This window comes from Bacillus sp. SORGH_AS_0510, assembly GCF_030818775.1.
Classification (GTDB): domain Bacteria; phylum Bacillota; class Bacilli; order Bacillales; family Cytobacillaceae; genus Neobacillus.
The window spans coordinates 3310150-4232895 of the sequence record NZ_JAUTAU010000001.1 but is presented as its reverse complement, the minus strand read 5'-3'; the positions used below and the strand labels follow the sequence as shown (position 1 = coordinate 4232895).

Below are 922746 nucleotides of genomic sequence, written 5' to 3'. Positions count from 1 at the left end.
TGGCTTCTTCCGGTGAAGTAGAACATATTTATTTCAGTTGTGAACCAAGAGACAAGATCAAGCTTCTTGAAAAAAATTGTTCGCTTGGAGAAAAGTAAATCTCTTGCATTTATTAATGATATTGGTGAAATACAAGTATTTAAAGAGAAGTTACTTTTTAAAGAGCTTTCCATCGGAATTCTCCACAGTGATATGAAGAAGCTGGAGCGTCAAGCGGCTTTAAAATCGTTCCGTGATGGGAAATTGAAGATGCTGATTGCGACAGATGTGGCGGCAAGAGGGCTTGATATTCAGGGAGTAACCCATGTCGTTCAAATTGATTCACCAAAGGATATAACTCAATATGTCCATAGAGCAGGAAGGACAGGAAGAATGGGTGCGAATGGAACGGTCATTTCATTGGTAACTGAAAGAGAAGAAAGAGAGCTTAAGCGTTATTGCCGTGAGCTAAACACTTCACTTCATAAGAGAGTATTTTATCAAGGCCAAATCGTTGATGAGAAGCAACGAGCTCAAAAACTAAAAAGATAGGGGGGACAGTCCCCCACTGCGCTAAAGCGCTGGGGGACTGTCCCCAAAAAAGCAGTGGATTCGATCCACTGTTTTTTTGTCTTAATTAAAGGATTTATACCGTTTTGTCTTGAATTGTAGAAGAAATGGAGGGAAGAACAATGGAAAATGGAGTATTAAAAAAGTGGCATGATGAGTGGCTTGAGGAAGTAACGATCAGTGAGATCCAGGTGAAACTAGATAGCGGGGAGATTACATCCAAAGAACTGGTACTTATGTATTTACATAGGATCTCACTTTACGACCAAGGAGTGAATTCCATCCTTGAAATCAACCCAGATGCCTTGCAGATTGCGGAGGCGCTTGATGCTGAAAGAAGAGAAAAGGGTCCTCGAAGTCAATTGCATGGAATCCCTATTTTAATAAAAGATAATATCGATACTCATGACAAAATGCATACAAGTGCAGGATCGCTTGCTTTAAAGGATTCCATCGCCGTAAAGGATTCGTTTGTCGCAGAGCAATTACGAAAAGCTGGTGCGGTGATTCTTGGAAAAACAAATATGACGGAATGGGCCAACTTCATGGCTTATGGAATGAAAAGCGGATATAGTTCGAGAGGTGGCCAGGCTTTAAACCCCTATGGGCCTGGCACATTTGATGTAGGCGGTTCTAGTTCTGGGTCAGGAGCTGCCGTTGCGGCCAACTTTGCAGCTGCTGCAGTAGGAACGGAAACATCTGGTTCTATATTAAATCCTGCTTGTCAGAACTCTCTTGTGGGAATTAAACCGACCGTGGGATTGATTAGCCGAAGAGGAATAATCCCAATTGCTCATACGCAGGATACCGCAGGGCCAATGGCTCGGACGGTGGAAGATGCAGCCATCCTACTTCATGCCTTATGTGGTAAGGATGAGCAAGATCCAATTACCAAAACAAACCCGTTTAATCACTTTGACTTTACAGAGTTTCTTTTAAAAGACGGTTTGAAAGGTAAAAGAGTTGGAATTGCTCTGGATGGATTCATGGAGATTTTAAGTGAAGAAAAGCAGGTGGTGGCGGCAAAAGCGCTAGAAGTATTGAAAACGTCGGGTGCTGAGATTGTCGAGAATATTGATATTCCATGTGCTAAAGTGGATTGGAAATATGATGTGTTAACATACGAGTTTAAACCAGATTTAAATGCATATTTGAATCAGCTGCATCCTTCTGTTGGGATTAGAACGTTGGCTGATTTGATTGAGTTTAATCGAAAAAACGAAGAAAAAATGCTTAAGTATGGACAAAAAGTTTTGACGGATTCAGAAGCAACGAGTGGCAGATTGACAGAGGCTGCCTATTTTGAGGCATTAGAATTTGATCTTTACCATTCGACGAAGCAGGGAATTGACTACGCATTAGAAAAATATGACCTGGATGTCATCATCTTTCCTGGCGATGAAGGGTCACATATCAGTGCGAAAGCGGGATATCCATCCATTGCTGTTCCTGCTGGGTTTACGGCTGATGGGGAGCCAGTTGGAATTACTTTTGCGGGAACGGCGTATAGTGAACCGCTGTTAATTGAAGTTTCGTACGCGTATGAACAGATGACAAAATTTAGAAAGCCACCAGTCCTTAAAAAAGAATAAGCTGATGTGGTTTCACCCATACTATCATTGTATTTCTATTTCTCGAAAAGGAGCTGGTACGAATGGGTAGACAGAAACTGGGAAATCAGAATGCACAACGAAATAACAACCGTAAGAAGCCAATGGTCATGAGCGAAGAACTGGTTGAATTTACAACCGGAGAAGCGATCAAACACAACCGACCAAATAGTAAATAAATGAAAGGGCTGACTCTTTTAAAACTTGAGTCAGCCTTTATTTTTTATTATCCCTTTTCAAGTATATCCAATGGTTTTCTTGCTGGGCCTTCGATTACATCACCAGCATATGAGAAACGGGATCCATGGCATGGGCAATCCCATGATTTTTCCGCATGATTCCATTCACATTCACACCCTAAATGGGTACAAGTTGTATCTACTACATAAAGCTTACCGTTTCTATCCTTATAAGCGCCTGCTCTTTTTCCGCGATACATAACAACCGCGCCTTCACCGTCTTGTAAATCTTCCACAATCTTTTCGACAATTTCAAGCTTGCCCTTCAAGAGATGTTTGGCAACATCAGCATTCGCTGTAATAGCATTCGTTAAATCAGGGTCAGCCTGGAAACGGGAAGGGGAATACAATTCTTTGTAAGGATTACTACGCCCCAAAACATAATCGGTAAGCAGATGTCCTGCAAGAATTCCGGTCGTCATTCCCCATTTTTTATAACCTGTAGCTACTAAAATATGCTCTCTTCCTGAGGTGATCTCACCGATATAGGGAAGCTTGTCTATTGTTACTAAATCCTGAGCAGACCAACGGTATTCGTATCCCTTAATCCCAAATACCTCTTCAGCAAAAGCCTCGAGGGCTTCGTAATGCTTTAATGTATCCATCCCCTGGCCCGTTTTGTGATTCTCACCACCGATAATCAGTAATTTCTCCCCGTTATAAGGTGTATAACGAATAGATCTAGTAGGACTATCCGCACTAATATACATCCCTCCTGGAAACTCTTTGTCGGTTTTTACCCCAATGGCATATGAGCGGTCGGCATACATCCTGGCAAAATAAAGCCCTGGCTTATCGTAAAAAGGAAAATGGGAAGCGATGATGACCTGTTTGCAGGTTACTCTCTGACCATCTTTCGTGACCACCTTAGGTTGGGAGTGATCATCCTCGATATCTTCAGCCGTTGTATTTTCATATACAGAGCAACCTGCGCTAACTGCTTCTTCTAGCAAAGCTTTCAGGTATTTTAGCGGGTGATACTGCGCTTGGTTTTTCATTACAAGTGCCGCTTTTGTTTGAATATTAAAGGGAATGGAATCATTTAGAGACCCTTCAATACCAAGGTTTTTATAGGCTTCCCATTCGGTTTGCAGTTTTTCGGCATATTCGTCCGTCACTGCATACATAAAGGCATCTTCCTTACTGAAATCACACTCAATCCCATTTTCCTGAATCGTGCTCTCCACAAACTTTATCGCATCCATTTGTGACTCGAAATAAAGTCGGGCTTTTTCTTTACCAAAATGATTAATCAATTCATCGTATATTAATCCATGCTGTGCAGTTAATTTTGCTGTTGTGTGTCCTGTTGTTCCGTTCAAAACACTACCGGCTTCAATAAGAGCAACCTTTATGCCTTCCTTTGATAATAAATAGGCTGCCGTAATCCCGGTTATTCCAGCTCCTACAATCGCTACATCAACTGATAGGTCCTCAGTTAACTTTGGATAAGAAGGAAATTCAATTTCACGCCAAAAGGTTTTAGGAAACTTAGGTGCATTTTCAAATGAACTCATATGTAATCCTCCAGCTTAAAATAGTCACATGTATAATTTTTCCTAAAAAGAAAAAAACATGTGGGAAACTGTAAATATATTTCTTAAATAAAAAAGAACCTATGCTAGCACAGGTTCAGAAAGTTTTTGTATGAGTCCAAAAGATGACTAATTAGAAGGTGAATCTAGGACACACCTGTTTAGAGGGGCTCCTCATCGGAGTTAATTTTATCGACTCGAGTAGCATCCTCTGAGTCAAGAGCACCACGTAGGAAGTGAACGAGTGTACCTCCTACAAAACCAAGACAAAGGACAAAACCGATGGTTGTGACCCACCAAACAGCCATATAAAATCCCCCTTTTTATGTTGGCTGCCTCAATCGCCAAAGGCCGAAAACTCTGCCTGAGCCAGCCGCATTTATAAAATATATGCGTAAGGGGGAATTTTTTTACCAATGATTCAAGCTTTTGTTTTTAGTCCTTTTTCTTTAAATCCGCATAATAATCAACCTTCTTAATATTAACACCGACAAAGGTTTCGATGATGGACTGGCCGCCAGCAATGGAAAAAATTAAGATAACAACAAAGGCTACCCTAGGAAACAGCAAATAGGCACCGCCAAGTAAAATGGCACTCCAGACACCCGCACACCAATAGCATTTCAATAGATAACCAAACATGGAAGTAGGAACTTCCTTTGTTTCTGTACCATTCTGCGTTTCTACCTTCACTTTTTTGACAAATGGCTTGCGAATAAATTCGGTAATCTTATCGAACACAATTAAATGAGTTAACCGGTAGCTCGCTAAAATTAACATAATATAGGTCATCCATGAAATGTCCGTCACTTCTCAATCCTCCAAAAATCAGTAGATTTAACAAACCAAAGTAGATCAAAATATTATTTTTAGTTCCTTGTATATTTTGAGCCTCAAATCAAAATTATATATTCGGAGGAGGCGAAAAAATGAAAAAATCTTTTTGGGTTAGTTTTTTGTTCTTACTATCACTTTTCTGTATTCCTAGCGTTTCTTTTGCGCAGCAATATTACACGGTTCAGCCGGGTGACTCACTTTGGAAAATCGCGGTTCGGTATCAAGTTGGAATCTCAGAGTTAATTGCAGCAAACCCGCAGTTTAAAAATCCCAACTTGATTTACCCTGGTCAAAAAGTAACTATTCCAAACTTTGATGCCATTAAAAGTGTGGAAAATCAGGTCATTCAATTAACCAATCAAGAACGTGCGAAAAATGGCTTGCCGGCAATGACGGCTGATTGGGAACTTTCGAGGGTGGCACGTTATAAGGCAAATGATATGCGTGATAAAAACTATTTCAGCCATACAAGCCCAACTTATGGAAGTCCATTTGATATGATCAAGAATTTTGGGATTTCCTACCGTTCGGCTGCTGAAAACATTGCTGCTGGTCAAACCACACCTGCATCAGTGGTTCAATCATGGATGAACAGTTCAGGTCATCGAGCCAACATCTTAAGCTCTAATACACGAATTGGCGTTGGTTACGCTAAAGGTGGTTCCTACGGGTACTATTGGGTCCAAATGTTTATCTCTAAATAAGAAGAAGTCTCAAAAAGGGTCAGTTTCTTAAGCCATTTGCTTAAGGGGCTGACCCTTTCTACGTCTTGAGACCGATATAAAAATCAAGCTCAAGCGCAATTATGAGAACGAATGAAAAAAGGTAAGATGAAATCAAGATAAGAAAAGGAGTGAAAAACAAAATGAAAAAATTTGGTTTACTGTTAGCTGGAGGAATCGCAGCGATCATCTTACTGTCAACCATTGGTCCAATGGTGGGGTTACTAGTTAGCCTTGTGCTACTCTACTTCATTTTTAAACAATTTTTAAAGGCAGAATCCACGGGAGGAAAAATTGGGCTTGGAATTATCGGTCTTATCGTCCTAGTGGCTTCCCTTCATAATGCACCAGCCATCATTGGAGTTGTTGCAGCCTATGTGCTTTACCTCGTTTATAAAAAATGGAACGAGAACAAGCACAGCATGAAAAAAGAAGAAACAGACCCATTCGCCAACTTCGAAAAACAGTGGAATGAATTAAAAAATTACTAATCTTGTTAAAGAGGACATTGGTGATTTTTTCACCCTGTTGATTGGAGCGGAAATCAACAGGCAAGTTTAACTAAGCTAAACATTAAAAGGAGAGAATGAAAATGACAAACTTATTCACAAGAATAAAAAACACAATTACTGCTGATTTACATGAGGCCCTAGACAAAAAAGAAAAACATAATCCAATTGCCTTACTAAATCAATACCTTCGCCAATCTGAGCAAGAAACAGAAAAAGTAAGAAAGCTGTTAGAACGCCAGAATACACTAAAGGATGAGTTCACAAGAGAGTACCATCAAGCAGTTGAATTAGCGGATAAGAGAAAGTACCAAGCAGAAGTAGCGTCAAAAGCGGGTGAAACGGAGCTATATCAATTCGCTACTGCAGAACATCAACAATATGCTGAACGTGCCAGCCGTCTAAGTGCATCACTCGAACAGGTAAATGGACAGCTTGGGGAATTAGAAAGAAAATATGAAGAAATGAAGCACAAGCTTAAAGATATGCACCTTCGCCGAATGGAGTTAATGGGGCGTGAAAACGTCACTCGCGCCAACCTTCGTATCAACAAAGTACTTGATTCAAATACTTATTCCGATGCGGCTTTTTCAAAATTCAAAGACATCGAGAACTATTTGGATCGCTTAGAGGATCAAGTTAACAGTTCTTACTATCGTAATACGATTGATTCAAGAATTGCCCAATTAGAAAAAGAAATGAAATTAGAAGAAAGCAAGTCCATTTAATAACAAATATGGTATTCTAAAGAAAGGCGTAGGGTTCTACGCCTTTTACCCCATGAGAAAACAATTTGTACATATGGTAAAAAGGGAGGGTGAGCCGATGATTAAAAATACAAAAAATGATTACTTAGGATGGCTTGTGGTCATCGGAGTAGTCATTTTGCTATTGGAGATTTTATTTTTCAATAAAGGGCTTATTTTCTCCCTTATTATCGCGGGTGGAATGATTTATATTGGCAGGAAAAAGACCGGACGAAAGCTTGGTAAAGTCCTATTTATCGGCGGGATTATTATCTTTGTCATTAGTATTTTCAATATGATGACCTTTCGCTTCTTATTATTAGCGATATTACTGCACTTTTTTATCCAATACTTACAATCAAAAAAGAATCCGAAGAAAATATCATTAGATATTCAGGCTCAAGAAACAACTACTCAAGAAGAAACGGTTATAAAAGTAGAGCCGTTGTTTGAAAATGTATTGTTGGGTCAACAAAAGACACCAATGGGCGTGTACGAATGGAAGGATGTAAATATCCAGACGGGAATAGGGGACACAATTATTGACCTCAGTTTCACCATGCTGCCAAAAGGTGAAACCGTGATTATTATTCGAAACGTAATTGGTAATATTCACATTCATGTTCCATATGAAATTGATGTTAGCATCAATCATTCATGTGTGGTTGGTTCCACAACGGTGTTTGGGAACCACGAATCTAAAATATTTAATCAAGTATTCCAATTAAAAACACCAGGCTATGAAACATCAGAGCAAAAGGTGAAAATCTTTACCTCGCTTATTGTTGGGAATTTAGAGGTGAGCCGGATATGAGTACAACTCAGCGCCAGATTGTCTGGAGTGTCGTCTGCTCGTTCCTCATTGCCATTATTGTCGCAGCCATTTTTACGATTGTTTTTCCATTAAACAGCTGGTCCGAATTGTGGAAAAGGCATTTCATGGATATACCCTTTGTTATTTTTATTCCAGCCTTTAGCATTGTGATGGGTATTCTCACAGGTGGTGTTTCCGGTTTTTTTTGGCGGAAGCAGTTTCTAGCTATTGATCATTCACTCCATCAATTGGAACAAGGGCGAGCACCAGAGGAAAAGGGGAAGCCCCCTATTGTAGAGATGCAAACCATTGCGGAACGGATTGATAAAATTGGCAAACAAATGTCGGAGCAAGTCAAATTATCCCAACGGTTAGCTACTGAAAAAGTAGAAGACCAGGAAGCAAGAATTCAGGAAATGATTGAGCAGGAGCGAAATCGTCTGGCTCGCGAATTACACGACTCTGTCAGCCAGCAATTATTTGCGGCATCGATGATGATGTCTGCCATTAATGAAACAAAACAGGAATCTGAAAACGAACGTGAAGCAAAACAATTGAAACTAGTGGAAGAGATGATCCACCAATCCCAGCTCGAAATGAGGGCACTCCTTCTTCATTTGCGTCCAGTTGCCTTAAAGAATAAAACACTCCAAGAAGGAATTGAGGAACTGTTAATCGAATTATCTCAAAAGGTAACAATGGAAATTCATTGGAAAGTGGAAGAATTCCCTCTAGATAAAGGTGTTGAGGACCACTTGTTCCGAATCCTTCAAGAATCAATCTCGAATACGCTGAGACACTCGAAAGCGAACGGTTTAGAGGTGTTGCTGGTCAAACGAGATGATTTTGCTATTCTGAGGATTGTGGATGACGGTATTGGGTTTGAAGTAAATGAAATGAAGGCTGGATCATACGGAATGCAAAATATGCATGAACGGGCGCTTGAAGTGGGCGGTACCTTAAAAGTAATCAGTGTGAAAAATAAAGGAACAAGGCTGGAAGTGAAAATTCCAGTGATGATTAATGGGGATGGTGCGAATGATTAGAGTATTGTTTGTTGATGATCATGAAATGGTGAGAATCGGGGTTTCGTCCTATTTATCTGCTCAGTCTGACATTGAAGTGGTAGGAGAAGCAGATGATGGAAAAAAAGGAGTCGAACTAGCTCTCGAACTACGACCAGATATCATTTTAATGGACTTAGTTATGAAAGAAATGGACGGGATTGAGGCAACGAGGCAAATCATTGAACAATGGCCGGAAGCAAAGGTTATTATTGTAACAAGCTTCTTAGATGATGAAAAGGTGTATCCAGCCCTTGAAGCAGGGGCAACCAGCTATATGCTGAAGACCTCTAAAGCAAGTGAAATTGCCAATGCCGTTCGTGCTACATACCATGGCCAATCTGTTCTAGAACCAGAAGTAACTGGAAAAATGATGGTGAAAATGCGCCAAAAACATACTCATTTGCCCCATGAAGATCTCACTAGCCGTGAATTAGAAATCCTTTTGCTGATGGCAGAGGGGAAATCCAACCAGGAAATTGCTGATGTATTATTCATCGCACTGAAGACCGTTAAAACCCATGTCAGCAATATCCTAAGTAAGTTGAATGTACAAGACCGAACCCAAGCTGTGATCTATGCGTTTAAGCATTCCTTAATATCATAATACGTGAAACTACCCATCCTTTTGGGTAGTTTTTTTATTTTTTAGGCATTTAAGGCGTTTGTCGAGGTGACCAGTGCCTGTTGAAGCAACTTTTCACGGTCGAGGGGAACTAGTCGAATCCACTAATTATCACTTTTCCTTTTTAACCAATCACATACAAAGCTCCTAGACAAATTTCATGAGTTTAATGTTAGTAGAGTTTTTTTTAAAAAGTAATTGAAAATCCTTCTCAATTACTGTTATTATATTAATAATGAAAATCATTATCATTTAAAAGGAGATTTTTTACATATGAAACTACTAAAATTATCAGGAACGTTATTATTGTCTAGCAGTCTTCTATTCGGATGTTCAAATACAGAGAAAACTTCAACAAAAGAAACCACGAAAGAAACAAAAACGGAAGTCTCACCTGCCCTTGACGGAGTATCAAAGGAATATCGCGAGTACGCAATCGGTGAAATTGAGGAATTTGTGAAGGCAACGGAAGCCTTTACAACGGCTGTTAAAAATGGTGACGTGGAGAAAGCGAAACAACTTTATGCACCAGCGCGCATGCACTATGAACGCGCAGAACCAATCGCAGAGGTATTTGGAGATCTTGATCCTAAAATCGATGCTCGTGAAGGGGACGTACCTGAAGCAGAATGGGGCGGCTACCATAAACTTGAAAAAGGGCTATGGATCGACAACACAACAAAAGGGTATGAGCAAATCGCTGACCAACTAATGAAAGATGTCAACCTGTTGCGTGCGAAGGTAGATACCGTAGAGGTGACACCAGACCTGTTAATTACAGGTGCAGTAGATCTACTAAATGAGGTTTCCACTTCAAAAGTAACTGGGGAGGAAGACCGTTACTCTCATACAGATTTATATGATTTTGCTGCTAACGTAGAAGGAGCAGAAAAAATCTATCAGCTACTTCAACCAGCATTAAAGGAAAAAAATGAGGAAGTATCTAAAGAAATTCAAGCCCGTTTTGATGATGTGTATGCATTATTGAACCAGCATAAAAGTGGTGAAGGATATAAACTTTACACGGATTTAACAGAAGCACAAGTGAAGGAACTAAGCCAAGCCATCGATGCGCTTGCAGAACCGCTATCTCAAATTGGAATGGTAACGGAGGCGTCTTAATTGACAACGAATACGACTAACAGCTTAGAGACATTGAATGAAAAAAAGGTTTCGAGACGTGATATCCTTAAAACGGCTGGAATCGGTGGGGTAGGAGTGATTCTCGGTGCATCCGGTCTGGGCGGAATCCTTTCCATCCAAGAAAGCAAAGCATCAAATACGGGTACAAATAAAGACGTTGTACCGTTTTATGGGAAGCACCAGAGTGGAATCACAACAAAGACACAAAATCATGTGTATTTTGTTTCCTTAGATGTGACCACTTCGAAAAAAGAAGAGTTAGTGAAACTGTTTAAAGATTGGACAAAAGCAGCCGCGTTGATGACAGAAGGGAAGGCTATCGGCGAGCTAACAGGAAACGAATTCCTGCCACCGCAAGATACGGGGGAGGCAGCTGGGCTATCCGCTTCAAACCTGACGATTACGTTTGGAGTAGGTCCATCTCTTTTTCTAAAAGAAAATCAAGACCGGTTTGGATTAAAACACAAGCAGCCAAAGGAATTGGTGGACCTTCCGAAGTTTCCACTTGATGCTTTGGAAGAGGAATGGACTGGCGGGGATTTATGTATCCAAGCCTGCGCGGATGATTTGCAGGTAGCTTTTCATGCTGTAAGAAACCTCATTCGGATTGCGAGAGGGAAAGCAACATTGCGTTGGGCGCAAACGGGCTTCCAGCGTACCAAACAAGCAGACACAAAAAATGAAACACCAAGGAATTTGTTTGGCTTTAAAGACGGCACCATTAATCCAGATGTAAATAATGAAAAGGTAATGAACGAGCAGGTATGGGTTCAACCTGGGGACGGTCCTGATTGGCTAGTGGATGGCAGTTACCTTGTTGTCAGACGAATTCAAATGTTTATCGAAGTTTGGGATCGAACCAATTTAAAGGAACAAGAAAATACCTTTGGTAGACATCGTGTAAGTGGCGCTCCGTTTGGCAAAAAGAATGAATTTGATAAAGTGGATCTAAAATCCATCCCGGCAGATTCGCATGTTCGATTATCTCATGGCGACGGGTCACAGCAGATTCTACGCAGAGCCTATTCGTATTCTGATGGGATGGATAAGAAAACAGGAAGTTTTGATGCAGGACTGTTGTTCCTAGCTTTTCAGCGAAAGCCAAGTAAGCAATTTATCCCTATTCAACAGAGACTAGCTAATATGGATAAATTAAACGAATATACCTCCCATCGTGGAAGTGCGATTTTTGCTTGTTTGCCAGGGGTTAAAAAGGGAAGTTTTATTGGAGAGACACTATTTAACTAGTGTTTTCTTTTTAAGGAGAGAATCTTATGCACCGATATACAGTTAAGCCCTTATTATTATTAACGGTACTATTTATTTTTTTTCAAACGATTCAGCCAGTCGCAGCAGCTGAGGAGCATGATGAGCTTTTTGTGCTAATCGGAGACAGCTTAATGAAGGCGAAGGATGGAGAGGCTTCTGTAGTTTCTAGTAATATGGAGCAATTTGCAGCCGACTGGAAGGCAATAAAGAAAGCAGATAGTAAACAGGCTAAAAAGGTTGACCAAGAACTTAAAGAGGTTCAAAGTCTATTGGCAAAAGGGAATGTGGATAAAGAGACACTTGCCAAAAGCCTTTCGTCTCTTTCTAGTGCGGTGGTTTTGTATGACGAGGAACAAAATCCACAAGACAAAGAAAAAGCAAAAGAACAGGTTAAACAATTACTACCACTTATTAGCACTATGGAGAGTTCTATTGAAAAAGGAGAGACTGCTAGTTTAAAAGGTCAATACCAAAAAATATTGAACCAATGGACTGCTTCTGAAAAACTAGTTCATGATGAAAGCATTGCGGCATATGGAAATATTGAGAAATATATGGCTCTTGTTCGAATCGCTATCACACAAGAGCCTGCTGACAGGCAGAAGGCAATGGAAAACTTAGAACAATTAACTGCCGAAGTCGACAACTTTTTAGCCGGGAAGACTTCAAACCAACTCCAGGGTGACGCTTCGCTTTCAGATGTAGCGGCTTTGTTAGATCAAGCGGAAAAGCAGATTGCAAAAAAGGACTATATAACTGCCAGCGACCAGCTAAATGAAATCCTTTCTGTTTGGTCAATGGTAGAAGGCGACGTTCAGACGAGGGACAGTGGATTATATAGTGATATAGAAACGAAAATCCCTACGGCAATCAGTCTGTTAAACTCAGAAAAGGTGAAGGCGCAGAAAGCTGCTGATATTTTAAAGGAAATCAGTGATCGCCTTGCTCCCTTATTAAGTAAAACCAATTACACGTTATGGGACGCAGCTCTTATTCTTCTGCGTGAAGGATTAGAGGGGTTACTAGTTGTCGCTACGTTAATTGCTTTCTTGAAAAAAATGGGCCAATCATCAAAACAGAAATGGATTTGGTCCGGGGTTATTGCTGGAATTTTAGCTAGTGCGGTATTAGCGATTATTATCAATATTGTCTTTTCTCAGATCGTTGCAGCATCAAGCCGGGAATATATTGAAGGATTAACAGGTGTGGTAGCTGTGGTGATGATGCTAACAGTAGGTGCATGGCTCCACAATAAATCAAGTATTGGAAATTGGAACAAGTACATCAATCAACAAATGCAGCAGGCAATTGCGAAAGGCAGTCTTCTCTCCTTTGCCTTCATTAGTTTTCTATCCGTTTTCCGTGAAGGAGCAGAGACAATTATCTTCTATACAGGAATTACTCCATATATAAGTTTAATGCAGCTGATCAGCGGTGTCTTGTTAGCGATTGTCATTTTAGTCATTGTCGGCTTTGTGATTATTAAGTACAGTGTAAAGATTCCTATTCGTCTTTTCTTTAAAACTGCTACCTTCCTGATCTACTTTTTGGCGTTTAAAATCCTGGGAATTAGCATCCATGCATTGCAGATCTCGAACATGATACCAACCAGCACGGTGGAAGAATTGCCATTTATCGATTGGTTAGGACTGTATCCAACTTGGGAAACAACTATTTCTCAATTACTATTACTTGCCGTCATCTTAAGTATGATGTTTTTTATGAAAAAAAGAGAAGGAAAACAGATGGTTTCCGCAGAAGTTTAAAAGGGCGCTCATACGCCCTTTTTTTCGTTAGCCTAAAAAATTCCCCTACTAATCTTACAACTTGTCTCATAGGTTATTAAAGTAAGATTGGGTCAAAGGGGAGTCGATGTATGGCTATTTACTATAAAGGGATTATCTTTTTAGCAGCGTCCGCATTTTTAGGGGAAGGGATTGAAGTTCTAGTGAATATGATTCTGGCACGAGAGCTGGGATCACATGGGTTAGGACTTTATATGTCCATTCTGCCTTCTATCTTTTTAATTGTTTTACTGTCGAGCTTTGAACTGCAAGTATCCATTTCTAAGTTTATTGCTGAAAGAGAAGAGCGCTATCACAGGAATATCCTGCATCATGCCATCACGATTACGGTAGTGTTTACAAGTATTCTCTTTTTATTAACAGCAGCCGCTCTTCCGTTTGTTCCTATCTTTGATGGCTACCATCCTTATATTCGTTGGCTTGTTATGATTCTAATACCGGTTATTGCATTTACTTCTGTTGCCAGAGGGTATTTTATGGGAAAACAAGATATGGGAAGAATTGCGATCTCTAACTTTCTAAGAAAAGTCATTCAACTAGCCGGATTGTTTATCCTTTTCCGTTTGTTTGAGTTTAATGCACAGTCAGCATTGATGATCGCCATTGGTACGTTAATTGGAAGTGAAATTGTTGTCTTTCTTTATTTAATCTACTTGTTTATTATTCAATTTCAGCAATTGAAACGGCAGCCTTTTTCTAATATTAATCGGAAGGTTGTTCGGAAGAATTTAATGGCAGTTTCTGTTCCAACCACAGGCCTGCGGTTGTTTTCTGCTTTTACTAGTGCCATTCAGCCCTTTATTATTAAGGCTGCATTGGAACGGTCAGGTATGTCAGATGTCCTTGCAACAGAGCAATTTGGAATGTTGATGGGTGTTGCGGTTTCGATTGGTTTCTTCCCAGCTTTTATTGCCCATTCGTTGATGATTGTTTTGATACCTGCCGTGTCAAAAACACATGCACAAGGTGATTACCCTACATTACAAAAAATGTTGCAACAGGTGATGAAACTTACTTTTTTATATGGAGTCACGGCAGTAACTATTTTTTACTTTTATGCCCCCGAATTAACGTCATTATTTTTTAAATCAGATACATCAGCCATCTATTTGCAGTTGCTCTGGCCATTTTTTCTATTTCACTTTTTCATTATGCCAATGCAAGCTTTCATGATCGGACTAGATATGATTAAAGATGCCTTTGTCCACATCGTCTGGTCCATTGTGATTTCCTATGCACTAGTCTTATGGCTAGGGTCTTCGCCAGACTGGAGAATGAATGGAGTCATCATTGGGATGAATACCGGCTCAGTTTTATTAGCCTTGATGCACTATTTAACAATCTGTAAAAAAATTGGGGTATCTGTTTTAATGAAAAGCGGGGTCAGTCCCCCGTTGCGCTAAAGCGCCGGGGGACTGACCCCCAAAAAAGAAGTGTAGGGGTTTGATGTGTCCATTCCGTCTAATAGTTAGAAGAGTTTTTAGTTTGGAGGAATGGAAGCAATGAAAGAGCAATTGACTATTCCGTTTGAGGAATTAGTAAATGAATATGGTAAAGCCATCTTTAAATATATTTTCTCGTTAGTAAAGCATAAGGAGCTTGCGGAGGATCTTTACCAGGAAGTGTTACTCTCTGCTTATTTAGCATATTCTTCAATTAAGGAGCAGGGGAAATACAAAAGCTGGTTATATACGATTGCCATTAATAAATGCCGCGATTATTGGCGGAAGGAAAATAAATCGAAGCAATTTTGGAAAGAAGAGGTATATTCCTATTCTGTCTCGTTCGAATCACCCTTCATTCCTGAAGAGGAAGTTCTACATAATTTTTCGGCTCAGCAAATGGCTGAAAAGGTAAACTTATTACCCGAGATTTATCGTAATCCTATTTATCTTTATTACTATCACGATATGTCTCTCGTAGAAATTGCACAGACCAATAATCTGCCCATGTCTACCGTCAAAACAAGAATGAAGAGGGCCAAGGAACGGTTAAGACCCAAAATGCTATCACTAGCTTAAAAAGCTCCATTCTTAATTATTTATTAAAAAGGGGAAGGTTTATCATGACTTTAAATGGAACGAAGAAGATTCCTGCAAATTTACAGCCGTATATTTCAAAACAATACTACCACCGCTATACGCCCATTGAGCATGCTGTTTGGCGGTTTGTTATGAAGCAGAACCATTACTTTTTAAAGGAAATTGCCCATCCTGCCTACGTGAATGGATTAAGAGATTCAGGGATTAAGACAGAATCCATTCCAAAAGTCGATGATATGAATACCAGCCTTTCGAAAGTCGGATGGGGTGCGGTGACTATTGACGGACTGATTCCAGGCTCTGCTTTTTATGGTTTTTTAGCAAATCGACTTTTACCGATTGCAACAGAGATTCGAAATGTACAAAACATTGCTTATACGCCAGCACCGGATATGCTTCATGAAGCAGCAGGCCATGCTCCAATTCTTTTAGATGAAGCCTACCGCGAATTTGTTAGGAAAATCGGCGAAATGGGAGCGAAGGCACTATCAAGTAAAGAAAAGGCCCAGGTGTTTATGGCTGTTCGTCATTTAACGATTGTGGCAGAAGACCCCAATTCGACTCCAGAGCAAGTAAAAGAAGCTGAGTTGAAGGTAACGGAGGCTCGCAGTAAATTGCAAGGTTTAACTGAGGCAGATAAAGTTTCACGGCTGTTTTGGTGGACTGTCGAATATGGGTTAATAGGTGAACTCGATAACCCTAAGATTTATGGGGCTGGACTTCTATCATCAGTTGGTGAGAGCCAAAGCTGTTTAAAGGATGACGTCCGAAAAATTCCTTTTTCTGTTGAAGCTTGTATCAATACACCATATGATGTGACGAAGCCACAGCCGCAATTATTTGTTTGTCAAAGCTTTGATGACTTAGTTTCAGCGATCGATGACTTTGCTTCGACGATGGCCTTTAGAAAAGGTGGAACAGAGAGTCTTGTTCAAGCACTCCAAACAGATAATACGGCAACGATTTGTTTCTCTTCAGGTCTGCAGGTTACAGGAACCTTGGCTGATATCATTATTAATGAAAAAAGAGAAGCCGTTTATTTCAAGACGAAAGGACCAACAGCGTTGGCCAACAATAACCAACAACTAGATGGTCATGGGAAGGAAACTCATCGGAAGGGTTTTGGTACACCAATTGGCCGATTAGAGGAAAATATCGTCTTGGAGCATTGCACTTTCGAGCAGCTAAAGGAATTAGGTATCTCTCAGGACCATAAGGTTCAATTAAAATTTGAGAGTGGAGTAATAGTTGACGGAACGGTAAAGGACATCCTATTATCAGAGTCAAAACCAATCATCATCTCTTTTAAAGATTGTCAGGTGAGCTATAAGGATCAAGTCCTTTTTGAACCTGCATGGGGGACATTTGATATGGCGGTTGGCGCAAGCATTGATTCAGTATTTGCCGGTGCTGCCGATCCTGATGCTTATTTTGAATGGACGGAAATAGAAGAAGCAGAGGAAGAATTAGAGTTACCGAAATGGAATGAACTAGAGAATTTATATGAAGAGATTCGCAATATTCGTGAAGGCTCGATTTGGAATGATCAAAGTGCATTCCATGTAGGGGAAGTGTTAGCCATCTTAGATGACCGATATCCAAAAGAGTGGCTACTGCGCTTAGAGATCCTTGAACTTTATAAAATACATGATGACGGTCACAGTAATGTAACCGCTATCACAAGTAAACTGCAAAATTCTGACTGGGACCTATCTGTTAAACAAATGATTAACAGGGGATTAACTTTATTAAATTCCGTTGAAAAATAACATGGTTTAAATAAAGAAAAATCCGTGTTTTTTTGTAGGGGGTGTTGTTCTACGTGCCCGAAATGGGTGTGGAAACGGGAACAGGAACAGGGTAACGTAGAAGTGGTCTACGTTTCCGAAATGGGTGTGGAAAAGGGAACAGGGAAACGTAGAAGTGGTCTACGTTTCCGAAATGGGTGTGGAAAAGGGAACGGGGTAACGTAGAAGTGGTCTACGTTTCCGAAATGAGTGTGGAGAAGGGAAGTGGGTAATGTAGAAGCAGTCTACGTGCCCGAAATGGGTACGGAAAAGGGAAGTGGGTAACGTAGAAGCGGTCTACGTGCCCAAAATGGGTACGGAAAAGGGAAGTGGGTAACGTAGAAGCGGTCTACGTGCCCAAAATGGGTACGGAGAAGGGAAGTGGGTAACGTAGAAGCAATCTACGTGCCCGAAATGGATCCAGAAAAGAGAACCGGGTAACATAAAACAGTCTACGAGATAAACTAATAAAGTAAAAGGAGCTTGGGATTAAACCCAAGCTCCTTTTACTATTAGTCTTTACTTGAGAGGATTCCCAAGATACGAAGAATGCTGATAAATAGGTTAATAAAATCAAGGTATAAGTTTAAGGCCATTAACGGAACCTCTTCTGCTCTTACACCATAATGCTTCATGCGGCTGATATCAAACAATACATAGCCACTGAAAACAACTACACCAATAAAGGAGTAGGCGAGCATGCCTGTTGAGCTTAATGGAAAGAAAATGTTAAAGATAGAAATAGCAACTAACGCAAGTAGGGCAGCCAGTAGGAATCCACCTAAAAACGAGAAATTACGCTTAGACTTAGCCGCATAAATAGAGATACCTGTAAAAACTACGGTTGTACTTGCAAAGGCCATAACTACTACATTTGCTCCTGAAGTCGCAAGGTAATGAGAGACAATTGGATATAACGTAATACCCGAAATAAAGGTAAAAACATAAAGGAATGAGTACGAGATGGCTTTTTTTCGTCTAAAAAAGAATGCAGCCATAAGCATCACAAATTCTACAATCATTAATGGGATAAAGAGTCCCGGTGGTACTACAAACGCACCAGCCATCGTACCTAAGAAAGCGATAGCAAGTGATAGAGCAAATGTCCGTAAAACAGATGGCATAAACTCAGTGGATGTTTGAGTATACAAGTTTTTCACCTCTAAAATTATTTATTACTAGAATATACGTACAAGAGGTCAAGATGTTTCATTTTTTCTTAAAATATCTCGATCTTCTTTTAGTAAGTCACGAATTTCGGCCAAAAGTTCCTCTTGGCGATCGATTTTTTCTACGACCGGAGCGGGTTCCTCTTTCTTTTTGAAGCGATTGATGAATTTTACAAAAAGGAAAATAGAAAAAGAAATAATAAAGAAATCAACAACAGTTTGAATAAACTGTCCGTATTTTAAATCATGATAAGCAAGTTTGGAAAACGAGTCTGTTTTTCCAATTAATAATCCAATTAATGGCATAATGATATCTGAGACTAAAGACGAAACAATTTTTCCAAATGCTCCCCCAATAATAACCCCGACAGCCAAATCAATGACATTGCCCTTCATGGCAAACTTTTTAAATTCGTTCCACATAGACATGCTTCCTCCTTATTTATTCTAATTTATATTGTACCGTGAACCAGTCTCCTTCTCAACAGGTCCAGGTTTTCCAGTAAAATGTTGATTGACAGTGAACGCAAAATTCTCTATAGTTACTATGAAATTAATTACATGGATACCCGAATATTGGGGAGAGGTTCATAGCGAATACCCTCTATAAAAAACTATGGAAATGGAGCATTCAACCATATCCTTAGGATATGGTTTTTTATTTCTTTCTTATAGTTATAACCGGGATATATAAGGAGGATTAACAATGGCAGAAGGAAGAACAGAAGCTGAATTAGAAGGTGTAACATTATTAGGAAACCAAGGAACAAAGTATTTGTTCGAATATACGCCAGAGGTGTTAGAGGCGTTTGATAATAAACATCCAAACCGCGATTACTTTGTTAAATTCAATTTCCCTGAGTTTACAAGTCTTTGTCCAAAAACAGGACAACCCGACTTTGCCACAATTTATATCAGCTATATTCCGGATCAAAAGATGGTTGAAAGCAAATCGCTTAAGCTGTATCTTTTCAGCTTCCGTAATCATGGTGATTTTCACGAAGACTGCATGAATATTATCATGAATGATTTAATCAAGTTAATGGACCCTCGTTATATTGAAGTATGGGGCAAATTCACACCAAGAGGCGGAATCTCCATTGACCCTTACTGCAACTATGGCAGACCAGGTACGAAATACGAGCAAATGGCCGATTACCGTATGATGAACCATGACCTATACCCAGAAAAAATCGACAACCGCTAAAATGGGGACAGTCCCCCGATATGATAACGTATTAAAGCAGCGGGGGACTGTCCCCCGGCGCGTTAGTGCGTTAAAAAAGCAGCTTCTTGAAGCTGCTTTTTTTATGATATTAATTTCATTTTTAAGGCTTTAACTGCGGCATCTGTCCGATTTTTGGCTTCTAATTTTTGAATGATAACAGATACATAATCGCGTACTGTGTAGCTGCTCAGATGAAGTTTTTCCGCTGCTTCATTGATGGATGCACCGCTGGCAATCAATTGTAAGACTTCTTTCTCACGCACGGTTAAGACCGATTGTGTGCCGCCAAATTGCTGCAGGGCTTCGTCCCAAATGGAATATAATAGTTCCCCGGCATAATGTCCGAATTTAATGAGGGTCGATAAAGTTTGCATTGAGATTTCAAATTGTGAGTCCTCACCTTGGTCTAATAGTGCAATCCCAAGCAGTTTACTTTTTGTGGGAACGAAAATAGGCAACACCACTAATGAGCGAAGCTGAAATTCTTTAACATACTTTTTCGGCAACACCTCAGTGGCATTCAAAAAATAAAGCGGCTGTGAATGGGTTAAAGAGCTTAAATAGTTTTCTATTAGAGACAGTCCTAGGATTTCTTCTTGAATTTGCTGAACAGAAGGAATGTTGACATTATAACCGGACACGCCTATCCCTTTATCTTCATAATGATTGTATAAAAATAGAGCGCAACGGTTAAACGGCATATAATCGACTAACCCCTTGGTGATCGCCTTTACCGCGTCATCAACACTTCGCGCACGTAACAGGTGTTGTAAGAAAAGAAGAGAACCGTCCTTCCATTCCATTCTGCTTTCCAGCTGCTGTAGTTTTAATTGGCGAAGATACATGCCTCTAATAAAATCATATTGTTGTTCGGTAACGGTCATTCCAGGCTCCCGCAAACAAACTAATAGAACATCATTTAGACAGGAAACTTGAACGATATCTGTCTCTTTCTCTCCAGTGCCTATTAGTTTTTTTATCGCCAATGATATATGGCAAATTTGACTGGCTTTAAGATTTGAGCACATGTCAATTAAGTGGCTGTCCACAGCGTATTCATCTGCACATACTACACTTTCAATCTGATATAACTCCTGTTCTTTTTTTACCACTGCCACCCATTTCATAGGAATGATATTCGTAGCAATTATATTTTTTAACCACTTTTTATTTTGTTCTTCCCAACTTTGGGTTAATAATGCCTGATCCATCATTCGTGAAAAAAAAGATTGGATGGCCTGGTGGTCAAGAAATGTAGTTGTTGGTTTATCAGCCAGCAACTTATGAAATATATTTTCAATCGATGAAACAAGAGAAAGAGACTCAGATTCGTTGTACTGGGTGGAGTATCGACTTTGCCACTCAGTAAGAATCGAATGGATGAAGGTGTCTACATTGGAAGCTTTAGAGGTTGTTACTTTCTCGGAAGCAATTTGGATCATCGTCTCTATTTCTTCGACTAAATGATCATTTTGATATTTTAAGGTGGTTTGCATGTCCCGCCACTCCATCATGAAAGGTTCCTTCAACTCAAGCAGGAGGGACAGACCCTTTTGCAGAAGTTGCTCGATTTTATGCTTCATTTTCTCCACCTCCGTAAAAGTGCTTTCGTTTTTCTAAATATTACGATGAAAAATTTTCCATTATGTCCGTAGTGATACATTGCACACGACATTTGTCGGGGGTGGAATTTTTTTACGATATTTTCCGTGATTGTAGGGAGGATACCTTAGATAGTATTGTAAAGGAAAGGTTGTTTATTGAAAATTGGGAAAATTGGAGGGGTTTTATGGAAAGCACAATGGAACTTGTTGAGGGTACTACTAGTAAAAAGGTTTTTTGGTCCGCCTTAGGAACAGGAATCATAGCACTAGCTCTACTATTAGTGTCATTCGGAATATCTGGGGTTGCCTATGCAGTACCCATTGCAGGTGTGGGGGACTTTTATGTCGAGTTTGATAAGTTAGAAGGAAATGGCTATGTTTTCTATCCGAAAATGGGAGAAACAAGCAGTTCCGATTCGGCACCACAAGGAACAAATTTAATAGATACGCTTACCATTGATAATCTCCAGTTGTACAAGGATTTCCAGGTAGGAGGAGAATGGATTCGCGTGAAAATCACAGCCTCCAAGCCGGTTCAAATAACAGGGCTGCAGCATGATGCCGGTCTCATTGAAGCAAACGCAAAGTTTCAAAACCTAGTACTCCAAGAAAAGCATAGTGATGACTGGCAAAAACAATTTCAACAAACCTCTTCCAAAATTATTCTAGAGCACGCGAAATTAAAAACACACTACCTATTTCAAAAGACTATTAATATGAACGGTATGAGATTAACAGTTGAAAAGATTAATAAGAAATAAGAAATAAGGAGGGACTGTGATGGCATTTAAAAAGTGGAGGAAACAACGGCCGCTATGGGGAGCATTGATTACTCTTCTTAGTGGTCTTTTGATCTCCTGGGTTCCATTAAACCTTTATCTAAGTACATTTCTCCCCGGTTCGATTGCTATAATCGGATTACTATTTGGCGGGGTCATCACTATCATTGGAGTCGTTGCCTTATTTTTTCCGAATGCCTCAAAAATTCTAGGAATCTTTACTATTTTTCTATCTATTCTCTCCGTAATTGGGGCATTGGGGGGCTTCTTGTTTGGAACTATTTTTGGCATCATCGGCGGTGCGTTATTAATGGCATGGCGTCTGGCACCTGTCCAAGTGAAGGCTGCACCTCCAAATAGAGTTGAAGAGACGGTACACACTGTCTAAAGGGGAGCAAATTATGTGGTGGAAAAGGAAGTATATTTTCTTAACAGTATGTATCCAGCTATTATTTCTGACATTCTTTTCTTATGGCACAGCTGCAAAGGCCAAAAATGCAGTTAATGAAGGATTTATCATTGAAGCAGAACGAGTGGTAGGTTCTGGTATGACTGCTTCCATTGTAAGGCAGGAAACCTCTGCGAGTGATCAGAAGCCCATGCTTCGCTTCCACTATAAATCCGCCGTCATTTATGGAATGAAATTAACGAAGCAATTAGAATCTTCTAAAGGCCCGGTTACGATTACCTTAAAAGCAAAAGGTCCCGTCACGGTTAAAGGTATGACAGTAGATACAACGGCCATTTCATTTAAAGGAGCATGTGTGAAGGCCTCAGAAATCGTCCCAGAGCTTGGGATGGAAAATGTGGTCATGAATGCACATTTTATGGAGTCCGAAAACAGTATTATTGAACAATTAGTTATGGGGACTGTGGCTGGTAAGCAGGGTCCTCCACATCCAGATCAGAGTAAACTTTTGCAAGATTTAAGTACCTTGCCAATGAATCAATTAAACAAAGAAATTGAAAAAATATCAAAAGGGCATTTGCCCCTAACATGTGAGGATGGTACAACAGGAGCGGAGCCTTCAGGTAACATCGGAGAAGTTACTGGAACGCTTCCAGATGTGGTAGGTGAAGTGACAAAGCCGTTGGATCCAGTTTTGGAACCACTTAAACCTGTTTTAGATCAACTAGATCCAGTTTTAAAGCCACTTGAACCTGTGCTAAAACCACTGGAGCCGGTGTTAAAACCGTTAGACCCTGTGACGAAGCCACTGGAACCGGTGTTAAAGCCAGTGGAACCAGTTGTAACGGAGACAACGGAAAAGGTTGACCAAGTAGTCCACAATGTTTGTGTCGAGTTGGAGAATGCCAAGGGAGTCATTACAAAGGATTTGGCATTGAGTCTGATTGACGAAGCCATCTCGAAAAAATCTCCTCTGTCTACTATTTGTCAAAAAGACACAACATTTACAAAAGAACTTCAAAACTGGGAAAAAAGTTTACTTTCCTCATTAGGACTTTTAAACTTGCTCGGTAAAGTCATAACAGAGGATCCCGTTCAACAGTTGAATAAAATGCGTGAAAAAATAGCGAAAGAAAAAGACGAGACGATCATTTTTAAGCCATAGGAAAAGAGCAGGTGATCATGGCACCTGCTCTTTTGTATGCTTGATAGCGCACTGAACTTATGGGGTACTTTTTTCTCCCTTTTATTGAGGGTGGTGTCAGCCTCCTGGTACTACCTCCATTTTGCGTGAATGGACTTTTTCTCCTTGTACCCACACTTCCCGAATATTTTCTGGTCGAACATTATACATGATTTTCTGGAAAGTGTTGTATAAATCTTCATTTGGATCGAAGATAGGAAGTTTGGCTGTAGATACTCTTGTATCAATAATTTGTACATCCCATGTATAGTTTTCTTGGATTCTCCCGATTGGAAGGTTCAAACTTTCCCCTCCGCCAGCCGTCGCTAGATAGAAGGCCTCGTTAATGGTGATACGCGAATGTGGTACACCTCGTTTATCAGCTGGAAGGCTAGCGTTAACACCGTCTTCTAGCATTCTAGAAGAGACAACAGCCTGTTTGGCGTTATCATATAGACTTGGGGTTGCACCAGCGGAAATATCGGATCCTAAACCAATATCAATTCCCTTTGCCTTTAAACTAGCGATAGGAAGCACGCTATTTGCAAAGTAAGCATTTGATAAGGGGCAATGTGCAATGGCTGTACCTGTTTTAGCAAATAATGCTGCATCCTCATTATCTAAGAAATTACAATGCGCCATGACTGATTTATCAGTTAATAATTGGAAATTATTTAAGGCAAAAGCGTCATGTGTAAAAAATCTCTCTTGTACATAATTGTGTGCCCAATCACTTTCACTACAATGAGATTGAATATGTGTATCGTACTTCGCGGCAAGTTTCCCTAAGCCTTTTAATGCCTCATCTGTGCAGCTTGGAATAAAGCGTGGTGTAACGACGGGATACACTCCTTGTTTCACCGTTTTTGCCAACTCTTTCACTGCTAAAATGAATTCTTCTGTATCGGCCAGTGCTGTTTCCGTATCCTTGTCTCTATAATAGGAGGGGTTTTGTTCAGGATCATCCATCACGACCTTCCCCACTAATCCACGCTGCCCTTTTTTAGCACAAATTTCTGCCAATAATATACTTGCCTCTTTATGCACCGTTGCAAAATAAAGAGCTGTTGTTGTTCCGTTTGCAAGTAATGTATTTACTAAATCTTCATAGACATTTTTTGCAAAAACTAAATCCGAATATTTCGCTTCCAGGGGAAAGGTGTAAGTATTCAACCACTCGTACAGAGGAAGGTCTAGTGCAGTTCCCGATTGGGCCCATTGCGGGGCGTGAACATGTAAATCGACAAAACCGGGTAAGAGATAATGACCATCAGCCAAACGATGGAAATTTTCTCTCCCTTCATAGGCAGCAAGTAGTGGTTTATAATCGGCATGATCGGGTGCAACTATTTTTTCTAGCATACCTTTTGTATCCACACAGTATAGATAGTCGTTTAATATGTTTAATTTTGTAGGAGTATCACTAGTAAAAGCAGTACCTCGAAAAATTTGCGTATATTTCATTAAATACACCTTCCTAATGTTCGTGTTTTCTGTTAATATAATCATTGTAGTTGATTGATAATACATAGTCTAGGGTGAAACACGAATTTTTTCAATTAGACTATTTATTGCCGATCATAAAATTAAATATGGTTTTTCATATATTCGTAGGGATATGGCCTACAAGTTTCTACCCGTTTACCGTAAATAAACCGACTATGAAAAGCAGGGACAGGATTGGACGCTCATTTATGAGAGAATATCTTTTCTTTCGTATTTCGTTTTTTAAGGCTCGAAGTACATTGCTTTTCTATGTTGTAGAAGGCATGTGCTTTGGGTCTTTTTTATTTAAGTAAACACAACCACAGGAGGATTGACCATGGAGAGTATTGCTAGACTACTAAGAACAGAGAAAAAAAGAGAGGAAGTCATTGAAACAAAGAAGGATGTTTCTGTTTTACAATCCATATTTTTAGGTTTCCAGCAAGTATTAGCAATGGACCTTTTTATCCCACCGATCATTTTAGCTGGAATGTTATCCTTTTCTGTTACAGATAGTACGATGTTAATTCAAATGACCTTTATTGCATGTGGAATCGCCACCATTATTCAAGCAGGATTTGCGATGAAGCTTCCTGTTATGCAGGGGCCTTCCTTTGTACCGCTAAGTGCACTCGCTGCCATTGGGACCACATCAGGCATTAGCACCATGATTGGAAGCTTGATACCGGGTGCTTTGTTAATCGCGTTATTAGGTTATCCGCTCAAGGTTTTTAGTAAAGTAGTACGGAAATTCATTCCCCCTATTGTTGCAGGAACAGTTATTGTTGTTGTGGGTATTTCCTTAATGCCTAGTGCCATTAACTCTATTTATAGGGCCCAGGGAAGCTTTGGGAAAAATATGTTGGTTGCCTTTGTAACAGTGGCTGTACTTATCTTTTGTATGTATGTCGGTGAAAAATCAATAACGAAACTAAAATATATTAAAGTAGTATCGGTTATTTTAGCGCTGGGAGCTGGAACGATTGTTGCTTCAATCTTTGGTTTAGTAGATTTTTCAACCGTTGAGAAGTCGGCATGGTTTATGATGCCTAGTATTTTTGCTTTTGGAACACCCCAATTTGACTTAGATGCCATTCTTATTATGCTGGCGATTTATTTTATTGTCACAATTGAAACAACAGGTACATGGTTTACTGTTAGCAATGTAACAGGAGAAGAGCTAAATGATAAACGGTTAAACGGCGGTGCATTCGGTGAAGGATTAGGATGTTTTATTGGTTCTTTCTTTGGAGGTACGCCTGTGACAGGTTATTCATCCAACGCAGGTATTATTGCGATTACGGGCGTGAAAAGCCGAAAGCCGATTATCATGGGTGGAGTTATTTTACTTGTTTTAGGAATGATGCCAAAACTAATGAGTATCATCGCATGTGTTCCCGGTGTTGTCATTAATAGTGTGTTTGCGATTTTATGTGTGGTTATTTTGATGAATGGATTTAAAGTTATTAAGGAAGTCCCGTTTACAGAAAGAAATATGCTTGTGATCGGGATGCCGATTATGCTTGCATTGTTTGCTGTGTTGATGCCAAGTGAGGTCTTACAAGGACTACCAAATATCGTAACCTATTTTGTTTCATCCGGAACAGCAATCGGGGCGATTACGGCACTAATCCTTAATTTAGTCCTTCCGCAAAAGCTTGAAGACAGCGGGCTATCAAGGAATGGTAATGTAACGGTAAACTAATATTGAGTAGAGGAGTCTTCCGTCATGAAGCATGATAGATTATGGAATGAGTGGCATCCAGTATGTAGGGCAAAAGAATTGTTGGATGATCCAAAACAGGTATTTGTGCTTGGAGAACGTGTTGTTATTTTTCGTAATGAGAAAGGTGTACATGCCTTTAAGGACCTATGTATTCACCGTGGAGCAGCCCTTTCACTTGGAAAGGTAAAGAACGGTAACTTAGCTTGTGCGTATCATGCCTGGGAATATGATTGCGTAGGATCTTGTGTGAAAATTCCTGCTTTACCAACCGGCCGTCCAATACCAAGTAAAGCACGGGCAACAGTTTATCATTGTCAGGAATATCTGGGATTAATCTGGGTTAATTTGGGTGATGATCCAGCACAGCTTGTTTCATTTCCTGAGTACAGTGAGGAAGGATATCGCACAGCTATTTGCGGGCCATATGAGGTAAGGGCTAATGCGCCGAGAATTATTGAGAATTTCCTTGATGTTTCTCACCTTATGTTCGTTCATGAAGGATTGCTTGGGGACGAGGATCATGCTGAAGTAGCTGATTATGATGTAGCGTTAAATGATAATCGTATTATTACAAGTAAAATTCCTGTTTATCAGCCGAACCCTGATGGACGCTCAAAGGGCGGATATGCAAATTATGTATATGAAATCTTAAATCCAACAACAGTCCGATTTACCAAAACAACGGAAGGTTCAGATGAGGAGTTTACGATATTACTTACTGTCAATCAGGAGGATAGCGAAAGATCAAAAGCATTTATGTTACTAACAAGGAATTATGATTTAAATCAGCCTGATGAACCTTTTATTGAATTTCAGGATATTATTTTTAATCAAGATTTAGATATAGTAGAAAGTCAGAAACCCGAGCTTCTTCCACTGGACTTACAAGCAGAAATGCATCTTAAGTCAGATGCACTTACCATAGCATACCGTAGATGGTTACATGAGCTGGGTGTGGAAAACGGTACAATGATGATTAGTGAAACGAAAAAATGATATCTTGTTAAACTAAAAAGCAGAGCGAATTCATATCGCTCTGCTTTTTAGTCTTTATCTAAGTACTCCAAAAGTGTTTCTGATTAGAATGCCCAGTTTCCAGCTCTAAAAATTGGTTCTGTTTTTCCATCTGCTGTGATTCCATCGATGTCCATTTCAGGAGATCCAATCATGAAATCCACGTGCGTTAAACTTTCATTAAGGCCATTTTCTGCTAATTCTTCAGATGACATTTTCTTACCACCCTCGATACAGAAAGCATAGGCGCTTCCAATAGCTAAATGGTTTGAAGCATTTTCATCAAATAAGGTATTAAAGAATAGAACATTTGATTGCGAGATTGGTGAATTGTAAGGAACAAGCGCAATTTCACCTAGATAATGCGAGCCTTCATCTGTTTCCACAAGACGCTTTAAAATCTCTTCGCCTTCTTCTGCTTTATAGCCTACAATTCGGCCGTTTTCAAATGTAATAGAGAAACGGTCAATAATGTTTCCGGCATAGCTTAATGGCTTCGTGCTTGCAACCGTACCATTCACACCTGTTTTTAATGGAACCGTGAAGACTTCTTCAGTCGGCATATTGGCCATGAACTCGAAGCCCTTTTCATTGATGCTGCCTGCACCAACCCAAATATGCTTTCCAGGAAGCTCAACGGTTAAATCTGTTCCTGGAGCTGTATAGTGTAGCTTTTGGTAGCGCTTTTCATTTAAGTATTTTACTTTTTCGTGAAGCGTTTCATCGTGCTTTTTCCAGGCATCGACTGGATTTTCCACATCTACGCGAGTTGCTTTAAAGATCGCATCCCAAAGCTTGTTGACTTGATTTTCAACAGGCTCATCAGGGAATACCTTTGCTGCCCATGCAGGAGAAGGAGCAGCAATAACTGTCCAGCTCACCTTGTCGGATTGAGCAGCTTTACGGTAGTTTGCCAAAGCTTTCCCAGCTGCTTTGTTAAAGTTAGAAATACGCTCTGGGTCTACTCCACTTAACAAATCTGGGCTTTGTGACACAACAGACATGAAGGCTGCACCTTTTTCTGCAAGGTCATCCATTTCTTTCGCGCGCCAAACTGGATACTCCTGAAAAGCTTCATCTGGAGCTAAATCATATTTTGTTCTCGTAACTGTGTCATCGTTCCAGTTGACAATGACATTATGGGCGCCTGTTTCATAGGCCTTTTTTACAACTAGACGGATAAATTCTGCGGCATCAAGAGTTGCGTTCACAACCAACGTTTGGCCTTTTTGAATGTTTACACCGACTTTAACAGCCAGCTCAGCATATTTTTCAAGATTTTTTTGAAAATCACTCATATGTATGTCTCCTTTTTCAGAATCTTCCTATATTGTATCGTTTTTCATTGGAAAAAGAAACCGATAACAAAAGGTAACATAGATTGCTACTTTAAACAAAAAAACAGTAGAGATATCTTATCTCTACTGCAACTTGCTACCGTATACTTTTATATTAAAATAAACACCTGCTGAAAATAAAACGAGAAAAGTAATAATACCTGATACTGAGGTTGGAGACATGAATTGTGATAATTCCATACATTCCACCGTCCTTATGAATTAAACCATATACAAGTTAATTATAATATTAAAAGAGAAAGATGTGAACATTTTAGTACAATTTTTCGAAACATATTTGAACGTTTAATAGAAAAAGGGACCGTGATTACGACGATCCCAATGAAGCTGATTTTTTTTCAAAATGAACAAACATAACCCAATATAAGGCCGCACTTAGAAGCGCAAGAAAACCAAGAACGAAAAACGTCCAGCTATATCCAATCCAAACGGTCATTGGAATGGATAGAGGAGCGATCGTCCGACTGATCGTAAAGCGTAAACTTGCGGCAGCGAAATATTGACCTCTCATATGTTCAGGAGCCAGTTTTGAAACGAAACTTTGCTGCAATCCAGCCCCCATTAATTCTGCAAAAGTGAAGACAGCCATAGCCATGATTAATCCCCAAATCCAGTGTGTTTGACTGAAAATAACGATGGAAATAGCGTAAACAATAGAAGAGAGGACAAATACATTTCTTTCATAATATTTATCCATCCACTTGGTTACAAAGACAGTTAATAAGGCAACAAGGAAGCCATTTTCCGCTAAAACGATTCCAAATACCTGTTCCCCTTTGATGGTAAAGGACCAATCACCGATAGCAAAGAGGGTTTGATTTTCTACAAAATCCTTTATATAAACGGGAATTAACAGGTCTAGTTGCATAAATGTCTGGCCGGCTAAGACTCCTGCAAGGATAAATAACAAGAAGGTTTTATCCTTAATTATAAGGGCATAATCTTTTAGTTGATTTTGTAAAAAGTAATACCACTTTCTATCAGCAGAAAGATCGGTGTTTTTATGAAGCGGAGCTGTTTCTCTCGTCATTTTAGCAAGAATCAACCCAAACAAGATGCAAACGAATCCAGCAACAAGTAACAGCTGAAAACGGTAGTGGACATAAAAAATGGCACCTAGTATAGGACCGACTACCACTGCAATATTAATCGATGTATAAAAAATGGCAAAAACACTACTTCTGTGTTTTTCTTCAACGACATCTGCAATCATCGCCTGGCTCGCTGGCCAGTAAAACGAACCAAAAATCCCAGCGACCGCGAACGATATAAATCCAATCCATGGAGAATGAAGCCATGGAGAGCTGGCCGCAGCAAATACTAAGAAGGAAAGACCTTGACCAATTGCAGAAAGAACCATCATCCGTTTTCGACCAAATCGGTCTGCACAATATCCGCCCATCAGGTTCGCACCCACAGAGAAAACTTGAGAAAATACTAATAATAATCCGGCTTTATTTTTGCCGAACTCATCTGCAAAGTAGATGGTTAAAAACGGGAAAAACATCCAAAATGTAATGTTCATCATAGCTTCGCTATATAAGCGAACCTTTAAATTTGGGTCCCAATCTCTAATTCTCATGTTGAATCCCCATTTCTTATAATCATGTCAATTCATCATACTATTCACAGGGAAGAAGATTCAAGAAAAAATGGTGTGTACAAATAAGTATCTACAAAGAATCTCAAAAAAACATAAGCAGGAGGAGTGGAGAGAGACTGTTAGCCACACTAAAAAAGCTTAAATGTCACTGTGAAGGGCGCACAACTCCGGTGTCTCCGCTAAAAAGGGTTGTATGGGAATTGTGAAGAGCGCACAACTCCGGTGTCTCCGTCAAAAAGGGTTGTATGGGAATTGTGAAGAGTTCACAACTCCGGTGTCTCCAGCAAAAAGAGTTGTATGGGAATTGTGAAAAGTTCACAACTCCCGTGACCTCGCCAAAAAGGGTTGCAAGGGAATTGTGAAGAGTTCACAACTCCCGTGACCTCGCCAAAAAGGGTTGTATGGGAATTGTGAAGAGTTCACAACTCCGGTGTCTCCACCAAAAAGAGTTGTATGGGAATTGTGAAAAGTTCACAACTCCCGTGACCTCGCCAAAAAGGGTTGCAAGGAATTGTGAAGAGTTCACAACTCCCGTGTCTCCGCCAAAAAGGGTTGCAAGGAATTGTGAAGAGTTCACAACTCCCGTGACCTCGCCAAAAAGGGTTGCATGGGAATTGTGAAGAGTTCACAACTCCCGTGACCTCGCCAAAAAGGGTTGCAAGGGAATTGTGAAGAGTTCACAACTCCCGTGTCTCCGCCAAAAAGGGTTGTATGGGAATTGTGAAGAGTTCACAACTCCCGTGACCTTGCCAAGAAGGGTTGCAAGGGAATTGTGAAGAGTTCACAACTCCCGTGTCTCCGCCAAAAAGGGTTGTATAGGAATTGTGAAGAGTTCACAACTCCGGTGTCTCCGCCAAAAAGAGTTGTATGGGAATTGTGAAGAGCGCACAATTCCAGTAGATCCTAAAAAAGCGCTTTAGTGGGAACTATGAGACTATCAACATTATTATATAGGTGGAATTACTGAATCCATTTGGTACGTATGCTATAGTTAACATACGATATCTTGAAAGGATGTTTTAAATTTGGTAAAAAGTGTTGTAATTGCTGAAAAACCTTCTGTCGCACGGGATATTGCCCGTGTGCTTAATTGTCATAAAAAAGGAAATGGCTTTCTTGAAGGAGATAAATATATCGTTACATGGGCACTTGGACATTTAGTCACACTTGCTGACCCGGAAAGTTATGATGTGAAATATAAATCATGGAAATTAGAAGATCTTCCTATGCTGCCTGAACGGTTGAAGTTGACAGTCATAAAGCAGACGGGAAAACAGTTTAATGCTGTCAAAAGTCAACTGATTAGAAGTGATGTTAATGAAATTATCGTGGCTACCGACGCAGGGAGAGAAGGAGAATTAGTTGCCCGGTGGATTATTGATAAAGTAAAAGTCAATAAACCGATTAAACGTCTATGGATCTCATCTGTTACGGATAAAGCGATTAAAGACGGATTTGCAAACTTGAAGCCAGGCAAAGCCTATGACAATTTATATGCTTCAGCGGTCGCGCGTTCAGAAGCAGACTGGTACATCGGATTGAACGCAACACGGGCATTAACCACCAGGTTCAATGCCCAACTGAACTGTGGTCGTGTTCAAACACCAACTGTTGCTATCATTGCAGCACGTGAGGAAGAAATCAAAAATTTCAAAGCACAAACCTATTACGGCATTGAAGCCCAAACAACAGATCAATTAAAGCTGACTTGGCAAGATGCAAAAGGTAATAGCCGCAGTTTTAATAAGGAAAGCATTGATACGATTGTTAAAAAACTGGGTAACCAAAATGCTAAAGTAACCGAAATTGAGAAAAAGCCGAAGAAGTCATTCTCTCCTGGCCTTTATGATCTAACAGAATTACAACGTGATGCCAATAAAATATTCGGCTACTCTGCGAAAGAGACACTAAATATTATGCAAAAGCTGTACGAGCAGCATAAAGTTTTAACGTATCCACGTACAGATTCACGCTTTATTTCGTCAGATATTGTTCCAACGATTCCGGAACGTCTGAAAGCGTGTGGAATAGGTGAATATCGTTCACTAACAAGCAAGATTTTAAAAAAGCCAATCAAGTCATCTAAATCGTTTGTAGATGATAGCAAGGTATCCGATCACCATGCAATTATTCCAACTGAAGGATACGTGAACTTTTCGGCATTTACAGATAAAGAACGTAAAATATATGACCTCGTGGTTAAACGCTTTTTAGCAGTATTATTCCCAGCACATGAATACGAGCAATTAACGCTTCGCGCGAAAATCGGTGAGGAAAACTTCGTTGCAAGAGGAAAAACCATCTTATCAATGGGTTGGAAAGAAGTTTACAATAATCGACTTGAAGACGACGATAATACAGATGATCTGAAAGAGCAAATATTACCTCGTATCGAAAAAGGGGATACATTAAACGTAAAATTAATCGCACAAACTTCGGGTCAGACTAAGCCACCGGCAAGATTTACTGAGGCGACATTACTTTCAGCGATGGAAAATCCTACGAAGTATATGGATACCCAAAATAAACAACTTGCAGACACCTTGAAATCGACTGGGGGTTTAGGGACTGTTGCGACACGTGCTGATATTATTGACAAGCTATTCAATTCATTCTTAATTGAAAAGCGTGGTAATGACATTCATATTACTTCAAAAGGTCGTCAATTGTTGGATTTAGTTCCAGAAGAGCTTAAATCACCTGCGTTGACAGCTGAGTGGGAACAGAAGCTTGACAAAGTCGCTCAAGGCAAGTTGAAAAAAGAAGTATTTATCAGTGAAATGAAAAACTACACAAAAGAAATTGTTTCTGAAATAAAAGCTAGTGATAAAAAATATAAGCACGATAATATCTCCACAAAGAATTGTCCAGATTGCGGAAAACCAATGCTTGAAGTGAACGGCAAAAAAGGTAAAATGCTCGTGTGTCAGGATCGTGAATGTGGACATCGCAAAAATGTGTCACGCGTTACCAATGCACGCTGCCCACAATGCCATAAAAAGCTAGAGCTACGAGGCGAAGGTGAGGGCCAAATCTTTGCATGTAAATGTGGATATCGTGAAAAACTTTCTGCTTTCGAAGCACGCCGCAAAAAAGAATCTGGTGGTAAAGTTGATAAACGTACGGTACAAAAATATTTGAAAAACCAGCAAAAAGAGGAAGAACCAATTAATAATGCGTTGGCAGAAGCATTAAAAGGTTTGAAGTTTGATTAACCCATATATAATAAGGCGCTATCCTGTAAAAAGGATCAGCGCTTTTTTGCACTTAATAATAACCAGGTATCCTTTCATTCACTATTCTGCTAAAGTGATATTGTACTAAAATTCAGAAAATTCAATTGACAGATAAACATTTCATCCCATACAATAGTTATTAATACAATAATAAATTTGAATGGAATGATTTTCATGAACCATCGTCAAAAAACAATTCCATATTTAAATCCAATTATAAAAGAGGCTGGACTCCAATTCTAAAGTGAAAAGGAATCCAACCTCTTTCTTTATTATACTAAAGTGGTAGAGGAGCGAGAAAGATGATTACATTAACAGGAGCAAGTTTAACGTTAGAACAAATGAAGGAAGTTTTGTACCGCGGCCAAAAGGTTCGTGCTTCAGAGCAAAGTATGGAAGCAGTAAAGAAAAGTAGAGAAGCGGTTGATCGAATTGTTTCAGAATCCAAAGTAGTCTATGGCATTACCACCGGATTTGGAAAATTTAGCGATGTGTTAATTGATAAATCACACGTTCAGGATTTGCAGCTTAATTTAATCCGTTCCCATGCATGCGGGGTGGGTGAACCGTTCCCTGAAATCGTGTCTAAAGCGATGGTTCTTCTCCGTGCAAATGCCCTTCTTAAAGGCTTTTCTGGAGTTAGACCCATCATTATTGAGAAACTTCTGGAGCTTGTTAACCTTGAAATTATTCCTGTTATTCCCCAGCAAGGATCTTTAGGGGCGAGTGGTGATTTGGCGCCACTATCCCATCTTGCTTTAGTATTAATTGGGGAAGGGGAAGTTTTTTATAAAGGAAACCGAATGGAGGCCATGAGTGCTCTTCAACAAGAGGGAATCCTTCCGGTTACATTAGAGGCAAAAGAAGGCTTGGCACTAATTAATGGGACACAAGCAATGACAGCCATGGGTGTAGTGGGTTATCTAGAAGCAGAGCAATTGGCATATGAAGCCGAATTGATTGCTTCCATGACAATTGAAGGGCTTAACGGTATTATTGATGCCTTTGCGGAAGAAGTGCATGTGGCAAGGGGCTATAAACAGCAAATTGATACGGCGCGCAGGATCCGTAGCTATTTAAGTGATAGTTTATTAACGACTCAGCAAGGAGAGTTGAGAGTACAGGACGCTTACTCCTTACGTTGTATTCCACAAGTCCACGGCGCATCATGGCAGGCCTTGGATTACGTAAAAGAAAAATTAGAAATTGAAATGAATGCGGCAACGGATAATCCATTAATTTTTGATGATGGTGAAAAGGTCATTTCAGGAGGAAACTTCCACGGACAGCCTATTGCTTTTGCCATGGATTTTATGAAAATTGCCGTTGCAGAATTGGCTAATATTTCGGAGCGAAGAATTGAGCGTCTAGTCAATCCGCAGTTGAATGATTTACCGGCTTTCTTAAGCCCACAGCCTGGTCTTCAATCAGGTGCAATGATTATGCAATATGCGGCGGCAGCACTTGTATCAGAAAATAAAACATTAGCACATCCAGCAAGTGTGGACTCTATTCCATCTTCAGCGAATCAAGAGGATCATGTAAGCATGGGGACCATTGCTTCTAGACATGCTTATCAAATCATTCAAAACGTAAGAAGAGTATTAGCTGTGGAACTCATTTGTGCGATGCAAGCGGTAGAAATTCGCGGGGTAGAAAAAATGGCCGCTCAAACGAAGAGATTTTATGAAAAAGGCCGTGAGCAAGTAGCCTCGATTACCCAAGACCGCGTCTTCTCAAAGGATATAGAAAAAGCGGCAACATGGCTAAAAGAAATAGAGATTTCTCATTTTATAAAAGAATTCAGTGTGGAAAAAGAACAACATTAATGGGCAATGGAAAAGGCGTGAAAAACTCACGCCTTTTACTCTGTTTGATCGGATAATAAACGAGCCGTATCACCGCGATACTCTTCTTCATTTTCTACTCTATTTTTAAATGCTTCGCGAACCACTAGGAACTCTTCATCTCCAACTGCTTCTTTTCCCTTTTTTTCCGTTAAAGTATCCTCTGGGAAATTACCGGGATGATTCTTGTTCTTATGGTTAAAATGTTCTCCACGTGCCAATGTTACCACTCCTTTCATCTTCGCAAGTAGCATTCCCGAATTTGAGTAAAATAATTTACTTATTGATCTGGTTTCTAATTTTATCTATAAGGTTCAGGTTGATATAATGAATATAGTGATTATGGTAAAAATAAGGAGGTCGAAAGAATGGATATGTTTCATATTATCTCGGAAGACCGCATAAAGAAGGCATACAAAGACGGAGAATTCGATAATCTTCCAGGGTTAGGAAAGCCTCTCCAATTAGAGGATATGTCAGGAATCCCCGAGGAGCTACGTATGGCCTACAAATTGCTGAAAAATGCAGGATACACCCAAGAGGAAGGTCAGCTGCGACAAGAAATGATGACAATTGAAAATTTAATTAAGAAATGTGATGACTCCGGTGAGAAAGAAAACCTCCAAAAGAATTTGAATGAAAAACTTATCCGCTTCAATCAGTTGATGTCCAAACGAGGCGTAAAAACCAATTCAGCCATTTTCAAAAACTATGAGCAAAAGGTGCAAAAGAAGATAAAATACTAACATATGAAATCTTTACGTGCCTAGGGTAGGTGCTATAGAGAGGTACTGGTCACGTAGAAGGTGTCTACGAGCCCGAAGGGATTGTGAAAAAGGCAAATCTGTCACGTAGGAGCGGTCCGACGTATCACAAGAAGGTAGGGAAAAGACAGACCGGTCACATAGGTTCGTATTTGGTTAAATAAATCAAAAAAAGCTGGTGAAAGTGGGCCTCATACACTTTTCACCAGCTTTATTTTATTTCTCCACTTGGAGACTCCCCAGTCGAGGCATCTTCTTGTTTTGCCGGTTTGCACAAACGATCTAGAAAAAAGCCAGCAAACACCATAAACGCTATAGGAATCGAATAATTCAGCACGTGAATCCACGTCATAGAAATAGCACCTCTCCTAATTTTTGGAATATTAAAATTATTTGTATATTGTTAACATTATATGTCTTCTGTCACATTTTAGACAAATTTAATTATCATAATTCCTTTTGCTTAGATTTTCAAAATTTTTAACAGGATTTTCTAAATTTATATCGTAATAGTTATATAAGTAGGGAATAGTTGAAATTCTGACTTGCTAAACAAAGGATCTTAAGGAGTGGGTGCTACTATGAACAAACAAGAGGCAATCAATTTTGATATTCTCTGTATTGGCGGTGCAAATGTAGACCGGAAAATTCAAGCACTAAATCAATTGAAATATGGAACATCAAACCCGGCTATAAGTTCTATGTCACGGGGCGGTGTTGCAAGAAATATTGCAGAAAACTCTGGACGAATAGGACTTAAGACATCTCTGTTTGCATACGTGGGCTCTGATCCTGAAGGGGAATGGCTGTTAGATAATACGAAGCCTTTTGTAGATGTAAGCCCCACACAAGTCATACAAGGAAAATCCACGGGCACATATACTGCGGTTCTTGACCAATTGGGTGAAATGGAAATCGCCTTAGCTGATATGGCTATTTATAATGAAGTGAACGATTCTATTTTTGAACATATTCTATTACAAATTGAACAAGCAAAAATGATTTTATTAGATACAAATTTCCCAAAAGAAGTCATTAACCAAGTAATTAATGACAGTAAGAACTTCATGAAACCGTTATGTATTGCTACTGTCTCTGCTCCTAAGACGGAAAAGCTGCCCTCATCTCTTGAAGGTGTAACCTGGTTGATCGCGAACCATAAAGAGGCAGAGGCTTTATCGCAATTAGAAATTAAATCTGAGGGTGATTTCTACCAAGCTGCAGAGGTCATTATGAAAAAAGGTGCTGAAAAGGTTGTTATCACTCGTGGTGAGAAGGGGTTAATTTTTTACACAAAAAATGGAGAAGCGGGTGCGCTAATGCCCCCGATTGTGCCTATTGTGGATGTAACCGGAGCGGGTGATTCCCTCATTGCTGGAATATTATTCGGATACTTAAAGGGACTTAGCACAGAGGATGCTTGTAAGATTGGACTTTCCTGTTCATTGATCACTATTAACTCTAATGAAACCGTAAGTCCGGAGTTAAACCAAAAAACATTACTTGAAACATATCAGAAATACTTCAGCAAAGGGGTAACCAAGCGATGAACCAAGAATACTTGTCTTTTTCAGAAGAAGTGCTTGAAGCGAAAAGATTGGGGAAACCAATTGTAGCACTTGAATCGACTATTATTTCTCATGGGATGCCGTACCCTCAAAATGTACAGACTGCTAAGGAAGTGGAAGAAATTATACGGCAGAATGGAGCCGTACCAGCTACCATCGCTGTCATTAATGGGAAAATAAAAATCGGTTTATCTGATGAAGAATTGGAGTTTTTAGCGACTAGTAAAGAAATTATGAAGGCCAGCAGGCGCGACCTTCCATATCTCATAGCTTCTAAAAAGCATGGGGCAACAACAGTAGCAGCAACGATGATTTGTGCTCATCTGGGCGGTATACAAGTGTTTGTAACAGGCGGCATTGGCGGGGTTCATCGCGGTGCGGGAGTGACGATGGATGTCTCTGCAGACCTTCAGGAATTAGCCAAGACCAATGTAGCCGTTGTTTGTGCTGGAGCTAAATCTATACTAGATATAGGCTTGACATTGGAATATTTAGAAACAAACGGTGTCCCGGTTATTGGATATCAAACAGACATCCTACCCGCTTTTTATACAAGAACAAGCCCACATCATGTAAACTTCCGTGTGGATTCACCAGAGGAAGCTGCGGCATTAATGAAGGCGAAATGGAATTTGGGGTTAGACGGTGGGATTGTTATTGCCAATCCAATTCCCGAAGCCTTTGCAATGGACGAATCAGTCATTAACGATGTAATCGAAGTAGCCTTAAAGGAGGCCGATAGTAAAGGCATTCAAGGCAAAGAGGTCACACCTTTCCTTCTAAGCAGGGTTAAAGAGTTAACAGAGGGGTCGAGTTTAGAAGCGAATATTGCACTAGTGAAACATAATGCTAAAGTAGGAGCACTTATTGCAGCAACAAAAGCAAACTAAACATAGTCATATTCAAGGGGGGATTTGATTTGGAATCCTTCCTTTTTTGCATTTCAATTAAATTGGGAGAAATCGGGATTTTTTGTAGAAAAATAGGATAATTTGTGTGAAAAAATAATTAGAAAATTATAAATTAAAGACAAAATCCAACAACCTATTATAAAAGGACTAGATATAATGTACATATCATTTGATATTAAGTAATTATACCTAAATAAATAGTAGGAGCTGGAAAACTGTAATATTAAAGTATTAGAACTAACAGAAAAAGGCAAACCTGTTGAAAAGTAGGGACGCAAAACCGAGGATCTAAGGCACGCAATACGCTTGCTATGATGGCCGGGTTACCTGGAATACAATTTGTATTTTAGGGGTGAGAAAAATGATAATTACAGAGAGAACCGTGGAAGTAATTGATCAGGAATGGATGGCACTAATACTGGAAGCAAGAGAACTTGGATTATCTATAGCAGATGTTCGTGAATTCCTTTACCAAGATGATCAGAGATAACTCTTGGTATAATTAAAAAAGCATTCTACAAGAGAGATCTTCTAATGTAGAATGCTTTTCTTCTTTATAATAACTACTATTCATTAGTATTATTTTGATTTATTCTCCACTTATTAAACTCGAGGAAATCACGAAATTGTTCTTTAGAAACACCAGAACCCATTGCTTCTTTCACTAGGTTCATCCATTCGCTATCTAACTCATCTTTATTAATTTGCTCATGTATCAAATGCTCGACTGGTAGATTTAATACAGCAGCAATTTTCTCAAGAAATTGAATCGATGGGTTTTTTTGCAGGTTTCTTTCAAGAGAACTTAAATAAGACTTAGCGACGCCAGCTTGTTCTGCAAGTTCGGAAAGAGACATTTTCTTTTCTAGGCGAAATTTTTTTACGCGATCACCAATCATTAAATTCACACACCTATTATACATATTTATAAGTTAATTCTACCAAAAAGAATGAAAAAGTACCATATTAAGAACGAAGGAATATAAAAAATAGTGAAAATTATTAATTTTAGACTAGCGAATGCTATTTTTGAAAAAATTACGGTTTAGCGTTAATATTAGTAGTGTTGCCATAAAGTTTAACGAGTAAAAATCTTATATTAACATACATAAAAATAAATTAAAAAGGCAGGTAAACAAATGATTGTCTTGAAATCACAACGTGAAATTGATGCGATGAAAAAGGCGGGGGAAATCCTAGCGGCTTGTCATAAGGAAATAGCAAAATTAATTAAACCTGGCGTGACTACTTGGGAAATAGACCAGTTTGTCGACCAGTTCTTAACTGAACATAATGCAACACCAGAGCAAAAGGGATATAAAGGCTATGAATATGCGACATGTGCCAGTATCAATGATGAAATTTGTCACGGATTTCCAAGAAAACAAGCTTTAAAAGAAGGAGATATTGTCACCATTGATATGGTAGTCAATTACAATGGGGCATTAGCAGATTCAGCATGGTCATATGCTGTTGGGAATATCTCTAATGAGGCAGATCATTTGTTAAAAGTGACGAAGGAAGCCTTATACAAAGGAATTGAGCAGGCTGTTGTAGGAAACCGAATAGGTGACATTGGTCATGCTATCCAAACTTATGTAGAAGGTGAAGGCCTATCTGTTGTGAGAGACTTTATTGGGCATGGAATAGGTGCAGTGATTCATGAGAAACCGGATGTTCCACATTATGGACTGCCGGGAAAAGGGGCAAGAATCAAAGAGGGAATGGTCTTTACGATTGAACCAATGGTAAATATCGGTCAATATCAAACAAAGATGGACTCTAATGGTTGGACAGCACGAACTGTTGATGGTAAACTTTCCGCACAATATGAGCATACTATCGCCATTACAAAAGATGGCCCGATGATCTTAACAGAGCAAAGATAAAAGGAAACCCGTTATTTCGCAAAAATAACGGGTTTTGTTTGTCTTATTTTTTACGTAAACTCCCTAGTTCTTCAACTAGTGCCTGCATTTCATTTGGGCTAAATGAGTTCTTTTTAAGGACCATTTCATAGATTTCTTTTAATTCCTCGTACATTTCTTCATCAAAATGCGAAGGTTTAATCGCTCCGAGGTTTAACACCTTTAATTTTTCCTTTATTTGTTCAATCATATATTCTACATTTTCAATTGATTTTTCTGATAGATTCATTTCGGTCATCCTTTCCGAATTCATATACCCATCTTTTCATGTTAAAAATGATCTGTCAATATATTCTTCTCTTAAGTTCATACGATTAAACTCGTAAAAGAATGGGTATAAAAGAGAACGCAGACTTGCATAGGAAACGGAGATAAAGCAAAATAAACGTAGGGAATTGATGACATTATTTTTTTTAAAAAGATGAATGATAATAACTAGGATTAAGGAGAGTTTAAGATGACAAAAAAGAATCAATTTTGGAGAGGGATGTTAATTGGTGCTCTTGCTGGCGGAGCCATCAGTTTATTAGATAAACCAACCCGCCAGGCCATGAAGGAAAATGTTATTAAAGTGTCCGGCAAGGTGACCTATATTGCTAAAAATCCTGGTGAAATTACCGAAAAGGTAAAAGGAACGGCAGCCAGAATTAAGGATACATTTGAGCAGGTGAGTGAGGATATTGCTTACATAACAGATAAAGTGGACGAGTTACGTGAACTAACCCCACAAGTTACTGAAATCATTAAAGAAACGAAAGAAACGTTTGTTAAGAATGATGAACTTGAAGATTTATTAGAAGAGGTAAAAGGAGAAGAAAAACTTTAAAAAAAGGAGGAAGGAAATGGACAATTCAGAGAATGTACGTTCTTCATTGCTAAAATTACTTTGGCACAGGATTGAAGAAGATGATCTCCCTGGATTAAGTGCACAATTGGCCTATTTTTTACTACTTTCTTTGTTTCCACTCCTCATTGTCATGTTTACATTATTGCCTTATATTCCTTTTCCACATGAGGATATACTCGGAATGATTAAAGATTTTGCCCCAGCAGAGGCCATAAATTTAATCGAAAAAAATGTGGATGAAATTATGACCCATCGGAATGGTGGACTGCTTTCATTTGGGATTATCGGAACAATTTGGTCTGCATCCAATGGAATTAATGCCATTGTAAGATCTTTTAACAAAGCGTATAACGTGAAAGAAAGCCGGTCATTTATCGTTGCAAGAGGGATGGCTATTCTCTTAACATTTGGTATGATCTTTGTATTTATCTTGGCTCTTATCATACCTGTATTCGGTAGAGCAATTGGTGTCTTTCTTTTTTCACAATTAGGTTATACTACAGAATTTATTAAGCTTTGGAACGCATTAAGCTGGCTGGTGAGTGCCATCATTTTGTTCCTTATTTTCACAGGACTTTACTGGATTGCCCCAAATGTAAAATTAAAGTGCCGCAGTGCTTTTCCAGGAGCAGCCTTTGCCACAGTCGGATGGATTATTTCTTCCATTGGATTATCTTTTTACGTTGGAAATATCACTAATTATTCCCTTACTTACGGCAGTATTGGGGCGATTATTGTACTAATGATTTGGTTATATATATCTGCCTTCGTCATTATTCTTGGTGGAGAAATTAATGCCTTTTACAGTGAAAAAAATAAGTCAAATTGCTAATACTTTCCCATTATGAAAAAGGACCTTCTGTTCAAACTATGATGGAGGGGATACACATAAGTAAGGGAGGGTAAAAGCGATGACCAAACATACGAAAAAAGATGGCAGCACAAAGCAAAAAGGAAAAGGCAGTAAAGGCAATAAAACATCTGGTTCAGCCAATGGTTCAAATGGCTACCACTAAATAACGAAAGGAGGCTGACTCGTGTCAACCTCCTTTTTCTACAAAATAAGAAGTAAAAAATTCGACTTTGAGAATTGTCCAGCTCCAGCGCCTAGCCCTCGGGTCAAATAACCTTCGGCAAGTAAAGTCAAAGAGCGACTTTTCTTGCCGAAGAACATTTGCCTGTCGGGGCTGACCAAGGCGCTTGCGCTTTTCTTATCGTTAGGATTTCAATAACCTTAAACTGTTTAATATGACAAGAATGGTACTTCCTTCGTGACCGATGACGCCAAATGGTAAATCGAGCACTTGAAAGAAATTGGACGAGATGAGTAGCATGATAACTGTGATAGAAAATACCACGTTTTGCTTAATGATTCTGTTCATCCGTTGTGAAAGATTAATGGCCTCAGCTATTCTTGGGAGGTCATTCTTCATTAACACAATATCCGCGGTTTCAAGGGCAACGTCTGTTCCCTCTCCCATGGCAATTCCTACGTTGGCAATGGCCAATGCAGGTGCATCGTTGATTCCGTCTCCTACCATTGCAACAGTATTATATTTTGTTTTTAGCTTTTTAAGGTGTTCCACTTTTTCTTCTGGAAGGCATTCTGCAAATACTTCATCCACATGACTTTCTGCCGCGATTGCACGGGCGGTTTTTTCACTATCACCTGTCAGCATGACCGTACGAATTCCTTGTTTTTTAAGATGGTCGATAGCGAGTTTCGTTTCTTCTCGGACGACATCCTTTAAGGCAATTAGTCCACTAAGTTCATTGTTAATAGCGATAAACACAAGCGTATTTCCTTGGCTTGCGAGCTGTTTTGCTTTTCCATCTGCAAAGCGTTCTACCGCTTCTTTTCCAACAAAAGCAGCCTTACCAATTTTCCATTGTTCCCCGTTTATCTCTGCCTTTACGCCCCATCCTGGAACATCTTCAAGGCTGTCTGGATGGAATAGGTCTGTTTTGCTGTGCTTTTTGACGTGCTTTACGATTGCCTGTGCAAGAGGATGATTAGAATGACTTTCAATGGATGCAGCCTTCCAAATTAGATTTTCTTTATTTAATCCTTCTTTTACGATTACCTCTGTGACCTCTGGTTTCCCTTTTGTCAGTGTCCCAGTTTTATCAAACGCAATGGCACCAAGGTGGCCAAGGTTCTCAAGGTGGACACCACCTTTAACTAAGATTCCATGTTTGGCACCATTAGAAATAGCCGATAAGGTAGCAGGCATGATGGAGGCAACCAATGCACAAGGTGATGCGACAACTAATAAAATCATGGCACGGTAGAAGGATTCATGCCAGCTCCAATCTAGTACAAAGTGCGGGATAAAAAACATGGCAAATACGACAAGCAGGACTACCTTTACATAGGTTCCTTCAAAGCGCTCGATGAAAAGCTGTGAAGGGGATTTTTCACTTTGAGCTGATTGAACAAGCTGAATGATTTTTTGAAACAAGGTATCATTGCTTGATTTGGTTACTTCAACGGTAATGGAGCCAGTCATATTCACCGTGCCGGCAAATACTTCCGTTTGTTCCCCTTTAGATACTGGCATCGACTCACCAGTAATCGCCGCTTCATCTATATTGGTTTGACCTTTTATAATGATTCCATCAGAAGGAACACGCTCTCCAGGCTTAATCAGGATGTGATCGCCCACGATTAGCTCGGAAACAGGTACTCGTTTTTCATGGCCATTGGAAATCAACAAGGCTTCTTCAGGCTGCAACTCCATTAATGAGGAAATTTCTTTATGGCTTTTGTTCATGGTATATGTTTCAAGGGCGCCGCTGACTGCAAAAATAAAGATTAGGATGGCGCCTTCAGTCCAATAGCCGATAATGGCAGAGCCGACGGCAGCAAAAATCATTAACATTTCCACATTTAATTCTTTGTTCTCAAAGGTTTCCTCTATACCTTCCTTTGCTTTGGCAAAACCGCCTATGATAAAAGCTAACAAGTAGGCAACGATGGAATCTGCTCCTTGCCCATTTTTATCAAGAAGCCAGCCGGCCGCAATCAATACTCCACTTAGACCAGCTGCAATTAATTCAGCATGTGGTTTTATCTTTTCAAAAAAGCTTGGTTCCTGCATCCCCTTTGTAAGAGACTTTGCTTCTGAACTCATTTGTTTGTCCCTCCAATACATTTTTATGAAATTAAATAACTGTCTAGCTCCAGCGCCTAGCCCCTCGGGTCAAAAAACTCCGGCAATAAAAGTCAAAAGCGGACTTTGTTGCCGAAGAACATTTGCCAGTAGGGGCTGAACAGGGCGCTTCCGCATTTCATTGCTAATTGAGAGCAATAATCAAATTCACTACCCCTAAAAAACACGAAAGCTGTCATCAAAGGATGACAGCGGAAATTCTTTCTTCTATTTACTTTTATCTTACCACATATTTTATTCAGTGAACACGTTCTTGCTTCTTTCTTTTTCATTTGGCTCTGTTAAACTTGCCTGTTGATTTCCGCTCCAGGCACGAGCGGTTCGTGGGTGTTTCGGCGAGCCTCCTCGACGCAAGCGTCTGCGGGGTCTCTCCTGAACCATACTCCCACAGGAGTCTTCGTGCCTTCCGCTCCAATTAACAGGATGTATTAATCAACACTGTTCTTTAACACAGCCTTTCTCATTTAAATGAAAGTCGAAGTAGCCGGCGCCTACGTCTACATTTCACTTGAAGGAAGGCGTAAAAATCGAAGTAGCCGGCGCCTACGTCTACATTTCACTTGAGGGAAGGCGTAAAAGTCGAAGTAGCTGTCGCCTACGTCTACATTTCACTTGAAGGAAGGTGTAAAAGTCGAAGTAGCTGTCGCCTACGTCTACATTTCACTTGAGGGAAGGCGTAAAAGTCGAAGTAGCCGGCGCCTACGTCTACATTTCACTTAAAAGAAGGGGTAAAAGTCGAAGTAGCCGGCTCCTCCGTCTACTTTTCACATAAAGGAAGGCGTGAAAATCGAAGTAGTCGGTTCCTACGTTTACTTTTCGCTTAAAAGAAGGCGTGAAAATCGAAGTAGCCGGTTCCTACGTTTACTTTCACTTGAAATAAGGCGTAAAAGTCGAAGTAGCCAGCTCCTCCGTCTATAATTACTTATGAATTCTGCTGATTAAGCAGTGGATAAGATTTTTTTCCAAATGCGAAGATGATGACTGATAATATTAAAAGCATTGTACTAATAATATAAAAGAAGCTTACGTCCTGCAGGTATTTAATAAATAGTCCTCCGATTATTGGACCCATTAGGCTTCCTAGACTGAAGAAAATACCACATAATAAGTTTCCAGTTGGCAGTAACTCTTTCGGCACAAGGTCGGTCATATAGCTAATCCCAAGTGAGAAAGTGGAACCAACGACCATCCCTGAAATAAGGAAGGTTACAAACAGTCCAATAGTGGAATGCTCCATGAAACTGGCTGCGGTAAAACTAAAAAAGCCAAGAAAAAGGACCGTCATTAAAATATTTCTCCGCCCGTACTGATCGCTTAACATACCCAATGGAAGCTGGGTAATAATACTTCCGATAGCGAAGGCAGATAAAACAATGGAAACACTTGAAACATCAATATTTGATCGTAAAGCATAAACGGGAAAACTACCGTTTAGGGATGACTCTAAGAACCCATAAGAAAATGGTGGAAGGAAGGCAACCCAACCATACTTTAAGGCCCGTCTAAATTGTTTAATGGTACCTAAAAAGGAATTAATGCCAACCTCTTGTTCAGGCAGTTCATTTTTTAAAAGAAAGACAAATCCCCATCCAATTAAACAAAGAATGGAAGACGCAATAAATGGTAAGGATTCGTTCACATTAACTAATGGTGTCATTAATGGACCAGTTGCGAAGCCAATCCCAAAAAACAAGCCGTATAATGAGATATTCCTGCCACGTCTTTCTGGAGGTGAGAACGAGGTAATCCACGTCTGGGTCGCAAAATGTAGGGAGTGATCGCCTATGCCAATCAACAATCGTAAGAAAAACCAAAACCAAAAGGTTTTCCATAACGGAAATAAAGCTAAAGATAAAAAGACAAGTGCACCGCCAAAGATAATAACCGGCTTGTATCCATATTTTCTAAGCGGCCATTCCATGAAAGGAGAGACAAGTAGAATTCCAATATATAGTGCTGTAGCATTTAATCCGTTTAGTGAAGGAGAAACCCCACTTTTTTCAAAAATAACGGCAATTAGGGGCAAAAGCATCCCTTGGGAAAAGCCAGAGATGGCCACAATACTGACCAAAATCCAAAACCGCAGATACATTTTATTCATTTAACTTTTCTCCACTTTTAGAATTTATGATAGTTTTAATTGTTTTCTAAATGATGGTAACGAGAAAATGAAATATTTGCAAGAGAAATACCATTTGAAATTTTTTATGTTTTAGAGGAAAATTTAGGGGAAAATAGAAAAAACATATATAATAAAGTGAAAAAAATTTACGGAGGTAATTTTGTGACGAACAAGATCTTTATGATGATGACTTTCATCGGAGTCCCTCTCTCTATTATCGGAACTCTGATGCATTGGTCGTATATTGTCTTATTTATTATATACTGCCTAACCATTATTGCGTTAGCCAGCTATATGGGAAGAGCAACAGAAAGTCTGGCCATCGTGGCAGGACCGCGGATTGGCGGGTTATTAAATGCCACTTTTGGTAACGCTGTTGAGCTAATCATTTCCATCTTTGCTTTGAAGGCGGGATTAGTTGGAGTGGTTCTTGCTTCTTTGACTGGTTCTGTATTAGGAAATTTACTACTTGTTGCAGGGCTTTCCTTTTTTATTGGCGGTTTAAAGTTCAAACGTCAGCAGTTTAATGTCTATGATGCCCGTCATAACTCAGGTCTGCTTATGTTTGCGGTGATTATTGCCTTTGTTATTCCAGAGGTTTTCGCCATGAACATGAATGAGACTAAAACTCTTTCATTAAGTATTGGAATTTCCGTAATTTTGATTCTCCTTTATCTGGCAGCCTTATTCTTTAAACTTGTTACACATCGTGGTGTGTATCAATCAAGTAATGAGACTACAGCACATGAAGAAGAGGAACCAGAATGGAGCAAAGGGAAAGCAATTGCTATTTTAGCAATTGCAACGGTTGCTGTTGGATATATATCTGAACATCTTGTACATACCTTTGAATATGTAGGCGATACGTTCGGCTGGTCCGAGTTGTTTATCGGGGTGATTATCGTAGCAATTGTCGGGAATGCGGCAGAGCATGCTTCTGCAATTGTTATGGCTTATAAAAATAAGATGGACATTGCAGTGGAAATCGCCATTGGTTCTACCCTGCAAGTGGCTATGTTTGTATTACCGGTACTCGTTTTGGTTTCTCTATTGTTCGAATCTTCTATGCCGCTTCTATTTAGCTGGCAAGAACTAATCGCTATGGTTGCCTCTGTTCTTCTCATGGTGGTAATCTCGAATGACGGGGAATCTAACTGGTTTGAAGGATTAACATTATTAGCTGCTTATGTGATTATGGGAATCGGATTTTATCTACTATAGTAAAACTGAAAGAGACTCTAAGCCCGATGGCCTAGAGTCTCTTTTTTTCCAATTTTTTAAAATGTACGAAGTAAAGGTTACTCTTGCTATGCTATAATAAATCAGCATGATTTTTAGGGTTCAAAAATCAATCGTTTTTCTCTGGGACCATCAACCACCAACCTTCATGTTTAGTTATAGTTAATAAAACACGAGTGTTGAATATCATATAAGACGGGAATCCCAACCTCCTTAGTGAAGTGAATATAAGTACCGATTGATTACTGCCCTCCTTTTTTAAAGGTTAAGTTTATTATAAATCTTAGTAAGAATTTTGTAAATAATCAGATTATTACATTTACATTACTTTTTACACTATTTTTAAGGAGAAACCAATGAAATTTTTTATTCGGCTATTATTTTTTACTTTAGGTTTAGTGGTCATGACTTTTGGCGTATGTATGACCATAAAGGTAGCAGATATTGGGGTAGGCGCCTGGGACGCGTTAAATGTTGCCTTAACCAAAAAAGTAGGTTTATCAGTAGGGAAGTGGGTCATGATTGATGGGGCGATATTAGTTGTTGTGAATTCCCTTCTAGTAAAAAGAAGACCTGCCATTCTTTCGCTTTTTACAATTATAGTAATTGGCTCTTTAGTTGATTTTTGGTTGATGACGTTCTTTCAATTATTTGAAGTTCATGGTCTAGTTGCAAAAATAGCGATGCTATTGGTCGGGATATTAATTATCGGGTTTGGTGCAGCGATTTATATTCAGGCTAAATTCCCGCAGAGTCCAATAGATAACTTTATGTTAGCTATTAAAGAACGATTCCGTGTGAATTTAATGATGGCAAAGACAATAGGGGAAATTACTGCCTTAATTCCAGCGTTCCTTTTACATGGACCCATTTCATATGGGACAATCATTATCACTTTTACCGTTGGACCTGCCATTCAACTTTTCTTTCCAACATTTGAAAAACTAATGCAAAGGCTGCAAGAGAAATATTAAATTCATTTGCTTGATGGATAATATTGATGAACTCCGAAAAAACTACTAGCAGACCGTTGAAATGCTATTAGTGAAAGGAGTATCACTCGTGAAGAGAAATGTATCGATTCTGTTGACATTGCTATTAATGCTAACCTTTATTCCATCTGCTTTCGCTCAAAAAGCACAAGAGAAAAAAGACCAGGTAAAATATCAAGTCCCTGCCTCGGTCAGAAATATCACGAAAGAAAATACCTATCCAAACTCAACGCAGGATCTTCCATTGCTGCAACCAAGTGATTTAACGAAGAAACTAATTAATTCTTCTAAAGTGAAGATTCAGAATCCTGATTTGATTCGTATGTTAAATGAATCAAGTATTAACAGCACTCCGTTTGCCATTGGATATCGTGCCATTATTTATCTGGGACAATGGCCATTAAACTACGAGTCATCGGAAACTTCACCGAATTGGGAGTATCAAAAGATTAACACGAACTATTTTGATAATCGTGGCGGAAAAGTCCCTTATCAAATTAAGTATGTTCAAGAAACTCAAAAAATTATCAGAGGCGGACTGACTGCTAAAATTGCAAATGCTGAAGATGTGAAAAAGATGATGCTTTTAAAAGCAATGGAAAAGACTCGTCTTCCACTGGCGTTTGAAACCATTATTGGCGCAGGAACAAAAAATGATCATATTTACAATATCCCTGCAAACCGGTTAGGCTACCTGTATGCCTATGCGCCTGGTGTCAATGAAAAGGGGAAGGTAACTTACGGTGAAGTATACTTAATGCTAAAAGGCAGTAAAAAGTTTATTGTCATTAAAAACGTGACTTCTCAAGGGATTGGTGCCTGGATACCTGTTCAAGATTATGTGTCATTTGGCTTTCTTGCCTCAGAGCGACCGCGATGATTTTTAAAATAATGACTCCTGCTGATTCGTGTGCAGGGGTCTTTTTTTACAAGTGGCATGTGATTTTCTTTTGTAAAACTTGGGTAAAATAATGATATCTATTGCCAACAGCCTTCTTTTTACGATAGGATGAAGACGGAATAGGAAAGGAGCGAAGCAGCATGGGCAGCCCAGTACAAGATAAAAACCAACAAGTTACTTTTTTAAAACAACGTTTAAATATGTTTATTGATGTGCTTGATGCAATTGATCCGGAGGATACGGATCTTGAGGATATTGACCGTCTGATCTCAATGTTGGATGATATGGAATCGAAATGTAAGGAATTCAATAATCGTGATGTTTCAGAGTCTGTTTAAAAAGCAGGCTCTTTTTATTTGGGTAGATTTCCTCAATATGGAATGAATTCGTTTGCAACCTTATTCTTTTATTAACTTGAGTATAGGAGTATAATGGTAACGTAAAAAAATTATAAAATTGAAAATAGATAATTTGGGGAACAAAGGGAAAGGGGTACTCGAATTGAATATTGAAAAATTTCAAGAAAGCATGTACAAGCTAATCGTTGAAACATCTACAAAGCTTCCAAAGGACGTGCGTAGAGCTGTTAAGAAAGCGAAGGAATTAGAAAACGCAGGTACAAGCGCAGCAATGAGTCTTGCTACCATTACGAACAACATCAAAATGGCAGACGATCAAGTATCACCTATTTGCCAGGATACCGGCTTACCTACATTCAAGATTAAAACGCCAGTAGGTGTAAACCAGTTGGTTATGAAAGAAGCCATTAAGAATGCGATTGTTCAAGCGACAAAAGAAGGAAAGCTGCGTCCAAACTCTGTTGACTCCCTAACAGGTGAAAACAGTGGGGATAACCTTGGTGCAGGCCTTCCAGTCATGAAATTTGACCAATGGGAAAAGGATTATATCGATGTCCGCCTGATTTTAAAAGGTGGCGGCTGTGAAAATAAAAATATTCAATATAGCCTTCCATGTGAATTAGATGGCCTTGGCCGCGCTGGTCGTGACCTTGATGGTATCCGTAAATGTGTCATGCATTCTGTTTACCAAGCACAAGGACAAGGCTGCAGCGCTGGTTTTATCGGCGTAGGTATCGGTGGTGACCGTTCTTCAGGCTATGATTTAGCAAAAGAACAGTTATTCCGTTCTGTGGACGACGTAAATCCAAACGAAGATCTTCGTAAACTTGAAGAGTATGTAATGGAAAATGCAAATAAATTAGGAATCGGTACGATGGGCTTTGGCGGTGAAGCTACGTTGTTGGGCTGTAAAGTTGGCATGATGAACCGTATTCCAGCTAGCTTCTATGTTTCTGTTGCTTACAACTGTTGGGCATTCCGCCGTCTAGGTGTAAGTGTGGATCCAGACTCTGGTGAAATCACTGAATGGGCATATCAAGATGGTGAGTTTATTGATTTTGCAGAGAGTGAAGAAGCGGCGAAGGAAACGGCAGCTGCTAGCGAATCTGAGGGTGTAATCACTTTGCAGGCACCAATTACCGAAGAGCAAATCCGTGAGTTGAAAGTCGGAGATGTCGTTCAAATTAACGGATTGATGTACACAGGTCGTGACGCGATTCATAAATATTTAAGCGATCATGACGCGCCAGTTGATTTAAATGGTCAAGTTATTTACCACTGTGGTCCGGTTATGTTGAAGGATGAAGAAGGTCAGTGGCACGTAAAGGCGGCAGGTCCAACGACAAGTATTCGTGAGGAGCCATACCAAGGTGACATCATGAAGAAGTTTGGTATCCGTGCGGTTATCGGTAAAGGTGGTATGGGACCTAAGACGTTGGCTGCGTTGAAGGAGCACGGCGGAGTGTACTTGAACGCAATCGGCGGTGCGGCACAGTATTATGCGGACTGCATCAAGGGCGTTGAAGGCGTAGACTTAATGCAATTTGGTATTCCAGAAGCTATGTGGCACCTTCGCGTAGAAGGCTTCACAGCAGTAGTAACAATGGATTCCCACGGCAACAGCTTGCATGCTGACGTGGATAAGTCTTCATTGGAGAAGTTGGCGCAGTTTAAGGAGCCGGTTTTTAAATAGGATTGTTAAGGAGGGCTGGGCACTTTGTGTGCTTGGCCTTTTTTTCTGTTGTTTTGGGGGTGGGGGTAAGTTAGGGACGATCGTATCTTGAGTGTTATCCTGTGTTTTTTCATCTTATCGGACAATTGGGAAATGTTTTCCATGTTTTGTAGAATACAACCTCGATTTTGTAGAATAACTTAAATTTTTGTAGAATTCCTCGCTCCATTTGTAGAATTATTCTCGTTCTTGATCAATATCCTTAATAACTGGAAATAAATTACCAATATTTGTAGAATTCACCCGTAACTTTGTAGAATAACTTAATATTTTGTAGAATTAGTCCTTCAATTTGTAGAATTACTAATCAAACTACAAAAATTTAGCTAGAAATAACTCTAAAAATAAAATCGTCACAAAAAGTCCACACAAGAAACAAAGGAAAATCTGGTTCATCAGCCGAAATTCTATCTAAAATACAAAGGAGGTATCATAAATTGTTTGATAAAGACCTTAAAATACCCATTAATTTACTAAAAGCAGAAGCATTAGAGAGAAGAACGGACGAAAACCATCCATGTAGGGCTGATTTAAAGACATACATAAAAAATTTACGCTCCGGATATAACGGGGAAAGGACAATTAGCTATTTTTTAAGTCAAATTCCCCCTCAAAGGTTTCGTATTTTCCACGATTTACGTCTCCCGTATGGTGATACTTTCTTTCAAATAGATACTCTCATATTATCTACAAAGTTTATTCTCATGCTTGATGGGAAAAATCATTCTGGAAAACTTCATATTGATAAAGAACAAATGGTTCAAGAGTATATGGATAATCGTAACGTATATGAAAACCCAATTATACAAGCTAACCGGCATAACATTTTACTACAGTATTTTTTAGAAAAACACAAATTACCCCAGATACCTATCGAATCATTAGTGGTTATATGTAAATCATCAACGGAAGTGACTATTGACGCAGGTTATACCGAGGCATATAGAAAGATATGTCGGGCAAGTGATTTAGTTAGAAAAATGGAGGAAAGATATCAATATTACAGAAAGGAATACATTGATAATAAAACGGTTGAAAAGATTAAAAAACTGTTATTAAAAAAACATACGCCGCTAGATTCCGATCTGTTGGAGAAGTTTTCAACGTTTCGAAACGGGAGATTAAAACTGGCGTCCAATGTCCCAAATGTTTCTTTATACCAATGAATTACAAGAGGAAAAATTGGATTTGTCCGACGTGTAAATTCCTTTCACCTGATGCTTTTTTACAAGCGATGATTGATTATTTTCTCCTCATTAATCCCTCATTTACTAACAAGGAATTACGAAAATTTCTCCATCTTCCAAACTCAAGGTCAGCAACCTACTTCATATACTTACTAAATTTCCCGTCGACTGGCACCACAAAAGGCCGCATCTACCACCAACCAAAGGATTTCCTATAAATGCTAATCATCTTTTCCCAAGTAAAACAAACACTAAGAAAAACAAAATAGGGGGAACATGGATGAAAAGATTAGTTGTTCTGCTACTTGCGGGATTATTAACAATACCGCAATTGACTTATGCAGCGGTCTCCAATCAACCCATTCATTGGGGCTTTAAAAGATCTGTCAATGAACAGCCGCCAGAAGCGGGGGCGGCCTACGATCAAATTTTGGCGAAATACGGGGCATTTTACAAAGGAAATCCGAACTCCAAAATCTTGTATCTTACTTTTGACAGTGGGTATGAAAATGGGCAAACGCCGAAAATTCTTGATGTGTTAAAAAAGGAAAAAGTCCCTGCCACATTTTTTGTAACAGGGCACTTTTTAGAATCACAGCAGGAACTCTCCAAACGAATTGTAAAAGAGGGCCATATCATTGGCAATCATTCTTGGCATCATCCTGATTTTACAGCCGTTAGTGATGAACGAATTCGTGAAGAACTGGCAAAGGTAAAGAAACGTACAACCGAAATAACCGGCCAAAAAAAGATGAAATACCTCCGTCCGCCGCGTGGTGTTTTCAGTGAAAGAACATTGCAAATTGCGAAAGAAGAAGGGTACACCCATGTCTTTTGGTCGCTCGCGTTCGTTGATTGGAATGTCAATCAACAAAAGGGCTGGCAATATGCTTACGACAACATTATGAGACAGGCCCACCCTGGCTGTGTAATGCTTCTACACTCCATCTCACAGGACAACGCCGATGCACTAGAAAAAGCGATAAAGGATTTAAAAAAGAGAGGCTATACATTCAAAAGCCTGGATGAATTTAAAGAATAACTAACAAGAACCTTAACCGAATTTCACAGAGAAATTCGGTTTTTCCCTTTTTAAGATTTTTCGTGCTATAATACGGGGAAAATATTATCTACCTAAAGGGAACATGTAAAAACTTATCTAAGCTACGCTTCTTTTTCCTTATGAAGAAGATTTAAATAATGGAGTGAACTTATGAAAACCGAGCAAAGTATTAAAATTCAACCGAAGCAGACCTTTCCGTTAACGATAAAAAGACTAGGGATTAACGGGGAAGGCGTCGGCTATTTCAAAAAGCAAGTAGTGTTTGTACCTGGAGCACTGCCGGGTGAAGAGGTTGTTGTTGAGGCGACGAAAATCAATCCTAAATTCGCTGAGGCAAAAATTAAGAAGATTCGTATCCAATCACCGCATCGTGTACAAGCGCCATGTCCGGTTTATGAGCAATGTGGCGGCTGTCAGCTGCAGCATTTACAGTATGGTCAACAGTTAAAAGAAAAACGCGACATCATCATTCAATCACTTGAACGGCATACGAAACTAGCTGTCAACAAGCTGGATATCCGTGAAACGATCGGAATGGAAAATCCGTGGGGCTACCGGAATAAGAGCAGTTTCCAAGTTGCTCAAAAAAATGGCAAGGTGTTAGCAGGATTATATGGAATGAATTCGCACCAGCTCATCGATATCGAACATTGTGCGGTGCAGCATTCGCAAACAAACGAAGCGGTCACAAAAGTAAAGTCGATCCTAGAGGATCTGCAGATCCCTATTTATAATGAAAAAACGCAAAAAGGAATCGTTCGAACGATTGTTGGTCGAGTTGGAGTAGAGACTGGTGAGCTTCAAGTAGTACTTATCACCACACAAAAAGAACTGCCAAAGAGGGAGCTTATTATTGAGGAAATTCAAAAAAGGCTAACAAAGGTAAAATCGATTGTACAAAACATTAACGGTGAAAAAACTTCGCTGATTTTTGGAGCAGAGACTCTCGCGCTTGCAGGGGAAGAGTTTATCCAAGAGACACTTGGTGACCTGCAGTTTGAACTGTCTGCTAGAACGTTCTTTCAATTAAATCCGATACAAACCGTCAAGCTCTACGACGAGGTGAAAAAAGCAGCGGCCCTGACTGGAAAAGAAAGAATCGTTGATGCTTATTGTGGAGTGGGAACGATTGGACTGTGGCTGGCGGATCAAGCGGCAGAAGTGCGCGGCATGGACGTGATTCCAGAATCAATCGATGACGCAAAGAAAAATGCCAAGCGTCACGGATTCACCAATACGAAATATGTCCCAGGTAAAGCGGAAGAAGTTCTGCCAAAGTGGGTCAAAAAAGGCTGGAAGCCGGATGTCATTGTTGTCGACCCACCAAGAACCGGCCTGGACAACCAGCTGCTTCAAACCATCTTACAAGTGAAGCCGGAAAAGTTGATTTATGTTTCTTGCAACCCATCAACGTTGGCGAAAGATATTCAAACGTTAAGCTCGAAGTATGAGGTTAAATATATTCAGCCTGTGGATATGTTTCCGCATACGGCGCACGTCGAGTGCGTGGCTCTACTTGTTCATAAATAATAAAAAATTACCGATTGGTCCAGTTTTAAGACTGGGCCATTTTGTATGTAACCCTTGGGTTAACTTTTTATTTCAATTACGAACATTCGACATACATCGGGTTGTGCCAGGCACCGAAATTCATCTATACTCCTTAGAAGTTCAAAGCAAAAAATTAGCCCTCAATCGAGGGCCCAAGAATATATTATTAAGGGGGTCTATGAAAGGTCTTGTCCTTTCATACCTGTATCTTAACTCATTAAGCTTAACTAATTATTAATAATATAACTATTCTTTCGTTTGATCCAGCCACCCTAGAAGGGGATTTTATCCCTATCAAAGACGGCCTCTATATCTCCAAAGTGAAAAAATTCTTCTTGATCGTGGTTCATCATCTATGACAGCTCAAAAACCTACTCTTTCGTCCTCTAATTGTATGGCCATGATAATAAATATCTTCTTCGTCCTCTTTAACTGTCCAAAAGGAAGAACAATCGTTACATAGCCATCTTAATTCACAACATACCGCAAAGTGAATCCTCCGAATCTTTAGGTTTTCGCAAACCATCCAGACAGATTATTTGATTTTATTTAAATATCTATAAATAGTGGCTTCGGATACGTCTAAATATTTGGCTACCTCGCTTACGCCGCCTTTAAGTAAAAAAGCTCCCTTTTCATTCAGTTTTTTGACTACTTCTATTTTTTCTTTCGGTGACATCCGTTCTGGCGGAATGTCATACTCTGCTAAAACCCCATTAATAAGAGATAAGAGAAGTTCCTCAATATTTTCTTCAAAATTCTCAAAAAGATGTGTATCAAAGATAGGCTTTGATGACTCGACAGGATCATTTGTGGGTTTGTCAATCATGATGAATTGATCCAAAATGTTGCGAGCGTTTATAACATCTGAAATATCCATGTTAACACAAATCATACCAATGATTTTGTTCGTTTCATCTTTAATAAAATAGCTCGAAGAACGGAGTGTCTTATTCTTTTTTGAGTTACTTTTATAATTGCAGATATAGTCTCGATCTTTATAACTTTCATCTTTTATTATTTTCAAGGCAAGATCCGTAATGGGGCTATTAACCTTTCTTCCGCTAACATGTCCATTCACTATTTCAATAATAGAATGATCAGGGTTCGTTACATCGTGTAAAACAACTTCACAATTCCCCCCCATTATGTCAGCAATAAAATGCACCATGGGAATATACTGTTTCAGTTTTTCGACATTTGTCAATACCATCATTCATCGCACCTTCAATTTCCATTTGTCATTTTTAGTTTAGCAAAGATTTTTTAAATTTTAAACAGATAATTTTCTGAAATTTTAGTTGATGTGATAATAATTATGCATTACAATAAAAATAAATCATAATAATAATTTTTTATCATGCGGAGGAATTGCGATGCAAAACACTATTTCAACTAACAGTGCACCAAGTGCTATTGGACCTTATTCTCAAGCCATAAAAATGGGTGACTTTCTTTTTGTATCTGGACAACTTCCGATTCACCCAGCTACAAATGAAATGCCGCAATCCGTTGGAGAACAAACGAAGCAATCATTAGAAAATGTAAAAGCCATTCTAGAAGCTGCTGGGAGCGATTTACAACATGTCGTGAAAACAACTGTATTTATAAAAGATATGAATACGTTTACGCAAATCAATGAAGTATATCAATCGTACTTTACTGAAAATTATCCAGCTAGAAGTGCAGTTGAGGTTGCACGTTTGCCAAAGGACGCATTAGTTGAAATCGAAGTCATCGCTTCTATACCAAGGAGTAATCAGTAGCCTCGGTTCATTCTCTTATAAAAGGAAATTTTGGAGGGGATAGTTATGTCCGATTTAGTAAGTTCATATTTTGAAAAATCGGTTTCACGAAACGTCTTACCTACAGATGCGAAACCACCGGAGTTTACGGCAGATTTAGCAAAAAAATTGCTAGATCGTATCCGCAAAATTAAAATCCATGCCCACGCTTATGCATTGCTGACAAACTTGACTCATTATAAGTGGAAAATAGAGGACATGCTCTATTTTGCATACCACAATGAGCTTAATGGATTAAATATTCATTTGGCGGATGGCGAGTCTGGTAGTCTCGGGAATATAAGTGATGATGAAAGAAAAAAGTTTGCGGAACTAGCAAAAAAACTAGACCTTGAAATTGTCTTAGAGGTTAGCAGCACAGATAAAGCTACTGTCGATAAACTTTTTCATATTGCAAACGTGATGGATGTGCATAATTTGCGTGTGTACGGTCGCTATGAAGGTCCTCTTGATGTGGTGATGGACAAAATAACGGATGACTTGCATTACATCACAAGCTTGGCAGAAAAACATGATTGTTATGTGGATTTTGAGCAGCACGAAGAATTAAAAAGCCAAGAAATTGCTACCATTCTAAAAAAAGTAAACAGCAAGCGTATTCATGCTTTATTTGACTTTGGAAATATGATTAATGCCTACGAAGCGCCGATGGAAGCCTTTTTTAACTTAGCTCCATTTATCAGAACAGTACATATGAAAGGAGTAAAAGTTGTAGATTACGGTGGAAGTACAGGACATTATGGCGTTCTTCAAGGTAGTGATCAAGATGAAATGCCCAGCGAACGGTTTATATATGAATTACTCATGCTAGGCGACGACAAACCGCAAGTAAAAACCTACTGTTTGGAGCAAGAAAATCATTATGTTGCTCCGCCATTTCGATCAAAGGATGAGGGGAAAAATCCGTTTATCAAGTTTAGGAACATGAGTGAAACTTCAGTCCCCGAGGGAATGACACTGGAGAAAATGCTGAATTTGGAACCTGTATGGGCATATAATCAGCTAAAGTATTTTAGAAAGATTTTAAACAAATTTGAAGTATTATGCGAACTAAAAATTATGGAGGGCACTCATGAATAACTCTGTTAAAAACAATTCGTTTTGGACAAAAACGAATATTATTAGACTCTGTGCATTTTTGTTGGTTTCAGGTACGATTTATAAAATTGCATTTATGGCAGACGTATTCTATGAACAAATGCAAGAGTTTATGGGACTAAGTAATACGCAAATTGGTCTACTAGATACAGTTAACTCATTCGTTGCAATGTTTGGGTTCCTGATTGGCGGCGTTTTAGCGGATAAAGTAAAGATTCGCGTACTTGTTCCTCTTGGTTTATTCTTAAATGCAGTCATGGGAATCTGGCTTGCTATGAACCCACCATTCTGGGGAATGATTGTAATATTTAGTGCTTTGGCAATTGGAGCGGACTGTTTAGTGTGGTCTGCACTTTTGAAAGCGGTGGGTAAGCTAGGTGGGAGTCAAGATCAAGGAAAAGCTTTTGGTTTCTTTGAAGGTGGAAGAGGTGTCGTAGATACTGTTGTTGCATTTGGTGCTCTAGGTATTTATGTGGCAGTTGGAGAGAGCATGAAGGGTTTAAGTTATTCAATCTTATTCTATTCGATGATAGATTTAGTACTTGCTGTTGCAATGATTTTTATTCTTAAAGATGTTTCAGTCTCAAAGACAGATGAGTCTGACAATAGTTATAGCTGGAGTAATATTAAAAATGTTTTACGTAAAAAAGAAGTTTGGCTCGTTGCGTTTAACGTATTTATGGTGTACTTTGTATACAAAGGATTAAAATATTTTAATCCATTCCTAGCAAATGAGTTTGATGTACCCGCGGTAATTGCAAGCGCATACGGTATAATCAATGCTTATTTTTTGAAATTTGTTGGCGGACCTAGCGGTGGTTTAATCGTTGATAAATTGAAAAACCCTGCAAAATACATTAAGTTGTGCTTTTCGATTTTGATTGCGCTTTTGGGAGTAATTGTTTGGTTCACATTTGTAATGCCGCCTGTCATGGTAATGGTTGTATTACTGTTAGTATTTTCAATCGTTATATACTCTATGAGAGGTACATTCTGGTCGCCAATGGGTATGATTGGACTGAAAGACAATGAAATAGGTACGGCATTTGGTATAGGTTCTTTTATTGGATATGCTCCGGGTGTATTTGCTTCAATCCTTTTTGGAGCTATCTTAGACAACTTTGAGGGTATGGTTGGGTTCCGTATTATTTTTATTTCCTTGGCAGTACTATCAGTTGTTGGATTCGGGGTAGCACTTACGCTTCAAAAAAGTATTAGCAAAATTAATAATATTTAACTACGAAAAACAGCAATATCACCCCGTTCTCCTGTAAAGAGGATGGGGTTTTTTCATGGAATGAGCGAAGTGGAAAAATGGAGACCCCATTTATAGAAAATTTGCCTTGGATGGTCCACATCAAGTTAAAATAGGAATATGCGAGTAGAAGAAAGGAGTGTTTTCATGGAAAGCATCATCATCGACTATACCATTCCCATGCAATCGGCAGAACGAGTCAACGAAATCAACCAATCATTCGGTACTGAATTCAATGACACCAGTCGGCATATCGAAAACCTCATCGAACAATTGATGCCATCGAGACTTGACCTTCTTTTTGATCTTGTTTTTGAACAGACGCGTTTGTTATTGTAGAACTTGTTGTGTGATTGGAAATGGCAGTACCAAAAGCCGGTACTAATAAGTGCATTCCTTTCTTGATTACAGAGACTTTATAATATATTATATATGTCTTCTTTGTTCTCTTGTTTGTCCTCTTTTCAGTTCTATATTATTAGAAAGTATTAAACGTGAAATGGGGAAAACCGCTATAAAAAGCAACAATTTTAAAGTATTTTTTCATATTTAAAGTCAGAATGAATGGGCGGCATGATGTAAACTTGACCGTATTTTGTCAACCTAACATGCCCGGATTTATGTGGATAAAAAACACATGGTTAACAGTAGAAGCCCTTCTATAAGAAGGACTTCTGTATGTAAAAACCATATCAACAATAAGGATAATGCTTTTTTTAAAAGCTTCTCTTTTTAGGATTGAGGCTTACGTCGAATATAAGGCCGTACCGGAACCATTTCAAATCGATATAAAAGTTCACGAATCTTGTCTTCCATGATTAAGTACTTTTCATTCGGCTTTTTGTCCCATTTGACTCGAATCTTATCTAACAAAGCAATCGATCGTGATTCAAGCCCATCATAATATTCCACATAATCCTTTTCCTGAACAAAAATCCAACATCCATTGGTGTAATCTTCAATTAATTCCTCTACTTTTTGAAACAAAGACATGGAATCCCCCCCTTCATTTGTATATAGGATGACCAAGATGAAGGAAACTATGATATAAAAGGCAGTTCACAATTCATTTTTGGAGTTCGCGAAGGGATAGTTAGTATCACATTCCTCCGAAATAATCTCCTTACATTTTGGACAACTAATGTACACATCATTTAGATGCATACCTACGTAACCATGAGTAACTTCTTGTATATCAAAGATTGTCACCCATTCCATCTCAAATTCATAATCACATTTCTTGCAATATAATACACAAGCTCCTAAATGTTCTGATTCTTTAGTAGTTTTATTCTTCCTTTTTTTTTTCATGAAAATTACACTCATTTCTTATACTACTTATATGACATACCTGGGATGAGGGGCATATCTTTGAGAAACATCTACTTCCACAACACTTTTTGTGCTTATTTCCGCTTCATCACGGGCAGGGATCATTCCGACCGACAAATTCATAGATACCATAGGGTTATCATTATTTTTCTTAATATGATAGAAGCTACATTGCTTTTTGACCAATTAGAGATTAAAACATTTTGAAAGTGTAATAATAATATATATAAGGTTAAAGATGCAAAAAAGGGTGATTGGTGTTGGTTAATTATAAATTGAAATCTCAAATATTAGAAGTAGTAGAAAATCAATTAAAAATGAACAGTCCTAGGTGTACGAAGCAGACGTTCAATCGGTTAGTAGATTTAGGCTTTGAAGCCAGTAAGTCGAAAGAATTGATTGCTAGTGTACTAGTAGAAGAAATGTATTATGTTATGAATAATAATAATCCATTTAATGAAGAACGCTATGCCCAAAAGCTATCATTACTTCCAAACAATGAAGAGGATGTTGATAACAAACAAGAATCTAAAGATACATCAATACCAGAAAAAGCTAGATCTGCAATAGGCAGAAATGAATCATGTACATGTGGCAGTGGGAAAAAGTATAAAAGGTGCTGTGGGAAATAGCTTGAATCCTCTTGGGGAAATAAGGAATGCGGAATTAAAGGTAATTGGCTTATTAAAATAGATAGAAAAGGGGTACCCCAGTAAAGATTTTAATGGGGTACCTTTATACTTTATTTAAAACACCTTCGTAGTCCAATCCTCACAGTTCCAAATATCAGTCGCAATTTCACGATAGAAATCTGGTTCGTGGGATACCATCAAGATACTTCCGCGATATGCTTTTAAAGCACGCTTCAATTCTTCCTTTGCATCCACATCCAAGTGATTGGTAGGCTCGTCTAATATTAATAAATTTGTTTCAGTGTTTAAAATTTTACATAAACGAACTTTGGCTTTTTCGCCACCAGAAAGGACTTCGATTTTACTTTCAATATGTTTCGTCGTTAATCCACATTTCGCAAGAGCAGCACGGACTTCAGCCTGATTCATACTTGGGAACTCGCTCCAAATCTCTTCAATACAAGTGTTGTAGTTGGACTGTTTAACTTCCTGCTCGAAGTACCCGATGTGTTGATACTCACCACGTTCCACTTTACCCTCCAGCGGATTAATTAGCCCAAGAATGCTCTTTAAAAGAGTAGACTTACCAATACCGTTTGCACCCACGAATGCAATTTTTTGTCCGCGTTCCATTTTCAAATTCAAAGGGCGTGAAAGTGGTTCATTGTAACCAATAACAAGATCTTCAGCCGTGAAAATATAACGACTAGCTGCACGAGCTTCTTTGAAATTAAACTCTGGTTTTGGCTTCTCTTTCCCCAATTCAATAATTTCCATTTTGTCAAGCTTCTTTTGACGAGACATCGCCATATTACGAGTCGCAACACTTGCCTTGTTACGAGCTACGAAATCCTTCAGATCAGCAATTTCTTGTTGTTGACGCTTGTAAGCAGACTCAAGCTGTTGCTTCTTCATTTCATAAATATTTAAGAAGTTATCATAGTCACCCACATAGCGATTCAACTCTTGGTTTTCCATGTGATAGATTAAGTTAACAACATTGTTCAAGAATGGAATATCATGTGAAATCAAGATAAATGCATTTTCATATTCCTGTAAATAGCGCTTCAACCATTCGATATGCTGTTCATCCAAATAGTTCGTAGGCTCGTCTAGTAAAAGGATTTCAGGTTTTTCTAGCAAAAGCTTAGCTAACAAAACTTTCGTCCGTTGCCCACCGCTAAGATCATCTACATCACGATCGAGTCCTACATCATCTAAACCTAGGCCACGAGCAACTTCCTCAACTTTTGAATTAATTTGATAGAAATCATTACTATCTAACGTTTCTTGTAGCTCTCCAACTTCTGCAAGTAGTGCATCGATATCAGCACCTTCATCACCCATTTTTGCATAAAGTTCATTGATTTCTGCTTCAGCATCAAATAGATATTGAAAAGCAGTACTCAAAGCGTCACGCATCGTAGAACCTTTTTGAAGTACAGCATGCTGATCTAAATAACCAACACGAACTTTTCGTGACCACTCCACTTTCCCCTCGTCGGGTTGCAACTTCCCAGTAACAATATTCATGAAAGTAGACTTACCCTCACCATTTGCCCCAACTAGTCCAACGTGCTCTCCTTTTAAAAGACGGAAAGACACATCATTAAAAATCGCACGATCACCGAAACCGTGGCTTAAATTTTTTACATTTAATACGCTCATTTTTTTAACCCCTTATCTAAAGTCACATGTGAATATCTTACTAGAATTTGGCTTCTTTTTCTATCTTGAAGTTATTTTTTGTGAAGGCTCTGTTAAACTTACATGTTGATTTCCGCTCCAGGTGCTTCGCTTTCCGTGGGTGTTTCGGCGAGCCTCCTCGGAGAAACGCGCCTGCGGGGTCTCCCCTGAACCATACTCCCACAGGAGTCTTCGCACCTTCCGCTCCAATCAACAGCGTATAAAAATCAACACTGTTCTTTAACACTGCCTTTGTGAAAAATGAAGTCTACCCCATCTTAAAAAAATGGGATATGTAAAACAATCGGGTAAAAGTCTATTATACAACCGAACTAGGATGTATGAAATGAGGTTTTCCTATGTGGGAATAGTTCAACAAAAAATGAAAGAATTGGTTGTGGTCTAATTGTTCATCACGGTAACAAAGGAAGCCCTGCCTGTGATTTCCTAAAAGTAGTGGCTATCGTTAAATTAATCATTAAAGGCATATGGAAAATCATTTAGGAATAGAATGAGTGATGGTAAACTTAATAAAAAGGAGGTTTTCCCCACCATGAACCAAAACTATAAAAATCACAGAAAAGTTGACCCGCTTTATCATTTTGGGACAGCTTTGCTTGGACTTATTATGCTCATTTTATCGATTGTGTTTTTCTTTCAACATGTAAGAAGTCAGCTGTTGCTAAGTGGAATTGTGTTAGGCTTCGCGTTGTTGTTTTTCTTTGTGACAGTTAAACTAAGAGGGTATGCTTTGCAGCTACAGGATCGAATCATTCGTACGGAGGAAAATTTTCGCTACTATCGTTTAACTGGTAAGCTAATAGACTCGAAGCTATCGTTGAAGCAAGTGATTGCCCTAAGATTTACGGCTGACGAAGAATTCGTAGATTTAGTTGAGCGAACAGTTCAAGAGAACCTTTCACCAGATGACATTAAAAAGGCTGTTCGAAATTGGCGTGCAGACCATCATCGCGTATAATGGATAAAGAAACAGCTTCAAATGGCTGTTTCTTTTTTTGAATTCTAAAATTCCAATATAAGGATTACATAAATTTCCTAAGGAGGCTTGCTATGCTTAAAAACATAATGGTAGATGTAAAAAGTCTATTAAAACGATACGGCTCTCACACAGCGGTTAACGGGGTATCCTTTCAGGTGGAAAAAGGAGAGGTTTTTGGTCTCCTTGGACCAAATGGTGCTGGAAAAACAACCACGATTGAAATGTTAGTAGGTCTTAGAAAGCCAGATGAAGGAACCGCGGCACTCGCAGGCTTTGATGTGAAAAAGGAAGTGAACAAAGTCAAAGAGGTCATCGGAGTTCAACTTCAGTCCACTTCTTTATTTGAATTATTGAAAGTAAATGAAATTCTGCAATTGTACGGAAGTTTCTATCCGTTCCACGTAAACATCGATGTATTAATTGATGAAATGCTTTTAACAGAGAAGAAAAATGCCCGTATTAAAGGACTTTCCGGCGGACAAAAGCAGCGTCTTGCTATTGCCTTAGCTCTTATACATGACCCGCAAATTGTTTTTCTGGATGAACCAACGACTGGACTCGATCCACAAGCAAGAAGAACCTTGTGGGACATTGTACTACGTTTAAAGGATCGCGGAAAAACAGTTATCCTTTCCACACATTATATGGATGAAGCTCATGTGCTCTGTGACCGCATCGGGATTATGGATCAAGGAGAATTGATTGCTCTTGATACGCCAGACAATTTAGTGAAGAAACTTCAATCAACAAGCACCATAGAGTTTCATTTAAGCAATTCGCCAGAAAAAGAGTTACTTTTGAATTTAAATGGTGTGAAAGAAGTGTCTATAAAAGATACCTTTATCCAGTTATATACAGATGATTTACAAACAGCTTTAACCTCCTTAATTCAGGCCTCTACGGAACATCTATTTAAAATTGAGGATTTACAAACACGTTTAGCAACATTAGAGGATGTTTTTATTCATATGACCGGAAGGAGTATCAGAGAGTCATGAGAGCATACTGGCAGTTAACTCTTGCACAATTAAGAATCTTTGCTCGCAATAAACAGGTTTTATTCTTTACGTTACTCTTTCCGATTATCTTAATGCTAGCGCTTGGTTCCTTTGCAGGTAAGGAGGATAATCTATCGTTAACCGTAGGGGTAATCGACTTGGAACAAACAAGTTCTTCGGAGGATCTAAAGAAACTGTTTGACAAGTACGAGGGACTAAAAACCATAAGTTATGAAAAAGTTAAAAATGGAAAACAAGCCTTGAAAAATGGAGAAATCCAGCTTCTTATTGAAATTCCAAAAGGGTATGAAGCAAACTTGAAGGACAAGGAACACCCCTTTTCTCTTCCAGTTTATTATAATGAGAAAAATCTCACCACCTCGGAACTCGGCCTGACCGTTGTAAAGGGCATCATTGATCAATATAGTAAAGCACTTGTTGGCTACAAACCTTTAGTGACGGTTGAAAAAATAGGCATAGAAGCCAGAAATATTCGTTATGTCGATTTCCTCGTCCCAGGAATCGTTGCTATGATGATTATGAGCAATAACATGAATGGTGTTGCTGGACAAATTGCTGCCTGGCGGGAAAGGGGGATCTTGCGGAGAATGCAAGGAACGAGACTTAAAGCCTCCACCTTCATCGCTGCTCAAATCACAGCTCGTTTATTACTGAATGGAACTCAAGCTCTGTTGGTCGTCTTAATTGCTAATTTAGTATTCGGTATTAGTGTCGTAGGTTCTTGGCTTTCTTTGATCTTCTTCATTGTCCTTGGTACCCTTGCATTTATGTCACTTGGTTTTATTATTGCAGGGATTGCGAAAAATCCTGAAAGTGCTGGGCCAATCGCAGGATTTGTTACGTTTCCCATGCTGTTTCTTGGAGGTGTGTTCTTTCCGATAAATAATATGCCAGATATTATTCAACCCATTGTTAAAGTACTGCCAATTGCTCATTTAAGTTCTGCCTTGAGGGAGACGATGAATCTTGGAACCCCTTTTCTTCAATTGGGAACGGACACTCTTGTATTAGGATGTTGGTTATTAGTAGGGTTTGTGCTAGCCAGTTTAGTGTTTAAATGGGAATAGGAAAAAGGCTAATAATACGGATGTAAAACCGAGAAAACATGATATTACAATACATGAAAAGTCTAATCTCTTGGGGATTAGGCTTTTTTTATTCCATTGGCAGTGGCATCAATTGTCGAAAAATCTGGTTTCAACCAACTATGAAGGGGGTATTAAAAAAGAAAACCTCAGGTGGGACTGCTCTGCTGATTCAAAGCAGCAAGCAGTCCTTTTCATCAATGCTGGAAATAGAGGTTTAGCTTGAACGAGAGGAGAAAATCAAGCATGGAAAAACGATACATAATTATTCTATCGTGCTTATTTCTAATGGGGATGCTGACTGGCTGTATCCAAAAGGACCGGTTGGCAGATGGAACAAAGCTGATAGATAAGCAGCAATTTATTTTTGCAGCTTCAGGAGAATTTAAGCCCTTTAGCTATGTTAGGAATGAAGATTTATCGATGACTGGTTTCGATATTGAGGTAGGAAACGCAGTAGGAAAAGAGCTGGGCCTTAAACCAGTTCAGAAGAGGATGAAATTCAAAGGACTCATTGAGGGTATTAAAACGGGACGGGCAGACGCAGCCGTTGCCAGCCACACCATTAACCCAGAGCGTGCCAAACAAGTTAATTTTTCCACACCCTACTATTACTCAGGTCCACAGATCTTCACAAGACCTGACAGCAAGATTAAAACAGTAGATGACTTAAAAGGTAAAGAAGTTGCCGTAGCAAAGGGCTCTACCTATGCGGATACAGCCAAAAAGTTTACCAGCAATATTAAAATGTATGACAGTGATATTACGGCATTAAAAGCGCTAAGTATTGGCCGGCATGACGCCGTTATTACTGATTTTGTCACTGGTAAAAGTGCAAAAAAGGAAGGCTTTAAAATTCAGGGGCAGCAATTAATTGAGCGAAGCGAGCAGGCGATTGTTGTTCCGAAAGATAATCCAATCCTGCTCAAGAGGATTAATGAAGCACTTCAAAAACTTCGTAACGATGGAACACTATCCCGAATCAGTCAAAAATATTTTGGTGAGGATATTACGAAAAAACCAGAGTAATAGATTGATCATTAGAAAGAAAGGATGTTGTTATTTTGCCTAGTTTTTCACACTTTTTACATACGTTAATCAATAGTAAAAACCTTTTCATAGATGCGGCGCTGTTGACGTTAAAGCTTACGGTTGTTTCCATTTTAATTGGGATTTTATTTGGATTATTTTTTGCTCTTTTAAAAATATCAAGGATTAAAGTATTGGGCTATATTTCAAATGCGTATGTATTCCTTGTAAGGGGAACTCCACTCATTGTTCAGATTTTCATTCTATATTTTGGCTTCAGTGGAATTTTCCTCATTCCTGACTTTTGGGCAGCGGCTCTTGCACTCGCCTTCCATAATGGTGCCTATATTGCTGAAATTTTTCGGGGGACGATTCAATCCATTGATAAAGGGCAAATGGAAGCGGCACGCTCTCTCGGCATGACCAGAATACTAGCCATGCGCCGGATCATTCTTCCACAGGCTTTCAAGAGGGCACTGCCTCCCCTTGGAAACCAATTTATTATTGGACTTAAAGATTCATCTTTGGCAGCCTTTATTTCCATGAATGAACTGTTCAATGTTTCGACGACACTGGGTTCCAATAATTTCGATGAAATGACCTACTTGTTAATCGTAGCCGTTTATTATCTAATACTTGTTGCTGTATTAACAATGCTGGTGAGCCTGTTCGAAAAGAGATTAGCAGTTAGTGATCGATAGGAGGACAATAAAGTGAATGAACGAGAAATGATAAAAATAGAAAACTTACATAAATCTTATGGTAGTTTACATGTATTAAAAGATATAAACATGTCCGTGTATGAAAGTGAAGTTGTCTGCTTGGTCGGATCATCCGGCTCTGGTAAAAGTACTCTACTAAGATGCCTTAACTTTTTAGAAAAAAGGGATGGTGGGAAAATTTCAATTCGCGGTGAAAAGATTAGCCCGGAAACCCACAATATTAATAATGTCCGCCAAACAGTGGGAATGGTTTTCCAGCACTTTAATCTATTCCCACATAAAACCGTCCTTGAAAATGTCATTGAAGCACCCATCATGGTAAAGAAAATTCCAAAAGACCAGGCCATTGCTGAAGCAAACGAGTTGCTACAAAAGGTGGGTCTTGAGGATAAGGCCAATGTTTATCCTAGCAAATTGTCAGGCGGTCAAAAGCAACGTGTGGCAATTGCCAGGGCGCTGGCCATGAAGCCGGATATTATGCTTTTTGATGAACCGACATCTGCCCTTGATCCGCAGTTGGTTGGTGAGGTATTGACAACCATGAAGGAGTTAGCCGATGAAGGAATGACCATGGTAGTGGTAACCCATGAAATGGGCTTTGCTCGTGAGGTTGCTGATTGGATTGTCCTCATGGACGATGGTAGAATTATCGAAAGAAATCGGCCAAATGAATTCTTTGATCATCCAAAGGAGCAACGTACAAAAGAATTCCTGCAAGCAACCATGTTAAAATAATTTGAAATACCGGAATGGCCCAGTCATAAAACTGGGCTATTTTGTCTGTAATCTAGGTAGACTAAATAAATACTTTGTAAAAATGCAGTTGGTGGGAGTACCAAGACGGCAATTTGGAGAAAATAAACAGTTCCGATCCGTTTGATAAAAAGTACTTAATCATGGTATAAGTGTAAAGGAAGCAGGGACATTCTGCTCTTTAATTTTGGGACAAGGATTTGGACTGGTATCCCATAATGAGAGGATTTGAATTTAATTATGAAAGATAATTTTTGGCGTGACTTACCGCGACCTTTTTTTATACTGGCACCCATGGAAGAAGTGACGGATGTGGTTTTTCGTCATGTAGTGAGTCAGGCAGCCAGACCTGATGTGTTTTTTACAGAGTTTACAAACAGTGAAAGTTATTGTCACCCAGATGGGATCAAAAGTGTGCGCGGGCGTTTGACTTTTACAGAGGATGAACAGCCAATTGTCGCTCATATATGGGGGGACAAGCCTGAAAACTTCCGGCAAATGAGTATTGGTATGGCGGAACTGGGCTTTAAGGGTTTGGATATCAATATGGGGTGTCCCGTACCCAATGTGGTACAGAACGGAAAGGGGAGTGGCCTGATCCTCCGCCCGGAAGTTGCAGCAGAATTAATACAAGCAGCAAAAGCGGGAGGATTGCCAGTAAGTGTTAAGACAAGGCTTGGTTATTCGGATGTAGACGAATGGAAGGTCTGGCTAAAACACATATTGGAACAAGACATTGTCAATCTTTCCATTCATCTGCGTACAAGGGATGAAATGAGCAAAGTCGATGCTCATTGGGAGCTGATCCCGGAGATTAAGAAGCTTCGTGACGAGGTGGCACCAGATACCCTTTTGACGATCAATGGGGATATTCCTGATCGTCAAACTGGATTGAAGCTCGCCCATCAATATGGTGTCGATGGGGTTATGATTGGCCGTGGTATTTTCCATAATCCATTTGCCTTTGAAAAGGAGCCGAAAGATCATAACAGTCAGGAATTACTTGACCTTTTAAGACTGCATATGGATCTTCATGATAAATATTCGCATTTAGAGTTGAGACGGTTCACGGCTCTTCATCGCTTTTTTAAGATTTATGTCAAAGGATTCCCTGGGGCTGGTGAATTAAGAAATCAATTGATGAACACGAAATCAACAGATGAAGTGCGTGCATTGCTCGATAATTTTGGGGTCAAAGAATCTTGATGGAATCGGGGAAATGTAAAATGATGTACCTCTTGTATAAAATCGGAGGATTTTATTCTTGCCTACAAAAATAAGCAGAAACCAATTTTGGTTTCTGCTTATTTTTTTGAACTTAGGATTTTATTCCATGGTATGCTTTTCCTTAGCAAAATTAAAACTTAAACTTTTTGAAACTTTTCTTGATTATAAAGTCCACTAATTAGTAAAGGGGGTCAAATAAGATGGAAATAGAAAGCCACAGGCTAGTTAAAAAAGCAATCAAAGGTAATAAAAGTGCCTTTGAAAAGTTAGTTCAACAACATTATGAACGAATCTACCGTACTGCTTATCTTTATGTACATAACGAAGAAGATGCGTTGGATGTTGTCCAAGAAGCAACCTATCAGGCCTTTACCTCTATCCATTCGTTAAAAAATCCGGAGTATTTTATGACCTGGCTCACCAGGATTGTCATACGATGTGCGGGACAGGTCCTAAAGAGAAAAAGCAATGTGGTTCCTATGAGTGATGAGATCTTGTCAAACCTGCCGGGGCAGGTGAATCCAAACATGGAAGAATCATTACAGCTGCTTCAAGCCATTCAGCAGCTGAGAGAAAATTATCGTACGGTGATTATCTTATTTTACTATTACGATTACTCAATTAAGACGATTAGCAGTGTCATGGACATTCCAGAGAGTACGGTAAAGACTTATTTAAGTAGAGGCAAAGCGGAGTTAAAAAAATTCTACAAAAATGAGGAGGACAAATGCCATGGATAACAAAGAATTCCAGACAGCCATAGAGCAAATACCTGTGCCAAAAGAAAAAGTTTTTAACGCCATTTCAAAGGGGATTAACAAGGAAGGCAATAGAGGAAAGGCAATGAATAGGAAGGTTCTTGTAAGTGTGGCGACTGCTGCAGCTCTTCTTGGAATCACTGTTGCCTCAGGATTTGTTAATCCTACAATGAATAGAGTATTAGCTAAAACTCCTTTCATAGGCGGGATTTTTCAAGAATTTAATGATGCAACAGGCATGCTATTAGCTAACCAGGATGCAGTTACAGAATTAAACCAATCACTTACCAAAAATGGGGTAACGGTAAAACTGACCAGCGCTTACTTTGATGGCAATGTGGTATCTATTACAGGATTTGTAAATGAGGATGTTGAAAAGGGTGGGAACGAAAAAGGGGAAGTAAGTTTTGATGTAAACTTTGAACACAATAAAGGGGATCATGACCCTTGGCTGGGTGGAATGTCAAATAACATTAAGAAAGTGGAAAATGGCTATAACTTTCAATGGAAAATGCAATATCCATATCAATCATTTAAAGAGAATTCTACTCTACCTATAACAATTCATAATATCAACGGGATAAAAGGTGAATGGAATTTTGATATCCCCATTCAACAGGAAAAGAACAGTTCACTTGCTATTAATAAGGAGCAAGGATATCCGGAAGACGGGGTGAAAATCAGCATAAAAGAGATTCTTACTGCAAAAGCGTCCTCTTCTCTTATTTATGAGACCGTCGAGAAATACAAGGGTGATGACATTTATATAGAAAAAGCAGTTGATAATAAAGGAAAAGTGTATAGGTTTGAGAACCCAACCTCTCTCGAGGAATCGAAACAAGCAGATGGATATCATAGCACCATGAGGAGAGAAATGACCAAGCTCGATTCAGATATTACGTCACTTACCTTTTATCCTCATTTATCTGCAGCAGATCCGAAAGTACAACAGCTTTTAAGTAGTAAATCTTTCACCTTAAAAAGCACACGGTTCAATTTAGGTCTGCAGGTAAATGATGTGACTCAAAAAGGTGGCGAATTGGTCATAGATTATCAACTTACAGGGCTTCCGAAGAATATGAGTAAAGAAAAACTTGAAACGATTAACCATAATTTGAAATACCTTTTCTGGTTAGTTGATAAGGACTACTTATCGAAGATCGACCCGGAAAATGCATGGCCACCTAAAAACCACGGTATTCCTTTTAATAAAGTAAAAATGATGGATAAGAAAACAGCACACTTCCAATCTACTTTTGATTTAAACGGAGAAGAAAGAATTGAGAATTTTAAGCTGGAAAATACCATGTTGCTATTTGATTTTTCAAGCTTTGTCCCATCTAAGGACTTAAAACCATTTACAGTTGAACTTCCTAGGGAAGAAGAATAGACTCTTGGTCGAAGTAGTTCCGCAGATAGTTTTAAATTAAGAAGCAGGATTCCTAATTAGGTATCACCTGCTTCTTTTATATTATACAGATATTGTAAAAAACGTACTCAACTTATATCATTAGGTATAAAGAGAAGATAAAAGGGGGGAACACATAGATGGTCCCAGCAAAAATAGATACTATTTCGATCACAAATGTAAGTGTAAAAGGCATGGAATCCATCGTAGATTGGTTCGAGCAACATTTACACTCGTTCTTTGCACTTGGTTGGTCCTATCTTAAAAGTCAACAGCAAATGGAAGAGCTATTTTTCAGGACTATAATAAAAGCCCATAAGGAAATGCGACAAATGAAAAATGAAACATCATTCGAAATGTGGGTTACATCCATTTTCATACATACTTGCCAGGAGCTTTCTGATAATAGTAGTTTACAAGATTCAGGAGATAGTGAACCACGTCAGGATTTATTTAAAGCACTAGATCAATTGAATGGGTACGAAAAAGATGTGATGGTACTTACATATATAAAAGGAATCCCTAATGAGGAAGTGGCACAGCTTCTCCAAATTTCAGTAGAGAAGCTGAAAGAGCATTTGGTTTCCGGAATCCAGTCACTAAGAAATGTAATGGGGTACGGGTCATCCTTTAATGGCTGTGAAGAATATCATATGAGTTACTTGGATTACCTAGAAAGAACGATGGATCGACCGAAAAAGATTGATTTAGAGAAACATATTTTTCATTGCCAAAATTGTCAGGAGGATTTGGCTGCCTTTCAGGATGTCATGTTAACCATGTTAAATCTTACGGAAAGGTTGGAGGGTTTCCATGTGCCTTCTGGTTTCATGGAGAACGTCGTAAATAGGTTGGCTGAAGTGGAAAAGCACAGACAACAAAAGAATAAGAAACGTAAAAGAATGGGACTTGTTTTTGCAAGTATTTTTGCATTGTTAATGGGGATTGAATATTTTACAGGAGCGTTTGCCAGCCTCTACTATTCATGGACGGAAAAAGATCCAGAATTGAGTAGGTATCTTCAACAAGGCCTGGGTGAGAGGATGAATTTGGAAGCGGAAAGCAATGGGGTAAAAATTAAGATCAAGGGTGCGATTGCTGATGATGTTCAAACGATTGTTTTTTATGAAATAGAAGATACAGATGGAGATAATCAATATGTGATGAATAGTCAGGATGGGGTTTTAGTAGAGAATGCCTATGAAATCATGAGCCGAGAAGCAAATCTAAGGGAATATCCTCTTAACCATGAATCCGCTGTAAATAACGAAAAAAAGAACGTGTATCACGGGAAGATGAGTCTGCTGCCACTCTCCAAGAAAAACGGGACTATCAAATTGAAAATCACAAAGGTTCAGAAATTGATTCGTGATTCCTCTGATCTGAATAGTATTAGGGCTTACGAGAACATGGAATATGAAACAGGGGAGTGGAACTTCAAGATCCCTGTAATAAAACAACCTTCCGCCGAATATGCATTGGATGAAAAAACAGAAGTCGAGGGTATTCCCATTAGATTTGATAAACTGACCATTGCTCCAACAGCGACAATTCTGCAATATAGTATTCCCAATGACGAGTCTGAAAAATGGATAGATAATCTCAATTTTGACTATCTAGAAGTGAACAATAAGAAAGCGAAAGCGGATTTGTATGGACGCTCTTATTTAGATACAAAACAAGAAATGAATTGGAGTACTTTTCAAACAAACTTTGACCCTCTTTTTGGAGAAAAGCCAAAAGCGGTTAGCGTTAAATTCGGCGCTATTCATTTAACTATTCAAGACCCAAAAACTATCGAACTGAATGCTACCCAGGAATATCCTCAAACCTTTGAATATGCAGGAAGTACAATCTCGATCGACAGGGTGGAAATTGGACAGCCAACCAAAATTGTCATAAGCAATTATGAAGTAGAGAATCGAGCATATGAGTCGCTTCAATACAATATTATCGGTGAGGATGAAAATGAACCAAGTTCTATGGAGATGAGTTCTGAAGGAGTGCTCGTTGACAAAAACGGAGAAGAATACAAAGAAGATATGGCTGCCTCTTATGAAGACATCGAGCAGCCCCGTTATTTCGTTACAGTTGAAAGTATGAAGGTAGAAGGTAACAACACTGGAGAAAAAATAATCCCCAAAAGACTAGAGATTTATGGATATAATATAACGAAATATTTGGATGATATTGTGAAGATTTCGTTGAAATAACCTAAACCCCGGACATGTGGAATGCGTGGCGCAACTCATTTTGTAAAAAAGGGACGTTCCTGAAAAAGCCAAGAGAACCGTCCCCATGGCACCCATGGCATCTTAAATATAAAGCCCTCTTGTGTAAATAGATGTAATCGTCTTAGCCACCTCTTCAACAGAGCGATGATGTTCGTTGCGAACAATTTCCCATAAGTACATTTCATTCGTAAAAAACCAGCCTCGGGCGACAATCTCATGATCTAAATCCGTTCTAGCTAGTCCGTTTTGTTGGGCATAGGAAACGTCCTTTGAGATTCGCTGAATAAATTTTTCACGAATCACTTTCCATTTATCAGAAATGAGAGAAGAAACCCCAATAGCCTGTTCAAAGACCTGCATCAAATCCCGTTCTCTTTCAGCCATTAATAAAAATGCTTTAGCTTGATTATAAATGATATCCTCGGCTTCTTGTTTTGATTTTGGGAGGAAAGAGATTTCAGCAATGTCATAAAATCGTTCCATGACATCCTCCATCAATACAATTAAAAGGTCTTCTTTTCCTTCAAAATGAACATAGGCAGTTCCATATCCGATGTTTGCTTTTTTTATCATTTGTGAGATTGTCGCTTTTTGAAAGCCTTCCTCGAGAAAAACTTCCCTAGCAGCCTCTAATAACTTTTGCCTTGTCATCATCGAGCGTAAATGTCGTTTATCCTCAATATTACTTTGATTCATTTTTTACTCCTCCACTACTCATTATCTTTAGGATATATGGATTTTCAAAAAAAGGAAAGAGATGTAAGAAGAAACATATAGTAATAATTATCAGAAAAAATAATATTGACATCATGTCATGTTCAATAGATAATGAAGTTGACATGATGTCATATTTATTTATGAAAGCGCTTTTAAAACTAAATTATTCATTCAAAAGGGGAGATTCATGATGCTAGTAAATAACTTTAAAGCAGATTTAGATTACGCGAAAGAACTGGATAAGGAAGATTCTCTTAGACGTTTTCGAGAAGAATTTTATTTAAAACCTGGAACCATTTATATGGATGGGAACTCATTAGGGCTTCTTTCGAAAAGGGCGGAAAAGACGCTTTTAGAATCCTTAGCGGATTGGAAAGAATATGGAATCGATGGCTGGACGCAAGGAAACCATCCATGGTTCTTTATGGCAGAAGAACTAGGAAAGAGTCTTGCTCCGTTAGTAGGTGGCTCACCAGAAGAAGTGATTGTAACTGGTTCTACAACTGTTAATTTACACCAACTTGTTTCAACATTTTATAAGCCAGAAGGAATACGCACAAAAATTTTAGCAGATGAACTAACCTTTCCATCCGATATTTATGCTCTTCAAAGCCAGTTAAGGAACCATGGATATGATCCAGATACACATCTCATCCGTGTGAAAAGCAGAGATGGCCGTTTTTTAGAAGAGGACGATATAATCGAAGCGATGGATGAAACAATCCATTTAATCGTTTTACCCACTGTACTTTATCGGAGTGGTCAAATATTAGATATAAAACGATTAACTGAAGAAGCACATAAAAGAGGTATCTTAATTGCTTTTGATGGATGCCATTCAGTAGGCTCGATGCCACATTCTTTTAGTGAATGGGGTGTTGATTTTGCATTTTGGTGTAATTATAAACATTTAAATGGCGGACCTGGTGGAGTAGGAGGGTTATTTGTAAATCGTAAGCATTTTGGAAAGATGCCTGGACTAGCAGGATGGTTTAGCTCTAACAAAGAGAAACAATTTGATATGGAGCATACATTAACCCCGGCAAATTCAGCAGGTGCTTTCCAAATTGGAACTCCTCATGTACTAAGTGTTGCTCCATTAATTGGATCCTTAGAGATTTTTACAGAAGCAGGTATTGAAAATATTCGCCAAAAATCTCTTAAAATCAATCAATATTTAATGAATTTAATTGACAATGAATTAATAGATTTTGGATTTTATATTGGAACTCCAAGAGAAGATGTCCGACGTGGTGGGCATGTGAGTCTTGAGCATGCGGAAGCAGCTAGAATCTGTAAGTCTTTGAAGGAAAATGGGATCATTCCAGATTTTCGAGCACCGAATATTATTCGACTAGCCCCTGTTGCCTTATATACGTCCTACGAGGAAGTCTGGAAAGTGGTTCAAATGCTCAAAAAGATTATGGTGGAAAAACAGTATGAGAAATTTAAGAATGAACGAGAAGTAGTTGCTTAATAAACTCTATATCCCTTCAATGGTAGTAGTTACAAATAGGCAGCATAGGTCGGACAAATCATTATAGTTAATGAAGGGGATGAAATAGATGGGGATTAAAAATAGTGGTGACGAATTAAAGCGGGAATTAACAACAAAACAACTTTCCATGATCTCTATGGGGATGGCGATTGGGACAGGTTTATTTCTGGGCAGCGGGCTAGCTATTGGTACTGCAGGACCAAGTGTCTTACTCAGTTATTCCATCGGTGCGTTTATCGTATTATTATTAATGGGATGTTTGGCAGAAATGACTGTTGCACATCCCACATCGGGTTCTTTTGGAACGATTGCGGATAAATATCTACATCCGATGGTAGGCTTTCTTGTTCGATACTCCTATTGGATCGCTCAAGTTCTTGCAATTGGGGTGGAAATAAGTGCGGTCAATGTATATATGAAATACTGGTTTCCAGGTGTCCCTGGGATCATTTGGATCGTCGTATTTGCAGCAGTCCTCATTTATGTAAATGCTACCAGCGTAAATGCATTTGGTACATTTGAGTATTGGTTCTCTGTAATAAAGGTTAGTGCCATCATAGCGTTTATTCTTCTTGGAGCTTATGTTCTTTTTGGAACTTCGAGTCATGAAAATATAGGTGCTAAGAACCTAGTAGATCACGGTGGTTTTCTACCATTTGGTTTTAAAGGTATGTGGATTGCGGTATTTATATCTCTATTTAGCTTTTTAGGTACTGAATTAGTATCGGTTACTGCAGGTGAAGCAAAAGATCCGGATGTAGCTGTACCGAAAGCATTGAAAGCAACAGTATTCCGATTGTCTACGTTCTATGTGTTGACTTTGGCGGTCATGTTGATGATTGTACCGTGGCAATCAGCAGGAATTGAAGTAAGTCCGTTTGTAAAGGTAATGGAAATTTTAAATATACCTGGTGCATCCAGTATCATGAATTTTATCGTATTAACAGCTGCTTTATCATCTTTGAACGGAATGCTATATGCATCATCACGAACCATGTTTTCACTATCAAAGGAGAATTATGCACCTGCTATATTTGGTCGCTTGAATAAAAAGGGAGTGCCCATAACGGCACTGTGGGTTTCAACAATGGGAATAGTTGTTGCTGCAGTTGTAAACGCAATGTTCCCAAGTTCGTCCTATGCCTTTATGATGGGAATTTCTATGTTTGGATCACTCTTTACCTGGCTAATTATTTTCATCTCCCATCTATCATTCCGAAAAAAATGGGAGGAAATGGGTGGGCGGAAATTGCCTGTAAGAATGATTGGCTTTCCATATTTAACGATATTGGGTGGACTTCTACTGCTGAGTTTAATGATCACATCATGGTTTACACAGTTTAAAATGATGCTACAATTCGGTATTCCATGGTTGCTTTTCTTATCTGTCGCTTATTTTTTAATGAAAGGTAAGCGCTCTAATAGGAAACAGAATTATAATTCGGGGCAGAATAAAAAGGTTATATAATTTGAAGGCAACTAACCCAACCTGGGCAGTTGCCTTTTTTGATTTTTGGTAAAACTAATGGTGCCGGGGGGGGACGGTTCTGCTGGCTCTTTGCTAATAAGAGAGGCCTTGCAAAGGCAGAAGAGCCACCCCCGTGGCATGCCCTTATTAAACGCCGAAATTTGTCGAATCATAGGTTATTGACAAGCTTAACGGTTCATGAAATTATTATATTGAAAACTTCACTTTGCCTCTGGCACTTACCCCATGTTAAACCCCTATGTACACATAAAACCCTTAATGAAAACAACAATTGTAATATGCCAACGTTTCTAAACAACCTCAAAATTGTATCTTCATAGTTTTCTACTATAACAAACTTATTTATTCGAAACGGTTTTAAGAAAAATTGTAGAATACAAAAACTGAAAGGAGTGATATACCAAGTAAACTACTTATTACAGTTTTTCAAGACCATAAAATGATTAAAAAATTAGTAGGAGGAATTATTATGGGTCACGATATTTATGGAGTCAATAAAGCAGGAAAGGAAATTGCTTATGCACGTTTTAGCATGGGGAATTATAATGCTACGATCCTGTACAGCTTGCTGGAAGCGCATAAATACTATGCAGGAGTTAGTGGGTCAGGAGATTGGAATACTTACTCCATTCCACAAATTGAAAAGGCTTTGAATAAATACAAGCAACTATATAATAACGGTGATTCTCAGAATTGGGATTTAAAACAAATCCTGGAGTTTATACAAAACTGTTTAGAAACAGCAAAAAAAGAAGAGAGTGTAAGAGTGTATTTTGGCTAAGTTAATTTAACTGTTTCTGAATTTTTTTATCTCTATTAAACCTGCAATCTTCCCCTTTTATTTTCACCATTTTAATCCCACGACCATGCCCTCATATACTAACTTTCTATTAAAGTGATGAATCGAGTATACATTAATAAGAAAAATAAACGGGAAAGTTGCCCTTATTTCGTAGTATAAAAAAGGAGAGGTAGTATGAATGCAGTTCTGAGAAAAATTGCTCAAGGCGTGACAGTTTGTTATTCAGAGATTTTCCCCAATAATGACACAGATTATTTCCCCTTAGATTATTTAGGAAAGCTATTTTTGATCGTTGATTCCTATTGTATGAATCCTGATTGTACATGCCAAGAGGCGGTTCTTCATTTTCTACAAGTTTATCCGAGAGAAGAAAAAAAGGCTGAAAGTTTTATGGTCAGGTATAAACTTAACGGCAGGGGATTTAAAATTCATGAACGTGGCAAATTCAACAAACGTGAAATACAGTCCATTGTCATGCACTTTACCGCCGATGACACGATCCTAAAACTCTTAAATAATCGATTCAACGAAATGAAGGAAAAAGCACAAGAAATAATTTTACGGTAAGCCATATTACCGATTAAAGGGGGACCGTTCTTGAAAAACCAAGAGAACCGTCCCCCTGGCACCTTTTAATTGACAAATAGGCTAGTAAATTTTACGATAGATAGCACACGATGTATCTTATAGGATGTATCGTGTGCTATTTTTTTGAAAGGGGTTAATAATGGAAGAAAAAGCTGTTTATATTCGTGAATCTCTTGATCTATTACAAAGTTATATAATGAAAAGTCTTCAGAAACATTCTGAAGAACATGGTGTAACTATTCCCCAAGCAAGAGTCATTGGGGAAGTATTTGCTCATAAAAAAATTAGTATCAAACATCTTTCTCAAAACCTTAAAATGACTCAAAGTACGGTTTCAGATATCGTTGAACGACTTACTTCAAAAGGGCTTCTTGTGAAAACGCCAAACCCTAAAGATAAACGGTCAGTGTATATTTCACTATCCAACGAATTAAATGAAGGAATAAATGAGGACATTTCGGAAATCGCAAATAAGTCATTATTGGAAGTATTAAATCACCTAAATCCAGAGGAACAAGAGATTGTTGAGAAGGGCATGAGGTTACTGGTTTCTGCTGTTAAGGAAAAAATGGCAGCAGAAGGAATGGATAATCGTGAATTCTTTGATGTTTTATACTTTCAAGAAAAAACAAAATAAATTTCTAAAATAACGGAGGATTCAAGGTGAGAAGCATTATTAAAGGCCGCTGGGCCATTTTTTCCATTTGGCTGATTGCAACGATTGTACTTACAGTCATACAGCCAGACATTAATGCCATACTAAGGCAAAAAGGCCAGCAAGGAACGAGTAGTGACAGTCCTTCAGTGATGGCAGATCGTATCTTGAAAAAGATGGATACAACGAAAGGGATCAACAACCTTATCGTTTTTTACGATAAAAATAAAATATCAAATGATGAAATGGAGAAAATTGGTGATGCTGTAGAAACCATTCGTGAGAGCGGTTCAGAGCTTGGTATTGCTAACATCATGGATCCTTTTAGTTTCCCCGAAGCCAAGAGCTCTCTAGTATCTAAAGATGGTACGACGCTTATGGTGAGCTATAAGCTGGACAAAAGAGGGCGAGAAATAGATGAAATCCAAAAACAAATGGAAAGCAAATTGGACCATGTACCTGTTGACTACTATCTCAGTGGTGAAGACTTTATCAATAATGATTATCTGAAGGCGTCTCAGGCAGGTGTTGAAAAGAGTGCGGCATTAACGGTAATTTTTATTTTGGTTGTCCTTATTATTGCATTTAGGTCAGTCGTGACACCGTTGATTTCCTTAGTGGCTGTGGCTTTTTCCTATCTTGTTTCCATGGGTATTGCTGCTCAATTAATTGATAAAGCGGGATTTCCAATAACGAGTCTTACCCAAATGCTGCTGGTCCTTATCCTTTTTGGGATTGGTACGGATTATAACATTCTTCTGTTTAATCGATTTAAGGAAGAACTATCCCATGGCCATTCTATTGACGAATCAATCTTTAATACTTATAAAACAGCTGGTAAAACCATCGCTTACAGTATTCTCACTGTATTTATTGCTTTCCTCGCGCTTATTTTCGCCGAATCACCAATCTATCGATCTGGTGTTGTAGTTGTAATCGGGGTAACGATCTTATTGCTTGAAATTGTGACCCTTACTCCATTTATTATGAAGGTGTTAGGCAAAAAACTTTTCTGGCCTTCTAAGAGTGTTACCGGTCATAAGGAAAATAAGTTTTGGGGCAGTACGTCCTCTTTTGCTGTTAAGCATCCAATTATATCAACGGTCATCATTCTTTTGATTATTGGTCCAATGATGTATTTGCATCAGGAAAAGTTAAACTTTGATACCATTGGAGAACTTGGAAATAAATATCCTTCGTCTAAGGCTATTAATTTAGTAGCGGATCACTTTGGTAAGGGTCAGGCAATGCCGGCGACTGTTGTCATCGAAACTAGTAAACCACTAGATAATAATGAATCTCTCGCAGTCATTGACAACATAACTGAAAGAGTGAAGGGGATTAAAGGGGTGAAACAGGTCTCATCCATCACACAACCCCAGGGTAAGCCCATCGACGGTTTTTATGTCGATAAACAAATGGGGTCTGTGACAGATGGATTGTCCCAAACACAAGGCGGCGTGAATCAAATCTATGATGGATTGAAGGAAGCACAAGAAGGATTTGGGTTCAGCAGATTTTTCTAAAGTCAGTCAAATGGTGGACGGCACGGCAAAGCTCGAAAACGGTATGGTGGCGTTAACCAATGGTTTGAAGCAAATTCAAAACGGTATCAATGACGGGTCTAGTCATTCCAAAACGATTACTAACGGTTTAGCTGACTTTAAAACGAATCTTTCCCAAATAAGCAGTGGTGTTAATGGGTTAGCTGAAAATTTTGAGAAAATCCAGAATGACTATGTTGAATTGGGAACTAGTTATCAAAATGCCAATCAGGAACTTCTTAAGGTAAAAAGCGGTTTTTTGGAAATGCAATCCCTGGTAACAAAGTTAGGAAGCAGTTATGCAAATTCTCAAAGTGACGAAAATTATGTGGCTTTAAAGGAAAAAATTGATGAAGAATCAGCTTCATTAAATCAACTTATAGAATTAATAAGCGAATTAAATAATAATTATAATGAAACAACTGCTAATTTTGGAAAGGCAAATAAAAGCCTGAAAACCATGGGCAGTGGCTTATCACAATTGGCAGCCGGTTTGAAAGAGCTTGAATCTGGACTTGGTCGAGCATCTTCAGGAATCGGCACCATCGTAACCAATATGAACAATGTCACGAATGGCCTGAACCAGATGAAATCAGGTCAGCAGCAGCTTGCAGACGGCCTCAATGGCTTTAGTGTGTTCGGTGAAAAGCTATCAGATGTAAACAACGGATTAAAGCAAATCTCTGATGGACTAGGACAAACCAATGGTTACCTAACGCAGCTTAATACGAATAAAAGCTTCTTTATTCCAAAAGAAGCTTTAACAAATAAGGACTTTAAAAAGTCATTTGACACGTTCATGTCCGAAAATCGAAAAATCACCAAATTCATGGTTGTCTTGAAGGATGATCCATATTCTGAGAATGCTTTAAAGACTGTAGAAAAAATCAACCAAACGGTTTCTGACGGTCTTAAGGGCACGGTTTTATCAGATGCAAAGAGTGGGACATCCGGTCCAAGTGCAACAACGAACGATATGAATAATGTACTGACCAGGGATCTGAATAAAACAACGACAATCGTCATCATCGGAGTATTGCTAGTACTGTTCTTTGTTATACGATCTTTCTGGACACCGGTTTTCATTACCGCATCCCTTGTAGGGGCATATTATGCGGCCATGTTCATCATCAATTACATTTTCATAGATTTGAAAGGGCTAGCAGGTATTTCTTCTTTCGTACCATTCTTCTCCTTTATTATCATTGTCGCCTTGGGAGTAGACTATAGTATTTTCTTAATGATGCGTTTTAAGGAATATCCGGATATTCCGGCTATAGAAGCGATGGTATTAGCATCCAGACAAATAGGTGGAGTAATTATCGCAGCAGTGATTATCCTTGGAGGTACCTTTGCCACACTGATGCCTGCTGGGATCGTGCTATTATCAGAACTCGCCATAGCTGTTATTTCCGGCTTGGTGATCCTTTGTTTTATCCTTCTTCCTATCTTTGTACCGGCATTAATAGCTCTTCCAGAAGCTCTAGCAAATATTTTTTCTAGAAAAAAAATAGAAAATGGAAATTTGGAGAAAAAAATAGTATAAAACGTAAAAGGCAGTCCCTATTCAAATAAGGTGACTGCCTTTTTTATTGTTGACGGAATTTATTCCCATAAAATATCCTATAATAGAAAAGTGTGAAAGAATTCTACTAACAGTTGAAAAGCAACTTAGAAATAGTTCAATCTAGTGAAAAATAGGAGGTAATGATGGGGAGATTAGTACATTTCGAAATTCATGTGGATAACATGGACCGGGCAAAGAATTTTTATGGTGAAGTATTCGGATGGTCGTTTCAGGATTGGAGTGAGTATGCGGGTATGCCTTATTTTGGAGCAGTGACTGGGGATGAAATTGAACCAGGAATCAATGGTGCTCTGATGCAGCGCCAAAGTGCACCTCCGGAAACAAACCAAGCTTTAAACGGATATGCTTGTACAATGGGAGTAGAAAATTACGATCAAACAGAAGCTAAGATTCTTGAACATGGCGGTAAGGTGGCGATGCCAAAGTATGCCCTTCCTGGTATGGCATGGCAAGGATACTTTATTGATACCGAAGGCAATATTTTTGGAATTCATCAACCCGATGTGAATGCAAAATAGGTAAAAAAATGAAAGGCAATTTACCTCTTTATAGGTGTTGCCTTTTTTCGTTTTGGAGGAAGTATAACTTTTTCTATATTAGAAAATTTTACTATCAATCTATGTGTATAGTTCTAATTACCCATTGGTAAAATCTCCTCTTATAAGTAGTCAATTATCATAATGATAGAATTCCGCATATTTCTCATATCCTCCAATATTTTTCAACAAATAGACATTTTCAGTCGACAATTTTGTCAGATTATTCTACATAAAATTACAATTATATTACATTCCTCCCGATTCCATTGTTTTTAGTCCATTTGGAATATAAACTAGTAATATCTTAGTAGTCTGAAAAAATGATAGGATACAAGAGGAGATAATATAATGTTTAAAAAACTATTTAAATATACAGTAACAGCTGCCATTCTTGCCACTACCATTCAAGCGTCACCTACTTTTGCAAGTCCAGAAACATCAGCAATTCAAGGTCAAATCAGTGCAACGGAAGATCAAATCGATAACTTTGAAACCAAAATTCAACAATTAGACGATCGTATAAGCCAATCAATGGAAAAAAGTGAAAAACTTAATAGTCAAATCAAGACGCAACAAGGGAAAATTGAACAAACCCAAGCGAATATTGAAGAAGCTAAAGCGTCCTTAGAAGCACACAAAGAAATTTACTCTGAACGTTTAAAGAGCATCCAAGCTGAAGGAAAACAGTCAATTGTTACATATGCAGAACTATTACTTTCATCTAATAACATTTCTGAGTTTCTAACTCGTTTTACTGCGATCTCTAGTATTATGGAAAGTGATACAGCGTTATTAAACGGCTTAAATGAAAAAGAACAGGCGTTAAAAGATGCAGAGGAAAAATTACACGATGAGTATAATCAATTAAAAAAGAGCCAAAATGAATTGGCTTCTGAACAAAAACTGATCCAAGTAGCTAAGGCTGAGATCCAAACTGAATTAGCCACTGCACAAAGCGCTTTACAAAGTCAAAAAGACCAATTAGCTCAAAAGCAGGCACAAGAAGAGGCTCAAAAACGTGCGCAGGAAGAGGCACGCCGTCAAGCTCAATTAGCGCAGCAGGCTACTCAAAGACAATCCGGAGGAAGCCATTCTTCTAAATCAACTCCATCTCCATCGGTAAATGTATCTAATGAAACGACTTCTGCAACAGCAAGTAATGTCATTGCTATTGCAAAAAATTATCTAGGCGTTCCTTATGTATGGGGTGGAACAACACCGAGCGGCTTTGATTGTTCAGGATTCACAAGCTATGTGTTCCGTCAAGTCGGTATCAGTCTTCCAAGGGTGTCACGTGATCAGCAAAGAGTTGGAATGAGAATTTCTCCAAGTCAAGTACAACCAGGAGACTTAGTATTCAGAGGTTCACCTGCATACCATGTCGGTATTTATATCGGAAACGGACAATATATTCATGCACCACAAACAGGTGATGTAGTAAAGATCGCAACTTATAATCCAGCAAAATTCACTAGTGCTGCTAGAGTTCTACCTTAAATCTTGAAAAATTTAAAGCAGTAATCTAATATAGCTTATAAATGCAGTGCCTGTTCCTTTAGGGGGACAGGCATTATTTATTAAAGAAATGTAAAATAGGTGAAGTTATGATACACACATACTCTGGAGAAACCATCTTTTTTGAAATCAAGTACAAAAACCGAACTTCCATCGCTGTTACAATAGACGGCTATGGGAATATTGAAGTACAGGCACCGAAAGGAACACCAGATGAAAAGGTTATTCAATTATTAGAAACCCATTGGGAGCAGCTTCAGCTTAAAGTAAAAGAAATGAAAGAGAGGCTGCAAGGACCATTGGAAAAAGTATATGAGCATGGTGAGAGTTTTCTTTTTTTAGGAAACACTCTACCCATACAGATATTTCAAGACAATACCATTGAACAAGATTACGTTAAATTTGAGGGAAAACAATTAGTTATATATGTGAAATACCCTGAGGATGAGAAAATTAAACATGCATTAAAACGATTTTATTATCAACAGTGTAAGGCATTAGTTGAGAAGAGTATTTCCTCGTATCAAAGTTACTTTAAAACAAAGCCACGTTCTATTCGGATTACAGATAATCAAAAAACATGGGGAACCTGTGATTCAAAGCATCATTTAACCTTTAATTGGAGGCTGGCTATGGCCCCTCAAAGTGTAATTGATTATGTTGTCGTTCATGAAATGTGTCACATGGTCCATTTAAATCATGACCGCTCCTTTTGGCGGCTAGTTGGAAAAATAATGCCTGATTATAAGGAAAAAGAAAACTGGTTAGCCTTATCGAACTGGAAAATGACTGTATAGTAATTTGTTTTAGCAAATCTAAATATGAGGGATCATGGGGAACTGTCGGTAAAGTTCTTTCGGTCAGATTTATTAATGAGGAAAGGAACCACCAAACTTTTGGAGGTTCCTTTCTTTTTCAAATAAAATTCTAAGAATGATAAGATAAACTGTTGTGGAATGAGGATTGAGATGTTGCAGGAGGGATTCTTTATGAAAAAAATAGACAAAAAATGGATCGTTCTTTGTTCCACGGCAGTTGCAGCTGTTTATTCTGCTGGTTATTTAACTACGGAAAAGCAAGTAAGCAATGAACAGCCTATTCATCAAGTGGCGAAAAACATACAAACGAATAATAAAGCAACAAATGGTGTTTCGGTTAGCGATACTCAAAAAAATAAACTATATAAAGATGGTACGTTTACAGGTACAGGGATGAATAGGCGGGGTTCTATTGCTGTTACTGTATCCATTCAAAACGATAAGATTACTGATGTTAAAATAAGCGATTTTGCTATGCATTACTCGGAAGATGATGTTGTGGGGCTACCTGATGAAGTCTTGAAGAGTCAGAGTGCACAGGTAATAAATGTTTCAGGTGCAACCTATAGTACGCAAGCATTTGAGGATGCCGTTCAAGATGCCCTTAATCAAGCATTAAATACAGTGGGGTAAGCTATGAGAATATCAAAATTATATATGGATACCGTGGTAGATATACAGGTTGTGACGCGGAAAGAAGAAAAAGAAGCAGAAGCGATAATAAATCGTGCGTTTCTTGCATTTCAACGAGTGGAAGAAGCATGTAGCCGATTTAGTCCTTCAAGTGAATTAATGAAAGCTTGTCAAAATGTCGGCAGGCCGGTTGAAATTAGTCCGTATCTGTTCGAACCGCTTAACTTTGCTCTTCAAATAGCTAATATGACGAATGGAATATTTGATCCTTCAGTAGGAAAGGTGATGGAGGAATACGGATTTAATCGTCATTATTTAACAGGTGCGATGATCCATAGTCCTTCTGCTGAAACAGTTACTTATCAGGATATTTTATTAAGCCAAGCAACAAGGACTTTAACAATAATGAAACCTTTAGTGATCGATTTAGGCGCAGTAGCAAAGGGATTTGCGATCGACTTAGCCGCTCGAGAACTAATAGATTTCGAAGGATTTGTCATCAACGCTGGCGGTGATATATTTGCTGGTGGACTGAATGAAAAGGGAAACACGTGGGAGATAGGAATCCAGCATCCGTATCGAAGGGAACTCCTGGTTGAAACAATTAACCTTTCCAATGAGGCAATCTGTACATCTGGAAGTTATGAGCGAAAAAATCAAACAATTTCAAGTCTACATCACATTGTGAATCCAAACACGAAATCTTCACCCAATCATTTGGTAAGCAGTAGCATTGTTGCTCCTTTTGCGATGATGGCTGATGCTTTTTCAACTGTAGCATTCCTACTAGGTGAAGAAAAGGGGAAAGAGATTATGGACGAACTAAATCTTAAGGGCATGCTGATCACACCTGAGTTAAAGATAATCAGGTTTGGAGGAATGTAAATGGGAACTGTTAAATGGATGAAAACACCAAAAGGATATGTCACAATAAGTTTGATAACATATTTACTTATCGCATCAATCGGATACAAAACAATCATGGGGATTCAAAATGCTCTTATTGCCGTTGTTTCAGCATTTATTATAGAGTTCTTCTATGTCAAAATAACTAATCGAAAAAGTAGCAATGATGGAGCCATTATTACTGGTTTAATTATTTCGTTGGTTTTGAGTATAACAACTCCATGGCTGTATGTGGTAGGAACGGCTGCTACCGCCATCCTGTCTAAACATCTTTTGATATTTAAAAAGAAACCGATATTTAACCCAGCAGCTCTAGGATTATTAGTATCAGTTTTTATTTTTCATGCAGGCCAGAGTTGGTGGGGAGCGTTTGGGGATTTACCATCATGGCTAATGGTGGTTCTGCTGATTGGCGGTTATATTGTTACCGATCGTGTGAATAAATTCCCTCAAGTTTTTGCTTTCTTGGGGACCTTTTTTGTGCTGTTATTTTTCATGGGATATTTTCAAGTTGGTTATGCAGTCGATGCACTTCGCCCACCCTTTATCAATGCCACAGTGTTTTTTGGATTTTTTATGCTTACCGATCCTCCAACTTCACCTGCTAAATATAAGAACCAGATCTTGTTTGGTGTTATTTCAGCCATTTCAGGTATTGTTGTTTATGGAATGTTTGGAGGTTTAACTTATTTATTTTTCGGCCTATTTATGGGGAATTTATATAATTATTGGAATAAACGGTCAGTAATGAAGGTTGCTGAACTTAAACAACGGCGAATAAAAAATTCTCAAAGAGCGCTATATAAATAAAAATCTTCATATTAAATTGAGGCTTGGAGTTCGAGAATAGTATACTCAATTAAAAAGGAAGTTGGCGAAAAAAATGCGTGTGTTGGTCGTCGAAGATGATTTACCGTTAAGAAGGATCATTACTACCATACTAGAAGAAGAACATTACGAGGTGGATCAAGCGGAAGATGGGGAGGAAGGTTACTTAATGGCTTCATCCTATGAATATGATTTGCTCACACTTGATATTATGCTACCGAAAATGGATGGTTTTACATTAATCAAGAAGTTAAAACATGAAGGATGTCAAATCCCCACTTTATTCCTGACGGCAAAAGATCGGGTTGAGGATCGAGTAAAGGGGTTAGACTTTGGAGCGGATGACTATATTGTAAAACCTTTTGCTACGGAGGAGTTTTTAGCAAGGATCAGGTCGCTACTCCGCAGGTCAGGGAAAATAGGAGTTGAAGGGAAAATTTCCTATGGTCCGATTTTACTTGATACCAACCAACATGAAGGTTTTATAAAAGAGGAAAGTCTAAAATTAACCATTAAAGAATATGAATTGCTCTATTATTTAATTCAAAATAAAGAACATATTTTAACAAGAGACCAGATTTTCGAAAGAGTATGGGGGATAGAATCAGAAACAACAGATGCCATTGTCGATCTTTACATTCATTATTTGCGAAAAAAGTTAGCTCCATTTGGTTATGAAAAGCTAATTCGGACTATTCGTGGTGTAGGCTATATGGCAAGGGAGTAATCAGACATGTTTACCACAACAAAACGCCGTCTTGTCATTACAAACTCACTAGTTTTCTTTATTCTCCAGAATTCCCTTGGTGCCATGATTTATTTATATACGCATTATAGTTTGTACCATCAAGTAGATAACAATCTTTTAGAAAAGAAAAATCATTTACTTCAAGAGAGGGAAAAATTGGGGACGGAATTGAACCAAGAGCGTGAGGAAAATCATCGTCTTGTCTATTTATTATGGGAGAAAGGTCAAATACTCAATAAAGAGATCCCTGCCAACACTTTTACAAAGCAAGACACTGAAGGATTTGCTGAATTCTTAAATGCTAAAGAGCTGCAATCTACGTTCATTGGGGCGAATTCTTATAGGCTAATTACAATACCTATTTCAAAAAATAAAAACTATGCACCTGTTCAAAAAATTCAAGTGATCTATAACCTCAAACGGGAAAAAGAAATGTTATCTCACTTGCTTATGGTCATTGGTTTTGGATCTATATTAAGTGTTTTTATTGCTATCCTTGCAGGAATCTATTTAGCTAATAAAGCTTTAATACCAATTAAACTATCTTGGGAAAAGCAGCAACAATTTGTTGCAGATGCTTCACATGAATTACGTACCCCGCTTTCTGTTATGAAACTAAATCTTGAACGCTTATTTCGCCATCCAGACAATACAATTGAACAGGAAAGTGAGACGATTCATCAGGCAATACAAGAAATTAACTACTTATCCAAAATGTCTTCAGATTTACTCACACTGGCTAGATCTGATTCCAATCAACTTCAGTTGATTCATGAAACCATTCAACTAGAAGATATAATTCATCAAGTCACTAAAGGGTTTAATGCCTTAGCGATTTTAAAAGGGGTACACCTAGAAGCTGATATTGCTCCGATTCAGATGATCGGCGATAAAGAGAGACTAAAACAACTGTTTGTTATTATAATTGATAATGCCATTAAATACACAAAGGAAAACGGCTCTGTATCTATTAAAGGAAGTATTAAGAACGCACGTGCAGTAATCGAAATACTTGATAATGGGATTGGAATATCGAAGGATGATTTACCGTATATTTTTAACCGATATTATCGTGGTGATAAATCACGGAACCGTCATTTAGAGGGCTCAGGTCTTGGGCTCTCGATAGCAGAATGGATTGTTCAATCCCATTTAGGCAAAATTAGGGTTAAGAGTAATAGTGGGGAAGGGACACATGTTTTTGTCACACTGCCTCTAAAATAATTAAAGAATTAAAGGAGACCCAATGATAAAAGAACCAGGATGGAACTTTGACAATAGTTATTCACGTCTGCCGGAAGCTTTTTATAAAAGCACCAATCCAACTCCAGTAAAATCACCGCAGTTGGTCATTCTAAATGGCTCCCTAGCTAAATCTCTAGGATTGAATGTCCAGGCCTTGCAAAGTGAGGATGGAATTGACGTTTTTGCAGGTAATAAGATTCCCGAAGGAGCTTCACCTCTTGCCCAAGCTTATGCAGGACATCAATTTGGTCATTTTACAATGCTAGGTGATGGCCGGGCTGTGTTGCTTGGTGAACAGATTACTCCTGAAAATGAAAGAATGGATATTCAGCTTAAAGGGCCTGGAAGAACGCCATTTTCTCGAGGTGGTGATGGCCGAGCAGCACTCGGACCGATGTTGCGTGAATATATCATTAGCGAAGCGATGCATGCACTTGGTATTCCTACAACCAGAAGTCTTGCTGTCGTCACAACTGGTGAACCTGTATACCGTGAAACGGTCCTACCAGGTGCTATTCTAACCCGTGTAGCTGCCAGTCATATTCGTGTTGGTACGTTTCAATATGCTGCAAGATTTGGTACAGTGGAGGATTTAAAAGCTTTAGCTGATTATACTATTAATCGTCATTATCCTGACATTGAAGATGATGAGAATAAATACCTTTCGTTTTTAAAAGAGGTAATGAATCGTCAGGCCGCTCTAATTGCTAAATGGCAGCTGGTAGGCTTCATTCATGGAGTGATGAACACCGATAACATGGCCATTAGCGGAGAAACGATTGACTATGGTCCATGCGCTTTTATGGATGAATATAGTCCTGCAACCGTATTTAGTTCGATTGATCGTGAAGGTCGTTATGCCTATGGGAATCAGCCGTATATTGCTGTGTGGAATCTAGCGCGATTTGCTGAGTCACTATTGGCGCTTTTGCATGAAAATCAAGATGAGGCTGTGAAGATGGCTGAAAATGCCCTATCAGGATATGGTGCGTTATTTGAGGGAGCATGGCTCTTAGGAATGAGGGCGAAGCTGGGAATCTTTAACGAAGAAGAACAAGATGAGGCTTTAGTGAAAGAACTACTTCAGTTGATGGAAAAGCATCGTGCAGACTTTACAAATACCTTCAGTGCTTTAACCTTTGATAAACAGAAAGATAATGCCCTGTTTGTAGATCCAGAATTTAATCAATGGCATGTAAAGTGGCAGGCGAGACTAGATAGACAACAGGAATCGAAAGAATCTTCACATGAGTTAATGATGAAAAGCAATCCAGGAGTTATCCCGCGAAATCACCGCGTAGAAGAGGCTTTAGAAGCTGCGGTAGAACAGGGTGATTTTAGTGTCCTGGATAAACTTCTTCATGTGATAGCAAAACCCTACGCTCACTCTCCTGAGCAGGTTGAATACTGCACACTGCCTACACCATCAGGACGTCCATATCAGACGTTTTGTGGCACCTGATTTAGAAAAAAAAATGCTACTTCGTTTATGAAGTAGCATTTTTCACTAACATTTATAGTTGAACCCTTTGTCCAAGCTCCGCATATAATAGCAAAAAGGAGTTTGAAGCATGACGATTGCAACTTTTATTTTATCTGTTATTGTTGCCTTGGTAATTGGTATTGTGGCGGATAAGCTTTCCCCATTTGATATGCCTGGGGATTGGGCTGGAGCGATTGTGGCTGGTTTCATTGGGGCTTGGATCGGACCATCTTTATTCGGTGTATGGGGGCCTATGGTTCTGGGATTCTCGTTAGTCCCATCTATAATTGGGGCAATAATTGTAGTCATTGTAGCTGGTATTATAGTTAAACTGTTTGATTAACTGCTCAAATCTTAAGACGTGCAAATTAGGAAATTCAAGTTTGAAAGTTTTAGTCAGATGGATATCTGGGTATAGATTAGAGAAGGATAAGGGTAAAAAAGGAGGTCTTCTCGTGGTTCTAGACTCAAATAACCAAAGGGATAAGCAAGAGAAGGACAAACTTGAACAGGTCCTTGAACATAGCATCGAGGTGGAAGAAGAGTTGATGCGAACGTACCTTATTACAGCAGAGAGGATTCACGATGATGCTGAACTAAAGGAACGCCTCGAGAACTTTGCTGAGGGGAATGCCAAAAGGACAAAACAATTAATAGATGAACTAAATGAAACAAGAGAAAAGTAAACTTGTGATTTAAAAAAATGAACCCGCGGAGAAATCTACATAGTTCTCCGCGGGTTTTGTAATTTAGGCTACCCGAAAGCTAATCAGGAAAAGAAGAAAAGTTCGAACAACGGTCAGGCTGTAATTGTACTGAATTTGTAATTTTTCTTCAGTCAGTTTGATGAATCATATGTTATCGTGAAAGTAAGATAGCTGCTTTAGTAAATCTAGAAAAGGGAGGTTTACTATCATGATGGCAAAAATAATTGAGCCAAATAATGGTCCAAATATTCAAAAGGAAAAAGAGATTGTCAAGGAGATGATTAATCTCTACTGCAGAAAAAAGCACCATCGGGATGTTTTATGTAAGGATTGTGAGGCACTAAAGAACTATGCTTTATTACGACTATCATTCTGTCGGTTTGGTGAAGATAAATCAGCTTGCTCAAATTGTACAGTCCACTGCTACAAATTAAGGTATCGGGAAAAGATGAAGGCCGTCATGAGGTATTCAGGCAAATGGATGCTGTTACACCATCCCGTATACTCTGTAAAGCACTTGTTGAATAAATAAAAAGGCGGCTGATAGATCAGCCGCTTTTGTTATTATTTTACGCCCTTCATGTATCCCTGAATTTTCGGAGATAACACTAAAAGGATGATACCAAGTACGATGGATGCACCACCGATGATTCCGAAATAAGCCATTTCAGTATCTTCTGAGTAGAATTTAACCACTTGTGCATTTAGTGCTTGTGCAGCTGCACTAGATAAGAACCATAAGCTCATTGTTTGTGCAGAGAAAGCAGCAGGAGCTAATTTAGTTGTAGCAGATAGTCCTACTGGTGAAAGCAATAATTCACCGATTACACAGATTAAATAACTAAGAACAAGCCATAATGGGTTTACTAAAGAATCTGTGCCGCCAAGATATGAAGGCAATAGAATTACTAGGAATGAAACCCCAGAGAAAAGTAATGATAATGAGAATTTTTGCGGAATCGTTGGCTGACGGTCTCCCATTTTAACCCAAATCCAAGCGAAAACTGGCGCTAATGTGATAATAAATAATGGGTTTAGAGATTGGAACCAGGCTGGTTGAATTTTAATTCCTGCAAAATTTAATTGTGTACGTGTATCAGCATAGCTTGCAAGGATCGTTGAACCTTGTTCTTGAATCGCCCAGAACATAACAGATGCAATGAATAATGGAATGTATGCAATAACACGTGAACGTTCAACAGCAGTTGTTTTCGGGCTACGATACATAACAATGAAATACATTGTTGGAATTAACACACCAAGAATAGTAACTAAATTGATAAATCCTTCAAATGTTAAGATGCCTTTTGGAATTAAAATAGCAAAAATAACTGCAAGAACAACGACACCTAAACCGATATAAGTAAAGACTTTTTTCTTTTCAGATGGTGACAATGGATTTGAAACCATTGTTCCAGCAAGGCCAAGATTTTTTTTCTTAGTAATAGTAAACATGATAAGTCCTAAGAACATACCAATTGCAGCAATACTAAAACCTAAGTGGAAGTTGCCAACAGAACCAACGATTAACGGAGATAAGAAAGCTCCCATGTTGATTCCCATGTAGAAAATGGTGAAACCAGCGTCACGACGTTCGTCTTTCTCACTGTATAATTCACCAACAACAGTTGAAACGTTTGGCTTTAATAGTCCTGTACCAAGTACGATTAATACCATGGATACAAAGAACATAGAGATATTACCAGGAATCGCTAAGGCGATATGACCAAACATGATCAAAATTCCACCGTAGAATACTGCTTTTGAAGTACCAAATACACGGTCAGCTAGCCATCCGCCAATAACACCTGACATGTAAACTAATGATCCATAAATGGACATGATGGAAAGTGCAAGTGTTTTATCAATGCCTAATCCACCTTTTGATACTGAGTAGTACATATAGAAAACGAGGATCGCTCTCATACCATAGTAAGAAAATCTCTCCCAGAATTCCGTAAAGAAAAGAGTGAATAATCCTTTAGGATGTCCAACGAATCCCTTCTGAGGTACACTATCCACAATTTTCTGCCTATTTAAGTTTGACATGTTTTTACCTCCTTTATTATTATTTTATAATACTTTTTAGGGTTTTGAATTGTCAAAAACTTTTTTTGGAAATTAAAATGTATGCGTTTAAAAAGCTTGATAATACTGTGTTTATACATTTTTTGATTTTAAAAGAAAGTTTTTTTGAAATAGTATATAAATTTTGATTAAATTTATTTTTCTAACTAATAGTTTTATAGTAGTGTCCAATTTAGGAGGGATTTGGAATTTTAAAGGTGGCATAACTAAAAAAGACCCCGGTTTAGAAACCGAGGAAATAGATGAAATTAATTCAATTTAGCAGTGTATTTATTAGAGAAGAATCTATATTTTTTTGGTGTTTGAATTCTAACCATTGATCATCAATAATCACATATTTGCACGAACTGCTGTTTAAATAGCTATAAATAATTTGTGCTTCATCAATATCATCTTTACTAACTTCAATGGATGATTGTTCGCGAAAACTCTTAAAATGCTTTAATATATTCGCTTTAATCTTCCCGACCAACTGCACCGAATTTGTTTCCTTTATTTTATATTTTTCACTAAAAAGAATATGATTCCCCTTGATTAGAAAAAGTTTCAAGGTGACATCTTCTATATATTCGATAAGAGCAATATTTTTATTCGCTTCTGTAAATTCGATTACCTTTTCTTTATAGAAGAGCGATTGAACCGCATCCAGTGTATCTCGGCATTTAACTGCTGTCTCAAAGTCAAAGTTATTTGAGGCATCTATCATTTTTTGTTTCAAATTTTGAAGGATTTCGGTATCCGTCCCTTGAAAAAAATCCATCATTTTCTTCATCCGTTCATTGTATTGTTTACGTGAATCTTCATTGAAACATATACCGATACATAAGCCTAGGGAGTAGTTCAAACAAGGCGTGCTCCTGTTCGTATTACCACAGTCTATTTTTAGAAATTCTTTCATTCCTTGAAGTGCTTTTTCAACTACATGTTTACTTGGGTAGGGACCGAAATAAAGGCTGCCATCCTTTTCAATAGTGTTTGACAAATCAATAATCCAATGGTTGTTTCTTTGGTGGAACTTGATATAAATGTAGGAAGTGGGATTTTTCATTTTTCTATTAAAAATTGGCTTGATTTCTTTAATTAATTTACATTCCAACATGAATGCTTCGAATTCAGTATCGGTCAATATTAATTGAAAATCATTAATGTTTGCCTTAAGCTTTTTTATTTTCTGAGAATGTGCCTTAGTGTTTTGAAAGTATGATCGCACTCGGTTCTTAAGGTTTTTGGCTTTCCCCACATAAATGACCCTGTCAGAGGAATCCTTCATAAGATAAACCCCTGGTGTTGAGGGCAGATCTTTCACCTTTTTTCTAAGCTCCACAGGAATCGCCTCTTTGAAAACTTTTCCTCTATTCTACCATACAAATATGTGGGGAGCAGTAACCAGTCGGGCGACTAGTGCCCGTGAAAGAACAAAAGGCTTGAATGGTATCTAGTCCGGAAGACTAGTGTCATGAAGAAACAAAAATGGGTGTCATAGTTAATGGGGATATCGTTTATAAAGAAATATCAGCAGGACAAGCATCACAATGTCTAACCGTGCTTGAAATGCAAATGTTAAAAAGCTAGTGTGCAAGAGTGGAAATTTAGTTAAAAGTAGTGCAGCAATCATAATTGCAATTAAGGGGATTACGGCATGGTTAACCGCCTTATTTATCAACAGTAATACCCCGCACACAATCTCAAGTAGGATAACGACTTTTAATAGGATGTGGGAATAGGGTAAACCTAAGCTTAGAAATCCATTGCTGAGTTCAGTGTTAACTAATTTCATAACTCCAGAGATTATAAATACATATGCAACAGAATAGCGGATTAGTTTCATGGTCGATAAAGAAGTGTACATGTCCATCCCCCTTTACTAAAACTGTATGACTAAAGGAGGACAAACATCACAAAAAGAAACAAATAGGACGCAAAAAAAGTCCCTTTAAGGGACCTTATTGCGGGGAATTAATCTACTATTGAAATTACCGGTGGTTTATCCAAGAATCTCATCAAGTTTAAAACATCACCTTGAACTTCCTGTCCTTCAGGGGATGATAATGCTTGACTCAATTCAGTAGGATTATCAAAATGAAGCTCGGCAAAGAGGTATAAAGGTTCATTTGTGTTTTGAGCTTGTAAGACACGATGAACTTCAGCCCCTTTAAGATAGGGAAGTTTTTGCACTAACGGAATATGTACATTGTAATAATATTGTTCAAATCCCTCCTGATCCTTAGGTTGATTATATAGAACGTAAAGTTTAGCCATGAACTTGCCCCTCTCCTGTTTTTGTTCTGTGAGAATTATTTCCTAATTTTATTATAATAGGAGAAAAAATCTATTATTATTAAATCAAATCGACAACTTTTTTGGTGACACATTAACCAAGGTGGTTGATTGAAAGAGAACCGGGTAACGCAGAAGCAGTCTACGTGCCCTAGATGATACAGGAAAAGAGCAACGGGTAACCCAACCTAAAGGGAACTTGATTAGAGTAGAACTCATGAAAACAAATACTTATAAATAGTTGTAAAAAAATAGGCAAACTAGTGATTGACATTTACGTTGCGTAAAGGTGTATCGTTGGGTTATAGGAGGTGAGCGAATGGAGTATACAGTGCAGAAACTGGCCGAGTTAGCCGGGGTAAGTACACGGACCCTTCGGTATTATGATGAGATTGGAATTCTTAAGCCGGCAAGAATCAATTCATCTGGATACCGAATCTATGGGCAAGTAGAAGTAGATCGCCTGCAGCAAATCATGTTTTATCGAGAGCTAGATATCAGCTTAGAAAACATAAAAGAAATCATATCTGCCCCTGATTTTGATAGTGCAACTGCGCTTAGAGATCATCGTAAAAAACTCCTTGAGAGAAAAGAACAATTAGACAAATTAATTGCCAATGTAGATAAAACAATCGCATTAGCAGAAGGGAGAAATGAAATGTCTAATAAAGAAAAATTCGAAGGCTTCAAGAAAAAGATGATTGATGAAAACGAGAAAAAGTATGGGAAAGAAATCCGTGGAAAATATGGAAATGAAACCGTGGACCAATCCAATGCGAAACTTCAGAACATGACCCAGGAACAATACGATCATGCTGCGAAATTAGCGGAACAGGTGACTGTGACCTTAGCAGAGGCGTTTAAAATAGGGAATCCTGCGGGAGAACTAGCGCAAAAAGCGGCTGACCTTCACAAGCAGTGGTTGTGTCACTATTGGAATGAGTATAGTAAAGAGGCACATGCCGGTCTTGCACAAATGTATGTAGACGATGAGAGATTCACTGCCTATTATGATAAAGAACAGCCTGGTACGGCTGAATTTTTAAGAGATGCCATTCATATTTACACAGGTAAGAAAAAATAAATTCATGATTGATAAAACCTGTGGGGGTGTTGGCAATAGATCGGGTGGAACGCTCGTAGACCCCTTTTTTGAGTTTGAGATGATGTCGATGGCGGAGTATAAATAACGGAAATAAAGGGTGCTAGTTTTCAGCACCCTTTGGATTTTTGTTTGAGTTTGAATTGGAAGTTTATTTCTAATTATTGTAGAATCGGGCATCGATTTTGTAGAATAAATTGAAATTTTGTAGAATTTTCCTTCAGTTTTGTAGAATTCATCTATAGATTTGTAGAATTAATCTATAGATTTGTAGAATTAATCTTCGTGAACCCTCAATTTGTAGAAAAAATCGAAATCTGTGTAGAATATACCTGATTTCGTGTAGAAATAATTCAAATCTGTGGAGAAATAATCTAATTCTGTGTAGAAATAATTCAAAATGGTATTCTGTACCAATGTCATTGTCCTTTTTATGAAAGAACCGTTATAATTAAATTGAATTTTTAGAATAATTCAATACAAAGGAGTGACATTCTATGAACATCGCTTCCCAAGGCACAGACATCAGTGGAAAAAATACCTATTCGTTTGATGAATTTGTTGATAAGCGTGACAGCCTAGATTGGTATCGGGATGAACCGTTTTTGCAAAAAGCCGTAAAACATTTTACCGCCTCTCGTTATGAACAGATTCATCAGAAAATCTTAGCTTTTTCGCCAATCGTTTCAAATGAATGGAATCGATTAGCGGAACGGACGGCTAGACCAGAAGTACGCCCATACATGCTTCATTATGATGCGTTTAATCACCGAATTGACCGGGTTGTCCGGCCTATGGAGGTTCATAAACTCGAACAGGGTATTTTTGGTGAAGGTCTGTTTTCTAGTCAAATGGAACCATGGGAAAGCTTTGTGAAGAGAATGTTAATACACCAATTAGGTGAAGCTGGTGTAACTTGTCCAATGACCTGTACACATGGTCTCATTGCCCTTCTTGATCAATTTCCAAATGAAGATTATCCTGAACTGCAAGAAATTTTGCGGCATTCAAAGGAAGGAATAAACGGCGAATTTGCGATTGGGGCACAATTTATGTCAGAGATTCAAGGCGGCTCTGATTTGCCGGCTAATGTGCTTGAAGCCGTTCCGGATGGACCGAACTATCGCTTGTATGGAAATAAATTTTTCTGTTCTGTTGCACATGCAGATTATTCGGTTGTAACAGCCAAAATATCAGGGTCTAACAAGGTTTCAACATTTATCGTTCCTTCCTGGCTGCCAGGTGACAAGGAAAAGGAAAAGAGAAACGGCTATCAAATTAACCGGATTAAATGGAAAATGGGCACTGCTGAGGTCCCAACTGGTGAAATTCAATATCATGGTGCACTTGCTTATCCAATCGGCCCACAAGATAAAGGTATAGCAGTAGCGGTAGGGATTGTGCTTACTCTGTCACGATTGGAAATTGGAATTGCTTGTGCAGGGTTTATGCTTCGGGCGTCAAGAGAAGCCAGGCTGTACAGTGATTTTAGGACAGTTTTCGGTAAAAAAGTGAAGGAATATCCCCTCGCAGCTAGTAAATTAAAAAGGATTGAAAAGGCGGCGGAGCGAACAACGGCAGGTGCGTTTAAAATCTATGATTTATTTTTAAAATTAGAGCAGCCGCTTAATCCGGGAATTAAATCGAACTATCCAATAGAAGTTCAAAAACAACTTTTCAATTTACGTGAATTAATCTTATTGCAAAAAATGTGCGTAACAAATGAGGGGGCAGAGGTATTACGTGAGGCGATTTCGGTCTTTGCCGGACATGGAGTAATGGAGGAGTTTTCCTCACTACCACGAATATTCCGGGATGTAGTAGTTAATGAACAGTGGGAAGGGCCACGTAACTTATTATTATCACAGGTATACCGTGATTTACAAAGAGTTTCAGATTGGTATACTCCTGCAGAGTTTGTTGGTAGTGTCCTAAAAGGTGCATCTATGGAAACGATTAAACAATTTTCCGAGCAACTAGAAGAGTTACTTCAAAGACCTGTTCTAGGAGAGGTATGTGAGGCATCCTTGGAAGCTGCTGAAGAATGGGACCGATTCTGTGATGAATTCTTTAAAATGTTTCAAGAAATAGCTTTAGCAGAAATACACTAATCATTAGAGGATGGCGTTTATTCGCCATCCTTTTTGCATACTAATACACCGCTTTATAAATACTTAGAAGAGGTCTTAATAGAGGGGTGTAGAATGTGAAAAAAATAACGCCAGTTTTCTGGGTAGCAGTAGTTATTTGTCTATTATTTATTATCTGGGGGACAATCCCAAAATCATATCTTCCAAACGGAAATCTTCAACATGTAACGAGTGTCATTCAAGGCTCTATAATTGAAAAATTCGGATGGTTTTATCTACTCTCCGCTAGTGGTTTCCTAGTTTTTGCACTAGCATTAATTTTTACGAGATATGGGAACGTAAAGCTTGGAAAAGATACCGATGAACCTGAATTCAGCAGTCTAACCTGGTTTGCTATGTTATTTAGTGCCGGAATGGGGATTGGTTTAGTCTTTTGGGGTGTGGCAGAGCCTTTATCACACTATTATGAACCGCCTGCGGGAAAAGGACAAACGGCAGAATCGGCCAGAATGGCGCTTAGATATTCCTTCTTTCATTGGGGATTACACCCATGGGCTATTTATGCTGTGATTGGTTTAATTCTTGCTTATTTCAATTTCCGAAAGGACACTCCAGGTGTAGTTAGTAAAATCTTATCTCCACTTTTCGGAGAGCGAGTGAACGGTCCTTTAGGGATATTATTCGACTTTATTGCTATTTTTGCTACGATTTTTGGAGTGGCGACATCACTGGGGTTTGGTGCTACACAAATAAGCGGTGGAGCATCCTATATGATTCCTGCTATTCAAAATAATTTTACAACCCAGTTGATTATTATCGTAGTGGTAACAGTCCTCTATATGCTATCAGCGACAACCGGATTGGATAAAGGGATTGCACTGTTGAGTAACGCGAATATCTTTTTGGCGATTGCACTTATGATTTTTCTCTTATTTTCAGGTCCAACCAACTTTATTATGGACTTATTTACAACTTCAATCGGAAGTTATCTGCAAAATCTAACAGCGATGAGTTTTAGATTGAGCCCATTTGAACAAAATACATGGGTGCAAGACTGGACTATTTTCTATTGGGCCTGGTGGATTGCGTGGGCGCCATTTGTTGGCACTTTTATCGCGCGAGTCTCGAAAGGCAGAACCATAAGAGAGTTTATTATTGGTGTCTTACTAGTTCCCACAGTATTCGGAGCCTTATGGTTTTCTGTATTTGGCGGTTCTGCAGTCTATTTGGAGTATTTCCAAAATCAACATATCATGGACATTATCAATGAAAAGGGACAGGAAATTGCGTTATTTTCGGTCTTGTTACATTTTCCGTTCGGACATGTTATGTCATATATAGCTATCTTACTTATTAGCACATTTTTCATCACATCAGCAGATTCGGCTACATTTGGTTTTAGGCATGCAATCTACAGGAGGAGACCTTAATCCGCCCAATGGAGTGAAAGTAGTGTGGGGAATTATTCAATCGGCTTCAGCCGCAGTATTGTTATGGGCTGGGGGATTGGGTGCTTTACAAACCGCTTCCATTATAGCGGCCTTTCCTTTTACTATAATAATGATTTTAATGATATTCTCCTTTATAAAATCAATTAAAAAAGAAAAAATCCAAGGGATCCAATATAGAGAGTAACCCCAATTGTGGTGCCTGACCCCCGGCGCGTTAATACGTTAACGTGCCGTGGTGTCAGGCTTTTTTAAAATTTTTTTATTGATTGACAAATTTCGATGGTCACACTAAAGTAATATATGTCATAATAGTCTTAAAATTTTATAAATTTTAATATTTCAGAAGAATATTTAGGTTTACGAAATTAATAGTCAAAGTAGGTGTAAATATGGATAAAGATCCTATTCTCCACATAAATGATTTAAAGATATCGTTTCAAACAGGAAAAAAGTTTGTACCAGCTGTGGATGGTATTAGTTTTGAATTAAGGGATGGAGAAATTCTGGGCATTGTAGGGGAATCCGGAAGTGGTAAAAGTGTAACGTCCTTAGCTACGATGGGACTAATCCCTTCTCCGCCAGGGAAAATCGAGAATGGGGAAATTGTTTTTGAAGGAAGAGACCTGAAAAATATTTCTGAAAAAGAGTGGCGGAAAATCCGAGGTAACCAAATATCAATGATCTTCCAGGAACCAATGACCTCATTAAATCCTCTATTTACAGTCGGGAATCAGTTAATGGAGGCCATCAAATTACATACAGACCTAACAAAGATCCAAATCAAGCAACGTTGTATCGAGCTTTTAAAGTTAGTCGGAATTCCTAGAGCAGAAGGAATTCTTAAAGAATACCCTCACCAATTATCAGGAGGGATGCGGCAAAGGGTTATGATTGCAATGGCGATGGCCTGTAATCCAAGGGTGCTGATTGCGGACGAGCCCACAACAGCTCTTGACGTGACGATTCAAGCACAAATTCTTGCATTAATGAAGGACTTAAATCAAAAGACGAACACTTCCATCATTTTGATTACCCATGATTTAGGTGTGGTAGCAGAAATTTGTGAGCGAGTCATTGTAATGTATTCCGGTCAAATCGTTGAACAAGGGGATGTTAGGACAATCCTTAAAAACCCGCAGCACCCATACACAATTGGGCTCCTAAAATCGGTTCCAGACCTTAGAGGGAAGAAGGAGCGGCTCTATAGTATTCCTGGAACAGTTCCAACACCCGGGTCTGTTCATAAAGGCTGTCGCTTTGCCGCAAGATGCTCAGAGGTGTTCGCTCAATGTCACGAAGAATCACCACAATTATATAAAACGGAAAAAGACGGACATGAAGTGCGCTGTTTCCTACATACACTGAAGGGGAGTGATAAACATGTCGGAGTTACTTCTTGAGGTTAATGGTCTAAAAAAATACTTTCCGATCACAGGTGGACTTTTTGGAAGAAAACAAGGCGAAGTAAAAGCAGTTGATGATGTTTCTTTTTATGTAAAAAAAGGCGAAACCTTAGGTATTGTTGGGGAAAGTGGCTGTGGTAAATCAACCACTGGTCGATTACTCATGCGATTAATAGAAGCAAGTGATGGGAAGATTGTGTTTGAAGATAAAGAGATTACTAGCTTGTCAAAGGCTGAGTTACGAAGAACACGAAGAGATATCCAAATGGTGTTCCAGGACCCATATGCGTCCTTAAACCCTAGACACTCGATTGAACAGATTCTAGAGGAGCCTCTGATTGTCCACGGAATTGGGACAAAAGAAGAACGCAAGAAGCAGGTTAGAGATATGCTCGAGGTGGTAGGTTTAAGCAGCTACCACGCCAAAAGATACCCACACCAATTTAGCGGCGGGCAGCGTCAGCGTATTGGTATTGCCAAGGCATTGATGACGAAACCGAAATTAATTATTGCGGATGAACCGGTGTCAGCATTAGACGTATCCATTCAGGCACAAGTTCTTAACCTGATGAAGGAAATTCAAAAGGAATTTCAACTTACCTACATATTTATCGCCCATGATCTTGGCGTCGTTCGTCATATTAGTGATCGTGTGGGTGTCATGTATTTAGGAAGATTAATAGAGTTAGCAGAAAGTGAGGAGCTTTACGAGAATCCCAAGCATCCATACACAAAAGCACTTCTTTCTGCCGTACCGATACCAGATCCAGATATTAAGAAGAAAACGATATTAATAGAAGGGGAGCTGCCTAGTCCAGCCAATCCTCCTTCAGGGTGTGCATTCCATACAAGATGTAAAGAGTGTATGGACATTTGTAAGACGACTAGACCGCAGGAAAGTAATCTCAATGGTCATTTTGTAGCCTGTCACTTATATAACCAGTGATTTGCTGCATTTATGATATAAAAACAAAGTAAATAGGGGGTAAAAAAGCTTATGAAGAAAAAATCTTTTAAGCTGCTGTTAGTGGCTCTATTAGCCATCAGCATGTTCTTAGTTGGCTGCAGCAGCAAAAGCAATAGCGATTCAAAAGATGGCAAAGAAACGGGCAAGAATACAGCTTCTGGTAAGGACACATTAATCTATGCCCGCGGTGTTGACTCAGTATCACTTGACCCAATCACAACAACTGAGGGTGATACCTTCAAAGTAACAGAGAACATCTATGATACATTGCTAGATTATGGTGATACAGATACTACCCTTAAGCCTAAGCTTGCAAAAAGCTGGGAAGTAACTCCAGATGGTTTGACTTATACATTCAAGCTTCAAGAAGGTGTAAAGTTCCATGACGGTACTGATTTTAATGCGGAAGCAGTCGTGTATAACTTTAACCGCTGGATGAATGGGGATGAAGATAAATTTCCTTATTACACAATGTTTGGCGGCTATGCAAAAGATGAAGGCCATGTAATTAAGGAAGTGAAAGCAGTTGATGCCAATACGGTTCAATTTGTACTAAAACGTCCTATGGCTCCATTCTCTTAAAGAACTTAGCGATGTCACCATTTGCAATTGCGAGCCCAGCGGCAATTGAGAAATACGGTGATGATTACAGAAGTCATCCAGTTGGAACAGGTCCATTCAAATTTGTTGAGTGGAAGCAGAATGACCGGATCACTCTGGAAAAGAATCCTGATTACTGGGTTAAGGGTCTTCCAAAGCTAAACAAAGTAATCTTCCGTGTTATTCCTGAAAACACAGCACGCCTTAACGCACTTGTTAACGGTGAGGTTGATATTATGGATGGTTTAAATGATTCTGATGCTAAAGCCGTAACTAGCAACGATAAGTTAAAAATCTATGAGCGTCCATCAATGAATATTGCTTACCTAAGCTTTACACTAAATCGTAAGCCATTTGACAATAAGTTAGTACGTCAAGCGATCAACCATGCGATCGATAAAAAAGCGATCATTGATGCATTCTATGGTGGTAATGCAAGTCCAGCTAAGAATCCAATGCCTCCTTCCATCGAAGGTTACAATGATGCAATTGAAGAATATGACTATAATCCAGAAAAAGCAAAAGAAATGTTGAAAGAAGCAGGCTATCCAAACGGATTTGAAATGGAATTATGGGCAATGAACATCCCACGTCTTTACATGTCTGAACCACCTAAAGTAGCTGAAGTTATTCAAGATAATTTAAGCAAAATTGGTATTAAAGTTAAGCTTAATACTTTAGAGTGGGCTACTTATTTAGATAAGGCAGCTAAAGGCGACTTCGATGCATTCTTAATGGGATGGACAGGCGACAATGGTGACCCTGATAACTTCTTATACACTTTGTTAGATAAGGATGCTATTGGTGCAAACAACTATTCTAGATATAGCAGTGATCCGTTGCATGATCTTTTAATCCAAGCTCAACAAGGAACAGATCAAGAAAAACGTAACGAGCTATACAAGAAAGCTCAAGAGATTATCCATGAGGATGCTCCATGGGTACCATTACTTCACTCTAAGCCATTGTCTGCTGCAAGTAAGGACGTAGTTGGTTATATTCCACATCCAACTGGTTCTGAAGCCCTAGACAAGGTTGAATTTAAGAAATAAGCAGAAATCATGAGGGGGAGGGAGTGATCCCTCCCCTTTTGTTAAAATTTTTTGTCTTTAGTTCATCTTTATGAAAGAAGGTGAGAGCTTGTTTACTTACACAGTTCGCCGTATTTTTTCCTTAATCCCTGTCTTATTTGGGATGACATTGATTGTTTTTGCTATTATTCACGCTATTCCTGGTGACCCTGCACGAATCATTTTAGGTCAAAGAGCAACTCCAGAAGCCCTTGCGGCTCTTACAGAACAACTTGGGTTAAACCGTCCATGGTACATACAATATTTTGAATATCTTAACACTCTGATTCATGGAGATTTGGGCATTTCCCTTCGGTCTAGAGGACCTATTAATGCCGAGATTTGGCCTTATTTAGCAGCGACAGTTGAGCTTACAATTGTAGCAATGTTGATTGCAGTTGTTATTGGAGTAAATGCCGGAATTATTAGCGCCTGGTTCTCTAAATCTTGGTTTGATTATGGTGCGATGGTCCTTGCGTTAATTGGGGTATCCATGCCGATATTTTGGCTTGGTTTAATGTTGCAATGGGCTTTTGCTATCGATTTGGGCTGGCTGCCAACGACAGGAAGAGAGGATGCGAGGGACCCTATTTCGGCAATTACCAACATATATTTACTCGATACCCTATTACAAGGAAGATTTGATCAGTTTGTAGTCGTTCTTAAGCATATTATCTTGCCGGCATCCGCTCTTGCTACGATCCCAATGGCGATTATTGCGAGGATGACCCGTGCAACCATGCTTGAAGTAATGCAATCAGATTATATCCGGACTGCAAGGGCAAAGGGATTAAGTATGTTTTGGGTGGTTTATAAGCACTCCTTAAAAAATGCGGTTATTCCGGTTCTTACAATTATCGGTTTGCAAACAGGGCTTCTTTTAGGTGGGGCTATTTTAACTGAAACCATCTTTGGGTGGCCTGGAATAGGCAGGTATTTATATGACGCTATTGCCTATCGTGATTATCCGGTCATTCAGTCAGGCATTTTAGTAATTGCAGCCATCTTTGTACTGATCAATTTAATCGTGGATCTCTTGTATGTCTTTGTAGACCCAAGAATCAAATACACGAAATAGAGGAGGGATGAAAAGTGGCAGAACTTGCAAAAACCGCAGCGGATCTATCTGTGAAAGCTGTTGAGGAAAAGCTGACACCTCCCTGGAAGGAAGCCTTACAATCTTTTACTAAAAATAAATTAGCGCTTGCCGGCTTAGGAATAGTTGTCTTCTTTATTATTCTAGCTATTTTAGCACCTGTCATTGCGCCATTTAGTTATAAGGAGCAAGTGTTATCCGATCGAATGCTGGCACCTTCTAGTGAACATTGGTTTGGTACGGATGATTTTGGACGAGACATTTTTTCCCGGATTGTGTATGGAGCTAGAATATCCTTGTGGGTAGGAACTTTTTCAGTCATAGGATCTGTTGTCTTTGGAACGATCCTAGGAATCGTTGCAGGCTATTATGGCCGGTGGGTAGATTCCATTATCTCCCGTATTTTTGATATCATGCTTGCATTTCCTAGTATTTTATTAGCTATTGCAGTAGTAGCCATTCTAGGTCCATCTTTGAGGAATGCTTTAATCGCAATAGCAGTTATTAATATTCCTAACTTTGGCCGTCTGGTCCGCTCAAAAGTACTAAGTGTGAAACAGGAAGAATATATTATGGCAGCCCGTGCTGTGGGTATGAGGGATACACGAATTCTATTCCGTCATATTCTACCTAATAGTATTTCCCCTGTTATTGTACAAGCGACACTTGCTATTGCAACAGCCATTATTGAAGCTGCCGCTCTAGGGTTTCTTGGTATGGGGGCACAAGCACCAACTCCTGAGTGGGGGAAAATGCTGGCTGATTCAAAAAATTATATTACCCAGGCGCCATGGACATTATTCTTTCCAGGTGTCGCCATTATGCTTACCGTCCTAGGATTTAATCTAATGGGCGATGGCCTCCGAGATATCCTTGATCCGAAGATGAAAAACTAAGTGGTGCCTTGTGCACCACTTTTTCTATTGGCGGACAATTAGTTTATTATTTGTCGAATAAGCCTTATAATTAGCTAAATAGTTTGTTCATTATGGGAGATGGAAGGTTTTGAAAAACAGCGACAGAAGTATTGTATTTATTGGGTTTATGGGTGTTGGAAAGACGACAGTTGGAAAGCTTGTGGCAAAGAAGCTTAACCGTCCATTTATTGACGTAGATGAAGAAATTGAAAAGGAATATCATATGCCTGTTTCTAAAATTTTTCACCAACTGGGTGAAAAGGCATTTAGAGCAAGAGAAAAAGAATTAATTACAAGTCTGGCAGAACAGGACCAGAAGATTATTTCTGTTGGCGGCGGGGCTTTTTTACAGGAAGAAATACGTGAGGTATGTTTAACTTCTTGCATTGTTATTTACATAGAATTGTCTTTAGGATGCTGGAAAAAACGATTAGATTTAATCATTAACACCCGACCTATATTGCAAGGCAAATCAACAAAAGAAATGGAAGAGTTGTATTATGCAAGACAAGAAATCTATTCCAAGCATCATTTAAAAATTAATACTGACAACAAGGACGCTGAAACGATAGCAGATGAGATTGTCAGCACACTAATCAAGTACTTTGATGTTCAGTAGAGGTGAAGATGAGTATGAAGAAACCAATTACTGTTAAGGGAGTCACAATTGGTGAAGGAGTCCCGAAGATTTGCGTTCCAATGGTAGGGAAATCTTTAGAACAATTACTTGAAGAAGCATCGTACATTCAAGCACTTGATTGTGATGTTGTTGAATGGCGTGTCGACTGCTTTGAGGGTGTGGATCAAATCGGATCAATAAAAGATACGCTAAAACAAATCCGCGCAGTGATTCCAGAGAAACCGCTTCTGTTCACTTTCCGAAGCGCAAAAGAAGGTGGAGAAAAGGAAATCAGTAAAGCTTCCTATTTTGAGTTAAACAAAACCATACTGGAAACCGGATTGGTAGATATAATCGATATCGAATTATTTAATGAAGAAGAAGATATCAAAACCTTCATTGGAATAGCGCATGCAAGTAAGGTCTTTGTTATTCTCTCAAACCATGATTTTCATAGCACTCCGCCAAAAGAAGAAATTGTTTCTCGGTTATGTAAAGCGCAGGAATTGGGTGGCGATGTTTCAAAAATTGCAGTGATGCCAACGAGTTCAGCAGATGTACTTACGCTGTTAGAAGCAACTAATACAATGAAAGAACAATTTGCTGATAGACCCTTTATTACGATGTCCATGGCAGGTAAAGGAGTCATTAGCCGGTTGTCCGGCGAAGTATTTGGCTCAGCAATGACTTTTGGTTCAGCCAAAAAGGCGTCTGCACCTGGCCAGGTGCCCGTAAAGGAATTGCGAAGCGTTTTAAACTTGCTGCATTCTAATCTGAATGAATAAAATGAAATGGAGCATCAAATCAGAAAGATTTGTATGCTCTTTTTTCTGCAGATAAGGCTCTCACTAATTACAATTTGTAGTTTTGAACAGTATAATCAAGAATAGGAGTTGAGACCAAATGAATAAAAAAGATATCGCTAATATTCGCAAGCAATTTAAACTAGACAATTACAATCTGCAAATTCGAGAAATCTTTAATGTGTATGTCCAAAAGGAATCAGGTGAGATCTATCATCAAGTCAGTCAGCCGTTTCAAATGTTAGAACAGGAAGCGCAGGAATTATTTTTAGCCAACTTTAAAAAAGTATTAACAGGTCAACTTGATGCTAAACTGTTTGAACTGAAATTCATGCGGGATGTGGAAGATAGCACCCAAATGTTCCTTTACGAAGGATTACAACAAGAAACAACGGAAGACTGGAAAGAATATATGTTGGAAATCGTCGTGAAAATGTTTGCCAACACGGTTTATGAATTTGATACCGTGGTAACGTTTATCCGTGGAGAATATCGAAAACCGACCCGAAAGCGTAACGCGGAATCTGAAGAAGGCGGGGATGACCAGGTCTATTCCAACGGATTTATTCTATGTAGTCTCAATAAAACGGATGTGCCGAAAAAAGCCTTAATGTTTGATTATATTGAAAAGGAATACAAATCCTACAACGTATTTGATCCCATTATTAATTTAGATTCTCCTTTATCAGGCTTCCTTTTCCCTGCTCTAAACGATAATGCAGCAGATGTGAACCGTATCCTTTACTGTGCAGGAAAAGCAAATCAACCGGACTTTAGATTTATGGAAGAAGTGCTTAATTGTGAAGAGATTATAACTGCTCAGGAAGATAAGGACTGTTTCGATTTCATTTTAAAAGAAGTGATAGGAGACGAAGTAGATTCGCGCGTGATTTCCAATGTGTATGAGGAAATCGATAGGCTGGTTCAGGAGAATCAAGAGAATGAAGAAAGTGAAATCCCTACGTTGGATTCTCGGGATATCGAACGTATTTTAACGGTAAGCGGCGTTGAAAATGTAGAGACGGCAAAAGTGGAACATGCCCTTAAAGCAATCGTGGATGATGAAAAACACGAATTTAAGGCCAGCAGTTTAATTCCGAAAACTATCAAAATTGAGACCAAGGTGGCCAATGTTTCGATCAACCCGAAAGACTTGAAATATGTAAAATATATTACGTTCCAAGGAAAAAGGTGCTTATTGTTGGAAATAGATGAAGACGTGGTTGTAGAGGGTTTCCGACTTGAAGAATCAGAGACATACTAATCTGTTCCAGATTTTGCAGGGAATGATCAGTGGGCCTAATGTACCCTGAATACTATAAAGGAGTACATGGCATAGAGTACAAACTTTCGGATGTATTCTAAACAAAAAAGGACCGGGCGGTTTTTGCCCGGTTTTTCTTATTGGATATTTTTGAAAGATGTTGTAATTGAGACAGTTTTTATATTAAAGATATTATTGAGAATTTCCTCGATTCTGATAGAGTATCAATAAACCAGAAACATTGTCAGAAGTCAGGGCAACTTCTGACAGAGTCGGTGGAAAAACTAGAAATATTGTCAGAAGTCGGGGCAACTTGGTCTTCTGTCAAGAAAGTAGACACTAAAATTTGAGATTTTAAAAGCCATTACCACTACCGCACTTCGCTTGGTCAGGTATTAGAAATAGTCAATCGATAACCTTGATTGACTATTTCTAATACCAAATGGCTATCCTATGAGATATTTTCTACTTTATCTTGGTGGTGATATCTCTCAAATTGATTTGGTGAATAATGCCCTAAAGTCGAGTGTTTTCGTTTTTCATTATAAAAACCACTAATATAGGAATTAATTGCTTTTATAGCTTCGGCCCTGGTCCTAAAACGCCTTCTGTAAATCAAATCTTTCTTAATTGTGGCATGGAAGGATTCTATACAAGCATTATCGTAAGGGTCACCTTTTTTGCTCATACTTATATTCATTTTTTGCTCTTTCAAAATATCAATATACTCTTTAGAACAATACTGGGAACCCCGGTCAGAATGATGAACTATTCCTGTACCGGGCTGTCTTGAAATGATCGCCATCTTTAATGCTTGTATACATAACTCTTTCCTCATGTGTGAGGCAAGACTCCACCCCACAATTTTTCTGGAGTAAAGGTCCATTACAGAAGATAAATATATCCAGCCTTCTAAAGTCCAAATGTACGTAATATCAGATACCCAAACTAGATTAGGTTCTTCTACGTCAAATTGTCGGTTAAGCAGATTAGGATAAATATATAGGTCATGATTGGAATCTGTTGTGACTACAAACTTCTCTTTCGACGTTGCCTTTAATCCCATTTCTTTCATCATACGAGCCACGGTTTTTTGTGAAATGATATAACCCCATTCCACAAGGTCAGCGTGAACTCTAGGACTTCCATAAGTCCCAAAACTTTCATGAAAGGACTTACTTATTTTCTGTTTGATCTCCGAACGATAGACTTCTTTCTCAGATTGCGGTTGGTTCTGCTTCTTCAGCCATTTATAATAGCCACTCTTTGAAACGTTTAGAACTTCACACATCTTCTCCACAGCGTGCTCATCAGAGTGGGCTTGAATAAAGGTATATATTACGCTTGGTTTTTCGTGAAGATGTGCATCGCCTTTTTTAAAATTTCGTTTTCCTCTCTTAACTGTTGTAATTCTTTCTCATGTTGCTTTTTTAATTTTTCAAGCTCTTTAGGTGTAATGTATTCCTTACCTTCCTGGCTAACATTTACTTTCTCCTTATACGCTGCCACCCAACGACTAACAGTCTTATAAGAGATCTCTAATTCCTTAGAAACATCTGTGGCTTTTTTCCCTTCTTCAACAACTAACTTTGAAACATAATCTCTGTACTCTTGAGTATGATGTTTCTTCATATGAACACGTCCTTTTAAATGATGATTGTATTATAAACTAAATCTCATTTATACGTGTCCACTTTTTAGACTAACCTCAAACTTCTGACAGAGTCGGTGGAAAAACTAGAAACATTGTCAGAAGTCGGGGCAACTTCTGACAGAGTCGGTGGAAAAACTAAGAACAATGTCAGAAGTCGGGGCAACTTCTGACAGAGTCCGTGTAAACACTAGAAACATTGTCAGAAGTCGGGGCAACTTCTGACAGAGTCCGTGTAAAAACTAGAAACATTGTCAGAAGTCGGGGCAACTTCTGACAGAGTCCGTGTAAAAACTAAGAACATTGTCAGAAGTCAGGGCAACTTTTGACAAAGTCCGTGGAAAACCCAGAAACATTGTCAGAAGTCGGGGCAACTTCTGACGGAGTCCGTGGAAAAACTAGAAACATTGTCAGAAGTCAGGGCAACTTCTGACAGTGCTTCTCATAGATAAGCGAAGGTAGTCAGATTACTCTTTATTGTTAAAAGTTTTTAAAAGGGCAATTTAAAAATGGTATAGATCTTGCAGAAAGCAACAATGTTTACGAAATGAGCTTTTTTTATTTGGGCTCTGATACAGGTTATTTTGAGATTTATTTACTATACAAAGAGGACTTATCGAGTTAAAATAACAATAAGCATATAATTCCAATAAGAAAGGTTGGTATTAAAGTGTCAGAAGTTATTCGTTCGATTCCTCGTCCTCTTGTCAAAACAAATCAAGCGGTGATTGTTATAAGTGTTCTGTTAACATGGTTCTCGGGTATGGAATGGTTTTTATTGATTCCCTTACTCTCAGGATTAAGTGGTCTTTTTTTAGGATTTAATCCGATTATGCAGCTAGGAAAACTATTTTTAAGGAAAGATCCAAAGGCGTATATTCCTGAAGATTGGGGACAGCAGCAATTTAATCAAACGATTGCCGTTATATGTCTGGGTATTGGATTTATTAGCTTTTTACTAGGATGGAATGTTGTAGGATATATTTTCACCATCATGGTTGCACTAGCAGCATTTGTTGCCATTCTCGGTTTTTGCATAGGCTGTTTTATCCATTTCCAATGGAATCAATATAAATATAGACGTTCACTTCAATAAAACGAAGTAATTCTAAACAAAGCTCTTGCTAATATGCAAGGGCTTTTTTGTGAATCTATGCATAGAATTTGTATAATCTTCCAAACAAATATGTAAGCGTTTTCAATATTAGAGATGTTAATTTTCAGTAAAAACGGAAAATTAGGCAATTTTTATATTGAATAATTATATATGTGTATGTATAATAATTCATTATGTAAGCAACGTGGGAGTTGAAGAAATGAAAGCAGCAATCATTGGTGGAACAGGATATGGGTCTGTAGAACTTATTCGTTTGATTCAGAAGCACCCTTACTTGGAGGTTGGTTCAGTAGTATCCAATTCTAAAGCGGGCTATAGCTTTAGTGAAACATATCCACATCTTTCTGAAATAATGGATCAACCATTAGAGACATTTGATGCAAAAAGATTATCTGAAACGAACGATATAACTTTCCTAGCTACTCCATCTGGTGTCAGCAGTAAACTTGTTCCGCAGCTGCTAGAGCACGGTATGAAATGTATTGATCTATCAGGCGACTTCCGATTAAGGTCTGGTGCAGAATATGAAACCTGGTATCATCACACCCCTGCAGATGAGCAGTATTTAGAAAAAGCAATTTACGGTTTAAGTGAGATTTATAGCGAAAAAATTAAGAATGCCAATTTAATAGCCAATCCAGGTTGTTATCCTACTGCATCCAGTTTGGGACTACTTCCAATCTTAAAAGCGCAGCTAGCTGATAAAAACTCAATCATCATTGACGCGAAATCAGGCGTCTCTGGTGCAGGAAGAGGACTTTCATTAACCGCACACTACGCCGAAATCAATGAAAACTTTAAAGCTTATAAACTAGGAAAACATCAACACATTCCAGAAATTGAGCAAGTCCTTACAGATGAGAGTGGAGATCTCATCACTGTATCCTTTACTACCCATCTTGTCCCAATGACACGAGGAATCATGTGTACGATGTATGTGAATCTAAAACAAAAAATTTCAACAAAAAAGGTTATCGATTTATATAAACAATTTTATCAAGATTCTCGTTTTATAAGGGTCCGGCCTGAGGGAACTATTCCTTCAACAAAAGAAGTATCCGGGTCAAACTATTGTGATATTGGGCTACATGTCGATGAACGAACCAACCGCTTAACGATTATCTCTGTTATCGATAATTTAGTTAAGGGAGCGGCTGGGCAGGCAATCCAAAATGTGAACTTGATGAATGGCTGGGATGAACAAACGGGGCTTAACGATATACCAATGTATCCATAATAAAAATCAAACAATAGGGAATTTGAAGGGGGAAATTAAATTGACACAAGCAACATCAACGAGTGAAATCGTGGTACTAGAAGAAGGAAGTGTCACCTTGCCAAAAGGGTATAAAGCAGGTGGCATGCACTGTGGAATTAAAAGAAAACGACTCGATTTAGGCTACATTGTATCGGAAGTGCCAGCAACTGCAGCAGGCGTATATACCACAAATATTTTTCAAGCGGCACCTTTATTAGTTACTCAAGAGAGTGTAGCAAAAGAAAATAAAATTCAAGCTATTATCGTTAACTCTGGTAACGCAAATGCATGTACAGGGGAACAAGGATTACTTGATGCCTATACCATGCAAAAGGATTTTGCAAATGAACTAGGAATTGAAGCGCATCTAGTTGCAGTGACATCCACAGGGGTCATCGGAGAATTGATGCCGATGGATAAAGTGAAAACAGGAGTTACACAAATCCTTAATAAAGAATACGAAAATGAGAGTTTATTTAAAGAAGCAATCCTAACAACTGATACTTGTGTTAAGCATATTGCTGTGCAAATGATTATCGATGGGAAAACGGTAAGTATCGGCGGCGCATCAAAGGGTTCTGGAATGATCCACCCAAACATGGCTACTATGCTTGGATTCGTAACTACAGATGCAAACATTGCACAGGAAGACCTGTTAGTAGCGCTTCGAGACGTCACTAATCAAACATTTAACATGATCACGGTTGATGGGGATACAAGTACGAATGACATGGTTCTCGTCTTGGCCAATGGGTTAGCAGGAAACAGTCAACTAACAAAGGATCATCCAGATTGGGAAGTGTTTAAACAAGGCTTGAAAATGGTTTGCGAATCACTTGCAAAAAAAATTGCTCGCGATGGCGAGGGAGCTACCAAGCTAGTAGAAGTTCAAGTGACTGGCTCCTACAGTCGAAATGCAGCAAGTGCTGTTGGTAAGTCCATAATTTCTTCAAACCTAGTAAAAACAGCTATTTATGGAACGGATCCAAATTGGGGAAGAATTGTGACGGCAATTGGCTACAGTGGTGTCCCTGTTGAACCGAATGCCATTAAGGTATCAATCGGACCTTATACGGTATTCGAAAACGGGTTGCCAAGCATGTTTGTAGAAGAAGAGGTTAAAGAATACTTACAACTTGATGTTATCAAAATACATGTTGAATTAAACCAAGGTGAATATAATGCAACTGCTTGGGGATGCGACCTTACCTACGATTATGTAAAAATAAATGCATCCTACCGCACGTAAGGGAGGACGAAAATGAAATACCTAGTCATTAAGTGTGGCGGAAGTGTGTTAGAAAATCTGCCAAGATCCTTCTATGAAGATGTCGTTCAGATGCATCAATCAGGTGAATGGACACCTATCATTGTTCATGGCGGAGGTCCCCTCATTACGTCCTTATTAAAAAATTTAAATGTGGAAACTACTTTTGTAAATGGTTTACGGGTAACCAACCATGATGTGCTAGATATCGTTGAAATGGTTCTGAGTGGTTCGGTTAATAAGCTAGTTGTTAGAAACCTAGTCGAAGTAGGCGGAAATGCTTTTGGCATAAGTGGAGTAGACGGCGGATTATTGAAAGCAGTTCCGACATCAGAATCCAAAACGTTAGGTTTTGTAGGTGAAGTAGTTGGTGTGAATCAAAGTGTCATCGAAGGAATCGTCAATCAAGGGTATATACCAGTCATTTCTCCCATCGGGATTGATGCCAGCGGGCAACGCTATAACATTAATGGAGATATAGCAGCAAGTGCAATCGCAAAAGCGTTGGAAGCTAATCTTTGCTTCATTAGTGATATCCCTGGAATCCTAATTGAAAAAAATGGCGTGAAAACAAAGCTTGATAAAGCAACCAAATCAACCATTGAAGAACTAATTGATAATCAAACCATTTACGGTGGCATGATTCCAAAGGTAAAGGCTGCCATAGACGGACTAGTTCACAACATACCTGAAGTAGGAATCATCAACGGTTTTGAGAAAAATAGCCTGATAGATTACACAGCTGGCAAAGAGATTGGTACAAAAATTGTGTTAGAAGAGGAGATTGCGTAAATGGTTAATGATACTTCCGTCTCTCTATCCTCCCCATTAATGGACACGTACAGCCGTTTCCCTGTCACTTTAGTTAAGGGAAAAGGAAGTTATGTGTGGGACGATCAAGGGAAGCAATATTTAGATTTCACTTCTGGGATTGCAACCTGTAATTTAGGTCATGTTCCAGAAGCTGTAAAAGAAAAACTTGAGGAACAACTGCAAAATCTATGGCACTGTACAAATCTCTATCATATTCCAAATCAGGAAAAGCTCGCAGCACTACTTGTTGCTAATAGTTGTGGGGATCAGGTTTTCTTCTGTAATAGTGGTGCCGAAGCAAATGAAGCGGCGATTAAGCTGGCAAGAAGATATGCGAACAAAGTAAAGGGAAGTGGATCTTCTGAAGTGGTGACCTTTCAGCAATCCTTCCACGGTAGAACACTTGCAACCCTAACCGCTACAGGTCAAGAAAAAATCCAACAGGGTTTTTCACCACTTATGCCAGGTTTTAGTTATCTTCCGTTTAATGATGAAGAAGCGCTTGAAGAGCTTATTACACGTAAACCAGCAGCAGTTCTGCTAGAACTTGTCCAAGGTGAAGGTGGAGTCATTCCAGCAGATCCTGAATGGGTAAAAAAATTAGCTGAACTTTGTAAGCAAAACGGTTTCCTGCTGATGGTCGATGAAATCCAAACAGGGATTGGCAGAACGGGTACATTATTTGCTTATGAGCAGTACGGAATTGAACCAGATGTTATTAGTCTTGCAAAGGGGCTTGGATCAGGGTTCCCAATTGGAGCCATCATCGCAAAAGAAGAAGCAGCCAAGGGATTTGAACCGGGCAGCCATGGAAGTACTTTTGGTGGGAATCCATTAGCCACGGCAGCAGGACTGGCTACCATTACACATATAATTGAAACCGACTTACTAATACATGCGAAAGAAGTCGTAACATACCTTGATAGTCAGCTGGAAATGTTGAAGGGAAAATACGCGTTTATTAAAAATATACGTGGTAAAGGACTGCTAAAGGGACTGCTTATTGAAACGAATGCACTAGATATCGTACAAAAAGCGATTGCAAACAACCTTCTTATTTTAACAGCTGGACCGAATGTCGTTCGGATCTTACCACCGTTAACAGTAACAAAAGAAGAGATAAATGAATTTATAGAAGCATTGGATAAAACATTCCAAGGTATAGAGAAAGGCGAGTGAGTGTTTTGGAACAGGGATACCTTACTTTGGAAACGGGAGAAGTGTTTGAAGGTATATTAATTGGTGCAGAAAAGGATTCTCTCGGAGAGGTAGTATTTAATACAAGTATGACTGGTTACCAGGAGATCATTACCGATCCTTCCTATGCGGGACAAATCATTACGTTCTGTTATCCGATTATCGGAAGCTATGGTATCAATGCATTGGATGATGAAAGCATCACGCCCGCACTATCTGGAGTCGTCATCAGTGATCTTTGTGAAACGCCAAGTCATTATCAATCTATTTATAAATTTTCAGAGAGACTTAAGCAGGCAGGAGTTCCTGGTATTGCAGGCGTAGATACACGACTTCTTGTCAAGACCATTCGAAGCCGTGGAACTGTTAAAGGATATTTAAGCAAAACCATGCAGGGGAATTTTTCAGTAAATGAAAAATCAACTCTGTGGGTTGAGAAAGTATCCACTAAGAAGACGCAATATTATAAAAACAGAGGGCCGCACGTAGTATTAATGGACTATGGCTTTAAAAAGTCAATTTTAAGTGCACTTTTAGAAGAAAATTGTGCAGTTACAGTTGTCCCTTACACTACTTCTTTTGATAAGGTAAAAGCCCTGAATCCAGACGGTGTTCTATTTAGCAATGGACCAGGAGATCCAATGGATTTAAAGAAATGGTTTCCGGAAATCAAAAAAATCAGCCAGCATTATCCGACACTTGGAATTTGTCTAGGTCACCAGCTAATCGCTTTAGCTTACGGGGCAAAAACAGCAAAGCTGACGTATGGTCATCGAGGTGGCAATCACCCAGTGAAAGAAATTATGACTGGAAAAGTGAAAATTACAGCCCAAAACCATGGGTATGTTGTCGTGGACGAAAGCATCGACCAAAATGTCTTTGATGTCACCTATCGAAATGTCAATGATCAATCCATTGAAGGGCTAAAACATCAAAGTTATCCAATTCAAACGGTACAATTTCATCCGGAGGCACATCCCGGACCAAGCGATACCGCACATATCATTCAAGAATTCGTAAGCCAGATAGCTTCATTGGGAGAGACCGTATATGCCATTAAATAAAAACTTAAATAAAGTACTTGTCATCGGGTCTGGCCCAATTGTCATTGGTCAGGCAGCAGAATTTGATTATGCCGGAACACAGGCATGTATTGCCTTGAAAGAGGAAGGAATTGAAGTTGTTTTAATTAACAATAACCCGGCAACCATTATGACGGACGAAGCCATTGCAGATAAAGTTTATATCGAACCACTGAATGTGGAGACAATCGAAAAGATTATTCAAAAAGAAAAACCGGACGGAGTGATTGGTACCCTAGGTGGCCAAACCGGATTAAATTTAACAGTTCAACTATATGAACAAAAGATATTAGAAAAATATAATGTAGAACTACTAGGAACTTCGGTTGAATCGATCAAAAATGGAGAGGACCGAGAAAGATTCCGTAATCTGATGCTTACAATCGGTGAACCGATTCCTGAATCTTCGATCATTCACAGCTACGAAGAAGGAGTACAGTTCGTTAAGCAAATTGGATTTCCAGTGATTATTCGTCCTGCCTATACATTAGGTGGTGAGGGCGGCGGATTCGCTCATAACGATGACGAACTTGAAATCGTCTTGAAAAAAGGGCTTGCTGCCAGTCCAATTGGGCAGGTACTAGTTGAAAAAAGCATTAAAGGGTGGAAGGAAATTGAGTACGAAGTCATGCGCGATGCAAATGACACGTGCATCATAGTGTGTAATATGGAAAACATGGACCCTGTCGGCGTTCATACAGGAGATTCCATTGTAGTTGCTCCATCTCAGACATTGACAGACGTTCAATATCAAATGCTTCGTGACGTTTCCATTAAAGTTATTAGAGAACTAGGAATCATTGGAGGATGCAACATTCAGTTTGCTCTCCACACAGAATCCAATCAGTACTATATTATCGAAGTAAATCCAAGGGTAAGCCGCTCGTCCGCGCTTGCTTCCAAAGCAACAGGATATCCAATAGCAAGAATGGCGGCAAAGTGTGCAATTGGGTACCATTTGGATGAGATTGTGAATCCAATAACAGGTAACACGTTTGCTTCATTTGAGCCAGCGATTGATTATATTGTGGTGAAACTGCCTCGCTTCCCATTTGATAAGTTTCCAGAAGCAGACCGTACACTGGGGACACAAATGAAAGCAACAGGTGAAGTAATGGCGATTGACCGGACATTTGAAGGGGCTTTAAACAAAGCGATTCGGTCAATGGAGATGAATGTATATGGTCTCTGTCTTGAGGCGAATAAATCAGCAGAAGATGATGCTCTTTATGACCTTCTTGCAACAGCAAATGACAGACGGCTATTTATCATTGCCGAATGCTTTAGAAGAGGGATTACTCTTGAAAAAATACAGCAGTTAACAGAGGTTGATCCATGGTTTTTACACAAAATTAGTTCAATCGTTGAGATTGAAAAGGAATTGGCGTCCTATCAATGGGGTCAGGTTCCTGTCCTTCTGCTTAAACAAGCTAAACGAAATAATGTTTCTGATAAACTTTTATCACAAATATTCAATATTCCTGAAAAGGAAATGAGAAAAAAGTGGAAAGAGCTAAACCTAAAACCGGGCTATAAAATGGTTGATACCTGTTCTGCTGAATTTGATGCCGTTACACCTTATTACTACTCAACTTGGCATGGGTTTGACGAGGTTGAAGTTACAAATAAAAAGAAAATCCTCGTAATTGGTTCTGGTCCGATTCGTATTGGCCAAGGGATTGAATTTGATTATTGTTCTGTCCACGCGGCAAAAGCAATTAAGAAAAACGGATACGAAGCGGTTGTTATCAACAACAATCCAGAGACAGTGAGCACAGATTATTCTGTTGCCGACCGTCTATATTTCGAACCTCTAGCGGCAGAGGATGTTCTCCACGTGATTGAAAAGGAACAAGTGGAAGGAGTTCTCATTCAGTTTGGCGGACAAACGGCGATTAATTTGGCGCATGCACTTGAAGAAGAAGGAGTAAACATTTTAGGAACCTCTGTTCAGAATGTTGATCGTTTAGAAGATAGAAAGGAATTCTATCAACTGCTTGAAGACTTAAATATTCCCCATATTGAGGGTCAAACAGTCTCACACCCAGATGAATTGAAAGAGGCCGCAGAAAAATTAGGCTACCCAGTTCTTGTTCGCCCATCGTATGTAATAGGCGGACAATCGATGTTTACTATTTTTTCAGAAGAAGAGCTTAACCAATATATTGTCCAGCTTGAGGGGAACTCGCAGGCATCCATGTGGCCATTATTAGTAGATAAATATTTACCTGGATTAGAGTGTGAGATTGATGTTATTAGTGATGGAGAAACAATCGTCGTTCCAGGTATTTTTGAGCATATAGAAAAAGCAGGTGTTCATTCAGGGGATAGCATTACGGTTTTCCCGCCGATCTCTTTAACAGAAACTATCAAGCAAACTTTAATTGATTATGCTAGTAAGTTAGCAAAATCTACTTCAGTCATTGGTATGATGAACATTCAATTTGTTATTTATGAAAGTGAAGTTTATGTATTAGAAGTAAACCCGCGCTCTTCGAGAACAGTGCCAATCATCAGCAAGGTAACCGGCGTTCCGATGATCGAATGGGCAACCAGTGTTCAACTTGGTCAATCCTTACAACAGTTATCACCAACCCAAGGCCTACTAGCGGAGCCGAACTATTATGCTGTAAAAACGCCAGTATTTTCATCAAGTAAGCTAAAGGGCGTTGATCATGTACTTGGGCCGGAAATGAAATCAACAGGCGAAGCACTAGGCATGGGTGTAACGTTCCAAGCAGCGCTCGAAAAATCGATTCTTTCACTTAGTGATGATCCAGAGAAAAATTATCTATTTTTCTCCATCTCGGACCGTGAAAAGCCTGCAAGTCTCCCGATTATTGCGGAATTGGTCGGCCAAAATTATAGCATCGCCGCAACTGAAGGAACCGCTCTTTTCCTTCAACAAAATGGCATTCCTGTTGAGGTAGTGATTAAGGATGATGCGGATGTAAGCAGCTTTTTTCGTAAACAGTTAATTAAAGCAGTAATCAACATTCCAAATCAAGGTCGAAATAAAATGAAGTTTGGTTTTCAAATTCGCGAGCATGCTGTTCGTTACAAAATACCTGTGTTCACTCATTTAGATACGATTGAGGCAACATTTGGCCTGCAAAAAGGAGCACAACAGGAATCACAAGTACGGACGGTAAGTGAGTATTATAATATTGAAAAAGAAGGTGCCGTTCATGTTAGAAGCCATTAAATTGAACGAAATTAATAACCCGCAACTGAAAGGAAAAGATTTTTTACAGCTATCGGATTTCACTACTGATGAAATCCTTTACCTGTTAAATGATGCGCTAGAACTAAAGCAAATGCAAAACCAAGGGACGCCCCAGCCTTTCTTAAATGGTAAGGTGTTAGGAATGATTTTTGAAAAATCATCTACTCGTACTAGGGTTTCGTTTGAAGTGGGGATGCTGCAGCTTGGAGGGCATGCCATCTTCCTAAGCTCAAAAGATATTCAGCTCGGACGTGGGGAAAGTATTTCCGATACAGCCAAAGTATTATCCCGCTATGTGGATGGAATCATGATTCGAACGTTTTCACATGATTCTGTGAAGGAATTAGCAGAACATGCAACTGTTCCAGTCATCAATGGGTTAACTGATCTACAACATCCAACACAGGTATTAGCTGATTTATTAACAATCCTGGAGCATAAAGGGAAACTGGCTGGGTTAAAGCTTTGCTATATCGGAGACGGCAATAATAATATGGCCCATTCATTAATGGAAGGGGCAGTAAAAGTAGGAATGGATGTTAGCATCGCCAGCCCCCCGGGATATTTACCTGATGGAAAAATTACTGAAGCAGCAATCAAAGCGGGCAGTCAAACAGGATGTTCGGTTGTCATTACAAATGATCCATTTGAAGCAATCAAGGAAGCGGATGTTGTGGTAACAGATGTCTGGACCAGCATGGGGCAGGAAGAAGAAACGGAAAAAAGATTGAAGGCGTTTGAAGGCTATCAGGTAAATGATGAACTTTGCAAACTAGCAAAATCAGACTATATCTTCTTACATTGCTTACCTGCACATCGTGAGGAAGAGGTTACTGGAGATATTATTGATGGTACTCATTCTGTTGTGTTTGATGAAGCAGAGAACCGCCTGCATGCGCAAAAAGCAATTTTAAAACTTTTATTAGCATAATAGTTTCACTTTTTGCGAGAGTTGTTGTATAATAATTCTATTGATTGAATAAAAATTCAATAAAAGCAAGAGGAGAATATACAGATGGCAAAGGAAAAAATTGTTTTAGCATACTCAGGTGGTTTAGATACATCCGTTTCAGTGAAATGGATCCAAGAAAAATATGGCTATGATGTCATTGCACTAGGTCTTGATGTAGGTGAAGGAAAAGACTTAGAAGCTATTAAAAATAAGGCTTTAAATGTGGGAGCAGTTAAAGCTTATATGATCGATGCAAAAGAATTGCTAGCAAAGGAATATATTTTACCAGCATTAAAGGCTAATTGTTTGTATGAAGGAAAGTATCCATTATCTTCAGCTCTTTCCCGTCCGCTAATTTCAAAGCTATTAGTAGAAGTTGCAGAAAAAGAAGGGGCTACAGCAGTCGCTCACGGCTGTACAGGAAAAGGAAACGACCAAGTCCGTTTCGAAGTGTCCATTCAAGCATTAAATCCAAGCCTAAAAGTGGTTGCTCCGGTTCGTGAATGGGGAATGACACGTGATGAAGAAATTAAATATGCTGAAGAAAACGGTATTCCAATTCCAGTAGATTTAGATAATCCCTTCTCAATTGATGCGAACATTTGGGGACGTGCATGTGAGGCAGGAGTGCTTGAAGACCCATGGGCAGAAGCGCCTGAAGCAGCCTTCGATTGGACGAATCCGATTGAACTAACTCCTGACGCAGCTGAATACGTAGAAATTGAATTCGAACAAGGGGTTCCTGTTGCCCTTAATGGTGAGAAGCTTCCACTTGTTCAATTAATTGAAACATTAAACGCACTTGGCGGTAAGCATGGTGTGGGACGTATTGACCACATTGAAAATCGCTTAGTAGGAATTAAATCAAGAGAAGTGTATGAAAATCCGGGTGCATTAATTTTAATCAATGCGCATAAGGAATTAGAATTCTTAACATTAACTCGTGAGGTTACTCAATTTAAGACGCAGGTGGAGCAGCAGATGGCAAAGATCATTTATGAAGGTCTTTGGTATTCTCCTATTAAACCAGCTCTTGATGCATTTATTGATGAAACACAAAAGACTGTGACTGGAACCATTCGTGTGAAGCTTCATAAAGGAAATCACACAGTTGTTGGCCGTAAATCACCATATAGCTTATACAACGAGGAGCTTGCTACCTACTCAAAAGGTGATGCATTCGATCACAATGCGGCTGTTGGCTTTATTAAGATTTGGGGCTTACCAACAAAGGTATATTCAGAGGTTACTAAAAAAGAAACGATTGTAAAATAATTCGGATTGCCCTCGAATCCTATTTCGGGGGCTATCTTCTTTCATTTTAAGGAGGAGCAGGAAATGTCTAAGTTATGGGGCGGACGATTTACAAAAGAAACCAACAAGCTCGTAGAGGAATTTACAGCATCCATATCTTTTGATCAAAAGTTAGCAAAAGAGGATATCGCCGGAAGCCTGGCACATGTGCAGATGTTGGGTGAATGTGGAATTATTCCGATGGAGGATGCTGGAAAAATTAAAGAGGGCCTTCAAGCGATTCAAAAAATGGTCAATGCGAACCAAGTGGAGTTTTTAGTAGAAGATGAAGACATTCATATGAATATTGAAAAGCTACTGATTGAAAAAATCGGACAGGTGGGCGGTAAACTCCATACGGGCCGAAGCCGGAATGATCAAGTAGCTACTGATATGCATCTTTATTTAAGAACAAAAACAACGGAACTGATTAAATTGATCGAAGATGTTCAGGGAGCTTTAATCGAGCAGGCAAAAGAACATGTCCAAACCTTAATTCCAGGCTATACTCATCTCCAGCGTGCGCAGCCAGTATCGTTTGCTCACCATTTAATGGCTTATTTCTGGATGTTTGAACGTGATAAGGAAAGACTGATTGATAGTCTAAAACGTGTTAACTGGCTTCCACTTGGTTCTGGTGCGTTAGCAGGGACTACTTTTCCTATCAACCGTGAACGTGTAGCAGATCTGTTAGGATTCGAAACCGTGTATCCAAACAGTATGGATGCCGTGAGTGACCGTGACTTTATTCTCGAATTTTTATCGATTGGTTCTATAATCATGACACATATTTCTAGATTCTCCGAGGAACTAGTAATTTGGTCCAGCCAAGAATTCCAGTTTGTTGAGTTAGATGATTCATTCTGCACGGGCTCAAGCATTATGCCGCAAAAGAAGAATCCGGATGTACCAGAACTGCTTCGTGGAAAAACAGGTCGTACCTATGGCAACCTTATTGGGCTTTTGACAGTGCTAAAAGGATTGCCGCTTGCCTACAATAAGGACTTACAAGAAGATAAAGAAGGCATGTTTGACACCGTGGAAACATTGGAAGGATCTTTAAAACTATTGGCACCAATGATTGAAACGATGACGGTTAATAAAGATGTGATGCGTAAAGCAATTAACAATGATTTCTCGAATGCTACGGATATTGCGGATTATCTGGTTACAAAGGGGTTACCATTCCGTGAGGCCCATGAGGTCATTGGAAAAATTGTTCTATATGCGATCCAGTCCAATAAGTTTTTACTAGATTTGAGCTTTAAAGAATATCAAGAGTTTAGTCCTTTATTTGAAGAGGATATTTACGAGGTTTTAGCTCCAGAACACGTAGTTGCCGTTCGAAACAGCTTTGGAGGTACGGCTCCGGAGCAGGTGGAGAAGCAAATTGAGCTTGCTGAGGGGAAATTGAAGCGATAAAATGTGAGAAACCTGCCAAACGGTGGGTTTCTTTTTGCTGTGAAAAGGGGGATGTAGGAGATTTCTACACGCTTTTGAGAAATATCTACACATTTTTGCCTTTTTTCTACACGTTTCTTCGATATATCTACACACTTTTACATTTTTTCTACACAGTTTTATAATATATCTACACAAATTGATAATTTATCTACAATCTATCATTTTTCTAAGGAGTGGTTTTCCATTAGCGGTTTTATCATTGATTTACTTGTTGATATCGCAGGAGAAGTCATTGAATTTCTCATACCTGATCGGTTCTCTAAATCGAAATTTGAAAAGAACTTAATTAGACTAAGGGAAGAAGACTGGTTCACTTCACTCGAAAAGGATGTTAGATATGCTTATATCATTCACCAAAACAGAAAGGTGAGGCGGTTCTTAAGCAGTGAGCAAAATATCAAAATGATTACCAGTATGGATTTTGAAAAGGAAAATTTTATTAAATTAGTAAAAGAAGAACATGCCAAATTTACAAGTGGTGTCCGTTAGTTACAATTGAAAGAATATATTGACATTTAACACTGCATCAACTACAATTCTCTTTATAACTTGGAAATTAAATGAAAAATCAAATAAAAACTCTTATCCAGAGTGGTGGAGGGACTAGGCCCGATGAAACCCGGCAACCTTCAAGGTATTCCTTGAAAAGGTGCTAATTCCTGCAGGTTATTTTTTAACCTGATAGATAAGAGGAGGAATCCAACCCTCTTCTTATTGAAGAGGGTTTTTCTTTGTAAAAATTAAACAGCCGCATGTTAAAAATCGTGTAGGGAAGGGATGGATGATTGTGTCTGTAATAAAAGTGGCAATCCTGGGTTTTGGAACAGTTGGTGAAGGTGTCTATCGAACAATACATTCACACAGTGAGGAGCTTGCAGCCGCATTAGGAAAGAAGGTTGAAGTTACAGCAATTTTAATCAGGAACAGGGAAAAGGAAAGAAACATTAGTGAGCATGTGTTAGTTACTACAGACTTTGAAGAAATCCTGAAGCTCAAACAACTGGATATAGTTATTGAGGCCATCGTCGATAAAGAGCCAACCTTTACCTTTTTGAAATCAGCGATTGAGCGTGGATGTCACATCATTACGGCGAATAAAGAAATGTTCGCCCATCACGGGAAAGAACTGCTTGAGCTGGCAGATGAGAAGAAAGTTTCGGTTGGTTTTGAAGCTACTGTTGCCGGAGGAATTCCCGTTATACAAACACTTAGACAGTTATTAAACATTAATCGTGTGAAGCAAATTCGAGGAATTCTCAATGGTACCTCCAATTTTATCCTCACAGAAATGAGGGAGAAAAAGCAGACATTTGCTCAGGCGTTAGTATTAGCACAAGAGAATGGCTTTGCTGAAGCTGACCCGACAAATGACGTGGAGGGCTTTGATGCTTTTTATAAAACCATGATTTTAAGCAGACTGGCTTTTGGAAAAGAACCCAACTGGCAGGATGTTAATCGTGAAGGGATTACTTCAATAACAAGTGACTTGATTGATGCGGCAGAAAATGCAGGGCTAAGGTTTAAGCATATTGCGAGTATTACAAGGTTGGGTGATCAAATTAATGCAACTGTCAAACTAGCCCTAGTGGGTAAAGAACATCCTTTTTACCATGTTGAAGGCGTCCAGAATGCAGTAAATGTCCAATCTGATATAGTTGGAGAGATTACTCTTCAGGGACCAGGAGCTGGAATGTTTCCTACAGCGAGTGCGGTAATTGAGGATTTAGTTCATGTGTGTAAAAATTCCCCAGAAAAACAGAATAATGCGTGTTCTCAAGAAGCGGTAACGGGGTTTAGTAAGAGTGACAAGAAGGAAACGTGGCTTGTGCATGGAGTGAAGCATAAACAGGGGACTCCTTCCATTACTTGGATTGAAGAAGTGGCGGATGAAACGTTTGTAATCAAAGCGACAGATAGAGAAATTGCCCTGCTGGCCAAACAAAATAATCTTATCTATTATCCGATTATAGGAGAATACGAGAAGGTGAAACAGATAAAAGCGCTTAAGGCTTTATAAGAATCTACAAACAATGAAAGAGCTATATGGCTCTTTTTTTCATTTTACGAAAGCCATGCTCTAGATCTACTTTTTTCAGAGATAAGAAGGAAAAAGTAGAAGTAGCCAGGCTCTAGATCTACTTTTTTAAAGAGAAAAAAGAAAAAGTAGAAGTAGAGAGGTTCTAGATCTACTTTTTTCAGAGATAAGAAGAAAAAAGTAGAAGTAGAGAGGTTCTAGATCTACTTTTTTCAGAGATAAGAAGGAAAAAATAGAAGTAGAGAGGTTCTAGATCTACTTTTTTCAGAGATAAGAAGGAAAAAATAGAAGTAGAGAGGTTCTAGATCTACTTTTTTCAGAGATAAGAAGGAAAAAGTAGAAGTAGCCAGGCTCTAGATCTACTTTTTATAGAGAAAAAGAAGTAAAAAGTAAAAGTAGCAAATCCCAAGACTTTTTCATTTGAACATGATGCATAAATCTAATTCAATAGTCACGTATATTCCGTATTTATCCACTATATTATCCACATCTAAAGTCCTGATTTATAGGTATTCCACAGACTTATTCACAATATCCACAAAAGTCAGAATATTTATCCACAATTACGTAGAAGCACAATTCTAATACAAGCAACTTAGTAAGTTCACATTCTATTCAATTTTCTAACATTAATATGTTAAGAAACTGTGAAAACCATTGTCGTTTAAGGAGTAGGAGTGTATATTATAAGTGTAGAGAAGATAGTGAAACAATTCACAAACTGAAGTGAAAGAAAGCAAACTACTTCACCACCTTCCCTACAATCACAGCTAGCTGAACGCCCCTCATCGAAAGGGGAAGTAATTATCGTTACATTATTTTGTGAAAATATTCACAAATATTAATAGGAGATGATTGTGATGAGATGGTACAAAACCCCTCAAGCAGCAGTGGTATGGACAGTGTTGAGAGTTTGGCTTGGATTACAGTGGATTGAAGCAGGCTATCATAAATTAACTGGTGGATTTGATGCTGGTGGTTTCCTAAAAGGAGCCCTAGCAAATGCAACAGGAGATCATCCCGCAGTTCAAGCTTGGTACGCTGATTTCTTACAACAATTTGCGATTCCAAATGTACAAATCTTTAACGTATTAATTCCTTGGGGAGAGCTACTTGTTGGTATCGGATTAATCGTCGGTTTAGCAACTATACCTGCATTACTTGCCGGTGCATTTATGAACTTAAACTTTATGCTTGCAGGAACAACTAGCACTAACCCAATTCTTTATACAGCAGCAATGATTCTTCTCTTTGTAGGAACTGGAGCGTATTACTTCGGCCTTGACCGTTATGCAGTTCCATTTATTAAAGGTTATTTCAAAAAGGCACCTGCAAGGAAAGTGAACAACAACTAACAGTATGTATACCGAGTTCTAACCAGCTAAATACACTGTAGCCTCTCAATGGAACTCGCTGAAGTATCATTTATTCCCCCTTAAATATATTTTAAGAAGCAGGGCAAAGCCTGCTTCTCTTTTTTTATGCTTATCTTTTCCTATTCTTCACACGTTGGTTAGCTGCATTAGCGCGTGCTTGTGCTTCAAGATCAGCGTGATCAGCAAATTCCTGTGAGTATTCTACATCCATGCCATCTGATTTTAAATTTTTTGGTGTTTGTGGAAGTGAGCTTTTATTATTCTTGTGAGAACCTCCATTATGCATACGACCCATTACTAAAACCCCTTTCAATTTAAGCTAGAGGGAGAAAGTAATCTCTCACTCCTTAATAGCTTTTACAAATAGAAAGGGGCTCATTAATGGAAAAACTTTAAATTATATTAAGGTATATCTATGGTATAGTCCGTCACTTACAGCTTAGTTTTACTGTCATGATAACCGCCTGCACGGTCAGCCATCTTAAAGTCCCTCTGATATAAAACCTCTTGTGTACTTGTTAAGGTATATTTACCTCTACCCATATCTTTTTTCTTTTTTCCCGCCATTCTGCTCATTCCTTTCAACATTTTTTTGTTAATTGTCATCAAGCTAAGTGGTAAAAATAAAAGCACTAAGTATGTACTTATTTCCATTTTTACCTTTTAAGAAAGGAATGATACTTTTTTTAGGAAAATATATTTTTTAATGCCATTTTTAAATTAGGGTATTGGAATTGGAATCCATGATCTAATAGTTTTTTTGGTAAAACCTTTTGTCCATCAACCACTAAGGTACTCATTTCACCGAGAAGTAAACGAAGGGCGAAGCTAGGTACTGGAAGCCAGTGTGGTCGGTGTAATACTTGAGCAAGTGTTTTGCCAAAATCGTTCATAATTACGGGCTGTGGAGCAGTGAAATTGATAGGACCTTGAATTTGTTCATTTTCGATGGCGAAAATTATACCTTTCACTACATCCCTAAGATGAATCCATGACATCCATTGTTTACCACTTCCAATGTTACCTCCTATACACAACTTATACGGTAGCAGCATTTTAGGAAGAGCTCCTGCATCCTTTTCAATAATGATACCAAATCTGCATAAGACTGTTCGAATTTGTAAGGAAGAAGCTTTGCTCGCTTCTTGTTCCCACTTTATCACAGTGTCTGCTAAAAAATCTGAGCCAAGCCTTTCCGTATTTTCAGTAAAAACTTCGTTATCGGAAGTTCCATAAATTCCTATTGCACTGGCGTTAATAAGCGCCTGCGGTTTCCGGTCTAATTGGTTTATTATGTCCAGCACTGCATCGACTGCTTCAATCCGACTGGACAAAATTTTACTTTTCCTCTCTTCGGTCCAGCGTCCACTGTTAATCGGTTCACCTGCGAGGTTAATAAAAATATCCGTATTTTGGAGGTCCCTAACAGGGTTTGCATTATCCGTTAACCACTGAGAATATCGAATATTTGCCTTCTCGCTGGTCTTCATTGCCCTGCGAGTTAAGATAACAATTTCATATTCATACGTGCTCAATTCATCGACAAGTGCCCTTCCAACAAAGCCTGTTCCACCTGCAATTGCAATTTTCATGTAGAAGACCTCCTTTTGCTTTATTTTACCTTATTTTTATAAAAAAGTATGGTAAAGTGAGAGTGAGGTGAAGGAAATGGCTATTATTACGAAAATCACCACACAACAAAAAAATGTAGACCGATTTAATGTTTTCATGGATTATGGCAAGGGCAAGGGTGAAGAATTTGCTTTTAGTGTCGACAGCGATGTGTTAATTAAATTCAATTTAAAAAAAGGGATGGAGCTTGATGATTTTTCTTTCTTGGAAATTCAGTATCAAGACGATATCCGTAAAGCATACAACTTAGCAATCAATTATCTTGCAAGGAGAATGAGATCGGAAAAAGAAATCAAGGATTACCTTATTAAAAAAGAAGTTGATGAACCCGTCATAAATGAGGTTCTTCATAGGTTAATTTCACAAAAATACATTAATGATCAGGAATATGCTTTAGCCTATGTCCGAACACAAGCAAATACCACTGATAAGGGTCCTGACTTAATTAAAATGGAATTAAAGGAAAAGGGTATAAAGGATGATATCCTAATCGATGCTTTAGAAGAATATCCAAGAGAACAGCAGATTGAAAAAGCAACGAAAATGACCGAGAAGATTTTTCAAAAAAATTCAAATGAGTCTTTAAAGATTCAAAAGCAGAAATTAGAACATTTACTGCTTAGAAAAGGATACCCTTTTGAAGTCATACAAATAGCAGTTGACGAAACAGAAGTGGAAAAAGAAGAAGATGAGGAAATGAAAGCAGTTCATTTCCAAGGTGAAAAAGCCCATCGAAAGTATGCGCATTTAAGTGGGTATGAATATCAGCAAAAAATGAAACAAGCCCTATATAGAAAAGGATTTTCAATGGATTATATTGAAAGGTTTCTTTCTGAAAGCGAAAAATCATGACACGAGTCATGATTTTTTACTTTCAATAATAATTGAATCCTGATCAATTTGGTCCATGATAATCTCTGCTACTTCCTTTGGTGACCTAAACCGTGATTTGTCTGAAACGTGGTCGCTTTCGTCCCAGAACGGAGTATCCATCCCCCCCATATATACGGCATTAAATTTAATACCAGTACCCTCATATTCTTTTTGCAGACTCTCAGTAAAGCCTCTTACAGCGAATTTACTTGCAACATAGACCGCTTCATTTACCTTTCCACGGAGACCAGCTGTAGAAATAATATTCATGACTCGTCCCTCACCATTTTGAAGTAAATATGGAAGGATGGCTTTCGTCATTAAAATAGTTCCTATCACATTGGTTTCGAGCATTTCTTTCATTTCAGTTTGGTCCATTTCAATAAAAGGCCCGAAATGACCTACTCCTGCATTGTTGATCAACCCTGCAATATGATAGCGCTCGTTTAGTTCATTTAATTTTGAATCTACCTCTTCATTATTGGATATATCCAGTGATAAAAGGTCAGCTTTTCCACCTAATACTTCAATTTCCTGTTTAACTTGTGCTAACTTTTCGACTGTTCTGCCCACCAGTAGAAGATGGAATCCTTTTTTCGAAAATAAAAAAGCTAGTTCTTTACCTAAGCCTGAACCTGCTCCAGTCACAATGATTGTTTTCATAGTGAAATCTCCTTTTTATGTGAGTTTTAACCTTTATTAATCCTCTAAAAATTACTATACTAAAAAAAGAAGATTAAGGGGAGTGAATTGAATGCCACAGGAAAAACGATACAGTGTTATGACCGAGCATGAATTAAAACAAGAGATCGCTTCGCTTAAAGAAAAGGCAAGAAAAGCGGAACAAATGGGAATGGTTAGTGAGTTTGCTGTCCTTGAAAGAAAGGTGCAAATGGCTAAGGCCTATTTAATGGATCCAGAATCGTTTAAACCAGGAGAAATATATGAAGTGGAAGGAGATCCTGGGCAGTATTTTAAAATAGACTATATGAACGGCGTCTTCGCTTGGGGATATCGATTAAAAGGTGATGGACAAGAAGAGGCGTTACCAATCTCTATGTTAAAAGAGTTGAAATAAGAGGACAAACCAGAGAGTAAATCTCTGGCTTGTTTGTTTTAGCAGAATTTTTGTACTTTAGTTATGAAAACTGAGGGGATTCGTCATCGCGTTCCCCAGAAGCACGCATCCGCTCTTGTGGATGGGTATTGATTGTGCCGTTGGCTCTTTTAGAAGCATATTCTGCTTTTGCTCGTGGCTCTCCCTCAAACTTGTTATTATTTTGATTAGGAAAATTCGTTGCTTTATTTCTCATGCTGTACCTCCATTTTGGGAATGAGAAAAACGTGAAAAGCAAAGGCGGCATCTCAATGCTTACCACGTAATGATAGTATTTACGCATTTAATAAAGGTTATGTTATAAGAAAATGGCAATGAGGTGTGAATATGAACGTGTACCAAGATGAATTAACAAAGCTGCTTTTAGAAAAAAATCATGACTTATCCTATGTTCAAGCAAGAACTTGGGTAGAGCTCTTATGGGAAGATTTCGAATCTACATATGCTAAAGCTGGTTGGGAATATAAGGGTAGTGAAATGACAGAAAGAATTGTTAAACAATGGATTGAGAATTATGGAGATAAGCTCCATGAGTTTATAGCAACCAATCCGAAATATAAACATTTTTTAAATCAGGAAAAAGGTCAAACACATTAAAAAGAAAACTCGCTATCGCGAGTTTTCTTTTGTTTTAACTGGGTATGATGCTGAGCTTTTTTCTTAACTTTTTCTCACTAAATACCCAGCCTGTATAGGAGCTAATTGGATTTAAATCATGATCTAACTGAACAACAGCAACGAACGGGTAGTGTCCATTACTTCGATAACGTAAATCAATAAAACGAACTTCATAAAAATCATCATATTCATCTACTTCCCACCGGTATACAGGTGAGAAAGAGAGGAATGCTGAAAGATTTTTATCTTTTTTGGCTGCCTCAATCACAGGTGTATTTGGTACAGGGATGCGTTTAAAATAATCGAGAATTTCAACCTTGCCATCGATTGAACGACCTACAAAAAATTGTTCTTCATTCATCGCGGCAATCCGCCACTGATGGAACTTCATTGTCGGAGCAATAATAATTTCAATTGCATCTGGAACCAGAGCTCTTACTCCAACCAAGACTCTCTTTTTGGCCTGATATCGCTTTAAATAATAACCAAAGATCACTATATACATTAATAAAAATGTAACTCCTGGATTGGCACCAAATATCCAAATAAGAATGCCGACCACATGAATTCCAAAGATAAAAGGGTCAAACGTATTAATGACGCCTAAGGCCACCCATTTAGACGAAAAAGGTCGTAAAGCTTGTGTACCGTAGGCATTAAAAATATCAACAAATACATGAATAAAAACTGCCGCAAAAGTCCATGCCCATAAATGCAGAAGATTAGCGTTAGGAAAAAAAGGGTAGACCACAGCTAAAATGACAAGCGGCCATAGCATAACAGCTGGTATAGAGTGAGTGACTCCACGATGATTTCTAATATAGATGGCATTATTCCTAAGTTTCAATACAGTATCGATGTCAGGTATTTGTGATCCGGCTATTACTGCGATTAACACACTAGTAGCAGTCGCATGGCTGTTAGCTACTACAGGGTCAAGTGTCGCAAGACCGCCAAGTGCTATCCCCATTACAACATGAGTTCCAGTATCCAAAAGGAATCCTCCTTTTATAATTAGGTTCTTGTCAAAATTGACAAATTAGCTTATTGTAAAACGAAATGCATATTATTATATTCCCTTTTTTCGTTGTGTTTAACAATCTGGAGGATAAAAGTTATGATAATTGAACAAGAAAATTCAGAAAAAATCAATATAAGTGCTTTTCAAAATGATCTTATTTCCTGGTTTAAAGCAGAACAACGTGACCTCCCGTGGAGAAAGGATCAGGACCCTTATAAGGTGTGGGTATCTGAAATTATGCTGCAACAAACTAGAGTTGATACGGTGATTCCATATTTTAACCGGTTTATAGACTGGTTCCCAACGATTGAACACTTAGCGGAAGCAGAGGAGGAGAAAGTACTTAAAGCATGGGAAGGTCTTGGTTATTACTCCAGAGTTAGAAACCTTCAATCAGCAGTTAAGGAAGTAAAAGAGAAATATAATAGCAAGGTACCCAACACTCCAGAAGAAATTTCATCCCTTAAGGGAGTTGGTCCGTACACTGCAGGTGCCATATTGAGCATTGCTTATGGAATTCCAGAACCAGCCGTCGATGGTAATGTTATGAGAGTCTTATCAAGAATACTGTTAATTCGGGAGGATATTGCAAAGGCTTCCTCAAGAAAAATATTTGAAAAAGCAGTTCGAGATTTGATTTCCCATGAAGATCCATCTTCTTTTAACCAAGCAATGATGGAATTAGGTGCTTTAATTTGTACTCCTACTTCCCCGTCATGTCTATTATGTCCAGTTCGAGAACATTGCATCGCTTTTCATGAAGGAGTACAACAAGAGCTTCCTGTCAAAACAAGAAAGGTGAAAACAAAGAATGTACAGCTTGCAGCAGCAGTTGTGGAAGATGAACATGGCAACATATTAATTCATAAACGGCCATCGAATGGTCTATTAGCTAATTTATGGGAGTTTCCAACTGTTGAAATACATCATCCATTACAATCTGACCGACAACAGGTTGTTGATTTGTTTAGGGAATTCTTGAATTTAGATCTAGGTCTTGGACAAATTATAGGGCAAATTGAACATGTTTTTTCTCATTTATTATGGAATATTAAGGTGTATACAGGTGCGGTGAAAAATTTCATACCAGAGAGTGAAGACTGGAAGTTCGTGTCATTAGAAGAAATGAAAGAATATGCTTTCCCTGTTCCGTATCAAAAAGTGTTCAAACTGTCTCAAAAACAAAATGACTCTGAATGAACGCCGCAAATGCGGCGTTCATTTTTAATCATACGTAATTTTTGTACCATGAGTGTAATCCGCTTCTTGTCTGTGCATACCACCGCGGCTTTCAATTTCTTCAATAATTTCGCGATGAATGGTTTGTCCCTCACTGTTTAAATATGGAGCTATTTGTTGCAAGGAATGGTGGAAAAAAGCAAGTTCACTGTTCTTCCAATCAGTTTTCGGCATTAAGGAAAGCTCAGTCATATCTCTTCCTACGTACATGTTTTACCCTCTCCTTTTACATCAATTTGCCTATAGTTTTCTATATTAATTGTCATCTATTCATGGAAAAGCTAAAATGAAAGGAAAAGCAATGAGGAAGGGAATAAAAGAATGACGCAAAAAGTAGCATTAATTACAGGAAGCAGCAGAGGAATTGGAAAAGCGACTGCCTTAAGATTGGCTGAGGCAGGCTATGATATCGTTATTAACTATGCAAGAAGTAAAAAAGGAGCCCTTGAAACAGCTGAACAAGTAGAGGCATTAGGGAGGAAAGCCTTCATTGTAAAAGCGAACGTTGGTGACGTCGCAAAGATTAAGGATATGTTTGCTCAAATTGAGCAGGAGTTCGGCCGTTTAGATGTATTCGTTAATAACGCAGCTTCAGGCGTACAGCGTCCAGTTATGGAGCTGGAAGAGTCTCATTGGGATTGGACATTAAACATTAATAGTAAAGCCTTATTATTTTGTGCACAAGAAGCGGCAAAATTAATGGAGCGAAATGGAGGCGGCAAAATTGTCAGCATCAGTTCGCTTGGATCTATTCGTTATTTAGAAAATTACACAGTTGTAGGAGTTTCTAAAGCAGCACTTGAGGCGTTAACAAGATATTTAGCTGTCGAACTGGCTCCAAAAAACATTATTGTTAATGCTGTTTCAGGTGGTGCAGTAGATACCGAAGCACTGAAACATTTTCCTAATCGAGAAGAATTACTGCAAGAAGCGAGAGAAAAAACGCCTGCAGGTAAAATGGTGGAAATTGAAGATATGGTCAATTGTGTGATGTTCCTCCTATCAGAGGATTCAAGCATGATTAGAGGACAAACGATCATTGTTGATGGAGGAATCTCTCTACTGGTTTAAATTATTTTTCGATAATTTTTTGGATAATCTTCACGTGTACGGGATACATTAATCTCGTGGAGGTGATTACAATGGCAAACTTCAATCAACAGCCAAACAAAACTTCTGCTGGAACTAACATCCAGGAAGTTAGACAACAAAACGCTCAATCTGCTCAAGGTTCAGCAGGTGCAGCTGGTCAATTCGGAACTGAATTTGCTAGCGAAACAAACGCTGCTGAAGTAAGAAAGCAAAACGCTCAATCTGCTAAAGGTGCATCTGGTGCAGCTGGTCAATTCGGAACTGAATTCGCTAGCGAAACTAATGCTGCTGAAGTAAGACAACAAAACCAACAAGCTGAAGCTCGTAAAGGCCAAAACTCTGGTCAATACGGACAAAGCTAATAAGCTTCAAGCGAAGGCACTCTTCCATGCGAAAGAGTGCCTTCTTCCTTTGTTTAATGGTCAAGGCGCCTCCGCTTTTCGAATTGTCTAGCTGCAGCGCCTAGCCCCTCGGGTCAAATAACCTTCGAAAATAAAAGTCAAAGAGCAGACTTTTCTTTCCGAAGAACATTTGCCTGTCGGAGCTGGTCAAGGCGCCTCCGCTTTTCGAATTGTCTAGCTGCAGCGCCTAGCCCCTCGGGTCAAATAACCTTCGAAAATAAAAGTCAAAGAGCGGACTTTTCTTTCCGAAGAACATTTGCCTGTCGGGGCTGGTCAAGGCGCCTCCACTTTTCGATTTTTCGACAAATCTTCTTATTACTCTACAGAAGTAGTCAAAGGAAAATAGGGGTTACTAAAGAATACATATTAGGTAGGAAGATAGTTAAAGAATAGGCGGTGAGGGAAATGAATCAATTCAACCGATTAGTTTCCGAGCAGATGGTGACTATGGAAAAATTACTCTATCTTCAAGCCGAGCTTGAACGTTGCCAACAAATAGAAGAAGAACTTCAGTCATTGCAGCATGCAACAGATCTTGAAAGTATCCAAACAGATATTCAATTGATGAAAAAAGAATTAAAAGAGATTCAGCTAATTTTTGAAAAACAAACAGAAGAGGTCATAAATTCATACCGAGAAACGAATTTGACCCCAACTTTGTAGAAAAACAATAAAGAAATTGAAAAAAATACGCAAAATTTTACAAAGAGCCATCGAATTATGGCTCTTTTGTTTTAAATTCTGGGTTCAACCGTTATAATAATAATAAATAGGAATTGGACTTTGTTACCTTTTGTCGTTATTTATTTTATTTACGGTTGGAATAGGTTACAAAGCGTTCAGGAATGAAGGTAGGGGAGAATATGGGCGTACCCATCGAAGGTGAACCAATGCAAATACATAGCTATAAGCACAATGGGCACATCCATCGCGTCTGGGAAGAAACAACCGTATTAAAAGGATCTCAGAATTTGGTGATTGGTGGGAATGATCGGACACTTGTAACAGAATCAGATGGAAGAACGTGGATTACCAGAGAACCAGCTATTTGCTATTTCCACTCTCAATACTGGTTTAATGTAATTGGGATGATTCGTGAGGACGGCATTTATTATTACTGTAATATCAGTTCGCCATTCATCTTTGATGGTGAAGCACTTAAGTATATTGATTATGACCTTGATATTAAAGTATATCCTGATATGACCTTTAACTTACTTGACGAGGATGAATATGAGAGGCATCGACGTGAGATGAATTACCCAGATGTGATTGATCAAATCCTTAAAAGAAATGTTGAAAAATTGATTCAATGGATAAGACAGCGTCAGGGACCCTTTGCACCAGATTTTATTGATATTTGGTACGAACGTTATTTAACATATAGACGTTGATCGTGACCTTAAGGCTGACTCAAAAGCAAAGGAGTTAGCCTCTTTTGTTTGTGCTTTAATTTTTATATGAAAGAGGGACATCCTGTTGAGTAGTATTCGCCGATACCTTCAATTTGTTAAACCCTATCGGTTGCAAATTATAGGAACTATAATTATAGGTGTAATAAAATTTTCTATACCTCTGATTATTCCCATGCTGATTAAATATGTTGTCGATGATATAGTAGGGAATCATGCACTGACCCATGATGAAAAGATTCATAAACTAATGCTAATAATGGGTGTAATGATTGTTGTATTTGTTGTACTTCGACCGCCTATAGAATATTACCGCCAATATTTCGCCCAATGGACATCAAGTAAAATCCTTTATGACATTCGTGATACCATGTATACACATATCCAAAAATTAAGCTTCCGATATTTCTCTAATACAAGGGCTGGAGAAATTATCTCAAGAGTAATTAACGATGTGGAGCAGACTAAAACATTTGTTATATCAGGATTAATGAACTTATGGCTGGATATTGCTACTATTGTTATAGCAATTATTTTAATGTTTTATATGAATGTTTCTCTGACTGTTGTGTCGGTATTGTTATTTCCTCTCTACGCTTTTTCTGTCAGATACTTTTTCGGTAATTTACGCACGCTTACAAGAACACGTTCTCAAGCATTGGCTGAGGTCCAAAGTTATCTCCATGAGCGGGTCCAAGGCATGCCTGTAATCAAAAGTTTTGCTATTGAAGAGCACGAACAAAAACAATTTGATAAACAAAATAAGAACTTTTTAGAAAAAGCCCTGCAGCATACAAGTTGGAATGCAAAGTCTTTTTCCGCGGTCAATACGATTACGGATATTGCTCCTTTAATCGTAATTGGGTATTCCGCTTACTTAGTCATCCAAGGGGATTTATCTCTCGGAACCATGGTTGCGTTTTTTGCTTATATTGACAAGCTTTACAGTCCATTAAGAAGATTAGTAAACTCCTCAACCACAATTACCCAGTCATTTGCCTCAATGGATCGGGTATTTGAATTCTTAGATGAAAAATATGATATTATAGACGCTCCCAACGCCAAAGAATGTAAGGATGTAAAAGGCGATATTTCATTTGAAAATGTTTCTTTTTCTTACGAACAAAATAATGAGATGGTTCTAAAAGATATAAACCTACATGTCAAAAAGGGTGAAACCATTGCGTTTGTAGGAATGAGCGGTGGCGGAAAATCAACTCTTGTCAGTTTGATTCCACGATTTTATGACATAACAAAAGGGCGAATTACGCTTGACGGAATGGATATTCGCCAATTAAAAGTGCAATCATTACGGGATAAGATAGGAGTTGTGTTTCAAGATAATATTCTATTCAGTGAATCAGTAAAAGAGAATATTTTATTAGGAAAGCCTGGTGCTTCAGATGAAGAGGTATATCGGGCAGCTAAGGCAGCTAATGCCCATGAATTTATCTTAAATCTAACTGATGGGTATGACACCAGGGTTGGTGAACGAGGGGTTAAGTTATCCGGTGGTCAAAAGCAGCGGGTTGCCATTGCTCGAGTATTTTTGAAAAATCCTCCTATATTGATACTGGATGAGGCGACATCGGCGTTGGATCTGGAAAGTGAGCACTCTATCCAAGAATCGCTAGAGGAGTTAGCTAAAGACCGAACCACCTTTATTGTAGCTCACAGATTATCAACAATTACTCATGCCAATCGAATTGTACTCATCGAGCATGGGCAAATAGTTGAAGTAGGAACACATGATGAACTTATGGCCAAGCAGGGGAATTACTATAAATTATTTCAGGTCCAACAACTTGAACATAAAGAAACCGAAGCAGATGGATAATCTGCTTCGGTTTCTTTCATTACAAGGAAGTATAAAAAAATTCGATTCCGAGAATTGTCCAGCTCCAGCGCCTAGCCCCTCGGGTCAAATAATCTTCGGCAATAAAAGTCAAAAAGCGGACTTTTATTGCCGAAGAACATTTGCCTGTCGGGGCTGACCAAGGCGCTTGCGCTTTTCTTATTCGCTTTCTTCTTCAATTGATAATTCATTATCATGATAAGAATGAAAGCTTGTAATTAAGGTGTTAAGGTGCTCTACCTGCTCACTATAATCTATAATTGAGGCAATAATTTGCATAGTATGGTAAAGATGCGGTGAATCTTGTTCTTCGGTTTCTTTCTGATAGACTAAAAACATTTCAAAAAGTTCCTTTTTGTCCAAACAAACACTGCCTTCTGAAATAGAGGGGGAGGTAGGAATTTTGCCTATGAATCTTAACATTAATTGTTCATGGTGATAAATAAGACAATCTAACTGTTCCTGTATTGCTTGTTGAAATTTTTCAGGCAGGTGTAAAAGTTCATTTTCAAATCTATGCAGTCGCTTTAATGTATCTAATGCCTTTTTCGCTGTTAATAACATTTGGCGGTATATGACAAGCTTGCGGGACTTTTCTAATGAATTCTTCTTGAAATAGCTTCTTTCTTCTTTATACATCGAATAAAATTGGCCCATTTGAATTAAGCTATCTTTTAGTTTATCGATGTCGGTCTTTAGAAGTTGATGATCAAAGTCATGTCGAGTGCTTAAGCGAATCCACTTAATGATTTCCTCGGTTGTTGTACTAATTTTAAAATATAATTTGTTTTCGTATTTTGGTGGCATAAATACTAAATTGACTACGAAAGCCGAAAATACACCGATCATAATGGTGGAGAAACGGATTCCTGCAAACTGAATAAAACTACCACTATGTGTTTCCATAATGGAAATTAACGTAACAAGTGAAAGACCAATAGTGTTTTCCAGTTTAAGCTTAAGGTTTAAAAGAATAACAATAATAGCAGCCAATCCAATAACAATAAAATGATTCCCAAGGACAAGAACAAAAATTACAGCGAGTAATGCGCCGATGATATTTCCTTGTACTTGTTCAATAATTGTTAAATAAGAGCGGTATATGGTCGGTTGAATTGCAAAGATCGCGGCAATTCCAGCAAAGACTGGAGAAGGCGAATGCAATAATTGACTTAGATATAGGGATAATACAATTGCAATTCCCGTTTTTAAGATGCGGGCACCTAACTTCATCCAAATAAATTCCTTTCAAGAATAAGATTTATACTAGTCTGTTCAAACACATTTTAGTACTATACATGGATTACTGAATATAATCAAGAGATATTATATGAAATAACTATTCAAATTGTGACAAAAAAATGCAAAAATAAAACGTCCGCTGCTGTGAGCGGACGTTTTCGCATATAATCTTCAAATCATTCTGTTGAAACAGATGGGTCAGCTTGTTCTTTAACAGGGAGGATTTGCACGAAATTGTTATCCAAATCTGTTAACAGTTTTCGAAGTTGATTTGCTTCGTTTTCCTGGCCATTCTGTTCTAGCAAGTCTGTGTATTTACCTAAAAGTTCATTAATATCCTGTTTGCCTTTTTCATCTAAGTTAGCAATGGAAACCTTTGCGCCTTTAGCAATACGTCTTTGAAGGGCTTCTTTTGTTAACCCTAATTCAGGCTGGTGACGGATATAGACGACGCCACCGGTCATTCCGGCACAAATCCACGGACCAGGATCACCTAAAACTAATCCACGGCCATTGGTCATGTATTCAAAGGCAAAACCTTTGATATTTGCATTTGACCCAATATTTCCAGCCTCTTTAGGAGGAATTGGTTTTTTCACCGAACCACCAATGATTAAGTCTGCACCAGAAAGACGAATTCCTGCACGGGCATCAGCATTTCCTTGAGCAACGAGTAACCCTTTTTGCGCACCGTATCCAAAGCCTTTTCCAACGGATCCATTATAATATTGGCCATCCTTGCCCTTTGATTTTAGGACGTGGATATTTCCACCAAAGGATGTCTTACCAACACCGTCTTGACCACCGCCATTAACAGTAATCTCGATACCGGCACTATTATAGGCACCTAAACCGTTTCCTGGAATTGATCCATCCTTATACTTAAGCTGCACCGGCGGAAGCTGCTTGTAGGAACCATCGAGTCTGCCACGAACTCGGTGACAAGAAACACGGCTTCCAAGAACACGCTGTTCAGAAGTCACACTTTCGAATTCTCTCGAAGAATGTAATTGATCTACACTTCCATCGAGATACTCTGCGCCTACAGCGACTTGCATTTGTACTTCTTCGATAGATTTTGAAGCTGCTGTTTTTGCAAATTGACTGATTTCAAGCGGCTTCAATAGGTAGGATAGGCTTAGTTGACCTTCACCCTTTACCTGCTCTAATAATTCAGAATGACCAACAGCATCCTGTAGGTTTTTAATTCCTAATGAAGCAGCGAGTACTTTTACTTCTGTTCCAAAGGCTGTAAAGAGATTCATGATTCCTTGGACAGCTAAATCAAATTGTCGTGGTACAAAGCGTCTTAAACCGTGTTCTTTCGCTTGTGCTTCTGATTCAATTTGAGTTGCGATTCCAACATGGCAAGTATCTAAATGACAACCACGGCAGGTCGTACAACCAATAGAAAGCATTGCCAAGGTTCCAAATCCAACTCGGTTTGCTCCAAGAAGCATAATTTTTATTACGTCCATCGCACTCTTCATACCACCATCAGCCCAAATTTCTACTTTATGGCGGAGTCCGCTTTCAAGTAGGGCATTATGTGCTGCTTTGACGCCAATTTCTACAGGTAAACCTACATGTTGAAGAGCATGAATTCTTGCTGCACCTGTACCGCCATCAAAACCGCTTAGTGTAATAATATCTGCACCTGCTTTTGCGATACCTACAGCAATGGTTCCGATATTTGGTACAACAGGAACTTTGACGGCAATTTTTGCTTGGTCATTTGCAGTCTTTAATTCAAGAATCATTTGTGCTAAATCTTCAATTGAATAAATATCATGGTTATTTGATGGCGAAATTAAGTCGGAACCCAGTGTTGCATTACGTGCCTCAGCAACCTTTGCGGTAACTTTTGAACCAGGTAAGTGGCCGCCTTCGCCAGGCTTAGCACCTTGCCCAATTTTTATTTCTAGAAGATTAGAAGAGTTGAGAAGCTCTGCATTCACACCGAATCTTCCTGAAGCAATTTGCTGTCCTCTTGTCTTTGGATATTTACCAAGCATATCCTTGATTTCTCCGCCTTCTCCATTTAGGCTGACCATATTTAAGCGGTCTGCACCTTCAGCATAGGCTCTAAAAGCTATTTCGTTTTGTGAACCAAACGACATGGAAGAAATGATAAACGGTAAGTCATGTTCACCTACACGAAGATCCACTTCCGAAGGGGAAACTGTTTTTGTGCTTTTCTTCAGCTGAACCAAGTGTCGAATAGTTGTTGGATTTTGTGTTTCCTGCTCGGAAATTTTGTCTCTATAAGCGCTATAATCACCCGTTGATGCAACTTCCCCAATAGCTTTCCAAATACGTGGGAAGAGGTGGAAGGTCTTTCCGACTCTTTCTTTCTCATTTCGGTAATCCTCAGCTCTTGAAAAAGCTTCTAGCTTCATTGCTTCAAAATCAGTTTCAATTTCTTTAGATCCAAAGAAGTTAACGATATTTAATACATTTGCAATGGTTTCATGTAACCCAATACTTGAGAATAGTCTTCCATACCCGCGAAGCTCGTGAATGCCGATCGTCGAAATCACTTTTTCTAAGCCTTTAGTTAATGCGCTGTAAAGGTTAACCAGTGGTTTTGTCGACTCATCAAGAATCGTTAAGAACATATAATATGGGCTAACTAAATCTGCTCCTAATCCAAATACAGTAATAATGTCATGCAGGGAGCGAATAGCTGCCGAGCGAACCAATAAAGAACAGTTTCTTCTTAATTCAGCCTTTACCAATGCCTGATCGATAGCGGACGTCACTAGATGCGGATCAATCCAATAGGAGTCCTCTTGATGTGCTTTTGCATCGTCCAGGACGAGAAGCGTTTTTCCAGCTTCAACAGCCTTTACTGCTTCGTCAGCTAGTCTATTTAGTGCTTGATCAACTGTTTCCTCTTTCTTAAAGGTAGTTGAGATATAGGCAGCTAATTTTTGTTCGTGAAAATGCTGAACTAATTGGTCAAAGCTTGGCTGTCCTAAAGTTTCTGCACAGCTGAATCCTGCTTTTCCTTCTACTAGAAGGGGAGAAGTCAATTCAACAACAGTAGCAGGGTTTTCCCGTGTAAATAAGGTAGGGCGTTGGCCGATAATTACACGAGTTGAAAAATGCTCAGTTTCCCGGTCACGGTCAATAGCTGGGTTCGTAACAACTGCCACACTTTCCTTAATATAATCAGCGATATTTACTCGTTCCGGATTAAGGGCAGCAAGTGGAGCATCATGACCTAAAGAACGAATGGGTTCAACACCTTTTTCTGCCATTTGTTCAATTAATTGAATGTGATCACGTTCCCAGCCAAAAGCCTTATATTGGCCGTTATGAATTTTATCTGGATAACTCATTGTCACGGTTTTAGTTAAAACAGGCGGATGTAGGCGTAGTCTTGACTCGTTCAGGTTTAACTTCGTAGAAAATCGGTTATATACTTCTTTTTGGAAGCGGTCCTGTTCATATACATCTAGAGTGTCGCCATTCCATTTAAAACCAACCTTTTCACCAGGTGCTAGAGGCTTTGGCTCATTAACGTACTCACTTGAAGGAATGATTCCAGGTTCAGAAGAGAATAGGTAAGAGCTTTCTGTTTCAAGCATCCAAAGTGGACGAAGCCCTAGGGCATCTACGCTAAATACTGCTTCATCCCCATAACGAGAGATGATTCCTGCTGGACCTTGTGCAAAGTGTCCCCAGGCTTCTCTTAAATAAGTATATAAATCTTGTAATTCGCTAGAGTAAGCTTTTATTTCATTAATAATTGGTGGGAACAATAGATCCATGGCTTCAAATAAGGAATATCCATCACGACAGATTAATGTTTCCATTGTACGGCTTAAGTCTTGTGAGTCACTTCCATCTTTGACAAGTGGAACGCCAATCATTTTCGCCTCATCACGAAGCTTGGCAATGGTGTTAATTTCTCCATTATGCCCGAGTACACTGAAAGGCTGTACTCGGAAAAAGCTTGATAAGGTATTAGTAGAATAACGATTATGCCCAAGTGTCATAGTGGAAGCTACAAGTGGGCTTGCTAAATCATAATAATAACGAGGTAGGATATCACCAGCACCCATTACTTTATATACGACATGATTTTGGCTTAAAGATGCAACGTGTACTTCTTCATTCGTTTCAAAGTCAATAAGAGTCTCAAAAAGAGCCTTCGTTAATTCCCGCTCTTTTTTATGAGATAGACAGGCGAATTGCCAGAAAACAGGGTTTTCCTGAACAGCAATTGGACCAAGGGCAGAAGGGTCTGTTACTTCATTAGACTCATAAACTACCTCAAACTCATATTTAGCCAGCTTATCAAGTAATTCCAGCTTAGTAGATTCCCAGTTGACCTTCTGACTAACGAAAACATGGCCAACTGCAAAGCCTTCTTTTTCAACAAGCAGCGGGTCTAGGCCTGCTTGAGATAGTTTTTCTTTCCAAAGCTTAATAGGAATATCCGTATGGATCCCCACTCCATCACCTTCACCATTAATAAAGCCAGCACGGTGATTCATCGTTACAAGTGCGTCAATACAATCGAATATATTCTTTCTAGTTGGTTGTTTTGATTTTTCAAGACACGCAACTATACCACAGGCATCATGTTCTTGTTTATGGAATTCTTTAAAAAGGGAAGGGCTCCATTTTTGTGTCATTTTGTAGGGCTTAACGGATTTACCGCCGAAGCCTAGTCACCTCCTATGAAACTTATAATTAGAGAATTACTTATTGTAGTAAGTTTTGAAACGATTTGATACTTTAACGGGGTGTTTGGTTAAAGGATTAAAAATAATAATAATCTTATAGTATCATATGAATTTTCAGAAATCAAATAAATATACAAAACTTTGGATAAGAAATGGATAGGAATTTTGAGGTGGATAAAAGAGGAATATACATTAGTGTAAACGTTTTCATTTAAATACAAAAAACAAAAGGGAGTTATTCCCACTCCCTTTTGTGCATAAAAAATGTATATTTATTCGTTGTTAAGTTGAGAAAATGCATTTCTTACTGCATGTAATGTCGCCTCTACGTCTTCTTCTGTATGTGCAATAGTTAGGAACCATGCCTCATATTTGGATGGTGCAAGGTTGATTCCCTGATGTAGCATGAGTTTGAAAAACTTAGCGAACATTTCTCCATCCGTGTTTTCTGCCTGTTCATAATTCACTATGGTTTCATTTGTAAAATAAACGGTAAACGCACCTTTAAGTCTATTGATGGTGATTTGAATGTTGAACTCTTTAGCAGCTGCTAAAATTCCTTCCTCAAGCATGGCACCAAGGCGGTCTAAATATTCGTATACGCCTTCTTGTTTTAGTACTTCAAGGCAGGCGATTCCTGAAAGAATGGAGGCTGGGTTTCCGGCCATTGTCCCAGCTTGATATGCCGGACCTAATGGAGCAACCTTTTCCATGATTTCCTTTCTACCGCCATAAGCGCCGATTGGGAGACCTCCACCAATAATCTTTCCTAGTGCTGTTAAATCAGGTTTAATTCCTAATAAATCCTGTGCACCGCCGTACATAAAACGAAAAGCTGTAATAACTTCATCGTAAATAACAAGTGCCCCTGCAGCATGTGTTAGGTCGTTTACTTGTTGAAGGAAGCCAGGCTTAGGTTCAACAATGCCGAAGTTCCCGACAATAGGTTCTACTAATACAGCAGCAATTTGATCTCCCCATTTTTCTAATGCTTCTTTAAATGGTTCAATGTCATTAAATGGTACAGTAATGACTTCTTGAGCGATACTTTTCGGTACTCCTGCTGAATCTGGGGTTCCGAGGGTAGACGGACCTGACCCGGCTGCAACAAGTACAAGATCAGAATGACCGTGGTAACAACCGGCAAACTTGATTATTTTATCACGTCCTGTGTAGGCACGTGCAACACGAATGGTGGTCATTACCGCTTCAGTTCCAGAGTTAACAAAACGAACTTTATCCAAAGCTGGCATTGCTTCTTTAATCATTTTGGCAAATTTGACTTCATGTGGAGTAGGTGTTCCGTAAAGAACGCCGCTTTCTGCTGCACGTGTAATGGCTTTTGTGATATGTGGATGAGCATGGCCAGTAATGATGGGACCATATGCAGCGAGGTAATCAATGTATTGATTGCCGTCAACATCCCAAAAGTAGGCACCCTGGGCACGTTCCATTACAACCGGGGCGCCGCCGCCTACCGCTTTGTAGGAACGAGACGGGCTGTTTACTCCTCCAACAATGTGTTTAAGAGCTTCATTATGTATAGTTTCGGAATTCGTAAATTGCACTATTTTTCCTCCTTAGAATATTTCTATCCTTCTATTCTAACACTTTTTTATTCGTCTATTATCTATTTCAACTTTTAGAAAATTCCGCCTCAGTGCAGTGTAGTTGTTTTAACCCCTTGATTTGGCTAAACTAATGATTTAGGTATTACAATGCTTCGGGAGGTACTAGATGAAGAATGTTATAGAAGTACAAAATCTAAGGAAAGAATTTAAATCCTATTCGAGTAGAAGTGGCTTAAAAGGTGCCTTTAGGGATTTATTCACTAGAAATTATAAAGTGGTTCCGGCTGTAAATGATATAAATTTTTCAGTAAGGCAAGGAGAGATGGTTGGTTACATTGGTGAAAATGGCGCTGGAAAATCAACAACCATTAAGATGCTCACTGGCATTTTAACACCTACGTCAGGGGAAATCCTGGTTAATGGTATGAATCCCCATAAAGAAAGAGAAAAATTTGTACAAACCATTGGAGTTGTTTTTGGCCAGCGTTCACAATTATGGTGGGATATTGCTGTGCAAGAATCGTTTCGTCTATTAAAAAAGGTATATAAAGTAACAGATGAACATTACGACGATCATATGAACCATGTCATAAAAACCTTGGATATTGAGCCGCTTTTAGATAAACCGGTTCGTAAATTATCTCTCGGACAAAGGATGCGTTGTGAACTTGCTGCTGCACTAATTCATAATCCCCCATTATTATTCTTAGATGAACCCACAATTGGGTTAGATGTTCTCGTGAAATTGAAAATTCGTGAATTCTTAAAAGAAATTAACGAGAAATATAACACAACTATTCTTTTAACTACACATGATCTTTCCGACATCGAAGCGCTATGTGAGCGGGTAATTATGCTTGATGAAGGAAAAGTCATCTATGATGGTGCTTTAAAAAATCTTCAAGAAAAATGGGGAGAAGGAAAAGAACTTCGTTTTCAATTCCTAGAAAAAGTAGACCTTGCTGCTGTTAGAAATCTAACAAGTGGCCTGCCTGTTAAATGGGAACTAGATGAAAAGGATCAGGTTTTTATTGCTGTTTTAGATGACAATGATGAGCTCATCTCTCAGGTAATAGCCAAAGTGGTTGCTGGATTTAAAATTAAGGATATTAAAATTAATGAGACATCCACGGAAGAGATTATAAGAAATATTTATGAGAAGGGTGCTGTGTAAGTGGATAAATACTTAGAAATGATTAGAATCCGCTTTTTAATGATGCTAGCATACCGGACAAATTACTATACGGGGATTCTAATCTATAGCATTAATATAGGGGCTTATTATTTTTTATGGAATGCGATCTATGGATCGAAAGAACAGATTGTTGGACTGTCTGTTATTCAAATGACCACTTATGTTGCCGTTTCTTGGATGGCACGAGCGTTTTATTTTAATAATCTTGACCGTGAGATGGCGTTGGAAATAATGGAAGGGAAAGTGGCAATCGAATTAATCAGACCTTACAATTATCTATCCATGAAGACGATGCAAGGGCTAGGAGAAGGAATTTTTAGGCTGTTCTTTTTTTCAGCACCTGGGATGATTATTGTTTATTTTATTTTTCCTATTCACTTTACGTGGGAACCAAGTGTATGGGGGTTATTCGCTCTCTCCATTTTGTTAAGCTTTTTTATCAACACGGAATTAAATCTATTAACAGGAATTACAACTTTCTTCTTATATAATAATGCGGGTTTGATACGTGCGAAACGAGTGGTGATAGACTTATTCTCAGGACTTCTTTTGCCAATTAGTTTCTTTCCCGGATGGGCACAAGAGATTATGAAATTCCTTCCATTTCAAGGGATCAGCTACTTTCCAAGTATGATTTTGACAAAGGGCTTCACACACCAGCAGGCATTAGAAGCGATTACGCAACAATTTGTTTGGGTCATTGTTTTAATTATTCCTATTCAAATTTTGTGGTACTTGGCGAGGAAACAGTTGATTATTCAAGGAGGATAAACATTGTTTTACTTAACTATGTTTTTTCAATATACAGCGCAATACATGAAAACTAGATTCCAATACCGGGCAGATCTATTTGTAGAGTTTTTTTCCGATTTACTGTCACAAGCGATTAATCTCGTTTTTATTTTAGTAGTTTTCGGTCATACGAGTTTCCTTAATGGCTGGAGCAGAGATGAAATTATCTTTATTTATGGCTTTTTTCTTGTACCTTCAGCTGTTTTTTCTGCTTTCTTTAATATTTGGGATTTCAATGAAAGGTATATTGTGAAGGGGGAACTTGATCGCATCCTTACAAGACCTATTCATAGCCTCTTCCAGATTATTCTTGAGAGAATTGAATTGGAGTCTTTATTGGGAGCTATAACCGGACTTGCGGTTATGTTCTATGCAGGTAGTCATTTACATCTTGAAATCCATTGGTACGATCCATTTTTCTTTCTTGTTTTTGTCATAGGTGGTGCACTTGTCTATGGAGGAATCTTCATCATGATTGCCTGCATCAGTTTTTGGGCAGATGCACGAACGTCTCTTATGCCAATGATGTACAATATTAGCAGTTACGGAAGATATCCTGTAAATATTTATAATAAATTAATCCGTTTTGTTTTAACTTGGATTTTACCTTTTGCCTTTGTTGGCGTATACCCTGCGGCTTTCTTCCTTGGAAAAAAAGAATGGCTATGGTATTCATTTTTAACCCCAGTAATAGGTGTAGTCTTTTTTACACTATCAATCCTCATTTGGAACCAAGGGGTAAAGAAGTATAGAGGAGCAGGAAATTAATCATTTTATTAACTTTTGAAAAAAACCAGGTTTTTGCCTGGTTTTTTGCTATTTTATGGGCCAAGCCTGCATAGGATAGAGTAACTCTCATTACCATGCAGGGGTGGTCAGCTATGTTCTATTTCTTGCTTCCAATTGTGATTTTTTGTATATTCATGAGCTTACGAACATTATTTATTCCGAATACAATAAGGGGTAAATTTGCGTCAGTCGAAAATTTTCTCTATTTAGGAACAGTATATTTAACCATCATTATTGGCTTTGGACTTATTTATCTATTGTTTTATTTAATTGGCATGCCACTTCTAAGGGAAGTTAATCCGGATCCGAAAGATAACATTTTTGAAACAAGCTTTTATTTTAGTGCAATGACCCTTTTTTCTGTAGGAAATGGTGATGTCTTGCCAAATGGATTAGGAAGAATTATTGCTGTGATTGAAGCGTTGATTGGATATACCTTACCCGCAGCCTTTGTTGCAAAAGTAATGTTGGAAAGAGAAAAGTAAGGCGATAATAACGATATATTTGTGTTATCAAGAAAGATTCGTTACCCTATAAATAATGAATCTTTTCATATGGAGTGATTATTATGACAGTTGAAATTGGGAAACAAGCGCCTGATTTTAAGTTGGAAGCGAGCAATGGTGAGGTTGTTGCACTTTCAGATTTTCGTGGTACGAACGTGGTCTTATATTTTTATCCTAAAGATATGACCCCTGGGTGCACTACAGAAGCCTGTGATTTTCGTGATCAGATTGAAAAGTTTAATGAACTTGATGCAGTCATTTTAGGAGTGAGTCCCGACCCGACAGCTCGTCATCAAAAGTTTATTGAAAAATATGGGTTGCCATTCCTGCTTTTAGCGGATATAGATCAACAAGTAGCTGAAGCCTACGGTGTATGGAAACTAAAGAAAAACTTTGGCAAAGAATATATGGGTATCGAAAGATCTACCTTTATTATTAATAAAGAAGGCGAGCTAGTTAAAGAATGGAGAAAGGTTCAAGTAAAGGGACATGTAGAAGAAGCGTTAATTTACATACGCGAAAATTTAAACTAACAAGTTCCAGCCTATTTTCTCTAGAAAAGGCATTTGTCCAATGCAAGAAAAGGTATTTTGAATATCATTTTATTAGGGCATACCTCCTCAGATAAACTTTTGGGTCCATAGTGACCCATTTTTTTTTGCTTAAAAAGAGTCGATTATATTCCGTTTTCTTAAGTTAATAATGGTGTTATGATGAAGAAAACGCATACTTTTCTCATAAAGTCTGTTATTAATTGAATATATGTGTATAAAACTGTAGCTAATAAATTACATAGGGAGGATTAATGTATGAAGATTTATACAAAAACAGGGGATAAAGGAACAACATCTCTTATTTACGGTCAGAGAGTGTCAAAGAATGATGCGCGGGTTGAAGCGTATGGAACCTGTGATGAAGCAAATTCTATGATTGGTCTTGCCCTTAGTCATTTAAGGAATGAAAATTTCCAAGAGAAAGAAATACTAGAAAATGCATATCATAAAATACAAACAAATCTTTTTCATGTTGGGGCAGAATTGGCAACTCCGAAAGGAAAGGTAGTAAAGTGGTCACTCGCTTCTTCTGATATAGAGGAAATGGAAAAGCAAATTGATGATTGGAATGTTATGCTTTCTGAATTAACAAATTTTATTTTGCCTGGAGGTCATCCTGCAGCTGCTGCGTTTCATGTAGCTCGTACGATCGCTAGAAGAGCTGAAAGGTGTGCAGTTTCATTAGGTGAGGATGTAAATCCTCTTGTTTTATCTTACTTAAATCGTTTATCAGATTTCTTGTTTATCACTGCTCGCTACGTAAATAACCGATTAGGGATAAATGAACAAACCTTACATGAAAAAAAGTAGTGAATCAAGGGGTTTGTTAGGTTGCAATATTGACAAAAGTATAAATATGTTAGTAAAATTAATTATAACAATTATAATCTAAGAATATTTTTTAGAAAAGAGGTGCATGGCGATGACTCAGTTAAAAGAAGCGTTGGATACCTTAAAGGAAACTGGAGTTCGGATTACTCCACAACGTCATGCGATACTTGAATATTTAATAAACTCAATGTCACATCCTACAGCTGATGATATTTATAAAGCGTTAGAAGGAAAATTCCCTAATATGAGTGTGGCGACAGTTTACAATAATTTACGAGTATTTCGTGAAGTCGGTCTAGTTAAGGAATTAACCTATGGTGATGCATCAAGCCGTTTTGATTTTGTTACATCCCACCATTATCATGTTATTTGTGAGGAATGCGGAAAGATTGTTGATTTCCATTATCCAGGACTTGATGAAGTGGAGCATCTAGCTTCACATGTTACAGGATTTAAAGTGGAAAATCACCGCATGGAGATTTATGGAACTTGCCCTGATTGTGCAAGTAAAGATGTCCATTAATTTTTTGTGAGTGGTCTTCTTTTACAATAAAAAGAGGGTGACTGTACTGTACGTTGCAAAAGCGTACGGTAAGTCATCCTCTTTTTATTTTTTACTATTATAGGATTCGTTGAACTCTTTACCTTCAAGTGCCTGATCAAGTGTTAGTGGTTCTCGACAATACATACACATATCAACTTTACCAAGCATTTTAGTTGCCCTACCACAGCTCGGACACTTTACTTGAATAGATTTTGTCGATAACATCCCAATCCAGAAATATACGACTGTACTTGCGATAATAAAAATTAGACCTAAAAGCATAAATATGGTCATAATAACTGGTGAGGTACGAAAATAGATTCCACCATACATAACAATAAAGCCAATAAAAATCAATGAAAGTGCAAAGGTACGAATTTTATTTATTTTACTCGAATATTTTGCCATGTTACTCCCTCCTAGAGAAACTATATCATATTTATCTATGGAGAAAAAAGGTTACATAGAAGAATGTCGAAGTTTGTCTTTGATGAAAGAAGGAAATCTGTTTTTACTGTCGAACCTATATATACCCGAAAAAATTGGAGGAATGATGAATGGAAGACATCCTTCGGCCTATTTATCAAGAGAGGGCGAGCCAGTCAAATACCCTTGGAGTTTTGTTAATTGAAAAAAAACAAAAATTAAGTCATATTACTGATTCCTTTGATGTTATTTTACTAGTTATTGTCAAAGAGGCGGAAAGGCAAGTATTTATTAAACATTACACCTATGATAATAAAAAAGCAGCCATGCATATAATTGCTGAAGATCAGTTGAAAGAATGGATCCTACTTGGTACAAATCGTAAAATTTTCGAATGGCTCCATGAGGCAAAAATTCTTTTTGATCGAAATGAATATGTAGCTAATTTAAAGACAGAATTACGTGAATTTCCATTTAACGGACGAAAAGTCAAGATGGGTTTAGAGTTTGCTAAGTTAATCCGTCGGTATGTAGATGGAAAAGCCCTATTTGAAAGCAAACAGTTTTTGGATGCTTATAATCATGTGGTTCACTCCCTACACCATCTAGCGAGATTAGCTGTAATAGAAAATGGCCTTCATCCAGAGTTGACTGTTTGGCACCAAGTGAAACAGATTGAACCGGAAATATACAAGTTGTATGAAGAACTTGTAAATAGTGAAGAAACACTAGAGAAACGACTGGAACTATTATTTTTGGCGAGTGAATTTATGATTCATTCCAGAACATCAATCTGTAGTGTTCATTTATTAGAGGTGCTTAGCAGTAAGGAACATTGGTTATTTAATGAAATCATGAATGAAAAAGAATTAATACCATACTCTGTAGATTTAGCGGTCTTAATAGAGTATCTGATTGAAAAACATTTGATAGATATTGTTAATGTTGAAACAAAGGGGCATGGTGTTTTTCATCGTTGTTACAAGGCGGCAAAAAAATTATCGTAAAAAAACAATAAACCCTATTGACCTTTTGTTTATTCCTTGGTATATTAATAACCGTCGCTGCGGAACAAATATTTAAAGCTTTCGCGGGTGACGGTTTTTCTTAAAAAAGAGGTTGACATCGTTAATAACTTTATGATAAATTAATAAAGTCGCTTACGAGTGATACTGAAATTGTTCTTTGAAAACTAAACAAACAAAAACGTCAACAAACAATAATATTTAACTTCTTAATTGAAGTTAGCCAACGTAACTATTCAGAGCTAATCAACTTTCTTGGAGAGTTTGATCCTGGCTCAGGACGAACGCTGGCGGCGTGCCTAATACATGCAAGTCGAGCGGACCACTTCGGTGGTTAGCGGCGGACGGGTGAGTAACACGTGGGCAACCTGCCTGTAAGACTGGGATAACACCGGGAAACCGGTGCTAATACCGGATAATCCTTTTCCTCACATGAGGGAAAGCTGAAAGTCGGTTTCGGCTGACACTTACAGATGGGCCCGCGGCGCATTAGCTAGTTGGTGAGGTAACGGCTCACCAAGGCGACGATGCGTAGCCGACCTGAGAGGGTGATCGGCCACACTGGGACTGAGACACGGCCCAGACTCCTACGGGAGGCAGCAGTAGGGAATCTTCCACAATGGACGAAAGTCTGATGGAGCAACGCCGCGTGAGCGATGAAGGCCTTCGGGTCGTAAAGCTCTGTTGTTAGGGAAGAACAAGTACCGGAGTAACTGCCGGTACCTTGACGGTACCTAACCAGAAAGCCACGGCTAACTACGTGCCAGCAGCCGCGGTAATACGTAGGTGGCAAGCGTTGTCCGGAATTATTGGGCGTAAAGCGCGCGCAGGCGGTCCTTTAAGTCTGATGTGAAAGCCCACGGCTCAACCGTGGAGGGTCATTGGAAACTGGGGGACTTGAGTGCAGAAGAGGAAAGCGGAATTCCACGTGTAGCGGTGAAATGCGTAGAGATGTGGAGGAACACCAGTGGCGAAGGCGGCTTTCTGGTCTGTAACTGACGCTGAGGCGCGAAAGCGTGGGGAGCAAACAGGATTAGATACCCTGGTAGTCCACGCCGTAAACGATGAGTGCTAAGTGTTAGGGGGTTTCCGCCCCTTAGTGCTGCAGCTAACGCATTAAGCACTCCGCCTGGGGAGTACGGCCGCAAGGCTGAAACTCAAAGGAATTGACGGGGGCCCGCACAAGCGGTGGAGCATGTGGTTTAATTCGAAGCAACGCGAAGAACCTTACCAGGTCTTGACATCCTCTGACACTCCTAGAGATAGGACTTTCCCCTTCGGGGGACAGAGTGACAGGTGGTGCATGGTTGTCGTCAGCTCGTGTCGTGAGATGTTGGGTTAAGTCCCGCAACGAGCGCAACCCTTGATCTTAGTTGCCAGCATTCAGTTGGGCACTCTAAGGTGACTGCCGGTGACAAACCGGAGGAAGGTGGGGATGACGTCAAATCATCATGCCCCTTATGACCTGGGCTACACACGTGCTACAATGGATGGTACAAAGGGCTGCAAGACCGCGAGGTTTAGCCAATCCCATAAAACCATTCTCAGTTCGGATTGTAGGCTGCAACTCGCCTACATGAAGCCGGAATCGCTAGTAATCGCGGATCAGCATGCCGCGGTGAATACGTTCCCGGGCCTTGTACACACCGCCCGTCACACCACGAGAGTTTGTAACACCCGAAGTCGGTGGGGTAACCGTAAGGAGCCAGCCGCCTAAGGTGGGACAGATGATTGGGGTGAAGTCGTAACAAGGTAGCCGTATCGGAAGGTGCGGCTGGATCACCTCCTTTCTAAGGATATAAGCTGGACCTATGAGCCAGACAAAACATGTTTGTTTGATTGTTTTCTGTTTGTTTAGTTTTGAGAGTGCAATTTCTCTCTGCCTAGTTGGTCTTTTACAACTAGATTTAAACGTTCTTAATAATTGCTTTGCTCCTGCGCTATAGCATATTCGAAGAGGTAACTCTTCAGCTCGTCGCAAGGCAGCATGATGTAAAGCTCTGAAGTTTAATCACGTTGTGATTGAAATCAGTAGCCTCGTTCTTTGAAAACTAGATAATCGTAAAGAAGAAAGTCAAGAGACATCGAGTAATCGCCATTTTAGTTTTCTCTCTATTATATATAGAGTAATAAACCTTTTAGGTTAAGTTAGAAAGGGCGCACGGTGAATGCCTTGGCACTAGGAGCCGATGAAGGACGGGACTAACACCGATATGCTTTGGGGAGCTGTAAGTAAGCTTTGATCCAGAGATTTCCGAATGGGGAAACCCACTGTTCGTAATGGAACAGTATCTTTACCTGAATACATAGGGTATTGAAGGCATACCCGGGGAACTGAAACATCTAAGTACCCGGAGGAAGAGAAAGCAAACGCGATTCCCTGAGTAGCGGCGAGCGAAACGGGACATAGCCCAAACCAAGAGGCTTGCCTCTTGGGGTTGTAGGACACTCTACATGGAGTTACAAAGGAACGGGGTAGATGAAGCGGCCTGGAAAGGCCCGTCAGAGAAGGTGAAAACCCTGTAGTCGAAACTTCGTTCCCTCCTGAGTGGATCCTGAGTACGGCCGGACACGTGAAATCCGGTCGGAAGCAGGGAGGACCATCTCCCAAGGCTAAATACTCCCTAGTGACCGATAGTGAACCAGTACCGTGAGGGAAAGGTGAAAAGCACCCCGGAAGGGGAGTGAAATAGTTCCTGAAACCGTGTGCCTACAAGTAGTTAGAGCCCGTTAATGGGTGATAGCGTGCCTTTTGTAGAATGAACCGGCGAGTTACGATCCCATGCAAGGTTAAGTTGAAGAGACGGAGCCGCAGCGAAAGCGAGTCTGAATAGGGCGAATGAGTATGTGGTCGTAGACCCGAAACCAGGTGATCTACCCATGTCCAGGGTGAAGTCCAGGTAACACTGGATGGAGGCCCGAACCCACGCACGTTGAAAAGTGCGGGGATGAGGTGTGGGTAGCGGAGAAATTCCAATCGAACTTGGAGATAGCTGGTTCTCTCCGAAATAGCTTTAGGGCTAGCCTCACGTTGTTAGAGTCTTGGAGGTAGAGCACTGTTTGGACTAGGGGCCCTCATCGGGTTACCGAATTCAGACAAACTCCGAATGCCAAAGACTTATCCGTGGGAGTCAGACTGCGAGTGATAAGATCCGTAGTCAAAAGGGAAACAGCCCAGACCACCAGCTAAGGTCCCAAAGTTTACGTTAAGTGGAAAAGGATGTGGAGTTGCTTAGACAACCAGGATGTTGGCTTAGAAGCAGCCACCATTTAAAGAGTGCGTAATAGCTCACTGGTCGAGTGACTCTGCGCCGAAAATGTACCGGGGCTAAACGTAACACCGAAGCTGTGGATTGACATCGTAGATGTCAGTGGTAGGAGAGCGTTCTAAGGGCGTTGAAGCTAGACCGTAAGGACTGGTGGAGCGCTTAGAAGTGAGAATGCCGGTATGAGTAGCGAAAGATGAGTGAGAATCTCATCCACCGTATGCCTAAGGTTTCCTGAGGAAGGCTCGTCCGCTCAGGGTTAGTCGGGACCTAAGCCGAGGCCGAAAGGCGTAGGCGATGGACAACAGGTTGATATTCCTGTACCACCTCTTTATCGTTTGAGTGATGGGGGGACGCAGGAGGATAGGGTAAGCGCGCTGTTGGATATGCGCGTCTAAGCAGTTAGGCTGGAAAGTAGGAAAATCCGCTTTCCGTAAAGGCTGAGCTGTGATAGCGAGGGAAATTTAGTACCGAAGTTCCTGATTCCACACTGCCAAGAAAAGCCTCTAGCGAGATAAAAGGTGCCCGTACCGCAAACCGACACAGGTAGGCGAGGAGAGAATCCTAAGGTGAGCGAGAGAACTCTCGTTAAGGAACTCGGCAAAATGACCCCGTAACTTCGGGAGAAGGGGTGCTTTTTGAGGTGAATAGCCTCGAAGAGCCGCAGTGAATAGGCCCAGGCGACTGTTTAGCAAAAACACAGGTCTCTGCGAAGCCGCAAGGCGAAGTATAGGGGCTGACGCCTGCCCGGTGCTGGAAGGTTAAGAGGAGGGGTTAGCGCAAGCGAAGCTCTGAATCGAAGCCCCAGTAAACGGCGGCCGTAACTATAACGGTCCTAAGGTAGCGAAATTCCTTGTCGGGTAAGTTCCGACCCGCACGAAAGGCGTAACGATCTGGGCACTGTCTCAACGAGAGACTCGGTGAAATTATAGTACCTGTGAAGATGCAGGTTACCCGCGACAGGACGGAAAGACCCCGTGGAGCTTTACTGTAGCCTGATATTGAATTTTGGTACAGCTTGTACAGGATAGGTAGGAGCCGTAGAAGCCGGAGCGCTAGCTTCGGTGGAGGCGTCGGTGGGATACTACCCTGGCTGTATTGAAATTCTAACCCGCACCCCTTATCGGGGTGGGAGACAGTGTCAGGTGGGCAGTTTGACTGGGGCGGTCGCCTCCTAAAGAGTAACGGAGGCGCCCAAAGGTTCCCTCAGAATGGTTGGAAATCATTCGTAGAGTGTAAAGGCACAAGGGAGCTTGACTGCGAGACCTACAAGTCGAGCAGGGACGAAAGTCGGGCTTAGTGATCCGGTGGTTCCGCATGGAAGGGCCATCGCTCAACGGATAAAAGCTACCCCGGGGATAACAGGCTTATCTCCCCCAAGAGTCCACATCGACGGGGAGGTTTGGCACCTCGATGTCGGCTCATCGCATCCTGGGGCTGTAGTCGGTCCCAAGGGTTGGGCTGTTCGCCCATTAAAGCGGTACGCGAGCTGGGTTCAGAACGTCGTGAGACAGTTCGGTCCCTATCCGTCGTGGGCGTAGGAAATTTGAGAGGAGCTGTCCTTAGTACGAGAGGACCGGGATGGACGCACCGCTGGTGTACCAGTTGTCTTGCCAAAGGCATCGCTGGGTAGCTATGTGCGGACGGGATAAGTGCTGAAAGCATCTAAGCATGAAGCCCCCCTCAAGATGAGATTTCCCATAGCGTCAAGCTAGTAAGAACCCTGAAAGATGATCAGGTTGATAGGTCAGAGGTGGAAGCATGGTAACATGTGGAGCTGACTGATACTAATCGTTCGAGGACTTAACCAAGTTTTTAGCGAACTCACATGTTTATTGAATTTTCTTCTTCATTATCTAGTTTTGAGGGAATGAATTTTTTTAAAAAATTCTCTTGCAAAATATGAAAAAGACATTATAATAAAATAGTGTCGAATAAATGGTCTGGTAATTATGGCGAGAAGGTCACACCCGTTCCCATACCGAACACGGAAGTTAAGCTTCTCAGCGCCGATGGTAGTTGGGACGAAAGTCCCTGTGAGAGTAGGACGTTGCCAGGCTGTTTTAAAATATTCCGCAGTAGCTCAGTGGTAGAGCTATCGGCTGTTAACCGATCGGTCGTAGGTTCGAGTCCTACCTGCGGAGCCATTTCTTTTGGAGAGCTGTCCGAGTGGCCGAAGGAGCACGATTGGAAATCGTGTAGGCGGGTAACCCTGTCTCAAGGGTTCAAATCCCTTGCTCTCCGCCATTAAATTTATTGCGATATGGCCCCTTGGTCAAGCGGTTAAGACACCGCCCTTTCACGGCGGTAACACGGGTTCGAATCCCGTAGGGGTCACCATTATGGAGGATTAGCTCAGCTGGGAGAGCATCTGCCTTACAAGCAGAGGGTCGGCGGTTCGATCCCGTCATCCTCCACCATCAATATTATTGTCGCGGGGTGGAGCAACGAGCGTTGCATCCGTGAATAATCTGCGAGTTGTATCAATCGAGTTACTACTTGAATATACTAACTGAGATTGATACAGTCCATACAAACTATGGGCATTAACATTAGTAATATTTTTTACCGTCGCGGGGTGGAGCAGTCTGGTAGCTCGTCGGGCTCATAACCCGAAGGTCGCAGGTTCAAATCCTGTCCCCGCAATATGGTCTGGTAGTTCAGTTGGTTAGAATGCCTGCCTGTCACGCAGGAGGTCGCGGGTTCGAGTCCCGTCCAGACCGCCATATGTTGGCTCAGTAGCTCAGTCGGTAGAGCAAAGGACTGAAAATCCTTGTGTCGGCGGTTCGATTCCGTCCTGAGCCACCATTAATTTTTATGAAACATTTTATATGTGGAGGGGTAGCGAAGTGGCTAAACGCGGCGGACTGTAAATCCGCTCCCTCCGGGTTCGGCGGTTCGAATCCGTCCCCCTCCACCATATATAGGGGTATAGTTTAAAGGTAGAACGAAGGTCTCCAAAACCTTTGGTGTGGGTTCGATTCCTACTACCCCTGCCAATAATATTGTGGCGATTGTGGCGAAGTGGTTAACGCACCTGATTGTGGTTCAGGCATTCGTGGGTTCGATTCCCATCAGTCGCCCCATAATATTTTTTAATTAATTGAGCATTGGGCTATAGCCAAGCGGTAAGGCATCGCACTTTGACTGCGACATGCGTTGGTTCAAATCCAGCTAGCCCAGCCATTTTGCGGAAGTAGTTCAGTGGTAGAACACCACCTTGCCAAGGTGGGGGTCGCGGGTTCGAATCCCGTCTTCCGCTCCATAATTTACGGCGGCATAGCCAAGTGGTAAGGCAGAGGTCTGCAAAACCTTTACCACCGGTTCGAATCCGGTTGCCGCCTCCATAAAAATTTATACAGTGCATAATCTACTTTTTATATACGCCGGGGTGGCGGAACTGGCAGACGCACAGGACTTAAAATCCTGCGGTAGGTGACTACCGTACCGGTTCGATTCCGGTCCTCGGCACTGATTTACAAAATATTTTAATATGCCGGTGTGGCGGAATTGGCAGACGCGCACGACTCAAAATCGTGTTCCTCTGGAGTGTCGGTTCGACCCCGACCACCGGTATCAATGCAAAACACTTCCTATTTGATTATAGGAAGTGTTTTTTGTGTAAAAGGAATTTAATTAAATGTGTACGTACCCGAGATAGGTAAAAATAAGCGAGTACGGTAACGTAGAAGGGATCTACGTGTCCCAAATAGGTAAATGAAAGCGAGACGGTAACGTAGAAGCAGCCAATGTTACCAGTAGAGGTAAGAGTAAGCGATATTGGTCACCATTCTATGTTGTTACCTGAAAACATCCGAAGTTTTTTAGGGGCCATTCGACATAATTCGCAAAAACCACTTGACGATTAATAAAAAAGTGTGTAACATTGTAAGGGTCAAATCGTTCAAAAAGTTGTCAAAAAATTATGCGGGTGTAGTTTAATGGTAAAACCTCAGCCTTCCAAGCTGATGTCGTGAGTTCGATTCTCATCACCCGCTCCATACATATTAACTAACGCAGTGTATCGTTACCTAGAGAACGATGCATTGCGTTTTTTCTTTATATATAGGCTTTGTAAACTTGTCTGTTGATTTGCACTCCAGGCACGAGCGGTTCGTGGGCGTTTCGGCGAGCCTCCTCGGCGCTTGCGCCTGCGGGGTCTCCCCTGACCCGCACTCCCACAGGCTTCTTCGTGCCTTCCGCTCCAATCAACAGGGTATAAAAGTCAACTATGTCCTTTAACACATTCTTTAACACAGCCTATATATATATAATTATGCCTGTATGGCATCATTTAAGGATATGATAGGATGCTTCTCCACCATGTACTTGTGTAAACATGTTCATGAGCGACTCAGTTAGCCTTTCTGCATTTTGAATGTCAGTAGAAGGTCTTAAATAGATCAGTTGTAGGGCTTCTTTAGTATCAAAAGTCACTGGTGTACGATCTGAGTCTACAAAAGGACTTCCGAAAGCACCTTCTTCATCAGATGAGACAATAAGGTTATGTAAGGAATTTAAACGTCCATTTAAGCCCATATACTCCTCACCAACACCCCCAAAGCGAATAGTAACGGGGCCATTCAAACATTTCTGGTCATAGATTCCAATAGGCACTTGATATTGTAGGGAGAAAAAATTATTAATATCAATGGCACTTTGTACGGACGAGAGGTAGTTCTGTTTCTGTATTCTCCTATATAAGGCTTCTACAGATGGACGATACCGGTTAGGATCCTTATCATTCTGTTTAAAAATAGAGCGCCATTCCTGTAATCCAGGCAACTCTGTCACAGGTTTATTTTCTAAATCAAAATAAATAGACTCCTGGAATAGCTGGAGTCTCCCCCTTAGCATTTGGGGTGAATCACTGACAATTATGTTATTATATTCAATTACACCCAGTTTAAAGTCAGGTATTCGTTCTATTATTTCTTGTGAGAGTTGAATTTCCAACCATTCCACCTCCAAAATTCATTTAAATTAGTTTATCATATATAGATGTGCAACCAAAAATTAAAACAATTAATATAAACAACTTTAGGGAAAGGAGGAATTAAACTATGGACGTCAAACAACTAAAGAAAGAACTTGTTGCCTATAGTAAGGAAATTGGGATTGATAAGATCGGTTTTACAACTGCAGATGTGTTCGGTGAATTGAAAAATCGATTAATTAGACAAAAAGAACTTGGGTTTCAATCGGGTTTTGAAGAGCCAGACATAGATAAACGGGTGACCCCATCTCTATTAATGGAGGAGCCGCGTTCCATTATAGCCATTGCTCTTGCCTATCCATCCAAGATGAACGAGCGTGTTGAAGGCAGAAAAGGTGAACGAAGAGGCTTTTTCAGCAGGGCATCTTGGGGCCTTGATTACCATCATATTCTACGAGACAGGCTAAAGAAGCTTGAAGAATTTATTTTGACAAAAGTTCCAGAAGCAAGGTTAAAATCAATGGTAGATACGGGAGAACTTTCTGATCGGGCCGTTGCAGAACGGGCAGGAATTGGCTGGAGTGGGAAGAACTGTTCTATTATTACACCAGAATATGGGTCATATGTTTATTTAGGTGAAATGATTACAAGTATCCCCTTTGAACCCGATGAACCAATAGAAGACCTTTGCGGCACTTGTACAAAATGTTTAGAGGCATGTCCAACAGGTGCATTAGTCCAAGGAGGACAAATTAATGCACAACACTGTATCTCCTTTTTAACACAAACCAAAGAGCTTATTCCGGATGAATTTAGGGACAAGATTGGAAACCGCATTTATGGCTGTGATTCCTGCCAAACTGCTTGTCCAGTAAATAAAGGGTTAAACTTTCATTTTCACGAAGAAATGGAGGCCAATCCAGAGGTGGCCAAGCCTTTGCTAAAGCCGATCTTAAAGTTAAGCAATAGGGAGTTTAAAAAGCAGTTTGGTTCTGTTTCGGGCTCATGGCGAGGAAAAAAGCCAATCCAGCGAAATGCGGTTATTGCGCTGGCTCATTTTAAAGATGATACAGCCGTACCTGACTTAATCGAGGTTATAGAAAATGAAGCAAGTCCTGTGACAAGAGGTACAGCAGCATGGGCACTCGGAAAAATAGGTGGAGAGACGGCATACACCGCCCTTTTACAGGCAAAAGACAGAGAAACAGATCGTGATGTTCTAAAAGAAATCGACAAAGCATTAAATTTCTTTAAGTAATGGAGAGCGGAACCTTAATGGTTTCGCTCTTTTCTTAATGAAATCCAACTTTCGTTCATATGTATGAATGAAAGGGGGGAAGCACGGATGATTGAATTGCTCCAAGATCTGTTTGAAAAAAGAGTTAATCAATTTGTTACTGATAAAAGAAGTCACCGGGTATTTTTTCCGAAAGCGGAGAAAAAACAGGAAACATTAGCTAAAAGGTCTGCAGAAATTGTAAAGGTAAAAGCCACAGGTAAAATTATGGAGGAGTTTACAGATGAAGAATTCCAAACGGTAAAGTACCTTGCCCACTATCAATATTTAATAAAGCAAAAAGGAATACTTTATATGGAAGAAGAAATAGAAGACCGACTGGCTAAATTCTACAAAGGTGCTTTAGTCATGGATGAAGAAAGAATACCAAAAGAAGATGTTCACTCTCTTCATGATTCAATGGAAACACACATGGAAGAGAAGGAAGAAAGGGTAAGTTATCAATACAATCGCTTAAAAGCTGTGCAATATGCCGAGCGCTGGTGGAATAGCTATAATCCCGCTTATAAAAAATTTGAAGTTGATTGTACAAACTTCATTTCACAGTGCCTTCATACAGGTGGAGCTCCAATGAGAGGGTATCCTAATCGGGGGAACGGTTGGTGGCTACAGAATAGTAATTGGAGCTATAGCTGGGCTGTAGCGAATTCCTTAAGGCTATATTTAGGGAATTCAAAGGCTGGCCTAAGAGCAAGAGAAGTAAGCAGTCCTGATCAATTGCTATTGGGAGACGTAATTTGCTATGACTTTGAAGGAGATGGGCGATACAATCATAATACTATTGTTACAGGAAAGGATGCCAATGGTATGCCCTTAGTGAATGCTCATACCTATAATAGTCGTATGCGATATTGGGCATACGAGGATTCTTCTGCTTACACACCAAATATAAAATATAGGTTCTTTAGCATTGTCGATTCATAAATGAACATTCTTTGCATACATCCATAGGGTTTCTTGCAGTAGTTTTCTTTAAAGGAAGAAATGAGAGTGGTATAATTGCTCTTATAGTTTTTTCAACCTGGGGTGAGTTTTTTTGGCAATACATGTCGTACTATTTCAACCACAAATTCCTTCTAATACTGGGAACATTGCTAGGACCTGTGCGGGGACTGGTACCCATTTACATTTAATTCGTCCGTTAGGCTTTTCCACGGATGATAAGATGTTAAAAAGGGCAGGTCTGGATTATTGGGAAAATGTAAATATTACGTATTATGACTCATTAGATGAATTTTACGAAAAAAGTGCTGGCGGTGAATTCTTTTATTTAACGGAATTTGGGCAAAAGTCTCATAGCAGCTTTGATTACAGTAACCCTGAAAAGGAGTACTATTTTATCTTTGGTAGAGAAACAACGGGTTTACCAAAAGACGTTATTGAAAATAATAAAGAGGTAAGCTTGAGAATTCCGATGACCAATAATATTCGTTCATTAAATCTTTCTAATACTGCCGCTATACTTATTTATGAAGCACTTCGTCAGCAAGATTATCGAGACCTGAAATAAAATGTTTGGAGGCCCGGAAATTTTTGGGCCTCTTTTTGCAAAAAGGAAGGGAAAATACTATGAATGATATGATTACAACGATTCTCAATCACCGTTCAATCAGGCAATTTGAGGATACGCCTTTAACAGAGGAACAAATTAAAACTATTGTACTAAGTGCTCAAGCAGCTTCGACTTCGAGTTATATTCAAGCATACTCTATCATAGGAGTGAAGGATCGAGAAAAAAAGAAAAGGTTGGCCGAATTAGCGGGTAATCAGGAATACGTTGAAAAAAACGGTCATTTTTTCGTATTTTGTGCTGATCTTTATCGCCATACCATTATTGGTAAAGAGGAGCAGAAAGACGTCATCCCATCGATAGAGGGCACAGAAAAATTCATGGTTGGTCTCATAGATGCCTCATTAGCTGCTCAAAATGCTGCTATAGCCGCAGAATCACTTGGATTAGGTATTTGTTACATAGGTGGAATTCGAAACAATCTAGAAGAGGTTAAGAGGCTTTTAAAAACACCAGAGAGAGTCATCCCATTGTTTGGACTAGCCGTAGGCTATCCTGCAAAAATGAACGATCAAAAGCCAAGGTTACCGCTTGAACACGTTTATCATGAGGATGAATACGAACAGGATATGGGTGTTTATTTGGAACAGCTTCAAGAATATGACCAGATTATCTCCACTTATTATGAACAGAGAACTGGCGGGAAAAGGAGAGACCGCTGGACTGAACAGATGGCACTTATGCTGGAAAAACAAAATAGAATGTATATGAAAGAATTCATCCAACAAAATAAATTGGATTTACGATAAAAGGCTGCCTTAAATGGCAGCCTTTTTACATAAATAAATTATTTTGTTGAACCGGGCTTATCATTGTAACCTGCAGTGAAGATTGCTGCCAAAAATGTGACCATTACTAAAACAACGATGAATGTGTTCATGTTATGTATTGCCCCCTTCGTCTTACGTATTTTTCATTTTTACCCATATGATTTTATTATATCCTAACTTTAAAAAATGAAAAGTGTAAGATTTCCTGTAACGAATAAAAAAGTTAAAGAGTCACTCACATACGCATGTTCAAGTTCATTGGTGCATAGAGTATATTAATCGTCTCTGATTAAGCTACAGGGGGAGGGCCTTATGGATATCTTAAAAAAAATCGAGATGTATCGAGAAGAAGAGGAAAAACTGCGTTGGGAAGGAACATTCGCTGATTATTTACTGATGCTGAAGGAAAAGCCATGGGTAGCACAATCTGCACATTCTCGAGTTTATAATATGATTAAGGATGCAGGGATCGAAGAGGTAAAAGGGACGAAGAAGTACAACTTTTTCAGCAATCAATTATTTGGCTTAGAAGAGTCATTGGAGCGTTTAGTCGAAGAATATTTCCATCCTGCAGCTAAAAGGCTGGATGTAAGAAAACGTATTTTACTGCTGATGGGCCCAGTAAGTGGGGGGAAATCTACTTTAGTTACCATGTTAAAAAGAGGGTTAGAAAGTTATTCGCATACCGACAGAGGTTCTGTTTTTGCCATTAAGGGCTGTCCAATGCATGAAGATCCGCTGCACTTAATCCCACATCATTTACGGGGAGACTTCTTTGAAGAGTATGGTATTCGAATTGAGGGAAATCTCTCACCGCTTAATATGATGAGACTTGAGCAGGAGTATGGCGGTAGGATTGAAGATGTTCAAGTAGAAAGAATTTTTTTCTCAGAGGATAAGCGAACTGGAATTGGTACATTTAGTCCTTCGGATCCTAAATCGCAAGATATTGCAGACTTAACAGGAAGTATTGATTTTTCAACCATTGCGGAATTTGGTTCTGAATCTGATCCTAGAGCTTACCGTTTTGATGGTGAATTAAATAAGGCTAACCGAGGAATGATGGAATTCCAAGAGATGCTAAAATGTGATGAGAAATTCCTCTGGCATTTGCTTTCATTAACACAAGAGGGGAACTTTAAGGCAGGAAGATTTGCTTTAATTTCTGCTGACGAGTTAATTGTGGCTCACACGAACGAGACGGAATACCGCTCCTTTATCTCTAATAAAAAGAATGAAGCGCTCCATTCACGGATTATTGTAATGCCAATTCCTTACAACCTTAAGGTTTCTCAAGAAGAGAGAATCTATGAAAAGATGATAAATGAAAGTGATGTATCCGATGTGCATATTGCTCCACATACGTTAAAGGTAGCAGCGATGTTTACAATTCTAACTCGTTTGAAAGAGCCTAAGAAAGGCGATATTGATTTACTGAAGAAAATGCGCCTATATGATGGGGAGAGTGTGGAAGGCTTTAATGCAGCGGATATAGCTGAACTGAAAAAAGAATATCAAGATGAAGGTATGAGCGGCATTGACCCACGTTATGTCATTAACCGTATTTCATCTACAATTATTCGTAAGGAAGTACCATCTATTAATGCCTTAGATGTTCTGCGTTCATTAAAAGACGGACTTGATCAACATCCATCTATTACTGCAGAGCTTCGAGAGCGTTATATGAATTATATTTCAATTGCCCGAAAAGAATATGATAATATTGCCAAGAAAGAAGTACAAAAGGCATTTGTGTACTCTTATGAAGAATCTGCCAAAACGTTGATGGACAATTATTTAGACAATGTGGAGGCATATTGTAATAAATCAAAGCTTCGTGATCCATTAACAGGTGAGGAAATAAATCCGGATGAAAAATTAATGCGTTCTATTGAGGAGCAAATCGGGATATCTGAAAATGCCAAAAAAGCATTTAGGGAAGAGATCCTCATTCGAATTTCTGCCTATGCAAGGAAAGGGAAGCGATTTGATTACAACTCCCATGATAGACTGCGAGAAGCCATTCAGAAAAAGCTGTTTGCTGATCTAAAGGATGTTGTCAAGATTACTACGTCTACAAAAACACCAGATGAGCAGCAACTTAAGAAAATTAATAACGTCGTTGCACGCTTAGTGGATGAACATGGCTATAATACGACATCTGCGAATGAGTTATTACGTTATGTTGGCAGCTTATTAAACCGATAACTAGGATTAAAATAGGAAGGACTGGCAGAAACATCTGTCAGTCTCTTTTTTTCAATATAAGAATGTATTAATTCGACTTCGAGAATTGTCCAGCCCCAGCGCCTAGCCAGTTTTCATCCTGAATACTCTCCTTTGAGTATCTTGTAACAATCATGGCTTGATAAAGCGATGATTGTTACAGCTAGGGTCAAATAACCTTCGGCAAGTAAAGTCAAAGAGTGACTTTTCTTGCCGAAGAACATTTGCCTGTCGGGGCTGACCAAGGCGCTTGCGCTTTTCTTGTAACTCGTCCAATTTAATAGGCGAAACCCCAATTGTCGAAATTATTAGTAAATTATTCTTTGCTCTTGCATAGGATAAAGTAATCCATATTTTAATTGAACTTTTTAATCGGATTATCTTATGTATTGATAAGAAAAAGTGTGCAACAAGGATTTAATTAATTTCATAAGGAGGGGTTTACATTGTCTGTTAACAATCATCAATTTGTCATTTCAAGAGAAGATTGGTCCCTCCACCGTAAAGGCCACGATGACCAGCAGCGGCATCAGGAAAAAGTCCAGGAGGCAATTCGAAACAATCTTCCAGATCTCATTACTGAAGAGAGTATCATTATGTCTAATGGTCGAGATGTGGTAAAGATTCCTATTCGTTCTTTGGACGAATATAAAATTCGCTATAATTATGACAAAAACAAACACGTGGGCCAAGGTGACGGTGAGAGTCAAGTCGGTGATGTTGTGGCACGTGACGGTTCAAGTGGGCAAAAAGGTCCTGGGAAAGGCCAAGGGGCAGGGGACCAAGCCGGTGAAGATTACTTTGAAGCAGAAGTGTCATTAATGGAGCTTGAGGAAGCACTATTCAAGCAATTAGAGCTTCCGAATTTAAAACGAAAAGAGGAACAGGAGCATCTCGTAGAAAATATTGAGTTCAACGATATCCGGAAAACAGGGTTAATGGGCAATATTGATAAGAAACGAACCATGATGTCTGCATTCAAACGAAATGCTATGAGCGGTAAACCAGCATTCCATCCCATTTACAAAGATGATTTAAAGTTTAAAACTTGGAATGAAGTCGTAAAACCAGATTCAAAAGCGGTTGTTATTGCAATGATGGATACTAGTGGTTCGATGGGAATTTGGGAAAAGTATATGGCCAGAAGCTTTTTCTTCTGGATGACACGCTTTTTAAGAACCAAATATGAAACAGTTGAAATTGAGTTTATTGCTCACCATACAGAAGCAAAGATTGTCACGGAGGAAGATTTCTTCTCAAAAGGAGAAAGCGGTGGAACGATTTGTTCTTCAGCCTACCGAAAAGCGCTTGAAATTATTGATAGTAAGTATAATCCACGAAAGTTTAACATCTATCCATTCCATTTCTCAGACGGTGATAATCTCACATCCGATAACGCTCGCTGTGTGAAGCTTGTCGAAGAGTTAATGAAGGTATCTAATATGTTTGGATACGGAGAGGTTAATCAGTATAATCGTCATTCAACGCTTATGTCCGCATATAAAAATATCAAGGATGAACATTTCCGCTATTATATCCTCAAGCAAAAAGCAGATGTCTTCCATGCCATGAAAAGCTTCTTCCATCAGGAAGAATCAAAACAATATGCATAAAAGTTAAACGACAGGTGAAGCACCTGTCGTTTGTTTTTGATTAAATCCGTAATCTAAAACGAAAAATGGTAAATAATAATTTTAGGTAGGTAGCAAACGAGTCTGATTTACAGCCTGGTATCCGAAATCGCTGATCGGATTTTTCCAAGAGAAGCTTTTGCATGTTCTTTATTTAGGATCATGATGTTCACGTACAGGGCATCAATAAGGCTTAATTGGGCAATACGTGATGCTAATGCCTCGGACCGGTATTCAGTTTCCTCAGAGCTGGTAAGAAGAGCTACATCGACCTTTTGGCTAATTGGTGATTTTGGGAAGCTGGTGATCCCAATTGATTTTGCTCCATTCCCTTTAGCTACATTCAAAATATCAATGGTATCTTTATTTGAGCCCGAATGAGAGATTACAACAGCCAAATCCTTCTCTGTTAATTGAGAGGCAGACATGAGCTGAAAGTGGGAATCGATAAACGCAAATGCTTTAATACCGGTTCGAATGAACTTATGAAATGCATCCATTGCAATAACAGCCGAACCCCCAGTTCCATAAAAATGCACTCTTTCAGCTGTATGGATCATTTTGACAGCCCTTTGAATGGATTCACTATCTTGAAGCTGCAACGTATTCTCAAGGGTTCTAATATTTGATTTAAATACTTTTTCTGTGACAGCCTTTTCATTATCCTCTTCAGTAATTTCCTCATGAATTTGCTGGATAGGAGTAATGATTTCTGAGGCTAGCGCAATTTTCATTGCCTGGTATCCTTTAAATCCTATTCGTTTACAAAATCGGAAAACAGTTGCATCGGCCATTCCAAGGTCTTCAGCAACTTCGTTTATTGTACTGTGAATGATTTTTTCAGGATTATCTAATATAAAATCGGCAATCTGTTTTTCCTTTTCACTCAATCTGGCATAGTAAGAGCGTATTTTGCTTATGCAGCTCATCTGCAACCCTCATTTTTTATTTGATTTAAATAAATTATAGCATAGAAGGAATGTGTGAAAAAAAATTTCTTCAAATCAATTGCAGAAAGAAATTTTTTTGATTATAGTATTAGAAGACGAAAAAATATTTCAAGAAGGGAACATAAAAATGAAAATTGGATTAGTTGGTTTAGGTAAAATGGGATTTAGTTTAGCATTAAATTTATTAGATCATAAACATGAGGTTGTAGCTACTGATGTAAATACAACAGCAGTCGAAGAAATATCTAAAAAAGGCGGACATGGTGTTAGTTCATTAGCAGAACTAGTAGCTGCACTACCATCACCAAGAGCCGTGTGGGTAATGGTACCAGCTGGTGAAATTACCAATAACGTACTTAAAGATCTTAAGGAATTACTAACTGCTGATGATATTGTCATCGAAGGTGGAAATTCTCATTATAAACAGTCAGTAGAACGTGGAAAAGAGTTTGCTGAAAAAGGAATCCATTTCTTAGATGTTGGTACTAGTGGAGGCGTGGACGGTGCTAGAAATGGTGCATGTACCATGATCGGTGGAAATAAAGAAGCATTCCAACATGTAGAGGAAATCTTTAAAGATATTTGTGTAGAAAACGGTTATCTTTATGCGGGTGAAAGTGGAAGCGGCCATTTCTTAAAGATGATACATAATGGGATCGAATACGGAATGATGCAGGCAATTGCTGAAGGATTTGATTTGCTGGAAAAAAGCCCGTTTGATTATGACTATGAGCAGGTTGCAAGGGTTTGGAGCAATGGGTCTGTTATCCGCTCTTGGCTAATGGATCTAACACAAAATGCCTTTTCAAAAGATGCGAAGCTTGAAGGAATCAAAGGAATTATGCATTCATCTGGTGAAGGAAAATGGACAGTAGAAACAGCATTAGACCTTCAGACGGCTTCTCCAGTTATCGCATTATCTCTCATGATGAGATATCGCTCATTAGAGGATGATACATTTACTGGAAAAGTGGTAGCTGCATTAAGAAATGAATTTGGCGGACATGGTGTAGTAAGTAAATAAAGTATCTATTAATACAATCAGAAAACAACAGATGCGTATGTATCTGTTGTTTTTATTTACCCCAAAAACCTTTTTCTTTTCATTCAGACGTTTATTACCATTCATAGTTCCTTACAAATAATAAAAAATAAGAAAGTAAGAAAACATTTTAGAAAAAGGGGGTTTTTCGATTGATAAAGAAATCAGCAAGTATTATTTTAACTGCCGCCCTTACCATGGGGTTAGCAGCCTGTAATAATGATCGAAATAATATAAATGATCGCGATCAGGTGGGAATGAACATTGACCGAAATGACAACAGGCTTGATGTTCGTAACGGTCGGGATGATGGTATTGATCACAATGGTCCACTTACGGAGGACTATACAAATACAAACAATAGCCAAAGTGATACGGACAGAAATTGGTTCAATGACAAACGCAAAATAAAAAGAAATAATGATGATATGATTTCTGCCTACCAAACAAATATGGACAGTAATCAATATCCACATACAAGAGCAGTATTAGTACGCGATGCAAAGTATCAATTCGTTCAAGTTGATCCAAAACAGGGCTGGGCAGGAATTATTAATCAAATCCAGCCATATATCCAACAGCAAATGCCAGGTGGCCAAGCACCAGCGGGTCAGCCAGCACCAGAACAAACACAACCTGCTCCTAAGCAGACAACGCCGATGGCACCGAAGCCTGCACAGCCGGCACCAGCAGCTCCTGCGCCAACACCGGCACCAAAACAAGCTCAGCCTGCTGCACCAGCACCAAAACAGCCGACAACAACTAAGGCACCTGCTACTGGTGCAGTAAGTCAATATGTACAACAGGTAATTGACTTAACAAATGCACAGAGAAGTAAAAATGGGCTCCCTGCTTTGAAAGCAGATACACAGTTAAACGGAGTAGCCCAAAAGAAAGCAGAGGATATGCAACAAAACCATTATTTTTCACATACAAGTCCAACTTATGGATCACCGTTTGACATGATGAGAGACTTTGGTGTGACGTATAAATCAGCGGGTGAAAATATAGCACAAGGGCAACCAACGCCACAAGAAGTGGTTACTGCTTGGATGAATAGCGAAGGCCACCGCAAAAACATTCTAAGCCCTAACTTCACTCATATCGGGGTTGGTTATGAAGGAGCAGGCAAAAATTGGTCACAAATGTTTATTGGTAAATAAAACAGGTATAAAAATTAAGGCTGACTCCATGTCTCATGAGTCAGCCTTAATTAGCTTTCGAATCATTTAATTTCATGAAGGAGGTTAAGGCAGGAAATTCGAACTGAAAGATGGTACCCTTCTCGACTTCGCTCTCGACCCATATGGCTCCATCCATCGCACGTACAATACTATACACTACCATCATACCAAGGCCAGTCCCGTTTTTACCTTTAGTCGAATAAAAAGGTTCTCCCAAGCGGTCGAGTTGTTCCTTTGTCATTCCAACTCCAGTATCAAGTACATTAATTTTGATACTGTCTTGGTTATACTCCGTTGATATGGTTAAATAACCACCATTTGGCATGGATTCAATGGCGTTTTTAAGTACATTGATAAAGCATTGTCGGAATTTCTGTCTATCTCCTTGTATAAACCCAATCACTGAAAAATCTGTAATAATCTCTACTGAATTCTGGTGAGCTAAAGGCTTTAGGATATTAATGATTTGCCTTAGTTCACTTTTTACATTCAACTCTTCAAAAGTTTCAAGAGCAGGTTTAGCAAAGGTAAGATAATCTTGGATCACTCTTTCGGCGGAAAGTAATTCTTCTTTTACAATCGATAAGTATTCCTTCCGCTTTTGTCTAGATAAGTAATCATCCTGTAGCAGCTGAACAAAGCCGCTGGCAGCTGTCAGTGGATTCCGAATTTCATGTGATATGGCTGCTCCCATTTGCTCTACTGCTTTTAATTTTTCTGCTTTGATTAACTGTTGTCGCATTTCGGTATTTTTTTTAACGAATTCAATGGAGTAGGAGATGATGCCGGTTCCGAGTGACGGTATTACTAAATAGGCGAACCAAGCATCAAACCAGTAAGTGTGAGTATTGTTAAAGCTCATTCCAAAGACAGTAATGATTCCAAGAACCATGCTCATACATACAGTAACGAATATTCGGCGTGAAGGAACCTGCTTCCAAAACCAAGGATACATTCGCCAAAAAATAATGATAAGTGGTGCAAATAGGATAGATGTTTGAAGAAGACCTAAATTGAAGCCGTAGAAGCTTCTTAAAATGATAAGTGATAAGACAAGTATAGGCCCGATTCCTACATAAAGACCACCAAGGACTAAAGGGATAATCCTTAAATCATACCTAGAGTCTGGAACCGGATTATAGGAGAATTGAATACATAGCCATAGCATGGCAATAAATAGCAGTATTAATGAGGGTTTAGATAGGAATTTTTTTCTATTTTTTTCGAACATGAGAACAGAGAAAAATAAAAGTATGATTAAAAGGGAGAGATTTAAGAAAAGGTGTTTCGTAATTTCCATACACATCACCGTCCAAAAAGGCTCATAGGAAAATTTTACAGGTTTTCCCCAAATTATACAACAAAATTCGCTAAATTTTTAGAAAGTTAAACAAAAAACCTTTTTCTATCTAAGGTAACGAGCAGACAACTGTCACTTTTTATAAAGGCTGCAAATAATACGGAAAAATTCCGTTTAAATTGGAAAATACCCATATTTTCTTAAAAATAAGCGAAATTTTTCCGCTTATAAGATCCAAATCTTTGAATTTTGGCTTATTTAGAGCAGTTAACCGGAATATCTCCGCTTATCTCTGCTTCTAAAGCTACATTAGCCGGAAATTCTCCGCTTATTAATTGTCATACCTATACGAAAATCAATAAATAATTTCAGAGCCAATGCCAAACGTAGTTTTGTAAAAAAACACAGCATTTGCTGTCCAATTTGCGAGGTAACAGAAATATCTGTAACCTTACATTTTGATTTAAAAATTGGACTACAGTTTGGACACAAATTTTTAAAAGATTCGATTTATATCAATAAAAAATGACCATCAATTCACATATAAATTGATGGTCATTTTACAGAAACCGTTACTCCTAGGGAAGCCTTTTTATTTATACTGTGAGGGGGTCTTTACTAAATTCTTTTGCAGCAAGTCTTGCATCTTCTTTTGCTTTTTTCAATATTTCAGGTACTTTCTGTGGGTATAGATCGAAGCCTTCAGCGATGACTGAATCCATCACTTCGATACCAAGGAAACTAAGGGCAATTCTTAAATAACGGTCGCCTGATTCCATTTCTTGCAGTGGAGTCCCTGTATATTGACCACCTCTTGTCTGAATATGAATGGCTTTTTTATTAGTTAAAAGACCTTTTGGTCCGTTTGCTGTATGTGCAAAGGTTTTTCCAGCAATAAATAGGTTGTCTAAAAAGGCCTTTAATACTGCGGGAGAGTTTAAATTCCACATGGGCGACACAAAGACATAATAGTCATGAGAGATAAATTCATCAGCAAGCCTATGCATTTTTAAAATTTTTTCTCTTTCCACCTCGGACAATTGATCTAATGTATACCCGTACCCAGCTAATTTTCCTCTGGCAAAAACCAAGTCTGCATCCATTTGAGCAAAATCTAACGAAAACAAATCCATTCTTGTGAGTGCTACTTCAGGGCGTTCCTGTTGGTAAGTTTCAAGGAAGGCTTCACCAATTTGAAGCCCCTTTGATTTTTCAAGACCTTTGGGGTTTGCTGTTACATATAGTAATTTTTTCACCCATAACACACCTTTTAAAAGTATTTTAACTTCTTAATCACATTATAGAGAAGATTGGTTTGTTCAATATTGAACAAAAGGTGACGTTCTTGAACATTACGTGTCTGTTTTAGAGGTGAAAAGCAGCCTAAGAAGTCTTTCTTTTATATATAAAATTTAATAAGTGTTATACTTTTAAAAAGAGCCAAACTATAGAAGATTGAATTATGATGAGGAAATAAAACAAATGAATGGAAAGGGGAATTACAATGACAAAACAACAAATCGGTGTAATTGGTTTAGCAGTAATGGGAAAAAACCTTGCTTTAAATATTGAAAGCCGAGGTTATTCTGTTGCTGTTTATAACCGCTCCTATGATAAAACTGAAGCGTTTCTAAAGAATGAAGCAGAAGGAAAAAACTTTGCCGGAGCAGAGACGGTTGAAGAGTTTGTAAACTTGTTAGAGAAGCCAAGAAAAATATTATTGATGGTGAAGGCAGGTACTGCTACGGATGCAACAATTGACTCCTTAAAGCCTTATTTAGAAGAAGGAGATATTCTAATTGATGGCGGGAATACCTTTTTCCAAGATACCATCCGTCGGAATAAGGAACTGGAAACAGCTGGTTTTCATTTCATAGGGACAGGTGTTTCTGGAGGAGAAGAAGGTGCATTAAAAGGTCCTGCTATCATGCCAGGTGGAAAAAAAGAGGCTTATGAACTGGTGCAGCCAATCTTTGAAGCTATTTCAGCTAAAGTGGAAGGCGACCCTTGCTGTACATATATTGGCCCAAATGGAGCCGGCCATTATGTGAAAATGGTACATAATGGGATTGAATATGGTGATATGCAATTAATATCTGAGGCCTACTTTATTTTAAAAAATGTCCTTGGGTTAAGTGCGGAAGAACTTCACCAGGTTTTTGCTGATTGGAACAAAGGAGAATTAGATAGTTATTTAATAGAAATAACAGCAGACATTTTTACAAAGGTGGATGAGGAGACGGGTAAACCGCTAGTGGATGTCATTCTTGATACTGCTGGTCAAAAGGGAACAGGCAAATGGACAAGCCAAAATGCCTTAGATTTAGGAGTACCGCTACCCATCATTACAGAATCTGTATTTGCTCGATTTATCTCGGCAATGAAGGATGAGCGTGTGAAAGCAAGTAAAATCCTAAATGGACCAGGCGTTCGTCCATTTGAAGGAAACAAGGAAGAACTTATTGAAGCGATTCGCAAGGCTTTGTATATGAGTAAAATTTGTTCCTATGCACAGGGATTTGCGCAAATGCGTGTCGCATCAGAAGAATATGATTGGAATCTTCGCTATGGAGATATTGCTATGATTTTTAGAGGCGGATGCATTATACGTGCGCAGTTCCTCCAAAAAATCAAGGATGCCTACGACAATAATCCTGAACTAGCCAATCTTTTATTAGACCCTTATTTTAAAGAAATTGTTGAAAACTATCAGGGCTCATTACGACAAGTGGTAGGCATGGCAATTGAGCGTGGAATTCCGGTGCCATCCTTTGCAAGTGCGATCGCTTACTATGATAGCTATCGTACAGAGACACTTCCAGCCAATCTGTTGCAAGCTCAACGAGACTATTTTGGCGCACACACTTATCAACGGGTGGATAAAGAGGGAGTGTTCCACACAAATTGGATGGAGTAATAATTGTATGAAAGATAAATTGATGAGCTATTGAAATTTCAAGAACTCAAAAAATCCCCAGGGCTAAAAGATTCCTCTGGGGATTTTTCATTTACAAGAAGTTGTGAAATGTTAATTCCTATCAGTGAAATATAGTATAATTACCTAGGTGTGTATTGTTATAAAGAGTGATATTTATTTAAATTGTCAGTGTTTTTTTTTTATGCAACATTATCAAGGTATATAATTCACTAACCCCATTGCCATATCATCATTGTTATCATTCCAATTTAGCCAGATTGTACCACCATTACTTCCATCAGGATCCTTAATTGCAAATTCGGCTACACTCCCATGGTTAAAACCAATACCTGCTACAAAATGATAATTTTCATAGGCACCTTCTTTTATCCATAAGTCGAAACGAAGTCCAACTGGTTTGTTGTTAAGAATATTATCTTTATAATGAGTATAATTTCCATAGGCTCTATAAGACCATGTATCCCATTTATCGGTGGAATAATTATGTTGAACATGTTTATATAAGCCGTAAGTATAATCAGAAATAGAGGAACCAGCTATGGTAGTACCTAGTTCATTGTACATATGATTGATAAAAGCACCTGTACTACTATAGTCAGATAATCCTCTAACATTGTAACCTTGTGATTTAAGATAATTTGCTACCATTGCTGCAGTTGTAGGCCCACAAGCTGAATTAGGATTATTTACTCCTGAGCTTCTTTGAGATAATCGGGTGACGCTTAGCACTTTATATGTTGTAGCAGTAGTAGTCAATTGATTGGGATCATAAGATAGTAAAGTTTCCCACTCATCCTTATGCTTTGATTTTTTCTTAACTCTTGGAATCTCTGTTTTTCTAAGTTTTTCATACTCTTTTGTATCTTTCTTATTTTGTTTTTCCAAATCTTTTAGCCACTCATCCTTTTTTTTATTAAACTTTTCATTTACCTCATCCTTATTATTACCGTAAAGAAACTGTAGTGGTCCTAAATAATAAATTTTTTTTCCTTTTTCAAGAAGATATTCATATTCATCATCGAGTGGGCCTTCTCCGTGTTGTAAGACAGGGGCAAGATTGGTGGACGCAGAAATTAAAATATGATTAATGCTCCCCTCTCTAGTAGTGTAGGTTAGGTAATAACCCAATAGAGTTTCATCTATGTCATAAAGATTTGTTTTAAAATGTAAATCATCAACGCTATCAATTTCATCAGCATAAATAGATTGTTCTAAATGATTTAAAGCTGCTTGCTTTGCTATATCCAGCGGAATCACTTCTTCGGCTTTTGCATTTTTAATTGGACCAAAACCAAATGAAAGTAATAGCACTGAAATGCATAGAGATACAAAAATATTTTTCATCTAAACTCCCCCTAATTATTAATACATACTTAAGTTATTACTATTTCTTCCTAATTTTACATATACCTTCCAATTTTGCTGTTTAGAATTTTTCCCAATAGGAAACAGCTGTATTTACCAAGTTTCAAATATGTTTGATACCTAGACTCAAAATCTTTAGTACTTGAAGGTATATCAATTTGAAATATCAATAGATTTATAATATGTATCTTGCTCCTGCAAATAAATTATTTTCCCAATTAATTTAAAGGTGAAAAAGAAGTAAAATTAAGGGATAAGGATTTAAGCGTGGTATTCATATTGTTTTTTTGTGTTAATATATGGGAATCGGTAAGAGAAAGGATTAAAATAGCATAAAATAGCAAATAGAATAGGGAGGAATTAAAGGGGGGACTGACACTGCATCCAATAACAGTAGTAGAAATTATCACTTCAATTTTTTTTATAATATTATTATTTGTTGTAGTCTTTTTATTTCCACCAAGGATTAGAAAGAAAGGCTTAAGCCTTGCAATTTTATTTGCTACCTTACTAGTATTATTTTTTACTGTTCGACCATATTTAAATTATTATCAGGTATCCCAAAAGAAAGAGTATTTAAATGAATACCTAGAGGGAAAATACCCAAATCAAAAATGGAAAATAATCAAGCCAGTAGGCAGGCAAAACAATCCTAATTTTTTTGAAGTGCAATTTAAAAATGAAACTGACTGGAAATATATATATTCAGTCTCCAATGATAAGAAGATTTGCCAAAGAGCTTGGATACCTCCTGATGAAGAATTTCCTAAAAATGGAATTCATTATGAAGATAGTAAATGTGAATAAAAATAGGAGCATTAATCCAGAAAGGATTAATGCTCCTTTACTATACCCACTTAATCTCTTGCAATAATTCCTGTCTAAACAATTGGATTAAAAATTCATTATAAAAATCAGATCTTACAATGATTTGATAGTTGTTATTAGGATGGATGTAATAATGGATATCTGTTAACACCTTATTATCTTCAAAGTATTCTCGTACTTTTTTAAGGTCTTTTTTTAGGCTGGTATCCGTTAATGTAATCGTAAATTCAATATCCTCGCCGTTAGCGGTTTCCGTTATATCGAGAAGCTGGTGGTTATACTTATATTCTACTTTCATCATACTCCTCCTACATTAGATATCTTAAGTACACGTATGCCGTAGCAATTAAAATTGATAGAATCATGAGTGGGAAAGCAATTAATAGGAATTTACCAAATGTAATGTGGTGTCCTTCTTTAGCTGCCAAGCCGGCTACAATGACATTGGCGCTTGCACCAATCAATGTTCCATTCCCACCTAGACATGCTCCTAGTGATAAACTCCACCATAGTGGTTCTAAATTATTGACACCTAGTTCACCCATATCTTTAATCATTGGAATCATGGTTGCGACAAACGGAATATTATCGATAAACGCTGATGCAATCGCACTAACCCATAGAATTAAAATCGATGTGGATGCAACATTTCCTCCTGTAAGATGAACCGAGTAATCTGCAAGCAATGATATTACTCCTGTTTCAATCAATCCTGAAACGAGTACAAACAATCCAATGAAGAAGAAAATGGTTGTCCATTCGACTTTCGCAAAGGACTTGTCTAAATATTTCTCACCAGTAATGAGAAGTAGTAGAAAGGCTCCTGCTAATGCCACTGTTGCTGATTCGATATGAAATAACTGATGCAGGAAAAATCCTAAAATAGTTAAGGAAAGTGCAACTAACGACTTAATAAGAAGTTTGCTGTCTGTTATTTCTTCCTTTTCATCCAGGTCCATTAAACTTGCCTTCAATTCGGCTGATGTACGAAGTTGCTTTCTATAAATGAATGCTAATATTGCAATATTAACAATCAAGATAAAAAATGATATCGCTGTAAGATTGTTAATAAAGGCCATAAAAGTTAACTCTTTTACAGCGCTTCCAAGCATGATATTTGGCGGGTCACCGATAAGAGTAGATGTTCCTCCAATATTTGAAGCGATGATCTCTGTTATTAAAAAGGGTATTGGGTTTACTCGTAATTGTCTAGTGATACTAAAGGTTACAGGCACCATTAATAGGACGGTAGTTACGTTATCTAGAAAGGCTGAACCTAAAGCAGTGATGATGCCAAGGGCAAGTAATATTTTTAATGGGTCTCCTTTCACTTTTTTCGCTGCCCAAATCGCTATGTATTTGAATAGACCTGTCTCGGAGGTAATGGCGACAATAATCATCATTCCTGTCAGTAATCCGAGAGTATTAAAATCAATATGGTGGAGGGCCTTCTCCTGACCGATAATACCCAGTAAAACCATCATGATTCCGCCGGCCATGGCAATAATAGTACGATGGATTTTTTCTGTAACGATAAAGGCGTATGTGATAAGAAATACGCCAATTGCGATGATAGCTTGTGTTGACATGATCGACCTCTTCTCCCATTTTTTTACTGATGAAAAATAGAAAAGGAGCCCGTTTTGACAGACTCCACCTAAAATTCACCGAATATATTATTACCTTTATTTTATAAAAGTATACAAGGAAAGTAAAGGGGGGATTAATCTAAAAATTTTGTAAACTCTCCGATAATTATTCTAGAGTCCCAATTTTTTTATAAAGTCTACGGTTTCCTGATGTTCTGGTTTTAATAATTGATATAGGCCCTTATCAGTTGGAACAAGTGATTTACCTGAATCATCAGCAATAGGAAGAGTTTGGGCCTCACCATCAATCACTTTCCATTTTCCTGCAGATTTCTTTAATTTTAGGTCAATGATTCCCAGTCGGCTACCAAAAGCGCCAGCCATAACAACAGGCTTTCCGTGAATTTTTCCTTTCTCCATGTTAGTATGGGGAAGATGCTTATAAACAGGCCCTGGGAACACACTATGGGAATGCCCAGACAAAACCGCATCAATTCCCGGTATTTTGGTTAAGTAGTAAACGGCATCTTCAGATTCTGGGTTATAGGGTTCACTGCTAATTCCAGTATGTGCAAGAGCAATAATGATATCGGCACCCTTAGCTTTCATAATTGGAACAAACTCCTTGGCAGAATCCATAATTGGTTTAGCAAATACCTTTCCTTCCAGATTCGCCCTGTCCCACTTCATGATCTGTGTAGGCATAAACGAAATGACTCCAACCTTTAACTCATGCTTTAGGCCATTTTGATCCACTACAGTCCTTTTCAGAATGACGTATGGAGTAAAATAGGGGGTATTACTTTTTACTGAATATACATTTGCATTTAAAATAGGCATCTTTGCTCCTTTTAGAGCAGCGTGTAAAAATTTTAAGCCATAATTAAATTCATGGTTACCGACGGCTATCGCATCATACTTAAGGTAATTGAAGGCCCTGTATACAGGGTGAATCTTTCCTTTATGGATTCCTCTTATTCTTGCCAGATATTCTCCAAGAGGATTCCCTTTTAGATGATCACCGTTATCAAACAGTAAGGAATTATCAGCTTCTTTCCTTGCTTTACGGATAAGGGTGGCAGTTTTGACAAGTCCAATTCGATTGTCCACTTTTGTCTGATAATAGTCATAGTTAAGAAGTGAGGCATGCAAGTCAGTTGTTTCGAGGATTCTCAAACGGACAATTTCTTGCTTATTTGGGGTTGCTTCCTCTGCGTAAGCCAGTGAGGAACCAGTGGCTATAAAAAGAGAAAAAGATATAAGAAAAAGCGTGAGCCCTTTCATCTTCACTAAGAAAACCTCCCTCAAGATTTAGTTGGAATTTGGTAAACTTAGTATTTGTTTTCTTTTAAGAAATATGAGGGGAAAGCATTGAAAGAAGTTCTTCTCTTCTGAACTTCTTTTTGCTTTTTTGACAATCATGTGAAGTGTGACTTTAGTAAAAGCCATGTTGAATAATGATTGCTGATAATATGAAAAGAAAAAGTCGGGGATGCCATAATTGAGTATTAAAGAAGCTCCTTTCATCAGATAAACATCATTTACTAGAAGTAAATGAGCAGGCTTAGAAAAAGGGAGCATCCCTAATGGGGCCAGAGTATCTTAATGCGAAAGCCAGGCGTGTATGCGCCTGGCTTTTTTTGTAATGGACTAGGAAGAGGTACTAGTTGAAGAGAGCAGAGCCCGTGAAGAAGAAAATCGAGGTTACTTGGGCACTAGTCGTAGGGACTAGTGCCCGTGAAAGAAGCAAAAGAGAGAGGAACGTAACTAGTCGCACTAACTAGTGCTCGTGGAGGAAGCAAAAGAGAGAGGAACGTAACTAGTCGCACTAACTAGTGCCCGTGGAGGAAAAGAATTTCAAGTGAAAATTATGCTAAGAATATATAAAAAATCGCCAGCCTAAATAAACTAGGCTGGCTTTTTCTTTTGTTTAAGTTGTATTTTATTTTTCAAGCCAAAAAACCACCAATTCCAATCACCTAATAACTTCATCAAGGCTGGAACTAGAACCATTCTAACGATAGTGGCATCAATAAAAATGGCAATTGCAATCCCTACGCCCAATTGCTTAACTGGCATGACACCGGTAAAAGCAAATGCTCCTGTTACAACGATCATAATCGCTGCTGCTGAAGTAATAATTTTACTCGTGTAGGTTAAGCCCGAAATGGTGGCTACATTGTTGTCACCAGTTTTTAAATAAAACTCCTGAATCCGTGAAATTAAAAATACTTCATAATCCATGGACAGCCCAAAGACGAGGCTGAAAACAAAGACCGGTAAAATTAAGGCAATATCTGCAGGAGTAACTCCAAAATGACCTTGCTGAAAAATCCATACCAATATGCCAAAGGTACAACCAAGGCTTAAAATGTTCATTAGGATTGCCTTAATCGGGATAAGGATTGAACGGAAAGCCGCCATTAATATAAAGAAAGTAGAGATGACAATTAAAAGTAATCCGAAGGGAGCTTTATGAAATATTTCTGAAAATATTTCCTCCTCGAATTTGATCTGACCACCTAAATATGTTGTGAAGCCCAAATCTTTTTTGGACCAGTTATTTACCCATTGTCGTGCTTTTGCAGAATGCTCACTCGTTTTTAGATATACTTCCAAAAGCATTTTATTATCTCTAATAAAATAGTTCATGACTGGACCGACTTTGGTTTGGCCCCCATTGGTAAGAAGTTGCTTAAGTTGAACAGGATCTTTAACACCGGTTACGGAATAGGGTGAGTCCACCGAATATACAAGGTGATCCTTTTCTAATTTATGTATCACTCGGCTTACTTTATCTAAATTATTCGATGCAAGAATATTTCCTTTGGACTCAAGAACAATAGTAACTTTTTTCTCATCCCGCTTTTCTGCTGCTATAAAATGTTCTTTAAAGGTTTCTAATGCCACCCTTGAAGGATATTTAGGCGGGAGGGATTCTGTCCCGGGGATTGCTAATACCATTTGTTTTACTGGGATGAGTCCAACTAATAGGATAACAAGAGCTGAGCTAGTCATTAGTATAGGGTATCTCATTACAAACTTTGCAAAGCTGTGCCAAATACTTTTCTTGTGATTTGTGACTCGAAGGATACTGAATTTATTTACATTCTTTCCTAAGATAGCCAGTAAGGCAGGCAGAAAGGTTAACGCACAGAATGCAGAGAGAAATACTACAGTCATGCCGCCGAGTGCTACATTTTGAAAAATATCAATTTTTATAAACCAAAGCCCTGATAATCCAATAAAAACACATAATCCTGAAAAGATTATGGAGCGTCCCGCGGTAATAACCGTAATTTTAATAGCCTCTTGGACCGATTGCGTTTCTAATTCTTCTTTGTATCGGTTGATAAACAAAAGGGCGAAATCAATACTTAAAGCAAGGCCAATCATTGGAACAATATTTAAAATAAAGATAGACAAATCTATTTTATAACTAAAAAAATAAACAGTCCCCATTGTGGTTAATATTGAGACAATACCGATTACAATGGGTAATGATGCAGCAACAAGGCCACCAAAAGAAAGGATTAACACCATTAGTGCAATTGGAAGTCCGATCATTTCCGCTTTTGCCAAATCCTCTTGACTAGCTACATTCAGGTCTTGAACAATTATTGGTTCACCAGTCATTGTGACCTTTAGTCCCTTTTTATTGTGAAGGATATCCTTTAGTTGATTAATTTCATTCTCGAGATTTTCAGCTTTTTTGTTAAAGGTTAAAAGTCCATAAGCCACATTTTCTTTGAGCATTCCTTCTCTTTCTAATGGAGATAGTATCTGCTTTGCAGTTTTAAAAGGATGTAAATTGTTATAAGTATCTTGAATAAAATCATGAAACCTCTCGTCACTAATTGATTGATCCTTTTCAAAAACAAGGATAATCGATGACTTAGCCTGTCCAAAATCATTTTCAAGGAGCTTTCTTGTTTCACTATACTCTCCTTTATATTCAAATCCATTCCCACTTAACACTGTAGGTAATTTTGATGCGAAAAATCCAAAAAAGGCGATGGCAGTAATCCAAACTAACAGTACCCATTTTCTATAGGTGTATAGAAACTTTCCGAATTTATCCATAGGATATCCTCCTTTAGTTTTACTATTTCCTTCTTTCGTCAGTATCATATTACGATAAAATGTTCATTAGTTGTTTTACAAATGTAAAGTAATTATGGACTCCCTCCTATTTTTTGTTACAATAAAGAAAATATTTAACTTTTAGGTGATAAAGGTGGATAAAGAAAAGATTAGTAAAGTTATTGAAGCAGCTAAATTATATTATTTATTGGACTATAATCAAAATGAAATAGCAAAGATTCTGGGGGTGTCTCGTCCAACCGTCTCAAGGTTGTTGCAACAAGCGAAAAGTGATGGAATTGTTCAAATTACGATCATGGATCCTACTGAAGATGTTGAAAATTTAAGTGCGCAACTACAAAAGAGGTTCAATTTAAAGAAAGCAATCGTGACCTCTATTCCTCAATATGATGATCATATCATTAAAAACTATCTCGGTGAAAAGGCAGCTTCATTTCTTGATGAAATAGTTAAGGATGATGACATTATTGGGGTAACTTGGGGAACAACCCTTTATCATGTTGCCACGGAACTGAAGCAGAAGTTTGTAAAAAACGTAAAAGTAGTTCAATTAAAAGGTGGAGTAAGTTACGCAGAAACAAATACGTATGCCTCTGAAATTTTATATCTGTTTGGGAAGGCCTACAATACTGCCCCGCACAATCTTCCATTACCCGCCATTGTTGATCATGTGGTTGTTAAACAGGCAATGGAGGCTGACCGGCATATCCGGAAAATACTTGAACTAGGAAAGCAAGCTAATATTGCCATGTTCACAATGGGGCCAGTTAAAACAGATTCTTTATTATTTCAATTAGGGTATTTTACAGAAAGTGATTTAGAATCACTTTATGGAAGTGCGGTAGGGGATATTTGCTCACGATTCTTTGATAAGGATGGAGAAATTTGTAATAAGAGCTTGAATGAAAGAACACTTGGGATAAACCTTAATGAATTAAGAACGAAAGAATATTCTATCTTGGTAGCTGGCGGTCCTAATAAGATTGATGGGATTTACGGTGCATTAAAAGGAAAATATGCAAATGTTCTTATTACGGATCAATTCACTGCAAAATTTTTACTTGATAAATAAATATAGACAAAAAGACTGTCCTAAAAAGCATAGTGGGCAGTCTTTTTGTCTATTCCATGAACATTACTTTACATTTGTTCACAAAAGTATTTACAAATGTTCATGCTCTTGGTATAGTTACATTGTGATAAAAAAACTATTAATCTTTTATATAAATTATTGAAAAAGAACTTGGAGGAATTCAAAATGACTCAAAACGTCGTGAGAATGATTGATCATACATTATTAAAGGCAGACGCTACAAAAGCAGAGATTGTTAAATTAGTAGAGGAAGCAAAGGAATATTTATTTGCATCCGTTTGTGTAAACCCTACTTGGGTTAAAACTGCAGCTGAAATGCTAGCATCCACTCCAGAAGTAAAAGTTTGTACCGTTATTGGCTTCCCTCTTGGAGCATCCACTCCTGAGACTAAAGCATTTGAAACTACAAATGCGATTGAAAACGGAGCAAATGAAATTGATATGGTAATCAACATCGCAGCACTTAAGGATAAGGAAGATGAGTTAGTTGAAAGAGATATTCGTGCGGTTGTTGAGGCAGCAAAAGGGAAAGCTATTGTAAAGGTTATTATTGAGACTTGCCTGTTAACGAAAGAAGAAAAGGTAAGAGCTTGTGAACTTTCTGTAAAAGCAGGAGCAGATTTTGTGAAAACATCAACAGGATTTTCAACAGGCGGTGCAACAGTTGAAGATATCCGTCTAATGAGAGAAACAGTTGGACCTGAAATTGGTGTTAAAGCATCTGGTGGTGTACGTAGCCGCGAAGACGCATTAGCAATGGTTGAAGCAGGAGCTTCAAGAATTGGTGCAAGTTCTGGTGTGTCAATCAGTAAAGGTGAGCTAGCAACAAGTAATTATTAATATATATAATGTGAGGGTACCGAGATGAAAGAAGTCTTTATGGCATTAATTGCTGGGTTAATTGTTGGTATGCTATTTAAGTTTTTAAAACTACCTTTACCTGCACCTCCTGTGTTTTCAGCTGTAGTTGGGGTATTCGGTGTTTACTTTGGTGGTATTGTTCTTGACTGGATTACAAAGTTAATTCAACAATAAAATTCCCTGGCGGAGAGTGAATAGGATGGAAAAATTAGAATTGATCCAAGAAGCACAAAAAGCAAGAGAGTTTGCCTATGTTCCATATTCAAATTTCAAAGTAGGAGCAGCCTTAGTGACAAAGGATGGTCAAATTTTCCATGGATGCAATATTGAGAATGCTGCTTATAGTATGACAAACTGTGCTGAGCGTACGGCATTATTTAAAGCGTACTCAGAGGGTGTTACTCAATTTGAATCACTTGTAGTTGTTGCAGATACAGAGGGACCTGTTTCTCCTTGTGGGGCTTGCCGTCAGGTGATTTCTGAGCTATGTGACCCTGAAATGGAAGTTGTTCTTACGAATTTAAAGGGCGATGTTCAAAAAATTCAAGTAAAAGACTTACTACCAGGGGCATTTTCTCCAAAAGACTTACAAAAGTAAAATGGAAAAGAGAAGCTAATCATATTAGATTAGCTTCTCTTTTCTTGTTGTAGAATGTTTATCAATAAATTAAACCATAATATTAGTAGTATATATTAAGGGATGATATGATGATTTATATTTATAATGATTATGGTGGGACACATACAACTTCATTGGCTGCTGCCTACCATTTAAAGAAGTTACCACAATCCGAGCGAAAATTAACAAGAGATGAAATATTAAATGTACAATACTTTAATAAGTTAACAAAAGAGGATTTTGGGAAACTTATTTTTCATGGAAAAGATGTGGAGGGCAATCCGGTTTACACAATTGGACGGAAAAGGAATAAATATGTAGTACCCGCTTTAAAGGAATTGAGTTTATTATTACAGGGGATGTTTCATTTTGACGAAAAAATTGTTTTTTCTAATACATCACCCACTGTTCCCTTTGCGATGTCGATGGGAGGATTTTTTTCAAGAGGGTTAAAAATTGATTTCATTGGTGTTCCGTTACTAGTGATAGGTGCCAAGCAATGCTGCGATAATATATACCGGCTAGTAGAAAATACAAAAGAAATAGGTAGAACGAATTTTTCAGAGAAGGTAATTATTTTAGAAAATGAGATGTATAAGTAGAAGATAAGGTGTTGAGTAGGGTGAATAAAAAGATCGGATTTATCGGAGCGGGGAAGATGGCTCAAGCGATGATAGAAGGAATGGTAACTTCAAAGCTAATTCCAGAAGAAAACATTATGGCAAGCGCTGTTTCCAAGAAAACGATTAATCAAGTAGTTGAAAAATACAGAATTTCTGTATCTTTACATAACAAAGAAGTAGCCAGATTTGCAGATATACTTATCTTGGCAGTTAAACCTGACCTACATGATTTCGTTATTTCGCAAATTAAGGGAGAAATAAAGAAAGAAGCGATTATAGTATCTATTGCTGCTGGTATTACGCTAGCTGATATCGAAAATTGGTTCGGGTTTCGGGTCAAAGCTGTTCGAACCATGCCAAATACTCCATCCTTAGTGGGTGAAGGAATGAGTGCTCTCTGTCCAAATGAAGTCCTAAGTGAAGACGAGATTTTGGAAGTAGAGCAATTATTTCATTGTTTTGGTAAAACGGAACGTCTTGATGAAAAGCTAATGGATGCGATTCCTTCTATTAGTGGGTCATCCCCAGCATATGTATATATGTTCATTGAAGCTATGGCTGATGGGGGCGTAAGACAGGGAATACCGAGAGAAAAAGCCTATCGTTTAGCTGCCCAGGCAGTGCTTGGCGCAGCTAAAATGGTCCTTCAAACTGGAAAACATCCTGGTGAATTAAAAGATAATGTTTGTACCCCAGGAGGGGCAACGATAGAAGCAGTCGCTACTTTGGAACGAGAACAATTCCGAGGAGCAGTCCTTTCTGCAATGGAAAGTTGCACAAATAAAATCAAAAATTTAAAATAGTCATCATAAAATTTGCCCTTATTAAATTAGGGGCTTTTTTTTGTGAAAAATTCGACATAATTCTATTTTTTTCTAGTTATTCCGTTGTATCCATGGTCAAAAAATAATACACTCAATTTTAACGAGGTGTTTGGGAATAATAGGTGAACAGATTATTTCCGTTTAGTCATTAGGAGTGTAGATGAGTTATGGACTTAAATAAATATAAGAATTTGCTTTTTCAAAAAATTAAGAGTCAAATTTCCATGTGGTTTGAAGCAAAAGAAGAATTACAAATCTCCAACTCGGAGGTATATCGATTTCTACACTCCGTCCACGGGAGTTCTGGGACCCTTCAATTGGGTGGGTTGCACCAACTATCTGGAAAGCTACTCCATCAAATAGAAGAATCGGATCAGAAACTTTGGGAAAAAGGGGAGTTAATGAATTTTCTTGGTGATTTAATCAATCTTTCCTATGAGTATGAAAACTTTTATGAAGAAGAAGAAACCAAAGAAATTCGCCATGATGAGCATGTTCCTCTTATCCAAGTTATTGATGACGATGTTTCCATGCTTATATTATTAAAAGATATATTTGAGGGAAAAGGGTGGATCGTAGTAGCAAATACCACGCCAGATATGGCCATTACTCATTACTATGATTTAAATCCTGACTGCGTAATTATTGATTTTAACTTGGCTGGTACAAATGGGTTTCAAGTACTAAATGATTTAAATGAACATAACAACCAAAAATTTGTACCTAAAATTATGATCAGCGTATTAAATGACAGGGAAAAAAGAATCAAGGCCTATCAGCTCGGTGCAGATGATTTTATTGAAAAACCAATCGATTTAGAAGAACTAACCGTTCGAGTGGAATGGCTTCTAAGGAGAAAAAAATTATATGACCAATCGGTACTTCTAGATCAGCTCACGAAACTTTACAATCGAAAATTTTTACATGATGTTTTTAATCGGAATATCAAGGATCTTATCCGAAATAAGCAGATTTTTAGTATGGCTATTTTAGACTTGGACCATTTTAAACATATTAATGATACATATGGTCATCTCACTGGAGATCATGTTCTTTCTACATTTGCCAGTTTTTTAAAAGAGTACACAAGAAGTTCAGACATCGTTTTTAGATATGGTGGAGAAGAATTCGTTATTATTTTTCAAAATACAAGCCAAAGAGATGCTGCCTCGATTGTTTCTCGGCTTTTAAGAGAGTTTAGCCTAATCAATTTTGAAAAAAATAACTCTATGTTTCATGTATCCTTTTCCTCAGGAGTTTTCACAATTACTAACCCGGAAATCAAGCTGGAAGATGCAATAAAAATAGCCGACCAAGCCTTATACGAAGCTAAGAAAAATGGCAGGGCTCGTGTAGAAGTATTGAGTCAATCTCCAATAGAGATTTCGAAAAGGACTTTATTTGTATCCATTATTGATGATGATGCCATTATTCGTACCATGTTGTTACGGATTCTTAATGTAATGGATTTTGAGCATTTTGAGTTGGACTTGGAGACATTTGAGGATGGAATTCAATTTTTTGAATCCAAACGTCTGGAAGAATCAGGTGAACACTTTTTAATTTTGGATGGAGTTATGCCTGTTATGGATGGAATCGAGATTCTTCAAAAGGTAAAACGATTGAAAAAGGATAGAAGTTTGCATGTACTCATGTTAACGGGAAGAAAGAGTGAATCTGATATTGAGAGAGCACTAAAGCTCGGTGCAGATGATTATGTTACCAAGCCATTTAGTATTAAAGAACTGCAAGCCAGAATAGTGCGGCTAATTAAAAGGATGAGATAAGATGCAAAATTTCGAATTGTTTTTCCTTTCAATATTAACACTCTCCATTTTTGGAATGTTATTCATTCTGTTGGGCTACTTAACGATTCGAAAAGCAGTTGATATAAAGAGACGGGAAAGGATTAATAGCTATAAAGAGCAATTTAACCCTCTCTTATTTTCCATGTTAACTGAAGGAATGTATTCTAGGGTAGTGACTTCAGAAACAATTATACAGCGAAAAGCAATAGAGGAACTGCTAAGCAGGTATACCGCTATATTAGAGGGCGAAGAGGAAAAAACACGCTTGATAGAACTTGCTTCTATCTATTTAACCGCATACTATCAAAAACAATTAAAAAGCAAGAGATGGAGTACACGGATGAATACGCTATACCATATCGAGGATTTCCATATGAGCCATCTTTTAGAGGATGTCTCAAGGTTACTAAAAAGAAGGCGAATTTCTCGGGAGGAACTAATCCATGTATTGAGGATCCTTGCAAAATTTAACTATCAGGAAATGTTCGAATTACTTACAAATCAGTATGACCATTTATCGGAATATGATTATCGCAATATTTTAATTCGTATGGAACCAAATCAATTTGATCAGTTTATTCTTCATTTTCATAAGAGTAATATATCATTAAAAAAAGCGCTTCTAGACATAATTTCACTTAAAAGAAATATTACTTATCTATCCTTTTTAGAGAAAATGTTTGAAAGTTATAAAGGTGAAATTAGACTTAGGGCAATGAAAGCATTGGCAGAGATTGGTTATGTAAAAAATATCGATCCATATTTAGAACTTTTATATTCAGAAAAGTGGGAGGAAAGAATGGTTGCAGCTAAATTAATTGGGTCTTTGAAGGAAGAAAGAGGAATTCATAGGCTTATAGAACTGTTGCATGATTCTTCCTGGTGGGTCCGTTCCCAAGCTGGACAAGCAATTGATCAATTTACAAATGGAAAAGAAATTTTTCGGTCAGTCTTAGAAACATCGAATGATGCGTTTGCGAAGGATATGGCCTGGGAATGGCTTCATAAAGGAGTATAAAAAATGATTGTTCAATGGGGAGATATAGTAGAGTTTTTTGCCTGGTTTATTGCAGTGTACATGGTAATTGTAATTGTCTTTTATACAGCCATTTTGGTGATTTCTTTATTCCAACTAAGAAAAGAATACCTGTTGGATAGAGTACAGGCTTATGAAGATTACATGGATGAATTTTATACGAAGCCAGTCTCTATTATTGTGCCTGCTTACAATGAAGAAGCAGGAGTAGTTCAAAGCGTAAGGTCCTTATTAAGTGTTAATTATCCTATTTATGAAGTAATAGTTGTTAATGATGGGTCGACTGACAGGACACTAGAAAAAATGATAGAGCATTATGAGATGAAGGAAATAAAAAAAGTCGTTAGAAAACAAGTGGATTCGAAACCAATAAAAAAAATATACCAATCTGCCATCCTTTCGAATCTTTTTCTAGTTGATAAGGAAAATGGAGGTAAGGCGGATGCCTTAAACGTAGGTCTTAATTTCTCTCATTATCCCTATTTTTGTTCATTAGATGGAGATTCTGTTTTGGAACAAGATGCCTTCTTAAAGGTAATGAAGCCTATTATTGATTCAAATGAGGAAGTCATTGCCTCAGGGGGGAGTGTCAGAATAGCAAATGGCTGTCAAATTCATAATGGAAATATACATAAAATTGGCTTATCAGATAAGCCATTAGTAGTGATGCAAATTATTGAATACTTGCGTGCTTTTCTAATGGGCCGAATCGGATTAAGCCGGCACAATCTTCTTCTCATTATTTCAGGTGCATTTGGAGTATTTTCAAAACATTGGGTAATCGCAGCTGGTGGATACCGTGTGGATACCGTTGGCGAAGATATGGAATTAGTAGTTAGAATGCACCGTCTATTAAAGGAAAAAGGGGAAAGAAAGAAGATCGTGTATGTTCCTGATCCTGTTTGTTGGACCGAGGTGCCTGAGGACCTTACGTATTTACGTAGACAGAGAAGACGGTGGCATAGAGGGCTATTTGAGAGTTTATGGGTGCATAGGAAATTAACGCTTAATCCTAAGTACGGTTCAATCGGGTTCCTAGCTTTTCCGTACTTTTGGATCGTTGAGTTTTTGGGACCAATTGTTGAATTATCCGGTTATATTTTTATGGTGTTATGTTTATTCCTCGGAGGAATCTATATTGAATATTCTATATTACTATTCCTTCTATCTTGTTTGTATGGCTCAATTTTTTCAATGGCTGCCGTTTTATTAGAAGAGTGGAGCTTAACTAAATATCCAAAGGTATCAGATATCGTGAAGCTTTTTTTATATTCTCTTACAGAGACGCTTTGGTATCGTCCCTTAACAGTGTTGTGGAGATGTGAAGGAATATGGCAGATGATAATTGGTGATAAAAGCTGGGGAGAAATGAAGAGAAAAGGTGTTTCTGAATGAAAAAACAATCGTATCTTATCATCTATACCATATTATTTATCATTGTTTTAACTAGTCCTTTTTGGCTTTGGAAACTCCAACCTGCCAAAAAGTTAAACGTGTTAATCTTAGACAAGACTGTTCCTGACCAGACGTATAGAGAGCATAAAGGATTAGTTTGGATATTAAATAATACAAAGTACTTTAAAAATGGTACCCAACCCTATTCAAAAGTTTCTGATTATAAAGGATTTGAACCAAAGTCTGATCAGCAATATTCTGTATCGTCTATACCGAAAGACTTAAATCCATACGATGTTTTTTATTTAACGGATCAGTATGGTGTGTATGAGAAAGAGTTTTTCGGACAGAATACGACGGGTCAAAGGTCGAAAAAAATTTATGGCGGATTAACATCAAAGGAAATCGATCATATTGAACAGGCACTTATTCACACGAAAGGAAAAACATTAATAGCGGAGTTTAATACCTTTGCAAGCCCAACTGAAGAGCTAGCTAAGGATAAAATATCCAATCTTCTAAATGTAGAATGGTCTGGCTGGATAGGAAGGTATTTTTCTAATCTTGGTGGAACAGAGGTGCCTGAATGGGTGATAACACATTATAAAAGCCAAGGTAAGAAATGGACATTCTCTGGGGAAGGATTTGTTTTTATTAATAAGGATAATTTTATTGTTGTCATTAGTAAGGAGGATATGAAGGATAGTGGACTCACTTTTAAGTTAACAAGGGAAGGTCAAAAACGTTTCACCAGTAATTTGCAAGGGACCTATCAATATTGGTTTGATGTAATCAGCCCCCAAAATAAAGCAGAAGTATTAGCAAATTACAGTCTACCTGTAACAAAAGAAGCAAAAGAGGAATTACAGAGCTACGGTATCCCAACTACGTTTCCTGCTGTTATCTATCACCAGAATGCAAGATATTCAGCTTATTATTTTTCAGGTGATTATGCTGATGAAGCAGAAGTTCCAGAAATTTATCAAACCAAGGGGTTTGATACTTGGATAAGAACCATTGGGGCAAGGGATTCTTTTTACTGGAGAACCTATGTACCAATGATGAAGGATATTCTTAACCAAGGATTACATAAGCTGGATTCTCAAGAAAAAGTGGATTTAGTTAAACAAGATGGAATAAACCTAAATTCGAAAACCGGAAAAACATATATACAAATCCAAAAGGATGGCAAATGGAACGATTTTTTAATCAAAGGTGTCAACATGGGGATTGGAAAACCTGGATATTTCCCTGGAGAAACAGCAATTTCAAAACAGGAATATCTCCGCTGGTTTAAAGAAATTGGTGCAATGAATGCAAATGCAATCAGGGTGTATACTCTTCATCCACCACAGTTCTATGAGGCTTTCTATGAATATAACCAAATGGCTAAAAAACCTTTATATCTTATGCATGGTACATGGGTAAATGAAGAAAATCTTATACATACCCAAGATGCATATGCGCAAGTAAATACAGACGATGCTAGACTAGAAATCAAAAATATGATTGATATAATTCATGGTAATGCGAATCTAGCAGCCCGCCCAGGACATGCATCAGGTGAGTATAAATATGATATTTCTAAATATGTGCTCGGAATGGTATTAGGAACTGAGTGGGACCCAAATATGGTAGCTAATACAAATGCAAAGAATGCGGCCGTCGGACAGTATAATGGAAAATATTTTAAAACTGAGAATAGTAATCCATTTGAAGCATGGCTTGCAGGATTGTTAGATTATGCCACTGATTACGAAACAAATAAGTATAAATGGCAGCATTCGCTTAGTTTTACGAACTGGGTAACGACGGACTTGTTGGAACACCCTGCAGAGCCGCTTGAAAATGAAGATATGGTTTCCATCGATCCTAATCATATTGTTGCAACCAATCAATTTCATGCAGGATTGTTTGCATCCTACCATATCTATCCTTACTACCCTGATTTTCTAAACTATGAGCCTAATTATCTTCATTATGTCGATTTAAATGGTAAGAAAAGCAATTATGCTGGCTATTTACATGAATTACGAGCTGCGCATAATATGCCTGTTTTAGTTGCTGAGTTTGGTGTACCTTCTTCAAGGGGGTTGACCCATAAGAATGTCTATGGAATGAATCAAGGCTTTCATTCAGAAAAGGAACAAGGCGAGATTGATCGTCAATTGTATCAATCCATCGTAAGTGAGGGGTATGCTGGCGGTCTGGTATTTACATGGCAGGATGAGTGGTTTAAACGTACGTGGAACACAATGGATTTCGATAATCCAGATCGAAGACCATACTGGAATAACCAGCAAACGAATGAGCAGCACTTTGGTTTACTTGGATTTGAACCAGGTAAAAAGGAGACCGCTATCACGGTTGATGGTGTGAGCAGTGATTGGAATCTAGCAGGTGTAGAACGGATTTATCAATCAACCGATAAAGAGGATTTACTGAAAGAAGTACGTATGACTTCAGATAGTGGCTACCTTTACTTTCAACTAAAATATAACAAACCTGTGGACTTTAAACAGGAAGGCACTTATTTACTATTAGATACCATAGACAACCAGGGGCAAACGAATATTTCCCTTTCAAAAGAGAGTAAGGTACGAACAGATTTCGGAATTGATTTCTTAGTGAAACTTACTGGACCGAAAGATTCAAGGGTTATGGTGGATAGTTATTATGATACATTCTATTTTCAATATGCCAAGCTCTTACACCTGATTAAGGAAGAGCCCTATCCAGAAAAGAAAGATAACGGTATCTTCCATCCGATTCGTCTAGCGTTAAACAAGAAATTAACGATACCTTCCTCTAACACAGTTGTCCCTTTTCAGGATTATGAAACAGGGGTACTGCGGTTCGGAAATGCCAATCCTACTAACAAGAGCTTTGATTCATTAACTGATATTAGTATCAGCAGTGACAACAAAACTATTGAAGGACGTATCCCTTGGCAGTTATTGAACTTTAAGGACCCGAGTCTAAGAGAAGTAATGGGGGATTTCTGGATACATGGACTATCTGAAAGTGTGGAATCAAAAGGTATTAGGATAGCAGTTGTAACAACTAAATTAGGGATAGCCCGACAATCATTTCCAAAACGATCCAATAATCAAATTAACCAAAAAGATAGCTATTTGTATAGTTGGAAGCCTTGGGATTCTCCAGTTTATTACGAGAGGTTGAAAGACTCATATCGTATCATGTCAGACACGTTCCTTAAGACAGATATAAAGGATGGTGTAAAGTGAAAAGAATTTTATTAGCAGAGGACGAAGAGATTTTAAGAATGTTAATCGTTGATACCTTTGAAGAAATGAATTATGTAGTGGATGAGGCTGAGGATGGTCAGGAGGCTTTAGATTATATTGAGAAGCATACATATGATTTGATTATAATTGATTATATGATGCCGTATTTAACTGGCCTTGAGGTCATTCAAATAGCCAAACCAATGATTGAACAATCTAAAACAAAGATATTGATGTTATCTGCTAAAAGTCAAGAATATGAACAAAACAGAGTTCTTGGAGCCGGAGCAGATTTTTACATGACGAAGCCGTTTATCCCAAGTCAATTATTGCAAATGGTAGAGGGAATCTTTAATGGCAAGTAGGTTGAATATTAAAGACAGTTTGGTGACAAGATTTGCAACCTTAATTTGGGTGTTTCTTATTTGTTTTATTATCGGATCAACCTTATTGTTGGTCACTCAAAATTACCTTAATAATTCCTATATAACCAAGCGCAATGAGCTTACCACCAAACAGAAAATTGCAGTTCAAATAAATGAGGTCTTTACCCAAGCTCTTTTCGACATCAGAGGGTATATTGCCTATGGTAATCCATCATTGAGAGAAAATGCGCTAGCTCAAGAGCCTAAAATTAAGAATTATGTTACTGAGTTAACTAAACATGCGAAAACAAAAGAAGACCGTCAACTGCTTGCTAACATTCATGACTTTTCTCGATACTATTTTGATGAGACACTTCCCAAAGTCATAAAAGAATACGAAGCAGGAAATAAGCAGGAAGTGGCAAATATAGCAAACAACCAAGGTACGGCAAGAGTGATACAATTTAGGACATCCATGAATACTTATTTACAAAATATTGAAGATGAAAGTGAAACACTTTACCAAAAACTAATTAGAATTAAAACATATATTCAAATTGGTTTTGTAGTATTTATCTTTTTCATACTATTATTGTTGATAAGAATCATTCGAATTATGTTAAAGCAAGTTGGCCAGCCTTTAACCCAGTTAACTATTGTCGCTAATGAAATTGCTGAAGGGAAACAAGTGGATATACCTACATGTATCAATTGTGACAATGAAATTGGTGCATTATCATTCGCCTTTCAAACAATGGTCGAAAAGATTCAAGAGAAGGAGCAGGCGTTAATTGCTCGAAATAAGGAGTTAGACTCACTTGTACAAATAAAATCAGAATTAGTTAATACAGTTAGCCATGAATTACGTACACCACTGGCAAGCATTCTTGGATTTACTGAATTACTCTTGCACCGTGAGTTAAAACCAGAGAGACAAGAAAAGTATCTGACAACCATTTTTAATGAGGCGAAACGGCTTACAGGATTAATCAATGATTTTCTAGATTTACAGCGACTAGAATCAGGGAACCAATGCTATGAGAAAAGGGATATCGAATTGGTTCCGCTGCTTAAGAAAGTTATTGAGGGACAGCAAATTACCACAAAGCAACACGAAATTATTCTTGAAGTCTTTGCGAATTATCCGGTCATTCTAGGTGATACGACCAAACTAATTCAGGTCTTTACAAACCTAATAAATAATGCAGTAAAATATTCTCCCCAGGGTGGAAAGATAAAGGTCAGTGTATTTCAAGGTGAGAAACGACTGAAGATCGCCATAAGTGATAATGGTTTGGGCATACCTAAAGACTCTATTGAAAAACTGTTTTCAAAATTTTATCGTGTAGATAATTCTGATCGTAGAACAATCGGTGGGACTGGTTTAGGCTTAGCCATTTCACAAGAGATTGTTTACGCACATGGAGGAGAAATAACAGTTCAATCGGAACAGGGTAAAGGTAGTACTTTTACTGTTATTTTACCAGCTGCTAGCCCAACAGGGAGAAAGTAATTAAAAAGGAGGTTGACTCTGCAGAGATCAACCTCCTTTTTGCGTTGGTTGCTAATATAAAAACTCGTTAATGTGTTTCTGGCCTTCGCGAAACGGTAACAGTTGTCATTAAGCCAACACAAATGATGGTTAGCAGGGAGTAGAAAAATTTTTCTAAACCAACAACCTGAATGCCACTAGTGATAATTAGACCATCTATCAAGAAAATGATGATACCTATATTAATTGTAGTGAATTTGGTTAAAATTTGAGCTAATAAATCTGTTCCTCCTGTACTTGTTTCATAGCGAAGCATAAGTCCAATGCCGACTCCTACTAGGATGCCTCCTATAATCGTACTAGGGAGAATATCTAGATGTATTTTTCCATTGATGAATGAGAATAGATCAATGCAAAAAGAAGAGATAATTAATCCATGGAGGCTATAAAAGAAATAACGCCGTTCGAAAAACCAAGCCAAAATATATAGAGGTAAGCTTAATAATATGATACTTAGCCCTGTAGGCCATCCATAAAAGTAATGAATAATTAATCCTAATCCGATTACACCACCATCAAGCAGGTGGTAGGGTACTAAAAATCCATTAACTCCCAAACTCAAAAGCATACTTCCTAGCAGCATGGCAGCAATTTTTTGTTTCATCTATCTATCAACCCCAAACTTGTCCTTATACATTAAAATATGTAAGTGGCCACTGTTTAGAAGTACGAGCATTAAAAAAACGGCCGAAATTTCAGCCGTCTTAAAATACTAGAAGAATAAATTTAGAATGAAATAACTAATTCCTGCAATAAGTGCAGTAATTGGAAGGGTAATCACCCAAGTGATGAACATACGTTGTGCTGTATCCCACTTAACACCTTTTAGGCGGTGAGCAGAACCAACCCCTAAAATACCTGAAGAAATAACATGTGTCGTACTTACCGGTAAGTGGGCAAAAGTAGCGCCAAAAATAACTGCAGCTCCAGTTAAATCTGCAGCAACACCATTAATTGGACGGATTTTCATAATCTTACCGCCAACCGTTTTAATAATTTTCCAACCACCAATTGAAGTACCAAGTCCCATGGCGATCGCACAGGATAATTGTACCCAAAATGGAATACCCGCATCTGGATGGAGATAATTGTTTGCAATTAGAGCTAAAGTGATAATACCCATAGATTTCTGGGCGTCGTTTGTTCCGTGAGAATAAGACTGTAATGCAGCGGTTGCAATTTGTATATAACGGAAATTTCGGTTCGTTTTTGTTAAATTAAAGTTTTTAAATGCTACTTTGAAAATACTGTATATGATATATCCAACCACAAAAGCTAATATTGGAGAAAGGATTAGTGCTTCTAAAATTTTCAAAAATCCGCCATAGTTTAAGACATTAAAGCCTTCTGCAGCGATTGCAGCACCAGCTATAGATCCAATAATGGCGTGTGATGAACTACTTGGGATTCCATAGTACCAAGTAAGTAAATTCCAAAAAATTGCTGAAATTAATGCGGCAAGAATAACGACTGATCCATTGTGAAGCATAAAGGGATCAACAATATCCTTGGATACTGTTTTTGCAACACCAGTAAATGTCAGTGCACCAACAAAGTTCATAACGGCAGCCAATAAAATCGCTTGACGTGGTTTTAATGCTTTTGTTGAAACAGAGGTAGCAATCGCATTTGCTGTATCATGGAAACCATTAATGAAGTCAAATGCAAGAGCGCCGATAACAATTAATATGGTTAAAATTAAAACAAGGCTCATATTTTTGCTCCTTATGCATTTTTCATGATGATGGTTTCAAGAGTGTTGGCAACTGCTTGGCAGTAGTCAGCAATATCCTCAAGTTCTTCATAAATTTCTTTGTATTGGATAATACGAATAGGATCCTTTTCAACAGTGAATAAGTTCTTAATAGATTGACGTAGGATATTATCACATTTTGATTCGAAATCCTTGATTTTAATTGCGTGTTCACGAATTTGAGTTAATTTTTTATTTGATAGTAACTCAACAGCCTTATCAATTTCATGGACGCTACCTTGAATGGCATCTACAAACTGAATCATGAAGTTATCAGCATTCGTAATAGAATACATTTCAAATAGTGCCGCACACCCCTCAAGACCGTCTAGAACATCATCCATACTCATCGCAAGGTGAAGAATGTCTTCGCGCTCGATTGGAGTAATAAAGGCATCATTCAACTCTTTAATTACTTCGTGAACAAAAGAATCTCCTTTTGTTTCTAATTCTTTCATTTTTTCAGAGAAGATTTTTAAATCACTTACATTTTTTAATTTGTATTCGGTAAAGAAATTGGTACTTTCTTTTAGGTTAGTTGAAATATTGCGAAGCAATACTGAGAATTTATCAGTTTTCTTTAATGCCATGTGGATGACCCCCATTTAATTTAAAATATGTACAACCCTAAGATATTTTATATGAATATTGTCGAAAAAGGATACAATCTTAACGAAATTTACAAAAACTTAACATTAGAATATTCTGATAAATAACTACATCTAATTCATCAATTTGTTTTCTATATTAATCTTACCTTTATTGTACAATTTATGTATTGACAAGTAGTTTTTATTGTTTTAACTCTGCAAGGAGTATAAAAAAGAAATCTGGGTACTTTATAAGTACAGGCAGCAAGAATTAACTTTCCACTACTGCCTGAAAAGTGGTAGATGCTAATAAATAAGTGAAATGATGAATACTAAAAAGGAGTGTTCTAAAGTGAGCTTTATTTGGGCATTAATTGTAGGCGGTGTGATTGGTTGGTTAGCTGGGCTGATTGTTGGAAGAAATATTCCTGGTGGAATTATAGGTAACATTATTGCTGGTTTTGTTGGTGCATGGATAGGGACAGCAATTTTAGGAAATTGGGGTCCGCATGTAGCTGACTTTGCTATAATTCCCGCAATAATTGGGGCTGCAGTGTTAGTTCTACTGTTAAGCTTTGTCATGAGAGCTTTCAGAAGAGCAGATTAACAATATGGTGGAAAAAAAGGCTGACTCCCTGGAGTCAGCCTTTTTATTATTATAGAGTATAAACATCAATTTGTTTAAATAGTTCTTGTAAATCTAGTACAGGTGCATGGCACGTAATTTTTTCTTGAGTGATTGGATGGTGAAACTCAAGCTTGGCTGCATGTAAGGCCTGTCTATTTATCTTTTTTTCACCGCCATAAAGTATGTCTCCTATGATCGGATGACCCGTATGACTTAAATGAACCCTTATTTGATGGGTTCTACCTGTCTCAAGCCAGCATTTTACGATGGAAATCTGCTTATGTTTATCTTCGAATAGCACGTGATAATTAGTTATTGCCTCCTGTCCAGTATTGGACACTCTTCTTCTCGTTGCATGATGCCGATCCTTGCCGATAGGGGCATTGATTCGTCCTTTTTTTTGGTTGAATACACCATTAACGGCGGCTATGTACGTTCTTTTGATTTCTCGTTTTTCTAACATTTTGTCTAAAATTGCACCTGCCAACGCATGTTTGGCAAATAAAATTGCTCCTGAAGTATCTCGGTCTAATCGGTGGACTTGACGAATATTTCTATTTTCACCCTTTGCTTGTAAATAGAAAGCAAGAGCATTTGTAAGTGTGGTATGATCTTCGTTCGTATCATTTGGGTGAGTGTTCATGAAAGGTGGTTTGTTGATTACGATTACATGGTCATCCTCATAAAGAACGTCAATATCATGAAAATGAGGGATCACTGATAAGGGTTCTTCAGTAAACAATCTCATTTGTAACACTTCACCAGAATGTAATGGTAAGGTCCAATTCACACGAACACCATCTAAAAGGATTCTATTTTCCATTCTAAAGGTATGGGTCAATTTCTTCGGAGCTTCCCAAATTTGGCGGAAAACCTCCTCTAATGTTTTGCCATTCCATTCCATGGGAATTATGAGATGAATCCATTCGCCTTTTCGTACAGTTTTAAGCATAATTTTCTCCTTTATAATAAGTTAAAACAGCGCGCAGCTACTAAATATGTGGTTACAATTACCACCGAATTCTCTAATAAAATTATGTTATTCTTATGTTATATTAGACGACAGAAAATAGCGATGGCAAAGGTGGGTTTTAAGTGAAAATTGTATTTGCCTCGACACCAAGTCAAGAAGAAGAAATAAATGAACTGGTGAGGTACATTTACTCGAATATTTTTCCACTCTATTTTAGTGATGAAGAGATTTATCAATTTGAGCAATTAGGAATATTACGTCCTACTGAAGATTTTAGCACATTAAAAGATGCTTTTCAGGTCATGACTTGTATACGTACATTAATATCCATACTCGAATCCACTCAGTTGGACCGTCACTATGCTGGATTATACAAAAAAAATGTGGATACCCTTGAGTACTATGGGTTATCCTTCCCTTTTGATTTTGAGCAATTTGTCAGTGTGGGGAGCATAAAACATTCAATGCTTAGTATTTATACAAGAGCAGATAATGAATTACTTATATAGAGTTTTAAGCCTGGATTTTCCGGGCTTTTTTTTATGCCTGCTTTTAATCCTGCAAAAATTGTCGGTTTCTTTCTAGTAGTTTTTAAAGGAGTATCATGTAACAACTTAGAAACAATATAAATTAGACTGAAGAGGAGGAAGAAACATAATGAATTGGAAAGCAGTTGCAAAAAGTTGGATGGAGTTTGACGGATTAGATTCAGAGTTAAAAGCTCAGTTAGAAGAGTGGAAAACTGACGATAAACAAATGGAAGAGGCTTTTTATAAGAATTTAGAATTCGGCACTGGCGGGATGCGCGGAGAGATTGGTGCAGGGACTAATCGTATGAATATCTATACCGTTCGCAAGGCATCTGCTGGTCTGGCTGCATACATAGAAGAACAAGGGATAGATGCGAAAAATAGAGGGGTAGTTATTGCATATGATTCACGTCATAAATCGCCAGAATTCGCTCTAGAAGCTGCAAAAACACTTGCAACAAAAGGAATACAAACCTATCTATTTGATGATTTAAGACCGACCCCCGAACTATCCTATGCATTAAGATATTTACATGCTTTTTCTGGTATTGTCATTACGGCCAGCCATAATCCACCAGAATATAATGGCTACAAGGTATATGGAGATGATGGTGGTCAACTCCCCCCAAATAGTGCGGACGAAGTGATCGCAAAGGTAAATGAAATTCAAAACGAATTATTAATTGAAGTCGATAGTGAAGAGAAATTGAGGGTTTCTGGATTGATAAAAACAATTGGTTCAGAGATAGACAAAGCCTATATTGAAAAGCTCTTATCAATCTCAGAAAATCCCCACTTATCTGGTGAAACGGATGTATCAGTTGTTTTTACTCCATTACATGGAACAGCTAATAAACCAGTACGTTCAGCACTCTCTGCATTGGGATATAAGAATGTAACAGTTGTAAAGGAACAGGAGCTACCGGATCCCGAGTTTTCAACTGTAAAAAGTCCAAATCCTGAAGAACATGCTGCATTCCAATTAGCTATTCGTGACGGTTTAAACGTTGAAGCAGATTTATTAATTGCAACAGATCCGGATGCCGACCGTCTCGGGATTGCGGTGCGTAATGATGAAGGAGAGTACGTAGTGCTTACAGGTAATCAAACAGGTGCTTTATTGCTAGAATATCTCCTCTCACAGAAAAAGGAGAAAGGCACATTACCTTCAAACGGTGTAGTTTTGAAAACGATTGTTACATCGGAATTAGGTAGAAAGATCGCTTCTGCATACGGTCTAGAAACGATTGATGTTTTAACCGGCTTCAAGTTTATTGCTGAAAAAATAAAGGAATATGAAGAAACAGGGAAATATACCTACCTATTTGGCTATGAAGAGTCATACGGCTATTTAATAGGCGATTTCGCCAGGGACAAAGATGCCGTTCAGGCTGCACTGCTTGCAACAGAAGTTTGTGCGTTTTATAAAAAGCAAGGGTTATCCCTATTCGATGGAATGATGAAGGTCTTTGAAAAATACGGATTTTATCAAGAAGGGCTCCGTTCCTTAACACTAAAGGGCAAGGCGGGAGCAGAAGTTATTCAGAACTTATTGGCATCTTTCCGTAAGGAATCGATTACAACTCTTGGCAGCTTAAGGGTAGTTTCAATTGAGGATTATTTAACAGGCATTAGGCTAACAAAATAATCATGAAGAAAAAATCCTATTGCCAAAGTCAAATGTGCTAAAATATACATTTGAAGATGGTACATGGATCTGCTTAAGACCTTCTGGAACTGAACCAAAGGTTAAATTTTACTTTGGAGTAAACAGTATAAGCCTCGCTGATAGTAAAGGAAAGCTACACAAGGTAGAAAAAGAATTCATGGATCTAGTGGAAAAAAAGCTAAAGGTGCTTCAAGAAGGATAGAAATGAAACAATGGCTATTCAACATGAAAGGAAGAACAACTATGCTTAAAGATCAAATTGCAATTATTACTGGGGCATCACGTGGTATTGGTAGAGAGATTGCTGTTAAACTTGCAGAACAAGGTATGAAACTTACGATTGTAGGTAGTTCCTCACAAATTTTTGAAACTGCAGACGAATTAAAGAAGAGTGGCTTAGCTAGTATTACTCCAATTCAGGCAGACGTTTCAAAAGAAGAGGATATGGTGAATGTAGTTAAGAAGACAATTGAAGTATACGGAGCAGTCGACCTCCTAGTTAATAACGCAGGAGTAGGCTTCTTTAAATTAACAGAGGAAATAACGTTAGAAGAATGGAAACAGGTATTTGAAGTCAATGTACAGGGTGTTTTTTTAGCAACTAAAGCCGTTCTTCCACATATGAAAGAAAGAAAATCAGGAACGATTATAACTATCTCTTCGGATGTTGCACGCTATACTATTCCTAATGGTGCAGCATATACAGCTACAAAGTATGCAGTACAAGGTTTCTCCGGCTCTGTTGCACAAGAAGTTCGGGAGTACGGTATAAGAGTGGGAACGATTAACCCTGGTATGGTTGATACATACTTTGCTGAATCTACCCAAGGTCTCCCTGAGAAGAAAGACTGGCTAAAAGTAGAAGATATCGCAAACGCAGTTGTGTACATGGCTTCCGCTCCGAAGCATATGTTAATTGATGAAATTGTCATACACCCATTCGCACAGCAATATCCTATTGCATAATAAAAAGAGGTTAACTCCTAGTTAGCCTCTTTTTTTTTCAGTCTTTAGTCGTAGATGGAACCCTTCTTTTTTCTAAGGTTTTCAAACGAGAAAAGCGTTATAATAATTTCAAGAGTTTGAATTTTCAGGGGGATTTATTGATGAGTACATGTCACCATTCTGATTTACAAATTTTAAAAGATATTGCTGAACTTCTAAATCAAGGAACAGACATAAACAATGTACTTTCAGAGGTATTAAGAAAGCTTTTGCACGTAACCGGTTTACAAACAGGATGGATTTTCCTTATTGATGCTGATGGATCATTCACATTAGCAGCTAAAGAAAATCTTCCCCCTGCATTATCGGATAATAATTTTTCTCCCATGTGTAAAGGTGATTGCTGGTGTATTGACCGCTATAATAAGGGCCGAATAGATAAAGCAACCAATATTATTGAATGTATGCGTCTGGAGGATGCAATTGAACAGGAGTTAGGGGATACATGGGGATTAACCCATCATGCAACGGTGCCACTTAAAGCGGGTAAAGAAAAGTTCGGATTATTAAATGTCGGTTCCCCCAATAAAACAAGGTTTAATGAAGAAGAGTTAGCATTATTGGAGTCAGTAGCTTTGCAAATCGGCTCAGCTTTAAAAAGAATCCATTTAACCCAAAGAGAGCAAGAAATAGCTTTAACGGCTGAAAGAAATAGATTAGCTAGAGATTTGCATGATTCTGTCAATCAGCTACTTTTCTCCTTAAGCTTAACTGCCCGTGGTGGGAAAGAAATGACAAAAGAGGTAGAAGTCAAAGAGACCTTTGGTTATATTCAAGATTTAGCACAGGAAGCATTAAATGAAATGAGGGCGCTTATCTGGCAACTCCGCCCAAAAGGATTAGAGAAAGGGATCGTCAGCGCATTAGCTAGCTACGGTGAGATGCTGGGATTAAAAACGAATATAAAAATAAACGGAGTCATTCATCTGCCAAGTAGAATAGAAGAAGCTGTTTTTCGCATTAGCCAAGAGGCATTAGCTAACTGCAAGAAACATTCACAACAATCGGATATCCACTTGGTTGTGACTGGCAGTGATAATAGGATAACGATTGAAATAAAAGACAGTGGATGCGGCTTCACTTATCACGAAGGAAAAGAGCTTCCTTCGTTAGGACTCAAGAGCATGAGAAACAGAGCCGAGTCATTAGGCGGAACCTTTTATTTAAATAGTGAACTAAATCAAGGGACACATATACAAGTAAGTATTCCGTTTTAGGGAGGAATCATTTTGAACATTCGAATATTAATCGCTGATGACCATCATGTGGTACGGCGAGGTTTAGTGTTTTTTCTTAAAACACAGGAGAATATTGAGATTGTTGGAGAAGCAAAAAATGGGGAAGAAGCGGTTGAATTAGTTGATCAATTAATGCCGGATCTTGTATTAATGGATTTAGTTATGCCGGTAATGGATGGGATTGAAGCAACACGAATCATTAAAGGAAAACATCCACAGATGAAGATTATGATATTAACAAGCTTTTCTGATCAAAATCATGTTATCCCTGCTATAGAAGCTGGGGCCTCTGGCTATCAATTAAAGGACATTGAGCCGGATGAGTTAGTTAGAGCAATTAAAATGTTAATGAGCGGTGAAAACCAATTACACCCAAAAGCCACAACACATTTATTAACACATTTAACTGCAAAGCGAAATGCCGTAAATCCTTTAGATGATTTGACCAAAAGAGAGTTGGAAGTTCTGAAAGAAATAGCAAGCGGAAAAAGCAATAAAGAAATTGCCTCTTCGCTTTTCATAACTGAAAAGACAGTTAAGACACATGTTTCTAATGTTTTAGCAAAGTTGGAACTTGCTGATCGGACGCAGGCTGCGCTTTTTGCCGTTCGAAATGGTGTAACCAAAAATGATAAAATAGGATAATTTAAACCGGCTCCTTTTTAGGGAGCCGGTTTTTTGGTGGTGGAATTCTTTAGTCCGGTTGTAAAAAATTCTCACATATAACTCTGTATCCACTTGGTTTTTCAGGAAAGACTATACATCGGTATCTCATTTGGATCTGCCTCTATAGTTTCGTTTGCATGGTCGATGTAACGAAGCAGATTATAAAGTTTTGTTTCAATCACAGTGTAGTCACGTTCAAAGTTGTAAGCATGAAGGAACTGTTCAATTCTCTTGGACAAAAACTGATCTTTTGTCCGCACCATTAATATAAGCAAATTATCCCATTCGGACCGGTGTGTATAATATAACGCCCGGTCATAATCCAGTTTATTCATTTACTTTCTCTCCTCCTTACTAGGAGTTGAGATTATTGTATGACATTCTGAAGATAACTTTCGCAGAAAATGTTGGACACCCAATGTTCATAAGGTTTTCAAGTTTTACCTGTTTATTTATTCATTCAATTGGTTACGAGGAGGTCACATGAATAAATTCTTTTGTGCTTTTATAATTATCCTTTTTTATTCCATAACTCCTACAGCAGCTAAGGTGGTTCATACGAATAAAGCCTATTCCTATGAACAGTTAGAAAATGACATCACTCAATTGAAAAAACAGCATAATGGTCAATTAGAGGTTAAATCTATTGGAACGACTCATTTTGGAAGAGAAATTTGGGCAATAAAGGTAGGGAAGGGAAAACGAAATATCGTTTTAATTGGCGCTCACCATGGACGTGAGTGGTTAACCAGTATGCTTTTGATGAAAATGCTTGAAACCTATGCAGCTACTTATGAAAAAACGGGAAGGTTCCCTTTGACTTCCACTTCTATTCTTAATGAGGTTTCCATCTGGTTTGTTCCAATGTTAAATCCAGATGGAGTAACAATTCAACAAAATCATTTCGAAGGAATCCCCGCAAAACAATTCAATCGTTTACAAATCATGAATAACAATTCGAGTAATTTTTCAAGGTGGAAAGCAAATGGAACGGGGATTGACCTTAATAGGCAGTATCCTGCAGGGTGGACTGAACTTCCTATGCAGCCGACATCACCACATTATCAATTTTACAAAGGAAAGAGACCGCTTGAAGCAAAGGAAGTGATTGCACTAACGAACTTTATTAAGGAGGTTAATCCATCACTTGCGGTAGCTTATCATTCTGCGGGAAGAGAAATTTTTTGGAATTATAAAAATGGAAAACATCTAAAAAGGGATAGGAAGCTTGCGAAAAAAATAGCTAAAATTACGGGATACAAATTAGCAAAGCCACCAAAAAAGGCAACAGGAGGCGGATTTACAGATTGGTTCATTACTACTTACCACCGTCCTGCAATGACGATTGAAATAAGTTACCTAGTTGGAGAAACGAACCCTCCATTATCCGTTTTTAAAACAGAATGGAAACGGAATCGATTGGTAGGGCTTAAACTTGCTAAAGAAGCGGAAAAAATCCCTAATTAATTCATAACGACATACAGCTTGGGGAAAATAGAAGTAGCCTAATAAAATGGAGGGGAATTTCTTGAAAAAAACACTTATTTCTATACTAATGGCGGCGTTTATTTTGGTCAGTTTTACCAATCAGAGCCATGCACAGAAACCTGACTATGAAAAATACGGCAGGATTGCAATGTCGGTGGTACAAGCAGACTTTCCTGGTAGCCCAATTCGAGATTATGAATATCTAGGCCGTAAAAAGATGGATTCTTCAAAGGTGGAGGATGGTTTTCGTTTTAAAGTTCAAGAAAACAATCAAAACTTCTTTGTCATTATCAGAGTAAATCATGACTTAACTAATAAAAAACTTCTTAATTTAACCGTTGAAACTCAAAAACAATAAGCGATCTTGCTTATTGTTTTTTTAATATTATAAGAAAGCAAAATCGACTTCGAAAATTGTTCAGCTTCAGCGCCTAGCCAGTTTTCATCCTGATTATTCTTCCTTGAGTATCTTGTAACAATCATGGCTTGATAAAGCGATGATTGTTACAGCTCGGGTCAAATGTTCTTCTGCCAAAGTCAAAGAGCGACTTTTCTTGCAGAAGAACATTTGCCTGTCGGGGCTGACCAAGGCGCTTACGCTTTTCTTTTCATCATTCCCAGCTTTTGTTCATACATTGTGATAAGAGGAAAAGGGGGGAATGGCAATGAATTCGGATGAGCGTAAATCACTAGAATATGCAATCAGTGAAATTACCGAAATTGCAAGTGGTTTTGGATTGGACTTTTATCCCATGCGTTATGAAATCTGTCCCGCAGAAATTATTTATACATTTGGAGCCTATGGAATGCCCACTAGATTCTCGCATTGGAGTTTTGGAAAGCAATTTCACAAAATGAAGCTTCATTATGACCTAGGGTTGAGTAAGATTTATGAACTTGTCATTAACTCTAATCCATGTTACGCATTTTTATTAGACTCGAATACACTAATCCAAAATAAGTTGATTGTTGCTCACGTGTTAGCTCATTGTGATTTCTTTAAAAACAATGTCCGTTTCCAAAATACGAAGCGCGATATGGTAGAGAGTATGGCAGCAACTGCAGAAAGAATTCACCAATATGAGATTCAATATGGAAAGAAAGAGGTAGAAACCTTCCTTGATGCGGTGTTAGCAATTGACGAGCATATTGACCCTTCTCTCATGAGGCCAAAGCTGTCATGGTCAATCGGGGATGATGAGGAAGATGAGGGAAATCCTATTGCTGCTACACCCTATGATGACCTATGGAATTTGGATGAAAGAAATAAAAAAGAATCCCTTCAACCAAGGAAAAAGAAGTTTCCGCCACGCCCCGAAAAGGATATATTGTTATTTATTGAAACTTACAGTAGAGAGCTAGAAGATTGGCAACGAGATATCTTAACAATGATGCGGGAGGAAATGCTCTACTTCTGGCCACAGCTTGAGACAAAAATCATGAATGAGGGCTGGGCTTCTTATTGGCACCAGCGGATTTTAAGGGAAATGGATTTAACCAGCGGAGAAGCCATTGAATTTGCGAAGTTAAATGCGGGAGTTGTACAGCCATCCAAGACAGGAATAAATCCATATTACCTTGGAATAAAAATTTTCGAGGATATTGAAGAACGGTATAATAATCCAACGGAAGAAATGAAGCGAAGAGGAGTTAAACCTGGTTCTGGAAGAGAAAAAATGTTTGAGGTACGGGAAGTAGAATCCGATATCTCCTTCCTTCGCAATTACTTAAATAAGGATTTAGTTATGAGAGAGGATATGTATCTGTTCCAAAAGCAGGGGCGCGATTATAAAATTGTTGATAAAGAGTGGGAACATATTCGTGATCAGCTCGTAAATATGCGGGTAAATGGAGGATTTCCTTACATTACGGTAAACGACGGAGATTATATGAAGAATGGAGAGCTTTATTTAAAGCATTGGTACGAAGGTGTTGAATTAGACGTAAAGTATCTTGAAAAAGTTCTCCCATATATTCAACAGCTTTGGGGCAGACCTGTTCACATGGAAACGATGATTGAAGAAAGACGGATGTTATTTTCTTATGATGGTAAAGGAGTTCATCGTAAGTACCTATAAAAAACGGGGGGACAGCTAGTTTAGCTGTCCCTTTAGTAGTGACCTATTTTTTGTTTAGTTTTTGGAATTAAAGGGATTTGATTATAAATAAAGATTATTGTTTTAGGGATGGGATTTAACAAAGAGCTTAATTTGTAAATAAGTATACTTACAAATACACTTACAAAAATGCTGCCAATTACATCCAATGGATAGTGATGTCCAACATAAATACGAGAAATCCCTGTTACTATTGCAAACAACAGCATACTTAACCCAATTTTTCGATGGCGCAACAATATCGCAAGAGCTAGGGAAAACGCCCCTGTTGTATGGTCGCTTGGAAACGAAGCATCTTTTGCATGCTGAATTAGTAGATGAACTTTATGAGTTACAAATGGACGTGGTTCATAATAAATATGACCTATCACAAAGTTTATTAGCAAGCCTAAACCACCAGTTATTGCTGCATAAACAACTGTATATTTAGAGTGGTCTTTACCTAAAAACCACATAAGAAGTAAAACGATGGCGTAAACAATCAATGCATATTGCGTTGTTAATATCATTACCGTGTCAATAAAAGGATGATGACCAGCAAGCTGGTTGATCGCTTGAAATATATGATAATTCATTCTATCTCCTCATTTCTAGTTTTCTCGCTGCATTGCTACTCAATGAAGCGAGATTCAAAACTTCAATAAAATATCCTAGTTTGTAGTTCTTGCATTTGTTGTAATAGTTTTTGATACAGACTTTTTATGCAACCACTCATAAATAATCGGGATGATGATAAAACTGTTGATTGTTGAAGTTACCATCCCACCAATTACGACAATACCGAGCGTTTGAGAAATGACAGTATCGACACTGTGTGAAAATGCAAGTGGTAGTAATGTAAGAACGGTTGCCGCTGCTGTCATTAATATCGGCCTAATCCGTGAAAGACTTCCGTAAAGTACAGCTTCTTTAACCGGCATTCCATCTTTTCTATTTCTTTCAATTTTATCAATCAACACAATTCCATTCGTCACTACAATACCGGTAAGCATTAGGATACCGATTAAAGCTGCTAAGTTCCATTCTCCATGGAATAAAATTAAAGCGATAACGACACCACTTAATGCTAGTGGAATGCTTAAAAGTACCGATATAGGTGCTCTCCATCCTTTGAAGATAGAGGAGGTAATGAGCAATACTAAAAGAATAGAGAAAGCTACTGCAACTGACATATCGAAAATCATATCTTTTACTTGTTGAGTAATACCACCCAATGAATACGTTACATCTTTAGGTAGTTTCATGGTGCTTAATGCTTTTTCCGCTTGGCTAGACACTTTACTAATATCATTTGATGTTATCTGTGCTGTAACAAGGGAGAACGGCTGTCCATCTCGTTCACTAATGGTTGAAGGAGTGGTATCATTTGAAATTTTAGCGATTTGGTCTAATCGTATTATTTCACCATTAGCTCCAGGTAATGTCTCAGCAGAAAGAGAGGCTAAAACATCATTGGCAGTTGCATGCAACGAAATGCTTGAGTTCGTTCCAGTTTCAATTTGATCCAAATATTGATCCACAGGTAGTGCTTTATGATCAATTGTAATGGTGGCATCTTTCGATGAAGACATATAACGATTAATGACCGTAAGAATATCAGCCACTTTTACGCCATTCTCTTCTATCGCTTTTTTGTCAAAAGTAATCTTATACTTAGGCGAACCATTTGTTAAATCCACTTTTCCATCTACGCTTAAGTTACCAATTTTCGATAACTCTGTTCTTGCTTCTTGAGCAACCTGGTCCAGAGAAGCTTGATCTGCACCTGTAAACAGAATACGCATTTGTGAATCATCACCAGAGATGTTCTGGCTTGTGACTGTATAAGTAACATCTTTAGATAAAGAAGGAAGCTGCTCTTGTAATTGTTTAATGACAGAATCAGCATCTTTGTCGTTTTTTAATACAACGGAAAGGTTAGCGACATTTGGATAGGTAATAAAGCCACCACCCTGGTCGAACACATCATCACTTTGTGGAGTCATGGTTGAACCGAAATTGGCTGAGTATGCCGTAATCTTGTGATTTTCTTTCAATGCTTTTTCGATCTTTTGCACTTCAGAATCCACTTGAATTAATGTGCTTCCCTTCGGCAATTCTGCTTTAATAGCAATTTGTCCGATTTTTCCACTAGGTAATAAACTTACAGGAAGGAAAGCGGAATAAATACCAGCAGCCAAGAACACTAAGATTGAAACAATAATCATTGCTTTCTTATGTTTAAAAGCCGATTGCAAGATTGGCTTCATTTTAGAATCGAGTTTGACCGTTTGTTTTTCTCCGTTTCCTCCTTTCCATCCCATAAAAGCAAGTGCAGGGATGACAAGCATTGCGACAAAGAATGAAATGATGAGAGCAATAACGACTGACCATGCAAATCCGCTATATGAAGCACTGATTACCCCTCCGACAAAAGCAATCGGAATATAAACAGCAATGGTCGTTAATGTAGAACCTAAAATCGCTGGAATCATTTCAATGACAGATGAAGCAAGAATAGAAAGCAATGGTTTATCCTGCTGTTCTTCGCGTTTTCTATACATATTGTCTAAGATTACAATCGAGTCATCGACAATACGGCCCATCGCTACAATAAAACCTGAAACGGTTAAAATGTTTAAGGTTATACCCATTGATTTTAAGAAAGCTGTCGTTGCCAGTAATGAAATTGGCAATGAAATAGCAATTAATAGTGTACTTCTTACATTTCGGAAGAAGAAAAACACACAAATCATAGAGAATAAAGAGCCAAGTAACCCTTCTCGAACTAGTCCGAAAAGAGAACTGTTTAATTCTTTTTCTCGGTCAAGTAGAACTTTGAAAGAAACATCTTTTGGATTTACGGTATCCAATTGAAGATGTGATACACGGTCTTTGACTTGCTTAGCTACATCCGTAATATTGGCTGATGGTGTTTTGATGACATTTAATGTGACACTTGGTGCTCCATTTGTTCTAGAAACCGTTTTTAAGTCATTTAATGAATGTGTAATGGTCCCGAACGCTGATACAGGAATTACTTTTCCTTCTTTATTCTTAATTGTTGCGTTTTCCATTTGCTGGACTGTTAACGGTAAACCATCAAACGAAACCGGTATAGATAATTGGTTGTTAATGATATTCCCTTGTGGCATAGAAGGAACTGCTAATGCAAACGATTTGTTCACATCATCTAATGTTAAACCGTTTTTCACAAGGTCTTTCATACGAACTGTTAATACATATCCATCTTTTGCTCCCCCAATGACGGATACATCCGATACACCAGGAACAGATTTTAATTGTTTCACAATTTCCTGAGTGGCAGTGGAACGTAAAGTTTGTTCATCCAATTTTGAACTTGTAACGCTGTATGTCAAAATTGGAAAGGAGCTAGTAGTTAATCGTGTTACCGAAGGTGTGCTCGTTATGGTCGATGGAAGATCGGCATTTGCCAAGGCTTTATTTACTTGATCCTCTGCTACCTTCATGTCTGTATTCATAGGAAAATACAAACTCATAAATAATCCGCCGTCATAAGATGTACTTTCCACATTGGACAAACCATCCACTATTTTCACGGCGCTTGCCAGATTATCGGTTACTTGCTGTTTGACCTGAGCAGCTTGATACCCAGGAACTCTCATACTTACTGAAAGGGTAGTATTGTTAATCCCAGGCAAATAATCTCTTTGCATTTGGTAAGCTGAAATACCTCCCCAAGCCAAAATGATAACCACACATACAATCATTAGAATGGCTCTTTGCATGGTCGCCTCTACTAGTCTTTTCAATGGTTTTCCTCCCCATAGTTTTATATCAACTTAACCCAAATAACTTTTTCGTGTTTGTAATGAATTTGAGAATGGTACTTTAACAAAATTGGGCAAGTTAATGATATAAAAGAAACCTGTATATTCCCCTAACAAATCATTAAAATTTTATTAAAATGTAGGCTATGTTAAAGAACAGTGTTGATTTATATACCTATTTATTGGAGAGGAAGGCACGAAGACTCCTGTGGGAGTATGGTTCAGGGGAGACCCCGCAGGCGCATGAGCCGAGGAGGCTCGCCGAAACACCCACGGAAAGCGAAGTGCCTGGAGCGGAAATCAATAGGCAAGTTTAACAGAGCCAAAATGTAAAATGTGGTTTAAAGAATAAGCGGAAGGATATATATAGAAAATCTTAAATATATTAATGAAACTATTAGAGTCAGGAGGAACTACCTTGTTTAGTCAAGTAGCAAAAGTGGTACCGAATTTATTTACAATGGGAAACTTATTGTGTGGTGTTCTTTCAATTACCTGTAATATGAGTGGCTTTTTAGAAGTAGCCTCTATTTTAATTTTCTTTTCAGCTATTTTTGATCTACTTGACGGGAGGATTGCAAGAGGATTAAAAGTTAATAGTGAAGTAGGTGTTCAATTGGATTCCTTAGCGGATATTGTTAGTTTTGGTGTTGCTCCTGCGCTGATATTTCATACCATTGCATCACCGTCCCTTTTCACTTCTTTGGCATTTATCCTTTTCCCTATAATGGGTGCGCTAAGATTAGCTAGGTTTAATGTGAAACCTACAATTGGCTACTTTAGCGGATTGCCAATTCCAGCCGCTGGTTTGCCGCTAGCTGCAATGGGGTTCTTTTCATATAGCAATGCATGGATTACCTTAATTCTCGCTCTGTTAATGGTGAGTCCCATCAGGATAAAAAAACTTTAATCTATAATTCAAAAAAAGCTAATAACCTTTTCGAAGGGATTTAGCTTTTTTATTTTATGTATTAACCTTTTTGTACTCTTAATAAAACATTAAAAATCCATTAAAAAATAAAATTCACTTTATAATGGTGGTACATTGTAAATAAAGCTAACGATGATCGTTCGCTTATAGGTTGTTTTCCTTTTCAGAAACAATGGAGGCATTAATATGTCATATTTAATAACATTATTTGAACAACACAGTTATCTGATATTATTCATTGGTATTTTTCTAGAGCTTTTAGCTCTGCCAATATCAGGTGAATTTTTAATGAGCTATGCTGGCTATTTCGTATTTCAGGGGAAAATGAATTACATTTTGGCACTCTTAACAGTCTTTATTTCAGGTGGTGTTGGTATTACCGTAACGTACTGGATTGGCAATGCTGGAGGTTATAAATTAATTGAAAAATATGGTAAATTCATCCACCTTGGACCTGAAAAATTTAATAAAACGGCTGCTTGGTTTGATCGGTCAGGCAGTAAACTGTTGGTCTTTGCCTATTTTATTCCAGGTATAAGACATTTTACAGGTTATATTTCGGGGATTTCCAGAATGCCTTTTAGAAAATTTTTCATTCCTGCATACACTGGAATATTTCTATGGGGCATTTGTTTTATTACTTTAGGTAAAGTTTTGGGACCTCGTTGGCATGCTTTCCATCAATCAGCAAGTAAATATCTTATAATTTTTATTATTGTATTTTCAATAGTGTTACTAGCGTATTTAGCTTATCGATATTATAAAGTTGAAATTAAAGAATTTCTTATTCATTTGTTAGAGCAATTGATTGTACGATTGAAAACAATAAGAACTACAGAGATATTTCTAATTTTCCTTACTTTAGTTTTAATTGGTCTGGTTACGTTAATGCTTGGACTAGCTCAAGATTATTTATATAATGAGTTCACTCAATTCAATCAAATTGTTGAATACATGGTACATTCTGTAGTTTATATGAAATGGATGAAGATATTTTTAGTATTCGAAACTCAATATGCCTTAGGTGTATTAATTGGGGTAACAATAATAAAGATTTGGAGAAAGGGAAAGAACAAACTCTTAGAATATCTTTTACTCATCGTTTCAATATTAGGAGCAAGGCTGTTTCATGAAACAATCATACAAATTTTTAGCTATCTTGAATCGATTGGGTTCACAGGAAAGTATCATTCTGATAAATTTCCTGATTTAAACGCTACTATTACGATCATTATTTATGGAGCATGTTTATTTTTACTTAACCGACATTCGCAAAAGAATTATAAGCTTATTTTGGGAAGTTTCTTTGGATTTATCTTATTAATAGGTATAGCAATTGAAACTATTGCATCGAATAATGCACTGCCAAGTGATATTGTTGGTGGTTATGTATATGGCTGTGTCTGGATCGTTTTTAATATCTTATTGTTTGAAATGTTACGGCTTGTAATGGAAAAGTATTAAGCGGAAATGAAGGTAACAAAGGGGTTTATTGACTATTGGTTAGAAGGGATGAGTGTAGATGAGTACACATATTCTTGTCATTGAAGATGAAGTTCAGATTGCGCGCGTGTTAAAAGTGGAATTAGAGTATGAGGGTTATCAAGTAACAGTGGAACATGATGGGAAGGCAGGATTGGAAACCGCCTTGCAATCGAAAGTGGACTTGATTTTGTTGGATGTAATGTTGCCTGGGTTAAGTGGGATAGATGTTTTAAGAAGATTAAGGAAGGAAAACTGTAATACGCCCGTCATTCTTCTAACAGCAAGAAATACTACTTTTGATAAAGTAGCGGGATTGGATCAGGGAGCGAATGACTATGTCACAAAACCGTTTGAAATAGAAGAATTACTAGCGCGAATACGTGCATGCCTTCGAAATACTCCTAAAAATGGAGAATCCAACGATGAGAATTCCATTTTGACAGTGGACGATCTAGTCATAAACACAGAAACTAGAGAAGTAAAAAGAGGAAGAAAATCTATTACATTAACACCAAAGGAATATGATTTCTTAGTGTATCTAGTAATCAATAAAAATAAAGTGGTTACACGAGATAACATTATTCTTAAGGTTTGGGGATATGAATATGAGGGTGAAACGAATGTAATTGATGTTTTTATTAGACATCTTAGAAAAAAAATTGATGAAGACTTCCCTACTCAATTAATTACTACTATAAGAGGAATTGGTTTTACCATAAGGGAGATTAATGATGAAGATCACAACAAAAATTAATTTATTAACGACGACTTGGATGCTGTGTATATTAATTCTTATAAATTTCGTTGTGTTTTTATTATTTATGAAAACAACAGTAAATATGGAAAAAGATATCCTTTTTCAAAAAGCAGGGGATATCCTAAAAGAAATTAATACAACCCAACCATCAAATCTGTTGAAAGGTGAATTAGAAGACTATTTAACAGAACATTCCTATATTCGAATTATCGATCAACAGAATAAGTTGATTTATGAGGTGACAAATGACAAGTTCCTTTCAAAAAAAATGAAAGGAAATCATACCTTAATAAAACAAGCAAATACCCGTTTGATTTCTACTGAACATGGGGAAGAGGAAGTGTTAATTGTTCGTGTACCATTTAATAATGGAACTAAAACTTTGGAAATGGGTGAACGTTTACGAGGGCTAGAAGCCAGAAAAGAAATGCTTAGGGCAATCCTAATTATTGGTACGGTATTAGCTGCTTTATTATCTTTGTTGGGAGGAAGATGGCTAGCTAATATGATTATGAGACCGATTTCTAATATGATTAAAACGATGGAGGAAATAGAAAAAAGCGGTGTTCCTAAGACCATTACCGTTCAAAATAAGACAAAAGATGAACTCCAAACGTTGGCGAGAACATTTAATCGTATGATTAATAGGCTTCTAATAAATATGGAAAGACAAAAACAGTTTGTTTCGGATGCATCACATGAATTAAAGACACCATTAACAGTCATTAAGAGCTATGCTAATCTTCTAAGGAGACACGGATTAGATAATAAAGAAATGGCGGAAGAAGCTATTATAGCCATTCATTCAGAGGCAACCAGGATACAAAAAATGACTGAAACTTTTTTAGAATTAGCCACATTGGAGAAAGAAAATGTATTAGAAATAAACGAAGTTAATTTGATTAATTTATGCAAAGATATTTTAAAACAACTAAAAGATGTTTATAAGCGGGAAATAACATTAGATTATGAGGAAATTCCAATCATCATTCGTGCAGATGAATTAAAGATTAAGCAGGTCATCATCATTTTGCTTGATAATGCAATTAAATATAGCAATGACAGAATTGAAGTCTTCATTAAAAAGAATCAGCAATATGCAATTATCGATATAAAAGATTATGGAATTGGAATACCAAAGGATGAGATAGAAAATATTTTTGAACGATTTTATCGAGTAGATAAAGCAAGAAGCCGGGAAACTGGAGGTTCTGGATTAGGTCTCAATATTGCTAAAAGTATTATAAACTTACACAAAGGTGACATTAAAATAAAAAGTGAAGAAGGATCAGGAACCAATGTAGAGTTACTTTTACCAATTAATAATGGAAATTTAAATAAGTTATAGTGAAAAAGGAATAGCCAAATATGTAAGGGCTATTCCTTAAACTTTTACAATTATTACTTAGCTGAAAGTTCGCCTTCTGTTACCCATTTATGATTTGTCACTTTGTCTCCACCAGTTGTCGGTGTGTAATCAACCATATAAACTGTTGTTTCTTGGGCTGAATCAATTACAGCAGTCGCACCCTTCATCCCCTTCATATGATCTGCCTCTACTGTAATTTCATCCCCTGGATTGTAGGGCTTGTCACCAGCGTCTTTAATTTCTTCATGTATAATCCATTTATGATTTGTCACTTTGTCTCCACCAGTTGTCGGTGTATAAGAAATTGTATAAACAGTAGTATCATAAGCCCCTACAATGGTTGCTTCTGCACCATCCATTCCTTCCATATGGTCTGCGTGAATTATTGCATGACTTCCAACCTTAAAGGTTGGATTGTCGGCTTCTTTTAAATCTTTTGGTACTTCACCAGTACTTGAATGATTCATGCCTTCCATACCTTCATGGTTCATATTACTTGAATTCTTTTCTTGTTCTGTTTTTTTCTCACCTTGATTCATATTTGTTTTCCCAGTGTCATTGGTACACGCCGCTAAAAGGATAGCTGAAATCACGGTAAAAAGAAATAGTACAGTACGTTTTTTCACTATCATTACCTCCTTAAACATTATTACATAATCATCTTATTACTAAAATGTGCAGAATTTATGCAGAACAGATCATAGCTGGGTTTTCTAAAATTGTTATTCCCTTTAATAAAAAAATTACACATATATTGAAATAACCCCTCTTGTGTTAGAAGAGGGGTTATTTTTTAGTTTACAAGACATCTAATTTCTTCTAGTTCTAAATTTAGTGTATCTGTTAACAAATACACTCTTGGTACACGTTTCCCAATTAAACAAACGACTTCATAATTAATAGTGCCCATCCAATCTGCCAGGTGATCTACAGATTGAAAGGAGGAATGATTAGCCCCAAAAATGGTAACTTCATCACCGACTAAACAATTATCTACACCCGATACATCAATCATAGTTTGGTCCATACACACTCGCCCTGTAATTTGAGCAAAATGTTCGCCAATTAGAACTTTTCCCTTATTAGACAGGAGTCGGGATAGGCCATCAGCATAACCAACTGGGAGAGTGGCAATCTTGCTATCTTTATCCGGTTTAAAAGTACATCCATAGCTAATGGGCTGAGAGGTTTCAACATTTTTGATTGCAGCAATTCTTGTTTTAAAACTCATTGCTTGCTTAAGGTGAATTGAATGATTTTTTAATGATTTGTCTGGGGATAATCCGTACATGGCTATCCCGATTCTAACCATATCCAGATGCATTTCTGGAAAATTCATTGTAGCTGCGCTGTTGCAACAATGCTTAATTGGCACATGTATATTTTTACTAACCAGATATTCCACAATAGATTGAAACTTGCTGAATTGTTCATACGTGTATGATGGATCTTCACTGTCCGCATGAGCAAAATGGGTAAATATCCCTTCAAGATAGATGGATTTAGCAGCAAGTGCTTTTTTGGCAAGTCTCACTACTTCGATAGGGGAGCTTACGCCAATTCTGGACATACCGGTATCAACTTTTACATGAACAGTAGCAGTTTTACATAATTGAGACGATTGGACAATAACTTCGTCCAAAACATCATGGTCAAATACGGTTAAGGTAATATTGGCCAAAATGGCCTCTCTGACAGAGCGTGGAGGTGTATAACCGAGAATGAGAATAGGTGTGGATATCCCAGCCTTTCTCAGCTGGATGGCTTCATCTAATAAGGCAACCCCTAAATAGTCCGCACCTGCTAAAATGGATGCCTTTGCGACTTCTATTGCCCCATGACCATATCCATCTGCTTTCACGACTGCCATTAATTTAGAATGCTGTTGTACAAATTGTCTAAACTGGGTCATATTTTCTTGAATATGGTCAAGTGAAATTTCGGCCCAAGTATCACGGTAACTATGTTGCTGCATCTAGACCATCCCCTTAAAGAAAAATCCCCTCAAGAAACTTCTTGAGGGGATGAGTACTATTAGTTAGCTGCTAGTTCTTTTTCTAAAGCTTTTTCTACTGGTACATAGTTATAGCCAAGATCTTTTGCTACTGCTTCGTAAGTGATTTCACCATTAGCCACGTTCACACCAAGCAATAATGCAGCATTTTCAGAAATAGCTTTGAATACCCCTTTGTTAGCAATCTGTAATGCATATGGTACTGTAACGTTTGTTAGAGCAATTGTAGAAGTTCTTGGAACTGCTCCAGGCATGTTAGCAACAGAATAATGTACTACACCGTGCTTAACAAATGTTGGGTTATCATGTGTTGTTACATGATCGATTGATTCGACGATTCCACCTTGGTCGATAGCTACATCGACAATTACGGAACCAGGCTTCATAGCCATAACCATTTCCTCAGTTACAAGCTTAGGCGCTTTTGCTCCAGGAATTAAAACCGCACCAATTAAAAGGTCAGCTTCAGCAACAGCCTCAGCGATATTGAAAGGATTTGACATTAATGTTTTGATTTGATTTCCAAAGATATCATCAAGTTGACGGAGACGGTCCGCACTTAAATCGATGATAGTTACATCAGCACCTAGACCGATTGCCATTTTAGCTGCGTTTGTACCAACGATACCACCACCAACAATGGTAACTTTACCACGATTAACTCCTGGCACACCTGCAAGAAGAATTCCTTGTCCGCCATTATTTTTTTGTAAGAACTGTGCACCAATTTGAGCAGCCATACGTCCTGCTACTTCACTCATAGGAGTTAGAAGTGGAAGAGTTCTGTTAACTGATACTGTTTCATAAGCAATTGCAATAACGCCAGATTGCTTTAATGCTTCAGCTAATGCAGGCTCTGCTGCAAGGTGTAAATAAGTAAATAAGACTAATCCTTGACGGAAGTACTTGTATTCGCTTGATAAAGGCTCTTTAACCTTCATGATCATGTCTGAAGTTGTCCAAACTTGTTCAGCTGTTTCGATAATTTCAGCACCAGCTTTGGCATAATCTTCATTAGTGAAACCGCTTCCAATTCCAGCATCTTTTTCAATTAAAACTTTATGACCAGCATTTAAAAATGAAACAACCCCAGCTGGAGTAAGCGCTACACGATTTTCATTATTTTTAATTTCCTTAGGAACCCCAATAAACATAATTTTATTTCCTCCCCTAAAAAACTATTGTTTGACTTGCTATGGCTAAAGTATAAAACGTTTACAAAAGAATTTCTTTGTTTAGAAAGGAGAAAGATTTTCATTCTTTTTGGGGATTTTCACAAAATGTTCAAATCCCCTGGTATTTTGCCAACTTTAAATCAATATAAAGAATCATTTTTTGATTAGGGTCCTTGAAATTAACTTCACCAATTTCGGTAATGCGCTTGAGCCGGTAATTTAGCGTGTTTGCATGGACATTTAATTCTTTGGCTGCATCATTAATGTTAGAGTCCTTATTTAAAAAGACTTCTAACGTTTCAATAAGATTACTTTTATGTTTAAGGTCATATTCTTGGAGCCTCTTTAAAGCGTAGTTTTCATAATCTTCATCTTTTCTTTTCATTTGGATCATCTCAAACAGTTGATAAATACCTAGTCTTTGATAACTGAAGATATCATTTGTTTCACTTGGGAATTTTTCTTTAATGGATATAACATGCAATGCTTCTTTATATGCTTTACCAATTTTTTGATAGTCGGAGTAGATACTACTGTAGACAGGATTGATGTTCTTCATTCCAAAACGATCTTTCATTTTTAAAACAATGTTTTTTGCAAAGTTGTCAAGCTCTTCAAATGGATTCTCAATATAAGATGCTTGTACCAACAAGATTAGATGATTGCAGTCAATCGTATTTAATACGATTTGCATTTGCTGAGCTGTTTTTAATAGATAGGAGATATCATGTTCTTCTTTATTAGTGATGTTTTGTTGGAACTGAAAAACAAACACAGCAAAGCTGGATGGAGGAGTAATTTGCAATGCTTGGAAGTGTTGGATTATTTCTTCTTTATTTGTTAAGTGACCAGTTAATAGTTTCCAGAAAAATTCCTGTGAGCGTTCTTCTTTTTTATTTTTTCTGGTTTGAAGCTGAAGAAGTTTGTTCTTTACAGCATCTGCAGCTTTTTTTAATAATGTAAAGTCCTCATCTGTTAAGGTTTTATCAATCTCAATGGCCCAAATAAATCCTAATACTTCATTCTGTTTCCAAATGGAAATAGCCACTCGGTCCCCAAGACCAATATCGTTCATGCTTTTAACACGGATTGGTTCATCCGTTTTTAGTAGGGCGGGAATGGTCCCTTCCTTCCATAATTGATTAATTACTTTCTCAGGTACCCTACGGCCAATAATGGTAGATATTCTAGCAGGATCTGTCCGTTCGTCATGTGTACTATAGGCAAGAAGACGGTGATTTGCATCTTCAATGGTGATTGGACACTGAAGAACTTGACTAATGATATCAGCAAATTCATCGAGGGTTTCAAAGGCTATTTTAAATGGATCATGATGTCTTGTGTTCAAACTCTTTTCCTCCAAGATATATGAAAAATGGTCAGCTGTTTACGCAAATATTTTTTCCTTTGTTTAATTTTACAAAAAAAATGTAGAAATTTCTCGTTTTTCTACAAAAAACTTTGTTCACAAAAATGTTAAGATAATTTCAAGTATTTTTCACAATAGTTTTTATCTTCGTGAAAACTAATTTGTAAGCGCTAACACATTCTCAAAAGGAGGTTTAGAGCTAAATAAATAATGATTTTTCTACGAAATAATAGTATTATTTTTATTTTAAGAAAGTTTATTAGTAATTGGTTGTGTGTTTTAACAAAGTGGATAATGGGAGATTAGAGGTTTGATCATCAAGGGGAGGTTATGGTATGAGTAATAACACTCATGGGAAAGAACTTCATCGCGGATTAGAAGAAAGACATATAACGTTAATGTCTTTAGGGGCAGCTATTGGGGTTGGTTTATTTCTTGGGTCTGCGACAGCGATTAAAATGGCTGGACCAGGGATACTGCTTGGTTATGCATTTAGTGGTTTAATCATGTTTTTTATTATGAGAGCACTTGGGGAAATGGCTATTCAAAAGCCAGTAGCCGGTTCCTTTAGTAAATATGCTCGCGATTATTTAGGACCTCTTGCTGGCTACATTACAGGGTGGAATTATTGGTTCTTATGGATAGTCACTTGTATGGCAGAAATCACAGCTGTTGGAATTTATATGGAATACTGGTATCCAGATGTTCCACGCTGGATATGGGCGTTAGCAGCACTTGTCATCATGGCTACGGTTAATTTCTTAGCAGTAAAAGCCTATGGAGAACTTGAATTTTGGTTTGCTCTCATAAAAATTGTTACGATACTTGCCATGATTGTTGTCGGAGCAGGGATGATCTTCTTCGGATTAGGAAATGGCGGAATTGCTACTGGTATTCATAATTTATGGCAGCATGGCGGTTTGTTCCCAAATGGAATTAAAGGTGTATTGCTTTCATTACAAATGGTTATGTTTGCGTATCTTGGAATAGAAATGATCGGTGTTACTGCAGGTGAAGTAAAAAACCCAGAAAAATCTCTTGCAAGAGCAATTGATTCTGTGTTCTGGCGTATTCTTATTTTTTACGTAGGTGCTTTGTTTGTTATCATGTCTATCTACCCTTGGGAAGAGATTGGCACAAAAGGAAGTCCGTTCGTTCTTACATTTGAGAAGATTGGAATTCCAGGTGCGGCTGGAATTATTAACTTCGTTGTACTTACAGCTGCTCTTTCGTCTTGTAATAGTGGCATTTTCAGTACAGCAAGAATGTTGTTTAACCTTGCTGAACATGGTGAAGCGCCAAAGAACTTTGGTAAAATTACAAAAACTGGCGTTCCTGGCACTGCTGTCCTAGCATCTGCTGGTGCTTTGCTAATCGGAGTTGTTTTAAATTATATCGTTCCAGCTAAGGTCTTTACTTGGGTAACAAGCATTGCAACGTTCGGAGCTATTTGGACTTGGGCGATTATCCTTCTATCACAACTTCGTTACCGTAAAACGTTAAAACAAAGTGAGGTAAAATCATTAAAATATAAGGTGCCTTTCTTCCCTTATACCTCTTATATTGCCTTAGCGTTTTTAGCATTTGTTATAGGGCTGATGGCATATAATCCTGATACTCGAATTGCGCTTGTAATCGGACCTTTGTTTTTAATTCTATTAGTTGCTGTGTATTATTTGAAAGGATTCCATAAAAAAGAATCCCTTCAACCTTCATCGAAAAAACGTGTTGGCTAGTTGTAGAATGAAAAAGCAGTGGATTTTTCTCCACTGCTTTTTTGCTTTGTTATTCTTCACCGTTTCGTTCTACCGCTAATAAGTTTCGTTTAGAAGGCCAGAATGCCCATTTTCCGAGTAAGACAGTAATCGCTGGAACGAGCAGTGGCCGAACAATAAATGTATCTAACAAAACGCCTATTGCAGTAATAGTACCAAAATGTACGAGTACTTGAATTGGTAAAGTGGTTAAAATTGCAAAGGTTCCCGCAAGGATTAGACCTGCAGAAGTAATAACAGCTCCTGATTCAGCCACCCCTTCTTTAATGGCTTGGAGTAGGGGCATCTCTTTGCTCTTTTTCCAGATGCTAGAAATCATAAAGATGTTGTAATCTTCCCCTAATGCGACAATAAATACAAAAGAATAGAGCGGAATAAATCCTTGAATGGCATCTACATCAAACAAATAATGTAGAATAGCCCAACCTAGGCCAAGCGCACTAAAATATGATAAGAGAACTGTTAGAATTAAATAAAGCATGCTTGTCACTGACCGAAGGTAGACTAATAAAAGTAATGCGATGATTCCAATAACAATTGGAATAATGACTTTTGCATCGTCTGTTGTTGTTAATCTTGTATCATACTGTTCGGCAGTTTGGCCGCCAATCCATACTTTTTTTGTAGGATCAGCCACCCCGTCTTTTTTCATTATGTGTTCAACTTTTTTACGGAGATCTGGGATATAATCCATTGCTTTATTTGAATATGGATTTACGTTAAATTCCACATTGTAGCTAATTATATTTTCATCCATCGTACCTTGTTTTGCCTCAGATATATGTGCCACATAAGACAACTTTTCTAATTCACTTTTTACAGAACTTTCTTTTCCATCAGTTTGCAGAATTACTTGAACAGGTGCGAGTTCGCCGGGATTAAAGTGTTCAGAGATTAAGTTGAACCCTTCTCTTGATGGCATATCTTTTGGGAAAGATGATAAAGTATCATAGGTATATTGAATCTTAGTAGAGAACAAAGCAAATACTCCAAGGAAAAGAATGGTTGCCGTCATTATCAGCTTTGGTCTTTTAATAATAAAGTTCCCAAGCTTTAAGCCGAACCCCTCTTTCTTGACCTTCAATTTTAATGTTTTGCCTTTTTTTCGAGCACGATCTTCCTGCATTTCCCTTGTACGTGGAATCAGCGGGAAGAAGGAGACTCTCCCAAAAATACTTAATAAAGCAGGGATAAGTGTCAGACTTGCCACCATCATAATTAAGATGGATACACTAAAAGGAATAGCAAACCGGTGGATGGAACCGTATCTGGATAACAATAACACTAACAGTGAAAATACAACTGTAAGACCGCTCATGGCAATGGCACCGGAAGACCCTTTCAATGAGCGAATCATAGCAACTCGCTTATCATTTTCTACTTCCAAATAACTTCTAAATCTAGAAATAAGGAATAAACAATAGTCAGTGCCGGCTCCAAAAAGAAGAACGGTCATAATGGAAAGTGCCTGTGAGTCGAAGACGGCCCAACCTGCTTTTCCAATTCCCCCAAGAATGGGGCTAATTACACCGTATGCAATTCCCACGCCAAGTAAAGGTATTAGAGCTAAAATAGGGGAGCGGTAAATCAAGAGTAAGAGTACAAGAACGATAGCAACTGTCCCAAACAGTAATGAAAGGTCCCCTTGACTAAACAATTCAGTTGCATCTTGCGCGATACCTGCTGGTCCTGTAACACGTAGTACTAAGTTGTTTGCGTCATTTATTTTGGTTTTAGTTGGGTCTGTTGTAAAAATAGAGCTGGATTTTTCTTTAAGCTGCTCTAATCCTTCCGCTATTTTTTCCTTGTCGGCCCCTTTTTTAAAGGTTACGGGCAAAATTAGGGTTGTGCCGTCTTTTGATAGCTGTTCCTTTAAAACGGGAAGTGGGAATTGATAAAACGGAACCACAGTGTCCTGTGAAACGACTGGGTTCTCGGTTATATCCTTTGTATATTTTTGTATAGATGATATATCATTGTCGGTTAATCCTGAAGAACGGTACCAGGTTAAAAGTGCAGGAGTCCCTGAACTGGAAGGAAATTCTCGTTCAGCTACTGAATTTGCCTGTTCAGACCAAGTGTCTTTAGCCAAATTTGGCGCCATTTCATTCTTTTGTGAATTTGCTTGAGGAAGAGTGACATTCAAAACAGTTGCAAGGATAAGCCATGCAAAAAGGACAATCCATCTTCCTTTTTTTCCGCTAATTGTATTTCCGAATTTTTCTATCCATTTCTTCTCCAAAGTTAATCACTCCAATCAATTATATTTTTCCTTATCAAGTGATAAGCTACACGCAAAGAGAAAAGGCTTTATTCAGCCTCGTATTTAACGACTAATCCCGTTTAAAAATATATCAACAATAAGTTTGGCTTTGTGCTGTACCATCATGGATTGCTCATTGTTAGACTGACGCCCGATCTTGGAGGGCTCAAGGAGGGATTTAATCATATTGAGTATCAAAAAAGCCATCTCTGTTGAAGTGGAATGAAGCTCTTCCGGTTTTTTTATTTCTGCGTTAGAAACACCATCATTAATCATTGTAACTATAGGTAGAAGAAACCCCTTAACCCATAATTGGTGAACTCGCGTCTGATCTTCAGCGCTTATTTCATGTTGCATATCATGGAACATTTGGGACATATCCATTTCAAATTGCACCATCATATAGGTGGTAATTTGAGTGAGCCTATCCTGAAAAGTTATGAAATTAGTTAGAATCCGATTTAAATCTTTTTCAGTATGATGGAGTGCATGCTCAATTACTGCTACATATAGTGTTTGTTTGTTTTTAAAGTGATGGTAAAGCGCAGGCTGAGTAATGCCGCATTGGTCAGCAATTTGTCGAGTAGATACAGCACGATACCCATATTCCATGAATAAACGTTCAGCAGTTTTGATAATGATTTGATATGTTTCTTTAGGGTTTACTTCATTTGCTTTGTTAATATCTTTACCCATTTTAATTAAGGGTCCTTTCAAAATTTATTGCTTATCAATTGATAAGTAAAATATATAGCAGAAATAGGAAAATGTAAAGCGATTTAAAACAGAACTTTTTTCTCCATACTAACAACATAAAAGAGGGGGGAGCAAGGTGATAAAATGGATATGTATACCAATTGCAATGTTATTATGTTTCACTATTGATGCCAAGGCACAAACGGTTACGGGACCATCCTCAAAACTGCATGAACAGAATACGATGTCAGTACTGTGGTTTCAAAAAGCTGGTGAAGCCAAAGCATTATACTATCAAGGCTATAATCTTGGAAAATGCAGATTAGATGAATACTTAAATAAAAAGAAAAAGGATAAAAGTATAAAACCCGCAATTGTCCTTGATATTGATGAAACGATATTGGATAACAGCCCATATTTTGCGTGGTATATTGTTTCTGGTAATGGAATTCCCTTTGAGTGGAGTAATTGGTTTAACCGCGCAGAAGCTAAACCGTTACCAGGAGCATTAGAATTCTTGAAATATGCAGATTCAAAGGGAGTGGAGATTTTTTATATATCTAACCGTTTTGAAGCTCAAAAAGATGCAACGATCAAAAACCTTCAAATGGTTGGTGCACCACAAGCTGATAAAGAGCATGTCCTTTTAATGCAGCACGGTGAAAGAGGGAAAGAGACACGCCGACAAAATGTAGCCAAGAATCATGAAATTGTTTTATTATTTGGTGATAATTTGGGTGACTTTAGTCAAGTGGATGAGTTATCTGTCTCTGGAAGATTACAGGCTGCTGACAAATACAAAGATGAATGGGGAAAAAAATTCATCATCCTGCCCAATCCAATGTATGGAGATTGGGAAGAAGCCATCTATGACTATAATAATAAAATGAAGGAAGCAGAGAAGGAAAAATTGAGGAAAGAAGGCTTAATGCCAAAATAGTGAACAAGAACCAACATCAAAATAGGTGTTGGTTTTGTTTTGGGAATTTTTATAGTTTAACTCCATAATTTTCGTTGGACTGACCAATAAAAAAAGAGTATAGTAGACTCCATGATTATGGGTAATAGGAGGACGATGATGTTTGGAATAACATTACCGCAATCATTTTATCAAATGAATACAATTTTTATCTCTATCCTTATTGAAGCCCTGCCGTTTGTCACATTGGGAGTTTTAATTTCTGGTATCATACAAATATTTGTTACTGAAGAAATGATAGCAAAGATCATGCCTAAAAATAAGATTCTTGCTGTTATTTTTGCGTGTTTTCTAGGAATCTTATTTCCATCATGTGAATGTGGGATTGTTCCAATCGTAAGTCGGTTAGTTTCTAAAGGGGTACCTATTTCAGCCGGGGTTGCCTTTATGTTATCAGCACCCATTATAAATCCAGTTGTGCTTTTTGCGACGTTTATCGCATTTGGAAGTGATTGGAAAATTGCGCTTTATCGTGCAATTGGAGCCATCGTTGTATCCATTTTAGTGGGAACATTTATTGCCTACCGCTATAAGGGGTCACCATTTAAAGAACAATTTCATCACCATCACGTTCATCGAGAGAAAAGCTGGTTAAAGAAGATTTGGCAAACGCTAGAACATGCAGTAGAAGAGTTTTTCTCAATGGGGAAATACTTGATTATCGGCTCATTAATAGCTGCAGCCGTACAAACCTATGTTAAAACTTCTACACTTGTATCTATCGGACAAGGCCCTGTATCTTCTTCTTTCGTAATGATGGCACTTTCTTTCATTCTATCTCTATGTTCAGAAGCTGATGCGTTTATCGCATCATCCTTTAGAACAACTTTTTCTACTGGTTCTTTATTGGCCTTTTTAGTATTTGGACCAATGATTGATATAAAAAATTTAATGATGATGTTAGCAACCTTTAAAAAACGATTAGTATTCATGATTGTGACCGGTGTAACAATTACTGTTTTTCTATACTCTTTATTGTTTTAAGGAGTGATTTATATGATAAGAAGTTTAATACTCATTGGATTTACCTATTTTCTATTTCATTTGCATATCACGGGAGATATTAATAAGTATATTAATATGAAATACTCCTATCTATCTGCAACTGCGGGCTATGCCTTGTTGGTGTTAACTATCGTGCAAATTTTTATGCTGAACAAAGATAAAACAGAGGATCACGGATGCAGCCATGAACATTGTGGACATAACCATGCTTCAGAGGATAAATGGTACAAAAAGCTTTTCATTTACCCAATATTTTTGTTCCCTATTATTTCGGGTTTATTTTTCCCGATCGCAACGCTCGATAGTAATATTGTAAAGGCGAAAGGTTTCCACTTTCCTATTTATGATGAAGAGGAAAGGGGATTCGTTTATGCAGCAGCAATTCCTGCGTCCGGATACCAGCGTGTATTATGGAAAAGATGATTACGATGCATTAATGAAAAAAGAAAAAAAGAAGTACATTAATCAAGATTCGATTGTCATTAATGATCAAAATTATTTAAGAGCAATGGAAACCATTTATAATTATTCAGGTGACTTCCTAGGGAAGGAAATTGAGTTTAAAGGTTTTGTGTTTAATGATAGTGAAACGATTGATAAAAATCAGCTATTTGTTTTTCGCTTTGGTGTCATTCACTGTATCGCGGACTCAGGAGTGTTTGGGATGCTTGTAGACATGCCGAAGGGAACCAAATTAAAAGATGATGAGTGGATCAGTGTAAAAGGTGAAGTATCTACAATCTATTACCAACCCTTTAAAATGAACATTCCTTATCTAAAGGTGAAAGAGTGGTCAAAAACCACTGCTCCAAAAGAACAATATGTTTTCAGAGGATATTAAGAGAGGTTGACTCATACTAGAGTCAACCTCTTGTTCATTTTATAGGAAGAAGTATAAGAAAAATATTAGTTCTTCACGTTTTTAAGGACGTTAATGGCGAAAATAATGACACCTAAAACCATTAAGGTTCCACCGGTAGCAACAGCTGGCCCTGCGGCATCCACACCAGAAATTAAGAAAGCTAAACCGATCATCATGATGGGGAGTGCAATGTTATGAAGCCAAAAATGAACCTTTGCTAAAGTTGTTTCTGCAGCACCTGGAAAAGCTACATAAATAAGACCAGCAAGAGTCATGGCCGTCCATCCTAACAAGTTAATATGGACGTGTACAGGAGTGAAATCAAAATTCTCAGTCATTGACATATACATACCTAAACAAACACCAATGACAAAATAGCAGACAGAAATTTTTATTAACTTTATGCCCATTTTCCTACCCCCTTTTACCTAAAAATAATGCTTACAGTAGTAAATATGTGTTAAAAATGTGAACTAGAACATTGATTTATAGGGACAAAGAAGGTTTTAGAGGGAAAATAAAAAGCAACCGTTTAAGGTTGCTTTTGTTTAAAAGAAAGCTTTAATTCCTACTAATACCAGTCCAATTAGAAACCCGCATACAGCTCCGTTTACTCGAATCCATTGAAGGTCCTTTCCGACATTAGTTTCCACCATCTTAGTAATGGTTTTATCATCGAGTTTTTCTAAATTTTCTTCCACCAGCTTGCCAATCTTCGCATGATTATTATCTACAAAAGTAGAAATTTGTGTCTTGATCCAACCTTCAAGCTGATCAATTTTTTCAGGATTTTCCTCAATTTGGTCAAGACCATTCTTTATAAGAGGGAGTAGGTAGTCATCGAAGAAAGTGGGATCGGCAACAAAATCTAGGGCCCTTTTCTTTAATTGATTTAATAAATCAGTAATCTGATCTTGTGGTTCCCACTTATCAATTAAATGGGTTTTAAGGTTATTTAATTCTCCATACAACTTTTCATCATCTTTTATTGATTGCAGTTTGATGTGAATATGGCTGAGTAAACCTTGTCTATTTTGATTAAAAGGATCACGATAGCTATCTACGCCTTTTAAAATTAGGTTTTGAATAATATTTCCTAACTTTTCTTCGTTTACAAGACTGCTAAAGGATTTTAAAGCAAACTGCATAAATCCATCTGCTTTAATGTTTTCTACTGCGTCTACTGCCATCCCGCCGAGCTTATATTTCGTGCTATCCTTTTGGGCCCATTCATCTATTTCTTTTAAAATATAATCAAGTGTTTTTTCATCATACTTCCTGACCATTACTTGATCGATCAATAGGGGAAGATAATCTTTACTATCTAATTTGTTTAGATAGCCTTTAATCTCGTTTTCAATCAATGGAGCAATTTTTTTACTATCTACTTTCTGAATGAGATGTTGAATAAGCTTTAAGAGATTTTCCTTTACACCTTGAGAAGTGATTTCCTTATGAATAAGTCCAAATAGTTTTTCTGTAAAGGGAATCGTTTCAATTTTGTTGCGAATGCTCTCTTTCGTTAACCAGTCATTTTCTAACATAGAGATAATCCCTGCGATGATTCTTTTTCGATTTTTCGGCAATAAAGCTGTATGTGGAATGGGAAGACCTAATGGATGTCTAAATAAAGCAGTAACAGCGAACCAGTCAGCTAAACCACCTACTAGTCCAGCTTCGAATCCTCCCTGTAGAATCATACCCCATATAGAATGCTGTAATGGCAGGGTAGCTATAAAACCCACTCCCATCACAGCAAGAGAAATAGTAGCTAAATGCTGAGATTTATTTTTCTGTTTTGGCATTTCTGTACCCCTTTATAAATTGTATTCTAATGCTATTATCTCAATTTAGCAGAAAAAAAGGCAAAAAAAAACTTCCGATTCATACAGGATTGTATAAATTGGAAGTGAAAACACCTATTTTTAAGAAAATATTCTCTCTATAAACCAAAATGCGCCTAACAGTGTAATGATTATAGAGCCTATTTGGACTACTTTTCCATGTAGTTTCTTCTTCTGAATAAACATTAGAAGAGGTAATAGCAATAATACAATTAAAAGTTGAACGAACTCTATCCCTAAGTTGAAATTGAGTAAGGCAACGGCTAGGTGGCTTTTGGGAATCGCCATTTCTTTTAACAAAGTCGCAAATCCTAGTCCATGAATTAAACCGAATAGGAAGGTGATGCTCCAGCGATGGCGGATTTCTTTTCTAAAAATATTCTCGATGGCCACATAGCAAATACTAAAGGCGATGGTGGCTTCGACAAACTTGGATGGCACGGTCACCCAGCCTAACGTTGCCAAACTAAGTGTAATACTATGGGCAATCGTGAAGGCGGTTACAATTCCTGCATATTGTTTGAAGGTTTGTTTTCTTAACAGCAAGGCAAGCAAGAATAATAGATGATCATAACCCGTTAGAATATGCAGAGCTCCGAGCTTTAAAAAAGATACCCAAGAAGTAGTCGATGTTTCTTTAGCAGGTGCTGTCGACTGCGGCTGATCCTGGCTAGTATTCGGCTGTACGGTTTGCTCTTGTCCTTGTTCTTGCTGAACCTCATTGACTAGAATCGTCCATGTGCGCTCTTTTCCCTGTAAAACAGCTTCACTGGTTTCTCCCATGATTGAGGCTGAAATGAGATCTACATAGTTGGTCGCCGTGTCATTAAAATAAAATCCATCGTTAAAAACGATTGTTTCCCCAGGAGAAACAGTAGGGAAGCTTATATAAGTAGAAAGAAATTCCTTGTTTTCTTTTTTGACGATTTTCATTTTTTCGATCGTGGGTGTTTGTTCTTTATTGCCTTTATCGAGCGTAAGACCTTCGGTAAGTAGTTCTTCGAGCTGATGCTTATTTGTCTTGATTTCGGATTTTTCAAGGACGAAATTTTTATTTTTGTCAATCTTTGGAGCTAGTTCGAGTATGGATAAAGTATCAATTGAGAAGACTATTTCAGTTTTTTGTTTATCGATTGTTATTTGTGTATAACTTGCACTATAGGCATGTGCTGACGATGTCGAAGGGAATGAGAGACAGGTAATAAGTGAGAAAATAAGTACTATCAAGGTTAGATGTCTGACATTCAACCTTCGTTGCAATTTGTCGGTATTTGGCAACAGGGCTCACGCTCCTTATTAAAGTTATTTTGAAATAATTTCCCGAATTTTCCAATTAGAAAAATGAAATGCATTTACCCTTAATATAATCACATTTTCCCCGATTTTGTATAGATTTTATGAAAAGATTTATTAAATATTTATATAGTAAATTTACAAAAAATTTATATCTTTCAGATTGAAAATTTTGTAGAATGAAAGAGTAGTATATGAAAGAAGACCTATAATATGTGATGGCCTTCATACATATATTTCAAAAATTCACAAAAAAGGTGGTAAGTGAATGAAGGCAAGGAAGATGAAGTTTAAGCGTTGGACAAGCACGTTCATGGCAGCGCTTCTATTGATCAGCACCTTTTTGCCAAGTGGTTTAATTGGCAAAGCTCATGCTGAGCAGGCTGATCATGTCGTTATTTCTCAGTATTTTGGCGGTGGAGGTAATGGCACGGGAACGAATGCCGCTCCATATAATAAGGACTTTATTGAGTTATACAATCCAACAGATCAAGATGTTTCACTTGAAGGCTGGTCCGTCCAGTATGCCTCCAAAGCAGGCACTAGTTGGACACCTACGGTTTTAAAGGGAACCATTAAGGCACACGGCTACTACCTAATTTCTCAAGCAGGTGGCGCAAGCGGTGTGGATCTTCCTACTCCGGATGCCTCAGGTTCTATTGCGATGTCTGGATCAGATGCAAAGATTGCTTTATTTAAGGATAAAACAACAGCAGCATCTGGTGCGAAACCTGCAGGAACGGTTGATTTTGTAGGAGTTGGCGGCGCTGATTCTTATGAAGGATTAGGAGCAGCAAAAGCGACTTCTAATACAAATAGTGCACAGCGTAGACCATACGCAAACGTAGACCCTTCTCCTGGAAAAGGAAATGCGTGGGACACGGACGATAACGCAGCAGATTTTTATACAGGACCTGTTGCAGCACCTCGTAACACAGCAAGCCCGACCGAAGATCCAATGGTTCCGGTAACAAGCTTGCAACCAAAAGGTCTTAACATTCAATTAGATAAAAATGACACTTCAGCAAAATTAGTAGGTAACGCTGATGCAGCGGAAGCGGGTTCTACAATTAAGGTATATGAAAGCGTATCCAAAGGAACAGCAATCGGTTCAGGCACAGCGGGAACGGATGGCTCTTTTAGCATTAATCTTGATAAAAACGTAGCACCTGTCTATGTAGCTGCAACACAATCAGGATTAGCGGAAAGTGCGCCAATCCAAATCGATGCAGCTATTGCAAGTGCATCTGTTCAACAAGCAAAACTAAGCTATGTAGTCACAAACGGTGTGGGAACGCTAATCGGTAACGCTGGCGCAGCGGCAACAAATGCTGTGATCAATGTATATCCAAACAACACAGCCACACCAGCTGAAAGATTAAATACACAAGAAGTAAAAGCAAGCACAGGAGGAGATTTCTCCGTTACAATCAACAATGCTCCGGATACAGTGTATGTAACACAAATTACAAACTCTGCAAAAGGAATCATGCTTGAAAGTGCCGCTGTTTCTGTTACAAAAGCGGACACTTCTGTAGTTTCGAAAATTGCAGACGTTCGTGTATCTGATTCAAAAGGACAACCTGTCAACCTAAGCAAATCCTTTACAATTGAAGGGGTAGCAACGGTTGATAATCAAATCCTTGGAACACAAAAACAAAACTTCTACCTTCAAGACGATACAGCAGGAATCAACATCTTTAGTTCTTCTTTAGACACTGCTTTTAAAGTGGCTAAAGGTGACAAGCTAAAAATGACAGGTAAAGTACTTTACTATAACGGTTTAACTGAATTTGAACCGACTTCAATTATGAAAGTTAGTGAAGGAAATGCGATTCCTGTTCCAAAAAGCTTAACAATTCTTGATTTAAATACGTACGCAGTGGCAGAACCACTAGAAGGCAGCCTTGTAACGGTTACTGGGAAAGTATCTGCTACAGCAAGCACGCCTCCAAACTACAACGTAACATTTGTAGATGAAAACAATAAAACAACGACGCTAAGGGTTATGAGCCCAACTGGTATTAAACCTGACACAGACCTTGAAACAGGTAAGAGCTACACCGTAACAGGTGTCTTAGGTCAGTATACAACCAATGCGTCAGCGACAAATGGATACCAACTATATCCACGTGACGTGAAGGATATTGCACCAGTTTTAGCAGTAACACATACACCGATAACACAAGTATACAAAGGTGCAAGTGTAGAATTTGCAGCTAATGCTGACGGCGCAGAATCAGTCGTTGTCTACTATCGTGCAAAAGGCACAAGCCAATACACTGCACTTCAAATGGTAAAAGGCAGTCAAGGACGTTACACAGTGACATTAGAGGCGGCGAATGTGCCTCAAGATGGATTTGACTATTACATTGAAGCAACAGCAGCTGGTCAAATCAAAACAGCTGGCTCTAGCACAGAACCATTTGCTGTCACATTAGTTGAAGACACTTTTGGTCCTGAAATTACAGGTATGACACCACAGGACACAACAAAGGTTGAAAGTCCGACACCTGAAATCTCAGCATTAATCAACGATCCAAGCGGTGTGGATGAAACAACTGTTCAGTTCTCCTTAGACGGAACACCGTTAACAGCACCGGCAGCAACAATCAGCAAATCACAAGTAAAATATACACCTGAAACGGATCTTGAACTTGGCGTGCACACAGTGAAGGTTTCTGCAAAGGATGTAAAAGGCAACCTGACTGAGAAACAATGGACATTCGAAGTAGTCCCACGTTTTACAGGTGGTAATCACTACCGTGGTACAACACACAACCATACGAATATTTCTCACGACGGTGCTGGAACACCTGAAGATGCTTTAAAAGCAGGTAAAGCGCATCATTACGATTGGTTTGCATTCTCAGACCACTCACATGATATTGACCCTGAAAAATTAGGCACAGATACAGTTGAACGTAAAACAGCATCAGGTGCTTCTGTACCAGAACGTTCTGGTGGCGCACAATGGCAGCTGACAAAAGATCTTGCTAAGGAATATACAAAAAGTGATTATGTTGTATTCCCAGCATTCGAAATGACTTCTACTACATGGGGTCATTCTAATATCTTTGGTTCAGATAATTTTATCGACAGAAATATCAACGGTAAGCAATACCAAGACTTAAATCAGTACTATGCATGGGTTATGACATATGACGATATCGTAGGTCAATTCAACCATCCTGATATGTCTACAAACGCATTTAATAACTTCAAGCCTTACAATAAAGACGTAGATAAGTTATTTACGATGTTAGAAGTGGGTAATGGTTCTGGACACTATGGCTATGCCAATGCAGAAGGTAAATTCTACTCTGCATTAGATTTAGGCTGGCACGTGGCTCCTACCTATGGAGAAGATAACCACGAAGGAACTTGGGGACAAATCAATGCACGTACCGTTATCGTTGCAGATAACCTAACGCAGGAATCTTTATTACATTCTATGCGTAATATGCGTGTGTACATGGAAGAAGATCCAAACTTCACGCTAGATGTATTAGCAAATGGTTACTACATGGGTTCAACAGTAGATAGCAAAAAATTAAACTTTAATGTTTCTGGTAGTGACTTAGTGGCTGAAGCACATAACGATAGTGACTATAACTATCTTCCAACTTCATATAAGTCTGATGACAGAATTGCTAAGGTAGAATTAATCACAAATGGTGGGAAGGTAGTCGATTCCATTACACCAATGACAAAAGATTTCACATGGTCTCCATCTTACACAGTTACAGGCGGCCAGCAATGGTTCGTGATAAAAGTAACCCAAATGGATGGCGAAAGAATCTACTCTTCTCCAATTTGGTCTAAAGAAGAGACAGTTGATGTAAAGGTAAACAGCATTGACGTAGATGGCGGTGTCATCGTTGGCGGCAACCCAGCTAAATTAGTAGCAACAGTGGCTAACAATGGTACACAAACAATCTCAAATCTTAAAGTTGACTTCTATTATGATGAAGTAAAAGAAGCGAACTTTATTGGAACAAACAATATCTCATCAATTCTATCCAAAGGCTCAGCGACAGCAACGGCAACTTGGAATAGCCCGTTAGTTGGCGATCACAAATTGATTGCGGTTGTTACTTCGTTAGATGGTCTAGATATTGGTACGGTGAAATTTGAATATGCGGTAAAGATTAAAGAACCGCTTGGCATTAAAGTAGTAATCGACGCGGCCCACGGTAACGAAAACACAACGGGTGATAGCGGAACATACAAGGATAACTTAAAAGCCTTCACATTAATGCTTCAAAAAGAAGGATATACTGTTACAGAAAATAAAGTAGCAATAACCGATGCAGTATTAAGCGGTGTGAAAGTATTAGTATTTACACATGGCTCAGCATTGACGGCGGATGAAAGAGCAGCAGTAACAACGTTTGTAAATAATGGTGGTTCTCTATTAATGGCTGGTAAGGCCAACAAGAGTGTCGACTCAACCATCAATAACGCCCTACTTTCAGATTTAGGCTCTGGCATTCGTATGAACAACGATGGTGTCTTTGATGATAGTAAAGCAGGAAACTTCTGGTCCGATCCAGCAGTAAGCCCTTGGGCGGTACGGGTTCATCTAGGTTTAGTCTCTAACTATGTTACAGATAGAGCTTCCATTGTAGAATATTTCAGCGGTGCTAGCTTATCGGGTCCTAATAATCAACCATTAGTACCAAATGATAAATTAGTCATTCTAGGAAAAGGTAACGAAACCACCTATCAGGGTAATATCAAGGGTGGATACACATATGACGCTGTATCTGATGAAACAGGCGGTTCAGCCATTCCATTAATTGCCTCAGAAGAAATCGGCGATAAGGGACGTATCATCGTTACGGGTATGAACTTCTTTAATGACAAACAAATGGATGAAGCATTTGCGCCAAAAGGCAATGATGAATTAGCGCTAAACTCCATCAACTGGTTAGCGAACCGTGAAACCAAAGTGACGAAGATCGCTGATGCTCGCAAATTAGCAGAAGACACGGATGTAGTAGTGGAAGGAACAGTTACAACTGGATCCGGCGTATTCTTCGACGCATTCAACCTCCAAGATGAAACAGGCGGTATCATGGCATATCTAGAAATTCCAGATGGTGCACTAAAACCAGGCGATAAAGTCCGTGTATATGGCCATATTAAGAAGTTTGATAACAACATTGAGTTAGAGTTTACAAGTTTTGAAAAAGATGTCATTAAAACTGGCACAGGTGTTCCGTTACAACCAAAACTAGTCCCTACAGGTGAAGCGACTTCAGCTGCTAACCAAGGTTTCCTAGTAAAGGTGAAAGGTACCGTGGTTTCTAAGTTTGACGAGAACTCTTACGTGATCAACGACGGTTCTGGTGATGTACTAGTATTTACAGATGGTTACATTGTGAATCAATCGAATGTCCCAGTACCAGCTCTTGAAAAAGGTGACACTTTAGAAGCGGTAGGATTATCTGGTGCATTTGCACAGGGTACTCGTATCCGTGTAAGAGATACAAGAGAGCTAGTAGGAACGAGGGCTCCTGATACAACAGCCCCAGAAGCTCCAGTAGTAAATGGAGTAACAGATAAAGATGTAGAAGTTAAGGGTACAACTGAAGCAGGAGCAAAAGTAGTAGCAAAAGTAAGTGGCCAAGAAATCGGAACAGCAACAGCTGATGCAGAAGGCAAATTTACAATCACAATTGAAAAGCAAGCAGCAGGAACGAAGATTTCTGTAACAGCAGAAGATGCTGCAGGCAACGTAAGTGCAGCAACAGAAGTAACAGTAACAGCAACAGTAGTACCTGATACAACAGCCCCAGAAGCTCCAGTAGTAAATGGAGTAACAGATAAAGATGTAGAAGTTAAGGGTACAACTGAAGCAGGAGCAACAGTTGTAGCAAAAGTAAATGGCCAAGAAATCGGTACAGCAACAGCTGATGCAGAGGGCAAATTTACAATTGCTATTGCAAAACAATTAGCAGGAACAAAGATTTCTGTTACAGCGACAGATGCTGCAGGAAACGTAAGTACAGCAACAGAAGTAACAGTAACAGCAACAGTAGTACCTGATACAACAGCCCCAGAAGCTCCAGTGGTAAATGGAGTAACAGATCAAGATGTAGAAGTTAAGGGTACAACTGAAGCAGGAGCAACAGTTGTAGCAAAAGTAAATGGCCAAGAAATCGGTACAGCAACAGCTGATGCAGAGGGCAAATTTACAATTGCTATTGCAAAACAATTAGCAGGAACAAAGATTTCTGTTACAGCAGAAGATGCTGCAGGCAACGTAAGTGCAGCAACAGAAGTAACAGTAACAGCAACAGTAGTACCTGATACAACAGCCCCAGAAGCTCCAGTGGTAAATGGAGTAACAGATCAAGATGTAGAAGTTAAGGGTACAACTGAAGCAGGAGCAAAAGTAGTAGCAAAAGTAAATGGCCAAGAAATCGGTACAGCAACAGCTGATGCAGAAGGCAAATTTACAATCACAATTGAAAAGCAAGTAGCAGGAACGAAGATTTCTGTAACAGCAGAAGATGCTGCAGGCAACGTAAGTGCAGCAACAGAAGTAACAGTTAGCAAAACAGTTGAAAAACCTGAAGTAAAGACTGGATGGGTATTTGAAAATGGTCACTGGTATTTCTACAATGACAAAGGTGCTATTACAAAGAATACTTGGGTTCAAACATCTGGAAAATGGTACTATGTTGGAAAAGATGGAGTAATGTTAACCAATGCATGGGTACTAACTAGCGGTAAGTGGTACTACGTGGGAGCAAATGGTGAAATGTTAACCAACGCATGGGTATTAACTAACGGTAAGTGGTACTATGTTGGTGGCAATGGAGCAATGTTAACCAATGCATGGGTACTAACTAGCGGTAAGTGGTATTTTGTCGATGCCAATGGTGTAATGAAATCAAATGCATGGGTTCTTTCAAACAGCAAATGGTATTACATGAATGGTAAAGGTGAAATGCAAACTGGATGGGTCCTTGTAAATAACAAGTGGTACTACCTGTACAGTGATGGACATATGGCTTCCAATACAACAATTGGAAAGTACAAAGTTGGAAAAGATGGAGCTTGGATTCAATAATTACAAGACCATTCCAACAGAAGAACTCCTCTCATGAATGAGAGGAGTTCTTTTTTTGTGGCTGTTTATTTGTGATTAATCCATCAAGATCTGTGATATAAAATTGAGTCTCAGGGGCTTTCTTTATATAGTGATCTTGTAATAACTGATAATAATTTACTCTGTGATGAGGATCAAAAGGCAGCATAGGATATTCTTTATGGTCCTTTACATATTGGTCCACGGCTTTTTGGACGATATCCATTTCAATTGGAATATGCTTTTCGTTTTCTTCGAATAAATCATATGTCTCCTTTGACATATAAAACTTCTTTGATGGAATGCCCCCTAGGATGGAAGTCAGTTGGGTAAAGTCAATACTGTTATCCTCTTGTACAAGAATGGTGCGGTAAACACCCTTAGGTAAATGATTCGAAAATGACCTCACTGCTTTACGAACCTCATCAATACTAACCTCAATGACAGGATAGGTTTGTTTCTTTTCTTCGGTCTTTTTTGGTACCACACTTTTAGGTAAGTGTGGCTGAAAATATCTACGAACCAATGAATAAACAGTAAATCCTCCGATACCTAGTCCGAAACTTGTGCCAAGAATAGTAAACACAGGGGCAACATTATAACGAAAGTCTAATAAATCCCCTAACCGATAACCGACATAACCTGCAATTGAAAGAGCAATAATAAAAATCATGATTTTGGATAGATATTTCTGTCGCATTCAGAAACCTCCTCATTATAAATTAGCCTCGTCCCTGAAATACAATGATTTATAATGTCAAGTTTATTATATACAATTATAGATATTATAGTAAGAAAGTTAACAATTAATTGCTAATTTTCTGAAAAGAAAAACCTGCATTAAAAGATTAAAATATCATTAATTTAGGCTCTGTTAAACGTGCCTGTTGATATCCGCTCCAGGCACGAGCGGTTCGTGGGTGTTTCGGCGAGCCTCCTCGACGCAAGCGTCTGCGGGTCTCCCTTGAACCATACTCCCACAGGACATTGAACTGCATCTTGAATTCTCCCACGCACGAAGGAAATGCGATAGCATTTTCGAGGAGTCTTCGTGCCTTCCGCTCCAATCAACAGGATGTATAAATCAACACTGTTCTTTAACAAAGCCTTAATTTTAAAAAAAACAAATTTTTTTTGTAACCTTTTAAATCTTTCTTCGTCTGATAAATTGTTGTAGAATCAACAATAGAAAAAAAGAAGTTGGGGGAATAACACATGAAGAAAAAGTTTTTATTACTAGTATCAGCAGTAACAATGGCGATCGGGCTTGCTGCTTGTTCAAGCTCTGATGAAACAAAAACTACTGAAAAGAAAGAAGTAACTAAAGAAACAGAAGCACCTAAAGTAGATGTGAAAAAAGAATTAGTTAAATTCTATATGGATCTTGGAAAGAGAATTAATGCTAAAGATGGAGATTTAAATGCCTATGTGGCTAAAGCAGCAAAGGCAGCGGCACCTGACGCTAAGCCTGAGGATGCACCAACTCCTGAGGAGAAAGCAAAAGCAAGTGAAGCGGCAGCGGCTGTTGCGGCTGATTTAACTAGTGTTCAAATCCCAGAGACATTGAAGGATCAAAAAGCTGATCTTGAGGCAGCTGTTAAGGATTATGCGGCATCTTACCAAGCAAAAGCAGATGAACTGAAAAAGGATGCACCATCCTTAGATGCAGCAGATGCAACGTTTGCACAAGGGGAAGAGAAGCTGAAAACGGTATTTGAAGGTGCAAAATTAATGGCACCAAGCTTAGACAAACAAGTTAACTAAAATATAATACAAGGAAAAGGTATCCACTTTTTTAATGTGGATACCTTTTTTATAATCAATTAATAGCGGCTTTATTTTCTTCAGTGAATGTAATGTGAATTTCATTCATTCCATCATCAACTGATAGAAAGGTTTTTGTATCTTCAAAAAACCAAACATCGTTCCCCTCAACAAAAAAGGTAATCCCATTTAGTTCTTGTACATAACCTGCGTTTGCCGGTTTCTCAGCAGCAAAAGCAAGACTATAGCCTTTATTCTTCTCACCAAATCCAGCATATTGAGGAAACATCCGAATGCTGAATGGTTTATTAAAGTCGAATTCCTTGCTAAACCATGAAGTAGCTTTTTCATCGATTGAAATGAACATAACTAACACCAACCTTTTCCTAGTTGATTTCACTCTTAACTTGGAGAACAGGGCTATTATTGCCTTTCTCCTATATTGAAAGAGTATAACTTTTCTTGAATTTTGCATGTGATAAAATTCACGATAACTGAGTAACTGAATATGTATTTAATAAAATGTTCACTCTTTTGATTCAAATTGTTCACATGTGATTCCTCTCTTCATTTGTTACCGTTTTTGTAACATGTTGATAATGGAAAGGGTGTTAAAATAAAAGAAAAGAAAATTAAAAAGAAAAGGAGTTTTGAAGATGGAGAAGGAACTTGAGAAATTAACTGAAAGTATCATGGATATCAAAAGTTTAATATATACATTTAATTCAACCTTAGATAATATTGAAAAAAGACTTTCTAGACTAGAAAAGATGGATAGCATTGAACATAGGGTAGAGGTCAATCAAATTGACCTTTCAGATATTAAAGATTCACTGCAACGTATTGAAGAAATACAGAGTAAAGAAATTCAACATATTAACCGCAGGCTTGATTCGCATTTAGTTAAAATAGCCAGAGCGGAAGAGGACTTAATTATTCTAAAAGATAGATAATTTTATATGAAAGGCTGGGTTAAAGTATTGTGTTGATATTACACCCTGTTGATTGGAGCGAAAGGCACGAAGACTCCTGTGGTAGTATGGTTCAGGGGAGACCCCACAGGCGCGTTTCTCCGAGAAGGCTCCCCGAAACACCCACGGAAAGCGAAGTGCCTGGAGAGGAAATCAACAGGCAAGTTTAACGCAGCCATATAAAAAAGAAGAAAAAGATCAGATATCCTGCCATCTGATCTTTTTTTATTGTATTTTTGAAGCGTTTACAATTTAGTTAGCGATTTAAGACCTTGGTAAATGATTGCAAGAGCAAAAACTAAAACTACTAGTGCACCAACAATAACAATGAATGATGACAGGCTTGATAAAAATGCTGCTGTTGTAGCCACTTTAATTAGGGCAAATCCAGCCAGAATACAAGCTAAAAATAAAACAGATACATGGTTCATTTTTCATCCCTCCTTCTTACCATTACTATATGTAAGGGAAGGTAAATTGCTTGGTTATATGTCCAAGGTATAATAAAAAAAGACCGATTATTTCGGTCTTTACATTAATTAAGATAATACTTGAGAGTTAGGTAGTGCCATGTTCTGAACAACAGTTTCGTCCTCATTGGCGCTTTTGGTTACTTCAATATATTTGATATGGTGTTCCTCCATATCTAGTATTTTAAAGATAAAACCATCATGAATTATGGTGTCTCCTTCTTTTGCTTCATAATTCTCGGTTAGAATCCAGCCGCCAATTGTATCTACATCTTCATCATTAATTTCTATACCTAACAAATCATTAACCTCAGATACTAATACCTTAGAGTCAATAATATAATGATTTTCTTTTATTTTACGAATCTCTGGAATTTCATCCATATCAAACTCGTCGCGGATTTCGCCAACGATTTCTTCAAGAATATCCTCAACTGTTACAAGACCTGAAGTACCGCCATATTCATCCATTAAAATGGCCATATGAACACGATCTTTTTGCATTTTGACAAGCAAGTCATGGATAGGAATGGTTTCTATAACTCTAATAATTGGGCGTGTATAGTTTTCTAAAGTTTGAGATGATAGGTTTTCATTTCCGATTAAATCTGTCATTACTTCTTTTATATTGACGAGACCAATAATATGATCTTTATCACCATCAATAATAGGATACCTGGTGAATTTTTCTTCACGGAGAACCTGAAGGAAGGTCTCTAATGAGTCATCCTTAGATAAAGAAACCATTTCTGTTCTTGGAACCATGATTTCTTTAGCAATTCGATTATCAAACTCAAATATTTTATTTACATACTTAAACTCGGATTGGTTAATTTCACCACTTTTATAGCTTTCAGATAGGATAATCCGAAGTTCTTCCTCTGTATGGGCAATCTCGTTCTCAGAGACAGGTTTCAGACCAAACATGCTGGAAACAACCCGTGCTGACCCATTTAATACCCAAATAAAAGGGTACATGATTTTATAAAAAAGGATAAGCGGACGTGACACAATCAAGGTAATTAATTCAGCCTTTTGTATGGCTAATGTTTTAGGTGCGAGTTCTCCGACCACTACATGCAAAAATGTAATGGCAGCAAACGCAATTCCAACAGATAACACTTGCGTTGCACTCTCAGGAATGTTTATTTTCTGAAAAAGGGGACTCAGCAAGTGTTCAATGGTTGATTCCCCAATCCAACCTAAACCTAAGGCAGTTATCGTAATTCCTAACTGACAGGCAGAAAGATATTCATCCAAGTTCGAAATTACCTTTTTGGCAGAAACAGCCTTCGAACTTCCTTCCTCGATTAACTGGTCAATCCTCGAACTTCTAATTTTTACTATGGCAAATTCTGAAGTTACAAAAAAAGCAGTTAAAGCAATTAAAATGGCTATAATAACCAAGTTAAATATGTCCAAATAAGTTCCCTTATCCCGTTGTTACACGAGTAAGGAGTCACCTCCCAGTTTTTTGAAAAAATTAGCTCGTTACTTTCATAAGGGATGTTTTAAGTGCGTTTCTTAGCAGACTCAAATTGCTCACCAATGATTCTTTTTGATGTTCATCCAAATTATCAAGGACTGGAATGAGATCAAATAAATCACTGTGTAGCTGCTTCATCTGCTGTGTAACAGCACTAACATGTTGATCCACTTCTGTTTCACGAATATTTTTTGCTTTTCTCATTTCTAGCTTTCTTCTAATCTCATCTAATGGATAGTGCAGATTCTTGCATTCTTCTATAAATTTTAAATCCTCTAATGATTCATCCGAATAAATACGGTAATTTGACTTTGATCGTTCTGCTTTTAATAAGCCAATAGACGTGTAATAGTCAATTGTTCTTTTTGACACATGAGCTATTTCAGCTATTTCACCAATACGATAGACAGCCCCATCATACCACCTCAACATAATTAAAATTATAATAATTATAAAGAATTTAAACTATACAGTCAAACGTTCTGGTTAGTAAGCAGTTATTATCAACATTTTATGGTAATGCAATATAATTATGAATAAATAAATCAAGGTAAATAAAAATAATTAAAATGAAAACGCCTCCTATGATGAAGGAGACGTTGGTGTCTTTTTTACTTCTATATATAGTATATGATGACCTTCAATTTCTTTAATTCGAAAAACAAAATCATCAACTTCAATGGTATCTCCTTCATGTACATCGAACTTTTGAGTTAAGAACCAGCCTCCTATCGTATCAACCTCTTCTTCTTCTAAGGTGGTTCCTAAAAGGTCATTTACCTCACTAATCAATACTTTACCGTCGAGAATAAAGTCATCTTCGCCTTTTTTCTGAATAAGTGGAAGCTCGTCCAAATCAAATTCATCTCTAATTTCTCCCACGATTTCTTCAAGAATATCTTCTACTGTAACAATTCCGGCAGTTCCACCATACTCATCTGATAATATCGCCATATGACTTCTGTTTTTTTGCAGTTTCACTAATAGTTCTTGGATTGGAATCGTTTCAATCACATGTATGACTGGTTTTAAATAGGGAAGTAGAGGTTCCTTGCCATTACATTTTTGCTGAATGCAATCGGTTAAAACTTCTTTGATATTTACAACCCCTAAAATATTGTCCTTATCTCCATCTATTAAGGGGTATCTTGTATATTTTTCCTCCTTAACGATATTGATAATTTCCTCCATACATGCATCTTTAGACAGTGTTACTACTTCTGTCCTTGGTACCATAATTTCTTTAGCAATACGATTATCAAATTCAAAAATTCGGTTCATATAGCGGTATTCGGATTGATTAATTTCACCGCTTTCATAGCTTTGGGAAAGAATCATCCTAAGTTCCTCTTCAGATAAGACCATGTCTTGATCAGAAATGGGTTCAATTCCAAATAGACCTGTTACAAAGCGGGCGGATCGATTGAGTGCCCAGATAAAAGGATACATTAGTTTATAAAACAGAATAAGAGCAGGTGCAAACAGTATGATGATTTGTTCCGCTTTTTGAATCGCAAATGTTTTGGGGGCGAGTTCGCCTACCACAACATTAAAAAAAGTGATGACAGCAAAGGCAATGATAAATGAGATAATTTGCTTTATTGAAAAGGGCAATTGTATCAAATGAAAGATGGGTCTTAATATTACTCTCACGGTTGGTTCACCCAGCCAGCCAAGTATTAATGAAGTGATGGTAATTCCTACTTGGGTAGCTGATAAATATCCATCTAAGTTAGACAGGATTTTTTTTGCTTTCTCCGCTTTTTTATTGCCTTCTGCAACTAGTTGATCAATTCTTGTTGTACGTACCTTTACCATTGCAAATTCAGAAGAAACGAAAAATGCGGTAAAAGCAACTAGGATAACAATTATTCCAACGTTGATCCCAATCATATCTAACCTTACAAGTGTAAGGGGTGCCACCTCACTTACAAATTCTTTTCTATCATTATAACCTCAAGTCCTTATTTCTAATTGAGTATAAGCTTAAATTATTGTTTCACTAATCTTGAAAGAATAAAAAACACCAGTAAATTTGGTGTTTGAGTATATTTTTTACAGTGTGGAATAATAAAAAAAACTTTTCATGTCTAGAGAGGGCTAAATGATTATATTTCTTTCAGGAATTTTAACATTAATTTTAGCAGCGATTTATACATACCAACCCAAAAAAATCTCTTTAGTAAATCAGTTATCAATGTTCTTTATAATTTCAATGCTGTTAATTAATTCAATGACCATTTTATCATTAGATAAAAACTTAATCGAATATACCCATGAAAAAGAAGGATTTTTCGCATTTATTCTTTATCGTGATTTGGTATATCCGCTTCTCTTCTTAATCTATCTTAATTTGTATAAACAAATAAAAAAAGATTCAATAAGAGTGCTCCTTATTATAGGAATGTTAGCTACCTTTTTTCTAATAGAGTTAACAGCCTTAAAAACGAAGCTTTTGTACTATATAAATTGGAACTTATCCTTATCTGTGTTTCTTTACTTAGGTTTTTTTGTGATTTTGGTTAATGTTCTAAAGTTTCTGGAAAAATATGAAAGGGAGGAACAATTATGACAATATATGATCATTCCTTCAATCAAAATGAATGGTTTGTTGTAATAATGAACATAATTGGTTTCGGGGCCATTTTTATTTTTAAAAAACAGTTTTCATTTAATATAAATGTTTTTTTAGTTTTATTTGGCATTTTTGTTGGTTTCTTTTTCGATCACACCATTAGTATAGAACCATTCAATTTTTATAATGTAAATGATAACTCATCCTTTCAATTGATTGATTTTTTTTCCTACACTATGTTCGGCCCTTCCTCATATTTTTTTATTTATATTTGGGTTAGATTTAACATTCACTTTAGGTATTTCTTTACCTATGTTCTCTTTTGGTCGATTATAGGGATTTCTCTCGAATGGTTTGCACATATTCTTGGTGTTTATCATTATAGGGCAGGGTATATGATTTTTTATTCCTTGCCTTTTTATCCAATTTCCCAAATTGTTTTGTTCAGTCTTTTTTTAAAAGTAAATCAATCTACAAAAGAAGCTACTTAATAAAGGAAATTCCATTCCAGTCACGTGCAAGCATGCCGTAACAGATAAGATCATGATAACGGCCGTATAATTGTTCACCGTCTCTAATCGTACCTTCCTTTTTAAAACCAAGCCTTTCGGGAATCGCACGACTTTTTTTATTATTCACCCCACAGCGAATCTCAACACGGTTAAGGCCTAAATCAAAGAATGCATAGTTTAATAAGGCTTGAACAGAGCGTGTCATAATTCCATGCCCTTCTGCTGTTCTGGCAAGATAATAACCAATACTAACGGTTTTGTTATGCCAATCTATTTGATGAAGACCAATGGAGCCAACAAGTTCTCCCTTATAAAGGATACCTACATTGAATCCGATATTTTCTGCAAATTGATTAAGCCAAATTGGGATGATAGTCTCAAATTGATAAGGAGAATTCATCGTGTCCACCCAAGGCATCCACTCTCGTAAATGCTCGCGATTTTTTTCAACTAAATGATAAAGATTTAATGCGTGATGGTGTTGAAACAATTGAAGTTCAATTTCATTATCAACCTTTAATGTAAACATATCCCGAGTCTCCCCCAATTTTTAGTACATCATATGCAAAATGGTTTTATTTCGGAAGATGTATATAGTTGGGGAAATAAAAAAATCCCTGGCTTTTGGAAAGTGGGATTTAAATGGATACACGATGTTTTATCTTTTAAGAAAGTACAGGTAGGCATATTGAAAAAGTAGTCTTATCAAAAGAAGAATCACATGTTAATTCTCCTTTATGTTTTTCAATAATTTCCTTACAAACAAATAAACCAAGCCCCGTACCTAATTTTTTTGTTGTAAAGAAGGGTTCAAAAATGGTTTTACTTAATTCTGCCGGTATGGCAGGCCCATTATTTGAAATATTGATTTTTATCTGCTCGTTATTTTCAACCCAGCTGCTGATCTCTATTGTCGGTGTATCAACTTCATGGTGGTTTAATACATCGATGGCATTAAAAATGATATTAATAAAGACTTGCCTGATTTCATCGGCATACCCGTTCAATGTAAAATCTTTACTTAGATCTCTTTTTATCTTCACTTTACCATCTAAAATACTTGGATATAGGAAATTTAATACCTCATCAATCAGTTGATTTAATTTGAAGTCAATTTTTTCCTTTCCGATGAGCTCCTTTTTTGAAAGTAAAAGGAACTGGGAAATTCTAAAGTTTAGTTGGTCTAACTCACTTGAAATGATATCTAGATATCTCATGTTTGGATAATCAGCTTTAAGTAACTGAATAAATCCTTGAACAGAGGTAAGTGGATTTCTAAATTCGTGGATAAAGCTTGATGTCATTTGACCAAGAAGTGTTAACCGATCTTGATGTGTTGAATCAATAAACATCGTCTTTTCTTCAATAATTTTATTTTTTGCTTCCGAGTAGTGGGAAACGGCATAATATAAAAATTTATCAAAACAAAAATTTATCTTATTTATGGATTCCTGTAAATCCGACCAGGAGATACCTGTCTTACTCAAATAACCATAAAGAATGGTACGACCAAGATTTACATTATAGACAAAATCACCAATATTAATATGAGCTAGTACCCGTTCTTCTGACACTTCTATTGCAATCTTTTTAATGATTTCTAAAAGTTCATCATTAGAGACTTTATGCATTGTAAGGATTACGTTAAGAAGGGCTTCCCCATTTTCCCTGATTTTCATCTTAAAGGGGTCCTTGTGATTGATTACAATGGAATTTTCCCATTCTTGTACCAGCTTCTCTTTATTTTGTTGAAAAAAAGCAACTAATTCCGTTTGTTCTCCGGTAAACATCTTTTTTCCCCCTATAGTATTTACAAAACTGCTTAACAAGTTAATTCGAGGGTAATAGGGAAAATCCTCTAAAAAATTGAATAAAAAATATTTACCAATAATTTCTATTACTATTTAGGTGTTTCGCCCAATGGTCTACAAGGAGATTGTTCTTGTAAAAATAGGAGAACAGTAGTATATTTTAATGGAAACAATAGAATATTTCCACAAGGGGAGCTGCCTCGGGCGGCTGAGAGTGAACGGTAGAGTTCTGACCCTATGAACCTGTTAGTTAACACTAGCGTAGGGATGTGGTTTGCCGATAGCAAAGCAATGCAGACATTCCTTAGTTTGCATTGCTTTTTTTTGTGGATTTTTTTTATTGATAGAGAAAACAAAGGGGGATTTTTAAAAAATGAGCAAGAACAGTAGCAATACGCTTTTTATTACAGAAGTAGCGGTATTTACCGCGCTAGCCTATTTATTGGATTATGTAGGTAATATCCTTTCATTTAAAATTTGGCCGCAAGGTGGTTCAATTTCCATTGCTATGGTACCCGTTTTTCTAATGGCATATCGCTGGGGGGGTAAAGGTGGAGTTTTAACTGGATTCTTGCTGGGATTATTACAGTTTATCCTTGGCTATTCACAAATTTATACAATCCTTCAAGGAATTATTGATTACTTTATTGCTTTTACTGTTGTTAGGCTTTGCGGGTGTTTTTGCAGCACAAATAAAAAATGGCCTGAATGCGAGTAACAAAGGGAAGTGGATGACCTTTGTGGTACTGGGAGCATTCATAGGAAGTCTCCTTCGTTACTTCTGCCATGTAGTTTCGGGCATTGTGTTTTTTGGAGAATATGCTCCAAAAGGGCAACCAGTCGCTGTGTACTCCCTTTTATACAATGGAACGTACATGCTTCCAAGCTTTATCATTAGTGCCATTATTATTATCCTTGTAATTAGTGCATTACCAAAGAGATTATTTAAATAAGCTTATTAAAAAAGGAAAAGACCAGTAGCTTTTCCTTTTTTTAATTAATTTTTTTCGAAACTTTGTCAAATTTAATATGCTTATTACCCTAAAAAAGTGTTAAAATGACAATATAGAAAGATAATCATTCTCAATTAACATAGATAGGGTGATATACATGTTCGGTTCGTTAAAAGCAGGAGATAAAGGTAAAATATTAGATCTTTCTCATGTTGGTCACCTAGTTCAAAGAAGGCTATTGGATTTAGGTATCACTGAAGGTTCTGAAGTATGCGTAAAATGCGTAATGCCATTTGGAGGACCGATTATGATTGAGTCCTGCGGACAATGTGTTGGCATTCGCCGCAAGGAAGCCGTTCAGATTGAGGTGGAAAGAATCTAATGGAAATTGCTCTAATAGGTAACCCAAATACAGGGAAAACATCATTGTTTAATAACTTAACAGGCTCCTATGAATATGTTGGGAACTGGAGCGGTGTAACGGTTGAAAAGAAGGTTGGAGTATTTAAGAAAAATATAGGTCATTTAATTGATCTACCTGGAGTATATACGCTTAATCCGTTGTCAAAAGATGAAGGGGTTGTCACATCCTTCTTTTTAAATGAATCAGTGGATCGTTTACTGAATATATTAGATGCCTCTCAATTGGAGCGAAATCTTCACCTTACACTCCAATTGCTTGAATTTGAAAAGCCTGCGCTTATTGGCCTTAATATGATAGACGTAGCTAATAAGAGGGGAATTCAAATTGATTACATGAAGCTGTCAGATATTCTTGGTGTGCCCGTGGTACCAGTTGTGGCAAGAAGCGGAAAAGGTTGCGATCAGCTAGTCGATGTCATATCGACAAAATCCATTCAACCGATGAAAAAAAATCTAACGTATTACGGTAAAGAGATAGAGGAAGCTATTACAGCATTTTCTGGAGAATTAACGGGGAAAACAACTCACTCTATACGCTTCCTGGCTATTCAATACTTAGAAGGTAACGAGTATGTAAAAAACTATGTTAATAGTTTAGCCAATACACAAAAGCTCGAAGCAATTTTATATAAATTGGAGTCGGAGTTACAAAAACAAACGGATTTTAAATCGGTAACAAACTATATATATTTAAAAAGAAAAGAAGTTATTGAAAAAATTGTTGGTGAAGTTGCTAGGAAAAGTGACACAGTTATCCCTTTGACTGAAAAAATTGATAGTATTGTTACCAATCGATTTTTAGGTATGCCGATCTTTTTACTTTTAATGTATTTTATGTTTATGTTAACGTTTGATTGGTTGGGAACCCCATTATCGGATGCTTTAGATGGTTTATTGACAGGCCCAGTAACAGCCGGATTTGAGAAAGTGTTAGAGGCCATTCATGCATCGGCTTTTATCCATGCATTGATTATTGAAGGCTTAGTAGCAGGTGTGGGCGGCGTTCTTGTGTTTGTTCCACAAATTTTTATTCTCTTCTTTTTCATTTCGTTATTAGAGGATTCTGGATACATGGCTCGTGTAGCATTAGTAATGGACCGAATTATGGAATCGGTTGGACTTAACGGAAAAGCTTTCATACCGATGATGATTGGTTTTGGTTGTAATGTACCTGGGATTATGGCCGCACGAACAATTGAAACACCACGTGAGCGTTTGTTAACGATCCTGCTCACACCCTTAATGTCTTGTTCCGCGCGATTACCAGTGTACGCTTTATTTGTTGGGGCATTTTTTGCAGCACATAAAGCATTTGTTGTATTAAGTCTATATGTTCTTGGAATCGTTGTTGCTTTAGTTTTAGCAAAAATATTCTCTACTACCCTATTAAAATCTGAAACGTCATTGTTTGTCATTGAACTGCCACCGTATAGGCTGCCACAATTCCAATCGCTTTGGAGAAGTACATGGGATAAGGGAAAAGGATTTGTCAGAAAAGCTGGAACATTTATCTTTGCAGGCTCAGTATTTATTTGGCTCTTATCTTATGTGGGTCCTAAAGGATTAAATGTAGATATGGATCATAGTTTTCTAGCTGCAATCGGAAATATCATCGCTCCAATATTTGATCCTATTGGTTTTGGAACATGGCAGGCTTCAGCTTCCTTAATTACTGGATTTCTAGCAAAAGAAGCCATCATCTCAACGATGAATATCATTTATTTTGTTCCGAATGATGCTGGATTGCAAGCATTACTGGCGAATTATTATACACCGCTTGCTGCCTATAGTTTCATGGTTTTCATTTTGCTTTATATTCCATGCTTAGCAACAGTAGCTACTATTTACAAAGAAACTAGCTCCAAAAAATGGACAGCTTTCTCTATGATCTATGCTTTTGTGATTGCCTATGTATTGTCATTAATCATTTACCAAGGTGGAAAGCTGTTGGGGATTGGTTAAATCTAAAAAGAGGTGAAAGCTATGATAGCCAATATTATTATTGGTGCAGCGATTTTTGGATACGCAACATGGGCTTTAGTCAAGTTCATAAATAAGTCCAAAAAAGGGAAATGCGCAGCATGTGAACTTAAAAATTCTTGCTCAAGTCAGTGTGGACTTCCTCCCCAAATAAATAAATAGTACCTTTTAATGAAAAAACTGCTATCAAATAAGGATAGCAGTTTTTTCATATAATTTGAATGATTGGCAGAAGTTGTGTAAAATTACACTAGATGCTATTGAAGGAAGGGCTTTAATGTGACCAGGGATGAAATTTTAATGCAAGTTTCTGAAAAGCTTCGTCTTATTCGGACGGAAGCAGGCTATACTCAGGATAAAATGGCAGAAATTATAGGTGTTTCAAAGAAAACACTTGTACAAATTGAGAAGGGAAGAGTTCTTGCCAACTGGTCTACGGCTGTTTCAATTTGTGCACTTTTCCGTGAAACTGAAACAGTCCAATTCTTATTTGGAAACGAGCCTTTAGAAGTATTAGAAACAGTGGCACGTGAGGGAATAGATTTTCGTAGAACAAAGACATTAGGCGGCCGGGTATGGTGGAAAATCGTGACAAAGAAGAACGGTTTTGTCCTCCAACAAAATATCCTTAGTAAACATTTTCGAATCCTGGATGAAAAAAACTATCGGATTTTTAGTAGTTTTGACGAAAAACATAGCAAACAGCGCTTTAAAGAAATCACAAAAAGCTAATATTATAGAAGAAAAATAAAAGATGGGACCTGCCCATCTTTTATTTTTTGGGCTGTGATAAAGGAGAATGTTGAGTATTACACCCTGTTGATTGTAGCGAAAGGCACGAAGACTCCTCGAAAATGCTATCGCATTTCCTTCGTGCGTGGGCGGATTCAAGATGCAATTCAATGTCCTGTGGGAGTATGGTTCAGGGGAGACCCCGCAGGCGCGTTTCGCAGAGGAGGCTCGCCGAAACACCCACGAACCGCTCGTGCCTGGAGCGGAAATAACAGGCAAGAAAACAGAGCCATTTTTTATACAGTCATAAAAATCAACAAATCTTCAAAAATTATACTTGCCATAATTTACAGAGAAGGAAGTCATCTAATGATACTTAAGGATATTTTTAAGAACTGGAAAAAGAGGCATCTGCTTCAATTCATTATTTTATTTATATTACTCATCATCCTAGGTTTTTTTGGGGTTATTTCCTATTTTGCAAACAGTGCTGATATATCTAAATTAAAAAATGAGCTGCCTCAGCCTACTGTGTTTTATGATGTGAATGGGAAAGTAGCAAGTAAGGTTTCAGCAAATAAGAATGAAGGAGTTCCTATTAAGGAAGTTCCCGAGTCAATGAAAAATGCGGTCGTTGCCATTGAGGACCATCGATTTTATCAACATAAAGGTGTCGACCTAATCGGTACTTCAAGGGCGCTCTTCCGTGACCTTAAAGCAGGTGGGATGGTTGAAGGCGGCAGTACAATTACACAACAATTAACCAAAAATACCCTGCTTACATCTGAAAAGACACTGAACAGAAAAATACAGGAAGTTTTCTTATCCCTTGCGGTCGAAAGAAAATATTCAAAAAAGGAAATCCTCCAGATGTATTTAAATCAGATATATTTTGGAAATGGAGCGTATGGAATTAAACAAGCAGCGAGTAAATATTTTGCCAAAGAGGTAAAAGATCTTACTGTAAGTGAATCAGCTTTACTTGCAGGTTTGATAAAAGCTCCCTCTGCTTTAAATCCGTATGGTCATATGAAAAGTGCAACCGAACGTCGTAATATCGTGTTATTACAAATGAAAAATCAACGATACATTTCGAGTAAACAATACGAACAAGCACTACATGAGGAAGTAGTTTTAAACGATAAGGGTGGGGACCCATTTCGTGGGAAATTTCCTTATTATGTGGATCAAGTCTTAGAGGAAGCAATTAAAAAATATGGTCTTTCACAGGATGATTTATTAACCGGAGGATACCAAATCTATACAGAACTTGATCCAACTGTGCAAGCGGCAATGGAGAAGACCTATCAAAATGATTCTCTTTTCCCAAAAGGAAATGATCGACTTGTTCAAAGTGGCGGGGTAATCGTTGATCCAAAAACTGGCGGTGTGAGGGGGCTTGTCGGTGGAAGAGGAAAACACGCCTTTAGAGGCTATAATCGTGCTACACAATTGGAAGCACAACCAGGGTCTTCTTTTAAGCCTTTAGCCGTATATACTCCTGCCCTTGAAGAAGGTTGGAAAATTACTGATATGTTAAAGGATGAGCCAATGAAGTTCGGAAGTTATCAGCCAAGCAATTATGACCACCAATATGAGGGTGAAGTACCCATGTATGAGGCAGTAAAAGAATCAAAAAATGTCTCTGCTGTCTGGCTACTTGATCAACTTGGGATACAAAAAGGGCTGGATTCAATCAAAAAGTTTGGCATTTCATTAGAAAAAGCAGATCGTAATTTATCACTTGCTCTTGGAGGATTGCATAAGGGAGTTTCCCCTATTAACATGGCAGAAGCCTTTTCTGTGTTTCCTAATAATGGAGTTCGTATTGAATCACATGTAATCAAGAAGATTGTTGATGCAGATGGTCAAGTTGTCGCTGAGTGGAAAGAAAAGAAAGTGAAAGTGACATCAAAATCAGTGACGGATAATATGACAACCATGCTCCTCGGTGTAGTGGAACAGGGAACTGGAAAAGCAGCGCAAATACCTGGGAGAGAAACAGCAGGGAAAACGGGTTCTACGCAAGTGCCAATAAAAGGAATCAATGGTTTGAAAGATCAATGGTTCGTTGGTTATACTCCGCAGTTAGTTGGAGCATTTTGGGTTGGCTTTGATAAAACAGATGCAAACCATTATATTACTCCAACTACCGGTACAGGTTCAGCGGTGTTATTCCGAGAAGTAATGACAGATGCGCTTAGAAACCAGCCTAATCAAAGTTTTAAAGTGACTCACATTTCTACTCTGATTGAGAAGAAAAAGAAAGAAGAAGAGAGCAAATGGGGACTACAAGAGAAGTTTAATAACGAATTACAAAAATGGGAAGATAAATGGAATAAACAAAAAGATAAATGGGATAAAAAGCACAAGAATAAAGGAAAAGACAAGGGCCATTAAAAAGAAGTAAGAATAGTTCAGAAAAATGGGAATTGACTTTAAAATTAACAAGTGATAATCTAACAATGGAAGAAAAAAAAGGAAATGGAGGGTTACAAAATGAGAAAGAGCAAATTAAATTCAGCAACTGAATATTTGAATGTAACCGTACCATCAAAAAATATTTATTGATTATTTTTTGTTTGACGTAATTAAACCAAACACAGGTTGCTTTCACATAATCCGGCAACCTGTGTTTTTTTGTCCCATTTTAGAAGGAGGCATACTGCACTTTTTGCAGTATGCCTTTTTTTATAAATTAAAAATTTTAGGAGGAATGAGCAATGTTTATTATTTCTGAAGTAAGACTAACACACACCTTACAAGAGACAGAGGGCGGATAGTTTAACAAAGGGGGAGTAAGGAAATGTTTTCGGTATTAAAAAAATTAGGATGGTTCTTTAAAGAAAACTGGAAGAGATATGTGGTAGCAATTTCACTTTTGATATTAGTAGGACTCTTAGATGTTATACCACCAAAAATAATTGGTATGGCAATTGATGATATTCATATGAGTGTTATGAATAAAGAAAAAATATGGCGTTACCTTAGTATTCTTTTATTGATAATGGTCGGTTCTTATGCAATTACCTATGTATGGATGTATCGATTGTTTGGAGGAGCATTTTTAATAGAGAGAAAACTCAGATCCCGATTTATGAAACACTTATTGAAGATGACCCCAGCATTTTATGAGCAGAATCGAACAGGTGACTTAATGGCTCGTGCTACCAATGACTTAAAGGCCATTTCGATTACTGCGGGATTTGGAATTTTAACGTTGGTTGATTCTAGTGTCTGGATGCTCACGTTACTCATTACGATGGGAGTGATGATTAGCTGGAAGCTAACACTTGCAGCCATTATTCCACTCCCGATTATGGCACTTTTAATGCAAATGTTTGGGAAAAGGCTTCATACTCGATTTATGGAAGCCCAAGATTCTTTCGGGGAGTTAAATGACAGAGTTCTAGAATCGATTGCTGGTGTAAGAGTGATTAGGGCATATGTTCAAGAAAATGCTGATTGTGATCGATTTCATCAATTAACAGAAGATGTCTATGAAAAAAATATCCGTGTAGCAAAAATTGATTCTTTGTTCGATCCAACGATTAAGGTACTTGTTGGAATTAGCTATCTAATAGGAATTGGATACGGAGCCTATCTTGTTTTCCACCAATCGATTACCTTGGGTAACCTTGTTTCTTTTAATGTGTATTTAGGAATGTTGATTTGGCCCATGTTTGCAATCGGGGAATTAATTAATATTATGCAACGTGGTAATGCCTCACTTGATCGAGTAAATGAGACACTTAGCTATAAAGAAGAAGTAAGGGATCCAGTTCAACCGGTTAAAGTGGCAGCAGCTAGGCAGATTGATTATAAAAAAGTTACTTTCCGATATCCATCTTCTAGTGTTGATAATCTTAAAAATGTTAATGTTCAACTGTATCAGGGACAGACACTCGGAATTGTCGGTAAGACAGGAAGCGGAAAGACTACGTTTATAAAACAATTACTACGCCAGTATCCTTTAGGTTCAGGTGAATTGTCTATATCAGAGGTTTCAATTGAGAAACAAACCCTTAACCAAGTACGGGATTGGATTGGCTATGTTCCACAGGATCATGTCCTTTTTTTCAAGAAGTGTAAAAGAAAACATTCTTTTTGGAAGTAAAGATGCAAACGAGGAAGACTTAGAAAATGCTATTGATTTAGCCGCATTTCGAAAAGACCTAGAAATGCTTCCTGAAGGTTTAGGGACACTTGTTGGTGAAAAAGGTGTGGCATTATCCGGAGGGCAAAAACAAAGGATATCCATTGCACGAGCACTGATAAAAAATCCGGAAATTCTAATTCTGGATGATTCTTTATCCGCGGTTGACGCAAAAACTGAAAAGAAGATAATTGATAATATCCGTAAGGTTCGGGAAGAAAAAACAACCATTATTACTACACATCGAATGTCGGCCGTACAGCATGCAAATCACATAATTGTCTTGGATGACGGAAGAATCATTGAAGAAGGAACACATGAACAGCTGATAGATAGAGACGGGTGGTATAAGGAGCAATTTTTACGCCAACAAATTGAAAGCCAAGTAGAAAGTGGGGTGACAGCATGACAACAGGACGCCGTTTAATTAACTACGCCATGGGATATAAAAAAATTATCTTAGCTGCTTTGTTCATGCTCACCATCTCGGTTGTAACAGACTTGGCGGGACCGTTTATAGCCAAAAATATTATTGACCAGCATATTATAGGGATTGAGTCTGACTGGTATGAAACCCAGAAGGGGAACAAGGCAGTCCATTATAACGGAAAGTATTATATTAGAGAAAAGTATCTCACTCGTGATAATGAAAAACGAAAATCAATTCGGATTTTGCAGGTTGATTCAAAATTTGTTTTCGTAGACCAAAAGCTTGAGTTCGATGGGAAAAGAAGCTTAGAGGATGAAAAGTTAACGATTCAAAAAGGGAACAAAAAGGCCGAATATCAGGTGAAAATTCTAAAGGGTTCAGAGCTATTAAGCTTTTACCAGCCTGAAATTCCTAGTATCTTTACACTCTTAGGTCTATATTTTGGACTTTTGGTGGTGTCAGCTATTTTTCAGTACGGGGAACGGTTTTTCTTGAAGAAGTCTGCTAATCGAATCATTCAGAAGATGCGTGAAGATGTTTTTGGGCAGATTCAACGATTACCTATTCACTATTTTGATAACCTTCCTGCGGGAAAAGTTGTGGCTCGTATTACCAATGATACTGAGGCAATACGGGAACTTTATGTCACAGTATTAGCTACGTTTTTTACAAGTGTCATATATATTACCGGTATTTATGCAGCATTGTTTATTCTGAATGTGAAGCTTGCTGCCATCTGTTTAGTTTTATTACCTATTTTGTATGTATGGACGCTTCTTTACAGAAAGTATGCTTCAAAATATAACCGGGTTATTCGTTCACGTAACAGTGATATAAATGCCATGATCAATGAATCCATTCAAGGGATGAGTATTATTCAAGCATTTAGTCGTGAAAAGGATACAAAAGAAGAGTTTGAAAAGCTTAATAATGAACATTTTCAATATCAAAATAAGCTGCTAAGTTTAAACAGTTTAACTTCTCATAACTTGGTTGGAATTTTAAGGAATCTCGTATTTGTTGCCTTTATATGGTATTTTGGTGCACAAGCACTCTTACCAGCCAATGTCATATCCTTGGGTGTGCTGTATGCCTTTGTTGATTATATTAACCGCTTATTCCAGCCGGTTCAAGGTATCGTAAATCAGCTTGCCAACTTGGAACAGGCGTTAGTTGCTGGTGAGCGGGTATTTAAATTATTGGATGAATCAGGAGAAAATGTTAGTAATCAGAGGACTGAACGCTTTAATGGAAGTGTGAAGTTTAATCATGTTTCTTTCGGTTACAAAGAAGGGGAATATGTCTTAAAGGACATTGATTTTGAGGCTAAACAAGGTGAAACAATAGCTTTAGTAGGGCATACGGGGTCTGGGAAGAGCTCTATTATGAACTTACTTTTCCGCTTCTATGATGTTCAAAAAGGGAAAATAAGCATTGACGGAAAAGACATTGAAAGTATTCCCCGTCAAACCATTCGCAATCATATGGGTATTGTATTACAGGATCCTTATTTGTTTACCGGGACAATTGCCTCGAATGTAAGTCTAAATGACCCTTCCATTTCAAGGGAAAAGGTGGAACAGGCACTAAAAGATGTTGGGGCGGATAGGGTTTTTAAAAATCTAGAAAATGGTTATGATGAACCTGTGATTGAGAAAGGGAGCACGCTTTCAAGCGGACAGCGACAATTAATATCCTTTGCTCGAGCCTTGGCATTTAATCCAGCTATTCTTATCCTTGATGAGGCTACTTCAAGTATTGATACGGAAACGGAAGCGCTTATTCAGAAAGCAATGGATGTCCTTAAAAAAGGAAGAACCACCTTTATTATTGCTCATCGCCTATCAACCATCAGAAACGCGGATCAGATTCTTGTATTAGATCGAGGGGCTATTGTGGAAAAAGGCAGTCATGAAGAGTTGATGGCAAATAAGGGGAAGTATTATCAGATGTACCAGCTTCAACAGGGGACTTCTAACTTGGCTGGTTAATTTGAAAGGGGAGTAACCATTATGGTTATTCCCCTTTCACTTAATAGGTAAGTCCTACTCGTGCTCCTATAAATTCTTTGGTAAAAAGCTGTTTGTAAGTGAAGTCTCCGGTGTCATAAATCGAAATCGAGGATGGATTCTCCGGAAGGAAGTCCTTTTCATATCTATATTGTCCTACCCTTTCTCCAATGGGCAAATAAGTAGGGCAAACAATGGTCCAATCAAGACCAGATTCCTTTAGTAATAAATATGCTTTTAGATGTTCTTCTGCATCCCGGGTGCTCTTTCGCTTGGACTCCGAGGATTGAAAGCGGTAGAGATGGGGAGCAGAACGTGCCTGAAGAATTCCGGCAGTACCAACTGTAATTATACGTTTTATTCCATGGTGTTGCATTTGTTTAATAATTAGTGGCATCGAATCGGAAAGTGTTGTACTTTTATCTGTATTCAGTGCACTTATAACCACGTCACTTCCCTTGATGGTTAAGGCAAGATCCTTCTCATTTAAAACATTTCCTTCTCTCACAGTAAGGCCCTCAGATGCTACTTGTAATTTAGATTGATCTCTAACGAGTACTTTTACAGATAACTGGTTCTTCAATGCATTTTCCAGAATAACAGTTCCAACTCTACCTGTTGCTCCTAAAAGGCAAATGTTCACAAAAAATTCACTCCTTAGTCACTAAAGTGTAACTTTTATCACTTGTTCATCCGACTCCCTATGATAACTTAAAAATGTTTAGGTATGTAAATTATATGGTGAGGTGGGATGAATATGGGTGAGTATTCAGTTGTATTATTAATCGGTAGTTTTCTAATTCTTTCTTATTATATCGGATATACGATTTATAAAGCATAGACTGCGGACTAAATGTTCGCAGTTTTTTTAATAACTTGGATAAATTTGGGTATATATATAGGATGGAGTAATTATAGCGGGGTGAAAATAATGGATGATTTCCGGATAGAAAAGGATACGCTTGGTGAAGTTAGGGTACCAGTTGATATGTTTTGGGGTGCACAAACACAAAGGAGTAAAGAGAACTTTAAAATTGGTATCGAGAGAATGCCTCTCGAGCTAATCTACGGGCTCACTTTTATAAAAAAGACAGCGGCAATAGTCAACTATAAGCTAGGTAAGCTCAGCGAAGCAAAACAGAAAGCGATAGCTCAGGTATGTGATGAAATCCATAAAGGTACATACGATAACCATTTTCCATTAGTTGTTTGGCAAACAGGTAGCGGAACTCAATCCAACATGAATGTCAATGAAGTAATTGCACATCTTGGGAACAAATGGTTAGCAAAGCAAGGATCATTGGAGAAGATACACCCAAACGATGATGTTAACATGTCACAAAGTTCGAACGATACTTTCCCGGCAGCCATGCATATTGCGGCATATATGATGATTACTGAGAAACTTTTACCTACTATTATAGAACTAAAAAATACGTTAAAAGAGAAAGAACAGGCTTTTTCAAAAATCGTTAAGATTGGAAGAACTCATTTACAAGACGCTACTCCATTGACATTAGGGCAAGAGATAAGTGGTTGGAGATTCATGCTTGAGAAAAACGAAAAGATGGTTAATGAAGCAAATCAATATCTACTTAATTTGGCCATCGGAGGTACTGCAGTAGGAACTGGCATTAACGCCGATCCTAAGTTTGGTCAGATGGTGGCTGAAGAGTTAACCCAACTTACAGGGTATTCATTCCAATCCTCAGAGAATAAATTTCACGCATTAACGAGCCATGATGAAATTGTATTTGTTCATGGTGCCCTAAAAGCGTTAGCAGCTGATTTAATGAAAATTGCTAATGATGTTCGATGGCTGGCCAGTGGGCCTCGTAGTGGGATTGGAGAGATTAGTATTCCAGCCAATGAACCTGGTAGTTCCATTATGCCAGGAAAAGTAAATCCCACACAGAGCGAAGCCCTAACGATGATCGCCTGCCAAGTTTTTGGGAATGATGCGACAATTGGCTTTGCAGCAAGCCAAGGAAATTTTGAGTTAAATGTATTCAAGCCGGTAATTATATATAATTTTATTCAATCCATCAGACTGTTGACAGATGGAATACAATCCTTTAACAAGAACTGTGTTGTTGGACTAGAGGCGAATGAGAAGGCAATCAAGGAGCATGTGGAAAAGTCTCTTATGTTGGTTACAGCTTTAAACCCACATATTGGTTATGAAAAGGCAGCAGAAATTGCCAAGCTTGCTTTTAAAGAGAGTAGTTCCTTAAGGGAAGCAGCAATTAAAACAGGGTATGTAACACCAGAACAGTTTGAAAAATGGATAAAACCTGGAAATATGATTTAAACGTGAAAGCCCTCTCCAGAAAGGAGAGGGCTTAGCCATATTATTAATTTGTTTTGGTTTTACTAAAAATTAGCGTTGGAATCCGCCAAGTTGAGATTCAGCCATTGCTACTAGACGCTTAGTGATTTCTCCACCTACAGATCCATTTGCACGTGAAGTAGTATCTGCACCAAGGTTTACACCAAATTCAGATGCGATTTCATACTTCATTTGACTTAATGCTTGTTCTACACCTGGTACTAAAAGTTGATTAGAGTTGTTGTTACTTGCCATAGTTGAATAACACTCCTCTTAATAATTTTGGGGTCAGTATGGAATTGAACCATAATATTGCCACCTTAGGCCTAACCCATAATGGAAAGGGTTGTTTGTTTCATCCACCGCTGTGTTTGTGTTGCTTTGTAATGTTTATTATGAATCTTTTTTGAAGACTTATTCGATATATAAATTAGTAATTTATTCCACTACATAGGGCAGTTAATCTAACACAAACTAAGAATAATCTTAATAAAAAGGATGAAGTATATGTCAATCTGTCCAGTGTGTAATGGCTTTAGGGAAGTACATTTACTATGCTCAAATTGTGGAAATCCAATGATGGAAAGTGGAAGGGTTAGTGATTACTATGATGATTATAGCCCCTATATGGAGATAGACTTAATGAAAATGGAAGATGGGTACCCAGATACCCATTCTGGACATAAATGTCCCCATCTATACAGGTGTCTAGCCTGTAATCATGATGATGTTATTTTTATAAAAGAATAAAGAGGCTAACGATTAAAGTCAGCCTCTTGACATGAATATTAAGGACGAATTCTAACTTCTGATTCTGCATCAAAGAAATGAGCTTTGTTTAAATCAAAAGCAAGGTCTACAGTATCGCCAGGGTGAACATCTGCACGTGAATCAAGACGAGCTACGAAATCTTGGTCAGCAAGAGAAGAATAAACCATTAGTTCAGCTCCAGTTAACTCAGCTACATCAATCGTTGCAGAGATTTTTGTACCAGCAGATGCATCAATGAATACTGGTTCATCATGAATGTCTTCTGGACGCACTCCAAGGATAATTGATTTTCCAACGTACCCTTGTTCGCGAAGGAATTTCATTTTTCCTTCAGGAACAGCGATAGAAGTTTTACCGATTACAAACTTACCTTCTTCTAGCTTACCATTAAAGAAGTTCATAGCAGGTGAACCAATAAATCCGCCTACGAAAACATTCTCAGGTTTTTCATATACTTCTTTTGGTGAACCAACTTGCTGAATGATACCGTCTTTCATAACGACTAATCTAGTTGCCATTGTCATTGCTTCTGTTTGGTCATGCGTAACATAGATTGTTGTAGTATCTAAACGGCGGTGAAGCTTGGCAATTTCAGCACGCATTTGTACACGAAGTTTTGCGTCAAGGTTTGATAATGGTTCGTCCATCAAGAATACTTTCGCATCACGTACAATCGCACGTCCTAAAGCAACACGTTGACGCTGACCACCTGAAAGAGCCTTTGGCTTACGTGTTAAGTAAGCTTCTAATCCTAGGATTTTTGCAGCTTCTTTTACTCGACGATCGATTTCATCTTTAGGAAATTTACGAAGCTTTAAACCGAAAGCCATGTTATCGTATACACTCATGTGTGGATAAAGAGCATAGTTTTGGAAAACCATCGCAATGTCACGATCCTTTGGAGCGACATCGTTTACTCTTTTTCCGTCAATGTAAAAATCACCTTTTGAAATATCTTCGAGTCCAGCGATCATTCGAAGGGTAGTAGATTTACCGCATCCAGATGGTCCAACGAATACGATAAATTCCTTATCTTCAATGTGTAGGTTAAAGTCTTTAACTGCTGTTACCTTGTTATCATAAATTTTATAAATATGGTCTAATTTAAGTTCTGCCACTAGTTATTCCTCCTAGTACTGTTGATAAGGCTAGTTTACAGGTAAACTGTAAAAAGCAGAATAGACAGGTTGCACAAATATGAAAACGCTTTTTTTGGGCATGTTGTTATTTTCTATGATTTTGCTCAAAAAGTAGACATGCAAAGAATACTGTAAAGGCTCCATAAAAGTCTTTTAATCCAATGCCCGTTTTCTCCGTAAACTTATCAATCCGGTATTGAAGAGTATTCCTATGAATGTATAATTTTTTAGCTGTCAAACTGGCATTTAAATTGTTTTCAAGAAAAACCTTTATTGTCGAGAATAGGTCTGAGTCCTCCATAAAAACTTCAGAAATTCCTTTCATAGCTTGATCTTTTAACTCGATTGGCAATTGTGAAGACAAATATGATGGAAAAACATGCTCAAAGGTATATATATCATGGGTATCTAAATAGGACATTCCAAAAGAGAAATATTCTTTCTCCTGATGAAATTGTAAAGGAAGCTGATCAGAGATTGGATAGAATTTGCCAATAAAGAAAGAAATCTTGACATAAAAATCACTTTCCAATGTCTCTGACATGGATATTAATTCTTCTTCTGTTAAAGAAATTTGCTTTTTCTCTTCAATAACAATTCCACGCCTTGGACTTTCCCAAATGATACTGACTTCTTCTGTGAAGAACCCTTTTAATGCGGATTCCATTTCAATTTGACTTGTAACATTCTTGTTAAGATGGAATTGAATCAAACGAAAATGAGAATCAGATGGGTATCGTGGGGGTGGTCCGTCTAACAATAAAAAATCATACCAGCCATTGGCAGTTGATGTGCTAATGGAAGGTTGATCATCCATTAATGTATAGAGGGTTTTTAATAAGGTCAATTCTTTTTCACTAACCTCCGTCTTAGGAATCCCAATCCATTCATTCTCAACGTCATGATAAAGTACATATAAATGTTCAGGAGGTGTCTCTGGTTTCTCAGTATACAGAATAGAATTTTCATAAAGTAACAATAATTTTTTCAACATAGTATAAATCCCTTTATTTAAATTTTTTCACTAATGATTCCTTCTATTATATCAAAGGGAGCTGGACAATAAAAAAAGCTGAACCTAATTATGTTAAGGTTCAACTTTTACTTGATTTTTTTACTCACACTCATATGGAGGTTGCTCTTCAGGAAGGTCACGTGCTTCTTCGATATTTGTTGAATTATAGCGAGAATGAACGGAACCGCCAGATAGGCCTTCATTTATCATTCGGTCCACATCAATAAAGGCCTGATCACGCCCTTCATATGCTGAGCCAGAATCTGCAGGTTTACTATTTCTATCTTTCATTGCCACCCATCCTTTCCTTGTTTTAATTATAGTTTGTGGAAAGGATCACTTTTCATACAGTTATTCGTACACATGATAAAGCATCAACTCATGTACCTGACTAGTTAACGCTTCAATATCTTCTTGTTCAGGGACTGCTGTTGTCCATTCTATTTTTCCATTTTGATGATAAATTCCCGAGTATCTTTTCTTTTTAAAGTAGAAAGAAAAAGTCCAACCAGGGATATTCTTGTTTTCAAATAATGGTTTGAATTGAAAATGCATAATCATGTAATTGCCTCCATCCATTCATGAACCTATACCTATAGATTACCGTGAATAAAGACGGATTTAAATAAAATTTTCAGCTAGCTTTTTTGATGGGAAACCTGAAGGAATAATCGGCAAAGCTCTTCAATCTTTTTTTCTTCAATATCTGATTCATCAAAACTCATTGGTTTAGAGTTAACTTCGTAAATATAATACTCCCCATTTTCACTAATACATGCATCAATTGAAAACTCACCGAAATAGCCGAACTTGCTTGATAATGCTTTTCCTATATGAGGAATAATCAATTCGAAAAATTGATCATGCTCAATTGTTTGCAGAAGCTTGTATGGCAGGAGTTTCCCACCGGATGGTATATGTGTGGTAATCACTTGTTTTTCTGACTGCCTAATCCCTACTCCTGTAAGACTATAGGTATCATAGTTACCATGAGCTAAAATGCGAAAGTCATATCGAGCACCTTCAAATTGTGCAGATCTAATTTCTTCTTGGGCCAAATAGTTTCTTTCTAGCAGATCCTTTTTCCATTCCTCCCAAAAATCATCATAGGAACAAAAGTGTTGGCACCTATTCACACCATCAACTTGAATTTCTTCAGAGTCCAACCGCTCTAAGCGGAAAATCCCTTTACCCTTTGCTGATTGTGAAGGTTTTAAATAAATTCTATTGTACTTCATTAAAAAGGAAGACAAGTCCTCTTTGCGGTGAACTCGAATTGTTTTTGGCAGGAAGCGCATCAGGATGTCATGGATCCTCATCAATTCGTATAGCTCATATTTATCAATAAAACATGGATTAAAAAAAGGAATCTTTTTTTCGATTAATTTAGAAAAGAAAATTTGACTTTGACCATCTTGTTCTGTTTTTCGAAAGGGAATACGGTTGTAAACAAGATCTGGATATGGAAAATAGTCTTTTATCCAGCGGTCTTTTTCGGGAGAGTAACAATATCCTATGATTGAATCTTCTTCAACATCCTCTGGAGTAAAAACAAAGCTTATTCCGTTTAATGAAATAAGCCTTTTTTGCAATTCTATAAAAAGAGGACCGTTTCCGGCTAGCGAACCATTTGACTTTTTTGCAGTTACAATCCCAATTAATGGGCGAGCGTTCTTGTTTTTCATTTGAAAAGTTCCTCAGGATGTAATAAGGATTGCTCGGTTAGAAATACTGCAAATGCAATTGAGAGCTTACGTGTAAGTAAATCAAACTCCATTAATGCAGGATGACTGAAAATGGAGCGGCCAGGCTTTGAATTTGCTTCAAAAAGCCAAACTTCCCCATTACGATCAATCCCTAAATCAAATCCAATTTCGCCTATTATTCCTTCCACCGATTGATCAAGAACATTACTTAGCAGCAGTGCAGCATTAGTTAACTTTCCTATATAAAAATCACATTCATCCTTAGGGAAAATCTCTTCAACCGTTTTGATTTCACCACCACTGCGAGTATGCGTTGTTACACTTCCCAGGCCAGCAATTTTCGCTGCAATGGCAGTAATATGCCATTTTCCAACGTCATCTTTATTGGTATGGATGCGAAAATCTACAGAACGTTGATCATATCGAATCAAGTGAATGCCCTGTTGTACAAGCATGTTTTCCAGTGATTGATTGGCAAAGACAGTGTTTATTAATTTCTCTAAACTGGTAAATTTACGTAATCGGTTGATTCCTTCTTTGTCTTGATAGCGGCAATAATAATCGTCAGAAAGTTTATCATAGATGACTTGATGAACCCCTAACCCTAGACTACCATTTTGGGGTTTAATAAAAATGTGGCCATATTTAGATAGCATGGTTTCAATTATTGAGAATGATGTAAAGGGATGGGTTTCGGGCAGATAGCGGGTAACCGATGTGTCCTGTTGAAGTCGTTCATAAATTTCAAGTTTGTTAAAGAATCCTGGATTATACCAGGGAATAAGATATTCCTTCTGTAGTCTCTCTTTCACCTTGATTAACTTGGGGTTATTTTCACTTCTCCGATTGGGGAGACGGTCATAAATGACGTTTGGAAATGGCACTTCTACTGTTTTCCATGAAAGTTGATGATAAAAATATCCTTCAATCGTTCCTTGCTCCCAATTAATATGCTGTTCTCCAAAAACGAATGGGAGGGCACCTACCGTTTTATTAACAGATAGAAGTTTAGAAAAAAAGGTGGTTCTGTCACCTACCGGAAATTCTGCATCATGTGTAAAACCTGCAGTAAAAATACCCACAAGCGGTCCAATAGAGAGGGTTTGATGATCTATAAATGCATGGAGAGTTACTTTCATTGATGGAAGTTGAATGGCTTTTTGTATTCTCCTGCTCATAACAATGGTATCTTCTTTATCTGGATGGGGAAGGAAGTCCACTTCCACTGATTTCGAACCAAAAGAGAGGCAGTTTAATTGTTTATCCCGGATAATAGCTGGTGGACAAAAAACAACCATTTGTTCATTTTCAACTACTTCAATGAGATAGCGTTGTCTCATAACTGTTCTTCCTTTCTGTATGTTCCAACTGAGAAAGGTGTTTTCCGTAAAGAAGAGGAGCTCGATAGAGGATCTCCTGTATATCAGGCTTTGTTTGTAAGAGGACCTTTCTTCCAGGCTTTGAATTAATATCTAGGATCCATAGGCTTCCATTTTTAGCTACACCAATATCCACTCCGATTTCAAATAATGGCATAAATTTTCCTTCTAAGATGGGGGGCAGATGAGTGAGAATGTAATTACATTCTTGGCGGATAAATTCTCCTTTGATTTTAGGTAAAGTTGCTAGCCACTCATTAAAGGAAGACACGGTCCCGCCTGCACTTAAGTTTGACAAGATTCCTCCTGTACTACCTAAACGAACTCCTCTACCTCTCTCACCCCACACACCATCCGCGTCTTTTTGAAGTAAGACACGTATATCAAATGGCTTTAATTCGTCGTTAGATAACTCTAAATAGGGTTGAAGAAGATATTCGTGCATTTTAATTAGGGAATGCAACCATTGAAGGAGCTTCGCTTCATTGGGGAAAATTCGAGTGATTATTTTTTTGTTCTTTTCTGTTTTTACTTGATAGCTCTTTTCATTTCTTTTTAAGTAATAAATACCGTATCCTTGTGAACCATTAATTGGCTTTAATATAACTCTTTTAATGGATGTTAATGTTTCTACAACCATACTTGGCTGGGTTACTGCCTGTGTAACAGGGAGATAGGATGAGAGGTTGGTATCTCTTAAATAATGAAATATTTCGAGCTTATTAGGTAACCCATATCCTAAAAAGGTTATATCTTCTCTACTCTTCAGCCAGGATACAATGGGAAGACATTGCTTGGAATGAGCATCGTCTCCATAAAAACAACGATCGTAAATAATCGTCGGAATTGGGAGCTGAGATTCTACCCAGGATTTTTCTTTGGTGTCATACTTTTTACCGGTGACCATAAGAGTATGAGGGTTAATGAGAGAGGGGATGAATCGGAATACCTCCATCTGACATGACTCAGCATGACTCGCAATTTCCGTAATATAAGAATGCTCACTATCTATGGTTAATGTCATAATACCAAGTGTAATCAATTAAGGCTCCTCCTTTATATCTGTAAAGTCAAAAGCAAGTTTCGTGCAAAATTGAATAATCGCCTTGGTTGAGGGTCTGATCTTTCCTAACCCATCCTCGAAGTTCTTTGAAGGCTTCGAGTTTACTTCAATAAGCCAAGGCTTCCCTTTTTGATCTATTCCAATATCAATTCCAAGTTCCCCAAACAACCCGGAAGAATGGCCGCTAATAATTGAAGCTGTTTGGATTGCTAGTTCTCTCATTAGGCCAATGGCCGTTACCGCCTGTTGATGATTCATACAATTCCGTAGAGCATCTAGAGGTTTTGTAATGGTTCCACCGCGTGCAATATTGGATACAAATTCGTTCTCAGCTGCAATACGTGCCACTGTCGAAGTAACCTTCCATTGGTCCTGAAAGTTTTTATGACAAAGTACTCTAAAATCTACTGCACAGGAGTTGTGGGTAATCAATTCAATGCCCTGCTGGATAATATATATACGATTATTAAGTATGGGTTTTAAAAGCTGGTAAATGTCCTCGATGGTAAATATCTTTACTAAATCATTGATTTGTGTAGATAAGGAGGTTTGGAGTGTATAGTGATTTCCTGCTACACTTTTAATTATTTTGATAATGTTTCTTCCCTGACTCCCATGAATAGGCTTTAGAAAAATAGACTTATATTTTTGAGCGAATTCTTTTAAATGCTCCTTAGAAAAAATCTTTGTCTCTGGAATAAAAGATGAAAGCGGATTTGCTTCTTTAACATGCTCATAGATTTCCCACTTAGATAAAAAGCGGTCATTAAATAATGGGATCATTAAATGCTCAAGTCTTTGTCGGAATTGGAGAAATGGTGTCTGCAACTCAAGTTTTCTAGAATGTACGCGGTTATAAATCACATTAGGTAAAGGCAGCTTAGCAGCAATCCAATTGCCATTGTCAAAGTAAAACCCCTGTTCCATAAACCGATCATATGAAAAAACATAAAAGAAACCACCACGTTCGGTTACTTCTTGATGCAGCTCTTCACAAAATCTATGGATGGAGCGGAAGTGTATTTCACTAGGGTTAGTTGAAGGTAAATCAGTTAACAGACCGATAATCGGTCCGAGACAGAGTTCTTGATTTTCTGGAAAATACACGGCTTGAAAATGAAAAGGTTGTATGGGGAGAAAAAAGTCTTTATAGATAGCTTCTGATACATGTAAATCGTAATCTGTTCCCTTAATAGGCTGTACCACCATGTCTATTGTTTCTTGTCCGATTGTAATGTTAATACGCTGCCCCTTTTTTAATTGTAAGTGAGCAAATAATGGATCTGACATTTCTAGGTAAAAATCTTTTTCATTTACTGGTTTCCTAGGATGAATGGTAACTGTATTTAAAGAAAATGACATACTCACTCCTCATTTACTTCGAATCTGGGTATTTGCTGATATAGTATGGTATGTAAAATCTCTAGTAAGGTGATTTGAACATTCTCGCCTTTATCCGAATAGTTTGTTATAGTTGTTAGGAATTGTTTTTCAAAAAAGGCTGTGTAAAAGAACACTGTTGAATTTTTTACCCTGTTGATTGGAGCGGAAAGCACGAAGACTCCTGTGGGAGTATGGTTCAGGGGAGACCCCGCAGGCGCGTTTCTCCGAGGAGCCTCGCCGAAACACCCACGAACCGCTCGTGCCTGGAGCGGAGATCAACAGGCAAGTTCAACAGAGCCTTCAAAAAAAGGAGTGAACAAAAATGGCAGTTAATTTGTATGATACCGCCTATGCATTAGAAACAGCGATCCGTCAAAGCCCTGAGTATACACAATTACAAAATGCTTATAAGGAAGTAAACGCTGACCCGCAATCAAAGCAGATGTTTGACCAATTCCGTCAAATTCAAATGAACCTTTCACAAAAACAAATGATGGGCCAAGAGATTTCTGAGCAAGAAGTTCAACAGGCACAATCTACAGTAGCACTTGTTCAACAAAATCCAAAAATAGCAAACCTTATGCAAGCAGAACAACGCATGAGTATGATTATTGGTGAATTAAATCAGATCATCATGAAACCATTAGAAGATTTATACGGAAAAATGTAATTTTCCCATTTTGGGCCATCGGTTTAGAAACCGATGGTCTTTTTTTATGCCCTCATGAACTCTCTTTTTTTGCACTGTTCTATTCGAGAGTGAAAAGTCATAAAAGTGTAATAAGGCAATTTCACCAAGGACAGGGGGCAAATTAATGATTTACCGCTTACTCGCGTTAAATATTGATGGCACGCTTCTTCAAACGAATGGAAAAATTCATAAATCAACAAAAGAGGCTATTGAGTATGTACAACAAAAAGGCATTTATGTCACACTAGTAACTTCACGTAGTTTTCCTTCAGCCAAAAAGGTGGCTAAGGCGTTAAAAATAAAATCACCACTCATTACCCATCAAGGTGCTTTCATTGCAAGTTCTATCGAAAAACCGGTATATGTGAAAAGGATTAATGAGGACATTACCTATGACACTGTTCGATTTTTAGAGGGGTTACCATGCCAAATTCGTTTGGTGCATGAACAATTTTCTATCGCCAATAAATTTAAATTAAATAATCAGCTAATAGCAAAAACAATATTTACTTCGGGGGATCCAGTTTTCTATTCTCAGCAGTTTGTATCCTCATTAAGTGAATATTTACATGACCAGCCCGTTACACCACCGAAGATGGAGGTTTATTTTGAAGACAAAAATGACCTGCTAGATGCAAAGCAGGCTTTAAGTAAGATGTATACTGAAATCAATATCATTGAGCTTGATTCACTAAGATTAGACATTGTCCCGGCAGGTGTCTCCAAGTTAGATGGGTTAAGTTACCTAGGAAGTCAACTAGGTATCCGTAAAGCTGAAATGGTTTATATTGGTGATGGAATAGACGATATTCCGCTGATAGAGGCAGTAGGTCTTGGGGTTTCCATGTGGAATGCAGATTTTGAAGTGAAAAAAGCTTCAGATTGGGTAACCCGATCGGAAAATGAACAAGGTGTAGCCTATATGGTAAAAGAACATTTTCGAAAACAACAGCCAATAGAGTTTTTAAGAAAGATGAAAATTATTAAAAACTAACCCTAAAAATATCATTGGCTATTAGCCTTTGATATTTTTTTTGCTAGATAGTGAATAATTTCCACCATATTGACCTTATTTTCTTGTTTTTGTACACTAAAGGGAGAATAAGAATGATTAGCTAGAGCGCCCGTTATGGCGCTCCTGCTTTTTCCTAGAGGTGATTTTTTGCGAATTTCTATAATAGGGTTAGAGGATGAAAGATTTAATCGTCCACTTCAATTAATTGCTAATTTGTTTTTTGAAGAATCCGAAATCATAAAAGCAATGAATGAAGAAGCGGATATTACAATAGATTTCAAATTGGATGTTCAGAAGACGATCTCAGTTTCTGCTGAATTAAAAGACCGTAATGGAGGATTCTTTGTTTCTGAATATCAGAAAGAGTTGCTACCAGTAAACACAGAAAAGGAATATTTTAAACAAATTAAAAATGCTGTCGCGCATGTATACTTATCTGTTTTGCAGGACTGGACTGGCATGATTCAAAAATGGGGTATTCTAACGGGCGTTAGGCCGACAAAACTGCTCCATAAAAAAGTTCAAGAAGGGGTTCCAATAAAAGAGGCTCATCACCAATTAAAGGAAGATTATTTAATTACTGATGAGAAAATTGAACTAATGCAGCAAATTGTTGATCGCCAGCTTACTGTAATCCCAGATCTCTACTCTCTTCAAAATGAAGTGAGTATTTATATTGGTATTCCATTTTGCCCTACTAAGTGTGCCTACTGTACTTTTCCAGCTTATGCGATTAATGGCCGCCAAGGGTCTGTCGATTCCTTTTTAGGCGGGCTCCACTATGAAATGAGAAATGTCGGATTATGGTTGAAAGAAAAAGGAATCCATATTACTACTGTTTACTACGGAGGGGGTACACCAACAAGTATCTCGGCTGAAGAAATGGATATGCTTTACGAAGAAATGTATATGTCCTTTCCAGATGTGGAAAGCATTCGTGAAATTACGGTTGAAGCAGGCCGTCCTGATACCATTACCCCTGAAAAATTAGATGTCTTAAAGAAATGGAATATTGACCGGATTAGTATTAATCCACAGTCGTATACCCAAGAGACACTAAAAGCGATTGGTAGACACCACACTGTAACAGAAACGATTGACAAATATCATTTGGCTCGTGAGATGGGTATGAATAATATTAATATGGACCTAATTATTGGATTGCCTGGGGAAGGGACTCCTGAATTTATTCACTCTTTAGACGAAACGGAAAAGTTAATGCCTGAATCCGTAACTGTTCATACGTTGTCTTTCAAGCGTGCCTCGGAAATGACAAAGAACAAAGAGAAGTATAAGGTGGCAGACCGTGAAGAGGTTGAAAAGATGATGGGACTTGCTCAAGATTGGACAAAAACTCATGGATATGTGCCATATTATCTTTATAGACAGAAGAACATCCTTGGTAATCTAGAGAATGTTGGCTATTCTCTCCCTAGTCAAGAAAGTATCTATAATATTATCATCATGGAGGAACTGCAGACCATCATCGGTCTAGGATGCGGCGCAGCCAGTAAATTTGTGGATCCCGTATCAGGAAAGATTACTCACTTTGCTAATCCAAAGGATCCTAAAACCTATAATGATAGCTTTGAAAAGTATACAGAGGACAAAATAAAAATTTTAGAAGAGCTATTCTCCGAAAAAGGTTCTCCTGCTTAATTAAGGCAGGGAACCTTTTTTTGCAGAAAATGAAAGTAGAAGTAGGTAGGGTCTAGATCTACTTTCTGAGCAAGAAGAGGTAAAAAAGTAGAAGTAGCCAGGGTCTAGATCTACTTTCTGAGCAAGAAGAGGTAAAAAAGTAGAAGTAGCCAGGGTCTAGATCTACTTTTTTGAGCAAGAAGGAGTAAAAAGTAGAAGTAGCCAGGGGCTAGATCTACTTTTTTGAGCAAGAAGAAGGAAAAAGTAGAAGTAGCCAGGGTCTAGATCTACTTTTTTGAGCAAGAAGAAGGAAAAAGTAGAAGTAGCGAGGGTCTAGATCTACTTTTTTGTTAACGTCTTGTTCTTAATAAAGGAAATTGCTATCTGAATGAAGAATAATTCATAGGATGAACATCATAGAATACTATGATGAATAAGAAGCTTTCATTAATGGAGGGGATATAGCTATGATGCAAACACCTTTAACGATGACGCAAATGATTGAAAGAGCAGAGAAGTATTTTCCAAAGAAACAGGTCGTTTCAAGAACAGCCAGCGGGATCCAGCGACTAACCTACAAGCAAATAGCCGAGAGAACGAGACGACTCGCGGATAGCTTAAAAAATTTAGGAATCCAAAAAGGTGATAGGGTAGGGACAATGGCATGGAATCATCATCGCCACCTAGAAGCTTACTTTGCTATACCTTGTATGGGTGCTGTTCTCCACACCATCAACATTAGACTCTCCCCTCAGCATATTTCCTACATTATTAATCATGCAGAAGATAAAGTTCTCCTAGTAGATTCAGACATATTGCCATTACTTGAAAAGTGTGCTCCAGATATTAAGAATGTAAAAGCCTTTATCGTTATGACGGATGAAGATGAGCTTCCAGAAACTTCACTATCTCCAGTCTACCATTATGAAAAACTGTTATCTCAAGCAAATCCTGAATTTCAATTTCCAAATGATATCGATGAAAATGATTCAGCAGGTATGTGCTATACATCTGCTACAACCGGGAATCCAAAGGGCGTCATTTATTCCCATAGAGGAATAGTTCTTCACAGCATGGCACTAGGACTAGCTGATAGTGCTGCCATGAGTGAAAAGGATATTGCTCTTCCGGTTGTTCCTATGTTTCATGCAAACGCATGGGGAATGCCTTTTGCTGCGGTATGGTTTGGGACATCTCTAGTATTACCGGGACCTTACTTTACTCCAAAGCTTCTTGCTGAGCTGATTGAGAAGGAAAGAGTGACAATAACAGCAGGTGTTCCAACCATTTGGCTGGGACTATTAAAGGAGCTCGATGAAGGTTCTTACGATATGAGTAGCTTAAGAGGGATTTTATGCGGTGGATCGGCCGCACCAAAAGGGATGATTAAAGCATTTGAACAAAGACACAAAGTGCCGTTTATGCATGCTTATGGAATGACAGAAACTAGTCCTCTAGTTGTCATTTCCACATTAAAAAGCTACCAGGAAGAACTGGATCCAGAAGAAAGGCTAGAGTTAAGAGCGAAGCAAGGAACACTTGTACCGGGACTTGAAATCAAGATCGTCGGGAAGGACGGAGAAGTCGCTTGGGATGGGAAGGAAATGGGAGAATTGTGTATTCGAGGCCCATGGATTGCATCTGAATATTATAAAGATGAACGAACGGCAGAAGCCTTCCGTGACGGTTGGCTTCATACAGGCGACGTCGTCACAATTGATGAAGAAGGTTTTGTAAAGATTGTGGATCGAACAAAAGACTTAATTAAGAGTGGTGGAGAATGGATTTCCTCAGTGGATTTGGAAAATGCCTTGATGGCTCATGAAGCTGTTTTTGAAGCAGCAGTTGTAGCCGTACCACATGAGCAGTGGCAGGAACGACCAATTGCTTGTGTGGTGTTAAAGGATTCCTATAAAGATAAAGTGGCTAAGGAAGAGTTATTTGACTTTTTGAAGATCCAATTTGCGAAATGGTGGATCCCAGATGATATTCTTTTCCTTACTGAAATTCCAAAGACTTCAGTTGGTAAATTTCTAAAAATGACATTACGAGAACAGGTCCAAAAAGAAGTACTAAGAGAAATCTAATGATTCTGAGGCTAACTCAAAGTAAAAAAGAGTTAGTCTCTTTTTGTGAAGAAAATTCGAAATATAAAGAAATATTATTTTTATTCCGATTCATTCCATATATAATGGTATTGGACATGAAGAATATGGGAGGAGTGTGCAAACAATGAATTTTGTTACTGACAAAGTGAGTCTACAGGTAAACGGTCGTGTGGCAACATTAGAAATGAACAGGCCTGAATCTTTAAACTCAATGGATGCAGATGTAATTAAGGGGTTAGTCTGTAAACTGAAAGAGATAAGTGATTCGGATGATATTGATATTGTTGTGTTAAGAGGGAAAGGGAGAGCCTTTTCGGCAGGCGGTGACATTAAGACCATGCTTTCTAATATGAATGAGAGCGATTTCTTTCCGGTCATGGATTGCATTAGTGAATTAATTATCACCCTATATAGCATCCCAAAATTGACAATTAGTGCGATTACAGGTGCAGCTGCAGGATTAGGTTTTAGCTTAGCATTAGCAACAGACTATATTATTGCAGATCAAACGAGCAAGCTTGCAATGAACTTTATTGGAATTGGTTTAATACCTGATGGTGGAGCCCATTTCTTTTTAGAAAAACGATTAGGTGAAACTCGTGCTAAACAGGTCATTTGGGATGGGAAAATGATGAATGCGGAAGAGGCTTTAAGGTGGGGACTAATTCAAGAAGTAGCTGAAGGAGATCTTCAGTCAGCTTTAGAAGCTCGGGTTTCCGATTGGTTAAATCGTCCTGTACAGGCCATGGTTAAAACAAAGAAAATACTAGCTGAAAAAAACCGACCACAGCTTTTAAAAGTTCTGGAATTAGAAAAATACGGTCAGCAAAAAATGCGTGAAACCATTGACCATCAAGAGGGAATCAAGGCATTTATTGAAAAAAGAAAACCTGTTTTTATAGGAAAATAAAATCGAGACTGACTCCAAATATAGGAGTCAGTCTCGTCAATTTTTTATGAGTGGAAAAGTAGGAGCTTGCCACTTGGTGACGTACATCTGTGTGTTTTCGCTAATAAGTTTTTCTCTGATAATAGTTTTTCCCCTTGCTCTTTTGCAGCTGTATCATTTTCTGCTTGAAAGGACTCATCTAAAATCTTCTCACCATTTGCTTCGAACGCGGTTAATTTATAGGTCTTCATCAAAATCACCCTTTATTTAAAAATTCTTACTATTATTTTTGCATAATTTACTAAATTGTGCAAAAGAAAAATGAAACCAAAAAGTGGATGATTCGTATAAAAAACGGAGAGGAGTGTGTGAAATGGTTCTTAAACTAGAGCATGTCACCAAGCGGTTCGGACGATTTACGGCTGTTGATGACCTGTCATTAACGATTCCTGAAAGGGAGATGTTTGGTTTTTTAGGAGCAAATGGTGCAGGGAAGACCACTACATTTCGAATGATTTTGGGATTGCTGGATAGCAGTGAAGGGAAAATTACATGGGACGGAAAACCAATCGACTACTCTACCAGTCATATAGTAGGCTATCTTCCTGAGGAGAGAGGCTTGTATCCTAAACTAAAGGTTCGCGATCAAATAGTTTACTTAGCCAGATTAAGGGGAATGGCTAAGGTTGAAGCACTGTCAGAGTTAAGGGTCTGGCTAGATCAATTTAAAATAAAAGAATATGAGAATAAAAAAGTAGAAGAACTCTCCAAGGGTAACCAGCAAAAGATCCAATTTATTGCAGCAGTTGTACATAAACCCAAACTACTTATATTAGATGAACCCTTTAGCGGCCTTGATCCTGTGAATGTCGAAATGTTAAAGGAGGCAGTTTTATCTTTAAAGAAAAATGGTACTACCATCGTTTTTTCAAGTCATCGAATGGAACATGTAGAAGAAATGTGTGAGCATTTGTGTATTTTACATAGAGGAAGGCCGGTTGTTCATGGTTCGTTAAAAGAAATAAAGAGAGCATTCGGAAAAAAGAACCTCGTCATTCATGCAGATTTTCCGTTAGAGATCTTAAAAAACTATCCTGGTGTCGTTAAGTCAAAAGGAACAACAGAAGGAATCCATTTACAAATAGCGGGAGAGGAAGTTGCTGAAAAAATCCTCAAAGAGATTGTGAGTCTTGGCTTTATTAGAAAATTTACGCTTGAAGAACCTTCTTTAAATGATATTTTCATTGAGAAAGTGGGTGATTCTTATGAATAACTTTTGGGTGATCCTTTTTCATACTTATTTAAATAAGTTGAAAAGCAAATCCTTTATCGTGACGACCATTTTGACAGTGGTGATTGTATTGGCACTGACAAATATCAATAATATTATTGCTATATTTGATAAGAATGGAGGAAAAGATGAAGTTGCAGTTCTGGATGAAACTGGGCTGCTTTACGAGCCGTTTAAGCAACAGCTTCAAACTATTAATAAAGATATACAACTTACTCAATATAAAGGCGATGAAAGTAAGGTAGAAAAAGTTGTAGAAAATGGCGATTTTAAAGGGGTCTTATACTTACGTTTAAATGACGAGAAACTTCCGGAAGCCACCTTTAAAGCAATGAGTATTGCAGATTCTTCACTGTACACTGACCTGCAAACTAGTTTACAGCAAGTAAAAACGACACTTGCCGCTTCACAAATTAACTTAACTCCAGAACAGCTTCAAAAATTATATGAACCAGTTCATTTTGAGAAATTTGCACTTGAGAAAAATGCGAAGACAGAAGAGGAATTAAATCAGGCTCGGGGACTTGTATATGTTCTATTATTTATTATTTATTTTTCTGTAATCATGTATGCGAATATGATTGCAATGGAGGTAGCGACTGAAAAGTCATCAAGGGTCATGGAAATTTTAATTTCGAGCGTTTCTCCAATTAAGCAGATGTTTGCAAAAATAATTGGTATTGGCTTAGTTAGTTTAACACAATTAGCTGTTTTCCTTATAGTGGGTTACTATTCTCTTACAAGGAATATGGAATCATTAAAAGAAGGGTTTTTCGGTGTCTATGGCTTCGGTGATATCCCATTAGATACCATTATTTACGCGGTAGTTTTCTTTATCCTGGGTTATTTTCTTTATGCTACACTTGCTGCATTTTTAGGGTCACTTGTGAGTCGTATAGAAGATGTTCAACAAATGATCACCCCTATGACGTTACTGGTTGTTGGAGGATTTATGATTGCCATGTTTGGTCTGGGTAAGCCAGATGCAACATTCATTACAATCACATCCTACATTCCATTTTTCACACCAATGATCATGTTTCTTCGCGTTGGGATGCTGAACATACCTCTTTGGGAAGCACTCGTAGGTATTACAATCCTACTTGCTACCATTATTGTATTGGCAATTTTTGGTGCTAGGGTCTACCGCGGAGGGGTCCTCATGTATGGTAAATCCAACTCTTATAAAGATATTAAAAAAGCACTACAAATAACCAAAAACGAATAGCTAGTTTAAGATCACTATCAAATTGGTAGTGATCTTTTTTGGTAGAACGTGCATTCGTATTTTGAAGGTGTTACAATAAAGAAAAGACGTTGAAAGGATTATCCTATGAAAAAGATATCGTTTATACATGCTGCTGATCTGCATTTAGACAGCCCTATGGTCGGACTAAAGTATTTGCCAGAAACTATTTTTTCGAGGGTGAAAGAAAGTACTTTTTCAGCGCTAAAGAAAATAACGAATGACGCCATTCAAAAGCAGGTAGACTTTGTTATTCTAGCGGGAGATTTATTTGATGGAGAGGATCGAAGTTTACGGGCCCAGGCGCGATTTCGCACTGAAATGCTAAAGCTAGAAGAGAGGGGAATTCCTGTTTATGTGGTCCACGGCAACCATGACCACTTAAACGGTACATGGGTAAAGCTAAACATGCCTGCAAATGTCCATGTATTTGCTAGTGAAACAGAAACTAAGGTGCTGCAAACGGAGAGTGGAGAAATCGTCCATCTTTACGGATTTAGCTATCCGACTAGGCATGTCTTTGCTAGAAGAATAGATGAGTATACGAAGATTAATAATATTGGTTACCATATTGGTATTCTTCATGGAAATGAAAGTTCGGGTTCAGAGCATGATAATTATGCCCCGTTCTCTGTTAAGGATTTATTAGAAAAAGACTTTGATTATTGGGCGTTAGGCCATATTCATAAAAGGGCTATTTTGTCAGAGGATCCTCCCATTATTTATCCAGGAAATATACAAGGAAGAAATAAGAAGGAACAGGGACCAAAAGGCTATTATCATGTTGAGCTTTTTGATACTGAGGCAAAAATGAACTTCAATGAAACATCAGATATTGTATGGGAGGAGGCAGAAGTGGATGTTTCATCTGCGACTAGCTTTTACGACGTCCTTCAACTATGTCAGACTGCAATTAACCGTGTCCGAAAAGATAAACAGGGAACATTATTATCTCTATCCTTAAAAAATATTCAATTAAATGATGAGCGGGAAAAAAGAAACTTAGATGGTGAACTCTTAGAACTCTTGTTAGAAGATGAAAAGGATGAAGAAGCATTTGTTTGGATTGTTGACTTACAGTTGAAAGATACAATGCTATTTGATAAGGAGCAATTAAAAAAGGAAGCTACTTTTTATGCAGAGCTTTTTGAAACAATAGAAGAATATGGTGATTTGGACCTGGCTTTAGCCCCATTATACGAGCACCAATTGGGTAGAAGGTATATATCACATTTGTCCGAGGTCGAATATCAAAAGCTAATTGAGCGTGCAGAGACACTACTAATTGAATTACTTAGTAAATCTTAGAAGTAAGGAGTAGATGCAATGAAGATTCTCGAGTTACATATATACGGTTATGGTCAATTAGAGAATGTAGTCATTAAAGACTTAGCTGATTTTCAAGTTTTTTATGGTGAAAATGAGGCCGGTAAGTCAACTATTATGGCATTTATTCATGGTATTCTTTTTGGTTTTCCTACAAAACAACAAAACGACCTGAGGTACGAACCAAAGCATAGCAGCAAATATGGAGGAAAAATCAGAATTTATCATGAAGAATTTGGATATGCCATCATTGAGCGTGTAAAGGGAAAAGCAACGGGCGATGTGAAGGTAGTTTTGGATAATGGTACGATGGGCGAGGAAGACCTTCTAAAACTACTTGTAGCTAACTTTGATAAAAGTCTATTCCAAGCAGTCTTCTCATTTAATATTCATGGGCTTCAGAACATTCATCAAATGAAGGGTGAAGAAATTGGGAAGTTTTTGTTTTCTGCTGGAACATTAGGAACTGAACGATTGGCCCAAGCAGAGTCATTGCTGCAGAAAGAAATGGATCAAAGGTTTAAACCGTCTGGAAAGAAGCCTATTGTAAATGAAAAATTGCAAGCAATTAATGAAGTCAATGTAGAATTGAAAAAGGCAGCCTCAAAAAATAAAGAATATGAAAGCCTTTTAGGAAAAAAAGAAATGCTGCTAAAGGAAATGGAAGAGATTAATATTCGCCTCAAGGAGCTAGGGGAGAACATTGAACAACTGAATGAGTGGAAAAGAATAGAGCCTTTTGTCAGGGAAGAAAAATGGCTTGAAAAAGAGGTAATTGATATAGGAGAGATTTCATTTCCCGCCCGGGGAATGGATCGTTTAGAGAAACTAACAGAGTTAATCCATCCATACAATGCTGAAATCAATAGTCTCACCGAACGCATAGCAAATATAAAAAAAGAGCTTTCCGGCATTCAGCCAGATCGAGCCTTACTAGAAAACGAATCTATGCTTCTAACTATTCTTGACCAGGTCCCACTTTTCGAACAAATGACATTGGAGAAACAGCAATATGAATTGAAAATTGCGGAATGTGATGAAAAGCTTTCCGTTATTAAAGAGAAACTTCACATACCTTTGGAAGAAGCCGATGTCTTTGCCATTAATACGAATATATATATGAAAAATCAAGTAGAAATAGCTTCAAGAAAAAGACAAAGACTACTAGAAGTGAAGGAAGAGTTAGAGGATCGGTATCAAGAAGAAACAAGATTACTTCAGGAGATAGAAAAGGAAGTACGGTTAGCTGAAAGCCATATTCTATCTAAACAAGAACGGGAGCAATTGGAGAAGCAGGTAAGTGGCGGAAATGATAAAAAGAGTTTAGAAATTGAATTGAAGGTATTACGGGATAAAATTGAATTTTACCAGCTAGCACAGGATCGAGACAAAAAAGAATGGGCTGACAGTAGAAAACTAAAAAGAATCCAATTGATGCTATTTGTTGGGATAGTAGTAGGACTATGTTTGTATGGACTTTTAACAAAGCAGTGGTTCCTTTTAATAATTGGATTGATTGGTAGTATTCTATTTACGTTTTTCATGAGAAAAGGCACAAAGCTGTCAAATGAAATGGAATTGAATCAAACTCTAGCTGAATTAAGAGAACAAGAAAAACAGCTGATTCAACAGATTCAATCCGCTAAGAATATGGATTTGACAAAACTCGAAGAGGAATTAAAAAGGGATAGTAATCAGAGAGAAGAACTTCAAGTACTACAGATAAAGCTAAAACAACAACAAACTCAATACGAGAAGGTCATTGCTAAGTTTGAAGAATGGGAATTGGAATTTGTTCAGAATAAGGAAAAGCTTATTGCCCTAAGTAAAGAATTAAAGATACCAGAGTATATTGCCATACCGTTTTTGTACGAGTCATTTGAATATATTGAACAATATAAAACTAACTCCCGCGAAAAAAATCAATTCCAATCTAGAGTAGAACAAATCAATCACCAACAAACCCAAATGTACCAAGCAATAAATAGATTTGCAGACCTTTTTCTATCTGAAAAAGGATCTTCTATACAAGAAACAGCTTACCGGTTAAGAAGTCGATTAAAAGAGGAACATGAGAAGCAAATAAAATGTCAGGAACGAGAAAAAAAGCTTACAGAGTTAGAAGCGGATATAGAGCAAAAAGAAAATGAAGTGGAGCACTTAAAAGCTGAATATAACAAACTCCTCATGGATGCAGGGGTGGAAAATGAGAAGGATTTCTATGAACTTGGTAAGAAGGCAGAAAGGCATAGTAAACTCTTAGAAAGACGGGAAGCACTTAAAAGCCAGTTGGCATACTCTATTCTTCCCAACAAGGTTTGGGAAGAATTATTACACATTCACAATTGTGATGAAAGACTGGCAGAATATAGTGATGAGGCCATCGGAATACAAACCAAGATGAAAAAAATGCAGGAAGAGTTTGCAGCAATTAAGTATGAAATTCAGATCTTAGAAGAGGGCGGAATATACTCTACGATTCTCCATAATTACAAGCAGAAAAAGTTTGAATTAGACGAGGCAGCGAAGGAATGGGCAGTGTATAGTATCGCTCAGGAAATTCTTTCAAATACTGTAGAGAAGTATAAGAGGATCCACGTTCCAAGAATGATTTCTAAAGCAGAAGAATACTTAACATTTCTTACAGAAGGCAGCTATCAAAAAATTCATCTGCAAAAGTCAGGAACAGGCTTCTTAGTGGAAAGAATTGACCGCACTGTATTTGAGGCAAATGAACTAAGCCAAGCAACAACGGAACAATTATATGTTTCCATACGACTTGCCCTTGCAACAACTCTCTATGAAAAATATCGGTTTCCAATTATTATCGATGACAGTTTTGTGAATTTTGATGCAAAAAGAACGCAAAAGGTGATTGAGTTGCTGCAAAAATTTAAAAATAATCAAGTACTATTTTTTACTTGTCATGAACATTTACTTACTCATTTCCCTAAGGAAAGTATCCTTAATATTACAAAAGGTGCGGTCCAGATAATTTCCTAGAGTAATAGGTGGATATGTTATAATTTAGATAGTAGGAGGAGCGTGAATAGCTTGGGAAAAGGAATTTTAAACTATGATGTTGGTGAACAGGTCGAGTTATTTCTATTGATAAAGAGTTCAACAAAAGGGATAGCAAGTAATGGTAAGCCATTTTTAACTTTAATACTTCAGGATCAAAGCGGTGAAATTGAAGCGAAGCTTTGGGACGCCAACGATGAAGATGAAAAGAACTATGCGGCACAGAATATCGTAAAAATCATGGGAGATGTACAAAATTATCGCGGGAAAAGTCAGCTGAAAATTAGGCAGATTCGTAAGACAGGCCCTGCAGATGGAGTGAAGTTAGACGATTTTCTTGAAACTGCACCATTGAGTCAGGAAGAAATGGTCAGCAAGCTGACACAGTATATCTTTGAAATGAAAAATCCTAACATTCAACGCATTACCCGGCATTTAATAAAGAAGCATCAAAAGTCATTTTTAGAGTATCCTGCAGCAACGAAAAACCATCATGAATTTGTTTCTGGTCTAGCTTTTCACGTGGTAAGCATGCTTGATTTGGCCAAAGCAATTGCATCACTGTATCCTAGCCTTGATAAGGACTTGCTATACGCTGGTGTAATTCTGCACGACATGGGCAAGGTTATGGAGCTGTCAGGACCTATATCAACTGTCTATACGATTGAAGGGAATTTATTAGGTCATATTACCATAATGATAAATGAAATTGGGAAGGCTGCCGAAGAATTAGGCATTTCGGGAGAAGAAGTACTTATTTTACAACATCTTGTTTTAAGTCATCATGGGAAAGCTGAATGGGGGAGTCCTAAACCACCATTAATCAAGGAAGCAGAAATTCTACATTATATTGATAACTTGGATGCGAAAATGAATATGTTGGATCGTGCTTTAGAAAGGGTAAAACCCGGGGAGTATACAGAGCGGATCTTTGCATTAGATAATCGATCCTTTTATAAGCCAGTATTTCATAAATAACCCGTAAAGGGTTATTTTTTTTGTAAGTTGAGTGATATTTCTTCCGTTGAGCGAATATGTTGTAGTAAAAAGTGGACAACCACTAAGAAGGGAGTAATAAATTTGACTATACCTATTTGGATTTATGCAGTCGTGGTTGGGATTGTTGTTAGTGCATTAATGGCGATAAAAACTGGCCGAGAAGAACGGAAAATGGAGCAGGAAAGCATCGAACAAGAAGGTGAGATCTATATTAAGCGCTTGGAAAGAGAGAAGGAACGAAGAGAAGAACTGAACGCAACAGGTGAGTAAAAAAAAGAGGATGTACCATAACAAAGTGTCAGACCTCTCAACCTACAATATACAGCCAAACTTAGCGTAATAACTGGCTATTTTATTGAGTTTGAAACGAGGGGTCAGACCCTTTTGGTACATCCTCTTTTGTCTAATTACTGTTGTGGAGCTGCAGATGTTTGTGGTTTAAGTGCGTCTTTTAAATCTTTATCACTAACCTTTACATTGGCAGCTTTTAGTTCACGTTGCATTGCTTTATTGATGGAGTCGCTTGTTAATTTAGATGATTTTACTTGGTATTCAATTTCTTTTTTCATATCTTCAAATGATTTTTTCTCTTTTTTATCGGTTAATTGGATGATATGATAACCGAATTGAGTTTTTACTGGTGCACTGATTTCGTTAACCTTAAGTGCATATGCAGCTTTTTCAAAGTCAGGATCCATTTTTCCTGTACCGAACCAGCCTAAATCACCGCCATTTTGTGCTGAAGCTGTATCTGTTGAATATTCTTTAGCAACATCCTCAAATTTTGCACCGCCATCAAGCTTTTTCTTTACTTCATTAGCAGTTTTTTCGTCCGCAACAAGAATATGGCGAGCTTTAATTTCAGGCTGGTAGTTGTCGTAGTAATCCTTTAATTCTTTGTCGGTTACCTTAACATCTTTCATAGCCGCTTTTTCTTGCATCATCCCTAGCTTCATTGTTTTCTTTAAATCAGCTTCACTTTTATAGCCATATTGTGCAAGGGTAGTTTCAAAATTTGCACCAAGGTCGGCCTTTAACTGGTCGATTTTTTCGTTTAGTTCTTTATCTGTCACTTTGTACTTTTTAGAAAGCACTTTTTCATATACAAGCTGCTGAAGGGCTTGATTACCATATTTATCCTTCATTGTGTTATACAGCTCTTCCTGTGTAACATTTCCAACCTTACTCTCTGCCACAGTTTCCGAACCGCCTTGATTACAAGCACTTAGTGCAAGTACCCCGCCTGCTATTGAAAGGGCTAAAATCCATTTTTTCATGTTGAAATCTCTCCTAAATTGTAAATTCTTGTCCACAATCTCTACTATAACATAAATGGTAAGTACTGCAAAAATTAACTTGTGTTTGTTTTTAGAAAATTTACATATAAAAACTTTTCCAAAAAAAAAATGGTAAGTGCCTAAACGAAATCAAACCCGTCTGAATAGTATATCTTAGAAAATGAAAAAGGAGGTATTACGATGAGCGCAGGATACGGAGCTGGATTTGCTCTAATTGTAGTCCTTTTCATCCTATTGATTATTGTGGGAGCTTCATGGGTTTATTAATAAAACCAGAATCAAATGTAGTGGAGAGGGGTGAAAGTTTATGTCAGGAGGAGCATACGGGGGAGGATTTGCTTTAGTTGTAGTCCTTTTCATTCTATTGATCATTATTGGTGCATCTTGGATCTATTAATGATTAATAAAAAAATTAAAAGCGATGAGACATTCCTCATCGCTTCGATTTTTTTATTCTCGTTACTGGTAATCCAAAGGAAGCCGGATTATGTATATAAAATTTCCAAGTAGGAAGAGATCAGTAAAATCGTAATTAGAACATTAATAATACGAAAAACTTTATGCTGGTTTTCTTCCGGTATTTCTTTTTGGATGCAAAGAGAATTGGTCATTTTATTTACAAAAAACAAGATGAAAATGGCAAAGACAATAAAAACGGAGATCATCAATGATTCCCTCCCAGATGTTCATATTATGCTTTATACAATATCAAAAAACATAAAAAAAAGATAGTCATAAAGAATAGAAGCTTATAAGACTTTCTAATCAATTAGAAAAAAACGGCATAAATAGGTTTACCTATGTCCGTAAAAGGTGAATAATGTACATAAAGTATTGTTTATGTTTGAAGAGAGGGCCAGTAAATGAAAGAATTTGATGCACTTTTGGAAAGAATAAAGCTTTTAGAATATCACCAAAAACTGTTACTTCAATTGCTAACGAATCCGCAACTCGATTTTTACAAGCTCATTATTGAAAAAGGAATATCAGAGCAGGAAGTACATGACTTTTTCCAATTATGTGACGGAATGAGCATAAAATTAGAAGAGCAAAAAGCGGAAGGGTATGTATATTTTCATCCGCTTTTCAATGAATTTGCTGCCTCAATCCCGGCAAATCTGTCTGTAAAGGAAGTAATAAAGGCCTGTTTAGTACAGAATCTGTTTGAAGTACTTTTCCAAGAATTGAGAAAGTATATTTAGTTAAACCAGTTCTTGTTGAGTCTTATCTGATTTCAGAAGCTTTCCATTTTCTTCTACAAATTCACTTTCGATATTATGGAAAGAGCGTTCGAAAATTTCCATAAAGTCATCTCCATAAATATTTCGAACAATTGCCATCATTTCAATGATGTCTGGGAACTTTCCATATAATTCACGAAGAGGTAAAGCACCTGAAAATACCGCATTACCATCTGGATTATACGACTCCATAAGTTGCAGCAGAATGTCCTCACCTTCTGCAGTCAACTGAATATACGTATTCCGCTTATCATTTTCTTTTTTAGAAAATTTCAATAAGCCTCTTTCCTCTAACTTTTTCGAAAAGTTAAATGCTGTTGAGACATGCATAACCCCAAATTTAGCCACATCCGAAATAGATGCACCATTTAAATGGTAGGCAATCCACAAAATATGGTGTTCATTAATATTCAGGTCAAAAGGCTTAATCCATTGCTGCCAGTCTTTCTCAATTGATTTCCATAAGGCTTTACTTAATTGCGCAATTCTTTGACTAAAAAGCATCGCTTCCTTCATTGAATATTGTTTCTCAGTCATCCCCATTTTCACCTACTTTTATATTTCTCTACTATCATTATGCCAATAAAATAAAAATTAATAAAGATATAAATTCACAAAATTTTTAGAAATTATATAAAATTTATATTGAAATTTTTAATTTTGAATAATATAAAATTATATTTTCATTTTTATTTTAATCTGTGAAACTAAAAAATGGCAACTTTTAGAATATTTAATACAAAAATTAGTTTTCCTTATATAGTTTATTAACATATCCCGAAAGCATAAACGATACCTTGTTCATAGGAATGGACGATAAAACATATAAATAGTTACAACAAATTGTTTCGAAACTTTTGAAATGCTCGTAGGAGGATCTGAAATATGAAGACTGTTGTAGTAACGTTTTTTATCATAAGTGCCATACTTTTACTAGGAACAATCAAATATTTATTAGATGTTACAAAACCAGGTGTATATCCCCCAAAACAAGTATTAAAAAAAAGAGCAGCCGTATTAGCTGGTGGTGGAGTGGTTTGTTTGTTATTTGCTATTTTGTTGTCATTTTTATCATGAAAAAATGGGTATTTAAGAAAAAGAACCCCAAGGGGTTCTTTTTTCTAAATAGGATTCCGTGTTATTTTTGCACCACGGAAGCTGATGATATTTTTTTTGTTCTTTTAAAAATTGACTGAGCAATTGGATACAAAATAACCATTATTACAGTGTTAAGTGCAATTGCTGGTAAAACACCTGCAACGAATAGGGCTGTGAAAGGTCCTGGTAAACCAACAATGAAATATGCTGATGATAAAAAGACGGATCCAGAAATCAATGTCCCCACTGCCGTTAGAATCCCTACACTAATAAGGGAACTCTGGTACTTTTTAAGGGCTAAGAATAAACCGAAAAATACTAAGGCAGTGATAGGCTTATCAATGATATTAGGAATCTGTCCACCTGGAAACCCAGTAGTTAATGCAGATAATACACCAGTCACAATTGAAAGCAGCATGACACTCTTAATTTCTGGAATAAGGATAATCCCTAAAAACATCATGGCAAGCATCATATCTGGCTTGATGGTTAGGAAGGCTGGCATGATTGCATGCAAGACTACCCCAATCCCTGCTAGTAGCGCTAAAATAACAATGTTCTTCGTATTCATTTCTCTTCTCTCCTCTGCTATTCTCATCTATTTGTTTCTCCTGTGGTGCACTCGTTGCCCACAGCGAAAAACTTGTTTTCATTATAACATAATAATGTCATGATATTAAAGAATTAATTTTCAGATAATTTAAATTTACAATAGGGTATTAGGTAAGTCTTTTGCTAATTCCTGTTGCCATTTCCTGCAACAATTGCGGTGTGTACTCACTTTGGTTGTTTTTCCAAACGGCTCCAAATCCATCTCCTTTGCCATATCGAGGAATCAGATGCATATGGTAATGAAAAACAGATTGGCCTGCATGTTCTCCGTTATTATTGATTGTATTTAAACCAATTGGATCAAATTCCTGTTTTAAAGCATTAGCAATTTCAGGTACAACCTCAAAGAGATTCCTAGCAATTTCCGGAGTTAATTCAAATATGTTTTCTTTATGTATTTTTGGGATGACAAGGGTATGACCTTTGGTTACTTGACTGATATCTAAAAAGGCCAACACATGTTCATTTTCAAACACTTTTGCAGCTGGAATTTCTCCATTCACAATTTTACAAAAAATACAATCGCTCATCATAACAGCTCCTTGTCCATAGTTTGTATTATTTTACCATACAAATAAGAAAAGCGTAAGCGCCTTGGTCAGCCCCGACAGGCAAATGTTCTTCGGCAAGAAAAGTCGCTCTTTGACTTTACTTGCAGAAGGTTATTTGACTCGAGCTGTAACAATCATCACTTTATCAAGCCATGATTGTTACAAGATACTCAAGGGAGAATATTCAAGATGAAAACTGGCTAGGTGCTGAGCTGGACAATTCTCAAAGTAGAATTAATATTATCCGTTCTTATAATATGAAAAAGGCAGGATCCGCATGGAATCCTGCCCTCTCGAAGGGGAATTGCTTCAAAAGGTACGTTCATTCAGGAGTGTTCTTTGATAAACACCTCATTTTTCGTAGAGTGTTTTTTTATAAAGAAACAATATTGTTCAAGCTGACCATCCCCTATTTGTTTTTATATGTTTTCCCAACTTATAAAAACGGGTAGCGATCTGCGGTAAACACCTCATTTTTAGTTTATTTGTGAATAAACCTTAAGCTTGGTGTTACTTGAACTCAAAATGGTTACCATGCACTTTGTACAAAACAACCATCCCCTTATCTGAAACGAATTGGAAGCTCTACTTGTTTGAAAGGAAATTGTCTTTAACAGACACCTCATTTCAATTTTTGATGAATTTCTTCATCGAAGTAAGTTATTTCCCCTTCGAATATTATGATGTCCGATTGTAAAAGAAATATACAAAAAAAAATCAAAAAATTGTATTCCTGTTTTTATCTAGTTGGATTTGATAAAATGAAAAACATAATCTGCTACGGAGGGACGTATGCAAATGTCTTTATTATCAATTGAAAATCTTGTCGGAGGATATACACGAAATCCGGTGCTAAAGGATATATCTTTTAACGTTAAAGAAAAAGAAATGGTTGGATTGATTGGGTTAAATGGTGCGGGGAAAAGTACGACAATCAAGCATATTATCGGATTAATGGAGCCGCATAAAGGCACGATTAAACTAAACAATCAATCCTTTACGGAAAACAAAGAAGCGTACCGGCGTTTATTTACCTTTGTTCCTGAAACACCTGTTTTATATGAAGAGTTAACACTGGAAGAACATTTGAAATTAACTGCAATGGCTTATGGGTTGACGGAAGCGGAATATAAAGAAAGAGTGGGGCCATTATTATCTGAATTCCGGATGGAAAAACGATTAAACTGGTTTCCTGCGCATTTTTCCAAGGGAATGAAGCAAAAGGTAATGATTATGTGTGCTTTTTTGGTACAGCCCTCGCTTTATATTGTTGATGAACCATTTGTTGGTCTTGACCCGTTAGGTATCCAATCGTTGCTTGACTTAATGAAAAAAATGAAAGAGAACGGGGCAGGTATTTTAATGTCCACACATATACTTGCGACAGCTGAAAAATACTGTGACCGCTTTGTCATCCTTCATGAAGGAAAAGTCCGTGCGAAGGGGACACTTGAAGAGTTAAGAGAACAATTCTCAATGCCATCAGCGTCTCTAGATGACCTATATATTCAATTGACGAAGGAAGAAAACTATGTTTGATGATAAAAAGCTGTGGAAGGACCGTGCGGGAGGTCGTGTTAAGGATTTAGGGAGATACCTGCGTTATATATTCAACGGGCATCTGGTGATTGTCTTGTTGTTCCTGATTGGAACGGCTGCTTATTACTATCAACAATGGATTGAGGCACTATCTTCCGATTTCCCTGCAGAAATTATAATCGCTATTTTGATCGGGTTATTTTTAACTTACAGTCCAGTTTACAATTTTTTACTTGAAGCAGATAAGGTGTATATTTTACCTCTAGAAGAGAAATTAAAAGGGTATTTTTTCCGTTCGGGAGTAGCAAGTTTTGTTTTCCAGGGGTACATTCTTTTAATGGTACTAGCTGTACTCATACCAATGTATGCCCATGTGAACAGTAGTGGATTCCGCTTATTTATACCTTTTTTCGTTGTCCTATTAGGATTGAAGGTTTGGAACTTAGCCGCTAGCTGGAGAATTCATTATTTTGTTCAGACTTCCGTACATAGATGGGATATGGTGGTTCGATATTTAATTAATACAGTATGTACCTTTCTGTTATTCAAACAAGCAAATATCTTTATTTTGCTTATTCTTGTAGTAGTAATGGCGTTTTATTATCGTACCTTTTATGTCCGAACGAAAAAAATGGGTCTTAAATGGGATTTGTTAATTGAACAGGAAGAAAAAAGAATGGCCTCCTTCTATCGATTGGCGAACCTGTTTACAGATGTACCAAAGCTAAAGGATACAGTTAAAAGAAGAAAGTGGCTTGATTGGTTAATCAGCAGCATTCCTTTTTCACAAGAAAAAACCTATTTGTATTTGTATTCAAGGGCATTTTTACGTTCATCAGATTACTTGGGACTATTTATCCGGTTAACAGTCATTGGGGCCATAGCGATTTATTTCATTTCATTTGGTTTAGGGCAAATCCTTTTGGGTATTTTATTCTTATATTTAACAGGTTTCCAACTGCTGCCGTTATGGAATCATCATCAAAACAAGCTCTGGGTTGATTTATATCCTGTTCCAGAAAATAATAAAACGGAAGCGTTTCATTTTCTTTTGATGAGGGTATTATCAGCAGAAGCAGTTATTTTTTCCTTGTTTATTGCTCTTAAGGGTGAATTCCTAAACAGTTTGGTGGCCTTAATTGCAGGTTTGATATTTAGTTATGTTTTTGTTTACCTATACAGTAAGAATCGTATAAAGGCATAAGATAAAATCCCCTTTTTTGATAAAGGGGATTTTTTTGAAACCATAGGACGGTTTCTATCGTAGGTAAACATAAAATGTTAGTGGAGGGAGTGAGTCTTTGTTGAATGAATATGAGCTGAAGGTATATGAAGAAGTGGAAGAATGGAAAAGAAAATTAAATAGACGGTCTGGAATGATGAATCGGATCTCAAAGAAAGCACAAATGAAATTTAATGAATGGATACCGGAAAAGGTTCATGAGGTAATGACCGAGAGTATTAAAGGAATGGTAAAAGCTACGTTATTTGGTTCAAAGGTTACAACAAAAAAAGGCCAGGCAAAAGGGTTATCACTCCTAGAGAGAGATGAATTGGTTCGAAGAAAAATATCCACATATCAGAAAACAGCCATTGTTGAAGGGGCTGGAACCGGTGCGGGTGGAATCCTCCTCGGGCTTGCTGATTTCCCATTGCTTCTAACAATCAAAATGAAGTTTTTGTTTGAAGCAGCTGAAGTGTATGGCTTTAACACCAATCAATATGAAGAGAGACTTTTTGTCCTTCACATTTTCCAACTGGCTTTTTCTAGTGATGAAATCCGCAGAAGTACACTTTATGAAATTGAAAATTGGGAAGAACGAAAACAGGTACTGGTAGAAATGGATTGGCGGAAATTTCAACAGGAGTATCGTGATTATATTGACTTAGCAAAAATGCTGCAGCTTGTTCCAGGGATTGGGGCTTTTGTTGGAGCCTATGCCAATAATAATTTAATGAAACACTTAGGTGAAACGGCCATGAATGTCTATCGTTTAAGATTGCTGCAAAAAGCCCCTGAACTTTGAGAATTCAGGGGTTTTTTCTTACTCATTTTCGTGTATCTTTAATGCAGCGGTCCCAAGGGTTTTGGCGGCAATTAACATCGCATTTTCATCGATATCAAATTTTGGATGATGATGTGGATAGGTTGGTTGCTCACCTAGTGGTTTGGCTCCTGTGTAGAAGAAGGTGCCAGGGACTTTTTGTAAATAATAGGCGAAATCTTCGCCACCCATTTGTGGTTCTGTTTCTTCGATTGTTTTTACCTCTGGAACCAATTGGGCACAGGTTTGGAGAAATTCTGTTTCAGTTGCATGATTAACGACAGCAGGATAGCCTCTGAAAAAATTATATTTATAGGTGCAGTCAGAGGTATAGCATGTTCCATAAATCACACGTTCCATTTCTTTTTCAATAAATTCTCTTATTTCTTCATTAAAGGTTCGGACGGTTCCGACGAGTTTCGCTTTATCTGCAATCACATTAAAAGCATTCTGAGCGGCAAATGACGCAACGGTCACAACTGCTGCATCCACTGGATTCACCTTTCGACTAACAATTTGTTGTAGGTTTAGAACAAGCTGGGAAGCAGTGACAATAGCATCCTTTGTTTTATGTGGCTGTGCACCATGTCCTCCTTGGCCTTGAATTTCAATTTCAAAACGGTCAGCTGCTGCCATAATTGGTCCTGTTCTGTATTGTATGGTACCAGTAGGTTCACTTGCCCATAAATGAGTTCCGAAGATGACGTCTACACCATCTAAACAGCCATCCTCAATCATGGAAGCAGCTCCACCTGGGGCATATTCTTCAGCGTGTTGATGAATGAAAACATAGGTTCCTTTAAGATCATCTTTGCACTCATTTATTGCTTTAGCCAGAACTAGAAGTGTGGCTGTATGTCCATCATGGCCGCAGGCGTGCATGACGCCAGGAACTAATGACTTGTATGGTACATCCTTTTCGTCTTGGATAGGGAGTGCGTCAAAATCTGCCCGAAGTGCAACTGTTTTTCCAGGTAGTTTTCCATACACTTTTGCAACGACGCCATTTCCACCTACGTTACTTTTTACTTCAATATTTAGCTTTTTATAATAGTTTTGAATAAATTCTGCTGTTTGATATTCCTTAAAGGATAGTTCTGGATGCTGGTGCAGATAACGTCGGATAGTGACCATTTCGTCGTAGGATCCATCTAATTTTCCATATAGTCGGTTTAACAAAGGTAATCCCCCCAATAGTAAGATAAAAGATTTTATATTCAAACTATTTTAACGCTTTTCCACTATTATATAGATTTTTATGTATATTTTCTTTATACTTTTTAAAGTATTTTAAAAAGAAAGTGAAAGGGTTAGGGGAATGAAGACCAAAAGCAAAGTGAACTTTTCTTTTATTTTTATGGGGCTCGTGGTGTTATTCGCATTATTTACGACCATTAAAGTAGCAACACACAGTATTTTTTGGATGGATGATAAGATAGCTGGACTATTTTCACATGTACCAAATCCCTTGATTCCATTTTTTATAAACCTGACTGAAATGGGTGATAAAAAAGGAATTGGGGTAGTCGCCATACTAATGTTAGTCTGGTTATTATTGAAAAATAGAAATTATCTCGGAGCGGCTGTTTTTGCCTTATCGGTTGCAATAGGTAATGAAATTAGTAAAATACTCAAGGATTATTTTGCACGCCCAAGACCAGATCTAGAGCATCTTGTTGAGGTGAAAAGCTACAGCTTCCCAAGTGGTCATGCTATGGTTGGGATGACTGTGTACTTTCTCATTGCCTATTTATTAATTGAGGCAACAGCTTCAAAAACGGCAAAAATCATTATCGGGGCCTGTGCTGCCATATTACTTCTTTTAATTGGTGCAAGTCGAGTGATTTTACATGTCCATTATCCATCAGATGTCTTGGGGGGCTACGCATTAGGATACATATGGGTGTCATTCTCGATTATGATTTATTCTTACTTTAAAAAAAGGACCAAATAGGAAAGAGGCTGGTTTCAGCCTCTTTTTCCATTTATATTAGAAATATCGCAGCAATGGTTGTTACTACAAGCCCAATAATAACTGGAACGAGGTTTCTTCGTGCAAGTTCAAATGGGTCCACTTTACAAATGGCGGCTGCCGGGATTAACGCCCATGGGACGAGAACTCCGCCACCTACCCAAATGGCTGCGATTTGACCAAGTGCTGTAAGAGTGGCAGCGCCTTTTCCTATAGCTGTGGCGAACAAGGCCGCAACGGAACCGGCTAGAGATATCCCTGAAAAACCTGAACCATCTAATCCTGTTATCGCTCCAACAGTCGTTAAAGTGATTGCCCCAACTGTCTTACTTAATGGAACAATGCTTGCAAGTGCAACACCTAAGTCATTTACGATTCCATGTGAGGCCTTCGGTAAATATTCGCCGATGATCTTTGTGAAACCGCTGTCACCTAAATAGAAGAAGGCAGCAATAGGAATAACTGGACCAAATACTTTAAAGCCAAATTGGAAGCCTTCAATTAAATATTGGGTGGTTTGCTCTAATCCCTTATTTTTATGACTGGTTAAGGTGATTAATAGAAGAATAAGGATAGAGGTTCCACCAATTAATGCAGTAGCGTCTCCCCCTGTTAAATCTAACAGGGTCATACCTGCTACATCGGCAGCGAATAATAAAGGTACTAAAATGGCAAAGAATCGCTTTTGACCCAACGATAAAAGCACAGCTTGCTGAGATGACTCCTCGGATGGGTCAGGTAACACGGATGAATTGACTTGTAGAACACCGCGCTTCATATCCCTTTTTAAAAAATAAAAGGCAGTAACCGTTGTGACAAGGCCCATTATAAATACTAAAGGAATGCTGGCATTTATAACATCCTGTATGGGAAGTCCGGCGGCATCGGCCGTAAGTTTGGGTGCAGCTTGAATGACAAAGTCACCAGACAAGGCAATACCATGACCGAATAAGTTCATTGCCATTGCTACGCCAAGTGCTGGCAAACCTGCTCTAATGGCAACTGGAAGAAGGACGGCACCAAGAAGGGCAACAGCTGGAGATGGCCAAAAGAACCAAGAGATTACCATCATTAATATACCAATGGTCCAATAGGCTAATGTAGAGTTACGGATTAGCTTCCTAAAGGGTGAGATCATCACATCATTAATACCTGTGTTTGTTAAGGTGTGGCTCATGGCCACAATAATGGAAATTACGAGGATGGTAGACAATAATTCAGTTATTGCATAACTAAAACTGTTAAATATACTGCTGACTGAATGAGTTAAACTGCCTGTTGCAACTAAGGCAATTAAAAATATCCCGGCAATACAAATGATGGTCGTGTCTCTTCTCATCACCATAAACCCAATAATAAGAACAATAAAAGTCACATATATCCAATGAAGAGCCGTCAGTTCGACTATCATTTTAGTTCCCCCCTTCCTATTGATCCAGCAGGGCTATAGCCCTGTTGGATGTAATACAGAATATGAAGATAGCAAGAAGTGGTGAAGAGGGAATGAAAATATTTTATGAAAACAAAAAAGAATGGAGTTTTCACTCCATCCTTTCATTTTACTCCTTATTCCGTTATCATATATTTGCTTGAATATGGTGCGCTCGAAAAGAGCTTGGCTTGGGAGTCTGTTCCTGTCATCTTATTAACGTCGAAAAATGACTCAGAGGATTGCCAGCCTTGATAATTGGCTTCGCTTTTCCACACGTTTAGGATGACATAAGTATTAGCGGTTAAGGGACGGAGGACTCTTAGGGCTAAAAATCCTTGTTGATTTTTTACTTGCATGAATTGATTTTTTACTTGATGCTCAAATAAGGGACGACCTTCGTCTGTCACTGGTACGTTGTTCATCACAACAAAACCTTCTTTGTTGATCTCTCCGATTGATAGTAATTCTTCAAATTCACGAGGCTCATTAAAAACAGTTTCACCAGGTGTTTCATGAAACAATAAAGCATTGTTTTGATTAACCATTGTCACCATTGTTTCATTAGGATACTTGGCCTCAATTTTTTTTAAGAAATCGATGGTTCCTGCAGTTATATATGCATTCAAGTGAATTCCTCCTCTTCGTTATTCCTTTTATTAGTGTATACCCATGTTTTTGCTAGTATTCTCATTTGAATTTTTACAATTCTAGTAACCTAAAAACGACTTTTTTTTGACAGTTATTAGTGTTACCTATACACAAATAGGATTAATAGATATAGTGGAGACAGTCTGAATATATCAATCGTAATAAGAAAGTTTTTAAATTTAAGCCAACTATATTAAAATGGAAGACAGACATGTGTTTGAAAGGTGGACAATATAAAATGACAAGACCGATTAATGAGACATTTTTAAAAGCTGCTAGAGGTGAGAAAACAGACTATGTACCTGTTTGGTATATGCGTCAAGCGGGACGTTCTCAGCCGGAGTACAGAGCGATTAAAGAAAAATATTCTTTATTTGAAATTACTCACCAGCCTGAGCTTTGTGCGTATGTCACCCGGTTGCCAGTAGAGCAATACAACGTAGATGCGGCTATTCTATATAAAGATATCATGACTCCACTTCCAGCCATCGGAATGGAAGTAGAGATAAAGGGTGGAATTGGCCCTGTCATTGATAACCCAATTCGTTCATTAGCGGATGTTGAAAAATTAGGGGAAATCAACCCAGAGGAAGATGTTCCGTACGTACTTGATACAATAAAATTATTAACGACTGAGCAGTTGTCTGTGCCGCTTATTGGTTTTTCTGGAGCACCATTTACCTTAGCGAGCTATATGATTGAAGGTGGCCCTTCAAAAAACTATAATAAGACGAAAGCGTTCATGTATACAGAACCAAAAGCCTGGTTTGCTTTAATGGAAAAGCTTGGCGATATGATTATTACTTATGTAAAATCACAAATTAAGGCAGGGGCAAAGGCAATCCAAATTTTTGATTCTTGGGTTGGCGCTTTAAATGTTGAGGATTACCGATATTTTATAAAGCCTGTAATGAATCGAATCTTTACTTCATTGAAAGAGGAAAATGTGCCGTTAATTATGTTTGGAGTTGGTGCAAGCCATCTTGCCTTAGAGTGGAATGAATTGCCCCTAGATGTAGTGGGTCTCGATTGGAGATTACCTATTAGCCAAGCAAGAGAAATGGGTGTTCATAAGACTGTCCAAGGAAATCTTGACCCTGCTATTTTATTAGCACCTTGGGAGGTTATCGAGGAAAGAGCAAAAGCGATTCTCGATCAGGGAATGGCACAGAACGGGTATATTTTTAATTTAGGTCATGGCGTGTTCCCATCTGTTAATCCAGATACACTAAAGAGATTAGCATCCTTTATTCATGAGTATTCTGCATCAAAATTAAGTCGATAAGACTACATACTTAAATATGAGGTGTAACTATGACAAAAAAGAAAATGGGTTTGCTAGTTATGGCATACGGTACCCCATATACATTAGATGATTTAGAAGGATATTATACTCATATTCGTCATGGACGGAAACCATCACCTGAAATGATTGAAGACCTTCGCAATCGCTATGAAGCAATTGGAGGAATTTCCCCACTTGCAAAAATTACTCTAGACCAGGCAGAAAAGCTGAAAGAACATTTAAATAAAATCCAAGATGAAATTGAATTTAAGATGTACCTAGGGTTAAAGCATATTCAGCCATTTATTGAAGATGCAGTGAAACAAATGCACGATGACGGTATTAAAGAAGCAGTAAGTATTGTTCTTGCACCACATTTTTCTACGTTCAGTGTAAAATCCTATAACGGACGAGCTGTAGAGGAAGCTGAAAAATTAGGCGGACTAAAAATTACTAGTATCGAAAGCTGGTACGAAGAACCCAAGTTTATTGATTACTGGGCTGACAAAGTAAAACAAACTTTCGAACAAATGCCTCCAGAAGAAAAGGAGCATGCGGTCCTAATTGTTTCGGCACACAGTCTCCCGGAGAAAATTTTACAATTTGGAGATCCCTACCCACAGCAGCTTAAGGAAACAGCTGACCTAATTGCTAGTCAAGCGGGAATCAAAAACTATACAGTAGGATGGCAAAGCGCAGGAAATACCCCTGAGCCTTGGATTGGTCCAGATGTACAGGATTTAACTAGGGAACTATTTCAGCAACATCACTATAGAGCATTTGTATTCGCACCAGTTGGGTTTGTATGTGACCACCTAGAAGTTCTTTATGATAACGACATCGAGTGTAAAGTAGTTACGGATGAATTAGGTGTAAGCTATTATCGTCCGGAAATGCCAAATGCCAAAGAAGAATTTATAGATTGCCTTTCTACCGTCATCCTAAAGAAATTAACTCATTAAAACCATCTGAGAATAAAAGGGGAAGAAGGTGAGGTCCGTGGCGGAAGATAAACATAAAGTTGTTATTATTGGAGGAGGAATCGCTGGTTTAACAGCAGCCTTCTACCTTCAAAAACAGATACGAGAAGACAAGCTTCCTATTGAAATCAAACTTATAGAAGCATCCCACCGTCTCGGAGGAAAGATGCAAACCGTTATTAGAGACGGTTTTACGATTGAACGTGGCCCTGATTCCTTTCTAGCAAGGAAGACAAGTATGATTCGCCTTGCTAAAGAAGTAGGGATGGACAATCAATTAGTTCATAATTCCACTGGTAAATCATATGTACTAGTGAATGAGGAGCTACACCCCATGCCGGGTGGTTCCATTATGGGTATTCCAACACAAATAGGACCATTTTTAACAACAGGCTTATTTTCGATTCCTGGGAAATTAAGGGCTGCGGCTGATTTTATTTTACCTCGTTCTGAAAGCGGTAAAGACCAATCTTTAGGAGAGTTTTTTAGACGAAGATTAGGTGATGAAGTTGTTGAAAACTTAATTGAGCCATTGTTATCTGGGATCTATGCTGGTGACATTGATCAATTAAGCTTAATGTCTACTTTCCCGCAATTCTATGAGGTAGAGCAGAAATACCGTAGCTTGATCGTCGGTATGAAAAAAGCAACTCCTTCCCAACCGAAGAAGACGGAGAATAATGAAAAAACAAAAGGTGCCTTTTTAACTTTTAAAACGGGGCTTCAATCATTTGCAGAAGCGATTGAAAGTAAATTGGACCCAGAATTAATTTTAAAAGGTCATCGTGTTGACAAGATCACAAAGCACAATGAAAGCTATGAGATTTATCTTAATAATGGGGAGACCATCCATGCAGATAGTATTATTGCTGCTACTCCTCATCAAATCACACAATCTATGTTTTCGGATTATCGCTTTTTTGATCCATTTAAATCTGTTCCATCAACGTCAGTGGCCACTGTAGCCTTGGCATTTCCTGAGGAAGCAATCAAGCGGGACATTGACGGCACGGGATTTGTAGTTTCAAGAAATAATGATTATTCCATTACAGCATGTACTTGGACTCATAAAAAATGGGCTCATTCGACTCCCAAGGGAAAAGTACTTCTCCGTTGTTATGTAGGAAGAGCGGGCGATGAAACGATCGTCGACCTTTCAGATGACCAAATTATAAAAATTGTATTGGATGATTTAAAGAAGACAATGGATATTACATTAAGTCCAGATTTTGCCATTGTTTCCCGCTGGAAGAAAGCAATGCCACAATATACGGTTGGCCATAAGCAAAGACTGGCTACCATTCTGGAACATGTAAAAAATGAATTACCAGGAGTATTCTTGGCGGGTGCTTCCTATGGTGGAGTAGGGGTCCCGGATTGCATTGATCAAGGCGAAGAAGCGGTGAAAAATGTTCTTGAGTACTTTCAATATGCAAATCATTCTAAAGAAGCTGTTCAATAACGGACAGCTTCTTTTTCCTTTTTATTAATCCTATTAGAGAAAAAACTTTCCTCTTTCTACTTGCCAACCTAAAAAAATGGAGGTATACTCTTTAAGTATTAAATGACTAAAATGTTCATTTAGTCAAAACAAGTAATATTAACCATATTATTTTTGAAGGGATTGTCTATCAAGATAGTCCTAATTTTACAATGTAAAATGACTAATTGAACGAAATAGTCAAAGATGAAAAGGAGGTATCAGGGATGTTTAAGGGAGAACTTTTATCCATTATAAAAAATAGAAAAATTCTTATTCCTATCATTGCTGTTATGTTTGTCCCTGTGTTGTATGCCGGGATGTTTTTATGGGCTTTTTGGGATCCATATGACAAGCTTGATGATCTGCCAGTCGCAGTAGTTAATAATGATGCAGGTACAACAATGGATGGGAAACAGTTGCATTTAGGCGATGACTTGGCAGAAAAACTAAAGAAGAGTAAGCAATTTGATTTTCACCTAGTTTCCAAAAAGGAAGCATACAAGGAGCTGAAAGATCAGAAATACTACATGGTCATTGAAATTCCAAAAAGCTTCTCAGCAAATGCGACTACCTTATTGGATAAGCAACCAGAAAAACTAGAGCTGATTTACACTCCGAATGAAAGTTATAATTTCCTTTCTGCACAAATCGGTGGTACAGCAGCTGAAAGAATTAAAACCGCTGTATCAGAGCAGGTAACGAAAACCTATGCTGAAACTATGTTTAGCAAGATCAGTGAACTTGCCGATGGAGTTGAAAAAGCTAGTGATGGTGCAGGACAATTAAGTGACGGGTCCGTTGACTTAAATACGGGATCGAAGGAATTAAGTGATGGACTTAATACATTAGCAGAGAAATCAGGGGAATTTAATAATGGAATGAAAGCGGCAAATGATGGAAGTAATAAGCTTGCTGTGGGTTCTTCTGATTTAAATACCGGACTTAAAAAATTATCTGAAAAATCTACTGAGTTCAACCAAGGTGTAAAAGATGCATCTGTTGGTTCACAAAAATTAAATGCCGGTACTACGGAAATAAAGAATGGATTGGCAAAAGCTGATTCTAATCTCCCTCTCCTTATTAATGGGACAGAGGAAGTGAAATCTGGTGCTGAACAACTTAAAAATCAGCTTCCAGCCGGAATTGCTGATGCTTTGGAAAAACAGTTATCAAGCAGTGCTGGGGATCTTGCATCACAGATAGCAGATCAAACAATTGCAACCCAAACGAGCAAAATGCAAGAGTTGGCCAAAGTACTAATAGATAACGGTGTGTCTCCACAACTTGTAAATGCAATTATGTCGGAGGAGCAAAAAAATGCTCCAACCAAAGAGGAGCTTCAAAAACAAATTTTATCCGAGCTTAGTCCTAAATTAGAAGCGGCAACACAAGGACTTGATTCAAAGATTGGAGAGCAAATTGACCCATACTTTAATCAATTAATCGGCGGAATTGGGACCATTAATGAGAACCAGAAATTATTGCAGCAAGGTATTCATCAGCTGTATACCGGTTCAGTAGAATTATCTAAAGGAACTAGCCAACTTTCAAACGGTATGAGTCAACTATCTGCCGGTTCCGATAAGCTCACAAATGGAACAGGTCAATTGTCTGCGGGGTCAGGTGAGTTGAAGCAGGGAGCTTTTGATTTATATAAAGGTATGAATCAATTATCTGCAGGTTCAACAGCCCTTAGTTCGGGTGCTGGACAGTTAGCAGATGGCTCTAACCAATTAAAAGATGGTACCACAAAATTATCAGATGGTGCCAAAGAGCTTGCGGATAAGCTTGCAGATGGTGCACAAGAGGCTTCTAAAGTTCATGCCGACGATAAGACCTATAATATGATGGCGAAACCTGTAAAATTAGATACGGAAAGTGTAAATCATGTTCCTAACTATGGAACTGGATTTGCTCCATACTTCCTATCATTAGGTTTATTTGTAGGAGCATTACTTATTTCAATCGTTTTCCCACTTAGGGATACAGCGATTGCTCCAACAAGTGGATTTAACTGGTTTGCCGGCAAGTTTGCCATTATGGCTGGTGTCGGAGTGATTCAGGCATTATTAGCAGATGTGATCCTGTTGCTTGGATTAGGCCTTGACGTACAAAGTGTACCGAAGTTTGTCTTATTCTCTATTATTACAAGTTTAACTTTTATTGCATTAATTCAACTGCTTGTCTCAGTATTTGCAGATGCAGGGCGTTTTCTTGCGATTATTATTCTCATTTTCCAATTAACGACAAGTGCTGGAACTTTCCCACTTGAGTTAATTCCTAACTTCCTACAGCATTTTAACGCCTTCCTGCCAATGACTTATTCCGTTTCTGGCTTTAAGGCAGTCATTTCTAGTGGTGATTTTAGTTACATGTGGGAGAATACCATGATCCTATTAAGTTTCTTACTTGTTTTCGCTTTAGGAACCATTGCATATTTTACATTGAGAGTAAGACATCACTACAGACATGCAATAAATGAATAAATAGCTAGTAGAAGACCAGTCGACAATTTCGGCTGGTTTTTTCATTTTGATAATAGACTGAATTTGAGTATATTAAAAATAGTACTATAAACGGAGGGGTTAATTATGAAGTTAACAATAATCGGTTTTTGGGGCGGGTATCCTAAACAGAATGGAGCGAGTGCAGGCTACCTACTTGAACATGAAGGCTTTCGACTATTAATAGATTGTGGAAGCGGCGTGCTTTCTAAAATGCAGAATGAAATTCAACCAGAAGAATTGGATGCTGTGATCATCTCACACTACCATCCAGACCACATTGCAGATATCGGTGTCCTGCAGCATGCAAGATTGATTTTAGGATTCTTAGGGAAGGCATGCCCAACTCTCCCTGTGTATGGCCATCACTATAATGAACATGAATTTACGAAATTAACTTACAAAGAGATTACAAAAGGAATTGCCTACGATCCTGCAGCCACGATGGAAATTGGCCCATTCACTGTATCTTTTTTAAAGACAGACCATCCGGTCCCATGCTATGCGATGAAATTTGAAGTGGAAGGAAAGTCATTGGTATACACGGCAGATACTTCATATAAAGAACAATTGATTGAGTTTAGTAAAAATGCAGATGTCTTGTTATGTGAATGTAATTTTTACGGAAATCAAAACGGTAAGCCGGCTGGTCATATGAATAGTTTTGATGCAGGTAGATTAGCGCAACAAGCATCAGTTAAGCAATTGATTCTTACTCATTTGCCTCAATACGGTACATTATCTGATTTAATTGAGGAGGCATCTACTCAATTTACTGGTATAATTAAGCTTGCAGAAGAATTCCAATCTATATCAATAGAAGGAGAAGTATAGTATGTTATTTATCGATAATAAAGGCATCACGGATCCTCGTATTAATCTAGCTATAGAAGAATATGCACTGAAAAATTTAGATATTGATGAAACCTATTTATTATTTTACATAAATGAGCCATCCATCATTATTGGGAAGAATCAAAATACAATTGAAGAAATTAATACAGAGTACGTTGAGAGTAATGGCATCCATGTTGTTCGGCGATTATCTGGTGGAGGAGCCGTCTACCACGACCTAGGTAATCTAAATTTTAGTTTTATTACAAAGGACGACGGAGAGAGCTTTCATAACTTCCGGAAATTTACTGAACCAGTGGTAGCAGCTTTAAAAAGCTTAGGGGTAAATGCGGAGCTAAGTGGCAGGAATGATCTACTAGCAGAAGGACGAAAGGTTTCTGGAAATGCACAATTTTCAACTAGAGGCAGAATGTTCAGTCATGGTACATTGTTGTTCAATTCAGAAATGGATCATGTTGTTTCAGCTTTAAAGGTGAAAAAAGATAAGATTGAATCAAAGGGAATTAAATCTATTCGCAGCCGTGTGGCTAATATTTCTGAATTTCTTCCTGAAGAAATGGATATCCAAGAATTTCGTTCAATCATCCTTAAACATATTTTTGAAGGAAAAGAAGAAATTCCTGAATATGTACTGACGGAAGCGGATTGGGAAAAAATTGATCAACTTTCGAAAGAACGCTATCAAAATTGGGAATGGAACTATGGGAAGTCCCCAAAATTCAACCTACAGCACTCCCATCGGTTTCCGGTTGGGTCCATTGATGTGCGCTTAGAAGTGAATAAAGGGGTAGTAGAGAATTGCAAAATATATGGTGACTTCTTTGGTGTAGGAGATGTAAGTGACATTGAAAACAAACTAACAGGCATCCGCTATGAAAAAGGAGAAATAGATAAGGCACTTGCAGACTTGGAGATGTCCCGCTACTTTGGAAACATCTCTAAGGAGGAATTCGTTAATTTAATCTATTAAACAGTGCTGAAATGTAGATTCATAAGTAGAAAAGCAGGCTACGCGCTTGAAAAGCATATAGAATTGAGGCCCTTGTAACGTAGAGGCGTTCTACGTGCCCGAAGAGCATAAAGAATCGAGGCTTCGGTAACGTAGAGGCGTTCTACGTGCCCGAAGAGCATAAAGAAGCGGGGCCCCGGTAACGTAGAGACGTTCTACGTCCCCGAAGAGCATGCATGTATTAGAAAACGGGCACGTAAAAGGTAGCGATATATAATAGATTATATATATTCAAAATAGGGAAGCTAACTCCAAATGGTGCCTGACACCTGGTGAGTTGGCTTTTTTTATCAGATTTTAAGGGATTATACTTGAATACTCAAATTTCTAGCAATATAATATATTTAGAAAATTTTTATAATTAAATGAATGAGTATTCATTCATAAGGGGAGGGAAACTATGAATTTATCAACCAGGCTTCATGAGACTGCAAGGGCCTATGCTGATAAACCAGCGTATTATTTTATGGGCCAATCAAGTACCTATGCAGAATTAGATGTTGCGATTACAAGATTTGCTTCAGGTCTTAGAAAATTAGGGATCAAACAAGGGGACCATATTGCATTATTATTAGGAAACTCACCGCATTTTGTCATCAGCTTATATGGCGCCTTACGCTTAGGAGTAACCGTCATTCCAATCAATCCGATTTATACCGCAGATGAAATTGGATATATTTTAAATAATGGTGATGTAAAAGCGGTCGTTGCCCTTGACCTAGCAATTCCCTTAGCAGATCAATTGCACACATTCTTACCTAAAATTGAGCATTATGTATTTTGCGAAACTAAACCAAATAGTTGGAATACATCTGAGCTCGAAAAACTTTCTGTCTATCCAAAAATGAAATCGTTTACAGAGATAGTTGGTGTGGGCGATACTTCCTTTCAAGGTCCTGAGTTGAATGATGAGGATGTGGCTATTATTCTTTACACCTCAGGAACAACCGGCAAGCCTAAAGGAGCCATGTTGACACACAAGAATCTCTATAGCAATGCTAGTGATGTAGGGGATTATTTAAAGATGAATCAGGACGACAGAGTTGTAACTGTTCTTCCTATGTTTCATGTATTCTGCTTAACTGTTGCCTTAAATGCTCCGTTATTACATGGAGCTACATTGTTAATTGCACCGAAATTTAGTCCGAAAGAAACATTCTCGTTGATAAAAGACTATGGGGCTACTGTTTTTGCTGGTGTACCGACCATGTATAATTTCCTTTATCAATATCCAGAGGGAAATCCAATTGATTTACATTCCTTGCGCTTATGTATTTCTGGAGGAGCATCTCTTCCAGTTGCCTTGTTAAAGAATTTTGAACAAAAATTTAATGTGGTTATTTCCGAAGGGTATGGTTTATCAGAGGCTTCTCCTGTAACATGCTTTAACCCTCTTGACCGCCCACGTAAGCCTGGTTCAATTGGCCGCTCCATCCTTCATGTGGAAAACAAAGTGGTGAATGAACTCGGAGAGGATGTCCCTGTTGGGGAAGCTGGTGAATTAATCGTTCGAGGTCCAAATGTGATGAAGGGATATTATAAAATGCCAGAGGAATCTGCAGCAGCTATCCGGGATGGATGGCTTTATACTGGTGATATCGCAAAAATGGATGAAGATGGTTATTTCTATATTGTTGATAGGAAGAAGGATTTAATTATTGTTGGCGGCTATAACGTCTATCCACGTGAAGTAGAGGAGGTCATCTATAGTCATCCAGATGTTGTAGAAGTGGCTGTCCTTGGTGTTCCTGATCCGAACCAAGGAGAAGCTGTGAGTGCTTATGTGGTAAGTAAAAATCCCGAATTGACCGTTGATCAGGTACTTACGTATTGCAAAGAACATCTTGCAAAATATAAGGTTCCATCATTCATAGAATTTTTAGAAGAACTCCCTAAAAATACAACTGGGAAAATATTAAGACGAGCTCTAAGAAAACAGATAACCGAATCCGTTGCAAAATAAGTAAAAAATTTCTACTTAAGAGGCAGGCATTTAGCCTGTCTTTTTCGAATTCATTTATATAAAGGAGGAGTAGGAGATGGAACAAATAGTACTAGAAATATCTAATCATATCGCTACGGTTACCATTAACCGTGCCGAGTCATTAAATGCATTTAATTATGAGACACTATTGGAATTACAGGGAAAAGTGGAAGCAATTCGTATTCACCCGGAAGTTCGTGCTGTCATCTTTACAGGTGCAGGTGAAAAGTCTTTTAGCGTTGGGGCAGATTTAAAAGAAAGAAAAACCTTAACAGATGAACAAGTAAAACGAAACTTATTTAAAATCAATGAAGTGTTTAATGCAATCGACCAACTTCCGCAGCCTACCATTGCCGCGATTAATGGTTTTGCCTTTGGCGGGGGGATGGAGCTCGCACTGGCTTGTGATTTCCGTGTAGCTGCAAAAGATGCCTTAATGGGCCTAACTGAAACTGGCTTAGCAATCATACCTGGCGCAGGTGGGACACAGAGGCTCCCTCGTTTAATCGGGCAGGCAAGAGCGTTAGAGCTCATCTTAACGGCGAAAAGAATGACCGCTGATGAGGCGATGAATGTTGGTTTGTTAACACGGGTTGTTGAACGGAATGACCTATTGGATGAGTGCTTTTCTTTTAGTTCACTATTGCTTGCAAACGGTCCTGTTGCTTTACAGCAGGCGAAGTACGCAATCAAAAATGGCATGAATACGGATTTACATACTGGTCTTCAAATAGAAAGAAAGGCATACGAAGTAACACTCCCGACAGAGGACCGGGTGGAAGCATTACAGGCTTTTGCAGAGAAAAGAAAACCAGTTTTTAAAGGAAAATAGACATGGCCTCATAAGCCATGTTTTTTTATTGTAATTTTCACTGAAAATTTGCTAAAATTTATTTTTATCAGAGAGTAAGTGACATGGGGGGAACAAAGTTGGCAGATATGGCAATAGGGAGAGAAGCTTCTGAGTTAAAAAAGGGACTCCAAGCAGGCATAAGCATCGGGATTGGTTATTTTCCCATTGCATTAACTTTTGGACTCCTAGCGAAAACCTCAGGGCTTTCCATTTATGAAACGGTTTTAATGAGTCTCATAGTGTTTGCAGGTGCATCCCAATACATCTCATTAAGTTTAATAGCTGTCGGGACGGGAATCTTTGAAATCATATTAACTACATTCATTGTTAATATCCGTCATTTTTTAATGAGCACCTCCTTAACTGAAAAATGTGAGGAAGACCATTTACTAAATAAACTTTTATATTCTTTTGGTATTACGGATGAAACGTTTTCTGTGGTTGCCACGAAGGAAGGCACCGCTTCAACCGGCTTTATGTTTGGCGTTATATCTATATCCTATTCAAGCTGGGTTGTCTTTTCCGGAGTAGGCCATCTCATAGGTGCAAGCCTGCCTCAAACCCTACAGGATAGCATGAGTGTTGCACTCTATGCTATGTTTATAGGTTTACTCGTCCCATCGATGAAAAAAAGTGTAAAAGTGGTTTTCCTCGCAGTGCTTGGTGCGATTTTTAATTCCATTTTTACACTCAATCACTTAATGGCCCAAGGGTGGGCTATAGTTACGGCAACTCTTTTATCTGCAGTTATCATCGAATTGGCTGAAGGATTGAAAAACAAGCATCGGGGTGTACAACATGAAAAGTGAAATCATTTGGATGATTATTGGTATGGGTGTCGTCACTTATATTCCTCGGATGCTTCCTTTTGTTTTATTTAAAGGGAAAGAACTTCCGTCGTTTGTGCAAGGGGTATTAAAAAATGTTCCGTATGCTACTTTGGGTGCGTTAATTTTTCCCGCTATCCTTCTTATACAGGAGGGAGATATTTGGTACGGCATATGGGGAGCTGCAGCAGCATTCTTAGCTGCATTTTTAGGAGCGAACGTCATTGTTGTTGTAATTAGTTCTATTGCCGTCCTTGCTCTATATTCTTATTTGCTGTAAGCCGGTCTTGTACTGGCTTTTTTTATTGGTTCTAAAAAGGATAGTTTGTACTAAACTAATTATAGAGAGGCTGTACACAAAGGAGGACAAATCGATGGTAAGGAAAATGGGGGTCTATGCGGTATTGGCCTTTTGTCTTTACGGGTTGTTTTTTTATTGGTACTTATTTTACTTTGCGGATACGAAGCTACCCTTTGAATATGAAGGATCAAAAGCGGACCCTTCTACATTTTTAAATGGACGAGAGCTCATGCTAAGTGAAGAGTATTCAAAAATTAGAAATCTATTGTTTTTTTTATCAACACCACTTGAATGGTTGTTTTATTTCTTAATTTTACTATTTGGCTTTTCTAAGGCCTTTAAACGCTGGGCTGAAAGCTCTTCTAAGTACAAATTTCTGCAAACGGCAATCTATTTAATTTGGTTATCTTTTTTTGCCTTTTTAGCCACGTTTCCTTTAAGCTATATTAGCTATAATTTATCCAAAACATACAATATTTCTACTCAATCCTTCCCGTCCTGGATGAAGGATGAGCTTATTGATTTTTGGCTTAATTATGGGACTTGGTTGATTATTGTCCCTGTTCTATATTGGCTCATGAAAAAAAGCAAAAAACGCTGGTGGCTATATGGCTGGCTGTTATCAGTCCCTTTTACTTTATTTATGATGTTTCTACAACCAGTCGTCATTGACCCGCTATACAATGATTTTTATCCCTTGCAAAATAAGCAATTGGAAACGAAGATTTTGACTCTAGCTGAGAAGGCTGACATTCCTGCACGACATGTTTTTGAAGTGAATATGGCGGAAAAAACAAATTCATTAAATGCCTATGTTACTGGGATTGGTTCTAATGCTAGGATTGTCCTTTGGGATACTACGTTAAATCGATTAAATGATAATCAAATCCTTTTTATCATGGCGCATGAAATGTGTCATTATGTCGAAAAGCATATTTACTTTGGCATCGGTGGTTACTTGCTTCTATCCCTGCTGGGACTATATTTGACGTACAGGTTAATGAACTGGGCAACTGTGCGCTGGGGAAAGGAACTAAAAATAACGGATGTGGCAGATATACGGTCCCTTCCTTTATTTCTTATGATTTTGTCTATGCTTTTGTTTGCGGCGAGTCCGTTTACCAATTTTGCATCCCGTTATCAGGAAACACGTGCAGACAAATATGCGATTGAGATGACAAAAAATCCAGAGGCTGCGATTACTTCGTTTCAGGAATTAAGCCGTTCCGGATTAAGTCAAGTAAACCCTCCGTTATTAGTAAAGCTTTTCCGTTATACTCATCCTTCCATGCTCGATCGGATTTCGATGTTGGAGGAATACGAAATTAAGCAGAAAAATCAATAACAAGTATGGGGCTGAAGACTATGTCGTCAGCCTCATTTTTATAAAACAAAGGCTCTGTTGAAATTGTCTGTTGATTTCCGCTCCAGGCACTTCGCTTTCCGTGGGTGTTTCGGCGAGCCTCCTCGGAGAAACGCGCCTGCGGGGTCTCCCCTGAACCATACTCCCACAGGAGTCTTCGTGCCTTCCGCTCCAATCAACAGGTGGTATAAACCAACACTGTTCTTTAACACAGCCAAAACAAAAAACCGTCATATTTTGACGGTTTATTAAGCGTTATTTAGGTTCCAAATCGTTTGTTAATTTCCTTGAGCTGTCCGGTTAGAAGGAGAAAGGATCGTCTGTCTCGCCTGTCAATGGCCCCGTCAATTTTTCTCAACAATTTTTCCTTTTCCATTGTTAGCTGGATTTCAGATAAGAGCATGTCGATGTATAAATCCTGAACAAAGCCCTCTTTCATCTTACTGCGTTTCATGGCACCAAGTTTCATTAAATCTGTGTAAGATTTTTCATCCATGAAAATCACCTCTGATGCTTTTTTCTATTATATGGAGTTTTTTTATTATTATCAATACTTTTTTAATTTTCTGAAAAAATATTATATAATTGACAAAATGTGAACAATTTAGCAATAATTTCAATAATCTAAGGAATTATTTGTCGAAAGTGGTAAGATATGGTCAATGCTAATGTAGGAGTTGGATGGATTGAAGAAAAAAAAGTTTAGCGAAGCATATGAGTTTAACGTATTCACCATGTATATACGACCCGTGGAATATGGTAGTAAATTATATTCACAGATCGGTGAGACTGATGATAAATACTTGTTTCCTTTTAAACCACAAGACATTATCAAACATAGCTGCATTTATTTTGGTTCTAATTACAATGCTAGAAGAGAAGCAGCTAAAGAAATGATGGGCTTTACGCGTAAAGCGCCCATTGCTATTGAACCGAGTTTAGACATCTTCGTTTTCCCTACATCCTCACCCGAAAATCCTGAGTGTATTTGGATTTCATTATTACATGTTGAAGATTATTCAAAAATATCAAGTCAGCAAATTGAAGTTTTATTCTCGAATAAACAAACCGTTGTATTCAATATCCCTTTTACTACATTTCGCAATCAGATGCAAAGAACCGCTCTATTTAGAGCCAAACTATTACAAAGAATTGAGCGAAAAGGGAAAAAGAAGACATTATATTTAATTAACAGACCCAAAAAAATGAAGGCGTCAGAAACCTCTAGAGAATATATAGAGCGTGAAAAAGACCATAACCCGAAATAAGTATTGCCATCATTATTTATTAACGGGACAGATGTTTTTTTTGTAAGTAGGATTCCATTAATTCTTGTACCTTATTTCGAATTCTAGGGTTAAAGTAATTATGATTTTCCTCATAGCCTTTATAAATAAACATGTACATCGTAAAAGCGTCGTCCCGTTTGGTTTCAATGACTTGGAGTTTATTCTTCTTCATATATTGTTTTACCTCAGCCAATTCCCTTTGAATTTCCTTCATTGTTTCTTCAATTAAGTCCAAATAAGGTTTCTTTAACTTAAAGGGACTTTTCTCTACAACTGATAAATCACGATTTAGAATAATAAGAACCATTGGTAAGTAGATAGCTTTTTCCATTATGTCACGATCATCCTCTGGAATTCGAGTCATTCGATGCTCCACACCTTTCAACAAAATGAGAACAAACGTTCTAATTCATTTTACGAAAAAGCACTAATAAATGCAACATAACTTTATTTCTTTACAAGCTCGTCATTTGGCGAGCTTTCTTTGTTGCAAATTTCGCCGGTTTTATGAGAAAGTTTTTATTAATAGAAGGATATCTGATAGGGGAAAATGAATTAAATGAAGTAACCTAAAAATAGAAATATGAGTCAAATATAAGGATGAAGATAAAACATGGACGAATGGGTGGTAAATGTATGAGAGCAGATAAACATCAACATAAGAAAAAGAGAAGATGGACGTCCATATTGCTTGTATTGTTACTTTTAGTTGGAGCAGGAGTGGGTTATGCATATTTTCAATACAAACAGGGTATGAATCAATCATTAAAGAAAATAAATAAAGACAAGCAAGAACCTGAAGAAGTGTATACATTTGAAGGACAGAAGGATCAGTATGGGGATACGAATATTTTATTGCTCGGTAGCGATGCCAGAGGGAAAGAAAAGTCTCGGGCAGATACGATTATGATTGTACACTACAATGAGGATAAGGGAACGTTTAAACTAACTTCCATTATGAGAGATAGTTACGTTGAAATTCCAGGCCATGGTAAACATAAAATAAATTCGGCTTTCTCACGCGGTGGTCCAGAGTTAATGAGGCAAACCATAAAACAAAACTTTGATATTGACCTGCAATATTACGCTATTGTTGATTTTCAAGGCTTTGTCCAGTTGATTGATGAAGCTTTTCCAAATGGAGTAGAAATCGATGTAGAGAAGAAGATGTCTGCGAATATTGATGTAACGTTAGAACCAGGGTTACAAAGATTAAATGGTACACAACTTCTTGGATATGTTCGGTTTCGTCATGATGCAATCGGAGATTTTGGACGTGTGGAACGTCAACAAAAGGTTGTTAATGCAATTGGAAATCAATTAAGTGGATTTCAAACTATTACGAAGCTGCCAAAACTGATTGGTGTTGTCACACCATATGTGAAGACGAATATGGACACATCTGACATGTTATTTATGGCAAAAGACTTCTTCTCTGATAAAAGAGGAAATGTAACTACGTTACGAATACCAATAGAAAATAGCTTTACTGAACCGCGAATTAAGGGTGAGGGAGCTGTTTTGGATATTGATGTAGAAAAGAATAAAGAGGCACTTCATCAATTCATAACTCACTAAAAGGACAAAAGATAAAGGAGAGAACGGATGGACTTTGATGCATTGAAAGCTTGGTTTACGCTTGAAAATATTATGAGTCTAATACAGGAGTATCGAGCCCTCGGTCCATTGCCAGGTATTGGTCTGACGATAATCGAAGCCTTTCTTCCGTTTCTCCCTTTATTTCTATTTGTTATGGCTAATGCCAGTGCTTTTGGGCTTTGGTTAGGGTTTTTATATTCATGGATTGGCACTTGTATTGGAGCACTATTGGTATTTTTACTAATCAGAAAGTACGGGCAAAAACGATTGTTATCTTTTTTACCAAGACATCCAAAGGTGCGTAAACTTATGGATTGGGTGGATCAGCATGGATTTGGTCCCCTTTTTCTACTCCTTTGTTTTCCATTTACTCCATCGGCAGTCGTAAATATTGTTGCTGGTCTTTCAAAAATTAGCACAGCTCAATATATGCTTGCGGTTTGCATTGGGAAGATGGTAATGATTTTTACGATTAGTTATATTGGATATGATATTCATTCGTTAATAACTAAACCTTTTCGCACGGTCACCGTTTTACTTGTTATTTTCATTCTATGGTATGTAGGAAAAAGAATTGAAGGTAGATTGAATAAGAGTACAGAAACTGACCATAATGAAGAATTATATAGAGATAAGAAGTTGGAGAAAAGGAGGAGTTATAATGAAAATTGAATGGAAAAAGGAAGGAATGGAATGGGTTAAAGCCTTTGCAATTGGTATTATTATCTTTGCATTTATTCGTACATTTTTCTTCTCAAATTATATTGTTGAAGGTGAATCCATGATGCCCACACTCCAAGATGGAAACAAACTTGTGGTGAATAAACTCGGGTATCAAGTAGGGGAATTAAATCGTTTTGATGTCATTGTTTTTCATGCCAATGCCAAAGAAGATTTTGTTAAAAGAATCATAGGACTTCCAGGTGATAAAATAGAGTATCGTAATGACCAATTATATGTTAATGGGCATAAATACGAAGAACCTTTTTTAAATGTCTATAAACAAAAGTCGCCTGGTTTAAAAATAACAGGGGATTTTAGCTTAAAAGAAATTACGGGTGAAAATACAGTACCTGAAGGTAAATTATTTGTACTTGGTGATAACCGGTTGGGGAGCTGGGATAGTCGTCAATTCGGTTTTATTTCCACCAACCAGGTGGTAGGAAAAGTCGATTTACGCTACTGGCCATTAAATGAAATGGATGTTCATTTTTAATAATTTTAAACGGACACAGGCACGATTGAAAAAATCGTGTTCTTTTTTATGAGAAGATAATACCATTTATGGTTTTAATCGAGGAAACTCATACAAACATTTGTACTTATTTTTATGATAAAATGAGAGATAGAATTATTGACAGTTTATAGGAAATGAGGTTAGCGTATGTCATTAAGAATGGTAATTGGACGATCAGGAAGTGGCAAAACGGCTATGTTTCTTGATGAAATCCGAACTCGGCTAATCAACCAACCAGAGGGAAAACCCATTATATATATTGTACCTGATCAAATGACATTCCTGTCTGAATACCGCTTGGCAACTGACCCAATGCTAGGAGGGATGATCCGGGCACAGGTATTTAGTTTTTCCCGTTTAGCTTGGAGAATACTTCAGGAAACGGGTGGAATAAGCCGTGTGCATTTAAGCAATGTCGGGATTAATATGTTAATCCGAAAAATAATTGATGAACAAAAAGAGCAATTGAAGCTCTTCCAACGGGCTGCAGATAAGACAGGCTTTGTTCAGCAGCTAGAGCAGATGATTATTGAATTTAAGCGTTATTGCATAAGTCCTGAGGAATTATTACAAGGACCAGCACAGTTCGAATCTGGCGAAACGACTGCTTCTAAAGCCTTGCACGATAAATTAATGGATTTGGAAATCATTTATCAAAAATTTGAAGAAGAAATATTTGGGAAATATATAGATTCAGAGGATTATTTTCGTCTTCTTTCAGAGAAAATTTCTGCTTCTAGCTACTTGAGAGATGCAGAAATCTATATTGATGGATTCTATAGCTTTTCTCCGCAGGAATATCGAGTGCTCACAGAATTGATGAAACATTGCCAAAAGGTTTCCATCGCACTAACAACAGATCACTTGTCATTAAATTCTGCACCAGATGAGCTTGATTTATTTCGCTTATCAGGTGAGACCTGTTATTCCATTTATGATTTAGCGAGGTCTCAAGGGATAGAAATGGACGAACCAGTAGTCATTCATGAACAAAAGAAGTGGGAGCATCCGTCCTTATGTCATTTAGAAGAGCATTTTGATGCCCGTCCTGCAATTCCCTATTCTGGGAAGGCAGCTATCAATATTTGCCAAGCGGTCAATCGCCGAGCTGAAATTGAAGGGATTGCAAGAGAAATTCGCCGTTTAGTAATGGAAAAGAAATACCGTTATAAGGAAATAGCTTTATTAATTCGAAATGGCAGTGAGTATCACGAAATAGTTGAACCGGTTTTTGAAGATTATCAAATTCCTTATTTTATTGACCAAAAAAGGACAATGTTAAATCATCCATTAATTGAACTCATTCGCTCCACGATAGAAGTCATTAACAGTTACTGGCGCTATGAATCTATTTTCAGGGTCATTAAAACGGAATTAATCTATCCCTTACAGGAAGACCCAATAAAAATGCGTGAGAAGATGGATAGACTTGAAAATTATGTACTAGCCTATGGTATTAATGGAAGTAAGTGGACCAAAAAGGATCGCTGGAGTTTTCGGAGAATTAGAGGGCTAGAGTCGTCAGAAAATGGACAAACAGATGCAGAACGGAAAGTAGAGCAGGAGTTAAATGAACTAAAGATAATGGTAACCGCACCCCTGCTACGCCTTTCTAGACGATTGAAGAAAGCAGATACAGGGCGCAAACTTTGCGAAGCTATTTATTTGTTTTTAGAAGAATTAGATATTCCTGAGAAACTTGAAAAGTGGAAAAGGGAAGCAGAGGAAAAAGGGAATCTGGTAAAAATGCGGGAACACGAACAGGTGTGGAACGCGGTTATTGATTTATTAGATCAATATGATGAGATTTTGGGTGAGGAGCCAGTAGCACTAAAGTCCTTTGCGGCAATATTAGAATCTGGTTTTGAATCTTTACATTTTTCTCTGATTCCACCAGCACTGGACCAAGTGCTAATTGGAGACTTAGAGAAATCAAGATTAACGGATATCAAAGTCTGTTTTGTGGTTGGTGTGAATGAGGGTGTGTTACCAGCAAAAATTTCAGACGAGGGCATCCTATCGGATGAAGATCGGGAAATGCTTCTAACATCGGGAATTCAGGTAGCACCTAGCAGCAGAACACGCTTGTTAGATGAGAATTTTTTAGCCTATAAAGCTTTTACGGCACCATCTGAGGAGCTTTATGTGACCTATCCATTAGCAAATGATGAGGGAAAAGCCCTCATTGCCTCCTCATATATTAAGAGGATAAAAGATATGTTTCCAGAAGCGTACGAACATTACTATGTTACTGATCCAGCGGAATTATCTGAAGAGGGGCAGTTAAGCTTTGTAGCAAACTTTACTACAACGTTATCGTACCTAACAGCCCAACTTCAGTTGAGTAAGCGTAATTATCCCGTTTCAGCGCTATGGTGGGATGTGTATAACTACTATCTAGAGAGCAACGGGAAAGAAAAGGCAAAAAAAGTGTTCTCAAGCCTCTTTTATACAAACCAAACCGTCCAGCTTTCTAAACAAGTGGCAGATGAATTATATGGTGATACTATTCAGGCAAGTGTTTCGAGAATGGAATTGTTTAATAGTTGTGCCTTTACTCATTTTGCTCAGCATGGTCTGAAGCTTCGAGAAAGACAAATTTTCCGCTTAGAAGCGCCTGATATTGGAGAACTGTTTCATGCCGCTATTAAGTATATTTCTGATACTGTCAATACACGAAACATCTCATGGGCGCAGTTAACGAAAGAGCAATGTGAGGTATTGTCCAAAGAAGCGGTTAACACGATTGCTCCCAAATTACAAAACGAGATTTTGTTGAGTTCGGAGCGACATCACTATATAAAGCGAAAGTTAGAGCAAATTATTACGCGTGCTTCACTTGTGTTAAGTGAGCATGCAAAAGTGAGTGGCTTCTCCCCAATTGGATTAGAATTAGGATTTGGAGCAAACGCAGAGCTGCCACCATTAAGCTTTCCGTTGAAAAATGGGAAAAGAATGGAGTTAGCAGGGCGAATTGATAGGGTGGACCAGGCAAAGAGCGAAGACAATAACGTGTTCTTAAGGGTAATTGATTATAAATCGAGCGAAAAGGATGTTCATTTGAGTGATGTATATTACGGTCTCTCCCTTCAAATGATTACTTATTTGGATATAGTTATGACTTACTCGAAAGAATTAGTGGAGATGGAGGCAAGTCCAGCAGGTGTCCTTTATTTTCATGTTCATAATCCACTTATTAATGCAACGAAGTTATTAACAATGGATGAAATTGAAGCAGAAATCATGAAGAAGTTTAAGATGAATGGTCTATTGTTAAGTGATCAAACAGCCATTAAACTGATGGACCAAACACTGGAGACAGGTGATTCTCACATTATCTCTGCAGGAATTAAGAAGGATGGAAACCTAACAAAGCGTTCGAAAGTAGCCAGCATGGAGCATTTTAATGATTTAAGAAATTATGTACGGACATTGTATCAGAAATCAGGGAATGCCATTATTGATGGCCATGTAGAGATTTCTCCGTATAAACAGAAGGATAAAAAGGCGTGTACTTTCTGTCCTTTCAAATCAGTCTGTCAGTTAGATGAAGTCATCGAAAGTAATCCTTACCGAGTGATTACACCGCTATCGAATGATAAGGTTCTTGAACGAATCAGAGAGGAGTTGAGTGAAAATGAGTAATGCTTTTATCCCGCCAAAACCAGCAGATGTGACGTGGACAGATGAACAGTGGAAAGCTATCATGGCTAAGGATAAAGATATTCTCGTTGCAGCTGCTGCCGGATCAGGAAAAACAGCCGTTCTTGTTGAAAGAATCATTCAAAAGATTCTTTCAACAGATGACCCTATAAATGTGGATGAATTACTAGTGGTGACGTTTACGAATGCTTCTGCGGCGGAAATGCGGCACCGGATTGGCGAGGCTCTAGAAAAAGCGATCGATGCGGATCCAAGTTCTCGACATTTAAGAAAGCAGCTAAGCTTGTTAAATAAAGCCTCTATTTCAACGCTCCATTCTTTTTGTATGGAGGTAATCCGTAAGTATTATTACTTAATCGACGTGGACCCAGGTTTTAGAATTGCAGATGAAACAGAGGCACAGTTAATTCGGGACGAAGTCATGGATGAGCTTTTTGAAGTAGAATACGGCAAACAAGAGAACGAAACCTTCTTTAACCTTGTTGATTCGTTTACCAGTGATCGGAGTGACGATGCCTTACAAGATATTGTCCGGTCTATTTATGATTTTGCTCGTTCGAATCCTCTGCCAGAGAAATACCTGCAGTCAATTGTGGACATGTATGATGTCGACAAGACTACAGATATAGAAGATCTTCCTTTTATCCAGGCACTTTTATTTGATATTGAATTGCAATTAGAAGCTGCAAAGGAAATGAGCAAGCGGGGATTGGAAATTACCAAACTCCCAAATGGACCAGCACCTAGAGCGGAGAACTTTATAGATGATCTACAAGTAATTGATATGTTAATAAAAGCTAAAAATGATTCATGGTCGACGCTTTATCAGGCTATGCAAACTTGGGCGTTTTCACGTGCAAAACCTGTAAGAGGGGATCAATACGATAAGGATTTAGCAGATAAGGCACAAAAACTGCGAGAAAAATCCAAGAAAAAAATCCAAGATATTGGTGAAGAACTCTTTTCACGTAAACCAGAAAGCTTTTTGCGTGATATGGAAGAAATGAAGCCATTAATTGAAACTCTGATCTACCTTGTAAAAGAATTTGCATTCCACTTTGAAAAAGCTAAGAAAGAAAAAGGCCTGGTAGATTACGCAGATCTTGAGCATTATTGTCTAGAGATATTGACTGGAGAAATTTCTGCTAAAGGTGAGTTTATACCTTCAGAGGCTGCACTTGCCTATAGAAGGCATTTTAAAGAGGTTTTCTGTGATGAGTACCAGGACACAAATATGGTGCAGGAAACGATTCTAAAACTTGTGACCAAGGACGATGAGCAATATGGGAATCTGTTTATGGTCGGAGACGTAAAACAGTCGATATATCGGTTTCGATTAGCGGAGCCGAACCTATTTTTGGGCAAGTATAATCGATTTACCATGGATGGTGAATCATCTGGATTAAGAATTGATTTGGCACGGAATTTTAGAAGTCGGAAAGAAGTCCTTGAGGCGACAAATTATTTGTTTAAACAAATCATGGGTGTAAGAGTGGGGGAAATCGAGTACGATGAAGCGGCAGAACTTAGGAATGGAGCGCCGTATCCTGACGATGAGACATTCCCTGTTGAGCTGATCCTTATTGATCAAAAGTCAGACTCATTAGAAACTACAGAAGAAATAGAGTCTGTTGCTGAGATGGAACCAGTTGGTTTTGATGCAGCAGAACTAGAACAATCCCAGCTCGAAGCCAGAGTCATTGCGGCAAAAATAAAAGAATTAGTCTCACAAGGATCGCCTGTTTACAACACGAAAACAAAATCGAAAAGGCCGGTAATGTATCGAGATATTGTGATTTTGTTAAGGTCTATGACATGGGCACCGCAAATCATGGAGGAATTTAAGCAGCAAGGTATCCCTATTTATGCTAACTTATCCACTGGATATTTTGAAGCAACGGAAGTAGCCATTATGATGTCATTGCTTCGTGTCATTGATAATCCTTCCCAGGATATCCCTATTGCATCGGTGTTACGTTCACCGATAGTAGGACTTACCGAGGAAGAACTCGCCAAAATACGGATCCATCAGAAAAAAGGGTCCTTTTGGGACGCTGTTTCTGCATTTTGTCAAAGTAAGCCTGATGAGTCAACAGAAGGTTTTTACGAGAAAGTGCGGGGGTTTTATGATGCGCTGACTGAATGGCGTTCATTGGCAAGGCAAGGCTCATTGTCAGAACTCATCTGGCAGCTATACCGTGACACCCAGTTTTATGATTTTGTCGGAGGCCTGCCTGGTGGAAAGCAGCGCCAAGCGAATTTGAGAGCCCTGTACGACAGAGCACGTCAATATGAACAAACCTCATTCCGAGGATTATTCCGCTTTTTACGGTTTATTGAACGTATGATTGAAAGAGGGGATGACTTAGGAGCTGCTAGAGCATTAGGTGAGCAGGAAGATGTTGTTCGAATTATGACCATCCACAGCAGTAAAGGACTTGAATTTCCAGTAGTATTTATGGCTGGAATGGCAAGACAATTTAATCTGTCCGATATTCGTAAACCATATATGTTGGATAAGGAATACGGATTTGCAGCTAAGTATGTCAATATTAAGAAACGAATCTCATACCCATCTCTACCGCAGATTGCATTTAAACGGAAAAAGAAAATGGAAATGCTTGCTGAGGAGATGCGAGTGTTGTATGTAGCAATGACAAGGGCGAAAGAAAAGCTATATGCAACGGCTACATTAAAGGATGCATTAAAAAAGATGGATCAATGGATTGATGTCTCCTCTAATACAGCGTGGCTGTTAAAAGATTATGAAAGAGCAGCTGCTGCTAGTTATATCGATTGGATTGGTCCGGCACTCATTCGCCATCAGGACTGTAGAGAACTAAGAATGAATGGAGAAACCTCTGTTCTTATCCCTACGGAAATTACCAACCATCCGTCTTCTTGGAACATTTCATTGATAAATGCAGAAGAAATCAAGAACCAGGAACTAGCATTAGAAATGGAACAGGACTACTATATGGAGAAAGTTCAAAAATCTGAATCAGTACCTGCAGGTTCACCATATACAGAGGAAATTAGAGACCGTTTAACCTGGGAATATGCTTACCCTAACGCAGCGGTACATCGCTCAAAACAATCTGTATCAGAGATCAAGCGGAGTAGGGAAGTAGCAGATGAACATAGTGGCACAGAACTCGTCCGTCATTTTAAGAAAACCATTTCAAAGCGTCCAAAGTTCATGCAGGAGAAACAATTAAGTCCTGCTGAGCGTGGTACAGCCATGCATATGGTCATGCAACATGTGGACATATCTAAACCAGTTAGTGAGGAATCCATTAGGGAGCAGCTAGACTGGATGATTCATAATGAGCTGCTCACCCGAGAGCAAGCAGAGGTAATTGATAGCCCATTAATTGTTCAGTTTTTTCATTCTGAGTTGGGTCAGAGATATTTTCATTCAAAAGCCATCCATCGGGAAATCCCATTTACACTCTCATTGCCTGCAAAAGAAGTATATCCAGATTGGAAGGGTGCAGATGAAAGTGTTTTTGTCCAAGGAATCATTGACTGTATCCTAGAAGATGAAGAGGGCCTGGTTCTTATTGATTATAAATCAGATGGAATTACGGACAGATATAAAGGCGGCTTTGCACAAGCAATATCAATCCTAGAAGACCGATATAAACTGCAAATTAATTTATATACAAAGGCGATTGAACAAATATGGAGAAGAAAAGTTACTGAACGATATTTGTTCTTCTTTGATGGAGCGCATGTTTTGAAGGTAAATGAATAAAGAAAAAAAATGAGGCTGACTCAATAGTCAGACTCATTTTTTAATTGTTACCTGCTATAGGTTGGTCGATTAGGTTGGTATCAAGGACATTTGTTCCGCTTAATCCATTATTATTTACAATGAATCCACCAGTATTAAATGCTCCTGACCCAGCATTTGTTTTGGAGCCGCTCTTTGGTGAAATATATAATGCGTCCCCAAATTGCACAATTCCCCCACCCACGTTAACGATTTGTACCGGACCGATAATCGCTGGCATATAAAACATCCTTTATTAGTAACTGATACAATATAATATATAAACTATGCTTTCATCATTGTCCTTGTTCATCATGTGGAACAGGAAGAAGTTGTCTAATATGCTTAACCCGGACTTCCATCGAAACATGCTGGGTGTTGCCGACATGTAGTAGGGAGGAGGATGATATAGCGATAAAATCAATGTTATGAACTTTAATAATTGGATTTACATGATGCTGAACCATTGATATGTCCTCAGTAACTGGTTCCAAAGGGATGGGTTCGTAATAGACGGGATACGCTCCGTAATTTCCTTCATATCCATAAAACTCCTCTGCTTCCCGTTGTACTGCGAGTGCTCTGGATAGACCATTAATAATACATGAATCCCCTAGTTGCAGGATAGAAGAAAACGATACAATGTCTATATTAATAGCATCTACACAAGAGGTTCTATTAAGCATGAATCAAGTCACTTCCGATTGGAGCGGTACAAATGGGCCAATTATTAATGATTCTGCCGGTGTATCAAAGGTGGATGCCAATTGAATGGTTTCCGCGTCGCCAACCAAGACTAGTGATGAACTGGCAACGCCAATAACTTTTATATTTTGGACGATAAGCTCTCGGTTATAGACTTCAAAGTTCATTCCGCTTTCATCCCTTTCACGTGTGCTGGCAGGTTAGTAAAAAATACGGTTACGCCATTTTTTATCTCCTGCTTAATTGCGTCAATGATACTGTCATCTACATTTGTATTTTCTGATGACCGATGGGTATTTGCGTTAACCCTTATGTGATGTTCAATTCGGTTAGGAAGCTGCTTGGTTATATCCTGTTTGATAAAGGATAAATAGGCTTCATTTGCTGGAACATTTAATTCTCTTTGAGTGGACTCTACAATTGAGGGTAAATCAGTTTCAAGATATCTGTAGATCGCCTCTTCAATTTTCATCGAACGTTGCATTTGATTTTTAGGGGCTGTCGGTGGGACGTTTAATTGCTGATTTTGGACTGCAAAATCTTCGATTTCAGATAATTCAGAAGGATTAAGACCGATATTTAATGTCCCTTCAAGAGTTTCTACCTTCAATTGATCAAATTTATATTCAATTTTATCGACATGTATGGGCTGTTTCTCTTTTAGTTGCTTCATCTCTTCTTGCATTTTTTGAAGGGTAGTCTCCAATGCAACGATTCTCTTTTCCTGTGCTTGAATATACATTTGCAGCCATTGAAGGTATTGGGAATAATCTTGATACATGAAATCACCTCACAGTAGGTAGTCTCGTTAAACCCAAAAGATGGATGAGAATTATTTGTCTACATTTTCTTTTTTTCTAACAGCTGCCTGTAATGGCACGGCGGGGGTACCCACTAAGCTTCCAAGGGCTTTAATTGGCTTGGGGGCGGGTTCTGTAAAACCACCAGTATTATAAAGATAGGCAGATGGTTTTATCATTCCAGCACTGCCAATTTGCATGACAGAGGAATTGGAAATACTCCCAATTCTTATGCAATTTACTTGAATGGATTGTTGTATATAGTAATTCATGTTAGACCACCCAATTGTTAAGCATTTAGGGCAATTCCTTGATCAATAACATCTGCATCCGATGTGTTAGTAGAACTTGAATTGTTGTTTAGACGCAAATTTTCCCCTGTATTAAATGACCCGGCTCCTGAGAATGTTTTGGCATTAGAAAATGGCATAATTTTATATACGTCGCCAATATGGAATACTGAACTGCTTCCTAAGGTAATTACCTGTGCAACTCCAACGATGGCTGGCATGATCAACATCCTTTTTAATTGTTATCTATAAATTATATGTATGGGCGAATGTATGGTGAATGGTTAGCCTAAATAAATTGGCAGTATAGGTAATTTGAGGATATATACGCATTTATTGTTGATTTTATAAGGGTTTTAGTCGGAAATGGGTAAATATACCTAACTCCTTTGAAATAAAATAGTATTTTAGTAGGATGCTCTTTGAGGGGAAAAAGTTCTATTATGTGAATAAGAGATCAGTCGGACAAACAAACACTGATTCTCGATAAAGGCAAAACTGATGAAAATCAGCGACGCAAAGCTAAAGGGGCTAAGGTGCTTTTGCACTACGCCAGCCAGTTACCGAAAGAACAGGGTGTTTCATAGTAGTGATACTATTTATCCATAGTTTATCTATGTATATTTAGGTGCGCTTATTTTTAACCCCCCTTTCGGTAAAGGCGGGGTTATTTTTATTATCGGAGGTGAAATGAGTGAAAGTCGTGAATCTGTCAAACGGAGCGGAACTGGCAAACCATCTATCAACAGCTGATACCTTTTTTAAAAGATTAAAAGGACTGATGTTTTCGAAAAGTTTACCAGCAGGACACGGCTTATTAATCCAACCCTGCCAATCCATTCATACTTTCTTCATGAATTATTCCATCGATGTCATTTACTTAAGTGAAGATCTTGAAATTGTCGGCCTGGACGAAACGGTAAAGCCCGCAACAGTAGGGAAGTATCACAAAAGAGCAAAGTCAGTATTAGAGGTGCCAGCAGGCACGATTCAGCAAACGGAAACAAAAATTGGAAACTATTTAACTATAAAATGAAAAGGGGTTTTTACAAATGATGAAAAAAATGAAAGCTTTATTTACTGAAGAACAAGGACAAGGTATGACTGAGTATGGGTTAGTTTTAGGACTAATTGCGGTTGGCGCTGTAGCAGTATTACTAGTAATGAAAGATCAAGTTGTTAAGTTATTTACGGATGCAAAGGACGCATTAACAAGTGCTGGTGCAGGCGGCGGGACTCAATAATATTTATTTATCTTGATTTAACTTAGCTATTTCCTTATAGCCTTGCGTTCAATATAAACGTGAGGCTATTTTTCTTTCAAGAAAATAGTTATAAACCATACCTACGAATAGGAAAGGAGAGATATATAAGTGTGGAGTAACTTACTACTAATGATCCTCCTGATTATATGTGTGATTACCGACTTAAAGGAACGGAAAATTTATAATAAGGTTTTATTTCCCTTTTTATTTATAGCATGGATTTTTCACTCCATTACCGCTGGATGGAGCGGATTAACAGGGGCACTCCTTGGTACGGCTGTAGGGTTAGGAATCCTATTAATTCCTTATCTCCTTGGAGGAATGGGTGCTGGTGATGTAAAACTCCTTGCTGTAATTGGCGGATTAAAGGGAATCAGTTTTGTATTAATGGCGTCGATCTATATGGCTCTGGCTGGAGGTTTTATGGCTATCCTATTTATTCTTTACCGTAAAGGATTTTTAAAGAGATTATTATACCTAATGCATGGTCTGCGGCATGGAATGAGGCTTTCTCTTCTCGAGGAAAATGAGTCGGTCAAAACCACGCTTCCTTATGGCGTCGCTATTGCGGCAGGAGCCATCTTTCAAGTATATTTCCCTGGAGCCCTTTTCCAATGAAAAAAGATGAACGTGGCCAATCGTTGGTAGAAACAGCGCTAATTATTCCTATTTTTCTATTGATTTTAGTAGGAATCCTTGATTTTGGTCGAGTGATATATTCCTATGCGCATTTGCAAATGGCGGCTCAGGAAACAGTTAGACTAGGTGGTCTGGGAAAGAAGGATGCTGACATTTCAACTTTCGCCCACCAATATGTCCATTTAGGGGATACGACAAAATTACAGGTAACAATCACTCCAGCGGATACGGTTAGGCGTTCGGGAGACTATGTAACAGTCAAGCTGAAGTATCCAATGACATTTTTAACTCCTATGATTTCCAAGTTCTTCCCCTCCGATTTTGCCATTGAAACAAATTCAACGATTCGCGTAGAGTGAGGGATAAATATGCGAAAATTTTTTACTAGTTTATTTAAGGGTGAGCAAGGGAATGCCCTCATTCTTGGTGCAATCTCGCTAATGACCATCCTCTGTATGGCAGGATTAGCCATAGATGGAGGCTTAATTTATATGGAAAAAGCAAAGCTGCAAAAGGTAGCAAATGCAGCCGTCCTTTCAGGGGCTCAAGAGCTGCCAAATACAGAACAAAAAGTGACTGATACCGTGCAATATATCTTAGATTCTCATAAAGCAGCGAACACGTTAACCAATCTTGGTATTAACATGGGAAGTAAAGTTACCATCCACCTAACGAAATCAGTAAACATGACGTTTATGAAAATTTTTGGTTTTGAAAAAACGGACGTCACAGCTAGAGCTGCAGCAGGATTAGGTGTGATAGGAAAAGCAGTAGGTGCCGCTCCATTAGGAATCGACGAGAGTGTGATTCTGGAATATAACAAAACTTACTTATTAAAAGTTGATTCTTCAGGAGTGTCATCAGGGAATTTTGGCATTTTGGCACTTAGTGGACCAGGAGCAAAAACCTATGAACAAAATTTAAGATATGGATATTCGGAACTTCTAAAAATTGGCGATGTTGTGGATACACAAACAGGGAATATAGCAGGAAGTACACGGTCAGCAATAAACGAGCGAGTAAATGGCTGTACACAGCCGCCAGGTGATTACAGTTTACGAAGTTGTTCCAGAATTCTACTTATACCGGTTTATAAGCCTTACAACTTTACAAGTAATCAATTAAAGCAAGTAAAGGTTACTGGTTTTGCCTATTTTTATATTACTGACCCAATGAGTTCGACAGATACCTCTATAAAAGGAGTTTTTATAAAAAGGGCCGGAGCAGGGACTTTTGATGAAGGTGCGAAGGACAGAGGAGCATACAGCATACGATTAACGGAGTAGGTGAAGCAAATTGAAGCCGAAAATAGTATTAATTCTCTCACTTGTGATGGGAATTATCACAACATTTTTGTTTTTTCAATATACAAAGCAAATGGGAACACAAAAGGTTTCTACCGTGGCAACGGTTGGAGTAGTGGTGGCGAAAGAAAAAATTGATAAAAATGAAAAAATAACGGCCGATAAATTAGAGGTTGTACAAAAGACGGCAAAAGATGTACTTCCACAAACAATAAAGACAGTTGAGGATGCAGAAGGAAAACTTGCATTAGCGATGATTGAAAAAGGGGAGCCGATTTTAACTCATCGAATTGGATCGGAGAAAGAAGAAGGGGTTTACGTTTCAAGGAAAGTCAGGGAAGGGTATCGAGCTGTAACCATAGGGGTAAATATTAATCAATCCGTCTCGAATTTAATTGAACCTGAGGATGAAGTGGATGTTGTTTTCACAAAAGTAGTTAAAGATGCTACAAATAAGGATGTTACCCAATCGGAAATATTGCTGGAAAAAGCAAGGGTTTTAGCTGTGGGGAGAAAAATGCAAACGCCAGAACAGACGAAGGAGCCTTATACGGAATATAGCTCGGTAACGGTAGAATTAAAACCAGAAGATGCACTTAAGCTTGTGAATGCTTCAGAAGAAGGAAAAATCCACTTGATTCTAAATAAGCGTCCAATAATGGATGAAGGTACTATTACAAGAAATCAATAAATAATGGAAGGTGACGATTCATGACAAGCCAGGATAATATGCAAACAGCACAACAAAATATGGGTCCACAACGTGGAAAGATGCTTGCTGTCTGCAGTGCAAAAGGCGGGATTGGTCGTACCACACTAACCGTAAATTTAGCTGTAGCATTAAAAAAGAAAAATGCCTCGGTCGCTATTTTAGATGGGGATTTTCAATTCGGTGATGTAAATCTAGCTATGGATTTAAAATTCTCACTCACGATTAAGGAAGTTTTAGAAGGAATAGCCTCAATCGATGAGCATAGCCTGACTAATTATTTGGCCGTTCATGACAGCGGAGTGAACGTTTTGACTGCTCCAGAAAGGCCGGAATTTGCAGACTTAGTGACTAACGAAGCTGCCAATAAAATAGTAGACCTTCTTTTGGCTAGTCATGATTATCTTGTCGTTGATACGCCTGTGGGTTTAAACGAACCATCAATTCGTTTCATTGAGAGGGCGGATCAAATCCTAGTGGTGACAAATTTAGAGATGGCTTCTTTAAAAAATACTAAGCTATTTTTGGAAACACTCGATATTCTTGGACTGAAAGAAAGGGTACGAATCATTATTAATAGAGCGAATATGGAAAGTGTCATTAATGCAACAGATGCTGCGAAAATATTAGCAGCAGAGAATCCAATAAATATTCCTAATGATTTTCAGATTTGTTCGCAATCTATTAATCTCGGTGTTCCTTTTGTCATCAAACATGCGAAATCAGATGTGGCAAAAGGCATATTTAAGATGGCTGAGTCATTAACAAGCATGAATAGCATAATTTCTCCGAAAACGAAAAAAAATCATTCAATATCCAAATGGTTTTCCAAGAAACGATCGTAAGGGGGTTGATTGGATAATGGGTCTATTAAATCGAATCCAAGAAAAGAACAATCAATTCGTTAGAGAACCAAAATTAATAGATATCACGCATGAAGTTCCGATTCCTTCACAAGTGTTGGAAGTTAGACAAGTCTTTAGGGAACAAAAGCCCAAAGAGACAAAGAAAGAAAGTAAAAGAGAGACCGTAAAGGTTCGTCAGGTTGACAAAAACCAGGAACTGAAGAATGTTCTCCATAAAAAAATATTACATGAGCTAAAGGAACAGGAAATTGACGAAATCATCCCTCAATTAGATGGAATGGCTGTAGAAATTATTAAAGAGGATGAGGATTTCCGTGGACAAATCGATAGAAAAAAAGTCGTAAATGAACTAATTAATGATTTAACAGGCTTTGGTCCAATTAATCCTCTTCTTTTGGATGAGGACGTATCCGAGGTTATGGTAAATGGACCTAATCAAGTGTATTGTGAGCGGAAAGGAAAGCTAGTATTAACATCAGTACAATTTCGTGATAATGAACATGTTATGAGCGTTATTGAAAAGATTGTTGCTCCACTCGGTCGAAGGATTGATGAAAGCTCACCGATGGTAGATGCCAGGCTTCCGGATGGATCTCGTGTGAACGCGATCATTCCTCCTTTGGCATTAAATGGACCAACCATTACCATACGTAAATTTTCTAAGGACCCGTATCAGATCGAGGATTTAATTAATTTTGGAACTGTTACAGAGGAGATGGCTATTTTCCTTGATGCATGCGTAAAAGCAAGATTAAATATGTTTGTAAGTGGTGGAACAGGTTCAGGAAAAACAACCACTCTTAATGTCTTGTCCAATTTTATCCCTGAAGATGAGAGAATTGTCACTATTGAGGATGCTGCCGAAATTCAGTTAGGACAAGAGCATGTGGTATCGCTAGAATCGCGTCCGCCTAATATTGAAGGGAAAGGTGCGATTTCCATTCGTGACCTTGTTAGGAACTCATTAAGGATGAGACCAGACAGAGTCATAATTGGTGAGGTCCGTGGAGGAGAGGCCCTCGATATGCTTCAAGCCATGAATACGGGACATGACGGTTCGCTTGCTACAGGACACTCAAATAGTCCAAGAGATATGATTGCCAGGCTTGAAACGATGGTTTTATTAGCAGGAGTCGACCTGCCAATTAAAGCGATTAGGGAACAGATAGCTGGTGCAATTGACGTCATCATTCAACAATCACGATTAAAAGATGGTTCTAGAAAAATTACTAATATTACTGAAGTACAGGGGATGGAAGGCGATATCATTGTTCTTCAAGATATTTTTGCCTATCAACAGGAAGGCTTGAGCCCTGAAGGTAAAATTATTGGCAGGCTGGTCCCAACAGGTGTAAGGCCGAAATTTTATGAGAAGCTGGAGGCCTCTGGTATTCATATTCCAGCATCTGTGTTTATTGATCAACAAGAGGAGTGGAGAAAATGATGCCCCTGCTAGTACTTTTCTTTTTACTCACTTCCACTTTATTTTTTCTATTTATTTTAAGGTTATTTTTTCGCTCGGAAAATAGGTTGCAAAGTCGAATGCAACACTATCTGTCCATTGAGGAAGAAAAGGTAAGCAGAGAAAAAGTGGAAGGCAAACAAATCTCTTTTCTAAAAGTGATGAAAGAAAAAATTCAGAAGAAAGTTTTAACGAAGGAAAAAAACAATCGACTGGAATTAAAAATTGCTCAAGCAGGTTTGCCGTTAAAACCAGAAGAATACATTCTTTTTCAATGGATCTCAACGGCATTTATGGGTGGGGTATTCTATCTATTGACTGATAAATGGATATTCCTTCCTTTTGGTGGTGTTATTGGTTTCTTCCTGCCAAAATGGTATCTGGGAAAGAAACAACGGGAACGAATTACAAAATTCAATGAAGGTCTTGCAGACATGATCACTACCATTGTTGGCAGTTTGAGAGCAGGTTTTAGCTTTCCACAGGCATTGAAGTCGGTGGCAGAGGAAGCGGCATCTCCAATAAAGGAAGAAATTGATTATGTAATCAAGGAAATGCAATTTGGTAAAGGAATTGAAGATGCTCTCAAAGACTTATACGAACGAATGCCCAGTGAGGATTTAGATTTGATGATTCAGGCAATCTTGATTCAAAGACAGGTTGGCGGTAATCTTGCTACAGTACTCGACAAGATTACTGAAACCATTCGTGACCGAACTAAAATTCAGCGGCAAATTACAACTCTTACAGCTCAGGGGCGTTTGTCGGGCTATGTCATTGCCTTATTACCAGTAATTCTCGGTTTTCTTCTTTACTTAATCCAGCCGGACTATATTGGTGGACTTTTTCGTAATCCCATTGGATTAGCAATGGTAGGAGCTGGGGTTATTTCGGGTATTATTGGGTTTGTACTAATTAAAAAAATCACTACTATTGAGGTGTAGAAGATGATTTATCTTTCATTCTTTTTAACTGTCACCTTAAGTATCTATGGTATTTTCAATTTAAGAACCGAGAAAAAAGGTTCGATTCAAGAACGGTTAAATTTCTTTTTATTAAATACTGAACAAGAAAACAAACCTGGTTTACTGGTAGAAACGCATCTGTCCTTTTATAAACGATTCATTTTACCGTTGTTTGTGGAGTTTAAAAAGAGCTTTAAAAAGAGGATGCCAGGGGAAAAGGAAGCAAAAATTGATAAAAAGGTTCAAATGGCTGGAAGTCCTTTTGGTATGACTGCGGTTGACTTCCGAATCGTTCAAGTGATATCCATTATTGTTCTCCCACTGATTTTCTTTGGATATGGTGCTCTATTAGAGGCTGGGAAAGGAATCGTGGTGATATTCGTTTTATTTGGAATCCTAATTGGTTTTTTTACCCCTCATTTTTATTTAAAACAGAAAATGAAGACAAGGAACCATTTGGCATTAAGAGAATTCCCGGATATTTTAGACCTTTTGACTGTTAGTCTTGAAGCAGGACTCGGGTTTGATGCTGCGATAAGTAAAGTGGTCGCAAAGAAAGAGGGTCCTCTCGCAATGGAATTGCACCGATGTTTAGAGGAAATTCGCTTGGGAAAAACGCGGAGAGAGGCTTTGTCGGGAATAAAAGAAAGACTTGATGTGGATGAAATAAAATCATTTATTGGTAGTGTTTTGCAGGCGGAAAAGCTTGGAATTGGGATGGTTCAAATGTTAAGAGTTATATCGAATGAAGTAAGAGAACAGCGAAAACAACGTGCAGAAGAAGAAGCAATGAAAGCACCAATTAAGATGCTATTCCCTTTAGTACTTTTCATTTTTCCTAGTTTATTTATCGTATTATTGGGTCCTGCAGTCATTCAAGTTATTGAAACTTTTAAAAATGGATAACCCCTTTGTTGTCGATGCAAAGGGGTTTTTGTGCTTTTGATTTGTTAGATTCTTCTGTTTATTCTATTATTAAAGTAGTAATGAATTCATTTAGAGGTGATAACCATGAGATTTGTAACTGTTCAGCAAAATAATGAAAATTTTGTTGGGGTGGTAGATGCTGAGAATACAAAGGTCTTATTATTAAATCCAACAGAAGAAGCAAGGACTGGTAATAAAGTATTTCCTTCTACAATGCAGGAATGTATTGCACTAGGTGACACTTTCATCAACCAAGTTCAAAGTTTGCTAGATTGGGTAGAAACAACTGGAAAAGTTGAAGCGTATTATCTTCCTATTGAAGAAGTTACCTTCCTCGCTCCTATTCCAAGGCCAAACAAGAATATTTTTTGTGTAGGCAAGAATTACGTGGAACATGCACTTGAATTGGGAAGTGTTGATGATATTCCAGAACATGTAATGGTCTTTACGAAAGCCCCTACATCTGTTACCGGACCAAGTACTGCTGTTTTAAATCATAAGTCTATTACAAATCAATTGGATTATGAAGGGGAACTGGCTGTAATTATTGGTAAAAAGGGCAGAGGAATCGAAAAGGATGAGGCACTTGATTATGTTTTTTGGATATACGATTATTAATGATGTGACGGCTAGAGACCTTCAATCTAAGCATAAGCAATTTTTCATTGGAAAGAGTTTAGATACCACCTGTCCAATGGGACCCTGGATTGTGCATAAAAGCTTAGTTGAAAACCCAAACCGCTTACATATTGAAACAAGAGTCAATGGGGAAGTAAGACAAAGTTCAAATACAGACAAGTTTATTTTTCCTGTTGAAGAAATTATTGCTGTTCTATCAGCGGGTATGACGCTAGAGCCTGGAGACATTATCGCGACTGGCACCCCAGCGGGAGTAGGAAAAGGGTTTAAACCGCCAAAATTTTTAATGCCAGGAGACCAAGTGGAAATCTATGTAGAAAATATAGGAACATTAATAAATACAATTGAAGAATAAAGGTATTCGTGTTTGTTACTATTTTGACATACTAATCTTCGTAATTTTGTATCGCCTATGGTATGATAGTCTCTAATAATACTCTTAAGGAGGCCACTAAATGATTCACGGTCATATTACAGCATGGGTTTTAGCTCTAATTTTATTTTTTGTTGCACTTTCCCTACATAAAAGTGGAAAAGAAAAAGGCGCAAAAATTGTACAAATGATTTTACGCGTATTATACATTCTTATTATTGCATCAGGTTTAGGACTTCTTTTCATGGTGAATAAGATTGATGTCTGGTATATTTTGAAAGCGGTAGCCGGACTTTGGGTAATTGGATTATTAGAAATGATCCTTGGCCGAGTTAGAAATAACAGAAATACATCCGTTTTTTGGATTCAGTTTATTGTTGCTTTCCTACTTGTTTTATACCTAGGCTTCGTAAAACTGCCTATGTCATTTTTACATCCGTAAAAAAATGGGGACAGTCCCCCAGCGCTTTAGCGCAGTGGGGGACTGTCCCCCCTTTAATAGAGAGAGGAGAGAGATGTATGATTGTAAAGGTTTTTGCTAATCTCCGGCAAATATGTGGTGGGGTAACTGTTGAAGTGCTGCCTGACGGTGACCGGGTCATTGATGTTCTTGATAAAATGGTTGAGATGTTCCCAGATATACAAGCCGAGATATTTACACCTGAAAAAACCTTATTACCATTTGTTCATGTGTATGTAAATGGACAAAATATCATCCATCTTGCCGATCTGGAGACAAAAGTGGATGAAAAGGATCAATTTGCACTCTTTCCCCCTGTTGCAGGTGGATGATATGGTAACAAAAGATTTAGAGTTTCGTGGAATTAACCGCAAACATCTTGGGATGTATTTTGAAGAACTTGGTGCAATGTTAGTAACTGACACCTTTCCATATATTTATCTTGCTGAGGGGTGGGGAGGGGAAATAGTAGCTGAAAAAGAAATTGCTTTTACCCAGGTCTTTAAAGTGAATTCAGTCTACATTCGTTTTTCTGCCCCAAGCGAAAGAGAGCTAGAAGAACTCATTAAAAATTACCGCTATAAGACTACTAGAATTGGTGGTTAGAAAAAGAGGAAGAATCCCATTTTGGATTCTTCCTCTTTTGGTGTTAGATTGTCTGTGTGAGTTCAGGCCCAATTATCCCTAGTTCACGAAGTTTTTCTTCTGTTGCAATGCCATCTTTCCAACCACGGACTTGGTAATATTCTTCAAGCATGATATCCATACGGCTTACATGTCCGGCACTATTGCCGGTTGCTGGTTCTTCAGTAAAGCGTTTTGGCAGGAAGTCATCTTCCGCCTTATTGAATCCTGCTAAGTTATTATAATAGCGTTCAAGATTATAAATTCTTTCTCCTGCCTTCATGACATCTTCTGCTGTCATTGAGATGCCAGTCATAGCACTATATTGCTCGGCATAATGCTCTGCATTTTCAGAGAAAGAAGAGAATTTACAGATGTTCATAGAATCAGAGAATGCAAGCATATCTTGGAAAATCTTAAGTAGTTCACCTTTTCCTTCTGGTTTTAGACGGTCGGTTGGCTCCGGAATACCGGCAATTTCGCTGGCTACGGTATAACCGCGCAGGTGACATGCACCGCGGTTACTAGTTGCATAGCCTAAGCCAATTCCTTGGATCCCACGTGGGTCATATGCTGGAATAGATTGGCCTTTAACAGACATCGAAAGCTCAGGTACTTCCCATGCTGCAGTAGCACGGGCAGGACCTTCGGCTAGGATACCGCCAAAGCCTTCACGGTAAGCAATTTTCTTCGTTAAATCAATCATAGAATCGGCATCTCCCCAGACTAACTCTTCGGAAATGATACCTTTCTCGTAAGCTTCCATTGTAACAGAGAAGCAATGGCCAAGTTCAATCGTATCAAGACCGTATTCATTACAACGATCGATTAAATATGAAATCGCTTCTGCATCACTTAATAGACAGTTAGAGCCAAGTGACCATGCAGACTCAAATTCAACGCTTTCTACACGTGTCTTATACTTACCATCTTTCACTTCAACCTCAATTTTACAACCAACTGGGCAGGCATGGCAGGTATTGTTGGCTACACGTAAATGTGTGTTAACGTATTCACCACTGTGCTTTTCTGCTTCATCCCAGTGTGTTAATTGAGAGTTCTTCGTAGGAAGTGCTCCTACCTCATTAATAAGGTTTGTTAAAACGTTAGTTCCATAAACAGATAGTCCACCCTTATTAGGTGCAGTTAAACCACCATCTAAGATTGCTTTTACAGCTTTTTTGTTCGCTTCTTTGTACTCACTGTCTAATTTAGGTTGAGGCATATTTCCTTTTTGTGCAGCTTTGATAACAATAGCCTTCAATTTTTTATAACCAGCAACTGCAGCTGTTCCACCGCGTCCTGCTGCACGGTCGTGTTCATTAATAAATGATGCAAAGCGAACGGTGTTTTCCCCGGCTTGACCAATGGCCATCACACTAAGGTCTGTTTCACCAAACTGATCCTTCATTGCTTTAATAAATTCTCTAGTACTTGTTCCCCAAAGGTTTGATGCATCGCGAAGCTCGGCTTTTCCTTCTTCGATGTAAAGATAAACAGGCTTATCACTTTTTCCAGAGAAGATGATATTATCAACACCTGCCCATTTAAGACGTGCAGCAGTCCAACCGCCAATGTGAGAATCAGTTACCGTTCCTGTAAGCGGAGATTTAGTAACGACACAAAGGCGTCCGCTCATGGAAGAGCGTGAACCAGTCACAGGGCCTGTCATAAAACATAAGATGTTTTCTTCTGAAAGCGGTTCCACTTCTGGTCCGTTATCAAGTACATATTTTACACCAAGGCCACGGCCCCCTATGTACTTAATCGCATCCTCTTCGTTGATAGGTCTGTAATCAACAGTTCCACTTGTTAAGTCAACTAACACTTCTTTGTTCTTAAAACCACCTAAATTCAAAGCTTTTCCCCCTCTTTCAATTTAATTGAATTAATTATTAATCTCTTATAAATCCAAAATTTAGATATATATCCAATTTTATTATAACGCTTAATGAATTTTTTTAAAATTAAAAATTTTTAAGAGGCAGTGAAAATAATTTGATAAGATAATAGTATAAAAATGACCGTATCAATAGGGACAAGGTATCTAGAAAAGGGGTATAGAATGAGTAGTTTAGATCGTTATTCCAGACAAATTCTTTTTAAAGCAATTGGGGAAGAAGGGCAAATGAAGCTGTTAAAAAGCCGTGTGGCTGTTGTTGGAGTAGGTGCACTAGGGAGTGTCATTGCCAATCATCTCGTCCGCTCAGGTGTGGGGTACATAAGGCTCATAGATCGGGATGTTGTTGAATTATCTAATTTACAGAGACAGACTCTATTTGATGAAGAGGATGCTAGACAACATTTTCCGAAGGCAGCCGCAGCTAAAAGAAGATTAAATATGGTTAATTCAAGTGTCTCAGTCGACGCGGTTATTACCGATTTAAATTTGGATAATGCAGAGGAGTTGTTAAATAGCTTTGATGTTATTGTAGATGGTACAGATAATTTTAGGACTCGCTTCTTAATCAATGATGTAGCTGTGAAATACTCTATTCCTTGGGGTTCATGGGGGGGCTGTAAGTTCGAGGGGGATGTTTGCGGTCATTAAACCGGGAGAAACCCCTTGTTATCGTTGTCTTTTCCCACATGTTCCTACCACAACAGGTGAAACTTGTGATACGGTAGGAGTGTTATCACCTTTAACAGATATCATAGGTTCCTTTCAGGCCATGGAAACAATCAAACTATTAGTGGGGGCAAAAACCACTCCAAATTTAGAACAAATCGACATTTGGGATCTTTCTTCCATGCAAATGGATATATCCAATGGAAGGAATCCTTCTTGCCCTTGTTGTGTAAAAGGACAATTTGATTTTCTTGATCGATCTTCTGAGCATCAGCTGGCATACACGACACTCTGTGGTCGTGAGACTGTTCAAATTAATCCAAGGGATAAGCACGAACTGGATTTGAAAAAGGTAGCAGATCATCTTAAGAGTACCGGGAAAGTGGCAGGTAATAGTTTTTTACTGCGCTATTCACCGGGGGAAGAGATAACTATGGCTATTTTTAAAGATGGTCGTGTTCTTATCCATGGGACAAATGATATCATACGAGCAAAACAGTTGTACGCAAAATATATTGGCAGCTAACTAATGAAAAAAAAGAAAAGGCCTGGAATTCTCCATGCCTTTTTTACATATTAGAAAGTATAAAATTCGAATTCGAGAATTATCCAGCTCCAGCGCCTAGCCCCTCGGGTCTGACCAAGGCGCTTTCGCTTTTCTTTATGAAATAATTTTTTCAATAATTAATCGTTTGCCGGTGTTGATTGTGAACTCGAACCGGTCATTTACTTTTTCGTAGTAACAAAAATGATGCTGTACATTACAAATCTGTTCTTGATTGTCAAATACCATAAAGTTAACCCCATCTTTTCGATGTTCGTCAGATAAGAAGGATAAATGGTTATAACAATAGATGCAATCGTAAATGGAAAAATTCAATGAGTTTAGCGTGGTGATAAACTGAAAAAAGGCATCATCATTTACCCCATCTAAAAGTCGCTCAAGAGAATATACTAAATGCTTTCTTATTCTTATTAAATCGTGGTCACGGAACAAAATAATTTCCTTTCCACATTGGATCTTACCAGGTTCATTTAAAATACCTTTCCTCCAGCGATTAAGGCGGAAGATTTCGACTTCTTGATGAATAAAATCATCTAACATAGTTGCTTCATCTGTTTCCTCATCGAAAAATATCCATTGATTATTGATTTGCTCTACTGTTCCTTCGTTAAAGGCCCTATGTTGAATATCATATAGTTTGAGTCGTTGTTGTCGATTCATCATTAACCTCCATGCCATTTACGTTCATTCTACTTTGTAGACATCTTTGAGTCTTTTTATAACCGTTTATAGTAAAAAGGAAAAAATTAAAATTTTTTTACTTTGTTAATTAATCTCACATGAATAAGCCCAGGGAGTAATCCTCTCCTATTCCCAAAATGAGTGAGTTTTTACGAAGCGTGCTTTCGATTTTATAGGACAATTAACCAATGAACATGGGCTGAATACAATGAAGCATGTAATCAAGGTTCACAATTCGAAAGCAGGGAAGTGAAAGAAATGTGCGGAATCTCGGGTTGGATTGATTTTAATAAAGCAATTAAAAAAGAAACTGAAACCCTTAAGAAAATGGTTCATACATTAGAAAAAAGAGGACCTGATGAAACGAATATCTGGTACGATACGCATGTCGGATTTGGGCATAAACGATTGGTCGTGGTCGACCCTGAAGGGGGAAGACAACCAATGACCAAACAAAAAGACGGTAATAATTACACCATTTGCTACAATGGGGAATTATACAATACTGAGGATATCCGCAAAATACTCCTTACTAAAGGATATTCGTTTAAGGGGCATTCTGATACAGAAGTACTGTTAACAGCCTATATAGAATGGGCGGAAGAGTGCGTAAATTATTTAAATGGGATATACGCCTTTGCCGTTTGGGATTCCAAAAGAGAATTACTCTTTATTGGACGAGACCGTTTAGGGGTAAAGCCCTTATTCTATAAAGAACATAAACAAGGAATTATCTTTGCATCAGAAATTAAGGCACTACTTGCACATCCTGAGGTAAAATCAGAAATTACCTATGAGGGGCTTGCCGAGGTTCTTGGTGCGGGGCCGTCTAAATCACCCGGATCAGGAATTTTTAAAGGTATCAAAGAATTGAGACCTGCCCATGCTCTTACTTTTTCAAAGAATGGATTGAAAATGTGGCGGTATTGGAATGTAAAGAGTGAGGAACATAAGGAAAACGCTGATGAAACGGCTGAGAGAGTCCGCTATTTGGTAACAGATGCAGTAACAAGACAGCTAGTGTCAGATGTGCCGCTTTGTACTTTTTTATCAGGTGGTCTGGATTCAAGTATTATTACAGCCATCGCTGCAAAGGGGTTTGAAGAGCAAGGGAAAGGGAAGCTTCATACTTATTCAATTGATTATGAGGGCAATGATCATCATTTCTCTTCGAATGAATTCCAGCCAGAAGCAGATGGGAAATTCATCCAAATGATGACTGATCATTTTGGTACCACACATACTAATAAGACTATTTCACAAGCACAATTAGTTAACGATTTATTGGAAGCAACCCATGTGAAAGACCTTCCTGGTATGGCGGATGTAGACTCCTCGTTGCTTTGGTTTTGTAAGGAAATTAAGAAAGATTTTGTCGTTAGTTTATCAGGAGAATGTGCAGACGAGATCTTTGGCGGTTACCCATGGTTCCATCGGAAGCAGGATTTGGAGAGGGAAGGATTCCCTTGGATGCGTTCTGTTCATGAACGGCAAGCGTTGTTACAGCCTAAATGGCAGAAAAGGTTAAGATTAGATGAATATTGCTTGGAGAAATATAAACAGGCAATTGCTGAAACACCTAAACTAGAAGGGGAAAGCTTAGAAGAGGCTAAAAGAAGAGAATTATTTTATATTAATATGACATGGTTTATGACAACACTACTTGATCGAAAAGATCGGATGAGTATGGGTGCTAGTCTGGAGGTCCGTGTTCCTTTTGCCGATCATCGCCTTGTTGAATATGTTTGGAATATCCCTTGGGAAATAAAGATGTATCGTGGCAGAGAAAAAGGCATCCTTCGGAAAGCATTTGAAGGAATTCTTCCTGAGGAGGTGCTTTACCGAAAGAAAAGCCCATATCCAAAGACACATAATCCGGAATATACGATGGCCATTCAAAAATGGATGGAACAAATTCTTCAAGATAAATCTTCTGTTCTACATGAATTCTTCCAAAAAGACCAGCTAGAAGGGATTGTTAGCTCCGGCGGTAAATCCTTTCAAGAGCCTTGGTTTGGTCAGTTGATGACAGGACCACAATTATTAGCCTATCTAGTGCAACTTCATACATGGTTTAAGGATTACAATATCAATATAGTAAATTAATAGAAAAAACGTAGTTAGGTGCTTATTCCATTTGGAATTAACCCTATATTAGATTAAAATGATTGTAGGGAAGGGGAAATCCTCTTCCCTTTTTATAGGGAGGATAGGTAATAGTATATGAAAAAAACGATACTTATTTTAATGGCGTTCTTGTTACTTTCTTCGGTTCCTGCAGAGGCAGCGGTAAAAAAGGAAAATCGCCTATGGCAGGATGAAACGGTTTATTCCATTATGATTGATCGCTTCAATAATGGGGATATTGCAAATGATGTGGATGTAAATGCTAAAGATCCTTTAGCCTATCATGGCGGTGATTTTCAAGGAATTATTGATCGGCTTGACTACATACACGATATGGGATTCACAGCAATACGCTTAACTCCCATTTTTGATAATACTGCTCAAGGATACGATGGCTTCTCGGTAAAAGATTATTATAAAACAGATGAGCATTTTGGCAGCATAAAGAAGTTTCAGGAGCTTGTTAAAGAAGCGCATGACCGGAAAATGAAAGTATTAATTGATTTTGTTACAAGTAATAAAGCTTCTGTAAACCAAATGGATGAAGGAAACTTAATTGATGCAGCAAAATGGTGGGTTAAGAAAACGGATATTGATGGCTATAGTCTACCTGATGTGGATAAGACAAAGTTAAGTTTCTGGAAGAATTTTTCAAAAGAAATGAAAAATACAAATAGGAACTTGTTCTTACTTGGGATTTTTTCAAAAGGTACTTCATCAGATATAAAGCAATATAAACAAGCGGGAATTGACAGTCTATTAGATTATTCTAATCTTGCAAGTGTAAGAAAAATCTTTGCCACTACAGATGAATCATTCGGACCTCTATCTATAGATTATGAAAAAGGAGAAGATTCATTTTTAAAAGCATCATTAATGGATAACGAGTATACCACTAGATTCACTACTGACATTGTTGAAAAGAGACAGTTTCCTGGTTCACGCTGGAAAACAGCATTAACTTATATGTACACTACTCCAGGGATTCCCTTCGTTTATTATGGGACAGAGATAGCCTTAATTGGCGGAGATATTCCTGATAACAGAAGGCAAATGAATTTTCGAGCGGATAAGGAACTGATTGACTATATTACAAAAATAGGTGAATTAAGAAATCAGCTGCCATCCTTAACAAGAGGAAGCATGGAAATGCTGTATGAGAAAAAGGGAATGGTTGTTTATAAACGTACCTATAAAGGCGAAACATCCATCGTCGCTATTAATAATACGAGTAAATCACAAAAGGTAATTTTAACGAAAGAGCAACTAGAGGGCGGAAAAGAACTTCGTGGGTTACTTGCAGGGGATATTGTTCGTAGCCATGACAACCAATATATTCTAATACTCGATCGTGATAACTCTGAAATCTATGTCTTAACTGAAAAGAGTGGAGCTAATATTCCGCTTATCTCATCCATGGTTATTGTATATATTTTGGTTTCTATCTTTCTTTTCATCATAATAAAAAGAAGAAAAAGTAAAAAGACTGAATAAACGCATTGGGGTTACCCCTAAAGGGTTCACGGTGGGGTGGTCGAAGACAAATTGACAGATGAAATGGCATGTAAATTGACGCATGCCATTTTTTTGTTATATAGGTTTAATGTCAATTTATATGTCATTTAGAATGCCAAAATAAGTGCGAATTAGAGGTTAATGAGAGAAGGGGAAGGAAAATTAGAGCTTCGGTCGTTGAGACGAGTTCATAACGACCGAAGCGTTAAGAAAATCAGGGCTTCGGTCGTTTAAAAGGGTTATTAACGACCGAAGGGGTAAAAAAATCAGGGCTTCGGTCGTTTAGAAGGGTTCATAACGACCGAAGGGGTAAAAAAATCAGGGCTTGGGTCGTTTAAAAGGGTTCATAACTATAAATGCTAATTTTAATATGTACAGAAATGATTGTATAAGAATGTACAGTTTTGGGTAGTACATGGCATACTCTTATCGAGGTGGAGAGTATGTATGTTCAACTAGATATTACAACAAATTTTGAAATCAACAGTCTTACAGACTTACCAAAACTTAAACTTCTTATGGAGAATTTAAATATGAAAATTAACAAGAGTAAATTAGCTAGAGAATTAAATGTAGATCGGAGGACAGTTGATAAATATATTAATGGATATGTGCCTCAAAAGAAACGAGATAGAGAATCTAAGATAGATGATTATTACGGAGTAATAAAGCTACTGCTTTCCCGAGAGTCTAAGCAGAGATTTTTTTATAAACGTGTTCTATGGCAGTATTTAAAAGATAATCATGGACTGGAATGTTCCCAGTCAACATTTCGAGCTTATATAGCTCGTAAACCAGAGTTTCAAGCATACTTTAGTGAGGGGAAACGTACAGAAACTGTTCACTCCGTAATTCGTTATGAAACCCTTCCGGGTGAACAAGCTCAAATAGATTGGAAGGAGAATATCCGGTATATAACGAAAGATGGAGAAATTCTTTATGTAAATGTGGCTGTTTTTCTTTTGTCCCATTCCCGTTTTAGAACCTTTCATTTAACAATATCAAAGTCACAAAGCGTATTGATGTCCTTTCTGACAGAAAGCTTTGAAGCCATTGGGGGAGTGCCTAAAAACCTTGTGACGGATAATATGAAAACAGTAATGGATGAACCACGAACCGAGTATTCAAAGGGAGTAGTGAATGAACGCTTTGGTCAATTTGAAAAGGATTTTGGGTTTAAAGTAAGGCCTTGTATTGCAGGACGACCAAGGACGAAGGGGAAAGTTGAAAGTCCTATGAAATTGATAGACGAGATTCATGCCTATCAGGGAAAATTTGATTATGAGGAGCTTCATGCGTTTGTGCAGAGCCTTTGTGAACGGATTAACCACAGTTACCATCAGGGTACAGGGAAAATACCTATTTTGGCCATTGAACAAGAAAAAAATCTCTTATTGCCCCTACCAAGAAAGCAAATAAGAGATTCTTATAAGATCCACCATAAACTTGTACAGGTCAATTCCGCTTGCATGATTACTTATAAATCAAACCAGTATTCAGTTCCAGCTGAATACAAAGGGAAAACCGTTGGTTTACAAGTATATGATAATCAAATCCATATTTATTATAACACGGAGTTAATCGCGAAACACGAGGTCAGTGAAATCAAACTCAACTATAAAAAAGAACACTACGTTGAGGCACTCTCAAGAGGGCTTCCGCACTTTCCGGATATTGATGAGCTGGCTAAAAATAACTTACGAGCGATTGATGAGGTGTATAAAAATGAATAGTAGTTATCAACAATTAATGCAAAACCTTGAGTATTTAAAATTAAAACAGATGATTGGTCATCTTGGTGAAACGATTGATTTTGGTATGAGTAATCAATTATCTTTTGTAGACACACTCTTAAAACTAACAAATTATGAAATCGATATGCGTGAAAAAACCATGGTTAATTCAATGGTCAAGGTGGGGGCCTTCCCCCACCGTAAAGAGATAAAGGATTTTGATTTTAATTTCCAACCATCAGTAAACAAGCAGCAAATACTTGATTTTACAACATTACGATTTCTCGAAGAGAAAGAGAATATCGTATTCTTGGGACCTAGTGGAGTCGGAAAGACACATTTAGCAACAGCCATAGGGATAGCAGCAGCCAAGAAACGAACCAGTACCTATTTTATAAAATGTAATGAATTAATCCTGCAATTAAAAAGAGCAAAATTAGAAAATCGCTTAGAAAGTCGATTAAAGCATTATGGAAAGTATAAGTTATTAATTATTGATGAAATTGGATATCTACCAATTGATCGTGAGGATGCCAAATTGTTCTTCCAGCTAATTGATTTAAGATATGAGAAAAAAAGCACCATATTAACCACAAATGTAAGCTTTAAGCAGTGGGATGAGGTCTTCCAGGATACAAAAATAGCAAATGCCATATTGGATCGTGTATTACACCACGCAACAGTTGTGAACATAATTGGTGATTCGTATCGTATTAAAAATCATTTGGAAAAGGAAAACGAGTAATTTTTGTACATTCTTAAACAATCAAAAATGTACATACTTAGCTTGACATTTACATCATAACGACCGAAGGGGTAAAAAAATCAGGTCTTCGGTCGGTTAGAAGGGTTCATAACGACCGAAGCGTTAAAAAAATCAGGGCTTCGGTCGTTTAAAGGGGTTCATAACGACCGAAGGGGTAAAAAAATCAGGACTTCGGTCGATTAGAAGGGTTCATAACGACCGAAGGGGTAAAAAAATCAGGGCTCCGGTCGATTAGAAGGGTTCATAATGACCGAAGGGGTAAAAAAATCAGGGCTTGGGTCGTTTAAAAGGGTTCATAACGACCGAAGGGGTAAAAAAATCAGGACTTCGGTCGATTAGAAGGGTTCATAACGACCGAAGCGGTAAGAAAATCAGGACTTCGGTCGTTTAAAAGGGTTCATAACGAACGAAGGGGTAAAAAAATCAGGTCTTTGGTCGATTAGAAGGGTTCATAACGACCGAAGGGGTAAAAAAATCAGGACTTCGGTCGATTAGAAGGGTTCATAACGACCGAAGGGGTAAAAAAATCAGGACTTCGGTCGTTTAGAAGGGTTCATAACGACCGAAGGGGTAAAAAAATCAGGACTTCGGTCGTTTTAAAGGGTTCATAACGACCGAAGGGGTAAAAAAATCAGGGCTCCGGTCGTTTAGAAGAGTTCATAACGACCGAAGGGGTAAAAAAATCAGGTCTTCGGTCGATTAGAAGGGTTCATAACGACCGAAGGGGTAAAAAAATCAGGGCTCCGGTCGTTTAGAAGGGTTCATAACGACCGAAGGGGTAAAAAAATCAGGACTTCGGTCGATTAGAAGGGTTCATAACGACCGAAGCGTAAAAAAAAATCAGGACTTCGGTCGTTTAGAGCAAAAGAGCGCATATACAATTTATTCAGTGACTCTCCTTAATGTTGATTTCTTAGTAAAATAGACTGTCATTTACGCTGCCGAAAAGCGGTCAGGCACCTCTTAAGTAAATCCATTAGGTTACCCCAATGCGGTTGTTTTTATCCATTCACAACTTTTCCACCGTTGACATGAATCATTTGACCGCTAACAAACGAAGAGTCGTCAGAAGCTAGGAATACATAACTTGGTGCCAGCTCATAGGGCTGCCCCGCTCTTTCCATCGGGGTATTGGAACCAAAGGTAGCCACTTGATCAGCTGAAAAGGTAGATGGAATGAGTGGGGTCCATATCGGTCCAGGAGCAACCCCGTTTACACGGATTCCCTGGGTTGCAAGAGACTTGGCTAAAGAACGAGTAAATGAAACGATAGCTCCTTTTGTAGCTGAATAATCTAATAGCTGTTCGTTCCCTTCATAAGCGGTAATAGATGCAGTATTAATAATGGAAGCTCCTTTTTTTAAAAATGGAAGGGCCATTTTTGTCATATGAAAATAGGAAAAAATATTGGTTCGAAATGTTTTTTCAAGCTGAGCTGCTGTGATATTTAATAAACTTTGTTGCGGGTGCTGCTCGGCTGCATTATTCACAAGGATATCCAGCTTTCCAAAATGATCAATGGTTTGTTTGACAATCTCTTTACAATGGTCTTCTTCCCCCACATCACCTGAGAAAAGGAGACACTGACGGCCTTCTGACTCAATTAATTGCTTTGTTTCTTCTGCATCCTGCTGTTCATTTAAATACGCTATGGAAACATCTGCCCCTTCCTTAGCAAAATAAATAGCCACGGCTCTTCCAATGCCACTGTCACCTCCAGTGATAATCGCTGTTTTTCCAGATAATTTACCTCCTGCTTTATAATTCGGATCGACGAAAATAGGACGAGGATTCATCTCACTTTCTATACCGGGCTGATGGTTCTGATGCTGTGGGGGAAATGTCTGCTTTTGGTTATTTTGATTATTACTCATTTATCAAACCTCCTAAGATTATTATCATGTTATTTTTTGATCAAACAGCGAATTTATGAAACAAAAATAAAAAAAGACGAGAAGGACTAGAATCCTTTTCGTCTTGTATACACGATTCAGTGATAAATAAAACCTGTCACGATTATTGAACTTTTATCTATAGTTAATAAATTGTACATCTACCGTTAAGTCCGCGTCCCGTACCAAGGATATAATTTTTTGTAAATCATCCCGATTTTTGCCACTTACTCTTACTTGGTCATCTTGAACCTGACTTTTTACTTTTACCCCACTGTTTTTAATAATGGTATTGATTTTTTTCGCATTCTCCTTATCAATCCCTTGAATAAGCTTCGCTCTTTGACGAACAGTCCCACCTGATGCTTTTTCAATTTTTCCATAATCAAGGTTTCTAATAGGAATTCCCCTTTTAATCATCTTTCCTAGTAAAACATCCTTTAATTGGTCCAACTTATATTCGTCATCAGAAATGAGAACAAGCTCTTCTTTATCTAAAGAAACTTCACTTTTACTCCCTTTGAAGTCATAGCGTGTACTAATTTCCTTCATTGTTTGCGTAATAGCATTGGTGACTTCGGAAAAATCAACTTTAGATACAATATCAAATGAACTATCTTTAGACATAATACAAACCTCCGAGTTAATAATTGGTTTTTAGAAACAATACCTGCTAAAGTTTCCCTTTATGGGTACATTATAGTAAAATAAATCAGTTCAAACAACTTTATTAAAAACGGCTATATTATCCAAAATAGTAGATGAGTTATAAAACGCTTCAAAGGAAAGGAACGTTATGATGTCAATAAATGAATTAATCGGGCAAACAGCCACACTAACTGTAGCAAGAAAAGCAGCATTTGGCTATTTTTTAACAGATGGCAATGATGATGTGTTGTTGCACTTTAATCAAGCAAAACAAGAATTAGAGGAAGGCGATGAAGTGGAAGTCTTTTTATTTGTTGATTCAGAAGGACGTGTCTCCGCTTCAACTAACATTCCAGAAATAGCAGTCGGCCGTTATGGTTGGGTTAAGGTAACAGATACAAACCCTAGAATTGGTGTTTTTCTAAATATTGGACTTCCTAAGGACATTTTATTAGGGATCGATGATTTGCCAGTACACAAGTCTGTTTGGCCTAAAATCGGAGATTTAGTTTATATTACATTAAAACTTAGCAGCAATAATCTTTTATATGCCAAACTTGCGACTGACCCCATTATTGAATCCATTTCAGTAAAAGCTACTAGACAACATTTTAATAAAAACGTTCAAGGACATATTTATAGAACAGCTAAGGTAGGTAGTTGGATTTATACAATTGAAGGCTTTAAAGGCTTCATTCATGAATCGCAGAGAGGACAAGAGCCTCGGTTAGGAGAAAAAGTAGAGGGCCGGATCATCGATGTGAAGGAAGATGGCACGGTAAATGTTTCCCTGCTGGCAAGAAAAGCAGAATCTCAAGATATCGACTCAGAGCGTATTTATGAATATCTACTCAGTAGAAATGGGGCGATGCCTTATTCTGATAAAAGTATGCCTGAGGATATTCAAGAACGCTTCAATCTAAGCAAGGGTGCGTTTAAGCGGGCACTTGGAAAGCTAATGAAGGAAGGAAAGGCCTATCAAGAGGGAAGCTGGACCTATGTAAAAAAAGATTAACAAATTTACATACTCTTTTTCGTTATGACAGACAATAATGATTGAAAAGGAATGACGAAAGGGGTAACAATATGCCGCACACTTCTGATAATGATAAAAAAGCACAAGATAATAATGCATTAAGACATGAAAAAAATATGATGCGCGAAAAAAATCGCCAAGCAGGTAAAAATCAATATTCTAAAAAAACAGATCATAAATAAGAACAAAAAAACAGAGCGGGAATCCCCGCTCTGTTTTTTTGTTTTTGAATATAAGAATTTAAAAAAATCCTTGAGAATTGTCCAGCTCCAGCTCCTAGCCAGTTTTCATCCTGAATAAGCTACCTTGAGTATCTTGTAACAATCATGGCTTGATAAAGCGATGATTGTTAGAGCTCGGGTCAAATGTGCAAGTAAAGTCAAAGAGCGACTTTTCTTGCCGAAGTACATTTGCCTGTCGGGGCTGACCAAGGCGCTTGCGCTTTTCTTATGGAAGTTGATTTAAGAAGAAGATGGAAATAGTTCCTGCACCGGTATGAGCCCCAATGGCTGACCCAATGCTTGAGATATACACGTCTTTAGGATGAAACTCCTCTACGATCATTGCTTTCATCTCTTGTGCGGTTTCCTCATTATCTGCATGGCTAATACCTATGATTTGGTCACTCAGATGGGCTCCGCGCTCATTTATAATTTCAATGATTCGACGAAGTACCTTCTTTTTCCCTCTTATTTTTTCAATTGGAACTAGTTTTCCATCTTCAACATTGAGAATGGGCTTAATATTTAGCAGTCCACCCAGGAAGGCAGAAGCTTTGGAGACACGGCCGCCTCTTGCCAAATAATCTAAATCCTCAACCGTGAACAGATGCTCCATATGCTCACTTCTGAAGAGAACATCCTTTAAGATTTCCTCTTTGCTAGCATTATTATGAGCAAGCTTTGCTGCTTCTTGAACAATTAGCCCAATTCCAAGGGAGGCACATTTGGTATCGACAATCGTTAAATTAAAGTTTGGATATTTTTCCTTCACTTGGTCAAGAATCATAACAGCGGTTGAATAAGTTCCTGATAATTCAGAAGAGAAGGCTATGTAAATTCCATCTTCATTTCTCTCTGCCATTTGTGTGAAGACCTCTTCGAACAAAAGAGGAGAGGTTTGTGAAGTTTTAGGTGTTGAACCATTTCTAATGGCGTCATAGACCGCTTTTGGATCGATATTTTTAACATCTTCATATTCTTCTCCATTGAGATGGACTTTTAAGGGGAGAAGTGTGACATTGTTTTCCTCATAAAAACTTTTAGGTAAATCGCACGCGCTATCTGCTAGTATTTTTACCTGCATAAAGCTCACCTGCTTTCAAGCGTTATTTTAGTTTCAGTTTATCGGTTTAGCATAGAAATTACAATTATGTAATTTAATTAAAGGGGGAATCATCATTGCTTTGGCAAGAAACAAAAAAGATTACTATTGTTGTGGCGGGTGCCTTATTAAATGCACTGGCGATGAATTTATTTCTAATACCGGCCAATGTATATTCAAGCGGTTTTACAGGTATAGCCCAATTACTTTCTAAGGTGCTTAGTGATTATACACCAATTCATGTCTCAATGGGGTTTTTATTGCTTTTATTAAATATTCCAGTTGCTATTCTTGGCTGGAAGAAAGTAGGCAAGTCCTTTACCGTGTACAGTTTCTTAAGTGTATTAATGTCCTCCTTTTTTTTAACCATCGTCCCAATCAAACAGGTTTCTCAAGATATACTACTGAATGCCGTATTTGGTGGAGTAATTTTAGCTATTGGTGTCGGGATAACATTAAAATGGGGAGCTTCGACAGGTGGTGTGGATATCATTGCCATGGTTTTATCGAGAATGAAAGATAAACCGGTAGGGCCTTATATGTTTGTGTTAAATGGTGTAATCATTATTACAGCAGGTTTCCTTTTTGGTTGGGAAAAAGCACTCTACACGCTGGTAACTTTATATACGTCAACAAGAGTAATAGATGCTATTCATACAAGGCATGCGAAACTCACCGCGATGATTATTACCAAAAAGGCTGAGGAACTGAAGCAGGCAATCCACGGATCATTGGTCAGAGGGATTACGATGATTCCAGCTAAAGGTGCATTTTCGAATGAAACAAGGGACATGCTCATGATTGTCATTACCCGTTATGAGCTTTACGATTTGGAACGAATAATAAAGGAAGTAGATCCTAATGCATTCACCAATATTATCCAGACTGCAGGAGTATACGGTTTTTTTCGGAGAGAATAAAGGAAAAAGGAGATCAGCATGCGAATACTATTTTGTATCATAATGTTACTCGTTCCATCAATGACAAAAACAGTGACAAATGGGGTGAACGAACTGGATTATCGTTTTTATGTTGTCCCTACTGTGGAACCTGAAATGGTGAGATTAGAAATTGTCCTTGAAAACACCGGGGACGTCCCGCTTCATTTTGAATTCCCGACATCCCAATTAATAGAAATGACCATTACAGATGATTCAGGCAAGGAAGTATATGACTATTCAAAAGGACGATATTTTTTACAGGCTTTTCAAACAGTTAGTATAGAACCACATCAAACCTTTAGACGGATTGAAAAATGGAATTATCAATTTAAGGGTAGACGGATTCCACCCGGAGAATACACCGTTCATACTACTTTCCGTCCCATTAGGTTGAATGAACAACCAATCACTAATCGAGTCAAGCTAAGGAATGTTCAAAAATTTACCGTTCCAGAAGTGAACCAGGTTTTTCGTAATGTTAAGGTGTCAGGTACCAAAGGAGAGTATGTAGTAACCGGTGAAACAAAAGCAGCAAATGGTAATGGTTATTATACAGTTGAGGACGGCCATAAGCAGTACATTAATGAAACAAGGATTGAGGTACCTAAGGAAGAGGCAGAATGGAGAACATTTCAGCTTAAGGTTCATCTTCCTAAAGAAAATCTTCCACCGAACGGTTCATTAATAATGAATTTATATGAACGAGGCAAGGAAGGGGCAATCCTTCATCCTTATCCGGTAGTCCTAGAACAATTTAGGTAATAAAAAAGCAGAAGCACCCGTAATGGGTGCTTCCGCTTTTCGTGCAGCTATCTGATCTGTTCAAGCTCTTGTTGCATTTGTTGGAGCTGTGCCTGTTCTGCTGCTGTCGAGTTGGCAAAGGCAGAACTAAGTGCATTCTTCGCCTTTGCTACAGAAGAATCAAGTTCAGCTGGGTTGGCAGACTTCGCCATTTCAACAAATCTCCGTGCTTCCTGGAACAATTGGTTTCCCATGTTATATTCCTCCAAGCGAGGATTCATGCACATTGGCCATTTTCTGAGCTTCCGCTTCAGCGTAGGTCATGTGATAGGGGATACGTTCGTCATGCTTGCTGACTGTATCCACTCCTTGCTGGACAAAGCGTTTTGATTTGTTTCGTTTACCCATTCGAATCCCTCCAATATGCTCAAGCTTTGATTGAAACAGCACCGCTGCCTCAGGTAATAGTATGCTCAAAGAGAAGGATGTTCATTTAGGAAAACAATGGGGAATTGGCTTATATTTTTAGATTTAACAAATCTGCTAAATATTCTCCTACACCATCTTGTTCATTGCTTAAAGTTACATCATTTGCAATGTTTTTTACTTGGTCTATGGCATTCCCCATAGCGATTCCGTGGCCAGCATATTCAAGCATTTCAAGATCATTATCCTCGTCCCCAAAAGCAATGATTCTTTCTGCCGGAATACCAAAATAATCCGATGCCTTCTTTAAACCAACAGCTTTATTTAATCCAATCTTAATAATTTCAATCACATGCCAAGGTGCAGCCCAGCTGCGGTGATCAATTACTTCTGCATGGACATCTGATAAGTGCTGACGGATCGTTTGCAATTGATCTTCTTCTGTGTGAATTAACATACTCGTTGGAGAATCTTGTAAGAATTCAGCAAGGTCACCAGTCGTAATCTTTGGATTTCCAAAGCTGAATATATCTAAAAGCTTCTCATCATGATAATGAAAATACACATCATCTATTACTTCTGCAATGATGTTATGAAAATGAAAGCTTCTGCAGGCTTCCACGATGTCCTTTGCCACTTTAACATCCAGTGGTTCATGATAAAATCCCCAGTTAGGGTCCAGAGGATGGTGCATAAATGCTCCGTTAAAATTAACAATAGGCGTGTCCAAATTTAACTCACGATAATACATTTCACTTGAACGATATGGACGCCCGGTTGCAATCATCACAATATGACCTTCTGCTCTCGCCTTGTTAATAATTTGTTTGGTTTTTAAAGAGATGGTTTTATCATCTTTGAGCAATGTCCCATCTAAATCTAATGCGATTAAATGTCTCTCTGCCATGTGAACTCCTTTTATCCTAATGAATTTCTCGATTAAATGCATACTTTTAGTAAAATATTGGACTGCATGATACACTACATTTAATGAGTTTCAAAAACAATGGACTTTTATTTCTATATTTACTATGTTAACAATTATATATCCAACCTGTAAAAAATTTCACACCAAGATGGGGTGAAAACCGATATACTTTTTATATAAAAGTAAATACTGTTATAAATCGTACCATTTAAAGGAGCGGAAATGAAATGAATGAGGATTTAAGAGAAAATATTATGGGTGCCCTTGAATTAGTTATTGACCCAGAACTAGGTGTAGATATAGTTAATTTAGGTTTAGTATATAAGACCGAAATGGACGATGAAGGAAATCTTACTATTGATATGACATTAACATCAATGGGCTGTCCGTTAGCTGGAACAATTGTAGACCAGGTTAAGAGAGCCCTGGCAGATATTCCTGAAGTTAAGGACGTAGAAGTAAATATCGTATGGAATCCGCCTTGGAATAAGGAAATGATGTCCCGCTATGCAAAAATTGCTTTAGGGATTCGATAAGATATTGAACTTTTAGAAAGCAGTGGAATCTTTCCACTGTTTTTTTATTTGGCTCTGTTAAACATGCCTGTTAATTTCCGCTCCAGGCACGAGCGGTCCGTAGGTGTTTCGGTGAGCCTCCTGGACGCAAGCGTCTGTGGGGTCTCCCCTGAACCATACTCCCACAGGACATTGAATAAGCTCCATCGAATTATCACCGCACGAAGGAAATGCGGTAGCATTTTCGAGGTTCTTCGTGCCTTCCGCTCCAATCAACAGGCTGTATAAATCAACAGTCTTCTTTTACACAGCCTTTTATTTAATGCCATTCACAAAACGTCCATATATCTCTTCCAGTCTGTGAGGTAGTTCACTTTTTTTAACTATAAACACCTTTATAATACAGAGTATTAAGGCTGTTTGAGAGTTGAAATGGCCGTTTTAGGAGGCGTTTCATATGGCTTTTAGCCGAGATTTCAATAAAGACCCATTTATCGTTATTTGGGAACTAACCCGTGCTTGCCAGTTAAAGTGTTTACATTGTCGGGCTGAAGCACAATATAGAAGAGATCCCCGTGAACTTTCCTATGAGGAAGGAAAGCAATTAATTGATCAAATATATGAAATGAACAATCCGATGCTAGTCTTTACCGGAGGAGATCCTTTAATGCGGGAGGATGTATTTGATATAGCGAAATATGCTGTTAAAAAAGGTGTTCGAGTATCTATGACTCCGAGTGCCACGCCAAATGTAAAGAAAGAAGCGATTGAAAAGGCAAAAGAGGTGGGGCTTTCTCGTTGGGCGTTTAGTATCGATGGACCTACAGCAGAAGTACATGACCATTTCCGGGGTACGGCAGGATCATTCGATCTAACGATGGAACGAATAAAATATTTACATGAGCTGGAAATTCCTATCCAAATTAATACTGTTATTTCAAGATATAATATCAATTATCTCGATGAAATGGCAAAAATGGTTGAGGATTTAAACTGTGTATTGTGGAGTGTCTTTTTTCTTGTACCGACCGGCAGAGGACAAGAATCTGATATGATTTCCCCAGTTGAACACGAAAAGGTGTTTAGATGGCTTTATGATTTAAGCAAACGGGTTTCCTTTGATATAAAAACAACAGCAGCCCAGCATTATCGCCGTGTAGTCATCCAGCAAAAAATGCGCGAAGCTAGGGAACATACAGCCGAGATAGATTATTTAAGCGCATTAACTGAACAGGGATTAACAGGGTCCATCGATGGTTTGGGACGAGCTCCGAAAGGCGTTAATGATGGTAATGGTTTTGTCTTTATCTCACATATTGGAGATGTGTATCCTAGCGGACTTTTACCGGTAAAAGCAGGGAATGTAAGAGATCAGCCATTGGCTGAAATTTACCGGGAGTCACCAATTTTTAAATCATTACGGAATCCTGACCTTTATAAAGGAAAATGTGGTGTTTGTGAATTCCGTCATGTTTGTGGTGGATCTAGATCAAGAGCATATGCTATGACGGGTGACTATTTGGAAAGCGAACCATTCTGTGTCTATATTCCGAAAGCACAACGTGAGAAACAGGATCAAAAGTAAAAGATAAAGAGGCTGACTCGTTGTCAGCCTCTTCATGAATCTATAGGGTAACTATTCGATGCTACAGTACACAGCAGGACAATTTTCGCAGCCTATTTCATCTTTTAAATATTGAAGGTCTAATATCGTAATCTTTCCACGTTTGACAGAAATAATATGATCTTTTTTTAAATCACTAAGAATTCGATTAGTACTTTCTCTTGAGGTCCCACAGAAGTTTGCTAGTTCTTGATTCGTTAGTGGTAAGTCAATAAGAATCGCGTTATCTTTTTGAATGCCATAGCTGTTTGACATCCGAATAAGAGTGGAGAAAAGAGCTCCGCGTTTCCCGTTTAGAACAAGGTCACGGAATTTAGTCTGTGTTTTTCTAAAATGGTCACTCATCCATTTCATAAATTCAAAAGCAAGCTTACTATTTTGGAAAATTTCACTTTCAATCACATCTTTTTTAATTGCAACAATATCTCCCTCTTCTACAACCTTGGCACTCAATAAATACCTTGGGTTATCCGTAAAGAGAGTTAGTTCACCACAAATATCGTTTGCACCGCAAATTCTTAATGAGAGTTCACGTCCATCTGAAGTGATTTTGCTGATTTGTACTTTTCCAGAAATGATAATGTAGAGTTCCTCCGCTTGCATGCCTTCCTGAAATAAGAAACTCCCTCTCTCACTTCTAAATCTCCGATCTGCAAATCGAAGTAATTCTTTTATCTCAATGGAATGAGTTGGTTTAATAGTTGTATTCATTCGGTTCACCTCTAGGATCAATTTTATACCTGACATTTTTACTTTTCGGATTCGTTAGTATCATTCTATCCCAATATTAAGCAATAGGTAGGGGTAAACAATGACAATATAGTGAAAACTCAAACGTTTTTTCCAAAAACAATCATTTCTTCATGAATGAACATCTGTTAAGATAAGAATTAATTAAAAGTATAGTTATAGTGAATAAAGTAACAGTCTATTTTTCAAAAGACTGTTACACTTAGTTTAAATTGCTTCCTTAAATGGAGTTGATAGGAATGGAAAAAAACATTATTAAAGATAAATTAAATAGACCATTACGCGATCTAAGAATTTCTGTCATTGACCGCTGTAATTTTCGCTGTCAATACTGTATGCCAGCAGAGCAATTCGGGCCTGATTTTGAATTTCTTCCCAAGAGCGCGTTGCTAACGTATGAAGAAATCGAGCGGCTGGCTAAAATTTTTGTCAGCTTAGGTGTTGAGAAAATTCGCTTAACTGGTGGTGAGCCGCTGTTAAGAAAGGATATCCCTATTCTTGTTGAAAAATTATCTGCTATTGAAGGACTAAGTGATATCGGATTAACGACCAATGGTGTATTGCTCCCAAAACTTGCAGAGGACTTAAAAACTGCAGGACTCAAAAGAGTAAATGTTAGTCTAGATACCTTGAATGATGAATTATTTGGCAAGATAAATGGACGAGGTGTAGGAACAGTACCAGTCTTAGAAGGGATAGAGGCTGCGAAACAAGCTGGTTTGGGTGTTAAAGTTAATATGGTAGTAAAAAAAGGTTTAAATGATACAGAGATAGTTCCAATGGCGGAATATTGTAAAAAGAACGGATTGGAATTGCGTTATATTGAATTTATGGACGTTGGCTCAACAAATGGCTGGAAAATGGACGATGTAGTGACCAAAAAGGAAATGTACCATATGCTTAAAGAGCATTTTGAACTTGAACCGGTCGATCCTGCTTATTTTGGAGAAGTTGCAAAGTTATATCGTTATAAGGGTGCAAATGTAAATGTTGGCTTCATTACATCTGTTTCTGAGTCATTCTGCTCAAGCTGTACAAGGTCACGACTTTCAGCAAATGGCCAACTCTTTACGTGCTTGTTTAATGGAAATGGCCATGATATACGTAATTTTATGCGCAATGGTGCGACAGATGAAGAAATCCGGAATCGAATTATTGCTATTTGGAATGGTAGGGATGATCGATATTCTGATGAAAGAACGGCAGAAACAAATAAAAATCGTAAAAAAATTGAAATGTCTTATATTGGCGGATAACTCTCTTCACATGCAAGAGAGTTTTTCTTTTTTATATTATAGGAAAGTATAAAATTCGACTTCGAGAATTGTCCAGCTCCAGCGCCTAGCCCCTCGGGTCAAATAACCTTCGGCAATAAAAGTCAAAAGGCGGACTTTTCTTGCCGAAGAACATTTGCCTGTCGGGGCTGACCAAGGCGCGTGCGCTTTTCTTATAAAAAAGAGACTGCCTCGTGTGATTGAGGCAGTCTTCTGATTATGATAGGTACCGTGGAAACAGGATATTATTTTCAAGATGTACATGCATGAAGGTCAACCCTTCAAGTGCTTCTAACCGCGCATAGACTAAGCGGTATGTGCCGCAAGCATCTAATGGAAGGGCATAATCGGATGTGACGGCTCTAATCTCCCGTAAAATTTCACCTGCATGGTCATGCTCTTTCTCAAGTTCAACAATCATATTGATTGCTTCTTCACGGTTTTCTACTGTTCCGTCAGCAAGCTGTTTAATTAATGGAAAGACAACAACCTCTTCTTTTTCCATATGCTCCATCAGTTCTTTCTTAAATTCATAAAATAGCTCATAGACCTTTAATAACTCTGGGTGATTATCGCCGTGTACACGGGATACCTTTGTTACATATGGACTAAGCATGGATAATTCTTCTGCAGAAGCACGGTGGTAATTGGTAATGATATGATTGATAATGGTATTTGAATCAGAATCAGTCCAAACCTCTACATTCTTTTCAGCATTTTCAAACTTCTGAAAGACTTCTTCTAATTCTGCTAATAAATGGTCAATATTTAGTCCATTTTGACCCGCTGCATCTGAAAGTGTAATATTACCACCACAACAAAAATCAATGCGGTTTTTCTTGAATACGTCACTTGTTTTTGGTAATTCGTTTACAATATCTTTAACTAATGAATTAGTATTAAATGGGAAAGTCATATATAGTCCTCCTTAGAATGTTAAGCTGTTTCTTTCTTGAGATAAGCATAACGGAAAAAAAAGAGAAACTAGGTGACCTATATCACACATTTAATATGATTTTTTATTTATTTAGACAAAGAATGATGAATATGTGACATTTGATATGTTACCACGTTTTCTATAGGCTTATAATGAATAATAGTTGTTTTATATATATACAGTAAAAACTACCCGTTTTAGGCAGGAGTGAATAGAATGTTTGAAAGAAGAAACCCTATCCCGATAGGAGAAGCAGTTAAAAAAGTGATGGAATCCCAGATATTGGGTGCGACTGAATACATATCGATAAATGAGAGCTATGGTCGTTTTTTATCCAAGGATTTGATTGCAACAAGTGATGTTCCCCATTTTGATCGAGCTCCGTATGATGGTTTCGCAGTAAGGTCTATCGATACTAGTGAGGCTTCTCAATCAAATCCGATTGAATTTGAAGTGGTTGATCACATTGGTGCTGGAATGGTATCAAGTAAATTAATTGGTCAAAATCAGGCTGTCAGAATCATGACAGGAGCCATGATGCCAGAAGGAACCGATGCAGTGGTTATGTTTGAGGTGGCAAAGGATTATGAAAAGAATGGCATTCCTTATATGTCGATTAAGCGGTCATTTCAAAAAGGAGAAAATGTATCTTTCACTGGTGAAGATGCAAAGGCAGGAGAAATCCTAGTTAAAAAAGGAACTCTGATTAATCCAGGTATCCAGGCCATGCTTGCTACTTTCGGTTATCATGAAGTCCCAGTAGCAAAAAAACCGCTTGTGGGTCTATTTGCTACAGGTACAGAGCTTTTAGAGGTGGATGAAGAATTAGTTCCAGGGAAAATCCGAAATAGTAATTCACATATGATCGCTGCACAGATAGAGCGGGCAGGAGGCATTGTCCATTACTTTGGGAAGCTGCCAGATGAGTTTGATACTTGTTTTGAAGCGGTTAAGGAAGCATTAGAGAAAGTAGATGTTTTAATTACAACTGGTGGAGTATCCGTTGGAGATTATGATTATCTTCCTGCTATATATGAAAAGCTAGGCGCTGAAGTTTTATTTAATAAAGTAGCGATGCGTCCTGGCAGTGTGACCACAGTTTCTCGATTTAAGGAAAAAATATTATTTGGCCTTTCAGGTAATCCATCTGCATGTTATGTTGGTTTTGAACTGTTTGTCCGTCCAATTCTACGAAGAATGTTATTTTCAGAAAGACCGCATTTGCGTAAAGAACTGGCTGAGCTTGATGTAGACTTTCCAAAAGCAAATCCTTTTACTAGGTTTGTTCGAAGTTCAACCTTTATTGAAGGAGGTAGGCTAAAATCTACACCGAGTGGTCTGGATAAATCGAACATTATAATGAGCTTAGCTGGTGCAAACTCATTGATCATCCTTCCAGGAGGGACCCGGGGTTTTACAGCAGGTAGTGAAGTTGACGTTCTTTTATTGGAGGACCAAACCGGTAGTGAATGGCCTTGGTAAAGCCGGTTGTTTTTCAGGTAGTTGGGTACCAAAATAGCGGAAAAACTACTTTTTCTTCTAAGGTAGTACACCAATTGAAGGCACATCAGTTCCGCACAGTAACAATCAAACACCATGGTCATGGTGGAAAGCCGGATACTTGGATGTCAAAGGACACAGGCAAACATCTACGTTCTGGTGCCATTGCAGCAATTGTTGAAGGGGATGGAAGATTGCTACTACAAGCAGAAGATTATGATTGCAATCTCGGAGACCAAATAGAGCTTTTAACGTTTTTTAAGCCCGATGTTATACTTATCGAGGGCTATAAACAAGAGCACTATCCTAAGTTATTATTGGTAAGAGAACCTACTGACATCCCCTTACTCGGAAAATTAAATAATGTAATTGCAACAATCTGTTGGAGTGAGGAAATAAAAAATCTTATTCCAAAGAAGTGGACAGGACCATCATTTTTAATCACTGACGAAACATCGATAAATTGGACAATCCACTTTGTCAAAAATCAATTTAACCAAAATTAGATAAAAAGGCTTTGTTAAAGACCAGTGTTGATTTATAAACCCTGTTGATTGGAGCGGAAATCAACAGGCAATTTTAACAGAGACAAGAAAAAAGCCGGTCAGCATGACCGGCTTTTCTTCTTCTTAGTCTACTTTACATATTTCAATTGGACAATCCTCACAATCGATTTCTCTTTTTAAGAAATCTAATTCATGAATAGTAATAACACCTTTATCAATAGAAATAATATTTGTTTTTCTTAAGTCACTAAGAAGTCGATTGACCACTTCCCGAGAAGTGCCGCAAAAATTCGCTAATTCTTGATTGGTTAATGGCAGTTCAACCAAAATGCCTTTATTAGTTTTAATCCCATAGCTATTACTTATGCGAATTAAAGTGGAATACAATGCGCCCTTTTTTCCATGAAGTACTAGGTCTCGAAACTTCGTTTGATTCTTTCGATATTGTTGACTCATCCATTGAATGAATTCAATGGAAAGCGGAAGATTTTGTGAGAGTTTCTCCTCAAGAACATCCTTTTTTATTACAGCCACTTCTCCGCTTTCAATGACACGTGCACTTAATGAAAATTTAGAAGCAGGGGAAAATAAATTTAATTCACCCACAAGGTCCCCCTTCGTGCACATTCTAAGGGTGAGCTCTCTTCCATCAGGGATAATTTTACTGATTTGCAGAATCCCACTCTGAATGATAAATAATTCATGAGCTGTTGATCCTTCTTGAAAAAGAAAGCTTCCTTTTTCAATCTTTCGCAAATGGTGAACAGTATCAAAGAGATGGGAAAGGGTTATGGGTATTTCTTTTACTGACTGCATAATTCTAACCACCTTTAAAGGTCAAATTAACCGTCTGAATGAACCATCACAGTCAAATTTACAGGTATATTTTTACTATAATTATATTGTCAACAAAGAATATTTAGCAATAATTGTGGAATAAGTTCATACAATCGTCATATTTTCATGTTCCATGATATTTCTTAGGAAATAATGTCGAACCCTGTGAGAACTTGAAGGAACTTCCTTTAATGGTCTTTAGAGAAAAGGAAATAATATAAATGTAGACGATAAGGAGGGAAAATCATGGGCCAAAACCACCAGTTTAAATCAGGGAAAAAAGCACCGAATAATGGTATATATATTGAAGTGGGGGAGACGGGAGATAATGTGAAAAATCCCAAAAAAATAAAGCTTAAAGCAGGAGACCCGTTTCCAGAAACGTCCAACGATGAACGTGTTTGGACTTACCAAAGAAAACCTTAATGCATAGAGAGAAAGTCATCCATATGGGTGGCTTTTCTTCTGTAAAAAAATTTACTTTTTTGAAAGGATTGTTTTATAATTAACTTAAGGTCAAAAATGGTCAAATAGGAGTGGGATGTATGGACTTAAACCGAATGACAGAACGATTTCAACAAGGATTGATGAATGCTCAGTCACTCGCTGTGAAAAATAATCATCAAGAAGTGGATGAACCACATTTATTCTTGTCGTTATTAGATCAAGAGGATAGTCTTGTTGCTTCAATCCTTGAAAGGACCGGTATATCGACTAATAAAGTTCAAGGAAAATTAATTGAATCAATGGCAAGAATACCTCAGGTTACTGGGAGTGGGGTTGAACAAGGAAAATTATATATAACAGCTAAGCTTCAACAATTACTCGTTAGTGCAGAGGAATTTGCGGGTAAATTTAATGATGAATATATTTCTGTAGAACATATATTGTTAGCTGCATGCTATGCTCCCGATTCTCAAATGAAAAAGATTTTACAATCTTTTGGTTATACGCCAGAAAACGTCTTAAAAGCAATAAAAGATATAAGGGGGAACCAGCGAGTGACTTCACAAAATCCAGAAGCAGGATATGATGCGCTAAAGAAATACGGAAGAGATCTGGTTGCTGAAGTTAAAGCCGGTAAACTGGATCCTGTAATTGGTAGAGACACAGAAATTCGTAATGTCATTAGAATTTTATCGAGGAAAACAAAAAATAATCCTGTTTTAATTGGCGAACCAGGAGTTGGTAAAACGGCCATTGTAGAAGGGTTAGCCCAGCGGATTGTCAGAAAAGACGTACCGGAAGGTCTCAAGGATAAGACCATCTTTTCATTAGACATGAGCGCTTTAATTGCTGGGGCAAAATTTAGAGGCGAATTTGAAGAAAGATTAAAATCTGTATTAAATGAGATTAAAAAAAGCGAAGGGCGAATCCTGCTTTTTATAGACGAGATCCATACAATTGTAGGAGCAGGTAAAACGGAGGGAGCAATGGATGCAGGAAATATGCTTAAACCAATGCTTGCTCGTGGAGAGTTGCACTGTATCGGTGCTACCACTCTTGATGAACACCGAAAATATATTGAAAAAGATCCTGCACTTGAACGGAGATTCCAACAGGTCCTTGTCCAGGAACCCGATGTAGAAGACACTATCTCCATATTAAGAGGTTTAAAAGAAAGATTTGAAGTTCACCATGGGGTAAAAATTCATGACCACGCTCTAGTAGCTGCGGCAACCCTTTCAGACCGCTATATTACCGATCGCTTTTTGCCAGATAAGGCAATCGACCTTGTTGACGAAGCTTGCGCCTTGATACGGACAGAAATTGATTCTATGCCAACTGAACTAGATGAAGTGACAAGAAGGGTTATGCAACTTGAAATTGAAGAGGCAGCATTAAAAAAGGAAAGTGACGAGGGAAGCAAAGTTAGACTAGATTCACTACAAAAGGAATTGGCAGATTTAAAAGAACAAGCAAATATGATGAAAGCAAAATGGCTCCAAGAAAAACAGGGAATCCAGAAATTACAAGAGAAAAGGGAACAACTTGAAAAACTTAGGAGAGAGCTTCAACAGGCTGAGGATAAATATGATTTAAACCGAGCGGCGGAGCTTCGCCATGGACAAATTCCATTAACAGAAAAAGAACTGAAAGAGTTAGAACAGGATATAGTAGGGGATGACCGTTTACTCCGTGAAGAAGTAACAGGCGAAGAGATATCCAATATTGTATCAAGATGGACAGGTATTCCACTCTCAAAGTTGGTTGAAGGGGAAAGAGAAAAGCTGTTGAAGCTAGAATCTATTTTGCATGAAAGAGTAATTGGTCAGGATGAAGCAGTCAACTTAGTGGCAGATGCAGTGCTAAGAGCACGGGCCGGAATTAAGGATCCCAACCGTCCTATAGGTTCATTTTTATTCTTAGGTCCTACAGGTGTGGGGAAAACGGAGCTTGCAAAGGCACTAGCAGAGTCATTATTTGATAGTGAGGAACATATTGTTCGGATCGATATGTCAGAATATATGGAGAAGCATGCTGTTTCACGTTTAATTGGAGCACCACCTGGCTATATAGGATATGAAGAGGGAGGGCAACTGACAGAAGCGGTTAGACGTCGGCCTTATTCAGTCATATTAATGGATGAAATAGAAAAGGCACATCCTGAAGTGTTTAATATTCTTTTACAGGCTCTTGATGATGGAAGAATAACGGATTCACAAGGCAGAGTGGTGGACTTTAAAAATACAGTGATTATCATGACCTCTAACATCGGATCACAATTCTTATTAGAACGACGTGATAATGAATCGGGAATTTCGGATGGAACGAGAGAAATGGTGATAAGCCAATTAAGAACACATTTCCGTCCAGAATTTTTAAACAGAATTGATGAAACCATTCTTTTCAAACCTCTTACTCAAGGAGAGATTAAAAATATTGTCGTAAAAATGATGAGGGAATTACAAAATAGATTGAGACAGCAACATATCGACATTACTATAAGAGAAGATGCTCAAGCATTTATTGCCGAAAATGGATTTGACCCTATTTATGGTGCAAGGCCTTTAAAGCGTTATATTCAAAGAAATATTGAAACAAAATTAGCACGTGAAATAATAAGTGGGCGCGTCCATGAACATTCAACTGTGGAAGTCATTATTGAAAATGGTGAAGTAAGTTTAAAGATTTCATGACATCAATGTGTAAAGAAAAAGAGACTGACTTTTAACGATCAAAAAGTCAGCCTCTTTTTTTACATTCCTAAACTGTAGGGATGTTAATTAGTGTTTTTCAGCAACAGGTTCGTTTGGAATAATTGAAGAAACAACGAAAACTAAAATTGTCACTACAACTGCAGCAATTGTACCCGATACAAAATCGTAACTAACTCCTGACATAGAGCTAATTACATATGTAAGCATGTGTACTAAAAGAAATGACCAGAAAAAAGTCCAAAAGTATTGCATGATTATTCACCTCATACCTATTTTACATCAATTTTTATATTACCATACCCTATCAAAAAAATATAGAAAAATCAGCTTTTTGTTTTTCAACATTAAATGGGCAAACTCCCTTTCATCTTTTGTGAAATGGCATACAATACCTTGAGGAAATATGTAAAAGGAGATTTATCAATGGAACATCGAAATTTTCTTATGGATACCCAATGGAACATCATTCATTACCCTGAAAAGCCCACAGGATTTGGGATCTTGATTATTGGAGATGAAAGGCATTTTGTGGATGAAAGTAAATCCTTTTGGACACAGAATGAAGGAAAGCTAGCTATTATTAATGAACTAAAAGAAAAAGGGTACACCATTTTTTCCTCAAATCTTTATGGGCGAAACTGGGGGAGCGATCATGCTGTCGAGCTTGCTCAACGGTTATACCAGTATGTGATACGAAATGAAATAATGAATAATAAAATCCATATCTTAGCAGAAGGTATGGGTGCACTTGTTGCTCTAAGATTAATGGAAAAAATGAAGGGCAGCATTCGGTCGGTTATTCTCCTTAATCCCATCCTATCTTTAAAACATCATCTTGAATTGGAGAAGGAGCATAAGTTTTTTTATAAAAAGTTGTTGAAGGAGTTATCTACTGCCTATCATGAGGATCAAAGAGTAATTGAAGAAAAGATTTTTAACATGGAAGATTCAATTTATATAAATGAAAACTGCCCACTAAAGGTAATCCATGTACTTGCCAACGGGAAATCCTACTCAAAGACAAAAATGTATCAACAAATTATCAGCACTTCAGATATTCATCCTACTTTTATTCTTCCCGAAAAAAAGCCACAGTTAGGCAAGATATTTATCAAATTTATGAGCAGTCATGAATCTATCCTTTAATTCACACAACTCCCCAAAAGAAATATTTCCTTATTAATTGGCATAGGATTCAATAAGGAAAAACGGGGAGGAAAAGTGAATGGACAAGGCTATTATTTTTGGTGTATTTGATTTTGTAAACTTTCATATTTGCCAAACCCTCTTAAATCAAGGGATTGAGGTTATTGGTATTTCCTTCGAGGAAAAAGAAGAGATACCAAATTATGAAGAGAAAAGGCTAGAGGTAGGTAGGAATGCAAACTTTATTGAACAGTCCTTCTCTAATTGGCATACTGCTAGAGAAGAGGAACAATCCAAAACTGTACTTGTATTTTCCATTTATGACTGGTACATTCTTCAAAAAGAAACTCACATTTTGAAGAAGAGCGTTATGAAACCAATTCAGGACTATATTGAGAAAAATCCTGCCAATGTGGAAATTGTAATTCTCCTTCCGGTCCAAGAACTCGAAGCAAACACTGATAGACAGGTAGAAGGGTTTTTGGAACAGCTGAACCAAATTGTGCAGGGTATCCATGTTTTTTATTTACCTTCTATATACGGTCCTTGGCAGCCTGAATCTTTTTTGTTTCAACAAGCCATCCTTTCGACCATTCGAGAAGCCAATATCCAAAAAGGCGATAGAGAGTGGACAGTGGATACTCTATTTGTTAATGATGCGTTGGAAACTATGTTTGAGTTAATTAAATCAGAAAAATCTGGCCGATATATGCTTCAAAGTGGCAAACAAAACTATTGGTCAGAATGCGCTACTTATCTTCAATTAGATGACAGGATAACAAAAACTGCCATTAAAGGAACTGTAAAAATCAAAGAGCAAGTGGTGACAGTACCTGTACAAAAGATCACTTCAATCGCTGATTCTTTAGCTCAGCAAGTCGACCATGTACGCCGTTTATATCAGACTAGTTTGTAAAAAGGAAAAATGTGTCTTTTCATTTTTGTATTCAAAGAGTAGAATTAAGGGAAAAACGGTCCTTACACATAGCTGAATTTTTTGCTATTTGTAAATGAGAAAATCGTTGAAGAAATGACCGGTGTATTAAGGAGTTGCATGGAATGCTAAAGCGGTTCAAAACCATTCTTTTATGTCTACTCTTACTTGGACTTGGAGCTTGTACAGAACAAAAGTCCTCAGGAAAATTACAAAAAGTAGGCTTGCTAGTTCCTGAAACTGTAAATGATCAAGTATGGGGAACCAAGGGGTTCAAAGGGATGTTAAAGATCCAATCAAAATTTAACGTTGAAGTATTTTATAAAGAAGACATGAATTCAGAAGCTGTAGTCAGACGCGCGATTGAAGAATTTGACCAAAAAGGGGTAAACCTTATTTTTGGTCATGGAGCGGAATATGCAGAGTATTTTAATAAAATCTCTAAAGATTTCCCTAAAATACATTTTGTCAGCTTTAATGGAGATGCAAAGAATACAAATACAACAAGTCTTAATTTTAAAGCACATGCGATGGGGTTTTTTGGAGGGATGGTTGCTGCTCATATGTCAAATAATCATAAGGTTGGCGTATTAGCTGCTTATGAGTGGCAACCTGAAATTGAAGGGTTTTATCAAGGTGCACTAGCAGAAAATAAGGATACCAATGTTAGCATAGAATATGTCGGAAATTGGGATGACGAAACAAAGGCATTACAATTGGTAGATCATATGTTGCAAAATGGGGTTGATGTGGTGTATCCTGCTGGTGATGGCTACAATGTTCCTGTAATTGAAAGAGTGAAGGAAAAAGGCCTATTTGTTATCGGCTATGTCTCAGAACAGTCTGACTTAGGAGAATCAACAGTTTTAACCAGCACAATCCAACAGGTTGATAAATTGTATGAGAAAGTAGCTGACCAATATAACAAAGGGGAATTGAAATCCGGGAATTTGTCCTTTGATTTTAAAGATAACGTGATTTCACTTGGAAAGTACAGTCCATTAGTTAAGAAAGATTTCATTGAGAAAATGAACAAACACATTGAGGAATATAAGGAATCTGGCAAATTGCCTAAATAATATTGAAGGAGTACATAATGAATAATCAAGATCATACATTACAATTTATGCAAATCGCGATGAAGTATTTACCAGAGGCAAAAGAACAATTGGATCAGGCAGGTATTGAATTATCGATGGAGTTAATCCAGCCATTCATGAATTTATTTACAAAAGTTATGGAAGAAGCATATGAACTTGGCAGAGAAAGTGCTTTAAGTGAATTGAAACACTCATAAATAATAGTTGGAAAGGCTGACTTTTTAGTCAGCCTTTATTTTTTTCCATAATTGATCGATAAATGGAGATACTTTTTTAAATAGGGGTTTAAATCCCTTTACTGATTCCATTAATGTATCTATATTTTCCATAAGTTCTACATAATCAATAGTTGCTTGGTGTTGAGGAGGATTTTGCTGCTGATCATGGCCAGGATGTTGTCTATCATGACCGAGCATTAAGCTCGTAAAACGATCGGTTTTCCTTTCCTCAGTCTGCTTCCGTTCTTCCATAATTGGAACCTCCTTTCGATGTCCTCTTTATTTCATAATAAGAATGTATACAATTCGAATTCAGGAATTGTCCAGCTCCATCGCCTAGCCCCTCGGGTCAAATAACCTTCGGCAAGTAAAGTCAAAGAGCGACTTTTCTTGGCGAAGAACATTTGCCTGTCGGGGCTGACCAAGGCGCTTGCGCTTTTCTTATAGAATATGACTAAACGAATAAAAGGAATGTACTTTAGCGGAGAAGTTGAAGAAGAAACAGTTGCTAAAAATGGGGTCTTTTTGATAATATTAGTACCAAGTCATAATAATTGATATTAATCCTTGGATAAAGAGATCGTTAAATAAAAAGGAGATGGAATGTGTGAGAGCTGGTATTGTCGGAATTGGTAGGTATTTACCAGAGAAGATAGTCACTAATCAAGATTTAGAGAAAATGATGGATACCTCTGATGAGTGGATTCGTACCAGAACAGGAATTGAAGAGCGGAGAATTGCTACAGATGATATTGATACATCAGACATGGCGTTAGCGGCGGCGGAAGAGGCCATAAAGCATGCTGGTATTACTGCTGAGGAGATCGATTTAATCTTAGTAGCTACGGTTACACCGGATACACCATTCCCTTCTGTTGCTTGTAGGATTCAAGAGAAATTAGGTGCTACAAAGGCAGCGGCAATGGATATAAGTGCTGCTTGCGCAGGATTCATGTATGGAATGGTTACGGCCAAACAATTTATTGAAACCTCTGTTTATAAATACGTACTTGTAGTGGGGGTGGAAAAACTTTCTAAAATAACTGATTGGAATGATCGAAATACTGCTGTCCTCTTCGGGGACGGAGCAGGAGCTGCGATTATGGGTCCAGTGTCAGAAAATCGTGGAATCTTGTCTTTCGAGCTAGGTGCAGATGGTACAGGTGCCAAACATTTATATCAAGACGAATATATCATTATGAATGGTAGAGAAGTCTTTAAATTTGCTGTTAGACAGATGGGAGAGAGTAGTCTAAACGTACTTGAAAAGGCTGGTTTGACGAAGGAGGATGTCGATTTCCTAATTCCGCATCAAGCGAATATTCGAATCATGGAAGCTTCTCGTCAAAGATTGGAACTGCCTGTTGAAAAAATGTCTAAAACTGTTCATAAATATGGAAATACATCAGCTGCATCCATTCCTATCTCCATTGTTGAGGAGTTGGAAGCAGGAAAAATAAAAGATGATGACGTAATTGTAATGGTCGGTTTTGGCGGCGGCCTAACATGGGGAGCTATTGCGATCCGTTGGGGTAAATAATAATAGAGTTGAAATTGTCTGCCATCGTAAAAGTTGAATTAGTTTAAAATAACAATTACTATTACAAAAAATGGGATAAGTTAGTTGAAAAGGAGATGTACTAATGGAAAAACGCAGGGTTGTAGTAACAGGCGTTGGAGCGGTGACTCCGCTTGGTAACGATGTTGAAACAACATGGAAGGGGATTATTGAGGGGAAATCAGGTATTGGTCCATTGACAAGAGTCAATGCAGACGAATACCCAGCGAAGGTAGCTGCCGAGTTGAAAGACTTTAATCCAGAAGTATTTATGGATAAAAAAGATGCTCGTAAAATGGACCGATTTACGCAATATGCTGTTGCGAGTGCTCTTATGGCTGTAAAGGACGCCAACCTAACCATTAATGAAGAGAATTCAGAAAGAGTGGGAGTGTGGATTGGTTCCGGTATTGGTGGAATGGAGACGTTTGAACAACAGTATGAAACCTTTCAGAAAAGAGGGTACAAGCGCGTTAGTCCATTCTTTGTTCCAATGCTAATTCCTGATATGGCCACTGGCCAAGTATCCATTACCCTTGGAGCAAGAGGCTTTAACTCATGTACAGTAACAGCGTGTGCCACTGGAACAAATTCCATTGGTGATGCTTTTAAAGTCATTCAACGCGGAGACGCAGATGTAATGGTAACTGGTGGTGCAGAAGCGCCAATTACAAAAATGTCAGTGGCTGGTTTTTGTGCAAATACTGCACTATCTACAAATCCAGATCCAAATACAGCAAGCAGACCGTTTGATAAAAACCGTGATGGATTCGTCATTGGTGAAGGTGCGGGAATTATCATTCTTGAAGAGTTAGAACATGCTCTTGCACGTGGAGCTAACATTTATGCAGAAATCGTCGGATATGGAGCGACAGGTGATGCTTATCATATCACGGCACCAGCACCAGGCGGTGAGGGCGGTGCTCGTGCAATGAAGATGGCGATTAATGATGGCGGATTACAACCTCAGGATATTGATTATATCAATGCTCATGGTACAAGTACCGAATATAATGATAAATTTGAAACATTAGCAGTAAAGGAAGTATTCGGAGATTATGCCTATAAGCTCGCGATGAGTTCTACTAAATCAATGACAGGCCATCTACTAGGTGCCGCAGGTGGAGTAGAAGCAATTTTCACTTTGTTAGCTATGAGAGATAGTATCCTACCGCCAACTATTAATTATGAAACACCAGATCCGGAATGTGATTTGGATTATGTAGTAAATAAAGCACGACCAAAAGAAATTAAAGCAGCAATGAGTAATTCACTTGGTTTCGGTGGACATAACGCAACCATCGTATTTAAAAAATATGAGTAATAATTATAAAACCGACCAGACAAATGTCTGGTCGGTTTTTTTGTATTCATCCCTCTCTAAAGAGTAAGAACAACTAAAACCATTGCAACATAAAATGGATAATAGTGAAATCAGACCTTCGGAGGTGAGGGTATGGGAGTTATTCGAACAGATGAATGGTTAGTGGAAAATTTCGATAACCCATTAAAAATTTGTGAAAAACTACGACCACATTTTCATAAAAAAACATCAAGGCAAATTTATCATCAATTGTTGGAATTTGGGATGTATCAGCCATCTCGCTCTTCAAAGGATTCTTTTGACAAAATCACTCAACAAAAGGTTTGGGATCAGGTAGAGCGACTGCATAAACAGTATAAGAGTAAGTGGAACGGCCCGGATATCCCCATTTTTGTTTTTCCAATCGCTCAATCAAGAGGTATTTTTAATAGAAGTTCCAGGAGAAAGGGAGGAGTTTCTTTTCCTGATAAAATGTTTTTATTCCTTTCTTTCTACGAAGATCATAAAGAAATTGAAGCATTGTTTGTTCATGAGTATCATCATGTGTGCAGACTAAGTGCAATGGGGAAACAGATAGAAGATTATACACTATTAGATTCCTTAGTTATTGAAGGGTTGGCTGAATATGCAGTATTAAAACACTGTGGAAAGGAATATTTAGCAGAATGGTGTAGTATGTATACAGAAAAGGAGTTAATGTATTTTTGGAATAAATTTCTAAAAAAACAATTGGATGTAAAAAAGAATGAAAGAGTTCACGATGAACTATTATTTGGAGGGGGAAGAGCTCCGAAGTTATTAGGCTATGCCGTAGGATATAACATTATTGAGAAATATTACAAAAACCATAATTATTCTACAAAACTTTCTTTTGAAATACCAGCGGATCATTATGTAGAGTGAAAAATTTGTATAACTTGAAAAAGCCTGTGAAATCAGGTTTTTTTTGTTATTATTATTCTGAAAATTATTAATATGGTAAAAAAGTCTTGCAATTGTAACAATTCAGTAATAGAATTTTATTAGAATATATAGAATTAACAGAATAATTTTAAAAGTAAGAAGGTGTACTATGAGCATAAAAAAATCGTTACTCAAAGAGGCACCATTGCTCGAAGTAAAGAATTTAGAGACAGCCTTTGACATTGAAGGAACTGATTATAATGCGGTTGACAATGTTTCTTTCACTGTAAAGCCTCGACAAATTGTTGGAGTGGTTGGTGAATCCGGTTGTGGTAAATCTGTAATGAGTCTATCAATTATGCAGCTACTTCCAAAAGGGATTGGAAAAGTAAAATCAGGCGAAATCATTTTTGATGGTGTGAATCTAGAGAAAATGAATGAATCCCAAATAAATAAAATTCGTGGAAAAGATGTGTCAATGATTTTCCAAGAGCCAATGACATCATTAAATCCAGTGTTCACAATTGGGTATCAACTACAAGAAGTTCTATTCAATCATATGAAGATCTCAAAACAGGAGGCAAGGCAAAAGGCCATTGCGCTATTAAAAAGTGTTGGAATCTCAAGGCCGGAAAAAATTGTGGACGAATATCCCCATCAATTATCCGGTGGGATGAGACAAAGGGTTATGATTGCCATCGCCATCGCTTGTCAGCCTAAATTATTAATAGCTGATGAACCAACTACTGCACTTGACGTGACAGTACAGGCACAAATCTTGGAATTGTTAAAAGATATTCAATCTGTTAATGACATGTCGGTAATTTTAATTACACATGATTTAGGTGTAGTTGCAGAAATGTGTGATGAAGTTATTGTCATGTATGCAGGAAAAATTGTAGAGCGGACAGATGTCGATACTCTCTTTCATAATCCAAAACACCCGTACACAACTTTGCTGTTAGGGGCTATCCCAAAAATGGATGAAACGGAAGAAAGGCTAAGCTCAATTAAAGGGATTGTTCCTTCCCTTACCAATATGCCAAAAGAGGGATGCCGATTTGCCAATCGATGTCCAAAAGCAATGCCTGAATGTTTTACTTTAACCCCAGAGCTAGCTGAAGCAGATGATAATCATGAAGTCGCCTGTTTACTCTATGAAACAAGTAAACCAAGACAAGGGGTGAGTAAATGAGTACCGTTACTGTACATAAGAACAAGGAAGACTCTCAAACTGAGAATCTATTAGAGATTCTTAACCTAAAAACCTATTATCCTGTAAAAGGCGGTTTTTTCAAAAGAACTGTTGGAAATGTAAAAGCGGTTGATAATATCTCTTTTGAAATAAAAAGAGGAGAAACTCTTGGACTAGTTGGTGAATCCGGCTGTGGTAAGTCCACTGCGGGAAGAACCATTTTGCGATTATTAAAACCGACAGAAGGAAGAATTCTCTTTGACGGGAAGGATATTACGAACATATCAGGGAAGTCTCTTCGAGAAATTAGGAAAGATATGCAAATGGTGTTTCAGGATCCATATGCATCTCTAAATCCAATGCAAATGGTCGGTGATATTATTGCCGAGCCGATTTATAACTTTTCTAGAAAGAGTAAGAATGAATTAAAACAAGAAGTAATGGAGTTATTAACAAAAGTAGGATTGCCTCAGGATGCCTATTATAAATACGCTCATGAGTTTTCAGGTGGTCAGCGCCAAAGAATTGGAATAGCCCGTGCTCTTGCATTAAGGCCGAAACTAATTATTGCCGATGAACCGGTCTCTGCTCTTGATGTTTCGGTTCAATCCCAAGTATTAAATCTATTAAAAGATCTACAAAACGAATTTGAACTAACCTTTCTTTTTATTGCTCATGACCTAAGTGTTGTTAAGCATATGAGTGATAGGATCGGTGTCATGTATTTAGGAAATATGGTAGAGATTGCAGATAAGGACAGCCTTTACGCTGAACCTTTACATCCATATACACAGGCGTTAATATCGGCTATACCATCTCCTGACCCAAGGGTGAAGAAGGAAAGAATTATATTAAAAGGGGATGTACCTAGTCCAATCAATCCACCAACAGGATGTCCATTCCATCCGCGTTGCCCAATGGCTATGGAGGAATGTTCTAAGACAAAACCAGCATTAAAGGAGGTGAAGCCTTCTCATCGAGTAGCTTGCCACCTTTACTAGGAAAGCGGAAGCTAAACAGTAATTGATTATTTACTTAACAAATCTTTAGGGGGGAAAATTATGAAGAAGAAAAGTATGCTTATGCTTGCTGCACTAATGCTTGTCCTATCAGCTTTCTTGGCAGCATGTAGCAGTGACAAAGCAGGAACAAAGAAAAACGATAATGAAGGTAAGTCAGGTGAAACAGCAGAAAAACCACAGGATGGCGGTACGTTAGTATACGCACTTGATTCTGCGCCAGAAGGAAAGTTTAACTATTCATTCTACGGAACAGCAACAGACCAATATGTAATTGATTTCTTTGACGAAAACTTAATTGATTATGATGAGCATTTAAAGGCACAACCGCATATTGCTTCTTGGAAAACAGAAGACAATAAAGTATTTGATTTTGAAATTAAAAAAGGTGTTAAATGGCACAATGGTGACGAATTATCAGTAAAAGACTGGGAATTCGCATTATACACTGTTGCTGACAAAGACTATGAAGGTCCACGTTTTGATAACGTTCGAAATATTGTAGGTGCACAAGATTTCCATGATGGAAAAACAGATAAAATTGAAGGTATTAAAGTTATTGATGATTACCATATCCAAATCACTTTTGATAAAGCGCGTGTAAATAACTTGGATAACCTATGGACGTATCCAATGAACCGTACTGCATTTAAAGGTATTGCAGTAAAAGATATGATGAGCTCTGAGCAAGTACGTACAAAGCCAGTAGGCTTAGGACCTTTCAAGGTAACGAAGATTGTTCCTGGTGAATCAGTTGAAATGGAACGTTTTGATGACTACTTTGGTGGTAAACCACACATTGAAAAAGTTGTTGTAAAAGTAATTGATCCATCACTTTCTGTTGGTGAACTTAAGAACGGTACACTTGATATGACATCGTTCCACCCAAGCATCATTGATCAAGTAAAAGCGTTAGACAATGTAAATACAATCACATATCCAGGTGTGAGTTACTATTATGTTGGTTTCAGATTAGGTACTTGGGATGGCGAGAAAAATGTTATGAATGAGCCTAAATACCAAGAGAAGAAACTTCGTGAAGCAATGTACTATGCAATCAATCGTGAAGAATGGGTTAAAGCGTTCTTCTTCGGTGTTGGTAAACCGGTTAACCGTCCAATTCCAACAAATCACTGGATCGCTGCTGACAATAAAGACTTAGAGCAATACAAGTATGATCCTGAAAAAGCGAAAAAATTGTTAGACGAAGCTGGCTATAAAGATGTGGATGGCGACGGATTCCGTGAAGATCCTAACGGTAAGAAATTTGTTGTGAACTTCAGTCACTATCAAACATCAAATCCTACATTTGAATCTCGTGCAAAAGCATTGACTCAATATTGGGAAGAAGTTGGCTTAAAATCTAAGTTAACTATGACAGATGCAAACCTTTACTATGACATGCTTGAAAAAGCAGACAAATCAATGGAAGTATTCTTCGGTGGCTGGTCAACTGGTTCTGACCCAGATCCAACACCACTTTGGGGCTCTAAGTCACTTTGGAACTACGCTCGTTGGGTAAATGCTGATAGTGATAAGTTATTAGACCAGGCATTAGATATTAGTGTAGTTGGCACAGATAACGACAAGCGTAAAGATTTATATGTACAATGGCAAAAATTATTCATGAAAGAACTTCCAGTGTTACCGATTGCTGAGCTTGAAGAAACAATGGCAGTAAACAAGCGTGTGCAGGGTGTTAAATTCGACGTTTCTGGTAACAATCGTCCAAATGAATGGTGGATTAAACAATAATTACAGTTGATTAACATGCAATAAACTATGTTAATGGAATAATAGACTTAAAAAGTCTAAGGCGTTCAATGGGACGAGGAGGGAAGCAAATTGCTTCAAATTTTCCTCTCCCATTTGAACACTTTAGCTACAATTCAGACAACACGTATATAACATAGTTTAAAGACAAGGAGAATGCACATGTTAAAATATGCATTTCGTAGAATTCTAGGCATGATACCGATGTTATTCCTCATTTCAATCGTTGTTTTTTCATTGGCAAAATTGATGCCTGGGGATTCTTTAAGTGGGGAAATTGATCCTAGGAATACAAACCCACAGTATATTGCAGAAATGCGGGAAAAACTGGGTTATAATGACCCGTTACCACAGCAGTATGCACGTTGGATCGGTAACTTTGTTCAAGGGGACTTTGGAAAATCAACCCGTTTTAAAATAGAAGCAGCAGAAGTTATTGGAGAAAGGATTCCTAATACATTGCTTCTAGGTTTTACTTCAATATTAATTACTTACCTTCTTGCCTTTTTTATGGGCTCTTACGCGGGTAGAAAACCCTATACATTGGCAGATAATCTAATTGGTGGGTTAAATTATCTAGGTCTTTCCATACCATCTTTTATCGCAGGTGTATTTGCTATTTTTCTTTTTTCTTTTACGCTTGGATGGTTTCCATCAAACGGGTCAGTAGATATTGGAGTTACAGAGGGGACCTTGGAATTTTGGCTAAGTCGTCTCCACCACGTATTCCTTCCTGCAGTAGTTCTAGGATTATTAAGTACTGCGAGTTATACACAATTTTTACGTAACGACATTATCGAAAATAGTCGGAAAGACTTTGTTCGAACTGCACGTGCAAAGGGGACAAAGGAAAGAAAGATTTACAATGTTCATATCTTAAGAAACTCAATAATTCCACTTATTACATTTTTAGGTTTTGATTTAGTTGCCATTATCAGTGGAGCAATAATCACTGAAACGATTTTTACTTATCCAGGTCTAGGACAACTGTTTTTACAGTCGGTTGGGACTAGGGATTATCCGGTTTTAATGACATTGACAATGTTGTTCTCGTTCCTAACACTAGTTGGCAACCTTGTAGCTGACATATTATATGGTGTTGTAGATCCGAGAATTAGGTTAGATTAAGGGGGAGATAAGATGGAAATTGTTACGCAGAAAAATTCTAATTTAAATACAGCACCCCCGAAAAAGAGTTTATCACCATGGGCTATTGCTCGGAAAAAATTTGTTAAGAACAAATTGGCTATGGTTAGCTTTATTTTCCTTGTCATTGTGGCAATAATATCTTTCCTAGCCCCTTACATAACAACAGCTGATGTTGCTAGGATTAATATTGGACAGATGTCATTAGAACCATCTAGTAAGCATTGGCTGGGAACTGACAAGGCAGGACGGGATGTTTTCACTAGGTTGCTATATGGCGGACGTATCTCTTTACTTGTGGGACTTAGTTGTACACTTTTTGTTATTTTACTTGGGACTATTATTGGATCCATTTCAGGCTATTTTGGTGGGGCAGTAGATAGTATATTAATGAGATTTACAGACTTTATCTTAAACTTTCCATTCTTGGTATTTGTAATTGTGTTAAATGCTATTCTATTTGGAAAAGTAAGTGGTCTATGGGTATTAATAGGAACAATAAGTATTTTAAGCTGGGGAGGTATTGCGAGGATTGTTCGCAGTAAGATTCTCGCTGAAAAAGAGAATGAATATATTACAGCTGCCATTTCTATAGGCTGTTCGCCAGCAAAGGTTATTGTAAAACATCTATTACCTAACATTTTATCGACCATTATCGTCCAAGCAACCATTACATTTGCTACTATGATCGTTGCTGAGACAGGGTTAAGCTTCTTAGGTTTTGGGGTACCTCAGGAAATTCCAAGTTGGGGTAACATGTTGAACTCAGCAAATGAACCAGACGTTCTCCAATTTAAATTATGGATCTGGGTGCCACCTGCATTAATCATTACAGCAACAATTTTATCAATAAACTTTATAGGTGAAGGTCTAAAAGACGCCTTTAACCCTAAATCCAGAAGATAAAAATCTACCATTACCACATGGTAGATTTTTTTACGTTATTAAAGGATTTTTATCATAAATTTTGCATTTCTTTCATATAGATAAAATAAATTAATAGGACGAGCATAAGTGTTTCATCAATACAAGTTGGTGCAAAATATATATAAAGGAATAATTTAACTAAGGTCTGCCCATACTGATTGACAAACAGTTTTGAAGTGAGGGGTTGTACAATGTTGTATCTTCATGATGTTTGGGTAAATTGGTTTGAAGGGGAAGAAAACGGCTACAATGTATGCCACTTTCATGAATGGCGCAAGGATGATGGAGTGGAATTACTGGACCAAGTACCACTTTTAAAAATCGAGCCGATTCTATTTAACTATATTGAGAATGATCTTTCCGAATTACCACAACAGCTCCTAGATGATATTTTTCAAAAAGCGTATTTAAGGAAAAATCATGAGAGAGTTCAGCTGGATTATTGTTTCGTTGTAACAGACGGGACCGGGATTTTAGCCGTTGATACAATAGGGTATAACATCCCTATTCGTAAAAGCAGGTTAATCCCAAGACAAGAACAGCTTGTTTACGAGATGATCAGTCAGCATGAAGCTAAAAAATATCATTTTTATGGGCAATCCAAAGGGAAGGATTTTCATATTCTTTCACCAGAACCAGAATTAATGAGAGGTTTGACGAGAAAAGAAAGACAGTTAAAACAGTTATTGTTTATGGCTCTAGACCAATTGCTATCATCTAATAATGAAGCAGAGGTTCGGTATTGGTTCACTGAATGGTGTCCTGAAAAGTATGCTTCTATTCAAGAGTTAAATTTTGAAGATGCATGGGAGCAACTTTTTGAAGAAACAAAGTATGGCTGGTCAAAACAACATGAAAATTTTTGTGAGAATTTAATAAAAGGGCAGCCATTTTTTGAAAAGCTATGGGAAATGGAACATGGCCCTAAAGTAAACTAAAAGCCTGATCCAAAAGGTATATCCTTTATATCTTTTGGAATCAGGCTTTTCTCATTATCTTCTTTTTTTTCTACCAAGACCCATTGCATTTTCCATCTTTTTAAGGGTCCTGCTTGCTACCAAGTTTGCTTTTTCAGCACCGCGATCTAAAATATCATCAAGCTCGCTTGATTCCATTAAATTGTAGTATTTTTCTTGAATTGGTTTAAAGACATTAACAACCACTTCGGCTAAGTCGCCTTTAAAATCTCCATAACCTTTTCCTACATACATTTCTTCAATTTCAGAAATAGGCTTCTTAGTCAATATCGAGTAAATGGAAAGGAGATTGGAAATTCCTGGTTTGTTTTCTTTGTCGTATTTAACAATTCCTTCTGAATCAGTAACTGCACTTTTAATTTTTTTAATGATCTGATTCGGCTCATCCAAAGGTGTAATAAAGGACTTTGGATTTGGGTCTGATTTACTCATCTTTTTGGTTGGTTCTTGAAGTGACATGATTCTTGCACCAACCTTAGGTATACTAATCTCCGGCACAGTAAGGATGTTGTTATACTTCTTGTTAAACCTTTCTGCTAAGTCACGTGTTAATTCCATATGTTGTTTTTGGTCCTCACCAACAGGAACAAGGTCCGTGTTATACAATAAAATATCTGCAGCCATGAGTGGTGGGTAGGTCAATAAGCTTGCAGAAACAGCTTCTTTTCCTGTTGATTTGTCCTTAAATTGGGTCATTCTTTCTAGCTCTCCAATATATGAGACACATTGCATCATCCACCCGGCCTGAGCGTGTGCTGGAACCTCTGATTGAATAAATAACGATGCCTTGTTTGGGTCAATCCCTACAGCAATATAAAGTGCTGCTAAGCTTCTAATATTTTTGCGAAGAGCTAATGGATCTTGGGGAACAGTAATCGCATGCTGGTCAACGATGCAAAAATAGCAATTATATTCATGTTGCAATTCAACAAACTGCATCATTGCTCCTATATAGTTCCCTAGTGTAATCGTACCACTTGGTTGAATACCTGAAAAAATTGTTTTCATGAAAATTTCCTCCTAAAAATTATATAAAAAAAACCATTCATCCCTATTATTTATAGGGACGAATGGTTCGCGGTACCACCCTAAATTACTCATTTCGAGTCACTCAGTTCTAAACAGTTATAAGCCGTTTTAGAGTCCTAATAACGTAAGGAACACGTCTATTCCTACTACTCCTATTTTCTTAAATAAAAGGTTCAGATAGAAGCTCAAAAGTCCATTCAGTACTCCTTCGTGTTTGTTCTCACCAACCACAAACTCTCTACAATCGAATGAAAATACCTACTACTCTTTATCAACGCTCTAATTCATTTATTGGATTATGCTTTATTATAAATGAAGAACATAACTGGTTTCAAGTCTACAAATAATAAAGGCAAAGAGCACAAAGCATGAACAGTCCATTTATGATTCCGTAAAAAAGGAGGGGTTTCTGATCGAATGTAATCAATTCAGATAATGCTGGGATATCATCGAATCTCCTCTTATTTTCTCCTCTAGTAAAAGCAAGATTAAAGGACTTGCCGATGACATCGTAGAAACCAGAATGGATCGTATATAGCAGTAACGATGTTAAAAGGAGAATAGCGGAAATATAAAAAGATATATTGATATAGCTGAGTAAGGAGATTTCTTTATTGGAAATGAAGGAAATAATTACAATTAACAATTGTGTTAAGGCAAGTATTAGAAATTTCTTCTTTAAACTATGTTTCATAAGATAACCTCCAAATCATTGATTTAATAAGAGAAACTACCGTTTATTATACATAAAAATCAGTATAAGTTTAAATTATATCATAGCAATTTGTAATGCTTACGTAAAAATTGTTTCTAACTTGTAAATTAAATTATAAAAAATAATGTACAATTAATTCAAAATATGTATAATAGAGAATGTAGTAATTTTTCAGAATAATAGAAAAGGGAGGTCTACATAGTGAAGAAATCAAAACTTTCACTACTTCTAGTTTTATCACTAGTACTTAGCATGTTCCTAGCAGCTTGTTCAGGCGGCGGTAGTAAGGAAACAGGCAAAGGTAAAACTGAAGGCAATAAAAATGCTGGTAAAGAAGAGCAATTAGCGGATGAGCAAGTTCTTAACGTTTTAGAATCTGCTGAAATCCCAACAATGGACAGCGTAATGGCCGAAGACGTAATGGGCTTTACAATGTTAAACGCTACTAACGAAGGTTTATATCGTTTAGATGCAGACCAAAAGGTTATTCCTGGAGTAGCTGATGGTATGCCAACATACAACGACGATAAAACAGTTTTAACAATCAAATTAAGAAAAGATGCAAAATGGTCAAATGGTGACCCTGTAACTGCACATGACTTTGTATATTCATGGCAACGTGCAATCAATCCAGATACTGCTTCACCTTATGGTCCATACTTCATGATGGGCAAGATCAAAAACGCAACTGAAATTTCTGAAGGTAAAGCGAAGCTTGAAGACCTAGGTATTAAAGCTTTAGACGATTATACTTTAGAAATTACTCTAGTGAGAGCATTACCTTACATCGAGTCTTATATCACTTTCCAATTGTTCTATCCACAAAACCAAAAGTTTGTTGAAGCACAAGGCGCTGACTATGCAAAGGATGCTGCTCACCTACTTTATAACGGTCCTTTCAAAATGACTAAGTGGGATGGCCCAACTGCTACTGAGTGGGTATTAGAAAAGAACGAAACTTATACAAATGCTAAAGACGTTACTTTAACAAAAATTAACTTCAACGTGTCAAAAGATCCACAAGCATCTGCTAACGCATTTACTGCTGGTGAAACTGACATTACACCAAAGCTTGCACAAGCTGCAATCCTTTCACAATACGAAGGATCTGATGAATTATTACGTTACCAAGAGCCATCAATCTGGTGGTTAAAAATGAACGAAAAGAACCCTGCATTGAAAAATAAAAACATCCGTAAAGCTATTGCATTGTCTGTAGACAAAAAAGCATTAGTTGATGATGTTTTAGCAAACGGTTCAATCGAAGCTGATTTCTTAGTACCAAAAGGTTTTGCTTTCTTAGATGGAAAAGATTTCCGTGACACTGCTGGTCAATGGTCTAAGACAAACAAAGAAGAAGCTAAGAAATATTGGGATAAAGGTTTAGCTGAACTAGGTGTTAAAGAAGTGAAGTTTACTTATGTTGGTCAAGACACTGAAACAGCAAAAACTACTGATGCATTCATTAAAGACCAGTTAGAGAAAAATCTTCCTGGATTAAAGCTTACTATTGAAAGCGTACCGTTCAAAATCCGTATCGCTCGTGAAAATAAATTCGAATATGATATCTTAATGGGTGGTTGGGGACCAGACTATGCTGACCCAATGACTTATATGGATCTTTGGATCACTGGCGGAGAGCAACAACACATGGATTACTCAAATCCAGAATTTGATAAGTTAATCAAAGCTGCTAGTGAAGATTTAGTTGATAAGCCACAAGAGCGCTGGAAAGCATTACAAGATGCTGAAAAAATCTTATTAGAAGATGATGCAGCAATTGCACCTCTTTACCAACGTTCTGTAAACTTATTGATCAACCCTAAAGTTAAAGGCTTCGCTCACCATGCATTTGGTGCTGACTATAGTTACCAGTGGATTAAAATCACAAAATAGTAACTATACTAATCAAATAGGAAGAGAGTATATTTCATCAATATACTCTCTTTTTACCTGTATGAGAATTGTCGAAAAATGTTGAAGATTTCATCAATTAGGAGGTGTAGGCATGGCAAAATATCTCTTGCAACGTGTGATTTATATGTTAATTACACTTTTCATTGTAGTATCAGTTACTTTTTTCCTCATGAAACTTATTCCAGGAAGCCCATTTAATAACTTTGAAAAACTCTCACAATTCCAGCAAGCCCTTTTGCTAGAAAAATATGGGTTAAATGACCCCGTGCCTGTTCAGTATTTAAGTTATTTAGGTGCTATGGTAAAAGGTGATCTGGGAATTTCCTTTCAATTCGATAATACCCCTGTAACAGAACTTCTCGCTAATCGTATTGGACCATCAGCCACATTGGGCTTAGAAGCTATGCTATTTGGTGCATTCTTTGGAATTCTGCTAGGTGTTCTTTCTGCACTGAAGCAAAATACCTGGGTAGATTACGGTTCAACTTTTATTGCAGTAGTAGGTAAGTCGGTTCCATCATTTATTTTTGCTGGTTTACTTCAGTATTACATTGCAGTTAAACTAGGGTGGCTTCCAGTAATGTTTTGGAGAGGGCCGGAATATACCATCCTGCCAACCATTGCATTAGCCATGTTCCCTATTTCAATTGCTGCGCGTTTTATGCGTACAGAAATGATTGAAGTACTGGGATCGGATTATATTACACTTGCTAAGGCAAAAGGTGCGAGCTACTGGCAAATTAGTGTCAAGCATGCTCTTAGAAATGCCTTAATCCCGGTTGTTACTGTGTTAGGACCATTGGCTGTTGGATTAATGACTGGATCACTTGTTATTGAGAGAATATTTGGTATTCCTGGCTTAGGTGAACAGTTTGTAAAATCTATCAGCGTAAACGATTATCCGGTAATTATGGGTACAAATATTTTATTTGCAGTACTATTCGTAGTAATTATTCTAGTTGTTGATATTCTTTACGGAATTATCGACCCACGTATTCGTATTTCGGGGGGGAAAACTAAATGAGCAATAAAGAAGTGATTATCTCGAAAGATCTGTTTACACCTGCTCATGTAGACCCATCAAAAAGTGAAAAAATTGCCAAGCCAAGTTTGAGTTTCTGGCAGGATGCTTGGTTGCGTGTTCGTAAAAATAAAGGTGCAGTTGTAAGTTTAGTTGTTCTGGTTATTTTACTTTTACTGGCTTTTGTTGGCCCTCTTATTACACCTTATTCTTTTGACACACAAACAACTAAACATAATAACCTACCACCAAGGATTCAAGGTTTAGAAAATGTTCACTGGCTTCCTTTTGATGGAACTTTAACACGAAGAGACGGTACAGAATATAACGCATATGAAGTCCGTAAAGTTGATGCTTACTATTGGTTTGGTACAGACAATTTAGGCCGTGACCTATTTGCACGTGTATGGAAAGGTACACAAGTTTCCCTTTTCATTGCTTTTATGGCTGCCTTAATTGATATGTTGATTGGTGTTACGTATGGGGCGGTTTCAGGATACTTAGGTGGAAAAATAGATGGATTCATGCAACGGGTTATTGAGGTTATCGTTGGTATCCCTAACTTGATTGTCGTTGTATTAATGATTCTTGTTCTTAAGCCTGGTATTATTCCAATTATCATTGCCTTAACAATTACTGGCTGGACTAGTATGGCCCGTGTAGTTCGTGCACAGGTATTAAAGTTTAAGGGTCAGGAATTTGTTTTGGCTGCAAAAACACTAGGAGCTACTGATAGCTCAATTATTTTCAAACACATGATTCCAAATATGTTTGGTGTCATTATCATTAACACCATGTTCTCTATTCCAAATGCAATATTCTTTGAAGCGTTCTTAAGCTTCATTGGATTAGGTCTTCAAGAACCAAATGCATCTTTAGGAACCTTGGTAAACGAAGGATATAAATCAATGATTGCATTCCCATATCAAATGATTATACCTTCCATTATGATTGCATTAATTATGGTATGTTTTAACTTAGTAGCTGATGGATTACGTGATGCTCTTGATCCAAAAATGCGTGATTAAAAGGCGGGTGAACTGAATGGAGAAAATTTTACAAGTTAAAGATTTAAATATCTCATTCCATACTTTTTCTGGTGAAGTTCAAGCGATTCGTGGAGTTAGCTTTGATTTATTAAAAGGTGAAACACTTGCAATCGTTGGTGAATCAGGTTCTGGAAAATCAGTAACAACTAAGTCAATTATGCGTCTACTTCCTGAACACAACTCAGAGATAAAAAATGGTGAAATTCTTTTTGACGGAAAAGATTTAACAAAGTTAAAAGATAAAGACATGCAAAAAATCCGTGGGAAAGATATTTCAATGATTTTCCAGGATCCAATGACTTCTTTAAATCCAACTATGAAGATTGGCAACCAAATAATGGAGCCGCTTATTAAGCATCAAAACATGAGCAAGCATGCTGCAAAAGAAAGAGCGATTGACCTATTAAAACTAGTGGGTATTCCAAAACCTGAAATTCGGGTGAATCAATATCCACACCAATTCTCAGGTGGTATGAGACAGAGGGTAGTTATTGCAATTGCCTTAGCGTGTAACCCTAAGGTTCTAATTGCAGACGAACCAACAACTGCATTGGATGTTACCATCCAAGCACAAATCTTAGAATTAATGAAAGATCTACAAAAGAAGATTGATACATCAATCATTTTCATTACACATGATCTTGGTGTTGTTGCAAACGTAGCAGACCGAGTAGCAGTTATGTACGGTGGGAAAATCGTAGAAATTGGTACAGCTGATGAAATTTTCTACAATCCACAGCATCCATACACGTGGGGATTAATTAGTTCTATGCCGGACATGGATACACATGATGAGGAGTTATTCTCTATTCCGGGAACACCTCCTGATTTATTGGATCCACCAAAGGGAGATGCCTTTGCACCTCGTAACCCTTATGTAATGAAAATTGATTTAGAGCAAGAACCGCCATTCTTTAAAGTTTCAGATACACACTATGCTGCTACGTGGTTGTTACACCCGGATGCACCAAAGGTTGAACCACCTGAGGCTGTTAAGAGGCGGCAGAACCAATATGTAGGTAACGCAGGTGTTGCTACATTAGAAAAAGTAACCACTGGGCAATTCCCTGGAAAAAAGGAGGGAAAGTAAATGGCTCAAGAAAAATTACTTGAAATTAAAAATTTAAAACAATATTTTAATGAAGGTAAAGCGAACGAAGTAAAGGCCGTTGATAATGTTTCTTTTGATATATATAAAGGTGAAGTTATGGGACTAGTAGGTGAGTCTGGTTGTGGTAAGTCTACAACTGGACGCACCATTATCCGCCTGTACGATGCAACTGGTGGAGAAGTTTTATATGACGGTGTGAACGTTCATGGGAAAAAGTCTAGAAAGCAACTAAAAGATTTTAACCGAAAAATGCAAATGATCTTCCAAGATCCTTATGCCTCTTTAAATCCTAGATTAAAAATCGTAGATGTTATTGCCGAGGGAATTGATATTCATGGGTTGGCAAAGTCAAGGGAAGATCGTTTGGAACAGGTTTATAAGCTGTTAGAAACAGTTGGTTTGAATAGAGAGCACGCTAACCGCTATCCGCATGAATTTAGTGTGTGGACAACGACAAAGAATTGGTATTGCTCGTGCATTAGCAGTTCAACCAGAATTCATCATTGCCGATGAGCCTATTTCAGCATTGGATGTATCCATCCAAGCACAGGTCGTAAACCTTATGAAAAAATTGCAAAAAGAAAAAGGGTTAACTTATCTCTTTATTGCACACGACCTTTCAATGGTTAAATACATTAGTGATCGTATTGGTGTTATGTACTTTGGTAAAATGGTTGAGCTAGCACCGGCAGAAGAGTTGTACAAAAATCCTCTTCATCCGTATACTCAGTCATTATTATCTGCTATTCCAGTTCCAGATCCGATTAGTGAGAGAACGAGAAAACGTAAGTCATATGATCCTGCTTCTCACAATTATGACGATAATGAGCCAGTTGAGTTCAGAGAAGTTACACCAGGTCATTTTGTTCTTTGCTCAGAAAAAGAATTTAAACAATATCAAGCACAATCAAAACATTAAGAGAAAAAAAGAACGATCTCACAAGTTGAGATCGTTTTTCTTTTCTAATCTTATAGGAAAGTATAAACTTGGACTTCGCGAATTGTCCAGCTCCAACGCCTAGCCCCTCGGGTCAAATAACCTTCTGCAAGTAAAGTCAAAGAGCGACTTTTCTTGCAGAAGAACATTTGCCTGTCGGGGCTGAACAAGGCGCTTCCGCTTTTCTTCATTATTTTTTCTTCCCACCAACAGCTTTCCAGCCTGTCTGGTATTTCGCACTTTCGTCAACATATTCACTACGGCGTTTTCCACCGAAAACCTTTTCACCAAAACTGTTTGTAATAACCCCCATCAGGGCAGTGATCCCAACAATTAATAAAGCAACAATGGTTAAATCTGTTATGTAAGCTCCCATGAATTAAATCCCTCCATTTTGCACAATTCTTATTATCGTAAATTCTTGAAAATATCCCCTATAATTTATTTTAAAAGAACTTAAGCTTTATTGAAAGAGTAAAATGGTTAAATCAACTCAAACTTTTTTTAAAAAATGTATGCGTTTTCATTTCTAATTTGTAATTGAGAATATAAATTTAAAAAAATGTATTTTAACCTTAAAAAAATGTTTAGAAGAAAGTAAATTGCGGTATTAATTTATTATACCCACAAAGTTCTTAAACGAAGAAACGAACAATATAACAAAGACGGATTTTATTTGTAGAAGATTTTTATTAAAATCGTAAATTTTTTGAAACTTTTCTTCTTATCATTCGTCTAATATAGTATGACTGATAGTTTTTATGGCTATCTGTAATTTTCGGAAAAAGGGATACCTTTTTTAGTTTTAGTGGTGTATAATAAATGATATAAATTCCTTATTTATAATAATTTTAATTACAAATGTATTACAATAATAAAAATCTTGTTAAAAATAGTTTTTATATACAGTAGTAGCTTTAGATCTGTAAATAATAGAGGAGTGTGAAGATAGAATGGTTACGCTATACACTTCACCAAGTTGTACATCATGTCGGAAAGCAAAATCATGGTTAGAAGAGCATGAGATTCCATACACTGAAAGAAATATTTTCTCTGAGCCATTATCCATGGAAGAAATTAAAGAAATTCTTCGAATGACAGAAGATGGAACAGACGAAATTATTTCGACGAGATCAAAGACATTCCAGAAATTAAATGTGAATTTAGATTCAATGCCCCTTCAAGATTTATTTGGATTAATTAAAGAAAATCCTGGTCTGTTACGACGTCCCATTATCATTGATGAAAAGCGTCTTCAGGTGGGCTATAACGAAGATGAAATTAGACGTTTTTTACCAAGAAAAGTGCGTACCTTCCAACTTAGGGAAGCACAAAGGATGGTAAACTAATTCAAAGGACCTTCATATTTGAGGGTCTTTTTTGTATTTAAATCAAAAAATTTGTGGTTTTAGAGGCATTTTGCTACAATAAATAAACTATCATAAAAATAACCGATAGGCATTATAATGGTTTTTTAGTTTTTCACCTTTTTTATTTCCCATATTAGTGCTTTTGTCATAAAATGAAAGTACAAGAATATTTTCCTTTTTTAAGGTAAATATGATGGATTATCTGCTTGGGGGTATTATGTCCCTTCAATATGGTAAACGGAAGGGAGAGGTTATGGTGGAGATTGAACGTATTAATGAGAATACAGTCAAATTTTACATTTCCTACGGAGATATTGAGGAAAGAGGTTTTGATCGCGAAGAAATTTGGTACAATCGTGAACGAAGCGAAGAACTCTTTTGGGAAATGATGGATGAAGTGCATGGTGAAGAGGAGTTTGTCGTAGAAGGTCCGCTTTGGATACAAGTTCAGGCTCTTGAAAAGGGGTTAGAAGTTCTTGTGACAAAAGCACAGCTTTCAAAGGATGGTCAAAAGTTCGAGCTCCCGCTTCCTAGTGATAAAATTAAGGATATTCCAGTTGATGAAAAAATTGAAGAGCTGTTAGACCAGCATTTCAATCCAACTCATCTTGAGGAAGAAGAAATCCTCATAGAGGAAGATGTCTTGGAATTTCTTATTGTATTTAAAGATTTTGAAGATATTATCATGCTATCAGGTCGTCCTGGATTAGATGACTTATTAACAAAGCTTTATCATTTTGAAGGAAAGTATTATCTGTATACGGAATTTCCTGAGGATGTATTTGAAGAGGATGAAATTGATGATATCCTAAGTATTCTACTTGAGTATGGCTATGAAACACAGATTACGATTCATCGTGTTCAAGAATATGGGAATGAAATAATATCCCAAAATGTTTTTTCAGAGTTAAGAAAACATTTTGGCTAATGTGGATACCGATTTCAAAACTGAAATCGGTTTTTTTATCATGACTAATTAGGGAATTTTGGCAGGTGAGCAATCTGAAAAACACAGTAAGGGTTATAGTGTTTGTAGCGGTTTTATCCGTACTATGGTTTTTCTTCCGTGATCAATTGCAGGGAGGAATATTTGGATTTCTAAGTATCTTCATAACCTTTTCCGTCATTTTTATAGGTGTTTGTTATCTTCTTGGAAAACCGCCATCCTACACAAACCATTACATGGTTAGTGGTGTTAGGAAGCTTTCCTCTTATTGGATTTATTTTTTACCTTTTATTTGGCCGTAATTATCGAAAAGAGAGAATGTTTAGGAAAAAATATTTTCTTGATAAGCAGGCTTTTCTTACAGTTGAAGGGGATGATGATCCAAGGAGTGAAGAAAAGCGCCGATTGTTGGGAGAACATCAAGGCAGATTATTTACACTTGCCCAAAAACTTGGCAATAGTCCGATCTCTTTTGATACAGCTACAAAAGTATTGACTAATGGGGAAGAGACTTTCGATCATATTATTGAGGAATTAAGAAGAGCCAGACATCACATTCATTTAGAATATTATATTGTTCGACATGACCGTATTGGTCAGGAAATTAAAGAAATCTTGATTGATAAAGCCAATCAAGGTGTAAAGGTTAGGTTTCTGTTTGACGCTGTTGGATCTTGGAAGTTATCTAAGGCATATATTAATGAGCTGCGAGGAGCAGGAATTGAAACGGTACCCTTTGGACCAGTAAGATTACCATTTTTAAATAATAAATTTAATTTTCGTAATCACAGAAAAATTATTGTTATTGATGGAAATATTGGATTTGTTGGTGGGCTAAATATTGGGGATGAATACTTAGGGAGAGATAAAGATATTGGATACTGGCGTGATACGCATCTAATGTTAAGAGGGGAAGCTGTTCGTACTCTCCAACTTATTTTTTTACAAGACTGGTATTACATGACCAATCACAGCTTTTTAACTGCAGAATATCTATCCCCGCAAATTGACCATGTTAGTCACGGTGGGGTTCAACTGATTGCTGGGGGTCCAGATAACGAATGGAGTGTCATAAAAAACATATTTTTCTCTATGATTACCTCCGCAAAGAAAAATGTTTGGATTGCTTCTCCATATTTTATACCAGATGAAGATATTTTTTCAGCAATCAAAGTAGCCGCACTGAGTGGTGTAGATGTCCGATTGCTTGTGCCTAATCGTCCTGATAAACGAATCGTTTTTCATGCTTCAAGGTCCTATTTCCCTGAGCTGTTAGAAGCAGGGGTAAAGGTGTATGAATACGAACGAGGGTTTATGCATAGTAAAATTGTCATTGTAGACGATGAACTTGCCTCTATCGGAACCTCTAACATGGATATGCGGAGTTTTCATTTGAATTTTGAAGTAAATGCCTTTTTATTTAGGACGAATAGTACGGAAAAACTCGTTAAGGAATACTTAAATGATTTGAATTATGCGAAAATGCTAGAACTAGATACCTTCCAAAAGAGACATTTTGGATTGCGTATACTTGAATCAACAGCAAGACTATTGTCTCCTCTATTATAAATAAAGTAGGCTCCCTATTTGTTACAAATATAGAAAACTCGTCAACAATTGTCGAGTTTTCTTTTATTTTACACAGGATTTCCCGAGAAATTTGCCGAAATAAATAATAGAAAGGAGAGATGTTCATGTGTTAACCGCTATAACAAAGACGGGAAAAAAACTTTGTCTTGGCTATGACTTTAAGAAGGAGGCACTATTGGTATTAAGGAGCAAGGAAGAATTTTTTTGTCCCATATGCGGAGAAAGTGTTCAATTAAAATTAGGAGATCAGAGAATATTTCACTTTGCACATAAAAGGGGAGGAACCTGTCAGGAATTTTATGATCATGAATCCTACTATCACTTAGAAGGAAAAAAACAATTATATCAGTGGCTGATTAAACAAAACATTCCTGCAGTTTTAGAATACTTTGATAAAGAAATTCAGCAGCGTCCAGACATTATGTTTGAATTCAACGGTCATAAATACGCGATAGAGTTTCAATGCTCGCCAATACCTGAAGAAATTTTTAGTAAGAGAACAAGAACCTATACTGCTAATCATTACATTCCTATATGGATTATGGCTAGCAGTCACTTAGATGAACAAAAAAGGAAAGATATTGTTTCATTATCAAATTTTCATTATATGTTTTTACGCTCTTCTTTGCCAGGAGGAACCTATTATATTCCATCTTACTGCCCCGAAAAACAACAATTTCATTTCCTTGAATCAATTACACCCTATTCAATAAAAAATGCTTTTACTCGCCATAGCATCTACCAATCTGAAAAGATGGATTTTAGTAAATTACTCTTACCCAATACTTCCAATACTATGTTACTGCCAAATTGGAAAAGGGAAGTAGATAAGTTCATGCTTAATATGACAAGATATCCGGATCAGATGAAGAAGAAATTTCTTCTTGAAATCTACAATAAGTGCCTCAATCCATTTTTATTACCGCCTGAGATAGGCCTTCCTGTACCTCATTCGATACTCATTCAGACACCCTCTGTTATATGGCAAACGTTTATCTATCTTGATGTACTAGCCAATAAATCCCCTAACGAATTCATTCCCTTTCATCAAGTAAAGAACTATTTCAATAAGAGAATAGGTAGACATGAAGTGGTACTAAGACATTTGCCGCAGCTGGCGGACGCGAATCCATTACAAGCGGTATTCGAATATTTTCAGTACTTATGTAAGCTTGGTATTTTATCTAATAGAGGAGACAAGTGTTTTCAAATGAATGAAAAAATATGGATTCCTCATTCCAATAGGGAGAAAGAAGAAAGCTTGGTACGGTTTAACCAAAAACATGGATTGCTTTTTAAAATCATAAATGAAAACTAGTAGATGGGCATAATATAGTGAGTGTAATTCTTCTTTTCTTACGAATAGAAAGGAAATTAAAAGGATTAGGAGAATATTAATAAAGAGTGAATCTTATCGCAATTCTACATTTGAATGGAGGAAGGAAAAATGTCAAATGAAACTGCAGTAAAGTCACTACCAACTAGAAGTGAAATACCTGTAGAGGATACTTGGAAATTAGAAGATATTTTTACAAGCGATCAGGAGTGGGAAAAAGAGTTTCAGGACGTGAAGAATCAAATTTCTGGAATTAAGGAATACGAAGGAAAATTAGGTGAAAGTGCTGATACACTATATAATGCTTTACAATTCCAGGATAAGCTGCTAGAACGGATTGGAAAGCTTTATACATATTCACATATGCGCTATGATCAAGATACAACGAATTCTTTTTACCAAGGTTTGGATGACCGTATGAAAAATCTTTATTCTCAAGCAGGAAGTCAGCTTGCATTTATTGTTCCTGAAATTCTATCTATTGAGGAAGAGAAGGTAGCTAACTTTTTGCAGGAAAAACCGGAGCTTAAGCTTTATGAACATGCGATTGCTGAGATTAACTTGCAGCGCCCACATGTATTATCAGCTGAGCAGGAAGCGTTACTAGCAGAAGCTAGCGAAGTAATGAATGCATCTAGTAATACATTTGGAATGCTTAATAATGCAGACATAGAATTCCCTTCTATTAAAGATGAGAGTGGGGAAGAGGTAGAAATTACCCATGGCCGTTATATACGTTTCTTAGAAAGCGAAGACCAACGCGTACGGCGTGATGCATTTAAAGCCGTTTATAAAACTTATGGAAGCTTTAAAAATACATTTTCCAGCACATTAAGTGGGAATGTGAAAAAGGATAATTTTAATGCACGGATTAGAAAGTATGATTCGGCAAGACATGCTGCACTAGCGGCTAATAATATCCCTGAAAGTGTGTATGATAATCTGGTTAATACCATTAATGAGAATCTACACCTTTTACACCGATATGTGAAACTTAGAAAAAGGGTTTTGGGTCTTAATGAACTGCATATGTATGACCTATATACACCACTTGTGAAAGATGTAAAAATGGAGATTAAGTATGAGGAAGCAAAGGATTTAATTCTAAATGGACTATCTCCGTTAGGTCAGGAGTATGGAGAAATACTGAAGTCAGGCTTCGAAAGCCGCTGGGTTGATGTTCATGAGAATAAGGGGAAACGAAGTGGTGCGTATTCGTCGGGTGCTTACGGAACACATCCATATATTTTAATGAACTGGCAGGACAACGTAAACAACCTATTCACTCTCGCACATGAATTTGGTCATTCTGTACACAGCTATTATACAAGAAAATCACAGCCTTATCCGTACGGAAACTACTCTATTTTTGTTGCTGAAGTTGCTTCTACATGTAATGAAGCCTTGCTAAATGATTATTTACTAAAGACTATTGATGATGAGCAGAAGCGAATTTATCTTCTTAATCATTATTTAGAAGGTTTCAGGGGGACAGTATTCCGTCAAACCATGTTTGCTGAATTTGAGCATTTGATTCATCAGAAGGCACAGAATAATGAAGCATTAACAGCGGACGCTTTAACAGAAAGCTATTTTGCTCTGAACAAAAAGTATTTTGGTGAAGAAGATATCATTATTGATGAAGAAATTGGTTTAGAGTGGGCGAGAATCCCTCATTTCTACTACAATTATTATGTGTATCAATATGCAACAGGTTTCAGTGCTGCAACTGCCCTAAGTAAGCAGATCTTAGAAGAAGGGGAGCCAGCTGTTAAGCGTTATATCGATTTCCTAAGTGCGGGAAGCTCAGACTATCCAATTGAGGTGTTAAAGAAAGCGGGAGTCGATATGACAAGTGCAGACCCTATTAAGAATGCATGCAAAGTATTCGAAGAAAAACTAAATGAATTAGAGAAATTATTATCATAGTAAAAGGCTGTGTTAAGGAATATGGTTGGTTTATATAACCTGTTGATTGGAGCGGAAGGCACGAAGATCCTCGAAAATGCTAACGCATTTCCTTCGTGCGGTGTTAACTCGATGAAGCTTATTCAATGTCCTGTGGGAGTATGGTTCAGGGGAGACCCCGCAGGCGCGCGTTTCTCCGAGGAGGCTCGCCGAAACACCCACGAACCGCTCGTGCCTGGAGCGGAAATCAACAGACATGTTTAACATAGGCTAGTAAAAAGAAAGGATGTTGCTTGAAAGCAGCATCCTTTTTAAAATCCCCTGAAGCGTTTACGGTTGTTAATGTTGTGAACGATAATTAATAATGCGAGGAATAAAATTGGCGTACTAATAAGGAGTGGGAATATTTTCATTAATGCTAACAAATGGAGGAAAAAGGCAACAAAGACAAAAAGGATCATAGCAATAACAGGTAATTTAGACATAGAATTTGCCCACCTTTATCGTTTCTTAATATATTTCTATTGTCCATTACTTGGAATTATGATTTATTGACAATTATGTGAAATAACACACAAACTTATTGTCACTCACTTTACCCACATGGTATATTTAATGCGTGAAGTTGATCACTACAAACATATACCCCTTTGTTTGACCGTGAAAAATTTCTCCCATCCCCTTTGTTCGTATTATAGGAAAATACCTTGCGGTTAATAGCCGCAAGGTATTTTTTATTATTTTATTAGTAAAAACAAATTAAAGGCTGTGAAAAGGAACGGAACTCAACAGGCAACTTTAACAGAGCTGAATAAAAAATACAGGTACTGGCTCAATTGAACCTGGACCTGTATTAGTCTTCAATATATCTCCAAAACGTGCCGTATTTCGCAGGAATTTGTTCAACTACTTGTTTGAGAAGCAATTTTTTCATTTCCTTCTCAATTTGTGAAACAGACATATTATACACAACGGCAATTTCCTTGGAAGCCACAAATTTAAAAAACTTCATAAACGTTTCTAATGGAGGTGGAGGGGACGAAACAGGCTTCTCAGCAAGCATTTCCTCTAAGATCTGTACATAAACCTCATATGGATAAGTTCCTGCAATCTTTATACCCTCATCCTCAGCATTTTCATTAAAAAACACTAAAGTAGGGATTTCTGTAACATCCATTTCTGAAGTGATTTTAAGATCACATTGAAATGCTTTCGCAGCACTCTCCGAGTGAATATCATTGATAAACTCATCAACATCTAATCCTGACGTTCTTGCACAATCCTTTAATACTTCTATGTTAGAAATATTTTGTTTTTCTAAGAACAACATCTCCTGTATTCTTCGGAGAAAACGTAATCCCGCACGTCTTCCCTGTAACTCTGCTGCTTTGATCGCAATGGATACGACAAATGGTGCCTCAACAGGATTTTCTAACCACAGACTGCCATCGCATGACATTCCAGAACGGCTTGCAGTCTTCTCCCATAAATCGGCTATGGTTACATAATTCCTCTTTTTACTTAAATTTAAATCAACCAGGCGTCCACTTAATACATGTTTGATTGAAAAATAGCTGCCGTACTCAATTTTTAGTTTTTTTAATATAGGTTCAATTGCCCAACATTCAGGACATAACGGATTAATAAACATATAGATTTCAATTGGTTTTTTTTCATTTCCACCGCAACGCGGCTTGGGACCGTTCGACTTTGAATTATTCACGATTTTCACCTGAAATCTCATCGCCGTCTGGCGTGTTTACCATATGTTGAGCCGTAAGATATAGCCTAGCGTAAAAATCATCTCTTATTGGACCTTGTAACCCAACTTCATCCATAGCTTTTGCCATACAGGATAACCATGCATTAGCACGCTTTGGAGTGACGGGAAATGGCAAATGTCGTGCACGCATCATTGGATGACCATGTTCTTCCGTATACAGGGATGGCCCACCCAAATATTGAGTTAGAAATTGCTTTTGCTTTCTTGCAATTTCTGTGAATTCATTTGGGAAGATTGGTGCTAGATCAGGATGTTGTGCAACAAGGCCATAAAATGTATCGACTAAACGGTGCAATGAAGCTTCACCAATGGCCTCATATGGTGTTAGCTTTTTCTCAATCATGTTGACAACTCCTTTTAACCTTTTTGTATTTTTAATTTTATCAATGGCGTTATCATATCTCAAATTTATTGCTTTAAAATAGAGATTAAACACAATATTAATGTTTACCATTCGCTCATTTTATATTTTTGTTGATAAAAACGGCGAATTTTATTTTCCGTTTTGCGCTCAGGAATCTGAAAGCGAGCAAGAAATTCTTTAAAAACAAGCTGACCTTCATTAAAATCTACCACTTCAAATTCTAATTCATAATCATCTTTGTTTAGATATGTGCTATGGTCCAGAACAAGTAATCCTTTTTCGTAGGGCATTTCTACTCTATGTGTTAAAAGATAACCGAAATATTTAATTTCCGAAAAAGGTACCCCATTAGCTTCTATTAATTGTTGAATAGCTCCTGATGGGAGTTTACCGTGTTGAAGAGCGGTGGTTACCTCCTCTTCTGTTAGGATCTGGTTAGTCTCTAGGAGTCCAACAGTTGCTGGCTGCTTTAAAGTCATCTCATAATATAGTTCCTTTTTTCGGATCCTAAGAGCAGAATTAGCTTCCTTTAATGCAAAATCTGGTGTATCAAAGTAGTGATTTTCCTGTGAGAAAATTTGTTTTTGATCTACTTGGAGCTCAACTAAAAGTCTTTTATATTCACATTCAGTGAGCATGTTCTTAAATTCTATTTCAATATTTTGTGACATAAGTGATTTCCTTTCGATTATGAATCATATTTTTCACACATCTCTAATCTGAACTGCAATCCTTGGGAGAAATGAATGAATTGTGCTAAAATAGGAAGGTGAAAGATGGAGGTCGAACAATGAAAAAACGAATTACTATACTAAATGCAATCATAACAGAAGAAAAGCTTTTATTAGAAACAAATGAACCAATTAATGGATTGATCCCAAGTGAACAAATTCTGGTGGACTCTGATCAGTACTCCTTTATTTATTTAATGGAGAATCAAGAAGATTATACATACATTGTTTTACCAGAACAAATCTGGCCTTCTTTAAAGGAAGTACTTGAAAAGAACCTGCCGGTATGGATTCACTCAAATGGGGATCATATTGAATTGAGTAGTTTTCATGATGAATTTGATTATGTCATTAATAATATTAAAGGAAACAGTAATTATGGGACGGAAATGGTTACTAAAGTAGAGAGTTTATTCTAGTTGATTGAGGTGGAATCATGAAGCATTGGGACCTATTTTTAGCCCCGTATAAACAAGCTGTGGCAGAGCTGAAAATTAAATTAAAGGGAATGAGAGGTCAATTCGATTTGGATTCTACTCATTCACCTATTGAGTTTGTTACAGGAAGAGTAAAACCAATTGCGAGTATATTAGATAAGGCCAATCAAAAAGGGATTCCGCTCGAACGAATAGAAGAGGAAATGCAGGACATTGCTGGGATGCGGATTATGTGCCAGTTTGTCGATGATATACATACAGTAGTCGATTTGTTGAGAAATAGGAATGACTTTGAAATTGTGGAAGAAAGGGATTATATTTCACATAAAAAAACTAGTGGGTATCGATCCTACCATGTAGTGATTTGTTATCCTGTGCAAACGATTCATGGAGAAAAGAAGATCTTAGCAGAAATACAAATTAGAACCTTGGCAATGAACTTCTGGGCAACCATAGAACATTCATTGAACTACAAATATAAAGGAGTTTTTCCAAGTGATATCAAGATGAGACTTCAACGTGCCGCAGAGGCTGCCTTCCGATTGGATGAAGAGATGTCTTTGATTCGGGGAGAAATTCAAGAAGCACAAGCTTTTTTTACAATGAAAAAAGAAGTGAAGCAAGAAGAAAAAAGCTAAACCTCTAGACCACCTTTTGAAATCCATTCAATACAAGGAGCAAACAAATATGAAATTTGCCATTACATCAAAAGGAGATCAAAAATCAAATATCTTGATGCACAAAATGAGGACCTATTTACTTGATTTTGATCTTACGTATGATGAAGACCAACCGGATATTGTTGTCTCTATTGGAGGGGATGGAACGCTGCTTTATGCTTTCCATCGCTATAGTAAGCGACTCGATAAAACTGCATTTGTCGGAATTCATACGGGACACCTGGGATTTTACGCAGATTGGATACCTGATGAAATTGAAAAACTTGTGATCGCTATTGCCAAAACTCCTTATCAGGTAGTGGAATATCCACTCCTTGAAGTCATTATTCGCTATACACACGCTGGGAAAGAATCAAGATATTTAGCATTGAACGAATCAACAGTAAAAAGTGTAGAAGGAACACTTGTTATGGACGTGGAAATTCGTGGGCAGCATTTTGAACGTTTCCGTGGCGATGGATTATGTGTTTCTACTCCATCAGGTAGTACAGCTTATAATAAAGCACTTGGCGGGGCAATTATCCATCCATCGATTTCTGCTATTCAAGTAGCAGAGATGGCTTCTATAAATAACAAGGTTTTTAGAACGGTAGGCTCTCCGCTTATTCTTCCAGCCCATCATACATGTATGTTAAAACCTGTGAATCGGTCAGATTTTCAAATAACCATTGATCACTTAACGCTTTTACACAAGGATGTTAAATCCATCCAATTTAGGGTTCCAGAAGAAAAAATCCGTTTTGCCCGGTTTAGGCCGTTTCCTTTCTGGAAAAGAGTGCATGACTCATTTATTTCAGATTAATCCGGAGGGAAGTTCATGGGGTCTCAGTTTCAATTGAAATGGGTAATTGATTCACACCATTCAGATATGCTAATTAAGGATTTTTTAAAGGAAGAAGAGATTTCACGAACTGCTTTAACTGATATTAAGTTTAATGGTGGGAGTATTAAAGTCAATGGAAAAGAGGTAAATGTCCGCTATAAATTAATAACAGGGGATCATTTAAGCATCCTTTTTCCACTTGAGAGTCCAAGTGAAGGGATGATGGTAGAATGTATCCCTTTGGACATTCTCTTCGAAGACGAGTACATGCTTGTTGTTAATAAGCCGGCAGTGATGAATACAATCCCATCTAGGGAACATCCTTCGGGCAGCCTTGCGAATGCATTGGTGGGTTATTATCAGCGAAAGGGGCTTATTGCAACATCGCATATCGTGACTCGTCTAGATCGGGATACATCTGGGATTGTGTTGGTCGCGAAACATCGCCATGTTCATCATCTTTTTAGCTTGATGCAGCGGAAGGGGTTAGTGAAGCGGACGTATGAAGCTCTTGCAGGTGGTTTAATCGGAGCTGATGATGGAATCATTAAGCAACCGATCGGACGAAAAGAGGACAGCATAATTGAAAGAGAGGTTCGTGACGACGGACAATATGCATGTACACATTTTCATGTCATCAAAAGGTATCAGACCTTTACACATGTTGAATTGCAGCTAGAAACAGGCCGGACGCATCAAATTAGGGTACATATGTCCTTTATGGGCCATCCCTTGCTAGGTGATGATCTATATGGTGGAGATATTTCTCTGATTAATAGGCAAGCACTTCATTGTAAAAAAATTACGTTCACGCATCCCTTCTTGAGAACGGAAATGTCATTTACAGCACCATTACCTGTGGATTTACGTGCAATAATAGAGGAGGCTGACATATAGAGGTCAGCCTCCTTTTACCCGTGTTCTAATCAAATTGTTTAAACTTTTCCTCGATATATGGCATAGTAGAAGGAACAGAAACGAGTTCCATTTCAGGGTACCTTAGTCCAGTTAGTTTTCCGCCAAATACCGCCCCGGTATCAATGTTATATGTATTGTTGATAATACGCGGCTCTTTAACCGGCGTATGTCCGTAAACAATACAAGCATCGCCATGATACTTTTTCGCCCAATCCCTTCTAACTGGGGAGCCATCAGGATGCTTTTCACCCGTAATATCACCATAAAGGACGAATGTTTTCACGTTTGAATGGGTTTGTCCGATAAATTCCTGTTTAATTCCTGCATGTGCGATAACAAGCTTTTGTTTGTCTAATACTAAATAAAGAGGAGCTTTTTCGTACAATTCGATAAACTTTTTACGCATGGACTCTTGCTCTTTTTTATATAATGATTCATATTCTGCAACAGTGGTTTCGAGACCGTGTGTAACCTGTACTTTATTACCAAGAAAAAATCGGTACAATTTATTGCAATGGTTTCCGGGCGTATAAAATGCTTTTTTTTTCTTTATGACGAGCTTCCAAACAATATCTATTACTTGAAGGGATTCCGGTCCGCGGTCGGTTAAGTCACCTACGAAACCAAGAATCCTGCCTTGTGGATGGATAGGAACTCCACTATCCCAGTTGTACCCAAGCTCAAGGGTAAGATTCTTAAATTCATGCAAACATCCATGAATATCTCCGATGATATCAATTTTCATTATAAATTCCCCCTTTGGCACTTATTTTTTGTGAAAAAATCTATTTTTATAAAAAAGAATCCTCATACTAAGAAGGATTCGAGAGGAGGAACAAAAAATGGAACAGCATGTTTCCGTTATTTCTTTGCTTATTGTTGTAACCATGGCATTTTTAACGCCGATTTTCCTGCATCGCTTTAAAATGAATTTCATACCAGTTGTCGTAGCTGAGATTATTGTAGGATTGATTATTGGAAAAAGCGGTTTTAATGTCGTACATGAGGACATGTGGCTTTCAACACTGTCTACTCTCGGATTTATTTTTCTTATGTTTTTAAGTGGTCTTGAGATCGATTTTTCTTCTTTTTCGGGAAGTAAAAAACGTGACCAACTGCCAAATGGAAAAAGAGAACCTAATACCTTCATAGTTGCCTCAGTCATTTTCGCAGGTATTTTCATTTTTTCACTTGGGTTATCTTATTTATTTGTTATGATGGGCTTTATTGACAATGCCTTCTTAATGACCCTAATTATTTCGACTATTTCTTTAGGTGTGGTGGTTCCCACCCTTAAAGAAGCCCATTTAATGAAAACAGTCATCGGTCAAATAATTTTATTAATTGCCGTGATTGCAGACCTCGCGACCATGATTTTGCTGGCTGTTTTTGTTTCACTTTATGAAGCTGGACATGGGAACACCTGGCTTTTACTAATACTATTTGCTGCGGGGGTCCTTTTATATTTTGTTGGGAAACGATTTAAAAACAGGTCAATTATTGAAAACCTTTCAACAGGTACCGTTCAAATCGGTACAAGAGCAGTCTTTACACTCATCATTGTGTTAGTAGGATTATCAGAAACCGTTGGGGCAGAAAATATTCTTGGTGCTTTCCTTGCAGGTGTTCTTGTTTCGTTATTATCTCCTAATCAGGATTTAGTACATAAACTGGATTCCTTTGGCTATGGCTTTTTGATTCCCATCTTTTTTGTTATGGTAGGTGTCAATTTAGATGTATGGTCCCTGTTTAGTGAAAAAAAGCTCTTATTATTAATTCCACTTCTTCTGATTGGCCTCTTGTTATCGAAGCTTGTTCCAGTATATCTACTTAAGATTTGGTATGACTTGAAGACAGTCATCTCCTCTGGTTTTTTACTTACGTCAACCCTATCACTGGTTATTGCTGCTGCAACGATTGGGGAGAGAATTGAAGTTATTACAGAGCAGATGAAGGGGACATTCATTCTAGTTGCTGTAATTACGTCAATATTTACACCGATTGTTTTTAAAAAGCTGTTCCCTAAAGAAGTCGCAGGTGGGAAGAAAGTTAGTGTATCTTTCTTAGGGGCGAATCAGGTTACATTGCCGGTATCAAGGGAATTAAAGTCAGGATTATATGATCCTGTGCTATATCATACTAAAATGGAGAAATCTGATAAGCAAATTGCGGATTCACTGTTTGAAATTGTGGAACTCACCGATTATTCAATTGAGACGATTGAGAAAACAAACGTTTTTCAATCCGAAATTGTTGTGGTTTCAACAGGAGATGAGGAACTTAATTCTACTCTATCTATTGCTGCTAAAGAGAAGGGTGTTCCTAGGGTTATTGCTCGAATCGAAAGCCCTGATTTAGAGCAAAACTTAAGAGAACATGCTGTTGAGGTATTCTCTGCCTTTATGTCGTCAAAAGCTTTACTACGAGCTATGATTGAGTCGCCAACTTTAATAAACATTCTAACGAATCAAGAGGCAGGATTATATGAAATTGTGATGATGAATGCTCAGTTCGATGGTATGCATCTCAGGAGATTCCCTTTTACTGGAGATATTATATTTGTCCGGATTTTTAGAGGGAAAGATTCTATCGTTCCGCACGGCGACACGGAGTTACAGATGCATGATCGCTTAATTGTCACTGGAACAAAGGAATATGTGGATGAGTTGAAAAGGGAACTAGAATTCTGTGAGATATGTTAAAAAATATGTATACTTTTCATTTGTGACAAATTAGTGTAAAATTAGTACCAAGTACTAATAACTCGTAGTTATTTTGGGAGGAATTTTTCGTTATGAATTTTTCATTAGCTGGAAAAACATATGTAGTAATGGGTGTTGCAAATAAACGGAGTATTGCATGGGGAATTGCCCGCTCTCTTCATAATGCCGGAGCAAGATTAATTTTTACGTATGCAGGAGAAAGATTAGAAAGCAGTGTTCGTGAATTAGCGAACTCATTAGAAGCAGAAGGTACACTTGTACTTCCTTGTGACGTAACACGAGATGAAGATGTGGCAAAATGTTTTGCTGAAATCAAAGAAGCAGTTGGTTCTATTAATGGTGTGGCCCACTGTATCGCTTTTGCTAATAAAGAAGAGCTTCAAGGTGAATATATGAATACAACTAGAGAAGGCTTCTTACTTGCCCACAATATCAGTTCATATTCGTTAACTGCTGTTGCTAAAGAGGCGAGAGGTCTAATGACTGAAGGTGGAAGCATCGTAACATTGACTTACCTTGGTGGCGAAAGAGCGATTCAAAACTACAACGTAATGGGTGTTGCTAAGGCCTCATTGGATGCAAGTGTTCGTTACTTAGCAGCTGACCTTGGAAAAGACAATATTCGAGTGAATTCCATTTCTGCTGGCCCAATTCGTACACTTTCTGCAAAGGGAGTCAGTGATTTCAACTCGATCTTAAAAGAGATTGAAGAAAAAGCACCATTACGCAGAACGACTACTCCAGAAGAAGTTGGAGATACAGCCTTATTCCTATTTAGTGACCTTGCTAGAGGAATAACAGGCGAAAACATTCATGTTGATTCTGGATTCCATATCTTATAGTTAAAAGAAGCTCGCTGCTGAAGCGGGCTTTTTTTATGTGTAATTACCTATTTAGCGTGAACGCGTTTAGGCTTTTCGCATACATATAAAGTGTAGAATTTCGCGCTGAGGAGGTACTGTGCATGTCAACAAAGAAAAATCAAGGGCCGCTTCTATACGTTTATCAACCATTTTCAAGGACACCAACTAACACGAACATGCAAGAAATTTATATTAGTAAAGGGGTAAAAGAGGAGTTAGAGGAAGACAAACCCTTAGAGAATGAAAGTAAGAAGAAGGTCTCGCTTTTAAAAAAAGAAATCGAGCAACAACCTGAAAGCAAGGTACAAACAGCTTCTGAAACCGTGGAAAACGAAGAGGAGGATAAACCCAAAGCAACATTCAAAAGAGTAAAGCCCTTCAAAGAGATGAATATTAAGGAACGATTGGACTATTTAATTAACTTTCCTAAAGTATTACCACCCGTTCCATGTGTATTTTTTACGACGGAAAAGAATTATCAAGGCTACCTTACTGCATATGCTGATAACCAAATTACCATTCAATTCCATGACCAAACATCTAAAGATATCCCACTTGACGAGTTAACGGACATTATTATGATTGGAATAAAAAGATAACCAATAAAAAAGCCAGCCGATGGACGACTGGCTAATTTCATTCATACTTTTTTAGTCACAGATACCTAGGTTAACATCAGCGATACATTGAATGGCACAGAAGCAGCTTAAATCTACTGTGATACAGTCGTTGCTTGCACGGAAGCGTTCAACTTGACAAACTTTTGTAAGGTCAATGCAGCATTTGTCTCCACCAGAAACTAAATTTACTGGACAGAAGGTACCGCCATCGCGCTTGCCTGGTACTAACACACGAAGTGTCGCACAGCAGTTATCGAAAACATCTTCAACTCGGAAGTAGATGGATACACATGCATTTGTTTCATTGCTAAAGAATGCGTGGAATGGTGATCCATCTGCAGTACTTAACACAAATACGCGAGTATCAACAGGCTCCCTTCTTGCTGGAGATACCAGCGTACCTAGTGGCTCTGAGAAGCAACTGGTACATTCTGCACACTCTTGTTCTACTGCATTATCTTGGATGTCCTTAATGGCGCGAACTACTTGGCAAACACAGTTTTCACTGTGAAAGTCATTGTTTTTTCCACAACCCATTTGTTTTTTCCTCCTTATTTCTTGATATATCTTACATTACTAACATATTTAAGAGGGCGCATTTCAGTTACGGACAATAGCCTGTTTTATCGAAATTAGGCGGATAATGATATACTTGCTCAATTAAGTTGAAAGGGTGAACACCTATGAAAATTACGCTCTTAAGCTTTTTACTGCTCTCCTTGGCAAGTTTTCGGCTAACACGATTACTTGTGTTTGATAAAATCACTGAATTTATTCGTGCTCCCTTTTATGATGAAATTAGCGAGAAAAATGAACAGGGTGAAATAGAGGTCTATTATATTACGAAGAGTAAGGGGATAAAAAAATTTCTTGGTGAACTCCTTAGTTGTTATTGGTGTACAGGAATATGGGCAGCCGCCCTCATTATAGGTATACAATATTTTTTTCCTACCCTATCAGAACCCATTATTCTCATATTAGCTATAGCAGGTATTGCCTCAATTTTAGAGTTAATTGTACAACAATTTATTCACAACTAATGGATTCGCTGAGACAAGACTTGTACCTGATTCATATTCTATTTTAGAAGAATCTAACAAATAGCAAGGAGAGGAATGACATGGATTTGAATAATAAGAAAAATACACAAACAACACAGGCGGCACAAACAATACAATCTTATAAACCATCCCAAAAGATTAAGAAAAAGGGTTGCGGCTGTGGTAAAAAAACTTCAAAATGACAGAAAAACTGCTAGTTTAAACTGGCAGTTTTTTTATTTTGGCTCTGTGATTTAGTCATAATTTTAGTCAATGTCGAAAAAACTATCTGTGAGTAAATAAAAAATGAACAAGGAAAGGGAATCAAATGATCACTAGTTATCGATGGATACTATTCATTAGTCTAATTATGCTAACCTCTTGCAGTAGTAATCAGCAGGCTAAGGATAGCCAATTAGCACTAATGAAAACAACTAATCCTAATCCCGTCATTATTACAAATAAAAAGCATACAGACCATATGAATGAAGTTAAAAAGGATGTGAGTTCTCTACCTGAGCTTTACGATGTTGCAGTAGTCAAAGGTAAAAAAGATACATTAGTGGTTTATAAGGTGAAGCATTTGCATCGTTTCCGAATGAAAGCCATAGAAAAAAATGTAAATAAAATGTTGGAGAAAAAATATCCGAAAGAAAATTTTACAGTTTCAAGTGATTATAAGGTGTTCTTAGAGGCGGTAAGACTAAAGGAACATATTAAATCGTCTGATCTTTCTAAGAAGGAAGCAGAAAAACGTCTAAATGAAATCGTAAAAATGACAGAAGATATAAAGTAAGAAAGGGAGAAGACGAATGCCAAGTAATAAACAAAAAAATACGACACTACAGCAACGAAATTATCAACAACTACAGCAAAAGCATGAAATTAAAAGACCAGTATTAAAGAATTGTATTAAAGCTTTCTTTGTGGGTGGACTTATTTGTGTGGTGGGTCAAGCTGTTAGTTATTTTTATATCTACTTTTTTAATTTCACTGAGCAGAGCGTTGGGAACCCAACTGTCGCAACCATGGTCTTTTTTTCCATGCTATTAACGGGGTTTGGTGTATATGATCGGTTAGGTCAATTTGCAGGAGCTGGCAGTGCTGTACCCGTAACTGGTTTTGGTAACGCAGTTATTTCTGCTGCAATAGAACACAGGACCGAAGGCTTTGTACTTGGTGTAGGTGGGAATATGTTTAAGCTGGCTGGATCAGTCATCCTTTTTGGGGTTTTTTCAGCTTTCGTAGTAGCATTAATTAAAACATTACTCGTGATGTGGGGGGTATTGTAATTGTTAAAAGGGCATCAATCATGGGTCTTCGCAAACCGTCCAATGATTACCGCAACTGGTGTAACAGGTGGACCATTTGAAGCAAATGGAAAATTAGCAAATGATTTTGATCTATTATACGAAGACTTATGGATGGGTAAAGAGTCCTATGAAAAGGCACATCGACTATTACTTGAGGAAGCTATAAAGGTTGCCTTGAAAAAAGGAAACATCCAAAAGGAACAGGTGCAGTTTTTATTTGCTGGCGATTTAATCAATCAAATTACACCGACAAGCTTTGCAGCCAGAACCATGCAGATTCCTTATTTCGGTCTTTTTGGCGCATGCTCCACTTCCATGGAAGGGTTAGCACTCTCCTCCTTTGTGGTGAATTACCAAGGAGCAAAATACGTCTTAACGGGAGCCTCCAGCCATAATGCTGCTGTAGAAAAGCAGTTTCGTTACCCGACTGAATATGGTGGCCAAAAGCCACCCACGGCACAATGGACAATCACCGGTGCTGGAGTAGCACTTGTGCAGCCGAATGAACCTGAACGTAACGAGCCGGTAACTACATCTGCTACTATTGGGAAGGTTATTGATATGGGCTTAACTGACCCATTTAATATGGGTGGTGCAATGGCACCAGCCGCAGCTGATACGATTATGGCTCATTTCCGAGACTTACAATTGGACCCATCCTATTATGACTTAATCGTAACAGGGGATCTGGGAAGAATTGGACATGACACGGCATTTGAATTATTAAACAAAAGCGGTTTAAAGTTGGAGAGAAAACAATTCCAGGACTGTGGGTTGTTGATTTATAAGGAAGATCAGCCGGCACAAGCAGGGGGGAGCGGTGCAGGTTGCTCAGCTACTGTTTTATATGGGCACTTACTGAACCAAATGAAAAAGGGAATGTATCGAAGAATTTTAGTCGTGGCAACAGGTGCATTATTGTCACCTCTAAGCTTCCAGCAGAATGAATCAATTCCGTGTATTGCACATGCTGTATCAATCGAAATGAATGGAGAAATGGGGTGATCCTGTGTTAGCAATGTTTTTCTGGGCATTCGTGGTTGGGGGTATCATTTGTGTCATTGGTCAACTGCTCTTTGATGTAGCAAAACTGACTCCTGGTCATACATTAAGCTTGCTTGTTGTAATAGGGGCAGTTTTAGATGGTTTTGGCTTGTATGAGCCGTTGGTTGACTTTGCTGGTGCAGGAGCAACCATTCCAATAACAAGCTTTGGTAATTCACTTGTACATGGGGCATTACAGGATGCAAAAGCCCACGGTATTATTGGAGTACTAACTGGTATGTTCCAGGTAACAAGCTCAGGAATTTCAGCTGCCATCATATTTGGTTTTATCGGAGCACTCATTTTTAAACCTAAAGGGTAAAAATACAAATTTTTATCCAGTTTGTTGATTAGGCTGTCATGCCTATACACTTTTTTATCTAATTTCATATGTTATAAGTGAGATAACAAAAGTGAGGTGACAGTCTATGTGGTGTGGATATGGAGGAGGCTACGGCTACGGTTACGGCGGTGGTTCAACTTTTGTTTTAATCGTCGTATTGTTCATCCTTTTAATCATTGTTGGTGCAAGCTTCTATTAAGAAATAGTGAGCTTGAACTGAGGGAAGGGGTTGGCCCAATAGGTGGTCGGCCCTTTCTTACCCTTGCTTTTTGGAATAGCTTTTCCTATTTTAATCACCATTTAAACACTTCTTCATACAATAAAGTAGTTTATGAAGGAGTGTGAAAATTCCATGGATAATGGTTTCTTTAAAAATATCGAGAAGAAAACAGGCGTGAATATGAAAGATATTTTCGACCTCGCTAATTCATTGCAAAATGCTAACTTTAAAGATGAGCATACTGTCCGTAGTGTGATTCGAAGAGTTTCTCAAATTGCCAATAAACCGGTAAATAAAGATATGGAAGATCAAATTGTAAAATCAATTATTAATGATGGTAAGCAACTTGACTTCAATACCATTTCAAAAATGATGAATAAGAAATAAAAAGCGAAGATCAATTCCTACTTGTAGGAATCGATCTTCTTCTTTTTATGAAGAGGAACTAAGAACCGCGAACGATATGCTTTTTTTCCTCTTCTGTTTAGGGGGACAGAAATAAACAACCGCTCATGCGCTCGAGTCATAGCAACATAAAATAATCTTCGCTCTTCTTCTAAAGCGGAAAAATCGCCATTTCTGTACGTTTCTAGTGCATAGTCATGTGGGAGACTGCCATCAACAGCGCCCAAAATGTAGACGGTATGATATTCAAGTCCTTTCGACCGGTGAATGGTACTTAGGCTGATGGCGTTTGTAAAATGTTTACTTAAGTTTTTAATTTCTTTATTCATGGCAGACATATGCTCAGCATGAACCAGTAAAGCCTCAATCGCTTCAAAGCTTCGTGCAGCTACTTTAAGGTCTTTTAGATCGTCTGAACCTTTTTCAATCTTACTCGATTCATTTCCACGTTTCTTGAGAAATTCAAGAAAGCCAAGATCTTTTTCAATTTGTTCAAGAGCCTTAAGAGGGGATAAATGTTTTAACCCGCGAATCAGCGTAACAGCTTTTTTTAATTTTTTCTCTTGAAAGGCATGCGTTGTTTTCAAGTGCGACAATGACTCAAGAAAACTACAATCCATTAATATGCTTTGTGCCTTGATTTCCTTTAGTACAGACTGTTTTAAAAACAGCAAGGGCAGAATTTCTGACATGGCTTGTGGATCATCTTCATTTAAACTCACTCTTAGAAAGGCTAAGGCACTTCTTACAATATATCTATCGTAGAAAGAGTCAGCATCCGAATCAATTTTGAATGGAAGATTTGAGTTTGCTAATCGTTCAAACACAGCTCTTGAACTCGCATTGGTTCGATAAAGAATGGCAAAGTCCGAAGGGTTCGCACCCGCAGCAATCTTTTCTTGGATGTCTGTTACAATCATAGTTGCTTCTTCCTCTTCATCGTAAGGAAAAAAGATCTGTGGTCGGAAACTAGAAGAAAACTGTGCCTTCATCTTCTTTGTTCGTCGCATTTTATTAGCGGATATCATTTGATTCGCCGCAGAAACAATTTCATGAGAAGAACGATAATTTTGGTCAAGAGTCACCAATTTTGCAAATGGAAAGTCTTTCTCAAACTCTAGTAAATAGCTGGGGTCGCTGCCTCTGAAGGAATAAATTGCCTGGTCATCATCACCAACAGCGCAAACGTTTTTGTTCTTTTCGGATAAAAGTTTTATCAGTTCATATTGAACTTTATTGATGTCTTGAAACTCATCGATTAAAAAGTAGTGAAAACGATTTTGATATTGTTGTAGTAGCGCAGGTGTAGATTTTAGCAGTTGATAACAGCCAATCAGCATGTCATCAAAATCAAATAAACCTTGTCTTTTTTTGTACTCTTCATATCGTGAGTATAAAAAAACAACAGTTTCTTCCCATTCTGTTGTGGGCTTTACTTGGTCAGGCATAAGTAGAGAGTTTTTCCAAAATCCGATTTGCTGAAGAGCCAAATCGAAAGCAAATTCCTTTTCAGAAATATCAAGCTCTTTTCCGGCATCTTTTAGAATCTTGTCCCGCTGCCATTCTTTTTTGAGTAACTTATGTGATGACCAATTTTCTGCATCATGAAACATAAGGATGCGATAAAAAATGCTGTGAAAGGTTCCTGTAACAAGCAAGTTAACCTTCTCACGATGAATATATGGATAAGACAGTAAACGCTGTTTCATTTCTGCCGCTGCTTTTGCTGTAAAAGTAACAAGCATTATGGAACGAGGTTCAATCTGCTTCACTTCCATCATATAGGCAGTTCGAGCAGTTAACACACGTGTTTTCCCACTGCCGGCACCAGCTAAAACAAGTAAGGAGCCATCCGTTTCCATTACAGCTGCTGCCTGGCTATCATCTAGGACTACTCCCTGGTTTTCAAGCTGTTGTAAATATGGTGGTCGCTCCGTTTTAGGTTTTCCATTGGCAGGATGAAATGGAACAGAATACTCAATATTCATCGCGGACTTAAACAGTTCTATGGTTTTTGGGGCATCTGTTATGGTTCTGCCTTGAGGTATTTTAAAGCCATTTCGTTCAATATAGTGGGGTGCATCATCCAGTTTGACTACACTTTCACTAGGTGCTAGTTCTATGCAATCTTTTAGAGAAGCTTGAGCATGAAAGAAATGTGGAGCTTCTTGAATCCCAAGAAACAACAATACCTTTTCCTTACAAACTGGGCAAAAAAGCTCACCATTTTTCCCTGCAAGAAATATTTTTTGGTATTGATCTCTAGCCAGTTGCTCAAGTACAATCCGTTGATTTTGGTAGATAGCTGTTTTCATTTGTTAAAACCTCTATTTCAATAAATAAGACATGTTCTATCATAACAAAACCAGTTCATGACGGAAAGTGTTTGATAATTTATCCAATAAATTAAAAACCCACTTACCCCAAAAGGGAGAAGTGGGTTAATCATTACATTTCTTTTACCATTGTTTTATGAGGAATCCCAGCATCGAGGTATTCTTCAGAGACTACCTTATATCCAAGACCTTCGTAAAAAGGAATGGCATGTGTTTGAGCACTGAGTTTCAATTTATGAAGTCCTTGGTCACGAGCATGGGTTTCAATCCCATTCATAATGGATTTTCCAGCACCCGTCTTTCTTGCTTCTTTTAATACACAAATTCGTTCTACTTTTCCATAACCATCTACTACACGGAATCGACCGGCACCAATGGCAGATCCATCATGATGCAAGACAAAGTGAACAGCTTCATCTTCGAATTGGTCAATTTCTTCTTCAAGCGGAACATTCTGTTCTTCTACAAATACAGTCTTTCTAATAGAGAATGCATCGTCGAGTTCTTGTTGATTTTCAACTACTTTAAGCTTCACGTTACCTATTCCTTTCCAAGACGAAATGTTTCATAAACGGTCCAAGAACCGTTTTCTAATTGATAGAGGAGGTGGAATCGGTCAATGGTTTCTTCGTGATCAATTTTGGTCATTCTTAGGGAGCCAAAGACGTCAGAATGTTCGTCATTAGAGAGCTTCTGTCCAATTGTAATATGAGGGACGAAGGCATACTCTAATGGCTGATCACTAAAGGTTTGATTGATTTCAGAATGAAGATGTGTAAGTTCTTCTGTAGGTTCAACCTTAAAATAAATAACATTGTTTACAGGTTGAAAAGAGCTGATCTTTGATGCTTTTAAAGAGAATGGATGGGTGTTTCTAGCAATTTGTTGCAGCGTGTTTGCAACATCTTTTGCATCCTCTTCTGTAGCTTCAAAAGAATTTTTAAGTGTTAGATGTGGAGGAATAAGTGAATAATGTGGATCATAACGTTTACGATAAGAATTCACCAAGTCTTGAAGCTTTTTTGATGGGAAAATGACAACTCCAAATTTCATACGTATATACCTCCGTTTAAAAATAATTTATTTTAATAGAAGGCTCTGTTAACTTGCCTATTGATTTCCGCTTCAGGCACGAGCGGTTCGTGGGTGTTTCGGCGAGCCTCCTCGGCGCTTGCGCCTGCGAGGTCTCCCCTGAACCATACTCCCACAGGAGTCTTCGTGTCTTCCGCTTCAATCAATAGGTTGTAAAAATCAACACTGTTCTTTAACATAGCCTAATAGTAAATAATACTCAAAACAGCCTTCTAACTATTATAACAAATTTTCAAACTATATTAAATAATAGGAAATGCTTAAACTTTTGCTAAAATATGCTAGAAAAACATTTTTAGAGCGCGTCTTAAGTCTGGCTGCCAATAAGTCCATGTATGATTCCCTTGGAACTCCTCATAAAAATAGGCAGGTGTTTTGACTGAAATAATACTTGAAAGTTCTCTGTTAGGAATTAAAAAGTTTTTAACTTGTCCATCTGTTGTTTTTACCTCAGTTTCCTGATTTCCAATTACATGATAAATCTCGACCAATTGAGGATTTAAATGTTCCTCAACCCATTCTAATACCTTTTGATTCACAAAAGGAGATTGTAACAGCACTTTGCCAAACGTGTGTGGGTATTGAAGCGCCGTCACCAATGAGACAGTGGCACCCAATGAATCTCCAATAAGTGCTCTTGTAGATCCCATTTGATAGGTAGGAAATTCCTTATCGAGGAAAGGGACTAATTCATGGGCAAGAAAACGAATATACTGTTGGTTTTGATCACCGTCTGGATGGTATTTCCTGCGGCGGTCAGCTACATCTTTATAAGGTACCCCAACAATAATTAAATTTTCAATTTCTTTATTAAAAAGAAACTCATCTGCTAATCGACCAATTCTTCCGAGTTGAAAGTAATCACGGCCATCCTGGGCAATGAGCAGAGAGTATTTATATAACGGTGAAAAATTTGCTGGCAGGTAGACAAGGAGTAGTATATCTTCTCCAAGTTCCTTGCTTTGAAAGGTAAGTTCTTTGATTGAGCCTTTTGGAAATTCCATGCGATAAAACCCCCATATTCTAGATACATTAGAATTTTACCATAACTAGAATGGAAATGCTTTCAACAACGGGGAATAAGGGGAGGCTGGTAGTCTAAACGGTAGTGGAATTAGTGAAGATATCGCTTTTCTGATCGTGATTTGGGCATTAACGACAAAATATTTTCTTTTTTAAAGGTTCGCATCTGTTTCCGAAGCAAACAATAGCCGCGGATATATTCATCAGTGATTTCCTTTACAATTAGCTTACGCTGTGAAATTTTCTGGTTGTCTGCAAGATAAATCATCTCTAATGGCATGTTTTCCTCTATCGAACGAATAAAAAGCCCATCCATCATATAAAAATCGCTCCTTTCTTTAATATATATTATAACCGAACATTAGTTCTTTATTCAATAAAAAAACAAACAAACGTTCTTGTTTTTTGTGAATGGGAACACTAAATTACTTATTGACATTTGCAAGAATATTACTATAATTAGATATGTAGCTTAATAAACGATCTGTTAGCTCAGTTGGGAGAGCGCAACCTTGACAGGGTTGAGGTCGGGGGTTCGAACCCCTCACAGGTCATACTTAAAGTCCTTGATTTGAAGGGCTTTTTTATTTTATCCTCTTTCCCTGTCATTCGAATACCTGTCAACTGGTCACATATTGGTCACGTACTTCTTTTCAGGCTCCTTAATTTTATTTTGGTCAATTGGAGGTACAATGTCTTGTCGCCCATACAGGAGTTCACCAAACTTTTGTGCGGTCTCATTCTGCATATTCGGCAGGAGGTGACTGTAACGATCCAGTGTCATTCTTGTATCAGCGTGCCCGAGTCGCTCCGACACTATCTTTGGATGGACCCCCTGTTTTAACAAAAGAGTAGCGTGGGTATGTCTTAGGTCGTGAAAACGAATCCTTTCAAGATTGGCTTTTTTTATTAAGTTGTTAAAATTTCTTCTGAGGTTGCTTGGGTTAATGGGGGTACCAACCTCTGAAGCAACAACCAAGTTCAAGTCAGTGTAAAAAGTACCCATCTTTAATCGTTGTTTCTTTTGTTCAAGCTTATGATGTCTTAGTTCTTTTGCAAGCTCCGTTGGCATGGCAATTGATCGCATACCTGCAGCTGTTTTTGTTGTAGATTTAAGCGTTTTGCCGTCATGACCTAGTGTTTGTTTTACAGAGAGAATATTATCCTCCAAATTTACGCTTTCCCAAGTAAGACCGAGTATTTCACCTTGTCTCATTCCTGTGTTAATAGCTATAAGATAGACCATAGAGAAGGGGGAGTCTTTGGCTGCTTTTAAGAAGGAGCGAACTTCTCCAACATCCCAAACCTTCATTTCAGCATTTGACTCTTTTGGAGGTTCCACTAGCTTAGCAGCATTTTTAGCAACCATATCGAACTTTACAGCACGATCCAATGCATTTACCAGCATCGTGTGGATTTTTCTTACAGTATTATGATGTAATTTTTTCTCATTTAACAGCTTTGAGTAAAACTGCTGAATATGCAATGGTTTTAAGTTGGATAAAGGCATATTGTTAAGTTCGGGGAGTATATGTGTTTTTAAATTGATATAGTAGGTTGAGTATGTGCTTTCTGCCACCATCGCCTTCTTGTAATTCAGCCAATCCACTAAAAATTCTCCCAACTTCTGAGTAGATGGTTCGATATATGTCCCTGAATTTAACTCATGAAGTGCTTTTGTAAGGGATGCTTGTGCATCCTTTTTTGTTTGGAATCCACGCTTCTTTTTTTGTTTTCGTTTACCATTGTTGTCTTTCCCCATTTCAATAACGTAATACCATTTGCTTCCTTCTTTTCGAACAGAACCAGTATAAGTCATTGTTTCTACCTCCCAGTAATAGTAAAGTTATATAAAAAAGGAGAGAGTACTAATCCTCTCTGCCTTTTAACCAATTATTAAATGTATCACGTGAAATCTTAATCCGTCGACCGATGCGTACAGTATGAAATTGACCTGAATTCACAAGTTCGTATGCCTGGCGACGGCCAATTCCAAGTATATTTTGTATATCAGAGACATCTAATATTTCTTTATATTCTCCTTGTGTACTCAATTTGTACTCCCCCTAAATATCAGTGAAAATGCAATTAAGGTATCAGTTCTTTAGTTTCCATCTAAATGTTCCTTTTTTGCTAAACGCTTTGTTTTCGTTTTATTACTTTATACAAGGCTCTTTATGTGGTCCCCAACTTCATAGACTTCCTTATATACCTCTGGATGATTGGCTGCTAGCATTTGTAATGTATGGTGGTGCATTCCCAATACTAACAAAGTATGAGCATGAAGTTCATCAATATCCTTTAGAAGGGACTTCCTTTCAGAAGTTTCAGTATATTCATTTTCTGCCTTTTCGACCATGGAGCATAACAAAGCAATCAATGAGTCAATACTCTTGTCTTTATATTTATAATAAGTTTCAAAAACAGGGTTTATCTTTTTCATAAATAATCCTCCTCGTTAAATTCTTATATCGACAGTGAAGTAGAACAGCTAACCATCTTTCTCCTTAATAGCCTTTGAATGTTTCCATTCACAGAGTGCTTTTGTCATTGATGGTATTCTTCGACTTAAATGTACTTCCTTTTCCCGTGTTGAGCTTGCAGGAATGTCTCCAGCATCGCAAAAAGTCCCTTTAATTGTGTTAACTGCATTCATCACCTTACCTCCTATTCCTTTGTTAGATTTTCAAGGGCTGTCAGTTTTGAAGTCCATCTTTCCTTTCTGGCCCTATATTTGTAAAGAAGATAATCAAGTTCCTCTTGAAATTCTTCAATTTCCAATGGTGTTAAATAAAACCGTCCTTCAATGGTATCTGTATGCTGACTGTTTAAAGAAGAAACAGTACAACAAAAATCGGCTTCGTATGCTTCCCTAAACAGTGGTCCTACATCTAATCCTGAGTGACGTGGCCCGAATATGGTAAATGGATAGGGAGATTCATAGTATTCATCAAAGAAAGCAATAATAGGGACACAAAAATAACTGCTTAGGCTCTGAAGTAAATCAAGGTTGGGATTTTTGGTAAACCCAGACTCCAATTTGGTTATGACAGAAGGGCTAACCTTAATGTCATTTGCTACTTTTGAAACGGTGTACAATCCTTCGTTAACTTCTGAAGCTTTCTTTCGAATCCACTCAATACGTTCATTCACATTCTTTTTGTTCTTTAATTCATTCAGATCCTGCTCTGTTGTTTGGTATGACTTGCGTTTGGACATTTTTAATAACCTCCTTGTTATGAATTAAATATAACACAATTGTTCTAAAAAGAAAAATAATCCGACTTACTTTTTTCTAAATGGAAAAATAATTGTTGCAATCGACTATCAGATAGCTTATAAATATATTAGATGAATAGAGAGAGCTGGAATGCCTGGCACCAGCGTATTCAAAAAAACTGGCAAGGTAGGGCGGGCCGATGCAATAAACCACTCGGAGCAGCTAGATATTCGTGCGTCTGTCTGTTTCGTCAGTAGGATAAATGCAATGAAGCCTATGTACCAAGCGTACAAAAAATAAGTTGCGGGGGTTCAGTTCTTTCAGTAATGAAAGAATTAAACGGTTAGAGGATCGCATAGAACTTGGTAATAACCAAGTAAAGCAGGTGGGGCGTTGGAAGTACCTGTAAAAAGCGGTTTGCTTTTGGAATCAAGTAGTCGAAGAAAGTAGAGGAACGATTCAATGAAAGCTAGTTAGTACGAACATGAAGATACGGATACCCAATCAAAAAGGAACGGGGAATTTAACTTCAAGAACTACTCTTTGTGCAGAAATTGCTAGTAATATGCACTTTTGCACAGGGAGTAGTATGCATTCAGAGCCGTATTCCCATGAAACAGGAAATTTAACAACAGTGATAATCAGTAAAGTAAAAGAGTTAGTTGATACCCACCGCCCTCCCATTGCAGCCCTCAATTGGCTCTAGATGAACATTGTTAATTTAGGAATAACCAATGTCTGGAGTAACCACAAGTGAAGCCAGTTGCTAAATAAGGATTATCACATATAAGCAGGATTAATTTTACACAAGAAGGAAATAGGTTAACTTTGCATAGTTGATGAGGTAGGTATAGGGGATCTGGCTTTTTTATGGAGATATGGTACAAGAGTTTCTTTTTAACAAGGGTTCCGTTCTACGGGTGTTAATTCAAGTTTAGTTACAATTTTGAATTTGCGCACTGGATATTGCAATTAGAAACGGAACCCGTTAGTTAAAAGGTTTTGCTGTTATCAATCAAATATTTTAATGTTATGTCCTTCATCTGTCATTTGTTCTTTATAAGCCACTTTAAAATCTTTCAAAGTTTTGACCACATATTCTCCTACTTCTTCTGCTCCAGGTCCTACAACAACCACTTCCATATGTTGATACAATTGTTGAATAACATTAGCCACATCTTGTACTGTTCCAATAACTTCAATTTCTCTCATAATATCTTCCCTCTTTCAAATTATTTACAATTTTTAAATGATGATTCTTCATATATATTATCAACGAATAGTAATAGCTATCAAGGAATTGTGTGTTTGGTTATTTATCACATCATACCTCAGCCATTATCGGGGACTATGATTATTTTGGGTGTAACCCCCACACATAACTACAATTAAATTGTATCTCACAATAAAGTGTATGTTTTGAAGAAATCCTTAAATAGCAAGGTTTAACCAGCACTTTAAAAATTTTTTAGACATGCAGGTGTAGATGAAGAAAATAATAGGATATTTGATATACAGCATAGGGGAATAGCTAAAGGTGCCAGCCCCCCGTTACTGCTTATAAATATCCTTTTTCTTTTAAACTAATAAATTGTTCTTGTCCAACAATAATATGATCAAGGATGTCTATGCCAACCACTTTTCCAACTTCAGCTAGCCTTTTAGTCACATCTATGTCTTCTCTCGAAGGAGTGGGGTTCCCGCTGGGATGGTTATGGGCTACTATTGCACTGGCGCAACTGCGACGAATAAGATACTTAAAAGTCTCACGTGGATGCACAATTGATGCATTCAACGAACCTTTGAACACAGACTCACGAAACATAACTTCATTTTTAGTGTTAAGCCCCAGGACAACAAATTCTTCTCGGGTAAGGTATTGCATATCCTTGAGGTAATTATAAGCATCTTCAGGTGATCGGATTGTAAACCGCTTTTCAACAGGTGAGGGATTCATTCGTGCCAAACTTAATGCAGCAATTATTTGTGCAGCTTTTCCTTTGCCAATCCCTTTGATGCAAAGCAATTCTTCTTCAGTTACCTCCAATAAATCCTGTATAGAAGGAAAGCGATTGAAAATTTCACTGACAATATAACTGTCATCTTTTTCACGGATGGTTGTGGCTAAAAGTTGTTTAAAGGTTAATTTATCTAATAATTTGGACATATTGATTCCTCCAATATTTAATAATAGAAAAGGAGAGACCAAGGCCTCTCCAGTTTGATTGAAAATGTTATTTTTTGTATAATATAAATAAAGTGGTATTTTTGATGAGTTCGTGGATGAACTCGTCTTTTTTTGTCCATAAAAATAGCCCTGGCACTCTTACCAGGAGTCTCAATAGATAAAACATTTTTTGCTTTCCTGCCTTTATGGAACTTGTTTAAGCAGCTCAAGGTCCTGAATGAAGGAAGAGGCCTGCTTTTTGGTGAGCTGGGTACTACGTTCAACTAGGTAATTCATTTTCATTATTTCTTTTGCAGTTTCAGGATTTATTTTTAGATTTGTTATAGTTCTGAAAATTCTCTGTAGCTGCCTGGCCGTTACAAGATCATCACCTTCTTTATATTTTTTTAGTTTTGGAAAATCCTCAATATCCTGTGTGAATATACCGCTGGCTCTGGTTGCTGAAAGAACGGCATCGACTAAAGCTCTTTTCTCAGCCATTTTTAATAGGGTATTAACTATGCTGAATGGGTCTTGATTAATAAAGGACTTTTCTTTACTGTTACAGTTTCCGATTCCTTCTGCCTCCGTAAAACCATTTCTTTTGCTTTTCAATGTTACCTTAACGTCATAAGCAAAAAGACCTGCGTCCCAGTTCTCGATACGATTAATGATGCTTATATACTTGGAAAAACCGAAGACGTCACAGAGTTTTTCAGCTCCAGGCTTCAATAGAGATGGTTTTTGATAGCCCTCAAAAACTCCATAATCAATTCCTTCGATCATCATTTCCTTCACGAATTCTTGTAACGAATTTATCCTTTCTTTGGACTCCGTAAGGGAGATGGCCAGACTTGGTAGGATGTTGGCTTTACCGTTCCCATCCTTAAGCGGGATTACAATACCTTGTTCCTGTTCAATATTCATCGATTAATTCTCTCCTCATTTATCAATTTTCATAGAAGAAAATGCTGTTGCCTACTTCATCATTACTGTTGGCGTAAGTAAATCTGACAAGGGCTCTTTCAAGATCATCCAAGTTGGTTATTGAAACCTTGAATCCAATAGACCAGCACCCGCTGATTTGAAATGGATTCAATTTACTTGTTACAAGAAATCCAGTCCATAGACCATTTTTATTAATGCTTGATTTAACAGCACTTTTGCTTAGTTTTTTCATAGTTATCACCTCCTTTTAATTGAGCTGTTAAGAGTTTGCTGGTTGCCATCACCTCCTTTCAATTGTTTTGTAGGAACCCCGTGGGCTCGGAACGTTTTGCGGCTGCTCTGTATCTTGCATAATTTGAGGGTAAAAAAATTACTATTTTTTGCCAACATATAGGTTTCCATTAAATACCAATTTGGTTAATTGTTATTTTTTTTGTGCAGCCTATTGACGACACAAATTTAAATGGTTGAGATAATAATAGAAACCAATGTTGGGTAGGGGGATTAATAATGAAAGATAAATTTTGTAGCGGTTTTTGTTATGATAGTGAAGAAGAATTAAAGCAATTGTTAGGTATTGAAGAATATCTCGATATGATATATCAAAAGCCCGATAGCAGGTGGATCCATGAGGATACTCTGTCGGATGATAGAATTGAACCATTCGCCTTTACTATGGGAATGTCTCTATTCATAAAAAGAAAGGGAGAGGGTCTTACTCAAACGGAACTGTCAAAGAAATTGGGGGTTGCAGTAGATACCGTGTCAAAGATAGAAAACGGACATGAACATCTTTCGAAGAAGGTTAAAGCTAAAATAGATGATTATCTTAAAGAAGATGACTATTAGTGATTATTGTTATTCTTGGTGCCTTCCAGAATGATATCTTCTTTAAGTAAGCATATAATAAAAAAAGACTATTGAAGCCTTTTTAAGTTAACACTAAAAAGGTATATGGAAGGTGTAAAAATGAGAGAACTCCAGGATTTTGCAAAGGTGTATCAAAAGGAAATGAATTGGGAAATAAATGCTGAAAGTTATAAGGAAAGTAAAAGCTCTCTTCTGAATAATTACATGCTTTTAACAACTGAAGTTGCTGAGGTGGCCGAGGAGCTGCGAAAAGCTTTCAATTTAACAAAGAAGCATTCTAACAATGGTATGAGTGAAGCAGATGCATTCGAATTGGCAAAAGAAACAATTAAGCAGGACTTGGGGAAAGAGTTTGCTGATTGTCTTGCTTACATCTGTAAAATAGCAAACTTTTTTGATATAGATCTAGAACAAGGCTTTTATTCCAAGATGGAAGAAGTAAAAAACAGGGTTAATAAAGATATTTAACTATATTAATCTTTGGTATAGAGATATCCTCAATGATTATAACGGGTGTTATTGACACTCGTTTTTTATTTCCTAATTTTTGTATTCTGGTATAATGATAGTAAAAAAGTCATATTTCTTAAGTGTGTAACCCTATCATGTGTTTACAGCACACGCTTTATTTTATGGTGAATATAGGAATAAAGTAATCTGAATAGTAATAGATTAGGATTATTGAGGGGGGAAGTTAATGAATTTAGGAGAAAGACATGAATACTGGTTAAAATTTATGCTTATCGAACTAAGGGATGGAAGGGTTAAAATACCATGTCCAATTCGAGTAGAAAGTGTTGGCTTTGGTAATATTGAGTATCCTAGTTTACCGCGAGGATTAGATATAAAAACAATAGTAGGATACTCTGATGAACAATTGATTAATACAGCCGAAGGGCTTGGTATTACTAAAGCCCCTTCACTTTCAAAGAGTGATGTCCAGATAAATGGAATTGGATATTCAGTAAAATCACAGGGCTCTAACCCTCCAGCATTACTTAATCATACACGTAGACCTGGTGTTGAATTTGCTTGCAATTATGCAGGGGTTAATATTAAGGAACTAGACCCACTTGTTGAAAAGTATTGGTGGTTAAGGGAGAATGGTATAATAGGTGAGGATGTAAGAAACAGTTCGAATGAATCTCCGTTTAGGGATCATAGAGATACATTAGGGGAAGTATTGAAGTATTTTATTTTTACAGGAACAGGTGCCAGGGGGCTTTCCAAACATCCTGCAGAGTTTATTTTGGAGTTTGCAAATCCTTTAAATCCAGAAACATGGACAATAATAAACAAAGATGATGCAATAGACAAGCTGTGGGATAAACTTATTATAAGTATAAGGTCCAAACAGATGCCAAATAATTACCCCTACAATAAGGATCAAAATGAAAATGAGAGCATTGCAATGTGGACTAGATTTATTGATGGCCAATACAGAGGTTCATTACATATTAGAAACTCCTAGATTAATACTTAATCGCCAAACAAGCCCTTCTTATTTAAAGAGGGGCTTGTTTATTTAACAATCTTTCCTTTGCCTTTTCAGCCGCTTGGTATGCTGTTTCACCAAATTGGATGACAGTTTTGTTTCCTTGACGGGCGTAAAGCTTAATCCTTTTATTTTTATGATAAACGCGAAATTGGATTCCGTCCTCTTCATATGAAAAATCTGCACCTAAAGGAACTTTCATTTTTGTCACTTCCTTTCTCCCAATCCTACTGATAATATTCCATAATAAATTACAAAACCCTTGTGAATATTTTTTAACATTAAAAAAGCCCTTCTAACCTAGAAGGGCACAAGTTCGGCTTTTGATTTAATGTTGTCCGTAAGTCTTTTACTAAATTTAAATTTTAAATACAGACTACGATTGGTCCTCAAATATGCTTGATCCAACATATCTGAAACATGTGAGGTCAACGTGGGAAAGTGCGACAGGGACATTAAATACATAAAATAGGCCGTGATACAGTAATTGAAAAAGACCCGATAAGAATCGAGTCTTTATTTTATACCTGGCTTTTTTCTCTTATATTAGAATACTTAATTTGAGTCAGTTCGTAATCAAGATAGTCCAAAATCGTTACCATTGTCTCGGCAAGCACTTCAATAACAGGGATTGTAACAGAATTTCCAAACTGTTTGTATTGTTGGATTTTGCTCATTTTTTCAGGGAAAGAAAATTTATCGATACCATCTTCAACGAAGGCGTAACCTATGAAACCTTGAAGTTTGCCCCACTCCCTTGGGGTCATTAATCGGATTCCTTCATTATTAAGAGGAGTTTGTTTCCCTTTTACTACCATACCGCCTATATGTTCCTGAGGATCGTAGACCAAGTTTCTCTCCTTTCCAGAACCACCTGTTGCCAATAATGCATTTGATATTGGATTTTCTATACCGAGTTCATTTACAACAATATATCCAAAGCCGTTTCCTTTTCCTTTATGTTTGTCCCTATGTTTCTTTAAACTGGAAAGGTAACCCTCAGCAAGATAAAAATCCGCTTCATTGCCATAATCTAAAAGGTCATGTAAATCATTAAAAATAGGCTCTTTTTGCCTGCTTTTAGGCAATTCCTTTATCGGAAGGTCATTTAATAAATCACCATAATAATTCCGATCAAATCCCATAAAGTAAACCCGTGGCCTGTTTTGGGGTAGTCCGAAATTTTTTGAATTTAATAGGAAGTCGTTAGGAGTGAACATAACTTCTCCAGAAACAGGGCTTTGCTCAACACCAATTACATGGTAATTAAGACCTCTCACAAGTGTATCAAGTATTACCTGTATTGTTTGACCGCCTTTATGTCTAAGCAGGCCTTCAACATTCTCCAAAAGAAATGCTTTAGGTCTTGTTCTGTTTAAAATATCTGCTATATCAAAAAATAGAGTACCACGTGTTTGATCCAAGAATCCTTCTTTTTTGCCTGCAATTGAAAAGGCCTGGCAGGGGAATCCACCCAATAGAACATCATATGTTGTATTCTCTACTTTTGTTTTAAACTCCTCACTTGTAACATCGTTAAAAGGATCTTCATCATAAAGATGCATGTAAGTTTTGCAGGCATATTTATCTATTTCTGCCGATAATTTATTTTCAAAACGGCCAGTCATTTCAAATCCTCTTCTAATTCCGCCAATTCCTGCAAACAAATCTATAGTTTTATATTTCATTGCAATCTCTCCTGCAAACATATTAAAAAGCTTATTTTTTACTAATAGCTATTATTATCATATTTAAGTTCTCATTAGTCTTTAATTATACCATAATATCATTTCCTTTCTTTATGGAAAAATAAAAATGAACAACATCACCTCCTTAAAAAATAAAAGCCTCCCATTTTGGGAGGTAATACCATTTAATAGAAATATATGGTAGAATAATAGTGCGAATTCAGTAGTGAAAGAGGGCGAACCAACTTGGGTAATTATGAATCGATTCGTAATCTAATGATTAACATGAATCCTGCAGCCTATATTGATTTGGCGAATTTGGCTACACAGCAAATAGAAGTAGAATTCGCACGTACTACCTTGGATGTTACGGGGAAAAAACGACACTATTTTGTTGAAAACAATTTAAATCCACCTTCCTTCATAGTGATTTTTTATTACTATATCTATTACCATCAACGTATACCTTCCCAGCAAGAGTTTTTAACTTTTTATTTCCTAATAAATAAAGATTGGATATATCAGAACGTGAAACCAGAGCTAATGGATGCCTTTGAAGGCCGTTTAAGCAGAACATTTCCTTCTTTGGTTAGGGATGTTCATTGCCATAGTCTATTGAAAGAAAAAACTACCTTTAAAAGGGTTATATACAACATGAAATATGATTTAAGCGGAAAGGTTGATTTGTTTGTTGAGAGTAAAAACAACAATTGGTATGGGCTCCAATTAAGAGTGGCTACAAAAAATTCAAACACTTTCTATCAAAAAAAACCATTCCGTAATGCCATCGAGATCCCTGGACTAAAGAAAATAATCGACATGCCGCTTAATTTAGATGGTGCCAAATCTATTTTTACCCAAAAGAATGATCTAAAAGTTTATAGTGACAGAGAAGTTGCTTGGTTATGTCGATTAATTAATGAAATAGAAACAGTAAACTTTTCTTACTAAAATTTTTCAAGGAGGAATTATATTGGCAATCACTTATACCGACAGCCAGCAGCTGGCCATTAATCACAGAGCTGGTAATTTACAGATAATAGCTTGTGCTGGAAGTGGAAAAACCGAAGTAATTTCTAAAAGGACAGCTTTGATAATCGATGAAGGGGTACCAAGAGAATCCATTATTTGTTTTACTTTTACTGAGAAAGCCGCAAGAGAAATGAAAACAAGAATAAGGAAGCACTTAGAGGAAATAAGTCCTGAAAATCCTTCGATAGGTGACATGTATATAGGGACAATCCACAGTTTTTGTTTGCAACTGTTAAAAGAGATTGATCCCAAATATCGAACCTTTGAAATCCTTGATGAAACCAAGCAAGTAGCCTTTATCTCCAGTAATTTTTATAACATTGGTTTACATAGACTACAACCATTAACAAGTACAGGTGGATATTGGGCAACCGTAAGAGAATTCATTTCAACATTGAACATACTGCATGTAGAAGATATCGACATTGATGAATTGCAGAATGATGATTTGAAAAACTCAGTGAAGCAATACAAGGAATTATTAAGCAGTAAGCCTAATTACTTTATTGATTTTAATGATATTGTAGATCATTTAACCAACACACTAAAAAATAATTCCGCAAAGTTGGCGGATGTAAGGGAGAGATTTAAATACCTCATTGTTGATGAGTACCAAGATATTGATCCTAAACAAGAAGAACTGATAATGCTTTTGTCTGATAGCGGAAAACAAATGTATGTAACCGTTGTAGGAGACGATGACCAATCAATATACGGTTGGCGCGGTGCGGACATAAGTAATATTTTAAATTTTAAAAATAAATATCCAGATGTTAAGCAAATAAAGCTGACTGAGAATTTTCGCAGCACACATGCCGTCATTGAAATTGCAAACTCTGCAATCAGGCGTCTACCGCAGGGCAGAAGACTACCCAAGTCCATGATTGCTTCGGAATGGGTTGATGGAGAGGATGGAACAGTTTTAAAGGAAAAAATGGCGGAGCTGGGTGATGTTCAAAAAAGAATTTTCGAGACCCCTGAGGAAGAGGCTGAATGGACAGCAAGAAGGATTTCATCTCTAAGAGGAGTCATAATAACAGAAAAAAATGGAGAAAAAAGAGCCATTGATTATTCCGATATTGCTATTCTAATAAGAAGTGTCAGGTCCAATGGAAGGATATTTGTAGAAACTTTAAGGAGAGCGGGAATACCAGTAATTGTAACTGGAACAAGGGGATTATTCAGTAACGATGAGGTACTGTTAATTCAAGCAGCTTTTTGTCAATTGGCAGAAATGGAATTTTTATATACCGATATTGACGGTAATAATAGAAATTTTAATGTAGATGAGACGAGGATGTTTATCCGTGAAACAATTAACAGTCTTATTGAACAAAATGTAATGCCGTACTCCGATCCTAATAGGTTCTTAGAGTGGATTGCTTCAAAAAGGACAACAATTCAAAGACAGAATTTGCCGAAGGAAGAGCGTGGCCGTCTCTCAAGAAGGATTTATATTCAAGAAATTTTCCATGAAATGCTCTCTATTCTTGGTAGTGGGAATGAGCAACGGCAGTGGGGAGAAGATGTCCTGTATAATTTAGGTAAAGTCAGCAGCTTAATAACCCAATACGAAGCGGTACATCAATGGATAAAACCCAGCGATATAAGGTCGTTTTGTATATTCCTGGGAGGATGGGCTGCGAAAAATATGGATGAAGGCGGACCAAATGAATTCCTTTCCCCAAATGCTGTGCAAATTATGACAATTCACGGGGCTAAGGGATTAGAATGGCCAGTAGTATTTATACCACGTGTAACTAGTTATCATTTTCCAAGTAGCATGAGAAATAGAGGACCGTCCACTCTACTTAGTGAACAAGAATTTGATCCAGCAAGGTATGCTGGTGGTGATGATGGGGAACGAAGGTTGTGGTATGTAGCACTTACACGGTGCAGGAAATTCCTGAATATATCAAGTTTAGATGCAAACCGAAAAAGGCCAACACCGTTCTTTAATGAAATAAGTCACGACTTTGCAGTTACGAATGGTGTTGATCCAACTGAGCGTGAATATGGGGTACCAAGGCCTTCAGAAGAAACTACCTTACTACCCACATCGTTTTCTGAGTTAAATTATTATTGGAAGTGTCCATATGAATATAAATTAAGATGTTTAATGTTATTCGACCCTGGAATTTCATCATCATCTATTGGTTATGGAGATCAGATCCATAATATTTTGGCTGAGGTACATGACAGTGCAAAAGGCGGCGTACAGGTTCAGGAGGAACTAATAAAAGAACTGGTGTTGGAGAGATTCACTTTAAGGTATACATCAGGGAAACCCTTTGAAAGACTACGAGAAGCGGCTGGACAAACATTAATTAGATATTTTAATACATATGGTATAGACGGGGGGTTAATACTTTACGCTGAAAAGCCTTTTGAGTTTATTGATAAAGAATCAGGGGTTCTTATAAGCGGTACTATTGACTTGCTTGAAAAAGTGACCAAGGATAATTATGGAATGGAAGTTCGTGAACCAGTTAGTCTCATAGATTTTAAAAATCATAAATGGGACAATGTTAATATGTACTTTGAAAGACTTCATGATGTGGAAAGGCAATTGTTACTTTATTCGAATGCTGCTCGCCATGCGCTTAATCTGGAACCTTTTAAAGCAGTTGCGCACTTTTTAAGCCCGAAACCGCCAATTGAGAGTCTTCCCGATGGGGAATTTTCAGATCGTATTAAAGAAAGAGTTGAAGTAGATGTAACTGAAGAGAACCTTCAAACAGTAAGAAATGAGGTTGCTTCTGCCGTAAAGGGAATAAAGTCGAAGGATTTCCCAATGGTAGGTTGTACAACTGGCAGATGTAAAAAGTGTGATTTTAGAATGATTTGTCCTGGGCATACTAAATGGACAAAACAGCAAGTAAGTAATACTTCCCTCACCTTTACGGAGGCACGCGAAAATGAGGAACAAGATATCATTAGTTAAAGATATCGGAATCTGTTTATCCAAAAAGGGTGAATCCATGTGGGTTCACTCTTATTTCATAGACTATGTATCCCACATCTTGATTTGCTTCAGCAAGGAGAAATGAATGGATAAATTAACAAACGAACAAAGAACCCGTAATATGAAGGCAGTAAAATCTAAGGGAACAAAATTAGAAGAGATGGTTAATAAAGAGTTATGGACTAGGGGGATTAGGTACCGTAAAAACAATAAAAACCTATTAGGCAAACCCGATATTTCTATTCAAAAATATAAAGTTGTAATTTTTATTGATTCATGTTATTGGCACGGTTGTGAACAACATGGTTCAATACCTGCAACAAACAGGGAGTTTTGGGTTAACAAAATAAAAAGAAATAAGGAAAGGGATAACGAAGTGACTGAATACTATCAGAACAAAGGGTGGAACTTGTTACGCATTTGGGAACATGATCTTAAAAGGACTTTAAAGGTACATTAGGTGCAATCGAAAACTTTATTCGTAATTCAATGAACAAATGATACACTAATAGCCAGCAAAAGAATTCATGAAGAAAAAATCTGTATTATAATGTAGAAAAGTATAAAGGAGAGAAATTTTATGTCAGCTGCTAAAAGAATGTTAAAGCTATTAACTGAAAATGTAGGGGTAGTGGTAAGCCGTGACGATCTTTCAAATGTCGCCGATGTACATGACTGGCAACGGTCTATCAGATCACTTCGTCAACAGGGATGGGAAATTGAGTCTGTAAAAGACGGTTATATCTTGCATTCATTGACTCAAAAGAAAACCGATAAAAACAGAGAGCCCATTAACCAAAAATTACGATACCAAGTGTTTCAAAGGGACCAGTCTAAGTGTAGAAGATGCGGCTATGGAATAGAGGATGGCGTAAAGTTAATGGTTGATCATAAGATACCAGTTGAATGGGGAGGTAAAACCGATATCGAAAACCTTTGGACACTATGTGTACCTTGTAATCTAGGAAAGAAACACTGGTTCAGTGATGAAGATAATGATCAGATGAAGGTGATTATGTCTGAGGAATCAGGGTACAAAAGAGTGAAAAAACTTTTTGAAGAAAATGAAAACGTTTTTGTACCTTCAATAAAGATATCAGTAATAGCAGAAATACAAGATTGGCCTCGCACAGTTAGACTCATCAGAGCTAAAGAGAATATGAATATTCAGCCTGCTAAAGGGGAGGATGGTCAGCAAGGATACATTTATGTTAAGTAGCCTTTCACTATATAAATACTAATATGAAGCTAATAGTGTTGTTTTTTCAGTGCTTTTACTAAGTAAACCAACTGGAAATAAGGAGGATTTATGGGCTATTGGATTTTTAAAGTAAGTGACCAAACCAAATACTCGGATATATTTGGAGAAAAATATCTATATGATAATACCCATTCAATAAAAGTAAAAAAAGGTGATCATTTCCTTTATCTTAGTACCAAGAAAAATAAATATGAATTCTTGGGATATGGAATAGTAGGCAAGTTGGATACCCGTGATCCTGCGGTTAATGAAAAAAGGAATGATCGCGTACACACTATTTATTTAGCTCATTTAAAAAATATTAAATGGTTTAATGAACCACTCGATTTTTCATCTGGAAGCGGAAAGGTAAATAGGGATGCAGTCGGAGTAGAGAACACATTAGGGTGGGGTAATTCAATACCAAAGCTTAGTGAAGAATTATTTAACAAAATTATTAAAATTGCTCAGCCTGGAACATCAAAAAAAGGTGCACGAATTTCTTTACTAACAAATAAAGATAATACCCAGGATTCTTGGAATAATCCAAGGGCAAAATCCAAAAGCAGTATTGGTAAAATCGAGAAAAATGTTACAAAGAAAAGTGAGTTTAGTCCCGAAAGTCTTTCTGACGCAAGAGAAAAAACATTGAGTTCATTGGTAGTCAGAAGAGGACAGCCTAAGTTTAGAAAAGATTTAATAGAGGCATACGGTGGAAAATGTGCAGTAACTGGATTTGATATAGTGGAAGCATTACAAGCCGCACATATTGTCCCTTATCGAGGGGATGACACAAATACAGTTGATAACGGACTATTATTGCGTTCTGATATCCATGATCTTTTTGACTTGGGCCTGATCACAATAGATGAGTCATATAAGATACTTCTACATGAATCATTATTGCAAAGCAGTTATACACAGTATCACAACCAAACCATTAATTTACCAGAGAAGAAAGAATGGTACCCAAACATACTCTACTTAAATTGGCATCGATCTTGGTGGAACACTAAAAGGTAAATTAAAATGAAAGAATACGATTTTAAGTGATTATATGGATAGTAAAATAAAGTAATGCGAATTTAGTATTGTTATATTGATAGCCATTTACCGTTAAAAAAGGAAAATGGCTATCAATTACTCGTGGTAATTAATTCAAAGCAGGTACGTTTGCCAATGTGTGCGCTTGTTGGACCAGTGCTACTCCTCTTTCTACAAGATCAAGATCTGATAAAGTTTTATCATACTTTGATAAGGCATCACAAATTTTAGGGTCTCCTTCATATGTCCAGTATCCCTTAGTAATGCAAAACTTAATTCCGCATTGAGTTACAAGATAACTTGGATCACTTAGTCGCACCGTCGATTTCCATTGCTTACAAATATCATCATCATCAATTATCTGAATTACTGCATCATAAAATGGATTAATATGCTCTGCCTGTAGATTGGACCCTGACAAACGTTCGATTTCGAAATTTTGTCCAAATACATAGAGTAAGTTGCTCCCAGTAAGCATTTCCGAATAATTAACAAAATAATATTCCCAGCTGCTCTGATCCCATTCATTATTATTGCTAATAATGTACTCTAGTTTATCTTTTACACTTTCTTGTGGTGCAGCAATGAGTAATTCAATCAATTGAGAGAAAAGCTCGGTCATATCTTTATTAGTTGTCCAAACCAATTCACGATAACGGGTGCCGCCGAATACGTATCGTGCCCCTAAATTACTCCAACCAATTTGTATTGAGTAATCATCAATGACTAACATAGCACGAGCAACTAAAGTATCAGGCAGTTGTAAAAGCGCCTTTGCATAACTTAGCGTTTCTTTTGGATAGCGCATGAATATCGGAAGCAATTGATGTACAGAGCCTTTTAGAGTTGGCTCATCTTCCAATTCATGTAAAGCTTCTTTTAAATCTGGCCTTTCTTTTAAAAGTTTTGCTTTTTCCTGCTCCTGTTTCCAGCTGGTTGAGGCAAATCCTTCTACAGAGTCAAATCGTAAAATTACATCATATATTGGTTCATTAGTCTTGATAAGCTGATCAATAGTTCGGAAAATTGAACCCACTGAATCAAAACGTAAATTACTGTTAAATTGACCATTGTTCATTTGTCGAATACGTTGTAATAGATTACGAATCACTCGAACCGTGTCAGCAATATCTTCCTCTTGTTTGTAAAGTTTCTTCATTACAATCGCATATAATAATATTCGTTCTGTTAAGTTAAAACCAGAACCCAGTACACAACTGTCGAAAAGCTGAGAATGTGGCGTGAAGAAAGGCACAGCTTTTGCAAGTTGTTTAAACTCCGCACGAATGGTTTTACTGTCTTTCCATAGGGAAAGGACATTGAATAAGAACTCTACATGCTCTTGTGTATTGTATACATCTTTTAGGTCTGCTTGTTTTACGTAGGGATCCGAGAAGATAAGAGGGTTACGAACCCCTTTTTTCTTAACAACTAATGCAGTAGTGATAAAGCTAAATAATTCAACAAATGGTTCATCTATCGTGTAATCTTTACTCTTATATTCCCATAATAAATCGGTCCATTCCCGTTCAAGCATAATGGAAAAGTCCTTGCTCTCTTGTACAAAGCCAGCCGCTTCTAAAATTTGTTCAAATTGTGCTTTGAAATTTTCAAAGATTGAGAGCGGTTTCCCTCTGGCATTCATCTTGATATAAAGTTCATCGCTTAATCCAAATTCCTTAAGCTCTAAAAAGCTAAATGTAATTGGACATGTGTCGTCTATCAAAAGTGGGATTACCTCAATATCAAACAAACCAAATTGGGTATGCATATCATCAAGCATTACCAGCATTGCATTTACAGTGGGATCCTGGAGCCATTGATGATGGAACCATTTTTCTGTTTTTAAAACCTCTGAAATCCTTTTCCCCGTTACCTTCTCAAAAGTAGGTGGATTCACTACCAGTGCCCTGCAAAAATCACGTGCACTTATACGTGTTTCATAGGAGAAGCGTCTTAAAGAATCTTGTAAATCTACTCCTTCTTTTACACCAAAATACCAGTGTAAGAGAAAAAGAGTTGTTAAACGCTGCTGGCCATCAATTGGGCTTAATGTATGATTTTCAACTGAACCATAGACAAAGTCAAAATCAACATGACGTTTCTTTTCAAGGGCTTCTTTAATATGTTCGAGTAAAACCGCTCGGATATCTTTTGTACGTTCATCCGTTCGGCCTTGAGCATAATCACGTTGTATCAGTGGAATGGTAATTATATATTGATTTATCAGTTTCCAAAATGTAATGGGTGTCTCCATCTTCTTTCTCCTTTACTGAAACATCTTCAATGTTTGCTGGACCGCCTCTAAATAATCTTCACGATCCTGCTCTGCCCAGAGTTGAAAATTATCTACTTTTTTACTGTAATACTTCATAAATGCATTACGAGTGCAAATCGGAATAAAGCTTCCTTGCTTGTCATACTCAATTAGTCTTTGATATTTTATTGGATAAAAGTGATTACTAAGTGCACTGTTAGTAGCTTGGTCCAATAACACCAGATTGTCGATATCATGAATACTTGACCCGAATTCCTCTTCTGTTTCCACAAGCACTTGATTAAACAGCTGCTCAAAAATGTCGCTGGTTATGTCCTTATCATTTTTATGTTCAAGAAGTTTTTGAATAAGCTGTTGGTATTTCTCTGGTTCGTTGACTGCGTCGAGTTGTTCCAGCATATAAATAGCATCTTGAATCCAAGCAAGCCACTGTTCTTTAGTATTTAGTCCATCTGTATGTTGAGCATGAATATGCTCTATACTCCAGCGCTCATTAGAATATCGATCGAATGGAAACCGAGCCTCATTATTTTTCTGGTTTAATGTGGTAACAATATTGAAGAGCAGCAAAATTTTTTTTATTTGTGCACTATCCTGCCCGTATGTGAGGTCTTCAATTTTAATTCCGTTAATATCACGTTTGATTTCATTTAACAATTCCGTACGAAAATGTCGCTTATCTTTTATATTGTCATCATCATAAAGGTCAATATATTTGGTAATGGATTTTTGTTGGGTTAGATAGCCCAAATAATGATACAGCTTGCGGTCATCATACCATTCCTCAAAGCGTGCTAAATATGCTTTAATTTGAAGCCATAAATGTTCGAAATCAGTTTCCTCTTGTATCTTATAAAAAGTATAAAATGGGTCATGATGTTTCGGTGCTACATTACCTGTATAAATATCAAACAATAATTCTATTCGATTAGTATATGTACTTTTCGGTTGGATAAAGTACCATAGTCGATCGTGACGGAGACGCCGCTCTATCTGGTCCCATTCATTCGCTATTTCAAGTTGCTTGTTCTGTGGAGTTTTCGATAAAATTAGCGCTTTTATCAGTTCTGCATTGGTAAGAGGTATTTTGCCGATATTCAAACGGCTGAAGACTTCCCGTACTTCTACGCCAGTTGATACTTCATACCAGATTACCTTTACACTTTCCCCAAGCGCGATAAGAAATTTTTGCCGTAGTGTACGACGATTTTCTCGAGGCTGCTCGAACCATTCCTGAATGGTCACAAACGCCTTTTTGAAGAAATGAAAATCAATGTTCTTCGCTTCTGTGCCATTTTCAATTTCTTCTCTTATTGCTTTTAAATACTCAAAGCTATTAGGACGTGTTTCGTACGTAAGTGAATATGGTACTTCATTCAAATAGGTAAGAATTAGTGAAATTGTTGTTAGCCGTTGTTGTCCGTCAATTACTTCATATATTGGTAGTCCATTTTCGTATTTTGAAGTCTTTCGAACAACAATTGGCTGCAAACAATAAAAAGTAGAAGAACCTTCTTTCATGAATTGTAAGATGTCATTTAACAGGTTTTTTACCTGCGTTTCATCCCAACGATAACCTCGCTGATATGAAGGAATAAAAAAAGCAGCTGTCTCCAGAAGATCATTAATAGTCTTCATCGTAATTGTATTTGTCATAGTAATAGTCCTTTCATGACAGAAATATAAATTTAAAGTTATCCATGTAATATGAAACGGCTTAATGAAAAGTCTCTTCCTACATAATAAGTATTCTGTAAATAGGCATAATTTACCTTTTAATAATCTTAATATATAATTCAAAAAAAAGTAACGACTTAATGTCGTTACCTGTTCACCAATGACTGTTTCTCTATTTTATCTAATATATTGTTAATTATATCTACTATTAATTCCTTATCCTTACTTTCTCGCTTTATCCATTTACTTATTAAAAGCCCTTCCAGGGAATCCACTGGGTTATCAGAACTGGAGAAAAGCTCCTGAGCAGCAAGTTTAATTTTTTGTTTAAGGTTATTCTCTTGTCTTATTTTATCTATTACTTCCTTATCATCGATTAAACTGAACACAATCCCTTCATCCCAAATAATTTCCTCAGGAATGTTGGTTGGGAGGTAAAATACATTTTCCCTATAAAACCTAATAAATTTTTCTTGAGCCGTAAGTAATTGGTCATCACGCCCACCTTCAACACTATTGCCATCCCGATCAAAAGAAATACCAGCATTCATTGTAATGGTATCTATATGCATTTTAAAATAATTTGTATTGTAATCGTTTTGGAGTACCTTTCCTAAATCAAGAACCTCGGATTTTGGATCTTGGTCACCGTCAAATATAAAAAATTTATTATTGTCTTCTACTATTGCATAATGTTTTACAAAACTTTTCTTTAATGTCTGTGCCCCGCCAGGGAAAAACTCTACGTTAAGTAACGCAGCTTTTTCTTCCCCAAGACTATGTGTTACTTTTTTTATGATATTATAGGCCAATTTGTCCTCAACAATAAGGCTGACTTGGTTAGTCAATGTTTGCCCTAAAGTATAAAATGCTTCATCTGGTAAGCAATTATTTAGTATCTTAACTTTTTCTGTTTCTGGATTAAATGTAAATAATTTAATAGCTTTCCGTGGAAGGTTCTCCACTAAATTAGGGGAATGTGTTGAAACAATTATTTGATGCTTCTTTTCTTTAATAAGCTCGAGAAGAAAAATTTTTAGTCTTCTTTGTGCACCTGGGTGAAGTGAAACTTCTGGCTCATCCAACAGTACTAAACTTTGATTAGGTGAATTTAGTAAAGTGTGAACTAACTTTACTATTGCAATTTCTCCACTTCCAGCATGTGCCTCCGAATATTTAAAAGAATCTTTTTCTAAAAATATTGAAGTTCCCCAACTTCCAAATAATTTATGTTTAATGATTTTCCCAGAAACAAATGTTTTTCCCAGAATGAATGAAATAATTTTTAATTCTTCATTAGAAAGGGCTGCAACAATTTCATTTTGTGGTACTCCACCAGAGTTGTATATGGTTGCATTTTCAAAGAGGTTTTTTAATTTTGTAGTCTGTAGTCTAATATAGTCTTGTTTTGTACTTGAAACTAGGCTTTTGTTCAGAGTTCCAAAGTAAAAATATTGATCAAAAGCACTTAGTTCAGATCTAAAATCCAAATATACAACGTTCTTATTGATTGGGTTGTCACGATGAGTACTTGTTGTTAATCCATACTTGCTTTTTCTTCTTTTTGAAATGATTCGGGTTTCCCAATAATCTAGATTCTCTTTATGCTTCACTCCTTTGCTTCTTCTTGTACGTGCCTTGTGTGCAGCCTGCAATTTCCCTTTGTCAGTAAATTCATAAATATAACTATTAATAATACCGCCAGCTTCTACAATAGGGTCGAGATGGGTGGAAAACCAAAAGTCGGCTGTTGAATTATCTTTGGGACACCCGTAAAGGGCATGTAACGCTGAACTTTTTCCACAGCCATTTTTACCAACCAAAACTGTAAAAGGGTAATTAAAGTGAATTTCGGAATCTAATTCAAAATTTTTGTAAAATGGGAAAATAATTCTATTTATGAAATTATTAAATACACTTGGTCTTTCGAACATTTGATCAATAGTTTTTATTAGATTATGATAGTTGTCTTCAGTGTGTTTTATTTCCATAACATACCTCGTATAGTAATTTTAGGTTTAATAATGTTAATATACCAAAATATTAATCAAGTTGAAAATATGAAGGAGTAAATAAAAGTCGTTGTTCCGAGATATGCTTTATAATTTTAAACAAAAATAAGTATAACCCTGCATTTATGGTTCTATTTTGTTCGTGACAAGGGAATTTGTCGACAGTCGGAGAATGAATTAATATTGAAGAGGCGGATCGAAATAAAAAGATTAGGAGTGAAGAGGTAAATGGTTGAAGATTTTAATATGGATGCTGATTGTGAAATTGGAGAAGATGAGTATGAAGAATATCTTGATGGGATGTATTGGGTTAATAGTGTTGTACTTCCATACGAAGAATTAATTGAAAAAGAGAAAGATTTCGCTATGAGTTTATATAAAGGCTTTGTAGCAGAATACCATCTTATTGCTGAATTGTTTAGAATAGGATTTGAAGGTATTAAGCTTCCTGGAGATTTTGGCTTTGATGTTATGTCTACTCACCAAAGAAAAACTCTATATGAGAGTACTGTAGTAAATACAGTTAGGTTTTTCCAAGTAAAATCACGTTGGTTAAATGAAACTGATTATAGGTATGAACTAGACACTAGAAAAACAAGAAAAAAGTTCTATGTGTCGACAAGAAACATGATGAAACTGGTGAATGAGAAAGAGGCATTTTTAGTACTTTATTTCTTGGATATAAATAATGGTGGAATTGTTAGTAATTTTTGGCTGTCAAGTTACCATTTAAGACAACTATTGGCTGAGAATTATATAACAATTGAAAAAATAAAAGGGAAAAATTACTTTGCAATCGATGCTGAATATGTACTTATAGGGCAAAAGACCAAAGAAATAAGGGGAAAGTTATTAGAGTTATCACTCCAATTGAAGCAGCCACAACAGAATGAATTATCCGAGGTAATAAAATTATTGAATAAAGTTAACGGGTATGATACAGGATTGATTAAAATACATAAAAATATTTCAACATCCATTGACTTATTGGATATACATAATGATATCAGTAAAATTAACGAAGCTAATAGAAAAACTAAAATTATCGATGACATTAGATTATTACCAGAAGAAACTGGTTTTAAGTATCCATTTGAATGGAAAGAAATATTAGATTAAAGAATGATTACCTATTAAATGGCAACGGTAACTAGGTAATTTTCCATTCTTAAAACATTTCCAACTTTATAGGTGATCAGGTCCATAGATACTATCCTTAAGTGGTCACCAAATTGGTCACACACTTAAGGATACAACGGTTATCCAGAGGACATTTACATCTTAAAAAATCGCTGTACTGTTGCTATAAAGGAACCTTAGGAATTACGAGGAAACACACGGATGGACCTAACTGTGAATTGACAGGGTTGAGGTCGGGGGTTCGAACCCCTCACAGGTCATCTGTTAAAGAAGTCTAAAACCTAGATAAATAGGGTTTTAGGCTTTTTTTCATATTTGATGTTTTAGCTATGAATGAATTCTCATCTTTTTATAAAAAATAAACAATAAATAATACTTAAAGATGAGGACTTAACGTGAAGTATAAATATCTTTTAATCTATTTACTAACCCTCGTACTTTCCAGCAATCATATTCAAGCAACCCTTAAGCCTTTACATAATGTTTCTGCTCAAGATAATAATTCAATAAAACCAACATCAAAGGAAATTCAAATCCAGCAAAAGATTAGTGACTATTTGAAATCCAACCATATAAGTGGGAGTATTGCGGTAGTAAAAAACAAAAAGAATATCTTTACTGGAGGAATTGGATATTCAGACGTTTCTAACCATATTTTAAATAGTCCATCCACTACGTATCCGATAGGTTCAATAACGAAAACTTTGGTTGCGGTTTGTATTCTTCAGCTTCAAGAAAAGGGAAGGTTGAGCATCCAAGATTCAGCATCTACATATGTTTCGGACCTTCCAAAAAACGTGAAAATTGTCCATTTGTTAAATCATACTTCGGGAATCCGCTCACCGATTTTGCTTGGAGGTGACAAGAGCCCTAAAGATATTATTAAAAGAGCAGGTAATAGAAGTAGTAAATTTCCTCCAGGTACAAGATGGGATTATAACGATATTAACTATATCATCCTTGGTCATATTGTTGAGCAAGTGTCAGAGCTACCGTTGCATGAATATATCAAGAAAAATATTTTTAATAAGGCTTCCATGGTCAACGCGGGGTTTATCACCTCTGAAAAAACTGCTTCACTTTCCTCTAAAGGATATATCAAAATGGCAGGACACTATATCCCTGCAAGTAAACTGAATCCAACATTACTTTTTGGATGTGGTGATATTTATGCAACCGCACTTGATGTAAGTAGATTTGATGAAGCATTGATGAGCCGGAAGCTTATTTCAAAAAAAAGTTTAAAGGAAATGGTCTCTAGGAGAACAATATCAAGTTATGGCCTTGGCCTTTACCATAAAGACGACCGGGTTTATAGCAGAGGTGTTGTGGGGGGCTGGGAGTCCTTTCATGTGTATTATGATGATAAAACCTCAATTGTAATCCTTCTGAATGTGAGAGATAAACAGTGTGATATCAAAAACGTTGCTGTCGATATTTACAGCATAATGAAAGAAAAGCATTAAGAAACTCATACATCTTAGCTGATATTACCAAGTGGAATCAATAACAGTTTTGTTACTTTGTCCCTTCTGGACATACTATTACTGGTTTAAAGAATAGGAGGGTATATATGATAGATCGTATATGTACTATCGGGCCAGCTAGTAATAGTAGGGAGGTTATCTCTGAACTGATCGATCACGGCATGACAATGATCCGTTTAAATCTTTCTCATGGAAATCACCAAACCCACCATGAGGTAATCCAACTTGTACGTTCAATAAGTGAAGAAAAAGGTAAGGAAATAAAAATTCTAGGTGATCTTCAAGGTCCAAAAATAAGGTTAGGTAAGTTTTCTGATGACAGCATCCATCTTCAAGAAGGAGACCAATTTATATTAACAACAGATGATGTTGTTGGTAATAATGAAGTAGGGAGTATTGACTACAAGGGATTAATTCATGACGTTAAAATCGGGAGTAAAATTCTAATCAATGATGGTGAGGTCGAATTAACGGTATCTGAGCTAGGTGATAATTCTATTAAATCAGTCGTAAAAGTAGGTGGAACGATATCATCTAGAAAAGGAGTTAATGTTCCCGGCACAGCAATCTCATTGCCGGCCATTACAGAAAAGGACAAGCAAGATATACAGTTTCTTATTAATAATCAAGTAGACTTTATTGCCTGTTCGTTTATTAGGAAACCGACTCACATTGACAATGTTCGCGAATTTGTGAAACTGAGTACTCCGAATCCTCCTAAGCTAATGGCAAAGATTGAAACCCTTGAAGCCTTACAAAACTTTAAAGAAATATGCGAAAGATCAGATGCTATCATGATTGCAAGAGGTGACTTAGGAGTCGAATTGCCTTTCCAATGGATTCCTCTTATACAAAAAGCAATAGTAGATGAATGTAACAAAATAGGGAAATATGTGGTTACGGCAACCCAAATGTTGCAATCTATGACTGAACATGCTTTGCCAACAAGAGCAGAGGTAACCGATATCTTTCAAGCTGTGTTAGATGGAACGAATGCTGTAATGCTCTCCGCAGAGAGTGCATCTGGTTCGCACCCTATTGAAAGTATTGATACATTAAGAAGAATATCTCATTTTTCTGAGATTGTTAAAAAGTATCATCCTTTTGATATGAATGATCTGTTAAAGCTAATCAATAACGAGATATAATAATAACTAGAAAAAGGTCATTGAGGATTTTTACCTCAACGACCTTTTTCTTTGTATGTTGTTAGGAGTTAACTTCAACACCCTCTTGGTCCGCAGGGAAAATCCGATGGGCTTCGAAAAATTTAGTTAAATCGCGTTTACTTGTTTCCTGCATAATTCGAATAAAATCAGCCGTAGTGGAAACACCAAACTTCATTGCTTTGAAATAGGCTTGCATGGACGCATAGAATTGATTGTCACCTAGCTCCTTTCGAAGGTCATCCACCGTTTGGGCTCCGTACGCATATATTGTGTAATAATAGTTTCTTTTACTTTCTGTACCATTTTCAAAAAAATTATCAATGGAATGAGTTAGGTGACCGTCTGCTAATCTAGTTTCATCCACAGGTGGATCAGTATCTAAGGTTTGGTCGAATAATGCAGCAGCATAACTAGCAAAGGATTCATCTAACCATGGTTCATCAAATTCATTATTCCCAATAATTCCATAAAACCATTGATGACCAATCTCATGTGCAGTAGTAGAATCAATTCTAGCTGCTTTCCCATCGGATGGTATGGATATCATGACAAGCTGAGGATACTCCATCCCACCAAACCAGCCTTCCATTGCACAAATATCCAGTTCCGGCCATGGATAGGCTCCAAACTTTTCACTGAATATTTGAAGACTCTTACTACCGTATTCCATTAAATCTACATATTCTGCATGTTCATCTTTATAGTAAACATTCACATTTACATTTCCGACCTTCGTTTGTTTTATCTTATAGGTAGGATCCATTTCCATAGCAAAGTCTCGGACATTTACTGCTTTATATTGATGAGTGGCTAATGCTCCGTTAATTTTTGGAGTGCCAACCTCCGTTCCTGTTGTAGCGATAACTTGTTCCTTTTCCGTAGTTAAAGTTATGTCAAAGTTCCCAGTTAACGAATAGAAAGACTCACCACCGTTGAAGTAAGGATCTACGTTCCAACCTTCATTATCATAAACAGCAAGGATCGGAAACCAGTTACCTAAAGAGGTGGTTGTTTTATTCCAACCAAAACGGTCCAATGCTTCTGGAACTGTCACTGAAAAGGTCATTTCCACCTTAGCCTTTTCGTTCTTTTTAATGCTCACCTCAGGTATATGTAAAGCGGTTCCCTCAAGGGAATAGGTTGCAGGCTGCCCATTTACCTTAATTTGGTCAAACGTTACATTCACATCTTTTTTAGACTTCAATAGATAGGTATTAGCATTTGCCCAGACGTTGAAATACAAATTCGTCAAATCTACATCTAAATTATTCAGAAAATCAACACTCATATTGCCTTTTATTTCGTGATTTTTAGAATCATAGGTTACATTCATCATATATTTTGGATCGGCAGGTCCTCGTACTTTACTTCCTGTTCCATGATCAATGGCTACTCTTTTATCAACAGGCTCTTCTTTTGGTTGGTCCTCTGTTGGTTTCTGTTCTTCTTTTGGTTTTTCTTCAGGTTTTTGTTCTTCTGTTTTCGGTGGGGCGACTGTCTTTACTTCCTTTGGAGCTGATATTTCTTTCGTTGAACCATTCTGATAAAAGAAAAGAGCACCAAAGATTAATAGAAGAAATACACCTACACCAATTATTTGGACTTGGATTTTCCCTGACTGTTTCTTTGCTAAAAATGTCCATCCAAGAAAAATCAGAAGACCAACAAACGATAAAATTACAAGCACCAATTTCATTAAAATCCCCCTTATTCTGAAAATTCATATTTTCTATATCTTGATAGACGTGTTTTTTATTAAGAACGTTACAGTGGAATGATTGAAATAGATTATTCATTGCATTAGAATATAAGCACATGCTTATTTGTTAATATTGTGTTTATATGGAGGTGCAATTAGTGTTGAAATCGAAAGTTGATTTGGAACGTGCTGCGAACGTATTAAAATTACTTGGTGATAAAACTCGTTTATCCATCGTTGCTATCTTACAACATAGGGAATGCTGTGTTTGTGAATTTCTTGAAGTGTTTGATATGAGTCAGCCCTCAATCAGTCAGCATCTTCGTAAACTAAAGGATGCTGGAATGGTGAAGGAAGAACGAAGAGGTCAATGGATATATTATTCCTTGAATCAGCAAAGTGATCTATACGGACTTATTGAAGATATTTTGGAACATGTACCGGTTCAGGCAGATAAATTAAAACTGATTGAAAAAAGCAACCCTACACTTAGGTGTGGTTGTTAATAATAGGGAGTGAAAAAATGAGTAATTTAGAGAAAAAGCGCTTATCATTCCTTGATAGGTACCTAACACTATGGATTTTTCTAGCTATGGCCATTGGGATAGGGTTGGGTTTTGTCTTTCCGGGCTTTGTAGATAGTATGAACAGCCTGCAAGTAGGAACGACATCCATTCCACTTGCCATTGGCTTAATTTTAATGATGTACCCTCCGTTAGCAAAGGTTCGATACGAGGAAATTGGGCGAGTGTTTAAAGATGTAAAGGTTCTACTTTTATCACTAGTTCAAAACTGGATTATTGGACCAATCCTTATGTTTTTATTAGCAATCATCTTTCTTCCTGATAAACCAGAGTATATGGTGGGTCTCATTATGATTGGATTGGCTCGTTGTATTGCCATGGTTATTGTTTGGAATGATCTTGCAAAAGGAGATACCGAGTATGCTGCTGGATTAGTTGCATTCAATTCTATTTTTCAAATGCTATTCTTCTCTGTTTATGCCTACGTTTTTGTAACCATTATCCCAGAATGGATGGGAATCCAAGGGGCGGTTGTAAATATTACGATGATTGAAGTAGCTAAATCCGTGTTCATCTATCTAGGAATTCCTTTTATTGCGGGAATGATTACACGTTTTACATTGGTGAAAGCAAAAGGAAGAGTATGGTATGAAAACGTGTTTATCCCTAAGATTAGTCCGATGACACTAATTGCTCTTCTTTTTACTATTATTATCATGTTCTCTTTAAAAGGAGACGCTATTGTGAGCTTGCCATTAGACGTAGTTCGTATTGCCATTCCATTGTTAATTTACTTTGTTGTGATGTTTTTTGTTTCTTTCTTCTTAGGAAGGAAAATTGGCGCAAACTATCCAGTAACAACAACCCTTGCATTTACAGCAGGAAGTAATAACTTTGAGCTAGCGATTGCTGTAGCTGTTGGCGTATTTGGCATTCATTCGGGTGCAGCCTTTGCAGCTGTTATCGGCCCACTAGTAGAAGTACCTGTCATGATTGCATTAGTTAACGTAGCCTTATGGTTTAAAAGAAAATACTTTAAAGAATATGCAGCTTAAAACTAATAATAAAAGGTGGATTTCAACATGGAGAACAAAAAGACTATTTACTTCTTATGTACAGGAAACTCTTGCCGCAGCCAAATGGCTGAGGGATGGGCAAAGAAACATTTGAGTGACGATGAATGGGAAGTCAAAAGTGCGGGGTTAGAGGCGCATGGACTAAATCCAAATGCAGTTAAGGCAATGGAGGAAGCAGGCATTAATATCTCTAATCAAACATCGGATGTAATTGACCCTACTATTTTAAATAATGCTGACTTAGTTGTTACACTATGTGGTCATGCAGCAGATCATTGCCCTGTCACTCCACCACATGTAAAACGTGTTCACTGGGGCTTTGATGACCCAGCTAAAGCAGAGGGGACAGAAGAAGAAAAATGGGCATTCTTCCAACGTGTCCGTGATGAAATCGGTAATCGAATTAAGAGATTTGCTGAATCAGGAGAGTAAAAGCATTACTCGTATTTCATAAATAAAAGAAAACTAGTAAAACAAGAAAGTGAATTTTTTGAAAGGTGAGGAAAATATGATAATCACAGATCAAGCTCGTGATGTGTTGAAGCAACTGTTCGAAGATCAAGATGCCGATAACATCCGTGTCTATTTTGCAGGCTTTGGCTGAGGTGGGCCGCAAGTAGGACTGGCTCTGGATGAGCCAGAAAAAAATGATAACGTTGTAACAATTAATCAAATTACAGTAGCAATTGAACCTGAAATTGAGCCTTATACTAATGATTTGAAACTTGATTTTAATCATGAAGCAAATGCTATTGTATTGTTAGGGAATGAAAGTGACTGTTAATAGGGGATTCAAATGGGAGCTAGTCATTAGTTCTAGCTTCCCATATTTTTTCATTTTTAGATTAGGTAGAAAATAAAACCTGAAATAGTAGACATCATAACCACGGATAATACGAATGTAACAACTAGCTGTTTCTTAAAGATTGATTTTAAAAGAATCACTTCTGGCAAACTGGCACCTGCTGAGCTAATTATCATGGCCATGACTGGTCCTAGCGCCATTCCTTTAGCGATAAGCATTTGGGAAATGGGAATCATACTGGACAGACGAATATATAAAGGTATTCCTATTATGGATGCGATAGGTATCAGCCACCAATGATTACGGCCAAACACACTTGAAATCCATTCTGTTGGAACCAAACCATGAATCACAGCTCCGATCGCTGCACCGATTAATAAATATGGATATACACTCTTCATCAAATCAAGGGTTTCTCCCAGTGCTAGTTTAATATTAAATTTTTTGTGTTGTTCTTCGTACCCTGTCATTACCACATTTTTCACCGCTTTTTCGAAACCGAGCATCTCAAGAGTAAAGCCAATGATGATGGAGAAGATTGTGGTTAACACCGTGTAGATTGCAGTCACTTTCCATCCAAGAGCTACACCCATAATGGTCAAAATAGTAGGGTCAAGGACAGGGGAAGCAAACAAAAAAATCATCACAATCCCAAAAGGCATTTTCTTTTTTAACATATTAACAACTACTGGAATCGTTGAACAGGAGCAAAAGGGTGTTATAAAAGCAAACACTATGGCTGCAGATGCAGCGATTAATTTGTTTTTTCCAGCTAACTTCTTTTCAATCTTCTCGTAAGGAATATATCCCTGGAGTAGACTAATAGAGAAGGATATAATCATAAACAAAACCGTTAACTCTAAAGCAATAGACAGAAAACTTTTAAGCGTATCTAACCACATCTTCTATTCCCCCTAGCATTCGCTGCGAACGCAATAATTTGTTCGATTTACTTCATTTTTTTGTTTATTAGTAAAAAACTTCCTAGCTAGCTTTTGAAAAAGGGATTCCTTTTTTAAGCCAACAGACTTCCAAGTATCAATTGATTTCTTCTCAATTTCTATTTGTTTTTCCTTAACTAATACTCCGTAGTTATAATGATACATAATAATTCCTCCAGTTATAAATTGTTAATCAAAAAAAATTGATATTACAATCGAAGAAAAGGCTACCTTTTAAGCACAGGTACATTGGCAGCATTGGTTAACCGGTGGTACTACTTGAAAGGTTCTTACTTTAGCTATGTTCTCCTCGTTCATTTCAACATAATTCTTCCATGTATGTCTTGCATTTCTTTCCGTTTCCTCCTGGCGTAATTTCATCATTTGATATTCTGTATACTCATTAAACATGTGAATCCCTCCTGTTAATCAAATTATATTGATATATTAATCAAAAAAAAATTGATGAATTGAGTAAAAAAATTAGCAGCAGGTCGGTTTGAATAAACAACAAAGTTCATGGGATAACAAATGATTGAGTTCTTCTTGGTTCAGCTCGTAGTAACTCCATGTTCCTCGTGTTTCTTTTGTTATTATGTTGGCATCTAATAAAATCTTTAAATGATAAGACAATTTTGACTGAGCCATATCAACCATTGGAGCAAGATCGCACACACACATAGCCCCTTTTTGAGTTAAAATATTCATGATCTGAAGTCTCTTTTTATCAGCAATTGCTTTAAACTTTAACTCATATTGTTCAAATACTTTTTCTAATGATATGTCTTGTAATTGGAATTCTTCTGTCATTTTCTTCACCTTCTTCTTAAATCAAATATTCTTGATATCATTATATTATATCCAATATTTTCTTGTGTCAATTATATTTATCAAAAGAATTTGATAAAGTGGTTGCAATTGGAAATTACAGCTAATATACTAAAAATATAAATCAAAAAAAGTTGATATAGCAACTATAAATCAAATATATTTGATTTAAATAAAATTAAATATTAAGGAGATGGGTGAAATGAATTTTATTAAAAAGTTAATTGGTGTGGGTTCTTCAAAATCTTCAGATTGCTGTGGGGTTGAAATTAAAGAGGTGGAAAACACTAAAGAGGATTCTTGTAGTGGAACAACCAATGAACAACAATCTTCTTGCTGCTAAGTTGAATAATAAAAATAAATGAGAGATATGGAGAGCTACTGATGAAAATGCATGTTGGAATAAACGTAACGAATTTAAATAGTTCGATTGGATTTTATAATAAAGTGTTTAATGCTGAACCGGTTAAAGTAAAGCCAGACTATGCGAAGTTTTTACTGGAAGACCCGGGCCTCAATTTCACATTAAATCTAAAAGCTGAAGTTTCAGGAAATCAAGTTGGACATTTTGGTTTTCAAGTAGAGAATCAGGAAGAAGTCTTGAAACATAAAGAACGATTAGAAGGATTAGGCTTTTTTGCAAGGGAAGAGATGGATGTTACCTGTTGTTATGCAACCCAAGATAAATTTTGGGTAACAGATCCAGACGGAAACGAATGGGAGTTCTTCTATACAAAAGGTGATGTTGAATCAATGGTTTCTGAGTCCTCCTGTTGTGCACCTCAACCTACCACAGTAGAAATAAAAAAGTCTTCATCATGTTGTTAACTTTCTATCTTATAGATATCTTTTATCCTAACATTATATTTAGGAATTTTTGTTCTTATAAGTAGTCCTGCAAGCCTATAATTACAATATATGCCTGTTTTTATTGTAGAGGAGTTGAAACAGTTATGAAGGTGAGCTTATTTGCAACATGCCTTGTAGATATGTTCCAAAGCTATGTAGGGAAAGCGAATGTTATTACTATGAAGAACAAAGTTCACTTTGGGAACCGACAAATTGTCCTTCATCCACTTTATGAAGGACAAAATCCTCTTCGGGTATCACCAAGTTGTCCTTCATTCGCTTCATGAAGGACAAAATCTCTTGATTACCACTAAATTGTCTTTCATCATTACACATAAATAGGTTTTCTTCTAATAGTTTCTAAAAAAACTGCTTTATTTATATTACGGTTCACCGTAATGCATCAAAATGAGGTTCTCATGGATTTTTGAGTTATATTCATACACTTTCTTTTAATATCTTGTCCTTAATCGAGGAACAAGCAAGTAAAATAAGCGGAGATTTTCCGCTTAGCATAAGAAAAATCTCCTGATTTTTAATTTTTAGAGTAAATAGGCGGAATTTCTCCGAATATTTTTCAGTTCGGATGGTTTACCTAATCTCCCAATAAAACAAATCAATTGTCCTTCCAATCAAAATTCTCGATAAATTGAACGAACGCTTTTACCACATTCCATTCCAGCGATTCCTTATGATAATACATCCAAGTTCTGCGTAAAATGGGCTTTCCTTCTTGATCTTTTATGTGGATTTTGTATAAGTCCTCTATCCCAGTTAGTACCCTGCTGGATAATATTCCATAACCTAAACCGTTTTTAACCATTTCCTTACAAGGATCAACTTGGTCCACTTCTATACTAATAAAAGGGGCTTGCGCAAAATTCTCAGCCCACCAATGATCAATGACAGATCTTAATAAGTAATCCCCTTTATATTCGATTCTAGGAAGACGAGGGAGATCATCCATATCAAACTCTTTTTTTGAAGCAATGCAGATGGTTTCCTCAAATAACTGATGTTTCGATAAACCCCGCCAGCCATAATCTCCACGGACAAAGCTGATATGTACATCTTTATTGTGTATAAGTTGAGTAACATCTCTGCTCCATCCGGTTGTGACTTTGAATTCCACATGAGGATATTGCTTTTTAAATAATTTTAAAACATATGGAAGTTCATAATTTGCAAAAAAATTAGATACCCCCAATTTCAACGTACCTACTACTTCGTCACTTTCATTATTACTCATATTTTGAACATTTTCTTTTATCTTTTCATAATGAGCAAGGGCCTCTTCAGCACAATGGACAAGATATTCTCCTTGTGGGGTAAAATGCACTCCCCTGCTTTCACGATTTACGATTTTAACACCTAATTCTTCCTGCATATGCTTTAAGCGAGTCGTTAATGCAGGCTGAGTAAGAAATAAGAGGCGAGCTGTTTTTGTAAGATTCTTTTGTTGATATAGTACCTTTAGTATTTCCCAGTCACGGTAATCCATTGTTCCACCTAATCTGATATAAATATTTTTTATAGATTAATATAATAAATTAGCATTTTATTTATTTCAATTATTACATTATCCTTAACCATATGCAATTAATTATAAGTTCACTAAATAATCCGAAACGAGACATATAAAGTAATACAACAATGGGGGAATTGTGAATGGAAGTACAGAAGAACCAAAAAAATCCATGGAGAAAATTCAATGGTCCAAACCTTGGCTATGTAATCGAACAATATGAACGATATACGAACGGAGAAGACTCAATTGATCCAAAATTAAAAGAACTATTCATTAAATGGGGCTCACCTGTGTCTTATGAGTTAAGAGACAATGAACAGACCCTAAATAAAGAATGTATCGAATCTACTCAATCCGTAAATATACAAAAAGTACTAAAAGTGGTAAAACTCTTTGATGAAATTCGGTCCAATGGTCATTTAGCAGCGAACATGAACCCATTAAAGGAAAATCTACAACATCAAGAATTGTTTACTCCTGAAAAATATGGTGTAAGTGAACAAGATTTGAAAGCGATACCAGTTAAACTTGTTTGGGAAGAATCACCGGAAGGCATTCAAACCGCATGGGAAGCTATGAACCATTTAAAAGGTGTTTATACCTCCACACTAGCCTATGAATTTAACCATGTGCAACAAATGGATGAACGAGCATGGCTCACTCAAATGGTGGAGACCGGCTCTTTGCATCGATCCTTATCTAAAGAAGAACAAACGAACTTGTTACAGTCTTTGACTGAGGTTGAAGGTTTCGAACAATTTTTGCATAAAACATTTGTCGGTCAAAAGAGATTTTCCATTGAAGGCGTTGACATGCTTGTACCTATGCTGAATGAAGCGGTACACGAAGGGGTCGGAGATGGAGCACGTAATGTTGTGATTGGAATGGCGCATCGTGGCCGTTTAAGTGTCCTTGCGCATGTATTGAACAAACCATACAGCAAGATGTTCTCAGAATTTCAACATTCATCTGCTAAACAACAGGGTCCGTCAGAAGATTTAGTTGACATTAGTGAGGGCTGGACTGGTGATGTGAAATACCATTTAGGACGTAATCGATTCATGGAAGGTCCAGGAAAGGTCCGTGCACGTATTACCTTAGCCAATAATCCGAGTCATCTTGAGTTTGTCGATCCCGTCGTCGAAGGTTTTGCAAGAGCAGCCCAAGAAGAACGAAAAAATGCTGGTTACCCTATGCAGGATGTTAAAAAAGCGTTTGCAATTTTAGTCCATGGCGATGCAGCCTTTCCCGGCCAGGGAATTGTAGCAGAGACCTTAAATTTAAGTGGGTTAAGAGGGTATCGAACTGGTGGAACCATTCATATCATTGCCAACAACATGGTCGGCTTTACGACAGATAGCCATGATTCTCGTTCGACGAGATATTCAAGCGACTTGGCAAAAGGATTTGAGATTCCGATTGTCCATGTAAATGCAGATGATCCAGAAGCCTGTCTGGCAGCTGTTCGTCTTGCCTATCAATACCGTGCTCGGTTCCAAAAGGACTTTTTGATTGATCTAGTGGGATACCGCCGATTTGGCCACAATGAAATGGACGATCCAGCGGTTACACAGCCACAGATTTACAGAAAAATTGTAAAGCATCCTACTGTAAGAGCATTGTACTCAAATCAGTTACAAAATAAAGGCATTCTCAAACAAGAAGAAGTAGAACAAATCAATAGCAGTGTACAAGAAATGTTGCAGGCTGAGTATGAAAAAGTGGAAGAGAAGAAGCAGAGTGAACCTGTTGCAGAAATTGAGGTTCCTAGGGTGATTTCCAAAGGAATTCCACCGTTAGAAACGAACGTCCCACTCGATACGCTTCGTGAATTAAACCATGATTTGCTGAAATGGCCGGAAGGTTTCCATGTCTATCCAAAACTAAAGCGGATCTTGGAGCGACGTGAAAACGCACTAGAAGAGGACGGTAAGGTAGAATGGGCAGTAGCAGAAGTGCTGGCATTTGCTTCCATGTTAAAAGATGGTACACCGATTCGTCTCACCGGCCAAGATTCTGAGCGTGGAACATTTGCGCAGCGGCACATTGTGCTTCACGACTCGGAAACAAACGAAACTTATTCACCACTGCACCATCTTCCGCAAGCACAAGCATCGTTTGCGGTTCATAATAGTCCGCTTTCGGAAGCAGCTGTTGTAGGATATGAATATGGGTATAATGTATTTGCGCCTGAGACCCTTGTCATGTGGGAAGCGCAATATGGCGACTTTGCCAATACAGCACAGCCACTTTATGATCAATTTGTTTCATCGGCAAGAGCAAAATGGGGACAAAAATCAGGGATGATTCTCCTGTTGCCTCACGGCTATGAAGGGCAAGGTCCGGAGCATTCCAGTGCCCGTCCTGAACGTTTTTTACAGTTAGCAGCTGAAAATAACTGGACGGTTGCCAATCTGACAAGTGCTGCACAATATTTTCATATTTTACGTCGTCAAGCTTCTATTTTAGGAACAGAATTTGTTCGGCCATTAGTGATTATGACGCCTAAGAGCCTTCTGCGTCACCCGTTAGTCGCTTCTTCTGGGACTGATCTAAGTGAAGGCCATTTCCAAACAGTAGTGGAACAGCCTAGGCTCGGAAAAGAGACAGATAAGGTAAAGCGGTTAGTGTTAACAACCGGTAAGATGGCGATTGATCTGGCTGTAGAAATAGAATCAAGAAAAGAAAATGAAACCCTAGCAGAGACACACATCGTTCGAATTGAACAATTGTATCCATTTCCATTAGAGAAAGTAAAAGAGATCTTAAACCGTTACCCGAATCTGAAGGAAATCGTGTGGGTACAGGAAGAACCGAAAAATATGGGAGCGTGGCATTATATCGCCCCTACTCTTTTTGAACTTGCTTCTTCTGGTAGCCTGACAGTTGGTTACATCGGTCGTCAGGATCGTTCAAGTACGGCAGGTGGCGACCCAACCGTTCATAAGTTGGAACAAGAACGGATTATCCAACAGGCTTTGAATTATAAGAGTCTAGTAGATACCAAAGAAACAAGCCAGAGAGTTAGCTACTAACAATCTATCATCACCAGCAAAATACTAGAGTGGAATAGACTAACATAATCGGAGATATAACATCATTTCTAGGAGGATACGACACATGATTGAAATCAAAGTACCAGAACTGGCAGAATCTATTACAGAAGGAACAATTGCACAATGGCTTATTAATATTGGTGATAAAGTGACTAAAGGTGATAGCGTTGTTGAACTTGAAACGGACAAAGTTAATATTGAATTAAATGCCGAATACTCAGGTGTAGTCACAAAGGTTTTAAAAGAACCTGGTGATATCGTCGAGGTAGGCGATGTAATTGCTATTATCGAAGAGAATACTACTGCAGGAGCAACTCCATCTGCTCCAACTTCTACACCGGAAAAATCAGCAGAAGTAGAAACTTTAAACCAACAGAGTATACAAACTGAGCCTGAACTATCAAAAGTCGCAAATCCAATCGCCTCACCAGCGGCAAGAAAATTGGCAAGAGAAATGGGAATCGATTTATCCCAAGTAAGCAGCCGTGATCCACTTGGCAGAATTAGACCTGAGGATGTAAAAGCACATACACAGGCACCTCCTGTGGTAAAAGAAGAGGCAAAAGTGGAAAAATCAAGCCCAAAACCAGCGGTACAACAAATAGATGAAGAGTTTGACAAACCAGTGGAACGTGTGAAAATGTCCCGTCGTCGTCAAACAATTGCTAAACGCCTAGTTGAAGTCCAACAAACAGCGGCGATGTTGACCACATTTAATGAAGTCGACATGTCAGCTATTATGGATTTACGTAATCAACGCAAAGATGCCTTTTATGAAAAACATGGTGTTCGTCTTGGCTTCATGTCATTCTTTACAAAAGCCGTAGTCTCAGCTTTAAAACAATTTCCTTTGTTAAATGCCGAAATTCAAGGCGAAGAATTGATTCTCAAGAAGTTTTATGACATTGGAATTGCTGTTGCAGCACCTGAAGGATTGGTCGTACCGGTTGTACGCGGTGCGAACCAGAAGAGTTTTGCGGAAATCGAGCAAGATATTAGTAATCTAGGTAAAAAAGCTCGAGATAATGCCCTAACTCTGAATGATTTGCAAGGCGGAACATTTACGATTACAAACGGTGGAGTTTTCGGTTCGTTAATGTCAACACCAATCCTGAATGGCCCGCAGGTGGGGATTCTTGGTATGCATAAAATCCAAACAAGACCAATAGCCATTGATCGTGAAAGAATGGAAAACCGCCCAATGATGTATATTGCCCTTTCTTACGACCATCGAATCGTGGACGGAAAAGAAGCTGTTAGCTTCCTGGCTACAGTAAAAGAATTGTTAGAAGATCCACACTCATTATTATTAGAAGGATAAAAGATTCATAGGATTTCAATAATCTCTATCTATACAAACAGTCCTTTTAAGGACTGTTTGTTTTTTTCGTATGGCTATTGTTATAACCGCAGTCCTTAATGCCCGAGCAAAGTGAAAAAGTGCTCGACCGGTAAATAGGGGGAGTTTCTAATGGCCTTGGTAAGAGAAAAAGTGCTCGACTGGTAAATAGGGGGAGTTTCTAATGCCCGAGCAAAGAGAAAAAGGGCTCGATTGGTAAATAGAGTAAGTTTCTAATGCCAATTCCAAGGTTGCCTGGCTACTTATGTACTCTTAAGTATGACTAGTTCTTTCTGCGCTCTCTAAATCGACATGTCTTCTTGATGGGGGATGACCAATACCCATGCTTTTTCTTATTTCCTTATTTGTTTGTCAAAGCTCGCTTTTGGGATTATTGAGAAAGTTAGAGTATAATGTGAATGATTAGGAAAAAGGAGGGCTTTTACATGAAATACATAAACATTGCCAATACAGATTTAAAAGCATCCAACATCATAATGGGAAATATGCGCTTACCCCAACTGTCATTGTCAGAGGCTGAAAAGTTAATTCGTACCGCTATGGAGGAAGGGATTAATTTCTTTGACCATGCAGATATTTATGGAAAAGGGAAAAGTGAAGAGATTTTTTCGAAAGCTATTCAGATGAATGCAAGCGTCCGTGAAAAGATGATTATCCAAAGTAAGTGTGGAATTCGTTCTGGCTTTTTTGACTTCTCAAAAGAGTATATCATTTCGTCTGTGGACGGTATTTTAAACAGATTAAATACGGAATACCTGGATATTCTTCTTCTTCACCGTCCAGATCCATTAATGGATCCAGCCGAAGTAGCGGAAGCCTTTGAAGAGCTATATACGAATGGAAAGGTAAAGTACTTTGGTGTGTCAAACCATAATCCAGCTCAAATGGAACTTCTGCAGAAGTATATTCCATATAAGTTGGTGGTGAACCAACTGCAATTTAGTATTGCGCACACACCAATGATTGATTCTGGAATTGCCTTAAACATGAATATTGATCAATCAATCAATCGTGATAGCAGTGTGTTAGAATATTGCCGTCTTCACGACATTACCATGCAGGCTTGGTCCCCATACCAACACGGGTTCTTCGAAGGTTCGTTTTTGGGTGATGTTGACAAATATCCTGAATTGAATCAAGTAATTGATACGATTGCTGAAAAATATGGAGTGACCAATACAGCCATCGCAACAGCGTGGATTACACGTCATCCAGCTAATATCCAAGTCGTACTTGGAACAACAAAAATTGAACGGATGAAGGATGCATGTAAAGGTTCTGATATCCAACTAACAAGAGAAGAATGGTACTCCATCTACAAAGCAGCAGGGAATATTGTACCTTAAGAATATACTGAAACATAGGGCGAAGGGCGAAGAAATCTTCGCCCTTTTTTTTTTGCTCTCAAAATAGTTGGAAAAAGTGAAACTTTTTAACTAGGCTGTCGTATACTTACTAGGAATATTTTACATAAGTGGAAATAGGGGTGTTGAAAATGGAATTACAAAATGAAGTTATTGTAAAGAAAGAGAAACCGAGATTGTTCGGCATGTTTACGAATCCAGGGCAACAATTTGAGAGAATAAGAGAGAATCCTAAAATATGGGTTCCGTTACTTATCGTCAGCATCATCTATGCAATTGGCACCATCTTTATGGCGCTTAGCATGGATGCGTCCACGTTAATTGACCAGGGGGTTCCAGAAGATCAGATTGAGCTTATTTTAACTTTCACGAAGGTCTCAGTTGCCATTACAGGTATCCTTTCTCCGATATTCGTCGTATTGATCACGAGCGCTATCCATTTGATTATAGCTAAAATTGCTAGTTCGCCTGTAACGTTTAAACAATTGTTGTCGATGAACACGTTTATTATGATCATTGGTGCTACAGGACTTGTTTTAAATATGGTCATTAGATATGCCATAGGCGGAAACTTTGAAGTCTACATTACTAGTCTTGCAGGATTACTTAACCAAAATAAAGCCGGGGTCTTAGGTTCGGTTGAAGTTTTCGGGATTTGGACATTAATTTTAACTGCTTTGGGGCTTCATAAAACAGGACAATTCTCAAAAGGACTTGCATGGACCATTGCCATTATTTTCTTCATAATCGGAATTGGTCTTAGTCTAGCTGGAACCTTGTTACAAGGGGCACCAAAACTATAAATTTCTGAAATTGTAACTAGAAATCAATTGCTGATTGAAAGGAGAACAGGATAGGGAGGTGTCCCCTCTAGAAGAGCGGGAACCTCCTTTTGTCCGCATAAAATGAAAAAGAAAATATGGATTACCATTGGTGTTGTTAGCCTAATCCTTTTGATGATTGGTGTCAGCGTCTATCGTCAGGTTTTTGCCAAAGGGCCTTCTGTAAAAGTGGCACAAATCTCACAGGAGGAAGTATCTTCCTTATTAATGATTCCTGGTACAGTCAAACTTGAAGAAGAGCAAGTGGTCTATTCTTCACCAGAAAAAGGAGAACTGAAGGAGATCTTAGTGAAAGAGGGGCAGACGGTAAAGAAAGGGTCTGTCTTAGCCAAACTTCAAAATCCACAGCTTGACCTTGAAAGGGAGCAAAATAAATTAGCCATTGAATCGGCCAATCTAAAAATTACCCAGCTTGAGAACAAAATAAAGCAGCTCAAGGACAAAGAGTCAACGCTGGCTAAACAGGTAGGAAAAGGGGAGGCAAAAAAACAACTTGCTCCAGAACTTGAGCAGGCAGAAATGGAAAAAAAGCTAGCCAATATTGAGTTAAAGCAAGCTTCCCTTCAAAAAGATTTACTCAGCAAGCGCGAAAGTGAATTAGAGATTAAGAGTAGCTTAGATGGAGTGGTTTTATCAGTGCAAGACCCAAACACGTCTAACAGGGAAGCAGCTAATCTTGAGCCCCTTATACATATTGGAAAGCTTGAAGGTTTAACCGCAGCAGGCCTATTATCTGAATACGATTCATTAAAAGTAAGCAATGGACAGAAAGTTACTTTACGATCGGACGCCGTACCAGAACAAGAATGGCAGGGCCAAATCACCATGATTAGCGTCCTTCCACAACAACAGAATCAATCGGGGCTACAAAGCGGCAGTCAGGCTGTACAGTATCCGGTAACGGTAAAAATCTCGGGCGACACAAAAGCATTAAAACCCGGTTTCCAGCTTATTATGGAAATTGAAACAGACAAGAAAATGGCCATGGTTCTCCCAGTGAACGCCTTACATGATGACGGTGATCAGCCATATGTTTATCTTGTAAGGGATGGAAAAGCACGTAAACAAAAGGTGAAAACAGGTATCACTTCTGGGGAGAAAATTGAAATCCTTGATGGGGTTTCGAAAAGTGACAAAGTCATCGTTCAAGGACCCGAGCTATTGAAGGATGGGATGGAAGTGAAGGTTAAATGATACACCTTGACAACATCAAACGTTCTTTTATGTTAGGAAAAGAAAGTGTACATGTATTAAATGGAATTAGTCTTACGATTGAACCAGGTGAATTTGTTGCCATCATGGGCCCTTCAGGTTCGGGCAAATCAACGCTAATGAATATTATCGGTTGTCTGGATAAGCCAACAGAGGGCGAGTACTATCTTGCTGGTGAAAATGTATCCCACTACAACGATAAGGAATTAGCAAGGGTAAGAAATCAGTCAATCGGATTTGTATTTCAGCAATTTCATCTTTTACCAAGATTGTCTGCACTGAAAAATGTGGAGCTTCCAATGATTTATGCAGGTATTTCCAAAAAAGAACGGCAAGCACGTGCGGAAGAAGCATTGGTCAAGGTAGGGCTATCTGACCGAATGAACCACCTGCCAAATGCGCTTTCAGGTGGACAAAAGCAACGTGTGGCCATTGCAAGAGCGATTGTAAACCGACCGAAGCTTATTTTAGCAGATGAACCAACAGGGGCGCTTGATTCAAAAACAAGTGTAGACATCTTGGATCAATTTAATAAGCTGAATGAAGAAGGCGTAACAATTGTTGTAGTAACCCATGAATCCGAGGTCGCTCAATATGCGAACAGGACGATCATGGTAAGAGACGGTTTACTACAAACCCCCTCACCATTTGATAGGGGGCTGATGCAATGAGTTTTATGGAAAATCTAATCATGGCATTAAGCTCCTTAAAGGCTCATAAAATGCGAAGTATTCTTACCATGCTTGGTATTATTATCGGTGTTGCTGCCGTCATCATTGTTGTGGCGATTGGGCAAGGCGGTGAAGCCATGCTGAAGACACAGATCACTGGTTCCGGGAACACGATTGAAATGTTCTATCAACCATCAGATGAAGAAATGAAGGCAAATCCGAATGTGTTTTTGCAGGCTCCATTTAAGCAGGAGGATATCCGTGCACTGGAGCAAATTCCTGAGATTAAAAGAGTGGTAGCTTCGAGCACGAAGTTATCTACTGCAAGATTTCAAAAGAATAACGTGGATGTTTCCACAACGGGGATCAATCAGGCATTCTTGAAATTAAACAAATTAAAAGTAACCAAGGGGAGAAACTTCTCAGCATCTGATTTTCTCGGTGGAAGAAGAGCCGGGGTCATCAGTTCCAAAATGCAAGAGGAACTATTTAAGGAAGAGAATCCTATAGGTAAAATCATTATGGTTGCTAACCAGCCGATTGAAATTATCGGTGTATTAGAAAAGCCGACAGGTCTGCTATCTTTTGGTTCAATGGAGGTCTATCTTCCATTTCAAACATGGAGAAACATCTATGGTAGCAGTGATTATACACAGGTCACACTACAGGCTGCTTCAGCTGAAAAACTGCAAGTAGCTGGTAAAAAGGCGGCAAGGCTGTTAAACAAGATGCATAATACCGAAAAATCATATCAAGTCATTAATATGGAAGAAATCGCCCAAGGAATTGGGCAAGTGACAAAAATCATGACCCTAATTATCGGTAGTATTGCCGGTATCTCCTTATTTGTCGGTGGAATTGGGGTTATGAATATTATGCTCGTATCTGTAACGGAAAGAACAAGAGAAATTGGAATTCGAATGGCACTTGGGGCAACAAGAGGTCAGGTATTGACTCAATTTCTCATCGAATCCATGACACTCACCTTTATAGGGGGAATACTAGGAATAATACTAGGATGGGGCACGGCAACTATTGTAAGTTTCTTTGCAGGCTGGCCATCCTTAGTGTCATGGCAGGTAGTATTAGGTGGTGTCCTGTTTTCGATGGTGATTGGTATCATCTTTGGACTACTCCCTGCAAACAAGGCTTCCAAGCTTGATCCAATTGAATCGTTAAGATATGAATAGTTCATAGTTATCTAAAAAAGTCTGCACATTTGTGTGCAGGCTTATTTTTAAAAGTTAAAGTTTTGCAGAATAAATGGGATATGCTAAAATTATTTTATGGAATATTCAGTAAATATTTCAGCGTTCTTTCCAAAATTAATAGTTTAGAAGGAGTCGAGTTGAGTATGAAGAGTGCGAGCGTAGAAAACAAAGGGTATTTTGGAGGATTTGGTGGAAGCTTTATTCCAGAGGATTTACAGCAGGTAATGAACGAATTAGAAGAGAATTTTTTACAGTATAAGGATGATTCTGAATTTATTCAGGAATTCAAATACTACTTAAAAGAGTATATCGGCAGAGAGAATCCGTTAACCTTTGCGGAGAATTTAACAAAACAAATTGGTGGGGCAAAAATTTATCTCAAACGAGAAGATTTAAATCACACAGGTGCACACAAGATTAATAATGCGATTGGACAAATTCTACTTGCCAAACGGATGGGAGCGAAACGGATCATTGCGGAAACAGGAGCGGGGCAACATGGGGTAGCAACAGCCACTGCTTGTGCGATGTTCGATATGGAATGTGTGATTTACATGGGAAAACTAGACACGGAACGGCAAGCGCTAAATGTATTCCGGATGGAATTATTAGGAGCAAAAGTAGTTCCGGTTGAAAAAGGTCAGGGCCGCTTAAAGGATGCGGTTGATGAAGCCTTAGGTGACTTGGTACAAAACTATAAAAATACGTTTTATTTATTAGGCTCTGCAGTAGGGCCACACCCATATCCAACCATGGTGAAACACTTTCAATCTATTATTAGTGAAGAATCCAAACGCCAGATTCTAGAAAAAGAAGGAAAGCTACCAACTGCAGTACTTGCTTGTGCAGGAGGAGGCAGTAATGCAATTGGTGCGTTCGCCCATTATATCGAGGAACCAGCTGTTCGGTTAATTGGAGTGGAGCCAGCGGAAGCTCCGACCTTAACGGAAGGAGTCCCAGCCGTCATCCATGGTTTTAAATGCTTAACACTGTTAGATGAAAAAGGTGAGCCGAAACCGACGTTTTCAATTGCTGCTGGTTTGGATTATCCTGGGGTTGGTCCAGAGCATAGCCATTTAAAAACAAGTGGAAGAGGAGAATATGTAACGGTTACAGGTCAGGAGGCACTAGAGGCGTTTCAAATTCTGAGCAAAACAGAGGGAATTATCCCAGCATTAGAGAGCTCTCATGCAGTTGCATATGCGATGAAACTGGCAAAGAATTTAACTCCTGAAGACGTGTTAATCGTGAATTTATCCGGTCGCGGTGATAAAGATGTGGAACAGGTTTTTAATATGTTAAAAAATAAATAAACTTGAAAAGGCGAGTTAATTATAATACTCGTCTTTTTCTTCTGGGGGATCAGGATGGAAACATTAGTATTGGAGAAAGGTTACAAAGATAATGTTGCGTTAAGAAACAGTTTCAATGAGCTTGCCCTGCAGACCTTTGGAATAGAATTCGAAACGTGGTATCAACATGGATTTTGGACAGAAAAGTATCAGCCATACTCTTATATTGACCAAGGTAAAGTGGTAGCGAATGTCTCCGTTAATCTCTTGAATATGGTGATTGATGGGGAGAGTAAGAAAGCTATTCAAATCGGAACAGTGATGACTCATCCGGATTATCGTAATAAAGGGTTATCGAGAAAACTCATGGAGTTTGTGTTAGAAGACTTTAACCATGTGGACTTTATCTACTTGTTTGCAAATCAAACAGTGTTGGATTTCTATCCTAAGTTTGGATTTAAAGCGGTAAACGAAGTTCAGTATTCAATGAACTATGATCTTAAGCCCATGGGCCAATCGGGGATAAGAAAATTAGATGGAACCAATGCAGAAGACTTATCTTTTATTTATTCCTTTGCTTCAAATAGAAAATCAGTTTCTCAGGTTTTTGGAACTACAGACAGTGAGGAATTATTAATGTTTTATTGTATTATGGTGTTTAGTCAGGACCTTTATTTTATTGAAGAGGAAAAGGCGCTCGTCATTTTTCAGCAGGAAGATGATATGCTACATCTATATGATATCGTATCTTCTGAGGAAGTAAATCTTCAAAGTATAATTAGCCAAACAGCTTCTAAAGAGACTAGAAAAATTGTTTTCCATTTTCATGTGGAAAACCAAGAGTTACTTCTTTGGGATGAGAAATATCAATCTAGTAATGTTCTTTTTGTAAAAAATCTAACAAACGTAAGCTTGCCTGAAAAATTCAAGCATCCGATGACTTCTCAGGCGTAAACTCTTGATAGGAGGTGCAGTGAGATGGAAGCTAAAAAAATTATCATCACAGGAGCAAATAGTGGAATTGGCTATGAAGCAGCGAAAGCTTTAAGTAAGAGCGGTGCCGAAGTAGTTTTAGCTGTTAGAAATGAAGAAAAAGGGAAAGTGGCAGTAGAATCTATTTTAAAGGAAATTCCCCATGCAAAAGTTGTTGTTATGCGACTAGATTTAGCAGATTTAACGAGTGTAAGAGATTTTGTGGAAGAGTTTAAGAAGAGATATGATTCTTTACATATTTTGATTAACAATGCTGGAGTAATGGTACCTCCATATGGATTAACTAAAGATGGATTCGAACGGCAATTTGGAAGTAATCATTTAGGGCACTTTGCATTAACAGGTCTATTACTACCGTTACTGAAGAATACCCCTCAATCACGTGTTATCTCACTCAGCAGTATTGCACATAGAGGTGCTTCTATCGATTTTGATAACCTTGATGGTTCAAAAGGCTATAAAGGAATGAAGTTTTATGGACAGAGTAAGCTTGCCAATTTATTATTTGCTAAGGAATTAGATAATAGGATGAAAGAGTATGGGCTTCTAACCATTAGTCTTGCTTGTCATCCGGGGATTTCCTCAACCAATTTATTTAAAATAGGAAAAAGAGAAGCGCCGGGGTACCTCAAAGCTTTAATGAAGGTATTTTTTCAACCGGCGGAAATAGGTGCTCTGCCAACGATCTATGCAGCAACAGAACCGAGCTTGAAAGGTGGCGAATACATAGGTCCTGATGGCAGAGGAAATAGAAAGGGAAAACCCACGATTGAAACACCAGCTACTGGGGTGTACAATTCAGAAACCATGAAGAAGCTTTGGGAAGTGTCAGAAAGATTAACAGGTGTTGTTTATGATTTTTCTAAATAAATCTTTTTAGTAACATGAAGTCACCTTTTACTCTTAAAGGGGGACTTTTTTTATTGAACAAAGAATTGAATTCCATTGAGAAGAATATATTTAACCAAGCATGTACTCTATTCTGTTTAAAAGGGGAGCACGATGTTCAAGACAAGGGTTAAATATTATAAAGATAACAACAGATCGAATTACATTTCATTCTATAAACGTGGCTGTTCAATTTTTTGCGGGGCCATGCTTGTTGCTATTTCTTTACAATTATTTTTAGTAGAAAATTATGTAATAGATGGTGGGGTTATTGGCATCAGCATGATCCTTTCGCATATTACCCGCCAAGAAGTGGGATTGTACCTCCTATTATTAAATACTCCCTTTTTTATCATTGGTTATTCCTATTTGGGTAGAAGATTTCTAACGTTAAGTCTTTTTGCCATCCTTGTTTTATCAGTGGGGACATACGTTTTAGAGCCGTTTCCCGCTATCACCCATAATCCTCTCTTAGTAATCATACTAGGTGGTATGATACTTGGGTTAGGGGTAGGGATTACGATCCGTTACGGGGGTTGTTTGGATGGAACAGAAGTAATTGCCATTCTATTTAGCAAACGTTCTCCTTTTTCAATTGGACAGTACATCCTGTTTTTAAATTTCTTTATCTTTAGTAGTTCAGTGTTTATCTTTGGTCTAAAAGAAGCAATATACTCCTTGGCTACCTTTTTTGTCGCCTATAAAACGATAGATTTTTCCATTCAGGATCACTAAATAACAGTTATATAGGAACTCAGGATCTACATTAAAGGTAATAATTTCTTTCCTATATCATACCTACTGTTAAAAATATCAAACAAGGACTGTTTCCAGTTCTTGAATTCGTTACCTTATGTTTCATACATAGTCAGAAGATTCCGTGACTCCTTCTGACAGAGTCCCAGCTTTTTCTGCTAACATAGTCCAAATATGGTGTGACTTCTGACAGAGTTGCAGCTTTATTGGCTAACATAGTCCGAAGATACCGTGACTTCTGACAGAGTTGCATCATTTTCCGCTAACATAGTCCGAAGATACCGTAACTTCTGACAGAGTTGCATCATTTTCCGCTAAGATAGTCCGAAGATGCCGTAACTTCTGACAGAGTTGCATCTTTTCCCGCTAAGATAGTCCGAAGGTGCCCCTGACTTCTGGACAGTGATCCATCCTATACCCCTAACATTGTCGAAAATAATACTGACTTTTGACAGTATTCCAGATTTACTGCTACCCCAGGCCGAAGTTACCCTGACTACTAAAAGCGTTTTACTTTTTCCGCCAAAGACGACACAAGGAATATATGTTTTACAGAGGAATGAGGAGTTGTATTATTACAACATTTATGTCGCTCTTTATATGCCCTATTTCAAACATCAGTAACGTCCGAATATGGTCCAAGCACAAATGGTAGTATTGATATACCACTGTAAAGGACGGTAGTGAGAATTGTACGAGCATCGGAAGCCGGTGACCTAATAAAATGCCCGATCTCGTTTAGTAGATCGGGCACTTTTATTAATGTTTGTTTAAAAACTCTAGTACTCTATCATTCACAAAATCATTCGCTTCAGTGACATAGATGTGGCCGGCACCTTGGATGGTTAAAAACTCTGCATTAGGAATTTTTTCAGCTAATGTGACCCCATTTTCATAGGGAACTAATTTATCTTCATCACCATGAATGACTAATGTAGGCACTTTAATTTGGTCGATATCATTATAAGTGTCATGTTGGAGGCATGCTTGAAGCTGTAACATATAGGCAAAAGGTTGGATAGGGATTTCAATGCGTCTTTGGATATCTTCGGCCACCAACTCACGATTTTCTTCCAAGAAAGATTGACTATAAAGAATCGGAGCTGTTGCCCAGGCCATTTCCTCTGGGGTAGCAATAGAAGAGGCTCTTGAGAGCATGAGCATATTAACATCTGAGCTGGGTTGTACATGGTTAACACCACCCGATGTAGTACAACCAAGAATCAATGAACGGATACGCTCAGGATACTTAATGGCTAATTTTTGAGCAATCATCCCTCCCATAGAAATGCCATATATGTGAGCTGATTTTTCTCCAGCAGCATCCAAGACAGCTCTAGCATCTTCAGCCATCAATTCAATTGAATAAGGAGTATTTGGTTTATCACTTAATCCTACCCCGCGATTATCAAAAATAATCACTTTGTAATGTTCACTTAGAGCCGGCAATGTCCTGAACCATGACTTAGAATTGAGTGACAACCCCATTATTAGTAGTAATGGTTCACCTTTTCCATGTATCTCATAGTAAAGATTAATTCCATTTGCTTTCGTGACTGGCATCGTATACAACTCCTTTTTATTAGATAATGATAAATTATATGAAAGAATATGCTTGTCAAGAACAAATAGTTAAAAAGAGGGAAATTTCCACAGTCTTATAGGAGAATATTATTTTTTAAAATCGGGAATCAATGAGTGAACGGTAGGTCTTTTAATTAAAAGGAAGATTGTTGTCTTGTTTGACAGGGGTATGGCATAAATCGAGAAATATTACGACATTTTTCGCTATAAATTTCTTCCGCTTCAAATAACTTGATGAAGGAGAAAGTATGTATAAAGAGGAGTGTAGAAATTAAGTAAAGAACCGCAGTACCATACCAATGATCAATTGCAGAAAAATGTCGAGAAGGAAGGGTTTACAAAACTTAATTTTACTACAATAATCATAATTATATTAATATTCTAATTAATAGATTAGGAAAATCATGTTCGAGAAAAATGCACCGTATTTAATAGGGATATTGATAAGAAAATTCCTGAGGAGGCATCTGATTTTATGGTTTATCAGCAAAAGCCATGGTTGAACATTTACGACCACAGAATGGATGAACATGTCAGTATTAATCACCAGTCACTTTATGATTTTTTAAAAGAAGCAGTTAACCGTTATAACACCAAACCGGCATTCACCTTTTTAGGAAAAGAATGGAGTTATAATGAAACAAAATCACTATCCGATCAACTAGCATCAGCCCTTCACAAAGACGGCTTTCAAAAGGGCGACCGTATAGCCATTATGCTTCCTAATTCCCCGCACTACATAATCACTTTATTCGGTACGTTTCGATTAGGTGGAATCGCTGTTCAAGTGAATCCCATGTATGTTGAAAGAGAGATTGAATATGTATTACACGATTCTGGCTCCGAATACATAGTTGTACTTGATACACTTTATCCAAAAGTAAAAAAAGCTCAATCTAATACATCCATTAAAAAGGTTCTTGTTGTTAGTTTTGGAGGCACGAAAATAGAGCTTGCCAAAGGAGACTACTATTTTGATGATTTCCTTGAAAGCGAGGGAACGCTCCCTGTCATTGAAATTGATAGGAATGAAGATGTAGCCTTGCTTCAATATACAGGAGGTACAACAGGTTTCTCCAAGGGAGTTATGCTCACCCATATGAATCTACTTGCAAACTTCAATCAGGTTTGTGATTTTTCCTATAAAGCGTGTCCTAACAGGCCAGAGAATTTTAAGATGATCACGGTTTTACCCATGTTTCATGTGTACGGACTATCCAGCGTTGCCCTATGTGGAATAAGAGAGGGTGCGAATCAAATCCTGCTGCCACGATTTGATCCAAGAGAAGTAATGGAAATTGTCAAACGTGAAAAGCCGTTTCAAATGTCTGGTGTTCCGACGATGTTCATTGCACTGAACAGTCAACCAGACCTCGAAGATTATGGATTTAATGAACTTTATTATATTAGCTGTGGCGGGGCTCCGCTTCCAGTAGAGACGGCGAAAACCTTCGAAATCAGAACAGGAGCCAAGCTTTTAGATGGATATGGACTTTCTGAAGCAGCACCAACCGTTATTTTTAACCCCCCATTTGTACCAAGGAAATATGGAAGTATTGGCATTCCTGTTCAAAGTACAATCGCTAGAATCGTTCAAGAAACTGATGATGGTTATGTTGATGCACCAGTCGGAGAAGACGGGGAGTTAATCATCCAAGGGCCACAGGTTATGAAAGGCTATTGGAATCTACCAAAAGAAACGTCGACTGTAATCAAAGATGGATGGTTATTTACAGGGGACCTTGCCAAAATGGATGAAGAAGGTTATTTCTATATCCTTGACCGTAAAAAGGACATGATAATTGCCAGCGGCTACAATGTGTATCCACGTGAAATTGAAGAGGTATTGTATCAGTTGGATGCAGTAGAAGAAGCGCTCGTCGTGGGGGTACCTGATCCATACCGAGGGGAAACGGTAAAGGCATACGTCAAATTGAAAGCGGATGCATATATTACCGAAGAAGAAATCAAGCAGTTTGGTAAGGAAAACCTTGCACCATACAAAGCTCCAAAAGCGGTAGAAATCCTATCTGAACTACCAAAATCAACTGTCGGTAAATTACTACGAAGGGTTTTAAGAGATCAAGAGAAAATAAAAGTACAAGCTTAATATACGAGGTGGAGAAAATGAATATCCAAGAATTATTCAGTTTAAAAGGAAAAACAGCAATCGTTACAGGTGGAGGAAGAGGATTAGGTCAACAAATTGCTATTGCGTACGCAGAGGCAGGTGCAAATGTGGTGGTTTGTTCTAGAAATGTCGAGGCATGCCAGCAGTTTGTGGATGCTCTAAAAGAAAAAGGTGTTCATGCGCTGGCTTTTAAGTGTGATGTTTCTAATTCAGACGATATTCAACATGTTGTTGATGAAACTGTAAAGGAATTTGGCCGGATTGATATTTTAGTCAACAATAGTGGGACCAGCTGGGGAGCACCTGCATTAGAAATGCCAGCCGATAAATGGGATAAGGTAATGGATATTAACTTGAAAGCTGTTTTCTTATTTTCTCAAGCTGTTGGGAAAATTATGGTTGAACAGCGTTCTGGAAAAATCATAAATATTGCTTCAATTGCTGGCATGGGTGGACAAGACCCATTGGTAATGGATGCAATTGGCTATTCTGCAAGTAAGGGCGCGGTCATTACCTTCACGAAAGACCTAGCTGTAAAACTAGCTCCATACAATGTACATGTGAACGCAATTGCACCAGGTTTCTTCCCAACTAAAATGGCTAAGGCGATTTTGGATTATTCAGGTGAAAAAATTCTGGAGCGAACACCGGCAGGAAGATTTGGGTCAGACGACGATATGAAGGGGCCTGCACTATTTTTAGCTTCCGATGCTTCTGACTATGTATTTGGACATGTACTGGTCGTGGATGGAGGAACAACTGCAGGAGTTCAATAAGCGTTACTCTAGCATTATTTAAAAATTTTGTGAATTTAGTATGATACATCTTGAAGACTTGTAAATTATATGTTTTATTTAACATACCAACCGGTTAGTTAGAGGGAATGAGATGGATTCTATGCATCGTGACTTTGAGGCGTATTATAAAAACTTAGAAGCAGAACTAAATAAAGGAATCCATACTAGTACTAATAACCGTGAATTTATACGAGCATCGGGCAGAGTATTAGAGGCACACCTAAGATGGGTGAAGCTTCACAGAAGATTAACTACCAGGTGGCTAAATCGTTTGGGCCTTGTGAATAAAGATGAATTAGCAGATATATCTCTCCGGGTGGTTGAACATGAAGGGAAGTTAGATGCCCTTGATGATCAGTTGTATACCGTTAATAAAACGCAACAGGAGAATCAACGCCGGTTAAAAAATATTCATATGTCACTGGAAGAATGGTTAACCATTTTAAGAAAAGAAGTTACAGAATTACATTGTGATAATATATCCAGTCTAGAAAAGGAATTACTAGCATTAAAGCTATTATTTAATGAGGAATCCGAAGTGGAGGAGAATGAAAATGACAGAAAAAAATGTGAATGAAGTAAATCAGGAAACGGTAGAGGAAAATGACTTAACTAGTTTAGATATGCTATGGAAGCTTGGTTTTGATGAATTGGATTCATGGAAAGATCGTTTTAACAAAAGGGATGATCGTTTCCTTGAGTCTGTTAAAGGGTATGTGGATCAGGTTAAACAAGGGCAAGAAAATGTTATTTCCATTGCTGCTCAATTTAGTATGGAACTAAAGGACTGGGAGAAAGCTGCCCGAGAAGAATTACTTGCAACGACCACTCCATTACAGTATTTTTTCCCAGTGAAATCTTATGAAGAGATTAACCGAGTTGTAGATGATATTCAAAATAAAACGGCTCATTTACTATTAACTCCTGCACAAGCTATTACCACAGGTCAATTACAAGCACTTGATAAGTACGTAGAAACGGTTGAACAGTATGTTTCCTTTAGAAAAAATGCGAGAGAAAAATATATTGATAGTGTAAAGAGAACATCTAACGTTTTATATGAAAATCAAAAGATGTTTGTAAACTTATTTGCAAAACAAGTTAAGTCAACCATATTACCCTTTCAAAAATATATGAAAAATGCAACAGAGTTAACGAAATCATAAACGAGGTGAATCACAGTGGCGGGGCAAAAACCATATGATCCTTACGAATATCTGCATAAGTTCAGCTTAATGTGGGAAAAGCAAATCAATGATTTTATCTATCAGTGGACAGATAATAAGGAATTTGTGAAAATATCGCATTTGGGAACAGAAATCCATTCCCGATACTTGGAAGCTTTTAAAAAAAATCAAGAGGCATTGGCTAGTGTATTGAATTTACCTACCAAGAACGATGTGACCAATGTAGCAACTTTAACACTACAAACGGAAGAAAAAATAGAAGCGTTAGAAGAACAAATTTGGGGCATTCAAGATAGTATTAAATCTCAAAGTAAGGAAATTGAAAGTGTTGTTGATGTTTCCAAGGAGATTATTAAACTAACAAAGCAACTAAAAACAGAATTGGTTAAAACGAAGAAAGAACTTGCGGATACAAAGGATTTACATGTTGAACTTCAGGAAATGAAATTCGAACTGATGAAATTAAATAGCTTGAAGGAAGAATTTGAAGCATTAAAACACCTTATTGAAAAAGAGAAAAAAGCAGAGCCTATGTTAACTGGAGCTGGAACGAATATTTAATAGGAGGGAGGCAATATAATGGCGACTGAGGCACCATTCAAAGGGATACTCCCTACTTTTGATGTTGATAAAGAAATGAAGCGGTGGGAGCACTTATTCAAGGTATTTAGTCAACCGGAACCAGAAGTCGGTCATACTCCAAGGGACGAAGTATGGAGAAAGAATAAATCGGTACTATGGTATTATCCAGCGAAACAGAAAAAATATGAAACTCCCTTGTTTTTTGTCTATTCGCTGTTTAATAAACCATATATTTTAGACATTGCCCCAAAGACAAGTGTGATAGAAGGATTAATTAACATGGGTTATGATGTTTACCTTTTAGACTGGGGAACACCTGGATATGAAGATAAAAAGATGGGGCTTGATACGTATATTGAAAAATATTTAAGGACAGCTGTAAGACGTGCACTTCGCCATTCTGAGGCAGATGAGATTACACTGATTGGTTACTGTTTGGGTGGTACCATTGCCTCCATGTATGCAGCAATCGCAGAAGAACCGATTAAAAATTTGATTGTGGCCACTGTACCAATAGACTTCAAACCATTTATTGGACCTGAAAAATGGGCAGAAGGCATGAGAAACGGTGATATTAACATCGACCGCTTTATCGATGTGTACGGGCTCATTTCACCTGACTTAGTCACGGGTATGTTTAGAGCAATAGGAGCACCTGTTTATTTTACCAATTATACCATGCTGTTAAGTCGAGCCTACGACAGCCGTTATGTAGAAAAGTGGCGCCGCATGAACAAATGGACACTGGACCAGGTTCCGTTTGCTGGTGAGGCCTATAGACAATTAGCCAATGATCTCTTTAAAGAGAACAAACTGGTCAAAGGTGAATTGATGCTTGGGAATAAAAAAGTGGACCTTAAGAATATCAAGGCAAACCTATTTGTCATATCAGGTTCAAGAGATAATTTAATTTTAGAAGAACAAAGTAAACCGATTATGGAATTAGTTTCGAGTGAGGATAAAACCTATGTTTGTGTGGAGGCAGGTCATGTTAGCCTTGCATTGTCAGGCTTATTTGCGGGAATTGTGGATCAATGGGCATCCCACCGTTCAAATGCTATCCCCAACAGCCAGTCATAAAATCGGGTACAAGAACATATAAACTTTCTATAGGCTAGTGGGAAAGGAAGTCTCCTTCCCCCTAGCTTGCCTTTTTATGTTTAATTAAAAAGGTTCGAAGCACTTGGTTAAATGCATCCTTAGCCTCTAGTTTGGCGATATGTCCAGTATTCCTGAAGATAACGAACTCAGAATGAGGAATTTGTTTATGCATTAATAATTGGACCCAAACCGGAATTACGGAATCATATTGTCCACCAATGATTAAGGTCGGGACCTTGATTTTTGGCAGTAAGCTTAAGTTATTCACTTTAAGACAGGCTTCCATGGATTTGAAGTAGAATTCTTTGTTCGGTTGATAAAATTGATAAAAGGTGTCAAAGTTTTCTTTCGTCCATGAATAGAGGCAAACCTTTGCGGCTGTTTCTCTTAGCACATCTGGCGATTTATTTTCTACACGAGCTTGACGGAACTTTAAAAAAAGCTTTCCTAATCGTTTGGGAGCATAATGAAAAGTACTTACAAGCATTAAGGAGCGGCACATATCGGGGGCTTGCCGATACATTTCCTGAGCGACCATTCCGCCCATTGATAAACCACAAATGTGCGCGCTTTCAATTCCGAGCTCTTTTAACAAAAGGATAATATCTTGAGCAAAGTTATAAATGGAAATCTCTCCTGGTGATTGATACTCACCGTGTCCACGAAGATCTGGAATAATTAGTTCATACTGATCGGCAAATTCAAATTGGTTTGACCAACCCTCCTTTACCTCTCCTAGACCATGAATAAATACTAATGGTTCACCCACACCAAACCGCAAATAAGGAATTTTGGAACAATGGTGTAATACTTCGCCCAATTTTGATTCCTCCTAATGTTTTTATAAACATATGTTGCCAAGATTTGTTAGGTGTAAACATTTATAATATTCCGACTAATTATATATATATAATTAGTTGTTATATTATTACCTGTATATGTAAAATACATAGAATATACAAGCTATTGAGTTTCGTGCTTTTGAGTTATAATGAATAAAAAGTAATAATGAAATTGAGGTCTTATTTATGATTAAAAGGTATATGACATTTGAAAAAAATAATGGAATTGCTCCATACCTATGGACTGTTCTTGGCATATTACCTTTTTATTTTATTTTTCAATCTCCATCCACCATTGAAATTGTGGTGGGGATCTTATTAACCCTGGTATTTTTTATTCTCTACCGGATTGCTTTTATTTCAAAGGGCTGGCCGGTTTATCTTTGGACTTTAATCTTAATTGGTATTTCAATTACTGCGACTAATCTATTCAGCTACGTGTACTTTGCATTTTTCCTTGCTTATTTTATAGGAAACATTAAAGACCGGGTTGCCTTTTTGACACTATATTTTATTCATTTGATTAGTACCTCGGCATCCATTAACTACAGCATTGTCATGCAAGAGAAATTATTTCTTCAGCAATTACCGTTTGTTATCATTATTTGGATAAGTGTCATTCTTCTTCCATTTAGTCTTTATAATAAGAAGGAAAGAGGTCAGCTCGAAGAAAAGCTGGAGGATGCCAATAAACGAATTTCAGAATTGGTTAAATTGGAGGAACGTCAACGGATTGCCAGAGACCTTCATGACACACTTGGACAAAAACTGTCTTTAATTGGTTTGAAAACGGATCTAGCCCGAAAATTAATTTCTAAGGATCCGGAACAGGCTAGGGTGGAATTGAAGGACGTTCAGCAAACAGCGCGTACGGCATTAAGTGAAGTAAGGAAGATGGTATCTTCCATGCGTGGTATTCGCATAAAAGACGAGATCCTTCGGGTCAAACAAATACTTAAGGCAGCTGAAATCAACTTTATCGCAAATGGAGAATTCTCTTTATCGAATGTCTCGCTGTTAACTGAAAACATCTTAAGTATGTGTTTAAAAGAGGCTGTAAATAATGTGGTCAAACACAGTGGGGCTAAGAATTGTATAATTTCGATTGATCAATCGTGGAAGGAAACGGTACTAAAAATTTGCGATGATGGTACTTTTAAAAGTGATACTGAAAAATTAGCAGAAGGTCATGGTTTAATTGGAATGAAAGAACGTTTGGAATTTATTAATGGCAATCTGGACCTTTTAACAAAAGAAGGAACTACATTAATTATTAGAGTACCAAATGATGTGAAGCAAGCCGTTGAGAAGGAGGAGCGCAAATGATTAAAATTGTAATCGCCGAAGATCAACAAATGCTGTTAGGTGCATTTGGTTCACTGCTTAATTTAGAAGAGGATATGGAAGTAGTCGGAAAGGCTTCGAATGGGGAAGAAGCTGTCACGCTTGTAAAAAAACTAAAGCCGGATGTCTGTATTATGGACATTGAAATGCCTGGGAAAACCGGTTTAGAAGCAGCGGAAGAGTTAAAAGGTGTTGGCTGTAAAGTAATCATATTAACGACCTTTGCCAGAACTGGGTATTTTCAACGCGCACTAAAGGCTGGGGTGAGTGGCTACTTGTTGAAGGATAGTCCGAGTGAGGAATTGGCTAGTTCCATCCGTAGTGTTATGGCTGGCAGACGTATTTACGCTCCTGAATTAATGGATGATGTGTACGGGGAGGAAAATCCATTAACGGACAGAGAAAGGGAAGTGTTAGAGCTCGTTGCGGATGGAAAAAATACGAAAGAAATTGCAGAAGAGCTCAGTATTAAAACAGGAACAGTTCGAAACTATATCTCCATTATCTTAGATAAATTAGAAGTAAAGAATCGCATTGAAGCAATTACTCAGTCCAAAGAAAAGGGCTGGTTTAAATAAGGAACATGGCCAGTGTAGAAACCGTGCATCTGGCTTTTTTTCTATTGTTTTGGCTGTTTTCTTAAACAATGTTGTTATGGAAGAAAAGCGGAAGTTTATTCATTTAGAGACATAGCTACACTACGAAAAAGCTGGCTAATTGAATTGCCATCTTAGAAGAGTAACCAATAAACGGAGAATTTCCGGTTATTTTGCAAAAGTGAGCTTATTTTGATATAGATTAGCGGAGTTTTTCCGGTTATTCAAAGAAAAGTGACCAATTTTTGCGTTTTAAAATCAAATAAGCGGAATTCCTCCGTCTATTTTTAGAATGATCTTTAAAAAAGTATCGGAAAGCAATAATGTTTTAAAAAAGAGCCTTTGTTCTTTTACTGGCAGCTAGCCGTTTCAATGGTCAGCTGCCGGTTGGAATTTTTCTAAAAATCCTTTGATATATTCAAATACTTCAAATGGCCGCTCCTCTGGCAGCGCATGACCCGTTTCTTTTAATACGACTAACTCAGAGTTCACTAAATCCTTGTTTAATTTTTCTCCGACTTTTAGCGGCATGGAGTTATCGTGGTCACCCCAAAGCAGTAAGCATGGAGTTTTTATTTGTTTAAGAGCCTCAGGTGGCAAGTCTCCTTCACGGTCACGAATCATCCTTGTCAGTGCGATGAAGATTTCATCTTGTAAAAATGGTTGAAGATAACCATTGATCATCTCATCATTGATGATGGAGTGGTTATAGAGTGCCTCCTGCAGGTTTTTCTTCACACCCGTTCTTGCGAACCAATACTTTACAAAAAGGTGGAAGTAGGGAATGTAGCTTGTCAGAACTAAAGGCAACTTTGAACGTTTAAGATAGGCTGAGCTGCAAAGAAGTATAGCTTTGTCAGCGAGATCAGGCATCATATGAAGGATATTCAGCACAATCTGCCCCCCCATTGAATGGCCAATAAAGGTCATCTTTTTTAATCCTAATGATTCCGTTAAATTAATTACAGTTTGTGCAAGGTTTTTATAGGAATACACATAACGGTTACACTTTGCACTTTTTCCAAATGGGGGAAGATCAATCGATAACACTTGATATTCCTTTTTTAGTAACGAAATGAGGTGGCGAAACGTAAAGGTGGAAGAAAGAAAACCATGCAATAAAACAAAAGTACGCTCGGATTTTGGATTCGGATAAAACTCATAATAAACATCGATGTTATTGACCGGATGATAGCCAGTTAAGGCGGTTTGTTCCATACATATTTTCCTCCTATTCCTTCAAAAGTTAGTTGAAGTTACTATTCCCTAATTTTTTTCCGTTCACACCAAAAAATCCTAACAAATATAATGAACCTAAAATTTTTTAAATTTTCCAAAATAAAGTGTTTGAATTTTTAGAAAACTCCTTGTATAATGAAAAAAAGCTCAAGGAGTTGATTTCCATGGAAAAGAAATTACTAAATTCACCACAACATTCGGATGAGAACGCAGATGCTGTAGTTGCTGAGATGTTTCTAAACAATGTCCTGCTTGAATTCAAAAAGGAGAAAATCCGAAAGGAAATCGACCAAACGTTAATAGAAGGAAACAAGGAACTATTCATGAAACTTACTGAAGAATTAAAGAAGATTTCTTAGAACACTTACTAATGAATCTAATCAGTTAAAGAAAGCCCTATCCAAAATGGATGGGGCTTCTTGTCCGTTTGATCTGGATGAAAAATTTAGGTGTCAGGTACCACTCTTTGTGTGGTGCCTGACACCCTTTTCAAGTATGATGAAAAAAGAGAAAAGTATAGGAGTGAATTGGTTGAAGAAGCTTCATTTATATAGTAAAAAAATTCCTTACACCTATTCAAGGTTTTTTAAACAGTACCGTGCACTTGCTGAAAATTATACACATCATGTGCTTCTCGAGAGTGGTCGCGGCGGAAGATACAGCATTGCTGCATTTCAACCTGAGACCATTTTCAAAGGGAAAAATCATGAGCTCGAAATTCAAAATGAAAGCGGTCACCAAAAGTTGGAAGGGAACCCCCTTCACTTACTCAAGGAATGGATGAACCAGTATCAGGTTGATAAAATAGAAGGGCTCCCTAGCTTCCTTGGAGGAGCAATTGGGTACATCAGCTACGATTATGCTCGTTATATAGAACAACTTCCTAGTATAGCAAAAGACGACCTTGGCATTCCGGAAATCTACTTTTTCATTGTTAAGGAGTGGTTTGTGTTTGACCATCAGGAAAACCTGCTGTGGACTTTCCTCTTGGCAGAAAATGATGAAGGAACAGATCAACGATTAGGATACTGGGAAAAACGCTGGCTTGAGGAAATACCTTCTGTACCAAATGCTCGAGAAACTGTAAAGGATTTAAATCAGTTGCAGGTTTCGATGACCGAAGAGGAGTTTCAACAGGCAGTTAGGAAAGTTCAACACTATATTTCACAAGGGGATGTATTCCAGGTTAATCTGGCGGTGCGTCAATCAAAACCGATGGGAGTACAAGCGATTGACGTGTATGAACAATTAAGGACCTTGAATCCATCACCGTATATGGGGTATATGCATACACCAAAATTTCAGCTTGTCAGTGGATCACCAGAACTTCTTGTGAAAAAAGATGGATTAGAAGTAAGTACAAGGCCCATCGCAGGGACGCGTTCAAGAGGGAAGGACCATGAAGAAGATATTGCACTCGCTAACGAATTAATTGAAAACGAAAAAGAGCGAGCAGAGCACGTTATGCTTGTGGATTTAGAACGAAATGACCTTGGCAGAGTTTGCAGATACGGAACGGTTGAGGTCAATGAATTTATGACTATAGAAAAATACTCTCATGTGATGCATATTGTTTCCAATGTGAGAGGGGAATTGGCTGAAGAAAAGTCGTGCTTTGATATTATTGACGCGGTCTTCCCTGGCGGAACGATAACTGGTGCTCCGAAAGTGCGAACGATGGAGATCATCGAAGAGTTGGAGCCCGTTCAACGGGGTGTATATACTGGATCACTTGGCTGGATTGATTTTAGTGGCGACTTAGAATTAAATATTATTATCCGAACCATGCTTGTGAAGGATGGGATGGCACATGTGCAAGCAGGTGCAGGCATTGTCATCGATTCGAATCCTAAACATGAATATAAAGAATCTATGAAAAAAGCAGCGGCTTTATGGAAAGCAAAAGAAATGGCGGAGGAGTAAGCAACGATGATTTTTATGATTGATAATTATGATTCCTTTACCTTTAACTTAGTTCAGTACCTGGGTGAACTTGGGGAAGAATTAGTTGTAAAACGCAACAATCAAACCTCAATCGATGAGATCGAGAAGCTGCACCCTGAATTTTTAATGGTTTCTCCAGGGCCGTGTAGTCCGAATGAAGCGGGAATCAGTTTGGAGGCAATCAGATTTTTCGCTGGTAAAATTCCGATTTTTGGCGTTTGTCTAGGTCAACAAGCAATTGCTCAAGCTTTTGGTGGACAAGTAGTCCAGGCAGAGAGGCTTATGCATGGAAAAACATCTGAGATGTACCACGATGGGAAGACGATGTTTCAAGGGTTGCCGAATCCTTTTCCAGCCACACGCTATCACTCGTTAATTGTAAAAAGAGAAACGTTGCCGGATTGCTTTGAAATCTCCGCTTGGACGAAAGAAGGGGAAATCATGGCGATTCGCCATAAGGACCTTCCGATTGAGGGCGTACAGTTCCATCCAGAATCCATCATGACGACCTGTGGGAAAGAGTTGTTGCAAAACTTCGTTGATCACTACAAACATACTGCTATTCTTAAGGAAAACTAACATGTTGATCTACTTAAACGGCCATTTTATCAATAAAGAAGATGCGAAGATTTCTCCATTTGATCATGGTTTTTTATATGGCATCGGTTTATTTGAAACGTTCCGGGTGTATGACGGGCATCCATTTTTACTAGATGACCATCTAGAGCGGCTGAATCAGGGATTAGCAGAAATTTTGATACAGCAGCAATATACACGGAAAGAAATCAATAATATTTTGCAGGAATTATTAGAAAAAAACCAGCTGACAAATGCTTACATTCGCCTAAATGTCTCTGCCGGATTAGGCGAAGTGGGATTACAGGTAGAACCTTACCTCCAGCCGAATATGATTATTTTTCCTAAGCCATTACCACCTTCAGGGGGATTAATTGAAAAAAAGGCAGTACTGTTGAAAGTAAAGCGGAACAGCCCTGAAGGGAATCAACGTTTAAAGTCCCATCATTATTTAAATAATGTATTGGCAAAAAGAGAAATTGGCGATTTTCCAGATGTAGAAGGAATTTTTCTAAGTGAGCAAGGATATTTAGCTGAAGGCATTGTTTCTAATCTTTTTTGGATTAAAGGAAATGTCTTATATTCACCTTCTTTACATACCGGCATCTTAAATGGAATTACCCGCCAGTTTGTCATTAAATTAGGCTGGAAAAATAATTTGCAGATTCGAGAGGGGCATTATTCAGTTGAGGAAGCACTAGAAGCTGATGAAATGTTTGTCACTAATTCCATTCAAGAAATCGTCCCAATTACATCTTTTGAAGGACGCAACTATCCTGGTAAAGAGGGTTCGTGGGTTCAGCAGTTCCATCAGGATTATCGCCAATATAGTAAGAATCTTTGGTCCAGACACTCAGTAGGGAGGGTGTAGTTTGAAGGAACGAATACTTGAAGAAATTAAAAGACTGGAAGAGCAGCATGATATAAAAATCTGCTATGTAGTAGAATCAGGCAGCAGGGCATGGGGATTTCCATCCAAGGATAGTGATTATGATGTCCGGTTTATTTATGTGCATAGACAAGAGTGGTATTTAAGTATTGATGAAAAGCGTGATGTGATCGAATTGCCCATCAATGACCTCCTCGATATGAACGGCTGGGAATTACGAAAAGCTCTCAAGCTTTTTAGAAAATCCAATCCGCCATTAATGGAGTGGCTGCATTCTGGTATTGTCTACTATCAAGCGTTTTCCCTTGTAGATAAAATGAAGGTAATCCAAGAGAAGGTTTTCCTGCCGCAGTCTGCACTTTATCATTATTTAAACATGGCGAAGGGCAATTATCGTGATTACCTACAAGGAGAGCAAGTAAAAATTAAGAAATATTTTTATGTCCTACGACCAATACTGGCTTGCATGTGGATTGAAAAATATAACTCTGTGCCGCCTATCCTGTTCCTGAATTTGGTCGAAGATTTAATTGAAGAAGGGGAGCTTAAACACCAAGTCCTCATATTATTAAATAGAAAAATGAGTGGGGAGGAGTTGAGCCTCGAACAAAAGCTTCCAGTAATTAACGATTTTATTGAGAAAGAAATTTTTCGGTTGGAAGAATATACTAAATCATTAAAAGGTTCGAAAGATAATATAACCCCATTATTAGACGAGTTATTCAGAGAAGTGCTAGAGGAAGTATGGAAATGAACTAGGTAGAAACCGCTTGGACATCAAGCGGTTTTTTTGTGCATGGAAAATTTCCCGGGACAAAAAAACAGGAAATGTGACAATTTTTTTACATTTTCTGTTTACATATGAGGAAACCCTTGGTAAGATAAAAACGTATTCAAAAATTGAATGTATAAAATATAAATGAATTCATAAATTGAAGAAAGGGGTGATCGTGTGAGTACACCAGTTGCAAAACTAAACCAGAGTAAGAGTTTAATAGAAAAAAAGGAAAGAAGGAAAACCTTCTCTTTTGCTCCCTTCCTGTTTATACTACCAGCCATTGTTCCATTGATAATCTTCTGGGTTTACCCAATGGGAAAATCCTTGCTTATAAGTTTTACAAATTGGGACTATGTAAGCCCCGATTATGAATTTGTTGGCATTAGTAATTATACAGACCTATTAACCGATCCAACCTTTTACTCCGTTCTCTTAAATACATTTGTGTTTTCAATGGGAGTTGTCATTCCCTGTGTTGCAGGAGGCTTATTGCTGGCTTTGTTAGTAAGTGGAAAGAGTAAGGGCATGGGGATTTATCGAACATTAATATTTTCACCATGGGTAACTCCCACTGTCGCCGTTTCCATTGTATGGTCATGGATTTATGAACCGAAAGTAGGATTTGCCAATTGGGTCCTTAACATACTTCACCTTCCAGGTCTAGATTGGACTTCCAGCTCAACTTGGGCTATGCCAGCTGTAATCATCGTTAGCATTTGGAAAGGGATAGGTTGGACAATGATTTTTTACTTAAATGCATTGAAAAAGGTTCCTGTTAGTCTTTATGAAGCGGCTTCATTAGATGGAGCAAGTAAATGGCGTCGATTTGTACATATTACGGTTCCAATCATTTCACCAACAACCCTATTCCTAGTAGTCATTACCTCAATTGACGCACTCCAGGCTTATGACCAAATTCAAGTGCTAACTCAAGGAGGTCCAGCTGGAAGTACTCGAACCATGCTTTATTTCTATTACCAAACAGCGTTTGAGGAATTTAACATGGGTAAGGCAACCGCAACGGCCATTCTTTTAGTGTTGATTACTGCGGTATTTTCGTTCATACAGTTTCTATTATCCAAACGTTGGGTGCATTACCAATAAAAGAAAGGGGGGCTAGTGAGTTGAAAAAAGTACCTATTTTACTAGCAAGGCATGTAGTTTTGATCTTCATTAGCATCATGATGGTATTTCCTTTCTTATGGATGGTGGTAAGTGCGCTAAAAACGAAGGATGAAATTTGGCAGTTTCCACCCACTTTATGGCCGGAGAAGCCAATGTGGAATCACTTTGCTGAAGCATGGTCCATGGCACCATTTAATCAATATATTTTCAATAGTGTCTTTACCGCAACGATGATTATCCTTATCCAAATCGTTAATTCAGCAATGATTGCCTATGCATTTACACAATTGCGTTTTAAAGGAAGAAATCTATTGTTTTCCATTATTTTGATTACCTATATGCTGCCGGTAGCGGCTACATATGTACCAAGTTACGTCATTTTAGCTGATTTTAATTTACTAGATACGTATAAAGGACTTATTTTATCGAATGCGTGTAGTGTTTTTGGGATTTTTCTGTTCAGGCAGGCATTCCTCCAGGTTCCAAAGGAACTAATTGAGGCGGCAAGGGTAGATGGAGCAACACACTGGACTATTATTTGGAAGATTATATTTCCAACGACGAAAGCAACGTTCATTACCTTTGCGCTAATCAGTTTTGTCCAAAACTATAATAATTATCTATGGCCAACATTAATTACAACAAGTGAAAGCAAGATGTTAATTACTACAGGGCTAAGGCAATTTTTTATTCAAGAAGGTGCATATGGAATTCAATGGCCACTGATCATGGCTGCAAGTACCTTTGCTGTCTTGCCGCTGCTGATTTTATTTATATTCGTTCAAAAGTGGATTATCTCTGGCATTAGCGATCAGGGGTTAAAAGGATAAAAAGGGGAGAAAAAGATGTTTACAAGAAAGATTGGAATATTTAGTTTGATTGTCTTATTACTAGTCTCGATGATTTCTGGCTGTTCTTCAGAGAAGTCATCTGCTAATGGACCAGTAGAAATTGAGTTTTGGTATGGATTAGGTGGTAAGCTTGGTGAGAATGTTGAAAAAAGAATTAAAGCATTTAATGCCAGCCAAAACGAAGTAAAGGTTAAGGGTGTAGCACAAGGTTCATATGATGAAACCCTACAAAAGCTACAAGCAGCTATTGCAGCTAAAAAGGTTCCAGCTGCCATTCTTTTGAAAAACGATCCAATGAATGCGTTTGCGAAAAAAGGGACACTAGCGCCTCTAACAAAATACATAAAAGAGGATGCTGACTTCCATCCAGAAGATTTTGTAGATGCTTTTTATCAACAAGGAACAATTAATGGAGAGCAGTATGCATTACCACTTTATGGAACAACACAAGTTCTTTATTATCGTAAGGACATGTTTGAAAAGGCTGGTATTGCTCCTGAACAATTAAAGACATGGGAATCATTTGCAGAAGTAACAAAACAATTAACAAAGAAAAGTGGAGATAAGACAGAGGTCTATGGTTGGGCACCAATGTGGGGACCAGATAACATGATCGATGCAGCACTTAGTAATGGTGCAAAATATTTAAGTGAAGATGGTAAAAAGGTGTTAGTCGATTCTCCAGAATGGGTAAAAGCATGGGAGTTTTTCAGAAAAGGAATCCAAGAGGATAAGACGATGACAATCCATCATGATGGTCAGGGCTGGGAATATTGGTATAAGACAATCGATGATGCAATGCAAGGGCGTGCTGCAGGTTACACGGGTTCAAGTGGTGACCAGGGAGATTTAGATTTCTCTATTTTAGCAGCATATCCACAGCCGGGATGGGAAGGTCATGAAGCAGCTCCACATGCAGGTGCACAGATGGGTGCCATTCCTGCTCTAGCATCTGAGAAAGAAAAGAAAGCAGCATTTAAATGGTTAAAATTCTTCACAAATGCTGAAAACACTGCAGATTGGTCAATTAATTCTGGGTATATTCCAGTGAGAAAATCAGCACAGGATGTTCCCGCATACAAAGAGTTTGCTGAGAAGAATCCACAAATCAATGTTCCTTTACAACAGGCACAAATCGCTACTCCACCATTTGTTGATCCAACTGGCGGTAAAATTTACGATGCATTAGTAAAGGCAGCAGATAAAGTGGAAATTGAAGGTGTTTCTGCAGAAGAAGCATTAAAGGATGCTCAAAAAGAGGCACAAAGAGCATTAGATAAAGTATTGAAAAAATAAAGAGGAGGATTGACGTTGACTGCTTCGTACTCAACAAAGATTGACGGTGTGTTACAGGCACCGTCTTTCTCTTTACCGCTTGAACTAGAGTTTGATTATGACTGGCTTGAATTAACTATTTCTTTTTCCGTTAAAGGGTGGTATTCAATTTTACTATGGGATCCTGAGCAAAAGTTGAGGGCCCAATTGCTTGTGATGAATGAACCTAAGACTATATTAATCTCTCAATCTTCTAAGTATACAAGCTTTGGAGCGGTATCTGGTAAACTTGGCACCGGAACTTGGACGCTAGAAATTCTTAGTCCTCCGTCTTCTGAAAATCGCCAATATACGGTTGATTATGTAGGCGGTTTTGGTCAAAAGGATGGAAATAATGTGGAAGGTTCTACTTGGTCGAAGGACGGAATGGCTAAGGGTTTTCTCTTAACCGATTATCAAATAGATCAGGTGTTCAATACAGAAACACGATGGTATAAAGGGGATTTTCATACACATACAACGGAATCAGATGGAAAGATGACACCTAAAAATGGGATGGTGCAAGCTAGAAAAATGAATTTAGATTTCTTTGTAGCTACCGACCATAATATTCTGCCGACAAAATGGCTTGATGATGAAATCATGGTGATTCCAGGTGTGGAAATTACTTCTTCGAAAGGACACTTTAATGCCCTCGGTCTAACCAAATGGGTTGATTGGCGTCCGTCTTGTGCAGATGGCGGTATGGAGACAGAAGAAGGCATGAACCGAATTATCCATGAGGTCAAGGCAACTGAGGCCATTGTCAGCATAAATCATCCGATGCTTAAGCCTTGGGAGTGGCAGTATCGTCAGACTTTGTTAGCTGATATAGATGTAATCGAAATCTGGAATGACCCAACCTACAAGGATAACCCGGAAGCGACAGAACAGGCACTCTTATTGTGGAATACATTATGGAATGATGGGTATCGGATGTATGGGATAGGTGGTTCCGATTCTCATTTACTGCCTACTGAGTCGTATGAAGAAGGGGGACCTCCATCTGTCATTGGGGACCCTGCAACTTTCGTTTATTGTGAAGGCCTGACAGCCAGGTCTGTATTAAATGGAGTAAAAAGGGGCAGAGCTTATGTATCAAGAGGCCCAGAATTTATAATTAATATTATTGTAGATGGAATCTCTTATCTGCCGGGGAGTAATTTATCAGATTGCTTTGGTGACAAGGAAGAGGTCGAGGTTTGGTACGAGATTTTGCTCATGAAAACCCCAGTAAATGCGAGCCTTCATTGGATTAAAGATGGTCAATCGGTAAAAGATATCAAGATTGCTGAAGGAAAAATTATTCAAAACCAATTTACTCTAAAGAAATCAGAAGTAAACTGGATTCGCTTTGAAATTCGCTCTGAGGATGGGGAATTACTCAGTTTGGTAAATCCGATCTTCAACGGTGAAAAAACACCAACACTATCCACATGGGGAGACCTACTAGATACAGTGGATTTTTCATAGTACATTACAAACTTTAAGAGATATTGACTGATGAAAGACAAAATTGAGTTGATTGAGCAGGAAAATGTCCTTCATCAGGTGGATGAAAGACAAAATTGCATTGATTGAACAAGAAAATGTCCTTCATCATTATTTTAATGGTTTTCATTTGAAAATGTAAATGAAATCAACGCGGCCGTTTATCCTTATGGATAGCGGCTTTTACTTTTTTGGAATGTGTCCAAGGTTAAAACAAGGCTAATAAGTTTTTCTTAAGTTAAGTAATAAAAATTCCGTAATTTTCCTTATAGACATTCATACGTACAATAAGAACGGGCAAAGGGGAAGGGGGAATACCAAATGAAAAACAACAAATTATCTTATTTACTAGGTTCGATGATTAGTAACTTTGGAGACGGCATCCAGCAAATTGCTATAATGTGGTATATCTATCATTTAACAGGTGAAGCACTTTCAATAGGTGTGATGATTGCCATTTATTATTTACCAAGTATTTTGCTAACACCACTTGTATCCGTTTATGTTGATCATCATCATTCAAAAATCATTGTCGTCATGACAGACATCTTTCGTTTCATTATTGTACTAACCATGTCAATATTCATCCTATTACATTTTGAATCAACGCTTTTGATCTATTTTTTACAGTTTCTATTAGCTGTCTGCTACACCATTTACAAACCTGCCGAGCAGTCTTTCATAAAAGAATCATTTCAAGATAGAGATATTCCCTTTGTTATCTCCAAATCTTCATCACTCAATGAAGGTGCACTAATTGCAGGCTCAGCAGTTTCAGGAGTTCTGCTGATAAAATTGTCTTTATCTCTTAGCTTCCTAATTAATTCGCTTACATTTTTACTAGCTGCCATTCTCTATTATTTGGTGAAGCAGATTAATACCAAACAAAAGAAACAGAGTAAAATTCAATACTACTCAGAGCTGATTTCCGGATGGGATTTTATCAAGAATCGGGAGGGAATGAGATACCTCCTTTTTTTATCCATATTAAATAGCATTAGTATCCAAATGACTACAACCATTCTTTTACCGTTAGCAAAGGTATTTAAGGGAGGCAGCGGATTATATTCGGTGTTTGATATTTCTTTTGCAGTAGGGGGAATACTCGCAGGAATCGTTGTTACATATTTTTTGAAAAAATATAAACAATGGTCGATTGTTATTACCATGATGGGGATGGCAACAACAGCGGGTTTAATATATTTTAATAGTTATAAAATGACAGCTGTTATTTTCATATTTGTTCTTGGATTATTTACGATGTCCCACTTAATTATTACTCAAACACTAATCCAATTGAATTCAACAAAAGAGTATATTGGGAGAGTCGTTGGACTAAGAACGATTTTAGCCTCCATCGTAAAAATTACATCTGCCCTAACAACAGGGTTTTTAATATCGAAAATTGGAGTAAGTCATATATTCCTTTTATTTTCGCTTATTATTATTGCTAGCTGTTTTACTTTAAAGGGTTTAAAAAAAGTAAATGTTTCTAATATAACGGAGTACTAGCCATTTGAAAGGACCTCCCTCTTGTTGAGTGGAGATCCTTTTGTGGTTAAAGAATAATGCTTTCTGGTTGATGCTCTTTTCGTTTTTTTAGCGTTTCAACCAGGGAACGGAACAGCTTTAATGAGCGTTGAAAAACCGGACTTTGAATGAATGTGTAAACAAAAGTGGCAATAAACACCGGGCCGCTTAATAAAAAGCCCACAATTAAAACCATACTTTCTACGATGATCCTTGCTTGGCTTACAGACAGTCTTGTTTTATCAGAAATGGAAAGCATAAATCCATCACGAGGGCCAGCGCCAATTCCTGCGGCCACATACATCCCGCCACCAATCCCGGTAGTAACTATAGCAACCAATAAAATAATGTAATCCATCCAAGTGTGTGTTGCCTTCGGAAGAATATCCAGCCAAAGGAAAAAATCCATTATGGGTCCTATGCACAAAGCATTTAAGATCGTCCCAATATTAATATAGCTTCTAGCCACAAAGAACGAAACGAGGATTAGAATTAAACCACAGACAACACCCCATGTACCAATGGTCAAACCAAAATGCTCATAAAGAGCAACATTTAGGACTTCCCACGGATGTAGACCAAGATATTTGACTTTAACCGCAATCGCGTTGCCTAAGCCAAAAAAGGTTAACCCTAAGAAGAACAAACAATACTGAAAGAATTTCAATTCAGTTACCTCCAAAATCATAAAGACTATTCTGAATTTTCTCCTATCTACAAATCTTAATTTATGAATAGATATTAATCAATGGTTAATTAGAAATATAGAATACATATTCTTCGACTGTTATAATCTGAATTATGTTAATATAAACAATATTATTGCAGAAAAGATTGAGGGGGGAATGATTTTGAATTTTTTTGCATCAGAAAAACTACAAAAAATGTCAGCAAGTATTTTTCAAGAAGTAGCTAATCGTAAAAAAGAAGCTATCAAAAGAGGAAAAGATGTCATTGATTTAAGTGTAGGATCACCTGATTTTCCGCCGCCATCGTTTGTTGTGGAAACATTGATTGAGGCCGCTCAGGACACAAGTCGCTATGGGTACACTCTGACAGGGATTCCAGAATTTCATGAAGCAGTTAGTTATTTTTATCAACAAAGGTATGCCGTTGATCTTAACCCTGAAAAGGAAGTCCTGCAGTTAATGGGGTCACAGGATGGGTTGGCACATTTGGCTACAGCATTTATTAATCCAGGAGATTATGTTTTGGTTCCGGATCCTGGATACCCGATATATGAGGCAAGTGTAAATATTGCAGGTGGAATAATTTATCCTATGCCGTTGGTAGCTGAAAATAAGTTCCTGCCCCCAGCTGGAGGAAATTCCGCTAGAAGTTTTACATAAAACCAAAATGATGATCATCAGCTATCCTGGGAACCCTGTAACTGCATTAGCAGATAGAGAATTTTTTGAAAAGGTAGTGGATTTCGCTAAGCAGCATGGGATATTAGTTGTTCATGATTTTGCCTATTCAGAATTAATATTTGATGATCATCCCCAGCTTAGTTTCATGTCGGTTCCAGGAGCAAAACAGGTCGGAATTGAATTTAATTCACTGTCAAAAACATTTAATATGGCTGGCTGTCGAATTGGTTATGTGGTTGGCAATGCGCAAGCAATAGCGATTCTTGCTTCATTAAAGTCACATATCGATTATGGAATTTTTTATCCAATCCAAAAGGCAGCGGTTACTGCACTGACCTCTGACTTTCAATATCTTCGTGAACAGGTAAAAGAATATGAAATCCGTCGGGATACATTAATTTCTGGGCTAAGGAAAAGTGGCTGGCAGGTGGAAAAGTCACCTGCAACGATGTTCGTTTGGGCTAAAATTCCCTCAGGCTGGACCTCTCGAGAATTTACCTTTGAATTAATTGACCAGGCGGGTGTGGCAGTGATTCCAGGTGATGCATTCGGAAAATTAGGGGAAGGGTATGTTCGTATTGCCATGGTACAGCCGCCCGAACGGTTATCGACCGCTGCAGAAAGAATCCAGCAATTTCTTTTAAAACAGGCAATAACAAATTAACCATAGGAGAGAATGGATCTTTATGAATAAGGATCCAGTCTCTTTTTTAACAGATTATGTATAAAATTGTCACAGCCACAGTCCTTGATACTGTGGTAATTTATGTCCCGATTCAATGGAAGGAAGCAGACCGGTAAATAGGAGAAGGGTCTATTGCCCGTGGGAAGAGCAAAAGGGAGCGTCTGGTAAATAGAAGAAATGTCTAATGCCCATGGTAAGAGGAAAAGAGAGCGACTAGTAAATAGGGGAAGGTTTGATTGCCAGGCAAGGTTATCTGCTATTACAGATAAAGGACTTTTGTTATCTTAATTGCGACTATGTCTCTGTCTAGGCTCCTCTAGCCAATCGACCCGCTTGATCTGAAATAATAGCCAGGCGCTTTCATAACTTTTATCCAAAATTATACAATTTATTGACATATGAACGAACGTTAACTAATATATTATTAGTGGTAAAAATATCCAAACCGTTTTAAAGAAAGGATGATTCTCGTGAATAAATTTGTGTGCACAACTTGTGGAACACAATATCCAAACTCCCCACTGCCTCCTAGCTCTTGCATGATTTGTGAGGAGGAAAGACAATATGTAAACCCGAATGGGCAAGACTGGACAACATTAGAGAAGTTAATTGAGTCACAAAAATATAAAAATAATATTCTATTAGAAGAGGAAAACTTGTACAGTATCACCACGTCACCTTCTTTTGGAATCGGTCAAACTGCTTACCTCATCAAAGGAAATGACTTTAATGTATTATGGGATTGTATAACCTATATTGATGAAAGAACGATTGAGGAGATTCAGCAAATGGGAGGCATTAACGCGATTGCTCTTTCCCACCCTCATTATTATTCAGCACAGATTGAGTGGGCAAAAGCATTTGATGTCCCTATATACATCCATGAGGATGACAAGGAGTGGATTGTGAATCCAAGTGATCATATTATTCTATGGTCTGGAGAAAAGCTGGTCTTACATGAGGGAATGACTATTCACAGATTAGGCGGACATTTTAAAGGTGGAGCAGTTTTACATTGGGAGGATGGAAACGAAGGGAAGGGCGTCCTTTTAACAGGAGATATCATCCAAGTAGTGGCAGATAGAAGGTGGGTAAGCTTTATGTATAGTTATCCTAACTTGATTCCATTACCTGCTAAAACAGTTAGAGAAATAGCAGAGAAGGTTAAGCCTTTATCATTTAATCGAATTTATAATGCCTTTCATAAGACTGTAAAGGAAGATGCAAATCAATCTGTTCAATTATCAGCAGATCGATATATTAGGGCAGTTCAAGGAGAATTGTTCCAAACCTAATTTTTTTGCCAACCTTGTGAACGAACGTTAATTCATTGGAGGTATGAAAATTATTCCAAGAGGTGCATCATGAAAAAGGAATTATTGAGTTCGAATAGCATCCAGGTGAAGACAGTAATTAATGAGAAAACCATAGTTGGAAGAATTGTCATCTCATTAGTAATGAGAACGATTTTATTTATCATATTTGGTGCCCTTTAAGTTGGAATCTTTGCCCTAGCAGGAAAAAGTTCTCCCCTACATGAAGCGGAGAAATGGTGGCCATTTCAAGCTATATTCGCCAATTTCGTTACCTTTCTCATTTTAAGGAGTTTCTTGAAAAAGGAAGGCTATTCGTATCTTTCCATTTTTAACTTAAAAAAAAGGCAGGGCCAAAAAAGATACACTTGAAACGTTAAGGCTCATTGTTGTCGGTTTTCTTGCAGGGGCTATTCCCTTGTTTCTATTCTCTTATATATTATTAGGATCCTTTACACCACCAGAAGTGATGTTTCAAAAACTTCCATTGTGGGCCGCATCAATAGCCCTAGTTTTGTTTCCCATATCGAATGGTCTTGTGGAAACACCCACATATATTGGCTACGCACTTCCAAGGATAAAGGAAAGGTCAGGAAAACTGTGGTTAGCCATTCTACTATCGGGATTGTTCTTAGCTTTCCAACATGTTGCCTTACCATTAGTTTTTGATGGACCTTACGTGATGTGGCGGTTTTTATCCTTTTTACCATTAGCTCTGATTTTAGGGTTAATTTACTCTAGAACTAATCGCTTATTGCCCATTGCGATTGCTCATTTTCTTATGGACCTTCAGCTTGTGGTACAGCTTTTGTTAATGACAATGAAATAATAGGGAGTTTTTCCAGATGAATCATTCAGTAACAAACCTTGATGTAAACAGTACAAAATATAAAATCCTTGAGGCTTCAATTGAACTATTTTCTCATAAAGGTTTTTCTGCCGTATCCGTTCGGGAGCTTACCAAAGTCGTTGGGATTAAAGAAAGTGCTTTATATAATCACTTTAAGTCAAAGGATGAAATATTAGAATGGATTTATGCGTTATTTCGTAAACATCATACTAAAACAAGACCTAATCTGGAAACACTAGAGGCAATTAGTAAAAGTGTGACAATCAACCAATTTTTAACTCGGGGGATCATTCATTTTAAACTGGCTGTTGAAGAACCCTTGCACGAAAAAATGTGGAGAATACTAAATATTGAGCAATTCCGTGACCAAAGGGCAAGAGAGATCATCATGAATGATGTATACAATGGAACCATTGATTTCTTGGAAACGGCGTTTGAGTACTTCATCAAGGAAGGAAAGCTTAGTCAGCAAAATGCAAGAATTTTGGCCATAGAGTATCAGTATCCGTTATTTACTATGATGACAGAATATCTGCTTCTGAAGTATGACAACATAGACACTAGAGAAGTAGAATCCAAGATGGAGAACCATCTCAACTTTTTTCTTGCATCCATTTGTTAGTTTTAATTATTTCTTCTATAAACTGTTTATTAAACATATATATTTTTAAGGCTGTGTTAAACCCTGTTGATTGGAGCGGAAGGCACGAAGACTCCTGTGGGATTATGGTTCAGGGGAGACCCCGCAGGCGCGTTTCTCCGAGGAGGCTCGCCGAAACACCCACGAACCGCTCGTGCCTGGAGCGGAGATCAACAGGCACGTTTAACAGAGCCAATTTTAAAAGGGCCTTCACATACTTGAAGGTCTTTTACTTTGATTATGAAAGAGGGATACAAATGCCAAGTGAATTACAACATGTAGAATTAGATATCCCAATTGATGTAATCTGGAGATTTATTCGGGATCCAAGTAACTGGGCACCATTGGTTCCGGGTTATATTCAACATGCAGAAGTAAACGACAACCAAATCTTCTGGGAGTTCAAAAGTGACTTCCTAGGCATTATGAAGAAAAAGGTTAGTTTAATTATTGACAATATTGAGTGGAATGAGCCGGCAAGGGTAAGCTTTGAATTAAAACGTTCTAATGATAAATATTTAGGTGAAGGTTATTTCGAAGCAAAAGCAATAAATAGAAATAAAACACGAGTGACAGGGTTCCTTGAAATTAATGCCACCGGTCCTATGGGAACGCTTGCTAATACACTCTTTAAAAAAGCCATTCAAAAATCCGATGAAGAAGTGGCAGTAGCTATTTCTACTAAATTAGAAGAATTTAATAGAAGGTAGGAAGAAAGCATGACTTGTTCAAGGCGAATGAGTCGTGTTTTTTTTGCTATGGGTAAAAAGTTAAGGTTTTCTTAAGCCTCCAATGATAATGTAAGTCTAAATTATTGTTGCAGGAGGAAAAAGTATGTTTCCGAAGAAATCAAAAAAACGAATAACCATGTTCATGATTGCTTCTATAGTTGGAATTGGGAATTATTCTTACATACCTACAGCTTTTGCTGAAAGTACAGTTGTTGTACAGGAGAATGAATCTTGGAATACACTTTCAAACTTGCAAATTGAAGGGGTTAAACTCGATCGTGATTTTACAACAAGTGTGAATGAATACTCCGCCAATGTTGACAACCAGACAAAGGTAATGACTCTACTCGTTGAAAGTGAAAATCCAGATTCTGTTATTACAATTAATGACACGCCGATAAATAGCAGTATAGCTGGCACATTTTCACTTCAAACAGGAGTAAATAAATTCCTCATTACAGTTACTGACGGTACCCATCCAGCGAACACCTACACCCTTACCGTCACTAGAAAACAAAACGGTAATAATCTCTTGAAAAATATTGAATTATCAAATGGAAAGCTATCACCAATCTTTTCATCTGACATGTCGGCGTATGATGTGGAAGTAGCAAACGACGTACCTTTTCTTACGATCACACCTACTGCAGCTGAATCCACATCAAGCATTCAGGTAAATGGGTCTAGCTTAAAAGGAGATAGTACCACCGAAGAATTACCAGTCGGAAAAACGGTCATACTTATTGTGGTTACCGCAGAAAATGGTGAAACAAGGACCTATACATTAAATGTGATCAGAGATGGATCGTCTATCTCGAAATCAGCCAACGCATCCCAAAATAATAGAACCAATTCTTTTCTACCAACCATGAACCAACAAAGTAATAACACCGTTAGCACCGTAGCAGCTAAAGTCAGTAAAGCAACTCTTTCTTCATTAACAGTTAATGAAGGTACATGGGACAGTGAATTTTCTGCTAATGAATTTACGTATCATGTGGCTGTTGACAGTAATGTTGATTCGATCACAATAGCCCCAAAAGCAAACTACAGCAGTACCACCATTTTAATTGAAGGTAGCACAAGCAAAACCATTATGTTAGATGACGATAACAAAACGGTTATTTCTGTTGTGGTATCTTACAGTGATGATGATCGGAAAACCTATGTACTAGTCATTGATAGAAAAGCATAATTACTATTCTCAAGAGCCTGCATGGTGCAGGTTTTTTTCTTTTTTTTAAAAAGTAAGTTATTTCTTTCACATGATGGGTAAATTTATGTTATATTTATATATAAAAATTTAGCGAATTTTTTGACTAAAGGAAGGTGAATGGTATGGCAACAGAATTAAAAGTAAATGACAGCAGTCTTCCGTTGCGTCGCGATGTGAAATTACTTGGAAAAATGCTTGGTGAAATTCTTGTCAATCATGGTGGATCTGAATTATTCGAAAAAGTAGAGAAAATTAGATTGATGTCAAAGACTTTAAGAACTCACTTTGATCAAGAAATTTATACTAATTTAAAAGATGAAATCGCTAATCTAAGCTCTCCGATGAGAAAGCAAATTATCCGTGCTTTTTCTATGTATTTCCATTTGATAAACGCAGCTGAACAAAACCATCGTATCAGAAGACGGAGGGAATATCAGCTTCAAGATGATAATATTGTACAGCCTGCATCCATTGAGAGTGCGATTCTTTCACTAAAAGAGAATGATATTAATGAAGATGTGATTCAAAAAGTTTTACATACGCTATCCTTAGAATTAGTAATCACGGCTCATCCAACTGAGGCGACTAAGCGCTCCATTCTTGAAATTCAACAGCGAATTGCGGACATCTTAAAAAGTCTAGATCATCCTTTGTTAACTAGCAGGGAAAGAAAAAAGCTTGAAGAAAGCTTGTTTAATGAAGTGACGATTCTATGGCAAACCGATGAACTACGTCAGCATAAGCCTACTGTGTTGGATGAAGTAAGAAATGGATTGTATTATTTTGATCAAACACTTTTTGAGGTGCTTCCGGAGATACACCAGGAAGTTGCCGACAATTTAGGTAAGTATTATCCTCATGCTGCATGGGAAGTTCCTAATTTCCTTCGTTTCGGTTCATGGATCGGCGGAGACCGTGACGGCAACCCGAATGTTACCCATGAGGTCACATGGGAAACCTTAAATAGACAAAGAAGATTGGTACTAAAGAAGTACAAGAATGTATTAGTCGATCTAATGAAGAGGTACAGCCAGGCTACTACACGTGTAGAGGTTAGTGAAGAATTACTTACTTTTATCGAAGAAAAAGAAGATATTTACTTAAAAGAAGACAAAAAGTGGCCAAATAAAGCGGAAGTGTATCGTCGGGCCTTCGCACTGATTATTGAACGAGTTAAGCATGTGGGATCCTCAGAATTAGGATATAAGTCTGCAGAGGAATTATTAGAAGACTTATATCTTATTAAAAGAAGTTTAAAGATGCATCACCCTGCAGCGCATGAATTAAAAATTATTCAGAAGCTGATTCGTCAAGTTCAGTTATTTGGATTCCATTTAGCAACATTGGATATCCGTAACCATAGTGGAGAACACGAAGCGGCTATCACAGAGATTCTTCGTAAAGTAAGAATCACTGAAAACTATGCGGAACTATCCGAAGAAGAAAAAATAAAGATTTTACAAAATATCTTAATGGATCCACGCCCTGTACTACTTTTGAATGAAGATTATTCTGCGGATACGCAAGAAATGATTAAAGTATTCCAAATGATTAAAGAGGCACATGAAGAGTTTGGGAAACGTTCCATTTCTGTCTACCTTGTTAGTATGACTAAATCACCAAGTGACTTGCTTGAAGTTTTAGTCCTAGCTAAAGAGGCGGGAATTTATCGACTTCACGCAGACGGCACTTTAGAAAGTCATTTAAATGTAGCTCCATTGCTGGAGACAATTGATGACCTTGTTGCTGGTCCTAAGATTATGGAAACCCTCTTTGAAATGCCATTGTACCGCAATCATTTGAAGATTTTAGGGGATCAACAGGAAATCATGCTAGGATACTCTGATGGTAGCAAGGATGGTGGAACACTTACTGCCAACTGGAAGCTATATAGAGCCCAAATTGAAATTCATAAAATGGCTAAGCAGTATAATATTGGCCTTAAATTCTTCCACGGACGCGGTGGTTCGCTTGGTCGTGGCGGCGGTCCATTAAACAAGAGCATCTTATCTCAACCGGCTGAAACCATTGGAGATGGTGTAAAAATTACCGAACAGGGGGAAGTATTATCGTCAAGGTATTTACTTGAGGATATTGCTTACCGTAGTTTAGAGCAGGCGACTTCTACCTTACTGCTTGCAGCAACACATGTATCAAAAGAGTCAGGATATCACCGCGATCCTATTTGGGAAGAAACCATTGAAGAAATTGCGGGTATTTCTTTAGGGAAATATCAATCATTGGTGTTTGGAGATCCAGACTTCTTAACATACTTTAATGAAGCAACACCATTAAGGGAATTAGGTGACCTAAATATTGGATCAAGACCAATGAGTAGAAAAAATAGAGGTCGTTTTGAGGATTTAAGGGCAATCCCGTGGGTGTTTGCGTGGACTCAAAGCAGGCAATTGCTTCCTGCATGGTATGCTGCTGGAACTGGACTAGACACTTTTGCTTCAAAAAGTGCTGAAAATCTCCAGCTCTTACAACAAATGTATGAGAAGTGGCCATTTTTCCGATCAACGATTGATAATTTACACATGGCGTTAATGAAAGCTGATATTACCACTGCAAAGGAATATTTAACTCTTGTTCAAGATAAAGCAATAGCAGATAGAATTTTTACAAATATTTTAGAAGAATATGAAAGAACGAAAGCTATCTTATTGAAAATAACAGGGGATAATGAATTGCTGGATCATACTCCAAATATTCAAGAATCGGTTCATCGACGAAATCCTTATGTTGACCCATTAAACCACCTTCAAGTTGAGTTAATTAAAGAATTAAGGAAGCAAGAAGGAGAGAATGATGAATTACTCACACAAGTTCTTCTAACTATAAGTGGTATATCTGCTGGATTAAGGAATACTGGCTGATACCCAACTGAATCGGAGGCTGACTCATTTAGTCAGCCACTTTTTATTTTGGAAAGAGTTCAAATTTTTGAACATTCTATGAAATGAATGAGTACTCATTCGTTTTCTTGCACGATTCGACAATTTTCGGAATTTCTAAATGATATATTTTAGCCAATAGGAGTATATGTGTTTGGAGGGAATGAAGATGTCAGTAGAAGAAAGAGTGGTACTTGAAACTCAAACGGTTGCTGCGATGATTGAATCGTTAGCAAATAACGCAGTAAATGCACTTGAAGCTTTTCGCTGTTTTACCCAAGAAATGGTTGATGAAATTATTAAGCAAATCGCTGTTACTGCACTTGAAAATCATAGGCATTTAGCAAAGCTTGCTGTAAATGAAACAAGAAGGGGAGTTTACGAAGATAAAGTTTTTAAAAATATGTTTGCTACAGAATTTATCTACAACAATATTAGGGATATGAAAACAGTAGGTGTGATTAGCGAAAACGAAAATGAAGGAATGGTAGAGATGGCTGAACCAGTAGGTGTCATCGCAGGTGTCATTCCAATTACCAATCCAACATCAACTGTAATCTTCAAATCTCTTATTTCACTTAAAACAAGAAACCCTATCATTTTTGCCTTTCCTAAATATGCTCAAAAATGCTGCACAGAGACTGCCTCATTATTAAAGAATGCCGCCATACTGGCAGGCGCTCCTGAGAATTGTATTCAATGGATTGAGTTACCTTCTCACGAAGCCTTCCAAGCCTTAATGATACATCCAAAGATTTCCCTCATCTTAGCAACAGGTGGACCTAACTTGGTAAAAGCTGCTTATAGTTCTGGTAAACCAGCAATTGGTGTTGGAGCAGGAAATGTTCCTTGTTATATTGAGAAAACTGCAAATATAAAACGAGCAATCAATGATGTAATATTATCTAAAACCTTCGATAATGGAATGATTTGTGCTTCAGAACAAGCACTAATCATTGATCAAGAAATTTACAATGAAGTTAAACAGGAAATGATAGAAAATCAGTGCTATTTCCTAAATGAAGAAGAACGAAAACTCATAGAAAAAGTAGCCATCTTCGAGAAAACGAATTCTATTAATCAATTAATCGTTGGTTTACCAGCTTACATGATCGCAAAAATGGCAGGAGTGAATGTTCCTGTAAATACGAAGATTCTAATTGCTGAATTAGAGGGGGTAGGTCCAAAATTTCCACTTTCTTGTGAAAAACTCAGTCCAATCTTAGCCTGCTATAAGGTTAATAGTTTTGCAGAAGGATTATTGATTGCGGAGGAAACGCTGGAGTATGGGGGACTTGGACATTCAGCAGCCATACATACAGCTGAGCAAACTCTAGTTGATAGATTCGCAATGCGCATGAAGGCTGGCCGTATTATTGTCAATACACCTTCTACCCATGGAGCCATCGGTGATATCTATAACACTTCACTCCCGTCCTTAACGATAGGATGTGGAACCTATGGAGGAAATTCAGTGTCACAAAATGTTGGAGCAGCTAATCTCATCAATATTAAAAAGGTAGCTAAAAGACGAACATTTACACAATGGTTTAAGGTCCCATCCCAGATATTTTTTGAGAAAAATTCAATTCAGACGCTTGCCTCAATCCCGAAAATTTCGAAAGCATTTATTGTTACAAGCGGAAGCTCTTTGGGAAATGGTTTTGTAGACAAAGTTATTTATTATCTGGATAAGAATCCAAATAAGGTTCAATATGAGGTGTTTTCTGAAATTGAACCAGAACCTAGTATTGAGACGGTTATGCGTGGCGCAGATAGAATGAGAGGTTTTCAACCTGATGTCATTATTGCCCTCGGTGGCGGGTCGGTCATGGATGCCGCAAAAGCAATGTGGTTGTTTTACGAACATCCAGAGACAGATTTCCATAGTTTGACTAAAAAATTCTTTGATCCGAATAAGCGAGTGGTTAAATTCCCAGTTCTACGTGGGAGGGCAAAATTTGTTGCCATTCCAACGACTTCAGGTACAGGTTCAGAAGTAACAGCATTTTCTGTTATTACGGATAAAAAAGTAAACATAAAATACCCGCTTGCAGATTTCCAACTAACACCGGATGTGGCAATTATTGACCCGCAGTTTGTAATGTCTGTTCCTAAGCATGTGACTGCGGATACAGGGATAGATGTATTGACCCATGCTATTGAAGCATATGTTTCTGTTTTAGCAAATGATTATACGGACGGCTTGGCCTTAAAAGCCATTCAGCTGGTCTTTGAGTATTTGCCAAGAGCATATCGAGATGGAAGTGACGAATTAGCTCGAGAAAAAATGCATAATGCATCAACAATAGCTGGAATGGCATTCGCTAATTCATTTTTAGGAATTAACCATAGCTTAGCACACGTAATTGGTGCGGAATTTACTATTCCACATGGGCGTGCCAATGCAATTCTTTTACCACATGTGATACGGTACAATTCAGCCAAACCAAATAAATTTATGACGTACCCTAAATATGAATACTTTATTGCTGATAAACGCTATTGTGAAATTGCCAAAATACTAGGATTGCCTGCTAGTACAACGGAAGAAGGAATCGACAGCTTAATTCATGCGATTTTGCAACTCGCAAAAGAATTAGATATTCAAATGAGTATAGAGGGAAATGGTGTTTCTAAAACCGTATTCGAAAGCAAGGTTCTTGAAATGGCAGAACGAGCATTTGATGATCAAGATACCATCGCCAATCCAAAACAGCCATTTGTAAGTGAACTAGCAGAAATATATCGACGAGCTTTTAAAGGAGTATAGAGCTTAAACCTGAAAGAATAATGAGGAGGGGAATAAGTTGGAATATCAAAAAAAACCATGGTTAAAATTTTACGACCCAAGGATTAGTGAAACGGTTTCGGTTGAGTACGATTCATTGTTTGATCTATTAAAGCAGGCAGCCAATATTCACAATGAAAGACCTGCCCTTACTTTTTATGGAAGGTCTTGGAGCTATAAGGAAACCAAAATGATCTCTGAATGGTTTGCTGCCTCTTTATATCGGATTGGTCTAAAAAAGGGAGAACGTCTCGCCATAATGCTGCCAAACTGCCCTCATTATATATTTAGTCTTTTTGCAGGGTTTAGGCTAGGTGCAATTTCTGTTCAAGTTAATCCGATGTACGTCGAAAGAGAAATAGAATATGTGTTAAATGATTCTGAAGCAAAATATATGGTTGTATTTGAGGATTTGTATTCAAGAGTAAAGAGGGTGCAACCAAAGACTTCTTTAGAGAGGATTATTGTTGTTGGTTTTGGTGCTAATAGAATTCAACTGGCTGATGGAGATGTTTACTTTGAGGATTTCCTTACACATGATAATGTCATTCCTGAAATTCCGATTGATATAGCTGAGGATGTCGCCATATTACAATACACTGGTGGGACAACTGGAGTGTCTAAAGGGGTTATGCTTACCCATCACAACCTGTTAGCAAATATCATTCAGGTATGTGATTTTACCTACAATGCGGTGGATGAGAAGCCTGAAAATTTTTAAAATTGTGAGTGTGCTTCCGATGTTCCATGTGTATGGACTTTCGTGTAATGCACTTTCTGCCATTAGGATTGGCTGTAACCAGCTAATTTTACCTAGGTTTGATGTGAATGAAGTATTAGAACTGGTTAAAAGGGAAAAACCATTTCAACTGACAGCAGTCCCAACAATGATTTTCGCTTTTAATAGTCACCCAGATTTAGAGGCAAGTAATCTAGGAGATATCTATTATTTAAGCAGCGGAGGAGCACCTCTTCCGGTTGAGCAGGTAAGGTCCTTTGAGAAAAGAGTTGGAGTAAGATTGGCAGACGGGTATGGATTATCAGAAACGGCTCCATCGGCAATCTCTACACCACCATTCTTACCAAGAAAATTAGGAAGCGTTGGTATTCCTTTGCCAGGCACTGAAGCTAGAATTGTAACACAAACTGCTCATGGTATTGAAGATGTCCCAATTGGGGAAGCAGGAGAATTAATCCTACGTGGACCGCAGGTAATGAAGGGCTACTGGAAACGGCCTGGTGATACGGAAATGGTCTTAAGAGACGGTTGGCTTTTCACTGGAGACATTGCAAAAATGGATGAAGATGGGTACTTCTACATTTTGGATCGTAAGAAAGATATTATTATTGCCAGCGGCTATAATGTTTATCCACGTGAAATCGAAGAAGTGCTCTACCAGCACGTGGCAGTGGAGGAAGCCATTGTGATCGGTGCACCAGATAGTTACAGAGGGGAGACGGTTAAAGCTTTTGTAAAATTAAAGACAGGCATTCTTGTTACGCCCGAAACATTAATTGAATTTGCTAAAGTTAACTTAGCCCCCTATAAGGTTCCAAAAGAAATCGAAATCCTTGATGAACTGCCAAAATCATCCGTAGGTAAATTCTTGAGACGGATGTTACGAAAAGAAGAAGAACAACTACATGTTTAACCACAATATCAAACTCCCACATGAACTACTTCAAAGTTTTCTATTAATAATCCATCTTAGAAAAATTCAATATTCAAAAATTAAAATTTAATAATATAGGACGTGATTAATTTGGCAAATAAAGAAACAGAATCACAAGAAACCAATGAGGATTTGGAACAAAAGGAAGAGATACAACTAGAATATGACGAACTAGAACAGCTTTCCAGTTTGGATTTACTATGGCGGCATGCATTTGGAGAACTAGATGAATGGGCAAAACGGGCTGATTTTCGCGATGAAGTATTGTTAAAAGAAGCAAAGTTATTCTCTGAGAGTATAAAAAGAAATCAGGGAAACGTAAAGGAGATAATAGAAAAATTTAATAAAGAATTTGCTGAATGGGAGAGAATGGCACGAGAGGAATTCCTAATGTCTACGACTAGTCTTCAGCATTTTTTTCCGATTCGATCTTATGAGGAAATAAATGCTCAGATTGATAAAATCCAAAAGAAAACAATGTCAATTCTTGATGCACCGTGTCATACGGTTAATAGCTATTTTACAATGGATAAAGATATAGAAATGATCGACCAATACATCTCATTGAGGAAAAAAGGTAGGATGCGATATATTCATGCTGTTAAACAAGTAGGGAATTTAATTTATGAAAGTCAGAGGGGCTTTGTCAACCTTTTTGCGAGACAAATAAAAACGATTATGTTTCCACTTAATAAATATTTAGAAAAAACCGAAGAACTTTAACGATAGCTTAAAGGGGAGATGCAATATGACTAAAGATAAAACGTATGACCCATTTGAGGGCGTTAAGCGGATTAGTGAAATGTGGGAGAAGCAATTAAATGGTCTTTTGTATATGATGACGGACAACAATGAGTTTGTCCGCCTCATGAAAACCGGTACCGAAAGCCATGCGCGATATATGGAGCTATTAAGAAAAAACCAAGAGGTAATGGCTGGCATAATGAATATACCGACGAAAAAAGATGTGGCAGATGTAGCGAAGATTTCTATTCAAGCCGAAGAGAAAATAGATAAATTAGAGGAACAAATCTGGAATTTACAGGATAGCATGAGTTCACTTAATAATGAGTACTTAGAAGTTCTTAAAGCCGTTAATCAAGAGTTGTCACAAATAAAGGATATTAGAGCAGAACTTGCATCCATAAAAACTATTCTTGCAAAAGGAAAAGGAAAAGAAAAAGATAAAGTAAAAGAGCTAGAGCTCTCAGGTGTTGGCGCATCTAAATAAACTTGAAAGGTGAGAATGAGGATGAGAGTAAAAGCACCGGGTCCTAATTTTATTCCCCAGCTCGATATAGAGAAAGAAACTGCAAGATGGAATCAAGTATATAAGGTTCTTACAGAGCCTAAACCAGATATTACTCCGACACCAAGAGAGATTATTTGGAAAAAGAATAAATCCACCTTATATTATCATCCTGCTAAAAATAAAAAATATGAAATTCCTATATTCTTAGTCTATTCCCTGTTAAATAAATCATATATTTTAGACATTGGTGAGGGTAGTAGTGTTGTGGGTGGTTTAACAGAGCGAGGCTATGATGTTTATTTTTTAGACTGGGGTTCACCAGGATATGAAGATCGTGAGATTACCCTTGATAATTATATTATTGATTATTTAGAAAATGCGGTAAAGCGGGCACTTAGGCATTCTGGAGCAAAGGGTATTTCGATGGTTGGTTATTGCCTAGGAGGAACCATTTCAGCCATCTTTACCTCTATTACAAAACTACCAATCAGAAATTTAGTTCTTGCAACCGTTCCGATTGATTTTAGTGTGGGGATTGTTCCGCATAAGTGGTTAAAAGGACTACAAAAGGGTGTGATGGACTTTAACCGGTTTTCTGATGTGTATGGGGTTATTCCATCGGAATATATGTACCTCATGTTTAGAGGGCTTTCACCCGTTTATATCAGTCCTTGGGTTAACCTAATAACCCGGGCACATGACCCTAAGTATGTAGAAAAATGGCGACGGATGGATAAATGGACAAAGGATACTGCTTCATTTGCAGGTGCAGCCTTCAAACAGTTATTTAATGATTTCTACAAAGATAATAAACTACTAAAAGGTGAATTAGAAATCGGTGGCAGGAAAGTAGATTTAAAAAATATTGAGTGCCCAACCTTTGTATTTTCGACATCGAGAGATACTCTAGTATTAGAACAGCAAAGTGTGCCAATTATGAATATGATATCAAGTGAAGATAAAACATATCAGGTATTTGAAGGCGGACATGTTTCCCTCGCTTTAACAGGAATGTTTGCTAAATTTGCTGACCAGTGGCTTTCATCTCATTCACACTAAATACAGTAGGAACGGGAAGGACATTGCCCTTCCCGTTTTTTACAATATAGGAAAGTATAAAATTCAACTTTGAGAATTGTCCAGCTCCAGCGCCTAGTCCGTCGGGTCAAATAACCTTCGGCAAGTAAAGTCAAAGAGCGACTTTTCTTGCCGAAGAACATTTGCCTGTTCGGGGCTGACCAATGCGCTTGCGCTTTTCTTATGCAACTGACTTGTGCTGAATTAAGAACTTGCGGAGCAAGTTGTTAAATCTGTCTTTGGCTTCTAACTTGGCAATATGTCCAGTATTTCTCATGATAATAAATTCAGAAGGCAAAATCAACTTGTGCATGCATGCTTGAATCCAAACAGGTAATACAGAGTCGTACTGGCCGCCTATGATTAACGTTGGAATGTTTATTTTAGGCAGTAAGGACAAATTATTTACATCCAGACATGTGTTCAAGGATTGTAGAAATATGTGATGTTTTGGGTGAAAGGAGTGGTTAAATATTTCTTTCATTTCTTTATTCCATGAGTATAGAGCCATTTTTGAAATAAAATCGGTTTGTTTACCAGCAACTGTAACAGCTTCAAACTTAGCTTTTCGATTTTTATACAATAGTCTTTTCAGCTTTTTGGGGAAATAGTGAAAGGTGCTAACCAACAAGAGAGTACGGCAGAGGTTTGGGACTTGGCGGTAAATTTCTTGTGCAACGGCTCCACCCATAGAGTAACCGAGTATGTGAGCGTTTTCAATTTCTAACTCTTTTAATAGTCCAATAATGTCAGAAGCAAAGTTGTGAATCGTAATACCATCTATTTTTGAACTCTCACCATGACCTCTCAAATCGGGAATAATTAACTCAAATTGATCAGCTAATTCGAATTGATTTTTCCATCCTTCTTTCACTTCCCCTAACCCATGGATAAGTACCAATGGTTCTCCACTTCCAAAATGTAAGTATGGGATTCCCATTTTGCTCCATTTAGATTTTTCCATTTTACACCACCTTTTCATTTTTATTTAGTTTATAACCAATTTTAGGATATTGTAAACCTTTTAATTTGGCATATAATCATATTTATTTACTGCATTGACAAAATATTACTTATAGGTGTAAAATACATATAGGTGAGGTGATAAAGATATGGTAAACCAAGACAATCCAGCTGTTAATCCATCAAAAAATTTTGTGCTGCCATTTATTTTATTGCTTCTTAGTAAAGTTTCGCTCCATGGTTATGAACTTAGCCAGAAATTGGAGGCATTCGGGTTCAAAACGCTTGACCAAGGGAATTTATACAGATTACTAAGGCAACTAGAAAAAGACGAGCTTGTTTCATCAGAATGGGATACAACTGGGAGTGGTCCCGCTAAAAGAAGATATTCTATTACAAAAGCTGGTGTTACATATTTAAAAGGCTATGCGAACCAACTAGAAACGTACCAATCCCTCTTAGATCAATTCTTTAAGATGTATACCAGTTTCCTTGAGCTCTATATTCCTTCATTTCAAAAGAAGGATCCCATAGAGAAAGAAAACAATGGAAAAAGGAGGAGGAAGGACGATGGTGCAGAAGAAAAATGAAAAGGTTACAGCTGTTGATGAAAAAGCAACTCCAATAGTAGAGGAATCGATAAAAACAGGTTCATTTGTTAACACATTTTGGGATCAGTTTGAATTATCACGTGAGCGTGTACAACAGCTTAGAGAAAATCGTGAGGACGCATATATTAATGCATTAAAAGAGGGTTATTAAGTTTAATAAGCAATATAGATCTTCAATTGCAAAATTGTATAGTCAGTCCAAGGAAACAAACAAAGAAATGGTATCAGAATTTATGCATCAATTAAATGTTGCTAAGGATGAACCGATGGATGAAGAAATTTTCTCTAATGACCGTCAAGAACTTAAGAATCAGTTAAAAGAAGTATCAGGGCAGTTAGAAAAATTGGCATTAACTCCAATTAAATCTATTTTCCATATGGTTGATCGTTTGGAAGATAGCTTTGAAAAAAATGCCGAATCTAGCATTGCATTTTCCCGCGAACGAAGACACGCATGGTTCGAGGTAAGAAAAGAATATATTAAACTTGCTAGGAATACTCATTTAAATCTTGTCGAACGGGGAAAAAACAGTATTAAAGAACTTGTTAAAACGCCGTGATTTAAAATAGAACTTAAGGAGCTATAAACAACATTGATATTCGTAAAAATTCTATACAGAAGCAAGAACCACAATCACTATTAAATAGTTAAGATTGTGGTTATTTTTATTTCATTTTTGTACTTTTTTCGAAATATATTCGTAAAAATTACCATTGAAATATAAATGTAATAAATTCATAACTAATGTGACAATATTTGGTGATATACTTCTAAATAGGATGATATTGGTAAAATCTTGTAAATATTTTCTTGTAAAAAGCAATTGTCAGATGAGTAAAAACTCCTTAAAAAAGAGGCAGGGGGAACCATTGATTAAAAAGGTAGTAGTAGTCAGTGCGGCGATAATAACCATATGCATCTTTCCAACACAAAAAACTAAGGCAGAGGAAATAACCACAATTCAGGAGCAACGTTCGGATGTACAAACGGAGATTTCCAAAAATAATGAGGAACTTTTACAAGTTCAAAATGAATTGGAAAAAATTTCAGAGCAAATTAATAGGGTCGAACATGCGATCATGGATAATAGTAATATGATTGCCGAAACTGAAGGAAAAGTAAAATCCACTCAGTTGGAAGTGGAAATGTTGCAACAGGAGGTTACGTTCACAAAGGATAGAGTGGCTAAAAGAAATGAAGTATTAAAAAAGAGAGCATTGGCATTACAGGTGAGTGGAAGAAATGTTAGTTATTTTGATGTGTTACTAGGGTCATCGAGCTTTCGTGATTTTGTTGACCGATTAGGTGCTGTTGCCACCATCGTAGAGGCCGATCAGGATCTAATACAACAACATAAAGAAGAACAGGCAGAGCTTGAAAAGAAACAAGCGCTGGTAGAGGAAAAACTAGGTGATTTAAAAAATTTAAAAATAGAACTCGAAGGAATGCAGTCGCAAATCTTAGAACAAAAACAACAGAATGATGCTTTAAAAGAAGAGTTAAAAAAAAGAGAGCAAGAAAAATTAGTAGAGAAGGCTGAATTAGTTCAGAAAGATACTGCACTTGCTACAGATTTAAATAATCCTTTAGAAGCGAATACGTTTAGTTTAAATCTTGCCATACCTACAACATCCAATGAAGCAATAAATATGGTGATCCATTCAGGAGAAAAGTATATTGGCAATTCTGTTTATGTTTTTGGAGGGGGGAGAAATGAGTACGATATTTCTCAGGGAAGATTTGACTGTTCTGCATTTGTAGCTTGGGCGTTTGCACAAGCAGGAATTAAAGTAGGTCCACATACAGATTTATTAAAGGATACTGGAACAAGGGTTGCAGTTAGTGAGGCACGCCCAGGCGATTTGGTCTTCTTTGATACATATAAAATAGATGGGCATGTAGGGATTTATCTTGGCGGTGGAAAATTCATTGGTTCACAAAGCTCGACAGGTATTGCCATTGCCGATATGACACAAGGCTACTATCAGAAAAAATTTAATGGACGTGTAATGAGAATTATTAATGATTAATGTAAATGGAAGAAGCGATGCTTTCTATAGCATCGCTTCTTTTTATTGATTAGTATTTGAAATTAATTTTTCTAAACCTGCTTTCATTTGAAGAAGCTCCGCCTCACTTTTTGGTTCTAATTCCACCTGGCCGCCCTCATTAAAACTTAGTTGAAACTGGGGGAGGTGAGAGCTTTCTGTTTTCACATTATGTGCTAAAAGTTTTACGTGTTTTAGACCAATGTTTCCGATTTCAGGGACAAAAGGTTCGCTGAATTCTGCGTTGGTCACGGATAAAGTTAGATTTTGGAAAATGATTTTTTCTTTAGAAGTCATAGTGGTAGTGACCAAGCCATTTGAGGTTTTAATTATTTTTCTGATCACTAAGTCCTCTGATGAAAGGTTTTCAAATTTTAATTCCAACATGGAACGATTTTTTTCAACAGCAGTATTACCAACAGTCATCACTGGATTTTGTAGTGTTCCTTCCAATTTGCTAGCTTCAATGATAAATCCAACTACTGTTGGGTTACTAGCATAACTATCCTTTGTTAAGAAAAGTAATCCGCCTAATGTAGTAATCAAAATAATTAGGATTTTATAAGTACTGTTTCTATGTTTCAAAGCCATCACCATTTCTGCGAATGCAATCAAATTTTAATCCGGTAAAACGTCCTTTCCAGATGCCACTTCTTTTTCAGCTATTTGATCAGGTTGTGATTGTATACTTGTTTCCCTTTGTGCAATCTCAGGTTTCCAAGCAATCATCATTGCTCCACCAATTATTCCGAGAATGGTTCCGATGAAAAGCCCTCCTAATGCACCTAAAATGGAAAGAACTGCCGCGAACATAGCTAATATTCCAAGCAATGTTGTTAACCTAGGCATAAAAAATGCCAAAATGCCCATTAGCAGTGTTAAGCCTCCGAGAAAGAAGCCTGCAAACAATGTGCTACCGGGGGTTGCTGCAAGTTCATAAAGCTGTGCTGGTACGTATAAAATGATTAGTCCTGAAAGGGATGACAAGGTCGCCCCCCAAAAAGGGCGCCTTGCTCTCCAATTCTTAAACCGCTCACGTTTTGAATAAGTAGAATTCATTTTTATCATCCTTACTCAATTTTCTATGGTGGTTATGGTTAATTTTTGTCTGGAATTTCAAAGAACACTTTCATATTAGATAATGATACTTTATCCTGCCAGAGGTATAAGGTTTTTAAAACACCTTTGTTAATAGTAATTGTGTTTGCACTTTGAGTGAAGCCCTCAGCTGCTTGTGTTAATGGATCTTTATCAGCAACATATGTTTCTTTCATTTCCATGTTAGTAAACACAGCATCACCTGTAACAACCGTAGCTTTTTGTAATAACCCGTCAATTTCAACTGGGCTATCAGGATTTTTCGACTCAATCACTACTCTGAATGTAGGGAGTCCAGGGATTGTAATTTCTTTTGAAATTTCTAAACCATATATAGTAGCGTGTTGAATCTTATTTACAGCAACAGGATTATTTTTGCGGGAAACACTATCAGCCATTCCGCCGAGTAATTGAAAGTCTTTTCCTACCATTTTATCGAAACTTACAGTAAATTCCCCAACACCACTTAGAGGTACAGCGGCGGCTACGCCAGTTACTCCAAACAGTCCAAGTAATGATCCAAAGAATACAAATCCACCTAATAATGCAAATAAAAGCCTTTTCTTTACCGTTTGTCCCCCAATAATGACTGTTTCTGTTGCTAAATTCATTCTCTTTCCTCCTTTTAATTCATTTTTTGAAAGGGTAAGCAGTAAAAATGTAAATGCTTACACTACTCGTCACAATTTTATGATAAGTTTGTAAATTTAGAAATCCCTACATTTGTAGGAAGTTTTACCTGTTTTTTGGAGTTTTTATAAGAATATTATCCTGCGAAATAGAGAAATTCATCGAATATTAGCAGGAATTTTGACGTGATTAACGGAATTATGTATAGATACAATCTATGGTTTTATTACTAAAAAATAACAGCGTAGATGTTCATTGAATGGAGAGTGTGTGTATTGTCGAGGTCTTTAAACCACCATTTGGATAATCTTTTAAAAGATGCTGTTAAACTTTTATATCAATATCAAATAGACCTTAATGAGGAGTGGAGATTAATGCTCCAATCCCTTAAAAATACAAAGAAAAAATCAACTGCTGTTTTTGAATTTATTAGTGAGTCTCTTTTAAAATTTTTTCAGTTAATTAATGATGAAACGCTTGATATCTATAGAATGTTAAGTGAACTGCAAGATGATTGGTATTCTCATTTCGGGAGGAATCCGGAACCTGAAGCGTTAATTTTTCATTTAAACCTGTTGGAAAACGCGGCCCATAAGGTATTAAAATCTAGAATCGTCTACTCCTCTAAATTACATCCTTCTGTCCATTATTTATTTTCAAAGATTGGTGAAGTGATGCTGTTTCAATCCGAAAAGGAGACATCAAGTATTTGGAAAGATGCAGTTATTTTATTTAATGAGTGGATTATTCGATCGCAAAACTTTCAGGAATCAGTTGAAAATATTTCCTTTGGCTTTGGCTATTTTCTTCCATTTGAGCGATGTGCCCTTTTTAAGTTTACTAATAAAGAAAGTGTTGGGGTGGGGCTGTTTGGTCACCATTTAGATACTAATGAGATTCAGGCGATTGCCGAAAAAATTAGTAATATTCCAGTTCTTAATGAGAGTCTTGTGAAGTTAAAGTCACAGGGACATGAAATGAAAAATTTTCAGCCTATTTATATTCCTGTCGCCGAGAATGCACTCCCTGGAAAATACGTAGAAAAATTCGGACTCACATCGTTAATGATAGTCCCAATTTATGTACCAGAAGAAGGGAAAATAATTGGTGGTGTCGTTCTAGATAAAGGTCCCGGAAAACAGTTTACGGTAGATACAAGCTTATTCCCGGCATTGATGAAGTTTGGGCAAAGCTCAGGAGAACTCTTATCAAAATTTATTGGAGCAGATATAAAGAAACCAAAATACACAGAAGCGGATTCGATATCCTTATCACCTAGAGAAATTGAAATTATTAAACTGCTGGCTGAAGGTGCTTCCACTGCGGAAGCTGCTTTAAAGCTTTATTTAAGTGAGTTTACAGTTAGGGATTACATATCTAATATCATGAAAAGACTAAACGCACAAAATAGAACGGAAGTAGCAGTAAAGGCAATAAGATTGGGAATTATTCAATAAACGTTATAGAATAGAAAAGTGACAGTATTATTTTCAAAAAAATTATTGCTATTCAATTGGTTAATGAGTAAAATAGGAGAGTTATTTGTCATAACTATATTTTTTTAGCATTAAAAAAGTTAGGAGAATTTAACAACATGGAATTACTTTTGTATATTAAAGCTATTATTCTTGGTCTAGTGGAAGGTGCTACAGAATTCGCACCTGTTTCTTCAACCGGACACATGATCATTGTTGACGATTTATGGCTTAAATCTGAAAAATTTCTAACACAACATGGAGCCAATACCTTTAAGGTGGTTATTCAGCTTGGATCTATTCTTGCAGTTGTTGTTACCTTTTGGGAACGTTTTTTTGACTTGTTGGGATTAGGCAGATTTAGAAAAGGACATGAAAAGAAAGAAAGTCGTCTTAAATTAACCCATGTAATAGTAGGATTAATCCCCGCTGGAGTTTTAGGTGTACTCTTTAACGATTATATTGATGATCATTTATTTTCCACGGCTACTGTATTAATTGGGTTAGTTATTGGTGCAGTGTTTATGATTCTTGCTGATTTAATTGGACCTAAGAATCCTAAAGCACAAACAGTTGATCAAATATCTTATGGACAAGCTATGGCTGTTGGGTTATTTCAATGCTTCTCGCTTTGGCCAGGGTTTTCCCGTTCAGGTTCAACCATCTCAGGCGGTGTATTAATGGGAATGAGCCACCGAGCAGCAGCTGATTTTACCTTTATTATGGCTGTACCGATTATGGCTGGGGCAAGTTTGCTTTCGTTGTTAAAGAACTGGCAATACATGACTTTGGATGCTCTTCCGTTCTTTATTGCTGGATTCATTAGTGCTTTTATTTTTGCGTTATTATCGATTCGCTTTTTCTTAAAACTGATCAATAAAATTAAGTTAATGCCGTTTGCTTTGTATCGCATTGTACTTGCTATAGTTATCTATCTAGTAGTTTTCCTATAAAAAAAGACAGCTCATACCTAATAAGGTGAGCTGTCTTTTTTATTGGACAGCAAATCTGGATAGTCACTTATCATTCCGTCTACAGAGAAATGCTTTAACCGGCGAATATCACTATTTCGATTCACTGTCCAAATCATGGTTTTAAAACCATAATGGTGAATTTTTCGGATGAGCTTTTTATTAACCATTGTCAATTTTGGATTTACATAGGTAGCGTAATTTGAGTAGGATGAAAGTTCTTTATGTGACAAACCGTTCAATGCTGCCTTCTTTACTAAAATGCCAATTGGTACTTTTGGAAGGAGGTGATGGAAGTTTTTCATTGCACTTTGATCAAAGGATTGAACAATAATTTGATCTTCTTCCCCTGTAGCAAGTCCTCTCTTCAATAGTTCATTGGCAACCTTTTCTTCAATGCCTGGATACAAAGAGGGCTTTTTTAATTCAATTAATAATCCCACTTTACCAGCATACGTATCGAGGAAATCAGAAAATGAAGGGATTCTTTCGTTTGAGAATGTAGGATGGAACCAACTGCCTGCATCGAGTTTTTGTATTTCTTTTAAGGTAAAATCCTTCACTCTTCCCTTTGCATTTGTGGTTCGATTAACCGTTGGATCATGGATTACAACAATTTCCCCATCTCTTGTCATCTGAATGTCGAGTTCAAGATAATCTACCCCTAATTCTAATGCTTTATTAAAAGAAGCATAAGTATTTTCTGGACAATATGCGGCTGCTCCCCGGTGGCCAATTTTAATCAGCGATTGACCTTTCCCACCCTTGGATAATTTTTTTCCGATTCGATAAGCGACCATAAAAATTAAAATTATAATGGTTGCAAATGATCTCAATGAATTGACCCCTAACTAAGTTTGATGTCAACCATGGTAAGGAATCTGCAGGAAAAAGTCAACTTTGTATAGAGAATCCATATAACGAAGGGACAATCATACACAAATGACATTTGCCTCGAGCATAAATATGGGCTTATTCTTTTTTTACAAAATGTACTAATAGGGATATATGTCTATCGCACATTTTTATCTAGGTGAATATAGATATAAGGAATTAAGAAAAGGAGGTAATGTAAATGTCTGGTGCAGTAGGTGGCTATGGCGGCGGATTTGCCCTACTAGTCGTTTTATTTATTTTGTTAATCATTATCGGAGCTTCTTGGGGTTGCGGATTCTATTAATATAAAATAAGGAGGAATTTAAATGTTTGGTGGATATGGTTATGGTGGAGGTTGCTGTGGCTACGGTGGTTACGGATATGGAGGTTGCGGTTTTGGCGGTGGATTCGCTTTAATCGTTGTATTATTCATTCTTTTAATTATCGTAGGTGCAGCTTGCTTTAGATGGTAGTCAATGAAAAATAAATTGAGGTATTCATATTGCCTCATACGAAAAGCAAGGATGCTTCCTTGCTTTTCCTTTTTTTCCATGGAAAGTTTTTGTGGTTGGACATGACAGCTATTCATGTTACGGTTAGTTGGTTGAAAAAATGAAATGGATAAAGGGGGACATATAATGAAACGAATGATTTCTTTTTTATTATCTGTCGTTGTCTTCTTCATCCTGCTGAATTATGCTAATGTACCTCTAACCGTAGATGCTAAAAATATAGATCCTACTAAGGTTCATAAAGTGACAAAACGTGAAACACTAAGAGAAATCTCTGTACAATACGGTAATTCCAAAGATGAATTAAAAAAAATGAAAATTACGGAGAAAGAAAAGGACTTGTTAGCTAGGTTAGTAACAGCTGAAGCAAAGGGAGAACCTTATCAAGGTAAGGTTGCTGTCGCTGCGGTTGTGCTTAACCGAGTAGATAATGAACAATTTCCAGATTCTATTCAGCAGGTCATCTATCAAGATAAACAATTTCAACCGGTTGACAATGGCATGATTAATAAACCGGCAGGTGAGGAAGCTAAAAAAGCTGTAGAAGAAGCGATTGAGAAGGATGGAAAAGTGACTAAAGCTCTTTATTTTTTTAATCCAGATCAAACAGACAGTAAATGGCTTCGTACAAGACCGGTTACGGAAGAAATAGGCAACCATCGATTTGCCAGTTAAGGAAAACCCCGCTTATTCAAGCGGGGTTTTATTTATTGCTTTTGGATTTTTCCATTGCTGGAATGCTTCTAGCTCCCCAGCTATCTTTTTAACGGTATAGCCAATCACGGCTGCATCGTCGATAATCCCAAGTCCGATCACAAAATCAGGAACGAAATCAAATGGAGATACAAAATAGAGAATGGCTCCAATAACCGTAATAATTGTACTTTTGGAAACATCTTTATATTCACCTTTAGAGTAAGCTTTTATCAAGTCAAATAATAACTGCAGTTTTTCGCGTGCTTCCCCTAGGCCCTTATACCGCAAATTTGCTTTGGTTATGGCCTTATTCAGCAATCCTGAAATTTTTTTCGGATTGTCGATGTAATTACTTGCTTCCTTATTGTATACTTTCTGTTCTTTTTCAATTAGGAACTTTTTACCTAACAACCCTTTCACATCCCTTATTTGAAGTTCCCTATAGTTTACCACGTAACACATAAATCAAAACTTCTTTAAAAAAAGTCTCTGTTAAACTTACCTGTCGATTTCCTCTCCAGGCACGAGCGGTTCGTGGGTGTTTCGGCGAGCCTCCTCGACGCTGGCGTATGCGGGATCTCCCCTGAACCATACCCCACAGGAGTCTTCGTGCCTTCCGCTCCAATCAACAGGATGTATAAGTCAACACTGCTTTTTAACACATCCTAAAAAAAAAAGAGACTAACTAAAGTCAGTCTCTTTTAGGCTAATACAAGTTCTTCAGTTATTGATTTCGTGGAGTTCCAAACAATGGCTTCTACTTCGGAACCTTCTAGTGTTTCTTTCTTTAATAATGCATCAACTAATTGCTGATACTGATCATAATGAGTTTGAATCAGAGTTTCTGCTTTTTCTAAGCCTTTTGCAAATAGCTCCTGCATTTTAGCTTCTCTGTCAGTTTTATTAAAAGTCAAAGTAAAACCATCTTCGAGTAAGCCAGTATCAACCATTTGTTCAATTAGTTGTTTTGCCTGCTGTACATCACCGCTAACGCCGATGCTATGTTCGCCTAATAACAACCGTTCTGCTACTCCGCCTGCTAACACCATGGCTACACGGTCAAGTAAATCCGAATGTGTGGACAAATGGAGCTCTTGGGGGATAGGTGCAACATAACCAAGAGCTTCTCCACGTGGGATAATTGTTGCTTTTCTAACAGAACCAGGCTTTGTTAAGGATGCGACTATTGCATGTCCAGCCTCGTGTATCGCAACTCTCCGTTTGGTTGCTTGATCCTTTAAGGAACGAGACGTACTTCCTAAAATGGTTCGATCTAATGCATAATCAAGGTCTTGTCTTTTGATGACTTCCTGATTGTTTCGAACCGCACGTCTGCTTGCGGTTTCAAAGAGGGATTGTAATTCTGCTCCCGAGAAGCCTGATGTACTTTCTGCTAAATCATCTAAAGAAGCATAAACATCCTCAGCTAGTGATTTCCCTCTAGTATGGATTTCAATAATTTCTTTTCTTCCTCTTGTATCTGGTAGTGGTACATGGAAAGAAAAATCTATTCTTCCGGGACGAAGAAAGGCTTCATCTAACATATCTTTTCTATTTGTTGCAGCAACAAATAAGATCCCATCATTTATATGGCCTCCGTCAAGCTGTACAAGTAGTTCCGTTAGAGTTTTTTCTGCTTCTTCACCACCATGAGCTTTACGTCTTCCGGCTAAAGCATCCACTTCATCTATGAATATTACTGCTGGTGCCTGTTTTCTAGCTGCTTGGAACAGGGAGCGAACTCGACTCGCACCAACTCCAACAAAAAGTTCATTAAAGGCAGATCCACTTGAAGAGAAAAAGGATGCATTCAGTTCACGAGCAATTGCTTGTGCTAATAATGTTTTACCAGTCCCAGGAGGTCCGTAAAGTAGGATACCTTTTGGAGGTTTAATACCTAATTTTAATGCCCGTTCAGGTTCCTTTAACGTAGAAAGTGTTTGCAGTATTTCCTCTTTCATTTCTTCACCAAGCCCACCTACATCTTTTAATGAAATAGTAGGCAATGGACGAGATTTAGCCACACTGCTTTTCATCGAGTTACGAAGGCCGAAACCACCTTTATTTTTTTGCAATGTAATAGCTGCCCCGGTAAATAGTAAAATAACACCTAGCATTACCCATTTTCCATATCGGCTGCTAGTGGTATAAGAATATTCAATATTGTATTTTTCTATCAGCTTATCCACCATTTGACTGTTAGGTGGTACATGGGATACGTACTCTTCATTTCCTGCTTTTATATATAAACTACCGTCTGGTTGTTCGGTTAAGTTAACGGGTTTTCCCTTTTGTGCTTTTATTGTTTCTTCTACGGAAGAGAAAGGGATTGTCGTTTGGCTATTAGTCGATTGAATAAACCAAATGATGCCAGAGATGATAATTAATAACGCTGTCACTAGCGGAATAAGCTTTGAAACTATTTTTTTACTTCGGTTCATATGTGCATCTCCTTTCTCGAATTCATACTTAATTATAGGGTATTTTCCAATAAAATGGATGTGGAAATCGGTGGAAGTGAGAGGAGATAAAAGAAAACACCTACCATGGTGATGGTAAGTGTATATGAATTAAGATAATAAGCGAAGATGAGGAATAATTGGCATTAATACACTTTGAGCGAGTACACCAATACTTACTCCCACACTTGATGCTTTACTCCATTTAAAAACATGAACTTTTTCGTCCTTTCCTTCATACAAAAATAATAGTTGGTCGCCTTCTTCTGCAATTCCAATTTTACTGAAGGACACGTTATTCTGTACAAGGACAGCTTCAAACGCTTTTCGTAATAAGTCTAAATCAATTGTTGTAGTATCCATGGTTCCTCCCGAGTACGAACATTTAACGGTAATTTATTTCCGTTCACTTACATTATATTCTTTTCCTTACTTTGATAAAAGAAATAATCTTTGCTGGTGAATTGAAATATTGCAAAGTTCACGTTTGAGAGATAAGATTGAACTTATGGACAAAAAATTTATTTATTGTCAAAAGAGAGGAAGACAAGATGGGTAACAATTTTAAAGAAGAAGTATTGTCGCGCCGGACATTTGCGATTATTTCCCACCCGGATGCCGGAAAAACGACACTAACGGAGAAATTATTATTATTTGGTGGAGCCATTCGTGATGCAGGGACTGTAAAAGCGAAGAAGACAGGTAAGTTTGCAACGAGTGACTGGATGGAGATTGAAAAGCAACGTGGAATTTCCGTAACCTCCAGTGTGATGCAGTTTGATTATGATGGATTCCGAGTTAATATTCTGGATACACCTGGTCACCAGGATTTCAGTGAAGATACTTACAGAACTTTAATGGCTGTTGACAGTGCAGTGATGATTGTGGACTCTGCTAAGGGAATTGAGGAACAAACACTCAAGCTTTTCAAAGTATGTCGTATGCGCGGTATTCCTATTTTTACATTTATGAATAAGTTAGATCGTCAAGGTAAAGCCCCCCTAGAGCTACTTGCAGAGCTAGAAGAGGTGTTAGGAATTGAATCCTATCCTATGAATTGGCCAATTGGAATGGGGAAAGAATTCCTTGGTATCTATGACCGATTCAACAATCGAGTGGAACAGTTCCGTGTGAGTGATGATGAGCGATTTATCCCATTAAATGATGAGGGGGAAATTACTGGTGATCATCCGTTAAAATCATCTGGACTTTACGATCAAACATTGGATGAAATCATGCTACTAAATGAAGCTGGTAATGAATTCTCAGCTGAGAAAATTGCTGCGGGTGCACTTACCCCTGTATTCTTTGGAAGTGCCTTAACAAACTTTGGGGTACAGACTTTCCTTGAATCCTACCTGCAATTTGCTCCGCCACCGAAAGCACGTAATTCTTCAGTTGGAGAAATTGATCCATTAGCAGAACAATTTTCAGGATTTGTATTCAAGATTCAAGCTAACATGAACCCTGCACATCGTGATCGAATTGCCTTTGTTCGTGTATGCTCAGGTAAGTTTGAAAGAGGAATGACTGTCAATATCCCACGACTAGGGAAACAGCTCAAGCTTTCTCAATCTACTTCCTTTATGGCTGAAGAAAGAAATACAGTGGATGAGGCAGTTAGTGGAGATATCATTGGATTGTATGACACGGGGACATATCAAATTGGAGATACACTGACAACTGGTAAAGATAATTTCCAATATGAAAGATTGCCGCAGTTTACACCTGAATTGTATGTGAGGGTTTCTGCGAAAAACGTAATGAAGCAAAAATCATTTTATAAAGGTATTCAGCAGCTTGTTCAAGAAGGAGCGATTCAGCTCTTTAAGACTGTTAGGATGGAAGAATACCTCCTAGGCGCTGTAGGTCAATTGCAATTTGAAGTTTTTGAACATCGAATGAGAAATGAATATAACGCAGAAGTTTTAATGGAACGAGTGGGTTCTAAGATTGCCCGTTGGGTGGAAGGTGAAGTTGACGAGAATTTATCGAGTGCTCGTAGCATGCTGGTAAAAGATCGTTACGACCATTATGTATTTTTATTTGAAAATGAATTCGCCCTTAGATGGTTCCAGGAGAAAAATCCAACAGTTAAACTATATAATCCAATGGATCAGCACGAATAGATTCTTATTTAAAACAGCGGGGAAATTTCTTCGCTGTTTTTTCCATATACTTGGGAAAAGTTTTGTTCTGCCTTTTATTTTGACCTTAGACTGGATAAGCTAAATTGAACAGTTATTTACTTAAAAAAATGCCTAAAGAAGCGGGATAACATTATGAAAAAGATGAGCAGATTAGAGGCCGTTTTATGGAATATTGCCTTCCCAGGTTTCAGCCAATTAATCATAGGACAGTTTATTAAAGGGATTTTATTTGTTTTCTTAGAAATACTTGTGAATGTAATGAGCAACTTTAACCTAGCCATAATGTACAGCTTCCTAGGTAAAATTGAACAGGCTGAAGCTGTAATTGACTACCAATGGCTTATGTTTTATCCTTGTCTTTATATGTTTTCAATGTGGGATGGTTATCGTGCCGCTATGCCGGAGAATGAAAGATATTCATTTTTGCCATTCGTTTCATGCGCTTACTTTGTCACTGTTGGCTTAATGCTATCACCTAAAGTGACTGTTTTTCATGTTCATCCTGGCCCTGTTTTTTTACCCATGCTTTTCTTAATTCCAGGATTAGTCATTGGGTTCATTGTTAAATATTTATTATTCTTTTTCAGCAAAAATAAGAATTTAGATGGATGAAGCTTTAAATCAGATAATCTGGTTTAAGGCTTTTTATTTTGGAAATTTTTTAGGAAACCCCCAAAACTGTAACAATTGTAACGTATTAATGTAGTGAAATAGCGATCGCAATAATAAAAAAATGAGGGATGTAAAAGGATTGTAAAAATAATGTAATATGAGATAGGAAATAAGAAATAGGCTGCATAAACAATAACTGGAAAAGTAATCCGCTATTGGTACTATCTTTTTTTAAATGCTTACCCCCGAAAAGTCCAAGGTAACAATCGTATGTTATAATTGGTCGAATAGAGGTGAGCGTATGCTAAGTTTATTGTTTATGGCTAAAAAGAAAAAAAGAACTTTGGAAGAAATGGTCGTTCAAATTCAAAAGGGTGATCAATTCTTATTAAACGAAGTCATTGATTCCTACAAGCCTTTTATTGCAAAAACTGTATCTTCCGTATGTAGGAGATACATCTATGAAACCGATGATGAATTTAGCATAGGGCTTATAGCATTTAATGAAGCAATTGAAAAATATTCTCCAGAACGTGGAAGCTCTTTGTTGAGTTTTTCAGAGATCATCATAAAACGAAGAGTAATTGACTATATTCGTAAACAATCCAAAAATCAACATATTAGTATCGATTTAACTAATTCTGTACAAGAAGAAGAAACAGCAGGAACAATCATTGTAAATGAGCTTTCTCTCGACGATTATCATAAAAAGAATGATGACCAATTAAGGAAAGATGAGATCATACATTTTCAAGCCTTATTAACCACTTTTGATTTGAGCTTTAGTGATCTTGTTGAAAATTCACCAAAGCATGCAGATGCCAGAAAGAATGCAATACTGACGGCAAAGATGTTAGTGACTGATCAAGAACTAAAGGATTTCTTATTTGAAAAAAAGCGACTGCCAATTAAGCAACTTGAAAAAATGGTGAATGTTAGTAGAAAAACAATTGAACGAAATAGAAAATATATTATTGCCATTTCACTGATTTTATCAAGTGATTACGTTTATATGAAGGATTATATCAAGGGGGTGCTAGATACATGAAAAAAGGAATAATTATGGAAATAGAAGATGGTTTTCTAACGCTTTTAACCCCCGAAGGTGAATTTTTGCGTGCAAGAAAACAAAGCCAGCCCTATTCAATTGGAGAAGAAATTTATTTTTTTCCGATTGAAAGCGTTAATAGATCTATGATCAAAAGGCCATTTAGAGTTATATTTAGACTTAAAACCGTCTGGATCGTGATGGCTGTACTTATGGTTTTTATTGGGACGTTTATCCCTATGTACCAAGATGACAAGGCCTATGCATATATGTCCATTGACGCTAACCCAAGTGTTGAAATAGGTGTGAATAAAAAAATGCAGGTTGTGAAATTAAACGGATTCAATAAAGCAGGAAAAGATATTATATCGCGTTTAAAGCATTGGAAAAACGAAGATGTTTCAGAATTAACTAAAGTTATTTTTGCTGAGATGAAAAAGGGTGGTTACTTAAAAGAAAACACCCAAGTCCTAATTTCTACGGTTCGTATCGAGGAGCCTGAAGAAAAAGTAGAAGAAAAACTACAGCGGAAATTAGATAAGATTGAAGCCTCGATTACTAAGGAAAAGTTAGAACTAAATGTCACTACCGGTAACAAAAAGGGATTAGAAGAAGCACATAAACAAGGTTTTTCTTACGGGAAATACTATTTTTCTCAAGAAAAATCCAAACAACAGAACATGGATCCTATTGGGAAAGAAAAAGAGAAATACGAAGAAAAAGAAAAAACTACTGTTCCGGCACAAACACCATCTGTTAACCCAATGTCACCTGGACAATCAAAGAAACAAAATGATACACAGTCTTGGGATAAGGGCGAAGAAAAAGGGAATTGGGATAGAAATGCGAATTCTCCAGGATATTTAAAGAAGAAAGAGGAAAATTCGAAGCAAAACCAAGGAGAATACAGAAAACAAAGCGATTCAAATTGGCAGAATAATGGGCATAATAACTCAAATCATAGTAACAATTATCGACAGAATAACTCAAATCATAGTAACAATTATAGACAGAATAACAATAGTAGCCACAATTCCAATAATCATGGTAACGAAGAACGAAATAATAATCATCACGATAACGACAATATTGAGAATGGTAATAATAATAATCAATTAAAAGTCCGGTAATTAACCGGACTTTTTCCATTTTATTCAATTCTTATTTCGTAGATTGTCCAGATAGTTGAGCTTGGGCTTGCTGAACAAGTCTCTTAGTTATTTCGCCGCCTACTGATCCATTTGCTCTTGAAACTGTATCTGAACCCAATTGTACGCCAAACTCTTGAGCGATTTCATATTTAACTTGATCGAGGTATTGCTCAATTCCAGGTACTAAAAGTTTATTGCTACTATTAGCCATGTGTAATCAACTCCTTATTTTATACAGAGGTTTATTTCCTCTGTATAAGTATTATTTAATTTCATCAAACATTTCATAAGTGGTAATGTTTTTCGTTATTGGTACTAATTATTAATCCGTTCCTTTACTAGCATCCTTAGTTGGATGCATAAATGGGACTGCTTGTGGTTTTCTTTTACTTTCCAATAGCTCCCGATTCTCAGTGGTATTCCATCCAATATCATTTGTAGGATGAACCCATTCATCCCCAGCCATTATCGAGGGATCGGTATCCTCAGACCAATTTTCTAATGGAGAGTTCTTTGAAGCATACAAGCTGTCTCCAATTGTTACACCAAATTTATTGACAAAGGGATCTTCCATTTTAATACCCGTTCCTTCAAAGCTTGGCGCATTGATTTGATGTGGCATGGTTTCATTTATTGCCACATCATCTAACATCGGTTTAGTTTGTTTTGATTCGTCATTCATGTTCAATCACTCCTATTTTTTCTTATTTTTTGCCTATAGTGATTTTTTATTTAAGAAAAATAAGGAAAGGATGATTAGACCTATTTTGTTAAAACTATATCTGTATTAATTAACAATCAGGAGGGTTCCTTTATGGCAAAACGCAAAGCTGAATTTGATGCAGTAACCAAATATTCAAAAACACCCCATAAGAATGTACAAGAAAGTGAATTCTCTGCAGAATTTGCTGACAATAATAATGCCATTAGATTTGCTAATCGCAATTCAAAACAAGGAAAAAAGGGAAGAAGCTAATGGGCGGCCGTCGTAAAACTCCTCCACGTATTCCAGTAGAAGAATTTAGTGTTGAATATGGAGATGTAAATGGTAAGGCGCTTTACGAAACCAAAAAGGGCCATAAAAAAAATAAATAAGCCGGGATGTCCCGGCTTATTTCGTAGAAAAGATAAGGGTTTGGTTAATTGTCGGATTAAAGTATGCCAACAAGCTTGAAGGCTGCTTCACAATTTCTCCCGTCTCTAAATAATTTGATAAATTAAATGAAATCTCATCTAGCATCGTATGCTTAAATAATTCCTTTTCTTCAAGGTTTAATTTGACGAATTCATTTCCTAAGATGTTAGGATTCTCAATGATTTGTTTATAGAATTCGTTGCGTTGGCCTTTTTCAAAACTAGCTTCCCACCAAGGTTTTCTAGGCTTGTATTTGTGATTGATTAAGTAATCATATTTCATTAAACCCGCCACGACATCAAGGCTTTTCACCTTTTTTTGTTCTAGGAATGAGTACAGCCTACGGAATAAGTCCTCTAACTGATGACCAATTCTTGACCAACCGCGTTCATCCCAATAGCTGCCGAACTCTTGAAAGAAATCAAAAGGAGACATAAATACATGACTGACCAAATATTCAACAGTGTGATCCATTCTGTGGTCATTCCAGTATTTTTCTAATACATCTTCCACCTGTTTAATTCTTACAATGTCGTCAAAGGAAAGTACATTATTGCTTAAAATTTCATATGGAGAGTGGTCCATATAAACATATTGTTGTTCCTTTGCACGCAAGCGCACACCAGTCCCACGTAGCATCTTTAAGAACCCTAATTGTAATTCCTCAGGTCTCATCTCGAATACATCATTAAAAGTTTTTCGGAAGGAAGAATAATCCTCTTCTGGAAGACCAGCGATTAAATCGAGATGCTGATCTATTTTGCCGCCTTCTTTAACCATCGTTACCGTCCTAGTGAGCTTGGCAAAATTTTGTTTCCGCATGACCAGCTCATTGGTGTAATCATTGGTTGATTGAACCCCAATTTCAAATCGAAATAAGCCCTTTGGAGCCTCCTGATTAAGAAAATCAATGACTTCTGGTCGCATGATGTCTGCAGTAATTTCAAATTGAAAAACTGTGCCTGGATGGTGTTCATCAATTAAGAAACGGAACATTTCCATTGCATAGCTTCGACTGATATTAAATGTGCGATCAACAAATTTAATCGTTTTTGCCCCATGCTCCATTAGATACCTAATATCTGACTTGATTTTTTCTCTGTCAAAATATCGAACCCCAACCTCGATGGATGAGAGACAAAATTGGCAGCTAAATGGACAGCCCCTGCTAGTTTCGATATAAGTTACCCTTTTACCTAAATCAGAAATATCTTCTGGAAGGCGGTATGGTGATGGAAGCTCTTTGAGATCAAGCTTATTCTTTTGTGGAGTGATAACAACCTTGTCTTCAGATCGGTACGCGATGCCATGAACATTGCGGAAATCTTTTGAAGTTCCAATTTCTGTTAGCAATTGTTTAAAGGTAAGTTCACCTTCACCCATTACAATAAAATCTATCTCAGGATGTTTTTCCATCCATTCCATCGTATCATAGCTAACCTCAGGCCCACCCAAGACAATAATGATAGATGGGTCAATTTTTTTAAGCATATTGACCACTTTAAGTGTTTCTTCGATGTTCCAAATATAACAACTAAACCCAATCACATTCGGTTTTGATTGATATAGATCTGAAACAATGTTTATTACGGGATCTTTAATTGTATATTCCTTAAGCTGTATCTTAAATTCGGGAGCGGCATAAGCCTTTAAATAGCGAATAGCAAGGTTTGTGTGTATGAACTTTGCATTCAACGTCGAACAAATTACATTCATAAACTAGCTCCTTTTCAATAATAAAACAAAATATAATTATACCTTATTTTCAACAAAAATGATAGCTGATAAACAGTTCTAACAAGTTGGATTCATCGGATATTGTTTAGTTTATAGTTAGAACGCTCTGTTATACTACAACTGATTGTCTGTTATATAATTATTAATTGAAAAAAATCCAGTTATATTAATGTTTTTTAAACCGTATATGAATGTGTTTCAAATATTTTCTTTGATGTTTGACTTTTGTCACAGCTTTAAAAAGTAGAATGCCATACAATACTCGTGGGGAAGTTAATTTTTATGCGTTTTTAACAATGGGGAGGGATAGAATGGCTATTTTACCGAAAAAAAATGAACTTGGATTTTTTGAAATCCGACTTGAATCAATTGGTGGCTTGGGGGCAAACCTTGCTGGAAAAATGTTGGCTGAGGCAGGTGTTCTTAGTCTTGGATTAAGAGGATCCAACTTTTCATCCTATGGGTCTGAGAAAAAAGGTTCTCCCGTAAAGAGTTTTGTCCGTTTTTGTGATCCGGATGTAGAAATTAGAGATCATAGTCCAATTGAACAACCACATATTGTTGGGGTTTTCCATGAGGCTTTATATAAGACAGTGAATGTAGTAAGCGGCTTAGATGCTGAAGGAATTGTACTGGTAAATACAGCAAGAGAATTTGATGAAGTGAAAAAGGATTTACAGCTTGAATATGGAACTTTGGCTATCATTGATGCACTCAGCATTGCGGTAGAAGAAAAAACAAAAGTAAATACAGCAATGCTTGGAGCATTATACAGAATACTAGACTTTTTAGATCCAGAATCAATGAGAGATGTTATTCGAAAAACATTTACAAAAAAATACCCACATCTGGTTGAACCTAATATCAGGACATTTGACCGAGGATATAATGAAGTGAAATTTAAGACTTATGAGGTACCTGAAGGGGCAGAGGGGAAGGCATTCACTCGTCCACTTCCAATGCTAGGGTATACAACTCAGGAAATTGGAGGAGCCCTTCTGGCTCAAGCAAATAGTATCTTCAAGGATTTAAGTGGTTCACGACAAGGATTTCTTCCGGAATTCAAACAAGAAACATGTATTAATTGTGCGGCTTGTGATAACGTTTGCCCAGATTTCTGTTTCGTTTGGGAAGAGGGAGAAGATAAGCGCGGCCGAAAGCAAATGTTCCTAAAAGGAATTGATTATCAATATTGTAAAGGCTGTTTAAAATGCGTAGAGGCATGTCCAACCGATGCTCTTGGGGATCTACGAGAAATGATTGGATATGCTGATGCTAACCGCGTGAAGCAAAACTTTCCTTATGTAACAGGAGGTAGTTTCTAATGGCAATTATGGAGGATAAATTAACAACACAAGCGATGGCTGAGCAAATCTCAACGTTTGAATCAGGTAACGAAATGGCAGCAATGGCTGCTGCCCAAATCAATTATCATATCATGGGCTATTTCCCAATAACACCCTCTACTGAGGTGGCTCAATTCCTAGATCAAATGAAAACACGGGGTGAGCATGATATTAAGTTAATTCCTGCAGATGGTGAGCATGGTTCTGCCGGGATTTGTTATGGTGCAGCTGCAACAGGTGCACGCGTATTTAATGCTACGAGTGCGAATGGTTTACTCTACATGATTGAACAGCTTCCCGTACAATCAGGAACACGTTTCCCAATGGTAATGAACTTAGTTACACGCTCAGTTAGCGGACCGTTAGATATCCGTGGAGACCATTCAGACCTTTACTATGCATTAAACACTGGATGGGTTATTTTAACTGCCAAAACACCTCAAGCAGTATATGATATGAATATCATGGCATTAAAAATTGCTGAACATTCTAAGGTACGCTTACCGGTTATTGTTGCATATGATGGATTTTTCACTTCCCATCAAAAGCGCAGGGTAGAATACTTCAAGGATCGCCGCGTTGTTCAACAATTTGTTGGTGATTGTCCAACTGATTATAATTTTGCCAGAGATCCAAAAAAACCGGTTACTATTGGGGCACATATGAGCGGTGATGACTTTATCAATAATCACTTCCAACAATCCGAAGCTATGTATAATGCCGGAGCGGTATTTAAAGAAGTGGCAGCAGAGTATGCAAAATTATCTGGAAGGGAATACCCTGTTCTTGATTTATATAAAATGGAAGGTGCAGAAGTGGCTCTCTTCCTATTAAATTCTGCAGCAGAATCAGCTAAAGATGTAGTGGACCAGCTCCGTGCCAAGGGAATTAAAGCCGGGGTCATCAGTCCGAATATTATTCGTCCGTTCCCTGCCAGGGAGATTCGAGAAGCGCTAAAAAATGTAAAATCCTTGCTAATTGGTGAACGGGCAGATTCTTATGGAGCCAATGGCCCTAACTTAACGCATGAAGTTAAGTCGGCTTTACAGGATGACCGTAATAACCAAACTATTGTACTAAGCCGTGTTTTCGGCCTTGGTGGAAAAGATTTCTATGCAAGTGATGCTGAGAAGTTTTTTGAAATGGCTATTGAAGCAAAGATCAAAGGCTATGCCGAGAAACCATTTGATTACTATGGCCATATCCCAGGTAACCCTGAGAAAATACTAAAGCCAGTTATTTTACCGCAACATGGTGATGTATATAAATCAGGATTAATTGATGTGAAAATGGATGAGGAAACGAATAAGTTAAAGGTGAAAATCCCGCCGCTTCGTGCCCTTACTGGTAAACCAAAGAGGATTGCCTCAGGTCATGGTGCTTGTCCCGGATGTGGCATATTTGCTGGTCTGGAGCTGTTCTTTAAAGGCATTGAAGGAGATATTGTTACATTATTCCAAACAGGTTGTGCTTATGTGACAACAACAGCTTATCCGCATACTTCACATAAGCAAACAATGATTCATAACTTATTCCAAAATGGTGCAGCAACCCTATCGGGTACAGTTGAGGCATTTATGGAACTAAAGCGGCGCGGTGAAATCCAAGTATCTGATGATGCAACGTTTGTTATGATTACCGGAGATGGCGGTATGGATATCGGTATGGGTTCAGCAATTGGTACGGCACTTCGCGGCCATAAGCTAATAATGCTTGAATATGATAATGAAGGGTACATGAATACTGGTTCGCAAATGTCGTATTCCACACCGATTGGTCATATGACAAGTACATCTGGAGTCGGAAAAATGCAAAGAGGAAAGGCGTTCCATCATAAGGATACAGCGCAAATTATGGCATCAACTAATATTCCTTATGTGTTTACAGGCTCAGAAGCTTTCCCTCAAGACCTTATTAAAAAAGGGGCAAAAGCTCAGTGGTACGCACAGAATGTAGGAACTGTATATGGAAAGCTTCTAATTACTTGCCCGCTAAACTGGAAATCAGATGATCGATACGGTACCACAATTGTTGAAGCAGCTGTAAATTCATGTTTCTACCCACTTTACGAAGTAGAACAAGGGGTTACAACAATCACTTACAATCCGGAGGAAAAGAACAAACGGATACCATTGGCAGAGTGGTTGAAATATATGGGCAAAACAAAACACTTATTAAAAGATGAAAATAAACCTATTTTAGAAGAGTTTGAGGATGAAGTTGAAAAAAGATGGCAGCGATTAAAGGCTAAACATGAGAATCCACTTCTATAATTTGGTGGTTGAGAAAGCGAAGTGTCATGCGCACTTTGCTTTTTCTTTTGCTTTTATGATTGACAGAAAAATTAAATTTTGATATATATCTAATTAGATGAATATCGAAATTAGGGGTGTATAACGATGATGCAGCTAAACCGTTTAGTAGCCTTTTATAAAACTATGGGTGATCCAACAAGAGTAAGAATTGTTGCTCTATTAGCAAAAGGGCCTTTACATGGTCAGGCGATCGCTGGCAAACTTGGGCTAACAGCTCCGACCATTACTCATCATTTAAAAAAATTAAGGGAAATTCATGTGGTGTATGAAAGAAGAGATAAAAATACGATTTACTTCTATTTAAATGAATCAATGATTAAACAGCAGGCACAAGTTCTTACACAGCTGCTTGAAAAAAGAGGAGAGGAGCTTGGAAACATGGTAGAGGCTAGTATGGAAAGACAAAAGGTCTTGGATAATTTCTTTACGAAGGATGGTAAATTAAAAAGCATACCGGCACAAAGAAAGAAAAAATTAATCGTTTTTGAGCACATCGTGAAGGGGTTGAAAGCAGGAACAAAGTACGAAGAAAAAGATTTAAACGAGTATATTAAGCAATTCCATGATGATTTTGCAACAATCCGACGAGAATTCATTATTAATCATTATATGTATCGAGAAAACAGTATATATGAATTAAACCCAGAAGAAATGTGGGCTAAGCCATAATTAAAGAGAGGTTGACTGTAAACTAGTCAACCTCCTGTTTCTTCATTAGAGTACTTCTTTAACTGTGCGAATGAAAGCAGGAAGGTCTTTTATTTCTTTTCGCTGTTTTACAAGGACTTTTCCTAACTTTAGCGTTAAACGTTTGGCAGCTAATTTTGATCCTTCATCAGCAATTCCATCTAAATCAGCTACATGAGCGAGACCAATAGTTCTTCTGATTAACTCGCAACCGGCAAAGCCGATTGAATCTTCGAAGAATTTAGCCAGTTGAAATTGTAAAAATGAAGGTGTTTTAGCTAATGGTTCTTTATTTTCAGTATTCCATAATTGAGTATATTGTTCTTCAAAAACATTCCACACTGTTTCAACATGAGTTAGAAACAAATCGCGCTTAGGTACATTCACAATAACTTGGAAGAGTAGATTGGCAAATACTTGACCAATGTCAAAACCAGCAGGTCCATAATAGGCAAATTCAGGATCGATAACTTTTGTTTCAATATTGTCAGCAAAAACACTTCCAGTATGCAAATCTCCATGAAGGAGTGATTCAGCCTCAGTTAAGAAGGTTCTTTTCAATACATTCACGTGGAACTTTAGCTCTTCATCCTGCCAAAGCTCTTCTACTTCAGGCTTCAAGCCAACCTCAAATTCATTTGTTTCCGCGTCATAGAACGGATCTGTAAAGATTAAATCTTCAGTTATCTTACAAAGCTCTGGGTTAATAAATTTCTGTACCTGTGCCTTTTTTGCAGCAGGGGTTAAGGCATAATCTGAAGTGAAGAATATTGTTTTAGCGAGATATTCTCCTAAGTGCTTAGAAATAAGCGGGTACGTTTCGCCTCTAATAAAGCCAGTTCGAGCAATTATAAGGTGGGACAAGTCCTCCATAACAGTTACCGCTAGAACTTCATCCGTGTAGTAGACCTTTGGAACGTAGTTAGGTGCAATATGACCAAATATCTTTAAGGCTTCTGCTTCGATGGTTGCTCGTTTAAGTGTTAATGGCCAGCTTTCTCCTACGACCTTTGCATAAGGGAGCGCTTGTTTAATAATGACACTTTTTCCTGATTCTTGATCTACCAAGTGAAAGACAAGATTAAGATTGCCATCACCAATTTCCTTACAAGTGAGGTCAGCTTTTTCTGTGAAAATATTTAAATCAAGAGCTAGGTTAATAGCAGAGGCTTCAGTTAATGGTTGGTAAGTTGATTGTTTTAGTAGACTCATTTTCAATTCCTCCTAAATTTGGAGGCTCAGTTTGTGCTTTGGCTTTGCGCACAAAAAAGCCTCTTTCTTATCTGAAAGAGGCTAGAAGAGATCTATTCTTCACACCTCTTATCTCTCAGAAAGGACATCCTTCTGTTGGAATTAGCACCGTGCCATATAAAGTTTCCTGCGCATTCACTTTCTTTAGCGCACTACTTTAGTTGTTGTATGGTCGGTTGCTGGGCTTCAAAGGGCCAAATCCCTCAGCCTGCTCGTGATAAGAGTAAATCTAATATTCTATTTTTTCAGTATGATAAAAACTATAACAGGTTGAAAAGAGAGGTGTCAACTAAATTTTGAAAACAATATTAATTTTTAACTTTTAAAACAGTCTAACGGTAATATTCTGGCTTTCTGTCTGCGAAGATTGGAATTTGGCTGCGAATATCTTTGACAAGGTCCATATTTAATTCTGCAGATAGAATTTCTTCTGCCTCTCCAGCTTCAGCGATGACCTCACCCCAAGGATCAATTATCATACTGTGCCCGGCAAATTTGTTATTAGGATCGCTTCCAGAACGATTACATGCAATTACATAGCATTGATTTTCAATGGCACGAGAAATTAGCAAGGCTCTCCAGTGAGTTAGGCGAGGTTTGGGCCATTCCGCAACAACAAATAGCGCCTCAGCCCCCTCTGAACTATGAGCTCGGATCCATTCTGGAAAACGAATGTCATAACAAATAACCCCAGCAAACGACTGATTGTCTAATTGGAATAAGCCTTTTTCTGTACCTGCCTCTAAGTAAAGGTGCTCATCCATGAGCTTGAATAAATGCAATTTACTATATTGGTGGATCAATTGGCCTTCTTTGTTAATGATGATCAAAGTGTTTTTTACTCCGTTTTCATTATGGTTTGCAACGGATCCTCCCACGAAATGAACTTGATACTTTTTAGCTGACTCCTGTAGAAATTGTATCGTTTGTTTCGCTTGCTTATCTGCAATTTCATCAAGTCGTGTTAAGTCATATCCGGTAGTCCAAAGTTCAGGTAAGACGAGAATGTCAGGTTTGGTTTCCATTGCCATTTCGATTAGTCTTTCTGCGGCAAGATAGTTTTCAGTTGGATTACCAAAGGCGATATCCATTTGTATACAAGAAATATTTAATTTCAAGGAATTTTCCCTCCGGTTCGAAATATCAGAATTTTTTCTTTACAAGCTGTTATAAAAGTTATATCATTTGTGACTAGAATTTCAACAAAAATTTGTAAAGAGTTAGCAGGTGAGAGAGTAATGAAACAATTTCCACCATCAGAGCTTTTAAATAGTCTGCCAAAACAATTTTTTGCAGGCCTTGTAAAGAAGGTTGGTGAGTATATTGCCGAAGGGCATGACGTTATAAATTTAGGACAAGGAAACCCTGATCAGCCAACACCGGAACATATCGTGTCCAAATTACAGGAGGCGGCAGCTAACCCGATCAATCATAAATATTCTCCGTTTCAGGGGCATAGATATTTAAAGCAGGCTGCAGCTGATTTTTACTTTAGAGAGTATGGCGTAACGATCAATCCTGATAAGGAAGTGGCTATCCTTTTTGGGGGCAAAGCAGGACTTGTGGAGATTCCTCAATGTTTGTTAAATCCGGGTGATACCATTCTTGTACCCGATCCTGGCTATCCGGATTATTGGTCGGGGGTTGCACTGGCAAAAGCAGACATGGTTACAATGCCATTGAGGGAGAAAAATGCATTTTTACCTGACTACAACGAACTTTCTTCCGATACGTTATCAAAAGCAAAGGTCATGTTTCTGAATTACCCTAATAATCCTACTGGTGCTGTTGCCACTGAAGAATTTTTCATAGAAACAGTGAAACTAGCAAACGATCACAATATTTGTGTTGTTCATGATTTTGCTTACGGTGCCATCGGTTTCGACGGTCATAGACCAATCAGTTTCCTAGAAACCGAAGGGGCAAAAGAAGTAGGAATCGAGATCTACACACTATCTAAAACCTATAATATGGCGGGCTGGCGTGTTGGTTTTGCTGTGGGGAATGAGAGTGTGATTTCAGCGATTGAACTTCTTCAGGATCATCTTTATGTAAGTATATTTGGAGCTGTTCAGGAAGCAGCAGCTACTGCCTTAACTGGGTCTCAAGATTGTGTAAAAGAATTAAACGAACTGTATGAACGCAGAAAAGGTGTGTTAATTAACGGTCTACGTTCGATTGGGTGGGATGTGAAAGCGCCTAACGGGTCTTTTTTTGCATGGCTTAAGGTACCAGACGGGTACACATCCGCACAATTTGCTGAAATCCTGCTTGACCAAGCACACATTATGGTTGCACCTGGTATTGGTTTTGGTGAATTCGGTGAGGGCTTTGTTCGTGTAGGGTTATTATCATCCGAAGATCGGTTGGCTGAAGCTGTCAGAAGAATTAGTTGTTTAGAAATGTTCAAAAAATAGGTTGACAAATGTTTTTTTTCTTGCGATAATCCAAAATAAAGTTTTACAACTTAAAAATGTGAATAATTACGAATCGTTTTCTTATCAAGAGCAGGTGGAGGGAAAAGCCCTATGAAGCCCGGCAACCGACTTAACTAAAGTTAAGCACGGTGCTAATTCTTGCAGCAACTGGCTGAAAGATGAGAAGATGTTAGTTTCTTGATGCTAACCTCTTCTTTTCGAAGAGGTTTTTTATGTTTTTTTTGAAGGGAAGTTGAAAAGAATGACTGAAATTATTGCTACATATCTTGTACATGATGAAAATAATCCTGAAAAAAAAGCCGAGGAAATAGCCCTTGGATTAACCGTTGGTTCTTGGACCAACCTTCCTGAACTCGAACAAAACCAACTGCGTAAGCATAAGGGCAGAGTCGTTTCCATTGAGGGGAAAGATTGGGAAAAAGAGGGTCAGGCGATTATACGAATTGCTTATCCAACCCTAAATTTCTCTAATGATTTACCAGCGATTCTAACCACTGTTTTCGGAAAATTATCACTAGATGGAAAAATAAAATTACTAGATTTACAGTTTGATGATGTCTTAAAAAGTCATTTCCCTGGTCCTAGATTCGGTATCGAAGGGATTCGAGAAAAAATAAACGTTTATGATAGACCACTAGTTATGAGCATTTTTAAAGGAGTGCTTGGTAAGGATATTCACTTTTTAGCAGAGCAGTTAAAGCAACAAGCTCTAGGTGGAGTGGATTTAGTCAAGGACGATGAAATCCTATTTGAAAACGCGCTTACTCCTTTTGAGCAAAGAATAACAGCGGGGAAACAAGTCTTAAGAGAGGTCCATGAAGAAACCGGGCACAGAACCCTATATGCAGTAAACCTAACAGGAAGAACATCACAATTGAAGAATAAGGCAAAAAAGGCCGCTGAACTTGGTGCCGATTTATTATTATTTAATGTGTTCTCTTATGGATTGGATGTTCTACAAGAGTTGAGAGAGGACAATGAAATTGGGTTGCCGTTAATGGCTCATCCTGCTGTTAGCGGGGCATTGACCTCTTCGCCGGAATTTGGCCTTTCCCATTCCTTGCTTCTCGGGAAGTTGCTTCGTTATGCAGGTGCTGATTTATCCCTTTTCCCATCACCATACGGAACGGTTGCGCTAGAGAAAACTGCGGCCCTTTCAATTGCAAGTGAATTGACAATAGAGGATGTTTTTAAAAAGGCATTTCCAGTACCATCAGCAGGAATTCATCCTGGATTGGTTTCCTTGTTAATCCGTGATTTTGGTATTGACTCAGTGATAAATGCAGGTGGCGGCGTTCATGGTCATCCAGATGGTGCTCGTGGGGGAGGTCTTGCCTTCCGCCAAGCTGTTGATGCAAATCTGCGAGGATTGACATTAGCAGAAGGGGCTAAACAGTATGATGAACTAAAAACTGCGCTAAAGCTATGGGGAAATGCTGAGGTGACGGTATAGATGGCAAAGCCGGTTATTTATTGTGATTTTGACGGGACTGTTACTGAAAGTGATAACATCATTGCCATAATGAAAAAATTTGCTCCTCCCGAATGGGTGGAAATTAAGGATTTAATTCTATCGCGACAGATTTCCATTAATGAGGGTGTAGGGAAATTATTTTCCTTATTACCTAGTGATAAGAAGAAAGAGATAACGGAGTTCGCAATCGAAAATGCAAAAATTAGACCTGGTTTCAAGGAGTTTGTAGCTTTTGTGCGTGAAAAAGGGATTCCACTCTACATTGTAAGTGGCGGGATAGATTTTTTTGTTCATCCAATCTTGGCAGAATACGCCCCATTTGATGGAGTCTATTGTAATCATTCGGATTTTTCAGGAGAAACAATCAAAATTCTCTGGCCGCATGAATGCGATTCCTATTGTAACAATGATTGTGGTTGTTGTAAGCCAAGTATAATGCGTAAACTGAACCATCCAAATGAGAGTTTCAAAATCGTAATTGGCGATTCTGTAACGGATTTAGAGGCGGCTAAACATGCGGACTTTGTTGTTAGCAAGGGATTTGCTTCAGGAAAAATGTATGGAATGGGGTATTAACCATCAAGGGTTTCATACTTTCTTCGATTGTATCGAGGAAATCAATAAAAGAATTGAGGTGGGTGAACTATGTTAAAGGAAAGATGGGCAGAATTAGCCGATATTAAGGATGAATTGGCAGAGAGAGATTGGTTTATGGGGACAAGTGGAAACCTTGCAATTAAGGTGAGTGATCATCCGCTTCAATTTTTGGTAACAGCAAGCGGAAAGGATAAACGCAAACGGACATCTGAAGACTTTTTACTTGTAGATGAATTTGGTCGTCCTGTAGAAGAGACTCATTTAAAACCGTCGGCAGAGACACTACTTCATGTGGAAATTTATCGTAAAACCAATGCTGGTTGTAGCTTACATGTTCATACGATTGATAATAATGTCATTTCAGAGGTCTATGGTGACCATGGTGAGGTTACCTTTAAAGGCCAAGAATTAATTAAAGCCTTTGATAAATTGGGAAGAAGATGCAGTTTTAAAAATACCGATTATTCGTAATTTCGCACACATTCCTACACTGGCAAATAAATTTTCAGAGCATGTTTCCGAAGATAGCGGAGCCGTATTAATTCGGAATCATGGAATCACAGTCTGGGGTCGGAATGCATTCGAAGCGAAAAAAATACTTGAAGCATCCGAATTTCTATTCCGTTACCAATTACGATTGCTCGAACATAAACCATACCAATTATTTAAAGTAGTCTAAAAGAGAAGGCAAGTTTAAAGTCCTGTGTTGATTTGACACGCCTGTTGATTGGAGCAGAAGGCGCGAAGACTCCTGTGGGAGTATGGTTCAGGGGAGACCCCGCAGGCGCGTTTCTCCGAGGAGGCTCGCCGAAACACCCACGAACCGCTCGCGCCTGATGCGGAAATCAACAGACAAGTTGACAGGAACAAAAATAAAAAAGTGAGGCTGATTTATAATGGCGTATATTACATTTCAACAGAAAGATGATCAAATTCATGAGCAGGAGGCAGTTGCAAGCTTCTTAGAAAGTCAGGAAGTCATTTATGAAAATTGGGATATTAACAAACTCCCTGCATCATTAGTAGAAAAATATCTTTTAAGTGATGAAGAAAAAGAAGAGATTTTAAATTCTTTCGAAGCTGAAATTGCCGACATTTCTGCGAGACGGGGATATAAAGCACAGGATGTGATTTCATTATCAGAAAACACACCTAATCTGGACGTATTACTTACTAATTTTAAAAACGAGCACCATCACACTGATGATGAAGTTCGTTTTATCGTAAGTGGTCATGGTGTTTTTGTCATTCAAGGAAAAGATGGAGAGTTTTTTGAAGTCCATTTAAATCCAGGTGATTTAATCTCAGTTCCAGAAAACACAAGACACTACTTTACATTAGAAGAAGATAGAAAGGTTGTCGCGGTAAGAATTTTTGTCACAACAGAAGGCTGGGTTCCAATTTACGAAAAGGAAGAAGTAAAGCAATAAGAACAAAAAACTGGCTGCAGATGCAGCCAGTTTTTTTATCCAATTAGTTTGAGATTGGAAGTATTTTGGTAAAATGTTATTGGGTGTATTATATAGCGAACAAAAATACAAATACTGGTTCATAACTTTTCTCTATTATCTTATTATTTCTATTTTTTGTCAAAAAGTACCCTGAGGTTTAAGGAAATAATTGTCGTAAATACTTGAAAAAAACATAGGAAATTGTCGAAAAGCGAAAGAATTAGAATGTTTTGTCTACTTTTGCGAATGTATTTACTTTTATAGAAATTCTTGTCATAATCTTTCAAGTAGTTAACTTTTTTAGTGTATTACAGTAAAAGGGTACTGAGTAGGAGGATAACATTGTACAAGGATAGTAATAACCAATATGAAATGATTGAACAGATCAGGGCCAAAAGGGAATTAATGATAAATAGTGCAAATACGCTAGGATATACAAGTGAGGAAACAATAAAATACAGCCAGGAACTAGATGAGCTAATAAATGCGTACCATAGAGAAATGGGACAAGCTTCTAGGCCAAATGAAGAAGTAAAGATTGCATTTAAACAAATGATCATGATTTGGCCTAAAGTTTTAGTTTAATGGCATTGATGTGAACTACTTCTATTAATATATATCAATGATTAGAACCATAAGTAGAAGCCCCATTATAAAAGCATAGGTTGATACCCGCTCATTTCCATCTCCGTGACTTTCGGGAATTAATTCTTTATAGATGATAAAAAGCATCGCACCTGCCGCAAAGGAAAGGCCGTATGGAACAAGGCCTTGAACATATGACGTTAATAAATACCCTAATAATGAAGTAACAATCTCAATAGCGCCCGTTAAGGTTGCAATAATGAAGGCCTTCCATTTACTTATTTGCTGATTGATTAAAAAGAGAGCGACAAGAAGGCCTTCAGGAGCATTTTGGAACCCGATTGCCAGTGCTATTAAATTGCCAGTATCTCCTTCTGAAGAAGCATAGCTAACACCTACAGACAAGCCCTCCGGGATATTATGCAGAGTGATTGCTGAAATAATTAACAGAGCTTTTTCATCAAATTGAATGCCACTTTTAGTATGCTGCAAATCAATATGCGGAATATTTTTTTCAAGAAGAGTTAGCACACCAACCCCTAACCACACTCCAACAAAGAGTGAAATAAAACCTCCATACTTGAGAGCCTCCGGAATTAGGCCGATCGTAGAAGCAGCCATCATAATTCCAGCGCTAAAGGCTAATAATACGTCCTTCCACCGATGTGTTATTGAATGGTGGATAAACAATATTATTAATGCCCCAGCCCCTGTTGATAAGGCAGAGAGAACACTTCCGAATATTACCTCAGTCATTTCTTTCCTCCTTTTTTATTTTCATCAGAAAATCTCCATTTTTAGACATGACTGTGATTTTTATCATTGTTTATATCCCAATATTTCATATAGTTATATTAGTACTATTTAAAGACATACTCACACCATGATTAACTCCATATTTTACCACAATTAGTTATGACATCAACTTATTATTATTTTTACCTACGCCTTTGAATCTACACAAAATTAGTTATGCTGCACATCTTATCCAAATTTTGATGACTTTTAGAAAGAGGCTTTGTTAAAGAACAGTGTTGATTTATACATCCTGTTGATTGGAGCGGAAGGCACGAAGACTCCTGTGGGAGTATGGTTCAGGGGAGACCCCGCAGACGCTTGCGTCGAGGAGGCTCGCCGAAACACCCACGAACCGCTCGTGCCTGGAGCGGAAATCAACAGGCAAGTTTAACAGAGCCTAGAAAGAAAATAAAGAAAACCACCATTGTTTGGTACTATGCTTGTGTTACGGTTCATATATCCTTAATAAAAGCATTTTTTATAACCAAAGTAAGCAAACGCTTTCAACAATCTTAGTCTATATGGAGGAGGGAAAGTCCTACATGCACATTGTCGTATGTGTCAAACAAGTACCCGATACAAAAATCATTAAAATCAACCCAAAAACAAACACACTCGACCGCCGGAGTGCCCCGGCCATTTTGAATCCTTATGATGCACATGCCGTTCAAGAAGCTGTGAAAATCAAGGGGAAAACAGGTGGCACCATTTCGGTCCTGTCAATGGGACCGCCACAGGCAACAGCTGTTATTAAAAAAAGTGTTGAAATTGGTGCAGATAGAGGCTATCTGATTACTGACCGGGCTTTTGCCGGAGCAGATACACTTGCTACTAGTTATGCCTTATATAAAGCTTTAGAGAGAATTAGTAAGGAACTCCCAGTAGATATGGTGATTTGTGGGAAACATGCTATCGATGGAGATACAGGTCAGGTTGGACCTGGTATCGCAAGACGACTGGATATTCCTCCTGTAACAAATGTCATTGAGGTAACAGAAGTGAATGAAGCAGAGAGAACGGTATTAATTAAGCGAAAATTAACCAATGGATATGAATTAATCCAGTCAGAACTGCCGTGCTTGTTAACAGTTGAAAAAGAAATTAATAAAATTGATTATTCACCGATGCCAAACATGATTAATGCAGCAAAATATGAACCAATCATCTGGGCAGTAAGTGATCTTGAGAATGTGGATCGCTCCCAACTAGGTCTAAAAGGTTCGCCTACCATTGTAGGTAAGATGTTTACACCTCCACGGCCAGAGGGTGGAAAAAGACTAGAGGGAACTGCTGATGAGCAAGTAAAGCAGCTCATGGAAGTCTTAATGGAGAAAAAGGACCTTTTAACATTCCAGTCTTCTAAATAATAAGGATTATCTACTGCTGCAAGGAGGGGTTTATATGAATCTAGACGATTATCGTGGAGTCTGGGTCTTTATCGAACAATCTGATGGAAAGATTGAAGGTGTATCACTAGAGTTGCTTGGGGCCGGCAGGAAGCTGGCTGATAAACTCCAAGTTCCATTAGCAGGTTTTTTACTCGGAAATGAGATCAAACCTTTAGCGAACCAGGTGATATCCTATGGTGCTGATGTGGTGTATGTCATTGACCATCCAGTGTTAAAACAGTATCGGACTGAGTCTTATATGAGAGGGGTTATGCTACTGGCTCTAAAATACATGCCAGAGATTATCCTTTATGGTGCAACACCAAATGGAAAGGACTTAGCTAGCGCTGTGGCAACCGATTTAAATACGGGGTTAACTGCGGATACGACAATGCTGGATGTAGATACCACTAATAGATTGCTAGAAGCAAGCAGACCGGCTTTTGGCGGAAATATTATGGCAACCATCCTTTGTAAAAAACACCGTCCGCAAATGGCTACAGTAAGGCCGAAAGTGATGAAGGCTTTAGAACCGAATCTAAATAGAATTGGAGAAATCATCGAAGAAAAGATTTCACTTCAAGAAGAGGATATGCGTACAAAAGTACTCCAAATTGTGAATGACGTAACAAAAAAAGCCAATTTAGCAGAGGCACATGTCATCGTATGTGGTGGAAAAGGTATGGGAGATCTACAAAACTTCCAGCTTATACATGAGTTAGCAGATACAATAGGTGCCAGTGTTGGCGGTACACGCGATGTGGTAGAAGCTGGATGGCTCCCGCACGAACAGCAAGTGGGTCAAACAGGAGAAACAGTTACACCAAAAATTTATTTTGCCATCGGTATTTCTGGAGCTATACAACATGTTGTCGGTATGAAGAATTCCGAATTCATCATCGCAATCAACAAGGATCCGAATGCTTCAATTTTTGATGTTGCGACTTATGGAATTGTAGGAGACGCTATAGAAATTGTCCCTAAACTTATCGAGCAATTTAAGCAACTCAGAATAGAAAAAGGCGGTGAATTAAGCTATGCCTGAAAAATTTGATGTGATTGTGGTTGGGGCGGGACCTGCGGGTACAGCCTGTGCTCTTACGTGTGCAAGGAATGGCTTAAACGTGTTACTGATTGAACGTGGAGAATATCCAGGTGCCAAAAACGTAATGGGTGGTGTGCTATACCGAAAACAAATGGAAGAGTTAATTCCTGAGTTTTGGAAGGAAGCACCTCTAGAGAGGCCTGTGATTGAACAGCGTTTCTGGATGATGGATAAAGAATCTGTCGTTTCATTCGGTTACAAAGGTCTTGAATGGGGTGTAGAGCCGTATAATAACTTTACTGTTCTTCGAGCGCAATTTGACCAATGGTTTGCTCAAAAAGCCGTCCAGGCAGGAGCACTTCTTATCAACGAAACTGTTGTAACTGAGTGTATTGTTGAAAATGGTAAGGTGGTAGGTGTGCGTACGGACCGCCCAGATGGAGAAGTATACGCGGATGTTGTAGTGCTTGCTGACGGAGTAAACTCACTCTTATCCAAACAGTTGGGCTTCCATAAAGAATTCCGACCAGATGAAGTAGCACTAACCGTTATGGAAGTGGTTAATTTACCAAAAGAAAAGATTAATGACAGATTTAACCTTGAAGATGGTCAAGGTTGTACGATTGAAATCTTTGGGGATTCAACAAAAGGAAATCTTGGAACAGCCTTTATTTACACAAATAAAGAAAGTATTAACATTGGGGTAGGTACCACACTTTCTAGTATGATTAAAGCGAAATTAAAGCCGTATGAGCTGCTAGATTACTTGAAAACACACCCTATGGTAAAACCTTTAATTGCTGGTGGAGAATCGGCAGAATATCTTGCCCATCTCATCCCAGAAGGCGGGTACCGCTCCGTTCCTAAGGTAGCTGGAAATGGAGTAGTCGTTGTTGGTGATGCTGCTCAGTTAGTTAATGCCATTCACCGTGAAGGTTCAAACATGGCGATGCATTCTGGTATGTTAGCCGCTGAAACTGTAATAGAGGCGAAACATCGGGGAGATTTCTCAGAGTCTAGTTTAAATCTTTACCGTGAAAAATTATATGATAGTTTCATTATTAAAGATTTAGAGAAATATAAGGATGCTGCACATACGTTTGAGAAGTATCCACAATACTTCAATGAATATGTACCAATGATGAATAAGGCCATGAGCAAATTCTTTACCGTAGATGGTACGCCAAAACGGGAAAAGCAAAAGCAGATTATGAAGAGCGTCACTTCGGAAAGAGGAACGATTCGAGTATTGCAAGATATTTATCGTGCTTGGAAGGCGGTGAAATAATGTCAACGAAGAATATCGAAGAAAAACAGTATCTTCTCCGTTTTAAGTGTGACACGAAATCGCATTTGACCGTGCTCGATCATGATGTGTGTATGACCCAATGTCCTGATAAGCTATGTACAGTATTTTGCCCAGCAGAAGTGTACAAGTGGGAAGGAACAAGGATGCAGGTTGGCTACGAAGGCTGTCATGAATGTGGAAGCTGCCGGATTGGTTGTCCATATCAAAACATTAAATGGGAATATCCTAAGGGTGGCCATGGAATCGTATTTAGATTGGCTTAGATGAAAAAAAGTGTTGTTTACAAGGAGTCGTAAACAACACTTTTTTTATTTATTGGGCTTTGAAAAACCAAAAGTGGTTTGGTGAATGTATATATATACTAAGAAGTAATCAGTACTTCGTGACCCAAGTGATTGAAAAAAGGGGAATGGGTAACATAGAGACGGTCTACGTGACCCAAGTGATTGAGAAAAAGAGGAAACGGTAACATAGATGTGCTCTACGCGACCCATGTGATTGAGAAAAAGAGGAATGGGTAACATAGAGGCGGTCTACGCGACCCAAGTGATTGAGAAAAAGGGGAATGGGTAACATAGTGACGGTCTACGCGACCCAAGTGACAGTGAAAAAGAGGAAACGGTCACGTGGAAACTCAGTCTAGTTTACCGAAAAGGGTTCCATGCCAGAGATGGGATGAAGATTAGAATAATAAAAAGTTTTAATACCACTATATGTAGGTTTTTTCACAAGTGAGGGTAAAAAGAAGGTGAAGCAGGAGATAGGATGTTAGGGGCTTAACTTATTTTTTCTAGAAGGGTTTAGGAAGAAAGCTCATCTTTTTTGCCGGAAGAGACTAATGAAGAAGCTAATTTATCGGCTTGATCCATTAATTCCATATTTACAGAACAATAGTAAGGTTTTTTCCAATTGAAGTCGCCATCACAATCTGCAGGATATATGCTAACTTTCCAATTATAGTAGATGGTAGGCTGTGGGAGTTGGACCCCTTCTACGGCAATAAGCCAATGTGTGTAAGGAGAGTTAGGGATGTAAGCATCTGATTCCTTTAAGGCGATCAAGTCGTTATAACCAATTGGGATTAATGCCTTTTGGTAAAAGTCATGATAATTTGGGGTTTTCATATGTTTGGACCTCCCTTTCATGTTCTATCCTCATTATATGAAACTTTCAAACAATTTTTGTGTGATAAATGTTAAATTTTCAAAAAAATTAAATCGTTTTCATAAAAATGACATAAATTCCACAACCATTCCCTCATTTTGCAGAAATGTGACCTCTATCACTACATCCTTTTTTCGTTCATTTTATACTTAAGACACACATTAACAATAAGAGGTGAATGAAAATGAGTGGCTGCATGAGTGCGTTTGGCGGTATGCCCCAGGGAGAATTAAGCGAAGGATTAAAACAATTAAAAAGTGAGCATCCTCCATTATTAGAGCAATTGGAGAAACTATATACAATAACTCAATGCATTGATCAAGAGATAAATGTAGAAGTAGATTTTGAAGAATTAATCAACCAGGTGAATGACTTTAAGGCTGCATTAGATCCACATTCTGAACGAGAAGAAGGAGTTCTCTTCCCAATGATGGGGGCTTATATTGGAACTACATCAGGTCCAATTGCTGTAATGGAGTACGAACATGATCAAGCAAAAGCAAATATCGCTTCATTTTTAGAAAGAGCACAAGGTATTGAAGCGACCACTGTTGAAAAGAAAAAGTTAGCTGAGCTTATTCAAAATGCCTACTTCATCTTAACTGAACATTTCTCCAAAGAAGAAAATGTCCTCTTTCCAATGGCAGAAAGAATGTTATCAGATGAAGAAAAAGCAGAACTGCACAAAAGAATACAAGAAATAAAATAAGGATAGGCAAAAGTCTATCCTTTGTTTTGTTCATTCCACTCCCATACCTTTTGATCAGAAGGAAGTAAAAAGGCGATTAATCCGAGTAGGGGTAGTACCCCAAGCCAGGTAATCATCGACTGTAAACCAATCCAGTCAGCAATATATCCTAATCCCACTGATCCAATTGCCCCCATACCAAATGCGAGACCTACTGTTAATCCAGACATTGTACCAATTTTCCCGGGGACTAATTCTTGTGCATATACGACTGTAACAGAAAAACTAGTCATGAGAATAAACCCGGTAATAATTAAAAAGATAAATGCCATCGTTGGCGATACATAAGGAATCAGAATGGAAAAAGGAATGGTCGCTAGCATGGAAAAGGCGATAATCTGTTTTTTTCCAAAACGGTCGGCAAGTGGACCTCCAAAGAAGGTGCCAATTGCACCAGAGACAAGAAAAGCAAATAAGAAGAGCTGTGATTGTTTAATTGAGAATCCGTATTCTTTGATAGCATAAAAGGTATAGAAATTGGTCATTCCGGAGGTGTACCACGTTCTAGCAAAGATTAGTAATAAGATAAAAACAATTGTACGTTTTACTTCTTTGGACAAACCGACTTTTTTGTCCACGCTGGTATTTTTTGCTTTTGCCGGTTTGGGTGAATGACTCAGCATTTGATTATACCAACCTGCAATATAAAGTAATAAAATCACAGCAAGAGCAGCGACAATCGTAAACCAAGACGCACCAATTTGTCCAAGAGGTACTAAAATGAGCGCCGTAATTACTGGAGCCAATGCCTGCCCTGTATTTCCTCCGACTTGATAAATCGATTGAGCAAGTCCACGGCGATTTCCAGCTGCCATATAGGCAACTCTGGACCCTTCAGGATGAAACACCGCTGAACCTAGACCAATAAATACTACGGATAAAACAATCCAAGCAAAGTTCGAAGCAAATCCAAGAGCAAGTACTCCAAGTAAAGTGAAGCTTAGTCCAATTGGAAGAGCATACGGCATAGGCTTTTTGTCAGTTAAAAATCCAACTACTGGCTGCATGACAGAGGAAACCATGTTTAATGAAAAAGCAATGATCCCTAGCTGCGTAAAGCTTAATCCCATCGATTTTTCTAAAATCGGAAACATAGCCGGAACAACAGCTTGGATGGCATCATTCAGTAAATGACAAAGCCCGATGATAAAGAGGATTTTAAACATGGTAGACTCTGATGCTTTTGGACTTTTTACGGGTAACGCTGCTTGTTGACTCATTGACATCCCTTCTTCTATTAAAATGCAAGTTTATTGCTATCCATATCTTACTACCGATTGAACAAAATAAGAAATATTTATTTCTAAATTCGAAATTATTAAATTATAATGAAGAGAGAATAGGTTTATTAGGGGGATTTATGGAAAAGTCTGTTGAAGTATTATTTACTCAAGAAGTAATCAATCAGTTTTTAATGAATTTTGAATTAGAATCAATAGTAAAAAAGTTAGGAGACTTTGAGAATTATGTATTCGAAGTAGTTCGTAATGATCATCCAGCGGTTTTAAGAATCACCCATAGTTCCCATCGAAATAGGGCTGACATAGAAGCTGAGCTGGATTGGATGAACTACCTGAACGAACATGGTGTTCATTGTCCTAAAGTATTTCCTTCCAAAAAGGGACAATTAATAGAAACTCTAGAGGCAGCGGATGAGTCCAGTTTTTTTGCTTGTCTATATACAAAGGTAGAAGGGGACCCTGTAAAAGTCAACTCCGATCAATTCAATAACGAATTGTTTTCTGCATGGGGTAGAGTAACGGGTCAAATGCATGCTGTAACGAAGGAATATCAACCGAAAAAAGGGATGAAATTACGTCCTTTTTGGCATGAGGAAGAACTAATAGATGTTGAAACGTATTTTCCAGATGAACAAGAAATTATTAAGAATACAAATGACCTTATGAAAGAGCTATGGGGGCTTCCTCAAACGAAAGACAACTTTGGTCTAATCCATACAGATATTCATTCTGGTAACTTCTTTTATGACGGTAAAGAGGTACATGTGTTTGATTTTGACGATTGCAGCTACCATTGGTTTGCATCGGATATTGCCATCCCGCTTTATTATTCTATTTTTTATGGATTGCGAAATGCTGATGAACAAGAAAAGACAGACTTTGCAAGCAATTTCCTTACATATTTTATTGAAGGATATAAGGAGTTTAATACAGTACCTGAGAATTGGGAGACACATTTACCACTTTTCTTAAAGCTAAGGGATATTACGCTTTATTCAGTATTTCAAAAGAAGATCGCCCCAGAAGACAGAGACGAACGATTAAATCAAATAATAAATGAGATCAAGCAAAGAATTATTCAAAAAGATACTATTGTAAAAACAAAGTAGACGAGACCTATGATGGGTCTCGTTTTTAAATTAATTATGGAAATTGACATCATCATAAAATTTTTTTATAATAATTTTGAAATCGAGATAATTTTCAAAACAAATCTAAAGGATGAGTTTTTATGGAGAATGATTCAGTAGCTAAGTCTTTAAAGTTATTTATTGTCCTTTCAAGAGCATATAAAGCGATTAATGAACATGTAAATAAAGTAATTCAAGCAAGCGGTTTAAACCCTACTGAATTTGCAGTATTAGAGCTTCTTTATCATAAAGGAGACCAGCCAATGCAGCAAATTGGTGGAAAAATTTTGCTAGCTAGCGGAAGTATTACTTACGTAGTCGACAAGCTTGAGCAAAAAGGGATGTTAAAAAGAATTGCGTGTCCAAAGGATCGCAGAGTAACCTATGCTCAAATTACGGAAGAGGGAAGAGCGTTCATTCAAGATATTTTTCCTGAACATGCAGAGCAAATTGATCAACTTATGTCGAGTCTAACTGATACGGAAAAATCAGAAGCGATTGAACTATTAAAAAAATTAGGTATACCTGCAGGTAAATTTTAATACGGCCAAAAGGTCGTATTTTTTTTGTAAAAGGAATATGATGGTAGAGTGTCGAAGAATTATAAGGTAGAAATAAAGATAGGGGGATATTTAATGAGCTTTGAAAACTATACATATGTACGTCCGAATTTAGAAGAAGTTTCAGCCAAATTTGATACTTTACTTAAACGCTTTAATAGCGCATCGTCTGTTGAAGAGCAAAGTGGAGTCATGCATGAAATTAACGCAGTTAGAAATGACCTTGGTACCATGTTCAATTTATGTTACATTCGGCACTCTATTGATACAAACGATGAATTTTACAAGCAGGAACAAGACTATATGGATGAAATTCAGCCTGAGATTGAGGGGTTGGCTACAAAGTATTATCAAGCATTGGTGGAATCACCATTCCGTTCAGAGCTAGAAGAAAAATGGGGCAAGCAGTTATTTTCCCTTGCAGAAGGACAGTTGAAGACATTTAAGCCTGAGATCGTCCCATTACTCCAAAAAGAAAATCGCTTGTCCACTGAATATACAAAACTAATAGCATCGGCAAAGATTGACTTTGAAGGTGAAGAGAGAACATTAACTCAATTGCAGCCATTTACAGAATCAACTGATAGAGAAATGAGAAAGCGAGCAAATGAAGCAAGATTTGGCTTCTTAGCTGAACATCAAGCAGAGCTTGATCGAATTTTCGATGATCTAGTAAAAGTAAGAACAGAGATTGCTCAGACACTTGGCTATAAAAACTTTGTAGAGCTAGGTTATTATCGAATGATGAGAACAGACTACAATGCAGAAATGGTAGCGAATTTCCGTCAGCAAGTGAAGGACTTTATTGTTCCAATAGCTACTAAACTAAAAGCTCGTCAGCAAGAGAGAATTGGTTTAGACCAATTAAAATACTATGATGAGGGCTTTATTTTTAAGACAGGAAATGCTGTTCCAAAAGGCAGTCCAGAATGGATCATTGAAAATGGTCAAAAAATGTATGAAGAACTTTCAGAGGAAACAGGATCGTTTTTCCGTTTTATGCAAGACAATAACCTTATGGATTTAGTCGCTAAAAAAGGAAAAGCCGCTGGCGGTTATTGTACATTTATTGAAAACAATAAAGCTCCATTTATTTTTTCAAATTTCAATGGAACATCTGGTGATATCGATGTATTAACACACGAAGCTGGGCATGCTTTCCAAGTATACTCTAGCCGTCACTTCGAAATTCCAGAATACTATTGGCCAACCTATGAAGCATGTGAAATTCATTCCATGAGTATGGAATTCTTTACATGGCCTTGGATGGAGCTTTTCTTCAAGGAGGATACAGATAAGTATAAGTTCTCGCATTTGAGCGAGGCCCTACTTTTCCTTCCATATGGAGTCTCCGTGGATGAATACCAGCATTGGGTATATGAAAATCCTACAGCAACACCGCAGGAGCGTAACCTTCAATGGAGAGAAATTGAGAAGAAGTACTTGCCTCATAAGGATTATGATGGGAATGAATACTTAGAAAACGGCGGCTTCTGGCAGCGTCAAAGCCATATTTACAATTCACCTTTTTATTATATTGATTATACTCTTGCTCAAATTTGTGCTTTCCAATTTTGGAAGCGTTCAAGAGAAAATCAAGAAGAGGCTTGGAGTGATTATGTAAAGCTTTGTAAACTAGGAGGAAGTATGTCATTTACTAAACTAGTGGAAGAAGCAAACCTTATTTCTCCTTTTGAAAATGGCTGTGTAGAATCTGTCATCGGTGAGATTGAAAATTGGTTGAATTCGGTTGACGATAAAAATCTATAATAGTAAAGAAGAGGTTGACTGAGTCAACCTCTTTCATTTATTGGACTAAACCAGCTTGAGAAACGACTTTTAGTTGTCCATCTTCTAAAATCGCTGTTAATTTATGGGTATCAGGTTGCTCCAGGATAAAATCAGCAATGGTATCTTCGAGTTTTTCTTGAATAACTCTGCGGAGTGGGCGTGCACCGAAAGCAGGATGATATCCAAGCTCAGCTAATTTCTCTTTTGCTTCCGTTGTAATAGTTAATTCAATATTTTGTTCGGCTAAGGTTTCTTTTAATTCATTAATCATTAAATCAACTATATATAAGATATTTTCTTTATCTAGTGCGTTGAATTCAATGATGCTATCAAAGCGGTTTAGGAATTCTGGTTTAAAGAAGCTGCCCAATGAGTCAAGAATATTGGCCTCTTCAACTGCTTCATTCGTACTAAAACCAACGTGGATTGATTTATGACCAACTCCCGCATTACTTGTCATAATGATGACTGTATCCTTAAAGCTTACAATTCTTCCTTGGCTGTCTGTAAGGCGCCCATCTTCAAGAATCTGTAAGAACATGTGTTGGACATCAGGATGAGCCTTTTCAATTTCATCTAACAAAATAATACTATAAGGATTTCTGCGTACTTTTTCGGTAAGTTGTCCTGCCTCATCATGGCCAACATAACCAGGAGGAGAACCAATTAATTTTGAAACACTGTGTTTCTCCATGTATTCACTCATATCCAGACGAATCATGGCATCTTTTGTACCGAACAGATCTTCAGCAAGTGTTTTTGAAAGTTCTGTTTTCCCGACACCAGTAGGACCAACGAATAGGAAGGAGCCAATTGGACGATTTTTTGACTTTAAGCCTGCACGACTTCTTCTAATCGCTTTTGCCACCTTCTTTACAGCCTTTTCTTGACCAATGACTTTATTGTTTAGGTTCGTTTCTAAATCCTTCATCTTTAGCTGTTCATCCTGTTGTAGTTTACCAACAGGAATCCCTGTTTTTTGTTCAATAATTTCTTGAATATGTGAAACTTGAACAATTAGTCTTTCAGAGCTTGTATCCTGATTTAATGATTGTTCAAGCTGCACTTCTTCATCACGTAGTTTTGCAGCTACTTCGTATTGTTCTTTTTTTAGTGCTTCTTCTTTCGCAGAAGCAATTTCCTTTAATCGTGCTTCAATTTGTTCGGTACCCTTATAATCAGAAGTTAAGTTTAATTTTGAGCCAGCTTCGTCAAGTAAATCGATCGCCTTATCTGGTAAGAAACGATCTTGAATATAGCGGTGTGACAATTGGACACATGCTTGAATCGCTTCATCAGAATAAGTTACTTCATGATAATCTTCGTACTTCTTTTGGATTCCTTTTAAGATGTTAACTGCTGCCTCCGGCGTTGGTTCAAGAACATGCACCGGTTGGAAGCGTCGTTCTAATGCGGAATCCTTTTCAATTTGACGATATTCCTTTAACGTTGTTGCGCCAACTACCTGTAATTCACCTCGTGCTAGAGCAGGTTTCAAAATATTTCCTGCATCCATTGAGCCTTCAGCAGAACCGGCACCCACTAAAAGATGAATTTCATCGATAAAGAGAATAATATTTTTACGTTCCTGTAATTCAGAAATCAGTTTCTTCGTTCGTTCCTCGAATTGTCCACGAATTCCTGTATTTGAAACTAATGAGGCAACATCTAATAAATAAACTTCTTTGTTCCGTAATTTACTTGGTACGTCCCCTTCAGTAATTTTTAAGGCGAGGCCTTCTGCGATGGCAGTCTTCCCGACACCAGGTTCACCAATTAACACGGGATTATTTTTGTTTCTTCTGTTTAAAATTTCAATGACACGTTTGACTTCTTCATCACGTCCAATGACGGGGTCGATCAAACCGGCTTTGGCCATAGTGTTTAAATTGCGTCCAAATTGATCAATAAATCCACCATTTGATGCTTTTTGATGTGTAGTGTATGATTCTGCGTCATTTTGATCTTGTGCAGAGTGATTATGCATAAATAGATTTTCAAAAGGGAAGCTTGAGAATGAGTTCATAGGTGAACTAAAATTAGCCCCTAATGCATTCTTTTCTTTTACATAGCATTCGTGACAGAGTTTTATTTCCTTACGTTGGCCATTGATATTCATATTTAACTGTACATTTGCATGGTTTGCATTACATTTTTGACAAAGCATAAGCAAATAACCTCCTTAAAGGAATGAAATTTATTAAAATCAAAGTTTGACTTTGACTATCTTTGACTTTATGACCATAGTATACTCTGACCTATTTTGACTTTCAAGTGATTTGTTTATAGAAATGGTTACCAATTCGGAAAAAAGCTCGTCTTTGTTTGTCCCTTTATTCATATATTGGTGTTAAGGGGGAGATGATGTGAAGAAGAATTGGACAGCAGCCTTTCAAATTGCGGCAGTCTATGTAGGAACTGTAATAGGGGCAGGATTCGCCACAGGAAAAGAAATTGTGGAGTTTTTTTCACGGTTTGGATTCTTTGGCTTAATTAGTATATTAATGAGCGGATATCTCTTTATTGCATTAGGGTCTAAGCTTATGAGAATTGCTGCCCAAATTAATGCTAAATCTTATCAGGAGTTTAATGAATACCTGTTTGGTAAATGGCCGGGCAGGGTGATCAACATATTCATGCTCTTTATGCTTTTAGGAGTTAGCGCAGTAATGCTTGCAGGTGCAGGTGCCGTTTTTGATGAGCAACTTGGCCTTTCTAAAAACTTCGGTGTTTTTCTCACGATTGCATTATCGATCATTGTAATGTTAATAGGTACAAAGGGACTTTTTGCTGTTAATGGCTTTGTGGTACCACTAATGATCTGTTTTAGTCTAATATTGATGTTTTTTTCTATTCAGATGCCTAATTTTTTGGGGCAATTACTCTATATACCACATGCGGATGATGGCTGGAAAAGTGTCATCGCTCCATTTTCTTACACCGCATTAAACCTTGGCTTAGCACAGGCAGTTCTTGTCCCAATTGCATCGGAAATTAAAGACGATTGGACGATTAAATGGGGGGGGATTCTCGGGGGATTAGCGTTAACTCTCATCTTAATTGCAAGTCATTCAACCTTAATTATGCTCCCAAACCTTGAACAATATGAAATTCCAATGGCCATTATTATGAAAAATTTGGCGCCTTTTCTCCACGGGGTGTTTGTCATAGTGATATACGGTGAGATTTTCACATCTGTCATTGGTAATGTATTCGGGCTTGACCGTCAGTTGAAACAATATATGGCTATCCCAACCATAATATCAGTTACGTCCATTTTTGTTGTTTCCTACCTAATAAGTTTGGTGAACTATGGTACCCTTTTATCCTATTTATATCCTTTGTTTGGTTATATTTGTTTGACTTTCTTTATTTTACTTTGGATGAAACCATTTACACCCTATGAGAAAAGTTAAAGAGGCTGACTTCGAAGTCAGCCTCTTGATTAATATCTACGTTTTATCCAAGCGGTAATACAATAAAAATCATAAAATCAAAGATGAGGTGTGAAACAATAACAAGTGGCATGCTTTTCTTCCAATAATATAAAAGCCCCCATGCGAGTCCTGATATAAACGCAGCCAATACTAATAGAAACGAGCCTGAATAAATGTGTACAGAAGCGTAAAGTACGGCTGCCAATAAAACACTGAACACTGGATTAAAATACTTCATTAATTTCTTTTGTATAAATCCCCGCCAGAAAAGTTCCTCTCCCGGTGCTGCAACCAATACTAAGGCAATATACTGCCAAAATAACGAAGGTGCATACCACTTGTACAATTTTTTTAAGCTGCTTTCAAATGGAAGATGGAGCCACTCCATCGCATGAATGCCTAGCCAGAAAACAAAATAGAGTAAGAATCCGCTTATTGCCCCAAGAAAGAAATACTGGATAAATGGGATTTCATCGTCAACATCACCTTGAAGAGTAGAGAAGGCAATTAATATGAGTAACGAACCGGAAAATATATACCAAAAAATGGTTTTATCATGAAATGAAAAGTTGATAAGGATGTGGGCAATGATGAACCCGACAATCAGTCGTATGTCTAGGTTGTGTATTTTCATTTTTGGCATCTCCTTTAAGAATCAATAAAAATTATTGTAGCAAATATGTATTTCAAAGGAAATGTTTACATCCATCAATTCACAAAAATGACTGATAAGAAATTAAAAAAAAGAAAAAATAACATAGAAAGGAGTGAAAGGTATGAGTAAATCAAAGAGCGAACAAGAACGTGAATGGACAGTTAGAAAGCAGGATCAAAATCCTCATGGGAAAGTAAAGTCATTTAAAAATTTAGCGAGTGAAGCAGGGAAGGGAAAAGAATAGAGTTGAGGGGCAAAAAAAGAAAAGGCAGTATAAAACTGCCTTTTCTTACGAATTATTACCATTAATAAGCGCTTTCTTTTACAACCTTATAGTTTTTATGGTTGACAACTGTACGTTGATCTAATTCTAAATCACGATAATTATCCATATATGTTAGGTCGACTATTACAGAATTTTCATTTACCTTCTCAACGATCCCTTGCAAGCCACCACGGAATTCTATGATATTCCCAACTTCTGCTTTTTTCATTTAGTCTCTCTCCTTTACTACAAAACTATAATAAAACCAGTTAAATACCAGTTTGCACTACTTTTCGGAATTCGTAAAGCCTTTTATTTGACAATTTGGTTAATTCTTACTGATTATTTAAATATATGTGAAGAAAATAGTAAAAAGAATAGAAAACGCTACCAAAAGTAGAATAAGAGAAAGTGGAATTTGACTTTTTGAAAGGTGTATACGGTAAAATAATTTAGGAAAAGGTGGTGTTTTTTAAATGAAGGAAGAATTCGTGACTGACATATTAAATCGATTAATGACGGGTGAGCTATCGGAGTATTACGTGAAAAATGAAGATTTTATGGCATTCCGTCAAGTTTTAGTGAAAAGAGAGGATTTCAAACATTTTCGTGGAATCGGACAACGAGGTGGAGATGTCCTCTATCAATATCTAAAGGAACCAAGAAGCTAACGAGACAAGCCGCTTTAACCAAGCGGTTTTGTTTATATTTGGAAAAATTTTAAAATTTGATAAAATGAATAAGATGATAAAATTTTTTAGGCGTCAAAGGGGATGAGAGAGTGTTCTTTACAGAGAAATTAACGGAATTAAAGCAGGAAATAAGTAAAGTGATGGTAGGGAAAGATACAGAAATTGAGTTAATGGCCATTTCTTTGTTGTTTAATGGTCATATCTTACTTGAAAGTGTACCTGGGACGGGGAAAACTATGCTTGCCAAAAGCTTTGCAACTGCAATTGGAGGAGAATTTTCGCGCATTCAATTTACTCCAGATGTACTCCCGAGTGATGTAACAGGAATACAATTTTTTAATCCAAAGCGACAAGAGTTTGAGTTAAGACCAGGCCCAATTATGGCAAACATCGTGTTAGCTGATGAAATTAACAGGGCCACTCCGAGAACACAGTCAAGCTTATTAGAAGTAATGGAAGAAAGACAAGTAACCATTGACGGAGAAACTGTACAGTTAAAGGAACCTTTTATGGTAATAGCCACACAAAACCCTGTTGAATCGCAACAAGGAACTTTTTCATTGCCAGTTGCACAGATGGACAGATTTTTTATAAAAATTAATGTCGATTACCCGGTTTATGAAGATGAAAAGAGAATCATCCAAATTCATCGTGGGGATAAAAAAATGAGTACCATTGCTCAAGTCTTTACAATACAAGAAATAGAGCAATTAAAGTCTGCCATCAACGATATTCACCTGTCAGATGAGATGGAAGATTATCTGTTATCTGTTGTCAGAAAAACAAGAGAACACAATAGTATTGAATTAGGCGTAAGTCCGCGAGGAACTTTAGCATTGATGAAGGCATCGCAAGGAAAGGCGCTTTTAAGCGGTCGTACATATGTTACTCCTGATGATGTAAAGGCGGTAGCACCCTATGTCTTAGGGCATCGAATCTTTTTATCAATTGAAAGTTCACTTACAAAAACGCCAGAATCGATTATTGAAGAAATCATGCACTCGGTACCTGTCCCAGTAGAAGTGGGGACAAATGAATGACTTGGAGCAAATATTCGGTAGAAGATCGAAAGATTCCGGGTATTAGTGTGTTTGCTATCCTCCTTATCTTTGTGAGTTTGTATATGGATTCAAAATTAGTCCTTTTCTTGGCAATCTTCTTTCTAGTCATTGTGGTCGCAAACCATTATTATCTAAAAAAAGCAGGTGAAGAGCTTCGATTAGATAATATTTATGAAAAAAACCATTTTTTTGTCGAAGATAAAGGACATTGGTCATTTGTTTTTAGGAATGAAGGACTTCCTATCTTAAAAGGCGAACTGAGAATTTACTTTGATTCCTTTGTTGTTCCAAAGGGCGAACGAATTGAAACAAGTCTCTCTATGTATGATATTTCACTGCCTTTTACTATTTTTACAAACCAAACAAAGCAGGTAGTCATTCCTTTTGAAGCGAGTAGAAGGGGGATTGCTAAAATTCGAAAACTTGAATTTCACGTACCTAGTCTTTTAGGTTTTGGTGAGATTATTTTGGAGTCAAAAGTTTTTCTTAGACAGCAAGCGGTGGTCTATCCTCAGCCTATTCCTGTAAAAGGTTTAATGGAGAAATTATCTATTCTTCAAGGTGTAAACGCAGTGCCGTATTCAGTTTTTGAAGATCGTCTTGGCCCACTTGGTACAAGGGATTACGTACCTTCAGACAGCTTTAATCGAATACATTGGAAAGCGAGTGCAAAAAAGCAAACACTGCAAACAAAAGTCTTTGAGAAGATTTCTGAAAAAGGGTGGGCCATTGCATTAAATGTATCAAATGGTCATTCCATTACAGGTGACATCGAGAAGTTAATCAGTGGAATAACTGAGATTGCTTATTATGCCTTTAACAAACAGATTCCATATTCATTATGTATTAATGCACGCACAGCAGGAAGTACTCCATTTATCTTTCTTCCAAAAGGAGATGGTAAAGAACAATTGCAAAAGGTATTAGAAACACTTGCTTCTATTAGTATTCAAAATACGAGCATCCCCTATGAATATATGCTTTCATTTTATAATAGGCATCTAGCACCACAACCATTTTTTATCCATACCGGTATCAGGACGGAAGAAGCAAATCGAATGCTCTCGAAAATAGGGCAAAGGGGAGCAAAGTTGCTTGAGCTCTCAATTGAACAAGAACATGGTATTTTGTGCGAATTAGATATTCAAAATGATAGAAGGGTACGCCTATGATGAAACGTGTCGCTTCCATAACCTATCGATTTGTATTGGAGTGTAATGTAGGATTTCTATTTGTTTTTTTATTCTTTATTAATAAAAAGGAACTTCCACCCATTACCTTATTATTCCTTACTTCTGTAAGTGGTATGATACTTTTTTCTATCCTTCTTGTTAAGTTACGGGAAAAGGGAAAGTGGATCTATATTGCAACCATTTTTCCGTTATTGTTGTTTATTTATCACCAAGTGGACCACTCTCTTTTTCTAGGATTAATTATTGGTTTGTTTATATTTTGGCGGGGAATTACATTATATGATGACGTGTTTTTAGGTTCTGAAACAGTTGTACTTTTGTTATCCTTTATGGTGGGTTTAGTTGCCATCATCTATTCTGCGGTGAGTCGCTATCCATTTCAAGACGTAGTGGTATATCTGCTTATATCTCAAATAATCCTAGTTGTATTAGGTAGCTATTATAGCAAATGGTATTCAATTCAAACAGATAAATCTAAATTTGCTCTATATTTTTTAAGAATCTTTGCCGTATTCTCCATTTTAGGTTTTGTACTAACCTTTTCACTAAAATATATCCAAATTGCTTTTTTTAGCATTTTACATGTAATGGTCATTCTTTTTAGTAATTTGATTGCTAAACCACTCTTGCTTGCTATTGAATTCTTAATCAGTCTTTTTGGGCACAAAGAACATATTCCAGAACTTCTTAGCAGCGATATGGAATTAGAAGCTGGTAAATATAAAGATCAATCCTATGGTTTTACAGAAGAGATCTTATATGTTTTGCTATTTGCCGGAGTAGTATTGTTTATTGCTTATTTAATATATAAAAGAAGACTAAAGCTCCAGGCAATAGAAAGTCATTCGAACCCACGGGTAGAGGTATTTGAGACTTTATTTAACACAAACCTGAGTAGAAGGGTACCAAGAAGAGGAAGACCTCCAGAGGAATTTATTAGAAAAGAAATATACAATCTAGAGAAATACGCTCATAAATTAAAATTAGGCCGTCTTTCGTCTGAATCGCTTGAAGAGTGGTGGAAGAGAATTGGATTGGTAGGAGGAAATGAGATTATGACCACGTACGAAAAAGTACGTTATGGCGAAATACAATCATCTGTTAAAGACCAAACTTTTTTTAAGAAAGAAATCCATCAGTTAAAGCAGCAAATGAAAGATATTCATAATAAGTTAAAACATTAAGCAATTAAAAAGCATGGGGAGGGGTTGGAATGGAACAATATATTTTGGCATTAGACCAAGGAACAACAAGCTCTAGAGCCATACTTTTTAATAAAAGTGGAGAAATTGTCCATACAGCACAAAAGGAATTTACTCAGTATTTTCCACAACCAGGATGGGTGGAACATAGTCCTAATGAGATTTGGGGCTCTATCCTCTCGGTTATTGCAGGAGTATTATCTGAATCAGGAATAAAAGCAGATCAAATTGCTGGAATCGGGATTACCAACCAGCGGGAAACCACGGTTGTTTGGGATAAAGAAACAGGTGAACCGATTTATAATGCGATTGTTTGGCAGTCAAGGCAGACCAGTGAAATTTGTGAGGAACTTAAAGGAAAAGGCTACGATCAATTGTTCCGTGAAAAGACTGGTTTGCTAATTGACGCCTATTTTTCAGGTACAAAGGTAAAATGGATTCTTGACAATGTTAAGAATGCCAGCGAAAAAGCGAATGATGGAAAATTACTATTTGGTACGATTGATACTTGGTTAATCTGGAAACTTTCCGGAGGACGAGCGCATGTTACGGATTATTCAAATGCTTCCCGTACCCTTATGTTCAATATTTTTGAACTAGAATGGGATGATGAACTATTAGCTATTTTAGGTGTACCTAAAACCATGCTGCCTGAGGTCCGCCCATCTTCCGAAGTGTATGCTAATACAGTGGATTATCATTTCTTTGGAAAAGAAATCCCTATTGCTGGGGTTGCTGGTGATCAACAGGCAGCACTCTTCGGGCAGGCATGTTTTGAAAAAGGGATGGCTAAAAACACCTATGGAACCGGCTGCTTCATGTTAATGAATACGGGAGAAAAAGCGGTTCAGTCCGAACATGGATTACTAACAACGATAGCATGGGGATTAAATGGTAAAGTTCAATACGCGCTTGAGGGCAGTATCTTTGTTGCGGGCTCAGCCATTCAGTGGCTACGTGATGGTTTAAGAATATTAAAAAATGCTAAGGACAGCGAGGACTATGCTGGAAAAGTAGATTCCACAGCAGGTGTATATGTTGTACCAGCATTTGTAGGTCTGGGCACTCCCTATTGGGATAGTGATGTTCGTGGAGCCGTGTTTGGATTAACTCGTGGGACTTCTAAAGAACATTTTGTCCGAGCCACACTTGAATCCTTAGCCTATCAAACAAAAGATGTTTTATCTGCAATGGAAGCGGATTCAGGTATTGAATTAAAGACGCTCCGTGTTGATGGCGGTGCTGTGAAAAATAACTTTTTAATGTCTTTCCAAGGTGATATCTTAAACGTTCCGGTGGAGAGACCTATTATCAATGAAACTACCGCACTTGGAGCAGCATACTTAGCGGGGCTTGCAGTTGGTTTTTGGAAAGATCAAGAGGAAATAGCCAAACAATGGGCAATAGAAAGACAATTCAATCCCAAAATGACAGATGAAAAACGTAATAGCCTATACGAAGGTTGGAAAAAGGCAGTGAACGCCGCTATAGCATTTAAATAATAGTTTTTTCATAGGCTCTGTTAAAGAACAGTGGTGATTTTTACCTTCTGTTGATTGGAGCTGAAGGCGCGAAGACTCCTGTGGGAGTATGGTTCTGGGGAGACCCCGCAGGCGTGTTTCGCCGAAACACCCACAAACCGCTCGCGCCTGGAGCGGAAATCAACAGGCAAGTTTAACATTGCCTTTTCAAAAAGAGGTTGATTCAAGATAAGTGGATCAACTTCTTTTATGTAATGTTACTGAATGTTTTTGGCGGTTTTTGACAGATTTGTGAACAATATTGATTTTTGAGTTTTTCAGTTGTTAACAAATGATTAAAATGCTATTCTAGCACTTGTATACAAGAAAACATTTATGACTAGGTCTAAAATCAATACATGAATGCTTACAAGTTTGGAAAAATTAAGCGGAAAAGGATTGATTTTAATTCTTTAGTCTTTTACAGATTTAGTTGACTAAACAAGAAGAAATGTTTATTTTTATTAAGTCAGATTAAATTTATTTAATTTAAAGGAGTTTGATTTAGCATGGCAGAAAAGCAATTTAAAGTAATCGCAGAAACAGGAATACACGCAAGACCAGCAACTTTATTAGTGCAAACAGCTAGCAGATTTGATTCTGAAATCACATTAGAATATAAAGGTAAAAAAGTTAACTTAAAATCTATCATGGGTGTTATGTCTTTAGGTGTTGGCCAAGGAGCTGATATTGTGATCTCTGCAGAAGGTAACGATGCGGATGATGCTCTAAATAGCTTGGCAGAAACATTGAAAAAAGAAGGTTTGGCAGAATAATGACGTTTTTACATGGGATTGCTGCATCAAACGGTATTGCTATTGCAAAGGCATACCGTCTTGTTGAGCCAGATTTATCTTTTGAAAAAGTGACAGTTGATGATTCTACTGCAGAGGTTGAACGTTTCCGCCAGGCAATGGCACAATCGAAAAGTGAACTAGAAGCTATTCGTGACCGTGCCAAGGTCGATCTTGGTGCAGATAAAGCTGCCATTTTTGAAGCGCATCTTCTTGTATTAAGTGACCCAGAGTTAAATTCACCAATTGAAGATAAAATTAAGTCTGAGAATGTAAATGCTGAAGTAGCCTTAAAAGAAACAGCTGATATGTTCATTATGATGTTTGAACAAATGGATAATGAATATATGAAAGAACGTGCAGCAGATATTCGTGATGTGACTAAGCGTGTGCTTTCGCATTTATTAGGTGTACAAGTTGTCAATCCAAGCATGATTGCTGAAGAAGTAATCATTGTAGCTGAAGACTTAACCCCTTCAGATACAGCTCAATTGAATAGACAATTTGTAAAAGGTTTTACAACTAATATTGGCGGACGTACCTCTCATTCAGCTATTATGGCTCGTTCAATGGAAATCCCTGCCGTTGTCGGTACAAAGACTGCTACAGAGGGAATTAACAATGGTGACCTAGTAATTGTTGACGGACTAAAAGGTGAGGTTCATATTAACCCAACACCAGAACTTGTTGAGCAATATCGTAAGGTTTACGAGGAATATGAAGTACAAAAAGCAGAATGGGCGAAGCTTGTTAACGAACCTACCGTTTCTGCTGACGATCACCACGTAGAATTAGCTGCCAACATTGGAACTCCAAATGATCTAAAGGGAGTAGTTGAAAATGGTGGCGAAGGTGTAGGCCTTTACAGAACTGAGTTTCTTTATATGGGAAGAGACCAGCTTCCAACAGAGGAAGAGCAATTTGAAGCATATAAGGCTGTCCTTGAAGGAATGGGTGGAAAACCTGTTGTTGTACGTACTCTTGATATTGGTGGAGATAAAGAACTTCCATATCTTGAGCTACCAAAGGAATTAAATCCATTCCTTGGTTTCCGTGCAATCCGTTTATGTCTTGAGGAACAGGATATTTTCCGTACTCAACTCCGCGCTTTATTGCGTGCTAGTAGCTATGGTAACTTAAAAATCATGTTCCCTATGATTGCAACGTTAGATGAATTCAGAGCAGCTAAAGCTATCCTTGAAGAAGAGAAGCAAAAGCTCCTTGCTGAAAATCAAACTGTAGCTGACCATATTGAATTGGGAATTATGGTAGAGATTCCATCTACAGCAGTTTTAGCAGATCAATTTGCTAAAGAAGTTGATTTCTTTAGCATTGGTACAAACGATTTGATTCAGTATACAATGGCTGCAGATCGTATGAATCAACGTGTGTCTTACCTTTATCAGCCATATAGCCCATCTATTCTAAGATTGGTGAAAATGGTTATTGATGCTGCACATGCTGAAGGCAAATGGGCAGGTATGTGCGGAGAGATGGCTGGAGATGAAACAGCAATTCCTGTTCTGTTAGGATTAGGACTTGATGAGTTCTCTATGAGTGCAACTTCTATTCTAAAGGCTCGTTCTTTAATCAGAAACTTAAAGAAGTCAGACATGGAGAAATTGGCACAAGAAGTTCTTAATATGCAAACAACTGACCAAGTTATTGAAGCAGTTAATGCTGCTATTAAGTAAAATAAGATAGTTTAAAGAGGCTGACTTACATAGTCAGTCTCTTTTTTACATTTTAATAGTAAAAAATATGGATATTTTCAAAAAATTATATGTTTTTTATGTGACAAATGGAGTATAATTATAGTTATAAAGACCTGTTCTTATATTTTATTCACCTTCGGTTAGTGGGTATTAAGAAATGGTGTATAAGGTTAGAGGATAGGTAGAAATATACATATGATACCTGTAAAAAATCAGTGGAGGTGAAAGGGAAATTGGAACAAAAGCCTGTACATTATGATGGAAGTTCACACCTTGGCCAAGCAGAGGCGGTAGTTAATGAACCTTTCCAGATGACTGATGAAATGAGAGTGAATATTGGTCAAAATCCTTACTCACTAAACACAAACGAATAAGTAAATTACTTTGGTTGGATTTGTCTTAGGGCAGATCCTTTTTTATTTTTGAATGTGTTAAAGAACAATGTTAATTTTTACACCCTGTTGATTGGAGCGGAAGACGCGAAGACTCCTGTGGGATTATGGTTCAGGGGAGACCCCGCAGACGCTTGCATCAAGGAGGCTCGCCGAAACACCCACGAACCGCTCGCGTCTGGAGCGGAAATCAACAGGCAAGTTTAACAGAGCCTTATTTTTTGGAGCAGATTATTTGAATGTGGTTCATTTCTTATGTAAAATTACTCTGAATTAAAGATATCTTAAATTAAAGTACTTACGGTTGAGTATTTTTTAAGATTTTGATTCAAACTATACTAGAAATTACACAATGAGAAAGGTGATTAAAATGGCACAAGTTTTATATATTACTGCACATCCACATGATGAATCACAATCGTATAGTATGGCAGTTGGGAAAGCATTCATTGATAGTTACAAAGAAAATAACCCGAATGACGAGGTCGTTCACGTGGATTTATATAGTGAAAATATTCCACATATCGATGCAGATGTATTTAGTGGTTGGGGAAAACTTCGTTCTGGACAAGCCTTTGACGAGCTTTCAGCGGAAGAGAAAGCAAAAGTCAGTCGTCTAAATGAATTAAGCGACCAATTTATCGCTGCTGATAAATATGTTTTCGTTACACCATTATGGAATTTCTCTTTCCCACCAGTAATGAAAGCATATCTAGATTCTGTTGCCGTTGCTGGTAAAACCTTTAAATATACAGAGCAAGGTCCTATTGGACTTTTATCTGGTAAAAAGGCTCTACACATTCAAGCTCGCGGAGGAGTTTATTCTGAGGGGCCAGCAGCACAGATGGAAATGGGTCACCGGTATATCACTATTATGATGAGTTTCTTTGGTATCAATGAGGTTGAAGGCCTCTTCGTAGAAGGTCATAATGCAATGCCAAATAAAGCGCAAGAAATTAAAGAAAATGCGATTGCTCGTGCAAAGGACCTTGGCCACACATTCTAAATTAATAGGGTAAAAATTATTGAGGTGGATAAACTATCCGCCTCTTTTTATGAAGTATTTACCACTACCTTTTGGAAATTATCCTGTATACTAGAGCTAGAAATGAAAAGGAGGCGTAATTACATATGGAATTAAATTTAGCAGGAAAAAATGCATTGGTTGTTGCTTCCAGTCAAGGGCTTGGGTTTGCCATTGCAGAACGCCTTGTAAAAGAAGGCGTTAATGTCATGATCTCGGGTCGAGAAGAAGATAAATTAAGACAAAAAGCCAATGAACTTCAAGAAATCGGGATGGGGAAGGTTGCTTATCAAAGAGCAGATGTTACTAACCTCAATGATATCCACCAGTTAGTTTCTGCAGTGAATGACACGTTCGGAGGTCTACAGCTCCTTGTCAATAACGCAGGTGGTCCTCGAGCAGGTGCTTTTGAAGATTTAACAGATGAGGATTGGCAGACTTCTTTTGAACTGAATTTGTTATCCTATGTACGTATCATACGGGCTGCACTGCCATACTTAAAGCAAGAGGGAGGAAGAATCTTAAATATCGCTTCCTCATCTATTAAAGAACCTATACCTGGTTTAATTCTTTCAAACACATTCCGCACAGGAATCGTGGGCCTATCAAAAACATTAGCTTCAGAGTTAGCTCCGTATAATATCTTAATTAATACGATAGCTCCAGGAAGAATAGCAACAGAGCGTGTAAAGCACTTAGACCAAGTAAATGCTGATAAACTTGGTATAGAGAGGGAAGCGGTTGAACAGCAAGTAAAGGCAGGTATTCCGTTAAAAAGATACGGCACACCTGAGGAATTTGCCAATGTTGCAACGTTTTTACTTTCTGATGCAAATTCTTATATGACAGGTAGTGCTTTTCTCGTTGATGGGGGAATGGTAAAGGCTATTTAATTAGGTGAATTTTTTCCTGTATTAACCTTTCTTTACGTTTATTACCGATAGATTTGGGCTATTGTAATAACAAAGGGAGTGTTATGAATGCGCAGAAAAATTCCAATCGGTATTGCTTTATGTTTAAGTTTGTTTTGCACTTCAGTTTTAAGTGGTTGTGGAATTTTGTTGTCTAATGAGTTAATTGTGAATCGCTATGCAGATGCATTATTAACGAAAAATAATGAGCTGCAATTTCGCTTTCGAATTAATGATGAAATCTTAGAGGGTCACCCAATGTATAAAGTAAAGGTGACTATTCACGATGATCAGTTGGCGGAAGCCATTGGGAAACGGGAAATTATTTATGGCGAGGAACAGGTAGTGAATGGGGAATATTTAGAAGTAAATGGTAAGGATGAGAAGTATATCTTTATGGAACCAATTCCATTAAAACAGGATTTACATATTAATGAGCTGAAAAATATGATTGAACAGGATCAAGCAGTATCTATAGAAGTATTTAATGATAAAGAAGTATTTGGACGTACGTTTTTAACCAATTTTTCATCAGAATTATAACGGTTTATTTTTTACATTGTTAGGATATCATTTAAATGTGCATAAATTTGGAGATGGAGCACTGAGACCGGACGACTGGACGTTCCGGTCTTTTTCATTACCTACAACAAAAACGGTAATGCTACAATAGAGGATATCCTATATTGGAGAGGAAAGATGAAATTGTTGTACAAACCAAGAAATACAATAATAGGTTTTATAGGTATTGGTGTAATGGGGAAAAGTATGGCAGGACATTTATTAAATGCAGGTTACTCCTTAGTTGTTTACTCCAGAACCAAGGAAAAAGCAATGGAGTTAGTAGAAAAAGGTGCAGAATGGGTCGAAACACCTAAAGAAGTCGCTGAAAAGGCAAATGTTGTTTTCACCATTGTGGGTTATCCGGTTGATGTTGAAGAGGTGTATTTTGGCGAAAATGGCCTACTTCCTAATGCGCAGGAAGGTAGTGTTATGATTGATATGACTACTTCAGCTCCGTCTCTAGCAGTAAAAATAAATGAAGAGGCCAAGAGAAGAGGGATACACACTATCGATGCTCCTGTTTCTGGAGGAGATGTTGGAGCGAAAGAGGCCAAGCTATCCATTATGGTTGGCGGTGAAAAGGATGTATTTGAAGCAGTGTATCCGCTTTTGCAACACTTGGGTACTAATATAGTTTATCAAGGGAATCCGGGGGCAGGGCAGCATACAAAAATGTGCAATCAAATTGCGATTGCTTCTAATATGATAGGTGTCTGCGAAGCAATTATTTATGCAGAAAAGGCGGGACTTGATCCTGAAACTGTATTAAAAAGCATTACAACTGGGGCAGCAGGCAGCTGGTCTTTAAGCAATCTTGCTCCAAGAATGTTAAAGGGGAATTTTGAACCTGGTTTTTACATAAAACATTTCATCAAGGATATGAAAATTGCATTAGATGAAGCTGAACGCATGGATATGCCAGTTCCCGGACTCGCTTTAGCAAAATCTTTATATGAGCAATTAGCTCTCAATGGAGAAGAAAATAGCGGGACTCAAGCTCTTTATAAATATTGGAAGCATTAATTATCCCGGCAAAAATCTCCCAAGCATAAATTTCTTCTGTCTTCAAGAAACTATAATGTAACCTTAAGACAGGAGGGAAAAACATGGCCAAGAGAACAAAAAAGAATGACGCGAAACAAAAGAATAAAAAGGGTTTTGATTCCGCGGTGTTAAATGAAGAATTTGCTCATGAAATGGGTGCTGCTGCGACTAATAAAATCCATAAAGATAAAGCAAAGAAAGAAAAGGCACCGAAGAATAACGGCGCTTATAAAGGTTAATAGTTCATATCCAACAAAGCCCCCTCTAAGATAATGAGGGGGCTTATTGTTATTTAGAGTTTAGGATAAAATGTTCTATTCTGTCGAGTCCTTGCTTTAAGGTCTCCATGGAACAAGCGAAAGAAAGCCGGAAATATCCTTCTCCGTATTCTGAAAAAGCACTGCCTGGCACGACTGCTACCTTTGTTTCATTTACTAATTTAATGGCGAAATCAAAGCTATTTAAAGGGATTGCGTTTGGTATTTTTACGAAGAAATAAAAGGCACCATCCGGCTTAACTGTTTCGAGGCCCATAGATGTTAACCGCTCAAACACATAATCTCTTCTTAATACATATTCTTCTTTCATAACAGATGCATCATTGATCCCTACAGTTAAAGCCTCTAACGCTGCTCTCTGTGCAATAGAATTTGCACATGAGACATTATATTGGTGAACTTTCAATATATGCTTTGTGATGTTTTCTGGGGCAAATAAGAAGCCTATTCTCCAACCAGTCATGGAATGTGATTTCGATAAACCATTAATCACTATGGTTTTGTCTTTAAGAAATTGTGCAATAGAAGTATGTTCTTGATCATAAGTAAGCTCACTATATATTTCATCTGCAAGCACAAAAATATCTTTTTCTTTTAGGAAAAGGGCAATGTCTTTAAGCTCATTCTCTAACAGGCTGACCCCAGTTGGGTTGGACGGATAAGGAAGCACAATACAGCGTGTGTTATCAGTAATAAATGGCTTAATGGTTTCTAAAGTAAACCGAAATTGATTTTCTCTTAAATCAACGTGTACAGGCACAGCACCCATCATGCGAATAATTGGTTCATACCCAGGATAGATTGGACCAGGTAAAATAACCTCTGTTCCTTCCGCTAATATCGTTCGAAAAGCGATATCAATCGCCTCGCTAGCCCCCATAGTTACAATAACTTCGGAATCAGCTTGATAGTTTAAACCGTATTTCTTCTCAACAAAATCACAGGCAGCCTTCCGAAGTTCAATCGTTCCTGCATTATGTGTATAGGATGTAAAATCCTCTTGAATTGCTTCAATACCAGCTAGTTTGACATGCTCTGGTGTAGGGAAATCAGGTTGTCCTATGGTAAATGAGATAAGGTCATCTATATGAGAGACCATATTGAAGAATTTTCTAATACCGGATATTTCGATATTTTTTACACGTTTATTCACTAAATGTTCCAAGATATGTCCATTCCTTCCAGTTAACGAATCATCTTCGTTTAGAATAACACGATTTTTGATAATTTGTAACCAACCATGTTTTCAATAGTTAAAAAACGGCCTGAGAATTTTCTCAGACCGCTTTTTTGGGGGAAGGGAATAATATATCAAAGTAGGAGTACTAACTATTAATAACCGTATTCCCAATCGATTTCATCTTCGTGCCAGAATACAGGTGACACGGAGCCCAATTCGACAATCTTTTCATTAAGTCTGCAACTGCAATGGTCACAACCACATTGCTGCTTAATTTCTTCGAATACGGAATGTTCAACATCTTCAATAAATGTAATATTTTGCTCCTGAAAAAGAATGGCAGTTCCTTTCATAGTAAAAGCACCTCTTTTATAAATTTATACAATGTAATTTTGAAAAGTTATTTATGAATATATTGTAATTCCAGTATTTTTTTCAGTCTATTGATTTGTGATAATGTTCACAAAACGCTCAAGAAGTTGTTAAGGAACTAAGAATTCTGCATAGAGGCTTGTTTTTTTGTCTTACATAACAAAGGTGACCAGCTGGCAGCAGGTCACCTTTTCTAATTAAGAATATCTTTCTCCTAGTTTTTTAAATATCGGTTTTTGGTATGAACGGGTATTCCTATTCGAAATAGATGATTGTTTTTCCATTTCAGAAATGCCTGTATAGGTTTGTAATAAGGACTTAGCATAACTTAATGAAAGTGTTGCTTTTGGATTTCTAACACGTCCATCAAGTTTACCTAAATGAGGAAGCATGTGAAAATCGGATTTAATTGGAGGGATATGGAAGGTGTAACTACCACATTCAACAAGTACATCAGATTGCTGTTGGCTATTTCTTGGGTTTTGTGAAAAGTGGAGGCCTACTTTTTTTGCCTTGCCTTCTTGGATAAGTTTTTTTAACGCTTCCTGTTTTAATTTGTACAAAAATTTGGGGTTAGTTGCTGTTTTTGCATGGCGATTCACGATAAAAACTGCTTGAGCGAGGTTTTCTATAGTAAGATTCGTTTTTGATAGGGGATTTTTCTGATCGTGATTCAAGAGTTGTTCTCCTTTCATTTTAGTAAACATCTATATTATACCTCTTTTTTTAAAAAATAGAAATAAGGCTGTAAATCTTATCCTAATAAAGTTCTGAAAATTTGTTAAAATAATCATTATTTTCATTAAATTACTTTCTTTCAATTAAATTCATTGTAAAATAGAAATACTAGTATGTAAAAACATTATTTTAAGAAATCAGAATTTATTCGCCTGAAGGATGATTTAATGGAGCACATAAATAATTTGTTAACGAATGAGTTAAACTCTGGGAAAGCCAGTGGTAAAATACAAAGCATTATTTTTAATATTATTTTTCAACACATTCAGGATATGGTTTTTGTGATGAAGGTAGAAGAAGGACTTCGTTTTCGTTATTTATTTATAAACGAACCTGGCATGATAAAAGCAAATCTTACTGTTGATTCGATTGGAAAAACGTTTCAAGAGGTACTTCCCAATTCATTTGCGAATTCCCTTCAGCGGAAGTATGAGAAGGTATTAAAAAGAAAATCAGTCATTACATTTGACGATCAAATTGAATTAAATGATGGAAGAAAGATTTACGGTGAAACGTTATTAACTCCAGTTTTTAACCAAGACCATTCCATTAGTTACATTGTTGCAGTGACTAGAGATGTGACTGAATGGTTACACGAGAAAAATAAAATTATTGAAAGTGAACAGAGATATAAATCCATTGTTGAACATAATTTAGATTCAATCTTTACCATAAATTTAAATGGTAAGATACTTGAAGCAAATCCTGCAGCGGCTTTATTAACTGGATATACCGAAAAACAGATGATTAACCGTTCTATTTACGATTTAATTGCTGAAAATGATATAGATAATTTTAAGAGTTATCTACAGAAATCATGTACAGGAATTGCTCTAGAAACAAATGATTGTAAGATAATCCACTCCAGAGGTTACTTACTGATTGTTCATATTAAAACTGTTCCGATTGTGATTCATAACGAAATAAAAGGACTGTTTGTGATATTAAAAGATCTTTCTGAAAAAGTAAAAAATATGGAAATGATAAAATTTATGGCATTTCATGACCAATTAACTGGATTATTGAATCGTCGTGCATTATTGGAACAGTTAAACAATCAGATACATACACCGACCCATAAGATAAATGAATTTGCATTATTTTCTATTGACCTAGACAGATTTAAGTTTCTTAATGATACACTTGGCCATCTTGCAGGAGATGAAATATTAAAAAAGGTTGCTGACCGTCTATCACAGTTTCAAAGTGATAAATGCTTTATTTATCGCATTGGCGGAGATGAGTTTACTATTTTATTACTTGATACCAATCAAGAAATGGCTAGTTCTTTTGTAAGTAAAGTATTCTCTGTTTTTTCTCAGTCCTTTTATTTAAACACTCAAGAGTATTTTATTTCACCAAGCATCGGGATTAGTTTATTTCCGAACGATGGAAATGATGCTGAAATGTTAATTAAGAATGCAGATGAGGCGCTTTTTCGAGTGAAGGAAAGAGGAAAGGCGCATTTTCAATTTTATCGGACAGAAATGAATTCAGTATTCACAAATGTTGTCGCGTTGGAAACACACCTAAGAAAAGCAATTGAAAAAGATGAGCTTTCATTGTTTTATCAGCCTCAGGTTGACGTTTCTACGGGGGAAGCTAAGAGTTTCGAAGCGCTACTAAGGTGGAATGATCGGGAATTTGGAAATATTTCACCCAATGTTTTTATTCCTTTGGCGGAGGATACAGGATTAATTATCCCTATCGGTTATTGGGTCATTGAAAAGGCATGTCAACAAATTCATACTTGGAATGCTTCTGGCTATACTGATATTCGGATTGCGGTTAATATTTCACCAAAACAATTTCTTCACTTAAACTTGGTACCTTTTATTTATTCTATGATTCAAACCTACGGGATACAGCCATCTTCTCTAGAAATTGAAATTACAGAAGGGGCTATGCAAGATAAAAAGGAAACTATTCCTATCTTGAAAAGGTTAAAAGAATTAGGGGTCTCCATTTCCGTTGATGACTTTGGAACCGGTTACTCTTCATTAAGTTACTTAAAGCAATTTCCGATTGACGGATTAAAAATTGATCGCTCCTTTATTAGGGATATAATGGTTGACCAAAAGGATGCAGCTATTACTAGGTCGATTATTCATCTTGGAAAAAACCTGGGGCTTGAAGTGATTGCAGAAGGGGTTGAGGATGAACAACAACTAAAATTTTTGGCAGAAGCAAAATGTCATAAAGTTCAAGGCTTTTATTTTTCGAAACCACTCTCTGCAGATGAACTTAAGGAGAAATTTTTATTAAATATTTAATATAAAGGCTCTGTTAAATTTGCCTGTTGATTTCCGCTCCAGGCACGAGCGGTTCGTGGGTGTTTCGGTGAGCCTCCTCGGAGAAACGAGCCTGCGGGGTCTCACCTGAACCATACTCCCACAGGAGTCTTCGTGCCTTCCACTCCAATCAACAGGGTGTATAAATCAACAATGTTCTTTAACACAGCCAATACAAAAAATCCATTCAAAAATCCTTATCATTGGTTATTGATAAGGATTTTTTTATTTTTCATCTGATGAAAATAATGTAAAGATAGTTAACTCTGGTTTAGCCATAAATCGGAAGGGAAGCCTGGTTGTCCCTATGCCTCTATTTACGTATAGCGTGAAATCCTGATCCTCTCCAATAGAATAAAGGCCTTCTGGATAATTTTTTGCAAATGGAGGTATGACTAGTGGACCGATAAATGGAAGTTTCACTTGTCCACCATGACTATGTCCGCTTAATTGCCATTGAATGGGATATTGCACGGCAGTTTCAGCAAGGTCAGGAGCATGTGACAGTAAAATTTTAAAACTATCACTCGGTATATTTTTTAATGCTAATGGTAAATTGGGTCTCCCTAACATGGCATCATCAATACCAATTAAAAAGATTTGACTTCCATCCTTTAATTTTATTCCTTTTGCTTCATTTAAAAGGACAGTAAAATTTGTTGTCTCCATAATATTCCGGTATATATTAGAACCGTAGCCCCCATGATCATGGTTGCCAAATATACAATACTTCCCTAAAGGTGCATGCAGCTTTTTTAATAATCCCACAAGTTTATTCATTTCTGTATACTTATTGGGCTCGTCCATTAAATCACCAGTAAATAAAATGATATCAGGTTGTAAATTATTGATTTTATTAACTAACTCTTTAAATTGACTAAGATTGTATTGAAAGCCCAGATGGGTATCACTGAATTGTACCATCTTAATTCCATGAAACCCTCTAGGGATTAGAGGATGTTTCATCTCTTGTTCTTGGATATCAAGTAAAGATGGCTCAATTCGATTGGCGTAAAGATAGCCACCAGAACTTAAACCAAGGACAGTAAGAACTGAACCAAATGATCGTTTTAGAAAAATTCTCCTCGTTTGTTTTTTAGCCATTACTTCTACCAGCCTATCTGTTATTGCCCCTATTAAAAAATCAAGGGTCCAATAGTATTGTCTGTAAAAATTGTCTCAAATGCAAGTGAAAAAGGTACTTGATAGTTCATATGCAGTAGCTGGAAGAAAAATACTAAAAAAGAGGCAGTCCATAATGGACTACCTCTTATCTATAACTTACAGCCCTTCTTTGTAGAGCTATCCAGGAAGAAATAAACTGATTCTTGTTCACCCTTACTTGTTTCTTACCTGATAGTGGATCATTTAAATATACGTTATTGGGATCGAAACCAACTAATACTACAGCATGTAAATCCAGCGGTGTTTTGATATATTGCTTTTCGTGATACCAACCTTCCCATCGATCTGGAAGACGATAATCTCCCGTCGTCCACACTACTACTGGATAGCCTGCAGCAACGTGATCCAATACTTTTTCAAAGGGCTGGTTTGTCAAGTTTACGGCTCTACCAGGTAGCTTCTGATTAATTAGAGCAATCATTGGTCGATCAAAAACGGCATATCCAGCACGCCTTCCAGTCATATCCCCAACAAATCCATCAGCAGGATTCCCCCACCGTAAAATATCCCCTTTAGCTGATCGGATAATAGGGTCGGGATCTTTCTGGATTAATCGGTAAAGGTCCATTTTATTCGTTCTAACACCAGCGTAATGTAATACCATTGCTAAACTTGTCACTTCACATCCGTAACGTAATTCCGGGTTTTGTTTAATTAAAATTACGTTTAGCATGGCCGAATTTTTTTTCGGTGGGGTACTTACAGAATTGCTTTTAACGGGCTTATTTTCCACATTAATTAGCTGGTCTTGAACATCTCTGATTGTTTGAGTTTTATTACTTATGGGGACTACTGGTGTTTTGTCCTGTTTATTTTCAGTTATTGAAACTCTAGACTCCGTTTTTTTCGTTTCAGAGTTAGATGTCGTATTGGCATTAAAATGGCTGCAACCAAACATCGGAAGGATTAAAGCTACCAAGCAAAGCTTTTTCAAATATCTGCTCCCCCTTTTTCGCTCAATAGAAGTAGGCGCTCTGGTATTACCATTTATTTACCCTAAATAACTGACTTGTTGAAACAATTTTAAGGGCTTGTTATAGGATGTGATTGTTTCTAAGCAGGTATAATGGTATCCTTTTGGAAAAGAACGAGAAGCGGCGTGTACGCGTATGGTATAATGAAAATATTTTTTTGGAGGTACTTGGATGGATGCATTGGATATCCTATCGGATCTTGAAAACTGTATTCCCTTTTTTCAGCCGATTTTTAGTGCCGATGAACAGCGGGTTATAGCTTATGAGGTTTTAGGGAGATATCAATCTGAAGGCAATATCATTAGTTTAGGTTCATTTTTTCAGGATGAAGAAATTCCTGATGAATATAAGTATGAAGTTGATTTATTAATTGTTAAAAAGGCACTTGAAAAAGTCCTGAGGATGGATAATGATATACGCATATTTTTAAACCGAAATGCTGATTTATTGATGTATCAACACGGTGAACCCTTTCTACAGGAACTTTTAGTATTTGAAAAAAAAGGATTAAATCTAGGGCGCATTGTTTTGGAGATTTCTGATCGAAATTATAATGGGGATGTAGGTCAATTTGATCATCTCCTTCAGTATTACAGGACCTACGGGATAAAAATAGCAATTGCAAGTGTTGATAGTGACAGTCATTATTTTGAACGTCTAGGTCAGCTAAATCCAGATATTTTGAAAATTAACTTACAACCGTTAAAGTCAACCTCCATGGGAACGAACTTTAATGATGTATTGTTTTCACTGTCCCTTTTTGCAAGAAAAATTGGTGCTACTCTTTTGTTTGAGAATATTGAGATGAGTTATCAGTTGCAATTTGCATGGAAAAATGGTGGACATTATTATCAGGGCTACTATTTATCTCCACCTACAGATGATTGTATTGACCGAGATTTATTAAAGGATCGATTAAAAGAAAAATTTCATGACTTTATTTCATATGAGAAGAGAAAGTTGGAATCTGTCTTTACAACTGCTGAAAATCTTCAAGCAAAGGTTCAGGAGTTAGTGATAAAAAATAGGAAATCAAGTTACAATGAACTCTTTCAGACGTTAATTAAAGAAATGGATCATGTGGCATTTCGAATGTATATATGTGATGAAGATGGATTTCAAAAATCAGCAAATATTTTTAAAGAAAAAGATGGCTGGAAAGTTCAATCAGAATATATAAATAAAAATTGGAGCTGGCGCCCATATTTTTTAGAAAATATCATAAAAATGCGCCATGAGCAAAAGGGAATTCTTTCTGATTTATATTGTGACATTGAAACAGGTGAGACTATTCGGACTTTCTCTTTTCCAATAAATGAGAATGAATATCTTTTTATTGATATTTCATATCAATATTTATTTGAAAATGACCAACTGCTTTAATACCTCTTTTGAATAGAATGATTCATGTAGTGGCATTTTAATGAAAAGGGTACTATGCCGGTTCATACGGTACACTTTCATTAAGAAGGAGTTATGCTTATGGGTCTTTTTATCAATATCCTTGGGATTGTAATTATTGGTATTCTAGCTGTATCTGCCATTTATACATTGGTGGTCGGCAGACAGCAAAAAGTAGTGGAAGGGAATATGGATACTCAAATTGAAAAGCATGTTCAAAAAAATGCTTATATTAAAAATCCAATTTTCTTAGCGTATGGAATCTTTTTTGTGTTACTCCTTTTTATCATCTTTTTCGTTGCCATAACCTATCTATGAATGGGTCTCCCTAAGAGATCCTTTTTTTTGCGATTTCTTTTAAGAAGATTGTGTAATAGGACATTGTTAATATATATACCCTGTTGATTGGAGTGGAAGGCGTGAAGACTCCTGTGGGCGTATGGTTCAGGGGAGACCCCGCAGGCGCGTTTCTCCGAGGAGGCTCGCTGAAACACCCACGAACCGCTCGCGCCTGGAGCGGAAATCAACAGGCAAGTTGCAGAGCATTTTATGAAAAAAATGCATTTTCTTTTATTTTTACTTGGACAAATGCAGTCTGTTATTTTATTCTTTTAATATTGGCATATAAATTCACACCATTGTAAAATTCTGAAAAGATTCCAATAGGATAGAAATTTGCCAAATGAGAAACATAACTGTAGACAGTTTGTTTGTGTTTGAAAGGAGAAGAAGCCTATGTCACAGCTTCAAGGTATATTAACAAGACTAAAAAACCTTCAGGAACAATCTAATAGTGGTGAACCTGCACAACGCTATTTTGAGGTAAATGGTGAAAGAAAATGTCAGGTAACGTTTCATCCAAAGACAGAAACTTTTGAATTAGAGATTTACAATGAGAAAGAGAAACCAAAGAGATATCAATTCGATAATATTGATATGATTACAATCGAAATCTTTGATTTAATTCAATAGGAACCTTTAGGTTCCTTTTTTTTGACCGGATATCTTTAAATTTTTCACAGCTTCGAAAACTGTGATAAAATAAATTTGTAGAAAAACAAATATTGAGGAGTTTTCGGCGATGATCAGTCTTCCAAGTGGGGAATTTATAGAATATACGATAGAAGAATTAATGATACCATCAGAGCGCGTTGCCCATGTGCAAATTGGAAACAATCTCGAGCATGCATTGTTAGTTTTAACTAAAAGTGGTTATACAGCTATTCCGGTCCTCGATCCCCATTATAAGTTGCACGGGTTAATCAGCACCCCAATTATTATGGATTCCATTTTAGGACTTGAACGAATTGAATTCGAAAAACTTGAAAACAAACGGGTAGAAGAGGTCATGAAAAGTTCTATCCCTCGTGTAAAAGTGACCGACTCCATTTATACATGCCTTGATTTACTTGTTAACCAACCGTTCCTTTGTGTGGAAACGGAGGAAGGTTATTTTGAAGGGATTCTTCCAAGAAGCACGGTTTTAAACCAACTAAACAAAATCGTAAAAAGGTTAAAAAAATAGGCTTTGTTAAAGAACATTGTTGATATATACACCCTGTTGATTGGAGCGGAAGACGCGAAGACTCCTGTGGGAGTATGGTTCAGGGGAGACCCCGCAGACGCTTGCGTCGAGGAGGCTCGCAGAAACACCCACGAACCGCTCGCGTCTGGAGTGGAAATCAACAGGCAATTTTAACAGAGCCAAAAATAAAAAAAGTGATGGCAAATAGCCCCCAATAAGGGGGCTGTCTTTATTTAGGGATGAGAGGTGTAAAGATGAGTATGACCACAGAGAATGAAGCGGCTGTAAGTTCACGAAGAAAACAAACAAAAAGGCCCCTTGTATTAGCTGCTGTTATATTAGCTATGTTTATGGGAGCGATTGAAGCAACTATTGTGTCCACAGCAATGCCTGCCATAGTTGCTGATTTGGGTGGATTTACGTTATATAGTTGGGTCTTTTCTGCCTACCTGTTAATGAATTCAATCACAGTACTTATTTACGGTAAATTATCAGATCTTTTTGGAAGAAAACCAATCTTATCGTTTGGAATCATAATATTTTTATTAGGCTCAATTCTATGTGGTTTTGCTACATCCATGAAAACACTCATCATTTTTCGATTGATTCAAGGCTTTGGTGCTGGAGCCGTTATGCCCATCGCAACTACAATTGTCGGTGATATATATACAGCTGAGGAAAGAGCGAAGATTCAGGGATATCTTTCTAGTGTATGGGGGATTTCTGCAATAACTGGACCTGCTGTTGGCGGGCTGCTTGTACAATATGTCAGCTGGCATTATGTTTTCTGGATCAATATTCCTCTTGGAATCCTTTCATTAGTGGGGTTATGGTTGTATCTTCATGAAAATGTTGAGAAGAAGAAACATACTATTGATTATTTTGGAGCTGTGCTATTAACAATTACGGTTTCCTCCCTTATGTTTGTTCTAGTGGAAGCAGGAAGCCATTTGGCATGGGGATCGTGGCAAATTATCAGTCTTCTGGTTATATCGGTACTTGCCATTATTGCTTTTGTCTTCCAAGAAAGCCGTGCTGTTGAGCCGGTTATGCCGTTTTCAATATGGAAAGAGAGATCCATCTTTATTGCGAATATTACTTCACTTACCACTGGGATTATGTTAATTGGGATATCTAGCTTCTTACCAACCTTTGTTCAAGGCGTTATGGAACAAACACCCATTGTGGCAGGATTCACACTAACAACCATGTCAATTGGTTGGCCGATTGCCTCAACCCTTGCTGGCAAGATGCTTATTTCGATTGGTTATCGCAAGACTTCAATTTTAGGTGGCATATTCTTGATTCTAGGGAGCATTGCTTTTGTTACGATGTCAGCTTCGTCTGGTCCGATTTGGGCGGCTGTGGGTTCCTTTTTTGTTGGTGTTGGCATGGGATTAACATCGACTGCTTTTATCGTTTCAATTCAAAGTACTGTCAGTTGGCAGCAAAGAGGAATTGCTACAGCAGCAAATATGTTCATGAGAAATCTCGGTAATACCATTGGTGCGGCATTGCTGGGAGGAATCCTTAATAGCAGATTAACCACCTACTTTAGTCAAAAAGATCCATCTTTAACAGTGGATGATACAAACATTCTCTTAAAAACAAATGAACGTGAAAACTTAGCTGAAAATATACGGAGGATTTTACAGGATGGACTAACCTTATCTTTACATACTGTTTACTTTGTGGTCCTTACCTTCGCTGTCATAAGTTTAGCTTTAATCTTTTTTATTCCGAAAAACAAAAAAGGCTCTGTGTAAACTATCACAGGGCTTTTTAGGAGGGATTACTTTGTCCTCATTATCAGAATTTTACTTGTTGTCTGTTCTTGCACAAGAAATGAATATGCGGAAAGCTTCTGAACGCTTGTTCGTTTCTCAGCCCGCACTTTCTCAGCGTTTACAAACAATTGAAAAAGACTGGGGAACCAAATTATTTATTCGGTCGCAAAAAGGGTTAGCATTAACCCCTTCAGGCGAGCATGTGATAGATTTTGTTAACGATGTGCTGAAAAAACAGGAAAAGGTTCGTGAGACAATCCATTCTCTTCAATCTGGTGTTTCAGGAACCTTAAAAATTGCTGTTGCATCTATTGTAGGTCAAAACTGGCTTCCACAGGTTTTAAAGAAGTTTATTGATAAATATCCACAAGCGAAAATTTCATTAGTAACCGGATGGAGCAGTGAGATTTTAAAAAGCTTATACGATGACCAGGTTCATATCGGAATTATCCGTGGGACCCCTGACTGGAAGGGAGTAAAGGTACACTTATTCAATGACCCTTTGTATTTAGTGGACCGAGAAATTAAAAGACCTGAGGAGGTCCTTGTCACGGATCGACCATTTATTCAATTTAAGAGTGATTCAAATTACTACCAAGAGATCCAGGATTGGTGGATGCGTAACTTTAAAACTTCTCCGAAAAGGACGGTTGTAGTCGACCAAATTGAAACATGCAAACAAATGGCGTTCAATGGGATTGGCTATGCGATATTGCCCGGTATTACATTAACTAAAGCAGAGAAGGATATCTTTAAAATTCCGCTTGTAAATGAGAATGATGAGCCGTTAAAACGGGATACATGGCTGCTTGGATACGAGTCTGCTTTTCAATTAAAGCAGGTCCAGGCATTTGTCGAACTTATTAAGGAACATATCGCCGAATCTTCTGAAGATTAATGTCGTTTTTCTTGTTTTCAACTCTTTTGTTTGTTAAAGTATTTTCTATAACCTAGCTATAGCGAATTATCGCTACTGCTTATTTAGTACAACTATAGGGGGCAACAAAATGAAAATGATGGATGCAAATGAAATTATCTCTTTTATCCAAAATAGTAAAAAATCGACTCCAGTAAAAGTTTATTTAAAAGGTGATTTAGAAGGAATAGACTTTGGCAGCGAAGCTAAAGCGTTTGTTAATGGAAATACTGGTGTTGTTTTTGGTGAATGGGCTGAAATTAATGCAGTATTAGAGGCAAATAAAACAAAAATTGAAGATTATGTACTAGAAAATGATCGCCGGAATTCGGCCATTCCACTTTTAGATACAAAAAATATTAACGCTCGTATCGAGCCAGGGGTTATCATTCGTGATCAGGTTGAGATCGGCGATAATGCAGTAATCATGATGGGTGCAGTCATTAATATTGGCGCGGTTATTGGAGAAAAAACGATGATAGATATGGGAGTTGTTCTGGGAGGCAGAGCAACAGTTGGAAAAAACTGTCACATTGGCGCAGGTACTGTTTTAGCAGGTGTTATTGAGCCACCATCCGCGAAGCCTGTTGTTATTGAAGATGATGTTCTAATCGGCGCAAACGCTGTAGTACTTGAGGGTGTTACAGTAGGTACAGGATCTGTAGTTGCTGCGGGAGCAGTAGTAACAAAGGATGTTCCTCCATACACTGTAGTTGCTGGAACTCCTGCAAAAAAAATCAAGGATATTGACGAAAAGACAAAATCAAAAACTGAAATTATGCAAGAACTTCGTCAATTATAAGAAAAGCGGAAAGCCTTGACCAGTCCCGACAGGCAAATGTTCTTCGGTAGGAAAAGTCTGTATTTTGATTTTTCTTGCCGAAGGTTATTTGACCCCAGGGACTAGGCGCTGGAGCTGGACAATTCTTGAAGTCAAATCTTATACATACCAATAATGTAAGATATGAAACAAGCGTGGAGCGACTCCACGCTTGTTTTATAGGAAAGAGGTAGAATATAATGAATGATTTAGTTAAAATCAGACGAGACTTACATCAAATTCCTGAACTAGGGTTTCAGGAATATAAGACGCAAGCTTACTTATTGTCCTATCTAAAATCCCTGCCACAAGAGCGGCTAACAATCAAAGAGTGGAAGACAGGCTTGTTTGTTATGGTCCATGGACTTAATCCACAAAAAACCATTGGCTATAGGACGGACATAGACGGCCTTCCAATAACAGAGGAAACAGGTTTACCTTTCTCTTCTTCGCATGAATCCTATATGCACGCCTGTGGTCATGATTTCCACATGAGTATTGCTCTTGGAGTGCTGACTCATTTTATTCACAAGCCGATTGATGACAACCTCTTATTTATTTTTCAACCTGCAGAGGAAGGGCCTGGCGGAGCAGAACCAATGCTCAAGTCAGATATCATGCAGGATTGGAAACCTGATATGATTTTTGCCCTCCATATTGCCCCGGAGTATCCAGTTGGGACAATTGCATTAAAAGAGGGCTTGTTATTTGCTAATACCTCTGAGTTATTTATAGACCTAATTGGAAAAGGGGGACATGCTGCATATCCCCACCAAACAAATGATATGGTCGTTGCTGCTTGTATGCTTGTTAACCAGCTTCAAACTATAATCTCAAGAAATGTGGACCCTCTAGACAGTGCTGTGGTAACAATAGGGAAAATTACTGGCGGTACAGTTCAGAATATCATTGCTGAGAGGGCAAGGCTTGAAGGGACAATTCGTACACTATCACCAGAATCCATGCAAAAGGTGAAACAGCGTATTGAAGCCTTAGTGAGAGGTCTAGAAACAGGCTTCGATTGTAAAGCAGTCATTGATTATGGCTCTATGTATCATCAGGTATATAACAATGAGCCCATTACTAAAGAATTTATGAATACGATTAAAAATAAGACAGATGTGAGTGTAGTGGAATGTAAGGAAGCGATGACGGGAGAGGATTTTGGGTATATGCTAAAAGAAATTCCAGGGTTAATGTTCTGGCTTGGCGTAGACTCTCCATATGGATTACATCATTCCAAATTAAATCCAAACGAAAAGGCCATTGATGTCGCAGTAAAAGTCATGACAACATATATTGAATTTAAAGGGAAAAAATCATAAAGAAGGAAGACTGTTCGTTTCTTGAGACGGGCAGTTTTTACTTTTATACATAATTTTTATTCCCTGTTGTAACCTTGTTTCTGTTTTATCGTCGGTATTAATAATACTAAAATGTTTTTTCTGCTTAACCAAGAAGATTATTAGAGGGGTGTCAGGGTTATGAGAAAAAGGATATTAAAATGGGTGCCTGTTTATTTATTAATCATGTTTATTGGTTTAGCTGGTTGTAGCTCTAGCAGTAAGAATGAATCTGCTAAAATGAGTGATGAAAAAACTGTGATGGATTCGGCAGCGTCTGGGAACAAAGGGGAAACTTCTAATTTTTCAAGTGAAAAATCGAAGGGGGAACAAACCAGTGAGCCTGGTAAATTCGAAGGAACAAAGCAGATGGTTATTTATCAGGCTGATTTGCAGCTTAAGGTAAAAAAATTTGAGAAAACTGTTCAAAGTTTAGAAGAAAAAGCAGTAAAATACGGAGGTTATATTTCACAATCAAATGTGGCTAGAGAGGGGAACGAACAAATAAGTGGTACTATCACGATTAGAGTTCCCCAGAAATATTTTCAGACCTTTCTGCATGATGCGGAAGGGGAGGCGGTAGAAGTATTACAGAGGAACATTTCAGGTCAAGATGTAACAGAGGAATACGTGGACCTTGAATCAAGATTAAAATCAAAAAGAGTAGTTGAGGAAAGACTATTAACTTTTATGAAGAATGCGGCAAAAACGGAGGACCTATTAAAAATTTCTGCGGATTTAGCTGGTGTCCAAGAGGAGATTGAAACAATTGAAGGCAGAATGAAATACCTTGAAAATCAAACTTCTCTATCCACAGTTACCATAACACTTTTCGAAAATAAAGTGATCGTACCTGATATTGACAAAGACCAGTTAAATACATGGGAGAAAACGAAAAAGCAATTTATGAAGAGCACGAACATGCTCCTAGCATTCATGTCCGGGTTAGTTGTATTTATTATTGGGAATCTACCGATTCTTATTGTTCTTGGGATTCTCGTCATTTTGGGTTTTCTATTATTTAAAAAGGGAAAAACAAGAAATAAACAAGATTAGGTAGCGTGGGCAGTTGACAGAATGCTATTATATAACCATCATGATTAAGACAATAGTAGGGGAGTAATCGTATGAAGAAAAGTTATGCAGTAATTGGCTTAGGTCGATTCGGCGGGAGTATTTGCCGAACGCTCACTGATGAAGGAATGGAAGTATTGGCTATAGATTCGAACGAAGAGCGAGTGAATGAATATGCGATGATTGCTTCTCATGCAGTAGTTGGAGATACAACAGACGAAAATGTATTAAAAAGCCTTGGGATTCGTAACTTCGATCATGTAATTGTAGCTATTGGGGATGACATACAATCCAGTATATTAACTACCCTTATTCTAAAAGAGTTAGGTGTAGCACGAATTACTGTAAAAGCTCAAAATGATTATCATGAAAAGGTTCTAAGGAAAATTGGAGCAGACCATGTAGTACATCCAGAAAGAGATATGGGTAAAAGGATTGCGACCAATATGACATCCAGTAATGTGGTTGATTATTTACAGCTTTCTGATGAGCATAGTATTGTAGAAATAGTTGCTAACGGAAAACTTAGTGGGCATACCATTATTGATTTAGACATACGTAAGAAATACGGCCTTAATATTGTTGCGATAAAAAGAGGAGATGAAATCATTGTTTCACCTCAAGCAAGTGAATCCATTTATCTTAATGATGTATTAATTGTTATTGGAACTGACATTGACATCGATCGATTCGAAAAGAAGGTACTTGAATAAGAAAAGCTCCAGCCAAAGGCTGGAGCTTTTTCTATAGTGTTTATACTTCCATAATAATAGGAAGGATCATTGGTCTACGCTTTGTTTTTTCATAAAGGAATGGAGCTAATGTGTCTGTTATTTCATTTTTTATTTCAGACCATTGGCTGGTTTTGCGTTCCATGACTTTGTTTAAATGTTTAGTAATCAAGTTTTGAGCATCATTGATTAAATCACCAGACTCTCTCATATACACAAATCCACGAGAAATTAGGTCTGGACCTGAAGCAATTTTAAATTCTTTCATATTAATGCTTACTACGACTACTACTAAGCCTTCTTCTGAAAGGATGCGTCGATCGCGAAGAACGATATTACCAATATCGCCAACCCCACTGCCATCAATATAAACAGAGCCGGAAGGAATTTTTCCTGCAACCTGAGCTGTATTTTCAGACAGAGCCAACACTTCACCATTGTCCATGATAAAGCAATTTTCTTCTTCTACACCACAATCAACCGCAAGCTTAGCGTGCATTTTCTGCATCCGGTACTCGCCGTGGATTGGCATAAAGAATTTAGGTTTAATTAAACGGAGCATCAGTTTCTGCTCTTCTTGACCACCGTGTCCTGATGTATGGATATTACTTAACTTACCGTGAATAACTTCAGCGCCAGCACGATAAAGCATATTAATGGTTCTACTTACACTAATTGTATTTCCTGGAATTGGAGATGAAGAAAATACAACTGTATCCCCAGGTATAATTTGAATTTGACGGTGTGTTCCATTAGCAATTCGCGATAGAGCTGCCATTGGTTCACCCTGGCTCCCTGTACAAAGAATAGTAACCTTGTCTGCAGGAAGACGATTAATTTGATTAGCCTCAATAAAAGTTTCCTTAGGTGCTGTAATATACCCTAATTCAAGCCCGATATTAATTGCAGCTTCCATGCTTCGACCAAATACCGCTACTTTTCTTCCGTTTACTACAGCGGCTTCTACCACTTGTTGTAGTCTGTGTATATTAGATGCGAAGGTTGCGAAAATGATGCGGCCATCGACCTTTCTGAAAATATCATGGATACTTTCGCCGACACGGCGTTCTGACATCGTAAAATCAGGAATTTCGCTGTTAGTACTATCTGACAGTAAACATAAAACACCTTCTTTACCAATCTCGGCCATTTTGGTTAAATTGGCAGGCTCACCTACAGGGGTAAAATCAAATTTAAAATCACCTGTATGAACGACTTGACCGGGTGGTGTTTTTACAACGATACCGTAGGAATCTGGAATACTGTGGGTCGTACGGAAAAATGTTACTGATGTCTTACGGAACTTAATGATATCGTCTTCCTTAATCTCGATCAGTTTTGCATTTCTTAATAGTCCGTGTTCTTCTAGTTTGTTTTTGATTAATCCTAATGCCAATTTGCCGCCATAGATAGGAATGTTAATTTCACGAAGAAGGTAAGGGATCCCACCAATATGATCTTCGTGTCCATGTGTTACAAAAAGGCCTTTGATTTTATCTTCATTTTTTACTAAGTAGGTGTAGTCAGGGATGACATAATCAATACCTAATAATTCATCCTCTGGGAATTTTATTCCAGCATCAATTAAAATGATTTCATCCTGGAATTGAACTGCATACGTATTCTTGCCTATTTCACCTAAACCACCTAAGGCAAAAACAGCAGTTTGATCATTTTTAACAAATTTCATAAATTATCCAATCTCCAATACTTTAAAGTCTTCATTTTGTCTTTCGTATTCTAAAAATGCTCCCGTTACTTCCTGTACAAATTCTACATTATATCCACGATCAGCAATTTTTGTACGTACATCTCTAACTGATTCCCCTTCAACAAAGAGGGATTTTGTGTTTTCGCGAACTGGAACTTCTGTAATACTCTGCTGGTAATAAACTTTGAAAATCATAACATTATCGCTCCTAACTAAAATCATAACTTTTTCTATTATATAAAACATTTTCATCTTTTTCATTTATTTTCTTTGGGAGTCATTGGACTAATGTGAAAAGTATGTAAAAGAATCGCTGTTTTTACAATGTACAATAAGGAAGGAGCCCTTCGCAAGTTTTGAAGGGCTCGGAAAATTTTAGGCAATAGATTTCTTTCTGAGTAAATCATTCCACTGTTTTAAGAGCTTTTTGCGTAGCTTCTTTAACATAGTGGATCATCTCCTTACCTCTTATTTTATACGATCCTTGTCCAATGTAAAGCAATCAATGGTAGAATATTGAAGGTTTTTAAAAAGAAAGGTTTTTTTACTATTATAATATGATAAAAACGCATATTCTTTCATGGATAAACATGGAATATTGGTGACAATACCAAATTGACAATAATTAATAGAAGGTTTAGTGTTTTAAAGGGATAAATTAAATAGAAGAGGAAGAATGGTGAAATGGGAAAATTATTTAGTGCTTTAGCCGTATTAAGTCTTATTTGGGGAACTTCGTTTCTATTCATAAAATTACTTTTGTCTTCCATGGATCCAGTTGTAGTGGTATTCGGAAGGTGTCTATTTGGAGCGAGTTCCCTTCTACTAATAATGATCTTAAGCAAGAAAAGAATAAAACTACGGACATTACCATGGTTTAAATTGTTTTTGGTTGCTTTGACAAATAACGCTCTACCATGGGTTTTGATTAGTTCAAGTGAAACAAAGCTTTCATCAGGTATGGCTTCAATTATTAATGCTACAACACCCATATGGACTTTAGTTATTGGTGCTTTGTTCTTTTCCTCATCGCTTCGTAGGAGTCAGTGGATAGGCATATTGGTTGGTTTTACAGGGATTTATATTGTATCTGATTTTAAACTAGGGGATATTTTTTCAGGAAATATCATCGGGATATTATTAATGACCGGTGCTACTTTATGCTATGGGATTGGCTCACATCTTTCAAAAAAATATATGGGTCATTTATCTGTGCTTGAAACTTCCTTCTTTACGTTATTTATTTCAGCTATTATAAGTTTTTTTTCGGTGCTTTTTACAACGCCAGAATCACTTTCGGGCTTTATTAATGTAAATACTTTTGGGTCTTTTGTTGGGTTGGGAGTATTAGGTTCGGGTATCGCATATTTGCTGTACTACTATTTGGTGAAAGAGGGAAGTGCAGAATTTGCTTCACTAGTAACCTATTTAGTACCGGTATCGGCTATAATTTGGGGAACCTTCCTTTTAAAAGAAGAAATTCATTTTTCCATGTTAGTGGGATTATTAATTATTTTTGCAGGGGTTTTTATTTCAACCTTGAAACCTAGAGCAAAATCAAATGAGACCTTTACAGCATAGTTTCAAACAAAAGGAGTTATTTTAAAATGAAAAAAATTGTTTTTTTTGATATAGATGGTACACTGCTAGATCATGAAAAAAATTTACCTGATAGTACGAAAAAGGCTATAAAATTACTAAAGGATAATGGAGTTTTTATAGCTATTGCTACAGGCAGAGCGCCATTTATGTTTACCAATTTGCGCGAAGAGTTAGAAATAGATTCATTTGTCAGTTTTAATGGGCAATTTGTTGTTTTTGAGAATGAAATTATTTATGAAAACACCTTAAATGAAAAGGATTTAGAGAGCTTATTCCAGAAAGCAAAAATAAATGAACACCCATTAGTTTTTATGAACCACCAAACAATGAAAGCAAGCGTGAAGCACCATCCATATATCGAGAAAAGCCTAGGGAGTTTGAATTTTACACATCCTGAAGAAGATGCAAGTTTTTACTTAAACCGTAAAATGTACCAATCACTCCTATTTTGCAAAGAACTAGAAGAGCTTAATTACTCAGTTGAATATCCAAACTTTCATTTTATAAGATGGCATCCGTATTCTGTTGATATCTTGCCAAAGGGCGGTTCAAAGGCAGAAGGAATTAAAAAAATGATAGAACGGTTAGGATTTGAGTTAAAGGATGTTTATGCATTTGGGGACGGATTGAATGATTTAGAGATGTTAAAAGCTGTTGGAACAGGAGTGGCAATGGGGAACGGCGTGCCCGAAGCTAAGGCGAATGCAGATCTCATTACTAGTGATGTGTCGGACGATGGTATTTGGAACGGATTAAAGGAACTACAGTTAATATAGAAAAGCGGAAGCGCCTTGATCAGCCACGACAGGCAAATGTTCTTCTGCGAAAAAAGTGGTTCTATGACTTTTATTGCAGAAGGTTATTTGACCCGAGGGGCTAGGCGCTGGAGCTGGACAATTCTCGAAGTCGATTTTTATGATTTCTTATTATATAAAAAAGGAGGTCGACTCTTCATGAGTCGCCTCCTTTTAACGTTCGATTGCTGTTGCCCCTTCGATTGGTTTTAAAGGGTCTGCATGATCAATATGATCGTAAAACATCACACCGTTTAAGTGGTCAATTTCATGCTGGAAACAAATTGCGGGTAAACCTTTTAAACGGATTTTAATCTCTTCACCATCTATAGTTATCCCTTTAACTGTAATTCTTGCATAACGAGGGACATATCCTGGAATGGCTGCATCGACTGAAAGACAACCTTCACCAGTTTGCAGATAAGCCTTCTCAACAGAGTGGCTAACAATCTTAGGATTAAATAGGGCGTAGCTATATAGTACCCCTTTTTCGTCAGTTACGTGTACTGCAATCATTCGTTTAGAGACGTTGATCTGCGGTGCTGCTAATCCAATTCCTGGCCGCAAGCCATGCTTTGAAGCAATTTCACTATTTTGACTGTTAATTACATATTCGAGTAAGCTGGATAGTATTTGTTTATCCTCTTCTGATGGCGGCATGACAACTTCTGAAGCCACTTTCCGAAGGGTTGGATGGCCATCTCGAATAATATCCTCCATCGTTAACATAACCTTCACTCCTGTGTTCAATAAAATAATTAGTATCCATAGTCTAACAGACTATAGATAAAATGTTAATCATTGATTAATCATATATCATATCAACCTCTTTAGGGGGTTCGATATTGTCAAAAATTCCAAGTATCGATATAGTAGGAGTTGAGTGTAGTTGGGAGGTTGTAAAGTGTTATTAAAATGCAAATGGTGTTTTATTATACCTGTAATAGCTGTTATTTTTATTTTATCTGGTTGCTTAGCAAAAGAAACACCCGAAGAAAAAATGTATGATGTGTTAGAAAAGGTTGTATCAAAAGAGAAGGTCTTTGAAGAACAGCAAGAGCCGCTAGTTAAATTAGAAGATGAAGAAAAAACATTATATGATGAGATTATCAAATTAGGCATGAAGGAATATGACCAAATCGTCAAGCTTTCCGATAAAGCATTGGCTCTAATTGACAAAAGAAAAGAACATATGGAAAAAGAAACAAAAAGCATTCGGGATTCTGAAAAGGAATTTAAAAAGGTAGCAAAGATAAAGGATGAAATACAAGATAAGAAACTTGCGCAATTAGCGAATGACCTACACAGTATCATGACCCAAAGGTATCAAGCCCATGAAGTATTGAATAAGTATTATATTGAGGCATTAAAAAATGATAAAGAATTATATGAAATGTTTAAAAATAAGGATGTACCACTAGAAGATTTAGAGACTAAGGTAACTCAGCTTAATGATAATTATAAAAAGGTATTTGAAGCAAACGAAAACTTTAATAAGCTAACCGAGCAATACAATGACAAAAAGGTGGCTTTTTATAAAAAAGCAGGACTAGAACCAGAAAAATAAGTGTAAACCAAAAATCGGCTATAATGGCCGGTTTTTTCTATATTATAACAAATGCGAAATAAGAGTTATTTTATATAACAGTTAGTTGATTTAAATGATACAGATGTTATAATTTTACGGAAATTAAATAATATGATTGTGGTGTAAAATTATTAAACATAGTATTTGACGAAGGAAAATGATTGATGTACACTCATATATGAGTTAAATAATTGTATCAATTGAGTTACATAAAATAGTGATACAGAATAAAATGTTGGTATAAGGAAGATTTTTTCGTTTATCTTATCTTTTCTGTGAAAACTATCTATTAGTAATTTCAAGAACTTGGCCGACATGACCCGTGCGTTTTTGGGGTAATCTAACTTAGTGGATTTATTTTAAAATTTTTTCTTTGAATAGAAAGGAAGAGGTGACTCAAATGGCTTCTAAAACTCAGAATGCCCAGCTTAATGCGAAAAAAGCACTCGAAGCTGTAGAAGATCAATTTCAAACACTTCAAATTCTTAATGAAGAAGGTGAAGTGGTAAACGAAGCGGCAATGCCTGATCTATCAGATGAACAGCTTCAGGAATTAATGCGTCGTATGGTATATACACGAATTCTTGACCAAAGATCTATTTCTTTAAACCGTCAAGGAAGACTTGGTTTCTATGCTCCAACTGCTGGACAAGAAGCATCACAATTAGCTTCTCAGTTTGCATTAGAAAAGGAAGACTTTATTCTACCAGGTTATCGTGACGTTCCTCAGATGATTTGGCATGGACTTCCATTATACCAAGCATTTTTATTCTCTCGTGGACACTTCGAAGGAAATAAAATTCCAGAAGGTGTTAACGTTATTTCTCCACAAATCATTATTGGTGCTCAAATCATCCAAGCAGCTGGTGTTGCCCTTGGTATGAAAAAGAATGGTGCAAAATCTGTTGCGATCACTTATACAGGTGACGGAGGAGCTTCCCAAGGTGATTTCTATGAAGGTTTAAACTTTGCAGGTGCATTTAAAGCTCCGGCAATTTTCGTTGTTCAAAATAACCGTTTTGCGATTTCTACTCCAGTGGAAAAACAATCAGCAGCTAAAACTGTTGCACAAAAGGCTGTTGCTGCCGGTATTCCTGGAATTCAAGTCGATGGTATGGACCCACTTGCTGTTTATGCTGCAACTCGCGATGCTCGTGAACGTGCAATTAACGGCGAAGGACCTACATTAATTGAAACATTAACATACCGTTATGGCCCACACACAATGGCAGGGGATGACCCAACTCGTTACCGTACGTCTGACCTTGATAATGAATGGGAAAAGAAGGATCCATTAGTACGTTTCCGTAAGTTCCTTGAGAACAAAGGTATCTGGAATGAAGTGCAAGAAAACGAAGTAATTGAAAAAGCAAAAGAAGATATCAAAGAGGCAATTAAACAAGCGGACGCGGCTCCTAAGCAAAAAGTAACCGACCTAATGTCCATTATGTTCGAGGAAATGCCTCAAAACTTAAAAGAACAATATGAAATTTATAAAGAAAAGGAGTCGAAGTAAGTCATGGCTCAAATGACAATGATTCAAGCAATCACTGATGCTTTAAGAATTGAGTTGCGCAACGATCCTAAAACCCTTATTTTTGGGGAAGACGTTGGGGTTAACGGCGGGGTATTCCGTGCAACTGAAGGACTTCATAAAGAATTTGGCGAAGACCGTGTATTTGATACACCACTTGCTGAATCTGGTATTGGTGGTTTATCAATTGGTCTTGCATTAACAGGATTCCGTCCTATTCCTGAAATTCAATTCTTTGGATTTGTTTTTGAAGTAATGGATTCTATTGCTGGACAAATGTCTCGTATGCGTTACCGCTCTGGTGGCCGTTACAATATGCCAATTACTGTTCGTTCTCCATTTGGTGGTGGAGTACATACTCCTGAATTGCACTCAGACAGCTTAGAAGGATTAATGGCACAAACTCCTGGTTTGAAGGTAGTTGTTCCTTCTACACCTTATGATGCAAAAGGATTATTATTATCTGCCATTCGTGACAATGACCCAGTTATCTTCTTAGAGCATTTAAAATTATATCGTGCTTTCCGTCAAGAAGTTCCTGAGGAAGAGTACACAATTCCACTTGGAAAAGCAGACGTAAAACGTGAAGGTACAGATTTATCTATCATTACTTATGGTGCAATGGTACATGAGTCTCTAAAAGCGGCAGAAGAATTAGCTAAAGAAGGTCATTCTGTGGAAGTTATTGATTTACGTACAATTAGCCCACTTGATATTGATACTATTATTGCTTCTGTTGAAAAAACTGGCCGTGCGATTGTTGTTCAAGAAGCACAAAAGCAAGCTGGTATTGCAGCTAACGTGGTAGCTGAGATTAACGATCGTGCAATTCTTAGCTTAGAAGCACCAGTATTGCGTGTGGCTGCTGCAGATACAATTTATCCTTTCTCACAAGCTGAATCTGTATGGCTTCCTAACTATAAAGATGTAATCGAAACTGCTAAAAAAGTTCTAACTTTCTAATAGAGGATTAACTGAAATCTATACAATAGGAGATGAATCCCAGTGAGCGCAACCGCAACCACATTTCAATTTAAAATGCCTGACATCGGTGAAGGTATTCACGAAGGGGAAATCGTTAAATGGTTTATAAAACCAGGGGATAAAGTCCAAGAAGACGACGTACTTTGCGAAATTCAAAACGATAAAGCAGTAGTAGAAATTCCTTCTCCAGTAGAAGGAACAGTTTTGGAAGTATTAGTGGGCGAAGGAACTGTTGCAACTGTTGGACAGGTACTCGTAACATTTGATGCTCCAGGATATGAAAATTTACAATTCAAAGGCGATCATGGTGATGAAGAGCCTAAGCAAGAAGCGCCGGCACCAGCACCAGAAGCTAAACAAGAAACAGCGGCTCCAGCTGCGGCAGCAACTGCTCCATCAACTCAACCTGCAGCAGAGGTTGATCCTAATCGCCGTATTATCGCGATGCCATCTGTTCGTAAATATGCTAGAGAAAAAGGCGTAGAAATTGCATTAGTAGCTGGAACAGGTAAAAATGGCCGTATTATGAAGAGTGATATTGATGCATTCCTAAATGGAGGCGCAACAGCTGCTCCTCAAGCGGCACCAGCGGCTGAAGCAGCGCAAGAAGCTCCTAAGGCAGCGGCACCGACTCCAATTCCACAAGGCGAATATCCAGAAACTCGTGAGAAAATGAGCGGAATCCGTAAGGCAATTGCAAAAGCAATGGTCAATTCTAAGCACACTGCACCACACGTAACACTTATGGATGAAATTGATGTAACTAAACTTGTAGCACATCGCAAAAAATTTAAGGAAGTAGCTGCTGCAAAGGGCATCAAACTTACTTTCTTACCATATATCGTAAAAGCTTTAACAAGCGCATTAAGAGAGTTCCCTGTATTAAATACATCCCTTGATGATGCAACAAATGAAATTGTTCATAAGCATTACTACAATATCGGAATTGCTGCAGACACTGAAAAAGGTCTATTAGTTCCGGTTGTAAAAGACGCCGACCGTAAGTCTGTATTCACTATTTCTAATGAAATCAATGAATTAGCTGGAAAAGCACGTGAAGGCAAACTTGCTCCAAATGAAATGAAGGGTGCATCTTGCACAATTTCTAATATCGGTTCTGCTGGCGGACAGTGGTTTACACCAGTTATTAACCACCCAGAAGTGGCTATTCTTGGAGTAGGTCGTATTGCAGAAAAACCAATCGTTCGTAACGGAGAAATTGTTGCTGCTCCTGTATTAGCGTTATCATTAAGTTTTGACCACCGTATGATTGATGGTGCTACTGCTCAAAACGCAATGAATCATATTAAACGTCTATTGAACGATCCAGAACTATTGTTAATGGAGGCGTAATAAAATGGTAGTTGGAGATTTCCCTATTGAAACAGATACTATAGTGATCGGTTCCGGTCCTGGAGGATATGTTGCAGCAATCCGTGCTGCTCAGCTAGGACAAAAAGTAACCATTGTTGAAAAAGAATATATTGGTGGAGTATGTCTAAATGTTGGTTGTATTCCTTCAAAAGCCTTAATTTCTGCGGGTCACCGTTATGAAACTGCTGTACATTCTGCATCTTTTGGTATTACAGCTGAAAATGTTAAGGTTGATTTTTCAAAGGTTCAAGAATTCAAAGCTGGTGTTGTAAAGAAATTAACTGGTGGCGTTGAAGGATTACTAAAAGGTAACAAAGTAAATGTTGTTCGTGGTGAAGCGTACTTTGTTGATGCTAATACACTTCGTGTAATGGATGAAACATCTGCACAAACATATACGTTTAAAAATGCAATCGTTGCAACTGGATCACGCCCAATTGAGTTACCTGCTTTTAAATATTCAAAACGTGTTCTGAATTCTACTGGAGCTCTTAACCTAAATGAAATTCCTGAGAAGATCGTTGTTATTGGCGGCGGAGTTATTGGGATTGAACTTGGTGGCGCCTATGCGAACTTTGGCACGCAAGTAACCATCTTAGAAGGTGCCGATGAAATTCTAGGCATGGGAGTATTTGATAAGCAAATGGCTGCTCTTGTTAAGAAGACGATGAAGAAAAAAGGTGCGGAATTCTTTACAAAAGCATTTGCCAAAGGTGTCGAAGAAACTGAAAACGGCGTAGTGGTGACTTTTGAAACAAAAGGCGAAGAAAAGAAAATCGAAGCTGATTATGTTTTTGTCATGGTTGGCCGTCGTCCAAACACTGATGAAATGGGCTTAGAGGAAGCTGGAGTGAAGTTAAGCGACCGTGGCCTAATTGAAATTGATAAGCAATGCCGTACAAGTGTAAGTAATATTTATGCAATCGGTGATGTTGTTGCTGGTCCTCAATTAGCACATAAAGCATCATATGAAGCTAAAATTGCTGCTGAAGCTATTGCTGGTCATCCGTCTGAAATTGATTATTTAGGAATTCCAGCAGTTGTTTTCTCTGATCCTGAGTTAGCGCAGGTTGGATATACTGAAGACCAAGCTAAAAAAGAAGGCATTGATGTGGTTGCTGCTAAATTCCCATTTGCAGCTAACGGACGTGCTCTTTCTCTTGACAGTGCAGATGGTTTCTTGAAACTAATCACACGTAAAGAAGATGGCCTTGTAATTGGTGCGCAAATCGCCGGTGCAAGTGCTTCTGATATGATTGCTGAACTTGGTCTTGCTATCGAAGCTGGTATGACAGCAGAAGACTTAGCAATGACAATTCATGCTCACCCAACACTTGGTGAAATAACAATGGAAGCTGCAGAAGTAGCCCTAGGCAGCCCAATCCATATCATTAAATAATTAAAAATAAAGTCCTTTCCAAAACGGAAAGGACTTTATTTTTTTATAGCGAATTTTATATTTAATACTCGAAAAAGAACATTGTTTGTTTTTGCACCTGTTGATTGGAGCGGAAGGAACGAAGACTCCTCGAAAATGCTATCGCATTTCATTCGTGCGTGGGCTGATTCAAGAGGCAGTCCAATGTCTTGTGGGAGTATGGTTCAGGAGAGACCCCGCTGGCGCGTTTCGCCGAGGAGGCTCGCCGAAACACCCACGAACCGCTCGTGCCTGGAGCGGAAATCAACAGACAAGTAGGGCGATAATTAAATTAAGTTTAAAATGATTGGAAAGGAGGTATGAAAAAAATAACTTATGTTTGGTTTTCATTCATATACTTAAAACACCAGATGTCTAAAGATATGTAATTTGAGTGGTGATAAAAATGAAGGTATATATTGTCATGCTTTTACAATTTATAATTTGGAGTGGCTTCACTTTTATAGAATGGCTTTCAAAACATGATCAGCTCATCTATAAAGTCATTATGTTTTTTGTTTTCTTTTATTTAGCGTTTTTAATTGGAAATTATGTGACTAAATCTGTTCGCAAAACTCTTTTCATTACGGCTTTAAGCCTTGTTATTTATACCTCATTTCATTATACGATGGCACAATTTATGCATTAAAAAAAGCCCCTGAATGGAGCTTCTATTTTTAAATTATTTTCTTGGATAATAATACATGACTCTTTCATTAAAAAGATGAAGCTCACCTTTGAGTTTTTTTGCAAGGAATTTACAAAACTCATTTGCTTTTCCCTTATCCCCATAAGTCGATTGTTCTGGAAGTGTTATTTGTATGTATGTTTGTTCACTAGGGACACCGTCTTCGCTTTGAACGTACTCTGTATCTACACCTACTAGGATGGCATAGTAGCGCTCTTGGGTTGCTTGTAAGTAAAACCATTTCCCTTTCCCGTCTTCTGTTTCTTTCACTTCGTATGGGAAAGCGGACTCTCCAAACTGCCAGTTAACCTGATCGCCTGTTTTTGAAGTAATACTTTTATAATAATAAAATAATTCCTTAACCTCATCTATGGTTATTGTTTGTTTTGCAGATGAAGGCACAAGCTTAATAAATGCATTTACAGCCATCATCATTCCCCCCTATTAGTCCGTAGTGTATGCCCTTCTATTCTAGCATTGAATAAAAAGCAATGACAACAATAACAAGTGCTAAAATGTTATCATTTCTTGTAATTTTCTAAAAGATAAATTATAATAATATTCTAAATATTAAATTAAAAGGAGGAATCTCATGGAATTATTTGACAAACTATATGATGAGCATGAAAAGGCAAAGGTGCGGTTTATTGGATTTACTACTGAAGATACCCGTTATGACTTTGGAATTATTTACACGAATATGTTTTTTGGTAAACCTCTTGTGATATGCATGCAAACTGGACGATCCACACTCCTAGACCCCAAAGATATTGAAGACATTGACTTCCTTCAAACAGTATTCCATATCCCTGATAAAGCGCAGGCAACTGATCTAGCTGAATTTTTTAGAGAAACACTTCCGTCTATCCCTTTTGTCACCCAATATGATTAATGTTAATTAAGATTAGGCCTAAACGGGCCTTTTTTTATGCATATTTTTTAAATGTGACATACAATTTGGGCTTGAAATTATTAATGTGATATATTATTATCTAATTAGAGGTTAGTTAAACGCTTTCATAGCAGGACCATTTAATATGAAAAGGGGATAGGACAAATGGGTACACTTGTATGCCAAACTTGTAACTCAACTATTGATCACTTTGAAGATGAAAAAGTAACGGTACTATACTCTAAATGTAATTGCTGTGATAACCATCATATCGAAGAAGAAGTATAACGATTAAATACAATAAAATAATAAACAGGCTGACTCATTGAGTCAGCCTTCATTTTTATCTTATTTTATTGCTTTGTACTCTTTTATAACGTGGATAGTTTTAATTTCATCATCTTCTGGGCCTTGGACAGGTAAGCCAGCCTCAAGGTTTTCTTTAATGTAATGCAAGTTTTCTTTTGTGATAATTTCACCAGGAATAAAAATTGGAATACCTGGCGGATATACCATAACAAACTCTGCAATAATTCTACCTTCTGACTCTTCAAATGGAATCACTTCAGTCTCTGCATAAAAGGCATCTCTAGGAGTTAATGCAAGGACAGGAATCTCCGGTAAAAGAACTTCTACTGGTTCCACCTTAACTGATCGATGTTCACACTCTTCTGCCAATTCCTTTAAGGCATTCACTAATAGATTTGTTTCTGTTTCTGTGTCGCCCAGTGTGATAATACAAAGGATGTTATATAGGTCAGATAATTCGACTTCGATGTTATGTTTCTCTCGAAGCCATTTTTCTACATCATAGCCTGTTAATCCTAAATCTTTCACTGAGATAATCAATTTGGTCGGGTCAAAATCAAAAGTGGCATTGGAACCCAAAATTTCTTCACCAATACAACGAATATGATGAATCTCATTAATCTTCTTACGGGTTGATTGAGCTAATTTGATTGTACGATCAATTAATTCCTTCCCTTTTGTTGCTAATTGTTTTCGGGCAGTATCAAGAGACGCTAATAATAAATAGGATGTGGATGTTGTCGTAAGCATGCTTAATATCGATTGTACATGCTTAGCAGAGACAAGTCCTTCCCGTACGTTTAAAATGGAGCTCTGTGTCATGGAACCGCCTAATTTATGAACGCTGGTAGCTGCCATATCAGCTCCTGCCTGCATCGCAGAGAGTGGAAGTTCGTCATGAAAATGAATGTGAACACCATGTGCTTCATCTACAAGAACTGGAACATTGTAGGTATGAGCAATTTCAACGATTTTTTTTAGGTCCCCAGAAATACCGAAGTAAGTCGGATTGATAACTAATACGCCCTTCGCATCAGGGTGCTGCTGTAATGCTCGATCTACTGCTTCTGGAGTGATGCCATGGGATATACCTAATTCTCTATCGATTTCTGGATGAATAAACACAGGAATGGAGCCAGAAAAAACAATAGCAGACATTACTGATTTATGAACATTTCTAGGTACAATAATTTTTTCTCCAGGACCACAAACTGCCATTACCATTGCAATGATAGCTCCACTTGTACCTTGGACGGAAAAGAAAGTATGGTCGGCACCAAAGGCTTCTGCTGCAAGCTCCTGGGCCTTTTTAATCATTCCTTTAGGTGAATGTAAGTCATCAAGGGGCCCAATGTTAATAAGGTCAATAGATAGGGCATTATCCCCGATAAATTGGCGAAACTCAGGATCCATTCCTGCTCCTTTTTTATGTCCAGGAATATGAAACTGAGTGGGATTTTTTTTGGCATGTTCTAATAAACCGCTAAATAACGGTGTTTGATTTTGTGACAATCTAACTACACCTCTTTATAAAGAAATACTCTTAAGTTCAAGTCTATAAAAAACATAAAACAAAGGAATTATAGCACTATTCTTTTATGTTGCATAGGATTTAATTTTCGCTGTCCTCATTTGTTACTTCAAGTTAGTTTCCCATTAAGAGAGGAAATTTAACCTTTTAAGACGAAATAACAATTAATAAACATTTAGGAGGGGATTTAAGTGAATTGGAAAACAAGAGTTACTGATACTTTAGGTATAAAATATCCTATTATCCAAGGTGGTTTAGCGTATTTAGCTTACTCGGAATTAGCCGCTTCTGTTTCAAATGCAGGTGGGCTCGGTCAAATTACTGCGATGTCTTTAAATTCTCCAGATCAACTTCGAGAAGAGATACGAAAAGTAAGGCAGTTAACTAACAATCCATTTGGAGTAAACTTTGCAATTGGCCAACATGGACGACCATTTTCAGATTTTTTACAGGTTGCTATTGATGAAGAAGTTCCAGTTGTTTCTATGACAGGGGGAAACCCAGCTCCAATATTTGAGCAATTAAAAGGAACTAAAATTAAAACATTGGTTCTTGTAGCTGCAAGGAGGCAGGCTGTAAAAGCGGAAGAACTAGGTGCTGATGCAGTGATGGTGGTTGGACAGGAAGGTGGCGGCCATTTGGGAAGGGATGATATTGGAACCTTGGTATTAATTCCTCAAGTAGTAGATGCTGTTAGCATTCCGGTTATTGCCTCCGGTGGGATTGGAGACGGCAGGGGGTTAATGGCGGCTCTTAGTTTAGGTGCAGAGGGAATTGAAATGGGAACAAGATTTATTGCTACAAAAGAATGCGTTCATGCAAATGAACTGTATAAGCAAAGGTTAGTAGAAGGGACAGAATCAGATACAGTTGTGATAAAGAGGACACTTGGGGCTCCAGCGCGAGCAATAGCGAATAGTTGGACAGAAAAGATTCTTCATGTGGAGAAAAATAATGGTGGGTATGAGCAACTAAAGGATTTAATTAGTGGGAATGCAAACAAACGATACATATATGAGGGTTCGGTTGATGAAGGTTTTGCTTGGGCTGGCCAAGTCATGGGACTCATTAAAGATGTACCATCGGTAAGTGAACTATTTGAACGAATGATTAGAGAAGCGGAAGAAATTCGTGCAAAATGGGGAAAATAAAGGTATCATACACTTTAGTGAAATAAGTTAGAAGGTGAAATAATGGAGTATCAATACCCAATTGATTACAGTTGGTCGACAGATGAGATTGTTGATGTGATCAAATTCTTTGAGGCCATAGAAAAAGCATATGAAAAGGGAATTGAGCGCGATGAATTAATGAAAGTCTATCGTCGCTTTAAGGAAATAGTTCCAAGTATTGCTGAAGAAAAGACTGTTTGTGGGGAATTCGAAGAGATAAGTGGTTATTCTTCCTATCGAACAATAAAAAAAGCCAAAGAAGCCTCATCAGGTGACAAAATAAAAATGTAGAAAATTAAAAGCTCCCAAGACCATCAGTTGTCTTGGGAGCTTTTCTTAATTATTTGGCTCTGTTAAACTTGCCTGTTGATTTCCGCTCCAGGTGCTTCGCTTTCCGTGGGTGTTTCGGCGAGCCTCCTCGGAGAAACGCGCCTGCGGGGTCTCCTTGAACCATACTCCCACAGGAGTCTTCGCACCTTCCGCTCCAATCAACAGTGTGTAAAAATCAACACTGTTCTTTAACACAGCCAATTATTTAATATCTTGAGCAAGTTTATATAGAGGTGCAACTGTTTGGAACACTTTCTCAATTTGTTGAATTAGTCCTTCTGCACCTATTTCAATGACCTTTTCTTTGTCTAGCGTAAGCCCACAAAGTAATTCAGCTTTTTTTACATTCTTCAGTCTGTCAAAAATGCCGTTCAGGTCTGTCTTGGAAAGATCTCCGTGTTTAACTGTATCTGGTTTCATATGGTCAAGTGACCATGCAAATTCATTTGGTATTTCTTTATATATTTTGTTTGCTTTCTTTAGGAATCTCTCTGCAATCGTATTTTTTGACGGTGCTTCATAAATGACTGCAAACCAAATAAATAAATGGGTTTGCCAAAGCCCAATCTGAAAATGTGGCAGCATTTTGTAGCCCCTAGCATTATTAGCAAAAGCAACCCACGTATCCTTCGGAGGATTAATGGTTCTTCTAGCATGTTTTGCAACATGAACAAACATTTCATCCCCGGTCAATGCTGATAAGGTAGGAGCAAAATATTGGCCAAGTTCTTCTAATTTTGGACGAATGATCCCCTTAAGAGCCTCCATACGCGGTTCTAATCCATCTATTAAAAAGACATCAAAATCCTCTTGTGTAAATCCTTTAAAATCCATTCCTTTAAACCTCCAACAGCCATTTGTCACTTATTGTAGCATAGTAACGAAAATACAAGAAGTTTGTTGCTCTTCTAGGTGAAAGCACATATTTGTTGCAACATATCAAGCAGACTCATATTATACAGTAAAAAAAATTATGAAAAATAAGTTAATAAAAAAGGGAAGGGGAGAAGAAAGATGAAACAACTTATGAATACATCATTGAAAAAAGCAGGGGAAAAGGAAAGAACAGCTGTCTTAAGACTAGAAATGGATTATGAGTTAGCTACATTGTTTGAGGCAATTGAGGAAAAGAATGAAAAGAAGATGAAAGAATGTAAACTAAAGCTAGAGAAAATTCGTCAAGAATTATTACGATTAAAGGCTCTATAACAGCACTTTTTAGACTCTCCGTACTTTTTTATCTAAGGGGAAACATAAAAGAATGGACAGAAAAAGAAGACTGGTGGGATTTACCTAAACGAACTCCGTAAATTGATAAGGGGGTTCGTTTATTATTGCGTTTATGTGTGATTCATTGAACTTTTACCATACTGAGTGTTAAAGTTGCTGTGTGTCTCCAATTTGATTAAGCTATAAGTACATCAATTTTATGACCATGATTCATACTACATACATTGGAAAAATAAGATCATTGGAGGTAAATAATGAACTGGGACGAAGTGTATACTCATGCGAAGCAATGGGTAATGGAAGCTGGAGAGACTATTCGATTATCCTTTAATAAGACGTTAAATATCCAGACAAAAACAAACCAGAATGATCTCGTTACAAATATTGATAAAGAAATTGAACAATTTTTTATTAAGAAAATTAGGGAGGTCTATCCTAGTCATAAAATAATGGGAGAAGAAGGTTTTGGTGACGAACTCCAGACACTAGATGGAGTAGTATGGCTGATTGACCCGATAGATGGAACGATGAACTTTGTCCATCAACAAAGGAATTTTGCCATTTCCTTGGGCGTGTACGAAAACGGCGTTGGAATAATTGGACTGATTTATGACGTAGTTCATGATGAGCTATATCATGTAAAACGAGGACATGGTGCATTTATAAATGATAAGCCAATACCATCTTTAAAAGAAACAACCGTGCAGAATTCCATTATTGCACTTAATGCTACCTGGGTAATGAAAAACCACCGGATTGACCATAATTTATTGATACCACTGGTCAGAGATGCAAGGGGAACACGGTCATATGGAACAGCTGCGCTCGAAATGGTCTTCGTTGCAACTGGGCGTGTGGATGCTTATATGTCCATGAGGTTATCGCCATGGGACTTTGCTGCAGGAGCGGTTATTGTGGAGGAACTCGGTGGAATCGTCACCAATTTAAGAGGAGAAAAACTGGATTTTCTTTCTAAGGATTCATTGTTCACTGCAAAACCAGGATTACACCAAACCATCTTAAATGACTATTTAAAAGATGGTAAATGGTAATTAAAGCAGAAAAGAAGCCTCTTCGGCTTCTTTTTTGCAAAATAAGAAAGTATAAAATTGAACTATGAGAATTGTCCAGCTCCAGCGCCTAGCCCCTCGGGTCAAATAACCTTCGGCAAGTAAAGTCAAAGAGCGACTTTTCTTGCCGAAGAACATTTGCCTGTCGGGGCTAACCAAGGCGCTTGCGCTTTTCTTATTTATAATTTTCCTTCTTCACGCAATTTCTTTTTAGTTTTAAATCCCAAGCCCATAATGACAAAGCATCCAACTACACAGAGAATAGCTCCTATAATGCTTTGTTCCCCGATTGCGATTCCAATTCCCATGATACATACTGCGGCAAGAATGGCATATACAAGCATTGGCCACTTAATTTGGTTCATTTTATTACCCCTTTATTTCAAGTCGTGGAACAGATCAATAGCTGTTTGACTCGTGTGTTTACCTTATATTTTTTATTCTACAATAAAATGCTTATAGGTTTCCACTTTAATTATGGTATAATGTTTTAGTTGTATATGGGAAACTATAAATAGTTTTATTTTTAGAATATAGGTAGGAGTGGGATTTTTTTGAAAATAAGAGAAGATATTCGTAATATAGCAATTATTGCTCACGTTGACCACGGAAAAACAACGTTGGTTGACCAATTGTTAAAGCAATCTGGTACGTTCCGTAGCAATGAGCATGTCGAAGAACGTGCAATGGATTCCAATGATTTGGAAAGAGAACGTGGTATTACCATCCTGGCAAAAAATACTGCCATTCAATACAAAGATACTCGCATTAATATCTTAGATACACCTGGACACGCTGACTTTGGTGGCGAAGTAGAACGTATTATGAAAATGGTTGATGGTGTTTTACTTGTTGTCGATGCCTATGAAGGCTGTATGCCACAAACACGTTTTGTTCTTAAAAAGGCTTTAGAGCAGAAAATAACTCCAATTGTTGTTGTTAATAAAATTGACCGTGACTTCGCTCGACCAGCAGAGGTAATCGATGAAGTGATTGATTTGTTTATCGAACTTGAAGCAACTGAAGACCAGTTGGAATTCCCGGTTATTTACGCTTCAGCAATTAATGGTACAGCAAGTACTAACCCAGAAAAGCAAGATGAAAATATGCAATCTTTGTATGATGCTATCGTTGAATATATCCCTGCCCCAGTTGACAATCGTGAAGATCCATTGCAATTCCAAGTTGCCCTTCTTGATTACAATGATTATGTTGGCAGAATCGGAATCGGTCGCGTTTTCCGCGGTACGATGAAAGTCGGTCAACAAGTAGCATTGATGAAATTAGATGGATCAGTTAAGCAATTCCGTGTGACCAAAATTTTTGGTTTCTTTGGATTAAAACGACAAGAAATCCAAGAAGCTGTAGCCGGCGACTTGATCGCTGTTTCAGGTATGGAAGATATAAATGTTGGTGAAACTGTATGTCCAATTGAACATCAGGAAGCACTACCAATCCTACGAATCGATGAGCCTACGTTACAGATGACTTTTGTTGTAAATAACAGTCCGTTTGCAGGCAGAGAAGGTAAGTATCTAACTTCAAGAAAGATTGAAGAAAGATTACGCGCTCAATTGCAAACAGACGTAAGCTTACGTGTTGAAAACACTGATTCACCAGATGCATGGATCGTTTCTGGTCGTGGTGAACTTCATTTATCAATCTTAATTGAAAACATGCGTCGTGAAGGCTACGAGCTCCAAGTTTCAAAACCAGAAGTTATCGTTAAAGTTATTGATGGTGTACGCTGTGAACCGGTTGAAAGAGTTCAAATTGATGTACCGGAAGAACATACTGGTTCAGTAATGGAATCAATTGGTGCCCGTAAAGGCGAAATGATAGACATGATTAACAATGGTTCAGGTCAGGTTCGTTTAATCTTTAACGTACCAGCACGAGGATTAATTGGTTACACAACTGAGTTCTTAACAATGACTCGAGGTTATGGAATTATTAATCATACCTTTGATAGCTACCAGCCAATGTTGTCAGGTCAGGTTGGTGGAAGACACCAAGGTGTACTTGTATCAATGGAATCAGGAAAAGCATCAACATATGGTATCATGCAAATAGAAGACCGCGGAACAATTTTCGTTGAACCAGGTACGGAAATCTACGAAGGGATGATCGTTGGCGAAAACACTCGCGAAAATGACATCACTGTTAATATTACAAAAATGAAACAGGCGACAAATGTTCGTTCAGCTAACAAAGACCAAACATCTGTTATTAAAAAACCGCGTATCATGACATTAGAAGAGTCATTAGAATATTTAAATGATGACGAATATTGTGAGGTTACTCCAGAATCAATTCGTCTTCGTAAAAAAATCCTTGATAAAAATGAACGTGAAAGAGCTGCTAAAAAGAAAAAGGTTGCTGAATTAAGTTAATTAAAGAGGTGCACGCTGTGGAAGATTTGAAATCCTTCTCCCCAAGTTTGAGATTTTTTATTCAGTTGACAAATGATATAGAAACAGGTGTATTCCTACAATATTTATTCATTGTTATTTTGTCAGTGATTGTTTACCGGTTAGGATTTGCAAAAAAACTGCCTCTTTTGAAAAACATAGTAATTTATATCAGCCTCTGTATTGGATGCGTATTTATGTTATTTTTTTCATATGCCCTTCCAATTGCTGAAGGGTTAGGTGCAGCTGCATTATTGTTGGTTATTTATAAAATCCGACTGCACCAATCAAAAAAGCATCAAGCTGAAGCGAAATAACGGGGGTTTAAAGAATGAAATCCTTACAGGATGCACTGTATAATTGGCTTACGATTAAAGTTGTCTGTGATGCACGTCCTGATGACACTGCTGCACAAGAAACTTTGGCTTTTTTTGACGAGATGCTTACTAATCAGCATCATGTTTCTATCATAGAAACGACTACGGACGCTGTCATGTACTATGTTACTTATCAACAAGGTGAGGAAACAAAAAAGGTACGTTATTCGCGTGAATTGATTGAGATTATGTTGAATCAAATCAATCAAGAGCCAGAGAAATATGAGAATTACCCAATTGAAGATTAAAAAAAACGCTTGCTCCATTAATAGATGGGGCAAGCGTTTTTTTTATTACAAAATAAGAAGGTGTGAAATTCAACTTCGAGAATTGTCTAGCTTCAGCGCCTCGCCCCTTGGGTCAAATAACCTTCGGCAAGTAAAGTCAAAGAGCGACTTTTCTTGCCGAAGAACATTTGCCTGTCGGGGCTGACCAAGGCGATTGCGCTTTTCTAATTACCAATCGTCTTTCTCAGATTTTGTTTTGAATAAGCGAAAATTACCTGTATCTATTCGGGCATTAGTTCTTTCGGCAATTCTTTCACTACAGTCATTACACATATATGTATGGATTGGACGATTGCGAAGTCTTTTAGCTATTGGTGATTCATCATCAATTGATTCAATTTTATCGCATATTACACATTTTACCCGCATGACGGCACCTCATCAAATCTTTCATAAATTAGAGTGTTTGTAATTATAGTATACCATGATAGAATACCGACGGGTAATCCAATTGGTTAAAGTTGAACCAAAAAAGGGATAGTAGTAATATGAGATTATCTGTTAAATACAGAACAAGGACAAACTAAAGGGGTTGTAAGAAATGCCGAATCAAGTGGAACAAAAGCTAATCAGACCATTATATGAGGAATTGCAAAAAGAAAGATTTGTAACGCTAGCAACAATTGATCATGAAACAGGAGGACCTAATGTAAGTGCTATCTCTTGGGTGCTGGCAAAGAATGAAAACACAATCTATTTTTCAGTAGATAACCGTTCGAGGATATTGGAGAACATCAATAGAAATAACAAGGTAGTCATTAACCTTATTGCAAATGAATCTACATATTCTATCCAAGGGGAAGCGCAGGTCAAAGTTGAAAGATTGGAAGAAGTACCATTAAAGCTTGCTTTGGTAGAAGTATCAATCAATGAAGTAAGAGATGTTATGTTTTATGGATCAAAAATTGTGTCAGAAGTAGAATATGATAAAACATATGATAAAAACGCGGCACAAAAGTTAGATAATCAAGTTATGGAAGCAATGAAAAAAGCTTAGGAGAAATCCTAAGCTTTTTCTACAGAATAAGAATGTATAAAATTAGACCTCGAGAATTGTCCAGCTCCAGCGCCTAACCCCTCGGGTCAAAAAACCTTCTGCAAGTAAAGTCAAAGAGCGTTTTCTTGCAGAAGAACATTTGCCTGTCGGGGCTGACCAAGGCGCTTCCGCTTTTCTTATTATTCTTTATAATGATTAGATTGATCGTTTTGTTCCTTATCTAACTTGTTTTCCTTATTCTGTGGAAGTTTTTTCTTTGGCTTCTCGGTAGAGTTTTTTGGACTTGGCGTAATTAAGTCACCAGGTACCTCAGGCATCAATCTCCCTGCAACATCAGCAAGTTCCTCCATGATACCCCGTATGGGTCTACCTTTATTGATATCTGCCTGTATTTCTTTTAATCTGGTCATTGTGTCGGCGTCTGCTACAACCACTGCATTGGCTCCGTATGGGTCTTTACGCAAGCTTTCAGCCACTGAATATTTGATTGACCCAACTTGAGAACGATCAATTTTAGAATTGACGTCTATACCAACAATCGCATATTTTCCTAATACCACTGCGGTTGCATCATTCACATTTGGAATACTTGTAGCCAATTCAACCAAACGTTTGGAAATTTCCTGCCCTGTTTTTCGGTCGACATTTTCAATATAGCTGTTTTTTACTTTTACTAAGGATTGATTAGCATTTTTTGCTGTTTCTTTATTTTTATCAGTAGTACATCCCGCTAGGACCAAGCTTATCGCAATAGTCATTACGATTTTTTTCATTCAACCACACCTCCAAGTAGCAAATAAAAGGTAAGTTATGCAGTGATAGCTAAATTCTTTTATACAAGCTAAGTTGTTCATTAACAATTATTGTGCGGAATATCTTCTATCTTTATACCAATAAACATATATTTTACCAAAGTCCAATCTATCAAAAGGGATTGTTGACATACTTAACAAACCCGACATCAAGTAAGCAGGAGGCGTCGCTTTGAGTAAAATATACGTGTTAGATACAAATGTCTTGCTGCAAGACCCGTATTCCATTTTTTCCTTTGAAGATAATGAAGTTGTTATTCCTGCAGTAGTTCTAGAAGAAGTGGACTCAAAGAAAAGATACATGGATGAGATTGGGAGAAATGCAAGGCATGTATCTAGATTAATTGATGGCCTTAGAGCCTCAGGAAAGCTCCACGAGAAAATCCCGCTTGAAAATGGGGGAACGATAAGAATTGAATTAAATCATCGTACATTTCATGAACTTCAAGATATTTTTATTGAAAAAACGAATGACAATCGAATTCTAGCTGTAGCAAAGAATTTATTCCTAGAGGAACAAACAAAGGAAGATGGTAAACCTGTTATTCTAGTGAGTAAGGATGCGTTAGTCAGAGTAAAGGCGGATGCGATTGGCCTTGCTGCTGAAGATTTTCTCAATGACCGTGTTGTAGAAATTGATCATATCTATACAGGATTTTTTGAGCTTTTTCTACCATTAGAATTATTAGGCCGCTTTTATGAGAAGGGTGAATTAAACCATTCAGAAATTGCTAATCATCCTTTTTACCCTAACCAGTTTCTCATTATGAAGGATGCTCTCGGAGGTTCAGCCTCAGCAATTGGGATGGTTGACAAAACAGGTAAAAAAGTAAAAAAATTAACGTTAAATCAAGAGCATGTATGGGGAATTCACTCACGTAATGTCCAACAAACCATGGCAATCGAATTATTATTGCGCAAGGATATACCGCTTGTAACTTTAACAGGAAAAGCAGGTACTGGGAAAACATTACTAGCCCTTGCTGCCGGATTGATGCAAACAGAGGACTTTAGAGAATATAAGAAAATTATTAGTCGCACGCCCGATTGTACCAGTGGGTAAGGATTTAGGTTTTCTACCTGGGGAAAAACAAGAAAAACTTAGACCGTGGATGCAGCCGATCTATGATAATTTAGAATATCTTTTTAACACGAAAAAGCCTGGTGAACTGGATGCAATATTAGCAGGAATGGGTTCAATTGAGGTGGAGGCTTTGACTTATATTCGAGGAAGAAGTCTACCGAAGCAATTTATCATTATTGATGAAGCCCAAAATTTAACCAAGCATGAAGTGAAAACCATCTTAACCCGGGTAGGAGAGGGAAGTAAAATTGTATTAATGGGAGACCCGGAACAAATTGACCATCCATATTTAGATGCCTATAACAATGGTTTAACTTTTGTAGTTGAAAGGTTTAAAGACCAAGTTATTTCTGGTCATGTAAAACTATTAAAAGGGGAGCGTTCAGGTCTGGCCCGACTTGCAGCAGATCTATTATAAAGACCTTGTTATTATAGCCATTGTAAAAAAAACGGGCGCCAAATGGCACCCGTCTTATTTTATTGTAAATCCAGTAACATGTTTAATAGGGTGATCTTGGTTTGAGCCATCCCCCAAGTATACATGAACGGGTCCATCAGATGATAGTGGTTTACCTTCTTTTGAAAATCCTAGAATTAAATCATAGGCTTCTTCTAATGAGAATTCATATTCCTTATTTTGAGTATGAATGACCAATGTTTGGGCGTCGCTAGCAGGCTCAGCATTCAACAAGAAAGGTTTTAAAAAAATACCAAACGTTCCTGTTAATACTTTTTCTTTTTCAAATTTTTTCTCTGATTTTAATGTTGGAGGGAATACAGCCCCTTCCATAATTTCGCGATCCCAATGTTTGGAAACCGCTTTGGTGTATTCTTCAATTGAATCAGAGTTTGCTTTTTTCGTTCCAAAATAAGTCGTTAAATCAATCCGTCTATCATCAAAAATCCAAACACCTGGATCAAGTGTAATAGTATATTTCGCGTTACCAGAAATCGTCATGATATTTTCCATCAACTATACCCCCTAAAGTCTACGCTATTAAGTATAGCTTTTTTTTATAAGAAAGTCATAAACAGAATACCATTTTGTAATAACCTTCATTGTTCTTGCAATTTTCCACTGTAAACGGTAAAATTTATAGATAAGTTGAATTATCGCTCTGAAATGGGGGGATGAATGTTGGCGTCTGAAATGATCGTGAATCACCAAGAAAAAGCCTATGCCTTATTGCAGGCTGACGCTGAAAAGATATTGAAGCTTATCAAAGTGCAAATGGACAATCTCACGATGCCTCAATGCCCACTTTATGAAGAGGTATTGGATACACAAATGTTTGGCCTATCAAGAGAAATAGACTTTGCTGTTCGATTGGGCTTAATAGATGTTAGGGATGGAAAAGCGATTTTAGATAAATTAGAAAGAGAACTATCAGCGCTGCACGATGCATCCTTAAGAAAATAATCTTAAAGAACTCAGACAATCACAAATATTGTTTGAGTTTTTGTTTTTTTGTATTAGTATGTGTTAAAGAACATTCTTGATTTGAAAACCTGTTGATTGGAGCGGAAGGTGCGAAGACTCCTGTGGGAGTGCGGGTCAGGGGAAACCCTGCAGGCGCGTTTCTCCGAGGAGGCTCGCCGAAACGCCCACGGAAAGCGAAGCATCCGGAGAGGAAATCAACAGGCAAGTTTTACAGAGCTTTATATTAAAATGTTGTAACAAATTCTTTTTTCTTAAAGTAATCATAACCATTTTCTATTATAATAGAGTGTAATTAATCGACAATTATAAAATGAGGACGTCTTATATGGTAAAAAAAATACTGAAATCCTATGATTACACCTTAATCATTGCCATCATTCTTTTATGCACATTTGGACTAGTTATGATTTATAGTGCAAGTATGGCTTATGCGGTCCAACGGTATCAAGTTAGCCCTGATTTTTTCTACCAAAGACAGAAAATATTTTTGTTGGGGTTTGCAGCTATCTTTTTGTTCACAGCCATTGTTCCATATAAAATAATGAAATTTACAAAATGGTTTCAGCTTCCAATGGTTTTAGGTTCAATTGCACTGCTACTTGGGATTTTTGTATTTGGACAAGTTAAGAATAATGCACAAAGCTGGTACGCAATTGGAACTTTCTTATTCCAGCCATCGGAATTTGTAAAGCTTGCAGTTATCATTTATTTAGCTGCCGTCTATGCAAAAAAACAAGAATATATCAATCAATTTAATAAAGGTGTTCTTCCTCCATTAGTTTATCTGTTCATCGTGTGTGTGCTAATAGGTGCACAGCCAGACTTTGGTACAGCATTTATTATTGCTGCTATTGCAGGGACAATTGTTTTCTCTTCAGGGATGAATATGAAGACAATGGGAAAATTATTTCTTATGGTTTTAATTCTTGCCCTTCCCATTCTTATTGCCAAAGGCGGAGATTTTTTTTCTGATGTGCAAAAGAGTCGTTTTCAGGTATTAGAGAATCCTTTTGCAGAAAAGTATGTAAAGGATGCGGGGTTCCATTTAGCCAACTCTTACATAGCGATTGGATCCGGAGGCATTAACGGTTTAGGATTGGGGAAAAGTATTCAGAAACTTGGCTACTTACCAGAATCACATACAGACTTTATCATGGCAGTAATTGCAGAGGAGTTAGGAATTTGGGGAGTAGGTTTTGTCATTTTTCTATTAGCTTATGTGGTCTTACGCGGAATTTATATAGGTTTACAGTGTAAGGATCCCTTTGGTAGTCTGCTCGCTATTGGAATTTCTAGTATGATCGGAATTCAATCGTTTATTAATCTCGCTGGGGTTTCGGGTTTAATTCCTTTAACGGGAGTTCCGTTACCATACATTAGTTATGGGGGATCATCTCTACTAATGCTTGGAGCAGCTACAGGAATACTTGTGAATGTTTCAATGTTTGTGAAATATGAGAAAAAATATAAAAATAAACAAGTGATCGATAAAAAGCAACGTACACAAGATGGGAACGTATTCTATATTCAACAATAAAAAAAGTTGCCGGTATAACCGGCAACTTTTTTATATATGGTTCCTCTTAGAGCGAGAATAAAGTAGAAGAAAATAACTTAAGACTCCAAACAGGCAGGTAATAAAGAATGCATGGAGAAGCGCGATATATAAGTTGAGTCTACTAATAATAATAAATGCGCCTGCAATGACTTGTAAAGAGACGAGGATAAAGGCAATGATCCAACCCCAATAAATGACTTTTTGATGTTTGTAGTTACGAATAACGATCAATAAGACATATGCAATCCAGATAAATATTAACCCTGCAGCTACCCGGTGACCCATTTGTACCCATTCCCACATGTCAGAAGGGAGAGCGGGGCTATCATTTTTACATAAAGGCCAATCCAAACAAACTAAACTTGATTTTGTATGTCTGACTAGGGCACCTGTATAAATGACAAGATAACTATAAATAGATAAACCTATTATATGGAAGCTCATTCTTTTATCAATTTTAAGCTTGTCTGCTTCGAATTTCTTGTCTATTTCAAAAATAAGAAGTGTTAACAAAAAAACAGATGCGAAAGAAATAAGAGAAATTCCAAAGTGAAGTGCAAGCACAAAACTTGATTGACCCCATTTCACCGCTGCAGCGCCAATTAACCCTTGTAACAATAAGAAGAAGAAAGATAGAAACGAAAGAAACTTTGTTTCTCTAATATGACCGATCGCCTTCCACGACCAAACGGATAGAACAAGCACCAAAATTCCAACTACACCGGAAACGAGACGATGGGCAAGCTCGATGACTAATTCGGGCGTAATATCTAACGGAACAAATTTGCCGTTACATAAAGGCCAGGATCTTCCGCACCCCATTCCAGAGCCCGTCTTGGTCACTAAAGCTCCGCCGATTAAAACCAATATCATTCCAATTGTGGTTGCAACCGCTAACCACTTTAAAGAGCGTCGCAAAAAATCACCTCATAAATAGTTCAAAAATTTGTCATTGGATAATCCTGACAGTATAATGAATGAAAAAGTAACATGGTATAAAAAGTCCCTATTTATCATAACGAATAAAGTAGAAAATGAACAGTTTTTAAGCACAGATTTTTAGAGAAGTTTTTTAACAGAAAAAGGGAAATGTATAATATATATTTTCTACTATTATTATAGTGAAAACTATTGAAACTTTGGATAGTGTTTGATAGAACTATATATAGCGGTTTTTTTCTATAAATTTGGGTGTGTCACAATTTGGTCAAAAATTATTCGAAAAAAATTCACAAAAATATCAAAAAGTGTGATTTAATATACAGAGAAAGTGTTTTTTGAATCACTGCTTTTTCGTTTCATTATATAGTCAATATGGTATAATATTTAACCTGATTATCCCTAATTTTTTGTAAAAAGAATAGACGGTAATTTTAGTAAGTATTGTTATCACCTAAATGGTGAATATTTGTTATGAAGGATTAGGAGGAGAAGATATGTCTAACCCAAAGGCTTTTGGAGAACCATCCATCGACAATGGTGCTGCAAGCCTACATTCTAACATAGAAAAAACCTCAGTATGGAAAGATTTTATGGCACTAATAAAGATAGGAATTGTTAATTCCAATCTAATTACTACTTTTACAGGTCTTTGGCTTGCATTACATTTCTCAGGTCAAAGCTTTTTAGGAAACCTTGATATTGTATTTTATACGGTAGCGGGTTCTTCACTGATTATTGCGGGTTCATGTGCAATAAATAATTATGTCGATCGGGATATTGATCATTTAATGGAGAGAACAAAAGGAAGACCTACTGTAACAGGTAAAGTAATACCAAGTAGAGTTCTTGCTTTAGGTATTTTCCTCATTGGACTGGGAACACTGTTTTTATTCTTAACTACGATGACTGCAACAGTTATTGGACTGCTTGGAGTTTTTAGTTATGTAGTCCTATATACTTTATGGTCTAAACGTCAGTTGGTTTCTAATACTATTATTGGCAGTATCTCAGGTGCTGTTCCACCTTTAATCGGTTGGGCTGCAGTTGATGCCAATTTGGATATTATGGCATGGTCATTGTTTGTTCTAATGTTTGTTTGGCAGCCTCCACACTTTTATGCTCTTGCAATGAGAAGAGTGAAGGAGTACAGAGCAGCTGGTATTCCGATGCTTCCTGTAGTAAAAGGCTTTAAAACAACAAAAATTCATATTTTGATTTGGGTAGCTGCACTATTGCCAATCCCATTTTTTCTTACTAAATTAGGAATCCCATTTCTAATTCTTGCGACTCTGCTAAATGTAGGGTGGCTGGTTTTAGGGATTTATGGATATAGGATCAAAGATGACATAAAGTGGGCAAAACTAATGTTTGTATACTCTTTGCAATATTTAACTATTATTTTTGTGGCGATGGTAATTGTTACATTAATTTAGTTTTGCTTGCTTTGGCTGACTCGAATGTATGAGATATACCTTTTGAGTCAGTCTCCTACATACTTCTTTGACCAAGCATCATATATTTAGAAATTTTATAAGTGAAAGAGGGGTTTGATTAAGCTATGAAAATGCTTGCAAAATGGCGTTTAGTCTCGTTGTTTGCGATGATAGCGCTTGTACTCTCCGGATGTGGTAAACCATTTGTTTCCGCGTTGAATCCAGCCGGTGAAGTTGCAGACATGCAATATGATTTAATGAAGTTAAGTACTTTAATCATGGTTGGAGTTATTGTAGTAGTCATGATTATATTTGTTTTGGTGTATGTTCGTTTCCGTAGAAAAGACGACAAAAAGATTCCAAAGCAAGTAGAGGGAAGTCATACCCTAGAAATCATTTGGACTGTTGTACCAATTCTTTTACTTCTTATCTTAGCTGTTCCAACTGTTGCAGCAACTTTTAAACTTGCTGATGTGGATAAAATGGATAAGAAAAACACGAAAGCACTTGTTATTAATGTTAGATCACATTTATATTGGTGGGATTTTGAATATCCAAATCAAAAGATTGTGACGAGCCAGGAATTAGTGGTTCCTACAAACGAAAAGGTTTATTTCAATTTAAAATCTATGGATGTTAAGCACTCATTCTGGATTCCAGCAGTGGGTGGTAAATTAGATACCAATACAGATAACATCAATAAATTCTGGTTAGAGTTTGATGACAAGCGTGCAAACGACGCGGGTAACCTTTTCTACGGAAAATGTGCTGAGCTATGCGGACCAGGACATGCATTAATGGACTTCAAAGTAAAAGCAATCAGCCGTGACAAATTTGATGCTTGGGTGACAGCGATGCAAGATGTAAAAGAGCCTCAAAAAGCAACAGGCGCTCTAGCATCACAAGGTCAAGAAATCTTTAATAAAAGCTGTATTGGCTGTCATGCTGTAACACCTGCTAATAAGATGCCAGATACAGCTCGTATCGCACCAAACTTATCAAACTTCGGTGAAAGATCACGTGTTGCTGGTATATTAGATCATAATAAAACAGAAATAAAGAATTGGATTAAAAATCCTGAAGCATACAAGCCAGGTAATCTAATGTCTGGAAAATATCCACAAATGAATGATGAACAGCTTGATGCGTTAGCCGAATATTTAATGAGCTTAAAAGTTCAGGAATAATTGGGGAAATGGTTGAAAGGGAGGTAAAATTGTGAGTACCTATGCTCAAAAAAAGGGATTTGGTGCGACTTTATGGGACTTTTTAACAACTGTTGACCATAAGAAAATCGCGATCCTATATCTTATTGCAGGTGGATTTTTCTTCTTAATTGGCGGACTTGAAGCCGTATTTATCCGAATCCAACTTGCAGTACCAAACAATGATTTTGTCAGTGCAGGGGCATTTAATGAAATAATTACCATGCACGGAACTACAATGATTTTCTTAGCAGCAATGCCGCTTATTTTTGCATTTATGAATGCGGTAATGCCATTACAAATTGGAGCTCGTGACGTTGCATTTCCATTTGTAAACGCCGTTAGCTTTTGGTTATTCTTCTTTGGTGGAGTATTCTTAAACCTTTCATGGTTTTTAGGTGGAGCACCTGATGCTGGATGGACGTCATATGCATCGCTTGCAATGGCTTCAAAGGGGCATGGTGTAGATTTCTACATCTTAGGTTTACAGATTTCAGGTTTTGGAACATTAATGGGTGGTATTAACTTCTTGGTAACGATTATTAATATGCGTGCACCAGGTATGACGTACATGAGGATGCCATTGTTCACTTGGACAACATTTGTAACCTCAGCACTTATTCTATTTGCATTCCCTCCACTTACAGTGGGTCTAGTATTAATGATGTTTGACCGTATGTTCGGAGCTAATTTCTTTGAAGTAGCAGCAGGTGGTAACACAGTAATTTGGGAGCATCTCTTCTGGATTTTTGGACACCCTGAAGTATATATCCTTGTACTTCCTGCGTTTGGTATTTTCTCGGAAATTATTCCGATCTTTTCAAGAAAACGCTTATTTGGATATTCATCCATGGTATTTGCAACCGTATTAATCGGTTTCTTAGGCTTCATGGTTTGGGCACACCATATGTTTACAACTGGTTTAGGTCCAGTTGCGAATGCTATTTTTGCCGTAGCGACAATGGCAATTGGAGTTCCTACAGGGATTAAGATTTTTAACTGGCTGTTAACAATGTGGGGTGGTAGTGTTAAATTTACGACTCCAATGCATTGGGCATTTGCTTTTATTCCATCATTTCTTGCCGGTGGGGTAACAGGAGTAATGCTTGCTTCTGCAGCCGCGGATTATCAATATCATGATACTTATTTTGTTGTAGCACACTTCCATTACGTAATCGTTGGTGGTGTTGTATTTGCTATCTTTGCAGGAACACACCTATATTGGCCAAAAATGTTTGGAACTATGTTAAATGAGACTCTTGGAAAAATTACCTTCTGGTTATTCTTTATTGGTTTTCATTTGACATTCTTTATCCAGCACTTCTTAGGATTATGGGGAATGCCTCGTCGTGTATTCACATACCTTCCAGGTCAAGGTTTTGAAACAGCTAATATGGTAAGTTCAATTGGTGCTTTATTCATGGGTCTTGGTGTCATTATTATGTTAATTAACATTATTATGACATCAGTGAAAAATGTACGTGTAGGAAATGATCCATGGGGCGATGGAAGAACGCTTGAATGGGCAATTCCATCACCACCACCATTTTATAACTTTAAACAACTTCCACTTGTTCGTGGTTTAGATGCATTCTGGATTGAAAAAATGGAAGGTAAAAAGGGTATGACTCCTGCTGAACCGCTAGGTGACATCCATATGCCGAATTCATCCTTTATTCCATTTGTTATGTCCTTAGGACTATTCATTGCTGCATTTGGTGTGATGTATCATGGAGATAAGGTAGCATGGGCACTTCCAGTAATGATTATTGGTTTACTAATTACATTTGGTTCAATGTTTGTACGTTCCGTTAAAGACGATCATGGTTTCCATATTCACAAGGAAGAGCTTATGGATGAAGATGATAAGGGGGTTAAGGCATAATGCACGCTGAAGAAAAATTTACTTATGAAACATGGCCTGCTGCGCCGGAGAAAGCTACCCTTGAAGCAAAAAATAAATTTTTAGGTTTTTGGTTCTTCTTAGGAGGAGAGACGGTTTTATTCGCCTCCCTCTTTGCAACCTATTTAGCTTTAAAGGATAAAGTGGGGGATTCTACTCAACCACTTGCCAAAGATTTATTTGAACTTCCATTAACATTTGTAGCGACTATGTTGTTATTAACAAGCTCACTAACAAGTGTATACGCTATGTATCACATGAAAAACTTCGCTTTCAAGAAAATGATGGTTTGGCTTGGTTTAACGGCATTATTAGGCGCTGGCTTCTTAGGTTTAGAGGTTTACGAATTTAGTCATTATGTTCATGAAGGACATAAGTTTACAAGTAGTGCATTTGGTTCTGCGTTCTATACGCTTGTTGGTTTTCACGGTGGTCACGTTGCTTTCGGTTTATTATGGTGTTTTAACATTAATGTTCCGTAATGGAAAGCGTGGTCTAAACCTATACAACGCGCCAAAATTCTATGTATTTAGTTTATATTGGCATTTTATCGATGTTGTTTGGGTATTTATCTTTACAGTAGTATATTTAATGGGAATGGTGGGATAAACTGATGGCAGATCAACAATTAAATTCAGGAAACCCAAGAGTTGACATTGAATATCGTCGTCGGAAAAATACTGAAGAGATGAAATATCAAGTGGTGTCGTTTACCCTTATGATTTTCTTAACTCTTATCGCATTTGCTGCAGTAGCAATTAAAGGATTTACAGCTTGGTTTACTGTACCTTTTATTATCCTTTTAGCTGTTGTTCAAGTAATTTTTCAACTATATTACTTTATGCATATGAGTCATAAAGGACATGAAGCTCCATCACTATTCCTATATTCAGGAGTGCTGGTAGGTGCCGTAACTATCCTAGCTTTTACTACTATTATCTGGTGGTAAAACCAGGACAATAAGAAAAAAGAAAATCGGCTTAAAGCCGATTTTCTTTTTTAAAAATTGGAAAGTTTTCTTAGTTTGCTAATCGTATTTGCCACGGGTATAATAAAGTCAATAATTCTTTCAATGAACATTGAGGTGATTTCGGTGCTTACATTAGACATATTTGGATTTGAAGCACTATGGAGCCCGTACTTTTTATTTATTTTAATTCTATTAACGGCAGGGTATTTTATCTTAACTACAAAGTATAGAACAAATATTTTTCAAAATAGTGAGCCGCTTACCAAAAAACAAGAATTTCTTTTCTTGCTATCAATGGTCCTTTTATATGTTATCAAGGGTTCACCATTGGATATACTAGCCCATCTCATGTTTTATATTCATATGATTCAGATGGCATTGTTAGTCCTTGTAGTGCCCCCTATTTTCATTTTGAGTATCCCCAACTGGGTGTGGGAGAAAATATTCAGTGTTCGAACTATTGATACTTTGTTTAAGAGTCTTACAAAACCGCTTATTGCATTAATTGTTTTTAATGGACTGTTTTCTTTTTATCATGTTCCAATCATTTTTGATCATGTCATGCAAAATATTTGGTTGCACGCTGGTTATTCAATTATTTTATTTTTTACTGCTATTTTCATGTGGTGGCCTTTATTAAATCAAATGCCTGGTCATCAAACATTAAATGGATTAAAGAAGGTTGGCTTTATTTTTGCAGATGGAATTTTATTAACTCCAGCCTGTGCATTAATAATATTTGCTGATAATACTCTCTATGCTACCTATTCAGATCCTCATGTTTGGGGACAAGTAATGAAATTATGTGTTGGGGCAGCAAATTTTGAAAGTTTAAATTTAAGTGGACCTCAACTTTTTAGTTCTATGTCATTAATCGAGGATCAACGTCTTGGCGGGGTAATAATGAAAATTATTCAAGAAATCGTATATGGTGTGATACTAGGCCGGGTTTTCTTTGAATGGTACCGTAAAGATCAGGAAGATTCAAAACGCGAAATGAATCAATCTTTAAATCCAAATCTGATTAAGTAGTTCCCCCAATGATTTGGGGGTTTTTCGATGTTATGGATTGAAAAAATATAATTTCACGGTTACACTACTATGTAGAATGAATATAAAAGAGAGGATCTTTAAATGAATTCCTTACCAATTTTACCGACTATTAGTACGAGCTTTATTGTTTTAAGTGCCATAACAGTTGCCATTGGCTGGTGGCAAATTAAACAAAGAAAAATTGAAGCTCACAAAAAAACAATGTTTTTTGCAGCTATTTTTGCACTAATCTTCTTTATTATCTATGCTTCTAGAACAATTTTTATAGGAAATACCTCCTTCGGGGGCCCAGACAATATTAAGATCTATTACACTGTGTTCTTAGTATTTCATATTACTTTAGCTACTGTTGGAGCTGTTTTCGGTATTGTATCCTTAACAACAGGATATAAAAATAATCTTGCATTACATCGGAAACTAGGGCCTGTTACGAGTATCATATGGTTCTTTACTGGAATAACGGGTGTAGCAGTTTACCTATTGTTATATGTTTTTTATCGTGGTGGAGAAACCACCTCAATGATCAAAGCTATTCTTGGGTTTTAAAATGAGTGCCGAAATTGGCACTCTTTTTTCTTTTTTTAGAATATTCCCCTTTTACTCGATAACATCTTATAATAATAATAATATGTCTATTGTGAAAAGGGGGAAATTACATGGATTTAAAGATATTAACTGAAGATTATTTTCTGGAGTCATTAAAATTATCAGAGTATGCTTTTCAATATAAGATAGCTGAAGAACGCATTCCTGTTAGAAAAGAAATGTTAAAGCGACATAAAATACTTGGGGTATTAGAACAAGAAAAGCTTGCTGCAAAGCTACATATCATACCGCTTAGGGTTAATATGAATGGTGAAGAGTGGAAAATGGGTGGTCTTGCCGGCGTTGCAACATATCCGGAATACAGAAGGAATGGGTATGTACGCTCACTAATAACTGAAGCCTTGAAACAAATGCTGGCAGAGGGTCAAATTGTTTCCTTCCTTCATCCCTTTGATTTTACCTTTTATCGAAGGTTTGGATGGGAGATACTAAACGATATTAAAAAGGTGTCTCTTGATAAAAGGCATTTAACTTTTCTTTCACTACAGTCAGGGAAAGTAATTCGATATTCTAAGGAAGAAATTCATGAGGAGCTTTATAACATCTATCAAACATATAGTAATCAATTCAAGGGTATGCTAATACGTACTTCAGAATGGTGGATGAACCATGTGATTGATAATGATTCACAGATGGCTGTTTTCTACAATTCTTCCAATCAAGCAAAAGGATATATCCTTTATAAGGTGAAAGATAGAAAAATGGATGTAGAAGAATGGATATCTCTTAACCCTGAAGCAAGAGTGGGCCTTTGGAATTTTATCTGTCAGCATGACTCTATGGTTGAGAAAGTCTCTCTTACCCTTCCAGCTCACGATCCTTTCCCATATTTTATCCAACAACCGAAGGTAAGTATGGAATTACAGCCTTATTTTATGGCAAGGATTGTGAATGTAGAGGAATGCTTAAATAGATTTACGTTTAATATGGGATCTGAATCTGTATTCCTTCATTTAGAAGACACTTTTGCCCCATGGAATAATGGTACCTATTTGATTGGGAAAGGACAAATAAAGGTATTTAAAGAAAAGAGTGGGAGTCAGTGTGTTCAGCCGCCAAGAAGGGGAATTCATTTAACCATTAACGAGTTGTCTGCAATTATTTTTGGTTATAAACGTCCAATAGAGCTTTACCAAATGGGATATTTAAAAGGGAAAGAAGAAGAAATACTGCATTTTGAAAAGGTAGTGCCAAATATCCAATCATCATTCTATGACTTTTTCTAAAATAAAAGAGGCTAACTTTATGAGTCAGCCTCTTTTTTATATTACAATGCAAATTTACTAACTTCTGCGTTAATGCTTTCAAGAATTTTTTTGCACTGATTTACAAGTGAGGATGGGAAGTTTTCTCCTTCACCATACTCTACACCATGTGGATAGTAATGTTTACCTAATAATGGTGTCATCAGTTGGATCGTTGCTTTGAAAGTATCAACATCTCCTTCGACTGAATACCCTTGCACACGAAGGTAAAATACCCCCTCTTTTAATTCAAACTTGCGGTCGTATGTAACACGTTCATAATCCCATTGACCTGCGCGAACTAAACCGTAATCAGTCATTACCTCATCTAAACGGTTTAAATCTGCTTTTAACTTTTCAATACCCGTATTCTCGAATTTCATTATGAATCCCTCCTAATGACGCTTGCTAACCCCTATATTTCCTCTATTGGTATTATAGCAAATATAATTCATTTTAATAATAGTTGAAAATGTTTCAACTTGCAATGAATTCATTCATCGAATAAAACATTCTTGATTGGAAAACCTAAATTATGGTTATGAGTATAATTGAAAACATGGAGGGTAAAATGAATGGAAAAAATCCGTGATATTATGACAGACAATGTTGAGTGCTGCACTTTACTAGATAATATGTACGAAGTAGCACTTAAAATGAAAGACTTAAATGTAGGCGCAATACCAATTGTTGATCAAGAAAAGATTGTTGGCATGATCACAGACCGTGATATTGTGGTTAGGGGGGTTGCCGAAAAGCATCCAGGGTCAACGAAGGTAGAAGATATCATGAGTAACAATCTTGTGACCGTATCTCCTGATTCCACATCAAAAGAGGCTGCAAAGTTAATGGCTGAGCACCAAATCCGTCGCTTACCCGTGGTAGAGGGGGATAAATTAATTGGGATCGTTTCACTTGGTGATTTTGCCATTCGGGAACTAACAGATGACCAAGCTAAATTGGCGTTAACCGAAATTTCTGAGCGCGGTGCTCAACACTAAAATTATTATACTGAGAATAGATTTTTTAAAAGAAACAGGTGCAATGTGTACCTGTTTTTATTCATTAATCAGACATATTTGATAATGCCTGTTACTAATCGATCTATAAATGATATAATTATATTATCTATACATATAATTATAGAAAAAGTAATAGAGAGGGTGAAAACCTCTGCGTACGCTCGTTAGAATTATGATACTCTCGGTTGTATTTTTAACCATTGGTTTTTATGTTAGTATAAACGAAAAAAATGATAATACTGTTTTAATAAAGGAAGATCGAACCCAAGAAAGTAAGTTGACACTCCCACAAAGCCCGGATTATAAAACAAATCAAAAGACGGCGTCTGAAAAACCAAAAGAGGGATTAGCTCTAATGATCGGACAAGATGTTTCTATACTGGAAAAAGAGTGGGGAATACCAGTACGGAAGGATGAGTCATTATATGGCTATCAATGGTACATATATAATCAGGATTCCAAACATTACTTACAGGTTGGGGTTGCAAATAATCGTGTAGTAACAATTTTTGCTGTAGGAGAAAACCTTGATGTCGCTCCTTTTGAGATAGGTCAACCAGTTGAGGAAATTTTTAATACACAATATATTGATACCAACATTAATTTGAATTGGCAAGGGAGTACGTATCGTTTTGAACTTAATGATACAGATCTAAATCTTCGACCAATGGTAAAATTGGGAGATATTTATGTCCAATTGTATATAGATAAGTTTACTGGAAATCTTTCAAGCGTTCGCTTTTTAGACGCAGAGACCTTAATTAAACAACGGCCTTATGAACTTGTATACAGTGGGGAATTAGTCAAAGAACCTGAGCTTTCTGATGAGACTTGGAGAATGATCGAAATTGGAACAGAACAGGAAATTTTTGATATAACCAATGTGTTGCGAATAAGACATAAATTAAAACCATTGAAATGGGATGATCAAACGGCAGAAGTTGCTTATGGGCATAGTAAGGATATGTTCGAAAACAACGACTTTTCCCATACTTCCAAGAAATTCGGAGATCTTGAGAACCGATTACAAACTGCAAAGGTAGTCTATCAAGCAGCCGGCGAAAATATTGCCGCTAATTACACGGATGGACCTGCAGTAGTTGAAGGCTGGCTAAATAGTAAGGGGCATAGGGAATCTTTATTAAATAAAGAATTCTCACATATTGGAGTGGGCGTATACCAAAAGTACTATACACAGAACTTTATTCAAAAAGGAGAAGAATAAAAAAGCAAAAAGGATAACGCCATGTTATCCTTTTTGCTTTTTATCTACTTCAAAACGGCTAAATAGAAAGGTAGGACCGTCCCATTTACCGAACAAGCGAATTTGCTCCCCGGTGGTAAAGGAATCAATCTTTACATTTTTGATAATGGGGGTCATTTTTTTGGCTGTAATTATTTTTGTAGCTGTTTGAATCTTTAATGTTTGTAAGACTATGTATCGATGATAATAAAAACGTTGTTTTTCTTCAGTTAGACTCTTTATTTCACCTGCTATCATGGATTCCTGAGGGATCTGACTGACCGCAAGCCATTTTTCATCTTGCTCCTTCATTTCTTTCCGTGTAAGCCAATAAAAGTAAAGACAGATGATTGGTATAACAATGGCGGTGACCATTAAGATCAGCCTCCTCCATTTTTATTTATTAATAATAAAAAAAGTTCCTGTTGCATAAGCTATTTTTTTTCCATCACTTCGAAAGGCTTCTCCAGATATCACCATTGTTTTACTTCCTTGGTGAATAATTTCAGCTTTACATCGCAGGAGGTCGCCTGTTCCTGGTGCTGTATAATGTATATTAAGCTGATTGGTAACAGCACCAAATCCTTCTGGGAGAAGATAATTGGCTAAGCTTCCCATTGCAGTATCGAGTACTGTCGCTGTTATTCCACCATGTAATATATTGAGGTTATTATTAACTGTCTCATTAATTGGAATTGTAATTTCGCAAGAATTATGATCAAAGGTTCTTTCCATATGGAGAATGCCATCAATAAAGGTGCTGCGTTTATTGATAATTTTTTTTTGCACGCCTTCTAAAAGGTGGGTTATTGCATGTAAATCTGTTTCGGTGCCATTTTCAATACAAGAATCTAATAATTGCTGTAGTTGCTCCTTCATTTTACTTACCTCTTTCTTTTCTTTATCTTAGGTTCTGTTAAACTTGCCTGTTGGTTTCCGCGCCAGGTGCTTCGCTTTCCGTGGGTGTTTCGGCGAGCCTCCTCGGAGAAACGCGCCTGCGGGGTCCCCCCTGAACCATACTCCCACAGGACATTGAATTGCATCTTGAATCCGCCCACGCACGAAGGAAATGCGATAGCATTTTCGAGGAGTCTTCGCGCCTTCCGCTCCAATCAACAGGGTGGAAAAATCAACAGTGTCCTTTAACACAGCCTTATCTTATGACATCTTACCATTTGAATACTTATTTATAAATATTTTGACACTAGTTTGTATTTCACATTTCGTATTTTTCTACATATTGTATTATTGGCAATATATATGGGCAGAGGTGAGAGAAATGACGCAAAAAAAATTACACCCCTCCGTACTGCAATTCAAAGAATTTGTTAAAAACAATCCGAATATCATAAGAGAGGTTCGGAATGGAAAAGCCACGTGGCAAGAGTTATATGAAGATTGGTACTTATTGGGCGAAGAGGATGAGCGTTGGGGATCAATTGGTGTTGAGGCAAAGGAAGAACAGAAAGAAGATAATGAATCCAAGGGCGACTGGATGTCCAATATCATGGGGATGGTCAAAAAAATGGACCCTAACCAAATGCAAAATCATATAAATAATTTAAGTCAGGCACTAGGAGCGATCCAAGGGGTTATCTCTCAGTTTCAAGGAGGGAATACCAATGCACCAACTGGCTCAAATAAGGCACCAGAAGGGCCGAAACACCCTTTTTCTTTTCGAAAAGACTAATAGAAGGGAAGTAAAGCATGCGAAAAGAGGTACTTGATTATTTAGAAGGTCAAAAGGATTTAAAGCAGTTTGTACGTGAACAACCGTACTGGTACCGAAAGCTATCGAGAAACCCGTATGATTTACAATCGCTTGAAATTGCCTCCCTACATTATTATAAGAAGACCATACCACACCAAGTAGAAAAATTTTCCAATAGTGTACAAATGGCCTCTATGATGTATTCAATGTTTCAGGCAATGAAGAATCAAAATTAACTAAGGACCACATGAAAAATGATGTGGCCTTTTTTTATGGCTGTATTTTGAAATGGATTAAAAAAATAAAAGGAAGCGAACAATACTAGAAAGGAGTGATTGGGTTTGAAAAAAATTATACTATCGATTGTTCTTCTACTTTTCATGAATGGTATCGTTTTAGCTGTTCATTCAAATGCACAAGAAATTCCTTCCTTATTTGTACAGCACGAAACAAAAGGGAAAGATGTTTTGGTGGAGTGTATTGTAACAGGGATTAGCTTTCGACAATCTACGTTGGAAAGCCAGAAAATTGGGAAATTGGTAGTTTGGATCGACGGTATACGAAATAAAGAGGTAACAGCCGCAGCATTCATTATTAAAGGACTTTCACCAGGGTCTCATAATGTAAGGTTAGAGGTCGTTAAGTTGAACAACGAGCCCTACGGGTTGGCTAAGGAATTTATGGTAAATGTCTCTAAATAAAAGGAAATTTTCGCATTCTCCCAGCATTCATGATAAAATGTCCTTGGAGGTGGGCGTATGCTTGCTACGTTAGAAAGGATAGAACTAGTAGAAAATGCGGAAGCATTAGCAAAAATGGTGCTAGAATCCGATGTAGTTGAACAATATCAGATTTGTTTATATAAATTGAGAAGCAACAAGGAGACACAGCGGAAAATTAACCGCTTTGTTAAATTGAAAGAACTATATGAAGAAGTCCAGCGCTTTGGGAAGTACCATCCTGATTACAAACGGGTTATGACACAAATCCGTGAGGTAAAAAGAGAAATGGATTTGGACCCATTAGTGGCCGAATTCAAACTAGCTGAAAATGATTTACAAGCTCTATTAGATGAGCTCAGCTTGTTAATTGGTGGTGCAGTTTCGAAACATATAAAAGTACCAACAGGAAATCCATTTTTTGATTCAAATCACGGTGCAGGCTGTGGCAGTGGGGGCAGCTGTGGGTGTGGATAATGGAAAAACCAGCTCATTTCAGCTGGTTTTTTGTTTTTCTATATGCTAGACTTATTTAAAAATGATGGTTTTGTTGAAGGGGAAAAAAGTATGTTTGTTCAAAGACAAGGATTGGTCGTTTGGCTTTACTCTTTAAAACAAGCTAAGATGCTGCGCCGCTTTGGAAATGTACACTATGTATCAAAGAAATTAAAATATGTAGTGCTATATTGTAATCAAGAAGATGTCGAAGGGATTATGGAGAAGTTAAATTCATTTTCATTTGTAAAAAAAGTAGAGCCATCATACAAGCCATTTTTACGAATGGAGTATGAGAACTCGGCACCAGACAAAGCAAAGGAATATGACTATAAAATGGGCATTTAAAAAGGTGAGGAATCGTTCCTCACCTTTTGTTATTGTAAAGGAGCTATATAATGATTTAATCGTAAAATTCCAATTAAATGTTGATAAAACAGTTCTTTTTCATTAAAAATGGTGGATGGTTTCACCGATAGTTCAATGATTTGTTTTCCAAGCTCCTCTGCAGTTTGAGTAAAAAGAGAAAATCTTTTGTTTGGTGTAAAGTTTGGGTTAGGAATTCCTTCGCGACAGATATACAGGGCTTGGAACTTCCCAGGATCTGTTGGTTTTAACACAACTACTAAGGAGGTCAGCTCCTTATTTTCTATCTTTGTATGAAGTGCCATCATATGTTGAAGACGAGGTTGATTGGCTTTTGCAATCTCAATGAGTTCGTAAATATCTGAATATCCTTCTCCGAGTTCAATAAAACGCTGTATCAATGAAAACTCTCCTTTAAATGCTTAATTCATTAATACTTTAACATTTTCTTTCAGTCATTTAAATATAAACAAAAAAAACCCCGCAGAATTATCTGCGGGGTCCTTCCACATCCTCTTAAAGGATAGAAGGCAAAGGGAGAGGAGAAACCGGAGGAAGAACTTATGGGGAAACGTAAGTCTTCTCCGCGGTTGGCAACAACATCCTCGAATTGATGTTGTTAATAACATTATTTCCACAACCTTTCAGCTTATACGTCTTTTTTTAAAAATTTCCATTTGAAACATTAATTAGCTTTTATATCCACTAGATTTGTGTAACAGATTGTCTACTTTTTATGAATTATGATAGGATGGATTAAGAAAAATTATTTCCGAAAAATGTGGTGATAGTAAGTGAGAATCGTGTCAGGCAAGTGTAAAGGGAGACCTTTAAAAGCCGTTCCGGGAAATACAACCAGACCTACAACCGATAAAGTTAAAGAAGCGTTATTTAATATGATCGGACCTTATTTTGATGGCGGCATAGGATTAGACCTGTTTGCTGGTAGTGGAGGATTAGGCTTAGAGGCTTTAAGTAGAGGATTAGAGAAGGTTATTTTTATCGACCGTGAGCCAAAGGCTATCCAAGTGATAAATGAAAATATTAAGGCATGTAAGTTTGAAGATCAAACAGAGATTTATCGCAATGATGCAGAACGAGCTTTAAAAGCTTTGATTAAACGGGAGATTACCTTTGATTACATATTTTTAGACCCTCCCTATAAAAAACAGCAATTGGTTAGTCTAATGGAAAAAATGGATCAGCAAGAACTAATAAAGAAGAATGGCATTATTGTTTGTGAACACAGTTTTGATGTAGAATTGCCTCACTCAGTAGGTCGTTTAACACAAATGAAGCATGAAAAATATGGGATGATTGCTGTGACGATTTATTCGCGAAACAGTGAGGAATAGGGGGAGTCATTTTGGCAAGTATAGCTGTTTGTCCAGGGAGTTTTGATCCAATAACATATGGTCATTTGGATATTATCCGAAGAGGGGCCAAGGTTTTCGATATGGTATATGTTGTTGTGCTAAATAATTCAGCTAAAAATCCACTTTTTACGGTGGAAGAGAGAATTAATTTAATCAACGAAGTAACAAAGGATATGCCAAATGTAAAAGTCGATGAATTTGCTGGGCTCCTAGTGGACTATGCAAAAAGTGTTAACGCAAATGCCATATTGCGTGGGTTACGTGCAGTCTCTGACTTTGAGTATGAAATGCAAATTACCTCAATGAATAGAGTGTTAAATGAAGATATTGAAACTTTTTTCATTATGACCAACAATCAGTATTCATTCTTAAGTTCTAGTATTGTAAAAGAAGTAGCAAAATACAATGGAAATATCTCAGAACTGGTTCCGCCAATTGTTGAAAGAGAATTACATAAGAAATTTAATACTGAAACAAAGGAAAGCTAGGTGATTACCTAGCTTTTTTGCTTTCTTAATCTGCTAAACAAGATTAGTACATAAACTAAAAGTGAAAGTATGGTTATAAGCGGGCCTACTTCCATCATTTTATGATAGAAGTCGTGAGTCAAAGAGTTTTCACCAAAAAAACTTACGGGTAAAGCATTTGAGGGCTGCTCATTACTATTAAAACGTACATAGATGGGTTTCCATAATACGAATGCAAAAATACTCGCAAAGATTCCTTGGAGAATCCTTGCTATAAAAAAGGGCTTAAATCTAATATCTGTCTGGGCTAAAATACTCGCAACTTGGGCTTGCACACTAAATCCACTAAAAGCGAGGATAAAGCTGGTCATCATTGCTTTTTGTAAGAGGGTGGCGTCCTGTACCTGGCTTGTCAACTGACTACCTAAGGTAATTTCAAATAAACCTGAAATAAAAGGGATGCTCAGCATTTCCGGAAAGGAAATGGAAGAGAGTAGTCCTTCAACAGCTCTTGCCAGCGCAGCTGTAATATGTAAGTGATAGAGCAGCTTGTTAATGACCGAAAATAAAATGATAAAACCGCCGACCATTAATAAGGTTTGAATAGAGGAATTTACGGCATCACCAAGCAGCTTACCTATCGGCCGGTTATCCTTTAATCTGGTCTGGTGCAAAGCGGAAAGGGCGGATCTAACCTTGAATCTTTTTCGTTTCTCATTTGTTGCCTCAGGAGTTTCCTTTCCATAAAAACGCATAATGAGTCCAACACAAATATTCCCTAAATAGTGAGCAAGTGCCAATAAGACTCCTAAGTGAGGATTATAGAAAAATCCGACTGATACCGCACCAAATATAAATAGTGGGTTTGAGGAATTGGTAAAGGATACGAGCCTCTCTGCTTCAATTTGGGTTAAGTGCCCTTCTTGGCGTAATCTTGCAGTAAATTTTGCCCCGGCAGGAAATCCGGAGGCCATTCCCATAGCCCAAACAAATCCTCCCACTCCCGGAACCTTGAATAGCGGCCTCATAAGGGGCTCTAAAAGAACACCAATGAATTTCACAACTCCAAACCCTATTAACATTTCAGAAACAATAAAAAAAGGCAGCAGGGAAGGAAATACTATCTCCCACCACATATTCAGGCCTCGTATCGAAGCGTCAAAGGACTCTTGGGGGTAAGAAATCAATGATACTGCTAAGATGGTGACCGATAAAGAGAGGAATAGTGTCTTAAGTTTTGAACGAAACAATATAAAGTGACCTCCTTCCGAGGGAATTGGTAACATTGTGCAAAATTATGGTTTCAATGCTAAAATAGAGATTATTCCTAATAATCCATGAACCCTTGTCCTCATATAACTCAAATATACTCATACAAAGCGAAATTAGACCATAAGATTGAACGAGATTTGTCTTTTAGTATCTAAGGTATTGTCATCTATATGTGGGAGGTAGCTAAATTATGGAGCACCCTAAAATAGGTTTGGCACTTGGTTCAGGCGGTGCGCGTGGGTTTGCTCATTTAGGTGTCATAAAGGCATTTAAGGATGCTGGAATTCCTATTCATTTAATAGCAGGGAGCAGCATGGGAGCACTTGTAGGCAGCTTTTATGGGGCAGGTATTGAAATGGAACGCCTCTACAAATTATCAACCGCCTTTAAAAGAAAATATTTTTTGGATTTCACCGTGCCAAAAATGGGTTTTATCTCTGGAAAAAAAGTAAAGGAGTTTATTAAGGTTTTTACCCATGGAAAAAATATAGAAGATTTAAATATACCGATAGGAATTGTAGCCACTGACTTATTAACGGGGGAAAAAATTGTTTTTAAAAAGGGACCTGTTGCAGATGCTGTACGTGCAAGTATCTCTATTCCAGGGATTTTTGTTCCAGAAAAGTATGATGGAAGAATTCTCGTTGACGGTGGTGTCAGTGACCGTGTTCCGGTATCTGTTGCTAGGGAAATGGGCGCAGATATTGTCATTGCCGTAGATGTTTCGAGAGTAAAACGGAATGCTGAAATTTCTTCTATATATGACGTTATTATGCAAAGCATAGATATCATGCAATCAGAAATAGTCAGAAACAGAGAGATTACAGCGGATGTCATGATTCGTCCCCCTGTAGAAAACTATAGTTCACGAGCGTTTACTAATATTGAAGAAATTATCAATATCGGTGAAGAAGTAGCGAAGGGGTATATAAAGCAAATTGAAACTGTCATTGAACAGTGGAAGGGGAAACAATAGGTAATGCGTAAAAAAATATATATTGGGTCTGTACTTTTATTTACACTGCTTCTTATCTTTGGTATGTATTATTCTTTACCATACTATGTATCCAAACCAGGCATGGCTAAAGAACTTGGACCAATCATATCAGTAGAAGATGGATATAAAGATGAAGGAAATTTCATGCTTACCACTGTTAGAATGGGAAGAGCAAATATCTATTCCTACTTAGAAGCAAAGCTCATGAAATATGAGGAATTGTATCCGCTTGATATGGTTTTATATAAAAAAGAAACCGAAGAGGAATACAATGTTAGACAATTACACTTAATGGCAGAGTCAAAACTTAATGCAATTGAAGTTGCTTACCACAAAGCAGGAGTGCCTGTCCATTATAAATATAAAGGAATCTATGTTGTCCAAGTGATTCCTGGGATGCCAGCGGAAGGAAAAATCAAAGCTGGTGATCGTATATTTAAAGTAGATGGGCATGAATTTCCTTCTTCAGAAAAATTCATTGAGTACGTAGGCACTAAAAAAGCTGGAGATCAGGTGACATTAACTTTCTCAAGAAATAAAGTAGCGAATACAGTAACATTAAATGTAAAACAATTTAAAGATGATCCTAGTAAGGTTGGTATAGGTATATCATTGGTAGATGATAAGGAAATTCATGTTGACCCGAAGGTGAAAGTTAAAACAGATGAAATTGGCGGACCATCGGCAGGACTCATGTTCTCATTAGAAATTTATAATCAGTTAACAGAGGAAGATTTGACGAAAGGCTATCAGATAGCTGGTACAGGTACTATAAGTGAGGACGGGATCGTGGGCCCTATTGGCGGAATTGAACAAAAAATTGTCGCAGCAGATAAGGCGGGGGCGGAAATCTTTTTAGCACCGAATGAAAATGGGGTGAAAAATTCTAACTATCGTGCAGCAGTTAAAACAGCTCGTGATATTAACACAAAAATGAAAATCATCCCGATTGATACATTTGATGATGCAGTAACTTACTTGAAACAATTAAAACAAAAATAAAAGATGGTGCTGCTGCATCATCTTTTATTTTATATATATTGGTGGTTGACTAAACTCTTGTTTGAACATTTCATCCTTTAAATGATTGGGGACACCTAGAGCGTAAACACGCGCTGCTTTAACGTCAAGGTCTATCATATTTTCCTTAAAGCTAGAGAGCTTTGATACAAGAGGTAAAGTAAAATCCTTTTTTGTTTTATTTAAGTATTCTCTTCCGTTAGCTGTCATCCCTAAAAGTCTTAAATAGGTTGCTTTTTCTAAGTTACTGTTCATTTCTACTTTTTTTGTATTTGTTAAGATATGAACGCAAAGCCTTTGAAGTCTTGTCCATGTGTATCTCTTTGTTTTGATCCTCTCCATAAATTGCTGAAAGCTCTCTGATTGGATAGCAGCAGCCTGTAACCTATTTTCAAGGCCTTCCTCCATTTCGTAGATCTCCTTAAGATCCTCGGTACTGCTATGAATTAGTCGGAATTGTAAATAACTCCAGTAATTTTCCCATTGATGAAACAACTGGAAATGATGGAAATATTCCTCTAATAACTGCTTTGTTGCCGCAGGTACATATTGATCAATTCCTTGACCTTCAGCCTTTGGAGAAAAAATAGCTTTTCTTATACTTGTTGCACTAGCAATTGTTTCTGATGTGAAATGTTCATCATGGTAATTGGCATTTTTACGTGTCACAGTCATTGGATTGATTAAACTGTGTTGTCGTTGGATTGCTTTAATGTATTCAAGACCTAAAATGTTATTGGGCTTTGCTAGATCCAGGTAGTTATTTGAACTTTGTAATTGTTTAAATGCAAGTGCTGTTGCTTTTGGATAACTAACACCTGTATCCATAAAAAATTTTATTCCGTCATCAAGATTCTTTTCTTCTTCTTTTATGTATTCGATGGTGTGAAGAAAGGAAGAAATGTCACCACTCTCACTTCCAAAGCAAATGGATTCACATCTGGCTGCTTCTAGAATAGATATTGCCCCGTTTGCAAAAATTTCTGCTTTCTGTGTAGCAAAGCGGTAGGGGAGTTCAAAAACGATGTCTACCCCGTTCAGTAATGCCATTTTTGTCCGATACCATTTGGACAATAGTGCAGGTTCCCCTCTCTGCAAAAAATTTCCACTCATCACTGCAATGACAACATCTGCCTGTGCCGCTTCCTTTGAAGCACTTAAATGATAGGCATGGCCATTATGGAAAGGATTATATTCAACAATTAAGCCAACAGCTTTCATTTACTCTCTCCTTACTAAAAAGATTTAACGTTTTCTAATAATTATTATCATTATAGCAAAATTGTAAGGAAACCAATCAGATAATATGATAAGATGATAAAGATGTTTGCAAAAAGGACAACTGGATAAACTAGTATAGATAGCTTATGTAGACAATTTGCATTCATTATCATTCACCTGACGGGGTGTAAAGAAAAAACATTGACAAAAATATTATCGAAGGCTATAATTACCTTTGTTGCCTTGGGGTGATTCAATTGAAATGGACATTAAGTCAATTACAAAAATATCGAAACAAGGATTTTCCGATTGATGAAACGATTCGGGTGGATGAGATAAAAGAAGTTGATTCTACTATCCGAGAGGTATCTCCTATGCATATTTCAGGGCGTGGAGATATTGATTCAACGAAAGTGACTTTCCATTTGAAAATCGAAGGTCATTTAATCCTTCCTTGTTCTCGTACTTTAGTGGATGTAAAACTTCCAATTAATGTCGAAACAACTGAAACTTTCCTCTTACAAGGTTCAGTTTATGAAACTGAAGAGGATGCATATCAAGTAAAAGGCGATGTGATTGATATTATGCCGATCATTCGTGAAATTCTTTTACTTGAGGTTCCAATGCAAGTCTTTTGTGAAGATGTCAATAGTGAAGAAGCTGCTCCTCAGTCCGGTAAAGATTGGGAAGTTGTTCATGAAGAGGAACAATCTAAAAAGATTGACCCTCGTTTGGCAGGGCTTGCAAAGTTTTTTAACGAAAACAATTCTTCTTCCGAATCATAATCGGCAAAAACTAAGAAGCAAAGTGAAGAACCAGCATTCCTGGCCTTCATTACTTTCTTAATACTCTTTAAGGAGGTGGGAAGAATGGCTGTACCTTTTAGAAGAACTTCTAAAACTGCAAAAAGAAAGCGTCGTACTCATTTTAAATTAAACGTACCTGGTATGGTAGCTTGCCCAAACTGTGGTGAAATGAAACTTGCTCACCGCGTATGTAAAGCTTGCGGAACATACAAAGGAAAAGACGTTGTAAACGACTAATTTCCGTTAGGATAGAAAGCACAAGGGTAATTATACTCTTGTGCTTTTGTCGTTTTAGCAGACAAACATACATAATAATGCCTATAATCGGAATTAGAATAGTAATAGAGGTTAACTTTCAGAAGGGATGTGGTAGTTTGACATATTTAATTGAGAAAAATGATAAAGGATATTTATTATTTACCATTACGAGAGCTGAAAAGAGAAACGCGATTAATTATGAAGTTATGAATGGTTTAAATGAAGCGATAAAAAGAGCTTCAGAACCTGATATTAAAGCACTAGTCATTACTGGCATTGGAAATCATGCCTTTTGTTCTGGAGGAGATTTGTCAGTTTTTCATCTACTTCGTACAAAAGAAGAAGCATATCCTATGCTTTCAAAAATGGCAAACACACTCTATTCACTACTGACCTTACCTATCCCGACAATTGCTCTTATAAACGGTACAGCCATTGGAGGAGGTTGTGAGCTAGCAATCTCATGTGACTTCCGTATAGCTAGAAGAGGAATAAAAGCAGGATTTGTTCAGGGGAAACAAGCAATCACAACCGGTTGGGGGGGAGGTTCCATTCTAGGAGAAAAGCTTTCGCAGAGGGCTGCAATGAAGCTATTAATGGAAGCGGAGATCCAAACGGCAGAAGAGCTAAAAGAGGCTGGGTTTATTGACGAACTCTTCGAATCTAACGGAAAAGTAGCTTGTGAGCAATTTCTAGAAAACTTTTTAACGAAAGAATTAAGTGTTCTTCAATCTTATAAAATGATGTGGGTGAGAAAGTGGGAAGAGGCTAAGCTGAGAGATAGGATTGAAGAAGAGGTAAGAAACTGTGCTGTATTATGGGAAAGTGATGCACATCATAAACATGTAATAAATTTTATTAGTAAAAAACATGAATAAAGATTAAAAGACAACTTCTGATTAAGTCTATCTTTTCTAGTAGATGCATATGTATTATAAAAACACTAGGAGGGATGTTCTTATGTCACCCACTCGACAAGATGCGTGGTCCCAGGACGAAGACTTATTACTCGCTGAAGTTGTGTTACGGCATATCCGTGAAGGTGGGACCCAATTGCAGGCGTTTGAAGAAGTAGGCAAACAGCTTTCGCGTACTTCGGCTGCTTGTGGATTCCGTTGGAACTCATATGTTCGAAAACAATATAAATCAGGCATTGAACTTGCTAAAAGGCAAAGAAAAGAATTGAAAAAAACAGTAAGCTCCTCGGAAGAAGAAGGAATCCAAGAAAAAGTGAATGTTGATTTGGCACCATCGTCGACAGGTAGTGAACAAAAGAACACCCTAACATTTCCTGCTGTCATTCATTTCTTAGAAGGTGTTCGCAAAAAAGCGGAAGTTTGGGCGAATTTTGAAGAGGACAGGAAGAATTCACTTGAAAAGATTAAAGAGTTAGAAAAGAAAACTTTTTATCTAGCTGCAGAGAATGAAAGACTGTCAAAAAACTTAAAAGCCATTGAAGAGGATTACCGCTCGTTGATTGAAATAATGGAAAGAGCTAGAAAAATGGTTGTGCTACAAGACGAAGATCGACAGCAAAAGGTGAAATTCCAAATGGATAAAAACGGAAATCTTGAGCGAGTTGAAAAATAAATAAAAAAGCGGACATTATGATGTCCGCTTTTTTATTGATATATTACATAAAAAGTATAAATTTCGACTTCGAGAATTGTCTAGCTCCAGCGCCTAGCCCCTCGGGTCAAATAACCTTCTGCAAGTAAAGTAAAAGAGCGACTTTTCTTGCAGAAGAACATTTGCTTGTCGGGCTGAACAAGGCGCTTGTGCTTTTCTATTATTGTTGTGCTTCAACACCTTCTGGATACCAAACCAATGGATTTTCTCCGCGGTCTCGTTCCATATCGTATTCAACCTTAGAGAAGCCCATCTTTTCCCAAAAGCCACTTGATTGTACTCTAGGATTCGTCTTAATAGGCAGGCCAAAGCTTTTAGCGAATTCAACAAGTGCTTTACCAAAGCCTTTACCTTGATAATCTCCTAATACTTCAAGTTTCCATAATTCTAAATAATTCTGCGGCGGGTAAAAATAACGATCGAATTTGGCGTCAATTTGATATAAACTCATTCTTGCTACTAATTTGTCCCCGAAGTAGATACCGTAAAATGGAGATTCACTATCATCTTCCACCATATTTGCTTCAAGGTCTTCTATCATGGATAATTCCTGAATTCCATATTCTTTGAATTTTTTAAATTCCTCTAGTGTTTTGAAATTAACCTTTAGTTTCTCCACTTTTACGCCCATAGTTGACCTCCTAAGAAATGATATCCTCATAATATTGTATATATTCATTTGTTCATGAATAACATGAAGGTGTATTAATTTTTGCATTATTCGAAATGAGTTAATATTATTATATAACAAAAATACAAAAAATTCTTCAAATAAGTTTAGGAAGCGTTTTCAAAATTTGCAGGAAATTCGCAGAATGATGTAGAAATATAAAAGATGGATGGAACAAAAGGGGCTTGAAAGGGGAAAAAATGTGCAAAAAATTTTAATTGCCAATAGGGGAGAAATTGCTCTCCGGATCATTAGAACCTGTCAGGAGATGGGGATTGAAACAATTGCAATTTATTCAGATGCTGATAAGGATATGCCTTTTGTTAAAGTAGCCACTAAGGCTGTAAATGTAGGGGAACCTCCAGTAAATAAATCTTATTTACAAGCAGAAAAAATCTTAGAAATAGCCAAAAGCGAAAATGTGGATGCCATCCACCCGGGTTATGGATTCTTATCAGAAAATGCAGCTTTTGCAAAACGGGCGATCGAAGAAGGAATTATATTTATTGGACCTAAGCCAGAAACAATTGAATTAATGGGTGATAAAATTGTTTCGCGACAAACGATGGAAAAGGCAGGCGTGCCAGTTGTACCTGGAAGCGGGTATGGACTAAAGTCAATTGAAGAAGCTTGCAGTCTAGCGGAAGAAATCGGGTATCCTATCATGCTTAAAGCGAGTAGTGGTGGGGGAGGAATAGGTATGGTGCTTTGTGAAAATGAGCAAGCGCTCATTAAGTCCTACGATTCCACTAAAACTCGTGCCATGGCTTATTTTGGTTCAGATGAAGTTTTTATTGAGAAATATATAGCTGATGCCAGACATGTCGAAATACAAGTATTTGGAGATGATGCAGGAAACATCGTGCATTTGTTTGAAAGGGATTGTTCTATTCAAAGAAGGCATCAGAAAGTAGTTGAAGAATCTCCATCTCCTTTTCTAACTGAGACGGTTAGGAAGAAGATGTATGAGACTGCAGTTAAGGCTGCTCACGCAGTTGATTATATTAACGCAGGAACTATTGAGTTCATCGTGGACGAAGATGGTAACTTTTACTTTTTAGAAATGAATACCCGTCTCCAGGTCGAACATCCAGTAACAGAAATGATTACCGGGCTAGATTTAGTAAAATGGCAAATCCTTGTAGCGCGTGGTGAGAAATTGCCTTTGCTGCAATCTGAAATAAACTCAAAAGGAAGCGCTATAGAATTCCGCTTATATGCGGAGGACCCTGTACGTTTTCTACCGTCACCAGGAAAAATTAGTTCATTAAAAATGAACAAAACAAAAGGAGTCCGAATTGATTCTGGCTATGAGGAGGGTGGAACGGTAACGCCGTTCTATGACCCAATGGTTGCTAAATGTATTGTGTATGGTCAGACAAGGGAAGAGGCTATATTGACGGCAGAAAAATTCTTTAAGGATGTAGAAATTGAAGGAATAAAAACAAACGTGCCCCTGTTTTTATCCATTCTAGCCGATAGTGATTTCCAAAAAGGATTGTACACAACTAGCTTTCTTACAAAAAAATTAGTGAAATAAGGAGAGAGAGACATGAAAGAAATTACAGCAACTATGGCAGGTACTGTCTTAAATATTTTTGTAGCAAATGGTGATCAGGTTAATGTTGGCCAAGAGGTATTAATGCTTGAGTCGATGAAAATGGAGATTCCGATCGAAAGCAGTACGGAGGGTGTCGTGTTAAATGTGAAGGTAAATATCGGTGACTTCGTAAATGAAGGCGATGTTCTGATCGTATTAGAATAACAAGAGAGGAGGAGTAGAATGGCGACCACTAATATGTTAAATGATCAATTACATGCTAATAGAAAACAAATAGAGGCCGGCGGCCAACCAAAATATCATGAAAAATTAAAATCGCAGAATAAGATGTTTGTGCGCGACCGACTGGCATTGTTATTTGATGAGGGGAAATACGAGGAAGACGGGAAGTTTGCCAATTTTAAAGCGGTTGATCTACCGGCAGACGGTGTGGTTACAGCAATTGGTAAAATTAATGGTCAAACTGTTTGCGTTATGGCTAATGACTCTACGATTAAAGCAGGTTCTTGGGGAGCCAGAACAGTAGAAAAGATTATTCGTATTCAAGAGGTTGCGGAAAAACTGAAAGTGCCATTATTCTATCTTGTTGATTCCGCGGGTGCAAGAATTACGGATCAGTTAGAGATGTTTCCAAACCGTAGAGGAGCAGGGAAAATATTCTATAATCAGGTAAAGCTTTCCGGTATGATTCCACAGGTATGTATCTTGTTTGGTCCCTCGGCTGCTGGAGGAGCGTATATCCCGGCTTTTTGTGATATCGTAATCATGGTTGACCAAAACGCATCTATGTATTTGGGATCACCGCGCATGGCCGAAAAGGTAATTGGAGAAAAAGTAACGCTTGAGGAAATGGGCGGTGCCAGAATGCATTGCTCAGTTAGCGGCTGTGGTGATGTTTTAGCATATAGTGAGGAAGAGGCGATTGAATCAGCTAAAAAATACATTAGCTATTTTCCTTCCAGCTTTAAAGAAAAAACAATGCTGGTAAATGGAGTCGCGCCTAAAGAAGGTCGGGAATTAGAAGCTATTATCCCTGAAAATCAAAATGCTCCTTTTGATATGTATGAATGCATTGATCAATTAATTGACCAAGGTAGTTTTTATGAAGTGAAGAAATTATTTGCTCCGGAATTAATCACAGGGTTAGCGAGAATTAATGGAAGAGCAATTGGAATTATTGCGAACCAACCGAAAGTAAAAGGCGGCGTTTTATTTGTCGACTCTGCTGATAAGGCTGCTAAATTTATTCAGCTTTGTGATGCCTTCCATATTCCATTATTATTCTTAGCAGATGTTCCTGGATTCATGATTGGTACAAAAGTAGAACGGGCAGGTATTATTCGTCACGGAGCTAAATTGATTGCTGCGATGAGTTCGGCGACTGTACCAAAAATTTCTGTTATCGTAAGAAAAGCATATGGTGCCGGGCTTTATGCTATGGCTGGTCCTGCATTTGAACCTGATTGCTGTATCGCTCTTCCAACTGCTCAAATTGCAGTAATGGGCCCTGAAGCAGCAGTTAATGCAGTATATTCAAACAAAATTAATGAAATTGAGGATCCAAAGGAAAAAATTAAGTTCGTTCAGGAAAAACACAAAGAATATAAAGAGCACATTGATATTTACAAGCTGGCTTCAGAATTGATTGTTGATGAGATCGTGGCACCTTCTGAATTAAGGAATGTACTTATCCAGCGCTTTGAATATTATCAGTCAAAAGAATTAAATTTCAGTGTTCGAAAACATCCAGTATATCCAGTATAATTCCAAATCCCTTGTCGTTTCATTGACGATAAGGGTTTTTTTCATAACTGTACTTACAGAAGTTTGGCAAAACCTGATAAAATATGGGTAAAGATGACTAAATGAGGGGATATCATGAAAGTTGGAATAATAGGGGCTGGTTCCATTGGATTATTATTTGCTTCCTATATTAATAAAGTTTTTGATGTAACTATATATACAAGAACAGAAGATCAAGCGTTTCAAATAAATGAAAACGGGATTATGATGCATAAAAATGCTGTGACAACATTGTCAGCGGTCAGGGCCCTTCCTATAGCATCATGGAAGGGAACAGAGGATTTTACCATTGTTACTGTAAAACAATATCAGCTGCCTGCAGTTATTGATGTAATGAAACACCTACCTGCCCTTCCTAACAATATTTTATTCTTACAAAATGGAATGGGTCATTTAAAGCTATTAGAAAAAATTAACGATATTAATCTGTTTGTCGGAACTGTTGAGCATGGTGCTTTAAAGCAAAACGCCTTTACTGTCAGTCATAATGGGGAAGGGGAAACAAATGTAGCGCTTTTTAGAGGTGATCTTTCCTCTCTACAACGCTTTGCATTCGCAGTACCTTCTGATTTTCCAATCAATGTGCAGGAAGATTATTATTCAGTTCTTTTGAATAAATTAATTGTTAATGCAGTGATTAACCCCTTAACTTCAATTCTGCATGTGAAAAATGGAGAATTGGTTCAAAATGAATATTTTTTTCTCACTTTAAAGGCTGTTTTTGATGAAATTTCCTACATTTTAAATCTAGATCATCCAAAAGAACACCTGCAAAGAGTGGTGGAAGTCTGTAAAAAAACTGCAGAGAATCGATCATCCATGTTAAAGGATATCGAGGCGAATAGGTTAACAGAAGTAGATGCCATTCTTGGTTTTATCCTTGGGGAGGCAAACACGCGAAACAAACCGGCTCCTCTATTAGAGAGTATCTATAATTTTATCAAGGGAAAAGAACAAGAAAAGGGGGGAAAATGGTGAGTAGTATTCTGTCCTCTGTGTTAACGGTTCTTTTTGCCTTACCTGTACTAGGTTCTGTTTTGGTCTTTTTGTTTGGAAAAGTAATAACAAAAAATTCACGGAGAGCTGTTCATCTCACACTAGATTACACTACTATTCTATATATTATTTCTGTCCACTTTTTAATTGTAACAATTTTGGGAAAATCTTTGTTTTGGGTAATAATACTTCTCATGATAATGATAGCTATGATGTTTGTATTTGTTCATTGGAAAGTTAAGGAAGAAATAATACTAAAAAAGGTGATGAAGGGCTTTTGGCGATTTAATTTCATTCTGTTTTTCCTAGTGTATATTGCCCTCACTTTTTATGGCTTAATTTCAAGTGCTGTAACTTTTAGCTTTTCAACATAAAATTGAGCGGATGGTTTTTTCAAATGGGGCAGGTAGTGATATACTCGTTAAGAATGAATATCAGTGATCAGAAAGGGAGTACATAAATGGAGATTTTAAATCTCTCTTTACCAGCAACGAATCGGTTTGCTTCTAACTATTTGGAACAATCTGCTGATATCCAGCCTTTTTTTCACTATCGATACAATGATGTAGAGGATGATAAGAAAAGGTTGGACGAACTCAGCAGTAGAATATTCCCTCGCAAAGAGGTAGCTGCACACATAGAATCCTTTATGGAACGCTTTCCAACCTCAGACGCTGTAAAGAAATCAATTGAAAAATTAAGACAAGATGAAAGTGTCGTTGTCATTGGGGGACAACAGGCTGGAATTTTAACAGGTCCACTTTATTCCATCCATAAGGTCATTTCAATTATTAAATTAGCAGAACAAAAAGAACGACAACTAGGGGTTCCGGTAGTCCCTGTTTTTTGGATTGCTGGAGAGGATCATGATTTCCAAGAAGTAAATCATGTCTTTGTGCCTGTTAACCAAAAAATAGATAAGTGGACCTATCCTGAAAAGGTACTCCAAAAGAAAATGGTATCAGATATTGAATTAAATAAGAATGTCTGTTTATCATGGGTACAAAACATCATTGAAAATTTTGGTGAAACTGAACATTCAAATTCACTATTGCAATTTGCCGAAGAACAAATTAATAAATCCCAGAACTTTGTTGATTTTTTTGCAAATATTATTATGGAATTGTTCAAGGATTATGGATTGTTGATTGTTGATTCAGGGAACAAAGACTTTCGATTGATACAAAAGGAGTTTTTGGCTAAGCAATTAGACAATCATGAAACAATCACGTTCTCGGTTCTAGAACATCAAAAGCAAATTGGTAATAAAGGATACCCAATTACCATTGATATCAGTGACCAAGCAGCCAACTTATTTTTTTATGACCAAAAACAAAATGAGCGAATTCTGTTGGAATACAATCGAGAATCGAATCGTTTTGTGGGGAAAAGTGGTGCGGCTTCTTTTTCAAAAGAGGAATTAATGGAGCTTGTGAGTAAAAAACCAGAACAATTAAGCAATAATGTGGTGACTCGTCCCCTTATGCAAGAATGGCTATTTCCAACGATTGCATTTATTGCTGGACCTGGGGAAATCTCCTATTGGGCGGAATTAAAACTTGTCTTTGAGCATTTCCACATTAAGATGCCGCCGATTGTCCCTCGCTTAAATATTACGTTCTTGGATCGGTCAGTAGAAACGGATATCTTTGATTTAAAGCTAAATATTACAGATGTAATTACTAGAGGTACGGGTCAAGAAAAGGAAAGCTTTCTTTCAACCATTAAGGATATGGAGTTAGAAGAAATGTTTGCTAAGGCAAAACTTGACTTAATCGAGCAGTACAAACTAATTGAAGCGAAGACAGAGGAACTTGATCGAGGGCTTCTTCCAATGTTAAACAAAAACGAAGCGTACCTACTGAAAGAAATCAATTTTATGCAGTCAAGACTAGAGGATTCGGTTAAGTTTAGACATAAGGTTATATTAAATAAATATGCTCGCGTGGACCTTGCGTTAAGGCCTGATGGTTTCCCGCAAGAACGGGTTTGGAACATATTTTATTATTTAAATGAATATGGTTTAACGTTTATAAAAGATATCATGGTTGAGGCATTTGAATTTGATGGTCGCCATAAGGTAATAAAAATTTAGAAAAACTTCACTTTTGCGGTGAGGTTTTTCTTTTTTTTGTAAAAAATCCGCTGGATAAAAAAGGATTTCACGGAAATTGGGGCGAATTGTTTAAAAATAGGTGGTGAAAAGTGGGGGAATGTGGTACATTTTTTATAGAAAGTGGGGGTAATGGGTATGTTCATGGGTGAATACCATCACAGCATTGATAATAAAGGCCGTTTAATTGTGCCCTCCAAATTCCGAGATGAACTTGGCGACATGTTTATCATCACTCGTGGATTAGATCAATGTTTATTTGGTTACCCAGTCTCAGAGTGGGGACTTATTGAAGAGAAATTAAAAGGCCTGCCTCTGACAAAAAAAGATGCCCGTGCTTTTACCCGTTTCTTCTTTTCAGGTGCAACAGAGAGTGAACTTGATAAGCAAGGAAGGATTAATATCCCTACACCACTTTTGCAGTATGCAAAGTTGGAAAAAGAATGCGTAATTTTGGGTGTTTCCAATCGAATTGAAATTTGGAGTAAACAGATTTGGGAAGACTATTTTACACAGTCTGAAGAATCTTTTGCGGAAATTGCAGAAAATATGATTGGCTTTGATATATAATGGATAAGTTATATTAATATATTTTCTGTTTGATTTCGTTGATTGGAAAAGGTGGTACGAAAATGTTTGAACATACAACTGTGTTATTAAAAGAAGCTGTAGACGGATTAAATATTAAGTCAGATGGTGTTTATGTTGATTGTACTTTGGGTGGAGCCGGACATAGTTCCCTGATTCTCTCCCGACTCGGAGACAACGGTAAATTGTTTGCATTTGACCAAGACGAAACAGCCATTGCTCATGCGAAAGAAAAATTATCTGAATATGGAAGCCGGCTTGAGATTATAAAGAGCAACTTCTTATACTTAAAAGATGAGCTTGAAAAACAAGGAATTTATAAGGTGGATGGAGTTCTATATGACTTAGGGGTGTCATCTCCACAATTGGACACGCCTGAAAGAGGGTTTAGTTATCATCATGATGCTCCGTTAGATATGAGAATGGACAATGAAGCAGATATTTCAGCTTATGATGTAATCAACCACTGGGCATATGAAGACTTAGTCCGAATCTTCTTCCGCTATGGGGAAGAAAAATTCTCTAAACAAATAGCTCGAAAAATCGAAGCGGCAAGACAAATTAAACCAATTGAAACAACTTTTGAATTAGTTGATTTAATTAAGGAAGGGATCCCTGCTCCTGCAAGAAGAAAAGGGGGACATCCTGCAAAGCGGATTTTTCAAGCAGTAAGAATTGCTGTTAACGATGAATTAGCCGTTTTTGAAAATTCATTAAACCAGGCGATAGATTTGTTAAATCCTGAGGGAAGAATTAGTGTAATTACTTTCCACTCGTTAGAGGACAGGATTTGTAAGGCTGCATTTAAGAAGGCTAGTGAAACACCTAATTTGCCTCCGGGTTTACCAATCATTCCAGATGAATATAAACCAATCTTAAAGCTAGTCTCACGTAAACCCATTCTTCCTTCTGAGGAAGAGTTAGAACAAAATAATAGAGCCCGTTCTGCAAAACTTAGAATCGCAGAAAAGTTAAAAAAATAGGACAGGCAACAGCACATATGCTGGAAAATTAAAAATCTGGAGGGGAAAAGATTGAGTAATCTTGCCAGGAAGTATCAACAACAACAACAAGAGCACGTTGAACAAAATAGCAAAAGTATTGGTGAAATAAAAATAAAAAAATCCTGGCTCACTCCAGGAGAAAAGATCATTGGAGTCGCATTTGCTGGTTTGGTATGTTTCGGTGCAGTTCATCTAATTTCTACCCAATCTAGTATTTATGAAGTCAATAAAGATCTTCAAAATGTTGAAGCAAAAGTAAAGGAACAACAGAAGGTTAACAGCGACTTGCAGGTACAAGTAAGTGAACTTAGTGCATATGACCGAATTTATGAAAAGGCAAAGAAGATGGGACTTGTGCTAAACGAAAATAACGTCAAGGTTGTGCAGGAGAAATGAGTAAGAAACAGCCATATATGAATGCAGGAGCAGCGATATTGTTTGTAATATTCGGCCTGCTCTTTTTTGTATTACTTTTTAGGTATTATTCTATTCAAATTACTGGAGAAGTGGGCGGACAGCCACTTGCTGCAAAGGCACAGCAAAAGTATAACAGGCAGGGGGTTCTGCAAGCTGCCAGGGGAGAAATACTGGATCGAAATGGCGAGGTGATTGCTGAGGATACAGCCGCATATACCTTAATTGCTATTTTAGATAAAAAAATGACGACGAACCCTAAAAAACCACAACATGTTAAAGATCCACATAAAACGGCAAAGGAACTAGCTAAATTTCTTAAAATGGATGAATCTGAAATTTATAGCATTCTTTCTAATGGGATTTCTAAGGGAAGATTCCAAGTGGAATTTGGTAAGGCGGGTAAAGATATAACGCACCAAACGAAGAAAGAAATTGAAGCATTAGAACTACCCGGTATTACTTTTATTCGTGACTCGAAACGGTTCTATCCAAATGGGATGTTTGCTTCACATGTAGTGGGATATGCTGACCGTGTTGAGCAAAAGGATCAAACCTATAAATCAATTGGAAAAATGGGCATCGAGAAAGAATTTGATAAGGTTTTAACCGGTGTTGACGGTAAGATTAATTATGAGAGTGATTTATGGGGTTACTTACTTCCGGACGGGAAAGAGAAAATAACACCAGCACAAAATGGAAATGACGTCTATTTAACGATTGATACAAAAATTCAAACCTTTTTAGAAGATGCAATGAATAAGGTGGCAAAGGACTATAAGCCTAAAAAAATTATTGCAATCGTCGCTGACCCTAAAACAGGAAATATCTTAGCGATGGGCCAGCGACCCTCCTTTCATCCTAAAACAAAAGAAGGTATTGATAAGAGCTGGCATAATGAAGCGGTTGAAACATCGTTTGAACCTGGTTCAACGATGAAAATATTTACGTTAGCAGCCGCAGTGCAAGAGAAAGTATTCAATCCAAATGAGTATTATCAATCGGGTTCTTATCAAGTGACAAAAAAGGATAAAGCTATTCATGACCACAATGGGTCAGGATGGGGAAGCATAACCTATTTGGAAGGCGTACAGCGTTCATCCAATGTTGCCTTCGCAAAAATTGCAAAAGAAAAATTAGGTTTTGAAAGGTTTAGAGAATACCTGACTAAATTTGGATTCGACAAACCGACGGGTATTGAGCTTCCTGATGAAACCTCTGGGAAGATTCAATTTACTTATCCAATTGAAAAAATTACTACGGCTTACGGTCAAGGGACTGCCATCACCCCTATCCAGCAAATACAGGCAGCTACAGCGATTGCTAATGGAGGGAAGATGCTGAAACCACATGTGGTTGAAAAAATAGTCAACCATGATACAGGAGAAACTGTAAAGGAAGTTTCTCCAGAAGTAGTGGGAACTCCGATTTCTACTGAAACCGCAAAAAAGGTCCGCGATTTTCTTGAAACAGTTGTCACGTCTCCAAAAGGAACCGGAGGACGGTACAAAATTGAGGGATATAGTGTAGCAGGTAAAACGGGAACGGCAAATATTCCTGGACCAAATGGCAAGTATCTAAAAGGGGTCAATAGTTACATGTTTTCTTTCCTTGGGATGGCACCAAAGGACGATCCAAAATTAATCGTCTATGTTGCTGTTCAACAACCGGAGCTGGAAGGATTGGAAGCTGGACAAGGAGCAATTCCTGTCTCTGGCATTTTTAATCCGGTAATGCAAAATAGCCTTCACTATCTAAATATTCAACCCTCTGTACTTGAAAAGGCGACAATTAATAAAATGACTGACCTTAAAGGTCAGTCCGTTACAGAAACGGTTAAGGAATTAAAAGAAAAAGGCTATGAAACAGTTGTATTAGGTAACGGCCCTGAAATAGTCGGTCAACTTCCTAAAGCAGGAACAACGATTCTTGAAGGAGAAAAGGTAATTATTCAAACAGATGGTGAATTAACAGCACCAAATATGACGGGATGGTCTTTAAGAGATGTGATGAAGGTGGCAAACATGGCTGGTCTTAAGCTTAACTCAAATGGAAAAGGTTATGTAGCTAAGCAAAGTATCCAACCGAAAGCAGCTCTTAAAGAAGGCGATTTCCTAATAGTAGATTTAAAAACACCTGAAGAACAGTGGAATGAAGAAAAGAAAGTTTCAACGGATGAGAAAGATCAACCGGATGAAACAAAAGAGAAAGTAAAAGATTGAGTAAAGAGGCTGAAAAGTGTTTCAGCCTCTTTTTACGTTGTTTTTTCTTCAAAGGCTTGTTCTATAGAAATGTGTACAAGCATATATATGAACGATAATGGAATGCAGGAAAGAGGAGGATCGTTCATACTATGCGTGTTTCTAATGTAACTGTCCGTAAGAGGCTAATGATTGCACTATTCGTTGGATTTCTGACCTTCTTGATTATTGATGTCAGGCTTGGATATGTACAATTTGTACTAGGGGATATGTTAACCGACCGAGCAAAAGGATCTTGGAGCAGGAACATCCCTTTTGAGCCTGAACGGGGACAAATTGTTGATAGAAATGGTATACCGTTAGCCGCAAATATAAGTGCCCCAACAGTATATGTCATTCCACGGCAGGTGAAGGATCCTGCAACGACTGCTGAAAAGCTGGCAGCGGTATTGAACATGCCGAAAGAAACAGCTTATCGCGAGATTACGAAAAGTGCGTCCTCTGTGAGAATCAAAGAGGGTAGAAAAATTTCTCACGAGAAGGCCAAAGAGATTAGAGCCCTGGGACTTGAAGGTGTATATATTGGGGAAGACTCAAAACGACATTATCCGAATGGCAGCTATCTTTCTCATGTCCTAGGATTTACTGGAGTAGATAACCAAGGGTTAATGGGACTTGAAAAGTACTATGATAAAGAATTAAGCGGTGAACGTGGAGCTGTGAAATTTTATGCGAATGCCAAAGGAGAACGTATGAATAGTATGGCGGATGACTATGAGCATCCGGTTAATGGGCTTGATTTAAAATTAACAATAGATTCAAAAATACAAACCATTGTCGAGAGAGAACTTGATATTGCTGAAGCTAAATATAATCCAGATGGAATCGTAGCGATTGCAATGAATCCAAATAATGGGGAAATCCTTGCGATGTCTAGCAGACCCACATTTGACCCTGCAAATTTCCGCAATGTGCCACAAGAGATTTATAACCGAAATCTCCCAGTCTGGTCAACATATGAACCTGGGTCGACTTTTAAGATTATCACTTTGGCAGCTGCTTTGAACGAAGGGAAAGTGAATCTCGAAAAAGAGCATTTTCATGATTCTGGTTCTGTACAGGTGGCGGGTGCACGGTTGAAGTGTTGGAAAAGGGGCGGCCACGGGGATCAAAGCTTTTTAGAGGTAGTGCAAAACTCTTGTAACCCAGGGTTTGTAGAATTAGGTGAACGCCTGGGTAAGGATAAACTTTTTAAGTATATAAAGGATTTTGGTTTTGGTCAAAAGACTGGAATTGATTTGCAAGGAGAAGGAACAGGTATTTTATTCAACTTAAATCGAGTGGGTCCTGTAGAACAAGCCACCACTGCTTTTGGACAAGGGGTTTCTGTTACTCCTATCCAACAAGTAACCGCTGTTTCCGCAGCGATAAATGGTGGAATATTATATAAGCCGTATATCGCTAAGGAATTAATAGATCCTGTTACCAAAGAAGTTGTAATGAGAAACACGCCTGTTGAAAAGAGAAGAGTTATAACCGAGGAAACATCGAAGGAGATTCGCCATGCTCTTGAAAGTGTTGTTGCACAAGGAACGGGAGGAAAGGCCTTTGTAGAAGGTTACCGTGTTGGTGGTAAGACTGGGACGGCACAAAAGGCTCAAAATGGCCGTTATTTGGAAAATAACTTTATCGTATCATTTATGGGTTTTGCCCCGGCTGATGACCCGCAGATAGTGGTCTATGTAGCGGTGGACAATCCAAAAGGTGTTACCGCATTTGGTGGTACTGTAAGTGCTCCAATTGTAGGGGCGATTATGAAGGATAGTTTAAGTGCAATGGGGATAGAACCACGAAAAGATCAAATTGAAAAAGAAATTAAGTGGCCAGATACACCTTTATTGAAATTACCTGATTTTGTAGGTCTTACAAAAGGTGAACTCCAAGAGCAAATGATTAACTTAAGAATCGATGCTAGTGGTGAAGGGGATGTAGTTGTAAGACAATCCCCGAGTCCAGGAACAAAAGTTAAGGAAGGATCAAAAATTAGATTGTACTTTGGTAAAGGGGAATAAGAAAAGCGGAAGCGACTTGATCAGCCCCGACAGGCAAATGTTCTTCTGCAAAAAAAAGTCGCTCTTTGACTTTTATTGCAGAAGGTTATTTGATCCGAGGGGCTAGGCGCAGGAGCTAGACAGTCCTCAAAGTTAAATTTAAACTTTCGTTTCATGTGAAAATAAGTAAATAGTCATCCTTATGGGCGGTCGGAATATATTCCGCCGCCTAATTTTTTTAAAACCTACATAACAAATAGCAAAATAAAATAATTTAATGTAAAATAAGATGGAACTTTCGCTAGTAGTCTCACTGAGGTAAATACTGGCATTAAGTATGTACTGTCATGAGAGGATTTGAGGTAAAATGAAACTACAAGAGCTGCTAAAGTGTTTGCACCCTATTGTTCCCTATAAGGGGGAAAACCCGGAAATTACATCAATTGAAAATGACAATCGGAAGGTGCAAAAAGGGAGCTTATTTATTTGCATTAAGGGCTACACAGTTGATGGCCATGATTTTGCTGGATCTGCAGTGGAAAATGGGGCTGTCGCAGTATTAGCTGAACGCCCATTAAATATTGATGTTCCTGTTATCTTAGTTCAGGATACTATTAGGGCAATGGCTGTTGTTGCAGATGCTTATTATAGCCAGCCAACGAAAAAGCTACACTTAATTGGAATTACAGGCACAAATGGGAAAACAACCACCAGTCATTTGATTGAAAAAATATTTGCTGATGCAGGTAAGAAAACAGGTCTGATAGGTACAATGTATACGAAAATTGCGGATCAGATTTTGGAGACGAAAAATACTACTCCTGAAAGTTTGACATTGCAAAAGACGTTTCATCAAATGGTAGAAGCCAAGGTGGATTTAGCCGTAATGGAGGTTTCTTCACATGCCCTTGACATGGGGAGAGTACATGGCTGTGATTATGATGTTGCCGTGTTCACCAACCTATCGCAAGATCATTTAGATTATCACCAGACGATGGAAGAATACCAGAGGGCTAAGAGTTTATTGTTTGCACAATTAGGAAATACATTTGACCTAAATAAGCCTAAATTTGCAGTATTAAATTCAGATGACCCTGCATCAGATATGTACAAAAGGTCAACAGCTGCACATGTTGTTACATACGGAATTGATCAGCAAGCTGATATTCAAGCTCAAAACATACAAATGACGCCAAAGGGGACTACATTTACCCTTGTAATGGGGGAATACAGCTATCCAGTTCAAATGCAACTGATTGGGAAATTCAGTGTTTATAATGTACTGGCAAGTATTGCTGCAGCTTCAGTATCAGGGATCGGGATGAAAGATATCATACGTTCAATTGAAGAGGTTCAGGGTGTTGCAGGAAGGTTTGAATTGGTTAATGCTGGACAGGATTTTACAGTTATTGTTGATTATGCGCACACTCCAGATAGCCTTGAAAATGTGTTAAAGACGATTCAGCACTTTGCAAGTAAAAGGGTTTTCGTTGTTGTCGGCTGTGGAGGAGATCGAGACCGAACGAAACGGCCACTAATGGCACAAATTGCATGCAAATGGGCTACAAATCCAATCTTTACTTCAGACAATCCACGAAGTGAAGATCCGAACGCTATTTTAACAGAAATGGAAGCAGGCGTGGCGGGGGAATCCTATCAAGTCATTCCTGATAGAAAGGAAGCCATTTTTACAGCTGTGAAACATGCTGAAACTGGAGATATCATTTTAATTGCCGGAAAAGGACATGAAACCTATCAGATAGTTGGAAACGTAGTTCACGATTTTGACGATAGGTTGATTGCTCGGGAAGCAATCGAGGGGAGATAGGTATGTATTTAGCTTTAAAAGACTTAACCCAATTGTTTTCTGAAAGACAAGGTATACAGGATGATATGTTGTTTCATACCCTGGCTGATCAATCAGACGTGGCACAACCTAGAGGATTGTTTGTACATTTAAATGAAAATTCTGGTTCGTTATCAGAAGCGATTACTAATGGTGCGATTGCAGCTGTTTGGGATTCTGAAAAGGAGATACCATACTATACGCCCAATCATTTCCCAATATTTATTACAAACGATCCTATTTTGGCAATCCAAAGCATTTTAAATCTTTATAAAGAAAAACTAGATGGAGAAACAGACAAGATTATGGATATAACCAACATCAAATTATCAAATAAAAAACTTCTTAATAAAAATCAAGTGTCATATGATATAGCTGTGATGTTAAAAAAAATCACGGACCATTCTGATAACCATTCTGAAAGGAGGGGATAAAATGAAGGAGCAAGTTATATTTTTCACAATCGTAATGGGATTCCTCATCTCAGTTTTACTTTCTCCTATTTTTATTCCCTTCTTAAGAAGGTTGAAATTTGGACAAAGCATTAGGGAAGAAGGTCCTAAATCGCACCAAAAAAAATCAGGAACTCCAACAATGGGTGGAGTAATGATTTTGTTTTCTATTATCATTACAACATTGGTTATGATTGGGAAGTTTTCTGATCAAATTTCTACGACTACTTTTTTATTACTATTCGTTACTTTTGGTTTTGGACTGCTTGGCTTCTTAGATGATTTTATCAAAGTGGTTTTAAAACGAAATTTAGGATTAACTTCAAAGCAAAAATTGTTAGGTCAGATTATTATTTCTGTTGTTTTTTATCTTATCTTTAAACATACTGGACAATCTACGGTAATCACACTGCCATTTGGAGATTTTTCTTTTGATTTGGGTTGGACTTATGTTTTGCTTATTCTTTTCTGGCTTGTTGGATTCTCCAATGCAGTCAATCTAACAGATGGACTAGATGGCTTGGTTTCAGGAACTGCGGCAATTGCATTTGGTGCATTTGCTGTATTGGCTTGGAATCAAAATAACTTTGAAATTGCCGTATTTTCAGTGGCTGTAGTCGGTGCTGTCCTAGGGTTCCTAGTTTTTAATGCACATCCTGCGAAGGTTTTTATGGGGGATACTGGATCCTTGGCGCTTGGTGGCGCGATTGCTGCGATAGCTATTTTAACTAAACTTGAAATTTTGTTAATTATCATCGGTGGTGTGTTTGTTATAGAAACACTCTCAGTAATTTTGCAAGTAATTTCGTTTAAGACCACAGGGAAACGAATTTTCCGTATGAGCCCTCTACATCATCATTATGAATTAGTTGGGTGGTCTGAATGGCGAGTTGTTGTTACTTTTTGGAGTGTGGGATTAATTTTTGCAGTACTTGGAATCTATATAGAGGTGTGGTTGTAATTGAAACAGATCGAAACTTATCGTCATAAAAAAATTCTAGTTCTTGGTTTAGCAAAGAGCGGTGTAACCGCTGCTGCACTCCTTCATAAGCTTGGTGCATTCGTTACAGTTAATGATAAAAAACCACTTTCAGAAAATCCAGAGGCACAAGGATTACTAGAGCAAGGGATAAAAGTAATTTGTGGTGATCATCCTATTGAACTCCTTGATGAGGGGTTCGAACTACTCGTAAAAAACCCTGGTATTCCTTATCACAATCCAATGATTGAAGGGGCGATCGAAAAGGGGATTCCTGTCATTACTGAAGTTGAGTTAGCATACCAAATTTCCGAGGCGCCATTTGTAGGCATCACAGGAACGAACGGTAAAACAACTACGACAACGCTAGTTTATGAAATGCTAAATGTAGGGAAAAAAGCTCCGTTAATTGCTGGGAACATTGGAACTGTTGCTTCAGGTGTGGCGCAGTCGGCAACCGAAGAAAATACAATTGTGATTGAACTATCATCCTTCCAGCTAATGGGGATAGATACATTTACACCGTCCATTGCAATCATTACAAATCTATACGATGCCCATTTAGATTATCATGGGACTAGAAAAGAGTATATCGAGGCAAAAGCTAATATTACCAAAAACCAAACCGAATTAGACTATTTAATTGTTAATGCGGATCAAGAAGATACGATGGAAATCGCTCGTCATTCAAAAGCTAGTATTGTTCCTTTTTCTACAAAAAAGAAGCTGACTAATGGTGCATACATGGATGAAGGCTGGATCGTGTTTAATGGTGAAAAGGTAATGGAAATAGAAGAAATTGCATTACCTGGAGTACATAATCTTGAAAATATCCTTTCTGCTATGGCAGCTGCCAAGCTATCGGGTGTAGACAATAAGGCTATTCAAGAAGTACTGCGAACCTTTACAGGAGTTAAACATCGTCTGCAATATGTGACTGAACTGAATGGTAGAAAATTTTATAACGACTCAAAAGCGACCAATATTTTAGCAACTGTTAATGCCCTTGCCGCATTTGATGCCCCAATTATTCTTCTTGCTGGGGGACTTGACCGTGGTAATGAATTTGACGAACTTCTTCCGTATTTGAAGAACGTGAAAACAATGATTACCTTTGGCCAAACGGCGCCTAAAATGGAACGAGTAGCAAAAGAGGCTGGAATAAAAACAATAAAGCGTGTCGATAATGTTGACAAGGCAGTGCCTGAAGCTTATCGATACTCTGAATCTGGTGACGTAATATTGTTATCCCCAGCGTGTGCTAGCTGGGATCAATATAAAACTTTTGAAGTCAGGGGAGACATTTTTATCGAAGCGGTGCATAAGCTTAAGTAAGGGCTTGTCCCACTTCGTGTCTCACAGGTGGTGCTGCTAAGCCCTAAAACACGTAGTTGAGGTGTATAGTGGTGCCGACAAAACGAACAACTCCTGATTTTATTTTAATGATTGTAACTTTCACACTGCTGGCAATAGGGCTTATTATGGTTTACAGCGCGAGTGCTATATGGGCTGAATATAAATTTGATGATTCCTTTTTCTTTGCGAAAAGGCAGACCCTATTTGCCGGAGTCGGAATTGCAGCTATGTTTTTTATCATGAACATAAATTACTGGACATGGAGGACATGGGCTAAAACAATTTTGATCGTTTGTTTTGTCTTGTTAGTGTTGGTCTTAATTCCTGGTATCGGAAATGTCCGCAATGGTTCTAGGAGTTGGATTGGGGTTGGTGCATTCTCCATTCAACCATCTGAATTTATGAAACTTGCAATGATTGCCTTTTTAGCAAAATATCTTTCTGAACGGCAAAAGCTGATAACATCCTTTAAGAAGGGGCTTGTACCATCTTTAGGGCTTGCATTTTTGGCTTTTGCAATGATTATGCTGCAGCCTGATTTAGGAACCGGAACGGTCATGATGGGGACTTGTATTGTTATGATATTTATTGCTGGCGCACGCATTCGTCATTTTGCTTTCTTAGGATTAATAGGTATTGCAGGGTTTGTGGGATTAATTGCATCAGCACCATACCGAATAAAAAGGATTACCTCATTCTTGGATCCTTGGTCAGACCCTTTAGGAAGCGGGTTTCAGATCATTCAATCCTTGTATGCGATTGGTCCAGGCGGTCTCTTTGGGCTCGGTCTTGGTGAAAGCAGGCAAAAGTTTTTTTACTTACCAGAGCCACAAACGGATTTCATCTTTGCTATTCTTTCCGAAGAATTAGGGTTTATAGGTGGTTCGTTTATCCTTTTATTATTTGCGCTATTGTTATGGCGTGGGATTCGTATTGCTCTTGGGGCACCTGATTTATATGGCAGTTTTCTAGCAGTTGGAATTATTGCTATGGTTGCCATCCAAGTCATGATTAATATTGGAGTTGTAACGGGATTAATGCCAGTCACAGGTATTACGTTGCCATTTTTAAGTTATGGAGGATCTTCATTGACATTAATGCTAATGGCAATCGGTGTCCTCCTAAATATAAGCCGTTATTCAAGATACTAAAAATGATACCCTGTTCAGCGGCAGGGTTCTTTTTATTTAGGTTGTGTTTAATAATATTAAAATTCTTTATCCTGTTAATTGGAGTGGAAGGCACGAAGACTCCTGTGGGAGTATGGTCCAGGGGAGACCCCGCAGGCGCATGCGTCGAGGAGGCTCGCCGAAACACCCACGAACCGCTCGTGCCTGGAATGGAAATCAACAGACTAGTTTAAGTGAGCGTTATTTAAGGGCTTTCTTTTACATTTACTTAACAATCTTTTATCATTTGCTTTATTTCTATAATTTTTATAGTAATATAGGTATGCAATTAGGTTTTAAATAGTTGATGAGGTGGAAAACATGAGAATAGCAGTAAGCGGTGGAGGGACTGGCGGTCACATTTATCCTGCTCTTGCACTAATTAGAGAAATACAAAAAGAAAACAAAGACGCAGAGTTTTTATACATAGGTACTACAAACGGTCTAGAAAGCAAAATCGTCCCAAGAGAGAATATTCCTTTTCAGTCGATATATATTACTGGGTTTAAACGGAAGCTGTCCTTTGAAAATGTAAAAACAATCATTAGATTTCTAAAAGGTGTACAGGATAGTAAGAGAATTTTGAGGGAATTTAAACCAGATGTCGTTATTGGCACTGGTGGATATGTGTGTGGTCCAGTGGTATACGCTGCCGCTAAACTTCGCATTCCTACTATCATCCATGAGCAAAATAGCGTTCCTGGTTTGACTAATAAATTCTTAAGCCGATACGTGAACAAAATAGCTGTTTGTTTTGAGGAGGCAAAAGAATATTTTCCAGAAAATAAAATTGCCTTCACAGGTAATCCAAGAGCTTCGGAAGTGCTTGGGCAGGATGGAATTCGTGGTCGGCTATCCACAGGACTTAGCACGACTAAGCCTGCTGTTTTAATCTTTGGCGGAAGCCGAGGAGCGAGACCAATAAATGAAGCGGTTGTCAAAGCCTTGCCAGAGTTTGCAGAAAAAGATTACCAGGTTCTTTACGTTACTGGTGATGTCCATTACGAGGACGTAAAGAAGGAAGTAGAACTAGTTGGAAATCCTAAGAATGTAATAATTAAACCGTTTATTCATAATATGCCAGAGGTGCTAGCAGGCATTGACTTAGTTGTTTCAAGAGCGGGAGCTACAACCTTGGCGGAATTAACATCACTTGGTATCCCAAGTATTTTAATTCCAAGTCCCTATGTAACCAATAATCATCAAGAGAAAAACGCAAGGTCTCTAAGTGATCATGGTGCAGCTGAATTACTGTTAGAAAAGGATTTAACAAGTAAAAGCCTTGTCACACATATTGACCGTATCCTTTTAAATAATGAAAATCTAATGGATATGAAAACAAAGGCTAAAAAAATGGGTGTACCAGATTCAGCAAGAAGGCTCTATTCACTAATGAGAGAGCTTGTAAATCGAAACGCAAAGTAGCCCAATTAATTTTTTTGCATAAACTGAGATAATAGCATCTAGGAAAGTTAGGTGGTAAGTATGGACGAAATTATGAAAGAATTACAAGAACTGAATATAGGAAAGGTGAAGGAAAATGAACGCCTTGCCAACCATACCACTATGAAAATTGGAGGTCCTGCAGACCTTTTTATTGAACCTTCATCAATTGAAAACTTAAAAAATGCGATGACTGTAATAAATAAACATGGCGTCAATTGGCGAGCCATAGGTCGTGGATCCAATCTTTTAGTATCTGATAAAGGTATTGAGGGAATCGTTATCAAACTTGGGGCAGGAATGGATCGCCTTGAAATTGAAGGGACAACGATTACTGTCGGTGGTGGTCATTCTTTAGTAAGTTTAGCCACACTAATTAGTAAAAAAGGTTTAACAGGACTAGAGTTTGCCAGCGGAATCCCGGGATCAGTGGGTGGAGCAGTTTATATGAACGCTGGTGCGCATGGATCAGATATTAGTAGAATTTTATCACGCGCTCATATTTTATTTAATGATGGAACAATGGAATGGCTTTCAAATGAAGAAATGGAATTCTCCTATAGAACTTCTGTTTTACAAAACAAACGACCTGGAATTGTCGTGGAAGCCGTTTTTGAACTTGTCACAGGTGATCGAGCAGCCATTGTAGCACAAATGCAAAAGAATAAGGATTATCGAAAAGAAACACAGCCATGGAACTTCCCTTGTGCCGGCAGTATTTTCCGTAATCCACTTCCAAACTATGCAGGAAGACTTATTGAAACAGCTGGCCTAAAGGGTTTTAGTATTGGTGGAGCAAAGATATCGGAAATGCATGGAAATTTTATTGTAAATGCAGGAAACGCCACTGCTGCCGACGTATTAGCATTAATTCAGCATATTAAGGATACGATTTATAACCTTTATGGCGTGGAAATGGAAACAGAGGTTGAAATAGTCGGTCGAAAATAAGAAAAGTAAAATGTGATGAAAGTCATTGACCTTGACATTTATATAAGTAAAATATCCTTGTTTTTCTTGTAGAAAATCTCTTACTAATGACAAATATTGTGTTATAATTACTGATAATATTACAGGTGAAACTAGGAAGAAAATGAATGACGGCATGAGTTTTCGTGCCGTTGTTTCACTTTTTTGAACGAACAGTAGTAAACTTTTGTGGACATGCTTTATGGTGTAGGGCAACGAGCGCTCTCACGCGCTTAGGCTTTTCATTTTTGGAGGAATTTTGAATGGAAAAAGGGAAAATCGTTGCTCTCGAGGATCGGATACCTAAATTAAAGGAGCAAAGGCGAAGAAAAGCAAATAGAAGGCTGGTGCTCCTGTTATTTCTGTTTTTTACAATGATAGTAATAATTGCTTATTCACAATCCCCGTTGAGTCATATAAAGACGATTACCGTAGACGGTAATGAAGTATATTCAGACTCTGAATTAATCAGAAAAAGCGGCCTTACAAAAACTACGAATATATGGAAAGTCAGCAAAAATGATGTCTCTTCCAAATTAAAGAAATTATCAGAAATTAAACAAGCTGATGTAAAGATTCATTGGCCAAATACTATTAGCATTCAAGTAAAAGAACATAAAAGAATTGCTTACCTTAAGCAAGATTTAAACTATTATCCAGTGATGGAAAATGGGAAAATATTAAGAGATAGAAATGAGGAAAAAATTCCAGTTAATTCTCCTATTCTTTTCGACTTTAAAGAAGGCGCAGCCTTAAATGAAATGGTAAAAGAGTTAGAGAAACTCCCAAGTGAAATAGTAAACTCCATTTCTGAAATTCATTATTCTCCGAAAAAAACAGACCAGTATCACATTTCCTTATTCATGAATGATGGCTTTGAGGTAAGTGCAACGCTTAGAAGTTTTTCGGAAAAAATGGTGCATTATCCCTCAATTATTAGCCAATTGGACCCTAATAAAAAAGGGATCATCGATTTAGAAGTCGGTTCCTATTTTAAAGCTTTCGAACCAGAAGCGGAGGAAAAAGAAGTTGAAAAGAATTAAGGTAAGGGGGAAGCATGTTATTTTGTCCCTTGTCTTTCTGGTACTAGGATTCATGATTGCCTTCTCTTATCATTTGACTCAACTGGAAAATAAAGAAGAAAAGCCTAGCTTGTCAGATAAACAATATGAAAAAACTCTTGGACTAAGAAATCAATTGATTGCCCAGGAGGAGACAAATCGTAAGCTTCAAAAGGAATTAAATCAGAAACAAGACAAGGTACTAAAAAATGAAAAGGACCTTGCCAAAGAAACACAAGTGTTTACAAACTTGGCAGAGGATACAGAAAAATATCGAATGTTTCTTGGAAAGGTCAAGGTGAAAGGAAAAGGGGTAAAAATTACTTTGACAGATGGTGCTTACGATCCAAAGGAAGATAATGTGAACAATTATCTAGTACATGAACACCACGTCTTTAAAGTAATTAATGAATTATATATTTCTGGTGCAGCTGCGGTTGCTATAAATGGCCAAAGGCTTACCAGTCATTCGTATATTGTTTGTAATGGACCTGTAATAACGGTTGATGGTGTGCAACACCCTGCACCTTTTGTTATTACAGCCATTGGTGACCCCGATGTACTATCTTCTTCATTAAATTTGACTGGCGGTGTAAAAGACCAGCTTGTAAACGATAATTTGATTTTTTCTTTGGAAAAAGAAGATGAAATTATCTTAAATCCAATATTAGGAAGTTAAACTGAGGGTATTGAATGTCCACGTAATGATTAATTAAAAAGGTTAGGTGAAAAAAGTGGACAAACCAAAATTTAATGTTAGCTTCACATTGATTGCAGCAGTAGTTGGTTTTATGATTGCGGTACAATTTCAAACGGTAAAGAAGCCTGAAGAACGTGATACACGTGATGTATGGCAACTCCGTGAAGCCTTGTTAAAAGAAAAAGAACTGCAGTCCAATTTACTAAAAGAAATACGTTCAAATGAAGAAAAACTTTCAGCCTATGAATCTAAGAAAAAACAAAGTAAAGAGCAAGCGCTAAGGGATACATTACAAGAGCTGAAAACAGAGGCAGGCTTGACAGAGGTTACAGGACCCGGAATTACCTTGAAAATTGAACCTGCCATCGAAGATATACAGTTAGGAACTCCTGTATCAACAGCTGTTGTTTCCCCAGAATTGCTAAAAAGGTTATTGAATGAGCTAAATATGTACGAAGCAAAATATGTTTCCATTGATGGTCAGCGAATTATTAATACAACGGTGATAAGGGACATTAATAGGGAAACAAAAATTGACGGCCATTCGATTAGGAGCCTTCCTGTAGAAATTATTGTTGGTGTAGAGTCAATGAATCGAGCTGATAAATTATCAAACCAAATGAAGGTTTCAAGAGCAAAGGATGAATTCTATGCTGAAGGCTTGAAACTCAGCGTTTCATCGCCTAATCCGAATATTACTGTTCCTGCTTACGATAATCCAATTCGTATTAAGCATATGGAACCAATCAAGGAAGGAGGCAGTTCTTAATGTGGCTTCCATTTGTAGGGCTTGTTCTTGGAATCATACTTGGACTCTTAACGGAAATAAGGATCCCGGAAGAATACTCAAATTACTTGTCCATTGCTGTATTAGCTGCTTTAGATACATTATTCGGCGGGATTAGAGCATACTTGCAAAATATTTATGATGAAAAGGTGTTTGTTTCAGGCTTCTTTTTTAATATAATGCTTGCAGCAAGTTTAGCTTTTCTCGGTGTTCATCTTGGTGTAGACTTGTATTTAGCAGCAGTTTTTGCGTTTGGTGTCAGGTTGTTTCAAAATATCGCTGTCATAAGACGAATATTATTGACAAAGTGGTCTACAAACAAAGAAAAAATAGAAAAAAATTGAACTTTTTTAAAGGGAAATATGTAGTTGTGACGAATAATTTTATAAGATATTACTATGAAAATCTATTAATGAACAAAAATGAATTGTTGTTCTACCCAAGGAGATTAAAAGGAGGTGCCAAAGAATGAACAGCAATGAAATATACGTAAGTCTTGACATCGGTACATCCAGTGTAAAAGTTATCATTGGTGAAATGGTCAATGACTCAGGTAAAGACTCTTTAAATATAATTGGTGTTGGCAATGTGAAATCTGAAGGACTACGTAAAGGTTCAATTGTCGACATGGACGATACCGTTCATTCTATTAAGCGGGCGATTGAGCAGGCAGAAAGAATGATTGGCATGGAGATAAAAGAAGTAGTAGTCGGAATTTCAGGTCATAATGTAATGCTTCAGCACTGCCATGGGATTGTAGCAGTATCCAGCCAAAACCGAGAAATTACGAATGAAGATGTCGTTCGTGTTATTGAAGCGTCACATGTGGGTTCTATACCACCTGAAAGAGAAAACATTGGTGTAATTCGAAAGCAATTTATCTTAGATGGTAAAGACGAAATCAATGATCCCCGTGGAATGATTGGTGTTCGTCTAGAAATGGATGGAACCCTTATAACCGGGTCTAAATCGATTATCATAAATACATTGCGTTGTGTAGAACGAGCAGGGCTAGAAATATTAGATATTATTCTTCAGCCATTGGCAGCAGGCGATTATGCCTTATCGAAGGATGAAAAAAATCTAGGAGTTGCCCTCATCGATATGGGCGGCGGTTCAACAACTATTGCTGTTTTCGAAGAAGGATTTTTGAAGGCGACTAGTGTTATTCCTGTTGGTGGGGACCTACTTACAAACGACCTTTCAAAAGTTCTACATACCTCTACAGAGGATGCTGAAAAAATTAAGGTGAAATATGGACATGCCTTCTATGATAATGCATCTGAAGATGAATTTTTCAGTGTTCCAATCATAGGCAGTGATCAACATCAACAATTTAATCAACTTTATGTTTCTGAAATCATCGAAGCAAGAATGGAAGAAATTTTTGAGCTAATAGTCAATGAGCTGAAGCGCTTAGGCGTAACAGACTTACCAGGTGGTTTTGTATTAACAGGTGGAAGTGCAAAAATGCAAGGAGTATTGGAACTTGCACAGGATATGTTCCAAAATCCTGTTCGCCTTGCGGTACCAGACTATATTGGTGTAAGAGAACCTCAGTATACTACGGCGGTTGGTTTAATTAAATATGCTTACAAGAATGCTAGATTACCAGGTGGAACCATTGGGCAAACATCATCGGTATCAGAGCCAATCGAAAAAAGAGTGCCGAAACAACATCAACCTAAACCAAAAGTAGAAAAACATCCGGAAGAAAAAATGTCATCGAAAGTAAAAAAATTCCTAGGTTACTTCTTCGAATAAATCATTTCGAATGAGAAAACCGACGAATTAGGAGGATTTTGTCATGTTAGAATTTGATACAAATTTAGATTCTCTTGCAACAATAAAAGTTATTGGAGTTGGCGGCGGAGGAAACAACGCGGTAAACCGAATGATTGAACACGGAGTGCAAGGTGTTGAATTTATTGCTGTAAATACAGATGCACAAGCATTAAATCTTTCAAAAGCGGAAGTAAAAATGCAAATTGGTGCTAAATTAACCCGTGGTCTTGGCGCAGGAGCTAATCCAGAGGTTGGTAAAAAGGCTGCAGAAGAAAGTAAAGAACAAATTGAAGAAGCACTGAGAGGTGCTGACATGGTATTCGTTACTGCGGGTATGGGTGGCGGTACAGGTACAGGTGCAGCACCAGTTATTGCACAGATCGCTCGTGACCTTGGTGCTTTAACAGTAGGTGTTGTGACACGACCATTTACTTTTGAAGGTAAAAAGCGTTCAAACCAGGCTTCTGGTGGAATTGGTGCAATGAAGGAAGCTGTAGACACATTGATTGTTATTCCAAATGATCGCCTTCTTGAAATTGTTGATAAAAGCACTCCAATGCTTGAAGCTTTCCGTGAAGCTGATAACGTTCTTCGTCAAGGGGTTCAGGGGATCTCTGATTTAATTGCAGTACCAGGATTAATCAACTTAGACTTTGCTGACGTAAAAACAATAATGTCTAACAAAGGCTCTGCCTTAATGGGTATTGGTGTATCTGCTGGTGAAAACCGTGCAGCAGAAGCAGCAAAGAAAGCAATTAGCTCTCCATTATTAGAAACGTCAATAGATGGAGCTCAAGGTGTTCTTATGAATATTACTGGTGGAACTAACCTAAGTCTTTATGAAGTTCAAGAGGCAGCTGATATTGTTGCTACAGCATCTGATCAAGAAGTGAATATGATCTTCGGTTCTGTCATTAATGAGAACTTGAAAGATGAGATTATTGTAACTGTCATCGCAACTGGATTTAACGAAGAAGGAATCCAACAGAAAGTAACGCGTCCATCTTTTGGACAAGCAAAACCTGCTGTTGGACCAGTTAAGAGAGAGCATAAGCGTGAAGAAGCTCCTCAGGAACCAGTCCGTACTACACATGTAGCGCAAGAAGAGACGTTGGACATTCCAACCTTCCTACGTAACCGCAACCGCAGAAGATAATTATAGTAATCTAATGAAGAGAGCATGGTCCAAAAGAGGGCCATGCTTTTTTGTTCAATTATAAGAAAGTATAAAATTCGACTTAGAGAATTGTCTAGCTCCAGCGCCTAGCCATTTTCATCCTGATTAATCTTTCTTGAGTATCTTGTAACAATCATGGCTTGATAAAGCGATGATTGTTACAGCTCGGGTCAAATAACCTTCGGCAAAAAAAGTCAAATGGCGGACTTTTCTTGCCAAAGAACATTTGCCTGTCGGGGCTGAACAAAGCGCTTCCACTTTTCTTACAATATGACAAAATCCGTAGGGAATAGTGGAAATTTCTGTTTTTTTGATTACAGAAAGTGACACACTTCAGCCATACAAGTACGTTATACTTTTCCGTAAACAGATTATTACTCACCTTTTAATAGAATAAAAGGAGGAAGATTATTGACTGTTTATTTGGATGTAATTTGGGCTCTTAATTTTTTATTTGACAGTCTTCTCCTCTATCTAACTGCCATATTTCTTAAACGAAGAACACATCTATGGAGGATACTTGCTGGGGGATTTATTGGTTCGTTAATTATCATATTGTCGTTTACACCACTAAATGTATATACAGGACATCCAATTTCAAAATTAATATGTTCTATTTTTATGGTAATAGTTACTTTTGGGTATAAGCGATTAAAATTCTTCCTTAAAGCATTAATGACTCTTTATGTGTCGACGTTTTTAATTGGTGGGGCCTTAACGGGAACCCATTATTTTATACAATATGATTCTGAGTTAACAACAAGGGTGCTGATGTCCAGTGTAAAAGGTTTTGGTGATCCTGTAAGTTGGCTGTTTGTTCTCATTGGGTTTCCAATCGCCTGGCATTTTTCAAAGAAGAATGTGGAAGGTATGGAAATGACCAAAATTCAGTTTGAACAAATCGTCAATGTAAGGGTGAATATTGAAAACATATGCTTGGTCTTTAAGGGGTTAGTGGATAGTGGCAATCAATTGTACGATCCGCTGTCAAAGCTTCCTGTCATGTTTGTATCAATTAAGAACCAATTAGATGCTCTTCCTGAACCAATAAGAAAGATGACGGTCGACCCTGAACAACTAATCATGGGTAATGAGGAGTTTCCTCCTGATTGGCAAAATAAAATTAGGATTGTCCCTTGTAGTGTGGTGGGACAAGAGCATCAACTCATTGTTGCCCTTAAACCCGATTTAATCTTGATTGAACAAAATGGTTCACAATATTTATGTGAGAAAGGTCTTGTATCTTTTACCACACAGCAACTTTCACCGGATGATGCTTTTCAGTGTATTGTTCATCCGAAAATGTTAACTGGGGCAAAGCAGTCAGATGAATCAGTGAAAGTGAGTTAATATTACTATACTCAGAAAAACATATTTTAGAAGGAGGAACATGCATGAAAAAATGGAGACTTCGCTTATCCTACTATTGGTATAAGATATTAATCAAATTGGGTCTAAAAACGGATGAAGTTTTTTATATTGGCGGAAGCGAAGCATTGCCGCCTCCTTTAAGTAAAGATGAAGAAGAAATGTTATTAAACAAACTTCCTGGAGGTGATAAGGCAGCTAGATCGATGCTAATTGAACGAAATCTTCGCCTTGTCGTATATATTGCAAGGAAGTTTGAAAATACAGGAATTAATATTGAAGACTTAATAAGTATCGGTACAATAGGTCTAATAAAAGCAGTTAATACCTTTAATCCTGAGAAAAAAATTAAACTTGCTACATACGCATCAAGATGTATTGAAAATGAAATACTTATGTACTTACGAAGAAATAATAAAATCAGGTCTGAAGTATCCTTTGATGAGCCACTTAACATCGATTGGGATGGGAACGAATTATTATTATCAGATGTTCTAGGAACAGATGAAGATATTATTACTAAAGATTTAGAAGCAAATGTTGACAGGAAATTACTTACGAAGGCGTTGCATCAGCTTTCTGATAGGGAAAAGCAGATTATGGAACTTCGTTTTGGCTTAACTAACGGTGAAGAAAAGACCCAAAAGGATGTTGCAGACATGCTTGGGATTTCACAATCCTACATTTCGCGGTTGGAAAAAAGAATTATTAAACGTTTGAGAAAAGAATTCAATAAAATGGTATAAAAAATAAAATTTTTTCAGGGTATAAAACCCTATAATTTCCTGTTTATAATGCATTTTTCGACAAATATGCACATGTCCGATTCCATGGACATGTGCATATTTTTCCTTCTCAAGGAGATACTGTTTTTTGTACAGCAGCTCCTGTGAGGAGGGAAAAGGATTGACTCGAAATAAAGTTGAAATTTGCGGTGTAGATACATCTAAACTTCCTGTGTTAAAGAACGAAGAAATGAGAATACTCTTCAAGCAAATGCAAGAGGGCGATATAAGCGCCAGAGAGAAGCTTGTCAACGGAAACTTACGACTCGTATTAAGTGTTATCCAAAGGTTTAATAACCGTGGCGAGTTTGTTGATGACTTATTTCAGGTTGGCTGTATTGGACTAATGAAATCAATTGATAACTTTGATTTAGGTCAAAACGTAAAGTTCTCCACTTACGCCGTTCCAATGATTATTGGAGAAATACGAAGGTACTTACGTGATAATAATCCAATTCGTGTATCTCGTTCTTTAAGGGACATTGCTTATAAAGCCCTTCAGGTTAGAGAACGATTAATGAGTGAAACCTCACGTGAACCAACTGCTGAAGAAATCGCAAAGGTCTTAGAAGTACCCCATGAGGAGATTGTATTTGCCTTGGATGCCATCCAAGACCCGGTTTCCTTATTTGAGCCAATTTATAATGATGGCGGCGACCCAATCTACGTAATGGACCAATTAAGCGATGAAAAAAATAAGGATATACATTGGATAGAGGAAATAGCCTTAAAAGAAGGTATGCGCAGATTAAACGAGCGTGAAAAGTTAATTTTACGTAAGCGCTTTTTTCAGGGGAAAACGCAAATGGAAGTTGCTGATGAAATCGGAATCTCTCAAGCGCAGGTTTCACGTTTAGAGAAAGCTGCCATTCGTCAAATGAATAAAAATATTCAGAGCTAAAGCTGTCCTTGGGGGCAGCTTTATTTTTGCTTTTTAAAATAAAATTCTAAGCATGCACATATATTCTTTATAGTAATAAAACTGGGAGTGGTGTATGTGGTCAAGATTTCCGAATTCCAGATAAAAGACGTTGTGAATGTATCGGATGGAAAAAGGTTAGGTAATATTGGTGATATTGAGATCAACCTAACTACTGGAAAGATTGAAGCAGTTGTGATTTCAGGTGGAGGCAGAGTACTTGGATTTTTTGGAAAAGATGAAGACATTGTGATTCCGTGGCAAAATATTATAAAAATTGGTCAAGATGTTATTTTGGTCAGATACAAAGGGATAAAGGAAAGAATTGCTGAAGAAACAGAAGTTTGACCATATTGTTTTGCGGTGACCAAACATTCTTTTCATGGTAAACTATAGAAAAACATAAGAGGTATTGAAATGGAACCTTTTGTTTTACACAATGAATCGTATTTAACTATTGATAGCTGGATGCAACAATTTCCTGGTTTGACAGCAGGGTTCACTACCAAACATGGTGGAGAAAGCAAGGGCTATTTTCAGACACTGAACCTTGGTTTTCATGTTGGAGATGATAAAAAAGATGTATGCGGTAATAGGGAAAAAGTATCTGAACAATTAAACTTCCCATTAAATTATTGGGTTGGTGCAGAACAAACCCATAATATCATTCTTAAAAAGGTAACAAAAGTTGATCGCGGGAAGGGGTCTAATTCCTATGAAGATTCCTTTAAAGGCACGGATGGTTTTTATACAAATGAAGAGGGCATCCTGTTAACACTATGCTTTGCTGACTGTGTCCCTCTTTTTTTTATTGCTCCTAAGAAAAGAATGATTGGCACCGCACATGCCGGTTGGAAAGGCACTGTAGGACAAATTGCTAAAGAAATGGTTACAGCTTGGGGCCGAGAAGGAATTAAGCCTGACCAGATTTTTGTAGCAATAGGTCCATCTATTTGCGAAAAATGTTATATTGTAGATAAACGTATTATTCAGCTAGTAGAAAATACACTAGAAGGTAGTGGAAGTTTACCCTATAATGTAGTGTCAGAAGGACAGTATTCCTTAGATTTGCGTGAAGTAAACAGGCAAGTCCTTATGGCATCAGGTGTTCCTGATGAAAATATCCTTCTTACGAGATTTTGCTCTAGTTGTAATCATGAGGAGTTTTTCTCCCACCGCCGCGACCAAGGAAAAACAGGCAGAATGTTAAGCTTTATTGGTTGGAAGGAGACAGCAGACCATTTATGAGAGTAACAGATAATTTAAGTCAAATTAAACAGCAAATAGATGATGCATGCATGAAAGGCAACAGGAATCCTACTGAGGTAAAATTGATTGCGGTAACGAAATATGTCACTGTTGAACGGGCCCAAGAGGCATTAGAGGCTGGTGTTACTCATTTAGGAGAAAATCGCGATGAAGGCCTGCTTGCTAAGTGGGATGTACTTAAGGACAAGCCCCACTGGCATTTTATTGGTTCTTTACAAAAGAGAAAAGTAAAGAATATTATTGATAAAGTGGAATACATTCATTCATTGGACCGCATTTCTTTAGCAGAGGAAATCAATAAAAGAGCGAGACAGAAGATAAAATGTCTTGTTCAAGTAAATGTTTCTGGTGAAGAATCTAAACACGGACTAGCCCCAGAAGAAGCCCTTTATTTTATTGAGTCCCTTCGTCCATTTGAAAATATAAGTGTGGAAGGTTTAATGACAATGGCTCCTTTCACCAATGATGAACAGGTAATCCGTGATTGTTTTCGAAAACTAAGAGAACTTCGTGACCAAGTACAGGCTTTACAGCTATCTTATGCACCTTGTTCAGAGCTATCTATGGGGATGTCTAATGACTTTACGATTGCGATAGAAGAAGGGGCTACAATGGTTAGAATAGGGACAGCGCTTGTCGGTGAAGAAGGTTAGGAGAGAAAAAGATGACGATCAAATCAAAACTTAAAACATTTTTCTTTTTAGATGAAGAATATGATGATAATGATGATGAATATGTAGAAAAAGTGCAGCCCAAAAAGCAGAAACAGCAACTACCTGTCAAATCTCAAAATGTAGTTAGTCTGCAAAGTGTTCAGAAAGCCGCAAGTCCTTCAAAGGGATCTAAGGTCATTTTAGTGGAACCACGTGCGTATTCAGAGGCTACTGAAATTGCTGACCACCTTAAAAATAGGCGTGCAGTTGTAGTAAATTTACAGAGGATAGATAATGAACAGGGACGACAAATTATTGATTTTTTAAGTGGCGCTGTTTACACAATTAGCGGGGATATTCAAAAAATAGGTAGCAGTATCTTTTTGTGTACTCCTGATAATGTAGAAGTTTCAGGAAATATTTCGGACCTTATAATGGACCCCGATAACCAAAGTGCGAGGTGGTAATTAAATGGCATTTGTTTTTGGCCTTTTACAACAGATTATTCAATTATATTCTTGGGCATTAATCATTTACATCTTAATGTCTTGGTTTCCAAATGCGAGAGAAACGACAATTGGTCGATTCCTAGGGAGAATCTGTGAGCCATATCTAGAGCCATTTAGAAAAATTATTCCACCAATTGGGATGATGGATATTTCTCCAATTGTGGCATTCCTAGTGTTAAACTTTGCGGCCCAAGGTTTACACCGAGTTTATCTGTGGCTTATTTAAATAATGTAACTAGGTTGTGTTTTTTTAATGAACATATATCAGCATTTCCGACTAGAAGAACGGGAATATATTGATCAAGTTTTACAATGGAAAGACCAAGTGGAATCTCAGTATGCTCCAAAGCTGACAGATTTCCTTGATCCACGTGAACAACATATACTTAAACTTCTAATCGGTGAAAATAATGAGGTAAAATATCAGCTTTTTGGTGGGAGTCTTGCTGGAGAACGAAAAAGAGCCCTTCTCTACCCTGATTATTTAATGGTAAGTGAAGAAGATTTCCAAATTGCTCTTTTTGAAATCCAATACCCTTCAAAGTTTGTTACCCTCGAACACAGGCAGGTTTTAGGTACACTCATGTCCCTAGGGCTTAAACGGGGGAAATTTGGAGACATACTTATGAAAGATGGAAAGGTTCAATTTTTTGCTGCCAAGGAGGTTAGTTCGTACATTCAAAATAATGTTGAATCGATTGGTAAGGCAGGGGTAAGATTAGATGAAATAAGTTCCGACGAACAAATCTCTAACAGAGAACTATGGGAAGAGAATGATCTAACTGTGTCTTCTTTACGACTGGATACGGTTATTTCAGGAGTTTATCATCTATCAAGGCAAAAATCCCAAGCCCTAATTCAACATGGTCTTGTAAAAGTTAACTGGACGTTGACAGAAAATCCCTCATTTGATTGTGATGAAGGTGATATGCTATCAGTCCGTGGATATGGCAGAGCAAAAATTGTTGGTATTGAGGGAAAGACGAAAAAAGATAAATGGAGAATTATTGTCGGAAAACAAAAATAATTCAATGATAAAGCAGGAATTTCGAAAAACTTGTCGAATACTTGCTAATACATATACATGTATAGATTGTATGGAGGTGGCACCAATGCCGTTAACGCCGTTAGATATTCATAATAAAGAGTTTAATAAAGGTTTTCGTGGCTATGACGAAGATGAAGTAAATGAATTTCTTGATCAGGTGATTAAGGATTATGAATTAGTTCTTAGAGAGAAAAAGGAAATGGAAGAACGTTTAAATGAAATGAAAGATCGTCTTGGTCATTTTGTAAATATCGAAGAAACACTTAATAAGTCAATTATTATAGCCCAAGAAGCGGGTGAAGAAGTAAAGCGTAATGCCCAAAAGGAAGCGAAGTTAATAATTAAAGAAGCAGAGAAGAATGCCGATCGAATTGTGAATGAGTCCCTTTCTAAAGCAAGAAAGATTGCGCTTGAAATCGAGGATCTAAAGAAACAATCGAAGGTATTCCGTACTCGTTTTAAGATGCTGATTGAAGCACAGCTTGATATGTTAAATACGGATGATTGGGATCATTTATTGGATTATGAAGTAGATGCTACAGAATTGAAAATTCATCAAGAAGAAGATTCATTAGCTTGACGAATTCCATTTAGTTAGCATATAATTTTTAGATAGTTATATAGAATGGCAATGACGATGATAGGGACAGTACAGTTTTTTATTAGCTTTAAAATTAGCGAGTCGGGGATGGTGAAAGCCCGGTAAAGCAGAAAATTGGAAAATCACCCTTGAGTTCCGGACCGAACCTCTATAAATGGGTAGTAGGCTCAGGCGTGTTATTCACGTTACGAATGCTTAAGAGGATAGTACGAATCGGTATTATCTATCAGGGTGGTACCGCGGGAATAAAACCTTCTCGTCCCTATTTGGGATGAGAAGGTTTTTTTTATTTGTCTATTGGCTATTCTGTTATATGAAGTGGATGATCAGGAGGAAGAAAAATGGAGTATAAAGATACGTTATTGATGCCGCAAACTGAGTTTCCGATGCGGGGTAATCTTCCCCAAAGGGAGCCCGAGATTCAGGCTAAATGGGAAGAAATGAATATTTATCAAAAAGTACAGGAACGGACAAAAGGCCGCCCGATGTTTGTCTTACATGACGGACCACCATATGCAAATGGTGATATTCATATGGGTCATGCCCTAAATAAAATCTTAAAAGATATGATTGTCCGCTATAAATCAATGAGCGGCTTTCATTCCCCATATGTTCCAGGTTGGGATACTCATGGTCTGCCAATTGAGCAGGCATTAACAAATAAGGGTGTTAAGCGTAAAGAAATGACAGTTGCTGAGTTCCGACAACTATGTACTAAATATGCACTAGAACAAGTGGATAATCAACGCACCCAATTTAAACGCCTTGGTGTTCGCGGCGATTGGGAAAATCCATATATTACGTTAAAACCTGAATATGAAGCACAACAAATTAAAGTATTTGGCGACATGGCCAAAAAAGGATACATCTACAAAGGTAAAAAACCTGTGTATTGGTCCCCATCAAGTGAATCAGCTTTAGCTGAAGCAGAGATTGAATATCAAGATAAACGTTCAGCATCCATCTATGTTGGGTTTAAGGTGAAAGATGGTAAAGGTGTACTTGACACTGATACGCAAATTGTCATCTGGACTACAACGCCATGGACGATTCCAGCGAATCTTGGAATTTCGGTACATCCTGACTTAACCTACGTGGTGGTAGCAACGAATGGGAATAAGTACCTTGTTGCCGAAGCTCTTTTAGAAACAGTTACAAAAGAAATTGGCTGGGAAGAAACAACCGTTGTTCAAAAAGTAAAGGGTGCAGAATTAGAATTAATCCTCGCATCACATCCATTATATTCCCGTGATTCTTTAGTGATGTTAGGTGAACACGTAACTACTGATGCAGGTACTGGCTGCGTTCATACAGCTCCAGGACACGGGGAAGATGACTTTTATGTAGGTCAGAAATATGGATTAGAAGTCCTTTGCCCTGTTGATGATAAGGGTGTGATGACAGACGAAGCACCAGGCTTTGAAGGCTTATTTTATGATACTGCCAATAAGCCAATTGCTGAGGCTTTAGAAGAAGCAGGTGCATTGTTAAAATTATCATTTATCACTCACTCTTATCCACATGACTGGAGAACGAAGAAGCCGGTAATTTTCCGTGCCACTGCTCAATGGTTCGCTTCAATTAAAGATTTCCGTAATGAACTGATGGAAGCTGTAAAAGAAACGAAATGGGTTCCAGCATGGGGAGAAACACGACTATTTAATATGGTCCGTGACCGTGGAGACTGGTGTATTTCCCGTCAGCGTGTTTGGGGTGTACCGATTCCTGTTTTCTATGCAGAAAACGGTGAAGAAATTATAACTGACGAAACAATCAACCATGTATCAGAACTGTTCCGCGAACATGGCTCTAATATTTGGTTTGAAAGAGAAGCCAAAGAATTACTACCAGAAGGCTTTACACACCCTGGAAGTCCAAATGGAACTTTCACAAAAGAAACAGATATTATGGATGTTTGGTTTGATTCAGGTTCTTCCCATCAAGCAGTTCTTCTTGAAAGAGAGGACTTAGTTCGCCCGGCTGACCTTTATTTAGAAGGCTCTGACCAATACCGCGGTTGGTTTAACTCATCTCTATCTACTGCAGTGGCAGTAACAGGAAAAGCTCCATATAAAGGAGTATTGAGCCACGGTTTCGCACTTGATGGTGAAGGTAGAAAAATGAGTAAATCATTAGGTAACGTGGTTGTCCCTGCTAAGGTTATGAATCAATTAGGTGCAGATATTTTACGACTTTGGGTTGCCTCTGTTGATTATCAAGCAGATGTACGTGTTTCTGATGCGATCTTAAAACAAGTTGCAGAAGTATATCGGAAAATCCGTAATACTTTCCGTTTCTTACTTGGTAACCTTGCTGACTTTAATCCAGCTACAGATGCAGTTGCCTATGAAAACTTACGCGAAGTTGACCAGTTCATGCTTGTAAAATTAAATAAACTGATCAAATATGTTCACCATGCTTATGAAAACTATGAATTTGCAGGAATTTATCATGCTGTAAATAATTTCTGTACATTAGATTTAAGTGCTTTTTACTTAGATTTTGCAAAAGATGTTCTTTATATTGAGGCATCTAATAATCAAGAACGCAGAGCTATTCAAACCGTTCTTTACGAATCATTAGTGGCATTAACTAAATTAGTTTCACCAATTCTCTCACATACGGCAGATGAGGTTTGGAAATTTATCCCTAATGTGGTGGGAGAAAGTGTTCAATTGACTGACCTTCCAGAATATAAGGAGCTTGCAGGAGCAGCGGCTTTAGAGGAAAAATGGACTGCATTTATGAAGCTTCGTGATGATGTGTTAAAGGCATTAGAAGAAGCTAGAAATCAAAAGGTAATTGGAAAATCCTTAACAGCAAAAATTACATTATACGTGAATGAAAAGTCAAAAGCTTTGTTAGATTCAATCGAAGAAAACTTAAAGCAGTTGTTTATTGTTTCTGGTTTTGAGGTGGCTGGTTCCTATGAGGAAGCACCTGAAAATGCCCTTAAACTTGAGGGATCAGCGATTGTAGTAACAAAAGCTGAAGGAGAAACATGTGAGCGTTGCTGGATTGTGACACCAGAAGTAGGTCAAAACGTAGAACACGAAACCCTTTGCCCGCGCTGTGCAGAGGTAGTAAAAGAAAACTATTCTCACTTAACATAATAAACAATAAACGCCCTATGCAAATATGCATAGGGTTTTTTAATTAAAATTTCCCTTTTTCGTTAATTGTTGTTGTGGCTGTCAAATGTTTAACGGTGTCATTTGTTTCTTGCCGGAAATAATAAGTCAAATGATTCACGGAGGTAACAACTATGAATGCCACGCAGGAAAAGCTGTTTTTAGAACTCCGTCAAACAAAAGAAGAAATTGAACAGTCATTACAAATTAAAAAAAGGCAGGATTGGCTGATATCTATTCTAGAGGAGGAGCTTGCAGACATAAATACTGCAATCCTCAAGTTCGAGAAAGGAAGCTTTGGCCATTGTGAAATTTCAGGGGAACTAATTCCGGAAGATTTACTGTCGATGATCCCGACAATGAAGTCGATGGAAGAATCTCAAAATTTGCAAACGTATTACAAAAAAACGATTTCTACTTCATTTTTATGAGGTTACATTGTCGTTTCGCGAAAAAGTATGCTAAAATGCTTAAGAAGTAAGTCAGTTTAGACTTGGGGGTATTTCTTAGTGTTTTATTACTTAATCGCACTTTTTGTTATTTTATTAGATCAAATTACAAAATGGTTAATTGTAAGTAAAATGAATTTAGGTGACAGTATACCCATCATCGACAATATTTTGTATATTACTTCTCACCGTAATCGTGGTGCAGCATGGGGAATTTTACAAGGACAAATGTGGTTGTTTTATGGAATTACAATTATAGTCATAATTGCTATTATGTATTATATTCATAAAGCTGCAAGAGGAAAATGGTTATTAGGGGTATCTTTAGCTTTAATGCTAGGTGGAGCAATCGGGAATTTCATAGACCGTGTTGTTCGGAAAGAAGTGGTGGATTTTATTCACACTTATATTTTCACCTATAATTTTCCTGTCTTTAATATTGCAGACTCAGCATTAGTCGTTGGAGTTATCGTATTAATGATTCAAATGCTGCGTGAAGAGAGAGAATCAAAGGAGAAATTACATGGAGAAAATGGAACACACCATTCTTGAAGAGCAAAAAGGTGATCGTATTGATAAGGTTATTTCTAGCCTTAATGAAGAGTGGTCAAGGTCGCAAGTTCAGCAGTGGATTAAAGATGAGAATGTCCTTGTAAATGGGCAATCCATTAAAACAAATTATAAATGCAGTACGAATGACAGGATTGAAATTACTATTCCTGATCCAGAAGAATTGGATGTTGTACCAGAAGATCTAAATTTAGAGATTTTTTACGAAGATAAAGATGTTTTAGTTGTTAATAAACCAAGAGGGATGGTCGTCCATCCTGCACCTGGACATATGACAGGAACATTGGTTAATGGTTTAATGGCTCACTGTAAAGACTTATCAGGAATTAATGGTGTCCTACGACCTGGAATTGTTCATCGTATTGATAAAGACACTTCTGGTTTATTAATGGTTGCCAAAAATGATATGGCGCATGAGAGTCTTGTTAATCAGTTGGTTGAAAAAACAGTTACAAGAAAATATAAAGCGATTGTACATGGGGTTATTCCACATGATTTTGGTACGATTGATGCTCCGCTAGGAAGAGATCCAAAAGATCGTCAAAGTATGACTGTGGTTGATAAAGGTAAGCATGCTGTTACTCATTTTCATGTCATTGACCGCTTTAAGGACTTTACATTTGTAGAATGTCAATTAGAGACAGGCAGGACTCATCAAATTCGTGTGCATATGAAGTATATTGGCTATCCATTAGCCGGTGACCCAAAATATGGTCCGAAAAAAACGTTAGATATCGATGGACAAGCTCTACACGCTGGTGTTCTTGGATTTGTGCATCCACGAACAAACGAATATCTAGAGTTTGAAGCGCCGCTTCCGGAGGATTTCGACCAGCTTCTTCAAAAATTGCGAAATAACCGTTGACGAAAAACGAAATATCTAGTAAGATGACTATAGTTTATAAGTCCTTTAATTTGGTCCCGTGAGGCTGAGAAGGAACGGTTAATGGTGTAGGCTAGGTATGCCTATATCTAATGAAATTAACTCGTCAACCTCTCGCCAAAATCGGTGAGAGGTTTTTATTTTATAGACTGTGTTAAAGAACAGTGTTGGTTTATACATCCTGTTGATTGGAGTGGAAGGCACGAAGACTCCTGTGGGAGTATGGTTCAGGGGAGACCCCGCAGACGCTTACGTCGAGGAGGCTCGCCGAAATACCCACGAACCGCTCGTGCCTGGAGCGGAAATCAACAGGCAAGTTTAACAGAGCCATTTTATTTTATAAAAAAGAAGGTGTGTCATATGAACCAAAAAGCGATCGTTCTTGATGAACAAGCAATAGGGAGAGCACTAACAAGGATCGCCCACCAAATTATTGAAAAAAACAAGGGTATAGAAGATTGTATCCTTGTGGGGATTCGCACACGAGGTATTTATATAGCTAACCGACTTGCTTCTAGAATTGAAGAAATCGAAGGCAGTCCGATTCCAGTAGGTGAAATAGACATTACCCTATATCGTGATGATCTTTCGAAGAAAACGGACAATCAAGAACCACTCGTGAAAGGTTCTGATATACCAGTCAATATTAGTGATAAAAAAGTCATTCTTGTAGATGATGTTTTATATACAGGTAGAACGGTAAGAGCGGGTCTAGATGCATTAATGGATATAGGTCGTCCGGGTGCTATCCAGTTGGCTGTCTTAGTGGACAGGGGCCATCGTGAGCTTCCAATCCGTGCAGACTATGTAGGAAAGAACGTTCCGACATCAAGCGAAGAAAAAATTGTTGTTGAATTAGCAGAAGTCGATAAGGTGGATCAAGTAAGCATTTTTGACAAATAAATAGCAGCCCTTTTTAAAGGCAGTCCTGTGAGGCTGACAAAGGGGAGAACGCCGAGAATTATTCATTACGGCATTTCCATACCCTCTTTGTACCCTCCGTGGCAAAAGAGGGTTTTTTTTATGGCAATAGTAGAAAATAAAAGATAATCGAAAATAAATTAGGGGAGAAAACAATGAATAATAAACCTATCCTAGATGTAACAGATAAACCAAAACCATCCCAATTGCTTACTTTAAGTTTACAACATTTATTTGCAATGTTTGGGGCAACAATCTTGGTTCCATACCTTGTAGGTTTAAGTCCAGCGATTGCGCTAATCTCAAGTGGACTTGGAACGTTAGCCTTTTTACTAATTACAAAAATGCAAGTACCAGCTTACTTGGGTTCATCATTTGCCTTTATTGCTCCGGTAGTTGCAGCCAAAGCGGCAGGGGGACCAGGAGCAGCAATGGTGGGTACATTTCTTGCAGGTCTCGTATATGGAATAGTTTCTTTAGTTATTAGTAAGGCGGGACATAAATGGATTATGAACTTACTGCCACCTATCGTGGTAGGTCCAGTTATTATCGTCATTGGCTTAGCACTATCAGGAACAGCTGTAGGAATGGCAATGAATAATCCTGCTGGTAAGTACAGCATGCTTCATTTCTCTGCAGCCCTTGTAACATTAGCAGCGACGATCATCTTCTCCATATATGCGAAAAAAATGTTGAGTATTATTCCGATTTTAGCGGGGATTATCGTTGGGTATATATACGCACTTATAGTAGGAATTGTGGATTTCTCACCAGTCTTGAAAGCGCCTGTGTTCGAAATGCCACAGTTTATCATTCCATTTGTAAGCTATAAAGTAAAATTCACATGGGATTTAGTCGCATTAATGGTACCGGTAGCGGTTGTGACTTTGTCAGAACACATCGGACACCAGTTGGTTTTAAGTAAGGTAGTGGGCCGTGACTATATTAAAGAACCAGGACTTCACCGCTCTATTCTTGGAGATGGAACAGCAACCATTATTTCAGCATTAATTGGCGGACCGCCTAAAACAACGTATGGTGAGAATATTGGTGTCCTTGCTATCACACGGGTATACAGTGTATATGTTATTGCAGGAGCAGCCGTGCTCGCTATCATCTTCGGATTTATTGGAAAAGTAACAGCCCTTATCAGTACCATTCCTACTCCTGTAATGGGCGGGGTTTCAATCCTTCTGTTCGGTATCATTGCTTCATCAGGATTAAGAATGTTAGTCGATAGTAAAATTGACTTTGGAGATAAACGTAACCTAGTGATCTCCTCCGTTATTCTTGTCATAGGAATTGGCGGAGCAATAGTAAAGCTGCCATTTAATATTCAAATTCAAGGAATGGCCTTAGCTGCAATCATTGGTGTGCTTTTGAATCTAATTCTTCCAGGGAGACAATCTGCTGAAGAGAACATGTTTGAAAAAGAAGAAATGGAAAACAAAAAGAAAACTGCATAAATAAAAACCTTTTAAAGGAAGTCCAGAGAGGCTTATAAGGGTGTGAATACGAATAACCAAGCAGGAGTATTACATTGGTTACTTAGTATGGACGTTCAACACCCTAATCATGAGATTAGGGTGTTTTTTCTTAAATAAAAGAGAGGCGGGGACCATGAATGTTACGTCACTTACTAACAACTAACGAGTTGAAAGTTGAAGAGGTTGATCAAATATTGGTTGATGCAAACAAGTTTGCTGAAGGAATAAAATGGCAGCCCGACAGACCGGTTTTTGTAGCAAATTTATTTTTTGAAGCAAGCACAAGAACAAAAAGCAGCTTTGAAGTAGCGGAAAGAAAATTAGGATTAGAAGTCATTCCCTTTGAAGTACAAACGTCGAGTGTGCAAAAAGGTGAAACGCTTTACGATACAGTGAAAACCCTTGAAACAATTGGTGTAAATACGATGGTAATCCGGCATGAACAAGACCGCTACTTTGATGAATTGGTTGGAAAAGTAAGTATTCCCATTATTAATGGGGGAGACGGGTGCGGTCACCATCCAACACAATCATTACTTGATTTGATGACGATTAAGCAAGAGTTTGGGCAATTTCGTGGGTTAACCATTGCCATCATAGGCGACATTCGTCATAGCAGAGTAGCGCGATCCAATGCAGATGTATTAACCAGACTTGGAGCAGAAGTGATTTTTTCTGGACCAGAGGAATGGTTTGATGGCCATAGTGTGGATATTTCCAAGTATAGGCCCATTGATATAGCAGTAAAAGAAGCTGATGTAGTTATGCTTCTCCGCGTTCAACATGAACGCCATCAGCAAAAAAGCAGCTACATGGCTAACGAGTATCATAAGCAATTCGGTCTTACATTAGAAAGAGAAAAACTGATGAGACCAAAGAGTATCATCATGCATCCAGCTCCAGTTAATCGCAATGTAGAAATAGCTGATAGCTTAGTAGAATGCACGCGATCAAGAATTTTTAAGCAAATGGAAAATGGTGTATATGTCAGAATGGCAGCTATTAAAAGAGCGATTGAAAGTCTTGAAGGGGGAAAAAGATATGAAACTACTTATTCAAAACGCATGTTACATAGCATTTGATGGAGTGAAAAAACAAGGTGATATTTTAATAGAAGACGGAATCATTACAAAAATCGATACAAAAATTGATACAAGTGTGGATCGAAAGGTCGATGCATCAGGAAAGCTAGTTTCACCAGGTTTTGTTGATTTACATGTTCACCTACGTGAGCCAGGCGGTGAAAAAAAGGAAACCATCGCAACGGGTACCCTTGCTGCAGCTAGAGGGGGCTTCACAACCATCGCTGCCATGCCGAATACAAGACCGGTGCCTGACACCAAAGAACAAATGGAATGGCTGCAAACCAGAATCCAAGAGACAGCAAAGGTAAGAGTATTACCATATGCATCTATCACCACTAGACAATTGGGGCAGGATCTGACTGATTTTGAGAAGCTGAAAAAAGCTGGAGCATTCGCATTTACAGATGACGGAGTGGGTGTTCAGTCCGCTGAAATGATGCTTGCTGCGATGAAAAAGGCTCGAAAGGTCAATATGGCGATTGTTGCACACTGTGAAGAAAATACTTTAATTAATAAAGGTTGTGTCCATGAAGGATCCTTTTCGGCAAAACATGGATTAAACGGAATCCCTTCTGTGTGTGAATCCGTGCAAATTGCAAGGGATGTTCTATTAGCAGAAGCGAGCGGCTGCCATTACCATGTCTGCCATATTAGTACAAAAGAATCTGTCCGAGTCGTTAGAGATGCAAAACGAGCCGGCATACATGTTACTGCAGAAGTAACACCCCATCACTTGTTATTATCTCAAGACGATATCCCAGGGCTCGATGCTAACTTTAAGATGAACCCGCCGCTCCGGGATCAAGCAGACAGGCAGGCATTAATCGAAGGATTGCTTGATGGGACAATTGATTTTATAGCAACCGATCATGCTCCACATACTGAAGAGGAGAAAAGTGAGGGGATGCTATTAGCACCATTTGGAATCGTTGGTTTAGAGACGGCGTTCCCGCTTATGTATACACACTTTGTACAAAAAAATATCATCACACTAGAGCAATTGATTGAATTTTTAACGGTTAAGCCAGCGGAAGCATTTGGTCTTCCATATGGGAAAATTGAAGTGGGATCACCTGGGGATTTAGTCCTTCTAAACTTAGAGGATGAACAAGTTATTAATCCTGAAGAATTTCTATCAAAAGGTAAAAATACTCCATTTGGAGGTTGGAAATGTAAGGGATGGCCTGAAATGACAATCGCTGAAGGGCAAATAGTTTGGGAAAAAGGATGTGTACTAGCATGAAGAAACAGCTGATATTAGAAGACGGTACGATATTTATTGGAAAAGGCTTTGGTAGTGATACAGAAATCATTGGTGAAGTGGTTTTTAATACAGGAATGACCGGCTATCAAGAAATTCTTTCAGACCCATCCTATTGTGGTCAAATTGTGACACTTACCTATCCGCTTATTGGGAATTACGGGATTAATCGTGATGATTTCGAATCGATAAATCCTGCTGTAAAGGGCTTTATTGTGAAGGAAGCATCGGACTTTCCTTCCAATTGGAGAAGTGAATATACTTTAGCAGAATACTTTGAAATGAAGAAAATCCCTGGAATTGCAGGGATAGACACAAGAAAATTAACAAGAATCATCCGTCAATACGGTACCTTAAAGGGTGCAATTTGTGGCATAGAAAAAAATGCAGAGGAAGTTTTGAAGCACCTGCGAGGGGCATCCCTACCGACCAATCAAGTAAAGCAGGTATCAACAAAAAATGCTTATCCAAGTCCTGCACGTGGGAAAAGAGTTGTCCTCGTAGACTTTGGAATGAAACACGGGATATTACGGGAGCTAAACCAGAGAGACTGTGACGTAATTGTTGTTCCATATCATACAACTGCTGATGAAATTCTTCAGTTACGACCAGATGGAATTATGCTTTCAAATGGACCTGGAGATCCAAAGGATGTACCCGAAGCCATTGATATGTTAAAAGGGGTTTTAGGGAAGGTTCCTCTTTTTGGAATTTGTCTTGGACATCAGCTATTTGCACTAGCATGTGGGGCTAATACCGAAAAAATGAAATTTGGTCATCGTGGTTCCAACCACCCGGTCAAAGATTTATCTACCGGAAAAATTGCAATAACATCTCAAAACCATGGGTATACGGTTGAAGAAGATTCAATAAAAGATACAAGATTAGCAATCACTCATATCGCCGTTAATGACGGAACAGTTGAAGGACTTAAACATTTAGATTATCCCGCCTTTACAGTTCAGTATCATCCGGAAGCTTCACCAGGACCGGAAGATGCCAATAGACTATTTAATCAGTTTCTTGCAATGATGGAAAAGAACAAACAGGAGGTTACAGCAAATGCCTAAACGTAAAGATATTCACTCCATTCTAGTAATTGGTTCAGGACCAATCATCATTGGCCAGGCTGCCGAATTTGACTATGCCGGTACACAGGCTTGTATTGCTTTAAAAGAAGAAGGCTATAGGGTTATTCTTGTAAACTCTAACCCTGCTACGATCATGACAGATACAGAGATTGCTGATGCAGTTTATATAGAACCACTTACAGTAGAATTTGTGAGCCGAATCATTCGTAAGGAACGTCCAGATGCACTATTAGCCACCCTTGGCGGGCAAACAGGCCTTAACCTTGCAGTTGCATTATCAGAATCTGGAGTTTTAGAAGAATGTGAGGTTGAGATTCTCGGTACCAAACTTTCAGCCATTAAACAAGCAGAAGACAGAGATCTTTTCCGTAGCTTGATGAATGAGTTAAATGAGCCGGTTCCAGATAGTGAAATTATCCATGAATTAGCTGAGGCAAAGGCATTTGTTGAAAAGATTGGTTTTCCAGTTATTGTTCGTCCTGCATACACGTTAGGCGGGACAGGCGGAGGCATTTGTCATAACCCTGAAGAATTAGAGGAAATAGTTTCAAGTGGATTAAAACATAGCCCCGTAAATCAATGTTTACTAGAAAAGAGCATTGCTGGATTTAAGGAAATTGAATACGAAGTGATGCGCGATGGAAACGACAATGCGATTGTTGTTTGTAACATGGAAAATATTGATCCGGTTGGCGTACATACCGGGGATTCAATTGTAGTTGCTCCAAGTCAGACATTAAGTGATCGAGAATATCAGCTTTTACGAAATGTTTCCCTTAAAATCATCAGAACGTTAGGAATTGAAGGGGGATGTAACGTTCAGCTTGCCTTAGACCCAAATAGTTTTCACTATTATATTATCGAAGTAAATCCTCGAGTAAGCCGTTCTTCGGCTCTAGCCTCTAAGGCTACAGGTTATCCGATTGCAAAGCTTGCTGCGAAAATTGCGGTTGGTTTAACACTTGATGAAATGTTAAACCCAGTTACAGGGAAGACCTACGCTAGCTTTGAACCAGCACTTGATTATATCGTTACGAAAATTCCAAGATGGCCGTTTGATAAGTTTGAGTCTGGTAACCGTTCATTGGGCACCCAAATGAAAGCAACAGGAGAGATTATGGCAATCGGCCGAACGTTTGAAGAATCACTGTTAAAAGCGATTCGTTCATTAGAGACTGGTGTTTACCACTTTGAATTAAATGGTGCAGAGGAAATCAATAATGAGTTACTCGAGAAACGAATTCGTAAAGCAGGAGACGAAAGGCTATTTTACATCGCAGAAGGGTTAAAACGTGGAATTACCATCGAAACCATCCATCAATGGAGTAAGATAGATTTATTTTTCCTAAAAAAAATGGAGGGTATCATTGAACTAGAAAGACAGCTTGCAATGAATCCACTAGACCAAGAAATTTTAAGCGAAGCAAAGCAAAAAGGCTTTACCGACAAAAAAATTGCTGAACTATGGAATTTGTCTGAGAGCGATATTAATAACCTACGGAAACGCAGTGGGATCGTCCCTGTATATAAAATGGTGGATACCTGTGCGGCAGAATTTGAATCAGCAACCCCATATTATTATGGAACGTACGAAGAGGAAAACGAGTCAGTGGTAACAGATCGAAAAAGCGTTATCGTTCTCGGCTCCGGACCTATCCGCATTGGGCAAGGGATCGAATTTGATTATGCTACCGTTCATTCCGTAAAGGCAATTAAGGAAGCGGGATATGAGGCCATTATCATTAACAATAATCCTGAAACAGTATCTACGGATTTCAGTATATCAGATAAGCTATATTTCGAACCGCTTACGATTGAAGATGTAATGAATGTCATTGAGTTGGAAAAACCAATTGGAGTGGTCGTTCAATTTGGTGGGCAAACAGCTATTAATCTTGCTGCAAAACTTGCTGAAAATGGTGTGAAGATTTTAGGAACTAGTCTTGAGGATTTAGATCGTGCAGAAAATAGAGATAAATTTGAACAAGCTCTTGAACAGTTAAACATTCCACAGCCTCTAGGGAAAACAGCATTATCGGTGGAAGAAGCACTGGTGATTGCCAACGAAATCGGGTATCCCGTCCTAGTCCGACCATCTTATGTGCTTGGTGGAAGAGCAATGGAGATTGTCTATCAAGAAAATGAACTGCTTCATTACATGAAGAATGCAGTTAAGGTAAATCCAGAACATCCAGTCTTAATCGACCGTTATCTAACAGGAAAAGAAATCGAAGTAGATGCGATCTGTGATGGGGAAAATGTATTAATACCAGGTATTATGGAACATATTGAGCGAGCAGGTGTCCATTCGGGTGACTCGATTGCTGTGTATCCGCCTCAAACACTATCTGAAGATGTGAAGAAAACACTTGTTGAATACACAATAAGAATGGCTAAAGGCTTAAATATCGTGGGATTGCTGAACATTCAATATGTATTGTCTCAAGGACAAGTGTATGTTCTCGAAGTTAACCCGCGTTCAAGTCGTACAGTACCATTTTTAAGTAAAATAACCCAAGTACCAATGGCAAAGATTGCAACAAAAGCAATTTTGGGAGTTTCAATAATCGATCAAGGCTATTCAAATGGACTGGTTCCAGAGAAATCAGGGGTGTATGTAAAAGTTCCGGTTTTCTCATTTGCGAAGCTAAAAAGTGTGGATATTACCTTAGGACCAGAAATGAAGTCAACAGGAGAGGTAATGGGTAAGGACATGACCCTCGAAAAAGCTCTTTACAAGGGATTGGTTGCTTCTGGCATGAACATTCAAAAATTCGGCACTGTATTGTTTACTGTTGCAGATAAAGATAAGCAAGAAGCATTAAAGCTTGCGAAGCGTTTTGCATCAGGGGGCTATCGATTAATGGCAACAAGCGGTACTGCAGAAGTGTTGAAGGCAGCAGGACTTCAGGTGAAAGTGGTTGAAAAAATTGGGTCTGAAGGGAAAAACCTCTTAGATGTCATCCATAATGGGGAAGCCCAGTTTATCATCAACACGCTGACAAAAGGAAAGCAGCCGGAACGAGATGGATTCAGAATTCGTCGTGAAGCGGTTGAAAATGGAGTTCCTTGCTTAACTTCTTTGGATACAGCGGACGCAATCCTAAAGGTGATTGAATCGATGAATTTTTCAGCAGAAGCGATGGCTGTAGAAGAGAAAAAGGAGGCCGTTTTTGCATGATTAGAAAGGAATTATGCAAAATCGTCAGCCAAGACGAAATTGCCCAAGATATTTATGAGCTCGTAGTCGAAGCTGAATTGGTTAATGAAATAACGGAACCAGGTCAATTTGTTCATATTCGGGTCTCAAACAGCTGGGATCCCTCTTTACGGAGACCAATTAGTATTTCTTCTTACGATAAAAAAAGCAAACTACTGACGATGATTTATCGGAAAGAAGGAAAAGGGACTTCACTACTTGCGAACATGAAACCTGGGATGGACCTTGATATTCTGGGACCGTTAGGAAATGGTTTCCAGGTTGAAGAAGTAAATGCAGGAGAAACAGCACTATTAGTTGGCGGCGGGATTGGTGTCCCGCCTTTATATGAGCTGTCCAATCAACTGAAGGCTAAAGGCGTAAATGTCATTCATATCCTAGGATTTCAAACTGAATCTGCTGTCTTTTATGAAAGTGAATTCATGAAAAATGGAGAAACTTTTGTTGCAACGGTAGATGGAACGTATGGAAGAAAAGGATTTGTCACGGATGTGATGAAAGAAGTAGACTTTGACACTATTTATACGTGCGGACCTACTCCGATGCTTAGAGCCATTCAACAAAATTATCAAGATAAGAAACTATTTTTATCATTAGAAGAGCGTATGGGGGATGTGGAGTAGGTGCTTGCTTTGCCTGTGTCTGTAAAAGCGTAGACGATCCACAGGATGTTTCGTATAGAAAAGTTTGTAGCGATGGGCCGGTATTCCGAGCAGGGGAGGTTTGTATATGAGTCGATTAAAGATAGAGTTGCCGGGATTAACATTGAAAAATCCAATTATGCCTGCTTCTGGCTGTTTTGGATTTGGCAGGGAGTATAGCCAGTTCTATGATTTGAGTGAGCTGGGAGCTATCATGATTAAAGCGACAACTGCTGAACCTAGATTCGGAAATCCTACACCAAGAGTAGCTGAAACTTCTGCAGGGATGTTGAATGCAATCGGCCTGCAAAACCCTGGTCTGGAAAAAGTCATGTCCAATGAACTACCTTGGCTTTCACAGTACGATGTGCCTATCATTGCAAATGTGGCTGGTTCGGTAGAAGAAGATTATGTAAGAGTTGCAAAGGAAATATCACAAGCTCCTAATGTACATGCGCTAGAACTAAATATTTCGTGTCCAAATGTGAAAACAGGGGGAATTGCATTTGGGACACTTCCTGAAGTGGCTAAACAGTTAACGAAGAAGGTAAAAGAAGTTTCTGAGGTTCCTGTTTATGTAAAATTGTCGCCAAATGTAACTAACATCGTGGAGATGGCTCGGGCAGTTGAAGAAGGCGGGGCTGATGGATTAACGATGATTAATACACTAGTGGGGATGAGATTGGATTTAAAGACTGGTCAACCGATTTTAGCAAATGGGACGGGTGGTTTATCAGGTCCAGCAATTAAACCAGTGGCGATTCGAATGATTCACGAAGTAAGTCAAGTTGTGTCTATACCAATTATTGGAATGGGTGGAATTCAATCCGCAGAGGATGTAATTGAATTCTTTTATGCTGGGGCAAGTGCGGTTGCAGTTGGGACAGCGAATTTTGTGGATCCCTTTATTTGTCCAACGATAATAAGGGAACTCCCGGACCTCTTAGATAAATTAGGTTTCGAACATATTAGTGAATGTAGGGGAAGGAGCTGGATGAGGCATGAACAACTCGCTTATCATCGCGCTTGATTTTTCAAACAAGCAAGAGGTAGAACAATTTTTAATTCCTTTTAGCGGGAAAGAGTTATTTGTAAAAGTGGGCATGGAATTGTACTACCAAGAAGGTCCTTCAATGATTGAATTTTTGAAAGAAAAAGGGCATCGAATTTTTCTAGATTTAAAGCTTCATGATATTCCTAATACGGTTAAAAGTGCGATGAAGGGCCTTGCTCGAATGGAATGTGACTTGGTCAATGTTCATGCTGCGGGTGGTAAAGAAATGATGGAGGCAGCAATTGAAGGGCTGGTGGCAGGAACTGCTGCTGGAAGAACACGTCCTGCTTGCATAGCTGTCACTCAGTTGACAAGTACTTCTCAAGAACAAATGAATAGGGAACAGCTCATTCCTGTTCCGTTAAAGGAATCTGTCCTTCATTACGCAGGTTTAACGAAAGAAGCAGGACTAGACGGGGTAGTCTGCTCTGCATGGGAAGCTGCTGAAATTCGGGAAAAGCTAGGCAGGGAGTTCTACACCGTGACACCGGGAATTCGAATGGTATCCGATGAGGTAGGAGACCAAAAGCGAGTTGCGACCCCGACTTTTGCTAAAATTGCAGGGGTAAATTCCATAGTTGTGGGACGTTCCATAACAAGGGCAGTTGACCCATTAGCAAGCTATGAACTATGGATGAAGGAATGGAAGGGAGTAAGATTATGAAACATTACATCGCTGAAAAACTATTAGAAATAAATGCAGTTGCCCTAAAACCACAGGAACCATTTACATGGACCTCTGGACTTCGCTCACCTATTTATTGTGACAACCGATTAACACTTTCCTTCCCATCTGTTAGAAAAGATATTGCACAGGGGTTGAAAAAACTCATTCTTGAAAATTTTTCTGATACAGAAGTAATTGCGGGAACAGCTACTGCTGGGATTCCTCATGCTGCATGGGTAAGCGATTTGCTAGATTTACCGATGTGCTATGTCCGTTCCAAGCCAAAAGGGCATGGAAAAGGAAATCAAATTGAAGGAAGAGTAGTTGAGGGGCAGAAAGTGGTCGTTGTTGAGGATTTGATTTCGACTGGCGGAAGCGTTATTACGGCTGTTCAAGCATTACGGGAAGCGGGCTGTGAGGTCCTTGGGGTGGTATCTATCTTTACCTATGGACTTGAAAAAGGGAAAGAGGCCTTTGCACAGGAAGGAATTAAAAGTGAATCATTAACTGATTTTCCTTCATTAATAGAGGTTGCTATTGAAAAGGGTTATGTTAGCGAAACAGATCAAGCTAGCCTGTTGGATTGGAGAATGGATCCTCCTGCATGGAGCGAGAGAATTAAGTAAAATGAAGAGAAAAAGCCCCGGAAATCCCGGGGCTTTACTAGTTTTTCTTTAGTTTCAACACCATTTCTTCATCAGGGGTGACATATAGTGTCTGTTGGTTGTCATAGATGACAAAGCCTGGCTTTGCGCCGCTTGGTTTTTTAACATGGCGAACCTTTGTAAAATCAACCGGTACAGAGCTTGAATTGCGTGCTTTACTATAATAAGCGGCCAAAGTCGCAGCCTCTCGAAGGGTTTCCTCAGAAGGTTCCTTGCTGCGAATGACCACATGTGAACCAGGGATGTCCTTTGTATGAAGCCAAATTTCGTCTCTAGCAGCTAACTTATTGGTTAAATAATCATTCTGCTTATTGTTCTTCCCTACAATGATGTTTGTTCCATCAGAAGAGACAAAGTTGTCCAAAACTGGCTTAGTATTCTGGATTTTTTTGCCGTTCCTTTTCTTACGGTCACGGATATACCCACCTTCGACCAATTCCTCACGAATCTCTTGTAAATCCTTCGGAGAAGCCGCAATTACTTGCTGCAATAAATTATCAAAATAAGCCACTTCTTCCTGGGATTTTTCGATTTGCTCCTGGACAATGGCCACTGCATTCTTTGCTTTTTGATATTTAGAAAAATATTTTTGTGCATTTTCAGAAGGTGTTTTCCTTGGGTCTAGCGGGATCGCAATCATGCCACTGTTTTCATCATAATAATTAAGGACTTCAATTTCCTTCATCCCTTTTTTGGCTGCATAAAGGTTGGCCGTTAAGAGCTCACCATAACGCTGATATTGTTCTGCGCGTTCTGCCTCTTTTAACGTATCCTTTAGCTTTTCAATTTTCTTCTCATTCTTTTCCTTTTCATTGCTAATAAATCGTTCAATATCATTTCCCTGCTGCTTCACCCGGTCGCGTTCCGCTTTTCCGAAATAAAAACGGTCAAGCAATTCGCTAAGGCTCGGATAATTCTTAGTTTCTCCATTTAAATGCTCAAGTGGAAACAAATAAAATGCTTCCTTTCCACCTGTAGATATAATAGACGGAGAAATGTCACCAGATTCTACTCTTTTTATCAACCGAATAAAAGTTGAAGGCACAGTCGTACGATTCGCTAAACCGCTTTGATATAGAACTTCTTTAGCAAAAAGAGGGGAGGTACCAGCAAAATGCTCAACAAGCTGCCGGTCAATCTTGCCGGCATTAAAGTCAATCTTTCGTAAAATATCCTCTTCAACTGCTTTAAATGGGTTTGCTTTGTTTTGCTCCGGAGGGAAAACGTAAGGCTGTCCTGGTAAAATCGCTCGATGGCTGTTAACAGCAAACGAAACGTGCTTAATGCTATCCAGGATAACATTTCGTGTTTTATCTACTAAAACAATATTGCTATGCCTACCCATAATTTCAATGATTAATTGTTTATAGCTGATATCACCGATTTCATTTCGGCCTTTAATTTCAAAAATAATCATTCGATCGGTTTCAACTTGATATATATCCTCTAAAATATATCCCTCGATATGCTTCCTTAGCAGCATACAAAACATTGGCGGTTCACTTGGATTTTCATAGGCTTCGTTTGTTAATTGTACTCTTGCATAGCTTGGATGTGCAGAGAGGAGAAGCTTTTGATTCACACCATTTGCCCGGATTGTAAGAATGACTTCATTTTTATAAGGCTGATGTACTTTGTTTATTCGGCCGCCCTTTAAGGAGCGGGAAAGTTCATCAACCATTGCTTTTGTAAATAAACCATCAAATGACATTTGAAAACATCCTTTACACTTTCATATATGAATTAATTATATCATAGCATTTTTTTGGACGACCCTGAATAAGCTTTCCATAGAGCATGTCAATAAAGGGGGAAGTGAGATGGTCGGATGAAATTCCATGAAATGAAGATAGAACAAGTAGAAAAGGCCTTAGAAACCGACTTTTCTTCTGGATTATCACAGGAAGAAGTAAAAAAACGGATAGACCAGCACGGGCTAAATGAATTAGAAGAAGGAGAAAAGCAATCTGCTTTACTCTTATTTTTTAGCCAATTTAAAGATTTTATGGTCTTAGTACTTCTTGCGGCAACCTTGATATCTGGATTACTAGGCGAATATATCGATGCCATCGCTATTATCGCCATCGTCATTATAAATGGTTTCCTTGGTTTTTTCCAGGAGCGGCGAGCTGAGAAATCACTTCAGGCTCTTAAGGAATTATCCGCGCCGCAGGTTTCTGTTCTAAGAAACGGGAAATGGATAAAAATTCCTTCTAAAGAAATTGTCATCGGTGATATTTTAAAATTTAGCAGCGGAGATCGAATTGGCGCAGACGTCCGTGTCATCGAATCAAAAAGCTTGGAAATTGAGGAATCCGCCCTTACAGGTGAATCTGTTCCCGTTTCTAAACATATCGATAGCTTAGCCAATCCTAACCTTGGAATTGGTGATATGGAAAATATCGCTTTTATGGGGACAATGGTAACACGGGGGAGCGGGCTGGGAGTTGTCATCGGGACGGGTATGAAGACGGCCATGGGGCAAATCGCTGATTTACTCCAAAGTGCCGAGGCGCAGGATACTCCATTGCAGCGCCGTTTAGAGCAGTTAGGAAAAATACTAATTACCGTTGCATTATTATTGACCGTCTTAGTTGTAGCTGTCGGTGTTCTTCGTGGACATCAATTATATGAGATGTTTTTAGCAGGCGTTTCTTTAGCTGTTGCAGCTATCCCTGAAGGTCTTCCGGCAATTGTTACGGTAGCATTATCACTAGGTGTACAGAAGATGATCAGGCAAAAAGCCATTGTTAGGAAGTTACCAGCTGTCGAAACCCTTGGGTGCGCTTCCGTTATATGCTCTGATAAAACGGGAACAATGACTCAAAATAAAATGACTGTCACTCATTTATGGAGTGGTGGTCAGACTTGGACGGTAGACGGGGTTGGTTATCAGCCACAAGGTAATTTTTACCGTGAGGAGATAACGGTACAGCCTAAAGATGAGAAAGCCTTACAACAGATGCTGATTTTTGGAATGCTCTGTAACCATTCAGACTTAATCGTTAAGGATGATGAATTCACACTTGATGGTGATCCGACCGAAGGGGCCTTATTAGTAAGTGCGATGAAAGCGGGTTTTGAGCGACCAAAGTTATTAGATGAGTTTACCATTGTGAATGAGTTCCCGTTTGACTCTGCAAGAAAAATGATGAGTGTACACGTGAAAGATAAGCAAGGAAGGCATTTTATCATAACGAAGGGTGCCCCGGATGTAATTTTAGGAATTTGTGAAACAATCCTTTGGGATAGTAAAACGCAATATTTAAATAGAGAGACACAGGGTAAGGTTCAGGATGCCATTAATGGTTTAGCTTCACAAGCACTTCGGACTATTGCTATTGCTTTCAAACCGATATCAGCGAATACCGTTATTTTAAGTGAAAAAGAAGCAGAAAAACAATTAACTTTTATTGGTGTCCAAGGAATGATTGACCCGCCAAGACCTGAAGTAAAAGCTGCTGTGAAAGAGTGTAAAGAAGCGGGAATAAAAACGGTCATGATTACTGGAGATCATGTGATTACTGCAAAAGCGATTGCCTCTCAGCTTGGGATATTAACTAAGAAAAGTAAGGTGTTGGATGGCAAGGCACTCTCTGAGATGTCCGTTGAAGACCTTGAAGATATCGTTGATGATGTGTCTGTATTTGCGAGGGTTTCACCGGAGCATAAGCTGAAAATTGTAAAAGCGTTACAAAATAGGGGCCATATTGTAGCTATGACAGGCGATGGAGTAAACGATGCACCTGCAATTAAGGCTGCAGATATTGGTGTCTCCATGGGGATTACGGGTACTGATGTGGCCAAGGAAGCTTCGGCGCTTGTTTTACTCGACGATAATTTTGCTACCATAAAATCTGCTATTAAAGAGGGCAGGAATATATACGAAAATATTCGTAAATTTGTACGTTATTTACTCGCATCCAATGTTGGTGAAATATTAGTCATGTTGTTTGCTATGATCTTGGCTCTGCCGCTTCCGCTCGTACCAATTCAAATTCTTTGGGTTAATTTAGTTACGGATGGACTCCCTGCAATGGCACTTGGACTTGACCGTCCAGAGGAAAATGTAATGAAACGGAATCCGAGAAGCCCTAATGAAGGTGTGTTCTCACGTGGATTAGGCTGGAAGGTTGTATCAAGGGGATTCCTTATTGGGGTTGTCACTTTATTAGCATTTATGATTGCTTACGGTAATGACCCAAGTCAACTTCAATATGCACAAACAGTTGCCTTTGCTACGCTAGTTATGGCCCAACTTATACATGTATTTGATTGCCGCAGTGAAAAATCAGTACTGTCAAGAAATCCATTTGGAAATCAATATTTGGTTTGGGCTGTTATTTCTTCCTTATTATTAATGTTTGTTGTTATTTATTATCCACCGTTGCAGCCAATATTCCATACGCTACCGATTCTTGCGAAAGATTGGCTGATAATTGTAGGACTATCCTCTATTCCAACTTTTTTACTAGCAGGAACATTTTTATTAAGAAAAACAAAATAAAGTATGTTATAATCCAAAAGGTAATAGATGCCACTCTATTACCTTTTGTCTTTTTTAATAGAAAGCCGATCATTTCTTAAGGATTGGATGTGCACGTGATGGTTATAAGTATGACAGGCTTTGGAAGAGCGAAGACTGAATCGGAGTTTTTTTCTGTTAATGTAGAAGTAAAAACGGTTAATCACCGCTTTTGCGAAGTGAATATCAGAATGCCGAGGCAGTTATTAAAAATAGAAGATAAATTAAAAAAGAAACTAAACCAACATATTCGCCGTGGTCGAGTCGAGGTTTATGTAAGTGTAGAGGGTGAAGGAGTCGTTACCCGAAAGGTTCACGTGGATTGGAATTTAATTGATGAATATTATCAATTTATTAATGAAGCGCGAAGTAAATATAGTGTTGAAGGAACCATAACCATTCACGATTTACTTGGTCGAAGCGACCTTTTACATATCGAAGAAAGTGAAGTGGGCAACGAAGAGCTTGAAACTCTGGTTTTGACTGCTACCGAAGAGGCAGTTCAATTATTGTTACAAATGCGAATGGCAGAAGGAGAAGAAATAAAGAAAGACTTAATTGCCATTTTAGCACAATTAGAAAATGATGTTTTTGAGCTCCAAAAATATGCTCCCCTCGTTGTTCAATCTTTTAAGGAACGTCTAACGAAAAGAATGCAGGAATTCTTAAATGGACAATTGGACGAAACAAGAATTTTAACAGAGGTAGCTGTTTTTGCTGATAAAGCGGATATTAATGAAGAAATTACTCGATTAAAAAGCCATATTCAACAATTCTTACAAACGTTAAAAAGTAAAGAGCCGATTGGAAGAAAGCTTGATTTTCTTGTACAGGAAATGAACAGAGAGGCCAATACCATTGGTTCAAAAGCGAATGACTCAAACATAGCGAAACAAGTAGTAGAGATCAAGAGTTTGCTTGAAAAGCTTAAGGAACAGGTTCAAAATATCGAATAATTAGTTTAGAATCTGTTTGCCACGGTCAAAATATACTAACGATGATTGGATGATGACCATGTCGATTAAATTAATTAATATTGGATTTGGAAATATCGTTTCGGCCAATCGGATTATTTCAATTGTAAGCCCCGAATCTGCACCAATTAAAAGAATTATTCAAGATGCCCGCGACAGGGGGTCTTTGATTGATGCTACATACGGTAGACGTACTCGTGCGGTCATTGTCATGGATAGCGACCATGTGATACTGTCAGCTGTTCAGCCAGAGACGGTTGCTCATCGATTAACTGACCGTGATGAAACTATAGATGAAGGGTAGGATTATTACTAATGCAGGAAAAAGGATTGCTGATTGTACTTTCAGGGCCATCTGGTGTGGGAAAAGGAACGGTTCGAAAAGAAATTTTTTCTCATCCAGACACAGCCTTTGAATATTCTATTTCGATGACTACCCGCTTACCACGTGAGGGTGAAGTGGATGGTGTGGATTACTTTTTTAAGACTAGAGATGAGTTTGAAGCACTAATCGAACAAGGGAAATTGCTAGAATATGCTGAATTTGTAGGAAATTATTATGGTACCCCTGTTGATTATGTCCGTCAAACCTTAGATTCTGGTAAAGATGTTTTCTTAGAAATTGAAGTAAAAGGTGCCAGACAGGTTCGTGAAAAGTTTCCGGAAGGACTATTTATTTTCCTCATGCCGCCAAGCCTTTCCGAATTGAAAAATCGGATCGTTACGAGAGGAACGGAAACCGAAGATATTATTCATAATCGTTTACTCTCTGCTCGCGAAGAGATTGAAATGATGGAATTATACGATTATGTTGTTGAAAATGATCAAGTTGAACATGCATGTGAACGAATTAAAGCTATCGTCACTGCAGAACATTGTCGGAGAGAACGAGTAGAGCATCGCTATAAAAAATTATTGGAGGTTGAATAGAATGTTATATCCTTCTATCGATTCATTACTTGAAAAAATTGATTCAAAATACTCACTAGTTTCAGTTGCAGCTAAGCGTGCCCGCGTCATGTCCCAGGCTAGAGATGAAAGATTAGCGAAATATGTGTCTTATAAATATGTTGGTAAAGCACTAGAAGAAATTTATAGTGGAGAGCTTACCTACCGCATTGCAAAAAAAGAAACACCTGCTGAATAATCGATAACGGTAATAAACATGATTGAAGGCCTGACGAAAAAGGAAATTCCTTACGTGTCAGCCTTTTTTATTTGGCTCATATAAATAAAGTTGAAATTTGTCGACATGTAGTAGGAAAAACGTGAAAAATTGTTTCTATTCCAGCATAATAGAAGGAAAAGACAAATTGTACGGACGCGAAATGGGGGATTCCAATGATCATTAAAGATAAGAAAATATTATTATGTGTGACAGGTGGTATAGCTGTTTATAAAGCAGCAGCCTTGACAAGTAAGCTTGTTCAAGCTGGAGCACAGGTGAAAGTCATTTTAAGTGAATCTGCTGAAAAGTTTGTTACCTCATTAACCTTTCAGGCATTGTCCCGCAATGAAGTTTATACAAATACCTTTGAAGAAAAGAATCCTCAGGTGATTGCCCATATTGATTTGGCCGACTGGGCTGATTTAATTTTAGTTGCACCTGCTACAGCTAATACCATTGCAAAATTAGCCCAAGGGATCGCTGATAATATGATCACGACTACGTTGCTAGCAGCTACCGCACCTGTTTGGATTGCTCCTGCAATGAATGTACATATGTACGACCACCCCGCAGTAAAGAAAAATATTGGTACCTTAGCTGAGTATGGATATCAATTCATTGAACCAAGCGAAGGCTATCTTGCTTGTGGATATATTGGTAAAGGACGACTTGAGGAACCAGAAAAAATCGTAGAATTAGTACAAGCTTTTTTTAATAAGAAAGAATTAAAGTTAAAGGGAAAAACAGTATTAATAACTGCTGGACCCACACGCGAAAAAATAGATCCTGTACGCTATATTTCTAACCATTCTTCTGGAAAAATGGGTTATGCAATTGCTGAAGAAGCAAAAAAACAAGGTGCCCATGTTGTATTAGTATCCGGTCCAGTCCACTTACCTGCTCCAGCAGGAATAGAAGTGATTCGTATTGAGAGCGCTGAGGAAATGTATAATGCGGTGATGAACTACTATGACAGTGCCGATGTTGTAATCAAAACGGCTGCTGTCGCCGACTACCGCCCAAAAACAACCTTTGACCATAAAGTGAAGAAGCAGGAAGGTGACTCAAATATTGAGTTAGAAAGAACTAAAGATATTTTGTTCGAGTTAGGAAAAAGGAAGAAAAATCAGATACTGGTTGGGTTTGCGGCAGAGACCGATCATATTGAAGAATATGCTACGAAAAAATTGAACAGAAAAAATGCAGATATGATAGTTGCTAACAATGTCAAAATGGAAGGTGCTGGGTTTGGCACAGATACTAATATTGTGACACTCTTTAAGCGTTCCGGAATGGTTACTGAATTACCGATTATGTCTAAACAAGCGGTAGCGGAAAAGATTATTGGTGAAATTACTTCTCTTATTGAAGGATCTGGAAAATAATGAATATTGCAAGTGTTATTGTTGATGTTCCAACAAAACAGACGGATAAGACCTTCGATTATCTAATTCCGGAAGAATGGATAGGTACCATTCAGCCGGGAATGAGGGTCATTGTCCCTTTTGGACCGAGAAATATTCAAGGGTTTGTTACTCGGATTAAAGCGGAGTCGAGTTTTAAAAAGTTAAGAGCAATTACTGAGCCAATGGACCTTGAACCGGTGTTAAATCATGAATTATTAGAGCTTGGTGATTGGTTAACTGAAAATACGCTATGCTTTAAGATTTTTGCTTTTCAAGTAATGCTTCCTGCAGCCTTAAAGGCAAAGTATGAGAAGAAAGTAAAGTTGGCACCAGGTGTAAAAGTATCTGACCTTCCAATTGATCTTCAGGATTTGTTTAAGAAGGATGGAATCATACATTGGGAAGAGGCTCTTGCTGCTGGCATTGTACCTATTTTACAACGGGAGGCAGCAAAGCACACACTCGAAGTGATATACGAAGTAAAGGAACGAGTTCGAAAAAAACAATTAAAGTTTGTTCGCCCTCTCGTTTCTCTTGAGGAATTAATGGAAGAAAGCGATCGCTTACCAGCAAGAGCAGAAAAACAAAAACAAATATTACGCTATTTTGCGGATCATTTTCAGGCGGTGGAGTTAAGGCAGTTAACAGCTGATGTGAATACGGCATCAACTACCATTAAGGCGCTGGTTGACAAGGGGCTTTTAACCCAATTCGATATGGAAGTTTACCGAAATCCATTTGAGAATAGAACCTTTGAACGAACCAAACCATTACCTCTTACACATTCTCAGCAAACAGCCATTGGACCCATTCTAGCTTCCATTGAAAATCAACAACATGAAGTATTTCTTTTATACGGTGTAACTGGGAGCGGAAAAACAGAGATTTATCTGCAATCGATACAGGAGGTAATTGAGAAAGGAAAAGAAGCAATTGTGCTTGTTCCAGAAATCGCGCTCACACCTCAAATGGTAAATCGGTTTAAAGGCAGGTTTGGGGATTTAGTTGCGGTTTTGCACAGCGGATTATCTGCTGGTGAAAAATACGATGAATGGCGAAAAATTCAGCGTAAGGAAGTAAAAGTGGTCGTCGGAGCTCGTTCCGCTATTTTTGCTCCTTTTGAAAATTTAGGCATTATTATCATAGATGAAGAACACGAAACAAGCTATAAGCAGGAAGAAATGCCGCGTTATCATGCAAGAGATGTGGCCATTCAAAGGGCAAAGACTTATAACTGCCCAGTGGTCCTAGGTAGTGCCACCCCGTCACTTGAGTCTTTTGCAAGGGCTCAAAAGAATGTGTATCATCTATTGTCATTACCAAGTCGGATGAACAATCAAGCTCTTCCAGCTGTTGACATCATTGATATGCGTGAAGAACTTCGTGAAGGAAATCGCTCCATGTTTTCAAGAAAGCTTTTTGAAAAGCTGAAAGATCGGATCGAAAAGAAGCAGCAAGCTGTCCTATTTTTAAATAAGAGGGGGCATTCTTCGTTTGTCATGTGCCGTGATTGTGGATATGTCATGAATTGTCCGTACTGTGATATTTCTCTTACCTATCATCGTGTAAATGAACAAATGAAATGCCATTATTGCGGCTATGAAACTTATGTACCAAAGCATTGTCCCGAATGTTCTAGTGAATATATACGCTATTTTGGAACGGGGACACAAAAAGTGGAGGAAGAACTGGGGAAAGTTCTTCCGGAAGCAAGAATTATCCGAATGGACGTTGATACAACTGGAAGGAAAGGGGCACATGAAAAGCTCCTTAAGGATTTTCAAGAAGGGAAAGCTGATATTTTGTTAGGAACCCAAATGATTGCCAAGGGCCTTGATTTTCCTAATATCACTCTAGTAGGGGTTCTTTCAGCAGATACAATGCTGCACTTACCTGATTTTCGCGCCTCTGAGAAAACCTTTCAACTTTTAACCCAAGTCAGCGGCAGGGCTGGACGTCACCAGCTCCCTGGGGAGGTCATTATTCAAACCTATACCCCGGAGCACTACAGTGTGGAACTGGCTGGGACGCAGGATTATGATCTATTTTACCAACGAGAAATGATGATTCGGAAAACACATCATTACCCGCCCTTCTATTATCTCTCACTCATTACAATTAGTCATGAGCAGTTGATGACAGTAGTATCGGCTACAGAAAAGATAGTAAACTATGTTCGTTCTCAGTTGTCAAAGGAGGCGGTGGTTTTAGGACCTGCAGCTTCTCCAATCCCTAGGATAAATAATAGATATCGCTATCAATGTTTGATAAAATACAAGCGGGAACCGAACATGACAAAAACATTAAAAACAATTCTTGATCAATATCAATTAGATACAAAAAGTGGTTTACAGGTTTCTATTGATGTTAACCCGTTTATCTTGATGTAATCTGGGTGAAAATAATAAAAAAGAATGCCTCGAGCAGGCATAACGGAGGAAATAATTTGGCAGTAAGAAAAGTGGTTATTCATCCGGCAGAGATTCTCGAGCAGAATTGTGAGCCAGTGGTGAAATTTGATAAGAAGCTTGCAAAAATACTAGATGATATGTATGACACTATGATTGAATATGACGGAGTGGGCCTTGCCGCTCCGCAAATCGGACTAAATGCACGAATCGCTATAGTGGATATCGATGATGAATTAGGTACGATTGAAATGATTAATCCTAGAATTTTAGAGACTTCAGGAGAGCAGACCGGCCCAGAAGGCTGTTTAAGTTTCCCGGGATTATTTGGAGAGGTTACACGACCTAATTTTGTTAAGATCGAAGCGTTTGATCGAAAAGGAAGAAAATATATTTTAGAAGCAGAAGAGTTCTTGGCTAGAGCCATTCAGCATGAAATGGATCATCTAGACGGAGTCTTATTTACATCAAAGGTAATTAGTTACATTGAGGAAGATGAGTTAAAAGGAGTAGAAAGTGAATGACGAAAATTGTATTTATGGGTACCCCGGATTTTTCCGTACCTGTTCTTCAAAAAATTATTGAGGACGGCTATGAGGTCATAGGTGTAGTTACTCAACCTGACCGGCCAGTAGGAAGAAAAAAGGTGTTGACCCCACCTCCGGTTAAAGTGGAAGCCATGAAGCATGGTATCCCCGTCTTTCAACCAGAAAAGATCCGTCAAGAAGAAGAGCTTAATAAAATCCTTTCCTTAAAGCCGGATTTAATTGTGACAGCTGCCTTTGGTCAAATTTTACCTAAAAAGCTGTTAGAAGCTCCTAAATACGGCTGCATAAATGTCCATGCATCCCTGTTGCCAGAGCTTCGCGGCGGCGCCCCAATCCACTACGCTATTATTCAAGGGAAAAAGAAAACCGGTGTTACAATCATGTATATGGTAGAAAAATTAGACGCAGGTGATATGTTAACGAGTGTAGAGGTTTCAATTACGGAAGAGGACAATGTAGGTACTCTTCATGATAAGCTGAGTGCTGCCGGTTCAAAATTGTTATCTGAGACATTGCCACTTCTATTAGCAGGCAAGCTTACTCCTCAGCCTCAAAATGAGGAACTGGCTACATTTGCAGCAAATATAAAGCGTGAACAGGAGAAAATTGACTGGTCAAAAACCGGGGAACAAATTTATAACCATATTCGTGGTTTAAACCCTTGGCCTGTTGCTTTTACAACGATGGACAGTCAAATTTTAAAAATCTGGCGTTCCCAAAAGGTTACTGAAACTAATAATCATGAACCAGGAACGATTGTAAAAATTGAATCTGATGGTTTTGTAGTTAGTACAGGTAATGAAACAGCCATTAAAATCATTGAACTTCAGCCTTCAGGTAAAACTAAAATGATGACTGAGCAATTTTTACGCGGTGCCGGTTCAAAAATTTCAGTAGGCAGTAAGCTAGGAGAATAACATGACATCGAAGAAAAAAAATGTACGTGAAATTGCGTTGGACCTTTTAACAACCATAGAGAAAAACCAATCTTATAGTAATTTACTCCTGAATACAACGATTGAAAAAAATGAGTTATCGGCAAAAGATGTAGGGTTGCTTACTGAATTAACATATGGAACCTTACAAAGAAAAATGGCTTTGGACTTCTACTTAAAACCGTTTATCAAGGATAATAAAAAACTTGCTGATTGGATTCATCATTTACTTAGGCTAACGCTCTATCAAATGGTGTACCTTGATCGGATTCCTGATCGGGCAGCCATTTATGAAGCAGTAGATATCGCGAAAAAAAGAGGGCATAAAGGGATTGCCAGTTTAGTAAATGGTGTTTTACGAAGTATACAGAGAGAAGGGTTACCTTCTATCCTTGAAATCTCAGATCCTAACACAAGATTAGCAATGGAAACGAGTCATCCAGAATGGCTCGTAACTAGATGGGTAAACCAATTTGGCTATGAAAAAACGAAAGAAATGTGTGAGATCAATTTAACAGCACCTCTGCAAACAGCAAGAGTAAATTTAACAAAAATATCGAGAGATGAATGTGTGGCAATTCTAGAAGAGGAAGGCTTCCAAATTGAAAAAAGCCCAATTATACCTGAAGCGATTAGATGCTTAAAGGGGAACCTGGCATCAACCATTCCTTTTAATTATGGTTTGTTTACTATCCAAGATGAAAGTTCCATGCTTGCCACCTATGCATTAGGGGTACAGCCAAATGAGTTTGTCCTTGATGCTTGTGCAGCACCTGGTGGAAAGAGCACACATATTGCTGAGAAAATGAACAATACAGGTGAAGTGATTTCTGTCGACCTCCATCAGCATAAAGTAAGATTAATTAATGATAACGCCCGCCGTTTAGGATTAGAAAATATTAAAACAAGTGTCTCAGATTCTAGGCATTTACAGGATAAGTTCAAAAATGTGCAGTTTGATCGGATTCTTCTTGATGCTCCTTGCTCTGGTTTAGGAGTGATGCGACGAAAGCCGGATATGAAATATACAAAGACAGAAAAGGATCTTGAGCGACTAAGTGAGATTCAGCAAGATTTGTTGAAATCTGTCACTCCTTTATTAAAAAAAGGTGGCACGCTTGTCTATAGTACATGTACAGTAGATAAAGAGGAAAATGAAAATACTGTAAAAAGATTCTTAGAAGCCAATCTGGATTTTGTACCAGACCACTCCTTTAAGGAACGGATGCCAGAGGCTGTTCAACCATTCATAACAGGATATGATCTGCAAGTTTTTCCACAGGATTTTGGCTCAGACGGTTTTTATATAGCGGTGTTAAAAAAAGTATAATTAAGTTAGATAATTGAAAGAAGGTGTCAACAGTTGGAACAAATTAATACAACTGAGAAGAAAGCAACACTAGAAAATAAACTACCCTCCATCTATTCTTTGGAGCTTCATAAATTAAAGGAATGGTTGTCCGAGAATGGAGAAAAGCCATTCCGTGCAGAGCAAATTTTTGATTGGCTCTATAAGAAAAGGGTTACTACCTTTGAAGATATGAGTAACCTACCTAAGGGGTTAAGAGATAAATTATCTGAGCACTTTCAAATTACAACATTAAATACGGTAATCCAACAGACTTCTTCAGATGGAACAATTAAGTTTTTATTCGAACTTCACGATGGGTATTCGATTGAAACTGTACTTATGCGCCATGATTATGGTAACTCCGTATGTGTTACAACTCAGGTTGGCTGTCGAATTGGCTGTACTTTCTGTGCATCCACACTAGGTGGATTGAAACGCCATCTTGAAGCCGGTGAAATCGTTGCTCAAGTAGTGAAGGTACAACAGGCACTTGATGAAACAGATGAGCGTGTTAGTTCAGTGGTCATTATGGGAATTGGTGAACCTTTTGATAACTATGATAATATGATGTCATTTCTAAAAATAATCAATCACGAACAATCATTAAATATCGGTGCAAGACATATCACCGTTTCTACAAGCGGTATTGTTCCAAAAATTTATAAGTTTGCCGATGAGGATATGCAAATTAATTTTGCAATTTCCCTTCATGCTCCAAATACAGAATTAAGATCAAGATTAATGCCCATCAATAAAGCTTATAAACTTGATGACTTAATGGAAGCAGTACGGTATTATATCGATAAGACAGGACGAAGAATCAGCTTTGAATATGGTCTTTTTGGAGGAGTAAACGATTCAACAGAGCATGCAGAAGAATTAGCAACTCTTTTAAAAGGACTTAAGTGCCATGTGAATCTAATTCCAGTTAACTATGTCCCAGAACGGGATTATGTGCGAACGCCAAGAGACAAAATTTTTGCTTTTGAAAAGACACTTAAAAATCGTGGTATTAATGTGACTATTCGCCGAGAGCAGGGGTCAGATATTGCTGCAGCATGTGGACAACTTCGTGCAAAGGAGCGAAAAGAGGAGACGAGGTAAATATATGAAATCAGTTTTCATGACAGATCGTGGGAAAGTACGTCTTCATAATGAAGATGCTGGTGGAGTATTTGTAAACCTGGATGGTGACCGCCTTGCCATTGTTGCAGATGGGATGGGGGGTCACCGTGCTGGTGATGTGGCTAGTGAAATGACCATTACACAACTAAAAATTGAATGGGAAGCTTCCATAGGGATTTCAACAGCTGATGAAGCAGAGAAATGGTTGAAGGAACAAATAACCAAGGTTAATAATCTACTATTTGACCATGCCACAAATAACCCTGAATGTGATGGAATGGGTACAACTATTGTTGCGGCTATCGCCACTGATCGCTTTGCGACCATGGCTCACATCGGAGACAGCCGTGGCTATATCTCTAATGAATCCGGGTTTAAACAGATTACAGAGGACCATTCTCTTGTTAATGAGCTTGTAAGATCAGGACAAATTTCAAAAGAAGATGCAGAACATCATCCCCGAAAAAATGTTCTACTCCGAGCTTTAGGAACTGAAAAAGCGGTTGAGATGGACATTAAAACCATTATGTTTGAAGAGGGAGATATGATCCTCTTATGTTCAGATGGTCTATCAAATAAAGTGAACGAAAAAGAGATGTTAGACATCTTATTAAATGAAGATCATTTAGAACAAAAAGCAGAGTCACTTATCTCGCTAGCGAACAATTACGGTGGAGAAGATAACATTACACTTGTTATAGTAGAGTTTAGTGATGTCAGCGAGGTTGATGCATAAATGATGATTGGGAAAAGATTAAGCGGACGCTATAAAATCTTGGATATGGTTGGCGGAGGAGGCATGGCTAATGTTTATTTAGCACATGATATGATCCTTGATCGAGACGTAGCCGTTAAAATGCTTCGCCTTGACTTTGCCAATGATGAGGAATTTATCCGCAGGTTCCGTAGGGAAGCTCAATCAGCAACAAGTCTGGCACACCCTAACATTGTCAATATCTATGATGTGGGTGAGGAAAACGATCTTTATTATATTGTGATGGAATATGTGGATGGGCAGACACTTAAACAATACATACAGCAAAATTCTCCCTTAAAAGTTGAGGATGCCATTGGAATAATGAGACAGCTTACCTCAGCTATATCCCATGCACATCAAAATCATATCATTCACCGTGATATAAAACCGCATAATATATTGATTGACCATAATGGGAATGTGAAAGTCACTGATTTTGGTATTGCGATGGCCTTGAGTGCAACAAGCATTACACAGACGAACTCAGTGCTAGGGTCTGTTCATTATTTATCCCCAGAGCAAGCACGTGGTGGAATGGCAAATAGAAAATCAGATATTTATTCCCTAGGAATAGTCATGTTTGAATTGCTGACTGGCCGACTTCCATTCTCAGGAGAATCTGCCGTATCCATTGCGTTAAAGCATCTTCAATCGGAAACTCCTTCCGTTAGAAGGTGGAATTCAAGCATACCACAAAGTGTTGAAAACATCGTTCTAAAGGCAACTGCCAAAGATTCCTCTCATCGCTATAATAGTGTGGAGGAAATGGAAGAAGATCTTCGAACGGCTCTTGATCCAGAAAGGGTAAATGAAGCAAAGTTTATTATACCGATAGATGATGACGCAACCAAGGCGATTCCAGTTATTACGAATGACAAACCGCTTAAGAATCTAGATGAAACCTTAATCCATAGTAATGAAAAGCCTGTTATTCCTTCAAAAGATTCGGTCCAAAAAGAAAATACGGGCAAGAAAAAACGCAAAAAATGGCCGGTAATATTAATATCTACTTTTCTTGTACTTGCCATTCTTGGATTATTAGGATTTACTTTTTTACCTGGGTTGTTATCTGCCAAAGATGTTAAAATACCAGACGTTAGTGGCTTGGAATTAGATGAAGCAATCTCTAAACTTAAGATTAGCGGAATAGAAGTTGACAAAAAAATTGAAATAACAGATGAAAATATTGAGAAAGGTAAAGTGGTTAAGACCGATCCGGAAAGTGGAACGACAGTAAAAGAAAATTCAAAAATTAACCTTTACATTAGTACAGGGAAAGAGAAATTTGAACTATCTAATTATGTTGGGCGACAGTATGAAGATGTTATTCGTTTGCTTGATAATTATAATTTCAAAGATATTAGAAAAATTGATAAAAACGATGACAGTGAGCCGGGAACAATATTGAGCCAAGATCCACCTAGTGGAGAAAAAGTTGTACCTGAGGATACGGTGCTGGAATTTGAAATAAGTAAGGGACCAGAAAAAATTGTACTAAAGGATTTAACACAATACAATTTAAAAGGAGCACAAGACTATGCCTCTTTAGTAGGACTAACCCTTGATGCTTCCCAAGAAAAATATGATGACAATATAGCTGCAGGTATGGTTATTAGTCAATCACCAGAACCAGGCACTGAGTTGAAAAAGGGAGATAAAGTGACGGTTGTTATTTCGAAAGGAAAAGAAGATAAACCGCCAAAAGAGGTCATCATTGATTTAGACATCCCATTCGAACCAGCAGTTCCAGGAGAACCTGGTCAGAAGCAGTTAGTTAATATTCTTATAGAGGATATGACTCATAGTATGACTGAACCTGCTGAGACCTTCTATATAACGGAGAACACCAAAAAGCAAATTAAATTAATTATTCCATATGGGAAGAAAGCTGGCTACAAAGTCATTCGCGATTCTAAGGTAATTATTGATGAAAATAAAAACTATTCAGATGTAGAATAGATTTGCCATTTTATTTTACAACTGAATAAAAACTTGTACGCTCGTACAGATTTTAAAGGGAAGCCAAACGTTTTGTTTAGAATTAGGGGGCAAGGAGTGTAGCTATGCCTGAAGGGAAAATTGTCAAAGCTTTAAGTGGTTTTTATTATGTTCTTCAGAATGATAGTCTAATTCAATGTAGGGGAAGAGGCGTCTTTCGAAAAAACAAAATTACTCCTCTCGTAGGCGATGAAGTTGTTTTTCAAGCCGAGAATGATTTAGAAGGATACATTCTAGAAGTTAAAGAGCGAAAAAATGAGTTAATACGTCCGCCCATTGCCAATGTAGATCAAGCTATTCTCGTTTTTTCTGCCGTCGAACCTGACTTTAGTACGGTACTTTTGGACCGATTCCTTGTCTTAGTAGAGTATAATCATATCGAGCCGCTTATCTGTATTACCAAAATGGATCTAACAAATGAAGACCAAAAACAGATGATATCGTTATACGCGGAACAATACAGGAAGGCAGGCTACGAAGTCATTCTTACTTCATCAGAAACGGAAATGGGAATTGAGTTATTAAGTCCACATGTGGAAAATAAAATTTCTGTTTTTGCTGGGCAATCGGGGGTAGGAAAATCCTCTTTATTAAATGTACTAAGACCTGATCTTGAACTGAAAACAAATGATATTTCCTCCCATCTTGGAAGAGGTAAGCATACTACAAGACACGTAGAGCTGATTCAAGTTGGAAATGGTCTCATTGCAGATACACCAGGATTTAGCTCGTTAGAATTTACCAATATTGAAGCAGAAGAGTTAACATTTTGTTTTCCAGAAATACAGAGAGCAAGTGAAAGTTGTAAGTTTCGAGGCTGTTTGCATGTAACTGAGCCCAAATGTGCTGTAAAGTCTGAAGTAGAATCAGGGGAAATTCCAGACTACCGGTATCAACACTATGCTGATTTCCTACAAGAAATAAAAGATAGAAAGCCGAGGTACTAATATGGTTAAAATCGCACCCTCCATTCTTTCAGCCGACTTTTCTAAGTTAGGGGAAGAAGTAAAATCTGTTGATCAAGGAGGAGCAGACTACATTCATATTGATGTGATGGATGGTCATTTTGTACCAAATATTACTATCGGTCCACTAATTGTGGAGGCTATTCGCCCAGTTACTAAACTGCCGCTTGATGTCCATCTTATGATTGAAAATCCTGATCAGTATATCGAAGCGTTTGCTAAAGCGGGGGCTGACTATATTACTGTTCATGTGGAGGCCTGTCGTCATCTCCACAGGACCATTCAAAGTATTAAATCGTTTGGAATCAAAGCGGGAGTGGTGTTAAACCCAGCTACTCCAGTAGAATCTATCCAACACATTATAGGTGATATTGATATGGTCCTATTAATGTCGGTTAACCCCGGGTTTGGTGGTCAAAAATTTATTCCAGAGGTTCTTCCGAAAATTAGAAAAGTAAAAGAGTTAGCAGAGCAAAAAGGGGCAGAAATTGAAATTGAAATTGATGGCGGTGTTAATCCTGAGACAGCAAAAGATTGCATCGAAGCAGGTGCGACAGTATTAGTAGCAGGATCGGCCGTCTATAATCAACCTGATTATGCACAAGCTATTTCAATGTTAAGAAGTTAAATTGAAGAGGTTGACTCAGTCAGCCTCTTTCGTATTAATAAAGGAGAGAGAATTTAGTTTATGGTCATTAATATTCTTGCTGGTGGTCCCGAGGAACTTCTTCCTGATTTATCAGAGTATAACGAGGAGAACAGTATTTGGGTAGGTGTAGACCGTGGTGTTTATCATTTACTTAACAGAGACATTCACCCAACAATTGCTTTTGGTGATTTCGACTCCGTTTCACAGGAAGAATGGAAATTTATCAAAGAGCAGGTTTCGGAACTTAAGCAATTTAAACCGGAAAAAGACGAAACTGATATGGAACTAGCTCTCAATTGGGCATTAGAACAGAATTCAGATACGATTAGACTATTCGGAGCAACTGGTGGGAGGCTGGATCATTTATTAGCAAATGTGCATCTTTTACTAAACCCATTGAAAACAAAAAGTTCCGTACATGTAACCTTGATTGACCGCTATAACATGATATTTTTAAAGAAACCTGGACACTATACCATTGAAAAAAGGCATAGTGAAAAATACATTTCATTTATTCCATTAACCCTTGATGTAACTGATCTCACACTCGAAGGCTTCAAATTCCCATTGAAAAAACGGCATATTTCACTCGGATCTACACTATGTATTAGTAATGAACTTATTAGTGATTATGGTACTTTTTCATTTTCCGAAGGCATATTAATAGTGATAAGAAGTCACGATTAATAGGCATAACTATTAGGTACTGATTTCGTTCGTTAGAATAAACTGTTAGGGCGTACGAAAAAAGTTAGATTAAATAAGCTGGGGAGATTTGAGGAGGGACAGTATGAAATTTTATACGATTAAACTGCCAAAATTTTTAGGCGGACTTGTCCGAGCGATGATTGGGGCATTTAAAAAGAATGAATAGAAATATATAAATGGAGATGTGTAATACCGATCTAATTCATACCTTTTTTTGGCACCCAATTCGTTTGGGTGCTTTTTATTTTCTTGCATTGGGGATAATAAACAAGTGGAATGCATTTGTGCTTTTTTGTTCAAAAATAATTCCGGCACAGACAAAAAGAAAGAGCATCCTAATATAGGATGCTCTGGTCCTTTATTATACGCGTTCTACTTTACCAGCTCTTAACGCTCTTGCAGAAACCCAAACACGCTTAGGCTTTCCATCAACAAGAATACGTACTTTTTGTAGGTTAGCACCCCATGTACGCTTGTTAGCGTTCATAGCGTGTGAACGTGCGTTACCAGTTGTTGTTTTCTTTCCAGTTACTACACATTTACGTGGCATAATGATTTCCCTCCTTAACTACCAAAAGCTTTATACAGCTATCTTTTAGATGCTCATCTGGATATAGAAAATTGACTAACCAAATTTTCTAGTCTTGAGATACCTTAATAATTTATCACACAACCCATTTGAATGCAATAGTTGTGTGCAAACCTTTCAAGAAAAAAACCTTGACATACTTGCTAATTAAATGCTCTTATATTAAACAGGCAAGTATGACTTTCAATATTGCATTGACTATAGTAAAATGACTGTAGTCAAGGAGCAATTTTTCCAAAGGGGGAACGATTCATGTCCATCGAATTAAAAACTAAGTACGGACAAATTGATATTTCAAACGAAGTAATCGCTACCATTGCCGGAGGAGCAGCTATCGAATGCTATGGTATCGTCGGTATGGCCTCTAAAAATCAAATTAAAGATGGGATTACGGAAATACTACGAAAAGAAAACTTTACTCGGGGCGTAATTGTACGCCAGGAAAATGAGGCATTACATATTGATATGTACATTATTGTTAGCTATGGAACGAAGATTTCCGAAATTGCCCACAACGTGCAATCAAAGGTTAAATACACCCTCGATAAGACAGTTGGACTTGCCGTTGACTCGGTAAATATTTACGTTCAGGGAGTTCGTGTGACGAATCCATAAGGTGAGTTTTGCGAACCGCAAGTAGAGGAGGAAAATTTTGTGTCAATAACAGCATTAGATGGAAAACGTTTTGCCGAAATGGTAATTCAAGGTGCAAATCATTTGGCTGCCAACGCTAAAATGGTTGATGCGTTGAACGTTTTTCCTGTGCCCGACGGTGATACCGGAACAAATATGAACTTATCAATGACCTCCGGGGCAAAAGAAGTAAGAAATAATGTCCAGGAACATATTGGTAAAGTCGGGGTGTCCCTATCAAAAGGATTACTTATGGGGGCACGAGGAAATTCCGGTGTCATTCTTTCCCAATTATTCCGTGGCTTTTCTAAAGCAGTGGAAGGTAAAGCTGAGATTTCTGCTAATGATTTTGCACTAGCATTAGATGCAGGTGTTGAAACTGCTTATAAAGCGGTAATGAAGCCTGTAGAAGGAACAATCCTAACAGTTGCAAAGGATTCAGCTAAGAAGGGTGTTCTAACTGCCCAAAAGTCCAACGATATTGTTGTAATTATGGAAGAAGTGGTAAAAGAGGCAAAGGCATCTCTAAAACGTACGCCTGATCTACTTCCGGTATTAAAAGAAGTTGGTGTAGTAGATAGTGGTGGGCAAGGACTTGTATTCGTATATGAAGGATTCCTTGCAGTTCTAAAAGGTGAAAAGCTTCCAGAATCACCTATTACCCCTTCAATGGATGAAATGGTTAACGCTGAACATCATAAAAGTGTTCAGAGCCATATGAATACAGAAGATATTGAGTTTGGCTATTGTACAGAATTCATGGTTAGATTTGAAGCGGATAAGGTGTCCAAGCATCCATTTGATGAAGGTGGATTCCGTAACGATTTAAGCCAACTAGGTGATTCTTTATTAGTAATAGCAGATGAAGATGTGGTAAAGGTCCATATCCATTCAGAGCAGCCTGGTGAAGTGTTAACCTACGGTCAAAAGTATGGAAATTTAATTAATATGAAGATTGAAAACATGCGTCAGCAACATTCGAATATTGTTGGTGATACCCCTACAGCATTAGGTACTACCCTTCCGAAAGCTTCAAAGGAACTTCAAGAATACGGGATTGTTACTGTTTCTATGGGTTCTGGAATTGCGGAGTTATTTAAAAGTATTGGTGCTCATGCGGTTATTGAAGGCGGTCAAACGATGAACCCAAGTACGGAAGATATCGTGAAGGCTGTTAAGGAAGTAAATGCCAAAAAAGTATTCATCTTACCGAATAACAAAAATATTATCATGGCCGCTCAACAGGCTGCAGATGTATCCGAGGAAGAAATTTATGTGATTCCATCTAAAACCGTTCCTCAAGGATTATCAGCGCTATTAGTGTTCAATCCATCAGCGGATGTGAAGGCTAATGAGTCAGCAATGATGGATGCCTTGCAACATGTTAAATCAGGACAAATTACATTTGCTGTCCGTGATACTCAAATTGATGGTTTAGAAATTGAAAAAAATGATTTCATGGGTATTGCAGAAGGTAAAATTGTTGTAAAGAACAAAAACAAAATAAATGCTGCACAAGATCTTCTTTCACAAATGCTAGATGAGGATTCGGAAATTTTAACCATTATCTATGGTGAAGATGTTTCGGAGGAAGAAGTATCCAGTCTTAGAGAATTTGTGGAAGAAAACTATGAAGACGTTGAAATAGAAGTTCATAATGGTGGTCAGCCATTATATTCTTTTATCTTTTCAATTGAATAAGGAACAGCTAAAATAGAAGGGGTTACCCTTCTATTTTTTGTTATAAAAAGTTTCTTTTATTAAATTATAGAATTCAGTTAGAGATAGATTACGGCAAAGGGAGAGAATGCATGTGAAATATAGAAGTGTGTTCGATATTATAGGTCCAGTAATGATAGGTCCATCCAGTTCACATACCGCAGGAGCAGCAAGAATTGGTCGTGTAGCAAGAAGCTTATTTGGAAGAGAGCCAAAATGGGCTAACATTTCATTTTATGGCTCTTTTGCACAAACCTATAAGGGTCATGGGACAGATGTAGCGATTGTTGGTGGGTTATTAGATTTCGATACAGATGATAAAAGAATTATTAAATCCATCGATATCGCTAAGGAAAAAGGCATGAAATTACGTTTTATTGAAGAAGATGCAGTGACGGACCATCCAAATACAGCTAGGGTTTTTATTGGTGATCATGATGGAGAACTTGAGTTGGTGGGAATTTCGATAGGCGGAGGGAAAATTGAGATTACAGAGCTTAACGGTTTTGAATTAAAATTATCAGGGAACCATCCTGCGATACTTGTAGTTCATAATGACCGTTTTGGTGCCATTGCGGCTGTTTCCAACACTCTTGCTAAGTATGAAATTAATATTGGTCATATGGAGGTTTCACGAAAAGAAAAAGGGAAGCTTGCACTAATGACCATTGAAGTAGATCAAAATATTAATGATAGCATTTTACTAGAGCTTGAACAGCTTCCGAATATTTTAAAAGTAACTAAAATTGTAGATTAAACAGCTAGAAGGAGGAAAATATGTGTTTCGTAATGTTGCAGAACTAGTTGAACTGGCAACTAGCCAAAATAAAAAAATCTCTGAGATTATGATTGAGCAAGAAGTTTCCGTTACAGGCCGTAGCAGAGAAGAAGTCCTTGCTTTTATGGACCGAAACCTACGAGTAATGGAAGAGGCAGTTGAAAGAGGGATAAAAGGCGTCACATCTCACTCTGGATTAACAGGGGGCGATGCGGTCCTTTTACAAAAGTATATTGAAAAGGGAAATTTCCTTTCAGGGGAAACAATTCTTGATGCAGTTAGTAAAGCGGTAGCAACGAATGAAGTAAATGCTGCCATGGGGACTATTTGTGCTACACCGACGGCAGGGTCTGCTGGAGTAGTTCCTGGTACCTTATTCGCTGTACAGAAAAAACTAAAGCCAACTCGTGAACAAATGGTTTCCTTTTTATTTACGGCTGGAGCTTTTGGGTTTGTAGTTGCAAATAATGCCTCCATTTCTGGTGCGGCAGGAGGCTGTCAGGCGGAAGTTGGCTCAGCTGCTGGAATGGCTGCGGCTGCCATTGTCGAAATGGCGGGAGGCACCCCGCAGCAATGTGCAGAAGCAATGGCTATCACGCTTAAAAATATGCTTGGATTAGTTTGTGATCCTGTTGCAGGGCTTGTGGAAGTTCCATGTGTGAAGCGAAATGCAATGGGTGCGGCTAATGCGATGGTTGCAGCCGATATGGCGTTAGCGGGCGTTACAAGTCGTATTCCATGTGATGAGGTTATTGAAGCGATGTATAAAATTGGTCAGTCGATGCCTACAGGACTTAAAGAAACTGCGCAGGGAGGGTTGGCGGCTACACCGACAGGTCGAAGACTCGAAGCGAAGATTTTCGGTATACCGCTCAATGATAGTGAATCCAAATCTTAACCAATCAATAACAGTCTTAAAGGGTATTGGTGAAGAAACTGCTGAGATATTCTCTGAAATGAAGATCCTTACGATCCAAGATTTACTGGAGAATTTTCCATATCGTTATGAAGATTATTCATTAAAAGAGCTGACGGAAGTACAGCATGATGAGAAAGTGACAGTCGAAGGGAAGGTTCATAGCGAGCCTTCTCTTGTCTATTATGGCAGGAAGAAATCCAAACTAACCATTCGCCTTTTTGTTGGCTCTTACTTAATTAAAGTAGTTTTTTTTAATCAGCCCTATTTAAAAAATAAAATTATAATGAATGAAACCATTACTGTCACGGGAAAATGGGATGCACATCGGCAAACGATTACAGCAAATGAGATGCAACCAGGTCCGTATGCAAAAACGAAAGATTTTGAACCTGTTTATTCATTAAGGGGCAAATTAACGGCAAAAGGAATGCGGAAATTTATTCAGCTTGCATTCCAGCAATATGGAGGAGACGTTGAAGAAACTCTGCCTGCTGATTTCTTGAAAAGGTACCGTCTTATGGGTAGGCTGGAAGCATTGAAAGTCATGCATTTTCCTAATAGTCCTGAAGACGTAAAGCAAGCCAGACGCCGTTTTGTGTATGAAGAATTCCTATTATTTCAATTAAAAATGCAGGCGCTGAGGAAATTTGAGAGGGAACATTCTCCAGGGGTCCAACAGGACTTTGATTTAGCTAAAGTGAACCATTTTATCGAAAGTCTCCCTTTTCCTTTAACAAATGCGCAAAAACGGGTGGTAAATGAGGTGCTATCCGAATTAAAGTCTTCCCTGCGTATGAACCGTCTATTACAGGGAGATGTTGGCTCGGGAAAAACAGTGGTCGCCGCCATTGGGTTATATGCAAGTGTAACTGCTGGTTATCAGGGAGCGCTTATGGTACCAACCGAAATCTTAGCAGAACAGCATGCTGAATCATTAAAAAAGCTGCTAGAACCGTTTAACGTGAGATGTGAGCTTTTAACAAGCTCGATTAAAGGAAAACGCAGGAGGGAAATCCTTCAAGAATTAGCTGAAGGAAAAGTAGATATATTAATTGGTACACACGCGTTGATCCAAGATGAGGTTATTTTTCGAAAACTAGGTTTTGTTATTACTGATGAACAGCATCGATTTGGCGTGGAGCAGCGGAGGGTCTTAAGGGAAAAAGGGGAAAATCCAGATGTACTCTTTATGACCGCAACACCAATCCCTAGAACATTGGCAATCACGGTGTTTGGAGAAATGGATGTGTCTATCATCGATGAAATGCCAGCAGGGAGAAAGGCGATTGAAACCTATTGGGCAAAACCTGAAATGTTAGAGCGTGTTCTCGCTTTTGTTGAGAAGGAATTGAGGAAGGGCCATCAAGCCTATGTTATCTGTCCATTAATTGAGGAATCGGAGAAACTTGATGTTCAAAATGCGATTGATGTGCACACCACTTTACAGCACTATTTTCAGGATCGCTTTAAAGTCGGACTCATGCATGGCCGCTTGAATTCAGAAGAAAAGGATGCAGTCATGAAGGCTTTTAGCATGAATGAAGTACAGGTTCTTGTTTCAACTACTGTAGTTGAAGTAGGTGTAAATGTTCCGAATGCAACGATGATGGTCATTTATGATGCTGAAAGATTTGGATTGTCGCAGCTTCATCAGCTTCGTGGGCGTGTGGGGCGTGGTAGTGAACAATCATACTGTATCTTACTTGCAAATCCTAAGTCGGAAGTTGGTCAAGAGAGAATGAGAATCATGACTGAAACGACTGATGGATTTGTCCTTAGTGAAAAGGACCTCGAGTTAAGAGGACCGGGTGACTTCTTTGGTCGAAAACAAAGCGGTGTGCCTGAATTTAAAGTAGCCGATATGGTACATGATTACAGAGCCCTTGAAACAGCCAGGAGTGATGCTGCTACGCTAATTCAGTCGGATGCATTTTGGACAGCTACAGATTATAAATATTTGAGAGAAAAGCTGGATGAATCAGGAGTTTTAGAAGGAGAAAAGCTAGATTAAGGCTTTGTACTAACTTGAAAGCAGATGAGTAGGATGAAATTTAATCTTGCAATCTGCTTTTTCAAATTTTATACTACTATTAGTACCTAGTCATAAGATCTCGGACGGTGTGAAAAATAATGAGAAGAAGTAAAAAAGAACGGCAACATTTGTTGACTACTACAATTAAAGATAATCCATTTATTACAGATGAAGAATTAGCAGAAAAATTTCATGTGAGTGTACAAACTATCCGTTTAGATCGTCTTGAATTATCAATTCCAGAACTACGTGAGCGGATTAAAACGGTTGCTGAAAAACGGTTTGAAGATGAAGTCCGCTCATTACCACTTGAAGAAGTTATTGGGGAAATTATTGACATAGAATTAGACCAAAATGCCATTTCTATCTTTGACGTAAAAGAAGAGCATGTCTTCAAGCGAAATAATATTGCGCGTGGACATCATGTTTTTGCACAGGCCAATTCTCTTGCGGTTGCAGTAATCAATGATGAATTAGCGTTAACGGCAAAAGCAAATATTCAATTTAAGCGTTCGGTAAAATTAAATGAACGAGTAATAGCGAAAGCAAAAGTGACAAAAATAGATGAGAAGGTTGACAGAACTTTTGTTGAAGTAACTAGTTTTGTGAATAATGAGCTCGTATTTACCGGAGAATTTGAAATGTACCGTTCGAAAAATGGTTAAAGGATGAGAAAAATGAAATTAGCAATTGATGCTATGGGTGGCGACAATGCCCCAAAAGAGATTGTTTTAGGTGCAATGAAAGCTGTTGAAGCATTTTCTGATATACATATTACCTTGGTAGGTGATGAAAATAAAATCAAGGAAACCTTAACAGCGCACGAACGAATCTCTATTTTACATACAACTGAAGTAATTCTTGGAACAGATGAACCTGTTAGAGCGGTTCGTCGTAAAAAGAATGCTTCTATGGTTTTAGCAGCCCAGCAGGTAGCAGACGGTGAAGCAGATGCTTGCATTTCTGCGGGCAATACGGGAGCACTTATGGCTGCGGGACTTTTCGTGGTGGGAAGAATAGATGGTATTGACCGCCCGGCATTAGCACCAACCTTGCCGACGATTGGCGGGGAAGGCTTCCTTCTCTTAGATGTAGGGGCAAATGCAGATGCAAAGCCTGAACATTTATTGCAAAATGCCATCATGGGTTCTATCTATAGCCAAAAGGTAAGGGGCATTGAAAAGCCTAGAGTAGGACTCTTAAATATTGGAACAGAAGAAAAGAAAGGCAACGAATTGACAAGGCAGGCTTTTGAGCTTTTAAAGAATGCTGATGTAAATTTTGTAGGCAACGTAGAGGCAAGGGATTTACTTGAAGGTGTTGCAGATGTCGTCGTGACCGATGGGTTTACGGGCAATATGGTATTAAAAACGATTGAAGGCACCGCAATGTCAATGTTTAAGATGTTGAAATCTGCCCTGATGAGCAGCTTTACAAGTAAATTGGCAGCTGCGGTTTTAAAGCCGAACCTAATGACGTTAAAAAGTACATTAGATTATTCTGAGTATGGCGGTGCTGGATTGTTTGGATTAAAAGCACCTGTAATAAAGGCACACGGCTCTTCAAATGGTCAATCGATCTTTAGTGCAATTAGGCAGACTAGGGAAATGGTAAGTAATGATGTCGTCGGCTTAATTAAGCAAACAGTAGAAGAAACAAATCCGTCAAAAGTTGAAATGTAAAAGGAGTGTTCACATGAGTAAGGTAGCATTTGTGTTTCCTGGGCAAGGTTCACAGACAGTTGGAATGGGGAAAGAACTAGCAAATCAACACTCCGAAGTAATGGCATACTTTGAAAAAGCAGATGAGACTTTAAATACCAATCTAAGCCAGCTTATTTTTGAAGGACCTAAAGAAGACTTAACCAAAACGTTTAATACACAGCCGGCACTATTAACAACCAGTATTGCAATTTTAGACTTCTTTAGAAAGTCAGGTATTAAAGCTGACTACGTTGCTGGACATAGCTTAGGTGAATATACAGCATTAGTTGCTGCAGGAGTATTAAGCTTTGAAGAGGGAGTATATGCTGTTAGAAAACGTGGTGAGTTTATGGAACATGCTGTGCCAAATGGAGAAGGTTCCATGGCCGCAGTTCTTGGTCTTGATCGCGACCCACTTTCAGCTGTAACAACTGAAGTAAGTAACGAAGGGTTCCCTGTTTCTTTAGCTAATTTAAACTGCCCAGGGCAAATTGTCATCTCGGGTTCTCGAGAAGGGGTAGAACGTGCAGGTGTGAAAGCAAAGGAAGCGGGAGCAAAGAGAGTGTTACCGTTAGAAGTAAGCGGCCCTTTTCATTCTTCATTAATGAGACCAGCAGCAGAACAGCTTCGCGAAGTCTTAGATGGTATGAAAATGAAGGATGCTGAAATCCCAGTAGTAATTAATGTGTCCGCGGAACCAGTTAGTGATGCGTTGGTAATCAAGGATAAGTTAATTGAGCAACTATATTCCCCGGTACAGTGGGAAGATTCAGTTAAGAAGATGATTGACCTTGGAGTAGATACATTTATTGAGATTGGTCCTGGCAAAGTTCTTTCAGGATTAATCAAGAAAATTGATAAAACAGTTAAAACGTACGCAATTTCCGATGAAGAAAGTGTATTGGCAGTTTTGGATGCATTAAAGGAGGATAAGCTATGAACTTAGCAGAAAAGACAGCGCTTGTTACCGGCGCATCAAGAGGAATTGGCAGGGAAATTGCTCTTGAGCTGGCAAGACAAGGAGCAAATGTGGCAGTGAATTTTTCTGGAAGCGAAGCAAAAGCAAATGAAGTAGTCGATGAAATTAAAGCACTCGGCAGAGATGCTGTGGCTATTAAATGTGATGTTTCGAATACAGAAGAAGTGACCGAAATGGTTAAAGCGACGATTGACCGCTTTGGTAAACTAGACATCCTCATTAATAATGCAGGTATCACAAGGGACAACCTGTTAATGCGAATGAAAGAAGAAGAATGGGATGATGTTATTAACACAAACCTTAAAGGTGTGTTCCTTTGTACAAAAGCAGTAACAAGACAAATGATGAAACAACGGGTTGGCCGAATCATTAATATTGCTTCCGTTGTTGGTGTTAGTGGAAATCCGGGGCAAGCTAACTATGTAGCTGCAAAAGCAGGTGTTATCGGATTAACAAAAACAACGGCTAAGGAATTAGCTTCACGTAATATTACAGTGAATGCAGTTGCTCCAGGGTTTATTACTACGGATATGACGGATAAATTGTCTGAAGAAGTAAAAGCAGAAATGTTAAAACAGATCCCATTAGCAAGATTAGGAGAAGCTAAAGATATCGCTAAAATTACAGCTTTCATAGCTTCTGACGACTCATCGTATATTACCGGTCAAACCTTCCATGTTAACGGTGGAATGGTAATGTAAATAAATTAGATACTGTTCTTAAATAGTAATCTAATTTTAATAAAAAACTACATTTATTATTTTATTGAAATACTCTATAATAGCTTGAGGGGAGGTGAACGAGCATGGCAGAGGTATTAGAACGTGTAACAAAAATCATCGTTGACCGCTTAGGTGTTGATGAGTCTCAAGTAAAACTTGAAGCTTCATTTAAAGATGATCTTGGCGCTGATTCCCTTGACGTAGTTGAACTAGTAATGGAATTGGAAGATGAGTTCGATATGGAAATTTCTGACGATGATGCTGAAAAAATCAGCACTGTTGGTGATGCTGTTAATTACATAAATAGCAGTAAGTAATCTCGTTAGATTTTATTCACAAAGCTCCGTTTTCAAACGGAGCTTTATTCTGTATGATAGAACTTGGCAGATAAAAACTATCTGCCAAGTTTCTTTGCGTTTTCAAAGAAACTTTTTTAAACTCATAGTAAGAAGTGTCTGTAAACTAAATGCAAGGTGGAGACTTTATGCGCAAAAATGGTAAAGAAAAAGACTCGAACAATCGCGCAAAGGAAAATCAATTTAAAGATTTTCAAATGACAATCGGAATTTCTATGCAAAGTGAGAAATTATTAAAGCAAGCTTTTACTCATTCATCCTATGTGAATGAGCATCGCAGGAAGCCTTTCGAAGATAATGAAAGACTTGAATTTTTAGGAGATGCAGTATTAGAGCTGACAGTTTCGCAATTTCTTTTTAAAAAATATCCTACTATGACAGAAGGGGAGTTAACGAAGCTTAGAGCTGCAATTGTCTGTGAGCCTTCGTTAGTTTCGTTTGCTAACGAGCTGAAGTTTGGCAACCTCATTTTGTTAGGTAAAGGGGAAGAAATGACTGGCGGACGAGAACGCCCCGCATTATTAGCTGATGTATTTGAAGCGTTCATAGGAGCTCTCTATTTAGATCAAGGAATTGAGAAGGTGATTGTATTCCTTGAAAAGGTTGTTTTTCCTAAAATTAATGCAGGTGCTTTTTCTCATGTGATGGATTTTAAGAGTCAATTACAAGAACTCATTCAAAGGGATGGAACTGGTACATTAGAATACAAGGTGCTATTAGAGAAGGGCCCGGCACATAATAAGGAGTTTGTTTCAAAAGTGTCCTTAAATGGTGAAGAGCTTGGTGTGGGGACTGGAAGATCGAAAAAAGAAGCGGAACAACATGCTGCCCAAATGGCATTGGACGTATTAAAAGCAAAAACAACCTAGAAATAACTTAATGTTTGCAGGAGAAATCCCGGGTTGCATGGGGAGGATATTGAAATGTTTTTAAAACGGTTGGACATCATTGGATTTAAATCTTTCGCTGACCGCATTGGTGTGGATTTTGTTCCTGGAGTGACGGCTGTAGTCGGTCCGAATGGGAGTGGCAAAAGTAATATTACTGATGCGATTCGTTGGGTGTTAGGTGAACAGTCCGCTAAATCCTTACGAGGAAGCAAAATGGAAGATATCATTTTTGCCGGTAGTGACACTAGAAAGGCCCTAAACTTCGCAGAGGTTTCCCTTACATTGGATAATCAGGACCAAGGGATTGGTCTAGATTACAATGAAGTGAGTGTGACAAGACGGGTCTCACGATCAGGGGATAGTGAATTTTTCATTAACAAACAGTCATGCAGGCTAAAGGATATAATTGATTTGTTTATGGACTCTGGCCTGGGTAGAGAAGCTTTTTCAATTATAAGCCAAGGTAAAGTAGAAGAAATTTTGAACAGTAAAGCCGAGGATCGCAGGACCATTTTTGAAGAAGCGGCTGGTGTTTTAAAATATAAGAATCGAAAGAAAAAAGCGGAAGTGAAATTATTTGAAACACAAGATAATTTAAACCGCGTTAATGATATTTTGCACGAACTTGAGAGTCAGGTAGAACCGCTAAAGATTCAAGCATCGATGGCCAAGGATTTTCTTGAGAAGAAAGAAGAACTTGAAAAAATAGAAGTAGCCTTAACGGTTTTTGAAATTGAAGATTTGCACCAGAAATGGGAAAACCTTTCTAAACAGTTAGAAGGTCATCAGCAGGAAGAACTCAAGCTATCAGCCGATTTGCAAGTAAAAGAAGCGAAAATAGTTGAAACGAGAGATCGGATTTCCGCGCTTGATGAATCGATTACAGATCTTCAAAATGTTCTGCTTCATGCTAGTGAAGAACTCGAAAAGCTGGAAGGCCGTAAGGAAGTTCTAAAGGAACGAAAGAAGAATGCTGCACAAAATAAAGAACAACTAAAGACTACCATTTTAGAGCTGACAGATAGAATCAGTCAACTGAAAACCAGCCGGGAAATGCAGGCTGAATCTGTTAAAGTTCTAAGTGAACAGGTGCAATCATTACAAGCAAAGCTAAAGGATAAACAAGCAAAACTTCAGCTCTTCTCTGAAAATATGGAAGAAAAGATTGATAACTTAAAAAGTGAATATATTGACTTGTTAAACCAGCAAGCTGGTGCGAAAAATGAATTGAAATATATTGACCAACAGTTAGAGCAGCAGGAGAGAAAAAGTTCGCGACTGGACACAGAGAATACGAAATACATTCAAGAACGGCAGCTGGCTCAAGCCAAAATGGAGGAAATACAATCTGCGCTAGCAGATATTCAGAAGAAATTAGATGAACAAGTTAACACCTTCCGTGATCAACAGAGAAAGCTTGAAACGGTAAAAAATAATTACGAAAAACAAGAAAAGATGCTTTACCAAGCATATCAGCTACTCCAACAGGCGAAATCAAGAAAAGAAATGCTTGAAGAGATGGAAGAAGATTATTCTGGGTTCTTCCAAGGAGTAAAAGAGGTATTAAAAGCAAGAGACCATAAGTTAAAGGGGATCGAAGGGGCAGTAGCAGAGCTTGTAACCGTTCCAAAAGAATATGAAACAGCATTGGAAACAGCGTTAGGTGGTGCTCTTCAGCATATTGTTGTTGATAACGAGCAAAATGCACGCTCAGCGATACAATATTTAAAACAAAACTCTTTTGGTAGAGCAACCTTTTTACCTCTAAGCGTGATTAAAGGGAGGCCTTTGTCTTCCGCACAGTTAGCTGCAATTCAGAATCATCCTTCCTTAGTCGGACCTGCTGTGAGCCTTGTGAAATTTGAATCAAGGTACTCTGAAGTAATGAGCAACCTACTAGGTAATGTTGTTATCACTAAAGACCTTAAAGGTGCAAACGAGTTGGCTAAGATTCTTCAGTACCGCTGTCGTTTGGTTACTCTTGAAGGGGATATTGTGAATCCTGGTGGTTCCATGACTGGTGGTGCCGTAAAACAAAAGACATCTTCTCTGTTAACCAGAAAAGGTGAACTAGAGGATCTAAAGGCCAAGCTGGTAATTATGGAGGAAAAAACGGCTAATTTAGAAAAAACAGTAAAGGCCTTAAAAGAAGAGGTTCAACTATCAGAGCAAGAGTTAGATGAACTTCGAAAAAATGGCGAAGATTTACGGTTAAACGAACAGGCAGTAAAGGGTGAATTGCGTGAAGCGGAGCTTGGCGTAAAAAATATCAATGAGCGCCTGGCCATATATGACCTTGAAAAAGGTCAGTTTACCGATGAAAAGAACGACTTAATGAATCGAAAAGAAGAACTAAGTAAGGCGTTGGAGCAATATGGAGTAAACGTTGCAGAACTGGATGCTCAAATTGTTAAATTGACAGAACAAAAGACTAGTGATTTAACCTCAAAGGAAACGCTGACAAATGAAATAAATGATTTAAAAGTAGAGTTTGCTTCTAAAAATGAACAATTCACTCATGCTAAAGAACGGCTGACAATGACTACTACCGATCTTGAAGAAACCGAAAAGAAGCTAGCGATTTATAGTGAAGACCTTAGTCTGCTTTCATCAGAAATGACAAATAGCTCCTCAGGTGAGGAACAGCTGGAGGAAGCTGCAAAGAGAAAGCAGCAAGACAAAGAAGCCACTTTACAGTTAATTACTACAAGGAGACAGGAACGATTATCCTTAGTAGATGTGTTAGATGACCTTGAAATAGAAGCAAAAGAGTTGAAGAGACTTCATAAAGGGATGATTGTGGTCTTAAAGGACGAGGAAGTGAAAATCAACCGTCTGGATGTAGACCTCGAAAATCGACTGACACACCTTCGCGAAGAATATTTATTGTCCTATGAAGGAGCAAAGGATCAATACCCGTTAACGATTCCAGTAGAGGATGCAAGGAAAAAGGTTAAGCTAATCAAACTGGCAATTGAAGAGTTAGGTAATGTAAATCTTGGGGCTATTGAAGAATATGAACGTGTCTCTGAACGATATGAATTTCTAAATGAACAAAAGTCCGACCTCCAAGAAGCCAAGGATACCCTTTACCAGGTAATTGAGGAAATGGACATAGAAATGAAGAAACGCTTTGAACAAACATTTAATGGAATCCGTGAGCACTTCGAACCTACTTTCCGTGCTTTATTCGGAGGAGGAAGAGCGGATTTAGTCTTAACTGTACCAGATGATTTATTAAACACAGGGGTAGAAATTGTAGCACAGCCTCCTGGGAAGAAGTTGCAGAATCTTGGACTCCTTTCAGGTGGGGAACGTGCCTTAACTGCGATCGCCTTATTATTTTCTATCCTAAAAGTCAGACCAGTGCCGTTTTGTATTCTCGACGAAGTGGAAGCGGCCCTGGATGAGGCCAACGTCTACCGTTTCAGCCAATACTTAAAACGGTATAGCAAAGAAACGCAATTTATCGTGATTACCCATCGTAAAGGAACCATGGAAGAAGCAGACGTCCTCTACGGGGTAACCATGCAGGAATCAGGCGTATCCAAGTTAGTATCAGTACGACTAGAAGAGACAAAGGAACTAGTTGAAACTTAATATAAAGGAAGTGGTCGAATGAGTTTTTTTAAAAAGCTTAAAGAGAAAATTACGAAATCAACAGATTCCGTTACTGAAAAGTTTAGGGAAGGTTTAACGAAAACAAGGGACAGTTTTTCAGGAAAAGTAAACGACCTTGTTGCAAGATACCGGAAAGTCGATGAAGACTTTTTTGAAGAATTAGAAGAAATCTTAATCCAGGCAGATGTCGGCTTCGATACAGTAATGCAATTAATCGATGAACTGAAGATGGAAGTGAAACGCAGAAATATCCAAGATCCACAGGAGGTTCAAAGTGTTATTTCTGAAAAGCTCGTAGACATTTATAACGGTGCAGAAGAGCAATCTTCTGAATTAAATATCCAAGAAAATGGTCTAACTGTTATTTTGTTTGTCGGGGTCAATGGTGTAGGTAAAACTACAACAATTGGTAAACTTGGCTATAAATTTAAGAGTGAAGGCAAGAAAGTCCTGATGGCTGCAGGTGATACTTTCCGTGCGGGTGCGATTGAGCAGCTTGAGGTATGGGGAGAAAGAGTTGGTGTGGAAGTCATCAAGCAGGCGGAAGGTTCGGATCCGGCAGCGGTTATGTATGATGCTATACAAGCAGCTAAATCGCGCCATGCTGATATTTTACTTTGTGACACAGCAGGCCGTCTGCAGAACAAAGTTAACTTAATGAAAGAGCTAGAAAAGGTGAAGCGTGTGATTGAACGGGAAATCCCTGGTGCTCCACATGAAGTCATCTTGGTACTAGACGCAACTACTGGACAAAATGCTCTCATTCAGGCTAAAACCTTTAAAGAAGCAACAAATGTAAGTGGAATCGTTCTATCTAAGCTAGATGGTACGGCAAAGGGCGGTATTGTTCTTGCTATTCGTAATGAATTGAAAATACCCGTTAAATTCGTCGGCCTTGGTGAAAAAATGGATGACCTACAAGAGTTTGATGCGGAGAAATATGTATATGGACTGTTCGCGGATCAGGTGGAAAAGACCGAATAATGGATGTAAAGGTATTATCTTGACAGAAAGTACCTTACTGTGTAAACTACTTTTGTAAAGGCTTTTCACTTAACATGATATTGGAGGGATTGGCATGCTTGAAAAAACAACACGAATGAATTATCTTTATGATTTTTATCATTCGTTGTTAACACCAAAGCAGCAAAGCTATATGTCTCTCTATTATTTAGATGATTATTCTCTTGGTGAAATTGCCGAAGAGTATGACGTTAGCCGTCAAGCCGTTTATGATAATATTAAACGGACGGAAGCCATGCTCGAGGAATATGAGGAAAAGCTTCTATTATTTCAGAAATTTCAAGAGCGAGCAAGTTTAATCAAACATCTGAAAGAATTGCTTAATGAGGAGAACCCTTCAAAGCAGGCAATGTTAGAAACCGTTGCTGAGCTTGAGAAATTAGATTAGGAGGCGGCATGAATGGCATTTGAAGGATTAGCCGACCGACTGCAGAATACGATCCAAAAAATCCGTGGAAAAGGGAAAGTCACTGAAGCGGATGTAAAAGAAATGATGCGTGAAGTTCGTCTCGCATTATTAGAAGCAGACGTAAACTTTAAGGTCGTTAAAGACTTTGTTAAAAAAGTTAGTGAACGAGCTGTTGGCCAGGAAGTTTTAAAAAGCTTAACTCCCGGGCAGCAGATTATCAAAATCGTTAACGAAGAATTAACAGCCTTAATGGGTGGCGAGCAGAGTAAGATAGCTGCATCCAACCGCCCTCCTACAGTTATTATGATGGTAGGTCTGCAAGGTGCTGGTAAAACAACTACCTCTGGTAAGCTTGCTCTCTTGCTTCGAAAGAAGTATAATCGCAAACCATTGCTAGTAGCAGCCGACATTTACAGGCCTGCGGCGATTAAGCAACTTCAAACTTTAGGAAAACAGTTAGACATGCCTGTATTTTCACTTGGCGATCAAGTGAGTCCTGTCGAAATTGCGAGACAAGCAATTGCGAAGGCCAAAGAAGAACATAATGATTACGTTCTTATCGATACGGCTGGTCGACTCCATGTAGATGAGGCGTTAATGGACGAGCTCAAAGATATAAAAGAGCTTACTAAGCCTGATGAAATTTTCCTAGTAGTTGATGCTATGACAGGTCAAGATGCCGTCAATGTTGCCCAAAGCTTTAATGAACAACTCGGGCTAACCGGGGTAGTTTTAACGAAGCTTGATGGGGATACGAGAGGTGGGGCCGCACTTTCCATACGTGCTGTCACACAAACACCGATCAAATTTGTCGGTCTGGGCGAGAAAATGGATGCATTAGAGCCGTTTCATCCGGAACGGATGGCTTCAAGAATTCTAGGTATGGGCGATGTGTTGACGCTGATTGAGAAAGCTCAAGCGAATGTCGATGAACAAAAAGCTAAAGAGTTAGAACAAAAAATGCGTACAGCTTCGTTTACCCTTGAGGACTTCCTGGATCAGCTTGGTCAGGTTCGCAATCTCGGTCCATTAGATGAATTGCTGAAAATGATGCCGGGTGCTAATAAAATCAAAGGTTTGAATAATATTCAAATCGATGAAAAACAAATTTCCCATGTGGAAGCAATTATCAAATCGATGACTAAAGCTGAAAAGAACAACCCCGAAATACTGAATGCAAACCGCAAACGGAGGATTGCAAAAGGTAGCGGGCGTCCTGTCACAGAAGTGAATCGTTTATTAAAGCAATTTGAAGATATGAAAAAAATGATGAAACAAATGACAGGTATGCAGCAAAAAGCGAAGAAAAAAGGCGGATTTAAATTTCCTTTTAAACCGTTTTAAATTGAAAAGCGGAAGTGCCTTGTTCAGGGGCGACAGGCAAATGTTCTTCGGCATAAAAAGTCGGGTTTTTGACTTTTAATGCCGAAGGTTATTTGACCCGAGCCCCTAGGCACTGGAGCTAGACACTGATCAAATTTCAAAGTTTGATTTATGTAAATTATGGTAATAATTGATGTAAAGAAAAAACACTTTACAAACTATAAAAGTATTGATATTATACTATCTTGTGTGAAACTATTCGGAGGTGCTTATTTAAAATGGCAGTTAAAATTCGTTTAAAGCGTATGGGAGCAAAGAAAACTCCTTTCTATCGTATTGTTGTAGCAGATTCTCGTTCTCCACGTGACGGACGTTACATTGAAGTAGTAGGAACTTACAATCCGGTTGCTCAACCTGCTTCAGTTCAAATCAATGAAGAATTAGCTCTTAAGTGGTTGAAAGACGGTGCGAAACCATCTGATACAGTTCGTAACCTTTTCTCAAACCAAGGCATCATGGAAAAATTCCATAATGCAAAATTAAACAAGTAATCGAAGGTTAATAATGAAACAATTAATCGAATCGATTGTTAAGCCTCTTGTTGATTTTCCTGAAGATGTCCAAGTGGATGTGATGGAAGATGACAATCGCATAACCTATCAGCTAACTGTTAACAAAACTGATATGGGGAAAGTGATTGGAAAACAAGGGCGTGTTGCAAAGGCCATTAGAACTGTTGTTTATGCAGCAGGATCATCACAACAGAAGAAAATTTTTCTAGAAATTGGTGAATAGCTTTTTGCATCTAGATAAAAGGGAGGGATTATTCCTCCCTTTTTTGCTATCCGAAAAGCGGAAGCGCCTCGTTCAGCCCCGACAGGCAAATGTTCTTCGGTGAGAAAAGTCCGCACTTTGACTTTTCTTGCCGAAGGTTATTTGACCCGAGGGGCTAGGCGCTGAAGCTAGACAAATGAAAAGTGGAAGTGCTGTATAAAGGCAGATGACATCGGAAGCTTGAAGGAGGCAATTCTATGCAAATTATTCAAACTGTTGTGGTTAAACAGGTTTTAACGGAAAGTAGCCAGCAACAGCTTTCTGATAAGTATCAGGCAAAGTTGTTGCAGTTGAAAAAGGAATGCGATCAGCTACAGTTCGAACTAAAGCGGCTAGAAAAGACGAAAACTTTTTCTCCGGATGCTCTAAAAAAACATTTTCAAAAAGAGATTCAAATGCGGAAGGAAAAAATGAAGCTTTTTGAGTTCCAAATGGAACAATTACATATCCTACCACTAGGTAGTGAAATAAAAGAAAAGGAAGTTCAGGCTCTCAAGGAAATAAACGTGGGTGATTCTTGGGAAGATAGCAGCGGACAACCTTGTATTATCATAAAAGACGGAATTATAAAGGAAATTAGATAGAAGGTGACATTAATGGAAAAATGGTTTAATGTTGGGAAGATTGTAAATACTCAAGGCATAAAGGGCGAAGTGAGAGTGATTTCGAAAACTGATTTTCCGGAAAAGCGCTATAAGACCGGGAATGTATTATACCTGTTTATGCCAAAATCAAATACTCCTATAGAATTAACGGTTAAGAGCCATCGTAAACATAAAAATTTTGATCTTCTTACATTTGAGGGCTTTTATAATATCAATGAAGTAGAAAAATTCAGAGATGGGATCTTAAAAGTACCTGAATCCCAACTTGAAGCGCTTGAGGAAGACGAATTTTACTACCATGAAATTATTGGCTGCTTAGTTGCAACCACCAAAGGGGAAGAAATTGGAAAAGTAACAGATATTTTATCTCCAGGTGCTAATGATGTTTGGGTTGTAAAAGGAAAAGGTGGAAAAGACGTTCTCATTCCATATATCCATGAAGTTGTGAAGAAAGTAGATGTAAAAGAAAAAGTGATACTAATTGACCCAATGGAAGGGTTACTTTCATGATGCAGATTGATATTCTTACCTTGTTTCCGGAGATGTTTACCGGGGTATTTGGTCAATCGATCTTACAAAAAGCGGTGGAGAAATCGGCTGTTAATTACAATGTCGTCAATTTTCGTGAGTTTGCTGATAATAAGCATTCAAGTGTCGATGATTATCCTTACGGCGGCGGCGCAGGTATGGTATTAAAGCCACAGCCCATCTTTGATGCAGTTTCAACTCTCAAAGAAAAAGCCAGCAGTAAGAATCCACGTGTGGTTCTTCTATGCCCGCAGGGTGAACGCTATAGCCAGCGAAAAGCGGAGGAATTGTCCAATGAAGAACACTTAATCTTTATTTGTGGTCATTACGAAGGCTATGACGAGCGAATACGTGAAAATATTGTAACAGATGAGATTTCAATTGGTGATTACGTCTTGACGGGCGGAGAGCTTGGTGCAATGGTCATTGTTGATAGTGTAGTCCGTTTATTACCGGAAGTGTTAGGGAATCAAGAATCCCATATGAAGGATTCATTCAGTACGGGGCTGCTTGAACACCCACATTATACGAGACCAGCCGATTTTCGTGGTTTAAGGGTGCCTGAGGTATTACTCTCGGGAAATCATAAGTTAATCGAGGAATGGAGAAACAAAGAAGCGTTAAGACGAACCCTTTTAAGAAGACCGGATTTGCTGGAGCAAATAGAGCTCACCCCTGAGCAAGAAAAATGGTTAAAAGAAGTAAAAAAAGAGTACGAGTAGTGTTGCGAGGTTCAAACAATTATGGTATGATACTTCTTGTGACTTAAACTGATACCTATCAGATTGCGGTCTTATAACGATGTTCCGCTGCAGGGTATAAATGAAATTGATGTGCATGAGCGTCTGTTGGAAGGAGTTGAAAACGATGCAAAAATTGATTGAAGAAATTACAAAAGAACAACTTCGCACTGATCTTCCTGCTTTCCGTCCTGGAGACACTGTACGTGTACACGTTAAAGTTGTCGAGGGTACTCGTGAGCGTATTCAGTTGTTTGAAGGTGTTGTAATTAAGCGTCGTGGTGGTGGAATTAGCGAAACTTTTACGGTTCGTAAAGTTTCTTACGGAGTAGGCGTAGAGCGTACTTTCCCAGTACACACACCAAAAATTGCGAAGCTAGAAGTAATTCGTCGCGGTAAAGTTCGCCGTGCTAAGCTTTACTACTTGCGTAACCTTCGTGGTAAAAAAGCAAGAATTAAAGAAATTCGATAATAGTGAAAAGAAAAGAGCTTGCTCTAGGGCAGGCTTTTTTTTTTATACATAACTATTATAAGGATTGTAAATGATAGTTATCGGATTGAATTTGTTGCTGATTTTTTAGACAAAATATTAAAGTTTGGTTAAAAAGAACGTCCCATCGTGTTAAATATGTTTAAGTTATGTAAAATAGGCTTTATAAAACATTTTTTATTAGTGATTGGTGGGGATTTTATGACAAAAAAGAAAAATGAGCTATGGGAATGGACAAAGGCTTTGTTAATCGCTATAGCCTTAGCAGCAGTGATTAGGTATTTCCTTTTTGCTCCAATAGTAGTGGATGGCCTTTCAATGATGCCTACTTTAAAGGATCAAGATCGAATGATTGTAAATAAATTTAGTTATGACATTGGAAAGCCAAAGCGATTTGATATCATTGTGTTTCATGCTCCAGAGAAAAAAGATTACATTAAGCGTGTAATTGGTCTTCCAGGAGATACAATTGAGTATAAGAACGACACTTTATATGTAAATGGAAAAGCGTATAAAGAACCGTATTTAGACGAATATAAGAAACAAGTACAGGATGGTCCATTAACAGACTCGTTCACACTTGAAGAAACTCCAGTTGGTCAAAAAACAGTTCCTAAAGGGGAATTGTTTGTGATGGGAGATAATCGCCGTTTCAGTAAGGACTCAAGGCATATTGGATCAGTTCCAATGAGCAAGGTGATCGGTAAGACAAGCATTGTCTACTGGCCTTTAAATGATGCACATATTGTTACAGTGAAATAGTTATAGTTTGGGAGGTGGCTGCTTTGACGATCCAGTGGTTTCCTGGCCATATGGCCAAGGCTCGCAGAGAGGTCACGGAAAAGTTAAAATTAGTTGACATTATTTTTGAATTGGTTGACGCAAGAATACCATACTCTTCTAGAAACCCGATGATTGACGAAATCATCCAGCATAAGCCGAGACTTGTTTTACTAAATAAAGCAGATATGGCTGATCAAGAAGCGACGAAGGAGTGGATTTCCTTTTTTGCAGAAAAGGGAATTAAAGCACTAGCGATTAATTCTCAAGCTGGAGAAGGTATGAAACAAATTGTTCAAGCGGCAAATGAAATTCTAAAAGAGAAATTTGACCGAATGAAAGCAAAAGGTGTAAGACCTAGAGCAATCCGTGCGATGATCGTCGGTATTCCAAATGCCGGAAAATCTACACTTATTAACCGACTGGCGAAAAAAAATATCGCTAAGACAGGAAATACGCCAGGAGTGACTAAGTCTCAGCAGTGGATAAAAGTAGGTAAAGAATTAGAACTGTTGGATACTCCGGGTATTTTATGGCCGAAATTTGAAGACCAAGAGGTTGGAATGAAGCTGGCCATTACTGGTGCTATTAAGGATACCTTATTAAACCTGCAGGACTTGACGGTTTATACTCTAAGGTTCTTAGAGCGGGCGTATCCTGTGCGCCTACAAGAGCGCTATAAGCTTACGGAAATCCCTGAGGATGTTGTCGCTCTATTTGACCATATCGGAGAGCTGAGAGGCTGTCTAATGGGCGGCGGCATGGTTGATTACGATAAAGTAGCAGAATTAGTGATCAGGGAAATAAGGTCTGAAAAATTTGGACGACTTACCCTTGAACGACCAAAGGACTTCCAACAAGTTGAGGAAAATAACGAATAACAAAGAGGCTCTCCTTATGGGGAGCTTCATTTTTGATAAGACTGTGTAGAAAAACATGTTGATTTCCATACCCTGTTGATTGGAGCGGAAATCAACAGGACAAGTTTCATTGAAAAAAATAAATTCGGGTGAAAATGATGAAAAAACAATCAATTGCTGAGATTGAAGCTCACCTTTCGACAATCGAATCAGAAGACGATCCATTCTTTGTTGAAATTCAAAGGGATGACCGTAAAGGTGTGCAACAATCTTTAAAAAAATGGCGTAGACAGAGAGAACAGGAACAGCTACTCCAAGAAAAATTTATTGAAATGACTCAATTCGAGCGGAAATATCGACGAGAAGGGTTTCAACTAATAGCAGGTATTGATGAGGTCGGTAGAGGACCACTTGCTGGCCCGGTTGTGGCTGCGGCTGTTATTCTACCTGAGAATTTTTTCTTAGCGGGTATAGATGATTCTAAGAAGCTTTCTGAAAAAAAACGTCTAGAATACGCTGAAATAATTAGTCGAGAAGCATTAGCTTACAGCGTGTCAATGATTCATGCAGATGTAATTGATGAAATTAATATTTATGAAGCAACAAAGAAGGCCATGTATGGAGCAGTTGCCTCCTTGGATCAAAAACCAGATTTTCTATTAATTGATGCAATGAAGCTCGATACCCCATATCCTTCTGATTCCATTATTAAAGGGGATGCGAAAAGTATCTCAATTGCAGCTGCATCTATCGTAGCAAAGGTAGCAAGAGATGAGCTAATGAAAGAAATCTCATTGAGTTATCCAGCTTATGGTTTTCAACAAAATATGGGCTATGGGACGAAGGAACACATTCAAGCTATCCAACAATGCGGAATCACTCCCTACCACAGAAAAAGCTTTGCACCCGTAAAGGATTTTGTTGCTCAACTAAACTAAACAGGCGTATGCCTGTTTTTTTATTGGTTATTTGTCAGAAGTCGGGGGAACTTCTGACAGAGTAGGAGAAAAAGTAAGCAACATTGTCAGAAGGCATGGGGAACTTCTGACAGAGTAGGAGAAAAAAGCAGCAACTCTGTCAGAAGACAGGGGAACTTCTGACAGAGTAGGTAAAAAAGGTAGTAACATTGTCAGAAGGTGGGGGAACTTCTGACAGAGTAGGAGAAAAAAGCAGCAACATTGTCAGAAGGCAGGGGAGCTTCTGACAGAGTAGGAGAAAAAGTCAGCAACATTGTCAGAAGGCAGGGGAACTTTTGACAGAGTAGGTAAAAAAGGTAGCAACTCTGTCAGAAGACAGGGGAACTTCTGACAGAGTAGGTAAAAAAGGTAGCAACATTGTCAGAAGGCAGGGGAACTTCTGACAGAGTAGGTAAAAAGAGCAGCAACATTGTCAGAAGACAGGGGAATTTCTGACAGAGTAGGAGAAAAAGTCAGCAACATTGTCAGAAGACAGGGGAACTTCTGACAGAGTAGGTAAAAAAGCAGCAACATTGTCAGAAGGCAGGGGAACTTCTGACAGAGTAGGAGAAAAAGGCAGCAACTCTGTCAGAAGGCAGGGGAACTTCTGACAGAGTAGGAGAAAAAGGCAGCAACTCTGTCAGAAGGCAGGGGAACTTCTGACAGAGTAGGAGAAAAAGGCAGCAACATTGTCAGAAGACAGGGGAGCTTCTGACAGAGTAGGAGAAAAAGTCAGCAACATTGTCAGAAGGCAGGGGAACTTTTGACAGAGTAGGTAAAAAAGGTAGCAACTCTGTCAGAAGACAGGGGAACTTCTGACAGAGTAGGGAAAAAAGGCAGTAACTCTGTCAGAAGACAGGGGAACTTCTGACAGAGTTGGTAAAAAGAGCAGCAACATTGTCAGAAGTCGCAGTAACATTGGACAGAATTGCCAATGATAACCTTAAAATTGCCCGAATCCAGCCTCGATTAGGACACAATTACCCTTTAGAAACAAAGCGGTATTTTATTATATTGAAAAATAAATTTGGAAACATTTTCTATTGAAATTTCTTAATGTTTAATAAAACCAATTATATATTTTTCTGAATTTTTTTAAATGAATATAATTTTTTGCTTAATGGTGGACAAGGTTAGTGTCATTATATAAAATGAAAACGGAGTCAATTTTTAGAAGAGTATGATATAGGAGGATGGGAAATGAATATCCATGAGTATCAAGGGAAAGAGATCCTCAGAAAATACGGGGTAGCGGTTCCAAACGGAAAAGTGGCATTCACTGTAGAAGAAGCAGTTGAAGCGGCAAAAGAACTAGGCACACAGGTTTGTGTTGTAAAGGCGCAAATTCATGCTGGTGGACGGGGAAAAGCCGGCGGTGTTAAAGTTGCTAAAAACCTTGATGAGGTTCGTACATATGCAAGCGAGATCCTCGGGAAAACATTGGTAACACACCAAACAGGTCCAGAGGGTAAGGAAGTAAAACGCCTGTTAATTGAAGAAGGCTGCGATATTAAAAAGGAATACTATGTAGGATTAGTATTAGACCGTGCTACTTCACGTGTAGTATTAATGGCTTCTGAAGAAGGCGGAACAGAGATTGAAGAGGTTGCAGAAAAGACTCCAGAGAAAATTTTCAAAGAAGAAATCGATCCAGTGATTGGCTTACAGCCATTCCAGGCACGCCGAATCGCTTTTAATATTAATATTCCAAAAGAATTAGTTAATCAAGCAGTTAAGTTCATGATGGGCTTATATAGTGCATACATCGAAAAGGACTGCTCTATTGCTGAAATTAACCCGCTTGTAGTTACAGGTGACGGTAAAGTAATGGCATTGGATGCTAAATTAAACTTTGATTCCAATGCATTATACCGACAAAATGATGTTTTAACTTATCGTGATCTTGAAGAAGAAGATCCAAAAGAAATCGAAGCATCTAAATATGACCTTAGCTATATTGCACTAGATGGCAACATCGGCTGTATGGTTAACGGTGCAGGCTTAGCAATGGCGACTATGGATATTGTTAAGCATTACGGTGGCGACCCTGCTAACTTCCTTGATGTTGGGGGCGGTGCTACAGCAGAGAAAGTAACTGAAGCATTTAAAATTATCCTTTCAGATCCAAACGTAAAAGGTATTTTTGTTAATATCTTCGGCGGAATCATGAAATGTGATGTCATTGCTGAAGGTGTAGTAGAAGCAGCTAAGCAAGTTGGTCTAAGTATTCCACTTGTTGTTCGCTTAGAGGGAACGAATGTTGATTTAGGTAAGCAGATTTTAGCTGAGTCAGGTCTAAACATTACTGCTGCTGAATCCATGGCTGACGGTGCACAAAAAATCGTTGAATTGGTGAAATAGGATCTTCAGAAAGGGGAATTAACGTGAGCGTTTTTATTAATAAGGATACGAAGGTAATTGTTCAAGGGATTACTGGTGGAACAGCCCGTTTTCATACAAAACAAATGCTTGAATATGGTACACAAATTGTAGGCGGTACCTCTCCTGGTAAAGGTGGTCAAGAGGTAGAAGGAGTACCAGTATTTAATACTGTGAAAGAAGCAGTAGAAACTACTGGAGCAAATGCTTCTGTTATTTATGTACCAGCACCATTTGCTGCGGATTCTATCATCGAAGCAGTCGATGCTGACTTAGATCTAGTTATCTGTATTACTGAGCATATTCCAGTATTAGATATGGTTAAAGTGAAGCGTTACATGGAAGGCAAAAAGACTCGTTTAGTTGGTCCGAACTGCCCAGGTGTGATCACAGCTGATGAATGTAAGATTGGTATTATGCCTGGATACATTCATACAAAAGGCCATGTTGGAGTTGTTTCTCGCTCTGGAACATTAACTTACGAAGCTGTACACCAATTAACACAAGCTGGGATCGGTCAAACAACAGCTGTAGGTATTGGTGGAGACCCAGTGAATGGAACGAACTTTATCGATGTTTTAAAGGCATTCAATGAAGATCCTGAAACATATGCTGTCATCATGATTGGTGAAATTGGCGGTACTGCAGAAGAAGAGGCTGCTGAATGGGTAAAAGCTAACATGACAAAACCTGTTGTGGGCTTCATCGGCGGACGTACTGCACCTCCTGGAAAGCGCATGGGCCATGCTGGTGCAATCATTTCAGGTGGAAAAGGAACAGCTGACGAAAAAATCCGTGTGATGAACGAGTGTGGAATTAAAGTAGCTGATACTCCATCTGTAATGGGTGAAACATTAATTGAAGTTCTAAAAGAACAAGGATTATACGAAAAGTGTAAAACTCATTAAAAAATATACATCCTAGATATCCAGAAATAGTCTCTCGCTTTAGAGGGGCTATTTCTCTTTTGTTAAAAAAATTCTGGAGGTATGTATTACATGGACGACTTTAAAGAAAAATTAATTCATTTGCTTCACTATCCAAATCTCTCGTGGAACAACATCTTTCAAATTTTAAAAAAAGATCCCACCCTACAAAACCTCTCTCGAATACCTGCTTACCTTACACAGCAAGTTCCCACCATTCCATATATTAGCTGCGAAATCATTACTTCTAATTCAGTTAACCTAACTCCTCCAACCGAAGTCATACATGACCAAATCCGCCAATACAAAACCAATGATATTAACGTAATTACCATTTTTGATGAACAGTACCCACAATATTTAAAGGAAATCTACCAGCCTCCCTGGGCTTTATTTGCAAAGGGGGATCTTTCACTGTTAAACTATGAGCCAAAGCTTGCGGTAGTAGGTTCACGTCAGGCTACTCAATATGGAAGGAATGCAATCAAATCTATATTTCCTCAATTAATTGATAAGGGTGTGCTGATTGTAAGTGGGTTAGCAAAAGGCATTGATGCCTACTCGCATGAATTTGCCATTAAAAATGGAGGGAAAACAATAGCTGTTATCGCAGGTGGAATCTATCATATATATCCAAAAGAAAATATGAGTCTTGCGTTAGAGATGATGAAATCACAATTAATCGTTTCAGAATATCCACCTGACACAAAACCGCTTAGATGGCATTTTCCATTTCGGAATCGAATTATTAGCGGTCTATCTCGCGGTACCTTTATTATAGAAGCAAAACGTAAAAGTGGTTCGTTGATCACTGCGAATTATGCAGTAAATGAAGGTCGGGATGTATTCTCGTTACCTGGCAGTATTTATAATCCATTCTCAGCAGGAGCAAATGAGCTCATTCAACAGGGGGCAAAACTTGTGACAAGTGCGGAGGATATTTTAGAAGAAATTAGATAAAACTCTATGTAAAAAGGCAATAATGGGAATAAAAGTGGGAGATTATGCAGGTTTTTTTTGATTAAATGGAGAAATTAGCTAAAAAAGGTTGCAATAATTTCTAATATGTTATACATTTTCCAACAGAAGTTCGAAAAAAATGGATAGTGTAAAAATAAACATCATTACCATATAAATGGATTAATATTGGGATAGGGCAGTTTTGTAAAGTATATCAAGGCGCTTTCACACTTTCCCTCTTAAGGAGGATAATGAATGGCAGATTTTCTAGTAATCGTAGAATCACCTGCAAAAGCGAAGACAATTGAACGATATTTAGGAAATAAATATAAAGTAAAAGCATCCATGGGACATGTTCGAGACTTACCGAGAAGCCAGATGGGAGTCAGTCCAGAGACTGGATTTGAACCTAAGTACATTACAATCCGGGGCAAGGGTCCTGTACTGAAAGACTTAAAAACAGCAGCCAAAAAAGCAAAAAAAGTCTTTCTTGCAGCCGACCCCGATCGCGAAGGAGAAGCAATTGCTTGGCACTTGGCTCACAGTTTGGATGTAGATATTCATTCTGATTGCCGTGTGGTTTTTAATGAAATTACCAAAGAGGCCATCAAGGAATCTTTCAAACATCCTCGCCCGATTAATACGGACCTTGTTGATGCACAGCAGGCACGAAGGGTTTTAGACCGGCTTGTAGGCTATAATATCAGTCCGCTATTATGGAAGAAAGTAAAAAAAGGACTAAGTGCAGGACGTGTTCAGTCAGTTGCGGTCCGTTTAATCATTGATAGAGAAAATGAAATTAAAGCGTTTACTCCCGAGGAGTACTGGACGATTGAAGGAGAGTTCTTAAAAGGGAAAAACCATTTTAATGCATCCTTCCACTCCCTTGTCGGCAAAGAGAAAACAGAGTTAAGTTCAGAGCAAGATGTTCAAGCGATCTTGCAACAATTAAAAGACAATAAATTTAAAGTAGTATCTGTTACAAAAAAAGAAAGAAGAAGAAATCCTGCACCACCATTTATTACTTCCTCATTACAACAGGAAGCTGCAAGGAAGCTTAATTTTAGGGCAAAGAAAACTATGATGCTCGCCCAGCAGCTGTACGAAGGAATTGAGCTTGGCAAAGAGGGAACGGTTGGTCTCATTACCTATATGAGAACAGATTCCACTAGAATTTCAGAAGTTGCTCAAGCTGAAGCGGCTGAATATATTAAAGCAGAGTATGGGGAAAACTTTTTAAAAGATGACCAAAGAAAAGAGAAAAAACAGTCGAATGCTCAAGATGCCCACGAGGCCATTCGCCCAACGAGCACTTTAAGGGATCCAAATAGCATGAAGGATTTTCTTTCACGTGATCAACTCCGTCTATATAAATTAATCTGGGAGCGTTTTTTAGCGAGTCAAATGGCACAAGCAGTGATGGATACTATGAGTGTAGATTTGCAAAATGGAAATGTTCTTTTCCGCGCAACTGGCTCTAAAATTAAATTTCCTGGTTTCATGAAGGTATATGTAGAAGGTACAGATGATCAGGTAGAAGGCCCAGATAAAATGTTACCTGACTTAAAAGAGGGGGATGAGGTCTTTAAAAAAGACATCGAACCTAAGCAGCATTTTACACAGCCGCCTCCAAGATACACAGAGGCAAGGCTAGTGAAAACACTTGAAGAATTGGGTATCGGCCGACCATCTACTTATGCCCCAACGCTAGATACAATCCAAAAGCGGGGCTATGTGGCATTAGACAATAAACGATTTGTCCCGACAGAGCTTGGTGAAATCGTTCATGAATTAATGGTAGAGTTTTTCCCAGATATTTTAGATGTAGAATTTACAGCTAAGATGGAACAAGATTTGGATAATATTGAAGATGGAAAAGTACAGTGGGTCCAAATAATTGATGAATTTTACCAAGACTTTGAAACCCATCTAAAAAAAGCAGAACAAGAAATGCAGTCTGTAGAAATTAAAGATGAGCCTGCAGGTGAAGACTGTGAAAACTGCGGCAGCCCAATGGTGTTTAAAATGGGACGCTACGGAAAATTTATGGCATGCAGCAATTTTCCTGATTGTCGTAACACAAAGCCAATTGTGAAGGAAATAGGTATGGATTGTCCTACTTGTAAAGAGGGACAGGTGGTTGAGCGCAAGAGTAAGAAAAAGAGAATTTTCTATGGTTGTACCAGATATCCAGAATGTGAATTCATCTCTTGGGATAAACCACTGCCAAGACCATGTCCAAAGTGTGAGGGACTTTTAGTTGAGAAGAAATTGAAAAAAGGCGTACAGGTACAATGTACGGCATGTGATTATAAGGAAGAACAGCAGAGTTAAAAGAGTGGAAAATCCCACTCTTTTTTTATTTCTCAAATAAAAAACTTTTTTGTTTTTAATTCGTATAGTACAATGCAAGATGGACTTAATTGAGGGAATGGTAAAGTTATATGCTTTTTACTTAGCAAAATTGGATATAAAAGTAATAGCAGCATATAATCAGGAGGTTTATATATGAAAGATGTCACCATTAACGTAATAGGAGCAGGCTTAGCTGGAAGTGAAGCGGCATGGCAAATTGCAAAGCGAGGTGTAAAGGTCCGTCTTTATGAAATGCGGCCAGTTAAACAAACTCCAGCACACCACACGGATAAATTTGCAGAATTAGTTTGTAGTAATTCTTTGCGTGCCAATACATTAACAAATGCAGTTGGTGTACTTAAAGAAGAAATGAGAAAGCTAGATTCCGTCATAATTGCAGCAGCAGATGCTTGTTCCGTTCCAGCAGGGGGTGCCTTGGCGGTAGACAGGCATGAATTTGCAGCAAAGGTTACTGAATTAGTGAAGAATCACGAAAATGTAACAGTTATAAACAAAGAGGTAACAACCATACCAGAGGGTCCAACCGTAATTGCGACGGGTCCGCTGACAAGTGCCGAGCTTTCTGCACAACTAAAGAACCTAACTGGTGAGGAATATCTTTATTTCTATGATGCAGCTGCTCCAATTATTGAAAAAGAAAGCATTAACATGGACAAGGTATACTTAAAATCCCGCTATGATAAAGGAGAAGCGGCTTATCTTAACTGTCCAATGAGTGAAGAAGAATTTAACCGTTTTTACGAAGCACTCATTTCTGCAGAAACAGTACCTTTAAAGGAATTTGAAAAAGAGATCTTTTTTGAAGGATGCATGCCAATTGAAGTAATGGGAGCCAGAGGGAAAAAGACCATGTTATTTGGTCCATTAAAACCAGTCGGTTTGGAAGACCCTAAAACAGGGAAAAGACCCTATGCAGTCGTACAGCTTCGTCAAGATGATGCAGCAGGAACCCTGTTTAATATTGTCGGATTTCAAACACACTTAAAGTGGGGAGCACAAAAAGAAGTCATTCAATTAATTCCGGGCCTTGAAAATGCTGAAATTATCCGCTATGGAGTTATGCACCGCAATACTTTTATTAATTCGCCGAAGGTTCTTAAGGCTACGTATCAATTCCGAAATAGAGAAGATTTATTCTTCGCTGGTCAAATGACGGGTGTAGAGGGTTATGTGGAATCAGCTGCAAGTGGATTGATTGCTGGAATTAACGCAGCACGGATGGTTCAAGGAATGGAAACAATTGAGTTTCCTGCTGAAACAGCTATTGGAAGCATGGCCCGTTATATTACAACCGCTAATCCGAAAAACTTCCAGCCGATGAACGCGAATTTTGGATTATTTCCGGAACTTCCAGTTAAAATCAGAGGGAAGCAAGAAAGAAATTTACAGCATGCAAACCGGGCGTTAGACACAATTCAGAACTTTGTGAAAGTTTTGTAAAATTTATTGCAAGGGGTATGGAAGTGTGTTACGATTTAGTAGCCCTTGTGAGGTGAATTTTATGACAAATGTGAATGTTTTCTTAAAGTTATTTCTTGAGTATTTACAAATGGAACGTAATTATTCAAAATATACAATTGAACATTATCAACATGATATCAGTGATTTCTTTACGTTCATGGCTGAGCAAGCTATAAATGAAGTCGATAAGGTTCAATATCATGATGCCAGACTTTACCTTACCAGATTATATGATAAAAATCTTGCAAGAAAAACGGTTGCTAAAAAAATTTCTGCACTAAGAAGTTTCTATAAATTTTTGCTTCGGGAGCAATACGTAGAAAGTAATCCATTTACACTTTTAACGACACCAAAGATTGAAAAAAGGCTTCCTCAATTCTTTTATGAAAATGAAATCACACTTCTATTTAATTCTTGTGAAACAGAAACGGCTTTAGGACAAAGGAATAAAGCATTGCTTGAACTATTATATGGAACAGGAATTCGTGTCAGTGAGTGCTGTCGGATTCGTTTAAAAGATCTTGATTTTTACTTATCGACTGTCTTGGTTCATGGAAAAGGTAATAAGGAACGCTATGTTCCTTTCGGAACTCAAGCGTCTCGTGCATTAGACTTGTACATAAACGATGGTAGAAAAAAGCTTTTAGCAGGCAATCAATCAGTTGAGGCTTTATTTGTAAATAACCGAGGTGGGGCACTAACAACCAGGGGAACAAGAAAAGTATTAAATCGAATGATTGAAAAATCTGCTTTAGATTCAAGTATTCATCCGCATAAGCTAAGACATTCTTTTGCCACTCATTTATTAAATAATGGTGCAGATTTAAGGTCAGTTCAAGAATTGTTAGGCCATGCCTTTTTATCATCAACGCAAGTGTATACCCATGTGACCAATGAACACTTGAAGAAATCGTATATGGCCCATCATCCAAGGGCATAAATATATATTGTTTTTCATATGGATTTGTAATGGTTACATACATTTATCTTATTTGTCTGTAAGCGGAAAATTCTCCTATAGGAGGTCATCTAAATGAACCAATTTCATGCAACAACAATATTTGCGATCCATCATAATGGTCAATGCTCGATGTCTGGTGATGGCCAAGTTACATTTGGTAATGCGGTAGTGATGAAGCACACTGCAAGAAAAGTAAGAAAGATATTTAATGGTAGAGTGTTAGCAGGATTTGCTGGTTCTGTGGCTGATGCATTTACCTTGTTTGAGTTATTTGAAGGCAAATTAGAGGAGTTTAATGGGAATTTACAAAGAGCTTCAGTTGAATTGGCTAAAGAGTGGAGAAGTGATAAGGTTCTTAGGAAGCTTGAAGCCATGCTCATTGTGATGGACCGAGAAAACTTACTATTAGTGTCTGGCACCGGTGAAGTCATCGAGCCGGATGATGGAATCCTTGCAATTGGATCAGGTGGGAATTACGCGCTTGCTGCAGGACGCTCACTTAAAAAATATGCTGGTGACCATCTAACTGCAAAAGAAATAGCAAAAGCTTCTTTAGAAATAGCTGCAGAAATATGTGTGTATACAAACCACAACATTATCGTTGAAGAGCTATAACGGGAAGGAGACCGAAAAATGGGAAAAACCAATACCAATAATTTAACCCCCCGTCAAATCGTCGAAAGACTTGATCAATATATTATTGGACAAAAGGATGCTAAAAAGGCAGTTGCTGTGGCGCTAAGAAATCGCTATAGAAGAGGATTGTTAAGTGAAAAGCTTCGCGATGAGGTCATTCCAAAGAACATTTTAATGATCGGTCCAACTGGTGTTGGAAAAACAGAAATTGCCCGAAGAATTGCCAAACTTGTTGGTGCGCCATTTATTAAAGTGGAAGCGACTAAATTCACTGAGGTTGGGTATGTTGGTCGTGATGTTGAATCAATGGTCAGAGATCTTGCAGAAACATCTGTTCGATTAGTTAAAGAAGATCGAATGCAAAGTGTCAAAGAACGCGCAGAGGAAAATGCTAACAGCCGTCTTGTTGATTTACTTGTTCCATCCGCTAAAAAATCGACAGGATATAAAAACCCGTTAGAAATGTTATTTGGAGGTGGAAACTCCTCAACTGAACAGGAAGCACCACAAGAGGATTATTCTGTTCAGGAAAAACGCAAGATTGTCAAAGAAAAATTGGCCCTCGGTCAATTAGAGGAAGAGATTGTAACTGTAGAAGTAGAGGAACAAACTCCTTCTATGTTTGATATGCTTCAAGGTTCCGGTATTGAACAAATGGGTATGAATATGCAAGATGCTCTAAGCAGCTTTATGCCAAAAAAACGCAAGAAAAGAAAACTTACTGTTAGAGAAGCAAGGAAGGTTTTAACCAGTGAAGAAGCCTCCAAGCTTATCGATATGGATGAAGTAACTTCAGAGGCTATATATCGTGCTGAACAAACGGGAATTATTTTTATCGATGAAATTGATAAAATAGCCAGCAAGAATTCAGGCGGTTCATCAGCTGATGTATCACGCGAGGGTGTCCAAAGAGATATCCTTCCAGTCGTAGAAGGCTCAACGGTGGTAACTAAATATGGCTCCATTAAAACGGATCATATTTTATTTATTGCTGCTGGGGCATTTCACATGGCGAAACCTTCTGATTTAATTCCTGAACTTCAAGGACGTTTTCCAATTCGTGTGGAATTAACAAAACTCACAGTTGATGACTTCTTTAGGATTTTAATCGAGCCGGATAATGCATTAATTAAGCAATATCAAGCATTATTGGAAACAGAAGGTATACAAATTGAATTTTCTGACGATGCTATTCGTAGAATCGCAGAAGTAGCCTATGATGTGAATCAAAACACAGACAATATCGGTGCAAGACGACTTCATACAATTTTAGAAAAGCTTTTAGAAGATTTGTCATTCGAAGCTCCAGATATCACGATGGAGAAAGTTACCATCACACCGCAATATGTGGATGAAAAACTAGGGGCTATTTCTAAAAATAAAGACTTAAGTCAATTTATCCTATAAGAAACTAAAATAGTTTAATTTAAAAATTTAATAATGGTTGTAGTCAATTAGGAGGAAGAAACAGATGGATTTACTTACAAAAACTAGACGGATTAATGTATTATTGCAAAAGGCAGCAGGAAAACCGGTGAACTTCAAGGAAATGTCTGAGACATTAAGTGAAACGATTGAAGCGAATGTTTACATTGTAAGCCGACGCGGAAAACTTCTTGGTTTTTCAATTTATCAACAAATTGAAAACGAAAGAATGAAGAAAATGTTTGAGGACCGCCAATTTCCTGAAGAATATACAAAGGGACTATTCAATATTCAAGAAACTTCTTCAAACCTGGATATTGAAAGTCAATATACAGCTTTCCCTGTAGAGAATAGAGATTTATTCCGTGAAGGTCTAACAACAATCGTTCCAATTATCGGTGGAGGAGAACGTCTTGGCACATTAATCCTTGCAAGATTGCAAGAGAAGTTCCATGATGATGATCTAATCCTTGGTGAGTATGGTGCGACTGTAGTAGGTATGGAAATTTTACGTGAAAAATCAGAAGAAATCGAAGAAGAGGCTAGAAGCAAAGCTGTCGTTCAAATGGCTATTAGTTCATTATCATATAGTGAGCTTGAAGCAATTGAACATATTTTCGAAGAACTTAATGGTCATGAAGGCTTGTTAGTTGCATCAAAAATTGCTGACCGTGTTGGTATTACACGTTCTGTTATCGTAAATGCACTAAGAAAGCTTGAAAGTGCAGGGGTAATTGAATCCCGTTCCCTTGGTATGAAAGGTACGTATATCAAAGTCTTAAATGATAAGTTTCTTGTTGAACTTGATAAATTAAGATCTAACTAATAAAAAAATCTCCAGGTGTGAGCCTGGAGATTCTTTTTTTAAAAGTATACTTGATTGTTGTTTGTACATGTGCTATATTATTTCATGGTGTTAATACACACGCTCGTTGATTTAAACAGATGGTGCTGTTTAAAACAGTTTCTGTTTAAAAATGATAGGAGCGGAGGAAATCAAAACCATTAGGAGGAAACAAACATGTCAGTTATTTCAATGAAACAATTGCTTGAAGCTGGTGTACACTTCGGACACCAAACTCGCCGTTGGAACCCAAAGATGAAGAAATACATCTTCACAGAGCGTAACGGTATCTACATCATCGACCTTCAAAAAACAGTTAAGAAGGTAGAAGAAGCTTACAACTGGGTAAAGGACCTTGCTGGTAACGGCGGAACAGTTCTTTTTGTTGGTACAAAGAAACAAGCTCAAGATTCTGTTAAAGAAGAAGCAGCTCGTTCTGGTATGTACTATGTTAACCAACGTTGGTTAGGTGGTACACTAACAAACTTTGAAACAATCCAAAAGCGTATTGGTCGTTTAAAAGATATCGAAAGAATGTCTGAAGACGGAACTTTCGAAGTATTACCTAAGAAAGAAGTTGTTCAATTAAAGAAAGAACAAGAACGTCTTGAGAAGTTCTTAGGCGGAATCAAAGATATGAAGCAACTTCCAGATGCACTATTCATTATCGACCCTCGTAAAGAGCGTATCGCAGTTGCTGAAGCTAAGAAGTTAAACATTCCTATCGTAGGTATTGTTGATACTAACTGTGATCCAGACGAAATCGACGTTGTAATTCCTGCAAACGATGATGCAATTCGTGCGGTTAAGCTTTTAACTGGTAAAATGGCAGATGCGATCCTTGAAGCAAAACAAGGCGAAGAAGTTACTGCTTAATTAATTGAAGTGTTAAAATTAAAAAGGTGATAAGAGGGAGCACCCTTTATCACCTTTTTTTAAAGTAGGTTTATCTTGACTAACAATGGCTAAGATATGAATATAGTACATAGTATTTAAAGGAGGAAGTTAATTATGGCAGTTACTGCTCAAATGGTTAAAGAACTACGTGAAAAAACTGGCGCTGGTATGATGGATTGTAAGAAAGCATTAACAGAAACAAACGGTGATATGGAAAAAGCAATTGATTTCTTACGTGAAAAAGGAATTGCAAAGGCTGCAAACAAAGCAGACCGTATTGCTGCAGAAGGTTTAACTTCTATCCTTGTTGATGGAAATGAAGCAGTTATTCTTGAAGTGAACTCTGAGACAGACTTCGTAGCAAAGAACGATGCGTTCCAAGCACTTGTTAAGGAACTTGCTGAACACCTACTTAAAAACAAACCAGCTACTGTTGAAGAAGCATCTGCTCAAACAATGGAAAACGGTGCAACTGTAGCGGATCACATCAATTCTTCAATTGCTAAAATTGGTGAAAAACTTTCACTTCGTCGTTTTGCAGTAGTTTCTAAAACTGATAATGATGCGTTTGGTGCATACCTTCACATGGGTGGACGTATCAGCGTATTAACAGTACTTGAAGGTACTACAGATGCAGATGCTGCTAAAGATGTTTCTATGCACATCGCTGCATTAAGACCAAAATACGTTTCACGTGATCAAGTTTCTCAAGAAGAAGTAGAGCGTGAGCGTCAAGTATTAACTCAACAAGCTCTTAATGAAGGCAAGCCAGAAGCAATCGTTGCTAAAATGGTAGAAGGTCGTCTTGGCAAGTATTTTGAAGATGTTTGTGTACTTGATCAAACTTTCGTTAAAAACCCAGACCAAAAGGTTCGTCAATTTGTTGAATCTAAAGGTGCAACTGTTCGCGAATTCGTTCGTTACGAAGTAGGAGAAGGCATCGAGAAAAAAGAAGATAACTTCGCTGAAGAAGTTATGAACCAAGTAAATAAACAATAGTCAAATATTCTCTTGTTTAAGAACAAACAAGCTTTAAGGGAATGTTACTGAAATAGGTTTTTAAATAGGGGACACAGTGTGTTCCCTATTTTTCAAGACAAGAATAAATATTGTATTGCAGTAGTGCAGACTGTGCGCTAATGCTGAATAAATTTACATACGGAGGTTTATATGAGCGGTCCTAAGTACAAACGCGTAGTATTGAAATTGAGCGGAGAAGCACTTGGTGGTGATTCTGGCTTTGGTATTAAACCTTCTGTAATCAAATCGATTGCCATCCAAGTAAAAGAAATTGCAGAACTTGGGGTAGAGGTAGCTGTTGTCGTAGGCGGCGGAAACATTTGGCGGGGAAAAATCGGCAGTGAGATGGGCATGGATCGAGCGAATGCTGATTATATGGGTATGCTTGCAACTGTTATGAACTCTCTAGCCTTACAAGATAGCTTAGAGAATTTAGGGGTTGAGTCAAGGGTACAGACCTCCATTGAAATGCGTCAGGTTGCAGAACCGTACATTAGACGTCGTGCGATTAGACATTTAGAAAAGAAACGTGTAGTTATTTTTGCAGCTGGAACAGGGAATCCATACTTCTCAACAGACACAACAGCAGCATTAAGAGCCGCTGAAATTGATGCTGAAGTAATTCTAATGGCAAAAAATAATGTCGATGGTGTATATTCTGCAGATCCACGGATCGATGCAAATGCTACAAAGTATGAAGATCTTTCATTCTTAGATGTACTAAAGGAAGGATTAGCTGTTATGGATTCAACTGCATCTTCCTTATGTATGGATAATGATATCCCACTTATTGTTTTCTCAATTATGGAGCAGGGGAATATTAAAAAAGCCGTTATGGGTGAAAAAATTGGAACAGTTGTTAGGGGGAAAAATTAAATGCCAAAACAAGTTATTGCTACTACGAAGGATCGTATGACAAAAGCCGTTCAATCATATACTCGTGAACTAGCTACAATCCGTGCAGGAAGAGCGAGTGCATCCTTACTTGACCGTATTACAGTTGATTATTATGGTGCTCCAACTCCTGTCAATCAAATGGCTGGTATCTCTACTCCGGAAGCTCGCCTACTTGTTATTCAACCCTATGATAAATCAATCCTTGGTGATATCGAAAAGGCGATTCTTAAATCTGACTTAGGATTAAATCCAACAAACGACGGATCAGTGATTCGTATTGCTATTCCACAACTAACAGAAGAACGTCGTAAAGAGCTAGTTAAGTTAGTTAAAAAAGAATCAGAAGATGCAAAAGTTGCCATTCGAAATATTCGCCGTGATGGAAACGATGACTTGAAGAAGCTTGAGAAAAATGGTGAAATCACTGAAGATGCACTTCGTGGTTATTCCGATGACATCCAAAAGCTTACAGATGAATATATTCAAAAAATCGACCAAATCACGAAAGATAAAGAAAAAGAAATTTTGGAAGTATAAATGTGAGAGTGAACCCTCTTTTTTTAGGGGGTTTTTTCACTATTTACGGGTATTTATATTTTGTAGGCTGTGTTAAAGAACATTGTTGAATTATTAAAACCTTTTGATCGGAGCGGAAGACACGAAGACTCCTGTGGGAGTATGGTTCAGGGGAGACCCCGCAGGCGCAAGTGCCGAGGAGGCTCACCGAAACACCCACGGAAAGCGAAGTGTCTGGAGCGGAGATCAACAGAGACAGCTAAACAAAACCATCTTATAGGAAGACCCGAAAATGTTTTCTGAACATTATTCTTAATTCCTTTTATTTTACATAAGTTATTTATTAGAGATATCTTTTTGCTTTTTTGGTATGATAAAAGCATGTAACCTTGTTTACCTTTACATAAACAATCGGAGGCAACGATTAATTAATTGAGGAGCATTGCTATGTTTAATAAATTTAGGCTTGGGAAGAAAAAAGAACAATCTTCCACACTCCGAGATAAAATTGAAGAAGTAAAAAAACAACCTGTACCCGAGCATGTTGCGATCATTATGGATGGCAACGGGCGTTGGGCTAAGAAAAGGGCGTTACCACGAGTTGCCGGTCATCATGAAGGAATGAAAGTGGTTCGAAAAACCACCATGTTGGCAAATAAACTTGGCGTGAAGACACTCACCTTATATGCTTTTTCAACTGAAAATTGGAAACGTCCTAAAAACGAAGTAGAATATATTATGCGTCTGCCTGAAGAATTTTTAGGTACCTTTCTTCCTGAGCTAGTTGAGAATAATGTTCAAGTGAAAATGATTGGATATAAAAGTCAGCTTCCTGTACATACACTTCGTGCAATTGAAAAAGCTATAGAAGAAACAAAAGATAATAATGGACTAGTATTAAACTTTGCGCTAAATTATGGAAGCAGGGCGGAGATCATTGATGCAGTCAAACAGGTCTTAAATGATAGTAAAAATGGAATACTAAATGAGACTGATCTGAATGAGGATGTTTTTTCATCCTATCTTATGACCTCTGAATACAAAGATCCGGACCTTTTAATTCGAACAAGTGGAGAAATCCGCTTGAGTAATTTCATGCTTTGGCAATTAGCTTACTCAGAGTTTTGGTTTACGGATGTATTATGGCCGGATTTCAGCGAGGAGCACTTACTAGAAGCAATAGAAGCATTTCAAAAGCGGCAGCGTAGGTTTGGCGGCATTTTATAATGTGAAATTTAGCAAAACAGGTTAAGCGTATTCCACTTAACCGTCACTTGAGCAAAAGGTGTTGAACTATTAGATGAAGCAAAGAATTATCACAGGAGTCGTAGCAGCGGCATTATTTTTGCCCATTGTATTTTATGGGGGATTTCCCCTTGTTTTATTAACATACTTTTTAGCGACCATCGGGTTATATGAACTGCTAAAAATGAAAAACCTTTCTATTTTTTCTGTTCATGGATTCCTTTCGGTACTTTTTCTATGGGTCTTGCTTTTCCCTGAAAAGGAGTATTCTGAAGTAATACAAACCTTCTATTATTCAAAAACTGAAATTGGGATCGCATTGATTCTCTTATTATTGACGTATACAGTAATTACAAAAAATCGCTTTACCTTTGAGGACGTTTCTTTCTCCTTACTGTCTGCCTTATACGTAGGAATTGGTTTCTACTTTTTCTTTGAGACAAGGCAAGAGGGTGGACTTGTTTTTATTTTTTATTCCTTATTTATGATATGGGCAACTGATTCTGGTGCTTACTTTATTGGTAAGGCAATGGGTAAAAGAAAGCTATGGCCTGAAATTAGTCCCAATAAGACCGTTGAAGGCTCTATAGGTGGAGTCATATGTGCAGTCATAGTCTCCGTTCTATTTGTACTATTCACCGACATTCATGCATCTTTAATAGGAATTACTGTCGCACTATCAGTTTTTGGACAAATTGGTGATTTAGTCGAATCTGCATTTAAGCGCCATTTTAACGTAAAAGATTCAGGAAATATATTACCTGGTCATGGTGGTATTTTAGACCGATTTGATAGTTTATTATTTGTGTGGCCGTTATTGCACTTTTTTCATCTATGGGTGTAGGTGCATGGGTTTTATTTTTTAGGAGTTGACATTATTGAAAACAATTAGTTTATTGGGGGCTACCGGGTCAATTGGTACGCAAACACTGGATGTTATTCGTGAGCACCCAACAGAATTTAAACTAGCAGCTCTATCTATTGGGAAAAATATTGAGCTGGCAAGACAAATGATTACTGAATTTCAACCTGAGCTTGTTTCTGTACAAAACAAAAGTGATTATATTACATTAAAAGAAGAATTCCCTCATATTAAATTTACTTTTGGTGATGAGGGATTAATCGAAACAGCAGTTTATGATAAAGCGGATATTCTAGTGAATGCCGTCCTAGGAAGTGTGGGGCTCAATCCAACTTTACAAGCGATTGAATGCGGAAAAACCATTGCTATTGCGAATAAAGAGACGCTTGTTACTGCCGGTCACTTAGTAATGGATGCAGCTAAAAGAAACCAAGTAACACTTCTTCCAGTCGATAGTGAACACTCCGCCATTTTCCAAGCTCTTCAAGGGGAAAAGGCGAAAAATATTGAGAAATTAATTTTGACTGCTTCAGGTGGCAGTTTCCGTGATCGTACAAGAAGCGAGTTGGAAAACGTTACGGTTCAGGAAGCATTAAACCACCCCAATTGGTCTATGGGAGCTAAAATTACAATAGATTCGGCTACCATGATGAATAAAGGGCTGGAAGTAATTGAGGCTCACTGGCTGTTTGATATTCCTTATGATAAAATAGATGTTCTCCTTCATAAGGAGAGTATTATCCATTCCATGGTTGAGTTTCATGATAGTAGTATCATAGCTCAGCTTGGAACACCAGATATGAGAGTGCCGATTCAATATGCACTCACCTATCCAGACCGATTGCCACTTTCTACGGCAAATCGATTGAATCTGGCCCAAATCGGGAAATTGCATTTTCAGGAAATGGATCTTGAGAGGTTTCGTTGTCTACACTTTGCGTATATGGCAGGTAAAAAAGGCGGAACAATGCCAACGGTTTTAAATGCTGCAAACGAAGCGGCAGTTGCAGCATTTTTAGATGGGAAGATTCGTTTCCTTCAAATTGAAGAATTAATAGAAAAGGCATTAAGCACTCATCAAACCATAGAGCACCCTAGCCTAGCTGTTATACAAGAGGTAGATAAAGAAACAAGACAGTATGTACAATCTCTTCTGTAAGGAAAGCGGAAGTGACCGTAACAATGTTTAATGATTCTCCCCCTATCCTTAAAAAAGGTGGTTTTAAAATTTGAGTACAGTTATTGCCTTTATAGTAATTTTTGGTGCACTTGTCTTTTTCCATGAATTAGGTCATTTTATCTTTGCAAAAAGAGCAGGAATTCTTTGTCGGGAGTTTGCTATTGGTATGGGCCCAAAGGTATTCTCCCATAAAAAAGGAGAGACAACATATACCATTCGCTTATTACCGATTGGTGGCTTTGTTCGAATGGCTGGTGAGGATCCAGAGGTAGTTGAAATTAAACCTGGTTATCGTATTGGGCTTTTATTTGATAAGCAGGACAAGGTTACGAAAATCATTTTAAATAATAAAGAAAAGTTTCCTAACTGCCGAATTGTGGAAGTTGAGCATGCTGATATTGAGCGTGATTTAATCATTAAGGGATATCCTGAAGATGAAGACGAAAGCTTGCAAGTATTCAACGTACATTCAAATGCAGTAATTGTTGAAAATGGGGTAGAATCGCAAATTGCGCCGATTGACCGTCAATTTGGCTCTAAAACATTAGGACAAAGATTTATGGCTATTTTTGCTGGCCCAATGATGAACTTTGTTCTAGCATTTGTTGTATTTATTGTTATTGCTTTGCTGCAAGGTGTTCCATCAAATGAACCTAAATTAGGTGAAATCACTCCTGATGGTGCAGCTAAAATGGCTGGACTGAAAAAAGGGGACGTTGTACAGAGTATTGATGGATCAGAAATTTCAAGCTGGACAGATGTAGTTGAAATCATTCGGAAAAATCCAAATGAAGAATTAGACTTTTCAATCGTTCGTGATGGAAATGAGAAGGAAGTACAAGTTACTCCTATCGAAAAGACAGTTGAGGGTAAGAAAATGGGGATTATAGGCGTTTATAGCCCTGTGGAAAAATCACCTGTTCAGGCCGTGAAATCTGGTTTTACTGAAACTTATTTCTGGACAAAGCAGATATTTGTTATGCTCGGAAAATTGGTTACTGGCCAATTTTCAATTGATGCCCTTTCAGGTCCGGTTGGAATTTATAAATCTACAGATGAAGTAGCGAAATCAGGCATTTATTATTTAATGAAATGGGCAGGAATTTTAAGTATTAACCTAGGAATTATGAACCTATTACCAATCCCTGCACTTGATGGTGGAAGATTAATGTTTTTTGCCGTCGAAGCAGTGAGAGGAAAGCCAATTGATCGACAAAAAGAAGGGATGGTTCATTTTATCGGATTTGCCCTTCTGATGCTATTAATGCTTGTTGTTACTTGGAATGACATTCAAAGATTTTTCTTGAAATAATAACAAATGGGATCGCAAATTAAATTGCGGTCCTTCATTTTTTTAGGAGACATTTTTCAATAAATGGATGAAGTTTTCTGTCGAAATGAAACGAATCATTTTGTATCATGTGATATAATAACTATTTGATAATGAATAGACAGATAGATTTTAATATAGATGGGAGAGAGAACGATGAGCGAACATGCCCTAGGCAATAAAGAGCGATTCCAACTCTTGCTCCAGCAGCTGCAATTGATCGAAGATGCTGTAGTAGTGCATTTTAACAATGCACAAATTGAAAGATTAATGGTAGAAAAGAAAGCAAGGAAATGGCATTTCCAATTCTTATTTGAAAAAATTCTTCCTTTTAATGTGTATATGCGGTTTACCACACAGCTGGAAAGAACTTTTTCAAATATTGCTACTGTTTCATATGAAATTAAAGTGCCTAATCCAAGCAGTACACCAGAACTTTTATTAGAATATTGGAGTCATTGTATTCAACAAATAGATGGAATTTCTCCACCACTGTTAAAACTATTAAATGAGCAAATGCCGGTCGTAAGTGGAAATAAACTAACAATCACCGTAAGAAATGAGGCAGAAGGTTTAGCCTTAAAACGTAAATATGGATCTGTCATAGGGGATATTTTTCAAACCTTTGGCTTTCCTATGTTTTCTATTGAGACAGATTTAAAAGCGGATGAAAGTAATGAGGAGTACGAAAAGTTTCTTCTTGCCAAACAAAAGGAAGACCAGGAACGCGCTCTTCTTGCTATGGTTGAAATGCAAAAACAGGATGCAGAAAAGGAACAAGGTTCTGGAGATGTGCCTGATGGCCCGCTCAACATTGGACTTACAATTAAGGATGATAGCGACTTCCGCAGTATGATTGAGATCGTCGATGAAGAACGACGAGTTGCTGTTGAGGGATATATTTTTGATGCGGAAATTAGAGAGCTTCGCAGCGGCCGTTCCTTATTAACCTTTAAAATTACCGACTATACAAGCTCGCTAATGGTAAAAATGTTCTCTCGTGATAAAGAAGATGCAGCTCTTTTCCAACGCGTGAAAAAGGGAATGTGGGTTAAGGTTCGAGGAAGCATTCAAAACGATACATTTGTCCGAGACCTAGTCATGATCGGAAATGATATTAATGAAATTAAGCCTATTCAGCGAAAGGATACTGCACCTGAAGATGAAAAACGGGTAGAACTGCATTTGCATACCCCAATGAGTCAAATGGACGCAGTTACACCTGTTAGTGCGTTAATCGCTCAGGCAAAAAAATGGGGTCATAAAGCCATTGCAGTAACTGACCATGCTGTTGCTCAATCTTTCCCAGAAGCATATGGTGCTGGAAAGAAAAACGATATAAAAATACTTTACGGCGTAGAAGTTAATTTAGTTGATGATGGCGTGCCGATTGCCTACAATGATGCACACCGACTGCTTGCCGAGGATACGTTTGTTGTATTTGACGTAGAAACAACGGGACTTTCAGCCGTATATGATACCATTATTGAATTAGCTGCTGTAAAGGTACAGGGTGGCGAAATTATTGATCGTTTCGAGTCATTTGCCAACCCGCATCATCGACTATCTGCGACAACGATCAACTTAACAGGCATAACGGATGATATGGTCCAAAATGCACCTGAAGTTGGAGAAGTGATAAGAAACTTTTATGGATGGATAGGAGATGCGGTTCTTGTCGCCCATAATGCTTCGTTCGATATGGGGTTCCTTAATGTTGGATACAAACAAATTGGTTTAGAAAAAGCTAAGAACCCTGTAATTGATACACTAGAACTAGGACGTTTTCTGTATCCTGAACTAAAAAACCATCGACTAAATACATTAGCTAAGAAGTTTGATATTGAGTTAACACAGCATCACCGCGCAATTTATGATGCCGAAGCAACAGGATACTTGTTATTAAAGATGTTAAAAGATGCTCACGAAAAAGGAATTCAGTTCCATGATGAATTAAACGACAACATGGGAAAAGGAAATGCCTATCAGCGTGCGCGTCCGTACCACTGTACACTTTTAGCCCAAACTGAGGCAGGGTTAAAGAACTTATTTAAGCTTGTTTCCATCTCACATATTGAATACTTTTACCGTGTGCCGCGGCTTCCAAGATCAGTTCTGCAAAAATACCGAGAAGGAATTCTTGTAGGCTCTGGCTGTAATAAAGGGGAAGTGTTCGAAGGAATGATGCAAAAGTCTCCAGAGGAAGTGGAAGCTTACGCCGGTTTTTATGATTATCTTGAAGTTATGCCAAAAGAGGTCAATGCGCCTCTGATTGAAATGGAATTGGTCCGTGATGAAAAAGCCATGGAAGATATTATCGGTAAAATTGTTGCCTTGGGTGATAAATTAGGCATTCCAGTTGTGGCAACAGGTAATGTTCATTATTTAAATGAAAATGATAAAATTTACCGTAAGATTTTAGTTAATTCACAAGGTGGGGCAAACCCGTTAAATCGTCATGAGTTGCCAGACGTACACTTTAGAACCACCAATGAAATGCTTGATGCTTTTTCATTCTTAGGCAAAGACAAGGCAAAGGAAATCGTTGTGACCAATTCAAATAAAATAGCTGATATGATAGACGCTATTAAACCGATTAAAGACGATCTTTATACACCTAAAATTGAAGGTGCAGATGAAGAGATGCGTGAGATGAGCTATGCGATGGCTCATAAGATATACGGTAACCCTCTACCGGAAATTGTTGAAGCTAGATTGGAGAAAGAGCTAAAAAGTATTATTGGCCATGGATTTGCCGTTATTTACTTGATTTCACATAAACTTGTAAAAAAATCACTCGATGATGGATATCTTGTTGGTTCCCGTGGTTCAGTTGGATCCTCTCTTGTTGCAACAATGACAGAGATAACAGAAGTAAATCCACTACCACCGCACTATGTTTGTCCAACTTGTAAACATTCTGAGTTCTTTAACGATGGATCTGTTGGATCCGGATTTGATTTACCGGATAAAGATTGTCCTCAGTGTGGAGACAAATATCGAAAAGATGGGCACGATATACCGTTCGAAACCTTTCTCGGTTTTAAAGGGGACAAGGTTCCCGATATCGATTTGAACTTCTCAGGTGAATATCAGCCGCGTGCCCATAACTATACAAAGGTTCTGTTTGGTGAAGAGTATGTATACCGTGCGGGAACAATTGGTACCGTTGCTGATAAAACAGCATTCGGTTATGTGAAGGCCTATCAGCAAGATAATAACCTCCAATTACGCGGTGCGGAAGTAGAACGGCTCGCATCAGGCTGTACAGGGGTAAAAAGGACAACTGGGCAACATCCTGGTGGAATTATCGTTATACCAGATTACATGGATGTGTACGATTTCACACCAATCCAATTCCCGGCTGACGATAGAAATTCTGAATGGAAAACCACTCATTTTGATTTCCATTCCATTCATGATAATGTGTTGAAGCTTGATATACTGGGACACGATGATCCGACTGTCATTAGAATGCTTCAAGACCTAAGCGGGATCGATCCTAAAACCATTCCAACCGATGACCCTGAGGTTATGAAAATTTTTAGTGGGACGGAATCTTTAGGTGTAACGGAACAACAAATTATGTGTAAAACAGGTACACTTGGGATACCTGAATTTGGTACCCGATTTGTAAGACAGATGTTAGAGGATACAAAGCCAACAACTTTCTCTGAGCTTGTCCAAATTTCCGGTTTATCGCATGGAACGGACGTTTGGCTTGGGAATGCACAGGAACTAATCCATAACCAAATCTGTAACTTAAGTGAAGTTATTGGTTGTCGTGACGATATCATGGTCTACTTAATTTATCAGGGACTGGAACCTTCCTTTGCGTTTAAGATAATGGAGTCTGTACGTAAAGGTAAAGGGTTGAGCGAAGAAATGGAAGCAGAAATGCGGAAAAACGAAGTGCCTGAATGGTACATTGATTCATGTAAAAAGATTAAATACATGTTCCCAAAAGCACACGCGGCAGCATATGTATTAATGGCTGTTCGTATTGCCTATTTCAAAGTACATCTTCCACTCCTTTATTATGCGGCTTATTTTACAGTCCGCGCTGAAGACTTTGAAATTGAAGTAATGTCGCGAGGGCCAGAAGCAATTCGAGCAAAGATTGAAGAAATCAATGCGAAGGGCCTTGAAGCATCGAATAAAGAGAAAAACCTTCTAACGGTTATGGAACTTTCACTTGAAATGACTGAGAGAGGATTTGTATTCCAAAATTATGATTTATATAAATCGGCAGCATCAGAGTTTATTATAGAAGGGAATACACTTATTCCACCTTTCAATTCGATTCCTGGTCTAGGAACGAATGCAGCTTTTAATATTGTAAAAGCACGAGAAAATGGAGAGTTCCTATCTAAAGAAGACCTTCAACAACGTGGAAAAGTATCCAAGACAATTCTTGAGTATCTAGACAAGCAGGGTTGTCTAAATGCCTTGCCAGAAGCAAATCAGCTATCCTTGTTCTAAATAGGGATAACTTTGATAAGCCTTCCTTGTGTTTGCATAAAAACAATGGTTATGGTATAGTTTTATTGGAAATACTAAGAAATACTCTCGTGTTCAAGAGTGGGGAAACCCACTCTTTCGTTATGTAATCGAGTTGCGGACTCAAAAATGTGTCGAGCTTCTTGGTTTTGTTTACAAAATGTTTTTTAGTGTTATTTGATAAAACTTTCCGTGAACTACATAGAATATGGGTGAAATAAATCGGAAAAGGAGGTAAAGCATGAGCAAAGTAACGGAAGTTGTAGAAGAGCTGGCTACACCAATTTTTCAAGAACTTGGCTTAGAATTAGTGGAAATTGAGTATGTGAAGGAAGGTAAAAACTGGTACCTTCGCGTATATATCGATAAAGACACTGGGGTTGATATTGAGGATTGCGGACTTGTCAGTGAACGACTAAGTGAAAAACTCGACGCATTGGATCCAATTCCCCATAACTACTTTCTTGAAGTATCCTCACCGGGTGCAGAGCGTCCATTGAAAAAAGAAAAAGATTTTGAAAAGGCAATTGGAAAAAATGTTTTTGTTAAAACATATGAACCAATTGATGGAGAAAAAGGTTTTGAAGGGAAATTACTTGAATTTGACGGCCAGCACTTGAAAATTGAAGTAAAAATCAAAACACGTAAAAAATCGATTGAAATTCCATATGAAAAAGTAGCAAGCGCAAGACTTGCTGTTGTATTTTAATAAATGGCATTGTTAAAGAACAGTGGTGAATAGAACACCCTGTTGATTGGAGCGGAAGGCACGAAGACTCCTGTGGGAGTAGTGTTCAGGGGAGACCCCGCAGACGCGTTTCGCCGAGGAGGTTCGCCGAAACACCCACGAACCGCTCGTGCCTGGAGCGGAAATCAATAGGCAAATTTAATATAGCCTTATAAATTATAAAATTGAATAAGAGTAGGGGGATACAAGCAAATGAGCAGCGAATTATTAGATGCTCTTACAATACTGGAAAGAGAAAAAGGTATTTCCAGAGATATACTAATTGATGCAATCGAGGCCGCATTGGTATCAGCATACCGTCGTAATTTTAATCAGGCACAAAATGTCCGCATTGATTTGAATTTACAAAATGGGTCCATGCGCGTTTTTGCAAGAAAAGAAGTGGTTGATGAAGTATTTGATCCACGACTTGAGATTTCTCTTGCAGATGCCCAACACATTAATCCTAATTACCAGGTTGAAGATGTAGTCGAAATGGAAGTAACTCCAAAAGACTTCGGAAGAATCGCTGCACAAACAGCGAAACAAGTGGTAACTCAGCGTGTTAGAGAAGCTGAAAGAGGGATTATTTATTCTGAATTTATTGACCGCGAAGAAGATATCATGACGGGTATTGTACAAAGACTTGACTCTAAGTTTATTTATGTCAGCCTTGGTAAAATTGAAGCACTATTGCCTTTAAATGAACAAATGCCAAATGAACGTTACAAACCGCATGATCGAATCAAAGTTTTTATTACTAAAGTGGAAAAAACAACTAAAGGCCCACAAATCTTTGTATCTAGAACTCATCCTGGATTACTAAAGCGATTATTTGAAATTGAAGTTCCTGAAATCTATGACGGTACAGTAGAAATTAAATCTGTTGCTCGTGAAGCAGGAGATCGTTCGAAAATTTCCGTTCATTCCGACAACCCTGAGGTTGATCCAGTAGGTTCTTGTGTTGGACCAAAAGGAACAAGGGTTCAAGCAGTTGTAAATGAATTAAAAGGTGAAAAAATTGATATTGTGAAATGGTCAGATGATCCAGTAGTGTTCGTCGCTAACTCATTAAGCCCTTCTAAAGTGCTTGATGTTATGGTGAACGAAAACGAAAAAGCAACTACAGTAGTTGTTCCTGATTATCAACTTTCATTAGCAATCGGTAAACGCGGACAGAATGCACGTTTAGCAGCAAAATTAACCGGTTGGAAAATCGATATCAAAGCAGAAAGTGAAGCACGTGAGTTAGGCATCTATCCTCGTGAAGAAACAATTAGGCTGTTTGACGATCAAGTTGATACAGATTTCGATTTTGAAGAGGACTTGGACTAATACAGGAGGTGAATGATCGTGAACACAAGAAAAAAAGTTCCTATGCGCAAATGTGTGGCTACCGGTGAAATGAAGCCGAAAAAAGAACTCGTTCGCATCGTCTCGCTCAAAAGAAGGGGATGTTTCCATCGATTTAACCGGAAAAAAATCCGGCAGAGGAGCATACCTTTCAATGGACAAAGAAGCGGTCCTATTAGCCAAGAAGAAAAATACATTAGCTAACCATTTAGAGGTTTCAATAAATGATTCTATATATGATGAATTACTTGAGCTAATCGAGAAGGAGAACTGACAATCCAAATGAAACAAAATCAATGGATGTCATTGCTTGGCTTGGCCAATCGAGCGCGTAAAATTATATCGGGTGAGGAGCTTGCCTTAAAAGAAATCAGAAATGGAAAAGCAAAGCTCGTTTTATTAGCCGCGGATGCATCTGCAAATACGACTAAAAAAATTTCAGATAAATGTAATTCCTATCAAGTTCCTATAAAAATGGTGGAAGATCGTCATCTTCTAGGTCAAGCAATTGGCAAGGAAGCCCGCGTTGTTGTAGCTATTTTGGATGATGGATTTGCAAAAAAACTGGTAACGTTGCTCGATTAAATCTAGCGGGGGTGAAAATATGAGTAAAATCCGTGTATATGAATACGCAAAAAAACACAACATTTCAAGTAAAGAAATTATTACAAAACTAAAAGAAATGAATATAGAGGTTTCTAACCATATGGCAACAATAGAAGATGCAGACGTAAAAAAACTTGATGCGACATTTAACAAGAAAGAAAATAATGCGAATACTCAACAAAAACAAACGAGCGGCGGGCAGCAACAACGTTCAAATGGACGTCCTGCTCAACAACAACAACGTTCAAATCAAAGAGCGGCACAGTCTGGGCAAAAAACACATGTACAGTCTAAAAATGCACCTAAAGCGTTTGAGGAAGCTGCAGATAAATCTCCTGCTCCAAGTAAGGTGAAAGTAGTCTCTCCACCAAAAGCGGGTGAAGGCAAAAAACAGAACCAAGAATATCAATCAAAAGAAAACAAAGTCTTCAGCAATGCAGATAAAGCTAAGGCTAAGCCTTATAATAATAACCAAAATCGTAATAACCGTAATAACAATAACAAGAAGAAGGCTCATACGCCAGTTCAGCAAGCACAGCCGCAGAAGAAAAAGGAAAAAGAGCTTCCTGCTAAAATTACTTTTAGTGAGTCTCTAACTGTGGGAGAACTGGCAAAAAAAATCTATCGTGAACCTTCAGAAATTATTAAAAAGCTGTTTATGCTTGGTGTAATGGCTACCATCAACCAAGTCTTGGATAAAGATGCTATTGAATTGATTGCAAGTGAATATGGTGTCGAAGTGGAAGAAGAAATTAAAATTGACACAACAGATCTTGAAGTTTATTTCACTGAAGATACAGCAGAAGATTTAGTGGAAAGACCTTCTGTAGTAACAATTATGGGTCACGTTGACCACGGTAAAACAACCCTTCTTGACTCTATTCGTAATACAAAGGTTACTGAAGGAGAAGCTGGAGGTATTACCCAGCATATCGGTGCCTATCAAGTAGTTGAAAATGGAAAGAAAATCACTTTCCTTGATACACCTGGACACGCTGCATTTACAACGATGCGTGCTCGTGGGGCTAAGATCACTGATATTACCATTCTTGTGGTAGCAGCAGATGATGGTGTTATGCCACAAACCGTTGAAGCCATTAACCATGCAAAAGCAGCGGAAGTTCCAATTATTGTAGCTGTAAATAAGATGGATAAAGAAGCTGCAAATGCAGATCGTGTTATGCAGGAATTGACTGAACATGGATTAGTAGCAGAAGCTTGGGGTGGAGATACTATCTTTGTACCACTTTCTGCGAAAACTGGTGAAGGAATCGATACATTGCTTGAAATGATTCTACTTGTAAGTGAAGTAGAAGAATATAAAGCAAACCCAAATCGAAATGCTGTTGGTACTGTAATCGAAGCACAATTAGATAAGGGTCGTGGTTCTGTCGCTACATTACTAGTACAAAACGGTACATTAAAAATTGGTGATCCAATTGTAGTAGGAAATACATTTGGTCGTGTCCGTGCAATGGTAAATGATAAAGGCCGCCGCGTAAAAGATGCTGGACCATCAACACCAGTTGAAATCACAGGGCTAAATGATGTTCCACAAGCAGGGGACCGCTTCGTTGTATTTGAAGACGAAAAAACAGCTCGTCAGGTTGGGGAAGCACGTGCTCAAACTGCTTTGGTAGCTCAACGTGGTGAAAAATCGGTTGTCAGTCTTGAAACACTATTCGACCAATTGAAGCAAGGTGAAATGAAGGACTTAAACATCATTCTAAAAGCAGATGTTCAAGGTTCTGCTGAAGCCGTAGCTGCTTCATTGCAAAAAATAGATGTAGAAGGCGTTAACATTAAAATTATTCATAGTGGTGCTGGAGCAATCAATGAATCGGATATTAGTCTTGCAGCTGCTTCTAATGCAATTGTAATCGGCTTTAACGTTCGTCCAGATGTAAATGCCAAACGTGCTGCAGAAGCTGAAAAGGTTGATGTTCGTCTGCACCGTATCATTTACAAAGTAATTGAAGAAATTGAAGCAGCCATGAAGGGTATGCTTGATCCTGAGTTCCAAGAAAAGATTATTGGTCAAGCAGAAGTCCGTCAAACATTTAAGGTTTCAAAAGTAGGAACAATTGCAGGTTCCTATGTTACGGATGGTAAAATTACTCGTGATAGCGGAATCCGCTTGATCCGAAACGGAGTAGTTATCTTTGAAGGACAAATCGATGCCTTAAAACGATTCAAAGATGATGCAAAAGAAGTTTCACAAGGGTATGAATGTGGTGTTACCATTAAAAACTTCAATGATGTTAAAGAAGGAGATATCATTGAAGCCTACGTAATGGAAGAAATTGAACGTAAATGATCATAGGTGTTGCCGAGTGTGAATGTATCATCTATGATGCTCATTCATTAAAAGAGAAACGAGCAGTTTTGTTGAGAATTCTAACTCGTCTTAAACAGAAATTTAATGTTTCTGTTTCTGAGGTTGATTTCCAAGATGTGTGGCAAAGGACGAAAATAGCCATTGTCGTTGTTACCTCGTCAAGAGTATCAACAGAGCAAGAATTGCAAAACGCACTTAAATTAATTGACTCGTTTCCAGAAATAGAACGTACGATCACCGAGATTGATTGGCTTTAAGTTAAGAGGTGAATGTGATGAGCCACAGAGCGAATCGTGTTGGAGAACAAATGAAAAAAGAACTTAGTGACATCATCGGCCGTAAGATAAAAGATCCTCGGATCGGCTTTGTGACGGTTACTGACGTTCAAGTAACAGGGGATTTGCAACAAGCAAAAGTATTTATTTCTGTGTTAGGTGACGATGAACAAAAGGAGAATACGTTAAAAGGCTTAGCGAAAGCAAAAGGCTTTATCAGGACAGAAATTGGCCACCGTATTCGCCTGCGAAAAACACCTGAAATTATTTTTGAATGGGATGAATCAATCGATTATGGAAATCGAATTGAAACACTTCTACATCAATTGCATACGGATGATGATAAACCGATGGAAAAGAATGACGAAGAATAAATTCAAAAACAAGCAGAAATTTAAAGTGAGAATGGATAGACAATTGTCTATCCATTTTTTTCTAATATTACGGAGAATGGAGTGAATAAGGTGGAAGGTATATTACCATTATTCAAACCTGCGGGGCTGACTTCCCATGATTGTATTTTTAAACTAAGAAAGATTTTAAAAACAAAAAAAGTGGGACATACAGGAACACTTGATCCGGATGTAACGGGTGTTCTCCCAATTTGTATAGGGAAGGCAACCAAAGTTGCTGAGTATATTACAGACGCTGGAAAAGCATACGAAGGAGAAGTTACGATTGGTTTCTCTACCACAACGGAAGATGCATCCGGTGAAGTGGTTGCAAAAAAAGATGTGGACCGAACCATTCGTCGAGAAGAAATTCAAATGGTCCTTGATTCCTTGACGGGAGAAATTGAACAAACCCCACCGATGTTTTCAGCCGTAAAGGTTGGAGGGGTACGTCTGTACGAGTATGCTCGAAAAGGTATTGAAGTAGAACGCCCTTCTAGGATGGTAACGATATATTCAATTGAACTACTGGATGATCGGACAGAATTTTCAGGTGAAACAGTACGTTTTCGTTTTAGAGTTAGTTGCAGTAAAGGGACTTATATTCGCACCTTAGCAGTCATGATTGGTGAAAAATTAGGATACCCTGCACACATGTCTAAACTAATAAGAATCCAGTCGGCGGCCTTTACGTTAGAAGATTGCCTAACATTTGAAGATGTCGAGAAGCTGATGGAGGCGGGAGAAATTTCAAACGTTTTAAGGCCGTTAGAGACCGCACTTTCTTATTTGCCGAAATTAAAGATTAATGATAAAGTAGCAGAGAAAGTGAAAAATGGAGCAGTATTGCAGATACCTGACCATTTAAAAACAACTAACGGACCGATTATCGCTGAGACGGAAGATGGACTGGCTCTTGCCATTTACGCCAAACATCCTAGTAAGCCAGGCCTTCTTAAACCTGTCAAGGTATTGCGAAATGAATAATAAGGTTACGGTATAGAAAAGGTGAGTTTCAATTGGAAGTCAAACGGCTTAGTTTTCCTTATAACATAGCAAGCAACGATTTTCCTCCTCTAGCAATAGCATTGGGCTATTTTGATGGTGTACATCGAGGACATCAACAAGTAATTCTTGAGGCAATAAAACAAGCAAAAGAGAAGGGGCTTCGAAGTGCAGTTATGACTTTTGATCCGCATCCCTCTGTTGTGTTGGGAAAGAACAAGAAGCATGTACAATATATAACGCCCTTATCTGATAAAATTAAAATTCTTGAGGAACTTGGTGTAGACTATTTATTTATTGTCCATTTTACACCTGAGTTTGCCAACCTACTCCCGCAAGAATTTATTGATCAATATATCATTGAGTTAAACGTAAAGCATGTGGTTGCAGGGTTTGATTACTCTTATGGAAGAATGGGCAAAGGGACTATGGAGACCCTGCCTTTTCATGCAAGAGATCAATTTTCTTATTCTGTTGTACCAAAACTTACTTTGGGCGAGGAGAAAGTAAGTTCAACAAGAATTCGTCAGCTGCTTAATGAAGCCAGAGTAGATGAACTGCCTGAACTACTTGGAAGATATTATTTTACAACTGGTCAAGTGATTCATGGAGATAAGCGTGGGAGGACCATTGGTTTTCCGACAGCAAATATAGGCCTGAACGAAGAATATATCATCCCACCTTTGGGTGTGTATGCTGTTAAGATGAAGGTGAATGGCAACTGGTATAACGGTGTATGCAATGTCGGCTATAAACCAACATTTAATAAAGAAGCATTAAAGCTTTCCGTTGAAGTTCATTTATTTGAATTTAATCAGGAAATTTATGGTGAAGAAGTTGTCGTTGAGTGGCACCTTTATTTGCGAAAAGAACAAAAGTTCTCCGGAATACAAGAACTAGTAGCCCAAATAGAAAAAGATAAGCAAAGGGCATTAGAATATTTTGAAACGAATCGACAATCTTCATGATAATACTGCTATTATCAAAGTTTTTCATACAATAAAATTTGGTTTCGACTTGCTTTTTGACGTAAAAAGATGTATTCTTAAATACGTATTAAAAACAACCTTTGCTTGGCAAGTCGAGTCACCGACGCTTGCTCGGTAACAGGGGATATGAAAATTTAGGAGGTGAACCGGATGGCAATCACACAAGAACGTAAAAACGAACTTATCAATGAGTTCAAAACTCATGCAAACGACACTGGATCTGCAGAAGTTCAAATCGCTGTCCTTACTGAATCAATCAATAACTTGAACGAGCACTTACGTACTCACAAGAAAGATCACCACTCACGTCGCGGTCTTTTAAAAATGGTTGGTAAACGTCGTAATCTTTTAACTTTCCTACGTAACAAAGACGTTCAACGTTACCGTGAGTTAATCAATAAGCTTGGTCTACGTCGTTAGTCTACAGAAGCGGGATTTATCCCGCTTTTTTATTAGGTTAAAAAATAAAGTAGTAGTCCTAAAATGTTGGGCTGACTTTAGGGAAAATTAAGAAGAGCAAAGAATTTTTCATACATATTTTAAGTCAAGACTTTTATGTGCATACTAATACTAATTTGAAATTGATAACATAAGCTTTTATGGCTTTTTTTATATTAGGAAGATTTAGAAAGATGATAACAGCGAGTGGTAAATTCTTCGCATCATCATCCTAAAGTGATTTAGATAGAGAGGGGTTCAAATATGGAACAAACGAAACATGAATATTCTATGGAATGGGCAGGCCGAAAATTAACAGTTGAAATTGGACAGTTAGCTAAACAAGCTAATGGCGCGGTTATGGTCCGCTATGGAGATACAGCAGTATTAAGTACAGCTACAGCTTCAAAAGAGCCGAAAAATCTCGATTTTTTCCCATTAACTGTAAACTACGAAGAGCGTTTATATGCAGTCGGAAAAATTCCCGGAGGCTTTATTAAACGTGAAGGTCGTCCTAGCGAAAAAGCGATTTTGGCTAGTCGTCTAATTGACAGACCGATTCGACCACTTTTTGCTGATGGATTCCGTAATGATGTTCAGGTAATCAGTATTGTCATGAGTGTCGATCAAGATTGTTCTACTGAAATGGCTGCAATGTTTGGGTCATCCCTAGCATTAAGTACTTCAGATATTCCATTTGAAGGGCCAATTGCTGGCGTTATCGTAGGCAGAGTCAATAATGAGTTTGTTATTAACCCAACTGTTGAACAAGCTGAACAAAGTGATATTCATTTAACAGTTGCTGGAACTAAAGATGCGATCAACATGGTTGAAGCAGGTGCACTTGAAGTACCTGAGGAAACGATGCTTGAGGCAATTATGTTTGGCCATGACCATATTAAACAATTAATTGAGTTCCAAGAAAAAATTGTTGCAGAAATTGGTAAGCCAAAAATGGAAATTACACTTTTTGAACTTGATAAAGAGCTTGAAGCTGAAGTTAGAGAGTTTTGTGAAGCTGATATGGTGAAGGCAATTCAAGTTCAAGAAAAGCATGCACGCGAAGCTGCTATTAAAGAAGTAAAAAATCAAGTAATTGCTAAATATGAGGAACAAGAAGCAACAGATGAAGACTTGAAACAAGTAAAACAAATCTTGGACAAGATTGTTAAAGGTGAAGTTCGCCGTTTAATCACAGTGGAAAAAGTACGTCCAGACGGTCGTAAAATCGATGAGATTCGTCCATTGTCATCACTTGTAGGTTTACTACCTCGAACACACGGTTCAGGTTTGTTTACTCGTGGACAAACTCAAGCGTTAAGTATTTGTACACTAGGAGCAATGGGTGACGTACAAATTCTTGATGGCTTAGGTATTGAGGAAGAAAAGCGCTTTATGCATCATTATAATTTCCCTTCCTTTAGTGTTGGGGAAACTGGTCCAATTCGTGGACCAGGACGTCGTGAAATTGGACATGGTGCACTAGGTGAGCGTGCATTAGAGCCAGTGATTCCTTCTGAAAAGGATTTCCCATATACAATCCGTCTAGTTTCTGAAGTTCTTGAATCAAATGGATCAACATCACAAGCAAGTATTTGTGCTAGTACGCTTGCAATGATGGATGCTGGTGTACCCATAAAGTCTCCAGTTGCAGGAATTGCGATGGGCCTAGTTAAATCAGGTGAATACTACACTGTTTTATCTGACATTCAAGGGATGGAAGATCACCTAGGTGATATGGACTTTAAAGTAGCAGGGACTGCTAAAGGGGTTACTGCCCTTCAAATGGATATTAAGATTGAAGGACTTTCCCGTGAGATACTAGAGGAAGCTTTGCAACAGGCAAAAGTAGGTAGAATGCATATTTTAAATTCAATGTTAGCTACTATTACTGAACCAAGAGCCGAGCTTTCAAAATTTGCTCCAAAAATCTTAACGATGACAATCAATCCAGATAAGATTCGTGATGTAATTGGACCAAGCGGAAAGCAAATCAATAAAATTATTGAGGAAACAGGCGTTAAGATCGATATTGAGCAAGACGGAACTGTTTTTATTGCTTCAACTGATCAAGAAATGAATCAAAAAGCCAAGAAAATCATCGAAGACATTGTTCGTGAAGTACAAGTTGGAGAAATGTATCTTGGTAAGGTAAAACGGATTGAAAAATTCGGTGCCTTTGTAGAAATCTTCTCAGGAAAAGATGGTCTAGTCCATATCTCTGAGCTTGCTGAAGAGCGCGTAGGTAAAGTAGAAGATGTCGTGAAAATCGGTGATGAACTTTTAGTTAAAGTAACTGAAATCGATAAACAAGGCAGAGTAAACTTGTCTCGTAAAGCTGTACTAAAAGAACAACGTGAAAAGGCTGAGAGCCAGCAATAAAATAAGTATAATTCAGGCTTTATCAAGGCTGTGATCAAATAATAAGAGTCAGGGGCTTCCCTGACTTTTTCTTTTAAGATCAAGGAGCTTACTTGTTCTACCTTGTCCCTCCTATACATAATCTTTATGGAAGGGGGAAAGGTAAATGAAAAAGGTTAGCATTTTTTTAATTATTTGTTTAGGTGCATGGATTTCAGTAAATAACCCTATAGTAAACAAATATGTATCCTCTTTAAGGGATTCAACACTTCCAGCAGCGAAGCAGTCTGACCCTCTATATCAAGATATAGTAAAAAAAGCTCCTACATATGAAATACCACCTACCGATGCGAAAGTGGACAGGGTTTGGAAGGCTATTCCTGGATATAACGGGATTAAAGTAGATATTGACGCCTCTTATAAAAGTATGAAGAGTAAAGGCGTTTTCGATGAGAAGAAATTACAATTTACTCAAGTTAAACCTAAAATCCATTTAAAGGATTTACCACCAACCCCAATTTATAAAGGTCATCCAGACAAACCAATGGTTTCGTTTATCATTAATGTCGCTTGGGGAAATGAATATTTACCATCAATGCTTGCTACATTAAAGAGACATAATGTGTCGGCTAGCTTTTTCCTCGAAGGAAATTGGGTTAAAAAGAATCCGGATGTGGCGAAAATGATCGTAAGTGCTGGTCATGAAGTAGGAAATCATTCCTATTCTCATCCGGACATGAAGAGGCTTACGGCTGCACAGTCGAGGGAACAAATAACGAAAACCAACAGTATTATTGAAGCGGCGACAGGAGAAAAGCCAGTCTGGTTTGCTCCTCCTAGTGGCAGTTATCGTGATGAGACGATTAGAGTGGCAGATGAATTAAATATGCTAACTGTGATGTGGACAGTGGATACAGTAGACTGGCAAAAGCCCTCCCCTGATGTGCTGATTAACCGAGTTATGTCCAAGATTGATAAAGGCTCAATGGTTCTTATGCACCCAACAGAATCAACGGCAAAATCTCTAGATAGGCTCATTACTCTAATCGAGGAAAAGAATTTAGAAATTGGCACGGTATCAGAATTAATGAGCGAGGAAAGAATTTTAAAATAATTTGTGAGAATCTATCAGAAAATTGGAGAAAATATCTATAAAAAAGTATAATAAATAATTGGAGTAGTAGCATCTGCTGTTTAATGACAGGAGGAAGTCGATGATTAATAAGTACACATGCCAAAACGGAGTAAGAATTGTATTAGAAAATATACCAACTGTTCGATCTGTAGCAATTGGTGTATGGATTGGAACGGGTTCTAGAAATGAAGATCCGCAAACAAATGGGATTTCCCATTTCCTTGAACACATGTTTTTTAAAGGGACTACCACACGTTCAGCAAAGGAAATTGCTGAATCCTTTGATAGTATTGGTGGTCAGGTGAACGCTTTTACTTCTAAGGAGTATACATGCTATTATGCAAAGGTATTAGATACACATTCTAAGTTTGCATTAGATGTATTAGCTGACATGTTCTTTAACTCCACTTTTGTTGAAGAGGAATTAAAGAAAGAAAAAAATGTCGTTCTTGAAGAAATAAAAATGTACGAAGATACTCCGGATGACATTGTTCATGATTTATTGAGCAGAGCTGTATATGAAAACCATCCGTTAGGTTATCCGATTTTAGGTACAGAAGAAACGCTTAATACTTTTACAGGTGATTCGTTGAAGGAATATATTCACGAAAGATATACACCTGAGAATGTGGTCATTTCGATCGCTGGAAACGTATCTGAATCATTTATTAAAGAAGTTGAAAATTATTTTGGATCCTACCAGGGTGGAGCAAAAGAAACCCCTGAAAATGTTCCAGTATTCCATGCTAATAGAATGTCACGCAAAAAAGAAACAGAACAAGCACATTTATGCATTGGCTTTGAAGGATTAAAGGTTGGCCATGAAGATGTTTATAGTTTAATTACTCTAAATAACATACTGGGCGGAAGTATGAGTTCTAGACTATTCCAAGAAGTGCGTGAACAAAGAGGTCTCGCATATTCTGTATTCTCCTATCATTCTGCTTACCAAGATAGTGGTGTGGTTACAGTTTATGGAGGCACTGGTGCAAAGCAGTTGGATGTTTTATTTGAAACAATCCAGGAAACATTGGAAAAACTTAAACAAACTGGAATTACTGAAAAAGAATTAACCAATAGCAAAGAGCAGCTCAAAGGCAGCTTGATGTTAAGCTTAGAAAGTACGAACAGCCGAATGAGTAGAAATGGTAAAAATGAACTTCTGTTAAAGCGTCATCGCTCACTAGATGAGATTATTGAACAAATTGATCAGGTTACAAAAAATAGTGTAGATGAAATGGCTAGATCTATTTTTACTGATAAATATTCGGTCACATTGATCAGTCCTAATGGGGAATTCCCATCAAAATTATAATAAAAGGAAACAGTTCGATTCTTCGAACTGTTTTTTCTTTTAGTCTAATTTAGGACTTCCTTCTATAAAATAATAGAAAAGGGGTAGAGGGAGGTCTTTAAGTCATGAGGTTAAGCGAACTAAGCGGTAAAGAAATTGTAGATGTAAAAAGGGCGGAGCGACTAGGTGTACTCGGACAAACAGACTTAGAAATCAATGAGAGTACAGGCCAAATACAAGCGTTACTGATCCCATCATTAAAATGGTTTGGTTTTAGAAAGCAAGGGGAAGAAATCAGAGTTCCATGGCAACATATTAAGAAAATCGGTTCCGATATGATTATCATTGATGTTCCTGAAGAACAATGAGCAGTACGAAAGTGAAAGCCCTAAAAAGCCCAAGCAGAACATTCTCTGCTTGGGCTTTTTTTAGTTAACTGTTGGTGGAAAACTCACCGAATCACTTGAACTTACATAAGATGGTGAAGTGATAAGAAGAAATGGATTACCTAGATGGATTTTTATAAAAAAGAAGGTGAATGTTTTCATGCTGACAGGGATGCAGATAGCCGTGATTGGCGGTGATGCCAGACAGCTGGAAATCATCCGCAAGTTAACCGAATTGGACGCGAAATTATCGCTTATTGGTTTTGAGCAGTTAGACCATGCCTTTACTGGAGCGGTCAAGGAAAAATTGGATGAGGTTGATTTCTCTACAGTAGACGCACTGATTTTACCAGTGCCAGGCACAAATTTAGAGGGACACGTTGAAACAATCTTCTCCAATGAAAAGGTTGTTTTAACAGGAGACCTCATCAGTAAGACGCCTGAACATTGTTCCATTTATTCCGGGATCAGTAACTCCTATCTTAATGGGATAACGAAGGATAGCAAAAGAACTCTCATCCAATTATTCGAAAGGGATGATGTAGCCATCTATAATTCCATTCCTACAGTTGAAGGAACAATTATGATGGCAATCCAGCATACGGATTTCACGATTCACGGATCCAATGTTACCGTATTAGGCTTAGGCAGAGTTGGGATGAGTGTGGCAAGAACGTTTGCTGCACTTGGAGCTAAAGTAAAGGTAGGCGCTAGAAAAAGTGAACATTTAGCAAGAATCACAGAAATGGGATTAACACCATTTCATTTAAATAATCTTGTGAATGAAGTGAAGGATACCGATATTTTAATAAATACCGCACCGCATTTAATTGTTACGGCAATGGTCATTTCCAAACTACCTTCACATTCCCTCATCATTGACCTTGCTTCAAAGCCTGGGGGTACTGACTTCCGTTACGCAGAAAAAAGAGGAATAAAAGCTTTACTTGCTCCGGGCTTGCCAGGAATTGTTGCACCAAAAACAGCTGGCCAAATTTTAGCGAATGTTTTGGCCCAACTGCTTCAAGATGATTTACGAAAGCGAAAGGGGAAAGTGAAATGAGTTTAAAAGGGAAAAGGATAGGCTTTGGATTGACTGGATCACATTGTACGTATGATGCAGTATTTCCAGAGATTGAAAAGCTTGTTCATGCTGGAGCGGAGGTAGTTCCGGTAGTGACCGCTACCGTTCAAAATACGGATACACGTTTTGGTAAAGGGATGGACTGGATCCAACGGATTGAAGACCTAACAGGCAATAAGGTAATTGACTCCATTGTTAAGGCAGAGCCTCTTGGCCCTAAATTTCCGCTAGACTGTATGGTTATAGCTCCATTAACAGGCGTATCGATGAGTAAATTTGCAAATGCCATGAATGACAGTCCAGTGCTAATGGCAGCTAAAGCGACCTTAAGAAATTTGAAGCCTATTGTTCTTGGCATTTCAACAAATGACGCACTTGGTCTTAACGGGGTAAACTTAATGCGTTTAATGGCAACGAAGAATATATTCTTTATTCCGTATGGCCAGGACGATCCCATTAATAAGCCAAACTCGATGGTAGCTAGAATGACAATGCTGTCAGAAACTGTTGAGGCAGCGATGGAAGGAAAGCAAATACAACCTGTACTAGTTGAACGATATAAAGATGAACAATAACTCTCTCTCTTTCATCAAAAAAGGTTATTTCTTTTAAGGAATATGTTAAAATAAATTAATCTTTTAACAGTGGAGTTTTACACGATCTGCTCCACTGTTAAGGTTATAAAAAATAAATGACATGCTGGCAATATGTAGAGTGCCAATTCCTTTAAGACCTTTAAAATACCAGCCATGTTCAGGATGAAAGATTGAAAGGGGAACATGTAATGAGAGAGCATAATGGATTTCACGTTGCAGTAGTCGGAGCAACAGGAGCGGTTGGACAGCAAATGATCCAAACATTAGTGAAAGAGAATTTTCCAATCAGAGAACTTACCCTACTATCCTCAGCACGGTCGGCAGGGAAAAAAGTAGATGTTAATGGTCAGGAATATATAGTCCAAGAAGCGAAGCCTGAGAGCTTTGAAGGTGTAGATATAGCACTGTTCAGTGCTGGTGGAAGTGTCTCTAAGGAACTTGCTCCAGAAGCTGTAAAAAGGGGAGCTGTTGTCGTGGACAACACTAGTGCGTTCAGAATGGATGCTGACATCCCGTTGGTTGTGCCAGAAGTAAATGAAGCGGACTTGAAAAAACATAATGGAATCATTGCTAATCCGAATTGTTCAACCATTCAAATGGTTGTTGCTTTAGAGCCAATTCGTCAAAAATATGGTTTGAAAAAAATTATTGTATCTACTTACCAAGCGGTTTCCGGTGCAGGTGCAGCAGCCGTAGAAGAATTAATGGAACAAACGCAAATGATTCTAAATGGCGAAGCATTTGAACCGAATATTCTACCAGTTAAATCAGATAAAAATCATTATCAAATTGCTTTTAATGCAATTCCGCAAATTGATAAGTTCCAGGATAACGGGTATACCTATGAAGAAATGAAAATGATTAATGAAACAAAGAAAATTATGCACCTCCCAGAGCTTCAGGTTTCTGCGACATGTGTTCGTCTGCCTGTTGCTGTCGGTCATTCTGAATCCGTATATTTTGAGGTGGAGGAAGGAAACGTAAGCGCAAGTGAAATTAAGGCCTTATTGAAGGATGCTCCAGGCGTAGTCCTCCAAGATGACCCGGAAAATCAAGTATATCCAATGCCAGCAAATTGTGTTGGTAAAAACGATGTATTTGTTGGAAGGATTAGAAAAGACATCGATGAAGATCGTGGGTTCCATATGTGGGTTGTTTCTGATAACCTACTAAAAGGTGCTGCATGGAATTCAGTACAAATCGCTGAGAGTTTAGTGAAATTAGGTCTTGTAAAATAAATAAGTTACAACCAAAAGGCAGGTTTTGGTATTATCATGAAAATTATTGTACAAAAATTTGGCGGAACATCTGTAAAGGATGAAAAGAGCAGGAAACATGCTCAAGGCCATATTGAAAAAGCATTAGCAGAAGGATATAAAGTCGTTGTTGTTGTTTCTGCGATGGGCAGAAAAGGCGATGCCTATGCTACAGATACACTTTTATCATTGATAGGTGGAAATCTAAGTAAAATCTCCAAAAGAGAACATGACTTATTGTTATCCTGTGGGGAAATTATATCTAGTGTCGTCTTTGCTAATATGTTATTAGACAGCGGTATTAATGCGCTAGCATTAACAGGTGCTCAAGCAGGATTCCGTACTAATAATGATCATACAAATGCAAAAATTACTGAAATGAAGTGTGAGAGATTGCTCAGGGAACTTGAACATAATGATGTAGTTGTGGTTGCAGGTTTCCAAGGTGCAGCAAAGAATGGGGATATCACCACAATTGGCCGCGGGGGTAGTGATACGTCAGCGGCTGCATTAGGTGCTGCCCTTAACGCAGAATGGATTGATATCTTTACAGATGTGGAAGGAATTATGACTGCTGACCCGCGGATCGCTGAAAACGCCCGTCCACTATCAGTAGTCACCTACACAGAAGTGTGTAACATGGCCTATCAAGGGGCCAAGGTCATTCATCCAAGAGCAGTAGAAATTGCTATGCAGGCAAAGGTACCCATCCGAATTCGTTCTACGTATTCCGATAATTTAGGGACATTAGTTACTACCTTAAATAAAAATAATCGTGGGAGCGATATTAAGGAGCGAGTCGTCACAGGAATTGCTCATGTCTCCAATGTCACTCAAATAAAGGTCTTTGCTAAAAAAGACCAGTATTATTTGCAGGCGGAAGTGTTTAAGGCCATGGCAAATGAAAAAATAAGTGTTGATTTTATCAATATATCGCCAAACGGTGTGGTATATACCGTAACAGATGAAATGACTGATCGGGCAATTAAAGTGCTAAATGATTTAGGTCATGACCCTGTAGTGGAGCGCCACTGTGCAAAGGTTTCTGTTGTTGGTGCAGGAATCGCAGGTGTTCCTGGTGTCACTTCCATGATAGTGACAGCACTATCTGACCAAGGGATCCGTATCCTACAATCAGCGGATAGTCATACAACAATTTGGGTTCTTGTTAAACAGGATGACCTAGTTAAATCAGTTAATGCACTTCATGATGCATTTCAATTAGAAGATGAGACAGTGGAATTTAATCTTGCTGACTTGTAAAAGCATTCAATCAGCTTGTAGGATATACACCACTGGTTTTCATTTGTGGCTTGTTTTGAAAGGAGTAGTAAAATGATTCATTTTGGTAGTGTGTCTACAGCAATGGTAACCCCTTTTGATAAAAAAGGGCATATTGACTTTGCTAAAACGACACAATTAGTTAATTACCTCATCGACAATGGCACAGATTCACTTGTCATCGCTGGTACGACAGGCGAATCACCAACATTAACAAAAGAAGAAAAGCTTGCGTTATTTGATCATGTGGTAAAGGTTGTTAATAAAAGAGTTCCTGTTATAGCTGGAACAGGAAGCAACGATACGTATGCATCTATTGAATTAACAAAAAAAGCAGAACAGCTGGGTGTAGATGCCGTGTTGGTGGTCGCTCCATATTACAATAAACCAAACCAGGAAGGGTTGTATCAGCACTATAAAGCAGTCGCAGAAGCCACCTCCCTTCCTGTAATGCTGTACAACGTTCCAGGAAGGACTGTTGTCAGTATTCTCCCTGAAACGGTCATTCGTCTATCTAAGATTTCCAATATCGTTGCAGTGAAAGAGGCAAGTGGAGATTTAAATGCAATGACTCAAATTATTGCTAATACTGATGATGAATTCTTACTATATAGTGGGGATGATGGCTTAACCTTACCAGTCCTTTCTATAGGCGGTGCCGGAGTAGTTTCTGTAGCATCTCATGTGGTTGGAAATGAAATGCAGGAAATGGTTAAGGCGTTTTTTGATGGAGATAACAAGAAAGCTGCGTTATTACATCAACAACTTCTTCCAATCATGCAGGGACTATTTGCTGCTCCAAGTCCTGCACCAGTAAAAACAGCATTACAATTAGCTGGATTGGATGTAGGCTCAGTAAGACTGCCGCTTGTAGGACTTACTGAACAAGAGCGTGCAACATTAATTTCTATACTGAATAAAAAATAGTTTTTCCAAAAGACTGGCCTGAAAGGGTCAGTCTTTTTGCACTTTCTAGGACTTCGAGAATTGTCCAGCTCCAGCGCCTAACCAGTTTTCACCCTGAATAAGCTACCATGAGTATCTTGTAACAATCATGGCTTGATAAAGCGATGATTGTTACAGCTCGGGTCAAATAACCTTCGGCAAGAAAAGTCAAAAGGCGGACTTTTCTTGCCGAAGAACATTTGCCTGTCGGGGCTGACCAAGACGCTTGCGCTTTTCCGTTGAAACCGCTTTTTTAAGGTTGTAAACATTTTCTTTTTTCAAGTATAATAATGTTAACTGATTTCGGACGGTACAAAAAAGTTCTAGAAATTAAATTGTTTTTCAGCATAGGAGGATTCAAACTTGATAAAGAAAAAAAATAAAGCCATTAAGTTAATTGCGCTTGGTGGCGTAGGAGAAATCGGAAAAAATATGTACCTGGTTGAGGTTGACGGGGACATATTCGTTGTTGATGCCGGCTTAATGTTCCCCGAGGAAGAAATGTTAGGCATTGATATGGTAATCCCTGATATGACCTATTTAAGAGATAATAAGGAACGTGTAAAAGCCATCTTTTTAACACATGGACATGAAGATCATATCGGTGCACTTTCGTATGTTTTAAGACAAGTAAATGTACCAGTTTATGGAACAAAATTAACTCTAGCACTTGCGGCTGCAAAGCTCAAAGAACAGGAGTTTTATGGGAAAGCTAACTTTATTGAAGTAGATTCAACTACCGTTGTTGAACTTGATACAGTAAATGTTAGCTTCTTTAGGACAAATCATAGTATCCCTGATTCAGTTGGAGTTTGCATACATACTTCTGAAGGAATAATTGTTTATACTGGTGACTTTAAATTTGACCAAGCAGCAACAAAGCTATATAAAGCCGAAATAGGTAAAATGGCAGCAATAGGAGACCAAGGGGTACTTTGTTTACTTTCTGATAGTACTGAAGCTGAAAAGCCAGGATATACTACCTCGGAAGCGATTGTAGAACGTGAATTGTCGAATGCCTTTTATAACGCACAAGGACGAATCATTGCCGCATGCTTTGCTTCAGATATTAACCGGATCCAACATATCTTTGATGTGGCGAAGGATCATGGACGTAAGGTAGCTGTTGTAGGAAAAAGTTTAGAGCGTATATATCATATTGCACTTGATTTAGGTTATTTAGAAGTAGATGAAGACTTAATTATTCCAATTAGTGAACTTAAGAATTATCAGGATCGGGAAGTGGTTGTGCTGGCTACTGGTAGTCAAGGTGAACCTATTGAAGCCCTGCAAAAGATGGCAAAGCAAACACACAAACAACTGAATATTCAGTCAGGGGATACTGTTTTAATTGCCGCTTCGCCTTTACGAGGCAGCGAAGTTTTCCTATTTAAAACTGTGGATATGTTATTTAGAGCAGGTGCGAACGTCATTTCCGGTAAGCGGGCGATCCATGTTTCAAGTCATGGAAGTCAGGAAGAATTAAAATTTATGATTAATTTAATGCAACCAAAATTCTTCGTTCCAGTCCATGGTGAATATCGGATGTTAAAAGCACATCGCAAGATAGGTCTTGAATGTGGACTTACGGATGAACAGATTGTCATTCCAGAACGTGGAGATGTGATGGAATGGAAAGATGGTAAACTCGCATTAGCCGGTAAAGTTCCTTCGGGGAATGTTCTTATTGATGGTATTGGTGTGGGAGATGTAGGTAATATTGTCTTGCGGGATCGTAAGCTCCTATCACAAGATGGAATTCTCATTGTTGTCGTAACATTAACGAAACAAGATAAAAAGATTGCTGCAGGTCCTGAAATTATTTCAAGAGGATTTGTCTACGTAAGGGAATCTGAAAAATTAATGGATGATTCCACGAAACTTGTGCGAGACATTGTAGAACGTAATATCGCAAAAGGAACATTCGAATGGTCTAGCTTAAAACAAGAAATTCGCGATGACTTAAATCGATATTTATTTGAAAAAACAAAAAGAAGACCAATGATTCTTCCGATTATTATGGAAGTATAAATTATGAAGGTACTGGACTTGCTCCAGTACCTTTTTTCTATGGTTGGTAGAATGAAAATAAATGATAGGTTCATACTAACAAATATCATGCTTTGAAGGGAGTAATAGGATGAATAACGACATACAAAAAAATGATACTGATAATCAAGAAGGCGGGGAGCCTCAAAAAGAGGAAAAGCCTGCATCAGGATTAATAGAAAAAATTCAACAACTGGGGCAAACGAATGTGCCTCAGCTTTCTGCAGATTCAAGAATTCATTGTTTAACCATTATTGGGCAAATTGAGGGCCATATGGCACTTCCACCTCAAAATAAAACAACGAAATATGAGCATCTATTACCGCAACTTGTAGCAATTGAGCAAAATCCCAAAATTGAGGGGGTCCTCATTATATTAAATACAGTTGGAGGAGATGTTGAAGCAGGACTGGCCATTTCTGAAATGATTGCCTCCATATCGAAACCGACTGTTTCTATTGTATTAGGTGGCGGTCATTCAATCGGTGTTCCTATTGCAGTTTCATGTGATTATTCATTTATTGCAGAAACGGCTACGATGACGATCCACCCGATTCGTTTAACTGGACTCGTCATTGGGGTGCCAGCTACATTTGAATACTTAGATAAGATGCAGGAGCGGGTAGTGAATTTTGTTACGAAGCATTCCAAAATTACCGAAGATACCTTTAAAGATTTAATGTTTGCTAAAGGTAATTTAACGAGAGATATTGGAACAAATGTAATCGGTGCAGATGCTGTTAAATCTGGATTAATTGACGAAGTGGGTGGATTGGGACCTGCGATGAAGAAGCTAAACGAAATGATCGACCTTAGAAAGGACAATAATGAGGGGTTGATTCAATGATCTTATATACGATGATGCCTCATGAATTAATTTTCCCTTCTGATCAAGAATCAAATCAACAACAAAAAATGATTACCTATCAGGGCATTCCGCTATTGGTAGAACAAATGGATCCGAATAACGTACAGGTTGTTCGTATTCTTAGTAGTGATCCACAACACTTTCTTGATGATCGAGTTTGTCCTGGAGCTAAAATTTCTTTTAGTGTCCAGGAAGGATTGTCCGCATTACAGTAGTAGATTATGGTATAATCAGGATACAAAGAAAAGAGCAGCCAATCCGGCTGCTTTCTTCCTTTTTCCTACTATTTATTAAGTTATACATATTAGCTTATTGTAATATAGTGAAATAATATACCATAACTAACGTATAAGGTGATTAGATGGCCAAAAAAAAGAGAAGACAACCAAAAAAGAGAGACAACCACTTAAAACGAACAGTTCAATATGAATTAACTGCACTTGCTATATTAGCCATAGCGATTATCTCCATTGCTAAACTTGGGGCAGTAGGAAGAGCAACTGTCCTCTTCTTTAGATTTTGGATGGGTGAATGGTATATGCTAGGGTTAATTGCTCTAGTAGTATTGAGTATTTATCTAATGTGGAAACGAGAAATCCCTTTTATCTTCCATATTAAATTAGTAGGAAGCTATTTTATTGTTTCTGCTATTCTGCTCTTAAGTCATGTTACACTGTTTCACTTGCTTACAAATGATGGAAAGTTTAAAGATCCAAGTGTTATCAGCAACACATGGGAATTGTTCATGATGGAACTTCAAGGAGAAACAAGTACAACCGACCTTGGCGGTGGAATCCTAGGGGCTATTTTATTTGCACTATTTCATTACTTATTCGCAGAAACAGGTACTAAGATTATTGCCTTTATTTTTATTATCATTGGCTTCATTTTACTCACAGGGAAATCTTTTGGCGATTTCATTGGGAAGGTTATGTTGACTTTATTCGACTTCTCTAAAGGTCAGTGGGAAGCCTTCAAAACAGATATGTCGGAATGGAAGCAAAATCAAGAAGTTCGGAAAACGGAGAAGAAAGAACAAAAAGCAAAACAAAAGGAAAATAGGGAACAGGAAAGCGCACCTGTTATCAACGTTCAACAACAGTCTGCACATGAAGAAAACATTATTCCAGAGCCGATTATATCGAGCTTCGCGGATAGAGCTTATGTAGATGAAGCCCTTAACACGCAGAATCAAACTAAAAAAGAACAACCTAAGGATAAAAAAGAGCACTCAGAAGAGGAGGAGGAGGATCAAGCACCTCCTATCACATTTACTGAAGTAGAAAATGTAGCATACGAATTACCTCCTCTTAGACTGCTAAAGCTTCCAAGGAAAACAGACCAAAGTGGCGAATATGAACTCATACACGCCAATGCTGCCAAGCTAGAGCGGACGTTTCAAAGCTTTGGGGTAAAGGCAAGGGTCACACAAGTTCACTTAGGTCCAGCTGTTACTAAATATGAGGTCCATCCGGATGTGGGCGTAAAAGTTAGTAAAATTGTCAGCTTAAGTGATGACCTGGCATTGGCACTAGCTGCCAAAGATATTCGGATTGAAGCACCAATTCCCGGTAAATCTGCTATCGGTATTGAAGTTCCAAATTCAGAGGTTGCAATGGTTTCACTTCGAGAAGTGTTAGAAGCAACTCAGAATGACAAGCCAGATGCCAAACTGCTTATTGGGCTTGGAAGGGATATAACAGGTGAAGCAGTGCTCGCAGAATTAAATAAGATGCCCCATCTTCTCGTTGCTGGTGCTACTGGCAGTGGTAAAAGTGTTTGTATTAACGGCATCATAACCAGTATCCTGATGAGGGCCAAGCCCCATGAGGTAAAGTTAATGATGATCGATCCCAAAATGGTTGAATTAAATGTGTATAACGGGATTCCTCATTTACTTGCTCCAGTTGTTACCGATGCCAAAAAAGCATCGCAAGCATTGAAAAAAGTAGTAAGTGAAATGGAAAGACGTTACGAATTATTTTCCTACACAGGAACACGTAATATAGAGGGGTATAACGACCATGTTAAACGGCATAATCAGGAAGAAAATGATAAACAGCCGTTATTACCGTACATTGTTGTCATTGTAGATGAGTTAGCTGATTTAATGATGGTTGCTTCATCCGATGTAGAGGATTCAATTACAAGATTGGCACAAATGGCGCGTGCTGCAGGGATACATTTAATTATTGCTACTCAAAGGCCATCGGTTGATGTCATTACTGGGGTCATCAAAGCAAATATCCCATCGAGAATTGCCTTCGCTGTTTCTAGTGCAACGGATTCAAGAACGATTTTGGATATGGGGGGAGCGGAAAAACTTCTCGGACGTGGAGATATGTTATTCCTGCCTGTTGGAGCGTCAAAACCTGTCCGCGTACAAGGCGCTTTCCTTTCAGATCAGGAAGTAGAGGATACAGTTGAATTCGTTATTTCACAGCAAAAAGCACAATATCAAGAAGAAATGATCCCAGACGATATCCCAGAAGTAACAGGAGCAGTCGAGGATGATTTATATGATGAGGCAGTGGAATTAATCATTGAAATGCAAACAGCGTCAGTTTCCATGCTTCAACGTCGTTTCCGAATTGGTTATACTAGAGCGGCACGCCTTATTGATGAAATGGAAGCACGCGGAGTAGTCGGACCATACGAAGGAAGTAAGCCTCGTGCAGTCTTACAGACAAAGCCTAAAGAAGAACAAAGTTCATAAAAATAAAAAAGAGCCATTGGCTCTTTTTTTATACTAAATTTACATAGACACCATACTATAGTATTAAGTGCGCGCTTAAAAAAGGTAATGAAAAAGACCTACATTTCTACCCTGAAATACCTATAATTTTAATAGAAAGATTATATTATAGCAGATTTCACTGCAAGAATATCAACAACTTTAAGACATTTTTGAAGAATGCACCTTTTTTCGACAAAATTTTGAATACCTATTTATTTATCACTAAAAAAATGTTACTATAATCTCGGTTAGTAGGAATGATATCAGATGTCTGATGTCTTAGGAAATCGCCTGGAGGAAACAGCATGTCAATTAAGTCAGATAACCGGCATTTATATTTACAAGTAATCGATCGGTTAAAGCAGGATATTGAAAATGGAGTTTATAAAGAAAAAGAAAAATTACCTTCCGAATTCGATCTTGCTAAACAGCTTGGTGTAAGCAGGGCAACGCTACGGGAAGCATTGCGCATTCTTGAAGAAGAAAACGTTATCATTAGGCGCCATGGTGTTGGTACTTTTGTTAACGCAAAGCCATTGTTTACTTCAGGGATTGAACAACTTAATAGTGTCACTGACATGATTAAACAAGCAGGTATGAAACCAGGAACTATTTTCTTAAGTTCATCAACACAGGGGCCTACCGAAGAGGATATTCGCCGTTTCTCATGTTCTACAAGTGAGGAGATTTTCGTGATGGAGCGTGTTAGAACCGCAAATGGTGAACCGGTCGTCTACTGTATTGACAAGGTTCCCGAAAAGATTTTGCCTAAAACTTTTTCATACGAAGAAGGATTCTTCCGCATCTTAGATGAAGAGGCAAATCGAAGAATTACATACGCGGTCGCTCAAATCGAGCCGATCGGCTATCATGAGAAAATTTCCCCAATTTTAGAATGTGATCCTGAAACTGCTTTGTTGGTTCTGAAACAAATGCATTTCGATGAAATGGATGAACCCGTCTTGTATTCGGTAAACTATTTTAAAGCAGACAAGTTTAGTTTTCATGTATTAAGGAAAAGAATTTAATTTTTTTAATGCTTTGTGAAAACGGAATCAGTTCTGCGAAAATTTCTACTATATCAAACATATCATAGGGGGTACAATACCTTGCAAAAGCGTAAAATTGGAATGGCGCTATCTTTAGTTCTTGCTGCTGGAACACTTTTAGGAGCTTGTGGAAAGAGCGATGACACAAGCAAAAACGAAACATCTAAGGGTGGAGAAGGAAAAGGAAAATCATTCTCTGTAGCGATGGTTACTGACGTCGGCGGTGTAGATGACAAATCATTCAACCAATCAGCTTGGGAAGGTCTTCAAAAATTTGGTGCTGACAACGGAATGAAAAAAGGTAAGGGTGGATTCGATTACCTTCAATCAAAATCTGATGCAGACTACTCTACAAACTTAAATACTCTTGCACGTCAAGATTTCGATTTAGTATACGGAATTGGTTTCTTAATGCAAGCTGCAGTTGAAGAAATCGCAAAACAACAAAAAGATTCTCACTTTGCAATCATCGATGCTGAAGTTAAACAGCCAAACGTTGCTAGCGTACTTTTCAAAGAGCAAGAAGCTGCATTCCTTGCTGGTGTTGCTGCCGCTCTAACAACAAAGTCTAACCACATTGGTTTCATTGGTGGTATGGAAATTCCTGTTATCGAACGTTTTGAGTCTGGTTTCTTAGCTGGTGTTAAGGCTGCAAAACCAGAAGTAAAAGTTGATGTTCAATACTCTGGCGCATTTGACAAAGCTGAACTTGGTCAAAGTATCGCTTCTAAAATGTACTCTTCTGGCGCAGACGTAATCTTCCACGCAGCTGGTGGAACTGGTAACGGTCTATTCAAAGAAGCTACTGACAGAAAAGCAAAAGACCCTAGCAAAGAAATTTGGGCAATCGGTGTAGACCGTGACCAAAACGACATGGGTCCAGATGTTGTTCTTACATCAGCACTTAAGCGTGTTGACGTAGCAGTACAAGACTTATCTAAAAAAGCTATGGATGGCAACTTCCCTGGCGGACAATCAATCCTTTACGGTTTAGCTGAAGATGGTGTTGGCTTAGCTCCAATCAACAGCAAAGCAGCTAATAAAGATGCCATTGAAACAGCTGTTAAAGATTGGATCGAAAAGATCAAATCAGGCGCTGTAAAAGTTCCTGGAACTCGTGATGAATTAAAAAACTTTAGCGCAAAATAATCTTTGTGAGGAAAAAGGCGGGTTGGAGAAACCCAGCCCGCCCTTTACCTTAGAAAAGAATCTTAACTGAAGTGTAGAATGCTACATTCTACTTTTCATTTAAGATTTTGTAGTGGGGAGGAATTCCCTGTTTTTTTAAAATTCGGAAAGGTCTGACCTCTTACTACTTCTGGTCAATTTTTCCTTTATCATGTCACAGGGAGTGAGAAGAGATGGAATATGTAATTGAAATGCTTAACATCCGTAAAGAGTTTAATGGCTTTGTTGCGAATGATAACATAACTCTTCAATTAAAACAGGGTGAAATTCACGCATTACTTGGTGAAAATGGTGCGGGAAAATCAACCTTAATGAATGTTCTATTCGGTTTATATCAACCAGAACAAGGTGAAATCCGTGTAAAAGGACAACCTGTTAACATTTCTAACCCAAATATCGCTAATGATTTAGGAATCGGAATGGTTCACCAGCACTTTATGTTGGTTGATACGTTTACTGTTACTGAAAACATTATTTTAGGTAGAGAAATTACTTCGGGTGGTCGAATTGATATTAAAAAGGCCGAACAACAAGTGCGTGAGATCTCAGAACGCTATGGTTTAGCCGTTGATCCACAAGCGAAAATTTCTGATATTTCTGTAGGTATGCAGCAAAGGGTAGAAATTTTAAAAACTCTCTATCGCGGTGCAGAAATTCTTATTTTTGATGAACCGACAGCTGTATTAACACCACAAGAAATCAAAGAACTAATCCAAATTATGAAAACGCTTATCAAAGAAGGCAAATCTATTATTCTCATTACTCATAAATTGAAAGAGATTATGGAAGTTTCTGATCGTTGTACTGTTATTCGTAAAGGTAAAGGGATTGGGACTGTTAATGTTAGTGAGACAAACCCTGATGAACTTGCCAGCTTAATGGTTGGACGTGAGGTTGTCTTCAAAACTGAAAAGAAAGAAGCAAATCCTAAACAAGATGTACTTGAAGTGAGTGATTTAACGGTTAAAGACTCTCGGGGTGTGACAGTTGTAAATGGTTTAAATCTCTCTGTGCGCGCTGGCGAAATCGTGGGTATTGCCGGGGTTGACGGAAACGGTCAATCAGAATTTATTGAGGCAATTACTGGCTTACGTAAGGCTGATAGCGGAAGTGTGAAATTAAACGGAAAAGAATTAATCAACCAAACGCCAAGGAACATTACTGAATCAGGTGTTGGTCATATTCCACAGGACCGACATAAGCACGGTTTAGTTTTGAACTTCCCTATCGGAGAAAATATGGTTTTACAGACGTATAATAAAAAACCATTCTCCAAAAACGGTATTCTTAACTTTAAGGAAATTTATAAAAAAGCAAAAACACTTATTAGTGAATACGATGTTCGCACACCAAATGAGTACACATTAGCTCGGGCGCTTTCCGGTGGTAACCAACAAAAGGCGATTATTGGTCGGGAAGTAGATCGCAACCCTGACTTGCTGATTGCTGCTCAGCCTACCCGCGGTTTGGACGTTGGTGCGATTGAATTCATTCATAAACGCTTAATCGAGCAACGTGATAATGGAAAAGCAGTCCTGCTTGTTTCCTTTGAATTAGATGAGATTATGAATGTTAGTGACCGTATTGCCGTTATATACGAGGGGAAAATCGTAGCTATCGTAAATCCGAAAGAAACAAATGAACAAGAGCTTGGATTGTTGATGGCTGGATCGAATAGAAAGGAAGCGGGTGAAGTAACAAATGTCTAAACGCTTTAAAAGTATTTTAACACCAGTTATTGCTGTCTTATTAGGGATCCTTGTCGGAACCATTATCATGATTGCAAGTGGATACGATCCAATTGCAGCGTTTATCGCACTTTGGAATGGTGCATTTGGAGACATTTATTATTTTGGGGAAGTCGTTAGACAGTTTACTCCATATATTTTAGCCGGTTTAGCTGTTGCATTTGCTTTCCGAGTTGGATTATTTAATATTGGGGTAGAAGGACAATTTTTAGTTGGTTGGTTAGCGGCCGTTTGGGTTGGGGTAGCTTTTGACCTTCCACGAGTGATTCACTTACCATTAGCTATTTTAGCAGCTATCGTAGCTGGTGCTCTATGGGCATTTATTCCTGGTTTATTAAAAGCACGTTTCCGTGTACACGAAGTTATTGTCACCATTATGATGAACTATATTGCTTTACACGTATCAAACTATATCATCCGTAACGTAATTTCCCAAAAGGGTGATAACACAGGTCCTATTCATAAATCAGCTTCATTACGCTCAGAATGGTTAGAGAGCATAACTGATTATTCACGTTTACACTGGGGTATTATTCTTGCTATTCTTTCTTGCTTTGTTATGTGGTTCTTATTAGAGAGAACTACAAGAGGATTCGAATTACGTTCAGTAGGTTTCAACCAACATGCTGCACAGTATGCAGGTATGAACGTTAATAAGAATATCATTCTTTCTATGTTGATCTCTGGGGCATTTGCAGGTTTAGCGGGTGCAATGGAAGGTCTGGGAACATTCGAATATGCAGCCGTTAAAGGTGGATTCTCTGGCGTAGGTTTTGACGGTATTGCCGTAGCTCTATTAGGTGGAAACACAGCATTAGGGGTATTCTTCTCTGCGATTCTATTCGGTGCCTTAAAAGTAGGAGCATTGAACATGCCGCTTGAAGCAGGAGTTCCAAATGAATTAGTTGATATTATTATCGCTTTAATTGTATTCTTTGTAGCTTCAAGCTATATCATCAGAGTATTTCTTGACAGAATCAGTAAGAAGGAGGTGAAGTAAGTTGAGTTTAATGGAAATCTTAATGATTGTTGTTCCTTCCACGCTATTATGGGCGGCTCCACTTGTCTTCACTGCTTTAGGCGGTATTTTCTCGGAACGTTCCGGGGTAGTAAATATTGGACTAGAAGGTTTAATGGTAATTGGGGCGTTTTCATCAATCGTCTTCAACCTATCTGTATATGATACTCTAGGCAATGCTACACCTTGGGTTGCTTTGTTAGTGGCTATGGCTGCTGGCGCGGTATTCTCACTATTACACGCGGTTGCATCTATTACTTTCCGTGCAGACCATACAGTATCTGGTGTTGCAATTAACTTATTAGCAACGGGAGTTACACTGTTCCTTGTAAAATTGATCTTTGATAAAGGTGAAACAGGTATTATCACTAAGAACTTTCATAAAATAGATATTCCTGTATTAAAAGATATTCCTGTAATTGGAAAAATCTTTTTCCAGGACACCTATTGGACATCTTTCCTAGCAATTATCGTTGCGATCATTGTTTGGTATATCGTATTTAAAACACCATTTGGTCTTCGTTTACGTTCAGTTGGTGAACACCCAATGGCGGCTGACACAATGGGTATTAATGTTACGAAAATGCGTTATTTAGGTGTTATTATTTCTGGAGCGCTTGGTGGACTTGGTGGAGCAGTATATGCTCAATCTATCGCCAACAACTTCAGCCATTCAACAATTAGTGGTCAAGGTTTCATGGCGTTAGCAGCAATGATCTTTGGTAAGTGGCATCCACTAGGTGCACTTGGAGCTGCAATCTTCTTTGGTTTTGCTCAAAGTATCAGTATTATTGGATCAAGCTTACCATTCTTAAAGGATATTCCAAGCGTCTACCTGTTAATTGCACCATATGTATTAACTATCTTAGCTCTAACTGGATTCATCGGTCGTGCCGATGCACCAAAAGCAGTTGGTACACACTACATCAAAGGAAGCCGTTAATAAGACATATAAAGAACTCTCAGTTTAACTGGGAGTTCTTTTTTTCTTGCAATAGTCCGATTTACTTGTATAAAACAAGCTTGTCAAATTATAGTAATAAGTATAGGTTTTATTACAAAGGAAAAGATATAAAGAAAAATGTTTACATATTGTTATAGAAGACCCTTTACTATAAGGAGGATGAAAATGGACGCTACTGCAGAAAAAATTACAGAAATGCAAGGGTATAAACTTCATGTCATTCAGACTGAAAAATATAAAACGAATACCTTTGTGTGGAAGATGAAAGCACCATTAACAAAGGAAGATGTAACGAAAAGAGCACTTCTTCCACAAGTATTACAAAGTAGTTCAGCTAAATACGCTTCTACCACTGCACTTCGTTCTTACCTAGATGAACTATATGGAGCTACTCTATTTGTGGATTTATCAAAAAAAGGTGAATATCATGTCATAAGTTTTTCCCTTGAGATTGCGAATGAAAAATTTCTAAGTGATTCGAGCCCGTTATTAAAGAAAGGTTTTGAATTATTAGCAGAAATCTTAACCAATCCAAACGTTTCTGGACATGCTTTTGATAAAGAAACCGTAGAAAAGGAAAAGCGAGCCCTCAAGCAGCGAATTCAATCTGTATTTGATGATAAAATGCGCTATTCCAATGTTCGGCTATTACAAGAAATGTGTAAAGATGAGCCCTATGCCTTAGAAGTAAATGGTGATGCTGCCGAAGTTGATGCCATAACACCCCAGAACCTTTTTGACTACTTCCAAAGGGCCTTCTTAGAGGATGAAATGGATTTGTACGTGATTGGTGACGTAACGGAAGACGACGTCAAGAAGCTTGCATCTGATTTACTTCAATTCGAAAGCCGTACACCCAAAACAGTAGAGCAACAAAAGGTGAACAAACGCTCTGAGGTCAATGAGGTAAAAGAACAGCAGGATGTTAAACAAGGTAAACTCAATATCGGATATCGCACAAATATTGTATACGGTGATCCTGATTATTTTGCTCTTCAAGTGTTTAATGGAATTTTCGGGGGATTTTCGCACTCAAAACTATTCATTAATGTGCGTGAAAAGGCAAGTCTGGCTTACTACGCTGCCAGCCGTTTAGAAAGCCACAAAGGGCTAATGATGGTCATGTCAGGAATTGATTTGAAAAATTTTGATCAAGCAGTAGGAATTATCAACGAACAAATGGAAGCAATGAAAAAAGGAGATTTTACTGACCAAGAATTAGAACAAACAAAAGCAGTAATAAAAAATCAGATTCTTGAAACAATTGATACATCCAGGGGACTTACGGAAATTCTTTACCATAACGTTGTGGCACATACTGAAATTCCATTGGATACCTGGATGAATGCAATGGAAAAAACAACAAAAGAAGAAATAATTGCGGTTGCCCAAAAAATCGATCTAGATACCATTTATTTCTTAACCGGAATGGAGGCGGGCAAATAATGGAGAAGATTAATTTTGACCAGCTTCAGGAAGAACTGTACCATGAAAAGATGTCTAATGGCTTAAACGTCTATATATTACCGAAGAAGGGCTTTAATAAAACGTACGCCACTTTTACGACCAAATATGGTTCAGTTGATAATACCTTTATTCCATTAGGAAAAGATGAATACGTAAAAGTACCAGATGGAATCGCGCATTTTTTAGAGCATAAGCTTTTTGAAAAAGAAGATGGAGATGTGTTTCAGCAATTTAGTCGTCAAGGTGCTTCGGCCAATGCGTTTACTTCTTTTACTAGAACTGCTTATTTATTTTCTAGTACTTCGGATGTTGAAAAGAATCTAGAGACACTGATTGATTTTGTGCAGGAACCATATTTTTCCGAGAAAACGGTTGAAAAAGAAAAAGGAATTATTGGGCAAGAAATTACGATGTACGATGATAATCCGGATTGGCGGCTATATTTTGGATTAATTCAAAACCTTTATAAAAATCATCCGGTAAAAATTGATATTGCGGGAACAATCGAATCGATTTCTCATATAACAAAAGATTGGTTATACGAGTGTTATAATACGTTTTATCATCCAAGTAATATGCTATTGTTTATTGTTGGACCGGTGGATCCTGAAAAAATTATGAATCAAGTACGGGAAAACCAAGGGAAAAAAGATTATAAAGAACAGCCAGAAATAAAACGTAAATTTGAGGACGAACCTGTAGAAGCCGCTGAAAAGAAACAAGTCCTTGAGATGAACGTTCAAACGTCAAAATCATTAGTTGGTATTAAGGCACTCCATGTTGACCAATCGGGAGAGGAAATGCTGAAGAATGAATTGACGATGAATGTACTGCTGGATTTGTTGTTTGGAAAAAGCTCAGAGAATTATAATCAGCTATACAGCGAGGGATTAATTGATGAGACCTTTTCCTTCGATTACACTCAAGAACAAGGTTTTGGTTTTGCTATGGTGGGTGGAGATACGACTGAGCCCGACCAATTGGCTGAAAAGCTTCAAAAAATGCTTCTAGACGCAAAGCAGAACAGCACATTGACGGAGGAGCAATTAGAAAGAGCAAAGAAGAAAAAAATTGGTTCATTCTTGCGTGCAGTAAATTCACCAGAGTATATTGCCAACCAATTTACCAGATATGCATTTAACGAAATGAATTTATTTGATGTTGTTCCAACACTGGAAAAGATTACATTGCAGGATGTCCAATCATTAGCAAATGAGGTCATCTCAGAAGAAAGATTCTCAGTTTGCCAAGTAATTCCAAAGAAAAAATAAGGAAGGAGCGTCGCTTACCCGGCGCTTTTTCCGTGTTTATTGTTTATCTAAAAGAGAGAGTGATTTGAAATGAAAAAATATGCACTCATAACGGGAGCAAGCGGAGGAATTGGACAAGCGGTTGCCTGCAAATTAGCAGCAGATGGCTATCACCTGTATTTGCATTACAATCAAAATGCCGATTCGATACAAGGGCTATTGAAGAAGCTAGAGCCATTTGGCGGTGAATATATTCCTATTCAAGCTGATTTATCACAACCAACTGGTTATAAGACAATCTCCTCGCAAATCTTTACTTTAGATGCCATGATTCATTGTGGTGGGAATAGCCATTATGGCCTTCTTATGGATTTGCAACTAGAAGAGGCAGAAGCACTAATGAATGTACATGTTCTAAATCCGATGATGTTAACTAAGGATCTGTTACCGAAATTTTTTCAACAAGAATCCGGCAACATCATTATGATTACATCTATTTGGGGACAAACCGGGGCTTCGTGTGAGGTAGCGTACTCAGCAGCAAAAGGTGCGCAAATTGCTTTTGTAAAAGCCCTTAGTAAAGAGGTAGCTCTTAACGGAATTCGAGTGAACGCTATCGCACCGGGAGCAGTAGCTACCCCTATGATGGAAGAATTCGATGAGGAAGAAATAATGCAGTTATGTCAGGAAATCCCCATGGGGAGGTTGGGACTCCCGGAAGAAATAGCAGGGACAGTTTCATTTTTGTTGTCAAATGATGCCTCCTATATGACGGGGCAAATACTTTCTGTTAATGGCGGCTGGTACACATAAAAATTCACAAGTTATTCATGTATAGGACACACCTCTTTTTCGCAAAATAACCTTGTACTATTAATAAGGAGGTATATGTCATGTCAGTATTAGATAACTGGAAACAGTGGGAAGACTTTTTAGCTGATCGTCTTCATCATGCACAAAATGAAGGTATGAGTGAAGGAGCAGTCAGTAATTTAGCGTTCCAAATTGGTGATTATTTATCAAAGCAAGTGGAACCGAAAAATGAGCAAGAAAAAATGCTTGCTGACTTATGGTCAGTTGCTGACAAAGATGAGCAACAGGCAATAGCTAATATGATGGTAAAGCTTGTTCAAAATAACGGTAGCCGTTAGAAGAGAGGAGAGTACTCCTCTCTTTTTTTGTTGAAATTAAAATTTTTCCACTAATACATATAAAAAGGGCATTATCTTTGTTTTTTCTTTCATCTTCACTCAAAATCATTTATTATAAGGTGTAGATGATTAGTTGTGAAAAAAATGTCGAAACTTCTTATTAGGGGGTTTTTTATTATGAAAAAAGAATGGTATTTAGAATATGAGATTCAAAAAAACCGCCCTGGCCTTTTGGGGGATATCTCATCTTTACTGGGAATGCTTGCAATTAATATCGTAACTATTAATGGCGTGGATGAAGGGAGACGAGGCCTCCTTATTCTTGCAAAAGATGATGACCAAATTAAACGACTTGAGTCAATTTTACATACAATGGACACAATAAAAGTGATAAAACTAAGAGAACCAAAACTTAGAGACCGATTAGCCGTCCGACATGGTCGTTATATTCAAAGAGACGCAGACGATAAAAAAACCTTCCGCTTTGTAAGAGATGAGCTTGGATTATTAGTTGATTTTATGGCAGAATTGTTTAAGCAGGAAGGACACAAGTTGATTGGAATTAGGGGTATGCCGCGAGTGGGAAAAACAGAGTCACTTGTAGCAGCAAGTGTTTGTGCAAATAAACGCTGGTTATTTGTCTCATCTACTCTTTTAAAACAAACGATCCGAAACCAGCTTATTGAGGATGAATACAATGAAAACAATTTATTCATTCTTGATGGAATTGTTTCAACTAGACGAGCAAATGAACGTCACTGGCAGCTTGTCCGTGAAATCATGCGCTTGCCTTCTGTAAAAGTGATTGAGCATCCGGATATTTTCGTCCAGAATTCTGAGTATACGCTTGATGATTTTGATTATATCATCGAACTTAGAAATGATGCAGAAGAAGAGATTACATACGACGTTGTTGACCAACACAATATGTTCTCCGGATCTGATTTTGGAGATTTTGATTTTTAGTAAATTGGAAGGTGTTATGAGTTGACTGAACTAGGGAATCGACTAAAAGAAGCTCGATTAGCCAAAGGATTAAGCTTGGATGATTTACAATCCATGACAAAAATTCAAAAGCGTTATTTAATTGGTATAGAAGAAGGAAATTATGCTAGCATGCCCGGGAATTTTTATGTCCGTGCATTTATTAAGCAATATTCCGAAGCGCTTGGTCTCAATCCTGATGAAATATTTGAGACATATAAGAATGAAATTCCAGCTTCATACAACGACGATTTACCTCAACAATTGTCGCGGGTAAAGACCCATAAAACGCTTAATGATGGAAATTCAAAGATTTTGAATTTGCTTCCTAAAATTCTTATTGGGGTTTTTGTTATAGGGCTGGCCAGCCTCATTTATGTGTTGGTATCTAACCATGCTAAAAATGATTCAAATGAATCACTTAGTAGAGATAATGAGCAAATTAAATACGTAAAGTCTGAGAATCTCGAAAAAGCAAAAGAAGACGAGAAGAAAGATGAGAAGGCGAAACAGGAAGAATCGACTACTAAAAAGGAAGAGGAAGAAAAAGCACCTGAAGTAGAAACACCTTCCCAAGAATTAAAAGTCTTACAAAGTGCTGGTCATGATTCAACTTATGAGTTGAAAAATGCGGATAAATTTGTCGTGAAGTTGGTTGCTAAAGGTGGAGCTGCCTGGGTTAGTGTGAAAAACGGGAAACAGAAATCATTTTTCTCGGGTACGCTATCGACAACTAATGGTTCTTCAGAACAAACAGTAGATTTATCAGCAGAAAGTATGGCGGTCATTAGAGTTGGTAATGCGGCTAATACGGAGATTTATGTGAATGACCAAAAGCTTGAATACGCCATTCCAGCGACAGCAAATGTTCAGAACATCAAGATACAATATGTTCTGAAAAGCGAATAGTCATCAATTGATGACTATTTTCTCTTTCAATAACTATGCGGAGGAAAATTATGAACATTCCAAACAGAATTACAATATCGAGAATATTATTAATTCCTTTATTCTTGATTATTATGCTTGCGCCTTTTGACTGGGGTCACATGAGTTTATTCGGAGCAGAAATGCCAGTAACACATTTTGTAGGAGCACTAATCTTCATTCTTGCTTCTACGACCGATTGGGTGGATGGCTATTATGCCCGTAAATATAACATGGTAACAAACATGGGGAAATTTCTTGACCCATTAGCTGATAAATTACTAGTCTCAGCTGCTCTCATTGTACTTGTTGAACTGAATGGTGTGTATGCACCTTCTTGGATTGTTATCATCATTATCAGTAGAGAATTTGCAGTAACTGGTCTTCGTCTACTATTAGCAGGTGAAGGTGAAGTAGTGGCAGCGAATATGCTGGGTAAAATTAAAACATGGGCACAAATCATCGCCATTTCAACGATTCTTTTACATAATACTATTTTTACAATGGTCTCATTTAGATTTGATGTGGTCTCTTTATGGGTAGCACTTATTTTTACCATTTGGTCTGGCTGGGATTATTTTGCGAAAAACAGTCACGTCCTAAAGAATTCAAAGTAGATAAGATTCTGATAGAAATGAGGGCGAGAGGATGTTAAATGCAGAAATTATAGCTGTGGGTTCCGAGCTGTTGCTTGGCCAAATTGTAAATACCAATGCCCGCTTTTTATCGCAGCAGTTGGCGGGACTAGGCATTAATGTTTTCTATCATACAGTTGTCGGGGACAACCCTGACAGACTAAAAGCAGCGATTGAAATTGCTGAAAATCGTTCTAGTATTATCATCTTTACTGGTGGCTTAGGACCAACAAAGGATGATTTAACGAAGGAAACTATTGCTCGTCACTTGGGTAAGAAATTAGTTATGGATGAAGCAGCGCTGGAATCTATTGAGCTTTACTTTAAGCGGGCAAACCGTGTGATGACAGAAAACAATCGCAAGCAGGCACTTATCTTAGAAGGATCTCATATTCTTCCGAATAATCATGGAATGGCACCTGGTATGGTAGTGAGCGGTGAAAATCATACGTATATGCTTTTACCTGGGCCACCAAAGGAAATGGAGCCGATGTTTCTTCAGTATGGGGCTTCTGCTCTCTCATCTAAAGCACAGTCAAATGAGAAAATAGTTTCAAGAGTATTGCGGTTTTTCGGTATCGGCGAAGCGGCATTGGAAACAGAAATTATGGATTTAATAGATGCTCAGAGTAATCCTACGATTGCACCACTTGCTGGAGACGGCGAGGTTACATTACGATTGACTGCAAAGCATACGAATGAGGAAATCGCTATTTCTCTCCTTGATGAAGTAGAGGCTAAGATTTCTCAACGTGTAGGTGAGTTTCTGTATGGATATGATCAAACTTCTTTATTGGCTGAGCTCACAAAACTATTGAAAGATAAGAAACTGACTATAACTGCTGCTGAGAGCTTAACAGGTGGTATGTTCCAACAGGGCTTAACGTCAATCTCAGGGGCGAGCTCAGTGTTTAATGGTGGGGTTGTTTGTTATTCTAATGAAGTTAAACAACAGGTTCTGCAAGTGAACCAAGAGACGCTAGAAAAGCATGGTGCTGTAAGTGAACAATGCGCGTATGAGTTGGCTGAAAATGTTGCAAGGATTTTTTGTACTGATATTGGTATCAGCTTTACGGGTGTTGCAGGTCCTGATGAGGTTGAAGGAAAGCCAGTTGGTACCGTTTATGTAGGTATTGCGGTGAAGGGAATGCCAACGATGGTAGAAAAGCTGACGCTGAGCGGAACAAGAGAAGCCATTCGTAATCGTGCAGTAAAATACGGTAGTTATTTTTTAGTGAGAAATTTAAAAGAGTCACAGAATACTAAATAGTGTTCTGTGACTTTTTTGTTTAAAGTATGCTTAATCTAGTCTATACGACTGTAAGGAACGCATGACGTTTGAGTTGATTAGGTAGAAGTAGTCTACGTTTATATGGCAGAGGGAAAAAAAGGGGAAGCGTGCACGTAGAAGCAGTCTACGAGCCCGAGGAGAGCGGAAAAAGGGGAAAAGGTCGCGTAGAAGTGGTCTACGAGCCCGAGGAGAGCGGAAAAAAGAGGGAAAGGTCGCGTAGAAGTGGTCTACGAGCCCGAGGAGAGGGGAAAAAAGGGGAAAAGGTCGCGTAGGCCCAGTCTATGAACCCGAGCAGAGAAAAAGATAGAATAACCCGTCATATAGAATAATCACCAATAAATTACTCTCAAAAAAAATTTCTGACAATTAACCAAAACTCCATAATATAGCTGAGATTTATACCATTTTATACAAAAATCAGGGGGATACAACCTTTATTCCTAAAATACTACAGGGATAAAGCACGAATAAATGTTCGACTTTTTACTCGACAAAACACTAAAAAGAAGGTATATTATTTATAGGTTTTAAATTGATAGATTAAGCATGTGTTCATATATAAGGGAGGAAAAATTCGTGAGCGATCGTAAAGCCGCATTAGAAATGGCGTTAAAACAAATTGAAAAGCAATTTGGTAAAGGTTCCATCATGAAGATGGGAGAGAAAACTGATACAAGGATTCTTACGAGTCCGAGTGGGTCATTAGCACTTGATGCAGCACTTGGAGTAGGTGGATATCCAAGAGGTCGTATAATTGAAGTATATGGCCCTGAGAGTTCAGGTAAAACAACTGTTGCGTTGCATGCAATTGCAGAAGTACAAGCAAAAGGTGGACAAGCAGCGTTTATTGACGCTGAGCATGCCTTAGACCCAGCATATGCACAAAAATTGGGTGTTAATATTGATGAGTTATTGTTATCGCAGCCTGATACAGGTGAACAAGCACTTGAAATCGCGGAGGCACTTGTTCGAAGCGGTGCAATTGATATTCTTGTAGTTGACTCAGTAGCCGCATTAGTACCAAAGGCTGAAATTGAAGGTGAAATGGGAGATTCTCACGTTGGTTTACAAGCTCGTTTGATGTCTCAAGCACTACGAAAACTATCTGGTTCCATTAACAAATCAAAGACAATCGCTATTTTTATCAACCAAATTCGTGAAAAAATTGGAATTATGTTTGGTAATCCCGAGACGACACCAGGTGGGCGCGCATTAAAATTCTATTCCACTGTCCGTATCGAAGTACGTCGTGCAGAGGCGTTAAAGCAGGGTAATGATATCGTTGGTAATAAGACAAAGATAAAGATCGTTAAGAATAAAGTTGCTCCTCCTTTCCGTACGGCAGAAGTAGACATTATGTATGGAGAAGGTATTTCTAAAGAAGGCGAAATCATCGATTTAGGCTCCGAACTAGATATCGTTCAGAAGAGCGGTTCATGGTATTCCTATAATGATGAAAGACTAGGTCAGGGCCGCGAAAATGCTAAGCTTTTCTTAAAAGAAAACCCAGAAGTCCGTCTTGAAATTCAACAAAAAATCCGTGAGCACTTCGGCTTAGATGGAGAAAAGTTTGTGACGGAAGTAGAAGAAGAAGAGGAATTTAATTTACTAGATAATTAATAGAGCAAAGCCCCTTTGGGTTTTGCTTTTTTGACAATATTTGTATTTTTATGTAATTAAACAAATAATAATTCAATTGGTACACTTTTTTTAAGTTATAGCGATGCCAAATTCAAAATATTTAAAAAAGCCGAGTGGACTAAGCCTTGACAATGAATATGCACACCTTTACAATTAACATGTATATTTTACATTTTTGGTAATATTACAATTTGAAAAGCCTTGGTGCTTGCTGTATGTTGAGTCTAAACAATGTACATGCCGACACTTAAAAAATGTAACAAAAAGTTCATAGCAAGAGGAGGTGTAACGATGGACCTAATTACTATCATCTCCATTTTGCTTGGCCTTATCGTCGGTGCCGTTGTTGGCTATTTTGTTCATAAATCCATTGCTGAAGCAAAAGTAGCTGGTGCAAGAAATGCTGCTGAGCAGATTCTTGAAGATGCGAAACGTGATGCTGATTCAATGAAAAAGGAAGCTTTGCTAGAAGCAAAGGATGAAATTCACAAGCTTCGATCAGAAGCAGAACGTGAGGTTCGTGAACGAAGAAATGAAATGCAAAAACAAGAAAACCGTTTACTGCAAAGAGAAGAGAATTTAGATCGAAAAGAGGAAACGTTAAATAAGCGTGAAAATCTTTTAGAAAAGAAGGATGATTCTCTAAACCAAAGACAACAGCATATTGAAGAGATGGAAAGCAAAGTGGACGAGTTGGTAAGAACACAACAAACTGAACTCGAACGGATTTCGAGCTTAACACGTGAGGAAGCTAAATCCATCATTATTGACAAAATGGAACAGGAACTGGTCTATGATACTGCAATAATGATTAAGGAAAGCGAAAATCGTGCAAAAGAGGAAGCAGATAAGAAAGCGAAGGAAATTCTTTCGTTAGCAATCCAACGTTGCGCTGCTGACCATGTTGCGGAAACGACTGTATCAGTCGTTAACCTTCCAAATGATGAAATGAAGGGCCGAATTATTGGCCGTGAAGGACGAAATATCCGTACACTTGAAACATTAACGGGAATTGATTTGATTATTGACGATACTCCTGAAGCTGTTATTCTATCAGGTTTTGATCCTATTCGTAGGGAGACTGCCCGCTTAGCACTAGAAAAATTAGTACAAGACGGTCGAATCCATCCTGCACGAATTGAGGAAATGGTAGAAAAATCTCGTCGCGAAGTGGATGAGTATATTCGTGAAGTTGGTGAACAAACTACATTTGAAGTAGGTGTTCATGGACTACACCCAGATCTTATTAAAATTCTTGGTCGCTTAAAATTCCGTACTAGCTACGGTCAAAATGTACTGAAACACTCAATGGAAGTTGCACAGCTTTCTGGTTTACTTGCTGCCGAGCTTGGACAGGATGAAATCCTAGCCCGCCGTGCAGGATTACTTCACGATATCGGGAAAGCAATTGACCATGAAGTGGAAGGCAGCCACGTAGAAATTGGGGTTGAACTGGCAACCAAGTACAAAGAACATCCAGTTGTAATTAACAGTATTGCGTCACACCATGGTGATACAGAGCCAACATCTATTATCGCGGTTCTAGTTGCCGCTGCAGATGCATTGTCTGCTGCGAGACCTGGTGCCCGTAGTGAAACTCTTGAAAACTATATCCGCCGCCTTGAGAAGTTAGAGGAAATTTCCGAATCCTATGAGGGAGTGGAAAAATCCTTTGCAATACAAGCTGGACGTGAAGTTCGTATTATTGTAAGACCTGATGCAGTTGATGATCTTGCTGCCCATCGATTAGCACGAGATATTCGTAAGCGAATTGAAGAAGAGTTAGATTATCCTGGACATATTAAAGTTACAGTTATTCGTGAAACACGAGCTGTAGAATATGCAAAATAAAGCGGTGCACTTGCACCGCTTTTTATTATTACTAATAACCAGAGATTAATTTTCCAATGGTTGTGATACAATTGAAACAAAAAACTAATACATATTGTCGAAAGGAAACAGAATGAATATACTTTTTATCGGTGATGTCGTCGGCTCTCCAGGTCGGGACATGGTTAAAGAATATTTGCCCAAACTCAAAGAGAAATATCGCCCGAACTTTACCATAATCAATGGGGAGAATGCTGCAGGAGGTAAGGGTATTACGGAAAAGATTTATCGGGAATTTTTAGGCCATGGAGCTCAAGCAATAACGCTTGGAAACCATGCTTGGGATAACCGAGAAATCTTTGAATTTATTGGGTCTGCTAAAAACATGGTGAGACCAGCGAATTTCCCGGAAGGAACTCCGGGGCAAGGAATGGCTTTCTTTAAATTAAATGATATAGAGATAGCAGTTATTAATTTGCAAGGCCGTACCTTTATGGCTCCCTTGGATTGCCCTTTTAAAAAAGCGGATGAATTAGTTGAAAAAGCAAGGGAAAGAACACCATTTATTTTTGTTGATTTTCATGCGGAAGTGACAAGTGAAAAACAGGCCATGGGTTGGTACCTTGATGGAAGAGTGTCCGCCGTTGTAGGAACCCATACACACGTCCAGACAGCTGACAGCAGGGTTTTACCAGGAGGAACGGGGTATTTATCAGATGTGGGCATGACAGGTCCATATGACGGCATATTAGGTGTTGAAAGAGATGCTGTGCTAAAGAGATTCCTAACCAGTCTTCCAGTCCGTTTTGAGGTTCCAACAACCGGGAGGAACCAGTTAAGCGCGGTTTATATTGAACTTGATCGTAAAACAGGATTCACGAAAAAAATGACTCCAATCCTTATTAACGATGACCACCCGTTTTATTCGTAAGAGCAAATGACATTTTTGCTCTTTTTTTATGCCATTATCGTGGTAATTTCTAAGTCTAAATCAGCCCAATTCTCAATTTTTTTGTCCAAGCCGGAATATGTCTAATGCGGGCCGAATATAGTAGCAGTGGAATGTTATAACCTGATTTGTACATGAAACTGCTCATGCGGGATCGGGATTTCTTAAGGAGGAGCTAGGAATGGAAATATTAAAAGTTTCAGCAAAATCTAATCCTAATTCTGTAGCTGGTGCACTTGCCGGAGTTCTGCGTGAAAGAGGTGCAGCAGAAATACAGGCCATTGGTGCGGGTGCATTGAATCAAGCCGTAAAGGCAGTAGCAATTGCACGAGGATTTGTAGCACCTAGCGGAGTTGATTTAATCTGTATCCCTGCGTTTACTGATATTTTAATTGATGGGGAAGAACGGACAGCAATCAAACTAATCGTTGAACCACGGTAAAAAAAAGACGAACCGGGGGTCAAACAGAAGGACTTTTTAACTTTTCCTGCTTGTAAAATGCAAGCGGGTTTTTTTATGTGTTTATCCCCGCAAGTTACAATTTTTTTAATATGAAAATATTATTCTGATATAGAGGAAAAAAATTGAAAATATATTAGGTATACAAGGATGTAAGAGATAAAATAGCATAAAAGCAAGCGTTTTCAGTTGAGTTTCATCTATTCTTTGCGTTAATGTAACAAAGCGAATTTCAAATAATAAAAAAATATTCATATTTTAGACAATATTTCGTGTGAAAGGGTTGCATTTTTTAGTCCATAGGTCTAGAATTGTAAGCGTTTAGTACATATCCTCGATTCTATTTTTTAGTCTTTTAAAGTTTAAAAGGGGCTAACTTCTAGTTAATTAATGGGAAAAGTGCTACACTTAGTATGTTTAATTAACTTATTTTTTACATATCCAAAGGGGTGTAAGTCATGATCAATCAACTTTCGTGGAAAGTTGGCGGACAACAAGGGGAAGGTATTGAAAGTACTGGGGAAATCTTTGCAATCGCACTGAATCGCCTGGGTTATTACTTGTATGGTTATCGTCACTTTTCATCTCGTATTAAAGGCGGTCATACAAACAATAAAATCAGAGTAAGCACGACTGAAGTTCGTTCTATTTCTGACGATTTAGATATCCTTGTGGCCTTTGACCAAGAAACTATTGACGTAAACTACAAAGAGCTTCATAGCAAGGGTGTTATTTTAGCCGACTCCAAATTTGATCCAAAGAAACCTGAAGATACACAAGCTTCCTTGTATGCGGTTCCATTTACAGAAATTGCTACTGGACTAGGAACTTCATTAATGAAAAACATGGTTGCTATTGGTGCTACTTCTGCTGTTTTAGATTTGGAAATTCAAGTTTTTGAGGAAGTCGTACGTGAAATTTTCGGCAAAAAAGGCGATCAAGTTGTTTCCAAGAATATGGATGCAATTAAAGCCGGCTATGATTATATGAAAGAAAAACTTGGTACGGGTGTTCAAACTATGCAGCTTGAAAAAGCTGATGGTAAGAAACGTATGTTCATGATCGGAAACGATGCCATTGCACTAGGTGCTATCGCTGGTGGATGTCGTTTTATGGCTGCATACCCAATAACTCCAGCCTCTGAAATTATGGAGTATCTAATTAAAAAGCTACCTGCATTGGGCGGTACTGTAATCCAAACAGAAGATGAAATCGCAGCATGTACAATGGCTATTGGTGCGAACTACGCTGGTGTCCGTACAATCACAGCTTCTGCTGGTCCTGGATTATCCTTGAAAATGGAAGCAATTGGACTTTCTGGTATTACCGAAACTCCACTTGTTATCGTTGACACTCAACGTGGCGGTCCATCGACTGGATTACCAACAAAACAAGAACAATCAGACTTAATGGCAATGATTTATGGAACTCACGGTGAAATTCCAAAAATCGTTATGGCTCCAAGTACTGTTCAAGAGGCATTCTATGATACGGCTGAAGCATTTAACCTTGCTGAAGAATATCAATGCCCAGTAATCGTATTATCTGACCTTCAACTTTCATTAGGTAAACAAACCGTTGAACCATTAGATTTTAATAAAGTTGAAATCAGACGCGGTAAGCTAGTATCTGGTGACATCCCTGAAAACGAAAATAAGGGATACTTCAAACGTTATGAAGTAACTGAAGATGGTGTTTCTCCACGTGTAATCCCTGGTATGAAAAATGGTATCCACCATGTAACAGGTGTTGAGCACGATGAAACTGGTAAGCCATCTGAGTCTGCTCCAAACCGTATTGCTCAAATGGATAAGCGTTTCCGTAAGATTGAAAATATCCGATTTGATACACCAGTATACAAAAATGCCAAGCATGAAGATGCTGATGTATTATTTGTTGGTTTCAACTCAACACGTGGTGTAATCGAAGAAGCGATGACTCGCCTTGAGAAGGACGGATTAAAAGTAAACCATGCTCATGTTCGTTTAATTTATCCGTTCCCAACAGACGAAATGCTACCACTTGTACGTTCTGCTAAGAAGGTGGTTGTAGTTGAAAACAACGCGACTGGACAATTAGCGAATATCATGAAGATGAACGTTGGGCATGCAGAAAAGATTGTTAAGCATGTAAAATATGACGGGAATCCGTTCTTGCCTCATGAAGTTTATACAAAATGTAAGGAGTTGTTCTAAATGGCCACTTTTAAAGACTTTCGTAACAATGTAAAACCGAACTGGTGCCCTGGCTGTGGCGACTTCTCCGTACAAGCGGCAATGCAACGTGCTGCAGCAAATGTAGGCTTAGAACCCGAAAACCTAGCTGTTATTTCTGGTATCGGCTGTTCTGGACGTATTTCTGGTTACATTAATTCTTATGGTTTCCACGGAATTCATGGTCGTTCATTACCAATCGCACAAGGTGTTAAAATGGCGAATCGTGATTTAACTGTTATCGCATCCGGTGGTGACGGGGACGGTTTCGCTATCGGTATGGGACATACTATTCATGCCATCCGCCGAAATATTGACGTTACTTATGTGGTAATGGATAACCAAATCTATGGTTTAACAAAAGGTCAAACTTCTCCACGTTCTGCTGCTGGCTTTAAAACAAAGTCAACACCAAGTGGATCCATTGAACAAGCTATTTCACCAATGGAAATGGCTCTAACTGCAGGTGCAACATTTGTAGCACAAAGTTTTTCTACTGACCTTAAAGAACTTACTGCTCTTATTGAAGCAGGTATTAACCATAAAGGGTTCTCTTTAATCAACGTGTTCAGCCCGTGTGTAACGTACAACAAGGTCAACACATATGATTGGTTTAAAGAAAACTTAACTAAGCTTAGTGATGTTGAAGGATATGATCCTAACAGCCGTGAAATGGCTATGCAAACATTAATGAAGCATAATGGCCTAGTAACAGGTTTAATCTATCAAAATACAGAACGTCAATCATACCAAGAATTAATTAACGGGTACTCAGAGTCTCCGTTAACACAAGCGGAACTGAATTTAGACCAAAATTATTTTGATAAATTAGTTGCTGAATTTATGTAATGATCAGCAGGGATCCCGAGGAAATCGTTCCTCGGGATTTTTTATGGCTAAATAGTGAACTATATCACATATATTTTGCTTGGTTCCCATTACAATTATTAATTAGGATATTTTTTATTTTAGTTGATTAGTAAAGTCCTCTGAAACGGCCAGTTTACAGGGATTTCTATTGTTTTCATTAGCGTAAACCTTTATACTATAATAATGTGCAGATTACCCAAAAATGTTATTATTTCGAGCACATATTGTAATAATGAACAATAATACAAGCCATCTGTTGATGTTAATTATGTAAGAAAGGGGATTTTGAACCAAATGAATGAAAAGCAACGTCTAGAAAGTCAACAAATAGAAGCAGCTAATTCTTCGGACAAAAAATCCGCCAAGGATTACAGCAAGTATTTTGAACAGGTTATTACCGCACCTTCATTAAAAGAAGCAAAGAAACGTGGCAAAGAAGAAGTAAAGTATCACAATGATTTTGCAATTCCAGAAGAGTTTCGAGGCATGGGAGAAGGTAGAAAGTTTTACATCCGTACGTATGGATGTCAAATGAACGAGCATGACACAGAGGTTATGGCTGGGATCTTTTTAGCATTAGGGTACGAGCCGACTGACAGCACGGAAGATGCAAATGTAATTTTGCTAAATACTTGTGCGATTCGTGAAAATGCAGAAAATAAGGTGTTTGGCGAGTTAGGGCATCTCAAAGCACTAAAATTGGAAAAACCGGATTTACTTTTAGGTGTTTGTGGATGTATGTCTCAGGAAGAGTCCGTTGTTAACAAGATTTTAAAGACATATAACCAAGTTGATATGATTTTTGGTACTCATAATATTCATCGTCTGCCACACATCCTTCATGAGGCATATATGTCAAAAGAGATGGTTGTAGAGGTATGGTCTAAGGAAGGAGACGTTATTGAAAACCTTCCTAAAGTACGTCGTGGTAAGATTAAAGCATGGGTTAACATTATGTATGGCTGTGATAAGTTCTGTACGTATTGTATTGTTCCGTATACACGCGGTAAGGAGCGCAGCCGTAGACCAGAAGAAATCATTCAGGAAGTACGTCATTTGGCAGCACAGGGTTATCAGGAGGTTACACTCTTAGGTCAAAACGTGAATGCCTATGGTAAAGATTTAGAAGGAATGAACTACGGTCTAGGTGACCTAATGGATGAATTACGTAAAATTGATATTCCAAGAATTCGTTTTACAACAAGCCATCCTCGTGATTTTGATGATCATTTAATTGAAGTTCTAGCTAAAGGCGGCAACTTAATGGATCATATCCACTTGCCGGTCCAATCAGGTTCAACTGATGTATTAAAAATTATGGCTCGTAAATATACAAGAGAACAATATTTAGAGCTTGTTAGAAAAATTAAAGCGGCGATTCCAAATGTTGCTTTGACCACTGATATTATTGTGGGATATCCAAATGAAACGGACGAGCAGTTTGAAGAGACAATGTCGCTCTACCGTGAAGTAGGGTATGAATTGGCTTATACATTTATTTATTCTCCACGTGAAGGCACACCTGCTGCCAAGATGGAAGATAATGTCCCAATGGAAGTTAAGAAAGAACGCCTTCAGCGTCTAAATAAGCTTGTAAATGACCTATCATTAGAAGCAATGAAAAAGCATGAAGGCCAGATCCTTGATGTACTGATCGAAGGAGAGAGTAAGAACAATCCTGAGGTGCTTGCGGGTTATACAACAAGAAATAAGCTTGTCAATGTTGTTGCACCAAAGTCTACAATCGGTAAAATTATCAAGGTGAAAATTACAGAAGCAAAAACATGGTCATTAAACGGAGAAATGGTGGAAGAATTAGAACCAGCAGAGGTGAAGTAAAGTGGCGAAGTATACAAAAGATGATATCGTCGCTCGTGCAACAGAACTTGCACGTATGATAGCGGAAACTGAGGAAGTTGATTTATTTAAACGAGCAGAAGCTCACATTCATGAGAATCCAAAAGTAAAAACATTAATCTCAGATATTAAAGGATTACAAAAACAGGCAGTAAATCTTCAACATTACGGAAAACCAGAAGCATTAAAGCGCGTGGAAGACAAGATTGCTTCAATTGAGCAAGAATTAGATGAAATTCCTGTAGTTCAGGATTTCAAGCAATCTCAATTGGAAGTGAATGAATTGTTGCAATTAATTGCATCAACGATTTCTAATACTGTCACTGATGAAATTATTATTTCAACAGGTGGCGATGTCTTAGCAGGCGAAACAGGTTCCAGTCTAAAAAATGGCGGATCTTGCGATGGCCATGATGATTGTGATCATCAACATTAAATATTAATTATAGAGGCTGACTCTCATTAGAGTCAGCCTCTTTTTCTTTATGGGTGTTCGACTATACTCCTTCAATGCAATCTGTATAATACACCTCCATTTTATAAGTACGGGCTATAGAGGCACACACCAATAAATCCCGCATAAAATGAACTATGACTAAACTTTTAACCAGCATTCACAAAATTATATATCACACTAGTCTATAAATTAGCATAGGATGAAATGAAACTGAATGAGGAGGGTTCGCGCGAAATGGGAGAATATAGAGAGATAATAACGAAGGCCGTAGTCGCAAAAGGACGTAAATTCACCCAGTCCAATCATACGATTAGCCCGGCGCATAGTCCAACAAGTATTCTTGGCTGTTGGATTATCAACCATAAATACAACGCGAAAAAAGTAGGTAAGACAGTAGAGATTCATGGTTACTATGATATCAACTTATGGTACTCGTATAATGATAACACGAAAACAGAAGTTGTTACTGAGCGGGTACAATATACTGACGTAATTAAGTTAAAATACCGTGATCATGACTGCCTCGATGATAATGAGATTTGTGCTAAAGTGCTGCAACAGCCTAATTGTGTGGAAGCAGTCATTTCCCCTAACGGTAACAAAATCATCGTACACGTCGAAAGGGAGTTCCTTGTAGAAGTAATTGGCGAAACAAAAGTTTGTGTTCGTGTTAGTTCTGAGGGCTGCAAAGACTGTGACGATGAGTGGGGATTAGATGTAGACGACGAAGAATTCGAGGATCTGAATCCCGAGTTCTTAGTCGGCTCCGAAGAAGAGTAAGGACACTAGGAAGGTAAAACTTCCTAGTTTTTTTCTTTTTATAAATTGCTTTGGATTTGGAAATTTTGTGAATGCTTAACTGACATTATCAGCAAGCTATTTCTAGGAGGTGTTTGTGTTGGAACCAAGACAACCTGGAAATAAGAAGATGCCTGATTTTGACGAATTAAATGACAGGATGATTGCTGAAAGATCTTCTTCACCGATGTTAGTTATCAAAACTAATTTAGACCCTGAGAATCCTTCGGAGGAAAACCCTTATTATCAGAAGGGAAATGCTCAGGATAAAGAAGCAATGAACAATTTTTTCGGGGATAAAAGAAGCCAGGAAAGTTAATCTTCCTGGCTTTTTCTCCATTCAGTTTGCAATAACGATAACACACATGTATCATGAAATGCATCATTTTGGTGAATATACCCTCGGAGAACCCCTTCTTTTGTAAAACCTTGTTTCAATAGTAAATGGATAGATGCTTCATTCTCTGGAAAAACAACTGCACCGATCCGAAACAAATTTAATTGATCAAAGCTAAACGATAATACTTCTTTAATCGCTTCAGAGGCATAGCCCATTCTCCAAAAGGAAGGATGAAGTTCATAGCCAATTTCTGCTCTTTTATTATTCATATGTAATGCATTTAAACCAACTGTACCAATAATTCTTTGATTTTCTTTTATCTTAATTCCCCAACGGATTCCTCTTTTTTCTTGAAAGTTTTTTTGAAACAGGTCAATTAATTTAGAAGCTTCTGCTGGAAGGGTAAAACGATTCGTTCCGTAAAAACGTGTTACTTCTTCTAGAGATAAAACCTCGAAAATGGACTCAACATGCTGATGTGTTATTTCAATTAACTTCAGTCTCTTCGTTTCTAAAATGGGAAAATTCACAGTATCCCCTCACTTTTAAATGATGAACAAATTATACTATTTTTTAAGTTTACTATGGTTTTTATCTACTGAAAAGACAGTTGAAGAAAAACGATAAAAACATTATGCTTTAGGTAATATGAACGGAAGTGTAGAGAAGGTGAGTACGGTTGCAAATCGCACAATATATAAAACTAATAGAAAATGAATTATTAACAAAGATTGAATTACGATCACCAAGTCCATTCGACCCTATTATTGTTAAAAATCGCTCGAAATCATGGAGAACGATTGGCAGTGGAAATTACGCAGGCGTTTTTTCACATGAGTCAAATCCTAATTGGGTAGTAAAAATTTATGGACGGAATCCTGAAGAATTAAAGAAGGAGATCAAAGTATATCAAAAATTAGGCCAACATCCATCCTTTTCAACACTCTATCAATATGGAGATAATTTTCTGATTTTAAAAAAACTAGAGGGGATCACCTTATTTGATGCAGTGGTTAAAGGTGTTGCGATTCCGGAAACGGTTATACAAGATATTGATGCTGGATTGGAATATGCAAGAAGGGTGGGATTGAATCCTTTTGATGTGCATGGGAAAAACGTGGTGATGCATAATGGGAGAGGGTATATCGTAGATGTATCTGATTTCTATAAACAGGGTGTGTGCCATAAATGGAGGGATTTAAAAAAAGCATATTATAAAATATATAGACCCTACCTTTTTAAATATCATCCGCCCATTCCTTTTTTTATCGTCGACGGGGTAAGAAAAGGCTACCGTCTTTACAGGAAATTTAAAAAGAAAAAGGGAAATAAGTAATGGAATGCTTATTCCCCTTTTTCTTTCATTAAAGATTCATGGTTTCATAGACTTTTAAATTCTGGTAAATAACTTTTAGAGTGGGTACATCCATATTATTTTTGCTGGCAAGGTTTAATAAATACCCGTAAAGATGGCCGGCTTCTATTGGCAAATTCTTTTCCATATCTCGTTGGAGCGAGGATTTCATTTCATAATTCATAGCCATAAGCCTATTAAGTTGTATTTCTTCAATACTTTCTGGCAATGGCGCATTAACACTTCTCATAATTGCAGCCGCCTCAGTTAGCACCTTCTCGATGGTGTTTAAGCCTTCATTATTTTCTAGAATGGGTCCGATAGGAGAACGGAACAAAGATGTAATACCAGACAGTGTAGAAATAAATAAATATTTGACCCACATGTCCTGTTTAATTTTTTCAGATAAGAGAAAATTGGCTTTTGTTTCTGAAAAAGTCTTCTCTAAACGTGTAATCCTGACTGTTTTCTCTCCATTTCGTTCACCATAGACTAGGTCATGGATAGGACTAGTTTGGATGATGGTTCCATTCTGATCCAGCGTAGACTCGACAAAGCATAGCCCGCCTAGGACATTTTTCTCATCAAATGACTCTATAAGTTTATCGATGTGAGACATTCCATTTAAGAGAGGGAGAATCATCGTATCTTTTCCTATGTATGGTCGCATGTCTTTAATAGCTGAATCAAGGTGGTAAGCCTTTGTGGATAACAAAATAACATCAAAGTGCCCTGCTTCCTCTCCTGAGAGAAGGAGCTGTGGTGTAAGCTTTACGTTGCCATGAATGCTTTGGATAGTAAGACCATGTTGTTCTAGTTGTTTTTTTCTATTTTCCCGTACGAGAAAGGTAACATTTTCGCCTTTTTCAGCTAAACGCCCTCCGAAATATCCTCCGACGGCCCCAGCTCCAACAACCAATATTCTCACGATGAAAACCTCCAATTTTTTAAAAGGTGTTAAATTAATAGTAGCACAATTCTAAAAAAATGAAGGAAAAAATGCACGAATCCCCTTGTAGCCTAATTAATCAGCATAAAAGAGTGAATCAATTCGTAAGTTTCACTAAGAGGAGGGGATGAAATGGATGATCGTCAATTTAGAAATGCAATGGGTAAATTTGCTACAGGAATAACCGTTGTAGCTACAGAGGTAAATGGCATAGTAAGTGGCATGACGGCTAATGCGTTTATGTCTGTATCACTTCAACCAAGATTAGTAGTGGTATCTATTGCTGAAAAGGCTAAAATACTTGAGAAAATTAAGCAAAGTAATATGTTCACGGTTAATATTCTCGCTGCCGACCAACAGGAACTTTCTATGATTTTTGCAGGACAAGTGAAGGAACATCGGGAAGTGGTGTTTGACTATCTTGATGGAAAGCCTGTTTTGTCAGGGGCGGTTGCGCAGATTGCCTGCGAGGTATCTGCAGAACATATAGAAGGGGATCATACCTTGTTTATTGGCAAAGTAACAGATATCCACATTGGTGAAGGGGAGCCTTTGCTTTATTTTAGCGGACGGTACAGAACCTTATCTAATGAAGTAAAAAACTAAAAGACTCATAGAGTAGTGCCGACTTTCTTTTGAGTTAGCACTACTCTTTTGTAGTTCAAAATTAGTTCATGTTGTACAATTGAATGGTAAGTTTGGAAAATTAAGACATGGAGTGAAGACATGCTTTTAAAAAATGCTAGTTATTTAGATGAAAATTGGAATATAGTGACAGGTGACCTCATCATCGAGGATGGAGTCATAAAACTAGGATATGAAAACAATAGTGAAAATGATGATAATCTAATAGATTGCCATGACTACATAATTATTCCCGGTCTATTTAATGCTCATTTTCACGGATATTCCTTGTTAGCCAAAGGACTTGCTAAGGAGATGAAGATAGAATCTTGGTGTAATGATACGGTACAAGGGAAGATTCAAACAAAATTTTTCGAAAATCTAGATCAACTATCTTCTGAGGAATATGAGTCGGTCTGCCTTAAAGCAAACGCAGAGATGGTGAAGAACGGAATTACCTTCGTGAGTGAAAATGAACCAGCCTATTGGCCTGAGTTAGTAGCTGGAGCGATTGAAAAAATAGGGATGCGCGGGATATTAGATACACATACAAATATAGAAGATTACTATCAAAAAAATGTGGGGAACGTCTCGTTCGGAACTCATTTACTAGAAGAGGAAGATATAACGGAAGAAACGTTAGAAGAATGTGTTCGGAAGAAACGTGAGTTTGATAGCATTTACATGACTCACTGCATGGAGAATGATTGGAGAAAGGATATTATTTACAAGAATTTTGAAAGATCCTCCTTAGAGTTATATAACGAGAAGGGTCTATTGGATGAGAAAACAGTCCTTTATCATGGGGTCCATATGAACGAGAAGGATATTGAGATTGTTGCAGAAGCTAATGCCTCGGTCGTCCACTGTCCTAATTCTAACTTATGGTCTGGTGCTGGAATGGCACCAATTAGTAGTATGCTTGAAAAAGGGGTAAACGTCTGTCTTGGAACGGATTTTGGGAGCGTCGATATTTGGGAAACGATGAAAACTTCCTACTATTTATTAAAATTAGGCAGTCCGTTCAATCGTTACCAGGCAGTAGATATCTTTATGATGGCAACGGTGAACGGTGCAAAGGCTTACCAACAAAAGCGGTTAGGAGCAATTAAGGAAGGTTACAAAGCAGACTTGGTGTTTATTAAAAAGGATTCGTTGATTCCGCAGGTAAATAGGGAGGAATTCTCTACCATCGTTCATAACCTTTTATTTGAAACAAGAGTAGAGCACATTCGTCATGTAATGATAGATGGTAAATGGGTGATGTTTGATCGTGTACTATTAACAATGGATGAAAAAGAATTAGATAAAAACTTTATCAACGTGTTGGAAAAGGTTTATAATTCCATCATTTAAAGAATAATAGAGCGTCGAGCGATAAGCAATTTAACAATAACTTATAGATAATGTAAAAGGTCTCTTCCATTGAACTGGAAGAGGCCTTTTATTGTTTACGGATTATACAAACGTTGTACAAAGATATATAAGTTAATCCGAGTTTAAAAAGTAATTTCGACTTCGGAGGGTAAAATAGGAAAATTTATTGTATAACTTTTTATTAAAAACATTGTACAAAAGTTATACAATATGTATAATCTAAATAAACTGATAAAGGAGGTGGCGATACTTGAGCAAGAGTAAAAAAGTAACAGTCATTGGTGCAGGACCAGGAGGATTAGCTGTTTCCATGCTACTGGCAGCTAAAGGGTATGAGGTAGTGATCTATGAGAAACAGGCTTATATTGGAGGGCGTACTTCCCGATTAACTTTGGGAGACTACAACTTTGATTTAGGACCCACCTTTTTTATGATGCCAAGCATTCTGGAAGAAATCTTTCAGATGTCGGGACGCCAATTACAAGACTACGTTGAGATACAAGAAATCAATCCATTATATACATTGAAATTTAATAATTTATCATTTTCACCTACGCGAAATTATCAAGAAATGATTCACGAAATGGAAAGGATATTCCCTGGTAATGGAGCTGGATACGATCAATTCATGAAGATCGAAGGTGAAAAGTTTGAACGGGTAACTAAGTTGCTTCAACAGCCATTTACAAAAATAACCGATCTTATTACAAGAAATATGGTGTCAGCCCTCCCAAAATTAAATGCTTTTGATACCGTTTATGGCCGTTTATCTAATTATTTCAATGATGAGAGGCTGAAATGGGCCTTTTCCTTTCAAGCAAAGTATCTGGGGATGTCACCCTGGGAATGTCCGGGAACCTTTACCATTCTTTCTTATTTAGAACACCGTTATGGATTGTTTCATCCAATTGGAGGAGTGAATCAGCTGTGTGATGCAATGGCAAAAGTGATTAAGGAGTATGGAGGGAAAATTTATACGGGAACTGGTGTTAAGCAAGTGTTGGTTAAGGAGAAGAAGGCAGTAGGAGTTCTTCTTGAAAACGGAGAAGTGGTTCCTTCAGATGATGTCATAATTAATGCTGATTTCGGCCATGCAGCAACTAACCTTTTTCAACAAAGTGATTTAAAGAAATATCGCAAAGAGAATCTCGAAAAAAAGAAACTTTCTTGCTCCACTTTTATGCTGTATTTGGGCATTGATAAACCGTTGCATATGCCGCATCACACTATTCTTTTTGCAGAGGATTATAAACAGAACGTAGACGAGATGACCAAGGAGATGAAATTATCTGAAGATCCATCCATTTATGTTCACAATCCATCAAAGCTTGACCCAACTTTAGCGCCAGAAGGTAAGTCAGCTTTATATGTGCTTATGCCAGTTCCTAATTTACAGTCAGATATTAATTGGGAGGAACAAAAGCAAGGTATAAGGGAAAAGATCCTGTCTCGTCTTGAACAAGAGCCTGAATTACAAGATATTAGAGCGCATATTGAAGTGGAAAAAATCATTACGCCACTTGATTGGCAAAACGAAATATACGTCTATAAAGGAGCAACGTTTAGTCTTGCTCACAACCTTAGTCAAATGATGTACTTCCGTCCCCATAATAAATTTGAGGATGTAGACCATTGTTACTTGGTAGGAGGAGGAACCCACCCTGGCAGTGGCTTACCAACCATTTTTGAATCAGCCAAAATCAGTGCGACTCTATTAAACCATCAATATATGGAAACTACTACCATGAATAAAGAGAAGCAACAAGCTTTAGACCGGAGGGAGCCTGAATTATGGATATAGCCATTGTAGGTGCAGGGGTCGGTGGGTTAGTATCTGCCTTGCTCCTTTCCAGAAAGGGACACCAAGTAACCATTTATGAAAAGGAAAACCATGTAGGTGGCAGACTGACCTACCAAGAGAACGGCCGCTACCGAATTGACCAGGGGCCAACGATCGTCCTTTTACCGGAACTTTTGTTAAGTGTTTTAGAAGAGGCTGGGATACCGAAAGAAGAGGTTCCGTTGCTTCCGTGTGAACCATTATATGATCTTCATTTTCATGATGGTACAACGTTTACGAAGTATAGAGATTTACCAACACAGCTTAGAGAATTAGAGTTGAAGTTTCCTGGGGAATCAAAAAATCTATTAAAATACCTTTCAGATATGGCTACCGTCTTCGAATTAGGGATGGAAGCATTTCTGGGCAAGACATTTAAAGGGAAGCAAGACTTCTTAACGATAGAAAATATTAAACTTTTAGCACAATCCAAAGCATACAAAACCTTAAAGAATTTTAATGCCTCATATTTTTCTCATCCTAAACTTCAAGAGGCTTACTCTTTACAATCTTTATATATTGGCGGATCGCCGTATGAAGTGCCGGCATTATACGGATTAGTTTCTTATAGTGAACATGCCCATGGTATTTGGTATTTAAAGGGAGGATACGCGAGTCTTATTCCGATACTAGAAAGTGCCTGTAAAAAGCAAGGAGTTAAAATAAAACTCCAATCAAAAGTGGACCGCCTGCTGATTGAGGAACACGTATGCAAAGGTTTGTCTGTGGATAACAAAACGAATCTCTATGATGCTGTTATTTTTAATGGCGATTTTCCTCATTTGTATACCCTGATCGAAAAAAAGAAAACGGGGAAGAAATTTATCCCTTCCTCTGGTTGTGTGTTGGTTTATCTTGGTGTGTCCGAGAGATTTCCGCAGGCAAAGGCACACCAATTCTTTTTGCCGAAGGATTTTGAAAAAAATATGACGGAAGTGTTTAAAACGAAAAAAGTACCTGAAGATCCATCCTATTATGTTTTTAATCCAGTTGCATTAGAGGATGAAGCAGCTCCATCAGGGGAAAGTGTTCTCTATTTTCTTATTCCAGTTCCATCAGGAGAGCAAATTGATTGGGAAACATCAGGACCAATGCTGGCTGAGCAGGTGTTAACAAGAGCAGAAAAACATTTTCCAGGATTGCGAAAAGCGGTGGAATGGATGGAGATTAGGACCCCGGCAGATTCCATTCGTGATGGCTTATATCAAGGGGGAAGCTTTGGAATTGCCCCTAGTTTATTTCAATCAGGAGGATTTAGACCGCAGATATCACCTTTTAAGATTGATAGATTGTACAGCGTGGGTGCCTCTATCCACCCTGGCGGTGGAATACCGATTGTTCTACAAGGGGCGCGACTATTAAGTGAGCTAATAGAAAAGGAGTTGAGAGTGTGATTGATTCAAACTTAATTTCAGCCTGTGAGGAATTGATGAAAAAGCATTCTGCAAGCTTTTATTCAGCTTTTCGATTTTTGCCTTCACCAAGAAAAGAAGCAGTGTTTGTAATCTATGCATTTTGTAGAATGATTGATGACTCTGTAGATGAGCCGGAATCCTCCCCTTATACATTAAGCGAATTAGAAACATTATTCGATCATTTGGATAGTGCAGAAGGTCATTTTATCTGGCCATGTTTAAGGTGGCTTTTTAGCAGTTTTCCTATTTCAAAGGCCCCCTTTTTTAAGCAAATATCCGGTCAGAAAATGGATGCTACTCTAACACACTATGAAACAATGGAAGAACTCGAATTATACTGTGAAAGAGTCGCAGGTTCTGTTGGGGAGATGCTTCTGCCTGTTCTTCATGACCACCCTTCAAGTGAGGTGGAACTTGCGGGAGTCTATCTTGGAAAAGCAATGCAGATTGTGAACATTATCCGGGATGTAGGAGAAGATCAACATAGGGGACGTCGTTATATACCGAGACAATGGTTAGATCAATATCATTATTCACAAGCAGAGTTTGATACGAGGATCGTCAATTTTCGCTTCAAACGTATGCTGACTGGTTTGATGAATGTGGCTGAGGAATGGTTTTCAAGGGGATTAGAAAACATTGATACCTATCCTGAAAAGAGTGCCTTCGCAATAAAATTAGCTGCCGGTTATTATGCAGCAATTATGGAAGCTGTAAGACAAAATGAATATCAAGTGTATACAAAACGAGCAATCGTGAGTGATAAGAAAAAGAAATTGATTCTTTTAGGAACTCTTCAAGGTTCCGACCAACAAGCGGTTCATTCTATTGAAGCCTAATAACATACCATAGTGTTTAGAAGGGAGGAAAATACGTTTTGGGTACAAATACAGATATCAATCAAAGAAAGGACGATCATATTCACCTTTGTTTACATGAGGAGGTAACTGGCAGGGGAATCAGTACTGGGTTTGAGCAATTCAGATTTATTCATCAAGCCTTGCCAGAAATAAATTTCTCAGACATTAACACAGAATCCTTTTTCTTAGGAAAAAGAATAAAGATGCCGTACTTAATTAGCTCCATGACTGGAGGAACAGAGATGGCATATTCAATTAATAAAAACTTGGCTCAGGCTGCACAAGAGAAGGGATGGGCTTTAGGGTTAGGTTCCGCTAGAGCAGCTGTAGAAAGCCCTGCCCAAGTGTACACCTTTCAAGTCAGAAAATATGCCCCGGACATTCCTATTATCGCAAATATAGGTGCGGTTCAGCTTAACAATGGATTTGGTATTGACGAATGTAAGCGAGTAGTGGATATGTCTGAAGCGGATGCACTTGTTCTTCATCTCAATAGTCTCCAGGAACTAATACAGCCTGAAGGGAATACAAACTTTAAAGGTCTTTTTAAGAAAATAGAGGTACTTTGTCAAGAATTCCCTCTTCCCATTGGCATTAAGGAAGTAGGCTGGGGGATTAATGGTGTGTTGGCAAAACGTTTTTTTGAAGCAGGGGTATCTTTTATCGATTTGGCTGGAGCAGGAGGAACAAGTTGGAGTCAAGTGGAGAAACTACGATCGAGTGATTCTCTGAAAATAGCTGTTGCAGAGGCCTTGAAAGATTGGGGGCTTTCTACTACTGATTGTCTTATAGATGTGAAAAGCCAATCAGCAATGGGGACGACCATTGCAAGCGGTGGCTTAAAAAATGGAGTGGAGGCTGCCAAGGCCATTGCCCTTGGTGCAGACTTAGTTGGATTTGGAAGGTCCATCCTTCTAGAGTCTGTTGATTCATTGATTCAGAGATTTACGCAATTAGAATGGGAATTAAAGGCTGCCATGTTTGGTATTGGAACGGATTCAATTGACAGCCTAAAAAATACAAAGTGGATTAAAAGACTATAAGTTACCTATTTTTTAATAGAAATCCTAATAGCCCACCATATAAGGAATGGCCCAAAAGCCAATACCCGAAAGCGGGAAGATTGGTTAAGGATGGGGTACGGTTTGATAAAGCAGTTGTAGGATAAAGTAGGACTCCGATTACTAAACTTAATAGGATTACGAGTAGGATTCTTTTAATGGTGGGGAGACTTTTTTTATTAAAGATAAATAATAAGCTTATGCTAATAACAACCGAAATGAACAAATGGATACTAAATTCAATGATTTCAGGTAGCTTATAATGTTGGAGGATAGGAACATAGTCCACATTTAACAACAAAGTATAAACTTTTATAGAAGTTGTTACTTCAACCACTTTCAAAAATAAACCCAAAAACACACCAGAAATCAACCCAGCAAGGATCGCCTTATATACTTGTCGTTTTTCCAATGGATGCCCTCATTTCCTTATTCCACCACAATGGATTTTCTTTTATTATCTTTAGTTAATTGAGGTATGTCAAATGTTTGTATAGTTATTTTTCTAGCGTTGTACAAGGTTATAGCTTGGTATATACTGGACTAAATAGTCATGAGAAGTTTTTTCCACCATGCCGAGAGGATGAAATAAATAGAGATGAATATCGAAAATGCAACCTATTCGATCCAACAAGTATCTGAAATTACAGGATTGTCAAAACAGGTCATTCGTAAATGGGAAGAAAGATATCAAATTGTTACGCCTGAAAGATTAGAAAATGGATATCGGATATATAGTGATGTAGATATTAATACCATAATGAAAGTAAAAGGATTGGTTGACCAGGGACATACCGTCAAACAAGCTGCATATCTTGTAGAGAAGGGCGGTTCTCCAGCCGATCATAGTCTATTGGATGCTGGCTGGAAAAAGAAAAATCAATATGAAGAGTTAAATGAATTTGTGCTTGATTTACTTAAGGAAGGTACCCACTGTAATGAATCCGCAATGAATCTCATTCTCCAACAAGCCTATCATCAAAAAGGGTTGGAATTTTTCATTCAATCTGTAGTGATTCCGTTTTTACACGAGGTAGGAAATCGATGGGAAAAGGGACAATGGGGGGAATATCAAGAATCGCTTGCAAGCCTAACAGTCCGAGATTTTCTTGTGCAATTGAGGAGAAATTTTAAGTACAGGGAAAATGCCCCCACCCTTTTAGGTGCCTGTTTGCCGTACGAACAACACGAAGTTCCAGTTCTTATCCTCCTTATTCAAGCTATGTTAAAGGGATGGAAAACGATTTTAATAGGTGCTTCCCCAGCAGAAGGGTCCATTGAAAAGACGGTTCAAAAATTGGAGCCAGATAAAGTGATCTTGTCAGCTACCACGACTTTTCCTTTTGAACAGGACCCATCGATAATAACTAAGCTTGACAGGTTTGCCTCTGATTGTAAGAAGACTCAGTTTTACATAGGGGGACCTGGGGCCGTAACATATCTGGCAAACAGAAGCCAGCTACAGTATATTCACTTAACTCACACATTAGATGAGGTATTCGTATAAAACGGGATGGAGAGACAAATGCAACAAAGTAAAATAATCATTTGGTTTCGCAGAGACTTGCGAATTCAAGATAATTTAGCATTATGGTCAGGAATTAAGCAAGGAATTATTGTTCCTGTTTTTATCTGGTCACCTGAGGAAGAAACAAAAAAGGTAGTTGGTGAAGCCGCTTCGTGGTGGCTCCACCATTCCCTTATAGAATTAAATCGAGCATTACAAGACCGGGGATCAAAGTTAATTATTCGAAAAGGCAGGACCCTTCCTATACTTAAGGAGTTGATTGAGGAAACAGGTGCTAAGGCAGTGTTTTTTAACGAAAGATACGAGCCAAGGATTCGTCTACGTGATCAACAGATGAAAGAAGCACTAGAAGAGAAAGGAATAATGGTAAAAGCCTTTCATTCGAATCTGTTATTCCCACCTTTATCAATAGTCAATAATCAAGGGCAACCCTATAAAGTATTTACTTCTTTCTGGAAGAAGTGTTTACAGATGCCCATTCCACTCCCCAAAATCTTACCCGCTACGCTTTCGAGTACACATGACCAAGTTAAAACGTTAAATATTGATGAATTAGGTTTATTGACAACTAGAGATTGGTATCAAAAATTTAAAGAGAAGTGGTTGCCGGGTGAAAAGGGAGCAATCGCTCAGTGGGAACAATTTATTGAAGAAAGGCTGTCGGGATATTCTACAAAAAGGGACTATCCATATGTTCAGCATGTGTCAAGATTGTCTCCCCATCTAACCTGGGGAGAAATTAGTCCGAGATGGATCTGGCATCAAGTAAGGGAACAAGAGAAAGTGAATTCTAGCTATAGTAGGCAAAAGGATATTGATGGGTTTTTAAGACAATTAGTATGGAGAGAATTTGGGTACCATCAGCTAGTTTCTTTTCCGGAAATGATTGATTCTCCTCTCCGAAAGGAATTCGCTTTTTTCCCTTGGGAGGAGCGGGAAGATGAATGGGCAGCGTGGAAAGAAGGGAGAACGGGTTATCCAATCATTGATGCAGGGATGAGAGAATTATGGGAAACCGGCTGGATGCATAATCGTGTCCGAATGGTAACTGCCTCCTTTTTAGTAAAGCATTTATTGATCCCATGGCAAAGAGGGGCTTCGTGGTTTGAAGAAACATTGCTTGATGCAGACTTGGCCAATAATTCAATGGGATGGCAATGGGTATCAGGCTGTGGGTTTGATGCAGCACCGTACTTTCGAATATTTAATCCCATTACCCAAGGACAAAAATTTGATGAGTCTGGCGACTACATTCGTCAATGGGTACCAGAATTGAAGTATCTGCCAACTAAATACCTTTTTAGTCCATGGACGGCACCTGAAACGATACTTCGTGAGGCAGGGGTGGAGCTAGGTACCTCCTATCCATTCCCCATTGTTGAACATGTTTTTGCAAGAGAAAGAGCTTTAGAGGCATACAATCTGGTGAAAAAATAAGGGGGAGTAAGATGATTCGGTTCGTTTTCAATTTACTTGGTCTTTTATTGGTTGTCACGGTTAATGCATTAGCTAATATTTTGCCGCTTAACGGACAGACTACAGGTGAAATTTCTAATAGGTTACATGTATTATTTACACCAGCAGGCTATGTATTTAGTATTTGGGGACTTATTTACTTATTACTGTTTATCTGGGTAATTAGACAGCTGCCAAAGAACCGAAGAAATCTGCCTTTATACCAATCAACGAGCGGACTCTTTTTGCTGACATGTGCCCTAAATATATTATGGATTTTCTTATGGCATTACGAGTACTTTTTCTATACGGTTTTAGTCATGGTTGCTTTTTTGGTTACTCTTATTTTTCTTTATAAAAAAGTAAAGAGTTTTCACCCATCCAAAATAGATATCATCCCTTTTTCCATCTACCTTGGATGGATTAGTGTAGCTTTGATTGCAAATATCAGCTATTACCTGGTTTATATTCAATGGAATGGCTGGGGACTTTCAGCGGTTATGTGGACCGTTATTATGCTTTGGGTCGCAGCAATACTGGCAGGGATTTTTTACAAAAAGGAAAATGATCCTTATTATGTTTTGGTATTTTGTTGGGCTTTAATTGGGATTGGTGTGAAAAACCAAGATACCCATCCTAGTGTAAGTAATGTTTCTTATGTACTATCAGTAGCATTACTAATTTTTCTATGGGTCAATAAAGGAAAAGCTCTATTTTATATGGATAAAGGATTCACTTAAGAGGTTACTGACCACGTTTTGGCAGCGGAAATGATAGTCTATTTTACTAAATCAATAAATTGTATATGCGCTCTTTTGATCTAAACCACCGAAGTTCTGATTTTTTTAACGCTTCAGTTGTTATGAACCCTTCTAAATGAACGAAGGCCTGATATTTTTAGCCCTTTGGTCGTTATGACCCCTCCTAAACGACTAGAGACCTGATTTTCTTAACGCTTCAGTCGTTATGAACTCGTCTCAACGAACAAAAATGGCATGCGCCAATTTACATGCCATTTCATCTGTCAATTTGTCTTCGTGCACCCCACAAGTGAACCCTATATTTATAAGAAGTAGAGCTTTAAAAATAGTCTATGATTTTATAACTTAACTTCCTCCAAAACCATCTCAATAAACTTCCGATGAGCTTTCGACAACCACTTGTTTTTATGATAAGAAATTTGCGCATAGAACACGGGTTTTTCTGAAGCTGACTCGATTACCTTCATTTTTTCTTCTCGCAATAATGCTTCTACACTTAGGGATGGCATTAAGCTGATGCCTAACCCGCTTACAACACACTGTTTCATTGCCTCCATACTATTAAACTCCAAATGATTATGGGTACTAATCCCTTTTCGAATTAAATAACCCTCGAAAAATTTCCTTAAGGCACAACTTTTCGGACTGAAAATAAAACATTCTTCAGTCGCTTCCTCAATGGCTTTTATGGAATGATTTCTTTCCCCGACAAAAACTAAGGATTCTTCGGACCAGACTTGGGTGATTAAATTTGGGTCATTTACCTTAGGCTCTAAAGTAATGGCAATATCTATCACACCGGAATAGAGCCGCTCCCTAAGTGGAAGACAATCATCATTAATAAGTGAAAACGTAACCTCAGGACATAACTTTTTATACTGTGAGAGAACTGTGCCTAACTTGTATACAGTAATCGATTCGGCTGCACCAATGCGGATTTCGCCTTTCAATGTTCTATCATTGGTGGATATATGTTGAATCTTCGAAAAGACCGCTAGTAATTCTACAGAATAATGATACAATTCCTCGCCAACCATCGTAAGTTGGATGTGTTTCCCCAGCCGGTCAAATAAAGGAAGGCCAATCTCGTCCTCCAACTGCTGAATATGAGATGTAATAGAGGCTTGAGAGTACTGAAGTGTTTGTGCGGCCTTTGTAAAGCTATTCAAATCAACAACAGCTTTAAACGTTTGTAATTGACGAATCTCCATGTATGATTCCCCATTCTATTTTATTATCAGAAATTCTGAACTTAAAGTTTAGTTATTTCAGTTTTACTAATGGTAAATTATAACATACAATTCATTTAAGGAGATGAGAGATATGAAAAAAATATGTTTACTCTTACCGAATGGCTTTGAAGCTGTTGAAGCAAGTGTGTTTACAGATGTGTTTGGCTGGAATAAAGACGTAAGCGAGGGATCAACTGAACTAGTGACAGTGGGGACAAGAGAGGAATTGAAATGTACTTGGAATTTAATCGTTAAGCCAGAAAGGTTGTTATCGGAGGTTTCTGCACATGAGTTTGATGCATTAGCCCTACCTGGTGGTTTTGAACAAGCAGGCTTTTATGAGGATGCTTTTGGCTCCGATGTACTTGAATTTATCCGCGAATTTGATAATCAGGGAAAAATCATTGCAGCGATCTGTGTCGGTTCATTAGTGGTTGGAAAAAGCGGTGTTTTACAAGGAAGAAATGCTACGACCTATAATCGGAGTAATAGGAAGCGGCAAGTACAATTAGCAGAATTGGGAGTGAATGTGATTCCGGATCAAAGTATCGTCATCGATAAAAACATTATTACATCATTCAACCCGGCCACTTCATTCGATGTAGCATTTACCATGCTTGAACTTTTGACGTCAACGGAAAATGCAAACAATGTAAAAAGGCTCATGGGATTTTGTGAATAGATTCATATAAATATGTGGAGGAGTTATTATGAAAATTTCAGCAAACACCGCTTTATTATTAATCGATGTGCAAAATTATTTTGATGATCCAAACCATGGTAGAAGAAACAATCCAAACGCCGAAGAAAATATGGCCTTATTGTTAAACAAATGGAGAGAATCAAATCGACCTGTCATTCATGTTCAACACATAAGTAATCCAGCGTTGGCTCACCATCCTGGACGTGATATTAAAGAGATCGTTTCACCACTACCAGAGGAATCTATCATCGTGAAAAACGTAAACAGTGCCTTTATCGGTACAAAATTGGAAACGTACTTAAGAGAATATGAAATTGAAACACTTGTTATTGTAGGATTAACTACCGATCATTGTGTCTCTACTACAACACGTATGGCAAAAAATCTCGGCTTTACTCCATTCATTGTCTCAGATGCTACCGCTACTTTCGATCGAGTAAGTTTTGACGGAAAGCTGTACGGTGCTGAAGAAATCCACAACTTGGCTCTCGTCAGCTTGCACGAGGAATTTGCCACAGTTATTGATACGAAAAGTGTCTTAGAATTACTAGATTAATAAAAGATGGTCACGTGAAATATGCGCGTGACTTTTTTGGTTTTGGGACATAGGCTGCCTTCATAAAATTTACTGGAGGTGTCTGAAATGAAAAAAAATATTAATGAAGTTGAATGCCTTGTATGTAATGGGGTACATTTTCGAAAAGGATTTTTTGTTGCGGAATATCAAAAATTTGATGAGGATACAAGATGGAACGTTAAATCTGAAGCGAAAATAAAATTTTATTTAGAATCTGAAGAGGATAATCCATTAAATAGACTTCCAGAGCCATCACAAATATATTCCTATATTTGTGAAGATTGTGGTTTTATCATGCATTTTAACAAAGAAAAGCAGGTGGAAAGTAAAAAGGGAGAGCGGGTGAAAAAACAAAGGAAAAAAATGTATGATTGGACTAAGTTTAAATAATAAACAATGTTCTTGGAATGTAACACATTGATAATACTGTATTTTATCCCAAAATTTTGATATAATTTTTCCAAATAATGAAGGCAAGAGGTACATTCCGTGTCAAAATCTAAAATTCAATTCTGGTTAATTCAAATTTTGCTTATTTTATCAATTATTTTCGTATCAACCAAGATTTCATTTATGTTTCAGCCTATCGGGGTGTTTTTCTCGACGGTGTTCTTTCCCATTCTAATTACCGGGTTCCTTTATTTTCTTTTAAATCCGGTTGTGAATTTTCTGGAACGCAAAAAACTACCGAGGGTAGCAGCAATATTGGTCATATATGTTGTATTTGCAGGTCTTCTTGCAGTGGTAATAGGTAGCCTGGTTCCAGCTGTTTCGAAACAGGCAACCGAACTTGCCAATGATTTGCCTGGCTTTGCACATAAGACGACTGATTTTGTTAGTGATGTAGTTAAGTCTTCAGAGTTTAAAAACTTTAAAGAGAAGCAGAGTGAAATAATCGATAACGTGCAAAAACGTTTAGTGAAGTATGCTAATACCTTGCCAAACACACTTACGAACGTGATTATGGGCTTCTTTGGCATCGTCACGAATATCGCAATTATTCTTGTTACTGTTCCATTTTTATTATTTTACATGTTTAAGGATGGACAAAAATTTCCAATAGCCGTATCTAAGTTCATTCCAGCTGAATACCGGGATGAGGCATTAAAAACGTTGAAAGAAACAGGAGAGACACTTTCAGCATACATTCAGGGGCAGGTAGTGGTCGCCTTGGCTGTAGGAACATTAGCCTTTATCGGATATGCAATTATCGATTTACGCTATGCATTAATTATGGCACTAATCGTAGCCTTCACCAACATTATCCCATATGTAGGGCCAATTATTGGCGGTGCGCCAGCGGTACTGGTGGCTTTCTTTGATTCACCAACGAAAGCTTTATTAGTAATAGTCGTGATTCTTGTGGCACAGCAAATTGAAGGGAACTTCCTATCTCCGATGATTTTAGGTAAATCACTGGATACGCACCCGGCAACAATTATCATCATTCTGTTGGCAGCAGGCAATCTTGCAGGTGTCCTAGGAATGGTTTTGGCTGTTCCGACCTATGCGGTCTCAAAAACAATTGTTTTAAACTTAGTCCGATTCTTAAGAGCGAGAAAAGCGGCGAATTATACCAGTGAAGGACCATTTGTCTAAGATTCAGAAAAAAATTCAAAAGAAAAAAGCCTTGAATTTTCAAGGCTTTTTTGACGTCCCAAAGAGGATTCGAACCTCCGACCTACAGTTTAGGAAACTGTTGCTCTATCCTGCTGAGCTATTGGGACAATGTGATGTTAGCTACTCAAAATTAGTAACTGTCGTCCTGATCTCAGAAAGATTATTCAAGAAGTGGCTCGATCAGTACGCTGAAGAAGATTCAAGAAGCGTATTCGATCGTGCTCTATCCTGCTGAGCTATTGGGACTTAATATATATTCCTTAATAGGAACGTAATTTATTATACTCAGTTAATCAAAAAAGGTCAATATTAACGTTAGTGAATGGGTAGGTTTCTGGATATTTCTGGTTGTTTTACAGCCTTTTCACGGAATATGACCCAAACGACTAAACTTAATGAGATTAACAATCCCTCTAACGATAAGATATACCACGGATATGGACCAAGCACATCCAACAAACTCGCGCTGTCTGGTTTATGGCTTAAGAACATATAATTCCCGCCAACTAATTTATTGATGAACATAATAAAAGGCATTAACACATTTAAGAATACAAACAGTTTTACCACCGACCAGATTGTCGGGCGATAACCTTGCACCCAGGTGAAATATAAGGGCACCCAAATGATCATTAAGTGAGTGTAGAAGAAATGAAAGAAACGAAAATGTGGGAAGTCATAGTTTAATAAGGGTGTTAATAATGCCTGTGATGCCCCAAGTAAAGCTGTAAATAGTAAAATCTCATAGATGATTTTTAACCTTGTAAGCAGTAGTACGATGGTTAACATCAGGCTGATGCTACACAACTCAAGTGGAATGGCGTGACTGACATTCCAGCTGCCATTAGTGATCATCCAAAAATGATAGGTTGTTTCTATTATAATTAGTGAAATAGCAAAGCCAATTTCAACCCGCCGCATCTTCTTATTTTTCAGAGAATCTCTAAAGAGAAATATACAGACGGACACAATGATTAAAATCGCAACTACGATAAAATGACTCGTCGAAAACATGTCAAAGTCATAGTTTTTATTACTTCGGCCAAACCATTCCATCATCCCACCATCCCTTATGAAAAGTTTATCATGGATGAATTTCGGAAATCGTCGAAAAACAGGACAAAGTAAAATAAAATTATGGAAATTAAAAAGTATGATTCTAGTTATTTGCCAAAAATTCAACGAGTGCCTGACACTCCCTGGTTATGATATAATAATATGTCGAAAGAAATCGAAATGAAATTAATAGTGGAGGTCATTATGGCTGCTTATACGCCGATGATACAACAATACTTAACAGTCAAGGCAGATTATCAAGATGCCTTTTTATTTTTTCGCTTAGGCGATTTTTACGAAATGTTTTTCGAGGATGCGATTAAGGCATCACAAGAATTAGAAATTACATTAACGAGCCGGGATGGCGGCAGTGAAGACCGAATTCCGATGTGTGGTGTACCATATCACGCGGCTCCTAACTATATTGAACAGCTTATTTCAAAAGGCTACAAAGTAGCGATATGTGAGCAAATGGAAGATGCAAAACAAACCAAGGGGATGGTCAGACGGGAAGTTGTCCAGTTAATTACTCCTGGAACGGTGATGGATAGCAAAGGTTTAAACGATAAAGAAAACAATTATATTGCTTCCATAACCGCATTTGATGACCAAACTTACGGGTTTGCCTTCAACGATATTTCAACAGGGGAAAGCCGGGTGACCTTGCTTTCTAATTATTTTGAAGAGGTTCTTAACGAGCTGTCGGTCTTAAGTGCTAAGGAAGTAGTTGTGTCCAGTGACTTTGATGGCGAACTGCAAAAGAAAATGCGTGAGCGTGATGTACTAGCCATTTCTTTTGAGGATAATAGTTCAGTAGAAATGACATTTTCCCATCTGCTTGAGGATTTAAATCAGGATAAATTGAAGCAAACAGCGGCAAGACTTTTTAACTATTTATATCGTTCACAAAAAAGAAGTCTTGACCATCTTCAGCCTGTTACCACTTACCAAACCCATCAATTTATGAAAATTGATTATTACTCGAAACGTAACCTTGAATTAACGGAGACGATCCGTTCTAAGGGGAAAAAGGGTTCATTATTATGGCTTCTGGATGAAACTATGACGGCTATGGGTGGAAGGATGCTGAAGCACTGGGTTGACCGTCCGTTAATTGACCTGGCTCTCATCAAGCATCGGCAAACGATTGTAGAAGTTCTGATGAGTCACTTTTTCGAACGCCAAGAGCTTCGTGAAAAATTTAAAGAAGTATATGACTTAGAGAGATTAGCAGGACGAGTAGCATTTGGCAATGTGAATGCCCGTGATTTGGTGCAATTAAAACGTTCTTTATTGCAAGTGCCATTTTTAAAACAAATCCTGCAATCAATGCAGGATGAGCATGTGAATCAATTGGCTGAACTGCTTGACCCATGTGAAGAGGTGGCTGATTTACTAGAGCAAGCCATCATTGAAAATCCGCCGCTTTCGTTAAAAGAAGGCAATATCATCCGTGACGGCTATCATGAGCAATTGGATCAATACCGCTATGCCAGCAGGAACGGGAAGACTTGGATTGCTCAATTAGAGCGTGAAGAACGTGAAAAGACGGGGATTAAATCGTTGAAGATTGGTTACAACCGCGTGTTTGGCTATTATATTGAAGTCACGCGAGCGAACCTCTCACTATTAAAAGAAGGGCAGTATGAGCGAAAGCAAACTTTAGCGAATGCAGAACGCTTTATTACCCCAGAATTAAAAGAAAAAGAGGCATTGATTTTACAGGCGGAAGAAAAATGCGGTGAGCTGGAATACGAATTGTTTACTGAAATTCGCGAAATCGTAAAGGAACAAATTCCTCGTTTACAAGCATTAGCGAAAATCGTCAGTGAGTTAGATGTTCTTCAGTGCTTTGCTCAGGTTAGTGAGGAGCGCCGTTATGTGAAACCAGAGTTTTCGACCGAGCGTCGTGTGGTGATTAAAGAAGGACGTCACCCTGTTGTCGAGAAGGTCCTTAACGCCCAAGAATATGTGCCAAATGACTGCTATATGGATAGCGACCGTGAAGTACTATTGATCACTGGACCAAATATGTCTGGTAAAAGTACGTACATGCGTCAAATTGCATTGACCGCCATCCTGGCGCAAATCGGCTGCTATGTTCCGGCATCTGAGGCGGTTCTGCCAATTTTTGACCAGGTCTTCACTCGTATTGGGGCTGCCGATGATTTAATTTCCGGCCAAAGTACCTTTATGGTGGAGATGCTTGAGGCGAAAAATGCCATTGCGAATGCGACTCAAAACAGTTTAATCTTATTCGATGAAATCGGCCGTGGAACCTCTACCTACGATGGTATGGCATTGGCGCAGGCGATTATTGAATATATTCATGAACGGATTGGCGCTAAGACCCTATTTTCAACCCACTATCATGAATTAACGGTGTTAGAAGAAGAGCTAATCAAGCTGAAAAACATTCACGTTAGTGCAATTGAACATAATGGGAAAGTTGTTTTCCTTCATAAAATTAAAGAAGGCCCGGCTGATAAGAGTTATGGAATTCATGTTGCACAGCTGGCAGAACTTCCTACAGAACTAATTAATCGAGCAAATGAAATCTTAACAGCTCTTGAGCAATCTGATGTACCAGCTGTTCCAGCTAAGAAGGCTGTAATGATAGAAGAGAAACCAGCAGAACAACCTGCACAACTATCATTCTTTGATGAACCGAAAGAACCGAAAAAGCAGGAACTATCTACGAAAGAAAAAAGAGTGTTGGATAAAATAAAGGAACTAGATTTATTAGATGTGACACCATTACAGGCTATTAACATGCTCTATAATTTGCAGAAAAAATTAAAAGGGTAAGAGAAAAAGGAGGCGAACCGTATGGGGAAGATTATTCAATTAGATGATGCCCTATCAAATAAGATTGCGGCGGGAGAAGTAGTCGAACGCCCCGCCTCTGTTGTAAAAGAGCTTGTGGAAAATGCCATCGATGCTGGAAGTACCGTGATAGAAATTGAGGTAGAGGAAGCAGGACTGGCTAAAATCAGAATTACCGATAATGGTCATGGGATTGAGGAAGAAGATGTTCTTATTGCTTTTCAACGCCATGCCACTAGTAAAATAAAAAATGAAAATGATTTATTCCGCATCCGTACACTTGGATTCCGTGGAGAAGCCCTACCAAGTATTGCCTCTGTTTCCCGACTTGAAATGAAGACCTCTACAGGTGAGGGTGCCGGTAACCGAGTAGTGATTGAAGGCGGTAAGGTAGAGGTGTTTGAAAAAACATCGAGTAGAAGGGGAACCGATCTCACGATTACCGATTTATTTTTCAATACGCCTGCCCGCCTAAAATATATGAAAACCATTCATACCGAGTTAGGTAATATTACGGATGTGGTAAATCGTCTTGCTCTTTCTCATCCGGAGGTAGCATTTCGTCTGATCCATAATGACAGAAAGCTCCTGCAAACGACCGGAAACGGCGATGTTCGTCAAGTGTTGGCGTCTATTTATGGATTAGCCATTGCGAAGCAGTTAGTTCCGGTCAGCGGAACCTCACTGGACTACAAAATTACTGGTTTCGTCTCTATGCCTGAGGTAACAAGGGCATCGAGAAATTATATCTCAACCATGATTAATGGAAGGTTTATTAAGAACTATCCATTGGCGAAAGCCATACAAGAGGGATACCATACCTTACTCCCAATCGGTCGATATCCGATTGTGCTTCTTAATATTGAAATGGACCCACTTCTAGTCGATGTAAATGTTCACCCTTCAAAAATGGAAGTTCGTATAAGTAAGGAAGCGGAATTAAATGATTTGGTCACAACGATGATCAAAGATGCATTTAAATCTAAGGTGCTAATTCCTACCGCTTATACTCCTGTTAAAAAGGAAGATCAGAAGTCTGAACAAACGGCTTTCGTGTTGGATGAGGGGACAATACCAGCTAGTGAACCAACGAATGTGCAAAAGCAATGGGGTGCTCCGGTTGAAAGGAGCTATGGGCCACAGTCAATTGAAGCAAGTAATGTTCCCAAAGAACCATTCCAATCTGATCGAATTAGTGAATCGATAGGATGGGCGTCTGTCAATCCATTCTCAGCGGGGTATGAGAGTTCCCGTGTAATTGATGAAGCAGACGAAGAATTACAGGAAACGAATGATCCGACTGAGGTTCCCTTTGAAGATAAACCAATTTCAACAGAAAGCAATTTACCCGAAAGTCGTGTGCCACGCTTATATCCAATCGGGCAAATGCACGGAACCTATATTTTTGCTCAAAACGAAAATGGTTTATATATCATCGACCAACACGCGGCCCAAGAACGGCTAAAATATGAATACTTTCGTGAAAAAGTAGGACAAGTAGAACCTGAATTACAGGATATGCTCGTTCCGTTAACTTTTGAGTATTCTACGGATGAATATATGAAAATCAATGAACATCAGCATGAATTGGAGAAGGTCGGGGTCTTTCTGGAGGAGTTTGGGATGAATAGTTTTATTGTTCGCTCCCATCCGCAATGGCTTCCAAAAGGCGAGGAGAAACAAATCATTGAAGAGATGATTGAACAGCTTCTATCCATGAAAAAGGTAGATATTAAAAAGTTGCGTGAGGAAGCAGCGATTATGATGAGCTGTAAAGCATCGATAAAAGCCAATCGACATCTACGAAACGATGAAATCCAAGCTCTGTTGGATGACCTAAGAAAAGCTTCTGATCCATTCACCTGTCCGCATGGCAGACCGATTATTGTTCATTATTCGGTATATGAGATGGAAAAAATGTTTAAAAGGGTTATGTAAATGTAAAAAAGAACATTCCTTAGTTGGAATGTTCTTTTTTGTGTTTAGCCAGACAATTAGTGATTAAAGGATATCTACACAATTTTGGGATTTATCTACATGAAATAAAGAGATATCTACACAAATTTTAAATTTATCTACACAAAATCAACGGATATCTACACGAATTTGGGATATATCTACACAAAATTAAAGGATATCTACAAAAAGCAAAAAAAGTATTAGGCCAGAGGACACGTCCTGTAGCCTAATACTACATTAAAAACACAGACTATTTCACAGCTACCTGTAGCTTATTCATATACTGAAGGGCCTTACCTGTTCCCACTACTACACATTCAAGTGGATTAGGTGACAATTGAACGGGAACAACGATTTCCTTGCTTAACCATTCTTCCATCCCATTTAACAACGAACCACCGCCAGTTAAAATTACTCCACGGTCTACAATATCACCGCTAAGCTCGGCTGGACAGTCTTCAAGTGTCGCCCGGATGGCTTCTAAAATATGCAGAAGGGCTTCTTTTAGAGCATTCTGCACCTGATATGATGATAGTTTAATAGTTTTTGGTAATCCAGACACAAGGTCACGGCCGCGGATATCCATGAAGCGCTCTTCATGATCGACTAACGCATAACCGATTTCCATTTTAATGTTTTCGGCTGTTCTTTCCCCGATTAACACATTATATTCTTTACGGACAAATTGAATAATATCGTCATCTAAGCGGTCTCCACCAACTTTGATTGAATGGCAGGCAACGACACCACCAAATGAAATAATCGCGACTTCTGTATTACCTCCGCCGATATCAACAACCACGTTTGCAACAGGTTCATCTACAGGCATACCTGCTCCAATCGCTGCCGCAACAGGCTCCTCGATAAGAGAGATTTTCTTGGCGCCAGCATTACGAACCGCATCCTGGATTGCTCTACGTTCTACGCTTGTCGAACCGGATGGAATACAAACCACTACATTCGGTTTACGGAAGGCATAGCCCATTTTTTTCGAAGCCTTTCTCAAGACATTCTTAAGCATGTCAGTAGTAACATCGAAGTCAGCGATGACCCCATCTTTTAAAGGACGGACAGTAATAACCTTTTCAGGGGTCTTACCAATCATTTCTTTCGCATCAAGGCCAAATGCTACTACATTTTTCGTTTCAGTATCGATGGCCACAACAGACGGCTCATTAAGTGCAATTCCTTTATTTTTACTATATACCAATATATTAGCAGTTCCTAAATCAATGCCTATATCAAAATTAGAAATCATGTTTTCACCTTATTCCTTAGTTTTATTTCAAAAATAAACTACGATTAAGCCTAACACGAATTTGGGGGTAATTTGTCGTTTGTAAATAAACCGTTAACCATTTGTAATGTTACAAGAAGGATCTTTCAACTTTGGAAGAAAATTGGATATAATATTTTCGTTATTCAAAACGCATAGAAAAGGTTTTTTTTGTTTATACTTATTTGATGTTCAACTGCTTTTAAAAAGTGTGTTACGATGTAGGGGTGAAAGCAGAAAGTGGAGTTCTGTTTTCATTGAAAAATGAACTAAGGCAGTGTGAAAATATTGAATTCGAAACAAAATGTACTGGTCATCATCGGTCCCACCGCAGTAGGAAAAACAAAGTTGAGTATTGAAATGGCCAAGCGTTATAATGGTGAAATCATCAGCGGGGATTCGATGCAAATTTATCGAAGAATGGATATTGGGACTGCGAAGATTAAGCAAGAAGAAATGGAAGGCATTCCCCACCATTTAATTGATATAAAGGAGCCATCTGAAAATTTTTCCGTTGCTGAATTTCAAGTTTTGGTAAGAGAAAAGATAGCTGAGATTGCCAAAAAGGGAAAACTTCCGATTATTGTTGGAGGAACTGGCCTATATATTCAATCAGTAATTTATGATTATCAATTTTCGGATGTTGCGGGAGATGAGGCCTATCGTCTCCAGCTTGAAGAAAGAGCGAAGGAAATTGGGAATGAAGCACTTCACAAAGAACTGATGGAAGTGGATCCAGGGAGTGCTGCGCAAATCCATCCAAATAACGTAAGACGTGTCATTCGAGCGCTTGAAATTTACCATCTGACGGGTAAGACCATGCAAGAGTACCAAAGTCACCAACAACCAGATTTGCTGTATAATACGGCTATTGTGGGCCTAACCATGGATCGGGATCAGCTTTATGAGCGCATTAATCTACGAGTAGATATGATGATGGATGAAGGGCTCTTAGCGGAAGTAAAGTCCCTGCATCAACAAGGATTGCATGAGTGCCAATCCATCCAAGCGATCGGCTATAAAGAAATTTATGAATATATAGATGGGAAAGTCACACTCGATGAAGCCGTGGAAAATTTAAAGCAAAATTCACGAAGGTATGCCAAGAGGCAATTAACTTGGTTTCGTAACAAAATGCAGGTAGAATGGTTTGAAATGAGTAATGTGAATAATTTCTCAAAAAAAATAGCCGAAATTTCACTTTATGTTGAAGGAAAGCTACAAGTAAAATCGAATACATATTAGTAGAGACAAAAGAGGAGGAAATACTAATGAAAACAACAATCAATATTCAAGACCAATTTTTAAACCAGTGCCGTAAGGACAACATGCATGTTACGGTGTTCTTATTAAACGGTTTTCAATTAAGAGGACAAATAAAGGGCTTTGATAATTTTACCGTTCTTTTTGAGTCAGAAGGCAAGCAGCAGTTAGTATTCAAGCATGCGATTTCTACTTTTGCGCCACAACGAAATGTACAATTGGATTTGGATAACCAACAATAATTATTTTCAAATTAGAGTCCATCACTGGGCTCTTTTTGTTTTTATGGCCGTTTAGTAAAAAACTTTTTAATGAAAGCGATTGGTCGTGAATACACATAGAAATGAAGGATTATGCTTTCCTTTGTAGATAAATTGATCCGAATGTAGGACAAAAAAATTCTAAGTAGTCATAGCTACTTTAAAGATATTGTCTGCAGAATGAGAGGTGAAAGCTTTGGATCAACCATTTCGCATGAAAAGTAACGGCCAAATAAGCGTTGTCCTCAATTCACAAAAGAAAAAAACGATAACAAAAGAGGCGCCAGAATTTCAAGTTGTTCCAAAGGTGATTCCCCCTGAGCACACGGCACTAAAAGAAATTGAAGAGGAGCTCGGGGCTTTGGTTGGTATGGAAGAAATGAAGCGCATGATAAAAGAAATTTATGCATGGATCTATGTGAACAAGAAACGGGAAGAAATGGGGCTGAAAGCCAGAAAACAAGCGCTCCATATGATGTTCAAGGGAAATCCGGGAACTGGAAAAACCACAGTGGCAAGACTGATAGGCAAGCTATTTCAAAAAATGAGTGTCCTATCAAAAGGGCACTTAATTGAGGCAGAACGTGCAGACCTTGTTGGTGAGTACATTGGTCATACCGCCCAAAAAACAAGGGATTTAATTAAGAAGGCACAGGGTGGGATTTTGTTTATTGATGAGGCTTATTCCTTAGGACGTGGTGGGGAAAAAGATTTTGGCAAGGAAGCCATCGATACACTTGTGAAGCATATGGAGGATAAGCAACATGATTTTATCCTCATTCTTGCTGGATACTCACGAGAAATGGACTACTTCCTGACACTTAACCCAGGGCTCCATTCTCGTTTTCCGTTAGTGATTGATTTTCCGGATTATAACATCAATCAATTGATGGAAATAGCGGGAAGAATGTTAGCAGAGAGGGAGTACACACTCAGTCACGAGGCTGAAAAAAAATTAAGAGATCATCTTATTTGGGTTAAGTCTGTACTTAATCCGAATAGTTTTTCAAATGGGAGATATGTCCGCAATGTGATTGAAAAATCGGTTCGAGCACAGGCGATGAGGTTGCTAATGCTAAATAGCTATGACAGGCATGAGTTAATGACACTTAGAAGCAATGATTTGGTGTTTGATGAGGATTAAAAAAATCGGCGGATAATCACATCCGCCGATTTTTTATTAGATTAATGGGCACCCAGTCGACTTTTTGGCAATTTCCAATCGTAAGTGTACGATAGTACCCGCAATACGGTAATAATAACAAAGAGAGAATACATTTCCCACGGAGCAACCACTAATTTCAGCCCGATCATAAGACCCGCTATGATTGCCCAAACCGCATATATTTCTGAACGAAGGACAATCGGTTTTCTGCCTGCAAGTAAGTCACGGATGATTCCGCCGCCAATTCCGGTTAATACGGCAGCAACAATAACGGCGCTGAGTGGATGATCCATTTTGGCAGCATAGATCGCACCTTGAATAGCAAAGGCAGATAATCCAATCGCATCAAATAAGTTACCCCATTTTTGCCAATGCTTCAGCAAGTTACCTGGAAATAAAAACACAGCTGTAATGGATAGTAAGGCAATTTGAAAAAATAACCCCTGTTCCCATAAGGCGGATACAGGTACCCCGATTAGCAGGTTTCGAATCGCTCCGCCTCCGAAAGCGGTAACAATTCCTAAAATATAAACTCCTAATATATCATAATCCTCTTCCATGGCCACAATCGCTCCACTCACAGCGAAAGCAATCGTGCCAATCATACTTAATACTTCCCACGTCATTATGCCTCGATTTCCCCTCAACCTCTATTTTTAATAAAATCATCTTATTTATAGTAATTTCACCCTAACTACAAACATTAAAATTTTATCATGATAGGAGAAAATTACAATAAGTTTTTTTAAATCAAAATATTAAGGGAAAATTAGTGAATATAAGCGATTTTTGATATGATGAATGATAGAGCCTTTTTAAGGAAGGAAGGATGCCTTGTGGAACAAAAGGATACAAAAGAAAAAGTCATTCTTGTCGGTTGTCAAACAAACGGGGACGATGATTCACGCTTCCAGTATTCAATGGAGGAATTAGGAGCCTTAACGGAAACCGCTCGAGGTGAAGTATTATTATCTGTTGTACAAAAACGAGACCGTGTTCATTCGGCTACATATATTGGAAAAGGAAAAGTGGAAGAACTAAATGCTTTGGTGGAGGAGCTTGAAGCAGATGTTGTCATCTTTAATGATGAGCTATCTCCAAGCCAAAAAAGAAACCTTGGTGCAGATATTAATGCTCGGATAATTGATCGAACACAGCTAATTTTAGATATTTTCGCGCAGCGGGCACGTTCTAAAGAAGGTAAATTACAAGTAGAGCTTGCCCAGTTGCAATATCTTCTTCCACGGTTAGCAGGTCAAGGAACTGCCCTGTCGCGTTTAGGTGCAGGGATTGGAACGAGAGGACCGGGTGAAACCAAGTTAGAGTCAGACCGTCGTCATATTCGCCGCAGAATTGACGATATCAAAGGCCAGCTTTCCATTATCGTTCAGCACCGTGACCGATACCGTGAAAGAAGGAAGAAAAACAAAACCTTCCAAGTGGCGATTGTCGGCTATACGAATGCCGGGAAGTCCACATTGTTTAATCGATTGTCAGAGGCGGAGTCCTACGAGGAGAATCAATTATTCGCTACGCTCGATCCGATGACTAGAAAATTAATTTTACCAAGTGGATTCTTAGCGCTAATTACAGATACGGTTGGGTTTATTCAGGATTTACCAACCACACTTATTGCTGCATTCCGTTCCACTCTTGAAGAAGTGAAAGAAGCAGACCTGTTGCTTCATGTCGTGGATATGTCTAATCCAGACTATTTTCAGCATGAAAAAACAGTAAAAAAACTGCTGGATGACCTGGATATTAAAGATATCCCACAGTTAACAGTTTATAATAAAAAGGATATCCAGCATCCAGACTTCGTTCCAACGGCGGATACGCCAACTGCTTTTATTAGTGCGTTCAATCAGGAAGACCGCCACCAGTTAAAAGAAAGAATTGAAAAAATGGTGATCGAGTTGATGGAACCTTACGAGGTGGAAGTGCCTTCGACAGAAGGTAAGCTGTTATCTCAATTAAAAAATGAGACGATTTTACGGGAGTTATCCTTTAATGAAGATAACCAATTATATCGGTGCAAAGGATATTCACTTCAAGACCATCAAATCACAGGACAATTACAGAAATTTCAACAATAGATAGGAGTAACATCATGTTTCAACAGTTAAAAAATGGGGAAAGGCTTCAGCCAATCGTAAAAAAAGTAGAACAACAAATCGCTGAAGTACATAAACAAATTGATGAACGAATTGAAACGAATCAATTTGCTGTATTAAGAAGCTTTCAAAAGCATCGCGTGGGTGATTCGCATTTTATTCCTACAACGGGTTATGGATACGATGATATTGGTAGGGATACCCTCGAACAAGTGTATGCAGATGTGTTTGGCGGCGAAGCTGGACTTGTCCGTCCGCAAATTATTTCTGGTACACACGCGATTTCGATAGCGTTGTTCGGTGTTCTTCGCCCTGGGGACGAACTTCTCTATATAACTGGCAAGCCATACGATACTTTAGAAGAAATCGTCGGGCTTCGTGGGAATGGAGTAGGGTCATTAAAAGAATTTGGGATTTCCTATGATAGCGTGGCGCTTACCGATGAGGGTGGAATGGATTGGGAGTCGATCGCTGCAAAAATCAAACCCAATACAAAAATGATCGGAATTCAACGCTCAAAAGGGTATGCTACAAGACCTTCTTTTACAATAGCAGAAATTGGTGAGATGATTCGTTATGTAAAAGAAATCAAATCCGATGTAGTGGTGTTTGTTGATAACTGTTACGGTGAGTTCGTTGAGGAAATGGAACCATGTCATGTGGGAGCAGATCTAATGGCTGGATCGCTTATTAAAAATCCAGGCGGCGGAATTGTGAAGACAGGCGGATACATCGTTGGGAAAAAACAGTGGGTAGAGGCTTGTTCATACCGAATGACATCGCCGGGAATTGGGGCTGAGGCGGGTGCGTCTCTTTATAGCCTTCAAGAAATGTACCAAGGATTTTTCCTAGCCCCGCATGTAGTGGGCCAGGCATTGAAGGGGGCAGTATTTACGGCTGCCATGCTCGAGGAGTTAGGAATGAATTCTTCGCCAAAGTGGAATGCTCAAAGGACTGATTTAATTCAATCCGTTCAGTTTGATGACCGCGATAAAATGGTTGCTTTTTGTCAAGCTATACAATTTGCGTCCCCAATTAATTCCTATGTAACACCGTACCCAAGCTACATGCCAGGATACGAAAATGATGTGATTATGGCAGCTGGGACGTTCATTCAAGGAGCAAGTATTGAATTAACCGCAGACGGCCCTATCAGACCACCATATGTGGCCTATGTTCAAGGGGGATTAACATACGCTCATGTAAAAATGGCAGTGTGCCTCGCAGTGGACCATCTAGTGGAAAAAGGATTAATTGAATTAAAATAGGGGAAAATAGGACAGCTTGAGGGTTGTCCTATTTTGTTTGATATATTGTTAGTTGGAAAAGAGTAACGGCGACTAATGCCCATGGGGCTGGAAAAAAGAGCTGGACGGTAACTAGTCGATGCGACTAATGCCCATGGGGCTAAAAAAAGAGCTGGACAGTAACTAGTCTAGCCTACCAACCCCATGGCAGCTAAAAACTTAGGATACCCAAATGATTATTAAATTATAAATTCTCTTATTAAAAACCATGTAAGAAAACCTTACATATGATTGACAATAAATCTAACACGAAATATAATAGCAATATGATTTAACAAAAGGGAGGAGAAATTTGGTGAGTGGAAAGGAAATTCGCCGTTCCATGCCACTGTTTCCCATCGGAACTGTCATGCAACTAACGGAGCTTACAGCAAGGCAAATCCGCTATTATGAAGAGCACCAATTGATTTCTCCAGCTAGAACCGAGGGGAACAGGCGTCTGTTTAGCCTTAATGATATTGATAGGCTTCTAGAAATAAAGGATTTAATTGATCAAGGAGTCAACATGGCGGGGATAAAACAACTCTTCGCAGTTAAACTCCAGCAAGAGGAATCACAAGGGAAGCAAGCAGAAAAAGTGAAACGTGAATTAACAGATGAGCAATTAAGAAAGCTTCTCCGCAACGAAATTATTCATTCTGGAAGAAACAATCGATCTACATTACGTCATGGCGATATGTCTCGATTCTTCCATTAATAATCTTGTAAAATTTCTTTTTTAAAAAATTGGGGGTATTAAAATGGCAAAGTATTCAAGAGAAGATATTCAACGACTTGCAAAAGAAGAAAACGTGAAATTCATCCGTCTTCAATTCACAGATATCCTTGGAACAATTAAAAACGTTGAGATTCCAATCAGCCAATTAGAAAAAGCACTTGATAACAAAATGATGTTTGATGGTTCTTCGATTGAAGGTTTTGTACGTATTGAAGAATCTGATATGCAGTTATATCCAGACTTAGATACATGGGTTGTTTTCCCTTGGACAGCTGAAAAAGGGAAGGTAGCTCGATTAATTTGTGATATCTATACACCAGAAGGTAAGCCGTTTGCTGGTGACCCTAGAAATAACTTAAGAAGAGTCTTAAAGGAAATGGAAGAGTTAGGCTTTACTAACTTCAACCTTGGACCAGAACCAGAATTTTTCCTATTTAAATTAGATCAAAAAGGTGAACCAACATTAGAATTAAATGACCAAGGTGGTTATTTCGACTTAGCGCCAACTGATCTTGGTGAAAACTGCCGTCGTGATATCGTTCTTGAACTTGAAGAAATGGGCTTTGAAATTGAAGCATCTCACCACGAGGTAGCACCTGGTCAGCACGAAATTGACTTTAAATATGCAGATGCATTAACTGCATGTGACCAAATTCAAACATTCAAGCTTGTTGTTAAAACTATTGCTCGTAAACACGGCTTACACGCAACATTCATGCCAAAGCCATTATTCGGTGTAAATGGTTCAGGAATGCACATGAACCTTTCATTATTTAAAAATGGTGAAAATGCATTCTTTGATCCAACTGGTGACCTACAAATGAGCGATACTGCTCGTCAATTTATCGCAGGTATCCTTAAGCATGCGCCAAGCTTTACAGCTGTTACAAATCCAACAGTTAACTCATATAAGCGTCTTGTACCAGGTTATGAAGCACCATGTTATGTTGCATGGTCTGCACAAAACCGTTCACCATTAATCCGTATCCCTGCGTCACGTGGATTAAGTACACGTGTAGAGGTACGTAGTGTTGACCCAGCTGCTAACCCATATCTTGCAATGGCTGTTCTTCTAAAAGCTGGTCTAGACGGAATCAAAAACAAGATTACTCCTCCTGCTCCAGTAGATCGTAACATCTATGTGATGAGCAAGGAAGAAAGAATTGAAGAAGGTATCGTTGATCTTCCAGCAACACTAGCTCAAGCTCTAGACCAATTGAAATCTGATGAAATAATCATAGATGGCCTTGGAGAGCACATCTTCGAACACTTTGTAGAAGCGAAAGAAATCGAGTGGGATATGTTCCGTACAGTCGTTCACCAATGGGAACGTGACCAGTATATGAGCATGTACTAAAATCAAAAAACCTTAGCGCCAAAAATGGGTGCTAAGGTTTTTTCATGTAAAAAGCCATGTTGATTTACTTTTCATTTTCTTGGCTGTTTAATAATTTAAATCTAATCATGATCGTATCACCGCCAATACTGGCAATGATGGAAAAAATAATGATCTCTACTAATGAGTTAGGTGCTGTGTACAAAACGAGCAGAAGGGAGGCTACCGAACCTAGAAGCAATTCTTCTAGAAAACCCAGATAAATGAACTTTTTTGTCTTTCTCGGCATAATGATTTTGCCGTGTTTCCGTACATGACCAGCGAATCCCACCAATCCACCAATTACTACAGAGAAAATAATGTCCTCTAACATTGTTTCTCACACTCCTTAAGCCGTTTATTTTTTGGACCTAAGGTAAATCTTGGTGTATTACCATTATATTAAAGTACTGTACTATTATCATGAGTAAATATACTGAATTTTCAATATATTGAACATGATAATGTATATTATTGAAATTTTTCCCAATATAGTGGACAAAAAAAGAGCCGTACCAGTTAGGTATCAGCTCCTTTGTTCTTTAATGGATATGGCGGTAAACACCAATTACTTTTCCTAAGATTGATACATTCCTTAGAATAATAGGTTCCATGCTAGAGTTCTCCGGTTGTAGACGGATATAATCTTTCTCTTTAAAGAATCTCTTACATGTTGCTTCGTCTTCCTCTGTCATGGCTACAACGATATCGCCATTATTCGCTGTTGGCTGCTGTTTAACGATGACATAATCACCGTCAAGAATCCCTGCTTCTATCATACTTTCACCCATGATTTCTAGCATAAATACATGCTCATCAGCTGGTGCCAAACTTTCTGGAAGCGGGAAATACTCTTCTACATTTTCAATCGCTGTAATTGGTAAGCCTGCCGTAACTTTCCCAACTACTGGAACATTGACTACTTTATTTCTCGGAATATTTGCGGTTTCATCGGCTTCTAAAATTTCAATGGCTCTAGGCTTTGTTGGGTCCCGTCTAATGAGACCTTTGCTTTCTAGTCTAGCTAAATGTCCATGGACAGTAGAGCTGGAAGCTAGGCCAACCGCTTCGCCTATTTCTCTAACAGAAGGAGGATAACCTTTGCTCTTAACCTCTTCTTTGATGAAATCCATGATATCCTGCTGCCGCTTTGATATTTTTACCATAAAAAGCACCTCGTCTGGTTAATGTTGACTTTATTATAGCATGTTCGCCTATTTTATACAAACATAAGTTCGAAAATAGAGTTGACAACAAACAAGTGTTCGTCCTATAATAAAAACAACAAAAGAGAACATATATTCCTATTAGAGGTGTAATCGTATGAAAAAAATTTGGAACCAATACTCTTATGCAATTACTCTTATTCTGTTAAGCTGTTCATTAGCAATCATTCTTTCCTTTCAAAATCACTCAAATGATGAGGATCATTATATGAAGGTGACTATTTCGGAGGGAGATTCATTATGGGATATTTCAAACCAGTATTCTACTCAGCACTCACTAACAAATAAACAATTTGTTGGTTGGGTTAAAAAACATAATAAAATTAGTAACGATCAAATTTTTCCTGGTGAAGAGATTATCATCCCTGTTAGCAAGGAAGACTCCACAGACACAACACAGCTTGCTAGCGCTCCAGGAAACTAGTAAGGGGTTTACATGAAAGCAATAATTTACTGTCGTGTTAGCACGAACAAAGATACGCAGGAAACATCATTGGAACGGCAGGAAGAAGAATTAATCCAATTGGCTAAACAGCATCAATTCGAAATTGACACTATTATCAAAGAACAAGCAAGCGGTTATGATTTTGATCGAGAGGGAATCCTTCAACTATTAGACCGAATCAAAGAGAAACAGGTTCATGCGCTGTTAATCCAGGATGAAACACGTCTTGGACGGGGAAATGCCAAGATAGCTCTTCTTCATTGCATATTTAAGGAGGATATCAAACTATATAGCATATCTCATAATGGGGAATTACAACTTTCAGAATCGGATTCAATGGTATTACAAATTGTTAGTATGGTGGAAGAGTATCAACGAAAGCTACATAATGCTAAGATTAAGCGTGGAATGAGGCGGGCGGTAGAGAGAGGATATCAACCCCAAGATAATTTGAAGAATCTCAATGAATCGTCAGGAAGGGAAAAAATTGAGGTTCCCATTCAAGAAATTGTTAGGATGAGGGAAAATGACATGACTTTTTCCGAAATTGCTGCAACTTTCAGAGGGTTGGGGCACCGTATTTCTAAAGCTACCGTACATAGAAGATATCAGGAATATATAGAATCACAAAATGAGTAGACCTTTTGCCTTGTCAGAAGGTCTTATTTTTAGTAAAATCAGATGTCAGACAACTAATTGAAAGGGAGGTTATTGAATGCTATCAAAAGAGAAAATGGATAGAATTAATGAACTTGCGAGAAAATCCAAATCAACAGGATTAACTGAATCAGAAGCAAAAGAGCAATCTAAACTAAGAAGTGAGTATTTAGCAACTTTCCGTTCCAGTATGCTTGATACCTTAACAAATACAAAGTTCATTGACCCTGAAGGTAATGACGTAACACCTGAAAAAATAAAAGCAAGGAAGAAAAATACACTTCATTAATAAATCGGGATACATTTTGTATTCCCTTTTTACATATACAAGCAAATAATGTGTCAAAATAAGAAACAAAATGCCTTTTAGCCTTTATCTAAATGCTTTTTGTTGAATTAAAAACATCGGCAATATAATATTAATGATGTATTTAGTATCCTAGTGATTAAGAAAGGATGTAATTCATGTTTAATTCTATTGATGATTTATCAGTAACATCTATCCGTACGCTTTCCATTGACGCAATCGAGAAAGCAAATTCAGGACATCCTGGTATGCCAATGGGTGCGGCTCCAATGACTTATACATTATGGACACGTTTCATGAATCATAACCCAAAGAACCCTAAATGGTTTAACCGTGATCGTTTTGTTTTATCTGCAGGTCATGGTTCAGCATTGTTATACAGCATGCTTCATTTATCTGGTTATAATTTATCGATGGATGACCTTAAGCAATTCCGTCAATGGGGAAGTAAAACTCCTGGACACCCTGAATATGGTCATACTGAAGGTGTAGAAGCAACAACTGGGCCACTAGGTCAAGGAATCGCTATGGCAGTTGGTATGGCAATGGCGGAGCGCCACGTTGCAAGTGTGTATAATAAGGATAAATTTGAACTAATCAACCACTTTACATATAGTATTTGCGGTGATGGGGATTTAATGGAAGGTGTATCTGCTGAGGCTGCTTCCCTTGCTGGTCACTTAAAGTTAGGTCGTTTGGTTGTTCTTTATGATTCAAATGATATCTCACTTGATGGGGACTTAGATAAGTCTTTCTCTGAAAGTGTAAAGGATCGTTTCCTTTCATACGGATGGCAATATCTTCGCGTAGAAGATGGAAATAACCTAGACGAAATTGCAAAAGCTCTTGAAGACGCTAGAAATGATCTAGACCGTCCAACTATGATTGAAGTTAGAACGGTTATTGGTTACGGTTCACCGAACCGCGCTGGTACTTCAGGCGTTCACGGATCACCACTAGGTGCTGATGAGTTAAAGCTTACAAAAGAAGCTTATAAGTGGACATTCGAAGAAGATTTCCATGTTCCTCAGGAAGTATATGATAACTTCCAAAAACTGATCGTTGAAACAGGAGAGAAGAAGGAAAAAGAATGGAACGATCTTTTTGCACAATACAAGACAGAATATCCTGAACTAGCTGCTCAATTGGAGCAGGCACTAAACAATGAATTACCTGCTGGTTGGGATAAGGACATCCCAGTTTACAGCGAAGGAAAGAGTCTAGCTAGCCGTGCTTCTTCTGGAGAAGTGCTTAATGGAATTGCGAAAAACCTTCCAATTTTCATCGGTGGTTCCGCAGACCTTGCAGGATCTAACAAAACGATGATTAAAGGATCTAAAGATTATATGCCAGGTTCATATGAGGGCCGTAATTTCTGGTTCGGTGTTCGTGAATTTGCAATGGGTGCTGCTATGAATGGTATTGCCCTGCATGGTGGTGTAAAAGTATTTGGGGGAACATTCTTTGTGTTCTCTGACTACCTACGCCCAGCAATTCGATTAGCTGCATTAATGGGTTTACCTGTAACCTATGTATTTACTCATGACAGTATTGCAGTAGGGGAAGATGGACCAACTCATGAACCAGTAGAACAGCTTGCAGCATTACGTGCTATGCCAGGACTATCAATTATTCGTCCTGCAGATGGAAACGAAACAGCAGCAGCCTGGAAGTTAGCAATTGAATCCACAAACAAACCAACTGCACTTGTTCTAACTCGTCAAGATTTACCTACATTAAAAGGTACAGACACTAATGCATACGGTGGAGTTTCAAAAGGTGCTTATGTTGTTTCTCCTTCCGAAAGGGAAACTCCAGATGCATTGTTATTAGCAACTGGATCTGAAGTAAGTCTTGCTGTTGAAGCTCAAAAGGCACTAGCAGGTGAAGGAATTCATGTTTCTGTTGTAAGCATGCCTTCATGGGATCGATTTGAACAACAATCTCAGGAATATAAGGATTCTGTACTTCCAAAGAATGTGAAGAAACGTCTTGGTATTGAAGTAGGTTCTTCCTTCGGATGGCACAAATACACTGGAGACGATGGCGATGTTCTTGGAATCGACACGTTCGGTGCTTCTGCTCCTGGAGATAAAATCATGGAAGAATACGGCTTTACAGTAAGCAACGTTGTAGCGCGTGTTAAGGCTATGTTACAAAAATAAAACAAGTGTAAGGGAACAGCTGCATAAGCTGTTCTCTTTTTTTTTATTTTTTAATAGTAAGAACTATCAGAAAAAATATATATACTACATAATTTTACAGTTATAATAAAAGTAACATAGAAATTTTTGAGGTGAATAAGAAATTGAGTAGTATATCAATAAATAAGGTGGAAGAGGAAGTTTCTACGGAATGTCCAAACTGCTTGAAAACCATCCCTGCTCATAAAGGTTATATTACTTGGTGTGAGTGTGGATATAATTTACATACAGCTAAAGAAGAAGAGCCGAAAAGGAAATCAAGAATGGTTCGACTCTATGACCATCTGGGAGAAAGAAGTGGAGAATTTATTTTTCAACAAATGATGAATACCACAAATTTTACACAAAGAAAATCATTAGTAAATATAATTGCACTAATGATAGCGACTATTGTTCATGCTACAAGTGTAGCTTCTTTTGCGTTTGGAATATATTTATTAATTTTCCAACATAACCATTTTGTCTTGCTGTTTTTTGGTCTCGTATTATTGGGGATTGCGTGGTTCATAAGACCACGTGTAGGAAGATTAGAGAAAAATGAACGCATTATACCTAGAGATGAAATGCCTGCAACATATGCCGTGTTAGACAATTTAGCAGACGCCATGGGGATAAAAAGGATAGACGGAATTGTTATTAATGAAGATTATAATGCGGCCATTAAAAAGATTGGCTGGAGACGAAGAACGATTGTATATATTGGAATTCCACTTTTTTCAGCCTTGACCCCGGATGAACAATGTTCTGTTTTTGCACACGAGTTAGGGCATTATCAAAATAATGATCTTACATATGGTTTTTATGTAGGTACAGCAATTAACACACTATATGATTGGTATACCTTATTAGATCCAGTTCAATCGGAGCAGACCTTCGAATATAGTCTCCTTGATATGATAACAAATTTTATCTTAAAACTATTAGCTCAAATTCCATATTTAACTTTCTCATTATTGCTGCATTTACTTTGGAATCAAAAACAGATTGGAGAGTATTTAGCAGATTATCGTGCGGCCCAAATTTGTGGAAGTATAACAGTCATAAAGGACTTGGAAAAACTTCATATGGATAGGGTTTATTACCATGCACTGTCTAGAGTTTCGGTTAACGACTTGCAGACGAATGTAATTGATGAATTCAAACAAGCCCTTTCTATCATGCCTGAACGTGAAAAGATCCGAATAAAATTACAACTTGCAAAGGAAAAATTTAAATTAAATGAAACACATCCACCGACAATTTATCGAATTCAATTCATTGAAAAACAAAATCTAACAAGAAGATTTTCCATCGATCCACTGAAAGGTAAAAAAATGAACCAGGAGCTTGATTTGTTCAAGGAAAAAATTCATGGGATTGCGGTAGAAAATTATCGGTATTATTGGCTGAATTAGATTCGGATCCCGAATCGAAATAAACAGGAAATTCAATGATTCTAGCGAATCCATAGTAGTTTTATTTGAAAATTTGCTAATCGACAAAATTAGTGGAAGTTTTTGCCGCCGAAAGACAAATGTTTTGAAGATGTTTTTTTATAATAGAAAAAAGGGGAATCAACGAAGGAGAGAACCGTAGTGAGAAAATATCAGCTATATTTAATAGAAGATGAATTTGCGGCCCATTACTTCGGAAGAGAGCGACTATTTTTTCAGCTTTTTCAGGAACATCAACAAGCTGTTGGCGAGCTAAAATTTATAACTAAAAAACAAATTTCATATATTACAAAAAGAGTGGAAGTCTTAAAAATTCATCAGTTAATCCAAAAACAGCTTGGAAAAATTAAGGGATTTAAGGCAGACCATGGTGCATATACAATCGAATTGAGCGGAAAACTAAGTACGGCAAAGGTTGAAGTGTTTCAGGACTTGATTACTGTAGAAGCACTAGGAAGCTATGAAGCGGAAACAGCTTTCTTTGAAGTGCTTAGAAAATGTGAATCGTCCTTTTTAGCTATTGACCTTGAACATCAACGATATGGCTGGTTAAAGCCTATAAAGGAAAGAAAATTCATCTAATTGAAACGAAATATTGTCTTATTTCGTTTTATTTAGTACACTGTATGATAGACAACATGAAGGAGGAAGTTTAATGGGTATGTACATTCTAGTTGGTATACTAGCATTAGTAGCTGGTGTAGCGCTAGGATTTTTCATTGCTCGCAAATATATGATGAGCTACTTAAAGAAAAATCCGCCAATCAATGAGCAAATGTTAAAAATGATGATGATGCAAATGGGTATGAAGCCTTCACAAAAGAAGATCAACCAAATGATGTCTGCTATGAATAAACAACAATCCAAATAAGATGGACAAGCACATCTTGCACATACATTAACAGATAAGAGAAACGACCTACAGGTCGCTTCTCTTTTTTATTTCCTAAAAAAGGAATGAATTTGTCTGTGTTATGAGAAACTAATTATAAATGGCGGTAGTGGAGTGGTCTCATTTGTTAAAACAATTATGGAACAAATTAAATCAAACGAATCAACAAGAAAACATAGAAGATGTCCACTCTGACGAACTAATTAGACTTAAACAAAGTTCAGTATTCAGAGAGCTTATAAGAAACAATGAAGCAATTACAAAAATATATAAATCACCGAAAAACCAGGATATAAATACTAGGGGATTTATCATAGGTGGATTAGGAAAAAAGGCAAGTATAGTATTCTTAGCTCCCATTGTTGACACTTTACATATTGAGAAATCCATTGTTGCCCCACTGCTAACAAACACAGATAGTAATAAAGAAATTGAATCAATTATTATTAATCAATCTACAAGGAAGATATTTACATTCAAGGAAGTCCTTTCTGAAATTAATAGGGGAAATACAATATTATTTATAGATAATTATACAACTGCTTTTGCCATGGATACGGTCCAAATAAAAGCTAGAAACATTGAAAAAGCTGAAAATGAAGTAATTTTAAAAGGCCCTAAAGAGGGATTTACTGAAAATGTTTTCGATAATATCTCCTTAATTAGAAAAAAATTTAAAACGGAAAGTTTAATCAATGAATCTGTAACAGTTTCAAAGAAAAATAACAGTGAAGTGTTTATTCTATATTTAGATGATGTAGTTAATCCAGATTTATTAGAAAAGGTAAAAAAACGATTACAATCATTTGAAGTAGATGTAATTCAAAATCTAGGGATATTAGAACAATACATTGAGGACAAAGAAGGGTCGTTGTTCCCAACCACACTCTATACAGAAAAGCCTGATAGGGCGGCATCATTTATACAAGATGGTTATATTGTATTATTAATGGACAGTTCACCTGCCAGTTTAGTGGTACCTGCAACATTTTGGGCCTTTTTTCACACACCGGATGAGCATTACTTACGTTTTTTGTTTGGCAACTTTACAAGAGCCTTGCGAGGCATGGCTATCTTTATCGCCTTATTTACTTCGGCCATTTACATTTCAATTACTAACTATCATGCTCAAATGATTCCACCAGATCTTTTGTTAGCAATATCATCAACAAGGGAAAGAGTCCCATTCCCAGCATTTATTGAAATTCTTATTATGGAAATTGCCTTTGAATTAATCCGTGAAGCCGGTCTGCGAGTGCCAAATCCAATAGGACCCACCATTGGTATTGTGGGTGCGTTAATTTTAGGACAAGCAGCAGTGGAGGCGAACGTTATCAGTCCTCTAGTGATTATTGTGGTTGCACTAAGTGGTCTATCATCCTTTGCGGTGAGCGATATTAGCTTCAATTTTGCGATTCGAATCATAAGATTTATCTTTATTATTGCTGCTGGCGTTCTTGGAATTTATGGGATGGTGATTGTATTTGTTATGGGGTTGTCCTACATGGTTTCAATCAGAAGCTTTGGAGTTCCATATTTAGCTCCAATGACTCCTAGATATAAAGCATCTCAGGATACAGTGTTTAGAAGGTTTTTGCAAAATGAAAGATGGAGGCCAGGTTTCTTAAAGCCCAAGGATTTAGAAAAAAAGGGAGACACAACGTAAACTATGAACCAGTCGAATGGCACAGTTGGGATAAGAGAATATGTCGCTACCATGCTCTTGATTATTGGGGTGAAACTTTCTGATAGTACCCCCGCTCTATATTTTGACAGTTTGAAGAGTGCTGCGTGGATGGGACCATTAATTGGTGGTGTCATTACAGTTATTCCATTATATTTTCTAATTAAAGTACTAAACAATTATGATTCCAAAAACCTGCATGATATTAATATTAGTATATTCGGAAAATATATAGGCTTTTTACTTTCCTTTATCTTTTGGATATATGGTTCAATGGTTATCGCAGTGGATTCTAGGAGCTATGTAGATATTATTGCAACTCTATATTTTGTAAAAACCCCAACGATCGTCATTTTCATTGCTTTGATGGGTGCATGTGCTTATACAGCAATGAAGGGTATCCAAAATTTAACTTCTTTGTCTTGGATTGTACTATTTTATGTTAAAGGGACGCTATTACTGGGATTGTTATTAATTCTTAAAGATGCTAATACATTTGCTGTTTTTCCATTCTGGGGTCCAGGGTTTAAAGAAGTAATGACTGAAGGTACGTTAAAAACCTCGCTATATGGCGACTTTTTATTCATCAGTTTAATCTTTCCATTTTTTACTTCTAAAAAAGTTTTTTCCAAAGGCTCATGGATCGCTTTAGCTTTTTTAACGATTGAGATTCCCATCTCCTTTGTTCTTTACTTATTCATGTTTGATTATGCCCCTGCGAGCTTGTTAACTTATCCATTCCATGAAGTAATTAGGTATCTATCTATTGGGGATTTCCTTACTAGCATTGATACCTTCTTTTTTCCTTTCTGGCTTGTTGCGAGTTTAATGAGGTTTTCTATTTATTTATACTTAAATGCACTCCTATTAGGGAATTTGTTCAAAATAAAACAGTTTGAATATTCGATTCCTATTTTAGCTAGTGTATTTTTAATTGTAGGTATGATACCTGAGACCCCATCATTCACCATTTTTAAATTAAGAGACCCATTGTACCAACTTTTCACCCCGATATTCATTATTTTTCCTATTCTACTCTGGGGTATTGCAAAGCTGAAGGGTGATTTTAAAAATGAAACTAAAAAGAATAATGCATAGACTTATTCTATATATAGGATTGATTCTGTTGCTTTGTGGATGTTGGGATAAAAAGGAGTTGGAGGAAAGGGCTTATGTGATTGGATTGGGTATGGCTAAGAACCACGAATCAAGTAAGATTGATATTACCTTTTTGATTGCCAATCCTGAAGTAGGAAGTCAGCAAAGCGGTTCAGGATCTAAAGAACCTGCACGTGAAATAATTACTATTACTGCTAATGATTTTATAACCGCGCGAAATACAGCAAATGCCATCGTGGCAAGAGAATTGACCTATGACCTTTTACGAGTATTTGTTGTATCTGAAGAGTTGGCTGGTGACAAGGATTTCATTCACTATATTTATGATGCAACAAAGGATAGAGAAATTAAAAGAGACGCGTATTTAATTGTTTCAAAAGAAGACCCAAGAGTGTTTTTTACAAATAATAAGCCTAAATTGGAAACGAGACCGCATAAGTACTTTCAATTTATGATAACAAGAGGGATTGAAACAGGTCTAATTCCAGATTCTGACCTCCATCGATTTTTTCGGGTAACAGAAAATGATGAAGACTTATTTCTTGCGATGTATGCAACGACTAAATTGCAAAAGGGGGAGAAACGGGGAAATGAAGATGAATATCTCGCAGGAGAAATAGATACAGAAGGTACATCCAATCAAACACAATTTATTGGTGCGGCAGTGTTTAAAGAAGGAAAAATGATTGGGAAAATCACAGGACAGGAAACGAGAATATCAGTCCTTTTAGACGACACCTCTGAGTTAAATGACGTGTTAACAACCTATCCAGATCCCTTTAATAAAAAAAAGAGAGTAGCTGCTCGTGTAATTAAGAAACAAAACAATGACATTGAAATAGATATTAACCATGGTCCTCCAAAAATAAAAGTTACTTTACCGCTCACCATCGAAATTTTATCTGACCCTAGTATGGTTAACTATGGTGCACATGAAGAAAAGAAGAAAATTTTAAAAAAGCATTTAGAGAAGGTTGTCTCTGGGAAAATTGAGGATTTTGTGAAAAAAACTCAAACACAGTTTAAAGGGGAACCATTTATGTGGTCTGCTGAAGTGAGAAAGAAATTCAAAACGATACCTGAATATGAGAAATATGATTGGATGAAGGTTTATCCAGATGCACGGGTTGAAATAAAAGCAGCTATTACCTTAGGAGAGTTCGGTAAACAGGAAAAGGTACCGAATATTGAGAAATTGAGGGATTAAGATGACAATTGCTTTATGGTTTATGATTATCCTCATGGCAGTATACGGTGGAGCTTTTTCCATTTCATTGTGGAGAGATAAGAATAAAAACGGTTCGATAGTGATGATGTTCATGACTTTGTTTATCTTAGTGGCACCATACTTTGTTTTCATGAAATAATAGATTGTAAAGTTCAATAAATGTTTAAAAAAATTAGCAGGAACCACCTTCTATCATGTCTAACTATTAGTAAGGGATAGGAGGTGATACAGCTATGAGTCAGAAGGTCATTGAAGGTTTAGATAACGTGGTGGTTGGTAAAAATGAATGTCTATATTGTGAAACGGATATTCAGTATGTGGCGATTGTTCGAGGAGAAAATGATGTAGAAGAATTAAAAAAGCAGTATCCGTTTTGTGAATTGACGGATCAAGTATTTCCTTTAAATAAAAAAGTGGTTAGCAATGTCCTGAATAAAGAATCTCAACAAATCGTTGATCTCGAGGTTATCGTCAAATGTCCAAATTGTCATGCCAACAACAGATTTAATAGTTATCTAAAACTAAGAAAATGGGTAAAAGAATAATCCTTCTTTTATCTCCCAAGTGCTATCATTTTATAGTTAATTTGTTGAGGTACTCTATTTTAGAGTACTTTTTTATATGGATAGGAATATTATCTAAATGTTTATTATTTTGTAAATATTTGATAAAATAAAACCTCGGGAATAAACTTCTTCGCATTTCGTAATATTTTTAACCATTTGCAGAAGGTGTGTCACTTTAACGTGTTTTGGGGGCGGTTGGATGAAAGTATTTTTAGAATTAGGCTGGTTTTTTAAGCAAGAGAAAAAGGCGTATATTTCAGGCATTGTTTTATTAATGCTTGTCGCAGTACTGCAATTAGTGCCGCCAAAAATTATCGGAATAGTTGCTGACCATATCAACGAAGGGACGATGACAAGGGGGATCCTAGTTCAGTGGGTACTGGTTCTTATCGCGGTAGGGATTTCGATGTATGTCCTACGGTATTATTGGAGGATTCGAATTTTTGGGTCAGCGGTCAAACTGAGCAAAATCTTGAGAAATCGTTTATATCATCATTTTACAAAAATGTCTCCCTCTTTTTATCAAAAAAGCAGGATTGGAGATCTAATGGCACACGCAACCAATGACCTATCTGCGATCCAGCAGACGGCGGGAGCGGGGGTACTGACCTTAGTCGATTCCCTCTCTACCGGTGGCTTCGTCATTATTGCCATGGCCTTTACAATTAGCTGGAAATTAACTTTGATTTGTTTAATACCTATGCCCTTCATGGCCATGTTGACCAGCTGGTTTGGATCGATGTTACATAAGAGTTTTTATAAAGCCCAAGAAGCATTTTCTTCCTTAAACGATAAAACGCAGGAAAGCATCACTGGAATTAAGGTCATCAAAACGTTTGGGCAAGAGCAAGAGGATATTGAAGACTTCCGCAAACAATCAGAAGATGTGGTGCAGAAAAATATTATTGTGGCTAAGATCGACTCACTATACGACCCTACGATTTCCATTATTGTAGGTATTTCTTTCTTTTTATCCATTGCCTTCGGAGCGAAGTATGTCATCAATGGGGAACTAACAATAGGGGAGTTAATCTCGTTTACTACCTATCTAGGATTATTGGTGTGGCCGATGCTTGCGTTCGGCTGGTTATTTAATATTGTTGAACGGGGCCGTGCCTCTTATGATCGTGTGAAAGCACTACTGAGTGAAAGGGTAGAGATAACGGATTCGGAAGAAGCATTGGATATCGTGCCATATGGGGATATTCATTATCAAATTGATGAATTTACGTATCCAGGGGAATTGAGACCAATTTTAGAAGATGTGGTCTTTACCCTATCTTCCGGGGAGACCTTAGGTATTGTTGGCAAAACAGGATCAGGTAAAACAACTCTATTAAAGCTGCTGATTAGGGAGTTTGAAGGATATAAAGGTGACATCCTTTTTGGCGGAGAAAAGCTGCAAAATTACAAGCTGGAAAAATTGCGGGAAGCCATAGGCTACGTCCCACAGGATCATTTCTTATTTTCGGCAACCGTTGCTGAAAATATTGCCTTTACGAATCCTACAGCATCGGAGCTAGAGGTTAGGAATGCGGCAAAACTGGCCAATATCCATGAAGATATTCTTCAATTTACGGATGGATATCAAACGATTGTTGGAGAACGCGGTGTGTCTTTATCGGGAGGACAAAAACAGCGGATTTCCATAGCACGTGCTCTCTTGATGAATCCCGAAGTTTTGGTTCTTGATGATTCATTATCTGCCGTCGATGCGAAAACTGAGGAAGCGATTCTCACATCATTAAGGGAGAATCGTGAAGGGAAAACAACCATTATCACATCCCATCGTTTAAGTGCTATTCAACACGCCAATCTCATTCTTGTCATGGATGAAGGAAGAGTAATCGAACGCGGTACGCATGAGGAATTGATGATGAATGATGGATGGTACAAGGAAATGTATTTACGCCAACAGCTAGAAGAGTTGGTTGAGCATGGAGGGCATTAAAATGGATGAAAAAATACAATTATCAGAACGGGAACAAAGAAAAATCTTATTTCGCCTTCTTTCCTATACCAAACCACACAAGAAAATGATCAGTGTTGCTTTTGTCTTATTATTACTCACAACGATTGGAGATATCGTTCTCCCCATTATTGTTAAAATATTTATTGATGACTATTTAACACCAGGAAAGCTTGAGTTTCAGCCATTACTCGTCCTTGGTTCGGTTTACATGGGCATCCAAGTGGTAAAAGCAATCCTGCTATTTTTTCAGTTTGTTAAATTCCAAGAAATTGCTTTATATATTATCCAGCAGCTTCGCATCGATGTTTTTGCAAAGGTTCAAGCACTCGGGTTAAGATACTTTGATAAAACGCCTGCAGGAAGCATTGTGTCTCGCGTGACGAATGATACGGAAGCCATTAAGGATATGTTTGTTACCGTTCTTGCGACCTTTATCCAAAGTGGTTTCTTGCTCACTGGAATATTTATTGCCATGTTTATTTTAAACGTAAAGCTTGCGTTCATTTGTGTCATTATTCTCCCGATCTTAATATTTGTCATGAGTTTATATAGAAAACTAAGCTCACGATTCTATCTTGATATGCGGGAAAGACTCAGCCAGTTGAATGCGAAATTAAGTGAATCATTACAGGGAATGTCCATTATCCAAGTCTTTCGTCAGGAAAAACGCCTTCGTACTGAGTTTGGGGATATCAACGAAAAGCATTACAATGCAGGGATGAAAAATATCAAGATTGATGGCTTGTTATTAAGACCGGCAATTGACCTTATTTATACTTTTGCTTTAATTCTTGTGTTGAGCTTTTTCGGGATTACTTCCTTTCAACATAGTGTTGAAATCGGCGTCATCTATGCATTTATCAATTATTTAGATCGATTCTTTGAGCCGGTTAATCAAATGATGATGAGACTCTCCCTCTATCAACAAGCCATTGTAGCGGGCTCGCGTGTATTTAAACTATTAGATGAAGAAGATTTAGCTCCCTCACAAAAGGAAGAAAAAACAATTTCGCTTGATGAGGGAAGGATTGAGTTTAGGAATCTTAGTTTTTCCTACGATGGAAAACGGGATGTTTTGAAGGATATCACCTTTACCGCTAATCCAGGGGAAACGGTTGCTCTTGTCGGACACACAGGAAGCGGAAAGAGTTCTATTATTAATCTTATGATGCGATTCTATGAATTCGAACGTGGGGAGATTTTAATTGACGGCGCATCTATTCGTGATTTTACGAAGCCTGAATTAAGAGAGAAGATGGGGCTTGTACTCCAGGATCCGTTCCTGTTTTACGGAACGGTAAAGGATAATATTCGTCTTCATAATGAAGGGATGACAGACGAACAAGTCGAAGCTGCAGCACGATTTGTTCAAGCGCATACGTTTATCGAAAAACTAGATGACGGATACAACCATAAAGTAGTGGAAAGAGGCTCTACTTTTTCAAGTGGCCAGCGCCAGTTAATTGCCTTTGCAAGGACGATTGCGGCCAATCCGAAAATACTGGTTCTCGATGAGGCTACTGCCAATATTGATACGGAAACAGAAGAAGCGATTCAGACGGCATTGGCGAAAATGCGAAAGGGTCGGACGACGATCGCGATTGCCCACCGGTTATCCACCATTCAGGATGCGGATTTAATCTTAGTCCTTCATCAAGGGGAAATCGTCGAACGGGGGACTCATCAAGAGCTGTTGGCTTTGGGTGGGTTATACCACAAGATGTTCCTCTTGCAAAATGGGGGAGTGGAGCGTCTGGAGGATGTTGTGAATTAATAGAAAAAGCCTGGCGTGCGCCAGGCTTTTCTATTTAAGAAGTCAATTTTTTAGTTAAGTGCTTGTCTCTAACAAGCCGATGATGGAACTTTTTTTATATATACTTTATTATATTCATTTAATAGATGATCAAGTTCCTGACTATAGCGAATTGCTGCGGAGGAAGTCAAGCCGTTTGTTATTGCGACTTGAATTAATTCAGCACGCTTTTTTTCAATTAGGGCAATTAATTCCTGTTTCAACACGGCCGAGGTCCTTTCCGGAGTAACTCCTAGTTTTTGGTTTTAGTGTAAGTTGGATACAAGTCTACCAAAATGACATTGTTTTACTAGTATAACCTATAATGTAAATTACTTCAAAGAGATTTGTAAATAAATATCCAACATTTTAGGTGTTAGTTGGAAAATATGAATGAATCTTGGAACGGTGCTATTGAGACACAAAATATTCACGTTTAATCATTATCATTTGGTTGAAAGATTTGTTAGAATGAAGAGGTATCGACTATAGTGGGAGTGTTAATATGACGGATATAAATATATTTATAGCCCTTGGTGCCGGATTTTTAAGTTTTATCTCACCATGCTGTTTACCGCTTTATCCTGCATTTTTGTCTTATATCACGGGCATGTCTGTTGGTGAATTAAAAACCGAAAATGCTATGCTTCAAAAGAGAAGTCTTCTACATACGATCTTTTTCCTTTTAGGTTTTTCGGCTATTTTCATAGCCATTGGTTTCGGGACTTCCTTTATTGGCCGTTTCTTTTATGAGTACAAAGATTTAATTCGCCAGCTCGGTGGAATATTTATTGTATTCTTTGGACTCATGATTGTTGGTATTATTAAACCGGAATTTTTAATGAAAGATCGCAAGTTAGAGTTTAAAAATCGACCTTCTGGATTTATTGGTTCCGTCCTAATTGGGATGGCCTTTGCCGCTGGATGGACGCCTTGTACTGGACCTATTTTATCATCAGTTATTCTGCTTGCAGGCTCTAATCCTGGATCAGGTGTTTTATACATGACAGCCTATTCATTAGGGTTTGCCATACCGTTCTTAATCTTATCGTTCTTTGTTGGAAAGATGCAATGGATTCGCAAGAACAGTGGCAAGATTGTTAAAATCGGCGGATACATTATGATCATCATGGGGATTGTACTTTTCTTTGACTGGATGACAAAAATTATTATTATCTTCCAAAGCATGTTTGGTGGCTTTACTGGATTTTAAGATTAGTAAAATTTCACTAATGTAGTTCAAAAATGGATGCCGATACAGTGAAAATATTTTTTCATTCGCGGTCATATAAGCTATAATGGGGAAGTAAATAATTAGATAAAGGAAGATTGAACCCAATGAACTACGTTGTTGTTTCTTCAATCGGTGCAGTCTTTATGGGCCTTTTTGTACTTTTTGTTCGTATGAAAGCCGCAAAGAAACCTGCAAATGTAAAAAAGATTATTCTACCGCCTGTTTTCATGTCCAGCGGGGCCTTGATGTATGTGGTACCTGAATTTCGTTTAACCCCAATGGAAATTTTAGAGGCCGTTATCGTCGGGATGCTTTTTTCTATCTTATTAATCAAAACCTCCAAGTTTGAGGTTCGTGACAACGATATTTATTTAAAACGCTCCAAGGCATTTGTGTTTATCTTAGTCGGCTTGTTAGTCGTCCGCCTCGTGGCAAAATCGATCTTAAGCAGCACAATTGATTTCGGTCAGTTAAGCGGAATGTTCTTCCTGCTCGCCTTCAGCATGATTGTCCCTTGGCGGATCGCCATGTATCGTTCTTATATGAAACTATATAAAGAGTTACAGAGAAATTAAAAAATAGTAAAACACTGATCTGTTGTGGATCAGTGTTTTTTGTTTTATGATACTATTAATTTTCATTCCAATGATAAATTAGTTGCACAACTCCAGAAGAGAAGGTTCTAGTATTGACCAATTTTAAATTCAATCTCTGTTTTATATCAATAAACAACGGTTTTCCTTCTCCCAAAATGATAGGGTGAACAGATAACCTAAATTCATCAACAAGTCCTAAATTGATAAAAGTAGTAATAAGGCTTGCTCCCCCATATAGCCAGATATCTTTGCCAGGCTTTTTCTTTAGTTTTAAAACTTCTTCATGAATATCATCATTAATAAATATTGTTTTTTTCTCACTCTTTTTTTGTGTTTTGGAAAACACATATTTTTCTTTACTATGAACTGATTCCCAGAATTCTATTTCAGTTTTATCTTTAGTTTCTGGAGTGAATTTTCCCCATAAATCAGTAGCTTTTTCTTCCATATAAAATAGTATCAATTTGGTTTAGAAAATGATTAAACTCCATCTCAGAGTCAATGATGCACCAATCAACTTCGCCATTTTTCCCTTCAATAAAACCATCTAAAGTAACTGCTAAATCTAAAATAATCTTTCTCTGCTTTACGTTATTTGTCATACCTATTCCTCCTGTTATCAAACAGATAATGTCATTTATTCAAAATATTATCAGAGTCCTTTGGAAAATAAAAAACCGTTCAAAGGTGAACGGCTCAGAATAAATGCTCGTATGGCGTTACGTCAATTCTATTTTCAAAAAGCTTTTTCCGTAAGAATTTATGATCTCTTTTCGGTGTAGCCTGGATATACCCACGAATGACCAGTTCTTCCGAAATCTTATCCACTTTCTCATTCAACGCCAGTTCACCAATTTTCCCAGCAATTTTATGACGGGCTACATCACGGAACAGCTCAGGTACAGGGCTGACTAAATCTTCAAGTAAAGCCTTTTCTTCAGCACCCCAAAGGTGACGCGTTTCATTTACATAATGTTCTTCCCAATCCATATCCGATCTACCGTCTTCTTTTGGCATCTTTTTCAGAAACTTGCGGAACATAAAAAAACCGCCAATTGCGAATGAACCTACTAGAAAAACGACCCAGAACATTATAAACCACAAAAACCAACCGCTCAACTGCTGCATTCTATTCACCTACAAAAACTATTTTTTCATCTTATTATAGACTTTTTTTGGATTAGATGACAAGTAATGATCCTATTTGAAGAAAATGATAGAGCTGAATTTTTGCTCGTAAAGATAGAGAATTGTCAAAAAAGTGACAAAAAATCTCATTCTATTGATAATTACTATTTTCCATTGTATTATGATTACAAATGATAGGAACTGGATAAGAGCCGTTTAGTCATTCTAACGACATAATGTCAACTTTCACTTGTGGGGCTGAATGGGGTACTGGTGTCCTCCACAGTCTTCAAAACTGCCTGAGACCTGCGTGCCAGGTCTGGTGGGTTCGATTCCCACGCAGTCCCGCCAACTATTTAATAATGACGCTGTTTTTACGATGATTGATAGCGTGATGTTAGCGTTGATTGATTCCGTTCAACTACACAGTTTTCTCCCAGTTTCACGAAAGACTGTGAAAGACTGTCGGTTAAGACTGTTTGGAACGTTGCTTGAAACTGTGAAAGTTATTCGTTCGTCCTCTTACGCAGATTTTAAACTGTTGAAAGGGGATTTTTTATTATGCGTAAAAATTTAACAAGACGGAAGAGAATTGTTAGCAACGATGATGTTTCACTTACCATCACCCAAATGTTCGAGGAGTATATGCTCGTTAAGAAGGGGGAAGGTCTAGCAAAACGGACAATTGCCGAACACTATAATAACTTCGGATACTTTAAGGATTATATTAACCGTGAGTTATCAACTGATGAAATGACGACTGAGCTTTTCCTCGGTTGGATCACCTTTATGTTAGAGGAAATGGATTACTCGCCATATACTGTAAATATTCGTGTTAGAACAATGCGGTCATTTCTACGATATGCTTTCGAGGATAAAATGTGGATTAACGAACCTATTCACAAACGTTTTAAGCCGATAAAGGCACCTATTGATGTTGTTGAGTCATTTACAGTTGAGGAGTATCGGAGATTAATAGCTGCAATTGACGATGATAATTACGTTGGTTTTCGTACTAAGGTAATCACATTTGTATTGCTCGATACAATGGTACGGGTATGTGAACTGGTGGATATGAAACGGCAAAACATTGATTTAAAAACTATGTCAATTCGCTTGGAGGCAGCAGATACGAAGACACGTGTTGGTCGTGTTGTGCCGATTTCTCCACGGACTGCCAAATTGTTAAGCGAATATTTGCGTGAAACTGAAGAGTTCGGCAATGATTACGTATTTCTTTCGTATGAAGGCGAGCGAATTAGTGAAGCGACAGTACGAGAAAATTTACGCTTATATGGTCAGGTTGCAAAAATTACGAATAAGCGAGTCAGCCCACATACCCTTAGGCATACAGGAGCTTTATTCTATATACTTAACGGAGGGGATCCGTTTAGTTTGCAAAGGATTCTTGGTCACTCACATATGAATATGGTTCGGAGATATGTGCAGATGACGAATATGGACATTCAAAATCAACATAGTGTGCATTCCCCGTTAAATTACGTATTTAAATAGTTTCATATATTACGTCACCTTAATTGGTGGCGTTTTTTTTATTTAGTTCGTTTTTAAACTAACGTGGCAGATTTGCGAAAGTTGTGGAATAATGTATGCTGTATAATTAAAATAAATTGTGTGAAACCATGACTGATAGATGGATTGCAATGATTGCTACTAAACTAAAAAATGATTATGTGGTTGAAATGGCAATAAGGATACCGAACGAAAAAATAGAATAGTAGAACATAAATATGTAAAGATAAGGAGAAAAAAGATTGGCCATACTGGAAACAGAAGTTGAGATTTTTTTAACTGGAAATATCGTTAAGCATTTTGAAAATTTGAGTTATGAGATACCTAGATATAAAAACAAATTAGGAAAAATGGTCATACCAAAAGGAACAAAAATAGTAGTAAAAATTGAAGATTTGCCAAAAAGTTCTAATGTAAAATTAACTAAGATTTGTGACGATTGCAAGATACAAATTTCAAATCAAACTCACAATAAAATTATGCGCAACAGAAATAATGATGGGAAAGATCGATGCAAGAAATGTGGGCTTATTGTAGCGGGTTCTTCAAGAAAAGATAATCCTCCATATGAAAATTCATTAGAGTATTATGCGTTAAACAATGCAATGGAATATTTGTTAACCGAATTTAGTGATAAAAACCCTAAAACGCCAAATAATATATCACGAGCATCTGCTGACGAATATCTTTGGATATGTCCTAAATATAAACACGAATATACTATGAGCCCTGCAAAGAGAACCAATAGAAAAAGTAACTGTACTTATTGTTCAGGGCAAAGTATTTTAAAAGGATTCAATGATTTATGGACGACGCATCCTCACTTCGCAGAATGGTTAAAAGATGAAGAACGAGGTTATGAAATCTCTGCTGGAAGTGATAAGTATGAGGTTTTTATATGCGAACAATGTGGTCGTGAAAAAAGTATGGCTGTCAATAAAGTAGTTAGCCGAGGACGGATATCATGCTCAACATGTACAGATGGGGTGAGTTATCCTGAAAAATTCGTCTTTGAGTTGTTGACTCAATTAAATATTGATTTTGAAACTCAAAAAACATTCGATTGGTCCAAAAATGTATCACATGAAAATCCAAAATTAAATGGAGATAAAAGATACGATTTCCATATCCCTTTTCTGAAAATGATTATTGAACCTCATGGTGAACAACACTATAAAGAAACGAGAAGATCAAAAAGTTCTTTGCGTAGTAAGACATTAAAGGAAGAACAAGAAAACGACAAATTAAAACAAACAATTGCCATAGAAAATGGGATTGAAATTTATGTACCATTAGATTGTAGTGAGTCAACAATGAAACATATCAAAAACAGCATCCTTTCCAGTTGTTTAGCAAGCCTATTCGATCTCGAACACATTGATTGGTTGAAATGTCATGAAACTGCTTGCCATAATTTAGTAAAAACCGCTTGTGATTTATGGCAACAGGGAATTAAATCAACTACAAAAATATGTAAAATTATGAAGATGAGTAGATCAACAATTATTAATTATTTAGCACAAGGAAACGAATTAGGTTGGTGTGATTATGATGCTGTTGGAAATAAACGAGAAATCGTGCAGTGTAATTTAAAAGGAAAAATTATCAGAAATTGGACTAGCATGACCGAGGCTGCCGATGAACTCGGAATAAACATGAAGTTAATTTCTGCATGTTGTACAGGTTTAACACAATCAGCTCATGGCTTCATATGGATGTACAAAGAAAAATATGAGGCATGCACCAAAAATAATATGCCAATACTTGAAGTAAAATATAGTGGAAAAAAAAGCATCGTTCAATTAGATTTAAAAGGTAATTTCATCAATGAATATTCAAGTATGAAAGAAGCTGCTAACGAAATTGGAAAAGACTATTTCAACATTTCTGCATGTTGTAGAGGTATAACAAAAACAGCCTATGGTTTCAAATGGATGTACAAAGAAGATTACGAAGTTTTGTTAGAATGATAGAAGAATAAAGTTATTACCTTATTTAAAAGATAGAGCAAACAAATTGCAAGCACTGCCTTGTTTAATAACGGGTGCTTATATTAAAGAAAAAATTAGAAGCGGATCTATAAGGATCCCTTTTTATTTTGTATACACAAGGAACGTTTGTTCGTTATAATAAGTATGAGGTGATTAATTTGGCGATTCGTGACCGTGGTAAAAAGAAGTGGCGGTTCGCCTTTGGAATGCCAGAACTTATTAAAGCGCTGCGTGATGTATGGAAAGATGATGAGCGGATTAAAAAGCCGATACTTACGAAATCGACGAATTCGACCAACGAATATGTTATACGATGGAATACCGTCTTGCGGTAAAGCTGACGATATGGGATGACGGAATTACACACGAGATAACTGGTCGAATCCATTGCGTTGATCTGATTACAATGCAGCTTCGTGTTGAGGTATGGCCAGGAGATTTTGAAAGGATTGCATTTGAGGATGTAGTAGGAGTGATTGTTGTTGAATAGGCGATATATGTTTCCAACACATTTTAAACTACTGAACCAGGTTCCCTAAATGTTAAGGGCACTTCAATAGTGTAAAATAAAGGTTATAAATCATTTATATCTAATGGAGGCAATTATATGGCATGCCCAATTACAATTATCAAAAATGATAAACTGTTATTTGAAGCAACAAATATTCAAGAATCTGCAAGATCCTTAGAGGAGCATCTGAATACAAGTAAATATAAGCTCTACGATTCGATTGAACGTGGCTATGTTTATAGCATTCCTTATAATTTTAATGGTGACGAATATCGTTTTGTTGCACCTGAAGAAGTTGCCGCCAAGCGTCGTCAAGTACTTGAAGAAAGTGACCATGAAAATGCTCGTCGTATTTGGTTAATATCAAATAATCCAGAAGAATTTGATTTAGCCAGGGCGTATAGTGAATGTGAAACTTTAGAATGGAAACGATCTCGGAATTTTGAAAATGGTGATATTTTATTTATATATGTTTCAGGAAATATTCAACAAGTCTGTTTTAAAGTTGAAATTATACAAGGGTTAGTACCACCTAATGAGGTTAAGAATAATAAAATGTTTTGGAAGGATTTAAAGAAATTTGAGGAATCCAAAGGAGGAAAATGGACTCGTTTTCGTTTTCTGGAAAAGGTGGATAATCCTGAGCTATCTCTCGCTAAATTACGTGAACATGGTTTGAAAGCGAATGTCCAAGGTCCGATGAAACTTAATGGGGAACTTAGGGAATATATCATGCCGTTCTTTGAAAAGGATCTAACAGAAGGTTATTATCCAGATGAAGTCCCTGATAATTTAGAAGAAGGTATGCGCAAAACTGTTATGGTCAATAGATATGAACGCAATCCTATTGCTCGCAAGCGATGTATGGATCATTACGGTGTCCAATGTCAAATTTGTGATCTGAATTTTGAGGATACATATGGAGCAGTAGGAAAAGATTTTATCCATGTCCACCACATAATACCTTTGCACGAAATACAACAGGGCTATATTGTAGATCCAATAAACGATTTAATCCCTGTTTGTCCGAACTGCCATGCAATGCTACATCTTAAAGAAAATGGCGAGTATTTGACGATTGGACAATTAAAAGAACGAATTATAAGTAATAGAAAAACGGTATAGATTAATAGTTTAGTTAGTTCTTAACAGCCAGGAGTAATTTCTTCTTAAGGGAAATTTGGTGATGTAGTCATTACTGTACCCACAACTAAATGTGATAATTTGATAAAAAAGGGCCTCGGTACATGACCGGGGCTTTACGCTTCTATATCGCTAACCTTCACGTCATATTCATCGATGTATTCCACTACTTTTAGCATTCGCTGAATAGCGTACTCCGTTGTCAGATAAATCATTTGCAATCAACTCGCCAGTCAAATCAAGTAGCTGAACTTTAATACGAGCAATGGTTAACTTCGCCTCTAATAATTCATTCACTAAACTACACCACATCTCCATTAACTTGCTAATACGTTGCACAAATTTTGTAAACATTATGTGGACGTTGTGTGTACGTGCTTTTATTTTATAAGATAGGAAAAAATAGGTGGTGAAAGAAAATGTACTATATGGTAGTGAGTGAAGAAAATTTGGTAGATAAAAGGACTTCAGTAGCCGCAAGAATGATTTGGAAAAATATAAGAAATAATTATACTGTAAATATTGGTTTGATTCAAACCTGATTATTAAGAACTTCAAGGACCACTTCACTAGGCGGCAAATCATTAATTCTTATAATCAATTAGAAAAAAGAGAACTTGTTAGGAAAGAGCAAAAAGGTGTAATAGAAATAAATGAAAATTATCTTATCCAGCTTATAAAACGAATCCCGCAAAAAGATTATGTCCGCCTAGTAAACGTTATTGAAAATTATTTTTTGGATGAAAATAATTCAAATAAATTAGCGACAATGGTTCTAATGGAAGAGCAATTTCATAAGTTATCACCTGAAGAGCATTTTCGTCAGCAGATGATGTTAATCATGGATAACTATAGAATGGAAACATTAGGAGATTGAAATAAATGAATTTAAATAGAACTTTCAAAAGCGCAGCCAATTAGGTTGCGTTTTTTTATATTTTTTTCATAAAAACCGAAACGGTTGCTCCTAGGGGTCGGATAAACGGGGTGTAGGGATTAAATTAGAAATAATTTTTCTGTACAGGCGATACTTTTCGTAAAAGTGGTCGGATTATTCTATAGACAAGAAGGGAGGTTTTAGTATGGTAACAGCAACAACAATTAGGGTTGTAAGAGCGTATCTGGGGGATGTCCCAGGGTGAACTTGCCGATCGGATGGGTGTAAGTAAAAGCCTAGTGTCAGCGGTTGAGAAGAAAACAAAACCTATTACACGTAATTTTGCGAAGAACTTTAAACGGGCTGTGGGAATTACTGATGCAGTTCTAATCGATATTGAGTTTGTTGGAAACGAGATTGCGGAAAAACCAATTTCTTTTGAACTCAAAGTGTTAAAAAACTACAAAATAACGACCATGGAGTGATAAAAATGGAATTTAAAAAAGTAATAAGGATGAAAAATGAAGAAAAAGGACTTAGAAGAAATAATAAATTAACCGATGATAAAATTCAACAGATTAGAAACCGATATACCACCACTAAATGTTCATATAAGCAATTAGCCAAGGAATTCGGTGTAACTGTTGAGCAGATTACAAAGGCACTAAAGGGAGTTACGAAATGGAAGCCAACGGTTTTACAACGTTTTGACGAAAAGTGGACTGAAGACGAACATGGGTGTCACGTTTGGGAATGGATATAAGTCCAAGGAAGGATATGGTCAGTTCCGAATGAACGGGAAATTATACCGTTCCCATAGAGCCTCCTTTGAATTGAAGAAACGTCCGCTAGAACCTGGCGAAGTGGTTCGGCACAAATGCGATAAACCGTACTGCGTTAATGTCGATCATTTGGAAGTGGGAACTCCCCTGGAAAACAATAATGACAAAATAGAGCGATTTCGACAACCTTGGGAGTACGCTGCTATTGATTACCTAGAGATACGCTTTATGCATCAAAATGGAGTTCCAATTGATATGATTACTAGACGTTTCGGAATAAAAAAGACTACCCTGAAAAGCCGACTTAAGGACATGGAAATGACCGCTGATTTTTCGAATGAAGACAAGGTGTTTCACTATAGGAATCGAGCCATACATGAAGAAGCAGGGAATAATAAAGACAACACACCTATCAAGATTATAATCAATAGGATAATTGAATAGTTTTGCTAGTTTTATAGGCGGTTCTCCATTAGTTTGCAGAGCAAGGGAGTGCCGTCTATTTATATTAAATACGAAAACAGTATGGAAAGAGGCTAAATAAATGGCAACTGAAAACAGAAAACTTGTAGATGTAAGTACAGGAGAATACTTTGATATGGGTGAGTATTACCTACGAGCTAGAGCTTCTGATGAAGCATTTAAACAAATTATTAACAAGGATAACCGCCATTTTTCGTTTGCAGACATGGATACCATTAAATTCATTATTTCCAATGTCTCCACTGTTCATTGTGGTTACCTTATGATTCTTCAATGTTATATGGAATACGGAACAGGAAAGTTAAAACTCACTAGAAACGAAATGCCAAAAGCAGTTAGTACATCCAAATCGACCTTTAATAGGTTTTGGAAAGTAATGATTAACTACGGAATTATTATAGAGAAAAATGGGGGATTTTACGTAAATCCTTATTTTCATTTTCGTCAACAACCGCAGCATAATAGAGTCATCAAGTTATTTACTACAATGATAAAGCAATTAATACATGAGTTATCTGCATCCGAATTAGGGTTTCTGTATAAGCTATTGCCATTTGTACATTACGATACGAATATGATCTGTGCTGATCCGTTTACCGAACCTGAGAATATTCAGTTCCTGAATAAAACCCAAATAGCGTTATTGGTCGGTATGGATGAAAAGAAAACGTCCAAACAATTAGATAAGTTGCGGAAAATAGGCGTTGTTGCTGAAACAATACGCCAGGATGATAAAAGAGATCGTATTTTCACTTTAAATCCATATGTATTCTATCGAAAGAAAGGTAGGCCTGACGATACCTTACGGGGGTTGTTCGCTTCAACACCTTACGGTAAATAAGAAATAGGTGTCTTTTTTGACAGTAAAAAGGCGTAATAGGTGTCCTTTTTGACACTAAGGAAAAGTACCTTCGAACCTTGGTAAGTATGGGTTTGAGGCACTTTTATTCTGAAATTACTTCTTTATCTTAGACAATAAGAAGTTATAGTTCTAGTAAACGGAATTTATGGTATCCGCCAAAAACGTAATAATCAATAACCTTCGCCTAACGGCTCGGTGAAGTAACCAAAGCTTATCAGCTTTAGTCACATCAAATTAAATAAACGGCTTAGTTTAAATGTGAAGACTGCCTAAGCAGGATTCAACTGAGCGTTAGCGAGGTTATTACGTTTGTGGCGTTATGTTGACGAAGTAATATAAGTGGATAGATTATTCGAAAAACGAACTACATAGCATTCGGACTGCACAGGGGGGTAAGTGTTTGTACGAACTGACTGGCTAGACCGATTAATGATAACCCTACGGACTGTGGTGTCCTATTAGTAATCAAACGGACTGTACAGACCTGAAAGGAAGGGGTACGAACTTGTTGAAGGGTAATGATCCGCAGCGATGAATTCAATTTGATGAAAAAACGCTTGATGACACGTGGCGGAAACTGTCACTTTTCGAAAAACTCCAGGGGTGTATCTAAGGGGAAGCAAAATAGAAAAATGTTATTTATATTAGGGTTTCTTTAAATTATATTAATTTATTGTCTATAATGATATGACATCTTAACATAACTTCTGTTTTCATAGAGTGTTATATACTATTTTAATAGTAGTATTAAAGCATTTATCCCTTACTTCCCCATACTTATCTAACTAAAAAAAGACCGTAAGCTTATACGGTCATTAATAAAGTAAGGGTTAATCAGAGATTCTATCGGTTAACCAACTTATTAAAACATTACGTGTAATTTTACTGAAAAGAAAAGAGTCCTCTTGTCCATAAAGATAATCTGGTCCCATAAATGGTTTATAGCTAAAACCACCAGTATCCCTTTCACTGAAATGTCCTTGATGAAAGTGAGCAGATCTAATACTATCGTACATTTTACCTACTATTATTTCATCTTTGGGACAATATTGCCTAACAAGTGATAAAATTGCATTTTTATTCTTATTATTTTCACGTATCAGTTTTGATAAAGAGTCCAAAGCAGCAATTTGATAAGAGACATTTACAGTAGTCATATGATTTCCTAGAGATAAAGCCAATTGAAACATTCTTGAAGCGCTAAGAAAAGCTTCTTTTTCTCTAGATTCGAGATTATGATATGCTCGAAATAATTTCCTAATATTGTTAGGTGGGCATAGATTACTTTTTATGTCTCTAATAACAGTTACTTCTTTAGGTTCAATAAATTTTCCCAATTTTTCTCGGTCCTTGGCAGGCATATCTTCTGGATAAATAGTTTCGTCTCTGTAACCTAATTGTAGTAATATTGAGGACTCACCTTCCTTGCCTGCCCATCTAAAATCAAACTTGCCTTCGTAAATACCTTTATTAAGAATTACTGACAAAAGCGCCATTATTTCTTTGCTAAAACGATCGTAGATAGAATAAGCATGTTGAGTGTTTATACCTTCAACTTTCATATCAAAATAGAGTACACTTTCAGAATAAAAATTGGAAACAGAGGTAGCAGGAGAGATTCTCCAATTTTGTATAAAATAATCTCCATCTAATTTATTTCCTATGTAATAATATTTTTTTCTAAAGAAGAAACTCTCAACCTTTTGACCGAAGGCAGATGCTAAAGATTGTGTTACTTTGTTTTTTAAAAAATCAACCCAGTTAATAGAATTGTCATCGCAAAAAGCCTCAATTGATTCTACAGTACCTTTCTTCCAAATAGAATTAAATTTAAGTGTGGCTGGTTTAGAATTTTCATTTAATTTAAATGTAGTCTGGTCACAACCGATATAATATTCTTCTTTAGATTCATCTTCCGTAAATTCCCCACTGTACTGCCAATCTGTGGTAAATTCTTCTAAACTTTTAGTAAAGTATTGAAGGAAAATATCTCTTTTTTCCTTATCTAGACTATTTAATTCTTCTTTTATTAGTAAACAATTTTCCATATTACACCTCTTTCTCATTATAATTATACAAATCATATAAAAGACCTACCAGTCAATTATCTTCATGAACCAAGTTTACCCTGGATTAAGATTTAAAACGAAAAATCCTTACCATTTTGGTAAGGTGTCTACTGTAACTTCTTTTTAGCACGTATCAACGTACTCTTAGAGATACCAGTTAAATCTTCCACTTGCTTGTATGAATGCGTTTCTAATAGCCTTAAAGCATGGGCGATTTGCTTCTTGGTAAATTTATTAGGTCGACCTTCTCGGAAGTCTTCACGCTGCTTGGCTATTGCCTTACCTTCTTGTGTCCGCTCTACAATCATATCACGTTCAAACTCAGCAAAACCGCTCATAATCGTAAGTATCAGCTTACCTGTTGGCGTGTCTTCCACTAACCCCATATTCAGGACATGAACCTTAACTCCTCGTTCAAATAGTACCTTTACTGTGTTGATTGCATCCACTGTAGATCGTGCGAAGCGGTCTAATTTCGTTACTACCAATGTGTCGCCTTCTACTAGTTTTGAAAGTACCTCTTGAAATTTCGGTCTGTCTGCTTTCGTTCCCGTAAACTTTTCCGAATAGATAACATCGCATCCTTCATTTCTCAGTGCGTTTAATTGTGCCTCCAGGTCCTGTTGTACTGTGCTTACCCGTGCGTAACCGTATTTCATCATTTGTCCTCCTGAATTTATGACTCTAAGTTATGACACCGCTTGATACCTTGATAATACTGTTTCCAGAAACTGGTGTCAATACTTAAAAGTTATGAAACTAATAGAAGTAAAACATACATACAAAGGTAGAGACATTCCGCTCCCTCTATATGGCTGCGCCGAAGTGGAACAACTTTATGTTATGAGGTCTATAAAAAAGTTGGGTTAGAGGAAAAGAATACAATAGCACCATCGCCACCTGCCACCCCTTAACAAGAGAAGCCCATCCAGTAAATAGTCATACGCCTAGTGCAATGCAAACATTTAAGCGAAAATCTTGAATTTGCGATACCAAAAAGTAAGGGCGTTAAGTTTGATAAGTATGTTCAGCATCGGTTATCCGAAAGCGGTCCTAAGTCAACTCTTCATGAAAGGCGCTTATTTTGAATATGCACTACGCCTAATGTTGTACAAAATGAAGTTGGAGTTATTCATTCCATCTAGTAAACCATGGCCTTTAATGGAAATTTTTATGGTATTATATTTATGAATTTTGGGAAATGTTGGTGATTGTAATGTCGAAAGAAATTAAACCTTTAAAAAAAGGACAAACTTTTGGTAGATTAGCTGTAATTGGTAAGGATATTGAAAAAAGCAGAGAAAGAAAAAAGCCCTACTATATATGTAAATGTTCATGCGGTGTAACTAAATCAATACTTAAACAGAGTTTAGTAGATAAAAAGAAACCTACAAATTCATGTGGATGTCTTGTAAAGGAACTCGCAGGATTTAAGCATGACCGAAAAACAACCTTAAGTATGAGGCTTTACGAAAAAGTACGTGCAAGGCATATAAACACATTGGAGGATTCTATTGATAACCTTTTACCATTTGATATGTTCTGTCAACTTATCATAAATAACTGTTTTTATTGTAATGCCTTACCCGATAGTTATATAACCGATAGAAGTTCAGGTTCGGACTTTGTTTTTCATTACAATGGTTTGGATAGGGTAGATAGTAAATTAGGTTATAGAGCGGTTAATGTGGTACCTGCTTGTAAGCATTGTAATATGGCGAAGAGTACATTGAGCGAAGATGATTTTAAGGGACTAATAAAAAGAATATACGAATTACATCTCAAAGAAGGGAGGAAAAATAATGTCTAATTTAATTGACTTAACAGGGAAAACATTTGGAAGATTAACAGTTTTTAAACGTTCGGAAGGTAAGAATGATAGTCGAGAAAGTTTTTGGGAGTGTAATTGTAAATGTGGTACAAAAGGTAAGATTGTAAGTGGATATTATTTGAGAAATGGTGCAATTAAATCTTGCGGGTGTCTTAGGGAAGAGAGGAAAAAAAATTTATTAGGACAAACTTTTACAAGGCTTACTGTCATAAAAAAAGCCGAGAGTACTTCTAAAAAGAAAGAGTCACTGTGGGAATGTAATTGTTCTTGTGGCAAAAAAGGTATTATAGTCAGGGGTTCGGACTTACTCAGAATTGATGGTAAAGGAAAAAAATCGTGTGGATGTCTTAGGGAAGAGAGGAAACAAAATTTAATTGGACAAACTTTTGAAAGGCTAACCGTGGTAAAAAAGTCTGAAAAAACCGACAAAAAAGGTTCAATATATTGGATATGTGATTGTTCTTGTGGAACTAAGGGACATGTTGTAAGAGGATATGATTTACTGAGAAAAAAAGGTTATAGAACTTTATCTTGTGGGTGTTACAAACTTGAAGGCAAGCATACTAATTTACAAGAAGACAGAGAAACTTTGTTAATTAGATACCTATATAATAAGTTGAAAATCCGAAATAGGAAGAAGAAATTCCTAGATCAAATCATTTCTCAAATATGCTTTTCAAAATTGATAATGGAGCCTTGTTATTACTGTGGTCTCAGTAAAAGCAATGTTACTTATGATAAGGATTATAAAAAAAAGAAAGTTAAAGATGTAAGGACTGACTTCGTTTTGTATCACAATGGAATAGATAGAATTGATAGTTCCAAAGGTTATGTTAACGGAAATGTAGTACCCTGCTGCAAGTATTGCAATATGGCAAAAGGCGATAGAATGAATGATGAATTTTTTGATTGGGTAGAAAAAGTATATAATCACTATGTACTTCCACAAGATTTAAATAATCAATGAGTATAAACAGAATCAACAGGCGAGCCTATAGATGGTTCGCTTTTCTTTTATCGTGGGGAGCCACCCCTTTGCAAGAGAAAACGCACACCTATATATGCACTATGCCTGGTGTAACACATACATGGGAATGAAAATTTAAAACCCATAAATCTCTATATTATGACGATAATAGGTCGTCTTTCAATATTGGCAAATAATTTTTAATTAATTACAGAAACATAAGGAGCAGCTGATGGGTTGTTACACAAAAAAGCCCCTCCAATTTTGGCAAGGGCTATATCGGAAATGAATCATTTTGACTTCTGTTTTTACAACTTATGATAGATCGCTTCCCTTGTGATAGTATTTTGATAAAACACAGTAGATGAATACAGTGTACTATTTATTAATCAAGACGTGCGAAGTATGGTTCATTTTAAGACATCCTGTAAAATCCAAATAACGGCCAATAAACCAATGATCCACTTCCACCAATTCCTATTATTAGATTCTACTGAAGGAGAAGTAGGTATATCTGTAATTAACGGTGATGTATTGGTGGTTTTTGAAGGAGGAGTTGAGCATGTTGTGTTGAATGAAGATGTCTTTTTCTCTTTGATTTTTGTAATCTCCCAATCTAAATCATTCCATTCTTTCTGTTTTTTTGATTTCCCTTCTAGCCCCCTTATTGTAAAAGTCATCCCATGTTCTTTGGCATATTCTTTTGCCGCTCGGAATTTTGCTTGATTCATAGGCGCTTGAATATCACCTGATAATTTAATTTCCATCAACACTCTTTTGCCGCCCCTATATTCTATAAGCACATCCGGAATATAATTTCTATGTTTTCCTTTAAACAGATAAGGTATTTTTATTGGTTCAATGTCAAAAGAAATTACTCGGCTATCATTTTCTAGTTCCTTAAACACAAGTTCTTCCAGTGGACTTCTGCATAATCGTTCCCGATTTGCTTTCGTAAATTTAATCTTTTTAGGGTATCCTTGTTCTACTGCTTTCTGTTTTTGATTAACACCAACTTCCTCTATTATCTGAATAGACTCTCTATGTTCGAAGCGTTCAAGGGGCAGATCCTTTAACGGTTTTTTGCTTTGAACAATTGGTTGCTGTAAAACATAGCATTTCTCCATCCTAGATATTCGAAATGTACGCCAATCACTCCTTAATCGGCAATATCCCACCATATATAATTTCCTGTCATATCTAATGAGAAAGAATGGTTCAACTTCTCTATATTCATTCTTATATTTGATCCCTAAACATTGTTGACGGCGTATCCCCTGAACGACTTTATCCTTCAATTTTAACCCCCCTCATGAACGTGAAGCTTCTACTTAATTTTACCTGAGTTAGGGTTCCTATTATATAGTTTTTTATAGAAAAAGAGACTACACTTCAACCTTAAAAGTTTTTTACGCTAGGAATATTTTTAAATATAGAATTAACTACAATTGGATAATAATTTTTTGTTATATTTAAAGTACAATTACCAATATTAGGGGTGTAGAGATATGGCAAGCTATTTGATTGGCTACGTTGATCCAGAAAAAAATAATGGGCATGAGGACCCGATGTTAAAGGAGTTTACGTATGGTGATTTAAAAATAAATGGGGAAAAGCTATTAGGTTTAAATAAAGGGGATTATTTATTTTTTCACAAGACTATTTACGATAAAAGGTATATAACGGCTTATTATTTTGTAGAAGAAGTACACCTTGTGAAGGAAATAATAGATGACCCGTTGTTTAGGGATAAATATAACAACCATCATCTTTTGAAGAATAGAAATCAACTGGAAAATAATGAATGTGTTGTTTTTGGAAACCCAATTCGTTCTAAAGTATTAGACGTACCTCTTGAATTGAATGAACACTTATTAAAACAACTTTCTAGACCATCTAACCTTAATCCAAATCAAACGCCTTTAGCAGCATTATCTTCTGCTCTAAGAACATGGAAGGTGTTAAATGATAACGATATAAAGCTATTTTTAGATTTAATCAGAGACAATGAAAAGAGTGGGCGGTTATCGAATAAGCTGTTATCAACCGAGGAAGTTTTTCAGGTGCTTGAAAGAGACATAGAGAAATTTATAGCAAGTAATCCTGAAATATTAGGTAAAGGTCTTAAACTATTAAAGCAGCAATATATATTTTTCGATGATTCAAGATTAGATCTTCTGTTACTTAATCCAATGAATGATGATGTGGTTGTAGTTGAAATTAAAAAAGATAAGATAGGGCGTGAGGTAAAACAACAAATAAAACATTATATGAAGTTATGCAGAGATGAACTTGGTTACACGAATATTAAAGGGTTGATTGTTTGCCCAGGTATACTGCCGTATTTTGAAGAGGAAATGGCTGCAGCTAAAAAGGAAAACATCTTTGTGAAAACTTTCGGTTGGAAATTAGATGTAATTTAATATAGAAATCTATTTACTTTCCTCTTTAATAGTGAAAAGAGGGCCTATAGATGGTTCGTTTTTTGTTTGTAAATGTATTATGTCCATTATGGATATGAAGAAGGGGACAACCCCTTTGCAAGAGGAAGATGCGTATTGATCCAGCACTACGCCTGATGATTAACGAATTTGTACATAAAATCTCGAAACTTGATGAGATTGCGTAAGTTTGATGTTTCTAATCGCTCTAAGTTTATTTAGACCTGTGTCATCCCTTCATGCAAAAATCAATCGTTCCCCAATGCAAAAACCGTTTTTAAAATTTTTTTAGATTCGGAAATCTCAGTGATGTAATTCCAAATGACTATATTAATTAAACATAGTCGTTAAACAAGGCGAGTTTTGGACTCTTTAATAAACGAAACAATTAAAAAGGTGCAAAAATTCCCAAATAAGTGTTAATATTAGGTAAATTCAAAATAAGAGGTAATGACAAATGTCAAAAAAAGTTAATTTAGATGCACTGATACCTAGAGAAGATTTCGAAGTAGAGGATAATCACAAAAGCATTGGTAAAAATACTTCAACATTGTCAATAACTGACTTAAAAGAAGACGCATTTTTCTTCTCAGCTGTTAGAAAACCTGATTTTCAAAGAGAAACAAATGAGTGGGATCCAGATACAATATGTAATTTAATTGAAAGTTTTCTAGATGGCGAGCTTATTCCAGCACTTATTCTTTGGAGAAGTGCAAGTAGCTTTACCTTTGTAATAGATGGATCGCATCGAATTAGCGCATTAGCAGCATGGATAAACGATGACTATGGAGATGGTTTAATTTCTAAGCAATTCTATGATGGCAAAATTCCTGATGAACAAATTGAGATTGCCGAAAAAACGAGAGCTACAGTTAAAAAGAAAATCGGATCTTTCCTAGATTATCAATTAGCAATTAAATCACCTGAAAAGGTAGATGCTAAAATTGCTCAAAGGGCAAAAAGCTTAGGTGCTTTAGCAATACAACTTCAATGGGTAGAAGGAGACTCGTCCACTGCTGAGACCTCATTCTTTAAGATAAACCAGCATGCAGCTCCAATTGATCCTACAGAAATGCGTCTATTAAAATCAAGAAAAAAACCCAACGGTCTTGCAGCAAGGGCTGTAATTAGAAGTGGTAAGGGCCACAAATATTGGTCCAGGTTTAGTGAAATTAAGCAATTAGAAATTCAGGAACTCGCAAAAGAGATACATGACATATTGTTCACTCCACATTTGAAAAATCCGATCAAGACTCTCGATTTGCCAATCGGTGGTAGTATATATGCATCTCAAACTTTACCACTAGTATTGGATTTCGTTAATATTGTAAATGGAGTAAAGCCTAAGGTAGATGATATAACTCACGATGAACTTGAAGATGATACTGATGGAAATTATACTATTAAATTCTTAAACAATTGCAGAAAAATTGCTAGAAGAATAAATAGTACACATCCAGGATCACTTGGCTTACACCCTGCTGTTTATCTTTATTCGCAAACAGGCAGACATAAAATTGCTTCTTTTTATGCAATTACTGCACTTATCTTAGAGTTTGAAAATAATAAGAAATCCTCATATAATCAATTCACTAATGTACGTGAAACATTTGAGGAGATTATTCTAGAGCATGACTATTTAATCCAACAAATTGTTCGTAGGCACAGAAGTGCATTAAGAGCTTATCCGTTCATAAAAGATTTTTACTTAAATATTATTCTCAATTTGTCTGAAGGGAAAGATAAAGAAAAGGTAGTTGATGAAATACTTCAAAGTAAAGAATTTAATTATTTAACATCTATTAATAGTTCCGATCAAATAATTTTCGCCAGCAAATTCTCAAGTCAAACTAAATCAGCTATCTTCATGAAGGAAGCACTTGAAAAAGCACTAAAATGTAAGTTGTGTAATGGTTATATACATGCAAATGCCATTACAATTGATCATATTGTTAGGAAACAAGATGGTGGAATGGGTACATTAGATAATGGACAACTATCTCACCCATTTTGTAATACTACTATGAAAAATTAAGATTTTTTTGATTTTTGTCAAAATCGTAGTAGGTAATAAAATAAAGCACCAAATTTAAATAAAGTATAGTTTTCGTTTTGACCATTTTATTAAACATGGCAAAGTTACTTTAACAATTGATACGATTTTAAAACAAATGGTCCATGCCGTCTTATCGAAAGCTTCCAAGTTGAACTCGGAACTAACGACCAAACGAAGAAAGGGCATTAGTAGAATTACTGAAGGAAATATTGTCCGAAAAAGTGGGGGAGATAACAATCTCCCTTTTTTTACTTGAATTTTTTAGGTATTAAAAAAGCACCCCGAAGGATACTTACATTATCAGTGCCTGTTTGGTTTTGTTTTTAACATATACCCCGAACGCATCAATTTATGTAGTTCATCTGACCCCCTACTTTTTATAACGCCTGTTAGGTATTCCCTGTCAATATTCGACCTTTTCGTCACGACAAAAAATACTATTCGTGATAGCATATTCCTTACTGATTGTTAGTGTCTGCTTCATAGATCTCGACTAAATCGACAAAATACTTCAATTGTTTAATTTCGGCTTTTGCTCTATTGACAGTAATTAACTTTGCCATTTATGCACCTCCTCTCTTTAAAGAAGGCTTCGACAAATTCGACTTAAGCCGTTTCGACAAAATTGTGAACAAATGGAAAAATGCCTACCATATAAGATAGACATTGTCCTAAGATTAATGACGGTTAGGTAATTCAAGTGTCCAACGGATCATGTCACCAATGATTGGGAAAATATCGTTATGCTTGCTTCCAAAGCGCATCCATCCTGTTTTTTCATCGTAGAATCCAATGTCTCGATTACCAGTAGAATTGTCTGGAAGATAATCTTTTAAAAGTTCCAATTGATAATCCTTTATTTGTTCATTACTTAATTGATAGTAACGCCAAATTGGATTGTCATGGCTAAAGTCGATGTTCGTTATACCATCGAGTAATAAGGTAAGCAAATTTTCATTATGGGAACGGCCAAATGCAAAATCATATGTTAGCTTTGCTAGTGCTTTTAAAACGACTGGTTGTGCAGCAACTGTCTTTCTCTTTGCGTTTTCTTCACCAAAACCCTGTATTTGAGTGACAGCCTCCCAAAAACGTTTTGCAATTCCTAAACGTGAAACTACTTCTGATGGAGTAGCGCTATTAATGTTAGTTTTATTAATTATAAGATGGGCGTTGATTGCTACAACATCTTTTCTTGTTAATGAACCATCATCGTCATCCCAATCTACTTTATCTCCTGGAGAAATTTTTATTAACCCTGTATCCAATAGTTTGTTTTTTATAAAAGCATTTATAGGATTGGAGCTGTCGAACTCTAAGGCCAAACTTTTTTCTACCTTTTTTCCCAAATTGTTAAGGTCGTGAAACAATTGACGCTCCTCTAGGATGTCCAATCCAAGGTGCATTTCGACGGTAACCGTGCAAAGTGATCTGGTAATATCATAACAATCTAGCCAAACATTTAACTCGTCTTCTGGTACAGTTCTGTCATCACGACCATGTGGGAATAAGGATTGCTTTTTTGTAGGATATTTCTGGTCACGTCTGACTTCTTCTAAAAAGTCAATCACCAATTTCATCGCCATCCGCCTATGTTGACCATCCACAACCCACATAATATCCTTTTGACCTAACCATAAACGAACGCCTATACCTTCATTGTTATTTGTCTCTAGTTGTTGTCCCCGTAAATTTTGAGCATTACGTCCAGCAGTTCGTAAGTTAACAACTATTGGTTGCAAAGAAAGGTAAGGTTGGCTACCAAGTTTTGTTTGAAGTTGTATATGTGCATCTGTTACTGGGATATCTTCTTGTTTTCGTTTATTTATAGAAGCTGCAAGTAAACCCTTCAAAATATAACGAGCCAAATTTGAAGTGTGATTTGAATCTAATTTTCGTTGGGCTACTGCCTCACCATTCACTCCACGTTCATTTGCCACGTCTGACATACGGAAAAAATCATACATGGGTAGTTTTACAAGAAGAGTAGTGTATCCCAAATTATTACATATAAAAGCTTTTAACTGCATATCAGATGAGTCTCCAAGACGAATGAATTGATTAAGAGGTGCTACAGTATCATTAATTACTTTATTGAACATAAATAAACCCCCTCCCAATAAAATGAATACATTAAATGAATACTCCAGGAGAGTCAGTTTTAGAACCCAGGATACTTTTTTAATTAGAAAAAAAAATCCAGGATAAAATAAATCACTCTCCTGGTTAATTTCTTAAACTTTCGCCCTGTAGTTTCCATTTTATAATCTGATAGAATACTATACGAGGTGTTTATATGTTTATATCGCCAATGCTATTGCATAAAAAAGAAGAACCGTTTAATTCAGAAGATTACATTACGGAACTAAAACTTGACGGAATTCGTTTAATATATTCAGTTGATAATGCGGGAAAAGTCCGTTTGTATTCACGACACAATAACGAAATCACATCGATATTCCCTGAACTTCACAACATAGATATTCCACCAGATAAAGTACTTGATGGTGAGCTAATTGTAAGTGACAACAACGGTAAGCCTGACTTTGAAGCAGTAATGAGTCGGTTTATGAGTTCTAGAGACAAGTCACCGATAACCTTCGTGGCTTTTGACGTGATTCAGCATAAAGGTGAACGGATCACAAACTTACCATTACTTGAACGTAAAGAAGTGCTTGTAGAAATAGTGCCTGAGGATAATACGTTGATTTCTAAGTCGCAGTTCATTGAGGGTCAGGGTGAAGATTATTTTGACGCTATAAAAGTGCAAGAACTCGAAGGCATCGTCTTAAAACGTAAAGATTCTCGGTATGAAGTGGGCAAACGTTCACAATCGTGGTTGAAGGTTATTAACTATCAGTATACCGATGTATTTGTCGTTGGGTATCGAAAGCAGCCAAAGGATTTCGGTTTGCTGTTGGCATTCGAAGATGGAAGTTATTCTGGCGTAATGGAACTAGGTGTTGGTTCGTTGAATCGAAAGAATGTTTACGGGAAGCCAGTGAATCGGGAAGAGGATGATATTGCTTTTATTGAACCAGTAAAGTGTCGTGTGAAATTCCGTAATTTAACGAAGGCAGGATTATTAAGATCTCCGAGTTTCCTAGAGTGGGTTTAGCGCCTACTCTTTTGTGTTATTTATGACCATAAATTGGTACGTAGAAATTGACAATCTTGATTACCGTTAGCTATTATATAACCGTATAGGACGAACGAAAACTGTAACGATAATTGATGGAAAACTGTTTAAGGCGATGATTGAACGTTGATGTAACGCTGATTGGACGAATTGATTAAGCGGAAAAAAGAACGTACAGTCTTCAAAACTGCTTGAGACCTGCGTGCCAGGTCTGGTGGGTTCGATTCCCACGCAGTCCCGCCAATCAAATTTAAGTGATAAACAGGTTACCTATTCCCTTTGTAATTTGTTTGTTTTGAAATTTATCTAACGGGCTACTCGAATATTCGGGTAGCTTTTATTTGTTTTCTAAGATTAAAAGCACACTTTACTCCCATTCATTTGAAGGAACTGGGAATTACAGCAGATGAACTATTGGCCAGACCAGACTTGAAGAATATTCTTTTGTATCATGTCTTGTCTGGTAAAGTAATGTCCTCAGACCTAAAAAATGGGATGAAAGCAAAAACCCTTGCCCAAAAGGACGTTACGATCACGCTGAATCCTGTTAAGGTTAATAACGCAAACGTTATTAAGCCTGATATAGATGCATCAAATGGTGTCATCCATGTAATTGATTCAGTTCTATTGCCTTAAGACATATTTATACAAAAAAGAAATCCCCTCTATGCTAGAAGGGATTTCTTTTAGTAATGTATTCAAAGCTTTTCACGTTTTAGAAAAATAATAGAAGGGTATTTTCCAGTGCCTCTTTAATATCTTTTCATTACAATTTGCGGATACGGATGCCGATAGCCCTCAAGAAGTGTCACCTCACATTCCAAAAACCACTTTCCAAAAATAACACACTTTTAATTCTCGGTTATATGGGTATAACATTATGGAATTAGTAAATTGATTAGTTATCCTATCAATTATTTTTGGAGGTAGAAATATGCAATGGAAAGGAAGACGGCAAAGCTCAAACGTTGAGGATCGTAGAGGTATGGGCATGGGGGGTAAGACGGTAATTGGAGGCGGAATCGGCAGTATCATTATTGTTCTCCTCTTTACACTGCTCGGAGGTAATCCGGGAGATTTAATAAATAACAGTTCCTCTAATCTTGGGTCAGATACAAGCGCTCCTTATCAAGAATCCACACAAGAGAAGGAACTGGCGGACTTTGTTTCCGTAGTCCTTGCTGATACGGAGGATGTATGGGCAGAAAAATTCAAGGAACAAGGTCTAACATACGAAAATCCTAAGCTTGTTTTGTACAGGGACAGTGTCCAGTCGGCCTGTGGTACTGCCAGTTCTGCTGTGGGACCGTTTTATTGTCCAGGTGACCACAAGCTTTACATTGACTTGAGTTTTTATCAGGAGCTGAGACAAAGATTCCAGGCTCCTGGTGATTTTGCGATGGCGTACGTCATTGCCCATGAAGTAGGCCACCATGTCCAAACGCTTTTGAATATGGGAGGCAATGCATCAGCAAGCCAAAAACGTACCAATGAATACTCTGTACGGTTTGAATTGCAGGCTGACTACTTGGCTGGTGTTTGGGCACACGACGCACAGGGGAAGGGGTATCTTGAAAAAGGCGACCTTGAAGAAGCACTGAATGCAGCAAATGCAGTCGGAGATGATAATATCCAGAAAAAAGCACAAGGCTATGTGGTACCTGAAAGTTTTACACATGGAACCTCTGAACAAAGAAAGCGCTGGTTTTGGAAAGGATTCGAAAACGGAACCATTAAGGGTGGAGATACCTTTAAACAAGCCAATCTGTAAATAGTTAATCAATGTTAGGTAAGAAGTTGTCCGAACAATGCGGCAGCTTCTTTTTCATGTGTGGAGGCGAATACTTCTCTTTATTTAGGAGATTACTTAAGGTAAATATGTATACTTACACCATGGAGGGAAGCGGATGAGTCGACTTGATAGGCTCAGAATGGGAAATGTGGAAACCAGACATTTTCAACAGTTCAATGAGTTATTGCGCTACGTATTTCAAGTTACAAAGAAGGATTTACAAATGATAGGATGGGAAGAGCGTGAGATTGCATTAGCCAAGCGACCAGTTTTGGAGAAGGCAGATGTTCTAGGTTGGTTTGATGGGGAAAAACTCATTTCACAGCTTGCCGTTTACCCATTTCAAGTGAATATTTTTGGACGAACATTTGAAATGGGTGGGCTGACAGGTGTTGGTACCTATCCCGAATATGCCAATATGGGGCTCATGAACAAGTTGATGAGACAAGCTCTTACAGATATGAAGGATAGGAAGCAATCCATCTCTTATTTATTTCCGTATTCTATTCCATTTTACCGTCGAAAAGGTTGGGAAATTATATCCGATAAGATGACCTTTGAAATAAGGGACAATCAATTACCGAAGGCTAAAAAAGTGTCTGGTTATGTAGAAAGATTAGATACGGAGCATCCCGATATCCGCATGGTTTACAGCAATTTTTCAAGTATGCGCCATGCCGCTATGATCCGCAATGACTTAGCATGGGATGAATACTGGAGATGGGATTTAGAGGATTTAACGGCCGCAGTTTATTATGATCGTTCACACCAGCCGCAAGGGTACCTATTGTACTGGATTTCTAAAGATGTCCTTCATGTAAAGGAAATGGTATATATTCATCAAGAGGCGCGAAACGGACTCTGGAATTTCATAGGTGCTCATTTTTCCATGGTGTCGAAAGTGGAAGGAAGCACCTTTACAAATGACCCATTAGCCTTTTGGCTAGAGGATGGGGACATTAAAGAAACCATTGTACCTTATTACATGGCCCGAATTGTAGACGTCAAACAATTTATAGCTCAATTTCCTTTTAGAAAAATGAGTACAGAGGTTCAACTGAAGCTTAAGCTCGATGATCCGATTTTGGAATGGAATCAGGGATTATTTACATTTCATGTATCTGGCACAGGTCAAGGCAGGTTAAACCAAACTGAAGGATCAGCGGACTTTTCTTGTGATATTCAAACATTAACAACCATGTTACTTGGCTACAAGAGACCTTCTTATTTAGCGGTTATTGGTCGTCTTTCAGGTAATCAACAAACAATTGACATATTAGAGAATTTAATTGAACGAGAGGTTCCATATTTTTCGGATTATTTCTAAGTGCTTTATTTAGAAAACAGATTAAAAGTGAATGTAATCAAGTGCACGATTGCAAGAGCACCTAAGAGATATGTACCGATGTATAGAAGAATTTCCATTAGGTTCCCTCCTCAGATTAATAATATTTGTGCGCAATATACAATAATATTTGTCATTATAAACAAGAGGTTTTGAAAAAAATGTCGATATAACTCATTTGAAAAGAACTGTTAATCACTTTTAATAAATGAAAAAAATAGTCATTGATTGTCATGTGTTTGTAAGAAATTACTTCTATCGCTGAAAAGGTTAGGTCAAGCAGGATATGGAAGGATATGGCTAAAATAGTAAGTATGATAGTGATATTTTCTCGTGATTACATGTCATTCCTTCATACAGTCAATTACACTGTTTTTTCGACTTTGTGTGCCCTGGAATTCAATGGTAAGATGAAAACTACGTTAAAGAACAATTCGCCATGTGAAAAGAACTGAAAGGAATGATCTGTTATTAATCATTTGCAATTAAGTTATACAAGCGAAATGGAAAAAGCGATGCGTAGTGCTCATGGAGTAGGCTATGAAGATTACAGGCGACATCATTCAGTGAGAATGAGAGTTGAAACACGACGGAAAAAGAATTATATCAAGTGTTGCAGACTGGTTGCAGATTTAGATAGACTTGTCCATTTTAATAATCGACTAAAAAACTAAATAAAAATATAAGACCGCAGGGTGTATCCATCACTCGTGCGGTTTTTTGTTTGCTTTTCTTTTGGATAATTATCAGAAATTTCGAATGTAAGGACATCTCTATTAATAAAGTAAAAGTAAAGAGAATATGTGTTTTTGACATTTTAAGAATGTATAATTCGACTTCGAGAATTGTCCAGCTTCTGCGCCTAGCCCCTCGGGTCAAATAACCTTCGGCAATAAATGTCAAAGGGCCGAGACTTTTCTTGCCGAAGAACATTTGCCTGTCGGGGCTGACCAAGGCGCTTACGCTGTTATTAAAAGGGAGGGATTAAATGCTGCATATTGTAGCTTGTATCAAGCAAGTACCTGACACCAAAATTATTAAGATGAATCCAAAAACAAATACGATGGACCGCAGAACCGCGCCTGCGATATTGAATCCGTATGATGCGCATGCTGTTGAAGAGGCCGTTCGTTTAAAGCAAAGATATGGAGGGATTGTATCTGTTGTCACGATGGGGCCTCCTCCAGCAGTTACCGCGATTAAGAAGTGTATTGAAATCGGGGCCGATGAAGGCTATTTGATTACCGACCGCCGGTTTGCGGGTGCCGATACGTTGGCAACGAGCTATGCTGTGACCAAGGCAATTGAAAAAATCGCAAAACAAAAGCCCGTAGATTTGATCATTTGTGGAAAAATGTCCATCGATGGCGATACCGGTCAAGTCGGACCAGGAATAGCGAGAAGACTCGATATTCCACCGTTAACTTCGGTAAATAAAGTCGTGGAAATCAACCAAGAAGAAGGATATGCCATTGTCCATCGCAAGCTGGAGGATGGATATGAAGTGGTCCGTTCTACATTACCGTGTTTGTTTTCTGTGGAAAAAACAATCAATGAAGTGCCGTATTCCCCATTTCCGAACATGATAAAAGCTGCCAGATATCAGCCACATATTTGGTCTGTTGACGATCTGGAAGGTGTGGATATTAAACAGCTTGGATTGAAGGGATCCCCAACGATTGTCTCAAAAGTATGGGCACCGCAAAAGCCGGCAGGGGGAAAGTTCCTCGAAGGCAACCCAACAGCACAAGTAGAGCAATTGCTCTCTGTCCTGCTTGAAAAGAAGGAACTGTTCGAAACAAAGGAGGGCATGTAATTGGATTTCAAAGATTACAAAGGTGTTTGGGTATTTATTGAACAAAAGGATGGAGAGGTTGCTTCTGTTTCCCTTGAACTTTTGGGTGCCGGAAGAAAGCTGGCAGACAAACGGGGAGTCGAATTGGCGGGTATTCTAATCGGAGAAAATGTTAAATCTTTAACAAAGACCGTATTTGAATATGGAGCAGATACCGTGTATGTATACGATCAACCGATCTTTAAGCATTACCGCACCGAAACCTATATGAAGGCACTGTTAGAGTGTAGTGATAAACATAAACCAGAAATTATCCTTTACGGAGCGACTTCAACAGGCAAAGACTTGGCAAGCGCGGTAGCTACCGATCTGCCGACGGGTTTGACAGCGGATACGACGGAGTTGGATGTGGAGGAGGAAACCGGGTTATTATTGGCGAGCCGTCCTGCTTTTGGTGGAAACATAATGGCAACTATTTTATGTAAAAAATATCGGCCTCAAATGGCGACAGTCCGTGCCAAAGTGATGAAGGCATTGGAACCAGAGCCGGGAAGAACAGGAAGAATTGTCGAAGAAACAATCCCCTTAAAAGAAGATGATATTCGGACAAAAGTCTTGGAAATTGTAAAGGAAACGGTAAAGAAAGTAAGAATCGACGAAGCCGACATAATTGTGGCAGGTGGAAAAGGATTAGGGAGCTACGAGGGATTCCGGTTAATACACCAATTGGCGGAAACGCTTGGAGGAGCTGTTGGTGCCAGCAGGGATGTGGTGGAAGCGGGTTGGATTGATCACGCACATCAAGTAGGGCAAACGGGCGTGACGGTGACGCCAAAGATTTATTTTGCAATTGGCATTTCGGGTGCCATTCAGCATATTGTTGGAATGAAAAATTCCGGTTTAATTATTGCCATTAATAAAGACAAAGAAGCTCCTATTTTTCAGAACTGCCATTATGGAATTGTTGGCGATGCCTTTGAGATTGTCCCTATACTGATCGAACAGTTTAAACATGCACTTTCTAAGGATAAGGTATTGAAATAAAATAAGAGTTTGATGTGGGTATATAATTATTTAAGTGTCTACTAAAACATCGTATAAAAGGGAAGGCTTATTCATTTAGAATCTAAGCTACACTGCGAAAAAGCTGACTAATGGATTACCCCTTAGAAGATTAACCAATAAGCGGAGTATTTCCGTCTATTTGAGCTAGTTTACAACGAGTTTCCCAAGGAAGACGAAAGTATCAATGTCTTAGAAATGAGCCATTTATTTAAGAGCTGCTCCAACTGCGGGGCGGCTTTTTTTGTGTGTTCGAAAAAAATGGATAATTTTATGAAACCATACTTCCAAATTTCCCGTCTATACATCTGGTGCTTTTTGACTAAAAGTAGTTATTTAGGAGTTTGATTAAGTATACTGGAAAACATTTCTAGGTCTCTAGTCTTAGATCATTTTACAACACCCGCCCGAGGCTGGAAGTTGGGTAGAAAACCTATAATGAAAAAAGAGATCAAGTGAAAAGCGAAAAACGGAGGGGAAAGTAAATATGCAATCGTGGATTAAATTTTCTTTAAAGAATGCAGGGGTTATTTTTATCGCCATGTTAATGGTGATCGCAGGCGGTATTTATTCGGTTAAAACGATGAAGATGGAGTCGATGCCGAATGTCGATATTCCGTATATCATCGTACAGGTTCCATATGTTGGAGCTACCCCTGAACAAGGATTAGAGGATATAGGGAAGCCAATGGAAACGACCTTGTCTGGAATCAAGAAACTGGATAATCTCTATATTGAAGCACATAGCAATGTAGTTGTTGGAATTCTCGAATTTGAAATGAGCAAGGACATGGACGAAGCGGAAAAAGATGTGACCACAGCAGTTGCTTCAATCAAGCTCCCGGAAGGTGCGGAGAAACCGCAAATTCTAAAGGACGGTCCAGCTGCCGCACCAGTATTTGAGTTTGCTCTTTCTTCAGAAACAGCTAATCAATCCGACTTAACTCAGTATATTAATGAACACATCAAGCCGGCCCTTAGCGGAATCGATGGTGCAGGTACAATTGAGATTTCTGGTGAGACAGAAAAGCAGGTAGCGATCAAACTTAATCCGGGAAAGATGAAGAGTTACGGGATTACATATGAGACAGTCAAACAAACATTTTTAGCTCACCATTTTTCCTTTCCTGCTGGTCAAATGAATGTAGAGGATAAAACACTAAATGTTCAAGCTGATTACAAGCTTGGTTCGGTAAAGGATGTACAGGATATTCAAATTTTGGCACAAGGACAGACTGGTATCCAAAAGGTCAGTTTGTCAGAAATCGCCGACGTTTCCTATAGCAATAAAAAGGAAACCGTTTATACTCGCTTAAACGAAAAACCGGCTGTTTTAGTTGAAATGAAGGCGCAAGCAGGTTCCAATACGGTTGAAGTAGTGGGGCAGGCAAAGGAAAAGTTGGATGCATTAGACCTTCCAGCCGGCTATAAATTAACCAAATTATATGATACCTCAAAAGAAGTCAAAACATCTGTTAATGGAATGCTGCGTGAGGTATTGCTAGGTACCTTGTTTGCGGTTATTGTGACGTTCTTGTTTTTACGAAATATTAGAGCAACGATTGTTGCCGTATTATCCATTCCATTATCAATTTTGGCTTCTATGGTCACCATGAAATATTTGGACTATAGCTTAAACATGATGACACTGGCTGGAATCGCGGTTGCTGTCGGACGGGTCATTGACGACTCCATTGTAGTCATTGAGAACGTATACCGTCGAACTTTAACGAGCACAAGACGCGATGAGCGAATGGTGTTAACGGCAGCCAAAGAGGTTGGAGGTGCCATTACTTCCTCCACTCTGACAACTATTGCCGTATTTGGTCCACTTTCCTTTGTTCCAGGAATTATTGGCCGCTTCTTTGCACCGTTTGGCATCACAGTTATCGTGGCGCTCGCGTTTTCACTGATTGTTTCACTAACGGTTGTACCGTTGTTGGCAAAATTATTCTTATTGAAGATAAAGCATAAAGAAGTGAAAGAAAGTTGGTTTGAAAAAGCGTATAAGCATACATTGACATGGGTCTTAAATAAACGAGCGATTACGATAGTAATAGCAGTGGTAATGTTTGCCGGATCGCTCGCACTGGTTCCGATGATTCCAAAGAACTTTTTACCACAGGAAAAAGCTGTTTCTTATCGGTTAACTGGGGATTTACCAGCTGGAACCTCACTGATAAAAGCGAACGAACTCGCTGTCAAGGTTGAAGAAGTGCTAGCTCAAGAAAAACAAATTAAAAATGTGCAAACAATTGTGAATGGGGAGCATATTCGTTTTTCCATAGATTTAAAGGATGACATCACGAAGGAACAGACCAATGATTTTGAAAAAAAGGTAAGAACAGAAGTAGAGAAATTGGACGCTCAAATGAAAGTCGCACTCGCTCCTGTGGGGATCGTTGGAACAAGCGGTTTAGCTTTAATGGTCGAGGGAGCAAATGCCAAAGATTTAGAGACTGCCGGTAAACGGATTGTAGATAAAATTAAAGATATTGATGGTTTGGAAAATGTCGAATCGAACCTCTCTGGCGTGAAGGAACAGCTTCAATTGAAAATCAATGACCAAAAAGCCGCAGAAAAAGGGTTAAGTCCTATTATGGTTGCAGGCTTCGTTAGACAGTTGATTTCAGGCGATCATGTGGGTGACATGCAAGTAGATGGGAAAACAACCAGTGTAAATTTATTATTGGCGGGAGACCCAGCCCAATCCATTAATGATATCTTGAGCCAAACAATCATGAATCCGATGGGGGTTCCAGTCACTTTATCAGATGTGGCGACACTTACGAAGCAGCCAAGTCCTTCTGCATTGTACCGATTAAATCAACAGCAATATGTCCAGGTTTCTGGCCGTATCACGACGGATAATACTTCTGGTGTGCAGGCAGAGGTCGATAAGCGTCTGAAAGAGTTAGACTTACCAAAGGGAATTACCTATCATTCAGAAGGCCAAGCGCAAGCAATGAATGAAGGATTTACAAATATGACGATTGCGATGGCGGTTGCAGTTGTGCTCGTATTTATCGTCATGCTTGTCGCGTTTGGAAATACGTTAATGCCAGTGTCGATCTTGTCTTCTCTGCCATTCTTGTTCTCTGGCGGATTGTTGGGCTTATATCTGACGAATCAAGCACTCGGTATGCCAGCATTGGTTGGCTTCCTTATGTTAATTGGAATTGTGGTGACCAATGCGATTGTGTTAATGGAACGAGTAAAGCAAAATGAGAAAAAGGGTATGGAAATCAAAGCAGCTTTGCTTGAAGCAGGTAAGACACGTCTTCGCCCGATCTTGATGACCGCGCTAGCGACAATTGGTGCGCTGTTACCTTTAGCTTTGTCCAGTGAAGGTGGATTAATCTCAAGGTCTTTGGCGATTGTGGTTATTTCTGGATTGCTGACTTCAACGTTGTTAACATTGGTGATTGTACCAACCACCTATCATATTTTACGATCTATTAAGGAGAGATTTAGTAGAAAGAATGAAGTAACAGTGACTAGCGCTGCAAGAAGTGTTTCCAAGATGACGGGGCTATTGAAATAATGAATATTTGTAGTGGGAGAAGTGTTTTTTAGCACTTCTCTTATTTTTATAAAAAATTCAATTAGTTTTGTCCACTAAAAATAAAACATAGAAAAATTAATATAAACAATAGAGTTATTGTTGTAAGAATTTCCAAAAAATATAGAGTAAATCCCAGAGAAAAAAATTGAGTAAGAAAATATTTCTTTTTTAGTCGGGACAACTGCTTTGTTACTTTTTGGTATTTTGAATAGTTTATTATAGTTAAGATTTTTCAAATGATTAACTAAAAAATGGCAAAGGAGGATTCAGCATGGGGAATATTTTATCAAAGGGTCTCCTGTGGGCCTATGATTTTGCAGCTTCAGGTGCTGCGTCGATGCGTGTATGGGATCTAAAGACAGACACTGTTATCTCCACTTTTGTTCCAGGAAACGGAACCTATGGGAATGGAAGAGGTGTCGCTTTTGATCCGTCTGATGGTTTTATTTGGACAACCAGGGTAACCGGAGTGGGAGGTTTTGGCGATGGATTCATTCATAAGAATAATCCACTTACAGGTGAAGAGATACTTACAATCCCAGATCCTGGCGGAGTAAATGGGCCCGGGATCGGTGCTTTAGACATGGACCCAGATGATTGTACACTATGGGCAGCCGTTTACCTACCAATTTTAAAAAATGATCCAGAGACGGAGCAACAAGTTTTGGTCAGTCGTTTTTACAATCTTAACCCCCGTAACGGTAAAGTCATAAAAATAATAGAAATTCCATTCCAAGGAGATCCATCTATAGACGGGAACGATACCCTTGCTATTGCCCGCCCGAGTGACCTTGGCGGAAAAAAAGTCATTCTATCAGATGCAGGAGAGATTAGAAATCAACTGTTTGCGGTGGATGTTAATACCGGCATGATTCTTAAAACCTATACTTTACCTGTGGGAGTCGCGGGAATCGATGAGGATGAAAACACAGGAGACTTGATTGTTACAGATGTTTTTAGTAATTTCTATAATCTAGGACCAGCACCATATAATACTATCATCGGTATTCTTGATAACCTCTCCCATTCCGTTGAGGATATCTCGCTCAATCAACCTAGAAAATGCAAAAATAAGGGTCATGCGAGCAGCGGTAGTCATGGTAGCAGTGGTAGTCATAGTGATGATAGCAGTGGTAGTCATGGAAGCAGTGGAAAACGTAATAGAAAACGAAAATCTAAAAAAGGCTGATAAAATTCTAAATACAAATTTTTCCAACCTAGCAGTCTATTGCTCAATGAATCTTCGAAAATGCAAGGATTATTATAAAGATAATTAGGGGATTTAATAACACACTTATCACTAATTGAGAGTGTGTTTTTCTTTGGTTTTGGGGTGTTGGTATCAATACCGTGATATTATTAATGTAATTGTGAAGATTCTTATACGTATAATCAAAAAAGGTGTGTTTGTATGCTTAAAGAAGTTTGTGTTGAAAATTTTACATGGGTTCCTATGGCTATTGCGCGAGGTGGAAACCGAATTGAACTATGTGACAATCTGTCAATAGGGGGTACCACTGTTAGTCACGGGGTAGCTGCAAAAACTATTAGATATTGTCACCTTCACCATACGAAGGTAATGACCATGGTTAGACCCAGAGGTGGGAACTTTATCTATTCCAATGAAGAAATCGAGATTATGCAAAATGACATTGTCCATTTCAAACAGTTAGGGACAGACGGAGTGGTAATTGGCTGTTTAAATGAGTCTGGTTGGATTGATGAGAATTCCTTCGGTCAGTTGTTGGATTCCGCGAAAGGGCTTGATGTAACTTTTCATATGGCATTTGATCATATTAAACCTGAATATCAACTTGAAGCTATTGATTGGCTTGCTGAGCATGGTGTGAATCGGATTTTAACTCACGGTGGGCCAGAATCAAGTTCAATCGAAGGAAACCTAAACCGGTTAAAAGAATTAGTGGACTATGCAAAAGATAAAATCATTATTATGCCCGGTGGTGGAATTACAGACAAAAACCTAAGTTTTATTGCTAGTAAGCTTAAAATAAGTGAAGTACACGGGACAAAAATAGTAGGGCAACTGGATTTGATCTAAACACGAAAATTTGGCCGCGTATGATTAGAACCCTCTTTGGCATGAGTTCGAGACTTACTCGAATTCATGCCTATAATAATTCCACTATTTATTTAACCCTCTATATTTTGCCGAGGTTAATTCTTGAATATATTCTTCCAGCTCAGGCATTCCCGCTTCTTTTGCTAAATGGATTGCTAATTCGATATCATATGGTACACGAACAAGCTGTATCGAAAACACACCTTTTTCAGTTTGGTTATATGTTCCCTCAAGTATGGCATAGGAGGCTTGAGGGAGATCAAGTGGATTACCGATGCTGCCGACATTGCATAAAGTTTTCCCTTTTATATTTTGCTGATAAGCATTATGAATATCTCCATAACAAACGACATCCGGCTCCCTTTTTCCTTCTATATTTTCTGTGTTTGCATTGTTTTCGAACATACTTAAACGTCGTTCAAGTGAATCCCATGGCTGAATTCTTTCATACACACTTCTTGGTGAAGCATGAAACATCCTGACTAGTTTTCCACTCATCAAAAACTCAACGGAAAAGGGGAGGTCTTTTAAATAATCCATTTGTTTTTTTGTTAATTGGTTTTGATGCCACTTAATCATTGCCGATTCTTGGGGTTTAGGAAAAAAATCATCCCAATTTCCTCTAATCACACGTTCACAATGCTTTTGAATTAGTTGTATGGCCATACTAGATTGGGGGCCTTTTCCTACTAAATCACCTAGGCAAATAATTCTCTTAATGTTTCTAGAATCTATATCACTTAGTACCGATTTTAGTGCGGGGATATTACCATGAATGTCTGAAATGACAGCGATTTTTTCCATATGTACTATACTCCTAACGAATGGTTTGGTTTATAAAATAGTTCTCGATTTGTCTTCTCATCTCCTCTTTATTCTCACGGAATTGTCTGTGCCGATGGCCGTTACTACCTGAAGGATGAGGGAATCCTCTCAAAATAGGTGTTTCATTACAAAAATAGGTAAGAACTTTACTAACATTCACACACCCAGAGGGATAATCAATGGGTTTTCAATCCTAGGGATATCTTTCATAAAATAATTTTTTACATAGGCCAATAGCATGTCGGTTTTTAATATATTGGGCCGTGAACCGTTAAAATTTTGGTGATTGTAAAATACAGCATATGGGAGGATGGAGGTAGTGTAAACAAGATGACTAGCTTCACTGAAAAGTTGGGTTGAAGATGAAATGCCTAGATATCCCGGCAATTCAAGTTCATCAAGCATGGAAATAAGGTTATTTCTCATTGATCCCTCAAAGCTTGCACTTTTTTTTACTTGATGAAGTAGTTCCTCGTCATTTAAATGTCTATTCTCAATAACAGTTGTATAAGCTTTTTTCATTTGGTGAAGTCCCGGTGTAATGCCTGCTAGGACCACCTTTGCGTGCTCATTTATATAATCAAAGGGGGTGTAATAGACCTCTAATTTTTTCTCTACATCCTTTTCCAATAAATAAGTTGAATTTAATAGGTCATGATCGGATAACGGCAACTGTAGAGATAATATTTTCTCTTTATATAGATGAAATTTTGCTACCGTCACAATTCCCATTGATTTTCCTCCCATTTCTTAAAAGGTAAGGCAAGTGACCTTATTGTAATATTCCCAAGCTGCCTATTAAATAAAAGCTCCTTTCTTAAACTTTGGTGCTTTCTGTATAATTTATTCCAAATTTAAAGGACGATTTTAACTAACCTTCAAGCATAACTAGTATGTTGACAATCTTGACTTATCTTCGAGGATGTCTGTACGAAATAGAGCGGTATTCTGACTGCTTTATCGATCTATGATAATCACTGTTCAAATTAAGAATTTCCATAGAATCTTCCTCAATAACAACAATCTTTAATGAAAAAGCCTAAATAAAAGAAACACGGGTAAATATATAAAAAGAAGAAAAGTACTAGCGAATGGAGGTAAACCAATTGAAGGATTTTTTAAATAACATTGTTCCGTTACCTGATTCATTTTTTGAACAGCCTACTCTTGAATTGGCAAAGGCATTGTTAGGGTGCATTCTTGTAAAAGAAACGAACGAGGGTATAACGGCTGGATACATTGTGGAAACAGAAGCTTACATCGGACCTGATGACAGGGCGGCACACAGTTATAACAACAAACGGACTCCAAGAACAGAGGTTATGTTCCATCGTTCCGGACTGGCCTATACTTATTTAATGCATACCCATTGCCTTTTCAATGTAGTTAGCGGAGGGGAGGAAAAACCTGAAGCTGTATTGGTACGCGCTCTGGAGCCTCTCAACGGCATCGATTTTATGAAAACCCGAAGAGGCGTTGAAGATCTGACAAGATTGACCAACGGACCCGGCAAACTGACAAAATCATTGGGTATTACAATGGAGGACTATGGACACTCGCTAACCATTCCCCCTTTATATCTTGCCGAAGGCTACCGACCAGAAAGTATTTCTGCTGGAAAAAGAATTGGAATTGAAAATTCTGGCGAAGCCCGTGAATATCCTTGGCGTTTCTGGGTTACTAATAATAAGTTTGTTTCAAGGCATCAAAAGGCCGAACATGTATTTTACTGATGCAATTTTTGTTGGCTAGGAAACTCTCCTTGGCTACATGCGATTCTCAGACTTTCTTCCTATTTTGACAATTAGTAGGTTTATTAGACAAATACCTGGGTATTCCTCCTAGTGTAATCGGGTTGTTTTTTATTAAAAAACAAAAACATCTAAGGAGGCATGGTCAAATGACAAAGAAGATTAGTAGTTTTTTATTAGTAGTAATCCTCATTTTATCAACGATTCTATCAGGCTGTTCCAGTAAAACGGAAGCGGCTAACACCAAAGGAAAGGTAGTAGTCAACTTTTGGACCTTTTGGGGCTCAGAAACAAGAAGGCCGGTCATTGAAAAAATCGTTAATGATTTTAATCAATCACAAGATAGAATCATTGTGAAACATACATTTATACCTTGGGGAGATATTTGGACCAAAAATCTTGCCGCAGTAGCAGCCGGAAATCCTGCAGACGTTGTCATTAATGATATTAATAGTGTGGCCCAGCGCGCGGAAAACAATCAAGCAGAAGATTTATCAAAGTACATAAAAGCAGATACCTTCAAAAAGCAATTCTACCCGAATTTATGGGATACCGTTTTATATAAAGGGAAGCCTTACGCTGTTCCGTTCACCACGGATACCAGATTGCTTTTCTATAATAAAGATGCTTTTAAAGAGGCTGGATTAGACCCAAATGCACCGCCTCAAACGTGGGAAGAATTAGAGGGCTATGCACAAAAACTCGATAGAAAGCAAGACGGGCAATATACTAGAATCGGGTTTTATCCATTGTTTGGGGGCTTTGGAGCGCCAAGCTGGCTAAAAAATGCCGATAACGGTAAGGGTTATATTGAAAATGGACAGTTAAAAATTAATACACCTAATAAAGTAAAAGCATTACAATGGTTGGCCGATTGGCAAAAGCATTACGGGGATAAAACAATTCAAAAATATCAAGCTGAGTTCAGTAATGGCCAAGCCAATCCGTTTATTGCAGGAAAGGTTGCTATGTATACAGATGTGGCTACATTCTATACACAAATCCGTGATTCAGGTACGAAGATGAACTTTGGTGTAGCCCCAATTCCTTCTTTTGTTAGGAATAGTAAGCATTGGAGTGATGGAGGCGGATTTGTTGCCGAGGTTCCTAAAGGTGCCAAACATCCGAAAGAAGCAGTTGAATTTATAAAATATTTGACCAGTGAAAAAGCACAAAAATATTGGGCTGAAAAGAATTATGATAATGTCGCTAATATTAAGGGCGCTGAAAGTGCTTTGAAGGATTTAACGGGTGATTCAAAAATAGTCTATCAAGAAGCGGTTAACTCGTTACAATACACCACGATGTCGCCAGTTCCCATTCATTATCCTGATTATCAAAACCGGATTAATCCGATAATAGAGGCCGCAACTCAAGGTAAGAGCTCACCTGAGAATGCATTGGAGAATGCGGAAAAGGGTGTAGAAAAGATGAGGAAATAGTAGGCGAGAAGAGAAGCTATCGTGCTTCTCTTCTGTATAAAGAAAGGAAGGTTAAAGCGAAATGAAGCAAATCGATACAACACTACCCAAAATTCAACTTACCCAAAAGGCTTCTATAGCGGCCATTCCCTCTAACGCTTCCCGATTTAAATGGAAAAAAAACGCTACGGGATATCTGTTTATTTTACCTTGGCTTGTGGGATTTGTAGGTTTAACAGCAGGGCCTTTACTATTTGCCCTTTTTGCAAGCTTTACAGATTACAATATTACCTCAAAGATGAATTTTATCGGTTTAAAAAATTACAATAAAATGTTCACCCTGGATGATATGTTTTGGACTTCCCTGTGGAATACCTTCTATTATGTTATTTTTTCTGTTCCTTTAACTACAGCAGGGGCGATTTTTGCTGCGGTTTTAATGAATCAAAAAATAAAAGGAATAAAAGTTTTTCGTACCATTTTTTATCTTCCAGCAATTCTTTCAGGTGTAGCCGTTTACTTTTTATGGATGCAACTGTTAAGCCCTTCTACAGGATTAGTTAACCAATTCTTACATATGTTTGGTATCGAAGGTCCTAACTGGCTATTCGATCCTAAATGGACAAAACCAGCTCTAATCTTGATGAAAATGTGGAGTGTGGGAGGCGGGATGTTATTATATCTCGGCCGAATGCAAGGTATCTCACCATCCTTGTATGAATCCGCTGAATTAGATGGAGCGAACAGTAGGCAAAAGTTCTTTCATATCACCCTTCCGTTGATTACACCCATCATTTTCTTTGATGTTATTACCAGTACAATCGGTTCTTTTCAAATTTTTCAAGAAGCATATGTGATGACCCAAAATGGCAGTGGCGGTCCAGCTAATTCTATGCTCTTCTATAATCTTCACATGTGGAACAATGCGTTTAAATCATTTGATATGGGATATGCTTCAGCCATGGCATGGTTCCTTTTTATTATTATTATGGTGTTAACCGTTATCAATTTAAAAGCAGGGAAGAAGTGGGTTTATTATGAGGGAGGGGATGGAAAGTGAAAGCTTTTGGAGAATTAAAATTTCACCTTAAGAAGGAAGGGAAGTTTAAAAATCTGGTTGTATACATCATTCTAGTATTAGGTAGCATGGTATTATTGACACCACTTTGGTGGATGATTTCCACTTCCTTAAAATCCCCGCAGGAGATTTTGCAATATCCACCGTCTTTTTTTCCAGAGCATTTCCGTTTTTCCAATTATATGGAGGCATGGGAGACGGGAAACTTTACCAGATGGAGTATGAACACTTTACTAATTGCTGTTGCCACTACAGTAGGAAACGTATTGGTCAACTCTTTTGTCGCCTATGGGTTTGCAAAGGTAGGATTTAAAGGAAGAAATGCTCTTTTTGTTCTTGTTCTTTCGACTATGATTATTCCAGGTTTTGTGACCTTAATTCCTCAGTACATTCTTTTTTCTAAATTAGGATGGGTCAATACATATCTACCGTTGATTGTACCTGCGTTTTTAGGAAGTGCATTTAACATTTTTCTGATTCGCCAATTTATGATGACCGTCCCAAATGAACTTAGTGAGGCTGCTATTATAGACGGGGCAAGTCATTTTCGAATTTGGTGGTCTATCGTTATGCCTCTCGTTAAGCCAGCATTAATTACAGTTGCCATTTTTTCCTTTACTGGGGCATGGAATGACCTATTAACTCCACTGTTGTACCTAAGTGATGAAAAGCTTTATACATTGCAACTGGGGCTTCAAACTTTTAAAGGGAGTGTTCAAACCCAATGGAACTATTTGATGGCCATGTCAGTCATGGTGTTGATTCCTATTATTCTCATCTTCTTTTTGTTCCAAAGCTATTTTATTAAAGGGTCTAATTTATCTGCAGGGTTAAAGGAGTAACTATTTAAGTGCATGACTTAGGAAACAATATATATACTAAAAACCACCAAAAAAAGTCAAATTTGGTGGTTTTATTTTTATAGTTTAATTGCTGCTATCATCCGTATCATCGTAATAGGTTCCAGGAGCTTGTTCTGCATTAAATGTCCAATCCACTTTTAACTTGTCCCCTTGGAATTGATTTTGGTCTTGTCCATTATCGACAAACTCAAATAATACAAAAATCTTTTCCTTTTGACCTGGAGGGATTCCATCCGGACGTTGTGTACTTCCCACGAATTCATTAATAGCTGTTAAATCTGGAGTCTGGTTTTGCAAATCATACAATGTAGTTTCAACGACAGGGTTGGTTGCAGAACTTGTGTTATACATGATGGTTACTTTTATATGCTTTGCGAAATCATCCGTATTATCTGATTTTACATCCTCCACCGTATATTTAGTGTTCAGCAAGACTTTATAAATATCTAAAGACCCATTGTTTTCTAAAGTGAATTCACGGTAAACTTCATCACCCGGCTTGATATTACCGATATTTACAACCGCATTCGGGTTTAGGGCTAGATCTAGTGTACCCGATGCAAACGTATTATCTGTTTTTACAGAATCACTGAAATACGCAAAAGTTCCTCCACTAATTAATGACAATCCTAATGCTCCACTCATAACCACTTGACTCATTTTTTTAGTAAGACTCATCTTAATTCCCCTTTTAGTGTTTTTTATTAAACTCCATCGTAATCATTAAGAAGACTCTGGAGATCTAATCGAAGTTATCTTGCTAGATCTTGCTCAAATTCTTTTCTTATTTGAAGAAAGCTTCGTAGTGCGGAAAGTGTTAATAACAGACCTGGGATGATTAATAAAAGTGAGGCACCAGCTTTGGAACTGACAAAGTTCATTGCATAACCTACGTAAGGAATTGTAAATCCTGAATATTTTCCAATGATATTTTGTGGGTAAACGGTCCATAGATCTTGGCCATCATTATGATCGCCTTTTGTGGTATACGAAATTTCACCATTAGTGTTATGTACGGTTACTATTCTGTGGGTAATTAATTTATTTCCCATTTGAAAAGTGATAACCTCGTTTCTCTGAAAGCTTGTCGGGTTTTCTCCAACTTTTACTGCAATAATTGAGCCTGTCAGAAAAGTAGGTTCCATCGAACCAGATAATACAGCTTTGAACTGATAACCAAATAGAGTTGCTTGTCCACCAGTAAGCTTTGACGAAATAACGACAAATGCTAAACAACACATGATTATAAAGAAAAGAACTTTCACTAAACTATTTGTTATGGACAGGATCTTCTTTTGCATTCATAGACACCTCCTTACTTGTATTAGTAGCTACTAATTTTGAATGGATTGAAGATTTAATCTCATCTATTTGTTGAAAATGAATGGTTTCGTTTACTTGACGGACAAGTTGAGCGACATTTTGATAGCCGCTTGCTACAAATTGATATGATTGCGGAATGACTTTGGTTTGCTCATTATATGACTTAAGCTCCTCATGGATTTTCTGTAAATTCATTAATTGAATTTTGATATCTTGTTCTGTTTTATCAACTTCGACTAGTTTGGTAGATAACTCAGAAGCTGACCCTTCTAAGGATGTAGTCAAAATTGAGTTATATAACTGAATCAGATTAGAGGAGGTTTCTTTTGCCTCTCTTTCTAGTTGTTTAATTGTTTCCGGAAAAACAAAAGCGGCGGATAAAGTTACGGGCTCGGGAACCTGAGAAGTATAGGTAGCTTCTGTTTGTCCAATTATTTGCATCGCTAGATAAATTTGAATGGAACAAAGACACGGAATGAGAATGCCTTTTTTAATGATTGGTCTCAATTTTTCACTCCTTTACTCAAGCTCTGATGGAATTCATTATCACTGAGTTATCTGAAAATTGAAACCGTGTTATTTTTATTAAAAAGTCGGGGAGTTTTTTGTCGAAACAACCCGCTGTAGATGCAAAAACGATTAAAATCCCTCCAATAAATAACCCGACTTCGAGATATTGATTTAATTTTGAATTTTCATAATAATTTAACTTGCAATTGAACAACAAATTGGATCAAGGGGTGAAGGTTTTGAAAAAGAAGATGGCAAAAAGAATGAGGAAAAAAGCTATTCCAGCAGTAATGGCTCTTACGGTAGCATTTGGTGGGGGCCTTTCAACTCTACCGATTTTTGCAAATTCAGTAAGTGCAGCAACGAATTATGATGGCTTAAGTAAGGAAGAGATTGTCAAGGCGTTTCTCAACTCAAAAGTAGAAAGTTCACTTACCAAGTCAACTTCAACTGGGGATCAATTTAAAATAGTTAGTTCAGAAACAGACAGTACGACTAATACGTATCATGTGAAAACCGTTGAACAGTACAAAGGAATTCCGATCTATGGTTCAGGACAAACTGTCGCTCTTGACGCGAATAATAATGTTTATGCTTCCTTTGGACAAGTAACGAGAAGTTTAAGTCGTTCGATTATTCCTACAGAAGCAGCTATTTCTGAAGAAGATGCATTAAATATAGCAAAAAAAGGTGTAGAAGCAGAAATTGGTACAGTTAACCGATATGATGGAATTGATTCTGAATTAACCATTTATCCATACAAAGGCAAGTACTATTTAACATACTTAGTAAAAGCTTCAACTTCTGTCCCTGCTCCGGGATACTTCCACTATTTTGTAGACGCTACCAACGGTGAAGTGGTGGACAGCTTTAATGCGATTGACTATGCTGATGTACCAGCAGTTACTCCTGTTACAGGAAAAGGCCTTGATGCATTCGGAAAGATGCAATCGTTTATGGCGGTAAAAGATCTAAGCACTGGTACAAGTTATTTACATGGTGCTTCAATAACAGGATCTGTATCCAGTCCTACTACTGTGTTATTAAATACTTATGATGGTCATCGTATGCCAGAAACAAGCTTTATCCTCCTTTCTGCATTGTTAGGATTCACAGGATTTGAGGTACAAACGAAAAGTTCGACTAACTTTTTCTATGACCCTGCTGCGGTTTCTGCCCATATCAATGCTGATAAAATTAATAAATACTATCAAAATTCCATTAAACGTAATAGTTTAGATGGTAAAGGAATGTCATTAACGAGTACGGTTCACATTGGTTCAAAGTGGAATAACGCTGCATGGAATGGAAAGCAAATGTTATACGGAGATGGGGATGGTATTACTCTTGGCTCTCTTTCAGGCGGTCTAGATGTAACCGGGCATGAAATGACACATGGGGTTATTTCCAATACGGCTAATTTAACCTATAAAAATGAGTCTGGGGCTATTAATGAATCGTTAGCCGATATTTTTGGACAATTAGCTCAAGCATATACAGATTATAAAACTATAGATACTACAGATCCGAATTGGGAAATGGGAGAAGATATTTACACGCCTAATATACCAGGTGATGGCGGACTTCGTTCCTTAAGTGATCCAGGCTCAAAACGCATCAGTACAACTTATATGCCTTCAGGTTACTATCCAGATACTTATGAGGAAAGGTATTTAGGTACATTAGATAATGGCGGCGTTCATATAAATAGTGGTATTAATAATAAAGCTGCTTATTTAATTGCAAAGGGCGGAACAAACAACGGATACACGATTAAAGGACTCGGCAATGCTACCGCCCAAGCAATTTACTACCGTGCATTAACCAAATATTTAACACCTTCTTCTGGATTTAAAGAAATGCGTGAAGCGGCCATTCAAGCTGCTAGAGATAGTTACCCTGACAAAAATGGAGCTCCATCTCCACAGACGCAAGCAGTTATGGATGCCTATTCTTCTGTAGGAGTAGAGTAATAGCTTGATTATAAGACCATGAGCAGCTGGGCTGTTCATGGTTTTATTGTGTATTACTAATTATCTGTATTAATAGAAAAGAATAGTTCGAAAGGACTAATTAGTTTTTCGAACTTACCTAATAATATGTGTTTTTAGAAGGATGGAATCTAGGTAACTCTGTTATATATTTATATAAAATTATTGATAGGGAGGAGCTTTCATGTTTGAGGGGGAAGTAATTAAATTTTACCGAATCAAAGCGGGACTCACACAAGAAGAACTTGGAAAAGGGATTTGCACTGCTAAGCATGTTAGTAAAATCGAACGAGGTTCAACCTCCTATTCTCCAGAGTTAATTTCGTTATTTTCAGAACGATTAAATATTGATATCAAACAAGAAATAGCTAATTTTGAAATGTTTGAAAAGAATCTAAATAATTGGCACAACGCCATCATCAAAATTAGAATGAGTGAAGTAGAAGCCTTTAAAAGCGAATTCGATCAAACCCCGTTCATAAACGCCCCTAAATATGTCCAGTTATATCAACTTTTACTTGCAAGATATTATATTTTAAAGAATGAATTTAATAAAGCCTATGATATTTTACAAGCTTTGCAAAATGACGAACTTGAACTTCAACCGTTTGAAAAGAATCTATTATTCCATGTATTAGGGATTTATTACATCTCTAATTATAATAACTCAAGTACGGAGAACCATCATAAGGCATTACACTTTTTAAAGGAAATTGATTTCGATACATATGGTAATCTAGAATATTATTACCACTTAGCTGTAGCTTACTATTGGATTGATTCAAAGGTAATGACATATGCGTATGCGGAAAAAGCACTCCGATATTTTAAAGAAACAAGTAATTTTTTGCGAGCCATTAATGCGGAATCATTGATGCTTCTTCAAGTAGGGAACGATATTCATGTTGAGTTCGAAGAGATCAGAAATGCCTATATTAATTTAATTAATGATAGTGAAGCACTGAATGCCCCTGATAAGAAGGGGATGCTACTAAATAATTTGGGATATGAGTATTTTAAAAGAAAAGATTTTGTAAATGCCCAAATGTATTTTAAAGAGGCGCTGCAGATGGCAGAGAAAGGGTCAGTATTGTATATACAACGTTTAACTAACTATCTAAAAAGTAGTATTAAAGGGGAACTTTTGCGAAAGTCGGTGCTTAAAACCAATATCCAAAGAGGCTTAACAGCGGCAGAAGCATTGAACAATCGTCATTATCAAATATTGTTAAAACTTCTGTTATATTCAATCGATAAAAACGATGCTAACTATTTTCATTACATAGAAAAAACAGCCCTTCCTTATTTTATCGAACGTAAACATAATGTATTAATGAAACGCTATGGTAAGGAATTATATACGAAATATGTAGAGAACGGAGAGTTTGAAAAAGCGATTGAAGTCTCCAATCTATTATTAGAGGACGTAGAATAAATTTTTTATCTCTGCTAATATCTACCAGGAATGAACCAATTCCCATTTTACTAAAAGTCTATTAAACTAGTTTAGTGTTTCCAACGAAAAAATATGGCATAATAGATATTTATGAATAATGTCTTTATATAGTAAGAATTTCATTAGGGGGTACAACGATTGACTGTCACAACTTCAAAAGAAATGCTAGTTGAAATAGATAGATTAGATGAAAAAGGTTCCGGACAAGCAGTTCAGTGGCTTGAAAACGAGCTGGGAAATAAACGTAAGTTAAAGCTGACCATACCGCAAACTCTTCCTGGTGAAAAGGTTCGTGTCATTGTTGACCAACCGGATCGAAGGCGTAGAAAAGCGATGCCGGAGGAAATCATTGCGGCTAATCCAGAAAGAACCATACCACAATGTCCTCATTTTGAAAAATGTGGCGGATGTGTTTGGCAGCATTGGGATTATAGCGGACAGCTAAAGGAAAAAACTCGTCATGTGAAATTGGCAATTGAGGCTCAAGGCTTTAATCCGGACCTTGTGCAAGACACGCTGGGAATGGACGAACCTTGGCATTATCGAAATAAAATGGAGTTTACATTTGCGCCAGATGGTTCTCTTGGGCTGCATGAACAAGGGAACTTCCGTAAAATCATTTCCCTTGAATCGTGTTTGATTGCCGGGAAAGACATGGTAGAAGCGGCGATGGAAGTGGCAGCATGGGTAAAAGACCGCCAATTAACTGGATATAACAAAGACCTACATGAAGGACTGCTGCGTCATTTAATGGTAAGACAGTCTTTTGCGACGGGTGAAATCATGCTCGCTCTTTTTGCAACAGAGGGGCCGGATGCCCATTTAGAGCAGGCGGCTGCTGATTTAGTGAAAAGAATCGGACAGAAATTTCCACAAGTTAAAAGCTTGTTATGGCTAGAAAATACAGACTGGGCTGACCGCACACAATCAGAAAAAACTCATGTTTTAGCTGGACGAGATTTTATTTACGATGAAATGGATGGCTATCGTTACCGTCTATGGTTTGATACGTTCTTCCAAACAAATCCAACACAAGCACAGAAGCTGGTTGACCTAGCAATAGAAATGGGCGAACCAAAGAAAACGGAAAAAATGATTGATCTTTTCTGTGGGGTAGGTACGTTCTCTCTTCCTTTTGCCAACAGAGTAGAAAAACTGGCAGGAATTGAAATTGTAGAGAGTTCCATTGAATCCGCAAAACGTAACGCATTGGATAACGGATTAAAGAATACCTACTTCTTAGCCAAGGATGCTAGAAATGGTATTGATGAAGTACTGGAGAGCTTTGGTCATCCAGAATTATTAGTGGTAGATCCCCCGCGCTCAGGTGCAGGTGGTAAAGTGATGAGGAAAATTGGACGGGCGAAACCAGAACGAATTGTGTATATCTCTTGTAATCCAGACACGTTTGCTACAGATATCAAGGAACTGGAGCCATTCGGATATGAATTAAAGATTGTACAGCCTGTTGATTTATTCCCGCATACTGTGCACGTTGAGTGTTGTTCACTACTAATCAGAAAAGATTAATAGTAAGAAAGGCATCCATAATGGGTGCCTTTATTTTTTAGTAGTAACACTTATTGTTTAGTTTCCTTTCGTATTACGGGTGCGACTTCAGTTGCCAACCGCTCAATGTTTTCGGCCACTTTTTTAAACGGCATTCCGCCGATGTCCATTTGTGCAATAAAGCGCTGGTGACCAAATAGCTCGTATTGGGTCAATATTTTTTCAATTATCTGCTGAGAACTTCCAACAAACAGGGCTGTTTCTTTGCCAGCCATCTGGTTAAATTCTTCTTTTGAAAAAGTCTTTTTGACACCCTGTTGCCGATTAAGATGAGCCCAATAAGTAGAATGATACGGATAAAATTCTTTAATTGCCTGCTGGCTCGTTTTTGAAATAAAAGCGTGTCCTGTAACACCCACATTTATGTTTTCTTTTGGGTGACCAGCTTGTTCAGAACTTATTCGGTATAAGTCAACAAGCGGCTTATATTCGCTTGGATCCCCACCTAGCATGACTATTGCTAATCCTATTCCTAATCTACCTGCTCGTTCTGCACTTTCAAGGGAACTTCCGACACCCGTCCATATTGGAATTTTTTGTTGAATAGGACGTGGTGAAATTTCTGCATCCTTTAATGAGGACCGGAAGCGGCCATTCCATGTAACTTTTTCGCTCACATTTAGATGTAATAAAAGCTTCAAGTGTTCTTCAAACAATTCGTCATAATTCTTTGGATCATATCCGAATAGTGGGAAGGAGTCTAAAAAAGCCCCGCGGCCAGCAATAATTTCAGCACGACCATTTGATAGCAGATCAAGTGTCGCAAAATCTTCAAATAATCGTACAGGGTCGATGGTGTTTAACACGATCGTAGCACTTGTTAACTTAATTTGTTTGGTGACTTGTGAAATCGCTGATAAGACGACAGCGGGTGTGGACACTGCATAATCCAATCGGTGATGTTCTCCCACACCGAATACATCAAGTCCAGCTTCATCCGCCATTTTTGCAGCTTTAATAATTTCGTCTATTCGTTGCTTAAAACTGATCGTTCTGCCTGTTTGTGGATTTGGGTTTAAATCTGCTAAGGTGTAGATTCCAATTTCCATCCCATTTTTACTCCTCCACGATGATGTAAAATCGCTTTTGTTTAATTCTATTCAATTTTTTTAAAATGGAATTTATTATTTGTTGAAAAAATAAAAATGTATGTAAATAAAAGAAGCCATTTGTGGAATTGATTTTCACAAATGGCTTTTTTGTTCACTTAATTGTTATGAATTTGCTGTAGCTGCTGGTGAGGCAAACTCTGCAGCACTCTTTAAATCTTTATCTGATATTTTTATATTTGCCTTCTTAAATTCAGCTTTTAGTACTTTCATGATCATGTCTTGAGTAACCTTTGAGTCTTTCACTTGATCTGTCAGGGTATCTTTCATCTTATCAAAAGATTGTTTTTCTTTTATTCCCGTTACTTGAATGATATGATAGCCAAATTGCGTTTTGACTGGAGCACTGATTTCGTTTTGTTTTAATGCAAAGGCAGCTTTTTCAAAATCCGGGTCCATTGCACCGGAACCAAACCATCCAAGATCTCCGCCTTTTTTAGCACTCGCGGTATCTGTGGAAGACTGTTTTGCTAAATCCTCAAACTTTTCACCTTTTTTAAGTTTGGCTTCAATATCATTTGCTGTTTTTTCATCGGCAACTAAAATATGGCGAGCTTGTATTTCCGGCTTATAAGCAGCGTAGGCATCTTGTAGTTCTTTATCCGTTACCTTAATGTTTTTATGCACCGCTTTTTTCTCTAATAGATTTAGTTTTACACTTTTTCTGAAGTCATCTTCACTTTTATAACCATATTGTTGTAGCGTGGTGAGAAATTGATCGCCTAGCTGCTCTTTTGATTTTTGTACTTCCGTATCGATTTCTGATTTAGAAACGCTATATTCCTTTGAAAGGACCTTGTCCACAAGTAATTGTTGAAGTGTTTGAGTTCCATACTTTGTTTTCATTGCCTGGTATAGTTCATCTTGTGAGATGTTCCCTGCATCAGACTTCACAACAGTACTATTAGTACTACTGCATGCTGATAACCCCAAAGCACTTATAATCAAACCTGTAAGAATTAGTTTTTTCATTTTAACACTCCTAATTTAATAATCTACCTAAAGGTCAAAACTATCATACTTAAAGAATATGAATAATCCATGAACAAGCTGTGAACACTCCCATAACAAATGCTTTTCCTCACATTCATTAATGAACAAACATAAGATGATACAGGAATGGAAAAATGACAACAAAAGGGGGAAAAGGAGTGCCATCAGTAATAAATCTAGGAATTATGAATATCAATTCCCCTCAACCAAGTTCTGCAATTTTTGTTGGTGAATCGGTAGTAACAGGAATGGATGCAAACAGAAAGTATAATTTAGGATTTGGGGGTATTTATGGTTATCTGAATGTAATATCAGGGAATATTTCCAATAATGCGGATAGCTTTGAATTTATGGATGGTGTAATCTTTGATCAAGATTATAAACCAAGTGTTGGTGGGAATTTATAGGACGATGGTTTGTGGCTTATATACCCAGGTTATGTAAATAAAAACAACAAACCCTTTTTTAAACTAGGGTTTGTTGTTCATTTTTGTCCATCGTTTTATATTTTTCTTCTTGCCTTTTTTTCTTCTCCATTTTTTTTCTTTTTAAAAAGTCATGTTCGTTATTTGTTAACCAAGATCGAGTATGGTCAAAGGAGTTTCGATCACCATGAATATTTCCTAATCCTTGGTTATGCTTTTTGCTGTTTTTAAAGTCCTCAATAAAATTGTTTCCAATACTAAAGCAAGAAGCGCCTTCAATACTACCGATTTTAATAGTCCCTATGTGAAATGTGGGCGATAAAATTGGATTAGACATATATTATTCACCCTCCCATTTTTCTTTATGTTTCACCCAGTAATTATTATTTAGTTTATTTTCATTTCCAATTAAAGCTCCAACACCCTCGTTTACAATCCTTGAGCTTCTAAAATTTTTATGTGTATTTTTTTTACCAATGAAGACACCAGAAGAGGTTTTAATGTTTCCTACTGAAATATTCCCGAACGTGAGCTCGATCATGTGCAGTTTCTCCTTTCCTTTCAAATTTAGTCTATTCAAAAAATGGGCGAATGACACGAATATTCATAGGTATCTAGGTGAATGTCACCATTCTAATTCCCAATACATAAGGTACAATGTATAGATAACTATTTGTATTAAATAAAAAAATGTGGTGATTAGGATATGATGAAATCCTCACAATTTAATTTTATAGGGGATATTAAGGTCCAAACTATGCAAAGACAGTCTGGTATCTTTATAGGGGAAAGTAATAATGCGACCGGTTGGAGTGCTCATGGAAAAGATAATAGTGTAATTGGAAGTATAAGTGGCCAATCAAATATTCTTTCTCATAATATTTCTATATTAAGTGATCCTGATTTTATTGATACACCAATTGATGACCGTGATGTTAATATTTCTTTCGAAAATGCTTGTGATGAAAATCATACATCTAGCCTCTCACTCCATAATTTACAGGTCAATTCTATGGCTGATAGCACAGTATTTGTAGGAGAAGGTCATGTAACCGGGATGGACGCCAATGAAAAAATAAATTTTTCTCAAGGGCATATTTTTGGAAACAAAAATCAGTTATTAAATAATTTAAATGTTACTAATGACCCTGATCTAATAGATGCCGTTATTGAGGATCAAGACATAAAAATTGCTAATATCGAAAAGGGATAACCATGGGAATTAGAAATTATTTCGGAAACGAAAACCTTTAGAAGTATTTTCTATACTTTCTTGATTAGGTGGATTAGTTTCTGACATTGCATCATTTTTTGCCTTACTTTTATTAATCTTTATGTCTAGGTCTCTCGCCAAGTCCTTTTTGGTGGAAATATTATTTCCTATTATCAATTTTCCACTTAGCTCGTCAATATCAATATTGTCTAACCGGAAGACAATGTTTTCTAGATAATCAATTTGTACATGATCAAAATGGATATTTTTTCCTCCATCATTTTCTTTTTGTTGTTTTTCTAGCAGTTCAATTATTTGATCTAGTTTTGAAACTATAAGAGGGTTTATATTAATATCTTTCTGTCTTTTTCTAAAAGAAAAAAATCTAAACATAAACTCCCCCCCAAGTAGAACCCATGATAGTCCCTGTCTAAATTTTATGCAACGAACTAGGACTTATTAATAAAAGTATAGTGGGAAAACTAACATAAATGAAGGAGGAGTGAGAATATGTTCGTGCAAGGGACCATTATTGTTGGTGAATTTGATTCGGCTATGAATGAATTCTCCATACAGAGAGTGAAGGATTTCGAAATAGAGTCGGTTCTTAAGGTAAACCAGATAAATAATGTTTATCATTATTTAAAAAAACATCAAGATGAAGAGGATGGGCAAATTATCACTTTATATGATCAAATGCCTGTACACTTAGCAAAAAACGAAGTGAATCAGTTAATTACCGATTTAGAGAGAGTATTGTCCATGTATCACTGATACATATATAATTGCTTAAATAAAAACAAAGCAGACCCTAGGGATCTGCTTTGTTTTATGATGGATTTGTGGACCATAGTCCAGCAGTTTTAACGAAAACTCTTGGATTAAGTTTTAAACTAGCTACGACTAATTCTGCTAGATCCTCCGGTTGCATTACATTTTCTTCAGTGCCTTTAACAAGATTGGTATCAATGGCTAAATCTGTTACGACTGTACTTGGCGTTAGAGCAGACACACGGATATTATGTTTTCTTACTTCTAGCATAAGTGATTCTGTTAACCCTAAGACAGCGAATTTTGAAGCACTGTAAGCGCTAGTTACAGGTGCACCTTTCTGACCAGCAGATGAAGAAATATTGATTATATCTCCAGATTTTCTTTCGATCATACCTGGTAATACCGCTCTAGTTACATTATATACACCCATTAAATTGACTTGGATGATTTTTTCCCATTCGTCAGGTGTTAGATCGAGGAACCCGCCAAATTTAGCAACACCTGCATTGTTGATTAGGATATCAACTGGCCCTAAGTCAGATTTGATATGATCAACAGCATGTGTAACGGATTCAAGATTTGTAACATCTGCTGTTGCAGCAGAAACATTTACATCATATTGAGCAAGTTCAGCAGCAACGTTTTCAAGATTAGACATATTTAAGCCGATTAGTCCTAAATGAACACCTTCTTTTGCTAAGGCGATAGCAGTAGCACGTCCAATGCCTCTTCCTGCACCTGTGACGATGGCAGTTTTTCCAGTTAAAGAAATCATTTTATCACTCCTAAAATAATTACAAATTGAAATAGTTTATTTAATAGAAAGACAGTAAATGCTAGTATACGATTTATATTTATTTATTAAAAGTACGCACTTTTTTCATACATAGTGATAAAAAGTATACTATAAGATATAATAACCATTGAGGTGAAAAGTTATGTCAAGAATGCTTGAAAAGACATTTAACTGTGAAAAAGAACTAACACTTTCCGTGATCGGTGGAAAATGGAAAATGCTTATTCTGTGGCATCTTGGAAAAGAGGGGACGAAACGTTTTGGTGAATTGAAAGCTCTTATGCCGGGGATCACGCAGAGAATGTTGGTTAATCAATTGCGGGAACTGGAAGAAGACTTGATTGTAAAACGCGAAGTTTACCCCGTTGTTCCTCCAAAAGTAGAATATTCCCTAACTGAACAAGGAAGAAGCTTGATGCCGATTCTTGACGCGATGTACCAATGGGGAAAGGATTATATGGAAACGTCTGGATTGAACCCTTTGATACGTCAAGAGGCGAATACGAAATAAATTTTCAAGTACGAGTGGCCTTGCAAATAGGACCGCTCTTTTTTTTGCTTTACCTTTGTTACTGTTAATGGATGTATTTGTTATATCCCAATTAAAGATCTCGTTGTTGCTTCTACGAGTCCGTTTTCACAAAAACAAGTGCGGGTATGTAGCGTAGCTAGCGTCTACGAGCCCGTTTTCTCAAAAAACAAGTGCAGAAAGGTCGCATAGCCGGGGTCTATGAGCCCGTTTTATCTATTCAAACCCAGCTTGGGTCACGTAGACCTCCCTCAGTCAAACTATTCTTCTCCAATTTGTTCACTGTATAAAAAGCGTATTTTGAATTTTTACTTGTAGTATGAATATCCTAATAAAATATGTTCTTTAACTAACAGTATACTTTTTTACACTATGTAATGAAAAAGTGCGTACTTGTTCAAATTTTTCATTTCGCTAATAATAGGATTAAATGATGAACACAAATAGAAAGAAGGGGATTCAATGCAAATGAGAGTATCAGCCGTTCAATATCATCTACACACCATTAGCTCTTTTAAAGAGTTTGCAGATCAGGTGGAGCATTATATAAAAACAGCTGAAGAATTCGGATCCGATTTTATCATTTTCCCTGAATTTTTCACTACACAGCTAATGTCCATTGGTAACGATAAAGGGGAAGCATTAACCATTCAAGAACTTCCTGATTATACCGATCAATACAGGTCGCTATTTATCGAGCTTGCCAAAAAATATAAGATGCACATTATAGGTGGAACACATGTGATTCGTAAAGGTGATCGCCTTTATAATGTTGCCCATATGTTTTATCCAGATGGAAGAGTGGTAGAACAAGCAAAGCTTCATATCACTCCAACAGAGGTCCATGAGTGGAATATGAGTGCAGGAGACGGACTAGAAGTTTTCGAGACCGAAAAAGGGAAAATCGCAATGTTAACGTGCTATGACATTGAATTTCCAGAAATCGTTCGTATGGCAAAGGCGAAAGGGGCAGATGTTATTTTCTGTCCATCCTGTACAGACGATCGCCACGGCTTCCACCGTGTTCGTTACACAAGTCATGCGAGAGCCATCGAAAATCAAGTCTATGTTGTCACTACAGGTACTGTCGGTGCACTGCCAACGGTTGATTTCATGCGTGCTAATTTTGGGCAGGCTGTTGTCATCACACCAAATGACATTCCATTCCCGCCTAAAGGAATATTGGTTGAAGGTGAGATCAATCAGGATATGATCGTTACAGCAGACCTAAATTTAGAGCTGTTATATCAGGTACGTGAAAAGGGATCGGTTACTACATGGCGTGATCGACGCACAGACCTTTACCCTGATTGGGAAACCAAATAAGTTAATACCAAATTGAAATGGGGGTTCGTCATGTATCGAAAGGAATTTTTTGTCTTCGACCAAGACAAACCTGTTCCAGTTGTGATCCGAAATTATGAAGAAAAGGACTTTCCTGATTTAATTCGCATACAACAGGAAAGTTTTCCTCCTCCATTTCCATCTGAGTTATGGTGGAATGAAGAACAACTAACAAATCATGTAACTCTTTTTCCACAGGGAGCTTTATGTATTGAGGTGAATGGTGATATGGGTGGGTCTATGACGGGATTGCTCGTTGACTTTAATCCTAAACATCCAGACCATTCTTGGGAAGAAATAACGGATCATGGCTATATTCGTAATCACAACCCAAATGGAAATACTCTATACGTTGTCGATATTGGAGTTCGTCCTGCTTATCGAAAGTTAGGATTAGGCAAGTGGCTGATGTTTTCAATGTATGATGTGGTGGTTCATTTAGGATTGGATAGATTGCTTGGTGGAGGTAGAATGCCAGGTTATCACAAGCATGCGAATGATATGACACCTGACAAGTATATTGAAGCCGTGGTAAAAGGAGAATTGAAGGATCCAGTTATTACTTTTCTCCTCCGTTGCGGACGGATCCCAGTAAAAGTAGTAGCGAATTATTTAGAAGATGAAGAATCCTATAATTATGGAACGCTAATGGAATGGAAAAATCCGTTTATCAGTTCAAAATAAAAAGGAGATGATCCAATGGAATTTAGTAGAATAACTAATATTATTGATCCGTTATTTAAACAAATGCATCAATTAATGCAAGATGTATTCCCACCCGAAGAAGTACTAGAATTTGATCTTTGGAAAGAACCGTTAGAAGATCCAGGTATCCGTGTTTTTGTTGCTGTTCATGAAGGAAAAGTAGTGGGTGCGACTGAGTACCGGTATTATGAAGATTTTAATGTAGCAATGACTGACTTTACCATTATCGGTAAAGCAGAAATGGGAATAGGACCATTTTTAGCCAATAAAAGATTGGAAGATTTGAATGGATTAGCAGCTGCGAATGGAAAAAAGTTAATGGGAATGTTTGCTGAAATCTATGATCCATATCGTGTTGAGCATTATGAATTTGGTGGCGTTAAGCCAATGGATCCGTATGTTCGTCGCGAAGTGTTGGCTCATCTTGGGTACAAGCGTCTTGATTTCCCATATGTTCACCCGTCTTGGAATAATGATGGAGAAGCGGTAACTGGCCTTGACCTTTGTTTCCTTCCAATGGATGGAGAAATGAATGAGCTGCAAACAGATTTAATCGTGAAATTTTTAAAGCGCTATTATACCGTTTTATCCAATAAACCAGAATCTTGGTACGCAATGATTGAAAACATAGAAGCAAAAGAGAAAGTGGCATTATTATATTTTTAATAATTGAAAAGGCTTGCTGATTAGGTCGAAGTATTGACTAGTCGGGGAGCTTTTTTTGTTATTATAATGTTGATAATAAAAAAATTCATTTTTTTTACATAAATGTGAACAATAATCCAATTCAGTTCCGTCTAATACTTAAGATTGTTCAAATGGTTTTCGGACCAATTTATATATAAGAGAGGTTTAAAATGAAAAAATATTTGGAACTGCCCCTTAGGATACTTTTCATGGTCTCAGGAATCCTATTTGTTTTTGCATTACCCACTCTAATTGGAATTGGAGAATCTCTATCCATTAACTTTAAACCGTTTTGGAAATTTGTTGAGATTAATATTGAAAAATTGACTCAAATTAATGACCCTCAATTCATTTCCTTATATGAACAAATGAATATGGCTGAAAGCTATCGGTATTCAATGACTATTGTATTTGCAGCTTTACTGGTGGTTATTATCGTGGGTGTGATTGGAGCTATTATGGTGAAACTTTCACCTAAAAAACTGGGAAGCTTGTTCAAAAAGGTGATTGATTTTTTTGAGTCCGTCCCTGACCTACTCGTTATTTTTCTATTTATGTTTTTTGTGATCACTCTCTATAAAACTACCGGACTGAAATTTTTACAGCTATATGGCATCTTTGGTCACAAGCCATACTTTGTTCCGATTATAACCATCTCATTCCTCCCAACCCTATTTTTTATGCAATTTCTAATTAAGGCCCTAGAGGGGGAAGAATCTAGAGATTATGTTTTATACCTCAAGGCAAAAGGAATGAGGAAGTTTAGAATATTATTAATACATATGATTCGTAACATTTTTCCGATACTAATCATCCAGTTGAGAACGAGTATTTGGATTATTCTTTCCAACCTTTATCTTTTGGAGTTTATGTTTAACATCAATGGATTCACCAAAACGTTTCCAGTTGCAATGGGAATGGGAGAGTTTTTATTACTGGTCATATGCCTACTATTGTTTACATTACCTCTTTTGATCGTAGAAGCGATAAGCCTTCTGGTGCTTAAGTTTTTTAAAGGAAAGGAGAGTGTTAGTTTATGAGGAAATATAAAAAAACTTCGATTGGAGCGATACTCCTCCTTCTCCTTTTTCTAGCAAGTTATTTATATCCTCTTTATGGATCAATGGATTTTAATAAACAAATCTTAATCACAGATGAAAAGGGGAACATTTTAGGAAGAGCCCCGTTTCCACCGTCGTTTGAACATATCATGGGAACAGATCGTAACGGACAGGATATGCATTTGCTCATGTTGTATGGTGCGAAATATACTCTTGTAACAGCACTTGTTGTTGCCCTCTTGAGAGTAGTATTTGGCGGAGCAATGGGCATTTTCTTATCCCTTTATGTACCGTACTTGAAAAAGTATTTTAAGGATTTTTTCGTAATTTTTAGATATATACCGACCATTTTCTTAGGAATTGTATTAATGTTACCAGTGCACGGAGCGTTTGACAGTCCCATGTCCTCGGTTGTAGCTTATCAGATTTTGATGTTAGTCTTTCTAGGATTCCCTTCGGTTACTATTTTTGCATCAGAGATAACGGATGAATTAGTCAGAACATCCTTTGTGAAGAGTTCGTATCTAATGGGGGCTAGTAAGCTTCATATTATCCGAAGGCACTTGATGCCTTATTTTCGTTCTTATGGTGTTTTATTTACTTTTCAACAGCTATTAAGTGCCCTGCAAATCACGATGCATTTAGGAATTTTTTCGTATTTTCTTGGGGGGCAGACAATTGGTGGAACATTTGGGTATGAAGAACCACCCAAAGCAGCTTCTTTAACTAATGAGTGGGCGGGTTTAATCGGTCAGAATTTCCATGATTTTATGAGGGCGCCGTGGATGATTTTTGCTCCAATTCTAGGTTTTTTCGTTGTGATCTTAATTGTGAATATGATGAAAAAAGAACTGGAAGCACAGCTAGACGGAGCACTTGTCATAAAAAGGGGAAAAGTAAAGAAACAAGCAGTGCCTTCACCTACTCAACTAGAGAAGCACCATTTTGAATTTGTGGTAAATGAACATCAACCACACATTTTCACGGAGAAGTTTGGTAACGAATCTAAGAAAAAGTTATTGAGCAGGAAAGGGTTGATATGGGGGTTCATTATTATTTTCATAAGTGTAGTGACTGTTTATGATCCAGGTGCGAGAATCAAACTTTCGGAGCCGGCTAGTGCCAAAAAGAAAAGTACATACACAAAGTCTGCTACTGCCCATTCTCCACTAGCACAAGAGACCTCAAGCCAAGTCAAGCAGAAACCCCATGCTGTTGGGGAGGAAATTAAACTGACAGATTCGATACTAACGGTAACGAAGGTTGAAAAATCAACAGGGACCCCAAAGGAAAAACCTAAAGCAGGTAATGAATTTTATATTATTACTGTGGTAATTAAAAATACGGGAACGGATAAAATAAAGTTTGCCCCTCATTACTTCAGTGTTACAGATAGCAAAGGAAACCTCTATTTCCAGCCATTCCTGATGATCGATATTGACACAACCCTCTCATCAGGGGAGCTCGATGCCGGTAATAGTGTCAGTGGTACACTTGCCTATGAATTGCCAATAGGGGAGAAGTTCCAGTTGCAATACTTCCCTTTTCAGCAAGTGAATGGACCAATTATTAATTTTCAATAGACTTTTATAGTGACTAACCCTCTACAATAATTGTAGAGGGTTTTTTTAGCTACTATTATTCAATAGTTTCAGCCCTTTTAAGTTGTATCTCTTTCACCTTCTGGTATTGTTCATCAGGCCACCATGCTCCGCAATCATCAGATACTACACAGGCGGCACATTTTTGTAAGTCATAGACAATCATTCCAGTGATGGGAGGAGAATATAAATGTAGAGTGACTAAATCCGTTTGGTTGGAAGCTTGCATTTTATGAATAGCTTTCAGTGGTGCATAAAAATATTTCCCTTGATGATGGAATTGTCGAAACAATTCGGTTGGCAACCCATTGCCTGTCATCTCATAAACCGAATTTAGTGAAGTACCGGATAGGACTTGGATCCAACCGTGGGAATTCCCATGATCATGCGGGGCACACTCTAATTCAGACCAATTCATTACGAGTAATTCCACTTCATCATTTTTATAAAGAAGCCTACGATTGTAAGGTTTCCCTTCAGATGGTTCTGGCAAGCTAGCAAGTTCATCAATTTTTATATCAAGTTTCAATAAAGCCTCTTTTAATTCCTCTTTAGATGGGCATTTCAATGGCTCTAGAACTGTCTTCATCCTATTTTTCAAATCCATGAAGTTCTTCTCCTCCTATAGTCGTTTTTTCTTAAAGAAATTGAACAACATAGGCATCAGATGTCCGTTAACAACAATGACTCCAATAATAATTATGATTCCTCCAGCAACACTTATGAGTAAAATTTTCTCCTGTAAAAGCAATACCGCAGCAATTAAGGTGGTAAGGGGCTCTAAATATAAAAACATTGAGACCTTCGAAGCCTCCAGTACTTCAAGTGCCTTTCCCCAATACCAATAAGCGATACCTGAAACAAAAATGCCGAGAAACACCAAATGTGCCCACTCTGAATGGGTCAATTGGGAGAGGGATTCCCAACCTTTGTTTCTTATGAGAAAAGGTGTGGTAAGAATTAAGCCAAGTAAACTCATATAAAAAGTTACCAGAAGGGGAGGATAAGGGAGCTTTAAGCTCCGTAATAGGACTGAATAAACGGCCCAGTTTAACGTGCTCAGCATCATGAGAAAAAAGCCAATATTCATTGCTATTTCGAAGGAGTGTCCACTTCTTGTCGATGTGACTAGCAGTACACCAGTAATGGCAAGGAACATACCTGCAATCTTAATGAAATTTATTTTTTCATGTAAAAAAAGAAGTGAAAGAATAACTGTAAATATTGGTGAAAACGAGATGAGCCAACCAGCAGAAGAAGCGTTAATTGTTAACAATGCAGTTGCTTGAAGCACCTGATGTACAAATACGCCAAGGATGCCCAGTATCATTAAATGTGGCAAATGTTTCAAAGAAATGAACAACCGGATCCGTAGGACAAGTAACAGGAGCAGCAAAAATAAGGCTCCAATTCCAAACCGTAAGACAAGTAACGAATAGGGGTCAAGCTTTCCTAATACTGCTTTGGTAGATACAAATGAAACTCCCCAAAAACTGATTGACATGGTTGCGTACATTGAAGCAAATAACCTGGATTTGCTAGTAGACATAGCGGAGCGTTCCCTTCAACAAAAGATTGTTATTCAATCTTATGCTTGTCCTGAGAGAAAATGTTTCAATTAGTAGCTAGAAGTAATAATCTTTACACGTATTTTTTGTTCTGTTTGTTTTTTGCGTTAGATTAATTTTTTTGGTCTAAGGAAACTTTTTATTCCTCTAGAATACAATATAGAAAAGCGGAGTTGTTCATTATGTATATATCTAGAAGAGTGAAGAAGAAAATTTTAATAAATTCCTACCTGTGTAAATGGTTGGGGATTATTAGTGAAGAAAATTATCAAAGTATCATCAAGAAGATACAACCATAGTTATTCCCCAAGAACAATGTACGAGTGGGGTTTCATAGAATAATGTATTAATTAATGAGGGTGTTCAAAATGAGGGTACTATATCGAGAACCTATCATCGGTCAACCTTGGACCGGGAGGCATGTTGTTTTACTTCACTGTACAACAGACAATCAATTTGTCAATCTTTATAAAAGTTTTCACGCACCGATTGAGCCGCCGCGCCAAAATTGCGCAGAAACTCTATCGCAATTTCTAAGTATTGGTTATCATCTTATAGCCATAACTCCAATCCCACCGAATCAAATTCAATATTTTTTGGTGCTTTAAGTAAACCTGAATAAAAACAGGCTTGGTTTATTAGCAAACCAAGCCTGTTTTCTCTAGAATTCAGTTTCTTCTAATTGTTTTGAACTAAACGGACAAGCATATGTGCCAGTTTATGCTGCTCTTCCTCCGTACCAACCTTCCATAGCTCTTGTAATAATCTCTCCTCGGAATTCTTCGGTGATTCTTTTGCGGCTAGGTAATCAGCCACTTTTTGTGCAGAGTTGGCTAATTGTTCTTCATCCATTCCTAGTCTTTCGCCTAATTGAACTTTTCCGCTAAGAAATCTCCCTGAAATCATCAAAGCTCGTTAAGGAATCTCCGTTTTTGTAAATCTGATTTTCAATTGTTTGCTCATTTAAGTGCTTGTCCATACATATCACTCCTATTAGGTTTTATTAAAGAGCTAATTGATCACCTTAACTCATACATTCCCTGTGTCTTCCAAAATAAAACCTATTAAACAATGATTCTTTTTAAAAATCATACAAAACATGTCCAACTAAAAGAAAAAGAAATTAAAGAATGAAATATTTACAAAAGGTACAAAGCAAGGGAATCCAAAAAACGGTGTTGGACCAAAGAACCCAAATCCATAACCATCACTGGAGCTGCGTCTACCAAATTCTTCGATTTCGAGTCCTTTTTTATTAATATTTATCACTTTACCTACAACCCATTCGCCATTAGTATTGCGAAAACGAACCATTTTACCAACTAATCTTAATTGTTGCGCACGCTCATAGGTTAATTCCATCTCAACATTCCCCCTTTCTAATAGGACTTACTATAAAATATGAAATTATTAGCAAATTGCAAGGGCATTATACTATGTCAATTCATTTTAGATGGACATAGGTGTTAGAAAAATGTATTAACACATACACTTTCTTAAGGGATAGATCTCGAAAAGGAGGAGAGGGAAGAATGATCTACGAGAGGAATAAAGCGATTCTACTTGCAGAAAATATTAATAATTTTATAAGGTTTCTTGATCAGAAACATGCAAATAAAAATAATTATAGGTTTCAACCGGATAAATTGTTTCAAATTAAGCTACTTTCAGAGGAATATAAATTTAAAATTATTGCTGAAGAACTACTTAGAATTAATCAGTTTGACTGGGATGGAAAGTACACATATTATTTGGTAGAACAGTTTCGTCAAGGGATGAGCATAATTGACGAATACGTACAAAATAACTACAATGATCTATTCCTTCTTACGGCTAGAATTCATACTTTAAAAAACCTCAGCTTATCCTTTAATAAATAAAAGAGGAGAATTTTTATTAGTAAAAGCTCTCCTCTTTTTTGTGTTAATTATTATGATAATATAGATTTTTTCGATGGCTTTCCTTAAATTGTTTAGGTGTTTCTCCTGTCATCTTTTTAAATAATAGCGTAAAGTAATTTGGGTTATCGTACCCCGTGATTCTTGCTATTTCCCCAATTTTTAACTCTGTTGATACTAACAAGTGTTTTGCTTCTCCCATTCTTCGATTAATTAAGTAATTAATCGGTGTCAATTGCATCTGTTCCTTAAAAACATGCGATAGGTAGTACTTATTGATAAATAATTCATCTGCAATGTCCTCAAGTTTAATATTTTTTTTATAATTTTTATCAATATATTCTTTTATCCGATGGGCTAGGGTATGGCCTTCTTTTGTTTCATTTTTACGATGTTCCAGCTTAATGGCTCTATGAATTAATGCAATGGAAGAGGTTAACAAGCCCTGGCATATTATTTCATAACCCGCTGCTTGTAAGGAGGATTCTTCAAATATATGTTCTAAATAGATACCGATTTGCTCTGAATATTCATTCTTTCGGATCACTGGTTCTAGATTAGAAGGAATAATTTCAAGATCGTTCAAATGGTCAATAACGAGATTTGTGACACCACAATAAAAGGTTTTGAGCGGGTTAATTGGATTGGAATATTCTTCATGTATGACCCCCGAATTGTAAATGAGAATGTCACCTTCTTTTGCAATATAACATTTATTATTGATAATAAAAGTTCCTACTCCCTCACAAATATAAATTACCTCACTCAAATCATCGTGCTTGTGACTTGGAAAGTTCCAGTTTGGATTTCCTCCGACCTGCCCGGAATAGGCAAGGGCTGGGGGGATAATAAATTTCAAAGGTGAATCTACATATTCCTCATTGAAAACTTTGTTTATAGAGTTTTCCATCATCGCATCCTCCGATTAGTTGTTTTAGCAGTATAATTCATCAACAGCAAGATAATATAGTTTTTTACAGAGCGAAAACAACATACTTTAGATTACTAAATTTCAAGATATGTAGAATAATGATGTCTTTTTTTTCATTTTATAACAAAAAATTCAATAAAAACACCCGAATTTTTATGATCTGTACCTGGATTTAGAATTGTTACTAATGAACTAGTAAAAAAATTAATAGGAAATAAAAAGAGAAAAGCAAGATATTGTAGTTTTTCTTTTAAGCTTAGCAAGATAGTTAATTGTATTAACACTATGGCGATAGTATTATTCTAACTAATAGGTCGCCTACCCATAAACGATAACAGGGAAGGAATAAAGGAGGAGTTTAATATGAAAGCAGAAAAGCTAAATAACATCCTTGAAATTGAGATTCCATTAAATGAACGCAAGAATAACGAACCATTAAGAGTATTAAGTGAAGAGGATTGGAAATTCTGGAAGGAAAACGGCTATGTTGTTGTTCGTAACGCGATTCCGAGGGATCATATTGATCGTTTAGTAAAGTTAATTTGGGAATTTGAAGAAAAGGACCCTAATGATTTATCTACATGGTACACAGCTCCAGCACGTGAAATGGCAATGAAAGAGCTGATGAATACTGGAATGGTTGAATTATACAACCATCAGTATTTATGGGATAACCGTATGTATGAGAAAATCTACAATGCTTTTGTAGATATTTGGGGCACTGAAAAGCTATGGGTAAGTATTGACCGCTGTAATTTGAACCTACCAATGAGACCAGGCCATGAATATAAAGGATTCATTCATTGGGATGTAGATACTTCCTTAGATCCAATCCCGGTTAATGTACAAGGTGTTCTATCCCTAGTTGATACTGATATAGATATGGGCGGATTCCAGTGTATTCCTGAACTTTATAGAACTTTTGATGATTGGGTAAAAACACAACCAGCCGATAGAGATCCTCATAAGCCAGATACTACAGGATTTACTCCAACAAAAGTGGTGACAAAAGCTGGAGATTTACTCATTTTTAATAGTATGCAACCACATGGTATTCGCCCAAATTACTCTGAAAAGGCACGATTAGCACAGTATATATCCATGTTTCCTGCACAAGAAAATAATGAGAGTTTAAGAGAAACTAGAATTCAATCTTGGAGTGAAAGAATTAAACCAGAAGGATACGCATTCCCTGGAGATCCTCGCAATTGGGAGCAAGTGAAGTATGAACAAGCAGTACTTACGGAATTAGGAGAGAAACTTTTGGGCTTGAAAAAATGGTAATTAATGCTAAATGGTTTTCTTAGAACAAGAGCCACGTGGAAAAATTAAAGCTGTGTTAAAAAACATTGTTGATTTATACACCCTGTTGATTGTAGCGGAAGGCACGAAGACTCCTGTGGGAGTATGGTTTTGGGGAGACCCCGCAGGTGCGTTTCTCCGAGGAGGCTCCCCGAAACACCTACGAACCGCTCGTGCCTGGAGCGGAAATCAACAGTCAAGTTTAACAGAGCCTTTATTAAAAGCCTACATGAATATTTTTATTATTATTGGAAGTTAGTTCCCTCTAACCTCTTCATTAGTTCATATGGTCGGACCTTAAAGGCTTCAAAAGGTATGGATTGCCCCTTCATGGCATCTAAGACCCTTGGTTTAAACTTTCCTCGTTTTATATATTGATGAACATTGGATGTATCAAGTTTCACAAAGCGAACATCTTGTGTTTCTTCTGACGTTCTTAAAACTCCTCCCGTACATGTACCATGGAAGACGATGGAAACCGTGCTGCCATTTGAATAAATGCCGGTTACGCCATGTAACTTAACAGTGATTCCAGTTTCTTCGAAAATTTCTCTACATAGTGCAAGATCTAATGTTTCTCCACTTTCAACTCCTCCTCCAGGAAGCTCCCATGTATCTGCTCGCCAAAAGGTCTTAACCAGTAATGTTTCTTCCTTTTCATTTGTAATATATCCACTAACCGTTACTGTTTGTTTTTGGGGGTGGTGGTCCTTAGTTGGAGTTAAAGTATCTTGATGAAAGTCTGTATAAAGCTGTCCTAATTTTATTAGTTGGTCGTGTGTTTGCTGATGAAGGGCATCTTTTTTGACTCTTTTTTGAATGTTCAAATAGTCCTCGTAGCTTGGATATTGCCATATGACTAAAAGTTCATTCTCCACTTCTGTATTCCAACAGCCTACAAGGATTGCTCCGTTTTTAAGCTCGTTAGCCTTTAAGAAATTATTAAAGAAATGGTTAAACTCTGGTTTCCTTCCAGGCGTAATCGTATAAAGTTCTCTTTTATAGTACATGATGACCCTTCTTTCTGTTGGCTCATATTGTTAAATCAAGTAGAATAGTAGTAGAAGAGAAAATGTTGGTAATAAAGTTGTTAGTAATCGATTATACATAATAATATTTTGTTAGTGAAAAAAAAATGCATGTTCATGATGTCCTGTATCTGACACTATTAAGTAGAGGTAATGTATGAATAGTATTAATGTGGAGAACACGAAGAATGTCAATGAATGCTATCAACAGGCGGAGCAAAGAGCCGCTCATTATTTTCAGACGCTTTATGACCAGGTAATTAAAAGAACCTATATACCAACCTTAACGAATGATTTTCAGGTGTGGAAACAGAACCACGTGAGACATCCATTGTTATCGTTATTAGGATCTCGAAAGAATAAACCGAATACCACAGATTATTCCAATTATATTCGATGGATGGATGTAACAGGGAAATTAGATTCGTATTTACTTCGAAGTATTTCTTATATTTATATGAGGGATTTAGGAAAATCTTTGCAATCAGCCGATACCCAGGCTAGAATCCGACATGTCGTAGACGGGCTGAAAATTCATCTAACATCTTCTAAAAAAGAGAACAAATCAGGTTTAGTCAGTATGGATGGATTATACAATTGGGCAAAAAAGGAAGGGGTTGAATCTACATTCATCTGGCTGATGGAGAAATTAAAGATTGTTTCCTCCCAAATTCCGGATGGGATGGATGCGGGACATGCCCAGCGAAAATTGATCAAAATCATTGCCGGAGTTTTAATGCACGTGATAGAAGAGATGGACAATACCCTAGCACCATTTGAACGTACGAAGAAACTTAATGAAGCGATTAAACTCGGATATTCGTATGGTCTAACTTATCCTTTTATTGACGACCTTCTAGATGCTAACGTCCTATCCACTCAAGAGAAACAACAATATACTGATTTAATACGGACCACACTCATCACAGGAGTTGTTCCAGAATTGGGTAGCTGGAGTGGTAATAACTTGAAACTAATTCAATTTATCCATTCTGAACTACGTGAGGCTTATGAATATATTAAAGGTCATCAGCACTCTGAGTCATTGAATTCATTCTTTGAACAATCCTATGTTTTTTTTCAGTCACAGGAAGTAGACCGCATTAAAGCTCTCTCTAACCCCAACTACACAAATGAAGAACTTTACATACCAATAATATTAAAATCCTCTTCTTCTCGCTTAATTGTCCGCTCAGTCATTAGTGCTTCTGAAGATGAAGAATTTAACAAAAGATCTTTCTTTTATGGATTATACAACCAATTGGCTGATGACTTTGCCGATATGTTTGATGATTGGAAGGAAGGGGCAGTCACTCCGTATACTTATTATTTAAAATATCATGACCGGCGACCAGATTTAATAAATCCCTTTGAGCTATACTGGGCTGTGATTAGCCATTTAATCCATAACGTATATAATTCGGATTTACTGACCTGTGAGGTCATACTTGATCGGGCAATTAATGGACTCAAACGATTCAAAGCAAGAATAGGGATGGAAAAATATTCTGAGGTGATGAAAGTATTTGCTTCTGAGGATCCAGACTTCAATCGTGTCATTCAGACCATGGTTCGAAAAGCGGATGATGTTGATTTTTTTGATAAACTTCTTCGTGACCAGATTATTACCACCATTAAGAACCAACGGAAAGAACAGGATGAATTTATGGATACCGTTAAAACTGTTCGTACTCAGATCAATAGCATCTTGAGAATCCAAAAGCATGAGAATTCAGCTTACATGAACGAAACAATTGTTGATGCTGCCAATTATAGTCTGGCCGGAGATGGAAAACGGTTGAGGCCCATTCTGACGTGGGTCATGGGAGTTAACGAATATGGATTAAATCAGTTTGCAATTGTTCCATTGCTGAGATCGCTGGAATACATGCACACCGCGTCACTAATATTTGATGATTTACCATCGCAGGATGATGCTTCTCTCAGAAGAGGACGTGCAACACTTCATCAACAATATAATATTGCAACAGCTGAATTAACTGGCCTTTATTTGACTCAAAAAGCGATTGAGGAACAAGCATCTCTTGATCAGTTTGATTCTAAGACAGTGCTTACATTAATTCAGTATTCAACACAAGTAACCGAAGTCATGTGTAAGGGTCAGGCGATGGACCTAGGTTCCAAAGGTAAGCCACTAACACTCGAACAATTGAATTCTATGTGCTTTTATAAAACGGGTATTGCTTTCGAAGCATCCTTGATTATGCCTGCGATTCTTGCACAAGCAGATGTTTATGAAATGAGAGTTCTAAAGCAATTTGCTTATCATGCCGGGATTGCGTTTCAGATTAAGGATGACCTGCTTGATGTAGAAGGGAACAGTACTTTGTTGGGTAAATTTATTGGTAAAGATGCTGATAATAACAATTCCACATTTGTATCTATCCTCGGGCGTGAGGGTGCAAAAAAAGAGATGTGGGAACATTACTGTCTCGCCATAGAGGCTTTAAATGAGGTACCGCGCAAAACCACTTTTCTGAAACACTTATTGAACTATATTGTTAACCGTGATCATTAAAAAACGAAAAGCCTTGGAACTTGCCAAGGCTTTTTGGTATGCCGCAGATTATGTAGAAAAATGGAAATGAAAATGTGGTTAGAACCGATAAATATACGGGAAAAGGATTACTGTAAGGGAAATCCTTATAAGATAGGAATAATGTGAACTATAAAGCAAGAATAATAAATGGAGGGATATCAATTGAGAATCGATAAATCTGAATGGCTCTCACTTAGTAAGGAAGTAAAAGTGAAATTGATCCGTTTAGCTATTTTGGAGAATTCAATTAAATATCTCACTGTTACATAGATGATAAATTACAACAAATTGTATAGAATAGAGTCATTGTGAGTCTATACAATCTTGAAAGGTGAGATTATGGGATACGAAATCGATGGTATTTTAATATCAGAAGAACAATTGAAGCAAAAAGTGAAAGAATTAGGCGCTACCATGTTGAAGGATTTACAAGATGAATCAATTGTTTTTATTGTTGTCTTAAAGGGTGCTTTTGTTTTTGCTGCTGATTTAGTAAGAGAACTTGGAGGGAATGTGACCGTTGATTTTGTGGCCGCTTCAAGTTACGGAAATCAAACGGAGACTACAGGAAAAGTACGTTTGTTAAAAGATATTGATGTGAACATTACAGGGAAGAATGTGGTGCTTGTCGAGGATATTATTGATTCAGGGTTAACATTAAGCTTCTTAAAAGAACATTTCGATCTTCATAAACCGAAAACCATGAAAATCTGTACCTTACTTGATAAACCTGAGCGCCGAAAAGTCGATTTAAAAGCAGATTATGTAGGATTTGTTATTCCTGATAAATTCGTTATTGGATATGGAATTGACTATGCAGAGCATTATCGAAATCTGCCGTACATTGCAACTGTAAAAGAAGTTTAAGACCTGCCGCGGCAGGTTTTTTTTAGTTTTTAAATGTCATTACCTGAATAAATAGAACCTCCTTTTTCTAGCTATTAACAAGTGATTGAAAAGCCAAAAAATAAATTCTATTATCATACAGAAATATACAGTTATTTTTTTTCCCTAAATGACCACCAAAGATCTGTTTTTCTATGGTAGTATCTAAATAAGTTATTTTAGTAAAGTAGGTGAAAAACATAATGGAGAAGCACAAAATATTAGCCATTCTAGAAAAAGAATTAGTGATTGCACTTGGCTGTACGGAACCTGTTGCGATTGCATTGGCCGCAGCAACCGCAAAAAGCTATGCAAAAGGGCAAATTATAGAGTTATGTTTAAAAGCTAGTGGAAATATTATAAAAAATGCAAAATCGGTCGGGATTCCTGGTATGTCTTCTAGTGGTCTCGATTTCGCAGCAGCAATTGGAGCAGTAGCTGGAGACCCAAATAAGAAACTTGAAGTTTTAAGTGGACTTAATTATGAAGATGAGCGGTCAGCGCTAAAGCTTATTGAGGAAGGCAAAGTAACATCTGGTCAAGCAGATACACCGAAAAGACTATATATTGAAGTCACACTAAAGACAGATCAGCATACTTCTAGAGTGGTTATTTCTGATAATCATAGTAATATTACTTTAATTGAGGTTGATGGTAAGGTTGTGTATCAGGGGGGATGCGAGAATATAGGCTTCCAATCAGATGAAGATGAATTAGTAGCACTTACAATTGATGAAATATATGAGTGGGTTCAAGATGTCGATATCAGCTCATTATCACTAGTAAAAAAGAGTATTGAACTTAATAGAATCATTGGAATAGAAGGACTTTTAGGGGATTATGGGTTACAGGTAGGGAAGACAATTAAGGAAAATGTAAAAAAAGGCATACTATCTGATGATATAGCCACTGCAGCGATGTCTCTAGCCTCAGCTGGGTCAGATGCTAGAATGTCAGGTTCAACACTGCCGGTCATGGCCAATACCGGAAGTGGAAATCAAGGAATAGCTGTTACCCTTCCGGTTGTTGCAGTCGCAGAGAAGCTGCAGGTTTCAGAAGAGAAGATGATTCGCGCTGTGGGGCTTAGCCACCTCATTACTATTCATATAAAATCAAAATTTGGTCGACTTTCTGCTTTATGCGGTGTAACTGCCGCAGGAATGGGTGCAAGTGGAGCAATTGTTTATTTACTCAATGGTCATCTACAACAAATTAAAGCAGCCATTCAAAACACAATTGGTAATGTTTCAGGAATGATTTGCGATGGGGCAAAGGCTGGATGCGCTATGAAAGTATCCACATGTTCTAATGTTGCAGTACAATCAGCATTGTTGGCTCTTAACAATCAAGAAATTAAATCCACTGATGGATTTATTCATGATGACGTGGAAAAAAGTATAGAAAGCTTTTGTAAGCTTGGAAATGAAGGAACACGGCATACGGACGAACTAATTTTAAAATTAATGATGGAAAAATAAATGCCATTTATATTAAGAAGTTATAGGTGTATTGATTGGTGTCCAAATTTGTTAAAAGTACAAAAACAAGAAAACACTAAGTAAAGGAGCAATGACTGAGTTATTGCTCCTTCTTTGTAATTCAATATTAATCGTTAGTAATTTCTTTCAATGACAAAGTGGGCCAAATCGCCGCGATAGATTGTTCTTGAGTATTCAATTACTGATCCATCATGAAGAAAGGCTTGGGTATCGAGCACAAAGCAAGGGTCTCCCACCTCGATGTTCAGCTTTTCTGCAGCCTCCTGATCTGCGATAAATAATTCCAACGTTTCAACAGTCCTGTTGATTTTTAATTCAAATTGAGATTCTAATTGGCTATATAAAGACTTTTCACACCCTTGTTTATTTAGGGCAGGTGTTTTATACCAGGGTAGATATGCCGTTTCAAACTGAATCGGTTCATCATTAACAAAACGGATTCTTTCAAGCATATTCACAGGCGCGCCTTCTTGGAGCTTTAATTGCTCACAAAGAAATTCGTCTGCAGGAATTACTTCTAATAGCAGTACTTTGATTAAAGGATTCTTACCCTGCATGGAAATTTGACTTGAAAAGTGATCGACGGTTGTGGTTAAAATTTGCTTAACTTTGTTTGCAGATACAAAGGTTCCACTTCCACGTTTACGATAAACATACCCTTCTGTTGTTAATTGTTGTAGAGCAGTTCTCACAGTGGTTCGACTAACACTATATTTCTCACAAAATTCTGCCTCAGTTGGCAGTTGTGAGTTCGGTTTATATTCCCCATCCTTAATTAAATGAATTATGGCATCTTTTACTTTAAGGTGCAGTGCGCTTCCATCTTTCGCTTCTTCTACCATATTGGTATTCCCCCTCATTATTTATAGATTACCAAAAAATAGATAATATTTGTACCCTTAAAAATACAATTCTAAAAATTTGTAATTACAAATCAAAAAAATAATAACAAATTTATAAAAATTGTATTGTAAATATTCTGAATTGTCATTACAATGAGTGTAACAATCTTTGTACTATATAACGTAATAGGATTCATGCTTACTTTTATAGAAAGGAGGAAACCCAATCTTAGGCGTATAATCTAAAGGATATATCAAGATGGATATTGAATTCTTTTTAAATTATATTTTGAAATCGCTTTCTTTTTAGGGGGTATTTATGAAAATCTTATTATGCTGTTCTGCAGGTATGTCTACAAGTCTATTGGTTTCTAAAATGGAAGCTAGTGCAAAATCACAAGAGATTGATTGTGAAATTTGGGCAGTAGGTTCAACGGAGATATATAACGAGATTAACAAAGCAGATGTACTGCTTCTTGGACCACAAGTACGGTATTTATTATCACAGCTAAAAAAAGAAGGAGAAAAGCATGGTGTACCTGTAGATACTATTAATCCTAGACACTATGGTCTATGCAACGGAGAGGAAGTACTAAGGCAGGCAATCAATTTAATAAAAGGGGAGTAGGAAACATGATGAATTTTATTGATAAATTTATTATGCCTTTCGCAAATAAGCTTGGTAATAACAGGCATCTTCTTGCTATTCGTGATGCATTAGTCGGCATGATTGCCATCACAATGATTGGTTCGTTAGCTGTGCTTTTGAATAACTTAGGTTCCGTACCCGGAATAGGAAAATATTATGAAAAACTCATGGTCTCTATTTTCGGTGAGACATGGAAAACGTTAGGAGGAGATATCTGGTGGGGAACGCTTGCCTTCATGACCATATTTGCTGTTTTCGGTATTGCTCATAAGCTGGCAAAGTCTTACGGGGACGATGGTTTCGAAGCGATGTTGGTTGCGGGTGCTTCCTTTTTTGTACTGATTCCACAAGTGGCTAATGTCTCAATTACTCCTGAGGGTGGAGAGGTAGTTTCAGGCGGGGTGTGGGGCTTTATTGGCTGGAATTATTTCAATGCGACCGCATTATTTACCGGTATTATTGTTGCAATTATAACGACTGAAATTTTTGTTCGCTTAGCAAAAATTAAGTTTTTAGTCATCAACTTACCAGATGGAGTGCCGCCAGCTGTGTCTCGTTCATTTGCCAAGCTGCTTCCTGGAATGGTAACTATTTTTACTGTTGGATTATTTGGCCTTATTTTACGTAAATTTATTAGTGATGGTGCTTATTTAAACGACTGGATCAATAAAGTTCTTGTATCACCGCTTACTGGTGCAGTTGATTCAATGTGGTTTGCTATTTTAATAGTATCCCTGGTACATGGTTTTTGGATTCTTGGTCTTCACGGGCCTAATATACTTGGAGGAATTACCACTCCATTAATGACGAAACTAGGCCAAGAAAATGTAAATATGTATGCACAAGGTGTACATGATTTAGGAAAATACCATATCCTATCTGGTTCTTTCTTAGATGCATTTGTGTATCTTGGTGGATCTGGGGCCACTTTAGGTTTAATAGTAGCGATGATTATCGCAGGGCGAAAACGAAATAAGCAGATAATTGCTTTAGGTACACCTCCTGGTATCTTCCAAATCAATGAACCTATTTTATTTGGATTACCAATCGTATTAAATCCACTTTGGTTCATTCCATTTATTCTAGGACCTATTATCATGACAATCGTAGCTTATTCTGCAGTAAGCTTAGGTTTGGTACATCCAGTTGTTGCTGACATTCCTTGGGTGACCCCTGCAATCGTAGGTGGTTTACTTGCAACTGGTGGGCACATTTCTGGAGCAATATTAGCGGCAGTGAATTTATGTATTTCTATCGTTATCTACCTTCCTTTTGTCATCGCTCAAGGACGAATGGATGCGAGGAGAGAAATGGGTGAGGTAACATCCAAACCTACTGATACGCTAAATGTCTAAATGAAATCTCAGGTCTGAGGTGTAAAAAATGAATAATGGTTTAAAGATAGTTACCATAGGTGGTGGCTCGAGCTATACACCTGAGTTAATAGAAGGATTTATTAAATATTATCACGAATTACCTGTACGTGAATTATGGTTGGTTGACGTAGAAGAAGGAAGAGCAAAGCTTGAAATCGTAGGGAACCTTGCAAAAAGAATGGTGGAAAAAGCAGGGGTACCAATTAAAATTTATTTAACAATAGATCGAAAAGAAGCATTAAAGTCTGCGGATTTTGTAACCACTCAATTTCGAGTTGGTCTCCTGGAAGCACGCAAAAAGGATGAGAGTATCCCATTAAAGCACGGAGTACTAGGACAGGAGACAAATGGGCCAGGCGGTTTATTTAAAGCACTTCGAACGATTCCAGTTATTCTTGATATTTGTCGCGAAATGGAGGAGTTATGCCCAAATGCATGGCTCATAAATTTTACCAATCCTGCTGGGATGATTACAGAAGCAGTACTGCGTTACAGCAATATTAATAGAGTAGTAGGACTGTGTAATGTACCTATTGGAATGGAAATGGGCGTGGCGAAATTATTAGGAGTGGAACATAGAAGAGTCAGAATTGATTTTGCTGGTTTAAATCACATGGTCTACGGATTAGATGTATTTGTTGATGGTGAATCCGTTAAGGATCAAGTAATTTCGTTAATTAATGACCCTGAGAAAAGCATAACGATGCAAAATATTCATTCAATGGGCTGGGAGCCAGAGTTTTTGAAGGCGTTAGATGTGTTTCCGTGTCCATATCACAACTACTATTATAAATCTGGAGATATGCTGGAAAAAGAATTGAAAAATTTTAAAGAAGGCACCATTCGGGCAGAGGTTGTAAAAAAGCTGGAAGAAGAGCTTTTTGAGTTATATAAAGACCCACAGTTAGCAATTAAGCCTCCTCAATTAGAGAAAAGAGGCGGTGCTTATTATAGTGATGCAGCTGTGAGGTTAATCCACTCGATGTATACAGATAAACGAGACATCCAGGCTGTTAATACATTAAACAAGGGTGCTATTGCAAGTCTCCCATTTGATTCTGCTGTAGAAATCAGTTGTATGATTACGAAGGATGGACCGAAGCCAATTGCAGTAGGTGAATTACCAATTCAAATTCGCGGACTTGTTCAGCAAATGAAATCCTTTGAAAGGGTAGCCATTGAAGCTGCTATTAGTGGGGATTATGATCAAGCATTACTGGCACTGACAATTAATCCTCTCGTTCCAAGTGACCGTGTGGCAAAAGTTATATTAGATGAAATGCTCGAGGCACATAAGGAACACTTGCCACAGTTTCATAAATATTTTAAAAAGAGGGAATAGGAATGGAAAATATGGAGCAAGTAATCTTTCAAATCATCTTGCATGGTGGAAATGGTCGGAGTGCTGCGATAGAAGCTATTCATTCAGCTAAACAAGGGGACTTTGAAGGGGCGAGAGAGAAACTGAGGGAAGCCGACAATTCCTTACATGAAGCACATCAGTTTCAAACAGCACTTATCCAAGGGGAAATAAGGGGAGAAAAAACCGAAATCTCTCTATTAATGGTTCATGCCCAAGATCATTTAATGAATGCAATGACAATGAAGGAATTAGCTGCAGAAGTAGTGGAGCTATACAGTAGACTTAATGATTAAATTAATTGTTAACGCAGATGATTTTGGTTTAAGTAACGGAGTGAACCATGGAATCATTGACAGCTATTTGTATGGGATTGTTAAATCTACCACGATGATGATGAATATGGCCGGAACAGAACATGCAATTCAATTGGCCAAGAAATACCCAGAATTACGGGTTGGCATTCATCTTGTTCTAACCTGTGGTAAACCTCTAGTTAGCAAGGTGCCGTCATTGGTTGATGCTAACGGGTACTTTAAGTCTTACTCTGCTTTAATACCTAGTGAAATTTCGTTAGAGGAGTTAGAAAGAGAGTGGACCGCCCAAGTCAAGCGATTGCTCCATTCAGGTATTAAACCATCACATCTTGATAGTCATCACCATGTTCATTCATTAGAAGAATTGGTTCCCGTGGTAAAAAGCATATCAAATAAATTCGGGTTGCCAGTAAGGAGAAACGGGCACGTAGCTATTGATGGAGTGGACTCCTTGTCGGACATAGCTTTGTTTGATTTTTATAATGATGGTGTAACTCTGGATTACTTTGATAATCTGAATGATCGTATAAAGGATGGTTTGACTGTTGAGGTAATGTGTCACCCGGCATATTTGGATAATACCCTTTTAAAGGGGTCATCATATTCGTATCAGAGATTAACAGAGTTAGAAATTCTTCAAGCAGTTACATTACCGGAAAATATCATATTGGTTTAACTAATTCCCACAAAATTAAAAAATATTATTCCCTTGAAATTCTTAAGCCCCTATGCCCTATAAAGCCGTTCTCTTTTGAGGTACCCGCATAGGAAAAAACTGCTATAAAAACAACTATAAAAGCAGTGTGTTTCTCATATGAAATCACACTGCTTTTAGCACGTTTATAGGACGATTATGTAAAAAAATTTTAGTGGCTATTTCAACTAACTGTCAGTATAGTTGAAGAAGGTATGGTGAAATTTATGAAATGAATATATCACTTTATTAAATCAGGGGAAGGGATTATCATATGCGTTGGTCAAAAACAAAATTTCTGTTAGAAAGTTTGATATGTGAAAACTTGGTAAAAAGGGTTAAAATCCATTTAACGAGTTACAATGCATCAATTGGGGAACCTCGAAGAATATGGATAACATTGGATAACACTGAAATTTTTAACGCTTCAACGCAATACTATTTGATTGAGCACGATAAATTATGGGAAAATGTAAAGCTCATGACAGATAAACCTTTTCCAGAGTGTTTGTATGAGTGTTACCCTGAGTTCGTGGGTAAATTTAGCGATCAGGATTATTCAATGTTAGTTTTAGAACAACGTAATGTTTTCAATGTGGACAGAGTGTATAGTGCATTGGTTCAGTATCCCAATCTATCTATAGACGAGGCAATTTGTAGTGATAATGTTATTGTTCAAGCTTTAGCTATGATTGACAAAAGACTTGGTAAAAGAAGATTACATAATATAAGATTTGCACCAGACACGCACCATTTAATTAAGGGATTTTATACTATTAGGTGTGATGCTGAAGGTAATCATAGTCTTTCCATCTAAAATAAAATTTCTATTTTTATTCAATGAGGGCTGTATTAAAATGGGATTGCTGCGGCAATCTTATTTTTT

At 37.8% G+C, this 922746-nt stretch carries 882 protein-coding genes, 19 tRNA genes, 3 rRNA genes, 20 pseudogenes, 8 riboswitches and 2 other annotated features (1 of these 934 only partly in view); of the genes and pseudogenes, 694 read left to right on the top strand and 230 right to left on the bottom strand.

Annotated features, from left to right (window positions below):
- The 3 genes and pseudogenes from QE429_RS21555 to QE429_RS21545 form a co-directional block, all read left to right on the top strand.
- A pseudogene (locus QE429_RS21555) lies at positions 1-531 on the top strand (DEAD/DEAH box helicase) (it extends 616 nt beyond the left edge of the window).
- Positions 532-671: 140 nt separating this feature from the next.
- Positions 672-2141, top strand: coding sequence for an amidase family protein (locus QE429_RS21550; protein WP_307289962.1), 1470 nt, complete (start codon positions 672-674; stop codon positions 2139-2141).
- 62 nt (positions 2142-2203) lie between these two features.
- Positions 2204-2338, top strand: coding sequence for a hypothetical protein (locus QE429_RS21545; protein WP_307289961.1), 135 nt, complete (start codon positions 2204-2206; stop codon positions 2336-2338).
- Between the two features lie 47 nt (positions 2339-2385).
- On the opposite strand, the gene QE429_RS21540 is transcribed toward QE429_RS21545, so the two are convergent.
- The 3 genes from QE429_RS21540 to QE429_RS21530 form a co-directional block, all read right to left on the bottom strand.
- Complete coding sequence (locus QE429_RS21540) at positions 2386-3915, bottom strand: FAD-dependent oxidoreductase (protein WP_307289960.1); 1530 nt, start codon at positions 3913-3915, stop codon at positions 2386-2388.
- A gap of 179 nt (positions 3916-4094) precedes the next feature.
- Positions 4095-4241: a hypothetical protein gene (locus tag QE429_RS21535; RefSeq protein ID WP_307289959.1), complete on the bottom strand. Its 147-nt coding sequence runs from the start codon at positions 4239-4241 to the stop codon at positions 4095-4097.
- 127 nt (positions 4242-4368) lie between these two features.
- A complete protein-coding gene (locus QE429_RS21530; protein WP_307289958.1) occupies positions 4369-4743 on the bottom strand; it encodes a DUF1360 domain-containing protein in 375 nt (124 codons plus the stop codon).
- A gap of 119 nt (positions 4744-4862) precedes the next feature.
- On the opposite strand from QE429_RS21530, the gene safA reads away from it, so the two are divergent.
- From safA to QE429_RS21470, 12 genes are all read left to right on the top strand, one after another.
- Positions 4863-5474, top strand: coding sequence for a SafA/ExsA family spore coat assembly protein (gene safA, locus QE429_RS21525; protein WP_307289957.1), 612 nt, complete (start codon positions 4863-4865; stop codon positions 5472-5474).
- Positions 5475-5635: 161 nt separating this feature from the next.
- Entirely contained in the window at positions 5636-5983 is a 348-nt protein-coding gene (locus tag QE429_RS21520; protein WP_307289956.1) for a lmo0954 family membrane protein, read from the top strand.
- Positions 5984-6084: 101 nt separating this feature from the next.
- Positions 6085-6729, top strand: a complete 645-nt coding sequence (locus QE429_RS21515; protein ID WP_307289955.1) for a PspA/IM30 family protein — start codon at positions 6085-6087, stop codon at positions 6727-6729.
- A 97-nt stretch (positions 6730-6826) separates the two neighbouring features.
- A complete protein-coding gene (liaF, locus tag QE429_RS21510; RefSeq protein ID WP_307289954.1) occupies positions 6827-7561 on the top strand; it encodes a cell wall-active antibiotics response protein LiaF in 735 nt (244 codons plus the stop codon).
- Positions 7558-8607 carry a sensor histidine kinase gene (locus QE429_RS21505; protein WP_307289953.1) on the top strand — a complete coding sequence of 350 codons (1050 nt, stop codon included), beginning with the start codon at positions 7558-7560 and terminating at the stop codon, positions 8605-8607. Before liaF ends, QE429_RS21505 begins: the two co-directional genes overlap by 4 nt.
- The gene (locus tag QE429_RS21500) at positions 8600-9232 is read left to right on the top strand and encodes a response regulator transcription factor (protein WP_307289952.1); all 633 of its coding nucleotides are present in this window, start codon (positions 8600-8602) and stop codon (positions 9230-9232) included. Before QE429_RS21505 ends, QE429_RS21500 begins: the two co-directional genes overlap by 8 nt.
- Positions 9233-9523: 291 nt before the next feature.
- A complete protein-coding gene (gene efeO / locus QE429_RS21495; protein WP_307289951.1) occupies positions 9524-10372 on the top strand; it encodes an iron uptake system protein EfeO in 849 nt (282 codons plus the stop codon).
- Positions 10373-11641 (top strand): iron uptake transporter deferrochelatase/peroxidase subunit, encoded by a 1269-nt coding sequence (gene efeB, locus QE429_RS21490; protein WP_307289950.1) that lies wholly within the window; start codon positions 10373-10375, stop codon positions 11639-11641.
- 26 nt (positions 11642-11667) lie between these two features.
- Positions 11668-13428 (top strand): FTR1 family iron permease, encoded by a 1761-nt coding sequence (locus QE429_RS21485; protein WP_307289949.1) that lies wholly within the window; start codon positions 11668-11670, stop codon positions 13426-13428.
- 110 nt (positions 13429-13538) lie between these two features.
- Positions 13539-14870, top strand: coding sequence for a polysaccharide biosynthesis protein (locus QE429_RS21480; protein WP_307289948.1), 1332 nt, complete (start codon positions 13539-13541; stop codon positions 14868-14870).
- Positions 14871-14969: 99 nt separating this feature from the next.
- Positions 14970-15488 carry an RNA polymerase sigma factor gene (locus QE429_RS21475; protein ID WP_307289947.1) on the top strand — a complete coding sequence of 173 codons (519 nt, stop codon included), beginning with the start codon at positions 14970-14972 and terminating at the stop codon, positions 15486-15488.
- Between the two features lie 44 nt (positions 15489-15532).
- Positions 15533-17278, top strand: coding sequence for an aromatic amino acid hydroxylase (locus QE429_RS21470; protein WP_307289946.1), 1746 nt, complete (start codon positions 15533-15535; stop codon positions 17276-17278).
- A 530-nt stretch (positions 17279-17808) separates the two neighbouring features.
- On the opposite strand, the gene QE429_RS21465 is transcribed toward QE429_RS21470, so the two are convergent.
- Together QE429_RS21465 and mscL are read right to left on the bottom strand one after the other, a co-directional pair.
- Entirely contained in the window at positions 17809-18447 is a 639-nt protein-coding gene (locus QE429_RS21465) for a Bax inhibitor-1/YccA family protein (RefSeq protein WP_373463217.1), read from the bottom strand.
- Between the two features lie 48 nt (positions 18448-18495).
- Positions 18496-18888, bottom strand: coding sequence for a large-conductance mechanosensitive channel protein MscL (mscL, locus tag QE429_RS21460; protein WP_307289945.1), 393 nt, complete (start codon positions 18886-18888; stop codon positions 18496-18498).
- Between the two features lie 154 nt (positions 18889-19042).
- Positions 19043-19089, top strand: a riboswitch (PreQ1 riboswitch).
- Between the two features lie 82 nt (positions 19090-19171).
- Between mscL and queF the strand changes: the two genes are divergently transcribed.
- Entirely contained in the window at positions 19172-19672 is a 501-nt protein-coding gene (gene queF / locus QE429_RS21455; RefSeq protein ID WP_307289944.1) for a preQ(1) synthase, read from the top strand.
- Positions 19673-19773: 101 nt separating this feature from the next.
- Here queF and QE429_RS21450 read toward each other — a convergent pair whose 3' ends face one another.
- Complete coding sequence (locus QE429_RS21450) at positions 19774-21276, bottom strand: LuxR C-terminal-related transcriptional regulator (protein WP_307289943.1); 1503 nt, start codon at positions 21274-21276, stop codon at positions 19774-19776.
- 206 nt (positions 21277-21482) lie between these two features.
- Here QE429_RS21450 and QE429_RS21445 point away from each other — a divergent pair, with 206 nt between their 5' ends.
- From QE429_RS21445 to QE429_RS21435, 3 genes are read left to right on the top strand one after another with little or no spacing between them, the layout of a single operon-like run.
- Entirely contained in the window at positions 21483-22058 is a 576-nt protein-coding gene (locus QE429_RS21445) for a DUF6230 family protein (protein ID WP_307289942.1), read from the top strand.
- A 19-nt stretch (positions 22059-22077) separates the two neighbouring features.
- On the top strand, positions 22078-22464 hold the full coding sequence (locus QE429_RS21440) for a DUF6114 domain-containing protein (protein ID WP_307289941.1): 387 nt from the start codon (positions 22078-22080) through the stop codon (positions 22462-22464).
- A 13-nt stretch (positions 22465-22477) separates the two neighbouring features.
- Positions 22478-23650 (top strand): hypothetical protein, encoded by a 1173-nt coding sequence (locus QE429_RS21435; protein ID WP_307289940.1) that lies wholly within the window; start codon positions 22478-22480, stop codon positions 23648-23650.
- Positions 23651-23746: 96 nt separating this feature from the next.
- Here the strand turns inward: QE429_RS21435 and guaD are convergent, their stop codons facing one another.
- Entirely contained in the window at positions 23747-25132 is a 1386-nt protein-coding gene (gene guaD / locus QE429_RS21430; protein ID WP_307289939.1) for a guanine deaminase, read from the bottom strand.
- Between the two features lie 116 nt (positions 25133-25248).
- A riboswitch (purine riboswitch) is annotated at positions 25249-25350 on the top strand.
- Positions 25351-25490: 140 nt separating this feature from the next.
- On the opposite strand from guaD, the gene QE429_RS21425 reads away from it, so the two are divergent.
- Entirely contained in the window at positions 25491-26858 is a 1368-nt protein-coding gene (locus tag QE429_RS21425) for a nucleobase:cation symporter-2 family protein (protein WP_307289938.1), read from the top strand.
- Between the two features lie 24 nt (positions 26859-26882).
- Positions 26883-27875, top strand: a complete 993-nt coding sequence (locus QE429_RS21420) for an aromatic ring-hydroxylating dioxygenase subunit alpha (RefSeq protein WP_307289937.1) — start codon at positions 26883-26885, stop codon at positions 27873-27875.
- Positions 27876-27958: 83 nt separating this feature from the next.
- Here the strand turns inward: QE429_RS21420 and QE429_RS21415 are convergent, their stop codons facing one another.
- On the bottom strand, positions 27959-29191 hold the full coding sequence (locus QE429_RS21415; protein WP_307289936.1) for an aminopeptidase: 1233 nt from the start codon (positions 29189-29191) through the stop codon (positions 27959-27961).
- A 367-nt stretch (positions 29192-29558) separates the two neighbouring features.
- A complete protein-coding gene (locus QE429_RS21410; protein ID WP_307289935.1) occupies positions 29559-30833 on the bottom strand; it encodes an MDR family MFS transporter in 1275 nt (424 codons plus the stop codon).
- Positions 30834-31879: 1046 nt separating this feature from the next.
- Here QE429_RS21410 and QE429_RS21405 point away from each other — a divergent pair.
- Positions 31880-34069: a DNA topoisomerase III gene (locus QE429_RS21405; protein ID WP_307289934.1), complete on the top strand. Its 2190-nt coding sequence runs from the start codon at positions 31880-31882 to the stop codon at positions 34067-34069.
- 323 nt (positions 34070-34392) lie between these two features.
- Entirely contained in the window at positions 34393-35919 is a 1527-nt protein-coding gene (gene hutH, locus QE429_RS21400) for a histidine ammonia-lyase (protein ID WP_307289933.1), read from the top strand.
- Between the two features lie 35 nt (positions 35920-35954).
- Here hutH and QE429_RS21395 read toward each other — a convergent pair whose 3' ends face one another.
- Positions 35955-36167 (bottom strand): hypothetical protein, encoded by a 213-nt coding sequence (locus QE429_RS21395; RefSeq protein WP_307289932.1) that lies wholly within the window; start codon positions 36165-36167, stop codon positions 35955-35957.
- A 138-nt stretch (positions 36168-36305) separates the two neighbouring features.
- Between QE429_RS21395 and QE429_RS21390 the strand changes: the two genes are divergently transcribed.
- On the top strand, positions 36306-36683 hold the full coding sequence (locus tag QE429_RS21390) for a DnaJ family domain-containing protein (RefSeq protein WP_307289931.1): 378 nt from the start codon (positions 36306-36308) through the stop codon (positions 36681-36683).
- Positions 36684-36912: 229 nt separating this feature from the next.
- Here the strand turns inward: QE429_RS21390 and QE429_RS21385 are convergent, their stop codons facing one another.
- Positions 36913-37053: a hypothetical protein gene (locus tag QE429_RS21385; protein WP_307289929.1), complete on the bottom strand. Its 141-nt coding sequence runs from the start codon at positions 37051-37053 to the stop codon at positions 36913-36915.
- Between the two features lie 229 nt (positions 37054-37282).
- On the opposite strand from QE429_RS21385, the gene QE429_RS21380 reads away from it, so the two are divergent.
- The 3 genes from QE429_RS21380 to QE429_RS21370 all read left to right on the top strand — a co-directional run bounded on the left by QE429_RS21380 (position 37283) and on the right by QE429_RS21370 (position 39670).
- Positions 37283-38251, top strand: coding sequence for a carbohydrate kinase family protein (locus tag QE429_RS21380; protein ID WP_307289928.1), 969 nt, complete (start codon positions 37283-37285; stop codon positions 38249-38251).
- Positions 38248-39159 carry a pseudouridine-5'-phosphate glycosidase gene (locus QE429_RS21375; RefSeq protein ID WP_307289927.1) on the top strand — a complete coding sequence of 304 codons (912 nt, stop codon included), beginning with the start codon at positions 38248-38250 and terminating at the stop codon, positions 39157-39159. The genes QE429_RS21380 and QE429_RS21375 overlap by 4 nt, the downstream gene beginning before the upstream one ends.
- A gap of 260 nt (positions 39160-39419) precedes the next feature.
- A riboswitch (cyclic di-GMP riboswitch) is annotated at positions 39420-39511 on the top strand.
- Positions 39512-39541: 30 nt separating this feature from the next.
- Positions 39542-39670 carry an anti-repressor SinI family protein gene (locus QE429_RS21370; RefSeq protein ID WP_307289926.1) on the top strand — a complete coding sequence of 43 codons (129 nt, stop codon included), beginning with the start codon at positions 39542-39544 and terminating at the stop codon, positions 39668-39670.
- Positions 39671-39746: 76 nt separating this feature from the next.
- On the opposite strand, the gene QE429_RS21365 is transcribed toward QE429_RS21370, so the two are convergent.
- Positions 39747-40079 carry a helix-turn-helix domain-containing protein gene (locus QE429_RS21365; protein WP_307289925.1) on the bottom strand — a complete coding sequence of 111 codons (333 nt, stop codon included), beginning with the start codon at positions 40077-40079 and terminating at the stop codon, positions 39747-39749.
- Positions 40080-40319: 240 nt separating this feature from the next.
- On the opposite strand from QE429_RS21365, the gene map reads away from it, so the two are divergent.
- Entirely contained in the window at positions 40320-41069 is a 750-nt protein-coding gene (map, locus tag QE429_RS21360) for a type I methionyl aminopeptidase (RefSeq protein ID WP_307289924.1), read from the top strand.
- 43 nt (positions 41070-41112) lie between these two features.
- Here map and QE429_RS21355 read toward each other — a convergent pair whose 3' ends face one another.
- A complete protein-coding gene (locus tag QE429_RS21355; RefSeq protein ID WP_307289923.1) occupies positions 41113-41337 on the bottom strand; it encodes a DUF1128 domain-containing protein in 225 nt (74 codons plus the stop codon).
- A gap of 228 nt (positions 41338-41565) precedes the next feature.
- On the opposite strand from QE429_RS21355, the gene QE429_RS21350 reads away from it, so the two are divergent.
- Positions 41566-41934 (top strand): YtxH domain-containing protein, encoded by a 369-nt coding sequence (locus tag QE429_RS21350; protein ID WP_307289922.1) that lies wholly within the window; start codon positions 41566-41568, stop codon positions 41932-41934.
- Positions 41935-41950: 16 nt separating this feature from the next.
- A complete protein-coding gene (locus QE429_RS21345; RefSeq protein WP_307289920.1) occupies positions 41951-42787 on the top strand; it encodes a YihY/virulence factor BrkB family protein in 837 nt (278 codons plus the stop codon).
- Between the two features lie 385 nt (positions 42788-43172).
- Here the strand turns inward: QE429_RS21345 and QE429_RS21340 are convergent, their stop codons facing one another.
- Together QE429_RS21340 and QE429_RS21335 are read right to left on the bottom strand one after the other, a co-directional pair.
- Positions 43173-45089, bottom strand: coding sequence for a heavy metal translocating P-type ATPase (locus QE429_RS21340; RefSeq protein ID WP_307289919.1), 1917 nt, complete (start codon positions 45087-45089; stop codon positions 43173-43175).
- 961 nt (positions 45090-46050) lie between these two features.
- Entirely contained in the window at positions 46051-47229 is a 1179-nt protein-coding gene (locus QE429_RS21335) for an MFS transporter (RefSeq protein WP_307289917.1), read from the bottom strand.
- 201 nt (positions 47230-47430) lie between these two features.
- Between QE429_RS21335 and cax the strand changes: the two genes are divergently transcribed.
- The 8 genes from cax to rlmD (QE429_RS21295) all read left to right on the top strand — a co-directional run bounded on the left by cax (position 47431) and on the right by rlmD (QE429_RS21295) (position 56253).
- The gene (gene cax, locus QE429_RS21330; protein ID WP_373463276.1) at positions 47431-48471 is read left to right on the top strand and encodes a calcium/proton exchanger; all 1041 of its coding nucleotides are present in this window, start codon (positions 47431-47433) and stop codon (positions 48469-48471) included.
- A 374-nt stretch (positions 48472-48845) separates the two neighbouring features.
- Complete coding sequence (locus tag QE429_RS21325) at positions 48846-49463, top strand: YczE/YyaS/YitT family protein (protein WP_307289915.1); 618 nt, start codon at positions 48846-48848, stop codon at positions 49461-49463.
- Between the two features lie 127 nt (positions 49464-49590).
- A complete protein-coding gene (locus QE429_RS21320; protein WP_373463275.1) occupies positions 49591-50361 on the top strand; it encodes a YfkD famly protein in 771 nt (256 codons plus the stop codon).
- A gap of 161 nt (positions 50362-50522) precedes the next feature.
- Entirely contained in the window at positions 50523-50720 is a 198-nt protein-coding gene (locus tag QE429_RS21315) for an SE1561 family protein (protein ID WP_307289912.1), read from the top strand.
- A 163-nt stretch (positions 50721-50883) separates the two neighbouring features.
- A complete protein-coding gene (locus tag QE429_RS21310) occupies positions 50884-52434 on the top strand; it encodes a fumarate hydratase (protein ID WP_307289911.1) in 1551 nt (516 codons plus the stop codon).
- A gap of 476 nt (positions 52435-52910) precedes the next feature.
- Positions 52911-53639, top strand: a complete 729-nt coding sequence (locus QE429_RS21305; protein WP_307289909.1) for a nuclease-related domain-containing protein — start codon at positions 52911-52913, stop codon at positions 53637-53639.
- A gap of 301 nt (positions 53640-53940) precedes the next feature.
- On the top strand, positions 53941-54702 hold the full coding sequence (pdaA, locus tag QE429_RS21300) for a delta-lactam-biosynthetic de-N-acetylase (protein WP_307289908.1): 762 nt from the start codon (positions 53941-53943) through the stop codon (positions 54700-54702).
- A gap of 171 nt (positions 54703-54873) precedes the next feature.
- Entirely contained in the window at positions 54874-56253 is a 1380-nt protein-coding gene (gene rlmD / locus QE429_RS21295) for a 23S rRNA (uracil(1939)-C(5))-methyltransferase RlmD (RefSeq protein ID WP_307289906.1), read from the top strand.
- A gap of 556 nt (positions 56254-56809) precedes the next feature.
- Here rlmD (QE429_RS21295) and QE429_RS21290 read toward each other — a convergent pair.
- Positions 56810-57490 (bottom strand): helix-turn-helix transcriptional regulator, encoded by a 681-nt coding sequence (locus QE429_RS21290; protein WP_307289903.1) that lies wholly within the window; start codon positions 57488-57490, stop codon positions 56810-56812.
- A gap of 160 nt (positions 57491-57650) precedes the next feature.
- Between QE429_RS21290 and QE429_RS21285 the strand changes: the two genes are divergently transcribed.
- The 4 genes from QE429_RS21285 (at position 57651) to QE429_RS21270 (ending at position 60771) form a co-directional block, all read left to right on the top strand.
- Positions 57651-58040: a RidA family protein gene (locus tag QE429_RS21285; RefSeq protein WP_307289901.1), complete on the top strand. Its 390-nt coding sequence runs from the start codon at positions 57651-57653 to the stop codon at positions 58038-58040.
- A gap of 45 nt (positions 58041-58085) precedes the next feature.
- Complete coding sequence (locus QE429_RS21280; protein ID WP_307289900.1) at positions 58086-59159, top strand: sugar phosphate isomerase/epimerase family protein; 1074 nt, start codon at positions 58086-58088, stop codon at positions 59157-59159.
- Entirely contained in the window at positions 59152-60414 is a 1263-nt protein-coding gene (locus QE429_RS21275) for an MFS transporter (RefSeq protein WP_307289899.1), read from the top strand. The genes QE429_RS21280 and QE429_RS21275 overlap by 8 nt, the downstream gene beginning before the upstream one ends.
- Before the next feature lie 165 nt (positions 60415-60579).
- Positions 60580-60771, top strand: a complete 192-nt coding sequence (locus tag QE429_RS21270; RefSeq protein WP_307289897.1) for a hypothetical protein — start codon at positions 60580-60582, stop codon at positions 60769-60771.
- A 393-nt stretch (positions 60772-61164) separates the two neighbouring features.
- On the opposite strand, the gene QE429_RS21265 is transcribed toward QE429_RS21270, so the two are convergent.
- The gene (locus QE429_RS21265) at positions 61165-61425 is read right to left on the bottom strand and encodes a hypothetical protein (protein ID WP_307289895.1); all 261 of its coding nucleotides are present in this window, start codon (positions 61423-61425) and stop codon (positions 61165-61167) included.
- A 599-nt stretch (positions 61426-62024) separates the two neighbouring features.
- Between QE429_RS21265 and QE429_RS21260 the strand changes: the two genes are divergently transcribed.
- Positions 62025-62396: an SEC-C metal-binding domain-containing protein gene (locus QE429_RS21260; RefSeq protein WP_307289893.1), complete on the top strand. Its 372-nt coding sequence runs from the start codon at positions 62025-62027 to the stop codon at positions 62394-62396.
- Between the two features lie 114 nt (positions 62397-62510).
- Here the strand turns inward: QE429_RS21260 and QE429_RS21255 are convergent, their stop codons facing one another.
- The gene (locus QE429_RS21255) at positions 62511-64064 is read right to left on the bottom strand and encodes an ABC-F family ATP-binding cassette domain-containing protein (RefSeq protein WP_307289892.1); all 1554 of its coding nucleotides are present in this window, start codon (positions 64062-64064) and stop codon (positions 62511-62513) included.
- 571 nt (positions 64065-64635) lie between these two features.
- Between QE429_RS21255 and QE429_RS21250 the strand changes: the two genes are divergently transcribed.
- The 10 genes from QE429_RS21250 to QE429_RS21205 all read left to right on the top strand — a co-directional run bounded on the left by QE429_RS21250 (position 64636) and on the right by QE429_RS21205 (position 75296).
- Positions 64636-65061 (top strand): DUF6526 family protein, encoded by a 426-nt coding sequence (locus QE429_RS21250; RefSeq protein WP_307289890.1) that lies wholly within the window; start codon positions 64636-64638, stop codon positions 65059-65061.
- 92 nt (positions 65062-65153) lie between these two features.
- On the top strand, positions 65154-66080 hold the full coding sequence (locus tag QE429_RS21245) for an ABC transporter ATP-binding protein (protein ID WP_307289888.1): 927 nt from the start codon (positions 65154-65156) through the stop codon (positions 66078-66080).
- Complete coding sequence (locus QE429_RS21240) at positions 66077-67168, top strand: ABC transporter permease (RefSeq protein WP_307289886.1); 1092 nt, start codon at positions 66077-66079, stop codon at positions 67166-67168. The genes QE429_RS21245 and QE429_RS21240 overlap by 4 nt, the downstream gene beginning before the upstream one ends.
- Positions 67169-67432: 264 nt before the next feature.
- The gene (locus QE429_RS21235; RefSeq protein ID WP_307289885.1) at positions 67433-68215 is read left to right on the top strand and encodes a transporter substrate-binding domain-containing protein; all 783 of its coding nucleotides are present in this window, start codon (positions 67433-67435) and stop codon (positions 68213-68215) included.
- A gap of 35 nt (positions 68216-68250) precedes the next feature.
- Complete coding sequence (locus tag QE429_RS21230; RefSeq protein ID WP_307289884.1) at positions 68251-68916, top strand: amino acid ABC transporter permease; 666 nt, start codon at positions 68251-68253, stop codon at positions 68914-68916.
- Positions 68917-68943: 27 nt separating this feature from the next.
- The gene (locus QE429_RS21225) at positions 68944-69672 is read left to right on the top strand and encodes an amino acid ABC transporter ATP-binding protein (protein ID WP_373463274.1); all 729 of its coding nucleotides are present in this window, start codon (positions 68944-68946) and stop codon (positions 69670-69672) included.
- Positions 69673-69930: 258 nt separating this feature from the next.
- Complete coding sequence (locus QE429_RS21220) at positions 69931-70896, top strand: tRNA dihydrouridine synthase (RefSeq protein WP_307289880.1); 966 nt, start codon at positions 69931-69933, stop codon at positions 70894-70896.
- A 221-nt stretch (positions 70897-71117) separates the two neighbouring features.
- Positions 71118-71657 carry a sigma-70 family RNA polymerase sigma factor gene (locus tag QE429_RS21215; protein ID WP_373463216.1) on the top strand — a complete coding sequence of 180 codons (540 nt, stop codon included), beginning with the start codon at positions 71118-71120 and terminating at the stop codon, positions 71655-71657.
- Positions 71650-73065: a DUF4179 domain-containing protein gene (locus QE429_RS21210; protein ID WP_307289879.1), complete on the top strand. Its 1416-nt coding sequence runs from the start codon at positions 71650-71652 to the stop codon at positions 73063-73065. The genes QE429_RS21215 and QE429_RS21210 overlap by 8 nt, the downstream gene beginning before the upstream one ends.
- 158 nt (positions 73066-73223) lie before the next feature.
- On the top strand, positions 73224-75296 hold the full coding sequence (locus QE429_RS21205; RefSeq protein WP_307289878.1) for a sigma-70 family RNA polymerase sigma factor: 2073 nt from the start codon (positions 73224-73226) through the stop codon (positions 75294-75296).
- 102 nt (positions 75297-75398) lie between these two features.
- Here QE429_RS21205 and QE429_RS21200 read toward each other — a convergent pair whose 3' ends face one another.
- A complete protein-coding gene (locus tag QE429_RS21200; protein ID WP_307289875.1) occupies positions 75399-76013 on the bottom strand; it encodes a TetR/AcrR family transcriptional regulator in 615 nt (204 codons plus the stop codon).
- A gap of 211 nt (positions 76014-76224) precedes the next feature.
- Between QE429_RS21200 and kynU the strand changes: the two genes are divergently transcribed.
- The 19 genes from kynU to QE429_RS21105 all read left to right on the top strand — a co-directional run bounded on the left by kynU (position 76225) and on the right by QE429_RS21105 (position 94152).
- A complete protein-coding gene (gene kynU, locus QE429_RS21195; RefSeq protein WP_307290910.1) occupies positions 76225-77511 on the top strand; it encodes a kynureninase in 1287 nt (428 codons plus the stop codon).
- An 88-nt stretch (positions 77512-77599) separates the two neighbouring features.
- Complete coding sequence (locus QE429_RS21190; protein ID WP_307289873.1) at positions 77600-79000, top strand: amino acid permease; 1401 nt, start codon at positions 77600-77602, stop codon at positions 78998-79000.
- A 490-nt stretch (positions 79001-79490) separates the two neighbouring features.
- On the top strand, positions 79491-79802 hold the full coding sequence (locus QE429_RS21185) for a hypothetical protein (protein ID WP_307289871.1): 312 nt from the start codon (positions 79491-79493) through the stop codon (positions 79800-79802).
- Positions 79803-79997: 195 nt separating this feature from the next.
- The gene (locus tag QE429_RS21180) at positions 79998-80390 is read left to right on the top strand and encodes a hypothetical protein (protein ID WP_307289869.1); all 393 of its coding nucleotides are present in this window, start codon (positions 79998-80000) and stop codon (positions 80388-80390) included.
- A gap of 160 nt (positions 80391-80550) precedes the next feature.
- Positions 80551-81048, top strand: a complete 498-nt coding sequence (locus QE429_RS21175) for a MarR family winged helix-turn-helix transcriptional regulator (RefSeq protein ID WP_307289868.1) — start codon at positions 80551-80553, stop codon at positions 81046-81048.
- A gap of 26 nt (positions 81049-81074) precedes the next feature.
- Positions 81075-82592 (top strand): MMPL family transporter, encoded by a 1518-nt coding sequence (locus tag QE429_RS21170; protein WP_307289867.1) that lies wholly within the window; start codon positions 81075-81077, stop codon positions 82590-82592.
- The gene (locus QE429_RS21165) at positions 82570-84156 is read left to right on the top strand and encodes an MMPL family transporter (RefSeq protein WP_307289865.1); all 1587 of its coding nucleotides are present in this window, start codon (positions 82570-82572) and stop codon (positions 84154-84156) included. Before QE429_RS21170 ends, QE429_RS21165 begins: the two co-directional genes overlap by 23 nt.
- Positions 84157-84320: 164 nt before the next feature.
- A complete protein-coding gene (locus QE429_RS21160) occupies positions 84321-84716 on the top strand; it encodes a VOC family protein (RefSeq protein WP_307289863.1) in 396 nt (131 codons plus the stop codon).
- Positions 84717-85085: 369 nt separating this feature from the next.
- Positions 85086-86234 carry a C40 family peptidase gene (locus QE429_RS21155; RefSeq protein WP_307289861.1) on the top strand — a complete coding sequence of 383 codons (1149 nt, stop codon included), beginning with the start codon at positions 85086-85088 and terminating at the stop codon, positions 86232-86234.
- A 107-nt stretch (positions 86235-86341) separates the two neighbouring features.
- A complete protein-coding gene (locus tag QE429_RS21150) occupies positions 86342-87049 on the top strand; it encodes a M48 family metallopeptidase (protein WP_307289859.1) in 708 nt (235 codons plus the stop codon).
- Between the two features lie 192 nt (positions 87050-87241).
- Positions 87242-87703 (top strand): FMN-binding protein, encoded by a 462-nt coding sequence (locus QE429_RS21145; RefSeq protein WP_307289857.1) that lies wholly within the window; start codon positions 87242-87244, stop codon positions 87701-87703.
- Positions 87704-87706: 3 nt separating this feature from the next.
- On the top strand, positions 87707-88588 hold the full coding sequence (locus QE429_RS21140) for an FAD:protein FMN transferase (protein WP_307289855.1): 882 nt from the start codon (positions 87707-87709) through the stop codon (positions 88586-88588).
- Entirely contained in the window at positions 88589-89419 is an 831-nt protein-coding gene (locus tag QE429_RS21135; RefSeq protein WP_307289853.1) for an RnfABCDGE type electron transport complex subunit D, read from the top strand. It abuts the gene before it with no gap.
- A 73-nt stretch (positions 89420-89492) separates the two neighbouring features.
- The gene (locus QE429_RS21130) at positions 89493-90164 is read left to right on the top strand and encodes a response regulator transcription factor (RefSeq protein ID WP_307290909.1); all 672 of its coding nucleotides are present in this window, start codon (positions 89493-89495) and stop codon (positions 90162-90164) included.
- Positions 90165-90170: 6 nt separating this feature from the next.
- Positions 90171-91409: a sensor histidine kinase gene (locus tag QE429_RS21125; protein ID WP_307289851.1), complete on the top strand. Its 1239-nt coding sequence runs from the start codon at positions 90171-90173 to the stop codon at positions 91407-91409.
- 22 nt (positions 91410-91431) lie between these two features.
- Positions 91432-92892 (top strand): protein adenylyltransferase SelO, encoded by a 1461-nt coding sequence (locus QE429_RS21120; RefSeq protein WP_307289849.1) that lies wholly within the window; start codon positions 91432-91434, stop codon positions 92890-92892.
- A 109-nt stretch (positions 92893-93001) separates the two neighbouring features.
- Positions 93002-93256: a GlsB/YeaQ/YmgE family stress response membrane protein gene (locus QE429_RS21115; protein WP_307289846.1), complete on the top strand. Its 255-nt coding sequence runs from the start codon at positions 93002-93004 to the stop codon at positions 93254-93256.
- 112 nt (positions 93257-93368) lie between these two features.
- Positions 93369-93599 (top strand): hypothetical protein, encoded by a 231-nt coding sequence (locus QE429_RS21110; protein WP_307289844.1) that lies wholly within the window; start codon positions 93369-93371, stop codon positions 93597-93599.
- Positions 93600-93828: 229 nt separating this feature from the next.
- On the top strand, positions 93829-94152 hold the full coding sequence (locus tag QE429_RS21105) for a nitrous oxide-stimulated promoter family protein (protein WP_373463215.1): 324 nt from the start codon (positions 93829-93831) through the stop codon (positions 94150-94152).
- Between the two features lie 32 nt (positions 94153-94184).
- Here QE429_RS21105 and QE429_RS21100 read toward each other — a convergent pair whose 3' ends face one another.
- The 4 genes from QE429_RS21100 to QE429_RS21085 all read right to left on the bottom strand — a co-directional run bounded on the left by QE429_RS21100 (position 94185) and on the right by QE429_RS21085 (position 97967).
- Positions 94185-95669, bottom strand: a complete 1485-nt coding sequence (locus QE429_RS21100; RefSeq protein WP_307289842.1) for a peptide MFS transporter — start codon at positions 95667-95669, stop codon at positions 94185-94187.
- A 292-nt stretch (positions 95670-95961) separates the two neighbouring features.
- Entirely contained in the window at positions 95962-97032 is a 1071-nt protein-coding gene (locus tag QE429_RS21095) for a GIY-YIG nuclease family protein (RefSeq protein WP_307289840.1), read from the bottom strand.
- A gap of 159 nt (positions 97033-97191) precedes the next feature.
- On the bottom strand, positions 97192-97557 hold the full coding sequence (locus QE429_RS21090) for a DoxX family protein (protein ID WP_307289838.1): 366 nt from the start codon (positions 97555-97557) through the stop codon (positions 97192-97194).
- Between the two features lie 107 nt (positions 97558-97664).
- Positions 97665-97967, bottom strand: coding sequence for an EthD family reductase (locus QE429_RS21085; protein ID WP_307289836.1), 303 nt, complete (start codon positions 97965-97967; stop codon positions 97665-97667).
- Between the two features lie 337 nt (positions 97968-98304).
- On the opposite strand from QE429_RS21085, the gene QE429_RS21080 reads away from it, so the two are divergent.
- The 11 genes and pseudogenes from QE429_RS21080 (at position 98305) to QE429_RS21030 (ending at position 111367) form a co-directional block, all read left to right on the top strand.
- On the top strand, positions 98305-99069 hold the full coding sequence (locus tag QE429_RS21080; protein ID WP_307289835.1) for a MerR family transcriptional regulator: 765 nt from the start codon (positions 98305-98307) through the stop codon (positions 99067-99069).
- Between the two features lie 515 nt (positions 99070-99584).
- On the top strand, positions 99585-101198 hold the full coding sequence (locus QE429_RS21075; RefSeq protein ID WP_307289833.1) for an acyl-CoA dehydrogenase family protein: 1614 nt from the start codon (positions 99585-99587) through the stop codon (positions 101196-101198).
- 95 nt (positions 101199-101293) lie between these two features.
- A pseudogene (locus QE429_RS21070) lies at positions 101294-102812 on the top strand (glycine betaine uptake BCCT transporter).
- A gap of 205 nt (positions 102813-103017) precedes the next feature.
- Complete coding sequence (locus QE429_RS21065) at positions 103018-104028, top strand: ABC transporter ATP-binding protein (RefSeq protein ID WP_307289831.1); 1011 nt, start codon at positions 103018-103020, stop codon at positions 104026-104028.
- On the top strand, positions 104009-104977 hold the full coding sequence (locus tag QE429_RS21060; protein WP_307289830.1) for an ABC transporter ATP-binding protein: 969 nt from the start codon (positions 104009-104011) through the stop codon (positions 104975-104977). Before QE429_RS21065 ends, QE429_RS21060 begins: the two co-directional genes overlap by 20 nt.
- Before the next feature lie 51 nt (positions 104978-105028).
- Positions 105029-106650 (top strand): annotated as a pseudogene (locus tag QE429_RS21055) (ABC transporter substrate-binding protein).
- 88 nt (positions 106651-106738) lie between these two features.
- Entirely contained in the window at positions 106739-107746 is a 1008-nt protein-coding gene (locus QE429_RS21050; protein ID WP_307289829.1) for an ABC transporter permease, read from the top strand.
- Between the two features lie 14 nt (positions 107747-107760).
- Positions 107761-108660 carry a nickel transporter permease gene (gene nikC, locus QE429_RS21045; RefSeq protein WP_307289828.1) on the top strand — a complete coding sequence of 300 codons (900 nt, stop codon included), beginning with the start codon at positions 107761-107763 and terminating at the stop codon, positions 108658-108660.
- A gap of 109 nt (positions 108661-108769) precedes the next feature.
- Positions 108770-109300 carry a shikimate kinase gene (locus tag QE429_RS21040; protein WP_307289827.1) on the top strand — a complete coding sequence of 177 codons (531 nt, stop codon included), beginning with the start codon at positions 108770-108772 and terminating at the stop codon, positions 109298-109300.
- Positions 109301-109314: 14 nt separating this feature from the next.
- Entirely contained in the window at positions 109315-110085 is a 771-nt protein-coding gene (gene aroD, locus QE429_RS21035; RefSeq protein WP_307289825.1) for a type I 3-dehydroquinate dehydratase, read from the top strand.
- A gap of 118 nt (positions 110086-110203) precedes the next feature.
- A complete protein-coding gene (locus tag QE429_RS21030; protein WP_307289823.1) occupies positions 110204-111367 on the top strand; it encodes a DUF4317 domain-containing protein in 1164 nt (387 codons plus the stop codon).
- Positions 111368-111818: 451 nt separating this feature from the next.
- Here the strand turns inward: QE429_RS21030 and QE429_RS21025 are convergent, their stop codons facing one another.
- Positions 111819-112778, bottom strand: a complete 960-nt coding sequence (locus tag QE429_RS21025) for an IS3 family transposase (protein ID WP_307290844.1) — start codon at positions 112776-112778, stop codon at positions 111819-111821.
- Complete coding sequence (locus QE429_RS21020; RefSeq protein WP_307288169.1) at positions 112706-112999, bottom strand: transposase; 294 nt, start codon at positions 112997-112999, stop codon at positions 112706-112708. Before QE429_RS21020 ends, QE429_RS21025 begins: the two co-directional genes overlap by 73 nt.
- Positions 113000-113688: 689 nt before the next feature.
- On the opposite strand from QE429_RS21020, the gene QE429_RS21015 reads away from it, so the two are divergent.
- The 10 genes from QE429_RS21015 (at position 113689) to argH (ending at position 126645) form a co-directional block, all read left to right on the top strand.
- The gene (locus tag QE429_RS21015) at positions 113689-114114 is read left to right on the top strand and encodes a DUF4395 domain-containing protein (RefSeq protein WP_307289821.1); all 426 of its coding nucleotides are present in this window, start codon (positions 113689-113691) and stop codon (positions 114112-114114) included.
- 220 nt (positions 114115-114334) lie between these two features.
- Positions 114335-115372: an N-acetyl-gamma-glutamyl-phosphate reductase gene (argC, locus tag QE429_RS21010; RefSeq protein WP_307289820.1), complete on the top strand. Its 1038-nt coding sequence runs from the start codon at positions 114335-114337 to the stop codon at positions 115370-115372.
- Between the two features lie 40 nt (positions 115373-115412).
- Positions 115413-116642, top strand: coding sequence for a bifunctional ornithine acetyltransferase/N-acetylglutamate synthase (gene argJ, locus QE429_RS21005; RefSeq protein WP_307289818.1), 1230 nt, complete (start codon positions 115413-115415; stop codon positions 116640-116642).
- 12 nt (positions 116643-116654) lie between these two features.
- Positions 116655-117452 (top strand): acetylglutamate kinase, encoded by a 798-nt coding sequence (argB, locus tag QE429_RS21000; protein ID WP_307289816.1) that lies wholly within the window; start codon positions 116655-116657, stop codon positions 117450-117452.
- Positions 117453-118652 (top strand): acetylornithine transaminase, encoded by a 1200-nt coding sequence (locus QE429_RS20995; protein ID WP_307289814.1) that lies wholly within the window; start codon positions 117453-117455, stop codon positions 118650-118652.
- Positions 118653-118657: 5 nt separating this feature from the next.
- Positions 118658-119734, top strand: coding sequence for a carbamoyl phosphate synthase small subunit (locus tag QE429_RS20990; protein ID WP_307290906.1), 1077 nt, complete (start codon positions 118658-118660; stop codon positions 119732-119734).
- On the top strand, positions 119721-122957 hold the full coding sequence (gene carB, locus QE429_RS20985) for a carbamoyl-phosphate synthase (glutamine-hydrolyzing) large subunit (protein WP_307289812.1): 3237 nt from the start codon (positions 119721-119723) through the stop codon (positions 122955-122957). Before QE429_RS20990 ends, carB (QE429_RS20985) begins: the two co-directional genes overlap by 14 nt.
- On the top strand, positions 122941-123909 hold the full coding sequence (gene argF, locus QE429_RS20980; protein ID WP_307289810.1) for an ornithine carbamoyltransferase: 969 nt from the start codon (positions 122941-122943) through the stop codon (positions 123907-123909). The genes carB (QE429_RS20985) and argF overlap by 17 nt, the downstream gene beginning before the upstream one ends.
- Before the next feature lie 84 nt (positions 123910-123993).
- Positions 123994-125205, top strand: coding sequence for an argininosuccinate synthase (locus QE429_RS20975; protein ID WP_307289809.1), 1212 nt, complete (start codon positions 123994-123996; stop codon positions 125203-125205).
- 63 nt (positions 125206-125268) lie between these two features.
- Entirely contained in the window at positions 125269-126645 is a 1377-nt protein-coding gene (gene argH, locus QE429_RS20970) for an argininosuccinate lyase (RefSeq protein WP_307289807.1), read from the top strand.
- On the opposite strand, the gene QE429_RS24560 is transcribed toward argH, so the two are convergent.
- Positions 126541-126822, bottom strand: coding sequence for a hypothetical protein (locus QE429_RS24560; RefSeq protein ID WP_483862230.1), 282 nt, complete (start codon positions 126820-126822; stop codon positions 126541-126543). The genes argH and QE429_RS24560 overlap by 105 nt on opposite strands.
- 444 nt (positions 126823-127266) lie before the next feature.
- A riboswitch (SAM riboswitch) is annotated at positions 127267-127379 on the top strand.
- 95 nt (positions 127380-127474) lie between these two features.
- Between QE429_RS24560 and QE429_RS20965 the strand changes: the two genes are divergently transcribed.
- Together QE429_RS20965 and QE429_RS20960 are read left to right on the top strand one after the other, a co-directional pair.
- The gene (locus tag QE429_RS20965; RefSeq protein WP_307289806.1) at positions 127475-128704 is read left to right on the top strand and encodes a homoserine dehydrogenase; all 1230 of its coding nucleotides are present in this window, start codon (positions 127475-127477) and stop codon (positions 128702-128704) included.
- An 878-nt stretch (positions 128705-129582) separates the two neighbouring features.
- Positions 129583-130077, top strand: a complete 495-nt coding sequence (locus QE429_RS20960) for a DoxX family protein (protein ID WP_307289804.1) — start codon at positions 129583-129585, stop codon at positions 130075-130077.
- A gap of 130 nt (positions 130078-130207) precedes the next feature.
- On the opposite strand, the gene QE429_RS20955 is transcribed toward QE429_RS20960, so the two are convergent.
- The 3 genes from QE429_RS20955 to QE429_RS20945 form a co-directional block, all read right to left on the bottom strand.
- Positions 130208-130393, bottom strand: coding sequence for a YfhD family protein (locus QE429_RS20955; protein ID WP_307289802.1), 186 nt, complete (start codon positions 130391-130393; stop codon positions 130208-130210).
- 137 nt (positions 130394-130530) lie between these two features.
- Positions 130531-130665 (bottom strand): YfhE family protein, encoded by a 135-nt coding sequence (locus QE429_RS20950; protein WP_307290905.1) that lies wholly within the window; start codon positions 130663-130665, stop codon positions 130531-130533.
- A gap of 119 nt (positions 130666-130784) precedes the next feature.
- A complete protein-coding gene (locus QE429_RS20945) occupies positions 130785-131690 on the bottom strand; it encodes a TIGR01777 family oxidoreductase (RefSeq protein WP_307289800.1) in 906 nt (301 codons plus the stop codon).
- Between the two features lie 76 nt (positions 131691-131766).
- Here QE429_RS20945 and recX point away from each other — a divergent pair, with 76 nt between their 5' ends.
- On the top strand, positions 131767-132582 hold the full coding sequence (recX, locus tag QE429_RS20940; protein WP_307289798.1) for a recombination regulator RecX: 816 nt from the start codon (positions 131767-131769) through the stop codon (positions 132580-132582).
- A 6-nt stretch (positions 132583-132588) separates the two neighbouring features.
- Here the strand turns inward: recX and QE429_RS20935 are convergent, their stop codons facing one another.
- Complete coding sequence (locus tag QE429_RS20935) at positions 132589-133266, bottom strand: SDR family NAD(P)-dependent oxidoreductase (RefSeq protein ID WP_307289796.1); 678 nt, start codon at positions 133264-133266, stop codon at positions 132589-132591.
- Positions 133267-133357: 91 nt separating this feature from the next.
- Here QE429_RS20935 and QE429_RS20930 point away from each other — a divergent pair, with 91 nt between their 5' ends.
- Positions 133358-133681 (top strand): YfhH family protein, encoded by a 324-nt coding sequence (locus QE429_RS20930; RefSeq protein WP_307289795.1) that lies wholly within the window; start codon positions 133358-133360, stop codon positions 133679-133681.
- Positions 133682-133742: 61 nt separating this feature from the next.
- Here QE429_RS20930 and QE429_RS20925 read toward each other — a convergent pair whose 3' ends face one another.
- Positions 133743-133916: a small, acid-soluble spore protein K gene (locus QE429_RS20925; RefSeq protein WP_307289794.1), complete on the bottom strand. Its 174-nt coding sequence runs from the start codon at positions 133914-133916 to the stop codon at positions 133743-133745.
- Between the two features lie 131 nt (positions 133917-134047).
- Here QE429_RS20925 and QE429_RS20920 point away from each other — a divergent pair, with 131 nt between their 5' ends.
- Complete coding sequence (locus tag QE429_RS20920) at positions 134048-134317, top strand: YfhJ family protein (RefSeq protein WP_307289793.1); 270 nt, start codon at positions 134048-134050, stop codon at positions 134315-134317.
- A gap of 34 nt (positions 134318-134351) precedes the next feature.
- On the opposite strand, the gene QE429_RS20915 is transcribed toward QE429_RS20920, so the two are convergent.
- On the bottom strand, positions 134352-135332 hold the full coding sequence (locus QE429_RS20915; protein ID WP_307289790.1) for a metal-dependent hydrolase: 981 nt from the start codon (positions 135330-135332) through the stop codon (positions 134352-134354).
- 123 nt (positions 135333-135455) lie between these two features.
- Between QE429_RS20915 and mutY the strand changes: the two genes are divergently transcribed.
- Complete coding sequence (mutY, locus tag QE429_RS20910) at positions 135456-136559, top strand: A/G-specific adenine glycosylase (RefSeq protein ID WP_307289789.1); 1104 nt, start codon at positions 135456-135458, stop codon at positions 136557-136559.
- Between the two features lie 24 nt (positions 136560-136583).
- Here the strand turns inward: mutY and QE429_RS20905 are convergent, their stop codons facing one another.
- Positions 136584-136808 carry a hypothetical protein gene (locus QE429_RS20905; protein ID WP_307289787.1) on the bottom strand — a complete coding sequence of 75 codons (225 nt, stop codon included), beginning with the start codon at positions 136806-136808 and terminating at the stop codon, positions 136584-136586.
- Between the two features lie 111 nt (positions 136809-136919).
- Here QE429_RS20905 and fabL point away from each other — a divergent pair, with 111 nt between their 5' ends.
- From fabL to QE429_RS20880, 5 genes are all read left to right on the top strand, one after another.
- Entirely contained in the window at positions 136920-137669 is a 750-nt protein-coding gene (fabL, locus tag QE429_RS20900) for an enoyl-[acyl-carrier-protein] reductase FabL (protein ID WP_307289785.1), read from the top strand.
- Between the two features lie 71 nt (positions 137670-137740).
- Positions 137741-138052 (top strand): gamma-type small acid-soluble spore protein, encoded by a 312-nt coding sequence (locus QE429_RS20895; protein WP_307289783.1) that lies wholly within the window; start codon positions 137741-137743, stop codon positions 138050-138052.
- Positions 138053-138496: 444 nt separating this feature from the next.
- Positions 138497-138754, top strand: coding sequence for a YgaB family protein (locus QE429_RS20890; protein ID WP_307289781.1), 258 nt, complete (start codon positions 138497-138499; stop codon positions 138752-138754).
- 200 nt (positions 138755-138954) lie between these two features.
- On the top strand, positions 138955-139485 hold the full coding sequence (ntdP, locus tag QE429_RS20885) for a nucleoside tri-diphosphate phosphatase (protein WP_307289779.1): 531 nt from the start codon (positions 138955-138957) through the stop codon (positions 139483-139485).
- 85 nt (positions 139486-139570) lie between these two features.
- Positions 139571-141340, top strand: coding sequence for an ABC transporter ATP-binding protein (locus QE429_RS20880; RefSeq protein WP_307289778.1), 1770 nt, complete (start codon positions 139571-139573; stop codon positions 141338-141340).
- 177 nt (positions 141341-141517) lie between these two features.
- Here QE429_RS20880 and QE429_RS20875 read toward each other — a convergent pair whose 3' ends face one another.
- The 3 genes from QE429_RS20875 to QE429_RS20865 all read right to left on the bottom strand — a co-directional run bounded on the left by QE429_RS20875 (position 141518) and on the right by QE429_RS20865 (position 148865).
- Positions 141518-142591 carry an FUSC family protein gene (locus QE429_RS20875; protein WP_307289777.1) on the bottom strand — a complete coding sequence of 358 codons (1074 nt, stop codon included), beginning with the start codon at positions 142589-142591 and terminating at the stop codon, positions 141518-141520.
- A 185-nt stretch (positions 142592-142776) separates the two neighbouring features.
- Complete coding sequence (locus QE429_RS20870; RefSeq protein WP_307289775.1) at positions 142777-147246, bottom strand: glutamate synthase-related protein; 4470 nt, start codon at positions 147244-147246, stop codon at positions 142777-142779.
- Between the two features lie 323 nt (positions 147247-147569).
- Positions 147570-148865 carry a glutamate-1-semialdehyde 2,1-aminomutase gene (locus tag QE429_RS20865; RefSeq protein ID WP_307289773.1) on the bottom strand — a complete coding sequence of 432 codons (1296 nt, stop codon included), beginning with the start codon at positions 148863-148865 and terminating at the stop codon, positions 147570-147572.
- A 169-nt stretch (positions 148866-149034) separates the two neighbouring features.
- Here QE429_RS20865 and QE429_RS20860 point away from each other — a divergent pair, with 169 nt between their 5' ends.
- The 7 genes from QE429_RS20860 (at position 149035) to perR (ending at position 154058) form a co-directional block, all read left to right on the top strand.
- Positions 149035-150042, top strand: coding sequence for an ABC transporter ATP-binding protein (locus tag QE429_RS20860; protein ID WP_307289770.1), 1008 nt, complete (start codon positions 149035-149037; stop codon positions 150040-150042).
- Positions 150043-150834, top strand: coding sequence for an ABC transporter permease (locus QE429_RS20855; protein WP_307289768.1), 792 nt, complete (start codon positions 150043-150045; stop codon positions 150832-150834).
- Positions 150835-150837: 3 nt separating this feature from the next.
- Positions 150838-151623: an ABC transporter permease gene (locus tag QE429_RS20850; RefSeq protein WP_307289766.1), complete on the top strand. Its 786-nt coding sequence runs from the start codon at positions 150838-150840 to the stop codon at positions 151621-151623.
- 113 nt (positions 151624-151736) lie between these two features.
- Complete coding sequence (locus tag QE429_RS20845) at positions 151737-152129, top strand: ion channel (RefSeq protein ID WP_307289764.1); 393 nt, start codon at positions 151737-151739, stop codon at positions 152127-152129.
- Between the two features lie 83 nt (positions 152130-152212).
- Positions 152213-152683, top strand: coding sequence for a thioredoxin-dependent thiol peroxidase (gene bcp, locus QE429_RS20840; protein WP_307289762.1), 471 nt, complete (start codon positions 152213-152215; stop codon positions 152681-152683).
- A gap of 276 nt (positions 152684-152959) precedes the next feature.
- Complete coding sequence (locus QE429_RS20835) at positions 152960-153514, top strand: cob(I)yrinic acid a,c-diamide adenosyltransferase (protein ID WP_307289760.1); 555 nt, start codon at positions 152960-152962, stop codon at positions 153512-153514.
- Positions 153515-153620: 106 nt separating this feature from the next.
- Entirely contained in the window at positions 153621-154058 is a 438-nt protein-coding gene (perR, locus tag QE429_RS20830) for a peroxide-responsive transcriptional repressor PerR (RefSeq protein WP_307289759.1), read from the top strand.
- An 84-nt stretch (positions 154059-154142) separates the two neighbouring features.
- Here perR and QE429_RS20825 read toward each other — a convergent pair whose 3' ends face one another.
- Positions 154143-154487, bottom strand: coding sequence for a YgzB family protein (locus tag QE429_RS20825; RefSeq protein ID WP_307289758.1), 345 nt, complete (start codon positions 154485-154487; stop codon positions 154143-154145).
- Between the two features lie 149 nt (positions 154488-154636).
- Here QE429_RS20825 and QE429_RS20820 point away from each other — a divergent pair, with 149 nt between their 5' ends.
- The 20 genes from QE429_RS20820 (at position 154637) to QE429_RS20725 (ending at position 162797) form a co-directional block, all read left to right on the top strand.
- On the top strand, positions 154637-155512 hold the full coding sequence (locus QE429_RS20820) for a nucleotidyltransferase-like protein (protein ID WP_307289757.1): 876 nt from the start codon (positions 154637-154639) through the stop codon (positions 155510-155512).
- A 270-nt stretch (positions 155513-155782) separates the two neighbouring features.
- Positions 155783-157320 (top strand): 16S ribosomal RNA (locus QE429_RS20815).
- 351 nt (positions 157321-157671) lie between these two features.
- Positions 157672-160607 (top strand): 23S ribosomal RNA (locus QE429_RS20810).
- A gap of 131 nt (positions 160608-160738) precedes the next feature.
- Positions 160739-160855, top strand: a 5S ribosomal RNA gene (gene rrf, locus QE429_RS20805).
- The 16S, 23S and 5S rRNA genes sit together here with 16 tRNA genes alongside, the layout of an rRNA operon.
- 13 nt (positions 160856-160868) lie before the next feature.
- Positions 160869-160943 (top strand) — tRNA-Asn (locus QE429_RS20800).
- Positions 160944-160951: 8 nt separating this feature from the next.
- A tRNA-Ser gene (locus QE429_RS20795) sits at positions 160952-161043 on the top strand.
- Between the two features lie 18 nt (positions 161044-161061).
- Positions 161062-161136, top strand: a tRNA-Glu gene (locus tag QE429_RS20790).
- 4 nt (positions 161137-161140) lie between these two features.
- Positions 161141-161216: transfer RNA gene (locus tag QE429_RS20785), tRNA-Val, on the top strand.
- A 152-nt stretch (positions 161217-161368) separates the two neighbouring features.
- Positions 161369-161442: transfer RNA gene (locus QE429_RS20780), tRNA-Met, on the top strand.
- A 3-nt stretch (positions 161443-161445) separates the two neighbouring features.
- Positions 161446-161522: transfer RNA gene (locus QE429_RS20775), tRNA-Asp, on the top strand.
- A 6-nt stretch (positions 161523-161528) separates the two neighbouring features.
- Positions 161529-161604, top strand: a tRNA-Phe gene (locus QE429_RS20770).
- A gap of 27 nt (positions 161605-161631) precedes the next feature.
- Positions 161632-161716, top strand: a tRNA-Tyr gene (locus tag QE429_RS20765).
- 5 nt (positions 161717-161721) lie between these two features.
- Positions 161722-161795 (top strand) — tRNA-Trp (locus QE429_RS20760).
- A gap of 11 nt (positions 161796-161806) precedes the next feature.
- Positions 161807-161882 (top strand) — tRNA-His (locus QE429_RS20755).
- Between the two features lie 25 nt (positions 161883-161907).
- Positions 161908-161982: transfer RNA gene (locus QE429_RS20750), tRNA-Gln, on the top strand.
- Between the two features lie 4 nt (positions 161983-161986).
- Positions 161987-162061 (top strand) — tRNA-Gly (locus tag QE429_RS20745).
- A gap of 8 nt (positions 162062-162069) precedes the next feature.
- Positions 162070-162143, top strand: a tRNA-Cys gene (locus QE429_RS20740).
- A gap of 38 nt (positions 162144-162181) precedes the next feature.
- Positions 162182-162267, top strand: a tRNA-Leu gene (locus QE429_RS20735).
- A 24-nt stretch (positions 162268-162291) separates the two neighbouring features.
- Positions 162292-162372, top strand: a tRNA-Leu gene (locus QE429_RS20730).
- 351 nt (positions 162373-162723) lie between these two features.
- Positions 162724-162797 (top strand) — tRNA-Gly (locus QE429_RS20725).
- Positions 162798-163086: 289 nt separating this feature from the next.
- On the opposite strand, the gene QE429_RS20720 is transcribed toward QE429_RS20725, so the two are convergent.
- On the bottom strand, positions 163087-163752 hold the full coding sequence (locus QE429_RS20720) for a B3/B4 domain-containing protein (protein WP_307289756.1): 666 nt from the start codon (positions 163750-163752) through the stop codon (positions 163087-163089).
- Between the two features lie 107 nt (positions 163753-163859).
- Between QE429_RS20720 and queG the strand changes: the two genes are divergently transcribed.
- The 6 genes from queG (at position 163860) to yhbH (ending at position 171208) form a co-directional block, all read left to right on the top strand.
- Positions 163860-164990, top strand: coding sequence for a tRNA epoxyqueuosine(34) reductase QueG (gene queG, locus QE429_RS20715; RefSeq protein ID WP_307289753.1), 1131 nt, complete (start codon positions 163860-163862; stop codon positions 164988-164990).
- 87 nt (positions 164991-165077) lie between these two features.
- On the top strand, positions 165078-165953 hold the full coding sequence (locus QE429_RS20710) for an amidase domain-containing protein (RefSeq protein WP_307289751.1): 876 nt from the start codon (positions 165078-165080) through the stop codon (positions 165951-165953).
- A 112-nt stretch (positions 165954-166065) separates the two neighbouring features.
- A complete protein-coding gene (gene trmL / locus QE429_RS20705; protein ID WP_307289749.1) occupies positions 166066-166539 on the top strand; it encodes a tRNA (uridine(34)/cytosine(34)/5-carboxymethylaminomethyluridine(34)-2'-O)-methyltransferase TrmL in 474 nt (157 codons plus the stop codon).
- Between the two features lie 59 nt (positions 166540-166598).
- The gene (gene nfsA / locus QE429_RS20700; RefSeq protein WP_307289747.1) at positions 166599-167348 is read left to right on the top strand and encodes an oxygen-insensitive NADPH nitroreductase; all 750 of its coding nucleotides are present in this window, start codon (positions 166599-166601) and stop codon (positions 167346-167348) included.
- A 333-nt stretch (positions 167349-167681) separates the two neighbouring features.
- Positions 167682-169577 (top strand): PrkA family serine protein kinase, encoded by a 1896-nt coding sequence (locus tag QE429_RS20695; RefSeq protein WP_307289746.1) that lies wholly within the window; start codon positions 167682-167684, stop codon positions 169575-169577.
- Between the two features lie 464 nt (positions 169578-170041).
- The gene (yhbH, locus tag QE429_RS20690; protein WP_307289745.1) at positions 170042-171208 is read left to right on the top strand and encodes a sporulation protein YhbH; all 1167 of its coding nucleotides are present in this window, start codon (positions 170042-170044) and stop codon (positions 171206-171208) included.
- A gap of 107 nt (positions 171209-171315) precedes the next feature.
- On the opposite strand, the gene QE429_RS20685 is transcribed toward yhbH, so the two are convergent.
- Positions 171316-172155, bottom strand: coding sequence for a MurR/RpiR family transcriptional regulator (locus tag QE429_RS20685; protein ID WP_373463214.1), 840 nt, complete (start codon positions 172153-172155; stop codon positions 171316-171318).
- Positions 172156-172303: 148 nt separating this feature from the next.
- On the opposite strand from QE429_RS20685, the gene gnd reads away from it, so the two are divergent.
- Positions 172304-173200: a phosphogluconate dehydrogenase (NAD(+)-dependent, decarboxylating) gene (gene gnd / locus QE429_RS20680; RefSeq protein WP_307289743.1), complete on the top strand. Its 897-nt coding sequence runs from the start codon at positions 172304-172306 to the stop codon at positions 173198-173200.
- Between the two features lie 446 nt (positions 173201-173646).
- Positions 173647-174381 carry a CAP domain-containing protein gene (locus QE429_RS20675; RefSeq protein WP_483862237.1) on the top strand — a complete coding sequence of 245 codons (735 nt, stop codon included), beginning with the start codon at positions 173647-173649 and terminating at the stop codon, positions 174379-174381.
- A 46-nt stretch (positions 174382-174427) separates the two neighbouring features.
- Here QE429_RS20675 and QE429_RS20670 read toward each other — a convergent pair whose 3' ends face one another.
- Both QE429_RS20670 and QE429_RS20665 read right to left on the bottom strand, forming a co-directional pair.
- Positions 174428-175702, bottom strand: coding sequence for a sensor histidine kinase (locus tag QE429_RS20670; protein ID WP_307289741.1), 1275 nt, complete (start codon positions 175700-175702; stop codon positions 174428-174430).
- A 596-nt stretch (positions 175703-176298) separates the two neighbouring features.
- A complete protein-coding gene (locus QE429_RS20665) occupies positions 176299-176958 on the bottom strand; it encodes an FMN-dependent NADH-azoreductase (RefSeq protein WP_307289739.1) in 660 nt (219 codons plus the stop codon).
- Between the two features lie 248 nt (positions 176959-177206).
- Here QE429_RS20665 and gndA point away from each other — a divergent pair, with 248 nt between their 5' ends.
- Positions 177207-178619 carry an NADP-dependent phosphogluconate dehydrogenase gene (gene gndA, locus QE429_RS20660; RefSeq protein WP_307289737.1) on the top strand — a complete coding sequence of 471 codons (1413 nt, stop codon included), beginning with the start codon at positions 177207-177209 and terminating at the stop codon, positions 178617-178619.
- 213 nt (positions 178620-178832) lie between these two features.
- On the opposite strand, the gene QE429_RS20655 is transcribed toward gndA, so the two are convergent.
- The 5 genes from QE429_RS20655 to QE429_RS20635 form a co-directional block, all read right to left on the bottom strand.
- A complete protein-coding gene (locus tag QE429_RS20655; protein ID WP_307289735.1) occupies positions 178833-179984 on the bottom strand; it encodes a C39 family peptidase in 1152 nt (383 codons plus the stop codon).
- An 868-nt stretch (positions 179985-180852) separates the two neighbouring features.
- Positions 180853-181131 (bottom strand): hypothetical protein, encoded by a 279-nt coding sequence (locus tag QE429_RS20650; protein ID WP_307289733.1) that lies wholly within the window; start codon positions 181129-181131, stop codon positions 180853-180855.
- Positions 181132-181141: 10 nt separating this feature from the next.
- The gene (locus QE429_RS20645; protein WP_307289730.1) at positions 181142-182422 is read right to left on the bottom strand and encodes an ArsB/NhaD family transporter; all 1281 of its coding nucleotides are present in this window, start codon (positions 182420-182422) and stop codon (positions 181142-181144) included.
- Positions 182423-182593: 171 nt separating this feature from the next.
- The gene (locus QE429_RS20640) at positions 182594-183706 is read right to left on the bottom strand and encodes a metallophosphoesterase (RefSeq protein ID WP_307290904.1); all 1113 of its coding nucleotides are present in this window, start codon (positions 183704-183706) and stop codon (positions 182594-182596) included.
- 624 nt (positions 183707-184330) lie between these two features.
- Entirely contained in the window at positions 184331-186505 is a 2175-nt protein-coding gene (locus tag QE429_RS20635; RefSeq protein WP_307289729.1) for an MMPL family transporter, read from the bottom strand.
- Between the two features lie 154 nt (positions 186506-186659).
- Between QE429_RS20635 and QE429_RS20630 the strand changes: the two genes are divergently transcribed.
- The 12 genes from QE429_RS20630 (at position 186660) to QE429_RS20575 (ending at position 199911) form a co-directional block, all read left to right on the top strand.
- The gene (locus tag QE429_RS20630) at positions 186660-187598 is read left to right on the top strand and encodes a DNA-binding transcriptional repressor DeoR (protein ID WP_307289727.1); all 939 of its coding nucleotides are present in this window, start codon (positions 186660-186662) and stop codon (positions 187596-187598) included.
- Between the two features lie 186 nt (positions 187599-187784).
- Complete coding sequence (deoC, locus tag QE429_RS20625) at positions 187785-188459, top strand: deoxyribose-phosphate aldolase (protein WP_307289725.1); 675 nt, start codon at positions 187785-187787, stop codon at positions 188457-188459.
- A gap of 24 nt (positions 188460-188483) precedes the next feature.
- Positions 188484-188654, top strand: a complete 171-nt coding sequence (locus QE429_RS20620) for a XapX domain-containing protein (RefSeq protein WP_307289723.1) — start codon at positions 188484-188486, stop codon at positions 188652-188654.
- A 25-nt stretch (positions 188655-188679) separates the two neighbouring features.
- Positions 188680-189078 carry a cytidine deaminase gene (locus QE429_RS20615; protein WP_307289721.1) on the top strand — a complete coding sequence of 133 codons (399 nt, stop codon included), beginning with the start codon at positions 188680-188682 and terminating at the stop codon, positions 189076-189078.
- A 110-nt stretch (positions 189079-189188) separates the two neighbouring features.
- Positions 189189-189701 carry a DUF3189 family protein gene (locus tag QE429_RS20610; RefSeq protein ID WP_307290902.1) on the top strand — a complete coding sequence of 171 codons (513 nt, stop codon included), beginning with the start codon at positions 189189-189191 and terminating at the stop codon, positions 189699-189701.
- A 20-nt stretch (positions 189702-189721) separates the two neighbouring features.
- Complete coding sequence (proC, locus tag QE429_RS20605) at positions 189722-190525, top strand: pyrroline-5-carboxylate reductase (RefSeq protein WP_307289719.1); 804 nt, start codon at positions 189722-189724, stop codon at positions 190523-190525.
- A 188-nt stretch (positions 190526-190713) separates the two neighbouring features.
- Entirely contained in the window at positions 190714-192333 is a 1620-nt protein-coding gene (locus QE429_RS20600; protein ID WP_307289718.1) for a diguanylate cyclase, read from the top strand.
- 1 nt (position 192334) lies between these two features.
- A complete protein-coding gene (locus QE429_RS20595) occupies positions 192335-193372 on the top strand; it encodes a HEAT repeat domain-containing protein (RefSeq protein WP_307289717.1) in 1038 nt (345 codons plus the stop codon).
- A gap of 3 nt (positions 193373-193375) precedes the next feature.
- Entirely contained in the window at positions 193376-194785 is a 1410-nt protein-coding gene (locus QE429_RS20590) for a glycosyltransferase family 2 protein (RefSeq protein WP_307289716.1), read from the top strand.
- Entirely contained in the window at positions 194782-198033 is a 3252-nt protein-coding gene (locus QE429_RS20585; RefSeq protein WP_307289715.1) for a hypothetical protein, read from the top strand. The genes QE429_RS20590 and QE429_RS20585 overlap by 4 nt, the downstream gene beginning before the upstream one ends.
- Positions 198030-198398: a response regulator gene (locus QE429_RS20580; protein WP_307289713.1), complete on the top strand. Its 369-nt coding sequence runs from the start codon at positions 198030-198032 to the stop codon at positions 198396-198398. Before QE429_RS20585 ends, QE429_RS20580 begins: the two co-directional genes overlap by 4 nt.
- Entirely contained in the window at positions 198388-199911 is a 1524-nt protein-coding gene (locus QE429_RS20575; protein WP_307289711.1) for a sensor histidine kinase, read from the top strand. Before QE429_RS20580 ends, QE429_RS20575 begins: the two co-directional genes overlap by 11 nt.
- A 67-nt stretch (positions 199912-199978) precedes the next feature.
- Here the strand turns inward: QE429_RS20575 and QE429_RS20570 are convergent, their stop codons facing one another.
- The 3 genes from QE429_RS20570 to QE429_RS20560 all read right to left on the bottom strand — a co-directional run bounded on the left by QE429_RS20570 (position 199979) and on the right by QE429_RS20560 (position 202293).
- Positions 199979-200554, bottom strand: coding sequence for a YitT family protein (locus tag QE429_RS20570; RefSeq protein WP_307289710.1), 576 nt, complete (start codon positions 200552-200554; stop codon positions 199979-199981).
- Between the two features lie 108 nt (positions 200555-200662).
- On the bottom strand, positions 200663-201664 hold the full coding sequence (locus QE429_RS20565; protein WP_307289709.1) for an inorganic phosphate transporter: 1002 nt from the start codon (positions 201662-201664) through the stop codon (positions 200663-200665).
- A gap of 11 nt (positions 201665-201675) precedes the next feature.
- Positions 201676-202293: a DUF47 domain-containing protein gene (locus QE429_RS20560; RefSeq protein WP_307289708.1), complete on the bottom strand. Its 618-nt coding sequence runs from the start codon at positions 202291-202293 to the stop codon at positions 201676-201678.
- Positions 202294-202645: 352 nt separating this feature from the next.
- On the opposite strand from QE429_RS20560, the gene QE429_RS20555 reads away from it, so the two are divergent.
- Entirely contained in the window at positions 202646-202900 is a 255-nt protein-coding gene (locus tag QE429_RS20555; protein WP_307289707.1) for a GlsB/YeaQ/YmgE family stress response membrane protein, read from the top strand.
- A 49-nt stretch (positions 202901-202949) separates the two neighbouring features.
- Here the strand turns inward: QE429_RS20555 and QE429_RS20550 are convergent, their stop codons facing one another.
- Entirely contained in the window at positions 202950-203873 is a 924-nt protein-coding gene (locus tag QE429_RS20550; protein ID WP_307289705.1) for an RluA family pseudouridine synthase, read from the bottom strand.
- Between the two features lie 143 nt (positions 203874-204016).
- Between QE429_RS20550 and QE429_RS20545 the strand changes: the two genes are divergently transcribed.
- The 5 genes and pseudogenes from QE429_RS20545 (at position 204017) to QE429_RS20525 (ending at position 208981) form a co-directional block, all read left to right on the top strand.
- Complete coding sequence (locus tag QE429_RS20545; protein WP_307289703.1) at positions 204017-204403, top strand: YhcU family protein; 387 nt, start codon at positions 204017-204019, stop codon at positions 204401-204403.
- A gap of 148 nt (positions 204404-204551) precedes the next feature.
- Positions 204552-206295 (top strand): annotated as a pseudogene (locus QE429_RS20540) (phospho-sugar mutase).
- A gap of 41 nt (positions 206296-206336) precedes the next feature.
- Positions 206337-207059 (top strand): SDR family oxidoreductase, encoded by a 723-nt coding sequence (locus tag QE429_RS20535; RefSeq protein ID WP_307290901.1) that lies wholly within the window; start codon positions 206337-206339, stop codon positions 207057-207059.
- Positions 207060-207199: 140 nt separating this feature from the next.
- Positions 207200-208315 (top strand): GAF domain-containing sensor histidine kinase, encoded by a 1116-nt coding sequence (locus tag QE429_RS20530; protein ID WP_307289701.1) that lies wholly within the window; start codon positions 207200-207202, stop codon positions 208313-208315.
- A gap of 12 nt (positions 208316-208327) precedes the next feature.
- The gene (locus QE429_RS20525; RefSeq protein ID WP_307289700.1) at positions 208328-208981 is read left to right on the top strand and encodes a response regulator; all 654 of its coding nucleotides are present in this window, start codon (positions 208328-208330) and stop codon (positions 208979-208981) included.
- Between the two features lie 101 nt (positions 208982-209082).
- Here QE429_RS20525 and QE429_RS20520 read toward each other — a convergent pair whose 3' ends face one another.
- The gene (locus QE429_RS20520; protein WP_307289698.1) at positions 209083-209337 is read right to left on the bottom strand and encodes a YhdB family protein; all 255 of its coding nucleotides are present in this window, start codon (positions 209335-209337) and stop codon (positions 209083-209085) included.
- A 148-nt stretch (positions 209338-209485) separates the two neighbouring features.
- On the opposite strand from QE429_RS20520, the gene QE429_RS20515 reads away from it, so the two are divergent.
- The 3 genes from QE429_RS20515 to QE429_RS20505 all read left to right on the top strand — a co-directional run bounded on the left by QE429_RS20515 (position 209486) and on the right by QE429_RS20505 (position 212568).
- Positions 209486-210469 (top strand): M14 family zinc carboxypeptidase, encoded by a 984-nt coding sequence (locus QE429_RS20515; protein WP_307289696.1) that lies wholly within the window; start codon positions 209486-209488, stop codon positions 210467-210469.
- A 61-nt stretch (positions 210470-210530) separates the two neighbouring features.
- Entirely contained in the window at positions 210531-210848 is a 318-nt protein-coding gene (locus QE429_RS20510) for a DUF3889 domain-containing protein (protein ID WP_307289694.1), read from the top strand.
- A 307-nt stretch (positions 210849-211155) separates the two neighbouring features.
- On the top strand, positions 211156-212568 hold the full coding sequence (locus QE429_RS20505; RefSeq protein ID WP_307289692.1) for a SpoVR family protein: 1413 nt from the start codon (positions 211156-211158) through the stop codon (positions 212566-212568).
- Positions 212569-212600: 32 nt separating this feature from the next.
- Here QE429_RS20505 and QE429_RS20500 read toward each other — a convergent pair whose 3' ends face one another.
- Entirely contained in the window at positions 212601-213182 is a 582-nt protein-coding gene (locus QE429_RS20500; protein WP_307289689.1) for an undecaprenyl-diphosphatase, read from the bottom strand.
- A gap of 75 nt (positions 213183-213257) precedes the next feature.
- Complete coding sequence (locus tag QE429_RS20495) at positions 213258-216380, bottom strand: efflux RND transporter permease subunit (RefSeq protein WP_307289688.1); 3123 nt, start codon at positions 216378-216380, stop codon at positions 213258-213260.
- A gap of 406 nt (positions 216381-216786) precedes the next feature.
- Here QE429_RS20495 and pssA point away from each other — a divergent pair, with 406 nt between their 5' ends.
- From pssA to QE429_RS20475, 4 genes are all read left to right on the top strand, one after another.
- A complete protein-coding gene (gene pssA / locus QE429_RS20490; RefSeq protein WP_373463213.1) occupies positions 216787-217308 on the top strand; it encodes a CDP-diacylglycerol--serine O-phosphatidyltransferase in 522 nt (173 codons plus the stop codon).
- Positions 217309-217515: 207 nt separating this feature from the next.
- Positions 217516-218793, top strand: coding sequence for a VTT domain-containing protein (locus QE429_RS20485; RefSeq protein ID WP_307289685.1), 1278 nt, complete (start codon positions 217516-217518; stop codon positions 218791-218793).
- Between the two features lie 58 nt (positions 218794-218851).
- Positions 218852-219568 (top strand): response regulator transcription factor, encoded by a 717-nt coding sequence (locus QE429_RS20480; RefSeq protein ID WP_307289684.1) that lies wholly within the window; start codon positions 218852-218854, stop codon positions 219566-219568.
- The gene (locus QE429_RS20475; protein WP_307289683.1) at positions 219546-220919 is read left to right on the top strand and encodes a sensor histidine kinase; all 1374 of its coding nucleotides are present in this window, start codon (positions 219546-219548) and stop codon (positions 220917-220919) included. The genes QE429_RS20480 and QE429_RS20475 overlap by 23 nt, the downstream gene beginning before the upstream one ends.
- Before the next feature lie 53 nt (positions 220920-220972).
- On the opposite strand, the gene QE429_RS20470 is transcribed toward QE429_RS20475, so the two are convergent.
- The 4 genes from QE429_RS20470 to QE429_RS20455 all read right to left on the bottom strand — a co-directional run bounded on the left by QE429_RS20470 (position 220973) and on the right by QE429_RS20455 (position 225477).
- On the bottom strand, positions 220973-221572 hold the full coding sequence (locus tag QE429_RS20470) for a YdhK family protein (protein ID WP_307289682.1): 600 nt from the start codon (positions 221570-221572) through the stop codon (positions 220973-220975).
- 161 nt (positions 221573-221733) lie between these two features.
- Positions 221734-222915 carry an alanine racemase gene (alr, locus tag QE429_RS20465; RefSeq protein WP_307289680.1) on the bottom strand — a complete coding sequence of 394 codons (1182 nt, stop codon included), beginning with the start codon at positions 222913-222915 and terminating at the stop codon, positions 221734-221736.
- Between the two features lie 59 nt (positions 222916-222974).
- Positions 222975-224108 carry an alanine dehydrogenase gene (ald, locus tag QE429_RS20460; RefSeq protein WP_307289679.1) on the bottom strand — a complete coding sequence of 378 codons (1134 nt, stop codon included), beginning with the start codon at positions 224106-224108 and terminating at the stop codon, positions 222975-222977.
- 130 nt (positions 224109-224238) lie between these two features.
- Positions 224239-225477 (bottom strand): PucR family transcriptional regulator, encoded by a 1239-nt coding sequence (locus QE429_RS20455; RefSeq protein ID WP_307289677.1) that lies wholly within the window; start codon positions 225475-225477, stop codon positions 224239-224241.
- A 356-nt stretch (positions 225478-225833) separates the two neighbouring features.
- Between QE429_RS20455 and alaP the strand changes: the two genes are divergently transcribed.
- Positions 225834-227234 (top strand): alanine permease AlaP, encoded by a 1401-nt coding sequence (alaP, locus tag QE429_RS20450; RefSeq protein ID WP_307289675.1) that lies wholly within the window; start codon positions 225834-225836, stop codon positions 227232-227234.
- A 49-nt stretch (positions 227235-227283) separates the two neighbouring features.
- On the opposite strand, the gene QE429_RS20445 is transcribed toward alaP, so the two are convergent.
- Positions 227284-229515 (bottom strand): MMPL family transporter, encoded by a 2232-nt coding sequence (locus QE429_RS20445; RefSeq protein WP_307289673.1) that lies wholly within the window; start codon positions 229513-229515, stop codon positions 227284-227286.
- Between the two features lie 84 nt (positions 229516-229599).
- Positions 229600-230232, bottom strand: coding sequence for a TetR/AcrR family transcriptional regulator (locus tag QE429_RS20440; protein WP_307289672.1), 633 nt, complete (start codon positions 230230-230232; stop codon positions 229600-229602).
- A 166-nt stretch (positions 230233-230398) separates the two neighbouring features.
- Here QE429_RS20440 and QE429_RS20435 point away from each other — a divergent pair, with 166 nt between their 5' ends.
- From QE429_RS20435 to QE429_RS20425, 3 genes and pseudogenes are all read left to right on the top strand, one after another.
- On the top strand, positions 230399-231172 hold the full coding sequence (locus tag QE429_RS20435) for a 5'-nucleotidase, lipoprotein e(P4) family (protein WP_373463273.1): 774 nt from the start codon (positions 230399-230401) through the stop codon (positions 231170-231172).
- Between the two features lie 138 nt (positions 231173-231310).
- Complete coding sequence (locus QE429_RS20430) at positions 231311-232195, top strand: permease (RefSeq protein WP_307289669.1); 885 nt, start codon at positions 231311-231313, stop codon at positions 232193-232195.
- 12 nt (positions 232196-232207) lie between these two features.
- Positions 232208-233057 (top strand): annotated as a pseudogene (locus tag QE429_RS20425) (TIGR03943 family putative permease subunit).
- 65 nt (positions 233058-233122) lie between these two features.
- Here QE429_RS20425 and QE429_RS20420 read toward each other — a convergent pair.
- The 3 genes from QE429_RS20420 to QE429_RS20410 all read right to left on the bottom strand — a co-directional run bounded on the left by QE429_RS20420 (position 233123) and on the right by QE429_RS20410 (position 236200).
- Positions 233123-233488, bottom strand: coding sequence for a cytochrome-c oxidase (locus tag QE429_RS20420; RefSeq protein WP_307289666.1), 366 nt, complete (start codon positions 233486-233488; stop codon positions 233123-233125).
- A gap of 138 nt (positions 233489-233626) precedes the next feature.
- Positions 233627-234883, bottom strand: coding sequence for a DUF445 domain-containing protein (locus tag QE429_RS20415; protein WP_307289665.1), 1257 nt, complete (start codon positions 234881-234883; stop codon positions 233627-233629).
- A gap of 120 nt (positions 234884-235003) precedes the next feature.
- Complete coding sequence (locus QE429_RS20410) at positions 235004-236200, bottom strand: HupE/UreJ family protein (RefSeq protein WP_307289664.1); 1197 nt, start codon at positions 236198-236200, stop codon at positions 235004-235006.
- Positions 236201-236483: 283 nt separating this feature from the next.
- Between QE429_RS20410 and QE429_RS20405 the strand changes: the two genes are divergently transcribed.
- Positions 236484-243299 (top strand): DUF4350 domain-containing protein, encoded by a 6816-nt coding sequence (locus QE429_RS20405; protein WP_307289662.1) that lies wholly within the window; start codon positions 236484-236486, stop codon positions 243297-243299.
- Between the two features lie 31 nt (positions 243300-243330).
- Here the strand turns inward: QE429_RS20405 and QE429_RS20400 are convergent, their stop codons facing one another.
- Positions 243331-244017, bottom strand: a complete 687-nt coding sequence (locus QE429_RS20400; protein ID WP_307289660.1) for a DUF3939 domain-containing protein — start codon at positions 244015-244017, stop codon at positions 243331-243333.
- Positions 244018-244532: 515 nt separating this feature from the next.
- Here QE429_RS20400 and QE429_RS20395 point away from each other — a divergent pair.
- Entirely contained in the window at positions 244533-245081 is a 549-nt protein-coding gene (locus tag QE429_RS20395) for a hypothetical protein (protein ID WP_307289658.1), read from the top strand.
- 55 nt (positions 245082-245136) lie between these two features.
- Here the strand turns inward: QE429_RS20395 and QE429_RS20390 are convergent, their stop codons facing one another.
- Positions 245137-245448 carry a HesB/YadR/YfhF family protein gene (locus QE429_RS20390; protein ID WP_307289656.1) on the bottom strand — a complete coding sequence of 104 codons (312 nt, stop codon included), beginning with the start codon at positions 245446-245448 and terminating at the stop codon, positions 245137-245139.
- Between the two features lie 289 nt (positions 245449-245737).
- Between QE429_RS20390 and QE429_RS20385 the strand changes: the two genes are divergently transcribed.
- Complete coding sequence (locus QE429_RS20385) at positions 245738-246034, top strand: hypothetical protein (RefSeq protein ID WP_307289655.1); 297 nt, start codon at positions 245738-245740, stop codon at positions 246032-246034.
- Positions 246035-246297: 263 nt separating this feature from the next.
- On the opposite strand, the gene QE429_RS20380 is transcribed toward QE429_RS20385, so the two are convergent.
- The 4 genes from QE429_RS20380 to QE429_RS20365 form a co-directional block, all read right to left on the bottom strand.
- Entirely contained in the window at positions 246298-246483 is a 186-nt protein-coding gene (locus QE429_RS20380) for a hypothetical protein (protein ID WP_307289653.1), read from the bottom strand.
- Between the two features lie 108 nt (positions 246484-246591).
- Positions 246592-247944, bottom strand: a complete 1353-nt coding sequence (locus QE429_RS20375; protein WP_307289651.1) for a hemolysin family protein — start codon at positions 247942-247944, stop codon at positions 246592-246594.
- A 61-nt stretch (positions 247945-248005) separates the two neighbouring features.
- Positions 248006-248440: a MerR family transcriptional regulator gene (locus QE429_RS20370; RefSeq protein ID WP_307289649.1), complete on the bottom strand. Its 435-nt coding sequence runs from the start codon at positions 248438-248440 to the stop codon at positions 248006-248008.
- Between the two features lie 150 nt (positions 248441-248590).
- Positions 248591-249901: a hemolysin family protein gene (locus QE429_RS20365; protein WP_307289647.1), complete on the bottom strand. Its 1311-nt coding sequence runs from the start codon at positions 249899-249901 to the stop codon at positions 248591-248593.
- A gap of 211 nt (positions 249902-250112) precedes the next feature.
- Here QE429_RS20365 and QE429_RS20360 point away from each other — a divergent pair, with 211 nt between their 5' ends.
- Both QE429_RS20360 and QE429_RS20355 read left to right on the top strand, forming a co-directional pair.
- Complete coding sequence (locus QE429_RS20360; protein WP_307289645.1) at positions 250113-250580, top strand: hypothetical protein; 468 nt, start codon at positions 250113-250115, stop codon at positions 250578-250580.
- Complete coding sequence (locus tag QE429_RS20355; protein WP_307289643.1) at positions 250577-251074, top strand: hypothetical protein; 498 nt, start codon at positions 250577-250579, stop codon at positions 251072-251074. The genes QE429_RS20360 and QE429_RS20355 overlap by 4 nt, the downstream gene beginning before the upstream one ends.
- Here QE429_RS20355 and QE429_RS20350 read toward each other — a convergent pair.
- On the bottom strand, positions 251067-251624 hold the full coding sequence (locus QE429_RS20350; RefSeq protein WP_307289642.1) for a GNAT family N-acetyltransferase: 558 nt from the start codon (positions 251622-251624) through the stop codon (positions 251067-251069). The two genes, QE429_RS20355 and QE429_RS20350, sit on opposite strands and share 8 nt — an antisense overlap.
- 136 nt (positions 251625-251760) lie before the next feature.
- Positions 251761-252885: a histidine kinase N-terminal domain-containing protein gene (locus QE429_RS20345; RefSeq protein ID WP_307289641.1), complete on the bottom strand. Its 1125-nt coding sequence runs from the start codon at positions 252883-252885 to the stop codon at positions 251761-251763.
- A 199-nt stretch (positions 252886-253084) separates the two neighbouring features.
- Positions 253085-253191, top strand: a riboswitch (TPP riboswitch).
- An 88-nt stretch (positions 253192-253279) separates the two neighbouring features.
- Here QE429_RS20345 and QE429_RS20340 point away from each other — a divergent pair.
- From QE429_RS20340 to QE429_RS20300, 9 genes and pseudogenes are all read left to right on the top strand, one after another.
- Complete coding sequence (locus tag QE429_RS20340; protein ID WP_307289640.1) at positions 253280-253624, top strand: energy-coupled thiamine transporter ThiT; 345 nt, start codon at positions 253280-253282, stop codon at positions 253622-253624.
- A gap of 13 nt (positions 253625-253637) precedes the next feature.
- Entirely contained in the window at positions 253638-253859 is a 222-nt protein-coding gene (locus QE429_RS20335) for an energy-coupled thiamine transporter ThiT (RefSeq protein ID WP_373463212.1), read from the top strand.
- A gap of 157 nt (positions 253860-254016) precedes the next feature.
- On the top strand, positions 254017-254241 hold the full coding sequence (locus QE429_RS20330) for a FeoA family protein (protein ID WP_307289639.1): 225 nt from the start codon (positions 254017-254019) through the stop codon (positions 254239-254241).
- Entirely contained in the window at positions 254241-256244 is a 2004-nt protein-coding gene (gene feoB / locus QE429_RS20325; protein ID WP_307289637.1) for a ferrous iron transport protein B, read from the top strand. The genes QE429_RS20330 and feoB overlap by 1 nt, the downstream gene beginning before the upstream one ends.
- 21 nt (positions 256245-256265) lie before the next feature.
- Complete coding sequence (locus QE429_RS20320; RefSeq protein ID WP_307289635.1) at positions 256266-256424, top strand: FeoB-associated Cys-rich membrane protein; 159 nt, start codon at positions 256266-256268, stop codon at positions 256422-256424.
- A 117-nt stretch (positions 256425-256541) separates the two neighbouring features.
- Positions 256542-256994, top strand: a complete 453-nt coding sequence (locus QE429_RS20315) for a helix-turn-helix transcriptional regulator (RefSeq protein ID WP_307289633.1) — start codon at positions 256542-256544, stop codon at positions 256992-256994.
- A gap of 369 nt (positions 256995-257363) precedes the next feature.
- Positions 257364-259394 carry a transglycosylase domain-containing protein gene (locus QE429_RS20310; protein ID WP_307289631.1) on the top strand — a complete coding sequence of 677 codons (2031 nt, stop codon included), beginning with the start codon at positions 257364-257366 and terminating at the stop codon, positions 259392-259394.
- Between the two features lie 406 nt (positions 259395-259800).
- Positions 259801-261559: pseudogene (locus QE429_RS20305) on the top strand (ABC transporter ATP-binding protein).
- Positions 261556-263571, top strand: a complete 2016-nt coding sequence (locus QE429_RS20300) for an ABC transporter ATP-binding protein (RefSeq protein WP_307289630.1) — start codon at positions 261556-261558, stop codon at positions 263569-263571. The pseudogene QE429_RS20305 and the gene QE429_RS20300 overlap by 4 nt, the downstream one beginning before the upstream one ends.
- A 40-nt stretch (positions 263572-263611) precedes the next feature.
- On the opposite strand, the gene QE429_RS20295 is transcribed toward QE429_RS20300, so the two are convergent.
- Entirely contained in the window at positions 263612-264232 is a 621-nt protein-coding gene (locus QE429_RS20295) for an NAD(P)-dependent oxidoreductase (RefSeq protein ID WP_307289629.1), read from the bottom strand.
- A 288-nt stretch (positions 264233-264520) separates the two neighbouring features.
- On the opposite strand from QE429_RS20295, the gene fumC reads away from it, so the two are divergent.
- Positions 264521-265900, top strand: a complete 1380-nt coding sequence (gene fumC, locus QE429_RS20290; RefSeq protein ID WP_307289628.1) for a class II fumarate hydratase — start codon at positions 264521-264523, stop codon at positions 265898-265900.
- 69 nt (positions 265901-265969) lie between these two features.
- Here the strand turns inward: fumC and QE429_RS20285 are convergent, their stop codons facing one another.
- Positions 265970-266173: an alpha/beta-type small acid-soluble spore protein gene (locus QE429_RS20285; protein WP_026566044.1), complete on the bottom strand. Its 204-nt coding sequence runs from the start codon at positions 266171-266173 to the stop codon at positions 265970-265972.
- A gap of 252 nt (positions 266174-266425) precedes the next feature.
- Here QE429_RS20285 and QE429_RS20280 point away from each other — a divergent pair, with 252 nt between their 5' ends.
- A complete protein-coding gene (locus tag QE429_RS20280) occupies positions 266426-266668 on the top strand; it encodes a hypothetical protein (RefSeq protein WP_307289623.1) in 243 nt (80 codons plus the stop codon).
- A 38-nt stretch (positions 266669-266706) separates the two neighbouring features.
- Here QE429_RS20280 and QE429_RS20275 read toward each other — a convergent pair whose 3' ends face one another.
- The 8 genes from QE429_RS20275 to QE429_RS20240 all read right to left on the bottom strand — a co-directional run bounded on the left by QE429_RS20275 (position 266707) and on the right by QE429_RS20240 (position 274353).
- Positions 266707-267807, bottom strand: a complete 1101-nt coding sequence (locus QE429_RS20275; RefSeq protein WP_307289621.1) for an ABC transporter ATP-binding protein — start codon at positions 267805-267807, stop codon at positions 266707-266709.
- 106 nt (positions 267808-267913) lie between these two features.
- Positions 267914-268822 (bottom strand): PucR family transcriptional regulator, encoded by a 909-nt coding sequence (locus QE429_RS20270; RefSeq protein WP_307289619.1) that lies wholly within the window; start codon positions 268820-268822, stop codon positions 267914-267916.
- A 120-nt stretch (positions 268823-268942) separates the two neighbouring features.
- The gene (locus tag QE429_RS20265; RefSeq protein WP_307289618.1) at positions 268943-269134 is read right to left on the bottom strand and encodes a hypothetical protein; all 192 of its coding nucleotides are present in this window, start codon (positions 269132-269134) and stop codon (positions 268943-268945) included.
- A 60-nt stretch (positions 269135-269194) separates the two neighbouring features.
- A complete protein-coding gene (locus QE429_RS20260; RefSeq protein WP_307289616.1) occupies positions 269195-269404 on the bottom strand; it encodes a YheE family protein in 210 nt (69 codons plus the stop codon).
- Positions 269405-269481: 77 nt separating this feature from the next.
- On the bottom strand, positions 269482-270528 hold the full coding sequence (locus QE429_RS20255; protein ID WP_307289614.1) for a YheC/YheD family endospore coat-associated protein: 1047 nt from the start codon (positions 270526-270528) through the stop codon (positions 269482-269484).
- Complete coding sequence (locus tag QE429_RS20250; protein ID WP_307289612.1) at positions 270525-271889, bottom strand: YheC/YheD family endospore coat-associated protein; 1365 nt, start codon at positions 271887-271889, stop codon at positions 270525-270527. Before QE429_RS20250 ends, QE429_RS20255 begins: the two co-directional genes overlap by 4 nt.
- Positions 271867-272970, bottom strand: coding sequence for a YheC/YheD family endospore coat-associated protein (locus QE429_RS20245; protein ID WP_307289611.1), 1104 nt, complete (start codon positions 272968-272970; stop codon positions 271867-271869). The genes QE429_RS20250 and QE429_RS20245 overlap by 23 nt, the downstream gene beginning before the upstream one ends.
- Positions 272971-274353: a YheC/YheD family endospore coat-associated protein gene (locus QE429_RS20240; protein WP_307289609.1), complete on the bottom strand. Its 1383-nt coding sequence runs from the start codon at positions 274351-274353 to the stop codon at positions 272971-272973.
- A gap of 343 nt (positions 274354-274696) precedes the next feature.
- Here QE429_RS20240 and QE429_RS20235 point away from each other — a divergent pair, with 343 nt between their 5' ends.
- From QE429_RS20235 to QE429_RS20215, 5 genes are all read left to right on the top strand, one after another.
- Positions 274697-275044: a YlbF/YmcA family competence regulator gene (locus tag QE429_RS20235; protein ID WP_307289608.1), complete on the top strand. Its 348-nt coding sequence runs from the start codon at positions 274697-274699 to the stop codon at positions 275042-275044.
- 145 nt (positions 275045-275189) lie between these two features.
- Positions 275190-276059: a Cof-type HAD-IIB family hydrolase gene (locus QE429_RS20230; RefSeq protein ID WP_307289607.1), complete on the top strand. Its 870-nt coding sequence runs from the start codon at positions 275190-275192 to the stop codon at positions 276057-276059.
- A 168-nt stretch (positions 276060-276227) separates the two neighbouring features.
- A complete protein-coding gene (locus QE429_RS20225) occupies positions 276228-277739 on the top strand; it encodes a coproporphyrinogen III oxidase (protein ID WP_307289606.1) in 1512 nt (503 codons plus the stop codon).
- A 446-nt stretch (positions 277740-278185) separates the two neighbouring features.
- Positions 278186-279805, top strand: a complete 1620-nt coding sequence (locus QE429_RS20220) for a long-chain fatty acid--CoA ligase (RefSeq protein ID WP_307289605.1) — start codon at positions 278186-278188, stop codon at positions 279803-279805.
- A 145-nt stretch (positions 279806-279950) separates the two neighbouring features.
- On the top strand, positions 279951-280736 hold the full coding sequence (locus QE429_RS20215) for an enoyl-CoA hydratase (protein WP_307289604.1): 786 nt from the start codon (positions 279951-279953) through the stop codon (positions 280734-280736).
- Between the two features lie 44 nt (positions 280737-280780).
- Here QE429_RS20215 and QE429_RS20210 read toward each other — a convergent pair whose 3' ends face one another.
- On the bottom strand, positions 280781-280966 hold the full coding sequence (locus QE429_RS20210; RefSeq protein WP_307289603.1) for a YhzD family protein: 186 nt from the start codon (positions 280964-280966) through the stop codon (positions 280781-280783).
- 122 nt (positions 280967-281088) lie between these two features.
- Between QE429_RS20210 and QE429_RS20205 the strand changes: the two genes are divergently transcribed.
- The 6 genes from QE429_RS20205 (at position 281089) to QE429_RS20180 (ending at position 288868) form a co-directional block, all read left to right on the top strand.
- Positions 281089-281988, top strand: coding sequence for an ABC transporter ATP-binding protein (locus tag QE429_RS20205; protein WP_307289602.1), 900 nt, complete (start codon positions 281089-281091; stop codon positions 281986-281988).
- Positions 281981-283234: an ABC transporter permease gene (locus tag QE429_RS20200; RefSeq protein ID WP_307289601.1), complete on the top strand. Its 1254-nt coding sequence runs from the start codon at positions 281981-281983 to the stop codon at positions 283232-283234. The genes QE429_RS20205 and QE429_RS20200 overlap by 8 nt, the downstream gene beginning before the upstream one ends.
- Before the next feature lie 105 nt (positions 283235-283339).
- A complete protein-coding gene (locus QE429_RS20195) occupies positions 283340-284560 on the top strand; it encodes a metallophosphoesterase family protein (protein ID WP_307289600.1) in 1221 nt (406 codons plus the stop codon).
- 18 nt (positions 284561-284578) lie between these two features.
- Complete coding sequence (locus QE429_RS20190; RefSeq protein WP_307289598.1) at positions 284579-287581, top strand: ATP-binding protein; 3003 nt, start codon at positions 284579-284581, stop codon at positions 287579-287581.
- A gap of 51 nt (positions 287582-287632) precedes the next feature.
- The gene (gene yhaM, locus QE429_RS20185) at positions 287633-288577 is read left to right on the top strand and encodes a 3'-5' exoribonuclease YhaM (protein WP_307289597.1); all 945 of its coding nucleotides are present in this window, start codon (positions 287633-287635) and stop codon (positions 288575-288577) included.
- Positions 288578-288679: 102 nt separating this feature from the next.
- Entirely contained in the window at positions 288680-288868 is a 189-nt protein-coding gene (locus QE429_RS20180; RefSeq protein WP_307289596.1) for a sporulation YhaL family protein, read from the top strand.
- A gap of 137 nt (positions 288869-289005) precedes the next feature.
- Here QE429_RS20180 and QE429_RS20175 read toward each other — a convergent pair whose 3' ends face one another.
- Positions 289006-289875 (bottom strand): peptidylprolyl isomerase, encoded by an 870-nt coding sequence (locus QE429_RS20175; protein ID WP_307289595.1) that lies wholly within the window; start codon positions 289873-289875, stop codon positions 289006-289008.
- 201 nt (positions 289876-290076) lie between these two features.
- Here QE429_RS20175 and QE429_RS20170 point away from each other — a divergent pair, with 201 nt between their 5' ends.
- Both QE429_RS20170 and QE429_RS20165 read left to right on the top strand, forming a co-directional pair.
- The gene (locus QE429_RS20170) at positions 290077-290163 is read left to right on the top strand and encodes a YjcZ family sporulation protein (protein ID WP_074432824.1); all 87 of its coding nucleotides are present in this window, start codon (positions 290077-290079) and stop codon (positions 290161-290163) included.
- Between the two features lie 40 nt (positions 290164-290203).
- On the top strand, positions 290204-290293 hold the full coding sequence (locus tag QE429_RS20165; protein ID WP_307289594.1) for a YjcZ family sporulation protein: 90 nt from the start codon (positions 290204-290206) through the stop codon (positions 290291-290293).
- Between the two features lie 88 nt (positions 290294-290381).
- Here QE429_RS20165 and QE429_RS20160 read toward each other — a convergent pair whose 3' ends face one another.
- Positions 290382-290561, bottom strand: a complete 180-nt coding sequence (locus tag QE429_RS20160) for a hypothetical protein (RefSeq protein ID WP_307289592.1) — start codon at positions 290559-290561, stop codon at positions 290382-290384.
- Between the two features lie 198 nt (positions 290562-290759).
- Here QE429_RS20160 and QE429_RS20155 point away from each other — a divergent pair, with 198 nt between their 5' ends.
- Entirely contained in the window at positions 290760-291098 is a 339-nt protein-coding gene (locus QE429_RS20155) for a DUF1878 family protein (protein ID WP_307289591.1), read from the top strand.
- On the opposite strand, the gene QE429_RS20150 is transcribed toward QE429_RS20155, so the two are convergent.
- The gene (locus tag QE429_RS20150) at positions 291099-291674 is read right to left on the bottom strand and encodes an HTH-type transcriptional regulator Hpr (RefSeq protein ID WP_307289590.1); all 576 of its coding nucleotides are present in this window, start codon (positions 291672-291674) and stop codon (positions 291099-291101) included.
- Between the two features lie 348 nt (positions 291675-292022).
- On the opposite strand from QE429_RS20150, the gene yhzF reads away from it, so the two are divergent.
- The gene (gene yhzF / locus QE429_RS20145; RefSeq protein ID WP_307289588.1) at positions 292023-292214 is read left to right on the top strand and encodes a membrane protein YhzF; all 192 of its coding nucleotides are present in this window, start codon (positions 292023-292025) and stop codon (positions 292212-292214) included.
- Between the two features lie 61 nt (positions 292215-292275).
- Here yhzF and QE429_RS20140 read toward each other — a convergent pair whose 3' ends face one another.
- Both QE429_RS20140 and QE429_RS20135 read right to left on the bottom strand, forming a co-directional pair.
- Entirely contained in the window at positions 292276-292806 is a 531-nt protein-coding gene (locus QE429_RS20140) for a tryptophan transporter (RefSeq protein ID WP_307290897.1), read from the bottom strand.
- A 148-nt stretch (positions 292807-292954) separates the two neighbouring features.
- On the bottom strand, positions 292955-293377 hold the full coding sequence (locus QE429_RS20135) for an HIT family protein (protein WP_307289587.1): 423 nt from the start codon (positions 293375-293377) through the stop codon (positions 292955-292957).
- A gap of 819 nt (positions 293378-294196) precedes the next feature.
- On the opposite strand from QE429_RS20135, the gene QE429_RS20130 reads away from it, so the two are divergent.
- The 3 genes from QE429_RS20130 to QE429_RS20120 all read left to right on the top strand — a co-directional run bounded on the left by QE429_RS20130 (position 294197) and on the right by QE429_RS20120 (position 296964).
- Entirely contained in the window at positions 294197-294937 is a 741-nt protein-coding gene (locus QE429_RS20130; RefSeq protein WP_307290896.1) for an ABC transporter ATP-binding protein, read from the top strand.
- On the top strand, positions 294930-296141 hold the full coding sequence (locus QE429_RS20125) for an ABC transporter permease (RefSeq protein ID WP_307289586.1): 1212 nt from the start codon (positions 294930-294932) through the stop codon (positions 296139-296141). The genes QE429_RS20130 and QE429_RS20125 overlap by 8 nt, the downstream gene beginning before the upstream one ends.
- 100 nt (positions 296142-296241) lie before the next feature.
- Positions 296242-296964 (top strand): EcsC family protein, encoded by a 723-nt coding sequence (locus QE429_RS20120; RefSeq protein WP_307290895.1) that lies wholly within the window; start codon positions 296242-296244, stop codon positions 296962-296964.
- Between the two features lie 18 nt (positions 296965-296982).
- Here the strand turns inward: QE429_RS20120 and QE429_RS20115 are convergent, their stop codons facing one another.
- Complete coding sequence (locus tag QE429_RS20115) at positions 296983-298116, bottom strand: M20 family metallopeptidase (RefSeq protein WP_373463272.1); 1134 nt, start codon at positions 298114-298116, stop codon at positions 296983-296985.
- Positions 298117-298300: 184 nt separating this feature from the next.
- On the opposite strand from QE429_RS20115, the gene QE429_RS20110 reads away from it, so the two are divergent.
- On the top strand, positions 298301-298936 hold the full coding sequence (locus tag QE429_RS20110) for a phosphatase PAP2 family protein (protein WP_307289583.1): 636 nt from the start codon (positions 298301-298303) through the stop codon (positions 298934-298936).
- 31 nt (positions 298937-298967) lie between these two features.
- Here QE429_RS20110 and QE429_RS20105 read toward each other — a convergent pair whose 3' ends face one another.
- Both QE429_RS20105 and QE429_RS20100 read right to left on the bottom strand, forming a co-directional pair.
- A complete protein-coding gene (locus tag QE429_RS20105; RefSeq protein WP_307289581.1) occupies positions 298968-300365 on the bottom strand; it encodes a hypothetical protein in 1398 nt (465 codons plus the stop codon).
- Positions 300366-300520: 155 nt separating this feature from the next.
- On the bottom strand, positions 300521-301012 hold the full coding sequence (locus tag QE429_RS20100) for an antibiotic biosynthesis monooxygenase family protein (RefSeq protein ID WP_307289579.1): 492 nt from the start codon (positions 301010-301012) through the stop codon (positions 300521-300523).
- Positions 301013-301272: 260 nt separating this feature from the next.
- On the opposite strand from QE429_RS20100, the gene hemE reads away from it, so the two are divergent.
- The 11 genes from hemE (at position 301273) to QE429_RS20045 (ending at position 314460) form a co-directional block, all read left to right on the top strand.
- Entirely contained in the window at positions 301273-302319 is a 1047-nt protein-coding gene (hemE, locus tag QE429_RS20095; RefSeq protein ID WP_307289577.1) for a uroporphyrinogen decarboxylase, read from the top strand.
- A gap of 29 nt (positions 302320-302348) precedes the next feature.
- Positions 302349-303281 (top strand): ferrochelatase, encoded by a 933-nt coding sequence (hemH, locus tag QE429_RS20090; protein WP_307289576.1) that lies wholly within the window; start codon positions 302349-302351, stop codon positions 303279-303281.
- Between the two features lie 37 nt (positions 303282-303318).
- Positions 303319-304761, top strand: coding sequence for a protoporphyrinogen oxidase (gene hemY, locus QE429_RS20085; RefSeq protein WP_307289575.1), 1443 nt, complete (start codon positions 303319-303321; stop codon positions 304759-304761).
- A gap of 245 nt (positions 304762-305006) precedes the next feature.
- Entirely contained in the window at positions 305007-307268 is a 2262-nt protein-coding gene (locus QE429_RS20080; RefSeq protein ID WP_307289574.1) for a YhgE/Pip domain-containing protein, read from the top strand.
- A gap of 105 nt (positions 307269-307373) precedes the next feature.
- A complete protein-coding gene (locus QE429_RS20075) occupies positions 307374-308120 on the top strand; it encodes an MBL fold metallo-hydrolase (protein WP_307289571.1) in 747 nt (248 codons plus the stop codon).
- Between the two features lies 1 nt (position 308121).
- The gene (gene lplA, locus QE429_RS20070; protein WP_307289569.1) at positions 308122-309111 is read left to right on the top strand and encodes a lipoate--protein ligase; all 990 of its coding nucleotides are present in this window, start codon (positions 308122-308124) and stop codon (positions 309109-309111) included.
- Positions 309112-309550: 439 nt separating this feature from the next.
- Positions 309551-311113, top strand: coding sequence for a fatty acid--CoA ligase family protein (locus QE429_RS20065; protein WP_307289568.1), 1563 nt, complete (start codon positions 309551-309553; stop codon positions 311111-311113).
- A gap of 76 nt (positions 311114-311189) precedes the next feature.
- The gene (locus QE429_RS20060) at positions 311190-311966 is read left to right on the top strand and encodes an enoyl-CoA hydratase-related protein (protein WP_307289565.1); all 777 of its coding nucleotides are present in this window, start codon (positions 311190-311192) and stop codon (positions 311964-311966) included.
- 107 nt (positions 311967-312073) lie between these two features.
- A complete protein-coding gene (locus tag QE429_RS20055) occupies positions 312074-312796 on the top strand; it encodes an AzlC family ABC transporter permease (protein WP_373463271.1) in 723 nt (240 codons plus the stop codon).
- Positions 312786-313094, top strand: coding sequence for an AzlD domain-containing protein (locus QE429_RS20050; RefSeq protein ID WP_307289561.1), 309 nt, complete (start codon positions 312786-312788; stop codon positions 313092-313094). Before QE429_RS20055 ends, QE429_RS20050 begins: the two co-directional genes overlap by 11 nt.
- Before the next feature lie 94 nt (positions 313095-313188).
- Entirely contained in the window at positions 313189-314460 is a 1272-nt protein-coding gene (locus tag QE429_RS20045; RefSeq protein WP_307289559.1) for a M48 family metallopeptidase, read from the top strand.
- A 277-nt stretch (positions 314461-314737) separates the two neighbouring features.
- Here the strand turns inward: QE429_RS20045 and QE429_RS20040 are convergent, their stop codons facing one another.
- On the bottom strand, positions 314738-314974 hold the full coding sequence (locus tag QE429_RS20040; protein WP_307289557.1) for an IDEAL domain-containing protein: 237 nt from the start codon (positions 314972-314974) through the stop codon (positions 314738-314740).
- Positions 314975-315164: 190 nt separating this feature from the next.
- Here QE429_RS20040 and QE429_RS20035 point away from each other — a divergent pair, with 190 nt between their 5' ends.
- A complete protein-coding gene (locus QE429_RS20035; RefSeq protein ID WP_307289555.1) occupies positions 315165-315746 on the top strand; it encodes a competence protein ComK in 582 nt (193 codons plus the stop codon).
- 19 nt (positions 315747-315765) lie between these two features.
- Here QE429_RS20035 and QE429_RS20030 read toward each other — a convergent pair whose 3' ends face one another.
- Positions 315766-316131: a YhjD family protein gene (locus tag QE429_RS20030; RefSeq protein ID WP_307289553.1), complete on the bottom strand. Its 366-nt coding sequence runs from the start codon at positions 316129-316131 to the stop codon at positions 315766-315768.
- Positions 316132-316403: 272 nt separating this feature from the next.
- Here QE429_RS20030 and QE429_RS20025 point away from each other — a divergent pair, with 272 nt between their 5' ends.
- The 5 genes from QE429_RS20025 to addA all read left to right on the top strand — a co-directional run bounded on the left by QE429_RS20025 (position 316404) and on the right by addA (position 326023).
- Positions 316404-317345 (top strand): LCP family protein, encoded by a 942-nt coding sequence (locus QE429_RS20025; RefSeq protein ID WP_307289551.1) that lies wholly within the window; start codon positions 316404-316406, stop codon positions 317343-317345.
- A 27-nt stretch (positions 317346-317372) separates the two neighbouring features.
- Positions 317373-318038 carry a TVP38/TMEM64 family protein gene (locus tag QE429_RS20020; RefSeq protein WP_307289550.1) on the top strand — a complete coding sequence of 222 codons (666 nt, stop codon included), beginning with the start codon at positions 317373-317375 and terminating at the stop codon, positions 318036-318038.
- On the top strand, positions 318028-318582 hold the full coding sequence (gene lepB, locus QE429_RS20015; RefSeq protein ID WP_307289548.1) for a signal peptidase I: 555 nt from the start codon (positions 318028-318030) through the stop codon (positions 318580-318582). The genes QE429_RS20020 and lepB (QE429_RS20015) overlap by 11 nt, the downstream gene beginning before the upstream one ends.
- Before the next feature lie 168 nt (positions 318583-318750).
- A complete protein-coding gene (addB, locus tag QE429_RS20010) occupies positions 318751-322248 on the top strand; it encodes a helicase-exonuclease AddAB subunit AddB (protein WP_307289546.1) in 3498 nt (1165 codons plus the stop codon).
- A complete protein-coding gene (gene addA, locus QE429_RS20005) occupies positions 322241-326023 on the top strand; it encodes a helicase-exonuclease AddAB subunit AddA (protein WP_307289545.1) in 3783 nt (1260 codons plus the stop codon). The genes addB and addA overlap by 8 nt, the downstream gene beginning before the upstream one ends.
- Before the next feature lie 40 nt (positions 326024-326063).
- Here the strand turns inward: addA and QE429_RS20000 are convergent, their stop codons facing one another.
- From QE429_RS20000 to QE429_RS19975, 6 genes are read right to left on the bottom strand one after another with little or no spacing between them, the layout of a single operon-like run.
- Positions 326064-326282 carry a spore germination protein gene (locus QE429_RS20000; protein WP_307289543.1) on the bottom strand — a complete coding sequence of 73 codons (219 nt, stop codon included), beginning with the start codon at positions 326280-326282 and terminating at the stop codon, positions 326064-326066.
- A gap of 55 nt (positions 326283-326337) precedes the next feature.
- Entirely contained in the window at positions 326338-326727 is a 390-nt protein-coding gene (locus QE429_RS19995; protein WP_307289542.1) for a spore germination protein GerPE, read from the bottom strand.
- 3 nt (positions 326728-326730) lie between these two features.
- Complete coding sequence (locus QE429_RS19990) at positions 326731-326913, bottom strand: spore gernimation protein GerPD (RefSeq protein ID WP_307289541.1); 183 nt, start codon at positions 326911-326913, stop codon at positions 326731-326733.
- Positions 326910-327527 carry a spore germination protein GerPC gene (gerPC, locus tag QE429_RS19985; RefSeq protein ID WP_307289540.1) on the bottom strand — a complete coding sequence of 206 codons (618 nt, stop codon included), beginning with the start codon at positions 327525-327527 and terminating at the stop codon, positions 326910-326912. The genes QE429_RS19990 and gerPC overlap by 4 nt, the downstream gene beginning before the upstream one ends.
- A 51-nt stretch (positions 327528-327578) precedes the next feature.
- Positions 327579-327818, bottom strand: coding sequence for a spore germination protein GerPB (locus QE429_RS19980; protein WP_307289538.1), 240 nt, complete (start codon positions 327816-327818; stop codon positions 327579-327581).
- 17 nt (positions 327819-327835) lie between these two features.
- Positions 327836-328057 carry a spore germination protein gene (locus tag QE429_RS19975; protein WP_307289536.1) on the bottom strand — a complete coding sequence of 74 codons (222 nt, stop codon included), beginning with the start codon at positions 328055-328057 and terminating at the stop codon, positions 327836-327838.
- A 260-nt stretch (positions 328058-328317) separates the two neighbouring features.
- A riboswitch (cyclic di-GMP riboswitch) is annotated at positions 328318-328404 on the top strand.
- Positions 328405-328530: 126 nt separating this feature from the next.
- On the opposite strand from QE429_RS19975, the gene QE429_RS19970 reads away from it, so the two are divergent.
- From QE429_RS19970 to QE429_RS19905, 14 genes and pseudogenes are all read left to right on the top strand, one after another.
- Complete coding sequence (locus QE429_RS19970) at positions 328531-328872, top strand: DUF192 domain-containing protein (RefSeq protein ID WP_307289535.1); 342 nt, start codon at positions 328531-328533, stop codon at positions 328870-328872.
- Positions 328873-328888: 16 nt separating this feature from the next.
- On the top strand, positions 328889-329080 hold the full coding sequence (locus QE429_RS19965; RefSeq protein WP_307289534.1) for a Flp family type IVb pilin: 192 nt from the start codon (positions 328889-328891) through the stop codon (positions 329078-329080).
- Positions 329081-329209: 129 nt separating this feature from the next.
- The gene (locus QE429_RS19960; protein ID WP_307289532.1) at positions 329210-329719 is read left to right on the top strand and encodes an A24 family peptidase; all 510 of its coding nucleotides are present in this window, start codon (positions 329210-329212) and stop codon (positions 329717-329719) included.
- Positions 329716-330099 carry a TadE/TadG family type IV pilus assembly protein gene (locus tag QE429_RS19955; protein ID WP_307289530.1) on the top strand — a complete coding sequence of 128 codons (384 nt, stop codon included), beginning with the start codon at positions 329716-329718 and terminating at the stop codon, positions 330097-330099. Before QE429_RS19960 ends, QE429_RS19955 begins: the two co-directional genes overlap by 4 nt.
- Before the next feature lie 9 nt (positions 330100-330108).
- The gene (locus QE429_RS19950; RefSeq protein ID WP_307289528.1) at positions 330109-331026 is read left to right on the top strand and encodes a pilus assembly protein TadG-related protein; all 918 of its coding nucleotides are present in this window, start codon (positions 330109-330111) and stop codon (positions 331024-331026) included.
- A 10-nt stretch (positions 331027-331036) separates the two neighbouring features.
- Positions 331037-331735, top strand: a complete 699-nt coding sequence (cpaB, locus tag QE429_RS19945; protein WP_307289526.1) for a Flp pilus assembly protein CpaB — start codon at positions 331037-331039, stop codon at positions 331733-331735.
- A 20-nt stretch (positions 331736-331755) separates the two neighbouring features.
- The gene (locus QE429_RS19940) at positions 331756-332598 is read left to right on the top strand and encodes a CpaE/TadZ family protein (RefSeq protein WP_307289524.1); all 843 of its coding nucleotides are present in this window, start codon (positions 331756-331758) and stop codon (positions 332596-332598) included.
- Between the two features lie 16 nt (positions 332599-332614).
- Entirely contained in the window at positions 332615-334063 is a 1449-nt protein-coding gene (locus QE429_RS19935; RefSeq protein WP_307289522.1) for a TadA family conjugal transfer-associated ATPase, read from the top strand.
- A 98-nt stretch (positions 334064-334161) separates the two neighbouring features.
- Positions 334162-335025, top strand: a complete 864-nt coding sequence (locus QE429_RS19930) for a type II secretion system F family protein (protein WP_307289520.1) — start codon at positions 334162-334164, stop codon at positions 335023-335025.
- Positions 335026-335028: 3 nt separating this feature from the next.
- Positions 335029-335952 carry a type II secretion system F family protein gene (locus QE429_RS19925; RefSeq protein ID WP_307289519.1) on the top strand — a complete coding sequence of 308 codons (924 nt, stop codon included), beginning with the start codon at positions 335029-335031 and terminating at the stop codon, positions 335950-335952.
- A gap of 105 nt (positions 335953-336057) precedes the next feature.
- A pseudogene (locus QE429_RS19920) lies at positions 336058-336967 on the top strand (fumarylacetoacetate hydrolase family protein).
- Positions 336968-337067: 100 nt separating this feature from the next.
- Positions 337068-337427: a YisL family protein gene (locus QE429_RS19915; RefSeq protein ID WP_307289517.1), complete on the top strand. Its 360-nt coding sequence runs from the start codon at positions 337068-337070 to the stop codon at positions 337425-337427.
- A 77-nt stretch (positions 337428-337504) separates the two neighbouring features.
- A complete protein-coding gene (locus QE429_RS19910; protein ID WP_307289515.1) occupies positions 337505-337777 on the top strand; it encodes a ubiquitin-like small modifier protein 1 in 273 nt (90 codons plus the stop codon).
- A gap of 1 nt (position 337778) precedes the next feature.
- A complete protein-coding gene (locus QE429_RS19905) occupies positions 337779-338051 on the top strand; it encodes a MoaD-like domain-containing protein (protein WP_307289513.1) in 273 nt (90 codons plus the stop codon).
- Positions 338052-338094: 43 nt separating this feature from the next.
- On the opposite strand, the gene QE429_RS19900 is transcribed toward QE429_RS19905, so the two are convergent.
- Positions 338095-339927, bottom strand: a complete 1833-nt coding sequence (locus tag QE429_RS19900) for an aldehyde ferredoxin oxidoreductase family protein (protein WP_307289512.1) — start codon at positions 339925-339927, stop codon at positions 338095-338097.
- Positions 339928-340134: 207 nt separating this feature from the next.
- Between QE429_RS19900 and QE429_RS19895 the strand changes: the two genes are divergently transcribed.
- The gene (locus tag QE429_RS19895) at positions 340135-340620 is read left to right on the top strand and encodes a ThiF family adenylyltransferase (RefSeq protein WP_307289511.1); all 486 of its coding nucleotides are present in this window, start codon (positions 340135-340137) and stop codon (positions 340618-340620) included.
- Positions 340604-341164: a ThiF family adenylyltransferase gene (locus QE429_RS19890; protein ID WP_307289509.1), complete on the top strand. Its 561-nt coding sequence runs from the start codon at positions 340604-340606 to the stop codon at positions 341162-341164. Before QE429_RS19895 ends, QE429_RS19890 begins: the two co-directional genes overlap by 17 nt.
- A gap of 135 nt (positions 341165-341299) precedes the next feature.
- Here QE429_RS19890 and QE429_RS19885 read toward each other — a convergent pair whose 3' ends face one another.
- A complete protein-coding gene (locus QE429_RS19885; protein ID WP_307289508.1) occupies positions 341300-341863 on the bottom strand; it encodes a DUF2777 domain-containing protein in 564 nt (187 codons plus the stop codon).
- Positions 341864-342142: 279 nt separating this feature from the next.
- Here QE429_RS19885 and asnB point away from each other — a divergent pair, with 279 nt between their 5' ends.
- The 4 genes from asnB to istB all read left to right on the top strand — a co-directional run bounded on the left by asnB (position 342143) and on the right by istB (position 348004).
- Complete coding sequence (gene asnB / locus QE429_RS19880) at positions 342143-343990, top strand: asparagine synthase (glutamine-hydrolyzing) (RefSeq protein WP_307289507.1); 1848 nt, start codon at positions 342143-342145, stop codon at positions 343988-343990.
- A 117-nt stretch (positions 343991-344107) separates the two neighbouring features.
- Positions 344108-345505, top strand: a complete 1398-nt coding sequence (locus QE429_RS19875) for an alpha-amylase family glycosyl hydrolase (protein WP_307289506.1) — start codon at positions 344108-344110, stop codon at positions 345503-345505.
- A 464-nt stretch (positions 345506-345969) separates the two neighbouring features.
- A complete protein-coding gene (gene istA, locus QE429_RS19870; RefSeq protein WP_307282676.1) occupies positions 345970-347259 on the top strand; it encodes an IS21 family transposase in 1290 nt (429 codons plus the stop codon).
- Positions 347252-348004, top strand: coding sequence for an IS21-like element helper ATPase IstB (istB, locus tag QE429_RS19865; RefSeq protein ID WP_307282679.1), 753 nt, complete (start codon positions 347252-347254; stop codon positions 348002-348004). Before istA ends, istB begins: the two co-directional genes overlap by 8 nt.
- Before the next feature lie 1022 nt (positions 348005-349026).
- Here the strand turns inward: istB and QE429_RS19860 are convergent.
- Both QE429_RS19860 and QE429_RS19855 read right to left on the bottom strand, forming a co-directional pair.
- Positions 349027-349899, bottom strand: coding sequence for an SDR family oxidoreductase (locus QE429_RS19860; protein WP_307289504.1), 873 nt, complete (start codon positions 349897-349899; stop codon positions 349027-349029).
- A gap of 153 nt (positions 349900-350052) precedes the next feature.
- Positions 350053-350544, bottom strand: a complete 492-nt coding sequence (locus tag QE429_RS19855; protein WP_307289502.1) for a YajQ family cyclic di-GMP-binding protein — start codon at positions 350542-350544, stop codon at positions 350053-350055.
- Positions 350545-350716: 172 nt separating this feature from the next.
- Here QE429_RS19855 and QE429_RS19850 point away from each other — a divergent pair, with 172 nt between their 5' ends.
- Positions 350717-351580 carry a CvfB family protein gene (locus tag QE429_RS19850; protein ID WP_307290894.1) on the top strand — a complete coding sequence of 288 codons (864 nt, stop codon included), beginning with the start codon at positions 350717-350719 and terminating at the stop codon, positions 351578-351580.
- Between the two features lie 71 nt (positions 351581-351651).
- Positions 351652-351783 carry a DUF3941 domain-containing protein gene (locus QE429_RS19845; protein WP_081810752.1) on the top strand — a complete coding sequence of 44 codons (132 nt, stop codon included), beginning with the start codon at positions 351652-351654 and terminating at the stop codon, positions 351781-351783.
- A 265-nt stretch (positions 351784-352048) separates the two neighbouring features.
- Here the strand turns inward: QE429_RS19845 and QE429_RS19840 are convergent, their stop codons facing one another.
- Positions 352049-352906 carry a DegV family protein gene (locus tag QE429_RS19840; RefSeq protein ID WP_307289500.1) on the bottom strand — a complete coding sequence of 286 codons (858 nt, stop codon included), beginning with the start codon at positions 352904-352906 and terminating at the stop codon, positions 352049-352051.
- 95 nt (positions 352907-353001) lie between these two features.
- Between QE429_RS19840 and QE429_RS19835 the strand changes: the two genes are divergently transcribed.
- Together QE429_RS19835 and QE429_RS19830 are read left to right on the top strand one after the other, a co-directional pair.
- Positions 353002-353844, top strand: a complete 843-nt coding sequence (locus QE429_RS19835) for a YitT family protein (protein WP_307289498.1) — start codon at positions 353002-353004, stop codon at positions 353842-353844.
- Positions 353845-353862: 18 nt separating this feature from the next.
- Complete coding sequence (locus QE429_RS19830) at positions 353863-354627, top strand: BsuPI-related putative proteinase inhibitor (RefSeq protein ID WP_307289497.1); 765 nt, start codon at positions 353863-353865, stop codon at positions 354625-354627.
- Between the two features lie 47 nt (positions 354628-354674).
- Here the strand turns inward: QE429_RS19830 and QE429_RS19825 are convergent, their stop codons facing one another.
- The 3 genes from QE429_RS19825 to QE429_RS19815 all read right to left on the bottom strand — a co-directional run bounded on the left by QE429_RS19825 (position 354675) and on the right by QE429_RS19815 (position 355939).
- Entirely contained in the window at positions 354675-354860 is a 186-nt protein-coding gene (locus tag QE429_RS19825) for a DUF3813 domain-containing protein (protein ID WP_307289496.1), read from the bottom strand.
- A 1-nt stretch (position 354861) separates the two neighbouring features.
- Entirely contained in the window at positions 354862-355014 is a 153-nt protein-coding gene (locus QE429_RS19820; RefSeq protein ID WP_307289495.1) for a hypothetical protein, read from the bottom strand.
- Positions 355015-355123: 109 nt separating this feature from the next.
- A complete protein-coding gene (locus QE429_RS19815; RefSeq protein ID WP_307289494.1) occupies positions 355124-355939 on the bottom strand; it encodes a Cof-type HAD-IIB family hydrolase in 816 nt (271 codons plus the stop codon).
- Positions 355940-356187: 248 nt separating this feature from the next.
- On the opposite strand from QE429_RS19815, the gene QE429_RS19810 reads away from it, so the two are divergent.
- Together QE429_RS19810 and QE429_RS19805 are read left to right on the top strand one after the other, a co-directional pair.
- Positions 356188-356496 carry a metal-sulfur cluster assembly factor gene (locus QE429_RS19810; protein WP_307289493.1) on the top strand — a complete coding sequence of 103 codons (309 nt, stop codon included), beginning with the start codon at positions 356188-356190 and terminating at the stop codon, positions 356494-356496.
- A gap of 436 nt (positions 356497-356932) precedes the next feature.
- A complete protein-coding gene (locus tag QE429_RS19805) occupies positions 356933-358060 on the top strand; it encodes a TIGR04053 family radical SAM/SPASM domain-containing protein (protein ID WP_307289491.1) in 1128 nt (375 codons plus the stop codon).
- Positions 358061-358111: 51 nt separating this feature from the next.
- Here QE429_RS19805 and QE429_RS19800 read toward each other — a convergent pair whose 3' ends face one another.
- Positions 358112-358810, bottom strand: coding sequence for a Crp/Fnr family transcriptional regulator (locus QE429_RS19800; RefSeq protein WP_307289490.1), 699 nt, complete (start codon positions 358808-358810; stop codon positions 358112-358114).
- Positions 358811-359088: 278 nt separating this feature from the next.
- On the opposite strand from QE429_RS19800, the gene moaA reads away from it, so the two are divergent.
- Positions 359089-360105, top strand: a complete 1017-nt coding sequence (moaA, locus tag QE429_RS19795) for a GTP 3',8-cyclase MoaA (protein WP_307289489.1) — start codon at positions 359089-359091, stop codon at positions 360103-360105.
- A 235-nt stretch (positions 360106-360340) separates the two neighbouring features.
- Here the strand turns inward: moaA and ric are convergent, their stop codons facing one another.
- Positions 360341-361039, bottom strand: a complete 699-nt coding sequence (gene ric, locus QE429_RS19790; protein WP_307289488.1) for an iron-sulfur cluster repair di-iron protein — start codon at positions 361037-361039, stop codon at positions 360341-360343.
- A gap of 237 nt (positions 361040-361276) precedes the next feature.
- Between ric and QE429_RS19785 the strand changes: the two genes are divergently transcribed.
- A complete protein-coding gene (locus QE429_RS19785; RefSeq protein ID WP_307289485.1) occupies positions 361277-362542 on the top strand; it encodes a molybdopterin molybdotransferase MoeA in 1266 nt (421 codons plus the stop codon).
- Positions 362530-363066, top strand: a complete 537-nt coding sequence (gene mobB / locus QE429_RS19780; RefSeq protein ID WP_307289483.1) for a molybdopterin-guanine dinucleotide biosynthesis protein B — start codon at positions 362530-362532, stop codon at positions 363064-363066. Before QE429_RS19785 ends, mobB begins: the two co-directional genes overlap by 13 nt.
- A gap of 123 nt (positions 363067-363189) precedes the next feature.
- Here the strand turns inward: mobB and QE429_RS19775 are convergent, their stop codons facing one another.
- Positions 363190-363882 (bottom strand): Crp/Fnr family transcriptional regulator, encoded by a 693-nt coding sequence (locus QE429_RS19775; RefSeq protein WP_307289481.1) that lies wholly within the window; start codon positions 363880-363882, stop codon positions 363190-363192.
- A gap of 267 nt (positions 363883-364149) precedes the next feature.
- On the opposite strand from QE429_RS19775, the gene QE429_RS19770 reads away from it, so the two are divergent.
- Both QE429_RS19770 and clpB read left to right on the top strand, forming a co-directional pair.
- A complete protein-coding gene (locus QE429_RS19770) occupies positions 364150-364329 on the top strand; it encodes a YjzC family protein (RefSeq protein ID WP_307289479.1) in 180 nt (59 codons plus the stop codon).
- A gap of 119 nt (positions 364330-364448) precedes the next feature.
- A complete protein-coding gene (gene clpB / locus QE429_RS19765; RefSeq protein WP_307289478.1) occupies positions 364449-367043 on the top strand; it encodes an ATP-dependent chaperone ClpB in 2595 nt (864 codons plus the stop codon).
- Between the two features lie 87 nt (positions 367044-367130).
- Here the strand turns inward: clpB and QE429_RS19760 are convergent, their stop codons facing one another.
- A complete protein-coding gene (locus QE429_RS19760) occupies positions 367131-367316 on the bottom strand; it encodes a YjzD family protein (protein WP_307289477.1) in 186 nt (61 codons plus the stop codon).
- Between the two features lie 171 nt (positions 367317-367487).
- Between QE429_RS19760 and QE429_RS19755 the strand changes: the two genes are divergently transcribed.
- The 4 genes from QE429_RS19755 to QE429_RS19740 all read left to right on the top strand — a co-directional run bounded on the left by QE429_RS19755 (position 367488) and on the right by QE429_RS19740 (position 370441).
- Entirely contained in the window at positions 367488-368210 is a 723-nt protein-coding gene (locus tag QE429_RS19755; RefSeq protein ID WP_307289476.1) for a lipase family protein, read from the top strand.
- 79 nt (positions 368211-368289) lie between these two features.
- Positions 368290-369126 (top strand): Rossmann-fold NAD(P)-binding domain-containing protein, encoded by an 837-nt coding sequence (locus tag QE429_RS19750; protein ID WP_307289474.1) that lies wholly within the window; start codon positions 368290-368292, stop codon positions 369124-369126.
- Between the two features lie 143 nt (positions 369127-369269).
- Positions 369270-370223, top strand: a complete 954-nt coding sequence (locus tag QE429_RS19745; RefSeq protein WP_307289472.1) for a BMP family ABC transporter substrate-binding protein — start codon at positions 369270-369272, stop codon at positions 370221-370223.
- Between the two features lie 17 nt (positions 370224-370240).
- Positions 370241-370441, top strand: a complete 201-nt coding sequence (locus tag QE429_RS19740; protein WP_307289471.1) for a ComZ family protein — start codon at positions 370241-370243, stop codon at positions 370439-370441.
- A gap of 24 nt (positions 370442-370465) precedes the next feature.
- Here QE429_RS19740 and QE429_RS19735 read toward each other — a convergent pair whose 3' ends face one another.
- A complete protein-coding gene (locus QE429_RS19735; protein WP_307289469.1) occupies positions 370466-370714 on the bottom strand; it encodes a hypothetical protein in 249 nt (82 codons plus the stop codon).
- Positions 370715-371069: 355 nt separating this feature from the next.
- Here QE429_RS19735 and QE429_RS19730 point away from each other — a divergent pair, with 355 nt between their 5' ends.
- The 9 genes from QE429_RS19730 (at position 371070) to QE429_RS19690 (ending at position 381245) form a co-directional block, all read left to right on the top strand.
- Positions 371070-372002 (top strand): beta-ketoacyl-ACP synthase III, encoded by a 933-nt coding sequence (locus QE429_RS19730; RefSeq protein ID WP_307289467.1) that lies wholly within the window; start codon positions 371070-371072, stop codon positions 372000-372002.
- Between the two features lie 103 nt (positions 372003-372105).
- Complete coding sequence (fabF, locus tag QE429_RS19725) at positions 372106-373344, top strand: beta-ketoacyl-ACP synthase II (RefSeq protein WP_307289466.1); 1239 nt, start codon at positions 372106-372108, stop codon at positions 373342-373344.
- A gap of 132 nt (positions 373345-373476) precedes the next feature.
- The gene (locus QE429_RS19720; protein WP_307289465.1) at positions 373477-374247 is read left to right on the top strand and encodes a DUF2268 domain-containing putative Zn-dependent protease; all 771 of its coding nucleotides are present in this window, start codon (positions 373477-373479) and stop codon (positions 374245-374247) included.
- A gap of 169 nt (positions 374248-374416) precedes the next feature.
- Entirely contained in the window at positions 374417-375442 is a 1026-nt protein-coding gene (locus QE429_RS19715) for an ABC transporter ATP-binding protein (RefSeq protein WP_307289464.1), read from the top strand.
- Positions 375439-376443 (top strand): ABC transporter ATP-binding protein, encoded by a 1005-nt coding sequence (locus QE429_RS19710; RefSeq protein WP_307289463.1) that lies wholly within the window; start codon positions 375439-375441, stop codon positions 376441-376443. Before QE429_RS19715 ends, QE429_RS19710 begins: the two co-directional genes overlap by 4 nt.
- A gap of 60 nt (positions 376444-376503) precedes the next feature.
- Positions 376504-378216, top strand: a complete 1713-nt coding sequence (opp4A, locus tag QE429_RS19705) for an oligopeptide ABC transporter substrate-binding protein (protein WP_307289462.1) — start codon at positions 376504-376506, stop codon at positions 378214-378216.
- A gap of 180 nt (positions 378217-378396) precedes the next feature.
- Positions 378397-379362, top strand: coding sequence for an oligopeptide ABC transporter permease (gene opp4B / locus QE429_RS19700; RefSeq protein ID WP_307289460.1), 966 nt, complete (start codon positions 378397-378399; stop codon positions 379360-379362).
- A gap of 12 nt (positions 379363-379374) precedes the next feature.
- Positions 379375-380286: an oligopeptide ABC transporter permease gene (gene opp4C / locus QE429_RS19695; protein ID WP_307289458.1), complete on the top strand. Its 912-nt coding sequence runs from the start codon at positions 379375-379377 to the stop codon at positions 380284-380286.
- A gap of 212 nt (positions 380287-380498) precedes the next feature.
- The gene (locus QE429_RS19690; protein ID WP_307289456.1) at positions 380499-381245 is read left to right on the top strand and encodes a YjbA family protein; all 747 of its coding nucleotides are present in this window, start codon (positions 380499-380501) and stop codon (positions 381243-381245) included.
- Between the two features lie 54 nt (positions 381246-381299).
- Here the strand turns inward: QE429_RS19690 and trpS are convergent, their stop codons facing one another.
- The gene (gene trpS / locus QE429_RS19685) at positions 381300-382292 is read right to left on the bottom strand and encodes a tryptophan--tRNA ligase (RefSeq protein ID WP_307289454.1); all 993 of its coding nucleotides are present in this window, start codon (positions 382290-382292) and stop codon (positions 381300-381302) included.
- A gap of 51 nt (positions 382293-382343) precedes the next feature.
- Positions 382344-382597 (bottom strand) — a binding site (T-box leader).
- 53 nt (positions 382598-382650) lie between these two features.
- The gene (locus tag QE429_RS19680; RefSeq protein WP_307289451.1) at positions 382651-383007 is read right to left on the bottom strand and encodes a DUF3899 domain-containing protein; all 357 of its coding nucleotides are present in this window, start codon (positions 383005-383007) and stop codon (positions 382651-382653) included.
- Positions 383008-383229: 222 nt separating this feature from the next.
- On the opposite strand from QE429_RS19680, the gene QE429_RS19675 reads away from it, so the two are divergent.
- From QE429_RS19675 to QE429_RS19655, 5 genes and pseudogenes are all read left to right on the top strand, one after another.
- Positions 383230-384924, top strand: a complete 1695-nt coding sequence (locus QE429_RS19675) for a peptide ABC transporter substrate-binding protein (protein WP_307289450.1) — start codon at positions 383230-383232, stop codon at positions 384922-384924.
- A gap of 112 nt (positions 384925-385036) precedes the next feature.
- Positions 385037-385969 carry an oligopeptide ABC transporter permease gene (gene opp3b, locus QE429_RS19670; protein WP_307289448.1) on the top strand — a complete coding sequence of 311 codons (933 nt, stop codon included), beginning with the start codon at positions 385037-385039 and terminating at the stop codon, positions 385967-385969.
- Positions 385966-386994 carry an oligopeptide ABC transporter permease gene (gene opp3C / locus QE429_RS19665; RefSeq protein ID WP_307289446.1) on the top strand — a complete coding sequence of 343 codons (1029 nt, stop codon included), beginning with the start codon at positions 385966-385968 and terminating at the stop codon, positions 386992-386994. Before opp3b ends, opp3C begins: the two co-directional genes overlap by 4 nt.
- Before the next feature lie 16 nt (positions 386995-387010).
- A complete protein-coding gene (locus QE429_RS19660) occupies positions 387011-388105 on the top strand; it encodes an ABC transporter ATP-binding protein (protein WP_307289444.1) in 1095 nt (364 codons plus the stop codon).
- Positions 388106-389045: pseudogene (locus QE429_RS19655) on the top strand (ABC transporter ATP-binding protein).
- Positions 389046-389253: 208 nt separating this feature from the next.
- Here QE429_RS19655 and QE429_RS19650 read toward each other — a convergent pair.
- Entirely contained in the window at positions 389254-389439 is a 186-nt protein-coding gene (locus tag QE429_RS19650) for a hypothetical protein (RefSeq protein WP_307289442.1), read from the bottom strand.
- A gap of 577 nt (positions 389440-390016) precedes the next feature.
- Here QE429_RS19650 and spxA point away from each other — a divergent pair.
- From spxA to pepF, 5 genes and pseudogenes are all read left to right on the top strand, one after another.
- A complete protein-coding gene (gene spxA, locus QE429_RS19645; protein WP_307289440.1) occupies positions 390017-390412 on the top strand; it encodes a transcriptional regulator SpxA in 396 nt (131 codons plus the stop codon).
- Positions 390413-390689: 277 nt separating this feature from the next.
- Positions 390690-391361, top strand: coding sequence for an adaptor protein MecA (mecA, locus tag QE429_RS19640; protein ID WP_307290892.1), 672 nt, complete (start codon positions 390690-390692; stop codon positions 391359-391361).
- Between the two features lie 74 nt (positions 391362-391435).
- Positions 391436-392948: pseudogene (cls, locus tag QE429_RS19635) on the top strand (cardiolipin synthase).
- Positions 392949-393075: 127 nt separating this feature from the next.
- Positions 393076-394287: a competence protein CoiA gene (locus QE429_RS19630; RefSeq protein ID WP_307289438.1), complete on the top strand. Its 1212-nt coding sequence runs from the start codon at positions 393076-393078 to the stop codon at positions 394285-394287.
- A 129-nt stretch (positions 394288-394416) separates the two neighbouring features.
- On the top strand, positions 394417-396234 hold the full coding sequence (gene pepF, locus QE429_RS19625; protein ID WP_307289437.1) for an oligoendopeptidase F: 1818 nt from the start codon (positions 394417-394419) through the stop codon (positions 396232-396234).
- 290 nt (positions 396235-396524) lie between these two features.
- Here the strand turns inward: pepF and QE429_RS19620 are convergent, their stop codons facing one another.
- The 4 genes from QE429_RS19620 to QE429_RS19605 all read right to left on the bottom strand — a co-directional run bounded on the left by QE429_RS19620 (position 396525) and on the right by QE429_RS19605 (position 399031).
- Positions 396525-396698, bottom strand: coding sequence for a hypothetical protein (locus QE429_RS19620; protein ID WP_307289436.1), 174 nt, complete (start codon positions 396696-396698; stop codon positions 396525-396527).
- 368 nt (positions 396699-397066) lie between these two features.
- A complete protein-coding gene (locus QE429_RS19615; protein WP_307289435.1) occupies positions 397067-397957 on the bottom strand; it encodes a ClpXP adapter SpxH family protein in 891 nt (296 codons plus the stop codon).
- Positions 397929-398339, bottom strand: coding sequence for a globin domain-containing protein (locus QE429_RS19610; protein WP_307289433.1), 411 nt, complete (start codon positions 398337-398339; stop codon positions 397929-397931). Before QE429_RS19610 ends, QE429_RS19615 begins: the two co-directional genes overlap by 29 nt.
- A 104-nt stretch (positions 398340-398443) precedes the next feature.
- Positions 398444-399031: a CYTH domain-containing protein gene (locus tag QE429_RS19605; RefSeq protein ID WP_307289432.1), complete on the bottom strand. Its 588-nt coding sequence runs from the start codon at positions 399029-399031 to the stop codon at positions 398444-398446.
- 119 nt (positions 399032-399150) lie between these two features.
- Here QE429_RS19605 and QE429_RS19600 point away from each other — a divergent pair, with 119 nt between their 5' ends.
- The 4 genes from QE429_RS19600 to QE429_RS19585 are packed head-to-tail and all read left to right on the top strand — an operon-like array spanning position 399151 to position 401928.
- Positions 399151-399510: a UPF0738 family protein gene (locus tag QE429_RS19600; protein WP_307289431.1), complete on the top strand. Its 360-nt coding sequence runs from the start codon at positions 399151-399153 to the stop codon at positions 399508-399510.
- A 17-nt stretch (positions 399511-399527) separates the two neighbouring features.
- Entirely contained in the window at positions 399528-400166 is a 639-nt protein-coding gene (gene yjbM / locus QE429_RS19595) for a GTP diphosphokinase (RefSeq protein WP_307289428.1), read from the top strand.
- 49 nt (positions 400167-400215) lie between these two features.
- Entirely contained in the window at positions 400216-401010 is a 795-nt protein-coding gene (locus tag QE429_RS19590; protein ID WP_307289427.1) for an NAD kinase, read from the top strand.
- A 15-nt stretch (positions 401011-401025) separates the two neighbouring features.
- On the top strand, positions 401026-401928 hold the full coding sequence (locus QE429_RS19585) for an RluA family pseudouridine synthase (protein WP_307289426.1): 903 nt from the start codon (positions 401026-401028) through the stop codon (positions 401926-401928).
- 25 nt (positions 401929-401953) lie between these two features.
- On the opposite strand, the gene prpE is transcribed toward QE429_RS19585, so the two are convergent.
- Positions 401954-402694 (bottom strand): bis(5'-nucleosyl)-tetraphosphatase PrpE, encoded by a 741-nt coding sequence (gene prpE / locus QE429_RS19580; RefSeq protein ID WP_307289425.1) that lies wholly within the window; start codon positions 402692-402694, stop codon positions 401954-401956.
- 97 nt (positions 402695-402791) lie between these two features.
- Between prpE and QE429_RS19575 the strand changes: the two genes are divergently transcribed.
- The 3 genes from QE429_RS19575 (at position 402792) to QE429_RS19565 (ending at position 406134) form a co-directional block, all read left to right on the top strand.
- Positions 402792-404651, top strand: a complete 1860-nt coding sequence (locus tag QE429_RS19575) for a monovalent cation:proton antiporter family protein (RefSeq protein ID WP_307289423.1) — start codon at positions 402792-402794, stop codon at positions 404649-404651.
- A 92-nt stretch (positions 404652-404743) separates the two neighbouring features.
- Positions 404744-405514, top strand: coding sequence for an enoyl-ACP reductase FabI (fabI, locus tag QE429_RS19570; RefSeq protein WP_307289422.1), 771 nt, complete (start codon positions 404744-404746; stop codon positions 405512-405514).
- A gap of 122 nt (positions 405515-405636) precedes the next feature.
- Positions 405637-406134: a CotO family spore coat protein gene (locus QE429_RS19565; RefSeq protein ID WP_307289421.1), complete on the top strand. Its 498-nt coding sequence runs from the start codon at positions 405637-405639 to the stop codon at positions 406132-406134.
- A 51-nt stretch (positions 406135-406185) separates the two neighbouring features.
- Here QE429_RS19565 and QE429_RS19560 read toward each other — a convergent pair whose 3' ends face one another.
- Positions 406186-406692, bottom strand: coding sequence for a CotY/CotZ family spore coat protein (locus tag QE429_RS19560; RefSeq protein ID WP_307289420.1), 507 nt, complete (start codon positions 406690-406692; stop codon positions 406186-406188).
- A gap of 146 nt (positions 406693-406838) precedes the next feature.
- Between QE429_RS19560 and QE429_RS19555 the strand changes: the two genes are divergently transcribed.
- From QE429_RS19555 to spoVIF, 8 genes are all read left to right on the top strand, one after another.
- Complete coding sequence (locus QE429_RS19555; protein ID WP_307289419.1) at positions 406839-407195, top strand: DUF1360 domain-containing protein; 357 nt, start codon at positions 406839-406841, stop codon at positions 407193-407195.
- 80 nt (positions 407196-407275) lie between these two features.
- Positions 407276-407398, top strand: coding sequence for a hypothetical protein (locus QE429_RS19550; RefSeq protein ID WP_307289418.1), 123 nt, complete (start codon positions 407276-407278; stop codon positions 407396-407398).
- 125 nt (positions 407399-407523) lie between these two features.
- A complete protein-coding gene (locus QE429_RS19545) occupies positions 407524-407991 on the top strand; it encodes a sporulation protein (RefSeq protein ID WP_307289416.1) in 468 nt (155 codons plus the stop codon).
- Positions 407992-408007: 16 nt separating this feature from the next.
- Entirely contained in the window at positions 408008-408487 is a 480-nt protein-coding gene (gene spoVAC / locus QE429_RS19540) for a stage V sporulation protein AC (RefSeq protein WP_307289415.1), read from the top strand.
- Positions 408488-409513, top strand: a complete 1026-nt coding sequence (gene spoVAD / locus QE429_RS19535) for a stage V sporulation protein AD (protein WP_307289414.1) — start codon at positions 408488-408490, stop codon at positions 409511-409513. It begins immediately after the preceding gene.
- 4 nt (positions 409514-409517) lie between these two features.
- Positions 409518-409874: a stage V sporulation protein AE gene (gene spoVAE, locus QE429_RS19530; RefSeq protein WP_307289413.1), complete on the top strand. Its 357-nt coding sequence runs from the start codon at positions 409518-409520 to the stop codon at positions 409872-409874.
- Between the two features lie 106 nt (positions 409875-409980).
- Positions 409981-410094 carry a YjcZ family sporulation protein gene (locus tag QE429_RS19525; RefSeq protein WP_307289411.1) on the top strand — a complete coding sequence of 38 codons (114 nt, stop codon included), beginning with the start codon at positions 409981-409983 and terminating at the stop codon, positions 410092-410094.
- Between the two features lie 153 nt (positions 410095-410247).
- Positions 410248-410502: a sporulation-specific transcription regulator SpoVIF gene (gene spoVIF / locus QE429_RS19520; protein WP_307289409.1), complete on the top strand. Its 255-nt coding sequence runs from the start codon at positions 410248-410250 to the stop codon at positions 410500-410502.
- A gap of 17 nt (positions 410503-410519) precedes the next feature.
- Here the strand turns inward: spoVIF and QE429_RS19515 are convergent, their stop codons facing one another.
- The 5 genes from QE429_RS19515 to QE429_RS19495 form a co-directional block, all read right to left on the bottom strand.
- Positions 410520-412835 (bottom strand): UvrD-helicase domain-containing protein, encoded by a 2316-nt coding sequence (locus QE429_RS19515; protein WP_307289407.1) that lies wholly within the window; start codon positions 412833-412835, stop codon positions 410520-410522.
- 133 nt (positions 412836-412968) lie between these two features.
- A complete protein-coding gene (locus tag QE429_RS19510) occupies positions 412969-413391 on the bottom strand; it encodes a GNAT family N-acetyltransferase (protein WP_307289405.1) in 423 nt (140 codons plus the stop codon).
- 5 nt (positions 413392-413396) lie between these two features.
- Entirely contained in the window at positions 413397-413909 is a 513-nt protein-coding gene (locus QE429_RS19505) for a YjcG family protein (RefSeq protein WP_307289403.1), read from the bottom strand.
- A 320-nt stretch (positions 413910-414229) separates the two neighbouring features.
- The gene (locus QE429_RS19500; protein WP_307289402.1) at positions 414230-414952 is read right to left on the bottom strand and encodes an alpha/beta hydrolase; all 723 of its coding nucleotides are present in this window, start codon (positions 414950-414952) and stop codon (positions 414230-414232) included.
- 110 nt (positions 414953-415062) lie between these two features.
- Entirely contained in the window at positions 415063-415290 is a 228-nt protein-coding gene (locus QE429_RS19495) for a hypothetical protein (protein WP_307289400.1), read from the bottom strand.
- Between the two features lie 162 nt (positions 415291-415452).
- On the opposite strand from QE429_RS19495, the gene QE429_RS19490 reads away from it, so the two are divergent.
- Positions 415453-415525: transfer RNA gene (locus QE429_RS19490), tRNA-Val, on the top strand.
- Between the two features lie 74 nt (positions 415526-415599).
- Here QE429_RS19490 and QE429_RS19485 read toward each other — a convergent pair.
- The 9 genes from QE429_RS19485 to QE429_RS19445 form a co-directional block, all read right to left on the bottom strand.
- Positions 415600-416790: a tyrosine-type recombinase/integrase gene (locus QE429_RS19485; protein WP_307289399.1), complete on the bottom strand. Its 1191-nt coding sequence runs from the start codon at positions 416788-416790 to the stop codon at positions 415600-415602.
- 49 nt (positions 416791-416839) lie between these two features.
- The gene (locus QE429_RS19480; RefSeq protein ID WP_307289398.1) at positions 416840-417025 is read right to left on the bottom strand and encodes a helix-turn-helix domain-containing protein; all 186 of its coding nucleotides are present in this window, start codon (positions 417023-417025) and stop codon (positions 416840-416842) included.
- 107 nt (positions 417026-417132) lie between these two features.
- Positions 417133-417414 (bottom strand): hypothetical protein, encoded by a 282-nt coding sequence (locus QE429_RS19475; RefSeq protein WP_307289396.1) that lies wholly within the window; start codon positions 417412-417414, stop codon positions 417133-417135.
- 48 nt (positions 417415-417462) lie between these two features.
- Positions 417463-417627, bottom strand: coding sequence for a hypothetical protein (locus tag QE429_RS19470; RefSeq protein ID WP_307289394.1), 165 nt, complete (start codon positions 417625-417627; stop codon positions 417463-417465).
- Between the two features lie 11 nt (positions 417628-417638).
- Positions 417639-418190 (bottom strand): helix-turn-helix domain-containing protein, encoded by a 552-nt coding sequence (locus QE429_RS19465; RefSeq protein WP_307289393.1) that lies wholly within the window; start codon positions 418188-418190, stop codon positions 417639-417641.
- 1012 nt (positions 418191-419202) lie between these two features.
- Positions 419203-419403 carry a hypothetical protein gene (locus QE429_RS19460; protein WP_307289391.1) on the bottom strand — a complete coding sequence of 67 codons (201 nt, stop codon included), beginning with the start codon at positions 419401-419403 and terminating at the stop codon, positions 419203-419205.
- A 346-nt stretch (positions 419404-419749) separates the two neighbouring features.
- Entirely contained in the window at positions 419750-420358 is a 609-nt protein-coding gene (gene radC, locus QE429_RS19455; protein WP_307289390.1) for a RadC family protein, read from the bottom strand.
- A 204-nt stretch (positions 420359-420562) separates the two neighbouring features.
- Positions 420563-421285, bottom strand: a complete 723-nt coding sequence (locus tag QE429_RS19450; protein WP_307289388.1) for a hypothetical protein — start codon at positions 421283-421285, stop codon at positions 420563-420565.
- Positions 421286-421307: 22 nt separating this feature from the next.
- Entirely contained in the window at positions 421308-421538 is a 231-nt protein-coding gene (locus QE429_RS19445) for a hypothetical protein (protein ID WP_307289387.1), read from the bottom strand.
- 278 nt (positions 421539-421816) lie between these two features.
- On the opposite strand from QE429_RS19445, the gene QE429_RS19440 reads away from it, so the two are divergent.
- From QE429_RS19440 to QE429_RS19430, 3 genes are all read left to right on the top strand, one after another.
- The gene (locus tag QE429_RS19440; protein WP_307289385.1) at positions 421817-422155 is read left to right on the top strand and encodes a helix-turn-helix domain-containing protein; all 339 of its coding nucleotides are present in this window, start codon (positions 421817-421819) and stop codon (positions 422153-422155) included.
- Between the two features lie 120 nt (positions 422156-422275).
- Positions 422276-422644 carry a MazG nucleotide pyrophosphohydrolase domain-containing protein gene (locus tag QE429_RS19435; protein ID WP_307289384.1) on the top strand — a complete coding sequence of 123 codons (369 nt, stop codon included), beginning with the start codon at positions 422276-422278 and terminating at the stop codon, positions 422642-422644.
- Positions 422645-422873: 229 nt separating this feature from the next.
- Entirely contained in the window at positions 422874-423647 is a 774-nt protein-coding gene (locus QE429_RS19430; protein WP_307289382.1) for a hypothetical protein, read from the top strand.
- A gap of 34 nt (positions 423648-423681) precedes the next feature.
- On the opposite strand, the gene QE429_RS19425 is transcribed toward QE429_RS19430, so the two are convergent.
- Together QE429_RS19425 and QE429_RS19420 are read right to left on the bottom strand one after the other, a co-directional pair.
- A complete protein-coding gene (locus QE429_RS19425; protein WP_307289380.1) occupies positions 423682-423873 on the bottom strand; it encodes a hypothetical protein in 192 nt (63 codons plus the stop codon).
- Positions 423874-424192: 319 nt separating this feature from the next.
- Positions 424193-425359 (bottom strand): DNA cytosine methyltransferase, encoded by a 1167-nt coding sequence (locus tag QE429_RS19420; RefSeq protein ID WP_307289379.1) that lies wholly within the window; start codon positions 425357-425359, stop codon positions 424193-424195.
- A gap of 246 nt (positions 425360-425605) precedes the next feature.
- Here QE429_RS19420 and QE429_RS19415 point away from each other — a divergent pair, with 246 nt between their 5' ends.
- The 5 genes from QE429_RS19415 (at position 425606) to QE429_RS19395 (ending at position 431619) form a co-directional block, all read left to right on the top strand.
- The gene (locus QE429_RS19415; protein WP_307289377.1) at positions 425606-426310 is read left to right on the top strand and encodes a hypothetical protein; all 705 of its coding nucleotides are present in this window, start codon (positions 425606-425608) and stop codon (positions 426308-426310) included.
- 22 nt (positions 426311-426332) lie between these two features.
- Entirely contained in the window at positions 426333-429335 is a 3003-nt protein-coding gene (locus QE429_RS19410) for an ATP-dependent helicase (protein ID WP_307289374.1), read from the top strand.
- A 106-nt stretch (positions 429336-429441) separates the two neighbouring features.
- Positions 429442-429816, top strand: a complete 375-nt coding sequence (locus tag QE429_RS19405) for a very short patch repair endonuclease (RefSeq protein ID WP_307289372.1) — start codon at positions 429442-429444, stop codon at positions 429814-429816.
- Positions 429817-429936: 120 nt separating this feature from the next.
- Positions 429937-430575: an HNH endonuclease gene (locus QE429_RS19400; RefSeq protein WP_307289371.1), complete on the top strand. Its 639-nt coding sequence runs from the start codon at positions 429937-429939 to the stop codon at positions 430573-430575.
- A 90-nt stretch (positions 430576-430665) separates the two neighbouring features.
- Complete coding sequence (locus QE429_RS19395; protein ID WP_307289370.1) at positions 430666-431619, top strand: HNH endonuclease; 954 nt, start codon at positions 430666-430668, stop codon at positions 431617-431619.
- A gap of 130 nt (positions 431620-431749) precedes the next feature.
- Here QE429_RS19395 and QE429_RS19390 read toward each other — a convergent pair whose 3' ends face one another.
- The 3 genes from QE429_RS19390 to QE429_RS19380 form a co-directional block, all read right to left on the bottom strand.
- The gene (locus tag QE429_RS19390; protein ID WP_307289369.1) at positions 431750-433897 is read right to left on the bottom strand and encodes a DUF262 domain-containing protein; all 2148 of its coding nucleotides are present in this window, start codon (positions 433895-433897) and stop codon (positions 431750-431752) included.
- A 12-nt stretch (positions 433898-433909) separates the two neighbouring features.
- Positions 433910-435574, bottom strand: a complete 1665-nt coding sequence (locus QE429_RS19385) for a DUF262 domain-containing protein (RefSeq protein ID WP_307289368.1) — start codon at positions 435572-435574, stop codon at positions 433910-433912.
- A 167-nt stretch (positions 435575-435741) separates the two neighbouring features.
- A complete protein-coding gene (locus QE429_RS19380) occupies positions 435742-437586 on the bottom strand; it encodes an ATP-dependent nuclease (protein WP_307289367.1) in 1845 nt (614 codons plus the stop codon).
- A gap of 249 nt (positions 437587-437835) precedes the next feature.
- Here QE429_RS19380 and QE429_RS19375 point away from each other — a divergent pair, with 249 nt between their 5' ends.
- From QE429_RS19375 to pyk, 3 genes are all read left to right on the top strand, one after another.
- Positions 437836-438726, top strand: a complete 891-nt coding sequence (locus tag QE429_RS19375; protein WP_307289365.1) for a hypothetical protein — start codon at positions 437836-437838, stop codon at positions 438724-438726.
- Positions 438727-439142: 416 nt separating this feature from the next.
- Positions 439143-440213: a serine hydrolase domain-containing protein gene (locus QE429_RS19370; RefSeq protein ID WP_307289363.1), complete on the top strand. Its 1071-nt coding sequence runs from the start codon at positions 439143-439145 to the stop codon at positions 440211-440213.
- A gap of 107 nt (positions 440214-440320) precedes the next feature.
- Entirely contained in the window at positions 440321-441382 is a 1062-nt protein-coding gene (gene pyk / locus QE429_RS19365; RefSeq protein ID WP_307289362.1) for a pyruvate kinase, read from the top strand.
- A gap of 61 nt (positions 441383-441443) precedes the next feature.
- Here pyk and QE429_RS19360 read toward each other — a convergent pair whose 3' ends face one another.
- Positions 441444-443099, bottom strand: coding sequence for a M1 family metallopeptidase (locus QE429_RS19360; protein ID WP_307289360.1), 1656 nt, complete (start codon positions 443097-443099; stop codon positions 441444-441446).
- A 161-nt stretch (positions 443100-443260) separates the two neighbouring features.
- Between QE429_RS19360 and QE429_RS19355 the strand changes: the two genes are divergently transcribed.
- The 3 genes from QE429_RS19355 to arsC are packed head-to-tail and all read left to right on the top strand — an operon-like array spanning position 443261 to position 445134.
- Positions 443261-443608 carry an ArsR/SmtB family transcription factor gene (locus QE429_RS19355; protein ID WP_307289358.1) on the top strand — a complete coding sequence of 116 codons (348 nt, stop codon included), beginning with the start codon at positions 443261-443263 and terminating at the stop codon, positions 443606-443608.
- A gap of 17 nt (positions 443609-443625) precedes the next feature.
- Positions 443626-444681, top strand: a complete 1056-nt coding sequence (gene arsB, locus QE429_RS19350) for an ACR3 family arsenite efflux transporter (RefSeq protein WP_307289357.1) — start codon at positions 443626-443628, stop codon at positions 444679-444681.
- Positions 444682-444708: 27 nt separating this feature from the next.
- Complete coding sequence (gene arsC / locus QE429_RS19345; RefSeq protein ID WP_307289355.1) at positions 444709-445134, top strand: arsenate reductase (thioredoxin); 426 nt, start codon at positions 444709-444711, stop codon at positions 445132-445134.
- Between the two features lie 408 nt (positions 445135-445542).
- Here arsC and QE429_RS19340 read toward each other — a convergent pair whose 3' ends face one another.
- The 4 genes from QE429_RS19340 to QE429_RS19325 form a co-directional block, all read right to left on the bottom strand.
- Positions 445543-446409 (bottom strand): permease, encoded by an 867-nt coding sequence (locus tag QE429_RS19340; protein ID WP_307289353.1) that lies wholly within the window; start codon positions 446407-446409, stop codon positions 445543-445545.
- A 12-nt stretch (positions 446410-446421) separates the two neighbouring features.
- Positions 446422-446613 (bottom strand): hypothetical protein, encoded by a 192-nt coding sequence (locus tag QE429_RS19335; protein WP_307289351.1) that lies wholly within the window; start codon positions 446611-446613, stop codon positions 446422-446424.
- A 69-nt stretch (positions 446614-446682) separates the two neighbouring features.
- Positions 446683-446859: a hypothetical protein gene (locus QE429_RS19330; protein WP_307289349.1), complete on the bottom strand. Its 177-nt coding sequence runs from the start codon at positions 446857-446859 to the stop codon at positions 446683-446685.
- 72 nt (positions 446860-446931) lie between these two features.
- Complete coding sequence (locus tag QE429_RS19325) at positions 446932-447258, bottom strand: ArsR/SmtB family transcription factor (protein ID WP_307289348.1); 327 nt, start codon at positions 447256-447258, stop codon at positions 446932-446934.
- Positions 447259-447478: 220 nt separating this feature from the next.
- Here QE429_RS19325 and QE429_RS19320 point away from each other — a divergent pair, with 220 nt between their 5' ends.
- Together QE429_RS19320 and QE429_RS19315 are read left to right on the top strand one after the other, a co-directional pair.
- Positions 447479-447619 carry a hypothetical protein gene (locus QE429_RS19320; protein ID WP_307289346.1) on the top strand — a complete coding sequence of 47 codons (141 nt, stop codon included), beginning with the start codon at positions 447479-447481 and terminating at the stop codon, positions 447617-447619.
- 38 nt (positions 447620-447657) lie between these two features.
- Positions 447658-448104: an ArsI/CadI family heavy metal resistance metalloenzyme gene (locus QE429_RS19315; protein WP_307290891.1), complete on the top strand. Its 447-nt coding sequence runs from the start codon at positions 447658-447660 to the stop codon at positions 448102-448104.
- A 198-nt stretch (positions 448105-448302) separates the two neighbouring features.
- Here QE429_RS19315 and QE429_RS19310 read toward each other — a convergent pair whose 3' ends face one another.
- Positions 448303-448461, bottom strand: coding sequence for a hypothetical protein (locus QE429_RS19310; RefSeq protein ID WP_307289344.1), 159 nt, complete (start codon positions 448459-448461; stop codon positions 448303-448305).
- Positions 448462-448741: 280 nt separating this feature from the next.
- Positions 448742-449626, bottom strand: a complete 885-nt coding sequence (locus tag QE429_RS19305) for a LysR family transcriptional regulator (protein WP_307289342.1) — start codon at positions 449624-449626, stop codon at positions 448742-448744.
- Between the two features lie 167 nt (positions 449627-449793).
- Between QE429_RS19305 and QE429_RS19300 the strand changes: the two genes are divergently transcribed.
- From QE429_RS19300 to QE429_RS19250, 11 genes are all read left to right on the top strand, one after another.
- The gene (locus QE429_RS19300) at positions 449794-452688 is read left to right on the top strand and encodes a 2-oxoglutarate dehydrogenase E1 component (protein ID WP_307289340.1); all 2895 of its coding nucleotides are present in this window, start codon (positions 449794-449796) and stop codon (positions 452686-452688) included.
- 85 nt (positions 452689-452773) lie between these two features.
- Positions 452774-454030 carry a 2-oxoglutarate dehydrogenase complex dihydrolipoyllysine-residue succinyltransferase gene (gene odhB / locus QE429_RS19295; RefSeq protein ID WP_307289338.1) on the top strand — a complete coding sequence of 419 codons (1257 nt, stop codon included), beginning with the start codon at positions 452774-452776 and terminating at the stop codon, positions 454028-454030.
- A 464-nt stretch (positions 454031-454494) separates the two neighbouring features.
- Entirely contained in the window at positions 454495-455415 is a 921-nt protein-coding gene (locus QE429_RS19290) for an aldo/keto reductase (protein WP_307289337.1), read from the top strand.
- A gap of 149 nt (positions 455416-455564) precedes the next feature.
- The gene (gene yknW, locus QE429_RS19285; RefSeq protein ID WP_307289335.1) at positions 455565-456236 is read left to right on the top strand and encodes a YknW family membrane protein; all 672 of its coding nucleotides are present in this window, start codon (positions 455565-455567) and stop codon (positions 456234-456236) included.
- A 102-nt stretch (positions 456237-456338) separates the two neighbouring features.
- The gene (locus QE429_RS19280) at positions 456339-457469 is read left to right on the top strand and encodes an efflux RND transporter periplasmic adaptor subunit (protein WP_307289333.1); all 1131 of its coding nucleotides are present in this window, start codon (positions 456339-456341) and stop codon (positions 457467-457469) included.
- Positions 457466-458158, top strand: coding sequence for an ABC transporter ATP-binding protein (locus tag QE429_RS19275; protein ID WP_307289331.1), 693 nt, complete (start codon positions 457466-457468; stop codon positions 458156-458158). Before QE429_RS19280 ends, QE429_RS19275 begins: the two co-directional genes overlap by 4 nt.
- On the top strand, positions 458155-459348 hold the full coding sequence (locus QE429_RS19270; protein ID WP_307289329.1) for an ABC transporter permease: 1194 nt from the start codon (positions 458155-458157) through the stop codon (positions 459346-459348). The genes QE429_RS19275 and QE429_RS19270 overlap by 4 nt, the downstream gene beginning before the upstream one ends.
- Positions 459349-459512: 164 nt before the next feature.
- Entirely contained in the window at positions 459513-460682 is a 1170-nt protein-coding gene (gene trpB, locus QE429_RS19265) for a tryptophan synthase subunit beta (protein ID WP_307289327.1), read from the top strand.
- A 54-nt stretch (positions 460683-460736) separates the two neighbouring features.
- Complete coding sequence (locus QE429_RS19260; RefSeq protein WP_307289325.1) at positions 460737-461615, top strand: GNAT family N-acetyltransferase; 879 nt, start codon at positions 460737-460739, stop codon at positions 461613-461615.
- Between the two features lie 24 nt (positions 461616-461639).
- A complete protein-coding gene (locus QE429_RS19255; RefSeq protein WP_307289323.1) occupies positions 461640-462524 on the top strand; it encodes an oxidoreductase in 885 nt (294 codons plus the stop codon).
- A gap of 132 nt (positions 462525-462656) precedes the next feature.
- A complete protein-coding gene (locus QE429_RS19250) occupies positions 462657-463277 on the top strand; it encodes a YitT family protein (RefSeq protein WP_307289321.1) in 621 nt (206 codons plus the stop codon).
- Between the two features lie 780 nt (positions 463278-464057).
- Here QE429_RS19250 and QE429_RS19245 read toward each other — a convergent pair.
- The gene (locus QE429_RS19245; protein ID WP_307289319.1) at positions 464058-464861 is read right to left on the bottom strand and encodes an alpha/beta fold hydrolase; all 804 of its coding nucleotides are present in this window, start codon (positions 464859-464861) and stop codon (positions 464058-464060) included.
- A gap of 496 nt (positions 464862-465357) precedes the next feature.
- Between QE429_RS19245 and QE429_RS19240 the strand changes: the two genes are divergently transcribed.
- From QE429_RS19240 to QE429_RS19215, 6 genes are all read left to right on the top strand, one after another.
- Entirely contained in the window at positions 465358-466992 is a 1635-nt protein-coding gene (locus QE429_RS19240; protein ID WP_307289317.1) for a long-chain-fatty-acid--CoA ligase, read from the top strand.
- Between the two features lie 17 nt (positions 466993-467009).
- Positions 467010-467789 carry an SDR family oxidoreductase gene (locus QE429_RS19235; RefSeq protein WP_307289315.1) on the top strand — a complete coding sequence of 260 codons (780 nt, stop codon included), beginning with the start codon at positions 467010-467012 and terminating at the stop codon, positions 467787-467789.
- A gap of 112 nt (positions 467790-467901) precedes the next feature.
- On the top strand, positions 467902-468387 hold the full coding sequence (locus tag QE429_RS19230; RefSeq protein ID WP_307289314.1) for a hypothetical protein: 486 nt from the start codon (positions 467902-467904) through the stop codon (positions 468385-468387).
- Positions 468365-468976 (top strand): hypothetical protein, encoded by a 612-nt coding sequence (locus tag QE429_RS19225; protein WP_307289312.1) that lies wholly within the window; start codon positions 468365-468367, stop codon positions 468974-468976. The genes QE429_RS19230 and QE429_RS19225 overlap by 23 nt, the downstream gene beginning before the upstream one ends.
- Before the next feature lie 15 nt (positions 468977-468991).
- Entirely contained in the window at positions 468992-469558 is a 567-nt protein-coding gene (locus QE429_RS19220; protein ID WP_307289310.1) for a polyhydroxyalkanoate biosynthesis repressor PhaR, read from the top strand.
- 18 nt (positions 469559-469576) lie between these two features.
- Complete coding sequence (locus tag QE429_RS19215; RefSeq protein WP_307289309.1) at positions 469577-470659, top strand: alpha/beta fold hydrolase; 1083 nt, start codon at positions 469577-469579, stop codon at positions 470657-470659.
- Positions 470660-470720: 61 nt separating this feature from the next.
- Here the strand turns inward: QE429_RS19215 and QE429_RS19210 are convergent, their stop codons facing one another.
- Entirely contained in the window at positions 470721-471500 is a 780-nt protein-coding gene (locus QE429_RS19210; protein WP_307289307.1) for an alpha/beta fold hydrolase, read from the bottom strand.
- A 208-nt stretch (positions 471501-471708) separates the two neighbouring features.
- Here QE429_RS19210 and QE429_RS19205 point away from each other — a divergent pair, with 208 nt between their 5' ends.
- Both QE429_RS19205 and QE429_RS19200 read left to right on the top strand, forming a co-directional pair.
- Entirely contained in the window at positions 471709-472848 is a 1140-nt protein-coding gene (locus QE429_RS19205; protein WP_307289305.1) for a sensor histidine kinase, read from the top strand.
- Positions 472845-473444 (top strand): response regulator transcription factor, encoded by a 600-nt coding sequence (locus QE429_RS19200; protein WP_307289303.1) that lies wholly within the window; start codon positions 472845-472847, stop codon positions 473442-473444. Before QE429_RS19205 ends, QE429_RS19200 begins: the two co-directional genes overlap by 4 nt.
- A 387-nt stretch (positions 473445-473831) precedes the next feature.
- On the opposite strand, the gene QE429_RS19195 is transcribed toward QE429_RS19200, so the two are convergent.
- A complete protein-coding gene (locus QE429_RS19195; protein WP_307289302.1) occupies positions 473832-474680 on the bottom strand; it encodes an alpha/beta fold hydrolase in 849 nt (282 codons plus the stop codon).
- A 185-nt stretch (positions 474681-474865) separates the two neighbouring features.
- Here QE429_RS19195 and QE429_RS19190 point away from each other — a divergent pair, with 185 nt between their 5' ends.
- The 10 genes from QE429_RS19190 (at position 474866) to QE429_RS19145 (ending at position 485181) form a co-directional block, all read left to right on the top strand.
- Complete coding sequence (locus QE429_RS19190) at positions 474866-475060, top strand: IDEAL domain-containing protein (protein ID WP_307289300.1); 195 nt, start codon at positions 474866-474868, stop codon at positions 475058-475060.
- A gap of 172 nt (positions 475061-475232) precedes the next feature.
- Positions 475233-476624, top strand: a complete 1392-nt coding sequence (gene pabB, locus QE429_RS19185) for an aminodeoxychorismate synthase, component I (RefSeq protein WP_307289298.1) — start codon at positions 475233-475235, stop codon at positions 476622-476624.
- A 6-nt stretch (positions 476625-476630) separates the two neighbouring features.
- Complete coding sequence (gene pabA, locus QE429_RS19180) at positions 476631-477224, top strand: aminodeoxychorismate/anthranilate synthase component II (RefSeq protein ID WP_307289296.1); 594 nt, start codon at positions 476631-476633, stop codon at positions 477222-477224.
- Position 477225: 1 nt separating this feature from the next.
- The gene (gene pabC, locus QE429_RS19175; RefSeq protein WP_307289294.1) at positions 477226-478092 is read left to right on the top strand and encodes an aminodeoxychorismate lyase; all 867 of its coding nucleotides are present in this window, start codon (positions 477226-477228) and stop codon (positions 478090-478092) included.
- Between the two features lies 1 nt (position 478093).
- Positions 478094-478864 carry a nucleotidyltransferase domain-containing protein gene (locus QE429_RS19170; RefSeq protein WP_307289293.1) on the top strand — a complete coding sequence of 257 codons (771 nt, stop codon included), beginning with the start codon at positions 478094-478096 and terminating at the stop codon, positions 478862-478864.
- A gap of 240 nt (positions 478865-479104) precedes the next feature.
- On the top strand, positions 479105-479992 hold the full coding sequence (locus QE429_RS19165; RefSeq protein WP_307290890.1) for a carbohydrate ABC transporter permease: 888 nt from the start codon (positions 479105-479107) through the stop codon (positions 479990-479992).
- Between the two features lie 20 nt (positions 479993-480012).
- Entirely contained in the window at positions 480013-480843 is an 831-nt protein-coding gene (locus QE429_RS19160; RefSeq protein WP_307289291.1) for a carbohydrate ABC transporter permease, read from the top strand.
- Positions 480844-480858: 15 nt separating this feature from the next.
- Positions 480859-482160, top strand: a complete 1302-nt coding sequence (locus tag QE429_RS19155; RefSeq protein ID WP_307289289.1) for an ABC transporter substrate-binding protein — start codon at positions 480859-480861, stop codon at positions 482158-482160.
- Between the two features lie 15 nt (positions 482161-482175).
- Positions 482176-483651: a CehA/McbA family metallohydrolase gene (locus tag QE429_RS19150; RefSeq protein ID WP_307289287.1), complete on the top strand. Its 1476-nt coding sequence runs from the start codon at positions 482176-482178 to the stop codon at positions 483649-483651.
- Positions 483652-483990: 339 nt separating this feature from the next.
- Positions 483991-485181, top strand: coding sequence for an MFS transporter (locus QE429_RS19145; RefSeq protein ID WP_307289286.1), 1191 nt, complete (start codon positions 483991-483993; stop codon positions 485179-485181).
- 46 nt (positions 485182-485227) lie between these two features.
- Here the strand turns inward: QE429_RS19145 and QE429_RS19140 are convergent, their stop codons facing one another.
- Complete coding sequence (locus tag QE429_RS19140) at positions 485228-485887, bottom strand: YczE/YyaS/YitT family protein (RefSeq protein WP_373463211.1); 660 nt, start codon at positions 485885-485887, stop codon at positions 485228-485230.
- 157 nt (positions 485888-486044) lie between these two features.
- Between QE429_RS19140 and QE429_RS24490 the strand changes: the two are divergent.
- From QE429_RS24490 to QE429_RS19065, 14 genes and pseudogenes are all read left to right on the top strand, one after another.
- Positions 486045-487233, top strand: a pseudogene (locus QE429_RS24490) (LL-diaminopimelate aminotransferase).
- A gap of 491 nt (positions 487234-487724) precedes the next feature.
- Positions 487725-488549: an MBL fold metallo-hydrolase gene (locus QE429_RS19125; RefSeq protein WP_307289280.1), complete on the top strand. Its 825-nt coding sequence runs from the start codon at positions 487725-487727 to the stop codon at positions 488547-488549.
- Positions 488550-488618: 69 nt separating this feature from the next.
- Positions 488619-488750, top strand: a complete 132-nt coding sequence (locus QE429_RS19120) for a hypothetical protein (RefSeq protein ID WP_307289279.1) — start codon at positions 488619-488621, stop codon at positions 488748-488750.
- Positions 488751-488985: 235 nt separating this feature from the next.
- A complete protein-coding gene (locus QE429_RS19115) occupies positions 488986-489396 on the top strand; it encodes a CPBP family intramembrane glutamic endopeptidase (protein ID WP_307289278.1) in 411 nt (136 codons plus the stop codon).
- A gap of 16 nt (positions 489397-489412) precedes the next feature.
- Positions 489413-490039, top strand: a complete 627-nt coding sequence (locus tag QE429_RS19110; RefSeq protein ID WP_307289277.1) for a TetR/AcrR family transcriptional regulator — start codon at positions 489413-489415, stop codon at positions 490037-490039.
- Positions 490040-490314: 275 nt separating this feature from the next.
- Positions 490315-490767, top strand: a complete 453-nt coding sequence (locus QE429_RS19105; protein WP_307289275.1) for an SRPBCC family protein — start codon at positions 490315-490317, stop codon at positions 490765-490767.
- Between the two features lie 124 nt (positions 490768-490891).
- Positions 490892-491983 (top strand): cadherin-like beta sandwich domain-containing protein, encoded by a 1092-nt coding sequence (locus tag QE429_RS19100; RefSeq protein WP_307289274.1) that lies wholly within the window; start codon positions 490892-490894, stop codon positions 491981-491983.
- 143 nt (positions 491984-492126) lie between these two features.
- Positions 492127-494883, top strand: a complete 2757-nt coding sequence (ppc, locus tag QE429_RS19095; RefSeq protein WP_307289273.1) for a phosphoenolpyruvate carboxylase — start codon at positions 492127-492129, stop codon at positions 494881-494883.
- 187 nt (positions 494884-495070) lie between these two features.
- Entirely contained in the window at positions 495071-497674 is a 2604-nt protein-coding gene (gene adhE / locus QE429_RS19090; protein WP_307289271.1) for a bifunctional acetaldehyde-CoA/alcohol dehydrogenase, read from the top strand.
- Positions 497675-497711: 37 nt separating this feature from the next.
- On the top strand, positions 497712-498413 hold the full coding sequence (locus QE429_RS19085) for an AMP-binding protein (protein ID WP_307289269.1): 702 nt from the start codon (positions 497712-497714) through the stop codon (positions 498411-498413).
- A complete protein-coding gene (locus QE429_RS19080) occupies positions 498391-499344 on the top strand; it encodes an AMP-binding protein (protein ID WP_307289268.1) in 954 nt (317 codons plus the stop codon). The genes QE429_RS19085 and QE429_RS19080 overlap by 23 nt, the downstream gene beginning before the upstream one ends.
- A gap of 102 nt (positions 499345-499446) precedes the next feature.
- Positions 499447-500088 (top strand): hypothetical protein, encoded by a 642-nt coding sequence (locus QE429_RS19075; protein ID WP_307289266.1) that lies wholly within the window; start codon positions 499447-499449, stop codon positions 500086-500088.
- 25 nt (positions 500089-500113) lie between these two features.
- A complete protein-coding gene (locus QE429_RS19070) occupies positions 500114-500596 on the top strand; it encodes a coiled-coil domain-containing protein (RefSeq protein ID WP_307289265.1) in 483 nt (160 codons plus the stop codon).
- A gap of 21 nt (positions 500597-500617) precedes the next feature.
- Positions 500618-501676 carry an alpha/beta fold hydrolase gene (locus QE429_RS19065; protein WP_307289264.1) on the top strand — a complete coding sequence of 353 codons (1059 nt, stop codon included), beginning with the start codon at positions 500618-500620 and terminating at the stop codon, positions 501674-501676.
- Between the two features lie 199 nt (positions 501677-501875).
- Here QE429_RS19065 and QE429_RS19060 read toward each other — a convergent pair whose 3' ends face one another.
- Positions 501876-502658, bottom strand: coding sequence for an alpha/beta fold hydrolase (locus QE429_RS19060; RefSeq protein WP_307289263.1), 783 nt, complete (start codon positions 502656-502658; stop codon positions 501876-501878).
- Positions 502659-502806: 148 nt separating this feature from the next.
- Between QE429_RS19060 and phaQ the strand changes: the two genes are divergently transcribed.
- The 4 genes from phaQ (at position 502807) to QE429_RS19040 (ending at position 505299) form a co-directional block, all read left to right on the top strand.
- Positions 502807-503247, top strand: a complete 441-nt coding sequence (gene phaQ, locus QE429_RS19055; RefSeq protein ID WP_307289261.1) for a poly-beta-hydroxybutyrate-responsive repressor — start codon at positions 502807-502809, stop codon at positions 503245-503247.
- Positions 503228-503419, top strand: coding sequence for a hypothetical protein (locus QE429_RS19050; protein WP_307289260.1), 192 nt, complete (start codon positions 503228-503230; stop codon positions 503417-503419). Before phaQ ends, QE429_RS19050 begins: the two co-directional genes overlap by 20 nt.
- Before the next feature lie 34 nt (positions 503420-503453).
- Positions 503454-503828: a hypothetical protein gene (locus QE429_RS19045; RefSeq protein WP_307289259.1), complete on the top strand. Its 375-nt coding sequence runs from the start codon at positions 503454-503456 to the stop codon at positions 503826-503828.
- 310 nt (positions 503829-504138) lie between these two features.
- Entirely contained in the window at positions 504139-505299 is a 1161-nt protein-coding gene (locus tag QE429_RS19040; RefSeq protein WP_307289257.1) for a coiled-coil domain-containing protein, read from the top strand.
- Positions 505300-505341: 42 nt separating this feature from the next.
- Here the strand turns inward: QE429_RS19040 and QE429_RS19035 are convergent, their stop codons facing one another.
- Genes QE429_RS19035 through QE429_RS19025 form a run of 3 tightly spaced genes read right to left on the bottom strand, consistent with a single transcriptional unit; the run spans position 505342 to position 507026 of the window.
- Positions 505342-505902 (bottom strand): hypothetical protein, encoded by a 561-nt coding sequence (locus QE429_RS19035; RefSeq protein ID WP_307289256.1) that lies wholly within the window; start codon positions 505900-505902, stop codon positions 505342-505344.
- Positions 505903-505935: 33 nt separating this feature from the next.
- The gene (locus tag QE429_RS19030; protein ID WP_307289255.1) at positions 505936-506376 is read right to left on the bottom strand and encodes a DUF6114 domain-containing protein; all 441 of its coding nucleotides are present in this window, start codon (positions 506374-506376) and stop codon (positions 505936-505938) included.
- Positions 506377-506414: 38 nt separating this feature from the next.
- Entirely contained in the window at positions 506415-507026 is a 612-nt protein-coding gene (locus QE429_RS19025; RefSeq protein WP_307289254.1) for a DUF6230 family protein, read from the bottom strand.
- Positions 507027-507311: 285 nt separating this feature from the next.
- On the opposite strand from QE429_RS19025, the gene QE429_RS19020 reads away from it, so the two are divergent.
- Together QE429_RS19020 and QE429_RS19015 are read left to right on the top strand one after the other, a co-directional pair.
- Complete coding sequence (locus QE429_RS19020) at positions 507312-508502, top strand: response regulator transcription factor (protein WP_483862229.1); 1191 nt, start codon at positions 507312-507314, stop codon at positions 508500-508502.
- A 137-nt stretch (positions 508503-508639) separates the two neighbouring features.
- Positions 508640-509473: an undecaprenyl-diphosphate phosphatase gene (locus tag QE429_RS19015; RefSeq protein ID WP_307289252.1), complete on the top strand. Its 834-nt coding sequence runs from the start codon at positions 508640-508642 to the stop codon at positions 509471-509473.
- A 17-nt stretch (positions 509474-509490) separates the two neighbouring features.
- Here QE429_RS19015 and QE429_RS19010 read toward each other — a convergent pair whose 3' ends face one another.
- A complete protein-coding gene (locus QE429_RS19010; protein ID WP_307289251.1) occupies positions 509491-510327 on the bottom strand; it encodes a glycerophosphodiester phosphodiesterase in 837 nt (278 codons plus the stop codon).
- A 239-nt stretch (positions 510328-510566) separates the two neighbouring features.
- On the opposite strand from QE429_RS19010, the gene QE429_RS19005 reads away from it, so the two are divergent.
- The 3 genes from QE429_RS19005 (at position 510567) to QE429_RS18995 (ending at position 511554) form a co-directional block, all read left to right on the top strand.
- Positions 510567-510671 carry a YjcZ family sporulation protein gene (locus QE429_RS19005; protein WP_144562660.1) on the top strand — a complete coding sequence of 35 codons (105 nt, stop codon included), beginning with the start codon at positions 510567-510569 and terminating at the stop codon, positions 510669-510671.
- Positions 510672-510693: 22 nt separating this feature from the next.
- On the top strand, positions 510694-510840 hold the full coding sequence (locus QE429_RS19000) for a YjcZ family sporulation protein (protein ID WP_307289249.1): 147 nt from the start codon (positions 510694-510696) through the stop codon (positions 510838-510840).
- 165 nt (positions 510841-511005) lie between these two features.
- Complete coding sequence (locus QE429_RS18995; protein WP_307289247.1) at positions 511006-511554, top strand: cell wall hydrolase; 549 nt, start codon at positions 511006-511008, stop codon at positions 511552-511554.
- Between the two features lie 12 nt (positions 511555-511566).
- On the opposite strand, the gene QE429_RS18990 is transcribed toward QE429_RS18995, so the two are convergent.
- The 3 genes from QE429_RS18990 to QE429_RS18980 all read right to left on the bottom strand — a co-directional run bounded on the left by QE429_RS18990 (position 511567) and on the right by QE429_RS18980 (position 514397).
- A complete protein-coding gene (locus QE429_RS18990) occupies positions 511567-512037 on the bottom strand; it encodes a YkvA family protein (RefSeq protein ID WP_307289245.1) in 471 nt (156 codons plus the stop codon).
- Between the two features lie 239 nt (positions 512038-512276).
- The gene (locus tag QE429_RS18985; RefSeq protein WP_307289243.1) at positions 512277-514016 is read right to left on the bottom strand and encodes an AAA family ATPase; all 1740 of its coding nucleotides are present in this window, start codon (positions 514014-514016) and stop codon (positions 512277-512279) included.
- A gap of 129 nt (positions 514017-514145) precedes the next feature.
- Positions 514146-514397, bottom strand: coding sequence for a hypothetical protein (locus QE429_RS18980; protein WP_307289241.1), 252 nt, complete (start codon positions 514395-514397; stop codon positions 514146-514148).
- 188 nt (positions 514398-514585) lie between these two features.
- On the opposite strand from QE429_RS18980, the gene QE429_RS18975 reads away from it, so the two are divergent.
- The 4 genes from QE429_RS18975 to QE429_RS18960 all read left to right on the top strand — a co-directional run bounded on the left by QE429_RS18975 (position 514586) and on the right by QE429_RS18960 (position 518974).
- Positions 514586-516163: a peptide chain release factor 3 gene (locus QE429_RS18975; protein WP_307289240.1), complete on the top strand. Its 1578-nt coding sequence runs from the start codon at positions 514586-514588 to the stop codon at positions 516161-516163.
- A 153-nt stretch (positions 516164-516316) separates the two neighbouring features.
- Positions 516317-516796 carry a hypothetical protein gene (locus tag QE429_RS18970; RefSeq protein ID WP_307289239.1) on the top strand — a complete coding sequence of 160 codons (480 nt, stop codon included), beginning with the start codon at positions 516317-516319 and terminating at the stop codon, positions 516794-516796.
- Between the two features lie 301 nt (positions 516797-517097).
- Positions 517098-517844, top strand: a complete 747-nt coding sequence (gene sigI, locus QE429_RS18965) for an RNA polymerase sigma factor SigI (protein WP_307289238.1) — start codon at positions 517098-517100, stop codon at positions 517842-517844.
- The gene (locus tag QE429_RS18960; RefSeq protein WP_307289236.1) at positions 517841-518974 is read left to right on the top strand and encodes an anti-sigma factor domain-containing protein; all 1134 of its coding nucleotides are present in this window, start codon (positions 517841-517843) and stop codon (positions 518972-518974) included. The genes sigI and QE429_RS18960 overlap by 4 nt, the downstream gene beginning before the upstream one ends.
- 31 nt (positions 518975-519005) lie before the next feature.
- Here the strand turns inward: QE429_RS18960 and QE429_RS18955 are convergent, their stop codons facing one another.
- Both QE429_RS18955 and QE429_RS18950 read right to left on the bottom strand, forming a co-directional pair.
- Positions 519006-519206 (bottom strand): alpha/beta-type small acid-soluble spore protein, encoded by a 201-nt coding sequence (locus QE429_RS18955; protein WP_307289235.1) that lies wholly within the window; start codon positions 519204-519206, stop codon positions 519006-519008.
- 111 nt (positions 519207-519317) lie between these two features.
- Positions 519318-519677 carry a DUF3905 domain-containing protein gene (locus QE429_RS18950; RefSeq protein WP_307289234.1) on the bottom strand — a complete coding sequence of 120 codons (360 nt, stop codon included), beginning with the start codon at positions 519675-519677 and terminating at the stop codon, positions 519318-519320.
- 132 nt (positions 519678-519809) lie between these two features.
- Between QE429_RS18950 and QE429_RS18945 the strand changes: the two genes are divergently transcribed.
- Positions 519810-519971: a hypothetical protein gene (locus QE429_RS18945; protein WP_307289232.1), complete on the top strand. Its 162-nt coding sequence runs from the start codon at positions 519810-519812 to the stop codon at positions 519969-519971.
- Positions 519972-520106: 135 nt separating this feature from the next.
- On the opposite strand, the gene QE429_RS18940 is transcribed toward QE429_RS18945, so the two are convergent.
- Positions 520107-521846, bottom strand: coding sequence for a B12-binding domain-containing radical SAM protein (locus tag QE429_RS18940; protein ID WP_307289231.1), 1740 nt, complete (start codon positions 521844-521846; stop codon positions 520107-520109).
- A 332-nt stretch (positions 521847-522178) separates the two neighbouring features.
- Here QE429_RS18940 and QE429_RS18935 point away from each other — a divergent pair, with 332 nt between their 5' ends.
- The 3 genes from QE429_RS18935 (at position 522179) to QE429_RS18925 (ending at position 526197) form a co-directional block, all read left to right on the top strand.
- On the top strand, positions 522179-523192 hold the full coding sequence (locus tag QE429_RS18935) for a 2-oxoacid:acceptor oxidoreductase family protein (RefSeq protein WP_307289229.1): 1014 nt from the start codon (positions 522179-522181) through the stop codon (positions 523190-523192).
- A complete protein-coding gene (locus QE429_RS18930) occupies positions 523192-525486 on the top strand; it encodes a thiamine pyrophosphate-dependent enzyme (protein WP_307289227.1) in 2295 nt (764 codons plus the stop codon). The genes QE429_RS18935 and QE429_RS18930 overlap by 1 nt, the downstream gene beginning before the upstream one ends.
- 129 nt (positions 525487-525615) lie before the next feature.
- Positions 525616-526197 carry a DUF2087 domain-containing protein gene (locus QE429_RS18925; protein WP_307290889.1) on the top strand — a complete coding sequence of 194 codons (582 nt, stop codon included), beginning with the start codon at positions 525616-525618 and terminating at the stop codon, positions 526195-526197.
- A gap of 45 nt (positions 526198-526242) precedes the next feature.
- On the opposite strand, the gene mtnK is transcribed toward QE429_RS18925, so the two are convergent.
- Both mtnK and QE429_RS18915 read right to left on the bottom strand, forming a co-directional pair.
- Positions 526243-527427 (bottom strand): S-methyl-5-thioribose kinase, encoded by a 1185-nt coding sequence (mtnK, locus tag QE429_RS18920; RefSeq protein ID WP_307289225.1) that lies wholly within the window; start codon positions 527425-527427, stop codon positions 526243-526245.
- Positions 527428-527532: 105 nt separating this feature from the next.
- Positions 527533-527690, bottom strand: a riboswitch (SAM riboswitch).
- Positions 527691-527798: 108 nt separating this feature from the next.
- A complete protein-coding gene (locus tag QE429_RS18915; protein ID WP_307289223.1) occupies positions 527799-528584 on the bottom strand; it encodes a carbon-nitrogen family hydrolase in 786 nt (261 codons plus the stop codon).
- A 120-nt stretch (positions 528585-528704) separates the two neighbouring features.
- Between QE429_RS18915 and QE429_RS18910 the strand changes: the two genes are divergently transcribed.
- From QE429_RS18910 to QE429_RS18885, 6 genes and pseudogenes are all read left to right on the top strand, one after another.
- On the top strand, positions 528705-529883 hold the full coding sequence (locus QE429_RS18910) for a pyridoxal phosphate-dependent aminotransferase (RefSeq protein WP_307289221.1): 1179 nt from the start codon (positions 528705-528707) through the stop codon (positions 529881-529883).
- A 78-nt stretch (positions 529884-529961) separates the two neighbouring features.
- A riboswitch (SAM riboswitch) is annotated at positions 529962-530069 on the top strand.
- A 76-nt stretch (positions 530070-530145) separates the two neighbouring features.
- On the top strand, positions 530146-531357 hold the full coding sequence (gene mtnW, locus QE429_RS18905) for a 2,3-diketo-5-methylthiopentyl-1-phosphate enolase (RefSeq protein WP_307289218.1): 1212 nt from the start codon (positions 530146-530148) through the stop codon (positions 531355-531357).
- Positions 531358-532030: pseudogene (locus tag QE429_RS18900) on the top strand (2-hydroxy-3-keto-5-methylthiopentenyl-1-phosphate phosphatase). It abuts the gene before it with no gap.
- A pseudogene (locus QE429_RS18895) lies at positions 532024-532654 on the top strand (methylthioribulose 1-phosphate dehydratase). The pseudogenes QE429_RS18900 and QE429_RS18895 overlap by 7 nt, the downstream one beginning before the upstream one ends.
- A gap of 217 nt (positions 532655-532871) precedes the next feature.
- On the top strand, positions 532872-533405 hold the full coding sequence (locus QE429_RS18890) for a 1,2-dihydroxy-3-keto-5-methylthiopentene dioxygenase (RefSeq protein ID WP_307289217.1): 534 nt from the start codon (positions 532872-532874) through the stop codon (positions 533403-533405).
- 363 nt (positions 533406-533768) lie between these two features.
- Positions 533769-534011 (top strand): aspartyl-phosphate phosphatase Spo0E family protein, encoded by a 243-nt coding sequence (locus tag QE429_RS18885; RefSeq protein ID WP_307289215.1) that lies wholly within the window; start codon positions 533769-533771, stop codon positions 534009-534011.
- Positions 534012-534035: 24 nt separating this feature from the next.
- Here QE429_RS18885 and QE429_RS18880 read toward each other — a convergent pair whose 3' ends face one another.
- Positions 534036-534767 carry a ZIP family metal transporter gene (locus QE429_RS18880; protein ID WP_307289213.1) on the bottom strand — a complete coding sequence of 244 codons (732 nt, stop codon included), beginning with the start codon at positions 534765-534767 and terminating at the stop codon, positions 534036-534038.
- Between the two features lie 584 nt (positions 534768-535351).
- On the opposite strand from QE429_RS18880, the gene QE429_RS18875 reads away from it, so the two are divergent.
- Genes QE429_RS18875 through QE429_RS18860 form a run of 4 tightly spaced genes read left to right on the top strand, consistent with a single transcriptional unit; the run spans position 535352 to position 538814 of the window.
- Positions 535352-536176, top strand: coding sequence for an electron transfer flavoprotein subunit beta/FixA family protein (locus tag QE429_RS18875; RefSeq protein ID WP_307289212.1), 825 nt, complete (start codon positions 535352-535354; stop codon positions 536174-536176).
- Between the two features lie 34 nt (positions 536177-536210).
- Positions 536211-537242 (top strand): electron transfer flavoprotein subunit alpha/FixB family protein, encoded by a 1032-nt coding sequence (locus QE429_RS18870; RefSeq protein ID WP_307289210.1) that lies wholly within the window; start codon positions 536211-536213, stop codon positions 537240-537242.
- Positions 537235-538530 (top strand): FAD-dependent oxidoreductase, encoded by a 1296-nt coding sequence (locus tag QE429_RS18865; RefSeq protein ID WP_307289209.1) that lies wholly within the window; start codon positions 537235-537237, stop codon positions 538528-538530. Before QE429_RS18870 ends, QE429_RS18865 begins: the two co-directional genes overlap by 8 nt.
- Positions 538530-538814, top strand: a complete 285-nt coding sequence (locus QE429_RS18860; protein ID WP_307289207.1) for a ferredoxin family protein — start codon at positions 538530-538532, stop codon at positions 538812-538814. Before QE429_RS18865 ends, QE429_RS18860 begins: the two co-directional genes overlap by 1 nt.
- Before the next feature lie 537 nt (positions 538815-539351).
- On the opposite strand, the gene QE429_RS18855 is transcribed toward QE429_RS18860, so the two are convergent.
- Positions 539352-539675: a hypothetical protein gene (locus tag QE429_RS18855; RefSeq protein WP_307289206.1), complete on the bottom strand. Its 324-nt coding sequence runs from the start codon at positions 539673-539675 to the stop codon at positions 539352-539354.
- Positions 539676-539899: 224 nt separating this feature from the next.
- Between QE429_RS18855 and QE429_RS18850 the strand changes: the two genes are divergently transcribed.
- A complete protein-coding gene (locus tag QE429_RS18850) occupies positions 539900-540424 on the top strand; it encodes a hemerythrin domain-containing protein (RefSeq protein WP_307289204.1) in 525 nt (174 codons plus the stop codon).
- 14 nt (positions 540425-540438) lie between these two features.
- Here QE429_RS18850 and QE429_RS18845 read toward each other — a convergent pair whose 3' ends face one another.
- Entirely contained in the window at positions 540439-541683 is a 1245-nt protein-coding gene (locus QE429_RS18845) for an MFS transporter (RefSeq protein ID WP_307289202.1), read from the bottom strand.
- Positions 541684-541823: 140 nt separating this feature from the next.
- On the opposite strand from QE429_RS18845, the gene QE429_RS18840 reads away from it, so the two are divergent.
- The 3 genes from QE429_RS18840 (at position 541824) to QE429_RS18830 (ending at position 545164) form a co-directional block, all read left to right on the top strand.
- Positions 541824-542813, top strand: coding sequence for a phosphotransferase enzyme family protein (locus tag QE429_RS18840; RefSeq protein WP_307289200.1), 990 nt, complete (start codon positions 541824-541826; stop codon positions 542811-542813).
- A 122-nt stretch (positions 542814-542935) separates the two neighbouring features.
- Positions 542936-543376 carry a MarR family winged helix-turn-helix transcriptional regulator gene (locus tag QE429_RS18835; RefSeq protein ID WP_307289199.1) on the top strand — a complete coding sequence of 147 codons (441 nt, stop codon included), beginning with the start codon at positions 542936-542938 and terminating at the stop codon, positions 543374-543376.
- A gap of 93 nt (positions 543377-543469) precedes the next feature.
- Complete coding sequence (locus QE429_RS18830; protein ID WP_307289198.1) at positions 543470-545164, top strand: M3 family oligoendopeptidase; 1695 nt, start codon at positions 543470-543472, stop codon at positions 545162-545164.
- A gap of 37 nt (positions 545165-545201) precedes the next feature.
- On the opposite strand, the gene QE429_RS18825 is transcribed toward QE429_RS18830, so the two are convergent.
- Positions 545202-547352, bottom strand: coding sequence for an ATP-dependent Clp protease ATP-binding subunit (locus QE429_RS18825; protein ID WP_307289197.1), 2151 nt, complete (start codon positions 547350-547352; stop codon positions 545202-545204).
- 199 nt (positions 547353-547551) lie between these two features.
- Here QE429_RS18825 and QE429_RS18820 point away from each other — a divergent pair, with 199 nt between their 5' ends.
- On the top strand, positions 547552-548601 hold the full coding sequence (locus QE429_RS18820; RefSeq protein WP_307289196.1) for a YkvI family membrane protein: 1050 nt from the start codon (positions 547552-547554) through the stop codon (positions 548599-548601).
- A 43-nt stretch (positions 548602-548644) separates the two neighbouring features.
- On the opposite strand, the gene QE429_RS18815 is transcribed toward QE429_RS18820, so the two are convergent.
- On the bottom strand, positions 548645-549256 hold the full coding sequence (locus tag QE429_RS18815; RefSeq protein WP_307289195.1) for a CPBP family intramembrane glutamic endopeptidase: 612 nt from the start codon (positions 549254-549256) through the stop codon (positions 548645-548647).
- 142 nt (positions 549257-549398) lie between these two features.
- Here QE429_RS18815 and QE429_RS18810 point away from each other — a divergent pair, with 142 nt between their 5' ends.
- Entirely contained in the window at positions 549399-549521 is a 123-nt protein-coding gene (locus QE429_RS18810; RefSeq protein ID WP_307289192.1) for a DUF6254 family protein, read from the top strand.
- Positions 549522-549582: 61 nt separating this feature from the next.
- Here the strand turns inward: QE429_RS18810 and QE429_RS18805 are convergent, their stop codons facing one another.
- Complete coding sequence (locus tag QE429_RS18805; RefSeq protein WP_149869412.1) at positions 549583-549771, bottom strand: YkvS family protein; 189 nt, start codon at positions 549769-549771, stop codon at positions 549583-549585.
- A gap of 247 nt (positions 549772-550018) precedes the next feature.
- Here QE429_RS18805 and QE429_RS18800 point away from each other — a divergent pair, with 247 nt between their 5' ends.
- The 13 genes from QE429_RS18800 to QE429_RS18740 all read left to right on the top strand — a co-directional run bounded on the left by QE429_RS18800 (position 550019) and on the right by QE429_RS18740 (position 561893).
- Positions 550019-550213: a hypothetical protein gene (locus tag QE429_RS18800; RefSeq protein ID WP_307289189.1), complete on the top strand. Its 195-nt coding sequence runs from the start codon at positions 550019-550021 to the stop codon at positions 550211-550213.
- Between the two features lie 161 nt (positions 550214-550374).
- The gene (locus QE429_RS18795) at positions 550375-551274 is read left to right on the top strand and encodes an AAA family ATPase (protein ID WP_373463270.1); all 900 of its coding nucleotides are present in this window, start codon (positions 550375-550377) and stop codon (positions 551272-551274) included.
- A complete protein-coding gene (locus QE429_RS18790; protein WP_307289186.1) occupies positions 551271-552467 on the top strand; it encodes a DUF58 domain-containing protein in 1197 nt (398 codons plus the stop codon). The genes QE429_RS18795 and QE429_RS18790 overlap by 4 nt, the downstream gene beginning before the upstream one ends.
- Entirely contained in the window at positions 552464-553672 is a 1209-nt protein-coding gene (locus QE429_RS18785) for a hypothetical protein (protein WP_307289185.1), read from the top strand. Before QE429_RS18790 ends, QE429_RS18785 begins: the two co-directional genes overlap by 4 nt.
- 29 nt (positions 553673-553701) lie before the next feature.
- Positions 553702-555192: a glycerol kinase GlpK gene (gene glpK / locus QE429_RS18780; RefSeq protein WP_307289183.1), complete on the top strand. Its 1491-nt coding sequence runs from the start codon at positions 553702-553704 to the stop codon at positions 555190-555192.
- A 527-nt stretch (positions 555193-555719) separates the two neighbouring features.
- Positions 555720-555986: a phosphocarrier protein HPr gene (locus QE429_RS18775; RefSeq protein WP_307289181.1), complete on the top strand. Its 267-nt coding sequence runs from the start codon at positions 555720-555722 to the stop codon at positions 555984-555986.
- Complete coding sequence (ptsP, locus tag QE429_RS18770) at positions 555986-557698, top strand: phosphoenolpyruvate--protein phosphotransferase (protein WP_307289180.1); 1713 nt, start codon at positions 555986-555988, stop codon at positions 557696-557698. The genes QE429_RS18775 and ptsP overlap by 1 nt, the downstream gene beginning before the upstream one ends.
- A gap of 254 nt (positions 557699-557952) precedes the next feature.
- On the top strand, positions 557953-558093 hold the full coding sequence (locus QE429_RS18765) for a hypothetical protein (protein ID WP_307289178.1): 141 nt from the start codon (positions 557953-557955) through the stop codon (positions 558091-558093).
- Positions 558094-558481: 388 nt separating this feature from the next.
- Positions 558482-559117 (top strand): FMN-dependent NADH-azoreductase, encoded by a 636-nt coding sequence (locus QE429_RS18760; RefSeq protein ID WP_307289176.1) that lies wholly within the window; start codon positions 558482-558484, stop codon positions 559115-559117.
- A gap of 125 nt (positions 559118-559242) precedes the next feature.
- Positions 559243-560028 (top strand): SDR family oxidoreductase, encoded by a 786-nt coding sequence (locus QE429_RS18755; protein ID WP_307289174.1) that lies wholly within the window; start codon positions 559243-559245, stop codon positions 560026-560028.
- 87 nt (positions 560029-560115) lie between these two features.
- On the top strand, positions 560116-560589 hold the full coding sequence (locus QE429_RS18750; protein ID WP_307289171.1) for a hypothetical protein: 474 nt from the start codon (positions 560116-560118) through the stop codon (positions 560587-560589).
- Positions 560590-560745: 156 nt separating this feature from the next.
- Positions 560746-561633, top strand: a complete 888-nt coding sequence (locus QE429_RS18745; protein WP_307289169.1) for an NAD(P)-dependent oxidoreductase — start codon at positions 560746-560748, stop codon at positions 561631-561633.
- An 83-nt stretch (positions 561634-561716) separates the two neighbouring features.
- Positions 561717-561893 (top strand): hypothetical protein, encoded by a 177-nt coding sequence (locus tag QE429_RS18740; protein WP_307289168.1) that lies wholly within the window; start codon positions 561717-561719, stop codon positions 561891-561893.
- 49 nt (positions 561894-561942) lie between these two features.
- Here QE429_RS18740 and QE429_RS18735 read toward each other — a convergent pair whose 3' ends face one another.
- The 3 genes from QE429_RS18735 to QE429_RS18725 form a co-directional block, all read right to left on the bottom strand.
- Positions 561943-563097 carry an aminotransferase A gene (locus tag QE429_RS18735; RefSeq protein WP_307289166.1) on the bottom strand — a complete coding sequence of 385 codons (1155 nt, stop codon included), beginning with the start codon at positions 563095-563097 and terminating at the stop codon, positions 561943-561945.
- Positions 563098-563264: 167 nt separating this feature from the next.
- A complete protein-coding gene (locus QE429_RS18730) occupies positions 563265-563465 on the bottom strand; it encodes a hypothetical protein (RefSeq protein ID WP_307289164.1) in 201 nt (66 codons plus the stop codon).
- A gap of 216 nt (positions 563466-563681) precedes the next feature.
- On the bottom strand, positions 563682-564179 hold the full coding sequence (locus QE429_RS18725; protein WP_307290887.1) for a YkyB family protein: 498 nt from the start codon (positions 564177-564179) through the stop codon (positions 563682-563684).
- A 210-nt stretch (positions 564180-564389) separates the two neighbouring features.
- Between QE429_RS18725 and QE429_RS18720 the strand changes: the two genes are divergently transcribed.
- Positions 564390-566495, top strand: a complete 2106-nt coding sequence (locus QE429_RS18720; RefSeq protein ID WP_307289162.1) for an EAL domain-containing protein — start codon at positions 564390-564392, stop codon at positions 566493-566495.
- Positions 566496-566738: 243 nt separating this feature from the next.
- Here QE429_RS18720 and QE429_RS18715 read toward each other — a convergent pair whose 3' ends face one another.
- The gene (locus QE429_RS18715; RefSeq protein ID WP_307289160.1) at positions 566739-567617 is read right to left on the bottom strand and encodes a metallophosphoesterase; all 879 of its coding nucleotides are present in this window, start codon (positions 567615-567617) and stop codon (positions 566739-566741) included.
- A gap of 166 nt (positions 567618-567783) precedes the next feature.
- Positions 567784-568632: a C39 family peptidase gene (locus tag QE429_RS18710; protein WP_307289159.1), complete on the bottom strand. Its 849-nt coding sequence runs from the start codon at positions 568630-568632 to the stop codon at positions 567784-567786.
- A 211-nt stretch (positions 568633-568843) separates the two neighbouring features.
- Here QE429_RS18710 and QE429_RS18705 point away from each other — a divergent pair, with 211 nt between their 5' ends.
- From QE429_RS18705 to QE429_RS18660, 10 genes are all read left to right on the top strand, one after another.
- Positions 568844-570055 carry an EAL domain-containing protein gene (locus QE429_RS18705; RefSeq protein WP_307289158.1) on the top strand — a complete coding sequence of 404 codons (1212 nt, stop codon included), beginning with the start codon at positions 568844-568846 and terminating at the stop codon, positions 570053-570055.
- Between the two features lie 99 nt (positions 570056-570154).
- Positions 570155-570391: a hypothetical protein gene (locus QE429_RS18700; protein ID WP_307289156.1), complete on the top strand. Its 237-nt coding sequence runs from the start codon at positions 570155-570157 to the stop codon at positions 570389-570391.
- A 417-nt stretch (positions 570392-570808) separates the two neighbouring features.
- Complete coding sequence (locus QE429_RS18695) at positions 570809-571045, top strand: YkuJ family protein (protein WP_040204715.1); 237 nt, start codon at positions 570809-570811, stop codon at positions 571043-571045.
- Between the two features lie 109 nt (positions 571046-571154).
- Positions 571155-571598 carry a cyclic-di-AMP-binding protein CbpB gene (cbpB, locus tag QE429_RS18690; RefSeq protein ID WP_307289155.1) on the top strand — a complete coding sequence of 148 codons (444 nt, stop codon included), beginning with the start codon at positions 571155-571157 and terminating at the stop codon, positions 571596-571598.
- Positions 571599-571852: 254 nt separating this feature from the next.
- Positions 571853-573364, top strand: coding sequence for an MDR family MFS transporter (locus tag QE429_RS18685; RefSeq protein ID WP_307289154.1), 1512 nt, complete (start codon positions 571853-571855; stop codon positions 573362-573364).
- 31 nt (positions 573365-573395) lie between these two features.
- Entirely contained in the window at positions 573396-574283 is an 888-nt protein-coding gene (locus tag QE429_RS18680; RefSeq protein WP_307289153.1) for a transcriptional regulator CcpC, read from the top strand.
- A gap of 109 nt (positions 574284-574392) precedes the next feature.
- On the top strand, positions 574393-575103 hold the full coding sequence (gene dapD / locus QE429_RS18675) for a 2,3,4,5-tetrahydropyridine-2,6-dicarboxylate N-acetyltransferase (RefSeq protein ID WP_307289152.1): 711 nt from the start codon (positions 574393-574395) through the stop codon (positions 575101-575103).
- Between the two features lie 218 nt (positions 575104-575321).
- Positions 575322-576446: an N-acetyldiaminopimelate deacetylase gene (locus tag QE429_RS18670; RefSeq protein ID WP_307289151.1), complete on the top strand. Its 1125-nt coding sequence runs from the start codon at positions 575322-575324 to the stop codon at positions 576444-576446.
- 159 nt (positions 576447-576605) lie between these two features.
- Positions 576606-577520 carry a DUF4349 domain-containing protein gene (locus QE429_RS18665; protein ID WP_307289149.1) on the top strand — a complete coding sequence of 305 codons (915 nt, stop codon included), beginning with the start codon at positions 576606-576608 and terminating at the stop codon, positions 577518-577520.
- Between the two features lie 71 nt (positions 577521-577591).
- A complete protein-coding gene (locus QE429_RS18660; RefSeq protein ID WP_307289147.1) occupies positions 577592-578251 on the top strand; it encodes a potassium channel family protein in 660 nt (219 codons plus the stop codon).
- 40 nt (positions 578252-578291) lie between these two features.
- On the opposite strand, the gene rnjA is transcribed toward QE429_RS18660, so the two are convergent.
- On the bottom strand, positions 578292-579959 hold the full coding sequence (gene rnjA / locus QE429_RS18655; protein ID WP_307289145.1) for a ribonuclease J1: 1668 nt from the start codon (positions 579957-579959) through the stop codon (positions 578292-578294).
- 3 nt (positions 579960-579962) lie between these two features.
- Positions 579963-580175 (bottom strand): DNA-dependent RNA polymerase subunit epsilon, encoded by a 213-nt coding sequence (locus QE429_RS18650; protein WP_307289144.1) that lies wholly within the window; start codon positions 580173-580175, stop codon positions 579963-579965.
- Between the two features lie 489 nt (positions 580176-580664).
- On the opposite strand from QE429_RS18650, the gene QE429_RS18645 reads away from it, so the two are divergent.
- Together QE429_RS18645 and QE429_RS18640 are read left to right on the top strand one after the other, a co-directional pair.
- A complete protein-coding gene (locus QE429_RS18645; protein WP_307289143.1) occupies positions 580665-581561 on the top strand; it encodes a DMT family transporter in 897 nt (298 codons plus the stop codon).
- Between the two features lie 26 nt (positions 581562-581587).
- Complete coding sequence (locus QE429_RS18640; RefSeq protein ID WP_307289140.1) at positions 581588-582358, top strand: Cof-type HAD-IIB family hydrolase; 771 nt, start codon at positions 581588-581590, stop codon at positions 582356-582358.
- Between the two features lie 192 nt (positions 582359-582550).
- On the opposite strand, the gene def (QE429_RS18635) is transcribed toward QE429_RS18640, so the two are convergent.
- Positions 582551-583105: a peptide deformylase gene (gene def / locus QE429_RS18635; protein ID WP_307289138.1), complete on the bottom strand. Its 555-nt coding sequence runs from the start codon at positions 583103-583105 to the stop codon at positions 582551-582553.
- A gap of 175 nt (positions 583106-583280) precedes the next feature.
- Between def (QE429_RS18635) and QE429_RS18630 the strand changes: the two genes are divergently transcribed.
- The 6 genes from QE429_RS18630 (at position 583281) to QE429_RS18605 (ending at position 589922) form a co-directional block, all read left to right on the top strand.
- Positions 583281-583943 (top strand): YkyA family protein, encoded by a 663-nt coding sequence (locus tag QE429_RS18630; protein ID WP_307289137.1) that lies wholly within the window; start codon positions 583281-583283, stop codon positions 583941-583943.
- A gap of 421 nt (positions 583944-584364) precedes the next feature.
- Positions 584365-585480: a pyruvate dehydrogenase (acetyl-transferring) E1 component subunit alpha gene (pdhA, locus tag QE429_RS18625; protein ID WP_307289135.1), complete on the top strand. Its 1116-nt coding sequence runs from the start codon at positions 584365-584367 to the stop codon at positions 585478-585480.
- Between the two features lie 3 nt (positions 585481-585483).
- Positions 585484-586461 (top strand): alpha-ketoacid dehydrogenase subunit beta, encoded by a 978-nt coding sequence (locus QE429_RS18620; protein ID WP_307289133.1) that lies wholly within the window; start codon positions 585484-585486, stop codon positions 586459-586461.
- Between the two features lie 75 nt (positions 586462-586536).
- Positions 586537-587835, top strand: a complete 1299-nt coding sequence (locus tag QE429_RS18615) for a dihydrolipoamide acetyltransferase family protein (RefSeq protein WP_307290886.1) — start codon at positions 586537-586539, stop codon at positions 587833-587835.
- Positions 587836-587839: 4 nt separating this feature from the next.
- Entirely contained in the window at positions 587840-589255 is a 1416-nt protein-coding gene (lpdA, locus tag QE429_RS18610) for a dihydrolipoyl dehydrogenase (RefSeq protein WP_307289131.1), read from the top strand.
- Between the two features lie 424 nt (positions 589256-589679).
- Complete coding sequence (locus tag QE429_RS18605) at positions 589680-589922, top strand: hypothetical protein (RefSeq protein WP_307289129.1); 243 nt, start codon at positions 589680-589682, stop codon at positions 589920-589922.
- 33 nt (positions 589923-589955) lie between these two features.
- Here the strand turns inward: QE429_RS18605 and QE429_RS18600 are convergent, their stop codons facing one another.
- Positions 589956-590390, bottom strand: coding sequence for a DUF1885 family protein (locus tag QE429_RS18600; RefSeq protein WP_307289127.1), 435 nt, complete (start codon positions 590388-590390; stop codon positions 589956-589958).
- 163 nt (positions 590391-590553) lie between these two features.
- Here QE429_RS18600 and QE429_RS18595 point away from each other — a divergent pair, with 163 nt between their 5' ends.
- Both QE429_RS18595 and QE429_RS18590 read left to right on the top strand, forming a co-directional pair.
- Positions 590554-590853 carry a DUF3055 domain-containing protein gene (locus QE429_RS18595; RefSeq protein WP_307289125.1) on the top strand — a complete coding sequence of 100 codons (300 nt, stop codon included), beginning with the start codon at positions 590554-590556 and terminating at the stop codon, positions 590851-590853.
- A gap of 165 nt (positions 590854-591018) precedes the next feature.
- Positions 591019-591141 (top strand): GapA-binding peptide SR1P, encoded by a 123-nt coding sequence (locus tag QE429_RS18590; RefSeq protein WP_307289124.1) that lies wholly within the window; start codon positions 591019-591021, stop codon positions 591139-591141.
- 60 nt (positions 591142-591201) lie between these two features.
- On the opposite strand, the gene QE429_RS18585 is transcribed toward QE429_RS18590, so the two are convergent.
- On the bottom strand, positions 591202-592674 hold the full coding sequence (locus QE429_RS18585) for an aminotransferase class I/II-fold pyridoxal phosphate-dependent enzyme (protein ID WP_307289123.1): 1473 nt from the start codon (positions 592672-592674) through the stop codon (positions 591202-591204).
- A 210-nt stretch (positions 592675-592884) separates the two neighbouring features.
- Between QE429_RS18585 and QE429_RS18580 the strand changes: the two genes are divergently transcribed.
- Together QE429_RS18580 and QE429_RS18575 are read left to right on the top strand one after the other, a co-directional pair.
- On the top strand, positions 592885-593844 hold the full coding sequence (locus tag QE429_RS18580) for an NAD(P)H-dependent flavin oxidoreductase (protein ID WP_307289121.1): 960 nt from the start codon (positions 592885-592887) through the stop codon (positions 593842-593844).
- Between the two features lie 42 nt (positions 593845-593886).
- Positions 593887-594156, top strand: a complete 270-nt coding sequence (locus QE429_RS18575) for a UPF0223 family protein (protein ID WP_307289118.1) — start codon at positions 593887-593889, stop codon at positions 594154-594156.
- A gap of 240 nt (positions 594157-594396) precedes the next feature.
- Here the strand turns inward: QE429_RS18575 and QE429_RS18570 are convergent, their stop codons facing one another.
- Positions 594397-595029, bottom strand: coding sequence for a YktB family protein (locus QE429_RS18570; RefSeq protein WP_307289116.1), 633 nt, complete (start codon positions 595027-595029; stop codon positions 594397-594399).
- Positions 595030-595209: 180 nt separating this feature from the next.
- Between QE429_RS18570 and QE429_RS18565 the strand changes: the two genes are divergently transcribed.
- Both QE429_RS18565 and QE429_RS18560 read left to right on the top strand, forming a co-directional pair.
- A complete protein-coding gene (locus tag QE429_RS18565; RefSeq protein WP_066066363.1) occupies positions 595210-595404 on the top strand; it encodes a hypothetical protein in 195 nt (64 codons plus the stop codon).
- Positions 595405-595679: 275 nt separating this feature from the next.
- On the top strand, positions 595680-596477 hold the full coding sequence (locus QE429_RS18560; protein ID WP_307289112.1) for an inositol monophosphatase family protein: 798 nt from the start codon (positions 595680-595682) through the stop codon (positions 596475-596477).
- Between the two features lie 197 nt (positions 596478-596674).
- On the opposite strand, the gene QE429_RS18555 is transcribed toward QE429_RS18560, so the two are convergent.
- On the bottom strand, positions 596675-596860 hold the full coding sequence (locus tag QE429_RS18555; protein WP_307289110.1) for a YlaF family protein: 186 nt from the start codon (positions 596858-596860) through the stop codon (positions 596675-596677).
- A 189-nt stretch (positions 596861-597049) separates the two neighbouring features.
- On the opposite strand from QE429_RS18555, the gene typA reads away from it, so the two are divergent.
- From typA to QE429_RS18540, 3 genes are read left to right on the top strand one after another with little or no spacing between them, the layout of a single operon-like run.
- Entirely contained in the window at positions 597050-598888 is a 1839-nt protein-coding gene (gene typA, locus QE429_RS18550; protein WP_307289109.1) for a translational GTPase TypA, read from the top strand.
- Positions 598889-598914: 26 nt separating this feature from the next.
- Positions 598915-599223, top strand: a complete 309-nt coding sequence (locus tag QE429_RS18545) for a YlaH-like family protein (protein WP_307290883.1) — start codon at positions 598915-598917, stop codon at positions 599221-599223.
- A gap of 14 nt (positions 599224-599237) precedes the next feature.
- A complete protein-coding gene (locus QE429_RS18540) occupies positions 599238-599531 on the top strand; it encodes a hypothetical protein (RefSeq protein ID WP_307289107.1) in 294 nt (97 codons plus the stop codon).
- Positions 599532-599738: 207 nt separating this feature from the next.
- On the opposite strand, the gene QE429_RS18535 is transcribed toward QE429_RS18540, so the two are convergent.
- Positions 599739-599939 (bottom strand): YlaI family protein, encoded by a 201-nt coding sequence (locus QE429_RS18535; RefSeq protein ID WP_307289105.1) that lies wholly within the window; start codon positions 599937-599939, stop codon positions 599739-599741.
- 172 nt (positions 599940-600111) lie between these two features.
- Here QE429_RS18535 and QE429_RS18530 point away from each other — a divergent pair, with 172 nt between their 5' ends.
- On the top strand, positions 600112-600567 hold the full coding sequence (locus QE429_RS18530; protein ID WP_307289103.1) for a pyridoxamine 5'-phosphate oxidase family protein: 456 nt from the start codon (positions 600112-600114) through the stop codon (positions 600565-600567).
- A 179-nt stretch (positions 600568-600746) separates the two neighbouring features.
- Here the strand turns inward: QE429_RS18530 and QE429_RS18525 are convergent, their stop codons facing one another.
- Positions 600747-601340: a YhcN/YlaJ family sporulation lipoprotein gene (locus tag QE429_RS18525; protein ID WP_307289101.1), complete on the bottom strand. Its 594-nt coding sequence runs from the start codon at positions 601338-601340 to the stop codon at positions 600747-600749.
- Between the two features lie 211 nt (positions 601341-601551).
- Between QE429_RS18525 and QE429_RS18520 the strand changes: the two are divergent.
- Positions 601552-602881, top strand: a pseudogene (locus tag QE429_RS18520) (PhoH family protein).
- 54 nt (positions 602882-602935) lie between these two features.
- Here the strand turns inward: QE429_RS18520 and QE429_RS18515 are convergent.
- Positions 602936-603433: a peptidyl-prolyl cis-trans isomerase gene (locus QE429_RS18515; RefSeq protein WP_307289099.1), complete on the bottom strand. Its 498-nt coding sequence runs from the start codon at positions 603431-603433 to the stop codon at positions 602936-602938.
- A 168-nt stretch (positions 603434-603601) separates the two neighbouring features.
- On the opposite strand from QE429_RS18515, the gene QE429_RS18510 reads away from it, so the two are divergent.
- Positions 603602-603883, top strand: coding sequence for an Fpa/YlaN family protein (locus tag QE429_RS18510; protein ID WP_307290881.1), 282 nt, complete (start codon positions 603602-603604; stop codon positions 603881-603883).
- A 346-nt stretch (positions 603884-604229) separates the two neighbouring features.
- Positions 604230-605441, top strand: coding sequence for an FtsW/RodA/SpoVE family cell cycle protein (locus tag QE429_RS18505; protein ID WP_307289098.1), 1212 nt, complete (start codon positions 604230-604232; stop codon positions 605439-605441).
- A gap of 30 nt (positions 605442-605471) precedes the next feature.
- Here the strand turns inward: QE429_RS18505 and QE429_RS18500 are convergent, their stop codons facing one another.
- On the bottom strand, positions 605472-606380 hold the full coding sequence (locus QE429_RS18500; RefSeq protein ID WP_307289096.1) for a COX15/CtaA family protein: 909 nt from the start codon (positions 606378-606380) through the stop codon (positions 605472-605474).
- 518 nt (positions 606381-606898) lie between these two features.
- Between QE429_RS18500 and cyoE the strand changes: the two genes are divergently transcribed.
- The 8 genes and pseudogenes from cyoE (at position 606899) to QE429_RS18460 (ending at position 614800) form a co-directional block, all read left to right on the top strand.
- Complete coding sequence (gene cyoE, locus QE429_RS18495; RefSeq protein WP_307289095.1) at positions 606899-607837, top strand: heme o synthase; 939 nt, start codon at positions 606899-606901, stop codon at positions 607835-607837.
- A gap of 125 nt (positions 607838-607962) precedes the next feature.
- Entirely contained in the window at positions 607963-609024 is a 1062-nt protein-coding gene (coxB, locus tag QE429_RS18490; protein ID WP_307289093.1) for a cytochrome c oxidase subunit II, read from the top strand.
- A gap of 31 nt (positions 609025-609055) precedes the next feature.
- Positions 609056-610927 carry a cytochrome c oxidase subunit I gene (ctaD, locus tag QE429_RS18485; RefSeq protein ID WP_373463210.1) on the top strand — a complete coding sequence of 624 codons (1872 nt, stop codon included), beginning with the start codon at positions 609056-609058 and terminating at the stop codon, positions 610925-610927.
- A pseudogene (locus tag QE429_RS18480) lies at positions 610927-611554 on the top strand (cytochrome (ubi)quinol oxidase subunit III). The gene ctaD and the pseudogene QE429_RS18480 overlap by 1 nt, the downstream one beginning before the upstream one ends.
- A 4-nt stretch (positions 611555-611558) precedes the next feature.
- Positions 611559-611894: a cytochrome c oxidase subunit IVB gene (gene ctaF, locus QE429_RS18475; protein ID WP_307289092.1), complete on the top strand. Its 336-nt coding sequence runs from the start codon at positions 611559-611561 to the stop codon at positions 611892-611894.
- Positions 611895-612038: 144 nt separating this feature from the next.
- Positions 612039-612947 carry a cytochrome c oxidase assembly factor CtaG gene (gene ctaG, locus QE429_RS18470; protein WP_307289090.1) on the top strand — a complete coding sequence of 303 codons (909 nt, stop codon included), beginning with the start codon at positions 612039-612041 and terminating at the stop codon, positions 612945-612947.
- 102 nt (positions 612948-613049) lie between these two features.
- A complete protein-coding gene (locus QE429_RS18465; protein ID WP_307289088.1) occupies positions 613050-613514 on the top strand; it encodes a DUF420 domain-containing protein in 465 nt (154 codons plus the stop codon).
- A 110-nt stretch (positions 613515-613624) separates the two neighbouring features.
- Positions 613625-614800 (top strand): GNAT family N-acetyltransferase, encoded by a 1176-nt coding sequence (locus tag QE429_RS18460; RefSeq protein ID WP_307289087.1) that lies wholly within the window; start codon positions 613625-613627, stop codon positions 614798-614800.
- Between the two features lie 41 nt (positions 614801-614841).
- Here the strand turns inward: QE429_RS18460 and QE429_RS18455 are convergent, their stop codons facing one another.
- The gene (locus QE429_RS18455) at positions 614842-615201 is read right to left on the bottom strand and encodes a YugN family protein (RefSeq protein ID WP_307289085.1); all 360 of its coding nucleotides are present in this window, start codon (positions 615199-615201) and stop codon (positions 614842-614844) included.
- A 192-nt stretch (positions 615202-615393) separates the two neighbouring features.
- Between QE429_RS18455 and QE429_RS18450 the strand changes: the two genes are divergently transcribed.
- Positions 615394-615819, top strand: a complete 426-nt coding sequence (locus tag QE429_RS18450; protein ID WP_307289084.1) for a CBS domain-containing protein — start codon at positions 615394-615396, stop codon at positions 615817-615819.
- A gap of 376 nt (positions 615820-616195) precedes the next feature.
- On the top strand, positions 616196-617065 hold the full coding sequence (locus QE429_RS18445; protein WP_307289083.1) for a CAP domain-containing protein: 870 nt from the start codon (positions 616196-616198) through the stop codon (positions 617063-617065).
- A 24-nt stretch (positions 617066-617089) separates the two neighbouring features.
- On the opposite strand, the gene QE429_RS18440 is transcribed toward QE429_RS18445, so the two are convergent.
- Complete coding sequence (locus tag QE429_RS18440; protein WP_307289081.1) at positions 617090-617458, bottom strand: hypothetical protein; 369 nt, start codon at positions 617456-617458, stop codon at positions 617090-617092.
- A 21-nt stretch (positions 617459-617479) separates the two neighbouring features.
- Positions 617480-617962: a PaaI family thioesterase gene (locus QE429_RS18435; RefSeq protein ID WP_307289080.1), complete on the bottom strand. Its 483-nt coding sequence runs from the start codon at positions 617960-617962 to the stop codon at positions 617480-617482.
- 400 nt (positions 617963-618362) lie between these two features.
- Between QE429_RS18435 and QE429_RS18430 the strand changes: the two genes are divergently transcribed.
- From QE429_RS18430 to QE429_RS18410, 5 genes are all read left to right on the top strand, one after another.
- Positions 618363-618773, top strand: a complete 411-nt coding sequence (locus QE429_RS18430) for a YlbD family protein (RefSeq protein WP_307289079.1) — start codon at positions 618363-618365, stop codon at positions 618771-618773.
- 17 nt (positions 618774-618790) lie between these two features.
- Positions 618791-619030, top strand: coding sequence for a YlbE-like family protein (locus tag QE429_RS18425; protein WP_307289077.1), 240 nt, complete (start codon positions 618791-618793; stop codon positions 619028-619030).
- Between the two features lie 105 nt (positions 619031-619135).
- Positions 619136-619495, top strand: a complete 360-nt coding sequence (locus tag QE429_RS18420) for a hypothetical protein (protein ID WP_307289075.1) — start codon at positions 619136-619138, stop codon at positions 619493-619495.
- A gap of 57 nt (positions 619496-619552) precedes the next feature.
- Positions 619553-619990 carry a YlbF/YmcA family competence regulator gene (locus QE429_RS18415; protein ID WP_307289073.1) on the top strand — a complete coding sequence of 146 codons (438 nt, stop codon included), beginning with the start codon at positions 619553-619555 and terminating at the stop codon, positions 619988-619990.
- 90 nt (positions 619991-620080) lie between these two features.
- Positions 620081-620356, top strand: a complete 276-nt coding sequence (locus tag QE429_RS18410; RefSeq protein ID WP_149869483.1) for a YlbG family protein — start codon at positions 620081-620083, stop codon at positions 620354-620356.
- A gap of 29 nt (positions 620357-620385) precedes the next feature.
- On the opposite strand, the gene QE429_RS18405 is transcribed toward QE429_RS18410, so the two are convergent.
- Positions 620386-620775 carry a DUF7147 family protein gene (locus tag QE429_RS18405; RefSeq protein WP_307289069.1) on the bottom strand — a complete coding sequence of 130 codons (390 nt, stop codon included), beginning with the start codon at positions 620773-620775 and terminating at the stop codon, positions 620386-620388.
- Between the two features lie 393 nt (positions 620776-621168).
- Here QE429_RS18405 and rsmD point away from each other — a divergent pair, with 393 nt between their 5' ends.
- Complete coding sequence (gene rsmD, locus QE429_RS18400) at positions 621169-621729, top strand: 16S rRNA (guanine(966)-N(2))-methyltransferase RsmD (RefSeq protein WP_307289068.1); 561 nt, start codon at positions 621169-621171, stop codon at positions 621727-621729.
- A gap of 11 nt (positions 621730-621740) precedes the next feature.
- Positions 621741-622238 carry a pantetheine-phosphate adenylyltransferase gene (coaD, locus tag QE429_RS18395; RefSeq protein WP_307289067.1) on the top strand — a complete coding sequence of 166 codons (498 nt, stop codon included), beginning with the start codon at positions 621741-621743 and terminating at the stop codon, positions 622236-622238.
- Positions 622239-622246: 8 nt separating this feature from the next.
- Here the strand turns inward: coaD and ylbJ are convergent, their stop codons facing one another.
- Positions 622247-623467 carry a sporulation integral membrane protein YlbJ gene (gene ylbJ, locus QE429_RS18390; protein WP_307289065.1) on the bottom strand — a complete coding sequence of 407 codons (1221 nt, stop codon included), beginning with the start codon at positions 623465-623467 and terminating at the stop codon, positions 622247-622249.
- Between the two features lie 212 nt (positions 623468-623679).
- Between ylbJ and QE429_RS18385 the strand changes: the two genes are divergently transcribed.
- Positions 623680-624465, top strand: a complete 786-nt coding sequence (locus tag QE429_RS18385; RefSeq protein ID WP_307289063.1) for a patatin-like phospholipase family protein — start codon at positions 623680-623682, stop codon at positions 624463-624465.
- Between the two features lie 3 nt (positions 624466-624468).
- Positions 624469-625488: a SepM family pheromone-processing serine protease gene (locus QE429_RS18380; RefSeq protein WP_307289061.1), complete on the top strand. Its 1020-nt coding sequence runs from the start codon at positions 624469-624471 to the stop codon at positions 625486-625488.
- Positions 625489-625512: 24 nt separating this feature from the next.
- Here QE429_RS18380 and QE429_RS18375 read toward each other — a convergent pair whose 3' ends face one another.
- Entirely contained in the window at positions 625513-626727 is a 1215-nt protein-coding gene (locus tag QE429_RS18375) for a nucleotidyltransferase (RefSeq protein WP_307289060.1), read from the bottom strand.
- 257 nt (positions 626728-626984) lie between these two features.
- On the opposite strand from QE429_RS18375, the gene QE429_RS18370 reads away from it, so the two are divergent.
- The 4 genes from QE429_RS18370 (at position 626985) to QE429_RS18355 (ending at position 629381) form a co-directional block, all read left to right on the top strand.
- Positions 626985-627512 carry a YceD family protein gene (locus tag QE429_RS18370; RefSeq protein WP_307289058.1) on the top strand — a complete coding sequence of 176 codons (528 nt, stop codon included), beginning with the start codon at positions 626985-626987 and terminating at the stop codon, positions 627510-627512.
- Positions 627513-627596: 84 nt separating this feature from the next.
- Entirely contained in the window at positions 627597-627770 is a 174-nt protein-coding gene (gene rpmF / locus QE429_RS18365; protein WP_066318102.1) for a 50S ribosomal protein L32, read from the top strand.
- A gap of 137 nt (positions 627771-627907) precedes the next feature.
- Entirely contained in the window at positions 627908-628669 is a 762-nt protein-coding gene (locus QE429_RS18360; RefSeq protein ID WP_307289056.1) for an enoyl-CoA hydratase/isomerase family protein, read from the top strand.
- 82 nt (positions 628670-628751) lie between these two features.
- Positions 628752-629381: an RsfA family transcriptional regulator gene (locus QE429_RS18355; protein WP_307289054.1), complete on the top strand. Its 630-nt coding sequence runs from the start codon at positions 628752-628754 to the stop codon at positions 629379-629381.
- Between the two features lie 199 nt (positions 629382-629580).
- Here QE429_RS18355 and QE429_RS18350 read toward each other — a convergent pair whose 3' ends face one another.
- On the bottom strand, positions 629581-630051 hold the full coding sequence (locus QE429_RS18350; protein ID WP_307289052.1) for an N-acetyltransferase: 471 nt from the start codon (positions 630049-630051) through the stop codon (positions 629581-629583).
- Positions 630052-630292: 241 nt separating this feature from the next.
- On the opposite strand from QE429_RS18350, the gene QE429_RS18345 reads away from it, so the two are divergent.
- The 48 genes and pseudogenes from QE429_RS18345 (at position 630293) to pyrE (ending at position 680783) form a co-directional block, all read left to right on the top strand.
- Positions 630293-631630 carry an acetyl-CoA carboxylase biotin carboxylase subunit gene (locus QE429_RS18345; protein WP_307289050.1) on the top strand — a complete coding sequence of 446 codons (1338 nt, stop codon included), beginning with the start codon at positions 630293-630295 and terminating at the stop codon, positions 631628-631630.
- A 12-nt stretch (positions 631631-631642) separates the two neighbouring features.
- Complete coding sequence (locus tag QE429_RS18340; RefSeq protein ID WP_307289049.1) at positions 631643-631855, top strand: acetyl-CoA carboxylase biotin carboxyl carrier protein subunit; 213 nt, start codon at positions 631643-631645, stop codon at positions 631853-631855.
- A gap of 18 nt (positions 631856-631873) precedes the next feature.
- A complete protein-coding gene (locus QE429_RS18335) occupies positions 631874-633415 on the top strand; it encodes an acyl-CoA carboxylase subunit beta (RefSeq protein WP_307289047.1) in 1542 nt (513 codons plus the stop codon).
- Positions 633416-633529: 114 nt separating this feature from the next.
- Entirely contained in the window at positions 633530-634432 is a 903-nt protein-coding gene (locus QE429_RS18330) for a 2-dehydropantoate 2-reductase (protein WP_307289045.1), read from the top strand.
- Positions 634429-634824, top strand: coding sequence for a DUF3397 domain-containing protein (locus QE429_RS18325; protein ID WP_307289044.1), 396 nt, complete (start codon positions 634429-634431; stop codon positions 634822-634824). Before QE429_RS18330 ends, QE429_RS18325 begins: the two co-directional genes overlap by 4 nt.
- Positions 634825-634910: 86 nt before the next feature.
- Positions 634911-636545 (top strand): bacillithiol biosynthesis cysteine-adding enzyme BshC, encoded by a 1635-nt coding sequence (gene bshC / locus QE429_RS18320; RefSeq protein ID WP_307289042.1) that lies wholly within the window; start codon positions 634911-634913, stop codon positions 636543-636545.
- Positions 636546-636701: 156 nt separating this feature from the next.
- Positions 636702-637133 (top strand): division/cell wall cluster transcriptional repressor MraZ, encoded by a 432-nt coding sequence (gene mraZ / locus QE429_RS18315; RefSeq protein ID WP_307289041.1) that lies wholly within the window; start codon positions 636702-636704, stop codon positions 637131-637133.
- 62 nt (positions 637134-637195) lie between these two features.
- Positions 637196-638134, top strand: coding sequence for a 16S rRNA (cytosine(1402)-N(4))-methyltransferase RsmH (rsmH, locus tag QE429_RS18310; RefSeq protein WP_307289040.1), 939 nt, complete (start codon positions 637196-637198; stop codon positions 638132-638134).
- 51 nt (positions 638135-638185) lie between these two features.
- Complete coding sequence (ftsL, locus tag QE429_RS18305) at positions 638186-638551, top strand: cell division protein FtsL (protein WP_307289039.1); 366 nt, start codon at positions 638186-638188, stop codon at positions 638549-638551.
- Positions 638548-640791, top strand: coding sequence for a penicillin-binding protein (locus QE429_RS18300; protein ID WP_307289038.1), 2244 nt, complete (start codon positions 638548-638550; stop codon positions 640789-640791). The genes ftsL and QE429_RS18300 overlap by 4 nt, the downstream gene beginning before the upstream one ends.
- Before the next feature lie 131 nt (positions 640792-640922).
- Positions 640923-642842: a stage V sporulation protein D gene (locus QE429_RS18295; protein ID WP_307289036.1), complete on the top strand. Its 1920-nt coding sequence runs from the start codon at positions 640923-640925 to the stop codon at positions 642840-642842.
- A 346-nt stretch (positions 642843-643188) separates the two neighbouring features.
- A complete protein-coding gene (locus QE429_RS18290) occupies positions 643189-644649 on the top strand; it encodes a UDP-N-acetylmuramoyl-L-alanyl-D-glutamate--2,6-diaminopimelate ligase (RefSeq protein ID WP_307289034.1) in 1461 nt (486 codons plus the stop codon).
- A 2-nt stretch (positions 644650-644651) separates the two neighbouring features.
- The gene (locus tag QE429_RS18285) at positions 644652-645101 is read left to right on the top strand and encodes a hypothetical protein (protein ID WP_307289032.1); all 450 of its coding nucleotides are present in this window, start codon (positions 644652-644654) and stop codon (positions 645099-645101) included.
- 1 nt (position 645102) lies between these two features.
- Positions 645103-646080 (top strand): phospho-N-acetylmuramoyl-pentapeptide-transferase, encoded by a 978-nt coding sequence (mraY, locus tag QE429_RS18280; RefSeq protein WP_307289031.1) that lies wholly within the window; start codon positions 645103-645105, stop codon positions 646078-646080.
- On the top strand, positions 646081-647433 hold the full coding sequence (gene murD / locus QE429_RS18275) for a UDP-N-acetylmuramoyl-L-alanine--D-glutamate ligase (protein WP_307289030.1): 1353 nt from the start codon (positions 646081-646083) through the stop codon (positions 647431-647433). It begins immediately after the preceding gene.
- A 71-nt stretch (positions 647434-647504) separates the two neighbouring features.
- Positions 647505-648605, top strand: coding sequence for a stage V sporulation protein E (gene spoVE, locus QE429_RS18270; RefSeq protein WP_307289029.1), 1101 nt, complete (start codon positions 647505-647507; stop codon positions 648603-648605).
- 339 nt (positions 648606-648944) lie between these two features.
- Positions 648945-650048, top strand: a complete 1104-nt coding sequence (gene murG, locus QE429_RS18265; protein ID WP_307289028.1) for an undecaprenyldiphospho-muramoylpentapeptide beta-N-acetylglucosaminyltransferase — start codon at positions 648945-648947, stop codon at positions 650046-650048.
- Positions 650049-650108: 60 nt separating this feature from the next.
- Positions 650109-651017: a UDP-N-acetylmuramate dehydrogenase gene (gene murB, locus QE429_RS18260; RefSeq protein ID WP_307289027.1), complete on the top strand. Its 909-nt coding sequence runs from the start codon at positions 650109-650111 to the stop codon at positions 651015-651017.
- Positions 651018-651298: 281 nt separating this feature from the next.
- Positions 651299-652078, top strand: coding sequence for a cell division protein FtsQ/DivIB (locus QE429_RS18255; protein WP_307289025.1), 780 nt, complete (start codon positions 651299-651301; stop codon positions 652076-652078).
- Positions 652065-652775, top strand: coding sequence for a DUF881 domain-containing protein (locus QE429_RS18250; RefSeq protein ID WP_307289023.1), 711 nt, complete (start codon positions 652065-652067; stop codon positions 652773-652775). The genes QE429_RS18255 and QE429_RS18250 overlap by 14 nt, the downstream gene beginning before the upstream one ends.
- A 55-nt stretch (positions 652776-652830) precedes the next feature.
- The gene (locus QE429_RS18245) at positions 652831-653565 is read left to right on the top strand and encodes a DUF881 domain-containing protein (protein ID WP_307289022.1); all 735 of its coding nucleotides are present in this window, start codon (positions 652831-652833) and stop codon (positions 653563-653565) included.
- On the top strand, positions 653565-653927 hold the full coding sequence (locus QE429_RS18240) for a small basic family protein (RefSeq protein WP_307289020.1): 363 nt from the start codon (positions 653565-653567) through the stop codon (positions 653925-653927). Before QE429_RS18245 ends, QE429_RS18240 begins: the two co-directional genes overlap by 1 nt.
- 124 nt (positions 653928-654051) lie before the next feature.
- Positions 654052-655347 (top strand): cell division protein FtsA, encoded by a 1296-nt coding sequence (gene ftsA, locus QE429_RS18235; RefSeq protein ID WP_307289018.1) that lies wholly within the window; start codon positions 654052-654054, stop codon positions 655345-655347.
- A gap of 43 nt (positions 655348-655390) precedes the next feature.
- Positions 655391-656524 carry a cell division protein FtsZ gene (gene ftsZ / locus QE429_RS18230; protein ID WP_307289016.1) on the top strand — a complete coding sequence of 378 codons (1134 nt, stop codon included), beginning with the start codon at positions 655391-655393 and terminating at the stop codon, positions 656522-656524.
- A 432-nt stretch (positions 656525-656956) separates the two neighbouring features.
- The gene (gene spoIIGA / locus QE429_RS18225) at positions 656957-657895 is read left to right on the top strand and encodes a sigma-E processing peptidase SpoIIGA (protein WP_307289014.1); all 939 of its coding nucleotides are present in this window, start codon (positions 656957-656959) and stop codon (positions 657893-657895) included.
- A 44-nt stretch (positions 657896-657939) separates the two neighbouring features.
- The gene (gene sigE / locus QE429_RS18220) at positions 657940-658659 is read left to right on the top strand and encodes an RNA polymerase sporulation sigma factor SigE (protein WP_307289012.1); all 720 of its coding nucleotides are present in this window, start codon (positions 657940-657942) and stop codon (positions 658657-658659) included.
- Between the two features lie 160 nt (positions 658660-658819).
- Positions 658820-659599 (top strand): RNA polymerase sporulation sigma factor SigG, encoded by a 780-nt coding sequence (gene sigG / locus QE429_RS18215; protein WP_040204876.1) that lies wholly within the window; start codon positions 658820-658822, stop codon positions 659597-659599.
- Between the two features lie 96 nt (positions 659600-659695).
- The gene (locus tag QE429_RS18210) at positions 659696-659965 is read left to right on the top strand and encodes a YlmC/YmxH family sporulation protein (RefSeq protein ID WP_307289009.1); all 270 of its coding nucleotides are present in this window, start codon (positions 659696-659698) and stop codon (positions 659963-659965) included.
- A 69-nt stretch (positions 659966-660034) separates the two neighbouring features.
- A complete protein-coding gene (gene pgeF / locus QE429_RS18205) occupies positions 660035-660865 on the top strand; it encodes a peptidoglycan editing factor PgeF (RefSeq protein WP_307289008.1) in 831 nt (276 codons plus the stop codon).
- A complete protein-coding gene (locus tag QE429_RS18200; protein WP_307289006.1) occupies positions 660862-661539 on the top strand; it encodes a YggS family pyridoxal phosphate-dependent enzyme in 678 nt (225 codons plus the stop codon). The genes pgeF and QE429_RS18200 overlap by 4 nt, the downstream gene beginning before the upstream one ends.
- 11 nt (positions 661540-661550) lie before the next feature.
- Positions 661551-662006: a cell division protein SepF gene (locus tag QE429_RS18195; RefSeq protein WP_307289005.1), complete on the top strand. Its 456-nt coding sequence runs from the start codon at positions 661551-661553 to the stop codon at positions 662004-662006.
- A 4-nt stretch (positions 662007-662010) separates the two neighbouring features.
- Entirely contained in the window at positions 662011-662274 is a 264-nt protein-coding gene (locus tag QE429_RS18190; RefSeq protein WP_307289004.1) for a YggT family protein, read from the top strand.
- A gap of 27 nt (positions 662275-662301) precedes the next feature.
- Positions 662302-663075, top strand: a complete 774-nt coding sequence (locus QE429_RS18185) for a YlmH family RNA-binding protein (protein ID WP_307289003.1) — start codon at positions 662302-662304, stop codon at positions 663073-663075.
- Positions 663076-663160: 85 nt separating this feature from the next.
- On the top strand, positions 663161-663676 hold the full coding sequence (locus QE429_RS18180; protein ID WP_307289001.1) for a DivIVA domain-containing protein: 516 nt from the start codon (positions 663161-663163) through the stop codon (positions 663674-663676).
- A gap of 48 nt (positions 663677-663724) precedes the next feature.
- Positions 663725-663964, top strand: a binding site (T-box leader).
- Between the two features lie 74 nt (positions 663965-664038).
- Positions 664039-666810 carry an isoleucine--tRNA ligase gene (ileS, locus tag QE429_RS18175; RefSeq protein ID WP_307288998.1) on the top strand — a complete coding sequence of 924 codons (2772 nt, stop codon included), beginning with the start codon at positions 664039-664041 and terminating at the stop codon, positions 666808-666810.
- A gap of 152 nt (positions 666811-666962) precedes the next feature.
- Positions 666963-667259: a hypothetical protein gene (locus tag QE429_RS18170; protein WP_307288996.1), complete on the top strand. Its 297-nt coding sequence runs from the start codon at positions 666963-666965 to the stop codon at positions 667257-667259.
- Positions 667260-667337: 78 nt separating this feature from the next.
- A complete protein-coding gene (lspA, locus tag QE429_RS18165; protein WP_307288994.1) occupies positions 667338-667829 on the top strand; it encodes a signal peptidase II in 492 nt (163 codons plus the stop codon).
- Positions 667801-668712 (top strand): RluA family pseudouridine synthase, encoded by a 912-nt coding sequence (locus QE429_RS18160; protein WP_307288992.1) that lies wholly within the window; start codon positions 667801-667803, stop codon positions 668710-668712. The genes lspA and QE429_RS18160 overlap by 29 nt, the downstream gene beginning before the upstream one ends.
- A gap of 378 nt (positions 668713-669090) precedes the next feature.
- Complete coding sequence (pyrR, locus tag QE429_RS18155) at positions 669091-669633, top strand: bifunctional pyr operon transcriptional regulator/uracil phosphoribosyltransferase PyrR (RefSeq protein WP_307288990.1); 543 nt, start codon at positions 669091-669093, stop codon at positions 669631-669633.
- A gap of 173 nt (positions 669634-669806) precedes the next feature.
- The gene (locus QE429_RS18150; RefSeq protein ID WP_307288988.1) at positions 669807-671117 is read left to right on the top strand and encodes a solute carrier family 23 protein; all 1311 of its coding nucleotides are present in this window, start codon (positions 669807-669809) and stop codon (positions 671115-671117) included.
- Between the two features lie 158 nt (positions 671118-671275).
- Positions 671276-672220, top strand: a complete 945-nt coding sequence (locus QE429_RS18145) for an aspartate carbamoyltransferase catalytic subunit (RefSeq protein WP_307288987.1) — start codon at positions 671276-671278, stop codon at positions 672218-672220.
- On the top strand, positions 672180-673466 hold the full coding sequence (locus tag QE429_RS18140) for a dihydroorotase (RefSeq protein WP_307288985.1): 1287 nt from the start codon (positions 672180-672182) through the stop codon (positions 673464-673466). The genes QE429_RS18145 and QE429_RS18140 overlap by 41 nt, the downstream gene beginning before the upstream one ends.
- A complete protein-coding gene (locus tag QE429_RS18135; RefSeq protein WP_307288984.1) occupies positions 673463-674554 on the top strand; it encodes a carbamoyl phosphate synthase small subunit in 1092 nt (363 codons plus the stop codon). The genes QE429_RS18140 and QE429_RS18135 overlap by 4 nt, the downstream gene beginning before the upstream one ends.
- Positions 674547-677756: a carbamoyl-phosphate synthase large subunit gene (gene carB, locus QE429_RS18130; RefSeq protein WP_307288983.1), complete on the top strand. Its 3210-nt coding sequence runs from the start codon at positions 674547-674549 to the stop codon at positions 677754-677756. The genes QE429_RS18135 and carB (QE429_RS18130) overlap by 8 nt, the downstream gene beginning before the upstream one ends.
- Positions 677753-678528: pseudogene (locus QE429_RS18125) on the top strand (dihydroorotate dehydrogenase electron transfer subunit). The gene carB (QE429_RS18130) and the pseudogene QE429_RS18125 overlap by 4 nt, the downstream one beginning before the upstream one ends.
- Entirely contained in the window at positions 678525-679466 is a 942-nt protein-coding gene (locus tag QE429_RS18120; RefSeq protein ID WP_307288982.1) for a dihydroorotate dehydrogenase, read from the top strand. The pseudogene QE429_RS18125 and the gene QE429_RS18120 overlap by 4 nt, the downstream one beginning before the upstream one ends.
- Positions 679438-680154, top strand: a complete 717-nt coding sequence (gene pyrF / locus QE429_RS18115) for an orotidine-5'-phosphate decarboxylase (RefSeq protein WP_307288980.1) — start codon at positions 679438-679440, stop codon at positions 680152-680154. The genes QE429_RS18120 and pyrF overlap by 29 nt, the downstream gene beginning before the upstream one ends.
- On the top strand, positions 680151-680783 hold the full coding sequence (pyrE, locus tag QE429_RS18110) for an orotate phosphoribosyltransferase (protein ID WP_307288978.1): 633 nt from the start codon (positions 680151-680153) through the stop codon (positions 680781-680783). Before pyrF ends, pyrE begins: the two co-directional genes overlap by 4 nt.
- Before the next feature lie 37 nt (positions 680784-680820).
- On the opposite strand, the gene QE429_RS18105 is transcribed toward pyrE, so the two are convergent.
- On the bottom strand, positions 680821-682533 hold the full coding sequence (locus QE429_RS18105; protein WP_307288976.1) for an Rqc2 family fibronectin-binding protein: 1713 nt from the start codon (positions 682531-682533) through the stop codon (positions 680821-680823).
- Positions 682534-682650: 117 nt separating this feature from the next.
- On the opposite strand from QE429_RS18105, the gene QE429_RS18100 reads away from it, so the two are divergent.
- The 17 genes from QE429_RS18100 (at position 682651) to spoVM (ending at position 700505) form a co-directional block, all read left to right on the top strand.
- Positions 682651-685329, top strand: coding sequence for a calcium-translocating P-type ATPase, SERCA-type (locus tag QE429_RS18100; protein ID WP_307288974.1), 2679 nt, complete (start codon positions 682651-682653; stop codon positions 685327-685329).
- A 98-nt stretch (positions 685330-685427) separates the two neighbouring features.
- Complete coding sequence (locus QE429_RS18095) at positions 685428-686303, top strand: YicC/YloC family endoribonuclease (RefSeq protein WP_307288972.1); 876 nt, start codon at positions 685428-685430, stop codon at positions 686301-686303.
- Between the two features lie 58 nt (positions 686304-686361).
- Positions 686362-686625 (top strand): extracellular matrix/biofilm regulator RemA, encoded by a 264-nt coding sequence (gene remA / locus QE429_RS18090; protein WP_149869541.1) that lies wholly within the window; start codon positions 686362-686364, stop codon positions 686623-686625.
- Between the two features lie 11 nt (positions 686626-686636).
- A complete protein-coding gene (gene gmk, locus QE429_RS18085; RefSeq protein WP_307288971.1) occupies positions 686637-687251 on the top strand; it encodes a guanylate kinase in 615 nt (204 codons plus the stop codon).
- Between the two features lies 1 nt (position 687252).
- Positions 687253-687468, top strand: coding sequence for a DNA-directed RNA polymerase subunit omega (rpoZ, locus tag QE429_RS18080; protein WP_307288968.1), 216 nt, complete (start codon positions 687253-687255; stop codon positions 687466-687468).
- Positions 687469-687665: 197 nt separating this feature from the next.
- On the top strand, positions 687666-688874 hold the full coding sequence (gene coaBC / locus QE429_RS18075; RefSeq protein WP_307290878.1) for a bifunctional phosphopantothenoylcysteine decarboxylase/phosphopantothenate--cysteine ligase CoaBC: 1209 nt from the start codon (positions 687666-687668) through the stop codon (positions 688872-688874).
- A complete protein-coding gene (priA, locus tag QE429_RS18070) occupies positions 688874-691285 on the top strand; it encodes a primosomal protein N' (protein WP_307288966.1) in 2412 nt (803 codons plus the stop codon). The genes coaBC and priA overlap by 1 nt, the downstream gene beginning before the upstream one ends.
- Positions 691286-691341: 56 nt before the next feature.
- The gene (def, locus tag QE429_RS18065) at positions 691342-691827 is read left to right on the top strand and encodes a peptide deformylase (RefSeq protein ID WP_307288965.1); all 486 of its coding nucleotides are present in this window, start codon (positions 691342-691344) and stop codon (positions 691825-691827) included.
- Entirely contained in the window at positions 691824-692768 is a 945-nt protein-coding gene (fmt, locus tag QE429_RS18060; RefSeq protein ID WP_307288963.1) for a methionyl-tRNA formyltransferase, read from the top strand. Before def (QE429_RS18065) ends, fmt begins: the two co-directional genes overlap by 4 nt.
- Position 692769: 1 nt before the next feature.
- Complete coding sequence (gene rsmB / locus QE429_RS18055) at positions 692770-694116, top strand: 16S rRNA (cytosine(967)-C(5))-methyltransferase RsmB (protein WP_307288962.1); 1347 nt, start codon at positions 692770-692772, stop codon at positions 694114-694116.
- A gap of 33 nt (positions 694117-694149) precedes the next feature.
- Positions 694150-695241 carry a dual-specificity RNA methyltransferase RlmN gene (gene rlmN, locus QE429_RS18050; protein WP_307288961.1) on the top strand — a complete coding sequence of 364 codons (1092 nt, stop codon included), beginning with the start codon at positions 694150-694152 and terminating at the stop codon, positions 695239-695241.
- A 4-nt stretch (positions 695242-695245) separates the two neighbouring features.
- Positions 695246-695998, top strand: coding sequence for a Stp1/IreP family PP2C-type Ser/Thr phosphatase (locus tag QE429_RS18045; RefSeq protein ID WP_307288960.1), 753 nt, complete (start codon positions 695246-695248; stop codon positions 695996-695998).
- A complete protein-coding gene (gene pknB / locus QE429_RS18040; protein WP_307288959.1) occupies positions 695999-697978 on the top strand; it encodes a Stk1 family PASTA domain-containing Ser/Thr kinase in 1980 nt (659 codons plus the stop codon). It abuts the gene before it with no gap.
- A gap of 104 nt (positions 697979-698082) precedes the next feature.
- A complete protein-coding gene (gene rsgA, locus QE429_RS18035) occupies positions 698083-698964 on the top strand; it encodes a ribosome small subunit-dependent GTPase A (protein ID WP_307288956.1) in 882 nt (293 codons plus the stop codon).
- 1 nt (position 698965) lies between these two features.
- Positions 698966-699610 carry a ribulose-phosphate 3-epimerase gene (rpe, locus tag QE429_RS18030; RefSeq protein WP_307288954.1) on the top strand — a complete coding sequence of 215 codons (645 nt, stop codon included), beginning with the start codon at positions 698966-698968 and terminating at the stop codon, positions 699608-699610.
- Between the two features lie 60 nt (positions 699611-699670).
- Positions 699671-700318, top strand: coding sequence for a thiamine diphosphokinase (locus tag QE429_RS18025; protein ID WP_307288952.1), 648 nt, complete (start codon positions 699671-699673; stop codon positions 700316-700318).
- A gap of 103 nt (positions 700319-700421) precedes the next feature.
- The gene (gene spoVM, locus QE429_RS18020; protein WP_035445740.1) at positions 700422-700505 is read left to right on the top strand and encodes a stage V sporulation protein SpoVM; all 84 of its coding nucleotides are present in this window, start codon (positions 700422-700424) and stop codon (positions 700503-700505) included.
- A 195-nt stretch (positions 700506-700700) separates the two neighbouring features.
- Here spoVM and rpmB read toward each other — a convergent pair whose 3' ends face one another.
- Positions 700701-700889 carry a 50S ribosomal protein L28 gene (gene rpmB, locus QE429_RS18015; protein ID WP_149869555.1) on the bottom strand — a complete coding sequence of 63 codons (189 nt, stop codon included), beginning with the start codon at positions 700887-700889 and terminating at the stop codon, positions 700701-700703.
- Between the two features lie 291 nt (positions 700890-701180).
- On the opposite strand from rpmB, the gene QE429_RS18010 reads away from it, so the two are divergent.
- From QE429_RS18010 to QE429_RS17575, 88 genes and pseudogenes are all read left to right on the top strand, one after another.
- Positions 701181-701543, top strand: coding sequence for an Asp23/Gls24 family envelope stress response protein (locus tag QE429_RS18010; protein ID WP_144548976.1), 363 nt, complete (start codon positions 701181-701183; stop codon positions 701541-701543).
- Between the two features lie 39 nt (positions 701544-701582).
- On the top strand, positions 701583-703262 hold the full coding sequence (locus QE429_RS18005) for a DAK2 domain-containing protein (RefSeq protein ID WP_307288948.1): 1680 nt from the start codon (positions 701583-701585) through the stop codon (positions 703260-703262).
- A 112-nt stretch (positions 703263-703374) separates the two neighbouring features.
- Complete coding sequence (sdaAB, locus tag QE429_RS18000; protein ID WP_307288947.1) at positions 703375-704037, top strand: L-serine ammonia-lyase, iron-sulfur-dependent subunit beta; 663 nt, start codon at positions 703375-703377, stop codon at positions 704035-704037.
- A 22-nt stretch (positions 704038-704059) separates the two neighbouring features.
- Entirely contained in the window at positions 704060-704956 is an 897-nt protein-coding gene (gene sdaAA / locus QE429_RS17995) for an L-serine ammonia-lyase, iron-sulfur-dependent, subunit alpha (RefSeq protein ID WP_307288945.1), read from the top strand.
- The gene (recG, locus tag QE429_RS17990; protein ID WP_307290877.1) at positions 704862-706988 is read left to right on the top strand and encodes an ATP-dependent DNA helicase RecG; all 2127 of its coding nucleotides are present in this window, start codon (positions 704862-704864) and stop codon (positions 706986-706988) included. The genes sdaAA and recG overlap by 95 nt, the downstream gene beginning before the upstream one ends.
- A gap of 119 nt (positions 706989-707107) precedes the next feature.
- Complete coding sequence (gene fapR / locus QE429_RS17985; RefSeq protein ID WP_307288943.1) at positions 707108-707674, top strand: transcription factor FapR; 567 nt, start codon at positions 707108-707110, stop codon at positions 707672-707674.
- A gap of 12 nt (positions 707675-707686) precedes the next feature.
- A complete protein-coding gene (gene plsX, locus QE429_RS17980; RefSeq protein WP_307288941.1) occupies positions 707687-708691 on the top strand; it encodes a phosphate acyltransferase PlsX in 1005 nt (334 codons plus the stop codon).
- Positions 708692-708704: 13 nt separating this feature from the next.
- Positions 708705-709652, top strand: a complete 948-nt coding sequence (fabD, locus tag QE429_RS17975) for an ACP S-malonyltransferase (RefSeq protein WP_307288939.1) — start codon at positions 708705-708707, stop codon at positions 709650-709652.
- On the top strand, positions 709649-710392 hold the full coding sequence (gene fabG / locus QE429_RS17970) for a 3-oxoacyl-[acyl-carrier-protein] reductase (protein ID WP_307288937.1): 744 nt from the start codon (positions 709649-709651) through the stop codon (positions 710390-710392). The genes fabD and fabG overlap by 4 nt, the downstream gene beginning before the upstream one ends.
- Positions 710393-710496: 104 nt before the next feature.
- Positions 710497-710730: an acyl carrier protein gene (gene acpP, locus QE429_RS17965; protein ID WP_098528750.1), complete on the top strand. Its 234-nt coding sequence runs from the start codon at positions 710497-710499 to the stop codon at positions 710728-710730.
- A gap of 167 nt (positions 710731-710897) precedes the next feature.
- On the top strand, positions 710898-711638 hold the full coding sequence (gene rnc / locus QE429_RS17960) for a ribonuclease III (protein WP_307288934.1): 741 nt from the start codon (positions 710898-710900) through the stop codon (positions 711636-711638).
- Between the two features lie 54 nt (positions 711639-711692).
- Positions 711693-715259 carry a chromosome segregation protein SMC gene (gene smc, locus QE429_RS17955; protein ID WP_307288932.1) on the top strand — a complete coding sequence of 1189 codons (3567 nt, stop codon included), beginning with the start codon at positions 711693-711695 and terminating at the stop codon, positions 715257-715259.
- Between the two features lie 18 nt (positions 715260-715277).
- Positions 715278-716264, top strand: a complete 987-nt coding sequence (gene ftsY / locus QE429_RS17950; RefSeq protein ID WP_307288930.1) for a signal recognition particle-docking protein FtsY — start codon at positions 715278-715280, stop codon at positions 716262-716264.
- Positions 716265-716358: 94 nt separating this feature from the next.
- A complete protein-coding gene (locus QE429_RS17945; protein ID WP_307288928.1) occupies positions 716359-716691 on the top strand; it encodes a putative DNA-binding protein in 333 nt (110 codons plus the stop codon).
- 12 nt (positions 716692-716703) lie between these two features.
- Positions 716704-718056, top strand: coding sequence for a signal recognition particle protein (gene ffh, locus QE429_RS17940; protein WP_307288927.1), 1353 nt, complete (start codon positions 716704-716706; stop codon positions 718054-718056).
- Positions 718057-718313: 257 nt separating this feature from the next.
- Positions 718314-718586: a 30S ribosomal protein S16 gene (gene rpsP, locus QE429_RS17935; protein WP_307288925.1), complete on the top strand. Its 273-nt coding sequence runs from the start codon at positions 718314-718316 to the stop codon at positions 718584-718586.
- 13 nt (positions 718587-718599) lie between these two features.
- Complete coding sequence (locus QE429_RS17930; RefSeq protein ID WP_307288924.1) at positions 718600-718830, top strand: KH domain-containing protein; 231 nt, start codon at positions 718600-718602, stop codon at positions 718828-718830.
- Between the two features lie 236 nt (positions 718831-719066).
- Positions 719067-719453, top strand: a complete 387-nt coding sequence (locus QE429_RS17925) for a YlqD family protein (protein WP_307288922.1) — start codon at positions 719067-719069, stop codon at positions 719451-719453.
- A 12-nt stretch (positions 719454-719465) separates the two neighbouring features.
- Positions 719466-719984: a ribosome maturation factor RimM gene (gene rimM / locus QE429_RS17920; protein WP_307288920.1), complete on the top strand. Its 519-nt coding sequence runs from the start codon at positions 719466-719468 to the stop codon at positions 719982-719984.
- Positions 719981-720724: a tRNA (guanosine(37)-N1)-methyltransferase TrmD gene (trmD, locus tag QE429_RS17915; protein WP_307288919.1), complete on the top strand. Its 744-nt coding sequence runs from the start codon at positions 719981-719983 to the stop codon at positions 720722-720724. Before rimM ends, trmD begins: the two co-directional genes overlap by 4 nt.
- A 145-nt stretch (positions 720725-720869) precedes the next feature.
- Complete coding sequence (gene rplS, locus QE429_RS17910) at positions 720870-721214, top strand: 50S ribosomal protein L19 (RefSeq protein WP_307288917.1); 345 nt, start codon at positions 720870-720872, stop codon at positions 721212-721214.
- A gap of 219 nt (positions 721215-721433) precedes the next feature.
- Positions 721434-721994 (top strand): signal peptidase I, encoded by a 561-nt coding sequence (lepB, locus tag QE429_RS17905; RefSeq protein WP_307288915.1) that lies wholly within the window; start codon positions 721434-721436, stop codon positions 721992-721994.
- Positions 721995-722017: 23 nt separating this feature from the next.
- Positions 722018-722893 (top strand): ribosome biogenesis GTPase YlqF, encoded by an 876-nt coding sequence (ylqF, locus tag QE429_RS17900; protein ID WP_307288914.1) that lies wholly within the window; start codon positions 722018-722020, stop codon positions 722891-722893.
- Positions 722894-723030: 137 nt separating this feature from the next.
- On the top strand, positions 723031-723810 hold the full coding sequence (locus tag QE429_RS17895; protein WP_307288912.1) for a ribonuclease HII: 780 nt from the start codon (positions 723031-723033) through the stop codon (positions 723808-723810).
- 1218 nt (positions 723811-725028) lie between these two features.
- A complete protein-coding gene (gene sucC / locus QE429_RS17890; protein WP_307288910.1) occupies positions 725029-726189 on the top strand; it encodes an ADP-forming succinate--CoA ligase subunit beta in 1161 nt (386 codons plus the stop codon).
- Between the two features lie 23 nt (positions 726190-726212).
- The gene (sucD, locus tag QE429_RS17885) at positions 726213-727115 is read left to right on the top strand and encodes a succinate--CoA ligase subunit alpha (protein ID WP_307288908.1); all 903 of its coding nucleotides are present in this window, start codon (positions 726213-726215) and stop codon (positions 727113-727115) included.
- A 90-nt stretch (positions 727116-727205) separates the two neighbouring features.
- Complete coding sequence (dprA, locus tag QE429_RS17880) at positions 727206-728093, top strand: DNA-processing protein DprA (protein WP_307288906.1); 888 nt, start codon at positions 727206-727208, stop codon at positions 728091-728093.
- A 255-nt stretch (positions 728094-728348) separates the two neighbouring features.
- Positions 728349-730427 carry a type I DNA topoisomerase gene (gene topA, locus QE429_RS17875; protein ID WP_307288904.1) on the top strand — a complete coding sequence of 693 codons (2079 nt, stop codon included), beginning with the start codon at positions 728349-728351 and terminating at the stop codon, positions 730425-730427.
- A 174-nt stretch (positions 730428-730601) separates the two neighbouring features.
- The gene (gene trmFO, locus QE429_RS17870) at positions 730602-731909 is read left to right on the top strand and encodes an FADH(2)-oxidizing methylenetetrahydrofolate--tRNA-(uracil(54)-C(5))-methyltransferase TrmFO (protein ID WP_307288903.1); all 1308 of its coding nucleotides are present in this window, start codon (positions 730602-730604) and stop codon (positions 731907-731909) included.
- 61 nt (positions 731910-731970) lie between these two features.
- A complete protein-coding gene (gene xerC, locus QE429_RS17865) occupies positions 731971-732870 on the top strand; it encodes a tyrosine recombinase XerC (RefSeq protein ID WP_307288901.1) in 900 nt (299 codons plus the stop codon).
- A 93-nt stretch (positions 732871-732963) separates the two neighbouring features.
- On the top strand, positions 732964-733506 hold the full coding sequence (hslV, locus tag QE429_RS17860) for an ATP-dependent protease subunit HslV (RefSeq protein WP_307288899.1): 543 nt from the start codon (positions 732964-732966) through the stop codon (positions 733504-733506).
- A gap of 18 nt (positions 733507-733524) precedes the next feature.
- Positions 733525-734934 (top strand): ATP-dependent protease ATPase subunit HslU, encoded by a 1410-nt coding sequence (gene hslU, locus QE429_RS17855; RefSeq protein ID WP_307288897.1) that lies wholly within the window; start codon positions 733525-733527, stop codon positions 734932-734934.
- Between the two features lie 64 nt (positions 734935-734998).
- The gene (gene codY, locus QE429_RS17850) at positions 734999-735778 is read left to right on the top strand and encodes a GTP-sensing pleiotropic transcriptional regulator CodY (protein ID WP_307288895.1); all 780 of its coding nucleotides are present in this window, start codon (positions 734999-735001) and stop codon (positions 735776-735778) included.
- A gap of 195 nt (positions 735779-735973) precedes the next feature.
- On the top strand, positions 735974-736672 hold the full coding sequence (rpsB, locus tag QE429_RS17845) for a 30S ribosomal protein S2 (protein ID WP_307288893.1): 699 nt from the start codon (positions 735974-735976) through the stop codon (positions 736670-736672).
- 135 nt (positions 736673-736807) lie between these two features.
- Positions 736808-737692 carry a translation elongation factor Ts gene (gene tsf / locus QE429_RS17840; RefSeq protein WP_307288891.1) on the top strand — a complete coding sequence of 295 codons (885 nt, stop codon included), beginning with the start codon at positions 736808-736810 and terminating at the stop codon, positions 737690-737692.
- 171 nt (positions 737693-737863) lie between these two features.
- The gene (gene pyrH, locus QE429_RS17835) at positions 737864-738589 is read left to right on the top strand and encodes a UMP kinase (RefSeq protein ID WP_307288887.1); all 726 of its coding nucleotides are present in this window, start codon (positions 737864-737866) and stop codon (positions 738587-738589) included.
- Positions 738590-739147, top strand: coding sequence for a ribosome recycling factor (frr, locus tag QE429_RS17830; protein ID WP_307288886.1), 558 nt, complete (start codon positions 738590-738592; stop codon positions 739145-739147).
- Positions 739148-739573: 426 nt separating this feature from the next.
- Positions 739574-740353: an undecaprenyl pyrophosphate synthase gene (locus QE429_RS17825; protein ID WP_307288884.1), complete on the top strand. Its 780-nt coding sequence runs from the start codon at positions 739574-739576 to the stop codon at positions 740351-740353.
- A gap of 73 nt (positions 740354-740426) precedes the next feature.
- Positions 740427-741215, top strand: a complete 789-nt coding sequence (locus QE429_RS17820) for a phosphatidate cytidylyltransferase (RefSeq protein ID WP_307288883.1) — start codon at positions 740427-740429, stop codon at positions 741213-741215.
- 34 nt (positions 741216-741249) lie between these two features.
- Positions 741250-742392, top strand: coding sequence for a 1-deoxy-D-xylulose-5-phosphate reductoisomerase (gene dxr / locus QE429_RS17815; RefSeq protein WP_307288881.1), 1143 nt, complete (start codon positions 741250-741252; stop codon positions 742390-742392).
- A 70-nt stretch (positions 742393-742462) separates the two neighbouring features.
- Complete coding sequence (gene rseP, locus QE429_RS17810) at positions 742463-743725, top strand: RIP metalloprotease RseP (RefSeq protein WP_307288879.1); 1263 nt, start codon at positions 742463-742465, stop codon at positions 743723-743725.
- A 174-nt stretch (positions 743726-743899) separates the two neighbouring features.
- The gene (locus QE429_RS17805) at positions 743900-748225 is read left to right on the top strand and encodes a PolC-type DNA polymerase III (protein ID WP_307288877.1); all 4326 of its coding nucleotides are present in this window, start codon (positions 743900-743902) and stop codon (positions 748223-748225) included.
- A 259-nt stretch (positions 748226-748484) separates the two neighbouring features.
- Positions 748485-748952, top strand: coding sequence for a ribosome maturation factor RimP (gene rimP / locus QE429_RS17800; RefSeq protein ID WP_307288875.1), 468 nt, complete (start codon positions 748485-748487; stop codon positions 748950-748952).
- A 231-nt stretch (positions 748953-749183) separates the two neighbouring features.
- Positions 749184-750305, top strand: coding sequence for a transcription termination factor NusA (gene nusA, locus QE429_RS17795; RefSeq protein WP_307288873.1), 1122 nt, complete (start codon positions 749184-749186; stop codon positions 750303-750305).
- 18 nt (positions 750306-750323) lie between these two features.
- Positions 750324-750597, top strand: a pseudogene (rnpM, locus tag QE429_RS17790) (RNase P modulator RnpM).
- 8 nt (positions 750598-750605) lie between these two features.
- Positions 750606-750908, top strand: coding sequence for a YlxQ family RNA-binding protein (locus QE429_RS17785; protein ID WP_307288871.1), 303 nt, complete (start codon positions 750606-750608; stop codon positions 750906-750908).
- 19 nt (positions 750909-750927) lie between these two features.
- Entirely contained in the window at positions 750928-753246 is a 2319-nt protein-coding gene (infB, locus tag QE429_RS17780; RefSeq protein ID WP_307288869.1) for a translation initiation factor IF-2, read from the top strand.
- Positions 753243-753524: a DUF503 domain-containing protein gene (locus QE429_RS17775; RefSeq protein WP_307288867.1), complete on the top strand. Its 282-nt coding sequence runs from the start codon at positions 753243-753245 to the stop codon at positions 753522-753524. The genes infB and QE429_RS17775 overlap by 4 nt, the downstream gene beginning before the upstream one ends.
- Before the next feature lie 17 nt (positions 753525-753541).
- Complete coding sequence (rbfA, locus tag QE429_RS17770; RefSeq protein ID WP_307288866.1) at positions 753542-753916, top strand: 30S ribosome-binding factor RbfA; 375 nt, start codon at positions 753542-753544, stop codon at positions 753914-753916.
- A gap of 90 nt (positions 753917-754006) precedes the next feature.
- Positions 754007-754921: a tRNA pseudouridine(55) synthase TruB gene (truB, locus tag QE429_RS17765; protein WP_307288863.1), complete on the top strand. Its 915-nt coding sequence runs from the start codon at positions 754007-754009 to the stop codon at positions 754919-754921.
- A gap of 32 nt (positions 754922-754953) precedes the next feature.
- Positions 754954-755907, top strand: a complete 954-nt coding sequence (gene ribF, locus QE429_RS17760) for a bifunctional riboflavin kinase/FAD synthetase (protein ID WP_307288861.1) — start codon at positions 754954-754956, stop codon at positions 755905-755907.
- Positions 755908-756078: 171 nt separating this feature from the next.
- Positions 756079-756348, top strand: a complete 270-nt coding sequence (rpsO, locus tag QE429_RS17755; RefSeq protein ID WP_307288859.1) for a 30S ribosomal protein S15 — start codon at positions 756079-756081, stop codon at positions 756346-756348.
- Positions 756349-756630: 282 nt separating this feature from the next.
- Complete coding sequence (gene pnp, locus QE429_RS17750; protein ID WP_307288857.1) at positions 756631-758748, top strand: polyribonucleotide nucleotidyltransferase; 2118 nt, start codon at positions 756631-756633, stop codon at positions 758746-758748.
- 145 nt (positions 758749-758893) lie between these two features.
- Positions 758894-759841, top strand: coding sequence for a polysaccharide deacetylase family protein (locus QE429_RS17745; RefSeq protein ID WP_307288855.1), 948 nt, complete (start codon positions 758894-758896; stop codon positions 759839-759841).
- Positions 759842-759941: 100 nt separating this feature from the next.
- Positions 759942-761177, top strand: a complete 1236-nt coding sequence (locus QE429_RS17740) for a M16 family metallopeptidase (protein ID WP_307288853.1) — start codon at positions 759942-759944, stop codon at positions 761175-761177.
- A 104-nt stretch (positions 761178-761281) separates the two neighbouring features.
- A complete protein-coding gene (locus tag QE429_RS17735; RefSeq protein WP_307288850.1) occupies positions 761282-761524 on the top strand; it encodes a YlmC/YmxH family sporulation protein in 243 nt (80 codons plus the stop codon).
- Between the two features lie 178 nt (positions 761525-761702).
- Positions 761703-762605: a dipicolinic acid synthetase subunit A gene (dpaA, locus tag QE429_RS17730; protein ID WP_307288849.1), complete on the top strand. Its 903-nt coding sequence runs from the start codon at positions 761703-761705 to the stop codon at positions 762603-762605.
- Entirely contained in the window at positions 762602-763201 is a 600-nt protein-coding gene (gene dpaB / locus QE429_RS17725) for a dipicolinate synthase subunit B (protein WP_307288847.1), read from the top strand. The genes dpaA and dpaB overlap by 4 nt, the downstream gene beginning before the upstream one ends.
- A gap of 209 nt (positions 763202-763410) precedes the next feature.
- The gene (gene asd, locus QE429_RS17720) at positions 763411-764460 is read left to right on the top strand and encodes an aspartate-semialdehyde dehydrogenase (protein WP_307288845.1); all 1050 of its coding nucleotides are present in this window, start codon (positions 763411-763413) and stop codon (positions 764458-764460) included.
- Between the two features lie 36 nt (positions 764461-764496).
- The gene (gene dapG, locus QE429_RS17715; RefSeq protein WP_307288843.1) at positions 764497-765741 is read left to right on the top strand and encodes an aspartate kinase; all 1245 of its coding nucleotides are present in this window, start codon (positions 764497-764499) and stop codon (positions 765739-765741) included.
- A 72-nt stretch (positions 765742-765813) separates the two neighbouring features.
- Entirely contained in the window at positions 765814-766686 is an 873-nt protein-coding gene (gene dapA, locus QE429_RS17710; RefSeq protein WP_307288841.1) for a 4-hydroxy-tetrahydrodipicolinate synthase, read from the top strand.
- 381 nt (positions 766687-767067) lie between these two features.
- Positions 767068-768735, top strand: coding sequence for a ribonuclease J (locus tag QE429_RS17705; protein ID WP_307288839.1), 1668 nt, complete (start codon positions 767068-767070; stop codon positions 768733-768735).
- A gap of 109 nt (positions 768736-768844) precedes the next feature.
- Complete coding sequence (locus QE429_RS17700) at positions 768845-769600, top strand: ClpP family protease (RefSeq protein ID WP_307288838.1); 756 nt, start codon at positions 768845-768847, stop codon at positions 769598-769600.
- A complete protein-coding gene (locus tag QE429_RS17695; protein WP_307288836.1) occupies positions 769597-769836 on the top strand; it encodes a YlzJ-like family protein in 240 nt (79 codons plus the stop codon). The genes QE429_RS17700 and QE429_RS17695 overlap by 4 nt, the downstream gene beginning before the upstream one ends.
- Positions 769837-769982: 146 nt before the next feature.
- A complete protein-coding gene (locus QE429_RS17690; RefSeq protein WP_307288834.1) occupies positions 769983-772337 on the top strand; it encodes a DNA translocase FtsK in 2355 nt (784 codons plus the stop codon).
- A gap of 326 nt (positions 772338-772663) precedes the next feature.
- Positions 772664-773386, top strand: a complete 723-nt coding sequence (locus tag QE429_RS17685; RefSeq protein ID WP_307288832.1) for a GntR family transcriptional regulator — start codon at positions 772664-772666, stop codon at positions 773384-773386.
- A gap of 81 nt (positions 773387-773467) precedes the next feature.
- Positions 773468-774556 carry a BMP family lipoprotein gene (locus QE429_RS17680; RefSeq protein ID WP_307288829.1) on the top strand — a complete coding sequence of 363 codons (1089 nt, stop codon included), beginning with the start codon at positions 773468-773470 and terminating at the stop codon, positions 774554-774556.
- Between the two features lie 212 nt (positions 774557-774768).
- Complete coding sequence (locus QE429_RS17675) at positions 774769-776304, top strand: ABC transporter ATP-binding protein (RefSeq protein WP_307288827.1); 1536 nt, start codon at positions 774769-774771, stop codon at positions 776302-776304.
- Positions 776297-777343 (top strand): ABC transporter permease, encoded by a 1047-nt coding sequence (locus QE429_RS17670; protein ID WP_307288825.1) that lies wholly within the window; start codon positions 776297-776299, stop codon positions 777341-777343. The genes QE429_RS17675 and QE429_RS17670 overlap by 8 nt, the downstream gene beginning before the upstream one ends.
- A gap of 10 nt (positions 777344-777353) precedes the next feature.
- Positions 777354-778304, top strand: a complete 951-nt coding sequence (locus QE429_RS17665) for an ABC transporter permease (RefSeq protein ID WP_373463269.1) — start codon at positions 777354-777356, stop codon at positions 778302-778304.
- A 186-nt stretch (positions 778305-778490) separates the two neighbouring features.
- Entirely contained in the window at positions 778491-779771 is a 1281-nt protein-coding gene (gene yfmF / locus QE429_RS17660) for an EF-P 5-aminopentanol modification-associated protein YfmF (RefSeq protein ID WP_307288821.1), read from the top strand.
- Positions 779771-781063 carry an EF-P 5-aminopentanol modification-associated protein YfmH gene (yfmH, locus tag QE429_RS17655; protein WP_307288819.1) on the top strand — a complete coding sequence of 431 codons (1293 nt, stop codon included), beginning with the start codon at positions 779771-779773 and terminating at the stop codon, positions 781061-781063. The genes yfmF and yfmH overlap by 1 nt, the downstream gene beginning before the upstream one ends.
- 69 nt (positions 781064-781132) lie before the next feature.
- A complete protein-coding gene (gene ymfI / locus QE429_RS17650; RefSeq protein ID WP_307288818.1) occupies positions 781133-781855 on the top strand; it encodes an elongation factor P 5-aminopentanone reductase in 723 nt (240 codons plus the stop codon).
- 80 nt (positions 781856-781935) lie between these two features.
- Positions 781936-782193, top strand: a complete 258-nt coding sequence (locus QE429_RS17645) for a DUF3243 domain-containing protein (protein ID WP_307288816.1) — start codon at positions 781936-781938, stop codon at positions 782191-782193.
- A 174-nt stretch (positions 782194-782367) separates the two neighbouring features.
- The gene (locus QE429_RS17640; protein ID WP_307290875.1) at positions 782368-783159 is read left to right on the top strand and encodes a DUF3388 domain-containing protein; all 792 of its coding nucleotides are present in this window, start codon (positions 782368-782370) and stop codon (positions 783157-783159) included.
- Between the two features lie 75 nt (positions 783160-783234).
- Entirely contained in the window at positions 783235-784086 is an 852-nt protein-coding gene (locus QE429_RS17635; RefSeq protein ID WP_307288814.1) for a helix-turn-helix domain-containing protein, read from the top strand.
- A 50-nt stretch (positions 784087-784136) separates the two neighbouring features.
- Positions 784137-784721 carry a CDP-diacylglycerol--glycerol-3-phosphate 3-phosphatidyltransferase gene (pgsA, locus tag QE429_RS17630; RefSeq protein ID WP_307288813.1) on the top strand — a complete coding sequence of 195 codons (585 nt, stop codon included), beginning with the start codon at positions 784137-784139 and terminating at the stop codon, positions 784719-784721.
- Between the two features lie 31 nt (positions 784722-784752).
- Positions 784753-786009 (top strand): competence/damage-inducible protein A, encoded by a 1257-nt coding sequence (locus QE429_RS17625; RefSeq protein ID WP_307288811.1) that lies wholly within the window; start codon positions 784753-784755, stop codon positions 786007-786009.
- A gap of 597 nt (positions 786010-786606) precedes the next feature.
- A complete protein-coding gene (gene recA, locus QE429_RS17620; RefSeq protein ID WP_307288809.1) occupies positions 786607-787650 on the top strand; it encodes a recombinase RecA in 1044 nt (347 codons plus the stop codon).
- A gap of 312 nt (positions 787651-787962) precedes the next feature.
- Positions 787963-789522, top strand: a complete 1560-nt coding sequence (gene rny / locus QE429_RS17615; protein ID WP_307288807.1) for a ribonuclease Y — start codon at positions 787963-787965, stop codon at positions 789520-789522.
- 112 nt (positions 789523-789634) lie between these two features.
- Positions 789635-790432: a TIGR00282 family metallophosphoesterase gene (locus QE429_RS17610; RefSeq protein WP_307288805.1), complete on the top strand. Its 798-nt coding sequence runs from the start codon at positions 789635-789637 to the stop codon at positions 790430-790432.
- 199 nt (positions 790433-790631) lie between these two features.
- On the top strand, positions 790632-790892 hold the full coding sequence (gene spoVS / locus QE429_RS17605; protein ID WP_003211281.1) for a stage V sporulation protein SpoVS: 261 nt from the start codon (positions 790632-790634) through the stop codon (positions 790890-790892).
- A gap of 476 nt (positions 790893-791368) precedes the next feature.
- Positions 791369-793105, top strand: a complete 1737-nt coding sequence (locus QE429_RS17600; protein ID WP_307288803.1) for a 2-oxoacid:acceptor oxidoreductase subunit alpha — start codon at positions 791369-791371, stop codon at positions 793103-793105.
- Complete coding sequence (locus tag QE429_RS17595; protein ID WP_307288801.1) at positions 793106-793972, top strand: 2-oxoacid:ferredoxin oxidoreductase subunit beta; 867 nt, start codon at positions 793106-793108, stop codon at positions 793970-793972.
- A gap of 315 nt (positions 793973-794287) precedes the next feature.
- Entirely contained in the window at positions 794288-795832 is a 1545-nt protein-coding gene (gene miaB, locus QE429_RS17590; RefSeq protein ID WP_307288799.1) for a tRNA (N6-isopentenyl adenosine(37)-C2)-methylthiotransferase MiaB, read from the top strand.
- Position 795833: 1 nt separating this feature from the next.
- Entirely contained in the window at positions 795834-796286 is a 453-nt protein-coding gene (locus QE429_RS17585) for a YlbF/YmcA family competence regulator (protein ID WP_307288797.1), read from the top strand.
- 255 nt (positions 796287-796541) lie between these two features.
- A complete protein-coding gene (locus tag QE429_RS17580; RefSeq protein WP_307288795.1) occupies positions 796542-797087 on the top strand; it encodes an outer spore coat protein CotE in 546 nt (181 codons plus the stop codon).
- A 118-nt stretch (positions 797088-797205) separates the two neighbouring features.
- On the top strand, positions 797206-797424 hold the full coding sequence (locus tag QE429_RS17575; protein WP_373463209.1) for a hypothetical protein: 219 nt from the start codon (positions 797206-797208) through the stop codon (positions 797422-797424).
- Here QE429_RS17575 and QE429_RS17570 read toward each other — a convergent pair.
- Positions 797421-797975, bottom strand: coding sequence for a GNAT family N-acetyltransferase (locus tag QE429_RS17570; RefSeq protein ID WP_307288792.1), 555 nt, complete (start codon positions 797973-797975; stop codon positions 797421-797423). The two genes, QE429_RS17575 and QE429_RS17570, sit on opposite strands and share 4 nt — an antisense overlap.
- A 149-nt stretch (positions 797976-798124) precedes the next feature.
- On the opposite strand from QE429_RS17570, the gene QE429_RS17565 reads away from it, so the two are divergent.
- The gene (locus tag QE429_RS17565; protein ID WP_307288790.1) at positions 798125-798781 is read left to right on the top strand and encodes a protein kinase family protein; all 657 of its coding nucleotides are present in this window, start codon (positions 798125-798127) and stop codon (positions 798779-798781) included.
- A 28-nt stretch (positions 798782-798809) separates the two neighbouring features.
- Here the strand turns inward: QE429_RS17565 and QE429_RS17560 are convergent, their stop codons facing one another.
- On the bottom strand, positions 798810-799727 hold the full coding sequence (locus QE429_RS17560; RefSeq protein ID WP_307288788.1) for a ketopantoate reductase family protein: 918 nt from the start codon (positions 799725-799727) through the stop codon (positions 798810-798812).
- A gap of 153 nt (positions 799728-799880) precedes the next feature.
- On the opposite strand from QE429_RS17560, the gene QE429_RS17555 reads away from it, so the two are divergent.
- The 6 genes from QE429_RS17555 to fni all read left to right on the top strand — a co-directional run bounded on the left by QE429_RS17555 (position 799881) and on the right by fni (position 806907).
- Positions 799881-800354: a flavin reductase family protein gene (locus tag QE429_RS17555; protein ID WP_307288786.1), complete on the top strand. Its 474-nt coding sequence runs from the start codon at positions 799881-799883 to the stop codon at positions 800352-800354.
- A gap of 120 nt (positions 800355-800474) precedes the next feature.
- Positions 800475-801728: an amidohydrolase family protein gene (locus tag QE429_RS17550; RefSeq protein ID WP_307288784.1), complete on the top strand. Its 1254-nt coding sequence runs from the start codon at positions 800475-800477 to the stop codon at positions 801726-801728.
- 271 nt (positions 801729-801999) lie between these two features.
- Complete coding sequence (locus QE429_RS17545; protein WP_307288782.1) at positions 802000-803550, top strand: phytoene desaturase family protein; 1551 nt, start codon at positions 802000-802002, stop codon at positions 803548-803550.
- Positions 803541-804983: a phytoene desaturase family protein gene (locus QE429_RS17540; protein ID WP_307288780.1), complete on the top strand. Its 1443-nt coding sequence runs from the start codon at positions 803541-803543 to the stop codon at positions 804981-804983. The genes QE429_RS17545 and QE429_RS17540 overlap by 10 nt, the downstream gene beginning before the upstream one ends.
- Complete coding sequence (locus tag QE429_RS17535) at positions 804980-805843, top strand: phytoene/squalene synthase family protein (protein ID WP_307288778.1); 864 nt, start codon at positions 804980-804982, stop codon at positions 805841-805843. Before QE429_RS17540 ends, QE429_RS17535 begins: the two co-directional genes overlap by 4 nt.
- Positions 805844-805881: 38 nt before the next feature.
- Positions 805882-806907 (top strand): type 2 isopentenyl-diphosphate Delta-isomerase, encoded by a 1026-nt coding sequence (fni, locus tag QE429_RS17530; RefSeq protein WP_307288776.1) that lies wholly within the window; start codon positions 805882-805884, stop codon positions 806905-806907.
- Position 806908: 1 nt separating this feature from the next.
- Here fni and QE429_RS17525 read toward each other — a convergent pair whose 3' ends face one another.
- A complete protein-coding gene (locus QE429_RS17525) occupies positions 806909-807337 on the bottom strand; it encodes a hypothetical protein (protein ID WP_307288774.1) in 429 nt (142 codons plus the stop codon).
- 186 nt (positions 807338-807523) lie between these two features.
- On the opposite strand from QE429_RS17525, the gene QE429_RS17520 reads away from it, so the two are divergent.
- Genes QE429_RS17520 through QE429_RS17510 form a run of 3 tightly spaced genes read left to right on the top strand, consistent with a single transcriptional unit; the run spans position 807524 to position 810648 of the window.
- A complete protein-coding gene (locus tag QE429_RS17520; RefSeq protein WP_307288773.1) occupies positions 807524-808432 on the top strand; it encodes a MerR family transcriptional regulator in 909 nt (302 codons plus the stop codon).
- A gap of 18 nt (positions 808433-808450) precedes the next feature.
- The gene (locus QE429_RS17515) at positions 808451-809890 is read left to right on the top strand and encodes a cryptochrome/photolyase family protein (protein ID WP_307288772.1); all 1440 of its coding nucleotides are present in this window, start codon (positions 808451-808453) and stop codon (positions 809888-809890) included.
- A gap of 11 nt (positions 809891-809901) precedes the next feature.
- A complete protein-coding gene (locus tag QE429_RS17510) occupies positions 809902-810648 on the top strand; it encodes a TspO/MBR family protein (RefSeq protein ID WP_307288770.1) in 747 nt (248 codons plus the stop codon).
- Between the two features lie 359 nt (positions 810649-811007).
- Here the strand turns inward: QE429_RS17510 and QE429_RS17505 are convergent, their stop codons facing one another.
- The gene (locus tag QE429_RS17505) at positions 811008-811880 is read right to left on the bottom strand and encodes a LysR family transcriptional regulator (RefSeq protein WP_307288769.1); all 873 of its coding nucleotides are present in this window, start codon (positions 811878-811880) and stop codon (positions 811008-811010) included.
- A 112-nt stretch (positions 811881-811992) separates the two neighbouring features.
- Between QE429_RS17505 and QE429_RS17500 the strand changes: the two genes are divergently transcribed.
- From QE429_RS17500 to QE429_RS17485, 4 genes are all read left to right on the top strand, one after another.
- Positions 811993-812583: a DJ-1/PfpI family protein gene (locus QE429_RS17500; RefSeq protein ID WP_307288767.1), complete on the top strand. Its 591-nt coding sequence runs from the start codon at positions 811993-811995 to the stop codon at positions 812581-812583.
- Between the two features lie 34 nt (positions 812584-812617).
- The gene (locus QE429_RS17495) at positions 812618-813160 is read left to right on the top strand and encodes a cysteine hydrolase family protein (RefSeq protein ID WP_307290871.1); all 543 of its coding nucleotides are present in this window, start codon (positions 812618-812620) and stop codon (positions 813158-813160) included.
- An 87-nt stretch (positions 813161-813247) separates the two neighbouring features.
- A complete protein-coding gene (locus tag QE429_RS17490; RefSeq protein ID WP_307288766.1) occupies positions 813248-813571 on the top strand; it encodes a hypothetical protein in 324 nt (107 codons plus the stop codon).
- A 99-nt stretch (positions 813572-813670) separates the two neighbouring features.
- Positions 813671-814780: an AI-2E family transporter gene (locus tag QE429_RS17485; protein WP_307288764.1), complete on the top strand. Its 1110-nt coding sequence runs from the start codon at positions 813671-813673 to the stop codon at positions 814778-814780.
- Between the two features lie 54 nt (positions 814781-814834).
- Here the strand turns inward: QE429_RS17485 and QE429_RS17480 are convergent.
- Together QE429_RS17480 and QE429_RS17475 are read right to left on the bottom strand one after the other, a co-directional pair.
- Positions 814835-814908, bottom strand: a tRNA-Arg gene (locus QE429_RS17480).
- A 208-nt stretch (positions 814909-815116) separates the two neighbouring features.
- Positions 815117-815860 (bottom strand): YwaF family protein, encoded by a 744-nt coding sequence (locus QE429_RS17475; RefSeq protein WP_307288762.1) that lies wholly within the window; start codon positions 815858-815860, stop codon positions 815117-815119.
- Positions 815861-816061: 201 nt separating this feature from the next.
- Between QE429_RS17475 and mutS the strand changes: the two genes are divergently transcribed.
- Together mutS and mutL are read left to right on the top strand one after the other, a co-directional pair.
- A complete protein-coding gene (mutS, locus tag QE429_RS17470) occupies positions 816062-818665 on the top strand; it encodes a DNA mismatch repair protein MutS (RefSeq protein WP_307288760.1) in 2604 nt (867 codons plus the stop codon).
- 21 nt (positions 818666-818686) lie between these two features.
- Positions 818687-820621 (top strand): DNA mismatch repair endonuclease MutL, encoded by a 1935-nt coding sequence (mutL, locus tag QE429_RS17465; RefSeq protein ID WP_307288758.1) that lies wholly within the window; start codon positions 818687-818689, stop codon positions 820619-820621.
- Positions 820622-820892: 271 nt separating this feature from the next.
- Here mutL and mreBH read toward each other — a convergent pair whose 3' ends face one another.
- Positions 820893-821900 (bottom strand): rod-share determining protein MreBH, encoded by a 1008-nt coding sequence (gene mreBH, locus QE429_RS17460; protein ID WP_307288756.1) that lies wholly within the window; start codon positions 821898-821900, stop codon positions 820893-820895.
- 306 nt (positions 821901-822206) lie between these two features.
- Here mreBH and miaA point away from each other — a divergent pair, with 306 nt between their 5' ends.
- The 3 genes from miaA to spoVK all read left to right on the top strand — a co-directional run bounded on the left by miaA (position 822207) and on the right by spoVK (position 824585).
- Complete coding sequence (gene miaA / locus QE429_RS17455) at positions 822207-823163, top strand: tRNA (adenosine(37)-N6)-dimethylallyltransferase MiaA (RefSeq protein WP_307288755.1); 957 nt, start codon at positions 822207-822209, stop codon at positions 823161-823163.
- Positions 823164-823189: 26 nt separating this feature from the next.
- A complete protein-coding gene (gene hfq / locus QE429_RS17450; RefSeq protein WP_307288753.1) occupies positions 823190-823423 on the top strand; it encodes an RNA chaperone Hfq in 234 nt (77 codons plus the stop codon).
- Positions 823424-823637: 214 nt separating this feature from the next.
- Positions 823638-824585, top strand: coding sequence for a stage V sporulation protein K (gene spoVK, locus QE429_RS17445; RefSeq protein WP_307288751.1), 948 nt, complete (start codon positions 823638-823640; stop codon positions 824583-824585).
- Positions 824586-824626: 41 nt separating this feature from the next.
- Here the strand turns inward: spoVK and QE429_RS17440 are convergent, their stop codons facing one another.
- Complete coding sequence (locus QE429_RS17440) at positions 824627-825232, bottom strand: trimeric intracellular cation channel family protein (RefSeq protein ID WP_307288750.1); 606 nt, start codon at positions 825230-825232, stop codon at positions 824627-824629.
- A gap of 210 nt (positions 825233-825442) precedes the next feature.
- Between QE429_RS17440 and hflX the strand changes: the two genes are divergently transcribed.
- From hflX to glnA, 4 genes are all read left to right on the top strand, one after another.
- The gene (gene hflX / locus QE429_RS17435; RefSeq protein ID WP_307288749.1) at positions 825443-826702 is read left to right on the top strand and encodes a GTPase HflX; all 1260 of its coding nucleotides are present in this window, start codon (positions 825443-825445) and stop codon (positions 826700-826702) included.
- A 14-nt stretch (positions 826703-826716) separates the two neighbouring features.
- Positions 826717-827988, top strand: a complete 1272-nt coding sequence (locus tag QE429_RS17430; RefSeq protein ID WP_307288748.1) for a methionine gamma-lyase family protein — start codon at positions 826717-826719, stop codon at positions 827986-827988.
- A gap of 334 nt (positions 827989-828322) precedes the next feature.
- Positions 828323-828724 carry a MerR family transcriptional regulator gene (locus QE429_RS17425; protein WP_307288747.1) on the top strand — a complete coding sequence of 134 codons (402 nt, stop codon included), beginning with the start codon at positions 828323-828325 and terminating at the stop codon, positions 828722-828724.
- A gap of 43 nt (positions 828725-828767) precedes the next feature.
- Entirely contained in the window at positions 828768-830102 is a 1335-nt protein-coding gene (gene glnA, locus QE429_RS17420) for a type I glutamate--ammonia ligase (protein ID WP_307288746.1), read from the top strand.
- 64 nt (positions 830103-830166) lie between these two features.
- On the opposite strand, the gene QE429_RS17415 is transcribed toward glnA, so the two are convergent.
- The gene (locus QE429_RS17415; RefSeq protein ID WP_307288744.1) at positions 830167-830454 is read right to left on the bottom strand and encodes a DUF4257 domain-containing protein; all 288 of its coding nucleotides are present in this window, start codon (positions 830452-830454) and stop codon (positions 830167-830169) included.
- Between the two features lie 208 nt (positions 830455-830662).
- Positions 830663-831286 carry a transcriptional repressor LexA gene (gene lexA, locus QE429_RS17410; protein WP_307288742.1) on the bottom strand — a complete coding sequence of 208 codons (624 nt, stop codon included), beginning with the start codon at positions 831284-831286 and terminating at the stop codon, positions 830663-830665.
- 157 nt (positions 831287-831443) lie between these two features.
- Here lexA and yneA point away from each other — a divergent pair, with 157 nt between their 5' ends.
- The 14 genes from yneA (at position 831444) to QE429_RS17340 (ending at position 845627) form a co-directional block, all read left to right on the top strand.
- Positions 831444-831770, top strand: coding sequence for a cell division suppressor protein YneA (yneA, locus tag QE429_RS17405; RefSeq protein WP_307288741.1), 327 nt, complete (start codon positions 831444-831446; stop codon positions 831768-831770).
- Positions 831771-831782: 12 nt separating this feature from the next.
- Positions 831783-832430, top strand: a complete 648-nt coding sequence (locus QE429_RS17400) for a YneB family resolvase-like protein (RefSeq protein WP_307288739.1) — start codon at positions 831783-831785, stop codon at positions 832428-832430.
- A 76-nt stretch (positions 832431-832506) separates the two neighbouring features.
- Entirely contained in the window at positions 832507-832737 is a 231-nt protein-coding gene (locus QE429_RS17395; RefSeq protein WP_307288737.1) for a DUF896 domain-containing protein, read from the top strand.
- Between the two features lie 176 nt (positions 832738-832913).
- Entirely contained in the window at positions 832914-834920 is a 2007-nt protein-coding gene (tkt, locus tag QE429_RS17390; RefSeq protein WP_307288735.1) for a transketolase, read from the top strand.
- Positions 834921-835063: 143 nt separating this feature from the next.
- Entirely contained in the window at positions 835064-836353 is a 1290-nt protein-coding gene (locus tag QE429_RS17385; protein WP_307288734.1) for a M48 family metalloprotease, read from the top strand.
- Positions 836354-836533: 180 nt separating this feature from the next.
- Positions 836534-836974 (top strand): sporulation inhibitor of replication protein SirA, encoded by a 441-nt coding sequence (gene sirA / locus QE429_RS17380; RefSeq protein WP_307288733.1) that lies wholly within the window; start codon positions 836534-836536, stop codon positions 836972-836974.
- Between the two features lie 73 nt (positions 836975-837047).
- Entirely contained in the window at positions 837048-837263 is a 216-nt protein-coding gene (locus QE429_RS17375) for a YneF family protein (protein ID WP_307288731.1), read from the top strand.
- 145 nt (positions 837264-837408) lie between these two features.
- Entirely contained in the window at positions 837409-838950 is a 1542-nt protein-coding gene (locus QE429_RS17370) for a spore germination protein (RefSeq protein WP_307288729.1), read from the top strand.
- Between the two features lie 3 nt (positions 838951-838953).
- The gene (locus QE429_RS17365; protein WP_307288727.1) at positions 838954-840066 is read left to right on the top strand and encodes a GerAB/ArcD/ProY family transporter; all 1113 of its coding nucleotides are present in this window, start codon (positions 838954-838956) and stop codon (positions 840064-840066) included.
- Positions 840041-841294: a Ger(x)C family spore germination protein gene (locus QE429_RS17360; protein ID WP_307288726.1), complete on the top strand. Its 1254-nt coding sequence runs from the start codon at positions 840041-840043 to the stop codon at positions 841292-841294. Before QE429_RS17365 ends, QE429_RS17360 begins: the two co-directional genes overlap by 26 nt.
- A gap of 1 nt (position 841295) precedes the next feature.
- Entirely contained in the window at positions 841296-841454 is a 159-nt protein-coding gene (locus QE429_RS17355; RefSeq protein WP_307288725.1) for a hypothetical protein, read from the top strand.
- A 94-nt stretch (positions 841455-841548) separates the two neighbouring features.
- Positions 841549-841860, top strand: a complete 312-nt coding sequence (locus tag QE429_RS17350; RefSeq protein ID WP_307288724.1) for a hypothetical protein — start codon at positions 841549-841551, stop codon at positions 841858-841860.
- Positions 841861-842080: 220 nt separating this feature from the next.
- Positions 842081-843832, top strand: coding sequence for an ABC transporter transmembrane domain-containing protein (locus QE429_RS17345; RefSeq protein WP_307288723.1), 1752 nt, complete (start codon positions 842081-842083; stop codon positions 843830-843832).
- A 1-nt stretch (position 843833) separates the two neighbouring features.
- Positions 843834-845627 carry an ABC transporter ATP-binding protein gene (locus QE429_RS17340; protein ID WP_307288722.1) on the top strand — a complete coding sequence of 598 codons (1794 nt, stop codon included), beginning with the start codon at positions 843834-843836 and terminating at the stop codon, positions 845625-845627.
- 68 nt (positions 845628-845695) lie between these two features.
- Here QE429_RS17340 and QE429_RS17335 read toward each other — a convergent pair whose 3' ends face one another.
- Positions 845696-845872, bottom strand: coding sequence for an aspartyl-phosphate phosphatase Spo0E family protein (locus QE429_RS17335; RefSeq protein ID WP_307288720.1), 177 nt, complete (start codon positions 845870-845872; stop codon positions 845696-845698).
- A 278-nt stretch (positions 845873-846150) separates the two neighbouring features.
- Between QE429_RS17335 and QE429_RS17330 the strand changes: the two genes are divergently transcribed.
- Positions 846151-846858, top strand: coding sequence for a cytochrome c biogenesis CcdA family protein (locus QE429_RS17330; protein ID WP_307288719.1), 708 nt, complete (start codon positions 846151-846153; stop codon positions 846856-846858).
- Between the two features lie 125 nt (positions 846859-846983).
- Entirely contained in the window at positions 846984-847454 is a 471-nt protein-coding gene (locus QE429_RS17325; RefSeq protein WP_307288717.1) for a CcdC family protein, read from the top strand.
- Between the two features lie 55 nt (positions 847455-847509).
- Here the strand turns inward: QE429_RS17325 and QE429_RS17320 are convergent.
- Positions 847510-848077 (bottom strand): annotated as a pseudogene (locus QE429_RS17320) (dihydrofolate reductase family protein).
- 94 nt (positions 848078-848171) lie between these two features.
- Entirely contained in the window at positions 848172-848603 is a 432-nt protein-coding gene (locus QE429_RS17315; RefSeq protein WP_307288715.1) for a DUF2621 domain-containing protein, read from the bottom strand.
- Between the two features lie 254 nt (positions 848604-848857).
- Here QE429_RS17315 and QE429_RS17310 point away from each other — a divergent pair.
- The 6 genes from QE429_RS17310 (at position 848858) to QE429_RS17285 (ending at position 853763) form a co-directional block, all read left to right on the top strand.
- Positions 848858-848954 (top strand) — tRNA-Sec (locus tag QE429_RS17310).
- A 210-nt stretch (positions 848955-849164) separates the two neighbouring features.
- Positions 849165-850118: a tyrosine-type recombinase/integrase gene (locus QE429_RS17305; protein ID WP_307288713.1), complete on the top strand. Its 954-nt coding sequence runs from the start codon at positions 849165-849167 to the stop codon at positions 850116-850118.
- A gap of 260 nt (positions 850119-850378) precedes the next feature.
- Positions 850379-852106: an NUMOD1 domain-containing DNA-binding protein gene (locus QE429_RS17300; RefSeq protein ID WP_307288712.1), complete on the top strand. Its 1728-nt coding sequence runs from the start codon at positions 850379-850381 to the stop codon at positions 852104-852106.
- 128 nt (positions 852107-852234) lie between these two features.
- Positions 852235-852462: a YolD-like family protein gene (locus tag QE429_RS17295; protein ID WP_307288710.1), complete on the top strand. Its 228-nt coding sequence runs from the start codon at positions 852235-852237 to the stop codon at positions 852460-852462.
- On the top strand, positions 852441-852617 hold the full coding sequence (locus QE429_RS17290) for a YolD-like family protein (RefSeq protein ID WP_307288708.1): 177 nt from the start codon (positions 852441-852443) through the stop codon (positions 852615-852617). Before QE429_RS17295 ends, QE429_RS17290 begins: the two co-directional genes overlap by 22 nt.
- A gap of 117 nt (positions 852618-852734) precedes the next feature.
- Complete coding sequence (locus tag QE429_RS17285) at positions 852735-853763, top strand: HNH endonuclease (RefSeq protein ID WP_307288706.1); 1029 nt, start codon at positions 852735-852737, stop codon at positions 853761-853763.
- A 168-nt stretch (positions 853764-853931) separates the two neighbouring features.
- On the opposite strand, the gene QE429_RS17280 is transcribed toward QE429_RS17285, so the two are convergent.
- A complete protein-coding gene (locus QE429_RS17280; RefSeq protein WP_307288704.1) occupies positions 853932-854093 on the bottom strand; it encodes a hypothetical protein in 162 nt (53 codons plus the stop codon).
- A gap of 816 nt (positions 854094-854909) precedes the next feature.
- On the opposite strand from QE429_RS17280, the gene QE429_RS17275 reads away from it, so the two are divergent.
- The 4 genes from QE429_RS17275 (at position 854910) to QE429_RS17260 (ending at position 856764) form a co-directional block, all read left to right on the top strand.
- Positions 854910-855143 carry a helix-turn-helix domain-containing protein gene (locus QE429_RS17275; RefSeq protein WP_307288702.1) on the top strand — a complete coding sequence of 78 codons (234 nt, stop codon included), beginning with the start codon at positions 854910-854912 and terminating at the stop codon, positions 855141-855143.
- 5 nt (positions 855144-855148) lie between these two features.
- Positions 855149-855421, top strand: coding sequence for a helix-turn-helix domain-containing protein (locus QE429_RS17270; RefSeq protein ID WP_307288700.1), 273 nt, complete (start codon positions 855149-855151; stop codon positions 855419-855421).
- Positions 855393-855884, top strand: a complete 492-nt coding sequence (locus QE429_RS17265; protein ID WP_307288698.1) for an HNH endonuclease — start codon at positions 855393-855395, stop codon at positions 855882-855884. The genes QE429_RS17270 and QE429_RS17265 overlap by 29 nt, the downstream gene beginning before the upstream one ends.
- Positions 855885-855984: 100 nt before the next feature.
- On the top strand, positions 855985-856764 hold the full coding sequence (locus tag QE429_RS17260) for a hypothetical protein (protein ID WP_307288697.1): 780 nt from the start codon (positions 855985-855987) through the stop codon (positions 856762-856764).
- An 851-nt stretch (positions 856765-857615) separates the two neighbouring features.
- On the opposite strand, the gene QE429_RS17255 is transcribed toward QE429_RS17260, so the two are convergent.
- Both QE429_RS17255 and QE429_RS17250 read right to left on the bottom strand, forming a co-directional pair.
- Positions 857616-858833 carry a hypothetical protein gene (locus tag QE429_RS17255; protein ID WP_307288695.1) on the bottom strand — a complete coding sequence of 406 codons (1218 nt, stop codon included), beginning with the start codon at positions 858831-858833 and terminating at the stop codon, positions 857616-857618.
- A 128-nt stretch (positions 858834-858961) separates the two neighbouring features.
- The gene (locus QE429_RS17250; protein ID WP_307290870.1) at positions 858962-859513 is read right to left on the bottom strand and encodes a recombinase family protein; all 552 of its coding nucleotides are present in this window, start codon (positions 859511-859513) and stop codon (positions 858962-858964) included.
- Positions 859514-860070: 557 nt separating this feature from the next.
- Here QE429_RS17250 and QE429_RS17245 point away from each other — a divergent pair.
- Both QE429_RS17245 and QE429_RS17240 read left to right on the top strand, forming a co-directional pair.
- Positions 860071-860664, top strand: coding sequence for a hypothetical protein (locus QE429_RS17245; protein ID WP_307288693.1), 594 nt, complete (start codon positions 860071-860073; stop codon positions 860662-860664).
- Positions 860657-861652, top strand: a complete 996-nt coding sequence (locus QE429_RS17240) for a hypothetical protein (RefSeq protein WP_307288691.1) — start codon at positions 860657-860659, stop codon at positions 861650-861652. The genes QE429_RS17245 and QE429_RS17240 overlap by 8 nt, the downstream gene beginning before the upstream one ends.
- Positions 861653-862062: 410 nt before the next feature.
- On the opposite strand, the gene QE429_RS17235 is transcribed toward QE429_RS17240, so the two are convergent.
- Positions 862063-862950, bottom strand: coding sequence for a TnsA endonuclease N-terminal domain-containing protein (locus QE429_RS17235; protein ID WP_307288690.1), 888 nt, complete (start codon positions 862948-862950; stop codon positions 862063-862065).
- A 210-nt stretch (positions 862951-863160) separates the two neighbouring features.
- Here QE429_RS17235 and QE429_RS17230 point away from each other — a divergent pair, with 210 nt between their 5' ends.
- A complete protein-coding gene (locus QE429_RS17230) occupies positions 863161-864075 on the top strand; it encodes an endonuclease NucS domain-containing protein (protein ID WP_307288688.1) in 915 nt (304 codons plus the stop codon).
- Positions 864076-864550: 475 nt separating this feature from the next.
- Positions 864551-866128 (top strand): HNH endonuclease family protein, encoded by a 1578-nt coding sequence (locus QE429_RS17225; protein ID WP_307288686.1) that lies wholly within the window; start codon positions 864551-864553, stop codon positions 866126-866128.
- A 698-nt stretch (positions 866129-866826) separates the two neighbouring features.
- On the opposite strand, the gene QE429_RS17220 is transcribed toward QE429_RS17225, so the two are convergent.
- Positions 866827-868251 (bottom strand): DNA sulfur modification protein DndB, encoded by a 1425-nt coding sequence (locus QE429_RS17220; RefSeq protein ID WP_307288683.1) that lies wholly within the window; start codon positions 868249-868251, stop codon positions 866827-866829.
- A gap of 194 nt (positions 868252-868445) precedes the next feature.
- On the opposite strand from QE429_RS17220, the gene QE429_RS17215 reads away from it, so the two are divergent.
- From QE429_RS17215 to QE429_RS17175, 10 genes are all read left to right on the top strand, one after another.
- The gene (locus QE429_RS17215; protein WP_307288681.1) at positions 868446-869267 is read left to right on the top strand and encodes an ATP-dependent DNA ligase; all 822 of its coding nucleotides are present in this window, start codon (positions 868446-868448) and stop codon (positions 869265-869267) included.
- Between the two features lie 435 nt (positions 869268-869702).
- The gene (locus tag QE429_RS17210) at positions 869703-869924 is read left to right on the top strand and encodes a fasciclin domain-containing protein (protein WP_307288679.1); all 222 of its coding nucleotides are present in this window, start codon (positions 869703-869705) and stop codon (positions 869922-869924) included.
- 298 nt (positions 869925-870222) lie between these two features.
- On the top strand, positions 870223-871059 hold the full coding sequence (ypfJ, locus tag QE429_RS17205; RefSeq protein WP_307288677.1) for a KPN_02809 family neutral zinc metallopeptidase: 837 nt from the start codon (positions 870223-870225) through the stop codon (positions 871057-871059).
- 136 nt (positions 871060-871195) lie between these two features.
- Positions 871196-872407, top strand: a complete 1212-nt coding sequence (locus QE429_RS17200; protein ID WP_307288675.1) for a GNAT family N-acetyltransferase — start codon at positions 871196-871198, stop codon at positions 872405-872407.
- A 521-nt stretch (positions 872408-872928) separates the two neighbouring features.
- Positions 872929-873099: a YuzK family famiily protein gene (locus QE429_RS24555; RefSeq protein WP_483862228.1), complete on the top strand. Its 171-nt coding sequence runs from the start codon at positions 872929-872931 to the stop codon at positions 873097-873099.
- Positions 873100-873413: 314 nt separating this feature from the next.
- Complete coding sequence (locus QE429_RS17195; RefSeq protein WP_307288674.1) at positions 873414-874241, top strand: electron transfer flavoprotein subunit beta/FixA family protein; 828 nt, start codon at positions 873414-873416, stop codon at positions 874239-874241.
- A complete protein-coding gene (locus QE429_RS17190) occupies positions 874242-875264 on the top strand; it encodes an electron transfer flavoprotein subunit alpha/FixB family protein (protein WP_307288672.1) in 1023 nt (340 codons plus the stop codon). It abuts the gene before it with no gap.
- Between the two features lie 505 nt (positions 875265-875769).
- Complete coding sequence (locus QE429_RS17185; RefSeq protein ID WP_307288670.1) at positions 875770-878826, top strand: efflux RND transporter permease subunit; 3057 nt, start codon at positions 875770-875772, stop codon at positions 878824-878826.
- A gap of 292 nt (positions 878827-879118) precedes the next feature.
- Positions 879119-880036, top strand: coding sequence for a hypothetical protein (locus QE429_RS17180; protein WP_307288669.1), 918 nt, complete (start codon positions 879119-879121; stop codon positions 880034-880036).
- Between the two features lie 222 nt (positions 880037-880258).
- Positions 880259-880906: a copper homeostasis protein CutC gene (locus QE429_RS17175; RefSeq protein ID WP_307288668.1), complete on the top strand. Its 648-nt coding sequence runs from the start codon at positions 880259-880261 to the stop codon at positions 880904-880906.
- 84 nt (positions 880907-880990) lie between these two features.
- Here the strand turns inward: QE429_RS17175 and QE429_RS17170 are convergent, their stop codons facing one another.
- The gene (locus tag QE429_RS17170; protein WP_307288666.1) at positions 880991-881731 is read right to left on the bottom strand and encodes a metallophosphoesterase family protein; all 741 of its coding nucleotides are present in this window, start codon (positions 881729-881731) and stop codon (positions 880991-880993) included.
- A 177-nt stretch (positions 881732-881908) separates the two neighbouring features.
- Positions 881909-882484 carry a hypothetical protein gene (locus QE429_RS17165; RefSeq protein WP_307288664.1) on the bottom strand — a complete coding sequence of 192 codons (576 nt, stop codon included), beginning with the start codon at positions 882482-882484 and terminating at the stop codon, positions 881909-881911.
- A gap of 374 nt (positions 882485-882858) precedes the next feature.
- Here QE429_RS17165 and QE429_RS17160 point away from each other — a divergent pair, with 374 nt between their 5' ends.
- From QE429_RS17160 to QE429_RS17145, 4 genes are all read left to right on the top strand, one after another.
- On the top strand, positions 882859-883485 hold the full coding sequence (locus QE429_RS17160) for a DNA-3-methyladenine glycosylase (protein ID WP_307288661.1): 627 nt from the start codon (positions 882859-882861) through the stop codon (positions 883483-883485).
- Positions 883486-883652: 167 nt separating this feature from the next.
- A complete protein-coding gene (locus QE429_RS17155) occupies positions 883653-884945 on the top strand; it encodes an ABC transporter substrate-binding protein (protein WP_307288660.1) in 1293 nt (430 codons plus the stop codon).
- Between the two features lie 61 nt (positions 884946-885006).
- Positions 885007-885984, top strand: a complete 978-nt coding sequence (locus tag QE429_RS17150; RefSeq protein WP_307288658.1) for a carbohydrate ABC transporter permease — start codon at positions 885007-885009, stop codon at positions 885982-885984.
- On the top strand, positions 885981-886844 hold the full coding sequence (locus QE429_RS17145) for a carbohydrate ABC transporter permease (protein ID WP_307288656.1): 864 nt from the start codon (positions 885981-885983) through the stop codon (positions 886842-886844). Before QE429_RS17150 ends, QE429_RS17145 begins: the two co-directional genes overlap by 4 nt.
- An 84-nt stretch (positions 886845-886928) precedes the next feature.
- On the opposite strand, the gene QE429_RS17140 is transcribed toward QE429_RS17145, so the two are convergent.
- The 3 genes from QE429_RS17140 to QE429_RS17130 all read right to left on the bottom strand — a co-directional run bounded on the left by QE429_RS17140 (position 886929) and on the right by QE429_RS17130 (position 888695).
- Positions 886929-887543, bottom strand: coding sequence for a TasA family protein (locus QE429_RS17140; RefSeq protein WP_307288654.1), 615 nt, complete (start codon positions 887541-887543; stop codon positions 886929-886931).
- 74 nt (positions 887544-887617) lie between these two features.
- A complete protein-coding gene (sipW, locus tag QE429_RS17135; protein WP_307288652.1) occupies positions 887618-888166 on the bottom strand; it encodes a signal peptidase I SipW in 549 nt (182 codons plus the stop codon).
- The gene (locus QE429_RS17130; protein ID WP_307288650.1) at positions 888135-888695 is read right to left on the bottom strand and encodes a DUF4047 domain-containing protein; all 561 of its coding nucleotides are present in this window, start codon (positions 888693-888695) and stop codon (positions 888135-888137) included. The genes sipW and QE429_RS17130 overlap by 32 nt, the downstream gene beginning before the upstream one ends.
- 266 nt (positions 888696-888961) lie before the next feature.
- Between QE429_RS17130 and QE429_RS17125 the strand changes: the two genes are divergently transcribed.
- The 3 genes from QE429_RS17125 (at position 888962) to rlmD (QE429_RS17115) (ending at position 893675) form a co-directional block, all read left to right on the top strand.
- Positions 888962-890671, top strand: a complete 1710-nt coding sequence (locus tag QE429_RS17125) for a M4 family metallopeptidase (RefSeq protein ID WP_307290869.1) — start codon at positions 888962-888964, stop codon at positions 890669-890671.
- Positions 890672-890873: 202 nt separating this feature from the next.
- The gene (locus QE429_RS17120) at positions 890874-892124 is read left to right on the top strand and encodes a helix-turn-helix domain-containing protein (RefSeq protein ID WP_307288648.1); all 1251 of its coding nucleotides are present in this window, start codon (positions 890874-890876) and stop codon (positions 892122-892124) included.
- Positions 892125-892307: 183 nt separating this feature from the next.
- Complete coding sequence (gene rlmD / locus QE429_RS17115; protein WP_307290867.1) at positions 892308-893675, top strand: 23S rRNA (uracil(1939)-C(5))-methyltransferase RlmD; 1368 nt, start codon at positions 892308-892310, stop codon at positions 893673-893675.
- Between the two features lie 50 nt (positions 893676-893725).
- On the opposite strand, the gene QE429_RS17110 is transcribed toward rlmD (QE429_RS17115), so the two are convergent.
- Together QE429_RS17110 and QE429_RS17105 are read right to left on the bottom strand one after the other, a co-directional pair.
- Positions 893726-894763 (bottom strand): LLM class flavin-dependent oxidoreductase, encoded by a 1038-nt coding sequence (locus QE429_RS17110; protein WP_307288645.1) that lies wholly within the window; start codon positions 894761-894763, stop codon positions 893726-893728.
- Between the two features lie 165 nt (positions 894764-894928).
- On the bottom strand, positions 894929-895795 hold the full coding sequence (locus tag QE429_RS17105) for a peptidylprolyl isomerase (RefSeq protein ID WP_307288643.1): 867 nt from the start codon (positions 895793-895795) through the stop codon (positions 894929-894931).
- Between the two features lie 179 nt (positions 895796-895974).
- On the opposite strand from QE429_RS17105, the gene QE429_RS17100 reads away from it, so the two are divergent.
- On the top strand, positions 895975-896223 hold the full coding sequence (locus QE429_RS17100) for a hypothetical protein (protein WP_307288641.1): 249 nt from the start codon (positions 895975-895977) through the stop codon (positions 896221-896223).
- A gap of 58 nt (positions 896224-896281) precedes the next feature.
- Here QE429_RS17100 and QE429_RS17095 read toward each other — a convergent pair whose 3' ends face one another.
- A complete protein-coding gene (locus QE429_RS17095; protein ID WP_307288639.1) occupies positions 896282-896578 on the bottom strand; it encodes a hypothetical protein in 297 nt (98 codons plus the stop codon).
- Between the two features lie 3 nt (positions 896579-896581).
- Complete coding sequence (locus QE429_RS17090; protein WP_307288637.1) at positions 896582-896782, bottom strand: hypothetical protein; 201 nt, start codon at positions 896780-896782, stop codon at positions 896582-896584.
- A gap of 165 nt (positions 896783-896947) precedes the next feature.
- Between QE429_RS17090 and QE429_RS17085 the strand changes: the two genes are divergently transcribed.
- Positions 896948-897454: a hypothetical protein gene (locus tag QE429_RS17085; protein ID WP_307288636.1), complete on the top strand. Its 507-nt coding sequence runs from the start codon at positions 896948-896950 to the stop codon at positions 897452-897454.
- A gap of 9 nt (positions 897455-897463) precedes the next feature.
- Here QE429_RS17085 and QE429_RS17080 read toward each other — a convergent pair whose 3' ends face one another.
- Entirely contained in the window at positions 897464-897847 is a 384-nt protein-coding gene (locus QE429_RS17080) for a hypothetical protein (RefSeq protein ID WP_307288634.1), read from the bottom strand.
- Between the two features lie 117 nt (positions 897848-897964).
- On the opposite strand from QE429_RS17080, the gene QE429_RS17075 reads away from it, so the two are divergent.
- Entirely contained in the window at positions 897965-898228 is a 264-nt protein-coding gene (locus tag QE429_RS17075) for a hypothetical protein (protein WP_307288633.1), read from the top strand.
- Positions 898229-898283: 55 nt separating this feature from the next.
- Here the strand turns inward: QE429_RS17075 and QE429_RS17070 are convergent, their stop codons facing one another.
- Positions 898284-899003: a 3-ketoacyl-ACP reductase gene (locus QE429_RS17070; protein WP_307288631.1), complete on the bottom strand. Its 720-nt coding sequence runs from the start codon at positions 899001-899003 to the stop codon at positions 898284-898286.
- A gap of 163 nt (positions 899004-899166) precedes the next feature.
- Here QE429_RS17070 and hxlR point away from each other — a divergent pair, with 163 nt between their 5' ends.
- The 6 genes from hxlR (at position 899167) to QE429_RS17040 (ending at position 904933) form a co-directional block, all read left to right on the top strand.
- Positions 899167-899535, top strand: coding sequence for a transcriptional activator HxlR (gene hxlR, locus QE429_RS17065; protein WP_307288629.1), 369 nt, complete (start codon positions 899167-899169; stop codon positions 899533-899535).
- A 480-nt stretch (positions 899536-900015) separates the two neighbouring features.
- Positions 900016-900879: a carbon-nitrogen hydrolase family protein gene (locus QE429_RS17060; protein WP_307288626.1), complete on the top strand. Its 864-nt coding sequence runs from the start codon at positions 900016-900018 to the stop codon at positions 900877-900879.
- A gap of 30 nt (positions 900880-900909) precedes the next feature.
- Positions 900910-901581 carry a GNAT family N-acetyltransferase gene (locus QE429_RS17055; protein WP_307288624.1) on the top strand — a complete coding sequence of 224 codons (672 nt, stop codon included), beginning with the start codon at positions 900910-900912 and terminating at the stop codon, positions 901579-901581.
- 15 nt (positions 901582-901596) lie between these two features.
- Positions 901597-902268, top strand: coding sequence for a GNAT family N-acetyltransferase (locus QE429_RS17050; RefSeq protein WP_307288622.1), 672 nt, complete (start codon positions 901597-901599; stop codon positions 902266-902268).
- Between the two features lie 191 nt (positions 902269-902459).
- The gene (locus QE429_RS17045; protein ID WP_307288620.1) at positions 902460-903329 is read left to right on the top strand and encodes an ABC transporter permease subunit; all 870 of its coding nucleotides are present in this window, start codon (positions 902460-902462) and stop codon (positions 903327-903329) included.
- On the top strand, positions 903326-904933 hold the full coding sequence (locus tag QE429_RS17040) for a DUF4352 domain-containing protein (protein WP_307288618.1): 1608 nt from the start codon (positions 903326-903328) through the stop codon (positions 904931-904933). The genes QE429_RS17045 and QE429_RS17040 overlap by 4 nt, the downstream gene beginning before the upstream one ends.
- Positions 904934-904988: 55 nt before the next feature.
- Here QE429_RS17040 and QE429_RS17035 read toward each other — a convergent pair whose 3' ends face one another.
- The 4 genes and pseudogenes from QE429_RS17035 to QE429_RS17020 all read right to left on the bottom strand — a co-directional run bounded on the left by QE429_RS17035 (position 904989) and on the right by QE429_RS17020 (position 907881).
- A complete protein-coding gene (locus QE429_RS17035; protein WP_307288617.1) occupies positions 904989-905558 on the bottom strand; it encodes a cysteine dioxygenase in 570 nt (189 codons plus the stop codon).
- A 15-nt stretch (positions 905559-905573) separates the two neighbouring features.
- Positions 905574-906500 (bottom strand): DMT family transporter, encoded by a 927-nt coding sequence (locus QE429_RS17030; RefSeq protein WP_307288615.1) that lies wholly within the window; start codon positions 906498-906500, stop codon positions 905574-905576.
- 697 nt (positions 906501-907197) lie between these two features.
- A pseudogene (locus QE429_RS17025) lies at positions 907198-907498 on the bottom strand (DUF3243 family protein).
- 128 nt (positions 907499-907626) lie between these two features.
- Positions 907627-907881 (bottom strand): hypothetical protein, encoded by a 255-nt coding sequence (locus QE429_RS17020; RefSeq protein ID WP_307288613.1) that lies wholly within the window; start codon positions 907879-907881, stop codon positions 907627-907629.
- 170 nt (positions 907882-908051) lie between these two features.
- Here QE429_RS17020 and QE429_RS17015 point away from each other — a divergent pair, with 170 nt between their 5' ends.
- Entirely contained in the window at positions 908052-908399 is a 348-nt protein-coding gene (locus tag QE429_RS17015) for a hypothetical protein (protein WP_307288612.1), read from the top strand.
- 43 nt (positions 908400-908442) lie between these two features.
- Here QE429_RS17015 and QE429_RS17010 read toward each other — a convergent pair whose 3' ends face one another.
- Positions 908443-909327, bottom strand: coding sequence for an AraC family transcriptional regulator (locus tag QE429_RS17010; protein WP_307288611.1), 885 nt, complete (start codon positions 909325-909327; stop codon positions 908443-908445).
- Between the two features lie 384 nt (positions 909328-909711).
- On the opposite strand from QE429_RS17010, the gene QE429_RS17005 reads away from it, so the two are divergent.
- Positions 909712-910632: a phytanoyl-CoA dioxygenase family protein gene (locus QE429_RS17005; protein ID WP_307288609.1), complete on the top strand. Its 921-nt coding sequence runs from the start codon at positions 909712-909714 to the stop codon at positions 910630-910632.
- A gap of 263 nt (positions 910633-910895) precedes the next feature.
- On the opposite strand, the pseudogene QE429_RS17000 reads toward QE429_RS17005, so the two are convergent.
- Together QE429_RS17000 and QE429_RS16995 are read right to left on the bottom strand one after the other, a co-directional pair.
- Positions 910896-911360: pseudogene (locus QE429_RS17000) on the bottom strand (NUDIX hydrolase); the annotation flags it as partial.
- 15 nt (positions 911361-911375) lie between these two features.
- Positions 911376-911660: pseudogene (locus tag QE429_RS16995) on the bottom strand (NIPSNAP family protein); the annotation flags it as partial.
- A gap of 175 nt (positions 911661-911835) precedes the next feature.
- Here QE429_RS16995 and QE429_RS16990 point away from each other — a divergent pair.
- The 3 genes from QE429_RS16990 to QE429_RS16980 all read left to right on the top strand — a co-directional run bounded on the left by QE429_RS16990 (position 911836) and on the right by QE429_RS16980 (position 916601).
- Positions 911836-914217, top strand: coding sequence for a polyprenyl synthetase family protein (locus QE429_RS16990; RefSeq protein ID WP_307288608.1), 2382 nt, complete (start codon positions 911836-911838; stop codon positions 914215-914217).
- 360 nt (positions 914218-914577) lie between these two features.
- A complete protein-coding gene (gene hpt, locus QE429_RS16985; protein ID WP_307288606.1) occupies positions 914578-915105 on the top strand; it encodes a hypoxanthine phosphoribosyltransferase in 528 nt (175 codons plus the stop codon).
- Between the two features lie 221 nt (positions 915106-915326).
- On the top strand, positions 915327-916601 hold the full coding sequence (locus QE429_RS16980; RefSeq protein WP_307288604.1) for an L-cysteine desulfidase family protein: 1275 nt from the start codon (positions 915327-915329) through the stop codon (positions 916599-916601).
- 134 nt (positions 916602-916735) lie between these two features.
- Here QE429_RS16980 and QE429_RS16975 read toward each other — a convergent pair whose 3' ends face one another.
- The gene (locus tag QE429_RS16975; RefSeq protein WP_307288602.1) at positions 916736-917464 is read right to left on the bottom strand and encodes a GntR family transcriptional regulator; all 729 of its coding nucleotides are present in this window, start codon (positions 917462-917464) and stop codon (positions 916736-916738) included.
- Positions 917465-917783: 319 nt separating this feature from the next.
- Between QE429_RS16975 and QE429_RS16970 the strand changes: the two genes are divergently transcribed.
- From QE429_RS16970 to QE429_RS16945, 6 genes are all read left to right on the top strand, one after another.
- Positions 917784-918092: a PTS sugar transporter subunit IIB gene (locus tag QE429_RS16970; RefSeq protein ID WP_307288601.1), complete on the top strand. Its 309-nt coding sequence runs from the start codon at positions 917784-917786 to the stop codon at positions 918090-918092.
- Between the two features lie 5 nt (positions 918093-918097).
- Positions 918098-919468 (top strand): PTS sugar transporter subunit IIC, encoded by a 1371-nt coding sequence (locus QE429_RS16965; RefSeq protein ID WP_307288599.1) that lies wholly within the window; start codon positions 918098-918100, stop codon positions 919466-919468.
- A gap of 28 nt (positions 919469-919496) precedes the next feature.
- Positions 919497-920831, top strand: coding sequence for a 6-phospho-beta-glucosidase (locus QE429_RS16960; protein ID WP_307288597.1), 1335 nt, complete (start codon positions 919497-919499; stop codon positions 920829-920831).
- 2 nt (positions 920832-920833) lie between these two features.
- Entirely contained in the window at positions 920834-921145 is a 312-nt protein-coding gene (locus QE429_RS16955; RefSeq protein WP_307288595.1) for a PTS lactose/cellobiose transporter subunit IIA, read from the top strand.
- Positions 921138-921842 carry a chitin disaccharide deacetylase gene (gene chbG, locus QE429_RS16950; RefSeq protein WP_307288593.1) on the top strand — a complete coding sequence of 235 codons (705 nt, stop codon included), beginning with the start codon at positions 921138-921140 and terminating at the stop codon, positions 921840-921842. The genes QE429_RS16955 and chbG overlap by 8 nt, the downstream gene beginning before the upstream one ends.
- Before the next feature lie 292 nt (positions 921843-922134).
- A complete protein-coding gene (locus tag QE429_RS16945; RefSeq protein WP_307288591.1) occupies positions 922135-922677 on the top strand; it encodes an SF0329 family protein in 543 nt (180 codons plus the stop codon).
- Positions 922678-922746: the final 69 nt, after the last annotated feature.

Bases quoted from the DNA above. Each gene is read 5' to 3' on its own strand.
- QE429_RS21205 (WP_307289878.1), top strand. From the start codon at position 73,224: ATGGTCCCAGCAAAAATAGATACTATTTCGATCACAAATGTAAGTGTA.
- argF (WP_307289810.1), top strand. From the start codon at position 122,941: ATGTTAGAAGCCATTAAATTGAACGAAATTAATAACCCGCAACTGAAA.
- gmk (WP_307288971.1), top strand. From the start codon at position 686,637: ATGCAGGAAAAAGGATTGCTGATTGTACTTTCAGGGCCATCTGGTGTG.
- QE429_RS17125 (WP_307290869.1), top strand. From the start codon at position 888,962: ATGAGGAAAAAAGCTATTCCAGCAGTAATGGCTCTTACGGTAGCATTT.
- fabG (WP_307288937.1), top strand. From the start codon at position 709,649: ATGAACTTAGCAGAAAAGACAGCGCTTGTTACCGGCGCATCAAGAGGA.
- pepF (WP_307289437.1), top strand. From the start codon at position 394,417: ATGTCAAATGAAACTGCAGTAAAGTCACTACCAACTAGAAGTGAAATA.
- QE429_RS18785 (WP_307289185.1), top strand. From the start codon at position 552,464: ATGATGAAACGTGTCGCTTCCATAACCTATCGATTTGTATTGGAGTGT.
- QE429_RS19825 (WP_307289496.1), bottom strand. From the start codon at position 354,860: ATGGGAAACCAATTGTTCCAGGAAGCACGGAGATTTGTTGAAATGGCG.
- QE429_RS16955 (WP_307288595.1), top strand. From the start codon at position 920,834: ATGGAAAATATGGAGCAAGTAATCTTTCAAATCATCTTGCATGGTGGA.
- lepB (WP_307288915.1), top strand. From the start codon at position 721,434: ATGACAAAAAAGAAAAATGAGCTATGGGAATGGACAAAGGCTTTGTTA.
- QE429_RS19545 (WP_307289416.1), top strand. From the start codon at position 407,524: ATGATCACTAGTTATCGATGGATACTATTCATTAGTCTAATTATGCTA.
- odhB (WP_307289338.1), top strand. From the start codon at position 452,774: ATGATTGAAATCAAAGTACCAGAACTGGCAGAATCTATTACAGAAGGA.
- QE429_RS17505 (WP_307288769.1), bottom strand. From the start codon at position 811,880: ATGGAGATTCGTCAATTACAAACGTTTAAAGCTGTTGTTGATTTGAAT.
- remA (WP_149869541.1), top strand. From the start codon at position 686,362: ATGTCGATTAAATTAATTAATATTGGATTTGGAAATATCGTTTCGGCC.
- QE429_RS18150 (WP_307288988.1), top strand. From the start codon at position 669,807: ATGAATAATAAACCTATCCTAGATGTAACAGATAAACCAAAACCATCC.
- QE429_RS20285 (WP_026566044.1), bottom strand. From the start codon at position 266,173: ATGGCAAGTAACAACAACTCTAATCAACTTTTAGTACCAGGTGTAGAA.
- QE429_RS18670 (WP_307289151.1), top strand. From the start codon at position 575,322: ATGAATGATTTAGTTAAAATCAGACGAGACTTACATCAAATTCCTGAA.
- QE429_RS17745 (WP_307288855.1), top strand. From the start codon at position 758,894: ATGAAAAAGGTTAGCATTTTTTTAATTATTTGTTTAGGTGCATGGATT.
- QE429_RS19400 (WP_307289371.1), top strand. From the start codon at position 429,937: ATGTCAGCTGCTAAAAGAATGTTAAAGCTATTAACTGAAAATGTAGGG.
- QE429_RS20950 (WP_307290905.1), bottom strand. From the start codon at position 130,665: ATGGCGGGAAAAAAGAAAAAAGATATGGGTAGAGGTAAATATACCTTA.
- spoVIF (WP_307289409.1), top strand. From the start codon at position 410,248: ATGGATAATGGTTTCTTTAAAAATATCGAGAAGAAAACAGGCGTGAAT.
- QE429_RS18435 (WP_307289080.1), bottom strand. From the start codon at position 617,962: ATGAAGGAGCAACTACAGCAATTATTAGATTCTTGTATTGAAAATGGC.
- QE429_RS20935 (WP_307289796.1), bottom strand. From the start codon at position 133,266: ATGAAAACAATCATTGTGACTGGAGCAGGTTCAGGCTTAGGTAAAGAA.
- fapR (WP_307288943.1), top strand. From the start codon at position 707,108: ATGAGAAGAAGTAAAAAAGAACGGCAACATTTGTTGACTACTACAATT.
- opp4A (WP_307289462.1), top strand. From the start codon at position 376,504: ATGAAGAAGAAAAGTATGCTTATGCTTGCTGCACTAATGCTTGTCCTA.
- QE429_RS19965 (WP_307289534.1), top strand. From the start codon at position 328,889: ATGATGAAAAAAATGAAAGCTTTATTTACTGAAGAACAAGGACAAGGT.
- hslU (WP_307288897.1), top strand. From the start codon at position 733,525: ATGGGAAAAACCAATACCAATAATTTAACCCCCCGTCAAATCGTCGAA.
- QE429_RS20535 (WP_307290901.1), top strand. From the start codon at position 206,337: ATGCTTAAAGATCAAATTGCAATTATTACTGGGGCATCACGTGGTATT.
- fumC (WP_307289628.1), top strand. From the start codon at position 264,521: ATGGATGATTTCCGGATAGAAAAGGATACGCTTGGTGAAGTTAGGGTA.
- QE429_RS17150 (WP_307288658.1), top strand. From the start codon at position 885,007: ATGAAGCAAATCGATACAACACTACCCAAAATTCAACTTACCCAAAAG.
- glpK (WP_307289183.1), top strand. From the start codon at position 553,702: ATGGAACAATATATTTTGGCATTAGACCAAGGAACAACAAGCTCTAGA.
- QE429_RS17625 (WP_307288811.1), top strand. From the start codon at position 784,753: ATGTTAAATGCAGAAATTATAGCTGTGGGTTCCGAGCTGTTGCTTGGC.
- hpt (WP_307288606.1), top strand. From the start codon at position 914,578: ATGGGATACGAAATCGATGGTATTTTAATATCAGAAGAACAATTGAAG.
- rsgA (WP_307288956.1), top strand. From the start codon at position 698,083: ATGCCTGAAGGGAAAATTGTCAAAGCTTTAAGTGGTTTTTATTATGTT.
- QE429_RS21350 (WP_307289922.1), top strand. From the start codon at position 41,566: ATGACAAAAAAGAATCAATTTTGGAGAGGGATGTTAATTGGTGCTCTT.
- QE429_RS20110 (WP_307289583.1), top strand. From the start codon at position 298,301: ATGAAGACCAAAAGCAAAGTGAACTTTTCTTTTATTTTTATGGGGCTC.
- QE429_RS21065 (WP_307289831.1), top strand. From the start codon at position 103,018: ATGGATAAAGATCCTATTCTCCACATAAATGATTTAAAGATATCGTTT.
- QE429_RS21200 (WP_307289875.1), bottom strand. From the start codon at position 76,013: ATGAATCAAAGTAATATTGAGGATAAACGACATTTACGCTCGATGATG.
- QE429_RS18445 (WP_307289083.1), top strand. From the start codon at position 616,196: ATGATCGGACAAGATGTTTCTATACTGGAAAAAGAGTGGGGAATACCA.
- QE429_RS17685 (WP_307288832.1), top strand. From the start codon at position 772,664: ATGTCAATTAAGTCAGATAACCGGCATTTATATTTACAAGTAATCGAT.
- QE429_RS17400 (WP_307288739.1), top strand. From the start codon at position 831,783: ATGAAAGCAATAATTTACTGTCGTGTTAGCACGAACAAAGATACGCAG.
- QE429_RS20160 (WP_307289592.1), bottom strand. From the start codon at position 290,561: ATGATCTCCGTTTTTATTGTCTTTGCCATTTTCATCTTGTTTTTTGTA.
- QE429_RS20635 (WP_307289729.1), bottom strand. From the start codon at position 186,505: ATGGATAAATTCGGAAAGTTTCTATACACCTATAGAAAATGGGTACTG.
- QE429_RS20430 (WP_307289669.1), top strand. From the start codon at position 231,311: ATGTTTGGAATAACATTACCGCAATCATTTTATCAAATGAATACAATT.
- QE429_RS19325 (WP_307289348.1), bottom strand. From the start codon at position 447,258: ATGACAGAAGAATTCCAATTACAAGACATATCATTAGAAAAAGTATTT.
- QE429_RS17490 (WP_307288766.1), top strand. From the start codon at position 813,248: ATGAAAAAAAATATTAATGAAGTTGAATGCCTTGTATGTAATGGGGTA.
- QE429_RS18685 (WP_307289154.1), top strand. From the start codon at position 571,853: ATGAGTATGACCACAGAGAATGAAGCGGCTGTAAGTTCACGAAGAAAA.
- QE429_RS20515 (WP_307289696.1), top strand. From the start codon at position 209,486: ATGAATAAATTCTTTTGTGCTTTTATAATTATCCTTTTTTATTCCATA.
- QE429_RS21320 (WP_373463275.1), top strand. From the start codon at position 49,591: ATGCTAACCTTTATTCCATCTGCTTTCGCTCAAAAAGCACAAGAGAAA.
- QE429_RS19280 (WP_307289333.1), top strand. From the start codon at position 456,339: ATGAAAAAGAAAATATGGATTACCATTGGTGTTGTTAGCCTAATCCTT.
- QE429_RS19620 (WP_307289436.1), bottom strand. From the start codon at position 396,698: ATGTCTAAATTACCTGTTATTGCTATGATCCTTTTTGTCTTTGTTGCC.
- rnc (WP_307288934.1), top strand. From the start codon at position 710,898: ATGCGCAAAAATGGTAAAGAAAAAGACTCGAACAATCGCGCAAAGGAA.
- hutH (WP_307289933.1), top strand. From the start codon at position 34,393: ATGATTACATTAACAGGAGCAAGTTTAACGTTAGAACAAATGAAGGAA.
- QE429_RS17895 (WP_307288912.1), top strand. From the start codon at position 723,031: ATGAAAAAACAATCAATTGCTGAGATTGAAGCTCACCTTTCGACAATC.
- QE429_RS18615 (WP_307290886.1), top strand. From the start codon at position 586,537: ATGCCTGACATCGGTGAAGGTATTCACGAAGGGGAAATCGTTAAATGG.
- QE429_RS18925 (WP_307290889.1), top strand. From the start codon at position 525,616: ATGCAGCTAAACCGTTTAGTAGCCTTTTATAAAACTATGGGTGATCCA.
- yknW (WP_307289335.1), top strand. From the start codon at position 455,565: ATGGAATTACAAAATGAAGTTATTGTAAAGAAAGAGAAACCGAGATTG.
- rpsB (WP_307288893.1), top strand. From the start codon at position 735,974: ATGTCAGTTATTTCAATGAAACAATTGCTTGAAGCTGGTGTACACTTC.
- QE429_RS18875 (WP_307289212.1), top strand. From the start codon at position 535,352: ATGCACATTGTCGTATGTGTCAAACAAGTACCCGATACAAAAATCATT.
- QE429_RS20610 (WP_307290902.1), top strand. From the start codon at position 189,189: ATGATTTATATTTATAATGATTATGGTGGGACACATACAACTTCATTG.
- QE429_RS18830 (WP_307289198.1), top strand. From the start codon at position 543,470: ATGAGCTTTGAAAACTATACATATGTACGTCCGAATTTAGAAGAAGTT.
- QE429_RS21445 (WP_307289942.1), top strand. From the start codon at position 21,483: ATGGAAAGCACAATGGAACTTGTTGAGGGTACTACTAGTAAAAAGGTT.
- QE429_RS20150 (WP_307289590.1), bottom strand. From the start codon at position 291,674: ATGACTGAGAAACAATATTCAATGAAGGAAGCGATGCTTTTTAGTCAA.
- trpS (WP_307289454.1), bottom strand. From the start codon at position 382,292: ATGAAAACAATTTTTTCAGGTATTCAACCAAGTGGTACGATTACACTA.
- QE429_RS19760 (WP_307289477.1), bottom strand. From the start codon at position 367,316: ATGCAATACTTTTGGACTTTTTTCTGGTCATTTCTTTTAGTACACATG.
- addA (WP_307289545.1), top strand. From the start codon at position 322,241: ATGAGTAATGCTTTTATCCCGCCAAAACCAGCAGATGTGACGTGGACA.
- asnB (WP_307289507.1), top strand. From the start codon at position 342,143: ATGTGCGGAATCTCGGGTTGGATTGATTTTAATAAAGCAATTAAAAAA.
- QE429_RS17365 (WP_307288727.1), top strand. From the start codon at position 838,954: ATGAACCAGTCGAATGGCACAGTTGGGATAAGAGAATATGTCGCTACC.
- QE429_RS18200 (WP_307289006.1), top strand. From the start codon at position 660,862: ATGAGAGTAACAGATAATTTAAGTCAAATTAAACAGCAAATAGATGAT.
- QE429_RS19855 (WP_307289502.1), bottom strand. From the start codon at position 350,544: ATGTCTAAAGATAGTTCATTTGATATTGTATCTAAAGTTGATTTTTCC.
- QE429_RS18560 (WP_307289112.1), top strand. From the start codon at position 595,680: ATGAACTGGGACGAAGTGTATACTCATGCGAAGCAATGGGTAATGGAA.
- QE429_RS21475 (WP_307289947.1), top strand. From the start codon at position 14,970: ATGAAAGAGCAATTGACTATTCCGTTTGAGGAATTAGTAAATGAATAT.
- QE429_RS21440 (WP_307289941.1), top strand. From the start codon at position 22,078: ATGGCATTTAAAAAGTGGAGGAAACAACGGCCGCTATGGGGAGCATTG.
- QE429_RS19290 (WP_307289337.1), top strand. From the start codon at position 454,495: ATGAAATACATAAACATTGCCAATACAGATTTAAAAGCATCCAACATC.
- QE429_RS18505 (WP_307289098.1), top strand. From the start codon at position 604,230: ATGGTAAAAAAAATACTGAAATCCTATGATTACACCTTAATCATTGCC.
- QE429_RS17195 (WP_307288674.1), top strand. From the start codon at position 873,414: ATGCTGCATATTGTAGCTTGTATCAAGCAAGTACCTGACACCAAAATT.
- fabF (WP_307289466.1), top strand. From the start codon at position 372,106: ATGGAAAAACGCAGGGTTGTAGTAACAGGCGTTGGAGCGGTGACTCCG.
- QE429_RS18385 (WP_307289063.1), top strand. From the start codon at position 623,680: ATGGAGCACCCTAAAATAGGTTTGGCACTTGGTTCAGGCGGTGCGCGT.
- QE429_RS19190 (WP_307289300.1), top strand. From the start codon at position 474,866: ATGGAAAAGAAATTACTAAATTCACCACAACATTCGGATGAGAACGCA.
- QE429_RS21130 (WP_307290909.1), top strand. From the start codon at position 89,493: ATGCGTGTGTTGGTCGTCGAAGATGATTTACCGTTAAGAAGGATCATT.
- QE429_RS18950 (WP_307289234.1), bottom strand. From the start codon at position 519,677: ATGAATGACGAATCAAAACAAACTAAACCGATGTTAGATGATGTGGCA.
- QE429_RS21135 (WP_307289853.1), top strand. From the start codon at position 88,589: ATGGGAACTGTTAAATGGATGAAAACACCAAAAGGATATGTCACAATA.
- QE429_RS19955 (WP_307289530.1), top strand. From the start codon at position 329,716: ATGAAAAAAGATGAACGTGGCCAATCGTTGGTAGAAACAGCGCTAATT.
- QE429_RS18740 (WP_307289168.1), top strand. From the start codon at position 561,717: ATGGCCAAGAGAACAAAAAAGAATGACGCGAAACAAAAGAATAAAAAG.
- istB (WP_307282679.1), top strand. From the start codon at position 347,252: ATGAATAGTAGTTATCAACAATTAATGCAAAACCTTGAGTATTTAAAA.
- QE429_RS19005 (WP_144562660.1), top strand. From the start codon at position 510,567: ATGTCTGGTGCAGTAGGTGGCTATGGCGGCGGATTTGCCCTACTAGTC.
- QE429_RS19065 (WP_307289264.1), top strand. From the start codon at position 500,618: ATGAGAGTAAAAGCACCGGGTCCTAATTTTATTCCCCAGCTCGATATA.
- QE429_RS17305 (WP_307288713.1), top strand. From the start codon at position 849,165: ATGCGTAAAAATTTAACAAGACGGAAGAGAATTGTTAGCAACGATGAT.
- QE429_RS17520 (WP_307288773.1), top strand. From the start codon at position 807,524: ATGAATATCGAAAATGCAACCTATTCGATCCAACAAGTATCTGAAATT.
- QE429_RS19735 (WP_307289469.1), bottom strand. From the start codon at position 370,714: ATGGAAGAACGGAAGCAGACTGAGGAAAGGAAAACCGATCGTTTTACG.
- rpsP (WP_307288925.1), top strand. From the start codon at position 718,314: ATGGCAGTTAAAATTCGTTTAAAGCGTATGGGAGCAAAGAAAACTCCT.
- rny (WP_307288807.1), top strand. From the start codon at position 787,963: ATGGACCTAATTACTATCATCTCCATTTTGCTTGGCCTTATCGTCGGT.
- pgeF (WP_307289008.1), top strand. From the start codon at position 660,035: ATGGAACCTTTTGTTTTACACAATGAATCGTATTTAACTATTGATAGC.
- QE429_RS17250 (WP_307290870.1), bottom strand. From the start codon at position 859,513: ATGAAATACGGTTACGCACGGGTAAGCACAGTACAACAGGACCTGGAG.
- QE429_RS16960 (WP_307288597.1), top strand. From the start codon at position 919,497: ATGAATAATGGTTTAAAGATAGTTACCATAGGTGGTGGCTCGAGCTAT.
- QE429_RS20255 (WP_307289614.1), bottom strand. From the start codon at position 270,528: ATGAAAAACAAGAACGCTCGCCCATTAATTGGGATTGTAACTGCAAAA.
- QE429_RS19750 (WP_307289474.1), top strand. From the start codon at position 368,290: ATGGACAAGGCTATTATTTTTGGTGTATTTGATTTTGTAAACTTTCAT.
- phaQ (WP_307289261.1), top strand. From the start codon at position 502,807: ATGGTAAACCAAGACAATCCAGCTGTTAATCCATCAAAAAATTTTGTG.
- dpaB (WP_307288847.1), top strand. From the start codon at position 762,602: ATGAGTTTAAAAGGGAAAAGGATAGGCTTTGGATTGACTGGATCACAT.
- opp3b (WP_307289448.1), top strand. From the start codon at position 385,037: ATGGCAAAATATCTCTTGCAACGTGTGATTTATATGTTAATTACACTT.
- QE429_RS21380 (WP_307289928.1), top strand. From the start codon at position 37,283: ATGAACAAACAAGAGGCAATCAATTTTGATATTCTCTGTATTGGCGGT.
- QE429_RS21355 (WP_307289923.1), bottom strand. From the start codon at position 41,337: ATGAATCTATCAGAAAAATCAATTGAAAATGTAGAATATATGATTGAA.
- rbfA (WP_307288866.1), top strand. From the start codon at position 753,542: ATGAGCCACAGAGCGAATCGTGTTGGAGAACAAATGAAAAAAGAACTT.
- QE429_RS20055 (WP_373463271.1), top strand. From the start codon at position 312,074: ATGGCAATAGGGAGAGAAGCTTCTGAGTTAAAAAAGGGACTCCAAGCA.
- QE429_RS21540 (WP_307289960.1), bottom strand. From the start codon at position 3,915: ATGAGTTCATTTGAAAATGCACCTAAGTTTCCTAAAACCTTTTGGCGT.
- QE429_RS17315 (WP_307288715.1), bottom strand. From the start codon at position 848,603: ATGCAGCAGTTGAGCGGTTGGTTTTTGTGGTTTATAATGTTCTGGGTC.
- QE429_RS19215 (WP_307289309.1), top strand. From the start codon at position 469,577: ATGGCGACTGAGGCACCATTCAAAGGGATACTCCCTACTTTTGATGTT.
- QE429_RS19275 (WP_307289331.1), top strand. From the start codon at position 457,466: ATGATACACCTTGACAACATCAAACGTTCTTTTATGTTAGGAAAAGAA.
- QE429_RS21515 (WP_307289955.1), top strand. From the start codon at position 6,085: ATGACAAACTTATTCACAAGAATAAAAAACACAATTACTGCTGATTTA.
- QE429_RS21160 (WP_307289863.1), top strand. From the start codon at position 84,321: ATGGGGAGATTAGTACATTTCGAAATTCATGTGGATAACATGGACCGG.
- QE429_RS20195 (WP_307289600.1), top strand. From the start codon at position 283,340: ATGAAAAAGATATCGTTTATACATGCTGCTGATCTGCATTTAGACAGC.
- QE429_RS18295 (WP_307289036.1), top strand. From the start codon at position 640,923: ATGCGTGTTTCTAATGTAACTGTCCGTAAGAGGCTAATGATTGCACTA.
- QE429_RS20045 (WP_307289559.1), top strand. From the start codon at position 313,189: ATGGTAAGGAAAATGGGGGTCTATGCGGTATTGGCCTTTTGTCTTTAC.
- sucC (WP_307288910.1), top strand. From the start codon at position 725,029: ATGAATATCCATGAGTATCAAGGGAAAGAGATCCTCAGAAAATACGGG.
- QE429_RS18600 (WP_307289127.1), bottom strand. From the start codon at position 590,390: ATGGCTGTAAATGCATTTATTAAGCTTGTGCCTTCATCTGCAAAACAA.
- QE429_RS17355 (WP_307288725.1), top strand. From the start codon at position 841,296: ATGACAATTGCTTTATGGTTTATGATTATCCTCATGGCAGTATACGGT.
- moaA (WP_307289489.1), top strand. From the start codon at position 359,089: ATGGAAAAAAACATTATTAAAGATAAATTAAATAGACCATTACGCGAT.
- QE429_RS18640 (WP_307289140.1), top strand. From the start codon at position 581,588: ATGAAAAAAATTGTTTTTTTTGATATAGATGGTACACTGCTAGATCAT.
- QE429_RS19445 (WP_307289387.1), bottom strand. From the start codon at position 421,538: ATGAAAAAACTAAGCAAAAGTGCTGTTAAATCAAGCATTAATAAAAAT.
- QE429_RS18760 (WP_307289176.1), top strand. From the start codon at position 558,482: ATGGCACAAGTTTTATATATTACTGCACATCCACATGATGAATCACAA.
- QE429_RS21270 (WP_307289897.1), top strand. From the start codon at position 60,580: ATGGAAAGCATCATCATCGACTATACCATTCCCATGCAATCGGCAGAA.
- QE429_RS18160 (WP_307288992.1), top strand. From the start codon at position 667,801: ATGGAGAAAATGGAACACACCATTCTTGAAGAGCAAAAAGGTGATCGT.
- rpmB (WP_149869555.1), bottom strand. From the start codon at position 700,889: ATGCCACGTAAATGTGTAGTAACTGGAAAGAAAACAACAACTGGTAAC.
- QE429_RS18995 (WP_307289247.1), top strand. From the start codon at position 511,006: ATGAAACGAATGATTTCTTTTTTATTATCTGTCGTTGTCTTCTTCATC.
- QE429_RS18450 (WP_307289084.1), top strand. From the start codon at position 615,394: ATGGAAAAAATCCGTGATATTATGACAGACAATGTTGAGTGCTGCACT.
- spxA (WP_307289440.1), top strand. From the start codon at position 390,017: ATGGTTACGCTATACACTTCACCAAGTTGTACATCATGTCGGAAAGCA.
- QE429_RS20250 (WP_307289612.1), bottom strand. From the start codon at position 271,889: ATGAGACAACGCTATCTCATTGAAGTAGTTGAAAATGAACAAATGGTT.
- QE429_RS20405 (WP_307289662.1), top strand. From the start codon at position 236,484: ATGAAGGCAAGGAAGATGAAGTTTAAGCGTTGGACAAGCACGTTCATG.
- frr (WP_307288886.1), top strand. From the start codon at position 738,590: ATGCCAAAACAAGTTATTGCTACTACGAAGGATCGTATGACAAAAGCC.
- QE429_RS17070 (WP_307288631.1), bottom strand. From the start codon at position 899,003: ATGATTTCTTTAACTGGAAAAACTGCCATCGTCACAGGTGCAGGAAGA.
- QE429_RS19500 (WP_307289402.1), bottom strand. From the start codon at position 414,952: ATGGAATTTCCAAAAGGCTCAATCAAAGAACTTACCTTTCAAAGCAAG.
- QE429_RS17090 (WP_307288637.1), bottom strand. From the start codon at position 896,782: ATGATCGAGCTCACGTTCGGGAATATTTCAGTAGGAAACATTAAAACC.
- QE429_RS20500 (WP_307289689.1), bottom strand. From the start codon at position 213,182: ATGAATTATCATATATTTCAAGCGATCAACCAGCTTGCTGGTCATCAT.
- QE429_RS20165 (WP_307289594.1), top strand. From the start codon at position 290,204: ATGTCAGGAGGAGCATACGGGGGAGGATTTGCTTTAGTTGTAGTCCTT.
- QE429_RS20040 (WP_307289557.1), bottom strand. From the start codon at position 314,974: ATGGATGAAAAATCTTACACAGATTTAATGAAACTTGGTGCCATGAAA.
- QE429_RS19585 (WP_307289426.1), top strand. From the start codon at position 401,026: ATGGGGTCTCAGTTTCAATTGAAATGGGTAATTGATTCACACCATTCA.
- QE429_RS19435 (WP_307289384.1), top strand. From the start codon at position 422,276: ATGAGAGAACTCCAGGATTTTGCAAAGGTGTATCAAAAGGAAATGAAT.
- QE429_RS18665 (WP_307289149.1), top strand. From the start codon at position 576,606: ATGAGAAAAAGGATATTAAAATGGGTGCCTGTTTATTTATTAATCATG.
- QE429_RS21505 (WP_307289953.1), top strand. From the start codon at position 7,558: ATGAGTACAACTCAGCGCCAGATTGTCTGGAGTGTCGTCTGCTCGTTC.
- QE429_RS17925 (WP_307288922.1), top strand. From the start codon at position 719,067: ATGCAAATTATTCAAACTGTTGTGGTTAAACAGGTTTTAACGGAAAGT.
- QE429_RS20345 (WP_307289641.1), bottom strand. From the start codon at position 252,885: ATGTTTACCGGAGAACAAACGGAATTAGTTGCTTTTTTTCAACAAAAT.
- pyrE (WP_307288978.1), top strand. From the start codon at position 680,151: ATGAAACATTACATCGCTGAAAAACTATTAGAAATAAATGCAGTTGCC.
- QE429_RS19820 (WP_307289495.1), bottom strand. From the start codon at position 355,014: ATGGGTAAACGAAACAAATCAAAACGCTTTGTCCAGCAAGGAGTGGAT.
- QE429_RS19990 (WP_307289541.1), bottom strand. From the start codon at position 326,913: ATGAACTTTGAAGTCTATAACCGAGAGCTTATCGTCCAAAATATAAAA.
- QE429_RS20105 (WP_307289581.1), bottom strand. From the start codon at position 300,365: ATGATAGTCGAACTGACGGCTCTTCATTGGATATATGTGACTTTTATT.
- QE429_RS19050 (WP_307289260.1), top strand. From the start codon at position 503,228: ATGGTGCAGAAGAAAAATGAAAAGGTTACAGCTGTTGATGAAAAAGCA.
- QE429_RS20265 (WP_307289618.1), bottom strand. From the start codon at position 269,134: ATGAAAGATAGAAATAGTAAACCTGCAGATTCTGGCTCAGCATATGAA.
- QE429_RS17060 (WP_307288626.1), top strand. From the start codon at position 900,016: ATGCAAATGAGAGTATCAGCCGTTCAATATCATCTACACACCATTAGC.
- QE429_RS20360 (WP_307289645.1), top strand. From the start codon at position 250,113: ATGATTATATTTCTTTCAGGAATTTTAACATTAATTTTAGCAGCGATT.
- QE429_RS20470 (WP_307289682.1), bottom strand. From the start codon at position 221,572: ATGATAGTGAAAAAACGTACTGTACTATTTCTTTTTACCGTGATTTCA.
- QE429_RS20440 (WP_307289672.1), bottom strand. From the start codon at position 230,232: ATGGGTAAAGATATTAACAAAGCAAATGAAGTAAACCCTAAAGAAACA.
- mraY (WP_307289031.1), top strand. From the start codon at position 645,103: ATGAAGGAGCAAGTTATATTTTTCACAATCGTAATGGGATTCCTCATC.
- cyoE (WP_307289095.1), top strand. From the start codon at position 606,899: ATGTCTAACCCAAAGGCTTTTGGAGAACCATCCATCGACAATGGTGCT.
- QE429_RS18335 (WP_307289047.1), top strand. From the start codon at position 631,874: ATGGCGACCACTAATATGTTAAATGATCAATTACATGCTAATAGAAAA.
- QE429_RS19450 (WP_307289388.1), bottom strand. From the start codon at position 421,285: ATGAATATTGAACAGGAACAAGGTATTGTAATCCCGCTTAAGGATGGG.
- QE429_RS18290 (WP_307289034.1), top strand. From the start codon at position 643,189: ATGAAACTACAAGAGCTGCTAAAGTGTTTGCACCCTATTGTTCCCTAT.
- QE429_RS20600 (WP_307289718.1), top strand. From the start codon at position 190,714: ATGGACTTAAATAAATATAAGAATTTGCTTTTTCAAAAAATTAAGAGT.
- mreBH (WP_307288756.1), bottom strand. From the start codon at position 821,900: ATGATTTCTAATTTTGATATAGGCATTGATTTAGGAACTGCTAATATA.
- QE429_RS17930 (WP_307288924.1), top strand. From the start codon at position 718,600: ATGAAACAATTAATCGAATCGATTGTTAAGCCTCTTGTTGATTTTCCT.
- QE429_RS19930 (WP_307289520.1), top strand. From the start codon at position 334,162: ATGCAACACTATCTGTCCATTGAGGAAGAAAAGGTAAGCAGAGAAAAA.
- QE429_RS18930 (WP_307289227.1), top strand. From the start codon at position 523,192: ATGGCAATTATGGAGGATAAATTAACAACACAAGCGATGGCTGAGCAA.
- QE429_RS19335 (WP_307289351.1), bottom strand. From the start codon at position 446,613: ATGTATCATTATAACTACGGAGTATTAGTTAAGGAAAAACAAATAGAA.
- yfmF (WP_307288821.1), top strand. From the start codon at position 778,491: ATGGACGCTACTGCAGAAAAAATTACAGAAATGCAAGGGTATAAACTT.
- QE429_RS20390 (WP_307289656.1), bottom strand. From the start codon at position 245,448: ATGTTCATTTCAATCGATGAAAAAGCTACTTCATGGTTTAGCAAGGAA.
- QE429_RS18590 (WP_307289124.1), top strand. From the start codon at position 591,019: ATGGGTACACTTGTATGCCAAACTTGTAACTCAACTATTGATCACTTT.
- QE429_RS18540 (WP_307289107.1), top strand. From the start codon at position 599,238: ATGAAATCCTTACAGGATGCACTGTATAATTGGCTTACGATTAAAGTT.
- QE429_RS18095 (WP_307288972.1), top strand. From the start codon at position 685,428: ATGGTTATAAGTATGACAGGCTTTGGAAGAGCGAAGACTGAATCGGAG.
- QE429_RS18855 (WP_307289206.1), bottom strand. From the start codon at position 539,675: ATGAAAACCCCAAATTATCATGACTTTTACCAAAAGGCATTAATCCCA.
- QE429_RS17005 (WP_307288609.1), top strand. From the start codon at position 909,712: ATGAAAGCAGAAAAGCTAAATAACATCCTTGAAATTGAGATTCCATTA.
- QE429_RS16945 (WP_307288591.1), top strand. From the start codon at position 922,135: ATGCGTTGGTCAAAAACAAAATTTCTGTTAGAAAGTTTGATATGTGAA.
- QE429_RS18595 (WP_307289125.1), top strand. From the start codon at position 590,554: ATGGAATTATTTGACAAACTATATGATGAGCATGAAAAGGCAAAGGTG.
- arsB (WP_307289357.1), top strand. From the start codon at position 443,626: ATGAGTAATTTAGAGAAAAAGCGCTTATCATTCCTTGATAGGTACCTA.
- QE429_RS20820 (WP_307289757.1), top strand. From the start codon at position 154,637: ATGGAAGACATCCTTCGGCCTATTTATCAAGAGAGGGCGAGCCAGTCA.
- QE429_RS19155 (WP_307289289.1), top strand. From the start codon at position 480,859: ATGTTTACAAGAAAGATTGGAATATTTAGTTTGATTGTCTTATTACTA.
- QE429_RS16975 (WP_307288602.1), bottom strand. From the start codon at position 917,464: ATGGTAGAAGAAGCGAAAGATGGAAGCGCACTGCACCTTAAAGTAAAA.
- fabD (WP_307288939.1), top strand. From the start codon at position 708,705: ATGAGTAAGGTAGCATTTGTGTTTCCTGGGCAAGGTTCACAGACAGTT.
- QE429_RS17820 (WP_307288883.1), top strand. From the start codon at position 740,427: ATGAAGCAAAGAATTATCACAGGAGTCGTAGCAGCGGCATTATTTTTG.
- QE429_RS19565 (WP_307289421.1), top strand. From the start codon at position 405,637: ATGTCAACAAAGAAAAATCAAGGGCCGCTTCTATACGTTTATCAACCA.
- QE429_RS21245 (WP_307289888.1), top strand. From the start codon at position 65,154: ATGCTTAAAAACATAATGGTAGATGTAAAAAGTCTATTAAAACGATAC.
- QE429_RS21335 (WP_307289917.1), bottom strand. From the start codon at position 47,229: ATGAATAAAATGTATCTGCGGTTTTGGATTTTGGTCAGTATTGTGGCC.
- miaB (WP_307288799.1), top strand. From the start codon at position 794,288: ATGAATGAAAAGCAACGTCTAGAAAGTCAACAAATAGAAGCAGCTAAT.
- QE429_RS19030 (WP_307289255.1), bottom strand. From the start codon at position 506,376: ATGAATTCTACTTATTCAAAACGTGAGCGGTTTAAGAATTGGAGAGCA.
- QE429_RS19465 (WP_307289393.1), bottom strand. From the start codon at position 418,190: ATGTCCAAACGCAAGTCATACCAAACAACAGAGCAGGATCTGAATGAA.
- QE429_RS18010 (WP_144548976.1), top strand. From the start codon at position 701,181: ATGTCCATCGAATTAAAAACTAAGTACGGACAAATTGATATTTCAAAC.
- lplA (WP_307289569.1), top strand. From the start codon at position 308,122: ATGTTATTTATCGATAATAAAGGCATCACGGATCCTCGTATTAATCTA.
- QE429_RS18460 (WP_307289087.1), top strand. From the start codon at position 613,625: ATGGATTTAAAGATATTAACTGAAGATTATTTTCTGGAGTCATTAAAA.
- pknB (WP_307288959.1), top strand. From the start codon at position 695,999: ATGATGATTGGGAAAAGATTAAGCGGACGCTATAAAATCTTGGATATG.
- QE429_RS19495 (WP_307289400.1), bottom strand. From the start codon at position 415,290: ATGATGGATGGGCTTTTTATTCGTTCGATAGAGGAAAACATGCCATTA.
- QE429_RS21105 (WP_373463215.1), top strand. From the start codon at position 93,829: ATGATGGCAAAAATAATTGAGCCAAATAATGGTCCAAATATTCAAAAG.
- lepB (WP_307289548.1), top strand. From the start codon at position 318,028: ATGAAAATTGAATGGAAAAAGGAAGGAATGGAATGGGTTAAAGCCTTT.
- QE429_RS20675 (WP_483862237.1), top strand. From the start codon at position 173,647: ATGATTTCTGCCTACCAAACAAATATGGACAGTAATCAATATCCACAT.
- QE429_RS20135 (WP_307289587.1), bottom strand. From the start codon at position 293,377: ATGAGCGATTGTATTTTTTGTAAAATTGTGAATGGAGAAATTCCAGCT.
- QE429_RS18570 (WP_307289116.1), bottom strand. From the start codon at position 595,029: ATGGATTTTAAAGGATTTACACAAGAGGATTTTGATGTCTTTTTAATA.
- QE429_RS21345 (WP_307289920.1), top strand. From the start codon at position 41,951: ATGGACAATTCAGAGAATGTACGTTCTTCATTGCTAAAATTACTTTGG.
- QE429_RS20300 (WP_307289630.1), top strand. From the start codon at position 261,556: ATGACAACAGGACGCCGTTTAATTAACTACGCCATGGGATATAAAAAA.
- QE429_RS18935 (WP_307289229.1), top strand. From the start codon at position 522,179: ATGGCTATTTTACCGAAAAAAAATGAACTTGGATTTTTTGAAATCCGA.
- addB (WP_307289546.1), top strand. From the start codon at position 318,751: ATGTCATTAAGAATGGTAATTGGACGATCAGGAAGTGGCAAAACGGCT.
- QE429_RS18800 (WP_307289189.1), top strand. From the start codon at position 550,019: ATGAAGGAAGAATTCGTGACTGACATATTAAATCGATTAATGACGGGT.
- QE429_RS19255 (WP_307289323.1), top strand. From the start codon at position 461,640: ATGGAAGCTAAAAAAATTATCATCACAGGAGCAAATAGTGGAATTGGC.
- QE429_RS20620 (WP_307289723.1), top strand. From the start codon at position 188,484: ATGAAAGAAGTCTTTATGGCATTAATTGCTGGGTTAATTGTTGGTATG.
- QE429_RS19935 (WP_307289522.1), top strand. From the start codon at position 332,615: ATGGGTCTATTAAATCGAATCCAAGAAAAGAACAATCAATTCGTTAGA.
- QE429_RS21030 (WP_307289823.1), top strand. From the start codon at position 110,204: ATGAATAAAAAAGATATCGCTAATATTCGCAAGCAATTTAAACTAGAC.
- QE429_RS17600 (WP_307288803.1), top strand. From the start codon at position 791,369: ATGATCAATCAACTTTCGTGGAAAGTTGGCGGACAACAAGGGGAAGGT.
- QE429_RS19950 (WP_307289528.1), top strand. From the start codon at position 330,109: ATGCGAAAATTTTTTACTAGTTTATTTAAGGGTGAGCAAGGGAATGCC.
- QE429_RS21485 (WP_307289949.1), top strand. From the start codon at position 11,668: ATGCACCGATATACAGTTAAGCCCTTATTATTATTAACGGTACTATTT.
- QE429_RS17805 (WP_307288877.1), top strand. From the start codon at position 743,900: ATGAGCGAACATGCCCTAGGCAATAAAGAGCGATTCCAACTCTTGCTC.
- mtnK (WP_307289225.1), bottom strand. From the start codon at position 527,427: ATGAGTCTACTAAAACAATCAACTTACCAACCATTAACTGAAGCCTCT.
- QE429_RS18350 (WP_307289052.1), bottom strand. From the start codon at position 630,051: ATGGGCGTAAAAGTGGAGAAACTAAAGGTTAATTTCAAAACACTAGAG.
- QE429_RS21410 (WP_307289935.1), bottom strand. From the start codon at position 30,833: ATGAGAATTAGAGATTGGGACCCAAATTTAAAGGTTCGCTTATATAGC.
- QE429_RS19710 (WP_307289463.1), top strand. From the start codon at position 375,439: ATGAGTACCGTTACTGTACATAAGAACAAGGAAGACTCTCAAACTGAG.
- dapD (WP_307289152.1), top strand. From the start codon at position 574,393: ATGAAAATGATGGATGCAAATGAAATTATCTCTTTTATCCAAAATAGT.
- QE429_RS17500 (WP_307288767.1), top strand. From the start codon at position 811,993: ATGAAAAAAATATGTTTACTCTTACCGAATGGCTTTGAAGCTGTTGAA.
- QE429_RS17340 (WP_307288722.1), top strand. From the start codon at position 843,834: ATGGATGAAAAAATACAATTATCAGAACGGGAACAAAGAAAAATCTTA.
- QE429_RS20825 (WP_307289758.1), bottom strand. From the start codon at position 154,487: ATGGCAAAATATTCGAGTAAAATAAATAAAATTCGTACCTTTGCACTT.
- chbG (WP_307288593.1), top strand. From the start codon at position 921,138: ATGATTAAATTAATTGTTAACGCAGATGATTTTGGTTTAAGTAACGGA.
- QE429_RS19195 (WP_307289302.1), bottom strand. From the start codon at position 474,680: ATGGAACAAACCGCCTTAACTGGCTATCATCCGGTCAATAACATCGAT.
- QE429_RS19440 (WP_307289385.1), top strand. From the start codon at position 421,817: ATGAAAGATAAATTTTGTAGCGGTTTTTGTTATGATAGTGAAGAAGAA.
- QE429_RS21085 (WP_307289836.1), bottom strand. From the start codon at position 97,967: ATGGCTAAACTTTACGTTCTATATAATCAACCTAAGGATCAGGAGGGA.
- QE429_RS21365 (WP_307289925.1), bottom strand. From the start codon at position 40,079: ATGATTGGTGATCGCGTAAAAAAATTTCGCCTAGAAAAGAAAATGTCT.
- QE429_RS20210 (WP_307289603.1), bottom strand. From the start codon at position 280,966: ATGAAGACCTATAAATTAACCGCGTTCGAAGCAAATGGTGAGAAGATT.
- nfsA (WP_307289747.1), top strand. From the start codon at position 166,599: ATGAATGATATGATTACAACGATTCTCAATCACCGTTCAATCAGGCAA.
- QE429_RS21140 (WP_307289855.1), top strand. From the start codon at position 87,707: ATGAGAATATCAAAATTATATATGGATACCGTGGTAGATATACAGGTT.
- QE429_RS20280 (WP_307289623.1), top strand. From the start codon at position 266,426: ATGTCAATCTGTCCAGTGTGTAATGGCTTTAGGGAAGTACATTTACTA.
- QE429_RS17280 (WP_307288704.1), bottom strand. From the start codon at position 854,093: ATGTGGTGTAGTTTAGTGAATGAATTATTAGAGGCGAAGTTAACCATT.
- QE429_RS20550 (WP_307289705.1), bottom strand. From the start codon at position 203,873: ATGCTTAAAACTGTACGAAAAGGCGAATGGATTCATCTCATAATTCCC.
- QE429_RS16970 (WP_307288601.1), top strand. From the start codon at position 917,784: ATGAAAATCTTATTATGCTGTTCTGCAGGTATGTCTACAAGTCTATTG.
- QE429_RS18410 (WP_149869483.1), top strand. From the start codon at position 620,081: ATGTTTGTTCAAAGACAAGGATTGGTCGTTTGGCTTTACTCTTTAAAA.
- rsmB (WP_307288962.1), top strand. From the start codon at position 692,770: ATGACATCGAAGAAAAAAAATGTACGTGAAATTGCGTTGGACCTTTTA.
- QE429_RS17785 (WP_307288871.1), top strand. From the start codon at position 750,606: ATGAAACAAAATCAATGGATGTCATTGCTTGGCTTGGCCAATCGAGCG.
- QE429_RS21425 (WP_307289938.1), top strand. From the start codon at position 25,491: ATGGAGAGTATTGCTAGACTACTAAGAACAGAGAAAAAAAGAGAGGAA.
- arsC (WP_307289355.1), top strand. From the start codon at position 444,709: ATGGAGAACAAAAAGACTATTTACTTCTTATGTACAGGAAACTCTTGC.
- ftsZ (WP_307289016.1), top strand. From the start codon at position 655,391: ATGTTAGAATTTGATACAAATTTAGATTCTCTTGCAACAATAAAAGTT.
- QE429_RS19995 (WP_307289542.1), bottom strand. From the start codon at position 326,727: ATGCTTAATAGAACCTCTTGTGTAGATGCTATTAATATAGACATTGTA.
- recX (WP_307289798.1), top strand. From the start codon at position 131,767: ATGGCTATTATTACGAAAATCACCACACAACAAAAAAATGTAGACCGA.
- QE429_RS19890 (WP_307289509.1), top strand. From the start codon at position 340,604: ATGTTTGCGGTCATTAAACCGGGAGAAACCCCTTGTTATCGTTGTCTT.
- QE429_RS17275 (WP_307288702.1), top strand. From the start codon at position 854,910: ATGTCCCAGGGTGAACTTGCCGATCGGATGGGTGTAAGTAAAAGCCTA.
- QE429_RS20925 (WP_307289794.1), bottom strand. From the start codon at position 133,916: ATGAGAAATAAAGCAACGAATTTTCCTAATCAAAATAATAACAAGTTT.
- pyrR (WP_307288990.1), top strand. From the start codon at position 669,091: ATGAACCAAAAAGCGATCGTTCTTGATGAACAAGCAATAGGGAGAGCA.
- ymfI (WP_307288818.1), top strand. From the start codon at position 781,133: ATGAAAAAATATGCACTCATAACGGGAGCAAGCGGAGGAATTGGACAA.
- QE429_RS20335 (WP_373463212.1), top strand. From the start codon at position 253,638: ATGACCTTTGTGGTACTGGGAGCATTCATAGGAAGTCTCCTTCGTTAC.
- hfq (WP_307288753.1), top strand. From the start codon at position 823,190: ATGAAAACAACAATCAATATTCAAGACCAATTTTTAAACCAGTGCCGT.
- QE429_RS20260 (WP_307289616.1), bottom strand. From the start codon at position 269,404: ATGATTATGCATTTTCAATTCAAACCATTATTTGAAAACAAGAATATC.
- QE429_RS19060 (WP_307289263.1), bottom strand. From the start codon at position 502,658: ATGGAAAAATCTAAATGGAGCAAAATGGGAATCCCATACTTACATTTT.
- QE429_RS17120 (WP_307288648.1), top strand. From the start codon at position 890,874: ATGTTTGAGGGGGAAGTAATTAAATTTTACCGAATCAAAGCGGGACTC.
- QE429_RS17020 (WP_307288613.1), bottom strand. From the start codon at position 907,881: ATGGAATTAACCTATGAGCGTGCGCAACAATTAAGATTAGTTGGTAAA.
- QE429_RS21020 (WP_307288169.1), bottom strand. From the start codon at position 112,999: ATGAAGAAACATCATACTCAAGAGTACAGAGATTATGTTTCAAAGTTA.
- QE429_RS17255 (WP_307288695.1), bottom strand. From the start codon at position 858,833: ATGGAAAATTGTTTACTAATAAAAGAAGAATTAAATAGTCTAGATAAG.
- dprA (WP_307288906.1), top strand. From the start codon at position 727,206: ATGGACGACTTTAAAGAAAAATTAATTCATTTGCTTCACTATCCAAAT.
- QE429_RS20895 (WP_307289783.1), top strand. From the start codon at position 137,741: ATGGCAAACTTCAATCAACAGCCAAACAAAACTTCTGCTGGAACTAAC.
- QE429_RS20205 (WP_307289602.1), top strand. From the start codon at position 281,089: ATGGTTCTTAAACTAGAGCATGTCACCAAGCGGTTCGGACGATTTACG.
- QE429_RS19610 (WP_307289433.1), bottom strand. From the start codon at position 398,339: ATGATTGAGAAAAAGCTAACACCATATGAGGCCATTGGTGAAGCTTCA.
- yjbM (WP_307289428.1), top strand. From the start codon at position 399,528: ATGAAGCATTGGGACCTATTTTTAGCCCCGTATAAACAAGCTGTGGCA.
- QE429_RS17645 (WP_307288816.1), top strand. From the start codon at position 781,936: ATGTCAGTATTAGATAACTGGAAACAGTGGGAAGACTTTTTAGCTGAT.
- QE429_RS21450 (WP_307289943.1), bottom strand. From the start codon at position 21,276: ATGAAGCATAAAATCGAGCAACTTCTGCAAAAGGGTCTGTCCCTCCTG.
- mutL (WP_307288758.1), top strand. From the start codon at position 818,687: ATGGGGAAGATTATTCAATTAGATGATGCCCTATCAAATAAGATTGCG.
- QE429_RS18195 (WP_307289005.1), top strand. From the start codon at position 661,551: ATGACGATCAAATCAAAACTTAAAACATTTTTCTTTTTAGATGAAGAA.
- ypfJ (WP_307288677.1), top strand. From the start codon at position 870,223: ATGCAATGGAAAGGAAGACGGCAAAGCTCAAACGTTGAGGATCGTAGA.
- QE429_RS17515 (WP_307288772.1), top strand. From the start codon at position 808,451: ATGCAACAAAGTAAAATAATCATTTGGTTTCGCAGAGACTTGCGAATT.
- QE429_RS20945 (WP_307289800.1), bottom strand. From the start codon at position 131,690: ATGAAAATTGCAATTGCAGGTGGAACAGGCTTTGTTGGAAGGGCACTT.
- QE429_RS18170 (WP_307288996.1), top strand. From the start codon at position 666,963: ATGAATGCCACGCAGGAAAAGCTGTTTTTAGAACTCCGTCAAACAAAA.
- QE429_RS21235 (WP_307289885.1), top strand. From the start codon at position 67,433: ATGGAAAAACGATACATAATTATTCTATCGTGCTTATTTCTAATGGGG.
- glnA (WP_307288746.1), top strand. From the start codon at position 828,768: ATGGCAAAGTATTCAAGAGAAGATATTCAACGACTTGCAAAAGAAGAA.
- QE429_RS17180 (WP_307288669.1), top strand. From the start codon at position 879,119: ATGGGGAATATTTTATCAAAGGGTCTCCTGTGGGCCTATGATTTTGCA.
- QE429_RS18135 (WP_307288984.1), top strand. From the start codon at position 673,463: ATGAAGAAACAGCTGATATTAGAAGACGGTACGATATTTATTGGAAAA.
- QE429_RS18660 (WP_307289147.1), top strand. From the start codon at position 577,592: ATGAAGAAAAGTTATGCAGTAATTGGCTTAGGTCGATTCGGCGGGAGT.
- mobB (WP_307289483.1), top strand. From the start codon at position 362,530: ATGGCCTTGGTAAAGCCGGTTGTTTTTCAGGTAGTTGGGTACCAAAAT.
- QE429_RS19860 (WP_307289504.1), bottom strand. From the start codon at position 349,899: ATGAGTAATAATCAAAATAACCAAAAGCAGACATTTCCCCCACAGCAT.
- QE429_RS19875 (WP_307289506.1), top strand. From the start codon at position 344,108: ATGAAAAAAACGATACTTATTTTAATGGCGTTCTTGTTACTTTCTTCG.
- QE429_RS19775 (WP_307289481.1), bottom strand. From the start codon at position 363,882: ATGCAGTCAGTAAAAGAAATACCCATAACCCTTTCCCATCTCTTTGAT.
- QE429_RS19830 (WP_307289497.1), top strand. From the start codon at position 353,863: ATGCGAATACTATTTTGTATCATAATGTTACTCGTTCCATCAATGACA.
- QE429_RS21250 (WP_307289890.1), top strand. From the start codon at position 64,636: ATGAACCAAAACTATAAAAATCACAGAAAAGTTGACCCGCTTTATCAT.
- pyrF (WP_307288980.1), top strand. From the start codon at position 679,438: ATGAACAACTCGCTTATCATCGCGCTTGATTTTTCAAACAAGCAAGAG.
- queF (WP_307289944.1), top strand. From the start codon at position 19,172: ATGGCAGAAGGAAGAACAGAAGCTGAATTAGAAGGTGTAACATTATTA.
- QE429_RS18650 (WP_307289144.1), bottom strand. From the start codon at position 580,175: ATGATTTTCAAAGTTTATTACCAGCAGAGTATTACAGAAGTTCCAGTT.
- QE429_RS21285 (WP_307289901.1), top strand. From the start codon at position 57,651: ATGCAAAACACTATTTCAACTAACAGTGCACCAAGTGCTATTGGACCT.
- QE429_RS19680 (WP_307289451.1), bottom strand. From the start codon at position 383,007: ATGAAACATAGTTTAAAGAAGAAATTTCTAATACTTGCCTTAACACAA.
- QE429_RS17945 (WP_307288928.1), top strand. From the start codon at position 716,359: ATGCTTGAAAAAACAACACGAATGAATTATCTTTATGATTTTTATCAT.
- QE429_RS19070 (WP_307289265.1), top strand. From the start codon at position 500,114: ATGACTAAAGATAAAACGTATGACCCATTTGAGGGCGTTAAGCGGATT.
- QE429_RS18455 (WP_307289085.1), bottom strand. From the start codon at position 615,201: ATGAAATTCGAGAATACGGGTATTGAAAAGTTAAAAGCAGATTTAAAC.
- QE429_RS20695 (WP_307289746.1), top strand. From the start codon at position 167,682: ATGGATATCTTAAAAAAAATCGAGATGTATCGAGAAGAAGAGGAAAAA.
- QE429_RS20995 (WP_307289814.1), top strand. From the start codon at position 117,453: ATGGTTAATGATACTTCCGTCTCTCTATCCTCCCCATTAATGGACACG.
- gndA (WP_307289737.1), top strand. From the start codon at position 177,207: ATGACAAAACAACAAATCGGTGTAATTGGTTTAGCAGTAATGGGAAAA.
- QE429_RS19905 (WP_307289513.1), top strand. From the start codon at position 337,779: ATGGTAACAAAAGATTTAGAGTTTCGTGGAATTAACCGCAAACATCTT.
- QE429_RS19145 (WP_307289286.1), top strand. From the start codon at position 483,991: ATGAAAAACAACAAATTATCTTATTTACTAGGTTCGATGATTAGTAAC.
- QE429_RS19305 (WP_307289342.1), bottom strand. From the start codon at position 449,626: ATGGATTACCGTGACTGGGAAATACTAAAGGTACTATATCAACAAAAG.
- QE429_RS21240 (WP_307289886.1), top strand. From the start codon at position 66,077: ATGAGAGCATACTGGCAGTTAACTCTTGCACAATTAAGAATCTTTGCT.
- QE429_RS21390 (WP_307289931.1), top strand. From the start codon at position 36,306: ATGGATATGTTTCATATTATCTCGGAAGACCGCATAAAGAAGGCATAC.
- QE429_RS18805 (WP_149869412.1), bottom strand. From the start codon at position 549,771: ATGAAAAAAGCAGAAGTTGGGAATATCATAGAATTCCGTGGTGGCTTG.
- QE429_RS19740 (WP_307289471.1), top strand. From the start codon at position 370,241: ATGAATAATCAAGATCATACATTACAATTTATGCAAATCGCGATGAAG.
- QE429_RS17740 (WP_307288853.1), top strand. From the start codon at position 759,942: ATGATTAATAAGTACACATGCCAAAACGGAGTAAGAATTGTATTAGAA.
- smc (WP_307288932.1), top strand. From the start codon at position 711,693: ATGTTTTTAAAACGGTTGGACATCATTGGATTTAAATCTTTCGCTGAC.
- ptsP (WP_307289180.1), top strand. From the start codon at position 555,986: ATGACGTTTTTACATGGGATTGCTGCATCAAACGGTATTGCTATTGCA.
- QE429_RS17095 (WP_307288639.1), bottom strand. From the start codon at position 896,578: ATGTCTAATCCAATTTTATCGCCCACATTTCACATAGGGACTATTAAA.
- QE429_RS19140 (WP_373463211.1), bottom strand. From the start codon at position 485,887: ATGATTTTGGAGGTAACTGAATTGAAATTCTTTCAGTATTGTTTGTTC.
- rpmF (WP_066318102.1), top strand. From the start codon at position 627,597: ATGGCTGTACCTTTTAGAAGAACTTCTAAAACTGCAAAAAGAAAGCGT.
- QE429_RS19340 (WP_307289353.1), bottom strand. From the start codon at position 446,409: ATGTGGTTAGATACGCTTAAAAGTTTTCTGTCTATTGCTTTAGAGTTA.
- QE429_RS18375 (WP_307289060.1), bottom strand. From the start codon at position 626,727: ATGAAAGCTGTTGGCTTAATTGTTGAATATAATCCTTTCCATAATGGC.
- QE429_RS17170 (WP_307288666.1), bottom strand. From the start codon at position 881,731: ATGGAAAAAATCGCTGTCATTTCAGACATTCATGGTAATATCCCCGCA.
- QE429_RS17265 (WP_307288698.1), top strand. From the start codon at position 855,393: ATGGGTGTCACGTTTGGGAATGGATATAAGTCCAAGGAAGGATATGGT.
- QE429_RS20585 (WP_307289715.1), top strand. From the start codon at position 194,782: ATGAAAAAACAATCGTATCTTATCATCTATACCATATTATTTATCATT.
- QE429_RS19110 (WP_307289277.1), top strand. From the start codon at position 489,413: ATGAATCATTCAGTAACAAACCTTGATGTAAACAGTACAAAATATAAA.
- trmD (WP_307288919.1), top strand. From the start codon at position 719,981: ATGATGCAGATTGATATTCTTACCTTGTTTCCGGAGATGTTTACCGGG.
- QE429_RS18725 (WP_307290887.1), bottom strand. From the start codon at position 564,179: ATGAAAGGAGAACAACTCTTGAATCACGATCAGAAAAATCCCCTATCA.
- safA (WP_307289957.1), top strand. From the start codon at position 4,863: ATGAAAAAATCTTTTTGGGTTAGTTTTTTGTTCTTACTATCACTTTTC.
- QE429_RS20435 (WP_373463273.1), top strand. From the start codon at position 230,399: ATGTTATTATGTTTCACTATTGATGCCAAGGCACAAACGGTTACGGGA.
- QE429_RS20310 (WP_307289631.1), top strand. From the start codon at position 257,364: ATGATACTTAAGGATATTTTTAAGAACTGGAAAAAGAGGCATCTGCTT.
- QE429_RS19590 (WP_307289427.1), top strand. From the start codon at position 400,216: ATGAAATTTGCCATTACATCAAAAGGAGATCAAAAATCAAATATCTTG.
- QE429_RS20615 (WP_307289721.1), top strand. From the start codon at position 188,680: ATGGAAAAATTAGAATTGATCCAAGAAGCACAAAAAGCAAGAGAGTTT.
- QE429_RS18240 (WP_307289020.1), top strand. From the start codon at position 653,565: ATGTGGCTTCCATTTGTAGGGCTTGTTCTTGGAATCATACTTGGACTC.
- tkt (WP_307288735.1), top strand. From the start codon at position 832,914: ATGTTTAATTCTATTGATGATTTATCAGTAACATCTATCCGTACGCTT.
- QE429_RS20190 (WP_307289598.1), top strand. From the start codon at position 284,579: ATGAAGATTCTCGAGTTACATATATACGGTTATGGTCAATTAGAGAAT.
- QE429_RS18825 (WP_307289197.1), bottom strand. From the start codon at position 547,352: ATGCTTTGTCAAAAATGTAATGCAAACCATGCAAATGTACAGTTAAAT.
- infB (WP_307288869.1), top strand. From the start codon at position 750,928: ATGAGTAAAATCCGTGTATATGAATACGCAAAAAAACACAACATTTCA.
- QE429_RS17555 (WP_307288786.1), top strand. From the start codon at position 799,881: ATGGATGATCGTCAATTTAGAAATGCAATGGGTAAATTTGCTACAGGA.
- QE429_RS18025 (WP_307288952.1), top strand. From the start codon at position 699,671: ATGGTCATTAATATTCTTGCTGGTGGTCCCGAGGAACTTCTTCCTGAT.
- QE429_RS18865 (WP_307289209.1), top strand. From the start codon at position 537,235: ATGCCTGAAAAATTTGATGTGATTGTGGTTGGGGCGGGACCTGCGGGT.
- perR (WP_307289759.1), top strand. From the start codon at position 153,621: ATGGCGATGACTCAGTTAAAAGAAGCGTTGGATACCTTAAAGGAAACT.
- QE429_RS21550 (WP_307289962.1), top strand. From the start codon at position 672: ATGGAAAATGGAGTATTAAAAAAGTGGCATGATGAGTGGCTTGAGGAA.
- QE429_RS20685 (WP_373463214.1), bottom strand. From the start codon at position 172,155: ATGAGCTGCATAAGCAAAATACGCTCTTACTATGCCAGATTGAGTGAA.
- fmt (WP_307288963.1), top strand. From the start codon at position 691,824: ATGACGAAAATTGTATTTATGGGTACCCCGGATTTTTCCGTACCTGTT.
- hemH (WP_307289576.1), top strand. From the start codon at position 302,349: ATGACAAAAAAGAAAATGGGTTTGCTAGTTATGGCATACGGTACCCCA.
- QE429_RS20960 (WP_307289804.1), top strand. From the start codon at position 129,583: ATGAGATGGTACAAAACCCCTCAAGCAGCAGTGGTATGGACAGTGTTG.
- QE429_RS19660 (WP_307289444.1), top strand. From the start codon at position 387,011: ATGGAGAAAATTTTACAAGTTAAAGATTTAAATATCTCATTCCATACT.
- QE429_RS19505 (WP_307289403.1), bottom strand. From the start codon at position 413,909: ATGAAATTTGGAGTTGTCATTTTCCCATCAAAAAAGCTTCAAGACTTG.
- ntdP (WP_307289779.1), top strand. From the start codon at position 138,955: ATGGGCGTACCCATCGAAGGTGAACCAATGCAAATACATAGCTATAAG.
- QE429_RS19230 (WP_307289314.1), top strand. From the start codon at position 467,902: ATGGATTCTATGCATCGTGACTTTGAGGCGTATTATAAAAACTTAGAA.
- QE429_RS17670 (WP_307288825.1), top strand. From the start codon at position 776,297: ATGTCTAAACGCTTTAAAAGTATTTTAACACCAGTTATTGCTGTCTTA.
- QE429_RS18975 (WP_307289240.1), top strand. From the start codon at position 514,586: ATGGGTAACAATTTTAAAGAAGAAGTATTGTCGCGCCGGACATTTGCG.
- QE429_RS18945 (WP_307289232.1), top strand. From the start codon at position 519,810: ATGGCAAAACGCAAAGCTGAATTTGATGCAGTAACCAAATATTCAAAA.
- argC (WP_307289820.1), top strand. From the start codon at position 114,335: ATGAAAGCAGCAATCATTGGTGGAACAGGATATGGGTCTGTAGAACTT.
- QE429_RS18440 (WP_307289081.1), bottom strand. From the start codon at position 617,458: ATGGTCACCGCCATTGTTATACCAATCATCTGTCTTTACTTTTATTGG.
- QE429_RS20065 (WP_307289568.1), top strand. From the start codon at position 309,551: ATGAATTTATCAACCAGGCTTCATGAGACTGCAAGGGCCTATGCTGAT.
- dpaA (WP_307288849.1), top strand. From the start codon at position 761,703: ATGCTGACAGGGATGCAGATAGCCGTGATTGGCGGTGATGCCAGACAG.
- QE429_RS17155 (WP_307288660.1), top strand. From the start codon at position 883,653: ATGACAAAGAAGATTAGTAGTTTTTTATTAGTAGTAATCCTCATTTTA.
- QE429_RS21225 (WP_373463274.1), top strand. From the start codon at position 68,944: ATGATAAAAATAGAAAACTTACATAAATCTTATGGTAGTTTACATGTA.
- QE429_RS17175 (WP_307288668.1), top strand. From the start codon at position 880,259: ATGCTTAAAGAAGTTTGTGTTGAAAATTTTACATGGGTTCCTATGGCT.
- opp3C (WP_307289446.1), top strand. From the start codon at position 385,966: ATGAGCAATAAAGAAGTGATTATCTCGAAAGATCTGTTTACACCTGCT.
- QE429_RS17055 (WP_307288624.1), top strand. From the start codon at position 900,910: ATGTATCGAAAGGAATTTTTTGTCTTCGACCAAGACAAACCTGTTCCA.
- mutY (WP_307289789.1), top strand. From the start codon at position 135,456: ATGATAATTGAACAAGAAAATTCAGAAAAAATCAATATAAGTGCTTTT.
- QE429_RS20890 (WP_307289781.1), top strand. From the start codon at position 138,497: ATGAATCAATTCAACCGATTAGTTTCCGAGCAGATGGTGACTATGGAA.
- QE429_RS17690 (WP_307288834.1), top strand. From the start codon at position 769,983: ATGGCCAAAAAAAAGAGAAGACAACCAAAAAAGAGAGACAACCACTTA.
- QE429_RS21470 (WP_307289946.1), top strand. From the start codon at position 15,533: ATGACTTTAAATGGAACGAAGAAGATTCCTGCAAATTTACAGCCGTAT.
- QE429_RS19240 (WP_307289317.1), top strand. From the start codon at position 465,358: ATGGTTTATCAGCAAAAGCCATGGTTGAACATTTACGACCACAGAATG.
- QE429_RS20575 (WP_307289711.1), top strand. From the start codon at position 198,388: ATGGCAAGTAGGTTGAATATTAAAGACAGTTTGGTGACAAGATTTGCA.
- QE429_RS17675 (WP_307288827.1), top strand. From the start codon at position 774,769: ATGGAATATGTAATTGAAATGCTTAACATCCGTAAAGAGTTTAATGGC.
- dapG (WP_307288843.1), top strand. From the start codon at position 764,497: ATGAAAATTATTGTACAAAAATTTGGCGGAACATCTGTAAAGGATGAA.
- QE429_RS18705 (WP_307289158.1), top strand. From the start codon at position 568,844: ATGGATGCATTGGATATCCTATCGGATCTTGAAAACTGTATTCCCTTT.
- QE429_RS19080 (WP_307289268.1), top strand. From the start codon at position 498,391: ATGAGAAGCCTGAAAATTTTTAAAATTGTGAGTGTGCTTCCGATGTTC.
- QE429_RS21370 (WP_307289926.1), top strand. From the start codon at position 39,542: ATGATAATTACAGAGAGAACCGTGGAAGTAATTGATCAGGAATGGATG.
- QE429_RS21115 (WP_307289846.1), top strand. From the start codon at position 93,002: ATGACGATTGCAACTTTTATTTTATCTGTTATTGTTGCCTTGGTAATT.
- QE429_RS17110 (WP_307288645.1), bottom strand. From the start codon at position 894,763: ATGGAAATTGGAATCTACACCTTAGCAGATTTAAACCCAAATCCACAA.
- QE429_RS18775 (WP_307289181.1), top strand. From the start codon at position 555,720: ATGGCAGAAAAGCAATTTAAAGTAATCGCAGAAACAGGAATACACGCA.
- QE429_RS21520 (WP_307289956.1), top strand. From the start codon at position 5,636: ATGAAAAAATTTGGTTTACTGTTAGCTGGAGGAATCGCAGCGATCATC.
- QE429_RS18105 (WP_307288976.1), bottom strand. From the start codon at position 682,533: ATGTCATTTGATGGTTTATTTACAAAAGCAATGGTTGATGAACTTTCC.
- QE429_RS19575 (WP_307289423.1), top strand. From the start codon at position 402,792: ATGGAACAGCATGTTTCCGTTATTTCTTTGCTTATTGTTGTAACCATG.
- QE429_RS18340 (WP_307289049.1), top strand. From the start codon at position 631,643: ATGAAAGAAATTACAGCAACTATGGCAGGTACTGTCTTAAATATTTTT.
- QE429_RS19330 (WP_307289349.1), bottom strand. From the start codon at position 446,859: ATGTTTAATGAGTATACAGAATATCAAATGATGAAATTACGCCAGGAG.
- QE429_RS20595 (WP_307289717.1), top strand. From the start codon at position 192,335: ATGCAAAATTTCGAATTGTTTTTCCTTTCAATATTAACACTCTCCATT.
- mutS (WP_307288760.1), top strand. From the start codon at position 816,062: ATGGCTGCTTATACGCCGATGATACAACAATACTTAACAGTCAAGGCA.
- QE429_RS20125 (WP_307289586.1), top strand. From the start codon at position 294,930: ATGTTTGATGATAAAAAGCTGTGGAAGGACCGTGCGGGAGGTCGTGTT.
- QE429_RS19025 (WP_307289254.1), bottom strand. From the start codon at position 507,026: ATGAATTTAGCAACAGAAACAGTCATTATTGGGGGACAAACGGTAAAG.
- QE429_RS18750 (WP_307289171.1), top strand. From the start codon at position 560,116: ATGCGCAGAAAAATTCCAATCGGTATTGCTTTATGTTTAAGTTTGTTT.
- QE429_RS20640 (WP_307290904.1), bottom strand. From the start codon at position 183,706: ATGAAAGGGCTCACGCTTTTTCTTATATCTTTTTCTCTTTTTATAGCC.
- QE429_RS21265 (WP_307289895.1), bottom strand. From the start codon at position 61,425: ATGTCTTTGTTTCAAAAAGTAGAGGAATTAATTGAAGATTACACCAAT.
- QE429_RS20565 (WP_307289709.1), bottom strand. From the start codon at position 201,664: ATGAGCCTTGTTTTAATTTTAACCATATTAATTGTTATCGGCGCTCTT.
- rpsO (WP_307288859.1), top strand. From the start codon at position 756,079: ATGGCAATCACACAAGAACGTAAAAACGAACTTATCAATGAGTTCAAA.
- QE429_RS19910 (WP_307289515.1), top strand. From the start codon at position 337,505: ATGATTGTAAAGGTTTTTGCTAATCTCCGGCAAATATGTGGTGGGGTA.
- QE429_RS20030 (WP_307289553.1), bottom strand. From the start codon at position 316,131: ATGACTCGAATTCCAGAGGATGATCGTGACATAATGGAAAAAGCTATC.
- QE429_RS18380 (WP_307289061.1), top strand. From the start codon at position 624,469: ATGCGTAAAAAAATATATATTGGGTCTGTACTTTTATTTACACTGCTT.
- QE429_RS18285 (WP_307289032.1), top strand. From the start codon at position 644,652: ATGTATTTAGCTTTAAAAGACTTAACCCAATTGTTTTCTGAAAGACAA.
- QE429_RS18810 (WP_307289192.1), top strand. From the start codon at position 549,399: ATGAGTAAATCAAAGAGCGAACAAGAACGTGAATGGACAGTTAGAAAG.
- QE429_RS17375 (WP_307288731.1), top strand. From the start codon at position 837,048: ATGGGTATGTACATTCTAGTTGGTATACTAGCATTAGTAGCTGGTGTA.
- QE429_RS18990 (WP_307289245.1), bottom strand. From the start codon at position 512,037: ATGTGTTACGTGGTAAACTATAGGGAACTTCAAATAAGGGATGTGAAA.
- QE429_RS21275 (WP_307289899.1), top strand. From the start codon at position 59,152: ATGAATAACTCTGTTAAAAACAATTCGTTTTGGACAAAAACGAATATT.
- QE429_RS17215 (WP_307288681.1), top strand. From the start codon at position 868,446: ATGTTTATATCGCCAATGCTATTGCATAAAAAAGAAGAACCGTTTAAT.
- QE429_RS20365 (WP_307289647.1), bottom strand. From the start codon at position 249,901: ATGATTGGGATCAACGTTGGAATAATTGTTATCCTAGTTGCTTTTACC.
- pabC (WP_307289294.1), top strand. From the start codon at position 477,226: ATGTTGATCTACTTAAACGGCCATTTTATCAATAAAGAAGATGCGAAG.
- rplS (WP_307288917.1), top strand. From the start codon at position 720,870: ATGCAAAAATTGATTGAAGAAATTACAAAAGAACAACTTCGCACTGAT.
- QE429_RS18185 (WP_307289003.1), top strand. From the start codon at position 662,302: ATGAACATATATCAGCATTTCCGACTAGAAGAACGGGAATATATTGAT.
- QE429_RS17080 (WP_307288634.1), bottom strand. From the start codon at position 897,847: ATGTTTAGATTTTTTTCTTTTAGAAAAAGACAGAAAGATATTAATATA.
- yhzF (WP_307289588.1), top strand. From the start codon at position 292,023: ATGAAGACTGTTGTAGTAACGTTTTTTATCATAAGTGCCATACTTTTA.
- QE429_RS21385 (WP_307289929.1), bottom strand. From the start codon at position 37,053: ATGACGTGGATTCACGTGCTGAATTATTCGATTCCTATAGCGTTTATG.
- QE429_RS19605 (WP_307289432.1), bottom strand. From the start codon at position 399,031: ATGTCACAAAATATTGAAATAGAATTTAAGAACATGCTCACTGAATGT.
- QE429_RS20655 (WP_307289735.1), bottom strand. From the start codon at position 179,984: ATGAAAAATATTTTTGTATCTCTATGCATTTCAGTGCTATTACTTTCA.
- QE429_RS19785 (WP_307289485.1), top strand. From the start codon at position 361,277: ATGTTTGAAAGAAGAAACCCTATCCCGATAGGAGAAGCAGTTAAAAAA.
- QE429_RS20270 (WP_307289619.1), bottom strand. From the start codon at position 268,822: ATGTTGAAAAAATTATTGTTACTTTATGAAAATTCTATTCTGTATACT.
- QE429_RS18300 (WP_307289038.1), top strand. From the start codon at position 638,548: ATGAGTAAGAAACAGCCATATATGAATGCAGGAGCAGCGATATTGTTT.
- QE429_RS19375 (WP_307289365.1), top strand. From the start codon at position 437,836: ATGGTTGAAGATTTTAATATGGATGCTGATTGTGAAATTGGAGAAGAT.
- pyk (WP_307289362.1), top strand. From the start codon at position 440,321: ATGATAGATCGTATATGTACTATCGGGCCAGCTAGTAATAGTAGGGAG.
- QE429_RS17085 (WP_307288636.1), top strand. From the start codon at position 896,948: ATGATGAAATCCTCACAATTTAATTTTATAGGGGATATTAAGGTCCAA.
- cbpB (WP_307289155.1), top strand. From the start codon at position 571,155: ATGATCAGTCTTCCAAGTGGGGAATTTATAGAATATACGATAGAAGAA.
- QE429_RS19550 (WP_307289418.1), top strand. From the start codon at position 407,276: ATGGATTTGAATAATAAGAAAAATACACAAACAACACAGGCGGCACAA.
- QE429_RS17185 (WP_307288670.1), top strand. From the start codon at position 875,770: ATGCAATCGTGGATTAAATTTTCTTTAAAGAATGCAGGGGTTATTTTT.
- QE429_RS18835 (WP_307289199.1), top strand. From the start codon at position 542,936: ATGGAGAATGATTCAGTAGCTAAGTCTTTAAAGTTATTTATTGTCCTT.
- pnp (WP_307288857.1), top strand. From the start codon at position 756,631: ATGGAACAAACGAAACATGAATATTCTATGGAATGGGCAGGCCGAAAA.
- QE429_RS18140 (WP_307288985.1), top strand. From the start codon at position 672,180: ATGAAACTACTTATTCAAAACGCATGTTACATAGCATTTGATGGAGTG.
- QE429_RS18955 (WP_307289235.1), bottom strand. From the start codon at position 519,206: ATGGCTAATAGTAGCAATAAACTTTTAGTACCTGGAATTGAGCAATAC.
- hxlR (WP_307288629.1), top strand. From the start codon at position 899,167: ATGTCAAGAATGCTTGAAAAGACATTTAACTGTGAAAAAGAACTAACA.
- kynU (WP_307290910.1), top strand. From the start codon at position 76,225: ATGCTAGTAAATAACTTTAAAGCAGATTTAGATTACGCGAAAGAACTG.
- QE429_RS19200 (WP_307289303.1), top strand. From the start codon at position 472,845: ATGATTAAAATTGTAATCGCCGAAGATCAACAAATGCTGTTAGGTGCA.
- QE429_RS20860 (WP_307289770.1), top strand. From the start codon at position 149,035: ATGAAGAATGTTATAGAAGTACAAAATCTAAGGAAAGAATTTAAATCC.
- QE429_RS20385 (WP_307289655.1), top strand. From the start codon at position 245,738: ATGGAGAAGGAACTTGAGAAATTAACTGAAAGTATCATGGATATCAAA.
- QE429_RS20975 (WP_307289809.1), top strand. From the start codon at position 123,994: ATGGCAAAGGAAAAAATTGTTTTAGCATACTCAGGTGGTTTAGATACA.
- QE429_RS17330 (WP_307288719.1), top strand. From the start codon at position 846,151: ATGACGGATATAAATATATTTATAGCCCTTGGTGCCGGATTTTTAAGT.
- QE429_RS19430 (WP_307289382.1), top strand. From the start codon at position 422,874: ATGAATTTAGGAGAAAGACATGAATACTGGTTAAAATTTATGCTTATC.
- QE429_RS21375 (WP_307289927.1), top strand. From the start codon at position 38,248: ATGAACCAAGAATACTTGTCTTTTTCAGAAGAAGTGCTTGAAGCGAAA.
- QE429_RS19515 (WP_307289407.1), bottom strand. From the start codon at position 412,835: ATGAAAACAGCTATCTACCAAAATCAACGGATTGTACTTGAGCAACTG.
- ctaF (WP_307289092.1), top strand. From the start codon at position 611,559: ATGGCAGATCAACAATTAAATTCAGGAAACCCAAGAGTTGACATTGAA.
- QE429_RS19000 (WP_307289249.1), top strand. From the start codon at position 510,694: ATGTTTGGTGGATATGGTTATGGTGGAGGTTGCTGTGGCTACGGTGGT.
- pdhA (WP_307289135.1), top strand. From the start codon at position 584,365: ATGGCTTCTAAAACTCAGAATGCCCAGCTTAATGCGAAAAAAGCACTC.
- QE429_RS21315 (WP_307289912.1), top strand. From the start codon at position 50,523: ATGGGCAGCCCAGTACAAGATAAAAACCAACAAGTTACTTTTTTAAAA.
- lexA (WP_307288742.1), bottom strand. From the start codon at position 831,286: ATGGTAAAAATATCAAAGCGGCAGCAGGATATCATGGATTTCATCAAA.
- QE429_RS17240 (WP_307288691.1), top strand. From the start codon at position 860,657: ATGTCTAATTTAATTGACTTAACAGGGAAAACATTTGGAAGATTAACA.
- QE429_RS20080 (WP_307289574.1), top strand. From the start codon at position 305,007: ATGTTTAAGGGAGAACTTTTATCCATTATAAAAAATAGAAAAATTCTT.
- QE429_RS21090 (WP_307289838.1), bottom strand. From the start codon at position 97,557: ATGTACACTTCTTTATCGACCATGAAACTAATCCGCTATTCTGTTGCA.
- cax (WP_373463276.1), top strand. From the start codon at position 47,431: ATGATGATGACTTTCATCGGAGTCCCTCTCTCTATTATCGGAACTCTG.
- QE429_RS19845 (WP_081810752.1), top strand. From the start codon at position 351,652: ATGCCGCACACTTCTGATAATGATAAAAAAGCACAAGATAATAATGCA.
- QE429_RS19925 (WP_307289519.1), top strand. From the start codon at position 335,029: ATGATTTATCTTTCATTCTTTTTAACTGTCACCTTAAGTATCTATGGT.
- QE429_RS19850 (WP_307290894.1), top strand. From the start codon at position 350,717: ATGTCAATAAATGAATTAATCGGGCAAACAGCCACACTAACTGTAGCA.
- QE429_RS19980 (WP_307289538.1), bottom strand. From the start codon at position 327,818: ATGAATTACTATATACAACAATCCATTCAAGTAAATTGCATAAGAATT.
- QE429_RS20130 (WP_307290896.1), top strand. From the start codon at position 294,197: ATGTCTTTATTATCAATTGAAAATCTTGTCGGAGGATATACACGAAAT.
- QE429_RS20420 (WP_307289666.1), bottom strand. From the start codon at position 233,488: ATGGGCATAAAGTTAATAAAAATTTCTGTCTGCTATTTTGTCATTGGT.
- QE429_RS19915 (WP_307289517.1), top strand. From the start codon at position 337,068: ATGATTCACGGTCATATTACAGCATGGGTTTTAGCTCTAATTTTATTT.
- deoC (WP_307289725.1), top strand. From the start codon at position 187,785: ATGACTCAAAACGTCGTGAGAATGATTGATCATACATTATTAAAGGCA.
- gerPC (WP_307289540.1), bottom strand. From the start codon at position 327,527: ATGTATCAAGATTATTCCCAATACCTTCAATGGCTGCAAATGTATATT.
- topA (WP_307288904.1), top strand. From the start codon at position 728,349: ATGGCAGATTTTCTAGTAATCGTAGAATCACCTGCAAAAGCGAAGACA.
- QE429_RS21415 (WP_307289936.1), bottom strand. From the start codon at position 29,191: ATGAGTGATTTTCAAAAAAATCTTGAAAAATATGCTGAGCTGGCTGTT.
- QE429_RS20060 (WP_307289565.1), top strand. From the start codon at position 311,190: ATGGAACAAATAGTACTAGAAATATCTAATCATATCGCTACGGTTACC.
- QE429_RS17775 (WP_307288867.1), top strand. From the start codon at position 753,243: ATGATCATAGGTGTTGCCGAGTGTGAATGTATCATCTATGATGCTCAT.
- QE429_RS16965 (WP_307288599.1), top strand. From the start codon at position 918,098: ATGATGAATTTTATTGATAAATTTATTATGCCTTTCGCAAATAAGCTT.
- QE429_RS17105 (WP_307288643.1), bottom strand. From the start codon at position 895,795: ATGAAAAAACTAATTCTTACAGGTTTGATTATAAGTGCTTTGGGGTTA.
- QE429_RS16990 (WP_307288608.1), top strand. From the start codon at position 911,836: ATGAATAGTATTAATGTGGAGAACACGAAGAATGTCAATGAATGCTAT.
- yfmH (WP_307288819.1), top strand. From the start codon at position 779,771: ATGGAGAAGATTAATTTTGACCAGCTTCAGGAAGAACTGTACCATGAA.
- QE429_RS20520 (WP_307289698.1), bottom strand. From the start codon at position 209,337: ATGAATAAACTGGATTATGACCGGGCGTTATATTATACACACCGGTCC.
- QE429_RS17550 (WP_307288784.1), top strand. From the start codon at position 800,475: ATGCTTTTAAAAAATGCTAGTTATTTAGATGAAAATTGGAATATAGTG.
- ftsA (WP_307289018.1), top strand. From the start codon at position 654,052: ATGAACAGCAATGAAATATACGTAAGTCTTGACATCGGTACATCCAGT.
- QE429_RS17345 (WP_307288723.1), top strand. From the start codon at position 842,081: ATGAAAGTATTTTTAGAATTAGGCTGGTTTTTTAAGCAAGAGAAAAAG.
- QE429_RS18985 (WP_307289243.1), bottom strand. From the start codon at position 514,016: ATGAACCGAAGTAAAAAAATAGTTTCAAAGCTTATTCCGCTAGTGACA.
- xerC (WP_307288901.1), top strand. From the start codon at position 731,971: ATGACAAATGTGAATGTTTTCTTAAAGTTATTTCTTGAGTATTTACAA.
- priA (WP_307288966.1), top strand. From the start codon at position 688,874: ATGAATATTGCAAGTGTTATTGTTGATGTTCCAACAAAACAGACGGAT.
- efeO (WP_307289951.1), top strand. From the start codon at position 9,524: ATGAAACTACTAAAATTATCAGGAACGTTATTATTGTCTAGCAGTCTT.
- QE429_RS19245 (WP_307289319.1), bottom strand. From the start codon at position 464,861: ATGCCAGTCACGAAAGCAAATGGAATTAATCTTTACTATGAGATACAT.
- sipW (WP_307288652.1), bottom strand. From the start codon at position 888,166: ATGCAAAAGAAGATCCTGTCCATAACAAATAGTTTAGTGAAAGTTCTT.
- QE429_RS18530 (WP_307289103.1), top strand. From the start codon at position 600,112: ATGCCGAATCAAGTGGAACAAAAGCTAATCAGACCATTATATGAGGAA.
- QE429_RS20000 (WP_307289543.1), bottom strand. From the start codon at position 326,282: ATGCCAGCGATTATCGGTCCGGTACAAATCGTTAACGTGGGTGGGGGA.
- murG (WP_307289028.1), top strand. From the start codon at position 648,945: ATGAGAATAGCAGTAAGCGGTGGAGGGACTGGCGGTCACATTTATCCT.
- QE429_RS19800 (WP_307289490.1), bottom strand. From the start codon at position 358,810: ATGAATACAACTATTAAACCAACTCATTCCATTGAGATAAAAGAATTA.
- QE429_RS18330 (WP_307289045.1), top strand. From the start codon at position 633,530: ATGAAAGTTGGAATAATAGGGGCTGGTTCCATTGGATTATTATTTGCT.
- QE429_RS18045 (WP_307288960.1), top strand. From the start codon at position 695,246: ATGAAATCAGTTTTCATGACAGATCGTGGGAAAGTACGTCTTCATAAT.
- QE429_RS20340 (WP_307289640.1), top strand. From the start codon at position 253,280: ATGAGCAAGAACAGTAGCAATACGCTTTTTATTACAGAAGTAGCGGTA.
- QE429_RS20670 (WP_307289741.1), bottom strand. From the start codon at position 175,702: ATGGAAATTACGAAACACCTTTTCTTAAATCTCTCCCTTTTAATCATA.
- QE429_RS19600 (WP_307289431.1), top strand. From the start codon at position 399,151: ATGAAAAAACGAATTACTATACTAAATGCAATCATAACAGAAGAAAAG.
- QE429_RS18575 (WP_307289118.1), top strand. From the start codon at position 593,887: ATGGAGTATCAATACCCAATTGATTACAGTTGGTCGACAGATGAGATT.
- QE429_RS20020 (WP_307289550.1), top strand. From the start codon at position 317,373: ATGGACTTTGATGCATTGAAAGCTTGGTTTACGCTTGAAAATATTATG.
- QE429_RS21480 (WP_307289948.1), top strand. From the start codon at position 13,539: ATGGCTATTTACTATAAAGGGATTATCTTTTTAGCAGCGTCCGCATTT.
- QE429_RS17665 (WP_373463269.1), top strand. From the start codon at position 777,354: ATGGAAATCTTAATGATTGTTGTTCCTTCCACGCTATTATGGGCGGCT.
- QE429_RS20395 (WP_307289658.1), top strand. From the start codon at position 244,533: ATGAAGAAAAAGTTTTTATTACTAGTATCAGCAGTAACAATGGCGATC.
- QE429_RS18605 (WP_307289129.1), top strand. From the start codon at position 589,680: ATGAAGGTATATATTGTCATGCTTTTACAATTTATAATTTGGAGTGGC.
- trpB (WP_307289327.1), top strand. From the start codon at position 459,513: ATGAAGAGTGCGAGCGTAGAAAACAAAGGGTATTTTGGAGGATTTGGT.
- QE429_RS20050 (WP_307289561.1), top strand. From the start codon at position 312,786: ATGAAAAGTGAAATCATTTGGATGATTATTGGTATGGGTGTCGTCACT.
- QE429_RS20870 (WP_307289775.1), bottom strand. From the start codon at position 147,246: ATGACACAAAAATGGAGCCCTTCCCTTTTTAAAGAATTCCATAAACAA.
- acpP (WP_098528750.1), top strand. From the start codon at position 710,497: ATGGCAGAGGTATTAGAACGTGTAACAAAAATCATCGTTGACCGCTTA.
- QE429_RS19300 (WP_307289340.1), top strand. From the start codon at position 449,794: ATGGAAGTACAGAAGAACCAAAAAAATCCATGGAGAAAATTCAATGGT.
- carB (WP_307289812.1), top strand. From the start codon at position 119,721: ATGCCATTAAATAAAAACTTAAATAAAGTACTTGTCATCGGGTCTGGC.
- QE429_RS17260 (WP_307288697.1), top strand. From the start codon at position 855,985: ATGGCAACTGAAAACAGAAAACTTGTAGATGTAAGTACAGGAGAATAC.
- fabI (WP_307289422.1), top strand. From the start codon at position 404,744: ATGAATTTTTCATTAGCTGGAAAAACATATGTAGTAATGGGTGTTGCA.
- QE429_RS16980 (WP_307288604.1), top strand. From the start codon at position 915,327: ATGGAGAAGCACAAAATATTAGCCATTCTAGAAAAAGAATTAGTGATT.
- ric (WP_307289488.1), bottom strand. From the start codon at position 361,039: ATGACTTTCCCATTTAATACTAATTCATTAGTTAAAGATATTGTAAAC.
- QE429_RS19720 (WP_307289465.1), top strand. From the start codon at position 373,477: ATGGGAGTTATTCGAACAGATGAATGGTTAGTGGAAAATTTCGATAAC.
- QE429_RS19485 (WP_307289399.1), bottom strand. From the start codon at position 416,790: ATGACTTATACTGGTTCTGTTCGAAAAGAAGGAAGCAAATGGTATTAC.
- QE429_RS20330 (WP_307289639.1), top strand. From the start codon at position 254,017: ATGTTCGGTTCGTTAAAAGCAGGAGATAAAGGTAAAATATTAGATCTT.
- QE429_RS21125 (WP_307289851.1), top strand. From the start codon at position 90,171: ATGTTTACCACAACAAAACGCCGTCTTGTCATTACAAACTCACTAGTT.
- QE429_RS20240 (WP_307289609.1), bottom strand. From the start codon at position 274,353: ATGTCATTTTCTTTAAATACAGTTACCATTCATCCTAGGAAACCAGTA.
- QE429_RS18355 (WP_307289054.1), top strand. From the start codon at position 628,752: ATGTCACCCACTCGACAAGATGCGTGGTCCCAGGACGAAGACTTATTA.
- QE429_RS20215 (WP_307289604.1), top strand. From the start codon at position 279,951: ATGAATTTTGTTACTGACAAAGTGAGTCTACAGGTAAACGGTCGTGTG.
- QE429_RS17700 (WP_307288838.1), top strand. From the start codon at position 768,845: ATGAATAACGACATACAAAAAAATGATACTGATAATCAAGAAGGCGGG.
- tsf (WP_307288891.1), top strand. From the start codon at position 736,808: ATGGCAGTTACTGCTCAAATGGTTAAAGAACTACGTGAAAAAACTGGC.
- QE429_RS18795 (WP_373463270.1), top strand. From the start codon at position 550,375: ATGGTAGGGAAAGATACAGAAATTGAGTTAATGGCCATTTCTTTGTTG.
- ftsY (WP_307288930.1), top strand. From the start codon at position 715,278: ATGAGTTTTTTTAAAAAGCTTAAAGAGAAAATTACGAAATCAACAGAT.
- QE429_RS19525 (WP_307289411.1), top strand. From the start codon at position 409,981: ATGTGGTGTGGATATGGAGGAGGCTACGGCTACGGTTACGGCGGTGGT.
- QE429_RS18645 (WP_307289143.1), top strand. From the start codon at position 580,665: ATGGGAAAATTATTTAGTGCTTTAGCCGTATTAAGTCTTATTTGGGGA.
- QE429_RS18850 (WP_307289204.1), top strand. From the start codon at position 539,900: ATGAGTGGCTGCATGAGTGCGTTTGGCGGTATGCCCCAGGGAGAATTA.
- QE429_RS20845 (WP_307289764.1), top strand. From the start codon at position 151,737: ATGTTCTATTTCTTGCTTCCAATTGTGATTTTTTGTATATTCATGAGC.
- QE429_RS19250 (WP_307289321.1), top strand. From the start codon at position 462,657: ATGTTCAAGACAAGGGTTAAATATTATAAAGATAACAACAGATCGAAT.
- sigI (WP_307289238.1), top strand. From the start codon at position 517,098: ATGCTAAGTTTATTGTTTATGGCTAAAAAGAAAAAAAGAACTTTGGAA.
- QE429_RS17045 (WP_307288620.1), top strand. From the start codon at position 902,460: ATGAAAAAATATTTGGAACTGCCCCTTAGGATACTTTTCATGGTCTCA.
- QE429_RS17230 (WP_307288688.1), top strand. From the start codon at position 863,161: ATGGCAAGCTATTTGATTGGCTACGTTGATCCAGAAAAAAATAATGGG.
- istA (WP_307282676.1), top strand. From the start codon at position 345,970: ATGTATGTTCAACTAGATATTACAACAAATTTTGAAATCAACAGTCTT.
- QE429_RS17695 (WP_307288836.1), top strand. From the start codon at position 769,597: ATGATCTTATATACGATGATGCCTCATGAATTAATTTTCCCTTCTGAT.
- clpB (WP_307289478.1), top strand. From the start codon at position 364,449: ATGGACTTAAACCGAATGACAGAACGATTTCAACAAGGATTGATGAAT.
- aroD (WP_307289825.1), top strand. From the start codon at position 109,315: ATGAAGAAACCAATTACTGTTAAGGGAGTCACAATTGGTGAAGGAGTC.
- QE429_RS20710 (WP_307289751.1), top strand. From the start codon at position 165,078: ATGATTGAATTGCTCCAAGATCTGTTTGAAAAAAGAGTTAATCAATTT.
- QE429_RS20115 (WP_373463272.1), bottom strand. From the start codon at position 298,116: ATGGTCACTATCCGACGTTATCTGCACCAGCATCCAGAACTATCCTTT.
- QE429_RS21420 (WP_307289937.1), top strand. From the start codon at position 26,883: ATGAAGCATGATAGATTATGGAATGAGTGGCATCCAGTATGTAGGGCA.
- QE429_RS18870 (WP_307289210.1), top strand. From the start codon at position 536,211: ATGAATCTAGACGATTATCGTGGAGTCTGGGTCTTTATCGAACAATCT.
- QE429_RS20370 (WP_307289649.1), bottom strand. From the start codon at position 248,440: ATGTTGAGGTGGTATGATGGGGCTGTCTATCGTATTGGTGAAATAGCT.
- rsmH (WP_307289040.1), top strand. From the start codon at position 637,196: ATGTTTGAACATACAACTGTGTTATTAAAAGAAGCTGTAGACGGATTA.
- QE429_RS17270 (WP_307288700.1), top strand. From the start codon at position 855,149: ATGGAATTTAAAAAAGTAATAAGGATGAAAAATGAAGAAAAAGGACTT.
- QE429_RS20645 (WP_307289730.1), bottom strand. From the start codon at position 182,422: ATGTCAACACAAGCTATCATCGCAATTGGCGTATTTCTTATCACATAC.
- QE429_RS17200 (WP_307288675.1), top strand. From the start codon at position 871,196: ATGAGTCGACTTGATAGGCTCAGAATGGGAAATGTGGAAACCAGACAT.
- QE429_RS21210 (WP_307289879.1), top strand. From the start codon at position 71,650: ATGGATAACAAAGAATTCCAGACAGCCATAGAGCAAATACCTGTGCCA.
- QE429_RS21255 (WP_307289892.1), bottom strand. From the start codon at position 64,064: ATGAGCGTATTAAATGTAAAAAATTTAAGCCACGGTTTCGGTGATCGT.
- QE429_RS18715 (WP_307289160.1), bottom strand. From the start codon at position 567,617: ATGGCTAAAAAACAAACGAGGAGAATTTTTCTAAAACGATCATTTGGT.
- alaP (WP_307289675.1), top strand. From the start codon at position 225,834: ATGAGTAATAACACTCATGGGAAAGAACTTCATCGCGGATTAGAAGAA.
- QE429_RS18525 (WP_307289101.1), bottom strand. From the start codon at position 601,340: ATGAAAAAAATCGTAATGACTATTGCGATAAGCTTGGTCCTAGCGGGA.
- sigE (WP_307289012.1), top strand. From the start codon at position 657,940: ATGAAAAAATGGAGACTTCGCTTATCCTACTATTGGTATAAGATATTA.
- QE429_RS21435 (WP_307289940.1), top strand. From the start codon at position 22,478: ATGTGGTGGAAAAGGAAGTATATTTTCTTAACAGTATGTATCCAGCTA.
- QE429_RS20400 (WP_307289660.1), bottom strand. From the start codon at position 244,017: ATGCGACAGAAATATCTATCCAAAATCATGATTTTTATTATTGCTCTT.
- QE429_RS19460 (WP_307289391.1), bottom strand. From the start codon at position 419,403: ATGAGAGAAATTGAAGTTATTGGAACAGTACAAGATGTGGCTAATGTT.
- pabA (WP_307289296.1), top strand. From the start codon at position 476,631: ATGATTTTTATGATTGATAATTATGATTCCTTTACCTTTAACTTAGTT.
- QE429_RS18880 (WP_307289213.1), bottom strand. From the start codon at position 534,767: ATGACTGAGGTAATATTCGGAAGTGTTCTCTCTGCCTTATCAACAGGG.
- QE429_RS20920 (WP_307289793.1), top strand. From the start codon at position 134,048: ATGAACGTGTACCAAGATGAATTAACAAAGCTGCTTTTAGAAAAAAAT.
- QE429_RS19390 (WP_307289369.1), bottom strand. From the start codon at position 433,897: ATGGAGACACCCATTACATTTTGGAAACTGATAAATCAATATATAATT.
- QE429_RS17245 (WP_307288693.1), top strand. From the start codon at position 860,071: ATGTCGAAAGAAATTAAACCTTTAAAAAAAGGACAAACTTTTGGTAGA.
- QE429_RS18745 (WP_307289169.1), top strand. From the start codon at position 560,746: ATGAAATTGTTGTACAAACCAAGAAATACAATAATAGGTTTTATAGGT.
- QE429_RS21180 (WP_307289869.1), top strand. From the start codon at position 79,998: ATGAATGCAGTTCTGAGAAAAATTGCTCAAGGCGTGACAGTTTGTTAT.
- QE429_RS20905 (WP_307289787.1), bottom strand. From the start codon at position 136,808: ATGTACGTAGGAAGAGATATGACTGAGCTTTCCTTAATGCCGAAAACT.
- adhE (WP_307289271.1), top strand. From the start codon at position 495,071: ATGTCAGTAGAAGAAAGAGTGGTACTTGAAACTCAAACGGTTGCTGCG.
- QE429_RS21325 (WP_307289915.1), top strand. From the start codon at position 48,846: ATGAAATTTTTTATTCGGCTATTATTTTTTACTTTAGGTTTAGTGGTC.
- QE429_RS18700 (WP_307289156.1), top strand. From the start codon at position 570,155: ATGGGTCTTTTTATCAATATCCTTGGGATTGTAATTATTGGTATTCTA.
- QE429_RS21120 (WP_307289849.1), top strand. From the start codon at position 91,432: ATGATAAAAGAACCAGGATGGAACTTTGACAATAGTTATTCACGTCTG.
- QE429_RS18145 (WP_307288987.1), top strand. From the start codon at position 671,276: ATGTTACGTCACTTACTAACAACTAACGAGTTGAAAGTTGAAGAGGTT.
- QE429_RS19205 (WP_307289305.1), top strand. From the start codon at position 471,709: ATGATTAAAAGGTATATGACATTTGAAAAAAATAATGGAATTGCTCCA.
- QE429_RS18730 (WP_307289164.1), bottom strand. From the start codon at position 563,465: ATGAAAGGAACTGCCATTCTTTTTCAGGAGCAAAATATTACATTTATT.
- QE429_RS17610 (WP_307288805.1), top strand. From the start codon at position 789,635: ATGAATATACTTTTTATCGGTGATGTCGTCGGCTCTCCAGGTCGGGAC.
- QE429_RS19975 (WP_307289536.1), bottom strand. From the start codon at position 328,057: ATGCCAGCCATCGTTGGAGTTGCACAGGTAATTACCTTAGGAAGCAGT.
- QE429_RS19310 (WP_307289344.1), bottom strand. From the start codon at position 448,461: ATGTGTAATGATGAAAGACAATTTAGTGGTAATCAAGAGATTTTGTCC.
- radC (WP_307289390.1), bottom strand. From the start codon at position 420,358: ATGTCCAAATTATTAGATAAATTAACCTTTAAACAACTTTTAGCCACA.
- QE429_RS17440 (WP_307288750.1), bottom strand. From the start codon at position 825,232: ATGACGTGGGAAGTATTAAGTATGATTGGCACGATTGCTTTCGCTGTG.
- QE429_RS21340 (WP_307289919.1), bottom strand. From the start codon at position 45,089: ATGAGTTCAGAAGCAAAGTCTCTTACAAAGGGGATGCAGGAACCAAGC.
- yneA (WP_307288741.1), top strand. From the start codon at position 831,444: ATGAAAAAAATTTGGAACCAATACTCTTATGCAATTACTCTTATTCTG.
- QE429_RS18890 (WP_307289217.1), top strand. From the start codon at position 532,872: ATGGCGTATATTACATTTCAACAGAAAGATGATCAAATTCATGAGCAG.
- QE429_RS19840 (WP_307289500.1), bottom strand. From the start codon at position 352,906: ATGCAGGTAAAAATACTAGCAGATAGCGCGTGCGATTTACCTAAAAGT.
- opp4B (WP_307289460.1), top strand. From the start codon at position 378,397: ATGTTAAAATATGCATTTCGTAGAATTCTAGGCATGATACCGATGTTA.
- QE429_RS19470 (WP_307289394.1), bottom strand. From the start codon at position 417,627: ATGAATGCAGTTAACACAATTAAAGGGACTTTTTGCGATGCTGGAGAC.
- QE429_RS21155 (WP_307289861.1), top strand. From the start codon at position 85,086: ATGTTTAAAAAACTATTTAAATATACAGTAACAGCTGCCATTCTTGCC.
- QE429_RS19270 (WP_307289329.1), top strand. From the start codon at position 458,155: ATGAGTTTTATGGAAAATCTAATCATGGCATTAAGCTCCTTAAAGGCT.
- trmFO (WP_307288903.1), top strand. From the start codon at position 730,602: ATGAAAGATGTCACCATTAACGTAATAGGAGCAGGCTTAGCTGGAAGT.
- QE429_RS18535 (WP_307289105.1), bottom strand. From the start codon at position 599,939: ATGCGGGTAAAATGTGTAATATGCGATAAAATTGAATCAATTGATGAT.
- QE429_RS18695 (WP_040204715.1), top strand. From the start codon at position 570,809: ATGTCACAGCTTCAAGGTATATTAACAAGACTAAAAAACCTTCAGGAA.
- QE429_RS19385 (WP_307289368.1), bottom strand. From the start codon at position 435,574: ATGACAAATACAATTACGATGAAGACTATTAATGATCTTCTGGAGACA.
- QE429_RS20505 (WP_307289692.1), top strand. From the start codon at position 211,156: ATGAATTCGGATGAGCGTAAATCACTAGAATATGCAATCAGTGAAATT.
- QE429_RS20955 (WP_307289802.1), bottom strand. From the start codon at position 130,393: ATGGGTCGTATGCATAATGGAGGTTCTCACAAGAATAATAAAAGCTCA.
- QE429_RS20560 (WP_307289708.1), bottom strand. From the start codon at position 202,293: ATGGCATTAAAGAAAACTGATAAATTCTCAGTATTGCTTCGCAATATT.
- ald (WP_307289679.1), bottom strand. From the start codon at position 224,108: ATGTTTATTGGGGTTCCTAAGGAAATTAAAAATAATGAAAATCGTGTA.
- QE429_RS21535 (WP_307289959.1), bottom strand. From the start codon at position 4,241: ATGGCTGTTTGGTGGGTCACAACCATCGGTTTTGTCCTTTGTCTTGGT.
- QE429_RS17165 (WP_307288664.1), bottom strand. From the start codon at position 882,484: ATGGGAATTGTGACGGTAGCAAAATTTCATCTATATAAAGAGAAAATA.
- QE429_RS17595 (WP_307288801.1), top strand. From the start codon at position 793,106: ATGGCCACTTTTAAAGACTTTCGTAACAATGTAAAACCGAACTGGTGC.
- QE429_RS20235 (WP_307289608.1), top strand. From the start codon at position 274,697: ATGGCAGTTAATTTGTATGATACCGCCTATGCATTAGAAACAGCGATC.
- QE429_RS19405 (WP_307289372.1), top strand. From the start codon at position 429,442: ATGGATAAATTAACAAACGAACAAAGAACCCGTAATATGAAGGCAGTA.
- QE429_RS17010 (WP_307288611.1), bottom strand. From the start codon at position 909,327: ATGGAAAACTCTATAAACAAAGTTTTCAATGAGGAATATGTAGATTCA.
- liaF (WP_307289954.1), top strand. From the start codon at position 6,827: ATGATTAAAAATACAAAAAATGATTACTTAGGATGGCTTGTGGTCATC.
- QE429_RS21150 (WP_307289859.1), top strand. From the start codon at position 86,342: ATGATACACACATACTCTGGAGAAACCATCTTTTTTGAAATCAAGTAC.
- QE429_RS18845 (WP_307289202.1), bottom strand. From the start codon at position 541,683: ATGAGTCAACAAGCAGCGTTACCCGTAAAAAGTCCAAAAGCATCAGAG.
- QE429_RS21075 (WP_307289833.1), top strand. From the start codon at position 99,585: ATGAACATCGCTTCCCAAGGCACAGACATCAGTGGAAAAAATACCTAT.
- QE429_RS18980 (WP_307289241.1), bottom strand. From the start codon at position 514,397: ATGGATACTACAACAATTGATTTAGACTTATTACGAAAAGCGTTTGAA.
- fabL (WP_307289785.1), top strand. From the start codon at position 136,920: ATGACGCAAAAAGTAGCATTAATTACAGGAAGCAGCAGAGGAATTGGA.
- codY (WP_307288895.1), top strand. From the start codon at position 734,999: ATGGATTTACTTACAAAAACTAGACGGATTAATGTATTATTGCAAAAG.
- dapA (WP_307288841.1), top strand. From the start codon at position 765,814: ATGATTCATTTTGGTAGTGTGTCTACAGCAATGGTAACCCCTTTTGAT.
- QE429_RS19715 (WP_307289464.1), top strand. From the start codon at position 374,417: ATGAGCATAAAAAAATCGTTACTCAAAGAGGCACCATTGCTCGAAGTA.
- QE429_RS18425 (WP_307289077.1), top strand. From the start codon at position 618,791: ATGCGAAAAGAGGTACTTGATTATTTAGAAGGTCAAAAGGATTTAAAG.
- rnjA (WP_307289145.1), bottom strand. From the start codon at position 579,959: ATGAAATTTGTTAAAAATGATCAAACTGCTGTTTTTGCCTTAGGTGGT.
- QE429_RS17510 (WP_307288770.1), top strand. From the start codon at position 809,902: ATGATTCGGTTCGTTTTCAATTTACTTGGTCTTTTATTGGTTGTCACG.
- QE429_RS21175 (WP_307289868.1), top strand. From the start codon at position 80,551: ATGGAAGAAAAAGCTGTTTATATTCGTGAATCTCTTGATCTATTACAA.
- QE429_RS17360 (WP_307288726.1), top strand. From the start codon at position 840,041: ATGAAACTAAAAAGAATAATGCATAGACTTATTCTATATATAGGATTG.
- QE429_RS20475 (WP_307289683.1), top strand. From the start codon at position 219,546: ATGAAGATCACAACAAAAATTAATTTATTAACGACGACTTGGATGCTG.
- argB (WP_307289816.1), top strand. From the start codon at position 116,655: ATGAAATACCTAGTCATTAAGTGTGGCGGAAGTGTGTTAGAAAATCTG.
- QE429_RS18840 (WP_307289200.1), top strand. From the start codon at position 541,824: ATGGAAAAGTCTGTTGAAGTATTATTTACTCAAGAAGTAATCAATCAG.
- QE429_RS17035 (WP_307288617.1), bottom strand. From the start codon at position 905,558: ATGGATTTGAAAAATAGGATGAAGACAGTTCTAGAGCCATTGAAATGC.
- queG (WP_307289753.1), top strand. From the start codon at position 163,860: ATGGACGTCAAACAACTAAAGAAAGAACTTGTTGCCTATAGTAAGGAA.
- QE429_RS18100 (WP_307288974.1), top strand. From the start codon at position 682,651: ATGAAATTCCATGAAATGAAGATAGAACAAGTAGAAAAGGCCTTAGAA.
- QE429_RS19260 (WP_307289325.1), top strand. From the start codon at position 460,737: ATGGAAACATTAGTATTGGAGAAAGGTTACAAAGATAATGTTGCGTTA.
- QE429_RS20140 (WP_307290897.1), bottom strand. From the start codon at position 292,806: ATGAATACGAAGAACATTGTTATTTTAGCGCTACTAGCAGGGATTGGG.
- QE429_RS20025 (WP_307289551.1), top strand. From the start codon at position 316,404: ATGAGAGCAGATAAACATCAACATAAGAAAAAGAGAAGATGGACGTCC.
- QE429_RS18960 (WP_307289236.1), top strand. From the start codon at position 517,841: ATGAAAAAAGGAATAATTATGGAAATAGAAGATGGTTTTCTAACGCTT.
- QE429_RS18515 (WP_307289099.1), bottom strand. From the start codon at position 603,433: ATGGAAAATATCATGACGATTTCTGGTAACGCGAAATATACTATTACA.
- opp4C (WP_307289458.1), top strand. From the start codon at position 379,375: ATGGAAATTGTTACGCAGAAAAATTCTAATTTAAATACAGCACCCCCG.
- alr (WP_307289680.1), bottom strand. From the start codon at position 222,915: ATGCAGCAACATAGTTACCGTGATACTTGGGCCGAAATTTCACTTGAC.
- QE429_RS17030 (WP_307288615.1), bottom strand. From the start codon at position 906,500: ATGTCTACTAGCAAATCCAGGTTATTTGCTTCAATGTACGCAACCATG.
- QE429_RS17430 (WP_307288748.1), top strand. From the start codon at position 826,717: ATGTTTCAACAGTTAAAAAATGGGGAAAGGCTTCAGCCAATCGTAAAA.
- QE429_RS19360 (WP_307289360.1), bottom strand. From the start codon at position 443,099: ATGAAATTGGTGCTTGTAATTTTATCGTTTGTTGGTCTTCTGATTTTT.
- QE429_RS20570 (WP_307289710.1), bottom strand. From the start codon at position 200,554: ATGAAACAAAAAATTGCTGCCATGCTGCTAGGAAGTATGCTTTTGAGT.
- bshC (WP_307289042.1), top strand. From the start codon at position 634,911: ATGGAGATTTTAAATCTCTCTTTACCAGCAACGAATCGGTTTGCTTCT.
- QE429_RS17350 (WP_307288724.1), top strand. From the start codon at position 841,549: ATGAGTCAGAAGGTCATTGAAGGTTTAGATAACGTGGTGGTTGGTAAA.
- QE429_RS20480 (WP_307289684.1), top strand. From the start codon at position 218,852: ATGAGTACACATATTCTTGTCATTGAAGATGAAGTTCAGATTGCGCGC.
- QE429_RS17825 (WP_307288884.1), top strand. From the start codon at position 739,574: ATGTTTAATAAATTTAGGCTTGGGAAGAAAAAAGAACAATCTTCCACA.
- QE429_RS20650 (WP_307289733.1), bottom strand. From the start codon at position 181,131: ATGAAAGTAGAATATAAGTATAACCACCAGCTTCTCGATATAACGGAA.
- QE429_RS21080 (WP_307289835.1), top strand. From the start codon at position 98,305: ATGGAGTATACAGTGCAGAAACTGGCCGAGTTAGCCGGGGTAAGTACA.
- QE429_RS19745 (WP_307289472.1), top strand. From the start codon at position 369,270: ATGCTAAAGCGGTTCAAAACCATTCTTTTATGTCTACTCTTACTTGGA.
- bcp (WP_307289762.1), top strand. From the start codon at position 152,213: ATGACAGTTGAAATTGGGAAACAAGCGCCTGATTTTAAGTTGGAAGCG.
- QE429_RS19895 (WP_307289511.1), top strand. From the start codon at position 340,135: ATGAGTAGTTTAGATCGTTATTCCAGACAAATTCTTTTTAAAGCAATT.
- spoVS (WP_003211281.1), top strand. From the start codon at position 790,632: ATGGAAATATTAAAAGTTTCAGCAAAATCTAATCCTAATTCTGTAGCT.
- QE429_RS19615 (WP_307289435.1), bottom strand. From the start codon at position 397,957: ATGAGATTTCAGGTGAAAATCGTGAATAATTCAAAGTCGAACGGTCCC.
- QE429_RS18910 (WP_307289221.1), top strand. From the start codon at position 528,705: ATGAAACAATTTCCACCATCAGAGCTTTTAAATAGTCTGCCAAAACAA.
- QE429_RS17040 (WP_307288618.1), top strand. From the start codon at position 903,326: ATGAGGAAATATAAAAAAACTTCGATTGGAGCGATACTCCTCCTTCTC.
- QE429_RS20220 (WP_307289605.1), top strand. From the start codon at position 278,186: ATGATGCAAACACCTTTAACGATGACGCAAATGATTGAAAGAGCAGAG.
- ppc (WP_307289273.1), top strand. From the start codon at position 492,127: ATGGCAACAGAATTAAAAGTAAATGACAGCAGTCTTCCGTTGCGTCGC.
- QE429_RS18790 (WP_307289186.1), top strand. From the start codon at position 551,271: ATGACTTGGAGCAAATATTCGGTAGAAGATCGAAAGATTCCGGGTATT.
- rimM (WP_307288920.1), top strand. From the start codon at position 719,466: ATGGAAAAATGGTTTAATGTTGGGAAGATTGTAAATACTCAAGGCATA.
- QE429_RS18190 (WP_307289004.1), top strand. From the start codon at position 662,011: ATGGCATTTGTTTTTGGCCTTTTACAACAGATTATTCAATTATATTCT.
- QE429_RS17475 (WP_307288762.1), bottom strand. From the start codon at position 815,860: ATGATGGAATGGTTTGGCCGAAGTAATAAAAACTATGACTTTGACATG.
- QE429_RS19815 (WP_307289494.1), bottom strand. From the start codon at position 355,939: ATGGCAGAGAGACATTTAATCGCATTAGATTTAGATGGGACATTGCTC.
- QE429_RS20355 (WP_307289643.1), top strand. From the start codon at position 250,577: ATGACAATATATGATCATTCCTTCAATCAAAATGAATGGTTTGTTGTA.
- QE429_RS18465 (WP_307289088.1), top strand. From the start codon at position 613,050: ATGAATTCCTTACCAATTTTACCGACTATTAGTACGAGCTTTATTGTT.
- QE429_RS18555 (WP_307289110.1), bottom strand. From the start codon at position 596,860: ATGAACCAAATTAAGTGGCCAATGCTTGTATATGCCATTCTTGCCGCA.
- pgsA (WP_307288813.1), top strand. From the start codon at position 784,137: ATGAACATTCCAAACAGAATTACAATATCGAGAATATTATTAATTCCT.
- QE429_RS19225 (WP_307289312.1), top strand. From the start codon at position 468,365: ATGACAGAAAAAAATGTGAATGAAGTAAATCAGGAAACGGTAGAGGAA.
- QE429_RS17285 (WP_307288706.1), top strand. From the start codon at position 852,735: ATGGCATGCCCAATTACAATTATCAAAAATGATAAACTGTTATTTGAA.
- QE429_RS17540 (WP_307288780.1), top strand. From the start codon at position 803,541: ATGGATATAGCCATTGTAGGTGCAGGGGTCGGTGGGTTAGTATCTGCC.
- QE429_RS20835 (WP_307289760.1), top strand. From the start codon at position 152,960: ATGAAGATTTATACAAAAACAGGGGATAAAGGAACAACATCTCTTATT.
- QE429_RS21220 (WP_307289880.1), top strand. From the start codon at position 69,931: ATGAAAGATAATTTTTGGCGTGACTTACCGCGACCTTTTTTTATACTG.
- QE429_RS20875 (WP_307289777.1), bottom strand. From the start codon at position 142,591: ATGAAGTTAGGTGCCCGCATCTTAAAAACGGGAATTGCAATTGTATTA.
- rlmD (WP_307290867.1), top strand. From the start codon at position 892,308: ATGCTAGTTGAAATAGATAGATTAGATGAAAAAGGTTCCGGACAAGCA.
- QE429_RS21215 (WP_373463216.1), top strand. From the start codon at position 71,118: ATGGAAATAGAAAGCCACAGGCTAGTTAAAAAAGCAATCAAAGGTAAT.
- QE429_RS20485 (WP_307289685.1), top strand. From the start codon at position 217,516: ATGTCATATTTAATAACATTATTTGAACAACACAGTTATCTGATATTA.
- QE429_RS19940 (WP_307289524.1), top strand. From the start codon at position 331,756: ATGACAAGCCAGGATAATATGCAAACAGCACAACAAAATATGGGTCCA.
- QE429_RS19105 (WP_307289275.1), top strand. From the start codon at position 490,315: ATGCCAAGTGAATTACAACATGTAGAATTAGATATCCCAATTGATGTA.
- guaD (WP_307289939.1), bottom strand. From the start codon at position 25,132: ATGAAATATACGCAAATTTTTCGAGGTACTGCTTTTACTAGTGATACT.
- gnd (WP_307289743.1), top strand. From the start codon at position 172,304: ATGAAAATTGGATTAGTTGGTTTAGGTAAAATGGGATTTAGTTTAGCA.
- QE429_RS19885 (WP_307289508.1), bottom strand. From the start codon at position 341,863: ATGAATCGACAACAACGACTCAAACTATATGATATTCAACATAGGGCC.
- QE429_RS18720 (WP_307289162.1), top strand. From the start codon at position 564,390: ATGGAGCACATAAATAATTTGTTAACGAATGAGTTAAACTCTGGGAAA.
- QE429_RS21545 (WP_307289961.1), top strand. From the start codon at position 2,204: ATGGGTAGACAGAAACTGGGAAATCAGAATGCACAACGAAATAACAAC.
- QE429_RS17220 (WP_307288683.1), bottom strand. From the start codon at position 868,251: ATGTTCAATAAAGTAATTAATGATACTGTAGCACCTCTTAATCAATTC.
- pdaA (WP_307289908.1), top strand. From the start codon at position 53,941: ATGAAAAGATTAGTTGTTCTGCTACTTGCGGGATTATTAACAATACCG.
- QE429_RS17015 (WP_307288612.1), top strand. From the start codon at position 908,052: ATGATCTACGAGAGGAATAAAGCGATTCTACTTGCAGAAAATATTAAT.
- QE429_RS19425 (WP_307289380.1), bottom strand. From the start codon at position 423,873: ATGAAAGTTCCTTTAGGTGCAGATTTTTCATATGAAGAGGACGGAATC.
- QE429_RS18415 (WP_307289073.1), top strand. From the start codon at position 619,553: ATGCTTGCTACGTTAGAAAGGATAGAACTAGTAGAAAATGCGGAAGCA.
- QE429_RS19380 (WP_307289367.1), bottom strand. From the start codon at position 437,586: ATGGAAATAAAACACACTGAAGACAACTATCATAATCTAATAAAAACT.
- QE429_RS17050 (WP_307288622.1), top strand. From the start codon at position 901,597: ATGGAATTTAGTAGAATAACTAATATTATTGATCCGTTATTTAAACAA.
- QE429_RS20930 (WP_307289795.1), top strand. From the start codon at position 133,358: ATGCCACAGGAAAAACGATACAGTGTTATGACCGAGCATGAATTAAAA.
- QE429_RS18755 (WP_307289174.1), top strand. From the start codon at position 559,243: ATGGAATTAAATTTAGCAGGAAAAAATGCATTGGTTGTTGCTTCCAGT.
- argH (WP_307289807.1), top strand. From the start codon at position 125,269: ATGTCTAAGTTATGGGGCGGACGATTTACAAAAGAAACCAACAAGCTC.
- rimP (WP_307288875.1), top strand. From the start codon at position 748,485: ATGAGCAAAGTAACGGAAGTTGTAGAAGAGCTGGCTACACCAATTTTT.
- QE429_RS21500 (WP_307289952.1), top strand. From the start codon at position 8,600: ATGATTAGAGTATTGTTTGTTGATGATCATGAAATGGTGAGAATCGGG.
- QE429_RS18255 (WP_307289025.1), top strand. From the start codon at position 651,299: ATGGAAAAAGGGAAAATCGTTGCTCTCGAGGATCGGATACCTAAATTA.
- lpdA (WP_307289131.1), top strand. From the start codon at position 587,840: ATGGTAGTTGGAGATTTCCCTATTGAAACAGATACTATAGTGATCGGT.
- QE429_RS17290 (WP_307288708.1), top strand. From the start codon at position 852,441: ATGGAATACCGTCTTGCGGTAAAGCTGACGATATGGGATGACGGAATT.
- QE429_RS19320 (WP_307289346.1), top strand. From the start codon at position 447,479: ATGAATTTTATTAAAAAGTTAATTGGTGTGGGTTCTTCAAAATCTTCA.
- QE429_RS20175 (WP_307289595.1), bottom strand. From the start codon at position 289,875: ATGAAAAAATGGATTTTAGCCCTTTCAATAGCAGGCGGGGTACTTGCA.
- plsX (WP_307288941.1), top strand. From the start codon at position 707,687: ATGAAATTAGCAATTGATGCTATGGGTGGCGACAATGCCCCAAAAGAG.
- prpE (WP_307289425.1), bottom strand. From the start codon at position 402,694: ATGAAAATTGATATCATCGGAGATATTCATGGATGTTTGCATGAATTT.
- carB (WP_307288983.1), top strand. From the start codon at position 674,547: ATGCCTAAACGTAAAGATATTCACTCCATTCTAGTAATTGGTTCAGGA.
- murB (WP_307289027.1), top strand. From the start codon at position 650,109: ATGGACGAAATTATGAAAGAATTACAAGAACTGAATATAGGAAAGGTG.
- QE429_RS17395 (WP_307288737.1), top strand. From the start codon at position 832,507: ATGCTATCAAAAGAGAAAATGGATAGAATTAATGAACTTGCGAGAAAA.
- ileS (WP_307288998.1), top strand. From the start codon at position 664,039: ATGGAGTATAAAGATACGTTATTGATGCCGCAAACTGAGTTTCCGATG.
- QE429_RS18120 (WP_307288982.1), top strand. From the start codon at position 678,525: ATGAGTCGATTAAAGATAGAGTTGCCGGGATTAACATTGAAAAATCCA.
- QE429_RS21190 (WP_307289873.1), top strand. From the start codon at position 77,600: ATGGGGATTAAAAATAGTGGTGACGAATTAAAGCGGGAATTAACAACA.
- QE429_RS19650 (WP_307289442.1), bottom strand. From the start codon at position 389,439: ATGGGAGCTTACATAACAGATTTAACCATTGTTGCTTTATTAATTGTT.
- QE429_RS19420 (WP_307289379.1), bottom strand. From the start codon at position 425,359: ATGAAATATAAAACTATAGATTTGTTTGCAGGAATTGGCGGAATTAGA.
- spoVAC (WP_307289415.1), top strand. From the start codon at position 408,008: ATGCCAAGTAATAAACAAAAAAATACGACACTACAGCAACGAAATTAT.
- feoB (WP_307289637.1), top strand. From the start codon at position 254,241: ATGGAAATTGCTCTAATAGGTAACCCAAATACAGGGAAAACATCATTG.
- hemE (WP_307289577.1), top strand. From the start codon at position 301,273: ATGACAAGACCGATTAATGAGACATTTTTAAAAGCTGCTAGAGGTGAG.
- QE429_RS18565 (WP_066066363.1), top strand. From the start codon at position 595,210: ATGAAACAACTTATGAATACATCATTGAAAAAAGCAGGGGAAAAGGAA.
- mscL (WP_307289945.1), bottom strand. From the start codon at position 18,888: ATGTGGAACGAATTTAAAAAGTTTGCCATGAAGGGCAATGTCATTGAT.
- mraZ (WP_307289041.1), top strand. From the start codon at position 636,702: ATGTTCATGGGTGAATACCATCACAGCATTGATAATAAAGGCCGTTTA.
- QE429_RS19805 (WP_307289491.1), top strand. From the start codon at position 356,933: ATGGCTTTTAGCCGAGATTTCAATAAAGACCCATTTATCGTTATTTGG.
- QE429_RS20350 (WP_307289642.1), bottom strand. From the start codon at position 251,624: ATGTTTACATTAAAGGTTGATAATGAAATTGAACTTCAATTGTTTCAA.
- QE429_RS20530 (WP_307289701.1), top strand. From the start codon at position 207,200: ATGAGTACATGTCACCATTCTGATTTACAAATTTTAAAAGATATTGCT.
- QE429_RS19235 (WP_307289315.1), top strand. From the start codon at position 467,010: ATGAATATCCAAGAATTATTCAGTTTAAAAGGAAAAACAGCAATCGTT.
- QE429_RS24555 (WP_483862228.1), top strand. From the start codon at position 872,929: ATGGAAAAAGCGATGCGTAGTGCTCATGGAGTAGGCTATGAAGATTAC.
- QE429_RS21185 (WP_307289871.1), top strand. From the start codon at position 79,491: ATGGGTCACGATATTTATGGAGTCAATAAAGCAGGAAAGGAAATTGCT.
- QE429_RS19755 (WP_307289476.1), top strand. From the start codon at position 367,488: ATGGAACATCGAAATTTTCTTATGGATACCCAATGGAACATCATTCAT.
- QE429_RS21060 (WP_307289830.1), top strand. From the start codon at position 104,009: ATGTCGGAGTTACTTCTTGAGGTTAATGGTCTAAAAAAATACTTTCCG.
- mtnW (WP_307289218.1), top strand. From the start codon at position 530,146: ATGACTGAAATTATTGCTACATATCTTGTACATGATGAAAATAATCCT.
- QE429_RS19560 (WP_307289420.1), bottom strand. From the start codon at position 406,692: ATGGGTTGTGGAAAAAACAATGACTTTCACAGTGAAAACTGTGTTTGC.
- QE429_RS19100 (WP_307289274.1), top strand. From the start codon at position 490,892: ATGTTTCCGAAGAAATCAAAAAAACGAATAACCATGTTCATGATTGCT.
- QE429_RS18970 (WP_307289239.1), top strand. From the start codon at position 516,317: ATGAAAAAGATGAGCAGATTAGAGGCCGTTTTATGGAATATTGCCTTC.
- QE429_RS17325 (WP_307288717.1), top strand. From the start codon at position 846,984: ATGAACTACGTTGTTGTTTCTTCAATCGGTGCAGTCTTTATGGGCCTT.
- QE429_RS21100 (WP_307289842.1), bottom strand. From the start codon at position 95,669: ATGTCAAACTTAAATAGGCAGAAAATTGTGGATAGTGTACCTCAGAAG.
- map (WP_307289924.1), top strand. From the start codon at position 40,320: ATGATTGTCTTGAAATCACAACGTGAAATTGATGCGATGAAAAAGGCG.
- QE429_RS19120 (WP_307289279.1), top strand. From the start codon at position 488,619: ATGAAAAAGGAATTATTGAGTTCGAATAGCATCCAGGTGAAGACAGTA.
- ffh (WP_307288927.1), top strand. From the start codon at position 716,704: ATGGCATTTGAAGGATTAGCCGACCGACTGCAGAATACGATCCAAAAA.
- coxB (WP_307289093.1), top strand. From the start codon at position 607,963: ATGAAAATGCTTGCAAAATGGCGTTTAGTCTCGTTGTTTGCGATGATA.
- QE429_RS19395 (WP_307289370.1), top strand. From the start codon at position 430,666: ATGGGCTATTGGATTTTTAAAGTAAGTGACCAAACCAAATACTCGGAT.
- QE429_RS17075 (WP_307288633.1), top strand. From the start codon at position 897,965: ATGTTCGTGCAAGGGACCATTATTGTTGGTGAATTTGATTCGGCTATG.
- QE429_RS20320 (WP_307289635.1), top strand. From the start codon at position 256,266: ATGATAGCCAATATTATTATTGGTGCAGCGATTTTTGGATACGCAACA.
- QE429_RS21145 (WP_307289857.1), top strand. From the start codon at position 87,242: ATGAAAAAAATAGACAAAAAATGGATCGTTCTTTGTTCCACGGCAGTT.
- QE429_RS21290 (WP_307289903.1), bottom strand. From the start codon at position 57,490: ATGATGGTATTGACAAATGTCGAAAAACTGAAACAGTATATTCCCATG.
- QE429_RS19770 (WP_307289479.1), top strand. From the start codon at position 364,150: ATGGGCCAAAACCACCAGTTTAAATCAGGGAAAAAAGCACCGAATAAT.
- QE429_RS18180 (WP_307289001.1), top strand. From the start codon at position 663,161: ATGCCGTTAACGCCGTTAGATATTCATAATAAAGAGTTTAATAAAGGT.
- QE429_RS19555 (WP_307289419.1), top strand. From the start codon at position 406,839: ATGAAAATTACGCTCTTAAGCTTTTTACTGCTCTCCTTGGCAAGTTTT.
- QE429_RS18860 (WP_307289207.1), top strand. From the start codon at position 538,530: ATGTCAACGAAGAATATCGAAGAAAAACAGTATCTTCTCCGTTTTAAG.
- QE429_RS20230 (WP_307289607.1), top strand. From the start codon at position 275,190: ATGATTTACCGCTTACTCGCGTTAAATATTGATGGCACGCTTCTTCAA.
- QE429_RS18940 (WP_307289231.1), bottom strand. From the start codon at position 521,846: ATGAATGTAATTTGTTCGACGTTGAATGCAAAGTTCATACACACAAAC.
- QE429_RS20200 (WP_307289601.1), top strand. From the start codon at position 281,981: ATGAATAACTTTTGGGTGATCCTTTTTCATACTTATTTAAATAAGTTG.
- QE429_RS18430 (WP_307289079.1), top strand. From the start codon at position 618,363: ATGACGCAAAAAAAATTACACCCCTCCGTACTGCAATTCAAAGAATTT.
- QE429_RS18815 (WP_307289195.1), bottom strand. From the start codon at position 549,256: ATGAAAATACACAACCTAGACATACGACTGATTGTCGGGTTCATCATT.
- QE429_RS20155 (WP_307289591.1), top strand. From the start codon at position 290,760: ATGAAAGAATTTGATGCACTTTTGGAAAGAATAAAGCTTTTAGAATAT.
- QE429_RS20590 (WP_307289716.1), top strand. From the start codon at position 193,376: ATGATTGTTCAATGGGGAGATATAGTAGAGTTTTTTGCCTGGTTTATT.
- QE429_RS17140 (WP_307288654.1), bottom strand. From the start codon at position 887,543: ATGAGTCTTACTAAAAAAATGAGTCAAGTGGTTATGAGTGGAGCATTA.
- rpe (WP_307288954.1), top strand. From the start codon at position 698,966: ATGGTTAAAATCGCACCCTCCATTCTTTCAGCCGACTTTTCTAAGTTA.
- QE429_RS20380 (WP_307289653.1), bottom strand. From the start codon at position 246,483: ATGAACCATGTATCTGTTTTATTTTTAGCTTGTATTCTGGCTGGATTT.
- QE429_RS21280 (WP_307289900.1), top strand. From the start codon at position 58,086: ATGTCCGATTTAGTAAGTTCATATTTTGAAAAATCGGTTTCACGAAAC.
- QE429_RS20075 (WP_307289571.1), top strand. From the start codon at position 307,374: ATGAAGTTAACAATAATCGGTTTTTGGGGCGGGTATCCTAAACAGAAT.
- QE429_RS19810 (WP_307289493.1), top strand. From the start codon at position 356,188: ATGAATGAGGATTTAAGAGAAAATATTATGGGTGCCCTTGAATTAGTT.
- rlmD (WP_307289906.1), top strand. From the start codon at position 54,874: ATGAAAACCGAGCAAAGTATTAAAATTCAACCGAAGCAGACCTTTCCG.
- QE429_RS17225 (WP_307288686.1), top strand. From the start codon at position 864,551: ATGTCAAAAAAAGTTAATTTAGATGCACTGATACCTAGAGAAGATTTC.
- QE429_RS20415 (WP_307289665.1), bottom strand. From the start codon at position 234,883: ATGCCAAAACAGAAAAATAAATCTCAGCATTTAGCTACTATTTCTCTT.
- spoVM (WP_035445740.1), top strand. From the start codon at position 700,422: ATGAAATTTTATACGATTAAACTGCCAAAATTTTTAGGCGGACTTGTC.
- QE429_RS17735 (WP_307288850.1), top strand. From the start codon at position 761,282: ATGAGGTTAAGCGAACTAAGCGGTAAAGAAATTGTAGATGTAAAAAGG.
- QE429_RS18620 (WP_307289133.1), top strand. From the start codon at position 585,484: ATGGCTCAAATGACAATGATTCAAGCAATCACTGATGCTTTAAGAATT.
- rpoZ (WP_307288968.1), top strand. From the start codon at position 687,253: ATGTTATATCCTTCTATCGATTCATTACTTGAAAAAATTGATTCAAAA.
- QE429_RS17580 (WP_307288795.1), top strand. From the start codon at position 796,542: ATGGGAGAATATAGAGAGATAATAACGAAGGCCGTAGTCGCAAAAGGA.
- hslV (WP_307288899.1), top strand. From the start codon at position 732,964: ATGAACCAATTTCATGCAACAACAATATTTGCGATCCATCATAATGGT.
- def (WP_307289138.1), bottom strand. From the start codon at position 583,105: ATGTTAACGATGGAGGATATTATTCGAGATGGCCATCCAACCCTTCGG.
- QE429_RS19015 (WP_307289252.1), top strand. From the start codon at position 508,640: ATGGAATTACTTTTGTATATTAAAGCTATTATTCTTGGTCTAGTGGAA.
- QE429_RS17415 (WP_307288744.1), bottom strand. From the start codon at position 830,454: ATGTTAGAGGACATTATTTTCTCTGTAGTAATTGGTGGATTGGTGGGA.
- pssA (WP_373463213.1), top strand. From the start codon at position 216,787: ATGAAACTATTAGAGTCAGGAGGAACTACCTTGTTTAGTCAAGTAGCA.
- QE429_RS19690 (WP_307289456.1), top strand. From the start codon at position 380,499: ATGTTGTATCTTCATGATGTTTGGGTAAATTGGTTTGAAGGGGAAGAA.
- QE429_RS20170 (WP_074432824.1), top strand. From the start codon at position 290,077: ATGAGCGCAGGATACGGAGCTGGATTTGCTCTAATTGTAGTCCTTTTC.
- asd (WP_307288845.1), top strand. From the start codon at position 763,411: ATGAGAGAGCATAATGGATTTCACGTTGCAGTAGTCGGAGCAACAGGA.
- pyrH (WP_307288887.1), top strand. From the start codon at position 737,864: ATGAGCGGTCCTAAGTACAAACGCGTAGTATTGAAATTGAGCGGAGAA.
- QE429_RS19475 (WP_307289396.1), bottom strand. From the start codon at position 417,414: ATGAAAAAGATAAACCCTGTTTTTGAAACTTATTATAAATATAAAGAC.
- nusA (WP_307288873.1), top strand. From the start codon at position 749,184: ATGAGCAGCGAATTATTAGATGCTCTTACAATACTGGAAAGAGAAAAA.